859 protein-coding genes, 7 tRNA genes, 1 other RNA gene, 4 pseudogenes and 2 riboswitches (2 of these 873 only partly in view) are annotated in these 906,908 nt (G+C 67.6%); of the genes and pseudogenes, 420 read left to right on the top strand and 451 right to left on the bottom strand.

Translation table 11 applies throughout. The features are described from left to right. From mtnN to UC35_RS22760, 6 genes are all read right to left on the bottom strand, one after another. Nucleotides 1-497, bottom strand: partial view of a 5'-methylthioadenosine/S-adenosylhomocysteine nucleosidase gene (mtnN, locus tag UC35_RS22785; RefSeq protein ID WP_082793457.1) — the 5' portion only. 448 nt of this gene lie to the left of the window's left edge; only the first 497 of its 945 coding nucleotides appear in the window; its start codon is at nt 495-497; its stop codon lies off the left edge, out of view. 69 nt (nt 498-566) lie between these two features. Beyond that, nucleotides 567-2,654 carry a C1 family peptidase gene (locus UC35_RS22780; RefSeq protein WP_061503582.1) on the bottom strand — a complete coding sequence of 696 codons (2,088 nt, stop codon included), beginning with the start codon at nt 2,652-2,654 and terminating at the stop codon, nt 567-569. 101 nt (nt 2,655-2,755) lie between these two features. Next, nucleotides 2,756-3,388: a uracil phosphoribosyltransferase gene (gene upp / locus UC35_RS22775; RefSeq protein ID WP_061503581.1), complete on the bottom strand. Its 633-nt coding sequence runs from the start codon at nt 3,386-3,388 to the stop codon at nt 2,756-2,758. 34 nt (nt 3,389-3,422) lie between these two features. Beyond that, nucleotides 3,423-4,691, bottom strand: coding sequence for a URC4/urg3 family protein (locus UC35_RS22770; protein ID WP_061503580.1), 1,269 nt, complete (start codon nt 4,689-4,691; stop codon nt 3,423-3,425). 19 nt (nt 4,692-4,710) lie between these two features. Beyond that, nucleotides 4,711-5,970, bottom strand: coding sequence for a GTP cyclohydrolase II (locus tag UC35_RS22765; protein WP_061503579.1), 1,260 nt, complete (start codon nt 5,968-5,970; stop codon nt 4,711-4,713). Between the two features lie 60 nt (nt 5,971-6,030). Then, nucleotides 6,031-7,536: a helicase HerA-like domain-containing protein gene (locus UC35_RS22760; RefSeq protein ID WP_061503578.1), complete on the bottom strand. Its 1,506-nt coding sequence runs from the start codon at nt 7,534-7,536 to the stop codon at nt 6,031-6,033. A gap of 59 nt (nt 7,537-7,595) precedes the next feature. On the opposite strand from UC35_RS22760, the gene UC35_RS22755 reads away from it, so the two are divergent. The 8 genes from UC35_RS22755 to rng all read left to right on the top strand — a co-directional run bounded on the left by UC35_RS22755 (nt 7,596) and on the right by rng (nt 14,833). Further along, nucleotides 7,596-8,321 (top strand): YebC/PmpR family DNA-binding transcriptional regulator, encoded by a 726-nt coding sequence (locus tag UC35_RS22755; RefSeq protein WP_061503577.1) that lies wholly within the window; start codon nt 7,596-7,598, stop codon nt 8,319-8,321. A gap of 86 nt (nt 8,322-8,407) precedes the next feature. Continuing rightward, nucleotides 8,408-9,688: a phosphoribosylamine--glycine ligase gene (purD, locus tag UC35_RS22750; RefSeq protein WP_061503576.1), complete on the top strand. Its 1,281-nt coding sequence runs from the start codon at nt 8,408-8,410 to the stop codon at nt 9,686-9,688. 36 nt (nt 9,689-9,724) lie between these two features. After that, the gene (gene hemF, locus UC35_RS22745) at nt 9,725-10,639 is read left to right on the top strand and encodes an oxygen-dependent coproporphyrinogen oxidase (protein WP_061503575.1); all 915 of its coding nucleotides are present in this window, start codon (nt 9,725-9,727) and stop codon (nt 10,637-10,639) included. After that, nucleotides 10,636-11,247: a nicotinate-nucleotide adenylyltransferase gene (gene nadD, locus UC35_RS22740; protein ID WP_082793455.1), complete on the top strand. Its 612-nt coding sequence runs from the start codon at nt 10,636-10,638 to the stop codon at nt 11,245-11,247. Before hemF ends, nadD begins: the two co-directional genes overlap by 4 nt. Continuing rightward, nucleotides 11,247-11,948, top strand: a complete 702-nt coding sequence (gene rsfS / locus UC35_RS22735) for a ribosome silencing factor (RefSeq protein ID WP_061503574.1) — start codon at nt 11,247-11,249, stop codon at nt 11,946-11,948. Before nadD ends, rsfS begins: the two co-directional genes overlap by 1 nt. After that, nucleotides 11,948-12,415, top strand: coding sequence for a 23S rRNA (pseudouridine(1915)-N(3))-methyltransferase RlmH (gene rlmH, locus UC35_RS22730; RefSeq protein ID WP_061503573.1), 468 nt, complete (start codon nt 11,948-11,950; stop codon nt 12,413-12,415). Before rsfS ends, rlmH begins: the two co-directional genes overlap by 1 nt. Beyond that, nucleotides 12,408-13,022: a Maf family protein gene (locus UC35_RS22725; RefSeq protein ID WP_061503572.1), complete on the top strand. Its 615-nt coding sequence runs from the start codon at nt 12,408-12,410 to the stop codon at nt 13,020-13,022. The genes rlmH and UC35_RS22725 overlap by 8 nt, the downstream gene beginning before the upstream one ends. 335 nt (nt 13,023-13,357) lie before the next feature. Then, the gene (gene rng / locus UC35_RS22720) at nt 13,358-14,833 is read left to right on the top strand and encodes a ribonuclease G (protein ID WP_061503571.1); all 1,476 of its coding nucleotides are present in this window, start codon (nt 13,358-13,360) and stop codon (nt 14,831-14,833) included. 68 nt (nt 14,834-14,901) lie between these two features. Here rng and UC35_RS22715 read toward each other — a convergent pair whose 3' ends face one another. The 3 genes from UC35_RS22715 to msbA form a co-directional block, all read right to left on the bottom strand. Continuing rightward, nucleotides 14,902-16,155 carry an O-antigen ligase family protein gene (locus UC35_RS22715; RefSeq protein WP_158513955.1) on the bottom strand — a complete coding sequence of 418 codons (1,254 nt, stop codon included), beginning with the start codon at nt 16,153-16,155 and terminating at the stop codon, nt 14,902-14,904. Nucleotides 16,156-16,306: 151 nt separating this feature from the next. Continuing rightward, a complete protein-coding gene (locus tag UC35_RS22710; RefSeq protein ID WP_061503569.1) occupies nt 16,307-17,434 on the bottom strand; it encodes a glycosyltransferase family 9 protein in 1,128 nt (375 codons plus the stop codon). Further along, nucleotides 17,431-19,155 (bottom strand): lipid A export permease/ATP-binding protein MsbA, encoded by a 1,725-nt coding sequence (msbA, locus tag UC35_RS22705; RefSeq protein WP_061503568.1) that lies wholly within the window; start codon nt 19,153-19,155, stop codon nt 17,431-17,433. The genes UC35_RS22710 and msbA overlap by 4 nt, the downstream gene beginning before the upstream one ends. Nucleotides 19,156-19,248: 93 nt before the next feature. Here msbA and UC35_RS22700 point away from each other — a divergent pair, with 93 nt between their 5' ends. The 8 genes from UC35_RS22700 (at nt 19,249) to UC35_RS24350 (ending at nt 25,030) form a co-directional block, all read left to right on the top strand. Next, nucleotides 19,249-20,004: a glycosyltransferase family 2 protein gene (locus tag UC35_RS22700; protein WP_061503567.1), complete on the top strand. Its 756-nt coding sequence runs from the start codon at nt 19,249-19,251 to the stop codon at nt 20,002-20,004. Beyond that, nucleotides 20,001-20,846: a glycosyltransferase gene (locus tag UC35_RS22695; RefSeq protein ID WP_061503566.1), complete on the top strand. Its 846-nt coding sequence runs from the start codon at nt 20,001-20,003 to the stop codon at nt 20,844-20,846. Before UC35_RS22700 ends, UC35_RS22695 begins: the two co-directional genes overlap by 4 nt. Nucleotides 20,847-20,895: 49 nt before the next feature. Further along, nucleotides 20,896-22,179, top strand: a complete 1,284-nt coding sequence (gene tolB / locus UC35_RS22690) for a Tol-Pal system beta propeller repeat protein TolB (protein WP_061503565.1) — start codon at nt 20,896-20,898, stop codon at nt 22,177-22,179. A gap of 35 nt (nt 22,180-22,214) precedes the next feature. Further along, complete coding sequence (gene pal, locus UC35_RS22685; protein WP_061503564.1) at nt 22,215-22,730, top strand: peptidoglycan-associated lipoprotein Pal; 516 nt, start codon at nt 22,215-22,217, stop codon at nt 22,728-22,730. Nucleotides 22,731-22,741: 11 nt separating this feature from the next. Beyond that, a complete protein-coding gene (gene ybgF, locus UC35_RS22680) occupies nt 22,742-23,524 on the top strand; it encodes a tol-pal system protein YbgF (RefSeq protein WP_227820414.1) in 783 nt (260 codons plus the stop codon). A 35-nt stretch (nt 23,525-23,559) separates the two neighbouring features. Next, nucleotides 23,560-24,348, top strand: coding sequence for a ThiF family adenylyltransferase (locus tag UC35_RS22675; protein ID WP_061503562.1), 789 nt, complete (start codon nt 23,560-23,562; stop codon nt 24,346-24,348). 16 nt (nt 24,349-24,364) lie between these two features. After that, nucleotides 24,365-24,440, top strand: a tRNA-Lys gene (locus tag UC35_RS22670). 185 nt (nt 24,441-24,625) lie between these two features. Continuing rightward, nucleotides 24,626-25,030 (top strand): Flp family type IVb pilin, encoded by a 405-nt coding sequence (locus tag UC35_RS24350; RefSeq protein ID WP_145979578.1) that lies wholly within the window; start codon nt 24,626-24,628, stop codon nt 25,028-25,030. Nucleotides 25,031-25,093: 63 nt separating this feature from the next. Here UC35_RS24350 and UC35_RS23820 read toward each other — a convergent pair whose 3' ends face one another. Beyond that, complete coding sequence (locus UC35_RS23820) at nt 25,094-25,309, bottom strand: hypothetical protein (protein WP_145979577.1); 216 nt, start codon at nt 25,307-25,309, stop codon at nt 25,094-25,096. A gap of 149 nt (nt 25,310-25,458) precedes the next feature. Between UC35_RS23820 and UC35_RS22665 the strand changes: the two genes are divergently transcribed. Next, a complete protein-coding gene (locus UC35_RS22665; RefSeq protein WP_061503561.1) occupies nt 25,459-26,508 on the top strand; it encodes an NAD(P)H-dependent flavin oxidoreductase in 1,050 nt (349 codons plus the stop codon). 24 nt (nt 26,509-26,532) lie between these two features. On the opposite strand, the gene UC35_RS22660 is transcribed toward UC35_RS22665, so the two are convergent. Together UC35_RS22660 and UC35_RS22655 are read right to left on the bottom strand one after the other, a co-directional pair. Continuing rightward, on the bottom strand, nt 26,533-27,165 hold the full coding sequence (locus UC35_RS22660) for a response regulator transcription factor (RefSeq protein ID WP_061503560.1): 633 nt from the start codon (nt 27,163-27,165) through the stop codon (nt 26,533-26,535). Beyond that, a complete protein-coding gene (locus tag UC35_RS22655; RefSeq protein WP_061503559.1) occupies nt 27,162-28,256 on the bottom strand; it encodes a PAS domain S-box protein in 1,095 nt (364 codons plus the stop codon). Before UC35_RS22655 ends, UC35_RS22660 begins: the two co-directional genes overlap by 4 nt. A gap of 173 nt (nt 28,257-28,429) precedes the next feature. On the opposite strand from UC35_RS22655, the gene paaG reads away from it, so the two are divergent. From paaG to paaZ, 13 genes and pseudogenes are all read left to right on the top strand, one after another. Further along, nucleotides 28,430-29,221 carry a 2-(1,2-epoxy-1,2-dihydrophenyl)acetyl-CoA isomerase PaaG gene (gene paaG, locus UC35_RS22650; protein ID WP_061503558.1) on the top strand — a complete coding sequence of 264 codons (792 nt, stop codon included), beginning with the start codon at nt 28,430-28,432 and terminating at the stop codon, nt 29,219-29,221. A gap of 26 nt (nt 29,222-29,247) precedes the next feature. Next, nucleotides 29,248-30,570: a phenylacetate--CoA ligase PaaK gene (gene paaK / locus UC35_RS22645; protein WP_061503557.1), complete on the top strand. Its 1,323-nt coding sequence runs from the start codon at nt 29,248-29,250 to the stop codon at nt 30,568-30,570. 10 nt (nt 30,571-30,580) lie between these two features. After that, nucleotides 30,581-31,789 (top strand): 3-oxoadipyl-CoA thiolase, encoded by a 1,209-nt coding sequence (gene pcaF / locus UC35_RS22640; RefSeq protein ID WP_061503556.1) that lies wholly within the window; start codon nt 30,581-30,583, stop codon nt 31,787-31,789. A gap of 87 nt (nt 31,790-31,876) precedes the next feature. Beyond that, nucleotides 31,877-33,004, top strand: coding sequence for an ABC transporter substrate-binding protein (locus tag UC35_RS22635; protein ID WP_227820413.1), 1,128 nt, complete (start codon nt 31,877-31,879; stop codon nt 33,002-33,004). 66 nt (nt 33,005-33,070) lie between these two features. Continuing rightward, on the top strand, nt 33,071-34,096 hold the full coding sequence (locus UC35_RS22630) for a ferritin-like domain-containing protein (RefSeq protein WP_061503554.1): 1,026 nt from the start codon (nt 33,071-33,073) through the stop codon (nt 34,094-34,096). A gap of 18 nt (nt 34,097-34,114) precedes the next feature. After that, nucleotides 34,115-35,173 carry a 2Fe-2S iron-sulfur cluster-binding protein gene (locus UC35_RS22625; protein ID WP_061503553.1) on the top strand — a complete coding sequence of 353 codons (1,059 nt, stop codon included), beginning with the start codon at nt 34,115-34,117 and terminating at the stop codon, nt 35,171-35,173. Nucleotides 35,174-35,188: 15 nt separating this feature from the next. Continuing rightward, the gene (locus UC35_RS22620) at nt 35,189-36,061 is read left to right on the top strand and encodes a branched-chain amino acid ABC transporter permease (protein WP_061503552.1); all 873 of its coding nucleotides are present in this window, start codon (nt 35,189-35,191) and stop codon (nt 36,059-36,061) included. After that, nucleotides 36,058-36,996, top strand: a complete 939-nt coding sequence (locus UC35_RS22615; protein ID WP_061503551.1) for a branched-chain amino acid ABC transporter permease — start codon at nt 36,058-36,060, stop codon at nt 36,994-36,996. Before UC35_RS22620 ends, UC35_RS22615 begins: the two co-directional genes overlap by 4 nt. After that, entirely contained in the window at nt 36,996-37,751 is a 756-nt protein-coding gene (locus UC35_RS22610; RefSeq protein WP_061503550.1) for an ABC transporter ATP-binding protein, read from the top strand. The genes UC35_RS22615 and UC35_RS22610 overlap by 1 nt, the downstream gene beginning before the upstream one ends. A 61-nt stretch (nt 37,752-37,812) precedes the next feature. Beyond that, nucleotides 37,813-38,241 (top strand): annotated as a pseudogene (locus tag UC35_RS24345) (hemerythrin domain-containing protein); the annotation flags it as partial. A gap of 222 nt (nt 38,242-38,463) precedes the next feature. Further along, entirely contained in the window at nt 38,464-39,165 is a 702-nt protein-coding gene (locus UC35_RS24340; RefSeq protein ID WP_227820583.1) for an ABC transporter ATP-binding protein, read from the top strand. A gap of 16 nt (nt 39,166-39,181) precedes the next feature. Next, a complete protein-coding gene (locus tag UC35_RS22600) occupies nt 39,182-39,979 on the top strand; it encodes an enoyl-CoA hydratase-related protein (RefSeq protein ID WP_061503549.1) in 798 nt (265 codons plus the stop codon). A gap of 41 nt (nt 39,980-40,020) precedes the next feature. After that, nucleotides 40,021-42,090, top strand: a complete 2,070-nt coding sequence (gene paaZ / locus UC35_RS22595; RefSeq protein WP_061503548.1) for a phenylacetic acid degradation bifunctional protein PaaZ — start codon at nt 40,021-40,023, stop codon at nt 42,088-42,090. Here the strand turns inward: paaZ and UC35_RS22590 are convergent. The 8 genes from UC35_RS22590 to dapC all read right to left on the bottom strand — a co-directional run bounded on the left by UC35_RS22590 (nt 42,059) and on the right by dapC (nt 50,247). Beyond that, a complete protein-coding gene (locus tag UC35_RS22590) occupies nt 42,059-42,451 on the bottom strand; it encodes an STAS/SEC14 domain-containing protein (protein WP_061503547.1) in 393 nt (130 codons plus the stop codon). The two genes, paaZ and UC35_RS22590, sit on opposite strands and share 32 nt — an antisense overlap. Before the next feature lie 72 nt (nt 42,452-42,523). Further along, on the bottom strand, nt 42,524-43,036 hold the full coding sequence (locus UC35_RS22585; RefSeq protein WP_061503546.1) for a hypothetical protein: 513 nt from the start codon (nt 43,034-43,036) through the stop codon (nt 42,524-42,526). Then, a complete protein-coding gene (locus UC35_RS22580) occupies nt 43,036-44,952 on the bottom strand; it encodes an ABC-F family ATP-binding cassette domain-containing protein (protein WP_061503545.1) in 1,917 nt (638 codons plus the stop codon). Before UC35_RS22580 ends, UC35_RS22585 begins: the two co-directional genes overlap by 1 nt. A gap of 51 nt (nt 44,953-45,003) precedes the next feature. Next, the gene (gene prmB, locus UC35_RS22575; protein ID WP_061503544.1) at nt 45,004-45,864 is read right to left on the bottom strand and encodes a 50S ribosomal protein L3 N(5)-glutamine methyltransferase; all 861 of its coding nucleotides are present in this window, start codon (nt 45,862-45,864) and stop codon (nt 45,004-45,006) included. After that, on the bottom strand, nt 45,861-47,003 hold the full coding sequence (dapE, locus tag UC35_RS22570) for a succinyl-diaminopimelate desuccinylase (RefSeq protein WP_061503543.1): 1,143 nt from the start codon (nt 47,001-47,003) through the stop codon (nt 45,861-45,863). The genes prmB and dapE overlap by 4 nt, the downstream gene beginning before the upstream one ends. A 13-nt stretch (nt 47,004-47,016) precedes the next feature. Further along, nucleotides 47,017-48,174 carry a PilT/PilU family type 4a pilus ATPase gene (locus UC35_RS22565; protein WP_061503542.1) on the bottom strand — a complete coding sequence of 386 codons (1,158 nt, stop codon included), beginning with the start codon at nt 48,172-48,174 and terminating at the stop codon, nt 47,017-47,019. A 40-nt stretch (nt 48,175-48,214) separates the two neighbouring features. After that, nucleotides 48,215-49,039, bottom strand: a complete 825-nt coding sequence (gene dapD, locus UC35_RS22560) for a 2,3,4,5-tetrahydropyridine-2,6-dicarboxylate N-succinyltransferase (RefSeq protein WP_061503541.1) — start codon at nt 49,037-49,039, stop codon at nt 48,215-48,217. 5 nt (nt 49,040-49,044) lie between these two features. Next, nucleotides 49,045-50,247 (bottom strand): succinyldiaminopimelate transaminase, encoded by a 1,203-nt coding sequence (dapC, locus tag UC35_RS22555; RefSeq protein ID WP_061503540.1) that lies wholly within the window; start codon nt 50,245-50,247, stop codon nt 49,045-49,047. Between the two features lie 216 nt (nt 50,248-50,463). Here dapC and UC35_RS22550 point away from each other — a divergent pair, with 216 nt between their 5' ends. Both UC35_RS22550 and UC35_RS23365 read left to right on the top strand, forming a co-directional pair. Then, the gene (locus tag UC35_RS22550) at nt 50,464-50,922 is read left to right on the top strand and encodes a hypothetical protein (protein ID WP_227820412.1); all 459 of its coding nucleotides are present in this window, start codon (nt 50,464-50,466) and stop codon (nt 50,920-50,922) included. 10 nt (nt 50,923-50,932) lie between these two features. Continuing rightward, nucleotides 50,933-51,304 (top strand): energy transducer TonB, encoded by a 372-nt coding sequence (locus tag UC35_RS23365; protein ID WP_082793449.1) that lies wholly within the window; start codon nt 50,933-50,935, stop codon nt 51,302-51,304. A 64-nt stretch (nt 51,305-51,368) separates the two neighbouring features. On the opposite strand, the gene UC35_RS22540 is transcribed toward UC35_RS23365, so the two are convergent. Next, nucleotides 51,369-52,142, bottom strand: a complete 774-nt coding sequence (locus tag UC35_RS22540) for a distant relative of cell wall-associated hydrolase (RefSeq protein WP_061503538.1) — start codon at nt 52,140-52,142, stop codon at nt 51,369-51,371. Nucleotides 52,143-52,445: 303 nt separating this feature from the next. Here UC35_RS22540 and UC35_RS22535 point away from each other — a divergent pair, with 303 nt between their 5' ends. The 4 genes from UC35_RS22535 to ligA (UC35_RS22520) all read left to right on the top strand — a co-directional run bounded on the left by UC35_RS22535 (nt 52,446) and on the right by ligA (UC35_RS22520) (nt 59,878). Then, nucleotides 52,446-52,718, top strand: a complete 273-nt coding sequence (locus UC35_RS22535) for a hypothetical protein (protein WP_061503537.1) — start codon at nt 52,446-52,448, stop codon at nt 52,716-52,718. Nucleotides 52,719-53,101: 383 nt separating this feature from the next. Continuing rightward, a complete protein-coding gene (gene smc / locus UC35_RS22530) occupies nt 53,102-56,617 on the top strand; it encodes a chromosome segregation protein SMC (RefSeq protein ID WP_061503536.1) in 3,516 nt (1,171 codons plus the stop codon). 163 nt (nt 56,618-56,780) lie between these two features. After that, nucleotides 56,781-57,800, top strand: coding sequence for a hypothetical protein (locus tag UC35_RS22525; protein WP_061503535.1), 1,020 nt, complete (start codon nt 56,781-56,783; stop codon nt 57,798-57,800). Nucleotides 57,801-57,817: 17 nt separating this feature from the next. Next, nucleotides 57,818-59,878, top strand: coding sequence for an NAD-dependent DNA ligase LigA (ligA, locus tag UC35_RS22520; protein WP_061503534.1), 2,061 nt, complete (start codon nt 57,818-57,820; stop codon nt 59,876-59,878). Here ligA (UC35_RS22520) and UC35_RS22515 read toward each other — a convergent pair. Continuing rightward, nucleotides 59,875-60,285: a YbaN family protein gene (locus tag UC35_RS22515; RefSeq protein ID WP_061503533.1), complete on the bottom strand. Its 411-nt coding sequence runs from the start codon at nt 60,283-60,285 to the stop codon at nt 59,875-59,877. The two genes, ligA (UC35_RS22520) and UC35_RS22515, sit on opposite strands and share 4 nt — an antisense overlap. A 122-nt stretch (nt 60,286-60,407) precedes the next feature. On the opposite strand from UC35_RS22515, the gene def reads away from it, so the two are divergent. Further along, complete coding sequence (gene def / locus UC35_RS22510) at nt 60,408-60,947, top strand: peptide deformylase (protein WP_061503532.1); 540 nt, start codon at nt 60,408-60,410, stop codon at nt 60,945-60,947. Nucleotides 60,948-61,002: 55 nt separating this feature from the next. Next, the gene (locus UC35_RS22505) at nt 61,003-61,935 is read left to right on the top strand and encodes a hypothetical protein (protein WP_061503531.1); all 933 of its coding nucleotides are present in this window, start codon (nt 61,003-61,005) and stop codon (nt 61,933-61,935) included. Nucleotides 61,936-62,069: 134 nt separating this feature from the next. On the opposite strand, the gene UC35_RS22500 is transcribed toward UC35_RS22505, so the two are convergent. Then, nucleotides 62,070-64,691 (bottom strand): [protein-PII] uridylyltransferase, encoded by a 2,622-nt coding sequence (locus UC35_RS22500; protein ID WP_061503530.1) that lies wholly within the window; start codon nt 64,689-64,691, stop codon nt 62,070-62,072. Continuing rightward, a complete protein-coding gene (map, locus tag UC35_RS22495; RefSeq protein ID WP_061503529.1) occupies nt 64,688-65,488 on the bottom strand; it encodes a type I methionyl aminopeptidase in 801 nt (266 codons plus the stop codon). Before map ends, UC35_RS22500 begins: the two co-directional genes overlap by 4 nt. 111 nt (nt 65,489-65,599) lie before the next feature. Between map and purL the strand changes: the two genes are divergently transcribed. The 4 genes from purL to UC35_RS22475 all read left to right on the top strand — a co-directional run bounded on the left by purL (nt 65,600) and on the right by UC35_RS22475 (nt 71,738). Further along, complete coding sequence (gene purL, locus UC35_RS22490) at nt 65,600-69,649, top strand: phosphoribosylformylglycinamidine synthase (protein WP_061503528.1); 4,050 nt, start codon at nt 65,600-65,602, stop codon at nt 69,647-69,649. Between the two features lie 106 nt (nt 69,650-69,755). After that, a complete protein-coding gene (locus tag UC35_RS22485; protein WP_061503527.1) occupies nt 69,756-70,049 on the top strand; it encodes a hypothetical protein in 294 nt (97 codons plus the stop codon). Nucleotides 70,050-70,137: 88 nt separating this feature from the next. Then, nucleotides 70,138-70,929 carry a DUF2189 domain-containing protein gene (locus tag UC35_RS22480; protein WP_061503526.1) on the top strand — a complete coding sequence of 264 codons (792 nt, stop codon included), beginning with the start codon at nt 70,138-70,140 and terminating at the stop codon, nt 70,927-70,929. Between the two features lie 65 nt (nt 70,930-70,994). Beyond that, on the top strand, nt 70,995-71,738 hold the full coding sequence (locus UC35_RS22475; protein ID WP_061503525.1) for a DUF1624 domain-containing protein: 744 nt from the start codon (nt 70,995-70,997) through the stop codon (nt 71,736-71,738). A gap of 77 nt (nt 71,739-71,815) precedes the next feature. Here the strand turns inward: UC35_RS22475 and UC35_RS22470 are convergent, their stop codons facing one another. The 6 genes from UC35_RS22470 to UC35_RS22445 form a co-directional block, all read right to left on the bottom strand. Then, nucleotides 71,816-72,595: a peptidylprolyl isomerase gene (locus UC35_RS22470; protein ID WP_061503524.1), complete on the bottom strand. Its 780-nt coding sequence runs from the start codon at nt 72,593-72,595 to the stop codon at nt 71,816-71,818. Nucleotides 72,596-72,626: 31 nt separating this feature from the next. Continuing rightward, complete coding sequence (locus UC35_RS22465) at nt 72,627-72,893, bottom strand: BolA family protein (RefSeq protein WP_061503523.1); 267 nt, start codon at nt 72,891-72,893, stop codon at nt 72,627-72,629. Nucleotides 72,894-73,175: 282 nt separating this feature from the next. After that, on the bottom strand, nt 73,176-73,721 hold the full coding sequence (locus UC35_RS22460; protein ID WP_061503522.1) for a septation protein A: 546 nt from the start codon (nt 73,719-73,721) through the stop codon (nt 73,176-73,178). A gap of 11 nt (nt 73,722-73,732) precedes the next feature. After that, entirely contained in the window at nt 73,733-74,146 is a 414-nt protein-coding gene (gene msrB, locus UC35_RS22455; protein WP_061503521.1) for a peptide-methionine (R)-S-oxide reductase MsrB, read from the bottom strand. After that, complete coding sequence (locus tag UC35_RS22450; protein ID WP_061503520.1) at nt 74,143-75,627, bottom strand: protein adenylyltransferase SelO; 1,485 nt, start codon at nt 75,625-75,627, stop codon at nt 74,143-74,145. Before UC35_RS22450 ends, msrB begins: the two co-directional genes overlap by 4 nt. A 121-nt stretch (nt 75,628-75,748) precedes the next feature. Beyond that, nucleotides 75,749-76,774, bottom strand: coding sequence for an AraC family transcriptional regulator (locus UC35_RS22445; protein WP_158513953.1), 1,026 nt, complete (start codon nt 76,772-76,774; stop codon nt 75,749-75,751). A gap of 147 nt (nt 76,775-76,921) precedes the next feature. Here UC35_RS22445 and UC35_RS22440 point away from each other — a divergent pair, with 147 nt between their 5' ends. The 17 genes from UC35_RS22440 (at nt 76,922) to UC35_RS22360 (ending at nt 96,687) form a co-directional block, all read left to right on the top strand. Then, entirely contained in the window at nt 76,922-78,550 is a 1,629-nt protein-coding gene (locus UC35_RS22440) for a 3-(methylthio)propionyl-CoA ligase (protein WP_061503518.1), read from the top strand. Between the two features lie 123 nt (nt 78,551-78,673). After that, entirely contained in the window at nt 78,674-79,936 is a 1,263-nt protein-coding gene (locus UC35_RS22435) for a branched-chain amino acid ABC transporter substrate-binding protein (protein WP_061503517.1), read from the top strand. Nucleotides 79,937-80,294: 358 nt separating this feature from the next. Continuing rightward, the gene (locus UC35_RS22430; RefSeq protein WP_061503516.1) at nt 80,295-81,242 is read left to right on the top strand and encodes a branched-chain amino acid ABC transporter permease; all 948 of its coding nucleotides are present in this window, start codon (nt 80,295-80,297) and stop codon (nt 81,240-81,242) included. Nucleotides 81,243-81,246: 4 nt separating this feature from the next. Then, on the top strand, nt 81,247-82,536 hold the full coding sequence (locus UC35_RS22425; RefSeq protein ID WP_061503515.1) for a branched-chain amino acid ABC transporter permease: 1,290 nt from the start codon (nt 81,247-81,249) through the stop codon (nt 82,534-82,536). Then, nucleotides 82,533-83,303 (top strand): ABC transporter ATP-binding protein, encoded by a 771-nt coding sequence (locus tag UC35_RS22420; RefSeq protein ID WP_061503514.1) that lies wholly within the window; start codon nt 82,533-82,535, stop codon nt 83,301-83,303. The genes UC35_RS22425 and UC35_RS22420 overlap by 4 nt, the downstream gene beginning before the upstream one ends. Before the next feature lie 17 nt (nt 83,304-83,320). After that, nucleotides 83,321-84,016 carry an ABC transporter ATP-binding protein gene (locus tag UC35_RS22415; protein WP_061503513.1) on the top strand — a complete coding sequence of 232 codons (696 nt, stop codon included), beginning with the start codon at nt 83,321-83,323 and terminating at the stop codon, nt 84,014-84,016. Nucleotides 84,017-84,229: 213 nt separating this feature from the next. Beyond that, nucleotides 84,230-86,329, top strand: a complete 2,100-nt coding sequence (locus tag UC35_RS22410; protein WP_061503512.1) for a 3-hydroxyacyl-CoA dehydrogenase NAD-binding domain-containing protein — start codon at nt 84,230-84,232, stop codon at nt 86,327-86,329. Nucleotides 86,330-86,346: 17 nt separating this feature from the next. Next, nucleotides 86,347-87,522, top strand: a complete 1,176-nt coding sequence (locus tag UC35_RS22405) for an acetyl-CoA C-acyltransferase (protein WP_061503511.1) — start codon at nt 86,347-86,349, stop codon at nt 87,520-87,522. A gap of 103 nt (nt 87,523-87,625) precedes the next feature. Continuing rightward, nucleotides 87,626-89,476: an acyl-CoA dehydrogenase gene (locus tag UC35_RS22400; protein ID WP_061503510.1), complete on the top strand. Its 1,851-nt coding sequence runs from the start codon at nt 87,626-87,628 to the stop codon at nt 89,474-89,476. Next, nucleotides 89,476-89,676 carry a hypothetical protein gene (locus UC35_RS22395; protein ID WP_061503509.1) on the top strand — a complete coding sequence of 67 codons (201 nt, stop codon included), beginning with the start codon at nt 89,476-89,478 and terminating at the stop codon, nt 89,674-89,676. The genes UC35_RS22400 and UC35_RS22395 overlap by 1 nt, the downstream gene beginning before the upstream one ends. A 140-nt stretch (nt 89,677-89,816) precedes the next feature. After that, nucleotides 89,817-90,836: an NAD-dependent epimerase/dehydratase family protein gene (locus tag UC35_RS22390; RefSeq protein WP_061503508.1), complete on the top strand. Its 1,020-nt coding sequence runs from the start codon at nt 89,817-89,819 to the stop codon at nt 90,834-90,836. A gap of 358 nt (nt 90,837-91,194) precedes the next feature. After that, nucleotides 91,195-91,986 carry an SDR family oxidoreductase gene (locus tag UC35_RS22385; RefSeq protein ID WP_061503507.1) on the top strand — a complete coding sequence of 264 codons (792 nt, stop codon included), beginning with the start codon at nt 91,195-91,197 and terminating at the stop codon, nt 91,984-91,986. Further along, nucleotides 91,987-92,415 (top strand): PaaI family thioesterase, encoded by a 429-nt coding sequence (locus UC35_RS22380; protein WP_061503506.1) that lies wholly within the window; start codon nt 91,987-91,989, stop codon nt 92,413-92,415. It abuts the gene before it with no gap. A gap of 9 nt (nt 92,416-92,424) precedes the next feature. Then, nucleotides 92,425-93,441, top strand: a complete 1,017-nt coding sequence (locus tag UC35_RS22375; protein WP_061503505.1) for an NADP-dependent oxidoreductase — start codon at nt 92,425-92,427, stop codon at nt 93,439-93,441. Nucleotides 93,442-93,515: 74 nt separating this feature from the next. Further along, nucleotides 93,516-95,159: an isovaleryl-CoA dehydrogenase gene (locus UC35_RS22370; protein WP_061503504.1), complete on the top strand. Its 1,644-nt coding sequence runs from the start codon at nt 93,516-93,518 to the stop codon at nt 95,157-95,159. Nucleotides 95,160-95,185: 26 nt separating this feature from the next. Beyond that, on the top strand, nt 95,186-96,139 hold the full coding sequence (locus UC35_RS22365) for a glutathione S-transferase family protein (RefSeq protein WP_061503503.1): 954 nt from the start codon (nt 95,186-95,188) through the stop codon (nt 96,137-96,139). Between the two features lie 5 nt (nt 96,140-96,144). Next, entirely contained in the window at nt 96,145-96,687 is a 543-nt protein-coding gene (locus tag UC35_RS22360; RefSeq protein WP_061503502.1) for a methylated-DNA--[protein]-cysteine S-methyltransferase, read from the top strand. Nucleotides 96,688-96,718: 31 nt separating this feature from the next. Here UC35_RS22360 and UC35_RS22355 read toward each other — a convergent pair whose 3' ends face one another. After that, nucleotides 96,719-97,255: a LapA family protein gene (locus UC35_RS22355; RefSeq protein ID WP_061503501.1), complete on the bottom strand. Its 537-nt coding sequence runs from the start codon at nt 97,253-97,255 to the stop codon at nt 96,719-96,721. 101 nt (nt 97,256-97,356) lie between these two features. Further along, complete coding sequence (locus UC35_RS22350; protein WP_082793448.1) at nt 97,357-98,082, bottom strand: DUF1223 domain-containing protein; 726 nt, start codon at nt 98,080-98,082, stop codon at nt 97,357-97,359. A 207-nt stretch (nt 98,083-98,289) separates the two neighbouring features. On the opposite strand from UC35_RS22350, the gene UC35_RS22345 reads away from it, so the two are divergent. The 3 genes from UC35_RS22345 to UC35_RS22335 all read left to right on the top strand — a co-directional run bounded on the left by UC35_RS22345 (nt 98,290) and on the right by UC35_RS22335 (nt 102,305). Continuing rightward, entirely contained in the window at nt 98,290-100,620 is a 2,331-nt protein-coding gene (locus UC35_RS22345; protein WP_061503499.1) for a Tex family protein, read from the top strand. Between the two features lie 4 nt (nt 100,621-100,624). After that, a complete protein-coding gene (locus tag UC35_RS22340; RefSeq protein WP_061503498.1) occupies nt 100,625-101,704 on the top strand; it encodes a hypothetical protein in 1,080 nt (359 codons plus the stop codon). Nucleotides 101,705-101,798: 94 nt separating this feature from the next. Further along, nucleotides 101,799-102,305, top strand: a complete 507-nt coding sequence (locus tag UC35_RS22335; RefSeq protein ID WP_061503497.1) for a hypothetical protein — start codon at nt 101,799-101,801, stop codon at nt 102,303-102,305. 26 nt (nt 102,306-102,331) lie between these two features. Here UC35_RS22335 and UC35_RS22330 read toward each other — a convergent pair whose 3' ends face one another. Next, nucleotides 102,332-103,468 (bottom strand): iron-containing alcohol dehydrogenase, encoded by a 1,137-nt coding sequence (locus UC35_RS22330; RefSeq protein ID WP_061503496.1) that lies wholly within the window; start codon nt 103,466-103,468, stop codon nt 102,332-102,334. Between the two features lie 149 nt (nt 103,469-103,617). Here UC35_RS22330 and UC35_RS22325 point away from each other — a divergent pair, with 149 nt between their 5' ends. The 3 genes from UC35_RS22325 to UC35_RS22315 all read left to right on the top strand — a co-directional run bounded on the left by UC35_RS22325 (nt 103,618) and on the right by UC35_RS22315 (nt 107,598). Next, nucleotides 103,618-104,526 carry an alpha/beta hydrolase gene (locus tag UC35_RS22325; RefSeq protein ID WP_082793447.1) on the top strand — a complete coding sequence of 303 codons (909 nt, stop codon included), beginning with the start codon at nt 103,618-103,620 and terminating at the stop codon, nt 104,524-104,526. Next, nucleotides 104,523-105,389, top strand: a complete 867-nt coding sequence (locus UC35_RS22320; RefSeq protein WP_061503494.1) for a YbgC/FadM family acyl-CoA thioesterase — start codon at nt 104,523-104,525, stop codon at nt 105,387-105,389. Before UC35_RS22325 ends, UC35_RS22320 begins: the two co-directional genes overlap by 4 nt. Before the next feature lie 103 nt (nt 105,390-105,492). Beyond that, nucleotides 105,493-107,598, top strand: coding sequence for an O-antigen ligase family protein (locus UC35_RS22315; protein ID WP_061503493.1), 2,106 nt, complete (start codon nt 105,493-105,495; stop codon nt 107,596-107,598). Here UC35_RS22315 and UC35_RS22310 read toward each other — a convergent pair. Further along, nucleotides 107,595-108,506, bottom strand: coding sequence for a YgfZ/GcvT domain-containing protein (locus UC35_RS22310; RefSeq protein ID WP_061503492.1), 912 nt, complete (start codon nt 108,504-108,506; stop codon nt 107,595-107,597). The two genes, UC35_RS22315 and UC35_RS22310, sit on opposite strands and share 4 nt — an antisense overlap. Nucleotides 108,507-108,712: 206 nt before the next feature. Here UC35_RS22310 and mltG point away from each other — a divergent pair, with 206 nt between their 5' ends. The 11 genes from mltG (at nt 108,713) to UC35_RS22255 (ending at nt 120,961) form a co-directional block, all read left to right on the top strand. After that, on the top strand, nt 108,713-109,708 hold the full coding sequence (gene mltG / locus UC35_RS22305; protein WP_061503491.1) for an endolytic transglycosylase MltG: 996 nt from the start codon (nt 108,713-108,715) through the stop codon (nt 109,706-109,708). Nucleotides 109,709-109,766: 58 nt separating this feature from the next. After that, nucleotides 109,767-110,402 carry a dTMP kinase gene (tmk, locus tag UC35_RS22300; RefSeq protein ID WP_061503490.1) on the top strand — a complete coding sequence of 212 codons (636 nt, stop codon included), beginning with the start codon at nt 109,767-109,769 and terminating at the stop codon, nt 110,400-110,402. Next, nucleotides 110,399-111,400 carry a DNA polymerase III subunit delta' gene (locus UC35_RS22295; RefSeq protein ID WP_061503489.1) on the top strand — a complete coding sequence of 334 codons (1,002 nt, stop codon included), beginning with the start codon at nt 110,399-110,401 and terminating at the stop codon, nt 111,398-111,400. The genes tmk and UC35_RS22295 overlap by 4 nt, the downstream gene beginning before the upstream one ends. Next, nucleotides 111,397-111,765, top strand: coding sequence for a PilZ domain-containing protein (locus UC35_RS22290; protein WP_061503488.1), 369 nt, complete (start codon nt 111,397-111,399; stop codon nt 111,763-111,765). The genes UC35_RS22295 and UC35_RS22290 overlap by 4 nt, the downstream gene beginning before the upstream one ends. Nucleotides 111,766-112,114: 349 nt before the next feature. Further along, nucleotides 112,115-112,921, top strand: a complete 807-nt coding sequence (locus UC35_RS22285; RefSeq protein ID WP_061503487.1) for a TatD family hydrolase — start codon at nt 112,115-112,117, stop codon at nt 112,919-112,921. Next, entirely contained in the window at nt 112,918-113,577 is a 660-nt protein-coding gene (locus UC35_RS22280; protein WP_061503486.1) for an ankyrin repeat domain-containing protein, read from the top strand. The genes UC35_RS22285 and UC35_RS22280 overlap by 4 nt, the downstream gene beginning before the upstream one ends. A 181-nt stretch (nt 113,578-113,758) precedes the next feature. Continuing rightward, nucleotides 113,759-115,462: a DUF1302 domain-containing protein gene (locus UC35_RS22275; protein ID WP_227820411.1), complete on the top strand. Its 1,704-nt coding sequence runs from the start codon at nt 113,759-113,761 to the stop codon at nt 115,460-115,462. Nucleotides 115,463-115,472: 10 nt separating this feature from the next. After that, entirely contained in the window at nt 115,473-116,822 is a 1,350-nt protein-coding gene (locus UC35_RS22270) for a DUF1329 domain-containing protein (protein WP_061503485.1), read from the top strand. A gap of 11 nt (nt 116,823-116,833) precedes the next feature. Further along, nucleotides 116,834-117,808, top strand: coding sequence for a WD40/YVTN/BNR-like repeat-containing protein (locus UC35_RS22265; protein WP_061503484.1), 975 nt, complete (start codon nt 116,834-116,836; stop codon nt 117,806-117,808). A gap of 113 nt (nt 117,809-117,921) precedes the next feature. Beyond that, entirely contained in the window at nt 117,922-120,312 is a 2,391-nt protein-coding gene (locus tag UC35_RS22260) for an efflux RND transporter permease subunit (RefSeq protein WP_061503483.1), read from the top strand. A 7-nt stretch (nt 120,313-120,319) separates the two neighbouring features. After that, complete coding sequence (locus UC35_RS22255) at nt 120,320-120,961, top strand: DsbA family oxidoreductase (RefSeq protein WP_061503482.1); 642 nt, start codon at nt 120,320-120,322, stop codon at nt 120,959-120,961. A 16-nt stretch (nt 120,962-120,977) separates the two neighbouring features. Here UC35_RS22255 and UC35_RS22250 read toward each other — a convergent pair whose 3' ends face one another. Beyond that, nucleotides 120,978-122,021, bottom strand: coding sequence for a GlxA family transcriptional regulator (locus UC35_RS22250; RefSeq protein WP_061503481.1), 1,044 nt, complete (start codon nt 122,019-122,021; stop codon nt 120,978-120,980). A 92-nt stretch (nt 122,022-122,113) separates the two neighbouring features. On the opposite strand from UC35_RS22250, the gene UC35_RS22245 reads away from it, so the two are divergent. From UC35_RS22245 to UC35_RS22235, 4 genes are all read left to right on the top strand, one after another. Further along, the gene (locus UC35_RS22245) at nt 122,114-123,493 is read left to right on the top strand and encodes a tetratricopeptide repeat protein (RefSeq protein ID WP_061503480.1); all 1,380 of its coding nucleotides are present in this window, start codon (nt 122,114-122,116) and stop codon (nt 123,491-123,493) included. A 399-nt stretch (nt 123,494-123,892) separates the two neighbouring features. Then, nucleotides 123,893-124,093: a hypothetical protein gene (locus UC35_RS23810; RefSeq protein WP_145979576.1), complete on the top strand. Its 201-nt coding sequence runs from the start codon at nt 123,893-123,895 to the stop codon at nt 124,091-124,093. Between the two features lie 44 nt (nt 124,094-124,137). Next, nucleotides 124,138-124,860, top strand: a complete 723-nt coding sequence (locus UC35_RS22240) for a TraX family protein (RefSeq protein WP_061503479.1) — start codon at nt 124,138-124,140, stop codon at nt 124,858-124,860. Nucleotides 124,861-124,920: 60 nt separating this feature from the next. Beyond that, nucleotides 124,921-125,127: a DUF6494 family protein gene (locus tag UC35_RS22235; RefSeq protein ID WP_061503478.1), complete on the top strand. Its 207-nt coding sequence runs from the start codon at nt 124,921-124,923 to the stop codon at nt 125,125-125,127. A gap of 28 nt (nt 125,128-125,155) precedes the next feature. On the opposite strand, the gene UC35_RS22230 is transcribed toward UC35_RS22235, so the two are convergent. Continuing rightward, entirely contained in the window at nt 125,156-125,428 is a 273-nt protein-coding gene (locus UC35_RS22230; protein ID WP_061503477.1) for a zf-TFIIB domain-containing protein, read from the bottom strand. A gap of 253 nt (nt 125,429-125,681) precedes the next feature. Here UC35_RS22230 and UC35_RS22225 point away from each other — a divergent pair, with 253 nt between their 5' ends. After that, the gene (locus UC35_RS22225; protein ID WP_082793445.1) at nt 125,682-127,184 is read left to right on the top strand and encodes a Do family serine endopeptidase; all 1,503 of its coding nucleotides are present in this window, start codon (nt 125,682-125,684) and stop codon (nt 127,182-127,184) included. 75 nt (nt 127,185-127,259) lie between these two features. Further along, complete coding sequence (locus UC35_RS22220; RefSeq protein WP_061503476.1) at nt 127,260-127,907, top strand: dihydrofolate reductase family protein; 648 nt, start codon at nt 127,260-127,262, stop codon at nt 127,905-127,907. 4 nt (nt 127,908-127,911) lie between these two features. Here the strand turns inward: UC35_RS22220 and UC35_RS22215 are convergent, their stop codons facing one another. Continuing rightward, nucleotides 127,912-128,874, bottom strand: a complete 963-nt coding sequence (locus UC35_RS22215; RefSeq protein WP_061503475.1) for a tripartite tricarboxylate transporter substrate binding protein — start codon at nt 128,872-128,874, stop codon at nt 127,912-127,914. Nucleotides 128,875-128,910: 36 nt separating this feature from the next. Next, nucleotides 128,911-129,978 carry a tartrate dehydrogenase gene (locus UC35_RS22210; RefSeq protein ID WP_061503474.1) on the bottom strand — a complete coding sequence of 356 codons (1,068 nt, stop codon included), beginning with the start codon at nt 129,976-129,978 and terminating at the stop codon, nt 128,911-128,913. An 88-nt stretch (nt 129,979-130,066) separates the two neighbouring features. On the opposite strand from UC35_RS22210, the gene UC35_RS22205 reads away from it, so the two are divergent. The 15 genes from UC35_RS22205 to ccmI all read left to right on the top strand — a co-directional run bounded on the left by UC35_RS22205 (nt 130,067) and on the right by ccmI (nt 141,779). After that, nucleotides 130,067-130,963 (top strand): LysR family transcriptional regulator, encoded by an 897-nt coding sequence (locus tag UC35_RS22205; protein ID WP_227820410.1) that lies wholly within the window; start codon nt 130,067-130,069, stop codon nt 130,961-130,963. A 172-nt stretch (nt 130,964-131,135) separates the two neighbouring features. Further along, nucleotides 131,136-131,315 (top strand): periplasmic nitrate reductase, NapE protein, encoded by a 180-nt coding sequence (gene napE, locus UC35_RS22200; RefSeq protein ID WP_061503473.1) that lies wholly within the window; start codon nt 131,136-131,138, stop codon nt 131,313-131,315. Nucleotides 131,316-131,321: 6 nt separating this feature from the next. Further along, nucleotides 131,322-131,618: a chaperone NapD gene (locus tag UC35_RS22195; RefSeq protein ID WP_061503472.1), complete on the top strand. Its 297-nt coding sequence runs from the start codon at nt 131,322-131,324 to the stop codon at nt 131,616-131,618. Continuing rightward, complete coding sequence (napA, locus tag UC35_RS22190; RefSeq protein WP_061503471.1) at nt 131,590-134,082, top strand: periplasmic nitrate reductase subunit alpha; 2,493 nt, start codon at nt 131,590-131,592, stop codon at nt 134,080-134,082. Before UC35_RS22195 ends, napA begins: the two co-directional genes overlap by 29 nt. 10 nt (nt 134,083-134,092) lie before the next feature. Next, nucleotides 134,093-134,581 carry a nitrate reductase cytochrome c-type subunit gene (locus tag UC35_RS22185; protein WP_061503470.1) on the top strand — a complete coding sequence of 163 codons (489 nt, stop codon included), beginning with the start codon at nt 134,093-134,095 and terminating at the stop codon, nt 134,579-134,581. A 12-nt stretch (nt 134,582-134,593) separates the two neighbouring features. Next, complete coding sequence (locus UC35_RS22180) at nt 134,594-135,274, top strand: cytochrome c3 family protein (protein WP_145979575.1); 681 nt, start codon at nt 134,594-134,596, stop codon at nt 135,272-135,274. Next, nucleotides 135,261-135,914: a cytochrome c biogenesis heme-transporting ATPase CcmA gene (gene ccmA / locus UC35_RS22175; protein ID WP_082793444.1), complete on the top strand. Its 654-nt coding sequence runs from the start codon at nt 135,261-135,263 to the stop codon at nt 135,912-135,914. The genes UC35_RS22180 and ccmA overlap by 14 nt, the downstream gene beginning before the upstream one ends. Then, a complete protein-coding gene (gene ccmB / locus UC35_RS22170; RefSeq protein WP_061503468.1) occupies nt 135,908-136,573 on the top strand; it encodes a heme exporter protein CcmB in 666 nt (221 codons plus the stop codon). The genes ccmA and ccmB overlap by 7 nt, the downstream gene beginning before the upstream one ends. A gap of 5 nt (nt 136,574-136,578) precedes the next feature. Continuing rightward, the gene (gene ccmC / locus UC35_RS22165) at nt 136,579-137,346 is read left to right on the top strand and encodes a heme ABC transporter permease CcmC (RefSeq protein ID WP_145979574.1); all 768 of its coding nucleotides are present in this window, start codon (nt 136,579-136,581) and stop codon (nt 137,344-137,346) included. A gap of 58 nt (nt 137,347-137,404) precedes the next feature. Further along, the gene (gene ccmD, locus UC35_RS23360) at nt 137,405-137,539 is read left to right on the top strand and encodes a heme exporter protein CcmD (protein WP_082793442.1); all 135 of its coding nucleotides are present in this window, start codon (nt 137,405-137,407) and stop codon (nt 137,537-137,539) included. Further along, the gene (gene ccmE / locus UC35_RS22160) at nt 137,536-137,979 is read left to right on the top strand and encodes a cytochrome c maturation protein CcmE (RefSeq protein ID WP_061503467.1); all 444 of its coding nucleotides are present in this window, start codon (nt 137,536-137,538) and stop codon (nt 137,977-137,979) included. Before ccmD ends, ccmE begins: the two co-directional genes overlap by 4 nt. Beyond that, the gene (locus UC35_RS22155; protein WP_061503466.1) at nt 137,976-139,961 is read left to right on the top strand and encodes a heme lyase CcmF/NrfE family subunit; all 1,986 of its coding nucleotides are present in this window, start codon (nt 137,976-137,978) and stop codon (nt 139,959-139,961) included. The genes ccmE and UC35_RS22155 overlap by 4 nt, the downstream gene beginning before the upstream one ends. Next, nucleotides 139,958-140,482 (top strand): DsbE family thiol:disulfide interchange protein, encoded by a 525-nt coding sequence (locus UC35_RS22150; protein WP_061503465.1) that lies wholly within the window; start codon nt 139,958-139,960, stop codon nt 140,480-140,482. The genes UC35_RS22155 and UC35_RS22150 overlap by 4 nt, the downstream gene beginning before the upstream one ends. Before the next feature lie 26 nt (nt 140,483-140,508). Beyond that, nucleotides 140,509-140,931, top strand: coding sequence for a cytochrome c-type biogenesis protein CcmH (locus tag UC35_RS22145; protein WP_415752714.1), 423 nt, complete (start codon nt 140,509-140,511; stop codon nt 140,929-140,931). After that, complete coding sequence (ccmI, locus tag UC35_RS22140; RefSeq protein ID WP_158513952.1) at nt 140,928-141,779, top strand: c-type cytochrome biogenesis protein CcmI; 852 nt, start codon at nt 140,928-140,930, stop codon at nt 141,777-141,779. Before UC35_RS22145 ends, ccmI begins: the two co-directional genes overlap by 4 nt. Here ccmI and UC35_RS22135 read toward each other — a convergent pair. The 7 genes from UC35_RS22135 to UC35_RS22105 all read right to left on the bottom strand — a co-directional run bounded on the left by UC35_RS22135 (nt 141,757) and on the right by UC35_RS22105 (nt 145,974). Continuing rightward, nucleotides 141,757-142,224: a DM13 domain-containing protein gene (locus UC35_RS22135; RefSeq protein WP_061503462.1), complete on the bottom strand. Its 468-nt coding sequence runs from the start codon at nt 142,222-142,224 to the stop codon at nt 141,757-141,759. The two genes, ccmI and UC35_RS22135, sit on opposite strands and share 23 nt — an antisense overlap. A gap of 18 nt (nt 142,225-142,242) precedes the next feature. Further along, on the bottom strand, nt 142,243-142,725 hold the full coding sequence (locus UC35_RS22130; protein ID WP_061503461.1) for a GNAT family N-acetyltransferase: 483 nt from the start codon (nt 142,723-142,725) through the stop codon (nt 142,243-142,245). Between the two features lie 40 nt (nt 142,726-142,765). Further along, nucleotides 142,766-143,122: a hypothetical protein gene (locus UC35_RS22125; RefSeq protein ID WP_061503460.1), complete on the bottom strand. Its 357-nt coding sequence runs from the start codon at nt 143,120-143,122 to the stop codon at nt 142,766-142,768. Continuing rightward, a complete protein-coding gene (locus UC35_RS22120; RefSeq protein WP_061503459.1) occupies nt 143,119-143,484 on the bottom strand; it encodes a DUF1304 domain-containing protein in 366 nt (121 codons plus the stop codon). The genes UC35_RS22125 and UC35_RS22120 overlap by 4 nt, the downstream gene beginning before the upstream one ends. Nucleotides 143,485-143,587: 103 nt before the next feature. Then, nucleotides 143,588-144,532, bottom strand: a complete 945-nt coding sequence (locus UC35_RS22115; protein WP_061503458.1) for a pseudouridine-5'-phosphate glycosidase — start codon at nt 144,530-144,532, stop codon at nt 143,588-143,590. Between the two features lie 84 nt (nt 144,533-144,616). Then, nucleotides 144,617-145,339, bottom strand: coding sequence for an FprA family A-type flavoprotein (locus UC35_RS22110; protein ID WP_061503457.1), 723 nt, complete (start codon nt 145,337-145,339; stop codon nt 144,617-144,619). Beyond that, nucleotides 145,336-145,974: a TetR/AcrR family transcriptional regulator gene (locus tag UC35_RS22105; RefSeq protein WP_061503456.1), complete on the bottom strand. Its 639-nt coding sequence runs from the start codon at nt 145,972-145,974 to the stop codon at nt 145,336-145,338. Before UC35_RS22105 ends, UC35_RS22110 begins: the two co-directional genes overlap by 4 nt. Before the next feature lie 205 nt (nt 145,975-146,179). Here UC35_RS22105 and UC35_RS22100 point away from each other — a divergent pair, with 205 nt between their 5' ends. Together UC35_RS22100 and UC35_RS22095 are read left to right on the top strand one after the other, a co-directional pair. Next, complete coding sequence (locus UC35_RS22100) at nt 146,180-146,854, top strand: glutathione S-transferase family protein (protein ID WP_061503455.1); 675 nt, start codon at nt 146,180-146,182, stop codon at nt 146,852-146,854. 10 nt (nt 146,855-146,864) lie between these two features. After that, nucleotides 146,865-147,356 carry a VOC family protein gene (locus UC35_RS22095; protein ID WP_061503454.1) on the top strand — a complete coding sequence of 164 codons (492 nt, stop codon included), beginning with the start codon at nt 146,865-146,867 and terminating at the stop codon, nt 147,354-147,356. 112 nt (nt 147,357-147,468) lie between these two features. On the opposite strand, the gene UC35_RS22090 is transcribed toward UC35_RS22095, so the two are convergent. From UC35_RS22090 to UC35_RS22045, 10 genes are all read right to left on the bottom strand, one after another. Beyond that, entirely contained in the window at nt 147,469-148,452 is a 984-nt protein-coding gene (locus UC35_RS22090) for a Bug family tripartite tricarboxylate transporter substrate binding protein (RefSeq protein ID WP_061503453.1), read from the bottom strand. A 39-nt stretch (nt 148,453-148,491) separates the two neighbouring features. Next, nucleotides 148,492-149,508, bottom strand: coding sequence for a YeiH family protein (locus tag UC35_RS22085; protein WP_061503452.1), 1,017 nt, complete (start codon nt 149,506-149,508; stop codon nt 148,492-148,494). 2 nt (nt 149,509-149,510) lie between these two features. Further along, nucleotides 149,511-151,139, bottom strand: coding sequence for a 3-(methylthio)propionyl-CoA ligase (locus UC35_RS22080; RefSeq protein ID WP_061504008.1), 1,629 nt, complete (start codon nt 151,137-151,139; stop codon nt 149,511-149,513). A 22-nt stretch (nt 151,140-151,161) separates the two neighbouring features. After that, nucleotides 151,162-152,481, bottom strand: coding sequence for an MFS transporter (locus UC35_RS22075; protein WP_061503451.1), 1,320 nt, complete (start codon nt 152,479-152,481; stop codon nt 151,162-151,164). Continuing rightward, entirely contained in the window at nt 152,478-153,449 is a 972-nt protein-coding gene (locus UC35_RS22070; protein ID WP_061503450.1) for a quinone oxidoreductase family protein, read from the bottom strand. The genes UC35_RS22075 and UC35_RS22070 overlap by 4 nt, the downstream gene beginning before the upstream one ends. A gap of 27 nt (nt 153,450-153,476) precedes the next feature. Further along, nucleotides 153,477-154,049, bottom strand: a complete 573-nt coding sequence (locus tag UC35_RS22065; RefSeq protein ID WP_061503449.1) for an RBBP9/YdeN family alpha/beta hydrolase — start codon at nt 154,047-154,049, stop codon at nt 153,477-153,479. Then, nucleotides 154,046-155,137 (bottom strand): ABC transporter substrate-binding protein, encoded by a 1,092-nt coding sequence (locus UC35_RS22060; RefSeq protein ID WP_061503448.1) that lies wholly within the window; start codon nt 155,135-155,137, stop codon nt 154,046-154,048. Before UC35_RS22060 ends, UC35_RS22065 begins: the two co-directional genes overlap by 4 nt. 44 nt (nt 155,138-155,181) lie before the next feature. Further along, nucleotides 155,182-156,240 (bottom strand): 3-keto-5-aminohexanoate cleavage protein, encoded by a 1,059-nt coding sequence (locus tag UC35_RS22055; RefSeq protein ID WP_061503447.1) that lies wholly within the window; start codon nt 156,238-156,240, stop codon nt 155,182-155,184. Nucleotides 156,241-156,282: 42 nt separating this feature from the next. Beyond that, nucleotides 156,283-157,131, bottom strand: coding sequence for a TauD/TfdA dioxygenase family protein (locus UC35_RS22050; RefSeq protein ID WP_061504007.1), 849 nt, complete (start codon nt 157,129-157,131; stop codon nt 156,283-156,285). Between the two features lie 177 nt (nt 157,132-157,308). After that, on the bottom strand, nt 157,309-159,996 hold the full coding sequence (locus UC35_RS22045) for a LuxR C-terminal-related transcriptional regulator (protein ID WP_061503446.1): 2,688 nt from the start codon (nt 159,994-159,996) through the stop codon (nt 157,309-157,311). Between the two features lie 121 nt (nt 159,997-160,117). Between UC35_RS22045 and UC35_RS22040 the strand changes: the two genes are divergently transcribed. The 4 genes from UC35_RS22040 (at nt 160,118) to UC35_RS22025 (ending at nt 162,761) form a co-directional block, all read left to right on the top strand. Further along, nucleotides 160,118-161,119: a universal stress protein gene (locus UC35_RS22040; protein ID WP_061503445.1), complete on the top strand. Its 1,002-nt coding sequence runs from the start codon at nt 160,118-160,120 to the stop codon at nt 161,117-161,119. Nucleotides 161,120-161,236: 117 nt separating this feature from the next. Further along, nucleotides 161,237-161,758 (top strand): DUF4142 domain-containing protein, encoded by a 522-nt coding sequence (locus UC35_RS22035; protein WP_061503444.1) that lies wholly within the window; start codon nt 161,237-161,239, stop codon nt 161,756-161,758. A gap of 8 nt (nt 161,759-161,766) precedes the next feature. Further along, on the top strand, nt 161,767-162,075 hold the full coding sequence (locus UC35_RS22030) for a cupredoxin family copper-binding protein (RefSeq protein ID WP_227820408.1): 309 nt from the start codon (nt 161,767-161,769) through the stop codon (nt 162,073-162,075). Next, nucleotides 162,072-162,761 (top strand): RNA polymerase sigma factor, encoded by a 690-nt coding sequence (locus UC35_RS22025; RefSeq protein ID WP_061503443.1) that lies wholly within the window; start codon nt 162,072-162,074, stop codon nt 162,759-162,761. Before UC35_RS22030 ends, UC35_RS22025 begins: the two co-directional genes overlap by 4 nt. A 26-nt stretch (nt 162,762-162,787) precedes the next feature. On the opposite strand, the gene UC35_RS22020 is transcribed toward UC35_RS22025, so the two are convergent. The 3 genes from UC35_RS22020 to UC35_RS22010 form a co-directional block, all read right to left on the bottom strand. Next, the gene (locus UC35_RS22020) at nt 162,788-164,242 is read right to left on the bottom strand and encodes a CYTH and CHAD domain-containing protein (RefSeq protein ID WP_061503442.1); all 1,455 of its coding nucleotides are present in this window, start codon (nt 164,240-164,242) and stop codon (nt 162,788-162,790) included. Nucleotides 164,243-164,254: 12 nt separating this feature from the next. Then, complete coding sequence (ppk2, locus tag UC35_RS22015) at nt 164,255-165,160, bottom strand: polyphosphate kinase 2 (protein WP_061503441.1); 906 nt, start codon at nt 165,158-165,160, stop codon at nt 164,255-164,257. Between the two features lie 90 nt (nt 165,161-165,250). Beyond that, nucleotides 165,251-166,063, bottom strand: a complete 813-nt coding sequence (locus UC35_RS22010) for a phosphodiesterase (protein WP_061503440.1) — start codon at nt 166,061-166,063, stop codon at nt 165,251-165,253. A gap of 127 nt (nt 166,064-166,190) precedes the next feature. On the opposite strand from UC35_RS22010, the gene UC35_RS22005 reads away from it, so the two are divergent. Continuing rightward, on the top strand, nt 166,191-166,661 hold the full coding sequence (locus tag UC35_RS22005) for a SixA phosphatase family protein (RefSeq protein WP_061503439.1): 471 nt from the start codon (nt 166,191-166,193) through the stop codon (nt 166,659-166,661). 6 nt (nt 166,662-166,667) lie between these two features. On the opposite strand, the gene UC35_RS24335 is transcribed toward UC35_RS22005, so the two are convergent. Together UC35_RS24335 and UC35_RS21995 are read right to left on the bottom strand one after the other, a co-directional pair. After that, nucleotides 166,668-167,063 carry a hypothetical protein gene (locus tag UC35_RS24335; RefSeq protein WP_061503438.1) on the bottom strand — a complete coding sequence of 132 codons (396 nt, stop codon included), beginning with the start codon at nt 167,061-167,063 and terminating at the stop codon, nt 166,668-166,670. Between the two features lie 60 nt (nt 167,064-167,123). Then, complete coding sequence (locus tag UC35_RS21995; RefSeq protein ID WP_061503437.1) at nt 167,124-168,596, bottom strand: Ppx/GppA phosphatase family protein; 1,473 nt, start codon at nt 168,594-168,596, stop codon at nt 167,124-167,126. A gap of 416 nt (nt 168,597-169,012) precedes the next feature. On the opposite strand from UC35_RS21995, the gene fabA reads away from it, so the two are divergent. The 3 genes from fabA to UC35_RS21980 are packed head-to-tail and all read left to right on the top strand — an operon-like array spanning nt 169,013 to nt 171,689. Continuing rightward, entirely contained in the window at nt 169,013-169,561 is a 549-nt protein-coding gene (gene fabA / locus UC35_RS21990) for a 3-hydroxyacyl-[acyl-carrier-protein] dehydratase FabA (RefSeq protein WP_061503436.1), read from the top strand. After that, nucleotides 169,561-170,775: a beta-ketoacyl-ACP synthase I gene (gene fabB / locus UC35_RS21985; RefSeq protein WP_061503435.1), complete on the top strand. Its 1,215-nt coding sequence runs from the start codon at nt 169,561-169,563 to the stop codon at nt 170,773-170,775. The genes fabA and fabB overlap by 1 nt, the downstream gene beginning before the upstream one ends. Nucleotides 170,776-170,792: 17 nt before the next feature. Beyond that, nucleotides 170,793-171,689 carry an acyltransferase gene (locus UC35_RS21980; protein ID WP_227820407.1) on the top strand — a complete coding sequence of 299 codons (897 nt, stop codon included), beginning with the start codon at nt 170,793-170,795 and terminating at the stop codon, nt 171,687-171,689. A 127-nt stretch (nt 171,690-171,816) separates the two neighbouring features. Here the strand turns inward: UC35_RS21980 and UC35_RS21975 are convergent, their stop codons facing one another. Continuing rightward, a complete protein-coding gene (locus tag UC35_RS21975; protein ID WP_061503434.1) occupies nt 171,817-175,221 on the bottom strand; it encodes a DUF748 domain-containing protein in 3,405 nt (1,134 codons plus the stop codon). Nucleotides 175,222-175,372: 151 nt separating this feature from the next. Between UC35_RS21975 and UC35_RS21970 the strand changes: the two genes are divergently transcribed. Further along, complete coding sequence (locus tag UC35_RS21970; protein ID WP_061503433.1) at nt 175,373-176,578, top strand: OmpA family protein; 1,206 nt, start codon at nt 175,373-175,375, stop codon at nt 176,576-176,578. A gap of 30 nt (nt 176,579-176,608) precedes the next feature. Here the strand turns inward: UC35_RS21970 and UC35_RS21965 are convergent, their stop codons facing one another. Further along, nucleotides 176,609-177,250 carry a glutathione S-transferase family protein gene (locus UC35_RS21965; protein ID WP_061503432.1) on the bottom strand — a complete coding sequence of 214 codons (642 nt, stop codon included), beginning with the start codon at nt 177,248-177,250 and terminating at the stop codon, nt 176,609-176,611. A 186-nt stretch (nt 177,251-177,436) separates the two neighbouring features. Between UC35_RS21965 and UC35_RS21960 the strand changes: the two genes are divergently transcribed. Then, the gene (locus UC35_RS21960) at nt 177,437-177,760 is read left to right on the top strand and encodes a hypothetical protein (protein ID WP_227820406.1); all 324 of its coding nucleotides are present in this window, start codon (nt 177,437-177,439) and stop codon (nt 177,758-177,760) included. Between the two features lie 23 nt (nt 177,761-177,783). On the opposite strand, the gene UC35_RS21955 is transcribed toward UC35_RS21960, so the two are convergent. Genes UC35_RS21955 through guaB form a run of 6 tightly spaced genes read right to left on the bottom strand, consistent with a single transcriptional unit; the run spans nt 177,784 to nt 183,987 of the window. Then, nucleotides 177,784-178,698 carry an LD-carboxypeptidase gene (locus UC35_RS21955; RefSeq protein WP_061503430.1) on the bottom strand — a complete coding sequence of 305 codons (915 nt, stop codon included), beginning with the start codon at nt 178,696-178,698 and terminating at the stop codon, nt 177,784-177,786. Continuing rightward, the gene (gene tadA / locus UC35_RS21950; RefSeq protein WP_082793438.1) at nt 178,695-180,068 is read right to left on the bottom strand and encodes a tRNA adenosine(34) deaminase TadA; all 1,374 of its coding nucleotides are present in this window, start codon (nt 180,066-180,068) and stop codon (nt 178,695-178,697) included. Before tadA ends, UC35_RS21955 begins: the two co-directional genes overlap by 4 nt. After that, entirely contained in the window at nt 180,065-180,268 is a 204-nt protein-coding gene (locus UC35_RS21945; RefSeq protein WP_061503429.1) for a hypothetical protein, read from the bottom strand. The genes tadA and UC35_RS21945 overlap by 4 nt, the downstream gene beginning before the upstream one ends. Nucleotide 180,269: 1 nt before the next feature. Beyond that, entirely contained in the window at nt 180,270-180,887 is a 618-nt protein-coding gene (locus UC35_RS21940) for an FMN-binding negative transcriptional regulator (protein ID WP_061503428.1), read from the bottom strand. Between the two features lie 2 nt (nt 180,888-180,889). Beyond that, nucleotides 180,890-182,503 carry a glutamine-hydrolyzing GMP synthase gene (gene guaA / locus UC35_RS21935; protein WP_061503427.1) on the bottom strand — a complete coding sequence of 538 codons (1,614 nt, stop codon included), beginning with the start codon at nt 182,501-182,503 and terminating at the stop codon, nt 180,890-180,892. 14 nt (nt 182,504-182,517) lie between these two features. Then, nucleotides 182,518-183,987: an IMP dehydrogenase gene (gene guaB / locus UC35_RS21930; RefSeq protein WP_061503426.1), complete on the bottom strand. Its 1,470-nt coding sequence runs from the start codon at nt 183,985-183,987 to the stop codon at nt 182,518-182,520. On the opposite strand from guaB, the gene UC35_RS21925 reads away from it, so the two are divergent. Continuing rightward, nucleotides 183,986-184,666, top strand: coding sequence for a DUF4124 domain-containing protein (locus UC35_RS21925; RefSeq protein WP_227820405.1), 681 nt, complete (start codon nt 183,986-183,988; stop codon nt 184,664-184,666). The genes guaB and UC35_RS21925 overlap by 2 nt on opposite strands. 29 nt (nt 184,667-184,695) lie before the next feature. Here UC35_RS21925 and UC35_RS21920 read toward each other — a convergent pair whose 3' ends face one another. Further along, nucleotides 184,696-185,007, bottom strand: coding sequence for an RnfH family protein (locus UC35_RS21920; RefSeq protein WP_061503424.1), 312 nt, complete (start codon nt 185,005-185,007; stop codon nt 184,696-184,698). Between the two features lie 12 nt (nt 185,008-185,019). Next, complete coding sequence (locus UC35_RS21915) at nt 185,020-185,460, bottom strand: type II toxin-antitoxin system RatA family toxin (RefSeq protein WP_061503423.1); 441 nt, start codon at nt 185,458-185,460, stop codon at nt 185,020-185,022. A gap of 59 nt (nt 185,461-185,519) precedes the next feature. On the opposite strand from UC35_RS21915, the gene smpB reads away from it, so the two are divergent. From smpB to UC35_RS21895, 4 genes are all read left to right on the top strand, one after another. Next, nucleotides 185,520-185,993, top strand: coding sequence for an SsrA-binding protein SmpB (gene smpB, locus UC35_RS21910; RefSeq protein ID WP_061503422.1), 474 nt, complete (start codon nt 185,520-185,522; stop codon nt 185,991-185,993). Between the two features lie 76 nt (nt 185,994-186,069). Then, complete coding sequence (locus UC35_RS21905) at nt 186,070-186,441, top strand: hypothetical protein (RefSeq protein ID WP_061503421.1); 372 nt, start codon at nt 186,070-186,072, stop codon at nt 186,439-186,441. Between the two features lie 112 nt (nt 186,442-186,553). After that, complete coding sequence (locus tag UC35_RS21900; protein WP_061503420.1) at nt 186,554-187,066, top strand: sigma-70 family RNA polymerase sigma factor; 513 nt, start codon at nt 186,554-186,556, stop codon at nt 187,064-187,066. A gap of 7 nt (nt 187,067-187,073) precedes the next feature. Continuing rightward, nucleotides 187,074-187,865: an anti-sigma factor family protein gene (locus tag UC35_RS21895; RefSeq protein ID WP_061503419.1), complete on the top strand. Its 792-nt coding sequence runs from the start codon at nt 187,074-187,076 to the stop codon at nt 187,863-187,865. Between the two features lie 8 nt (nt 187,866-187,873). On the opposite strand, the gene UC35_RS21890 is transcribed toward UC35_RS21895, so the two are convergent. The 12 genes from UC35_RS21890 to UC35_RS21835 all read right to left on the bottom strand — a co-directional run bounded on the left by UC35_RS21890 (nt 187,874) and on the right by UC35_RS21835 (nt 203,678). Beyond that, entirely contained in the window at nt 187,874-188,947 is a 1,074-nt protein-coding gene (locus tag UC35_RS21890) for an enoyl-CoA hydratase/isomerase family protein (RefSeq protein ID WP_061503418.1), read from the bottom strand. Beyond that, complete coding sequence (locus tag UC35_RS21885; RefSeq protein WP_061503417.1) at nt 188,944-189,861, bottom strand: DMT family transporter; 918 nt, start codon at nt 189,859-189,861, stop codon at nt 188,944-188,946. The genes UC35_RS21890 and UC35_RS21885 overlap by 4 nt, the downstream gene beginning before the upstream one ends. 13 nt (nt 189,862-189,874) lie before the next feature. Then, on the bottom strand, nt 189,875-191,707 hold the full coding sequence (gene typA / locus UC35_RS21880) for a translational GTPase TypA (RefSeq protein WP_061503416.1): 1,833 nt from the start codon (nt 191,705-191,707) through the stop codon (nt 189,875-189,877). Then, entirely contained in the window at nt 191,704-192,645 is a 942-nt protein-coding gene (gene truB / locus UC35_RS21875; RefSeq protein WP_061503415.1) for a tRNA pseudouridine(55) synthase TruB, read from the bottom strand. Before truB ends, typA begins: the two co-directional genes overlap by 4 nt. A 2-nt stretch (nt 192,646-192,647) precedes the next feature. Then, complete coding sequence (gene rbfA, locus UC35_RS21870) at nt 192,648-193,010, bottom strand: 30S ribosome-binding factor RbfA (RefSeq protein ID WP_061503414.1); 363 nt, start codon at nt 193,008-193,010, stop codon at nt 192,648-192,650. A gap of 46 nt (nt 193,011-193,056) precedes the next feature. Next, a complete protein-coding gene (gene infB / locus UC35_RS21865) occupies nt 193,057-195,924 on the bottom strand; it encodes a translation initiation factor IF-2 (RefSeq protein WP_061503413.1) in 2,868 nt (955 codons plus the stop codon). 18 nt (nt 195,925-195,942) lie between these two features. Beyond that, nucleotides 195,943-197,436: a transcription termination factor NusA gene (gene nusA, locus UC35_RS21860; protein WP_061503412.1), complete on the bottom strand. Its 1,494-nt coding sequence runs from the start codon at nt 197,434-197,436 to the stop codon at nt 195,943-195,945. Nucleotides 197,437-197,440: 4 nt separating this feature from the next. After that, nucleotides 197,441-198,004 carry a ribosome maturation factor RimP gene (gene rimP / locus UC35_RS21855; protein ID WP_061503411.1) on the bottom strand — a complete coding sequence of 188 codons (564 nt, stop codon included), beginning with the start codon at nt 198,002-198,004 and terminating at the stop codon, nt 197,441-197,443. A gap of 138 nt (nt 198,005-198,142) precedes the next feature. Continuing rightward, entirely contained in the window at nt 198,143-199,744 is a 1,602-nt protein-coding gene (locus tag UC35_RS21850; RefSeq protein WP_061503410.1) for an ABC transporter ATP-binding protein, read from the bottom strand. Beyond that, the gene (locus UC35_RS21845) at nt 199,741-200,859 is read right to left on the bottom strand and encodes an ABC transporter permease (protein WP_061503409.1); all 1,119 of its coding nucleotides are present in this window, start codon (nt 200,857-200,859) and stop codon (nt 199,741-199,743) included. Before UC35_RS21845 ends, UC35_RS21850 begins: the two co-directional genes overlap by 4 nt. Beyond that, a complete protein-coding gene (locus tag UC35_RS21840) occupies nt 200,825-201,844 on the bottom strand; it encodes a microcin C ABC transporter permease YejB (RefSeq protein ID WP_061503408.1) in 1,020 nt (339 codons plus the stop codon). Before UC35_RS21840 ends, UC35_RS21845 begins: the two co-directional genes overlap by 35 nt. A 1-nt stretch (nt 201,845) precedes the next feature. Further along, the gene (locus tag UC35_RS21835; protein ID WP_061503407.1) at nt 201,846-203,678 is read right to left on the bottom strand and encodes an extracellular solute-binding protein; all 1,833 of its coding nucleotides are present in this window, start codon (nt 203,676-203,678) and stop codon (nt 201,846-201,848) included. A 36-nt stretch (nt 203,679-203,714) separates the two neighbouring features. Here UC35_RS21835 and fabI point away from each other — a divergent pair, with 36 nt between their 5' ends. Next, the gene (fabI, locus tag UC35_RS21830) at nt 203,715-204,512 is read left to right on the top strand and encodes an enoyl-ACP reductase FabI (protein WP_061503406.1); all 798 of its coding nucleotides are present in this window, start codon (nt 203,715-203,717) and stop codon (nt 204,510-204,512) included. Nucleotides 204,513-204,545: 33 nt separating this feature from the next. On the opposite strand, the gene UC35_RS21825 is transcribed toward fabI, so the two are convergent. The 4 genes from UC35_RS21825 to UC35_RS21810 form a co-directional block, all read right to left on the bottom strand. After that, nucleotides 204,546-205,367: a LytR/AlgR family response regulator transcription factor gene (locus tag UC35_RS21825; protein WP_061503405.1), complete on the bottom strand. Its 822-nt coding sequence runs from the start codon at nt 205,365-205,367 to the stop codon at nt 204,546-204,548. Next, on the bottom strand, nt 205,364-206,587 hold the full coding sequence (locus UC35_RS21820; RefSeq protein WP_061503404.1) for a histidine kinase: 1,224 nt from the start codon (nt 206,585-206,587) through the stop codon (nt 205,364-205,366). The genes UC35_RS21825 and UC35_RS21820 overlap by 4 nt, the downstream gene beginning before the upstream one ends. A gap of 23 nt (nt 206,588-206,610) precedes the next feature. Next, nucleotides 206,611-206,871, bottom strand: coding sequence for a hypothetical protein (locus UC35_RS21815; RefSeq protein ID WP_145979573.1), 261 nt, complete (start codon nt 206,869-206,871; stop codon nt 206,611-206,613). A 144-nt stretch (nt 206,872-207,015) separates the two neighbouring features. Then, the gene (locus UC35_RS21810; protein WP_061503402.1) at nt 207,016-209,283 is read right to left on the bottom strand and encodes an arginine/lysine/ornithine decarboxylase; all 2,268 of its coding nucleotides are present in this window, start codon (nt 209,281-209,283) and stop codon (nt 207,016-207,018) included. Nucleotides 209,284-209,423: 140 nt separating this feature from the next. Here UC35_RS21810 and UC35_RS21805 point away from each other — a divergent pair, with 140 nt between their 5' ends. Both UC35_RS21805 and UC35_RS21800 read left to right on the top strand, forming a co-directional pair. Next, nucleotides 209,424-209,849, top strand: a complete 426-nt coding sequence (locus UC35_RS21805) for an NfeD family protein (protein WP_061503401.1) — start codon at nt 209,424-209,426, stop codon at nt 209,847-209,849. Nucleotides 209,850-209,859: 10 nt separating this feature from the next. Next, on the top strand, nt 209,860-210,777 hold the full coding sequence (locus tag UC35_RS21800) for an SPFH domain-containing protein (protein ID WP_061503400.1): 918 nt from the start codon (nt 209,860-209,862) through the stop codon (nt 210,775-210,777). A 12-nt stretch (nt 210,778-210,789) separates the two neighbouring features. On the opposite strand, the gene UC35_RS21795 is transcribed toward UC35_RS21800, so the two are convergent. Beyond that, a complete protein-coding gene (locus tag UC35_RS21795) occupies nt 210,790-211,554 on the bottom strand; it encodes a Crp/Fnr family transcriptional regulator (RefSeq protein WP_082793437.1) in 765 nt (254 codons plus the stop codon). A 327-nt stretch (nt 211,555-211,881) separates the two neighbouring features. On the opposite strand from UC35_RS21795, the gene UC35_RS21790 reads away from it, so the two are divergent. Then, entirely contained in the window at nt 211,882-212,583 is a 702-nt protein-coding gene (locus UC35_RS21790) for a sensor histidine kinase (RefSeq protein WP_158513951.1), read from the top strand. Between the two features lie 37 nt (nt 212,584-212,620). Here UC35_RS21790 and UC35_RS21785 read toward each other — a convergent pair whose 3' ends face one another. Then, nucleotides 212,621-213,940, bottom strand: coding sequence for a histidine kinase dimerization/phospho-acceptor domain-containing protein (locus UC35_RS21785; RefSeq protein WP_061503398.1), 1,320 nt, complete (start codon nt 213,938-213,940; stop codon nt 212,621-212,623). Next, complete coding sequence (locus UC35_RS21780) at nt 213,937-214,620, bottom strand: response regulator transcription factor (RefSeq protein WP_061503397.1); 684 nt, start codon at nt 214,618-214,620, stop codon at nt 213,937-213,939. The genes UC35_RS21785 and UC35_RS21780 overlap by 4 nt, the downstream gene beginning before the upstream one ends. Before the next feature lie 62 nt (nt 214,621-214,682). Between UC35_RS21780 and UC35_RS21775 the strand changes: the two genes are divergently transcribed. The 11 genes from UC35_RS21775 to UC35_RS21725 all read left to right on the top strand — a co-directional run bounded on the left by UC35_RS21775 (nt 214,683) and on the right by UC35_RS21725 (nt 225,769). Beyond that, entirely contained in the window at nt 214,683-216,407 is a 1,725-nt protein-coding gene (locus UC35_RS21775; protein WP_061503396.1) for a phosphoethanolamine transferase, read from the top strand. A gap of 132 nt (nt 216,408-216,539) precedes the next feature. After that, nucleotides 216,540-217,673 (top strand): AI-2E family transporter, encoded by a 1,134-nt coding sequence (locus tag UC35_RS21770; protein ID WP_061503395.1) that lies wholly within the window; start codon nt 216,540-216,542, stop codon nt 217,671-217,673. Then, the gene (locus tag UC35_RS21765; RefSeq protein WP_227820403.1) at nt 217,670-219,238 is read left to right on the top strand and encodes an efflux transporter outer membrane subunit; all 1,569 of its coding nucleotides are present in this window, start codon (nt 217,670-217,672) and stop codon (nt 219,236-219,238) included. Before UC35_RS21770 ends, UC35_RS21765 begins: the two co-directional genes overlap by 4 nt. Beyond that, nucleotides 219,235-220,371, top strand: a complete 1,137-nt coding sequence (locus UC35_RS21760; protein WP_082793436.1) for an HlyD family secretion protein — start codon at nt 219,235-219,237, stop codon at nt 220,369-220,371. The genes UC35_RS21765 and UC35_RS21760 overlap by 4 nt, the downstream gene beginning before the upstream one ends. 51 nt (nt 220,372-220,422) lie before the next feature. Further along, nucleotides 220,423-221,439: a DUF2955 domain-containing protein gene (locus UC35_RS21755; RefSeq protein ID WP_265331335.1), complete on the top strand. Its 1,017-nt coding sequence runs from the start codon at nt 220,423-220,425 to the stop codon at nt 221,437-221,439. Beyond that, nucleotides 221,436-221,882: an ion channel gene (locus UC35_RS21750; RefSeq protein WP_061503394.1), complete on the top strand. Its 447-nt coding sequence runs from the start codon at nt 221,436-221,438 to the stop codon at nt 221,880-221,882. Before UC35_RS21755 ends, UC35_RS21750 begins: the two co-directional genes overlap by 4 nt. Before the next feature lie 89 nt (nt 221,883-221,971). Next, nucleotides 221,972-222,427: a pyridoxamine 5'-phosphate oxidase family protein gene (locus tag UC35_RS21745; protein WP_061503393.1), complete on the top strand. Its 456-nt coding sequence runs from the start codon at nt 221,972-221,974 to the stop codon at nt 222,425-222,427. 130 nt (nt 222,428-222,557) lie between these two features. Next, complete coding sequence (locus UC35_RS21740; protein WP_082793435.1) at nt 222,558-223,178, top strand: RNA polymerase sigma factor; 621 nt, start codon at nt 222,558-222,560, stop codon at nt 223,176-223,178. Then, nucleotides 223,175-223,783, top strand: a complete 609-nt coding sequence (locus UC35_RS21735; RefSeq protein WP_061503391.1) for an anti-sigma factor family protein — start codon at nt 223,175-223,177, stop codon at nt 223,781-223,783. The genes UC35_RS21740 and UC35_RS21735 overlap by 4 nt, the downstream gene beginning before the upstream one ends. Next, entirely contained in the window at nt 223,780-225,069 is a 1,290-nt protein-coding gene (locus UC35_RS21730; RefSeq protein WP_061503390.1) for a S8 family peptidase, read from the top strand. The genes UC35_RS21735 and UC35_RS21730 overlap by 4 nt, the downstream gene beginning before the upstream one ends. Nucleotide 225,070: 1 nt before the next feature. Beyond that, nucleotides 225,071-225,769, top strand: a complete 699-nt coding sequence (locus UC35_RS21725) for a TorF family putative porin (protein WP_158513950.1) — start codon at nt 225,071-225,073, stop codon at nt 225,767-225,769. 428 nt (nt 225,770-226,197) lie between these two features. Here UC35_RS21725 and UC35_RS21720 read toward each other — a convergent pair whose 3' ends face one another. The 8 genes from UC35_RS21720 to UC35_RS21685 all read right to left on the bottom strand — a co-directional run bounded on the left by UC35_RS21720 (nt 226,198) and on the right by UC35_RS21685 (nt 239,402). Beyond that, nucleotides 226,198-226,662 (bottom strand): ferritin-like domain-containing protein, encoded by a 465-nt coding sequence (locus tag UC35_RS21720; RefSeq protein ID WP_061503388.1) that lies wholly within the window; start codon nt 226,660-226,662, stop codon nt 226,198-226,200. 230 nt (nt 226,663-226,892) lie between these two features. Continuing rightward, nucleotides 226,893-226,983 (bottom strand) — tRNA-Ser (locus tag UC35_RS21715). A 47-nt stretch (nt 226,984-227,030) separates the two neighbouring features. Next, nucleotides 227,031-229,109 (bottom strand): response regulator, encoded by a 2,079-nt coding sequence (locus tag UC35_RS21710; RefSeq protein WP_227820402.1) that lies wholly within the window; start codon nt 229,107-229,109, stop codon nt 227,031-227,033. Beyond that, entirely contained in the window at nt 229,106-235,696 is a 6,591-nt protein-coding gene (locus tag UC35_RS21705) for a HAMP domain-containing protein (protein ID WP_061503387.1), read from the bottom strand. The genes UC35_RS21710 and UC35_RS21705 overlap by 4 nt, the downstream gene beginning before the upstream one ends. 226 nt (nt 235,697-235,922) lie before the next feature. Next, entirely contained in the window at nt 235,923-237,053 is a 1,131-nt protein-coding gene (locus tag UC35_RS21700; protein ID WP_061503386.1) for a branched-chain amino acid ABC transporter substrate-binding protein, read from the bottom strand. A gap of 140 nt (nt 237,054-237,193) precedes the next feature. Beyond that, nucleotides 237,194-237,481: a hypothetical protein gene (locus UC35_RS21695; RefSeq protein ID WP_061503385.1), complete on the bottom strand. Its 288-nt coding sequence runs from the start codon at nt 237,479-237,481 to the stop codon at nt 237,194-237,196. Further along, nucleotides 237,481-237,918 carry a DNA polymerase III subunit chi gene (locus UC35_RS21690; protein WP_061503384.1) on the bottom strand — a complete coding sequence of 146 codons (438 nt, stop codon included), beginning with the start codon at nt 237,916-237,918 and terminating at the stop codon, nt 237,481-237,483. Before UC35_RS21690 ends, UC35_RS21695 begins: the two co-directional genes overlap by 1 nt. Continuing rightward, nucleotides 237,915-239,402, bottom strand: coding sequence for a leucyl aminopeptidase (locus UC35_RS21685; protein WP_061503383.1), 1,488 nt, complete (start codon nt 239,400-239,402; stop codon nt 237,915-237,917). Before UC35_RS21685 ends, UC35_RS21690 begins: the two co-directional genes overlap by 4 nt. A gap of 40 nt (nt 239,403-239,442) precedes the next feature. Between UC35_RS21685 and lptF the strand changes: the two genes are divergently transcribed. The 5 genes from lptF to UC35_RS21660 all read left to right on the top strand — a co-directional run bounded on the left by lptF (nt 239,443) and on the right by UC35_RS21660 (nt 244,204). Next, on the top strand, nt 239,443-240,561 hold the full coding sequence (gene lptF, locus UC35_RS21680; RefSeq protein WP_061503998.1) for an LPS export ABC transporter permease LptF: 1,119 nt from the start codon (nt 239,443-239,445) through the stop codon (nt 240,559-240,561). Beyond that, nucleotides 240,558-241,661, top strand: coding sequence for an LPS export ABC transporter permease LptG (gene lptG / locus UC35_RS21675; protein ID WP_061503382.1), 1,104 nt, complete (start codon nt 240,558-240,560; stop codon nt 241,659-241,661). The genes lptF and lptG overlap by 4 nt, the downstream gene beginning before the upstream one ends. Then, nucleotides 241,658-242,014, top strand: coding sequence for a sirohydrochlorin chelatase (locus UC35_RS21670; protein ID WP_061503381.1), 357 nt, complete (start codon nt 241,658-241,660; stop codon nt 242,012-242,014). Before lptG ends, UC35_RS21670 begins: the two co-directional genes overlap by 4 nt. Nucleotides 242,015-242,091: 77 nt before the next feature. Then, on the top strand, nt 242,092-243,042 hold the full coding sequence (locus UC35_RS21665; protein WP_061503380.1) for a CysB family HTH-type transcriptional regulator: 951 nt from the start codon (nt 242,092-242,094) through the stop codon (nt 243,040-243,042). Further along, the gene (locus tag UC35_RS21660) at nt 243,032-244,204 is read left to right on the top strand and encodes a pyridoxal phosphate-dependent aminotransferase (RefSeq protein ID WP_061503379.1); all 1,173 of its coding nucleotides are present in this window, start codon (nt 243,032-243,034) and stop codon (nt 244,202-244,204) included. The genes UC35_RS21665 and UC35_RS21660 overlap by 11 nt, the downstream gene beginning before the upstream one ends. 19 nt (nt 244,205-244,223) lie before the next feature. Here the strand turns inward: UC35_RS21660 and UC35_RS21655 are convergent, their stop codons facing one another. Then, nucleotides 244,224-244,928, bottom strand: coding sequence for a (2Fe-2S)-binding protein (locus UC35_RS21655; RefSeq protein ID WP_082793431.1), 705 nt, complete (start codon nt 244,926-244,928; stop codon nt 244,224-244,226). Nucleotides 244,929-245,026: 98 nt separating this feature from the next. Next, nucleotides 245,027-248,848: an ATP-dependent RNA helicase HrpA gene (hrpA, locus tag UC35_RS21650; RefSeq protein ID WP_415752713.1), complete on the bottom strand. Its 3,822-nt coding sequence runs from the start codon at nt 248,846-248,848 to the stop codon at nt 245,027-245,029. 186 nt (nt 248,849-249,034) lie between these two features. Here hrpA and argA point away from each other — a divergent pair, with 186 nt between their 5' ends. The 4 genes from argA (at nt 249,035) to UC35_RS21630 (ending at nt 252,298) form a co-directional block, all read left to right on the top strand. Beyond that, nucleotides 249,035-250,384, top strand: a complete 1,350-nt coding sequence (argA, locus tag UC35_RS21645) for an amino-acid N-acetyltransferase (protein ID WP_061503377.1) — start codon at nt 249,035-249,037, stop codon at nt 250,382-250,384. A 33-nt stretch (nt 250,385-250,417) separates the two neighbouring features. Next, nucleotides 250,418-250,858, top strand: coding sequence for a VOC family protein (locus UC35_RS21640; RefSeq protein ID WP_227820401.1), 441 nt, complete (start codon nt 250,418-250,420; stop codon nt 250,856-250,858). 88 nt (nt 250,859-250,946) lie between these two features. Continuing rightward, nucleotides 250,947-251,633 (top strand): dienelactone hydrolase family protein, encoded by a 687-nt coding sequence (locus UC35_RS21635; protein ID WP_061503376.1) that lies wholly within the window; start codon nt 250,947-250,949, stop codon nt 251,631-251,633. After that, a complete protein-coding gene (locus UC35_RS21630) occupies nt 251,630-252,298 on the top strand; it encodes a phosphoribosyltransferase (protein WP_173861273.1) in 669 nt (222 codons plus the stop codon). Before UC35_RS21635 ends, UC35_RS21630 begins: the two co-directional genes overlap by 4 nt. 23 nt (nt 252,299-252,321) lie before the next feature. Here UC35_RS21630 and UC35_RS21625 read toward each other — a convergent pair whose 3' ends face one another. The 6 genes from UC35_RS21625 to UC35_RS21600 form a co-directional block, all read right to left on the bottom strand. Continuing rightward, nucleotides 252,322-252,846, bottom strand: coding sequence for a disulfide bond formation protein B (locus UC35_RS21625; RefSeq protein WP_061503375.1), 525 nt, complete (start codon nt 252,844-252,846; stop codon nt 252,322-252,324). Between the two features lie 34 nt (nt 252,847-252,880). Then, nucleotides 252,881-253,987, bottom strand: coding sequence for a sulfate/molybdate ABC transporter ATP-binding protein (locus UC35_RS21620; RefSeq protein ID WP_061503374.1), 1,107 nt, complete (start codon nt 253,985-253,987; stop codon nt 252,881-252,883). Between the two features lie 2 nt (nt 253,988-253,989). Further along, entirely contained in the window at nt 253,990-254,910 is a 921-nt protein-coding gene (gene cysW, locus UC35_RS21615) for a sulfate ABC transporter permease subunit CysW (RefSeq protein WP_061503373.1), read from the bottom strand. Then, nucleotides 254,907-255,791 carry a sulfate ABC transporter permease subunit CysT gene (gene cysT, locus UC35_RS21610; RefSeq protein WP_061503372.1) on the bottom strand — a complete coding sequence of 295 codons (885 nt, stop codon included), beginning with the start codon at nt 255,789-255,791 and terminating at the stop codon, nt 254,907-254,909. The genes cysW and cysT overlap by 4 nt, the downstream gene beginning before the upstream one ends. Further along, nucleotides 255,791-256,786, bottom strand: a complete 996-nt coding sequence (locus UC35_RS21605) for a sulfate ABC transporter substrate-binding protein (RefSeq protein ID WP_061503371.1) — start codon at nt 256,784-256,786, stop codon at nt 255,791-255,793. Before UC35_RS21605 ends, cysT begins: the two co-directional genes overlap by 1 nt. A 160-nt stretch (nt 256,787-256,946) precedes the next feature. Beyond that, entirely contained in the window at nt 256,947-257,702 is a 756-nt protein-coding gene (locus tag UC35_RS21600; protein ID WP_061503370.1) for an IclR family transcriptional regulator domain-containing protein, read from the bottom strand. 128 nt (nt 257,703-257,830) lie between these two features. Between UC35_RS21600 and pobA the strand changes: the two genes are divergently transcribed. Then, entirely contained in the window at nt 257,831-259,003 is a 1,173-nt protein-coding gene (gene pobA, locus UC35_RS21595; protein WP_061503369.1) for a 4-hydroxybenzoate 3-monooxygenase, read from the top strand. Between the two features lie 3 nt (nt 259,004-259,006). Here pobA and UC35_RS21590 read toward each other — a convergent pair whose 3' ends face one another. The 4 genes from UC35_RS21590 to UC35_RS21575 are packed head-to-tail and all read right to left on the bottom strand — an operon-like array spanning nt 259,007 to nt 263,293. Beyond that, nucleotides 259,007-260,185 (bottom strand): acyl-CoA dehydrogenase family protein, encoded by a 1,179-nt coding sequence (locus UC35_RS21590; protein ID WP_061503368.1) that lies wholly within the window; start codon nt 260,183-260,185, stop codon nt 259,007-259,009. Nucleotides 260,186-260,193: 8 nt separating this feature from the next. Then, the gene (locus UC35_RS21585; RefSeq protein ID WP_061503367.1) at nt 260,194-261,168 is read right to left on the bottom strand and encodes a tripartite tricarboxylate transporter substrate-binding protein; all 975 of its coding nucleotides are present in this window, start codon (nt 261,166-261,168) and stop codon (nt 260,194-260,196) included. Nucleotides 261,169-261,207: 39 nt separating this feature from the next. Beyond that, complete coding sequence (locus UC35_RS21580; protein WP_061503366.1) at nt 261,208-262,395, bottom strand: CaiB/BaiF CoA transferase family protein; 1,188 nt, start codon at nt 262,393-262,395, stop codon at nt 261,208-261,210. A gap of 46 nt (nt 262,396-262,441) precedes the next feature. Beyond that, nucleotides 262,442-263,293 (bottom strand): FAS1-like dehydratase domain-containing protein, encoded by an 852-nt coding sequence (locus UC35_RS21575; RefSeq protein ID WP_061503365.1) that lies wholly within the window; start codon nt 263,291-263,293, stop codon nt 262,442-262,444. A gap of 49 nt (nt 263,294-263,342) precedes the next feature. Here UC35_RS21575 and UC35_RS21570 point away from each other — a divergent pair, with 49 nt between their 5' ends. From UC35_RS21570 to UC35_RS21550, 5 genes are all read left to right on the top strand, one after another. Beyond that, a complete protein-coding gene (locus tag UC35_RS21570; protein WP_061503364.1) occupies nt 263,343-264,239 on the top strand; it encodes a CoA transferase in 897 nt (298 codons plus the stop codon). Nucleotides 264,240-264,333: 94 nt separating this feature from the next. Next, nucleotides 264,334-264,789 (top strand): phasin family protein, encoded by a 456-nt coding sequence (locus UC35_RS21565; RefSeq protein ID WP_061503363.1) that lies wholly within the window; start codon nt 264,334-264,336, stop codon nt 264,787-264,789. 147 nt (nt 264,790-264,936) lie between these two features. Continuing rightward, entirely contained in the window at nt 264,937-265,569 is a 633-nt protein-coding gene (locus tag UC35_RS21560) for a response regulator transcription factor (RefSeq protein ID WP_061503994.1), read from the top strand. 98 nt (nt 265,570-265,667) lie between these two features. After that, nucleotides 265,668-266,657, top strand: a complete 990-nt coding sequence (locus UC35_RS21555; RefSeq protein WP_061503362.1) for a Ku protein — start codon at nt 265,668-265,670, stop codon at nt 266,655-266,657. Beyond that, nucleotides 266,654-267,007 carry a BON domain-containing protein gene (locus tag UC35_RS21550; RefSeq protein WP_082793429.1) on the top strand — a complete coding sequence of 118 codons (354 nt, stop codon included), beginning with the start codon at nt 266,654-266,656 and terminating at the stop codon, nt 267,005-267,007. The genes UC35_RS21555 and UC35_RS21550 overlap by 4 nt, the downstream gene beginning before the upstream one ends. On the opposite strand, the gene UC35_RS21545 is transcribed toward UC35_RS21550, so the two are convergent. The 5 genes from UC35_RS21545 to UC35_RS21525 form a co-directional block, all read right to left on the bottom strand. Beyond that, a complete protein-coding gene (locus UC35_RS21545; protein ID WP_061503360.1) occupies nt 267,008-267,586 on the bottom strand; it encodes a hypothetical protein in 579 nt (192 codons plus the stop codon). It abuts the gene before it with no gap. Nucleotides 267,587-267,794: 208 nt separating this feature from the next. Next, nucleotides 267,795-268,031, bottom strand: coding sequence for a KGG domain-containing protein (locus tag UC35_RS21540; protein WP_061503359.1), 237 nt, complete (start codon nt 268,029-268,031; stop codon nt 267,795-267,797). 108 nt (nt 268,032-268,139) lie between these two features. Next, nucleotides 268,140-270,383: a DUF3482 domain-containing protein gene (locus UC35_RS21535; RefSeq protein ID WP_061503358.1), complete on the bottom strand. Its 2,244-nt coding sequence runs from the start codon at nt 270,381-270,383 to the stop codon at nt 268,140-268,142. Between the two features lie 71 nt (nt 270,384-270,454). Further along, nucleotides 270,455-272,800 (bottom strand): YgiQ family radical SAM protein, encoded by a 2,346-nt coding sequence (locus tag UC35_RS21530; protein ID WP_061503357.1) that lies wholly within the window; start codon nt 272,798-272,800, stop codon nt 270,455-270,457. 85 nt (nt 272,801-272,885) lie between these two features. Next, nucleotides 272,886-273,431: a CHRD domain-containing protein gene (locus UC35_RS21525; protein ID WP_145979572.1), complete on the bottom strand. Its 546-nt coding sequence runs from the start codon at nt 273,429-273,431 to the stop codon at nt 272,886-272,888. A 228-nt stretch (nt 273,432-273,659) separates the two neighbouring features. Here UC35_RS21525 and UC35_RS21520 point away from each other — a divergent pair, with 228 nt between their 5' ends. Further along, complete coding sequence (locus tag UC35_RS21520; protein ID WP_061503356.1) at nt 273,660-274,559, top strand: crotonase/enoyl-CoA hydratase family protein; 900 nt, start codon at nt 273,660-273,662, stop codon at nt 274,557-274,559. Nucleotides 274,560-274,580: 21 nt separating this feature from the next. Here UC35_RS21520 and UC35_RS21515 read toward each other — a convergent pair whose 3' ends face one another. From UC35_RS21515 to UC35_RS21495, 5 genes are all read right to left on the bottom strand, one after another. Next, nucleotides 274,581-275,648 carry a calcium:proton antiporter gene (locus UC35_RS21515; protein WP_082793427.1) on the bottom strand — a complete coding sequence of 356 codons (1,068 nt, stop codon included), beginning with the start codon at nt 275,646-275,648 and terminating at the stop codon, nt 274,581-274,583. Nucleotides 275,649-275,754: 106 nt separating this feature from the next. Continuing rightward, a complete protein-coding gene (locus UC35_RS21510) occupies nt 275,755-276,357 on the bottom strand; it encodes a pyridoxamine 5'-phosphate oxidase family protein (protein WP_061503355.1) in 603 nt (200 codons plus the stop codon). 39 nt (nt 276,358-276,396) lie between these two features. Beyond that, on the bottom strand, nt 276,397-276,909 hold the full coding sequence (locus UC35_RS21505; RefSeq protein WP_061503354.1) for a hypothetical protein: 513 nt from the start codon (nt 276,907-276,909) through the stop codon (nt 276,397-276,399). Between the two features lie 85 nt (nt 276,910-276,994). Then, nucleotides 276,995-277,732, bottom strand: coding sequence for a glutathione S-transferase (locus UC35_RS21500; protein ID WP_061503352.1), 738 nt, complete (start codon nt 277,730-277,732; stop codon nt 276,995-276,997). Beyond that, complete coding sequence (locus UC35_RS21495; RefSeq protein WP_061503350.1) at nt 277,729-278,565, bottom strand: exodeoxyribonuclease III; 837 nt, start codon at nt 278,563-278,565, stop codon at nt 277,729-277,731. Before UC35_RS21495 ends, UC35_RS21500 begins: the two co-directional genes overlap by 4 nt. Nucleotides 278,566-278,698: 133 nt before the next feature. Between UC35_RS21495 and UC35_RS21490 the strand changes: the two genes are divergently transcribed. Beyond that, complete coding sequence (locus UC35_RS21490; RefSeq protein WP_061503348.1) at nt 278,699-278,935, top strand: hypothetical protein; 237 nt, start codon at nt 278,699-278,701, stop codon at nt 278,933-278,935. A 1-nt stretch (nt 278,936) separates the two neighbouring features. Here UC35_RS21490 and UC35_RS21485 read toward each other — a convergent pair whose 3' ends face one another. Then, entirely contained in the window at nt 278,937-279,227 is a 291-nt protein-coding gene (locus tag UC35_RS21485; RefSeq protein ID WP_145979571.1) for a hypothetical protein, read from the bottom strand. A gap of 37 nt (nt 279,228-279,264) precedes the next feature. Between UC35_RS21485 and UC35_RS21480 the strand changes: the two genes are divergently transcribed. From UC35_RS21480 to UC35_RS21470, 4 genes are all read left to right on the top strand, one after another. Beyond that, on the top strand, nt 279,265-279,750 hold the full coding sequence (locus tag UC35_RS21480) for a hypothetical protein (protein WP_145979570.1): 486 nt from the start codon (nt 279,265-279,267) through the stop codon (nt 279,748-279,750). A gap of 50 nt (nt 279,751-279,800) precedes the next feature. Next, nucleotides 279,801-279,971, top strand: coding sequence for a hypothetical protein (locus tag UC35_RS24100; RefSeq protein ID WP_173861272.1), 171 nt, complete (start codon nt 279,801-279,803; stop codon nt 279,969-279,971). A gap of 169 nt (nt 279,972-280,140) precedes the next feature. Further along, entirely contained in the window at nt 280,141-280,512 is a 372-nt protein-coding gene (locus UC35_RS21475; RefSeq protein ID WP_227820400.1) for a hypothetical protein, read from the top strand. Nucleotides 280,513-280,554: 42 nt separating this feature from the next. Continuing rightward, nucleotides 280,555-281,175, top strand: a complete 621-nt coding sequence (locus UC35_RS21470) for a hypothetical protein (protein ID WP_082793609.1) — start codon at nt 280,555-280,557, stop codon at nt 281,173-281,175. A gap of 7 nt (nt 281,176-281,182) precedes the next feature. On the opposite strand, the gene UC35_RS21465 is transcribed toward UC35_RS21470, so the two are convergent. From UC35_RS21465 to UC35_RS21450, 4 genes are all read right to left on the bottom strand, one after another. Continuing rightward, nucleotides 281,183-281,362 (bottom strand): DUF3606 domain-containing protein, encoded by a 180-nt coding sequence (locus tag UC35_RS21465; RefSeq protein ID WP_061503340.1) that lies wholly within the window; start codon nt 281,360-281,362, stop codon nt 281,183-281,185. 150 nt (nt 281,363-281,512) lie between these two features. After that, nucleotides 281,513-283,645 (bottom strand): AAA family ATPase, encoded by a 2,133-nt coding sequence (locus UC35_RS21460; RefSeq protein WP_061503338.1) that lies wholly within the window; start codon nt 283,643-283,645, stop codon nt 281,513-281,515. 432 nt (nt 283,646-284,077) lie between these two features. Then, nucleotides 284,078-284,428, bottom strand: a complete 351-nt coding sequence (locus UC35_RS21455; protein ID WP_145979569.1) for a hypothetical protein — start codon at nt 284,426-284,428, stop codon at nt 284,078-284,080. A 138-nt stretch (nt 284,429-284,566) separates the two neighbouring features. Continuing rightward, on the bottom strand, nt 284,567-284,962 hold the full coding sequence (locus UC35_RS21450; RefSeq protein ID WP_061503333.1) for a VOC family protein: 396 nt from the start codon (nt 284,960-284,962) through the stop codon (nt 284,567-284,569). Between the two features lie 187 nt (nt 284,963-285,149). On the opposite strand from UC35_RS21450, the gene UC35_RS24035 reads away from it, so the two are divergent. Both UC35_RS24035 and UC35_RS21445 read left to right on the top strand, forming a co-directional pair. After that, nucleotides 285,150-285,287: a hypothetical protein gene (locus UC35_RS24035; RefSeq protein WP_158513949.1), complete on the top strand. Its 138-nt coding sequence runs from the start codon at nt 285,150-285,152 to the stop codon at nt 285,285-285,287. An 81-nt stretch (nt 285,288-285,368) separates the two neighbouring features. Next, nucleotides 285,369-285,641: a DUF4242 domain-containing protein gene (locus UC35_RS21445; protein WP_061503331.1), complete on the top strand. Its 273-nt coding sequence runs from the start codon at nt 285,369-285,371 to the stop codon at nt 285,639-285,641. Nucleotides 285,642-285,684: 43 nt separating this feature from the next. Here UC35_RS21445 and UC35_RS21440 read toward each other — a convergent pair whose 3' ends face one another. After that, the gene (locus tag UC35_RS21440; protein WP_061503329.1) at nt 285,685-286,848 is read right to left on the bottom strand and encodes an acyl-CoA dehydrogenase family protein; all 1,164 of its coding nucleotides are present in this window, start codon (nt 286,846-286,848) and stop codon (nt 285,685-285,687) included. 300 nt (nt 286,849-287,148) lie between these two features. Between UC35_RS21440 and UC35_RS21435 the strand changes: the two genes are divergently transcribed. The 3 genes from UC35_RS21435 (at nt 287,149) to fabG (ending at nt 291,424) form a co-directional block, all read left to right on the top strand. After that, on the top strand, nt 287,149-288,354 hold the full coding sequence (locus UC35_RS21435) for an acetyl-CoA C-acetyltransferase (protein ID WP_061503327.1): 1,206 nt from the start codon (nt 287,149-287,151) through the stop codon (nt 288,352-288,354). A gap of 7 nt (nt 288,355-288,361) precedes the next feature. Continuing rightward, entirely contained in the window at nt 288,362-290,521 is a 2,160-nt protein-coding gene (locus UC35_RS21430) for a 3-hydroxyacyl-CoA dehydrogenase NAD-binding domain-containing protein (protein ID WP_061503325.1), read from the top strand. A 153-nt stretch (nt 290,522-290,674) separates the two neighbouring features. Further along, on the top strand, nt 290,675-291,424 hold the full coding sequence (gene fabG, locus UC35_RS21425; RefSeq protein WP_061503992.1) for a 3-oxoacyl-ACP reductase FabG: 750 nt from the start codon (nt 290,675-290,677) through the stop codon (nt 291,422-291,424). Nucleotides 291,425-291,473: 49 nt separating this feature from the next. Here the strand turns inward: fabG and UC35_RS21420 are convergent, their stop codons facing one another. Together UC35_RS21420 and UC35_RS21415 are read right to left on the bottom strand one after the other, a co-directional pair. After that, entirely contained in the window at nt 291,474-291,749 is a 276-nt protein-coding gene (locus tag UC35_RS21420) for a c-type cytochrome (protein ID WP_227820581.1), read from the bottom strand. Between the two features lie 26 nt (nt 291,750-291,775). Continuing rightward, a complete protein-coding gene (locus UC35_RS21415; RefSeq protein ID WP_061503321.1) occupies nt 291,776-292,996 on the bottom strand; it encodes a sulfite oxidase in 1,221 nt (406 codons plus the stop codon). Between the two features lie 173 nt (nt 292,997-293,169). Between UC35_RS21415 and UC35_RS21410 the strand changes: the two genes are divergently transcribed. The 4 genes from UC35_RS21410 (at nt 293,170) to UC35_RS21395 (ending at nt 296,374) form a co-directional block, all read left to right on the top strand. Beyond that, nucleotides 293,170-294,105, top strand: a complete 936-nt coding sequence (locus tag UC35_RS21410; protein ID WP_061503319.1) for a bifunctional helix-turn-helix transcriptional regulator/GNAT family N-acetyltransferase — start codon at nt 293,170-293,172, stop codon at nt 294,103-294,105. Beyond that, on the top strand, nt 294,087-294,995 hold the full coding sequence (locus tag UC35_RS21405) for a DMT family transporter (RefSeq protein WP_227820580.1): 909 nt from the start codon (nt 294,087-294,089) through the stop codon (nt 294,993-294,995). Before UC35_RS21410 ends, UC35_RS21405 begins: the two co-directional genes overlap by 19 nt. A 25-nt stretch (nt 294,996-295,020) precedes the next feature. After that, nucleotides 295,021-295,617, top strand: coding sequence for a chromate transporter (locus UC35_RS21400; protein ID WP_145979646.1), 597 nt, complete (start codon nt 295,021-295,023; stop codon nt 295,615-295,617). 184 nt (nt 295,618-295,801) lie between these two features. Then, complete coding sequence (locus tag UC35_RS21395) at nt 295,802-296,374, top strand: chromate transporter (protein WP_061503315.1); 573 nt, start codon at nt 295,802-295,804, stop codon at nt 296,372-296,374. Between the two features lie 12 nt (nt 296,375-296,386). On the opposite strand, the gene UC35_RS21390 is transcribed toward UC35_RS21395, so the two are convergent. The 5 genes from UC35_RS21390 to rlmB are packed head-to-tail and all read right to left on the bottom strand — an operon-like array spanning nt 296,387 to nt 299,164. Then, complete coding sequence (locus UC35_RS21390; RefSeq protein WP_061503312.1) at nt 296,387-296,812, bottom strand: GFA family protein; 426 nt, start codon at nt 296,810-296,812, stop codon at nt 296,387-296,389. A 12-nt stretch (nt 296,813-296,824) separates the two neighbouring features. Beyond that, the gene (locus tag UC35_RS21385; RefSeq protein WP_158513948.1) at nt 296,825-297,373 is read right to left on the bottom strand and encodes an SRPBCC family protein; all 549 of its coding nucleotides are present in this window, start codon (nt 297,371-297,373) and stop codon (nt 296,825-296,827) included. A gap of 8 nt (nt 297,374-297,381) precedes the next feature. Further along, nucleotides 297,382-297,714 carry a hypothetical protein gene (locus tag UC35_RS21380; RefSeq protein ID WP_061503307.1) on the bottom strand — a complete coding sequence of 111 codons (333 nt, stop codon included), beginning with the start codon at nt 297,712-297,714 and terminating at the stop codon, nt 297,382-297,384. Continuing rightward, nucleotides 297,711-298,433, bottom strand: a complete 723-nt coding sequence (locus UC35_RS21375; protein WP_061503305.1) for an SIR2 family NAD-dependent protein deacylase — start codon at nt 298,431-298,433, stop codon at nt 297,711-297,713. Before UC35_RS21375 ends, UC35_RS21380 begins: the two co-directional genes overlap by 4 nt. Then, nucleotides 298,430-299,164: a 23S rRNA (guanosine(2251)-2'-O)-methyltransferase RlmB gene (gene rlmB / locus UC35_RS21370; protein WP_061503303.1), complete on the bottom strand. Its 735-nt coding sequence runs from the start codon at nt 299,162-299,164 to the stop codon at nt 298,430-298,432. The genes UC35_RS21375 and rlmB overlap by 4 nt, the downstream gene beginning before the upstream one ends. A gap of 65 nt (nt 299,165-299,229) precedes the next feature. Between rlmB and UC35_RS21365 the strand changes: the two genes are divergently transcribed. Together UC35_RS21365 and UC35_RS21360 are read left to right on the top strand one after the other, a co-directional pair. After that, nucleotides 299,230-300,102, top strand: coding sequence for a c-type heme family protein (locus UC35_RS21365; RefSeq protein WP_061503301.1), 873 nt, complete (start codon nt 299,230-299,232; stop codon nt 300,100-300,102). 19 nt (nt 300,103-300,121) lie between these two features. Then, nucleotides 300,122-302,203, top strand: coding sequence for a protein kinase domain-containing protein (locus UC35_RS21360; RefSeq protein ID WP_061503299.1), 2,082 nt, complete (start codon nt 300,122-300,124; stop codon nt 302,201-302,203). On the opposite strand, the gene UC35_RS21355 is transcribed toward UC35_RS21360, so the two are convergent. Beyond that, nucleotides 302,175-302,900, bottom strand: coding sequence for an ABC transporter ATP-binding protein (locus UC35_RS21355; RefSeq protein ID WP_061503297.1), 726 nt, complete (start codon nt 302,898-302,900; stop codon nt 302,175-302,177). The genes UC35_RS21360 and UC35_RS21355 overlap by 29 nt on opposite strands. Here UC35_RS21355 and UC35_RS21350 point away from each other — a divergent pair. Both UC35_RS21350 and mnmH read left to right on the top strand, forming a co-directional pair. Continuing rightward, nucleotides 302,887-303,537: an arylesterase gene (locus tag UC35_RS21350; RefSeq protein ID WP_061503990.1), complete on the top strand. Its 651-nt coding sequence runs from the start codon at nt 302,887-302,889 to the stop codon at nt 303,535-303,537. The two genes, UC35_RS21355 and UC35_RS21350, sit on opposite strands and share 14 nt — an antisense overlap. Further along, the gene (gene mnmH / locus UC35_RS21345; RefSeq protein WP_061503294.1) at nt 303,534-304,592 is read left to right on the top strand and encodes a tRNA 2-selenouridine(34) synthase MnmH; all 1,059 of its coding nucleotides are present in this window, start codon (nt 303,534-303,536) and stop codon (nt 304,590-304,592) included. Before UC35_RS21350 ends, mnmH begins: the two co-directional genes overlap by 4 nt. A gap of 6 nt (nt 304,593-304,598) precedes the next feature. Here mnmH and UC35_RS21340 read toward each other — a convergent pair whose 3' ends face one another. The 23 genes from UC35_RS21340 to UC35_RS21230 form a co-directional block, all read right to left on the bottom strand. Continuing rightward, entirely contained in the window at nt 304,599-304,787 is a 189-nt protein-coding gene (locus tag UC35_RS21340; RefSeq protein ID WP_061503989.1) for a hypothetical protein, read from the bottom strand. A 76-nt stretch (nt 304,788-304,863) separates the two neighbouring features. Next, on the bottom strand, nt 304,864-305,445 hold the full coding sequence (locus UC35_RS21335; protein WP_061503291.1) for a hypothetical protein: 582 nt from the start codon (nt 305,443-305,445) through the stop codon (nt 304,864-304,866). A 56-nt stretch (nt 305,446-305,501) separates the two neighbouring features. Further along, a complete protein-coding gene (locus UC35_RS21330; RefSeq protein ID WP_061503289.1) occupies nt 305,502-306,704 on the bottom strand; it encodes a PLP-dependent transferase in 1,203 nt (400 codons plus the stop codon). Nucleotides 306,705-306,825: 121 nt separating this feature from the next. Next, nucleotides 306,826-307,350 (bottom strand): phosphoribosyltransferase, encoded by a 525-nt coding sequence (locus tag UC35_RS21325; RefSeq protein ID WP_061503288.1) that lies wholly within the window; start codon nt 307,348-307,350, stop codon nt 306,826-306,828. Nucleotides 307,351-307,354: 4 nt separating this feature from the next. Continuing rightward, nucleotides 307,355-308,686 (bottom strand): adenylosuccinate synthase, encoded by a 1,332-nt coding sequence (locus UC35_RS21320; RefSeq protein ID WP_061503286.1) that lies wholly within the window; start codon nt 308,684-308,686, stop codon nt 307,355-307,357. 31 nt (nt 308,687-308,717) lie between these two features. Beyond that, nucleotides 308,718-309,878, bottom strand: a complete 1,161-nt coding sequence (locus tag UC35_RS21315) for an ATP phosphoribosyltransferase regulatory subunit (RefSeq protein ID WP_061503284.1) — start codon at nt 309,876-309,878, stop codon at nt 308,718-308,720. 56 nt (nt 309,879-309,934) lie between these two features. Next, on the bottom strand, nt 309,935-310,123 hold the full coding sequence (locus UC35_RS21310; protein WP_061503282.1) for a DUF2065 domain-containing protein: 189 nt from the start codon (nt 310,121-310,123) through the stop codon (nt 309,935-309,937). 12 nt (nt 310,124-310,135) lie between these two features. Continuing rightward, nucleotides 310,136-311,041, bottom strand: a complete 906-nt coding sequence (hflC, locus tag UC35_RS21305; RefSeq protein WP_061503280.1) for a protease modulator HflC — start codon at nt 311,039-311,041, stop codon at nt 310,136-310,138. A 14-nt stretch (nt 311,042-311,055) separates the two neighbouring features. Next, a complete protein-coding gene (hflK, locus tag UC35_RS21300; protein WP_061503278.1) occupies nt 311,056-312,372 on the bottom strand; it encodes an FtsH protease activity modulator HflK in 1,317 nt (438 codons plus the stop codon). A gap of 23 nt (nt 312,373-312,395) precedes the next feature. Then, nucleotides 312,396-313,598, bottom strand: a complete 1,203-nt coding sequence (gene hflX, locus UC35_RS21295) for a GTPase HflX (protein ID WP_415752688.1) — start codon at nt 313,596-313,598, stop codon at nt 312,396-312,398. 40 nt (nt 313,599-313,638) lie between these two features. After that, nucleotides 313,639-313,887 (bottom strand): RNA chaperone Hfq, encoded by a 249-nt coding sequence (gene hfq, locus UC35_RS21290; protein WP_061503275.1) that lies wholly within the window; start codon nt 313,885-313,887, stop codon nt 313,639-313,641. A gap of 133 nt (nt 313,888-314,020) precedes the next feature. Beyond that, nucleotides 314,021-315,364 carry a ribosome biogenesis GTPase Der gene (gene der, locus UC35_RS21285; RefSeq protein ID WP_061503273.1) on the bottom strand — a complete coding sequence of 448 codons (1,344 nt, stop codon included), beginning with the start codon at nt 315,362-315,364 and terminating at the stop codon, nt 314,021-314,023. A 98-nt stretch (nt 315,365-315,462) separates the two neighbouring features. Further along, nucleotides 315,463-316,623, bottom strand: a complete 1,161-nt coding sequence (gene bamB / locus UC35_RS21280; RefSeq protein ID WP_061503271.1) for an outer membrane protein assembly factor BamB — start codon at nt 316,621-316,623, stop codon at nt 315,463-315,465. Next, entirely contained in the window at nt 316,620-317,312 is a 693-nt protein-coding gene (locus UC35_RS21275; protein ID WP_061503270.1) for a YfgM family protein, read from the bottom strand. The genes bamB and UC35_RS21275 overlap by 4 nt, the downstream gene beginning before the upstream one ends. 79 nt (nt 317,313-317,391) lie before the next feature. Beyond that, nucleotides 317,392-318,747: a histidine--tRNA ligase gene (gene hisS, locus UC35_RS21270; RefSeq protein WP_061503267.1), complete on the bottom strand. Its 1,356-nt coding sequence runs from the start codon at nt 318,745-318,747 to the stop codon at nt 317,392-317,394. A gap of 3 nt (nt 318,748-318,750) precedes the next feature. Continuing rightward, nucleotides 318,751-320,019: a flavodoxin-dependent (E)-4-hydroxy-3-methylbut-2-enyl-diphosphate synthase gene (gene ispG, locus UC35_RS21265; protein WP_061503265.1), complete on the bottom strand. Its 1,269-nt coding sequence runs from the start codon at nt 320,017-320,019 to the stop codon at nt 318,751-318,753. A gap of 31 nt (nt 320,020-320,050) precedes the next feature. Beyond that, nucleotides 320,051-321,037 carry a helix-turn-helix domain-containing protein gene (locus UC35_RS21260; RefSeq protein ID WP_227820399.1) on the bottom strand — a complete coding sequence of 329 codons (987 nt, stop codon included), beginning with the start codon at nt 321,035-321,037 and terminating at the stop codon, nt 320,051-320,053. Next, nucleotides 321,030-321,860: a type IV pilus biogenesis/stability protein PilW gene (gene pilW, locus UC35_RS21255; RefSeq protein ID WP_061503261.1), complete on the bottom strand. Its 831-nt coding sequence runs from the start codon at nt 321,858-321,860 to the stop codon at nt 321,030-321,032. Before pilW ends, UC35_RS21260 begins: the two co-directional genes overlap by 8 nt. Next, entirely contained in the window at nt 321,857-323,008 is a 1,152-nt protein-coding gene (gene rlmN, locus UC35_RS21250) for a 23S rRNA (adenine(2503)-C(2))-methyltransferase RlmN (protein ID WP_061503259.1), read from the bottom strand. Before rlmN ends, pilW begins: the two co-directional genes overlap by 4 nt. Nucleotides 323,009-323,025: 17 nt before the next feature. Beyond that, a complete protein-coding gene (ndk, locus tag UC35_RS21245) occupies nt 323,026-323,451 on the bottom strand; it encodes a nucleoside-diphosphate kinase (protein WP_061503257.1) in 426 nt (141 codons plus the stop codon). 177 nt (nt 323,452-323,628) lie between these two features. Next, nucleotides 323,629-325,104: a pseudouridine synthase gene (locus tag UC35_RS21240; protein ID WP_061503255.1), complete on the bottom strand. Its 1,476-nt coding sequence runs from the start codon at nt 325,102-325,104 to the stop codon at nt 323,629-323,631. Between the two features lies 1 nt (nt 325,105). Next, the gene (gene scpB / locus UC35_RS21235) at nt 325,106-325,768 is read right to left on the bottom strand and encodes an SMC-Scp complex subunit ScpB (RefSeq protein WP_227820398.1); all 663 of its coding nucleotides are present in this window, start codon (nt 325,766-325,768) and stop codon (nt 325,106-325,108) included. 117 nt (nt 325,769-325,885) lie between these two features. Continuing rightward, nucleotides 325,886-326,869, bottom strand: coding sequence for an RluA family pseudouridine synthase (locus UC35_RS21230; RefSeq protein ID WP_061503252.1), 984 nt, complete (start codon nt 326,867-326,869; stop codon nt 325,886-325,888). Between the two features lie 76 nt (nt 326,870-326,945). Between UC35_RS21230 and UC35_RS21225 the strand changes: the two genes are divergently transcribed. Both UC35_RS21225 and UC35_RS21220 read left to right on the top strand, forming a co-directional pair. Then, nucleotides 326,946-328,199, top strand: coding sequence for a methyltransferase domain-containing protein (locus UC35_RS21225; protein WP_158513947.1), 1,254 nt, complete (start codon nt 326,946-326,948; stop codon nt 328,197-328,199). Nucleotides 328,200-328,240: 41 nt separating this feature from the next. Beyond that, entirely contained in the window at nt 328,241-329,041 is an 801-nt protein-coding gene (locus UC35_RS21220; RefSeq protein WP_265331345.1) for an outer membrane protein assembly factor BamD, read from the top strand. On the opposite strand, the gene UC35_RS21215 is transcribed toward UC35_RS21220, so the two are convergent. Then, nucleotides 329,004-331,022 (bottom strand): ATP-dependent DNA helicase, encoded by a 2,019-nt coding sequence (locus UC35_RS21215; RefSeq protein ID WP_061503248.1) that lies wholly within the window; start codon nt 331,020-331,022, stop codon nt 329,004-329,006. The two genes, UC35_RS21220 and UC35_RS21215, sit on opposite strands and share 38 nt — an antisense overlap. Nucleotides 331,023-331,108: 86 nt before the next feature. Next, nucleotides 331,109-331,312, bottom strand: coding sequence for a YdcH family protein (locus tag UC35_RS21210; protein WP_061503246.1), 204 nt, complete (start codon nt 331,310-331,312; stop codon nt 331,109-331,111). Between the two features lie 97 nt (nt 331,313-331,409). On the opposite strand from UC35_RS21210, the gene UC35_RS21205 reads away from it, so the two are divergent. Continuing rightward, complete coding sequence (locus UC35_RS21205; RefSeq protein ID WP_061503245.1) at nt 331,410-332,174, top strand: PP2C family protein-serine/threonine phosphatase; 765 nt, start codon at nt 331,410-331,412, stop codon at nt 332,172-332,174. 15 nt (nt 332,175-332,189) lie between these two features. Here UC35_RS21205 and UC35_RS21200 read toward each other — a convergent pair whose 3' ends face one another. From UC35_RS21200 to UC35_RS21165, 8 genes are all read right to left on the bottom strand, one after another. Beyond that, nucleotides 332,190-332,825 (bottom strand): hypothetical protein, encoded by a 636-nt coding sequence (locus UC35_RS21200; RefSeq protein WP_061503243.1) that lies wholly within the window; start codon nt 332,823-332,825, stop codon nt 332,190-332,192. Beyond that, nucleotides 332,822-333,922: a cell division protein ZapE gene (gene zapE / locus UC35_RS21195; RefSeq protein ID WP_061503986.1), complete on the bottom strand. Its 1,101-nt coding sequence runs from the start codon at nt 333,920-333,922 to the stop codon at nt 332,822-332,824. Before zapE ends, UC35_RS21200 begins: the two co-directional genes overlap by 4 nt. A gap of 22 nt (nt 333,923-333,944) precedes the next feature. After that, entirely contained in the window at nt 333,945-335,363 is a 1,419-nt protein-coding gene (lpdA, locus tag UC35_RS21190) for a dihydrolipoyl dehydrogenase (protein WP_061503241.1), read from the bottom strand. Between the two features lie 10 nt (nt 335,364-335,373). Next, the gene (gene odhB, locus UC35_RS21185; RefSeq protein WP_061503239.1) at nt 335,374-336,639 is read right to left on the bottom strand and encodes a 2-oxoglutarate dehydrogenase complex dihydrolipoyllysine-residue succinyltransferase; all 1,266 of its coding nucleotides are present in this window, start codon (nt 336,637-336,639) and stop codon (nt 335,374-335,376) included. A 73-nt stretch (nt 336,640-336,712) separates the two neighbouring features. Then, nucleotides 336,713-339,583: a 2-oxoglutarate dehydrogenase E1 component gene (locus tag UC35_RS21180; protein WP_061503237.1), complete on the bottom strand. Its 2,871-nt coding sequence runs from the start codon at nt 339,581-339,583 to the stop codon at nt 336,713-336,715. Nucleotides 339,584-339,882: 299 nt separating this feature from the next. Next, complete coding sequence (locus UC35_RS21175; protein WP_265331334.1) at nt 339,883-341,802, bottom strand: propionate--CoA ligase; 1,920 nt, start codon at nt 341,800-341,802, stop codon at nt 339,883-339,885. 63 nt (nt 341,803-341,865) lie between these two features. Continuing rightward, a complete protein-coding gene (locus UC35_RS21170) occupies nt 341,866-342,468 on the bottom strand; it encodes an isochorismatase family protein (protein WP_061503233.1) in 603 nt (200 codons plus the stop codon). Nucleotides 342,469-342,499: 31 nt separating this feature from the next. Further along, complete coding sequence (locus UC35_RS21165) at nt 342,500-343,558, bottom strand: PQQ-dependent sugar dehydrogenase (protein WP_227820579.1); 1,059 nt, start codon at nt 343,556-343,558, stop codon at nt 342,500-342,502. A 146-nt stretch (nt 343,559-343,704) separates the two neighbouring features. On the opposite strand from UC35_RS21165, the gene UC35_RS21160 reads away from it, so the two are divergent. Beyond that, a complete protein-coding gene (locus UC35_RS21160; protein ID WP_061503230.1) occupies nt 343,705-344,274 on the top strand; it encodes a C40 family peptidase in 570 nt (189 codons plus the stop codon). Here the strand turns inward: UC35_RS21160 and lpdA (UC35_RS21155) are convergent. Genes lpdA (UC35_RS21155) through aceE form a run of 4 tightly spaced genes read right to left on the bottom strand, consistent with a single transcriptional unit; the run spans nt 344,271 to nt 351,111 of the window. Then, the gene (gene lpdA, locus UC35_RS21155) at nt 344,271-346,046 is read right to left on the bottom strand and encodes a dihydrolipoyl dehydrogenase (protein WP_061503229.1); all 1,776 of its coding nucleotides are present in this window, start codon (nt 346,044-346,046) and stop codon (nt 344,271-344,273) included. The two genes, UC35_RS21160 and lpdA (UC35_RS21155), sit on opposite strands and share 4 nt — an antisense overlap. Before the next feature lie 13 nt (nt 346,047-346,059). Further along, on the bottom strand, nt 346,060-346,653 hold the full coding sequence (locus UC35_RS21150; RefSeq protein ID WP_061503226.1) for an MFS transporter: 594 nt from the start codon (nt 346,651-346,653) through the stop codon (nt 346,060-346,062). Nucleotides 346,654-346,698: 45 nt separating this feature from the next. Beyond that, a complete protein-coding gene (aceF, locus tag UC35_RS21145) occupies nt 346,699-348,375 on the bottom strand; it encodes a dihydrolipoyllysine-residue acetyltransferase (protein ID WP_061503224.1) in 1,677 nt (558 codons plus the stop codon). A gap of 30 nt (nt 348,376-348,405) precedes the next feature. Beyond that, nucleotides 348,406-351,111, bottom strand: a complete 2,706-nt coding sequence (aceE, locus tag UC35_RS21140; protein ID WP_061503222.1) for a pyruvate dehydrogenase (acetyl-transferring), homodimeric type — start codon at nt 351,109-351,111, stop codon at nt 348,406-348,408. A 200-nt stretch (nt 351,112-351,311) separates the two neighbouring features. Here aceE and UC35_RS21135 point away from each other — a divergent pair, with 200 nt between their 5' ends. Genes UC35_RS21135 through folD form a run of 3 tightly spaced genes read left to right on the top strand, consistent with a single transcriptional unit; the run spans nt 351,312 to nt 355,379 of the window. Then, a complete protein-coding gene (locus UC35_RS21135) occupies nt 351,312-353,846 on the top strand; it encodes a PAS domain S-box protein (RefSeq protein ID WP_061503219.1) in 2,535 nt (844 codons plus the stop codon). Then, nucleotides 353,843-354,469, top strand: a complete 627-nt coding sequence (locus tag UC35_RS21130; RefSeq protein WP_061503217.1) for a response regulator transcription factor — start codon at nt 353,843-353,845, stop codon at nt 354,467-354,469. Before UC35_RS21135 ends, UC35_RS21130 begins: the two co-directional genes overlap by 4 nt. A 58-nt stretch (nt 354,470-354,527) precedes the next feature. Then, entirely contained in the window at nt 354,528-355,379 is an 852-nt protein-coding gene (folD, locus tag UC35_RS21125; RefSeq protein ID WP_061503215.1) for a bifunctional methylenetetrahydrofolate dehydrogenase/methenyltetrahydrofolate cyclohydrolase FolD, read from the top strand. 37 nt (nt 355,380-355,416) lie between these two features. Here the strand turns inward: folD and UC35_RS21120 are convergent, their stop codons facing one another. After that, nucleotides 355,417-356,385: a pyridoxamine 5'-phosphate oxidase family protein gene (locus UC35_RS21120; RefSeq protein WP_061503213.1), complete on the bottom strand. Its 969-nt coding sequence runs from the start codon at nt 356,383-356,385 to the stop codon at nt 355,417-355,419. Between the two features lie 11 nt (nt 356,386-356,396). Next, on the bottom strand, nt 356,397-357,053 hold the full coding sequence (locus tag UC35_RS21115; RefSeq protein WP_061503984.1) for a glutathione S-transferase family protein: 657 nt from the start codon (nt 357,051-357,053) through the stop codon (nt 356,397-356,399). Between the two features lie 113 nt (nt 357,054-357,166). Between UC35_RS21115 and UC35_RS21110 the strand changes: the two genes are divergently transcribed. The 3 genes from UC35_RS21110 to UC35_RS21100 are packed head-to-tail and all read left to right on the top strand — an operon-like array spanning nt 357,167 to nt 360,850. Beyond that, entirely contained in the window at nt 357,167-358,147 is a 981-nt protein-coding gene (locus UC35_RS21110) for a LysR family transcriptional regulator (protein ID WP_082793421.1), read from the top strand. A gap of 5 nt (nt 358,148-358,152) precedes the next feature. After that, nucleotides 358,153-360,174, top strand: coding sequence for a M3 family metallopeptidase (locus UC35_RS21105; RefSeq protein ID WP_061503983.1), 2,022 nt, complete (start codon nt 358,153-358,155; stop codon nt 360,172-360,174). A gap of 31 nt (nt 360,175-360,205) precedes the next feature. Beyond that, nucleotides 360,206-360,850 (top strand): glutaredoxin domain-containing protein, encoded by a 645-nt coding sequence (locus tag UC35_RS21100; protein ID WP_061503982.1) that lies wholly within the window; start codon nt 360,206-360,208, stop codon nt 360,848-360,850. Nucleotide 360,851: 1 nt separating this feature from the next. On the opposite strand, the gene rpiA is transcribed toward UC35_RS21100, so the two are convergent. After that, nucleotides 360,852-361,523, bottom strand: coding sequence for a ribose-5-phosphate isomerase RpiA (gene rpiA, locus UC35_RS21095; protein ID WP_061503211.1), 672 nt, complete (start codon nt 361,521-361,523; stop codon nt 360,852-360,854). A 32-nt stretch (nt 361,524-361,555) separates the two neighbouring features. On the opposite strand from rpiA, the gene UC35_RS21090 reads away from it, so the two are divergent. After that, nucleotides 361,556-362,614 carry a quinone-dependent dihydroorotate dehydrogenase gene (locus UC35_RS21090; RefSeq protein ID WP_061503208.1) on the top strand — a complete coding sequence of 353 codons (1,059 nt, stop codon included), beginning with the start codon at nt 361,556-361,558 and terminating at the stop codon, nt 362,612-362,614. Here the strand turns inward: UC35_RS21090 and UC35_RS21085 are convergent. Genes UC35_RS21085 through UC35_RS21075 form a run of 3 tightly spaced genes read right to left on the bottom strand, consistent with a single transcriptional unit; the run spans nt 362,602 to nt 366,695 of the window. Next, a complete protein-coding gene (locus UC35_RS21085; RefSeq protein WP_061503206.1) occupies nt 362,602-364,719 on the bottom strand; it encodes a TonB-dependent receptor in 2,118 nt (705 codons plus the stop codon). The two genes, UC35_RS21090 and UC35_RS21085, sit on opposite strands and share 13 nt — an antisense overlap. Beyond that, complete coding sequence (locus UC35_RS21080; RefSeq protein ID WP_061503205.1) at nt 364,716-365,828, bottom strand: NAD(P)/FAD-dependent oxidoreductase; 1,113 nt, start codon at nt 365,826-365,828, stop codon at nt 364,716-364,718. The genes UC35_RS21085 and UC35_RS21080 overlap by 4 nt, the downstream gene beginning before the upstream one ends. Before the next feature lie 15 nt (nt 365,829-365,843). Continuing rightward, a complete protein-coding gene (locus UC35_RS21075; protein ID WP_061503202.1) occupies nt 365,844-366,695 on the bottom strand; it encodes an N-formylglutamate amidohydrolase in 852 nt (283 codons plus the stop codon). A gap of 140 nt (nt 366,696-366,835) precedes the next feature. Here UC35_RS21075 and UC35_RS21070 point away from each other — a divergent pair, with 140 nt between their 5' ends. Both UC35_RS21070 and UC35_RS21065 read left to right on the top strand, forming a co-directional pair. Next, nucleotides 366,836-368,254, top strand: a complete 1,419-nt coding sequence (locus UC35_RS21070; protein ID WP_061503200.1) for an NfeD family protein — start codon at nt 366,836-366,838, stop codon at nt 368,252-368,254. After that, nucleotides 368,251-369,033: a slipin family protein gene (locus UC35_RS21065; protein WP_061503198.1), complete on the top strand. Its 783-nt coding sequence runs from the start codon at nt 368,251-368,253 to the stop codon at nt 369,031-369,033. The genes UC35_RS21070 and UC35_RS21065 overlap by 4 nt, the downstream gene beginning before the upstream one ends. Nucleotides 369,034-369,232: 199 nt before the next feature. On the opposite strand, the gene UC35_RS21060 is transcribed toward UC35_RS21065, so the two are convergent. The 3 genes from UC35_RS21060 to dnaQ all read right to left on the bottom strand — a co-directional run bounded on the left by UC35_RS21060 (nt 369,233) and on the right by dnaQ (nt 370,542). After that, a complete protein-coding gene (locus tag UC35_RS21060; protein WP_061503981.1) occupies nt 369,233-369,472 on the bottom strand; it encodes a hypothetical protein in 240 nt (79 codons plus the stop codon). 253 nt (nt 369,473-369,725) lie between these two features. Beyond that, nucleotides 369,726-369,800, bottom strand: a tRNA-Val gene (locus tag UC35_RS21055). 28 nt (nt 369,801-369,828) lie between these two features. Further along, entirely contained in the window at nt 369,829-370,542 is a 714-nt protein-coding gene (gene dnaQ / locus UC35_RS21050) for a DNA polymerase III subunit epsilon (RefSeq protein ID WP_061503196.1), read from the bottom strand. A gap of 47 nt (nt 370,543-370,589) precedes the next feature. Between dnaQ and UC35_RS21045 the strand changes: the two genes are divergently transcribed. Beyond that, nucleotides 370,590-371,348, top strand: a complete 759-nt coding sequence (locus tag UC35_RS21045; RefSeq protein ID WP_227820396.1) for an SDR family NAD(P)-dependent oxidoreductase — start codon at nt 370,590-370,592, stop codon at nt 371,346-371,348. A 29-nt stretch (nt 371,349-371,377) separates the two neighbouring features. Here the strand turns inward: UC35_RS21045 and fdx are convergent, their stop codons facing one another. From fdx to uvrB, 9 genes are all read right to left on the bottom strand, one after another. Beyond that, nucleotides 371,378-371,716 carry an ISC system 2Fe-2S type ferredoxin gene (gene fdx, locus UC35_RS21040; protein ID WP_061503193.1) on the bottom strand — a complete coding sequence of 113 codons (339 nt, stop codon included), beginning with the start codon at nt 371,714-371,716 and terminating at the stop codon, nt 371,378-371,380. A 2-nt stretch (nt 371,717-371,718) separates the two neighbouring features. Then, nucleotides 371,719-373,578, bottom strand: a complete 1,860-nt coding sequence (gene hscA, locus UC35_RS21035; RefSeq protein WP_061503191.1) for a Fe-S protein assembly chaperone HscA — start codon at nt 373,576-373,578, stop codon at nt 371,719-371,721. A gap of 13 nt (nt 373,579-373,591) precedes the next feature. Further along, nucleotides 373,592-374,110 (bottom strand): Fe-S protein assembly co-chaperone HscB, encoded by a 519-nt coding sequence (gene hscB, locus UC35_RS21030; protein WP_061503979.1) that lies wholly within the window; start codon nt 374,108-374,110, stop codon nt 373,592-373,594. Nucleotides 374,111-374,180: 70 nt separating this feature from the next. Next, nucleotides 374,181-374,504 (bottom strand): iron-sulfur cluster assembly protein IscA, encoded by a 324-nt coding sequence (iscA, locus tag UC35_RS21025; RefSeq protein ID WP_061503189.1) that lies wholly within the window; start codon nt 374,502-374,504, stop codon nt 374,181-374,183. 16 nt (nt 374,505-374,520) lie between these two features. Continuing rightward, complete coding sequence (gene iscU / locus UC35_RS21020) at nt 374,521-374,907, bottom strand: Fe-S cluster assembly scaffold IscU (RefSeq protein WP_061503187.1); 387 nt, start codon at nt 374,905-374,907, stop codon at nt 374,521-374,523. 15 nt (nt 374,908-374,922) lie between these two features. Next, a complete protein-coding gene (locus tag UC35_RS21015; protein WP_061503185.1) occupies nt 374,923-376,143 on the bottom strand; it encodes an IscS subfamily cysteine desulfurase in 1,221 nt (406 codons plus the stop codon). A gap of 46 nt (nt 376,144-376,189) precedes the next feature. Beyond that, on the bottom strand, nt 376,190-376,723 hold the full coding sequence (gene iscR / locus UC35_RS21010; RefSeq protein WP_061503183.1) for a Fe-S cluster assembly transcriptional regulator IscR: 534 nt from the start codon (nt 376,721-376,723) through the stop codon (nt 376,190-376,192). Between the two features lie 175 nt (nt 376,724-376,898). Next, nucleotides 376,899-377,366 carry a low molecular weight protein-tyrosine-phosphatase gene (locus tag UC35_RS21005; RefSeq protein ID WP_061503181.1) on the bottom strand — a complete coding sequence of 156 codons (468 nt, stop codon included), beginning with the start codon at nt 377,364-377,366 and terminating at the stop codon, nt 376,899-376,901. Between the two features lie 27 nt (nt 377,367-377,393). After that, entirely contained in the window at nt 377,394-379,496 is a 2,103-nt protein-coding gene (uvrB, locus tag UC35_RS21000; RefSeq protein ID WP_061503978.1) for an excinuclease ABC subunit UvrB, read from the bottom strand. Nucleotides 379,497-379,633: 137 nt separating this feature from the next. On the opposite strand from uvrB, the gene UC35_RS20995 reads away from it, so the two are divergent. The 4 genes from UC35_RS20995 to UC35_RS20980 all read left to right on the top strand — a co-directional run bounded on the left by UC35_RS20995 (nt 379,634) and on the right by UC35_RS20980 (nt 385,269). Then, entirely contained in the window at nt 379,634-380,830 is a 1,197-nt protein-coding gene (locus UC35_RS20995) for an amino acid aminotransferase (RefSeq protein WP_061503179.1), read from the top strand. Between the two features lie 171 nt (nt 380,831-381,001). Continuing rightward, nucleotides 381,002-382,318, top strand: coding sequence for a polyhydroxyalkanoate depolymerase (locus UC35_RS20990; RefSeq protein ID WP_061503176.1), 1,317 nt, complete (start codon nt 381,002-381,004; stop codon nt 382,316-382,318). Nucleotides 382,319-382,333: 15 nt separating this feature from the next. Continuing rightward, nucleotides 382,334-383,005: an electron transport complex subunit RsxB gene (rsxB, locus tag UC35_RS20985; protein ID WP_061503174.1), complete on the top strand. Its 672-nt coding sequence runs from the start codon at nt 382,334-382,336 to the stop codon at nt 383,003-383,005. A gap of 128 nt (nt 383,006-383,133) precedes the next feature. Beyond that, the gene (locus UC35_RS20980; protein WP_061503172.1) at nt 383,134-385,269 is read left to right on the top strand and encodes a TonB-dependent receptor; all 2,136 of its coding nucleotides are present in this window, start codon (nt 383,134-383,136) and stop codon (nt 385,267-385,269) included. Nucleotides 385,270-385,284: 15 nt separating this feature from the next. Here the strand turns inward: UC35_RS20980 and UC35_RS20975 are convergent, their stop codons facing one another. The 11 genes from UC35_RS20975 to scpA form a co-directional block, all read right to left on the bottom strand. Next, nucleotides 385,285-385,725, bottom strand: a complete 441-nt coding sequence (locus tag UC35_RS20975) for a cyclic nucleotide-binding/CBS domain-containing protein (protein ID WP_061503170.1) — start codon at nt 385,723-385,725, stop codon at nt 385,285-385,287. A gap of 37 nt (nt 385,726-385,762) precedes the next feature. Beyond that, the gene (locus UC35_RS20970; RefSeq protein WP_061503168.1) at nt 385,763-386,818 is read right to left on the bottom strand and encodes a 2-oxoacid:ferredoxin oxidoreductase subunit beta; all 1,056 of its coding nucleotides are present in this window, start codon (nt 386,816-386,818) and stop codon (nt 385,763-385,765) included. Continuing rightward, complete coding sequence (locus tag UC35_RS20965) at nt 386,815-388,698, bottom strand: 2-oxoacid:acceptor oxidoreductase subunit alpha (RefSeq protein WP_082793420.1); 1,884 nt, start codon at nt 388,696-388,698, stop codon at nt 386,815-386,817. Before UC35_RS20965 ends, UC35_RS20970 begins: the two co-directional genes overlap by 4 nt. 2 nt (nt 388,699-388,700) lie before the next feature. Further along, entirely contained in the window at nt 388,701-390,530 is a 1,830-nt protein-coding gene (locus tag UC35_RS20960) for an FAD-dependent oxidoreductase (RefSeq protein WP_061503164.1), read from the bottom strand. Between the two features lie 121 nt (nt 390,531-390,651). Further along, complete coding sequence (locus UC35_RS20955; protein WP_061503162.1) at nt 390,652-391,134, bottom strand: VOC family protein; 483 nt, start codon at nt 391,132-391,134, stop codon at nt 390,652-390,654. Next, nucleotides 391,131-392,186 carry an alkaline phosphatase D family protein gene (locus tag UC35_RS20950; protein WP_061503161.1) on the bottom strand — a complete coding sequence of 352 codons (1,056 nt, stop codon included), beginning with the start codon at nt 392,184-392,186 and terminating at the stop codon, nt 391,131-391,133. The genes UC35_RS20955 and UC35_RS20950 overlap by 4 nt, the downstream gene beginning before the upstream one ends. Continuing rightward, nucleotides 392,183-394,231 (bottom strand): acetyl/propionyl/methylcrotonyl-CoA carboxylase subunit alpha, encoded by a 2,049-nt coding sequence (locus UC35_RS20945; RefSeq protein ID WP_061503158.1) that lies wholly within the window; start codon nt 394,229-394,231, stop codon nt 392,183-392,185. The genes UC35_RS20950 and UC35_RS20945 overlap by 4 nt, the downstream gene beginning before the upstream one ends. Before the next feature lie 48 nt (nt 394,232-394,279). Continuing rightward, entirely contained in the window at nt 394,280-395,095 is an 816-nt protein-coding gene (locus UC35_RS20940) for a YdcF family protein (protein WP_061503156.1), read from the bottom strand. Next, nucleotides 395,092-396,624 (bottom strand): acyl-CoA carboxylase subunit beta, encoded by a 1,533-nt coding sequence (locus UC35_RS20935; protein ID WP_061503154.1) that lies wholly within the window; start codon nt 396,622-396,624, stop codon nt 395,092-395,094. The genes UC35_RS20940 and UC35_RS20935 overlap by 4 nt, the downstream gene beginning before the upstream one ends. A 25-nt stretch (nt 396,625-396,649) precedes the next feature. Next, complete coding sequence (gene meaB / locus UC35_RS20930) at nt 396,650-397,627, bottom strand: methylmalonyl Co-A mutase-associated GTPase MeaB (protein ID WP_227820394.1); 978 nt, start codon at nt 397,625-397,627, stop codon at nt 396,650-396,652. Next, entirely contained in the window at nt 397,624-399,786 is a 2,163-nt protein-coding gene (gene scpA / locus UC35_RS20925) for a methylmalonyl-CoA mutase (RefSeq protein ID WP_061503152.1), read from the bottom strand. Before scpA ends, meaB begins: the two co-directional genes overlap by 4 nt. Nucleotides 399,787-399,888: 102 nt before the next feature. On the opposite strand from scpA, the gene UC35_RS20920 reads away from it, so the two are divergent. Then, the gene (locus UC35_RS20920) at nt 399,889-400,527 is read left to right on the top strand and encodes a GntR family transcriptional regulator (RefSeq protein ID WP_061503149.1); all 639 of its coding nucleotides are present in this window, start codon (nt 399,889-399,891) and stop codon (nt 400,525-400,527) included. Here the strand turns inward: UC35_RS20920 and UC35_RS20915 are convergent. After that, on the bottom strand, nt 400,499-401,209 hold the full coding sequence (locus UC35_RS20915; protein ID WP_061503147.1) for a TetR/AcrR family transcriptional regulator: 711 nt from the start codon (nt 401,207-401,209) through the stop codon (nt 400,499-400,501). The two genes, UC35_RS20920 and UC35_RS20915, sit on opposite strands and share 29 nt — an antisense overlap. Nucleotides 401,210-401,322: 113 nt before the next feature. Between UC35_RS20915 and UC35_RS20910 the strand changes: the two genes are divergently transcribed. The 6 genes from UC35_RS20910 to ubiD all read left to right on the top strand — a co-directional run bounded on the left by UC35_RS20910 (nt 401,323) and on the right by ubiD (nt 406,747). Further along, nucleotides 401,323-402,099, top strand: a complete 777-nt coding sequence (locus UC35_RS20910) for a sterol desaturase family protein (protein ID WP_061503145.1) — start codon at nt 401,323-401,325, stop codon at nt 402,097-402,099. A 144-nt stretch (nt 402,100-402,243) separates the two neighbouring features. Then, nucleotides 402,244-403,290 carry a ubiquinone anaerobic biosynthesis protein UbiU gene (gene ubiU / locus UC35_RS20905; protein WP_061503143.1) on the top strand — a complete coding sequence of 349 codons (1,047 nt, stop codon included), beginning with the start codon at nt 402,244-402,246 and terminating at the stop codon, nt 403,288-403,290. Between the two features lie 13 nt (nt 403,291-403,303). After that, nucleotides 403,304-404,203 (top strand): U32 family peptidase, encoded by a 900-nt coding sequence (locus UC35_RS20900; protein WP_061503142.1) that lies wholly within the window; start codon nt 403,304-403,306, stop codon nt 404,201-404,203. Beyond that, nucleotides 404,200-404,676, top strand: coding sequence for a ubiquinone anaerobic biosynthesis accessory factor UbiT (ubiT, locus tag UC35_RS20895; RefSeq protein WP_061503140.1), 477 nt, complete (start codon nt 404,200-404,202; stop codon nt 404,674-404,676). The genes UC35_RS20900 and ubiT overlap by 4 nt, the downstream gene beginning before the upstream one ends. Continuing rightward, nucleotides 404,664-405,257: a UbiX family flavin prenyltransferase gene (locus UC35_RS20890; protein ID WP_061503138.1), complete on the top strand. Its 594-nt coding sequence runs from the start codon at nt 404,664-404,666 to the stop codon at nt 405,255-405,257. The genes ubiT and UC35_RS20890 overlap by 13 nt, the downstream gene beginning before the upstream one ends. A gap of 2 nt (nt 405,258-405,259) precedes the next feature. After that, nucleotides 405,260-406,747: a 4-hydroxy-3-polyprenylbenzoate decarboxylase gene (ubiD, locus tag UC35_RS20885; protein ID WP_061503136.1), complete on the top strand. Its 1,488-nt coding sequence runs from the start codon at nt 405,260-405,262 to the stop codon at nt 406,745-406,747. A 43-nt stretch (nt 406,748-406,790) separates the two neighbouring features. Here the strand turns inward: ubiD and UC35_RS20880 are convergent, their stop codons facing one another. The 5 genes from UC35_RS20880 to UC35_RS20860 form a co-directional block, all read right to left on the bottom strand. Beyond that, on the bottom strand, nt 406,791-408,221 hold the full coding sequence (locus UC35_RS20880) for a sulfatase-like hydrolase/transferase (RefSeq protein WP_061503134.1): 1,431 nt from the start codon (nt 408,219-408,221) through the stop codon (nt 406,791-406,793). Nucleotides 408,222-408,390: 169 nt separating this feature from the next. Beyond that, on the bottom strand, nt 408,391-409,572 hold the full coding sequence (locus tag UC35_RS20875; protein WP_061503132.1) for an acyl-CoA dehydrogenase: 1,182 nt from the start codon (nt 409,570-409,572) through the stop codon (nt 408,391-408,393). Between the two features lie 23 nt (nt 409,573-409,595). After that, a complete protein-coding gene (locus tag UC35_RS20870) occupies nt 409,596-410,732 on the bottom strand; it encodes a CaiB/BaiF CoA transferase family protein (RefSeq protein WP_061503130.1) in 1,137 nt (378 codons plus the stop codon). Nucleotides 410,733-410,734: 2 nt separating this feature from the next. Continuing rightward, nucleotides 410,735-411,709, bottom strand: a complete 975-nt coding sequence (locus tag UC35_RS20865) for a Bug family tripartite tricarboxylate transporter substrate binding protein (protein WP_061503128.1) — start codon at nt 411,707-411,709, stop codon at nt 410,735-410,737. Nucleotides 411,710-411,719: 10 nt separating this feature from the next. Then, a complete protein-coding gene (locus UC35_RS20860; protein WP_061503126.1) occupies nt 411,720-413,435 on the bottom strand; it encodes an acyl-CoA dehydrogenase family protein in 1,716 nt (571 codons plus the stop codon). A gap of 101 nt (nt 413,436-413,536) precedes the next feature. On the opposite strand from UC35_RS20860, the gene UC35_RS20855 reads away from it, so the two are divergent. After that, nucleotides 413,537-414,424 carry a LysR family transcriptional regulator gene (locus UC35_RS20855; protein WP_061503124.1) on the top strand — a complete coding sequence of 296 codons (888 nt, stop codon included), beginning with the start codon at nt 413,537-413,539 and terminating at the stop codon, nt 414,422-414,424. Between the two features lie 44 nt (nt 414,425-414,468). On the opposite strand, the gene UC35_RS20850 is transcribed toward UC35_RS20855, so the two are convergent. The 5 genes from UC35_RS20850 to dusA all read right to left on the bottom strand — a co-directional run bounded on the left by UC35_RS20850 (nt 414,469) and on the right by dusA (nt 420,256). Beyond that, nucleotides 414,469-414,867, bottom strand: coding sequence for a RidA family protein (locus UC35_RS20850; RefSeq protein ID WP_061503122.1), 399 nt, complete (start codon nt 414,865-414,867; stop codon nt 414,469-414,471). Next, nucleotides 414,864-416,006 (bottom strand): acyl-CoA dehydrogenase family protein, encoded by a 1,143-nt coding sequence (locus UC35_RS20845; RefSeq protein WP_061503120.1) that lies wholly within the window; start codon nt 416,004-416,006, stop codon nt 414,864-414,866. The genes UC35_RS20850 and UC35_RS20845 overlap by 4 nt, the downstream gene beginning before the upstream one ends. A gap of 1 nt (nt 416,007) precedes the next feature. Continuing rightward, nucleotides 416,008-416,868 (bottom strand): enoyl-CoA hydratase family protein, encoded by an 861-nt coding sequence (locus tag UC35_RS20840; protein WP_061503119.1) that lies wholly within the window; start codon nt 416,866-416,868, stop codon nt 416,008-416,010. Further along, the gene (locus UC35_RS20835; RefSeq protein ID WP_061503116.1) at nt 416,852-419,191 is read right to left on the bottom strand and encodes a bifunctional salicylyl-CoA 5-hydroxylase/oxidoreductase; all 2,340 of its coding nucleotides are present in this window, start codon (nt 419,189-419,191) and stop codon (nt 416,852-416,854) included. Before UC35_RS20835 ends, UC35_RS20840 begins: the two co-directional genes overlap by 17 nt. A gap of 78 nt (nt 419,192-419,269) precedes the next feature. Next, nucleotides 419,270-420,256, bottom strand: a complete 987-nt coding sequence (gene dusA / locus UC35_RS20830) for a tRNA dihydrouridine(20/20a) synthase DusA (RefSeq protein ID WP_061503114.1) — start codon at nt 420,254-420,256, stop codon at nt 419,270-419,272. A gap of 100 nt (nt 420,257-420,356) precedes the next feature. Here dusA and UC35_RS20825 point away from each other — a divergent pair, with 100 nt between their 5' ends. Together UC35_RS20825 and UC35_RS20820 are read left to right on the top strand one after the other, a co-directional pair. Then, on the top strand, nt 420,357-421,295 hold the full coding sequence (locus UC35_RS20825; protein ID WP_158513946.1) for an FkbM family methyltransferase: 939 nt from the start codon (nt 420,357-420,359) through the stop codon (nt 421,293-421,295). Between the two features lie 121 nt (nt 421,296-421,416). After that, nucleotides 421,417-421,824 carry a hypothetical protein gene (locus UC35_RS20820; RefSeq protein WP_061503110.1) on the top strand — a complete coding sequence of 136 codons (408 nt, stop codon included), beginning with the start codon at nt 421,417-421,419 and terminating at the stop codon, nt 421,822-421,824. A 15-nt stretch (nt 421,825-421,839) separates the two neighbouring features. On the opposite strand, the gene phbB is transcribed toward UC35_RS20820, so the two are convergent. From phbB to UC35_RS20805, 3 genes are read right to left on the bottom strand one after another with little or no spacing between them, the layout of a single operon-like run. Further along, nucleotides 421,840-422,577 (bottom strand): acetoacetyl-CoA reductase, encoded by a 738-nt coding sequence (gene phbB / locus UC35_RS20815; protein WP_061503108.1) that lies wholly within the window; start codon nt 422,575-422,577, stop codon nt 421,840-421,842. 38 nt (nt 422,578-422,615) lie between these two features. After that, a complete protein-coding gene (locus UC35_RS20810; protein WP_061503106.1) occupies nt 422,616-423,797 on the bottom strand; it encodes an acetyl-CoA C-acetyltransferase in 1,182 nt (393 codons plus the stop codon). A 42-nt stretch (nt 423,798-423,839) separates the two neighbouring features. Continuing rightward, the gene (locus UC35_RS20805) at nt 423,840-425,540 is read right to left on the bottom strand and encodes a PHA/PHB synthase family protein (RefSeq protein ID WP_061503104.1); all 1,701 of its coding nucleotides are present in this window, start codon (nt 425,538-425,540) and stop codon (nt 423,840-423,842) included. Between the two features lie 89 nt (nt 425,541-425,629). On the opposite strand from UC35_RS20805, the gene UC35_RS23350 reads away from it, so the two are divergent. Next, entirely contained in the window at nt 425,630-425,923 is a 294-nt protein-coding gene (locus UC35_RS23350) for a hypothetical protein (protein ID WP_082793418.1), read from the top strand. Here UC35_RS23350 and pgeF read toward each other — a convergent pair. Together pgeF and maiA are read right to left on the bottom strand one after the other, a co-directional pair. After that, entirely contained in the window at nt 425,852-426,622 is a 771-nt protein-coding gene (pgeF, locus tag UC35_RS20800; protein WP_061503102.1) for a peptidoglycan editing factor PgeF, read from the bottom strand. The genes UC35_RS23350 and pgeF overlap by 72 nt on opposite strands. 38 nt (nt 426,623-426,660) lie before the next feature. Further along, nucleotides 426,661-427,302 carry a maleylacetoacetate isomerase gene (maiA, locus tag UC35_RS20795; protein ID WP_061503100.1) on the bottom strand — a complete coding sequence of 214 codons (642 nt, stop codon included), beginning with the start codon at nt 427,300-427,302 and terminating at the stop codon, nt 426,661-426,663. A gap of 89 nt (nt 427,303-427,391) precedes the next feature. Here maiA and UC35_RS20790 point away from each other — a divergent pair, with 89 nt between their 5' ends. From UC35_RS20790 to UC35_RS20765, 6 genes are all read left to right on the top strand, one after another. Next, nucleotides 427,392-427,700 (top strand): antibiotic biosynthesis monooxygenase family protein, encoded by a 309-nt coding sequence (locus UC35_RS20790; RefSeq protein ID WP_061503098.1) that lies wholly within the window; start codon nt 427,392-427,394, stop codon nt 427,698-427,700. A 113-nt stretch (nt 427,701-427,813) separates the two neighbouring features. Beyond that, nucleotides 427,814-428,518, top strand: coding sequence for a fumarylacetoacetate hydrolase family protein (locus UC35_RS20785; RefSeq protein ID WP_061503096.1), 705 nt, complete (start codon nt 427,814-427,816; stop codon nt 428,516-428,518). 49 nt (nt 428,519-428,567) lie between these two features. Then, entirely contained in the window at nt 428,568-429,056 is a 489-nt protein-coding gene (locus UC35_RS20780) for a TRAP transporter small permease (RefSeq protein ID WP_061503094.1), read from the top strand. Next, complete coding sequence (locus tag UC35_RS20775) at nt 429,053-430,372, top strand: TRAP transporter large permease (protein WP_061503092.1); 1,320 nt, start codon at nt 429,053-429,055, stop codon at nt 430,370-430,372. The genes UC35_RS20780 and UC35_RS20775 overlap by 4 nt, the downstream gene beginning before the upstream one ends. A gap of 74 nt (nt 430,373-430,446) precedes the next feature. Next, the gene (locus tag UC35_RS20770; protein ID WP_061503089.1) at nt 430,447-431,502 is read left to right on the top strand and encodes a TRAP transporter substrate-binding protein; all 1,056 of its coding nucleotides are present in this window, start codon (nt 430,447-430,449) and stop codon (nt 431,500-431,502) included. Nucleotides 431,503-431,566: 64 nt separating this feature from the next. Further along, on the top strand, nt 431,567-432,115 hold the full coding sequence (locus tag UC35_RS20765) for an NUDIX hydrolase (RefSeq protein ID WP_061503976.1): 549 nt from the start codon (nt 431,567-431,569) through the stop codon (nt 432,113-432,115). Between the two features lie 31 nt (nt 432,116-432,146). Here the strand turns inward: UC35_RS20765 and UC35_RS20760 are convergent, their stop codons facing one another. The 15 genes from UC35_RS20760 to UC35_RS20690 form a co-directional block, all read right to left on the bottom strand. Next, a complete protein-coding gene (locus UC35_RS20760) occupies nt 432,147-434,075 on the bottom strand; it encodes a serine/threonine-protein kinase (protein WP_061503087.1) in 1,929 nt (642 codons plus the stop codon). A 54-nt stretch (nt 434,076-434,129) separates the two neighbouring features. Next, nucleotides 434,130-435,194, bottom strand: coding sequence for a type VI secretion system-associated FHA domain protein (locus tag UC35_RS20755; RefSeq protein ID WP_061503085.1), 1,065 nt, complete (start codon nt 435,192-435,194; stop codon nt 434,130-434,132). 15 nt (nt 435,195-435,209) lie between these two features. Then, nucleotides 435,210-436,100, bottom strand: coding sequence for an adenylate/guanylate cyclase domain-containing protein (locus tag UC35_RS20750; protein WP_061503083.1), 891 nt, complete (start codon nt 436,098-436,100; stop codon nt 435,210-435,212). Nucleotides 436,101-436,238: 138 nt separating this feature from the next. Then, nucleotides 436,239-436,315 (bottom strand) — tRNA-Pro (locus UC35_RS20745). Between the two features lie 54 nt (nt 436,316-436,369). Further along, complete coding sequence (locus UC35_RS20740; RefSeq protein ID WP_061503081.1) at nt 436,370-436,819, bottom strand: MerR family transcriptional regulator; 450 nt, start codon at nt 436,817-436,819, stop codon at nt 436,370-436,372. A 104-nt stretch (nt 436,820-436,923) separates the two neighbouring features. Continuing rightward, nucleotides 436,924-437,250 carry an integration host factor subunit alpha gene (locus tag UC35_RS20735; protein WP_061503079.1) on the bottom strand — a complete coding sequence of 109 codons (327 nt, stop codon included), beginning with the start codon at nt 437,248-437,250 and terminating at the stop codon, nt 436,924-436,926. Between the two features lie 41 nt (nt 437,251-437,291). Further along, nucleotides 437,292-439,709: a phenylalanine--tRNA ligase subunit beta gene (gene pheT, locus UC35_RS20730; protein WP_061503077.1), complete on the bottom strand. Its 2,418-nt coding sequence runs from the start codon at nt 439,707-439,709 to the stop codon at nt 437,292-437,294. A gap of 23 nt (nt 439,710-439,732) precedes the next feature. Then, on the bottom strand, nt 439,733-440,776 hold the full coding sequence (gene pheS, locus UC35_RS20725) for a phenylalanine--tRNA ligase subunit alpha (protein WP_061503075.1): 1,044 nt from the start codon (nt 440,774-440,776) through the stop codon (nt 439,733-439,735). Between the two features lie 92 nt (nt 440,777-440,868). Beyond that, nucleotides 440,869-441,228 (bottom strand): 50S ribosomal protein L20, encoded by a 360-nt coding sequence (gene rplT, locus UC35_RS20720; RefSeq protein WP_061503073.1) that lies wholly within the window; start codon nt 441,226-441,228, stop codon nt 440,869-440,871. Between the two features lie 22 nt (nt 441,229-441,250). Continuing rightward, nucleotides 441,251-441,454 (bottom strand): 50S ribosomal protein L35, encoded by a 204-nt coding sequence (rpmI, locus tag UC35_RS20715; RefSeq protein WP_061503071.1) that lies wholly within the window; start codon nt 441,452-441,454, stop codon nt 441,251-441,253. A 134-nt stretch (nt 441,455-441,588) separates the two neighbouring features. Then, complete coding sequence (gene infC / locus UC35_RS20710) at nt 441,589-442,188, bottom strand: translation initiation factor IF-3 (protein ID WP_082793417.1); 600 nt, start codon at nt 442,186-442,188, stop codon at nt 441,589-441,591. An 85-nt stretch (nt 442,189-442,273) separates the two neighbouring features. Continuing rightward, nucleotides 442,274-444,181, bottom strand: coding sequence for a threonine--tRNA ligase (gene thrS, locus UC35_RS20705; protein ID WP_061503066.1), 1,908 nt, complete (start codon nt 444,179-444,181; stop codon nt 442,274-442,276). A 184-nt stretch (nt 444,182-444,365) separates the two neighbouring features. Beyond that, complete coding sequence (locus UC35_RS20700; RefSeq protein WP_061503064.1) at nt 444,366-444,560, bottom strand: hypothetical protein; 195 nt, start codon at nt 444,558-444,560, stop codon at nt 444,366-444,368. Between the two features lie 100 nt (nt 444,561-444,660). Further along, on the bottom strand, nt 444,661-445,983 hold the full coding sequence (gene aceA / locus UC35_RS20695) for an isocitrate lyase (protein ID WP_061503062.1): 1,323 nt from the start codon (nt 445,981-445,983) through the stop codon (nt 444,661-444,663). A 221-nt stretch (nt 445,984-446,204) separates the two neighbouring features. Next, nucleotides 446,205-446,615 (bottom strand): gamma-glutamylcyclotransferase, encoded by a 411-nt coding sequence (locus UC35_RS20690; protein ID WP_061503060.1) that lies wholly within the window; start codon nt 446,613-446,615, stop codon nt 446,205-446,207. A gap of 32 nt (nt 446,616-446,647) precedes the next feature. Here UC35_RS20690 and UC35_RS20685 point away from each other — a divergent pair, with 32 nt between their 5' ends. Next, on the top strand, nt 446,648-447,550 hold the full coding sequence (locus UC35_RS20685; protein WP_061503058.1) for a DMT family transporter: 903 nt from the start codon (nt 446,648-446,650) through the stop codon (nt 447,548-447,550). A gap of 321 nt (nt 447,551-447,871) precedes the next feature. Beyond that, on the top strand, nt 447,872-448,327 hold the full coding sequence (locus tag UC35_RS20680) for an SWIB/MDM2 domain-containing protein (RefSeq protein ID WP_061503057.1): 456 nt from the start codon (nt 447,872-447,874) through the stop codon (nt 448,325-448,327). An 84-nt stretch (nt 448,328-448,411) separates the two neighbouring features. Here UC35_RS20680 and UC35_RS20675 read toward each other — a convergent pair whose 3' ends face one another. Beyond that, a complete protein-coding gene (locus tag UC35_RS20675) occupies nt 448,412-450,133 on the bottom strand; it encodes a thiamine pyrophosphate-binding protein (RefSeq protein ID WP_061503055.1) in 1,722 nt (573 codons plus the stop codon). Between the two features lie 39 nt (nt 450,134-450,172). Between UC35_RS20675 and UC35_RS20670 the strand changes: the two genes are divergently transcribed. From UC35_RS20670 to UC35_RS20650, 5 genes are all read left to right on the top strand, one after another. Beyond that, nucleotides 450,173-450,823 (top strand): TetR/AcrR family transcriptional regulator, encoded by a 651-nt coding sequence (locus UC35_RS20670; RefSeq protein WP_061503053.1) that lies wholly within the window; start codon nt 450,173-450,175, stop codon nt 450,821-450,823. 112 nt (nt 450,824-450,935) lie between these two features. Further along, nucleotides 450,936-451,916, top strand: a complete 981-nt coding sequence (locus UC35_RS20665; protein WP_082793416.1) for a tripartite tricarboxylate transporter substrate binding protein — start codon at nt 450,936-450,938, stop codon at nt 451,914-451,916. A gap of 48 nt (nt 451,917-451,964) precedes the next feature. Beyond that, nucleotides 451,965-453,128 (top strand): Gfo/Idh/MocA family protein, encoded by a 1,164-nt coding sequence (locus tag UC35_RS20660; RefSeq protein ID WP_061503051.1) that lies wholly within the window; start codon nt 451,965-451,967, stop codon nt 453,126-453,128. Nucleotides 453,129-453,136: 8 nt separating this feature from the next. Continuing rightward, nucleotides 453,137-454,324 (top strand): dihydrodipicolinate synthase family protein, encoded by a 1,188-nt coding sequence (locus UC35_RS20655; protein WP_061503049.1) that lies wholly within the window; start codon nt 453,137-453,139, stop codon nt 454,322-454,324. 85 nt (nt 454,325-454,409) lie between these two features. Next, the gene (locus UC35_RS20650) at nt 454,410-455,288 is read left to right on the top strand and encodes a sugar phosphate isomerase/epimerase family protein (RefSeq protein ID WP_061503047.1); all 879 of its coding nucleotides are present in this window, start codon (nt 454,410-454,412) and stop codon (nt 455,286-455,288) included. Between the two features lie 89 nt (nt 455,289-455,377). Here UC35_RS20650 and UC35_RS20645 read toward each other — a convergent pair whose 3' ends face one another. From UC35_RS20645 to UC35_RS20635, 3 genes are all read right to left on the bottom strand, one after another. Then, nucleotides 455,378-455,905 carry a bactofilin family protein gene (locus UC35_RS20645; RefSeq protein ID WP_061503045.1) on the bottom strand — a complete coding sequence of 176 codons (528 nt, stop codon included), beginning with the start codon at nt 455,903-455,905 and terminating at the stop codon, nt 455,378-455,380. A gap of 192 nt (nt 455,906-456,097) precedes the next feature. After that, nucleotides 456,098-456,952, bottom strand: coding sequence for a general secretion pathway protein GspB (locus tag UC35_RS20640; RefSeq protein ID WP_061503042.1), 855 nt, complete (start codon nt 456,950-456,952; stop codon nt 456,098-456,100). A 2-nt stretch (nt 456,953-456,954) separates the two neighbouring features. Then, nucleotides 456,955-458,562, bottom strand: coding sequence for an ExeA family protein (locus UC35_RS20635; RefSeq protein ID WP_061503039.1), 1,608 nt, complete (start codon nt 458,560-458,562; stop codon nt 456,955-456,957). A 125-nt stretch (nt 458,563-458,687) separates the two neighbouring features. Between UC35_RS20635 and UC35_RS20630 the strand changes: the two genes are divergently transcribed. The 3 genes from UC35_RS20630 to UC35_RS20620 all read left to right on the top strand — a co-directional run bounded on the left by UC35_RS20630 (nt 458,688) and on the right by UC35_RS20620 (nt 460,622). Continuing rightward, a complete protein-coding gene (locus tag UC35_RS20630; protein ID WP_061503038.1) occupies nt 458,688-459,143 on the top strand; it encodes an NUDIX domain-containing protein in 456 nt (151 codons plus the stop codon). 140 nt (nt 459,144-459,283) lie between these two features. Continuing rightward, nucleotides 459,284-459,742, top strand: a complete 459-nt coding sequence (locus UC35_RS20625; protein ID WP_145979564.1) for a DnaJ domain-containing protein — start codon at nt 459,284-459,286, stop codon at nt 459,740-459,742. Between the two features lie 106 nt (nt 459,743-459,848). Beyond that, nucleotides 459,849-460,622 (top strand): SDR family oxidoreductase, encoded by a 774-nt coding sequence (locus tag UC35_RS20620; RefSeq protein ID WP_061503034.1) that lies wholly within the window; start codon nt 459,849-459,851, stop codon nt 460,620-460,622. 42 nt (nt 460,623-460,664) lie between these two features. Here UC35_RS20620 and UC35_RS20615 read toward each other — a convergent pair whose 3' ends face one another. After that, nucleotides 460,665-461,645, bottom strand: a complete 981-nt coding sequence (locus tag UC35_RS20615) for an MDR family oxidoreductase (protein WP_061503974.1) — start codon at nt 461,643-461,645, stop codon at nt 460,665-460,667. 216 nt (nt 461,646-461,861) lie between these two features. On the opposite strand from UC35_RS20615, the gene UC35_RS20610 reads away from it, so the two are divergent. After that, entirely contained in the window at nt 461,862-462,518 is a 657-nt protein-coding gene (locus UC35_RS20610; RefSeq protein WP_061503032.1) for a peroxiredoxin, read from the top strand. A 310-nt stretch (nt 462,519-462,828) separates the two neighbouring features. Beyond that, nucleotides 462,829-463,491, top strand: a complete 663-nt coding sequence (locus UC35_RS20605; protein ID WP_145979563.1) for a hypothetical protein — start codon at nt 462,829-462,831, stop codon at nt 463,489-463,491. Nucleotides 463,492-463,567: 76 nt separating this feature from the next. On the opposite strand, the gene UC35_RS20600 is transcribed toward UC35_RS20605, so the two are convergent. Both UC35_RS20600 and clpB read right to left on the bottom strand, forming a co-directional pair. Further along, entirely contained in the window at nt 463,568-463,867 is a 300-nt protein-coding gene (locus UC35_RS20600; protein ID WP_061503028.1) for a hypothetical protein, read from the bottom strand. Between the two features lie 77 nt (nt 463,868-463,944). Then, on the bottom strand, nt 463,945-466,566 hold the full coding sequence (gene clpB / locus UC35_RS20595) for an ATP-dependent chaperone ClpB (RefSeq protein ID WP_061503026.1): 2,622 nt from the start codon (nt 466,564-466,566) through the stop codon (nt 463,945-463,947). A 108-nt stretch (nt 466,567-466,674) separates the two neighbouring features. Here clpB and UC35_RS20590 point away from each other — a divergent pair, with 108 nt between their 5' ends. Continuing rightward, nucleotides 466,675-467,250, top strand: a complete 576-nt coding sequence (locus tag UC35_RS20590) for a hypothetical protein (RefSeq protein WP_061503024.1) — start codon at nt 466,675-466,677, stop codon at nt 467,248-467,250. 17 nt (nt 467,251-467,267) lie between these two features. Here UC35_RS20590 and UC35_RS20585 read toward each other — a convergent pair whose 3' ends face one another. The 7 genes from UC35_RS20585 to UC35_RS20555 all read right to left on the bottom strand — a co-directional run bounded on the left by UC35_RS20585 (nt 467,268) and on the right by UC35_RS20555 (nt 473,817). Next, nucleotides 467,268-467,735, bottom strand: coding sequence for a molybdenum cofactor biosynthesis protein MoaE (locus UC35_RS20585; RefSeq protein WP_061503022.1), 468 nt, complete (start codon nt 467,733-467,735; stop codon nt 467,268-467,270). A 19-nt stretch (nt 467,736-467,754) separates the two neighbouring features. Beyond that, nucleotides 467,755-468,006, bottom strand: a complete 252-nt coding sequence (locus UC35_RS20580) for a MoaD/ThiS family protein (RefSeq protein WP_061503020.1) — start codon at nt 468,004-468,006, stop codon at nt 467,755-467,757. Continuing rightward, nucleotides 468,003-469,220 (bottom strand): gephyrin-like molybdotransferase Glp, encoded by a 1,218-nt coding sequence (gene glp / locus UC35_RS20575; protein WP_061503018.1) that lies wholly within the window; start codon nt 469,218-469,220, stop codon nt 468,003-468,005. Before glp ends, UC35_RS20580 begins: the two co-directional genes overlap by 4 nt. Beyond that, the gene (mobB, locus tag UC35_RS20570; protein ID WP_061503016.1) at nt 469,217-469,750 is read right to left on the bottom strand and encodes a molybdopterin-guanine dinucleotide biosynthesis protein B; all 534 of its coding nucleotides are present in this window, start codon (nt 469,748-469,750) and stop codon (nt 469,217-469,219) included. The genes glp and mobB overlap by 4 nt, the downstream gene beginning before the upstream one ends. Beyond that, on the bottom strand, nt 469,747-471,162 hold the full coding sequence (gene thrC / locus UC35_RS20565; RefSeq protein ID WP_061503014.1) for a threonine synthase: 1,416 nt from the start codon (nt 471,160-471,162) through the stop codon (nt 469,747-469,749). The genes mobB and thrC overlap by 4 nt, the downstream gene beginning before the upstream one ends. Nucleotides 471,163-471,173: 11 nt before the next feature. Continuing rightward, nucleotides 471,174-472,508: a homoserine dehydrogenase gene (locus tag UC35_RS20560; protein ID WP_061503013.1), complete on the bottom strand. Its 1,335-nt coding sequence runs from the start codon at nt 472,506-472,508 to the stop codon at nt 471,174-471,176. An 82-nt stretch (nt 472,509-472,590) separates the two neighbouring features. Further along, nucleotides 472,591-473,817 carry a pyridoxal phosphate-dependent aminotransferase gene (locus tag UC35_RS20555; protein ID WP_061503011.1) on the bottom strand — a complete coding sequence of 409 codons (1,227 nt, stop codon included), beginning with the start codon at nt 473,815-473,817 and terminating at the stop codon, nt 472,591-472,593. A 105-nt stretch (nt 473,818-473,922) separates the two neighbouring features. On the opposite strand from UC35_RS20555, the gene UC35_RS20550 reads away from it, so the two are divergent. The 4 genes from UC35_RS20550 (at nt 473,923) to UC35_RS20535 (ending at nt 478,200) form a co-directional block, all read left to right on the top strand. Beyond that, a complete protein-coding gene (locus UC35_RS20550) occupies nt 473,923-474,294 on the top strand; it encodes an Mth938-like domain-containing protein (RefSeq protein ID WP_061503009.1) in 372 nt (123 codons plus the stop codon). 119 nt (nt 474,295-474,413) lie between these two features. Next, nucleotides 474,414-474,890, top strand: a complete 477-nt coding sequence (locus UC35_RS20545; protein ID WP_061503008.1) for a peroxiredoxin — start codon at nt 474,414-474,416, stop codon at nt 474,888-474,890. Nucleotides 474,891-475,110: 220 nt separating this feature from the next. Next, nucleotides 475,111-476,796, top strand: a complete 1,686-nt coding sequence (locus UC35_RS20540) for a PhoH family protein (protein ID WP_061503006.1) — start codon at nt 475,111-475,113, stop codon at nt 476,794-476,796. Nucleotides 476,797-476,841: 45 nt separating this feature from the next. Next, complete coding sequence (locus UC35_RS20535; RefSeq protein ID WP_061503973.1) at nt 476,842-478,200, top strand: MBL fold metallo-hydrolase RNA specificity domain-containing protein; 1,359 nt, start codon at nt 476,842-476,844, stop codon at nt 478,198-478,200. Between the two features lie 10 nt (nt 478,201-478,210). Here the strand turns inward: UC35_RS20535 and UC35_RS20530 are convergent, their stop codons facing one another. Then, complete coding sequence (locus tag UC35_RS20530; RefSeq protein ID WP_061503004.1) at nt 478,211-478,888, bottom strand: sulfite exporter TauE/SafE family protein; 678 nt, start codon at nt 478,886-478,888, stop codon at nt 478,211-478,213. A gap of 32 nt (nt 478,889-478,920) precedes the next feature. After that, nucleotides 478,921-480,303: an oxygen-independent coproporphyrinogen III oxidase gene (gene hemN, locus UC35_RS20525; protein ID WP_061503972.1), complete on the bottom strand. Its 1,383-nt coding sequence runs from the start codon at nt 480,301-480,303 to the stop codon at nt 478,921-478,923. A 102-nt stretch (nt 480,304-480,405) separates the two neighbouring features. Between hemN and fnr (UC35_RS20520) the strand changes: the two genes are divergently transcribed. Next, a complete protein-coding gene (gene fnr, locus UC35_RS20520; protein ID WP_061503002.1) occupies nt 480,406-481,164 on the top strand; it encodes a fumarate/nitrate reduction transcriptional regulator Fnr in 759 nt (252 codons plus the stop codon). Between the two features lie 32 nt (nt 481,165-481,196). On the opposite strand, the gene UC35_RS20515 is transcribed toward fnr (UC35_RS20520), so the two are convergent. Together UC35_RS20515 and UC35_RS20510 are read right to left on the bottom strand one after the other, a co-directional pair. After that, the gene (locus UC35_RS20515) at nt 481,197-481,748 is read right to left on the bottom strand and encodes a hemerythrin domain-containing protein (protein ID WP_061503000.1); all 552 of its coding nucleotides are present in this window, start codon (nt 481,746-481,748) and stop codon (nt 481,197-481,199) included. A gap of 36 nt (nt 481,749-481,784) precedes the next feature. After that, on the bottom strand, nt 481,785-482,174 hold the full coding sequence (locus UC35_RS20510; protein ID WP_061502998.1) for a metal-sulfur cluster assembly factor: 390 nt from the start codon (nt 482,172-482,174) through the stop codon (nt 481,785-481,787). Between the two features lie 190 nt (nt 482,175-482,364). On the opposite strand from UC35_RS20510, the gene UC35_RS20505 reads away from it, so the two are divergent. The 15 genes from UC35_RS20505 to UC35_RS20435 all read left to right on the top strand — a co-directional run bounded on the left by UC35_RS20505 (nt 482,365) and on the right by UC35_RS20435 (nt 502,958). Beyond that, nucleotides 482,365-484,272 (top strand): type IV pili methyl-accepting chemotaxis transducer N-terminal domain-containing protein, encoded by a 1,908-nt coding sequence (locus UC35_RS20505; RefSeq protein WP_061502996.1) that lies wholly within the window; start codon nt 482,365-482,367, stop codon nt 484,270-484,272. Between the two features lie 24 nt (nt 484,273-484,296). After that, on the top strand, nt 484,297-484,950 hold the full coding sequence (locus UC35_RS20500) for a response regulator (RefSeq protein WP_061502994.1): 654 nt from the start codon (nt 484,297-484,299) through the stop codon (nt 484,948-484,950). Nucleotides 484,951-485,210: 260 nt separating this feature from the next. Continuing rightward, the gene (locus UC35_RS20495) at nt 485,211-486,515 is read left to right on the top strand and encodes an MFS transporter (RefSeq protein WP_061503971.1); all 1,305 of its coding nucleotides are present in this window, start codon (nt 485,211-485,213) and stop codon (nt 486,513-486,515) included. A 21-nt stretch (nt 486,516-486,536) separates the two neighbouring features. Continuing rightward, a complete protein-coding gene (locus UC35_RS20490) occupies nt 486,537-487,952 on the top strand; it encodes a NarK family nitrate/nitrite MFS transporter (RefSeq protein ID WP_061502992.1) in 1,416 nt (471 codons plus the stop codon). 29 nt (nt 487,953-487,981) lie between these two features. After that, on the top strand, nt 487,982-491,839 hold the full coding sequence (locus UC35_RS20485) for a nitrate reductase subunit alpha (RefSeq protein WP_061502990.1): 3,858 nt from the start codon (nt 487,982-487,984) through the stop codon (nt 491,837-491,839). Nucleotides 491,840-491,963: 124 nt separating this feature from the next. Next, nucleotides 491,964-493,499 (top strand): nitrate reductase subunit beta, encoded by a 1,536-nt coding sequence (gene narH / locus UC35_RS20480; RefSeq protein ID WP_061502989.1) that lies wholly within the window; start codon nt 491,964-491,966, stop codon nt 493,497-493,499. 2 nt (nt 493,500-493,501) lie between these two features. Continuing rightward, nucleotides 493,502-494,191, top strand: a complete 690-nt coding sequence (narJ, locus tag UC35_RS20475; protein WP_061502986.1) for a nitrate reductase molybdenum cofactor assembly chaperone — start codon at nt 493,502-493,504, stop codon at nt 494,189-494,191. A gap of 2 nt (nt 494,192-494,193) precedes the next feature. Next, nucleotides 494,194-494,967, top strand: a complete 774-nt coding sequence (gene narI / locus UC35_RS20470) for a respiratory nitrate reductase subunit gamma (RefSeq protein WP_061502985.1) — start codon at nt 494,194-494,196, stop codon at nt 494,965-494,967. Further along, nucleotides 494,964-495,797: a peptidylprolyl isomerase gene (locus UC35_RS20465; RefSeq protein ID WP_061502983.1), complete on the top strand. Its 834-nt coding sequence runs from the start codon at nt 494,964-494,966 to the stop codon at nt 495,795-495,797. Before narI ends, UC35_RS20465 begins: the two co-directional genes overlap by 4 nt. Then, nucleotides 495,794-496,510, top strand: a complete 717-nt coding sequence (locus UC35_RS20460) for a carbonic anhydrase (protein ID WP_061502981.1) — start codon at nt 495,794-495,796, stop codon at nt 496,508-496,510. Before UC35_RS20465 ends, UC35_RS20460 begins: the two co-directional genes overlap by 4 nt. 264 nt (nt 496,511-496,774) lie before the next feature. After that, nucleotides 496,775-499,195 (top strand): adenosylcobalamin-dependent ribonucleoside-diphosphate reductase, encoded by a 2,421-nt coding sequence (locus UC35_RS20455; protein WP_061502979.1) that lies wholly within the window; start codon nt 496,775-496,777, stop codon nt 499,193-499,195. Next, nucleotides 499,192-500,466, top strand: coding sequence for an NnrS family protein (locus UC35_RS20450; protein ID WP_082793413.1), 1,275 nt, complete (start codon nt 499,192-499,194; stop codon nt 500,464-500,466). Before UC35_RS20455 ends, UC35_RS20450 begins: the two co-directional genes overlap by 4 nt. Continuing rightward, complete coding sequence (locus UC35_RS20445) at nt 500,432-501,058, top strand: nitroreductase (protein ID WP_061502977.1); 627 nt, start codon at nt 500,432-500,434, stop codon at nt 501,056-501,058. Before UC35_RS20450 ends, UC35_RS20445 begins: the two co-directional genes overlap by 35 nt. Beyond that, a complete protein-coding gene (locus UC35_RS20440; protein ID WP_061502974.1) occupies nt 501,055-501,615 on the top strand; it encodes a hemerythrin domain-containing protein in 561 nt (186 codons plus the stop codon). Before UC35_RS20445 ends, UC35_RS20440 begins: the two co-directional genes overlap by 4 nt. Nucleotides 501,616-501,677: 62 nt before the next feature. Next, nucleotides 501,678-502,958 carry an acyl-CoA dehydrogenase family protein gene (locus UC35_RS20435; RefSeq protein ID WP_061502972.1) on the top strand — a complete coding sequence of 427 codons (1,281 nt, stop codon included), beginning with the start codon at nt 501,678-501,680 and terminating at the stop codon, nt 502,956-502,958. Nucleotides 502,959-502,976: 18 nt separating this feature from the next. Here UC35_RS20435 and UC35_RS20430 read toward each other — a convergent pair whose 3' ends face one another. Next, on the bottom strand, nt 502,977-503,621 hold the full coding sequence (locus tag UC35_RS20430) for a 2OG-Fe(II) oxygenase family protein (protein WP_061502970.1): 645 nt from the start codon (nt 503,619-503,621) through the stop codon (nt 502,977-502,979). Nucleotides 503,622-503,735: 114 nt separating this feature from the next. After that, a complete protein-coding gene (locus UC35_RS20425) occupies nt 503,736-504,188 on the bottom strand; it encodes a universal stress protein (RefSeq protein ID WP_061503969.1) in 453 nt (150 codons plus the stop codon). Between the two features lie 177 nt (nt 504,189-504,365). Here UC35_RS20425 and UC35_RS20420 point away from each other — a divergent pair, with 177 nt between their 5' ends. From UC35_RS20420 to UC35_RS20385, 8 genes are all read left to right on the top strand, one after another. Beyond that, entirely contained in the window at nt 504,366-504,734 is a 369-nt protein-coding gene (locus tag UC35_RS20420; protein WP_061502968.1) for a TraR/DksA family transcriptional regulator, read from the top strand. Between the two features lie 2 nt (nt 504,735-504,736). Beyond that, the gene (locus UC35_RS20415) at nt 504,737-505,177 is read left to right on the top strand and encodes a universal stress protein (RefSeq protein ID WP_061502966.1); all 441 of its coding nucleotides are present in this window, start codon (nt 504,737-504,739) and stop codon (nt 505,175-505,177) included. A 7-nt stretch (nt 505,178-505,184) separates the two neighbouring features. Continuing rightward, complete coding sequence (locus UC35_RS20410) at nt 505,185-506,711, top strand: thymidine phosphorylase family protein (RefSeq protein ID WP_061502964.1); 1,527 nt, start codon at nt 505,185-505,187, stop codon at nt 506,709-506,711. Further along, nucleotides 506,711-507,601 carry a ribose-phosphate diphosphokinase gene (locus UC35_RS20405; RefSeq protein WP_061502962.1) on the top strand — a complete coding sequence of 297 codons (891 nt, stop codon included), beginning with the start codon at nt 506,711-506,713 and terminating at the stop codon, nt 507,599-507,601. The genes UC35_RS20410 and UC35_RS20405 overlap by 1 nt, the downstream gene beginning before the upstream one ends. 1 nt (nt 507,602) lies before the next feature. Next, entirely contained in the window at nt 507,603-508,193 is a 591-nt protein-coding gene (locus tag UC35_RS20400) for an NAD(P)H-dependent oxidoreductase (RefSeq protein ID WP_061502960.1), read from the top strand. 82 nt (nt 508,194-508,275) lie between these two features. Further along, entirely contained in the window at nt 508,276-508,875 is a 600-nt protein-coding gene (locus tag UC35_RS20395; RefSeq protein WP_061502958.1) for a YitT family protein, read from the top strand. A gap of 58 nt (nt 508,876-508,933) precedes the next feature. Beyond that, complete coding sequence (locus UC35_RS20390; RefSeq protein ID WP_061502956.1) at nt 508,934-509,365, top strand: YeeE/YedE family protein; 432 nt, start codon at nt 508,934-508,936, stop codon at nt 509,363-509,365. A 13-nt stretch (nt 509,366-509,378) separates the two neighbouring features. Further along, nucleotides 509,379-509,822 carry a YeeE/YedE family protein gene (locus UC35_RS20385; RefSeq protein ID WP_061502954.1) on the top strand — a complete coding sequence of 148 codons (444 nt, stop codon included), beginning with the start codon at nt 509,379-509,381 and terminating at the stop codon, nt 509,820-509,822. An 18-nt stretch (nt 509,823-509,840) separates the two neighbouring features. Here UC35_RS20385 and UC35_RS20380 read toward each other — a convergent pair whose 3' ends face one another. From UC35_RS20380 to UC35_RS20310, 15 genes are all read right to left on the bottom strand, one after another. Then, complete coding sequence (locus UC35_RS20380; RefSeq protein ID WP_082793411.1) at nt 509,841-510,230, bottom strand: chaperone modulator CbpM; 390 nt, start codon at nt 510,228-510,230, stop codon at nt 509,841-509,843. A 109-nt stretch (nt 510,231-510,339) separates the two neighbouring features. Further along, nucleotides 510,340-510,942, bottom strand: coding sequence for a hemerythrin domain-containing protein (locus UC35_RS20375; RefSeq protein ID WP_061502952.1), 603 nt, complete (start codon nt 510,940-510,942; stop codon nt 510,340-510,342). Between the two features lie 14 nt (nt 510,943-510,956). Then, the gene (gene fnr / locus UC35_RS20370; protein ID WP_061502950.1) at nt 510,957-511,739 is read right to left on the bottom strand and encodes a fumarate/nitrate reduction transcriptional regulator Fnr; all 783 of its coding nucleotides are present in this window, start codon (nt 511,737-511,739) and stop codon (nt 510,957-510,959) included. Nucleotides 511,740-511,762: 23 nt separating this feature from the next. Then, nucleotides 511,763-512,149: a response regulator gene (locus UC35_RS20365; RefSeq protein WP_061503968.1), complete on the bottom strand. Its 387-nt coding sequence runs from the start codon at nt 512,147-512,149 to the stop codon at nt 511,763-511,765. Nucleotides 512,150-512,293: 144 nt separating this feature from the next. After that, the gene (locus UC35_RS20360) at nt 512,294-512,938 is read right to left on the bottom strand and encodes a response regulator transcription factor (protein WP_061502948.1); all 645 of its coding nucleotides are present in this window, start codon (nt 512,936-512,938) and stop codon (nt 512,294-512,296) included. Beyond that, nucleotides 512,935-513,999 carry a PAS domain-containing sensor histidine kinase gene (locus UC35_RS20355; RefSeq protein WP_227820393.1) on the bottom strand — a complete coding sequence of 355 codons (1,065 nt, stop codon included), beginning with the start codon at nt 513,997-513,999 and terminating at the stop codon, nt 512,935-512,937. The genes UC35_RS20360 and UC35_RS20355 overlap by 4 nt, the downstream gene beginning before the upstream one ends. 64 nt (nt 514,000-514,063) lie before the next feature. Continuing rightward, entirely contained in the window at nt 514,064-514,369 is a 306-nt protein-coding gene (locus tag UC35_RS20350) for a hypothetical protein (RefSeq protein ID WP_321572375.1), read from the bottom strand. A 2-nt stretch (nt 514,370-514,371) separates the two neighbouring features. Continuing rightward, complete coding sequence (locus UC35_RS20345) at nt 514,372-514,626, bottom strand: FixH family protein (protein WP_061502946.1); 255 nt, start codon at nt 514,624-514,626, stop codon at nt 514,372-514,374. Between the two features lie 27 nt (nt 514,627-514,653). After that, nucleotides 514,654-516,069, bottom strand: coding sequence for a cytochrome c oxidase accessory protein CcoG (gene ccoG, locus UC35_RS20340; protein ID WP_227820392.1), 1,416 nt, complete (start codon nt 516,067-516,069; stop codon nt 514,654-514,656). Between the two features lie 137 nt (nt 516,070-516,206). Continuing rightward, nucleotides 516,207-517,115 carry a cytochrome-c oxidase, cbb3-type subunit III gene (gene ccoP, locus UC35_RS20335; protein WP_061502942.1) on the bottom strand — a complete coding sequence of 303 codons (909 nt, stop codon included), beginning with the start codon at nt 517,113-517,115 and terminating at the stop codon, nt 516,207-516,209. Between the two features lie 17 nt (nt 517,116-517,132). Further along, complete coding sequence (locus UC35_RS20330; RefSeq protein WP_173861270.1) at nt 517,133-517,279, bottom strand: cbb3-type cytochrome oxidase subunit 3; 147 nt, start codon at nt 517,277-517,279, stop codon at nt 517,133-517,135. Between the two features lie 11 nt (nt 517,280-517,290). After that, nucleotides 517,291-517,917, bottom strand: a complete 627-nt coding sequence (gene ccoO / locus UC35_RS20325) for a cytochrome-c oxidase, cbb3-type subunit II (protein ID WP_061502939.1) — start codon at nt 517,915-517,917, stop codon at nt 517,291-517,293. Nucleotides 517,918-517,930: 13 nt separating this feature from the next. Next, nucleotides 517,931-519,364, bottom strand: coding sequence for a cytochrome-c oxidase, cbb3-type subunit I (ccoN, locus tag UC35_RS20320; RefSeq protein WP_061503964.1), 1,434 nt, complete (start codon nt 519,362-519,364; stop codon nt 517,931-517,933). A 66-nt stretch (nt 519,365-519,430) separates the two neighbouring features. Further along, on the bottom strand, nt 519,431-519,568 hold the full coding sequence (ccoS, locus tag UC35_RS20315; RefSeq protein ID WP_061502937.1) for a cbb3-type cytochrome oxidase assembly protein CcoS: 138 nt from the start codon (nt 519,566-519,568) through the stop codon (nt 519,431-519,433). After that, complete coding sequence (locus UC35_RS20310) at nt 519,568-521,856, bottom strand: heavy metal translocating P-type ATPase (RefSeq protein ID WP_061502935.1); 2,289 nt, start codon at nt 521,854-521,856, stop codon at nt 519,568-519,570. Before UC35_RS20310 ends, ccoS begins: the two co-directional genes overlap by 1 nt. Nucleotides 521,857-521,962: 106 nt before the next feature. On the opposite strand from UC35_RS20310, the gene UC35_RS20305 reads away from it, so the two are divergent. Next, nucleotides 521,963-522,406 carry a universal stress protein gene (locus tag UC35_RS20305; protein WP_061502933.1) on the top strand — a complete coding sequence of 148 codons (444 nt, stop codon included), beginning with the start codon at nt 521,963-521,965 and terminating at the stop codon, nt 522,404-522,406. A 53-nt stretch (nt 522,407-522,459) separates the two neighbouring features. Next, nucleotides 522,460-522,882, top strand: a complete 423-nt coding sequence (locus UC35_RS20300) for a universal stress protein (RefSeq protein WP_061502931.1) — start codon at nt 522,460-522,462, stop codon at nt 522,880-522,882. A 4-nt stretch (nt 522,883-522,886) separates the two neighbouring features. Here UC35_RS20300 and dnaB read toward each other — a convergent pair whose 3' ends face one another. The 10 genes from dnaB to ppsA all read right to left on the bottom strand — a co-directional run bounded on the left by dnaB (nt 522,887) and on the right by ppsA (nt 533,379). Further along, a complete protein-coding gene (gene dnaB, locus UC35_RS20295) occupies nt 522,887-524,299 on the bottom strand; it encodes a replicative DNA helicase (RefSeq protein WP_061502930.1) in 1,413 nt (470 codons plus the stop codon). A 172-nt stretch (nt 524,300-524,471) separates the two neighbouring features. Further along, nucleotides 524,472-524,924: a 50S ribosomal protein L9 gene (gene rplI / locus UC35_RS20290; protein WP_061502927.1), complete on the bottom strand. Its 453-nt coding sequence runs from the start codon at nt 524,922-524,924 to the stop codon at nt 524,472-524,474. Between the two features lie 14 nt (nt 524,925-524,938). Beyond that, nucleotides 524,939-525,220 (bottom strand): 30S ribosomal protein S18, encoded by a 282-nt coding sequence (gene rpsR / locus UC35_RS20285; RefSeq protein ID WP_061502925.1) that lies wholly within the window; start codon nt 525,218-525,220, stop codon nt 524,939-524,941. 10 nt (nt 525,221-525,230) lie between these two features. After that, nucleotides 525,231-525,527, bottom strand: a complete 297-nt coding sequence (gene priB, locus UC35_RS20280; RefSeq protein WP_061502923.1) for a primosomal replication protein N — start codon at nt 525,525-525,527, stop codon at nt 525,231-525,233. Between the two features lie 22 nt (nt 525,528-525,549). Continuing rightward, nucleotides 525,550-525,918, bottom strand: coding sequence for a 30S ribosomal protein S6 (rpsF, locus tag UC35_RS20275; RefSeq protein ID WP_061502921.1), 369 nt, complete (start codon nt 525,916-525,918; stop codon nt 525,550-525,552). 126 nt (nt 525,919-526,044) lie between these two features. Beyond that, complete coding sequence (locus tag UC35_RS20270) at nt 526,045-526,506, bottom strand: hypothetical protein (protein WP_061502918.1); 462 nt, start codon at nt 526,504-526,506, stop codon at nt 526,045-526,047. Between the two features lie 175 nt (nt 526,507-526,681). Beyond that, on the bottom strand, nt 526,682-528,385 hold the full coding sequence (locus UC35_RS20265; protein WP_061502916.1) for an MFS transporter: 1,704 nt from the start codon (nt 528,383-528,385) through the stop codon (nt 526,682-526,684). Between the two features lie 137 nt (nt 528,386-528,522). Next, on the bottom strand, nt 528,523-530,622 hold the full coding sequence (locus tag UC35_RS20260) for a VC_2705 family sodium/solute symporter (protein WP_061502914.1): 2,100 nt from the start codon (nt 530,620-530,622) through the stop codon (nt 528,523-528,525). Continuing rightward, the gene (locus UC35_RS20255) at nt 530,615-530,887 is read right to left on the bottom strand and encodes a DUF4212 domain-containing protein (protein ID WP_061502912.1); all 273 of its coding nucleotides are present in this window, start codon (nt 530,885-530,887) and stop codon (nt 530,615-530,617) included. Before UC35_RS20255 ends, UC35_RS20260 begins: the two co-directional genes overlap by 8 nt. Nucleotides 530,888-530,961: 74 nt before the next feature. Further along, a complete protein-coding gene (gene ppsA / locus UC35_RS20250; protein WP_061502910.1) occupies nt 530,962-533,379 on the bottom strand; it encodes a phosphoenolpyruvate synthase in 2,418 nt (805 codons plus the stop codon). 193 nt (nt 533,380-533,572) lie between these two features. Here ppsA and UC35_RS20245 point away from each other — a divergent pair, with 193 nt between their 5' ends. The 10 genes from UC35_RS20245 (at nt 533,573) to UC35_RS20200 (ending at nt 545,276) form a co-directional block, all read left to right on the top strand. Further along, nucleotides 533,573-534,394, top strand: a complete 822-nt coding sequence (locus tag UC35_RS20245; protein ID WP_061502909.1) for a pyruvate, water dikinase regulatory protein — start codon at nt 533,573-533,575, stop codon at nt 534,392-534,394. A gap of 144 nt (nt 534,395-534,538) precedes the next feature. Beyond that, nucleotides 534,539-535,111 (top strand): alkyl hydroperoxide reductase subunit C, encoded by a 573-nt coding sequence (gene ahpC, locus UC35_RS20240; protein ID WP_061502906.1) that lies wholly within the window; start codon nt 534,539-534,541, stop codon nt 535,109-535,111. 189 nt (nt 535,112-535,300) lie between these two features. Beyond that, nucleotides 535,301-536,845 carry an alkyl hydroperoxide reductase subunit F gene (ahpF, locus tag UC35_RS20235; RefSeq protein WP_061502904.1) on the top strand — a complete coding sequence of 515 codons (1,545 nt, stop codon included), beginning with the start codon at nt 535,301-535,303 and terminating at the stop codon, nt 536,843-536,845. A 68-nt stretch (nt 536,846-536,913) separates the two neighbouring features. After that, complete coding sequence (gene bfr, locus UC35_RS20230) at nt 536,914-537,396, top strand: bacterioferritin (RefSeq protein ID WP_061502902.1); 483 nt, start codon at nt 536,914-536,916, stop codon at nt 537,394-537,396. Between the two features lie 215 nt (nt 537,397-537,611). Then, nucleotides 537,612-539,861 (top strand): TonB-dependent siderophore receptor, encoded by a 2,250-nt coding sequence (locus UC35_RS20225; protein ID WP_321572374.1) that lies wholly within the window; start codon nt 537,612-537,614, stop codon nt 539,859-539,861. A gap of 20 nt (nt 539,862-539,881) precedes the next feature. After that, nucleotides 539,882-540,559 (top strand): Fe2+-dependent dioxygenase, encoded by a 678-nt coding sequence (locus UC35_RS20220; RefSeq protein ID WP_061502898.1) that lies wholly within the window; start codon nt 539,882-539,884, stop codon nt 540,557-540,559. Beyond that, complete coding sequence (locus tag UC35_RS20215) at nt 540,556-541,611, top strand: alpha-hydroxy-acid oxidizing protein (protein ID WP_227820391.1); 1,056 nt, start codon at nt 540,556-540,558, stop codon at nt 541,609-541,611. The genes UC35_RS20220 and UC35_RS20215 overlap by 4 nt, the downstream gene beginning before the upstream one ends. Nucleotides 541,612-541,753: 142 nt before the next feature. Further along, nucleotides 541,754-543,928: a TonB-dependent receptor gene (locus UC35_RS20210; protein ID WP_061502894.1), complete on the top strand. Its 2,175-nt coding sequence runs from the start codon at nt 541,754-541,756 to the stop codon at nt 543,926-543,928. A gap of 20 nt (nt 543,929-543,948) precedes the next feature. After that, nucleotides 543,949-545,097, top strand: coding sequence for a PepSY-associated TM helix domain-containing protein (locus tag UC35_RS20205; RefSeq protein ID WP_061502892.1), 1,149 nt, complete (start codon nt 543,949-543,951; stop codon nt 545,095-545,097). Then, on the top strand, nt 545,094-545,276 hold the full coding sequence (locus tag UC35_RS20200) for a hypothetical protein (RefSeq protein ID WP_061502891.1): 183 nt from the start codon (nt 545,094-545,096) through the stop codon (nt 545,274-545,276). Before UC35_RS20205 ends, UC35_RS20200 begins: the two co-directional genes overlap by 4 nt. Here the strand turns inward: UC35_RS20200 and feoB are convergent, their stop codons facing one another. Together feoB and UC35_RS20190 are read right to left on the bottom strand one after the other, a co-directional pair. Further along, a complete protein-coding gene (gene feoB, locus UC35_RS20195; protein WP_061502889.1) occupies nt 545,277-547,160 on the bottom strand; it encodes a ferrous iron transporter B in 1,884 nt (627 codons plus the stop codon). Beyond that, complete coding sequence (locus UC35_RS20190) at nt 547,157-547,423, bottom strand: FeoA family protein (RefSeq protein WP_082793410.1); 267 nt, start codon at nt 547,421-547,423, stop codon at nt 547,157-547,159. The genes feoB and UC35_RS20190 overlap by 4 nt, the downstream gene beginning before the upstream one ends. Nucleotides 547,424-547,600: 177 nt before the next feature. On the opposite strand from UC35_RS20190, the gene UC35_RS20185 reads away from it, so the two are divergent. The 5 genes from UC35_RS20185 (at nt 547,601) to hemP (ending at nt 549,963) form a co-directional block, all read left to right on the top strand. Then, nucleotides 547,601-547,837, top strand: a complete 237-nt coding sequence (locus UC35_RS20185; protein ID WP_061502886.1) for a bacterioferritin-associated ferredoxin — start codon at nt 547,601-547,603, stop codon at nt 547,835-547,837. A gap of 70 nt (nt 547,838-547,907) precedes the next feature. Then, complete coding sequence (locus UC35_RS20180) at nt 547,908-548,594, top strand: energy transducer TonB (RefSeq protein ID WP_061503962.1); 687 nt, start codon at nt 547,908-547,910, stop codon at nt 548,592-548,594. A 30-nt stretch (nt 548,595-548,624) separates the two neighbouring features. Next, nucleotides 548,625-549,338, top strand: a complete 714-nt coding sequence (locus UC35_RS20175) for a MotA/TolQ/ExbB proton channel family protein (protein WP_061502884.1) — start codon at nt 548,625-548,627, stop codon at nt 549,336-549,338. Between the two features lie 2 nt (nt 549,339-549,340). Further along, nucleotides 549,341-549,754, top strand: a complete 414-nt coding sequence (locus UC35_RS20170) for an ExbD/TolR family protein (RefSeq protein ID WP_061502882.1) — start codon at nt 549,341-549,343, stop codon at nt 549,752-549,754. Next, nucleotides 549,751-549,963 (top strand): hemin uptake protein HemP, encoded by a 213-nt coding sequence (gene hemP, locus UC35_RS20165; RefSeq protein WP_061502880.1) that lies wholly within the window; start codon nt 549,751-549,753, stop codon nt 549,961-549,963. The genes UC35_RS20170 and hemP overlap by 4 nt, the downstream gene beginning before the upstream one ends. A gap of 7 nt (nt 549,964-549,970) precedes the next feature. Here the strand turns inward: hemP and UC35_RS20160 are convergent, their stop codons facing one another. Further along, nucleotides 549,971-550,378, bottom strand: coding sequence for a GlcG/HbpS family heme-binding protein (locus tag UC35_RS20160; RefSeq protein WP_061502877.1), 408 nt, complete (start codon nt 550,376-550,378; stop codon nt 549,971-549,973). A gap of 116 nt (nt 550,379-550,494) precedes the next feature. Between UC35_RS20160 and UC35_RS20155 the strand changes: the two genes are divergently transcribed. After that, nucleotides 550,495-551,184, top strand: coding sequence for a Bax inhibitor-1/YccA family protein (locus UC35_RS20155; RefSeq protein WP_061502874.1), 690 nt, complete (start codon nt 550,495-550,497; stop codon nt 551,182-551,184). Nucleotides 551,185-551,270: 86 nt separating this feature from the next. Here the strand turns inward: UC35_RS20155 and rlmD are convergent, their stop codons facing one another. From rlmD to surE, 6 genes are read right to left on the bottom strand one after another with little or no spacing between them, the layout of a single operon-like run. Next, nucleotides 551,271-552,665, bottom strand: coding sequence for a 23S rRNA (uracil(1939)-C(5))-methyltransferase RlmD (gene rlmD, locus UC35_RS20150; RefSeq protein ID WP_061502872.1), 1,395 nt, complete (start codon nt 552,663-552,665; stop codon nt 551,271-551,273). Between the two features lie 48 nt (nt 552,666-552,713). Further along, nucleotides 552,714-553,499 carry a 3'-5' exonuclease gene (locus UC35_RS20145; RefSeq protein ID WP_061502870.1) on the bottom strand — a complete coding sequence of 262 codons (786 nt, stop codon included), beginning with the start codon at nt 553,497-553,499 and terminating at the stop codon, nt 552,714-552,716. 31 nt (nt 553,500-553,530) lie between these two features. Continuing rightward, nucleotides 553,531-554,535 (bottom strand): sigma-70 family RNA polymerase sigma factor, encoded by a 1,005-nt coding sequence (locus UC35_RS20140; RefSeq protein WP_082793409.1) that lies wholly within the window; start codon nt 554,533-554,535, stop codon nt 553,531-553,533. A gap of 3 nt (nt 554,536-554,538) precedes the next feature. Next, nucleotides 554,539-555,429 carry a peptidoglycan DD-metalloendopeptidase family protein gene (locus tag UC35_RS20135; protein ID WP_061503960.1) on the bottom strand — a complete coding sequence of 297 codons (891 nt, stop codon included), beginning with the start codon at nt 555,427-555,429 and terminating at the stop codon, nt 554,539-554,541. Between the two features lie 14 nt (nt 555,430-555,443). Further along, nucleotides 555,444-556,217, bottom strand: a complete 774-nt coding sequence (locus tag UC35_RS20130) for a protein-L-isoaspartate(D-aspartate) O-methyltransferase (RefSeq protein WP_061502868.1) — start codon at nt 556,215-556,217, stop codon at nt 555,444-555,446. Continuing rightward, nucleotides 556,214-556,984: a 5'/3'-nucleotidase SurE gene (surE, locus tag UC35_RS20125; RefSeq protein ID WP_061502866.1), complete on the bottom strand. Its 771-nt coding sequence runs from the start codon at nt 556,982-556,984 to the stop codon at nt 556,214-556,216. The genes UC35_RS20130 and surE overlap by 4 nt, the downstream gene beginning before the upstream one ends. A gap of 144 nt (nt 556,985-557,128) precedes the next feature. Here surE and UC35_RS20120 point away from each other — a divergent pair, with 144 nt between their 5' ends. Together UC35_RS20120 and UC35_RS20115 are read left to right on the top strand one after the other, a co-directional pair. Beyond that, the gene (locus UC35_RS20120; RefSeq protein ID WP_061502864.1) at nt 557,129-558,103 is read left to right on the top strand and encodes an NADPH:quinone oxidoreductase family protein; all 975 of its coding nucleotides are present in this window, start codon (nt 557,129-557,131) and stop codon (nt 558,101-558,103) included. 46 nt (nt 558,104-558,149) lie between these two features. Beyond that, nucleotides 558,150-558,225 (top strand) — tRNA-His (locus tag UC35_RS20115). A 227-nt stretch (nt 558,226-558,452) separates the two neighbouring features. On the opposite strand, the gene UC35_RS20110 is transcribed toward UC35_RS20115, so the two are convergent. From UC35_RS20110 to uvrC, 8 genes are all read right to left on the bottom strand, one after another. Next, the gene (locus UC35_RS20110) at nt 558,453-560,351 is read right to left on the bottom strand and encodes a SurA N-terminal domain-containing protein (protein WP_061502862.1); all 1,899 of its coding nucleotides are present in this window, start codon (nt 560,349-560,351) and stop codon (nt 558,453-558,455) included. Nucleotides 560,352-560,429: 78 nt separating this feature from the next. Then, nucleotides 560,430-560,505: transfer RNA gene (locus tag UC35_RS20105), tRNA-Val, on the bottom strand. Between the two features lie 17 nt (nt 560,506-560,522). Further along, entirely contained in the window at nt 560,523-560,795 is a 273-nt protein-coding gene (locus UC35_RS20100; RefSeq protein ID WP_048438803.1) for an HU family DNA-binding protein, read from the bottom strand. 267 nt (nt 560,796-561,062) lie between these two features. Further along, on the bottom strand, nt 561,063-562,148 hold the full coding sequence (locus UC35_RS20095) for a tartrate dehydrogenase (RefSeq protein WP_061502861.1): 1,086 nt from the start codon (nt 562,146-562,148) through the stop codon (nt 561,063-561,065). 6 nt (nt 562,149-562,154) lie between these two features. Continuing rightward, on the bottom strand, nt 562,155-563,036 hold the full coding sequence (locus UC35_RS20090) for an alpha/beta fold hydrolase (RefSeq protein WP_145979562.1): 882 nt from the start codon (nt 563,034-563,036) through the stop codon (nt 562,155-562,157). 56 nt (nt 563,037-563,092) lie between these two features. Next, nucleotides 563,093-563,938: a DMT family transporter gene (locus UC35_RS20085; RefSeq protein ID WP_061503958.1), complete on the bottom strand. Its 846-nt coding sequence runs from the start codon at nt 563,936-563,938 to the stop codon at nt 563,093-563,095. A 29-nt stretch (nt 563,939-563,967) separates the two neighbouring features. After that, nucleotides 563,968-564,534: a CDP-diacylglycerol--glycerol-3-phosphate 3-phosphatidyltransferase gene (gene pgsA, locus UC35_RS20080; protein ID WP_061502858.1), complete on the bottom strand. Its 567-nt coding sequence runs from the start codon at nt 564,532-564,534 to the stop codon at nt 563,968-563,970. Between the two features lie 52 nt (nt 564,535-564,586). Continuing rightward, the gene (uvrC, locus tag UC35_RS20075) at nt 564,587-566,563 is read right to left on the bottom strand and encodes an excinuclease ABC subunit UvrC (RefSeq protein ID WP_061502856.1); all 1,977 of its coding nucleotides are present in this window, start codon (nt 566,561-566,563) and stop codon (nt 564,587-564,589) included. A 46-nt stretch (nt 566,564-566,609) separates the two neighbouring features. Here uvrC and earP point away from each other — a divergent pair, with 46 nt between their 5' ends. From earP to UC35_RS20060, 3 genes are all read left to right on the top strand, one after another. Continuing rightward, nucleotides 566,610-567,656 carry an elongation factor P maturation arginine rhamnosyltransferase EarP gene (gene earP, locus UC35_RS20070; protein WP_061502854.1) on the top strand — a complete coding sequence of 349 codons (1,047 nt, stop codon included), beginning with the start codon at nt 566,610-566,612 and terminating at the stop codon, nt 567,654-567,656. A gap of 155 nt (nt 567,657-567,811) precedes the next feature. After that, complete coding sequence (gene efp / locus UC35_RS20065; protein WP_061502852.1) at nt 567,812-568,366, top strand: elongation factor P; 555 nt, start codon at nt 567,812-567,814, stop codon at nt 568,364-568,366. Nucleotides 568,367-568,459: 93 nt separating this feature from the next. After that, nucleotides 568,460-569,239, top strand: coding sequence for a heme-dependent oxidative N-demethylase subunit alpha family protein (locus UC35_RS20060; RefSeq protein WP_061502850.1), 780 nt, complete (start codon nt 568,460-568,462; stop codon nt 569,237-569,239). Here the strand turns inward: UC35_RS20060 and UC35_RS20055 are convergent. After that, on the bottom strand, nt 569,223-569,852 hold the full coding sequence (locus UC35_RS20055) for a hypothetical protein (RefSeq protein WP_145979561.1): 630 nt from the start codon (nt 569,850-569,852) through the stop codon (nt 569,223-569,225). The genes UC35_RS20060 and UC35_RS20055 overlap by 17 nt on opposite strands. A 115-nt stretch (nt 569,853-569,967) precedes the next feature. On the opposite strand from UC35_RS20055, the gene UC35_RS20050 reads away from it, so the two are divergent. Then, complete coding sequence (locus UC35_RS20050; RefSeq protein ID WP_061503957.1) at nt 569,968-570,831, top strand: TIGR00730 family Rossman fold protein; 864 nt, start codon at nt 569,968-569,970, stop codon at nt 570,829-570,831. 9 nt (nt 570,832-570,840) lie between these two features. Here the strand turns inward: UC35_RS20050 and UC35_RS20045 are convergent, their stop codons facing one another. Genes UC35_RS20045 through UC35_RS20015 form a run of 7 tightly spaced genes read right to left on the bottom strand, consistent with a single transcriptional unit; the run spans nt 570,841 to nt 577,884 of the window. Next, nucleotides 570,841-571,992, bottom strand: a complete 1,152-nt coding sequence (locus UC35_RS20045) for an MFS transporter (RefSeq protein WP_061502846.1) — start codon at nt 571,990-571,992, stop codon at nt 570,841-570,843. Then, on the bottom strand, nt 571,989-573,323 hold the full coding sequence (locus UC35_RS20040) for a DNA recombination protein RmuC (protein WP_061502844.1): 1,335 nt from the start codon (nt 573,321-573,323) through the stop codon (nt 571,989-571,991). Before UC35_RS20040 ends, UC35_RS20045 begins: the two co-directional genes overlap by 4 nt. A gap of 41 nt (nt 573,324-573,364) precedes the next feature. After that, on the bottom strand, nt 573,365-574,345 hold the full coding sequence (locus tag UC35_RS20035; RefSeq protein ID WP_061502843.1) for a 2-hydroxyacid dehydrogenase: 981 nt from the start codon (nt 574,343-574,345) through the stop codon (nt 573,365-573,367). Between the two features lie 11 nt (nt 574,346-574,356). Continuing rightward, complete coding sequence (locus UC35_RS20030; protein ID WP_145979560.1) at nt 574,357-575,796, bottom strand: sodium:proton antiporter; 1,440 nt, start codon at nt 575,794-575,796, stop codon at nt 574,357-574,359. After that, on the bottom strand, nt 575,793-576,515 hold the full coding sequence (locus tag UC35_RS20025) for a nitroreductase (protein WP_061502841.1): 723 nt from the start codon (nt 576,513-576,515) through the stop codon (nt 575,793-575,795). Before UC35_RS20025 ends, UC35_RS20030 begins: the two co-directional genes overlap by 4 nt. Then, on the bottom strand, nt 576,491-576,958 hold the full coding sequence (locus UC35_RS20020) for an acyl-CoA thioesterase (protein WP_061502839.1): 468 nt from the start codon (nt 576,956-576,958) through the stop codon (nt 576,491-576,493). The genes UC35_RS20025 and UC35_RS20020 overlap by 25 nt, the downstream gene beginning before the upstream one ends. Beyond that, nucleotides 576,955-577,884, bottom strand: a complete 930-nt coding sequence (locus tag UC35_RS20015; RefSeq protein ID WP_173861269.1) for a histone deacetylase — start codon at nt 577,882-577,884, stop codon at nt 576,955-576,957. The genes UC35_RS20020 and UC35_RS20015 overlap by 4 nt, the downstream gene beginning before the upstream one ends. 187 nt (nt 577,885-578,071) lie before the next feature. Between UC35_RS20015 and UC35_RS20010 the strand changes: the two genes are divergently transcribed. From UC35_RS20010 to UC35_RS20000, 3 genes are all read left to right on the top strand, one after another. Then, entirely contained in the window at nt 578,072-578,614 is a 543-nt protein-coding gene (locus UC35_RS20010) for a phasin family protein (RefSeq protein WP_061502837.1), read from the top strand. Between the two features lie 398 nt (nt 578,615-579,012). Next, a complete protein-coding gene (locus tag UC35_RS20005; RefSeq protein WP_061502835.1) occupies nt 579,013-579,771 on the top strand; it encodes a 3-hydroxyacyl-CoA dehydrogenase in 759 nt (252 codons plus the stop codon). A 57-nt stretch (nt 579,772-579,828) separates the two neighbouring features. Next, on the top strand, nt 579,829-581,685 hold the full coding sequence (locus UC35_RS20000; protein ID WP_061502832.1) for a gamma-glutamyltransferase family protein: 1,857 nt from the start codon (nt 579,829-579,831) through the stop codon (nt 581,683-581,685). Nucleotides 581,686-581,691: 6 nt separating this feature from the next. Here UC35_RS20000 and UC35_RS19995 read toward each other — a convergent pair whose 3' ends face one another. After that, nucleotides 581,692-582,585 carry a YihY/virulence factor BrkB family protein gene (locus UC35_RS19995; protein WP_061502830.1) on the bottom strand — a complete coding sequence of 298 codons (894 nt, stop codon included), beginning with the start codon at nt 582,583-582,585 and terminating at the stop codon, nt 581,692-581,694. Between the two features lie 19 nt (nt 582,586-582,604). Then, nucleotides 582,605-584,251 carry an acyl-CoA synthetase gene (locus tag UC35_RS19990; protein WP_061502828.1) on the bottom strand — a complete coding sequence of 549 codons (1,647 nt, stop codon included), beginning with the start codon at nt 584,249-584,251 and terminating at the stop codon, nt 582,605-582,607. A gap of 80 nt (nt 584,252-584,331) precedes the next feature. Here UC35_RS19990 and dnaG point away from each other — a divergent pair, with 80 nt between their 5' ends. The 4 genes from dnaG to UC35_RS19975 all read left to right on the top strand — a co-directional run bounded on the left by dnaG (nt 584,332) and on the right by UC35_RS19975 (nt 589,773). After that, nucleotides 584,332-586,110, top strand: coding sequence for a DNA primase (dnaG, locus tag UC35_RS19985; RefSeq protein ID WP_061502826.1), 1,779 nt, complete (start codon nt 584,332-584,334; stop codon nt 586,108-586,110). A gap of 256 nt (nt 586,111-586,366) precedes the next feature. Continuing rightward, nucleotides 586,367-588,748 (top strand): RNA polymerase sigma factor RpoD, encoded by a 2,382-nt coding sequence (rpoD, locus tag UC35_RS19980; RefSeq protein WP_061502825.1) that lies wholly within the window; start codon nt 586,367-586,369, stop codon nt 588,746-588,748. A gap of 143 nt (nt 588,749-588,891) precedes the next feature. Then, on the top strand, nt 588,892-589,185 hold the full coding sequence (locus tag UC35_RS23800) for a hypothetical protein (RefSeq protein WP_145979559.1): 294 nt from the start codon (nt 588,892-588,894) through the stop codon (nt 589,183-589,185). An 87-nt stretch (nt 589,186-589,272) separates the two neighbouring features. Then, nucleotides 589,273-589,773, top strand: a complete 501-nt coding sequence (locus UC35_RS19975; protein WP_061502822.1) for a DUF2231 domain-containing protein — start codon at nt 589,273-589,275, stop codon at nt 589,771-589,773. A gap of 6 nt (nt 589,774-589,779) precedes the next feature. On the opposite strand, the gene UC35_RS19970 is transcribed toward UC35_RS19975, so the two are convergent. From UC35_RS19970 to UC35_RS19945, 6 genes are read right to left on the bottom strand one after another with little or no spacing between them, the layout of a single operon-like run. Next, complete coding sequence (locus UC35_RS19970; RefSeq protein ID WP_061502820.1) at nt 589,780-591,234, bottom strand: aldehyde dehydrogenase; 1,455 nt, start codon at nt 591,232-591,234, stop codon at nt 589,780-589,782. 45 nt (nt 591,235-591,279) lie between these two features. Continuing rightward, the gene (locus UC35_RS19965; protein ID WP_082793408.1) at nt 591,280-592,098 is read right to left on the bottom strand and encodes an ABC transporter ATP-binding protein; all 819 of its coding nucleotides are present in this window, start codon (nt 592,096-592,098) and stop codon (nt 591,280-591,282) included. Then, nucleotides 592,098-592,892, bottom strand: coding sequence for an ABC transporter ATP-binding protein (locus UC35_RS19960; protein WP_061502817.1), 795 nt, complete (start codon nt 592,890-592,892; stop codon nt 592,098-592,100). The genes UC35_RS19965 and UC35_RS19960 overlap by 1 nt, the downstream gene beginning before the upstream one ends. Then, a complete protein-coding gene (locus tag UC35_RS19955) occupies nt 592,882-593,901 on the bottom strand; it encodes a branched-chain amino acid ABC transporter permease (RefSeq protein ID WP_061502815.1) in 1,020 nt (339 codons plus the stop codon). Before UC35_RS19955 ends, UC35_RS19960 begins: the two co-directional genes overlap by 11 nt. Continuing rightward, nucleotides 593,901-594,791 carry a branched-chain amino acid ABC transporter permease gene (locus tag UC35_RS19950; protein WP_061502813.1) on the bottom strand — a complete coding sequence of 297 codons (891 nt, stop codon included), beginning with the start codon at nt 594,789-594,791 and terminating at the stop codon, nt 593,901-593,903. The genes UC35_RS19955 and UC35_RS19950 overlap by 1 nt, the downstream gene beginning before the upstream one ends. Nucleotides 594,792-594,846: 55 nt before the next feature. Further along, complete coding sequence (locus tag UC35_RS19945; RefSeq protein WP_061502812.1) at nt 594,847-596,061, bottom strand: amino acid ABC transporter substrate-binding protein; 1,215 nt, start codon at nt 596,059-596,061, stop codon at nt 594,847-594,849. Nucleotides 596,062-596,242: 181 nt separating this feature from the next. Here UC35_RS19945 and UC35_RS19940 point away from each other — a divergent pair, with 181 nt between their 5' ends. Continuing rightward, on the top strand, nt 596,243-597,187 hold the full coding sequence (locus tag UC35_RS19940) for a helix-turn-helix domain-containing protein (protein WP_061502810.1): 945 nt from the start codon (nt 596,243-596,245) through the stop codon (nt 597,185-597,187). A 116-nt stretch (nt 597,188-597,303) separates the two neighbouring features. Here UC35_RS19940 and UC35_RS23340 read toward each other — a convergent pair whose 3' ends face one another. The 9 genes from UC35_RS23340 to UC35_RS19900 all read right to left on the bottom strand — a co-directional run bounded on the left by UC35_RS23340 (nt 597,304) and on the right by UC35_RS19900 (nt 603,862). Further along, complete coding sequence (locus tag UC35_RS23340; protein WP_082793407.1) at nt 597,304-597,864, bottom strand: cold shock domain-containing protein; 561 nt, start codon at nt 597,862-597,864, stop codon at nt 597,304-597,306. A 541-nt stretch (nt 597,865-598,405) separates the two neighbouring features. Beyond that, nucleotides 598,406-599,122, bottom strand: a complete 717-nt coding sequence (locus UC35_RS23335; RefSeq protein WP_082793406.1) for a GIY-YIG nuclease family protein — start codon at nt 599,120-599,122, stop codon at nt 598,406-598,408. A gap of 83 nt (nt 599,123-599,205) precedes the next feature. Continuing rightward, a complete protein-coding gene (locus UC35_RS19925; protein WP_145979558.1) occupies nt 599,206-599,637 on the bottom strand; it encodes a hypothetical protein in 432 nt (143 codons plus the stop codon). Between the two features lie 248 nt (nt 599,638-599,885). Next, nucleotides 599,886-600,338, bottom strand: coding sequence for a hypothetical protein (locus UC35_RS19920; RefSeq protein WP_061502802.1), 453 nt, complete (start codon nt 600,336-600,338; stop codon nt 599,886-599,888). Between the two features lie 156 nt (nt 600,339-600,494). Then, nucleotides 600,495-601,055, bottom strand: coding sequence for a hypothetical protein (locus UC35_RS19915; protein WP_061502800.1), 561 nt, complete (start codon nt 601,053-601,055; stop codon nt 600,495-600,497). Between the two features lie 127 nt (nt 601,056-601,182). Beyond that, entirely contained in the window at nt 601,183-601,866 is a 684-nt protein-coding gene (locus tag UC35_RS23795; RefSeq protein WP_145979557.1) for a hypothetical protein, read from the bottom strand. A gap of 89 nt (nt 601,867-601,955) precedes the next feature. Then, entirely contained in the window at nt 601,956-602,204 is a 249-nt protein-coding gene (locus UC35_RS19910) for a hypothetical protein (RefSeq protein WP_227820390.1), read from the bottom strand. A gap of 445 nt (nt 602,205-602,649) precedes the next feature. Further along, entirely contained in the window at nt 602,650-603,483 is an 834-nt protein-coding gene (locus UC35_RS19905) for a class III extradiol dioxygenase family protein (RefSeq protein ID WP_061502798.1), read from the bottom strand. Nucleotides 603,484-603,496: 13 nt separating this feature from the next. Continuing rightward, nucleotides 603,497-603,862: a protocatechuate 4,5-dioxygenase subunit alpha gene (locus UC35_RS19900; protein ID WP_061502796.1), complete on the bottom strand. Its 366-nt coding sequence runs from the start codon at nt 603,860-603,862 to the stop codon at nt 603,497-603,499. Between the two features lie 75 nt (nt 603,863-603,937). Between UC35_RS19900 and UC35_RS19895 the strand changes: the two genes are divergently transcribed. The 4 genes from UC35_RS19895 (at nt 603,938) to UC35_RS19880 (ending at nt 607,431) form a co-directional block, all read left to right on the top strand. Beyond that, nucleotides 603,938-604,858 (top strand): LysR family transcriptional regulator, encoded by a 921-nt coding sequence (locus tag UC35_RS19895; protein WP_082793405.1) that lies wholly within the window; start codon nt 603,938-603,940, stop codon nt 604,856-604,858. A 118-nt stretch (nt 604,859-604,976) separates the two neighbouring features. Continuing rightward, nucleotides 604,977-606,644 carry an FAD-dependent oxidoreductase gene (locus UC35_RS19890; protein WP_061502792.1) on the top strand — a complete coding sequence of 556 codons (1,668 nt, stop codon included), beginning with the start codon at nt 604,977-604,979 and terminating at the stop codon, nt 606,642-606,644. Nucleotides 606,645-606,658: 14 nt separating this feature from the next. Beyond that, nucleotides 606,659-606,898: a DUF2783 domain-containing protein gene (locus UC35_RS19885; RefSeq protein ID WP_061502789.1), complete on the top strand. Its 240-nt coding sequence runs from the start codon at nt 606,659-606,661 to the stop codon at nt 606,896-606,898. Then, nucleotides 606,895-607,431, top strand: a complete 537-nt coding sequence (locus tag UC35_RS19880; RefSeq protein ID WP_061502787.1) for a VOC family protein — start codon at nt 606,895-606,897, stop codon at nt 607,429-607,431. Before UC35_RS19885 ends, UC35_RS19880 begins: the two co-directional genes overlap by 4 nt. 34 nt (nt 607,432-607,465) lie before the next feature. Here UC35_RS19880 and UC35_RS19875 read toward each other — a convergent pair whose 3' ends face one another. The 4 genes from UC35_RS19875 to UC35_RS19860 form a co-directional block, all read right to left on the bottom strand. After that, the gene (locus tag UC35_RS19875) at nt 607,466-607,762 is read right to left on the bottom strand and encodes an antibiotic biosynthesis monooxygenase family protein (RefSeq protein ID WP_061502785.1); all 297 of its coding nucleotides are present in this window, start codon (nt 607,760-607,762) and stop codon (nt 607,466-607,468) included. A gap of 99 nt (nt 607,763-607,861) precedes the next feature. Further along, the gene (locus tag UC35_RS19870) at nt 607,862-608,866 is read right to left on the bottom strand and encodes an aldo/keto reductase (protein WP_061502782.1); all 1,005 of its coding nucleotides are present in this window, start codon (nt 608,864-608,866) and stop codon (nt 607,862-607,864) included. A gap of 9 nt (nt 608,867-608,875) precedes the next feature. Further along, the gene (locus tag UC35_RS19865) at nt 608,876-609,382 is read right to left on the bottom strand and encodes a hypothetical protein (protein ID WP_061502780.1); all 507 of its coding nucleotides are present in this window, start codon (nt 609,380-609,382) and stop codon (nt 608,876-608,878) included. Continuing rightward, entirely contained in the window at nt 609,379-609,741 is a 363-nt protein-coding gene (locus UC35_RS19860) for a GIY-YIG nuclease family protein (protein WP_061502778.1), read from the bottom strand. The genes UC35_RS19865 and UC35_RS19860 overlap by 4 nt, the downstream gene beginning before the upstream one ends. Nucleotides 609,742-609,997: 256 nt before the next feature. On the opposite strand from UC35_RS19860, the gene UC35_RS19855 reads away from it, so the two are divergent. After that, on the top strand, nt 609,998-611,332 hold the full coding sequence (locus tag UC35_RS19855) for a sialidase family protein (RefSeq protein WP_145979556.1): 1,335 nt from the start codon (nt 609,998-610,000) through the stop codon (nt 611,330-611,332). A gap of 88 nt (nt 611,333-611,420) precedes the next feature. Further along, nucleotides 611,421-613,421 (top strand): PAS domain-containing sensor histidine kinase, encoded by a 2,001-nt coding sequence (locus UC35_RS19850; RefSeq protein ID WP_227820389.1) that lies wholly within the window; start codon nt 611,421-611,423, stop codon nt 613,419-613,421. Here the strand turns inward: UC35_RS19850 and UC35_RS19845 are convergent. The 6 genes from UC35_RS19845 to UC35_RS19820 form a co-directional block, all read right to left on the bottom strand. After that, entirely contained in the window at nt 613,418-614,047 is a 630-nt protein-coding gene (locus UC35_RS19845; RefSeq protein WP_061502775.1) for a hypothetical protein, read from the bottom strand. The two genes, UC35_RS19850 and UC35_RS19845, sit on opposite strands and share 4 nt — an antisense overlap. Nucleotides 614,048-614,074: 27 nt before the next feature. Further along, nucleotides 614,075-615,394: a TRAP transporter large permease gene (locus tag UC35_RS19840; protein WP_061503951.1), complete on the bottom strand. Its 1,320-nt coding sequence runs from the start codon at nt 615,392-615,394 to the stop codon at nt 614,075-614,077. A 10-nt stretch (nt 615,395-615,404) separates the two neighbouring features. After that, entirely contained in the window at nt 615,405-615,935 is a 531-nt protein-coding gene (locus tag UC35_RS19835; protein WP_061502773.1) for a TRAP transporter small permease, read from the bottom strand. Continuing rightward, nucleotides 615,932-616,903 (bottom strand): TRAP transporter substrate-binding protein DctP, encoded by a 972-nt coding sequence (dctP, locus tag UC35_RS19830; protein ID WP_061502771.1) that lies wholly within the window; start codon nt 616,901-616,903, stop codon nt 615,932-615,934. The genes UC35_RS19835 and dctP overlap by 4 nt, the downstream gene beginning before the upstream one ends. 60 nt (nt 616,904-616,963) lie before the next feature. Further along, nucleotides 616,964-618,427 carry an indolepyruvate oxidoreductase subunit beta family protein gene (locus tag UC35_RS19825; RefSeq protein ID WP_061502769.1) on the bottom strand — a complete coding sequence of 488 codons (1,464 nt, stop codon included), beginning with the start codon at nt 618,425-618,427 and terminating at the stop codon, nt 616,964-616,966. 64 nt (nt 618,428-618,491) lie between these two features. Beyond that, nucleotides 618,492-620,666 carry an indolepyruvate ferredoxin oxidoreductase subunit alpha gene (locus UC35_RS19820; protein ID WP_061502767.1) on the bottom strand — a complete coding sequence of 725 codons (2,175 nt, stop codon included), beginning with the start codon at nt 620,664-620,666 and terminating at the stop codon, nt 618,492-618,494. A 112-nt stretch (nt 620,667-620,778) separates the two neighbouring features. Between UC35_RS19820 and UC35_RS19815 the strand changes: the two genes are divergently transcribed. From UC35_RS19815 to UC35_RS19805, 3 genes are read left to right on the top strand one after another with little or no spacing between them, the layout of a single operon-like run. Further along, nucleotides 620,779-621,702, top strand: coding sequence for a LysR family transcriptional regulator (locus UC35_RS19815; RefSeq protein ID WP_061502766.1), 924 nt, complete (start codon nt 620,779-620,781; stop codon nt 621,700-621,702). Nucleotides 621,703-621,739: 37 nt separating this feature from the next. Beyond that, nucleotides 621,740-621,919 carry a hypothetical protein gene (locus tag UC35_RS19810; RefSeq protein ID WP_061502764.1) on the top strand — a complete coding sequence of 60 codons (180 nt, stop codon included), beginning with the start codon at nt 621,740-621,742 and terminating at the stop codon, nt 621,917-621,919. Nucleotides 621,920-621,974: 55 nt separating this feature from the next. After that, nucleotides 621,975-622,289 (top strand): EthD family reductase, encoded by a 315-nt coding sequence (locus UC35_RS19805; RefSeq protein ID WP_061502762.1) that lies wholly within the window; start codon nt 621,975-621,977, stop codon nt 622,287-622,289. A 61-nt stretch (nt 622,290-622,350) separates the two neighbouring features. Here UC35_RS19805 and UC35_RS19800 read toward each other — a convergent pair whose 3' ends face one another. The 3 genes from UC35_RS19800 to UC35_RS19790 all read right to left on the bottom strand — a co-directional run bounded on the left by UC35_RS19800 (nt 622,351) and on the right by UC35_RS19790 (nt 624,208). Then, a complete protein-coding gene (locus tag UC35_RS19800) occupies nt 622,351-622,626 on the bottom strand; it encodes a DUF2277 domain-containing protein (RefSeq protein WP_061502760.1) in 276 nt (91 codons plus the stop codon). A 56-nt stretch (nt 622,627-622,682) separates the two neighbouring features. Beyond that, a complete protein-coding gene (locus tag UC35_RS19795) occupies nt 622,683-623,186 on the bottom strand; it encodes a RidA family protein (RefSeq protein WP_061502758.1) in 504 nt (167 codons plus the stop codon). 110 nt (nt 623,187-623,296) lie between these two features. Then, entirely contained in the window at nt 623,297-624,208 is a 912-nt protein-coding gene (locus UC35_RS19790; RefSeq protein ID WP_061502756.1) for a LysR substrate-binding domain-containing protein, read from the bottom strand. A 126-nt stretch (nt 624,209-624,334) separates the two neighbouring features. Here UC35_RS19790 and UC35_RS19785 point away from each other — a divergent pair, with 126 nt between their 5' ends. From UC35_RS19785 to UC35_RS19740, 10 genes are all read left to right on the top strand, one after another. Beyond that, nucleotides 624,335-625,084 carry an SDR family NAD(P)-dependent oxidoreductase gene (locus UC35_RS19785; RefSeq protein WP_061502754.1) on the top strand — a complete coding sequence of 250 codons (750 nt, stop codon included), beginning with the start codon at nt 624,335-624,337 and terminating at the stop codon, nt 625,082-625,084. Between the two features lie 44 nt (nt 625,085-625,128). Next, on the top strand, nt 625,129-626,112 hold the full coding sequence (locus UC35_RS19780; RefSeq protein ID WP_061502752.1) for a TRAP transporter substrate-binding protein: 984 nt from the start codon (nt 625,129-625,131) through the stop codon (nt 626,110-626,112). A 147-nt stretch (nt 626,113-626,259) separates the two neighbouring features. Continuing rightward, complete coding sequence (locus UC35_RS19775; protein ID WP_061502750.1) at nt 626,260-626,787, top strand: TRAP transporter small permease; 528 nt, start codon at nt 626,260-626,262, stop codon at nt 626,785-626,787. A gap of 9 nt (nt 626,788-626,796) precedes the next feature. Further along, complete coding sequence (locus UC35_RS19770) at nt 626,797-628,056, top strand: TRAP transporter large permease (RefSeq protein ID WP_061502748.1); 1,260 nt, start codon at nt 626,797-626,799, stop codon at nt 628,054-628,056. A gap of 15 nt (nt 628,057-628,071) precedes the next feature. Continuing rightward, a complete protein-coding gene (locus tag UC35_RS19765; protein WP_061502746.1) occupies nt 628,072-628,914 on the top strand; it encodes a transketolase in 843 nt (280 codons plus the stop codon). Beyond that, on the top strand, nt 628,911-629,912 hold the full coding sequence (locus UC35_RS19760) for a transketolase family protein (RefSeq protein WP_061502744.1): 1,002 nt from the start codon (nt 628,911-628,913) through the stop codon (nt 629,910-629,912). Before UC35_RS19765 ends, UC35_RS19760 begins: the two co-directional genes overlap by 4 nt. Before the next feature lie 162 nt (nt 629,913-630,074). After that, nucleotides 630,075-632,066 carry a transketolase gene (gene tkt / locus UC35_RS19755; RefSeq protein ID WP_061502742.1) on the top strand — a complete coding sequence of 664 codons (1,992 nt, stop codon included), beginning with the start codon at nt 630,075-630,077 and terminating at the stop codon, nt 632,064-632,066. 14 nt (nt 632,067-632,080) lie between these two features. Next, on the top strand, nt 632,081-633,046 hold the full coding sequence (locus tag UC35_RS19750) for a D-2-hydroxyacid dehydrogenase (RefSeq protein ID WP_061502741.1): 966 nt from the start codon (nt 632,081-632,083) through the stop codon (nt 633,044-633,046). A gap of 268 nt (nt 633,047-633,314) precedes the next feature. After that, entirely contained in the window at nt 633,315-635,540 is a 2,226-nt protein-coding gene (locus UC35_RS19745; protein WP_061502739.1) for an alpha,alpha-trehalose-phosphate synthase (UDP-forming), read from the top strand. Between the two features lie 20 nt (nt 635,541-635,560). Next, complete coding sequence (locus UC35_RS19740; protein ID WP_061502737.1) at nt 635,561-636,079, top strand: MarR family winged helix-turn-helix transcriptional regulator; 519 nt, start codon at nt 635,561-635,563, stop codon at nt 636,077-636,079. On the opposite strand, the gene UC35_RS19735 is transcribed toward UC35_RS19740, so the two are convergent. The 7 genes from UC35_RS19735 to UC35_RS19705 all read right to left on the bottom strand — a co-directional run bounded on the left by UC35_RS19735 (nt 636,061) and on the right by UC35_RS19705 (nt 643,682). Beyond that, on the bottom strand, nt 636,061-637,935 hold the full coding sequence (locus tag UC35_RS19735; protein ID WP_061502735.1) for an ATP-binding protein: 1,875 nt from the start codon (nt 637,933-637,935) through the stop codon (nt 636,061-636,063). The two genes, UC35_RS19740 and UC35_RS19735, sit on opposite strands and share 19 nt — an antisense overlap. A 97-nt stretch (nt 637,936-638,032) precedes the next feature. Further along, complete coding sequence (locus UC35_RS19730; RefSeq protein WP_061502733.1) at nt 638,033-639,007, bottom strand: Bug family tripartite tricarboxylate transporter substrate binding protein; 975 nt, start codon at nt 639,005-639,007, stop codon at nt 638,033-638,035. Between the two features lie 37 nt (nt 639,008-639,044). Beyond that, entirely contained in the window at nt 639,045-640,016 is a 972-nt protein-coding gene (locus tag UC35_RS19725; RefSeq protein ID WP_321572372.1) for an SMP-30/gluconolactonase/LRE family protein, read from the bottom strand. Nucleotides 640,017-640,021: 5 nt separating this feature from the next. Further along, a complete protein-coding gene (locus UC35_RS19720) occupies nt 640,022-641,314 on the bottom strand; it encodes a TRAP transporter large permease (protein WP_061502729.1) in 1,293 nt (430 codons plus the stop codon). Further along, a complete protein-coding gene (locus UC35_RS19715) occupies nt 641,305-641,781 on the bottom strand; it encodes a TRAP transporter small permease (protein ID WP_415752712.1) in 477 nt (158 codons plus the stop codon). Before UC35_RS19715 ends, UC35_RS19720 begins: the two co-directional genes overlap by 10 nt. 68 nt (nt 641,782-641,849) lie before the next feature. Further along, nucleotides 641,850-642,815, bottom strand: coding sequence for a TRAP transporter substrate-binding protein (locus UC35_RS19710; RefSeq protein WP_061502727.1), 966 nt, complete (start codon nt 642,813-642,815; stop codon nt 641,850-641,852). 48 nt (nt 642,816-642,863) lie between these two features. Next, nucleotides 642,864-643,682, bottom strand: coding sequence for an NAD-dependent epimerase/dehydratase family protein (locus tag UC35_RS19705; RefSeq protein ID WP_145979555.1), 819 nt, complete (start codon nt 643,680-643,682; stop codon nt 642,864-642,866). Between the two features lie 120 nt (nt 643,683-643,802). Here UC35_RS19705 and UC35_RS19700 point away from each other — a divergent pair, with 120 nt between their 5' ends. The 9 genes from UC35_RS19700 to UC35_RS19660 all read left to right on the top strand — a co-directional run bounded on the left by UC35_RS19700 (nt 643,803) and on the right by UC35_RS19660 (nt 653,104). Next, the gene (locus UC35_RS19700) at nt 643,803-644,525 is read left to right on the top strand and encodes a FadR/GntR family transcriptional regulator (protein WP_061502725.1); all 723 of its coding nucleotides are present in this window, start codon (nt 643,803-643,805) and stop codon (nt 644,523-644,525) included. Nucleotides 644,526-644,667: 142 nt separating this feature from the next. Then, a complete protein-coding gene (locus tag UC35_RS19695; RefSeq protein ID WP_061503948.1) occupies nt 644,668-645,627 on the top strand; it encodes a Bug family tripartite tricarboxylate transporter substrate binding protein in 960 nt (319 codons plus the stop codon). A gap of 2 nt (nt 645,628-645,629) precedes the next feature. Next, a complete protein-coding gene (gene gudD / locus UC35_RS19690; RefSeq protein ID WP_061502723.1) occupies nt 645,630-646,958 on the top strand; it encodes a glucarate dehydratase in 1,329 nt (442 codons plus the stop codon). A 141-nt stretch (nt 646,959-647,099) separates the two neighbouring features. Next, nucleotides 647,100-647,888 carry an HpcH/HpaI aldolase family protein gene (locus tag UC35_RS19685; protein WP_061502721.1) on the top strand — a complete coding sequence of 263 codons (789 nt, stop codon included), beginning with the start codon at nt 647,100-647,102 and terminating at the stop codon, nt 647,886-647,888. Nucleotides 647,889-647,917: 29 nt separating this feature from the next. Then, on the top strand, nt 647,918-648,811 hold the full coding sequence (locus tag UC35_RS19680; RefSeq protein WP_061502719.1) for a 2-hydroxy-3-oxopropionate reductase: 894 nt from the start codon (nt 647,918-647,920) through the stop codon (nt 648,809-648,811). 34 nt (nt 648,812-648,845) lie between these two features. Then, nucleotides 648,846-649,817 carry a Bug family tripartite tricarboxylate transporter substrate binding protein gene (locus tag UC35_RS19675; RefSeq protein WP_061502716.1) on the top strand — a complete coding sequence of 324 codons (972 nt, stop codon included), beginning with the start codon at nt 648,846-648,848 and terminating at the stop codon, nt 649,815-649,817. A gap of 76 nt (nt 649,818-649,893) precedes the next feature. Beyond that, the gene (locus UC35_RS19670; RefSeq protein WP_061502714.1) at nt 649,894-650,865 is read left to right on the top strand and encodes a 2-hydroxyacid dehydrogenase; all 972 of its coding nucleotides are present in this window, start codon (nt 649,894-649,896) and stop codon (nt 650,863-650,865) included. 12 nt (nt 650,866-650,877) lie between these two features. Beyond that, entirely contained in the window at nt 650,878-652,455 is a 1,578-nt protein-coding gene (garD, locus tag UC35_RS19665) for a galactarate dehydratase (protein WP_061502712.1), read from the top strand. A gap of 1 nt (nt 652,456) precedes the next feature. Next, nucleotides 652,457-653,104, top strand: coding sequence for an NAD(P)H-binding protein (locus tag UC35_RS19660; RefSeq protein WP_061502710.1), 648 nt, complete (start codon nt 652,457-652,459; stop codon nt 653,102-653,104). Nucleotides 653,105-653,116: 12 nt separating this feature from the next. Here UC35_RS19660 and UC35_RS19655 read toward each other — a convergent pair whose 3' ends face one another. Both UC35_RS19655 and UC35_RS19650 read right to left on the bottom strand, forming a co-directional pair. After that, nucleotides 653,117-654,988 carry a sensor histidine kinase gene (locus UC35_RS19655; RefSeq protein WP_061502708.1) on the bottom strand — a complete coding sequence of 624 codons (1,872 nt, stop codon included), beginning with the start codon at nt 654,986-654,988 and terminating at the stop codon, nt 653,117-653,119. A 116-nt stretch (nt 654,989-655,104) separates the two neighbouring features. After that, nucleotides 655,105-655,458, bottom strand: a complete 354-nt coding sequence (locus tag UC35_RS19650) for a DUF1428 domain-containing protein (protein WP_061502706.1) — start codon at nt 655,456-655,458, stop codon at nt 655,105-655,107. Nucleotides 655,459-655,649: 191 nt separating this feature from the next. On the opposite strand from UC35_RS19650, the gene UC35_RS19645 reads away from it, so the two are divergent. The 3 genes from UC35_RS19645 (at nt 655,650) to UC35_RS24030 (ending at nt 659,931) form a co-directional block, all read left to right on the top strand. Further along, nucleotides 655,650-657,701 carry an AAA family ATPase gene (locus tag UC35_RS19645; protein ID WP_061502704.1) on the top strand — a complete coding sequence of 684 codons (2,052 nt, stop codon included), beginning with the start codon at nt 655,650-655,652 and terminating at the stop codon, nt 657,699-657,701. Between the two features lie 98 nt (nt 657,702-657,799). Further along, a complete protein-coding gene (locus UC35_RS19640; RefSeq protein ID WP_158513945.1) occupies nt 657,800-659,170 on the top strand; it encodes a flavin-containing monooxygenase in 1,371 nt (456 codons plus the stop codon). A 281-nt stretch (nt 659,171-659,451) separates the two neighbouring features. Continuing rightward, nucleotides 659,452-659,931: a hypothetical protein gene (locus tag UC35_RS24030; protein ID WP_158513944.1), complete on the top strand. Its 480-nt coding sequence runs from the start codon at nt 659,452-659,454 to the stop codon at nt 659,929-659,931. A gap of 115 nt (nt 659,932-660,046) precedes the next feature. On the opposite strand, the gene UC35_RS19630 is transcribed toward UC35_RS24030, so the two are convergent. From UC35_RS19630 to UC35_RS19600, 7 genes are read right to left on the bottom strand one after another with little or no spacing between them, the layout of a single operon-like run. Beyond that, complete coding sequence (locus UC35_RS19630) at nt 660,047-661,003, bottom strand: Gfo/Idh/MocA family oxidoreductase (RefSeq protein ID WP_061502698.1); 957 nt, start codon at nt 661,001-661,003, stop codon at nt 660,047-660,049. A 1-nt stretch (nt 661,004) separates the two neighbouring features. Then, nucleotides 661,005-661,859: a class III extradiol dioxygenase subunit beta gene (locus UC35_RS19625; protein ID WP_061502696.1), complete on the bottom strand. Its 855-nt coding sequence runs from the start codon at nt 661,857-661,859 to the stop codon at nt 661,005-661,007. Beyond that, nucleotides 661,860-662,243 (bottom strand): protocatechuate 4,5-dioxygenase subunit alpha, encoded by a 384-nt coding sequence (ligA, locus tag UC35_RS19620; RefSeq protein ID WP_061502694.1) that lies wholly within the window; start codon nt 662,241-662,243, stop codon nt 661,860-661,862. It lies immediately after the preceding gene. Next, the gene (locus UC35_RS19615; RefSeq protein WP_061502692.1) at nt 662,240-663,187 is read right to left on the bottom strand and encodes an amidohydrolase family protein; all 948 of its coding nucleotides are present in this window, start codon (nt 663,185-663,187) and stop codon (nt 662,240-662,242) included. Before UC35_RS19615 ends, ligA (UC35_RS19620) begins: the two co-directional genes overlap by 4 nt. A gap of 2 nt (nt 663,188-663,189) precedes the next feature. After that, nucleotides 663,190-663,873 carry a 4-carboxy-4-hydroxy-2-oxoadipate aldolase/oxaloacetate decarboxylase gene (gene ligK, locus UC35_RS19610; RefSeq protein WP_061502690.1) on the bottom strand — a complete coding sequence of 228 codons (684 nt, stop codon included), beginning with the start codon at nt 663,871-663,873 and terminating at the stop codon, nt 663,190-663,192. Beyond that, nucleotides 663,874-664,908 carry an amidohydrolase family protein gene (locus UC35_RS19605; protein ID WP_082793403.1) on the bottom strand — a complete coding sequence of 345 codons (1,035 nt, stop codon included), beginning with the start codon at nt 664,906-664,908 and terminating at the stop codon, nt 663,874-663,876. A gap of 10 nt (nt 664,909-664,918) precedes the next feature. Next, entirely contained in the window at nt 664,919-665,611 is a 693-nt protein-coding gene (locus UC35_RS19600; RefSeq protein ID WP_173861267.1) for an extracellular solute-binding protein, read from the bottom strand. A 162-nt stretch (nt 665,612-665,773) separates the two neighbouring features. Here UC35_RS19600 and UC35_RS19595 point away from each other — a divergent pair, with 162 nt between their 5' ends. Then, on the top strand, nt 665,774-666,685 hold the full coding sequence (locus tag UC35_RS19595) for a LysR substrate-binding domain-containing protein (RefSeq protein ID WP_061502686.1): 912 nt from the start codon (nt 665,774-665,776) through the stop codon (nt 666,683-666,685). 10 nt (nt 666,686-666,695) lie between these two features. Here UC35_RS19595 and UC35_RS19590 read toward each other — a convergent pair whose 3' ends face one another. The 7 genes from UC35_RS19590 to UC35_RS19560 form a co-directional block, all read right to left on the bottom strand. Then, nucleotides 666,696-667,589, bottom strand: coding sequence for a DUF1932 domain-containing protein (locus UC35_RS19590; RefSeq protein WP_061502684.1), 894 nt, complete (start codon nt 667,587-667,589; stop codon nt 666,696-666,698). 31 nt (nt 667,590-667,620) lie between these two features. After that, complete coding sequence (locus tag UC35_RS19585) at nt 667,621-668,592, bottom strand: Bug family tripartite tricarboxylate transporter substrate binding protein (RefSeq protein WP_061503946.1); 972 nt, start codon at nt 668,590-668,592, stop codon at nt 667,621-667,623. Nucleotides 668,593-668,596: 4 nt separating this feature from the next. Continuing rightward, nucleotides 668,597-669,301 carry an ABC transporter ATP-binding protein gene (locus tag UC35_RS19580; RefSeq protein WP_061502682.1) on the bottom strand — a complete coding sequence of 235 codons (705 nt, stop codon included), beginning with the start codon at nt 669,299-669,301 and terminating at the stop codon, nt 668,597-668,599. Next, nucleotides 669,294-670,064 carry an ABC transporter ATP-binding protein gene (locus UC35_RS19575; RefSeq protein WP_061502680.1) on the bottom strand — a complete coding sequence of 257 codons (771 nt, stop codon included), beginning with the start codon at nt 670,062-670,064 and terminating at the stop codon, nt 669,294-669,296. Before UC35_RS19575 ends, UC35_RS19580 begins: the two co-directional genes overlap by 8 nt. Further along, on the bottom strand, nt 670,061-671,026 hold the full coding sequence (locus UC35_RS19570; RefSeq protein WP_061502678.1) for a branched-chain amino acid ABC transporter permease: 966 nt from the start codon (nt 671,024-671,026) through the stop codon (nt 670,061-670,063). Before UC35_RS19570 ends, UC35_RS19575 begins: the two co-directional genes overlap by 4 nt. Further along, nucleotides 671,023-671,898, bottom strand: a complete 876-nt coding sequence (locus UC35_RS19565; RefSeq protein WP_061502676.1) for a branched-chain amino acid ABC transporter permease — start codon at nt 671,896-671,898, stop codon at nt 671,023-671,025. Before UC35_RS19565 ends, UC35_RS19570 begins: the two co-directional genes overlap by 4 nt. A gap of 103 nt (nt 671,899-672,001) precedes the next feature. Next, complete coding sequence (locus UC35_RS19560) at nt 672,002-673,174, bottom strand: ABC transporter substrate-binding protein (protein ID WP_061502674.1); 1,173 nt, start codon at nt 673,172-673,174, stop codon at nt 672,002-672,004. A 192-nt stretch (nt 673,175-673,366) separates the two neighbouring features. Between UC35_RS19560 and UC35_RS19555 the strand changes: the two genes are divergently transcribed. Continuing rightward, nucleotides 673,367-674,503, top strand: coding sequence for an ABC transporter substrate-binding protein (locus UC35_RS19555; protein WP_061502673.1), 1,137 nt, complete (start codon nt 673,367-673,369; stop codon nt 674,501-674,503). Nucleotides 674,504-674,507: 4 nt separating this feature from the next. Here the strand turns inward: UC35_RS19555 and UC35_RS19550 are convergent, their stop codons facing one another. Then, nucleotides 674,508-675,260: a GntR family transcriptional regulator gene (locus tag UC35_RS19550; protein ID WP_061502671.1), complete on the bottom strand. Its 753-nt coding sequence runs from the start codon at nt 675,258-675,260 to the stop codon at nt 674,508-674,510. 136 nt (nt 675,261-675,396) lie between these two features. Between UC35_RS19550 and UC35_RS19545 the strand changes: the two genes are divergently transcribed. The 3 genes from UC35_RS19545 to UC35_RS19535 are packed head-to-tail and all read left to right on the top strand — an operon-like array spanning nt 675,397 to nt 678,578. After that, complete coding sequence (locus tag UC35_RS19545; RefSeq protein ID WP_061502669.1) at nt 675,397-676,455, top strand: aromatic ring-hydroxylating oxygenase subunit alpha; 1,059 nt, start codon at nt 675,397-675,399, stop codon at nt 676,453-676,455. After that, the gene (locus UC35_RS19540) at nt 676,455-677,411 is read left to right on the top strand and encodes a PDR/VanB family oxidoreductase (RefSeq protein WP_061502667.1); all 957 of its coding nucleotides are present in this window, start codon (nt 676,455-676,457) and stop codon (nt 677,409-677,411) included. The genes UC35_RS19545 and UC35_RS19540 overlap by 1 nt, the downstream gene beginning before the upstream one ends. A gap of 51 nt (nt 677,412-677,462) precedes the next feature. Beyond that, complete coding sequence (locus UC35_RS19535) at nt 677,463-678,578, top strand: 5-methyltetrahydropteroyltriglutamate--homocysteine S-methyltransferase (RefSeq protein WP_061502666.1); 1,116 nt, start codon at nt 677,463-677,465, stop codon at nt 678,576-678,578. 62 nt (nt 678,579-678,640) lie between these two features. Here the strand turns inward: UC35_RS19535 and UC35_RS19530 are convergent, their stop codons facing one another. The 7 genes from UC35_RS19530 to UC35_RS19500 form a co-directional block, all read right to left on the bottom strand. Beyond that, nucleotides 678,641-679,450 carry a hypothetical protein gene (locus tag UC35_RS19530; protein WP_061502664.1) on the bottom strand — a complete coding sequence of 270 codons (810 nt, stop codon included), beginning with the start codon at nt 679,448-679,450 and terminating at the stop codon, nt 678,641-678,643. 264 nt (nt 679,451-679,714) lie between these two features. Continuing rightward, a complete protein-coding gene (locus UC35_RS19525; protein ID WP_145979553.1) occupies nt 679,715-684,259 on the bottom strand; it encodes a PilC/PilY family type IV pilus protein in 4,545 nt (1,514 codons plus the stop codon). Nucleotides 684,260-684,290: 31 nt separating this feature from the next. Then, the gene (locus UC35_RS19520) at nt 684,291-684,842 is read right to left on the bottom strand and encodes a PilX N-terminal domain-containing pilus assembly protein (RefSeq protein WP_061502660.1); all 552 of its coding nucleotides are present in this window, start codon (nt 684,840-684,842) and stop codon (nt 684,291-684,293) included. Further along, nucleotides 684,842-685,924 carry a PilW family protein gene (locus tag UC35_RS19515; protein WP_061502658.1) on the bottom strand — a complete coding sequence of 361 codons (1,083 nt, stop codon included), beginning with the start codon at nt 685,922-685,924 and terminating at the stop codon, nt 684,842-684,844. The genes UC35_RS19520 and UC35_RS19515 overlap by 1 nt, the downstream gene beginning before the upstream one ends. Nucleotides 685,925-685,935: 11 nt before the next feature. Further along, nucleotides 685,936-686,526, bottom strand: a complete 591-nt coding sequence (gene pilV / locus UC35_RS19510; protein ID WP_227820388.1) for a type IV pilus modification protein PilV — start codon at nt 686,524-686,526, stop codon at nt 685,936-685,938. Next, a complete protein-coding gene (locus UC35_RS19505; protein ID WP_061502654.1) occupies nt 686,523-686,999 on the bottom strand; it encodes a GspH/FimT family pseudopilin in 477 nt (158 codons plus the stop codon). The genes pilV and UC35_RS19505 overlap by 4 nt, the downstream gene beginning before the upstream one ends. Then, the gene (locus UC35_RS19500; RefSeq protein ID WP_061502652.1) at nt 686,999-687,442 is read right to left on the bottom strand and encodes a type IV pilin protein; all 444 of its coding nucleotides are present in this window, start codon (nt 687,440-687,442) and stop codon (nt 686,999-687,001) included. The genes UC35_RS19505 and UC35_RS19500 overlap by 1 nt, the downstream gene beginning before the upstream one ends. A gap of 146 nt (nt 687,443-687,588) precedes the next feature. On the opposite strand from UC35_RS19500, the gene ribD reads away from it, so the two are divergent. The 10 genes from ribD (at nt 687,589) to tolA (ending at nt 695,476) form a co-directional block, all read left to right on the top strand. Beyond that, nucleotides 687,589-688,698, top strand: coding sequence for a bifunctional diaminohydroxyphosphoribosylaminopyrimidine deaminase/5-amino-6-(5-phosphoribosylamino)uracil reductase RibD (gene ribD, locus UC35_RS19495; protein WP_061502650.1), 1,110 nt, complete (start codon nt 687,589-687,591; stop codon nt 688,696-688,698). Between the two features lie 319 nt (nt 688,699-689,017). Further along, a complete protein-coding gene (locus UC35_RS19490) occupies nt 689,018-689,653 on the top strand; it encodes a riboflavin synthase (protein ID WP_061502647.1) in 636 nt (211 codons plus the stop codon). Beyond that, a complete protein-coding gene (gene ribBA / locus UC35_RS19485; RefSeq protein WP_061502645.1) occupies nt 689,650-690,771 on the top strand; it encodes a bifunctional 3,4-dihydroxy-2-butanone-4-phosphate synthase/GTP cyclohydrolase II in 1,122 nt (373 codons plus the stop codon). Before UC35_RS19490 ends, ribBA begins: the two co-directional genes overlap by 4 nt. A gap of 5 nt (nt 690,772-690,776) precedes the next feature. Beyond that, complete coding sequence (gene ribH / locus UC35_RS19480) at nt 690,777-691,241, top strand: 6,7-dimethyl-8-ribityllumazine synthase (RefSeq protein ID WP_061502643.1); 465 nt, start codon at nt 690,777-690,779, stop codon at nt 691,239-691,241. A 58-nt stretch (nt 691,242-691,299) separates the two neighbouring features. Beyond that, complete coding sequence (gene nusB / locus UC35_RS19475; protein WP_061502641.1) at nt 691,300-691,800, top strand: transcription antitermination factor NusB; 501 nt, start codon at nt 691,300-691,302, stop codon at nt 691,798-691,800. Further along, the gene (locus tag UC35_RS19470; protein WP_061502639.1) at nt 691,797-692,981 is read left to right on the top strand and encodes a pyridoxal phosphate-dependent aminotransferase; all 1,185 of its coding nucleotides are present in this window, start codon (nt 691,797-691,799) and stop codon (nt 692,979-692,981) included. The genes nusB and UC35_RS19470 overlap by 4 nt, the downstream gene beginning before the upstream one ends. Before the next feature lie 58 nt (nt 692,982-693,039). Beyond that, complete coding sequence (gene ybgC / locus UC35_RS19465; protein WP_061502638.1) at nt 693,040-693,468, top strand: tol-pal system-associated acyl-CoA thioesterase; 429 nt, start codon at nt 693,040-693,042, stop codon at nt 693,466-693,468. Beyond that, nucleotides 693,458-694,156 (top strand): protein TolQ, encoded by a 699-nt coding sequence (tolQ, locus tag UC35_RS19460; protein ID WP_061502636.1) that lies wholly within the window; start codon nt 693,458-693,460, stop codon nt 694,154-694,156. The genes ybgC and tolQ overlap by 11 nt, the downstream gene beginning before the upstream one ends. Before the next feature lies 1 nt (nt 694,157). Beyond that, nucleotides 694,158-694,583, top strand: a complete 426-nt coding sequence (locus tag UC35_RS19455; protein WP_061502634.1) for a biopolymer transporter ExbD — start codon at nt 694,158-694,160, stop codon at nt 694,581-694,583. Between the two features lie 20 nt (nt 694,584-694,603). Further along, the gene (gene tolA / locus UC35_RS19450) at nt 694,604-695,476 is read left to right on the top strand and encodes a cell envelope integrity protein TolA (protein ID WP_082793402.1); all 873 of its coding nucleotides are present in this window, start codon (nt 694,604-694,606) and stop codon (nt 695,474-695,476) included. Nucleotides 695,477-695,583: 107 nt separating this feature from the next. Here tolA and dnaE read toward each other — a convergent pair whose 3' ends face one another. After that, a complete protein-coding gene (dnaE, locus tag UC35_RS19445) occupies nt 695,584-699,045 on the bottom strand; it encodes a DNA polymerase III subunit alpha (protein WP_061502632.1) in 3,462 nt (1,153 codons plus the stop codon). 53 nt (nt 699,046-699,098) lie between these two features. On the opposite strand from dnaE, the gene UC35_RS19440 reads away from it, so the two are divergent. Continuing rightward, nucleotides 699,099-699,836, top strand: a complete 738-nt coding sequence (locus UC35_RS19440; protein WP_061502630.1) for a sulfurtransferase — start codon at nt 699,099-699,101, stop codon at nt 699,834-699,836. A 13-nt stretch (nt 699,837-699,849) separates the two neighbouring features. Here the strand turns inward: UC35_RS19440 and UC35_RS19435 are convergent, their stop codons facing one another. Genes UC35_RS19435 through UC35_RS19425 form a run of 3 tightly spaced genes read right to left on the bottom strand, consistent with a single transcriptional unit; the run spans nt 699,850 to nt 702,823 of the window. Further along, nucleotides 699,850-700,800: a glycosyltransferase family 2 protein gene (locus UC35_RS19435; protein ID WP_061502628.1), complete on the bottom strand. Its 951-nt coding sequence runs from the start codon at nt 700,798-700,800 to the stop codon at nt 699,850-699,852. Beyond that, entirely contained in the window at nt 700,797-701,180 is a 384-nt protein-coding gene (locus UC35_RS19430) for a GtrA family protein (protein ID WP_082793401.1), read from the bottom strand. The genes UC35_RS19435 and UC35_RS19430 overlap by 4 nt, the downstream gene beginning before the upstream one ends. An 11-nt stretch (nt 701,181-701,191) precedes the next feature. Next, the gene (locus UC35_RS19425; RefSeq protein WP_061502625.1) at nt 701,192-702,823 is read right to left on the bottom strand and encodes a hypothetical protein; all 1,632 of its coding nucleotides are present in this window, start codon (nt 702,821-702,823) and stop codon (nt 701,192-701,194) included. A gap of 155 nt (nt 702,824-702,978) precedes the next feature. Between UC35_RS19425 and UC35_RS19420 the strand changes: the two genes are divergently transcribed. Further along, nucleotides 702,979-705,990 (top strand): fused MFS/spermidine synthase, encoded by a 3,012-nt coding sequence (locus tag UC35_RS19420; protein ID WP_061502623.1) that lies wholly within the window; start codon nt 702,979-702,981, stop codon nt 705,988-705,990. A 21-nt stretch (nt 705,991-706,011) separates the two neighbouring features. Here UC35_RS19420 and UC35_RS19415 read toward each other — a convergent pair whose 3' ends face one another. The 4 genes from UC35_RS19415 to UC35_RS19400 are packed head-to-tail and all read right to left on the bottom strand — an operon-like array spanning nt 706,012 to nt 708,654. Then, nucleotides 706,012-706,899 (bottom strand): pirin family protein, encoded by an 888-nt coding sequence (locus tag UC35_RS19415; RefSeq protein WP_061502621.1) that lies wholly within the window; start codon nt 706,897-706,899, stop codon nt 706,012-706,014. A gap of 13 nt (nt 706,900-706,912) precedes the next feature. After that, nucleotides 706,913-707,467: a flavodoxin family protein gene (locus tag UC35_RS19410; RefSeq protein WP_061502619.1), complete on the bottom strand. Its 555-nt coding sequence runs from the start codon at nt 707,465-707,467 to the stop codon at nt 706,913-706,915. Continuing rightward, nucleotides 707,464-707,916 (bottom strand): DoxX family protein, encoded by a 453-nt coding sequence (locus tag UC35_RS19405; protein ID WP_061502617.1) that lies wholly within the window; start codon nt 707,914-707,916, stop codon nt 707,464-707,466. The genes UC35_RS19410 and UC35_RS19405 overlap by 4 nt, the downstream gene beginning before the upstream one ends. 33 nt (nt 707,917-707,949) lie before the next feature. Continuing rightward, complete coding sequence (locus tag UC35_RS19400; protein ID WP_061502615.1) at nt 707,950-708,654, bottom strand: pirin family protein; 705 nt, start codon at nt 708,652-708,654, stop codon at nt 707,950-707,952. Between the two features lie 138 nt (nt 708,655-708,792). Here UC35_RS19400 and UC35_RS19395 point away from each other — a divergent pair, with 138 nt between their 5' ends. From UC35_RS19395 to UC35_RS19375, 5 genes are all read left to right on the top strand, one after another. After that, nucleotides 708,793-709,731: a LysR family transcriptional regulator gene (locus tag UC35_RS19395; RefSeq protein WP_061502613.1), complete on the top strand. Its 939-nt coding sequence runs from the start codon at nt 708,793-708,795 to the stop codon at nt 709,729-709,731. Nucleotides 709,732-709,743: 12 nt separating this feature from the next. Further along, entirely contained in the window at nt 709,744-710,787 is a 1,044-nt protein-coding gene (locus UC35_RS19390) for an NAD(P)/FAD-dependent oxidoreductase (RefSeq protein WP_061502611.1), read from the top strand. A 26-nt stretch (nt 710,788-710,813) separates the two neighbouring features. Then, nucleotides 710,814-711,695: a tRNA glutamyl-Q(34) synthetase GluQRS gene (gluQRS, locus tag UC35_RS19385; RefSeq protein ID WP_061502609.1), complete on the top strand. Its 882-nt coding sequence runs from the start codon at nt 710,814-710,816 to the stop codon at nt 711,693-711,695. Beyond that, on the top strand, nt 711,688-712,413 hold the full coding sequence (gene trmB, locus UC35_RS19380) for a tRNA (guanosine(46)-N7)-methyltransferase TrmB (protein ID WP_227820387.1): 726 nt from the start codon (nt 711,688-711,690) through the stop codon (nt 712,411-712,413). Before gluQRS ends, trmB begins: the two co-directional genes overlap by 8 nt. Nucleotides 712,414-712,539: 126 nt before the next feature. Further along, on the top strand, nt 712,540-713,694 hold the full coding sequence (locus tag UC35_RS19375; protein WP_061502606.1) for an ABC transporter substrate-binding protein: 1,155 nt from the start codon (nt 712,540-712,542) through the stop codon (nt 713,692-713,694). Between the two features lie 63 nt (nt 713,695-713,757). Here the strand turns inward: UC35_RS19375 and alaS are convergent, their stop codons facing one another. Beyond that, the gene (alaS, locus tag UC35_RS19370; protein ID WP_061502604.1) at nt 713,758-716,391 is read right to left on the bottom strand and encodes an alanine--tRNA ligase; all 2,634 of its coding nucleotides are present in this window, start codon (nt 716,389-716,391) and stop codon (nt 713,758-713,760) included. 104 nt (nt 716,392-716,495) lie between these two features. Between alaS and UC35_RS19365 the strand changes: the two genes are divergently transcribed. Then, nucleotides 716,496-717,011, top strand: a complete 516-nt coding sequence (locus UC35_RS19365; RefSeq protein WP_061503943.1) for an LEA type 2 family protein — start codon at nt 716,496-716,498, stop codon at nt 717,009-717,011. Between the two features lie 17 nt (nt 717,012-717,028). Here UC35_RS19365 and UC35_RS19360 read toward each other — a convergent pair whose 3' ends face one another. Then, nucleotides 717,029-717,946, bottom strand: coding sequence for a LysR family transcriptional regulator (locus tag UC35_RS19360; RefSeq protein WP_061502603.1), 918 nt, complete (start codon nt 717,944-717,946; stop codon nt 717,029-717,031). A gap of 135 nt (nt 717,947-718,081) precedes the next feature. On the opposite strand from UC35_RS19360, the gene UC35_RS19355 reads away from it, so the two are divergent. The 8 genes from UC35_RS19355 (at nt 718,082) to UC35_RS19320 (ending at nt 726,695) form a co-directional block, all read left to right on the top strand. After that, the gene (locus tag UC35_RS19355) at nt 718,082-719,242 is read left to right on the top strand and encodes an ABC transporter substrate-binding protein (protein WP_061502601.1); all 1,161 of its coding nucleotides are present in this window, start codon (nt 718,082-718,084) and stop codon (nt 719,240-719,242) included. Nucleotides 719,243-719,246: 4 nt separating this feature from the next. Next, nucleotides 719,247-720,263, top strand: coding sequence for an ABC transporter ATP-binding protein (locus tag UC35_RS19350; RefSeq protein ID WP_061502600.1), 1,017 nt, complete (start codon nt 719,247-719,249; stop codon nt 720,261-720,263). Nucleotides 720,264-720,279: 16 nt separating this feature from the next. After that, on the top strand, nt 720,280-721,245 hold the full coding sequence (locus tag UC35_RS19345; RefSeq protein ID WP_061502598.1) for an ABC transporter permease: 966 nt from the start codon (nt 720,280-720,282) through the stop codon (nt 721,243-721,245). Beyond that, the gene (locus UC35_RS19340) at nt 721,235-722,047 is read left to right on the top strand and encodes an ABC transporter permease (protein ID WP_061502596.1); all 813 of its coding nucleotides are present in this window, start codon (nt 721,235-721,237) and stop codon (nt 722,045-722,047) included. Before UC35_RS19345 ends, UC35_RS19340 begins: the two co-directional genes overlap by 11 nt. A gap of 14 nt (nt 722,048-722,061) precedes the next feature. Beyond that, nucleotides 722,062-723,516 (top strand): gamma-aminobutyraldehyde dehydrogenase, encoded by a 1,455-nt coding sequence (locus tag UC35_RS19335; RefSeq protein ID WP_061502594.1) that lies wholly within the window; start codon nt 722,062-722,064, stop codon nt 723,514-723,516. Nucleotides 723,517-723,540: 24 nt separating this feature from the next. Continuing rightward, nucleotides 723,541-724,809: a 4-aminobutyrate--2-oxoglutarate transaminase gene (gene gabT, locus UC35_RS19330; protein ID WP_145979552.1), complete on the top strand. Its 1,269-nt coding sequence runs from the start codon at nt 723,541-723,543 to the stop codon at nt 724,807-724,809. Nucleotides 724,810-724,863: 54 nt separating this feature from the next. Continuing rightward, nucleotides 724,864-726,336: an NAD-dependent succinate-semialdehyde dehydrogenase gene (locus UC35_RS19325; RefSeq protein ID WP_061502592.1), complete on the top strand. Its 1,473-nt coding sequence runs from the start codon at nt 724,864-724,866 to the stop codon at nt 726,334-726,336. 140 nt (nt 726,337-726,476) lie between these two features. Continuing rightward, entirely contained in the window at nt 726,477-726,695 is a 219-nt protein-coding gene (locus tag UC35_RS19320; RefSeq protein ID WP_061502591.1) for a DUF1059 domain-containing protein, read from the top strand. Between the two features lie 17 nt (nt 726,696-726,712). Here the strand turns inward: UC35_RS19320 and UC35_RS24525 are convergent, their stop codons facing one another. Continuing rightward, on the bottom strand, nt 726,713-727,246 hold the full coding sequence (locus tag UC35_RS24525; RefSeq protein ID WP_082793604.1) for a helix-turn-helix transcriptional regulator: 534 nt from the start codon (nt 727,244-727,246) through the stop codon (nt 726,713-726,715). A 178-nt stretch (nt 727,247-727,424) separates the two neighbouring features. Here UC35_RS24525 and UC35_RS24120 point away from each other — a divergent pair, with 178 nt between their 5' ends. The 3 genes from UC35_RS24120 (at nt 727,425) to UC35_RS19300 (ending at nt 729,710) form a co-directional block, all read left to right on the top strand. Continuing rightward, entirely contained in the window at nt 727,425-728,165 is a 741-nt protein-coding gene (locus tag UC35_RS24120; protein WP_061502586.1) for an SGNH/GDSL hydrolase family protein, read from the top strand. Nucleotides 728,166-728,198: 33 nt separating this feature from the next. Continuing rightward, a tRNA-Gly gene (locus tag UC35_RS19305) sits at nt 728,199-728,272 on the top strand. Between the two features lie 334 nt (nt 728,273-728,606). Beyond that, nucleotides 728,607-729,710: an OmpA family protein gene (locus tag UC35_RS19300; RefSeq protein WP_082793398.1), complete on the top strand. Its 1,104-nt coding sequence runs from the start codon at nt 728,607-728,609 to the stop codon at nt 729,708-729,710. A 154-nt stretch (nt 729,711-729,864) separates the two neighbouring features. Here the strand turns inward: UC35_RS19300 and UC35_RS19295 are convergent, their stop codons facing one another. The 5 genes from UC35_RS19295 to UC35_RS19275 form a co-directional block, all read right to left on the bottom strand. Further along, nucleotides 729,865-730,500 (bottom strand): methyltransferase family protein, encoded by a 636-nt coding sequence (locus UC35_RS19295; RefSeq protein WP_227820386.1) that lies wholly within the window; start codon nt 730,498-730,500, stop codon nt 729,865-729,867. 67 nt (nt 730,501-730,567) lie between these two features. Beyond that, nucleotides 730,568-733,699: an efflux RND transporter permease subunit gene (locus UC35_RS19290; protein ID WP_061503941.1), complete on the bottom strand. Its 3,132-nt coding sequence runs from the start codon at nt 733,697-733,699 to the stop codon at nt 730,568-730,570. Next, nucleotides 733,696-735,201 (bottom strand): efflux RND transporter periplasmic adaptor subunit, encoded by a 1,506-nt coding sequence (locus UC35_RS19285; protein ID WP_061502579.1) that lies wholly within the window; start codon nt 735,199-735,201, stop codon nt 733,696-733,698. The genes UC35_RS19290 and UC35_RS19285 overlap by 4 nt, the downstream gene beginning before the upstream one ends. Then, on the bottom strand, nt 735,198-736,427 hold the full coding sequence (locus UC35_RS19280; protein WP_061502577.1) for a TolC family protein: 1,230 nt from the start codon (nt 736,425-736,427) through the stop codon (nt 735,198-735,200). The genes UC35_RS19285 and UC35_RS19280 overlap by 4 nt, the downstream gene beginning before the upstream one ends. Nucleotides 736,428-736,502: 75 nt before the next feature. Further along, nucleotides 736,503-736,937, bottom strand: coding sequence for a hypothetical protein (locus UC35_RS19275; RefSeq protein ID WP_227820385.1), 435 nt, complete (start codon nt 736,935-736,937; stop codon nt 736,503-736,505). A gap of 337 nt (nt 736,938-737,274) precedes the next feature. Between UC35_RS19275 and UC35_RS19270 the strand changes: the two genes are divergently transcribed. From UC35_RS19270 to UC35_RS19260, 3 genes are read left to right on the top strand one after another with little or no spacing between them, the layout of a single operon-like run. Next, the gene (locus tag UC35_RS19270) at nt 737,275-737,895 is read left to right on the top strand and encodes a hypothetical protein (RefSeq protein ID WP_061502576.1); all 621 of its coding nucleotides are present in this window, start codon (nt 737,275-737,277) and stop codon (nt 737,893-737,895) included. Further along, nucleotides 737,876-739,141: an MFS transporter gene (locus UC35_RS19265; protein WP_173861265.1), complete on the top strand. Its 1,266-nt coding sequence runs from the start codon at nt 737,876-737,878 to the stop codon at nt 739,139-739,141. Before UC35_RS19270 ends, UC35_RS19265 begins: the two co-directional genes overlap by 20 nt. A gap of 36 nt (nt 739,142-739,177) precedes the next feature. Continuing rightward, complete coding sequence (locus tag UC35_RS19260; protein ID WP_227820384.1) at nt 739,178-740,026, top strand: DUF4336 domain-containing protein; 849 nt, start codon at nt 739,178-739,180, stop codon at nt 740,024-740,026. Between the two features lie 120 nt (nt 740,027-740,146). On the opposite strand, the gene UC35_RS19255 is transcribed toward UC35_RS19260, so the two are convergent. Beyond that, nucleotides 740,147-740,476, bottom strand: a complete 330-nt coding sequence (locus tag UC35_RS19255) for a YnfA family protein (protein WP_061502572.1) — start codon at nt 740,474-740,476, stop codon at nt 740,147-740,149. Between the two features lie 417 nt (nt 740,477-740,893). Here UC35_RS19255 and UC35_RS19250 point away from each other — a divergent pair, with 417 nt between their 5' ends. The 8 genes and pseudogenes from UC35_RS19250 to UC35_RS19220 all read left to right on the top strand — a co-directional run bounded on the left by UC35_RS19250 (nt 740,894) and on the right by UC35_RS19220 (nt 747,705). Continuing rightward, a complete protein-coding gene (locus UC35_RS19250) occupies nt 740,894-741,259 on the top strand; it encodes a hypothetical protein (RefSeq protein ID WP_145979550.1) in 366 nt (121 codons plus the stop codon). Nucleotides 741,260-741,273: 14 nt separating this feature from the next. Beyond that, a complete protein-coding gene (locus UC35_RS19245) occupies nt 741,274-741,747 on the top strand; it encodes a MerR family transcriptional regulator (protein ID WP_061503938.1) in 474 nt (157 codons plus the stop codon). Nucleotides 741,748-741,823: 76 nt separating this feature from the next. Further along, nucleotides 741,824-742,135: pseudogene (locus UC35_RS23330) on the top strand (ArsR/SmtB family transcription factor); the annotation flags it as partial. Nucleotides 742,136-742,175: 40 nt separating this feature from the next. After that, nucleotides 742,176-742,631: an ArsI/CadI family heavy metal resistance metalloenzyme gene (locus tag UC35_RS19235; RefSeq protein ID WP_061502566.1), complete on the top strand. Its 456-nt coding sequence runs from the start codon at nt 742,176-742,178 to the stop codon at nt 742,629-742,631. Nucleotides 742,632-742,640: 9 nt separating this feature from the next. Next, nucleotides 742,641-742,781 (top strand): annotated as a pseudogene (locus UC35_RS23325) (arsenate reductase ArsC); the annotation flags it as partial. 131 nt (nt 742,782-742,912) lie between these two features. Then, complete coding sequence (locus tag UC35_RS19230; RefSeq protein WP_061503937.1) at nt 742,913-743,530, top strand: aquaporin; 618 nt, start codon at nt 742,913-742,915, stop codon at nt 743,528-743,530. Nucleotides 743,531-743,851: 321 nt separating this feature from the next. Next, nucleotides 743,852-744,955, top strand: coding sequence for a hypothetical protein (locus tag UC35_RS23320; protein WP_082793395.1), 1,104 nt, complete (start codon nt 743,852-743,854; stop codon nt 744,953-744,955). Next, complete coding sequence (locus tag UC35_RS19220; protein ID WP_061502561.1) at nt 744,952-747,705, top strand: galactose oxidase-like domain-containing protein; 2,754 nt, start codon at nt 744,952-744,954, stop codon at nt 747,703-747,705. The genes UC35_RS23320 and UC35_RS19220 overlap by 4 nt, the downstream gene beginning before the upstream one ends. A gap of 112 nt (nt 747,706-747,817) precedes the next feature. Here UC35_RS19220 and UC35_RS19215 read toward each other — a convergent pair whose 3' ends face one another. The 6 genes from UC35_RS19215 to UC35_RS19190 all read right to left on the bottom strand — a co-directional run bounded on the left by UC35_RS19215 (nt 747,818) and on the right by UC35_RS19190 (nt 757,528). Next, complete coding sequence (locus UC35_RS19215) at nt 747,818-749,362, bottom strand: DUF4038 domain-containing protein (RefSeq protein WP_145979549.1); 1,545 nt, start codon at nt 749,360-749,362, stop codon at nt 747,818-747,820. Between the two features lie 212 nt (nt 749,363-749,574). Further along, on the bottom strand, nt 749,575-750,708 hold the full coding sequence (locus UC35_RS19210; RefSeq protein ID WP_061502557.1) for an ABC transporter substrate-binding protein: 1,134 nt from the start codon (nt 750,706-750,708) through the stop codon (nt 749,575-749,577). A 72-nt stretch (nt 750,709-750,780) separates the two neighbouring features. Next, nucleotides 750,781-752,235: a coniferyl aldehyde dehydrogenase gene (locus tag UC35_RS19205; RefSeq protein ID WP_061502555.1), complete on the bottom strand. Its 1,455-nt coding sequence runs from the start codon at nt 752,233-752,235 to the stop codon at nt 750,781-750,783. A 15-nt stretch (nt 752,236-752,250) separates the two neighbouring features. Continuing rightward, nucleotides 752,251-753,879: a 3-(methylthio)propionyl-CoA ligase gene (locus UC35_RS19200; protein WP_061502553.1), complete on the bottom strand. Its 1,629-nt coding sequence runs from the start codon at nt 753,877-753,879 to the stop codon at nt 752,251-752,253. Nucleotides 753,880-753,905: 26 nt separating this feature from the next. Continuing rightward, nucleotides 753,906-755,516 (bottom strand): GMC family oxidoreductase, encoded by a 1,611-nt coding sequence (locus UC35_RS19195; RefSeq protein ID WP_145979548.1) that lies wholly within the window; start codon nt 755,514-755,516, stop codon nt 753,906-753,908. 20 nt (nt 755,517-755,536) lie between these two features. Continuing rightward, the gene (locus UC35_RS19190) at nt 755,537-757,528 is read right to left on the bottom strand and encodes an alkyl/aryl-sulfatase (protein ID WP_061502550.1); all 1,992 of its coding nucleotides are present in this window, start codon (nt 757,526-757,528) and stop codon (nt 755,537-755,539) included. Between the two features lie 221 nt (nt 757,529-757,749). On the opposite strand from UC35_RS19190, the gene UC35_RS19185 reads away from it, so the two are divergent. From UC35_RS19185 to UC35_RS19165, 5 genes are all read left to right on the top strand, one after another. Next, nucleotides 757,750-758,757, top strand: coding sequence for an AraC family transcriptional regulator (locus tag UC35_RS19185; protein ID WP_061502548.1), 1,008 nt, complete (start codon nt 757,750-757,752; stop codon nt 758,755-758,757). 160 nt (nt 758,758-758,917) lie between these two features. Beyond that, nucleotides 758,918-759,376 carry a YidH family protein gene (locus UC35_RS19180; RefSeq protein ID WP_061502546.1) on the top strand — a complete coding sequence of 153 codons (459 nt, stop codon included), beginning with the start codon at nt 758,918-758,920 and terminating at the stop codon, nt 759,374-759,376. Nucleotides 759,377-759,383: 7 nt separating this feature from the next. Continuing rightward, the gene (locus UC35_RS19175; RefSeq protein ID WP_061502544.1) at nt 759,384-760,259 is read left to right on the top strand and encodes a bile acid:sodium symporter family protein; all 876 of its coding nucleotides are present in this window, start codon (nt 759,384-759,386) and stop codon (nt 760,257-760,259) included. 16 nt (nt 760,260-760,275) lie between these two features. After that, nucleotides 760,276-761,247: a formylglycine-generating enzyme family protein gene (locus UC35_RS19170; protein WP_061502542.1), complete on the top strand. Its 972-nt coding sequence runs from the start codon at nt 760,276-760,278 to the stop codon at nt 761,245-761,247. A gap of 2 nt (nt 761,248-761,249) precedes the next feature. After that, nucleotides 761,250-761,615 (top strand): DUF1622 domain-containing protein, encoded by a 366-nt coding sequence (locus tag UC35_RS19165; protein WP_061502540.1) that lies wholly within the window; start codon nt 761,250-761,252, stop codon nt 761,613-761,615. Nucleotides 761,616-761,621: 6 nt separating this feature from the next. Here the strand turns inward: UC35_RS19165 and UC35_RS19160 are convergent, their stop codons facing one another. From UC35_RS19160 to imuA, 7 genes are all read right to left on the bottom strand, one after another. Further along, nucleotides 761,622-762,437 carry a DUF2182 domain-containing protein gene (locus tag UC35_RS19160; protein WP_061502539.1) on the bottom strand — a complete coding sequence of 272 codons (816 nt, stop codon included), beginning with the start codon at nt 762,435-762,437 and terminating at the stop codon, nt 761,622-761,624. Continuing rightward, nucleotides 762,434-763,036 (bottom strand): DUF1326 domain-containing protein, encoded by a 603-nt coding sequence (locus tag UC35_RS19155; protein ID WP_061502537.1) that lies wholly within the window; start codon nt 763,034-763,036, stop codon nt 762,434-762,436. The genes UC35_RS19160 and UC35_RS19155 overlap by 4 nt, the downstream gene beginning before the upstream one ends. A 170-nt stretch (nt 763,037-763,206) precedes the next feature. Further along, complete coding sequence (locus UC35_RS24090) at nt 763,207-764,775, bottom strand: WD40/YVTN/BNR-like repeat-containing protein (protein WP_158513943.1); 1,569 nt, start codon at nt 764,773-764,775, stop codon at nt 763,207-763,209. 127 nt (nt 764,776-764,902) lie between these two features. Next, nucleotides 764,903-766,555, bottom strand: coding sequence for an ATP-binding protein (locus UC35_RS19145; protein WP_061502533.1), 1,653 nt, complete (start codon nt 766,553-766,555; stop codon nt 764,903-764,905). A 208-nt stretch (nt 766,556-766,763) separates the two neighbouring features. Beyond that, nucleotides 766,764-770,084, bottom strand: coding sequence for an error-prone DNA polymerase (locus tag UC35_RS19140; protein WP_061502531.1), 3,321 nt, complete (start codon nt 770,082-770,084; stop codon nt 766,764-766,766). Further along, on the bottom strand, nt 770,077-771,354 hold the full coding sequence (locus tag UC35_RS19135; protein ID WP_061502529.1) for a Y-family DNA polymerase: 1,278 nt from the start codon (nt 771,352-771,354) through the stop codon (nt 770,077-770,079). The genes UC35_RS19140 and UC35_RS19135 overlap by 8 nt, the downstream gene beginning before the upstream one ends. Then, nucleotides 771,323-772,000 (bottom strand): translesion DNA synthesis-associated protein ImuA, encoded by a 678-nt coding sequence (gene imuA, locus UC35_RS19130; RefSeq protein WP_227820383.1) that lies wholly within the window; start codon nt 771,998-772,000, stop codon nt 771,323-771,325. The genes UC35_RS19135 and imuA overlap by 32 nt, the downstream gene beginning before the upstream one ends. 169 nt (nt 772,001-772,169) lie before the next feature. Between imuA and UC35_RS19125 the strand changes: the two genes are divergently transcribed. Beyond that, nucleotides 772,170-772,691 (top strand): DNA-3-methyladenine glycosylase, encoded by a 522-nt coding sequence (locus tag UC35_RS19125; protein ID WP_061503936.1) that lies wholly within the window; start codon nt 772,170-772,172, stop codon nt 772,689-772,691. A gap of 2 nt (nt 772,692-772,693) precedes the next feature. On the opposite strand, the gene UC35_RS19120 is transcribed toward UC35_RS19125, so the two are convergent. The 4 genes from UC35_RS19120 to UC35_RS19105 all read right to left on the bottom strand — a co-directional run bounded on the left by UC35_RS19120 (nt 772,694) and on the right by UC35_RS19105 (nt 776,012). Continuing rightward, nucleotides 772,694-773,173 (bottom strand): hypothetical protein, encoded by a 480-nt coding sequence (locus tag UC35_RS19120; protein ID WP_061502525.1) that lies wholly within the window; start codon nt 773,171-773,173, stop codon nt 772,694-772,696. A gap of 109 nt (nt 773,174-773,282) precedes the next feature. Further along, nucleotides 773,283-774,662, bottom strand: a complete 1,380-nt coding sequence (locus tag UC35_RS19115; RefSeq protein ID WP_061502524.1) for a CoA transferase — start codon at nt 774,660-774,662, stop codon at nt 773,283-773,285. Next, nucleotides 774,659-775,294 carry a 3-oxoacid CoA-transferase subunit B gene (locus tag UC35_RS19110; protein ID WP_061502522.1) on the bottom strand — a complete coding sequence of 212 codons (636 nt, stop codon included), beginning with the start codon at nt 775,292-775,294 and terminating at the stop codon, nt 774,659-774,661. The genes UC35_RS19115 and UC35_RS19110 overlap by 4 nt, the downstream gene beginning before the upstream one ends. 16 nt (nt 775,295-775,310) lie before the next feature. Then, nucleotides 775,311-776,012, bottom strand: coding sequence for a CoA transferase subunit A (locus UC35_RS19105; protein WP_061502520.1), 702 nt, complete (start codon nt 776,010-776,012; stop codon nt 775,311-775,313). A 113-nt stretch (nt 776,013-776,125) separates the two neighbouring features. Between UC35_RS19105 and UC35_RS19100 the strand changes: the two genes are divergently transcribed. After that, a complete protein-coding gene (locus UC35_RS19100; RefSeq protein ID WP_061502518.1) occupies nt 776,126-776,674 on the top strand; it encodes a PAS and helix-turn-helix domain-containing protein in 549 nt (182 codons plus the stop codon). 19 nt (nt 776,675-776,693) lie between these two features. On the opposite strand, the gene UC35_RS19095 is transcribed toward UC35_RS19100, so the two are convergent. Continuing rightward, nucleotides 776,694-777,074, bottom strand: a complete 381-nt coding sequence (locus tag UC35_RS19095; RefSeq protein WP_061502516.1) for a carboxymuconolactone decarboxylase family protein — start codon at nt 777,072-777,074, stop codon at nt 776,694-776,696. 103 nt (nt 777,075-777,177) lie between these two features. Between UC35_RS19095 and UC35_RS19090 the strand changes: the two genes are divergently transcribed. Further along, complete coding sequence (locus UC35_RS19090) at nt 777,178-778,629, top strand: catalase (RefSeq protein WP_061502514.1); 1,452 nt, start codon at nt 777,178-777,180, stop codon at nt 778,627-778,629. 31 nt (nt 778,630-778,660) lie between these two features. Then, the gene (locus tag UC35_RS19085) at nt 778,661-779,245 is read left to right on the top strand and encodes a peroxidase-related enzyme (protein ID WP_061502512.1); all 585 of its coding nucleotides are present in this window, start codon (nt 778,661-778,663) and stop codon (nt 779,243-779,245) included. A 164-nt stretch (nt 779,246-779,409) separates the two neighbouring features. On the opposite strand, the gene UC35_RS19080 is transcribed toward UC35_RS19085, so the two are convergent. After that, complete coding sequence (locus tag UC35_RS19080; protein ID WP_227820381.1) at nt 779,410-780,525, bottom strand: PQQ-dependent sugar dehydrogenase; 1,116 nt, start codon at nt 780,523-780,525, stop codon at nt 779,410-779,412. 188 nt (nt 780,526-780,713) lie between these two features. After that, nucleotides 780,714-781,496: an SDR family oxidoreductase gene (locus tag UC35_RS19075; protein WP_061502507.1), complete on the bottom strand. Its 783-nt coding sequence runs from the start codon at nt 781,494-781,496 to the stop codon at nt 780,714-780,716. A 148-nt stretch (nt 781,497-781,644) separates the two neighbouring features. On the opposite strand from UC35_RS19075, the gene UC35_RS19070 reads away from it, so the two are divergent. From UC35_RS19070 to UC35_RS19050, 5 genes are all read left to right on the top strand, one after another. After that, nucleotides 781,645-783,342: an electron transfer flavoprotein-ubiquinone oxidoreductase gene (locus UC35_RS19070; RefSeq protein WP_061502506.1), complete on the top strand. Its 1,698-nt coding sequence runs from the start codon at nt 781,645-781,647 to the stop codon at nt 783,340-783,342. Nucleotides 783,343-783,486: 144 nt separating this feature from the next. Further along, a riboswitch (glycine riboswitch) is annotated at nt 783,487-783,583 on the top strand. 11 nt (nt 783,584-783,594) lie between these two features. Beyond that, nucleotides 783,595-783,702: riboswitch (glycine riboswitch) on the top strand. A 46-nt stretch (nt 783,703-783,748) separates the two neighbouring features. Continuing rightward, nucleotides 783,749-784,882 (top strand): glycine cleavage system aminomethyltransferase GcvT, encoded by a 1,134-nt coding sequence (gene gcvT / locus UC35_RS19065; RefSeq protein WP_061502503.1) that lies wholly within the window; start codon nt 783,749-783,751, stop codon nt 784,880-784,882. 20 nt (nt 784,883-784,902) lie between these two features. Continuing rightward, on the top strand, nt 784,903-785,280 hold the full coding sequence (gene gcvH / locus UC35_RS19060; protein WP_061502500.1) for a glycine cleavage system protein GcvH: 378 nt from the start codon (nt 784,903-784,905) through the stop codon (nt 785,278-785,280). Nucleotides 785,281-785,359: 79 nt separating this feature from the next. After that, nucleotides 785,360-788,263 (top strand): aminomethyl-transferring glycine dehydrogenase, encoded by a 2,904-nt coding sequence (gcvP, locus tag UC35_RS19055; RefSeq protein ID WP_061502498.1) that lies wholly within the window; start codon nt 785,360-785,362, stop codon nt 788,261-788,263. 5 nt (nt 788,264-788,268) lie between these two features. Continuing rightward, nucleotides 788,269-789,018: a sulfite exporter TauE/SafE family protein gene (locus UC35_RS19050; protein ID WP_061503935.1), complete on the top strand. Its 750-nt coding sequence runs from the start codon at nt 788,269-788,271 to the stop codon at nt 789,016-789,018. Here UC35_RS19050 and UC35_RS19045 read toward each other — a convergent pair. The 6 genes from UC35_RS19045 to UC35_RS19020 form a co-directional block, all read right to left on the bottom strand. Beyond that, complete coding sequence (locus tag UC35_RS19045) at nt 788,960-789,838, bottom strand: sensor histidine kinase (protein ID WP_061502496.1); 879 nt, start codon at nt 789,836-789,838, stop codon at nt 788,960-788,962. The two genes, UC35_RS19050 and UC35_RS19045, sit on opposite strands and share 59 nt — an antisense overlap. Before the next feature lie 187 nt (nt 789,839-790,025). After that, nucleotides 790,026-790,793 carry an alpha/beta fold hydrolase gene (locus UC35_RS19040; protein WP_061502494.1) on the bottom strand — a complete coding sequence of 256 codons (768 nt, stop codon included), beginning with the start codon at nt 790,791-790,793 and terminating at the stop codon, nt 790,026-790,028. 235 nt (nt 790,794-791,028) lie between these two features. After that, nucleotides 791,029-791,223, bottom strand: a complete 195-nt coding sequence (locus UC35_RS19035) for a DUF3606 domain-containing protein (protein WP_061502492.1) — start codon at nt 791,221-791,223, stop codon at nt 791,029-791,031. 68 nt (nt 791,224-791,291) lie between these two features. Further along, a complete protein-coding gene (locus tag UC35_RS19030) occupies nt 791,292-793,436 on the bottom strand; it encodes an ATP-binding protein (RefSeq protein ID WP_061502490.1) in 2,145 nt (714 codons plus the stop codon). Between the two features lie 117 nt (nt 793,437-793,553). After that, on the bottom strand, nt 793,554-794,651 hold the full coding sequence (gene aroC, locus UC35_RS19025) for a chorismate synthase (RefSeq protein WP_061502487.1): 1,098 nt from the start codon (nt 794,649-794,651) through the stop codon (nt 793,554-793,556). A 72-nt stretch (nt 794,652-794,723) separates the two neighbouring features. Further along, nucleotides 794,724-795,188, bottom strand: a complete 465-nt coding sequence (locus UC35_RS19020; protein WP_061502485.1) for a CBS domain-containing protein — start codon at nt 795,186-795,188, stop codon at nt 794,724-794,726. 89 nt (nt 795,189-795,277) lie between these two features. Here UC35_RS19020 and UC35_RS19015 point away from each other — a divergent pair, with 89 nt between their 5' ends. From UC35_RS19015 to UC35_RS19005, 3 genes are read left to right on the top strand one after another with little or no spacing between them, the layout of a single operon-like run. Further along, entirely contained in the window at nt 795,278-796,576 is a 1,299-nt protein-coding gene (locus UC35_RS19015) for an O-acetylhomoserine aminocarboxypropyltransferase (RefSeq protein WP_061502483.1), read from the top strand. Nucleotides 796,577-796,580: 4 nt separating this feature from the next. Beyond that, entirely contained in the window at nt 796,581-797,387 is an 807-nt protein-coding gene (locus tag UC35_RS19010; protein ID WP_061502482.1) for an alpha/beta fold hydrolase, read from the top strand. Then, nucleotides 797,384-798,670 (top strand): cytochrome P450, encoded by a 1,287-nt coding sequence (locus tag UC35_RS19005; protein ID WP_061502479.1) that lies wholly within the window; start codon nt 797,384-797,386, stop codon nt 798,668-798,670. The genes UC35_RS19010 and UC35_RS19005 overlap by 4 nt, the downstream gene beginning before the upstream one ends. A 20-nt stretch (nt 798,671-798,690) precedes the next feature. Here UC35_RS19005 and UC35_RS19000 read toward each other — a convergent pair whose 3' ends face one another. Together UC35_RS19000 and UC35_RS18995 are read right to left on the bottom strand one after the other, a co-directional pair. Further along, on the bottom strand, nt 798,691-800,148 hold the full coding sequence (locus UC35_RS19000; protein WP_061502477.1) for a class I adenylate-forming enzyme family protein: 1,458 nt from the start codon (nt 800,146-800,148) through the stop codon (nt 798,691-798,693). Further along, a complete protein-coding gene (locus UC35_RS18995) occupies nt 800,148-801,350 on the bottom strand; it encodes a YihY family inner membrane protein (RefSeq protein WP_061502476.1) in 1,203 nt (400 codons plus the stop codon). The genes UC35_RS19000 and UC35_RS18995 overlap by 1 nt, the downstream gene beginning before the upstream one ends. Nucleotides 801,351-801,373: 23 nt before the next feature. Between UC35_RS18995 and UC35_RS18990 the strand changes: the two genes are divergently transcribed. Then, nucleotides 801,374-801,766 carry a DUF2069 domain-containing protein gene (locus UC35_RS18990; RefSeq protein ID WP_061502474.1) on the top strand — a complete coding sequence of 131 codons (393 nt, stop codon included), beginning with the start codon at nt 801,374-801,376 and terminating at the stop codon, nt 801,764-801,766. Further along, on the top strand, nt 801,763-803,175 hold the full coding sequence (locus tag UC35_RS18985) for an FAD-binding oxidoreductase (RefSeq protein WP_061502471.1): 1,413 nt from the start codon (nt 801,763-801,765) through the stop codon (nt 803,173-803,175). Before UC35_RS18990 ends, UC35_RS18985 begins: the two co-directional genes overlap by 4 nt. Before the next feature lie 25 nt (nt 803,176-803,200). Here UC35_RS18985 and UC35_RS18980 read toward each other — a convergent pair whose 3' ends face one another. Then, on the bottom strand, nt 803,201-803,638 hold the full coding sequence (locus UC35_RS18980) for a hypothetical protein (protein ID WP_061502470.1): 438 nt from the start codon (nt 803,636-803,638) through the stop codon (nt 803,201-803,203). Between the two features lie 120 nt (nt 803,639-803,758). Here UC35_RS18980 and UC35_RS18975 point away from each other — a divergent pair, with 120 nt between their 5' ends. The 4 genes from UC35_RS18975 to xth all read left to right on the top strand — a co-directional run bounded on the left by UC35_RS18975 (nt 803,759) and on the right by xth (nt 806,800). Next, a complete protein-coding gene (locus UC35_RS18975) occupies nt 803,759-804,571 on the top strand; it encodes a thymidylate synthase (RefSeq protein ID WP_061502468.1) in 813 nt (270 codons plus the stop codon). Between the two features lie 13 nt (nt 804,572-804,584). Further along, on the top strand, nt 804,585-805,082 hold the full coding sequence (locus UC35_RS18970) for a dihydrofolate reductase (RefSeq protein WP_061502466.1): 498 nt from the start codon (nt 804,585-804,587) through the stop codon (nt 805,080-805,082). A gap of 1 nt (nt 805,083) precedes the next feature. Beyond that, nucleotides 805,084-805,683 carry a DUF4337 domain-containing protein gene (locus tag UC35_RS18965; RefSeq protein WP_061502464.1) on the top strand — a complete coding sequence of 200 codons (600 nt, stop codon included), beginning with the start codon at nt 805,084-805,086 and terminating at the stop codon, nt 805,681-805,683. A gap of 337 nt (nt 805,684-806,020) precedes the next feature. Beyond that, nucleotides 806,021-806,800, top strand: a complete 780-nt coding sequence (gene xth / locus UC35_RS18960) for an exodeoxyribonuclease III (RefSeq protein WP_061502462.1) — start codon at nt 806,021-806,023, stop codon at nt 806,798-806,800. Between the two features lie 278 nt (nt 806,801-807,078). On the opposite strand, the gene UC35_RS18955 is transcribed toward xth, so the two are convergent. Continuing rightward, the gene (locus UC35_RS18955) at nt 807,079-807,375 is read right to left on the bottom strand and encodes a hypothetical protein (RefSeq protein ID WP_061502460.1); all 297 of its coding nucleotides are present in this window, start codon (nt 807,373-807,375) and stop codon (nt 807,079-807,081) included. A gap of 92 nt (nt 807,376-807,467) precedes the next feature. Beyond that, entirely contained in the window at nt 807,468-808,403 is a 936-nt protein-coding gene (locus tag UC35_RS18950; protein WP_061502458.1) for a LysR family transcriptional regulator, read from the bottom strand. Nucleotides 808,404-808,508: 105 nt separating this feature from the next. Between UC35_RS18950 and UC35_RS18945 the strand changes: the two genes are divergently transcribed. From UC35_RS18945 to UC35_RS18935, 3 genes are read left to right on the top strand one after another with little or no spacing between them, the layout of a single operon-like run. Beyond that, a complete protein-coding gene (locus UC35_RS18945) occupies nt 808,509-809,303 on the top strand; it encodes a gamma-glutamyl-gamma-aminobutyrate hydrolase family protein (RefSeq protein ID WP_061502456.1) in 795 nt (264 codons plus the stop codon). Between the two features lie 8 nt (nt 809,304-809,311). After that, on the top strand, nt 809,312-810,421 hold the full coding sequence (locus UC35_RS18940; protein ID WP_061502455.1) for a M14 family metallopeptidase: 1,110 nt from the start codon (nt 809,312-809,314) through the stop codon (nt 810,419-810,421). A 23-nt stretch (nt 810,422-810,444) separates the two neighbouring features. Beyond that, nucleotides 810,445-811,752, top strand: coding sequence for an MFS transporter (locus tag UC35_RS18935; RefSeq protein WP_082793385.1), 1,308 nt, complete (start codon nt 810,445-810,447; stop codon nt 811,750-811,752). A gap of 54 nt (nt 811,753-811,806) precedes the next feature. Here UC35_RS18935 and UC35_RS18930 read toward each other — a convergent pair whose 3' ends face one another. From UC35_RS18930 to UC35_RS18920, 3 genes are all read right to left on the bottom strand, one after another. After that, nucleotides 811,807-812,433 carry a hypothetical protein gene (locus tag UC35_RS18930; protein WP_061502453.1) on the bottom strand — a complete coding sequence of 209 codons (627 nt, stop codon included), beginning with the start codon at nt 812,431-812,433 and terminating at the stop codon, nt 811,807-811,809. A 26-nt stretch (nt 812,434-812,459) separates the two neighbouring features. Beyond that, nucleotides 812,460-812,714 (bottom strand): DUF2249 domain-containing protein, encoded by a 255-nt coding sequence (locus tag UC35_RS18925; protein ID WP_061502451.1) that lies wholly within the window; start codon nt 812,712-812,714, stop codon nt 812,460-812,462. A gap of 94 nt (nt 812,715-812,808) precedes the next feature. Beyond that, nucleotides 812,809-813,306 (bottom strand): RrF2 family transcriptional regulator, encoded by a 498-nt coding sequence (locus tag UC35_RS18920; RefSeq protein WP_061502449.1) that lies wholly within the window; start codon nt 813,304-813,306, stop codon nt 812,809-812,811. Between the two features lie 111 nt (nt 813,307-813,417). On the opposite strand from UC35_RS18920, the gene UC35_RS18915 reads away from it, so the two are divergent. Further along, complete coding sequence (locus tag UC35_RS18915) at nt 813,418-814,617, top strand: NnrS family protein (protein WP_061502447.1); 1,200 nt, start codon at nt 813,418-813,420, stop codon at nt 814,615-814,617. A gap of 195 nt (nt 814,618-814,812) precedes the next feature. On the opposite strand, the gene sufT is transcribed toward UC35_RS18915, so the two are convergent. The 14 genes from sufT to UC35_RS18845 all read right to left on the bottom strand — a co-directional run bounded on the left by sufT (nt 814,813) and on the right by UC35_RS18845 (nt 829,099). Continuing rightward, nucleotides 814,813-815,355 carry a putative Fe-S cluster assembly protein SufT gene (gene sufT / locus UC35_RS18910; RefSeq protein WP_061502445.1) on the bottom strand — a complete coding sequence of 181 codons (543 nt, stop codon included), beginning with the start codon at nt 815,353-815,355 and terminating at the stop codon, nt 814,813-814,815. After that, a complete protein-coding gene (gene sufU, locus UC35_RS18905) occupies nt 815,352-815,810 on the bottom strand; it encodes a Fe-S cluster assembly sulfur transfer protein SufU (protein ID WP_061502443.1) in 459 nt (152 codons plus the stop codon). The genes sufT and sufU overlap by 4 nt, the downstream gene beginning before the upstream one ends. After that, nucleotides 815,807-817,048: an aminotransferase class V-fold PLP-dependent enzyme gene (locus UC35_RS18900; protein ID WP_145979546.1), complete on the bottom strand. Its 1,242-nt coding sequence runs from the start codon at nt 817,046-817,048 to the stop codon at nt 815,807-815,809. Before UC35_RS18900 ends, sufU begins: the two co-directional genes overlap by 4 nt. Further along, nucleotides 817,041-818,246, bottom strand: a complete 1,206-nt coding sequence (locus UC35_RS18895) for a SufD family Fe-S cluster assembly protein (RefSeq protein WP_061502439.1) — start codon at nt 818,244-818,246, stop codon at nt 817,041-817,043. Before UC35_RS18895 ends, UC35_RS18900 begins: the two co-directional genes overlap by 8 nt. A gap of 1 nt (nt 818,247) precedes the next feature. Continuing rightward, nucleotides 818,248-819,018 carry a Fe-S cluster assembly ATPase SufC gene (sufC, locus tag UC35_RS18890; RefSeq protein ID WP_061503933.1) on the bottom strand — a complete coding sequence of 257 codons (771 nt, stop codon included), beginning with the start codon at nt 819,016-819,018 and terminating at the stop codon, nt 818,248-818,250. Between the two features lie 29 nt (nt 819,019-819,047). Beyond that, nucleotides 819,048-820,508: a Fe-S cluster assembly protein SufB gene (gene sufB, locus UC35_RS18885; protein ID WP_145979545.1), complete on the bottom strand. Its 1,461-nt coding sequence runs from the start codon at nt 820,506-820,508 to the stop codon at nt 819,048-819,050. A gap of 113 nt (nt 820,509-820,621) precedes the next feature. Then, nucleotides 820,622-822,112: a nitrogen regulation protein NR(I) gene (gene ntrC / locus UC35_RS18880; RefSeq protein WP_061502433.1), complete on the bottom strand. Its 1,491-nt coding sequence runs from the start codon at nt 822,110-822,112 to the stop codon at nt 820,622-820,624. Nucleotides 822,113-822,142: 30 nt separating this feature from the next. After that, entirely contained in the window at nt 822,143-823,279 is a 1,137-nt protein-coding gene (glnL, locus tag UC35_RS18875) for a nitrogen regulation protein NR(II) (RefSeq protein ID WP_082793384.1), read from the bottom strand. Further along, complete coding sequence (locus tag UC35_RS18870) at nt 823,224-823,715, bottom strand: hypothetical protein (RefSeq protein WP_061502431.1); 492 nt, start codon at nt 823,713-823,715, stop codon at nt 823,224-823,226. The genes glnL and UC35_RS18870 overlap by 56 nt, the downstream gene beginning before the upstream one ends. 139 nt (nt 823,716-823,854) lie before the next feature. Further along, nucleotides 823,855-825,273, bottom strand: coding sequence for a type I glutamate--ammonia ligase (gene glnA, locus UC35_RS18865; protein ID WP_061502429.1), 1,419 nt, complete (start codon nt 825,271-825,273; stop codon nt 823,855-823,857). Between the two features lie 206 nt (nt 825,274-825,479). Then, nucleotides 825,480-826,307 (bottom strand): competence/damage-inducible protein A, encoded by an 828-nt coding sequence (locus tag UC35_RS18860; protein WP_061502427.1) that lies wholly within the window; start codon nt 826,305-826,307, stop codon nt 825,480-825,482. A 35-nt stretch (nt 826,308-826,342) separates the two neighbouring features. Continuing rightward, complete coding sequence (locus tag UC35_RS18855; RefSeq protein WP_173861294.1) at nt 826,343-827,326, bottom strand: sterol desaturase family protein; 984 nt, start codon at nt 827,324-827,326, stop codon at nt 826,343-826,345. Further along, a complete protein-coding gene (locus UC35_RS18850; RefSeq protein WP_061502423.1) occupies nt 827,326-828,150 on the bottom strand; it encodes a polysaccharide deacetylase family protein in 825 nt (274 codons plus the stop codon). The genes UC35_RS18855 and UC35_RS18850 overlap by 1 nt, the downstream gene beginning before the upstream one ends. After that, nucleotides 828,116-829,099 (bottom strand): YncE family protein, encoded by a 984-nt coding sequence (locus UC35_RS18845; protein ID WP_415752687.1) that lies wholly within the window; start codon nt 829,097-829,099, stop codon nt 828,116-828,118. Before UC35_RS18845 ends, UC35_RS18850 begins: the two co-directional genes overlap by 35 nt. A 79-nt stretch (nt 829,100-829,178) precedes the next feature. Between UC35_RS18845 and UC35_RS18840 the strand changes: the two genes are divergently transcribed. Beyond that, nucleotides 829,179-829,952, top strand: a complete 774-nt coding sequence (locus UC35_RS18840) for an alpha/beta fold hydrolase (protein ID WP_061502422.1) — start codon at nt 829,179-829,181, stop codon at nt 829,950-829,952. Here the strand turns inward: UC35_RS18840 and UC35_RS18835 are convergent, their stop codons facing one another. Further along, complete coding sequence (locus UC35_RS18835; RefSeq protein ID WP_061502420.1) at nt 829,953-830,675, bottom strand: pseudouridine synthase; 723 nt, start codon at nt 830,673-830,675, stop codon at nt 829,953-829,955. It abuts the gene before it with no gap. A 125-nt stretch (nt 830,676-830,800) separates the two neighbouring features. Here UC35_RS18835 and UC35_RS18830 point away from each other — a divergent pair, with 125 nt between their 5' ends. From UC35_RS18830 to UC35_RS18815, 4 genes are read left to right on the top strand one after another with little or no spacing between them, the layout of a single operon-like run. Continuing rightward, nucleotides 830,801-831,952 carry a putative zinc-binding metallopeptidase gene (locus UC35_RS18830; RefSeq protein WP_061502418.1) on the top strand — a complete coding sequence of 384 codons (1,152 nt, stop codon included), beginning with the start codon at nt 830,801-830,803 and terminating at the stop codon, nt 831,950-831,952. 20 nt (nt 831,953-831,972) lie between these two features. Beyond that, nucleotides 831,973-834,618 carry an aminopeptidase N gene (pepN, locus tag UC35_RS18825; RefSeq protein ID WP_061502415.1) on the top strand — a complete coding sequence of 882 codons (2,646 nt, stop codon included), beginning with the start codon at nt 831,973-831,975 and terminating at the stop codon, nt 834,616-834,618. A gap of 21 nt (nt 834,619-834,639) precedes the next feature. Next, nucleotides 834,640-835,626 carry a glutaminase A gene (gene glsA, locus UC35_RS18820; protein WP_061502413.1) on the top strand — a complete coding sequence of 329 codons (987 nt, stop codon included), beginning with the start codon at nt 834,640-834,642 and terminating at the stop codon, nt 835,624-835,626. A 46-nt stretch (nt 835,627-835,672) separates the two neighbouring features. Continuing rightward, nucleotides 835,673-836,470, top strand: a complete 798-nt coding sequence (locus UC35_RS18815) for a copper resistance protein NlpE N-terminal domain-containing protein (protein ID WP_082793383.1) — start codon at nt 835,673-835,675, stop codon at nt 836,468-836,470. A gap of 15 nt (nt 836,471-836,485) precedes the next feature. Here UC35_RS18815 and UC35_RS18810 read toward each other — a convergent pair whose 3' ends face one another. The 3 genes from UC35_RS18810 to UC35_RS18800 all read right to left on the bottom strand — a co-directional run bounded on the left by UC35_RS18810 (nt 836,486) and on the right by UC35_RS18800 (nt 841,262). After that, on the bottom strand, nt 836,486-837,505 hold the full coding sequence (locus UC35_RS18810; protein ID WP_227820380.1) for a purine-nucleoside phosphorylase: 1,020 nt from the start codon (nt 837,503-837,505) through the stop codon (nt 836,486-836,488). A gap of 189 nt (nt 837,506-837,694) precedes the next feature. Continuing rightward, complete coding sequence (gene gltA / locus UC35_RS18805) at nt 837,695-840,037, bottom strand: NADPH-dependent glutamate synthase (RefSeq protein ID WP_082793382.1); 2,343 nt, start codon at nt 840,035-840,037, stop codon at nt 837,695-837,697. Between the two features lie 196 nt (nt 840,038-840,233). After that, nucleotides 840,234-841,262, bottom strand: coding sequence for an AraC family transcriptional regulator (locus tag UC35_RS18800; protein WP_082793381.1), 1,029 nt, complete (start codon nt 841,260-841,262; stop codon nt 840,234-840,236). Between the two features lie 115 nt (nt 841,263-841,377). Here UC35_RS18800 and UC35_RS18795 point away from each other — a divergent pair, with 115 nt between their 5' ends. From UC35_RS18795 to UC35_RS18745, 11 genes are all read left to right on the top strand, one after another. Continuing rightward, nucleotides 841,378-842,433, top strand: coding sequence for a 3-keto-5-aminohexanoate cleavage protein (locus tag UC35_RS18795; protein ID WP_061502404.1), 1,056 nt, complete (start codon nt 841,378-841,380; stop codon nt 842,431-842,433). 5 nt (nt 842,434-842,438) lie between these two features. Next, nucleotides 842,439-843,266 carry an SDR family NAD(P)-dependent oxidoreductase gene (locus UC35_RS18790; RefSeq protein WP_061502402.1) on the top strand — a complete coding sequence of 276 codons (828 nt, stop codon included), beginning with the start codon at nt 842,439-842,441 and terminating at the stop codon, nt 843,264-843,266. Nucleotides 843,267-843,287: 21 nt separating this feature from the next. Continuing rightward, a complete protein-coding gene (locus tag UC35_RS18785; protein WP_082793380.1) occupies nt 843,288-844,910 on the top strand; it encodes a 3-(methylthio)propionyl-CoA ligase in 1,623 nt (540 codons plus the stop codon). An 11-nt stretch (nt 844,911-844,921) separates the two neighbouring features. Then, complete coding sequence (locus UC35_RS18780; RefSeq protein ID WP_061502398.1) at nt 844,922-845,605, top strand: carboxymuconolactone decarboxylase family protein; 684 nt, start codon at nt 844,922-844,924, stop codon at nt 845,603-845,605. 20 nt (nt 845,606-845,625) lie between these two features. Continuing rightward, a complete protein-coding gene (locus UC35_RS18775) occupies nt 845,626-846,627 on the top strand; it encodes a Bug family tripartite tricarboxylate transporter substrate binding protein (RefSeq protein WP_061502396.1) in 1,002 nt (333 codons plus the stop codon). Beyond that, nucleotides 846,627-847,661 carry a YeiH family protein gene (locus UC35_RS18770; protein ID WP_061502394.1) on the top strand — a complete coding sequence of 345 codons (1,035 nt, stop codon included), beginning with the start codon at nt 846,627-846,629 and terminating at the stop codon, nt 847,659-847,661. The genes UC35_RS18775 and UC35_RS18770 overlap by 1 nt, the downstream gene beginning before the upstream one ends. A gap of 65 nt (nt 847,662-847,726) precedes the next feature. Then, nucleotides 847,727-849,022 carry an MFS transporter gene (locus UC35_RS18765; RefSeq protein ID WP_061502388.1) on the top strand — a complete coding sequence of 432 codons (1,296 nt, stop codon included), beginning with the start codon at nt 847,727-847,729 and terminating at the stop codon, nt 849,020-849,022. A 42-nt stretch (nt 849,023-849,064) separates the two neighbouring features. Beyond that, the gene (locus tag UC35_RS18760) at nt 849,065-850,246 is read left to right on the top strand and encodes an acetyl-CoA C-acyltransferase (RefSeq protein WP_061502386.1); all 1,182 of its coding nucleotides are present in this window, start codon (nt 849,065-849,067) and stop codon (nt 850,244-850,246) included. A 13-nt stretch (nt 850,247-850,259) separates the two neighbouring features. After that, a complete protein-coding gene (locus UC35_RS18755; protein WP_061502383.1) occupies nt 850,260-851,456 on the top strand; it encodes an acyl-CoA dehydrogenase family protein in 1,197 nt (398 codons plus the stop codon). 10 nt (nt 851,457-851,466) lie between these two features. After that, nucleotides 851,467-852,603, top strand: a complete 1,137-nt coding sequence (locus UC35_RS18750; protein WP_061502380.1) for an acyl-CoA dehydrogenase family protein — start codon at nt 851,467-851,469, stop codon at nt 852,601-852,603. A gap of 11 nt (nt 852,604-852,614) precedes the next feature. Next, entirely contained in the window at nt 852,615-853,823 is a 1,209-nt protein-coding gene (locus UC35_RS18745; RefSeq protein ID WP_061502377.1) for a CaiB/BaiF CoA transferase family protein, read from the top strand. Between the two features lie 135 nt (nt 853,824-853,958). Here the strand turns inward: UC35_RS18745 and ssrA are convergent. The 5 genes and pseudogenes from ssrA to ompA all read right to left on the bottom strand — a co-directional run bounded on the left by ssrA (nt 853,959) and on the right by ompA (nt 856,827). Continuing rightward, nucleotides 853,959-854,331, bottom strand: a transfer-messenger RNA (tmRNA) gene (ssrA, locus tag UC35_RS18740). 15 nt (nt 854,332-854,346) lie between these two features. Further along, on the bottom strand, nt 854,347-855,021 hold the full coding sequence (locus UC35_RS18735) for an HAD-IA family hydrolase (RefSeq protein WP_061502375.1): 675 nt from the start codon (nt 855,019-855,021) through the stop codon (nt 854,347-854,349). After that, nucleotides 855,021-855,731, bottom strand: coding sequence for a bifunctional 2-polyprenyl-6-hydroxyphenol methylase/3-demethylubiquinol 3-O-methyltransferase UbiG (ubiG, locus tag UC35_RS18730; RefSeq protein WP_061502373.1), 711 nt, complete (start codon nt 855,729-855,731; stop codon nt 855,021-855,023). Before ubiG ends, UC35_RS18735 begins: the two co-directional genes overlap by 1 nt. 179 nt (nt 855,732-855,910) lie before the next feature. Continuing rightward, a pseudogene (locus tag UC35_RS23780) lies at nt 855,911-856,036 on the bottom strand (OmpA family protein); the annotation flags it as partial. Nucleotides 856,037-856,155: 119 nt separating this feature from the next. After that, a complete protein-coding gene (gene ompA / locus UC35_RS18725; protein ID WP_061502367.1) occupies nt 856,156-856,827 on the bottom strand; it encodes an outer membrane protein OmpA in 672 nt (223 codons plus the stop codon). Nucleotides 856,828-857,065: 238 nt separating this feature from the next. Here ompA and gyrA point away from each other — a divergent pair, with 238 nt between their 5' ends. The 11 genes from gyrA (at nt 857,066) to UC35_RS18670 (ending at nt 870,073) form a co-directional block, all read left to right on the top strand. Beyond that, the gene (gyrA, locus tag UC35_RS18720; RefSeq protein WP_061502365.1) at nt 857,066-859,693 is read left to right on the top strand and encodes a DNA gyrase subunit A; all 2,628 of its coding nucleotides are present in this window, start codon (nt 857,066-857,068) and stop codon (nt 859,691-859,693) included. Then, a complete protein-coding gene (pheA, locus tag UC35_RS18715; RefSeq protein ID WP_061502363.1) occupies nt 859,690-860,775 on the top strand; it encodes a prephenate dehydratase in 1,086 nt (361 codons plus the stop codon). The genes gyrA and pheA overlap by 4 nt, the downstream gene beginning before the upstream one ends. 71 nt (nt 860,776-860,846) lie before the next feature. After that, the gene (locus UC35_RS18710) at nt 860,847-861,719 is read left to right on the top strand and encodes a prephenate dehydrogenase (RefSeq protein WP_061502360.1); all 873 of its coding nucleotides are present in this window, start codon (nt 860,847-860,849) and stop codon (nt 861,717-861,719) included. 33 nt (nt 861,720-861,752) lie between these two features. Further along, nucleotides 861,753-863,822, top strand: a complete 2,070-nt coding sequence (locus UC35_RS18705; protein ID WP_061502359.1) for a bifunctional 3-phosphoshikimate 1-carboxyvinyltransferase/cytidylate kinase — start codon at nt 861,753-861,755, stop codon at nt 863,820-863,822. A 168-nt stretch (nt 863,823-863,990) separates the two neighbouring features. After that, complete coding sequence (gene rpsA, locus UC35_RS18700) at nt 863,991-865,667, top strand: 30S ribosomal protein S1 (RefSeq protein ID WP_061502356.1); 1,677 nt, start codon at nt 863,991-863,993, stop codon at nt 865,665-865,667. Between the two features lie 45 nt (nt 865,668-865,712). Then, nucleotides 865,713-866,018 carry an integration host factor subunit beta gene (locus UC35_RS18695; RefSeq protein WP_061502354.1) on the top strand — a complete coding sequence of 102 codons (306 nt, stop codon included), beginning with the start codon at nt 865,713-865,715 and terminating at the stop codon, nt 866,016-866,018. 52 nt (nt 866,019-866,070) lie between these two features. Then, nucleotides 866,071-866,361, top strand: a complete 291-nt coding sequence (locus tag UC35_RS18690) for a lipopolysaccharide assembly LapA domain-containing protein (RefSeq protein ID WP_061502352.1) — start codon at nt 866,071-866,073, stop codon at nt 866,359-866,361. Next, a complete protein-coding gene (lapB, locus tag UC35_RS18685) occupies nt 866,351-867,484 on the top strand; it encodes a lipopolysaccharide assembly protein LapB (RefSeq protein ID WP_061502350.1) in 1,134 nt (377 codons plus the stop codon). The genes UC35_RS18690 and lapB overlap by 11 nt, the downstream gene beginning before the upstream one ends. A gap of 46 nt (nt 867,485-867,530) precedes the next feature. Continuing rightward, the gene (gene rfaE1, locus UC35_RS18680; protein ID WP_082793378.1) at nt 867,531-868,463 is read left to right on the top strand and encodes a D-glycero-beta-D-manno-heptose-7-phosphate kinase; all 933 of its coding nucleotides are present in this window, start codon (nt 867,531-867,533) and stop codon (nt 868,461-868,463) included. Nucleotides 868,464-868,539: 76 nt separating this feature from the next. Continuing rightward, the gene (gene rfaD / locus UC35_RS18675; RefSeq protein WP_061502346.1) at nt 868,540-869,553 is read left to right on the top strand and encodes an ADP-glyceromanno-heptose 6-epimerase; all 1,014 of its coding nucleotides are present in this window, start codon (nt 868,540-868,542) and stop codon (nt 869,551-869,553) included. 97 nt (nt 869,554-869,650) lie between these two features. Beyond that, entirely contained in the window at nt 869,651-870,073 is a 423-nt protein-coding gene (locus UC35_RS18670; protein WP_061502344.1) for a ComEA family DNA-binding protein, read from the top strand. Between the two features lie 60 nt (nt 870,074-870,133). Here UC35_RS18670 and UC35_RS18665 read toward each other — a convergent pair whose 3' ends face one another. Together UC35_RS18665 and UC35_RS18660 are read right to left on the bottom strand one after the other, a co-directional pair. Beyond that, nucleotides 870,134-873,838, bottom strand: a complete 3,705-nt coding sequence (locus UC35_RS18665; protein ID WP_061502342.1) for a hydantoinase B/oxoprolinase family protein — start codon at nt 873,836-873,838, stop codon at nt 870,134-870,136. A gap of 46 nt (nt 873,839-873,884) precedes the next feature. Next, nucleotides 873,885-874,610 carry an aspartate/glutamate racemase family protein gene (locus tag UC35_RS18660; protein WP_227820379.1) on the bottom strand — a complete coding sequence of 242 codons (726 nt, stop codon included), beginning with the start codon at nt 874,608-874,610 and terminating at the stop codon, nt 873,885-873,887. A 71-nt stretch (nt 874,611-874,681) separates the two neighbouring features. Between UC35_RS18660 and UC35_RS18655 the strand changes: the two genes are divergently transcribed. The 3 genes from UC35_RS18655 to UC35_RS18645 are packed head-to-tail and all read left to right on the top strand — an operon-like array spanning nt 874,682 to nt 877,520. Then, complete coding sequence (locus UC35_RS18655) at nt 874,682-875,653, top strand: TRAP transporter substrate-binding protein (protein ID WP_061502339.1); 972 nt, start codon at nt 874,682-874,684, stop codon at nt 875,651-875,653. 10 nt (nt 875,654-875,663) lie between these two features. Continuing rightward, on the top strand, nt 875,664-876,197 hold the full coding sequence (locus UC35_RS18650) for a TRAP transporter small permease (protein WP_061502337.1): 534 nt from the start codon (nt 875,664-875,666) through the stop codon (nt 876,195-876,197). Nucleotides 876,198-876,209: 12 nt separating this feature from the next. Further along, the gene (locus UC35_RS18645) at nt 876,210-877,520 is read left to right on the top strand and encodes a TRAP transporter large permease (RefSeq protein ID WP_061502335.1); all 1,311 of its coding nucleotides are present in this window, start codon (nt 876,210-876,212) and stop codon (nt 877,518-877,520) included. A 20-nt stretch (nt 877,521-877,540) separates the two neighbouring features. On the opposite strand, the gene UC35_RS18640 is transcribed toward UC35_RS18645, so the two are convergent. Continuing rightward, on the bottom strand, nt 877,541-878,350 hold the full coding sequence (locus UC35_RS18640; protein WP_061502334.1) for a substrate-binding domain-containing protein: 810 nt from the start codon (nt 878,348-878,350) through the stop codon (nt 877,541-877,543). 254 nt (nt 878,351-878,604) lie between these two features. Here UC35_RS18640 and UC35_RS18635 point away from each other — a divergent pair, with 254 nt between their 5' ends. The 4 genes from UC35_RS18635 (at nt 878,605) to UC35_RS18620 (ending at nt 882,118) form a co-directional block, all read left to right on the top strand. Next, nucleotides 878,605-879,339 (top strand): ABC transporter permease, encoded by a 735-nt coding sequence (locus UC35_RS18635; protein ID WP_061502331.1) that lies wholly within the window; start codon nt 878,605-878,607, stop codon nt 879,337-879,339. Between the two features lie 49 nt (nt 879,340-879,388). Further along, on the top strand, nt 879,389-880,087 hold the full coding sequence (locus tag UC35_RS18630) for a phosphate ABC transporter ATP-binding protein (protein ID WP_061502329.1): 699 nt from the start codon (nt 879,389-879,391) through the stop codon (nt 880,085-880,087). Then, the gene (locus tag UC35_RS18625) at nt 880,084-880,899 is read left to right on the top strand and encodes an extracellular solute-binding protein (RefSeq protein ID WP_061502328.1); all 816 of its coding nucleotides are present in this window, start codon (nt 880,084-880,086) and stop codon (nt 880,897-880,899) included. Before UC35_RS18630 ends, UC35_RS18625 begins: the two co-directional genes overlap by 4 nt. A gap of 121 nt (nt 880,900-881,020) precedes the next feature. After that, on the top strand, nt 881,021-882,118 hold the full coding sequence (locus UC35_RS18620) for a substrate-binding domain-containing protein (RefSeq protein WP_061503929.1): 1,098 nt from the start codon (nt 881,021-881,023) through the stop codon (nt 882,116-882,118). A 37-nt stretch (nt 882,119-882,155) separates the two neighbouring features. Here UC35_RS18620 and UC35_RS18615 read toward each other — a convergent pair whose 3' ends face one another. Continuing rightward, the gene (locus tag UC35_RS18615) at nt 882,156-883,328 is read right to left on the bottom strand and encodes an SUMF1/EgtB/PvdO family nonheme iron enzyme (RefSeq protein WP_227820378.1); all 1,173 of its coding nucleotides are present in this window, start codon (nt 883,326-883,328) and stop codon (nt 882,156-882,158) included. Nucleotides 883,329-883,545: 217 nt separating this feature from the next. On the opposite strand from UC35_RS18615, the gene UC35_RS18610 reads away from it, so the two are divergent. The 8 genes from UC35_RS18610 to UC35_RS18575 all read left to right on the top strand — a co-directional run bounded on the left by UC35_RS18610 (nt 883,546) and on the right by UC35_RS18575 (nt 891,051). Next, nucleotides 883,546-884,085, top strand: coding sequence for a TRAP transporter small permease subunit (locus UC35_RS18610; RefSeq protein ID WP_061502325.1), 540 nt, complete (start codon nt 883,546-883,548; stop codon nt 884,083-884,085). Nucleotides 884,086-884,138: 53 nt separating this feature from the next. Next, a complete protein-coding gene (locus tag UC35_RS18605; RefSeq protein WP_061502324.1) occupies nt 884,139-885,692 on the top strand; it encodes a TRAP transporter large permease in 1,554 nt (517 codons plus the stop codon). Continuing rightward, nucleotides 885,689-886,183, top strand: coding sequence for a hypothetical protein (locus tag UC35_RS18600; RefSeq protein ID WP_061502322.1), 495 nt, complete (start codon nt 885,689-885,691; stop codon nt 886,181-886,183). The genes UC35_RS18605 and UC35_RS18600 overlap by 4 nt, the downstream gene beginning before the upstream one ends. Before the next feature lie 57 nt (nt 886,184-886,240). After that, nucleotides 886,241-887,383, top strand: coding sequence for an ABC transporter ATP-binding protein (locus UC35_RS18595; RefSeq protein ID WP_415752686.1), 1,143 nt, complete (start codon nt 886,241-886,243; stop codon nt 887,381-887,383). 45 nt (nt 887,384-887,428) lie between these two features. After that, nucleotides 887,429-888,757 carry an ABC transporter substrate-binding protein gene (locus UC35_RS18590; protein WP_061502319.1) on the top strand — a complete coding sequence of 443 codons (1,329 nt, stop codon included), beginning with the start codon at nt 887,429-887,431 and terminating at the stop codon, nt 888,755-888,757. Between the two features lie 100 nt (nt 888,758-888,857). Further along, nucleotides 888,858-889,757, top strand: coding sequence for a carbohydrate ABC transporter permease (locus UC35_RS18585; protein ID WP_061502317.1), 900 nt, complete (start codon nt 888,858-888,860; stop codon nt 889,755-889,757). Between the two features lie 8 nt (nt 889,758-889,765). Next, nucleotides 889,766-890,641: a carbohydrate ABC transporter permease gene (locus UC35_RS18580; RefSeq protein WP_061502315.1), complete on the top strand. Its 876-nt coding sequence runs from the start codon at nt 889,766-889,768 to the stop codon at nt 890,639-890,641. A 2-nt stretch (nt 890,642-890,643) separates the two neighbouring features. Continuing rightward, entirely contained in the window at nt 890,644-891,051 is a 408-nt protein-coding gene (locus UC35_RS18575; RefSeq protein WP_061502313.1) for a DUF3574 domain-containing protein, read from the top strand. Nucleotides 891,052-891,076: 25 nt separating this feature from the next. Here UC35_RS18575 and ybaL read toward each other — a convergent pair whose 3' ends face one another. The 6 genes from ybaL to UC35_RS18545 all read right to left on the bottom strand — a co-directional run bounded on the left by ybaL (nt 891,077) and on the right by UC35_RS18545 (nt 898,526). Further along, nucleotides 891,077-892,759, bottom strand: a complete 1,683-nt coding sequence (ybaL, locus tag UC35_RS18570; protein ID WP_061502311.1) for a YbaL family putative K(+) efflux transporter — start codon at nt 892,757-892,759, stop codon at nt 891,077-891,079. 198 nt (nt 892,760-892,957) lie between these two features. Further along, nucleotides 892,958-894,037: a TRAP transporter substrate-binding protein gene (locus UC35_RS18565; RefSeq protein WP_061503928.1), complete on the bottom strand. Its 1,080-nt coding sequence runs from the start codon at nt 894,035-894,037 to the stop codon at nt 892,958-892,960. 221 nt (nt 894,038-894,258) lie between these two features. Beyond that, on the bottom strand, nt 894,259-895,341 hold the full coding sequence (locus tag UC35_RS18560) for a TRAP transporter substrate-binding protein (protein WP_061502309.1): 1,083 nt from the start codon (nt 895,339-895,341) through the stop codon (nt 894,259-894,261). 159 nt (nt 895,342-895,500) lie between these two features. Next, nucleotides 895,501-897,381: a 1-deoxy-D-xylulose-5-phosphate synthase gene (dxs, locus tag UC35_RS18555; RefSeq protein WP_061502308.1), complete on the bottom strand. Its 1,881-nt coding sequence runs from the start codon at nt 897,379-897,381 to the stop codon at nt 895,501-895,503. 12 nt (nt 897,382-897,393) lie between these two features. Continuing rightward, entirely contained in the window at nt 897,394-898,287 is an 894-nt protein-coding gene (locus tag UC35_RS18550) for a polyprenyl synthetase family protein (RefSeq protein WP_061503927.1), read from the bottom strand. Nucleotides 898,288-898,298: 11 nt separating this feature from the next. After that, complete coding sequence (locus UC35_RS18545) at nt 898,299-898,526, bottom strand: exodeoxyribonuclease VII small subunit (RefSeq protein ID WP_061502307.1); 228 nt, start codon at nt 898,524-898,526, stop codon at nt 898,299-898,301. A gap of 202 nt (nt 898,527-898,728) precedes the next feature. Between UC35_RS18545 and UC35_RS18540 the strand changes: the two genes are divergently transcribed. From UC35_RS18540 to UC35_RS18525, 4 genes are all read left to right on the top strand, one after another. Continuing rightward, a complete protein-coding gene (locus tag UC35_RS18540) occupies nt 898,729-899,880 on the top strand; it encodes an aromatic ring-hydroxylating oxygenase subunit alpha (RefSeq protein ID WP_061502305.1) in 1,152 nt (383 codons plus the stop codon). 123 nt (nt 899,881-900,003) lie between these two features. Then, a complete protein-coding gene (gene leuD / locus UC35_RS18535; protein ID WP_061502303.1) occupies nt 900,004-900,654 on the top strand; it encodes a 3-isopropylmalate dehydratase small subunit in 651 nt (216 codons plus the stop codon). A gap of 271 nt (nt 900,655-900,925) precedes the next feature. Next, nucleotides 900,926-901,825: a DMT family transporter gene (locus tag UC35_RS18530; protein ID WP_061502301.1), complete on the top strand. Its 900-nt coding sequence runs from the start codon at nt 900,926-900,928 to the stop codon at nt 901,823-901,825. Nucleotides 901,826-901,880: 55 nt separating this feature from the next. Next, nucleotides 901,881-902,771, top strand: coding sequence for a sulfurtransferase (locus UC35_RS18525; protein WP_061502299.1), 891 nt, complete (start codon nt 901,881-901,883; stop codon nt 902,769-902,771). Between the two features lie 121 nt (nt 902,772-902,892). On the opposite strand, the gene UC35_RS18520 is transcribed toward UC35_RS18525, so the two are convergent. The 6 genes from UC35_RS18520 to UC35_RS18495 all read right to left on the bottom strand — a co-directional run. After that, nucleotides 902,893-903,153: a hypothetical protein gene (locus tag UC35_RS18520; protein ID WP_061502298.1), complete on the bottom strand. Its 261-nt coding sequence runs from the start codon at nt 903,151-903,153 to the stop codon at nt 902,893-902,895. 195 nt (nt 903,154-903,348) lie between these two features. After that, nucleotides 903,349-904,686 (bottom strand): cation:proton antiporter, encoded by a 1,338-nt coding sequence (locus UC35_RS18515; RefSeq protein WP_061502296.1) that lies wholly within the window; start codon nt 904,684-904,686, stop codon nt 903,349-903,351. 38 nt (nt 904,687-904,724) lie between these two features. Next, entirely contained in the window at nt 904,725-905,561 is an 837-nt protein-coding gene (locus UC35_RS18510; protein WP_061502294.1) for an alpha/beta hydrolase, read from the bottom strand. Nucleotides 905,562-905,692: 131 nt separating this feature from the next. After that, nucleotides 905,693-906,406, bottom strand: a complete 714-nt coding sequence (locus UC35_RS18505) for a tyrosine-protein phosphatase (RefSeq protein ID WP_061502292.1) — start codon at nt 906,404-906,406, stop codon at nt 905,693-905,695. 114 nt (nt 906,407-906,520) lie between these two features. Continuing rightward, nucleotides 906,521-906,688, bottom strand: a complete 168-nt coding sequence (locus tag UC35_RS24025) for a hypothetical protein (protein WP_158513942.1) — start codon at nt 906,686-906,688, stop codon at nt 906,521-906,523. 134 nt (nt 906,689-906,822) lie between these two features. Continuing rightward, a protein-coding gene (locus tag UC35_RS18495; protein WP_082793376.1) for a DUF4142 domain-containing protein crosses the window boundary here: on the bottom strand, nt 906,823-906,908 show its end. 421 nt of this gene lie beyond the right edge of the window; 86 of the gene's 507 nt are visible here — the last part of the coding sequence; the start codon falls outside the window, past its right edge; its stop codon occupies nt 906,823-906,825.

Genomic DNA, 906,908 nt, shown 5'->3' with positions numbered 1-906,908 from the left:
TTCGACACCACGCCCACCGACCGAGGGTGCCACATGCCGAAGTTCGGCAGCTTCGCGTCGTCCATCCAGGACGGCACCTGGTACTGCCCGGGCGCCTTCTCGCGCGCCGCGAGCACCTCCAGGTACTGCGCCCAGCGTTGCGCAACCACGACATCGCCCACTTTCAGCGCCGGGTTCACGCCGCCGGCGATGCCGCTGAAGACCACGTGGCTGACCTTGAAGCGGTCCAGCGCCAACTGCGTGTTCATGGCGGCATTGGTCATGCTGATGCCGCTCAGGAAAAGCACGACCGGCTTGCCCTGCAGCGTGCCGGTGGTGAACTCCACGCCGTTGATCGTTTGCTTGCGCGGCTGCTCGACCTTGGTCTGCAGCAGTGCGAGTTCGGCAGGGAAAGCCGAGATGACCGCCACGCGCGGCGTGTCGCCGCTGTCAAGGCTGGCACAGCCGGCCGTGATGACGTTCAGAAATACCGCAAGGCAAACAATCCATCCGCGCACGCCGACCTCCTCAGCTTTGTCCTGGAGGCAAGTCTAGCGATACGCCGGCCGGCGCATTTCCGCGGGCCGCTAGTAGTCCAGGTCTTCCACCGGCAGCGGCAGCGCCGCATCCGGCATCTGGCCCAGGATCCGGTTCAGGGTGCGGGTGATGGTGCGCACGTCGTTGTCGAAGCCGCCGTGCGTGGCGGCCCGCTTCTTGCCCTGGGCATCCACCTGCACCCATTCGGAGATTTCGACCGGGGGCAGGCCGTCGGCCTGCAGCGGCAGGCTTTGCGTCCAGGCACGCCAGGTCTGCACGTCCGGCCAGTAGCGATCCACCCAGAGGTCGTCGTCCGGGTCGTCGGCGTCCAGGTCCAGGCAGCGCTCCAGGCCGGCCAGCGGCGTCTTGCGAACGTCCTCGAAGCCGCGCGCCACGAGGTACAGCAGCGACTTGCCATAGATCAGGTCAGAGCCCACGCAGTCGTCACGTTCGACCTTGTCCGAAAGGATGTGCAGCCATGTGCTGTCCGCGGGGGCATGGGGAACGATCTTCTGGAGCGCGAAGTCCAGCGGGCAGGCGGGCGCGTAGAGCGTCAGCGAATCGGGCCGCACGCCCCGGTCCTGCAAGTGCCCCAGCACGAACGAGCCGGCCGAGTGGCCCACCAGGTGCACTTCGACTGCCGGGACGGCGGCCTTGAGGTCGGCCAGCGCCCCGGCCAGCAGTGCGATGCCGCGTCCGGCCTCGGCGCCCAGCTGCGCGTTGCTCTTCATCTGGCGCCAGGCCCAGCGCAGCGGGCCATGGGCAATCGCCTCCACGAAGCGGTCTCGCGCATCGGTCACCATGCCGCTGGCCAGCCGCGCCTCTTCGGGCTGGGCAAACTGGTCTTCCCAGGTCTGCTTGAACGTTTCCACGAAGCCGGTCTTCCACACCATGAAGATGGGGTAGATGCCGTTGCCGAGGAAGTAGGGTCCCAGGATGCGCGCGCGCTCGATCGCGTCTTCCTCCGGGTTGAGGCCGCCGTGGGCGTAGATGGCCAGGCGCAAGGGCTGGCCCGTGTCCCTGGCCCACTGCATGGCGCGCTCGACGACGACTTCGCGTACATGGTCCTCGGCGCTGGCGCGGTCGGGCCGGGCCGTGTCGACCGCGCCGTCATTGCCGGCCACGATGCTGTGCAGGTAGGCCTGTTCGGTGGGCCAGGGCTGGGCCGCCGGGTTGGTGGGGGCCACCCGCGGCTGCGAGTCGCCCATCACCATCGAGTAACTGGCGGCGCGGCGGGTGCGCGAAGCCTGGGCGCGCGTTGCGCCGTTGCGCCGCTGCGGCACGCCCAGCGTGGAAACCCAGGCGTCGTCGCCGTTGGCCACCCAGTCGTCGTAGGACATCACCGCGAAGCCGTGCAGACCCCACTCGGGGCCCCAGGAGTTCTGAACGATGAAGCCGTCCTCGTTGTAGCCGACGAGCGCGAAGGCGTGGCCGCCGTCGATCTCGGTCGCGTCGTCGTAGGCGATGCGCGGGATGTGCGCATGGCCCAGCTTGCGCGGCGGCGCGCCGTTGCCGGCCAGGTCCCATCCGCCGTGCACGCTCGCCGAAACAAACACCGCGCCCACGTCGCGGATCGCGGTCTGCATGTCGGTCACCGATCGGCGGTCGATGCGGTAGTACACCCCCAGCGGCCGCGCGGTGGCCTCCACGGCCCAGGTCTCGTCGGGGCGGTAGGTGCTCTGTGGCTTCTTCTTGTTCTCGCGGTAGATCGACTGCAGCCACAGCGGCGCTTCGCAGGCGCCGTGCTTGTGCCAGCCCTTCATGGCGCCGCGGCAGCTCGAACCGTCGTAGTCCTGGCCGGGCCACTCATCGTAGAAGCGGGCCAGGTCGTACAGCATGTGCGGGCTGACGGACCGGAAGCCTTCCGTGCTGCCCGATGCCAGCGCCCGCGACCACAGCAGGTAGTTGATGACCGCCGCCAGGCCGTAGCCGGTGCAGGCGCCTTCCTTGCCCTGGTTCAGCACCAGCCCCTGTTCGAGGTAGCCGGGGATGAAGCGCCGCATGTCCTCGTCGCTGGGGAACTGGGGCGGCAGGGCCAGCGTGGGCGGCTGGTACATCCGGTCCCTCAGGTCCAGCCGGTCCGGCCGCACGTCCAGGACGACGGACTTGTTTCCTACGGTCAGCTGGCGTACAGGCATGGCTCGCTCCTCGGGCAAACGCTCGAGGCGAGCCTATCGGCGGCATCGCGACGCCGCATCATTCAACTGGTGGAGATTGCCAGCCCAGCCGGCCGTGCCGCCTACTTCGTGCCGAAGATGCGGTCGCCGGCGTCGCCCAGGCCCGGGAGGATGTAGCCGTGCTCGTTCAGTTGCCGGTCGATCGCGGCGGTGTAGATCGGCACATCCGGGTGGGCGGTGTGCATCGCGCGGATGCCCTCGGGGCAGGTGAGCAGGCACACGAACTTGATCGACTTCGGGGCCAGTTCCTTGATGCGCTCGACGGCGGCGATGGCGGAATTGCCGGTGGCCAGCATCGGGTCCACGATGACGACGTCGCGGTCATGCATGCTGTGCGGCATCTTGAAGTAGTACTCCACCGCCGTCAGCGTCTTGGGATCCCGGTACAGCCCGATGTGGCCCACGCGTGCGCCCGGCACCACGCTCAGCATGCCGTCCAGGATGCCGCCGCCGGCGCGCAGGATGGAGACGAACACCAGCTTCTTGCCGTCGATCACCTTGGCCTTGGTGGTCTCCAGCGGCGTCTCGACCTCCACCTCCTGCATCGGCATGTCGCGCGTGACCTCGTAGGCCATGAGCGTGGACAGCTCGTTCAGCAGGCGGCGGAAGCTGTTGGTGGACGCCTCCTTGTTGCGCATGAGCGTGAGCTTGTGCTGGACGAGCGGATGGTCGATGAGGTGGACGTTGCTGGTCATGGTTGCATTTTGCATCCGCGCTGCTGGGGAAAGTTCAGAAGACGGTGCCGTCGCTGGCCACCCGCAGCGGGGGCAGCCCGCCACGGTGCTTTTGCGCGAGTTCGCGTCCGGCGGCCCAGGTCCCGCCTTCGAGCACGCGGGCCAGCGGCAGGCGGACGGCGTCCACCTTCAGCTGCCGGCGCACGGCAGCGGCGACCTCGTCGAGCAGCGCCACCGTGAGCGCGCGCCATTCCACGATGATCTCGTCGCCCGGGCGCCAGAGCTCGCGCGCCGCCTGTTCGTCGCGCAGCCGCAGCAGCCCGGTGTCGATCAGCAGCCCGCCGTTGCGGTATTCCGGCAGGCCGGTCAGCTTGTCGACCTCGCGCACCTTCACGCCGCTCCACTCGAAAGGCTCCAGCAGCGAATACGCCATCCACTGCGACAGCTTGTGCAGGGGCATCCAGCCGTCGGTGAGGCCCTCGCCGCGCACGGCCGGGTGGCGCCAGCAGTCGCCGAGCGGGAACGCGCCGATCGCGTTGTCCGCCGGCCAGATGCCCGACAGGGACGACAGCAGCTGGGACAGGATGTCGTGCGCGGCGACGTCCGCGGTGTGCGGGACGTCGGGCCCGAGCGGGGAGATCAGCATGTCGAACATGCCGGCGGGACGGGCGTCCTCGCCGAAGACCTCGGGCTGCTCGGCGATGACTTCGCCCAGGCGGTGCAGCAGGAGGGCGCGCTCCTGCAGGCCGACCAGGGGGTTGGTCGGCGTGACCTGGAAGGCGGCGGCCAGATGGTCGGGGATGAGCGCGCGCAGGCCGGTCGAATCGGCCTGCAGCGGATGGTTGCGGTCGGAGGAGAACAGCCCGCCCACGAAGGCGTGGTAGCTGGCCACGGCCAGCCCTTCGGAGCGCGTGAACGTCTGGCCGCTCGCGGCTTCGGTGTACTTCCAGTCGGGACCGGCGCCGCCGTCGAGCAGCACGCTGACCACCGTCAGGTCGATCAGGCTGTGCGCCCGGGCCGCCAGCGGCACCGCGCCCAGCCAGCGCTCGAGCTCGGCGCGGCGATGCACGCCCCCGGCCTCGAAGTGGCGCCAGCGGCTGTGAAGGGGGACGTGCAGCCCCGGAAAGCGGTGCATCGCGGCGATCACCACCTCGGCCGCGGTCGCATCCATCAGGCCGTCGTCGACCGTGAACCAGGGCGAGTCGCCGTGGCGCGCCCGCCGCAGCAGCTGGCCCGCGCGCTCGCGGATCGCCACCGTGGTGCGCAGGGTGGAGGCGGCGGCTTCGGCCGCGCCATGCTCGAACTCCGGTTCTGTGCTGTCCATGGAGCGCCCTTTATTGGCGTTATGGGTCGGCCTGCAGCCCCCGTCCCTTCGCTTTGCCGAGTTCCTCCGCATCCGGCGCCTGGCCGGGCGTGAAGTAGCCGGCGGCGATCTTGGCGTCGATCTCCACCTGCGCGTCGGGCGGAATCAGTCCATCCGGGATGTTGACGCGCTCGCCGATCTCGATGCCCGATTTCAGGATGGCGTCGAACTTCATGTTGCTCATCGAGACCAGCCGGTGGATCTTGCGGATGCCCAGCCAGTGCAGCACGTCGGGCATCAGCTCCTGGAAGCGCATGTCCTGCACACCGGCCACGCATTCGGTGCGGGCGAAGTACTGGCTGGCGGTGTCGCCGCCGGCATGGCGCTTGCGCGCGTTGTAGACCAGGAACTTGGTCACCTCGCCCAGGGCGCGCCCCTCCTTGCGCGAGTACGCGATCAGGCCCACGCCGCCGCGCTGCGCGCCGCGGATGCATTCCTCGATGGCGTGGGTGAGGTAAGGCCGGCAGGTGCAGATGTCCGAGCCGAACACGTCCGAGCCGTTGCACTCGTCGTGCACCCGGGCGGTGAGCTCGACGTTCGGGTCCGCCAGGTCGCGTGCGCGGCCGAAGATGTAGATCGTCTGGCCGCCGATGGGCGGCAGGAACACCTCGAGGTCGCTGCGCGTGACCAGTTCCGGGTACATGCCGCCGGTCTCCTCGAACAGCACGCGCCGCAGATCGGTCTCGGCGCAGCCGAAGCGGCGGGCCAGCCCGGGCAGCCACCACACCGGCTCGATCGCCGCCTTGGTGACCACCGCCGCGCCCTGCGCGGTGAGGAACTTGTGGTCTGCGGTCAGGCGTCCCGTGTGCAGCGCCTCGATCACCTCGGGCAGGATCACATGCGCCTTGGTCACCGCGATGGTCGGGCGGATGTCGTAGCCGGCGGCCAGCTGCTCGGCGAACACCTCCGAGACGGTGGCGCCCCAGGGGTCCATGCTGACGATGCGGCCGGGCTCGCTCCACTGCGGGTAGGGCCCGATCGCATCGGTCGGGGCGGTATTGGTCAGGTCGGCCTTGTGGCTGCGCGACAGCGCGCCGGCTGCCACGGCGAGCGCCCGGTAGACGCTGTAGGAGCCGCTATGGGTGCCGATCACGTTGCGGTGGGCGCGCTGGGTGGTGGTTCCCACGACGGGGCCGCGTTCCTGCGGCGTCGGCGCGGCCCAATGGATGGGCAGGGCGCCGTGACCGCCGGAGTGCGAGGTCAGTCGGATGTGACGCGGCCCGGGCGTTGCAACGGACATGTCATGCCTTCAAAGGAGGCACTTTACAGCAGGCCTGCCCAGCGCGGGCTCAGCGCGGGCTCAGCGCCGCTTGCTGCCCATGATGCTTCCCAGCACGCCGCGGATGATTTCGCGGCCGACGGTGGAGCCCATGGTGCGGACGGCGGACTTGGCCATGCTTTCGGCCAGGCCTTCGCGGCGTCCCCCTCGCGGGCCGGTGGAGCCGAACAGGATGTCGTTCAGGCCGCCCATCAGCCCTCCGCCCGCCTGGACGGCTTCCTTGGTCTTGGCGGCCTCGGCGGAGGCTACTTCGGCGCGGCCCTGCAGCTTCTCGTAGGCCGACTCGCGGTCGGCGGTCTTCTCGTAGACGCCGGCCACCAGGGAGCCGGCGATCAGCTGCTGGCGCTGCTGCGGCGTGATGGGGCCGATCTGGCTGCCCGGCGGCAGCACGTAGACGCGCTCGGTGACGCTGGGCCGCCCCTTGCCATCGAGCAGGCTCACCAGTGCCTCGCCCACCGCCAGTTCGGTGATGGCCGTTTCGATGTCGAGACCGGGCTTCTGCCGCATGGTCTGCGCCGTGGCCTTCACCGCCTTCTGGTCGCGCGGGGTGTAGGCCCGCAGGGCATGCTGCACGCGGTTGCCCAGCTGTGCCAGCACGCTGTCGGGGATGTCCAGCGGGTTCTGGGTCACGAAATACACGCCCACGCCCTTGGAGCGCACCAGCCGCACCACCAGCTCGATGCGCTCGACCAGCACCTTGGGCGCCTCGTCGAACAGCAGGTGCGCCTCGTCGAAGAAGAACACGAGCTTGGGCTTGTCCGGGTCGCCGATCTCCGGCAGCTGCTCGAACAGTTCGGACAGCATCCACAGCAGGAAGGTGGCGTACAGGCGCGGCGCATGGAGCAGCTTGTCGGCCGCCAGGATGTTGACAATGCCGCGGCCCTGCTCGTCGGTCTGCAGGAAGTCCTCGATGTTGAGCATGGGCTCGCCGAAGAAGCGGTCCCCGCCCTGGGTTTCGATCTGCAGCAGCCCGCGCTGGATGATGCCGATGCTGGCCGCGCTGATGTTGCCGTAGGCGGTGCGGAAGTCGCCCGCGTTGTCGCCCACGTGCTGCAGCATGGCGCGCAGGTCCTTCAGGTCCAGCAGCAGCAGGCCGCTGTCGTCGGCGATCTTGAAGACCAGGTTCAGGACCCCGGCCTGGGTCTCGTTCAGCCCCAGCATGCGGCCCAGCAGCAGAGGGCCCATGTCGGAGATGGTGGCGCGTACCGGGTGGCCCTGCTCGCCGAACACGTCCCACAGCGCCGAGGGCGCGGCGAAGGATTCCGGCTCCGGCAAGCCGCGTTCCTTCAGCACCGCCGCCAGCTTGCCGGCCACCTTGCCGGGCTGGCTGATGCCGGTCAGGTCGCCCTTGACGTCCGCCATGAAAACCGGCACGCCGATCTTCGAAAAGCTCTCCGCCAGGGTCTGCAGCGTGACGGTCTTGCCGGTGCCGGTGGCGCCGGTGATGAGCCCGTGGCGGTTGGCCAGGCCCGGCAGCAGTTCACACTGGATGGAATCGTTCCTGGCGACAAGGATGGGTTCGGCCATGGCTGAAAAGTAAAATGCGGGAGCTCAATATATCAACGGACGAGAGAAAAGGGACGATCGTGGCTGGACACAGTAAATGGGCCAACATCCAGCACCGCAAGGGCCGGCAGGATGAGAAGCGCGGCAAGATCTGGACGCGCTGCATTCGCGAGATCATGGTCGCGGCGCGCCAGGGCGGTGGTGACCTGTCGGCCAACCCGCGGCTGCGGCTGGCGGTGGACAAGGCCAAGGCCGCCAACATGCCGGCCGACACCATCAAGCGCAACATCGACAAGGCCACCGGCAACCTCGAGGGCGTGAGCTACGAGGAGATCCGCTACGAGGGCTACGGCATCGGCGGCGCGGCGATCATCGTGGACACCATGACCGACAACAAGGTGCGCACGGTGGCCGAAGTCCGGCATGCCTTTTCCAAGTACGGCGGCAACATGGGCACCGAAGGCTCGGTGGCCTTCCAGTTCAAGCATTGCGGCCAGCTGATCCTGGCGCCCGGCACCAGCGAAGATAAGGTGATGGAAGTGGCGCTGGACGCGGGCGCGGAGGACGTCATCACGGATGACGACGGCGCCATCGAGGTGGTGACCGCCCCGGCCGAATTCGAGAAGGTCAAGAACGCGCTCGAGGCCGCCGGCCTCAAGCCCGAGGTGGCCGGCGTGACGATGCGTCCCGAGAACACCATCGAGCTCGGCGGCGAAGACGCGGCTCGCATGCAGAAGCTGCTGGACGTCCTGGAAGACCTGGACGACGTGCAGGACGTCTTCCACAACGCCGAAATCAACGAATAACAGATCATGAGCCCCCACGCGCCGCACTTCGAGGGGGCCATCGGCCACCTGGGAGCGGCCTGCCGGAGGCCCAACTCAAGGAACGCATGAAAGTACTTGTCATCGGCGGCGGCGGCCGCGAGCACGCGCTGGCCTGGAAGCTGGCGCAGTCGCCCAAGGTGCAGGCGGTGTACGTTGCCCCGGGCAACGGCGGCACGGCGCTGGATCCGCGGCTGGAGAACGTGCCGATCACCGACATCCCGGCGCTGCGCGACTGGGCGCTGGCCAACAAGATCGCGCTCACCGTGGTCGGCCCCGAGGCGCCGCTGGCCGCCGGCGTGGTGGACGACTTCCAGGCGCACGGCCTGCGCGTGTTCGGCCCGACCCGGGCGGCCGCGCAGCTGGAGAGCTCCAAGGCCTTCTCCAAGGCCTTCATGCGCCGCCATGGCATCCCCACGGCCGAGTACGAGACCTTCTCCGATCCCGCCGAGGCCCACGCCTATGTGGACCGGCAGGGCGCGCCCATCGTCATCAAGGCCGACGGCCTGGCCGCGGGCAAGGGCGTTGTGGTGGCGATGACCCGGGAGGAAGCGCATGAGGCGATCGACTTCATGCTGCTGGACAACAAGCTGGGCGTGACCCACAACGAGGGCGGCGCCCGCGTGGTGATCGAGGAGTTCCTGCAGGGCGAGGAGGCGAGCTTCATCGTCCTGTGCGACGGCGCCAACGTCACGGCGCTGGCGACCTCGCAGGACCACAAGCGGCTGCTCGACCACGACATGGGCCCCAACACCGGGGGCATGGGCGCCTATTCGCCGGCGCCGGTGGTCACGCCGGAGATCCACGCCCGGGCGATGCGCGAGATCATCCTGCCCACCATCAAGGGCATGCGCGAGGACGGCATCCCGTTCAGCGGCTTTCTCTACGCCGGCCTCATGATCGATGCCGCCGGCCGGGTCAAGACGCTGGAGTTCAACTGCCGCATGGGTGACCCCGAGACCCAGCCCATCATGATGCGGCTGAAGTCCGACTTCTTCGACGTGATGATGGCCGCCACCTCGGGCAGCCTGGACCAGGTCGAGCTGCAATGGGACCGCCGCACCGCGCTGGGCGTGGTGATCGCCGCCGCCGGCTATCCGCTCAATCCGCGCAAGGGCGACCGGGTCACCGGACTGCCGGCCGCGGCCGAAGACGCCGTGGTGTTCCACGCCGGCACGGCCAAGACGGGCGAGGACATCCTCACCAGCGGCGGCCGGGTGCTGTGCGTGACGGCGCTGGCCGACAGCGTGAAGGCAGCGCAGCAGCGTGCCTATGAGGTGGCCCAGGCCATCCGTTTCGACGGCGCGCATTACCGCCGGGACATCGGTTTCCGTGCCGCCCGCGGCTGACCGCCGCCTGTCCGCCGCCCTGGCTACCATCACGACATGAGCAACGGTTCCGACGGCGTGCGCGCCTGGCTGCTCGACCTGCAGCGCCGCATCACGTCCACCTGCGGCGAGATCGACGGCAGGCTTTTCTTCGAGGACGCCTGGAAGAAGGAGCCCGGCGAGACGCTGCAAGGCGAGGGCATCACCATGATCACCGAGGGCGGCCCGGTGTTCGAGCGCGCCGGTTGCGGCTTCTCGCATGTGCGCGGCCCCAAGCTGCCGCCCTCGGCGACCCAGCACCGGCCGGAGCTGGCCGGCTCCTCGTTCGAGGCCATGGGCGTGTCGCTGGTGTTCCATCCGCGCAACCCGTATGCGCCCACGGTGCACATGAACGTGCGCTGCCTGCGCGCGCTGCCCCATCAGGGCGAGCCGGTGCACTGGTTCGGCGGCGGCATGGACCTCACGCCCTACTACGGCTTCGAGGAAGACGCGGTGCACTTCCATTCGGCCTGCAAGCGCTCGCTGGAGCCGTTCGGCGCCGACAAGTACCCGCGCTTCAAGACCTGGTGCGACGAGTACTTCTGCCTGCGGCACCGCGCCGAACAGCGCGGCGTGGGCGGCATCTTCTTCGACGATTTCGCCGAGGGTGGTTTCGACAACGCCTTCGCCATGACGCGCTCGGTCGGCGACGCCTTCCTGGACGCCTACCTGCCCATCCTCATGCGGCGCAAGGACACGCCCTTCGGAGAGCGCGAGCGCGGCTTCCAGCTCTATCGGCGCGGCCGCTACGTCGAGTTCAACCTGGTGTGGGACCGTGGCACCCACTTCGGGCTGCAGTCGGGCGGCCGCTCGGAGTCCATCCTGCTGTCCATGCCGCCGCTGGTGAGCTGGTCCTACGGCGCGCAGCCGCAGGCCGGTTCGCCCGAAGCCGAGCTCTACACGAAGTTCCTGGTGCGAAGGGACTGGGTGTGACGCAGCCGCCGCGGCTGGGCGTGTTCGGCGGGGCCTTCGATCCGCCGCACAAGGCCCATGTTGTGCTGGCGCAGGCGGCCCTCGAACAACTGCAGCTGGACGAACTGCGGATCTTCCCGACCGGCAGCGCCTGGCACCGGGCGCAGGCACTGACGGCGCCGGAACACCGGCTGGCCATGGCGCAACTGGCCTTCGGGCAGCTGCCCCGGACCGTGATCGACGAGCGCGAACTGCGGCGTGCCGGCCCGACCTACACCGTCGACACGCTGCGGGAACTGCAGGCCGAGCGGGCCGGCGCGCAGCTGTTCCTGGTGCTGGGCGAGGACCAGGCCATCACGCTCACCCGCTGGCGCGAGTGGGAAGCTATCGTGCAGATGGCCACCCTGTGCGTGGCGGCGCGGCCGGATGCGCGCGCGCACGCCAACCTGGCACCCGCCGGTGTGCCGGAACAAGCGCAGGTGCGGCCGCTTCGACTGCCGAGCATGCCCGAGAGCGCGACCGAGGTGCGCGAGCGGCTGGCCCAGCACTTGCCCGTCACCCATTTGGTCCCGTCCGGCGTGGCAAGTTATATTGCGCGCCATCACCTTTACCAAAACCAAGAACACTGATGACCCAGGAAAGCGCCGTCCGGAAAGACACACAGCGATTGCAGCGAGCCATCGTCGATGGCCTGGAGGACGTGAAGGCGCAGAACATCGCGGTGTTCAACACGGAACACCTCTCGCCCCTGTTCGAGCGCGTCATCGTCGCCTCGGGCACCTCCAACCGGCAGACCAAGGCGCTGGCCGCGAGCGTGCGTGACGCGGTGCGCGAAGCCGGATTCCCGAAGCCGCGCATCGAGGGCGAGGAAAACGGCGAGTGGATCATCGTCGACTGCGGCGCGGCCGTCGCCCACATCATGCAGCCGGCCATCCGCCAGTACTACCATCTCGAAGAGATCTGGGGCGAGAAGCCCGTGCGGCTGAAGTTCGGCGCGCCCAAACCCGCGCCGGCGGAAAGCGAACGGGTGACGCCCAAGAAGGCCGCCGGCAAGACGACGACGGCGAAGAAAGCGGCACTGAAGACCGCGCCCGCCAAGGCACCGAGCAAGGCAACTGCGAAGAAAGCCACCGGGGCGAAGACCCCGGCCAAGACAAGGGCCAAGGCGCCCGTGAAGGCGCCCGTGAAGGCAGGCGTGAAGGCAGGCGTGAAGGCAGGCGTGAAGGCAGGCGTGAAGGCAGGCGCCAAGACGACGGCCAAGACCTCCGCCAGGACGGCCGCGAAGAAAGCCCCCGCGAAGAAGACCTCCGCGCCGCGCAAGACGCGCTGATGAAGTTGGTCGTCGTGGCCGTGGGCCAGCGGGTGCCCGACTGGGCACAGGCGGCCTGGGACGACTACGCCAAGCGCTTCCCGCCGGAGCTGCGCGTCGAGCTCAAGGCGGTGAAGACCGAGCCGCGCGCCTCCAAGACGGTCGAGTCCATCTACGCCGCCGAGCGCCGCCGCATCGAAAGCGCGATTCCCAAGGGCGCCCAGGTGGTGGCGCTGGACGAGCGCGGCACGGCCCTGACCACCGTGGCGCTGGCGCAGCGACTGAAGGCCTGGCAACTGCAGGGGGGCGATGTCGCCCTGGTGATCGGCGGCCCCGACGGCCTCGATCCCGCGTTCAGGCAGGCGGCCCACGAGCGCATCCGCCTGTCGGACCTGACCCTGCCGCATGCCATGGTGCGCGTGCTGCTGGTGGAGCAGCTCTATCGCGCCTGGTCGATCAACGCCAACCATCCCTACCACCGTGAGTGACTTCATCTATCTCGCCTCGCAGAGCCCACGCCGGCGCCAGTTGCTGGAGCAGCTGGGCGTGCGGCACGAACTGCTGCTGCCGGATGGCCACGAGGACAGCGAGGCGCTGGAGGCGGTGCGCCCGGGCGAGGCGCCGGTGAGCTACGTGCGCCGCGTCACCGCCCTGAAGCTGGACGCCGCGGTGGAGCGCCTGAAGCGGCGCGGCTTGCCGCCGGCGCCCGTGCTCTGCTCCGATACCACCGTGGCGCTGGGGCGCAGGATCTACGGCAAGCCCGAGGACGAGCGCGACGCGGCCCGCATGCTGCGCGAGCTCTCCGGCAGCACGCACCGCGTCCTCACGGCCGTGGCGCTGCAATCGGGCCGCAAGCGCGTGGAAACGCTCAGCGATTCGCGCGTCACCTTCGCCCGGCTCACGCCGGCGCAGGTCAGGGACTATGTGGCCAGCGGCGAGCCCATGGGCAAGGCCGGGGCCTATGCGATCCAGGGCCGCGCCGCCGCCCACGTCGCGCGCATCTGCGGCAGCTACTCCGGGATCATGGGCCTGCCGATGCACGAGACCGCGCAGTTGCTGCGGTCCCTGCGTGTCGCGCCGTTCGATCGGGTGTAACTCCGTGTCCTGTCCCACAAATAGCTGGCACATCGCTGCGCCGTATCGGGGCGCAGGCAAGGCGCGGGTGCGGGTCAAGCCTTGGCGGCTTGACCCGTAGCCGCAACGCGGCATGCGCCCTGATACGGCGCAGCCCGAAGGGTTCGGCGCCTGCGTGGCCCTCGCCGTGCGTCCAGAGGGGGTCAAGACGTCCAGTCTTGACCCCCTCTGGCCACACGCCGATCATCCCCGTAGGTGCCGAACGATATGCCAGCTATTTGTGGGACAGGACACCAGGCAAACTGTTGCAGTCGGCTATGCTGGTGTCCTGCCCCGTGTAGGCAGGACGGACAAGCATGCAACAGGACATCCTGATCAACTGGGCACCGCAGGAAACGCGGGTAGCCATCGTGGAACACGGCGCGGTGCAGGAACTGCACGTGGAACGCACGCTGGAACGGGGCCTGGTCGGCAACGTGTACCTGGGCAAGGTGGCGCGGGTGCTGCCCGGCATGCAGTCGGCCTTCATCGACATCGGCCTGGAGCGGGCGGCCTTCCTGCACGTGGCGGACGTCTGGCACCGCCAGCCCGATGGCGAGCCGCCCGGCTTCGCGCGCAATTCGGCGCCGCTGGTGCCGATCGAGCGGCAGGTGTTCGAGGGCCAGGCCATCATGGTGCAGGTGATCAAGGACCCGATCGGCACCAAAGGTGCGCGGCTGTCCACGCAGATCAGCATCGCCGGGAGGCTGCTGGTGTTCCTGCCGCAGGACGATCACGTGGGCGTGTCGCAGAAGATCCCCTCGGTGCAGCGCGATGCCCTGCGCACGCGCCTGCAGGCGCTGGTCGGCCAGGAAGGCGGCGGCTTCATCCTGCGCACCAACGGCGAGGAGTCCTCGGACGCGGAACTGGCCGACGACATCGCCTACCTGCGCAAGACCTGGGCGCGCATCCGCGACTCGGCGACCCGGCTGCCGCCGGCCTCGCTGCTGCACCAGGACCTGAACCTGCTGCAGCGCGTGCTGCGCGACCTGGTGACCGAGGACACCCAGACCATCCGGATCGACTCGCGCGAGCAGTTCACCAGCCTGCAGTCCTTCGGGCGCGAGTTCATGCCGAAGGCGGCCGAGCGCCTGCAGCTGTACAAGGGCGAGCGGCCGATCTTCGACCTGTACTCGATCGACGACGAGATCGCCAAGGCGCTGGGCCGCCGCGTCGAGCTGAAATCCGGCGGCTACCTGATCGTCGACCAGACCGAGGCCCTGACCACGGTGGACGTGAACACCGGCGGCTTCGTGGGCGCGCGCAACTTCGACGACACCATCTTCAAGACCAACCTGGAGGCCGCGCAGGCCATCGCCCGGCAGCTGCGGCTGCGTAACCTGGGCGGCATCATCATCGTCGACTTCATCGACATGGCGCGCGAGGACCACCGGGATTCCGTGCTCGCCGAATTCCGCAAGCAGCTCTCCCGCGACCGGGTCAAGACCATGGCGGGCGGCTTCTCGCAGCTGGGGCTGGTCGAGATGACGCGCAAGCGCACCCGCGAGTCGCTGGCCCACATGCTGTGCGAGCCTTGCCCGGCCTGCGAGGGCAAGGGCACGGTCAAGACCGCGCGCAGCGTCGCCTACGACATCCTGCGCGAGATCCTGCGCGAGGCCCGCCAGTTCGACCCGCGCGAATACCGCGTGGTGGCCTCGCCCAAGGTGATCGAGTTGTTCCTGGACGAAGAAAGCCAGCATCTGGCGGGGCTGTCGGACTTCATCGGCAAGCCGATCTCGCTGCAAAGCGAGACCGCGATGTCGCAGGAGCAGTACGACATCGTGCTGCTGTAGGGCCGGGCGCTCCGCGCTCGATGGAGCGCGCGCCAGTTTTCATGCCTTCATCCCGAACGGTCCAATCGTCAGGTCTTGCGGCGGCGCACTGAACCCGGGTCGCTGAGCATGGCGCCGAGCCACAGGTAGATGAAGGTGCCCTCGGCGAAGGTGGAGAAGTGCGAGGTGGCCATGCTGCTGGCGCACCAGGCGAACAGCACGCCCAGTCCCAGCAGGCGATAGACCGGGTCCGGCCGCTGCAGCACCGCCGTCGCCAGCAGGAACGCCAGGAAGACCGCCAGCCCGATCAGGCCCTGTTCGGCCGCGATCTTGAGGAACTGGTTGTGCGGGTCAGAGGTCTCGGTGGCGGCCACGCCTGTCTTGTCGGCTACCTGGTGCCGGTAGGCGGTCAGGAAACCATCGGTGCCCACGCCCAGCAGGGGGCGCTGCCCGATCATCTCCAGTGTGTTCTTCCAGAAATGCACGCGGATGCCGACCTCGGTCCGGTCGGGCAGTTGCGAGTAGGTGTTTATTTCCGTCACGGCCTGGTGCACGCGCTGTTGCGCCTTCGGGGCGCCCAGCAGCACGGCCACGACGGCGGCCAGCATCACCACCGCCACCCAGCGCGTGCGCGCCGACGGGCGGCGCAGGGCAAAGACCGCCAGTGCCAGGGCGCAGGCCATCAGCACCAGGTAGCCGCTGCGCCCGTGGGTGGTGAAGGCGACGTTGGTGGTCAGCAGCACCGCGGCGGCGGTCAGCAGCACGCGGCCGCGCCGTTCGAAGGGGCCGAACTGCGCCAGCGCCGCCGCCACGAAAGCGCCGACGGCGAACAGCATGCCCTGGGTGGCGTGGTTGCGGGCCACGATGCCGGGAATCGGATCGCTCGATTGCAGGGGGATGCCGGAAAGCAGGCTGCCATAGGAGAGCAGGGCGCCGATCACGGTGGCCATCACCAGCAGCAGCGCAATGCGCAGCTTGGCACCCGGGTCGTCGAACACCGCGGCGGCGGCCGGCAGCAGCAGCAGCTTGCGCCAGCCGTTGAGCATGCGCGCGGCGTCGGGCAGCGGCGCGATGCTGTAGGTCGCCGCGACCACCAGCATCAGGTAGAAGGCGAACATGCCGATCACCATCGGCTGGCGGCATACGGCGGCGAAGCGCGCGCGCAACTCGGACGAGGCCAGGAAGGTGACGAGCAGCGCCACCTGCAGTGCCACGACCACCGGCGGCGAGTACATGAGCGCCACGGCCATCGCCATGAGCAGCCCGCGCGCGGTCATGAGCGCGCGTGAGGGCGCCGCCAGGGCCATGCTTCGGTCGGGATGCGTCTGTCCCAGTACTGCCATTCGCGCAGCTGCCGTCGATGAAACTTGTTCCATTGTTCTCAAGGAAGTCGAAGGCACGGCCGTGCTTGCGACGCTGCGAAGGCGGACGTTGGAACGCCGACCCAACTACGCGGCTGGTCCGTGGAGGCAGCGCCTCTTCAACTTGTTCTTTCTATGGCGCGAGTCTAGCGCAGCGCTTGGTGCCGCCGCGCTCATCCAGGATGCGCTGCGCCTGCGCCAGCACGCGCTCCGGCGTGATATCGATGAGGCAGTCGCTGCGGCTCTGGCGGTGGTCCTCGCATCCGGCGCGGCCGCAGGGCACGCAGGACAGGCTGCTTTGCATCAGGATCACGTTGCCCAGCCGCTGCAGCGGGACGGCCCGCTCGTAGCCTTCGCCGGCATCGACCCCGGTCGGCCAGGGGCCCCAGCGCACCGGGTTGGTGGGGCCGAAGATCGCGATCACCGGCACGCCCGTCGCCGCGGCCAGGTGCGAGACCGAGGTGTCCGGCCCGATGTAGAGACAGGCGTCCTGCATCAATCCGGCCAGCTGGTTGAAGTCGAGCCGCCCCGACACGTCGAGCAGCTGCGGTGCCGGCGCCAGCCCGCGCAGGGGCGCGATGCATTGCTGGTCGCGCTCGCTCGCGCTGCCGGTCAGCACCACCTGCCGGCCCTGGGCCAGCAGTTCGCGGATCAGCTGCTCATAGTGGGGGAGGGGCCACTGCTTGTAGGCCCACATGGACGGTGCGTGCACGATCACGCAGCCGGCCTGCACGGCGGCGGCGATGTCGCCGGGCAGCGGCGCGCCGGCCGGCGGCACCACCGTAGGCGCGCCGGCCTGTGATGGCAGCCAGGGCGCGATCAGGTCGAGCTTCTCGGCGACCACGTGCCGGTCGCCGCGGTCGCCGGCGGCCAGCACCACGTGATCGAGCAGGGCGCGCTTCCACCAGTCGCTGCCGTGGCCCTGCGGCAGGAGGCCGCTGCGCCGCCGGGCGGCGATCCAGGCCATCAGGTGCGCGCGGTCGCCGGCATCGGTCACCAGCGCGAGGTCATAGCGCCGCCACAGGCGCCGCACGAAGGCCAGGCCGCCCCGCAGCCCCAGGCGCGCGGGCGTTTCGATCAGTTCGGCGACGTCGGGATTGCCGCGCAGCATGCCCAGGGTGCCCTTGAAACCCAGCACGTCGATGCGCGCCTGGGGCCACAGGCCGCGGGCGGCCCGGATCAGGGGCGTGGTGAGCAGCACATCGCCGATCTGCCGCGTGGCGACCACGAGCACCTGCCGGGGCGCCGGCGCCGGCTTCATGCGCCGAATTGCAGCGCGTGCAGCCGGGCGTACAGGCCCTCGCGCGCCAGCAGCTCGTCGTGCGTGCCGGCTTCGGCCAGCCGGCCGTGCTCAAGCACCACCACGCGGTCGGCATGTTCGATGGTCGAGAGCCGGTGGGCAATGATCAGCGTGGTGCGGCCGGCCATCAGCCGCTGCAGCGCCTCCTGCACCTGCCGCTCGGAGGCGGTGTCCAGCGCCGAGGTGGCCTCGTCCAGGATCAGCACCGGCGCGTCCTTGTACAGCGCCCGCGCAATGGCCAGCCGCTGGCGCTGCCCGCCCGAGAGCGTCACCGCGTTGTGGCCGACGACCGTCTCCACGCCCTGCGGCAGGGCCGCCACCACTTCACGCAGGTTGGCGGCGGCGATGCAGCGGGTCAGCTTGTCCTCGTCGCGGGTCCCGCCCAGCGTGACGTTGGCGGCCAGCGTGTCGTTGAACATGACCACGTCCTGGCTCACCAGGGCGAACTGGCGCCGCAGGGAGTGCAGGTCCCAGCCGGCGACGTCGTGGCCATCCAGCAGCACCCGGCCCGCCGTCGGCTGGACAAAGCGGGGCAGCAGGTTCGCCAAGGTCGTCTTGCCGGAGCCGGACGGCCCGACCAGCGCCACGATCTCGCCGGGCTCGACGGTGAGCGAGACGCCATCCAGGGCCGGGGCGGCATCGTCGCGGTAGCGCACGCTGACCGACTGCAGCACGATGCGGCCATCGGCGCGCTCGGCCTGGTAGCGCCCGCCCGACTCGGCGGGCGTCTGCTCGATCAGGTCGATGCCGCGCTGCAGCGCCGCCAGGCCGCGCGAGATCGGGTTGGCCGCCTCGGACAGGCGCTTGATCGGGGCGATCAGCATCAGCATCGCCGTGATGAAGGCGGCGAAGGCGCCCACGGTGAGGCCGCCGCGGCTTTGCCACAGCGCGATGCAGATCACGACCGAGAGCGCGCCCGCGGCCAGCATGTGCGTCAGCGGCGTGACCGAGGCCGAGGCCACCGCGGTCTTCATCGCCAGCTGCCGCAGCGCAGTGCTCAGGCCGAAGAAGCGCTCGGCCTGCTCGGCCTGGGCCCCGTGCAGGCGCACCACGCGCGCGGCCAGCACGTTCTCTTCGACCACGTAGGCCAGGTCGTTGGTGGCCGTCTGGGTGCGGCGCGCGATGCTGTAGAGGCGGCGCGACACGGTCCGAATCAGCCAGGCGACGGCCGGGGCGATCAGGAACACGATCAGGGTGAGCTGCCAGTTCAGGTACAGCAGGTAGACGAGCAGGCCGATCAGCGCCACGCTGTCCTTGAGCACGCCGGTGACCGCGTTGACCAGCAGCGTCGCGCCGTTCTGCACCTCGAACACCAGGGCATTGGACAAGGCCGTCGCGTTCTGCCGCTTGAACAGAGAGAGCTGGGCGTCGAGCAGTCGCGCGAACATGTCGCGCCGCAGTTGCACCAGTCCGTCCTGGGTGATCTTGGCCAGCGCGAGATCGGCCAGGAAGCCGGCGGTGCCGCGCACCGCGAACAGCAGCAGCAGCGCGGCCGGCACCCACCACAGCGGAAAGCCGCCCGGCTGCAGGCCCTGGTCGAGGAAAGGCTTCATCAGCGCCGGCAGCACCGGCTCGGTGGCGGACGTCACGATGGTCGCCACCGCGGCGGCCGCCCAGACGCCCCGCTGGCGGCCGAAATAGGGCACGAGCCAGCGCAGCGCGGACCAGTCGGGGCGCGTCATGAGGCCGGCGCGGACCGGACAGTCCCGGGCCCCGGAGGTGTAAGCAAAAGCGACCCCTTCATAATCCTTGCGGAACAGCAAATTATCTTCGACTTGACCAGACCCCCCCGCCTCACTGTCATCATCATCACGCGCAACGAGTCGGCGCGGCTTCGCGCCTGCCTCGAGTCGGTGGCGTTTGCGGACGAGCTGGTGGTCGTGGACAGCGGCAGCACTGACGATACCGTCGCCATCGCGCAGGCACTGGGCGCCAACGTGCGGCAGACCGCGGACTGGCCGGGTTTCGGCCCGCAGAAAAACCGCGCCCTGGACATGGCGCGCGGCGAATGGGTGCTGTCGATCGATGCCGACGAGCGCGTCACGCCGAGGCTGCGCGCCTCGATCGAAGCCGCCATGGTGCAGTCCCGCTTCGAGGCCTACACGGTCGACCGCCGCTCCAGCTACTGCGGTCAGTACATGCGGCATTCGGGCTGGTACCCCGACCGGCTGGTGCGGTTGTTCCGGCGCGGCAAGGCGCGCTTTTCCGGCGACCTGGTGCACGAGCGGCTGCTGGTGGACGGCACCGCCGGCGCGCTCGAGGGCGAGCTGCTGCACGAGAGCTTCGACGACTTCGAATCGGTGCTGGACAAGGTCAACCGCTACTCCAGCGACTCGGCGCGGGCGCTCGATGCCCGGGGCGTGCGCGGCTCGCTGGGCAAGGCGGTCGGCCACGGCTTCTGGGCCTTCGTGCGCACCTACCTGTTCAAGCGCGGCTTCCTCGACGGCCGGCTCGGGTTCGCGCTGGCCGTTTCGAACGCGCAAGGCGCGTATTACCGCTACCTCAAGCTGTGGTTGCTGCAGCGCCGATGAAGACTGCCTTCATCGTCCTCACCTACAACCGTTCCGATGCGCTGCTGGCGGTGCTGCGCGAACTGGCGCCGCAACTGGGTGCCGGGCACGAGCTGCTGATCGCCGACGACGGCTCGCGGCCGGAACAGGTGGAGGCGATGCGCGCCGGATTGCCGTCCTTCCGCTGCCGCGTGCGCCACGTCTGGCATCCGGACGTGGGCTTCACCGCGGCGCGGGCGCGCAACCTGTGCGCGGCGCGCGCCGAGGCCGACTACCTGGTGTTCATGGATGGCGATTGCGTGCCCGTGGAGCGCTTCGTGGCGCAGCACGAACGGCTGGCGCAGCGCGGCCAGTACGTGATCGGCGGGCGGGTGCTGCTCAGCGAGCGCTTGACGCGCAGGGTGCTGCACGGCGACGTGGCGCTGGGCCGGCTGACGCCCTCGGACTGGATGCGGCTGCGGCTCTCGGGCGACGCCAACAAGTCCTCACACCTGCTGGACGGCCTGGGCCCCTTCAGCCGGGTGCGGCGCGGCTTCAAGTGGAAGGGCATCCGCAGCTGCAACTTCGCGCTCTGGAAGGACGATTGCGCGGCCGTGAACGGCTTCGACGAGAGTTTCACCGGCTGGGGCCACGAGGATGCGGACATCGCGCTGCGGCTGCACAACCATGGCACGGTGCGCAACGACGCGGTGCTGGGGGCGCAGGTGTTCCACTTGTGGCACCGCGAGAACAGCCGCGAGGGCGAAATTGCCAATCGCGCCCGGGTGGAGGCCCGGCTCGAAAGCGGCATGATACGGGCCGAACGGGGAATGGCCGAGGCAGGTGATGCGCCGGAAGCCGTCGTAACCGAACTTAACGGCTGAACTCAACAGTAACCCGCTTAACTCAACAGCAAATGAGAGACTAAGAACCATGACACATCCTTTGCTCTGGCGCCGCCGCGATGCGGCCGCCCTGCTGGCAGGCTTGGCGGTGTCGCCCGCGTTCGCGCAATTCCGCGTGGAAGTGACCGGCGTGGGCCTGACTCAATTGCCCATTGCGATCGCGCCCTTCCGCGGCGAGGCGCAGGCGCCGCAGAAGATCGCCGCCATCGTGACGGCCGACCTGGAACGCAGCGGCCAGTTCCGGCCGGTCGATGCCGCCGGCAGCAGCCTGGACGAAACCAGCCGCCCGGACCTGACGCCCTGGCGCCAGCGCAACGCCGACTCGCTGGTGGTCGGCAGCGCCTCGCGCCTGGCCGACGGCCGCTGGGACGTGCGCTTCCGGCTGTGGGACGTGGTCAAGGGCCAGGACCTGGGCGGGCAGAGCTTCGCGGTCACCGCGGGCGACCTGCGGCTGGCGGCGCACCGCATCTCCGACTTCATCTACGAGAAGCTGACCGGCGAGAAGGGCGTTTTCTCCACCCGCATCGCCTACGTCACCAAGGGCGGCAACAACTACAACCTGTGGGTCGCCGACTCCGACGGCGAGAACGCGCAATCGGCGCTGGCCAGCACCGAGCCGATCATCTCGCCGGCCTGGTCGTCCAGCGGCAGCCAGCTGGCGTACGTGTCCTTCGAGTCGCGCAAGCCGGTGGTGTACGTGCACGACGTGTCCAGCGGCCGGCGCCGGCTGATCGCCAATTTCAAGGGCTCCAACAGCGCGCCCGCCTGGTCGCCGGACGGCCGCACGCTGGCCGTGACGCTCAGCCGCGAGGGCGGCTCGCAGCTCTACACCATCGACGCGGGTGGCGGCGAGCCGAGGCGCCTGACGCAGTCCGCGGGCATCGACACCGAGCCGGTCTACTCGGCCGACGGCCGCCAGATCTACTTCGTCAGCGACCGGGGCGGCGCGCCGCAGATCTACCGCATGCCGCCGACGGGCGGCAACCCCGAGCGGGTGACCTTCACCGGCAACTACAACATCTCGCCGGCGCTCAGCCCGGACGGGCGCTGGCTGGCCTATATCTCGCGCATCAGCGGGCAGTTCAAGCTGCAGGTGATGGAGCTGTCGAGCGGCGCGGTGACCTCGCTCACCGACACCAGCGCCGACGAGAGCCCGAGCTTCGCGCCGAACAGCCGCCTGATCGTCTATGCCACGCGGCAAGGCGGCCGCGAAGCCCTGATGACCACCACGCTGGACGGGAAGATCAAGGCGCGCCTAGCCGGACAGGGGGGCGACATCCGCGAGCCGGATTGGGGCCCTTTCCAGAAATAAATTGGTACAAATTGAATTCGATGGAGAATTTGCGAATGATGAAGAAGAGTTTTTTGGCCCTTGCGGTCGCCATCGCCGTTGCCGGTTGCTCGAGCGTGAAGCTCGATGACGTTCCGGTCGAGAACAAGAACCCCACCGGTGTCACGCAGCCGCCCGCCACGCAAAGCCAGGTGGCGCCGGTGGTCAGCGACGCGGTCGAAGGCAGCAAGGACGGCCCGCAGAACGTCGCGCGCCTGATCTACTTCGATTTCGACAGCTACGTCGTCAAGCCGGAGTTCCAGTCGCTGCTCGACGCGCATGCGAAGTTCATGAAGGCCAACCCGAACCGCCGCGTGGCCATCGAGGGCCACACCGACGATCGCGGCGGGCGCGAGTACAACCTGGCGCTCGGCCAGCGCCGCTCCGAGGCCGTGCGCCGTGCGCTCGGCCTGCTGGGCGTGTCCGACAACCAGATCGAGGCGGTAAGCTTCGGCAAGGAAAAGCCGGCGGCTCCGGGCAGCGATGAAGCGGCCTGGGCCAAGAACCGCCGGGCCGAGATCGTCTACCGTTGATGAGGGCCTCCATGCGATCCTTGTACAAGCCCCGCGCCATCCTCGCTGCCTCGCTGTTCGCCCTGTCCCTGGGCGCGGCCGGCGGCGCGCAGGCGGCGCTGTTCGAGGACGACGAGGCCCGCCGCGCCATCCTCGACCTGCGGCAGCGCATGGATGCGCAGCGCCTGGCCAGCGAGCGCGATGCCGAGGCCCAGCGGGCGGAACTGGCGCAGCTGCGCCGCAGCCTGCTCGACCTGCAGACGCAGATCGAGACGCTGCGCGGGGAGGTCGCACGCATGACCGGCCAGAACGAGCAGCTGCTGAAGGACACTGCCGAGCTGCAGCGGCGGCAGCGTGACATCGCCACGGGCATGGACGAGCGCCTGCGCAAGATGGAGCCCGCCAAGGTGTCGGTCGACGGCCGCGAATTCATCGCCGACCCGCTGGAGGCGCGCGACTTCGAGACGGCGCTGGGGACCTTCCGCAAGGGCGAGTTCCCGGCCGCGCAAACGCAGTTCGGCGACTTCATCAAGCGCTACCCGCAAAGCGGCTTCCGGCCGACGGCCCTGTTCTGGCTGGGGAACGCGCAGTACGCGAACCGCGACTACCGCGGCGCCATCACGAACTTCCGCGCGCTGCTGCAGTCCGCGCCCGAACATTCGCGCGCGCCCGAGGCGGTGCTGTCGATCGCCAACTGCCAGATCGAACTGAAAGACACGGCGGGCGCCCGCAAGACCCTGGACGAACTGGTGAAGACCTATCCGCAGTCGGAGGCGGCCGGCGCCGCCAAGGAACGGCTGGCGCGGCTCAGGTGATTCCGGGCAGCGGCTCTGCTGCCTAGAATCGGCGCGTGACCCATCTCGACGAATCCGCCGACCTGAAGCGCCGTTTCGGCGGCATCGAGCGCCTCTATGGCATCGAGGGCGCCGCCGCGATCCGCGCGGCGCATGTCGCGGTGGTCGGCATCGGCGGCGTCGGCTCCTGGGCCGCCGAAGCGCTGGCGCGCAGCGCGGTCGGCGAGATCACCCTGATCGACCTGGACCACGTCGCCGAATCCAACATCAACCGGCAGATCCACGCGCTCGACGCCACCGTCGGCCAGGCCAAAGTGCGGGCCATGCGCGAACGCATCGCGCAGATCAATCCGGGCTGCCTGGTGCACGAAGTGGACGACTTCGTGGACGCCGACAACTGGCCGCGGCTGCTGCCGCCGGGCGTCACCGCAGTGATCGACGCCTGCGACCAGCTCAAGGCCAAGACCGCCATGGCGGTCTGGGCGCGCGAGACGAAGCTGCCCTTCGTCACCTGTGGCGCGGCCGGCGGCAAGCGCCTCGCGCACAAGGTGGACGTGGACGACCTGGCCCACACCACGCACGACCCGCTGCTGGCACAGCTGCGCTATCGCCTGCGCAAGTTCCACGGCGCGCCCCGGGAGGGCAAACGCATCGGCGTGGCCTGCGTGTTCAGCCGCGAAGCCGTTGCGCCGCCCGACGCCTCCTGCGCCATCGAAGGCGACGGCTCCCTCAACTGCCACGGCTACGGTTCGGTGGTCAGCGTCACCGCCACCTTCGGCCAATGCGCCGCCGGTTGGGCGCTTGAACTCATCCAGTCGCGAAAACGGTCCAGCGTCCCGCTATAATCATGGGCTTTGCTGCGGGACGTTAGCTCAGTTGGTAGAGCAGCGGACTTTTAATCCGTTGGTCACAAGTTCGAATCTTGTACGTCCTACCACCAAAACCGCGCCAAATAAGGAAAGCCTGCTACTAAAACGGTAGCAGGCTTTTTTCATTCTGGCCACGGTTGCCAGATCGTTGCCAGAATTTCCAATCAGGCGGTTGGTTCTGCAAGCTCGATTGGGATCGGGAAACCTTATGCTGAGTTGAGGCGGACGCTCATGGTGAACCTCAAAAATACTCGTGGTAGACAACAAGTTCGACCGCTTGCACAAGTTCAACAGTGGGATACTAAACGGGGCTTTGCAGGCGAACACCAAGGAGCCTTTCATGCGATACGTTCACCCGCTAAGGCGTCAACGGGGCGCTCAGGTTGTCGAGTACGCGCTGCTCATCGCCGTCGTGTCACTGTCCCTGGTGTTAGCCCTTCCAGCGCTCGGCAATGGGATCTGTGGGGTTAGCGACAGGGTTGGGGCCTTGCTTGGAGGCACATCTCTCGGGTGTGTGGGAGGCGCTGGCAACAATGGTGGCGGCAATAACAACGGCTCGAACAACAACGGCGGTGCCAATAACCCGGGCGGCGGCACAAACCCCGGCAACGGGAACGGCGGAAACGGAAACGGAAACGGAAACGGCGGCAGAGGATAGACTGACCAAAAAAGCGCCGGCCGCTCGCGGTGTGCGCCCGAACCTAGAGCTTGCCTAGGTTCTTCACGAACTGCTCGCGCAAACTTTTCCTAGCCGCGAGCTCACCGGCAAGGTAAGTGAGGCACTTCGTTGCGGTGCTAGCGCGATCCAGCACTCGGCATCGGACAGGCCGTGGACACCGTCGCTCAGCACGGCGTAAAGCCGGCCAAGTGGGCTTATGCCGTTCACCAGCAGGTGCGGCGGTAGGGCCTTGTTAGCCAGGTCGATCTTGTCGGACATTGGCGTAGCTGTTCATCGATCCTCGATCCTTCAGGGCGCCACGGCCTTCTCCGGCGGCGCCCGTGTCCCTCCACACTCAGTCGCAAGGTCGTTCAAGGCTCAGCGGCCCCCTAGAATCGACCGCACCTCGGACCAAAGCCATCGGGACCATGAGCCTTCAGCAACTCCTCGCCATCGATCTGCCCATCATCCAGGCGCCCATGGCAGGGGTGCAGGGCAGTGCGCTCGCCGTAGCGGTCTGCAATGCCGGCGGGCTCGGCTCGCTGCCTTGCGCCATGCTTGGCGTCGAGGCGATGCGCAAGGAACTCGCGGCGATCAAGGCGCAGACCAGCCGGCCGTACAACGTCAACTTCTTCTGCCACCGGCTGCCCGAGCCCGACGCCGGGCGCGAGGCCGCCTGGCGCGCGGCGCTGGGGCCGCACTTCGGCGAGTACGGCATCGACCCCGGCAGCATTCCCGTGGGCCCGGGGCGCATCCCATTCAGCAGCGAAGCTGCCGAGGTGCTGGAGGAATTCAAGCCGCCGGTCGTGAGCTTTCATTTCGGCCTGCCGCCTGCAGAACTGGTGGAGCGGGTCAAGCGCTGGGGCGCCAAGGTCCTCTCGTCCGCCACCACCGTGGAGGAGGCGCGCTGGCTGGAGGCGCATGGCGTCGATGCGGTTATCGCGCAGGGCGTCGAAGCGGGCGGGCATCGCGGCATGTTCCTGTCCGAGGACATCAGCACGCAGGTAGGCAGCTTCGCGCTGCTGCCGCAGGTGGCGCGGGCGGTGAAGGTGCCGGTCATCGCGGCGGGCGGCATCGCGGATGCGAAAGGCGTCGCCGCTGCCATGGCGCTCGGGGCGGCGGGCGTGCAGGTCGGCACAGCCTTCCTGCTGTGCCCCGAGGCCGCCACCACGCCCTTGCATCGCGCCGCCTTGAAGAGCGAGGCGGCGCACGTGACGGCGCTGACCAATCTGTTCACCGGGCGGCCGGCACGCGGCATCGTGAACCGGGTGATGCGGGAGTTGGGCCCCATCAGCACCGCTGCCCCCGCATTCCCGCTGGCCACATCGGCCATCGCGCCCCTGCGCGCCAAGGCCGAGAGCCTGGGCCAGACGGGCTTCACGCCCCTGTGGGCGGGTCAGAACACCAGCGGCTGCAAGGAAGTTTCGGCGGCCCTCCTGGTGCAGGAACTGGCGCAGGGCGCTCAAGCCACACGGTGAGCTGCCCGCGGGTCGATGCAGGCCCTAGTCCACCAGGCCGTGCCGCATCGCGTATTGCACCAGTTCCGCGTTGCTCGAGATGGCGAGCTTTTCCAGGATGCGCGTGCGGTGTGAGCCGATCGTCTTGACGGACAGGCACAGCTGGGTGCCGATGTCGGTGAGCGAGATGCCTTGCGCGATCTTGAGCATCACCTGCATCTCGCGCGGGCTGAGCGATTCGTGCGGTGGCGCGCCGGTGCTGACCGGACCTGGCGCCGGCGCGTTGAAGCCGATCCCCAGCGGAACGTAGACGCCCCCGCCGGCCACCTGCCGCACCGCGCGCAGCAGTTCGTCGGTGCCGACGTCCTTGGACAGGTAGGCGTTCGCGCGTGACTTGATGGCCAGCCGCGCGTAGTGCGACTCCGCGTACATGGACAGCATGATCACGGGCAGGCGGGCATGCTCGGCGCGGATCGAGCCCAGCGTCTCGAAGCCGTTGCGCGTCCCCATGTTGATGTCCAGCAGCACCACGTCGTAGTCGTGGCCGCGCAGCAGCGCGAGCGCCGAGGCGCCGTCGGCGGCTTCGCCCGTAACACGCATATCGGGCTCGTCGGACATCAGGCGCGCAATGCCCGCGCGGAAGATCCGGTGATCGTCCACCACCAGCACGCGGATCATCGCGGCAGCTCCTGTTCGCCGGGCAGGGCGGGGCGGTGCAACACCACTTCGGTGCCGCCTGCGCTGCCGCGGCGCACCTCGAGGGTCGCCCCGATCTCCTTGGCGCGTTCGGCCATGCTGAACACGCCCATGGAGCCGCGCCGCCGCGGCACGCTGTCGATGCCGATGCCGTCGTCGCGCAGGCGCATCACCACGCCGTCCGCGTCCTGCGCCAGTTCCACCTCGACCCGGGTGGCCTGCGCGTGGCAGGCCACGTTGGTCAGGGCTTCCTGCACGATGCGCAGCATCTGCGTGGCGACGTCGCGCGGCAGGCGCAGCGGCTCGGACGGGATGCGCGCGGCCACCGAAAGCCCGTGGCGCGTGCCGAAGCGCTCCAGCGTCTGCTGCAGCGCCGGGCCCAGCCCGAACAGGTCCAGGCTGGCCGGGCGCATCTCGTCGGAGATGGAGCGCGCGGTGTCTATGGTGTCCTGCACCAGGGCCATCGCCTCGCCGGCAATCCGGTTGATTTCCTGCAGCTCCGCGCCGCCGGTCCGGCGCACGACGCGCGAGAGGTCGAACTTGATGGAGCTGAGCATGCCGCCCAGCACGTCGTGCACTTCGCGCGCGAGCCGCGCGCGTTCGGCTTCGCGCGTGGCATTGATGCGCTGCGCCAGTTCGCGCAGCCGTTCGCGCGACTGGCGCAGCTCCTCCTGGGCGCGCACGCGCTCGGTGATGTCCAGCGCCACGCCGGCCAGCGCCGGTCGCCCCTGGCACTGCACGCGCGAGGCGTGCAGTTCGAGGTGGACGATGCGGCCATCCTTGCGCACGCCTTTGGTGAAGTAGTGGATAGCGTCCACTTCGCCGCTGATGCGCCGGCGGTAGTTCTGCATGACTTCGCCGATCGAATCGGGCGTCACGCAGTCCACCATGCGGCGGCCGATGAACTCCTCGCGGCTGTAGCCGAACATCGCCGCGAAGGTGTCGTTGGCGTACATGAAACGCTCATCCAGCACCACGTAGATGCCGGCCAGCGACTGCTCCACGATGCCGCGGAAGGGCACGTCATCGAGCGCGACCATGTTCCAGCTGCCTTCCTTGCTGACACCGTCCATTACTACCGGAAACCCCGTTTGCGTTGGAAATGCGGAATTGTCCCCAGCCTGAGCCACTTGCGCTTGACGATTCTCAAGCGCTCATGGGACTAGGTAGTTACCCGAACGCGCTTTCAGAAAAAGCCGTCTGCACGCCGCATTGTCCGATCCCCAGAATCCGGCTCCATCAAGCCATGGACTACCAGCACATCCTGTTCGACAGTCGCGACGGCATTGCGCGGCTCACGCTGAACCGGCCCGAGCGGCTCAACAGTTTCAATGTCGCCATGCACCTGGAGGTGAAGGACGCGCTGGCGCGCGTGGCCGCCGACCGCAGCGTGCGCGTGCTGGTGCTGACCGGCGCCGGTCGGGGCTTCTGCGCCGGGCAGGACCTGTCGGACCGCGCGGTGGCGCCGGGCCAGGCCGCGCCCGACCTGGGCGAATCCATCGAGAAATACTACGGCCCGCTGGTGCTGGGCCTGCGCCGCCTGCCGATTCCCGTGATCTGCGGCGTCAACGGCGTGGCGGCGGGCGCCGGTGCCAACCTCCCGCTCGCCTGCGACATCGTCGTCGCCGCGCGCTCGGCGAGCTTCGTCGAAGCCTTCTGCAAGCTCGGCCTCATCCCCGACACCGGTGGCACCTACTTCCTGCCGCGCCTGCTGGGCAGCGCACGCGCCACCGCGCTGGCGATGCTGGGCGACAAGCTCAGCGCCGAGCAGGCGGCGGCCTGGGGCCTGATCTGGAAGTGCGTGGACGACGAACAGCTGGCGGCTGAGGTGGACGTGCTGGCGCGCCACTTCGCGTCCGCGCCCACGCTGGGCCTGGCGCGCACCAAGCAGGCGCTGCAGGCCAGCGGCCTCAACACGCTGGAAGCGCAGCTGGATCTGGAGCGCGACTTCATGCGCGAGCTCGGCCGCAGCGCCGACTACCGCGAAGGCGTTGCGGCCTTCATGGAAAAGCGCGCGCCGCGCTTCACCGGCGCCTGACCTCAGAAGCAAACAGAGAGACAGACATGCCCCGCCTGCATCCCACCCCCGACGAACTCGAGCCGATCGAACGCGCCAGCCGCGACGAGATCGCCAGCCTGCAGCTCAAGCGCCTGCAGGCCACGCTGCGCCGTGCCTACGACAACGTGCCGCACTACCGCGCCGCCTTCGACGCCGCCGGCGTGCGGCCCGAGGACTGCAGGGACCTGAAGGACCTGGCGAAGTTTCCCTTCACCACCAAGAAGGACCTGCGCGACAACTATCCCTTCGGCATGTTCGCGGTGCCGCGCGAGCAGGTGGTGCGCGTGCACGCCTCTTCCGGCACCACCGGCAAGCCCACGGTGGTCGGCTACACGAAGAACGACATCGAGAACTGGGCCGGCCTGGTGGCTCGCTCGATCCGGGCCGCGGGCGGCCGCGCCGGCGACATCGTGCACGTGGCTTATGGCTATGGGCTGTTCACCGGCGGCCTGGGCGCGCACTACGGCGTGGAAAAGCTCGGTTGCACGGTGATCCCGATGTCGGGCGGCCAGACCGAGAAGCAGGTCCAGCTGATCTGCGACTTCAAGCCGGACATCATCATGGTGACCCCCTCGTACATGCTCAACATCATCGAGGAGTTCGAGCGCCAGGGCATGAGCGCATCCGACAGCTCGCTCAAGATCGGCATTTTCGGCGCCGAGCCCTGGACCGACGCCATGCGCAGCGCGATCGAAACGCGTGCCGGCATCGACGCCGTGGACATCTATGGCCTGTCCGAAGTGATGGGACCGGGCGTGGCCAGCGAATGCGTGGAGAGCAAGGACGGCCCGGTGATCTGGGAGGACCACTTCTATCCCGAGATCATCGATCCGGAGACCGGCGAGGTGCTGCCGGACGGCGAGCCGGGCGAATTGGTGTTCACCTCGCTCACCAAGGAAGCCCTGCCCATCATCCGCTACCGCACGCGCGACCTGACGCAGTTGCTGCCGCCCACCTCGCGCTCGATGCGCCGCATGGGCAAGATCACCGGCCGCTCGGACGACATGCTGATCATCCGGGGCGTGAACGTGTTCCCGACCCAGATTGAAGAGCTGATCTGCAAGGGCGACAAGCTGGCGCCCGTCTACCAACTGGTGGTCACCCGCGACGGCCACCTGGACAAGCTCGATGTGCTGGTGGAGGCGAGGCCCGAGATCTCCGCGCGTCTGACCAGCACCGAATCCGACGGGCTGGCGCGTTCGCTGGAGCACAGCATCAAGACCTACGTGGGTGTCAGCACCAAGGTGCGCGTGATGGCCGCGGGCAGCATCGAGCGCAGCCAGGGCAAAGCCAAGCGTGTGTTCGACAAACGACCCAAGATTCTCTGAGGCAATCGTCATGACCCAGCAAGCTTTCATCTGCGACGCCATCCGCACTCCCTTCGGCCGCTACGGCGGTGCGCTCTCCACGGTGCGCACCGACGACCTGGGCGCGATCCCGATCAAGGCTTTGGTCGAGCGCAATGCCAAGGTGGATTGGTCCGCCGTGGACGACCTGATCTACGGCTGCGCCAACCAGGCCGGCGAGGACAACCGCAACGTGGGCCGCATGGCGGCGTTGCTGGCGGGCCTGCCGGTGGATGTGCCGGCCAACACGCTGAACCGGCTGTGCGGCTCCAGCCTCGATGCGGTGGGCACCGCCGCGCGCGCCATCAAGGCCGGCGAGGCGCACCTGGTGATCGCCGGCGGTGTGGAGAGCATGACCCGCGCGCCTTTCGTCATGGGCAAGGCGGACAGCGCGTTCTCTCGCACGGCCAGGGTCGAGGACACCACCATCGGCTGGCGCTTCGTCAACAAGCTGATGAAGGACAAGTACGGGATCGACTCGATGCCGGAAACCGCGGAGAACGTGGCGGCGGACTTCGGCATCGCGCGCGCCGACCAGGATGCGTTCGCGCTGCGCAGCCAGCAACGCTGGGCGCGCGCCCAGCAGCAGGGCCTGTTCGCGCGCGAGATCGTGCCGGTGATGGTGGCGCAGAAGAAGGGCGATCCCAAGGCCTTCGAGGTGGACGAGCATCCGCGGCCCGAAACCACGATCGAGATGCTGGCCAGGCTCAAGGGCGTGGTCCGGCCCGACGGGAGCGTGACCGCGGGCAATGCGTCCGGCGTGAACGACGGCGCCTGCGCCGTGCTGCTGGCGAGCGAAGCCGCGGCCGGCCGCCACGGCCTGAAGCCGCGCGCCCGCGTGCTGGGCATGGCGGTGGCGGGTCTCGCGCCTCGCATCATGGGTTTCGGTCCGTCGCCGGCGACGAAGAAGGTCCTGGCCCTCACCGGCCTGAAGCTGGACCAGATGGACGTGATCGAACTGAACGAAGCCTTCGCGGCGCAGGCGCTGGCGGTGACGCGCGACCTCGGGCTGCCGGACGACGCCGCCCAAGTCAACGCATGGGGCGGCGCCATCGCCATCGGCCACCCGCTGGGCGCCTCGGGCGCCCGGCTGGTGATCACGGCATTGAACCAGCTCGAGCGCAATGTCGGCCGCTACGCGCTTTGCACCATGTGCATCGGCGTAGGCCAGGGCATCGCGCTGGTCATCGAACGTGTTTGAAGTATTGAAAGTCCTCATCGCGCAACGCGCATCTATCAACCACCACAAGGAGACTTCATGAAGAGCACCAGGAGAATTTGGATGGGCATGGCCGGTTCCCTGCTGGCGTCGTTCGCGCTCGGCGCGGCGGCCCAGGGCAACGCCCCGATCAAGGTCGGTTCCGTCCTCTCGGTCACCGGACCGGCAGCCTTCCTCGGCGAGCCGGAACTCAAGACGCTGCAACTGCAGGTCGAGCGCCTGAATGCGGCGGGCGGCGTGCTGGGCCGCAAGATCGAATTCATCCACTACGACGACGGCGGTGAGGCCGGCAAGGCCAACGCCTTCGCCAAGCGCCTGCTCGAGTCGGACAAGGTCGACATCATCCTGGGCGCCTCGACCACGGGCGCGACCATGGCCATGGCGCCGCTGGTGGAGAAGGCCGGCGTGCCGCTGATTTCGCTGGCTGGCGGCGTGGTGATCGTCGAGCCCGTCAAGAAGTGGTTGTTCAAGACACCGCACAGCGACCGCATGGCGGTGGAGAAGGTCTTCACCGACATGAAGGCGCGCAACCTGACCAAGATCGGCCTGCTGTCCGAGACCAGCGGCTTCGGCCAGTCGGGCCGCAAGGAAGCGCAGGCGGTCGCGTCCAAGTACGGCATCGAGCTGGTCGCCGACGAGACTTACGGTCCCAAGGATTCCGACATCACGGCGCAGTTGACCAAGATCAAGAACACAGCGGGCGTGCAGGCCGTGTTCGTGTTCGGCCTGGGCCAGGGCCCGGCGGTGGCGGCCAAGAACATCGCGCAGCTGGGCATCAAGCTGCCGCACTACCAGTCGCACGGCGTGGCGTCCGACGAGTTCATCAAGCTCGCCGGCACCGCGGCCGAAGGCGTGCGCCTGCCGTCGCCGGCGCTGCTGATCGCCAACACGCTGCCGGCCAACGACCCGCAGAAGGGCCCGGTCAGCACCTACTACAAGGCCTACAAGGACAAGTACAAGGAAGAGCCTTCCACCTTCGGCGGCTACGCCCAGGACGCGCTCGCGCTGGCCATGGACGCGATCAAGCGCGCCGGCTCGACCGACGGCGAGAAGGTGCGCGCCGCGCTGGAGCAAACCAAGGGATTCGTCGGTGTGACGGGCGTGTTCAACATGTCCGCCACCGACCACATGGGCCTCGACCTCTCGGCGTTCCGCCTGCTCGAGATCAAGGGCGGTGAATGGGTCACCGTCAAGTAGCCAAGTAGTCCTGTCCGGGCCGAGTCCCATCGGCCCTTTTTTTTCCGCAACGTGGAGATGATTTGAATGGGTAAGCACGAACAACTGGCGCGCCGCATGGCGCTTCCGCCCGCCATTGAGCAGCCGAACGTCTATCCGCTGTCCTGGCACGCGCATACGGCCAAGCTGGAAGAGGTCTGGGACGCCGCCCAGCGCGAATACTGGGACCCGAAGAAGCTGGATTGGGCCAGCTTCGACGTGAGCCGCTACAGCTGGGAAGAGCGGGAAGCCATCGCGTACTGGTGGACCATCCTGTCGGTGTTCGACGCCTCGGCGCCGCCGGTGTTCGCCGCTGCCCTGATCAAGACCTACGAAGCCCACGAGGAAGACCCGGTTCGCCGCTGCTTCTTCTCGGTCACGCGCGACGAGCAGAACCACGAGCAGGTCTGCGGCCTGGCAATCACCAAGCTGCTGGAGCACGCCGACCCGCTGACCTACGTGCCCAAGACCGAGATCGGCCGCAAGGCGCAGCGCAACGCGCAGTGGCTCTACTACAACGGCGCCCGCTACTGGGCCGGCTACAAGAACGCCGTGCCCAAGTACAGCCTGGCCGTGCTGTTCAGCTCATTCCTGATGGGCGAGATCGCCGCCGCGACCATCTTCCACCAGATGGCCGCCAAGTGCACCGAGCCCGTGTTCAAGGAAGCCTTCCGCAACATCGGCCGCGACGAAGGCCGCCACATGGCGATCTGCATGCAGCTGATGGAGCGCGACTACCCGAAGATGGACCTGTCCGACAAGCCGTTGATCACCAAGCAGATCCGCGCCGGCTACCTGTTCCTGTCGGGGGTGCTGTTCGAGCCGCCGGAGGACTTCTGGGACATCCCGGCAGACTTCGTCGCCTTCCAGCGCGAGATTGAGGCCGTGGCGCGCAAGGCCGGCTTCCACATTCCCGAGTACGAAGCCAAGAAGGAGAACTGGCGCAGCGCCATGCTCAACCTCAAGGGCGTGCTGGACAAGTACGGCATCGCCTTCCCGGCCATCCCCGAGGTGGGCATCACCGGTCAGGAAGTCAGTGACGCCGACATGGTCGACATCATCCCGGTGTTCTAAGAGGTCCAAGAGGTCACCATGAGCTGTATCCGCCTGCATCCCTCGGGCCATGTGGTGGAGGCGCCGCAAGGCGCCACCGTCCTCGAGGCGCTCGAGAAAGCCGGCTACGCGCTGCCCAACAACTGCCGTGCCGGCGCTTGCGGGGAGTGCAAGGTCAAGGTGCTCGAAGGCCAGTACGACCAGGGCTTCGTCCTGGACATGGCCCTGGCGCCGGAAGAGCGCATGAAGGGCTTTGGCCTGATGTGCATGGCCAAGCCCGTGTCCAGCGAGCTCGTGATCGAGTGGGGCACAGCGGATGCGAAGCCCAAGCTGTTTCCCCCGCGCGAGAAGCAGCCCTATGTGGTGACCGACCGCATCGCGCGTACGCCGCGGATCATCGAGCTGCGGTTGCGCCCGACGCGCGAGGCCATGCGCTACTGGCCGGGCCAGTACGTGATGCTGGGCGATGCCGAAGCCGGCGTGCCGCTGCGCAGCTACTCGGTGGCCAACGCACCGCGCAACGACGGCGAACTGGTGCTGCAGATCACGCGCCAGGACGACGGGCGCACCAGCGCCTGGGTCCACGAGAAGCTGGTGCCGGGCGCGCGCATCGAGGTCAGCGGGCCCTACGGCACCTTCATCGGCGACCCATCCGTGGAAACGCCGGTGCTGTGCATGGCCGCGGGCTCGGGGCTGGCACCCATCCTCGCGCTGACCGAAGCGGCCCTGCGCCGCAGCTATTCCGATCCGGTGACCCTGCTGTTCTCCGCCAGCACCCAGGCCGACCTCTACGACGCCGGCATGATGTCCTGGTGGGAGGCGCGGCACCGCAACTTCCGCTACCGCCCGACGCTCACCCGTGAGCAGCCGGCCGATGCCAAGGGGCTGCACGGGCGCATTCCGGCCGTGCTGCCCACACTCTTCAAGGACCTGTCGCGCCACAGCATCTTCGTGGCCGGCTCGCCGGCTTTCGTGGATGACTGCGTGGCCGCCGCCAAGGCCCTGGGGGCCAGGCAGGACCTGATCCACACCGAGGGCTACTTCCCGCAGAATCCTCCGCAGACGCCGCCTGCCGGGCAGCTGCTCGACGTGCGTTAGGACTGCGAGGAGAACGTGTCCCAATTCCTGCAATTCCTGTTTTCCGGTGTCACCGTCGGCGCCACCTACGCGCTGGCGGCGCTCGGCTTCGCGCTGATCTACAACGCCTCCGGCGTGATCAACTTCGCCCAGGGCGAGTTCATCATGCTGGGTGGCATGTTCGCGGCGCTGTTCTATCAGTTCGGGGTGCCGCTGCCGCTGGCGATCGTGCTGGCGGTGCTGCTGGCGGCGCTGGCGGGCGTGCTGGTGGAGAAGCTGGCGATCGAGCCGGCGGGCAATGCCGAAGTCGTCTCGCTGATCATCATCACCATCGGCGCCTCGCTCACCATCCGCGGGCTGGTGCAGGTCTTCATGGGCAAGGGCACGCGCTCCCTGCCGGCTTTCTCGGGCGACACGCCGCTGGCGGTGCTCGGAGCCACGCTGCTGCCGCAAAGCCTGTGGGCGATCGGCGTCACGGCCGTGGTGGTCGCGGTGCTGGCCTGGTTCTTCGGCCGCACGGTGGTGGGCAAGGCCATGCTGGCCACCGCCTACAACAAGCTGGCGGCGCAGCTGGTGGGGGTGAACACGCGGTTCATCCTGCTGCTGTCCTTCGTGCTGTCGGCCACGCTGGGCGCGGTGGGCGGCATCCTGGTCGCGCCGATCAACTACACCAGCTACGACGTGGGCATCATGCTGGGCCTCAAGGGCTTCGTCGCCGCCACCCTCGGCGGCCTGGGCAGCGGCCTGGGCGCCGTGGTCGGCGGCCTGCTGCTCGGCGTGGTGGAATCGATGACGGCGGGCTACGTCTCCTCGGCCTACAAGGACGCCACGCCCTTCGTGCTGATCCTGCTGATCCTGTTCTTCCGGCCCCAGGGCCTGTTCGGCAAGAAGGGCACGGACCGCGTATGAACTATCTGAAATCGCACCCCGGGCTGGTGATCCTGGCCGCCGTGCTGCTGGTGCTGCCGTTCGCGCTGCCCAACGCCTACGCTTTCGACGTCGCCATCCGCGTGGCGATCAACGCCAGCGTGGTGATCGGACTGAACCTGCTGATCGGCTACACCGGTCAGATCAGCCTGGGCCACGCCGGCTTCTTCGGCATCGGCGCCTATGCCTCCGCCATCCTCACTTCGCGCTGGGGCTGGCCGCCGCTGGCGGCGCTCGTCGCTGCCGCGGCCGGCACCGCGCTGCTGGCCTGGGTGGTGGCACGGCCGATCCTGAAACTCAAGGGCCACTACCTGGCCATGGCGACGCTGGGCCTCGGCATCATCATCTCCATCGTCATTGTCAACGAGACCGCCTGGACCGGCGGCCCGGACGGCATGCCGGTGAGCGCCTTGTCTGCGTTCGGCAAGGAACTTTCGGGCGAGCGCCCGTGGTACTGGTTGAGCGCCGGGGTGCTGCTGGTGGTGACCTGGCTCGCGCTTAACCTGATCGACTCGCCCGCCGGGCGGGCGCTGCAGGCCATCCACGGCTCGGAGGTCGCCTCGCGCGTCGTCGGCGTGGACACCAGCGCCTTCAAGGCCCGCATCTTCGTGCTGTCGGCGGCGCTGGCCAGCGTGATGGGCAGCCTCTATGCGCACTACGTGGGCTTCCTGACGCCGGGCCTCGCGGGCTTCTTCCACTCCATCGAACTGGTGACCATGGTGGTGGTGGGCGGCATGGCCTCGGTGTACGGCTGCATCTTCGGCGCGCTGATCCTGACCATGTTGCCGCAGCTGCTGTCGACGCTGGAAGGCTGGGAGACGGTGGCCTTCGGCGTGATCCTGATGCTGACCATGATCTTTCTGCCGCGCGGCCTGGTGCCGACGCTGAAGAACCGCTTCGGCCGGGGGACCTCCTGATGCTCGAGGTCAAGAACCTGACCAAGTCCTTCGGTGGCGTCGCTGCGGTGCAGGACGTGTCCTTCCGCATTTCCGAAGGCACCATCCATTCGGTGATCGGCCCCAACGGCGCGGGCAAGACCACGCTGTTCAACCTGATCACCGGGGTCTACACGCCCACCGGCGGCGAGATCCTGCTGCGCAACGAAAACGTCGCCGGCATGGCGCCCGAGCAACTGGCGCGCCGGCGCATGAGCCGCACCTTCCAAAACCTGCAGGTGTGCATGAACATGAGCGCGATCGACAACGTGATGGTCGGCGCGCACCTGCGGCTGGACCCCTCGGTGTTCACGGCCATGGTGCGCTGGCCATCGCTGCGGCGGGCCGACCGCGACTGCCGCGAAGAGGCGGCGCAGCTGATGGAATTCGTCGGGGTCGGTAAGTACATCCGTACCCACGCCAGCCAAATGCCCTATGGCGCGCTCAAGCGCCTGGAGATCGCCCGCGCGCTCGCGGCCAAGCCGCAGCTGCTGCTGCTCGATGAACCGGCGGCGGGCCTGAACACCACCGAGAAAGCGGAGATCGAAGTCCTGGTTCGAAAGGTGGCCGATTCTGGCGTCACGGTGGTGCTGGTCGAACACGACATGAAAATGGTGATGAACCTCTCGCACCACATCCTGGTGCTGGACTACGGCAAGAAGCTGGCCGAGGGCACGGCGGCGCAGGTGCGCGCCAACCCGGACGTGATCGCGGCTTACCTGGGCGCTTCGGCATGATGAGCCGCACGGCCGCTCCGAAGGCTCATGGCACCGCAGCCCGCAGGGCGAAGGTTATCCAATGAGTAGCACGACCGTCACGACGATGAGGGCGCTGGACATCATCCAGGCCGAACACCGCGGCATGTGGCGCCTCGCCACCGCGATGGATGCGCTGGCGCAGACCCTGGCGCAGCCCGCCGAACGGGCGGGCGCGATCCGGGCGATCGCGGCCATGCTCGATTACATCGACAGCTACGTCGACCGCGTGCACCACCCGAAGGAAGACCAGTACCTCTTCAGCGCCCTGGGGCGGCGTGCCAACGGCGTCGGACCGATGATCGAGCGGCTCCAGCAGGAGCATCGCGATGGGCCGCGCTACCGGGACGAGCTGCGCCAGGCGGTGCAGGCGGTGGCGGCCGACCGCGCCGCCGACGCGCAGCCGTTGGTGCAGCGCGTGGCGGCCTTCACCGAGCAGCTGCGTGCGCACATCCGGCAGGAAGAGGTCCACGTGATGCCCGAGGCGCGCAAGGTGCTGACCCCCGCCGACTGGCAGGCGATCGACGCAGCCTTCCTGGACAACGACGATCCGCTGTTCGGCGAGCGCGTGCGCGCCGAGTTCGAGGAGATCAAGGCCCGCATCATCGCGCTCACGCCGGCCCCGGTGGGCCTGGGCGGCGCCGCCCCGGCCGAGCCGGTGGTGCCGGCTGCGCCCGAAGCGCAGCGCGAGACGGTGCTGAAGCTGCGCGGCATCACCAGCCACTATGGCCGCATCCAGGCGCTGCACGGCATCGACCTGGAGGTGCGCCAGGGCCAGCTGGTGGCGCTGGTCGGCGCCAACGGTGCCGGCAAGACCACGCTGCTGCGCACCATCTCCGGCGTGCAGCCGGCCTCGGGTGGCACCATCGAGCTGTTCGGCGAAGACATCACGCGCGTGGCGCCCGACCGGCGCGTGCGCCTGGGCGTGTGCCAGGTGCCCGAAGGGCGCCAGGTTTTCGGGCCCATGAGCATCGAGGACAACCTGCGGCTGGGCGCCTACACGCGGCGCGATGCCGAGATCGCCCAGGACCTGGAGCGCATGTACGGCCTGTTCCCGATCCTCAAGGAAAAGCGCATGCTGCCCGCGGGCACGCTTTCGGGCGGGCAGCAGCAGATGCTGGCGATGGCGCGCGCGCTGATGGGCCGCCCCAAGCTGCTGCTGCTGGACGAGCCCTCCATGGGCCTGGCGCCGCTGCTGGTGGAGGAGATCTTCCGCGTGGTCAGGCGCCTCAAGGCCGAGGGCATCACCATCTTCCTGGTCGAGCAGAATGCACAGGCGGCGCTGTCGATCGCGGACATCGGCTACGTCATCGAGACCGGCCACACCATCCTGAGCGGGCCCGGGGCGCAGCTGCTGAACAATGAGCAGGTCAAGGCCGCCTACCTGGGCATGTGATCACAGGGCAAATCACATGGCAACGAACCTGGTCGTGAACCCCTACGAAGACATCGCGGTCTCGCTGCAGCCGGGCGGCGTGGTGCTGGTCGAGCTGCATCGCCCCGCGGTGCGCAATGCGCTGCGCACCGCCACGCTTGCCGAGATCGTGGATGTGCTGGACATCGTGGCCGCCGACGCGCACCTGGGCGCCGTGGTCATCACCGGCAGCGAGAAATTCTTCGCCGCCGGCGCCGACCTCAAGGAGATGGGCGCGCTCGGCCCGATCGAGCTGCTGGCCGATGGACGGCCGCGCTACTGGAAGCGCATCGCGGCCTTCCCCAAGCCGCTGCTGGCGGCCGTCAGCGGCTACGCGCTGGGCGCCGGCTGCGAGCTGGCCATGCAGGCCGACATCGTGATCGCCGGCGAGGGCGCACAGTTCGGCCAGCCGGAAATCAACCTCGGCATCATTCCCGGCGCGGGTGGCACCCAGCGGCTGGTGCGCGTGGTGGGCAAGTCGCGCGCCATGCAGATGGTGCTGTCCGGCGAACCCATCGACGCCGCCTGCGCCCTGCAATGCGGGCTGGTGTCGGAGGTCGTGCCCGATGAGCAGGTCGTGCCGCGCACGCTGGCGCTGGCCCGGCTGATCGCCGGCAAGGCCCCGCTGGCGCTGCGCGCCGCCAAGGAGGCCTTGCTCCTGTCCTACGAATCCGCGCTCACGCCGGCGCTGGAGGCCGAGCGCAAGGCCTTCGTGCTGCTGGCCGCCAGCCAGGACCGCAACGAAGGCATCGCGGCGTTCCTGGAAAAGCGCCGGCCGAACTACGAGGGCCGCTGAAGGCGCCGCCCACCCATTCTTGACATCGAAAGAGATCCGTCATGCAAACATCCGCCCCCACGCTGCAAAGCTTCATCGCCGGCCGCTGGATCGGCCAGCAGGCCGCCGGCGCCCTGAAGAGCGCGATCAACGGCAAGACCGTCTTTCATGCGCATGCCGATTCGATCGACTTCGCCGAGGCGCTGGCGTTCGCGCGCCGCGCCGGCATCAAGTCGCTGCTGGCCATGGACTTCCAGCAGCGCGCGGCGCGCCTGAAGGCGATGGCTGCGTACCTGATCGAGCACAAGGAAAAGCTGTATGCGATCTCGCATCACACCGGTGCGACGCGCGCGGACAGCTGGATCGACATCGAGGGTGGATCCGGCACGCTGTTCGCCTATGCCGGCGTCGGCGCAGGCGAGCTGCCCTCGGGCAACATCGTGCATGAGGGCCCGGCGGTGCCGCTGGGCAAGAAGGGCAGTTTCGCCGGCACCCATATCCTGGTGCCGCGCGGCGGCGTGGCGGTGCACATCAACGCCTTCAACTTCCCGATCTGGGGCCTGCTGGAGAAATTCGCGCCGACCTTCCTCGCTGGCATGCCCTGCATTGCGAAGCCGGCGACGGCGACCAGCTACCTCACCGAAGCGATGGTGCGCCTGTTGAACGAATCGGGCCTGCTGCCCGAAGGCGCGCTGCAGCTGGTGATCGGCAGCACCGGCGACCTGCTGGACCGGCTGGACGGCCAGGACGTGGTGACCTTCACCGGGTCGGCCGACACCGCGGCGCGCCTGCGCGCCAACCCCAACCTGATCGCGCGAAGCGTGCCCTTCAATGCCGAGGCCGATTCGCTCAACTGCGCCATCCTCGCTTCCGATGTCACGCCGGACGACGAGGAATTCGACCTGTTCGTCAAGGAGGTGGCGCGCGAGATGTCGGTGAAGGCCGGGCAGAAGTGCACCGCGATCCGCCGAGCCATCGTGCCGCGCAAGCACCTGGACGCGGTGGCCGAGCGCCTGGCCGCGCGCCTGGCCAAGATCGCCGTGGGCGACCCCTCGGTGGAAGGCGTCAAGATGGGCGCGCTGGCGAGCAAGGCGCAGCAGGCCGACGTGGCCGAGCGCGTGGCGCTGCTGTGCACGGGCAACGAGATCGTCTTCGGCGACAAGAGCGGCTTCAAGCCGATGGGCGAGGGCACGGCCGAAGGTTCCTTCTTCGCGCCCACGCTGCTGCTGTGCCGCGACGGCGCGGCCAACTCGGCGGTGCATGACGTGGAAGCCTTCGGCCCGGTGAGCACCCTGATGCCCTACGACGACATCGAGCAGGCCATCGAGCTGTCCGCGCGCGGCAAAGGCAGCCTGGTGAGCACGCTGGTCACGCGCGATCCGGGCGTGGCGGCCAAGGTCGTTCCCGCCATCGCGGCCTGGCACGGCCGCGTGCACATCCTGGACCGCGAAGCGGCCGGCGAATCCACCGGGCACGGCTCGCCGCTGCCCCTGCTCAAGCACGGCGGCCCCGGCCGGGCCGGCGGCGGCGAGGAACTGGGCGGCGTGCGCGCCGTCAAGCACTACCTGCAGCGCGCGGCGGTGCAGGGCTCGCCCACCATGCTGACGGCGGTGACCGGCGAGTACGTGCGCGGCGCCCGCGTGCAGGAGGCAGACCTGCATCCCTTCCGCAAATGGTTCGACGACCTGTCGGTCGGCGATTCGCTGCTCACGCACCGCCGCACCGTGACCGACGCCGACATCGTGGCCTTCGGCGGCATCTCCGGCGACTACTTCTACATGCACTTCGACGAGATCGCCGCCAGGGAGTCACCCTTCGGCAAGCGCATCGCGCACGGTTATTTCGTGCTGTCGGCGGCGGCGGGGCTGTTCGTTTCGCCGGCCAAGGGACCGGTGTTGGCCAACTACGGCCTGGACACACTGCGTTTCGTCAAGCCGGTGGGCATCGGCGACACCATCCAGGCCCGTCTGACCTGCAAGCGCAAGATCGACCGTCCGGCGAAGAAGGACCAGCCCGCACAGGGGGTGGTCGCGTGGGACGTGCAGGTGACCAATCAGGACGGCGAGATGGTGGCCAGCTACGACATCCTGACACTGGTGCTCAAGCGTCCGACAGCTCAGCAGGCCGGCTGAGCTCGTTGCTGTGGATCCAGGCCGTCGCTTGCTCGATGCAGGTGAAGGCGCGCAGGCGTGCGCCGGTTTTCCGCGCGGCCTTCTCGCTGATGCCGCTGCGAACCTCCGGCGTCACCACGGTGGCCACTTTCTCCAGGTTGCGCACGTTCTCGCCCACGAAGGTGCCCAGCTGCAGGTGCTCGGTGAAGGCCAGCGAGGTCTCCATGCTCCGCAGGTCGAGCAGGCATCTGCGGTAGCGCGTGCCCGCGCAAACGGTGGCAGCCAGGGAGACCACCCCTTGGTGATCGGCCAGGCTCGCCGTGCCGGAAACTTCCACGAGCAGGTAAGGCAGCCCGTGGTGGATAGTCAGCTGAAGAGGCATGGGGCGAAGTCTAAGGTTGACGTTCGACGCGTTCCAGCACGCCAAAGGTAAAAGTGCCTTTCGTCATGCGGGTCAATCCGGCTTGCCGGAACGTGCCGGCGCGGGTAACGCGAGACCCGCTTCGCGCACGACACGCACGCAATCCTTGATGTGCTCCTCGCCGAGGTAGCGCAAGGCTGTGTACCCCATCAGTGCCGACACCGCCTGTCCGGCGATCGGGACGTACTTGGCGGCCTGGCGCGCGGTGAGCCGCTTGCCCATGGCCTGGGCCATGCGGAGGATGAGGTCGCGCGTGATGAGTTTGCCCACCAGCACCGAACCCACCAAGGCCAGCGCCTTTTGCACCTTCTCGCGATCGCGTTCGGGCAGGCGGTCGAGTTGCACGGGCGTGAGGCCGAATTCCGCGTTGATCGCCGGGACCACGCGCGACAGCAAGGCCGCGTCCACCGCCCAGTCCAGCCCGGGCACGGGCACGGTGCTGGCGGCGGCGGCCACCAGCGCGCGCCGGTTCAGCAGGCGCCGGCAGCGGCGCACCGCGTCGGTCAGGGCGGCATCACCTTCGGAAAGATCGATCGCCGTAGGCATCAGCCTATGTTATCGAGCTGCTCCGTCAACTCCAGCCAGCGTTCTTCCAGGCCCTCCAGCTCTTCGGACACGGCTTTGAGGCGCCTGCCGGCATCGGCCAGTTCCGCCGGCGCGAGCCCGCCGGCCAGGCGCGATTCCAGCGCGGCCCTTTCATCCGACAGGGCGGCCATGCGCTTTTCCGACTGCTCGAGTTCGCGCTTCAATGGCCGGGCACGGGCGGCGGCCTGCTGGCGCTGCTGCGCGTCCAGCTTTCTCTGCTCCTGCGCCGAGACGGCGGCGGCGGGCGGGGCGGCTTCCTGCCGCGCGGAATCCCGCATGCGGCGAGCTTCGTCGAGCAGGTACTGCTGGTAGTCGTCCAGGTCGCCGTCGAAGGGAGCGACCGTGCCGCGGCCGACCAGCCAGAACTCGTCGCACACCGCGCGCAGCAGCGCCCGGTCGTGGCTGACCAGCATCACCGTGCCTTCGAACTCGTTGAGCGCGACCGACAGGGCCTCCCGCGTGCTCAGGTCCAGGTGGTTGGTCGGTTCGTCCAGCAGCAGCAGGTTGGGGCGCTGCCAGACGATCATCGCCAGCACCAGCCGCGCCTTCTCGCCGCCGCTCATGGTGCCCACCGCCTGCTTGACCATGTCGCCGTTGAAATTGAAGCTGCCGAGGAAGTTGCGCAGTTCCTGCTCGCGCGCCACCTCGCCGGGGCTGGCGGCGAGCTCGCGCGCCAGCCGCGTCATGTGCTGCAAGGGATCGTCCTCGGGGCGCAGCACGTCCAGCTCCTGCTGCGCGAAGTAGCCGATGGCCAGGCCCTTGCCCGTCGTGATGGTGCCGCCGAGGGCGGGGATCTGCTGCGCGATGGTCTTGACCAGGGTGGACTTGCCCTGGCCGTTGGCGCCCAGGATGCCGATGCGCTGGCCGGCGAGCACCGAGCGGTTCACGCCGCGCAGGATCTCCGTGTCGCCGTAACCGTAGGAGCCATCCCGGATCGCCAGCATCGGGTTCGGCAGGCTCGCCGGCTCCTTGAACTCGAATGTGAATTCGGCGTCGGCCAGCACCGGCGCGATCTTCTCCATGCGCTCCAGCGCCTTCACGCGGCTTTGCGCCTGGCGGGCCTTGGTCGCCTTGGCCTTGAAGCGGTCGATGAACTTCTGCAGGTGGGCGATCTTTTCCTGCTGCCGCTCGAAGGAGGCCTGCTGCAGCGCCAGCTGCTGGGCGCGCAGGGTCTCGAAAGCGCTGTAGTTGCCGGCGTAGCGGGTGAGCTGCTGCCGCTCGATGTGCACCGTGACATCGGTCACCGCGTCTAGGAATTCGCGGTCGTGGCTGATCACCACCAGCGTGCCGGGGTAGCGCTTGAGCCAGGCCTCCAGCCAGACCAGCGCATCCAGGTCCAGGTGGTTGGTCGGCTCGTCCAGCAGCAGCAGGTCCGACGGGCACATGAGCGCGCGCGCCAGCTGCAGGCGCATGCGCCAGCCGCCGGAAAAGCTGTTGACCGGCTGGTCGAGCTCGTTCGACTTGAAGCCCAGCCCCAGGATCAGGGCCTGCGCCCGCGGCATCGCGTCGTGCTCGCCGGCATCGGCCAGGTCAGTGTGTGCGTGGGCGATGGCCATGCCGTCGCCGCTTTCCTCGGCGCGCGTGAGTTCGGCGCGCAACTGGACCAGGCGGGTGTCGCCGGCCAGCACGAAGCCGGTCGCTGACTCCTCGGTTTCCGGCATGTGCTGGGCCACCTGCGCGAGCCGCCACTGCGAGGGCATGGCGAAATCGCCGTTGTCCTCGTGCAGCGATCCGTCGACCAGCGCGAACAGCGTGGACTTGCCGGCGCCGTTGCGGCCGACCAGGGCGACCTTCTCGCCGGGATTGAGGACCAGCGAGACTTTGTCGAGGACGACCTTGGCGCCGCGGCGCAGGGTCAGGTTTTTGAGAGTGATCATGAAATGGCTTGGCGCGGCCGGGCCGCTGCGCGGGCGCGGCGCCGCGGGAAATCAGGCCAGATTGTCGCGGGTCAGCAGCAGCACCTGGTCTTCGCCGGCGCTGGTTTCCAGCCACACGGCCGCCAGGGTGGGAAAGGCCGCCTCGAAATGGCTTCGTTCGTTGCCGATCTCGAGCACGAGAACGCCATGCTCGGTCATCCGGGAGGGCGCGTCGCGCAGCATGCGGCGGATGAAATCCATGCCGTCGTCGCCGCCCGCCAGCGCCAGCGCCGGCTCGGCGCGGTATTCCGCCGGCAGGGCCGCCATGCTGTGCGCGTTGACGTACGGGGGGTTGCACAGGATCAGGTCGTAGGGCCCCGGCGCCGCCGCCAGCCCGTCCGATTCGATCAGGCGGATGCGCCCGGCCAGGCCGTGGCGGTCGACGTTGATGCGCGCCACCTCCAGCGCCGGCTTCGAGATGTCGGCCGCGTCGACCTCGACCTCGGGGTAGGTCATGGCCGCCAGCACCGCCAGGCTGCCGTTGCCGGTGCACAGGTCCAGCACGCGGCGGGTGCGGTCCGACAGCCAGGGGTCGATGGAGCCGTCGGCGACTAATTCGGCAATGAAGCTGCGCGGCACGATGCTCCGCTCATCGACATAGAAGGGGATGCCCTGCAGCCAGGCTTCGCGGGTCAGGTAGGCCGCCGGCTTGCGCGTGGCGATGCGTTCGGCGATGAGCGCCTCGACGCCCGCGAGTTGCTGCGGCGACACCGCCACGCCGGCGGCGCCGTCCAGATCATGAAGCGGCAGGCCGAGCCGCCACAGCACCAGCCACGCCGCCTCGTCGAAGGCGTTGCTGGTGCCATGGCCGAAAGCCACGCCCGCGCCGTCCAGTTGCGCGGCGCATCGCTCGACCAGTTCGATGACGGTCATGCGTTCAGCAGTTCAATCGTGCGGCGGTAGATGTTCTTCAGCGGCTCGATGTCGGCCACGCGCACATGCTCGTCGATCTTGTGGATGCTGGCGTTGACGGGGCCGAACTCGATCACCTGCGGGCAGATGCGCGAGATGAAGCGGCCGTCGCTGGTGCCACCGGTGGTGGACAGTTCGGTGTCCAGGCCGGTCTCGGCCCGGATCGACGCGCGCACCGCCTCGACCAGCTCGCCCGGCGTGGTCAGGAAGGGCAATCCGCCCACCACCCATTGGATGTCATGGTCGACGCCGTGGCGCTGCAGCACCTCCTGCACGCGCGCCTGCAGGCCCTCGGCCGTGCTTTCGCTGGAATAGCGGAAGTTGAAGTCGATCGTAACGGTGCCGGGGATCACGTTGGTGGCGCCGGTGCCGCCGTGGATGTTGCTGACCTGCCAGCTGGTGGGCGGGAAGAATTCGTTGCCGCGGTCCCACTCGGTCGCGGCCAGCTCGGCCAGCGCGGGCAGCGCCATGTGGATCGGGTTCTTCGCCAGCTGCGGGTAGGCGATATGGCCCTGCACGCCCTTGACGGTGAGCTTGGCCGACAGGGTGCCGCGCCGCCCGTTCTTGATCATGTCGCCCAGCTGTCCGACCGAGGTGGGCTCGCCGACGATGCACCAGTCCAGCCGCTCGCCCCGCGCTTTCAGGCGCTCGCACACGACCACCGTGCCGTCCACGCTGGGGCCTTCCTCGTCGCTGGTGATCAGCAGCGCCAGCGAGAGCTCGGGGTCGGGATCGGCGGCCAGGAATTCCTCCACCGCCACCACGAAGGCCGCGATCGAGGTCTTCATGTCCGCCGCGCCGCGGCCGAACAGCATGCCGTCGCGGTGCGCGGGCGTGAACGGGTCGCTGCTCCACTGCTCGAGCGGGCCGGTGGGCACCACGTCGGTGTGGCCGGCGAACACCAGTGTGCGCGGCGAACGGCCGGCGCGCCGGGCCCAGAGGTTGGTGACGCGGAAGTTGTCGGGTCCGCTGACGATGGTCTCGCACGCGAACCCCAGGGGCTTCAGGCGCGCTTCGAGGATCGCCTGGCACTGCGCGTCCTCGGGCGTGACCGAGCGGCGCGAGATGAGCTGTTCGGTAAGGTGAAGGGTCTTCGACATTGATCGCTGGCGATCAGTGCTTCACATCGAGGGTGATCTCGGTGAAGGACGGTTCGTCCTGCAGGTCTTCCTCGGAGGCACCGTCTTCGGGGCGGTCGATGTCCTTGGCCGCGAAGTCGTTCTGCAGGCGCCACTGCAGGTTGGTGGGCGAGTCGGCGTAGGCCAGGCCTTCCTTCTTGTCCACCGTGCCTTCGATGATCAGGCGGGCGATGTCCTGCTCGAAAGTCTGCGAGCCTTCCGCCATGGACTTTTCCATGGCTTCCTTGACGCCGGAGAAGTCGCCTTTCTCGATCAGCTCGGACACCAGCTTGGTGTTGAGCATCACCTCGACGGCCGGGGCGCGGCCGCCGTGCACCGTGCGCAGCAGGCGCTGCGACACGATGGCCTTGAGCGCCGCAGCCAGGTCGCCCAGCATGGTCGGACGGACTTCGACCGGGTAGAAGCTCAGGATCCGGTTCAGCGCCTGGTAGCTGTTGTTGGCGTGCATGGTGGCCAGGCACAGGTGGCCCGACTGCGCGTAGGCGATAGCCGCGGACATGGTCTCGCGGTCGCGGATTTCGCCGACCAGGATCACGTCGGGCGCCTGGCGCAGGGCGTTCTTCAGCGCCGTCTGCATCGAATGCGTGTCGCTGCCCACCTCGCGCTGGTTGACCACCGATTTCTTGTTCTTGAACAGGAATTCGACCGGGTCCTCGATGGTCAGGATGTGGCCCGAGACGCGCTCGTTGCGGTAATCCATCATCGCCGCCAGCGTGGTGCTCTTGCCGGCGCCGGTGGCGCCCACCATCAGCATGAGCCCGCGCTTTTCCATGATCAGGTCGCCCAGGATCATGGGGACGGCCAGGCTGTCCAGGGGCGGGATCTCGGTGGTGATGAAGCGGATGACGGCCGCGTAAGTGCCGCGCTGGCGCATCGCGGAGAAGCGGAAGTTGCCGACGCCCTCGATGGCCTGCGCCATGTTCAGCTCACCGGTCCGCTCCAGCTCCTCGATGCGGTTCGGCGGCAGCACCTCGGACAACAGCGCCTTGGGCGCATCGGCCGGCAGCAACTGGTTGTTGATCGGCAGGCATTGGCCGTTGATCTTGATGAGGGCTGGCGCGTGGGCGGACAGATAGACGTCCGAGGCTTTTTTCTCGCCCATCAGGCGAAGGATCCGCTCCATCGTTGACATGGGTTCTGCTCCGTCTGTACTACTTTGAGGCTTGGTTCATTCAATCGCGCAGGAGGTCGTTCAGGCTGGTCTTGGCCCGGGTCTGCGCGTCCACCCGTTTCACGATCACCGCACAGTACAGGCTGTACTTGCCGTCGGCGCTCGGGAGGTTCCCGGAGACGACCACCGAACCGGCCGGAATGCGGCCATACGTCACCGTGCCGGTGGCCCGGTCGTAGATCTTGGTGCTCTGGCCGATGTACACGCCCATGGAGACCACCGAGTTCTCCTCGACGATCACGCCCTCGACGATCTCCGAGCGCGCGCCGATGAAGCAGTTGTCCTCGATGATGGTCGGGCCGGCCTGCACCGGCTCCAGCACGCCGCCGATGCCCACGCCGCCCGAGAGGTGCACGTTCTTGCCGATCTGCGCGCAGGAGCCGACGGTGGCCCAGGTGTCGACCATGGTGTTCTCATCGACGTAGGCGCCGATGTTCACGTAGCTGGGCATCAGGATGGCGCCCTTGGCGATGTAGCTGCCGCGGCGGGCCACGGCCGGCGGAACCACGCGCACGCCGGTGGCGGCCAGCTGCTCGGGCGAGAGGTGGGCGAACTTGGTCGGTACCTTGTCGTAGAAGCCGAGGTCGCCGGCGCGGACGATCTCGTTGTCGCGCAGGCGGAACGACAACAGCACCGCCTTCTTGATCCACTGGTGCACCGTCCACTGGCCCACGCCCTGGCGCGTGGCGACCCGCAGCCGGCCCTTGTTCAACTCGGCGATCACGTGTTCCACCGCGTCTTTGACCTCGGCGGAAGCGGAGACGGCGTTGATCTGCGCGCGGTTTTCCCACGCGGTGTCGATGATCTGCTGGAGCTGTTGGGTCATGGGGATCAGTCTTTTCTGTTCTGGACGAATTGCACGATGCGCTGCGCGGCCTCGAGGCACTCGGCGGTGTCGGCGACCAGCGCCATCCGCACGCGGCCGGCGCCGGGATTGACGCCGCCGGCCTCGCGGGCCAGGTAGCTGCCCGGCAGGACGGTCACATTGTATTGAGCCAGCAGTTGACGAGCGAACTCGGTGTCGCTTCCACGCACACCGGCCCACAGGTAGAAGCTGGCATCGGGCAGGCGCACGTCCAGCACCGTTTCCAGCAGCGGCGTCACCTCGGCGAACTTGCGGCGGTATTGCTCGCGGTTGTCGACCACGTGCGCCTCGTCGTTCCAGGCCGCGGTGCTGGCCGCCTGCACGATCGGGCTCATCGCGCTGCCGTGGTAGGTGCGATAGAGCAGGAACTGCTTCAGGATCTGCGCATCGCCGGCCACGAAGCCGCTGCGCATGCCCGGCACGTTGCTGCGCTTGGACAGGCTGGTGAAGGCCACCAGCTTGCGGAAATCCGTGCGGCCCAGCTTCGCGGCGGCTTCCAGGCCGCCCAAGGGGGGCTCGTCGCGGAAGTAGATCTCGCTGTAACACTCGTCGGAGGCGATCACGAAGCCGTGCCGGTCCTGCAGCGCGAACAGCTTCTCCCATTCGGCCAGCGGCATCACCGCGCCGGTGGGGTTGCCCGGCGAGCAGACGTAGATCAGCTGGGTGCGGGCCCAGACGGATTCGGGCACGCTGTCCCAATCGACCGCGAAGTTGCGCGCCGGGTCGCTGGGCCCGTAATGGGGCTGCGCCCCCGCCAGCAGGGCCGCGCCCTCGTAGATCTGATAGAACGGATTGGGGCAGACCACCACGGCCGGCCGGGTGGGGTCGATCACGGTCTGCGCGAAGGCGAACAGCGCCTCGCGCGAGCCGTTGACCGGCAGCACCTGCGTGGCCGGATCGAGTGTCAAGTCGTAACGGCGCTTCACCCAGCCGGCGCAGGCTTCGCGCAGCTGCGGCGTGCCGGCGGTGGGCGGGTAACCGGACAGGTCGCTGCCCGGCACCTCCATCGCGGCGGCCAGCGCCTGCTTGATGAAGGCCGGCGTCGGGTGCTTGGGTTCGCCGATGCCCAGGCTGATGGGACGGTACGCGGGGTTGGGCGTGACGCCGGCGAACAGTTGCCGCAGCCGCTCGAAGGGGTAGGGCTGCAGGCGTGAGAGCAGGGGATTCATCCGGGAATTATCCTTTCAGCCCCGGTGCGCCCTCGGACCCGGACACCGATGCCTGGGCGTGCGCAGCTTGCTCGGTTGACACGTTCATGGTGCGGTACACCTTCGCGATACTAAAGGTGCATCTTCGATAAACTGGTAGAGAAAATCGCTACGAGATTCCGATCTCGCCCGCCACAGTGCGCGCCACAAGCATGTGCTTGGGCCTCGAGGATCTCTATGAAGATCTCCCTTCCTGCGAAGCGCACCGCGCGAATCGCGAAGATCGCCGCGCTGTCCATCGCCGCCGGGGCGCTGACCGGCTGCTACGTGGTACCCCTGCAGCCCGCGACAGCGCCTTCCGGCGCAGTGGTGCTGCCCCCTGCGCCACCGCAGCCTCTGACCTTTAGCGCGCGCCTTTACCCGGCCAACGACCTGGCCAGCGGCTACGGCATGGTGGCTGCGGTGGTCACCAACGACCTCAATGGGCGCGGGCACTTCTCCACAGCCATCAACGGGGAAAGTTTCACCGGCGAGGCGACGCGCGTGGCCGGCTCCTCGCGCGACGGCGTCGCCAATGGCGCCGGCAACCGGGGAAGCTTCCTGAACTGCCGCTACACGATGAACTCGGCGACACTGGGAACCGGCACCTGCCGCCATTCGAACGGCGCGGCATTCACAATGCATATCGGGAACTAGGAACAAAAATATGAAGGCACCGTTTTCTGCATCTCTTCCCATTCTTTTCGGCGCGATCGCGATATCCGGCTGCGCGTCAGCGCCGTCAAGCCAGGAGTGGCCGAAGACGGTCGTCAGGATCGAAGACGTTCGTCCCATCAAGCCGATGCGCCTGAGCGTTCACTACAAGATTCGGGATGGCGCGCCGTCCGGAACCACGATGGTCAAGCTCCATGTCGACAAGAATGGGCAAACCAGGAACGTGGCGCTCCTGGAAAGCAGTGGGAAACCGAATCTTGACGAGGCAGTCATCAACTCGGCATGGGGCGGAACGTTCCAGCCCTACCTCGTCAATGGCGAACCGACGGAAGTCACCGTGGTGGTTCCTTTCCACCTGAAGTAGTCCCTCTCCCCAGACCCTTGGCGTGGCCTGGCCACGCCCGGCTGCCAGGACAGTGCGAAGGGAGCTAGCTGCGCGAGGCAGAGTCCAGCAGCCGCTCGTACTTCAGGTGCCCGACGTAGTTGAGCGTCTGGTTGCTGCGCACGGAGGGCACGTCGCCTTCGCGCATGTGCAGCAGGTCGGCCGGGCTGAGCAGCCGGGGGTCGGCCGTCGTCAGCGGCAGGCCGGCCCGCCGGTAGGCCTCCAGCACGAACTGCGAGCAGAAGAAGCGGTCGCTGCGGCCCAGGCCCAGCTGGATCGCGCCGACGCCCTGCAGGCAGAAGTCGCGCACCAGCGAGGGCGTGAGCGGCAGCTCGCACAAGCGGCGTTCGATCGAGAACGGCGCCTGCAGCAGCACGCCGACATAGTTGTACTTCTGGCCGACGGTTTCGGCGACGAAGTCCTGCATCTTCTGCACGTGGTCGGGCCGCACGCCCGGATGCCGGAAGGCGACCACCGTCGATTCCTCGTCGAGAAATTGCTGCATGCGGCGCCGGCGGATGCCTTCACCGACGGCTTCGGCCACCTGCGAGTCGCCGACGTACAGCGAGGCATGGCTGACCGCCGACAGCGTCAGCAGGCGAATGCCCAGCGAAGTCGTGCCGTTGGCCGCGGACAGCAGGATGTCACCGGGCATGAGTGCGCCGGCATCGATGTCCAGCGCGCCGCTGGGCGGCTTCAGTCCGGGGTTCTGCACCTGTAGTCGCGGCGGGGCAGCCGGCGCATCGTTCTCGTAGAAGCGGGTGGCGCAGCCGGCCAGGGCCAGCGGGGCAGCGGCGATCAGTCGGCGGCGGCTCAGCATCGGGTGATTCTAGGCAGAGCTCTGCGGCAAGGTCACCCGGGCTTGCCAGTGCTGGCGCCGGTCCTTCCCCTTCGGGGGAGCGAGAGACACTCAGGTCGCGAGGATCAGGCGTGCGCAGCTCATCCACCAGGCACGCCGGGGTGCCCGCGCCCATGATGGCCTTGCGTTTCATCTGTTGCTGCGGATCGGCGTGGCAGCGCGCCACATCTCAGGCAGTATGGGAAGGCCGTCCAATTCAGCTACATGCATTCGGGATTGGGGCAATTGCCTGCTGGGGTCGGCACCCACACAAGGAGAAACGCCATGATCGACAAGGCCCAGGCTGAGCTCGCCAAGAGTTTGTTCGAACAAACGAGAGCCGCGGCGCTGCAGGCTCACGATGCGTGGGACATGGTCATGAAGGCCCAGAAGACCATGATGGACTCGATGCGCGGCATGGGGCCGCCATTCGCGATGGCCGCCGACCAGTACGACAAGCTGATGGACTTCCATTCCAAGCAGTACAAGGCGGCCCTGGACTTCATGAACAAGATGTCCACCGAGTACCAGCAGATGCTGTCGCAGGGCAAGAAATAGCCGCGAAGCCGCCGCGCGGCGGTCAATAGACCGTCAGGCCGTGGCGGCGGAACTGGCCGCGCACGCGTGCGTCAGTGCAACTCGATCGAAGCGACGGCGCGCAAGGCATATTCCAGCTCTGGGGCTTGGGCCAGCCCGCGCGGGTAGAAATGGCCGCGCCAGGGGCGGGTAGCGCCAGCCCGGGACGCCGATGCGGACCGTGCCCGCCACGAAGCCGGTTCCGCCGCATAGAAAGAGAAAGTTCGCGCGGGCGGCTCGGTTACGGGTGGTTTCGGCCATAGTTCACACCCGGGGCGTCTGGCTCGGCAGGAGGGCAAACTGCTCGGGTAACATCTGGCGTCCACGGCGCTTGCCGGCCGAAAAACGACGTTTCCCAGGATTCCGTGCGTCTCAATTCCATCAAGCTATCCGGGTTCAAGTCCTTCGCCGAACCCACCAACTTCATGTTGCCGGGCCAGCTGGTGGGCGTGGTCGGGCCCAACGGCTGCGGCAAGTCCAACATCATGGACGCGGTGCGCTGGGTGCTGGGCGAGTCTCGCGCCAGCGAGTTGCGCGGCGAGTCCATGCAGGACGTGATCTTCAACGGCACGACCAGCCGCAAGCCCTCATCCCGTTCGTCGGTGGAACTGGTGTTCGACAACGCCGACCACCGCGCCGGCGGCCAGTGGTCGCAGTTCACGGAAATCGCCGTCAAGCGCGTGCTGACGCGCGACGGCACCTCCAGCTACTTCATCAACAACCAGCCGGTCCGCCGGCGCGACGTGCAGGACGTGTTCCTGGGCACCGGCCTGGGGCCGCGGGCCTACGCCATCATCGGCCAGGGCACCATCAGCCGCATCATCGAATCCAAGCCGGAGGAACTGCGCCTGTTCCTGGAGGAGGCCGCGGGCGTCTCCAAGTACAAGGAACGCCGGCGCGAGACCGAAAACCGCCTGTCCGACACGCGGGAGAACCTGACGCGGGTCGAGGACATTCTGCGCGAACTCAACGCCAACCTCGAGAAGCTGGAGAAGCAGGCCGAAGTCGCGCAGCAGTACAACGCGCTGCAGTCCGACGCCACCCTGAAGCAGCACCAGCTGTGGTTCCTCAAGCGCGGCGAGAGCGAAGCCGACCAGGCGCGGATCAACGCCGAGGCCCAGAAAGCGGTCAACGACCTGGAATCGCGCGTGGCCGACCTGCGGCGCGTCGAGTCCGACCTGGAAACCATCCGCCAGGCCCACTATGCCGCCGGCGACCAGGTGAACCAGGCGCAAGGCTCGCTCTACGAAGCCAGCGCCGAAGTCGGCCGGCTGGAAGCCGAGATCCGCTTCGTGGTCGAGGGCCGCCAGCGGGTCGAGCAGCGGCTGCAGCAGCTCAAGGAGCAGACCGCCCAGTGGGCCGGACGCAAGGACGAGGCGCTGGCCGAAGTCGAAACCCTGGCCGGACAAGCGGTCGAAGCCGAAGAAAAGTCCACCCTGCTGGCCGCGCAGGTCGAGGAGCAGGGGCTGCAGCTGCCTGACCTCGAGGAGTCGCTGCGCCAGGCGCAGCAGAAGTCCAGCGAGCAGCGCGGCAACGTCGCGCAGGTGCAGCAGCAGATCCAGGTGCTGGCGGCCGACCAGCGCAACATCGAGGAGCAGTCGCGCCAGCTGACGCAGCGGCGCGAGCGCCTGACGGCTGACAAGAATGCCTTGGCAGCGCCCGACGAGGCGCGGCTGGCCAACCTCAGGACCCAGCTGGAATCGGCGCAGGAGGCGGCCGAGACCGCCGACGCCCGCCTGCACGAGTTGCAGGAGCAGGTGCCGCAGCTGGACGAAGACCGGCGCGACAAGCAGCAGGCGGTCAACAGCGAGAGCCACAAGCAGGCCGACCTGTCGGCCCGCATGGAAGCGCTCAAGGCGCTGCAGGAAAAGGTCCGGACCGACGGCAAGCTCAAGCCCTGGCTGGCCAAGCACGGGCTCGACGGCCTGCAGGGCCTGTGGAGCCGCATCCACATCGAGCAGGGTTGGGAGAGCGCGCTGGAAGCGGCGTTGCGCGAACGGCTCAACGCGCTCGAGGTCTCGCGCCTGGACATGGTGCGCGCCTTTGCCGGCGATGCGCCGCCGGCCAAGCTGTCTTTCTACAGCCCGCCCCAGGCTGCGGTGCCGGAAGCGGCCGGCGTGCTGCCGCGCCTGGCGGACCTGCTGCGCCTGAACGACGCCGGGCAGAAAGCCTTGCTGGCCGGCTGGCTGCACGGCTGCTACACGGCGCCAAGCTTCGAGGAAGCCCTGGCGGCGCGCGACAAGCTCGCCGCCGGCGAGGTCATCTACGTCAAGAGCGGCCACGCGGTCACCGCGCACAGCGTCAGCTTTTATGCCCAGGATTCCGAGCAGGCCGGCCTGCTCGCGCGGGCGCAGGAAATCGAGAACCTCGAGAAGCAGCTGCGTGCCCAGGCGCTGATCGCCGAGGAAGCCCGGGGCGCGCTGGTGCGCGCCGAGGCCGCCTACAGCGATGCCTCGCAGCGCCTGGTCGGCGCGCGCCGCGAGGCCGCCGAGACGCGCGACCGCGCGCACGAATTGCAGGTCGAGACCCTGCGCCTGACGCAGCTGGCCGAGCAGACCCGGGCGCGCAGCGAGCAGATCGCCGGCGACCTGGCCGAGGTCGATGCCCAGCTCGAGCAGCTGCAGGAGCGCCGCGTCACCGCCGAGGGTCGCTTCGAGGAGCTGGACATGCAGCTGGCCGACAGCCAGGAGCGGCATGCGCAGCTGGACGAGCGCGTGATCGAGGCCGAGCGCAAGCTGGCCGAGGCGCGCGAGCAGCACCGGGGCCTGGAGCGCCAGGCGCAGGAAGCGCAGTTCGCGCAACGGGCGCTGGAAGCGCGCCGGGCCGAACTGCAGCGCGCCATCGAAACCGCGCAGCAGCAGGCGGCTTCCATCGCCGAGGAAGAGTCGCGCGCCAAGGACGAACTTTCGCGCCTGACCGATGCCGCGGCGCAGGCCGGGCTGCAGTCGGCGCTGGAGCTCAAATCCGAGCGCGAGCAGGTGCTCGGCGCCCGCCGAAGCGAATACGACGACCTCACCGCCAAGCTGCGCGCCAGCGACGAGCGGCGCCTGCAGCTGGAGCGCGAGCTCGACCCGCTGCGCCAGCGCATCACCGACTACCAGCTCAAGGAACAGGCAGCCCGCCTGGGCTTCGAGCAGTACGCGCAGCTGCTGGCCGACGCGCAGGCCGACCTGGAAGCGGTGGCGAAGTCAATCGAAGAAGGCAAGGTGCGGCTGGCCGGCCTGCAAAACGAGATCGACCGCCTGCATCGCGAGATCGCGGCGCTGGGTGCGGTGAACCTGGCCGCGCTGGAGGAACTGGGCACCGCGCGCGAGCGCAAGCAGTTCCTGGATGCCCAGTCGGCCGACTTGAACGAGGCCATGGTCACGCTGGAAGATGCCATCCGCAAGATCGACGGCGAAACCCGCGAGCTGCTGGGCAGCACCTTCGCCACCGTCAACGAGCATTTCGGCCGCATGTTCCCCGAGCTGTTCGGTGGCGGCAACGCCAAGCTGGTGATGACCGGCGACGAGATCCTGGATTCCGGCGTGCAGGTCATGGCGCAGCCCCCGGGCAAGAAGAACCAGACCATCCACCTGCTGTCCGGCGGCGAAAAGGCGCTCACCGCCATCGCGCTGGTGTTCGCCATCTTCCAGCTGAATCCGGCGCCGTTCTGCCTGCTGGACGAGGTGGACGCGCCGCTGGACGACGCCAACACCGAGCGCTACGCCAAGCTGGTGACCGCCATGAGCCGGGAAACCCAGTTCCTGTTCATCAGCCACAACAAGATCGCCATGGAGATGGCCGAACAACTGATCGGCGTCACCATGCAGGAGCAGGGCGTCTCCCGCATCGTGGCGGTGGACATGGAATCGGCCGTGTCGATGGCGCAGGCTGCATGAGCGTCGCCGGGCCGCCCCCCTGCATGAATGCCCCCGTGGGGCTGAGCGCTGCGGCTCCGAGCCTGCCTGCGCAGGCTCGGACAGCGCGAAGAGTCGCTGCTTGCAGCAGCGACGCGGCCTGCAAGGCAAGCGCAGTACACGGAGTGACAAGCGTGGGGGCTCAATGAGCAGCTTTACGCTCGGCGTGGCCATGTTGGGCGGGCTGGTGCTCGCCTCGCTGGTGGCCTGGAATACCTGGACTTCGCGCCGCAGCGCGCCGCGCCAGCCCGAACTGCCCAGTGCTCCACTGGAACCGATCGAGCCCGGACTGAGGCAGGAACCCACGCTGGATTCCGAGCCGACGCTTCCTGGCCCCGAACGCAAGCCCGGCCTGGACGCGCTGATCGATGCGATCGCCCCGATCCACGTCGAGGCGCCGGTGTCGGGTGATGCGGCCATCGCCGCGCTGCCGCCTACACGCCGCGCCGGCAGCAAGCCCTTTGCGATCGAGGGCCGCAACGAAGCCACCGGCCTGTGGGAAACGCCGCAGGCGGGCCAGCGCTACACCGCATTTCAGGCCGGCGTGCAACTGGCCAACCGGAACGGGCAGCTGAACGAGATTGAGTACTCCGAATTCGTGGTCAAGGCCCAGGCCTTTGCCGATGCGGTGAACGGCTCGCCAGACTTCCCCGAAATGCTGAGCGAAGTGGCCCGCGCCCGCGAACTCGACCAGTTTGCCGGCGACCACGATGCGCAACTGAGCTTCACGCTGCGCGCGCGCCAGACGGCCTGGAGTCCCGGCTATGTGAACCAGAGCGCGGCGCGCCACGGTTTCGTGCCCGGCGTCATCCCCGGCCGGCTGGTACTGCCCGCGAGCATGCCCGGTTCGCCGCCCGTGCTGGTGCTGAGTTTCGACACCCAGGCGGCGATGGCGGACGATCCCGCCCAATCGGCGCTGCGCGAACTGACGCTCAGCCTGGACGTGCCCCAGGTGCACCGCAGCGAGCAGCCTTTCGTGCGCATGCGCGACTGCGCCATCGCCTTCGCCGCCTCCATGGAGGGCACCATCACCGACGACAATGGCGACGTGATCCGTGCCGAGGGATTGGACGTGATCGGCGCCGACCTCGAAAAGCTGTACGACGTGCTCGAAGCGCGCGACCTGGCGGCCGGATCGCCCCAGGCGCGGCGGCTTTTCTCTTGATTTCGTAACTCGGGAACATGGTTTCGGCCAAAGTCCAGGAACGCGTGGATGCGCTGCGCGAGCTGCTGCATCATCATGCGCACCGCTACTACGTGCTCGACGCGCCGGAGATCCCGGACGCCGAGTACGACAAGCTGTTTCGCGAGCTGCAGGCGCTGGAAGCCGAGCATCCCGGCCTGCTGACACCGGACTCGCCGACCCAGCGCGTCGGCGGTGCCGTGCTCGACGGCTTCGCCAAGGTGCGCCATCAGGTGCCCATGCTGTCCATCCGCACCGAGACCGACATCGAGGCCAGCGGCGCGCGCAACTTCGACGCCCGGGTGCGCCGCGAGCTGGGCTACAAGGATGGCGAGCCGCCCCTGGAGTACGTGGCCGAACTCAAGTTCGACGGCCTGGCGATCAACCTGCGCTACGAGCAGGGCGTGCTGGTGCAGGCGGCGACGCGCGGCGACGGCGCCATCGGCGAGGACGTCACCCAGAACATCCGCACCATCGGCCAGATCCCGCTGCGCCTGCCCAAGGACGCGCCGCCCGTGCTGGAGGTGCGCGGCGAGGTCTACATCCGGCGCGACGACTTCGAGCGGCTGAACGAATTGCAGCGCGAGAAGATCGCCAAGGGCGCGAAGAACGAGAAGACCTTCGTCAATCCGCGCAACGCCGCGGCCGGTGCCGTGCGCCAGCTCGACCCCGGCATCGCGCGGCAGCGGCCGCTCAGTTTCTTCGCCTATGGCTGGGGCGAGGTGTCGCCGCCCGAGGCGGGCGGGCCGGCCTTCAGCACGCAGTACGAGGCGCTGCTCACGCTGCAGTCCTGGGGGTTCCCGGTGTCGACGCGCACGCAGGTCGCGACCGGCGCCGACGACCTGGTGGCCTTTCACCGGGCCGTGGGAGGCGAGCGCGACAGCCTGCCCTTCGACATCGACGGGGTGGTCTACAAGGTCAACAGCCTGGCGCTGCAGCAGCGGCTGGGCTTCGTCAGCCGCGAGCCGCGCTGGGCGGTGGCGCACAAGTACCCGGCGCAGGAGCAGGTCACGACGGTGCAGGCCATCGACGTGTATGTCGGGCGCACCGGCAAGCTGACGCCGGTCGCGCGCCTGGAGCCGGTGTTCGTGGGCGGCGTGACGGTGACCAACGCCACGCTGCACAACGAGGACGAGGCCCGGCGCAAGGACGTGCGCGTGGGCGACACGGTGATCGTGCGGCGCGCCGGCGACGTGATCCCGGAGGTGGTGGCCGTGGTGCCGGAAAAGCGGGCACCGGGGGCCGCCCCGTTCACCATGCCGGCCACCTGCCCGGTGTGCGGCTCGGCCGCCGTGCGCGAAGAGGGCGAGGCGGACCACCGCTGCACGGGGGGCTTGTTCTGCGGCGCCCAGCGCAAGCAGGCGATCCTGCATTTCGCGCAGCGCCGCGCCCTGGACATCGAGGGCCTGGGCGAGAAGCTGGTGGACCAGCTGGTGGACGGCAACGTGATCAAGACCCTGCCCGACCTCTACCGCCTGGGCCTGGTCGGCCTCACGGCGTTGGAGCGCATGGGGGACAAGTCGGCGCAGAACGTGCTGGCGGCACTGGAGAAATCGAAGCAGACCACGCTGCCGCGGTTCCTGTTCGGGCTGGGCATCCGGCACGTGGGCGAATCGACGGCCCGCGACCTGGCGCGGCACTTCGGCCGGCTGGATGACATCATGGCCGCCTCGGTGGAGCACTTGCTCGAGGTGCCCGACGTGGGGCCGGTCGTGGCCGAGAGCATCCACACTTTTTTCCAGCAGGCGCACAACCGCGAGGTGGTGGAGCAGTTGCGCGCCTGCGGCCTGGGCTGGGAAGAGGGCGAGCCGGTGGCGCGCGCGTCCAAGCCCCTGAGCGGCAAGACCGTGGTGCTGACCGGCACCCTGCCCACGCTCACGCGCGACGAGGCCAAGGACCTGCTGGAAACGGCCGGCGCCAAGGTCGCCGGATCCGTCAGCAAGAAGACCGACTACGTGATCGCCGGCACCGAGGCCGGCAGCAAGCTGGACAAGGCGCGCGAACTCGGTGTGACGGTACTGGACGAGGAAGGCCTGCAGCGCCTGCTGCGCGGCGGCTAGGCCGGCGGATGCTCCGGCCGGCGCCACAGCCAGGCCCCCACACAGGCCATGGTGCCGATGGACAAAGCCGCGGGCCAGCGCAGGCCCACCGTGGCCAGGATGATCAGCGCGCTGGCCGACATCGCCAGGCTGGCGGCCCACTTGGCCGGCCGCCGCACCACGCCACCTTGCCGCCACTCCCGGATGTAGCGGCCGAACCGGGGATGCCCCTCGAGCCAGGCCGACAGGCGCGGTGAACTGCGCGCGGCCGCCCAGGCCGCCAGCAGCACGAAGGGCACGGTGGGCAGCACCGGCACGAAGATGCCGACGATGCCGACCGCCAGCGAGAGCACGGCCAGCAGGACCAATGCCCAGCGCACCGGCACTGCGGCGGCGGCCGTGGCGCGGGCGAGGTGATGTCTGCGCATGGCTGGATTGTGCCTGCGGCGCGCACCCGGATTGGGCCCATGCCTGCCGTCGGCAATCTCCGTCGCATCAACGCCGAGGTGCTCGCGTTCAAGGGCTGATCGGGACGGCGTATGCTTGCGCGATGGCCGTTCACGAAATCCTGAAGATGGGCGACGAGCGACTGCTGCGAGTCGCCAAGCCCGTAAAGAAGTTCGACACCCCCGAGATCCACCGTCTGGTGGCCGACATGTTCGAGACCATGGCCGCAGCCAACGGCGCCGGGCTGGCAGCGCCGCAGATCGGCGTGGACCTGCAACTGGTGATCTTCGGCAGCGATGCGGTGAACCCGCGCTATCCCGATGCGCCGACGGTGCCGCGAACGGTGCTGATCAATCCGGAGATCACCCCGATCGGCGGCGAGGAAGAAGAGGACTGGGAAGGCTGCCTGTCGGTGCCGGGCCTGCGCGGCGTGGTCCCGCGCTGGAAGAAGATCCGCTACACCGGTTTCGATCCCCGGGGCGAGCGGATCGACCGCACCGTCTCCGGCTTCCATGCCCGCGTGGTGCAGCACGAGTGCGATCACCTGCTGGGCAAGCTGTATCCGATGCGCATACGCGATTTCACGCGCTTCGGGTTCACCGAGGTTCTGTTCCCTGGCATGGACGCGGGAGACGACGACTGATATCGGGCCCGGGGACGGAGGCTTCCACCATCAAGCTCTTCGGTATGCTTGGCGCATGCCGCGTGTCGTCTATCTCTCCTGGCCCGTCAGCGAAATCGCCGGCGGCATCAAGGTCGCCTTCCAGCATGTGGAGATGCTGAATGAGGGCGGCATCGAAGCCGTGGTTGCCAGCGCCGAAGGGGAGCGGCCGGCATGGTTCCAGACCTCGGCGCCGGTGATCCGCTTCGATGCGATCGCCGACGATGACGTGCTGGTGTTTCCCGAGAACAACGCGCAGTTCCTCGCCATGTTCGCGAGCCGCCGCCAGCCCAAGGTGGTGTTCTGTCAGAACCCCTTCCTGGTGCACCAGGGGCTCGCGGGGCGGCTATCGTATGCCGAGTATGGGGTGAGCTTCATCATGGCGCCCAGCCACTCGGTGCTGCAGTTCTGCACCGACCGGTTCCCGGGGATGAAGCTGGCCTATACGCCGTTCTGCATCGACGAATCGCGCTTCGTGTTCACGCGGCAGAAGACGCTGCAGATCGCCTGCGCGCCGCGCAAGCGCATGATGGAAACTGGCGCCATCATGGACCTGCTTCGCGCCGCGCACCCCGACCTGCGCGACGTGCCCTGGGTCTACATGCACGGCGCCACCGAGGCCCAGGTGGCCGAGGCGATGGCCGGTTCGGCCGTGTTCCTCTCGCTGGCGCGCCTGGAGGCCCACGGCATGACGGCGCTGGAAGCCATGGCTGCCGGCTGCATCGTGGCCGGCTTCACCGGGCTGGCGGGCGGCACCGATTCGGCGACCGTGCGCAATGGCCTATGGGCGCAGGAGGACGACGTGCCCGGCTGCGTGGCGCAGCTCGCGCGTGCGGTGCGTCTGGCGCGTGACGGCGGCCTGGCGTATCGCGTGATGATCGAAGAGGGCCGGCGCACCGCGCACGAGTACCGGCGCGAGGAAGCGGTGCGGCTGCTGCTGGGGTTCTGGCGGTCGGCCCTGGGCAAGTGAGCCCGCTCGCGGCACGTGGACCGCGCGAAACAACGTGCAGAGCGGTCCCCCTTGTGGGGAGGAACCGGCTTTGCCGGGCCTCCCCGCACTGATCAGACCATCGAGAAAAGTCGCGAAGCGACTTTTCTCGATGACTACGCCAGGGCCTCCAGCAGCTCGGTCTCGATCTCGATCTGCTTCCTGTTCTGCTGCAGTTCGGGACCGTCGATGAGGAAGGTGTCCTCAACGCGCTCGCCCAAGGTCGAGATCTTGGCCAGCTGCAGGTTAATCTTGTGCCGGGCCAGGACCCGGGCAATCGAGTACAGCAGGCCCACACGGTCGCTGGCCGAGATCGACAGCAGCCAGCGCTGCGCCTTCTCGTCGGGCGCCAGGTTCACGTGCGGCGCGATCGGGAAGCTCTTCACACGCCGGGACACGCGGCCGCGGCTGGGCGGGGGGAGGGGCCCGGCTTCCTGGATCGTCTGTTGCAGGTCCGACTCGACCATGTTGATCAGTTCGCGCTTGTGCTCGGGCAGCATGGAGCTGACCACCTGGAAGGTGTCGAGCGCGTAGCCGTTGGTGGCGGTGTGGATCTTGGCATCCAGGATCGAGAAGCCGGCCCGGTCGAAGTAGCCGCAGATGCGCGCGAACAGGTCCATCTGGTCGGGTGTGTAAACCAGCACCTGCAGGCCTTCACCCACCGGGGAGGTGCGCGCGCGCACGATCGCTCCGGGCTTGTCCACATGGCGTGCCAGGTGCCGCGTGTGCCAGACGATGTCGCCGGCCTCGTGGCGCATGAAGTAGCCGACGTCGAGCGTGTCCCACAGCTTCTTGTGGCCCTGGAAGGGCAGCGCGTAGAGCGCCAGCTGCACCAGCGCCTCGCGCTTGCGCGCCTCCACCTCGGCGCCCGGGTCCGGCGCCCGCCCGCCCAGCGCGCGCAAGGTGTAGCGGTACAGGTCCTCGAGCAGCTTGCCCTTCCAGGCGTTCCACACCTTGGGACTGGTGCCGCGGATGTCGGCGACGGTGAGCAGGTACAGCGCCGTCAGGTAGCGCTCGTTCCCCACGCGCGCGGCGAAGGCCTTGATCACCTCGGCATTGCTCAGGTCCTCTTTCTGCGCCACCTGGCTCATGGTGAGGTGCTCCTTCACCAGGAACTCGATCAGCGCCGCATCCTCGGCCACGATCTCGTGCTGGCGGCAGAACTGGCGCACCTCACGCGCGCCCAGCGCCGAGTGGTCGCCGCCGCGGCCCTTGGCGATGTCGTGGAACAGCGCGGCCGCATACAGCACGTAGGGGCGGTCCCAGCCCGCGGCCAGTTGCGAGCAGAAGGGGTATTCGTGCGCATGCTCGGCGATGAAGAAGCGGCGCACGTTGCGCAGCACCATCAGGATGTGCTGGTCCACCGTGTACACGTGGAACAAGTCGTGCTGCATCTGGCCGACGATGCGGCGGAACACCCACAGGTAGCGCCCCAGCACCGAGGTCTGGTTCATCAGGCGCATGGCGTGCGTGATGCCCTCGTGCTGCATCAGGATGGCGCGGAAGGTCGCGTGGTTGACCGGGTCGTCGCGGAAGCGACCGTCCATCATCTTGCGCGCGTTGTACAAGGCGCGCAGGGTCCGCGCCGACAGGCCCTTGGCGCCCATGGTCCGCTGGTAGACGAGGAAGGTCTCCAGGATGGCGTGCGGGTTCTTCAGGTACAGGTCGTCGCTGGTGACCTCGATCATCCCGGCCTTGATGGCGAAGCGCTCGTTGATCGGCTGCGGCTCGTGGGCGCTCGGGTTGAGCGACTCCTCGATGTTCAGCAGCAGGATCTGGTTCAGCTGGGTAACGGCCTTGGCCGCCCAGTAGTAGCGCTTCATCAGCACTTCACTGGCGCGGGTCACCATGCGCCCGCCGATGTTGACCCGGTTCGCATAGCCGAAGGACTCGGCCACGGCCGTCTGCAGGTCGAACACCAGGCGGTCCTCGCGGCGCTTGGCGATCACGTGCAGGCGGGCGCGGATCAGGCTCAGCAGCGCCTCGTTGCGCTTGATCTGGCGTGCCTCGAAGGCGGTGGCCAGGCCCTTGCGCGCCAGCTCGTCCCAGCTTTTGCCCAGGCCGGCGGCTTTGGCCACCCACAGGATCACCTGCAGGTCGCGCAGGCCCCCGGGGGATTCCTTGCAATTGGGCTCGAGCGCGTAGGGCGTGTTCTCGAACTTGGTGTGGCGCTGGCGCATCTCCAGCGTCTTGGCCACGAAGTACGCCTTCGGGTCGATGGTGGCCTCGAACTGCTGCCGGAACGAGGCGTACAGCTTCGCGTCGCCGGCGACCAGGCGCGATTCGAGCAGCGAGGTCTGCACCGTGACGTCGGCCTCCGCCTGCACCACGCATTCGGCCACGGTGCGAACGCTGGAGCCGATCTCCAGCCCGGCGTCCCAGCAATTGCCGATGAAGGCCTCGATCTTGCGCTTGAGTTCTTCGTCGTGGTCGGCGCCGCTCCCGTCGGGCAGCAGCACCAGCACGTCGACGTCGGAATGCGGGAACAGCTCGCCGCGCCCGTAGCCCCCCACGCCCAGCAGCGCGAAGTCGGCGGGGAAGGACGCAGCGTCCCAGAGCTTCCTCAGGGTGGCGTCAGCCTCGCGGGCGAGCTGCTGCAGCAGCGTGTGGATGCCGCGGGTGGAACTGCCCTGCGCCTTCAACGAATCGAGCAGGGCTTCCCTGCGGGCGCGATAGTCGTCCCGCAGCGCCTGTACAGGGTGCGCCGCGTGTCCCGGGGCGAGCCCCGGAGGCATCATGCGTTCACGAAGGGCGGCGGGGGAGGGCTGCCCGCCGACAGCGTGAGCACCTCCCAGCCGGTTTCGGTGACCAGCACCGTGTGCTCCCATTGCGCCGACAGCGAATGGTCCTTGGTCACGATGGTCCAGCCGTCGTTGCCGAACTCCTTCACTTCCTTGCGCCCGGCGTTGATCATGGGCTCGATCGTGAAGGTCATGCCGGGCTTGAGCTCCTCCAGTGTGCCGGGCTTGCCGTAGTGCAGCACCTGCGGCTCCTCGTGGAAGTTGCGTCCGATGCCGTGGCCGCAGAACTCGCGCACCACGGAAAAGCCGTTGCTCTCGGCGAACTTCTGGATGGCCCAGCCGATGTCGCCCAGGCGGGCGCCGGGCCGCACCTTGGCGATGCCGTGCCACATCGCCTCATAGGTCAGGCTGGCCAGGCGCTTGGCGGCGATGGACACCTCGCCGACCATGAACATGCGGCTGGTGTCGCCGTACCAGCCGTCCTTGATGACGGTGACGTCGACGTTGACGATGTCGCCCCGCTTCAGCGGCTTGTCGTTCGGGATGCCGTGGCAAACGACGTGGTTCACCGAGGTGCACAGCGAAGCCGGGTAGGGGGGGTAGCCGGCCGGCTGGTAGCCGAGCGTGGCCGAAGTCGTGCCCTGCCGCTTCATGCATTCGGCGGCGAGCTGGTCGATCTCCCGGGTGGTGATGCCGGGCTTGATATGGGGCGTCAGGTAATCCAGCACCTCGGCGGCAAGCCTCCCCGCCGTGCGCATGCCCTGGATGCCCTCGGCGTCCTTGGTCGTGATCATCCGGGGATTATCCCAGAGGGCCGGAAACCACGCAGGTACAATGACGACTCCACGCTCGGGCCCCAGTCAGCGGTCCGCCAGCGAACGCCCCCGACGACATCAGGCAACACAGTGACCTTGCACATCACAGAGTTCGAGGGCGGCAATGCCCTCAGCGAATTCCGCATCCAGCAACTGATCCCGCGCCTTGCGGCCATCGATGCCGGGGTCCGCGGCATCTCCGCGCGTTTCGTCCATTTGGTCGCAGCCGACCACGCGCCGGCGGCGGCCGAAAAGGAGCGCCTGGCCGCGCTGCTGACCTACGGCGACCCCGCCACGCCGGCCGATGGCGCCCTGGTCGTGGTGACGCCGCGCCTGGGCACAGTGTCGCCGTGGGCGTCCAAGGCCACGGACATCGCCCACAACTGCGGCCTGGCCCTGCGGCGCGTCGAGCGGATCACCGAGTTCCGCATCACCCTCAAGGGCAAGACGCCCGAGCCCGCCCGCCTGCAAGCGCTGGCAACAGTGCTGCACGACCGCATGACCGAAAGCGTGATGTTCGCGCGCGCAGAGGCCCATGCGCTGTTCACCGAGCTCGCGCCCGCGCCCATGGCGCACGTGGACGTGCTGGGCGGCGGACGGGCCGCGCTGGAGCAGGCCAACACCCAGTTCGGCCTGGCGCTGGCCCAGGACGAAATCGACTACCTGGTCGACGCCTTCAAGCGGTTGGGGCGCAACCCGACCGACGTGGAGCTGATGATGTTCGCCCAGGCCAACAGCGAGCATTGCCGCCACAAGATCTTCAACGCATCGTTCACCATCGACGGCGTGCCGCAGGAGCGCAGCATGTTCTCGATGATCCGCAACACGCACCAGGTGAGCCCGCAGCACACCGTGGTCGCGTACTCGGACAACGCCTCGGTCATGGAGGGCTCGCCCATCGAGCGCTTCATGGCCGCGCCCGATGCGCCGCTGTACCGCAAGCAGGAGGCGCTGCACCATGTGCTGATGAAGGTGGAGACGCACAACCACCCGACGGCGATCTCGCCCTTTCCGGGCGCCTCCACCGGCGCCGGCGGCGAGATCCGCGACGAGGGCGCGACCGGTCGCGGGTCCCGGCCGAAGGCGGGCCTGACCGGCTTCACGGTGTCCAAGCTGTGGGGCGGCTGGTCGGACCTGGCGGAAGGCAAGCCCGGGCATATCGCCAGTCCCCTGCAGATCATGATCGAAGGCCCGCTGGGCGGCGCGGCCTTCAACAACGAGTTCGGGCGGCCCAACCTGCTCGGCTACTTCCGCGAGTACGAGCAGCAGGCCGGCGAGCTCATGCGCGGCTACCACAAGCCCATCATGATCGCGGGCGGCCTGGGCAACATTGCCGCCGGCCTCACGACGAAGATCGAGTTTCCGGCCGGCACGCTGCTGATCCAGCTCGGCGGCCCTGGCATGCGCATCGGCATGGGCGGCGGCGCTGCCAGCTCGATGGCCACCGGCACCAACGTGGCCGAGCTCGATTTCGATTCGGTCCAGCGCGGCAACCCGGAGATCGAGCGGCGCGCGCAGGAGGTCATCAACCACTGCTGGTCGCTGGGCGACGCCAACCCGATCCTGGCGATCCACGACGTCGGCGCCGGCGGCCTGTCGAATGCCTTCCCTGAACTGACCAACGACGCCGGCCGCGGCGCCCGCTTCGACCTGGGGCGGGTCCCGCTGGAAGAAAGCGGCCTGGCGCCCAAGGAAATCTGGTGCAACGAAAGCCAGGAGCGCTACGTGCTGGCGATCGCCCCCGAGTCACTGGACCAGTTCCGCGCCTTCTGTGAGCGCGAGCGCTGCCCGTTCGCGGTGGTGGGGGTGGCGACCGAGGAAAGACAACTGGTCGTCGGCAATGTGGACTTGCCCCTTCCCCCTCCGGGGGAAGGCAGGGATGGGGGCGCTTCGGTCAAAGCGCTAGCGCCCCCACCCCAACCCTCCCCCGGCGGGGGAGGGAGTCAACCCGTCGACATGCCCATGAACGTGCTCCTCGGCAAGCCGCCGAAGATGCACCGCGACGTGCAATCCGTGCAGCGCCAGTTCGCGCCGCTCGACTTCACCGGCCTCAACCTGCAGGAGGCCGCCATCAAGGTGCTGAGCCACCCGACTGTGGCCTCCAAGCGCTTCCTCATCACCATCGGCGACCGCACCGTGGGAGGCCTCACGCACCGCGACCAGATGGTGGGCCCCTGGCAGGTGCCGGTGGCCGATTGCGCCGTCACGCTGGCCGACTACAAGGGCTTCGCCGGCGAGGCCATGAGCATGGGCGAGCGCACGCCGCTGGCCGCCGTCGATGCGCCGGCCTCGGGCCGCATGGCGGTCGCCGAGGCGATCACCAACCTGCTGGCGGCGCCGATCGACCTGTCGCGCGTGAAGCTGTCGGCCAACTGGATGGCGGCCTGCGGCGAGCCGGGCGAGGACGCGGCCCTGTACGAGACCGTGCGCGCCGTCGGCATGGAACTGTGCCCGGCGCTGGGCATCTCGATTCCGGTCGGCAAGGACAGCCTGTCGATGCGCACCCAATGGAGCGCCGCCGGCGGGACGAAGAAGGTGACGTCGCCCGTCAGCCTGATCGTGTCGGCCTTCGCCACGCTGGCCGACGTGCGCGGCACGCTGACGCCGCAACTGGCGGCCGAGGGCGACACCACGCTGGTGCTCGTCGACCTGGGCAAGGGCCGCCACCGGATGGCGGGCAGCGTGCTCGCGCAAGCGCTCGGCCAGATGGGCGACGCGGTGCCGGATCTCGACGATCCGCAGGACCTGGTGCGCCTGGTGCAGGCCGTGAACGCGCTGCGCGCGCAGGGCCATGTCCTGGCCTATCACGACCGCAGCGATGGCGGCCTGTTCGCCGCCGCCTGCGAGATGGCGTTCGCCGGCCAGGTCGGCGTGTCGCTCAACGTGGACCTGCTGGTGACCGAGGGCGACGGCATCGGCGACAGCCGTGCCGAGTACGGCGACGCCAAGAATTGGGCCTCGCAGGTCAGCGCGCGACGCGAAGAGCTCACGCTCAAGGCGCTGTTCAATGAGGAGCTCGGCGTCGTCCTGCAGGTGCCGACCGCAACGCGCGACGAGGTGATGAAGGTGCTGCGCCAGCATGGCCTGTCGAAGTACAGCCATTTCGTCGGCAAGACCCGGCCGGCCTCCAGCGAGATCGACCTTGGCAAGGGCGAGCTGCAGGTCTGGCGCGACACCAAGGCGGTGTTTTCGGCCAAGCTGTCGGACCTGCAGCAGGTCTGGGACAACGTGAGCTGGAAGATCTGCCGCGAGCGGGACAACCCGGCGGGCGCGGACAGCGAGCACGCGGCCGCGGGCGATCCGGCCGACCCCGGCCTGCATGTGTCGCTGTCGTTCGACCCGACGCAGGACGTGGCGGCGCCGTTCCTGAATCTCTCGCGGCCCAAGGTGGCGATCCTGCGCGAGCAGGGCGTCAACTCGCACGTCGAGATGGCCTACACCTTCACCGAGGCCGGCTTCGACGCCTTCGACGTCCACATGACCGACCTGCAGTCGGGCCGCGCCAGGCTGGCCGACTTCCAGGGCTTCGTGGCCTGCGGCGGCTTCAGCTACGGCGACACGCTGGGTGCAGGCATCGGCTGGGCGCGCAGCATCATGTTCAACGAACCGCTGGCGGCGCAGTTCCGCGGCTTCTTCGGCCGGCCGGACACCTTCGCCTTGGGCGTGTGCAATGGCTGCCAGATGCTGGCGGAACTGGCGGACATCATCCCGGGCGCGCAGGCCTGGCCGCGCTTCACCACCAACCGCAGCGAGCGCTACGAGGCGCGGCTGTCGATGGTGGAGGTGCTGGAGTCGCCCAGCCTGTTCTTCACCGGCATGGCCGGCAGCCGGCTGCCGATCGCGGTGGCGCACGGCGAGGGCTATGCGAACTTCTCCCGCCGCGGCGACCGCAGCAAGGTGATCGCCGCCGCGCGCTTCACCGACAACCTCGGCCGCGCCACCGAGCTGTACCCGTTCAATCCGAACGGCAGCCCAGCGGGCCTGACGGCCGTGACCACCGCCGATGGGCGCTTCACGGCCATGATGCCGCACCCGGAGCGGGTGTTCCGCAACATCCAGATGAGCTGGACCTCGGGCGAGCGCAGCGAGTTCAGCCCCTGGATGCGCCTGTGGCGCAACGCGCGCAAGTGGGTCGGGTGAGCCCCGGCGCTTGACCGCGGCGGCGCAAGCAGGTTCAATCGCGCCTCAACGCCCCAGCCTCAGCAGTGCTGGGACGGAGTCACGTCGATGCGGAGAGGAGTTGCCCATGTTCAGCTTCTTCAAGAAGTCGCCGCCCGCGGGCCGTGCGCCCACCCGGCCCGCTCCCCAGTCCCGTCCGGCCCGTGCCGCGCGCCCCGCCCCTTTGGAGCCGCCGCCCGTGGGCGAGGTCACTGAAGGCAACACCGAGGCGGACTGGAGCGCCTGGGAAAGCTCCATGATGGAACTGGACAGCCAGATGGGCGATTTGCCGCAGTCCGCGCGCATCCAGGACCGGAACGCGAAATCCAGCCAGTTCGATGACCTGGACCCGTTTGAATCGGTGAGGAAGAAGTCCGGATAGGAACCGGGGCGCTGATCTCCCACGCGGACAGTGGGTTAACGGGTTCGCACCGAGAGGCAAGCGGCGGCTGAGGACGTTCAATGCGTCCATGACACAGCCGGAACAGACCCAGCCTCCACAGCGAGCGAGCTTCCTGCCGCCATTGCTGCCGGTCGCCTGGGGCGCCCCGTTCCAATGGCTCGCCGCCGGCGCCCGCGACCTGCGCGCGGCACCCGGCACCGGCATCTTCTATGGCCTGTGCTTCTGGTTGATGGCCGTGGTGCTGGCGGCCATCTTCCGCAACAAGCCCGAGTACACCATGTCCTTCGTGTCGGGCTGTTTCCTGGTCGGGCCATTCCTGGCCATGGGCCTGTACGAATCGAGCCGGCGGCACGAGGCGGGCGAGCCGCAGGACCTGGGCGCATCGCTGACCTGCTGGGACCGCCACATGGGCAGCATGGGCCTGCTGGTGCTGGTGCTGCTGCTGCTGGAACTGTTGTGGGGGCGGGCGGCGCTGGTGATCTTCGCGGTGTTCTTCAACACCGGCATGCCGGCGACCGCCAGCGTGGTGCAGGCGCTGTTCGATCCCCGCAACTGGCAGTTCGTCGCCCTGTACACGGCCGTGGGCGGTGTGTTCGCCACGCTCGTGTATGCCACTTGCGTGGTGTCGATTCCGATGATCCTCGATCGCGACACCGACGCGATCAGCGCCGGCATCAGCAGCATTCGCACCGTCGTCACCCATCCGGGGCCGATGCTGCTGTGGGCGATGCTGATCGTGCTGCTCCTGCTGGCGGCGATGCTGTTGCCGTGGTCGGCTGGGCTGCTGGTGGTCGCGCCCTGGCTGGGGCACGCGAGCTGGCATGCGTACCGGGGCTGCTACGGCAAGCAGCCGGCCTGAAGTCTCCCGGTCCATCCCTCCGGTGGCGGGCCGGCTCGAGGTGGGCCCAGCCCTAAACTAGTCCCATGCCCGGCCAGCGCTACGACAGCATCGACGCCCTGCGCGGCGCCGCCATCGTCTGGATGACGGCGTTCCACTTCTGCTTCGACCTGAACTACTTCGGCTGGATCCGGCAGGACTTCTACCGCGATCCCTTCTGGACCGGGCAGCGCACGGCCATCGTCAGCCTGTTCCTGTTCTGCGCCGGCCTCGGCCAGGCGGTGGCCGTGGCGCAGGCGCAGTCCTGGGCGCGCTTCCGGCGGCGTTGGCTGCAGGTCGCGGGCTGCGCGCTGCTGGTCACCCTGGGCTCCTACTGGATGTTCCCGCACAGCTTCATCTACTTCGGGGTGCTGCACGGCATCGCGCTGATGTTGATCGTGGTGCGCGGCTCGTCGAACTGGGGCCGTTGGCTGTGGCTGGCCGGCGCGCTGGCGATCGCTGCCAAGCCGGTGGCGGAACTGGCCCACGCGCAGTGGCCCGCGCTCGATTTCCTGAACGGCCGCATCTGGAACTGGCTGGGCCTGGTCAGCCGCAAGCCGGTCACCGAGGACTACGTGCCGCTGCTGCCCTGGCTGGGGGTGATGTGGTGGGGCATGGCGGCCGGGCTATGGCTGATTGCGAACAGGCGCCACTGGGTGGCGCGGCCGCTGCCGCAGGCGACCGCGCCACTGGCCTGGATGGGCCGCTGGAGCCTGAGCTGGTACATGGTGCACCAGCCAGTGATGATCGGCCTCCTGAGCGCCGTCGCCGCGATCACCGGCAAGAAATGAAAAACGCGGCTCGGGGGTCGCGTTTCCCAACGGAAAACGCGGCCCGGGGGCCGCGTTTTTCTCGACTAGGAATCCGCTTATTCGACCTTGGCCTTGGCGCGCAGGTCTTCCTGGAACTTCGCCAGCTTCTGCTGCTGCAGCTGCTGCGCGATCTGCGGCTTGACTTCCTCGAGCTTGGGCAGCTGCGCCTCGCGGATTTCGTCCACGCGGATCACGTGCCAGCCGAAGTTGCTCTTGACCGGCTCCTGCGTCACCTGGCCCTTGTTCAACTTGACCATGGCCTGCGCGAACTCGGGCACGAAGCTGGAGGGGGTGGCCCAGTCCAGGTCGCCGCCCTTTTGCGCGGAGCCGGGATCCTTGGACTGCTTCTTCGCCAGGTCGTCGAACTTCGCGCCCTTCTTCAGGTCGGCGATGATCTTCTTGGCCTGGGCCTCTTCCTCGACCAGGATGTGGCGCGTGCGGTATTCCTTGCCACCGGAGGCCGCGGCGAACTTGTCGTACTCGGCCTGGATTTCGGCGTCCGTCACCGGGTTCTTCTTCTGGTAGTCGGTGAACAGCTCCTTGATCAGGATGGTCTGGCGGGCCAGCTCCATCTGGTTCTTGAAGTCGTCGGAACCGTCCAGGCCGCGCTGCTGCGCTTCCTGCATGAAGATCTCGCGCAGGACCACTTCTTCCTTCAGCTGGGTCTGCATCTCCGGGCTGACCGGCCGGCCGGTGCGCGCGATCTGCGAAGCCAGCACGTCGACGCGGGACTTGGGAACGGGCTTGCCGTTGACGATCGCGACGTTCTGGGCGGCGGCGGGCAGGGCAAGGGCGAACACGGCTGCCGCGGCCGCGGACAGGAGAAGGTGCTTCATGGGAGGTCCCTAGGGGGTCACTGGAAAGGTATCAGAGGGTTTCAATCGCCAGGGCGTGCAGCCCGCGGTCGACGAAATCTTGCAGCGCATCATACACAAGGCGATGCTGGGCCACCCGCGAGCGGCCGGTGAACTGCGGCGAAGCGATGCGGACCCGGAAGTGGGTGCCGAAGCCGGTGCCATCGGCACCTGCATGGCCTTCATGCTGCCAGCTTTCGTCCAGCACTTCAAGCCGGGTGGGGGCGAGGACTTCCTCGAGCCGCGCGCGCAGCGCGTCGGCGGTGATGCCGGTGGCCATGGCGCTCCTTTAGGGCCTGTTAACACTATGCGAGGGCTCGCGCCGGTGGCTGGCAGGCTGCAGGGCTAGGCGCGGCCGAGGCCGTGTGCTCGTGCACACAACGAGGCCGCAACGACGCCATGCGGCCTGCCAGCCACCGGCCCGAAGGGTGACCCAGGAAACGGGCGCCCTCGGCGTTGCAAATGCTCGCCGGGGCCCCACCCCGGCTGTGCTTTGCGCCTTGATGGCGCCCGTTTCCTGGGTCACGCGAGCCCTCCCATAGCGTTAACAGGCCCTAGACCTTCAGGGCTTGTGGATTTCTTCGGTCTTCATGTAGCGGCCGAGATAGACGGCCTGGCCCAGGACGAACAGGATCATCAGGCCCATGCCGCCGAACAGCTTGAAGTTGACCCAGGTGTCGGTGTCAAAGTTGAAGGCGACCCACAGGTTCAACACGCCCATCACCGCGAAGAAGGTGATCCAGCTCCAGTTGGTGACGCGCCAGGCGTTGTCGGGCAGTTCGAGCTGCGAGCCCATCAGCGACTTCAGCAGGTTCTTGCGGAAAACCAGCTGGCCGGCGGCCAAGGTGCCGCCCATCAGCCAGTACAGCACCGTGGGTTTCCACTTGATGAAGGTTTCGTTCTGCAGGGCGATGGTCGCGCCGCCGAACAGCAAGATCACGGCCAGGCTGACCCACTGCATGGGTTCGACCTTGCCGGTGCTGTGCCGTATCCAGGCGATCTGGACGATGGTGGCGGCGATGGCCACGCCGGTGGCGACGTAGATGCCCGCGATCTTGAAGGCCGCGAAGAACAGGATGATCGGGAAAAAGTCGAGCAGTAGCTTCATGAGAGGGCGAGTTATTTTTTGCCGGCATGGAAATCGAGCGAAGCCGAATTCATGCAGTAGCGCAGTCCGGTGTCGGTCGGGCCATCCTCGAACACATGGCCCAGGTGCGCGCCGCATTCGGCGCACACGGTCTCGGTGCGGACCATGCCGTGGCTGGTGTCGCGGATATCCTTGATCGCCCCGGGCACGGCCTTGTCGAAACTGGGCCAGCCGCAGCCGGCGTCGAATTTGGTGTCGGAGTCGAACAGCTTGGCGCCGCAACAGATGCAATGGTAACTGCCGTCGTCCCACACCGCTTCGTACTTGCCGGTGAACGGGCGCTCGGTCGCGGCGTGCCGCGTGATCTGGAAGGCGCCGGGTTCCGCCCCCTTGCTCGCGAGCAGGGCCTTCCATTCGTCTTCGGTCTTCTCGATTTTGTAGGTCATGACGAGCAGCTGATTTCGATGTGTTGCGCCCAGTCGGGCGGGATGCCGGCCTTGTCCTCGTGCGCGGGATGCTCCTCGAACGGGGACTGCATGAGGGCCAGCAGCGTTTCGACCTCCGAAAAATCCTTCAGTTTCGCCTGCCGGATGGCGATCTCGCACAGGTGGTTGCGCAGCACGTATTTCGGGTTCACCTGTCGCATGCGCTGCGCAGCTTCGGCCGTCCCGGCGCCCAGGCGTTCTTGGTAGCGCGCCAGCCAGCGGTCAAAACCTTCCCGATCGAGGAAAAGGTCACGCACCGCCTCGCTGCTGTCGCCGGCGACATGGCGGGTCAGGCGGCGCCAGAAGATCGTGTAGTCCACGCGATCGGCCGCCAGCAGCTTGAGCGTGGCCTCCAGCAGCTCGCGGTCGCCCTCGCGCGCATCGGCCAGTCCCAGCTTGGCGCCCATGCGCGCCTGCAGTTCCCGCGGGAACACGGTCTTGTACGACTCCAGCGCCGCCAGCGCGAGTTCCTGGTCGCCGATCAGGGGCAGCAGGGCCTGGCCGAGGCAGAACAGGTTCCAGTAGGCGACCTGGGGCTGGCGGTTGTAAGCGTAGCGGCCGGCGTCGTCGCTGTGGTTGCAAATGTGGCCGGGATCGAAGGCGTCGAGGAACTGGAACGGCCCGTAGTCGATGGTCAGCGCCAGGATGCTCATGTTGTCGGTGTTCATCACGCCGTGGCAAAAGCCCACCGCCTGCCACTGCGCCACCATGGCCGCGGTGCGCTCGCTCGCCTGTTCGAGCAGGGCCGCATACGGGTTGCCGGCGAACTTCGGCGTGCCGCGGCACTCCGGATAGAACCGGTCGACCACATAGTCAGCCAGCCGCCGCAGCTCGTCGATCTGGCCGCGGGCGGAGAAATGCTCGAAATGGCCGAAGCGGATGAACGAGGGCGACACCCGCGTCACGACCGCCGAGGTCTCGATCTCCTCGCGGCGCACGGGCGCATCGGAGCCGGTGACGATCAGCGCGCGCGTGGTCGGGATGCCGAGCCCGTGCATGGCCTCGGAGCCCAGGAATTCGCGGATGCTGGAGCGCAGCACGGCGCGGCCGTCGCCCATGCGCGAGTAGGGCGTGCGCCCGCAGCCCTTGAGCTGGAGTTCATGCGGACCGGCCGGGCTCTCGATTTCGCCAAGCAGGATGGCGCGGCCGTCGCCGAGCTGGCCGGCCCACACGCCGAACTGGTGGCCGCTGTAGACGCTGGCCAGCGGCCGCGAACCCGCGACCGGCGCGTTGCCGGTGAAGGCCTCGACGCCCGCGCGCGAGGCCAGCCGCTGTGCGTCCAGGCCGAGCGCCGCGGCCAGGGACGGATTGATGCCGACCAGGTAGGGGTCGGGCAAGGGCGTGGGGGCCAGCTCGGTGTAGAAGGCCGGGCCCAGCGCGGCCAAGCTGTTGGGCCAGGCGGCAGCGATGTCCAGTGCCGGAGCGTCGAGAACGGCGGTCATCACCGGATTGTCCGCGCAAGGGCGAAAACATGGGGCGGGCAGGGCCAAGAAGCTCAGGCACAAGCCGGCGTGCCGGTTCGTCCGCCGTCGGGGAAGCCATGCCCGGGATGCCGGCCGCTATTCAGCGCAGGGACTTGCCGCGTGCGGCCATGCTGCGAGGGAGTTCGTCCGTGCCGGCGCCGAACCAGCGCTTGCAGGCTCCGGCGAGTTGCGCGGCCGTTTCCCAGCCGAGCAGGTTCGCCACCTGAGCCGTTTCGTAACCGGGCAGGCCCAGGTACTGCGCGGCCAGGTCCTTGCGCACGTCATCGAGCAGTTGCTCGAAGGTGTGGCCCTCGGCGCGCAGCGTGCTCGCCAGTGCGCGGTCGGTCAGGCCCAGGCTGCGGGCCAGGTCCGCGCGCCGCGGTTCGCCCAGGTGCAGGCGGCGCACGATCTCTTCGCTCGCACGGTAAGTGGTGCGCGCGCCTGCCAGGCGGGCGAGCCGGTCCTCGATGACGCGATCCTGTACCGCGAACAGCGATTCGCCTTGCCCGGCCACCGGCAAGGCCAGGTCCTCCTTGCCCACCAGGAGGCGGTTGGCCGCCTGGCCAAACCGCAAAGGACAGTGGAACGCCATCCGGTACGGGTGCAGGTCCGCCGGCTCCGGGAACACGAAGTCGGCGGCCAGCAGGCGGACCCGGTGGCGGGTGACGTGCTGGCACAGCAGATGCAGCGCCAGCATCATGAATTCGATGCGCTGGCGCGGGCTGGGACCGGCGCCAGCATCGTCGAAAACCAACCAGTGGCCGCCGCGCTCGGGCACCATCCTGAAGGCGGCGGCATCGTGGATCAGCGCCAGGTACTGCGACAAGACCGCCAGCGCGGAATCCAGGTCGCGGCTGGACCACATGGCCCGCACCGCCAAATCGAAGTAGATGTGCCGGCGGGCCAGGGGCCGGTCCAGCCCCAGGGTGGCCTGGCCGGTGCGCGCCAGCGCGAGCGTCCACAGGCGGTCGACGTCCTCGATGGCGAAGCGCCCGTGCGCGGCTGCGAGGCGCGCCGGATCGATGCCGGCCTCGTGCAGCAGCCAGGCCGTCTCGGCGCCCTGCGTGGCGAACAGGCTGAGAACGCCCCGTACCCAGGCGCTCGAATGGGTCGCAACCTCAGCCATGATCCACATTCCAAACCTTTCCCGCGCCGCACGCAAGTACTCGGTGGCATGAGGAAGTGTCCGCGCGGCGACAGGTGTTGCCGTACCGCACGCTCAGCGGCTTACCATCCGCCTTGTCGCTTCCTAGAAACCATAAAAGGAGACTCCATGCTTGGCCTGATGCAGAACCAGCCCCTTCTTATTTCCTCGCTGATCGAATTCGCGCAGCGTCACCACGGCGATGGGGAGATCGTTTCCAGGCGGGTCGAAGGCGACATCCACCGCTACACCTGGCGCGATGCCGCGGCGCGGGCCAAGCAAGTGGCCCATGCCCTGGACGTCATGAAGCTGCAGTTGTCCGACCGCGTGGCCACGCTGGCCTGGAACGGCTACCGCCATCTGGAGTTGTATTTCGGCGTCAGCGGCTCGGGCCGCGTGCTGCACACCATCAACCCCCGGCTGCACCCGGAGCAGATCGCCTGGATCGCCAACCACGCTGAAGACCAGGTCCTGTGCTTCGACCTCACGTTCCTGCCGCTGGCGCAGGCGGTCCACGCCAAGGCGCCCTCGATCCGGAAGTTCGTCGCCCTGTGCGCCGCCGACCGCCTGCCCGCGGACAGCGGCATTCCCAACCTGGTGGCCTACGAAGACTGGATCGGCGGCCAATCCACCAGCTACGACTGGCCGAGCTTCGACGAGAATTCCGCCTCCAGCATGTGCTACACCAGCGGCACCACGGGCAACCCCAAGGGGGCGCTTTATAGCCACCGCTCCACCGTGCTGCATGCCTATGCGGCGGCGCTGCCCGACGTCATGAACCTGTCGGCGCGCGACAGCGTGCTTCCCGTCGTGCCGATGTTCCACGTTAACGCGTGGGGGCTACCTTATTCAGCCGCGCTCACCGGCTGCAAGGTGGTGTTTCCGGGGCCGGCGCTGGACGGCAAGTCGGTCTACGAGCTGATCGAGGACGAACACGTCACTCTTGCTGCCGGCGTGCCCACGGTGTGGCAAATGCTGTTGGGCCACATGAAGCCCAACGGCCTGCGGTTCTCCGCGCTCAAGCGTACGGTGATCGGCGGCTCGGCCTGCCCGCCGGCCATGATCAATGCCTTCCGCGAGGACTACGGCGTCGACGTGCTTCACGCCTGGGGCATGACCGAGATGAGCCCGCTGGGCACCCTGTGCACGCTGAAGAACAAGCACCTGGAACTGCCTGCCGGCGAGCAGATGAAGCTGCGGCTAAAGCAGGGGCGGGCCATCTTCGCGCTCGACATGAAGATCGTTGGGGCCGAAGGCGAGGAACTGCCGTGGGATGGCAGCACGCCGGGTGATCTGTACGTGAAAGGACCCTGGGTCATCCGCGAGTACTTCAAGGGCGAAGGCGGCGATCCGCTGGTCGACGGCTGGTTCCCCACCGGCGACGTGGCCACGATAGACGCCGATGGCTTCATGCAGATCACCGACCGCAGCAAGGACGTGATCAAGTCCGGCGGCGAATGGATCAGTTCGATCGACGTCGAGAACATCGCCGTCGCGCACCCGGCGGTGGCGATGGCGGCCTGCATCGGCATGAGGCACCCGAAATGGGACGAGCGGCCGATCGTGGTGGTGGTCAAGAAGCCCGGCGCGGAACTGGCGAAAGAAGAGTTGCTCAGGTTCTACGAGGGCAAGACGGCCAAGTGGCAGATCCCCGACGACGTGGTGTTCGTCGATGCGATACCGCTGGGCGCGACCGGCAAGATGCTCAAGACGCGGCTGCGCGAGTTGCTGAAGGACTACAAGCTGCCCGGCACCTGAAAGCGGCGGCCCAGCGGCTTGTCACATCGGCGATAGAAAACGCAACCTTTACGGGCATTCCCTGACGGTTGCAGTGCACAAAACTTGTACGCTGCGCCTGTCGATTCACAAGGAGACAAACACATGAAATTCGCATGGAAAGTGATTGCCCTGTCGGCCTTGGCCGCGGCATCGGGCGTGGCGCTGGCACAGAAGGGCGAGACCGTGAAGATCGCCTTCATGGACCCGCTGTCCGGACCTTTCGCGAATGTGGGCCAGAACCAGCTGCGCAGCTGGCAGATGGTGGCCGAGAAGCTCAATGCCAAGAACCCCGCCGGCGTCAAGTTCGAGGTGGTCGGCTTCGACAATAAGGGCACGCCGCAGGAGAGCCTGAACACGCTCAAGGCCGCGATCGACCAGGGCTTCCGCTATGTGACCCAGGGCAACGGTTCCGGCGCGGCCTGGGCCATCCTGGATGCCGTCAACAAGTACAACGACCGCAACCCCGGCAAGGAGATCGTGTACCTGAACTACGCCGCGGTCGATCCGGCGCTGACCAACGCGCCCGAGAAGGACGGCGCGCCGGGCTGCAGCTTCTGGCATTTCCGCCTGGATGCGGACACCTCCATGAAGATGGAGGCGCTGACCTCCTTCATGAAGGACCAGCCCAATATCAAGAAGGTCTACCTGATCAACCAGAACTACGCGCACGGCCAGCAGGTAGCCAAGTACTTCAAGGACGCGATGAAGCGCAAGCGTCCGGATGTGCAGATCGTGGGTGAAGACCTCCACCCGCTCGGCCAGGTGAAGGACTTCGCGCCCTACGTCGCCAAGATCAAGCAGGCCGGCGCCGACACCATCGTCACCGGCAACTGGGGCCAGGACATGACCCTGCTGGTCAAGGCCATGATCGACGCCGGCATGAAGACCCCGCTGTACGCCTACTACGCCGGCGTGAGCGGCACGCCCACCGCGCTGGCCGCCGGCAAGGACCTCGAGGTCTATGGCGTGGCCTACAACCACTCCAACTTCGGCGGCGAGATCCGCCAGATCGGCGACGAGTACAAGAAGCGCTTCAACGACGACTTCTATACCTTCGCCACCTACAACGGCATCAACATGCTGGCCGCCGGCATGGCCAAGGCCAAGTCCACCGATCCGGTGAAGGTCGCACGGGCGATGGAAGACCTGGAGTTCAAGAGCTTCGCCGGCGACGTGAAGATGCGCGGCTCCGACCACCAGTTGCAACAGACGATGTTCATCACCAAGTGGCAGAAGATGGACGCCAAGAACAACTACAACGTCGAGAACACCGGCTACACCTTCGTGCCGATCAAGCAGCTGGAACCCTATGTGTCCAGCACGCCGACGTCGTGCCAGATGAAGCGGCCCGCGGCCGCCGGTTAAGGAGCAGCTTGCACGCAAAGCCGGGGAGCCTCTTCCCCGGCTTTTTTTCACCTTGCATGTCGATGGCCCAGCTTCCAGTAGTGTCCTGTCCCCCAAATATGTGGCATTTCGCTGCGCCGTATCGGGGCGCAGGCAAGGCGCGGGTGCGGGTCAAGCCTGGGCGGCTTGACCCGTGGCCGCAACGCGGTATGCGCCCCGATACGGCGCAGCCCGAAGGGTTCGGCGCCTGCGGGGCCCTCGGCGTGCGCCCAGAGGGGATCAAGACGCCCAGTCTTGCCCCCCTCTGGCCACCCACCGATCATCCCCGCAGGCATCCGAACGAAATGCCACATATTTGGGGGACAGGACACTAGTACTTATGGAGTTCTTTACCGTCTCGATGCTCAACGGCATCAGCTACGGGCTGCTGCTGTTCATGCTCAGCTCGGGCCTCACGCTGATCTTCAGCATGATGGGCGTGCTCAATTTCGCGCACGCCAGCTTCTACATGCTCGGCGCCTACTTCGCCTTCACCACCGCGCAACTGGTGGGCTACTGGCCGGCGCTGCTGGTGGCGCCGCTGCTGGTGGGCGTGATCGGCGCGGTGTTCGAGAAGTACGCGCTGCGCCGGGTGCACAAGTTCGGCCATGTGCCCGAGCTGCTGATCACCTTCGGGCTGTCCTTCATCATCCTCGAGATGGTGCAGCTGGTCTGGGGGACGAGTTCGGTCGACTACCGGGTGCCGGAGGCGCTGGTGGGGCCGCTGTTCACCGTGGGCGGCACCAACTTCCCGAAGTACCGCGGCTTCATGATGCTGGTGGCCATGGTGATGCTGCTGTCGATCTGGCTGCTGCTCACCCGCACCCGCATCGGACTGGTGATCCAGGCGGCGCTCACGCACCCGGAAACCGTGGAGGCGCTGGGCCACAACGTGCCGCGCGTGTTCATGCTGGTGTTCGGCGGCGGCTGTGCGCTGGCGGGCCTGGCCGGGGTGATCGGCGGCAACTTCTTCGTGACCGAACCGGGCATGGCAACACTGGTGGGCTCCGTCATCTTCGTGGTCGTCGTCGTCGGCGGCATGGGATCGCTGGTCGGCGCCTTCATCGCCTCGCTGCTGATCGGCATCATCCAGACCTTCGCCGTCGGCGTGGATGCCTCGCTGATGGGCGCGGCGCAGACGGTCGGCCTGGACATCACGCCCGAGAGCTTCGGCTATCCCCTGTGGCGGCTCAAGATCAGCCAGATCGCGCCCATCCTGCCCTACATGTTCCTGGTGCTGATGCTGATTTTCCGGCCGAAGGGCCTGCTCGGAACGCGGGAGGGCTGAGCCAATGACGCACTACGAATTCAAGCCCTACAACGTCGGCCGCTGGGTGGTCTGGAGCCTGTTCGCGCTGATCCTGCTGGTGGCGCCGCTGGTTTTCAAGAGCGGCCTGTCGCAGACCATGCTCAGCCAGATGGGCATCGCGATCATCGTCTGCCTGTCCTACAACATGCTGCTGGGGCAGGGCGGGATGCTCAGCTTCGGCCATGCCGTCTACAGCGGCATGGGATCCTTTCTGGCGATCCACACGCTCAACCTGCTGTCCAAGGGCACGCTGCCGATTCCGGTCAGCCTGATCCCGATCGTGGGCGGTGTGTCGGCGTCTCTGATTGCCGTCGTCTTCGGCTACGTCAGTACCAAGAAAGCGGGCACGACCTTCGCCATGATCACCTTGGGTATCGGCGAATTGATCTGGGCTTCGTCGCTGATGTTCCCGGAGTTCTTCGGCGGCGAAGGCGGCGTCTCGGGCAACCGGGTGGCCGGGCCCAAGCCCCTGAGCATCACCTTCGGCCCGCAGATCCAGCTGTACTACCTGATCGCGGTCTACACCTTCGTGTGCACGGCGCTGATGTTCGCGTTCACGCGCACGCCGCTGGGCCGCATGCTCAATGCCGTGCGCGACAACCCCGAGCGGGTGGAGTTCGTCGGCTACGACACCCAGAAGGTGCGCTACCTCGCGTTCATCATCTCCGCCTTCTTCGCCGGCATCGCGGGCGGCCTGGGGGCGCTCAACTTCGAGATCGTCACCTCCGAGGTGGTGAGCGGGCCGCGCTCCGGCGCCTACCTGCTGTTCACCTTCCTGGGCGGCGCCACCTTCTTCTTCGGGCCAATCATCGGCGGCATCCTGATGGTGCTGGCCTTTGTGCTGCTGTCCGAACTGACCAAGGCCTGGCTGCTGTACCTGGGCCTGGTCTTCCTGTTCATGGTGATGTACGCGCCCGGCGGCTTCGCCAGCCTGATCATGATGAACCTGCGTGTGGCGGCGTTCGGGCGGCTGCGCGAGTTGTATGTGGGCTATCTGGGCCTGGCCGTGACCGCGTTCCTCGTGCTGCTGGGCGCGGCCGGCATGATCGAGATGGTCTACCACCTCAAGCTCAATGCGGCGCTCGGGCCGGAGCTCACCTTCCTGGGCGTCAAGCTCAATGCGTACAGCGCGAACAGCTGGTTCGGCTGCGCCTTCATCATGCTGACCGGCCTGGGCCTGTTCGAACTGGCACGCCGCCATTTCGCCCACCAATGGGGCGAGATCCAGGAATTCATCGAAAAAGAAGTGAAACGGCGGGAGGCACTTGCATGACGTATGCCCTCGAACTCAAGGACCTGCGCAAGAGCTTCGGCAAGACCGAAATCATCCGGGGTGCCAACCTGGCCGTGGCGCAAGGCGAGCGCGTGGCCGTGATCGGCCCGAACGGCGCCGGCAAGTCCACGCTGTTCAACCTGATCAGCGGACGCTTCGAGCCCACCAGCGGCGAAGTGCTGCTCAACGGCCAGCGCATCGACGGCAAGCGGCCGTTCGAGATCAACCGGATGGGGCTGTCGCGCAGCTTCCAGATCACCAACATCTTCCCCAAGTTGTCGGTGTTCGAGAACCTGCGCTGCGGCGTGCTCTGGAGCCTGGGCTACAAGTACACCTTCCTGAAGTTCCTGGCCGACCTGGATGACGCCAACGAGCGCGCAGAGCAGTTGATGGAGAGGATCCACCTGCACAGGAAGCGCGACGTGCTGGCGGTCAACCTCACCTACGCGGAGCAGCGCGCGCTGGAGATCGGCATCACCATCGCGGGCGGCGCCAACGTGATCCTGCTGGACGAGCCAACGGCCGGCATGAGCAAGAGCGAAACCAGGCGTTTCATCGAGTTGATCAAGGAAGTGACCGTCGGCAAGACGCTGCTGACGGTGGAACACGACATGGGCGTGGTGTTCGGCCTGGCCGACAAGATCGCGGTGGTGGTGTATGGCGAGGTCATCGCCTTCGACACGCCGGAAAAGGTGCGCGCCAACCGCAAGGTGCAGGAAGCCTACCTCGGCTCGCACGTGGCGGACGCGCAGGTCGGGGCGCATTAGGCGGTGAGGTTGAAGAAATGCTGAAAGTCGAAAACCTGCACGCCTTCTACGGCAAGAGCCACGTGCTGCACGGGGTGAACTTCGAAGTGGGCGAAGGCGAGATCGTCGCGCTGCTGGGACGCAACGGCTCGGGGCGGTCCACCACCGCGAAGGCCATCATGGGCATGGTCGAATGCACCGGCGCGGTGGACTGGAAAGGGCAGCCGACGCTGGGCCGCAAGCCTTACGAGATTGCGCACCTGGGCATCGGCTACGTGCCGGAGAACCGCGACATCTTCCCCAAGCTCACGGTGCACCAGAACCTGATGCTCGGCCAGAAGCGCGCCAATCAGACCGGGCGCTGGTCCTTCGACGACATGTACGAGATGTTCCCGCGCCTGAAGGAGCGGCAGCACACCGAGGCGGGCGTGCTGTCCGGCGGCGAGCAGCAGATGCTCACGCTGTGCCGCACCCTCATGGGCGATCCCGACCTCATCATCATCGATGAGCCGACCGAGGGCCTGGCGCCCAAGATTGTCGAGCTGGTCGGCCAGTACCTGCAGAAGCTCAAGCAGCGCGGCGTGTCCGTGCTGCTGATCGAGCAGAAGTTGACGATCGCGATGGCGATCTCCGACCGGGCCCTGGTCATGGGCCATGGCAGCATCGTGTTTCAAGGAACCCCGGACAGCCTGCGCGCGGATGCCTATATTCGCAAGGAGTGGCTGGAGGTTTAGCGCGGGCCGCACCGCAGAGTCACAGAGGGCGCAGACGAACGTAGAGGACACTCCAGCAGGTCCTTGCGGGCCCGCTGCGCCCTTTGCGTTGGCGGGTGATCCGCGTCCCGCTGTCCCGGCAGGGACAGCGCCGCTGCGAATGCCGGGCCCGGCAGGACCTACAATCCACGTTTTGCGAACGACCGTTCTTTTTTTCCATCAGGAGTCTCCAGCATGTCCGCTGAATACAAGGTTCATGGCGACGTCGCCGTGATCACGATGAACAACCCGCCGGTCAACGGCCTCGGGTATGCGACGCGTGTGGCGATCGCGCAGGGCCTGGACAAGGCCAATGCGGATGCGGCCGTCAAGGCGATCGTGATCACCGGCGCGGGCAAGGCGTTCTCCGGCGGCGCCGACATCAAGGAGTTCGGCTCGCCCAAGGCGATCGCGGAGCCGAACCTGCTCTCCGTCATCTCCGCGGTGGAGAACTCGTCCAAGCCGGTGGTGGCGGCCTTGCATTCCGTCGTCATGGGCGGCGGCCTGGAACTGGCCCTGGGTTGCCACTACCGCGTCGGCGCCCCCGGCGCCAGCGTGGCGCTGCCCGAAGTGAAGCTGGGCCTGATTCCCGGCGCCGGCGGCACGCAGCGCCTGCCGCGCGTGCTGGGCGTGGAAGTCGCGTTGAACATGATCGTCAGCGGCGAGCCGGTCAAGAGCGAGATGCTGGCGCAGCTGCCGGGCCAGAAGCTGTTCGACAAGATGGCCGCTTCCGATGCGTCGCTGCTCGAGGAGGCCGTCGCCTATGCGCGCTCGGTGGCCGACGCCCGCCCGCTGCCCCTGGTGCGCAACCTGCCCTGCAAGCATCCGCAGGGTGACGCCTACTTCCAGTTCGCGCGCAACATGGTCAAGGGCATGGCCAAGAACTTTCCGGCGCCGGCCAAATGCGTGGACGCGGTGGAAGCCGCGACGAAGAAGAAGTTCGATGAGGGCATGAGCTTCGAGCGCGAGCTCTTCGCCAACCTCATGCTCACGCCGGAATCGCGCGCGCTGCGCCACCTGTTCATGGCCGAGCGCGCCGCGTCGAAGATTCCCGACGTGCCCGAGGACACGCCCAAGCGCGAGATCAAGAGCGTGGCCGTGATCGGCGCCGGCACCATGGGCGGCGGCATCTCCATGAACTTCCTGAACGCCGGCATCCCGGTGACCATCCTCGAGATGAAGCAGGACGCGCTGGACCGCGGCATCGGCATCATCCGCAAGAACTACGAATCCCAGGTCAAGAAGGGCAAGCTCAAGCAGGACAAGTACGACCAGCGCATGGGCCTGCTCAAGACCACGCTGGACTACAAGGAGCTCAAGGACGCCGACATGGTGATCGAGGCCGTGTTCGAGGAGATCGGCGTCAAGCAGAAGGTGTTCGAAGCGCTGGACGGGGTGATGAAGCCCGGCGCCATCCTGGCCTCCAACACCTCGACGCTGGACGTCAACAAGATCGCTTCATTCACCAAGCGGCCGCAGGACGTGGTGGGCCTGCACTTCTTCAGCCCGGCCAACGTCATGAAGCTGCTGGAAGTGGTGCGTGGCGAGAAGACCGCCAAGGACGTGATGGCGACGGTGATGACCGCCGCCAAGAAGATCAAGAAGACCGCGGTCGTCTCCGGCGTGTGCGACGGCTTCATCGGCAACCGCATGATCGAGCAGTACAGCCGCCAGGCCGGCTTCCTGCTGGACGAGGGCGCAACGCCGCAGCAGGTCGACAAGGCGATCGAGAAGTTCGGCTTCGCCATGGGCCCGTTCCGCATGGGTGACCTGGCCGGCAACGATATCGGCTGGGCGATCCGCAAGCGCCGCGCCACCGAGCGCGCCGAGATGAAGTACAGCAAGACCGCCGACAAGCTGTGCGAGCTGGGCCGCTTCGGCCAGAAGACCGGCGCCGGCTGGTACGACTACAAGGAAGGCAAGCGCGACGCGATTCCGTCCAAGCTGGTGGAGGACATGGTCTCCGAGCACCGCAAGTCCCTGGGCATCACGCCGCGCAAGATCTCCGACGAGGAGATCGTGCAACGCCTGGTGTTCTCGCTGGTCAACGAGGCCGCGCACATCCTCGAGGAAGGCATCGCCGCGCGCGCCAGCGACATCGACATGGTCTACATCACCGGCTACGGCTTCCCCATGCATCGCGGCGGCCCCATGCTGTATGCCGACCAGGTCGGCCTGTTCAACGTGGTCCAGGCCATGAAGCGCTTCCAGAAGAACCCGCGCGACGACGCCAAGTTCTGGGAACCGGCGCCCCTGCTGGCGCGCCTGGCGGCCGAAGGCAAGACGTTCAACTGAATCGAGAAGGAACTGAGATGACGAACGCAGTAATCGTTTCGACCGCCCGCACGCCGCTCACCAAGAGCTGGAAGGGCGCCTTCAACATGACCCACGGCGCCACGCTGGGCGGCCATGCCGTCAAGCACGCGCTGCAGCGCGCCGGCGTGCCGGGCGACGCGGTGGAAGACGTGCTCATGGGCTGCGCCAATCCCGAGGGCGCCACCGGGTCCAACATCGCGCGCCAGATCGCGCTGATGGCCGACCTGCCGGTGACCGTGTCGGGCGCCACCGTCAACCGCTTCTGCTCCTCCGGCCTGCAGACCATCGCCATGGCTTCGCAGCGCATCATCGCGGGCGAGGGCGAGGTCTACGTGGCGGGCGGCGTGGAAAGCATCTCCTGCGTGCAGCAGGAAATGAACATGCACATGCTGCGCGACCTCGACCTGGACAAGAAGAAGCCCGAGGTCTACTGGAGCATGCTGCAGACCGCCGAGCAGGTGGCCAAGCGCTACAACATCAGCAAGGATGCCCAGGACGAGTACGGCGCGGCCAGCCAGCAGAAGGCCTGTGCCGCCCAGGCGGCCGGCAGGTTCACCGACGAGATCGCGCCGATCACCGTCAAGGCCGGCGTCGCCGACGCGGTCATGGGCCTGATCACCAAGGAGGTGACCGTCAGCAAGGACGAGGGCCTGCGCGAAGGCACGACCAAGGAAGCCATCAGCGGCATCCGCCCGGCGCTGCCCGGCGGCGTGATCACCGCTGGCAACGCCAGCCAGTTTTCCGATGGCGCTGGCGCCTGTGTGGTCGTGAGCGAGGAGTACGCCAGCCGCAACAACCTCAAGCCGATCGGCCGCTTCCTGGGATTCGCCGTCGCCGGTTGCGAGCCCGATGAGATGGGCATCGGCCCGGTGTTCGCCGTGCCCAAGGTGCTCAAGCGCCTGGGCCTGAAGGTGAGCGACATCGACCTGTGGGAGCTGAACGAAGCCTTCGCGGTGCAAGTGCTGTACTGCCGTGACAAGCTGGGCATCCCGGCCGACCGCCTCAACGTGGACGGCGGCGCGATTGCCGTTGGCCACCCGTATGGCGTGTCCGGCCAGCGCCTGACCGGCCATGCGCTGATCGAGGGCAAGCGCCGCGGCGCGAAGCGGGTGGTGGTGACCATGTGCATCGGCGGCGGCATGGGTGCCGCCGGGGTGTTTGAAGTTCTCTAAAAGGCACTCACTCCAAAGGCAAGAGGGCGTAGGGGATCGCAGGGGCAAGCAATGCTGCTCTGCGGCCCCGGCGCCCTTCTTGCCTTTTTGATGAAGAAATCCAATGTCCCTTCGCCAAACCCTCGACTTCCTGCTGTACGACTGGCTGCACGCCGATCGCCTGAATGAGCGCACGCGCTTCGCCGAGCATTCGCGCGAGACCTTCGACGCGGTGTTCGACACCTGCGAGCGCATCGCGCGGGAGAGGTACGCGCCGTTCAATCGCCTGGTGGACACCGAAGAGCCGCGCTTCGATGGCGAGAGGGTGATCCTGCCGCGCGCGACGCACGAGGCCCACGAGGCCTACGTGGCCTCGGGCCTGCTGGGCGCGGCGCAGGACTACGAGGAGGGCGGCATGCAGCTGCCCTTCACCGTCGAAGCCGCCGCGGGGACCTTCTTCGCCACCGCCTCGGTCAGCATCGGCAGCGGCATGCTCACCAAGGGAAATGCCAACCTGCTGATGGTGCACGGCACCGAGGCGCAGAAGGCGGCGTTCGCCCGCCACGAATTCAGCGGGCGCTTCTCCGGCACCATGGCACTGTCGGAGCCGCAGGCCGGCTCCTCGCTGTCGGATGTGGCGACCCGGGCCACGCCCGACGGCGCGGACTTCGAAAGCGATGCGCTGGGCCCGCGCTACCGCCTGCGCGGCAACAAGATGTGGATCTCCGCCGGCGAGCATGAGCTGTCCGAGAACATCATCCACCTGGTGCTCGCCAAGATCCCCGGGCCCGACGGCAAGCTGGTGCCCGGCACCCGCGGCATCTCGCTGTTCATCGTGCCCAAGAAGCTGGTGGATGCCGAGGGCCAGCTGACCGGCGAGCGCAACGACGTGGCCCTGGCGGGCCTGAACCACAAGCTCGGCTGGCGCGGCACGACCAACACGCTGCTCAATTTCGGCGAAGGCAAGTACCCCGTGCGCGCTCAGCAGGGCGGCGGCCTGGACGGCCGCGGGGCCGGCGCCATCGGCTACTTGGTGGGCCGCCCCGGCGAGGGCCTGCGCTGCATGTTCCACATGATGAACGAGGCGCGCATCGGCATAGGCATGGCGGCGGCTTCGCTGGGCCTGGCGGGCTACTACGCCTCGCTCGACTACGCGAAGAACCGGCCGCAGGGCCGTCCTGTCGGTCCGGCGGGCAAGGACGCCGCGCGGCCGCAGGTGCGCATCATCGAGCACGCCGACATCAAGCGCATGCTGCTGGCGCAGAAGGCCTACTGCGAGGGCGCGCTGGCGCTGCTGCTGTATTGCGCGCAACTGGTGGACGAACAGCACACCGGCACCCCGGAGGCCGCCGACGAGGCGCGGCTGCTGCTGGAGGTGCTCACGCCGATCGCCAAGAGCTGGCCCAGCGAGGTCTGCCTCGAATCCAATTCGCTGGCGATCCAGATCCACGGCGGCTACGGCTACACGCGCGACTTCCCGGTCGAGCAGTACTGGCGCGACCAGCGACTGAACATGATCCACGAGGGCACACACGGCATCCAGGCGGCCGACCTGCTTGGGCGCAAGGTGCTGATGGAAGACGGGCGCGGGCTGGCGCTGCTCATGCAGCGCATCGACGCGACGATCGCGCGCGCGGCGCAGCGCGAGGACCTGGCCGAGCACGCCCAGGCGCTGGCCGCGGCCCTGCAGCAGGTGGTGGCGGCGACCCGCTCGGCCTGGGCCAGTGGCGATGCCCGCGAGGCGCTCGCCAATGCCGTGCCCTACATGCAGGCCTTCGGGCATGTGGTGATCGCGTGGACCTGGCTGGACGTGGCCTTGGCTGTGCCGCAGGGCGCGAAGGAGCCGGCGCAGGTGGGCCGCCTGGCCTGCGCGCGCTACTTCCAGCGCTATGAGTTGCCCAAGATCGGCGCCTGGCTGGGCGTGGTGGCCTCGCGCGATCCGACCTGTGCCGAGGTGCCGGAAGAGTCCTTCTGATGTCTGCCGCAGGCTGGATCGACCGGCTGGCCTGGGCCGCCATCTATGGTGGCCTGGTGGCGCTGATCCTCGGCATCGTGTCCGGCGAAGTCCATGTGATCGCCGGCTGGTCCCTCGGCGTGCTGGGCGCCTTGGCGGTGGCGGCCGGCGTGGTGCTCATCGTTGTGCGCTCCCGGCTGCGCGACGACGACCGGCCGTGAAAGGCACCGGCAACGGCTGTCACCTCCGGTTACCCGAGAGACGTTTCGACCCAAGGCCCGCGCGAGCGACTCGCTAGTCTGGGAAGCACAGGCCTGCGGTGTCATGGCGGCCCCTCCGGACCGCGCCAGCAGGTTGCACATTGAAGATCCTGATCACGGGTGCGGCCGGCTTCATCGGCATGCACGTCGCATCGCTCCTGCTCGCGCGCGGCGAGCAGGTGGTCGGCATTGACAACCTCAACGCGTACTACGATCCCTCGCTCAAGCTGGCCCGGCTGGCGCGCCTGCAGGCGCGGCAGGGCTTCCGGTTCTCGATGGCGGCCGTCGAAGACGCCGCGACGCTGTGCGCGCTGTTCGATCGCGAACTGCCGCAGCGCGTCATCCATCTGGCCGGCCAGGTCGGCATGCGGCAGTCGGCCGCCGACCCGCAGGGCAGCGCCCAGTCGAACCTGCAGGGCTTCGTCAACGTGCTCGAATGCTGCCGCCTGCACGAGGTCAGCCACCTCCTGTACGCCAGCAGTTCCAGCGTGTACGGCGCCAATGCCAACCTGCCTTTCAGCGAAGAGCAGATCGCCGACCATCCGATCAGCCTTCATGCGGCGACCAAGCGGGCCAACGAACTCATGGCCCATGCGTACAGCCACATGTTCGGGCTGCCGACGACGGGCGCGCGACTTTTCACGGTGTACGGCCCCTGGGGCCGCCCTGACATGGCCATGTTCCGCTTCATGCGCGCCATCCTGGAACGGCAGGCGCTGGAGCTCTACAACGAAGGCCGGATGGTGCGCGATTTCACCTATGTGGACGACGTCGCGGATGCGCTGGCCAGGCTGCTGGACAAGCCGGCCACGGCGTCCGCGCGCTTCGATCCAAGCTACCCGGACCCGACCGAAAGCGATGCGCCTTACCGCGTGTTCAATGTGGCCGGCGGGCACCCCGTACCCCTGCTGGAAGTCGTCCAGGCGCTGGAAGCGGCGCTGGACCGGCAAACTCGGCACCGGCTGCTGCCCATGCAGCCGGGGGACATGCCGGCGACGGCGGCGCGCTGCACGCGCCTGGCGGAGTGGATCGGCCCGATGCGCACGACGCCGCTGCGCGAGGGGATCGCGCGCTTCGTCGATTGGTACCTGGCCCACTACGCGGTCGCTGCGGCGGCGTAGGCGGGGTCCGTCTGTCCCAGAGGCGGCAGACGGCATGCCGCAATTTCGGCATGATCCGGTGTAGGGCTTGTTAACGCTATGGGAGGACTCGCGTGACCCAGGAAACGGGCGCCATCAAGGCGCAAAGCGCAGCCGGGGTGGGACCCCGGCGAGCATTTGCAACGCGGAGGGCGCCCGTTTCCTGGGTCACCCTTCGGGCCGGTGGCTGGCAGGCCGCATGGCGTCGTTACGGCCTCGTTGTGTGCACGAGCACACGGCCTTGGCCGCGCCTAGCCCTGCAGCCTGCCAGCCATCGGCGCGAGCCCTCCCATAGCGTTAACAGGCCCTACCTGCGTTCGCCATTTTTCGAAGGAACCGAATGACCCGCACCATTCCGCAACTGTTCGACCTCAAGGGCAAGACCGCGCTCGTCACCGGCGGCTCGCGCGGCCTCGGGCTGCAGATGGCCCACGCGCTGGGCGAGGCCGGCGCCCGCATCATGCTGACTTCGCGCAAGGCCGCCGACCTCGAGGAGGCCGCGGCCGAACTGCAGGGCGCCGGCATCGACGCCCGCTGGATCGCGGCCGACTGCGCGCAGGAAGACGAAATCCGCCGCCTGGCCGACGAGACGCTGCAGCGCATGGGCGACGTGAACATCCTGGTGAACAACGCCGGCGCCGCCTGGGGCGCGCCGGCCGAGGACCATCCGCTGGAGGCCTGGGACAAGCTGATGAACCTGAACGTGCGGGGCTACTTCGTCTTGTCGCAGGTCATCGCCAAGAAGAGCATGATCCCGCGCCAGTACGGCCGCATCATCAACATTGCCTCGATCGCAGGCCTGGGCGGCAACCCGCCGGAAATGCAGACGCTGGCCTACAACACCTCCAAGGGTGCGGTGATCAACTTCACGCGCGCCCTGGGCTGCGAATGGGGCCGCTACAACATCACGGTCAACGCGATTTGCCCGGGCTTCTTTCCGAGCAGGATGACGCGCGGCACGCTGGAGCGCCTGGGCGAAGACCAGCTGGCCGCCCATGCGCCGCTGCGGCGCCTGGGCGACGACGAGGACCTCAAGGGCACCACCGTGCTGTTCGCTTCCGACGCCGGCAAGCACATCACCGGGCAGTGGCTGGCGGTGGATGGCGGCGTGAGCGTGATCACGGGGGGCTGAGTGAAGTTCGGCGTCGACATCCCCTTCGTCAACCACCTGGGCTTCGACCTGGTGCAGTTCGAAGGCGGCCATTCCGAAATCGCCTATGAGCCCCGGCCGGAACACATGAACTCCTTCGCCGTGACGCATGGCGGCGCCTGCATGACCCTGCTGGATGTCACCATGGCCACCGCCGCGCGCAGCGTGCAGCAGGACATGGGCGTGGTCACCATCGAGATGAAGACCAGTTTCATGCAGCCGGCGCGCGGCCCGCTCAAGGGCAAGGGCCGCCTCATGCACCGCACCGCGACCATGGCCTTTACCGAGGCCACGATCTTCGACGCCGAAGGCCGGGCCTGCGCCCATTCCACCGGCACTTTCAAGTACGTCAAGCGCCTGCCCACGGGCGCCAAGAGCGCGAATGCGCTGAACGTGATCTCAACCGATTAGGAGCCCCTCATGCCCCAGAACAAGCAACTCCTGCTGGACAACCGGCCGCAAGGCGAAGCGACCGCCTCCAACTTCAAGCTGGTCACCAGCGAAACGCCGGCCTTGCAGGATGGGCAGGTGCTGGTGCGCCACCATTACCTCAGCCTCGATCCCTACATGCGCGGGCGCATGAATGACGCCAAGAGCTACGCCGCGCCCCAGCCGCTGGGCCAGGTGATGCAGGGCGGGACCGTGGGCGAGGTGGTGGAGAGCCGCTCGGCCAAGTACCAGCCCGGCGACAAGGTGGTGGGATTTGGCGGCTGGCAGGAGTGGAGCGTGGTCAACGTCGAGCAGCCGGGCGCCCTGCGCAAGGTCGACACCACGCACGTGCCGCTGTCGCACTACCTGGGCGCGGTGGGCATGCCCGGGGTCACGGCCTGGTACGGACTGGTCAAGATCCTCGAGCCCAAGGCCGGGCAGACGCTGGCGGTCAGCGCCGCGTCCGGCGCGGTAGGCAGCGCCTTCGGCGCGCTGGCCAAGGCACGCGGCTGCCGCGTGGTGGGCATCGCGGGCGGCGCCGACAAGTGCAAGTACGTGACCGACGAGCTCGGCTTCGACGCCTGCATCGACTACAAGCAGCATGGCGACATCAAGTCGATGTCGGGCGCGCTCAAGCAGGCCTGCCCCGATGGCATCGACGGCTACTTCGAGAACGTCGGCGGCCTGGTGCTGGACGCCGTGATGCTGCGCATGAACGCGTTTTCGCGCATCGCGCTGTGCGGCATGATCGCCGGCTACGACGGCCAGCCGGTGCCCATGTCCTACCCGCAGATGCTGCTGACCAACCGCATGCGGCTGCAAGGCTTCATCGTCAGCGAGCACATGGAAATCTGGCCCGAGGCGCTCAAGGAACTGGGCCAGCTGGTGGGCAGCGGCAAGCTGCGGCCGCGCGAGTCGATCGCGCAGGGCATCGAGTCGGCACCCGACGCTTTCCTGGGCCTGCTCAAGGGTCGCAATTTCGGCAAGCAACTGGTAAAACTGATCTAGGGCAAAGCTAGGCAAAGTTTTCACCGTCCTGGAGTCGCGACACTGCGGCAGGGTCCTGTCCCGAGGAGGCATCCATGTCCCATTCGACGCATGAGGTCTTCAACCAGCCGCAGCCGCTCGCCGGCTACAACCTGTTCACCGGCAACCGGGCGCTGCAGGACGCGCTGAAGTTCAACGCCCCGCGGCTCGATGCCGCACCGCTGGAGCGGCTCGGCGCGCTGCTGGGCACGCCGGAGATGCAGTCGCACGCGCGGCTGGCCAACGTGTTCACGCCGCAGCTGCGAAGCCACGACCGCTTCGGGCACCGCGTCGACGAGGTGGAGTTCCATCCGAGCTACCACGCGCTGATGTCGGCCGCCGTGGGCGCCGGGCTGCACGGCACCCCGTGGGCCGAGGCCACGCCCTCACCCCATGTGATGCGGGCGGCGGGCTTCATGCTGTTCACCGAGCTCGAGCCCTCGATCCTGTGCCCGATCTCGATGACCTACGCGGTCACGCCCTCGCTGCGCGCCAACCCGGCGATCTACGCCGATTGGGCACCCAAGCTCACCAGCCGTGGCTATGACCCCAGGCTCGCGCGCTGGAGTGACAAGCCCGGCGCCACCATGGGCATGGGCATGACCGAGAAGCAGGGCGGATCGGACGTGCGGGCGAACACGACCCGGGCCGAGTCCGACGGCAGCGATGCCTGGGGCAAGCGCTTCCGCATAACCGGCCACAAGTGGTTCTTCTCGGCGCCCATGTGCGACGCCTTTTTGGTGCTGGCGCAGGCGCCGGGCGGCCTGAGCTGCTTCTTCCTGCCTCGGGTCCTGCCCGACGGCTCGCTCAATGCGATCCGCATCCAGCGCCTCAAGGACAAGCTGGGCAACAAGGCCAACGCCAGTTCCGAAGTCGAATTCGACCAGGCCACGGCCTGGCTGGTGGGCGAGGAAGGCCGCGGTGTGCCGCAGATCCTCGAGATGGGCACGATGACGCGGCTGGACTGCGCGCTCGGCACCAGCGCCCTGATGCGGCAGGCACTTTCGATCGCGCTGGACCATACCGCCCAGCGCGAGGCCTTCGGCAAGAAATTGATCGAACAGCCGCTGATGCGCAACGTGCTGGCCGACCTGGCGCTGGAGTCCGAGGCCGCCACGGCCCTGGCGATGCGGCTGGCCCGGGCCTTCGACCGGCGCGACGAGCCGCATGAAGCGGCCATGGCGCGCCTGCTGACGCCGATCGCCAAGTTCTGGATCTGCAAGCGCGGCAGCCACTTCGTCCAGGAGGCCATGGAGTGCCTCGGAGGCAACGGCTACGTGGAGGAGGGCGGCCAGGGCGTGATGGCGCGCATCTACCGCGAGATGCCCTTGAACTCGATCTGGGAAGGCGCCGGCAACATCATGGCGCTGGACCTGCTGCGCGCGCTGCGCAAGGGCGACAGCGCGGCCGCCTTCGCGCACGAGCTGGCTCCGGCCAAGGGTGCGCATCCGGCACTCGACCGGATGGCGGTCGCCTTGCCGCAGCGCGTGGAGGAGATGGCGACGGAAATCGAGGGACGCCGGCTGGCCCAGGACGTGGCACTTTCGGTGCAGGCCGCGCTGCTCTACCAGACCGCGCCTTCCGCCGTGTTTTCGGCCTTCTGCGAATCGCGCCTGGGCGGCACCTGGGGCCACGCATTCGGCACCTTGCCCGCCGGCACCGACTTCGACGCGATCATCGAGCGCGCCATGCCCCGTTAACCCGAAGAGGCCTCGCCAGGAACGCCATGCCCGACCTGATCCTGCACCATTACCCGAGCTCGCCTTTCTCCGAGAAGATGCGCCTCGCGCTGGGCTACAAGAAGCTGCCGTGGCGCTCGGTCGAGATCCCGCACATCATGCCCAAGCCCGACCTGGTCGCGCTGACAGGCGGCTACCGCCGCGCGCCGGTGCTGCAGGTGGGGGCCGACGTGTATTGCGACACGGCGCTCATATGCGACGTGCTGGAGCATGTGCAGCCCGAGCCTGCGCTGTATCCGCCGCACTTGAAGGGTGTTTCGCGCATCTTCGCCCAGTGGGCCGATACCCAGCTGTTCTGGGCCGCGATGGGGTACAACCTGCAGCCCAAGGGCGCGGCCCACCTCTTCGCCAAGGCACCGCCGGAAGCGGCCAAGGCCTTCGCCGAGGACCGCAAGGCCATGTCGTCGAACATGGTGCGGCTGCGTCCGGGTGACGCCACCAGCGCCTACCGGTCCTACCTGCGCCGCATCGCCCACATGGTCGAGGAACACGAGTTCCTTTTCGGGATGGACCCCTGCATCGCGGATTTCGCGGCCTACCACGGGCTCTGGTACACGCGCAACCGCGTGCCGCTCCTGGCCGACATCCTGAACACGACGCCCGCGGTCAACGAGTGGATGGACCGCATGGAAGCGATCGGCCATGGCACCAAGGAGCCTTTCAGCGCGGCCGATGCGATCCAGGTTGCGATCCAGGCCGAGCCCCTGCCGGCCGGCGAGAACCTGCTGGTGGACAGCACCTTCCAGGACGACCATGCGATCCCGCTGGGGACCCGGGTGAGCGTGACGGCCGAATCGTTCGGCCCCGAGCCGACCGAGGGCGTGCTGCGGGCGGCGACGCGCACCCACTACACGCTGGAGCGCGAAGACGCGCGCATGGGCAAGCTGCACGTGCACTTCCCGCGCATCGGCTACGTGTTGCGAAAGCTTGAAGGAGCCTGAAATCCATGCGTGCCGCCGGCCTGTGCACCTTCGACACGCCGATCGGCAGCTGCGGCATCGCCTGGAGCGAGGACGCCATCGTCAGCGTGCAGCTGCCCGACGTCGATCCGGCGGCGACGCTGGTGCGCCTGCGGCGACGCCATCCGGGCTTCGACACCGCCGCCGCGCCCGGCTGGGTGCAGGCCATCATCGCGCGCATCCAGGCGCTACTGGCGGGCGGGCGCGACGACCTGGCCGACGTGCCGCTGGACATGCGCGGCGAGCCGGAATTCAACCAGCGCGTCTACGCGATCGCGCGGGCGATTCCGCCGGGCCGGACCCTGACCTACGGTGAAGTCGCGCAGCGCATCGGCGAGCCCGGCGCCGCGCGGGCGGTCGGCCAGGCCTTGGGCCACAACCCCTTCGCGCCGGTGGTGCCATGCCACCGGGTGCTGGCCGCGGGCAATGCCGGCGGCGGCTTCTCGGCCACTGGCGGCGTGGCCACGAAACTGCGGATGCTGCAGATCGAGCGCGCCCAGATCGGCGACGAGCCGGGACTGTTCGACTGAGTCCGTTGAATACTGGTCCGTTGAATACTGGCTAGACGCGCAGGCGTCCGCGCGCAGTCGGATCGGCGGCCGATCCCGGCTCGGTGCCCGGCGGCAGTTCCTTCGCCGGCAGGCGCGCCTCGAGATCCGTCAAGCGCCCGGCGACCAGGTGCTGCAGCTGCTCGATCTGGGTCTTCAGCTCACGCTGGCCCTGCATCAGCGTCCGCTCGAATTCGGGGGAGGCGATGGCATCGCGCTGGCGCGATTCCCGCAATTGCGTATCGAAGTGTTGCCGCAAGTCGGTGAAACGCGAAGCCTCGGCCTTTTCGGCCAGGTCGCGCTGCTCCTGCAAGGCGCGCGTGTGGCGCCGGTGTTCCAGCAGGTAGCGCGATTCCTGGATGGCGCTGCTGACGAAGAAAACCGCCAGCACCAGCCCCGCGAACGCGAACATGAGCACACCCAGCGGCCAGGTCACGGAAAACACCCCGAAGCTGAGCGGGGTCGGCCGCCTGAACTCGGGCCAGTTGAGGGCGGCAAAGCCGACCAGCACGAGCAGGGCCAGCACGATGAAGAAGAGGCGTGCACGCATGATCCGTCTCCTGCGGGACGACTTCCAAATTCTTGAGACGGCACCGGCCGGAAGGTGTCAGCGAAGGCCGCGTCCGGCTGTGGGCGCCAGCGGCAACTCCCTCAGGTGCCGCACTGCAGGCTCAGCGCCTGCAATGTCTTCCCGCTTCGTGGTTCGAAAACCACCAGGTTCACCTGCATCGGATGTCCCGCGCTTGCGGCGACGGTGTGCACCGTGAGCCTCTGCGTGCCCTGGTACTGCCCGGCCGGCACGTACTGGCGCACGACGAAATCGTGTTTCAACAGTTCGCCCGAATTCTCCCCGGCGCGCACCTTGCTGCTGTGCCCGTGCTCCGTCACGGTCCAATAGGCCGCCCAGGATGCCCCCGCGGTCGCCGGCTTTACGTCCGCTTCCACCGTGTCAGGCGTCGCGCGTGCGAGCCGGATCGAGGCGCCGGCGGGTTCGGGCGCTCCTTCCATCGCGCGCCCGAAGTCGGTCCAATCCCGCCCGTCGCGCACCAGCTGCGGTGTGTAGACGCCTCGCGCGCCGTTGCGCGCGGCGACTTCCCGCTGGCGTGCGGTATGCGCCGGGCTTGCGAATCGGTCGACCCAGCCGATGTAATCCCAGTAGCCGACGTGGAAGGCCTGTGCCACCACCCGCCCTTCCGCCGCTGCCGTTTTCAGCCCCGACAACCAGCGGTCAGCCGGGGGACACGAACTACAGCCCTCGGACGTGTAGAGCTCGAGCACCGGCACGCGGTTCTGGGCGGACTGCGCCTGGCAGGCCGCTGCCGGAAGCGAAGCCGCGCATGCGCTTGCGAGCAGGATGGAACGGGCGATCGGGGACATGTCGAACTCCTGGCGACACCGGTGCGGAGGGATCGTCCGCCAGAATACTTAGCGGTGCGTGAGTCGCGCGCACAAAATCGGCCACGCGACTCATCCGTGCGGTCTTTCATGCCCGGCATCCGTCTTCGCCCGGACCGGCGTCGGCTGGATCACTGCCTGTGGCAAACTCGCGCGTCCGAGGGCGCCGACCCCAGCAGTTTGAGTCAGATGCAGAAGATCCTCCGGCAGATCGCCGCCGAACTCCGAGTCCAGGAAAACCAGGTCCGCACCGCGGTGGACCTTCTGGACGGCGGTGCCACCGTCCCCTTCATCGCCCGTTACCGCAAGGAAGCCACCGGCGGGCTCGACGACATCCATCTGCGCGAGCTGGAAGCGCGACTTTCGTACCTGCGCGAGCTCGAGGAGCGGCGCGAAGCGGTACTCAAGAGCATCGAGGAGCAGGGCAAGCTCACGCCGGAATTGCGCGCCGCGATCGAGGCGGCGCCGACCAAGCAGGAGCTCGAGGACCTGTACCTGCCGTACAAGCCGAAACGGCGCACCAAGGGCCAGATCGCGCGCGAAGCCGGCCTGGAGCCACTGGCCGATCGCCTTTTCGCCGACCCGTCGCTGAATCCCGTGGACGAAGCCGTCGCTTTCGTCAAGAAGGAAAAGGGCGAGGGCGGGGAAGACTTCACGACCGTGCCGGCCGTGCTCGACGGCGTGCGTGACATTTTGTCGGAGCGCTGGGCGGAAGATGCGGCGCTGGTGCAGTCATTGCGCCAGTGGCTATGGGACGAGGGCCTGTTCAAGTCCAAGCTGGCCACGGGCAAGGACGAGAACCACCCCGACGTCGCCAAGTTCCGCGACTACTTCGACTTCGACGAGCCGCTCGGCCGGGTGCCCTCGCACCGCGCGCTGGCGGTGTTCCGCGGGCGCCAGCTGGAAATCCTCGACGCCAAGCTGGCGCTGCCGGTCGAGCCCGAGCCGGGCAAGCCCTCGATCGCCGAAGGCAAGATCGCGCTGCACCTGGGCTGGAGCCACCAGGCGCGGCCGGCCGACGACCTGATCCGCAAGTGCGTGGCCTGGACCTGGCGCGTCAAGCTGTCGCTGTCGACCGAGCGAGACCTGTTCGCGCGGCTGCGCGAAGACGCCGAGAAGGTCGCGATCAAGGTGTTCGCCGACAACCTGCGCGACCTGCTGCTGGCCGCGCCGGCGGGGCCGCGCGCGGTGATGGGCCTGGACCCCGGCATCCGCACCGGCGTGAAGGTGGCGGTGGTGGATGCCACCGGCAAGCTGGTCGACACGGCGACCGTCTACCCGCACGAGCCGCGCCGCGACTGGGAAGGCTCGCTGCACCAGCTGACGCTGCTGTGCCGCAAGCACGACGTGTCGCTGATCGCCATCGGCAACGGCACCGCCAGCCGCGAAACCGACAAGCTGGCTGCCGACCTGATGAAGCGCCTGGCCGCCGAGAAGCCCAACCTGCAACGCATCGTGGTCAGCGAGGCCGGTGCCTCGGTGTACTCAGCCAGCGAATTCGCTTCGCAGGAGATGCCGGATGTGGACGTGAGCCTGCGCGGGGCCGCCAGCATCGCGCGGCGCCTGCAGGATCCGCTGGCCGAACTGGTCAAGATCGATCCCAAGTCCATCGGCGTCGGCCAGTACCAGCACGACGTCAACCAGAGCGAGCTGGCCCGTGCGCTCGATGCGGTGGTCGAGGACTGCGTGAACTCGGTCGGCGTCGACCTCAACACGGCCAGCGTTCCGCTGCTGTCGCGCGTGTCGGGCCTGTCCGCCAGCGTGGCCAAGGCCGTGGTGCGCTGGCGCGAGTCGCACGGCGCGTTTCGCAACCGACAGCAGCTGCTGGAAGTCAGCGGCCTGGGCGCCAAGACCTTCGAGCAGAGCGCGGGGTTCCTGCGCATCCGCGGCGGCGACAACCCGCTGGACATGACGGGCGTCCACCCGGAAACCTATCCGGTGGTCGAGAAAATGCTGACCGCCGCCGCCAAGCCGGTCGCCGAACTGATGGGCCGGGCCGAGATGCTCAAGACCCTCAAGCCCGAGCTGTTCGCCAACGAGAAGTTCGGCGTGATCACGGTGAAGGACATCCTGGGCGAGCTGGAGAAGCCCGGCCGCGACCCACGTCCCGACTTCAAGGTGGCGCGATTCAACGAGGGCGTGGAAGACATCGCCGACCTGCGCGAAGGCATGGTGCTCGAAGGCACGGTGAGCAACGTCGCCGCTTTCGGGGCCTTCGTCGACCTGGGGGTGCACCAGGACGGCCTGGTGCACGTCAGCCAGCTGGCGCACAAGTTCGTCAATGACGCGCGCGAGATCGTCAAGACCGGGGACATCGTCAAGGTCAAGGTGCTCGAGGTAGACGCCGCACGCAAGCGCATCTCGCTGACCATGAAGCTGGGCGAGGCGCCGGGCCGCCGCGATGGCGGACGCGAGAACCGCTACGAGGGCGCAGGCCGCGGCCAGCGCGCGCCGCAGAGTGCCCCGCTCAACACGGCGATGGCCGGGGCCTTCGCCAAGCTGCAGGGCCAGCGCAAATAGGGATATGGGCAGGCCCGCGCTCCGCATCTATGCCGGCCCACGCGCGCTGGCGCATGTGGCGGGGAACGGCCTGCGGCCGGGCGACGTGGGCATCGTGCCCGGCGCGGCTGGGGGTCCCAAGGGCCTGGTGCTGGGGCCGCTGGACCGCTTCGTCTTCGGCGAGTGGCTGGCGCAGTCCAGCCAGCCGGTCGACCTGGTCGGCGCCTCGATCGGTGCCTGGCGCATGGCCACCGCCTGCCTGCACGATCCGGTCGCCGCCTTTGCCCGGCTGGAGCGCGACTACATCACGCAGGACTACGAGCTGGAGCCGGGACGCAAGACGCCGACTGCCGCGCACGTCAGCGAGCGCTTTTCACTGAACCTGGCGTCGTTCTACGGCGGGCGCGTGCAGGAGGTGCTGCGGCACCCGCGCTACCGCCTGCACATCGTGACCTCGCGCGGGCGCCACATGCTGCGGCGCGAGCACCGGCTTGCCACGCCCCTGGGCTACCTTGGCGCCTTCGTTGCCAACAGCATGCACCGGCGCGCGATGAGCGCCTGGCTGGAGCGGGTGGTGTTCTCGACGGCCGAGGCCTTGCCCTTCACCGCCAACGACTACCGCACGCGGCAGGTGGCGCTGACCGAGGCGAACTTCCATCCTGCCCTGCAGGCGAGCTGCTCGATCCCTTTCGTGCTGAACGCCATCCACAACATCCCCGGCGCGCCGGCAGGCGCGTACTGGGACGGCGGCATCACCGACTACCACCTGCACCTGAACTACAACGCGGCAGGCCAGGGGCCGCTGGTGCTGTACCCGCACTTCCAGAAAGCCATCGTGCCCGGCTGGCTGGACAAGTCCCTCAAGTGGCGCCACGGCGCGACGCACTTCCTGGACAACACGCTGGTCCTGGCGCCGGACCCGGACTGGGTCAGGACCCTGCCGAACGGCAAGCTGCCGGACCGCACCGACTTCGCGCACTATGGCACCGACCTGAAATCACGCGTGGCGGTGTGGAGTGCCGCCGTGGCGGCCAGCGCGCAGTTGGCCGATGAATTCCGCGCATGGCTGGAGCAGCCGGACTTGGACCGCGTCGAGGCGCTGTAGACCTCTCGCAAGCGCGCCGCAATGCGCCGATTGAGCTGGGCGTGTAACCAATTGTGGACGGCGGGTCGTCGCGAAGCTATAGTGCCGCCCCAACATGAAGAAACTACTCCTGCTGCTGCTCGTTGTCGGCGCCGCCGTTTATTCCTGGCGCTCGCGCCAAGAAGCCCGGGAACTGGACGCGAAGCATCCCGTCGTCATCTCGAACCCGGTGTACGCCGAGGTCCGTGTCACCATGAACGCGGGCAGCAGGTCCATCGAAGGGGTCGTGCTGGCCAAGACGGTCGACCAGGCGGACTGTGAGCAGTTTTCCCAGCAACTGGTCGGAAAGCTGTCGGGCAATCAGGGAGGGGCTCCAAGCCTGCAACTGCAGTCACGCGAATGCAAGGCGGCATTGACTCCTCGCAATGCCAGGCTGTTCGACAACGAGCCGACCTTCGTCACTTACGTGAGCGCCGCCCGGGGCGAGCGGACTGAAAGGGAAATCCGGTGGATCTATTGGGGGGTCACGGCGGATGAAAGTGATCGCACTTGTGGCATCGTGCCCCACCTGCAGAAAGGGTGGAAGGGCACCGTCAGCTGCATTCGCGCGGCCCGGACCTAGCAGCAGGCAGCGCCTCCATCCAAGGGCTACATCGACGCGTCCAGCATCTCCCGGTAGTCCTCGCGCGAAGCGATGCGCGGATTGGTCTTGTGGCAGTGGTCGGCCAGGGCGTTGTCGATGATCTTGTCGAACCAGTCGCGCTGAACGCCCATCGCGGCCAGGCCCTTGGGCAGGCCCAGGCGCGCGTTCATCTCCTTGATGCCGTCGGGAATCGCCTCGGCCGAGGGCAGGCCCATGGCGCGGGCCATTCGCTCCAGGCGCCGGTCCTTGCGCACCGACTCGGCCTGCGCGTTGAAGCGCACCACGGCCGGCAGGAACATGGCGTTGAGCGTGCCATGGTGCAGGCGCGGGTCGATGCCGCCCAGGCTGTGGCTGAGGGAGTGCACGCAGCCCAGCCCTTTCTGGAACGCCATCGCCCCCTGCATGGATGCGCTCATCAGGTTCAGGCGGGCCTCGCGGTCGCTGCCGTTGCGGGTGGCGCGTTCGATGTGCGACCAGCCGCGCTCCAGGCCGTCCAGGCCGATGCCGTCGGCCGGCGGATTGAAGGCAGCCGACATGAAGGTCTCCATGCAGTGCGCGATCGCGTCCATGCCGGTGGCGGCCGTGAGCATGGGCGGCAGGCCCAGGGTGAGATCCGGGTCGCAGATGGCGGCCTTGGGCACGATGTTCCAGGAGTGGAAGCCCAGCTTGCGGTGGTCGTCCACGATGATGATGGCGCCGCGCGCGACCTCGCTGCCGGTGCCGCTGGTCGTGGGCACCGCGATCAGCGGCGCGGCTTTGTCGGTGATGCGCGGCGAACCGCCTTCGATCGTCGCGTAATGCGTCAGCGGCCCCTCGTGGGTGGCCGCGATCGCCACCCCCTTGGCACAGTCGATGGCCGAGCCGCCGCCCACCGCGATCAGGCCGTCGCACCGGCCAGTGCGATAGGCCTGCACCGCTGCGCGCACGGCCGCTTCGGTCGGGTTCGAGGGGGTCTGGTCGAACACGGCAACGGTCAGGCCGGGCAGGGCGTCCAGCGCCTTCTGCAGCACGCCCGCGGCCTTCACGCCCGGATCGGTCACCACCAGCGGCCGCGTGATGCCGATGCGCTCGCACTCCTGCTTGAGCAGCTGGACGGCGCCGAAATCGAACTGGATCTGCGTGACGTAGTAGATGAAGGCCATGGCGACGGCAGGTTGAGAGGGAGAACCTGACTGTAGCGCGATCCCCTGTGTCGGGTATCGCCGGCGCGACGCAAGGTAGGATGCTTCGCCTGCCGTACCGCGCGATCGCCTTGACCCATCTTCCCCAGTACCCCCAGCTCACGCCCCCCATGCGTTCCGTGCTCGAGCGCATGGCGCGGGCGCCGTATCCGCCCATGTACACGCTCTCGCCGGCCGAGGCGAAGTCCAACTACGAGCTCGGCTCGGGCGTGCTCGAAGTGCCCAAGGCCGAGCTGGCGCGCATCGAGGACTTCAGCATCGAGGCCCGCGACGGCTACCGCATTCCGGCCCGGCTGTACGCGCCCGTGCGGGACCGGCTGCCGGTGCTGCTTTACTTCCACGGCGGCGGCTTCACCATCGGCAGCATCGCCTCGCACGACACCCTGTGCCGCGAACTCAGCCGGCTGTCGAACTGCGCCGTGGTCTCGGTCGACTACCGGCTGGCGCCCGAGCACCGGTTTCCGGTCGCCGTCGAGGACGCCTGGGACGCCACCGCCTGGCTGGCCCGGCACGGCCAGGGCCTGGGCGTCGATGCCGGCCGCCTCGCCCTCGGCGGCGACAGCGCGGGAGGCACGCTGGCCGCGGTCTGCGCCCTGATGGCGCGCGACCAGGGGCTGCCCGTCGCGCTGCAACTGCTGTTCTACCCGGGCGTGGCCGCCAACCAGGATGCGGCTTCGCACGGGCGCTTCGCGCACGGCCTGGTGCTGGAGCGCGCCCACATCGACTGGTTCTTCGCGCAGTACATCCCGCACGAGCAGCGCGAGGACTGGCGTTTCGCGCCGCTGAACGCCCCGGACGTCGAAGGCGTCGCGCCGGCCTGGTTCGGCCTGGCGGAGTTCGACCCGCTGGTCGACGACGGCATCGCCTACGCGGATAAACTGAGGGCAGCGGGCGTGGCCGTCGACCTGGAGATCTACCGGGGTGTCACGCACGAATTCATCAAGATGGGACGCGCACTGCGCGAGGCGCGCCAGGCCCACGCCGACGCCGCGCGGGCGCTCCAGCAAGCACTGACATGAAGAGACAAGACTTCCGATTCTTCCATCGCCTGCGGGTGCGCTGGGCCGAAGTGGACATGCAGAAAATCGTGTTCAACGCCCACTACCTGATGTACTTCGACACGGCGGTGGCCGACTACTGGCGCGTGCTGGCCATGCCGTACGAGGAGGCGATGCACCTGCTGGGCGGTGACCTCTACGTCAAGAAGGCCACCGTGGAGTTCCACGCTTCGGCCCGCATGGACGATCGGATCGAGGTGGGGCTCAAGTGCAATCGAATCGGCAACTCGTCGATGCAGTTCCTCGGCGCCATCTTCCGCGACAACGAACTGCTGATCACCTGCGAGCTGGTGTATGTGTTCGCCGACCCGGCCACCCAGACATCGAAGCCGGTGCCGACGCTGCTTCGCGAGGTGCTGCTCGGCTATGAGGCCGGCGAACCGGTCCTGCAGGTCCGGACCGGGAACTGGGCGGAGCTGGGTGAGGCGGCGGCGCGCATCCGCACCGAGGTCTTCGTCGAAGAGCAGCGCGTGCCCAAGGAAATGGAATGGGACGAGGTCGACCCGCAGGCGCTGCACGCGGTCGCCTACAACCGCCTGGGCCAGGCGGTGGCCACGGGGCGCCTGCTGCCCTCCCGGGAGGGTGTGGCCTGGATCGGCCGTGTCGCGGTGAACCGCGTGCTGCGTGGCACGGGTGTCGGACGCGAACTCATGCAGTGCCTGCTGCAGGCGGCGCGCAGGCGGGGCGACCGCGAAGCCGCGCTGCACGCCCAGCGCAGCGCCGAAGCCTTCTACCTGGGACTGGGCTTCGAAGCACGCGGCAGCGAATTCGAGGAAGTCGGCATTCCGCACATCGAGATGGCGCGGTCCTTGACGGCGATTTGACGTGGCCCGCAGGAACCCAAGCCCCGCGCCCGCAGCGGAGCCAGCCGCGCCTTGGCCCGGCCCGGCAGCCGGCGGCTGGGGCGCGACGGTCATCCTGGTCCTGATGATCCTGGTCACGCCCGCCGCGGGCGTGACGAACGAGGAGATGCTGCAGGACACGCTGAAGTCCGCGATCGTGTCCTGCTCCGCCCTGTTCGCCGCCCTGATGTTCTTCGCCGAGGAACGGCGCGGCAAGCGCCCGCTGCGCTGGCATGCCGCGCTGTGGCTGCCGCTGCTCCTCATGGCGTATGCGCTGGGCAGCATGACCTGGTCGCATGCCTACCTGGGCGGCGTGGAGGCGATCCGCTGGTTCGTGTTCGCAGTCCTGATGTGGCTGGCCCTGAACTGCTTCAGCCGCGAGCGCCTGCCGCTTCTGGCCTGGGGCATTGCCGCAGGCGCCGCGGTGGCGTGCGCCTGGGCCGCGCTGCAGTTCCTGGCCGACTTCAGCCTGTTCCCGCAGGGGCCGCATCCGGCGTCGACCTTCGTTAACCGCAACTTCTTCGCCGAGTTCGCCATCTGCACACTGCCCTTCGCCGCGCTCCTGCTGGCGCGGTCGCGGCAAAGCGCGATGGTGGCGCTGCTGTCGGCCCTGTGCGGCCTGATCGTCCTCACCCTCTTCATGACCGGCACCCGCGCCGCGCTGATCGCGCTGTGGCTGCAGCTGGGGGTCCTGTTCCCGCTGGTGGCCTGGCGCTGGCGCAGCCAGCTGGCCTGGCCCGAGTGGGGCCGCGGCACCCGCTGGATGGCGGCGGCCATCCTGCTGGCGGTGGTCGGCGGCCTGGGCTCGGTCCCGACGGCCGACGCGCAACTGGCCGCGGAAGCCCGCGGCGTGACGGCCCTGGAGCGGGCGTTCAAGCGCACCGCCTCGATCGGCCCCTCGGACTCGTCCTTTTCCATCCGCATGGTGATGTGGAAGGCGACCGGCCGGATGATCGCCGCGCATCCGCTGGCCGGCGTGGGCGCGGGCGCGTGGGAAAACCAGATCCCGCTGCACCAGGCCGACGGCGCCCAGCTGGAAACCGACTTCTACGTCCACAACGAATTCCTGCAGCTGGTCGCCGAATATGGCGTCGCCGGGTGGCTGTTCCTGCTCGGGCTTGCCGCCTGGCTGCTGCAGGCCGCGGTCCGCACCTGGCAGGCGCGAGCCGCCCCCGACGACGAGGAAGCCCCCTGGCGCGCGACGCTGCTGTGCAGCCTGCTGGCGCTGATGATCGTCAGCAACGTCGGCTTCGCATGGCGCATGGCCGCCACCGGCGCGATCTTCGCCTTGTGCCTGGGCGCACTGGCGGCTTCCGACGCGCGCCTGGCGCCGGCGCCGCGCTGGCGGCTCGCGCGCAACCTGGCATGGCGGCCGGCGTATTCGGTGCTGTCGATCGCGGCCGTGGCCTGCGCGCTGGGGCTGGCCGGCTACATCACCGTCCAGGCCGCGCAGGCCGAGCGCCACATCGTCCGCGCCGCGCGCCTCGCGCTCACGATCGCGGCCTCCGGAGATCCGAACTCGCCGCGCTGGGACCCGGCCAAGGCCCAGATGCTGACGCAGGCGCGCGAGGGCATCGCCATCAACCGCCACTACCGCAAGATCACGCCGGTGGTGGCCGACGAGCTGGCGCGCTGGGGCGACTGGAACAACGCGATCTGGATCTGGGAAAGCGTGCTCTCGTCGCGGCCGTACGTGGTCGCCATCCTGACCAATGTGGCGCGTGGCTACCTGGCCACCGGCCAGCCGGCGCGGGCGGAGGAATACGTCGCGCGCGCCAAGCAGGTCCAGCCCGATGCGCGCTCGGTGCGCTCGGCCGAGGTGCTGCTGCTGGCGCGCACCGGACGCGACGCCGAGGCGCTGCAGCTTGGCCGCAAGGCCATCGAGGACCGCATCTACGACTTTGACCTGAGCAACGCGGTCTTCGTGGTCGCCTGGCGCACACGCGACTTCGCCCTGGCCGAGCAGGCCATGCAGCTGCGCATGAACGGCTGGCCCGAGAGCCGGGTGCAGGGCTACATGCAGCTGGGCACCATGTATTGGCGCGAGGCCCAGGACCCGGACAAGGCACTGGCCGCCTACGGCCGCGCGCTGGCCCTGGCCGGCGAAGCCGAGCGCAAGCGCCTCTGGCCCGAGGTGCCGCCGGCACTGCGCGGCCGGATCGATCCTGCGCTGGTGCCGCTCGGTCCCTAGATGTCGGCGAGCAGGGGATAGGGCGGCGGTGAGATGCGCAAGGCCGGTCCTTGCGCGGCACCGGCGCTCACGCGGCCCGACTCGGCGGCGATGGTCTGCAGGGAGACGATGGCGTCCCAGCCGCCGGTGGGCGCGGCCGCGGCCTGCGCGACCAGGCCGCAGGGCTGGCTGGGATCGGAGTCGTGGAACAACTCCTGGCCGGCCACCAGTTTTTCTTCCGCGTGCGCGAGGTAGGCCCGGCGCTTGAGCGTGCCGCGAAACTGGCTGCGCGCCACCACTTCCTGTCCCGGATAGCAGCCCTTCTTGAAGTTGACCCCGCCGATGGATTCGTAGTTCAGCATCTGGGGCACGAAGGCTTCGACGATGGGGGCGGTGACGGTGGCGACGCCGCTGCGGACCTCGCTCCAGGCCCACAGGGCCGGATCGAGGACGCCGGTGGATGGCGCCGCCTCGCCGGCCGGCGTCAACCACAGCGCACGGGGCTGACCGTCCGCGGGATAGAGGGCGACGAGGGCGGCGCTGCCTTGCTGGACCAGCTCCCAGGGCGAATGCGCGACCAGGGTGCGCGCCGCTTCGCCGGCCAGGCCGCGAAGCTCGAACTCGGCGGAGGCATCGCGCAGCTTGGCCTTGGCGCGCAGCACGAACATCGACAGGCGCTTGAGCGTCGCCGGCAGGATGTCGCGGCTCATCACCAACAGGATTTCCGTCGGGCTGCGCTTGAAGCCGATGAAGCTCGCCTGCATGCGCCCCTTGGCCGTGCAGTACGCAGCCAGCCGCGCCTGGCCTGGCCCGAGCAGCGCGAAGTCGTTGGTCAACTGGCCCTGGAGGAAGCTGGCCGCGTCCTCGCCCGCGACCGCGACCACACCCAGGTGCGGCAGGGGTGTTACACCGTTGAGGACAGATGTCATCGCTGAATTATGACTACCGCTACGAATTTCCACTAAAAAATGCCACGGCACATTTACGGCACACCCCGCTATGAAAACCGTAGCAAGACCGTCATTCTCTAGAGGAGAAACTAAAGATCGCCGGGCGTTGCATCGCTGAATTATGATGGTCCGGTCATTTCACCTGGAGTCGTAGGGCCAGGGCCCTTGGCCCGTCCACACTGTCGATGCGTCGCTTCTTTCTGACGGTTTTCTTCCTGATGGTCCTGATGGGTGCCGCTGCGGCGGGTTGGGGCCTGTGGTGGGTGAACCAGCCCCTGCGCATGGCCGCGCCGCCTGTGGACCTATCGATCGAACCCGGCACGCTGCCGCGCAATGTCGCACAGGCGGTGAAGGATGCCGGCGTCGACGTTCAGCCCGACCTGCTCTACCTCTGGTTCCGTGTTTCGGGCCAGGGACGGTTGATCAAGGCCGGCAGCTACGAGCTGGAAGCGGGCATCACCCCCACGACCCTGCTGGCCAAGCTGGCGCGCGGCGAGGAGACCCTGCGCGCGGTGACCATGGTCGAGGGCTGGAACTTCCGGCAGGTGCGCGCGGCGCTGGACAAGGCGGAGGCGCTCAAGCCCGAAACGCGCGGACTGAGCGACGAGGCCGTGATGGGCCTGCTCGGGCGTGCCGGCCAGCATCCGGAAGGACGATTCTTTCCGGAGACCTACAACTATGCCAAGGGCTCCAGCGACGTGGCGGTGCTGCGGCGGGCCATGCGCGCGATGGACAAGCGGCTGGCCGAGGCCTGGGCCCAGCGCTCGCCGCAAACCGCGGCCAAGACGCCGGATGAAGCGCTGATCCTGGCCAGCATCATCGAGAAAGAGACCGGCCGGGCGGCCGACCGGCCGCTGGTGGCCGCGGTGTTCAATAACCGGCTGCGGGTGGGCATGCCGCTGCAGACCGACCCGACGGTCATCTACGGCATCGGCCCGTCCTTCGACGGCAACCTGCGCAAGAAAGACCTGCAGACCGACACGCCCTGGAACACCTACACGCGCGCCGGCTTGCCACCGACGCCCATCGCCATGCCGGGGCGGGCCTCGTTGCTGGCCGCGGTGCAGCCGGCGCCGGGCGGCGCGCTGTACTTCGTGGCGCGCGGCGACGGCAGCAGCCAGTTCAGCTCGAGCCTCGACGAGCATAATCGCGCCGTCAACAAATACCAACGCAAGCAATGAGCCGCACGGCCGCTCCGAAGGCTCATAGCACCGCAGCCCGCAGGGCGGAGGTTTCCGAATGACCCGCGGCCTGTTCATCAGTTTCGAAGGCATCGACGGCGCGGGCAAGTCCAGCCATGTGCAGGCGCTGGCCGAGGCCTTCCGGGCGCAGGGCAGGGCGGTCACGCTGACGCGCGAGCCGGGCGGCACGCCGCTGGCCGAAAAGCTGCGCGCGCTGGCGCTGAACGAACCCATGGACGCGCTGACCGAAGCACTGGTGATGTTCGCGGCCCGGCGCGATCACCTGCTGCAGGTGATCGAGCCGGCACTGGCGCGCGGCGACGTGGTCCTGTGCGACCGTTTCACCGACGCGACCTTCGCCTACCAGGGCGGCGGACGGGGCTTCGACTGGTCGGTGCTGTCCCAGCTCGAGCGCTGGGTGCAGGCGACACACCACGCGGCGCTGCGCGAGCCCGACCTGACGCTGCTGTTCGAACTGGACCCGGCCATCGCGGCCCAGCGCCTGGCCGGCGCGCGCGTGCCGGACAAGTTCGAGTCGCAGCCGGTCGAATTCTTCACCCGCGTGGCCGCTGGCTACGGCCGGCGCGCCGCGGCCGATCCCGCCCGCTTCGGCCGCATCGACGGCGACCAGCCCCGCGATGCCGTCTGGCAGGACGTGCTGCGCTGCGTGCGCGAGCGCGGGTGGCTGTCGTGAGCGGTGTGGCCCCGTGGATCGCGGCCCAGGCGCAGCGCCTGCTGGCGCAGCGCGGCCATGCCTTGCTGCTGCAAGGACCTTCCGGACTGGGGCAATACACCCTGGCGCTGGCGCTGGCGCGCGCCTGGCTGTGCGAGCAGCCCAGCCCCGCGGGCGCCTGCGGGGCCTGCGAAAGCTGCCATGCGATCGAGGTCCGCACGCACGCCGACCTGGCGGTGCTGATGCCGGAGACGGCCATGATGGCGCTGGGCTGGCCCCTGAGTGAAAAGGCCCAAGCCGAGATCGACGACAAGAAGCGCAAGCCCAGCCGCGAGATCCGGATCGAAGCCATGCGCGATGCGATCGAGTTCGCGCAGCGCACCAGCGGGCGGGGACGCGGCAAGGTGGTGCTGGTGTATCCGGCCGAGCGCATGAACGCGTTCACCGCCAATGCGCTGCTGAAGACGCTGGAAGAGCCCCCGGGCGACGCCCGCTTCGTGCTGGCCAGCGAAGCGGCGCACCAACTGCTGCCCACGATCCGCAGCCGATGCATGGCGCACACCATGGCCTGGCCCGGCGAACCGGACGCTGTGCGCTGGCTGCAGGAGCAGGGCGTGGCCGCGACCGACGTGGCGCCTCTGCTGCGCGCGGCCGGCGGCCGGCCCGAGGACGCGCTGGCGTATTCTCGCGCCGGCATCGATGCCCGGCGCTGGGCTGCGCTGCCGCAGGCCATGGCGCGCGGCGACGTCGGCGCGATCGCCGGCTGGACGCCGGCCCAGGCCGTGGACGGACTGTTGAAGTTATGCCACGACCTGATGGCCGCCGGCTGCGGCGCGGCGCCCCGGTTCTTCGAAGCCAAGGACCTGCCGCCGGCGCCTTCCCAAGCAGCGCTGGGTGGCTGGTCGCGCGAACTGGCTGCGACCTTTCGCACGGTCGAACACCCGTTCAACGCAGGCCTGCTGTTCGAGGCGCTTGTGAGCCGGGCCCGCTCGGCCCTACACTCGGGCCTGAACCGATGAGTACTCCACCAGCTGCATCCACCGCGCCGCGGCCCAGCGTCATCCAGCTGGCCATCAAGGAAAAAGCCGCGCTCTACGCCGCCTACATTCCGCTCTTTGCCGACGGCGGCATGTTCATTCCGACCACGCGCGACTACAAGCTCGGGGACGACGTGTACGTGCTGCTGTCCTTGCCCGAGGACCTGCAGCGCTACCCGGTGGCCGGCAAGGTGGCCTGGGTCACGCCGGCCCGGGCGGCGGCCAACCGCACCCAGGGCGTGGGCATCCGGTTTCCTGCCGACGACAAGTCGAAGGCGCTCAAGACGAAGATCGAACAGATCCTCGGGGCGCACCTGGGCTCCGAGCGGCCCACCCAGACCATCTAGTGTCCTGTCCCGCAAATAACTGACATTTCGCTGCGCCGTATGGGGGCGCAGGCAAGGCGCGGGTGCGGGTCAAGCCTGGGCGGCTTGACCCGTGGCCGCAACGCGGCATGCGCCCCCATACGGCGCAGCCCGAAGGGTTCGGCGCCTGCGGGGCCCTCGGCGGGCGCCCAGAGGGGGTCAAGACACCCAGTCTTGACCCCCTCTGGCCACCCACCGATCATCCCCGCAGGCATCCGAACGAAATGCCAGTTATTTGCGGGACAGGACACTAGGGCCTGTTCACGGGCTTTGGGCGCGCCGCGCCCACGGCTGGGGCAATCGGCCGTCCCCGCGCCCTTAGCATTGGCGCATGTTCGTCGATTCCCATTGCCATCTTTCCTTTCCCGAGCTCGCGACCGAGCTGCCCCAGATCCGCGAGGCCATGGCGCGTGCGCAGGTCGACCGGGCGCTTTGCATCTGCACCACCCTGGAAGAATTCGAAACGGTCCACGGGCTGGCCCTGGCCTATGACAACTTCTGGGCCAGCGTCGGCGTGCATCCGGACAACGAGGGCGTGACCGAGCCCGGGCTGCAGGACCTGGTCGATCGCTCGGGCCTGCCGCGTGTGGTCGCCATCGGCGAGACCGGGCTCGATTACTACCAGATGGACGAGCGCAAGGGCGGGCGCAGCATCGCCGACCTGGAATGGCAGCGCCAGCGCTTTCGCACCCACATCCGCGCGGCCCGGCAGGTGGGCAAGCCCCTGATCATCCACACCCGGGCCGCCTCGGCCGACACCATCGCCATCCTGAAGGAGGAGGGCGAGGACGGCTCGGCCGGTTGTGCCGGCGGGGTGTTCCACTGCTTCACCGAGACCGCCGAGGTCGCGCGGGCGGCGCTGGACCTGGGCTTCTACATCTCCTTCTCCGGCATCATCACCTTCAAGAATGCGCAGGACCTGCGGGATGTCGCGGCCTTCGTTCCCGCGGACCGGCTGTTGATCGAGACCGACAGTCCCTACCTCGCGCCGGTGCCGTTTCGCGGCAAGACCAACAACCCGTCCTACGTCCCCTACGTGGCCCGGCAGATCGCCGAGGTCCGGAAGATGCCCCTGGAGGATGTCGCCAAGGCCACCAGCGACAATTTCGAGCGCCTGTTCAAGGGAGTTGTGGTGTGAGAAGTTACCTGAAGAAGCTCGTCTATCTCATTGTCATTGTTTGCATTTCGTCGGCGAATGCGGGCTCCTATGACGACTTCTTCATTGCCTTGAAGCAGGATGACCCGGGCACGATCACTCGCCTGCTCCAGCGCGGATTCGACCCGAACACGCCCAGCCCCGAGGGCCTGGATGGCCTGTACCTGGCGCTGCGCGACGGCTCGCTGAAGGCCGCCCGGGTTCTGATCGACTGGCCCAAGACCGACATCGAGAAGCGCACGCCGCAGGACGAAAGCCCGCTGATGATGGCCTGCCTGCGGGGGCAGCTGGAGGTCGCGCGCCGGCTGATCGAGCGCGGGGCCGACGTCAACAAGCCGGGCTGGGCCCCGTTGCACTACGCGGCAACCAACGGCCACCTGGCGATCATCGAACTGCTGTTGGACCGCCATGCCTACATCGACGCCGAGTCTCCCAACGGGACCACGCCGCTGATGATGGCCGCCCACTACGGCTCGCCGCAGGCGGTCAAGCTGCTGCTGGAGTCCGGGGCGGACGCGACGATGAAGAACCAACAAGGGCTCTCGGCACTGGATTTCGCGCACCGCGGCAACCGCCGGGACTCGGCCGAATTGATCTCCGCGGCCCTCAAGGCGGCCCAGCCGGCAGGCAGCCGGTGAGAATAATTTTGCGGAATCAGCGCGGCTGAAGCCGCTTCTTACGAAACCAAGCTCGGGAGTACCCCATGCCCCCCGCCCAAGAGGGGGGAATAGAGGCCCTCTGTCTTAAAAAATCGCCTCCGGTGCTGCCAGGGGCGCGCGTGGTGCGCGACGGCAGTTGACACCCCCCAGAGGAGATCCCGTGAGCCAATACCAATTCCCCGCCCGGGGACGCGCCCCGCTGAGCGGCGGCAAACTCAACGCCGTTGCAGCCGCCGCCATGCTCGTGGTGGCCTGCGGCACAGCCCAGGCCTTCGAATTCGACACCGGGAACCCGGACCTGTCGGTTCGCTGGGACAACACCGTCCGCGCCAACTTCGCCACCCGCGTGGAAGAGCGCGATCAGAAGATCGGCAACTCGGCACTGTCCGACGAAGGCACCTACAGCTTCGACAAGGGCGACTCCGTGGCGCAGCGCCTGGACCTGCTGTCGGAGCTGGACGTCATCTACAAGAAGCGCTATGGCTTCCGCGTGAGCGGCGCCGGCTGGTACGACGCGGCCTATGACGGCAAGAGCAAGAGCAATCCGAATCCGCCGCTGGTCAACATCCCCAGCTACATCGGCAACAACTACAGCGCCTACACCAAGCGTTTCTACCGCGGTGGCTCGGGAGAACTGCTCGATGCCTTCGTGTTCGGCGGCTTCGACGTGGGTGACGTGGGCGTGCAGGCCAAGGCCGGCCGCCACACGCTCTATTGGGGCGAATCGCTGTTCCTCGGCGGCCACCTGCACTCCATTTCCTACTCGCAGAACCCGCTCGACCTGCAGAAGGGCTTCGCCACCCCCGGTACCGAGGCCAAGGAACTGTTCCGTCCGCTGAACCAGCTGTCCGCCCAGGCGCAGCTGACCGACACGCTGTCCGTCGCCGGCCAATACATGCTGGAGTGGGAAGCCGCGCGCTACCCCGAAGGCGGCACCTACCTCGGGCCGGTGGACTTCGTCTTCAACGGACCGGACCGCCAGTTCCTGTCGCCGGCGGCGGGCTTCGCGACCCGCGGCGCCCCGTCCGAGCCCAAGCAGCGCGGCGAGTGGGGCCTGTCGGCGCGCTGGAGTCCCGCGTGGCTGGACGGCACGATGGGCTTCTACTACCGCAACTTCGCCGACAAGCTGCCGCAGACGCTCATCACCCAGGGCGGCGCAGGCACCACGCGCTACAACCTCATCTACACCGACAACATCGACCTGTACGGCATCAGCCTGGCAAAGAACATCGCCGGCATCAGCGTTGGTGCGGAACTCTCGGCGCGCCACAACACGCCGCTGCAGAGCCAGGTGCTGGGCGTCGCCGTTGGCCTGCCGGCCCAGGGCGAGACCAAGGGCGCGCGCGGCGACACGCTGCACGCCCTGGTGAACGCCGCCGGCGTGATCAACAAGACCCCGATCTTCGACCAGGCCACCTGGATCGCCGAACTCCAGTGGTCGCAGTGGACCAAGGTGCGCAGCGGCAACAACCTGTTCAATGCCCTCGGCTTCTCGGCCAATTGCAGCGGCGCCAATGCCGACAAATGGAACGGCTGCTCCACCAAGGACTACGTGGGCACGAGCCTGGGCTTCACCCCGACCTGGTATCAGGTATTCCCGGGTGTGGACCTGTCGGCGCCCGTCACCTACGCTATCGGACTGTCGGGCAACGCCGCGACCGTGTTCGGCGGCAACGAGGGCCTCGGCAACTACAGCGTCGGCCTGGGCGCCGACGTGCAACAGAAGTACCGCTTCGACCTGAAGTACATCGACTTCGTCGGCCGCTACAAGGACAACGGAACCGCGGTCACCGCCACCAACGGCCTGACCACCTTCCTGAAAGACCGGGGCTTCGTGAGCCTCACCTTCAAGACCACCTTCTAAAGGAAACTCCATGAAGTCAACCCACCGCTTCGCCCTGTCGGTGCTTGTCGCCGCCAGCGCGATCGCAGCCCAGGCTGCCATCACCGCCGACGAGGCCAAGACCCTGGGCACCACGCTGACCCCGGTCGGCGCGGAGAAGGCCGGCAACGCCGCCGGCACCATTCCCGCCTGGAACGGCGGCCTGACCACGCCGCCCGCCGGCTTCAAGCCCGGCGACGGCATCCGTCCCAATCCGTTCGCGTCCGAGAAGCCGCGCGTTCAGATCGACGGCAAGAACATGGGCCAGTACGCCGCCAACCTGACCGAAGGCACCAAGGCGATGCTGCAGAAGTACCCCACGTACCGCGTGGATGTGTACCCGACCCATCGCACCGTGGCGTTCCCGAAGTTCGTGACCGACAACACGGCCAAGAACGCGGTCAAGGCCAAGACCCTGAACGACGGCAAGTCCATGGAAGGCGCGCATGCCGGCTTCCCGTTCCCGATCCCGAAGACCGGCAACGAAGCGATGTGGAACCACCTGGTGCGCTTCAACGGCCAGGCCTACGAGTCCAAGTACCGCAACCTGAACGTGGACGCCAGCGGCCGTCCGGCCCTGGCCACCGAAGGCGTGAGCGTGCAGGAGTACCCGTTCTGGGACAACAGCAAGCAGAGCGCAGAGACCTTCTGGCGCATCAAGCTGACCTACACCGGCCCGGCCCGCCGCGCGGGTGAGGCGCTGATGCTGATCGACCCGCTGGACATCGGCACCAAGGACCGCCGCGCCTGGAGCTACCTGCCCGGCCAGCGCCGCACGAAGGTGGCGCCGGACCTGGCGCACGACACGCCCAACCCCGGCACCGCCGGCGCGACGACGTTCGACGACACCTTTATCTTCAACGGTTCCATGGACCGTTTCGACTTCAAGCTCGTGGGCAAGAAGGAGATGCTGGTGCCGTACAACGCGTATGCCGCGGTGTACCAGTCCAAGCAGGATGAGCTGCTCAAGCCCAACCACCTGAACCCGGACTTCGTGCGCTGGGAACTGCACCGCGTGTGGGTGGTCGAGGCCACGCTGAAGGAAGGCAAGCGCCACGTCTACAGCAAGCGCACCTTCTACCTGGACGAGGATTCCTGGATGGCGCTCGCCAGCGACGAATACGATGCCCGCGGCCAGCTCTGGCGCACCGGCTTCGCCTACATGGCGCCCAGCTACGACCTGCCGGCTCCTTACACCGACATGTTCAGCCACTACGACCTGGTGTCGCGCGCTTACCAGCTGACCGGCTTCATCGCCGAAACCGGCGGCCTGAAGCACACCAAGCCGCTGGCTGACCGCGAGTGGACGGCCGACTCCCTGGCCGGCTCGGGCGTCCGCTGAAGACTGCAGCCATGAAGCGTCGCCTGATGCTCACCGCGTGCCTCGCCGGGGCGGCCATGGCTGCTGCCATGGCGGCCACCGGCGCCACGCAAGGCTGGGTGGACGTGCTGGACCAACCCGCGGTGAAGAGCCCACTGGCCGCGCGCGGGTTGATCAACGGCATGGCGCTCGCTGGGAAGCGCGTCATCGCCGCTGGCCAGCGTGGCCACATCCTGTACTCCGACGATGCGGGCGAGACCTGGAAGCAGGCCGATGTCCCGGTCAGTTCGGACCTGGTGTCCGTGCACTTCCCCACGCCGCAAAAGGGCTGGGCCGCCGGACACGATGGCGTCATCCTGCACAGCAGCGATGGCGGCCAGCACTGGACGAAGCAGCGTGACGGACGCCCGGACGCGGCCGATGTCCCGGTGCTCGACGTCTGGTTCGAAGACGAGCGCAACGGCTATGCCGTCGGCGCCTTCGGCCTCCTTCTGCGCACCGCCGACGGCGGCGCCAAGTGGGAGTCCGTGCAGAATGCCAGCGACAACCCCAAGAGCATGCACCTCTATTCGGTGCGTGGGGTCGGGGGCGACATCTACGCCGTGGGCGAGCAGGGCCTGGTGCTCAAGCTCGATCGCGCAAGCAGCCGGTTCAACGCGCTGACGCTGCCCTACAACGGCACGCTGTTCGGCATCACCGGCACCACCGGCGCCCTGGTCGTCCATGGCCTGCGTGGCAACGTGCTGCGCAGCACCGACGGCGGGACGAACTGGCAAGCCGTGGCCACCCAAATCCCCGTGGGACTGACGGCAGCCACCGTCGATGTCGGCGGCCGCATTGTGCTGGCCAGCCAGGCCGGCCACCTGCTGGCCAGCAGCGACAACGGCGCGAACTTCGCACCCGTGAAGCTGGAGCGGCCGTTCCCTGCCGCAGCCGTGCTGAGCGTTGCTCCCGGGCGCCTGCTGGTGGCGGGTCCGCGCGGCATCCAGGCCCAGCCGCTGCCCTGAGGCCGGCTCCCGCCTTTCATTGACAGAGCGTTGCGGGCCCGGCCCGCAACCCCAGACAACTCTCCACGCTGCCCGTCGCAGCGTGCACAAGCCCCTGGCACAAGGAGACCTCCATGCATGCCCCTGGCATTACCGCGGGTGACGCCGCCCCCAGCCTGGCCGATTTCGACCCCCGTTCGGGCTCGCGCCTGGAACGGCTGGTGTTCAACAACCGTGCCATGGTCCTGGCGCTGTGCCTGCTGCTCACGATCGTGCTGGGCTGGCTGGCGGCAGCCCGCCTGACGCTGAACGCGAGCTTCGACAAGATGATCCCGCGCAGCCATCCGTACATCCAGAGCTACCTGGAAAACCGGCTGGAGCTTCGGGGCCTGGGCAACTCGCTGCGGGTGGTGGTGGAAAGCCCCAAGGGCGACATCTTCGATCCCAAGTACATCGAGGAACTGAAGAAGATCCACGACGAGCTGTTCCTCACGCCTGGCGTCGACCGGGCCTGGGTGAAGTCGCTGTGGGCGCCCGGCGTGCGCTGGACCGAGGTGACGGAAGAGGGCTTCCGTGGCGGGCCGGTGATGCCGGACAACTACGACGGCTCGCAGCGCGCCAACGAGCAGCTGCGCGGCAACATCGCGCGCTCCGGGCTGGTGGGCAGCCTGGTGGGCAACGATTTCAAGTCCAGCATGATCGTGCTGCCGCTGCTCGACCAGGATCCGTCGGGTGGCCAGCGCATCGACTACCGCGCACTGTCGAAGTCGCTGGAGGACATCCGCGCGCGCTACGACGCGCAAGGCGACAAGGCGCCGGTGAAGCTGCACATCACCGGCTTCGCCAAGCTGGTGGGTGACCTGATCGACGGCCTGATGCAGGTCGCGCTGTACTTCGGCCTGGCGGCCTTGATCGCCGCGGCCATCATCTACGGCTACACGCGCTGCGTGCGCAGCACGGCGCTGGTGATCGCCTGCTCGCTGGCGGCGGTGGCCTGGCAGCTCGGGCTGGTAGCGGGCCTCGGCTTCGAACTGGACCCGTACTCCATCCTGGTGCCCTTCCTGGTGTTCGCCATCGGCGTGAGCCACGGCGCCCAGAAGATGAACGGCATCATGCAGGACATCGGCCGCGGCGCGCACAAGCTGGTGGCCGCGCGCTACACCTTCCGCCGCCTGTTCCTCGCCGGCCTCACCGCGCTGCTGGCCGATGCCGTGGGCTTCGGCGTGCTGATGGTGATCGACATCCCGGTGATCAAGGAACTCGCACTCTCCGCCAGCCTGGGCGTGGCGGTGCTGATCTTCACCAACCTCATCCTGCTGCCGGTGCTGCTGTCGTACGTGGGCGTGAGCGCTGAGGCCGCCTCGCGCAGCCTGCAGGCGGACACCAAGCAATCCGACAAGGGCGCCTTCGGCATGCTGGCGCGCTTCGTCGAGACACGCTGGGCCGCGACCGCGCTCGTGGTTGCCGGCCTGCTGACGGTGGGCGGCTATGCCGTGAGCACGCGGCTGGCCATTGGCGACCTGGACCCCGGGGCGCCGGAGCTGCGCGCCGACTCGCGCTACAACCGCGACAACGCCTACGTCACGAAGAACTACAGCCTGTCGAGCGACACCTTCGCCGTCATCGTGAAGACGCCCAAGGAAGGCTGCCTGAAGTACCAGACGCTGGTCGAGTCCGACCGCCTGGCATGGACCCTGCAGCAAGTGCCGGGTGTGCAGACCACGGTGGCCCTGACCAACGCGGTGCGCCAGATCACCGCCGGCACCAGCGAAGGCAGCCCCAAGTGGCTGACCATCGCGCGCAACCAGGACGTGCTGAATTACGGCGCCCAGCAGGCCAGCGTGAACAACCCCGACCTGTTCAACACCGACTGCTCGGTGATGCCGGTGATCGCCTACCTGTCCGACCATCGCGCCGAAACGCTGGACCGCGTGACCGCGACCGCCGCGCAGTTCGCGCAGGCTCACAACGCCGAAGACCGCCAGTTCCTGCTGGCTGCCGGCAGCGCCGGCATCGAGGCCGCCACCAACATCGTGGTGCGCAAGGCCTGGGTGCAGATGTTGCTGCTGGTGTACGCCGCCGTGATCGTGCTGTGCTTCATCACCTTCCGCAGCTGGCGCGCCGTCGTGGTCGCCGTGGTGCCGCTGGTGATCACCTCGGTGCTGTGCGAGGCGCTGATGGTGGCGCTGGGCATCGGCGTCAAGGTGGCGACGCTGCCGGTGATCGCGCTGGGCGTTGGCATCGGCGTGGACTATGCGCTGTACCTGCTGTCGGTGCAGTTGGCGCAGCAGCGCCAGGGCGTGCCACTGGCCACCGCCTACCGCCGCGCCCTGCAGTTCACCGGCAAGGTGGTGGTGCTGGTGGGCGTGACGCTGGCCGTCGGCGTGGGCACCTGGGCCTTCTCGCCCATCAAGTTCCAGGCCGACATGGGCATTCTCCTGGCGTTCATGTTCGTGTGGAACATGATTGGCGCCGTGGTGCTGATTCCCGCGCTGTCGCGCTGGCTGTTGCCGACCCGCGCTTGATGCATCGATGAGTCAGAAACTGAAGATCGACGTCTACGTCGAGCTGATCTGTCCGTGGTGCCTGATCGGCAAGCGCAACCTGTCCCTCGCGGTCGAGCAGCTTGCCGTCACCCTGCCCGAGCTTCACGTCGAGCTGGACTGGCACCTGGTGCAGCTGGTGCCCCAGGTGCCGCGTGAAGGCTGGCCCTTCGCCGAGTTCTACCTGCGCCGCCTGGGCAGCCCAGAGGCGGTCCGCCAGCGGCAGGCGCAGGTGAAGGCGGCGGCGGCGCAGGCCGGGGTCGACATCGACCTGGCCCGCATCCAGCGCTTCCCGAACACGACCCTGGCCCATCGGCTGCTGGCCCTGTGCGCGAAGCAGCGAGCCTTCGCGATGGATGCCCTGCTGGACCGCCTGTTCGCAGCCAACTTCCAGCGCGGCGAAGACATCGGAGACCTGGCCCTCCTGCTGGACATCGCGCAGGAGCTGGACCTGGATCGCGAAGCCGCGCGCGAGTGGCTGGCCACCGGGCCGGCGGAGTTGCCGGCCGAGCCGCCCCTGGTTTCCGCGGTTCCGCTGTTCGTGTTCAACGAACAGCTGGCCCTGTCGGGCGCGCAATCGCCCGAGGCGCTGCTGTCCGCAATCGGGAAGCAGCTTCGCGCATTGGCCTGATCGCCGTCCGGGTCCCTCATCCCGCCGCCACGCGGCGCAGCTGCTCGTTCAGCGCGCCGAAGCGGCGGCGGTAGTGTGCCGGGGTCAAGGCGACCTTGCGCCGGAACAGCCGGCTGAAGAAGCTCGCATCCTGGTAGCCCACCTCCACCGCCACCGCTTCCACCGGCAGCTCGGTGGATTCGAGCAGCTGCTTGGCTTCCTCCAGCCGGAGCATGTGGATGTATTCGAGCGGTGCCATGCCGGTGGCCTCGGTGAAGCGGCGCTTGAAGGTGCGCTCGGGCAGGCCCGACAGCGAGACCAGCTGCGACACCGGGTTCTCGAGTCCATAGTGATCGGCCGCCCACACCTGGCAGCGGGCGACCACCGGGTCCTCGGCGCGGCTGCCGCGGGTGAGCGACGAGTAGGCCAGGGCGCTCACGTCCTGCGTGGCGAGCAGGTTCACCCGCGCCACCTGCATCGCCTCCTCCGGCGACGCGAAGCGTGCAATCAAGGCCAGGGCCAGCAGGTGCCAGGCAGCGCCGCTGCCCGCCATCATGATGCGCTGCTGCGGCCCCGTCACCACCAGCATCCGTTCGGCGTTCCAGCGCGTGCGCGGGTAGTCGCGCGCCAGCAGGTCGCAGTAGGCCCAGTGCGAGGTCGCGTCGTGCCCGTCGAGCAGGCCGGTGCCGGCCAGCAGCAGGGCCCCGGAGCATGAGGAGCAAAGCGTGGCCCCCGCGTCCCAGGCCTGGCGCAGGTAGCGCAGTTCGGCGTCGAACATGCCGTCGGCCGCGGCGCCCGGCGGCAGCATCAGGTCGGTCACGCAAACGATGTCGGGCCGTGGGCATTCCGCGAAGCTGTCATCGGGCGTGATCCGGACCCCGTTGCCGGCTTCGAACGGCAAGCCATCGCGGCTGACCACGCGTGGGCGGAACGGCGAGTCGACAGCCTCGCCGCCGTGCAGCATCTGCCAGTCGCGCCGCGTGCCGGCCAGGATGTCGAAGAAGCCGTAGAGGGTCGCGGCCGATACCGCCGGCGTCCCCAGCAGCGCGACCGTGATGACATCACTGGATGAGGCTGGCACGTTTGTCCGCTTCCTTGCAGGAATGACTCTAGCCCCACGGGAAGCGCAAGACCAGACTTGCGCACACACTTACCCCGCACAGGAGAGTCACCATGGGCAAGCTCATCCACGAAGGTGCCGAGGAGCGCACCGCCGGCGCCGCGCAGGACGCGCGTGGCCTCGCCATCGGCACCCGGTCGGCTGAGGCGGCCGCCCGCGTCGAGACCGCGCTCGATGCCATGCTGTCGTACTTCGGCGACCCCCTGGCGCTGCTCGACGAGGCGATCGCGGCCGACCCGGGCTGGACCCATCCGCGCACGCTCAAGGCCGGCCTGCTCCTGACCATGGGCGAGCACGGCCCCTCGCTGCAGGCGCGGGATCTCCTCGACGAGGTGGAAGGCATGGGCGCGGGCAGCATCGCGCGCGAGCGCGCCCATTTCAAGGCGGCGCGTTGCGCGGCGGAGGGCGACTGGGACCGGGCTTGCGCGCTGTGGGATGCGATCCTGGTCGAGTGGCCGCGCGACGTGGCGGCGCTGCTGTTCGCGCACCTGTTCGATTTCTATCGCGGCGACGCGCTCAACCTCAAGCGGCGTCCGCAGCGCGTGCTGCCGCACTGGTCGCGCGCGATGCCGCTGTACGGCTACGTGCTCGGGATGCATGCCTTCGGCCTCGAGGAATCCGGCCACTACGCCGAAGCCGAGGACACCGGGCGGGCCGCGCTCGGGGTGAACCCGCGCGACCCCTGGGCGGTCCATGCCGTCACCCATGTCTTCGAGATGGAAGGACGGCATCGCGACGGGGCGCACTGGCTTGAATCACGCCGGGCGGACTGGGCGGTGGACAACGGCTTTTCGTATCACAACTGGTTCCATGCCGCGCTGTTCGCGATGGAGTCCATGGACACCGCCGCCGCGCTGGCCATCTTCGACGCGCAGCACGCGCCGGCCACCGACATGGCGTTGCAACGGGTCGACGGCACCGCGGTGTTGTGGCGGCTGAAGTTGCTGGGTGTCGACGTGGCGCAGCGCTTTGACGCGCTGCGCCGCGGCTGGCAGACGCAGGCGCCCGACGCGGGTTTCTACGCCTTCAATGACCTGCACGCCCTCATGGCCCACATTGGGGCGGCGGATCCTGCGGACATGGAGGAAGCAGCCGACGCGCTGGCCGCCGCCATGGACCGGCCCGGCAGCGGCGGGTCCACCAACCTGCGCATGTCGTCCGAGGTGGGACTGCCGCTGGCACGCGCCTTCATGGACTACGCCCGCGGCAACTGGGCGGCCGCAGCGGACGGCCTGTTCGCGGTGCGCGACCGTGCCCATGGTTTCGGCGGCAGCCACGCGCAACGCGACATCCTCACGCTGACGCTGATGGATGCCGCCATTCGCGCGGGGCAGGGCGCACTGGCCACGCACGTCCTGCATGAGCGCTTCCCCGCGAAGGCGCGGACGCCGCTCACCGAATACTGGCAGGAGCGGATCGGCGCGGCGCACTGAAAGCACCGGTGTGCTGGCGCCTTCGCGATCGGGCAGTCTTGCACAGCCTGTTGTATGTGTCCGTTCGCCGGTGATTGAGTCCGAATGGCGGGAGTCCTGGCGGCGTCGATTGGGCGCTGTAACCAGATGCACATGTCAGTTTGGTGACAGGTTTTGCCGCAACGGCTTAGCTGCCGGCAATCCTGTTTTTCTGACGGCGGAAGGCGGATTGATGGTGCAGGGCTGCAGAGAGTGAAGCTGCGGCTCGTGCAATTCCTTGGGAAATTCCTCCGCTTTCGAGGCCACGAGGAAACCCTAGTTGGCTCCGTTTGCGGCTTGCGCGTTGTCTGGATACGGTCGCGCGTTTCGGTCGCCGGGCAGCCGACGACGCTTCCACGCAAGGCAGGCATGAACAGGACCATGAACTCCGAACACGCTGGCAATTCGGTATTTGCCGCTTCCGCCCAGGGGACACGGGCGGCGCATCTGATGCGAATGGCTGTGCAGCGCGAACTCGAAAGTGAACTGCGCGGCCTGATCATGGCCGCTCGCCTCCACGGCTTCCGGCTCGCCATCGAGGGCGAAGACATGAGCTATCGCGCCATCGACACGAACGGGTGACGCGCGGGGGGGCGCGCCGGCAGCCCCGCGTACAAAATCCGGCCATGGAAGCCGGCCGCTCGTCCGCTGCCCAGGGAGCCATCCTGGCCTACACGGACGGCCAGCTCGAGTTGCTGAAGTGGATCGCGCTCGCATCGATGTTCATCGACCACTTTGGCCGTCACCTTTTTGGCTGGGGCCAGGACAGCTGGGTGTACTCGGTCGGCCGCATCGCGTTCCCGCTGTTCGCGATGGTCCTGGGCCTGAACCTCGCGCGCCCCGGCGATCGCGCCGGGCGCGCGGCGCGCAGCGCCCGCCGGCTGGCCCTCTGGTGCGCCGTTTCGGTCGTTCCCTCGATCCTGGCGCGCGACGAGCCCAGGGTCGTCAATGTGCTGGGCACGCTGGGGCTGGGCGCCGCGCTGTGCTGGGTGATCGAAAGCCGCGCCCCGGTGCCGGCGCGGGTCGCCGCCTGCATCGCGATCGCCATCGCATCGCTTCATGTCGAATTCGGGCTGGCCGGCGCGTTCCTGGTCGGCGCCGTCTACTGCTGGAAGACCGAGGCGCGGCCGGAGGCCGGGCTGCTGGCCGCGATTCTGCTGCTGGCGACCGCTTGGCTCAACAGCATCTTCGGCGGCGGCATGTACGGTCTGATCGGCACGCTGGCCTGCGTGCCGATCGCCTGGGCGGCGCAGCGCCTGCCCATGCAGCTTCCGCGAATGAAACTGGCCTTCTACCTGATCTATCCGGCCCACCTGCTGCTGATCGGCGTGGCCAAGCGGATGCTCTGAGGCTGCTGCGCGCCGCCGGCGATCGGGGCATGATGGCGGCTTGCTTACGAGGAGCACGCCATGAACGATGAAGAACTGAACATGAGCATCCGCAAGTTCCTGAAGGTGGTCGGCGTGAGCTCGCAGCGCGAAATCGAGAATGCGGTGTCACGCGCCCTGCAGCAGGCCGCGATTTCGGGCACCGAGACCTTGCCGGCCAAGATGACGCTGGAGGTGCCCGGACTGAAACTCAACGTGAGCTTCGACGGCGAGATCCGGCTTCAGTAGGGCGGGCCGGCGATTTGGCGCTGCACGCTCAATCGAAGTCGAACAGCTCGCCGAGGAAGCCCTCGCGCTTCTTCTTCCTGTAGTAGCCGCCGCTGCCCTGGGGCGCGGCGGCGGGGTATTGCGGTGGTGGCGCTTGGTGCTGCACGGCTGCGGGCGCCGCCTGTGGCGCCGCACGGTCGATGATCTTGTCGAGTTCGCCGCGATCGAGCCATACGCCGCGGCACTGCGGGCAATAGTCGATCTCGATTCCGCTTCGTTCCGCCATGGTGAGGTTCACGGTCTTACAGACAGGGCATTGCATGCTCGAGCTCCCCTGGGTCGCTGAAGTCCCATCTTCCCATGTGGTGGCTTGCTGGGGCGGGCTTGCCCGACCGTTGGGCGCTGCCGGGCTTGAGCTCGCCCGCCCGCGTATCCATGCGGGGGTCGGACGCGCCTACAGCGGGTTCCGAAAACGCCCTTCGTGCCGGCCACCGCCTGCCGGGGGATAAGCATTCATGGACGCGCGCGCATGCCCTCCAGGCTCAAGCGCGCCGACACATTTCCAGGAGATCCCCATGAGGCGAACGCTTTCACAGCTTTCCGTCCTGACACTTGCGGTCACGGTCCTGGCCGCGTGCGAGCCGCGACCTCCCCAGGCGCCGCCCACGCCGAAGGCGGCTGAGAGCGCGCCGGCTCCGACCGCGCCGCAGGCACAGCAGGCGGTGTCGCCGGCCGCCGCCGCATCCGCTGCCGTCGTCCCGCCGGACTTCACCGCGCTGGTCGAACGGGTCGGCCCGGCGGTGGTCAACGTCACGACCAGCGGCATGCGCGACCCGGCGTCCGATGCCGTGGGCCAGGGCCCGGGCGATCCGCTGCGGGAGTATTTCCGCCGCTTCAGGCCGCCGCGGCAGCAGGAAGTCCCCACGCGCGGCATCGGCTCGGGCTTCGTCATCGACGCCCAGGGTTACGTGCTGACCAATGCGCACGTGGTGGCCGGTGCCGACCAGGTGACGGTGCTCCTGCCCGGCAGCAAGCGCGAGTACAAGGCCAAGGTCATCGGCCTCGACCGGCAGAGCGATGTCGCGCTGCTGAAGGTCGAGGCCGCCAACCTGCCGGTGGTGACACTGGGCGATTCGGACAAGCTGAAGGCCGGCGAGTGGGTGGCCGCGATCGGCTCGCCGTTCGGCTTCGCCAACACCATCACCGCCGGGATCGTGAGCGCCAAGGAGCGCTCGCTGCCCGACGAGATCTATGTGCCTTTCATCCAGAGCGACGTGGCGGTGAACCCAGGCAATTCGGGCGGTCCGCTGCTCAACACGCGCGGCGAAGTTGTGGGCATCAACTCGCAGATCTACAGCCCCACCGGAGGCTACCTTGGGGTGTCCTTCGCGATTCCGATATCGGTGGCCATGGACGTCGCGCAGCAGCTGCGCACCGAGGGACATGTCACCCGGGGACGGCTGGGCGTGGGCATCCAGGAGATGAGCAGCCAGCTGGCGCAATCGTTCAAGCTGACGGACGCGCGCGGCGCCCTGGTCACCCTGGTGGACCGTGGCGGACCGGCGGACAAGGCGGGCCTCGCGTCCGGCGACGTGATTCTGCGCTTCGACGGCAAGGACGTCGCCGAGGCCGCCGACTTGCCGCGCCTGGTGGCGCGGACGAAGCCGGGCAGCGTGGTGGACGTCGAGGTTTGGCGCGACGCAGCGGGCCGTACGCTGAAAGCCACGGTCGGCGCGGTACCGCTGCCGCCAGAAGAGGCCAGGCGCGTTCCGTCCGGGAACGCATCCACCCGGCAAGGCAGCGGCAGCCTCGGCCTGGCCGTGAGGGAATTGCCGCAAGCCGGGCGGCGCGCCCTCGGGATCGACTACGGCCTGCTGGTCGAAGGCGTGTCCGGTGTGAACGCCGATGCCCCACTGCAACGCGGGGACGTCGTGGTCGCCGTCAACAACCAGAGCTTCAAGAGCCTGGACGAGTTCAAGCGACAGGTCGCCAAGGTCGCGCCCGGCGAAACCATCGCCTTGCTGGTGCGGCGCGGCGAGGCCAGCGCGTTCGTCCCGCTCAGGGTGGGCAAGGAATGAGCAGCCGATCCTGAGCAGTCTTTCCGAATCGGCCTAACATGAGGCGCGCCTTCAACGCCTCGTCCAGGAGTCCTCATGTCCCAACTTCGCGTCCAGAGCTTCACGCTCTCCCTCGACGGCTTCGGCGCCGGGCCCGACCAGGGTCTGCAGAACCCGCTCGGCGTCGGTGGCAGGGAGATGATGGATTGGATGCTCCATACGCGGGAGTGGCGCAAGATGCACGGCCAGGACGGCGGTGAGACCGGCGCCGACAACCGGATGGCCGAACAGGGCTTCCACAACATCGGCGCGTGGATCCTGGGGCGCAACATGTTCGGCCCGGTGCGCGGCCCCTGGCCGGACGACAGCTGGAAGGGCTGGTGGGGCGAGGAGCCTCCCTACCACGTGCCCGTCTTCGTGCTGACGCACCATGCGCGCGCGCCGATCGAGATGAAGGGCGGCACGGTGTTCCACTTCGTGACCGACGGCATCCAGGCCGCGCTGCAGCGCGCCCGGGCCGCGGCCGGCGGTCGCGACGTGCGCCTGGGCGGCGGCGCTGCTACCGTTCGCCAGTACCTGCAGGCCGGCCTGATCGACCAGCTTCATCTGGCGGTGCGGCCGGTGCTGCTGGGCAGCGGCGAGGCCCCGTTCCAGGGCCTCGACCTGCGTTCACTGGGCTACCACTGCACGGAATCGACCATGGGCGAGCGCGCCATGCACGTGGTCCTGCGCAGGACGCCCTAGTGCCTTACTTCTTGCCCAGGCCCATGCGGGCTGCGCCCTCGGTGTAGAGCTTGACCTTGCCGGCCATGAAGGCATCCATTTCCTCGAGGCCGACGTTCACCAGCTCGAAGCCGTTCTTGGCCGCGAGTTCCTTCATCTCGGGGTCGTTGTTCAGCGCGCGCCACAGGTCCGACAGCTTCTTGCGGGCCTCGGGCGAGGTCGACTTCGGCACGCCGATGCCGCGGTAGGCGCCGTCCACCCAGTCCACGCCCAGCTCCTTGAAGGTGGGCACGTCCGGCAGCAGCGGATGGCGCGTTTCCATCGCCACTGCGAGCGGACGCACCCGCTCCTTATTGTTGATGGCGAAGGGCGTGTAGGTCATGGCGCCGTCCACCTGCGCGCCCAGCACCGAGGTCGCCATGTCGCCCGTGCCCTTGAAGGGCACGTAGACGGTCTTGACGCCGAAGGCCGCATTCAGGCGCTCATGCGCGGCGTGGTTGGCGGAGAACTGGCCCGATCCACCCAGGCTGAGCTTGCCGGGGCTGGCCTTGGCCGCAGCGACGAAGTCCTGGAAGTTCTTGATCGCGCTTTGCGCCGGCACGACAAGGATGTCGGGCGTGAAGTGGAACCAGAACACCGGCGTGACATCGCCGGTCTTGTACTGCACCTGGCCCTCGATCGGCTGGAACACGATGTGCGGCAGGTTGACGCCCACCACGTTCACCCCGTCGGCGGGCAGCTGGTTCATCTGCGACCACATGAGAGCGCCGCCGGCGCCGGCCTTGTACTGGATGATGGCCTCGATGGCCGGGCACTTCTTCTTCAGCACCAGTTGCTGGTGACGCGCCGACAGGTCCGACTCGCCGCCGGGCGGGAAGGCCTGCCAGTACAGCACGTTCTTGTCCGGGCACGGCAGCTGCTGCGCCTGCGCCAGGGGCGCCAGCGCGGCAAGCGTGGCCAGTGAGAATCCGATCACGATCTTTTTCATGCCTTGTCTCCTTCGGGTTAAACACTAGTCCAGTGACTAGGATCTCAGTCGCTGGCAGACTGCTTCGGTGACTTGCGCGGTGGTGGCGGTGCCACCCAAATCGCGAGTATGCAGGCGGGCGTCCGCGGTGACCGATTCGACGGCACGCATCAGTTTGGCGGCCGCCTCGCGCTCTCCCAGATGCTCCAGCAGCATGACGCAACTCCAGAAGGTGCCGACCGGATTGGCCAGCCCCTTGCCCATGATGTCGAAGGCCGAGCCGTGGATGGGTTCGAACATGCTGGGGTAGCGCCGCTCGGGGTCGATGTTGCCCGTGGGCGCGATGCCCAGGCTGCCGGCGAGCGCCGCCGCCAGGTCGCTCAGGATGTCGGCGTGCAGGTTGGTGGCGACCAGGGTGTCGAGCGAAGCCGGCCGGTTCACCATGCGGGCGGTGCAGGCGTCCACCAGTTCCTTGTCCCAGCTCACGTCAGGAAACTCGCGGCTGACCTGCAGCGCGATCTCGTCCCACATCACCATGGCGTGGCGCTGCGCGTTCGACTTGGTCACCACCGTCAGCTGCCTGCGCGGGCGCGAGCGCGCCAGGCCGAAGGCGAAGCGCATGATGCGCTCCACGCCGGCACGCGTCATCATGCTGACGTCGGTCGCCACCTCGATCGGATGGCCCTGGTGGGCGCGGCCGCCGACGCCGGCGTACTCGCCCTCGGAGTTCTCGCGCACGATGACCCAGTCGAGATCCTTGGGCCCGCAGCGCTGGAGCGGCGTGGCGATGCCCGGCAGGATGCGCGTGGGCCGCACGTTGGCGTACTGGTCGAAGCCCTGGCAGATCTTCAGGCGCAGGCCCCACAGGGTGATGTGGTCGGGAATGTGCGGGTCGCCCGCCGAGCCGAACAGGATGGCGTCCATGCCGCGCAGGGCATCCAGGCCATCGTCGGGCATCATCCGGCCGTGCGCGCGGTAGTAGTCGCCGCCCCAATCGAAGGAACTGAACTCAAAACCGAAGGCAGCGCCGGCGTCCGCCAGCACCTGCAGCACCTGCTGGCCGGCGGGCACCACTTCCTTGCCGATCCCGTCGCCGGGAATGCAGGCGATCCTGTACGTCTTCATAGGGTCTCCGTGTTGGATCGGACTTTAGGCGTGCCACGGGCCGCGAACCGCGGCAAAATTCAAGGCATTCTTGAATCTGGCTTCAACAATGGCGCAAGTCACCTCCTCGCAGGACATGCAGTTCTTCGGCCAGCTGGTGCGCTGCGGCAGCCTGACCGCGGCGGCGCGCGAGCTGCAGGTCACGACCGCGGCGGTCAGCAAGCGCCTGTCGGGGCTGGAGTCGCGGCTGGGGGTCAGCCTGCTGCACCGGACGACGCGCCGGCTGGCATTGACCGAGTACGGCCGCAGCTACCTGGAGAACTCGCGCCGCATCCTGGAGGAGATCGAGTCGCTCGAAAGCGAGCTGCAGGGAGCGAATGCTGAACCCGCCGGGCTGCTGCGCGTGAACGCCACGCTCGGCTTCGGCCGCATGCAGATCGGGCCGGCGATCGCGAGCTTCTCGCGCAAGTACCCGCGCATCGAAGTGCAGTTGCAGCTCTCGGCCAGCCCGCCGCCCATCACCGAGGAAGCCTATGACGTCGGCATCCGTTTCGGCGAGCCGCCGGACTCGCGCCTGGTCGCGCGCCGGCTGGCGCCCAACCGGCGCCTGCTGTGCGCCTCGCCGGCTTACCTCGCGCGCGCCGGCACGCCGCGCGCGCCGCTGGACCTGGCGCGACACAACCTCATCTCCATCCGCCAGGCCGACGAAGCGCAGGGCCTGCTGCACCTTCGCAGCGGCAAGCGCGTCGAAACCGTGAGGATGCGCGGCAAACTCAGCACCAACGACGGCGAGGTCGCGGTGAACTGGGCTCTGAACGGGTTGGGCATCGTGCTGCGTGCGGAGTGGGACATCGCGCGCTACCTGCGCAGCGGCCGCCTGCAGCATGTGCTCGCGGCCTGGGAGTCGCCGCCGGCGGACATTTACGCGGTGTATCCCGCACGGCATGCCGGCATCCTGCGCGTGCAGGCCTTCGTGGAACACCTGTCTCGATGGTTTGCGAGTTGAAGCGCGGATCAACGCTGGGTTGAGGAGGGCGCGAGCCCATCCATCGCAAGGGGGCGCAAGCTCTACAGGATGGCTGTTTTCTCGTTTGACACCTACGGGGGCGTGCGATAAAACTTTCCCCGTTTGCTCGCGTGGACCGCGCACAATGCGGCAGTTCCGATGGAGATGGTGGATGAACAGCCCCGAGCCGTTTGAAGAGCCTCCCCACACGAAGGCACAGGAGCTTCGCAGCTTCCTGTTCCTTTCCGTCGTCATGGCGCCCGCGATTGCGGGCATCATCATCGCGGGCTACGGCTTTCTCGTCTGGATGTATCAACTCTTCGCGGGCCCGCCCGGTCCTGCCGGAGGCTGAGGGCCGGTGACCGCCGAATTGCACATCTCCAGCCTGGTGGTGCATTCCACGCCGAAGCGCGTGATGCTCGTCTCGAACGTCATCGCGGCGATCGAAGGCGCCCAGGTCCACGCCAAGTCCGACAGCGGCAAGCTGGTCGTCACCCTCGAGGCCGGCACCGCTGAAGAAATGATCTCCAAGGTCGCCCGCATCCAGCAAACCGAGGGCGTGCTGTCCGCCATCCTGGTCTACGAGTGCGCCGACACCCTGGATGCCATGAACGAGGTGATTCCCGATGCCAACGACCCGAAGGGACTTCATTAGGCAGACCGCGGCGGCCACGGCCGGCGCGGCGGCGGGCATTCCGGTGCCGGGGATGGCGCAGGGTGCGAGCGCGGCAACCGACCCCAGCGTCAAGTGGTCCAAGGCGCCGTGCCGCTTCTGCGGCACGGGATGCGGGGCGATGGTCGGCGTGAAAGACAACCGGATCGTGGCCAGCCGCGGCGATCCCGAGGCCGAAGTCAACCGCGGCCTCAACTGCATCAAGGGCTACTACCTGTCCAAGATCATGTACGGCGAGGACCGGCTGACCACGCCGCTGCTGCGCATGAAGAACGGGCAATACGCCAAGGACGGTGAATTCCAGCGCGTCTCCTGGGACCAGGCCTTCGACGTGATGGCCGCGCAATTCAAGCGCGTGCTCAAGGAAAAGGGCCCGACGGCGGTCGGCATGTTCGGCTCGGGCCAGTGGACGGTTTGGGAAGGGTACGCCGCCTCGAAACTGATGAAGGCGGGCTTCCGCTCCAACAACATCGATCCCAATGCGCGCCACTGCATGGCCTCGGCGGTGCAGGGGATGATGCGCACCTTCGGCGCCGACGAGCCCCCGGGCTGCTACGACGACATCGAAGCCGCGGACGCGTTCGTGCTGTGGGGCGCCAACATGGCCGAGATGCACCCCATCCTGTGGACGCGTGTCACCGACCGGCGCCTGTCCGGCAAGAACGTCAAGGTCGTGGTGATGTCTCCTTTCGAGACCCGTTCCTACGAACTGGCCGACATCGAAATCACCTTCACGCCGCAGACCGACCTGGCGATCCTCAACTACATCGCCAACCACATCATCCAGACGAACCGGGTCAACCGCGACTTCGTCAACAAGCACACCAACTTCAAGCTCGGCAACGCCGACATCGGCTACGGACTGCGGCCCGAGCATCCGCTGCAGAAGGCTGCCAAGAATGCCGGCGATGCGGGCGGCTCCAAGCCCATCAGCTTCGAGGACTTCGCGAAGTTCGTTTCCACCTACGACCTGGACTACACCGCCAAGCTCACCGGTGTGCCGAAGAATCGCCTGCAGGCGCTGGCCGAGCTGTACGCCGATCCCAAGGTGAAGGTGATGTCCTTCTGGACCATGGGTTTCAACCAGCACACCCGCGGCGTCTGGTGCAACAACCTCGTCTACAACATCCACCTGCTCACGGGCAAGGTTTCCACGCCCGGCAACAGCCCGTTCTCGCTGACCGGCCAGCCCTCGGCCTGCGGCACGGCGCGCGAGGTCGGCACCTTCTCGCACCGCTTGCCCGCCGACATGGTGGTGACCAATCCCAAGCACCGGGCGGAGACCGAGCACATCTGGAAACTGCCGGACGGCACCATCCCCGACAAGCCCGGCTATCACGCGGTGCTGCAGAACCGCATGCTCAAGGACGGCAAGCTCAACGCCTATTGGGTGCAGGTCAACAACAACATGCAGGCGGCAGCCAACCTCATGCAGGAAGGCTACCCCGGCTACCGCAACCCGGCCAACTTCATCGTCGTGTCCGATGCCTATCCCACCGTCACCACTGTTGCGGCGGACCTGATCCTTCCGGCGGCGATGTGGGTGGAGAAGGAGGGCGCTTACGGCAACGCCGAGCGCCGCACCCACTTCTGGCACCAGCTGGTCAACGCCCCGGGCGAGGCGCGCTCGGACCTGTGGCAGCTGATGGAGTTCTCCAAGCGCTTCAAGATCGACGAGGTGTGGCCTGAGGAACTGATCGCCAAAAAGCCCGAGTACCGCGGCAAGACGCTGTTCCAGGTGCTGTACGAAAACGGCCAGGTCAACAAGTTTCCGCTCTCCGAGATCGAAGCCGGCTACGACAACGCCGAGTCCAAGGCCTTCGGTTTCTATGTGCAGAAAGGCCTGTTCGAGGAGTACGCGACCTTCGGCCGCGGCCATGGCCATGACCTCGCGCCCTTCGACACCTACCACAAGGTACGCGGCTTGCGCTGGCCGGTCGTCAACGGCAAGGAAACCTTGTGGCGCTACCGCGAGGGCTCGGATCCCTACGTCAAGGCCGGCACCGGGTTCCAGTTCTACGGCTTTCCGGACGGCAAGGCGGTCATCTACGCGCTGCCCTACGAGCCGCCCCCGGAAGTGCCCGACAAGGACTTCCCCTTCTGGCTCTCCACCGGACGCGTGCTCGAGCATTGGCACTCGGGGTCCATGACACGCCGGGTGCCCGAACTGCTGCGCGCGGTGCCCAATGCGGTCTGCTACATGCATCCGGAGGATGCGGCGGCGCTGGGCGTGCGGCGCGGCACCGAGGTGGAGATCGCCTCGCGGCGCGGCAGCATGCGGACACGGGTGGAAACGCGCGGGCGCAACAAGCCACCGCGCGGACTGGTGTTCGTGCCGTGGTTCGATGCCAGCCAGCTGATCAACAAGGTGACGCTGGACGCGACCGACCCGATCTCGTTCCAGACCGACTTCAAGAAGTGCGCCGTGAAGATCACGAAGGTGTGAGGAGCCGCTGATGACCCTACGCAGCCTGGTTACCGTGCTCTCCCTGCTGGCGCTGTCGGCCTGGGCCCAGACGGCGGCGACGCCCCCGTCCAAAGGTTTCGTCGATGCGATGCGAGGCCCGGTGCCGATCGACCAGCCCACCAAGCCGCCGGTCCTGGCCAACAACGTGAACGACGACCAGCGGGTGCCGCGCAACTACGAGTGGCAGCCGCCGGTGATCCCGCACCGGGTCGACGGCTACCAGATCGACAAGAACTTCAACAAGTGCCTGGATTGCCACGCGCGCGCCAAGACCGATTTCTCCCACGCCATCCCGGTCAGCGAGACCCACTACATGGACCGCAGCGGCAAGAAGCTCGACCACCTGTCCACGCGCCGCTATTTCTGCATGCAGTGCCACGTGCCCCAGGAGCCGGCGCGTCCGCTGGTGGGCAACACCTTCGAGGGTTTTGATGCGCTGATGAAAAAGGGCGCACAAACCCCAGCCAACAAGAAATAGCGGGGAGCTTCCATGACCCTGATCGAACGCCTCAAGAACTACTGGCGGATCATCCGCCAGCCCAGCGTGCACTACAGCCTGGGATTCCTGACGCTCGGCGGCTTCATCGGCGGCATCCTGTTCTGGGGCGGCTTCAACACGGCCATGGAACTGACCAATACGGAGAAGTTCTGCACCGGCTGCCACGAGATGCGCGACAACGTCTTTGTCGAACTCAAGAGCACCATCCACTACACCAACCGCTCGGGCGTGCGCGCGGTCTGCTCCGACTGCCATGTGCCGCACGACTGGACCGACAAGATCGCGCGCAAGATGCAGGCTTCCAAGGAGGTGTGGGGGAAAATCTTCCGCACCATCGACACGCGCGAGAAGTTCACCGACAAGCGCCTGGAACTGGCTCAGCACGAGTGGGCGCGGCTGAAGGCCAACGATTCGCTCGAATGCCGAAATTGCCACCAGTACGATTCGATGGATTTCACGCGGCAGAGCGTGCGCGCGCAGAGCATGCATTCGGTCTATCTCGCAGACAAGTCGAAGACCTGCATCGATTGCCACAAGGGCATCGCCCACCGGCTGCCGAACATCCCGCCAGGGCAGATCGTGACCGACTCGCCGGGCCAACTGGTGCCGGCGGACCCCGGCGAGCCCGCGGCTCCACCGGGACAAGGCGCAGCCAGTAATGCGACGCGATGAGGCGCACGCGGCAGGGCTGTCCGTGCGCGAGCTCGCGTGCCGGCGTGCAGGGCATGCGGTGTTCTCGGGGCTGAGTTTCGACGCCGCGCCCGGCGAATTGGTGCAGGTGCGCGGCGCCAACGGCAGCGGCAAGAGCAGCCTGCTGCGCCTGCTGTGCGGACTGCTCACACCCGACCGCGGCGAAGTGCGCTGGCGGCAGCGGCCCGTCATGGCCGGCGATGCCGGTCATGCACGCGATGTTGCGTACCTGGGTCACTCCTGCGGCATGAGCGGCGAGCTCACCGTGCTGGAAAACCTGCGCGCCTCCCTGCGCGTGGCCGGTGCGAGCCGCAGCGACGCGCAATGCCGGGACATCCTGGCTCGCCTGCAGCTGGCCGGACGCGAAGGAGAGCGCTTGCGCCGCCTGTCGCAGGGACAGCGGCAACGCCTGGCGCTGGCGCGCGTGCTGCTGAGCGGAAAGTCGCTCTGGGTGCTCGACGAGCCGCATGCCGGCCTGGATGCCGACGGCGAACTGGCATTGGCGCAGGCATTGGCCGGTCACGCTCGATCAGGCGGCTTGGCGGTGGTGGCGACGCACCGGGACCTGGGCGGCGGCTACCCCGGCGGGCAGACCCTGGACATGGATGGCTTCCGATGCTGAGCGCCTTCACGCCTGTCATCGGTCGTGAAGTTCTCACTGCGGCGCGCAGGCCGTCGGATGCGCTTGGCGGGTTGCTGTTCTTCATCGTGGTCGCCAGCCTGTTTCCGCTCGCCGTCGGGCCCGATCCGGCGCTGCTCCTGTCCATCGGTCCCGGCGTCGTCTGGGTCGCCGCGCTGCTGGCGGTGGTGATCTCGCTGCACCGCGTGTTCCAGCCGGACCTCGAAGACGGCAGCCTCGAGCAGATGTTGCTGTCGCCTTCGGCGCTCGGGGTCATCGTCTCGGCCAAGGTGGTGGCGCATTGGCTGCTTGGCTGCCTGCCGCTGGTGGCCGTCGCGCCCCTGCTGGCGCTGCAGTACGGCCTCGGGCCCGAGTCGCTGCTCGCCTTGCTGGCCTCGCTGTTGCTGGGCACGCCCACGCTGGCGCTGCTGGGCGCCTTCGGCGCAGCCCTCACGCTGGGCCTGCGCGGCCACGCGCTGCTGGCGCTGATCGTGCTGCCCCTGTGCGTGCCGGTGCTGATCTTCGGCAGCAGCGCGGTGTCGGCGGCCGGCCAGGGCCTGCCGGTCGGGCCGCAGCTCTCGCTGCTCGGCGCCTGCCTGTCGCTGTCGGTATTCCTGTGTCCCTGGGCCACTGGCGCGGCCTTGCGCCTGGCCGTGGAATGAGCCGCATGGAAACGTTGCGCTCCAGCCATTCCGCCACCAACCCCCGAGGGGGCAGGGGCGCGCGCCGCTGGCGGCAGCTGGCGTCGCCGCCGGTGTTCCACGGCGTGGCCGGACAGCTGGTGCCCTGGTTCGCCGGCTTGGCGGCTGTGTTCGCGTCCGCCGGCCTGGTGTTCGCATTCGGCATCGCGCCCACCGACCACCAGCAGGGCGAGGTCTATCGCATCCTGTTCATCCACGTGCCCGCGGCGTGGATGTCGATGTTCCTCTACCTGGTGGCGGCGCTGCATGCCGCGCTCGGGCTGGTGTTCAACTCGCGCCTGTCCCCCTTGATGGCCCGGGCGGTGGCGCCGACGGGCGCGCTGTTCACCGTCATTGCGCTGTGGACCGGTGCGGTCTGGGGCAAGCCCACCTGGGGCACCTGGTGGGTCTGGGACGCGCGGTTGACCTCTGAATTGATCCTGCTGTTCCTGTACCTGGGTTACCTCGGTCTGGTGAACGCGACCGACGACCCCCGGCGCGCCGACCGCGGCGGGGCCATCCTGCTGCTGGCAGGCGCGATCAATATCCCGGTGATCTACTTCTCCGTGCAGTGGTGGAACACGCTGCACCAGGGCGCGAGCATCCGCTTGACGGCCGAACCGACGATCGCGCTGCCCATGCTGGCCGGGTTGCTGCTCATGACTGTCGCATGCTGGGCCTATTCCGTGGCGGTGGCGCTGGCGCGCGTGCGCTGCCTGATCGCGGAGCGGGAGCGGATGGAGGGCCGGGCATGAGCAGCACGGCCGCTCCGAAGGCTCATGGCACCGCAGCCCGAAGGGCGGAGGTTTTCAAATGAGCGGTAGTCACGGTCTGTTCATCGGACTCGCCTATGGCGTGGCGCTCGCGTTGCTGGTCGCCGAAGTGCTGGCCCTGGTGCGGCGCGCGCGCCAGCAGGCCGATGATCGCAAGCGCGGGGCCCGCCCATGAGGCCCAGGCACCGGCGGCTCGCGTTCATCGTCTTCGGCGTTGCGTCGCTGGGACTGGCCGCGGCGCTGGTGCTCAACGCCCTGCGCTCCAACCTCGTGTTCTTCTTCAGCCCCAGCCAGGTGGCGGCCCAGGCGGCGCCGCGTTCGCAGGCCTTCCGGATCGGCGGTCTGGTCGAGACCGGCTCGGTGCGGCGCGGGCCCGACGGACTTTCGGTGCGCTTCGTCGTGACCGACCAGGTGCATGGCATCCCGGTCAGCTATCGCGGGCTGCTGCCCGACCTGTTTCGCGAGGGCAAGGGCGTGGTCGTGGCTGGCCGGCTCGCGGCCGACGGCTCCTTCCAGGCCACCGAGGTGCTGGCCAAGCACGACGAAAACTACATGCCGCCCGATGCCAAGGCCGCGCTCGAGGCCGCCAGGCAAACAGGGAAGGCCGCGCCATGATTCCCGAGATCGGCGTGTTCGGCCTGGTGCTCGCGCTGCTGGTGGCCGTGGTGCAGGGCGTGCTGCCCATGGCAGGCGCCCGCTGGGGCATCGCCCGCTGGATGGGCCTGGCGCGGCCGGCCGCTCTTGGGCAGTTCCTCTTCACCGGCCTGGCCTTCGGCTGCCTGGCCTGGTCCTTTGCCAGCCACGACTACTCCGTGCGCTATGTGGCAGCGCATTCCCACGTGGACCTGCCGGCGGCTTACCGGCTGGCCGCCATCTGGGGCGGTCACGAAGGATCGATGTTGCTGTGGCTGCTGCTGCTGAACGGATGGACCCTGGCCGTGGCCGTCTTCAGCCGGCGCTTGCCTCTGGCCTTCGTCGCCCGCGTCCTGGGCGTGATGGCCTGGCTGGCGGTGGGTTTCCTGCTCTTCATCCTGTTCCTGTCGAACCCCTTCGAGCGCCTGATGCCGCCGGCGGTGGAAGGACGCGACCTCAACCCCTTGCTGCAGGACCCGGGCATGGTGTTGCACCCGCCGGTGCTCTACATGGGCTACGTGGGCTTTTCCGTCGCCTTCGCCTTCGCCACCGCGGCGCTGCTGTCCGGCGAGCTCAACGCCACTTGGGCGCGCTGGTCGCGGCCCTGGACCGTGGCCGCCTGGACCTGCCTCACGCTGGGCATCCTGCTGGGGAGCGCCTGGGCCTACTACGTGCTCGGCTGGGGCGGATGGTGGTTCTGGGATCCGGTGGAGAACGCGTCGTTCATGCCCTGGCTGCTGGGCACGGCCCTGATCCACTCGCTGGTCGTCACCGACCGGCGCGGCGCCTTTCGCAGCTGGACGGTGCTGCTGGCGATCTGCACCTTCGCCCTGAGCCTGCTCGGCACCTTCCTCGTGCGTTCGGGGGTGCTGACCTCGGTGCATTCGTTCGCGGTCGACCCCGGGCGCGGCCTGTACATCCTGGCATTCATCGTGGCGGTCGTCGGGGGTTCGCTGCTGCTGTTTGCGTGGCGCGCGCCGCGCATCGGCATGGGTGGCAGCTTCGGGCTGCTGTCGCGCGAGTCGCTGCTGCTGACCAACAACGTGGTGCTCGCGGTGGCCGCGATGTCGGTCTTGATGGGCACGCTGTATCCGCTGGCGCTGGAACTGCTGGCGGGCGAGCGCATCTCGATCGGGCCGCCGTACTTCGAAGCGGTGTTCGTGCCGCTGGTCGTGCCGGCCGTCTTCCTGATGGGGGTGGGGCCGGTGGCGCGGTGGAAGCGGGCCGCCGTGCCGGAGCTGGCGCTGCGCCTGCGCTGGGCGCTGCTGGCCGGCTGCGTCGCGGCGCTGGTGCTGCCCTTGGCGGTGCCTGAGGGGCGCGCCGGCACACCGATGACGCGATTCGGCGTGCTGCTGGCCGTGTGGGTGGCCGGCAGCACGATCTTGCACGCCTGGGATCGCCTCGGGCCCGGCAAGGGCTGGATCGAGCGCGCGCGGCGCCAGCCTCGCGGCTGGTGGGGCATGCTGGGGGCGCACGCCGGGGTCGGGGTGTTCATCTTCGGCGTGGCCTTGGCCAATGGCGGCGAGGTCCGGCAGGAGCTGACCCTGCGGCCCGGCAGCCGCGCGGTGGTGGCGGGTTACGAGTTTGCCTTCGAGGGCCTGGTGCCCGCCAACGGTCCCAACTACGACGCCCAGCGTGCCACGGTGCGCGTGACGCAGGGCGGCCAACCGGTCGCGATCCTGCATCCGGAGAAGCGCCTGTACCGCCGGCAGCAGATGCCCTTGAGCCAGGCCGCGATCGACATGCGCCCCACGCGCGATCTGTTCGTGGCCCTGGGCGAAGACGCGGGCCAGGGGGCGTGGAGCATGCGCATCCAGGTCAAGCCGTTCATGGCCTGGATCTGGGCGGGCTGCCTGCTGATGGCCTTGGGCGGGGTGCTGGCGGCTACCGACCGGCGCTACCGGCTGGGGCGGGCGGACCGGATGGCCGGGACCGGGCAGCCCCTGGCGCAGGGGTCGGCATGACACGCTTTGCCTGGCCCTTCGTGATCTTCCTCGGGCTGGCCGCGCTGCTGGCCGTCGGGCTTCGCCATGGGGGTCCCGGCGAGCTGTCGTCCCCGCTGATCGACCAGCCGGCGCCTGCGATCGAGCTTCCGCTGCTCGGCGACCCGGGACGGCGCCTGAGCGTCGAGTCCATGCAGGGCAAGGTCTGGATGCTGAACGTCTGGGCCTCCTGGTGCGGGCCTTGCCGCAGCGAATTGCCGGTGTTGTCCGAGCTGGCGTCGCGGGATGCGGTGCCGCTGTACGGGCTCAACTACAAGGACCGCGGCGATGCTGCGCAGGCCTTGCTGCAGCAGGTCGGCAATCCCTACATCGCCTCGGCGGTGGATGTGGAAGGGCGCGTAGGCATCGACTGGGGTGTCTACGGCGTGCCGGAGACCTTCGTCATCGATCGTGCGGGTCGCATCCGCTTTCGCCATACCGGGCCGGTCACGCCCGAAGTCTGGAACGCACGCCTGATGCCGGTGGTGAGGAGCCTGCGATGAGATGGCACGTCGCCGCCTGGCTGGGCATGGCACTGCTGTGCGCCAGCCTGCATGCCGCACAGGGCGATGCCTCCGGTATCGCCGAGCGCGAAGCGAGGCTGTCGGCGCAGCTGCGTTGCCTGGTCTGCCAGAACCAGTCCTTGGCCGAGTCCAACGCCCCGCTGGCGGCGGACATGCGGCGCCAGATCCGCGAGCAGCTCGGGCAGGGGCGCAGCGACACCGAGGTGATCGCGTTCTTCGAGCGGCGCTACGGGGCCTTCGTGCGTTACGAGCCGCCGTTCCGGCCCGCCACCTGGCTGCTGTGGCTGGGCCCCTTCCTGCTGCTGGCCATCGGGCTCCTTGCCTTGTGGCGCGTCGTGAGGGCGCGGCGCGACGCGGAAGCCGACGCGCCCCTCACGCCCGAGGAGCGCCGGCGGGCGGCGGCATGGCTCGAGGGGAACGGCCGATGACGATGATGTGGCTGTCGGCCGTGGCGCTGCTCATGGTGGCCATGGCGCTGCTGGTTCCGCCTTTGCTGAAGGCGCCGCCAGCAGCGAACGAAGGCGGCCTCGCGCTGGGGCGCCTCTACGGCGAGCAGCTTGCCGAGCTCGACCGCGACCTGCAGGCCGGATCGCTGCGCCCTGAGGATCATGCCCGCGCCACACTCGAATTGCAGCGCCGGCTGCAGGGGGAAACGGGTCGCGACGCGCAGCCGCATCGCCGGCCTGCGGCGCCGTGGATGGGATGGGGCGTTGCCTGCGCCTTGAGCGTGCTGCTGCCGACCGCCGCGCTCTTGCTTTACTTTGGCATCGGCGACCCCCGGGCCGCCGCGGCGCAGCTGGTGGCCGCCGACGCGTCGCAGTCCATCGGCGACGCCGAAGTGGACGCCATGGTCAACCGGCTGGCCCGGCGCCTGCGCGAGCAACCCGGTGACGTAGAGGGGTGGAGCATGCTGGCCCGCTCCTACGAGGTGCTGGGACGCTTCGACGATGCGGTGGCCGCCTACCAGAAAGCCATCGCCCTGGCGCCGGTCCGGCCGCAGCTGCTGGCCGACTATGCCGATGCGTTGGGTTCGGCGCGCGACGGCGACCTGGGCGGTCCGGCGCAGGCGGCCATCGATGCGGCCCTGAAGATCGACGCCGATCACCCCAAGGCCCTGGCACTGGCCGGCATGGCCGCCTACCGGCAGGGCAATCACGCCCTGGCGCGGCGGCACTGGGAGCACCTGCAGTCGCTGCTGCCGCCCGATTCGCCCGCCGCGCAAAACATCCGGGCGAACCTGGAGCAGCTGAGCGCTAGCGATAGCGTGCGGCGCTGATGAACTGGCTGAAGGACTCGCACCACACGATCACCGTGTTGTAGCGCGACACGTCCACGCCCTGCGGCACCGGGACCACGAAGTTGTCGAAGGTCCGCACGTCGCCGACCCGCACCATGCGCGGCTTGAGCCGCATGAAGTCGGACTCGGTCTCCAGGAACTCCGGCGACAGGTACAGCTTGTAGTCGGGCCCGGGGGCCAGCTTGCCGGTCAGGACGATGCTTTGCGGACCCACCGCGACCTTGCCCTCGCCCCAATGCAGGAAGTCGCTGTCCTTCAGGTCGCGCCGGAACTCACCGGTGTACTGCGCCTGCGCGCTCAGCGCGCTGAGCTCGCCGGCGACCGGCGGCTTGGGCGCCACCAGCACCGGCAGCAGGTAGACGCCCAGCGCGAAGCCCAGGCCCAGCGCGGCGAGGTGCGACAGGAGGAGCAGCAGCTTTTTCATCGACGCCACCTCTCATTGTCAGGCCGGCGCTGCGTCCAGGAGGAACTCGAGCACGACCTCACCGTCGTCGACGTGCCCGGTGTGGACGAAGCCGAGAGACAGGTAGAAGGGCTCCGGGCAGCCCGGACCGGGCACGTAGGAGAGTTCGAGCTTCGTGAAGAGGCCCTTGCTCCGGACGTGGTGGATGACTTGCTGCATGGCCGCGCGGCCGAACCCGCGTCCCTGGTGCCTGGCGTCCACCATGAAGCGCCAGACGCCGATCTCGGGATGGGCCGGTGGCGGGTTCAACAGGGACTGGTCGTCCAGCATGACGAAGCCGACCATCTCCTCGCCCGCATAGATGGCGCGATACCAGGCCTCGGGTGCAAACAGTGCCTGGGCCAGGGACACCGCGTTCGAAGCGACGAAGCCCTTCTGGCTCTCCGCCACGCTGAGATTGAGCACCTGCCTAACCGTTGCGGCGGTGATCTCCCTCAGCGTGACCGGCGTCTCGGGGCTCATGCTGGAACTCCTGGATTGGCGCGGTCTGGGAGACGGGCGATCAAGCGGCGCCGGCCTCGCGCCAGGCCTGCAGCCAGCCGCCGCTGAGAACGAAGCGCGGGAAGTTCACCCACTGCTCGACGAAGATGCGCCCCACGGCATTGAGCGGGCTCGTGAACGGCTCGGACGGCATGCGCTCCTGCCGGTGTCCGCGGCCTTGCAGTGCCACCGAGGCGCCCATGGCCAAGGCGCCGGCCGCCACCGACGGCCACGCCGCGAGGAACAGGCCGGCGACCAGCGCCACATTGCCCGCCAAAAACAGCGGCACGACGAAGATGTGCAGCAGCAGGTTGAAGCGCGAACGGTGGTAGCGCGGATAGCCTTCCCACTGCCAGCGAAGCAATTGCGAAAAGCTCATAGCGAACCCGACAGAAACACCAGCACCAGGGCGAGCGCCGCGGGAAGCGCCTGCACGAAAAGGATCTTGCGGCTCGCGGTGAGGGCGCCGAACAGTCCCGCCACCAGCACGCAGGCCAGGAAGAACACCAGGACCGCTTTGCCGGCGCCACCGAGGCTCAGTCCCCAGAACAGGCCGGCCGCGAGAAATCCGTTGTACAGCCCCTGGTTGGCGGCCAGGACCTTGGAGGCCCGGGCCGCTTCCAGCGTTTGGCCGAAGGCCTTCAACCCGGCCGGCTTGTCCCACAGGAACATTTCGAGCACCAGGAAGTACACATGGAGCAGGGCGACCAGGGCAACAACGATGGCGGCAGCAGTGGACAAGGCTCCTCCCGAAGGAATGGCGGATGGCGACGGTCAATCGGCGGTTCCCGCCGCCGACGGCGTTCGCCTGAACTATAGCCTTGGCTTTAAGCCCGTGCTGGAACTATGCGCCGGCGGCGGGTGCAGCCAGCGCCAACGCCAGCCTGGCGCCGACTTCGGCGTTGTGTTTCACCAGGGCGATGTTGGTCGCCAGGCTGCGTCCGCCGGACAGCGCCTTGATGCGCGCCAGCACAAAGGGGGTCACGGCCTTGCCGCTGACGCCCTGGTCCCTGGCTTCGGCCAGCGCCTGGTCGGTCCAGGCATCGATCTCGGCGCGAGGCAGGGCCGCCGGTTCCGGCACCGGCGTGCTCAGGACGACGCCGCCGGCCAGTCCCAGGTCCCACTTGGCGCGGATGAAGCGTGCCTGCTCCGCGGCATCGTCCAGCCGGAAGTCCGCCCGGAAGCCGCTGTCGCGGGTATAGAACGCGGCGAAGTTGTCCTGGCCGCAGCTGAGCACCGGCACGCCCTGCGTTTCCAGGTACTCCAGCGTGAGGCCGATGTCCAGGATCGACTTGGCGCCGGCGCAGACCACGGCGACCGATGTCCTGGCCAGCTCTTGCAGGTCGGCGGAGATGTCGAAGCTCTCCGGCGCGCCGCGGTGCACGCCGCCGATGCCGCCGGTGACGAAGACCTCGATGCCGGCCAGCGCGGCGCAGATCATGGTGCCGGCCACGGTCGTGGCCCCGAGCTCGCCGCTCGCCAGCGCGAAGGGCAGGTCGCGGCGGCTGACCTTGTGCGCCTTGCCGGATCGGCCCAGCAGCTCCAGCTCATCATCGGACAGGCCAATGCGGATGCGACCGCCGATGACCGCGATCGTGGCCGGCTCCGCGCCCATGCCGCGGATCAGTCCCTCGACCTCGCGCGCCGTGTGCACGTTCTCCGGGTAGGGCATGCCATGGGCGATGATTGTCGACTCCAGCGCCACCACCGGCCGACCGGCGGCCTGGGCCGCCGCCACGGGCGCGCTGCGGACCAGCCAGGACGAGGCGAGGGGGGTGGACTTGTCCATGCGCCGAGTGTGCCGCAGTTCGCGATCATCACTTCCGCACCTCGAAGATCAGGTTGAAGGGCGTTTCGGCCGCGCGACGCCGCGTCAGGCCAGCGCCGCGCCCAGGCGACGCAGCATCGCGGCGCCGTCGCCCCGCCAGGCGCTGCCGTGCATGCAGGCCAGCAGCTTCGGCTTCAGGGCCGCCAGCTTCTCGATCATCGCCGGCGCGTTGATGCTGTGGGAGAAGTAGTCGGCGACCTGGCGGAACTCCTCGCTCGGACCCAGGATGTCGGCGCTGGTGACCGGCTCGCCACCCGTGCCGGGCTGTGTGAACAGGTCGCCGCAGAACAGGGTGCCGGTCGTGCGGTCGAAGAAGTAGCCGCACTCCCACCCGTGGGGCAGGTGCGGCGTCGATTGCCACACCAGCTCGTGGTGGCCCAGATCGAGCACGTCGCCGTCGTTCATGGCGATGGGCTCCACGTCGACGAAATCGGTGACGGAAATCATGGCGGCGGTCCGGTCGCACACCGGCTGCGCGTTCGGCGCGAGGGCGAGGAAGTCGCGCAGGGCGCCGCACTCGTCCGCTTCGATGTGCGAGAACGCCAGGTAGTGCAGCCGCTCCAGCGGCATCACCTTCGCGATCTGCTCGCTCACCTGCGGAAAGAGCTTGCGCGGGCCGGTGTGGAACAGCAGCGGGCGGTCATCCACCACGAGGTACTGGTTGTAGGAGAACCCGCCCGGGAACTCCTCGGGCGGGATGGGTACGCTCACACGCCAGATGTCGGGGGCGACACGGTGGATGGAGCCTTGCGCTTGCGGTGCATTCATGGGGTGGCTTTCCTGGATCTCGGACGCGGGGACGAATCAATGCCCGGCTGCGGTCCGAGGGCAGCCAGCATCAGGTTCAGTTGACAAGCCCGGGTCGCCGCGCGCGACAGCTGGTGGTCGTGCATCAGGCGATGCCAGAAATCGAAATGGAGCAAGGAGTCCCAGACGGCGGCGATCTGGTCGTGGCTGCCGCGGGCGCCGTGGCGCTTCAGCAGCAGGATGCACAGGGCCAGCATGCGGGCGCGCCGGTCCTCGCCCTGTTGCTGCAGCAGGGGCAGGTGCTTGTTCTCGCGCCAGGCGAACCAGGGTTCGAAGTGCGTGTTCAGGGCGTCGCAGGCGTCGACCAGCACCGCCGCCGCGGAGGGCAGGTCGGGCGCCTCCAGCACGCGCTCCTGCGGGAAGACCGGTGCCTGGTCGCCCACATGGCCAGTGCAGGCCTGCAGCAGTTCATCGAGGGTGGGGAAGTGCTTGTAGACCGTGGGCAGCGAAACGCCGGCGCGTTGCGCGATCTGCGCGTACGAGGTGGCGAACACACCCTGCGCCGCATGCAACTCGACCGTGGCGACGGTGATGCGCGCCTTCAGCTCGTCCTGGCGTTGGCGGCGGCTGCGGTTGTCGTAGGGGCGGGTCGCCATGGTGGGAGGTCAGTTCCGTTATTTGAATTTAATTTAAATTAAACTAAACCCAAAATCAAGCACAGCAAATGAAATGACCGCTGTGTGCCGTGGCGGCGGGGTCCCAAGCACCGCCCACCGGCCAGCCGCTCGCTTTCCGGACGCAGCGGCAGTAGCATCGGCGCCACGACATTCCAACCCTGACCCCGACAGAAGCGAGTGCACGATGAAGCTCTACTACCATCCCGGCTCCACCACCTCCCGGCCCATCGTCCTGTTCGCGGCCGAGTCGAACATTCCGCTGGATTTGCAGGTCGTGGACCTCTTCACCGGCGAGCACTACCAGCCACCGTACGAGGCCATCAATCCCAACCACCTGGTGCCCGTGCTGGAGGACGATGGGTTCCGGCTCACCGAGAGCTCGGCCATCGTCAAGTACCTGGCCGAGAAAACGAACTCACCGGCGTACCCCAAGGACCTGAAGCTGCGCGCCCGCGTCAACGAGGCGATGGATTGGGTGAACACGCAGCTCAATCGCGACTATTGCTATGGCTTCGTGTACCCGCAGATCTTCTCGTTCCACAAGCGCCGCAGCGACGAGGCGCAGCAGGCGCAGCTCGAGTGGGGACGTGAGCGCGCCAAGGGCTGGCTGAAGGTGATGGACTCCCACATCTTCAAGCCGGGCCAAGCCTACATCTGCGGTGACAACATCACGCTGGCGGACTACTTCGCCGCACCCTTCGTGCATGTGGGAGAACTGACGGGCACCGAATACTCCGCCTACCCGAACGTGGATGCCTGGCTCAAGCGCATGAAGTCGCTGCGCAATTGGGACAAGACCTTCGAGGCGATCAACGGTTACGGCGCCTCGCTCAAGGGCCAGCCGATGGTGGCCGTCTAGGGAGTTCGCCATGATCCGCAAGCTGCATCACGCGGCCTACCGTTGCCGCTCCTCCGAGGCCACGCGGCGCTTCTACGAGGACTTCCTCGGCCTGCCGCTGGCCGAGGTGCTGGAGATCAAGGAAACCAAGAGCGGGCGGCCCACCAACACCCTGCACACCTTCTACCGGCTGGACGACGGATCGTTCATCGCCTTCTTCGAAGCGCCGGACATGCCCTTCGAGTTCAAGCCGCAACACGACTTCGACCTGCACATCGCGCTGGAAGTCGAGCGCCCGGTGCTGGAGGCGATGTTCGCGAAGGGCAAGGCGATGGGCATCGAGACCCGCGGCGTCTCCGACCACGGCTTCATCGACTCGATCTACTTCCGCGACCCCAACGGCTATGTGCTGGAGCTGTGCACGCCGCGGTCGGGGCATGACAAGGCCATGGACCCGGCGACCAACGGCGCGAAGAAGCGGCTGGACGTTTGGACGCAGGAGCGGGCGTCGGCGCAGGTCTGACCTCTTCCTCCTTCCCCCTCTGGGGGAAGGCTGGGATGGGGGCGCGCCAGCGCCGAATGCCCCCACCCCAACCCTCCCCCGGAGGGGGAGGGAGATTCTGCGGCGCCGCGGATTACTCCGGCTTGAAGTTGATGGACTGCAGCACGCCGCCCACGCGGTCGTAGTCGGCCTTCAGGCCCTTGTTCAAGTCGTCGACGCTGCGCGGCAGGCCGATGTCGAAGCCGGTGTCCAGCATCTTGGCCGCCAGCGCCTTGTCCGACAGCACCTTCAGCGTCGCTTCGCGCACGCGCGCCTGCACCGGCGCCGGCACGTCCGGCGTGGTCCACAGTCCCATCCAGGCCAGCGCATCCAACTGCGGGTAGCCCAGTTCGTGGAAGGTCGGCACGTCGGGCAGCTGCGGGATGCGCTTGGGCGAGCTCACCGCAAAGGCCTTGATCTTGCCGGCCTTGATCAGCGGCAAGGAGGTCGCCACGCCGTCGAACATCAGCGGCACGTGGTTGCCCATGACGTCGGTCAGGGCCGGCGAGGAACCCTTGTAGCCCACGTGCATGAGCTGGATGCCGGCCGCCTGGTTCAGCAGCAGGCCGAGCACGTGCGACAGCGTGCCAGGGCTGTACGACGCATAGTTGAGCTTGCCGGGGTTGGCCTTGGCGTAGGCGATGAATTCCTTCAGGTTGTTCGCCGGCACCGAGGGGTTGGCCACGAACACGAGCCCGCTGCGCGCGAGTTCGGCCACCGGCCGGATCTCCTTGAACATGTCCCAGCGCAGCTTGACGATGTGCGGGATCTCGCTGACCAGCGAGTTCACTCCGACCAGCAGCGTGTGGCCGTCGCGCGGCGACTGGAGCAGGTCGCCGATGGCGATGGCGCCGGCCGCGCCAGGCTTGTTGTCCACGATGACCGGCTGGCCCAGTTCGCGCGACAGCGGCTCCGAAATCAGTCGAGCCACCAGGTCGGCGCTGGCGCCTGCGGGGCCGGCGACGACCAGGCGCACCGGCTTCGAGGGCCAGGATTGCGCCAGTGCCAGGCCCGGCGCGACGGACAGCAGGGCGGCGGCCGAGACGAGGCTGCGGCGCGAGACGAGATTTGAATTCATCGTGGAGTTCTCCAAAAAAATAGTTATCGGTACGGAGCTTCAGTGGAGCCAGCGCAGCAGCGCCAGCGCCAGCAGCGCGAGGAATATGGTTTCGCCCAGCATCAGCGCGATCGGCTTGAAACCGACCGTCACCAGCTCCTTCAGCTGCGTCTTCATGCCGATGCCGGCAATCGATGCCACCAGGAACCAGCGCGAGATGTCATTGCCGGCACTCTGGACCGCCTTGGGCACCCAACCGGTGCTGTTGATCGCCACCAGGATGGCGAAGGCCACGGCAAACCAGGGCAGCAGCGGCGGGCGCTCGCCGCCGGCTTCAGCCTGGCCAGTGCGGCGCGTGTACAGCGCGGCGAACACGATCACCGGCAGCAGCATCGCCACCCGCATCAGCTTGACCAGCGTGGCGGCGTCGCCCGCTTCGGTCGAAATGCTGTAGCCTGCCCCCACCACTTGGGCCACGTCATGGATCGTGGCGCCGAGGAACATGCCGGCATCGAGCGGTGCATAGCCCAGCGCCTGCGCCAGCATGGGGTACAAAACCATGCAGATTGTGGACAGGGCGGAAACGCCGATCACTGTGAACAGCGTGGCGCGGTCTTTCAGCGGGTGATTAGGGAGGGCCGCCGACAGTGCGAGCGCGGCGGAGGCGCCGCAGATCGCGGTGGCGCCGCCGGTGAGCACGCCGAAGGAGGTCTTGAAACCCATCAGGCGCGCGGCCAGCATCGAGACCCCGATGGTGATCACCACCGACAGCACGACGGTGGCGACCGGGGCCCAGCCGAGCGCGGCCACCTGGGCGATCGTGATGCGCAGCCCGAGCAGGGCGATGCCAATGCGCAGCAGCTGCTTGGCGCTGAACTCGATGCCGGGACGGCAAGGGCCTTCGGCCGACAGGAAGTTCATCGCCATGCCCAGCAGCAGGGCGAACAGCATCACCGGCGCGCCATAGTGCTCCGACAGGAAGGTGGCGGCGGCGCCCACGACGCCGCAGGCCAGCACCCCGGGCGCCAGCGTGCGCACGCGCGCGGAGCCGAGCGAAACCCGGGCTGGCGTATCCATGGTCACGCCGTCGGCAGGCGGTAGTCCTGGAACTGGTCGCGCAGCTTGTTCTTCTGCATCTTGCCAGTCGCACCCAGCGGGATCGCATCGACGAACACCACGTCATCGGGCGTCCACCACTTGGCGATCTTGCCATCGTAGAACTGCAGCAGCTCTTCGCGCGTGAGCTCGGCGTTGGGCTTCTTGACCACCACCAGCAGCGGCCGCTCGTCCCACTTGGGATGGCGGGCGGCGATGCAGGCAGCCATGGCCACGCCGGGATGCGCCATCGCGATGTTTTCCAGGTCGATCGAGCCGATCCACTCGCCACCGGACTTGATCACGTCCTTGCTGCGGTCGGTGATCTGCATGAAGCCGTCGGCGTCGATGGTCGACACGTCGCCGGTGGGGAACCAGCCGTCCACCAAGGGATTGCCGCCTTCGCTCTTGAAGTACTCCTTGATGATCCAGGGGCCGCGAACCAGCAGCTCGCCCGAAGCCTTGCCGTCACGCGGCAACTCGGCGCCGTCTTCGCCCACGATCTTCATGTCCACGCCGAACACCGCGCGGCCCTGCTTGGACTGGATCGCCAGGCGCTCTTCGGCCGGCAGGTCCAGCTGCTTCTTCTTGAGAACGCAGGCCGTGCCGAGCGGGCTCAGCTCGGTCATGCCCCAGGCATGAAGCACCTGGACGTCGTAGCGCTCCTGGAAGGCACGCATCATGGCCGGCGGGCAGGCAGAACCGCCGATGATGGTGCGGCGCATGGTGCTGAACTTGAGGTTGTTGGCTTCCACGTGCGCCAGCAGGCCTTGCCAGACCGTGGGCACGCCGGCCGAGACGGTGACGCCTTCGGACTCGAACAGCTCGTGCAGGCTCTTGCCGTCCAGGAACGGGCCCGGGAACACGAGCTTGGCGCCGACCATGCAGGCCGCATAGGGCAGGCCCCAGGCATTGACGTGGAACATCGGCACCACGGGCAGGACCACCTCGCGCGCCGAGACGTTGAGCGAATCGGGCAGCGAAACCGCGAAGGTATGCAGCACCGTCGAGCGGTGGCTGTAGAGGGCGCCCTTGGGATTGCCGGTGGTGCCCGAGGTGTAGCACAGCGAGCTGGCGGAGTTTTCGTCGAAGGTCGGCCACTCGAACTTGTCGCTCTGCGCTTCGAGCAGGTCTTCGTAGCACAGCAGGTTCGGGATGCTCGTGGTCGCGGGCATGCGGCTGCGGTCGGTCATGGCCACGAAGGCCTTGATCGTCTTCACGCGGCCGGCAACGGCCTCGATCACAGGCAGGAAGCTCAGGTCGAAGAACAGGACCTGGTCTTCCGCGTGGTCGGCGATCCACACCACCTGGTCGGGGTGCAGGCGCGGGTTGAGCGTGTGCAGCACGGCGCCCGAGCCGGACACCGCGTAGTACAGCTCCATGTGGCGGTAGCCGTTCCAGGCCAGGGTGGCGACGCGGTCGCCGAACTTCACGCCCAGGGACGCGACGGCATTGGCCATGCGGCGCGAGCGGGCCGCCAGGTCGCGGTAGGTGTAGCGGTGGATGTCGCCTTCGACGCGGCGCGAGACCACTTCCTGGTCACCGTGGTGACGTTCCGCGTGGACGAGCAGGGAAGAGATCAGCAGCTGCTGCTGCATCATGGAACCAAGCATGGTGTACTCCTTGGATGTTTCGTTATTCGGTTGCGGCGGCGCGCGCGGCGTCCGCCTCATAGGTGCCGGCGGCGCGCAGGAAGGCGGCGGCGGCCACGATGGAGAACAGCGGCATCACCGCCAGCGCCACGGGCAGGCTGTAGGCATCGGACACCAGGCCGGCGATGAACGGGCCGGCGGCCAGTCCGAACAGGTTCTGGAACAGGGCCAGCACGGCGGAGCCGGTGGCGCGCACGCCAGGGTGGATCACGTCGATCACGACGGCAGCAACCGGTCCGACCGTGCAGGTCATCACGAAGCCGCCGGCCGCGATCAGGCCGAACTGCTGCGCCGGGGTGAGTTCGAAGCCCAACCCGGGCGCGGCGAAGGCGAAACCCAGCACGAGCAGCGACAGGATGCACAGGGCGGCGAGCGCGTAGAGCTTGTTGCGCGGCTGCTTGTTGCCGGCACGGTCGACCAGGGCACCCCAGGCCACGCTGCCGATCGCGCCGGCCAGCACGATCAGTGCCGCGCGGACGCCGGCCTGGTCGGCCGGGACGCCGTGCACGCGGTTCAGGAAGCTGGGCATCCAGGACCAGATCGCGGACACCACGATCAGCTGGGCCGCGCCGCCGATACAGACGAACAGCATGGTGGGCGGGCTCCAGAGCTTGTCCCACACGCGCCGCAGCACGCCGCCCACGCTGTGCGTAGCTTCTTCCAGCGCCGGCGTCAGCGCGACCGTGTGATAGTCCTTCACCTTCATGTACACCAGCGCCATCAGCAGGCCCGGGATGCCGACGAGGCCGAAAGCGGCATGCCAGCCCCAGCGCGCCGCGATCACGCCGCCCAGCATCACGCCGAGCACGGAGCCGACCGAAGCGCAGGCGAAGAAGCCCGCCAGCAGACCACCGCGCATGCGTTGCGGGAAGTGGCTGGCGATCAGGGCGGCGCCCACCGAGCCGTAGCCCGCCTCGCCCATGCCCACCGCGGCGCGCGCCACGAGCAGCTGCGTGTAGTTGCGCGTGAACATGCAGGAGATGCTGGCCAGGCTCCACACCAGGCCCATGGTGACGATGCTCTTGACGCGGCTGAAGCGGTCTGCGAACAGCGCCACGGGCAGCGCGCCCACGGCCACGGTGACCGAGACGATGGACACCAGCGCGCCCAGCTGGGTGTCGGACAGCCCCCATTCCGCCTTCATGAAGGGGAACAGCGACACGATCACCTGCCGGTCGACATAGTCCATGATCATCAGGCCGAGGGTCATGAAGTAGGCGAACCAGGCCGCCCCGCGGCTGAACAGGTAGCTTTCATCCGAGACCGGCCGGGCCTGGTCGATTGCGATGCCGGGCGCGCTCATGGCACGAGCACCGTAGCGCCAGTGGTCTGGCGGGATTCGAGGGCGCGGTGCGCTTCGGCGGCATCGCGCAGCGGGTAGGTACGGCTCGGCTCGCTCTTGATCTTGCCGGCGGCGACCAGGTCGAACAGCTCGCGGGCCATGCCCAGCATGTGCGGACGCGGCGTGGCGTAGTGGATCATGGCGGGACGCGTCACCCAGATCGAGCCCTTCACGGCCAGCAGGGTGGTGTCGATCACGACGGGACCGGAGCTGGTGCCGTTGCTGACCAGATGGCCGCGCGGCTGCAGGCTGTCGAGCGAGGCCATCAGCGTGTCCTTGCCGACCGAGTCATAGACCACCGGCACGCCCTTGCCATCGGTGAGTTCGCGCACGCGCTTGGCAATGTCCTCGCGCGAGGTGACGATCACCTCGGCGCAGCCGTTGGCCTTGGCGACCTCCGCCTTCGCATCGGTGGAGACGGTGCCGATCATGCGCACGCCCAGGGCCTTGGCCCACTGGCAGGCGATCAGGCCGACGCCGCCGGCGGCGGCGTGGTACAGGATGGTCTCGCCACCCTTGAGCGGGTACACCTGGCGGAACAGGTATTGCGCCGTCATGCCCTTCATCATCAGGGTCGAGGCGGTGCTGTCGGAGACGCCCTCCGGGATCGGGATCAGCACCTCGGCCGGCATCACGCGCACGTCCGAGTACGAGCCCTGCGGACCCAGCAGGTAGCCGACGCGATCGCCCGGCTTGATGTCGGTGACGCCCGCGCCCACCGCTTCGACGACGCCCACGGCGTCCGAACCGAGCCCGTTGGGCAGCGCCAGCGGATAGCGGCCGGTGCGGAAATAGATGTCGATGAAATTGACCGCCACGAAGGTGTGGCGTACGCGGGCCTGGCCGGGGCCGGGCTCGCCGACCTCGGTCTGCTCGTACTTCAGCACTTCCGGACCGCCGATTTCGTAAAAGCGTATGGCGTTCGCCATCTTTTGTCTCCTGTACTCTGTTAGAACTTAGCGGGTGGCCGCGGACAGGCGGCCGATGAATTCGTGGGCGCGGGGCCAGGGGCCGAATCCCGAGGCGGGATTGAGGTGGCCGACCTCACCGAGGTCCACCAGCTCGCTGCCCCAGTCCTTGGCCAGGACCTCCAGGCGTTCGTAGCGCGCCAGCGGGTCGTTGCGGCTGGCCGCAAAGATGCTGGGGAAGGGCAGGCGTGCCCGCGGCACCGGCAGCCAGCCGCCGGCGCGCAGTTCCTCGAGGGTGGGATACCCATCGGGCATGGCTTCCTCGAAGTCGGGCGGCGCCGCCAGCAGCGCGCCTTGCACCTTGACCTGCGTGCGTTGGGCCCAGTGCGCCAGCATGATCACGCCACCGCTGTGGGCGACGACCACAATCGGGCCGGCAATCGCCTGCGCCGCGCGCTCGATGGCTTCCACGCGCGTGGCGCAGTCCAGGTCGGCGCGGCCCATGGGGGGCACGCTCCGCACGCGCGGCAGCTCCTTTTCCAGCAGGGTCTGCCAGTGCTGTTCGACGTGGTCGCGCAGACCTGGAACGATCAGCACAGTTGGTTCATTGACCGTTTTCATCGCAGGAACTTCCCGTTCTGGTCCACCACCGTGATTTCCACGAAGTTGGAACCGTGATGCCGGTTCGGGCCGTAAGCGAGCCGGTAGCCGCCGAGGTCGACGTCGCTCATCTTTTCCAGCGTCGAATAGACGGCTGCCGGGGTCGGATTGGGGCCGGCGCGGCGCAGCGTTTCTACCAGCACGGAGGCATTCAGGTAACCCCACATGCGGTCGTAACTGGGCGTGAGCCCGGCCTTGCTCATGGAAGCGGCGAAACGGCGGGTCAGCGGCGACGTCTGGCGCAGCGGGAACGGCACGATCTGGGTGAATGCCATACCGCGCGCGGCCGGCCCGATCTGCTCGATCAGCGCGGTGGTGCCGGCCAGCGACAGCGCATAGACTGACGCCCGCGCGGATGGCAGGGATTTCATGAAGCCCAGCACCGCCGCACCTGCGGCCAGCAGCAGGATGGCCTCGGGCGCCTTTGCCGAGATCTCTTGCGCGGCCTGGGCTCCATTCGATCCGTTCGGCTCGAGCGCCACGGCCGCCACCAGCGTGCCCTGATGCTGCTTCACGGCAGCCTCCACCAGCGGGCGCATGTAGCGGCCCAGCTCGTTGTTCTGGTAGGCCAGCGCGAGCTTGCGGGTGTTCAGCGTCGCGAGATTGCGCACCATCGCCGCCACTTCGTCACCCAGGCTGGCCGTCGTGGTGAACAGGGTCGGGTTGGCTGGGGTGCGCACGATGTCCGCGCCGTTGTAGACGCCGAGCAAGGGCATGCCCTTCTCGTTGATGAGGGGCAGCGCACGCACCAGGCCAGGCACGAAGGCGTAGCCGAACAGCGCGGTAACCTTCTCGTCTTCGATCAGGCGGCGTGTGTTTTCCGCCGTGCGGTCGGGCTGCGCGCCGTCATCGAGCGTGAGAAGCTCGATGCGCGCGCCGCGCATGCCGCCTTCCGCGTTCAACTCGTCCAGAAGGGCCTTCTGCCCTTCTGCAATGGGCTTCACCACCGCGCCCAAGGGCCCGGTCAGCGGCAGGCTCTGGCCGATGCGAACGGTGGCAGCCGCGCCGGCAAGGGGCGCGAAGCTGGCCAGGGCGCTGGCGCCGGCCACGGCAGCGAGGGTGCGACGACGCGTGATCGACACGGCGGGCGTCCTCAAGCGACCTTGCGCAGGTAGCCCTGCTGGCGGCCCTTGGCGTTGGGCGCGAAGCCGTTGGCGGCCAGGGTTTCCTCGACGGTTTCGTAGAACACGCCGATCTTGCAGATTTCGCGCGCTTCCTTGCCGTTGGCAACTTCGCGGCCGAACTCGCGGGAGACGCGGACCAGCTGCTCGATCTGCTTGACCGTGCTCATCTTTTCCGTGCGCGACTGGTTCCAGAGGTTGTCCTCGATGCCGCAGCGCACATGCAGGCCCATGGCCAGGCCCATCATGTTGATCGGCAGCACGTTGCGCATGCTGCTTTCCACCGTCAGCATGGTGCCGTCGGGGATGGCGCGCAGGAAGTTGGCCAGGCTGTAGATCGTCGGCTGGTCCATGCCGCCGCCGATCGCCACCCAGTTGCAGACCAGCGGGCCCTTGTAGATGCCGCGGCGGATCAGGCGTTCGACGGTCTCGAAGCTGTTGATGTTGTAGAACTGGAAGGCGCTCTGGATCTTTGCCTTGCTGAGGCGGCGGATGTGCTCTTCGAAGAAGCTCGGCGTCGAGGGCACGATCATGTTGGAGTAGGCGCGGAAGCCATCCGGCTCGGCCAGGGAGGTGCCGGCGATGTCCTCGGTGTCCATCTGCTCGACGACGTTCATCTGCGAGGTGTTCACCGTCACCGTCACCTGGTCCGGCTTCGGGTCGAGCTCGGCCAGCATGTGGCGGGTGTCATCGGACAGCCACTTGGCCGCGGCGCCGTCGGATTCGGGCGCGAAGGAGATCGAGCCGCCCACCTGGATGATCATGTCCGGCACGGCCTTGCGCACGCCGGCGATCAGCTCGTTGAACTTGGACAGCTTCTTGCTGCCCTTGCCGTCGAGTTCGCGCACGTGCAGGTGCAGCACCGTCGCGCCGGCGTTGTAGCAATCCACTGCCTTCTGGATCTGGTCTTCCATCTTCACCGGGATGTCTTCGGGGAAGTCCGAGGGAATCCACTCGGGGCCATACGGCGCGGCGGTGATCACCAGCTTGTCCTGGTTCTCGGGAAAGAGGGAGCCATCGAGGAAATTCATGGTCGGTCCTTTTTTGTGGGATTGAGGTCTAAGCTGGCGGTGTCAGAAGGGCTTGTCGCCCATGATTCCGGCGCGTTCCATCTTGCGATGGCAGGGCGGGTAGTCCATCACGGCGTAGTGCTGCGTGGAACGGTTGTCCCACATGGCCATGCTGTTGGGCTTCCAGCGGAAGCGCACCTGGTATTCCGGGATCTGTGCCTGGCTGATCAGGTAGCGCAGCAGGTCGGAGCCGCCGTGCGTGTAGTCCTGGCCGTAGCGAACGTTGTCGGCCGTGTGGAAGTTCGTGAAGTGCGTCGTGAAGGCGTTGACGAACAAAATCTTCTCGCCGGTCTCCGGGTGCGTGCGCACCACCGGGTGCTCGGCGTCGGGGAACTGCGCATGCAGAGCCAGGCGCTTGTCGGTCGGCATCGCGGCGCCGAAGCTCGCTTCGATGCTGTGGCGGGCGCGCAGACCCTCGATCTGCTGCTTCACCTGCTCAGGCAGCTTGTCATAGGCCAGCGCCATGTTGGCCCACATGGTGTCGCCGCCCACGGGCGGGCACTCGACGCAACGCAGCACGCAGCCGAAGGGCGGCTTCTCGCGCCAGGTGGCATCGGTGTGCCAGGCGTTCTCGTAGCGGTCGTTCGGCGAATCGGGGTTCTTGTAGATGCGGACGAGACCGGGGTTCTCCGGGTCGCTGCCGGCCACCGGATGGTCTTCCAGGTCGCCAAAGTGGCGCGCGAAGGCCACGTGCTCGGGGCGCGTGATGTCCTGATCGCGGAAGAAAAGCACCTTGTGCCTCAGCAGCAACTGGCGAATCTCGGCGACCAGGTCCTTGTCGCGCGAAGCGACACCGAGGTTCACATTGCCGAGCTCCGCGCCGATCGCGCAGGTGAGCTGTTCCACCCGGATAGAGCGGGTCAGCGACTCGGACTTCACCACCGCCGGGGCATCGGAACGGGTATCAGACGTTTGTACGGCCATGTCGTCTCCTTGGGGAAACTGCGAGACTAAGCACCGGAAGGGCTTACAGCCCCCCCGACGCAGAGGGGGATAGGTGGAGGAAGGGTAGTCAGCCCGGCCGCAGATTCAAGCGAATGCGTCGGCCAGTAGCCCCAAAATACGTGCGCGTGACACCACTTGCTTGCGCGTGCCCGCGCCGAGCTTGGCAAAGAGGTTCTTCATGTGCCACTTGATGGTCTCTTCGCCCACCTGCATGGCCAATCCGATTTCCTTGTTGGACAGGTTGCGCGCCAGCAGCTCCAGCACTTCGCGCTCCTTGGGTGTGAGCACCATGCTGGGTGTTGCGCGGGGGGCCGGCTGGGGTGCCGGTCCGGGTGGCCGAATGGCCGCTGCCAGCGGCCCCGGCCGGGCCGCGGCAGGCGCGGACGCCGCCGTGACCTCGCTCACCCAATCGGCCAGTGCCGGATGGGCATCGGTAAACACACGTTTCAGGCCCGAGGCTTCGGCCAGGTCCAGCGCCTCGCGCAGGAGGGGCAGGGACTTCTCGCCGATTCGGTCCAGCACGTAGGCGCGCAAGCCCAGCGCCTCGATGCGCGCGCGCCCGTGGTGGTTGCGCAGGGCCAGCGCCTCGGCTTCGGTGAAGTGCGGCGCGGCGCGCCGCCAGTCCTGAGCCGCCACGGCGGCATAGCCGTGGGCGAGCAGCCGCAGGCCGGCGACGCTGCGCTGCCACATGGGGCCGGGCGGCGTGTCCGGCTCAGCCAGCAGGGCGTCGATACGCGCGCACAGCTCGCGGCAGGTCTCGCTGCGAAAGCGCCGCGCGTGCAGGCGCACCTGCTCCGACAGGCTCGCGATGCGCAGCCGGGGCAGCTTGCGCGCGATGCCGACCGCGTCGAGCGCGCCCAGCAATTCCAGCGCGCGGTGCTCGTTCTGGGTGGAAACGGACATGCGCGCCATGGCGCGGAAACCCAGCAGCACGCTTTCGGGCAGGCCGCTGCGCTCGATCACGTCGAGGCGGTTGGCCAGCAGGGCCGCCGCTTCATCGGGCTGGTCGCGCTCCCAGAGTGCGGCCGCCAGCAGGGCGGCCAGCATGCACGCAAAGCCGCTGCGCCGCCCCAGGTCGCCCTCAGCGGCCGCAATTGCGGGCCGCAGCAGCTGCTCGGCCAATTGCACCTGGCCTTCCCAGATGTAGCTCAGTGCGATGATGAAGTCGCCCCATCGCGCCAGATAGCCCGCCGCCGCGGCGCGGGGGTCGCGCGGCGCCTGCTGCTGGCGCAGCCGCGCCAGGGCCGGTTCGCCTTCGAGCAGGGTGCGGAAAGCCGTCCGGTTGGCATGGACCTGCAGCAGCAGCGGATCGCGCAGTTGCGGCGCGCTGGCCCAAGGGTCGTGGAGTTGCGCGAACCGGTCCGGGTCGTCGGCAAAGATGGCCGCGCCGCCAAGGATCAGCGCGCATTCGCACTGCAGGGAATCGTCCACCTCGGAGCCAGCCAGGATGCGCTCGACCAGCTGCTGCGCTTCTTCGTGTCGCTCGCTCAAGGCCAGCGACCAGGCGGCGGCCAGCAACAGGCGGGGACGGCGATCCAGCTCCTCGCGCGGAAAGCGGGGCAGCCACTCCAGCACGGCGCTTTGCCGGCCCTGGGTCATCAGCGACTCGTACAGGCTTCGCTCGGCCAGCTCGTAAGCCTGCTGCGCTTTTCCGCTGGCGAGCAGGTGCTTCGCGGCGGAGTCCAGCATGCCGTATTCGATCAGCCACTCGGCGGCGCGCGCGTGGAGCTTGTTGCGCTCCCCTTGCGGCAGGGCCTGCACCCGCTCGCGCAGGACCTCTCGCGCAAGCGGATGCATGCGCAGCCATTCGCTTTGTTCCCCGGCGACCAATACGGGTGTGTCGCGCACCAGCCGGGCGAGCCGTTCACCCGCGTCGGCGGCGCGGGTGAGTGCCGCGCACAAGCCTGGATGAAGATGGTCTGCCAGCGAGATGCGGGTGAGGAAATCGAGGTCAGCCGGATCGAGGTTGGCGAGCAGGTAGCCGACGATCTGCGACCGCATGTCGTTGGCCTGCACGTCGATGCGCGGGAGTTCGGCGCGCCCGCCGCTGGCCGAAGTGACGGACAAGGCGAGTTGCAGGCCGAGCGGCCAGCCTTCCACCATCTCGTGCAGGCGCGCCGCCTGGTCGCGATCCAGCGTTCCGCCGGCATGCTGGCGAACCAGCTGTATGGTCTCTTCCAGCGTGAAGCGCAGCTGGGCCGTGCCAATGACCGTGCACTCACCATACGCGACCAGGTCCTCCAGCCCCAGCTGGCAGTCGGTGCGCGCCGCCACGATGCTGCGCAGGTTGGGCGGAGCATTGCGCAGCAGGTAGGTGAGGGCTTCGCGTGAGGCCTCCGGAAGCCGCTCCGCCTCGTCGACCACCAACACGAGATTCAGCGCGCTGTGCGCCACTTCGGCGAGCCAGCTGGTGATGAGCTCCAGGCCATCGACGGCCCGCCCCTGCGGCTGCAGCAGCGCATGTCCGAAGGTGGGGCGGCCCGCGCCGATGCGCACCGCGAGCGCCAACGCCTGCACGAAGCGGATGGGTTCATCCTGCCGTTGCCCGGTCAGCCACGCCACCGCGGCGCCCTGTGCCAGGTGTTCGCGGCGCCACTGCGCCAACAGCGAGGTCTTGCCGAAGCCCGCCGGCGCTTGCACCAGCAGCAGGGGGCTTTCACGCAGGGACGGGTCCCCCGCGGCTGCGCGCACGATCGCGTTGCGCGGCACACGGGGCGGCGTGACCTTCAGCAGAAGGTCGCTGGATGCGGAAGAGGCGGGCTGGGACGACACTGAAACACGTCGGTGAGGCAAAAATGGTAACTCGCCGCCCGCAAAAAAGCTTCCCCCCCGTCAAGAGGAGGCTCGCGAAGGCCACCGGCGCTTACTCTGGACTCAGCCTCCTGGAGTCATCATGTACCGTCATCTGCTCGTGCCCCTCGACACCACGGACCTGTCCGTGCAGATCGTGGGTAACGCAGTCGCTTTCGCGCGCCACGTTGGCGCACGCATCACTTTCTTCCACGTTGCCCCGGACCCTGACGATGCGCTGGGTCGCGACCTCGAACTGCTGCGAGTCACCTCGCAGGCCGACTACGAATACGCGCGCGGCGGACGCACGCGGGAGTTGCTGGCCAAGGCGGAGGCCGCCGCGCGGGCCCTGGGCGTCACCGCCGATTCGCGCTGGAGTGCAGGCACCAAGCCGGCCCCCGCGATCATCGAGGCCGCCAAGTCTTTCCATTGCGACCTTGTTTTCATGGCCACCCACGGCCACGGCGGCAAGCTCGGCATGGCGCTGGCCTCCGATACCCTGACGGTCCTGCTCAATTCGGGCGTCCCGGTGCTCGTTTGCGCCGCCGGTGAACCCAAGGCGCCGGAACGGGCCATCGCGGTGATCCGCGACGATCACCGGGCGCTGGCCGCGGTCATCCACGCCTGGACCGGAACGCTCGCGCGTGCCGGTGACGCAGACAAGCCTGCCAATGCGCAAGCGATGCGCGACGCCCTGAGCTACCTGTCCGATTTTCCCCTGTCGGTGCACCATCCGAAGGAAGAGCGCTGGCTGTTTCCGCGCCTGCGCGCCCGGACCCATGCGCTGGACGCCGAGTTGGACGAGCTGGAGCGTCAGCACACGCGCGAGCATGCGCTGATGGAAGAGTTGACCGCACTGGTCACCGCGCTCGAATCCGCCAACGGCGAAGCGGAAGCCCTCGCGGCAACCCGGCGCCTGCAGGAGGGCGTGAACCGCTATGCCGAGTTCTACTGGGAACACATGGGCCGCGAAGAGGCCGTGGTGCTGCCCGGAGCCCAGCAATACCTCACCGCCGAGGACTGGGCGGAGATCAACGCGGGCTACGGTGAAGGCCTGGACAGCCGCGAGATGCGCCAACTGATGGCGAAGATCGTCGCCCAGTAAGCACTTCTGACGGACGAGCGCTGCAACGGCGCTTGTCGGCAGGATCCCGCCCGAGGGTCCGGGAACGCGCCTTGCTGCCATGACGTCTATCAGGCGTCATCATCCAAGGAGAGTTCCATGCGCAAATTCACTGCGTTGGGCGTGTTGCTGGCTGCCTTCGCGGCCGGTCCTTCCTACGCCCAGCAAGGCCCCAGCGATCCGCAGATCGCCCACATCGTGGTCACCGCCAACCAGGTGGACATCGACGCGGGCAAGCTGGCCGAAAAGAGCGCCTCGTCCAAGGAGGTCCGTGACTTCGGCAAGCAGATGGTCACCGACCACACCTCGGTCAACAAGTCGGCGACCGAACTGGTCACCAAGCTCAAGGTCAAGCCCGAAGCCAACGAAACCAGCGCCAGCCTGAAGAAGGGCGGCGACGAGAACGTGGCCAAGCTCAAGAAGCTCAAGGGCAAGGAGTTCGACAAGGCCTACGTGGACAACGAGGTCAGCTACCACCAGGCCGTGCTCGACGCGGTGGACAAGACGCTCATCCCGAGCGCGAAGAACGAGGAACTGAAGGCCCTGCTCGTGAAGGTCCGTCCGGCCTTCGTGCAGCACCTGGAGCACGCGAAGATGCTTCAGGGGCAGTTGGCCAAGTGAACGGCCCGGTGAGCGCCCTTCGAAGCCTGCTGGTGCTCGTCGCGCTGGCCGGCCCGATGACGGCCAGCGCGGCCACCCATGTGGTTACCATGGAAGGCATGAAGTTCGAGCCCGCCACGCTGCGGGTGAAGACGGGCGACCAGGTGGTCTGGCGCAACAAGGACCTGGTTCCGCACACGGCGACGGCTGCGGGGAAGTTCGACTCCGGGCAGGTCGGCGCCGGCAAGTCCTGGTCATGGAAAGCGGCAGCGCGCGGTCAGCACGACTACGTCTGCACCTACCATCCGGGGATGAAAGGCAGCGTGGTTGTCGAATGAAACCGGTCTCCAGCCCGCAGGATTCCCGGAGCGTGAATGACGCCGAGCTGATACAGCGTGTGCAGGCACGCGAAGCCTCGGCCTTCGAGCTCCTGATGCGGCGCCACAACCGGCGCCTGTACCGCATCGCGTACTCCTTCCTGCGCGATCACGCGGAGTCGGAGGATGCCTTGCAGGACGCGTACCTGGCCGCCTTCCGGTCGGCCGAGCGCTTCCGCGGCGAGGCGTCGCTGTCAACCTGGCTCACCCGCATCGTCGCGAACGAGTGCATGACGCGGATGCGGCGCAGCGCGCGCAGGAACAACATCGTGCCCATCGTCCAGGCCGCGGTGTTTTCGGAGGAGGACGAGCCCATGCCCGAGAAAGACGCCGGCAACGAACAGGAAACACCCGATCGCCAGATGCTGCGGTCGGAATTGCGTGCCTTGCTGGAACGCAGGATCGAGGCGCTGCCGTTCGACTTCCGCGTGGTGTTCATGATGCGTGCCGTCGAAGATCTCAGTGTGGAGGAAACCGCGCAATGCCTCGGCATCCCCGATGCCACGGTGCGCAGCCGGCTGTTCCGGGCCCGCAGCCTGCTGCGCGAGTCCATTGCGCAGGACCTGGATCTGGCCGAGCGCGATGTGTTCGACTTCGCCGGGGAGCGCTGCGACCGGGTCGTCGCGAGGGTGATGAAGGCCATCTGAACCGCGGGCTGGCCTGCTGCGGCCGATCAGTCCCAGAACGGCTTCGCCTTGCGCGCCGTGCGGCGGCAGGCGCGCGCGCATTCCGCGGCCAGCGCCGCTTCGCGCGCGGCAAGCCAGCCGGCGCCGAACCACGCAGCGGGATCGCTGGCCGCGCGCCGTTCGAACAGGGCGCGGCCCGCCGTCGCATCCTGGTAGCGGCCCAGGGCATCCTGCAGTTCCTTCAGCGATTGCACGTAGGCATCGACCGCCGAGCCCGCGAAGAGGGACCGAACGAGTTCGGCGAGGTAGCGCAGGCGCTTCAGGCGCTTGCGGACCCGGTGGCGCTCCTCCACCGGCAGTTCGTCGAAGTCTTGGCCGGACTTGAGGGTCTTGCGGTGCAAGCGCCGCAGGCGTTCACGCGCCTGCGCCCGCAGCGTCTTGGGTCGTTCTCCTTCGCCCTCGCGCAAAGCCTGCGCCAGCTCCGCCAGACCGAGGAACGCATCCTGCACGCCGGGCTCGCGGATCGCGGTGGCGAGATCGGGCAATGCGGGCGCCCAGGCTTGAACGGGGTGTCCCGCGTCGGCCAGCTCCCGCAGGATCGCCGGCAGCAAGGTCGACTGGTCACGGTGCTCGCCCAACACGCTGAACAGCGCGCGCAACGCGGAATCGATCTGTGCGAGCTGGTCCTCGGCAAGGCCGGCCACGTCCAATTCGCGCAGGGCGCTGCGCAGCCGCCTGAGACCCACGCGCAACTGATGGACGTGCTCGTCGCCGCCCTGGCCGGCCACCAGTTCCCTCGCATTCCACAGCACCTGCCGCAGGCCGGATTCGAGAACGGCGGCCTGCAGCTGCCGGCCGGATTCGCGCACCTGGTCCGCGATGACGGCTGGCGGCTGCTCGATGCGGTGTGCCAGCCGCCGGCCGAGGTCGGCCTTGGTCACGGGGTCGAGCCACAGGCCATGGGCCTGCCGCCAGCTGCGGGCGAGCTCGAATACGGCGGAAGCCGATCCTTCCTTCAGTTCGAGTTCGAGTTCCATCACGGGATACGCCGCGGCGTTGGCGCGGATTTCTCCGCGGTCCAGCGCGAGTTCGATGGTCGACCCCGCCACGGCGATCTCGCGCGTCAGGCGATGGATGTCGGTTTCGAACACGGGCTGCAACCGGGCGGCAGAGCGGCCGAGCGCGTCGTCCAGCATGGCGCGCAGGGGATGCCCGTCGTGCCTGGCCAGGTCGGGCTGCGGTTCCGCGCCGCCGGTGCCGATGGCCGCGTTGTGTTCGAGCCGGTCGAAGCCGCCGCGGCCCGGGCCCTTCACGGTCTGGACCCAGCCGCGCCCCTCCCGCCGCAGGCGAAGCGCAATGCCGGCCGTTTCCAGGTCGCCTGCCGGTGTATCGAAGTAGCGGGCCCGCAGGTGCTGGCGGCTCACCTCCCCGCGCTTCAAGGCTTGCTCGACGGCGGCGGCGTGCTCCGCAGGCACCTGGAACTTGAGCTCGAATTCGTTCACCGGCCCGGCGACTCAGTACTGCTCCGGAATGAACATCTCCGGCGATACCGGGCGGCGTGAGTAGTCCTCGTGCCGTACACGCTCTGGCATCACCACCTGGGTATGCGGAACCTCCTGGTAGGGCACCTGGCTGAGCAGGTGGTGAATGCAGTTCAGCCGGGCCTTCTTCTTGTGGTCCGCCTGCACGACCCACCAGGGCGCCTCCGGGATGTGCGTGCGCGCCAGCATGACCTCCTTGGCGCGGGTGTAGTCTTCCCAGAGCCGGCGCGACTCCAGGTCCATCGGGCTCAGCTTCCACTGCTTCAAGGGGTCGTGAATGCGGCTGAGAAATCGCAGGTGCTGCTCTTCGTCGGAAATCGAGAACCAGTACTTCACCAGCTGGATGCCGGAGCGGGTCAGCATCTTCTCGAACTCGGGCACGCTGCGGAAGAACTCATCGTACTGTTCGTCGGTGCAAAAACCCATGACGCGCTCGACGCCGGCGCGGTTGTACCAGCTGCGGTCGAACAGCACGATCTCTCCGGCTGCCGGCAGATGCGCCACAAAGCGCTGGAAGTACCACTGCGTGCGTTCCCGGTCGTTCGGCGCCGGCAGCGCAGCCACCCGGCACGCGCGCGGATTCAGGCGCTGGGTGATGCGTTTGATCACGCCGCCCTTGCCCGCGGCATCCCGTCCTTCGAACAGGATCACCAGCTTGTGGCCGGAAGCGACCACCCAGTCCTGCAGTTTCACCAGCTCACCCTGCAGCCGCAGCAGCTCCCGGAAGTAGCGCCGCCGCTCGTTCTTTTCGATCGCGCTGAGCGGCACCTCCTTGCCTTCGGCATCGAAGGGCCGGTCCTCCAGTTCAAGCTCGAGTTCTTCGTCGTAGCTGTCGACCACGTCGCGCTGGACACGGATCACGAAATCGTCGTTGATCATTTGACCTCTCCAATCAGCTTCGCCGCCCGGCGATCCGGCCAGGCTGCCACTTTCATATCCTCGGACATTGATGTGACAGGAGAAGGGCAGCTACCCGTCATCATCGAAGGCATAGGGACCGTCGAATTTCCCGGCGTAGGCGAGGTGGCTGACCAGGCCCGTGTCGCGGGTCCACGCATGCACCGTGAATCCCCCCGGCTCCAGCGTCCATGCGGGAGGGGCATCCGGCCGGAGGTTCATTTCGATCTGGTGCGCCGGCGATGGGCAGATCGACGCGATGGTGCCGCCAAAGCGCGTCTCGATCGGCCGATGCACGTGGCCGCAGATCACGCGTTCGACGTTCGCATGGGCGCGAAGCAGGGCATCGAGTTCGGCGGCGCCCTGGAGCAGCCCCATGGCATCCATGTGGTCGATGAAAGTGCGGAAGGGCGGATGGTGCATGGCGAGCAGGACCGGTTGGTCGCGCGCTGCATCGAGGGCGCGCGCCAGCCAGTCGAGCCGCTGCGCATCCAGGGCGCCGTGCGCTTGCCGCGGCACCGTCGTGTCCAGGGCGATCAGCAGCAAGCCGCCGACGGCCGCGCAATAGCGCAGGTCGCCCGTCGTGCCCAGGTGAGGGTGGTCGGGAAAGGCCGCGCGCAGCGCCTGCACCTCGTCGTGATTGCCGGCCAGCAGGAAGAGGGGAGAGGTCAGAGGGGCCAGCAGCCCTCGCAGCTGCCGGTACTCCTCCGGACGGCCGAGGTCGACGAGGTCTCCGGTGATCACCACCGCATCGGGCGCCAGCGGCAGCGCCTGGATGCTTGACACGGCCCGGCTGAGATAAGCGCCGGTGTCGATTCGTCCGCAGAGGGGATCGTTGGGCGCACGAACGTGCAGGTCAGACAGCTGCACTACCGTCGTCATCATCCCTGGCTCAATCATCGTCTCTCGCGCATCGCGCCAGCCGCCCACAGGCACTGGCAATATATTGCGACTGGTTCGATTCGATGCGTGTAGGACAGCAAGCTGATCAGGGTGACGGGCGGGTGAAAAGATGGATCTGATTCTTTGGCGGCACGCAGAGGCCGAGGAAGGGCGCACCGGCCTGGCCGACCTGGACCGGGCTTTGACCCGGCGAGGTGAAGAGCAGGCGAAATGGATGGGTGCCTGGCTGAGCCGCAGGCTTCCCGATGACACGCTGGTGTTGTGCAGCCCGGCGCTGCGTTGCCAGCAAACCGCGCTGCGGTTCGAACGCGGCTTCAAGCTGCTCGAAGCGCTGGCTCCCGGGCAGTCAGCCGCCAGCCTGATGGAGGCTGCGCAGTGGCCGTCGGCCCAGCGCCCGGTCCTGGTCGTCGGCCACCAGCCCACGCTGGGCGAGGCAGTGGCCAAACTACTGCGCATGCAGGGCAGCAGCTGTTACATCCGCAAAGGCGCTGCCTGGTGGCTGCAGAGCCGGGATCGCGGCAACGGTGTCCAGCAGGCCATCGTCTGGGCGGTGCAGTCGCCCGAGACGGCCCGCGACTGAATGGCTTCAGGCCTTGGCGGGCCGGCCGGTCTTCACGGTGGGCACGGCGCCCACACAAGCCAGGAAAGCGGCGTCGCCCATGGCCGCGAGGGCCTGGACCCCGGCGCGCAGGACCTCGCTCTTTTTCGTAGGACGCCCCAGCTTGGCGGCGCGAAGCTTCAATTCTTCCAGCACCGCGTATTCGGATTTGGGGATGGTGAAGCTATCGCGCACCAGCTTGGGCTTCTTGGGCTTTTCGAGCTTGGCGGCCTCGGCCTTGGCCGGAGCTCCGGTCTTCGCGGGAGCTTCGGTCTTCTTCGCCGGCCTTGTCGTTCCGGCAGCAGCAACCGCCGCTTTCCTGGACCGCTTCGCGGCGACTTGCGCCTGCTGCGGCATCGGTTTCTTCTTCGTGGCGGTTGCCATGTTCCAGCTCCTCTCGCAGTAAACGATATAAACAGTATATATCGTTAATTGCAGCTGGATTCAGACTGTGAAGCTCCAGGGCGTCTTTTGCCACGCCACGGACTCCTGCTGCAACAGGTGCAGCGACTGCGGGTAGCTGGAGCCCCAGGCCTGGGGCAGGGCGAGCCGCAGCGCTCGCCCGTCCCGGGTGAGTTGCAGGCCGCGAAGCTCGGCGTCCCGCCGCGCATGGCAGAGGATCACCGCGAGCCGCAGGCAAAGCAGTTGCTGGATGAAGAACTCGTCGTCGAAATCGGCATCGAGCTTGCGCAGCTTGCCCCGATGCCCCAGCACCAGCAGGCTCAGGCGGTGCAATTCCTGCTGCGAAAAACCGGCGGCGTCGGTGTTGTCGAGGATGTAGGCGCCATGCTTGTGGTAGTCGCTGTGGGAGACCTGGATCCCGACTTCATGCAGCTGCGCGGCCCATGTCAGCTGCCGGGCAGCATCGCGAGCTTCTTCGGACCCCAGCAACTGCTTCAGGAAGTGGCCGGCGGCTTGTGCCACTCGCCGGGCCTGCTTGCGGTCGACACCAAAGCGGACGGCGAGCCGCTCGATGGTGGCCCCCCGCACGTCGCTTTCGGCCTGCTCGCGATCGATGAGGTCGTACAGAAGCCCATGCCGCAGGGCGCCGCTGGCAGCAAGCATTCGCTCGACGCCGAGCAGCGAAAACACCGCACGCAGGATGCTCAGTCCACCGCCGATAACCGGACGCCGGTCGTCCTTCAGGCCGGGCAGGCGCAGGCGATCGGCGCTGCGTGCGAGCAGGAGCTGCCGCTGCAACCAGGCCAGCCCCTCGGGTGTGATTTCTCCCTGTCCCTGGCTCGATGCGAGCAGCATGTCGGCGACGGCACCGATGGTGCCGGATGACCCGTAGGCGACTTCCCAGCGTTCGCGGGTGTAGATGTCCAGGGCGCCGTCGAGGATGGCCTGCGCGGCCACTTCGGCCCGCTCGAATGCCGGCGCGGTGAACTGGCCCTCGGGGAAGTAGCGCATCGACCAGGCGACGCTGCCGACCCGGAAGCTCTCCGTCACGTCCGCCCGGTAGCCCTGGCCGAGGATCAGTTCGGTGGACCGCCCGCCGATGTCAACCACCAGCCGCTTTTCGTCCGACTGCGGCAGCAGGTGCGCGACGCCCTGGTAGATCAGCCTGGCTTCCTCCCGCCCGGAGATCACGTCGATCGGATGGCCCAGGATCTCCTGGGCCCGGGACAGGAAGGCGTCGCGGTTGCGGGCCTCACGCAAAGTTTGTGTCGCCGCCGCCCGGACCTGGGCCGGGCCGAAGGACGCCAGCTGTTCCGCAAAGCGGGCCAGGCACTGCCAGCCACGCTCCATCGCTCCGGCCGTCAGATTGCGCGAGTCGTCCAGGCCACCGCCCAGGCGAACCGGTTCCTTCAGGTACTGCACGCGAAGAACCTGGCCGTGGTCGAGCCGCCCCATCTCGAGGCGGAAACTGTTGGAGCCGAGATCGACAGCGGCGAGCAGCGTGCCGTCTTTCATGGTGGCGGCAGGATAGCACCCGCGATTCTGCGCAGTGCACGGTGTTGCCGGAAGTCCGCTCGCGACCTGTTTGAAGCTGGCGGGGCTCTGCTCGCAGGAGCCATTCCAGGCATACCAGTACACCTAGCATCTCGACAGTCCTGATGTTCAAAGGCGCTGCGCTGACCGCCTGTAAAATGAACCTTTGACTGTCCAGCACCAGCCCCAGTCTTTCTTTCCCGTCAGCGGGTCAGCATAGCTCTTGTGCAGCCCGCGACCAGTGGCGTGACGCGGAATGCATTGAGACCCGGCCGTGTTTGACGACCGTCAACCAACCCCCGGCCGAACCTTTTGACAATGCATCGCACCCTCAAGGGCCTTACCCTCCTGTTCAGCTCCCGGCACGCTGTGTGCATCGAGCCGGAGGCCGCAATCCAATGACAAACACCGCCTCTCCAACCAGTCAACGCGACCTCGGTCGTCACGCTTACGGCCGCGACGAACTGCTGGCCTGCGGCCGTGGCGAACTCTTTGGCCCGGGCAACGCCCGCCTGCCGTTGCCCAACATGCTGATGTGCGACCGCATCGTGCGGATCGACGACACGGGCGGCGCCTACGAAAAGGGCCAGATCGACGCAGAACTGGATATCCGTCCCGACCTGTGGTTCTTCGGCTGCCACTTCGAGGGCGACCCGGTGATGCCCGGCTGCCTCGGACTCGATGCGCTGTGGCAATTGGTGGGGTTCTGGCTGGCTTGGCGCGGCAACCCGGGGCGCGGGCGCGCGCTGGGCGCAGGTGAGGTCAAGTTCACTGGCCAAGTGCTGCCCTCGGTCTCCCGGGTCAGCTACCGCCTGGACTTGAAGCGCGTGATCGAGCGCAAGCTCGTCATGGGTATCGCCGACGGCTTTGTCTACGCCGACGGCCGCGAGATCTATTCGGCCACCGACCTGAAGGTGGGCCTGTTCACGTCGACGGAGGGGTTCTGATGCGTCGAGTAGTCATCACCGGCCAGGGCATCGTCTCCAGCCTGGGCAACAACCTCGCGGACGTAGCGCAAAGCCTGCGCGAGGGGCGTTCGGGCATTCGCTTCAACCCGACCTATGCCGAACGCGGGCTGCGCTGCCAGGTGAGCGGACGGCCCGACCTGGACCTCGAAGCGGCGGTCGATCGGCGCACCCTGCGCTTCATGGGCGACGCGGCTGCCTATGCCTGGCTGTCCATGAAACAGGCGGCCGAGCAAGCCGGCCTGGAGCCGGGCCAGATGTCGAACCCACGCACCGGTCTGGTGGCGGGCTCGGGCGGGGCGTCCAGCTTCAACCAGGTGTGGGCAGCCGACACGCTGCGCGCCAAGGGCATCAAGCGCGTCGGCCCCTTCATGGTCACGCGCACGATGGGCAGCACGGTCTCGGCCTGCCTGGCGACGAATTTCGGCATCAAGGGCGTCAACTACTCCATCAGCTCGGCCTGCGCCACCAGTGCGCACTGCATCGGCCACGCCGCACAACTCATCGCCTGGGGACAGCAGGACGTGGTCTTTGCAGGTGGCGGCGAAGAGGAGAGCTGGGAGCTTTCGCTGCTGTTCGACGCGATGAGCGCGATGTCCTCCGGCTTCAACGACCGCCCCGAGCAGGCCTCGCGCGCCTTTGACGCGGCGCGCGACGGGTTTGTCATCGCCGGTGGCGGCGGCATGCTGGTGCTGGAGGCGCTGGAGCACGCACAGGCGCGCGGCGCCACGATCCTGGCCGAACTGGTGGGCTACGGTGCCACCTCGGACGGCTACGACATGGTTGCGCCCTCGGGCGAGGGTGCGGTGCGCTGCATGCAGCAGGCGCTGTCCACGGTGCGCACGCCGGTGGACTACATCAACGCCCACGGCACCTCGACGCCGGTGGGCGACGTGGCCGAGCTGGGTGCGGTGCGCACCGTGTTCGGCGATCGCGTGCCCAGCATCAGTTCCACCAAGTCCTTGTCGGGCCACTCGCTGGGAGCGGCCGGCGTGCAGGAAGCGATCTACAGCCTGCTGATGCTGCAGGGCGGGTTCGCCGCTGCTTCGGCAAACATCGAGACGCTGGATCCGGCTGCCGAAGGGCTGCCCGTCCTGCGTCAGCGCCTCGACCAGCCATTGACGACGGTGATGTCCAACAGCTTCGGCTTCGGCGGCACCAACGCTTCGCTGGTGTTTTCGCGCTTCGACGCCTGAACCGCGACCCCCGCGCATTGACCGCCCCGAGCCTGCCTCACGTTCGCGGTGCGCTGAGCGTGCTCGCGCTCTCGCTGAATACGCTGGTCATCACCGCGAGCCTTGTGCCGCCGGCCTTGCTGAAACTGCTCGTGCCGGCCGCTGGGGCACGCCGCCTCGCCGATCGAGCGCTTTCCGCTTTGGCTTCGGCATGGGTGGCCGTCAACAACGCCTGGATCACCGCAGTGCGCCCCGGCGCGCATTGGGATGTGGAGGGCGTCGCCGACTTGCACCCGCGCGGCTGGTACCTGGTCACCAGCAACCACCAGAGCTGGGTCGATATCCTGGTGCTGCAGCGCATCCTCCATGGCCATGTTCCGTTCCTGAAGTTCTTCCTCAAGCGCGAACTGATCTGGGTGCCGGTGATCGGGCTGGCCTGGTGGGCGCTCGACTTCCCATTCATGAGCCGGGGCAGCAGCCGCGGGTCACGCGGCCAGGACATGGAAGCCACACGCCGTGCCTGCGAGAAGTTCAAGCGCATACCGACCTCGGTGATGAACTTCCTCGAAGGCACGCGCTACACGCCGGCCAAGCACGCCGAGCAAAAGAGTCCGTACCGGCATCTGCTCAAGCCCAAGGTCGGCGGGTTGGGGATCGCGCTGGCCACCATGGGCGAGCAGTTCGAGGCCCAGCTCGATGTGACCATCGTCTATCCGCACGGCGCGCCGAGCTTCTGGGATCTGATGTGCGGGCGGATGGACGCTGTGATCGTGCGCGTGCAGCAGCGCGGCATCCCGCCGGAGCTGCTGGACACGACCGTTGGCGCAGAGCGGGCCCAGCACCGGCGCCTCAGCCGCTGGGTCGAGCATCAATGGGTCGAGAAGGACCGGCTGATTGAGGATCTGCTGCAGCCGGCCAAGAGCGAGGCGCTTTAGGCCCCAAGCCAAGGCTGCCCCTTGACTTCAACGCCGGGATCTTGATGTTGATACGATGTATATTATGTCAACTAGTAAATGGGTCCGTTTCTCCGCATAGCCTTCCCTGGCCTCGACCCCTCTCAGTTCACATCACATCCAGCGCCAACTTGAGCGGCACCATTTGCTGCGCGCCCATATCCACTGCCACCGGCGCTGCCGTGGTGACGCGTCCCGGCGGCACACCGGCTTGCGCGAGCGCCGAGGTCACGGCTTCGGCGCGCTGTTGGCCCAGGCGCGCCAGCGCCTCGGGTGCCAGGGCCTGCTCTTTTTCAAGGCGCTGCAATAGCTCGCCATAAAAGCCGCCGGTGTCGGCGACCTGCGGCTCGTTGCGCATGGCGCGGCGGACCTGCTGGAATACCGACAGTTTCTGCGGCGGGCTGCTGCCGCTGGCGCCCAGCGCGGCGGTGCTTGGCGGCGCGTTCTGGGCTGCCACGCGCATCTTGTCGAGCTCGGCGTCGCCGAAGCGCTGCGCGTAGAGCTCGCGCACGGCGGACTGCATGCGGCTGTCCCCGAGGTCCGGACGGCTGCCGGCTTCCTGCGCGGCGGCCGGCAGGCCCGCACGGCGTGCCAGCTCCTGGTGCACTGCACGGGCGCGCAGCGCCGAGGTGTCCGCTTCCTGCGCGTAGCCGGCGGGCACGGCCACCTTGAACTGCTCGCGCTTCTTCATCACATCCGCCACACGGGCCAGTTTCTCGCGCTCGGGCGGCAGCAGCTGGGCGCTGCCGACGTCGAATTCGATGGCCTCGAGCCGGTCCTCGCCGGAACCGCCGCCGCCCGCCATGGCGCGGAACGGCGACGCCAGCACCTTGGTCACGAAACTCACGAGCGCCTTCCAGATGAGGGCGCCGTAGTCGAACTCGGGGTCTTCGAGGCTGCCCCGGACCGGCAGGCCGAGGTCGATGCGGCCCTGGTCGTCCTTGAGGATGCTCACGGCCAGCTTCACCGGCAGCTTGGTCGCATCCGGGCTCTCCACCTTCTCGCCCAGCGTGAGCTGGTCGATCACGATCTTGTTGTCGCCTGCCAGTTCGCTGTTGCGCACCTGGTATTGCAGGTCCAGCGACATCTTGCCGGCCGCGATGCGATAGCCGGCGAATTTCATCGAGTACGGGCTCTGGCTCACCATGTCGATGTTGCGGAACACGACGGACACATCCGTGTTCTCCCGCGGCTCGAAGGGGTTCAGCGCGCCGCGGATGCGCGCGAGCCCGAACTCGTCCACGGAACCATCCAACTCCAGCTGGCTGCGCGTGCCACGCTTGGTGCTCAGTCCGACGATGGTGCCGTTGAGCTTGTGGATCAACGCGCCGAATTGCGGGGTCAGGCTCAGGTCCTGGAAATTGAGTTTGCAGTCCTGCAGGCGCAGCGCCCCGATGCGCACCGGGAATGGCTCGGACGCCTGCGCCGGACCAGCACGAGCCGCCGTCTTGACCACGGCTGGCTGCTGCTGTTCGGGCTTCTTGACCAGCAGGCGCGCGGCATTGATGCTGCGATCGGCCTCGATGGTCAGGGTGGAGTCCGATCCGATCAGCCTGACCTCAGGAATATCCACGCCGGCGAGGCTGGCCTTCACGCCCTTGGCCGAGAGCATTCGCCAGGACGCGAACGGCTTGCCGTTCGCTTCAAGGAGCCTAAGCCCGGCGACTTCACTGTTGCCGGTGAACTGAACGATCGGGGCGTCTTTGCCGGCCTTTGCCTCGACCCGTCCCTGCACGTTCAAGGTCCCTGCGGCGAGCTTCAGCAGCAGATGGCGCTCCAGGACGGGCTGCGCCACGGCCACGGGCAGATCGCGCAGTTGCACGTCGGCTGTGACGCTCCGGGCTGCCGGGATGGCCTGCCCCTTCATCGCGAACTGCCCACCCTCTCGCACCCGAAAGCCGCCTTCGAACGGCACGGGTCGGGTCATGTCGGTGCCTGCCTCGTGAACCTGCAAGGACACGTCCTGCAGTTGCGTGCGCAAGCCAATCCCCCGGTCTTCGACCTCGACGGCAAGCCCTGAAAGTGCCACCTGGTGTGCCTGCGCGCTCCATTCCGGACCGCTCTCCTTCTTCCGTGCACCCGCGGGTGTGGGGTTCGTCAGGCGCATCAGGTCGATGCCGCCGCGCTCGTCTCGAACGACGCGGATGCGCCCGCCCTCCACCGAGAGCTTGCCGATTTCCACCCGCCGGGTCGCGAGATCCGCTGTCGCATCGGCGAGATTCACGCGTTCGATCCGCACCGGCCGCGCGTCACCCTGCGAGGCCGATAGGCCTTCCAGGCGCAGGTTCGCCTCGCGCAGGTTTGCCACCGGGCCCTGCGCCGAACCCTGCGCCTCGATCGCCAGCGCGAGGCCGAGCTGTTCGACGTCCCAGGTGGTGGGAGGCTCCACCGACGCGTCCACCGCCCGAAGCTTGATCTGCTCCAGCTGCAGCTGTTTGACCGCCAGCTTCCACGGACCGGCGGGCTCGGCGGACGAATTGCCATCGGTGGCCTCGCCGGCTTTGTCGGCGACCTGCTTCCCCAGGTCGAACTCGCCGCGGAAATCGCGCCGCACGACGAGCTCGCCTCCGGTCACCTTGAAGGCGTCGATGGTGAGCTCGCGCGCGGCCAGGTCGCCCGCCAGCCCGGTCACGTCGACGCGCTTGAGCACGGCGAAGGGCTCCTTGGCGTCCGCCCGGATGCCCTGCGCGCCGTCGATCGAGACCGTCCCGTTCGCCACCTTCGCCTGGACGCGCCCGCCGTCCACGGCCACGCTGTAGGGCAGCTTGGCATTGAGGACACCGTCGGCAAGCGCCACGCGGATCAGCTTGTCCAGATAGGCCCCGGGCGGCCGCAGGCGCACCGACTCCACCGTGACTTCGCCCTGCGCCCGGACTGGATTGATCGACGCGTCGCCGCGCCAGAGCACGCGTCCGCCGCTGCCGATGTCGGCGCTCAGGTTGTGGCCGTTGGCGTCCTGCGGCAGCGTGCTGATCCGGTTCAGCTGAAGCTCGATGGGCATGACCTGCTCTGCATAGCCGGCCTGCTGGTCGTCGATATCGACGCGGCCGCGCGTGACGCTGAGGTTCTCGGCGACGAATCGCGGCATCGCCTGTTCTTCGCCCTCTTTCTTGCGGGGTTCGGCCTTCTGCTGCAGGGCCTCGAGCAGCCGGCCGACGTTCGAACGCCCGTCCGGATCCACCGCGACGCGTAATGCGGGACCTTCGATGCGTAGTTCGCGCAGGCTCCACGCCCGGCGGAACGGCGAGCGCCAATCGCCCTGCGCCACAACGCGGTCGATCGAGACCAAGGGGCGGCCATCGGACTCGGCCAGCGCAAGCTTGTCGGCGACCAACCTCAAGGTGAACGGATTGAACTTCACCTCGCCAACAGAGCCCTGCCGCTGCAGTTCGGAGGCGGCGATGCGCGGCACCTGCCACTGCACGAGGCGCGGGACGGCGAAGAAGCCGAACAAGGCATAGACGGCAATTCCGATTCCCGCGACGGCTGCCCCGATCTTCCAGCGTCTGGTCATCGGGGCAAGATAGCCAGTGGCCCATGGGCAGTGCGCGGGAAAGTGCAATCAAGTCCGCGCGACGCGTGCACGGCGTGGCGTGCCGTTGCAGTTCTTACGGCTCTCCCGAGTCACTTTTGTTGCAGACTTCCCGGCGCAAAGGAGATTCGCCATGGCCGTCAATCTCGTCGAACTGATTTCCAGCGCCATCACGCCCGATACCGTCCAGGGCCTTTCGAAGGTGCTGGGGGAGCGTGATTCCGCCGTGCAGGCGGGGATCGGCGCCTTGGTGCCCGCCTTGCTGGGTGGCATGGCTTCCAAGGCCTCCACGCCCTCCGGCGCAGCCAACCTGCTGTCCTTGATCAATGGTCCCGAGGTGGACGCAGGGTTGCCGGGAATCATCGGGAACATGTTGAGCTCGGGCGACTCGAGTGCCCTGCTGCAGCAAGGCAGCAGCCTTTTGGGCGGCCTGTTCGGATCGGACAAGACCTCGAACATCGCCAGTGCCCTTGCCGGCATGACCGGCATGAAGATGGGCAGTGCGACCAATCTGCTGGCAATGTTGGTTCCGCTCATCCTGGGCGTGTTGAAGCGCTTCTTTGGCGAGAAGCGCATGGGCGCCGGCGACGTGGCTGGGCTGTTCGCCGGCCAGAAGAACTTCCTCGATGGCAAGCTCGATCCGCGCCTGACATCGGCGATGGGGCTCGGCTCGCCATCCAGCCTGCTCTCCGGCCTGGGCGACACCGCCGCCGGCGTGGCGCGCGGCGCGGCGGCGACGACGGCGCGCGCATCGGCGGCCACGGCCGCCACCGCCTCGGCCGCGGTGGCGTCCACTTCGGGATCCAGGCGCTGGATGCCCTGGGCGCTGGCGGCCGTCGTCGCGGCGGTGCTGCTGTCGATGCTTCCTCGCTTCGGCGGTGACAAGGCTTCGGCGCCGGCCGTCGCGACGGCGCCGTCAACCTCGACCGGGTCGGCGGGCCTGGCAACGCCGGCACCGGCGGTCGATCCTCCGACCGCAGCAGCGCCGTCGACGACCGCCATGGGCGCGGCGCCTGCGAGCTTGCCCGCCAAGATCTACTTCGAGACCGGCAAGTCGGAGCTCGGTCCCGACAGCACGACGCTCATCCAGTCCGTGGCCAGTGCGCTGAAGGCCAACCCCTCGGCCAAGGTCGACCTGACGGGCTTCACCGACAAGACCGGCGACACCGCCGCCAACGAGGCACTGGCGAAGAAGCGCGCCGGTGCCGTGAAGTCTGCGCTCGAGTCGGCCGGCGTGGCCCCCGACCGTGTGGGCATGAAGGAGCCGATGTTCGTCGAGATCGGCGCTGCGGGCTCTGATGCCGAAGCGCGCCGGGTGGATATCGCGGCAGCGAAGTAAGGACCGGGACCTTGGCGCGTAGGGGTGCGATCAGAAAGGATCGCCCACCGTGCCGCCTTCGGCAGCCACCGCCCGGCCGAATGCCGGCCGGGCCTCGAGCCGAGCGAGGTAGGCCTTGACCGCGGGTGTGTACGCGGCCTCCAGGCCCAGAGTGCTCGCTAGCCGCAGCGCGTACCCGACCGACACGTCGGCGGCGGTGAAGCGTTCGCCGCAGAGGTAGTCATTTCGTTGCAATGGGTCCTCGATCCATCGCAGGCGGCCGCTGAAGAAGCGCCGGTAGTCTTCGGCCGCCTGCGGCAGCCTGCGTTCCTCGGGCTCCACCCGCGTGTAGCGCAGATGCACCGCCAGCGGAAAGGTCAGCGTGGCTTCGCCGTAGCTGACGAAGTTCAGGTAGGCGGCATAGCCCGGTTCGCCGGGATCGATGCAAAGCCTGGGACGGCTTTGCCGCTGCGCGAGGTAGTGGCAGATCATGCTGGACTCCGTCATCCGCACGTCATCATCGACGTAGTACGGTATGGTTCCCAGGGGGTTGATCGCGAGGTACCCGCGGGCATGCACCCGGGGCGGAAACGGCAGCAGGTGCAGTTCGTAGTCCAGCCCGAGTTCTTCGAGCATCCACAGGACACGGAACGAGCGGGCCTGGCGGCAGTGGTAGAGCGTCGGGCGGTTCATCTTGGTGCGTTTTGCGGGTGGAAAAACCCTTTGCTAACAGCTAGTTACCAATTGTTTTTATACTAACTGTTGTTTTGCGTGATGCATTCGACACGCCTTGCTTGCCGTTTGCACAGCCAGCGAATAAATTTGTAAACAGCAGTCTGCAACTCTATTACTCACTCAATGGGCTGGTTCAAGAACCGTTTGAGAAACAGCATCTTCGGCATGCTGGGCAGTTCGCGGACGCCCTCGGACTCCGTGCTGCTGGACGGCGTCGAGGACATCCGCGAGTCCATGCTGGACGCATTGGGTGACCCCGGCCACAAGCAGTTCCCGCAGGTGATCCGGCGCATTCGCTATGCGGACGATATCCAGGCGTTGTGGTACCTGCGCGGCGACCTGATGGCTTCGCTGGCCGCGCTGCACGGTGAAGTGGCGGCGCGCCGGAAAATCGCCGGCATCACCGAACAGTTCCACGGCCTGCTGCCCAGCAACCAGATGTCGCGCCCCAGTCCGCTGGTGAACTAGGGCCTTCGGCGCCTTCCCGCCCTTCAGTGGCGGTGTCCCCAAAGCACGAACGCATCGCGGCCTTCGACCGCCAGGTGAACCTTTTCGCCCACCGGCAGGCAGACTTTGGTCGGAACGTGGCCAAACGGCAGGCCGGTGAAGACCGGCGCCTTGACTTGCGAGCGCAGCCAGTCGACCACCGTCTGGAAACGGTAGCCGCGGTCGTGGGGATAGAGCTTGTAGTTGTTGAAGTGCCCGAGCAGGATGGCCTTCTGCCGCGCGAGCACGCCGGCATGGAGAAGCTGGGCCAGCATTCGCTCGATCCGGTAGGGGTGTTCGGCGATGTCCTCCAGGAACAGGATGCCGCCGCGTGCCTGCGGCAGCCAGGGGGTGCCGACCAGGGAGGCGATCATCGCCAGGTTGCCGCCCCACAGCAGGCCCTGGATCTCGAACGGCTCCGCGCGCGCCTCGCTGCGCGGCAGTTGCCAGCCCGTGCCCTCGCCCTGCCCGCTCACCAGGTCCTCGAAGCAGGCCTGCATGATGTCGTCGGGTTCGCCCTCGACGCCAAAGTCCTCGCCGACGGCCGGGCCGGCCCAGGTGACCGCGCCGGTTTTGGCGAGCACCGCGTTCTGGAAGGCGGTGAAGTCGCTCAGGCCGACGAACACCATGCCGCGATCGATCGCCTTGGCGACCTGCTTGTAGGGAATGCCCGGCAGCAGGCGCGTGAGGCCGTAGCCGCCGCGCGTGGTGATGGCCACGTCGGCGCCGCTGGCGGTGGCGCGGGCGATGCCTGCCAGGCGCACCTCGTCGTCACCGGCGAAACGCATGCGCGTGGCAAATGCCGCTTCATCCAGTTCCACCTCGTGGCCCAGGGCCTTGAGGCGCTGCACGCCGCGGCGGATCACGGACTTGTCGCGAACGGCACTGGAAGGGGAAAAAACGTAGATCTTCTTTTTCACGGGCGGAAGTATCCCACCGCCGCGCGCGCGATCTGCTCGCCGTGCTCCTGCACGAAGTGCCCGGCCTGCTCCAGGACCATGGGCTCGGGGCATCCGCGAATCACCTGCCGCAAGGCCTGCATGACGGGCGCGCCCAGCACCGGGTCCTGCGCGCCGATGGCCATCAGGCTGCGGCCGCTCCAGTCCCTCTGCCAGAACTCGCGCGCCTGGCGCGACACCGCGGCGCCATCGGCTTGCGGCGACTCGGGCACCATGGGCGGGAAGGCGCGCAAGGCGGCGCGATGCCCGCGGTCCGGGAACGGCGCGTTGTAGGCGAGGCACTCGGCGGCGCTCATCTGCGGATTGCCGCGCCCGAACAGGCGCGCGACGTCGAATTCGGGGTTCTTGGCGCACATCTCACGCCAGGCCAGGAAGCCGGGACTGAGCGGCGCATCGCCCGTGCCCAGCGCCGTATTCATCACCAGCAGGCCGTGGTAGCGCGCCGGCGCCGCCATGGGCAGTGTCAGCCCCAGCAGCCCGCCCCAGTCCTGCACCACCAGCACCACATGGCGCAGGTCCAGCCGCTCCACGAACTCGAGCAGCACCTGCCGGTGCCAGCTGAAGGCGTGCGCCGCATCCTTCTTGGGTTTGTCGCTCTTGCCGAAACCGATCATGTCCGGGGCCACCACGCGATGTCCGGCTTCCGTGAAGACCGGGATCATCTTGCGGTACAGGTAGCTCCAGGCGGGGTTGCCGTGCAGGCACAGCCAGGTCAGGGGCGCATCGCGCGGACCTTCGTCCAGGTAGTGCATGCGCAGCCCGGCCAGCGCCGGCAGGTCGTTCAGGTAGCGGGCCTCCCAGGGGTATCCCGGCAAGCCGGCAAAGCGGTCCTCGGGGGTGCGCACCGCGTCTTCGCGCAGCGGCTGGCCCGTGGCTCGATCTTCCATGCGTCGTCCTTTGAAGAAATCGGCCAGCAGGCTGCCGCAGGCGTCGCCCATCACCCCGCCTTCGACCTCGGTGTGGTGGTTGAGCCGCCGCTGCGCGAACAGGTCCACCACCGAGCCGGCGGCGCCGGTCTTGGGGTCGGACGCGCCATACACCACGCGTGCGAGCCGTGCGTGCATCATCGCACCGGCGCACATCGCGCAGGGCTCAAGCGTCACGTAGAGCGTGCAGCCGTCGAGCCGGTAGTTGCCGATGGCGCGGGCGGCGGCGCGCAGCGCCACGATCTCGGCGTGCGCCGTGGGATCGCTGTCGCCGACGGGCGCGTTGCGGCCCGCCGCGATCACCTCGCCTTCCCGGACCAGCACGGCGCCCACGGGCACTTCGCCGGCTGCCGCGGCTTCCCGCGCCTGTTCCAGCGCGAGGGCCATGAAGGCCTGGTCGTTCACCTGCTGCCGTCGGGCCGCGCCTGCTGCACGGCTGCTTCGACCGCGCGCTGGACCTGCTGCACCTGTTGCATCGGTGCGGTTCCCGCAGGCGCCGACAAGGCAGCGGCCGACCCGGTTGCGGCTCCCAGTTGTTTCTTGACCAGCACGCCCACGACCGCCACCACGACCAAAAGGCCCAGTACCCCGAAAATCGTCCTCATGTCACCCTCCTAAGCCGAGCCGGTCCATCCAGTGCGCGAGTTCGCGCTCGTCCTCGCTGCCGGACCGGTAACCCGCCTTCAGCTTGGCATGCGACTCGGGCCGATGCTGGTTGATCTTGAGCTTGCACTGCCATTCGCGCACGCGCAACTCGAATCCCACGATGCCGGCCAGCATCTTGTGCGCGAATTCCTCGCCCAGGCCGCGCCATTGTTCAGCGTACGGCGGCTCGTGGTCGCCGATCAGCTTCTTGAGCAGGGCATCCTTGGCTTCCGGTGTCTCGACCAGCCGGGCCTCGACCTTGCAATGCACCGCGAGGTAGTTCCAGCTCGGCACCCGGGCCAGGTCCGGGTAGATCTTCGGGGACTGGTAGGCATGCGGCCCCATGAAGGCCACCACGGCGGTCGGCCGCGCCTGCAGGTAGCGCCAGTGCGGATTCGGCTTGGCGCAGTGCCCCCAGAGTACGAAGGGCTCGCCCTCGCCGTCCAGGTGCAGCGGGAGGTGGGTGATGAAGGGCAGCCCGTCGTCGTCGATGGAGACGAGGCTGGCGAACGGATGGGAGCGCATCAGCTGCGCCGCGACCTTCGCGTCCGTGGATTTGAAGTGCGGCGGCAGGTACATGCCTACTCCCACTCGATGGTTGCCGGCGGTTTGCTGGAGACGTCGTAGGTGACGCGGTTGATGCCGCGCACCTCATTGATGATGCGGCTGGACACCTTCTTGAGCAGCGCGTACGGCAGCTCGGCCCAGTCGGCGGTCATGAAGTCGCTGGTCTGCACCGCGCGCAGGGCCACCACGTAGTCGTAGGTGCGGCCATCGCCCATCACGCCCACGCTCTTGACCGGCAGGAACACGGTGAAGGCCTGGCTGGTCTGGTCGTACCAGCTCTTGCCGGTCTGCGGATCCTCGAAATTACGCAGTTCCTCGATGAAGATGGCATCGGCCCGGCGCAGCAGGTCGGCGTATTCCTTCTTCACTTCGCCCAGGATGCGCACGCCCAGGCCGGGGCCGGGGAACGGGTGGCGGTACACCATCTCGGGGGGCAGGCCCAAAGCCACGCCCAGTTCGCGCACTTCGTCCTTGAACAGGTCGCGCAGGGGCTCCAGCAGCTTCAGCCCGAGCTGCTCGGGCAAGCCGCCCACGTTGTGGTGGCTCTTGATCGTGACAGCCTTCTTGCTCTTGGCGCCGCCGGATTCGATCACATCCGGGTAGATGGTGCCCTGCGCCAGCCAGGCCACCTGGCGCGAGTGCGTCTGCTTGATCTTCGCGGCCTCGGCCTTGAAAACCTCGACGAATTCGCGGCCGATGATCTTGCGCTTGGCTTCGGGGTCGCTCACGCCCGCCAGCTGGCCCAGGAACAGCTCGCTCGCGTCCACCCGCACGACCTTGGCGTGCAGCTTGCCCGCGAACATGTCCATGACCATGTCCCCCTCGTTCAGGCGCAGCAGGCCGTGGTCCACGAAGACGCAGGTGAGCTGGTCGCCGATGGCGCGGTGGATCAGGGCCGCGGCCACGGAGGAGTCGACGCCGCCCGACAGGCCCAGGATCACTTCCTCGTCGCCGACCTGGCGGCGGATCGCTTGCACCGCCTCCTCAATGTGGTCGCGCATGATCCAGTCCGGCTGCGCCTGGCAGATGCCCAGCACGAAGCGCTCGAGAATCGCGCGGCCCTGCGAGGTGTGCGTGACTTCAGGGTGGAACTGCACGCCGTAGATGCGCCGTTCGTCGTCGGCCATGCCGGCGATCGGGCACGAGGGCGTGGAGGCCATCAACTTGAAGCCGGCCGGCATCTCGGTGACCTTGTCGCCGTGGCTCATCCACACGTGCAGCATGCCGTGGCCCTCGGCCGTGACGTAGTCCTGGATGCCATCCAGCAGCCTCGTGTGGCCGCGCGCCCGCACTTCGGCGTAGCCGAACTCGCGTTTCTGGCTGCTGTCGACCTTGCCGCCGAGCGCCTCGGCGATGGCGTACATGCCGAAGCAGATGCCCAGCACCGGGATGCCGAGCTCGAACACCGCGCGCGGCGCGCGCAGGGTCTCGTCTTCCCACAGGCTGGCGTGGCTGCCCGAAAGGATCACGCCTTTGAGCCGGCCGTCCGCGGCGAAGGAGCGCACCCAGTCGTCGCCCACGTCGCAGGGATGGACTTCGCAGTACACATGCGCCTCGCGCACGCGGCGCGCGATCAGCTGCGTGACCTGCGAGCCGAAATCGAGAATAAGGATCTTGTCGTGTTGCATCGAGACCGGCCCGCTCATTCCGCGCGGTAGTTGGGCGCTTCCTTGGTGATCTGCACGTCGTGCACGTGGCTCTCGCGCATCCCGGCTGCGGTGATCTGGACGAATTCGGCGGTGCTGCGCATGTCCTCGATGGTGGCGCAGCCGCAGTAGCCCATGGCCGCGCGCACGCCGCCGGCCAGCTGGAAGACGATGGTGACCAGCGAGCCCTTGTACGGCACGCGGCCTTCGATGCCCTCGGGCACCAGTTTGTCGGCGTTCGGGTTGCCGCTGGTCGCTTCCTGGAAGTAGCGGTCGGCGCTGCCCTGCTGCATGGCGCCGATCGAGCCCATGCCGCGGTAGCTCTTGTAGCTGCGGCCCTGGTACAGGACGATCTCGCCCGGCGCCTCCTCGGTGCCGGCGAACATGCCGCCCATCATGACGGTGCTCGCGCCGGCGGCAATCGCCTTGGCGATGTCGCCCGAGTAGCGGACGCCGCCGTCGGCGATCAGCGGCACGCCCGTGCCGGCCAGCGCCGTGGCGACGTTGTCGATGGCGGTGACCTGCGGCACGCCAACGCCGGCGACGATGCGGGTGGTGCAGATGGAGCCGGGGCCGATCCCGACCTTGACCGCGTCGGCACCGGCCTCGACCAGCGCCCGCGCGGCCCCGCCGGTGGCGATGTTGCCGCCGATCACGTCGACGTCCGGATAGTTGCGCTTGACCCAGCGCACGCGCTCGATCACGCCCTTGCTGTGGCCATGGGCGGTGTCGACCACGATGGCGTCGACGCCGGCCTTGACCAAGGCCTCGACACGCTCCTCGGTGCCCTCGCCCACGCCTACCGCGGCGCCCACGCGCAGGCGTCCGGCTGCATCGCGGGCGGCATTGGGAAAGCTGGTCTGCTTGGTGATGTCCTTGACCGTGATCAGGCCCTTCAGCTCGAAGGCGTCGTTGATCACCAGCAGGCGTTCCAGCTTGTGCTTGTTCAGGAGCGCCTTGGCCTCGGCCGGACTGGTGCCCTCGCGCACCGTGACCAGCTTCTCGCGCGGCGTCATGATCTGGCTGACGGGCACCTCGTAGCGGGTTTCGAAGCGCAGGTCGCGGCCGGTGACGATGCCGACGACCTTGCCGGCGTCGATCACCGGAAAGCCCGAAATGCCCAGTTGTTCCGACAGGTCCAACACCTGGCGCACGGAATGCGAGGGGGTGATGACGACCGGGTCGCGCAGCACACCGGACTCATAGCGCTTCACGCGCGCCACTTCGGCGGCCTGCTGCTTGGCGGTGAGGTTCTTGTGGACGATGCCCATGCCGCCTTCCTGGGCGATGGCGATCGCCAGGCGCGCCTCGGTGACCGTGTCCATGGCCGCGGACACCAAAGGAAGGTTCAGCGAGATGTTTCTGGACAGGCGGGTCGCGAGGGAGGTGTCCTTGGGAAGGACCTGGGAGAACGCCGGCACCAGCAACACATCGTCGAAGGTGAGCGCTTTTCCTAATAGGCGCATGTCAGAGCTCCAAAAAAACGATTGTACTCGTGGCCCTTCGGTCCGCTTTTTCTGCGCCCGCAATCCACGGGCCGTGGCGTACATCGCACACCTCGCACCGGCCGGTGCTGGCGTTCGGCGATATGGCAGAGCTAAACTGCCGCACATGAATCAGTTGATCCGTGCCACGGTCATTGGAATGGCCTGCGTATTCGCGCCTGTTTGCTTCGGCCAGTGGATGTGGGTAGACAAGAGCGGCCGCAAGGTGTTCAGCGACCAGCCACCCGGCGCCGAAGTGCCGGCCGACAAGATCCTCAAGCGGCCCGGCGGCCGCCCTCCGGAATCCGCGGCCGTCCCGGCGTCCGCGCAGGCCGCCAGCGCTCCCAGCGGCGCGAGCACCGCCAGCGCCGCGGCGAGCGCCCCCCAACTGACCGGCAAGGACAAGGATCTCGAGGAAAAGCGCAAACAGGCGCTGGCCGCCGAGGCCGAAAAGAAGAAGGCCAAAGAGGAGGAGCACGCCAAGGCACGCGCCGACAATTGCGAGCGTGCCAAACAAGGCAAGCAGACCCTCGACTCGGGCGTGCGCCTGACGCAGACGAACAGCAAGGGCGAACGCGAGTTCATGGACGACACCCAGCGCGCGGCCGAAGTCAAGCGCCTGGACGGCATCATCGCCCGCGATTGCAAGGCGCCTGGCTGAAGCCAGCGCCTTTCTGGCAAGCGCTGTTCCTACTTTTTCTTTCGGGCGAACAGGCCCGCCGCCCGCGCGCCCTGCTTGCGGAACCGCTCCCGGCGGGCAAGCTTCGGATCGACCAGCAGCGGGCGGTAGACCTCGATGCGGTCATCTTCGCGCAGCGGCTGCGCCAGGGAAGCCTTCCGGCCCCAGACGCCCAGGGCCGCCGCTTTCCAATCGACGTCCGGAAACTCGATACCCAACCCACTGGCCTGCAGCGCCATCGACACGGTGGCCTGTGCCGGGACCTCCAGCAGCCATTCGCGCACCTCGCGCGGCGCGGGGGAATAGACCACGGTCACGCGCATCGCACCGGACGCCTAGCCATAGACCTGCTCGGCGCGCTTGACGAAGGCATCGACCAGGCTGGCGGCGATCTTGTCGAACACCGGGGCGATCAACTTGCCCAGCGTCACATGCTCGAAGCCGTAGTTCAGCTGCAGTTCCACCTTGCAGGCTCGCTCGGTTCCGTCGCCCAAGGGGATGAACTTCCACTGGCCGTCCAGGCGCGAAAACGGACCATCGAGCAGTTTCATCCGCACCTCGCGGTCCGGCACGTGGTCGTTACGCGTCGTGAAGGTCTGGCGGATGCCGCTGAAGGCGATGCCCACCTCCGCCACCATCCCGGAGTCGTCGGTGCTGATCACCGTCGCGTGGTCGCACCACGGCAGGAACTCGGGATACCGGGCCACATCGGTGACCAGGGTGTACATCTCCCCCGCGCTGTACCAGATCAGGACGGACTTATTGATGGTTTTCATGGAGAATGCTGGACCCCGCGGCATTGTAGTGACGGGGTCCTGCCCCCATCTGTCAGTCCATGTCCAAGAAGCCCGAAAGCCCGAGCCGCATCGCCGAGAACAAGAAAGCGGCCTACAACTACTTCTTCGAGGAGAAGTACGAGGCCGGCGTGGTGCTGCAAGGCTGGGAGGTGAAGGCGGTGCGCGAAGGCAAGGTCCAGCTCACCGATGGCTACGTGGTGATCAAGGACGGCGAGCTCTTCGTCATCGGCTGCCAGATCAACCCGCTTAAGACCGCTTCGACACACGTGACGGCCGATGCCTTGCGGACCAAAAAGCTGCTCATGCACAAGGATGAGATCAGGCGCCTGATGGGGAAGGTCGAGCGCAAGGGATACACCTTGGTGCCTTTGAATTTGCACTGGAAGTCCGGCCGCGTGAAGTGCGAGATCGCCCTGGCCAAGGGCAAGGCCGAGCATGACAAGCGTGACGTGATCAAGGACCGCGAGGGCAAGCGCGAGGTCGAGCGGGCCATGAAATCGCGGCACCGCTGAAGATTTTTTTTCTCCGCGCTGGAATAAACCGCCGGCTGCAGGTGTTCATCCGGGCATGACAACCTGGAAAGAACCCATGAAAAAGCTGATTCCCCTGATCGCCGCGGCCGCGCTGGTGGCCTGCGCCTCGATGTCGGCCGCGCAGCCCGCCAAGGCGACCGACGGCGCGTTGACCGGCGCCAACGGCATGACGCTGTACACCTTCGACCGCGACGCGGCGGGCAGCGGCAAATCGGTGTGCAACGGCCCCTGCGCCGCCAACTGGCCGCCGCTGATGGCCTCGGCCACCGATTCGGCCAGCGGCGACTACAGCGTGGTCACCCGCGACGACGGTTCCAAGCAATGGGCCTACAAGGGCAAACCGCTGTACTTCTGGGCCAAGGACGCCAAGCCGGGCGACAAGACCGGCGACGGCTTCAACAACGTCTGGAAAGTGGCGCGTCCCTGAACCTTTGAAACGGCGCGGGACCTGATGGGCGACCGGGCCCGCCGCCATGGCGAGGCACGGGCAGGTACCATGCTGCAGCCCATCAACGCGCTGTCCCCAGGACTGGTCTGAATTGAACCGCCAACTGCTCGTCGAACAAATGCCCGGCCTGCGCCGCTATGCGCGCGCGCTGGCCGGCGATGCCTGGGCGGCGGACGACCTGGTGCAGGACACGCTGGAGCGGGCCTGCACCAAGTGGCAGCTGTGGGTGGTCGGCACCGATCTGCGCGCCTGGCTGTTCACGGTGATGCACAACCTGTATTTGAACCAGCGGCGCGGCGCGGCGGCCCACCTGGCCGCGGTCAGCATCGACGAGGCCGAGATGGAGCTTCCGGCCGCCGCGGCGGCTTGCGACGAGGCGCTGGACCTGGATCGCTGCCTGAAGCGACTGCCGGCCGAGCAGCGCGCGGTGCTGCTGCTGGTCACGCTGGAAGACATGAGCTATGAGGACACGGCCAAGGTGCTGAGCATCCCGGTGGGAACGGTGATGTCGCGCCTGTCGCGGGCGCGCTCGCGGCTGCGCGAGCTGATGGATGGGGCACCGCCGCGACAGCAGCCCAGTGTGCCGCTGCGGCGCTTGAAGTGACTGAGACATGACTATCCCTGAAGACGAACTGCACGCCCTGGTCGACGGACGGCTGCCGCCCGAAGCGGCCGCGGCCCTGCAGGCCCGGGTGGACGCCGACCCGGAAGCGGCAGCGACGGTCGCCGTCTGGCGCAGGCAGCGCGAGGCCTTGCGGCAGATGCATCGCGGTCTGCTGGAAGAACCGCTGCCGGCGGGCCTGGCGGCTGCGGCCCAGCAGACGGCCGAACTGCACCGCCAGGGCGGTCAGTGGTGGCGCTGGGGCGGCATGGCGGCCTCGGTGGCCCTGGCCTTCGCCCTCGGCTGGCTGGCGCACGGCCAGTGGCCGGGCAGCGCATCGACGCTGGCATCCAACGGCACCGCCGGCGGGTTCGCGCGCCAGGCGGCGGTGGCCCACGTGGTCTACATGCCCGAGGTGCGGCACCCGGTCGAAGTGACGGCGGCCCAGCAGGACCACCTGGTGCAGTGGCTGTCCAAGCGCCTGGGGCGGCCGCTGAAGGTGCCGCAGCTGGGCGCCCAGGGCTATGAGTTGGTCGGTGGCCGCCTGCTGCCCGGCGAGGAAGGCGCGCGCGCCCAGTTCATGTTCCAGAACGCCAGCGGCGAACGGGTGACGCTGTACATCGGCGCGGTGAAGGATGCCGGGACGGCGGCCAGCAACAAGGAAACCGCGTTCCGCTTCACCGACCAGGGGCCGGTGCCAGGCTTTTACTGGGTGGACCAGGGCTTCGGCTATGCGCTGGCCGGCAAGCTGCCGCGCCAGGTCCTGCTCGAGCTGGCCACCGCGGTGCACCAGCAGCTCTGAGGCAAATCCTAAATCAGGTCGCGCAGCGGGTGCGCGTGGGCCGGCCAGGGGCTGTCGAAGAAGGGCTCGACCATCGCGGGCGTGACCTCCTCGATGCGCACGGGATTCCAGCGCGGGCTGTGGTCCTTGTCCACCACGAGCGCCCGGATGCCTTCGAAGGTCTCGCTGGCGGCGCCAGGCCGCAGGTGGAAGCAGCGGCGCACGATGTCGCGCTCCATGCGCAGGTCGTCCGCCAGTGTCATGCTGCGGGCCCGCCGCAGGTGCTCCAGCGTCACGTGCAGCATCAGCGGCGAGCGCTTGCGCAGCAGCGCGGCGGTCTCGCGCGCAAATTCGCTGCCCTCGGATTCCAGGGCCGCGACGATGTCAGAGACTGTGGGCAGCGCAAAGAAGCGATCGATGGCGGCCTGGTGCGAGCGCAGCGGGCTCTCCTCCTGGGGCGCCCGCGGCCAGTCCGGCGCCGACGCGCCTTCGGCGATGGCATCCCACAGGGCCGGCAGTCCCGTGGACGGCACCACCGCATCCGCCAACCCGGCGGCCACGGCATCCGAACCGCCGATGACATGCCCCGTCAGTGCGAGGTACTCGCCGAGATGGCCCGGACAGCGTGCCAGGAACCAGCCGCCACCCACGTCGGGGAACAGACCGATGTTGGTCTCGGGCATCGCCATCTTCGTACGCTCCGTCGCGATGCGCATCGTGGCGCCGGTGCGACCGTGGCCGGAAATGCCCATGCCCCCGCCCATCACGATGCCGTCCATGAACACGGCGTAAGGCTTGGGGAAGGTGTGGACCAGGTGGTTGAGCGCGTATTCCTCGGTGAAGAAATCCTCCAGCTCCGGGTTGCCGGCCAGCACCGCCTGATGGAAGAAGCGGAGATCGCCGCCCGCGCTGAAAGCACCGAACCGGCCCTCACGCCCCTGGCCGCGGATCGCCACGAACTCGACCCGGTCGTCGTCGCGCCAGGTCCGCAGCGCCTGGGCCAGTTCGCGGATCATGCCCAGCGTCAGCGCGTTGAGCGCCTTGGGCCGATTGAGCGTGAGCAGCCCGGCGCGACCCCGGACTTCCGCGATGACATCACTCATGGATTTCTTTTCCATCCCATCAATTCGTTGAACACCAGCGCCCCGATCACCAGCACACCACCCACCAGCACGGTGCCGGTCGGCGCCTCGCCCGCACCCCACCAGGCCAGCACGATGCCGAAGATCACTTCAAGCAGGGCCAGCAAGGCGATTTCGGGCGCCTTCAGCACGCGGGCGCAAAGGACGGCCAGGCTGCAGGGAATCGCCAGCTGCACCAGCCCCAGCAAGGCCAGCAGCCCCAGGTCATGGGCCGACGCCTCGAACGGCATGGCCAGCGGCAGCGAGGCCAGCGAGGAGATCACGGCGCCCACCAGCACCGCCGGCACCAGGTCGATGTCGTGGCCCTGCGCGTGCGAATGCTGGGTCAGCGTCCAGTTCACCGCGCTGGCCAGCGGCACCAGCATCGCCACCAGGCTGCCGGTCAGGCCCCCTTCGGCCAGCTGGTTGCCGTACATGTAGGCGATCCCGCATCCGGCCGCCGCGATGGCCACCGCCGTGCGGGCGGCGATGCGATGGCCGATGAAAATCCGCGCGATCACCGCGGTCAGCAGCGGCCCGGCCGCCATGGTCACCAGCACGTTGGCAACGCTCGTCAGCGTCAGCGCCACCATGAAGGCGGTGAACATGCAGGCCCAGCACAGGCCGGAAATCCAGAAGGGGGTGCCGCCCCGGATGACCTTGCGGAAGACCGCGCGGCCCTGGACGGCCGGCAGGATGGCCAGCAGCGACAGCGCCGTGAAGAAGCTGCGCCAGAAGGTCACTTCAAAGCTGCGCGCGTGCTCCAGGTGGCGCGTGACCACCCCGGCGATGGACCACATCAGGGTCACGGCGACCATGAGCGCCACGGCCTGGCCGTGGCTCAGCGACGCGCGACCGGCCCGCGACGCCGCCGGCGAATCGAAGCGTGACGACATCCCGCCTCCGGGATCAGGCGGCCTCGCGCAGCGCGCGTTTGCGCTCGTGCTCCTTCAGGAAGCGCTTGCGCAGCCGGATGCTCTTGGGCGTGATCTCGACCAGTTCGTCGTCTTCGATGAACTCGACACCGTACTCCAGCGTGAGCTGGATCGGCGGCGTGATCTTGATCGCGTCTTCCTTGCCGCTGACGCGGAAGTTGGTGAGCTGCTTGGTGCGCGTGGCGTTGACCACCAGGTCGTTGTCGCGGCTGTGGATGCCCACGATCATGCCTTCGTACACCGGATCGTTCGCGCGCACAAACATGCGGCCGCGGTCGTCCAGCTTGCCGAGGGCATAGTTGAAGATCTCGCCGTCGTCCATGGAGATCAGCACGCCATTCTTGCGTCCGCCGATCTCGCCCTTGTGGGCCTCGTAGCGGTCGAAGATGTTGGAGATGAGGCCGGAGCCGCGCGTCAGGTTCAGGAATTCGTTCGTGAATCCGATCAGGCCGCGGGCCGGGATGCGGTACTCGAGGCGCACACGGCCACGGCCGTCCGGCTCCATGTTCACGAGGTCGCCCTTGCGCTCGCCCAGGGCCTGCATGACGCCGCCCTGGTGCTGTTCTTCGATATCCACGGTGACCAGCTCGATCGGCTCGTGGCGCTCGCCGTCCACGTCCTTGAAGACCACGCGCGGCTTGGACACGGCCAGCTCGTAGCCTTCGCGCCGCATGTTTTCCACCAGGATGGTCAGGTGCAGTTCGCCCCGGCCCATCACTTCGAAAACACCTTCTTCGCTGGTCTCGCTCACACGCAGCGCCACGTTGGACTGCAGTTCCTTCTGCAGCCGGTCCCAGATCTGGCGGCTGGTCACGTACTTGCCCTCGCGGCCGGCCAGCGGGCTGGTGTTGACGCAGAAGTTCATCGTCAGCGTCGGCTCGTCGACCTTCAGCATGGGCAGCGGCGCCGGATTCAGCGGATCGGTCACCGTGACGCCGATGCCGATCTCGTCGATGCCGTTGATCAGGACGATGTCGCCCGGGCCGGCCTCGGTCGTCTGGACGCGGTCCAGGCCCTGGAAGGTCAGCACCTGGTTGATGCGCCCCTTCAGGGACTTGCCTTCCGTCCCTTCCATCACGAGCACGTCCATGCTCGGCTTGAGGGTACCGGCGTTGACGCGGCCCACGCCGATGCGGCCAACGAAGGACGAGAAGTCGAGCGCCGAAATCTGCAGCTGCAGCGGCGCCGCCGGGTCGCCCTCGTGCGGCGGCACGTGCTTGAGGATGGTCTCGAACAGAGCCGACATGTCGGGACCCCACTGTTCGCCCTGCCCGCCTTCTTCCAGCGAACTCCAGCCGTTGATGCCCGAGGCGTAGACCACGGGGAAGTCCAGCTGCTCGTCGGTGGCGCCCAGCTTGTCGAACAGGTCGAATGCGGCGTTCACGACGTAGTCGCAGCGTGCGCCCGGCTTGTCGACCTTGTTCACCACCAGGATGGGGCGCAGCCCGAGGGCCAGCGCTTTCTTGGTCACGAAGCGGGTCTGCGGCATGGGGCCTTCCTGCGCGTCGATGAGCAGCACCACGCCGTCGACCATCGACAGCGCGCGCTCCACCTCGCCGCCGAAATCGGCGTGGCCGGGGGTGTCGACGATGTTGATGTGCGTGCCCTTCCAGCTCACGGCGCAGTTCTTCGCCAGGATGGTGATGCCGCGCTCGCGCTCGATGGCGTTGCTGTCCATCACCGTGTCGACCACCTTCTCGTGCTCGGCGAAGGTGCCGGACTGGCGCAGCAGCTGGTCGACCATGGTGGTCTTGCCGTGGTCGACGTGGGCGATGATGGCGATGTTGCGGATTTGCTTGTTGCTCATGATGCGGTCTGCAGTATTTGCTGGATTTCGGTGGGGGCGAGCAGCCGCCCCGGGATCAGTTCGCCGCCTTTCGCGTGCGCGGTGCCGAGCAGCGCGCGCGGATCGCGGCCATACACGGCAATGTGTTCCCCGTCGGGCCAGTCGCCGCGGCGGCGCAAGCCGGACAGGAACCGGCCCGCATTGTCGGCGTCGAGCGTGACAGGGGTGTGGCCGGCCAACAGCGCGTCCACAGGGAGCAGCGCGCCAAGGCGTGCGTCCTCCGCCATGGCTTCGAGCGCCGGCAGGGTCACGCATTGGTCCGCGCGGAACTGGCCGCTGGCGATGCGGCGCAGGGATGTGAGGTGGCCGCCGCATCCCAGGGCCTCGGCGATGTCCTCGCCCAGTGTGCGGATGTAGGTTCCCTTGGTCACCTGGGCCACGAGCTTCAGGTGCTGGTCGTCGATCGCCGACAGCGACAAGGACCGGACCGTGACATCGCGCGCCTCGCGTTCGACCTCCTGGCCGGCGCGCGCATATTCGTACAGGGCCTTGCCGTCCTTCTTCAAGGCGCTGTGCATGGGCGGCACTTGCCGGATCGGCCCGGTGAACCGCTGGGTGATGTCGGCCAGCTGATGGACCGCGATGTCGGGCACCGGCCGTTCGGCGACCACTTCGCCTTCGGCATCCCCGGTGGCCGTTTTGACGCCCAGGCGGATCGTGGCTTCGTAGGTCTTGTCCGCTTCGAGCTGCATCTGGCCGAACTTGGTCGCGGCGCCGAAGCAAAGCGGCAGCACGCCGGTGGCCAGCGGATCGAGCGTGCCGGTATGGCCCGCCTTGTCGGCGCGCAGGAGCCACTTGCACTTCTGCAAGGCCTGGTTGCTGGACAGTCCCAGCGGTTTGTCGAGCAGCAATACCCCATGCACGGGGCGCCGCTGCACCCTCGTGCGTGGCGCGTCCATGCTCAGTCCTCTTTCGCGCGGGAAGAGACGGCCTTGGCGATCAAGGCGTTCATGTCGGCCGCACGCTCGGTGGTGCGGTCGAACTGGAAGTGCAGCGTGGGCACGGTATGGATATGCAGGCGCTTGAAGAGCCCGTTGCGCAGGAAGCCCGCCGCGTGGTTGAGCGCCTCCTCGCATTCCTGCGGATCGCCCACCAGCACGCTGAAGAACACCTTGGCGTGCGCGTAGTCGGGCGTGACCTCCACCGCGCTCAGCGTCACCATGCCCAGCCGCGGATCCTTGATCTCGCGGATCAGCATGGCCAGGTCGCGCTGGATCTGGTCGGCGATCTGGAACGCCCGGTTCGGTTTGGTCGACTTCTTCATCGTCGATGGACGGGGCGCGTGGGTGCACGCGCCCCGTGATCCGTCGTTACAGCGTACGGGCGATTTCCTTGACCTCGAAGAATTCGAGCTGGTCGCCTTCCTTGATGTCGTTGTAGTTCTTCAGCTTGATACCGCACTCGAAGCCTTCCTTGACTTCGCGCACGTCGTCCTTCAGGCGCTTGAGCGACTCGAGCTCGCCCGTGTAGATCACCACGTGGTCGCGCAGCAGGCGGAAGTGGGCATTGCGCGTGACCACGCCGGAGGTGACCATGCAGCCGGCCACCGTACCGATCTTGGACGCCACGAATACCGTGCGGATCTCGGCCGCGCCGATGACCTCTTCCCTCTTCTCGGGAGCCAGCATGCCCGACATCGCGGACTTCAGTTCATCCACGGCGTCGTAGATGATGTTGTAGTAGCGGATGTCGATGCCGTTGCCTTCGGCCAGCTTGCGGGCGCCGGAATCGGCGCGCACGTTGAAGCCCACGATCACCGCCTTGGAAGCGATCGCAAGGTTGACGTCCGACTCGCTGATGCCGCCGACACCGGCGTACACCATCTGCACCTTGACCTCCTCGGTCGAGAGCTTCTGCAGCGACTGCGACAGTGCTTCCTGCGAACCCTGGACGTCGGCCTTGATGATGATGGGCAGCGACTTCACCTCGCCGGCGGTCATGTCCGAGAACATGTTCTCCAGCTTGGCGGCCTGCTGCTTGGCCAGCTTGGTGTTGCGGAACTTGCCGGCACGGTAGGTCGCGATCTCGCGCGCCCGGCGTTCGTCGGACAGCACCATGAACTCGTCGCCGGCCTGCGGGACTTCCGTCAGGCCCTGGATTTCCACCGGGATCGAGGGGCCCGCGGCCTTGGTCGACTTGGCGTTCTCGTCGAGCATCGCTCGCACGCGACCGTAGGTCTGGCCCGCAAGCACCACGTCACCGGTCTTGAGCGTGCCGGACTGCACCAGTACCGTGGCGACCGGGCCACGGCCCTTGTCGAGCTGCGCTTCGATCACGAGGCCCTTGGCCATCGCGTCCACCGGTGCCTTCAGTTCCAGCACTTCGGCCTGAAGCAGGACTTGCTCCAGCAGGTTGTCGATGCCTTCGCCGGTCTTGGCGGACACCGACACAAAGGGCGAATCGCCGCCGTACTCTTCCGGCACCACTTCCTCGACGACCAACTCCTGCTTGACGCGCTCCGGATTGGCATCGGGCTTGTCGATCTTGTTGACCGCCACCACGATGGGAACACCGGCCGCCTTGGCGTGCTTCACGGCTTCCTTGGTCTGCGGCATGACGCCGTCGTCGGCTGCCACCACCAGGATCACGATATCCGTAGCCTGCGCGCCGCGGGCGCGCATGGCGGTGAACGCCTCGTGGCCCGGGGTGTCCAGGAACGAGATGACGCCGCGCGGCGTTTCGACGTGGTAGGCGCCGATGTGCTGCGTGATGCCGCCGGCTTCGCCCGCCGCCACCTTGGCGCGGCGGATGTAGTCCAGCAGCGAGGTCTTGCCATGGTCGACGTGACCCATGACGGTCACGACCGGCGCGCGCGGCAGGGCCTCGGCTTGCGACTGCGACACTTCTTCTTCGGTGAAGGCCTCGGGATCGTCCAGCTCGGCCGTCAGCGCCTTGTGGCCCATCTCCTCGACCACGATCATGGCCGTGTCCTGGTCCAGCGGCTGGTTGATGGTGACCATCTGGCCCATCTTCATCAGCGCCTTGATCAGTTCGGAGGCCTTGACCGACATCTTGTGCGCGAGTTCCGCAACCGTGATGGTTTCAGGCACGTGCACTTCGATCACGCGCTGCTCCACTTGTGCGGCCGGAGCCACGTCGGAACGGCTGTCGCGGTCGTTGCCACGACGTCCGCGCGGACCACCGCGCCAGGCATTGCGGCCGACGCCACCGGTGGTATCGCCACGGGTGGGGATGGCCTTTTTCTTCGCCGGGTCCGCCCAGCTGGAAGACAGCTTGGCCGACTTGACTTCCTTGCCGCCGGGCGCAGCCGGTGCGGGCGCGGCTGCGCCGGCGCCTGCTCCTGCACGCGCGCCAACGGCCGGCTTGTGCAGCGTGCCCTTGGCAGCGGGCTTGGCGGCGTCGGCGGCGGTCTTGGCAGCGGGCTTGGGCTCCTCCGGCTTCTTGGCGACCAGCACCTTCTTGGGCATGGACATCATCGAGCGGATGGCGGCGGCCTCGGCCTCGGCCTTGCGGCGGCGCTCGCTCAGATCGGCCGCTCGGGCGGCCTCCTCGGCGGCGCGGGCCTTGGATTCGGACTCGGCCTGCGCGCGCGCCTCGGCGGCCGCGGCTGCACGGGCGGCTGCAGCTTCCTCGGCTTCCTTGGTGGCGGCAGCGCGCTCGTTCTGCTCCTGCGCCTTCTTCTGCTCCTGGGTGGCCGCGTAGGCAGCCGCGCGCTCGGCGGCTTCGCGCTCGCGGCGCTCGGCTTCCTCGCGCTGGCGGCGCTTCTCGGCCAGGTCTTCCTCCTGGCGACGGATCAGCTCGGCCTGGCGGCGCGCTTCTTCCTCCCGGCGGACCAGTTCGGCATTGTCCGTGCGCGCCTCGGCGGGCGCCTGCACCTCGGATTCGGGCGCTTCGACGACGGCGGTGTCCCCGCCCTCCTCGCGCTTGACGAAGGTGCGCTTCTTGCGCACTTCGACCTGGATGGTGCGTGCGCGGCCGGTGGAGTCGGCCTGCTTGATCTCGCTGGTGGATTTCTTGACCAGCGTGATCTTCTTGCGCTCAGGCGCGGCCGTGCCGTGGCTGGCCTGCAAATAGCCAAGGAGCTTCTGCTTGTCGCTTTCGCTCAGGGCGTCTCCAGGCGCGGACTTGGCCACGCCGGCGCTGCGAAGCTGTTCAAGCAGGGTGTCGGGCGATTTCTTGAGTTCTGCTGCGAACTCGGCGACGGTGGTACTGGACATGTGTTCTGTTGCCTCCCATCACTCATGGGCAGCGGCGCTGGTGAACCAGTGCTCGCGCGCCTTCATGATCAGGGTCTTGGCCTCGTCCGCAGACTGGCCCGTGATAGCGGTCAATTCATCGACGGCCAGGTCGGCCAGGTCGTCGCGGGTGTGCACGCCGGCCTCGGCCAGCTTGGCAATCAGCTGCGGATTGAGCCCGTCGAGATCGCGCAGGTCCTGCGAGACTTCTTCCACGCTTTCCTCGCGGGCGATTTCCATGGTCAGCAAGGCGTCCTTGGCGCGGGCACGCAGCTCGTTCACGGTGTCTTCGTCGAAGGATTCGATCTCCAGCATTTCCTGGATCGGCACGTAGGCCACTTCTTCCAGGCTGGTGAAGCCTTCGGAAATCAGGATGTCGGCGATCTCCTCGTCGACATCGAGCTTTTCCATGAACAGGGTGCGGATGGTGCTGCTCTCCTCGGCCTGCTTCTGGGCCGATTCGTTGGCGTCCATGATGTTGATCTTCCAGCCCGTCAGCTCGCTGGCCAGCCGCACGTTTTGGCCACCGCGGCCGATCGCGATGGCGAGGTTCTCCTCGTCCACCACCACGTCCATCGCGTGCTTCTCTTCGTCGACCACGATGGAGCTCACGTTGGCGGGCGCCAGCGCGCCGATCACGAACTGGGCCGGGTCCTCGCTCCACAGCACGATGTCCACACGCTCGCCGGCCAGCTCGTTGGTGACCGCATTCACGCGGGTGCCGCGCACGCCAACGCAGGTGCCGATCGGGTCGACGCGCTTGTCATGCGACAGCACCGCGATCTTGGCGCGACTGCCGGGGTCGCGGGCACAGCTCTTGATCTCCAACAGGCCCTGCTCGATCTCGGGAACTTCCTGGCGGAACAGCTCGATCATGAACTCGGGCGCCGCGCGCGACAGGATGATGGGCGCGCCGCGCAGCGTCAGGTCCACCTCCATGATCATGGCGCGCACGCGGTCGCCGTTGCGCAAGTTCTCCTTGGGGATCATCTCGCCGCGGCGCAGGCGCCCTTCGACGCGGCCGCTCTCGACGATGATGTCGCCCTTGTCCATGCGTTTGACGGTGCCCACGAAGATCTTGTCGCCGCGCGACATGAAGTCGTTCAGCAGCATCTCGCGCTCGGCGTCGCGGATCTTCTGCAGGATCACCTGCTTGGCCGCCATGGCGCCGATGCGGCCGATCGGCACCGATTCCACGGTTTCCTCGATGTACTCGCCCTCTTCCACATCGGCGATGCGCTCGCGCGCGTCCATCAGCAGCTCTTCGGCGTCGGGGTTCTGCAGGCCGGCATCGTCGGGCACCACCAGCCAGCGGCGGAAGGTCTCGTAGTTGCCGCTGTCGCGGTCGATGGCCACGCGGATGTCCACCTCGCCTGCGTACAGCTTCTTGGTTGCCTGCGCGAGGGCAGATTCCACGGCCCCGAACACGACGTCGCGCTCGACGTTCTTCTCGCGCGAGATGGCTTCCACCAGCATCAACAGTTCGCGGTTCATGTCACTACTCTCCTTGCGCACGGGTCTTGCGGCCCTTGAAATCAACAATCGACGCCAGCCGCGCTTCCTTCAGCTCGTCCAGCGAAAATCCCAGTGCCTGCAGCGGGGCCGGCTCTTTCTTCTTGCTTACCCTTTGGCCGGGCTTGGCCGGCGGCTCGTCGCTCCACACCACCTGCCATCCGCCCGCCTGCACGCGCTCCAGCGTGCCGCGGAACTTCTTGCGGTTGGCCGGCACCTGCCCGCCGGCCGCGGCGCCCAGCGGCGCCTTGAGGGTGATGTCCACCATCTCGCCTGCGAAGCGCTCGAAATCCTTCTCCGTCCGCAACGGCCGGTCGAGCCCCGGCGACGACACTTCCAGCCGCTTGTAGTCCGCGCCTTCGACTTCCAGCGTGTACTGCAACTGCCGGGTCACCTTCTCGCAGTCCTCGACGTTGACGAACTGCTCGTGCCCGGGCGACCAGGGCAGGTCGATCGTCACGCGCAGCAACCCACCGGCGGAGCGTTCGATCTCCACCAATTCGTAACCGAGTCCGGTCACGGTCTGCTCGACGATGTCCTGCAATGCCACGCTCTATCCGCGCCGTCCCAATGAAAAAGCGGCCAGCCAAAAAAAACGGGCGGATACTTCCGCCCGTTTGGGTGAAGGAGCGATTGTATCGCCTAACGCCTTTGTTCGCAACGCCCCCAGGCCTGGTGCACTGATGACTCAGCCGGCGGCGGCCACCAGGGTGCGGGTATAGCCATGGTGGGGCGCGTCTAGCACCTGGTGCACCGGACCGGCCTCCAGGATCTCGCCATCCTTCATCACGACCACGTCGTGGGCCATGGCCCGGATCACGTCCACGTCGTGGGTGATCAGCAGGTAGCTCAGGTCCTTCTCACGTTGGAGCCGTTGCAGCAGTTTCAAGACTTGTTTCTGGATGGTCACATCCAGGGCGCTGGTTGGCTCATCCAGGATCAGCAGCTGCGGCCCGACGATGAGCGCCCGCGCGATCGCCAGCCGCTGGCGCTGCCCGCCGGAAAACTCATGCGGGTAGCGGTTCAGCAGGTTGGGAAACTGCGTCTCGGCCAAGCCCACGTCGGCCAAGGCCTGCAGCACGCGCTGGCGCCGGGCAGCGGCGTCCAGCGCCGGTTCGTGCACCAGCAGGCCCTCGCCCACGATCTCTTCCACCGTCATGCGCGGCGAGAGCGAGGAGAAAGGGTCCTGGAACACCACCTGCACCAGCCGGCGGATCGCCTTGTTGGACGCCGCATCGGGGCCCCAGCGCCGGCCCACCACCTCGAGTTCGCCCTGGTGCGGGATCAGGCCCAGCGCAGCCAGCGCCAGCGTGGATTTGCCCGACCCCGACTCCCCCACCACGCCCAGGGTGCGGCCGGCCAGCACCTGGAAGGCGGCGTTCTTCACCGCGGTGAATTTCCCGCGCCGGAACCAGCCCTTGAAGCCGGGCAGTGCCATTGGATAGCTGACTTCCATGGCCTTGGCCTGCATGACGGGCTCGCCTTGCGGACCGCGCTCGGCGACATCGCGCGCCGGCCGGCTGTCGATGAGCTTCCGGGTGTAGGGATGACGGGGGTTGGAAAATATCTCGGCCACCGTGCCCTGCTCCACCAGGTAACCGTTCTCCATGACGGCCACCCGGTCGGCGAACTTGCGCACCAGGTTCAGGTCATGGGTGATCAGCAGCAGTGACATGCCGTTGTGCTGCTGCACCTGGGCCAGCAGGTCGAGGATCTGGCCGCGCAACGTCACGTCCAGCGCCGTGGTGGGTTCGTCGGCCAGCAGCAGGCGCGGCCGCCCGCACAGGGCCATGGCGATCATGGCACGCTGGCGCTGCCCGCCCGAGAGCTGGTGCGGATAAGCGCCGGCCCGCTGCTCGGGCTGCGGGATGCCGGTGGCGCGCAAGGCTTCGACGGCGCCGTCCCAGGCTTCGCGCGCGGTCAGCCCGTCCTTCAGCTGCAGCACCTCGGCGATCTGGTCGCCCACGGTGTAAAGGGGGTTGAGGGCCGTCATGGGCTCCTGGAAGATCATCGCGATCTCCCGGCCGCGCAGGGCCAGCAGTTCCCGCTCGGGCAACTGCAGCAGTTCGCGCGGCGGCTGGGCGGCATCGGCGGCGAACCTGGCCGAACCGCTGACGCGCGCGTTCTGGACCAGGCCCAGCAGGCTGAGCGCGCTGACGGTCTTGCCCGACCCCGATTCCCCGACCAGCGCCAGCTTCTCGCCCGGCGCGATCGAAAAATCGATGCCGTGGACGACCTCGTCGGCGCCGAATGTCACGCGCAGGTCGCGCACCGCGAGCAATGGGGTCATAGGTCGGCCTTGCGCGGGTCCAGGGCGTCGCGCAGGGCGTCCCCCATGAAGGTCAGGAGCAGCAGCGTGATCACCAGCACCGCAAAGGTCTCGATCGAGATCCACCAGGCGTCGATGTTCTGCTTGCCTTGGCTCAGCAGTTCGCCCAGGGACGGCGTGCCCGGCGGCACGCCCAGTCCCAGGAAGTCCAGCGAGGTCAACGCCAGGATGGCGGCGCTCATGCGGAACGGCAGGAAGGTGACGACCGGCGTCATGCTGTTGGGCAGGATGTGGCGCCACATGATGTGGCCATTGCCCACGCCCAAGGCCCGGGCCGCCTTCACATAGTCCATCTGCCGGTTGCGCAGGAACTCGGCGCGGACGTAGTCGGACAGCCCGATCCAGCCGAACAGGCTCAGCAAGATCACCAGCAGGGCAACGCTGGGCGCAAAGATGGAACTGAAGATGATGAGCAGGTACAGCTCGGGCATCGAGTTCCAGATTTCTATGATGCGCTGGAAGGCCAGGTCGGTGCGGCCGCCGAAAAAGCCCTGGATGGCGCCGGTGATCACGCCGATCACCACGCCGATGGCGGTGAGCACCAGGCCGAACAGCACGCTGAGGCGAAAGCCATAGAGCAGCTGGGCCAGCATGTCGCGCCCGCGTTCGTCGGTGCCCAGCAGGTTCTCCCTCGAGGGCGCGCTGGGAAACGGGTAGCTCGAGTGGTAGGCCAGGGTGTTGGGCCCATACGGGTTGAGCGTGTGGATCACCCAATTGCCATTGCTCGTGAGCCGCTTGCGCAGGTCCGGATCGAGGTAATCCGCCGGTGTGGGAAAGTCGCCGCCGAAATCCTGTTCCGAGTACGCCTGCGCCATCGGGAAAAAGAACTTGCCCTGGTAGCGCACGAGCAGCGGCTGGTCGTTCGAGATCAGCTCGGCGAACAGGCTGAGGACGACCAGCAGGCTGAAGAGCACCAGGCTGACGAAGCCGAGGCGGTTGCGCCGGAAGCGTCGCCAGGCCCGTGCCGCCGGGCTCTGCGAAGCGGGCGGCACGGGCGCCGCCGCCGGTGCCGGTGCCGGAGCCGGTGCCTTCAAGGTGGCCTCAATCGAATTTGACACGGGGATCGGCCCAGACATAGCTCAGGTCGCTCACCAGCTTGGTGATGAGTCCGATGAGCGTGAACACATAGAGCGACCCCAAAACGACCGGGTAATCGCGGCGGATGATGCTTTCGTAGCTGAGCAGCCCCAGGCCATCCAGCGAGAACAGGGTTTCGATCAGCAGCGCCCCCGTGAAGAAAGCGCCGATGAAGGCTGCCGGGAAGCCGGTGAGGATGGGGATCAGGGCATTGCGGAAGATGTGCTTCCAGAGCACGCGGCCCTCGCTCAGACCCTTGGCCCGCGCGGTCAGTACGTATTGCTTGCGGATCTCCTCGAGGAAGGAGTTCTTGGTCAGCATGGTCGTGACCGCGAAGCTGCCCAGCACCATGGCGGTGACCGGCAAGGTGATGTGCCACAGGTAATCGGCGATGCGCGCGCCCCAACCCAGCTCGTCCCAGTTGACCGAAGTCAGGCCGCGCAGCGGGAACCACTGCAGTTGGCCACCGAAGACCACCAGCAGGGCCACACCCAGCACGAAGCCGGGAATGGCGTAGCCGAACAGCACGAGGATGGTGCTGATGAAATCGAATCGCGATCCCGCCCTCACCGCCTTGGCCACCCCCAGCGGCACCGCGATCAGGTAGCTGATGAAGAAAGTCCACAGGCCCAGGCTGATGGACACCGGCAGTTTCTCGACGATCAGCTGGCCGACCGGCTTGTTCTGGAAGAAGCTGTAGCCCAGGTCGAAGCGCGCGTACTGGCCCAGCATCTGGCCGAAGCGCTCGATCGGCGGCTTGTCGAAACCGTAGAGTTTCTTGATCTGCTCGATCTTGCGCGGATCGACGCCCTGCCCGCCCCGGTAGGCCGAGGTGTCCCCGCCGCCCTGCACCCGCCGGGCTTCGGCGATGTACTGCTCCACCGGCCCTCCCGGCACGAACTGGGTCACGATGAAGGTGATCAGCAGCACGCCGAACAGCGTGGGCAGCATCAGGAGAATGCGCTTGACGATATAGGCAAACACGTTACTTGGCGGTTTTCGGCGGGTTGCGCGCCCACCAGGTCGTCATGAACCAGTCCATGTACGGCACGCCCTCGGGCGGGTACGGCGGGATTTCTTTCGGACGCGCCAGCGTCCAGTCGCTGAACGCGATGCGGCGGCTGCGCGCGGTCCAGGCCGGGATTATGTAGTGGCCGTGGGCCAGCACCCGGTCCAGGGCCCGGCAGGTGGCCAGGAAGTCGTCGCGGTTCTCCACTTCCGTCAGGCGCGCAATCAGGGCGTCGATCGCCGGGTTCTTGATGCCCCCGTAGTTCCCCGATCCCGGGATGTCGGCGGCCTTGCTGCCGAACAGATCGGCGTAGTCGGCGCCGGGGAAATGCGTGCCCGGGAACGAAATGCCCAGCATGTCGAAGTTGTTCGACTCCAGCCGCTGCTGCCACAGTGCGAAGTCCACCTCGCGCAACTGCAGGGAGATGCCCAGTTTTTCCAGCGCGCGGCGCCAGGCGGCCGTGGTGGTGGCCCCGCGCGCTTCGGTACTGTCGAGGAACTCGATGACGAAGGGCTCGCCCTTGGCGTTGCGCAGCGCCCCGTCGCGGTAGGTCCAGCCGGCTTCGTTGAGCAAGGCGCGCGCCTTGAGCAGGTTGTCGCGCAGCGAGTTGCCGCCGTCGGTGCGCGGCGGCAGCGCCATGGGGCCGAACACCTCCGGCGGCAGGTTGGCGCGGAAAGGCTCCAGCTGGGCCGCTTCGACCGGCGACGGGCTGCCCTTGGCTTCGCAGTCGGTGTTGCCGAACACGCCCTTGACGCGGATGTAGCTGCCGCGGAACAGGTGCAGGTTCATCCACTCATAGTCCATCGCCAGCTCGAGCGCCATGCGCACGCGCCGGTCCTGGTATTTCGGCAGGCGCAGATTGAGCACATAGCTGTAGAAGCCGTCCGGCAGCTTGTGCTGGAAATCCACCTTCACCAGCTCGCCGGAGTCGATGCGCCTGCCGTTCAGCCTGCGGGTCCAATCACCCGCCGAGAAAAACTGCATCAGGTCGAACTCACCGGCCTTCAGCGCCTCCAGCTGTGCGGTGTTGTCGCGGTAGATCTTGACCGTGATGCGGTCGAAGTTGTTCATGCCCCGGCGTGCCGGCAGGTCGCGGCCCCAGTAGTTGGGGTCGCGCACATAGGTCACGTCCTTGCCGAAGCGCACCGGCCCGACCTTGTAGGCGCCGGTGCCGACCGGCGTGTCCATGATGATCTGGTCGAAGGGCTTGGTCTTGCCGTTCTCCATGCCCCACTTGGGCGAAAAGATGGGGATGCCGCCGACCACCAGCGGCAGCTGGCGGTCCTTCTTCTTGAAGCGGAAGCGCACGGTCCGCTCGTCGATGACGTCGCAGCCCGCCACGTCCGCCAGCAGCGTGGTGTAGGAAGGATGGGCCTGCGGCGAGATCAGCGTCTCGAAACTGTACTTGACGTCGCCGGCCCGCACCGGATCGCCGTTGTGGAAGCGCGCCTGCGGCCGGATGCGGAAGGTGGCGGACAACAGGTCCGGCGCGACGTCGACGTCTTCGGCCAGCAGGCCGTAGGCAACGCCGACTTCATCCATGGGCGAGGCCAGCAGGCCCTCGAACAGCAGGTCGCCCAGGAACGAGGGGGCGTTCCCCTTGAGGGTGAAGGGGTTGTACTTGTCGAAGGTGGAGATGCGCGAGCCCGCCACCATGCGCAGCTCGCCGCCTTTGGGCGCTTCGGGATTGACGTAGTCGAAGTGCTTGAAATCCGGCGGGTACTTGAACTGGCCCCAAACGGCATAGCCGGGCGCAGCCGAGGCTGGCCCACACAGGCAGAGGGCGAGAAGAAGAGGCAAGCCTCGCATGCGACAATTCTGCCGATTTTTTTGAACGGGGCACTTATGGGTTTCCTGACCGGGAAGAAACTGCTGATCACCGGCCTGCTGTCGAACCGCTCGATCGCCTATGGCATCGCCAAGGCCTGCCGCGAGCAGGGCGCGGAGCTCGCCTTCAGTTACGTGGGAGATCGGTTCAAGGACCGGATCACCGAGTTCGCCAGCGAGTTCGGCTCGAATCTGGTGTTCGATTGCGACGTCGGCGACGACGCGCAGATCGATCGCCTGTTCAAGGACCTGTCCGCGACCTGGCCGACCTTCGACGGCTTCGTCCATAGCATTGGCTTCGCCCCGCGCGAGGCGATCGCGGGCAATTTCCTGGATGGGCTTTCGCGCGAGAACTTCCGCATCGCGCACGACATCAGCGCCTACAGCTTCCCCGCGATGGCCAAGGCGGCGATGCCCATGCTGAACAACAACGCGGCCTTGCTCACCCTGTCCTACCTGGGCGCGGTGCGCGCGATTCCGAACTACAACACCATGGGCCTGGCCAAGGCCAGCCTGGAGGCTTCGGTGCGCTACCTTGCCGAGGCCATGGGCAAGCTGCCCGACGGCCGGTCCGTGCGCGTGAACGGCATCAGCGCCGGCCCGATCAAGACCCTGGCGGCCAGCGGCATCAAGGACTTCGGCAAGCTGCTCGGAATCGCCGCGTCGGGCGCCCCCCTGCGCCGCAACGTGACCATTGAGGACGTGGGCAATGTCGCCGCCTTCCTCCTGAGCGAGCTGTCAGCCGGGGTCACCGCCGAAATCATGTACGTCGACGGCGGGTTCAGCCACTCGGCTCTCGCCGTGATGGAAGTCTAGGCCGGCACGACCACCGGCCCGCCGCGCGCCCGCTCAAGAGGCGCGAAACAGGTGCGCGAAGCTGCGGCTGACCTCGAGCACCTCGGGATGCCCCTGAATGTGGACCCGCTGGCGACCGGCCTCGTCGCGGGTGATGGCCGCAATGGCCGACAGGTTGACGATCGTCGAACGGTGGATTTGCCAGAACTGCTGTGAATCCAGTTGCGGCAACAGCTCGCGGATCGGGGTCCGGATGAAGCCCTCCTGGTCGCGGGTCTGGACACGCGTGTACTTCTCGTCGGATCGGAAGAACAGCACGTCCTTCACATCGATCAAGCGGGTGCTGCTGCCCGCGGTGTGCTGGATCCAGCGCAGCGGCTGCACGACCGGCGAGCGCGCGTTCAGCTTGAGCTGCAGCTTCGAAAGCCCGGCCATCAGCGCGTCCAGCGCGGCATCGTCCTGCGGGCGCTCCGACGGCGCGGGATGTGCGGCCAGGCGCGTCTGCAGGCGCCTGACGGTCTGCGCCAGGCGTTCGGGCTCCACCGGCTTGAGCAGGTAGTCGAGGGCGCCCTGCTCGAAGGCCGTGACCGCGTACTCATCGTAGGCGGTCACGAAGACGACTTCGCCGTGCCAATCGGGAAGCGACAGGATCTCGCGCGCCGCCTCGATGCCGGTCAGGCCCGGCATGCGGATGTCGAGAAACACCACGTCGGGCCGCAATTCGTCGGCCAGGCCCAAGGCTTCGTTGCCGTCACGGGCCTCGCCCACGATCTTCAGGTCGGGCCACGCTTCGGACAGCCTGGCCTTGAGCTGTTCGCGCAGCAGGCGCTCATCGTCCGCCAGGATGGCCGTGCGCGGCGCGCCTGCCGAACTCACGCGGGCTTCTCCTGGCCGTATTCGCCCAGGTCGGCGGCCACCTCGGGGCCGACCTGGTAAGGCACGACGATCTTGACCGAAGTGCCCAGGGACTCGTCGGAGACCAGTACCAGGCGGCTCTTGCCCGGGAACAGCATGGCCAGGCGCTCGCGGATGTTCTGCAGGCCCAGGCCCGATCCCGAGGTCGGCGACTCGAGGCGATCCGTGTCGACGATGCCCACGCCGGTGTCCTTCACTTCCACCCAGAGCTGACCGTTCTGGATGCGGGCCGACACGCTCACCCTGCCGCCTTCGGGCTTGGGTTCGATGCCGTGCTTGATCGAGTTTTCCACCAGTGACTGCAGCATCATCGGCGGGAACTCGGCCGTCTGCGCACCTTCGGGGACGTTGAAGTCCACCACCAGCCGGTCTTCCATCCGCATCTTGATCAGGTCCAGGTAGGACCGGATCAGCCTGAGCTCGCGGCCGAGCGTGGACGATTCCTGCCGCATCTGGGGCAGCGCGCCGCGCAGGTAGGTGATCAGCGCCTTCTGCATCTGGCTGGCGCGCGGCGGATCCGTTTCGATCAGGTAGTCGATGGCCGCCAGGGTGTTGAACAGGAAGTGCGGTTCCACCTGGGCCTGCAGCACCTGCAGGCGCGCCTGGACCAGTTGGCGCTCCATGGCCTCGTGTTCGGCGGCGTGCTCGGCAGTGCGCACCTTGGCATCGGCCTGCGCCACCTTGCGCATCACGATCTTGGCGCCCACCAGGTAGGCGAAGGCTACCGTCAGCAGCATTGCACCCAGATCGCCGATGAGGCCGCGCACCGTGAAGATCTGCTGGCTGAGCAGGCCCTTGAGCTCGGCGAGATCCTCGTCGTCGGTGTCGATCACGATGCCGGGCGGGTTCCCCTCCTGTGCGCCCTGTACCGGTGCCCCGCCCTGCTGCGCCGGTCCCGAAGCGGCCGAACCCGGCGGCCGGCCCCTGCTGATGCGGATGCCGTCCTTGTCGGAGATGGTGACCTGTACCTGGTCCTGGTTGCGCTTGACCCGGATCCTGTCGTGCTTCAGGTGCAGCTGGTCGGAGACGATGCTGCCTGCGGCCAGGACCACGATGATCAGAAGGATGAGCCGCCCCCAGGAGAGCGAGGCCGCCCAGTGGCTGAGCTGGTTGTTGATGGCGGCGAGCCAGGCGACGAAGGCGCCGCGCCGGGAGGGGGGTTCGTTCTTGTCGGTCGCCATGAGCCTTGGATTATTCCCTGAGCTCACAGCGCCGCGGCGCCGGAGGCGGCGACCTTGGCAATCCCGGAGGTGTCACGGCGGCCGACGACCTCGACCCTCGGCAATGTCACGTAGGTCGCGTTGATGGCGCCACTGCTGGCGTGTACCGCGACCCGGCTCTGGCCCTCGGCGTAGACCCAGCCGGCCGCCAGCGCGGCGGCCACGGCCAAGGCGATGGCCAGCCGGATGGCGGTGGACACCAGGGGCTGCGGCGCAGGCGAAAAACCGGTTGCGATCGTTCTCATTTTTTTCTCCTTGACCGGCCGGGGTGGCCGTTGGAGCGAACTTTAGAGAGCGATCGGGCGTCGGTCGTCCGGCATGCGATGAACCGCAGCCCGGCGCGACGAACTGCCGGAAGAAGGGATGAAGCGCGCCCGGGACGGGGGCAGCTAGGCCTTGACGCAGTCGGCGAAGTAGCGCACGCGACCGTCCTCGCCGGTCTCTTCGACCAGGCCGTGGATGTCGGTCTCGAATCCCGGGCACAGCGAGTTGAACTCGCGCGAGAACTTCAGGTAGTCGACGATCTTCTTGTTGAAGACCTCGCCAGGGATGAGCAGCGGGATGCCGGGTGGGTACGGCGTCACCAGCGAGGTGGTGATCCGGCCTTCCAGTTCGTCGATCTCCACCCGTTCGGTCTTGCGGTGGGCGATGTAGGCGAAGGCGTCGCTCGGCTTCATGGCCGGCGTCAGGTCCGACAGGTACATGTCAGTGGTCAGGCGCGCAATGTCGTACTTGGCATACAGCTCATGCACGTGCTGGCACAGGTCGGCCAACCCCATGCGCTCGTAGCGCGGGAACTGCTGGCAGAACTCGGGCAGGATGCGCCACATCGGCTGGTTGCGCTGGTAGTCGTCCTTGAACTGCTGCAGGGCCGTCAGCAGCGTGTTCCAGCGGCCCTTGGTGATGCCGATGGTGAACATGATGAAGAAGCTGTAGAGCCCGGTCTTCTCCACGATGATCCCGTGCTCGGCCAGGAAGCGCGTGACGATGCTGGCGGGGATGCCGGTCTTGGCGAACTTGCCGTTGAGGTCCAGGCCCGGGGTGACGATGGTGGACTTGATCGGGTCCAGCATGTTGAAGCCCTCGGCCAGGTTGCCGAAGCCGTGCCATTTGGCCGTGCGGGCCTCGCCCTTGATGATCCAGTCGTCCGCGCGGCCGATGCCCTCCTCGGCCAGGTGGTCGGGACCCCACACCTTGAACCACCAGTCGCCCTTGCCGTAGTCCTCGTCGACCTTGCGCATGGCGCGCCGGAAGTCCAGCGCTTCCACGATCGACTCCGCGACCAGGGCCGTGCCGCCGGGTGGCTCCATCATCGCCGCGGCCACGTCGCAGCTGGCGATGATCGAGTACTGCGGGCTGGTCGAGGTGTGCATCAGGTACGCCTCGTTGAACAGGTGCCGGTCGAGCTTGCGGTTCTGCGAGTCCTGCACCAGCACATGGCTGGCCTGGCTGATGCCCGCCAGCAGTTTGTGCGTCGACTGGGTGGCGAAGGTCAGCGACTCCCGGGGCCGTGTGCGGTACTTGCCCATGGCGTGGTAGCCGCCGTAGAACGGGTGGAAGGCCGCGTGCGGCAGCCAGGCCTCGTCGAAGTGAAGTGTGTCGACGTAGCCATCGAGCATCTTCTTGATGGTCTCGGTGTTGTACAGCACGCCGTCGTAAGTGGACTGCGTCAGCGTCATGACGCGCGGCTTGACGCGCTCGGCGTCCACGCCCTGCAGCAGCGGGTTGGCGGCGATCTTCGCCCGGATGTTGGCCGGCTCGAACTCGCTCTGCGGGATCGGCCCGATGATGCCGAAATGGTTGCGCGTGGGCTTGAGGAACACCGGGATGGACCCGGTCATGATGATCGCGTGCAGGATCGACTTGTGGCAGTTGCGGTCCACCACCACCACGTCGCCGGGCGCCACCGTGTGGTGCCACACCATCTTGTTCGAGGTGGACGTGCCGTTGGTGACGAAGAAGCAGTGGTCGGCGTTGAAGATGCGCGCCGCATTGCGCTCGCTGGCCGCCACCGGGCCGGTGTGGTCCAGCAACTGGCCGAGTTCGTCCACCGCGTTGCAGACGTCGGCGCGCAGCATGTTCTCGCCGAAGAACTGGTGGAACATCTGGCCCACCGGGCTTTTGAGAAAGGCCACGCCCCCCGAATGGCCCGGGCAGTGCCACGAATAGGACCCGTCCTCCGCGTAATCGAGCAGCGCCCGGAAGAACGGCGGCTGGATGCCCTCGAGGTAGGACTTGGCCTCGCGGATGATGTGCCGCGCCATGAACTCCGGCGTGTCCTCGTACATGTGGATGAAGCCGTGCAGCTCACGCAGGACGTCGTTGGGCAGGTGGCGCGAAGTCTTGGTCTCGCCGTAGACGTAGATCGGCACGTCGGCGTTCTTGCGACGCACCTCCTCGATGAAGTTGCGCAGGTTCAGCACCGCCGGGTCGAGGTCGGGGCCGGGCGTGAACTCCTCGTCGTCGATGGACAGGATGAAGGCGCTGGCCCGGCTTTGCTGCTGCGCGAACTGCGACAGGTCGCCATAGCTGGTCACCCCCAGCACCTCCATCCCCTCGGACTCGATGGCCTGCGCCAGCGCGCGGATTCCCAGGCCCGAAGTGTTTTCGGAGCGATAGTCCTCGTCAATGATGACGATGGGAAAGCGGAATTTCATGGGGAGCGCCCCTCCAGGGCGGGGGAAAAAGCGAACGGCAGGCGCGAAGTGTATGCAAGAACGGTGACGCGCTCTTGCATGGACGCCGATTTCACCCAAAATGTGGCTCAGTCAATACGCAAGGGCTACAAGGAGGGGGCATGCTGGATTCGACCGTCTGGTGGGTGCTCACGGGCGCGGCCGTCGCCGTTGAGCTGGCCACGGGCACTTTCTACCTGCTGATGCTGGCCATCGGGCTGGCGGCCGGTGCGCTGGCCGCGCACACGGGCGGATCCGTCCCGGCGCAGCTTGTGGCTGCGGCCATCGTCGGCGGCGGCGCGGTCACCGGGCTCTACCTGCAGCGCCGCGGGCGCCCGGCGGCGCAGGACGCGGCCTCGAACCGCGATGTGAACCTCGACGTGGGCGAGACCGTGCAGGTTGAGGCCTGGCAGCCTGACGGCACTGCCGTCGTGCGCTACCGCGGCGCGAACTGGACGGTGGTCGCCGCCCCGGGGTCGGGGCATGACCGCGGCGCGCACCGCGTGCGCGAGGTCGTCGGCAGCCGGCTTGTGGTCGAAAAAATCTAGGAGGGAACTCATGACAATCGCACTGGTCTTGTTCGTCATCGCCGTCATCTTCGTGGTGCGGTCGGTCAAGGTCGTCCCGCAACAGCACGCCTGGGTGGTCGAGCGTCTCGGCCGCTACCACGCAACGCTCACGCCAGGCCTGAACTTCCTGATCCCCTTCATCGACAGCGTCGCCTACAAGCACAGCCTGAAGGAGATCCCGCTGGACGTGCCCAGCCAGGTCTGCATCACCCGCGACAACACCCAACTGCAGGTGGACGGCATCCTGTACTTCCAGGTGACCGACCCGATGCGCGCCAGCTACGGCTCCTCCAACTACATCGTCGCCGTGACGCAGCTCGCCCAGACTTCGCTGCGCAGCGTGATCGGCAAGCTGGAGCTGGACAAGACCTTCGAGGAACGCGACATCATCAACGCGCAGGTGGTGCAGGCCATCGACGAGGCGGCGCTCAACTGGGGCGTCAAGGTGCTGCGCTACGAGATCAAGGACCTGACGCCGCCCAAGGAAATCCTGCACGCCATGCAGGCGCAGATCACCGCCGAGCGTGAAAAGCGCGCCCTGATCGCCACGTCTGAAGGCACGCGCCAGCAGCAGATCAACCTGGCGGAGGGCGAGCGCCAAGCCTTCATCGCCAAGTCGGAGGGCGAGAAACAGGCCCAGATCAACAGGGCCCAGGGCGAGGCTGCGGCGATCCTGGCCGTGGCCGAGGCCACGGCAGAGGCCATCCGCAAGGTGGCCGAATCGATCCGCCAGCCGGGCGGCGAGCAGGCGGTGCAGCTCAAGGTCGCGGAGCGGGCCGTGGACGCCTACAGCAGCGTCGCTGCCGACGCGACCACGACGCTGATCGTTCCCAGCAACATGACCGAGGTGGCCGCGCTGGTCAGCTCGGCGATGCGCATGCTGCAGGCCGGCCGGCCCGCTGCCTGAGGCAAGCGGGGTTCAGATGATGTGCAGCGGCGGCGGCAACAGCCGGGCGTATTCTTTCCTGATCGCCCCGTAGCATTCGCAGGCGCTGTGTTCCAGCGCGCCGCGGTCAAGCACCTGAATATGCCCGCGGCGTGACTGGATCACGCCGCGAGTCTGGAGTCTGCGCGCCGCCTCGGTCACGGTCTCGCGCCGCACCCCCAGCATGGAGGCGATCAGTTCCTGGGTCGCCCGCACTTCGGGCCCTTCCACCCGGTCCAGTGCAAGCAGCAGCCAGCGGCAGATCTGCTGCTCCGGCGAATGGTGTCGGTTGCACACGGCGATCTGCGACATCTGCGCGATCAGCGCCTGCGTGTGCCGCAGCAACAGTCGCATCACCGCCCCACCGCGCTCGAACTCCGTGGCAACCACTTCGGCCGGAAGCCGGGCTGCCAGCCCGCCCGACTGCAGCTGCGAGCGCGTGCGCGAAATGCCGCCGCCCATGAAGCCGGGCACACCCACGATCCCTTCCGCGCCGACCACGGCGATCTGCGCGCTGGCGCCATCGGCCAGGACGTGCATGAGCGACACCACGCAGTTGGCCGGGAAATAGACGTAGTGCAGCACGTCGCCGGGCTCGTAGAGCACCGTGCCCGAAGGCACCTCCACGAATTCCAGAAGGGCTTGCCATTGCTGCCACACCGGCTCGGGCAAGGAGGCGAGCACCCGGTTGCTCCGCGCTTCCTCAGCCAACACGTGGGGCAGGCGGCGCAATTGCAGAGGAATACGCTGCGTGGGCATGTTTCTTTTAAACCTCCCGTGCACGCACTTTGGCACACATACAGGGTAAGTCCGATCTCTTTCAGGAAGATTACACCCTGCAACAAGCGGAACAAAGCGATATGCTGAAAGGTGTGCAGACGCACAGACCGAACCGTTGTGTCGAAAGCATCCTACGTGTCTGATCAGGGAAATCGCACAATGCAAAGCCTTCGCCTGGACCGGCTCTTCAGAACCGTTTCCTGGCGCGCCGTGGACCCGGAGATTCCGGGGTCGTCGCGTCCGGTGCCGCTTGCGCCTTCCGAATCGGCGACACCTCGCGCCATCAACGACTCCGGATGGATGAGCTTGGATCCATCCAGCTCCGCCGTGGGCATGGCTACGGTCGCGCATGAGCTGCGCAACGCGCTCACCCCCCTGTCCAACGCGGTCGAGATCATGGGGGGCGGCCGAGCCGATGCCGCCGTCCTGGCGCGCACCCTCCAGATGGCTCGCCAGCAGATCAAGCACATGAACCGCCTGGTGAGCGACCTGGTCGACACCGCCAAGCTCGCCAACGGCCGGGTCGAACTGGAACTCGTCGACTCCACCATGCAGGAGATCGTCCAGGAAGCAGCGCGCGCCTGCAGCGACTCCGCCACGCGGCACCGGCACAAGCTCACACTGGAAATGCCCCGCGAGCCCCTGCATGTGCGCGCGGACCTCGACCGCATCGCCCAGGTCCTGGCCAACCTGCTGGGGAACGCCATCAAGTACACCCCCGCGCGCGGCCGCATTGCCGTCACCGTGTGGAAGGACGAGGCCTGGGCCTGCGTGCGCATCGCCGACAACGGCATCGGGATCGATCCCGAGCAGCTCGACAGCGTCTTCGGCATGTTCTGGCAGCAACCGCGCGGCCACGACCTGTCGGAAGGCGGCATGGGGATCGGCCTGACGCTGGTCCGCAGCCTGGTCGAGCTCCAGGGCGGCACCGTCACGGCCTATAGCGCCGGCCGCGACCAGGGCAGCACGTTCACCGTGCGACTGCCGTTGTTGCGGCCCGCCTCCTGAATCATCGTTTCCCGCCGGGCGCGGGCGCCATCAGGCATCAACCGAAGACCAGCCGGTAGCAACTGCCGCCAGCCGCGCCAGGCAGCGCCTGGAAGCTGGCGCCATGGATTTCGGCGACCTTCTGCACGACCTTGTGGCCCAGCTTGAGGCGAAGGGCCGGCGTGGGACGCGCGCTGTCTTCCGCCCGCTCGGCGGGCGGCTCGTCGCGGACCTCCAGGCAATGCCCGGCCGCATCGACGTGCACCTCCACCAGCGTGCCGGGCGGCGTGTGCGACAGCGCGTTCTCGATCAGGTTGCGCAGCGCCAGCTCCAGCAGCACCGGATGGCCGTGCAACGCCAGCGTCTCCCCCTTCAGCGCGAGCTGCCGGCCCGCGGCCTCGGCTTCGGGCGCCAGTTGGGCGACCACCTGCGCCGCCAGGGCATGGAGCTCGACCGGCTCGGCGGCCTCCTGGAACGCGACGCGGTCGGCCCGGGCCAGCGCGAGCAGGTGCGAGATCACGTCCGCGGCGCGTTGCGCATCCTGCTCCAGCCGCGCCTGCGAGCGAACGCGCTCCGGCCCTTCCGGCAAGTCGCGCAAGGCGCGGGCCTGCAGGCGCAGCGACGCCAGCGGCGTGCGCAGCTCGTGGGCGAACTCGTTGGCCAAGGCGCGCTCCCGGATCAGGGCGCCGTTGTAGCGGCCGACCAGGGTGTTGATGGCTGCCGCGATCTCGCGCAGCTCCTCATGGGGCGCCGGGGTCTCCAGCGGCTTCGCATGGTGGATGTCCATCGAGCGCACGTCGCGCGACAGGGCATAGAGCGGCCGCAGGCCGCGCATGATCGCCAGGCCCAGCACCAGGGCGATGACCGGCAGCACCCACAGGGCCGGCTCGATGATCTGCCCGGCGATGTCCTGCGCCAGCTCGTCGCGTTCCGCGAGGGACAGCAGCACCGTGACCTTGCGCAAGTGGCCTTCGTCCCAGCGCGAGAAGGTGCGCCACGGTGCGGCCGGCGCGCCCAGCTTGAGGGTGGCGAAGCCTTCCGGCGTGTCGAATCCGGGCGTTGCGGCATCCCCCAGGCGGGCCAGCAGCCGGCCATTCGCGTCCCACACGGCCACGCTGAGGGACTGCTGGTAGTCGTGGGCCTTGAGGCTGTCGTGGACGACGCGGGGCCGCAGCGGCTCCCGCTCGGACAGCTCGCCATGAAGGGCCAACAGCAGCGCCGCGACGCTGGCCAGGTGCCCGTCGGTGAGTTCGTCGGCCTCGTGCTCCCCAGCGGCGTAGCCGACGGCGATGAAGCTGGTCCACACCAGAAGGAAGGCGACCAGGACCCAGCCGAGCAGGTGGCGCGTGAGCGTCCTCGTCGTGAAAATTCGCTTCATGCGGCGTCCGCCGGCGTGAAGTAGCCCACGCCCCGCACCGTCCGGATCACGTCCTCGCCCAGCTTGCGGCGGAGGTGGTGTACATGCACCTCGATCGCATTGCTTTCCAGCGCGTCATCCCAGCTGTAGAGGCGCGCTTCGAGTTGCGCGCGGGAGAGCACGCGCGGCCGCGCCTCCAGCAGCGCCAACAGCACGCCGAACTCGCGCGCCGACAGCGCCACGGCCTGCCCGCTCCGATGCACGGTCCGTGCCGCGGGATCGACCACCAGGTCGCCGTGCACGAGCTGGGGCTGCGCCCGTCCCGATGCGCGCCGGCGCAAGGCCCGGACCCGCGCCGCCAGCTCGTCGGGGTCGAATGGCTTGGTCAGGTAGTCGTCCGCACCGCCGTCCAGCGTCTGGATGCGGGATGCCACTTCGTCACGCGCCGTCATGATCAGGGCAGGCGTCTGCGGATCGGGCAGGTGGCCTGCGGGCGCGGCGCGCAGCCTGGCCAGCAACTCACCACCCTCGCCGTCCGGCAGGCCCAGGTCGAGCAGCACGATGTCGACCGGTTCCGTCCGCAAGGCCGCCCAGCCTTCGGCCAGGGTGGTCACGGTGTCCACCGCCCAGCCCAGCCGCCCAAGGTGCAGGGCCAGCCCCTCGGCGATGCCTTCGTCATCCTCAACAACCAACGCGCGCATGGGGGGCATTTTCCGGCATCCCCTTAAGAAAGCGTTAAGCACCACTGCAGAGCATACGGTGCATGGTTTTTTCCCGCCTGACCCCGGGGCTGCTGTTGCCCCGCCAGGAATCCGCCGTCAGTGGCGGGGTGGTCCTTCGTCCGGCCCCGGTCATCCTTCTGGGCGCTGCATGGATGGCCACCGTGTGCAACCTGCCCCTTTGGCGCGCCTTGCACGAAACCGGGCTGCTGCGCGGGGCCGCCGGCGTGGGCCTGGCGATGGCCCTGTCGCTGGCGCTGTTCGGCGTGTTGTCAGCCCTGTTGTCGCTGTTGGCGTGGCGCTGGACGCTCAAGCCCGCCCTGACGCTGCTACTGGTGCTGGCGGCCGGCGGCGCCTACTTCATGGAGACCTACCACATCGTGATCGACCCGACGATGTGGACCAATGTGCTGCAGACCGATGCGCGCGAGGCGTCCGCGCTCATCGGCCTGCGCTGGGCCGCCTGGATGATCGTCCTGGCCGGACTGCCGCTGGCCTTTCTCTGGCGCGGACGCATCACGTACGCGGCGCCTCACTGGCAAGCCGTGCGCAACGCCTGCGGCATCGCCTGCGGACTGGCGCTGGCCGCAGCCGCCGTGCTGGCAGCCTTCCAGCCGCTCGCCTCCGCGATGCGGAATCACAAGGAATTGCGCTACCTGATCAACCCGCTCAACACCCTTTATGCGGCGGGCAGCCAGGCCGCCGTGGGCGCGCGCCGCAAGGCCAACTCGCCGCCGCTGCCGGTGGGGCAGGACGCCTACCTGGCCGCCGCCGGCACGCGGCCGGCCCTGCTGCTGCTCGTGCTGGGCGAAACGGCGCGCGCGGACCACTTTTCGCTTAATGGCTACGCGCGCCCGACCAACCCGGAACTGGCCCGGGAGGACGTCGTGAGCTGGCGCAACGCCTGGTCCTGCGGGACCAATACCGCGGCTTCGGTACCGTGCATGTTCTCCCATCTCGGTCGCGACAGGTTCGGCGCTGCGAACGTGGCCAGCGAGAACCTGCTCGATGTGCTGCAGCATGCCGGCCTGGCAGTGCTTTGGGTGGACAACCAGGCGGGCTGCAAGGGGGTCTGCGACCGTGTGCCGCATGGCACGACCGAAGCCAAAGCCGCGCCGGACCTGTGCCGGGACGGCGAATGCCAGGATGAAGCGCTGCTGCGCGGGCTGGACGCCAGGATCCAGGCGCTGCCGCCCGAGCGGCGGGCCCACGGCGTGGTCGTGGTGCTGCACCAGATGGGCAGCCACGGGCCCGCCTACTCGCAGCGCTCGCCCAGCGCGTACAAGCGTTTCCTGCCGGAGTGCACCAGCATCAACCTCCAGGACTGCAGCGCCGACGAACTGCGCAACGCCTACGACAACTCCCTCCTGTACACCGACCATGTGCTTGCCTCGGCCATCCATTGGCTGAAAGCGCGCGAAGCCAGCCACGACACTGCCCTGCTCTATGTCGCCGACCACGGTGAGTCCCTGGGCGAGAACAACCTTTACCTGCACGGCCTGCCCTATTCGATCGCGCCGGACGTGCAGAAGCACGTGCCCTGGGTCACCTGGCTGTCGGCCTCGTTCCAGCATGACCAGGGCATCAATGCGCCCTGCCTGCGCGAGCGCGCCGTCGCCCCGGTCTCGCACGACAACCTCTTCCACTCGGTGCTCGGGCTGATGAGCGTGCGCACCGGCGTATATGCGCCCGCGCTGGATGCGTATGCGGGCTGCAGGACGGCGCCAGGCGGCATTGACGGTCCGCTTGCGAGGATGGCCGCGCACTGAAGCCAGGACGGCCAGGCGTTCCGCTGGAGCGCCTGGTCGCGCGCGGAATACGCCACGGCGTTGCTGCGTGTGGCGCCTCATAAGACCAAGGTCCAATACGCCCTTTGTGGCCGCTGGAGTACACGGTCAGCGGTGGACACCGACGACACCTTCGAACATCGCTTGGCCAGCCGACTGCTGGACGTACTGATCCGTGCCGGCCTGATCGTGGTGCTGGCGCTCCTGTGCTACCAGGTCTTCTCGCCCTTCCTGTCCCTGATGGTCTGGGCGGTGATCCTGGCCGTCACGCTGTATCCGCTACAACGGGCCCTGGCACGCAGGATGGGCGGCCGGATGGGTTGGGCCGCCACCCTGGTGACGCTGCTTGGCATCGCGCTGATCGTCGCGCCCACGGCGGTGCTGCTCAACTCGACCGGCGACTCGGTCAAGCGCCTGATCGATGGCGTCCAGCAGAACACGCTGCAGGTTCCGCCGCCGCGCGAGAGCGTCGCGGCGTGGCCGGTGGTCGGCGGGAAGATCCATGAGGTCTGGGAAAAGGCCCACGCCGACCTGCCGGCGCTGGTGCAGAGCCTGCAGCCGAAGATCGGCGAACTGGCCCGGGCCGCGCTCGCCATGGTCGCGGCCATCGGCGGCGGCATCCTGAAGTTCATCGCCGCCTTGATCGTGGCGGGCATCATGATGGCCTTCGGCGAGTCCGGCGCGCGAGGATGCCGGGCGATCTTCGTGCGTGTGTTCGGTGAGGCGCGGGGCGACGAGTTCACGCGCCTGTCGGTGGCGACGGTCCGGGCCGTCGCCCAAGGCGTGATCGGCATCGCCTTCATCCAGGCGCTGGCCGTCGGCCTGTGCCTGCTGGCCGCCAAGGTGCCACTGGCGGGAATCCTGTCGGGGGTGGTCCTCGTTCTCGGCATCGCCCAGATCCCGGCGCTGATCGTCACGCTGCCGGCCATTGCCTACCTCTGGATGAGCGGCAACTACGACACGGTCCCGGCTGTCGTCTTTTCGGTGCTGCTGTTCATCGCGGGCATGGCCGACAACGTGCTCAAGCCGCTGATGCTCGGCCGGGGCGTCGATGCGCCCATGCCGGTGATCCTTATCGGCGCGCTCGGCGGGCTGGCGACCGCGGGCATCCTGGGCCTGTTCGTTGGCGCAACCCTGTTGGCGCTGGGCTACCAGATCTTCATGGGCTGGGTGAGCGCCCATCCTCAGAACAAGCCTGCGGGCAGTGAAGCCGAGATGTCGAAAGTCGAGTCCACGCTCACCGAGTGACGCAGCCGCCGGTGAATGCGATGCGCGGCCTGAGTCACTTGTCGGCGTTGCCGGTGGCGCTGTGGCTCGCGGGGTGCACGACGGTCGGGCCGGACTTCGCGCGGCCGCAGGTGCCATGGCTTGAGCAGTGGTCCGGAGGGACCTGGCGCTCGATTGCCGACACCGCGCCTCGTGGCGGCCCTGCGCGCAACGACGAGTGGTGGCGCACCTTCGGCGACCCGGCGCTCGAACGGCTGGTGGTCGAGGCGCAGCGCGCCAACCCGAACGTGCGCACCGCCGGCCTGCGCATCATGGAGGCACGGGCTCTCCTTGGCATCGCCGGCAGCGGGATGTACCCGCAGCTCCAGCAGGTCACTGCCCAGACGCTGCGCACCAACAGGACCGGCGGCGTCGGGGGCGGCGACGCGTTCTGGTCCACCGGGGTCGGCTTCGACCTCGCCTGGGAAATCGACTTCTGGGGCAAGTTCAGGCGCGGCATCGAGTCGGCCGACGCCGCTTACTTCGCCAGCATCGCGCAGTACGACGATGTCCAGGTGCTGGTGGCCGCCCAAACGGCGAGCCTCTATGCCTCGATCCGCACCATAGAGCTGCGCCTGGCCATCACGCATGAAAACGCTGCCATCCAGAAGCGCAGCCTGGAGATCACCGAGAGGCTGTTCCGCAGCGGCCAGGAATCGGAGCTCGATGTGCAACAGGCGCGCTCGCAATACCTGAGCACGCTGGCGACGATCCCCGAACTCGAGGGCACCCTGCGCCAGGCGCAGAACGCGCTCAGCATACTGATCGCACGCCCTCCCGGCGAACTGCCGGAATTGGCGGGCGGGCGCGCGAAGATTCCCGAGGCGGCGCTGGAAGCCATCGCCGAAATGCCGGCCGCGCTGCTGCGGCGGCGCCCCGACGTGCGTGCTGCCGAACTGCTGCTGGCGGCCCAGTCGGCACAGATCGGCGTCAGCCAGGCGGCGTTGTACCCGTCGATTGCCCTCGCAGGGTCCGTCGGGCTGTCGTCCACTTCGCCCGGCTCGGCCAACAACACCCGCAGCTGGGTCATCGGCCCGACGCTGGTGTGGAATGTGTTCGACCACGGCCGGTTGAAAAACCAGGTGCTGGTCCAGGATGCGCGCTTCCAGCAGCTCTACGAGCAGTACCAGGACGTGGTGCTGCGCGCCGCGCGCGAACTGGACGACGCGGCCACGGGCTTTGCCTACAACCGCGCCCAGGTCGACGTCCTGCGGGATGCGGTGCAGGCGGCGCGCCGGTCGCTGGACATTGCGATGCTGCAGTATCGCGAAGGGTTGGTCGACTTCCAGCGCGTGCTCGATTCGCAAGGGGCGCTGTTCAGCCGGCAGGAGCGGCTGGTTGCCAGTTTGGGCGGCGTCGCCCAGAACCTGGTCACCGTGTACAAGGCGCTGGGCGGCGGCTGGCAGGCAGCCCGCACACGGCCGGTGCTCGACGAAACGACCCAGTCCGCGATGGAAGGGCGCAGCGACTGGAAGTCCTTGCTGCAGGCTCCCCTGCCCCCTGCCGCGACCGAGTTCCTGCAGCCGCTTCCCACGGACATGCGATGAGCCAAGAGGGCACTCCCCCGCCGGTCCCACCGTCTGCCGGCGCCCCTGCCCCGCCTTCGGGACGAGGCACGCGCCTGGGCGCCGCCGTCATCGGCGGGCTGATCGTGGCCAGCCTCCTGCTCTACATCGTCGCCGACCGGTGGACGCCCAGCACCTCGCAGGCGCGCCTGCAAGCCTTTGTCGTACCGGTGGCGGCGGAGGTCGCCGGCAAGGTGACCGCAGTGCACATCCGCAACAACGACGAAGTCCAACCCGGGCAGGCCTTGTTCGAGATCGACCCGCAGCCCTACCGGATCGCGCAGGAGAGCGCGCGCGCCAGCCTCGAATCGGTGCGCAGCTCCGTCCAGGGATCGGCAGCGGGGGTCGATTCGGCGCGCGCATCGCTCGCCGTGGCCGAGGCCGGCCGCGACATCGCCGAGCGCGACGCCGGCCGCCTCGAAAAGCTTTACCAGGAAGACCCGGGGGCGATCTCGGTGCGCCGGCTCGAGATGGCGCAGTCCACCCGCGACGAAGCACGCAGCAAGGTGCACAAGGCACGGGCCGACCTGCGCAAGGCGCGGGAGGCGGCCGGCAGCAGCGGCGACGACAACTCGCAGTTGCGCAGCGCGATGGCGGCGATCGAGAAGGCGGAGTTGGACCTGCGGCGCACACGCGTGCTCGCGCCGGCGCGCGGGGTGGTCACCGACCTGCAAACCGATGTCGGCCACTTCGTGCAACCCGGTGCGGCCGTGATGACGCTGATCGCCGTTCACGACCTGTGGATCAGCGCCGACCTGACCGAGAACAACATTGGCCACGTCGATCCCGGCGATGAAGTCGCGATCGTTCTTGACGTGTTGCCGGGCGAAGTGCTGAAGGGGCGCGTGCGCAGCGTCGGCGGCGGTGTCGGCAGCGGCGGCAAGTCCGCCCCGCCGGGCGCGTTGCCGGTGGTGGAGAACAGCCGAGACTGGCTGCGCCAGGCGCAGCGCATTCCGGTGGCGGTGGAGTTCGACCCCGCCGAGTTGCGCCGGCTAGCGAAGGCGCGCATTGGCGGGCAGGCCGATGTCCTGGTCTACACCGGCGACCATCCCCTGATGAATGCGCTGGCCGCGTTCTACATGCGCGTGATCAGCTGGCTGAGCTTTCTCTACTAGGACCTGTCCAACGCCATGGCCCTAACCATGTCCCGGGCAGACAAGGCAGCCTTGCGACTGGCGATCGGTACCGGCCTGGCGACTTTTGTCGCCTACGGCATGGCGCTGCAGACGCCCTACCTCGTGTGCATCCTGGCGGTGCTGTTGCTTTGCAAGCCGGGACCGCCGCTGCCGATGCTGAAGGCCGTGGTTCTCGCGCTCGTCCTCGCGCTGCTCGTGGCCGGGGGCGTGCTGATGGTGCCTCTGCTCGAACACCATGCGGCCACCGGCCTGCTGATCACCGCCTCGCTGCTGTTCATCCTGTTTTACGCCGGGCGGTTGAAAGCCAATCCACTGACGACGGTGCTGGTCCTGGCCTTCACCTTGGTTCCGGTGGCGGGCGTGGCCGAGCAGGCGCTGGTCGGTAAGCTCAGCGTGAGCTTCGCGGTCGGCGTGCTGGTCGGCTCGCTTGTCAGCGCCTTGTCGGCGGCCGTCTTTCCCGACCCGCCCTCCCCGGCACCTCCCGCGCGAGCAACCCCCTCTCCCGCAGCGGCACGCTGGATCGCGCTTCGCGGCATGCTGATCGTGATGCCGGTGTTCGTGCTCGCCCTGACCAATCCCTCGTTCTACCTGGCGGCCATCATGAAGACGGTGGCGCTCGGCCAGCAGGCCGGCGAGACCGACGCCCGCAGCGCCGGCCGCGAACTGGTCGGCTCGACACTGACGGGCGCGCTGATCGCGGGGGTCACCTGGTCCGGCCTGTCCTTGTGGCCGAGCCTGTGGATGCTCGTGCTGTGGGCCATGGCCGCGGCGTTGTGGGCCGGTTCGGCGCTGTTCGGCGCGCGGCGTACCCGCTATCCGCCGTCTTACTGGAGCAATGCGCTGATCACGGCGTGGATCTTCTTTGGCCCGGCGGTCGAGGACAGCGCCAGCGGCAAAAGCGTGCTCAAAGGCGCCGCCATGCGTGCGACCTTGTTCGTCGGGGTTGCGCTGTATGCGTGGGCGATGGTCTGGGCACTGGAGCGCTGGCGCGCGCGCCGGCAGCCGGGTGCGGCCAGTCCCTTTGTCCTGTCGAAGGAGGATTCATGACGCTTAATAATTTCCTGATCGGGCTGCCCACCATGCTGCTGTGCCTGATCGTGCAAGTGGCGGTGGCGTTCTGGTGCATTCGCTACTACGTGGAGCATTCGTCACAGGTCCGGGCAGGCCGCGGGTTTCTGACAGGGATGTTCCCCCTGATCGTCGCCACCGTGGCGATCCTGGCCGGCACCCTGGTGCAGATCGCGCTGTGGGGCTTTCTCTTCGTCTGGCTCGGCGAGTTCGAGCAGACGTACGATGCGATCTATCACTCAGCGGTGAACTTCACGTCACTGGGCTACGGCGATATCGTGATGCGTCGTGAGCGCAGGCTGCTGGGGCCGCTCGAGGCGGCGAACGGCGTGCTGATGCTGGGGATGAGCGCCGCGACACTGATGGCAATCATGCAGCACATGATCACGACGCTGCGCGGCGACAGCCGCAAGATCGCTTGAGACGAAGCTTGACTCACATCAAGGCCCCGAGGGATGGCAGGCGCACCATCTGCAGGTCGAAACGCTGGCCGGCGCGGAGGTGCAACCCCATGGATGACGACATCAAGCGGAAGATCCTGGCGATCCTGGACGAGCACCGGATCATGACGGTGGCGACCTTGCGGCCGGATGGCTGGCCGCAGGCGACCACAGTCGGCTACGTGAACGAAGGCCTGACCCTCTGGTTCCTCTGCGGGCTCGACAGCCAGAAGGCAAGAAACCTGGCACGCGATGATCGGCTATCGCTGACCATCGACCACGACACCCCGGACCTGATGGCGATCACCGGCCTGTCGATGGCGGCGCGCGCGCATGCGGTGCAGGACCGGGCGGAAGCCGAGAAGGTCCTGCGCATGCTGCCCTTGAAATACTCCGACGCGCCGCCGATGCCGATCAAGATGCCCAGCCCGGACGAGATCCGGCTGTTCCGGGTGGAGCCGACCGTGATCTCGGTCCTGGACTACACGAAGGGCTTTGCCCACACCGATCTGGTCGAGTGTTCGTGAACAGGCCCGTGGCAAATTCAGGGCCCGCCGGCTGAGTTGAAGGTCGCCGCCCAGCCGGCTTGAACTGGCGTGCGCCGCTTTGAACCATTTCGGCGCTGCCGGGCACAAACGGGGGTAACGAGAGGCACCGATGCCCCACGGTCGGACACAGGCGAGCGGCCAGGATGCGGAGGCGGCCTCCGCGGCACTTGAAGTGCCAAAGGCCGAACGCGACGAAGTTCGGCTCGTAAGCCGGATCGCCGCCGGGGACCTACGCGCGTTCGAGGACTTGTACCGCGTCTATTACCCGCGCCTTTCGCGCTTCCTCGGGCGGATGGCACGCCGGCCCGGCATCGTGGAAGAGGTGCTCAACGACACGATGCTGGTCGTGTGGCGGCGCGCCGAAGGCTTCAATGGCGGCTCCAAGGTGTCGACCTGGATCTTCGGCATTGCCTACCGCAAGGCACTGAAGTCGCTGGCGCAATTCGACGAGCCGGTCGACGATGAGGCACTGCAGTCCTGCGCGGATGGCGCGCCAGGGCCGGAGTTGCAGGTGAACCTCTGGCAGCTGCGTGAAGCCCTGGGGACGGCGCTCGACAGCCTGCCGGCCGAACAACGCGCCGTGGTGGACCTCACCTACTTCCATGGCCTGAACTACAGGGAAATCGCGCAGATCGTTTCTTGCCCGGTGGACACCGTGAAGACCCGCATGTTCCATGCTCGCAGGCGCTTGAGGGTCTTGCTCGCCGGACATCGGGAGGACTGGCTATGAATGTCGTTCACCTGGAAGACCCGCACTTCGCCACGCAGTCGCTGCTGCCCTGGTATGCGACCGGCCGGCTCGACGCGGCCGATGTGGCACAGGTCGAGACCCATCTGGCCGGCTGCCCGGCCTGCCGGGCGGAGCTCGAGTTCGAGCGCAAGCTGCTGGCCGCCCAGCCGCTGCCGGCGGATGCGGCCGCGGTCGAGGCCGGCCTGGACAGCATGCGCAAGCTGATCCGGACGGCGGCCCCGGCCTCGCGCCGCCCGGCGCCCTGGCTGCGCTGGGCCCTGGGCGCTCAGTTCGTGGTCCTCGCCCTGCTTTTGCTGGTGTGGGCGTTGCCGCGTCCGGCCACCGAGGCCGTCTATCGGGCGCTCGGGGCGCCCAGCGCGGCCGCGTTGCCCAATGCCATCGTGATCTTCAAGCCGCAGGCCACCGAGCAGGAGATCCGAAGCGCCCTGCGCCTCGGCGAAGCCCGGATCGTGGACGGCCCCACGGCGAGCAACGCCTATTTGCTGAGCGTGGATCGCGAGCATCCCCTGGCCGCAATCGAGCGCCTGCGGCTGCAGCCCGCGGTGTTGCTCGCCGAATCGCTGGACCCGAGGCCGCCGCGATGATGCGCGTGCGTGCCTTCCTGGCCCTGCTGGTCCTGCTGGGCTCCGCCTGCGCCGGCGTGGCACAGGATTTTCGGGATGACGCCGATGCGCAGCAGCAGGTGCTGGTCTTGCTGAACCTTCCACCGGCGCACTTTCGTCCCCATGCCGCCTACTCGGGCAGCTACGGCGGCGACGCGGGCCGTGCGGCGCGCAAGGGACTGGCGGCACGCCTGGCCCGCACGCACGGGCTGACGCTGGTGACGGATTGGCCCATGCCTGTGCTGGGTGTCGACTGCTACGTGATGCAGATTCCGCGGGGCCAGGGCCCCGAGCGCTCGCCCGAAAAAATCGCAGAGGCGCTCGCACGCGATGAACGCGTTGTCTGGGCCCAGCCCATGCATGTCTTCCAGGCGCAAGCGGAGTCGGTGGATGGAGCCCCCAGCCACAACGACCCCCTCTACCGCCTGCAGCCCGCCGCCCAGGCCTGGCGGCTGGCCGAGTTGCACCAGCTGGCCACCGGTTCGGGCGTGCGGGTGGCGGTGGTGGACAGCGGCGTGGACCCGGCGCATCCCGACTTGGCCGGACGCGTGGGCACGGCCGAGAACTTCGTGGACGGTCAGGCCTATGCCGTCGAGCGGCACGGAACAGCCATCGCGGGCATCGTCGGCGCGCGCGCCAATGACGGCATCGGGATCGCGGGCATCGCCCCCGAGGCGACGCTCATGGCGCTGCGGGCCTGTTGGCAGGCGGCGCCGGACCGCACGCTGTGCACGACGCTGAGCCTTGCCAAGGCGCTGCACTTCGCGATCGCGCAGGACGCCGCGATCGTCAATTTCAGCTTGAGCGGGCCCGCGGACAAGCTGCTCGGGCGCTTGTTCGATGTGGCCCTGTCGCGCGGGATCACGGTGGTGGCGGCCATCGATCCGAAGTCGCCGCAGGGCGGGTTTCCGGCTTCTCACGCGGGCGTCTGGGCAGTGACCGACAGCGCGTCTGCCGTGCGCCAGCAGGCGCTGCTGGCCCCGGGACGGGACGTGCCGACCACGGTCCCGGGTGGTGGCTGGCAGGTCGTCAGTGGAGCCTCGTACGCCGCCGCCCATGTCGCCGGGCTGGCGGCGCTGCTGCGCCAGCTCAACGGGACGCTTTCATCCGCCAGCAGGGACCAGACTTTGGTGCTGCTTCCCACCGGCCAGATCGATACTTGCGCCACACTAACGCGTGTGGCCGGTCCGTGCCCGTGTTCATGCGCCGGCGCGCCTGCTCGATCGGCCGCGGCGCCAGCCACAACCCCAGGACTCACACCGCCATGATGTGCTAGCCCCGCAATCGGCCCTTCGCTTCGCCGGCGTCGCTGCGCTCGTCCTTTGCAGTGGCGCCGCCCACGCCCAGGCCGGTGGCAGCATCGTCGTGGAATCGGACTACCGCTTTCGCGGCGTTTCCCTGAGCGGCGGAGACCCCACCGCCCACTTGGCCCTGTCCTACGATCACCCTGCCGGCTGGTACGCCGGCGCATCGCTCACGAGTGTCGAACTGGTGCCCGGCCCCCGGCGGGCGGCCGGCACCGCCTATGCGGGCTACGCCCGCCGCAATCGCTTCGGCGAGGCCTGGGAACTCGGCGCCACCCTGACGCGGTTCGAGGGGGCGTCGAATTACGACTATGAGGAAGTCTTTGCCGGCTACGTCGCCGAGCGCTGGACGGCCAGGGTCTACCTCTCTCCCGATTACTTCGGACACGGCGTTCGGACGCTGTACGCCGAACTCAACGGCAACCTGCCGCTCACGCCCCAGCTGCGAACCTTCGCGCACCTGGGCGCGTTGACACGCCTGCAAGGCGCCACCGCGCCCGGACTCGCGCAGACGCGCTACGACGCGCGCGTCGGGCTCGGCCTGCGCATCGCGGAAGCCGACTTGCGGCTCGCATGGGTCGGCGCCAGCGAGCGGGTGCCCTACGTGGCCACGTACCAGCAACGGCGCAGCACCTGGGTGCTGAGCGCCAGCTACGACTTCTGAGCACCACACCCACGGCGCGCGCGCAGCGGCCGGGCAGCGCGATTTGAACCGAAACCCCGGATCCAGGAACTTACGGTGCCCGACTCGCCGCACAGCGTGGGTCGGATTGCCGGTCCTTTCTGGAGACCAACATGGACAGATCGCGCAGAGTGTCACCTGGCAATGCAACCGCGTTCCGCCAATGGGCGGCCCTGTCTGCCGCCCTGCTCGCGCTCACAGCATGCGGCGGCGGTGGGGGTGACGGCGTTGCGGCCGACTTGCAGGAGGCCACCGCCGCGGCACCGGCGCCCAGCCCGGCCGCGGCTCCGACCCCTGCTCCCGCGCCGGCGCCAGCGCCAGCGCCAGCACCCGCCAGCGTGCCGACACCCATGGATCCCGGCGCCGGCGGCGGTGGTGGCGGCGGCTACTAGCGGCCTATCCTGTCCTGCTCAAGGGGGCGCCGCAGAAAATGCGGCGACATCGCCCGGCTTGCGCAGCATCTTGTCGACTTCTGCGGCGTGCAGTTCTTCGGCATAGATCATCTGCCGGGCGAACTCCTCCAGCGCCACCGAGCGTTCTTCGACGTGCGCGAGGAGCTCGCGGTACAGGACCAGGGCAGCGTCTTCGGCCTGCAAGGACTCGCGCAGGATCGACGCGATGTCGTGCTTGTGCGAGTCCAGCAACGGGCCGATGGCCAGCGACGGGTAGGCGCCGAGGGTCGTGATCCATTCGCCGACCTGCTGAGCGTGCAGCAAGGATTCGTTGGCCTGCTCCCGCAGCCAGGACACGATCGGTATGCGGCCGAAGCCGAACACAAGCAGCGAGTAGTGCGTGTACCGCACGACGCCGGCCAGTTCGGCTTCCAGCAGTCGATTCAGCACGCCGACGACCTGGTCGCGATCCATCTGTTCCATCGCCATGCTCCTTGAGGCGAGATCGCCCATTGAGATCGCGTGAGCCAACACCGGCTCTCTGCTCTCCGATTTGCATGCGACTGTCCTCGCCGGGCATGGGACTTGTCAACCCAAGCCATTGGCGGACACACGGCCGAGCTTGAACTCTTGCCGCCCAGCCCATGTGTTCACGCAGCAAGAAATGAAAAAGCCCTCTTGGGCTGTCCAAGAGGGCTTTTCGGTGGTGTTCCTGGCGGAGAGGGCGGGATTCGAACCCGCGGTGGGCTATTAACCCACACACGCTTTCCAGGCGTGCGACTTAAACCGCTCATCCACCTCTCCTGCGAAGCCCGCCATTCTAGCAGTGTCCGTGGAGTCCCCCGGGCAGGTCAGCCATCGGACGACGCGCGGCGCGAGCTTTGCGGATTCGCCAGCATCGACAGCAGCGCATTCACGTCCGCTGGTTTGACCATGTGGACGTCGAACCCGGCCTGGACCGAGCGCGAACGGCTTTCGGGTTCGCCGTAGCCGGTGAGCGCGATCAGGAGGGCGTCGCGCGATTCCGGCTGGCTGCGCAGCCGATGAGCCACCTCGAAGCCGTTCATGCCGGGCAATCCGATGTCCAGCAGCACGGCATCCGGCCGGAAGTCCCTGGCGATCTGCAGCGCCGCCATCCCCTCGTTCGCGGTCCTGACCTGGAAACCCTCCAGCTCGAGCAGCGTCATCAGGGTGTCGGCTGACGCGGTGATGTCATCGACCACGAGGATGCGCACCGGCGCCCGCTCACGCGGCTCCGGAATGGGCACCACGGCGGCCGGCGTTTCCGTGCGATGCGCCACCACGGCTGCCGGCAGCCACACGACCACTTCGGAGCCGCGGCCCACGCCGTCGCTGAAGGCCGCCACCCGGCCGCCATGCAGTTCGACCAGGTGCTTGACCAGCGTCAGCCCGATGCCCAGGCCGCCTTGCGAACGGTCCAGCGACTGGTCGGCCTGGAAGAAAAGGTCGAAGATGTGCGGCAGCGTCGCGGCATCGATGCCGGCGCCGTCATCCCTGACCGAAATGCGCAGCTCTCCGCTCGCGTGGGACGCACCGAGCACGATGCGCGACCGCGGCGGTGAAAACTTCGAGGCGTTGTTCAACAGGTTGGAAAGCACCTGCGCCAGCCGCACCACGTCGCCGTGGAGTTCCACCCGCTCCGCCGGCAAGGTCACCGCGAGCTGTTGCTCGCGCCCGTGGATGCGCGGCGCGCTGGCCTCCACCGTGCGCTCGATCAGCGCCGCGAGGTCCAGCTTTTCCGGCTTGACCGTGACCTTGCCCTGCACGATGCGGGACACGTCCAGCAGGTCGTCGATCAGGCGCGCCATGTGGTCGGCCTGCCGGCCGATCACATCGCGAGCCCAGTTCATCGTCGAGGGGGTGACATCGTTGCCCTGCATGATGTGCACGGCGTTTCGGATCGGCGCGAGCGGATTGCGCAGTTCGTGCGCAAGCATGGCCAGGAAGTCGTTCTTGCGGCGGTCGGCCTCCTGCACCGCGTGGTAGAGCCGCGCGTTTTCCATCGCGATGGACGCGCGGCTGGCCACCTCGCGGATCAGCGCGAGGTGTGAGGCGTCGAAGCGGCCGGCCTCTTCCTGCAGGACCAGCGCGCCGCGGACCTCGTCGCCCGCCATCAGGGGGTAGATCGCGGCGGCGGGCGTGCCGGACCGCCACACGCGGAACTGCTTGTCACGCACCGCCTGCTCGACCGCCACCCGCAGCTCGGGGCTGAAGACCTCGGGGTCGCCGGGCGCCGGGGCAGGATGGATGTCGATCCGTCGCACTCCTTCGTCCGGATCGATGAAGCCGAGGATGGCACGCCGGCCCAGCATGGGCACGCACAGGTCCAGCACCGCCCGCGCCGTGTCGCTGAGGTCGAGCGAACGCGACATGACACGGCTCGCTTCGGCCAGGTAGTCGGCCCGGTGGATCGCGTCTTCGGCGGCGGCGCGTGCAGCCTCGGACCGCGCCAGCGCCTCGCGGGCGGCGACCTGCAGCTGCAGTTGCCGGTTCATGCGGAACAGGTCCACGAACACGCGAACCTTGGAGCGCAGCACCTCCGGCACCACCGGCGAGGGGATGTAGTCCACCGCCCCCAGCGCATAGCCTCGCCTGGCCTGTAGCTCGTCCACGTAGGCGGTGATGAACAGGATGGGCGTCTGCGCCGACTTCTTGTATTGCCGGATGAGGCTGGCGGTCTCCAGCCCGTCGATGTCGGGCATGTTGACATCCAGCAGGATCACCGCGAATTCCTGCTTGAGGATCTGGCGCAGCGCTTCCTTGCCCGATCGCGCGCTGACGATGGTCTGCCCGAGATCCTCGAGGATGGTACGGAAGACGACGTGCTTTTCCGCCAGGTCGTCCACCACCAGGATGTTGACCTTGTCCTGTTCCGGCCCTGCCGGCAGGCCGACACCAGTGTCTATCACTGGTGCAGCCAGGCCCGGAGCACCGTCAGCAGGTCCTGCGTGTTCACCGGCTTGGACAAATAGTCCCATGCGCCTGCTTCGATGCATTTCTCGCGGTCGCCCTTCATGGCCTTGGCGGTGACGGCAACCATTGGCAGGTTCCGGCCCGCCGGGAGCTTGCGGATCTCCTGCATCGTGGCCATGCCGTCCAGCTCAGGCATCATGATATCCATCAATACTACATTGATCTGCGGGTCGGAGGCCACCCGCTGGATCGCGTCCCGGCCGTTGTCGGACCAGACGATGTCCATGCCGTGCTCCTCCAGCACGGTCGCCAGCGCGAAGATGTTGCGCATGTCGTCGTCCACGATCAGCACACGCTTGCCATGCAGAGGCTTGCTGGATTCGTGCAGCGCGTTGATCACGGCGCGCTTGGGTTCCGGCAGCTTTGCCAGGTTGTGGTGGATGGCCAGCAGGGTTTCGTCGAACAGCTTGGCGATCGCATGCGCTTCGCGCACGTTGACCGACTCATCGGATGACCAGCCCGTGCTCGCGGTATCCATGGCGCCACCGTGAAAAAGCACCAGCTGCACAGGCCCCAGGCCGTCCTGCGCAGCCAGCAGCCTGCGGCACGCGTTCAAGTTCAGCCCGGGCAGACCGTCCTCCAGGACCACGCAGTCGAAGCGGGATTCCTCCAGCAGGTCCATCGCCTTGCCGGCCGTCTTGGCGATCTCGATGGAGACCTGTTCGTCCGCCATGTGCAGCAGGAATTCGCGGCGCGCCGCGGCATCGTTCAGCGCCACCAGCACCTTCTTGCTCGGCCGTGACACATAGGCAAGCAGCCGGTCGAGCATGGCGTCCAGCACCTCCCTGGACTGGATGGGCTTCTCCACGAAGGCCGCCGCCCCCAGGTGGAAAGCGCGCTCCTTGGAGTCGTCCGTGGAGATCACGCAGACCGGGACGTGGCGCGCGCCCATGTCCTGCTTCAGGCGGTCCAGCACGCGCCATCCATCCATGTCGGGCAGGTACATGTCCAGCGTGATGGCGGACGGCTTGTGCTCGGCCGCCAGGGCCAGCGCCCCGGCGCCCATGGGCGTCACGAGGCCCTTGAAGCCCTTGGCCCGGGCGGCATCCAGCAGGAAGCGCGCGAAGGCGAGGTCGTTCTCGACGATGAGCAGCACCAGGTCGCCCTGCGTGATGGTCTCGCGGTCATCCCCGGCTTCGTTCCCCTGCGCGGCGCCGGGCGCCTCGATCACCTCCCCGGCCGGCGGCTCGTAGCTCGGCGCGATCCACCTCAGCGCCGCGGGAACGGCACTGTCGGCGCGTGCGGGCTCGGCTTGCGGCAAGGCTCGGCGCATGCTGCGCGTGCCGGGATAGACCAGCGGCAGGTACAGCGTGAAAGTCGAGCCGCGCCCCGGCGCGCTCGACAGGCGGATCTCGCCGCCCAGCAGCTTGGACAGCTCACGGCTGATCGCCAGACCCAGGCCGGTGCCGCCGTATTTGCGGCTGGTCGAGCCGTCGGCCTGCTGGAAGGCCTCGAAGATGATCTGCTGCTTGTCGCCTGAAATGCCGATGCCGGTGTCCTCGACCGAGAACGCCAGCACCTGCTGGGCGCGGTAGAGGTCCTCGTTGTCAGCCGACCAGCCGCCGGCCACCACTTCCATCGACAGGCTCACATGGCCGGTGTGGGTGAACTTGAAGGCATTCGACAGCAGGTTCTTCAGGACCTGCTGCAGGCGCTTGGCGTCGGTCACCATGGAAGTCGGCAGGTTCAGGCCGGTGTGGATCATGAAATCCACGCTCTTGGCTTCGGCGACGTGGCGGAAGGTGCGCTCCACGTAAAGCTGCAGGTCCGACAGGCGCAGCTCGTTCACGTCCACCACCACCGTGCCGGACTCGATCTTCGACAGGTCCAGGATGTCGTTGATCAGCATCAACAGGTCGTTGCCGGACGAATGGATCGTCTTGCCGAATTCCACCTGCTTGGGTGACAGGTTGCCGTCCGGGTTCTTGGACAGCTGGTCGGACAGGATCAGCAGCGAGTTGAGCGGCGTGCGCAGCTCGTGCGACATGTTCGCCAGGAATTCGGACTTGTACTTGGACGTCAGGGCCAGCTGCTTGGCCTTGTCTTCCAGCGCCTGGCGCGCCTGCTCCACTTCCTGGTTCTTGCGCTCCACCTCCTGGTTCTGGTGCACCAGCAGCCGGGCCTTCTCCTGCAGTTCCTGGTTCGTCTGCTGCAGTTCCTGCTGGCGGCTCTGCAGTTCCTGCGCGAGCGATTGCGACTGCGTCAGCAGGTCTTCCGTCCGCATGTTGGCCTCGATCGTGTTGATCACGATGCCGATCGATTCCATCAGTTGGTCCAGGAAGGCCTGGTGCGTCGGGTTGAAGCGCTCCACCGAGGCCAGTTCGACCACGCCGCGCACCTGGCCCTCGAAGATGATCGGCATCACCAGCACGTTCAGCGGTTCGACCGTGGCCAGGCCGGAGGAAATCTTCAGCGTTTCCGGGATGCTGGAGGTCAGCAGGATCTTCTTGCGGTCATGCGCGCACTGGCCGACCAGGCCTTGCCCCATGTCCACTTCCTTGCCGTAGGCCCCGTGGCCGTCGGAGGCGTAGCTCGCCATCAGGCGCAGCTTGGGCTGCTCGTGCGTGTAGCGCAGCACGTAGAACTCAGCTTGCTGCGCGCCCACCACCGGCGCCAGTTCCGAGAGGATCAGGTGGCCCACGGCCACCAGGTCCTTCTGGCCCTGCAGCATGCGCGAGAACTTCGCCAGGTTGGTCTTGAGCCAATCCTGCTCAGTGTTCACCTGCGTCGTGTCGCGCAGGTTGCGGATCATCTCGTTGATCGTGTCCTTCAGGGCCGCCACTTCGCCCAGCGCCACCACGGTGATCGAGCGCGTCAGGTCGCCCTGGGTCACGGCCGTCGCCACTTCGGCGATGGCCCGCACCTGCGTGGTGAGGTTGGCCGCGAGCTGGTTCACGTTCTCGGTCAGGCCCTTCCAGGTACCCGAGGCACCCGGCACCTTGGCCTGGCCGCCCAGCTTGCCTTCCACGCCCACCTCGCGCGCCACGGTCGTCACCTGCTCCGCGAAGGTCGCGAGCGTGTCCGTCATCGAGTTGATCGTGTCGGCCAGCGCCGCGATCTCGCCCTTGGCTTCCACGGTCAGCTTGCGCTTGAGGTCGCCGTTGGCCACGGCGGTCACCACCTTGGCGATGCCGCGCACCTGCGAAGTGAGGTTGCCGGCCATGAAGTTCACGTTGTCCGTGAGGTCCTTCCAGGTGCCGGCCACGCCCTGCACGTCGGCCTGGCCGCCCAGCTTGCCCTCGGTACCCACCTCGCGGGCCACCCGCGTCACCTCCGAGGCAAAGGACCGCAGCTGGTCCACCATGGTGTTGATGGTGGCCTTCAGCTCCAGGATTTCGCCCTTCACGTCCACCGTGATCTTCTTGGACAGGTCGCCGGCCGCCACCGCCTTGGTCACGTCGGCGATGTTGCGCACCTGCGAGGTCAGGTTCCCGGCCATGAAGTTCACCGAGTCGGTCAGGTCCTTCCAGGTGCCGGCCACGCCCTGCACGTCGGCCTGCCCGCCCAGCTTGCCCTCGGTGCCCACCTCGCGCGCCACCCGCGTCACTTCCGAGGCGAAGGACCGCAGCTGGTCCACCATGGTGTTGATGGTGTTCTTCAGCTCCAGGATTTCGCCCTTCACCTCCACCGTGATCTTCTTCGAGAGGTCGCCGGCCGCCACGGCGGTCGTCACGTCGGCGATGTTGCGCACCTGCGAAGTCAGGTTGCCGGCCATGAAGTTCACGTTGTCGGTCAGGTCCTTCCAGGTGCCGGCCACGCCCTGCACGTCGGCCTGGCCGCCCAGCTTGCCCTCGGTGCCCACCTCGCGCGCCACCCGCGTCACTTCCGAGGCGAACGAGGACAGCTGGTCCACCATGGTGTTGATGGTGTTCTTCAGCTCCAGGATTTCGCCCTTCACGTTCACCGTGATCTTCCTGGACAGGTCGCCGGCCGCCACGGCGGTCGTCACATCGGCGATGTTGCGCACCTGCGAAGTTAGGTTGCCGGCCATGAAGTTCACCGACTCGGTCAGGTCCTTCCAGGTGCCGGCCACGCCCTGGACGTCGGCCTGGCCGCCCAGCTTGCCCTCGGTGCCCACTTCGCGCGCCACCCGCGTCACTTCCGAGGCGAAGGAGGACAGCTGGTCCACCATGGTGTTGATGGTGGCCTTCAGTTCCAGGATCTCGCCCTTCACGTCCACCGTGATCTTCTTGGACAGGTCGCCGGCCGCCACCGCCTTGGTCACGTCCGCGATGTTGCGCACCTGCGAAGTCAGGTTGCCGGCCATGAAGTTCACCGAGTCGGTGAGGTCCTTCCAGGTGCCGGCGACGCCCTGCACATCGGCCTGCCCGCCCAGGCGGCCTTCGGTGCCCACTTCCCGGGCCACCCGCGTCACTTCCGAAGCGAAGGAGCGCAGCTGGTCCACCATGGTGTTGATGGTGTTCTTCAGCTCCAGGATCTCGCCCTTGACGTCCACCGTGATCTTCTTGGACAGGTCACCGGCCGCCACCGCCTTGGTCACGTCGGCGATGTTGCGCACCTGCGACGTCAGGTTGCCGGCCATGAAGTTCACCGACTCGGTCAGGTCCTTCCAGGTGCCGGCCACGCCCTGCACGTCGGCCTGGCCGCCCAGCTTGCCCTCGGTGCCCACCTCGCGCGCCACCCGCGTCACTTCCGAGGCGAACGATGACAGCTGGTCCACCATGGTGTTGATGGTGTTCTTCAGCTCCAGGATCTCGCCCTTCACCTCCACGGTGATCTTCTTGGACAGGTTGCCGGCCGCCACCGCCTTGGTCACGTCGGCGATGTTGCGCACCTGCGAAGTCAGGTTGCCGGCCATGAAGTTCACCGAGTCGGTCAGGTCCTTCCAGGTGCCGGCCACGCCCTGCACGTCGGCCTGGCCACCCAGGCGTCCTTCGGTGCCCACCTCGCGCGCCACCCGCGTCACCTCCGAGGCAAAGGAGCGCAGCTGGTCCACCATGGTGTTGATGGTGGCCTTCAGCTCCAGGATTTCGCCCTTCACGTCCACCGTGATCTTCTTGGACAGGTCGCCGGCCGCCACCGCCTTGGTCACATCGGCGATGTTGCGCACCTGCGAGGTCAGGTTGCCGGCCATGAAGTTCACCGAGTCGGTCAGGTCCTTCCAGGTGCCCGCCACGCCCTGCACGTCGGCCTGGCCGCCCAGCTTGCCCTCGGTGCCCACCTCGCGCGCCACCCGCGTCACCTCCGAGGCGAAGGACCGCAGCTGGTCCACCATGGTGTTGATGGTGTTCTTCAGCTCCAGGATTTCGCCCTTCACCTCCACCGTGATCTTCTTCGAGAGGTCGCCGGCCGCCACGGCGGTCGTCACATCGGCGATGTTGCGCACCTGCGAAGTCAGGTTGCCGGCCATGAAGTTCACGTTGTCGGTCAGGTCCTTCCAGGTGCCGGCCACGCCCTGCACCTCGGCCTGGCCGCCCAGCTTGCCTTCGGTGCCCACTTCGCGCGCCACCCGCGTCACTTCCGAGGCGAACGAGGACAGCTGGTCCACCATGGTGTTGATGGTGTTCTTCAGCTCCAGGATCTCGCCCTTGACGTCCACGGTGATCTTCTTGGACAGGTCGCCGGCGGCCACCGCCTTGGTCACGTCGGCGATGTTGCGCACCTGGGCCGTGAGATTGCCGGCCATGAAGTTCACCGAGTCGGTCAGGTCCTTCCAGGTGCCGGCAACGCCCTGCACGTCGGCCTGGCCGCCCAGCTTGCCTTCGGTGCCCACTTCGCGGGCCACCCGCGTCACTTCGGCGGAGAAGGTGCCCAGCTGCTGCACCATCTTGTTGATGGTCATGGCGGTGCGCAGGAACTCGCCCTGCAACGGACGGCCGTCGGCCTCCAGGGCCATGGACTTGGTCAGGTCACCCTGCGCCACCGCGCCGATCACCCGAGCCACCTCGGAGGTCGGGTGCACCAGGTCGCCGATCAGCGAGTTGATCGAGTCGGCCGAGTCGCGCCAGAAGCCGGTCGCATTGGGCGCCACCGCCCGTTCCTTGAGCTTGCCCTCCTTGCCGACCACCCGCGACAGGCGCGCGAGTTCGTGCGACATGCGCAGGTTCTCGGCGACCACCTCGTTGAAGGCGTCGGCCACCTTGCCGAAGACGCCGGTCCAGTCCTGGGGAAGGTGCGCCTCGGGATTGCCCTTCTTCAGGTCGGTCAGCGCCCCGAGGAAGGTTCGCGTGTGCTCGGACAGTTCGTCGCAGTGATCCAGCACCGCGTTGATACTGGCCACGTCGCTTTGCCAGAAGCCGGTGAGCTTGCCGTCGCTGAGGCGCTTGCCGGCGCGCGGTGAGCTGCGCGGCGCCAGGTTGATGCTATTGAGCTGCTGCGACCTGCGCGCAGCCTGTGCCGTCAGCTCATTGAATTCGCCGGCAATCTTGCCGTGAAGGCCGTCCCACTCGGTGGGCAGCGTGACGCCGGTTTCGCCACGGCGGAACGCACTCAGGGCCTTCAGCACCTGCTTGAGCTCCTCATCGCGATGACCTCCGGCCGGCAGCTTCGCTACAACTTCCATGTGTCCCCCAGTCCAATCCGCTGTGCAACGCCCTGAAAAATCGTGCGACAGGTTACTTTGCTGAAATCCGAGCCACAACCGTATGGAAGGCGCATGGCGCCGAGAGCCAACAGCCATGCGGGCTGTAGGAAAGCGCCTACGCCAGGATTCGCCATGCGCCTACGGCCGGGCAGAAAGCAAAAAGCCGCCCGAAGGCGGCTCTTGCGCAAGGGAAGCGCTCAAGGGATCAGTTGAGCGGAACCTTCTTGCCGTCCTTGTAGACGTACAGCGTCATGGCCGGGTTCTTCAGCTCGCCGTTCGGCTCGAAGGCGATCTGGGCCGTCACGCCCTTGAAGCTGGACTCGGCCAGCTTCGGGATGTAGACCTTGGGATCGGCCGAGCCGGCACGCTTCATCGCGTCGACCAGCACGAAGGTGGCGTCATAGGTATAGGGGCTGTACACCTGGAACTGGCCGGGGTACTTCTTGTCGTAGCGGTCCTTCCAGGCCTTGCCGCCGGGCATCTTGTCGAGCGAAGCGCCGCCTTCGGCACAGACCACGTTACCCAGCGTCTTGGCGCCCTGCACCAGCTGGATGATTTCCTGCGTGCAGATGCCGTCGCCGCCGAAGTACTTCACGTTGGTCATGCCCAGCTGTTCCATCTGGCGCAGCATGGGGGCAGCCTGCGGGTGCATGCCGCCGTAGAAGATGGCGTCGGGGTTCTTGCCCTTGATGGTCGTCAGGATGGCCATGAAATCCGTGGCCTTGTCCGTCGTGAACTGCTCGTCCACGATCTGCATGCCCTTGGACTGCGCGGTCTTCTTGAAGATCTCGGCCACGCCCTTGCCATAGGCGGTGCGGTCGTCGACGATGGCGACCTTCTTGAGCTTCAGGGCGTCGGCGGCATACAACGCCAGGCCGGCACCCAGCGCGCTGTCGTTGGCGATGACGCGGAAGGTGGTCTTGTAGCCGGGTTTGGTCAGGTCGGGGTTGGTGGCCGCGCCGGTGATGTGCGGGATGCCGCAGTCGTTGTAGACCTTGGAGGCGGGAATGGTGGTGCCCGAGTTCAGGTGACCCACCACGCCGTTGACCTTGGCATCGCACAGCTTCTGCGCGGCGGCCGTGCCCTGCTTCGGATCGGCGGCGTCATCTTCCGTCTGGATCTCCAGGCGCACCTTCTTGCCGCCAATGGTCACGCCCTGGGCGTTGAGGTCCTCGATGGCCATGCGCACGCCGTTGTCGTTGTCCTTGCCGTAGGAAGCCTGCGACCCGGACATCGGCGCGACGTGGCCGATCTTCACGACCATGTCTTGCGCGGACGCCAGTCCCGCAACGACGGCAATGGCCGCGGCGACCGTCATTTTCAATTTCGTTTGCATAGGAGAACCTCCAGAGTAGGGATAAAGGTTGAGAATCTTGTGGACTCAACGGGCGCGAACATATCGCAAAAACTTCACGAGGGCCAGAGGGAAAGGTCTATATTCCGGCGAAACCCGCATGGGGGCCCCACCGCGCGGCCTCACTTCTTCTTGGTCGGCGCGGTTTCCTCCTGGAAGGCCTGTTCGACGGCCTGCCGCACCATGGCCTCGATCTCATCGCGCAATGCCGGTCCCAGGCCGCGTGTCTGTTCGAGCACCTTGGCGGCGATGACTTCGCGCAGGCGCCGCTCCAGCGTGAGGTCGATCTTTTGCATCACCCGCTGGATCAATTGCTCCTGCGCCACGGGCTGGGCAGGTGCCGCGGCCGGCCCGCCCTTCACCACTTCGGTCAGGGTCGGGACATAGCGCGGGGGCGTGCGGCCGGCCATCAGGATGGCTCCTTCAGCACGAGATCTTCTCTCTTGAGCTCGTAGCCGCGGCTGGCGTAGTGCTTCCAGCGCACGCGCGCCCGCGCGCGGTCGTCCTCGTCCAGCGAAACCACTTCGATCAGGCGCTCGAAGCGCTCGAAGCCTTCGGGCACATCGTCGCCGAGGTTGAGCAGGACCTGGTGGTGCGGGGAGGCCCGGGGCGAATCGCACAGCACGATGGGCGACGCGGCCAGCACCGCCTGGGGCGCGCCTGCCGCCTGGCAGTGCGCCACGAAGTCCAGCGGCGAGAAGGTCCACAGGGCCGTGTCCAATTCGCGCAACATCGGCGGCCGGCCGGTCACGGTCACCCTGGCGCCCTTGGCGGCCGCCTTGCGCAGCAGCCGGCAGGCGTAGCCCAGCTTGTCGGGCGCGTTGAAGTGGAACTCGACGCCGGTCATTGCCGTGCGGAAGCCCTCCGGCGGGTCTTGGTGGGCGCCGGGGCGGAGTCCTGGCGCGACAGAAGGTACTGGTACAGCAGGCCGACCGGGCGGCCGGTGGCGCCCTTGTTCGCGCCGCTGCGCCAGGCGGTGCCGGCGATGTCCAGGTGGGCCCAGGGGAACTTGCCGGCGAAGCGCTGCAGGAACTTGGCCGCCGTGATCGCGCCACCCGCGCGGCCGGCGACGTTCGCCACATCGGCGAAGTTCGTCTTCAGGCCGTCGCCATATTCGTCGTCCAGCGGCATGCGCCAGCACAGGTCCATGGCTGCGTCGCCGGCCGACTGCAGCGACTCGGCCAGCATGTCGTCGCTGGCGAACAGGCCGCTGCGCACGCCGCCCAGGGCCACCATGCAGGCACCGGTCAGCGTCGCGATGTCGATCACGGCGCCGGGCTTGAAGCGCTCGGCATAGCTCAGCGCATCGCACAGGATCAGGCGCCCTTCGGCATCGGTGTTCAGGATCTCGATCGTCTGGCCGCTCATGCTCTTGACGATGTCGCCGGGCTTGACCGAGCGCCCGTCGGGCATGTTCTCGCAGCTGGGGATCAGGCCCACCACGTTGACCCGGGGCTTGAGCTCGCCGATGGCGCGGAAGGTGCCCAGCACGCTGGCCGCCCCGCCCATGTCGAACTTCATTTCGTCCATGTCCTGGGCCGGCTTGATGGAAATGCCGCCGCTGTCGAAGGTGATGCCCTTGCCCACCAGCACGACCGGCGCCTCGCCGTCCGCGCCGCCCTGGTGCTGCAGCACGATGAAGCGCGGCGGCTCTTCCGAGCCCTGGGCCACGGCCATGAAGGACCCCATGCCCAGCTTGGCGATCTCCTTCGGCCCCAGCACCTGGCAGCCGAAGCCGTGGGCCTTGGCGAGCTTCTTGGCCTCTTCGCCCAGGCGCGTCGGCGTGGCATGGTTGGGGGGCAGGTTGGCCAGTTCGCGAGCGAACTCGATCCCGGCCGCCGCCGCCTTGGCCGCTTCGAAGGCGTCCTTCACGCGGGCGGCGTCGTCGACCGCCACGGTGACGCGCTCGATCTCGCGTCCTTCAGGCTTGGATTTGGTGGCGACATAGACATAGCTCGCCTCGGCCGTCGCGGTGACGGCCGCGCGCACGGCGGCCTCGTCGGCCTCGCCCGGCAGGCAGATCAGGAGCCGCTTCACGCCCGAGGAGCGCAGCGCTCCCACCGCCGCCTGCACCGCCGATTGCACGCGGCGCGCTGAACCGTCGCCGGCGCCCGCCAGAATCACCCGCGATGCGGCGATCCCTTCGCTGCGGTAGGCATGCAGCAGCTTGCCGGGCTTGGCTTCCAGGTCGCCGGCGTCGAGCGCGTGGCCCGCCAGGCTGGTCAGTGGATCCTTGGCCGGCTTGAAGCCTTGCGCCACCACGAGAACGATCGCGTCGCACTTCTCACGGGCGGCACGCGCAGGGTCCAGGGTCTTGAGTTGGAAGTCCATAATCTGCGGTTTCTTGTCTCTCTCATTGTTGACCGCGCCGATGTTATTCCATTCGTCCCTGCGCCGCGAACTCGCCCGCAGCTTCGGCGCCACCCTGGTCGTGCTGGTGACCATCGTGATGACGATGACCCTGGTGCGCACGCTCAACCTGGCCACGCGCGGCACGGTGAACCCGCAGGACATCCTGATGGTCATGGGCTACACCGTGCTGGGCTACCTGCCCTCGGTCCTCACGCTGTCGCTGTTCATCGCGATCGTCGCCACGCTGTCGCGCATGTACCGCGACAGCGAAACGGTGATCTGGTTCGCGGCGGGCCGCGGGCTGTCGGCCATGCTGGTGCCGCTGTTCCGGTTCGCCTGGCCGATCCTGCTGGTGGTGGGACTGCTGGCTCTGGTGACCTGGCCCTGGGCCAACGAGCAGACGCAGGAACTGAAGGACCGCTACGGCAAGCGTGGCGACCTCGAGCGGGTCGCCCCTGGCCAGTTCCAGGAATCGGCCAGCGGCACCCGCGTTTTCTTCCTGGACAAGGACACGCCCGACGACAAGTCGGGCAAGAACATCTTCATTTCCACCAACGAGCACGGCAAGGAAACCGTGACGGCTGCGCGCACCGGCCGGATCGCCGACCTGGGCGAGGGCCGCTTCCTGCTGCTGGGCGACGGGCAGCGCCTCGAGGCACCGGTCCCCGGCGCCTCCGCCGCGGCGCCCCAACTGCGGATCAGCGAATTCGAAGAGTATGGAACCAAGGTCGGCGAGCGGGAACTGGACACGCGCGACTCGGCGCCGGCCAAGACCAAGTCCACGCTCGAGCTGGTGTCCGATCCCACGCCCCCGAACCTCGGTGAACTCGGGTGGCGGGTCGGCTTGGCGCTGGCCGCCTTCAATTTCGTGGTGATCGCGGTCATCGTCTCGAACGTCAACCCGCGCGCCGGCCGCAGCGGCAACCTGGTCTTCGCCCTGTTCTCCTTCGTCGTGTACTTCAACCTGCTGAACCTGGGCCAGAGCTGGGTGAGCACCGGGCGCGTTGGCTTCGCCACCTTCATGGTGCTGCTGCATGGCGGCGTCCTGCTGGGAGCCGCCCTGTGGCTGGCCAAGCAGCACAACAACTGGAGCCTGCGGCGGGTGATCCGGCGGCCCAACGGGGAGGCCGGCCAGTGAGGACCATCCGCCGCCTGATCTACAGGGAAGTCATCGCCGCGGTCCTGTTCGTGACCATCGGCTTTCTCGCCCTCTTCTTTTTCTTCGATTTCGTCGACGAGCTTCCCAACGTCGGCAAGGGGGCAAACGCCTACCGGCTCACCCAGGCCCTGACCTACGTCTCCTTCAGGATTCCGAGCCACCTGTACGAACTGCTGCCGATCGCGGTGCTGATCGGCACCATTTTTGTCATGGCGCGGCTGGCCCAGAGTTCCGAATACACCATTCTTCGCACCAGCGGGTTGGGGCCCTGGCGCGCGCTGCGGACCCTGCTGGCGCTGGGCCTGATCTTCACGCTGCTCACGTTCGCGATGGGCGACTATCTCGCCCCGGCGGCGGACCGGACGGCGCAGTTGCTCAAGGCGCGGCTGGAAGGCCGCATCAGCATCGGCCAGACCGGGGCCTGGCTCAAGGAGAAGCAGGCCCAGCACGCCTACAACGTCAACGTCCATGCGCTGACCCCGGACGGCAACATGCAGCATGTGCGCATCTTCGAATCCGACGAGCGCGGTTTCCTGGTGTCCGTCACCCGTTCGTCGCGCGCCCGCTTCACCGACTCGGGGTCATGGATTCTGGAAAACGCCGAGCGCACCGATTTCAGCACGCATGGGCCAGACGGCCCCAAGGTGGAACGGGTGCAGATTCCCAACTACCGCTGGCCGACCGAGATCACGGCGGAGATGGTGTCCGTCGCGCTGCTCAAGCCCGACCGCATGAGCACGATCGACCTGTTCCAGTACATCAGCCACCTGAAGGCCAACGGCCAGGTCTCGCAGCGCTACGAGATCGAGGCTTGGCGCAAGGTCTTCTATCCGCTCAGCTGCATGGTGATGGTGGTGCTGGCCCTGCCTTTCGCCTACCTCCATTTCCGCTCGGGCGGCATCACCAGCTACGTGTTCGGCGGCGTGCTGATCGGCATCAGCTTCTTCCTGCTGAACAACGTGTTCGGCTACATCGGCAACCTGCGCACCTGGTGGCCTTGGCTGACGGCGGCCTCGCCGGGGCTGATCTATAGCGTGCTGTCGCTGGGTGCTTTCGGCTGGCTGGTGCTCCGGCGATGAAGGGCGTCATCCTGCTCGGGCACGGTTCGCGCGACCCGCTCTGGCGCCTGCCCATCGAAGCCGTGGCGCGGCGCATCGAAGGCCGCGCGCCAGCCCTGCTGGTGCGCTGTGCCTACCTGGATTTGGACAGCCCCGACCTGGCAGCCGCGGCCGCTGACTTGGTCGCGGCCGGCGCGCGCTCCGTCACGGTGGTGCCGATGTTCCTGGGCACCGGGCGGCATGTGCGCGACGACCTGCCGGCGCTGACCGATGGCGTCCGGGCCAGCCACCCGGGGGTGGACATCGAGCTTCGGCCGCCGGTCGGTGAGGACTCCCGGGTGCTGGACCTGCTGGCGGCGCTCGCGTCCGAATAAATACCGAAATACCGCGCAACCCATCCGCACCGGACACGGTGGGGCATAATGAATTTCTCTTTTATTAGAAATTCGGCATGAACCTTCACCAGTTCCGATTCGTGCAGGAAGCCGTTCGCCGCAACCTCAACCTGACCGAAGCCGCCAAGTCGCTGCACACGTCGCAGCCGGGCGTGTCCAAGGCCATCATCGAACTCGAAGAGGAATTGGGCGTCGAGATCTTCGCCCGCCATGGCAAGCGGCTGAAGCGGGTCACCGAGCCGGGGCAGCACGTGATCAAGAGCATCGAGCTGATCATGCGCGAGGTGGGCAACCTCAAGCGCATCGGGGAGCAGTTCAGCGCCCAGGACAGCGGAACCCTGTCGATCGCGACCACGCATACGCAAGCGCGCTACGTGCTGCCGGTGCCCGTCGCGCGGCTGCGCGAGGCCTATCCGAAGGTCAACGTGACCCTGCATCAGGGCTCGCCGGACCAGGTGGCGCGCATGGTGATCGACGAAGTGGCGGAGATCGGCATCGCCACCGAGTCGCTGTCGGACTATCGCGAACTCGTCACCCTGCCCTGCTACGAGTGGCAGCACGTGCTGGTGCTGCCGCAGGCGCACCCGTTGGCCCGGAAGGAGCGCGTCTCGCTGGAAGACCTGGCCGCCGAGCCCATCATCACCTACCACCCCTCGTTCACCGGCCGCACGCGCATCGACCACGCGTTCACCCAGAAGAAGCTGCAGCCCCGCATCGCGCTGGAGGCCATCGACTCGGACGTCATCAAGACCTATGTGCGCCTGGGCCTGGGCATCGGCATCGTGGCCGAGATGTCGGTGCGCGACGAGGCGGGCAACGGCAACGCCGACCTGGCCGTCCGGCCCCTGGGCGCCCTCTTCGGCCAGAACGTGGCCCGGGTGGCGTTCAAGCGCGGCGCCTACCTGCGCAATTTCGTCTTCCGTTTCGCCGAACTGCTGTCCGATCGACTCGATCGCAACCTGATCGCCAAGGCCATGAGCGGCCACCCCAACGACTATGAGCTCTGATCCGGTCCTTGCCAGGACACCTGCGCTGGAAACCAAGCTGCCTGCGGTGGGCACGACGATCTTCACCGTGATGTCCGCGCTCGCGGCCGAAAAAGGCGCGGTGAACCTGGGCCAGGGCTTTCCCGATTTCGATTGCGATCCCCGCCTGGTGCAAGCCGTGGCCGGCGCCATGTCGCAGGGCTTGAACCAGTACCCGCCAATGGCCGGCGTGCCGCAGCTGCGCGCGGCCGTGGCGGCCAAGATCGAGACGATGTACGGCCGGGCCTACGACGCGGCCAACGAGATCACCATCACGGCCGGCGCGACGCAGGCCATCATCACCGCCATCCTGGCCGTGGTGCGGCCGGGTGACGAGGTCATCGTGCTGGACCCCTGCTACGACAGCTATGTGCCCAACATCGACCTGGCCGGCGGCAAGGCGGTGCGGGTGCCGCTGGTGCCCGGCAGCTTCCGCCCCGACTTCGGCAAGATCGCGGCGGCCATCAACAGCCGCACCCGCGCCATCATTGTCAACAGCCCGCACAACCCCAGCGCCACCGTGTGGACCGATGCCGAGATGCGCCAGCTCCAGGAGCTGCTGGCCCCCACCGACGTGCTGGTGATCAGCGACGAGGTGTACGAGCACATGGTCTTCGACGGGCAGGCCCACCAGAGCGTGGCGCGCTTCCCGGGCCTGGCCGCCCGCGCCTTCATCGTCTCGAGCTTCGGCAAGACCTACCACGTGACCGGCTGGAAGGTCGGCTACGTGGCGGCACCCGCGCCCCTGACGGCGGAATTCCGCAAGGTGCACCAGTTCAACGTGTTCACCGTCAACACGCCGGTGCAGCACGGCCTGGCGGCCTACATGGCCGATCCACGCCCTTACCTGGAGCTGCCGGCGTTCTACCAGCGCAAGCGCGACCTGTTCCGCGCGGGCCTGGCGCGCACGCGCCTGCGCCTCCTGCCGAGCGAAGGCAGCTACTTCCAGTGCGTGGACATCTCCGATGTGAGCGACCTGTCCGAGGCCGACTTCTGCGAGTGGGTCACCCGCGAGATCGGCGTGGCCGCCATTCCCCTGTCGGCCTTCTATGGCGACGGCTTCGACCAGCGGGTGGTGCGCTTCTGTTTTGCCAAGAAGGACGAGACGCTGAACGAGGCGCTCGGACGACTGGCGAAGCTCTAGCCTCCCGGGCGCAAGTGCCCTAGCACTGGATCTCGTTGCGGCAGAACTGGCTCAGCTCGAAGACCCGGGTCTGGCCGCTCACGGCGTGGCGCGCGGAAGGGCCGACGTCCAGGCTCAACTTCATTTCGTACTTGCGGAAGAACTCGTCGAACATCTCGCCGCCGAGTGTGGCGTAGGCGGTCAGGCTGTCGGCCTTGGCATCGTGTGCCAGCAGCACGGCGCACAGCGGCTGCGGCGCCGGGCCCGATAGCACCTGGGCTCCTCGCGCTGGGTCATATTGGCTGTGATCGGCGCAGCAGTGGATCAGTTGATCCTGCACCCCGCGTTGCGCCCGGTTCTTGCGGAAACTGATGAAGCTCACGTCCTTGGTCGGATACACCAGTTTGTGGGCGCAGATGGCGCTGAAGGCGACGACGCTGCGCCGCGCCCCGACGCCGCCGGGCCAGGCATAGGCCTCGTGTTTGCTGGTGCTGAGGGACCTGGGCAAGGCGGGCTTGCCCAGGTCGAGAAGGAACACCGGGGTCGCCACGAAAGGGTAGTGGAAGACGTAGTTCGTCAGTGCCTGCAGGCTGCTGGCGCGCACCGGTTCACCGCGCTCGTCCACCAGCAGCGCCCGCGGGTACTCGTGCGGCCGGGCGTCGGCGGCGAACACCGGCATGGCGGCCGTGGCCGAGAGGCAGGCGGCGCCCGCGGTGCAGGTCTCGATGAAACTGCGCCGGTCCATGGGTAGCGGTGGGACAGGACTCTAGTAAACCACGCGGGCGCGGCGTTGGCATACGGCCTTGTACCGAAGAACAAAGTTGGCGTCGCCCGCGGGGTGCGTCAGCTATTGAGCTGGCCCCACAGCTTCTGCAGCCGCTTGACGCTGACCGGCTGCGGCGTGCGCAACTCCTGGGCGAAGAAGCTCACCCGCAGCTCCTCCAGCAGCCAGCGAAATTCCCCCATCCGTTCGTCCACCGCGCCCTTGCGTTCGGCGACCAGCCGCCAGTAGCGCTGCTCTTCCGGTTTGATCTCCGCCATGCGGGCGCTATCGCGTGCCGGGTCGGCGCGCAGCTTGTCCAGCCGCAGCGTGATCGCCTTGAGGTAGCGGGCAAAGTGCTGCAGTTGCGGCCAGGGCGTGTCGGCGAGGAAGCGCTTGGACACCAGGCGTTGCAACTGCTGGGTGGCATCGGCGGTGGCGTCCGGCTGGTTCTTCGTGTCCTTGATCTTGCGAACGGTCGCCGCGTACTCCGCAAGGATCACGGCGGCCAGGCGCGCCACCTCGTTGGCGATGAGCGTGAGCCGCCCGCGCCCTTCTTCCAGCCGCCGCTTGAAGTCGGCCTCGTTCGCCGGCAGGGGGTCCAGCATGAACGCGCGGGCCAGCGCCACTTCGATCACCTGCTCGCGCAACTCCTCCAGCGTGCCCAGCGGCATGTAGGCCACGGCCATCTTCTGCAGGTCCGGGATGTTCTTCTCCAGGTACTTGAGCGCGTCCCTGATCTGCAGTGCGAACAACCGCCGCAGCCCGGCGCGATGCCTGGCTGCCGCCGCCTCGGGCTCGTCGAACACCTCGATGGCCACAGCATCCTTGTGATCGACCAGGGCGGGAAAGCCGACCAGGCTGGTGCCGCCCTTGCGGATCTCCATCAGCTCGGGCAGCTCGCCGAAGGTCCAGGCGGTGTAGCGCCGGTCGGAGTCCGCTCCTCCCCCCTCCGGGGGGAGGCTGAGAGGGGGGCGCTTGGCTTGAGTGGACGCTGCAGCGCCCCCACCCTGCCCTCCCCCGGAGGGGGAGGGTTCAAATTCCTTCACAGCACGCAGCCCCGCCAGTGCCTGGAACGCCCCGCGCGCTTTCGCCCCCAGTTCCGCCTTGAGCGCGCCCAGGTTTCGGCCCATGCCGAGTTGGCGGCCGTGTTCATCGACCACGCGGAAATTTATGAACAGGTGCGCCGGCAGCATGTCCAGCTTGAAGTCGGCCCGCTTGACGTCCAGGCTGGTTTCCGCGCGCACCACGGCCAGCAAGGCCTGCGTCAGTGAACCGTGCGCCCAGTGCGCCTCGCCCGCGAGTTGCGCGGCCAGGCGCGCGGCCGACTCGGGCAGCGGCACGAAACGGCTCCGGGGTTTTTGCGGCAGGCTCTTGAGCAGCGCCTGCAGCTTGTCCTTGAGCATGCCCGGCACCAGCCACTCGGCGCGCTCGTCGCTCACCTGGTTCAGCACGAACAGCGGCACCGTGACGGTGAGGCCGTCGCGCGCGTCGCCGGGCTCGTGCAGGTAGGTCGCCGCGCAATCCACGCCGCCGAGACGGATGGTGCGCGGGAAGGCCTCGGTGGTGATCCCGGCGGCTTCGTGCCGCATCAGCTCCTCGCGCGAGAGCTTGAGCAGCGCCGGATTGCCGCGGCTGGCGTCCCGCCACCAGCGCTCGAAGCTGGCCCCGCTGAACACGTCGCGCGGGATCAGCTTGTCGTAGAAGGCGAAGATCAATTCCTCGTCCACCAGCACGTCCTGCCGGCGCGACTTGTGCTCCAGTTCCTCCACCTGGCGCACCATCTTCTGGTTGGCGGCCAGGAAAGGCAGCTTCGTGTCCCATTGGCCGGCGACCAGCCCTTCGCGGATGAAGATCTCGCGCGCGCCCTGCATGTCGACGCGCGCGAACGGCACCCGCCGGCCGCTGTACACGACCAGGCCATAGAGCGTCGCGCGCTCCAGGGCGACCACCTCGGCGGCCTTCTTCTCCCAGTGCGGATCCAGCAGCTGCCTTTTCAGCAGGTGCCCGGCCACCTGCTCGATCCAGGCCGGTTCGATGTTGGCGATGCCGCGGCCGAAGAGCCGCGTGGTCTCGACCAGCTCGGCGCACACGATCCAGCGGCCCGGCCGCTTCCTCAGGTGCGCGCCGGGATGGCGGTGGAACTTGATGCCGCGGGCCCCGAGGTAAGGCGCCTGGCTGGCGCTGCCTTCCGTGTCCTCCAGCTTGCAGCCGATGTTGCCCAGCAGGCCCGCCAGCATGGCCTTGTGCAGCTCTTCGTAGCTCGCCGGCGCCGCATTCAGGCGCCACTTGTGTTCGGCGACCACGGTATGCAGCTGGCTGTGGATGTCACGCCACTCCCGCACCCGCCGCACGTTGATGAAGTTCTGCCGCAGCAGCTGTTCGTACTGGCGGTTCGAGAGGCGATGATCGGTGCCGTGGCCGCCGCGCGCCTCGTCCAGCCATTTCCACAGCCGCAGGTAGCCGGCGAACTCGCTCTTCTCGTCGTCGAACTTGGCGTGTTGCTGGTCGGCCTGCGCCTGCATCTCCATCGGCCGGTCGCGCACGTCCTGCACCGACAGGGCCGAGGCGATCACCAGCACTTCATCCAGCGCGCCGCGGTCGCGGCCCTCGATGATCATGCGCGCCACCCGCGGGTCCAGCGGCAGCCTGGAGAGCTCCCGACCGATGGGGGTGAGCTCGTTTGCGTCGTCCACCGCGCCAAGTTCATTCAGCAACTGGTAGCCGTCGGTGATGGCGCGCCGGGACGGCGCCTCGATGAAGGGAAAGTCCTCCACGGTGCCCAGGTGCAGCCCCTTCATGCGCAGGATCACCCCGGCCAGCGACGAGCGCAGGATTTCCGGATCGGTGAAGCGCGGCCGCGCGGCGAAGTCCTTCTCGTCGTACAGCCGGATGCAGATGCCGTTGGCCACCCGGCCGCAGCGGCCGGCGCGCTGGTTGGCCGCCGCCTGGCTGATCGGCTCGACCATCAGTTGTTCGACCTTGCTGCGCAGGCTGTAGCGCTTGACGCGCGCGGTGCCGGCGTCGATCACATAGCGGATGCCCGGCACCGTGAGCGAGGTTTCTGCGACGTTGGTGGCCAGCACGATGCGCCGCTCGCCATGGTCCTCGAACACCCGGTCCTGCTCGGCCTGGGACAGCCGGGCGAACAGTGGCAGCACCTCCGTCCTGCGCGTGAGCGGGCTGTGCGACAGGTGCTTGCGCAGGTGGTCGGCGGCTTCGCGGATCTCGCGCTCCCCGGGCAGGAAAACGAGGATGTCGCCCGAGGCCGCCGCGCCGGTCCAGAGTTCGTCCACGGCATCGGCGATGGCCTCGTCCAGGCCGTATTCGCGCGACTCCTCGAAAGGCCGCCAGCGCTGCTCCACCGGGTACATCCGGCCGGACACCTGGATCACCGGCGCCGGCCCCTTGGCCGAGGCGAAGTGCCGCGCGAAGCGGTCGGCGTCGATGGTGGCCGAGGTGACGATCACCTTCAGGTCGGGCCGCCGCGCCAGAATCTCCCGCAGGTAGCCGAGCAGGAAATCGATGTTCAGGCTGCGCTCGTGGGCCTCGTCGATGATCAGCGTGTCGTAGGCCTTCAGCAGCGGGTCGGTCTGCGTCTCGGCCAGCAGGATGCCGTCGGTCATCAGCTTGATCGAGGCGCCGCGCGAGAGGCGGTCCTGGAAGCGAACCTTGTAGCCCACCACCTCGCCCAGCGGGGTGCCCAGTTCCTGCGCGATGCGCTTGGCGACGCTGGAGGCGGCGATGCGGCGCGGCTGCGTGTGGCCGATCATCCGGCCCCGGCCTTCCGGGTAGTTGGCCGTGCCGCGGCCCAGCGCCAGGGCGATCTTGGGCAGCTGCGTGGTCTTGCCCGAGCCGGTCTCGCCGCACACGATGACGACCTGGTGCCCACCGATCGCCTCCATGATTTCATGGCGCTTGGCGCTGACAGGCAGGGAATCGGGGAAGGTGATGGCGGGAACGGGCAAGGCGCAGCGGGTCAAAGCCCGCAATTATCGGCGGGCGGCCGGGTCCCGCCGGCGCTTCCCTCTCCGGGCAGGCGCGACAGTGCCTTACACTTTGCCGCACCCCCTCCGCCCGCCCAGCCGCCGATGTCCGCCGTCTTCAATTTCACCTTCGTGCCCTGGTTCCGCTCGGTCGCGCCCTACATCCACATGCACCGCGGCAAGACCTTCGTGGTGGCGATCGCGGGCGAGGCGATCGCGGCCGGCAAGTTGCAGCACATCGCCCAGGACCTGGCGCTGATCCAGAGCATGGGCGTCAAGGTGGTGCTGGTGCACGGCTTCCGGCCGCAGGTCAACGAGCAGCTCAAGGCCAAGGGTCATGCCGCCAAGTACTCGCACGGCATGCGCATCACCGACGAAGTCGCGCTCGACTGCGCCCAGGAGGCGGCCGGCCAGCTGCGCTACGAGATCGAGGCCGCGTTCAGCCAGGGCCTGCCCAACACGCCCATGGCCGGGTCCACGGTGCGCGTGATTTCGGGCAACTTCATCACCGCGCGTCCGGTGGGCGTCCTCGACGGCGTGGATTTCCGGCACTCGGGCCTGGTGCGCAAGGTGGACGTCGCCGGCATCGCGCGCTCGCTGGACCATGGTGCCATGGTGCTGCTTTCCCCCTTTGGCTTTTCGCCCACCGGCGAGGCCTTCAACCTGACCATGGAGGAAGTGGCGACCAGCGTTGCGATCGCGCTGCAGGCCGACAAGCTGATCTTCCTGGTCGAAATTCCTGGCATTCGCGTGCGGCCGCTGGAACCCGAGGGCGAAGACAACCCGATCGATACCGAGCTGCCCCTGGCCACGGCCGAACAGCTGCTGACTTCGCTGCCGGGCGCGCAGCAGCCGACGGACACGGGCTTCTACCTGCAGCATTGCGTCAAGGCCTGCAAGGCCGGGGTCGAGCGCAGCCACATCATCCCGTTCGCCACCGACGGCGCCATCCTGCTCGAGGTGTACGTGCACGACGGCATCGGCACCATGGTGATCGACGAGAAGCTCGAGAGCCTGCGCGAGGCCAGCGCCGACGACGTGGGCGGCATCCTGCAGCTGATCGAACCCTTCGAGAAGGACGGCACGCTGGTCAAGCGCGATCGCACCGAGATCGAGCGCGACATCGCGAACTACACCATCGTCGAGCACGACGGCGTGATCTTCGCCTGCGCCGCGCTCTACCCCTACCCGGAGGCCAAGACCGGCGAGATGGCGGCCCTCACCGTTTCCCCGCAGAGCCAGGGCCAGGGCGATGGCGAAAAGGTCCTCAAGCGCGTTGAGCAACGCGCCCGCGCCATGGGCCTGGACAGCATCTTCGTGCTCACCACGCGCACCATGCACTGGTTCCTCAAGCGGGGCTTCGTCCAGGTCGATCCCGACTGGCTGCCCGACGCGCGCAAGCGCAAATACAACTGGGATCGGCGCAGCCTGGTGTTTGTCAAGAAATTAGGGTAGCGTTCTTTTTTTACAACAAACGAGGACTTCCGTTTGTCCATCAACGAGGCAGCGCCGCCCTTCGCCCTTCGCCAGCTCGACCACATCGTGCTGCGCGTCCGCGACCTGGACGCTGCGCTGCGCTTCTATACCGAGGTCCTCGGCTGCACGCTCGAGAAAACGCAGGAATCCCTGGGCCTGTACCAGCTGCGCGCGGGCGCGTCGCTGATCGACCTGTTGCCCCTTGACGGCAAGCTCGGGCGCATGGGCGGTGCCGGGCCCGGCCCCGAGGGCCGCAATCTCGATCACTTCTGCCTGCGCATCGACCCCTACGACGAAGCGGCACTGCGCGCGCACCTGGCCGCCCATGGCGTGGCCGCCGGTGAATCAGGGTCACGCTACGGCGCTGAGGGCGAAGGCCCCTCGCTGTACCTGGTGGACCCGGACGGCAATGTGATCGAACTCAAAGGGCCCCCGCACTCCCGAACCGCCTGACCTTGACCGCGGGCACGGCGGCTCCTACAACGCAAGGTGTCCCGCCCCGACAGCCACCGGCTGCGCGGCGATCTAGGGTGAGGAGGCCATGGGCACCAGCGCTGTCTCGCACGAGGTTCGCATCCCGACGGGACAGACGTGGCTGTACGGCGACCTCGACATCCCGCCTGATTTCGCCGGACTGGTGCTGTTCGCGCACGGCAGCGGCAGCGGCCGGCACAGCGCGCGCAACCGGCGGGTGGCCCAGCGCCTGCAAGCTTCAGGCGTCGCGACCCTGCTGTTCGACCTTCTCACGGCCGAGGAAGAGCAAACCGACCTGCGCACCCGCGAACACCGCTTCGACATTCCCCTCCTGACCCGGCGCATGGAGCAGGCGACCGAATGGGCGCTGGCGCAAGCGGAAGTGCACGGCGCGCCGGTGGGCTATTTCGGTGCGAGCACCGGCAGCGCAGCAGCGCTGATCGCGGCCGCCCGCCTGGGCGACCGCATCTCGGCCGTGGTGTCCCGGGGCGGGCGGCCCGACCTGGCCGGGCCGGCCGTGCTGGGCGCCGTGACGGCGCCAACGCTGCTGATCGTGGGCGGCGCCGACCACGGGGTCATCGAACTGAACCGGCAGGCCTTCGGCCAGCTGCGGTGTACTACGCGGGAGTTGCTGGTCATCCCGGGCGCGACCCACCTCTTCGAGGAGCACGGCGCGCTGGACGAGGTGGCCGGCGCCGCGGCGGCCTGGTTTGCCAGGCACCTGGCCCACGTGCTGCACGAGGGCGGGCCATGAGCGCTGCCTCCCTGTCCTACCGCGACCGGCGGGAAGCGGGCCGTGTGCTGGCCGGGCGGCTATCCCATTACAAGGGCCGCAGCGATGTGCTGGTGCTGGCCCTGCCCCGCGGCGGGGTCCCTGTCGCGTTCGAGGTCGCGCATGCGCTGGCTGCGCCGCTGGACGTGTTCGTGGTTCGCAAGCTCGGCTACCCCGGTCATGAGGAGTACGCGATGGGGGCGATCGCCAGCGGCGGCGTCCAGGTGCTCAATCCCTTCGCCATCGACGGCTTCAGCGAACTCCAGCTGAAAAGCATCGTGCTCCGGGAACGCGCCGAACTGGCGCGGCGCGAAGCGCTGTATCGCGGCGACAAGCCGCCCGCCGACGTCCAGGGACGGACCGTGATCGTGGTGGACGACGGCTTGGCCACCGGCGCCACGATGCGGGCGGCGGTCGCCGCGCTGCGCCAGCGCGCGCCGGCGCGGCTGGTGGTGGGTGTTCCGGTGGGTGCCGAGGACACCTGCCGCCAGTTGCAGGACGAGGCCGACGAGGTGGTGTGCCCCTCGTCGCCCGACCCCTTCCGGGCGGTGGGGCTGTGGTACCACCACTTCGCGCAGACCAGCGACGAGGAAGTCCGCGAGCTCCTGGCGGAAGCGCAGCGCGAGCACGAGTCAAGCGTGCATTGAAGCGCGGCGCGCCGGACCCTGCTTCAGGCGAACGAGGTCCGGCCCACGGGCCGGCGTGCCAGCCGGACGGCCAGCACGAGGCCGACCAGCGCGAACAGGCAAAACCACAGGAACGACCAGTTGGCGATGGAGCCGCCCAGGAAGGTCCAGTCGATCTTGGTGCAGTCGCCGCTGCCCCGGAAGATCATCGGGATGGCCCGCTTGAGCGGGAAAGTCTCGATCATCCCGTAGAAATCGCGGCCGCAAGAGGCCACTTCGGGCGGATACCACTGCATCCAGCTCTGGCGCGCGGCGACGAAGGCGCCGAAGCCGGAGAAGAGCGTGATCAGCCCGCCACCCGCGATCCAGGCGCCGCGGTTCCGGGCGAACGCCGCAAGGGCGGCGACGATTGCCACCAGCACCAGCGCATAGCGCTGCACGATGCACATGGGGCAGGGTTCCAGGCCCACCACATGCTGCAGGTACAGGCCGAACGCCAGCATGCCGGCGCAGATCGCAGCCACCAGCGCCAGCACGCGTCGCGGCGCTTTGTCAAACCAATCGAGCAAGACTCACCTCCTTTGAGCGGCGGACGCCCCGCTCTCAGGCACCGCCTTCCACGAACACCCGCGCACGGCGCGGGGTCACCACCAGCGTCTCGCCTTCCCGGAAACCCTGGTCCCGGAACTGCTGCGCAGGAATCTGCGCCTCGATGATGGCGTCACCCCCGGATGGAGTCTCGCCAACCGGGATGAGTTCCAGCCTGGCGATCGGTCCGACCACGATGGCGCGGCTCAATTGCACCACAATGCCGCGCGGGCGGCCCGACGCGTCCACGCCCTCCCCCGGCGCGTACCGGTGCACATCCAGGTCGTGTGGCCGCACGTAGGCGAATGCCTTGGCGTCCTGCACGTTGGCATGCTCGGGCGACTCGAGCTGCATGCCCTCCAGGTGCACCTCGCCTTGGTGGGCGCGCCCATGGAAAAGATTGACGTCGCCCAGGAAGCCGTACACGAAGGGACTTGCGGGATGGTCCCACACCTCCTGCGGCGACCCGACCTGCTCGACCTTGCCGGCGTTCATCAGGACCACCCGGTCGGCAACCTCCAGGGCTTCCTCCTGGTCGTGGGTGACGAAGATGCTGGTCACGTGCAACTCGTCGTGCAGGCGGCGCAGCCAGCGGCGCAGTTCCTTGCGCACCTTGGCGTCGAGCGCGCCGAAGGGTTCGTCGAGCAGCAGTACCTTGGGCTCCACCGCGAGCGCGCGCGCCAGGGCGATGCGCTGACGCTGCCCGCCCGACAGCTGCGCCGGGAAACGGTCGGCCAGCCAATCGAGCTGCACCAGCTTCAGGAGCTCATGCACCTTGTTTTTGATCTGGGTCTCCGACGGGCGCTGGCCGCGTGGCTTGACCCGCAGGCCGAACGCCACGTTCTCGAACACGGTCATGTGCCTGAAAAGCGCGTAGTGCTGGAACACGAAGCCGACCTGGCGCTCCCGCACGTGCACCTCGGTCGTGTCCTCGCCGGCAAACAGGATGTTGCCGGCGTCGGCGGTTTCCAGGCCGGCGATGATGCGCAGCAGCGTGGTCTTGCCGCATCCGGAGGGGCCCAGCAGCGCGATCAGCTCGCCGGACTGGATGTCGAGCGACACATCGCGCAGCGCGTGGAAGTCGCCGAAGCGCTTGCTGACGTTGCGGATCTCGATGCTCATGTTCAGGCCTTGACTGGGTTGCTCCCTCCCCCATGGGGGGAGGGCGGGGTTGGGGGCGCCTCGGGTGGCAGGTCCGCAGCAGCCTTCATCTCTCGCTCATGCTTCCATTCCGCCACCGACTTGATCACCAGGGTGACCAGGGCCAGCAGCGCCAGCAGCGAAGCCACCGCAAAGGCAGCCACCGACTGGTATTCGTTGTAGAGGATCTCCACGTGCAGCGGCATGGTGTTGGTCTGCCCGCGGATGTGGCCGGACACCACCGAGACGGCGCCGAACTCGCCCATCGCCCGCGCATTGCACAGGATCACGCCGTAGATCAGGCCCCACTTGATGTTGGGCAGCGTCACATGCCAGAAGGTCTGCCAGCCGCTCGCGCCCAGCACGATGGCCGCCTGCTCCTCTTCGTTGCCCTGCGCCTGCATCAGCGGGATCAGCTCGCGCGCGATGAAGGGGAAGGTGACGAAGACAGTGGCCAGCACGATCCCGGGCACCGCGAAGATGATCTTGATGTCGTGCGCCGCCAGCCACGGCCCGAACCAGCCCTGCGCGCCGAAGATCAGCACGTAGATCAGGCCGGCCACCACCGGCGACACCGAGAACGGCAGGTCCACCAGCGTGGTGAGGAAGGCCTTGCCGCGGAACTCGTACTTGGCAATGCACCAGGCCGCCGCGACGCCGAACACCAGGTTGAGCGGCACCGCGATGGCCGCGGTGACCAGCGTCAGCCGGATGGCCGACCAGGCGTCGGGTTCGCGCAGCCCGTCCAGGTAGGCGGCGAATCCCTTGCGCAATGCTTCGGTGAACACCGCCGCCAGCGGCAGCACCAGGAACAGCAGCAGGAAGCCGAGCGCCAGCGCGATCAGCGTCGTGCGGACCCAGGCCGCCTCGGTGGCGACCACGCGCTTTTGCGTCAGAGTGGTCATGCCGCCCCCGAGCGCCGGCGCTGCCAGACCTGCAGGCCGTTGATCACCAGCAGCAGGATGAAAGAGATGACCAGCATCACCACGGCCACCGCAGTGGCGCCGGCGTAGTCGTACTGCTCCAGCTTGCCGATGATGATCAGCGGCGTGATTTCCGAGACCATGGGCATGTTGCCGGCGATGAAGATCACCGAGCCGTACTCGCCGACCGCGCGCGCGAAAGCCATGGCGAAACCGGTGAGCAGCGCCGGCGCGATCGAGGGGAAGATCACCTTGCTGAAGGTCTGCCAGCGGGTGGCGCCCAGCGACATCGCGGCCTCCTCCAGCTCGCGCTCGGTGTCCTCCAGCACCGGCTGCACCGTGCGCACCACGAAGGGCAGCCCGATGAAGATCAGGGCGATCACCACGCCGTTCGGGTTGAAGGCCAGCTTGATGCCCAGCGGCTCCAGGTACTGCCCGATCCAGCCATTGCCCGCCAGCAGCGCCGTCAGCGAAATGCCGGCCACCGCCGTCGGCAGCGCGAACGGCAGGTCCACCAGCGCGTCGACGATGCGCTTGCCCGGAAAGCTGTAGCGCACCAGCACCCAGGCCACCAGCAGCCCGAACACCACATTGACCACCGCGGCGGCAAACGAGGCGCCGAAGGTCAGGCGGTAGGAGGCCAGGACACGCGGCGAGCTGATCGCATCCCAGAACTGCGCGCCGGTCAGCGTGAAGGTCTTGAAAACCAGCGCCGACAGGGGGATCAGGACGATCAGGCTCAGGTACAGCAGCGTGTAGCCGAGGGTGAGGTTGAAGCCGGGCAGCACCTTCTTGCTGCCGCCGCGCCCGGGAGCGGCGGCGGCCGGAAGCGGCGCAGCGAGGCTGGCGGCAGCCCCGGCCATCACTTGACCGTGTAGATCTTGTCGAACTGGCCGCCGTCGTTGAAGTGGACCTTCTGCGCCTCGGACAGCGAGCCGAACAGCTCCTGCACGGTGAACAGCTTGATCGGCTTGAACGTGTCGGGGTACTTCTTCAGCACCGCCTGGGAACGCGGACGGATGCTGTGCTTGGCGGCGATTTCCTGGCCTTCATCGGAATAGAGGAAGTTCAGGTAGGCCTTGGCGAGATCGGCCGTGCCTTTCTTGGCCACGGTGCGCTCGACCACGGCCACCGGGTTCTCGGCCACGATGCTGACCGAGGGGTAGACCACGTCCACCTTGTTGGCGCCGAATTCCTTGTTCACCGACTCGACTTCCGATTCGAAAGTCACCAGCACGTCGCCGGTGTTGCGCTGCAGGAAGGCCGTCGTGGCGTCGCGGCCGCCGCGCGCCAGCACCGGCACGTTCTTGTACAGCTTGGTCAGGAACTCCTGCGCCTGGGCGTCGGTGCCGCCCTTCTTCCTGACGTAGCCCCAGGCGGCGAGGTAGGCGTAGCGCCCGTTGCCGCCGGTCTTGGGGTTGACCACGACGACCTGCACGCCCGGCTTGATCAGGTCGTCCCAGTCCTTGACGCCCTTGGGATTGCCGTTGCGCACCAGGAAAAGCATGGTGGAACTGGTCGGCGCCGCGTTGTCGGGGAAGCGCTTGGCCCAGTCCTTGGCGACCACGCCCTTCTCGGCGAGGAACTCGATGTCGGTGGTGGTGTTCATGGTCACCACGTCGGCATCCAGACCGTCGGCCACCGCGCGCGCCTGCGCGCTGGAACCGGCATGCGACTGCTCGATCTTGACGTCCTTGCCGGTGGTCTTCTTGTAGTACGGAACAAAGGCCGCGTTGATGTCCTTGTAGAACTCGCGGGCTACATCGTAGGAAACGTTCAGCAGGCTTTGCTGGGCCGGCGCCAGGCCGCTGGCGGCCAGGGCCAGGGCGGCGATGAAGGTCTTGGTCTTGAAATTCATGATTGTTGGGTCCCTTGGGAAGCGCGCGCGTCCCCAGCGGACGGTGGTCCGGTGACGAAACGTCGATTGTCGGCAGCGCAGGTGCGGTTCCCAACAACTGTGTTGTTGTTTGTTAATGCGCGCCTGCGAATAAGGCTGCGCTTGGCGGGCCCTGGGCCGGCTACAGCAAGGCCCGCAATTCGCGGGCAGCCTCCAGCAGCAGCGGCAGCAGGACCGTCTCCAGGCTGCGCGGTGGCCGCTGGGCCGTGGTGACCACATTCAGGGCTGCCACCGTCTGCCCCTGCATGTTGCGCAGGGGAACGGCCAGCGCGAGCACGCCCAGCTCATGTTCCTCGCTCGACAGGCAGTAGTCGCGTTGGCGCACCGCCTCGATCAGCTCACGGAACCGGGCCGCATCCACGGTCGTGCGGGCCGTGAGCCGCGGCAGCTCGCGCCCCTTCAACCAGGCGTTGAACTCGGACCGCGCCTTCGCGGCCAGCAGCACGCGGCCAGTGGAGGTGGCATGGGCCGGTAGCCGCGCGCCCAGGTGCATGCCGTAGGCCAGCATGCGCGCCGCCCCGCTGCGGGCGACGATCACCGCCGCATCCCCTTCCAGCACCACGGCAGAGAAGGACTCGCCGGTCTGGGCCGCCAGCCGGTCCAGGGTCGGCTGCACCACGCGCGGCAGCCGGGCCGAGGCCAGGTAGCTGCCGGAGAAGCGCAGCACCTTGGGCGCCAGCCAGAAATAGCTGCCGTCGGTCTCCAGGTAGCCGAGGTGGGCCAGCGTGAGCAGGTGGCGGCGGGCCGCAGCGCGGGTGATGCCGGCCCGCTGCGCGGCCAGCGTCGCGTTCAGGCGCTGTCGCTCGGTGTCGAAACTCTCCAGCACAGCCATGCCCTTGGCCATGCCCTCGATGTAGTCGGCTTTCGCGATGCTCATGGGAAACGAGAGGTTGCGCGATGATCGCGCAAGGTGTGCAATCATCGCACAACGCTGCTCCCCTGGCCTTGCTGCCGCCTGCCGCCGGCGCCTAAGCTCCGTTGCAGGAGAACCCAAGGAGACAATCCATGCGCACCCAGGTCGCCATTGTCGGCGCCGGCCCCGCCGGCCTTCTGCTCGGCCAGCTGCTGCACAAGGCCGGCATCGACAACATCATCCTCGAGCGCCATACCGGCGACTACGTGCTCTCGCGCATCCGCGCCGGCATCATCGAGCAGGTCTGCATCGACCTGATGGACGAAGCCGGCGTCGGCGCGCGCATGCACCGCGAAGGGCTGGTCCATGGCGGCATCGACCTGCTGTTCGGAGGCCGCCGCCACCGCATCGACATGAACGGCCTGACCGGCGGCAAGAACGTGATGGTCTACGGCCAGACGGAGCTGACCCGGGACCTGATGGATGCGAGGCGCGAGCAGCAATTGCCGATCGTGTACGAGGCCCTGAACGTCGCCGTCAGCGACTTCGATACGGCCAGGCCGCGCGTCACCTACGAGAAGGATGGCCAGAAGCACGAGATCCAGTGCGACTTCATCGCCGGTTGCGACGGCTTCCATGGCGTGTGCCGGGCCAGCGCCCCGCGCAGCGCGATCCGCGAATACGAGAAGGTCTATCCCTTCGGCTGGCTTGGCCTGCTTTCGGAAACGCCGCCGGTGCACGACGAGCTGATCTACGCGAACAGCCCGCGTGGATTCGCCCTGTGCTCCATGCGCAGCCACACGCGCAGCCGCTACTACGTGCAGGTGCCGCTGACGGAAAAGGTCGAGGAATGGTCGGATGACGCCTTCTGGCAGGAGCTGAAACTGCGCCTCGATCCCGAGGCGCGCGAGAAGCTGGTCACCGGGCCCAGCATCGAAAAGAGCATCGCCCCGCTGCGCAGCTTCGTCACCGAGCCGCTGCGCTTCGGCCGCATGTTCCTGGCCGGCGATGCCGGGCACATCGTGCCGCCCACCGGGGCCAAGGGACTCAACCTGGCGGCCACGGATGTGAAGTACCTCTCCAGTGCCTTCATCGAGCACTACCGCGAAAAGAGCGACGCCGGGCTGGACACCTACTCGCAACGCTGCCTGTCGCGCATCTGGAAGGCCGAGCGCTTCTCCTGGTGGTTCACCGGCCTCATGCACCGCTTCCCCGGCGAAGGCGAGATTGCCCAGAAGTTCCAGGAAGCGGAACTGGACTACCTCGTGCACTCCAGGGCCGCGTCCACGGTGATGGCCGAGAACTACGTCGGCCTGCCCCTCTAGGGCCTAAAACGAGCGCGGCAAGCCGAGCACGTGCTCGGCGATGTAGGAGTAGATCAGGTTGGTCGAGATGGGCGCGACCTGATACAGCCGCGTCTCGCGGAACTTGCGTTCCACGTCGTACTCGGCCGCGAAGCCGTAGCCGCCGTGCGTCTGCAGGCAGGCTTCGGCGGCCTCCCAGGAGGCCTTGGCCGCGAGGTACTTCGCCATGTTCGCCTCGGCTCCGCAGGGCTTGTGCGCATCGAACAGCTCGCAGGCCGCGAAGCGCATCAGGTTGGCGGCCTCGGTCTCGATGTAGGCCTGGGCAATCGGGAACTGCACCCCCTGGTTCTGCCCGATCGGGCGGTCGAACACCACGCGTTCGCTGGCATAGCGGCGGGCCTTCTCGATGAACCAGTAGGCGTCGCCTATGCACTCGGCCGCGATCAGGGTGCGCTCGGCGTTGAGCCCGTCGAGGATGTAGCGAAAGCCCTGCCCTTCTTGACCGATCATCTGCTCGTGCGCCACCTCCAGGCCGTCGAAGAACAGCTCGTTGGTCTCGTGGTTGACCATGTTGCGGATCGGCCGCACGCTCATGCCGTGGGCCAGCGCGGCTTGCACCTCGACCAGGAACAGCGACATGCCTTCGGTCTTGCGCGCGGCCTGCGACAGCGGCGTGGTGCGCGCCAGCAGGATCATCAGGTCTGAATGCTGCACGCGCGAGATCCAGACCTTCTGGCCGCTGATGACCCAGCGGTCGCCGCCGGGCCCGGATCGCCTCACGGCCGTGGTGCGGATCTTCGAGGTGTCGGTGCCGGCTGCCGGCTCGGTGACGCCCATGGACTGCAGCCTGACCTCACCGGCGGCGATGCGCGGCAGCCATTGCCGCTTCTGCGCCTCGGAGCCGTGCCGAAGCAGCGTGCCCATGTTGTACATCTGGCCATGGCACGAGCCGGCGTTGCCGCCGGAGCGGTTGATCTCTTCCATGATCACGCTGGCTTCGGCCAGGCCCAGGCCGCTGCCGCCGAACTCCTGCGGGATCATGGCGGCCAGCCAACCGCCCTGCGTGAGCATGGCGACGAAGGCTTCCGGGTAGCCGCGCTGTTCGTCGACACCCTGCCAATAGGCGGCATCGAAGGCGCCGCAGGCGGCGCGCAATGCCTCGCGCAATTCGCCGAAGCGGTCGGCCTGCGGCAGCGCCTTCATCCCTGCACCTAGTCGGCGAAAGTGCCGGTCGACTTGATGATCGGCCCCCACTTGTCGATCTCGGACTTGAGCCACACCTGCAGCGACTCGGGCGTGAGCTTGCTGTCGGGAACGATTTCCGCGCCCAGGTCCGCCATGCGCTGGATCACCGCCGGATCCTTCAGCGCGGCACGCACCGCCTGGTTCATCTTGTCGAGGACCGGCTTGGGCGTGCCTTTGGGTGCGTAGATGCCGTGCCACACCACCAGCTCGAAGCCCTTCAGCCCCTGCTCGTCCAGGGTTGGTGCGTCGGGCAGCGCCTTGATGCGATTCTTCGTGGTCACGCCGTAGAACTTCACGTTGCCGGCCTTGATCTGCGGAATCGTCTGCGTGGTCTGGTCGCAGAGGACGTCGACCTGGCCGGCCAGAAGCGCGTTCATCGCCGGCGCGGTGCCCTGGAACGGCACGGCCGTCAGCTTCACGCCCAGCTCGCGCTCCAGCAGCAGGCCGCACAGCTGCGACACGGCCCCCAGCCCGGCGTTGGCCAGGTTGATCTTGGCCTGGTTCGCCTTCACGTAGGCGACGAGCTCGCTCAGGTTGCTCGCCGGGAAGTCCTTGCGTGCCAGCAGCGTCATCGGCACCTCCACCGCCTGGCTCACGTACTCGAAGTCGGCGAGCGCGTTGTAGGAAAGCTTGCGGTACAGCGCCGTGGACGTGGCCATCCCGTTGTGATGGATGAAGAAGGTGTAGCCGTCCGGGGTGGCGCGGGCCACGTAGCCGGCCGCGATGGTGCCTCCTGCGCCGAGCTTGTTCTCGACCACCACGGTCTGGCCGAGCGACTTGGTCATGGATGCGCCGAGCGTGCGCGCCACCACATCGGTGGGGCCGCCTGCGGCGAAGGGAACAACCAGGGTGATCGGACGGGCCGGCCAGTCGCTTTGCGCGAATGCGCCCGCGGCGAACAACCCGGCCAGGCCTGCCAGGAACCAACGACGGAATTTCATGATGTCTCCTGCTGTTATGGAACTCTGACTTCGACTCGATCAGACCGCCTGGCTCGCACGCAAGGCGGAAATCTCGGGGTCAGCGTATCCCAGCTCACGCAGGATCAAATCGGTATGTTCCCCCACCGCGGGGACCGCATTCATGCGGGCCTCGCCCGGCCGTTGGCCCGGCGGCCAGAGCGCCGCCACCGGCCCGGCCGGCGTCGCCACTTCACTCCAGCGCCGCCGCGCCCGCAATTGCTGATGCGACCACAGCCCATCCATGTCGTTGACCTGGGCATTGGCGATGCGTGCCGCCTCCAGCCGCTCGATCACCTGCCCGGCCGTCAGGCCGGCGAAGACGGCGTCGATCTCCGCGCGCAGCAGGCCCCGGTGCTGCGAACGTACCGAGTTCGTGTTGAAGCGCGCATCGCCGGCGAGTTCCGTGCGTCCCAGCACGCGATCGCAGAACAGCTGCCACTCGCGCTCGTTCTGCAATCCCAGCATCACCGTGCCCGGCTGGCCGATCGCGTGCCCGCAGTCGAACGGCCCGTACGGATAGATGGTCGCGTGGCTGGCGCCCGCGCGCGGCGGCGGCATCGCGCCCTCGAACGCGTAGTACAGGGGATACCCCATCCACTCCGCCATGGCTTCCAGCATCGAGACGTCGATGTGCCGGCCGCGGCCGCTGCGGCCGCGCTCGATCAGCGCCGCCAGCACGTTGGTGTAGGCGTACATGCCGGCGGCGATGTCGGCGATCGAGATGCCGGCCTTCACGACTTCGCCCGGCGTGCCGGTCACGGACAGGAAGCCGGATTCGGCCTGGATCAACAGGTCGTAGGCCTTCTTGTCGCGATAGGGGCCATCGTTGCCGTAGCCGGAGATGTCGCACAGGATCAGCGACGGCCTGCGCGCCGAAAGCGCCGCCCAGCCCAGCCCCAGGCGCTCGGCCGCGCCGGGCGCGAGGTTCTGCACCACCACGTCGGCACGGTCCACCAGGCGCATCAGGGCCTCGCGGGCGGCGTCCTGCTTCAGGTCGAGCGCGAGGCTCTCCTTGCCGCGGTTGGCCCAGACGAAGTGCGAGGACTGGCCCTTGACGCGCGTGTCGTAGCCGCGCGCGAAGTCGCCGGCCCCGGTCCGCTCCACCTTGATCACGCGGGCGCCCAGGTCGGCCAGTTGGCGGGTCGCGAAGGGCGCGGCGATGGCGTGTTCCAGCGCGACCACCGTCACGCCATCGAGCGGCTTCATTGACGACCTCCGCCCCCGTCGGCGGCCTTCGGAGCGGCCCTGCAGCTCATTCGGCGAACTCCATGCGCGCGGCCATGGCCTTGTGGCCCTCGAAGTCGCGGATCCACAGGTCTATCGCCGCCGGGCCTTGCGGCGCGCCGCACACGTCGAAGGGATGCAGGTCGAACACCGGCTTGAGCGCGCGGAACGAAAACGACGCGGGCCTGCGCCCGGGCAACTCGCGCACGGCCAGCTGCGCCAGCAGGGTGGCCATCAGCGGACCGTGCACCACCAGCCCCGGGTAGCCCTCGACCTGCGTCACGTAGCGCCGGTCGTAGTGGATGCGATGGCCGTTGAAGGTCAGGGCGGAGTAACGGAACAGCAGCACGTCGTCGGGGACCACGCGCTGCCGGGCGCCGGCGGCCGGGGCGGGTTCGTATTGCGGCGCCGCGCTGCCGGCCACCGTGTCGCCGCGATACACGATGTCGTGGAACTCGCGCAGCAGCAGGCCCTGCCGGCCGGTGAGCTCGTGGCGCACCCGCACGAAGCAAAGCGGCCCGGTGCGGCCGGATTTCACTTCGACATCCTCGATGAAGGAACTCCGCTGGATCTCCTCTCCGATCCGGAGCGGTGCCATGAATTCCAGTCTTCCACCGGCCCACATGCGGCGTGGCAGTGGCACCGGCGGCAGGAAGCCGCCGCGGCGCGGATGCCCGTCCGGCCCCAACTCGGACTGCCGCGCGGCCGGCAGGAAATACAGCCAATGCCACAGCGGCGGCAGTTCGGCGGGCAAATCTCCGGGCGGCAGGTCCAGGGTCGCCGCCAGCATGCGGACCGGCCCCGCCGTCACCACGTCGCGGGTGGTTTCGCTGCGGCCAACCCAGGTCCTGAGGTGCTCTGCATCCACTTCCATGGCCATCTCGTCCTCTTGTGTCTGCTAGTCTTGCACAAAACTCCCGAGCCCACCCATGGCCCCCGCTCCTGCCCTCCTTTCGCACACGCGTATCCTCAGCTTCGCGCTGAATCTCCCGGGGCCGGCGGCCCTGATGCGCTGCCGGCGCATGGGCGCCACCTGCGTGAAGATCGAGCCGCCCGCGGGCGATCCCATGGCCGCCTACAACGCCCACGCTTACGCGCAGCTGCACGAAGGCGTGAAGGTGATCACCGCTGACCTCAAGACCCAAGCGGGCCAGACGGTGCTGCACCGCGAACTGGCCAAGACCGACATCCTGCTCACCTCCTTCCGGCCATCGGCACTGCGCAAGCTGGGCCTGGAGTGGAAAACGCTGCAGGCTCGCTATCCATCGCTGTGCCATGTGGCCATCGTGGGCGCGCCCGGCGAGCAGGCCGAAGAGCCGGGGCACGATCTCACGTATCTCGCCGGGCATGGCCTGGTGCCGGGGCTCGACCTGCCGGCCACGCTGTATGCCGACATGAGCGGCTCGCTCATGGCCAGCGAAGCGGTCCTGCAGGCGGCGCTGCACCAGTCCGAACGCTATGCCGGCGCCGGGGAAACGCCGCGCGGCCTTTACCTCGAAGTCGCACTGTCCGAGGCCGCTGCGTACGTCGGCCTGCCGCGGCAATGGGGCCTCACGCGGCCCGAGGGCGCGGTCGGCGGCGCGCATGCCGGCTATCGCGTGTATCCGTGCAGGAACGGGCGGGTGGCGGTGGCCGCGCTGGAGCCGCATTTCGCCGCGGCGCTGTGCGAGGCGGCAGGCGCCCCCGCGAGCGACGTCCGCGCGATGTTCACACCGGTTGTGCACGAGGCAATCGCGCGCTTCCTGCTTGGGCGAAGCTGCGAGGAACTGGACCGCCTGGCCGTCGAGAAGGACATTCCCCTGCACACGATACCCGACCTCACGTAGCGAGAGGTAAGGCCGTCAACACTTCGCATTGCGACACGAAAAGCGATGGGGGCCGCTGGTAAGGTGACCCGCTTTCGCAAGGAGGCAATTGCAGATGACAGCGAAGGCTTCGCGCGCAGATTCCGCGCGCCTGATGACGGAAATGCCTTTCACTACCTTCAGCTTTTTCACGGAGATGCCACGGCGCCAGCTGGCGCTGATGGCACAGTCGGCAAGCGCGTTGTTCCGCGGGTCGCAGGAAGTGCGCCAGATCCAGCAGGATGCGGCGCAGCGCGCCAGCGAGCACTATGAGGAAGCCATGCATCGCCTGCGGGGCGATTGCGACTACAACGACCTGCTGGCGGTGCAGGCGGAACTGATTCGCTTCAACATGCAGGAAGCGTCGCAATACTGGCAGCAGCTCGCGACCGCCGGCATGAAACTGCAGGCCGAGATGGTCAGCAGCGCCCGTGATGTCGCGCTGGAGGGCGGCGACCCCACGCTGGAATCGCTGCAACGCGTGTTCGCGGCCACGCTCAACGGATCTGGAACAGCTGCCTTCACGCACTGAGGCCCGTCGGTTGTCCTATGGCGCCCAGGCGCTGTAGGACAACGCCGCAATTTACGCGGCAATCACACCGGATCGCACCCCGCCCTCCCATTTGCGGCGCAAACTGGAAGGCTGCTGAGGTTTGCGGATCCAAGCATGAACGACTCCATTGTCAAGGTAGCGATCGTCGACGACCACGCGATCGTGCGGGCCGGCTTGCGGCAATTCCTGTCCGAGATGGTCGATTTGCGGGTGGTCGGCGAGGCCGCGAGCGGCCGCGAGGCCATCGATCTGGTGCGCAACACCGAGATCGACGTGCTGATCATGGACTTGTCGATGCCGGGCCAAAGCGGCATCGACGCGCTGGCCATGATCCGCGCCAAGGCACCCGACGTGGGCATCCTGATCCTCTCCGGCTATCCCGAGGAGCAGTACGCCGTCAATCTCATCCGCCAGGGCGCCAGCGGTTACCTCAACAAGGAATGCGAGCCGCTGGAGATCGTGAACGCGATCCGCACCATTGCGCTCGGCCGTCGCTACATTTCGCCGTCGGTGGCGGAACTGATCGCCCAGCAGCTCAACCGCAAGGAGGGCAGCGCCGCCCACGACCTGCTGTCGGAGCGTGAATTCCAGGTGTTCCTGAAGCTCGCCAAGGGCGAGACCGCCGGCGAGATCGCCAACGCCCTGTCGCTTTCCGTCAAGACCGTCAGCACCTACCGCACGCGGCTGATGGAAAAGATGGGCCTGACGTCCAACAGCGACCTGACTTACTACGCGCTGAAGAACAAGCTCATAGATTAGCCCGGCTCACCTCGAGCTGGCCCGGCTGGGCCGTGGGCGCACGCGCGGTTTCAGCCGCGTCCTACAGGCGCGGCCCGCGGATTCGCTATGGTGGCCGCATGGCACCTTCGAGCACTCGCACCTTGTGGAAAGGGGCGATCAGTTTCGGCCTCGTCCACATCCCGGTCACGCTGCATTCGGCCACGGCCGAGAGCCGCATGAAGTTCAACCTGCTGGACAAGCGCACCATGAACCCGGTGGGCAACCGGCAGGTGAACAAGAACACCGGCGAGGCCATGTCCAGGGAAGAAGTCGTCAAGGGATTCGAGTACGAGAAGGACCAATTCGTCGTCCTGTCGCCCGAAGAAATCAAGACGGCCCTTCCAAAGTCGACGCAGACCATCGAGATCGAGGCTTTCATCGATGGCGCGCAGATCCCTACCACCTACTACAACAAGCCTTATTACGTCGCGCCGGCCGCCAAAGGCGGCAAGCCCTACATGCTGCTGCTGGAGACCATGCGCCGCACCGGCAAGGTGGGCATCGCGCGGGTGGTGATCTCCACGCGGCAACACCTGGCGGCCCTGACGCCCACCAAGCAGGGCCTGGTGCTGGAGCTGCTGCGCTGGGCGGATGAAGTGCGGGACACGGCCGGCCTGCCGCTGCCGGCGGAAAGCGACACCAAGATCAGCGAGCGCGAACTCAAGATGGCCGAACAGCTGGTCGGCGATCTCGAGGACAAGTGGAAGCCCGAGGCCTACCACGACGAGTTCCGCGACAAGCTGCAGCAGCTGGTGGACGAGAAGGTCAAGGCGGGCGAAGGCGAACACCTGGTCAAGCCGATGGAGGGCGAAGAGATCCAGACCAGCGCGGACATCATCGACCTGACCGAGTTGCTGCGCCGCAGCCTGCGCAAGGGCGGCGGTGCCGCGGCCAGCAAAGAGGCCGAAGAGGCCGAAGAGGCCAAGCCGGCACGATCGACCCGCCGCAAGGCCGCTGCCAATGACGACGAAGCGCGGCCGCGCCGCGCGGCCGCCACCAAGAGCTCGTCGCGGGCCAGCACCACGACCCCCGTCAAGTCGAGGCGGTCCGGCAAGAAGGCGGCATGATGGACAGGACCCTGCCGCAAGGCTTTCCCATGAACAGCCCTTGGCTGGCGACACTGGCCGCCTTTGCGCTGGGCGCCGCGGCCACCTGGCTCACGGTGGCGGCGATCGACAACTGGAGGCGCGAGCCGTCGGGCATCAGCGACGACCTCCTGCGCGATCGCGTTCGCGCGCGCATCGGGGAGCTGGTCGCGCGGCCTGACGCCATCCGGGTCGCGGTCGAAGGCGGCGTGGTCCGCCTCTCGGGTGAAGTGCTGCCCCAGGAGCGCGACGCCCTCCTCTCGGCCCTCATCGTCGTTCCCGGCGTCTGGCGCGTGCGCAACGCGCTGGGCACCCTTCAAGAAGGCGCCTGATCAGGAACGGGAACTGCCGCGCGGCAGCGGCCGGGAATGCCGCTCGCCCTTGCGACACAGGCGCGCTTCGCGTGATTTCCAGGCACAAGGAATCCCCATGAGATCGATACAACGCTCCACATCCGTGGTGGCCATCGCACTCGCCGCCATCGCCGCGATGGGCGCCGGCACGGCCCTCGGCCAGGGCTCGTATGGCTCGCCCTTGAGCTCGCCCGGCCCCGGCAGCGCCGCGACCAGCCCGGGCAGCAGCACGAGCAGCACCGGCATGGGCGCAAGTCCGAGCAGCACCTCACCTTCAGGATCCTCGAGCTCAGGCACGACGGGCATGGGCGCCTCGAGCTCCGGAACGACTGGCCCGGGTGCGGCAGCCAGCCCCGCGGCCCCGGCGGCCTCCGCCATGGGAGCGCCAGGCTCAGGCACGCCTTCCGGCGGAACCGGCTCCGGCGCCGCCGGATCGACCCCCGGTGGCGCAAGCTCCGGCTCACCGTCCGGCAGCGGCACGACGAAATAGGCGCCAGTCCAGGTTGCAGGCTTGGCCTCACGCAGCGCAGGCTTGGACAGCCGCTTTGCGGAAAGCAAAGTCCGGGATCAGGGAAAGCTCACCGGCAACCGGACCAGCAGGCCCGGGGGGGCATCGGCGACGCCAAGGATGGCGTCAAGGACGCCCTGAAAAAGCCTTGATAAGGCTTGTTACCACGCAATTCAGGGCCACGGCATCGCGCCTTATTCGTTAAATTTGCCCGACCGCTCGGCCCGGCCTGCCAGCCCGGCCGAGGTATCGAACAGATCAGCTCGCGGGGTGGTCGGTGGGGCGCTGGTGGCGCTTCTTGCCGGCAGCGCGGGCTTCCTCGCTGCTGAACTGGTGAGCGCGGCCGCAGGCGTGCGCGGCCCGGCCACCCATGCTCGCGATTTCCTTCTTCTTCTCCGGAGACATGGCCGCGAACCCGCGCAGGCGCCGCTCGGGCGCGCTGGAAGCGGTCGGGTTCGTCGAGGCGGTGACGGGCGTAGTGCTGAGATCCTGCATGGTCGAGGCTCCTGTTGAAACGAAGAGCCATGCTCGCCCAAGCTCTGCCTGTCTCCTGTAGGACGCCGCCTTGCTCTGCTGTAGTCGGGGAGCGCCTGTTGCACACGGCTACATCTGGTGAAGCCGGCGCAGCACCACGCGCGCCATGTCCGCCAGGGTGCCCGAGAGCAGCGGCCCGAGCGAGTCCGGCGGCGGCTCGCGCCGGGCGTCGCTCCAGTAGCCCGGCAGGGGTTCCTGGTGTTCGTCGGCGACCTCGGCGACCTGCGCCTTCCACGCCCCGTCCGGCTCCTGCCGGCCACGCGCCCCGTGCACGACGGCGACATAGCGCAGCAAGGCCGCCTGCAGCAGCGCGTCGAGCATGGCGTCGCTGAGTTGAACAACCGTGGTGCCGTTTGGGCTGGCGCGATTCTTCCAGGCCGCGGCGATGTAGGCGGCGCTGCCGCCGAGGAGCGCCCCCAGGGCCGCCGCCGCGCCGAGCGTCAGGCCGCCGGCAACCAGGTCCACGGACGCCCCCATGGCAGCGCCTGTCGCGGCGCCGGCCACCCCGGCCTGGGGCGCGTGCACCGGCTGCTGCACGACGAAACGCTCCTCCAGCCGGTGCTCCATGTCGCGGCCGGCCTCGTCCAGCCCGTGGAGCCGATGCAGGGCCGACACCATGCGCGCGGCCGATGTGTCCAGGCGCTGCACGATCGCATCCATCGCCGCCTGCCGGGCGTCGGTCTGCGCCCGCCGCTCCGCCGGCAGCAGGCTCTTCACCGTGAGGGCGCCGGATTGCACTTCCTCCACCTGGCGCGCGGCGAACAGCAGGTGTTCCGAAATCGCCGCCATCGACAGGGCCAGCTTGTCCTCATGGCGCTCCTGCCAGCGCCGCGCGATCCGTTCGAAGCCGGTGCGATTGAGCTCGGGCAGCCGCCTGGCAATGGCGTCGAGCAGGGTCTCATCCTGGATCCAGCATTGCCCGAAGGATTCGAAAGGCAGGCCGCGGCCGGAACCCATGTCGATCTCGAGCACCGGCTTGCCGAGCCATTGAAGCAGCGCCGCCTCGTGCTCCGGTCGCCCACCCTGGGCATGCAGGACCACGTCGGCGCTGTCGCGCAACTGCGCCAGCGTGGCATCGCCGGACGAGGGCAGCGGTCCGTTGTCCGGGCCGATCCGCCCGCGCCACTGGGCCAGCCACCCCGGCGCCGCGGCCGGGGCGCCGGGCGCTGCGGGCGGATCGGCATCCGGCACCTCGACCAGCCGCAGCACGTCGCCGAATTCGGTGGACAGTACAACCGGCAGTGCCTGGGCGTTCTCCGCAATCACGCGCACCAGGCGCATGCGATCCTCATCGCGGGGCGCCAGCACCGCGAGCTGCACCCGGGTCGCCTTGAGCAGCGACACGATGCGCTGGTAATAGGCCTCCTGGAGGTTCATGGGCACCCGGTGCCGGAGGCGGCTTTCCCGCCAGGCGGCCCAGCTGGCGAGCACCAGCCGGGGCAGGATGACCACGGTGACCAGCAGCGCCACGTACATCCACACCCAGGCCGCGCCGCCGGCGACGCCACCGCCGCTGCTGAACCGCAGCTGCGCGACGTCGTCCACGGTGAACTCGCTGAAGGGCGCCACCAGCAGGGCCGGCAGCCGGAGCACGCTGAGGATGGCGAACACCTGCGGCGGCCCCAGGAAAGTGCTTTCCCACCCCACCCGGTACTCGACCACCAGGCCTCGCACCAGCAGCGATGCGATGACCCCGCCGGCCCAGGCAGCTGCGCACAAGTGCAGCACCCGTTTGCTGCGCTGCACGTGCAGGGCCTGCGCGACCTGGAACCAGAGCGCGTGGAAGCGCACCGCGACCTGCCCCTGGACGCTTCCCGGTCGGCGCCGCAGGGCCCGCGTGCCGTCCGCCCAGCGACCGACAGGCGCCAGCCACGAGCTGGCGCCGGCGCGCTTCGGCCACAAGGCATGGCCCGCGATCCCCAGGTAGACGGCCAGGTTCCAGGCCACGATGCCCAGCAGCGGGAGGGAGACCAAGTCGACCCGATGCGGATCGCCAATGGCATCGGTCGCGACCCCGACGAGGAAGGCGCCCAGCGGCAGCAGCCACTCCAGCCAGCGCGTCCAGCCCGCGGGCAGCTGCAGCGTGAGCAGGCCGGGTTGCCGCGCGCCGGCCGCCGCCAGCACACGCCCCGCGCGCAGCTGGATGAACTCCTCGTCGGGCACCCGGTCGCGCCCGGGATCGCGCCGCCGGGCTTCCAGCCTGGACTCCCGGTCGATCTGGTCGCGTTCCTCGGCGCTGAGCAGGCGCCCTTGCGTGTCGGCCGACTCGATCGCCTCGACCAGGATCACCTGACGTGCCGAGGCCTCATCCATGGACGGGCAAGCTGCTGGGGTTCATGCGTCGATTATCTCGACGGCGCACCCTTGCGGCGAGCTGCGCAGCGTCAGGTGCGCTTCTTTTGGGCGATCTTCGCCGAAGGCTTGGCGCCGCCGGTGACGCGCGGCGGCAGGCCGGTGTGCTGCGTCAGGACCAGCCCCTTGGCCGGGGTCGAGTTCTTGCGCCGCGCGCTGCTGTAGCCGCCGTCGGTCAGGGGCTGGTAGGCGGGCACCAGCTGGTGCTTGGCGCTGCCGATCAGGTCGGCCCGGCCCATGGCCTTGAGGGCTTCGCGCAGCACCGGCCAGTTGTTCGGGTCGTGGTAGCGCAGGAAGGCCTTGTGCAGGCGCCGGCGGCGCTCGCCGCGCACCACGTCCACGCTGTCTTCCAGCGCCGCCTTGCGGTGCACCTTGCGCAGCGTGTTGCGGCCGGAGTGGTACATCGCCGTGGCGGTCGCCATCGGGCTGGGATAGAAGGTCTGCACCTGGTCGGCGCGGAAGCCGTTGCGCTTAAGCCAGAGCGCGAGGTTCATCATGTCCTCGTCACTGGTGCCCGGATGCGCGGCAATGAAGTACGGGATCAGGAACTGCTTCTTGCCGGCTTCGGTGCTGTACTTCTCGAACATCGCCTTGAACTTGTCATAGGCGCCGATGCCGGGCTTCATCATTTTGGTCAGCGGCCCCTGCTCGGTGTGCTCGGGGGCGATCTTCAGGTAGCCGCCGACGTGGTGCTGCACCAGTTCCTTGACGTACTCGGGCGACTGCACCGCCAGGTCGTAGCGCACGCCCGACCCGATCAGGATCTTCTTGATGCCGCGCAGCTTGCGCGCGCGCTGGTAGATCCGCACCAGCGCCGAATGGTCGGTGTTCAGGTTCTGGCAGATCCCGGGGTACACGCAGCTGGGCTTGCGGCAGGCGGCCTCGATCTCCGGCGTCTTGCAGCCGATGCGGTACATGTTGGCGGTCGGCCCGCCGAGGTCGGAAATCACGCCGGTGAAGCCCGCCACCTTGTCGCGGATCTCCTCGATCTCGTGGATCACCGAGTCCTCGCTGCGACTCTGGATGATGCGCCCTTCGTGCTCGGTGATCGAGCAGAAGGTGCAGCCGCCGAAGCAGCCGCGCATGATGTTCACCGAGAAGCGGATCATTTCCCAGGCCGGGATCTTGGTGGCGCCGTCGTGGCTGCCCTTTTCATCGGCATAGGCCGGATGCGGGCTTCGCGCGTACGGCAGGCCGAATACAAAGTCCATCTCCGCGGTGGTGAGCGGTATCGGCGGCGCGTTCAACCAGACGTCCCGGTCGCCATGCGCCTGCACCAGCGCCCGGGCATTGCCCGGATTGGTCTCCAGGTGCAGCACGCGGTTGGCATGGGCATACAGCACCGCATCGGACTTGACCTGCTCGTACGCGGGCAGTCGAATCACTGTGCGATCACGCGGCGGCGGCTTTTTCCTTGCCCCCTCCCCCTCCGGGGGAGGGTTGGGGTGGGGGCGCTTCGTGAGGCTGGGGTTGGGGACGAAGTTCAATGGCTGCACGGAGCCAGCGCCCCCACCCCCGCCCTCCCCCGGAAGGGGAGGGAGCGAAGAAAGTTCCTTCTTGCACGTCTCTCCCTGCGCCTTCGCCTGGTCCGAGATCGTCATGTAGGGATTGACGTGGTCCTCCACGCGTCCCGGCTGGTCCACTTCGGTGGAGTCGATCTCGAACCAGCCTTCCGGCGTGGCGCGGCGCACGAAGGCGGTGCCGCGCACATCGGTGATCTCCTGCACTGGCTCGCGGGCGGCCAGGCGGTGCGCGATCTCGACGATGGCGCGCTCGGCGTTGCCATAGAGCAGCAGGTCGCACTTGGCGTCCACCAGGACGGAGCGGCGCACCTTGTCCGACCAGTAGTCGTAGTGCGCGATGCGCCGGAGGCTGCCTTCGATGCCGCCGAGCACGATGGGCGTGTCCTTGTAGGCCTCGCGGCAGCGCTGGCTGTACACGATGGCCGCATGGTCTGGGCGCCGGCCGGCCACGTCGCCCGGCGTGTAGGCGTCGTCGCTGCGGATCTTGCGGTCGGCCGTGTAGCGGTTGATCATCGAATCCATGTTCCCGGCCGTGACGCCGAAGAACAGGTTCGGCCGGCCCAGGGCCTTGAAGGGCTCCGCGCTCTGCCAGTCGGGCTGGGCGATCATGCCGACGCGAAAGCCCTGCGCCTCCAGCACCCGGCCGATCACCGCCATGCCGAAGCTCGGATGATCGACGTAGGCGTCCCCGGTGACGATGATGATGTCGCAGCTGTCCCAGCCCAGCGCGTCCATCTCGGCGCGGCTCATCGGCAGGAACCGGGACGTGCCGAAGCGGCTCGCCCAGTACTTGCGGTAGCTGGTGATGGGCTTCGCGGCGCGCGCGAAAAAGGAGACGTCGATGGGGGCGTTCATGCGAGAGCTGTGACCAACCCTCCATTTTACGTTTCGCCCCCTGTCGAGGCGTTTGCAGGGGTATCCGCCCCAGGGCGGCCGGGTCCTACTTCTTGCGCAGTTGGCCGCGAAGTTCGCCGCCGGGGTACTGCGCCGTGTGAATATTCACGTAATAGAGGCCTGCGGCCAGGTCGCCGTACTGCGCCTGCGTGATCGTTCCCTTGCCCTGCGCGCTCTGCGCGCCGGCGACACCTGCGAACGGCACCACCACACCCGCGTTGCTGCCCGCCGCCGCGGGACCGTGGATATGGCCCATGGTCGCCGGACCGGTGAGGCCGCTGTACGAGACCGTCCAGCTCACTTCATTGGTCTTCGTGTCAACACGCACTTCCGCCGTGCCCTGTCCCTTGCTGTTGGCAGCGGGCGGCACTTCCTCATTGGGCGTCAGCGTGGCCGTGTAGACCACCATCGAAGCGGGTGCAGTAGTGCTGGCTGCAGCGCCGCCGCCGCTGGGGGCAGCGGCCGCTGGGCCGTAGCCGCCGCCGGAGCTGGACGAGCTCGCGCCACCAGTTTGGCTTGCGCACCCTGCCGTGCCTAAGGCAATCACGCCTGCGGCCATCGCTGCATACAACAGGGTTTGTCGTTGGATCATGGCGGTTCTCCTTGTTGGGCCGATAGAACATGGAGTTTTGGCATGGCGACGGCATGCCGGGGACAGGAATTACCCGCCCTGCTCTGGCTCAGCTTCACTCATCGGGTGTCCGCGCTCATCGCTGCTCCGGTGGACTTCCCAGAATCAGAAACGGCCGCATCTCAGGGGATGCAGGGTTCAGCAGCGCGGCGGTGTAGGCTTGTTCCGTCACCGCCAAGGAGCTTCGCCATGCCCGACTTCAGCACCCTGCGCATCAGCCAGGATGAGAGCAATCCCCGCGTCGCGCGCCTGCTGCTCAACCGCCCCGAACGGCTGAATGCGATCAACGACGCCATGCCGCGGGAGATCCGCGAAGCGGTGGACTGGGCCAACGCCGAGCCGGCCGTCCATGTGATCGTCGTCGAGGGCGCCGGCAAGGGCTTTTGCGGCGGCTACGACCTGACGCAGTTCGGCCAGGGCCAGCTCGATCATCCGTGCCAGCAGGAGCGGCATCCCTGGGATCCCATGGACGATTACGCGTTCATGAAGCGCAACACCGAGGATTTCATGAGCCTGTGGCGCAGCCCCAAGCCGACGATCGCGAAGGTGCACGGACACGCCGTGGCGGGCGGCAGCGACATCGCCCTGTGCTGCGACCTCCTGGTGATGGCCGAGGATGCGCGCATCGGCTACATGCCCACGCGCGTGTGGGGCTGCCCCACCACGGCGATGTGGACCTACCGGCTCGGCCCCACGCGCGCCAAGCAGCTGATGTTCACCGGTGACACGATCGACGGCCGCACCGCGGCGCAATGGGGCCTCGCGAACGAGGCCGTGTCGGCCGAAGCCCTGGACGGCGCCACCATGGCCCTGGCCAGCCGCATCGCCGGTGTGCCGCGCAGCCATCTGGCCATGCACAAGATGGTCGTCAACCAGGTGCTGCTCGCCATGGGCATCGAACAGAGCCAGCAGATCGCGACCCTTTTCGACGGCATCACCCGGCACAACCCGGAAGGTCTCTGGTTCCGGCGCTACGCGCAAGCCGAGGGTTTCAAGGCGGCGGTGCAGTGGCGCGACAGCGGCCGGCCGATCCCGGAAGGCGACGAGGCGCGCGAGCGGATCCGGGAACTGGAGCAGCGGCGCGGCTAAGCCCCAGGCGCCATCGCGACTTCAAGGCACGAGCGCCAGGAACAGGAAGGTGGCGAACATCACCAGGTGGATCGCGCCCTGCATCATGTAGGTTCGTCCTGTGCCGAGGGTGACGGCGCTCACCAGGAAGGTCAGTATGAGCAGGCCCATGTCCTTGGGCTCGAGGCCCAGCACCAGCGGCAATTTCAGGACAATGGCCGCCAGCACGACGATGGGCACGGTCAGGCCGATGCAGGCCAGCGCGGAGCCGATCGCCAGGTTCATGCTGCCCTGGAGCCGGTTCGCACGGGCGGCTCGCGTCGCGGCCCACGCCTCCGGCAGCAGCACCAGGGCGGCGATCACGATCCCGACGACGATCCGGGGTGCGTTCGCCTTCTCGACCGCGCCCTCGATCGCCGGCGAAAGCATCTTGGCCAGGCCCACGACCGCCACCAGCGACAGGAACAGCAACCCGAAGCTGGCCCAGGCTTGCCGGTTCGTCGGCGGCTCGGCATGCGCGTCCGGGTCGGACGCATCGTTCTCGGGGATGAAATAGTCCCGGTGGCTGATGGTCTGGATGAAGACGAAGATCGCCCAGAGCGTGGCCGAAGCCACGGCCACGAAGCCCAGTTGCGCGGTGCTGTAGGTGCCGGCCGTCGTGCTGGTCGTGAACACCGGCAGCACCAGGGTGAGCGCCGCCATGACGATCAGTGCGGCCAGCCCGGCGCCGGCCCCTTCGACCCGAAAGGTCTGCTCGCGATGCGCAAGGCCACCCAGCAACAGGCAGATGCCGACGACGCCGGTGCAGATGATCATCACGGCGGAGTAGATCGCGTCGCGCGGCAGCGTGGCCATCTCCTCGCCTCCGGCGATCATCATCGAAAGAATGAGCGCGGTCTCGATGGCGGTGACGGCCAGGGCCAGGATCAGGGTGCCAAGAGGCTCGCCCACGCGATGCGCCACGACTTCGGCATGGTGGACCGCGGCGATCACCGCGGCGATCAGCGCGGCGCCGCAAAGGCTGCCAAGCAGGATGCCCACGCCTGCGAACGTCGCTGCCACGAGCAACCCGATCGACAGCACGGGGACTAGCCAGGTCCAGAGCGGCATGGACTGCATTCTATTCATGCGCATGCCGGCGGCGACAGCCAAGGCGCGGCGCCGCAAGCCACTGGAAGAGCTGCCCGGGCTGCGGATGGCGCGGCAGGATCGAGAGCTACTTGTCCCCGGTCCGGTCGCGCGCCGGAAGCGAATCGCGGAACTCGTCGAAGGTCTTCCACGCCGGGACCGGCGGCGTGTACTCGGGCCGAGGCGCATACACGGAGTGTTCGACCAATTGCATCTTGTGTATGTACCGGGGGCAGTTCGGAAAGATCTGCGTTGCCGTGACACGAACAACGAATACGGACCCCGGAAACTCGGTGCGCAAGGGGTCGTCTTCCCTGACCTGAGCCGTGCCGTTCACCCGCAGGCGTTTCGGGCGCTCGAAGTCCAGGAACAGCAGCCCCACGTGCGGATTGAGGAGCACGTTGCCCCAGGTCCGGTACATGCCATTGCCGTCGTAGTCGGGAATCGCCAGCGTGCGATCATCCAGGACGCGCACGAACCCGGGCAAACCGCCCTTGTACGAGCAATCCGGATGAGCGCTGGCATCAGCCGTTGCAATGAAAAACATGGAGCAACGGTGGATGAACGCGCGGTCCTCATCGGCAAAGGCCGAGCGAACGGTCACCTGCTCCAGGCGATCGGCGATGGCCCGCGTTTCGCGGACATCCTGGAGCTGCCGCATCCCATCGTGGTACATCGGATCGTTTGCCATCAGTCCTCCGAAGCGCGTCGCAGTGGTGGATGGATCGGCTCATTCTGGCACGCAACGCACCCAGGACGGAACGCCCTTGCGGGCCTGGATGTCCCGGGCATCGCCGCGCGCAGACCCGTAGGCGCCCAGAAGCCGGCCATCGGAGATATTGCGCCACTCGAAGTGGCGGGCATCGCTGCCATGCAGGACGCCTTGCCCGTACGCGACCGAGGACGAGTCCGGCACGAAACACCAGGCAAAGACGGAAATCCCGATGCCGTCGAAAGACTGCAGCCGTCGCGACTGATCGAGTACGACAAGCGCCAGCGGGATCGGGTAGCTCGTGCAGCAGTTCGGATAGAGAGCGAGCCAGCCAACGCGGCTTCCATCGGCGGAGATGCGAGGCTTTGCGAACCCGACCTGATCCGAGTACTTGGGCGCCTCGAATTGCTGCCCATCGGATGTCGCGATGCGCAGGCTCGTGCCGTCTTCCGATAGCTGAACTCCCTGGAACTGGCCGGCAAGCGCGAGAAGCGGCAAGGCCAGGATGGTGGCAGCCAGCCAGCGTTTCATGGGGCCAATTTTGATCCGATGGCGAGATGCTGGCGCATGACGTCTCCCACAAGTGATGGAAACGCGATGGAGAGGGGGGAACGAATTACCCATCCAGCTCCGGGTAGTGCCGGAAGATCCCTTCCACGTTGAACGCGATGCGCCGCTCGCTGGCCAGGTAGGCTGCCACGCGCTTGTGTGCTTGAACGCCCGCGTGCACGGCCAGCACCTGCGGCGTCTTGCGGAATGCCTTGCGGCTCGCCTTGGGAAAGGCGTACTGCAGGCCGGCGACCACCTGGAACAGGGACAGGTCGACGTAGCTCAGCCGGCCGCCGATCAGGTGCGGAAACTCGCTTCCGGCGTTGCGCGGGTTGCGCTCCACGATGGCTTCGAACCACGCCATGAACTTCGGCAGCCGCTCGGCACGGAATTCGGCCGCACGCCGGAGGGACTCGGGCTTCTGGTCCTCGTAGTACAGGCCGACGCCCAGGGGATGGTGCACGTCGTGCGCCTCAGTGATGAAGTCCGCGATCGTCAGCTGGATCTGGTGCGCCCATAGCCGGTCGATCTCGCTCGCGCCCACCAGGCCCAGGCGGGGCCCGAGGTACATGAGGATCGCCGCCGTCTGGGCGATCACGCGCTTGCCGTCGACCAGGAACGGGCAGGCGAATGGTGGACGTGCCAGGTCCTGGTCATTGAAGTAGCGCATCATCGCGCGCGTCCCCTGCCCCGCACCCGTGCCGCGCGCCACGTCCACATAGGGCGCGCCCGCGGCCTCCAGCGCCAGGCGAATGAACTCGCCGCGTCCCTGGATGGTGGGCCAGTAGTGCAGTTGGTAGCTCATGATGTGGCCTTCGCACGCCGCGCGGGCGCCTTCTTCTTCGCGAGCTTGCCGAGGTCGAGTTGCACCCAGGCCGGGGCGTGGTCGCTCGCGTGCGGCTCGCCCCGCACCCAGCTGTCCACGCCCGACGCCACCAGGCAGGGCGCGAGCTCGCGGTTCAACAACAGGTGGTCGATCCGAAGCCCGGCATTGCGCTCCCAGTGCTGACGGAAATAGTCCCAGAACGTAAAGATGGCTTCATCGGGGTGCTGGTGGCGCAAGGCATCGGTCCATCCTTGTTGCAGCAGGCGCCGGTAGGCATCGCGGCTTTGTGGCTGCAGCAAGGCATCCTTGAGCCAGGAGCGCGGGTTGTAGATGTCGAAGTCGGTCGGCACCACGTTGTAGTCGCCGGCCAGCACCACCGGATGCCCGCACGCGTGGAGGGTGGCCGCGTGCTCGATGAAGCGCTGGAACCAGGCCAGTTTGTAGTCGAACTTGGGTCCGGGCTGGGGGTTGCCATTGGGCAGGTACAGGCATGCCACCAGCACCCCGCCCACCGCGGCCTCGACGTAGCGACTGTGGTCGTCCCCCGGGTCGCCCGGCAACTCGCGCCGGACCTCCTGCGGCGGGTCGCCGCGCGAGAGGATCGCCACGCCGTTCCAGGAGCGCTGTCCGCGCCACACACCGTGGTAGCCGGCTTCGCGCAGGTCCGCCTCGGGAAAGCTGTCGGCCTTGAGTTCCTGCAGGCAAGCGACGTCCGGCTGCTCGCGCTCGAGCCACTGGAGCAGGTTCGCCAGGCGGCTCTTGATGCCGTTGACGTTGAAGGTGGCGATCTTCACGGAGCGATCATCGCGCATGGCGCCTGCTGCCGTCGTGCTCGCGCCCACCATGAGGTGACGTCCTACAGGGGGCCGACGGCCGCGCAGCGCATAGTGGCTTGGAATTCCACGAGGTACTGCCAGCCACTCCTTTCACCACAGGACCACGCCCATGCCGACCCGATTCCCTACCGAAGCGGCCAACGCCGACTTCATCGGCGAGGACCCCGAAGACAGCAGCCGCTCGAGCGACCGTCTTACGCCGCCGGCCGGCGCCGATGGCACGCCGTGCGGAAGCGGCGACGGCACACCGGATTCGCAGCGCCCCAAGGGTGGCGCCGCGCGTGAGCAGCGGGAGCGGCGCCCTGGCGACAAGCCCGGCGCCGGCAAGGCGCCGGACGAGTCCTGACTCAACGGCCGCGGGACGATTTGAGGCGGGCGCGGCTGAATGCTTCGGCCCCGCCGCTGCCGCCGCCATCGGGAAAGTCATGGGGATCGAGCGGGTCCTTCCGCTTCGTGCGCGGCGCCTCGATCAGTTCGCTTGCGGTGTTCTCGCCGATGTCGCTGCGCGCAGGAATCGACGAGGTTGGCGCATCGCCGCGCTTGGCGCGGCTCAAGCTGGTGCGTTTGTGGATGGCCATGACGAAATGCCTCGGAATGAACAAGGCTAGTGAAGCGCCGGCCGTCAGCACGTCGGACATGGGCGCGAGAGGCCGCCGCCGGCCGGCGCGGCAGCCTTTGCTGTTCGCCATCACGCTGCTCGCGGGCGCCGCAACGGCAGCTGCAGCCGTGGCGCCGGACACGAGCGATCCGCTCAAGTCGCCGGAGTGCGGGGCGGCCCAGCTCGCGCTGGAACGCAACATCCAGGACGCGGCCGCAGGGAACGCCGGGGCCAGGGACAGCCTCGCGGCCAAGCGCAAGCGTGCCCTGGAAACCTGCCTGGGGCCGCAGTCGGGCCATGCCGAGCGTGCGGGCGCGCCGCCTGTGCCGATCGCCGTGCCCTCGCCTTCGATCGACCCTGGCCCAGGCAAGCCGGCCGCGCCGCCCGCCGCTGCCACGGCACCGCCGCCCGTGCGCATACCGCGCCCGGTGGCGATCACCACTTGTGATCCGGGCGGCTGTTGGGACAGCGAGGGCCGCCGACTGAACTTTATGGGACCGGTACTGATCGGCCCGCAGGGCGGCGTGTGCTCCATCCAGGCCGGCGCGGTGCAATGTCCGTAATGAAGGACAATGTTGCCCTTTCCGTAACTTCATTCATCCGAGGAATATCAATGGGCAACAAGATCGTGACCGAAGCTGACCGCAAGCGCACCGTGTCGGGCAAGCCGGTGGAGGGCTACACCGTCAAGCGCAACGGCGGCGGCCAGAAAGTCAGCCTTGAGCGCGGCGTCGCCACCCGAAGCAAGAAGAACCCCGGCAAGCGCTCGCACAAGGGCGGTTGAGCCCGGGGCGGGATGCCGCCCTTCCGCTTCACAGTCGTAACGGCCCGACGCCTGTTACACACATCGCCGACACCTGACGGCCGTCCAATCGGCTATGTGCGGGTGCGGCGCCCGTGCAAGGAGGTGTCCCATGAAGCGGCTGCTGATCGCACTCCTGGCTGCGGCTGGCATGACGGGTTGCGTCGCCTATGGCTACCCGTACTACTACGACAGCCAGTACGGCGGCTATACCACCAGCCCGTACTACTCGAGCGCCTACTCCGGGTACAACTACTACCCCTACGGCTACTACTATCCCTACAGCTACTCCGCTCCCTACTACTATCCTTACTACGCCTATCCGTACTACGCGCCGTATTACGGTCGCTACTACCGCGGGTACTACGCCTACCCGTACTACGGTTACCGCTCCTACTGGGGCCATGGGCACCACAGGCACAGTGGCAATCACCCAGGGTTCTCGGGAAGCGGCGGACACCGGCACGGCGGCGGGAGCATGCACGGCGGCCGTGGAATGAACCACAACAGCGCCCGGCGCTAAAGCCGGCCGGGGCCCCAGGCGGCCCGCTTTAAGATGCCCAAGATGATCAAGAAATCCCTCATCACCCTTTCCCTTGCCGCGGCATTTGCCGCTCACGCCCAGCAGGCAAGCCCGCCCTCCTCGCCTTCCTCTCCCGCCAAGAAGGAAGCCGTCGCGCGCATCCTGAAGGTGCAGCAACCCAGCATCGAGGCCATGGCCCGCGCGCTGGTGCAGCAGCCGGCCGCCGAGCTCATGGGCAACGCAGGCATCGAACTGCAGCAGCGCGTGCCCCGGGAGAAGCAGGAAGCGATCGCCAAGGAGATCCAGGGCGATGTCCAGAAGTTCGTGGACGAGTCGGTTCCGGTGGTGCAGAAGCGCGCCGTGGCCCTCGCCCCCACGACCCTGGGCACCCTGCTGGAAGAGCGCATGACCGAGGACGAACTGCGGCAGGTCGCCACGATCCTCGAATCCCCGGCCTTCGTGAAGTTCCAGGGCTTGTCACCCGACATGCAGAAGGTGCTGGCCGAGAAGCTGGTGGCCGACACGCGCCCCTCGATGGAGCCGAAGCTGCGCGCGCTCGAGCAGACCGTCGCCAAGCGCCTGGGGATCACGCCCGGCGCCGGCGGACCCGTCGCACCGGGCGCGGCCGCTCCCAACGGCAAGGCGCCGCCGGCCAAGAAATAAGCTGCGGTCAGGCGGCCTGCCGCAGGAACCTGCGCACATTGTCGGCGTCAGGCCCCATCGTCTCGACCGCCAGGCGCAACTCGCTCTCGCTGCAATGCAGCCACCGCATCCAGTTGCGCCGCTCCCACTCGTAGTCCAGGTTGATGATCAGCAGATCGTCACCTTCCGTGGCGCTGTCGTCGAACATCGCTGCGCTCCAAGGAAACATGGCCCCAGCGTAAGCCGGGGCCATGGCAGGGCAGGCAGGAAAAGAAGCGTGCGGACCGTCCGACAGGCGGGGCGATCCTTGTAGTCTGCTTCGGTGACCCGCGTAGCCGGGTCGCCTACGCCAAGCGACTTACGCCAGGTCGCTGGCCGCCGCCAGGCCTGCGCGGCTGGAGAACTCGTGGCAGGCCGCCTCGAAGCTGCGGATCTCGTACAGCGCTTCCCGCAGGCTCATTTCACCGCGCTCCATGAGCTTGCCTGCCAGGTGTTCGGTCAGTGGCTTGAGCCGCGCCAGCGACGCCTTGGTCTCACCATACAGGCGCTCGCTTTGCATCTCCATGATGGCGCGCGTCTCTTCGTCCAGGTCCTTGCCCGGGCTGTCGTGCAACGCGCCGAAATTCAGGCGCGTCTTGCGGTACATGCCCATCTCGGCCACCGCGTGGTGCAGCAGGCGCGTGACGCGCGAGATGTCGTTGTGCGCTCCGTTGGTCGTGCCTTCCTCGCCGAAGAACAGCTCCTCGTTGGCCATGCCGCCCAGCAGCACACGCACGTCGTGCTCGATGTCGGCCTTGGTCTTGAGCAGGTTCGCGCCCTGCTTGTGGAACACGAAGCCCAGCGCGTTGTTTCGCGGATTGGCCTTCAGCGAGATCTTGATCGTCTTCATGGCGGCCTGGATCCGGTCCCAGTCACCCTCCGCGGCCTTGCGCTCGGACTCGAAGTCCACCAGGAAGTGGCCCCACTCGTGGATCGCGATGATGCGGCGGTCACGTTCCCGCTCCTTGGTGGTGTGCGCGTTGACGTTGCCCACCAGCACGCGCTCGGCCGCCTGCATCAGCGTGTCGCTGCCGATCATGACACCGGCTTGCACCGCCGTGATGCCTGCCTGGTTCACGATGGTTTCGAGGTCCGCCGGACTGCGGCCCTCGGTCACCTCGACCAGATGCGCGAGGTCGAGGTCGGGCAGCACCTTGCCGGCGCGCTGCGACAGGTAGTGCTCGACGATCGCCAGCCGCTCCTGCCGGTTCGGCAGGCGGAAGTCCACCTTCATCTGGAAGCGCCGCAGCATGGCTTCGTCCATCTGCATCTGCTCGCTGTTGAAGTTGCTCGCGACGATCCAGATGATCTCGGCGTCGCTCTTCGCGCGCACGCCGTCGAGGACCGCCAGCAGCGTGTTCTGCGTGTCGTCGTCGAACTTGCGGTGGCCGCCGCGCTTCATGAACAGATCCTGCGCCTCGTCCAGGAACACGATGCAGCGCTTGCGGCGCTTGGCCATGTTGACGATGCGGCTCAGGGTGTTGGAGCCGCCGGCGACGTAGCCCGTCTCCAGGTTGGCCGCGGAGTGGAACAGGATCGGGAGGTTCAGTTCCTTCGCGAGGTAGCTCGCGAGCTTGGTCTTGCCGGTGCCCGCCGGGCCGCTGAACATCACGTTGAAGGGCTTGCTGACGCCATATTCGGCGTACTCGGCGCGCCGCTCGTACTGGTCCTTGATCTGCGCGACCTCGGCCTTGATGTCGTCCATGCCCACCAGCTCATCCAGGCTGCCGTGCACCTGCGAGGGCTCCAGGAACTTCATCGACTTGAACTGGCCCTTGAGCTGGAAGGCCAGGAAGCCGATGAGGCCCAGCGTCAGCGTCGCCGACAGCAGGCCGCTCACGCCGGCCTTCCAGCCGTCCTTCTCGGACTGCGGGCGGGCGCCGCCGAAGCGCTCGTCCAGCCGCTCCAGCACGCTGAGGCTGGCCGGGTCGAGGTCGGCGCGCGGCACGAAGGCGAGCTTGCCGCCCCAGGACGCCTGAACGGCCTTGTCGGCGAAGATCTTGGTCTCCATGTCGCTCGGGTAGTAGGCGTACTGCTTGCCGCCCGACTCGATCAGCACGATGCGTTCGGACAGGTTCCACATCAACGGCTTGTAGACGACCGTGATCCGCTCAGCCGGATGCGTTTCGAGGAAGCCCAGCAGCGAGCCAGTGCCGAACACCACCGGCAGCTTCGGGTCGATGGCAAACGAGGGATCGGCGGGGCCCATGTTCTTGACTTCCTGGGCAAGCGCCGCCTGCTTCTGCATCAGCGACACCGAGTAGACGGCGCTGGCCGGGATGAGCACCGCGGCTGCAATGACCAGCACCTTCACCGCCGCCGGCTGGACGGTAAACCAATCCTGCAGCCGGGTCAGGCCCTTCTTCAAGCTCAGCCACAGGCTGCTGGAGCTGTCTTCATCGGACGCCGTCGTCTGGGCGGGGGTCTGGGGGGATACCTGAAGTTCCGACATGTGCCTCTTGGGTTGTGGCGCAAGCGCGTTGGCACGCGCTGGCCGCAATGCGCGTGAACGGCTTGAACAAAAATGCAGGGAAAGGCACCGGCGGGTGCGGCAGCGGTCGCTTGTTGTGGTGTTGCGCCCGCTGCAAGCGCCGGGCCTCGCGGCCTCTTTGATGTTGTCAGCGTCATCCTACAGACTCACAGTGTCCACTGCCAGTGACGGAGCGCCTGTTTTCAAGCGCCAACGGCAGCTCGTGACATATTCACGTGAGAGGGGAACACCCCTGCAGCTGCGAGAGCGCAGCCAGCTCATCCGCAGCCTCTATCTGTAGGACGAGAGCCCGTCCCAACGGGCTTGTGTTGAACCTGCACCCTGCTTTGCGCTCCAATCGGGAGGCCGGGTTTTCTTCAAGTTTCTTCCCCCGGCTCCTTTAATCCCTCGGCATCAAAACCGGGGGATTTTTTCTGCCCGCCAGCGCAGGTTCAGCCATTGGACGGCTTCGACTTCAGCGCCGAACAGCGCGATGTCGGGACACTGCGATAGGTCCACCGGAACCGCTTCGCTATCGACCAGCTCGGCGGCGCCGATCAGACCGATCCGCATGTTCGGCGCGAGCGCGCGACGCAGCCGGTCGCAGATCAGGAACTTGCCTTGCGCCTGCGGCGGCGTCTTCACGCGCCGCAAATCGACCAGCACGTGATCCTTGCGCGCGCGCGCCAGCTTGGCCTTGATCAGGTAGGCCAGCTTCAGGGCATCGCCGCTGCTCCACGGCCCCTCGACATCGAAGCGCATCAAGGCGCCATCGTGCTTGGCGGCGACTACGAGATTCATCGTTGCTGCTGTTGGGATACGAACACCGCGAGGGTGCCACAGTCAGCTGTAGCGGCCGAGATAACAAGCGCATCAATAGTTGCCAAGCGTGACTGCTGAGCTTCAATGGGGCAACGGCTGAAGCAGGCTCACCCGGTTCTTCTCGGTGTCGAAAAACGACACATAGTCGCCGACGCCGGGAATTGTCATCGGTTCGCCCAAAACTTCGCCGCCCCCCTTCTTGACCTTGTCCATCGACTGCCGTATGTCCGCCACGGCGATCACGATGGACGGGTACTGCGCAGGCCAGTCGCTCCTGCGCGGGTAGAAGCCGCCGCCGATGGCGCCCGCGGCGGCGTCGGGTCGGCCCGGACCGCCCGGCTTGGCGGTGGTGGCGAGCACATAGTTGCCCATCTCTTCGCCAAGCATCTGCAGCTCCCAGCCGAAGACAGTGCGGTAGAAGTTGGCGACGCGTTCGCGATCGTCATAGGGCATCTCGAAGTGGACAACGGGATCCATGTTGACTCCTGATCGTTGAATGCGCGTTCGAGCGCGGGAAGATGCCAGGCAATTTCCCATATCCGCGGGCACGCGTGTGGCGGAAAGGCGCGTAGGCATCGGCTGACCGGCCGATGCGGCCATGGCGCCGGTGCGGCCGCCCGCAGAGCAGCTACCGTCGGCGCTTCAACGTCCAAGGAGCGACACCATGTGGCGCAAGCTGATCCTGCTGGCCCTCACCTCGGCCATCGCCAAGCGGCTGTACGACCGCAGTCGCGCGAGCCGGCTGCGCACGCCCTTCCCGACCTCGAGCCGGCCACCGCAGGGGCGCGTGCGCCGCGTGTAGGCGCTCGCCGAGCTTGAACGCCGGCCTGCCGCGGCCATAGTTTGAGGTGGGCACCGTGTGAACTGAAGAAGGGAGTTGTCCATGCCCAAGTACGTGATCGAGCGCGAGTTTCCCGGCGCGGACCGGCTGACCGGCGCCGACCTCAGGGAAGTGGCCAGGAAATCATGCGACGTGCTGCGCGAGATGGGTCCGCGGATCACCTGGCAGCAAAGCTACGTCACCGAGAACAAGATCTACTGCGTCTACATCGCCGATGACGAGAAGGCCATTCTCGAGCACGCCGAGAAAGGCGGCTTTCCGGTCGATCGCATCTCCCGGGTAACTGCGGTCATCGACGGTTCGACGGCGGATTGACCGCAGGCGCGGCCGGTTCCAGGCGGCACCAGGACCGGGGCGGCTACTTGCCACCCAGCCCCATGGCACGCGAGATCACTTCCTTCATGATCTCGTTGGTGCCGCCATAGATTCGCTGCACGCGCGCATCGGCGTAGGCGCGGGTGATCGGGTATTCCCACATGAAGCCATAGCCGCCATGCAGCTGGACGCATTCGTCCATGACCTTGCATTGCAGGTCGCTGGCCCAGTACTTGGCCATGCTGGCGGTGGCGGTGTCCAGCTTGCCGTCACCCACGAGTTCCAGGCATTTGTCGACGAACACGCGGGCGATCTGGACTTCGGTCTGCAGCTCGGCCAGCGTGTAGCGCGTGTTCTGGAACGCGGCCACCGGCTGGCCGAAGACGCGGCGGTCCTTGACGTACTGAACCGTCCAGTCGATGGCCGCCTGCGCCGCAGCTACCGCCGTCACCGCGATCTGCACACGCTCCCAGGGCAACTGCTCCATCAGGCAGATGAAGCCGCGGTTCTCGTACGCGGTGCCCCCGAGCAGGTTCTCCGCCGGTACGCGAACGTTGTCGAAGAACAGCTCTGAAGTGTCCTGCGCCTTCAGGCCAAGCTTTTTCAGGCGCTTGCCCTTCTCGAAGCCCTTCATGCCGCGCTCCACCAGCAACAGGCTGGTGCCCTTGGCGCCGGCCTGGGGGTCGGTCTTGGCAACCACGATCACCAGGTCAGCGTGCCAGCCATTGGTGATGAAGGTCTTGCTGCCATTGAGCAGGTAGCTGCCGTCGGCCTGCCGCAGCGCCGTCGCCTTCACGCCCTGCAGGTCACTGCCGGCCGCCGGCTCGCTCATGGCGATCGCGCCCACCATCTCGCCGCTCGCCAGGCGCGGCAGCAAGCGTTGTTTCTGATCTTCGGAGCCGTAGTGCAGGATGTATGGCGCCACGATCTCGCTGTGCAGACCGAAGCCGATGCCCGTGAAGCCGCCGCGCGCCAGCTCTTCCATCTGCACCGCCGAATACAGCTTGTCGGCGCCGGCGCCGCCGTAGGCCTCGGGCGTGGTCATGCACAGGAAGCCGTTGGCGCCGGCCTTCGACCAGACCTCGCGATCGACGTAGCCCTGCTCTTCCCAGGCCTCGTGGTGGGGCGCGATCTCCTTGTCGACGAAGCGGCGAAAACTGTCGCGGAAAGCCTCGTGGTCGGCGGAATAGAGGGTGCGTTCGATCATCGCCTGTCTCCTGTTTAGTTGGGCAGCGTTCGCGTGGCCAAGCTTGCGAAAGCAAGGGGTTCGACCAGATTCTATTTTTCCAAGCTCAAACACGACCGGGAGCTTCCATGACGGCTCAGACCAGGACGGCGTTCGTGATCTGGGTCCGGGCGAAGGGACATCGGGCAGGCCACGGCTCGCGTCCAGCGCGCCGCCGCCTGAATCCGCGCGGGCGCCTGCCGCGCCTGTCGCCGATGGCACTGCAATCGCAAATGCAATGCCTATACTGGCCCTTTCGTGATGTTGCCAGGAGCACCCGCCATGTCCGAAGCCTTCGTCTATGACGCGATCCGAACGCCCCGTGGCAAGGGCAAGAAGGACGGCAGCCTGCACGAGGTCAAGCCCGTCAACCTGCTAGCCGGGGTGCTCACCGAACTGCAACGCCGCAGCGACTTCGACACCGGCTGCGTCGACGACGTGGTGATGGGCGTGGTGTCGCCGGTCGGCGAACAGGGCTCGGTGATCGCCAAGGTGGCCGCGCTCAAGGCCGGCTGGGACTGGTGTTGCGCCGGCGTCCAGCTCAACCGCTTCTGCGCCTCGGGCCTGGAAGCGGTGAACATGGCCGCGCAGAAGGTGCGCTCGGGCTGGGAGGACCTGGTCGTGGCCGGTGGCGTGGAGAGCATGAGCCGGGTACCGATCGGCTCGGACGGCGGCGCCTGGGCGCAGGACCCCGAGACCAACGCAGCCACGGCCTTCGTGCCGCAAGGCATAGGCGCCGACCTGATCGCCACGCTGGAGGGCTTCTCGCGCGACGACGTGGACGCGTTTGCGCTGGAAAGCCAGCAGCGTGCCGCGCGGGCGCGCGAGGGCGGCTTCTTCGCCGGCTCGGTGGTGCCGGTCAAGGACTTCCTGGACCAGACCATCCTCGAGCAGGACGAATTCATCAAGCCGCACACCACCATGGCGGGCCTGGCCGCGCTCAGGCCGTCGTTCGAGCAGCTCGGCGCGATGGGTTTCGACGACGTGGCAATCTCGCGCTACCCGCAGGTGGAGCGCATCGCCCACGTGCACCACGCGGGCAACTCCTCGGGCATCGTCGACGGCGCGGCGGCCGTGCTGATCGGCAGCGAAGCGGCCGGCAAGGCCCACGGCCTGAAGCCGCGTGCACGCATCGTGGCCGCGGCCCTGTCGGGCGCGGACCCGACCATCATGCTGACGGGGCCCATGCCGGCTGCGCGCAAGGCGCTGGCCAAGGCCGGCATGACGATAGACCAGATCGACCTGTTCGAGGTGAACGAAGCCTTCGCCGCCGTCCCCATGAAGTTCATGAAGGAGATGGGCGTGCCGCACGAGAAGCTGAACGTCAACGGCGGCGCGATCGCCATGGGCCACCCGCTCGGTGCCACCGGCGCCATGATCCTGGGCACGCTGATCGACGAACTGCACCGCAGGAAGCTGCGCTTCGGGCTGGCCACGCTGTGCGTGGGCGGCGGCATGGGCATCGCGACGATCGTGGAGAGGATCTGAGTCGTCCATGAAGACCATCCAATACCAGCTCGAAGGCGGCATCGCCACTCTCACCTTCGACGAGCCGGGCTCGGCCGTCAACACCATGTGCCAGCAGTGGCAGCAAGACCTGCAGGAGGCGACCGCACAGGTGCTGCGCGACAAGGACGCGATCAAGGGCATCCTGCTCGCATCGAACAAGACCACCTTCTTCGCCGGCGCCGACCTGAAGGCGGTGATGCGACTGCAGGACGCCGATGCGCCGCGCGTGTTCGAGGAAGTCGAGCGCATGAAGAAGAACTTCCGCACGCTGGAGACGCTCGGCAAGCCGGTGGTGAGCTGCCTGAACGGCTCGGCCCTGGGCGGCGGCTGGGAAGTCGCCCTGGTCGCGCATTACCGCGTGGCGGTGGGCGACCCCAAGATCCAGTTCGGCCTGCCGGAAGTCACGCTGGGGCTGATTCCCGGCGCCTCGGGCATCACCAAGATGACCCGCCTGCTCGGCCTGATGGGCGCGCAGCCCTATGTCATGGAAGGCAAGCTGTTCTCGCCTCACGAAGCGCTGGAGCTCGGGCTGGTGCACGAGCTGCTCCCCGATGCGCAGTCGCTGCGGCCGGCGGCGCTCGCCTGGATCGACAAGCATGCCAGCGGCGCGGCTCCCGCCCATCAGCCCTGGGACGACAAGAACTACAAGATGCCGGGCGGCACGCCCGCCAATCCGAAGGTCGCGGGCGCCCTGAGCGTCGCGCCGGCGATGCTGCGGCAAAAGACGCGCGGGCGCTATCCCGCGCCGGAGTACGCGCTTTCGGCCATGGTCGAAGGCGCTCAGGTCGATTTCGACACGGCGCTGCGCATCGAATCGCGTTACCTCGCCCGCCTGGCCGTCGGGCCCGTGGCGAAGAACATGGTCAACACCTTCTTCTTCGACATGAACGCCATCAAGTCGGCGCGTTCGCGTCCGAAGGACGTGCCGCGCTACACGCCGCGCAAGGTGGGCCTCCTCGGCGCCGGCATGATGGGCGCCGGCATCGCCCACGTGCAGGCCAGCCGCGGCGTGCAGACGGTGTTGAAGGACCTGACGCAGGAGAAGGCGGAGAGCGGCCGGGACTACAGCCTCAGGATCACGCAGCCGCGCGTGGACAAGGGCCGCATGACGGGCCATGCGCAGGCCGCGCTCCTCGCGCGCATCACGCCCACCGCGTCCAACGCCGACCTGCAGGACTGCGACCTCATCATCGAAGCTGTGTTCGAGAACCGCGAGCTCAAGGCCAGGGTCACGCAGGAGGCCGAGCCGCTGCTTGCCGCCCAGGGCTTCTTCGCGAGCAATACCTCGACCCTGCCGATCACCGGCCTGGCCAGGGCCAGCCGCCAGCCGGCGAAATTCGTCGGCATCCACTTCTTCAGCCCCGTGGACAAGATGAAGCTGGTGGAGATCATCCGCGGCAAGGCGACCGACGACGAGACGGTGGCGCGCGCCTTCGACTATGTGCAGGCGATCGGCAAGATCCCGATCGTGGTCAACGATTCGCGCGGCTTCTTCACCTCGCGCGTGTTCGGCACCTTCGTGATGGAAGGTGCCGCGATGCTGGGCGAAGGCATTCCCGCCGCGGTGGTGGAACAGGCAGGCATCCAGGCGGGCATGCCCGTGGGACCGCTGGCCGTGCTGGACGAGACGGCGCTGTCGCTCTCGGTCCACGTGCTGGACCAGACGCGCGCCGATCTGCGGGCCGAGGGCGGCACCTACATCGCCACGCCGGGCGAGCTGCTGGTCGAGCGGATGGTCAAGGAGTTCGATCGCAACGGCCGCGCCGCGGGCGGCGGCTTCTACGAGTACCCCGAGAACAAGGGCGCTCGCAAGTACCTCTGGCCCGAGCTCAAGACACTGTTCGAGAAACCCGGCGTGCAGTGGGACATGCGCGACCTGCAGGACCGGCTGCTCTATCGGCAGGCGGTGGAAACCGCCCGTTGCCTCGCGGAGAACGTGCTGACCTCGGTGCACGACGCCAACGTCGGCTCGATCTTCGGCATCGGTTTCCCGGGCTGGACCGGCGGCGCCATGCAATTCATCTACGGCATGGGCGTCGAGGCCTTCTGCGAGCGTGCAGCGCAGCTGGCGCAGCGCTTCGGGCCGGGGTTCGCCGTCTCGCCCGCGGTCAAGGATGCGATCGTGGCGCATGCGCCGCGGTACTGAAAAAGAGCGTGCGGTTGCCGGAGCCCACCCTGCCCTCACCCGAGGCAAAGGGAAAAAGTCCTTTGCACTCGCGCCCAGCATTGGCGCCGAAAGCCAGCTCATCCTCATGCTATGGTCGCGGCTTTGGATCCTTTCCTTCCGGAAGCTGCATTCATGACATCTCCCCGACTGCAAGACAAGGTCTGCATCGTCACCGGCGCCGCCCAGGGCATCGGCCTGGCCACCGCCCTGAAGTTCGCGCGTGAAGGCGCCAGCGTGGCGCTGTGGGACCTGACCCGGCCGGGCATCGACGAGGCGCTGCGCCAGTGCCGTGAGGCGGGGGCCGATGCCGAAGGCTTCGTGGTCGACGTCACCAACCGCGAGATGGTGGACGCCGCGACAGTCGCCACACTGGAGCGCTTCGGCCGCATCGACGTCCTGGTCAACAACGCCGGCATCACCAAGGACGCGCGCCTGCAGAAGATGAGCGTCGAGCAGTTCGACCGCGTGATCGACGTCAACCTGCGAGGCGTCTTCCACTGTTCGCAGTCCGTCGTGGGCGCCATGGTCGAACAAGGCTACGGCAGCATCATCAATGCCAGTTCGGTGGTCGGCCTGTACGGCAACTTCGGCCAGACCAACTACGCGGCCAGCAAATTCGGCGTGATCGGCTTCACCAAGACCTGGAGCCGCGAGCTCGGGCCCAAGGGCGTGCGCGTGAACGCGGTCGCGCCCGGCTTCGTCATGACCCACATCCTGGACACCATTCCCGAGAAGGTGCTCGAGGACATGAAGGACCGCGTGCCCCTGAACCGCCTGGGAACGCCGGAAGAAATCGCCAATGTGTACAGCTTCCTCGCGAGCGACGAGGCCAGCTACATCAACGGCGCCGTGATCGAGGTCTCCGGCGGGATGACGGTCTGAGGGAAAGACCGGGCCATCCGGTTCGCGGAAGCGAATGGCCCGGTGAAGCCTAGCGGCGGCTGGCCGCCTCGACGTAGGCCGCGAGCGCCTGCATCTGCGCCTCGCTCAGCTGTGTGAAGGCGGGCATCTGGCCGATGCCGTTCTTGAGGGCCTTGGCCACCCGCGCCGCGTCCGGCTTGAGCTCGTCGAGCGACGGGCCGACGGCGCCCTCGGCCCCGGCGTCCTTGAGCGTGTGGCAGATCGCGCATGCCGGCGTGACGCTGGTGAAAAGGCGCTTGCCCTCGGCCTCCGGGTTGCCCTGGGCCAAAGCAATGCCGCCGGCCATGGCCACCAGGGCGATAGCAGCTTGCTTCATGCCACGGTCACGCTGAAGCCATGGGCGCGCCAACCGGCGTTGAGGTAGCCGCCCGAATTCTCGGGTGTCGTTTCCTCTTGCCAGTTGAACTTGACGTCCTGCGCGCGGCACACCAGTTGGTAGGTGCCGGGCTCCAGTTTGACCGGCAGCACGAACTGGCGCCACGCGAAGCGGCCGAGGTCGGGGCCGACCAGCTTGGCCTCGCGCCAGGTCTGCCCGCCGTCGATGGACACATCCACACGCTTGACAGCCTGCATGCCGCCCATGGCCACGCCATGGATCTGGACGGTGCCGGCCTTGACCGGGCCCGTGTCGGGCCCCGGACCGTTGATCCAGGACTTCAGCCCCATCTCCCACACCGAGGGTTCGCTGGGGCTGTGTTTCTGCCCCGGCGGCGAGATGCGGTAGCCGGTCTTCTGGATCGCCGCATCCGATTCCTGCGCCGTGAACGCCAGGCGCTTGATGTACTTGATGTTGTTGACGCCGCTGTAGCCGGGCACGATGAGCCGCAGCGGACCGCCGTGCGCATGCGGCAGCGGCTCGCCGTTCATTTCCCAGGCCAGCAGGGCATCTTCCAGGTTCGTGATCGGCACGGAACGCTCGACCATCACCGACTTGGGATCGATGCCGTCCGGCAGCTTCTCACCGCCGGTGCCTGTGATGAAGCGCGCGCCATCGGCCAGGCCGCCGAGCGCGGCGACCACCGAACGCACGGGCACGCCGCTCCAGATCACGCAGCCGGCCGCTCCGACCTGCCATTTGGTACCGCTGGGCTTGCTGGGGAAATAGCCCCGTCCGTTGCCGGAGCACTGCAGCACCGTCGCCGTGGTCTCGATGCCCATGCTCTTGAGCTCGCGCACGGTGAGCGTGCGCGGGGAGCGGACGCCTTCCACGGCCATCGACCAGCCGTCGCGGTCGTTGACGATGGAGGCGTCGGGTGCGGGCAGGTTGTTGCGGATATACAGACGGTCGGCCGGCGTCACGATGCTGGTGCCGTAAGCGGACCGTTTGGTCTCGATCGTCGTCGCCGTGTGCTGGATCATCTGCGACTGGTTCTTCCAGGCCACGTACGGCGGGAAAGGCTTGGCCTCGGCCGGCACGGCCGGGGTCGAAGCCGGCGGGGAGGTCTGGGCGTGTGCGGCGCCGCTTGTAACGGCAACCAGGGCCGCGCCGTGGGCAAGCAGGCGGCGGCGAGAAGGGTCTCTAGGAAAGTCCAAACTTGTCTCCTTCGGTTTCGGCGGTGCGGAGCATAAGCCACAACCCCCCTCATGTCATGGATCTGCAGCCTCTGCCATACCCCTCTTGGCGGGGGGTACTGCAGAGACTCGGGCCAGTCCGGACGGCTCGCCATTGATTGACTTTGGCAAGTAATTGGCTGACGATGTCAGGCATGAGCACTGTGAACCCCGCCGTGCCCGCTGCCCAGGTCAAGGCGGTGCGCGGTTTCAACCGCTTCTACACCCAGCGCATCGGGGTCCTCGACCCCTACCTCGGCAGCGACTTCTCGCTGACCGAGGTTCGTGTGCTCTATGAACTGGCGCACCGCGACCAGCCCACCGCCGCCGAGCTGGGCCGCGACCTGGCGCTGGATGCCGGCTACCTCTCGCGCATCCTGCGCAGGTTCGAATCGCGCGGCTGGCTGGCCCGCTCGCCTTCGCCGGCGGATGCCCGGCAGAGCCTGCTCATGCTGACCGACAGCGGACACGAGGTGTTCGCTCCGCTGCAGCAGCGATCGCGAGACGAGGCCGCGGCGCTGCTCGCTCAACTCGCCCCGGAGCAGCGCTCGCGGCTGATCGAGGCCATGGAGACACTGCAGCGCGTCCTCGACAAGCCCGGCAACGCGCCGCGCACGGTGCTCCTGCGCGATCCGCGTCCGGGCGATTTCGGCTGGGTGGTGCAGCAGCACGGGGAGCTCTACTTGCGCGAATGGGGCTACAACGAGGAGTTCGAGGGCCTGGTGGCCGGCATCGTCGCGAAGTACATCGAGAACCACGACCCCTCCTGCGAGAAGTGCTGGATCGCCGAGGTCGATGGCCAGCGCGCCGGCTCGGTGTTCCTGGTGCGGCGCAGCGCCACCGTAGCGCAGCTGCGTCTGCTGATACTGACGCCGGAGGCCCGGGGATTGGGCCTTGGCGGGCGGCTCACCGACGAGTGCATCGCCTTCGCTCGTGCCATGGGCTACCGCAAGGTCGTTCTCTGGACCCAAAGCCACCTGCTGGCGGCCCGGGCGATCTACGCGGCGCGCGGTTTTCGCATCGTCAAGACCGAGCGCAACGATGCCTATGGCAAGCAGCTGGCCAGCGAAACCTGGGAGTTGAAGCTATAAACCTCGCACTCCTGGCCGCCGCCGGCGCGAGCATTCTGGTCGGGGCCGGCATCGTGGCCTCGCGCTTCGCCGTCGCCGAAGTGCCGCCGCTCACGCTGGCCATGCTGCGCTACGCGGTCGGCTTCGCCTGCCTGCTGCCATTCGCCCTGCGTCACGCCGGCGAAGCGCGGCAGGCCATGCCGGTGCGCAGCCGCGGCGCCGACCTGCTCGCGATGGCGGGCCTGGGCCTCGTGCAGTTCGCCGTGCTCATCGCCCTGCTCAACTACGCGCTGCAACGCATCGGCGCGGCGCAGGCGGCGCTGATCTTCAGCCTGTTCCCTTTGCTGACCATGCTGATGTCGGCCGCCCTGGGCCGCGAACGCCCGACCGCCAGCCTGAGCGCCGGCGTGGCGCTGTCACTGGCAGGCGTCGCCCTGACCCTGAGTCCCAAACTCGGGGGAGTCCATACCGGCGGCTGGTGGGGCGAAGCGGCGGTGGCGGCCTCGGCCTTGCTCGGCGCCGCCTGCACGGTGCTTTACCGGCCCTACCTGCAACGCTACCCGACGGTGCCCGTGTCGGCGTTCGCCATGATGATCTCGGTGCTGTTCCTCGCCGTGTTCGCCGGTGCAGAGGACTGGACCGGCCGCATCGGCGGATTCAGCGGCGCGGCCTGGGCGGCCATCGTGTTCGTCGGCGTCTCCAGCGGCGTGGGCTACTTCTGGTGGCTGTATGCGCTCAAGCACGAGTCGCCGACCCGGGTCACGGTGTTCCTGGCGCTCAATCCGGTGACGGCGGCCCTGCTCGGCTGGCTGCTGCTTGGCGAGCCGCTGCACGCGGCGACGCTGGCGGCCCTGGGGCTGATCGCCGCCGGCCTGTGGCTGGCCACACGGCCCACTCGGTCAATGACCTGACCGCATAATGACCCGAATGAGTTCCATGCCCGAGGCGCGGCCCGCAGCGCCTGAAGTATTGCCGCGAGCGCGGCCCGAATCCCTTACCGACCTGTTCGTCTCTTTCACCCTGCTGGCCCTGCAAGGATTCGGCGGCGTGCTGGCGGTGGTGCAGCGCGAGCTGGTGGAAAAAAAGCGCTGGATGACGCGCGAGGAATTCGTGGAGGAATGGGCCGTGGCGCAGATCATGCCCGGCCCCAACGTGGTGAACCTTGCCCTGATGATCGGCGGCCGCTACTTCGGCCTGCGCGGGGCGTTGGTCGGCCTGGCCGGCATGCTGGTGGTGCCGCTGCTAGTGGTGCTGGCCCTGGCGCTGGTGTACGCGCAGTTCGCCGGCAATCCGAATGTGGCCGGGGCTCTGCGCGGCATGGGCGCGGTGGCCGCCGGACTCATCACGGCCACCGGCCTGAAGCTGGTGACCGCGCTGCGCAAGCATCCACTGGGCAAGCCGCTGGTGGCCACTTTCGCCATCGCCACCTTCGCTGGCGTCGCCCTGCTGCGCTGGCCGCTGGCCTACGTGCTGCTCGGGCTGGGCGGCCTGGCCTGCGTGCTCACCTGGCGTCGCCTGGGAGGGATGGCATGAGCCGCCCGGCCGCTCCGAAGGCTCATAGCACCGCAGCCCGCAAGGGCGGAGGTTATCGAATGCTCCGCCCGGCCGCTCCGAAGGCCCATAGCACCGCAGCCCGCAAGGGCGGAGGTTATCGGATGCTCCGCCCGGCCGCTCCGAAGGCTCATAGCACCGCAGCCCGCAGGGCGGAGGTTTGCCAATGAGCATCACCCTGGGCGCCGCCGACTGGCTGTCGCTGTTCGTTCACTACCTGACGCTGTCGCTGCTGGCGGTCGGCGGCGCCATCACCACCGCGCCGGACATGCACCGCTACCTGGTGGACGAACGCGCTTGGCTCACCGACCCGCAGTTCAGCGCGTCGATCGCGATCGCCCAGGCCGCCCCGGGGCCCAACGTGCTGTTCATCGCCCTGCTCGGCTGGAACGTGGGCCTGAACGCGGGCGGGCTGCCGACCGCGCTGCTTGGCATGACCGTGACGATGCTCGGCATCATGATCCCGAGCACCACGCTCGCCTACCTGGCAGCGCGCTGGGGCCACGAGAACCGCGAACTGCGGGTGGTCCGCGCCTTCAAGCAGGGCATGGCGCCTATCGTGGTCGCCCTGCTGGTGGCGACCGGCTGGATCCTGGCCACCGGGAGCAGCTACGACCTTGGCGACTGGCCGGTCTGGGCCGTGGCCATCGTCTCCGCCCTGCTGGTCTGGCGCACGCGCCTGCACCTGCTCTGGCTGCTGGGTGCCGGGGCGCTCATCGGCTGGATGGGCTGGCTTTGACCGCCGGCGCCCTCACGGCGGGGGCGGCGGCAGGAAAGCTTGCTGCTCGGGCGATCCGGGCACCGAAGACAGGTCCGGCAGCCAGGGCATGGCCGAGTGCTGCCAGATCTGGGCGGCGGGCCTGAGCTGGGCCCGTTGCCTGACGCACCCCAGCCGGATCACGACCGAGGTGGGGTTCTCGGGCGCGGTCGCGTACAGCGGCGTTCCGCAGTCCGGGCAGAACACCTGCGCGCGCCGGTTGCCGCTTTGCGCGACCTTGATGTAGCTCTTGGGGCTGCCCTTGAGCGAAAACGTGCCGATCGGTGCAATCACCACCGCCCGGAACGGCGCGCCCGAAAGGACCTGGCAGTCCGTGCAGTGACAGACCATCACCCGGGCCGGGTCGATTTCGGCGCTGAAGGTGATGGCACCGCAGTGGCATGCGCCGTCGATATGCATGGTGACCTCCTGTCAGCGAGTCGTCGCCTTCATCCGCTGCAGCCACTCGGTCCAGTCGACCGGGCCCGTGGCGAAGCGTTTCTGCAGGTTGCCCAGCACGCTGGGCCAGGCCTTGGAAAAGTACTCGAAAGCCTGGTCCCATTCGCCGCCCTCGCCCCAGCCGGTGTGGTGCAGCACCACCCGTGTGCGCTTGTCGCCCTCGGGCTCGAAGCGCAGGACGACCACGCTGCGCTGCTGCCGCGCCTCGGGCAGGCTGGGCGGCGCGTTCCAGGTGAAGGACAGCATGCGGTTCTTCTGGAAGCCGATGATGCGCATGCCGTCCGCGCCCTTGAGCCCCGGCTGGGCGTAGGGATTGATGAAGATCTCGAACGGCCCGTCCACGCGCAGTTCCACCCGCGCATCGGGGGCGAAGAAGGTCTTGATGCCTTCCGAGGTGGTCCAGGCCTGCCAGACGGCGTCGACCTCCGCCTCGACGAGCACCTCGCGGTCGATCGCGCGTGGCGCCCCGAGCACCGGCAGGGCCGACAGCAGGAGCAGCAGCGTTCCCAGGAGTCTTCTCATCGCCATCCTCAGCGCGGGTTCTCGAAAAAGACGTAGTTGACGTGCTCGCCGACCTCGAAGTACATCTTCTTCTCCCCGGGGTCAACCGTGAAGTTCAGGTTGTCATCGAGCACGCCATAGCCGAACCGATAGGCGCGCATGCGGTTGTCATCGGTGCCGAGCGCGGTGCTCAGCTTGTCCACCGCGATCCAGCGGCGCACCAGCTTGTCGCCGGCGTACACCTCGACCACGCCATTGGTGCCGGTCCAGTTCTGGATGTCCCGCCCCAGTTTGTTCTGCTGCTCCTGCGTGCAGGCGGCCAGCAGCAGCGTGCAGGCGGCGGTCGCGATCAGTCTCTTCATGGCCAGTTCTCCAGCAATTGCGGCAGCAGCGTGGCGGCTGTGCCGCTGAGCACGGCATCCGCCGCGTCATCGAGCTCGGTCGGCTCCGGATTGAGGATGGCCACCCGGCCGCGCGCCATGCGCGCCAATCCTGCCGCAGGGTAGACCACGCCCGAGGTGCCGACCACCAGCATCAGCTCGCACTCGCGCGCGGCGCGCTCGGCCTCCTCGAAGGCCTGTTCGGGCAGCATCTCGCAGAACCAGACCACCGCCGGCCGGCGCAGGTTGCCGCACACGCCGCACTTCGGCGGGCGCCCCGGCAGCGGCGCCTGCGTCCCGCAGCAGGTGCGCGGCACATCGAGCCAGCGGTCCTCCATGATGTTGCCGTGCAGGGCCAGCACGCCCGGGCTGCCGGCGCGCTGATGCAGGCCGTCGACGTTCTGCGTGATCAGGGTCAGGCGCCCCGGATGCCGCTGGGCGAAGGCGGCCAGTGCGACATGGCCGACGTTCGGCGCGACCTCGGCGATCATGGCGCGCCGCATCGCATACCAATCCCAGACCAGGGCCGGGTTGGCGCGGAAGGCCTCCTCGGTCGCCAGCTGCTGCGGATCGAACCGGGCCCACAGCCCGGTCTGCGCGTCGCGGAAGGTGGGCACGCCGGACTCGGCGCTCATGCCGGCGCCGGTGAGGACGGCGATGCGCCGGGCATCGACTACCCATTGGCGCACTTGGTCGATCACGAGCGCTGCCTCAGCGTTTCGTACAGGCAGACGCCGCTGGCCACCGAGACGTTGAGGCTTTCCACCCCGCCGCGCATGGGAATGCTCACCAGTTCGTCGCAGTTCTTGCGCGTCAGCTGGCGCATGCCGGCGCCCTCGGCCCCCAGCACCCAGGCCAGCGGCCCCTTGAGGTCGGCCTGGTAGAGCGTGCGCGGCGCGTCGTCGCTGGTGCCCACGCACCAGATGTTGCGCTCCTTCAGCTCCCCCAGCGTGCGCGCGAGGTTGGTGACCATGAAGTACGGCACCGTCTCGGCGGCGCCGCTGGCCACCTTGGCGACGGTGGCATTGACGCCCACGGCGTGGTCCTTGGGCGCAATCACCGCATGGGCGCCGGCGCCGTCGGCCACCCGCAGGCAGGCGCCCAGGTTGTGCGGGTCGGTCACCCCATCGAGCACCAGCAGCAAGGCCGGCCCCTGCAGCGCATCCAGCAGGTCGTCCAGCGAATTCGACCTGGCCACCGGCTCGGCGCGGGCGGCGACGCCCTGGTGGCCGTGGCTGCCGGCCAGCTTGGCGATGCGCACGCCGTCGGCCTCGATGACCCGCACGCCGGCTTCGGCGGCACGGGCGAGGAACTGGCGCATGCGCGCATCCTTGCGGGACGGGTCGGCGTAGATCTCGATGATCGAGCGTGGCGCGGTCTTGAGCCGCACGCCCACAGCATGGAATCCGAACAGCACTTTCGCGGAAGACATCACGGAATTATCGGTTGGTACGGCCCGGTCCCATGTATAAACTCGGCCGTAAGGAGCGAGTGGGTATGGGACTGCGACTCAAATTCAACCTGGTGCTGATCGTCGTTTTCGCCGCCGGCCTGGCGGCGGCAGCGTATGTGTCGCGCCAGCTGCTCCTGGAAAACGCCCGCGACGAGGTGGTGCGCGATGCCCGCCTGATGCTCGAATCGGCCCTTTCGGTGCGCACCTACACGGTCGACCAGATCCGCCCGCACCTGATGAAGCAGCTCGACGAGGTCTTCCTGCCCCAAACCGTGCCTGCTTTCGCCGCCACCGAGACCATCAACACGCTGCGCAAGAAGTACCCCGAGTACTCGTACAAGGAAGCCGTGCTCAACCCCACCAACCCGCGCAACCGCACGCTCGACTGGGAAGCGGACGTGGTGAACCGCTTCCGCAACTATGGCGACAAGGAAATCGTGTCCGAGCGCCAGTCTTCCACCGGCCGCAGCCTGTTCATCGCCCGCCCGATCCAGATCTCCAACGCCGGCTGCCTGCAGTGCCACGGCACCGCCTCTTCCGCCCCGCCCACCATGATCAAGATCTATGGTGAGGCCAACGGCTTCGGTTGGAAGCACAACGAGATTGTCGGCGCCCAACTGGTCACCGTGCCGATGGACGTGCCACTCGCCAAGGCTGAACGCGCATTCACCACGTTCATGGCTTCGCTGGCCGCCGTTTTCGCCGCCGTCTTCATCGCGCTGAACATCATGCTGTCCTGGCTCATCGTGCGCCCGATCCGCAAGATGTCCGAGGCGGCGGACAAGATCTCGACCGGTGACTTCGGCGTGCCTGAATTCAACGAAAAGGGCAGGGACGAAGTGGCCGTCCTGGGCAGTTCATTCAACCGCATGCGCCGCAGCCTGGAGAAGGCCATGCAGATGATCGCCGACCACTAGCCCGGCGGGCCTGCCAAGGATGACAGCGGACGCCGCTCCCGTCAGCGCGCCGCCCGCACCGGGCGACGCCGCATCCCTGCCCGCGGGCATGCGGCTGGCCGACTACGAGATCGAGCGGACGCTGGGCGGCGGCGGCTTCGGCATCACCTATCTCGCGCGCGACAGCAACCTGCAGCTGCCGGTCGCCATCAAGGAATACTTCCCCGGCGACCTGGTCACGCGCGAATCCGACAGCTCGGTACGGGTGCGCGGCGGAAACGCCGCCCACCAGGAGCAGTACGACTGGGGCCTGGAGCGCTTCCTCGACGAGGCGCGCGCCCTGGCGACCTTTCGGCACCCCAACATCGTGCGCGTGCTGCGCTACTTCCGCGAGAACGGAACGGCGTACATCGTCATGGAGTACGAATCGGGGCAGTCGCTCAAGCGCTGGGTGCCGCAGAACGCGCCGCTGTCGCGGCATGCGCTGCTGTCCGTCATCCACCCGCTGCTCGACGGGCTGGAAGCCGTCCACAAGAACGGCTTCCTGCACCGGGACATCAAGCCCGACAACATCTACGTGCGCGCCGACGGCACGCCGGTGCTGCTGGATTTCGGCGCGGCGCGGCGCGTCTCGGCGCAACAGGACCTCACCAATATCGTCAGCCCCGGTTTCGCGCCCTTCGAGCAGTACCACTCGCAAGGCAACCAGGGGCCGTGGACCGACCTCTATTCCATCGGCGCGGTCATGTACTGGATGATGACGGGCAAGAAGCCGATGGAATCGGCCGCCCGCGTCAAGCAGGACAGCATGCTTCCCGTGTCCAGCCTGGCCGAGGCCGGGGTGTTCGGCGCGCCGCTGCTGCTGGCGGTCGAGTGGGCCATGCACCCGGACGAGAGCCGGCGCCCGCAGGCGGTGTCGCCGTTCAGGGCCGCCATCCAGGACGCGGACCAGCCGGAGCGCCCGCAGGTCGACATCGAAGTCGCGCCGGACCCGGCCGCCATAGCCGTTGCCGGCCACGCCCCCTCGATGCCCGGCAGCGTGCCCTCCGGCAGCACGAGTTCCATGCGCCGCAACCTGCTGTGCACCATCATGTTCCTGGACCTGGTGGGCTACTCGCAGCGCTCGGTCGACGACCAGGTGGCGCTGCGGAAACTGTTCAACGACATGCTGGCCAGGGCGCTCAGGGGGGTGCCTGAGGACAGCCGCATCTCGATCGACACCGGCGACGGCGCCGCGATCTGCTTCATGGGCGACCCGGAGGAGGCGCTCAACTCCGCCATGCTGCTGCGCGACCTGCTGCAGCAGCGCCGAGCCCTGACGGTGCGCATCGGCCTGCACATGGGCCCGGTGCGCGTGATCTCCGACATCAACGACCGGGTGAACGTCGTCGGCGACGGCATCAACGTCGCGCAGCGCGTGATGGACTTCGCGCGCAGCAACCAGGTGCTGGTCTCGCGCTCGTACTACGACGTGATCTCGCGCATCACCGACGACACGGCCGGCCTGTTCCAGTTCCTCGGCCAGCATGAGGACAAGCACGGCCGCATGCACGAGGTGTACGCGGTGGCCGCACAGCGCGGCGTGCATACCACCCAGCGCGAAGGGCCTTCCACCGGCTACACCCAGACCCTGCCCGTCAAGGGCACGTCGCTCGATCCGGGCGAGGTCCACGAGATCGAGGCCGAGCTCGCGCGCCACATCGGCCCGCTGGCCAGGGTGCTGGTGCGCAAGGCGCAGGCGCTGGCGCCCACCACGGCGGCGCTGCGCAAGGCGCTCGCCCCCTCCATCCAGGAACCCAAGTCGCGCGAAGCCTTCAGCGCCGGCGGCCACAGCGCCCCGGTCAGCCAGCCCGCCAGCGGAAGGCGCGACTCGTCCGCGCGCACGCCGGTCGCGAGGCGTTCGGTCCCGCGGCTGGACGCGACGCCCGAAGAGATCGCCGCAGTGGAACAGCAGCTGTCGAGATACATCGGCCCGATGGCCCGGGTGCTGGTCCAGAGGGAAGCCGCACGCTCGCCCAGCTTCAAGCATTTCGTCGAGGCCGTGGCAGGCAACATCGACCAGCCCGCACAGCGGGAACTGTTCCTGCGCTCCCTCAAGCACTCCCTGCCAAGGCGGCACTAGCCGGACCAGGAACCGCGGCGGCCTCGTCATTGGCAACGCGGCCGGCGTCGATGCTGATGCGCCGTTCGCAACGCGCCGCGATGCCGCGGTCGTGCGTCACCAGCACCAGGGTCGTGCCCCGCTCCCGGTTCAGGTCGAACATCAGCTGCATGACAGTCTCGCCCGTGGCGAAGTCGAGGCTGCCGGTCGGCTCGTCGGCCAGCAGCACGGCCGGCTGCACGACGAAGGCGCGGGCCAGCGCCACCCGTTGCTGCTCGCCGCCTGACAGCACCTTGGGATAGTGGCCCAGGCGGGCGCCCAGGCCCACCCGCTCCATCATCTCGGCGGCGGCCTTGCGCGAGTCGCGCCGCCCGGCCAGCTCCAGCGGCAGCATCACGTTTTCCAGCGCGGTGAGATTGCCCAGCAGTTGGAAGCTCTGGAACACGAAGCCCACCTGGCGCGCCCGCAGCGCCGCCCGATCGTCCTCGTCCAGCACGAACAGGTCCTGGCCGGCCAGCCGGACAGTGCCGCGCGTGGGCGTGTCCAGGCCGGCAATGATGGACAGCAGCGTGCTCTTGCCGGACCCGGACGCGCCGACGATCGCGACGGTTTCGCGAGGCGCGAGCGAAAAATGGATATCGCGCAAAATGTCGAGCGTGCCCGTCGAATCGCTGACGGACTTGTGTACGTGCTCGACGGAGATGATGGATTCGGACATTTCTTGTGCAGGTTGGAAACGCCGCCACTTTATCGCGGCGGCGCTGACCGCTCCCTGGACGCTCGCGAACGCCGCGGCGCCCCGGACGATCCTGGTGGTCGGCGACTCCCTGAGCGCCGAGTATGGCTTGTCCCGCGGCACCGGCTGGGTCGCGCTGCTACAGGAGCGGCTGTCGCAGCAGAAGATCGCCGCCCGGCTCGTCAACGCCAGCATCAGCGGCGACACGACATCCGGTGGCCGGTCGCGGCTGCAGTCCCTGCTCACGCAGCACAAGCCCGATATCGTGGTCATCGAACTCGGTGGCAACGACGCGCTGCGGGGGCTACCCTTGCAGATGACCGAGGACAACCTGGCCCACATGGCGCAAGCCGCGCGCAAGTCCGGCGCCAGCGTGCTGATCGTGGGCGTGCAGGTGCCGCCGAACTACGGCGCCGACTATGCCAACCGCTTCGCCGGGCTGTTCGAGAAGGTGGCCAAGGCCAACCAGGCCTCCGGCGCGCCCTTCCTGCTGGCGGGCCTCGTCGACGGGCCGGACCCGGCGCGCTGGTTTCAGCCCGACCGCATCCACCCGACGGCCGAGGCGCAGCCGCGCATGCTGGACAACGTCTGGCCCGACCTGAAGAAGCTCCTGCGATGAGCGTGCAGGCCATTCCCGCCGCGGAGGCCATGGAGCGGCTCTCCGAGTTCAGCACCATCATCGATGCGCGCACTGAAGCCGAGTTCCAGGACGACCACCTGCCCGGGGCCGTGAACTGGCCGTCGCTCAACAACGCCGAGCGCGAGCTAATCGGAACCATCTACAAGCAGGTGAGCCCCTTCGAGGCGCAAAAGCGCGGCGCCGCCCTCGTCGCGGCCAACATCGCCCGGCACATCGAACGCTTCGTGCTGGAGAAACCCCGCACCTGGCAGCCGCTGGCCTACTGCTGGCGCGGCGGCAAGCGCAGCGGGTCGCTGGCCCTCGTGCTGGGCCAGATCGGCTTCCGCGTGACGCTGGTCGAAGGCGGCTACAAGGCCTTCCGTGGCGCGGTGCTGGGGTCGCTCCCGCCGCTGGCCCAGCGGCTGCGCTGGCGCGTGATCTGCGGGCCCACCGGCTCCGGCAAGACGCGGCTGTTGCAGGCGCTGGACGCTGCCGGCGCGCAGGTGCTCGACCTGGAAGGACTGGCGAGCCACCGCAGCTCGGTGCTGGGCCTGATTCCGGGTCAATCGCAGCCTTCGCAAAAGCATTTCGACACCCTGGTCTGGAACCGGCTGCGCGGGTTTGACCCGTCGCGCCCGGTGTTCGTCGAGAGCGAAAGCCGCAAGGTCGGCAACCTGGCGGTGCCCGAGGCCCTGATTGAATGCATGCGCCAGGGCGAGTGCCTGCGCCTGGTCTTGGCCGACGAGGAGCGCGTGGCGCTGCTGATGGAAGACTACGACTTCTTCGTCAAGGACGGTGCCTTCTTCTGCGAACGCCTTGCGGCCTTGACACAGCTGCGTGGCAAAGCGCTGGTCGGACAGTGGCAGGACCGGGTGCGCGCCGGCGATTGCGAGAGCGTGGTGCGCGAACTGCTTGAGAAGCACTACGACCCGGGCTACGCGGCGTCGATACAGCGCAACTTCAAGCGTTTCGGACAGGCGCACGACCTGGTGCTCGCCGACCGCTCGGCCGCGGCGATGGCGGCGCTGGCCGAGTCGCTGGCCGACGAAGCCTGAGCGGGCCTACTCTCCAATCCGCGGCGCGGGCGGGGCGCCGTCCATCTGCACTTCCGCAGGCTCTTCGGCACTTCCCTGCCCCGCATCGCCAAGGCCGGCCTTGCGTTCGGCCTTGGCCTTGAGCTTGTCTTCCTTCTTCTTCTTCTTAGCCAACTCTTTTTGTCGTTTCTCGTAACCGTAATTCGGGGTTGCCACAGTGGACGCCTCCTGAAGGTGAATTGGCCCACTGTAAGGCATTTGCCCGGCCACTGGGAAGCCAGCAGGAAGCGGCTCAGCTCTGCACGTCGATGTGGTAGAGGCCCCAGGGGCACAAGGCAAAACGCTGGTCCACCGGCTTGGCCGCCATGTCGGGGAAGCGGTCGGCGTCATACACGGCCCACAGGGGGCCCAGTCCGCCCAGGGGCATAGGCTTGCCGTCCAGGTGCGTCGCGACGATGAAGCGGTACTTCTGGGCATCTGCCACGCTGATCGCCGGTGCGTAGCCGTCGATCGCCCGCATCGCCAGCTTGCCGCCGGTGGCGCCGGCCGCCTGCAGCACGGTGCTGAGCAGGGGGCCGCGCAGTTCGTGCGGCCTCTGGTCGTATTCCAGGGTCGGCTTGATCGTCACCGCCGGCATCGCCGCGAGTTGGGCGAAATCGAAGGCATGCGCCTTGTCGAAGGCCAGCTTCTGCTTGCCCATCATCTGGTCGAGCACGGCATCGAACGGTCCGCGATTCGTCTTGCTGATGGCGCCCGTCACCGTGAGCAACGCCGGGCCACCGCTCGAGCGCTTGTCATTTTTCTTTTGCGCGTGTGCGGCCAGCGGGGCCGCGACACCTGCGGCCGCGGCCGCCAGGAACTGCCTCTTCTTCATCGGGAATCCTTCTGCAATTTTGGCCGGCGCATGATAGCCGAGCGCCGGCGAAGCGCTCATGCCATTGCGTGAAGGGCCTGCTCCAGATCCGCGCGCAGGTCGTCCGCGTCCTCCAGCCCCACCGAAAAGCGCACCAGGATGCCCTGGTGCGGCCAGACGGAGGGCTGGCGCAGCAGCTTCATGTCGTAGGGCACGACCAGGCTGACCGGCCCGCCCCAGGAGTAGCCGAGCTTGAAGAGCCTCAGCGCATCGCAGAAGCGATCGATCTGCGCCACGCTGTAGCGCTCGTGGAAAACCACCGAGAACAGGCCCGCGGCGAGTCCTTCCGCCGAGGCGCCGCTGAGTCCCGGTTTGCCGCCGCACAGTGCCCGCCAATGCTCGTGTCCTGGCGATCCCTCGAAAGCCGGATGCAGCAGCTGCGAGACCTCCGGGCGCGCTTTCAACCATCCGGCCAGCTGGCGCGCTGCGGCGTCGTGGGCGCGGTAGCGCACCGCCAGGCTCGGCAGCGAGCGAAGCACCGCCTCGGCGTCGTTGCCGCCGATGCCGAAGCCCATGCGCATGTGCGTGAGCTTGAGCTGCAGGTGAAGCGCCTCGTCGCGCGTGACGATCGCGCCCATCAGCACGTCGCCACCGCCGCTGGGGTACTTGGTCAGCGCATGCACGACCATGTCGGCTCCGGCGTCGAAGCCGTTGAAGGCCACGCCACCGGACCAGGTGCTGTCCAGCCCGCTGGGCACGCCTCGCTCGCGGCAGATGCGAGCCAGTTGCGGCAGGTCGGGAAACTCCATGGTCACCGAGCCCGGCGCCTCCAGCCACACCAACTTGGTCTTCGAGCCGATGCGGGACGCGAGGTCCTCCGGGCGCATGGGGTCATAGAGCTGGTGGGTGATGCCCCATTGCCTGAATTCGCCCTCGGCCAGGACCCTGTTGGGACCGTAGGCGTTGTGCGGAATCAGCACCTCGTCGCCGGACCTGAGCAGGGACATGCCGACGTTGGCGATCGCCGCCAGGCCGCTGGGCACCAGCACGCACTGGCTGCCGCCTTCGAGCATGGCAATGCGCTCCTCCAGCATGAAGGTGGTCGGCGTGCCGTGCAGGCCGTAGGTGTAGCCCTGCTTGCTCTTCCAGTCGCGCGCGCGCATGGCCGCGACGTCGCGGAAGATGACGGTGGATGCCTTGTAGACGCCCGGCTGCGGGGCCGCGAAGCCCGCGGGCGGGACGTAAGGGTGGTGAATCAGGTCCGTGATCGGCTTGCTCATGCAAGCATCCTACCCGCGCAGCGGCACGTTGGCCGCGCGTAGTCACACGCCGAGCGGTTCCCCATGTGAAGACGATCCGGCTTTGCCGGTCCTCTTCACACTGATCAAACCACGTGAACGCTTAGACCTTCCACTTTTCGAGCAGCTGCTGCGGGCGCAGGCTGTCGTAGGCTTCGAAGGGCTGGTGGATCCAGGGATTGGTGGGCAGGAACTCCACCGAGTAGTCAGGCGTGAATTTCGAGATGCCCTTGGTCCAGATCACCGCGCTGCGCAGCTCGGTGATGGGCTTGTAGCTGGTGCGCAGCATCTCGAGCACCGAGTGCAGCGTGGCACCCGAGTCCGCCAGGTCGTCCACCAGCAGCACCTTGCCGGCGATCTCGCCCTTGGGCGTGGTGATGTAGCGCGCAATGTCCAGGTGCCCCTGCACCGTGCCGGCCTCGGCGCGGTAGGAACTGGTGGACATGATGGCGAGCGGCTTGTCGAAGATGCGCGACAGGATGTCGCCGGGGCGCATGCCGCCACGCGCCAGGCACAGGATGGTGTCGAACTGCCAACCCGACTGGTGGATCCTGATCGCGAGCTTCTCGACCAGGTTGTGGTACTCGTCGTAGCTGACGTACAGGTGTTTGCCGTCTTCGGTCAACATCGTTTCAGTCCGCCAAGTAGGGGTGGCGCATCATGATCGTGTGGTCACGATCGGGGCTGGTCGAGATGATATCGACGGGAACGCCGGTCACCTGCTCGATGCGCTGCAGGTACAAACGCGCATTGACAGGCAGCTTGTCGTATTGCGTCACGCCCACCGTGCTCTCGCTCCAGCCGTCCATGGTCTCGTACACCGGCTTGCAGCGGGAAATGTCGTCGGCGCCCAACGGCAGGATGTCGATGTGCTGCCCGTCCAGTTCGTAGCCGGTGCACAGCTGCAGTTCCTCCAGGCCGTCGAGCACGTCGAGTTTGGTGATGCACAGGCCCGACAGGCCGTTGACCTGGGCGCTGCGCTTGAGCAGCGCGGCGTCGAACCAGCCGCAGCGGCGGCTGCGACCGGTGGTGACGCCCTTTTCCGCGCCCACGGTGGAAAGGTGCCAGCCCACGGTGCCCGGCGTCTGCCAGTCGAGTTCGGTGGGGAACGGGCCGCCTCCCACGCGGGTGCAGTAGGCCTTGGTGATGCCCAGGATGTAGTGCAGCATGCCCGGCCCCACGCCCGCACCCGCGGCCGCGTTGCCCGCGACGCAGTTGCTGGACGTGACATAGGGGTAGGTGCCGTGGTCCACGTCCAGCAGCGTGCCCTGCGCGCCCTCGAACAGCAGGTTGTCGCCGTGCAGGTGCGCCTCGTTGAGCTCGCGCGACACGTCGGCGATCATGGGCTTGAGCAGCTCGGCATGGCGCATGCACTCGTCCAGCACCGGCTGGAACTCGACCGGACTGGCGTGCAAGTACTGGGTGAGCGCGAAGTTGTGCAGGTCCAGCAGCACGCGCAGCTTCTCCGCGAAGCGCTGCGGATGCTTGAGGTCCTGCACGCGCAGGGCGCGGCGGGCGATCTTGTCCTCGTAGGCGGGGCCGATGCCGCGGCCGGTGGTGCCGATCTTCTCGGTGCCGCCCTTCTCGCGCAACTGCTCGCGCGCGATGTCCAGTGCCGAATGGAAGGGCAGGATCAGCGGGCAGGCCTCGCTGATGCGCAGGCGCGAACGCACCTCGACACCGGCTTTTTCCAGGCCTTCGATCTCCTCGAACAGCTTGGCTGCGGACAGCACCACGCCGTTGCCGATGTAGCACTTCACTCCGGGGCGCATGATGCCGCTGGGGATCAGGTGCAGCGCCGTCTTCACGCCGTTGATCACCAGGGTGTGGCCGGCGTTGTGGCCGCCATGGAAGCGCACGACGCCCTGAGCCATCTCGGTCAGCCAGTCGACCAGCTTGCCCTTGCCTTCGTCACCCCACTGGGTGCCGACCACGACCACATTGCGGCCCTTCGTCTTCGTCATCACAGGCTTTCGAAAAAGAGAATTCAGGGGATCAGAGGGCCATCACGCGCCAACGGCCGCCATCGCGCGCCAGTTGGCGGTCGCAGTGGAACTCGTCCACTTCGCTTTCATGGCCCGGCAGCACGCAGACCACGGTCTCGCCCTGCCCGCGCAAGGCGGCGATCGCCTCGCGCAGCTCGGCGGCATCCGGCCCGCCTTCGACCCAGGGCGCGCGGATCGCGGCCTTGAGCGGACGCTTCGCCGCCACGGCAGCGAGCTCCTTGATGTCGAGGCTGAAGCCGACGGCATGCCGGTTGCGGCCGAACACCGCGCCGACTTCGTCATAGCGCCCGCCGCGCACCAGCGCGTCGCTGGCGCCGGGGGTGTAGATGAAGAAGCGGGCGCCGCTGTAGTAGGCGTAGCCGCGCAGGTCGCCCAGGTCGAACCCGATGCGGGCGCCCTGCACATGGCCCGCGAGCCAGCGCAGGTTGGCCAGCGCCTCGCGCAGCGCCGGCGAGGACGGCAGGACCTTTTCGGCCTCGGCCAGCACCTTCTCGTCGCCGTACAACGAGACCAGCGCGCGCAGGCCCTCGCGGGCGGCGGCGGGGAAGTCGCGGGTCAGCGCGGCCAGTTCGCTGGCATCCTTGGCCGCGAGCGCCGCATGCACGCGGCCGATGGCAGCGGAATCCACCGGTACGCCGGCCAGCAGCGAGCGCACGATGCGCACGTCGGCCATGTCCACCGTGAGCGGGCCGACCCGGGTGGCCTTCAGGCAGTCGAGCGCCAGCAGCAGCGCCTCGAGGTCGGCTTCCTGGCCCGCATGGCCGTAGATCTCCGCGCCGAACTGAAGCGGTTCACGGGTGGCGTGCGGACGGTCGGGGCGGGTGTGCAGCACCGGGCCGCAGTAGCACAGGCGCGCCACGCCGCGCCGGTTGAGCAGGTGGGCGTCGATCCGGGCGACCTGCGGCGTGGTGTCGGCGCGCAGGCCCATCATGCGGCCCGAGAGCTGGTCGACGAGCTTGAAGGTCTGCAGGTCCAGTGCTTCGCCGGTGCCGGTCAGGAGCGACTCCAGGTGCTCCAGCAGCGGCGGCATCACCAGTTCGAAGCCGTAGCCCCGCGCAGTGTCCAGCAGTTCGCGTCGCAGTTCCTCGATGTGCCGGGCCTCGGAAGGCAGTACATCGGCGATGTGATCCGGCAGGACCCAGGCGGACATGGTTTTCGGGCGCTGTTAAAAAAAGTATTGTACCGGGCGGTACAAGGGCGCTTTTCTTACGATGCCAGCCAGAGCATGAAGAGCCCCAGCAGGATGCTGCAAAGGCCGAAGAAGCGCAGCTGCCCGTCCTGCATGGTCAGCAGCCGCAGGAACAGCTGGCGCCAGCCGCCGGGCGAGAAAAAAGGAAACAGGCCCTCGAGCACCAGCACGAGGGCCAGCGCCGTCCAGAGCGCACCCCAATCCAAGGCCTGAGGCCCCTACTTCTTGGCGGGTGCCGCGCCGGGCGCGCCGCCGCCCCGGAAGGCCTTGAAGAACTCGGAGCCGGACGGATCCACCACCAGCACGTCGCCCTTCTTGTTGAAGCTGGCCTTGTAGGCTTCCAGGCTGCGGTAGAACTGCGCGAACTGAGGATCGCGACCGAAGGCCTCGGCATAGACCGCGGCGGCCTGGGCGTCGCCCTCGCCCTTGATCTTCTGCGCGTCCCGGTAGGCATTGGCGATGGTCACCTCGCGCTGGCGGTCGGCGTCGGCACGGATCTTCTCGCCCTCGGCCGCGCCGGTAGAGCGCAGCTCGTTGGCCACGCGCTTGCGCTCGGCTTCCATGCGGCGGTACACCGATTCGGTGATGGCTTCGACGTAGTCGGCGCGCGTGATGCGCACGTCCACCACGTCGATGCCCCAGGGCCGCGCGCCCTTCACCACCTCGAGCACTTCCTGCTTGACGTCGGCCATCAGCTGTTCGCGCTTGGACGACAGCAGCTCGCGCACCGTGCGCCGGTTGATCTCTTCCTGGAATGCGTTGCGGACCACGCGATTGAGCTGGTTCGCGCCGGCGGCTTCGTCCAGCCCAACGTTGCGGATGTACTGCAGCGGGTCGGTGATGCGCCAGCGCACGTACCAGTCGATCACCACGCGCTGCTTCTCCAGCGTCAGCATGGGTTCGGCGTCGGGACTGTCCAGCGTCAGCAGGCGCTTGTCGATGTAGGAAACGTTCTGGAACGGCGGCGGCAGCTTGAAGTTGAGGCCCGGTTCGGTGATCACTTCCTTGATCTGCCCGAGCGCATACACCACGCCGAACTGGCGCTGGTCCACGACGAACAGCATGGAGCTGAGGAGCGCCAAGGCAACCAGCGCGGACGAAACGATGAAACCGATTCTGTTCATATCTCTGGGCCCCCTCAGCGCGTCTCGCGTTCGCGGCTGCGCGTGTCGGTGCGGCCGCGCGGGTCGGGCGCGGAGCCGCTCGTGACCGGCGGCGGCGGCGCAGTGGCCGGAGCCTCGCCGGCGCCCGGCGCCGCGGCGCCGCCTTGCGTGACCTGCTGCATGATCCTGTCCAGCGGCAGATACAAGAGGTTCGATCCCTGCCGCGATTCCACCAGCACCTTGGTCACGTTGCTGTAGATCTGCTGCATGCCTTCCAGGTACAGCCGGTCGCGCGTCACCTGCGGGGCGCGCTGGTATTCGGTCAGCAGCGACTTGAAGCGCTGCGAGTCGCCCTGCGCCTGCGCGACGATGCGGGCGCGGTAGCCTTCGGCTTCCTGCGTCAGCCGCGAGGCCCCACCGACCGCGCGCGGGATCACGTCATTGGCATAGGCCTGTGCTTCGTTCTTGGCGCGCTCGCGCTCCTGGCCGGCCTTGAGCACGTCATCGAACGCGGCCTGCACCTGTTCGGGCGGACGCGCGCCGCCCTGCTGCAGGTTGATGCCCACGACCTCGACGCCGATGTTGTAGCGGTCGAGGATGGTCTGCATCAGCGCACGCACGCGCGGCGCGATCTGGTCGCGCTCCTCGGCCAGGGCCGAATCCATGCGCATCTTGCCGACCACTTCGCGCACCGCGCTCTCGGCCGCCTGCACCACGGCCTCGGCCGGGGCCTTGCTCTCGAACAGCCAGGCGCGGGCATCCTTGAGGCGGTACTGCACCGCGAACTTGAGCTCGACGATGTTCTCGTCCATCGTCAACACCGCCGACTCCCGCAGCCCGGTGGCCTTGACGATGCTGTCGCGGCCGATGTCGACCGAGCGGATCTGCGACACGTAGATGCTCTCGTGCCGCTGGATCGGGTACGGCAGGCGCCAGTTGAAGCCCGCGCCGACGGTGGCCTTGTAGCGGCCGAACTGCGTGATGACGGCCTGCTGGCCCTCCTGCACGATGAAGAAACCGGTGCCCAGCCAGATCAGCACCACCACCGCAGCCACCAGCCCGGCGCCGATGCCGGCACTCTTCATGTCCGGCGGCCCGCCGCCGTAGTCGTTGCCGCCGCGGCGTCCCTTGCCGCCGAACAGCCCGCCGAGCTTGCGGTTGAAGTCGCGCCACAGCTCATCCAGGTCGGGCGGCCCCTGGTTGGGGCCGCGCCCGTCGTCCGGCCGCTCGGGCCGGTTGCCCTCGGATTGCTTATCGTCGCCCCGTCCCCAACGCGGATCGTTCAGGTTGAACATTCCCCTGATCCGGCCTTTCAGCTCCGCCCAAGGCAGGCGGCGTAGTCGAAGGTTCATGCGCGTCGTTCTCTTGTGTTTCTTCAGTGCGAATTGTGCCTGTTCAGGCGGCTGGTTTCGTGAAATTCGGCATCGTTTGCCGTTTCCTGGGCGTCGCGGCCTTGCACTTCGCGCGCGAGCAGGCGCCGCAGCTCACCCAGTCCGGCGCCGGTGCGGGCGCTGGCGAATACACGCGGCACGCGAACGCCCTCGAGGTCGTAGACATCGCTTTGCGTCCGGGGCAGCTGATCCGACGGCATGGCGTCGATCTTGTTGAACAGCAGCAGCTGCGGGACATGCTCCGCCCCGATCTCACGCAGCACCCGCTGCACCTCGGCAATCTGCTCGGGGTGGTTCGGATTGGCCGCATCGACCACGTGCATCAGCAGGTCGGCATCGGCCGCTTCCTGCAGCGTCGCCTGGAACGCATCGACCAGGCCGTGCGGCAGGTCGCGGATGAAGCCCACGGTATCCGACAGCGAGACCGACCGTCCGGCACTACCGTCCTGGTCGGCCAGGTACAGCTGGCGGGTGGTGGTGTCCAGGGTGGCGAACAGCTGGTCGGCCGCATACGCCCGGGCCTTGACCAGCGCGTTGAACAGCGTGGACTTGCCGGCGTTGGTGTAGCCCACCAGCGAGATGTTGAAGGCCCCGCGCCGCTCGCGCTGGCGGCGCTGCGTGCTGCGCTGCTTCTTGACCTTCTCGAGCCGCTCGCGCGTCCGCTTGATGGCGTCGCCGATCATCCGGCGGTCGAGTTCGATCTGCTTTTCACCCGGGCCGCCGCGAACGCCCGCCCCGCCGGTCTGCCGCTCCAGGTGCGACCAGCGGCGCACCAGCCTGGTGCTGACGTACTGCAGGCGCGCGAGCTCGACTTGCAGCTTGCCTTCGTGGCTGCGCGCCCGTTGCGCGAAGATCTCAAGGATCAGCAGGGTGCGGTCGTTGACCGGACGGTCCAGGTGCCGTTCCAGGTTGCGTTGCTGGCCCGGGCTGAGCGCCTGGTCGAATAGGACCTCGGTGGCGCCGAGCTCATCGGCCAGCGCCTTGATCTCGTCGGCCTTGCCGCGGCCAATGAAAAGCGCCGCGTCCGGGGCCTTGCGCTTGCAGGCCACGCGCGCCACCGGCTGCAGGCCGGCGGTCTCGGCCAGCAGGCCCAGCTCTTCCAGCTCGGAATCGAAATGGGGCAAGCCCAGATCCACGCCCACCAGGATGGCAGGCGCGGCCGGGCGTTCGGTCGTATCAGGGATCAAATCGTGGACTGCGGTGGGGGCATCCCCGGAACGCTGCGGCTCAGCTGGCGCCGCCTTCGCTGCTTTCAGCCGCCTGGAAATTCACGGCGCGGCCGGGAACGATGGTGGAGATGGCGTGCTTGTAAACCATCTGGGTCACGGTATTGCGCAACAGGACCACGTACTGGTCGAAGGACTCGATCTGCCCCTGCAGCTTGATACCATTGACCAGGTAGATCGAGACCGGCACATGCTCGCGGCGCAAGGTGTTCAGGAAGGGGTCTTGTAGTAATTGCCCTTTGTTGCTCACGATATTCTCCGTGTTCTTTCCGCTGTCGGAAGTGTTGTTGGGAACTGCACCTTACCACAGCAACACCGCTGTGCAAGTAGGCGAAGGCTGATGAAGGGCCGGGTCTGTCGCGCGGAGCCGGCCGGTGCAGGCTTCAGCCCGCGTCCTTTGCCGCATAGGGGTTGCGCGAGGTCTTCATCTCGATGCGCAGGGGCGTCCCCACCAGATTGAATTCCTTGCGAAAGCGCCCCTCAAGGAATCGCTTGTAAGCATCGGTGACATGTTCCAGCGAGTTGCCGTGGATCACGATCACCGGCGGGTTCATGCCGCCTTGGTGCGCGTAGCGCAGCTTGGGACGGAACATGCCGGAGCGCTTGGGCTGCTGGAACTGCACCGCCTCCAGCAACAGCCGCGTAAGCACCGGCGTGGACATCTTGGCCATGGCGGAGCGGTACGCCTGCGCGATCGCGGTCCACACGGGCCCCAGGCCCTGGCGCTTGATGGCAGAGATGAAATGCAGCGGGGCGAACTTCAGGAAGGCCAGCCGCGTCTCGATCTGGCGCTGCACCTGCTGGCGCTGGTAGTCGTCCACCGCGTCCCACTTGTTGACGGCCAGGACCACGGCCCGGCCGCTCTCGAGGATGTAGCCTGCGATGTGCGCATCCTGGTCCGTCACGCCCTGGGTGGCGTCCAGCAACAACAGCACGACGTTGGCGGACTCGATGGCCTGCAGCGTCTTGACCACCGAGAACTTTTCGATCGCCTCGAACACCTTGCCCTTGCGCCGCAGGCCTGCGGTGTCGATGAGCTCGAACTTCTGGCCTTCGCGCTCGAAGGGCACCGAGATCGCGTCGCGCGTGGTGCCCGGCAGGTCGAAGGCGACCAGGCGTTCCTCGCCCAGCCAGGTGTTGATCAGCGTGGACTTGCCGACGTTCGGCCGACCGGCCACCGCCAGCTTCACGATGCCGGTGTCCTCGGCCTCCGCCTCCTCCTCCGGCTCCGGCAGGTCCAGCGTCGCGAAGGCTTCTTCCACGAGGCTGCGGACGCCCTGCCCGTGCGCGGCCGAGACCGGATGGATCTCGCCCAGTCCGAGCTCGTAGAACTCCGAGAACTGGATGCCCTCGGTCATGCCTTCGGCCTTGTTGGCCGCGAGCACCGTGGGCTTGCCCAGCTTGCGCAGGTACTTGGCGATGTCGTGGTCCTGCGCGGACAGCCCGCCGCGCGCATCGACCACGAACACCACCACGTCGGCCTCGGCGACGGCCTGGCGCGTCTGCTTGGCCATCTCCATGTAGATGCCGCTCTCGGCGGTCGGCTCGAAGCCGCCCGTGTCGATCACGATGAATTCGATCCGGCCCTGCTTGGCGTTGCCATAGTGCCGGTCACGCGTGAGACCGGCGAAGTCGGCGACGATCGCGTCGCGCGACTTCGTGATTCGGTTGAAAAGGGTCGACTTGCCGACGTTGGGCCGGCCGACCAACGCAAGAACGGGCTTCATCAGCAGCTACGCCTGGGCGCCGCCGGGCCGCCCCAAGGCGCGAGGGCCCCCTCGGGGGGCAGCGCACTACACGAAGTGAGACGCGCGGGGGCCAACATTTACTGGGGCACGAAGCCGTAGACGCCGCCGCTACGCGTGACGACGACCAGTGTGTTGCCGGCAAGCACCGGGGCGGCCGCCACGGCCGACGAGTCGGTGGCCACGCGGTTCAGCAACTTGCCATCCTCGCGCGAGAGAATGTGCACATAGCCGAAGCTGTCGCCCACGACGACGGAACGGCCCAGCGACAGAGGCGCCGTCAGGCCCCGATGCAGCAGCATCTCCGAGGTCCAGGCACGCTCGCCGCTGTCGCGCTTCCAGGCAACCACCTTGCCGTCGGCTTCGCTGCCGAACAGCAGCGTGCCGTCGCCATCGACCCCTTCGGCCCCGTTGGCCTGCTTGGACCAGACGACGGCACCGCGGCGGGTGTCGACGCAGCCCACGCTGGTCTGGAAGGCGCGCGCGCAGACGACATCGCCCGTGCGGCTCACCCGGCCGACCAAGTCGACCAGCCGCTCCACGTCATTGATGCCGCGGGGCGTGGCGATCGGCGCCTCCCAGCGCCCCAGCCCGTTCTGCGGATTCAAGCCCGCCAGGCGGCCGGACAGGCCCACCACCAGGGTATCGCCGACGGCCAGCATGACGCCCGGCTGGCGCAGCACCAGCGGTTCGCCCGGGCGCGACTGCGACCAGAGCTTGCGTCCGGTCTTGCCGTCGAACGCCGACACCGCGCGGTCGGCCGTCAGGACGAAAACGCGGGCGCCCGCCACGAAGGGCGCGGTGTACGCGCCGGCGGCCAGGCGCTGGCGCCAGATTTCCTTGCCTTCCTCGAAGGCCACCAGGTCGTTGGCGCGGGTGACGACGGCGCTGACCTTGCCATCGCTGCCGACGCCCGCGGCGATCGGGCCACCGGCGCTGGCGCGCCAGAGTTCACGTCCGCTCGCCGCATCGAAGGCAGCGACCGAGCCGTCGCTGCCGGCGACCACGAAGCTGCTGCCGTTGGCGTTGACGGTGAGCGGCATGTCCACCGCGCCGATGCGCGCCGTCCAGGCGGAACGCATGCCCAGGGTCGCCGGATTCGGCGTCAGTTCGGCGGGCTTCGGCTTTTCGGAGCTGCTCAGGAAAGATGGCAGGGGCAGCGAAGAGCAGGCGGTCAGCGTCGCGACGCCCAGCGCGATGCACAGGCGGCGGCCGCCCGTCACGATGGAAGCGCGCCTCATGACTTCGCCACTCCGGAGGCGGCGCCGGCCGGCGCCGGCGCGATACTCTGGGTATCGACCCCGAGCGCGGCAAGCTTGACCTCGATGATGCGGCGATAGTCGCTGCGCTCGTCGATGCCCTTGTAGGCCTTAAGGTACTCGTCCTTGGCTTCCGCCTTCTTGCCTTGCAGGCTGTAGACGTCGCCGCGCCGGTCGGCGGCGAGCGATTCGAAATCCTTGGGGAAACCGCCCGCCAGTTGCTTGAGCGCTTCGTCGTAGGCCTTGGCCTCGACGGCGATGGCCGCCAGCCTCAGGCGGGCGACGGCCTGGTAGCCCTCGTCCGAGGACTTCTCGGCCACCCAGCCCAGCGCGGCCTTCACGCCGTCGGTGTTGCCCTTGTCGGCCATGACCTTGGCGGCCAGCAAGCCTGCCTGCTGGGCGTAGGCGGTGCGGGCGAACTTGTCCTTGATGTCGGCGAAGGCGCGCTCGACACGGGCCGTGTCACCGGCAATCGCGGCGCGCTCGACCTCGTCGTAGAGCGCCGAAGCCTGCGCCGCCTGCGTCCGCTGCCAGTAGTTCCAGCCGTTCCACGCGGCGATCGCCCCGAACACGACGATCAGGATCCATGTGATGAGGTTGCCCCATTCGTTCCAGAAGTGCCTGAGTTCGGCAAGCTGCTCCTGTTCCTCGAGGTCGAGATGTTTGGCCATTGGGTGTGCTTGATTCTTGTGGGGGCCGCGCGTGCGGCAACCCGAGATTGTAGTCAGGGCCTGTCCAGCCCAACAGTCCTTAGGCCTTGAGCAGCGCCGCCCAGGCGGCGGCCTCGGCCAGCGGCCGCTGCTCCTGCGCGCCGGCGCCGTCGCGCAGCGCCTTGACGGTGACCGCGCCCTGCGCGACCTCGTCGTCGCCGAAGATCAGGGCGTAGCGCGCGCCGCTCGCGTCGGCCTTCTTGAGCTGGCTCTTGAACGAGCCGCCGCCGCTGTGCATCACGACGTCGACCCCGCCGGCGCGCAGCGCCTCGATCACCGGCATGGCCCGGGCCAGGGTGCCGTCCGAGCCGAACACTGCATAGGCCGCCGGCGCGACATCCGGTCCCTGCAGTGCTAGGGCGTCCAGCAGGAGCAGCAGGCGCTCGATGCCCAGGCCGAAGCCGATGGCCGGCGCACTTTTGCCGCCCATCTGGCCGATCAGGCCGTCATAGCGTCCGCCGCCGCAGATCGTGCCCTGCGACCCGAGATGCTCGGTGGTCCACTCGAACACGGTGCGGTTGTAGTAATCCATGCCGCGCACCAGCCGCGTGTTGATCCGGTAAGGCTGGCCGGCCGCCTCCAGCAGGCGGCACACGGCGTCGAAGTGGGCCTTGGATTCGGCGCCCAGGAAGTCGATCAGCTTCGGGGCCGACTCGACGATCTCCTGCATGGCCGGATTCTTGGTGTCCAGGATACGCAGCGGATTCGAGTGCAGGCGGTTCCTGGCGTCGGCGTCCAGCAGCTCGGCATGCCGCTCGAAGTGCTCGATCAGCGCCGCGCGGTGCGCGCGCCGCTCCTCGGGCTCGCCCAGCGTGTTGATCTCGAGCCGGTAGTGCACGCCTTCGGCCAGGCCCAGTTCGCGCCAGAGGGCGCGGCCCATGAGGATCAGCTCCGCATCGACCTCGGGGCCCGCGAAGCCCAGCGCCTCGACGTCGAGCTGGTGGAACTGGCGGTAGCGGCCCTTCTGCGGCCGCTCGTGGCGGAACATGGGCCCGGTCGTCCAGATGCGCAGCGGCCCGTTGTACAGCGCGTTGTGTTCGACCACCGCCCGCACGATGCCCGCGGTGGCTTCCGGCCGCAGCGTGAGCCGGTCGCCGTTCATCGAATCGACGAAGGAGTACATCTCCTTCTCGACGATGTCGGTCACCTCGCCCAGGCCGCGCACGAACAGCTGCGTGGGCTCGACGACCGGCGTCACGATGTACTGGTAGCCGTAGCGCGCCATCACGCGGCGCACCACGTCATCGAACCATTGCCAGGTGGCGTTGCGCGGCAGGACCTCCTTGCGCGGCACCGATGCCGGCAGGATGTCGTTCATGCCCTTGACGCCGCTGATCTTGTCGGCGCCGGCAGGCTTGGGGGCGGCCTTGGCGGCCGTGTTGATTTCCAAAGTCATGACTCAGGCGTGATCGGCCACGTGGCCGAAACGCTTCTCGATGTATTCCTCGACGATACGCTGGAAGTCGCGGGCGATATTGTCCCCGCGCAGCGTCATCGCCTTCTGGCCGTCGATGAACACCGGCGCCGCCGGCGCCTCGCCGGTGCCCGGCAGGCTGATGCCGATGTCGGCGTGCTTGCTTTCGCCCGGGCCGTTGACGATGCAGCCCATCACGGCGAGCTTCATGGTCTCGACCCCGGGGTATTTCGCGCGCCACACCGGCATGCTGGAGCGCAGGTGGTCGTCGATCTGCTTGGCCAGTTCCTGGAAGGTCGTGCTGGTGGTGCGTCCGCAGCCGGGGCAGGCGGTGACGCTGGGCACGAAGCTGCGCAGGCCGAGCGACTGCAGGATCTCGGCGGCGATCACCACTTCCTGGGTGCGCGGCTCGCCCGGCTGCGGTGTCAGGGACACGCGGATGGTGTCGCCGATGCCTTCCTGCAGCAGCAGGCCCATGGCCACGCTGGACGCCACGGTCCCCTTGGTGCCCATGCCGGCCTCGGTCAGGCCCAGGTGCAGCGCGTAGTCGCAGCGGCGGGCGAGTTCGCGGTAGACGGACACCAGGTCCTGCACGCCGCTCACCTTGCACGAAAGGATGATTTGCGAGCCGTCCATGCCCAGGCTCTCGGCCTGCCGGGCGGATTCGATCGCCGAGGTGACCAGCGCCTCGTACATCACGGCCTTGGCATCCCAGGGATCGGCGCGGCGGCTGTTCTCGTCCATCATCTGCGCCAGCAGTTCCTGGTCGAGGCTGCCCCAGTTGACACCGATGCGAACGCACTTGTCCCAGCGCATCGCGGCTTCGATCATCTGGGCGAACTGGCGGTCGCGCTTCTCGCCCTTGCCGACGTTGCCGGGATTGATGCGGTACTTGGACAGCGCCTGGGCGCAGTCGGGGAATTCGGTGAGCAGCCGGTGGCCGTTGTAGTGGAAGTCGCCCACCAGCGGCACATCGATGCCCATGCGGTCCAGCTGCTCGCGGATGTACGGCACCTGCGCCGCCGCCTCGGGCGTGTTCACGGTGATGCGCACCAGCTCCGAGCCGGCCAGCGCCAGCTCCTTCACCTGGATCGCGGTGGCCACGGCCTCCTGCGTGTCGGTGTTGGTCATGGACTGGATGCGCACCGGCGCGTCGCCACCGATGGTGACGACGTTCGATCCCCACACCGCGCGCGCCTGCCGCGTGCGGCGGGACAGCGGCGATGCCGCGGCGACCGGCAAAGATTCCTGCATTACGGCCTGTTCACACTGCTGTTGGCAGTGCCTATTTCACTTCAAAGCGCGCCACGTTGTCACGCGACACCGGGCGCATGTCAAACGGCTTGCCCCGCACCGTCACCTCGGTCATGTCGACCCGGCCGATCGTCACCTGCAAGGGAAGCGTCCCGGAGGCGCCCGCCGACTCGCCGGCCGTGAGCGTCTTGCGCAGCGCGACGACGCCCTTGGCATCGGTCACGTCCACCCAGGACTCGCCCTTGGTGCGGATCACCACCAGGCCCGCCTGAGCCGGCGCCGCGGCGGCGGTGAAAGCCGCCGCAGGTGCGGCGGCGGAGGCGGCCGGCTGGGCCACGGCGGCAGCCGCAGGCGCCGGGGCGGCTGCAGCAGGCGCGACGGGCGTTGCGGCAACGGCGGCAGAAGCGGGCGCGGCCGGCGCAAGCGCGGCGGCAGTTGCATCGGCCGCGGGCGCTGCCGCCGTCGTTGGATTCTGCGCGTCCGGCGGCGCGGCCTGAGTAGCCGCCGCAGCCGGCGGCAACGCGACTGTTTCAACTGCCGCCGCGGGTTGCGGCGCTGCGGCCGGCGCGAGTGTGTCTTCAAAGCGCGTGTTGGGCACAAGAATCAGCACCAGCGCGCCCAGCAACAGCGCAAGCACCGCCAGGAACACCGGCTGGCGCAGATGGTCGATCCAGCTCGGCTTTGCATCGCCAGGCGTGCGGAACGGTGCATTCAGGCCATCGGTACTCTGGATGAGCCGCGGCGTCGCCGTTTGCGGCAGGCGCTGCAGCACCGGCTGCGGATCGAGCTTCAGCGTGCGGCAAACGCTGGAGGCCAGGGCCCGCGCGAACACCGCGTCGGGCAGCAGGTCGTAGCGGTCGCCTTCGAGCGCTTCGAGCTTGCGGACCGGCACCTTGAGCGAGACCGCCAGGGCCGCCACGTGCAGTCCGGCCGCCTCGCGGGCGCGCCGCAACAGCAGGCCGGCCGTGACGCCATCGGCGCCGATGCCGGCTTCCGGAGAAGCTGCCAACTCACTCATCGAATGCTCCGCGCTCATAGGCCAGCGCCTCGCGGGATCCGCTGTAACGCTTCTTCAGCTGGTCGCCCAGCTGGCGCATCGCCACCTGGTCCTTCATGCGGCGTTCGACCCGGATTCCCAGCCACAGCGATTCGGCGTTCGCGTATTCGCTGTTGTTCAGGCGCCGGATGTAGAACTGCGCGCGCGCGGTTTCACCTCGCCGGTACAGGATGTTGGCCAGGTTGTAGCCAGTCACCGGATTGGCGGCGTCCAGTTCGTACGCACGCGCGAGGCTGCGCTCGGCCTCGGCGGTCTGGCCGGCACGCGCCTGGCAGACACCCTGGGCCATCAGGGTCTTGGCGCGGCCGCCATAGGTGGGATTGGACATGGCCGTCTCGAACGCGCGCTGCGCATCGGGGTAGCGGCCTTCCTGGCAATAGAGCCAACCGAGGTTGTGCTGGATGTTGGCCTCGCGCGGGTTCAGCGAGGCCGCCCGGCGGAAGCTCTCCTCGGCCTGGCGCCGGTCGTTCAGGCGCATGTAGATCAGGCCGCGCAGGTTGTGCGCATCGGCGAGGTTCGGGTCCGCGGCGATCACCTGCTTGACCTCGTCCAGGGCGATCTCGGTCTTGCCCTCTTCGAAATAGCCCACGGCCAGTTCGAGCCGGATGCGAGCGCGCTTGCGCGCCTCGCTTTCGTCCGAAGGCGTGACGATGTCGGCCGACGCCCCCGGGCTGCTTCCGGGCTGCGAAGCGCAGCCCCCCAACGCCAGCAGCAGCGCGCCGGCCAGGCCCGCCCATGCCAGGCACCTCACGGGGTCCCAGCGACCCGGCGCCCTCTTCCTCATTCTCTTGTCTCCTTCGCGCCCGCGGTTGCCGGCACCGGTTTCAGCATCACGGTGCGCTGGCGTGCGATGCGGTCGCCCACCTGGGTGCGATCCTTGACGTCGCCGGCCAGTTGGCCGCAGGCGGCGTCAATGTCGTCCCCTCTCGTCTTGCGCACAGTGGTGACGATACCAGCATCACCCAGGATTTTCGCGAAGGCGAGCACCTGGCTGTGGGGAGAACGCGTCAGGCCGGACTGGGGGAAGGGGTTGAAAGGAATCAGATTCAGCTTGCAGGACACGCCGCGGCCTGCGTGGCGCTTCACCAGGTCCACCAGCTGGCGCGCATGTTCCGGCTGGTCGTTCACCCCGTCGAGCATGCAGTACTCGAAGGTAATGAAGTCGCGCGGCGCGTGCTCCAGGTAGCGGTTGCAGGCGTCCAGCAACTCGGCGATCGGGTACTTGCGATTGAGCGGCACCAGGTTGTCGCGCAATTCGTCATGGGGTGCGTGCAGCGACACCGCCAGCGCCACCGGGCAGTCGGCGCCGAGCCGGTCCATCATGGGAACGACGCCGGATGTGGAAACCGTCACGCGCCGGCGCGACAGGCCGTAACCGTGGTCGTCCAGCATGGTCCGCAGTGCCGGCACCAGATTGGCATAGTTCTGCAGCGGCTCGCCCATGCCCATCATCACCACGTTGGAGATGACGCGTTCGCCGGTGCCCAGGTGCTTGCGCAGGAAGTGCTCGGCGAACCAGAGCTGCGCCACGATCTCGCCGGTGCTCAGGTTGCGCGAAAACCCCTGGTGGCCGGTCGAACAGAAACGGCAGCCGACGGCGCAGCCGGCCTGCGAGGACACGCACAGCGTGCCGCGGTCGTCCTCGGGAATGAAAACAGCCTCGACGGCATCGCCGGCGCCGACGTCGAACAGCCACTTGATGGTGCCGTCGGCCGATTCCTGCTGCGTGAGGACGGTGAGGCCCTGGATGCGGGCGGAGGTGGCGAGCTTTTCGCGCAGCGACTTCGCGAGATCGGTCATCTCGGCGAAGTCACCGGCGCCACGCTGGTGGATCCAGCGGAACAACTGGGTCGCGCGGAAGCGCTTTTCGCCCAGGCGCTCGCAGAACGCGGCCAGACCCTCCAGGTCGAAGTCGAGAAGGTTGGCCGTCATTTCATGGGGGGTCGCGCTCAGCGCGAATAGACGTTCATGCCCGGGAAGAAGAAGGAGACTTCCACCTTGGCGGTTTCGGGGGCGTCGGAGCCGTGCACCGCGTTGGCATCGATGCTGTCGGCGAAGTCGGCGCGGATGGTGCCGGGAGCAGCCTTCTTGGGATCGGTGGCGCCCATCAGGTCGCGGTTCTTGAGGATGGCGTTCTCGCCTTCCAGCGCCTGGATCATCACCGGGCCGGAGATCATGAACTCGACCAGGTCCTTGAAGAAGGGACGCTCCTTGTGCACGGCGTAGAACTGCTCCGCCTCGCCGCGCGACAGGTGGGCCATCTTGGCGGCCACGACCTTCAGGCCCGCGGCTTCGAAGCGGGCATAGATCTGGCCGATCACGTTCTTGGCCACGGCGTCGGGCTTGATGATGGAGAGGGTGCGTTCGATAGCCATGTGCGTATTCCTGAGCTCTTGAGTTTTAGGGTTTTGCCGGATGCGAAAGTTTCGGCAAAGCCCGCCATTCTAATTCGTGTGGCGATCAGCCTCGCCCTGCGCGGGAGTCGATGACCGCCCTGCGGGGGCATTTCACGCTTTCGACATGCTGGATCGGCATGCTGAAAGCCAAAGCGGTCATCCGCGCCCGCGGCCGCCGCGGCGGCCGCCGCCGCCTCCGGAATTACCCCGGCGCTGGCCTTGCCCCTGGCCTTGGCCCTGTCCGCGCTGCCGCATGAAGCTGTCGGCACCGATGTAACCGAACGAGGTCTTCATCGGGTCCGGCTGGGCTCCGCCCGGCGTGCGGTCGCCGCGCTCCTTGCGACGCTGCTGGCCCTGGCCGCCCTGGCCCTGGCCACCTTGGCCTTGGCCGCCTTGGCCGCCTTGGCCCTGGCCGCGCGGTTGGCCTTCCCTGGGGCCGGGGCCCCGTCCGCCGCGGCGGCGCCGGCGCGAATTGCCGCCGGGCTCGCCCTCGGCCGGCCGCTCGCCGCGCGCGCTGCGCGGCGCGCCGCCGGCGTTGTTGTCACCGGCGGCCTGCATCAGGGACCGGATGTCACGCTCGTCCAGTTCCATCCAGAGGCCACGCTTGAGCCCGCGCGGCAGCATCATCGCGCCATAGCGGATGCGGATCAGCCGGCTGACCGCGTGACCCAGCGCTTCGAACAGGCGGCGCACCTCGCGGTTGCGGCCCTCGGAAATCGTCACACGGTACCAGGTGTTGGCGCCTTCGCCGCCGCCGGCCTCGATGCTGCCGAATTGCGCCCGGCCGTCATCCAGCTCGACGCCTTCGAGCAGCCGCTGTTTTTCCTCGTCGCTGAGCGCGCCCAGTACGCGCACCGCGTACTCGCGCTCCAGCCCGAAACGCGGATGCATGAGCTTGTTGGCCAGCTCGCCCGAGCTGGTGAACAGCAGCAGGCCTTCGGTGTTGAGGTCCAGCCGGCCGACCGACTGCCATTTGCCCTGCTGCAGCTTGGGCAGCTTGCGGAACACCGTGGGCCGGTTCTGCGGGTCGTCGTGCGTGACGACCTCGCCCACCGGCTTGTGATAGGCGATCACCCGGGCCGGCGGCGGTGCGATCCGCACGCGGATCGGCTTGCCATTGACCTTGATCTGGTCGCCGTACTGGATGCGCTGGCCGATGTGGGCGGGTTCGTTGTTGACCGAGATGCGCCCTTCCATGATGAGCTGCTCCATCTCGAGGCGCGAGCCCAGGCCGGCCTGGGCCAGCACCTTGTGCAGCTTGGGCTGCTCGGGCTGGGGCGCCAGCACGCGCTTGGAAGCGGCCGCCTCGGTACCGTCGGCCTGCTGGTCGAACTCCCCGGACACCACGTCGGCAAAGCTCACCGGTGGCGGCGCCGGCTCGGCCGGCGGGCGGGGCTGGCGCTGCGCGCGCCTGCCTTCGCGGTTGCCGTCCTCGTCCGCATCGTCGTCTGCCAGTTCGCCCTCGCCTTCCGCGCCTTCTTCGTCCGTGTCCGAGAATGCGGCGGCTTCATCCGCTTGCGGCAGGACCGGCTTGGTGCTGGTTGGCGAGTCGGGCTGTTTCGCCATTCGCAGGTCTTGGGCGTCCTCTTCGGTCACCGGCAGCGCGGCCGGGCTGGGCTGGGATTCGTTCATGTCAGGTCTCGACTTCTTGCGCGGCGTCTTTGGGGCCGTCGCTCCCGTCCGTGCTGGATTCGTTGTCGGCGACGGCCGACGGCTCCATCGGGAGCGCCGGCTGCGCGGCGTCCTCACCGGCGGTGAGCGTGGCCATGAGCTCGGCCTGCTGGGTCGGGCTCTCGAGCATGGGCAGCTGGTCCAGCGACTCCAGCCCGAGGTCATCCAGGAACTGCCGCGTGGTGGCGAACAGCGCCGGACGCCCGACGGCTTCGCGGTGGCCGATCACCTCCACCCAGCCGCGGTCTTCGAGCTGCTTGAGGATCAAGGCGTTGATCGTGACGCCCCGGATGTCTTCCATGTCGCCGCGCGTGACCGGCTGCCGGTAGGCGATGATCGCCAGCGTCTCCAGCACGGCCCGCGTGTATTTCGGGGGCTTTTCCGGGTGCAGGCGGTCGAGGTATTCGCGCATCTGCGGCCGGCTCTGGAAGCGCCAGCCGCTGGCCACCGGGACCAGTTCCACGCCGCGCTGGGTCCATTCGTTCTGCAGGTCCCCGAGAAGCGACTTGATCGTGTCGGCTCCCAGCTCGTCGCTGAACAGGACACGCATCTCGCGCACCGACAGCGGCTGCTGCGAGCAGATCAAGGCAGTTTCGAGGACGCGCTTGGCATCCGTCGTATTCATTGTTGGGCCGTTCCAGGAAAAGGCGCCATCCGGCGCGCAAACCAATCGGGATGAACAGGCGCTTGGGTATCGCCGCGCCGACGTGAACACCGGGTTCCGCGGCGCCCGCCCCGCAGGTCAGGGGGCGTGGCTCGTGAGCCATTCCGGGTCATTGTAACGCAGGCCCCAGGATGCCAAGGCCTGCCGCAAATCGCCGGGGAGCTGCGAGCGGAACTCGAGCTCGGCGCCCGTGGACGGATGGCGGAAGGCCAGTCGGAAGGCGTGCAGCGCCTGTCGCCCGAGCGCACCCGCCGCGGCGCCGCCATACAGCTCATCGGCGACCAGCGGATGGCCGATGTGAGCCATGTGCACGCGGATCTGGTGCGTGCGGCCGGTGTGCAGGCTGGCGCGGACCCAGCAGCCCTGCTCGGCATCCTGCAGCAGCTCCAAGGTGGTGAAGGCCGGCTTGCCGCCCTCGACCACTGCCATGCGCAGGCGGTTGCGCGGGTCGCGGCCGATCGGCGCATCGACGTGGCGGATGCGGCCACCCTGCCAGGGCCGATGGGCGAGCGCGACGTACTCGCGGGCGACCTCGCGCGCGGCGATCAGTGCGACCAGGGCATCCATCGCCGCGCGGGTGCGCGCCACCACCATCAGGCCGCTGGTGTCCTTGTCCAGGCGGTGCACGATGCCGGCGCGCGGCAGCAGCGACGCGGCGGTGTCGCGTGCCAGCAGCCCATTGAGCAGCGTGCCGCTCCAGTTGCCGGGCGCCGGATGCACCACCAGGCCCGCCGGCTTGTCGATCACGAGCAGGTGCTCGTCTTCGAACACCGCATGCAGGTCCATGGGCTCGGGACGAAAAGCCTGGCTTTGCGGAGTTGGCCGCAACTCGATGCGGCCCGCCTCGCCGGCGCGCACCTTGTGCGAGGAGCGCGCGACCACGGCGGCGCCCAGCGTGACGGCGCCCGCCTCGATCAGCTGCTGCAGGTAGCTGCGCGAGAACTCGGGCACCAGGGCGGCGAGCGCGCGATCCAGCCGCTGGCCATGGTGCGCCGCGTCGATGACGAACGGGCGCAATTCCGCGTCCTGCTCGCCAGGTTCGTCGAAAGTGTCCGCGACCATTATGATTTGCCCCGTTCTCGCCACGCGCGTATTGCTTGCGTGGCGCGCCATTATCGGCGCGAGCCAGACCTACACCATGATCAAAACGGCAGCCAAACGGCTTCTGGGCCCCTTTCTCCCGGTCGTGCGCGACTTCGTGCACGAACAGCGCCGCTCGCGGCAGGCACGGCAAGTGCAGGCCGCGCTGGACGCGGCGGGCGTGCCCCGCGTGCCACAACCCGACATCAACCACCTGCTGCATCACCTGCGCGGGCAGGTGCTCGCGCAACTGCCGAAGGACGTGGGCCATTTCGTCAGCGTGGGCTGCGCCGGCACCTGGTACTTCAACTGGATCGCCGAGAAGTGCGGGCCCCGGCGGCACACCGGCATCGAGTTCTATTCGCCCAAGCCGGACGACCTGCCCGCCGGCGTGGAGTGGATCGCCAACACCGCCGGCAACATGGAAGCGCTGGCGGATGGCTGCGCCGACCTGTTGTTTTCGGGACAGAACATCGAACACCTCTGGCCCGAAGACATCGGCAACTTCCTGCTGGAAAGCCATCGCGTGCTGAAGGACGGCGGGCTGCTGGTCGTCGACAGCCCGAACCGGCGGCTGACGGCCCTCCTGGGCTGGAGCCATCCCGAGCACACGATCGAGCTGACACCTTCCGAGGCTTGCGAGCTGCTCGAGCTCGCGGGCTTCGATGTGCAGCGCAAGCTGGGCCTGTGGCTGTGCGAGGCGCCCGCGAGCGGCCGGCTGCTGCCCTTCGCCGAAATGACGCCGGAGGGCGAATGGCCGCTGGCGCGGCGGGCGGCCGAAGCGAAGGACTGCCCGGAATCTTCCTTCATCTGGTGGATCGAGGCGCGCAAGGCGCCGCGCGCGCCGCAGGCCGCGCGCCTGCGCGAGCGTATCCGCGAAATCGAAGCACTCGCCTGGCCGGAGCGCCTCAACCGCCTGCAAAGCGTGATCGGCAAGCCCGTGGTGGTGGACGGCCAGACCTGGTTCGATTCCGAAGGCCGCGCCGGCGCCCTGCTGTTCGGGCCGTACACCGCGCTACCCGCCGGCCGCCACACCCTGACCCTGAGCTTCGACTATCCGGATGGACCGCCCGGCGCAGGCCCGGGCGCCGTCACCCATGTGAGCGGCGGACCCGCCAACGCCATCTTCGTGCAGGCCGAAGTGCCCGTGCACGCCGAGCCCGGGGCTGCGCTTTCGCGCTCGCTTCAGTTCGAGCTCGAGGACACCACCTTCAACGTGCAGTTCGTGGTGGCGACCTTCCCCGGCGTGCGCCTGCGGGTGAAGAAAGCGGTGTCGCTGGCCACCCAGGCGCTTGAGCCCGGCGTCCGCTGATTTATATTTACGCCTTTCAGGCAGAGAGCCCGCGCGTGACCATCCGATTTCCCCTTCCTTCCACCGGCACCCTCGTCCTGGCCGTGGCCGCCCTCATGGCCGGTTGTTCCTCCACGTCCGAGGACAAGACGGCAGCGATGAGCCCGAACCGGATCTATGCCGATGCGAAGGACGAAGTCAACGCGGGCGCGTACGACAAGGCCATCCCGCTGTTCGAGAAGCTCGAGGGCCGCGCCGCCGGCACGCCGCTGGCGCAGCAGGCGCAGCTCGAAAAGGCCTACGCGCAGTTCAAGTCGAACGACCACGCCGCCGCGCTGGCAACGCTGGACCGCTTCATGAAGCAGCACCCCGCCAGCCCGGCGCTGGACTATGCGCTGTACCTGAAGGGCATCATCAACTTCAACGACAACCTCGGCCTCATGGGCTTCATCGCCCGCCAGGACCTGTCCGAGCGCGACCAGAAGGCTGCCAAGGAATCATTCGAGTCCTTCAAGGAGCTGGCCTCGCGCTTTCCGGACTCCAAGTACACCGCCGATGCCCGCGCCCGCATGACGTACATCGTCAACTCGCTGGCGCAATACGAGGTGCACGTCGCGCGCTACTACTACACCCGGGGCGCCTACGTGGCCGCTGTCAACCGCGCCCAGAACGCCATCTCGGACTACCAGAACGTGCCGGCGCTGGAAGAGGCGCTGTTCATCCTGATGCGTTCCTACGAGGCCCTGGGCATGCCCCAGCTGGCCGCCGACTCGCGCCGGGTGATGGAAAAGAGCTACCCCAACAGCGAGTACCTCTCGCGCGGCTCTAAGTCACCGCAGGATCCGTGGTGGAAGTTCTGGTAAGCCCTGCCAGGCGCTCCAGCGCTTCCAGCCACTCGCTCCTGGACTGAAGCTGGCGCATCGGCGGCAGGGCTGCGGTCAGCCGGCGGCCATAGCTCATCGTCGCCAGGCGCGTATCGCATACCACCAGCACGCCTTGGTCCGACTCGCGCCGGATCAGCCGCCCGGCGCCCTGCTTGAGCGCCACGGCAGCCTCCGGCAGGGAGTAGTCGCTGAACGGGCTGCGGCCCTGGGACTGCAAGCGCTGCGATCGCGCCTCCACCAGCGGATCGCCCGGCGGCGGAAAGGGCAGCTTGTCGATCACCACCAGCTGCAGCGCCTCGCCCGGGACGTCCACGCCTTCCCAAAACGAGGCCGAAGCGACCAGGACGCAGCCGGGCTGGCCGTTGGCCGCGCCTTCGCGGAAGCGCTCGATCAGCCGCCTTTTGGGCCACTGGCCCTGCACCAGCACCTCGAGCTCGCCTGAGCCGGAAAAACGGCTCTGCAATTCATCGCCGATGGTGCGCAGCGCACGCAATGTGGTGGTCAGCACCATGGTGCGTCCGCCCAGGCGCAGCGCGCCCTCGGCCGCCAGCGCCGCGACTTGCGCGCTGTGGCCGGGATCGTTGGGCCGGGGCAGTTCGCGCGGAACGTAGAGCGCCGCCTGGGCCGCGTAGTCGAACGGGCTCTCGACCCGCAGCACCTCGGCCTGCGACAGGCCGCAGGGCTGGGTGAACCAGGACAGGCGTTCGTCGTCGCCCAGCGTGGCGGAAGTGAAGATCCAGGTGCGCGAGGAGGCCTCCGGACCGTCCTCGCGCAAAAGCTTGTCGCGCACCGCCTGCGCGATGTCCAGTGGCGACTGCACCAGCCGCAGTTGCATGCCGGCATCGACCCAGCGCACGGCATCGGGATCGCAGGGCCCGGCAAAGCGCTCCGCCCGGCGCGCGAGCTCCTGCGCCCTTTCGGCCAGGCGCTCGAAATCCGGCGCGATCTCGCTGACGGTGGACAGCGCCTCGATGGCCTGGGCGCAGGCCTGGCGAAGCCGGTCGAGCGCCTCCGCCCAGGCCACGGCGTCCACGCCTTCCGGGGCCGGGCCGACCCAGCGCAGGCGCGCGCCCGGCGCCGTCCGGCCCACGGCCAGTCGCAGGTCGCGCGCCGCGCGCTCCACCACGGCCACCACCTGCTGCCAGTCGACCAGGCCGCGCGCCAGCTGCAGGCCGGCGGCCAGCATGTCCCGGGCGAAATCGAGGCCTTGCCCGGTGGTGAGCTGGGTGCCCAGGAACTGGACGCCGGTCTCGTTGAGCTGGTGCGCCTCGTCGAAGATCGCGACGCGCACCGTGGGCAGCAGCTCCGCCATGCCCGACTCGCGCACCGCCAGGTCGGCAAAGAACAGGTGGTGATTGACGACCACCACGTCGGCGGCCAACGCTTCCTTGCGCGCCAGGTTCACATGGCAGGCGCGCCAGCGCGGGCACTGCGCGCCCAGGCAGTTCTCGCGCGTCGAGGTCACCAGCGGGATCAGCGGCGAGCGCTCGTCCAGGCCGGGCAATTCGGCCAGGTCGCCGGTCCGGGTGACCTGGGCCCATTGCTCGATCTTGGCCAGCGCGCGCGTCGAAGCACGGTCCGGCAGGCTGGCGTCGCGCCGCGCAAGTTCCATGCGATGCAGGCACAGGTAGCTGCCGCGGCCCTTGAGCAAGGCGGTGCGCGCCGGCAGCCCGAGGGCCTCCATCAGGCGCGGCAAGTCGCGTCCATACAACTGATCCTGCAATGTCTTGGTGGCCGTCGACAACAGCACCCGCTCGCCGCTCAACAGTGCCGGAACCAGGTAGGAGAAGGTCTTGCCCACACCAGTGCCAGCCTCCACGACCAGCGCTCCGCCTTGCTCGATGGCGCGCGCCACCGCCAGCGCCATCTCGGTTTGTCCGGTCCGTGGCCGGAAATGGTCGGCGGCGCGCGACAGCACGCCACCCTGCGCGAATGCCTCGCGAACGCTATCCTGGATCATCTAAGGTGTGCTTGGGCGCCGACGGGCCGCCCCTAGGCGAGGGGGCCGGCGACTCCACGAAGTGAGGAGCGTGGGGGCGACATTCCTCAGGCGGGTTCCTTGGGGTCGAGCACCAACTCGAGCCGCGCGATCTCGTCGCGCAGCGAGAGGCGCCGCTTCTTCAGGCGCCGCATCATGAGTTCGTCCACCGGGCTTTCCTGGCCGGCGCGGTCGATCAGCGCATCGAGGTCGGCGTGTTCCATGCGCAACTCGATCAGGCGGCGTTCCGGCGAATGCAGGTTCGATTCCAATTGACTGCTGGGATCATGATGGGCTACGGTTGATAATAAGGCTTTCGAAGTCACACTTCGAGCGCTTTCTCAAGAAGCACCCGTTCTGGACAGCAGCATGGCGACCAAGGGATATCGACTCATTGCCGCGACAGGCATCCACAAAGGCGATCGCGAGTACCAGCAGGACCAGGTGTCCATGCTGACCCATCCACGGGCAACCGGATGCGTGCTCGGCGTGGTGGCCGATGGCATGGGCGGACGCAGCGGCGGACGCAAGGCCTCGGACCAGGTCATGCTTACCGCCAAACAGTTGTTTGAGCGCTACTCGCCCGACCATGACGATGCCGGCACCCTGCTCAAGCAGGTCGTGCAGGAGGCGCACATCGTCATCAAGCTCACCGCGCTGGCCTCCGAGCAGGAGCCGCACAGCACGATCGCCGCCTTCCTGGTCAATCCGGCCGGCGATTGCCACTGGGTGCACGCCGGCGATTCCCGCATCTACCACTTCCACAACGGCAAGCTGGTCAAGCGCTCGCTCGACCACTCCTATGTGCAGACGCTGGTCGATCGCGGCGAGCTGACCGAGGAAGAGGCCAATGTGCATCCGCAGTCCAACATCCTGATGGGTTGCCTGGGCGCGGACGACGATCCGCCGTCGGACCACCACTTCATTCCCCAGTTGCGGCCCGGCGATGTGCTGATGGCCTGCAGCGACGGGATCTGGCACTACTTCAGCCCGAACGAGCTGGGTTCGGTGCTGTCCTCGCTGTCGCCACGCGAAGCCAGCGAGTTCCTGATCGAGAAGGCCCGCTCCCGCGGGCACGGTGGCGGCGACAACCTGTCGCTGGCCATCGCCAAGTTCGAGCCGCTCGAAGGCTAGCGCCCTCCTGCCGGATCAGGGCGGCGCCGGCAAGGAGCTCGCCGGCGGCTTCTTGCGCTCCGCCATGCGCTTTTGCTGCTTGTCCTTGCGCTCTTGCGCCTCGGCCAGGCGCTTTTCGTGCTCTTTCACGTTCGCCGCCGCTTCCTCGTCGCGGCGGCGCTGGGCGGCCTGCTTGTCGGCTTCGCGCCGCTGCAGTTCCTGCTGGCGCTGCGCGGCCTTGGCCGAGGCGCTCGCCGCCTGCGAGTCGCGGCTGGCGGCCTTGCCGGTCGCGCGCTCCTGGCGGCCCTGGTCCTGACCCGCTCGATCCTTCGCGGCCTCTTGCCGCTCGGCCTCCGACGCGCTGCGTTCGTCCTGGACGCGCTGGCGCTCGGCCGCCTTGCGCTTGCGCTCGGCGTCGTTGAGGACGATTTCCTGGCGCCTGAGCTCTTCCACGGTCTTGCGTCGTTGCGCCCTTGCCGCTGTCAGGCAGTCGTTGACGGCAAACTTCGAATAGCAGGCCTTCTCTTCGGCCTTGTACCGGGATTCGGCCTGCTTGTGCGCTTCCGCCAGCCGGGCGCGCTCGGCGGTGATGTTCGCGTCCTCGTCCTGCGCGTGGGCCGCCGCGGCCAGCAGCAGCAACGGCAGCAGCACGGATGACAGGTGGCGTTTCATGTCAGTCGGGTGTCCACGGTTCGGTGTTCCAGCGCCAGGAATTCTGCGGATTGCATCTCGTGCAGCCGCGAGACCGTGCGCGGAAACTCATGGGCCAGGGGCCCTTCGGTGTACAACGCCTCGGGCGGAACCTGGGCCGACATGATCAGCTTGACCCGCCGGTCGTACAGCACGTCGACCAGCCAGGTGAAGCGCCGCGCCTCCGAAGCCATGCGCACCGGCATGTACGGTACGTCCGACAGCAGCACCGTATGAAACTGCGTCGCGATCTCCAGATAGTCATTTTGCGACCGCGGACCGCCGCACAGGGTCCGGAAATCGAACCACACCGCGCCGCCGGCCTTGCGCCGCGCACGGATTTCACGCGCCTCGATGTGCAGCACCGGCTCTTCGTCGTGCGTCTCCGCCAGCCGGGTGAAGGCCTCGTTCAGCTCGGCATCGGCCTCGGGCCCCAGCGGCGTGTGGTAGAGCTTGACGTGCTCCAGCACCCGCCGCCGGTAGTCCACGCCGTGGTCGACGTTGATCACCTCGAGCTTTTCGTTCAGCAGCGCGATCGCCGGGAGGATGCGGTCGCGGTGCAGCCCGTCGGGGTACAGCCCGTCGGGCTTGAAGTTGGAGGTCGTCACCAGCCCGACGCCGTTGGAGAACAAGGCATCCAGCAGCCGGTGCAGGATCATCGCGTCGGTGATGTCGGCGACGTGGAACTCGTCGAAGCAGATCAGCCGGTAGCGCCGTGCCATGCGCGCGCCCAGCGCTTCCAGCGGATTCACGGTGCCCTGCAGCTCGGCCAGCTGCCGGTGCACCTCGCGCATGAACTCATGGAAATGCAGCCGGGTCTTGCGCCGCAGCGGCACGGCCGTGAAGAAGCAATCCATGAGGAAGCTCTTGCCGCGGCCCACCCCGCCGTACATGTAGACCCCACGCGGGATCTCGGGCCGGTTGATCAGCTTCTTGAAGACGTTGGAGCGCTGCTCCTTGAACTCGGCCCATTCGCGGGCACATCGCTCCAGCGCCTCCACCGCGCGCAGCTGCGCGGGATCGCTCTGAAAGCCGCGTGCCCTCAGCTCGGCTTCGTAGACTTCCCGGACTGAAGGCACGTGCTCGCGCAAAGGCTGGTCGTCAGAAGTTCAGCGTGCGCTTGTCGACGGCCAGCGCGGCTTCCTTCGTGGCCTCCGACAGCGACGGATGCGCGTGGCAGATGCGCGCAATGTCTTCCGCGGAAGCGCGGAACTCCATGGCGACCACGGCTTCGGAGATCAGTTCGCTGGCCATGGGGCCGACGATGTGCACGCCGAGGATCTCGTCGGACTTGGCGTCGGCCAGGAACTTGACCATGCCGGTCGTGTCGCCCAGCGCCCGCGCGCGGCCGTTGGCCATGAACGGGAACGTGCCCGCCTTGTAGGCGACGCCGGCGGCCTTGAGCTGCTGCTCGGTCTGCCCCACCCAGGCGATCTCCGGGCTGGTGTAGATCACCCAGGGGATGGTGTTGAAGTTGACGTGCCCGTGCTGGCCGGCGATGCGCTCGGCCACCGCCACGCCCTCCTCCTCGGCCTTGTGCGCCAGCATGGGGCCGCGCACCACGTCGCCGATGGCCCAGACATTGGGCAGGTTGGTGCGGCATTCGTCATCGACGATCACGGCGCCACGCTCGTCCAGCTTCAGGCCGACGGCCTCGGGGTTGAGGCCGATGGTGTTGGCCACGCGGCCGATCGAGACGATCAGCTTGTCGACATCGAGCTTTTGCGGCTCGCCCTTGGCGTTGGTGTACTCGACGCTCAGGCCGGCCTTGCTCGACTTGACCTCACCGACCTTCACGCCGAGCTCGATCTTCAGGCCCTGCTTGTCGAAGGCTTTCTTCGCCTCCTTGGCGATCTGCTCGTCCACGGTCCCGAGGAAGGTGGGCAGCGCTTCCAGCACGGTGACTTCCGCGCCCAGACGGCGCCACACCGAACCCATCTCCAGGCCGATGACGCCGGAGCCGATCAGGCCCAGCTTCTTCGGCACGCCCTGGATGCGCAGCGCCCCGTCGTTCGACAGGATGTTCTCTTCGTCGAAGGGAGCGCCGGGCAGCGGCCGCGCGTTGGAGCCGGTGGCCACGATCACATGCTTGGCGGAGATCGTCTCCTCGCCCGCCTTGATCTCGTAGAGGCCGCCCTCGGCCTTCACGAAGGAGCCCCGGCCGTGGAAGAAGGACACCTTGTTCTTCTTGAACAGGAACTCGATGCCCTTGTTGTTCTGCTCGACCACCTGGTCCTTGCGGGCCAGCATCTTCGCCACGTCGATGGACAGGCCGCTGACCTTGATCCCGTGGTCGGCGAAATGCTTGCCCGCGTGTTCGAAGTTTTCCGAGGACTGCAGCAGCGCCTTGGACGGAATGCAGCCGATGTTGGTGCAGGTGCCGCCCAGCGCCGGGCCGCCCTTGGCGTTCTTCCATTCGTCGATGCACGCCGCGGTGAATCCCAGCTGGGAGGCGCGGATCGCGGCGATGTAGCCGCCGGGACCGCCGCCGATGACGACGACGTCGAATTGCTTGGCCATGTGCTGCTCCTTAGATGTCAAAGAGCAGGCGCGCGGGGTCTTCCAGCGCTTCCTTCATCGCCACCAGGCCCAGCACGGCCTCGCGGCCGTCGATGATGCGGTGGTCATAGGACATGGCCAGGTAGTTCATCGGGCGCACCACGATCTGGCCGTTCTCCACCACGGCGCGGTCCTTGGTCGCGTGCACGCCCAGGATCGCCGATTGCGGCGGGTTGATGATCGGGGTGGACAGCATCGAGCCGAACACGCCGCCGTTGGAGATGGAGAAGGTGCCGCCGGTCATCTCCTCGATGCCCAGCTTGCCGTCGCGCGCCTTGGCACCGAACTCGGCGATCTTCTTCTCGATGTCGGCAAAGCTCATCTGGTCGGCATTGCGCAGGATGGGCACCACCAGGCCGCGCGGGGAACCCACGGCGATGCCGATGTCGAAGAAGCCGTGGTAGACGATGTCGTTGCCGTCGACCGAGGCGTTGAGCACCGGGTACTTCTTCAGCGCGTGGACCGCCGCCTTCACGAAAAAGCTCATGAAGCCGATCTTGACGCCATGCTCCTTCTCGAACTTCTCCTGGAAACGCTTGCGCATCTCCATCACCGGCGCCATGTTCACCTCGTTGAAGGTGGTGAGGATGGCGTTGGTCGATTGCGACTGCAGCAGGCGCTCGGCCACCCGCGCACGCAGGCGGCTCATGGGAACGCGCTGCTCCGGACGCTGCCCCATGTCGGGCGCGGACACCGGGGCCGCCACGGCCGGCAGCAGGGTCTTGGGCGCGCCGGTGGGCGCGGCGACCGGGGCGGTCGCGGGCTTGTTGCCGCCTGCCAGTGCGCCGATGACGTCGCCCTTGGTCACGCGGCCGTCGCGGCCGGTACCCGGCACGGAGCCCGCGGCGAGCTGGTTGTCGGCCATCATCTTCGCGGCGGCCGGCATGGCGATGTCCGACTTTGCGCCGGACATCGCGGCAGCAGCTGCTGCGACGGGCGCCGGCGCCGGCGCAGCTGGCGCCGCCTGGGCCGGAGCCGCTGCGGCCGCGGCCTTGCCTTCGGTATCGATCTTGGCGATGAGTTGATCGGCCGCGACGGTGGCGCCGTCGGCTTGCACGATCTCGGCCAGCACGCCGGAGGCCGGCGCGGGCACTTCGAGCACGACCTTGTCGGTTTCGATCTCGATCAGGATTTCATCGGCGGCGACGGCGTCGCCGGGCTTCTTCTTCCACTGCAGGAGGGTCGCTTCGGCCACAGACTCGGACAGCTGGGGCACTTTGACTTCAACGAGAGCCATTGCTTGTTCTTTCAGAATTTAGACGTGCAAGTACCAGGACTCGACCCCGGCGAAGCGGGGGCGAGTCCTGTTTTCACTTGGACAACACGAAGCCCTTGAGCTTGGCGAACGCCGCATCGACCAGCGCCTTCTGCTGGTCCTGGTGCAGGTGCGAGTAGCCCACGGCGGGCGAGGCCGATGCCGGGCGGCCCGCGTAGCCGAGCTTCTGCCCTTCGAGCATGTTCTCGTGGATGTTGTGCTGGATGAAGAACCAGGCGCCCTGGTTCTGCGGCTCGTCCTGGCACCACACGATCTCACTCGCCTGCGGGTACTTCTTCAGCTCCGCGGCGAAGGCCTTGTGCGGGAAGGGATAGAGCTGCTCCACGCGCAGGATGACGACGTCGTCGGCACCCTTTTCCTCGCGCTTCTTGGCGAGGTCGTAGTAGACCTTGCCCGAGCACACGACGATGCGCTTGACCTTGTCGGCCTTGAGCTCCTTGGACTCCGGGATCACCGTCTGGAAGCCGCCCTTGGTGAATTCCGAAAGCGGCGAGGTGGCGTCCTTGTTCCGCAGCAGCGACTTGGGCGTCATGATCACCAGCGGCTTGCGCAGCGGTCGGATCATCTGCCGGCGCAGCAGGTGGAAGATCTGGCTGGCCGTGGTCGGTTGGCACACCTGCATGTTGGTGTCGGCCGACAGCTGCATGAAGCGCTCCAGGCGCGCCGAGCTGTGCTCGGGACCCTGCCCTTCGTAGCCGTGCGGGAGCATCAGCGTGATGCCGTTGACGCGGCCCCACTTGACCTCGCCCGAAGCGATGAACTGGTCGATCACGACCTGGGCGCCGTTGACGAAGTCGCCGAACTGCGCTTCCCAGATCACCAGCGTGTTGGGGTCGTTGGAGGCGTAGCCATACTCGAAGCCCAGCACTGCCTCTTCGGACAGGATGGAGTCGATCACGACGAACGGCGCCTGGTTCTCCGCGACGTTCTGCAGCGGGACATAGGTGCCCACGTCCCACTTCTCGCGGTTCTGGTCGTGCAGCACGGAATGGCGGTGGGTGAAGGTGCCGCGACCGCAATCCTCGCCCGACAGGCGCACCGGATAGCCGCTGGCCACCAGCGAGGCGTAGGCCATGTGCTCGCCCATCCCCCAGTCCACGTTGACCTCGCCACGGCCCATGGCAGCGCGGTCTTCCAGCACCTTCTTCACCAGCGGGTGCACCGTGAAGTTCTCGGGCACATGCGTGAGGCGCTCGGCCAGGCGGCGCCACTCGGCATTGGGGATCGCCGTGTCGGCGGAGTCGGTCCACTTCCTGTTCAGGAACGGGTGCCAGTCGACTGCGTACTTGCTCTTGAAGTTGGTCAGCACAGGATCGATCGTGTGCTTGCCGGCATCCATGGCGGCGCGATAGGCCTTGACCTTCTCGTCGCCCAGCGTATCGCCCAGCCCCTGCGCGGCCAGCTTGTCGGCGTACAGCTTGCGGGTGCCGGGGTGCGCCGCGATCTTCTTGTACATCAGCGGCTGGGTCAGTGCCGGCGTGTCCTGCTCGTTGTGGCCGAGCTTGCGGAAGCAGATGATGTCCAGCACCACGTCCTTGCTGAATTCCATCCGGTATTCAAGGGCCAGCTGGGTGGCCAGCACCACGGCCTCGGGGTCATCGCCGTTCACGTGCAGCACCGGCGCCTCGATCATCTTGACCACGTCCGTGCAGTACAGCGTGGAGCGGGCATCGCGCGGGTCGGAGGTGGTGAACCCGATCTGGTTGTTGATCACGATATGGACCGTGCCGCCGGTGTAGTAGCCGCGGGTCTCGGCCAGCGCCAGGGTCTCCTGCACCACGCCTTGGCCGGCGAAGGCGGCGTCGCCGTGCACCAGCACCGGCAGCACCTGCGCGCCCTTGGGGTCGGCGCGGCGGTCCATGCGCGCGCGTACCGAGCCCTCCACCACCGGATTCACGATCTCCAGGTGCGAGGGGTTGAAGGCCAGCGACAGATGGACCGGGCCGCCGGGGGTGGTCACGTCCGAGCTGAAGCCCTGGTGGTACTTCACGTCGCCGGCCGGCAGGTCCTCCTTGGCCGTGTGCTCGAACTCGGCGAACAGGTCGGCCGGCATCTTGCCCAGCGTATTGACCAGCACGTTCAGGCGGCCGCGGTGCGCCATGCCGATGACGATCTCCTGCACGCCGCTGGTGCCAGCCCGCTGGATCAGCTCGTCCATCGAGGCGATGAAGCTTTCGCCGCCTTCCAGCGAGAAGCGCTTCTGGCCCACGTACTTGGTGTGCAGGAAACGTTCCAGTCCTTCCGCGGCGGTGAGCCGGTCCAGGATGTGCTTTTTCTTCTCGACGTTGAAGTTCGGCTTGCTGCGGATGGACTCGAGCTTCTGCTGCCACCAGCGCTTGCGCGTCTGGTCGCTGATGTACATGTACTCGACGCCGATGGTGCCGCAGTAGGTCTCGCGCAGCGCGTTGATCAGCTCGCGCAGCGACATGCTGTCGCGCCCGAAGAAGGTGTTGCTGGTGTTGAACACCGCCTCGTGGTCGGCGTCGGAGAAGCCGTAAAAAGAGGGGTCGAGTTCCGGGATGCTCTCCCGCTCGGCGCGCTTGAGCGGATCGAGGTCGGCCCAGCGCGATCCGACGTTGCGGTAGGCAGCGATCAGCTGCTGGACTGCGGTGCGCTTGCGGGCGAGTTCCGAATCGGCGCCCGCCGCAACCACCACCTGCGTGCCGCCCTGTTTGGCACGTTCGGCAAAGGCGTTGATGACCGGTAGGTGCGGAACGTCCTTGGCGTTGCTGCCGTCCGAGGCCGGTACGTGCTGCAGGGCGTCGAAGTACTCGCGCCAGGTGGCGGGGACGCTGCCGGGGTTGGCAAGGTAGTTCTCGTACATCTCCTCGACGTACGGGGCGTTGCCGCCAAACAGATAGGAATTGCCTTTGTAGGCCGTGTAGACGGTGCTCGTCTCGCTCATGCTGCGCTACTCTCCGCCTCCCTGGAGGAGGCTTGGGCTGGTTGAAAAACCTTCCGCGACACGGCTGAACCGGATGGCGGATGCGACTGTGGCTGGAAGGGCCGTGGGTTGCGGACGCGATTCTGCCACGTTCCGTGGCAGTTCGCATCCGCAACCCACGGCCGGCGGCCGTCTTCACGAACCCCCTCACCCCATCCCTCTCCCCCGCGGGGGAGAGGGGGCAGACCGTTTCCCACTCCCTCCCCCGCCGGGGGAGGGTTGGGGTGGGGTCGCTTCTTTGAACTGACCGAGCCGGTCAGCTATTTGCCGCCCACCAGTTCCTTGATCTGCTGCAACGTCGACGGATCCTCTATGGTCGTCAGGTCGCCCGGGTCGCGGCCTTCGGCGACGGCCTGGATCGCGCGGCGCAGGAGCTTGCCGCTGCGGGTCTTGGGCAGCAGGTTCACGAAGTGCACGCGCGCGGGACGCGCCACCGCGCCCAGTTGTTCATCGACGAGCTTCATGATCTCGCCTTCGAGCTTCATGCGGCCGGCGGCGTCTGCCAGGCCCGTGGTGTCGCGGGCCACGGCGAAGGCCATGGCGACCTGGCCCTTGAGCTGGTCCGCCACGCCCACCACCGCCACTTCGGCGACGTTCGGGTGGCTGGAGATGCTCTCCTCGATCTCGCGGGTGCCGAGTCGGTGGCCCGCCACGTTGATCACGTCGTCGGTGCGGCCCAGGATGTAGTAGTAACCGTCCTCGTCGCGGATGCCCCAGTCGAAGGTGCTGTAGAGCCTCTTGCCGGGAATGGTCTGCCAGTAGGTCTTGACGTAGCGTTCGTCGTCGCCCCACACCGTCTGCATGAAGCCCGGCGGCGTGGGACCTTCGATCACCACCACGCCCTTTTCGTTGGGGGCGCGCAGTTCCTCGCCGGTCGACTCATGCACCAGCTTCACGTCGTAGCCGTACATCGGCACCCCCGGACTGCCGAACTTGCTCGGCTTGCGCTCGACGCCGTTGGCGATGGTCAGGATGGGCCAGCCGCTTTCGGTCTGCCAGTAGTTGTCGATGATGGGAACGCCCAGCCCTTCGCTGATCCAGCGCGCCGTGGGCTCGTCCAGCGGCTCGCCCGCCAGGAACAACGCCTTGAGCGAGGACAGGTCGTATTTCCTGAGGAAGGCGGGGTCCTGCTTCTTGAGCACCCGCACCGCCGTCGGGGCGCTGAACATGCCGGTCACCTTGTACTTCTCGACCAGGCTCCACCAGATGCCGGCGTCGGGGCGGATCGGCAGCCCCTCGTACATGATGGTCGCCATGCCCGCGATCAGGGGGCCGTAAATGATGTAGCTGTGCCCGACGACCCAGCCGATGTCGCTGGTGGAGAAGTAGGTCTCCCCCGGCTCGCCGAGGAAGATGTGCTTCATGCTGGCCGCCAGCGCCACGGCATAGCCGCCGACGTCGCGCTGCACCCCCTTGGGCCGGCCGGTGGTGCCGCTGGTGTAGATGGTGTAGCTGATGTCCGTGGCGTCCAGCCATTCGCAAGGCACCTGCGCGCCGGCGTGCCGCGCCGTGGCCTCGGCCCAGTCATGGTCGCGCCCGGCCGCCCGCTCCATGGGCGCGAGCCCGCGGTCCATCATCAGCACCGACTGCGGCTTGTGGCTGGAGAGGCGGATCGCCTCGTCCAGCAGCGGCTTGTACGCCACCACCTTGCCACCGCGCGAGCCGGCATCGGCGCTGACGATGACCTTGGGGGTGGCATCCTCGATGCGCGAGGCCAGCGACACCGAGGCGAAGCCGCCGAACACCACCGAATGGATCGCTCCGATGCGCGCGCAGGCCAGCATCGCAAAGGCGGCCTCGGCGATCATGGGCATGTAGATCAGCACACGGTCGCCCCTGCCGACACCCAGGCTCTGCAGCGCCGCCGCCGCCTTCTGCACCTCTTCATGCAGCTGCCGGAAGCTGTAGGTGCGCTCGATGCCGGTTTCGCTGGAAACGTAGATCAGGGCCGGCTGGTCGGGGCGGTCCTTCAGGTGCCGGTCGACCGCGTTGTGGCACAGGTTGGTGGTACCGCCCGCGAACCAGCGCGTGAACGGCGGCCGGCTGTTGTCGCAGATCGCCTGCGGCGGGCTCTTCCAGTCGATCAGCCGGGCCTGCTCGGCCCAGAAGGCGTCCCGGTCCTCGATGGAGCGGCGATGGAAATCTGCGAATTTCACGGATGTCTCCTGGTGTCCAGTCACACAGCGGCGCGATTGTGGATGTCGCCCTTTGCCCGAACCTGACGCCGCGCCCCCTTTGTCTTTCTACTTGATCAGGCTCAACACCTCCTCGAACGCCGGATGGCCCGCGCTGCGCAGCCACTCGAAGGCCACCATCTCGGTCGTCACGAGCTCGCAGCCGGCGCCGGCCAGCCGGTCGAAGGCCGCGTCGCGGTTGCGCTCGGTGCGGGAGCTGCAGGCATCGGTCACCACCCAGACCTCGAACTCCTCGTCCAGCAGCTCGAGCGCGGTCTGCATGAGGCACACATGGGCCTCGCAGCCGGCGATGACCACGCTGCCGCGCTGTGCCGGCGCGGCAGCAGGCTTTTGCAGGTGCTTGGGCAGGCTGCGCGCGTTGCCGCCCTGGGGCCGGGCCGGCGGCCGTAGCAGCTCGACCAGGCCTTCGGCGCAGGCGCTGAAATGCATCTTGGCCAGCGTCTTGCGGCAAAGCGCGCGGACCTCGGGGTCATTGGGACCCAGTCCCTGCGGGTTCTCTTCGGTGCCCCAGACCGGAACGTCCAGCAGCTGGGCGCAGCGCCCCAGGCGCGCGGCATTGCGAAGCACCAGCTCGCCCTCGTGGATGGATGGCATGAGCCGGGCCTGGTAGTCCACCAGCACCAGCTGGCAATCGTCGACATCAAGAAGCATGGGTTGGTCGGTTCCTTTGATTTTCAGTGGATCATGGAGACGGCAGCACACGGATCAGGCTGCCCCTGGCCTCGTCGGTCACCAGGTAGAGCCAGCCGTCCGGTCCCTGTTTCACGTCGCGCACACGCTCGCCGACCTGCAGGGCCTTGCTCTCGCGCGTGACCTTGCCCTGCGCGAACTCGAGCCGTGCCAGGTAGCCGAACTTCAGCGACCCGACGAACAGATTGCCCTTCATGGCCGGACCGTAGCGGTCGCTGGTGACGAAGGCCATGCCGGAGGGCGCGATCGAGGGCACCCAGTAGTGCAGCGGCTGCTCCATGCCTTCCTTGGCGGTGAGGCCCTCGCCCACCGGGCCGCCGCCGTAGTTCTCGCCGTACGTGATGACCGGCCAGCCATAGTTGCGTCCCGGCAGGGCCACGTTGACCTCGTCGCCGCCCTGCGGACCGTGCTCGTGCATCCACAAGGTGCCGTCGGCCGCCAGCGCCGCGCCCTGCGAATTGCGATGACCGTAGCTCCAGATCTCGGGCAGGGCCCCCTCGCGCCCGATAAAGGGATTGCCTGGCGCCGGCGCGCCTTCCTTGGTGATGCGCACGATCTTGCCGATGTGGTTGTCCAGGCGCTGTGCCTGCTCCTTGCGCGAAAAGCGCTCCCCCAGGGTCAGGAACAGCAGGCCGTCGCGCGTTTCCACGATCCGGCAGCCGAAGTGCAGGCTGCTCGAGACCTTCGGCTTCTGGCTGAAGATCACCTTGAGGTCTTCCAGTTTGGAGGCGTCGGCAGACAGCCGGGCCCGGGCCAGCGCCGTGCCGTTGCCGGCAAATGCCGGCTCGGCGAAGCAGAAGTACAGGGTGCGGTTCGATGCGAACTGCGAGTCGAGCACCACGTCGAACAGGCCGGCCTGGCCGCCCGTGACCACCTCGGGCACCCCGCCCAACGGCGGTCCCAGCTTGCCGCCGGCATCGACCACCCGCATGCGGCCGGGGCGCTCGGTCACCAGGAAACGGCCGTCCGGCAGGAATGCCACGGACCAAGGACGCTCCAGGCCGGTCGCCACCGGCTCCCCCCGCAGCGCCTGAGCCTGTGCCGGCTGCATCAGAAGCGCAAGGCTGGCGAGCGCCAAAGCCAAGGCCGGGACGGCCTGCCTCATCCACGAAATGTGAAACTTTTGGTTAGAAATCATGGGCTTACGCGATAATCCTCACTTGACTTGTAAGCTCAGACACAGCTATCCTGCGCCGCATGAGGAAATGGCTGTGCTTCGCCCTGATCGCAGCCTGCACCAGCGTGCAGGCCGCGCCGCCGCCCACGGCGGACGACGACATGGGGCGCTTCATCGCCGAGTCCGCGCTGCTGACACAGTTCGATGAAGTCCGCACGCGCGTGGCCGACCGCACCTCCGAACTGGTGATGACGGCTATGGGATTCCTGGGCGTGCCGTACCGCCGCGGCGGCACCGATGAGGCCAAGGGCTTCGACTGCAGCGGTTTCGTGCGCTCCATGTACGAACGGACGGTCGGATTCGTGCTGCCGCGCCTGGCCCGCGACCAAGCGGCCGCGACGCAGCCGATCGACAAGAAGGATCTGCAACCCGGCGACCTGGTGTTCTTCAACACCATGAAGCGTGCGTTCAGCCATGTGGGCATCTATGTGGGCGAAGGCAAGTTCATCCATTCCCCCAAGCCCGGCGCGCAGGTGCGGGTCGAGGACATGGGCCAAGGATACTGGCAGCGCCGCTTCGACGGCGCCCGCCGTGTGCTGCATCTCGGGCCGGCTGAAGCTCAGCAGCAGCCCGCCAGGCCCCAGAACTAGGATTTCCGCTGCGGCGGCACGTCGGTGCAGGTGCCGTGGGCGATCTCCGCCGCCATGCCGATGCTCTCGCCCAGCGTCGGGTGCGGATGGATGGTCTTGCCGATATCGACTTCGTCGGCCCCCATCTCGATGGCCAGGGCGACCTCGCTGATGAGGTCTCCCGCATGCGTGCCCACGATGCCGCCGCCGACGATGCGGTGCGTCTGGGCATCGAACAGCAGCTTGGTGAAGCCCTCGTCGCGCGTATTGGCGATCGCCCGGCCGGAAGCGGTCCACGGAAAGTGGCCCTTCTTCAGTGCAATGCCCTGCGCCTTGGCCTGATCCTCGGTGAGCCCCACCCAGGCGATCTCGGGGTCGGTGTAGGCCACGCTCGGGATGACCCGGGCATTGAATGCGGACTTCTCGCCCGCGGCAGCCTCGGCCGCCACATGGGCCTCGTGCACCGCCTTGTGTGCCAGCATCGGCTGGCCGACGATGTCGCCGATCGCGAAGATGTGCGGCACATTGGTGCGCATCTGGATGTCCACCGGGACGAAACCGCGCTCGGTGACCTTGACGCCGGCCTTGTCGGCCCCGATCTTCAGGCCGTTCGGACTGCGGCCCACGGCCTCCAGCACCAGGTCGTACAGTTGCGGCTCCTTGGGCGCCTGCTCGCCTTCGAAGCGCACCAGGATGCCCTCTTTGGTCGCCTCGGCTCCGACCGTCTTGGTCTTGAGCATGATGTTGTCGAAGCGCGGCGCGTTCATCTTCTGCCAGACCCGCACAAGGTCGCGGTCCGCGCCCAGCATCAGCCCGTCCAGCATTTCCACCACGTCCAGGCGCGTGCCCAGCGTGGAGTACACCGTGCCCATCTCCAGGCCGATGATGCCGCCGCCGAGTACCAGCATGCGCTTGGGCACGCTGGCCAGGTCGAGCGCGCCGGTGGAGTCGACCACCCGGGCGTCCTTGGGCATGAACGGCAGCCGCACCGACTGCGATCCCGCGGCAATGATGCAGTGGCGAAAGCGAATGGTCTGCTTCTTGCCCGTTTGCTCCCGGCCGCTGCCGGCAGTTTCCTCGACCTCGAGGTGGTGCGGGTCCAGGAAGGCGCCGCTGCCGCGCACCACCGTCACCTTGCGCATCTTGGCCATTGCCGCGAGGCCGCCGGTGAGCTTGCCGGTGACCTTGGACTTGTGCGCCCGCAGCTTCTCAAGGTCGATCGCCGGCTTTCCGTAGCTGATGCCCAAGGCCTCGAAATGGCTCACTTCGTCCATGACCGCGGCCACGTGCAGCAGCGCCTTGGACGGGATGCAGCCCACGTTCAGGCAGACCCCGCCCAGCGTGGCGTAGCGCTCCACCAGCACGGTCTTCATGCCCAGGTCGGCGGCGCGGAAGGCCGCGGAATAGCCGCCGGGACCTGCGCCGAGCACGAGCATGTCGCATTCGAAGTCCACCGCGCCCGAGTAACTCCCTCCCCCTCCGGGGGAGGGCTGGGGTGGGGGCGCCGCGGGTGAGGGGGCGGGCGGCGTTGCCGCAGGAGGGGAAGAAGTGGCAGCGGCAGCCTCCACCACCGCCAGTACCGACCCCTCCGAAACGGTGTCCCCCAGCTTGACCTTCAGCTCCTTCACCACGCCGGCCTGGCTCGATGGAATCTCCATCGATGCCTTGTCGCTTTCGACGGTGACCAGGGACTGGTCCACGTTCACCGAGTCGCCGGGCTTGACCAGCAGTTCGATCACCGCGACATCCTTGAAGTCGCCGATGTCGGGTACCTTGACCTCCACCAGGCTCATCGAGTGGCCTCCCTCATTTCTTGGCTTCCTTCATCTTCAGGGTGAATATGTCCGCGGGCGCCGCGGAATTGCGGTCGAATTCACAGCCCGCCGCGATGCCCGCCTCCGCGACCTCGCGCGCCGTCTTGGCCCGGTTGTAGGCCGCATGCATGGCGCCCAGCGCGAAACTGCGTCCGGAGCCTATGCCCCAGAACTCCTTGAACTCGAACACCTCGCGGTAGCTGTACAGGCCATAGATGCCGCTGGCGTTGGCAATCACGACGCTGAACTGGCTGGATTCATAGGGGTCGCTGTCCTCCTCCTTGGTCTGAAGGAAGAAGTTGTCCTTCAGGTAAGGATGCAGCTTGGTGAAGGTGTCGAAGACATCGTCCTTGCTGCCGAGCTTGAGGATCTCGCTCGGCATCGATCCGATGGCCTTGCGCAGCACCGGAAAGTGAGCCACCGTCCCCGCCATGCCGAGGTAGGTCGGGCCGCAATCGGTATCGACCTTGAAGATCTTGGTGTTGTCTTCGAACCGGTTGGCCAGCCTCGTGTCGCCGAAGGTCACCAGGGTGTCGGCCGCGATGGCAATCTGCCCGTTCTTTCGCACCACCACAACGGTTGTCATTGTTCTTATGGCTCCATCGCCGCAAGCTGGAACACGGCGCGTTCCTCAGAGCATGGTGCGGCGGAAGTCCGACAATATAGCGCCGAGGTAACTGTTGAACCTGGCGGCCGAGGCACCGTCGATCACCCGGTGGTCCCAGGAGAGCGACAGCGGCAGCATCAGCCGCGGCTGGAATTGCTTGCCGTCCCACACCGGTTCGGTGGTACTGCGGCACACCCCCAGGATCGCCACTTCGGGCGCATTGATGATGGGCGTGAAGTAGCGCCCGCCGATGCCGCCCAAGGATGAGATGGTGAAGGTCGCCCCGGACATGTCCGCCGGACTGAGCTTGCCGTCGCGCGCCTTCTTGGCCAGCTCTGCCATTTCCTGGCTGATGGCAAGAATCCCCTTCTTGTCCGCGTCCTTGATGACCGGCACCACCAGCCCATTGGGGGTGTCCGCGGCGAAGCCGATGTGCCAGTAGTTCTTGAGGATGAGCTGTTCGCCATCAAGCGAGGAGTTGAACTCGGGGAATTTCTTGAGGGTTGCGACGCAGGCCTTGATCAGGAAGGCGAGCATGGTGACCTTGGTGCCGCTCTTCTCGTTCTCCTTGTTCAACTGGACCCGGAAGGCTTCGAGTTCCGTGATGTCGGCATCGTCGTGGTTGCAGACGTGCGGGATCATCACCCAATTGCGGTGCAGGTTCGCGCCGCTGATCTTCTTGATGCGCGAGAGGTCCTTGCGTTCGGTCGGCCCGAACTTCTCGAAGTCGACCTTGGGCCAGGGCAGCAGGCCGAGCGCTTCGCCGCCACCCGCGCCGCCGCCGCGGGCCGCCGCCCCCGCCTTGGTGGCGGCTTCGCCCTTCATCACCGCCTTGGTGAAGCTCTGGACATCTTCCTGCGTGATCCGGCCCTTGGGTCCGGTGCCCTTCACCTCCTCCAGCGGCACACCCAGTTCGCGGGCGAACTTGCGCACCGAAGGCGAGGCGTGCGGCAGCTGGCCGCTCGGCGCGGCGGGCTCATGCGGCGGCAGGGCCGCGGTCGGAAGGCTCCGCTTGCCCTCTCCCGCCGGGGAGGGAGCGGGACCGGGAGCGGGAGCAGCCACCGGAGCCTGGGCAGCGGGTGGGGATGAGGGGGAAGCACCCGCCGCGCCCTCCACCACCGCAATCAGGTCGCCGATATTGACCTTGTCGCCCAGCTTGACCTTGAGTTCCTTGAGCACGCCGGCCGCCGAGGAAGGAATCTCCATCGAGGCCTTGTCCGACTCCACCGTGATCAGCGACTGCTCGTTCTTGACCGCGTCGCCGGGCTTGATCAACACCTCGATGACGGCGACATCCTTGAAGTCGCCGATGTCGGGGACGCGGACTTCGATGGGGCCACCCTCACCCCTGCCCTCTCCCGCCGTGGCGGGAGAGGGAGAAGGCACAGACGCGGGTTCAGGGAGGGTTGCTCCCTCTCCCCGCTGGGGAGAGGGTTGGGGTGAGGGGCTCGCTGCCGCGACGTCCGCTGCCTCCATCACCGCGATCACGCTGCCTTCCGACACCTTGTCGCCCAGCTTGACGCGCATCTCCTTGATGACGCCGCCCTGGCTCGAAGGAATCTCCATCGAGGCCTTGTCCGATTCGACCGTGACGAGCGACTGCTCCGGCTTGACGGTGTCGCCCGGCTTTACCAGCAGCTCGATGACGGCGACTTCCGCGAAGTCCCCGATGTCGGGGACCTTGATCTCAACCAGCGCCATGTTCTTGTTCTCCGGTTGTCCTGCGGGCCGTCAGGCGAACAGGGGGTTGATCTTGTCCGTCTTGATGCCGTACCGGGCGATGGCTTCGGCGACCTTGGCCGCGGGCACCGTGCCTTCCTCACTCAGGGCCTTGAGCGACGCGACCACGATGTAGTGGCGGTTCACCTCGAAGTGCTCGCGCAGCCGGCTGCGGAAATCGCTGCGGCCGAAGCCGTCCGTTCCCAGCACCCGGTAGGCGCGGCCCTTGGGGATGAACGGCCGGATCTGCTCGGCATAGGCCTTGACGTAATCGGTCGAGGCCACCACCGGGCCGGTGTGCTTTTCGAGCTGGCTGGCGACGAAGGACACGCGCGGCGTGTCGGTCGGGTGCAGCAGGTTCCAGCGTTCGGCATCCTGGCCGTCGCGCGCCAGTTCGTTGAAGCTGGGGCAGCTCCACACGTTGGCCGCGACGCCCCAGTCCTTCTCCAGCAGGTCCTGCGCCGCCAGCGATTCGCGCAGGATCGTGCCGCTGCCCAGGAGCTGCACTCGCGGGGTGAGCTTCGGGCCGGGCTTGCACAGGTACATGCCCTTGATGATCTGCTCCTCGGTGCCTGCCTCCAGGCCCGGCATCGGATAGTTCTCGTTGAGCAGCGTGAGGTAGTAGAAGACGTTGTCCTGCTTTTCCACCATGCGCTTGAGGCCGTGCTGCATGATCACCGCCACCTCGTGCGCGAAGGTGGGGTCGTAGCTCACGCAATTGGGCACCGTCTGCGCCAGGATGTGGCTGTGGCCGTCCTCGTGCTGCAGGCCTTCGCCATTCAGCGTGGTGCGGCCCGAGGTGCCGCCGAGCAGGAAACCGCGCGCCTGCATGTCGCCCGCGGCCCACACCAGGTCGCCCACGCGCTGCAGCCCGAACATCGAGTAGTAGATGTAGAACGGCACCATGATGCGGTTGCTGGTGCTGTAGCTGGTGGCCGCCGCGATCCAGCTGGACATGCCGCCGGCCTCGTTGATGCCTTCCTGCAGGATCTGCCCGGACACGTCTTCCTTGTAGTAGGAGACCTGGTCGCGGTCCTGCGGCGTGTACTTCTGCCCTTCCGGGTTGTAGATGCCGATCTGGCGGAACAGGCCTTCCATGCCGAAGGTGCGCGCCTCGTCCACCAGGATGGGCACCACGCGCGGACCGAGCTCCTTGTCACGCAGCAGCTGCGTGAGGAAGCGCACGTAGGCCTGCGTGGTGGAGATCTCGCGCCCTTCCGCGGTCGCGTCCGTCACGGACTTGAAGGCGTCCAGGTCCGGTACCTTCAGCTGCTCGTCGGCCTTGACCCGGCGCTTGGGCAGGTAGCCGCCGAGGGCCTTGCGCCGCTCGTGCAGGTACTGCATCTCGGGCGTGTGCTCTTCGGGCTTGTAGAACGGCACCTCCGCCAGCTTCTCGTCCGGGATCGGGATGTTGAAGCGGTCGCGGAAGGTGCGGATGTCGTCGTCCGACAGCTTCTTGGCCTGGTGGGCGATGTTCCGGCCCTCGCCTGCCTTGCCCATGCCGAAGCCCTTCACGGTCTTGATCAGCAGCACGGTGGGCTGGCCCTTGTGGTTCACGGCCTTGTGGTAGGCCGCATAGACCTTCTGCGGGTCATGGCCACCGCGCTGCAGGCGCCAGATGTCCTCGTCGCTCATCTTGGCGACCATTTCGAGCGCCTTCGGATGCTGCCCGAAGAAATGCTTGCGGACGAAGGCGCCGTCGTTGGCCTTCATGGCCTGGTAGTCGCCGTCGAGCGTTTCCATCATGATCTTGCGCAGGATGCCGTCCTTGTCGCGCGCCAGCAGCGGGTCCCAGTAGCTGCCCCAGACCAGCTTGATCACGTTCCAACCGGCGCCGCGGAACTCGCCTTCCAACTCCTGGATGATCTTGCCGTTGCCGCGCACCGGGCCGTCGAGGCGCTGCAGGTTGCAGTTGATCACGAAGATCAGGTTGTCCAGCTTCTCGCGGGCGGCGACGCCGATCGCGCCCAGCGACTCGACTTCGTCCATCTCACCGTCACCGCAGAACACCCAGACCTTGCGGTTCTCGGTGTTGGCGATGCCACGCGCGTGCAGGTACTTGAGGAAACGCGCCTGGTAGATCCCCATCAGCGGCCCCAGGCCCATCGACACCGTGGGGAACTGCCAGAACTCCGGCATGAGCTTGGGGTGCGGGTAGCTGGACAGCCCCTTGCCTTCGACTTCCTGGCGGAAGTTCAGCAGTTGCTCCTCGCTGATCCGGCCTTCCAGGAAGGCGCGCGCATAGATGCCGGGCGAGCTGTGGCCCTGGATGTAGAGGCAGTCGCCGCCGTGGTTCTCGTTCTCGGCGTGCCAGAAGTGGTTGAAGCCCGCGCCGAACATGGTGGCGAGCGACGCAAACGAGCTGATGTGCCCGCCAAGGTCGCCCCCGTCCTCCGGATGCAGGCGATTGGCCTTGACCACCATGGCCATGGCGTTCCAGCGCATGTAGGCGCGCAGCCGCTCCTCCACTTCGAGGTTGCCGGGGCAGCGCTCCTCGTCCTCGGGCTCGATCGTGTTGAGGTAGGCGGTGGTGGCCGAGAAAGGCATGTCGATGCCCTCCTGCCGGGCCTGCTCCAGCAGCTGCTCCAGCAGGAAGTGGCCGCGATCGCGGCCCTCGGTCTGGATCACCGCGGAGAAGGCATCGATCCACTCGCGCGTTTCCTGCGCATCGGCGTCGTTGGCGGCCGATCCGAACAGGTTATCGGGCTGGGCTGACATGGGCTTGTCTCCTGGAACGACTTCGCGTCAAGTTAATTTAGTACGGCGCTGGACTGCGTGCGGTCAGTGTCTCATAGTTCGTGTCACATTTCAAATAATGCTACGCGTTTTTGTAATGTGATATCGAGAAGCCCTGCCGTGCGCCCTTCCGCCGGCGCCCGGCCGGGGTTGCGGCCCCGAGGGCCTACACTCGGACGTCGATGCAAGATTCCGTCCTCAGCTCCGAAATCCACGATCCGGCCGCGCCTGCACACTACTGGCAACGCTGGTGGAAGGGCCAGACCCCCGGCCGCCAGGACCGGTTCGCCATGCTGGCTCCGCTGGTCGCGGTGCTGCTTTTCCTCGCCGCCATCGTTTCGGCCTTCGGCTACCTGCGGCTGGAAGAAATGGACCGTGAGCAGGAGGCTGTCAAGCGCGACATCGAATACGCGCAGCAGCGCGTGCGCCTGCGCCTGCTGGAGCGGCAAGAGCAGCTGATGCGCATCGCCCGCGACGTCTCCAACAAGGACGTCGACCCCGAGGAGTTCATGGGCCGGGCGGAATCCATGGTGGTCCAGTACGCCGAGCTGCAGGCCGTGAGCTGGATTGATGAAAAGCGGCGGATCATCGCCAGCTACGCCGCGCCCAGCGTCTCGAACCACCAGTTGCGCGTGGCGGGCGAGGTGCTGCGCCCCGGCGAAACCGAGACCATGTTCGGCCTGGTGCGCGACCTGCAGCAGCCGGTGTACGCGCAGCCGGTGGCCAGCTCCGATGCCAACGGGTTGCTGCAACTGCACATCCCGCTGGCCAACCAGGGGCGTTTCGGCGGCGTCATCCTCGCCGAGTACTCGATCGACGGGCTGCTGCGCCACGGCGTGCCCGCCGAAGTGTCGGCCAAGTACGCGGTGGCCTTGCTGGACGGCAAGGGCCGCGTGCTCGCGGGAACCTCGGTGCCTGCCCGCAACGCGGCCACGCACCTCCTGCCCTGGGCGGCGCAGAACAACGAATACGAAGTTCCGGTCTCGCCGGTGGGCAACGGCCTCCTGATTCGCGGACAGGCCTACCGGACCTCGCTCGGCGTGATCGGCAGCGGCCTGTTCTGGCTGGTCGGCGTGCTGTCGGCCATGACGGCCTGGATGCTGATCGGCAACTGGCGGCACACGCGACGCCGCATGCAGGCGCAGCTGGCGCTGATCGCCGAGACCAACTTCCGCCGGGCGATGGAGAACTCCATGCTGACCGGCATGCGCGCGCTGGACATGCAGGGCCGGATCACCTACGTGAACGCGGCCTTCTGCCAGATGACCGGCTGGAGCGAGGCCGAACTGGTCGGCCGCACCCCGCCCTTCCCCTATTGGCCCGAGGAAGACCGCGAGCTGCTGGCGGCACGGCTGGACGACGAGATCCACGGCCGCGCCGCGCCCAGTGGCATCCAGGTGCGCGTCAAGCGCAAGGAAGGCTCGCTGTTCGACGCCCGGCTGTACGTGTCGCCGCTGATCGACGCCAAGGGCCACCAGGCCGGCTGGATGACCTCGATGACCGACATCACCGAGCCGAACCGCATCCGCGAGCAGCTTTCCGCCTCGTACGAGCGCTTCACCACCGTGCTCGAGGCCCTCGACGCCTCGGTGTCGGTGGCGCCCCTGGGCAGCGAGGAACTGCTGTTCGCCAACAAGCTGTACCGGCAATGGTTCGGAGTGCAGACCGTGGGCCACCTGCAGATGGTCGCCCAGGCCGGCGTGCCCGAGCACCCGCGCAGCGACGAATCGCTGGACGACGTGGATTCGTTCGTCGGCCTGCCCACCGGGGCCCTGACCACCGCCCGCTCCGAGAATGCGGAAATCTACGTGCCCGAGCTGGGCAAGTGGCTGGAAGTGCGCTCGCGTTACCTCAATTGGGTGGACGGGCGCCTCGCCCAGATGGTGATCGCCACCGACATCACGCAGCGGCGCCATGCCGAGGAGCAGTCCGCCGCCCAGGCTGAGCGCGCCCAGGCCGCCAGCCGCCTGGTCACCATGGGTGAGATGGCCTCCAGCGTGGCGCACGAGCTGAACCAGCCGCTCACCGCCATCAACAACTACTGCCACGGCCTGGTGTCGCGCATCAAGCGCAAGCAGATCAGCGACGAGGACCTGCTGGCGGCGCTGGAGAAGACCGCGCGCCAGGCCCAGCGCGCGGGCCAGATCATCCAGCGCATCCGCTCCTTCGTGAAGCGCAGCGAGCCGAACCGCACACTCGCCGACATCGCCCAGATGGTGAACGAGGCGGTCGAACTGGCCGAGATCGAGCTGCGCCGCCGCAACGTCCGGCTCACGCACTACGTGGCCGCGCGCCTGCCCCAGGTGATGGTGGACCCGATCCTGATCGAGCAGGTCTTGGTGAACCTGCTGAAGAACGCAGCGGAGTCGATCGACAACGCGCGGCGGCCGGCGGCCCGCCGGGGCGTGGAATTGCGCGTCATCCCGCAGCAGGTCGACGAGCAGCAGGTGATCGAATTCTCTGTGACCGACACCGGCCAGGGCCTTTCGCCGGAAGTGATGGAACGGCTCTACGAGGCCTTCTTTTCGACCAAGGTCGAAGGCATGGGCATCGGCCTGAATCTATGCCGCACCATCGTTGAATCGCACCAGGGGCGGATGCAGGCTGAGAACATCTACAATGGCGCCGACGTTGCCGGCTGCCGTTTCTCCTTTTGGGTTCCGGTCTCCGGCGCTACCAACAACATAGCGAAGAAGGACGCCGGAGTCGCGGTATGAGCTTGATTCCCAAAAAAGGCACGGTCTATGTGGTGGACGACGACGAGGCCGTGCGCGACTCGCTGCAATGGCTGCTCGAAGGCAAGGACTATCGCGTCCGCTGCTTCGACTCCGCCGAATCCTTCCTTTCCCGCTACGACCCGCGCGAGGTCGCCTGCCTGATCGTCGACATCCGCATGGGCGGCATGACCGGCCTGGAACTGCAGGACCGCCTGATCGAGCGCAAGTCGCCGCTGCCCATCGTCTTCATCACCGGCCACGGCGACGTGCCCATGGCGGTGAACACCATGAAGAAGGGCGCCATGGATTTCATCCAGAAGCCCTTCAAGGAAGACGAGCTGGTCAGCCTGGTCGAGCGCATGCTGGAGCACGCCAAGGGCGCCTTTGCCGAATACCAGAGCGCCGCCAGCCGCGACGCCCTGCTGTCCAAGCTCACGAGCCGCGAGGCCCAGGTGCTCGAGCGCATCGTCGCCGGGCGCCTGAACAAGCAGATCGCCGACGACCTGGGCATCAGCATCAAGACGGTGGAGGCGCACCGTGCCAACATCATGGAAAAGCTGAATGCCAACACCGTGGCCGACCTGCTGAAGATCGCCCTCGGGCAGAACGCCTCCAAGACCTGAAACCGCGGCCCCGGCCGCGCCTGTGGCCCGGCGTGCTGGTCCGGGCGAAGAGAACCGCATGACCGCCCAACTCATCGACGGCAACGCGCTGGCCCGGCAGATCCGCGCCGAAGTGGCAGGCCGCACCGAAGGCCTGAAGGCCCGCGGCGTCCAGCCGCAGCTGTCCATCATCCTGGTGGGCGAAGACCCGGCCAGCCAGGTCTACACCCGGCACAAGGTCAACGACAGCACCGAAACTGGCCTGTCGGCCACGCTGGAAACCTATCCGGCCAGCCTGTCCGAGGAGGACCTGCTCGCGCGCGTCCGGGCGCTCAACGCCGACCCCAAGGTCCACGGCATCCTGGTGCAGCTGCCCCTGCCCAAGCACATGGATTCGCAAAAGGTCATCGAGACCATCTCGCCGACCAAGGACGTGGATGGTTTCCACGTCGCCAGCGCCGGGGCGCTGATGGTGGGCCGGCCCGGGTTCTGGCCCTGCACGCCCTATGGCTGCATGAAGATGCTCGAGTCGATCGGCTACGAGCTGCGCGGCAAGCACGCGGTCGTCATCGGCCGCAGCAACATCGTCGGCAAGCCCATGGCCATGATGCTGCTGGGAAAGAATGCCACCGTGACCATGTGCCACAGCGCCACCCGCGACCTCAAGGCGCTCACCCTGCAGGCCGACGTGGTCGTGGCCGCCGTCGGCAAGCGCAACGTGCTGACGGCCGACATGGTCAAGCCCGGCGCGGTGGTGATCGACGTGGGCATGAACCGCAACGACGAAGGCAAGCTCTGTGGCGACGTCGATTTCGAGGGCGTCAAGCAGGTTGCCGGTTGGATCACGCCCGTGCCCGGCGGGGTCGGGCCGATGACGCGGGCGATGCTTCTGGTCAACACCCTCGAGGCGGCCGAGCGGGCGAGCCCCTGAAAGTCCAGCTCGCACGTCGCTCGCGCCGCCGGGCGGGCTACCAGGTGCCGGTACCCTCCAGCGCTCGCGACTGCTCCACCAGGTCCCAGCGCCACGGCAGCACCGCCGGCCTGAACAGCGCCTCGTCGACATCCAGCGTCACCAGGCGCTGAGCGCCCGCGAAGGCCCGTACCTGCGGGCCTTCCCACATGACCTCGGCACGGCCTGCGATGTGGAGCAGCCCACCGGTCGTGAAGTCGGGCACCACCAGCCCGGCCTGCGGCTGCGCCAGGAGATTCCCCAGCGTATTGAAGAACGAGTTGCCGGTGAAGTCTGGCCAGGTCAGTGAGCGCCCGTCGTCGCTCACGCGGACGAAGCCTGGCCGCCCGCCGCGATGCGACACGTCGCTGCCACCGTTGGGGCCCTCCCCGGCCGCGTGAGTCGCGATGAAGAACGTGTCGGCCGCGTTCACCAGTGCGCGCATGCCGGCGTCGAGTTGCCGACCCCGGCGCGTGGCGGCAGGCGCTTGCCGCGGCCAGGCCGGCGGCAGCAATTCGCGCGTCTGGATGTACTTCGGGCAGTTTCCGAAACTTTGCAGCACGGCCAGCGAGAACCCCTTGTCCGTGCGCACGGTCACATGGCCATTGGCGCGGTTGCGCCGGCGTGTCGGCAGTTCGATGCCCAGCAGGCCGAGCGATGCCCCCACGTTCAACAGGTCCGCGAGCGGGTCATCGGCCGGGGGCAGGGCATCCACCTGCAAGGTGGCTTCGTCAGGCGCAAACACAAAGCCGGGGGTCTCGCGCGCCAACAGTGTCGCCCACGGCTGGCTCTGTGCATCGACCGCACCCAGCGCCACGAAATGCAGCAGGGGAAAGAAATCACGATGCTGCTGCGGCATCGCGCCGCGCATCGCGCGATGGCCGATTTCGGCCATGCGTTCGGCGACGCCGGTCCTGGCCTGTGCCGCGCGTTCACCGGCATGGAAAGGCGCGACGCCCGGGTGCGGCCAACCGGAAAGTTGCGACATGGAGGGCGCCCTCACGCGACCGCGCGCAGGCCGACGGCGCTGGCCCGCATCGGCACGAACCCCGGCAGTGCCTCGATGCGGCCCAGCCACGCGCACAGTGCAGGGTAAGGCTCGAGCGGCACGTTGCCTTCCGGTGCATGCGCCGTGTAGCTGTAGAGCGCCACGTCGGCGATCGTCGGGTCGCTGCCTATGAGGAAGGGGCGCCGATCGCCGAATGTCTCTTCCACGACGGCAAACAGGGCCTTCGCGCCGGCGATTTCGACGCTGCCATCGCCCGGCAGCTCGAACACCCTGAGCACGCGCGCCCGCGCCGCCGTGGAGGCCAGTTGCCCGGCGGCAACTGACAGCCAGCGCTGGACCTGCGCCGCGCCCAAGGGCTCGCGCGGCAACCAGTGAGGCGCACCGTACTTCAGCGCCAGGTAGGTGAGGATGGCGTTCGAGTCGGGCACCACGGTGCCCGCGTCGTCGATCACCGGCACCTGCCCGAAGACGTTGAGCGCCAGGAATTCCGGGCGCTTCTGTGCCTTGGCGCGCAAGTCGATGTCGATGCTTTCGTACGGCAGTCGCAGCAGGTTGAGGAACAGCTCTGCGCGGTGGGAGTGGCCCGATAGGTCGTAGCGGTAAAGCTTGATGGGGCGCGCGGGCTGCGCTGTGGATGGTGTGGCCATGTGCATCTCCTGTGGCGGTCGCTGTGTCCGGCCGATTCTTGACGGCAAGATCGTCGCAATAAATACGTCCCGGCGGATTTGACTGCTCCGATTGCCGGAGCAATCATGTGCCGATGGACAAGTTCAGGGCACTCGAAACCTTCGTGGCCATCGTCGACAAGGGCAGCCTCACTGCGGCGGCAGACGCCATGGATTCCTCGCTTCCTGCCGTGGTGCGGCAGCTCGCCGCGCTGGAAGCCCAGGTCGGCGTGAGGCTGCTCAACCGCACCACGCGGCGCCTGTCGCTTACCGAAGACGGGCGGCTGTACCTGGAGCGTGTGCGCCGCATCCTGGCCGACATGGATGAGGCCGACCGTTCGCTGCTGGCGAGCAGTACCCAGGTGGACGAACCCAGCGGCACGGTGAGCGTGACCGCCCCGGTGCTGTTCGGCCACATGCACGTCGCGCCGGCGGTGGCGCGCTTCCTCCAGCGTTACCCGAAGATGCGGGTGAATCTCGCGCTGTTCGATCGCGTGGTCGATATCGTGCACGAGGGCCACGACCTCGCGGTGCGCATTGCCCACCTCGCCGATTCGAGCCTGGTGGCGCAGCCGGTCGGGAAGATCGGCCTCGTGGTGGCAGCCAGTCCCGACTGGCTCCGCCGCCACGGCGTGCCACGGCACCCGCGCGAACTGGCCAAGGTCAACTGCATCATCGGCGCGGACGGCCGGCAGTGGAACTTCGCCGATGAAGATGGCAAACCGTTCTCGGTGCCGGTGCAAGGCAACTTCGAGTGCAACCTGGGCGCGCCACGCCTCGAAGCCTGCGCCGCGGGGCTGGGGCCGAGCCGCTTCCAGTCCTACCAGGTCGTACAGCATGTGCGCGACCAGCGGCTGCGTGTGGTGCTGCAGCGCTTCCAGGAGCCTGCCCGCAACGTGAGCATCGTCTACCCGAGCGCGCGCCTGTTACCGCTGCGCACGCGCGTTTTCATCGAGTGGTTGAAGAGTGAATTGCAGGCGACGCTGACGCAGCAGCCGCAGCCGCCGCAGCCGCCGCAGCCGCCGCAGCAGAATTCCCTCGCTGGCCACAAGCTTCGTGCAGGTGCCGCACAATGACCGACATGAGCAATCCCCTCCTCGACTTCGAAGATCTCCCCCGGTTCGACCAGGTCCGGCCGGATCACGTGGCTTCCGCCGTGGACCAGTTGCTGGCCGCCGCCGACGCGGCGCTGGCGCAGGTCACGCAGGCCGACTTCCCCAGCGACTGGAATGCCATCGCCAAGGTGCTCGAAGCCGCCACCGAGCGGCTGGGTCGCGGCTGGGGCGTGGTGAGCCACCTCAATGCGGTCGCCGACACGCCCGAACTGCGCGCGGCGTACAACGAAGCGCTGCCCAAGGTCACTGACTTCTGGACCCGGCTGGGCTCGGACGAGCGCCTGTACGCCAAGTACAAGGCGATCGACGCGGCGACGCTCAATCCCGAGCAGCGGCAGGCGCACAAGAATGCGATCCGCAATTTCGTGCTGGGTGGCGCCGAACTATCCGGCGCCCCCAAGGAGCGCTACGCCGCCATCCAGGAACGGCTGGCGGAACTGAGCCAGAAATTCAGCGAGAACGCGCTGGACGCCACCGACGCCTTTGCCTACTACGCCGGTGAAGCCGAAGCCGCGGGCCTGCCCGCGGACGTGGTCCTGGCCGCCCGCGCCGCCGCCCAGGAGGATGGCAAAGCCGGCTACAAGCTCACGCTGAAGATGCCCAGCTACTTGCCGGTGATGCAGTTTGGTCACGACCGGGCCCTGCGCGAACGCATGTACCGCGCCTACGTCACCCGCGCCAGCGACCAGGGCGAGCCGCGCCTGGACAACACGGCCCTGATGCGCGAGATCCTCGCCCTGCGCCGTGAGGAGTCGCAGCTCCTGGGCTACGGCAACTTCGGGGAGGTGTCGGTCGTGCCGAAGATGGCCGACTCGCCGGCGCAGGTGGTCTCGTTCCTGCGCGATCTCGCGGCCCGGGCGCGCCCGCATGCGTTGAAGGACCTGGCGGACATGCGCGCCTTCGCCGCCGTCAAGCTGGGCATCGGTGACCCGCAGGCCTGGGACTGGCCCTATATCGGCGAGAAGCTGAAGGAGGAGCGCTATGCCTTCAGCGAACAGGAGGTCAAGCAGTACTTCACGGCGCCCAAGGTGCTGGCGGGCCTGTTCAAGATCGTCGAGACGCTGTTCGAGGTCGCCATCCAGCGTGACCAGGCCCCGGCCTGGAACCCCTTGGTCGAGTTCTACCGCATCGAACGCAACGGGGAACTGGTGGGCCAGTTCTACCTGGACCCGGCTGCGCGCACGGGCAAGCGCGGCGGAGCCTGGATGGACGACGTGCGCGCGCGCTGGCTGCGGCCGGACAGCGGCCGCCTGCAGACCCCGGTGGCCCACCTGGTGTGCAACTTCGCGCAGGGCGTGGAGGGCAAGCCGGCGCTGCTGACGCACGACGACGTCATCACCCTGTTCCACGAATTCGGCCACGGCCTGCACCACATGCTCACGCGCGTGAACGAACTCGACGTGTCGGGCATCAGCGGCGTCGAGTGGGACGCGGTTGAACTTCCCAGCCAGTTCATGGAGAACTTCTGCTGGGAGTGGGCGGTGCTGCGCCACATGACCTCTCATGTGGACAGCGGCGAGCCGCTGCCACGCGCCCTGTTCGACAAGATGCTGGCGGCCAAGAATTTCCAGAGCGGCCTGGCGACGCTGCGCCAGATCGAGTTCGGCCTGTTCGACATGCTGCTGCACACCGAGCACGACCCGCAGGGCGACTTCATGCCGCTGCTGGCCAAGGTACGCGACGAAGTGGCGGTGATCCAGCCGCCCGCCTTCAGCCGCACCGCGCATACATTCAGTCACATTTTCGCGGGCGGCTATGCGGCCGGCTATTACAGCTACAAGTGGGCCGAGGTCCTGAGCGCCGATGCCTACGCCGCCTTCGAGGAAAGCGCGGACGAAAATGGCTTGCCCAGTGTCGAAACCGGGAGAAAATACCGGCAGGCGATTCTCGAGTCGGGCGGAAGCCGCCCGGCGATGGAATCGTTCAAGGCCTTCCGCGGACGCGAACCCACTCTGGACGCGTTGCTTCGCCACCAGGGAATGGCCTGAAGAAAACCGACAAATGAAGGAGTGGATTCCGATGGTTTTGGCCCGCTGTCTTGTCGCCGCCGGCGTTCTGGTCCTCGTGGCCGGCATCGCTCCCGATGCGAACGCGCAACAGATTTACAAAATCGTCGGACCCGATGGGCGCGTGACTTTCTCCGACCAGCCACCCGCCACGGGACCCACCGGCAACGCGGCGCCGGTTGCAGTGCGGGGCAGCGGCGGCGCCAATCTCGCGGGACTGCCCTTCGAACTGCGCCAGGCGGCCGGCCGCTATCCCGTGACGCTCTACACCTCGCCCGGGTGCAATACCTGCGCTACCGGGCGCTCCATGCTAATGGCACGCGGCATCCCCTTCGCCGAGAAGACCGTGACCACCAATGAGGACAGCGAGGCCTTCAAGCGCATGGGCGCCACGACGGTGCCGGTGCTGACCATCGGCAGCCAGCAGCTCAGGGGCTACAGCGACATCGAATGGGCCCAGTTCCTCGACGCGGCCGGCTATCCCCGGACCTCGCAGCTGCCGCCCTCCTATGTGCCCAGCCCGGCGACACCGCTGGTGGCCCTGGACGACTCCCCCCGCACGCCGGCGCCTACGCGCCAGGCCACGGCCGCACCCACGGGCCGGACGGCCGCTCCCACCGAAATGCCGACGGAAAATCCCGCAGGCATCCGGTTCTGATCTAGAAGTTCAGTGTCTTGACCCCGGCCGCGGTGCCCAGCAGGCACACGGCGGCTTTCTGGTGGGCGAACACGCCCACCGTCACCACCCCCGGCCACTGGTTCACTTCGCTTTCGAAGGCGAGCGGATCGCGGATGGCCAGCCCGCTGACATCGAGGATGTGCTGGCCGTTGTCGGTTACCAGCGCTTGTCCGTCCTTCATGCGCAGCTTGGCCACCCCGCCCATGCCGGCGAACTGGCGCGCCACGCGCTGCGCAGCCATCGGGATCACCTCCACCGGCACCGGAAAGCGCCCCAGCGCCTCGACCAGCTTGCTCTCGTCGGCGATGCAGATGAAGCGCTCGCTTTGCGCCGCCACGATCTTCTCGCGCGTGAGCGCCGCGCCGCCGCCCTTGATCATGAACCCGCGGTGGTCGATCTCGTCGGCGCCATCGATGTAGACGGAGATGCGCTCGACCTCGTTCGAGTCGAAGACGGGAATGCCGATCGCGCGCAGCCGTTCGGTCGATGCGACCGAACTGGACACCGCCCCGGGGATGCGGTCCTTCATCGTGGCGAGCGCGTCGATGAACTTGTTCACCGTGGAGCCCGTACCCACGCCCACCACCTGGCCGGGCACCACGTATTGGAGCGCGGCCTGGCCCACCAGCGCTTTGAGTTCGTCCTGGGTCATTTGAGACAATCCGGAAGTTAAACGGATTATCCATGTCGCTGCTGCCCTACTCGCTCGCCCGCCCTTTCCTGTTCGGGCTCGACCCCGAAACCGCGCACGAGCTGACCCTGCAGTCGCTGGCGCGCGTGCAAGGCACGCCGCTCGAGTGGGCCTACTGCAATGGCCTGGTGGAAGACCCCGTGACGCTGGCCGGCCTGAAGTTCCCGAACCGCGTGGGGCTGGCCGCTGGGCTGGACAAGAACGCGCGCTGCATCGATGCCCTGGGCGCGATGGGCTTCGGCTTCGTGGAAGTGGGCACCGTGACGCCCAAGCCGCAGCCCGGCAACCCCAAGCCGCGCATGTTCCGGCTGCCGCAAGCCAACGCCCTCATCAACCGGCTCGGCTTCAACAATGACGGGCTGGAGGCCTTCGTCGCCAACGTGCAGCGCGCCTCGTTCCGGCGCAAGGGCCGCATCCTGGGCCTGAACATCGGCAAGAACGCGGCCACGCCGATCGAAGAGGCCACCAGCGACTATCTGAAGGGACTGGCGGGCGTCTACCCGCATGCGGACTACGTCACCGTCAACATCTCCAGCCCGAACACCAGCAACCTGCGCTCGCTGCAGTCGGACGCCGCGCTCGACGCCCTGCTGTCGGAGATCGCCGCCGAGCGCGAAAAGCTCGCCGCACAGCACGGCCGGCGCGTACCGGTCTTCGTCAAGATCGCGCCGGACCTGGACGAGGCCCAGGTCGAACTCATCGCCGCGACGCTGAAGCGCCACGGCATGGACGGCGTGATCGCCACCAACACCACGGTGAGCCGCGATGCCGTCCAGGGCTTGCCGCACGCGCAGGAAGCCGGGGGCCTGAGCGGCGCCCCGGTGCTGGAGGCCAGCAACCGCGTGATCCGCCGCCTGCGGTCGGTGCTCGGCCCCGGCTTCCCCATCATCGGCGTGGGCGGCATCCTGAGCAGCAAGGACGCGCTGGCCAAGATCGATGCCGGCGCGGATGTGGTCCAGATCTACACCGGCCTGATCTACCGCGGGCCGGCCCTGGTGGATGAAATCGCCCGCGCGCTCAAGGGTGAGAGCCTTCTGGCTCAAAAGGCATAGGTGCCGGTGACCTTGACGATCCAGGTGCGGCCTGGCGCCGGCTCGTAGTAGCGGCCGTTGCCCTCATTGACGATCACCGAACCGGCGTAGCGGCGGTCGAACAGGTTGTCGATGCGCGCCGCTGCATTGAGCAGCCAGCCCTTGAAGTCGATCACATAGCCGGCGTGCACGGCGACCGTGGTGTAGGCCGGCGCGGCTTCGGTGTTGGCGTCATTGACCCAGACCTCGCTGGAGTAACGTAGCTCCGCACCGGCGCGCCAGCCCTTGGGCGGCTGCCAGACCAGTTCCGCGCCCGTCACCGAGCGCGCCGTGCCGGGGATGCGGTTCCCGGCCGGAATGACCAGGGTGGGCGTGGTGCACGGCGTCGATGCGCAGGTCGTGAATGAATCGCGATAGCGCGCGTCGAGCCAGGTCTGCGCCAGCTGGAACTGCCATTGCAACGGCAGTTCCTTCAGCCACGAGAGTTCGACCCCTCGCCGGCGCGTGGCGCCGGCATTCTGGAAAGTGCTGCGGCCCCCCACATTGGTCTGCGTGACGATCTCGTCCTGCGTGTTGGTCTGGAAAACGGCGGCGGTCCATTCGCTGCGCAGCGCATCCGGGGCGGCGCGCCCCTTGAGGCCCAGCTCGAAGTTGTCACTGCGCGAGGGCTGCAGGCCGAAGTTGAGGCCCGGCGCCCCGCTCGGCCGGTAGGCCAATTCGTTGAAGGTAGGCGTCTCGAAACCGCGCCCATAGGCGCCATACACATGGGCCTGCGGCGACAGCGCATACATCAGCGCCACCGCCGGCAGCGTCGCACCATAGTTCACGCTGCCGCTGTCGTTCCCGTTGGGCGGGACGATGTAGTGGTCGTCCGACTCGAAGCGTACGCTGCTGTGCCGCACCCCGGCCGTCACCGTCCACCGCGGCGCCGGTTTCCACAGGGCCTGCAGGTAGGGGTCGATGTTGCTCACCTGGTTGTCCTCGTCGCGCCGCAGGGCACCCTGCACGCCCAGGGAGGTACCGACGAAGTTCTGCCAGCCCTGCCGATGCTCCTGCATCTGGTCGTAGGCCAGGCCGGCCACCATTTCGAAGGGGCCGCCGCCAAGCTGCGTGCGGCGCGTCCAGCGCAGGTCGGCGCCCGCGTAGTCGCGATCGAGCCCGATCACGCCCCCGGGATGCAGTGGACTCAGCTGTGGCGCGACCGGGATCGCCTGGAACTGCGTGGTGTCGCGATGGCCGGCGTACAACATGAAGCGCAGCAGGTCGCCTTGCGCCAGGCGGGCCTCGTGCACCAGGCCGAGCTGCTGCTGGTCCACGGTCTTGCGCGTGTCGAACTGCAGCGCCGCCGGGTCCACGCTGCGCGGGTTCGAGTCGAACTGCGTGCGCGTCAGGCCCAGGGGATCCTGGGCCCGCAGGTCCAGCGCATTGGCCACCACGGTCCACTGCCGGCCCTCGCCGGTCTGGAAATCCAGCCGTGCATTGCCCAGGTCGCGCCTGACCTCGCTGTGGTCGCGCCAGCCGTCGTAGCCGAGATGGTTGATGCTTGCCACATAGCCCAGCGAGGGCGTGGAGCCGGTCACCCGCACACCCGGGCGCACCAGGGCGTCGCTGCCGAGCGCCAGCGTGCCCGTGGCCTGTGCCGGTCCCTGGCCGGGGTCGGTGAACAGTTGGACGACACCCCCCGAGGAGTTGCCGTACAGCACGGAGAACGGCCCCCGCAAGACTTCCAGGCGGCCGGCTGACGCCAGGTCGAAATGCGAGAGCTGTCCCTGCCCGTCCGGCATGGTTGCCGGAATGCCATCGACATAGAGGCGCACGCCACGCACGCCGAAGGTCGAACGAGAGCCGAAGCCGCGGATGGACAACTGCAGGTCCTGCGCGTAGTTCTGCCGGTCGCGCGCGACCACGCCCGGCACCACGAAGATGCTCTCCGACAGGTTGATCTCGGGCCGGGCCGCCGAGCGCATGCGCTCGCCGTCGATCACCGAGACCGATGCCGGCACGTCGAAGGGCGCCGCCTCCGTGCGCGTCGCGGTCACCGTCACCGGTTGCAGGGCGGTTGTCTGCTGCGCCATCGCCGCACCGGTGGCCGCGCAGGAGCAGGCCCAAATGGCAATGTGCTTCATGAGAGCATCCCCGCGATGTGTTCGCCGATGGCCAGGCTGCTGGTGAGCCCCGGCGACTCGATCCCGAACAGGTTGACCAGGCCGGGCACGCCGTGCACGCCGGGGCCGTCGATGCGGAAGTCCGGCGCCTTCTCGTGCGGTCCGTGGATCTTGGGCCGGATGCCGCTGTAGCCGGGCTGCAGGACACCGTCCGGCAGCGCGGGCCAGTAACGCCGCACCTCGGCGTAGAAGCCGTCGGCGCGCCGCGGATCGACCTCATAGTCGAGCGCGTCGGCATCGTGCGTGTCCAGCCACTGGAGGTCGGGACCGAACTTCGCCTGCCCGCCCAGGTCCAGCGTGAGGTGCACCCCCAGCCAGGCGTCGGCGGGCGCCGGGTACACCAGCCGGCTGAAGGGCGCCCGGCCGGCCAGCGTGTAGTAGTTGCCCTTGGCGAAGTGCTCCTGCGGGACGAAGGCGGCGTCCAGGCCCATGAAGCGCCGCGCCAGGGCGCAGGCGTGCAGCGAGGCTGAATTGACGAGCACACCGGCGGCCAGTTCGCTGCCGTCGGCCATGCGAATCACGTGCGGCTCGCCCCCACGCCCCAGCGTTGCCGAATCGACGGCGGAACTCAATGCGACCATCCCGCCGGCGCGTTCGAGGTCGCCCTGCAGGGCCAGCATCAGCGCATGGCTGTCCACGATGCCCGTGCTGGGCGACAACAAGGCCGCGACGCAACGCAGCGCCGGCTCCATCGCCAGCGCCGCCCGCTTGTCCAGCATTTCCACCGGCACGCCGTTGGCCAGCGCTCGATCGCGCAGGGCCTGCAGCGCCGCGGCTTCCGACTCGTCCTGGGCCACCACCAGCTTGCCGCAATTGCGATGCGGCACGCCATGGCTCGCGCACAGCGCATAGAGCAGTTCCTTGCCCCGCACGCACAGGCGCGCCTTCAGCGAGCCGGGCACGTAGTAGAGGCCGGCGTGGATGACCTCGCTGTTGCGCGAACTCACGCCCTGCCCGATGACCGCGTTCGACTCGCAGACGATGGTTTCCTTGCCCGTCATCGCGAGCGCCCGTGCCACCGCCAGGCCGACGACGCCCGCACCGACCACCAGGGCGTCAACGCGGTCCATGGGGTGTCGCCTCCATCAGAGGTCGCGGCGCGGGTCCAGCGCCAGCAGCATGTCGATCAGCTTGTGCAGGTTCGCCTTCAGGCCTTCGAACCCCGCGTGCAACTCCAGCGTCTTCTCATCCATGTAGAGCTTGCGGTTGACCTCCACCTGAATGCTGTGCCGTTGGCCGGCAGGATCGCCGTGACGGCGTACCAGTTCAACGCCCTTGTACGGATGGTTGTACGAGACCTTGTAGCCCAGCGACTCGAGGTAGCGGCAGATCCGGCGCGACAGCTGCGGGTCGGCGCTGGTCCCGTCGCGGTCGCCGATGACGAAATCGGCATGCACCAGACCGGGATAGTCGGTTGCGAACTGCGCAGCCACGGCCGGCATGGAATGGCAGTTCAGGTGGATGCTGTAGCCGTGGCGCGCATGGGCCCGGGCGATGGCCGTCCCCACGGCCTCATGGTAGGGCTGCCAGCAGTGCTCAATGCGGCTGCGCACTTCCTGCACCGAGAGGTGCCGGTCGTACAGCGGCACGCCATCGTCGGTGCAGCGCCAGACCAGGCCCTTGCCCAGCCGCACCTTGGACAGTGCCTTGGCTTCGGTCTCCATGGCATCGGGCCAGGGCTCGTCAAACAGGGCGGCGTCGATCTCCGTCACGTTTCGATTGACATCGAGGTAGCTGCGCGGGAACAGTGCCTCGATCCACGCCACGCCCATGGCGGGTGCGAAGTCGTAGAGCTTCTCGACGTGGGTGTCCTCGGCTTGGCGCAGTGCGCGCAGCTCACAGGCATGCCGGAAATCGGCCGGGTAGCTCACGCCGCTGTGCGGCGAGTCGAGCACCAGCGCCGACTCTCCCGAGACGACTCGGATCAGCGAATTCATGAGGCCGATTGTGGCGCAGCGGCTCGCGCTTGGGTGGCACGAGCCCGGGCCCATGGTTGAGCTCGGGTGTCGGGAAAAGCGCCTGCGGCAGCCTTGCCAGCGCCATTGAAAGAGCGTCGCGGCAAGCGCATAGTGACCTCATGGGTTTCACCCGCTTGAACACCCCAGCGCCGGGCCGTTGGACTCGGTGGCTGCGGCATGCGCTGCTGCTGGCCGCACTCGTGTTCAGCGCAGCCCCAGGTGGAACGCAGGCCGCGCCAGTCGCCGTGCTGAAGCTGCAGGGCGCACTCGATCCGGCGAGCGCTGACTACCTGGTGCGCGGCATGCGGCGCGCGGGCGAAAGTGGCGTGCCGCTGGTGGTGATCGAACTGGACACGCCCGGCGGACTGGAGAGCTCCATGCGACAGGTGGTGCAGGCCATCCTCGATTCGCCGGTACCGGTCGCGGTCTTCGTCACGCCGCAAGGAGCGCGCGCCGCGAGCGCTGGCACCTACCTGCTCTATGCCTCGCACATCGCGGCCATGACGCCGGCCACGACCCTGGGCGCCGCGACGCCCGTGGCGATCGGGTTGCCCATGGGCGGTGCTGGACCCAAGGACGACGAAGGCGCCGCCAAACGCCCCGCCAGCGCGGGTTCGGAGGCGCGACCCCCGGGCGACGCCATGACGGCCAAGGCAGTGCACGACGCTGCCGCATTCATCCGCGGCCTGGCGCAGCTGCGGGGACGCAATGCCGAATGGGCCGAACGTGCTGTGCGCGAAGCCGTCAGCCTGACGGCCAGCGAGGCTGCGCAGGCCAAGGTGATCGATGTGGTCGCACGGGACCTGCCCGACCTGCTGGCGCAGGCCGATGGCCGCACGGTGCGCGTGCAAGGCAAGGACCACCGCATCGCCAGTCGCGGCGCACACCACGAGTTGCAGTTGCCGGGATGGCGCCACCGGCTGCTGTCGGCGATCGCTCATCCGAGCGTGGCACTGATCCTGATGATGATCGGCATCTGGGGCCTGTTCTTCGAGTTCGCCGCGCCGGGCCACGGCATCTCGGGCGTGACCGGCACCATCTGCCTGCTGCTGGCCGCCTTCGCCCTGCAACTGCTGCCGGTGAACTACGCCGCACTCGGGCTGATCGTGCTGGGCCTCGGCCTGCTGCTGGCGGAGCTGTTCGCGCCGACCTTCGGCGTCCTGGGCGTGGGCGGCGTGATCGCGCTGGCGGCGGGGAGCGTCCTGCTGTTCGACGTCGACGTCCCGGGCTATGGCGTGCCGCTGTCGCTGGTGCTCGCGCTGGCGGCCGTGTCGCTGGTGCTGGTGGCGCTGGCCAGCGGCGCCGCCCTGAAGACGCGGCGCCAGCCCGTCGTCAGCGGCAGCGGCGCGATGGTCGGCGCAATGGGCCGGGTGCTGGAAGCGGCACAGGGAGAGACCTGGGCCGAAGTCATGGGTGAGCGCTGGAAGGTGGCGAGTGCCCAGGCGCTGGTTCCGGGGCAGCGCGTGCGCGTGCTCGGTTCGCACGGCCTGACGCTGGACGTCCAGCCGGAAAACGAAAAGGGAGTGGTCGCATCATGAATGCATTGAGCCTTGGCCTTGGCGGCGTCTTGTTTCCGGTGGCTGTGCTGCTGCTGGTGCTGTTCGCGATGTCGGTGCGCATCCTGCGCGAGTACGAGCGCGCAGTGGTGTTCCAGCTCGGGCGCTTCTGGAAAGTCAAGGGCCCCGGACTGGTGCTGCTGATCCCCGCGGTGCAGAAGATGGTTCGCGTGGATCTGCGCATCGTCACGATGGACGTGCCGCCGCAGGACGTGATCTCGCGCGACAACGTCTCGGTGAAGGTGAATGCGGTGGTGTTCTTCCGGGTGGTCGATCCGCAGCGGGCCATCATCCAGGTGGAGAACTTCCTGATGGCAACCAGCCAGCTGGCACAGACCACGCTGCGGGTGGTGCTCGGCAAGCACGAACTCGACGACATGCTGGCCGAGCGCGAGCGCCTGAACATCGATGTGCAGCGCATCCTGGACGCGCAGACCGACGGCTGGGGCATCAAGGTCACCAACGTGGAGATCAAGCACATCGACCTGAACGAGTCCATGGTGCGCGCCATCGCGCGACAAGCCGAGGCCGAGCGCGAGCGCCGCGCCAAGGTGATCCACGCCGACGGCGAGAAACAAGCCGCGGCCGCACTGCTGGACGCGGCGCGCATGCTGTCACAGCAGCCGGAGGCCATGCAGCTTCGCTACCTCCAGACCATGACGCAGGTGGCCGGCGACCGGGCCTCCACGCTGGTGTTTCCGCTGCCCATGGAGTTGTTGGGGACGCTGCTGGCGAAGAAGCCGCTGCCGGGGGGTGAGTGAGCCTTCGACGCGGCCGCTGGCGCCTGCCGCCTGGGACAGTTCTGCCAACGCCGACCGCGCCAGCGGTCAAGGCCGCTGACCCGGCGTCGTAGACCCGCTAGTTGCGTTGAGAGCTCACCGTGTGCAGCTCTCTGTTTGCGGCCGAAAAGCCTGTCTGCCTCTGCCTTCAGTGCAGCGACCCCGGCATCCCCGCAGGGTTTCAGATCCCCAGCAGCTTCTTCGCCTCGCCCAGGCTCTTCATCGAATCGTCGTGCTTGCCGGCCTTGTGCTGGGCTTCGCCGTCGGCGCGCATCTTGGCCACCTTATCGGCGACATCCTTGGACAGGGCCGGCTTGGTCGCCAGCTTGGCGTCGATGGCCTTCATCTCGTTGGGGCAGTTGTGGGCCCAGGCGGTGGCGGCGAAAACCGTGCCGGCGATCAGGACTAGGGCTTGACGCATGGCGCTCTCCTTGCTGGGAAGCATGTGAAGAGCAAACCTTATCGCCGCGATGACGGCGCCGTCAACGTGGTTTCCGCTGCCCCGGCCAGGCAGCCCAGCCACGCCAGCGTCTGCATGGGGCGATGTGTGAAGCAGCGACATTGCGCCGAAAGGCCGTGCTGCTTCTCGCAGCGTCGGTTTTCCGTACCTTTTCCGTACGCAAGAAAAAAGGCACTGAGCGTTTCCGCTAAGTGCCTGACTTCTTTGATGAATTTGGTGGGTGATACATGGATCGAACATGTGACCCCTGCCGTGTGAAGGCAGTGCTCTACCGCTGAGCTAATCACCCGATTTTTCCGTCGCCGGAAAGCCTTGGATTATGCCATAGCTTGGATGAGCGACCTCCAGACGGTCTTGCCGCCGCTCGCTTTATCCAACTGCTTCAACACCTCGTCGTGCGCCGCAGACTCCTGGTCGCTTGCCAGCAGCACGGGCAAGGTGAAGGCGCTGAGGTCCACGCGCGTGACGATGCCGCCCACCGCTTCTTCGGACGCGACGTCGATCAGCAGCGTGTCCTGGCCGCGCGTGAGGTTGATGTAGACGTCCGCCAGCAGCTCGGCGTCGAGCAAGGCGCCGTGCAGCGTGCGGGAGGAGTTGTCGACCCCGAGCCGGTCGCACAGCGCGTCCAGGCTGTTGCGCTTGCCGGGGTACATCTCCTTGGCCATCACCAGCGTGTCCGTGACTTCGGCCACGAAGCTCGGGAACGCGGGCCGTCCGAGGAGCTCCAGTTCCTTGTTCAGGAAGCCGACGTCGAACGCGGCGTTGTGAATGATGATTTCCGCACCGGCCAGATACTCCATCAGCTCGTCGGCGACAGCCGCGAACTTGGGCTTGTCACGCAGGAACTCGTTGCTGATGCCGTGGACTTTGAGCGCGTCTTCGTGGCTGTCGCGCTCCGGATTCAGGTAGAAATGCCGGTTGTTGCCCGTGAGTTTGCGGGCCAGCAGCTCGACGCAGCCGATTTCGATGATGCGGTCGCCGCCTTCGGCTGAGAGACCCGTGGTTTCTGTATCGAGGACGATCTGGCGCACGCGGGCGATTATGCTTGAGTTGGGCGCGATGCCCGCGGGGAAAACGCATGGCGATGTTCGACCTGAATGGAAAAGTCGCACTGGTCACCGGCGGCAACGGCGGCATCGGCCTGGGCATGGCGCGGGGCCTGGCCTCTGCCGGCGCACTCGTTGTGATCGCGGCGCGCGACCCGGAAAAATCGCGCGGGGCGGCGCATGCGCTGCGCGCCGCAGGCGGCCGCGCCGATGCGATCGAGGCCGACGTGACCGACGAGGGCCTGGTGCAGCAGCTGTTCACCGAGCTCGAAAGGCGTCATGGCCGCCTCGACATCCTGGTGAACAACGCCGGCACCACGGTGCGTAAGCGCCCCGATGAACTCACCCTGCACGAGTGGCGGCACGTGATGGACACCAACCTGACCAGCGCCTTCCTGTGCTGCCAGGCCGCGCACCGCCTGCTCAAGCGCGAGGGCGGCAAGGTGATCAACATCGGCTCGATGATGTCGATCTTCGGCGCACCGTACGCAGCGGCCTATGGCGCAAGCAAGGGCGGCATCGTGCAGTTCACGCGCTCCCTCGCCACCGCCTGGGCCGCCGAGAACATCCAGGCCAATGCGGTGCTGCCCGGCTGGATCGACACGGACTTGACGCGTGGGGCCCGCGAGCAGGTTCCCGGCCTGAACGAGCGGGTGCTCGCGCGAACCCCGGCGGGCCGCTGGGGCACACCCGCGGATCTCGCGGGCATTGCGGTGTTCCTGGCCAGCAGCGCCTCGAATTTCGTGACCGGCGCCGCGATCCCGGTGGACGGGGGCTACTCGATCAGCTGAGCTTCCAGGCCAGGAAGGCGCTGGTGCGGCTAGTGCTTTTCCTTGGCGTGGTTGATCGAGTACTTGGGAATCTCTACCACCAGATCCTTCTGCGCCAGGATGGCCTGGCAGGACAGGCGCGAATTGGGCTCCAGGCCCCAGGCCCGGTCCAGCAGGTCTTCTTCGTTTTCGTCCATCTCGTTGAGCGAGTTGAAGCCCTCGCGCACGATCACGTGGCAGGTCGTGCAGGCGCAGCTCATGTCGCACGCGTGCTCGATCTTGATGCCGTTGTCCAGCAGCGCCTCGCAGATCGAGGTGCCCGCCGGCGCCTTCAACTCGGCGCCCTGGGGACAGTACTCGGGATGGGGAAGGATCTTGACTTGCGGCATCTTCAAAAAGTCTCCACGTTCCTGCCGGCCAGGGCCTGTTGGATGCTGCGGTTCATGCGCGCGGCGGCGAAACCTTCGGTGCCCTGCGCGAGCGCCTTGGTCGCCGCCTCGATCGCGGCCGCGTCACTGCTGTTCTCGGCGGTGGCGCGCAGCGACGCCATCAGCCCATCGATTCCGGCGCGCTCGTCCGCAGGCAGCAGGTCGCCGTCGGCCTGGAGTGCGCTCTGGGTGGCCAGCCACATGCGCTCGGCTTCCACCCTGGCTTCGGCCAGCGCTCGCGCCTGCACGTCCTGTTCGGCGGTGCTGAAGCTCTCGCGCAGCATGCGGGCAATTTCATCGTCAGAGAGGCCGTAGGAAGGCTTGACGTCGATGCGAGCCTCGACGCCACTGGTCTGCTCCTTCGCGGTCACCGACAGCAGCCCGTCCGCGTCGATGGTGAAGGTGACCCTGATGCGGGCTGCGCCCGCCGCCATCGGCGGGATGCCGCGCAGTTCGAAGCGGGCCAGGCTGCGGCAGTCCTGCACCAGGTCGCGCTCGCCCTGCACCACGTGCAGGGCCGTGGCGGTCTGGCCGTCCTTGTAGGTGGTGAAGTCCTGCGCCTTGGCCGTGGGAATGGTCTCGTTGCGCGGCACGATGCGCTCCACCAGGCCGCCCATGGTCTCGATGCCCAGCGACAGCGGAATCACGTCCAGCAGCAGGAGATCGCCCGAGGTGCTGTTGCCGGCGAGCTGGTTGGCCTGGATCGCCGCGCCCAGCGCCACTACTTCATCCGGATTCAGGTTGATGAGGGGCTCGCGGCCAAAGAACTCGGCCACCGCCTGACGCACCTGCGGCATGCGGGTGGAGCCGCCGACCAGTACCACGCCCTTGACCTCGTCGCGGGCCAGCTTGGCATCGCGCAAGGCCTTGCGCACCGCGGCCATGGTGCGCGCGGTCAGGTCCGCGGTGGCCGATTCGAAGTCGGCGCGGCTGACCTCCAGTTGCGCGCTGCGATCATCGGCCTGCACCGTGGCCGTCGCGCGCTCGTGATCGGAGAGCTGCTCCTTCACCGCGCGCGCAAGCGCATGGATGGCTGCCTTGTCGCGCGCGCTGGCCAACTGCAGGCCGGCGCGCTGCAGCATCCAGTCGGACAGCGCCCGGTCGTAGTCGTCGCCGCCCAGCGCCGAGTCGCCACCGGTGGCGATCACCTCGAACACGCCCCGGGTCAGGCGCAGGATGGAAATGTCGAAGGTGCCGCCGCCCAGGTCGTACACCGCATAGATGCCCTCGCTGGCGTTGTCCAGGCCATAGGCGATGGCCGCGGCCGTCGGCTCGTTGATCAGACGCAGCACATTCAGGCCGGCCAGCTGCGCGGCGTCCTTGGTGGCCTGGCGCTGCGCCTCGTCGAAATAAGCCGGCACCGTGATCACGGCGCCATAGAGATCCGCATCGAAGCTGTCTTCGGCGCGCTGGCGCAAGGTGGCGAGAATTTCGGCGCTGACTTCGACCGGGGACTTCTCCCCGGCGCGCGTGTGCAGCGTCACCATGCCCGGCTTGTCCACGAAGCGGTAGGGCAGCTTGTCGCGGCCGGCGATGTCGGCGATGCCGCGCCCCATCAGGCGCTTGACCGAGGCGATGGTGTTTTCGGCGTCCTCGGCCTGCGCCGCCTGCGCCTCGTGGCCGATCCGGCGTCCGCCTTGCTCGAGATAGCGCACCACCGAAGGCAGCAGCACCCTGCCCTGCTCGTCCGGCAGGCACTGCGCGATGCCGCTGCGCATCGACGCCACCAGCGAATGCGTGGTGCCCAGGTCGATGCCGACGGCAATACGCCGCTGGTGCGGATCGGGCGTCTGGCCGGGTTCGGAAATTTGCAGCAGCGACATGACTCCAATAACCCTATTGTCCCAACTGCTCGAAGCGGACCTGCACGTCGTGGCCAAAGCGCTCGATGAACATGAGCGCCCTCACCTGCTGCGACGCGGCCGCGGCATCACTGCGCTCGTCCAGCAGGTGCTCGATGCGCTGCAGGGCCTCACGCCGCGCGATATGCAGTTCGCCGTCGAGCTGGTCCAGCTCCTCTTCGTTGCGCGCTTCCTCCAGGGCTTCACGCCACGCCATCTGTTCCACGAGGAAATCGGCCGGCATGGCGGTGTTGCTCTGGGCGTCCACCGGGGCGCCACGCAGCTCGCACAGATAGGCCGCGCGCTTGAGGGGATCCTTCAGGCGCTGGTAGGCCTCGTTGATCCGCACCGACCATTGCATGGCGATGCGCTGCGCCGCCTGGCCCTGCGCGGCAAACCGGTCGGGATGCGCCTCGCGCTGCAGTTCCTTCCAGCGGGCGTCGATGGCCTCCCGGTCCTGCGCAAACTGCAGCGGCAGGCCGAACAGCTCGAAGTCGGTGGATTGCAGGTTCAGGTTCATGACAAAGATGAAAAAACCGCCGGCACCACAGTGAAGGCGGTTCCCGTGGCGCCCGGCGCCAGTCTCAAACTCGGAAGCTCTCGCCGCAGCCGCAGCGGTCGCGCTCGTTGGGGTTGATGAACTTGAAGCCCTCGTTCAGGCCCTCGCGGACGAAGTCCAGCTGCGTGCCGTCGATGTAGGCCAGGCTCTTGGGGTCCACCAGCACCTTGACGCCGTGCTCCTCGAACACGATGTCCTCCGGCGCGGCCTCGTCCACGTATTCGAGCTTGTAGGCAAGCCCCGAGCAGCCCGTGGTCTTGACGCCCAGGCGCACCCCCAGGCCCTTGCCGCGCCGGGCGAGGTATTTGGTCACGTGCCTTGCCGCTGCTTCAGTCAGAGAGATGGCCATTACTTCCAGCGAACCTTCAGTTCGAGTGCTTTTTCTTGTAGTCCTCGACCGCCGCCTTGATCGCGTCCTCAGCCAGGATCGAGCAGTGGATCTTCACGGGCGGCAGCGCCAGTTCCTCGGCGATCTGGCTGTTCTTCAGCGACGCCGCCTCGGACAGCGTCTTGCCCTTGACCCATTCGGTCACCAGCGAGCTCGACGCGATGGCCGAGCCGCAGCCGTAAGTCTTGAAGCGCGCGTCCTCGATCACCCCGGTGGACGGGTTGACCTTGATCTGCAGCTTCATCACGTCGCCGCAGGCGGGGGCCCCGACCATGCCGGTGCCGACCGTCTCGTCGCCCTTGTCGAAGGAGCCGACGTTGCGCGGGTTCTCGTAGTGGTCAACGACCTTTTGCGAATAGGACATTGTGGTTCTCCTTGCTCAGTGCGCCGTCCATTGGATCGTCGAGATGTCGATCCCGTCCTGGTACATCTCCCACAGGGGACTCAGTTCACGCAGGCGGGCGACGTTCTGCCGGATCACATTGACGGCATAGTCGATTTCTTCCTCGGTCGTGAAACGGCCGATCGTCATGCGCAGGCTGCTGTGCGCCAGTTCGTCGCTGCGGCCGAGCGCGCGCAGCACGTAACTCGGTTCCAGCGAGGCCGAGGTGCAGGCGGAGCCGGACGACACCGCCAAGCCCTTGATGCCCATGATCAGCGACTCGCCTTCGACGAAGTTGAAGCTCATGTTCAGGTTGTGCGGCACCCGGTGCTCCAGGCTGCCGTTGATGAAAACCTGTTCGATGCTGCCCAGGCCGTCGAGCAGCCGCTTCTGCAACGCCTTGGCCTTTTCGGCGTCCTTGGCCATCTCGACCTTGGCCAGGCGGAAGGCCTCGCCCATGCCCACGATCTGGTGCGTGGGCAGCGTGCCCGAGCGCATGCCGCGCTCGTGGCCACCGCCATGCGTCTGCGGCTCGATGCGCACGCGCGGCTTGCGGCACACGTACAGCGCGCCGATCCCCTTGGGGCCGTAGCTCTTGTGAGAAGCCAGGCTCATCAGGTCGATGGGCATCTTGCGCACGTCGATCTCGACCTTGCCGGTGGCCTGCGCTGCGTCCACGTGGAAGATGATTCCCTTCTCGCGGCACAGCGCGCCGATGGTCGGGATGTCCTGGACCACGCCGATCTCGTTGTTCACGAACATGACGCTGATCAGGATGGTGTCGGGCCGGATGGCCGCCTTGAGCGCCTCCAGGTCCAGCATGCCGTCTTCCTTGACGTCCATGTAAGTGACCTCGAAGCCCTGCCGCTCCATCTCGCGCATGGTGTCGAGCACCGCCTTGTGCTCGGTCTTGACCGTGATCAGGTGCTTGCCGCGGGTCTTGTAGAAGTGCGCGGCGCCCTTGATCGCCAGGTTGTCCGACTCGGTGGCGCCCGAAGTCCAGACGATCTCGCGCGGGTCGGCGTTGATCAGGTCAGCCACGTGCGCACGCGCCTTCTCCACGGCCTCTTCGGCCTCCCAGCCCCAGGCGTGGCTGCGCGAAGCCGGATTGCCGAAGTGCTGGCCGAGCCAGGGAATCATGGCGTCGACGACGCGCGGATCCACCGGCGTGGTCGCGCCGTAATCCATGTAAATCGGGAAATGCGGGGTGGTGCTCATCGTGTTCAGTTTCCTGCTCTGAAGCCTGCAGGGTGGTTGTGCCTGGTCAAGATTTAGCGAACGAGTTGCCCAAGGCGAACACCGAATTCGGCGCGTTCACGCGGATGGGCTTGACCACAGGCTGCGACGAGATCGCGCGCTTGACGGCCGGCTTGTCCTCGACCTGCACGCCCTTGGCGAGCTGCTCGTCCACCAGCTTCTGCAGGCTGACCGAGTCCAGGAACTCGACCATGCGCTGGTTCAACTGCGCCCACAGCTCGTGCGTCATGCAGCGGCTGCCGTCGTTGCAGTTCTCCTTGCCGCCGCACTGCGTCGCGTCGATCGGCTCGTCCACCGACACGATGATGTCAGCCACGGTGATCTCCGAGGCCTTGCGGCCGAGCGTGTAGCCGCCGCCCGGCCCGCGGGTGGACTCGACCAGCTCGTGCCGGCGCAGCTTGCCGAACAACTGCTCAAGGTAAGATAGCGAAATCTGCTGGCGCTGGCTGATCGCCGCCAGCGTGACAGGGCCATTGTTCTGGCGCAGCGCCAGATCGATCATTGCGGTGACCGCAAAGCGGCCTTTGGTCGTGAGACGCATCGCAAGCTCCTTCTGCTTGACCTGTTTCCTGTGTGCTCCGGCTCGCCGGAGTCATCGGTCCCGGCGCCTGCGCCCGGACTTCGCCTGCTGGGGTTCTTTCCTGACTAATTTCGTCAAGTATACCAGAAAACCCACTGGCGGGCTCGGGTAATAGAGGCGAAGCTCAGCGGGAAAGTCAGCGGGGAAGTTCCAGCCGCTCGCGAAGATGGACGAGCAGCCCGCGGCAGCCCTGTTCGACATGGTCCAGCACGGTCTCGAAGCCGCCGGCGCCGCCGTAGTACGGATCACTGACCTCTTCGCCGAGGCCGGGCGGCGCGAACTCCATCAGCCGCCTCAGCTTGTGCTGGTGCCGGGGCGGGCACAAATCGCGCAGTTCCTCGAGGTTCTGCCAGTCCATGGCCAGGATCAGGTCAAACTCCTCGAAGTCGCCGACCCTCACCTGCCGCGCCCTCAATCCCGACAGATCGTAGCCGCGCCGGCTTGCGTGCTTCTGACTGCGGGCGTCGGGCGCTGAGCCCGCGTGGTAGCCCAGCGTGCCGGCCGAATCGACCCGGACGGCGTCGGCGAGCTCAGCCTCGAGCAGCAGGTGGCGCAGCACGCCCTCCGCCGTCGGGCTGCGGCAGATGTTGCCCATGCAGACCATGAGCACGGACAACCTCGCGGCCACCGGTCAGCCTTTCCCGGTCGGCGGGGGGGCGGCCACGCTGTCGTGCACCGATGCCCCGAAGGTTTGCTCCTTGAGCAGTGCCAGCTGGTCGCGCACGCGCGCCGCCTTTTCGAATTCCAGGTTGCGCGCATGCTCGAACATCTGCTTTTCCAGACGCTTGATCTCCTTGGCCATGTCCTTTTCCGACATGTCCTGCGCGATGGCCCGCTGCAGCTCCTGCTTCTCCTGTTCCTTGCTGGCCTTTTCGCTGTAGACGCCGTCGATCAGGTCCCGCACCTTCTTGACGATGCTGCGCGGGGTGATGCCGTGCGCCTCGTTGTAGGCGATCTGCTTGGCGCGCCGGCGCTCGGTCTCGCCCATCGCCTTTTTCATGGATTCCGTGTGCTGGTCGGCGTACAGGATGGCCTTGCCGTGCAGGTGTCGCGCGGCCCGGCCGATGGTCTGGATCAGCGAGCGCTCGGCGCGCAGGAAACCTTCCTTGTCGGCGTCGAGGATGGCCACCAGCGACACCTCGGGGATGTCCAGGCCCTCGCGCAGCAGGTTGATGCCCACCAGCACGTCGAAGGCCCCCAGGCGCAGGTCACGGATGATCTCCACCCGCTCGACCGTGTCGATGTCGCTGTGCAGGTAGCGCACCTTGACGCCGTTGTCGCTGAGGTAGTCGGTGAGCTGCTCCGCCATGCGCTTGGTCAGGGTGGTGATCAGCACCCGCTCGTGTCGCTGCGCGCGGATGCGGATCTCCTGCAGCACGTCGTCCACCTGGTGCGTCGCGGGCCGCACCTCGACTTGCGGATCGACCAGCCCGGTGGGGCGCACCACCTGCTCCACGACCTGGCCGGCATGGGTCTTCTCGTACTCCGCCGGCGTGGCGGACACGAAGACCACCTGGCGCATGCGCGTCTCGAACTCCTCGAACTTCAGCGGCCGGTTGTCCAGCGCCGAGGGCAGGCGGAAGCCGTATTCCACCAGGGTGGTCTTGCGGGCACGGTCGCCGTTGTACATGGCGGCGAGCTGGCCCATCATCTGGTGGCTCTCGTCGAGGAACATGAGCGAGTCGCGCGGCAGGTAGTCCGTCAGCGTGGAGGGCGGCGCCCCCGGCGGCGCGCCGGACAGGTGCCGGGTGTAGTTCTCGATGCCCTTGCAGTGGCCGAGTTCGCTGAGCATCTCCAGGTCGAAGCGGGTGCGCTGCTCCAGCCGCTGCGCCTCCACCAGCTTGCCGTCGCCCACCAGCTCCTTCAGCCGCTGGTCCAGTTCGAGCTTGATGGTCTCGACCGCGGACAGCACCTTCTCACGCGGCGTGACGTAGTGGCTGGAGGGGTAGACCGTGAAGCGCGGCACCTTCTGCCGGATGCGGCCGGTGAGCGGGTCGAACAGCTGCAGCGACTCGATCTCGTCGTCGAACAGCTCGATTCGGATCGCCAGCTCCGAGTGTTCTGCCGGGAAGATGTCGATGGTGTCGCCGCGCACGCGGAAGGTGCCGCGGGTGAAGTCCTGCTCGTTGCGCGTGTACTGCATGCGAATGAGCTGCGCGATGATGTCGCGCTGGCCGATCTTGTCCCCCACCCGCGTGATGAAACGCATCTGGGTGTAGTCCTCGGGCGCGCCGATGCCGTAGATCGCGCTCACCGTGGCCACGATCACCGTGTCGCGCCGCTCCAGCACGCTCTTGGTGGCCGACAGGCGCATCTGCTCGATGTGCTCGTTGATCGAGCTATCCTTCTCGATGAACAGGTCCCGCTGCGGGACGTAGGCCTCGGGCTGGTAGTAGTCGTAGTAGCTGACGAAGTATTCGATCGCGTTGCGCGGGAAGAACTCGCGGAATTCGCTGTACAGCTGGGCCGCCAGCGTCTTGTTGGGCGCGAACACGATGGCCGGCCGCCCGAGCCGGGCGATCACGTTGGCCATGGTGAAGGTCTTGCCCGATCCGGTCACTCCCAGCAGCGTCTGGAAGACCTCGCCGTCGCGCACGCCCTCGACCAGTTTGTCGATGGCCGCGGGCTGGTCGCCCGCCGGCGGGTACGGCAGGTACAGCTCGAAGGGCGAATCGGGAAAGGAGACGAACTCCCCGCCCTTCGTTTCGGTGATGGCTTCATCGATTTCTGGCATGGACTGGCTGGGCTGGTTCGGGAAAACCCCCATTAAAATCAAAGGCAGCCGGACAGCGTACAACATCGCCGGCCGCGGTGCGGCGAAGACCGGCCCCGCTCGTTCATCAGCACCCCGTCACCCTTCGAAGGAATTTCATGTCCCTCTTTTCCGCCGTCGAAATGGCCCCGCGCGACCCCATCCTGGGTCTCAACGAGCAGTTCAACGCCGACAGCAACCCGAAAAAGGTCAACCTTGGCGTGGGTGTCTACTACGACGACAACGGCAAGCTGCCCCTGCTGCAGTGCGTCCAGGCCGCCGAGCAGCAGATGATGGAAAAGCCCCAGGCCCGCGGCTATCTGCCGATCGACGGCATCGCTGCCTACGACGCCGCCGTCCAGGCCCTCGTATTCGGGGCCGGCAGCGAGCCGGTCAAGTCCAAGCGCGTCGCCACGGTGCAGGCGCTGGGCGGCACGGGCGGCCTGAAGATCGGCGCCGACTTCCTCAAGAAGGTGAGCCCCGATGCCAAGGTGCTGATCAGCGACCCGAGCTGGGAGAACCACCGGGCGCTGTTCACCCAGGCCGGCTTCACGGTCGAGTCCTACCCGTACTACAACGCCGCCAGGCGCGGCATCGACTTCGACGGCATGCTCACGGCGCTGGCCGCTGCGCCGGCCGGCACCATCGTGGTGCTGCACGCCTGCTGCCACAACCCGACCGGCTATGACATCACGCCGGCGCAGTGGGACCAGGTGGTCACCGCGATCAAGGCGAACAAGCTGGTGCCCTTCCTCGACATGGCCTACCAGGGCTTCGGCCAGGGCATCGCCGAGGATGGCGCCGTCATCGGCAAGTTCCTCGCCTCGGGCCTGGACTTCTTCGTGTCCACTTCCTTTTCAAAGAGCTTCAGCCTCTACGGTGAGCGCGTCGGCGCGCTTTCGGTGCTCTGCCAGAACGCCGACGAGGCGGCCCGCGTGCTGTCGCAGCTGAAGATCATGATCCGCACCAACTACAGCAACCCGCCGACCCACGGCGGCCAGGTGGTGGCCACAGTGCTCAACACCCCGCAGTTGCGCGCCCAATGGGAACAGGAGCTGGCCGAGATGCGCCAGCGCATCAAGCTGATGCGCCAGGCCATGGTCGACAAGCTCAAGGCGGCCGGCGTCAGCCGCGACATGAGCTTCATCGCCGAGCAGGTCGGCATGTTCAGCTATTCCGGCCTGACGAAGCCCCAGATGGAGCGTCTGCGCAGCGAATTCGGCGTGTACGGCACCGACACCGGCCGCATGTGCGTGGCCGCGCTGAACAGCAAGAACATCGACTACGTCTGCCAAGCCATCGCCAAGGTCCTGTAACCGCACCAATCCCCCCCTCGTCAGGGGGGGAACATGGGGCACTTAGCGCAATCGGCGCAACTTTTCCGCGCCGTGTCGTGCAGGCGCACAACGGCCCGCAAATTGGTGTTTTCACCCGCGTGCGGCCGCCAAGTCCGAGTGCTATATTGCACTGCACAAAGGACGGGACCCATGCTTTACCAAATCTACGAAACGCAGCGCAGCCTGATGGAGCCCTTTGCGGACTTTGCACAAGCCGCGTCCAAGCTCTATAGCAACCCGCTGTCGCCTTTCGGCCAGCTTCCCCTGGCACAACGCGTCTCGGCCAGCTACGACCTGATGTACCGGTTGTGGAAGGACTACGAGAAGCCGGTCTTCGGCATCACCACGGTCAACGTGGACGGCGTCGATGTCGCGATCCACGAGCGCGTGGAACTCGACAAGCCCTTCTGCGAATTGCGCCGCTTCAAGCGCTTCACCGACGATACGGCGACCCTGGCCAAGCTCAAGGAGCAACCGGCGGTGCTGATCGTCGCGCCGCTGTCGGGCCACTACGCGACGCTGCTGCGCGATACGGTGCGCACCATGCTGGGCGACCACAAGGTCTACATCACGGACTGGAAGAACGCACGCAATGTCCCGATGTCTGCCGGTGAGTTCCACCTGGACGACTACGTGCACTACGTGATGGATTGCATCCGCCACCTGCAGCAGACCTACGGCAATTGCCACGTCATGAGCGTGTGCCAGCCGACGGTGCCGGTGCTGGCTGCCGTGTCGCTGATGGCCTCGCGTGGCGAGGTCACGCCGCTGTCCATGACGATGATGGGCGGGCCGATCGATGCGCGCAAGTCGCCCACCGCCGTCAACAACCTGGCGATGAACAAGAGCTACGAGTGGTTCGAGAACAACGTGATCTACCGCGTGCCACACAGCTTCCCGGGCGCCGGCCGCCGCGTCTACCCCGGCTTCCTGCAGTACACCGGTTTCGTGGCCATGAACCCTGACCGGCACCTTTCGAGCCACTACGACTACTTCCGCAACCTGATCCGCGGCGATGACGCCAGCGCCGATGCCCACCGCCAGTTCTACGACGAGTACAACGCCGTGCTCGACATGGACGCCAACTACTACCTCGACACGATCCGCACCGTCTTCCAGGAGTTCGCGCTGGTGAACGGCACCTGGGACGTGATCAGCGAGGACGGCGAACTCGAGCGCGTGCGCCCCGAGGACATCAAGACCACGGCGCACTTCACCATCGAAGGCGAACTGGACGACATCTCGGGTTCGGGCCAGACCGAAGCGGCCCACGGCCTCTGCTACAACGTGCCCAAGTCGCGCCAGAAGCACTTCGAGGTGCCGGGCGCGGGCCACTACGGCATTTTCAGCGGCCGCCGCTGGCGCGAGATGGTGTATCCGCAGCTGCGCGACTTCATCAAGCAGTTCGACGACGGCCCGCGCGTGAAAATCGTGGCGAAGAAGTCGCGCCTGGTCCCGGCCGACTGACGACAGCTGTTCGAGGTGAGCCCGCAGGCGCAACGCATCCACGCCGAGTTGCCGCAAACGCAGTGCACGCGCTGCGGCTACCCGGATTGCGCCGCCTACGCCCGGGCCATTGCCGACGAGCAGGCCGAAATCAACCAATGCCCACCGGGCGGTGCCGAAGGCATCGTCCGGCTGGCGCGCGCGACCGGCCGTGCGGCCTTGCCACTCAACCCGGAGAACGGGACTGAGGGCCCGCGCACGGTGGCGGTGATCGACGAGAACTGGTGCATCGGCTGCACCCTGTGCATCGCGGCCTGCCCCACCGATGCCATCGTCGGCAGCAACAAGCTGATGCACACCGTGATCGAGCCGTATTGCACCGGCTGCGAACTTTGCGTGCCGGTCTGCCCGGTCGACTGCATCTCACTGGAAAACGTCACCGGGGAACGCACCGGCTGGCAGGCGTGGTCGCTCCAGCAGGCGCATGAAGCGCTGGACCGCTACGAAGCCCGGACGGCACGGCTGCAGCGCGAGGCGCTCGAGCACGACCAAAGGCTGGAGCAGAAGGCGCTGGCCAAGCTGGCCGACCTGCCCTCGCAAACCCTCGGCACCGAAGTCGACACGGAAGAGAAGCGCAAGCGCGCGGTGATCGAAGCCGCGCTGGCGCGTGCGCGCGCCAAACGCCAGACCAACGACCCATCTGGCTGAAGTTTGACGCCACTCAATGAGAGCAATTCTCGTTTGAGTGACAGTCACTACACCTCATCCATTGTCGTTGTCGGCCAGCCAGACACGGGCCCTCCAGCCAGCCGCACCTCTTTCCAGGAGAACTTCTCATGGTGCGTGCCCCTGCGCCCAGCCCAATCGTGGCCGCCGTTCTGGCGACGCTCGCTGCAATCCCGGCCCTCGCTGCCGACCCCACCCTCACCCAGATCGACGTCCGGGCCCAGGCCGAACGGGCCGACGGCCCCGTGGAAGGCTATCGCGCGGCCCGCTCGGCGACCTTCACCAAGACCGACACGCCCCTGAAGGAGGTGCCGGCCTCCGTCACCGTGGTGCCCTCGGCCCTGATGAAGGACCAGGCCATGCAAAGCATGGCCGATGTACTTCGCTACGTGCCCGGCGCCAACGTGCACCAGGGTGAAGGCAACCGCGACCAGGTGGTCCTTCGCGGCAACAGCACGAATGCCGACTTCTACGTCGACGGCATCCGCGACGACGCGCAGATCTTTCGCGACCTCTACAACCTGGAACGCGTCGAAGTGCTCAAGGGCCCCGGCGGCATGGTGTTCGGCCGCGGCGGCGCCGGCGGCGTGGTCAATCGCGTGACCAAGCAGCCCCGGTTCTCACGGGTCGCCGAGGCCGGCCTCACGCTGGGCGACCACGAGCAGGTGCGCGCCAACGTCGACCTGGGCAACCAGGCGGGCGAACGCCTGGCCTGGCGGGTCAATGCGGTCGCCGAGCACGCGCGCAGCTTTCGCGAAGGCGTGAGCCTGCGTCGCGCGGGCATCAACCCGGTGCTCACCTGGAGCGCGGATGCCGCCACGGCCCTGACGGTCGGCCTGGAGCATTTCGAGGACACGCGCACCGCCGACCGCGGCATCCCGTCGAAGAACGGCCTGCCCTTCGAGACCGGCCGCGGCACCTTCTTCGGCAATGCGCAGCAAAGCGAGGCGCGCTCCACCGTCGACAGCCTGTCGGCGGTGCTGGAGCACGAGCTCGCCGGCGGCGTCCAGCTGAAGAACAGCTTCCGTGCCACCGGCTACGACAAGTTCTACCAGAACGTGTATCCGGGCAGTGCGGTGAACGCGGCGAACACCCTCTCCATCGCGGCCTACAACAACGCCAACGAACGCACCAACGTCTTCAACCAGACCGACCTGGTGGCCACGCTGGACGCGGGCGGCATGCGCCACACGGTGCTGGGCGGTGTGGAACTGGGCCACCAGGACAGCCGCAACCAGCGGCGCACCGGCTTCTTCGGCAGCAGCGCAGGCAGCATCGCCGGCATCCCGGCCAGCAACCCGGTGGCCACGGCCACCTCTTTCGGATTTCGCGGCACCGATGCGAACAACCGGGTGGGCTCCGACATCCTCGGCCTGTATGCACAGGACCAGGCCGCCTTCAGCGAACGCTGGAAGCTGGTGGCGGGCCTGCGCTATGACGTCTTCAAGGTGGACTTCGATGACCGTCGCACCACCGTGACGCCGGCCGACCTGCAGCGCACCGACCGCGAGTTCAGTCCCCGCCTGGGCCTGATCTGGACCCCCGACGCCCGCGCCACCTACTACGCCAGCTACAGCTATGCCTTCCTGCCTTCCGGCGAGCAACTGAGCCTGGCCACCAGCACCGCCGACTTGGCGCCGGAGAAGTCGACCAACCTGGAACTGGGCGCGCGCTGGGACCTGCTGCCCAGCCTCAGCCTGTCGGCGGCCGTGTTCCGCCTTGACAAGAACGACGTGCGCGCGCGAGATCCCTCCGGGAACGGCCAGTTCGTGAAGACCGGCCAGCAGCGCACGCAGGGCGTGGAACTGGGGCTGCAGGGCAACGTCCTGCCGTCCTGGCAGGTCTATGCGGGCTACGCCTACCTGGACGCGAAGGTGAGCAAGTCACTGAACACCGGCACCGACCCCGCCGCGACCCCCATTCCCGCCGGCCGCCGGCTGGCCTTGGTGCCGCGCAACTCGCTGTCGGCCTGGAACAGGTTCGAGCTGGCGGCCGGCTGGGGCCTGGGCCTGGGCGTCGTCTACCAGGGTGAGTCCTACGCCTCCATCAGCAACGCCGTGCGGCTGCCGGCCTTCACCCGCTTCGATGGCGCGCTGTACTACGGCTTCGCGGGCGGCAAGGCGCGCGCGGCGCTCAACCTCGAGAACCTGGGCAACCGCAAGTACCAGCCGACCGCTGACGGCGACAACAACATCAGCCAAGGGGCGCCACGCACGGCACGCGTGACGCTGACGGCGAGCTTCTAGTGCCGGGGTCCGAGCTCAGCCGAGGGCGTCGTTCACCTGCTCGTTGAACTCCGCGATGCCGATCGCCGTGCCGATCTCGCGCGGCAGGGCATCGCGAATGGAAAACACGCCCAGGATACGCCCCTGGGCGTTGACGATCGGCAAGTGCCGGAAGCCGCGCTCGAGCATGATCACCACCGCCTCGGACACCGGCGTTTCGGGTTTCACGCAGATCGGCTTGGGGGTCATCACCTCGCGTGCGGTCGCGCGCTCGGGATCCACGCCGCGCGCCAGCACCCGGGTCATCAGGTCACGCTCGGTCAGGATGCCCAGCAGGGTGTCCGGTGGCTCCATCACCAGGACGCTGCCGCACTTGACGCGGGTCATGGCGCAAGCGGCCTCGCGCACCGTGGCTTGCGGCGGCACGCTGAGCACGCGCTTTTGCGAGATCGACTGGAAGACGGTGCGCTCGGCCATGATGCGCCTCCTGCAGTTGAACCGGCTCTTTCAAGGACTAGCGAAGCGAAGCGTTGAGTTTTTCCAGCACCCCGGCCCCGGGACACAGCTGCGTCGCATCCATGGCGTTGAGCGGCTGCTCGCTGGTGTTCAGCGCGGTGTGCAGGTCGGTGGCCAGCGGATCGACGTACAGCAGCCCGGTCACCACTTCGCCCCGCGCCTGGTGCTCCTGCATGTAAATCATCGCCGCATGGCGGTTCGTAGGATCATAGGACCGATGGAGGCTGCGCAGGCGCAGCAGCGACCCGTCGTGCTGGCGCACGTCCACCACTTCGCCGGGCGCGTACTCAGCCGTGATCTCCGACCGCGACGAAATGAAGTCGATGCGGCTCACCGCCTCGTTGTGCTCGCGCACGTAGTCGTAGCTCTTGGTGCTGCCCGGGTGGTTGTTGAAGGCCACGCAGGGGCTGATCACGTCGATGAAGGCTGCGCCACCGTGCGTGATCGCGCCCTTGATCAGCGGCACCAGCTGCGCCTTGTTGCCGGAAAAGGCCCGGCCCACGTAGGTGGCGCCCAGCTGCAGGGCCATGCCGACCAGGTCGACCGCGCTGTCGCTGTTGATCGCGCCCTTCTTGCTCTTGGAGCCCTGGTCGGCCGTGGCGGAGAACTGGCCCTTGGTCAGCCCGTACACCCCGTTGTTCTCGACGATGTAGGCCATGCGGACGCCGCGCCGCATGGCGTGGGCGAACTGGCCCAGGCCGATCGAGGCCGAATCGCCGTCGCCCGACACGCCCAGGTACAGCAGGTCCCGGTTGGCGAGGTTGGCGCCGGTCAGCACCGAGGGCATGCGGCCGTGCACGGTGTTGAAGCCGTGCGAGGCGCCCAGGAAGTAATCGGGCGTCTTCGAACTGCAGCCGATGCCCGACAGCTTGGCCACGCGATGCGGCTCGATGTCGAGTTCCCAGCAGGCCTGGATGATGGCCGCGGAGATCGAGTCGTGCCCGCAGCCCGCGCACAGCGTCGAGATCTTGCCCTCGTAGTCGCGCCGCGTGTAACCGACCTTGTTCGTCTCCAGCGTCGGGTGGCGCAGCCGGGGCTTGGCAATGTACGTCATTTGGCAACCTCCGTGCCGGGAGCTTCGATCGGCGGCACCACGACCGGCGGGCGGCCGCCGACCAGGCCTCTGGCGCCGCCGCGCACATGCTCGGTGACGGCCCGCGTGATGAAGCGCGCCGTGATCGGCGTGCCGTCGAAATGCAGCACCGGGATCAGCCGTGCCGGGTCGATGTCCAGCTCGTTCACCAGCAGGCTGCGCAATTGCGCATCGCGGTTCTGCTCCACCACGAACACCGCCTCGTGCTCTTCGATGAAGCGGGCCACGCTGTCCGGGAAGGGAAAAGCGCGCAGGCGCATCGCGTCGATCGGAATGCCGGACGCGGTGAGGTCCTCCAGCGCCTCCTGCATGGCCGGGGTGGTCGAGCCGAAATAGATCACGCCCAGCGGCGTGCGGTTCGTTGCCGGCTGCAGCACCGGCTGTGGCACCAGCGTCGCCGCCGTCTCGAACTTGCGCAGCAGGCGCTCGACGTTGTAGACGTAGTCCGGGCCGCGCTCGGAATAGCGGGCGTAGGCGTCGCGCGTGGTGCCGCGCGTGAAGTAGCTGCCCTTGGTCGGATGCGTGCCGGGCAAGGTCCGCCAGGGAATGCCGTCACCGTCCACGTCCTTGTAGCGGCCGAAATCCTTGCCGGCCTCCAGTTCCTCGGCGCTCATGACCTTGCCGCGGTCGTACGGACGGCCTTCCTCCCACTCGAAGGGATCGCACAGCCGCTGGTTCATGCCGATGTCCAGGTCGGTCATCACGAACACCGGGGTCTGCAGGCGATCGGCCAGGTCCAGCGCGGCCGCCGCGTGGTCGAAGCATTCGCGCGGGTCCTGTGGGAACAGCAGCACGTGCTTGGTGTCGCCGTGCGATGCATAGGCGCAGGAAATGATGTCGGCCTGCTGCGTGCGCGTGGGCATGCCGGTGGACGGCCCGCCGCGCTGCACGTTGATGATGGTCACCGGGATCTCGGCGAAATAGGCCAGGCCGATGAACTCGGTCATGAGCGACACGCCCGGCCCGGACGTCGCGGTGAAGGCGCGCGCGCCGTTCCATCCCGCGCCCACCACCATGCCGATGGAGGCGATCTCGTCCTCCGCCTGCACGATGGCGTAGCGGTTCTGGCCAGTGGCCGGATCGACCCGGAACTTGGCGCAGTATTTCTGGAAGGCCTCGGCCACCGAGGAGGACGGGGTGATCGGGTACCAGGCCGCCACCGTGGCGCCGCCGTAGACGCAGCCCAGCGCCGCCGCGCTGTTGCCGTCGACGAAGATCCGCTTGCCGACCTTGTCGGCGCGCCGCACACGGATGCCCAGCGGCGCGCGCAGGTGCTCCCTGGCGAAGTCGCGGCCCAGGTGCAGCGCCTGCACGTTGGAGGCCAGCAGCTTCTCCTTGCCGCGGTACTGCTCGCCGAACAGCTTTTCGATCACCTCGGGCTCGATCTCGAGCAGCACCGACAGCGCGCCCACGTAAACGATGTTCTTGAACAGCTGGCGCTGGCGGGCATCGGAGTAGACCGCATTGCAGATCTCGGTGAGCGGCATGCCGATCACCGTGATGTCGTCGCGGAACTTCGAAGGCGGCAGCGGCCGGGTGCTGTCGTAGAACAAATAGCCGCCCGGTTCGATCTCCGCCAGGTCCGCATCCCAGGTCTGCGGGTTCATCGCCACCATCAGGTCGATGCCGCCGCGCCGGCCCAGCCAGCCCTGCTCGCACACCCGCACCTCGTACCAGGTCGGCAGGCCCTGAATGTTGCTCGGGAAGATGTTGCGCGGGCTGACCGGCACGCCCATGCGCAGGATCGCCTTGGCGAACAGCTCGTTGGCGCTGGCGGAACCCGAGCCGTTGACGTTGGCGAACTTGACGACGAAGTCGTTGATCGATTCGATGCGTTGCATGCTCATGCCGGCACCCCCTCGCGCACCTTCGTGTCCCGGCAGCGCGGTCCGGCCGGCGTGGTCTTCAGCAGGAACTTGCGCATGTCCCAAGCGCCGGTCGGGCAGCGCTCGGCGCACAGGCCGCAATGCAGGCACACATCCTCGTCCTTGACCATGATGCGTCCGGTCTTCAGTTCCGCCGACACATACAGCGACTGCGCCAGGTTCAGCGCGGGAGCCTTCAGGCGCTGGCGCAGCTCCTCTTCGTCGCCGTCCTGGGTGAAAGTGATGCAGTCCATGGGGCAGATGTCCACGCAGGCATCGCACTCGATACACGTACTCTCGGTGAAGACGGTCTGCACGTCACAGTTCAGGCAGCGCTGGGCTTCCTTGAACGCCGTGGCCACGTCGAACCCGAGCTCGACCTCGATCTTGATGCTGGCCAGCGCCCGCTCGGCCTTGGCCCAGGGCACCTTGAAGCGCAGGTCGTAGGAGGTGTCGTTGTCGTAGCTCCACTCGTGGATGCCCATCTTCTGCGACACCAGGTTGGTCATGGGCATGGGACGCACCGACACGTCCTCGCCGTGCAGCAGGCGGTCGATCGACACCGCCGCGTCGTGGCCATGCGCCACGGCGGTGATGATGTTCTTCGGCCCGTAGGCCGAGTCACCGCCGAAGAACACCGTCGGCACGCTGGACTGGAAGCTGTCCTTGCGCAGGGCCGGCAGGCCCCACTTGTCGAACGCGATGCCGCAGTCGCGCTCGATCCAGGGAAAGGCATTCTCCTGGCCCACCGCCACCAGCACCTCGTCGCATTCGAAGAAGACCTCGGGCTCGCCGGTGGGCACCAGCTGGCGGCGGCCCTGCGCGTCGTACTCGGCACGCACGATCTCGAAGCTCATGCCGGTAAGCCGGCCGCCCTCATGGACGAAGGCCTTGGGCACGTGGTAGTTAATGATGGGGATGCCCTCGTGCATGGCATCCTCCTTCTCCCAGGGCGAGGCCTTCATTTCCTCGAAGCCGCTGCGCACGATCACCTTCACGTCCTCGCCGCCCAGACGGCGCGCCGAACGGCAGCAATCCATCGCGGTATTGCCGCCGCCGAGCACGATGACCCGCTTGCCGATCTTCGTCACATGGCCGAACGACACCGAGGCCAGCCAGTCGATGCCGATATGGATCTGCGTCTCCGCTTCGCGCCGCCCCGGTATATCGAGGTCGCGCCCGCGCGGCGCGCCGCAGCCGACGAAGATGGCGTCGTAGCCCTGCCCCATCAGCCATTTCATCGAGTCGATCCGCTGGCCGGCGACGAATTTCACGCCCAGGTCCAGGATGTAGCCGCACTCCTCGTCGATCACTTCCTCGGGCAGGCGAAAGCGCGGGACCTGCGTACGCATGAAACCGCCGGCCTTGGCCTCTGAATCGAAGACCGTGACTTCGTAGCCCAGCGGCGCCAGGTCGCGCGCCACCGTGAGCGACGCAGGTCCGGCCCCGACGCAGGCGATGCGCTTGCCGTTCGGCGGCCCGGCCTGCGGCATGCGGCTTCGCACGTCCTCATCCTTGAAATCGGCCGCCACCCGCTTCAGCCGGCAGATCGCCACCGGCTCGGGCGTGGGCGCGTTCTGGTCCTCGACCCGGCCGCGCCGGCAGGCCGGCTCGCAGGGCCGGTCGCAGGTGCGGCCAAGAATGCCCGGAAAGACGTTGGACACCCAGTTGATCATGTAGGCGTCGCTGTAGCGGCCCTGCGCGATCAGTCGGATGTATTCGGGGACGGGAGTGTGGGCCGGACAGGCCCACTGGCAATCGACGACCTTGTGGAAATAGGCCGGATTCGCAATGTCGGTTCGCTGCAAGCTGGTCTCCTGTCGCGAAAGCGAGGGGCTTGTGACCCCGGACCAGTCTACGCCTGCGGCAGCGAACGCGCTTCCTCGGGTTTCCCCGTGACTGAGCCGAAAAATCGGCTCAGGTGGAGCCTCACCCGCCGGCGGCTGTCAGTTTGGCGAAAGCTTCGACGACTTCAGTTGGCGCCTGCACCAGTTCGATCAGCACCCCTTCGCCGCCGATCGGGCTCTGCTCGTTGCCCTTGGGGTGCAGGAAGCAGATGTCGAAGCCCGCGGCCCCGCGCCGGATGCCGCCCGGGGCGAAGCGCACGCCCTGCGCGGACAGCCATTCCACCGCCTTGGGCAGGTCGTCGATCCACAGGCCCACGTGGTTCAGCGGCGTCTGGTGCACCGCCGGCTTCTTGTCCGGGTCGAGCGGCTGCATCAGGTCGACCTCCACCTTGAAGGGGCCGCTGCCGATCGCGCAGATGTCCTCGTCGACGTTCTCGCTTTCGCTCCTGAACGTGCCGGTGACTTCCAGGCCGAACATCTCGACCCAAAGTTTCTGCAGCCTCTGCTTGTCGGGGCCGCCGATGGCGATTTGCTGGATGCCCAGCACCTTGAAGGGACGTGTCATGTGCGTGCTTTCAATTCGTCGAATGCAATGGACTGCGTGCGTCGGGCTTCCCCGCGGATGTCCTTCAACTGGAGCGACACCCGGCGCCCCGGCCAGTCGATCTCGACCAAGCCGTAGTGCAGTTCCGTGAAGGGATCGCCGACCCGGTTCGGCCCGGCTTCCTTGTTGTCCAGCCAGGTATGCGTGACGCCGCTGGAGGTCAGTTCGTACATCGGATAGGGCGCGCCCTGCGCTTCCCGATAGATGGCGCCGATGTGGCGGTCGCCGGAGAGCAGCACCACACCTTCGGCGCGCGTGCGCGCGATGGTGTCGAACAGGCGCTGGCGTTCCAGCGGAAAGTTGCCCCAGCGTTCCCAGCCGTGGCCTTCGGTCACCACCTGCACGCCGGAGACGAGCAGCCTGAGATCGGCCGGCTGCCGCAGCTGTTCCTCCAGCCAGCGCCATTGCGCCGCGCCGAGCATGGTCTTGGCGGGGTCGCTGTCCGGCTGGTAGCGCTCACGCCCCGGCTGGTCCCGCACATCCGTGATCTTCCAGGGCGAACGGAACCAGCGCGTGTCCAGCGCGATCACCTGCACCCGCCGGCCCGGGGGGCCGAACAGCCTGGCGTCGTAGATGCCCTCGCGCGTGCGGCGCGTGTCGTCCGCGGGCGCGCCCCAAAACTCCAGGAAGGCCTCCTTGGACGCCTGCTTGTGCTCGAACTCGGCGCCGCCGTCGTTCTTGCCGTAATCGTGATCGTCCCAGATCGCCATGTGCGGCATGGCGTGGCGCAGGCGCGCAAACTCCGGCACCGCCGCCTCGACCGCATACGCCTGCTTCAGCTTGGCGATCGTGAAGGGCTGCGGGGCATAGACGTTGTCGCCGCCAAAGATGAACAGGCCGGGACGGTCCGCCAGGACCGTGTTCCACAGCGGTTGGGGCTGCGCCTGGTTCGTGCACGAGCCGATGCCGATGCGCACCAGCTCGCGCTCGCCCTGCCCTGCGCCGGGCGCAGCGCAACCGGCGAGGGCGGCAGCAGCGAGACCGAGAAACTGCCGGCGGTCAACCGAACTCATTCGAACTCGACGATCGCCTGATCCACCGCCAGGCTCTCGCCCTTGTTCGCCAGCACCTTGGCCACCACGCCGTCGGCGGCGGCGAACAGCACGTTCTCCATCTTCATCGCCTCGATCACGGCGACGCGTTCGCCGGCCTGGACCTTTTGGCCCGGCTGCACCGCGACGTCGACCAGCAGGCCGGGCATGGGCGACAGCACGAAGCGGCTCATGTCCGGCGGCGCCTTGAACGGCATCAGGGCGTGCATCCTCGCCGCCCGTGGCGTCAGCACCATGGCATCGAGCCGCGTGCCGTTGTGCGTGATGCGCGTCGCCAGCGGGTTCTTCGCCACGCCGCGCTCCACCTGCGCGGTGAAGGACTTGCCGTCCACCGTGCCACGGATGCGCGCGCCGCCCAGGTGCCAGTTGCTGTTGATCGAGAACCGGCGGCCGTTGGCCTCCACCACGGTGGACCCGGACTGGGCCTCGTAGTCGGTCACCCGAACCGGCTGGCGCTGGTGCTGGCCCGCGGCGTCGAGCTTGACCACCACGAACTCCTCGCCGACCTTGTATTCGTGGCCACGCAGCTGGCCGCTGATGCCGCTGGCGCGCTGCAGCATGCGCCGGTGCGTGAAGGCCGCCAGCGCCACCAGGAAGTCGGGGTCGTCGTGCTGCACCTGCTCGGCCTTGAAGCCGCCCGCGTACTGCTCGGCGATGAAGCCGGTGTTGAAGTCGCCGGCGACGAACCGGGGGTGCGCCAGCAGCGCCGCCTGGAAGGGAATGTTGCTGGAGATGCCGCGGATCACGAAGGCGTTCAGCGCTTCGCGCATCTTGGCGATGGCGTCGTTGCGGTCCTTGCCGTGCACGATGAGCTTGGCGATCATCGAGTCGTAGTACATCGGAATCTCGCCGCCTTCGGCCACGCCGGTGTCCACGCGCACGCCGTTCAGCTGCTGCGTGTCGGCCGCCCACATGCTTTCCTTGGGCGCCTGGAAGCGCACCAGCCGGCCGGTCGAAGGCAGGAAGTTGCGGAACGGGTCCTCTGCGTTGATGCGGCACTCGATGGCCCAGCCGTCACGCTTGACGTCGGCTTGCGCGAGCGGCAGCCTCTCGCCGGCAGCCACGCGGATCATCAGCTCCACCAGGTCCAGGCCGGTGATGCACTCGGTGACCGGGTGCTCCACCTGCAGGCGGGTGTTCATCTCCAGGAAGTAGAAGCTCTGGTCCTTACCGACCACGAACTCCACCGTGCCGGCGCTCTGGTACTTCACGGCCTTGGCCAGCGCCACGGCCTGCTCGCCCATGGCCTTGCGGGTTTCATCGCTGATGAAGGGCGACGGCGCCTCCTCGATCACCTTCTGGTGGCGGCGCTGGATCGAGCATTCGCGCTCGTTCAGGTAGATCACGTTGCCGTGCGAGTCGCCCAGCACCTGGATCTCGATGTGGCGCGGTTCCTCGACGAATTTCTCGATGAAGACCCGGTCGTCGCCGAAGCTGTTGCGGGCCTCGTTGCGGCAGGAAGTGAAGCCGTCGAAGGCCTCCTTGTCGTTGAAGGCCACGCGCAGGCCCTTGCCGCCGCCGCCGGCCGAAGCCTTGATCATCACCGGGTAGCCGATGTCCTTGGCGATGGACACCGCCTGCTCGGCGGATTCGATGGCGTCGTTGTAGCCGGGGATCGTGTTGACCTTGGCTTCCTTGGCCAGCTTCTTGGACGCGATCTTGTCGCCCATGGCCGCGATCGAGTAGTGCTTGGGCCCGATGAAGGTGATGCCCTCTTCCTCGATGCGCTTGGAGAACGCCTCGTTCTCCGACAGGAAGCCGTAGCCCGGGTGGACGGCCTGGGCGCCGGTCTGCTTGCAGGCGGCGATGATCTTGTCGGCCAGCAGGTAGGACTCCCGGCTGGGCGCGGCGCCGATGAACACCGACTCGTCGGCCAGCGTCACATGGCGCGCGTCGCGGTCGGCGTCGGAGTAGACGGCCACCGTCTTGATGCCCATCTTGCGGGCGGTCTTGATGACGCGGCAGGCGATTTCGCCGCGGTTTGCGATGAGGATTTTGTCAAACATGATGTGCCTCTGGATTTCTTCTCGTCGGTTCTGAGCCTGTCGGTCGGCTCATCCGAATTCCCGCAACAACCAGCCGCTGGCAACGGCGAAATACTCGCGCAGCCAGGCGTTGTAGCGGATGTAGAGCGGCGTCGGTGCGCCGATGGTGGTGATGCGGGCGTAGCCGGCGCGTTCGGCAATCCAGCCCGCACGCAGGGTGTGGAAGTCGCTGGTGACAAGCTGGATCGGCTGCGCGGCCTGGATGCCGTGACGCTGCAGCAGCGGCTTGCTCAGCACCAGGTTCTCGTGCGTGCTGGAACTGCGCTCCTCCTGCACGATGCGGCCGGCATCGAGCCCGGCGGCGCGCAGGTAGTCGCCCATGACCTGGCCTTCGCTCACGCTTTCGTAGAGGTCGACGCCGCCGCTGACCACCACGACAGCGCCGGGATACAGCCGCGCCTGGACCAGCCCGGCATCGAGCCTGGCCGCCAGCGTCGGCGAGACCTTGGCCCCGGGAGTGCCGGACCCCAGCACCAGGATGGCAGCAGGCGCCGGTGACGCATTCGCCGGTGCCTGTCCGGCGCTCGCCAGCACCGACCAGAACGCCAGGACGCTGATGAGCCACAGTGCGAACGCAAGCCAGAGCCCTTTCCACAGCGCCCGCCGGTGCGGGGCGTCTTCGAGCCAGGCTTGCACCCAGGTCCAGCGCATCCCGAGCAGCAACAAGGCCAGGCCCAGGGCCAGCGGCAGGGTCACGCCCAGGCTGAAGACACGCTCGGCCAGGAGGAACAGCGCATCCAGCACCAGCAGCGCGCCCAGCAGCAGGCACAGCAGCGGACGAACCGCGCCGGGCCCTGAAGCGGGTGCCTGCCGGGACAGGATCACAGCGGGATGTTCCCGTGCTTGCGCCACGGGTTCTCCAGCTTCTTGTCGCGCAGCATCACCAGCGAGCGGCAGATGCGCTTGCGGGTCTCGTGCGGCAGGATGACGTCGTCGATGAAGCCGCGCGCGCCGGCCACGAACGGGTTGGCGAAGCGCGCCTTGTATTCGGCCTCGCGGGCCGCCAGCTTGGCGGGATCGTTCTTGTCCTCGCGGAAGATGATCTCCACCGCACCCTTGGCGCCCATCACAGCGATCTCGGCGTTGGGCCAGGCGAAGTTGACGTCGCCGCGCAGGTGCTTGGAGCTCATCACGTCATAGGCGCCGCCGTAGGCCTTGCGGGTGATCACCGTGACCTTGGGCACGGTGCACTCGGCGTAGGCATAGAGCAGCTTGGCGCCGTGCTTGATGATGCCGCCGTACTCCTGGCTGGTGCCGGGCATGAAGCCGGGCACGTCCACGAAGGTGACCACCGGGATGTTGAAGGCGTCGCAGAAGCGCACGAAGCGCGCCGCCTTGATCGAGCTCTTGATGTCCAGGCAGCCGGCCAGCACCATGGGGTTGTTGGCCACGATGCCCACCGTCTGGCCTTCCATGCGGGCGAAGCCGATCAGGATGTTCTTGGCATAGTCCGGCGCCAGCTCGAAGAAGTCGCCGTCGTCCACCGTCTTGACGATCAGCTCCTTCATGTCGTAGGGCTTGTTCGGGTTGTCCGGCACCAGCGTGTCGAGCGAATAGTCCATGCGGTCGGCCGGATCGTTGCTCGGGCGCACCGGCGGCTTCTCGCGGTTGTTCAGCGGCAGGTAGTTGTACAGGCGCCGCAGCATGACCAGCGCTTCGACGTCGTTCTCGAACGACAGGTCGGCCACGCCGCTCTTTGTCGTGTGGGCCGAGGCGCCGCCTAGTTCTTCGGCGGTCACTTCCTCGTGCGTCACCGTCTTCACCACTTCGGGACCGGTCACGAACATGTAGGAGCTGTCCTTGACCATGAAGATGAAGTCGGTCATGGCCGGCGAATACACGGCGCCGCCCGCGCAGGGGCCCATGATCATGCTGATCTGCGGCACCACGCCGGAGGCCATCACGTTGCGCTGGAACACGTCGGCGTAGCCGCCCAGAGAGGCCACGCCCTCCTGGATGCGCGCGCCGCCCGAGTCGTTCAGGCCGATCACCGGCGCGCCGACCTTCATCGCCTGGTCCATGATCTTGCAGATCTTCTCGGCATGCGCCTCGGAGAGCGCGCCGCCGAACACGGTGAAGTCCTGGCTGAAGACGAACACCATGCGCCCGTTGATCATGCCGTAGCCGGTCACCACGCCATCGCCGGGGATCTTGTTGTCGGCCATGCCGAAATCCGTGCAGCGATGCTCCACGAACATGTCCCACTCCTCGAAGGTGCCCTCATCGAGCAGCAGCTCGATGCGCTCGCGCGCCGTCAGCTTGCCTTTCGCGTGCTGCGCCGCGATGCGCTTTTCGCCGCCGCCGGAGCGGGCCGCGGCGCGTTTCTTTTCCAAAAGTTCGAGGATGTCATGCATGCTTGTTCTCCGGTGATCCGGTCTTTCAGTTGCGGCGCGCGTCCAGCAGCTGCCGGGCGGCGGTCGAGGCGGGCAGGCGCCCGTCATCGACTTCCTGCGCCAGTCGGGGCAGCAGCTCGCGCACCGCGGGGTGCTCGCGAAAATCGTTCTTCAATCCGGCCTCGATGCGCTCCCACATCCAGGCGATTGCCTGGTGGCGGCGGCGCTCGGCCAGGGCGCCGCTGGCGGCGCGTGCTTCACGGTAGGCGCTGACGGCCTGCCAGAAGCTGTCCAGCCCCTTGGCGGTGAGCGCGCTGAGCTGCAGCACCTGCGGCTTCCAGTCGCGCACGCGCCCGTGCTGCGTAAAGATGCGCAGCGCGCTGGTGATCTGCGCCTGCGCGCGGGTAGCGGCGTCGGGATCCAGGTCGGCCTTGTTGATGACGACTAGGTCGGCCAGTTCCATCACGCCCTTCTTGATCGCCTGCAGGTCGTCGCCCGCATTGGGCAACTGCATCAGCACGAACATGTCGGTCATGCCGGCCACCGCGGTCTCGCTCTGGCCCACGCCTACGGTTTCCACGATGACGATGTCGTAGCCCGCGGCTTCGCACACCAGCATCGCCTCGCGCGTCTTCTCGGCCACGCCGCCCAGCGTCCCGCCGGAGGGGCTGGGCCGGATGTAGGCGTTCTCCTCGACCGACAGGCGCTCCATGCGCGTCTTGTCGCCGAGGATGGAGCCGCCGGACAGGCTGGACGAAGGATCGACCGCGAGCACGGCGACGCGATGGCCCTTCTCGATCAGGCCCAGGCCCAGCGATTCGATGAAGGTGCTCTTGCCCACGCCCGGCACACCGCTGATGCCCAGCCGGAACGATCGGCCGCTGTGCGGCAGCAGCTCGGTCAGCAGCGCATCGGCCTGCGTGCGGTGGTCGGCGCGCGTGGACTCCAGCAGCGTGATCGCCTTGGCGATGGCTCGGCGCTGGGCCGCGCCGGGCTGTCCGACGATGACGCCGGCGAGGCTCACGATTGGGCGACGGCCTTCTTGATCTGCTCCAGCACGTCCTTGGCGCTGGCGGGGATCGGCGTGCCGGGGCCGTAGATGCCCTTGACGCCGGCCTGGTAGAGGTAATCGTAGTCCTGCTGCGGGATCACGCCGCCCACGAACACCACGATGTCGTCGGCGCCCTGCTTCTTCAGCGCCTCGATGATGGCGGGCACCAGCGTCTTGTGGCCGGCCGCCAGCGTGGAGATGCCCACGGCGTGCACGTCGTTCTCGATGGCCTGGCGGGCGCATTCTTCCGGCGTCTGGAACAGCGGCCCCATGTCGACGTCGAAGCCCAGGTCGGCGAAGGCGGTGGCGACGACCTTGGCGCCGCGGTCGTGGCCATCCTGGCCCAGCTTGGCGACCATCACGCGCGGGCGGCGGCCCTGCTCTTGCGCGAAGTTCGCGATTTCCATTTTTAGTTTTTCCCAGCCTTCGGCCGAGTCATAGGCAGCTGCGTACACACCGGTCACCTTTTGCGTATCGGCGCGATGGCGCCCGAAAACCTTCTCCAGCGCGTCGGACACTTCGCCCACCGTGGCGCGCAGGCGGATCGCCTGGATGCTCAGGTCCAGCAGGTTGCCGCTGCCGGAGCGCGCAGCGGCAGTGATCGCCTCCAGCGCGGCGTGCACCTTCTGGCCGTCGCGCGTGGACTTGATCTTCTGCAGGCGCGCGATCTGCTGCTCGCGCACCTTGTGGTTGTCCACTTCCAGGATCTCGATCGGGTCTTCCTTGGCCAGCTTGTACTTGTTGACGCCGACGATCACGTCCTTGCCGGAATCGATGCGGGCCTGCTTCTCGGCAGCCGCCGCCTCGATCTTCAGCTTGGCCCAGCCGGAATCGACGGCCTTGGTCATGCCGCCCAGGGCTTCGACTTCCTCGATGATCTTCCACGCGGCATCGGCCATGTCCTGGGTCAGCTTTTCCATCATGTAGCTGCCGGCCCAGGGGTCGATCACGTTGGTGATGTGCGTCTCTTCCTGGATGATCAGCTGCGTGTTGCGCGCGATGCGGGCCGAGAATTCGGTGGGCAGGGCGATCGCTTCGTCGAAGCTGTTGGTGTGCAAGGACTGCGTGCCGCCGAACACCGCCGCCATCGCCTCGATGGTGGTGCGCACGACGTTGTTGTAGGGGTCCTGCTCGGTGAGCGACCAGCCCGAGGTCTGGCAGTGCGTGCGCAGCATCAGGCTCTTGGGGTTCTTCGCGTTGAAGCCCTTCATGATGCGGCACCACAGCAGACGCGCCGCGCGCATCTTGGCGATCTCGAGATAGAAGTTCATCCCGATCGCCCAGAAGAAGGACAGGCGGCCGGCGAACTCGTCCACGTCCAGGCCCTTGGCCAGCGCGGTCTTCACATACTCCTTGCCGTCGGCCAGGGTGAAGGCCAGTTCCAGCGCCTGGTTCGCGCCCGCCTCCTGCATGTGATAGCCGGAAATCGAGATCGAGTTGAACTTCGGCATGTTCCTCGCCGTGTACTCGATGATGTCCCCCACGATCCGCATCGAGGGTTCGGGCGGATAGATGTAGGTGTTGCGGACCATGAACTCCTTGAGGATGTCGTTCTGGATGGTCCCGGACAGCTTGTCCTGCGCAACGCCCTGCTCCTCCGCGGCCACCACGTAGCCGGCCAGCACCGGCAGCACGGCGCCGTTCATGGTCATGGAGACCGAGACCTTGTCCAGCGGGATGCCGTCGAACAGGATCTTCATGTCTTCCACCGAATCGATGGCCACGCCGGCCTTGCCCACGTCGCCGGTCACGCGCGGGTGGTCGCTGTCGTAGCCGCGGTGGGTGGCCAGGTCAAACGCCACCGACACGCCCTGCCCGCCCGCCGCCAGGCCCTTGCGGTAGAAGGCATTCGATTCTTCGGCAGTGGAAAAGCCCGCGTACTGGCGGATGGTCCAGGGCCGGGCGGCGTACATGGTGGCCTGCGGGCCGCGGATGTAGGGCTCGAAGCCGGGCAAGGTGTTGGCGTGCGGCAGTTCGCGCACGTCACGGGCGGTGTACAGGGGCTTGACGGTGATGCCGTCCGGCGTCACCCAGTTCAGGGCGTTGACATCCCCGCCGGGCGCGGACTTGGCCGCGGCGAGCGCCCAAGCGGCAAGGTCGGGAGGAGCGAAATTGGGGTCAGGCTGGCTCATAGAAAGGGGAGTGTCTCGCGAAGCGCAAGGCCGAGTTGAAGCCGGCATCATACAACATTCATAATTATTGATAAAGAATTGGACTGGCTCTAGAATCCCGCCATGGCTTCCGCCGTTTCCCTTGCCCCCCGCGCCCTCTATGAAGAGGTCGCCGAACTACTCCGCCAACGCATCTTCCAGCGCGAGTTGCAGCCCGGCAGCTGGATCGACGAGATCAAGATCGCCCAGGAGTTCGGCATCAGCCGCACGCCGCTGCGCGAGGCGTTGAAGGTGCTGGCCGCCGAAGGCCTGGTGACCATGAAGGTGCGGCGCGGGGCCTACGTCACCGAGGTATCGGAGTCGGACCTCGCGGACGTCTATCACCTGCTCTCATTGCTGGAGAGCGACGCCGCCGGCGTGGTGGCGCAGCGGGCGACCCCCAGCCAGCTCGAGGAACTGCAGGCCCTTCACCAGGAGCTGGAGTCGGCCGGCGCCAACCGCGACAAGTTCTTCGCGCTGAACGAGCGCTTCCACATGCGCATCCTGGAGATCGCCGGCAACCGCTGGCGCGACCAGATGGTGGCCGACCTGCGCAAGGTGATGAAGCTCAACCGCCACAACTCGCTGCTGAAGTCGGGGCGCGTGGAGGAGTCGATGCTGGAGCACCGCGCCATCATGGACGCGCTTGTGCGCCGCGATGCCAGGTCCGCCGTCAAGCGGATGCAGGAGCACTTCAGGAACGGGCTGGAGGCGGCCGCCTGAGCTTGCGGCTCGGCTGCGCCGGGGACGTTCCGGCGCCCCGGGCTCGCGCCCCTTCGACCAGCGCATCAACGCCCCACCAGAAGGTCGCGTCCCACTGCTCTTCCTGAAAGTACGGCGCCGCCGCCACCAGGTTCGGGCATTCGCGCTGGATGTACTCCTCGCTGACGGGTTCGGCCGCTGACGGCCCGCGCGCGTAGCCGGCCGTCTCTTCCAGCCCAGCGCCGATCAGGTAGTAGCCCATGGCCCGGAACTGGCGCGCCGCCCTCTCCACATCAGGCTCCACGGCCCGGATCAAGCGCAGCAGGGACTCGATGAAGCGCACGCCGGCAGGCGTGTTCAGCCGGTGCAGCGCCACCAGCGGAAACAGCGCCGGCCAGCGCCGTGCCATCGCGCGATAGGACGCCACCATGCGGCGCAGCGACTGCTCGTCCTGCGCCGGGTCGCCGATGGGCATGGGGATGTCGACCGAGCCGATCGCATGCTCCACCAGGGCATCCATCAGGTGCTGCTTGCTCCTGAAATGGTGGTAGATGCTCATGGCCTCGCAGCCCAGACGGGCGGCCAGCTTGCGCGTGCTGAAGCCGGCCAGGCTCTCGTGCTCGACCGTTTCCAGCGCCGCCTGCACGATGCGCTCGCGCGAAAGCGGCTCGAACTCGGCCGTGCTGCCCTTCCGTGGAACCATCTTGCAATCTTACATCGTAAGGCTAATATTGGGTCAGACTTACACCGTAAGTTCGGCGGGCCGGCCCTGCGGGACCAGACCCGGGTTCATCGCCATTCAGCCTGGAGGCCTCCATGCAAGCCATCGATATCGTCGGACTGCTGGTCCCCGTGACCTATCTGCTGATGTTCATTGCCGAGCGCCTGTGGCCGGCGCGCCGCTTCCCGCAACGCCGCGCCTGGAGCTGGCTCGGAGCGGGCTTCCTGGTCCTGGCGGGATTCCTGTCCACCGTGGTGCCGCTGATGCTGCCCGCCGAATGGCTCGCGCGCCATCGCTGGATCGACGGCAGTGGCCTGGGCGTGGCCGGCGGCGCGCTGGTGGGCTACCTGGTGCTCTCGGCGGGCGCCTTCGCCCTGCATCGCGCCTACCATGCGGTGCCGGTGCTGTGGCGGCTCACGCACCAAATGCACCATTCGCCCCAGCGCGTCGACATTCCCGGGGCCTTCCACTTCCACCCGGTGGAGATGGTGCTGCAGATCCTGCTGCAATTGTTCGTGACCGTCATCGTGCTCGGGCTCGACCCGCTGGCCGCCGCGCTCACGGGCTATGTGGCCGCCTTCTATGCCCTGTTCCAGCACTGGAACGTCAACACGCCCGCGTGGCTGGGCTACCTGGTCCAGCGCCCCGAGGCGCACTGCCTGCACCACGCCCGCGGCGTGCACGCGTACAACTACAGCGACTTCCCGCTGTGGGATATGTTGACCGGCACCTGGCGCAACCCGGTGCGCTACCAGGGCGAGGTCGGCTTCGACGCGCCGGCCGATCGGCGCATGGGCGCCATGCTCGCCTTTCGCGACGTCAACGAACCGGCCTACGGCGCCGGCAGCCTGGGCGTGACGCCCGCGCGTTAGGCCACCGCCTGCTGCGCCCCTGACCGGCCGGATTGCGCCACGTCAAGGTGGATTCCGTGGCAGCGCGCCGCCGATTCGAGGCCACCCGACGCACCTTTGACCGGGGTCATAGCTGCTTTCGCGCCGCGGCCCTAAGGTGCGCGGATGTCACCTGCCCCCACCGTGACGGACAGCGCGGCTGCCGCACGCCCCTTCGAACTCGTCTGCCCTGCCGGCAGCCTGCCGGCGCTGCGGCAGGCGGTCGACCACGGCGCCAACTGCGTCTACCTCGGACTGCGCGATGCCACCAACGCGCGCAACTTCGCCGGACTGAACTTCGATGAAGCCGCCATCGCCGCCGGCGTCAGCTATGCGCATTCGAGCGGCTGCAAGGTATTGATGGCGATCAATACCTATCCGCAGGCCGCCGACCCGAAGCCCTGGCACAACGCCATCGACCGCGCCGTGGACCTCGGCGTGGACGCCGTGATCATGGCCGACCCCGGCCTGATGCGATACGCGGCGGCCAAGCACCCGCGGCTGCGCCTGCACCTGTCGGTGCAAGGCTCGGCGACCAACTACGAGGCGATCAACTTCTACCATGAGCAATTCGGCATCCAGCGCGCCGTGCTGCCGCGCGTGTTGTCGCTGGAACAGGTCAGGCAGGTGGTGGACCGCACGCCGGTGGAGATCGAGGTATTCGGCTTCGGCAGCCTGTGCGTGATGGTGGAAGGACGCTGCGCGCTGTCCTCCTACGTGACGGGTGAGTCGCCCAACACGCATGGCGTGTGCTCCCCGGCAAAGTACGTGCGCTGGCAGGAAACCCCCGCCGGGCTGGAAGCGCGCCTGGGCGGCCTGCTGATCGACCGTTACGCGCCCGGCGAGAAGGCCGGCTACCCCACGCTGTGCAAGGGGCGCTTCGATGTCGGCGATGAGCAAAGCTACTACGCGGTCGAGGAGCCGACCAGCCTGAACACCCTGGAACTGCTGCCGCAGCTCATGAAGATGGGCGTGTGCGCGGTCAAGATCGAAGGCCGGCAGCGCAGCCCGGCGTACGTGGCCCAGGTGACCAAGGTCTGGCGCGAAGCCATCGACCATTGCCTGCGCGAGCAGCATCGCTATGCGGTGAAGACCGGCTGGATGGCGCAGCTGGACCAGCTGGCCGAGGGCCAGCAGCACACGCTGGGCGCCTACCACCGGCCGTGGAAGTGAGGACGCCACGATGATGAAGCTTTCCCTGGGACCGGTCCAGTACTACTGGCCGCGCGACGTGCTGCTGCGCTTCTACAAGGAGGTGGCGGCCTCACCGGTCGATATCGTCTACCTCGGCGAAGTGGTGTGCTCGCGCCGCCATGAGATGCGCCTGCCCGACTGGATCGAAGTGGCGCAGCGGCTGCGCGAGGCGGGCAAGGAGGTGGTGCTGTCCACGCAGGTGCTGCTCGAGTCCGGCAGCGACGTCGCCTCGATGCATCGCATCGCCGAGCAAGAGGAGTTCCAGGTCGAGGCCAACGACATGGGCGCCGTGCGCTGCCTCAGTGGCAAGGCGCCGTTCGTCGCCGGCCCGCACCTGAACCTGTACAACGCCGACTCGCTGCAATGGATGGCCGGGTTGGGGGCGCGTCGCTGGGTCGCGCCACTGGAGATGAAACGCACGGACCTCGCCGTGCTGCAGCAGTCCCGTCCGCCCGGGCTGCAGACCGAGGTGTTCGCCTTCGGCCGCCTGCCGCTGGCCTTCTCGGCACGCTGCTTCACCGCGCGCCACCACAACCTGCCCAAGGACGACTGCCGCTTCAGCTGCATCGCCGATCCGGACGGCATGCTGCTGTCCACGCGCGAAGGCGAGCCTTTCCTGGTGCTCAATGGCATCCAGACGCAGTCGGCGCGGGTGCACAGCCTGCTGCGCGACTTTGAAAGCGCCGCCGCGATCGGCGTGGACGTGCTGCGCCTGAGCCCGCAGGCGAAATCAATGATGGACGTGATCGGCCTCTTCGACGAGGTGCGGCGGGGCACGCGCTCGCCCGAGGACGCCGACCGGCAATTGCGGGCGCTGCTGCCGGGCGCCGAATGCAACGGCTATTGGCACGGCCGCGCCGGCCTGGAAAACGCAGCCGCGGAGGCACGATGAGCAAGGCGCTGAGCATCCCCGAATGCCCCAAGCCCCTCGCCGCGGTGCTGGGCCGGCTGCCCTCGTTCCCGCCCTCGTTCGCGCTGGCCACGGCGCTCAATCTGGGCCTCGCCCCGCAGCTGCCCGAGGACGTGCGCGCGCGGCTGGCTCACCGCAAGTTCCGCATCAACATCCGGGATGCCGGCGTGATGGTGGACTTCACCTGGAACGGCAAGCGCTTCGCCGCGCTCCCGCGCCAGCCGCAAACCGACCTCACCATCGCGGCCACCGGGCCGGACTTCCTGCAGCTCGCGCAGCGCCAGGAAGATGCGGACACGCTGTTCTTCAGCCGGCGTCTGTCGATGGAGGGCGACACGGAACTGGGCCTGGTCGTGAAGAACACCCTCGATGCGCTGGATCTGCCGGTGCTCGACCTTGGCCGCTTCAGGCGCGCGCGGCCCGCCGGCCCCGGCCGCACGCCATGGCGCGGCTGAGCGCCGTGCGGCGCGTGGTGGTCGCCATCAGTGGCGCCAGCGGGGCCATCTACGGCCTGCGCACCCTGCAGGCCTTGCGCGCGGCCGGTGGCATCGAATCGCATCTCGTGGTCTCGCCTTCGGGTGCCCGCACCGTGGCGCACGAGCTGGGCATGACGATGTCCGACCTCGCCGCCTGCGCCGACCTCGTGCACGACGCCTCGGATGTCGGGGCCTCGATCGCCAGCGGCAGCTTCGGCTGCGACGGCATGGTGATCGCGCCCTGCTCCATGCGCACGCTCGCCGCGGTGGCGCACGGGCTGTCGGACAACCTGCTCACGCGCGCCGCCGACGTCATGCTGAAGGAGCGCCGCCGCCTCGTGCTGCTGGCGCGCGAGACGCCGCTGCACCTGGGCCACCTGCGCAACATGACCGCCGTCACCGAGATGGGCGCCATCGTCTGCCCGCCGGTGCCGGCGTTCTACCTGCACCCGAACTCCGTCGACGACATCGTGAACCAGAGCGTGGCACGCGTGCTCGACCTGCTGGGCGTGCCGCACGAACTCGCGCCGCGCTGGCCGGTTGTGGGCCGAGCCGCGTGACCATGCCCTACCGCGACCTGCGCGACTTCATCGGCCAACTCGAGCGAGCGGGAGACCTGCGCCGCATCACGCAGACGGTCTCGCCCCACCTGGAGATGACCGCCGTGGCCGATCGCGTGCTGCGTGTGGGCGGCCCCGCGCTGCTGTTCGAGAACCCCACGGGCCATCGCATGCCGGTGCTGGCCAACCTGTTCGGGACGCCGCGGCGCGTGGCGCTGGCAATGGGCATCGACGACCTGCGCTCGGTGCGCGCTTTCGGCGAACTCCTCGCCAGGCTGAAGGAGCCGGCGCCGCCCCAAGGCTTCAGGGACATGCTGGGCCTGGGCGGCGACATGCTGCGCAAGCTGTGGCACATGGCGCCCCGCGAAGTCACCAGCGCGGCATGCCAGCAGGTGGTGCTCGAAGGCCCCGAGGTGGATCTCGGCCGCCTGCCGATCCAGCACTGCTGGCCCGGCGACGTCGCGCCACTGATCACCTGGGGACTCGTGATCACGCGCGGCCCGCACAAGCCGCGGCAGAACCTGGGGATCTACCGGCAGCAGGTGCTGGACCACCGGCGCGTGGTCATGCGCTGGCTGCCGCATCGCGGCGGCGCGCTCGACTTCCGCGATCATGCCCTCGCCCACCCCGGGCGGCCGTATCCGGTCGCGGTGGCGCTCGGGGCGGATCCAGCGACCCTGCTCGGCGCCGTGACGCCCGTGCCCGACAGCCTGTCCGAATACCAGTTCGCCGGCCTGCTGCGCGGCGGCCGCACCGACGTCATCGCCGCCATCGGCGTGCCGCTGCAAGTACCGGCGACCGCCGAGATCGTGCTGGAGGGCCACATCCGTCCCGACGCCGCGCATCCCAGCGGCTACGAGCACGCGATGGAAGGGCCCTATGGCGACCACACGGGCTACTACAACGAACAGGCCGAGTTCCCGGTGCTCACGATCGAGCGCATGACCATGAAGCGCGAGCCGATCTACCACTCGACCTACACCGGCCGGCCGCCCGACGAGCCGGCCGTGCTGGGGCTGGCCATGAACGAGCTGTTCATTCCGCTGCTGCAGCGCCAATTCCCCGAGATCACCGACTTCTACCTGCCGCCGGAGGCCTGCAGCTACCGCATGGCGGTGGTGCAGATCCGCAAGGCCTATCCGGGCCACGCGCGGCGCATCATGATGGGCGTGTGGAGCCACCTGCGCCAGTTCATGTACACCAAGCTGATTGTCGTGGTGGACGAGGACGTCGACGTGCGCGACTGGCGCGAAGTGATGTGGGCGCTGTCCACCCGCATGGACCCGGCGCGCGACACCATGACCATCGACAACACGCCGATGGACTACCTCGACTTCGCATCCCCCGTCGCCGGCCTGGGAAGCAAGATGGGGCTGGACGCGACCAACAAATGGCCCGGCGAGACGCAGCGGGAGTGGGGACGCGGCATCCGCATGGACGCCGAAGTGGCCAGCCGGATGAACGCCCTGTGCGACGAACTGGGCTTGTGACGCTCGCACGGATACTTCGCGAGGCCCTCGCGAAACATCCGGGCTAGGGAGGCGACAGCCACAGCTCGTCGTAGAAGGCCGAGTGCGCGCGCAGCTTGGCGTCGAGCTGCGGGTCCGTGGCCAGCGACGAACACGGCGCGTCGCCGATGGCCGAGCAGCCCAGTGCCAGTTGTCCGTCCGCCAGCTCGAAGCCCAGCACCGCCAGCAGCGATGGGAACAGGTCGAAATGGTCGATCTCCTCCGCGTGGATGCCAGCCCGGGGCGCCGGCACGAAGCGGTTGAAGATCGAGCGCTGCGACAGCGGACCCAGCCTGTCGCTCAGCTCGCTTTGCTGCAGCAGGTGGTCGCCCGTGATCACCAGTTGCGTGTCCCGCAGCAGCCCTGCCCTTTCAGCGGTCTCGACGAAGTTGCGCAGCAGCAGCGAGGTGCACAGCACCGCGTCCTGCATGTCGTGGTTCGGCCGCGGGCACGAGGGCGAGGGAAAGCCGTGCGGAGGGTGCGCCGCATGCGTCAGCAGTGTCAGGTTGAACGGCTGCCCCGCGCGCTGCAACCTGGCCAACTCGGCGAGCGCCTGCAGCAGCAGGTAGTCGTCATGCACGCCCCAATCGGTGAGCAGCACGTCCGGGTCGGCGCGCAACCAGTCCGCGCGCCCCACGACGCGGTCGTAGCCGTGGGTGCGGAAGAAGTTCGCCTTGCCGGCAAACTCGCCGGCCGCTCCGCCGAGGAAGACGTTGGTCCAGCCGTTGGCCTTGAGCACGTCACCCAGGCAGCGCGCCCCGGGCAGGAAGGCGTCGCTCACCTGGCCCAGGTCGTTGTGCCCGAAGATGCCCAGCGGCTTGAGCGGCAGGCCGCATTGCGTGGCGACGATGCCGGCCATGGTCCAGCCGGTGCCGTGCGCCTGGCGGAAATGCGGCACGGCGGCACCCTGCAGCGAAGCCAGCGGCTGCAGCAGGCCGTCGGCGAGCCGCGGCGGCGCATAGTCCGCCTCCATGGACTCGGCATAGATCAGCACCAGGTTCCTGCGCTGCGCCGGAGGCGCCACCTTGGCCGGCCAACGATAGCTGGCGGCGATCCAGTCCTTCCCACCCACGACATCCGTGGAGGGCCAGGCCAGCACCCGGGTGCTGGCCCAGCCCGCCGCCAGGGCAACGCAGGTCGCCAGCAGCGCAGGGTGCGACACTGCCCGCCCGGCGGCAGTCATCCGCGCGCCCATTCGCATCCGCCACGCCGACGGCGCCAGCCGCATGACCAGCATGACCAGCGCGGGGCCGATGGCCGGCGCCAGCACCACGTTGACGATGAAGTTGCGCGCCAGCGCGTGGTTCGACCACACCATGGCGGCCGGTGCTTCCTGAAGGTGGTAGAGCAACTGCTCCGGCTCCACCTGGCCGAACTTGCGCACGAACCAGTGCGCGCCGCAAATCACGAACAGCAGGAGGTAAAGCAGCAGGATCTGGAGGAAGCGGCGTGGCATGGAGGCTGGGTCGCATCGATAGCGCTGGCGCGCCATGCTGACTCAGCAATTTCAGCCTCTTGCAACTGCCGTGTTGCTCGCAGGTAAAGATGGGGGCCCGAAATTACAAGCGGTACCCCAATGGTCCACATCCGGCCCGCCGGCCCGGCACCGCCGCCGGCCAGAGCCGTCAGAACGCGCTGATCCCCGTTTGCGCCCGGCCCAGGATCAGCGCATGCACGTCGTGCGTGCCCTCGTAGGTGTTGACCACCTCCAGGTTGACCAGGTGGCGCGCTACGCCGAATTCGTCGCTGATGCCGTTGCCGCCCAGCATGTCGCGCGCGGTGCGGGCGATCTCCAGCGCCTTGCCGCAGGAGTTGCGCTTCATGATCGAGGTGATCTCCACCGCCGCCGTGCCTTCGTCCTTCATGCGCCCCAGCCTCAGGCAGCCCTGCAGGCCCAGCGTGATCTCGGTCTGCATGTCGGCCAGCTTCTTCTGCACCAGCTGGTTGGCCGCCAGCGGCTTGCCGAACTGCTTGCGGTCCAGGGTGTACTGGCGCGCGCGGTGCCAGCAGTCTTCGGCCGCGCCCAGGGCGCCCCAGGCGATGCCGTAGCGCGCTGAGTTGAGGCAGGTGAAGGGCCCTTTCAGGCCGCGCACCTCGGGGAAGGCGTTCTCCTCGGGGCAGAACACCTCGTCCATCACCACTTCACCGGTGATGGAGGCGCGCAGGCCCACCTTGCCCTGGATCTTGGGCGCCGTCAGGCCCTTCCAGCCCTTTTCCAGCACGAAGCCGCGGATCGCGCCTTCGTCGTCCTTGGCCCAGACCACGAACACGTCGGCGATCGGCGAGTTGGTGATCCACATCTTGCTGCCCGAGAGCCTGTAGCCGCCGTCGACCTTGCGGGCACGGCTGACCATGCTGCCGGGATCGGAGCCGTGGTTGGGCTCGGTCAGGCCAAAGCAGCCGATCCACTCGCCGCTGGCCAGCTTGGGCAGGTACTTGCGCCTGGTCTGCTCGTTGCCGAACTCGAAGATCGGCACCATCACCAGCGAGGACTGCACGCTCATCATCGAGCGGTAGCCGGAGTCGATGCGCTCGACCTCACGGGCGATCAGGCCGTAGCAGACGTAGTTCAGCCCCGCTCCGCCGTACTGCTCGGGGATGGTGGCGCCCAGCAGGCCGAGCGCGCCCATCTCGCGGAAGATGGCGGCATCGGTGGTCTCGTGGCGGAAAGCCTCGAGCACGCGCGGAGCGAGTTGCTCCTGGCAATAGGACGCGGCGGCGTCACGCACCGCGCGCTCGTCGTCGGTCAGCTGCTGGTCCAGCAGCAGCGGATCGGCCCAGTGGAAGGTGGCTTTGGCAGCGGCCATGAAGTGCTCCAGAAATTGCGTATTCAGGTAGGCAGGAAACCGTCGCCCTCGGTGAGGGGCGCGTGGCGGTAGCTTGCCGGCGTGCGCGACAGCTTAATCGGCGAGGCGACGCCGCGGTAGCCGCCGGGCAGCTCGACCAGCATGCCGCGGTGCGCGGTGTGCGCATGCTGCAGCGCCTGCGGCACCGACAACACCGCGGCGCAGGGCACGCCCTTGCGAACCAGCTGCTCGGCCAGCGCCGGTCCATCGAAGGCCGCCAGCCGGGCCTCGAGGGCCGTCTTCAGCATCTGCCGGTTGACCGAGCGGGCCTTCGCCGTGGCGTAGCGTTCGTCTTCAGCCAGGCTGGGCACGCCCAGGTGGCGGCACAGGATTCCGAACTGCTTGTCGTTGCCTACGGCGAAGAACACCGGCTCGGTGCCGGTCTGCAGGTTGTCGTAGGGGTAGATGTTGGGATGCGCATTGCCCGTGCGTTCCGGCGTCCTGCCATCCATGAACCAGTTGGCCGCATGCGGATGCAGCAGCGACACGCCCGAGTCGTAGAGCGCCGCTTCCACGAACTGTCCGCGGCCGCTGCGCTCGCGCTCTCGCAGCGCCATCATCACGCCCAGCGCGGCGTTGAGGCCCGTCACCATGTCCACCACCGGCATGCCCACCCGCAGCGCGCCCCCGTCGGACTCGCCGTTCACGCTCATCAGGCCGGTCAGCGCCTGCACGGCGGCGTCGTAACCCGGCAAGCCGCCGAGCGGACCATCCGCGCCGAAGCCGGAGACGCGGCAGTGCACCAGCCTCGGGAAGCGCTCGGCCAAGACGTCCTGGCCCAGGCCCCACTTCTCCAGCGTGCCTGTCTTGAAGTTCTCGATGAAGACGTCGGCCTGGGCGAGCAGCGACAGCAGCACTTCCCGGCCCTCGTCGCTGGCGAAGTCCAGTCGCATGGTCCGCTTGTTGCGGTTCAGGCCCATGTAGTAGGAGGCGACGCCGGCCGTGCTGAAGGGTGGCCCCCAGGTGCGCGTGTCGTCGCCCTGCGGCGGCTCGATCTTGAGCACATCGGCGCCGTGGTCGCCCAGCACCTGGCCGCAGAACGGACCGCCCAGGATGCGCGAGGCGTCGACGACGCGGATGCCGGCGAGCGCGCCGGGCGTGGAGGGGTCGGCTTGGCCCATGTTCAATCCGCCTTGGCGCCGGAGGCCGCGATCACGTCGCGCCACTTCTCCTGCTCCTTGCGCATATAGACCGCCAACTGCGCGGGCGTCAGGTCGTTCGGCAGTTCGAGGCCCTGCGACTGGAGGCTCTGGCGCACCGCCGGCTGCTGCAGGATCTGGGCAAAGGCTGCGTTGAGGCGGGTCACGGTGGCCTGCGGCGTGCCGGCGGGCACGACCATGCCAAAGAACACGCTCACGTCAAAATCCTTGAGGCCCTGCTCCATCAGCGTGGGCACCTCGGGCAGCGCGCGCGAGCGCGTGGCGGTCGTGACGCCCAGGATGCGCAGCTTGCCGGCCTTGGCGTGTGGCAGCGCAGTGAGCACATCGGTGAAGGCCATCGCCACCTGGCCGGCCAGCAGGTCGTTCAGCGCCGGGCCGGTGCCGCGATAGGGGACGTGCTGCACGTCGGTGCCCGCGCGCATGTTGAACAGGGCGCCGGCCAGATGCGAGGACGCGCCGTTGCCCGACGAGGCATAACTGAGCTTGCCCGGGTTGGCCTTGATGTAGGCGATCAGCTCCTTCAGGTTGCGCGCCGGGATGGATGCATTGATCGCCAGCACGTTGGGCAGGTAGCCGACCTGGATCACCGGGCTGAAGCTGCGCACCGGGTCGTAGTTGATCTTCTGGTACAGCATGCCGTTGATGGCGAGCGGGCCCGAAGTGCCGAACAGGATCGTGTGGCCGTCGGGCTCGGCGCGCGCCACCGCTTCCGCTCCGACGTTGCCGCCGGCGCCGGCCTTGTTTTCGACGATGACGGGCTGGCCCAGCTGCGCCTTCAGGGCGGTTCCCAGCGTGCGCGCCATGGCATCGGTGGGGCCACCGGGCGCGAAAGGCACGACCAGCGAAACGGGCTTGCTGGGAAAGTCGGCCGCCCAGGCGCCGGCCGCGGGAAGCGCGGCGGCGAGGCAGGTCAAGGTCAGGACTTGGCGTCGGTTCATGGCTGTCTCCTTAGAAGAGGTGGATGGCTTCGAGGCGGTCTTGCGCCCGGGGCGCCGGTTCGAGCAGTTCGGAAAGCCAGGGCTCCTCTTCCTGGGCGTCGTACGGGTTGCGGGGCAGCAGCCGCTGGCGGATCACCAGTTGCGCCATGCGCATGCGCGTGGGCGAAGGCATGCGCGTGGCCTCCCAGGCCATGGCGATGCCAGTGGTCGCGTGGTAGAGCGCGCTGGCCGCCTCGCGGGCCGCATGGTCCAGCGTGCCGGCCGCTTCGGCCACCTGCGACGCCAGCGCCAGGCTGCGCTGCAGGGCGGTTTCGATCGTGTCCCGCGCCCTGGGATGCAGGGCGGCCTCCGCCAGCAGCCCGCGGAGGTGTCGTTCCAGCGCGGTCAGCGAGTCTTCGCGGCGCACCGAGCGGATCACGTCCAGCGCCACGATATTGCTCGTGCCTTCCCAGATCGAGCCCAAATGGGCATCGCGGACCAGGCGCGGATCGCTCCACTCCTCGATGTAGCCGCAGCCGCCGCGCACTTCCATCGCATCGCCGGTCACCTTGCGCGCATCGCGGCAGGCGCGGAACTTGATGAGCGGGGTCAGGATGCGCGCGAGGGCATAGGCGCCCGCTTCACCGGCGTCGGAGCGGCGCAGCGCTTCGGCCGTCTGGAACAGCATGGTGCGGGCCTGCTCGGTGGGCAGCAGCAGCTTGGCGAGCTGGCGGCGCATCAGCGGCAGCTCGATCAGGCGCTTGCCGAACGCCTGCCGGTGCTGCGCCACGTAGAGCGCTTCGCCATAGGCACGGCGCATGAGGCCGGCGGCGCGCATGCCGTTGGACAGCCGGGAGTTGTTCACCATGTCGGCCATCTGCTGGAAGCCGCGTCCGGCCTCGCCCACCAGCCAGGCCTGCGCGCCCTCCAGCCGGATCTCGCCGCTGGCCATCGAGCGCGTGCCCAGCTTGTCCTTGAGGCGGATGATCCGGTAGGCGTTGGCGCTGCCGTCGTCCAGCGTGCGCGGCAGCAGGAACAGCGAGACGCCCTTCATGCCGGCGGGGGCGCCGTCGATGCGGGCCAGCACCATGGCCAGCCCCGCATCCGGGTTGGAGCAGAACCACTTGTCGCCGTAGAGCCGGAAGTGGCTGCCCTCGGGCACGGCCCGCACCGCCGTCGCCGCGATGTCCGAACCGGCCCCCTGCTCCGTCATGAACATGGCGCCTTGATGGAGCTGGTCGAAGTCCTGCGTGGTGAGGCGGTCGAAGTATTTCGCCACCAACGCCGGATCACCGAACTTGCGCAGCGTGCGCGTCAGCGAATCGGTCATCGACAGCGGGCAGCACAGGCCGAACTCGGCCTGCACGAAGAGATAGGAAAGCGCGTACTTGGCAGCGGCCGGCATCGGCCGGTCCCAGCCCAGCACGCCGCCGCGATGCGACATGGCGGCGAGGCCGAATTCGGAGAAGGCGGCGCGCTCCAGCTCGACATAGGCCGGATGCTTGACGATGCGCTGCGCGTCCATGCCGGCGCGGGTGCGGTGCTCCAGGGTCGGGGGATTGCGGTCCGCCACGGCCGCAAGCTCATCGAGCACGCCGCCCGCCAGGCCGCCCAGCCGCGACAGGTGGGGCTCGAGCAGGGCCAGGAGCTCAGCCGGGAGGTACAGCGGCAGCAAGGCCTGCAGTTGCGCGTCGGCTTCGTAGAGGTTGGCGCCGCGCTGGTCGGGCACCGGATGGGGAGTGTTCATGGGGCTTGGTCTCCTGCTTGCGACGCAGTGTGGGCGATGCGATCATTCGCGTCCAATTCGAATTTCAGCTTCGTCGATACGTCTTGCCTATGACTGCCCCGATGGAATTCCGGCACCTGCGGTGCTTCCTGGTGCTAGCGAAGGAACTGCATTTCGGCCGTGCCGCGCAGCGCCTGGCCATGTCGCAGCCGCCCCTGTCGGTGGCCATCCAGCAGCTCGAGGAAGCGGTGGGCACCCGTCTCTTCGAGCGCGACAGCAAGCGCGTGAAGCTCACCGCTGCCGGCGAGGCATTCCGCGTGCAGGCCCAGGCGCTGGTCACCCGCGCCGAGGAGGCAAAGGTACATGCGCGCGAAGTTGCAGCCGGGGCGCTCGGCCGGGTGCGCATCGGTTTCGTGGGCTCGATGCTGTTCCGTGGCCTGCCTTCCTGGTTGCACCGCTTCCAGGCAGAACACGCGCGCATCGAGATCGAGCTGAGGGAGCTCAACTCCCAGGAGCAGATCGAGGCCCTGATGCATGACCAGCTGGACGTGGGGTTCCTGCAGACGGACAAGCTGCCCGCGGCCCTGCAATCGATCCCCGTCGGATCGGAACCCTTCGTCTGCTGCCTGCCCGAGGGGCATCCGGCAGCGCGCAAGCGGCAAGTGCCGTTGGCGCTGCTGAGCGAGGATCCCTTCGTGCTGTTCTCGCGCCAGGTCTCGCCGGACTCCTACGCCAGCATCATCGACATGTGCCGGGCCGCGGGTTTCTATCCGCGCGTGCGGCACGAAGTGCGGCACTGGCTGTCGGTGCTCGCGGTCGTGTCGCAGGGAATGGGCGTGTCCGTGGTGCCGGCGCCGCTGCGCACGACCGGCATGGCCGGCGCGGTGTTCCGGCCGCTGGCCGGTGGCGGCCGGCAGTCGGACGTCTTCTGTGCCTGGATGCCGGAGATGGACCAGCCGGCGCGGGACCGCTTCCTGAAGGTGGTGAGCGCCGGAGTCAGAACGCGCTGATCCCCGTCCGCGCGCGGCACAGGATCAGCGCGGCGGTCGTTGGCTCAGTCCGGCAGCACCGCGGTGACCTCGATCTCGACCTTGGCGCGGTCCTCGATCAGGGCTTTCACTTCGACGGCGGTCATCGCGATGTCGTAGCAGCCCATGATCTCGCGGAACGCCCGCCCGATCTCGGGCGAAGCAGCCAGGTATTCGCGCTTGTCGGTCAGGTACCAGGTCATGCGGACGATGTCCTGGGGATTGCCGCCGGCCTCGCGCAGCACCGCGGCGACATTCTGCAGGGCCTGCCGGGCCTGTGCCGCGAAATCGTCGCTGGGGAAACGCCCCTGGGCGTCCCAGCCAATCATGCCGGCGATGAACAGCATGCGGCCGCGCGCCACCACGCCATTGGCATAGCCCTTGGGGCGGGACCAGCCCTCCGGAAGAATGACCTGGTGGCTCATGGAGTGGCTTCCTTCAACAGTTCGCGCGCGATGATGAGCTGCTGCACCTCGGTCGCGCCCTCGTAGATGCGCAGGCTACGGATCTCGCGGTACAGCCGCTCCACCGTCTCGCCGCTCTTGACGCCCAGCCCACCGAACATCTGCAGCGCGGCATCGATCACCTGCTGGGCGCCTTCGGTGGCCGCCATCTTGGCCATGGCCGCCTCCTTGGTCACCGTGGCGCCCTGGTCGCGCAGCCAGGCGGCGCGGTAGACCAGCAGCGCGGCGCTGTCGACGGTCGTCGCCATCTGGGCCAGTTTCGCCTGCGTCAGCTGGAAGTCCGCCAGCGTCTGGTTGAACATCCGACGAGTGGTGGCGCGCTTGAGGGCCTCGTCGAGCGCGCGGCGGGCAAGACCCAGCGCGGCCGCGGCCACCGAGGTGCGGAACACATCCAGCGTGCGCATCGCCACCTTGAAGCCTTCGCCCGCGGCGCCGACGCGCTGTGCCAATGGCACGCGGCAGTCGGTGAAACGCAGGCGCGCCAGCGGGTGCGGCGCGATGACCTCGATGCGCTCGGCGATCTCGAAGCCGGGCGTGCCGGCGTCGACGATGAAAGCGGAGATTCCGCGCGCGCCCGGCGCTTCGCCGGTGCGGCAGAACACCACGTAGAAGTCGGCGATGCCGCCGTTGGAGATCCAGGTCTTCTCGCCGTTGAGAACGGCATGGTCGCCTTCGATGTGCGCGCTGCATTGCATCGCGGCAACGTCCGAGCCGGCTTCCGGCTCCGACAGCGCGAAGGCGGCGATCGCTTCCCCGCGCGCCACGCGCCCCAGGTAGCGGTCCTTCTGCTCGCGCGTGCCCTGCAGGCTGATCGCGCCCGATCCCAGGCCCTGCATGGCGAAGGCGAAGTCGGCCAGCCCTTCGTGCCGCGCCAGCGTCTCGCGCAGCAGGCAGATCGCGCGGGTGTCGATCGCGTCGCCCACCGCATGCTGCAGCCAGCCGCCCCGGCCCAGCTCGCGCACCAGCGCGCGGCACTGCGCGTCCACATCGCCGCTGCCGTGTCCTGAAAGGTGTCCGGCCGCCCAGTCCTCGAGCTCACGCGCCAGCTGCCGGTGGCGCGCTTCGAAAAATGGCCAGTCCAGGTAGCAAGTGTCGCTCACGTCAGTCGCCCTCGAATGTCGGTTTCTGCTTGGCCACGAAAGCCTCATAGGCCCGCCGGAAGTCTTCGGTCATCATGCAGACGGCCTGCGCCTGGGCCTCGGCCTCGATCGCCTGCTCGATGGTCATGGCCCATTCCTGGTGCAGCATGGTCTTGGTGATGCCGTTGGCGAAGCTGGGGCCCTGCGCCAGGTCCAGCGCCAGCTTGCCGGCTTCCGCCAGCAGCGCTTCGGGAGCGCACAGCCGGTTGAAGAAACCCCAGCGTTCGCCCTCCTCGCCGCCCAGCGCCCGGCCGGTGTAGAGCAGCTCGCTGGCCCGGCCCTGGCCGATGAGGCGCGGCAGGATGGCGCAGGCGCCCATGTCGCAGCCGGCCAGCCCCACGCGGTTGAACAGGAACGCGGTCTTGCTGCGCGCGGTCCCCAGCCGCAGGTCCGAGGACATCGCGATGATGGCGCCGGCGCCGGCGCACACGCCGTCCACCGCCGCGATGACCGGCTGCGGGCAGGCGCGCATGGCCTTGACCAGGTCGCCGGTCATGCGCGTGAACATCAGCAGCTCGGGTGCCTTCAGGCGCACCAGCGGGCCGATGATCTCGTGCACGTCGCCCCCCGAGCAGAAGTTGCCGCCCTCCCCCGCGATCACGATGGCGCGGACGTCGGTGGCGTATTTGAGCTGGCCGAACAGGTCGCGCAGTTCCGCGTAGGACTCGAAGGTGAGCGGGTTCTTGCGCTCGGGGCGGTTCAGGGTGATGGTCGCCACCGGCCCGCTCGTCTCCCAGCGGAAGTGCGTCGCGGCGTAGCCGGCCAGCTGCCGGCGGTTGCCGGCGGCGAGCGCGGGGTCGACGCGCTCAGACGAATCGCTCATTTTCAGTCTCCCGGGCCTGCGCGGCCGCTTGCTTTTCACGTTCGAGATTGCGCTCGAGCTGCTGCTTGCCCGAGCGGTACTGCCGCGGCCACTGCAGGTCCATGTAGCCGATCTTGGCCGCTTCCATCAGCGTCCAGGCGGGGTTGGCCAGGTGCGGTCTGGCGATCGCGCACAGGTCGGCGCGGCCCGCCGCGATGATGCTGTTCACGTGGTCGGCCTCGGAGATGGCGCCGACGGCGATGGTGGCGATCCCGGCCTCGTTGCGGATGCGGTCGGCGAAGGGCGTCTGGTACATGCGGCCGTACACCGGCCGCTGCTTCTTGCTGACCTGGCCCGAGGAGCAGTCGATCATGTCGGCGCCCGCGGCCTTGAAGGCACGAGCGATCTCCACCGCGTCGTCAGGCGTGATGCCGCCTTGCACCCAGTCGTGGGCCGAGATGCGCACCGACATCGGCAGGTGCTGCGGCCAGGCGGCGCGCATCGCCTGGAAGACCTCCAGCGGATAGCGCAGGCGGTTGGCCAGCGAGCCGCCGTATTCATCGGTGCGCAGGTTGGTCAGCGGCGAGATAAAGCTCGACAGCAGGTAGCCGTGGGCGCAGTGCAGTTCCAGCCAGTCGAACCCCGCTTCGGCCGCGTAGCGCGTACTGCGCACGAAGTCCTCGCGCACCCGGTCCATGTCGGCCCGGTTCATCGCGCGCGACCAGTCGCTCACACCGTCGAGGTATTGCTGCGGCGACGCCGAGATCAGGGGCCAGTTGCCTTCGGCCAGCGGCTGGTCCTCGCCCTCCCAGGGCACGCGCGTGGAACCCTTGGGCCCCGCATGCCCCAGCTGCATCGCGATCCTGGCGTCGGTGTGCTCGTGCACGAAGTCGACGATGCGCTTCCAGCCGTCGCGCTGCTGCTCGCTCCACAGACCCGGGCAGGCGGGCGTGATGCGCGCATCCGGCGTGGGACAGGTCATCTCGGCCACCACCATGCCGGCGCCTCCCATGGCGCGGGCGCCCAGGTGCGCCAGGTGATAGTCGGCGGGCAGGCCCTCGACGCACGAGTACTGGGCCATGGGCGACACCACCACGCGGTTCTTCAGCGTCACGCCGCGCACGGTGAAGGGCGTGAACATCGGCGGCACGCTCTGCCCCGCGCCTTCGCGGGGCCGGCCGGACCGCTCGGCAATCCAGTCCTCGTAGCGCTCGACATAACGGCGGTCGCGCAGGCGCAGGTTCTCGTGGCTGATGCGCTGGCTGCGCGTGAGCAGCGAATAGGCGAACTGCTCGGGCGGCAAATTCGCGTAGCGCGTCACGTTCTCGAACCACTCGGTCGAATTGCGCGCCGCGTTCTGGATCCGCAGCACCTCGACGCTGCGCACGGCTTCATAGTCGCGCAGCGCACCGGCCAGGTCGCTGGGCGAGCGGCCGATGCAGCGGGCCAGTTCGATCGCGTCTTCCAGGGCCAGCTTGGTGCCCGACCCGATCGAGAAGTGCGCGGTGTGCGCGGCATCGCCCATCAGCACCACCGGCGCGCGGCCATTGTGGTGCACCCAGGTCTTGCAGATGACGCGCGGAAAACGGATCCACTGCGCCGACCCTCGCAGGTGGCTGGCGTTGGACATCAGCTTGTGGCCGTCGAGGTACCTGGCGAACAGCCGCTCGCAGAACTCGATGGACTCTTCCTTGCCCATGCGGTCCAGCCCCGCCTTCAGCCAGACCTCCTCCGGCGCCTCGACGATGAAAGTGGAGGTGTCGCCATCGAACTGGTAGGCGTGCGCCTGGAACCAGCCGTGCTGCGTTTCCTCGAAGGCGAAGGTGAAGGCCTCGAAGCGCTTGTGCGTGCCCAGCCAGACGAAGCGGCACCGGCGCAGGTCGATGTCGGGCTCGTAGGTGGCGGCATGCCGTGTGCGGATCCGGCTGTTGAGCCCGTCGCTGGCGATGACCAGGTCGGCGTGCGGGTAGTCCTCGTCGCCGCCGGCATCGGTCTCGAACACCAGCCTGACCCCGAGCTCCTCGCAACGCCGCTGCAGGATGTTGAGCAGGCGCTTGCGGCCGATGCCGCAGAACCCGTGGCCGCTCGAGAGGATCTTGCGCCCGCGGATGTTGACCTCGATGTCGTCCCAGTGGTTGAAGGCGCCGAGGATCTCGGTGGCCGTCTGGGCGTCGGCAGAGCGCAGGTTGCCCAGCGTCTGGTCGGAAAACACCACGCCCCAGCCGAAGGTGTCGTAGGGCCGGTTGCGCTCGACCACGGTGATCTCGTGGCGCGGGTCCTGCTTTTTCATCAGGAGCGCGAAGTACAGGCCCGCGGGCCCGCCGCCGATGCAGACGATGTTCATGGGATTGCTCCGGCCTCAATAGTTTAAGTTTAAAGCATTTGGCCGGCCGGCGGCAATCTCCCGGACCCGCCAGGGGCCTTACGCGGCCTGGGCCTCGGCTTCGTGCGCCAGCGCCATCACCTCGCGCGGGTGCCGCGACTTGAGCTTGTGGTCGCTCCACACCTGGCGCCAGCGGCGCGCGCCGGGCAGGCCGTTGCGCAGGCCCAGCATGTGGCGGGCGATGGACGCCCAGGGCGTCCCGCGCTCGGCGCCTTCCTGCGCCATGTAGTCGACCATGGCCTGTTCGACGCCCTCGCGCGTGCGGGCCGCACCGTCATCCCCGAAGAAGGCGGCATCCCACTCGGCCAGCCACCAGGGATGGTGGTAGGCCTCGCGCCCGATCATGGCGCCATCGAGGTGTTCGAGGGCCTCATGGACCTGCGGCGTGGTCCTGATCCCGCCGTTGAGGGCGAAGGCCAGCCGCGGGAAGTCGCGTTTGAGGCGGTACACGACTTCGTAGCGCAGCGGCGGCACTTCCCGGTTTTCCTTGGGCGACAGGCCCTTGAGCCAGGCGTTGCGGGCGTGCACCAGGAACACGCCGCAGCCGGCCTCGCTCACCGCCCCGACGAAATCACGCACGAACTCGTAGCTCTCGCCCTTGTCGATCCCGATGCGGTGCTTCACGGTCACGGGCACCGACACCGCGTCGACCATGGCCTTGACGCAATCGGCCACCAGCTGCGGCTCGGACATGAGGCAGGCGCCGAAGGACCCGCGCTGCACGCGCTCGCTCGGGCAGCCGCAATTGAGGTTGATCTCGTCATAGCCCCAGCGCTCGCCCAGCCGGGCGCTGTGGGCCAGCTCAGCCGCATCGCTGCCGCCGAGCTGCAGCGCGACCGGATGCTCCTGGGAACTGAAATCCAGGTGGCGCGGCACGTCGCCATGCACCAGCGCGCCGGTGGTGACCATCTCGGTGTAGAGCAGCGCATGCCGGCTCAGGAGCCGGTGGAAGTAGCGGCAGTGCCGGTCCGTCCAATCCATCATCGGCGCGACGGACAGCCTCCACCTTTCAAAGCCATTGTTCATCTGCGAAGCATTCTTTCAGGTTTTAACACGCGCCCGCCAACCTGCCCGGGGCCAACGCCCATCTAATGATCAGCCTGACATGCGAGGAGCAGAAGCGACCATGAAGCCCCAGATCGTCACAAGGTCGATGGCGCTGCCGGCCAGGCTGGAAGCGCAGATCCGGCTCGATGCCGAGTCCGAAGACCCGATTGTGCGGGCGTATCTGAACGGTGAGACGCCGAACAGCTACATGGCCGAGGTGCTCCTCGAGGTGACCCAAGCCGGCGACCACGTCATCGACCTGGGGGCCCATGTGGGCACCTTCGCGATCGCCGCGGCCGCGGCCGGGCGGCACGTCACGGCCATCGATGCGAACGCCTTCCATGTCGACCTCATCAATCAATCGGCGGCGATCAACGGGTTCCGCAACCTGACGGCCCATTGGGCGGCCATCAGTGCCTCGAAAGGCATGGTCCGCTTCGTTGAGAACGGCCTGTTCGGCCTGATCGATTTTCGCGGCGAGCACCCGGGCGCCGTCGAGGTTCCGGCGATGCCCCTGGACAGCGTGTTCGAGATGGCCGGCACCCCGGTCTCGTTCATCAAGATGGACATCGAGGGGGCCGAGTACGACGCGCTGTCGACGGGTGAATCCTCCATCCGCACCGATCTCCCCATCATCCTGTTCGAGAGCAACGGGATGACGCTGGAGCTCGCCGGCCGCTCGGTCGACGATGTGCGGGGCCTGCTCGAAGCCTGGGGCTTCAAGACGTTCCGGATGTGGGGCGGGCGGTGGATCTACGCCCCTCCCGGCCAGATGCAGCCCGAGGCCTGGGTCGACATGATTTCCGTGCATGAATCCAGGCTGGACCGTTGGCGCGACCGGATCGACTGGACCTGGCGCCGCGAAGCCATGCTGGAGATGTGCCGGACCTGGGCCGGACTCCCGTTTCCGAACACGCGGGCCTACCTGTCCCACCAGATCCGCGCCCGGATGAAGCACGATCCGGAATTCGCGTCCATTGCTGACCAGCTCGACGCCGATCCCGCTGCTGATCCATAACACCCTGTCACATCGGCGCCCACGACTTCATCCGCGTTGCTCCGCGCGCTGATTGACAATTGGCTCGGCCGGATTGATCCTAGTTCCGCGCCTATGGCGCGATCACCTTCAGGAGGTGTGGATGAAGCCCTTTGCCCTCGAGCCGAACATGCTGACTCTGCGTGGCGTGTTCTACCCCACCGGCCACATGTTCATCATGTTCCCGACGGAAAAGGACGCGCAGGACGCCGAGCACCTGCTGATTCACAGCGGCGTGCGCGGCGATGCGATCAGCCTGCTGACGCCGAAGGAGATCCACGAGAAGATCGCCGCCACCGCGATCCGGGAGAGCAGCATGCCCTCGCCGGGAACGGAAGCCGAGACCGTGCGCCATTTCGAACACCTGGCCCAGCAAGGACATCACGCCTTGCTGGTGCACGCGCCGACGGGTCGTGAGACCGAGCACGTCATGGACGTGCTGCGGTCGGCGAAGATCTCCTACGCCCAGAAGTACCGCCACCTGGTCATCGAGGACCTGGTGGAGGATTGAGGGCAGTCCGGGCGGCTAGCCCATGTGCAGGCCGCCATTGACGGAGAAGTCGGCACCGGTCGAGTAGGCGCCCTCTTCCGAAGCCAGCCAGGCGATGATCGAGGCGATCTCCGCCGGCTCGCCCAGGCGCTTGACCGGGACCGTCGCGACGATCTTCTCCAGCACGTCCGGGCGGATGGACTTGACCATGTCGGTGCCGATGTAACCGGGGCTCACCGTGTTCACGGTGACGCCCTTGTTGGCCAGCTCCTGCGCCAGGGCCATGGTGAAGCCGTGCATGCCGGCCTTGGCCGCCGAATAATTGGTCTGGCCGGCCTGGCCTTTTTCGCCGTTGACCGAGCTGATATTGACGATGCGGCCCCAGCCGCGCTCCACCATGTCGCCCACCACCTGCTTGGTGACGTTGAACATGGAGTTGAGGTTGGTCTCGATCACCGCGTCCCAGTCCTCGCGCGTCATCTTCACGAACATGCGGTCGCGCGTGATGCCTGCGTTGTTGACCAGCACGTCCACCGGCCCATGCTCCGCCTTGGCCTTGGTGAAGGCCTCCACCGTCGAGTCCCAGTTGCCCACGTTCCCGACGGACGCATGGAAGCTGTAGCCGAGCGCTTTCTGCTCATCCAGCCACTTGACGTAGTCGCGTGTCGGCCCGCAGCCGGCGATCACCTTGAAGCCTTCCTTGTGCAGGCGTTGGCAGATCGCTGTGCCGATGCCACCCATGCCGCCGGTCACGTATGCGATTTTCTGGCTCACGAAACTCTCCTTGGTAAGTGAATTGCTCTTGTACCGCTTCAGAGGCCCTCGACGGCGAGGGAAACCCCCATGCCGCCGCCGATGCACAGCGCAGCGATACCCCGCTTGGCTTCGCGCCGCTTCATCTCATGCAAAAGCGTCACGAGAACACGGCAGCCCGACGCGCCGATGGGGTGCCCGATCGCGATCGCACCGCCGTTGACGTTGACCTTGGCGGGGTCGACGCCGAGTTCCTTGTTCACCGCGCACGCCTGGGCCGCGAACGCCTCGTTGAGCTCGAACAGGTTCACGTCGGCCGCGTTCCACCCGGTGCGCTGCAGCACCTTGCGCGTGGCCGGCACTGGACCCATGCCCATGGTCGCGGGATCCAGGCCCGAGGTGCCGAACGCGGCGATGCGCGCCAGCGGCTTGAGGCCGAGCTGAGCCGCCTTCTTCGCGCTCATCACCACCACGGCCGCCGCGCCATCGTTGATGCCCGATGCATTGCCCGCGGTCACCGTGCCGCTCTTGTCGAACGCCGGACGCAAGCCGGCCAGCGCTTCGGCGCCGGTCTTGCGGTTGATGAACTCGTCAGCGTCGAACAGCAGCGGGTCGCCCTTCTTTTGCGGGATGGCCACCGGCACGATCTCGTCCTTGAACTTGCCGGCGTCCTGCGCCGCGGCCGCCTTCTGCTGGCTGGCCAGGGCCAGCGCATCCTGCTGCTCGCGCGTGACGCCATGCTGCCTGGCGACGTTCTCCGCCGTCATGCCCATGTGGAACTGGTTGTACACGTCCCACAGGCCGTCGACGATCATCGAGTCGATCATCTTCCAGTCGCCCATGCGCTGGCCGTCGCGCGAATTCAGCAGCACGTGCGGCGCCGCACTCATGTTCTCCTGGCCGCCGGCCACCACGATCTCCGAGTCGCCCCAGGCGATCGCCTGCGCGGCCAGCATGACGGCCTTCAGGCCCGAGCCGCACACGGCGTTGATGGTCAGGCCGGGCACCTCCTTGGGCAGGCCGGCCTTGAGCAGCGCCTGGCGCGCCGGGTTCTGGCCGGCGCCCGCGGCCAGGACCTGGCCCATGATCACCTCGCCGACCTGCGCCGGATCGAGGCCGGCGCGGGCCAGCGCCTCCTTGACGACGATGGCACCGAGTTCGGTCGCGGGAATCTTCGCGAGCGCGCCGCCGAATTTGCCCACGGCGGTTCGGGTTGCGGAAACGATGACGATGTCTTCCATGGGTTGCTCCTTGAATAGGTGGCCGGCCTCGGTGAACGGGCGCTAGGCCTTGGCCTTGACGTAGCGGCCGGGCGCCGGCTCGATCGCCTTGTACTTGCTGCCCTTGCCGTAGTTCTTGGGCGCAGCGATCAGCTTGCCCGCGTGCGGTTTCAGCCAGGCGGACCAGTCGGTCCACCAGCTGCCGGGATGTTCCTTTGCGCCCTTGAGCCACTCTTCCTGGGTCTTGGGCAGCTTGTCGTTGGTCCAGTACGAGCGCTTGTTCTTCGATGGCGGATTGATCACGCCGGCGATGTGGCCGGAGGCGCCCATGACGAAGCGCTTCTTGCCGGGCAACACCTGCGTGGAGCCGTAGGCGCCACCGATCGGCACGATGTGGTCCTCGCGCGAACCGTAGATGTAGACGGGCAGGTCCACCTTGCGCAGGTCGACTTTCTTGCCTGCCACGGTGCAATGGCCAGGCTTGATCAGGTTGTTCTCGAAATAGGTGTTGCGCAGGTACCAGGCATACATCGGCCCGGGCAGGTTGGTGGAGTCGCTGTTCCAGTACAGCAGGTCGAAGGGCGGCGGTGTTTCGCCCTTCAGGTAGTTGCCCACCACATAGTTCCAGACCAGGTCGTTGGGTCGCAGGAAACTGAAAGTCGATGCCAGTTCCTGGCCCTTCAGCAGGCCGCTGCGGCCCATTTGCATTTCGCGGAACTTGACGTACGACTCGTCGATGAAAACGTCGAGCACGCCGGTCTGCGAGAAGTCCAGCAAGGACGTCAGCAGCGTCAGGGATGCCACCGGCTTCTCCCCGCGGGCCGCCAGCACGGCGAGCGCGGTGCCGAGAATGGTGCCGCCCACGCAGAAGCCGAGCGCGTTGATCTGCTTGGCGCCGGTGATCTCCTGCACGACGCGTATCGCCTCGATGGCGCCGCCGTCGACATAGTCGTCCCAGTTCTTGTCGGCGAGCGAATCGTCAGGATTGCGCCAGCTCATCATGAAGGTGCGATGGCCCTGCTCCACCATGTAGCGCACCACCGAGTTCTCAGGCTGCAGGTCGAGGATGTAGAACTTGTTGATGCAAGGCGGCACGAACAGGAAAGGCTTCTCGTGGACCTTGCCCGTCGACGGCTTGTATTCGATGAGCTGGAACAGCTCGTTCTCGAACACCACGGCGCCCTCGGTCATGGCCACGTTGTGCCCGACCTCGAACACGCTCTCGTCGGTCATGGACACATGGCCCTGCTGGATGTCCTTGAGCAGGTTCTGAATGCCGCGCGCGATGCTTTCGCCCTTGGTCTCGATGGCCCGCTTCTGCGCTTCGGCATTGAGGCACATGAAGTTGCTGGGCGCCGAAGCCGCCATCCATTGCTCCACCGCGAATCGCAGGCGGGCCTTGGTCTTCGCATCTGTTTCCGCGGCCTCCACCAGTCCGAGCAGGGCACGGGCATTGAGCAGGTAGATGGCGGCGGAAAAGCCGGCGACCGGATTGGCGGCCCAGGCCTCGGTGGCGAAACGCCTGTCGCCCGATGCGGCATGGCCATTCAGCCCGCCGTTCCACAACTGGGCCACCTCCTTGATATAGGCCTGCTGCAGGGCCTGGAGTTTCTCGGGCGAGAAAGTCAGATGCGGCACCTGCGGCAAGGCAGGCGTCGCGCCTTGGGCCAGGCCCCCGAACGACTGCATCGCCGAATGCCAGCTGTCGCTGAGGCTCTTCTGGAATTGCTGAGTGGCGTCGACCCACTCCGGTACAGAATTCATGCTTGTCTCCTGATCCCTTGATTTATCCGGGTAAACCCGGAGTATTGCACTGAGACTGTTGCAGTGCAACAAGCAAAGGCCCGCTCTCCATGTACCTCCTGATCATCGGCTGGTTGTATGTCGCGCTCATGATGGCAGTGGTGGAGGCCACAAGTGCTGTCGGCTCGGTGGTCGGCGCCTTCTTCACCTTTTTACTCTATGGCGTAGCTCCCGTGGCGCTCCTTTGGTATCTGCTGGTGGGCCGCTCGGGCCGGCCACGGAACGGCATCCAAGCGCCAGGGACGATGACCCAGCAGGGCCCGTCTCCCGATTCAGCCGTCGATGCAGATCGCGGCGGCCAGGCGCCCGCTGACCCGGTCGCGCCGGTGCGAAAAGAACCGTGAGGGATCGGCCACGGTGCACCAGGGCGTGCTCCCGTCATTGCCGAAGATGCGCGTGATGCCCTGGGCCTGAAGCCGCTGGCGTGCGAGGCCCTGCAGGTCGGCCAGCCACTTGCCTGCGCTCGCGGCCCTGAAGTGCGCCGCTGCGGCGCCATCGTGTTGCTCGAAGGCCGTCTTCACCTCTTCGCCAACCTCGAAGTTGGCGGGACCGATGCAAGGTCCCAGCCACACGAGCAGGTCCGCTGCCTGCGGCCCCTGAGGAGCCTGGGTCATCGCGCCCACGGCCGCTTCGATCACGCCGCCGGCAAGGCCGCGCCAGCCGGCATGGGCGGCCCCCACCGTGCGGCCGTCGCCGCTCGCGAACAGCAGCGGAAGGCAGTCGGCGACCATGATCGTGCAGGCCAAACCCGGCGTACTGGCGACACACGCGTCCGCCTCGATGCCGTCGAGCGTGCGCTCGTCGAGCAGGGCCACGCGCTGGCCGTGGACCTGGCGCATGAACACCGCGCGGGCGCCGAGCGCCTCCGACAGGCGCCTGCGGTTCTCGGTGACCGCCGCGGGATCATCGCCCACGTGATCGCCCAGGTTCAGGCTGCGGTACGGGCCGGCCGACACACCGCCCGCGCGCGTCGTACACAGCGCGCGCACGCCCGGCGCCGCCGGCCATTCGGGAACGATCGTGAGCAAGTCGGACAGTGACATCGACCGCAGTATGCGACGGACCGGCCCGCCACCCGCGGCTAGGCTTCGTTGTCCGGGCAGCTCGAGGGCTGCGCCTGCTGGAACGCCGGATGTTTCATGCAGGCCTCGTAGGCGGCCATGGTGCGCGTGAGCCCGTCGAACGAGGTGTTGAAGCGCATGCCGTTGAAGATCTGCGGCACCAGGCAGCAGTCCGCCAGTGTCGGCGTGTCGCCGAAGCTATAGGTCGAGGACGGCAGCTGCGCCAGCTCGCGTTCATATAGTTCCAACCCTTCGCGCACCCAGTGGCGATACCAGGCGTTCTTGCGTTCCTCGTCCAGCTTGAGTTCGCGGACCAGGTACTTGAGCACGCGCAGGTTGTTCAGCGGGTGGATCTCGCAGGCCACCAGCTGCGCCAGCGCCCTCACCTTGGCGCGGCCCACCGGATCGGCCGGCAGCAGGGGCGGCCGGGGGTGCGTTTCGTCCAGGTATTCCATGATCGCCAGCGACTGCCCCAGGTGCTCACCGCTGTCGTTGACCAGCGTGGGCACCAGGCCCGAGGGCGACACGGCGCCATAGCCGGGCTGCTTGTGCTCGCCCTTGACCAGGTGCACCGGCAGGTACTCGTAGGGCAGCCCCTTGAGTTCGAGGGCGATGCGCACCCTGAACGAGGCCGACGAGCGGAAGTAGTTGTACAGCTTCATGGCAAGGCGAGCATAAACCCGATGCGGCGCCGCGTGTGCCGGCGGCGGCCTCACGGTAGACTTGCCGCCGAGTCAACCACGAGGTCACCATGATTCTGGAGATCGCCGATATCCGCATTCTTGCCGGACAGCAGGCCGCTTTCGAGGAAGCCATCGAACGGGGCCTGAAGACCGTGGCCACGCAAGCCCAGGGCATGCGCGGCTACAAGGTCAACCGATGCGTCGAATCGCCCGAGCGCTACGTGCTGCAGATCTTCTGGGACACGCTGGAAGACCACACGGTCGCCTTTCGCCAGGGTCCCCTGTTTCCCCAATGGCGGGCCATCGTCGGACCGTTCTTCGCGAATCCGCCCCACGTCGAGCACTTCACGCTGGTCACCAAGAGCCCCGAAGCCTAGGAGGCCGGTGCCTGCCGCAGGTATGCTTGACCACTGAGCTTCACGAGCAGCGCCGCGCGACGGAGCAAGGCTTGATCTGACCCTCGGCGCCGCGCACCAACAGAAAGGCAGTCATGAGTTACGTCATCAACCCCGCGCCCGCGGCGACCGTCCCGGTCACCGGCACGTCGGAACGCTTCCCGGTGCACCGCATCTACTGCGTGGGCCGCAACTACGTGGAGCACGCCAAGGAGATGGGCTTCACCGGCCGCGAAGCGCCCTTCTTCTTCCTCAAGCCCGCCGACACCGCGCTGCCGGTGGCGCAGGGCGAGACCGGCACGATGGCCTACCCGAGCCTCACCAAAGACCTGCACCACGAGATCGAACTGGTGGTGGCGATCGGCACCGGCGGACGCAACATCAAGGCCGCGGATGCGCACAAGCACATCTACGGCTACGCCGTGGGCCTGGACATGACGCGCCGCGACCTGCAGGGCGAGATGAAGAAGCAGGGCCGCCCCTGGTGCATCGGCAAGGCCTTCGAGCAGTCCGCGCCCATCGGTGCGATCACGCCCGCCGCGCAGGCCGGCGATGTGACGCAGGCCGAGATCTGGCTCAAGGTGAATGGCCAGGACCGGCAACGCAGCACGGTCTCCAAGCTGATCTGGAACATCGGCGAAATCATCGAGCACGTCTCGACGGCGTGGGAGCTCGCGCCCGGCGACCTGATCTACACGGGCACGCCCGAAGGCGTGGCGGCGGTGACGGCGGGCGACACGCTGGAAGGCGGCGTGGCCGGCCTGGCCACCCTGTCGGTCAAAATCGCACCAGCGCGTTGACCTGCCAGTAGCCGGGGCTCGCCAACACCAACAATAACGAGGAGAACCGATGCGCATCCTGGAAGCATTGGCCAAGGCCTGCGCCATCCTGGCGGGCCTGCTGCTCACGGGCATCACCCTGATGACCTGTGGCAGTCTGATTGGCCGCAACACGACCGGCCAATCCATCGTCGGCGCCTTCGAGCTCACTGCGGTGGCGGCCGGGGCGGCGATCGCGCTGTTCATGCCGCTGTGCCAGGTGCGACGCGGCAACATCATCGTCGACTTCTTTACCGCCAGGGCGCGGCCGGCCACCACCGACAAGATGGACCGCCTGGGTGCGCTGGTGCTGGCCGCCATCTTCGCCCTGCTCGCCTGGCGCACCACGCTGGGGGGCCTGAACAGCTACTCGACGCATTCCGAGACCCAGATCATGGGCTTCCCCGAATGGATCGTGTACGCGGCCATGGTGCCGGCATTCGTGCTGGCCGGCCTGATCGCGCTGTACCAGTCGGTGGTCGGTTTCGGCCGCACCGAGGAAGCGGAGACCGCGATATGACCCCGATCACCCTCACTGCGTTGATCTTCGGGTCCATGCTGGTCCTGATGGCGATCCGGGTGCCGATTGCCGTCAGCATGTTCAGCGCCGGCACGATCGGCTACATCGCCCAGACCGGCTGGCTGCCCTTCGCCAACTTCCTCAACACCCAGGCATTCGCCCGCTTTGCCAGCTACGACTTGTCGGTGATCCCGCTGTTCATCCTGATGGGGCACTTCGCGACCAAGGGCGGCATCAGCAAGTCGCTGTTCGAATTCGCCGCCGCCGTCATGGGCCGCTTCAAGGGCGGGCTGTCCATGGCTTCGCTGCTGGCCTGTGCCGCCTTCGGTGCCATCAGCGGCTCCTCGGTCGCCACCGCCGCCACCATCACCAGCGTGGCATTGCCCGAGATGCGACGGCATGGCTATTCGGGCCGGCTGGCGACGGGAACGCTGGCCGCCGGCGGCACGCTGGGCATCCAGCTGCCGCCGTCCATCGTCCTGGTGATCTACGCGATCCTCACCGAGCAGAACATCAGCAAGCTGTTTGCCGCGGCGGTGTTGCCCGGCATCATCGCGATGGTCGGCTACATGGTCGCCGTGGCGATCTACGTGCGGCTGGCCCCGGGACATGCGCCGGCAGTAGCGGAAGCGCCGCCCCCCATGACCTGGCATGCAATCGCCGGGGTGCTGCCCATCCTGCTCATCTTCCTGCTGGTGTTCGGCGGCATCTATGGCGGTTTCTTCACGCCGACCGAGGGTGCGGCGGTGGGCGCAGCCACGACCTTCCTCACCGCGCTGCTCAAGCGCGAGATGACCATGGAAAAGCTGCGCGAGTGCTTCTACGGCACGGCGGTGAGCGCAGCCATGATCTTCCTGATCTTCCTCGGCGCCGATCTCATGAACTCGGCGCTGGCGCTGACCCAGGTGCCGAACCAGCTCGCCGCCGTGGTGGGCGGCTGGGGCATCTCGCCGGTGCTGGTGGTGGTGGCGATCCTGCTGTTCTACGTGCTGCTCGGGGCCGTGATGGACGAACTGTCCATGCTGCTGCTGACGATTCCGATCTTCTTTCCCATCATCATTGGCCTGGATTTCGGCATGCCCAAGGAGTCGGTGGCGATCTGGTTCGGGATCATGGTGCTCATGACCGTCGGTTTCGGGCTGATCGCCCCGCCGGTCGGGCTGAACGTCTACATCGTCAACGGGCTGTCCAAGGATGTTTCCATGGGCGAGACCTACCGGGGGGTGATGCCCTTCCTGGTCAGTGACGTGCTGCGCACCATGCTGTTCCTCTTCTTCCCGATCATCCCCTTGTGGCTGGTCGGCTTCATCAAATAGCCGGCTTAGGGGAAAGCCCCCGAGGCCGGCGGGCCTTTTTTGCGATTTACTTTTAGCTATCCAGGAGTCAGCCCATGATCCAACGTCGCACGCTTTTGAAATCCGGCGCCGCTGCAGCGGCGCTCGGCGGTTCCGCCTTGAGCGGCTTCGCCCAGCAGTCCGTCACGCTGAAATTCCACACCTTCATGCCGCCGCAGTCGCAGGTATGGCTGACCATGCACAAGGCGTGGATGGAGAAGGTGGAAAAGGATTCCGGCGGCCGCATCAAGTTCGAGGGCTACCCGGCCATGCAGCTGGGCGGCACCCCGGTGCAACTGTACGACCAGGCCAAGGACGGCGTGGTCGACATCGTCTGGACCCTGCCCGGCAACACCGCCGGCCGCTTCCCCCGCGTCGAGGTGTTCGAGCTGCCGTTCATGATGAACAACGCCGAGGCCACGTCCAAGGCCTATTGGGAATACGTGCAGACCGTCGCGCCTGAAGAATTCAAGGACACGCAGGTGCTCGCGCTGCACGTGCACGGCCCCGGCATGTTCCACACCAAGGACAGGCTGGTGAAGACCACCGACGATCTGCGCGGGCTGAAGCTGCGCGGCCCGACGCGCCAGATCACGAAGATGCTCGGCTACCTGGGCGCCACGCCGGTCGGCATGCCGCTGCCACAGATCCCGGATGCCCTGTCCAAGGGAACGATTGACGGCTGCGTGATCCCATGGGAAGTGGTGCCCTCGGTCAAGGTGCACGAGCTGACCAAGTTCCACAGCGAGTTCGATCCGGCGGGCGGCGCGCTCTACACCACCACCTTCGTGATGGCGATGAACCGCAACAAGTACAACTCGCTCGCCCCCGACCTGAAGAAGGTGATCGATGCCAATTCCGGCCTGGCCGCCTCGGCCTGGCTGGGCAAGGTCCAGCAAGGCAACGACGCGCAGGGGCGCAAGGCCGCGGTGGACCGCAAGAACACCATCCACACGATCTCCGCCGCCGACGCGCAGGAGTTCAAGCGCAAGGCGCGCCTGGTCGAAGTGGAGTGGGTGGAGGACATGGGCAAGCGCGGATTCGACGGCCGCAAGCTGCTCGACACCGCACGCGCCCTGATCGACAAGCACGGCAAGGCCACCAAGGCCTGAGGCGCTAAACTTCTCTTCAATCCCAGGCACAAGGGCTCCTTCGGGAGCCCTTGCCTTGTACCCCGTGTCTTTCCGCAGCCCCATCAAGCATTGCCGCAATTGCGGCGCCAGCGTCGTCTACCGGGTGCCCGATGACGGCGACACGCGCGAGCGTGCCGTCTGCCCGGCCTGCGACACCATCCACTACGAGAACCCGCTGAATGTGGTGGGCACCGTTCCCTACTGGGGCGACCGGGTGTTGCTCTGCAAGCGCAACATCGAGCCGCGCTGGGGCAAGTGGACGCTGCCGGCCGGATTCATGGAACTGGGCGAGACCGCGGCCGAGGGCGCGGCGCGCGAGACGCTGGAGGAAGCCGGCGCGCAGATCGAGATGGAAGGCTTGATCACCGTGCTGAGCGTCCCGCGCGTTAGCCAGGTCCACCTTTACTTCCTCGCCCGGTTGCTCAGCGACCGCTTCGACCCCGGACACGAGACCATCGAGGCGCGCCTGTTCACCGAAGACGAAATCCCCTGGGACGAGCTCGCGTTCAAGACGGTGAAGGAAACGCTGGAGCGCTTCTTCGAGGACCGCCGCAAGGGATCCTTCGGCGTCCACAACGTCGACATCACCTAGGCGCGCCAGGCGCCCGCAGGCGGCGCCCCCGCTACTGCGGGCTCTGGCGGACTTTGCTCTCCTCGCGCAGGCGCTTGTCCTCGCGCCAGCTCACGCACATAGGGTGGCTGCGTGCGGCGGGCTTTTCGCAGGCTTCTGCCAGGCAGAACTCGCGCGTCAGGAACATCTTGTCCTTGCAGGCGTCGACCGGGTTCGGGCCGGCCGGCGCCGGCGCGGGCGCTGCCGCAACGCGCGTTTCCGGGTGGGCCGCTGCCGGCGCCGGGGACGGCCGCGGGGCTTCCACGACCGGTGCCACGGCAGAGGCACCCTTGGCCTTGGCCGCCACCACCGCCCGGACGGGCGTGCTCGCCTTGGCTTGCGCTGCGGAGGCCGCGGGCGCGGCGATCACCGGCTTGAGGTCGCTCGCGGCAGCCGCCGCCGGCGAAGCCGATGGCGGCTCCGTGACGGCCACGGGCGCAGCGGCAGGTGCCCCCGCCTGCGCCTGCGAGTCCGGTCCCTTGCCCGTCGTCATGAACAGCACCAGGCCCGCCACCAGCAGCGCGCCCGCGCCCGCCAGGACGGCGATCGGCCGCTTCTTGGCGGTCGCAAGCGGCGCCGGCTTGGAGGCAGGGCCCCTTCGCGGCTCTTGCTGGTCCTGGATCGGCTCCTTTTGCTCCTCCGTCGCCAGCGAGGAAGCTTCGCGGGCCGGCTCCGCGAGCATCACCGGCGTGCCGGAGGCCTCGGGTTCGGGATGGCTCGCAGGTGCGGCCGTCGGATCGGGGGCACTGGACTGCGCCGCCGTGCCGGTTGACAGCAGCAGCGTTGCTTCCAGATCCTGCGCTCCGTTCGTGCCGCCCTGCGCCGCCGTCGTCCCGGTCAGGACCGTCTGGTCCGTCGAAGTGTTGCCGCCATTCAGCTTGCGCAGGCGCCGCCGCGCCAGGTCCGCATAGATGCCGGCGGGAAACTTCTCCAGGAAGGCTTCGAATTCCTCGGGGTCCGTGGAGTCCTTGATGTCCTTCCAGTAGACCAGTTCCACTTCCTGCGTGACCACGGAAGGCGTGGTCGCGACGGCGATCGACTGGCTCTTGGAGCCGGTGCCACCGGCGTCCGCCTTCTTGAAGGGATCGGCGGGGGGAACCACCGTCGCATCCTCGGCGCGGCGGATGGCCGACTGCAGGGCCGACGCGAAGTCACGCGCAGTGGCGAATCGCTGTTCGCGGTCCTTGGCCAGGGCGCGCGAGACCACCGCATCGATGGCCGCGGGCAGGCGCGGATTGATCGTGCTCGGCGGCGGCGGGTTGTGCCCGATGATCTGGTGGATGATGGAGAAATCGTTGTCGCCGTCGAAAGGTCGCTTGTCGGTGAGCAACTGGTAGAGCACGACGCCGACCGAAAACAGGTCGGCGCGCGAATCGATCTTCTGGCCCTGCACCTGCTCCGGGGCCATGTACTTCAGCGTGCCGATCATGCTGCCCTGCGTGCGCGTGGCCTCGCCCGAATCCTGGATGCGCGCGACGCCGAAATCGGTCAGCTTCACCCGCCCGCCGCCCTCGAGCAGCAGGTTGGCGGGCTTGATGTCCCGGTGCACGATGCCCTGCCTGTGCGCGTAGTCCAGCGCCGAGAGCAGGTCGCGGACCATCTTCAGCGCCTGCTCCAGCGAGTAGCGCACGCCCTGGTCCAGGTGGTGCTTCAGGTCGTCGCCCTGGATGTACTCCATGACCAGGAAGGCGATGTCGGCATCGCGGTCCGAGTCGTAGACGCTGACGATGTTGGGGTGCTGCAGGCGGGCAGCGGAACGCGCCTCGGTGCGAAAGCGCGCCTCGTACTCGGCGGCGGCCTCTTCGGACAGGCCGTCGACCTTGACGGTCTTGATGGCCACGCGCCGGTCGAGGTTGGGGTCCCGTCCTTCGTAGACGACGCCCATCGCGCCCTTGCCGAGGACGCGAACGAGCTCATAGCGGCCAAGCTTCTTCAGGCTCACGAGGCGTCCTGGTTAACGGGGAAAGCCAATTTTATCCTCTGCCTCATCAGTAAGTCAGCGCCGGCGCGGCGGTGTCTCGCGCCGCACACGCAGGCTTTCCCGAAGGTAGGCGTCGGTGAAGTGGCGATCGAGCTGGCGCTGCACCCAGAGGTCCATGTCGGCGCCCTGCTCTTCGTAGTACTTGCAAAACGCGTCCCAGGCGCGCGCGGATTCGAAGAGCCTGCCGCCCTCGCCCAGCAACCTGGCCTTCAACGCCGCGGGGGCGTGCTCCCGCAAGGTGCCGGCCACGGCGGCCCGGCTGGCCGCACCGCTGGCCGCGTTGTGGGCGATCAGGTCGCCGACCAGTTCGCGCACGGCCCGCTCCGGGGGGGCGTAGCCCGCCGCCGCCAGCCGCCCTCCGAACAGGTAGCGCAACTTGGTTTCGGCGGGCCAGTCGGTCTTGAGCGGATTGTCGTCGCGCGGTGCGAGCATGGTGCGATCTTCGGAACGCAGTTCCTGCTTGACGCCGGCCACCTCGCCGTGCAGGTCGAGGAGGCCCAACACCAGCACACGCACCAGGCGCCCCATGGCTTCGAGTTCGCCACGGGTCATCGCGCCGGGATCGACACCCAGCCCGCGGAAGAACGCAGACACTTCACCCGCTTCAAGCGATTCCGACTGCAGCGCGCCGCCGCCCGGTCCGCGTTGCCCGAAGGTCTCCTGGAACCCCCACTCGCCGAACGGGTCGTCTTCCGGCGGTGCCATCGCTTCGGGCACGGGCGCGACGCCCGAGCCATCGCGCTCGAACACGGCCCACGGGTCTTCTTCTGTTGCCGTGGGGGCGCCACTGACCTCATAGCTTCCGATCTTCAGGAACTGTCCCATCGGCAGCACGCCGCGCGCGCCGGGCGGCGCCTCCCCGAAGGGCATCTCGATGCCGTTGACCACTGACAGCACATGAAAATGCAGTTCGCCGTCTTCCACCCATAGGGCCAGGTGGCGCCGCGACACCGTGCGTTCAGGATCGGGCAGGGACACGTCGCATCCGGCATCGCGCCCGAGCACGAGTTCGGGGCCGCCCTCCGCGAGCCTGCGCACCACATCGAGATCGGGGCCGGCAATGCGGATGTCGAGCGGCATGGGCTGCAAGTCCGCTCAGCCCTTGACCGAAAACACGACGATGGGCGCCGCCTGCGCCTCGCGCTCGCAGCCCAGCGCGATCTGGCCCTGGCCGACGAGATAGCACTCGGTGCGCCGCAGCACGACCGGCGCGCTCTGGTTGCCCACATAGACCCAGGTGCCGAAACTCGAGGCATCGCTCAGCACGTACTGGCCCCCTCGCCATTCGACCGTGGCGTGCACGCGCGAGACCCGGCCGTCGTTGATCGACAGCGAGGCCGTGGCGGCGCGGCCCAGGGTGACCTTCTCGCCCTGGGGCGTCAGGCTCAGGGTCTGGCCGCTGGCCGACAGCTCCAGCACGCCCTGCCGCCCCGGCTTGAACATGGACACGCCCATGACGGTTGCATCCGCGTCCCGCTCGACCTGCCAGTCGACCCGGAACACTTCGGTGACTTCGTTCTTGCCGCGCAGGTACATCGGGCCGAGGCTTCGCATCTGGGCCTGCTGCGCGGGCGGCAGCGCGTCGCGCACCCGCCCGGTGGCGAGGATCTGATCGGCGCCGGCGAGATCGGCCAGGCGCGCCGCGCTGTTCACCGCGTCGCCGTAGCAGTCGCCGTCGATCTCGACGACTTCGCCCGACTCCACACCCATCTGCATCTGCACCGGGTTGCCGGTGCCGCCGGGATAGACCGGCTTTTCCTTCAGTCGCGACTGGATCGCGACGCAGGCTTCGATGGCATCCGATTCGCGGGGAAAGACGACGAACAATCCGTCGCCGAGCAGCTTGACCACGCGCCCCTGGTGCTGCTGGAAGGTCTTGGAAAGAGCGCCCGTGAGCTGGGTGACGAAGCGGCCGGCGGTTTCATCGCCCAGCCGTTCGAAAATGCCGGTGCTTCCGACAAGATCCGCAAAGACGACGGTTGCCAAGAGGGGTCCCCGGTTTATTGTTGGACTAGCCCGGGGGATTTTATGCGGCCTCGCCGTTCTGCGCTTACGGGTAGTTACACCGAAAACCGAAACGGGTTGCCTTCCTTTTCGAAAAGCAACCCGTTGGATGGATATGAATGGTCGGCGTGGCGGGATTCGAACTCGCGACCCCTTGCACCCCATGCAAGTGCGCTACCAGGCTGCGCTACACGCCGACAAGCTCAAAATTATAACCTGTCGCAACCGCCCTTCCGGCTGCCGCGAGTGTCTTATTGGCTGGCCGACAGCAAGTCGCGGATTTCGAAGAGCTCGCGCCGCACCAGCAGGATCTTCTGCTCGTACAGGTCGCGCTCTTCGGGCGGCAGCATGCTGTCTTCGAAATCGGCGATCGAGTCTTCGACGTCGATGTCCTCGACGCCCTCGAGCATCACTTCGCCTGCGCGGCGCTTGTCACGCTCGACCTGCACCAGTTCCTGCAGCTTGTTGCGCGCACCGCTGATGGTGAAACCCTGGTCGTAGAGGAGGTCACGGATGCGGCGGATCATCAGCACTTCATGGTGCTGGTAGTAGCGCCGGTTGCCCCGGCGCTTCATGGGCCGCAGCTGCGTGAACTCCTGCTCCCAGTACCGCAGCACATGTGGCTTGACGCCGCACAGCTCGCTAACCTCACCGATCGTGAAGTACCGCTTTGCCGGTATCGAGGGGAGCGCTTTCTCCATTGAAATCAATGTTGTAGGAGAGAAAGCTCCGAGGTTACTCTAGGTTACGTTCTCACGCAAAGCCCCGATGGTGCGGCGTTGCTTTTTTTCCAGCGCGCGGCCTGTCAACGCTCGGCGTCGCCGCCCTGGATCTGTTCCTTGAGTTTGTGGCTCGCATGGAAGGTCACCACGCGGCGCGCCTGGATCGGGATCGCTTCGCCGGTGCGCGGATTGCGCCCGGGCCGCGGCGCCTTGGTGCGGATCTGGAAGTTGCCGAAGCCCGAGATCTTCACGTCCTGGCCTTCGACCAGGCTGCCGCCGATCAGGTCGAAGAAGGCATCGATCATGTCCTTGGACTCGCGCTTGTTCAGGCCGATCTGCTCGAACAGCAGCTCCGCGAGCTGGGCCTTGGTGAGCGCGGGTGTTTCCAGGCTTTCGACGGCGAACTCCATGGTCTCCTCCTGCGTTGTCGTTACTGCCGGCGCGTTCATCTTCAGCCCCGCAGGCGTCCACCGACACGCCCTGCGACTTCGGCGACGACGGCGTTGACCGCCGCCTCGATCTGCTCGTCGGTGAGTGTGGCGTCGGCGCTGCCGAGCGTCAAGCGCACAGCCAGGCTTTTCTCGTCGGCAGCCAGGCCGGCCGCGGCCTGCTTGGGCTTGTAGACGTCGAACAGGAAGGCGTCGCGCAGCAGCCCGCCGGTGGCGGCGGCCTTCACCGCATCGAGCACCGCGTCGTGCGTGACGTTGTCGCGGACGATCAGCGCGATATCGCGCTGCGCCACCTGGAACTTCGGCACCGGCTCGAATACGGGCACCTGCCGCGCGGTGACGGCATCGAGCTCGAGTTCGAACAGCACCGGCGCCTGGGCGAACTCCCAGCGTTGGCGCCACTTCGGGTGGAGTTCGCCAATCACACCGACCTCGCGCCCCTCGAGCCAGACGGTGGCGCAGCGCCCCGGATGCATGGCGGGGTGGGCCGCGGCCTTGAAGCTCGCCTTGCGGGGCGCGAGCAATGCCTCGACATCGCCCTTCACGTCGTAGAAGTCGAGCCCCGCGCCCTTGCGCGCCCACTGCAGGCCATCGGGCTCGCCATAGGCCAGGCCGGCGACGCGCATCGGTTGATGGATGCCGCGCACCGTGCTGTCGGTGGTGGCCACCGCGGCATCGCGCAGGAACACGCGCCCGATCTCGAACACGCGAACGCGCTCGGCCTTGCGGTCGAGGTTGAACTTCAGGGCATGCAGCAGCGAGCCGACCAGCGTCGAGCGCATCACGCTCATCTGGCTGGCGATCGGGTTCAGCAGGCGGATCGGATCGGGATTGGCCGCAAGCTCGCGCTCCCAGCTTTCCTCCACGAAACTGAAATTGATGGTCTCGAAATAGCCCAGCGCGGCGAGGTGGCGGCGCACCGCGAAGCGGCTGCGCCGGGACTCCGGCGGCAGCTTGGCCGTCACCGGCGCGAGCGGCGGCGTATCCGGCAGCTTGTCGTAGCCGATGATCCGCGTGACCTCCTCGATCAGGTCTTCCTCGATCGCGATGTCGAAGCGGTACAGGGGCGGCGTCACCGTCACGGTCCCGTCGCCGGTGCTCGCCTGCAGACCCAGGCGGCCGAGGGCGTCGGCGCATTGCTGCTGCGTCAGCGGCATACCTATGACCTTGGCCGCGCGCGCGGCGCGCAACGTGACCGGCTTGCGCTCGGGCAGCTTGGCGACCTGGTCGTCCATGGGGCCGGCTTCACCACCGCAGACCTCGATGATCAGGCGCGTGATGTGCTCGATGTGCTCCACGGTCTGGCTGGGATCCACCCCGCGCTCGAAGCGGTGGCCCGCGTCCGTGGAGAAATTGAAGCGGCGCGAACGCCCCTGGATCGCCTCGGGCCACCAGAAGGCCGCTTCGACATAGACGTTGCGCGTCTCGTCGGACACCGCCGTGGCGTCGCCGCCCATGATGCCGGCCAGCGACTCCACCTCGCGGTCGTCGGCGATCACGCCAACCGCCTCGTCCACGGTGACGGTGTTCCCGTTCAGCAGCTTGAGCTGTTCGCCGGCCCGGCCCCAGCGCACGTCGAGCGCGCCATGGATCTTGTCGTAGTCGAAGATGTGCGAGGGCCGGCCGAACTCGAACATCACGTAGTTGGAGATGTCGACCAGGGCCGTCACGCTGCGCTGGCCGCAGCGCGCCAGCCGATCCACCATCCAGGCGGGCGTCTTGGCGCGGGTGTCGACATTGCGCACGATCCGGCCCGAGAAGCGCCCGCAGAGGTCGGGCGCGCTGACCTTCACCTTGAGCCTGGCATCGTGCTTCGGCTGCACGGGCTCGAACCGGGGCTGCTTCAGGGGCGCGCCCGTCAGCGCCGACAGTTCGCGCGCCACGCCGTACACGGACAGCGCGTGCGCCAGGTTGGGCGTCAGCTTCAGCGTGAAGATGTGATCGTCCAGCCGCAGCACCTCGCGCACATCGCGGCCGATCGGCGCGTCCGCGGCAAGCTCCAGCAGCCCGCCGTGGTCCTCGCTCAGCTTGAGCTCACGTGCCGAGCACAGCATGCCCTGGCTCTCGACGCCGCGCAGCTTGCCCAGCTTGATCTGGAACGCCTTGCCGTCATCGCCCGGGGGCAGTTCGGCGCCCACCAGCGCGCAGGGCACCTTGATGCCTACGCGGGCGTTGGGCGCGCCGCACACCACGTTGAGCAGGCTGCCCTGCCCCACGTCCACCTGGCAAACGCGCAGGCGGTCGGCATTCGGGTGCTGGACGGCTTCCTTGATCTCACCGACCACCACGCGGCTGAAAGGCGGCGCGACAGGACGCAGGTCTTCGACCTCGAGGCCGCCCATCGTGAGCGTGTCGGCGAGTTGTTGTGTGCTGAGCTGCGGATCGCAGAATTCGCGCAGCCAGGACTCGGGGAATTGCATCTTCTAAGCCTTCGCTTGTCGTGTCAGCGGAACTGGCGCAGGAAACGGATGTCGCCATCGAAGAACAGGCGCAGGTCGTTCACGCCATAGCGCAGCATGGTCAGGCGGTCCGGCCCCATGCCGAAGGCGAAGCCGATGTATTTCTCGGGATCCAGCCCCATGTTCCTCACCACGGACGGGTGCACCTGGCCCGAACCGGCGACCTCCAGCCAGCGGCCGGCCAGCGGGCCGCTCTGGAACTGGATGTCGATCTCGGCGCTGGGCTCGGTGAACGGGAAGAAGCTCGGGCGGAAGCGCAGCGCCAGGTCGTCGCTCTCGAAGAAGGTCCGGCAGAAATCGGTGAACACCACCTTCAGGTCCTTGAAGCTCACGTTCTCGCCCAGCCACAGGCCTTCACACTGGTGGAACATGGGCGAGTGCGTGGCGTCGCTGTCCACCCGGTACGTACGGCCGGGTGCAATGACGCGGATCTCCGGCATTTTCTTGCCGGCGTACTTCTTGATGTGGGCGTGTGCGTAGCGCACCTGCATCGGACTGGTGTGCGGCCGCAGGTTGTACGGGATGCCGTCGTCGCCCTTGATGTCCACGTAGAACGTGTCCTGCATGGAGCGCGCCGGGTGGTTGGGCGGGTTGTTCAGCGAAGTGAAGCTGTGCCAGTCGCTTTCCAGCTCGGGGCCGTCGGCCACGTCGAAGCCCATGCTGGCGAAGATCTGCTCGATGCGCTCCATCGTCAGGCTCACCGGGTGGAGGCCGCCCGGCTCGCGCATGCGGCCCGGCAGCGACACGTCCAGGGCTTCGGCGCGCAGCTGCACCTCGAGCTCGGCATCCGCCAGCGCGTGCCGGCGCTCCGTCAGGGCCGCCTCGATCGCCTGCTTGGCCAGGTTGATGGCCGCGCCGCGGGTCTTCTTCTCCTCGACCGCGAGCGCCCCCAGGCCCTTCATCAACTCGGTGATGCGGCCCGACTTGCCGAGGAACTGCGCCTTGGCGTTCTCGAGGTCGGCCGGCGTGGCCGCCTTGCCGAAGGCCTCGCGCGCGCCGGCGACGATGGATTCCAGATCGTTGGACATAGGCTTCGAAAAATGGAAAGGGGCCAGCTCTTGCAAGCCTGGCCCCTGTCCTGGTTGCACCGGACGCTGCCTCAAGGCAGCGCCATCGTGACTCAAGCAGCCAGCCTGGCCTTGACTTGCTCCACGATGCCGGCAAAAGCGGCTTTGTCGTGCACGGCGATGTCCGCCAGCACCTTGCGGTCGATCTCGATGCCGGCCTTGCGGATGCCGTTGGCGAACTGGCTGTAGGTCAGGCCGCACTCGCGGGCGGCAGCGTTGATACGCGCGATCCACAGCTGGCGGAACACGCGCTTCTTGTTGCGGCGGTCACGGTACGCGTACTGGCCCGCCTTCATCACCGCTTCCTTGGCGATGCGGAAGACGTTGCCGCGGCGACCGCGGAAGCCCTTGGCGAGGGCGAGAACCTTCTTGTGACGGGCGCGAGCCGTTACACCACGTTTGACGCGAGGCATGTGATTTCTCCTTGTCCGTGGTTTACAGGCCGGCGAACGGCAGCATTGCCGCCATGTGGCCCATGTTGGTCTCGTGCACGCCCACCGGCCCGCGCAGGTGGCGCTTGTTCTTGGTGGTCTTCTTGGTCAGGATGTGGCGCTTGAATGCCTGGCCGCGCTTGACGGTGCCGCCGGGACGCACGCGGAAGCGCTTCTTCGCGCTGCTCTTGGTCTTCATCTTGGGCATGTGAATGCTCCACTTTCTCTCAATTGTGCTCGTGAGGCGCCGCGGAATCCTCCGCGTCTTGATGGCCCCGAGCCACTTTTAGTCGGCGGGCCGTTTCCGACCCGCCCTTCAACGCCTCTTTCGAGGCCTTGACCTTACGCCGATGCCGCCTGCGGGGCTTCGGCCGGCGTCGCCTTGGGCGCCGCCACCTTCTTCTTGCCCGGCGCGATCATCATGATCATCTGCCGGCCTTCGAGCTTGGGGAACTGCTCCACGACGATCAGGTCGGCCAGCTCGTCGCGAATGCGGTTCAGAAGCGCCATTCCCAGCTCCTGGTGCGTGATCTCGCGGCCGCGGAAGCGCAGCGTGATCTTGCACTTGTCGCCTTCGGCCAGGAAGCGCCTGATGTTGCGCATCTTGATGTTGTAGTCACCGTCATCGGTGCCCGGCCGGAACTTGACTTCCTTGATCTCGATGACCGTCTGCTTCGCTTTCGCTTCGGCCGCCTTTTTCTGCTCCTGGTACTTGAACTTGCCGTAGTCCATCAGCCGGCAGACCGGCGGATTGGCGGTGGCCGCAATTTCGACCAGGTCCACGTCCAGCTCGCCGGCCATGCGCAGGGCTTCCTGCAGGCTGACGATGCCCAGCGGCTCGTTGTTGGGTCCGCTCAGGCGGACTTCCGGGGCCATGATCTCCCGGTTCAGGCGGTGCTTGCGCTCTTCGCGCTGGCGACGGTCACGAAAATCAGTAGCGATGGTCTATTCCTTCTCGAACAAGTGCTATTACAAACATAGCGAAACCGCCGCTGTACGCGCCGGCAAGAGCGTCATTCCTTGAAAATCAGCTTTTGTCCCGGATGTCTCGGGCGATGCGTTCGCAGAACGCATCGAGAGGCATCACGCCGAGGTCCTGATTGCCCCGGGCGCGCACCGCGACGGCACCAGCTGCCTTCTCCTTGTCGCCCACGACGAGGATGTAGGGCAGCTTTTGCATCGAATGCTCCCGTATTTTATACGTGATTTTCTCGTTGCGCAGATCAAGCTCTGCCCTAAGCCCTTGATTTTGCAGCGTTTTGACCACTTCCCGGGCGTAGTCGGCCTGTGAATCCGTGATATTGAGCACGGCGACCTGCACCGGCGCCAGCCACGCAGGCAAGGCGCCGGCGTGGTGCTCGATGAGCATGCCGATGAAACGCTCAAGACTTCCCACGATGGCCCGGTGGAGCATCACGGGGTGGGCGCGGCCGCTGGTCTCCGTCACGTACTCCGCGCCCAGGCGCTCGGCGGTGTTGAAATCGACCTGCATCGTGCCGCACTGCCACTGGCGCCCGATGGCGTCCTTGAGCGTGTACTCGATCTTGGGGCCGTAGAAGGCGCCGTCGCCGGGCGAAATCTCGAACTCCACCCCGGAGCGGCGCAGCGCTTCCATGACAGCGTGTTCGGCCTTGTCCCACAGCTGGTCCGAGCCGACGCGGTTCTCGGGCCGGGTCGCCACCTTGTAGAGGATGTTCGTGAAGCCGAAGTCCTTGTAGACCTCCTGCAGCTTGGACGTGTAGGCCACGCACTCGGCGAGGATCTGGTCCTCCGTGACGAAGGCATGCCCGTCGTCCTGCGTGAATCCGCGCACCCGCATGATCCCGTGCAGCGCGCCGGAAGGCTCGTTGCGGTGGCACTGGCCGAACTCGCCGTAACGCAGCGGCAGGTCGCGGTAGCTGCGAAGCTGCGACTTGAAGATCAGCACGTGGCCCGGGCAGTTCATCGGCTTGAGCGCGTAGTCGCGCTTCTCCGACTCGGTCGTGAACATGTTTTCACGGTAGTTCTGCCAGTGGCCGGTCTTCTCCCACAGGCTCCGGTCGAGGATCTGCGGGCCCTTCACCTCCTGGTAGCCGGTGTCGCGGTAGACCTGGCGCATGTACTGCTCCACCACCTGCCAGGTCGACCAGCCCTTGGGGTGCCAGAAGACCACGCCCGGTGCGACGTCGTCGATATGAAACAGGTCGAGCTCGCGGCCGAGCCTGCGGTGGTCGCGCTTTTCCGCCTCCTCCAGCATCGTGAGGTACTGCTGCAAGTCTTCCTTGCTGGCCCAGGCCGTGCCGTACACCCGCTGCAGCATCTCGTTGCGGTGATCGCCACGCCAGTAGGCGCCGGCCACCTTCATCAGCTTGAAATGCCTGAGCTTGCCGGTGCTCGGGACGTGCGGGCCGCGGCACAGGTCCTCGAAGCCGCCCTCGCGGTACAGCGAGACGTCCTCGTTGGAGGGGATGCTGGCGATGATCTCGGCCTTGTAGTTCTCGCCCAGGCCCTTGAAGTACTGCACCGCCTCGTCGCGCGGCAGCACCCGCCGGGTGACCGGTTCGTCCTTGGCCGCGAGTTCGGCCATCCGCTTTTCGATGGCGACCAGGTCCTCCGGCGTGAAGGGCCGCTTGTACGAGAAGTCGTAGTAGAAGCCGTTGTCGATCACCGGGCCGATGGTGACCTGCGCCTCGGGAAACAGCTCCTTCACGGCGTAGGCCAGCAGGTGGGCCGTGGAGTGGCGGATGACTTCCAGGCCTTCGGCGTCCTTGGCGGTGACGATGGCCAGGGGGCTGTCGTGCTCGATCCTGAAGGCGGTATCGACCACCTTGCCGTCGATCTTGCCGGCGATCGCCGCCTTGGCCAGGCCGGGGCCGATCGAGGCGGCCACCTCGGCGACCGTGACCGGGCCGGGGAACTCGCGCTTGGAACCATCAGGAAGAGTGACTTGGATCATTTTCGAAACTCGAAGGCATAAAAACAAAAAGCGCGGTCTGAAGCCGCGCTTTTGTCATGGGGCATGAGAACCCGTTCGGTACACGCGACCAGGCCGCTAGCGGCCAGCAAATCCCTCCGGGATAGTTCGCGGTGTCATAACCGATGTGCCTTTCTCGCCCTTGTGAATCAAAGAAGGCCCGATTCTACCCCGCCGCAACCAGGCCACGCCCCTGGCACTGCGGGCACTCGGTGATCACGGTCTGCTTCTCCACCTCGAAGTTCTCGTTGATGTTCTCGCTGTTGAAGCGCAACTCGCCGGTGCCCTCGCATTGCGGGCAGCGCTGCTGGCTGAGCTCGCGGGCGTCGAACACCCCGGTCCTGTCGTTCGCGTCGGTCATGGCCGCCCCCTCGTCATTTGTAACGGAGCCTGACTCTAGCGGTATCCCAAGCCAAAAAAAAGGGCTCCCGAAGGAGCCCCGATTCACACCCCAAACCGGGTCAGGCGTGCTTGCGGTCGAAGAACTGCTCGTCCTCGGTCGAGCCCTTGAGGGCGGCCGTCGAGGCGTTCGCCTCGATGGTCGTGGTCACGGCGTCGAAGTAACCGGTGCCCACTTCGCGCTGGTGCTTCACTGCGGTGAAGCCGCGGTCGGCGGCGGCGAACTCGGCCTGCTGCAGTTCGACGAATGCCGTCATGTTGTTGCGGGCATAGCCGTAGGCCAGGTTGAACATCGAGTAGTTCAGGCTGTGGAAGCCGGCCAGGGTGATGAACTGGAACTTGTAGCCCATCGCGCCCAGTTCCTTCTGGAACTTGGCGATCGTCACGTCGTCCAGGTTCTTCTTCCAGTTGAAGGACGGCGAGCAGTTGTAGGCCAGCAGCTTGCCGGGGAACTTGGCGTGGATAGCGTCGGCGAAAGCCTTGGCGAAGGCCAGGTCGGGCGTGCCGGTTTCGCACCAGATCAGGTCGGCGTACTCGGCATAGGCCAGGCCGCGGCTGATGGCCTGGTCCAGGCCCTTGTTGGTGCGGTAGAAGCCTTCCACGGTGCGCTCGCCGGTCAGGAAGGGCTTGTCGGTGTCGTCCACGTCGCTGGTCACCAGGTCGGCGGCTTCGGCGTCCGTGCGGGCCAGCAGGATGGTGGGCGTGCCCATCACGTCGGCGGCCAGGCGCGCGGCGATCAGCTTGGCGCAGGCCTCGCGGGTGGGCACCAGCACCTTGCCGCCCATGTGACCGCACTTCTTCACGGAGGCCAGCTGGTCCTCGAAGTGCACGCCGGCGGCGCCCGCTTCGATCATGGCCTTCATCAGTTCGAAGGCGTTCAGCACGCCGCCGAAGCCGGCCTCGGCGTCAGCCACGATGGGGGCGAAGTAGTCGATGTAGCCCTCGTCGCCGGGGCCCTTGCCTTCGCTCCACTGGATCTGGTCGGCGCGGGCGAAGGTGGCGTTGATCTTCTTGACGACCTTCGGCACCGAGTCCACCGAGTACAGGGACTGGTCGGGGTACATCTCGCCGTTGCTGTTGGCGTCACCGGCGACCTGCCAGCCCGACAGGTAGATGCCCTTGAGGCCGGCCTTGACCTGCTGCATGGCCTGGTTGCCGGTCAGCGCGCCCAGCGTGTTGACGAAGGGCTCGGTATTCAGCAGGTTCCACAGCTTGTCGGCACCGCGCTTGGCCAGCGTGTGATCGATCTGCAGCGAACCGCGCAGCTTGACGACATCGGCGGCGCTGTAGCCGCGCTTGATGCCCTTCCAGCGGGGGTTCTCGGCCCAGTCCTTTTCGAGTTGGGCGATCTGCTGTTCGCGGGTGAGGTGAGTCCAGGATGTCATGAGTTCACTTTCGAAGGTAGTTGCCGGATGGGTGGCCAGCAGTTCTTGGCCGTGAGTGAACTCTAAGTCTTCTACAAGACCTCATGCTCGTCTTGTGTCTTATACAAGACAACAATTTTTGCTTTTGAAAATCAATAACTTACTCACATATTTTCTCAATGCGGGAATCAGTTTCTCATATCGAGAAAAACTGACGCGACGCAGCATTCCCCTGTTTCACATCAAGAAATGTTTTTCTCGCCTGATGAAAAAAGGACCCAGTCGCCGTGTTCGATCCTGCGCTTGCCTGCGACCCGTGCCGGGTTGATCTCATAGACCAGGCATGCAATGGGCCGGCCGCCCACGTCGACCGGAAGCTCACGCTTGAAGTACTCGCTGTCCGGACCCGGAACGATCGCCTCGATCTCGTCGAGCACCGCCTCGAGTTGCGGGCTCACCTCGTAGACCTCGCCGACCACGGTGACCGGCTGCTCGCCGCCGAGGGCGAGCCCCGGATACCAGTCGAGGTGGTACAGGCACCCCTTGACCTCGCCCATCCCGACATAGCGCGGTGCGGGCGTCAGCCGGTTGATGTCGTTGCGGCCGCCGCGGCGCAGCGTGCCGTACACGAAGACATGTCGGGCTTCAGGCATGATCCCTCGCCAATGAAGAACCGCCATTTTGGATGAACCCGCGCAGCCGCCGTTTCCTGGCCTACGCCAGCCTGGCCACGAGCATGTCCCTGGTGGGCAGCTACGTTGCGCTGTCGAAGCCGCTGGTGGCGGCGATCCCCGTGTTCCTGCTCGCCTGGCTGCGTTTCGGCATCGGTGGCGCGGCCATGCTGCACTGGCTGCGCAAGCCGGCCAATGAACCGCCGATGACGCCGCAGACGCGGCGGCTCGTCTTCCTCGAGTCCTTCCTGGGCAACTTCCTGTTCTCGATCTTCATGCTGTTCGGCGTGAGCATGACCAGCGCGGTCTCGGCCGGCGTGATCATGGCCTCGATTCCCGCGGTGGTGGCGCTCATGAGCTGGGCCTTCCTGCGCGAGCGCGTGAGCGGGCGCGTCTGGGCCGCCGTGGGCTGCGCCGCCGGCGGCATCGCCCTGCTCGGACTGACCCGGCCCGAGGGCGCCGCAAATGCGCCGGACCGCTGGCTCGGGAATGCGCTGGTGTTCGGCGCGGTGCTGTGCGAAGCCGCCTACGCGGTGATCGGCAAGAAGCTCACCGGCGCGCTGGGGGCGCGGCGCATCACCTCGCTGATCAACCTCTGGGGCTTCGTGCTGATGACGCCACTGGGCCTGTACCAGGCGCTGCAGTTCGACTTCGCCCAGGTGCGGACCGGCACCTGGTCGCTGCTGGTCTTCTACTCCCTGGCGGCGAGCGTCTGGACGGTCTGGTTGTGGATGACCGGGCTGCGATGGGTGCCCGCCTCCCAGGGCGGCGTCTTCACGGTGATGCTGCCGGTCTCGGCTGCGCTCGTCGGGGTGCTCGTCCTGGGCGAGCCCCTGGGCGGCCTGCAGCTCGTCGCATTCGCCCTGGCGCTGGCCGGCGTGGTGCTCGCCACGGCGCCGGTTCGCACCGCCTATTGAGCCCTCGCCCCCCCGCCGAGCTCTTTGCGCTGCGGCAGGACGCTCACGCGCCGCAGGCTCATCGCCTGCGCCGGGCCCAGGAGCCCGCTCTCGGGGAGCAGAACCTGGTGCGAAGGGGACCACCGTCAGCGTCGTGCAGCCGGCGATTTCCCGTTCTCCAGAGGGAAACAGGCCCTGATCTGCGAGTGAAAAAAACGACACGCCCCCTGGAAAATGGCCATTTCCCCCTTGGAAACGCATTTTTTTCCCAGTAGCATCGCAGTGCCGGAGGGGCTCATGGTTCCCACTGGTGGTCAATCAACTTCTAGAAGGAAATCAATCATGGCAACTGCAAAGAAAGCTGCGAAGAAGGCGCCCGCGAAAAAGGCCCCCGCGAAGAAGGCTGCTCCGGCCAAGAAGGCGGCGGCGAAGAAGGCCCCGGCGAAGAAGGCCGCACCGGCCAAGAAGGCTGTTGCGAAGAAGGCGGCGCCGGCCAAGAAGGCCGCTCCCGCGAAGAAGGCCGCCAAGGCCAAGGCCCCCGCGAAGAAGCGCACCCCGAACGCGGCGTTCATGAAGGCCCTCACGCCCAGCCCGCAACTGGCTGCCGTGGTCGGCGCTTCTCCCCTGCCCCGCACGGAAGTGGTGAGCAAGCTCTGGGCCTACATCAAGAAGAACAAGCTGCAGGACAGCGTCAACAAGCGCATGGTCAATGCCGACGCCAAGCTGAAGGAGATCTTCGGCAAGGCCCAGGTCTCGATGTTCGAGATGGCTGGCCTGATCGGCAAGCACGTCAAGTAAGAAGGCAACTGCACTTTCAAAAGGCCGGCTCGACCGGCCTTTTTCTTTTGCGGCCGGATGAACCGGCCTTTTTTCTTTTGCGCGTCAGCGCTTCTGCGCGGCGCTTCGAATGCCGCTCAGCGTGCCGCGGGTCGTGATCGCCTCGGGGTCGAGCGTGATCTCGATCAGCGTGCCCTGCGGGCGCTCGAGCGCGGCAAGGAGCTCGGGCTCGAACTGCTCGGTGCGCGCGATGCGCACGCCCGCGAAACCGTAGGCACGCGCGAGCGCGGCGAAGTCGGGGTTGGCCAGCTGCGAGCCGCTCACGTGCGCCGGAAACTCGCGCTCCTGGTGCATTCGGATGGTGCCGTACATGCCGTTGTTGAGCAGCACGACGATGCACTTGGCGCCGTACTGCGCCGCGGTCGCGAGTTCCTGCCCGTTCATGAGGAAATCGCCATCGCCCGCCATGACCAGCGCCAGGCGCCCGCTTTCCAGGCTGGCGGCAATGCCCGCCGGCACTCCATACCCCATGGCGCCGACCGTCGGCGCCAACTGCGTCTTCAGGCCCTTGGCGAGCCCGTGGTGCCTGAAGTAGCGGTGCACCCAGCTCGCGAAATTGCCGGCCCCGTTGGTGAGCACTGCGTCGGCCGGCAGGTGCTTCTTCAGTACGCCGACGATGGCCGGCATGTCGGCCAGCCCGCGCTCGCTGTCGCCCGGAAGGTGCGGCAGCGCCTGCGGCTGCAGGTTGGCCTCATAGTCCGCGCGCGCGGATTCGCTCCACGCGGTCCACGCGACCTGCCCAGGCGGCTCCATCGCATCAAGCGAAAACGCCGCCGCATTCATCGTCGCCAGCATCGCCAGGTCGGCTTGGTAGACGCGGTTCAGCTCCTCGGCACTGGCGTGGATGTGAACCAGCTTCTGGCGCGGCCTGGGCACGTCCAGCAGCGTGTAGCCGCTGGTGGTCATCTCTCCCAGCCGGGGACCGACCGCGATCACCAGGTCGCTTTCCTTGATACGCGCGGCCAGCTTTGGGTTGATGCCGATGCCGACGTCACCCGCGTACAGCGGGTGGTGGTTGTCGAAGGTGTCCTGGAAGCGGAAGGCATTGCCCACGGGCAACTGCCACTTCTCGGCGAAGCGCTGCAGGGCCTGCGCCGCCTGCGGCGTCCAGCCGCCGCCGCCCGCGATCACGAAGGGACGGCTGGACTGCAGCAGCATCCCGCGCAACCTGACCATCGCGCCCGGGTCGGCCCATGCGGCGACGGGCTCGACACGCGGCAGCGGCCGCGCGCGCGTGGGGCGCACCAGCATGTCCTCGGGCAGCACCAGCACGACCGGCCCCGGCCGGCCGTTCATCGCGGTGGCGAACGCGCGGGCGATGTACTCGGGGATGCGCTCTGGATCGTCGATGCGCTCCACCCGCTTGGCCATGCCCTTGGTACTGGGGCCGAAGAAACTCTGGAAGTCGAGCTCCTGGAAGGCTTCGCGGTCGCGCTGCTCGACAGCGACGTCGCCCACGAACAGGACCATGGGCGTCGAGTCCTGGAAAGCCGTGTGCACCCCGATCGAAGCGTTGGTCGCGCCCGGGGCGCGGGTGACGAAGCACACGCCGGGGCGGTTGGTGAGCTTGCCGACCGCCTCCGCCATGAAGGCCGCACCGCCTTCCTGCCGGTTGACGATGAACTGGATGCTGTCGCGATACTCGTGGAACCCGTCGAGCACGGCGAGGAAGCTTTCGCCGGGAACACCGAAAGCGCGGGCGACGCCCTGGGCGATCAGACATTCGACGATCAGGTGGCCTGCAAGTTGCTGCGTGTCTTCTGCCATGTGCTTGACTTAATTAACCAACAAGTGAATTATTGCGCCATGCCTCGAGACCCCAGTCCCGCCACGGAAGAGCGCGTGCGCGATGCCGACCGCTCCCAGAGCACCATCCTAGCAGCGGCCCGCGACGAATTTGCCGAGTCCGGCCTCGGCGGCGCGCGCATGGACCGCATCGCCGAACGCGCGGGCCTGAACAAGCGCCTGATCTACTACTACTTCGAGGACAAGGAGAAGCTGTTCCAGGCGGTGCTGGAGCAGGCCTACCGCGACATCCGCGCGGAGGAGGCGCAGCTGCACCTGCTGGACCTCGATCCGGCCACCGCGGTGCGGCGCCTGATCGAGTTCACCTGGGACTACTACCTGGCGCATCCCGAGTTCATGACCCTGCTGAACAGCGCCAACCTGCACAGGGCGCGCCACCTGCAAGGTTCCCAGCGGGCCCGCGAGCTGAACTCGCCGCTGATCGACACGCTGGCGGCGGTGCTGGAACGGGGCCGCCGGGACGGCGTGTTCCGCGGCGGCGTGGACCCGGTGCAGCTGTATGTGTCGATCGCCGGCCTGTCGTACTTCTACCTGTCCAACACCCACACGCTGTCGGCGATCTTCGGCCGCGACCTGATGACGCCCAAGGCGCGCAGCGAGCGGCTGTCGCACATGACGGACGTGATCCTCGGCTACCTGCTGAGAAGCTGATTTTCCGCCTCGGCCGCAGGGGCTTGCACCAGCCGATGCCTTGCCTATAATTCACCATTCAGTGAATTAACAAGACTCCCTTCCACAACCCACAAACCCCAGGAGACAAGTCATGACGTTCACCCGCCGCGCCCTCGCTGCCGCCATCGCCGGCCTCGCACTGGCCGCTCCGTTCGCAGCCTCCGCCCAGAACGGCTACCCGAACAAGCCGATCCGCGTGATCGTGCCCTTCGCCGCCGGCAGCACCACGGACATCATCGCCCGCGCCATCGGCGACAAGATGAGCCAGAGCCTGGGCCAGACGCTGGTCATCGAGAACAAGGCCGGCGCCAGCGGCACCATCGGCCAGGCCCAGGTCGCGAGCGCCACGCCAGACGGCTATACGATCATGATCCACTCCTCCTCGCACACGGTCAGCCCGCACACCTTCGCCAAGCTGCCGTTCGACACCGAAAAGGACTTCGTCGGCATCACCCCGATCTCCTCCACGCCCAACGTGCTGGTGATCTCGCCGTCCAAGAACATCAAGAGCCTGAAGGACCTGCTGGCCGCCGCCCACGCCAAACCCGGCAGCATGAACTTCGCCTCCGCCGGCCAGGGCAGCGCCACCCACCTGAACGCCGAGAAGTTCAAGCTGGCCGCCAAGATCGACACCCAGAACATCCCCTTCAAGGGCTCGGCCGAAGCCGTCACCGAAGTCATGGCCGGCCGCGTGGACTACTACTTCTCGCCCATCGCGCCGGTCATCGGCCAGATCAAGAACGGCCAGCTGCTGGCGCTGGCCGTCGGCTCGCCCAAGCGCGCGGCCGCCCTGCCCGAGGTGCCCACCACGGCCGAGGCCGGCGTGCCGGGCTCGGAATTCAACTTCTGGATCGGCATGATGGCCCCGGCCAAGACGCCCAGGGAAGTCGTCGACCGCCTGAACGCCGAGGTGATCAAGGCGCTGAACACACCCGAGGTCAAGGAGCGCTTCGCCGCCCTGGGCGCCGACGCCTGGACGCTCAAGCCTGAGCAGTTCGACGCCTACATCCGCGACGAGATCAAGAGCAACGCCGCACTGGTCAAGGCCGCCGGCCTCGAGGTGCACAAGTAAACAACAGAAAAGCCGGCCCTTGCGGGCCGGCTCCTTGAAAGGTTTTCCATGGCTACTCAACGACTTGGAATCATCATGCACGGCGTCACCGGACGCATGGGCATGAACCAGCACCTGATCCGCTCCATCGTCGCCATCCGCAGCCAGGGCGGCGTCACCCTGTCGAACGGCGACAAGGTCATGCCCGACCCGATCCTGATCGGCCGCAATGCCGAGAAGATCGAGGCGCTGGCCAAGGCCCATGGCATCGCACGCTGGGGCACCGACCTGGACGCCGCGCTCGCCAATTCGGACGACACGGTGTTCTTCGACGCCGGCACCACGCAAATGCGCCCCAAGCTGCTGGCCAAGGCGCTGCGCGCCCGCAAGCACGTGTACTGCGAGAAGCCGATCGCCACCACGCTCGGCGAGGCGGTGGAGATCGCCAAGCTCGCCGAGAAGTCGGGCATGAAGCACGGCGCGGTGCAGGACAAGCTGTTCCTGCCGGGCCTGCGCAAGCTGGACATGCTGCGCCGCTCCGGCTTCTTCGGCCGCATGCTCTCGCTGCGCCTGGAGTTCGGCTACTGGGTGTTCGAGGGCGACCTGCAGCCGATCCAGCGCCCCAGCTGGAACTACCGCACCGAGGACGGCGGCGGCATGATCCTGGACATGATGTGCCACTGGCGCTACGTGCTGGACAACCTCTTCGGCCAGGTGAAATCCATCTCCTGCCTGGGCGCGACCCACATCCCCGAGCGCTGGGACGAACAGGGCAACAAGTACCAGGCCACGGCCGACGACGCGGCCTACGCGATCGCCGAGCTGGTGGGCCATGACGGAGAGCCCATCATCGCGCAGCTGAACATGTCCTGGGCCACCCGCGTTCGCCGCGACGACCTGGTGACCTTCCATGTCGACGGCACGCACGGCTCCGCCGTGGCGAGCCTGACCGAGTGCCGCGCGCAAAGCCGAGTGGCCACGCCGCGGCCGGTGTGGAACCCGGAAGTCAAGCAGCCGATGAACTTCTTCGACCAGTGGCAGGAAGTGCCGGACACAGAGTTCTACGACAACGGCTTCAAGATCCAATGGGAAGCCTTCATCCGCCACGTGGTGGAGAACGCCCCGTACAAGTGGACCCTGCCGGAAGGCGCCAAGGGCGTGCAACTGGTCGAGGCCGCGCTGCAAAGCTGGAAGGAACGCCGCTTCGTCGACGTGCCGACCCTCCAGATCTGAGGACTGCCATGGCCCTGACGCTGAAGCTGCCCACTCCCGCGGGCGCACTGGAGACCTATGCGCTGCGCGGCGCCGCGCCGGTCAAGCCGGCCGCCGGCGTGAAGTTCAACCGCATCGCCTACTCCGCTGCCCACGTCGTTGCCGACCCGCGCGCGGCCGTCGACCCCTGGCTCGCATCCGCGGTCGACTGGGACGCCACCATCGCCTACCGCCGGCGCCTGTGGTCGCTGGGCCTGGGCGTGGCCGAGGCCATGGACACCGCCCAGCGCGGCATGGGCCTGGACTGGCCGACCTCGCTGGAACTGATCCGGCGCTCGCTGGACGCCGCGCGTGACGTGCCGGGCGCCCTGGTCGCCTCCGGCTGCGGCACCGACCACCTCGCTCCCGAGGCCGCGAAGGGCGTGGACGACGTGATCCGCGCCTACGAAGAGCAGATGGCCGCCATCGAAAAGCTCGGGGGCAAGCTGATCGTGATGGCCAGCCGCGCGCTGGCGCGCGTGGCCACGGGTCCCGCCGACTACGAGAAGGTCTACGGCCGCATCCTGTCGCAGGCGAAGCAGCCGGTCGTCCTGCACTGGCTGGGCGACATGTTCGACCCGGCCCTGGCCGGCTACTGGGGCACCGCGGATGTCGACGCAGCGATGGACACCGCGCTGGGCATCATCGCCGCCCATGCCGACAAGGTCGACGGCATCAAGATCTCCCTGCTGGACAAGGGCAAGGAAATCGCCATGCGCCGCCGCCTGCCCGCGGGCGTACGCATGTACACCGGCGACGACTTCAACTACGCCGAGCTGATCGCCGGCGACGGCTGGGGCCGGGAAGCGGTGCACGGCAAGAGCGACGCGCTGCTGGGCATCTTCGACGCGATTGCTCCCGCCGCCAGCGCGGCCCTGGGCGAGTTGGCGCAAGGCAACCTGGAGCGCTTCCACGCCATCCTGGGCCCGACCGTGCCGCTGTCGCGCCACATCTTCGCGGCGCCCACCCGCTTCTACAAAACGGGCGTGGTGTTCATGGCCTGGCTCAATGGCCACCAGTCGCACTTCACCATGGTGGGCGGCCAGCAAAGCACGCGCAGCCTTCCGCACTTCACCGAGCTGTTCCGTCTGGCCGATGCGGCCAACCTGCTGGAGCAGCCGGAACTTGCCGTGCAGCGCATGAAAACGCTGCTCGCGCTTCACGGGGTTGAGGAATGACGCCCCCACGTTTGCGGCTGCGCCGCTGCACTGCCCCCCAAGGGGGCTCAGGCCTGCCTAGGGGCGGCCCGTCGGAGGCCTGCTGATGAGGGACTTCTCGCAAGACCACCGCTGGCTGTCGATCAACACGGCGACGGTGCGCAAGAGCCGCGGCATGGACCTGCCACTGCCGGACATCATCGAGGCCTGCGCGCGGCGCGGCATACGCGCCATCTCGCCCTGGCGCGACCAGGTCCAGGCGGCCGGTCTGGCCGAGGTCTCCCGGCTGGTGCGCACGCACGGCCTGGCGCTGTCGGGCTATTGCCGAGGTGGCATGTTTCCGGCCGCCGACGCGGCCGGCCTGAAGGCCGCGCGGGATGACAACCGCCGCGCGGTGGACGAAGCGGCCGAGCTGAACGCGTCCTGCCTGGTACTGGTGGTGGGTGGCCTCCCCGGCGCCCTGCAGGGCAAGGCCGCGCACAAGGACATCGCGCTGGCGCGCCACCAAGTGAGCGAGGGCATCGCCGAGCTGCTGGAATACGCCAGGCAGGCGAAGATGCCGCTGGCCATCGAGCCGCTGCACCCCATGTACGCGGCCGACCGCGCCTGCGTCAACACGATGGAGCAGGCGCTGGACATCTGCGACGCGCTGGACCCCGGCAGGACCGGCGCCCTGGGTGCCGCCGTGGACGTGTACCACGTGTGGTGGGACCCGAAGCTTTCGCAGCAAATCAAGCGCGCCGGCAAGGAGCGCCTGCTGGCCTTCCACGTGTGCGACTGGCTCACGCCAACCACCGACCTGCTCAACGATCGCGGCATGATGGGCGACGGCGTCATTGACATCCCGTGCATCCGCGGCTGGGTCGAGGCGCAGGGCTTCGCCGGCTACAGCGAAGTCGAGATCTTCTCTACCGGCAACTGGTGGCAGCGCGCGCACGACGAGGTGCTGGACACCTGCATCGCGCGTCACAAGATCGCGGTCTAGCAAAAAAGATCGGGGAGGCCCGGCGATGCCGGTACCTCCCCGCTGATCACTTGCCGAAGTCGCGCAGCGACTTCTTGCAGTGAATGGGATTACGCGTTGGCGACGCGCAGGCCCTTGTCGGACGTCCCGCGGTTGGCGGCCTGGGCGACGTTCGCACCGATTTCGCCGGAGAGCTGGCCGCCCTCTTCGACCACCAGCTTGCCATAGCGCACGGTGCCGGTGACCTTGCCGGTCGAGTAGATCACCAGCTTCTGGCGAACCGTCAGGTTGCCTTCGAACTGGCCGTGGATCTCGGCGATGTCGATCTCGGCGGAACCCTTGAACGCGCCGCGCTCGGAAATCTGGATCACGCGCGAGTCCATCGTGGCCTCGACATAACCCTCAACCACGAGCGTGTCGCAGTCGGTGATCTCGACACCCTTGAGCTTGATATTGGGGCCGACGGTCAGCTTGCTCTCGCCTTCCTTCGCCGTGTTCGCGGCAGGCACGACAGGGGCTGCCGTAGCGGCGACGATGTTGCTGCCGCCCGCGGCCGCGACGGCGTTCGGGCTGGTCGTCGTGCCGCGCACGTTTTCTTCGCGCTTGTTGTTGTTGAAGAAGGGGGATTGCAGTGCCATTGGGTACTTCCTCTGTTGAGTAGCGTTGACAGGAAGAAGCGATGCTACGGATGACCTCCGCGAGAGGAAAGGCGAAGGACGCAAGATCAGTAACTAAATTCGTGGCCCGATACCCACTCGACCAGAGGCCTCCGTGATGAATTCACGCGTTTGCGTCAACGTGTGTTGCGCACCACCGGAAAACGGACGAGTTCAGTACGCGATGTTGTAGCGCGAGCCCTTGAATTTCAGCACGACAGTCCGCGCCTTGATCTCCTCTACTGTCACGCCGGGCGCGATCTCGCTGCCCTCGTTGAACACCTGCCCGTTGACGATCAGCATGCGCTGCGCCGGGCTGGTCGAGTACACCCCGCCGCTGATGGCGATCTTCGGCGCGTCGCCCGGCAGGCCCGCCGTCGGGGGCGCCGGCGTGTTCGCCGGGGCAGGAGGCGCCGGCGGCTGCGGCGCGGCTTGAATCAGCGGGACCGCCGGCGCAGGCGCGACAGGAGCGGGCGCGGCGGTGTTGGGCGAAACGGGTGCCGGCAATGGCGGGGGCGCAGGCGCTGCCGGGGCCGGTGCTGGCGGCGCGGCAGGCGGCGGAGGCGGCGTGGCGGCAGCAGGGGCTGCGGGCGCGGGCGTTGGCGTGGGGGGCGTGCCGGTCGGTCCGGCGGCCGTCCCGCGCGCGGTGCGTCCCTGCTCAGGATTGACCTGCGCCAGTTGCGTCCTGGGCGGCTCCTCGCGCATGGCGGGCGGTGGCTGGATGGCCGCCGCGGGAACGACGCCGGCGCCGACGACAGGCGCCACGGCAGCCGGCGCCGGCGCATGGGCCGGCTCGCTCACGGCGGCGGTCTGCGTCCCCTGGACCGGATCGCCGCGCCAGGCCAACCAGCCCGCCGCCAGCAGCAGCGCCGCCAGCACCGCACCCCCGGCCAGCCAGGCCGGCCGGCCGGTGAAGCGGCGTGCGGGCGATAGCTCGGCGGCCGGGAAGGCCTGGGCATGAATGCCGCGCGCAGGGTCCCGCTCGCGTTGCGCGTCGGCCTTTCGGAGCGCATCGAGGATGTACGACATGGTCAGTGCCCCGTTTGCAGGCGCGGCTCGTCGGCACCGCCCGCGCGATTGAGTTGCATGAAGGTCATGGGACCGGGCTGCCCGTCGGCCTGCAGGCCTTGCGCCACCTGGAAGGCGCGCAACTGGGCCCGCAGGGACGCGTCCAGCGTGCTGGGCGCCTGCGGCGCAGGCCGGCCGTTGGCCGTGGCCAGCCGCTGCGCGATCCAGTCCACCAGTTCACCGCGCGCGCCGGATCGCTCGCCATAGCCTGGCGGCGTGCGCCAGAGCGTGGCGAACTCTCCCTGCCAGCGATCGGCCAGCGCTGCGAGCGTCACGGTCTGTTCGGTGCCGTCGGCGCGCAGCGTGGCGGTGTCGCGCGTCAAGCCGGTCAGCAAGGCGTAGCGCGGCGCGCCGTGCTGCGCATCCAACGTGATGATCCCGGGACGCCCCAACTCGCGGATCAGGCCCAGGGTGAGGTTGCGGTTGAAACATTGCAGCTGCTGCCTGGCCAAAGCCTGGCACGGCTCCCCCGCGCCCGGTTCAGCCTTCCACATCTGCGCCAGCTCGCGCCAGGCATCGGCGGGGTCGGACAGCAGACGCGCCGGCTGCAAGGCGACCGGCTGCACCGGCACGGCGACCGGCGCTGCCGCGGCGCTGGCGGGGGCGGCGGACGGTACCGGTGCGAGCGCCTGCGCGTCGACGATGGACCCGGGCTCCTCGAGCAGCGCGCGGCTCGCGGCGGCATACAGGCCGGCGCCGATGGCCAGGCCCAGTCCCAGGATCGCGGCCGCATGGCGCGCCGTCGCGGGCGCCGGCTTGCGAGCGCCGAACACCTCGTGGGCGGCCTTGTCCACGGTGCTGCGGTCGATGGTGGCGCGCGAAGTCGCGAAGGCGCCCAGCAAGGCGCGGTCGCACAGCAGGTTGATGCGGCGCGGCACGCCCTCGCTGAGCTGATGGATGCGCCGGATGGACCGCGCTTCGAAGGGCAAGGGCCGCTCCAGTCCCGCGACATCCAGCCGGTGCCGGATGTACTGGCCCGTCTCCGGCGCGGACAGCGCCTCGAGGTGGTAGCGCGCGATCACGCGCTGCGCCAGCTGCTCCATTTCCGGCCGCTCCACCATCTCACGCAGCTCCGGTTGCCCGATCAGGATGATTTGCAGCAGCTTGCGCTCGCTGGTCTCCAGGTTGGTCAGCAGCCGCAGTTGCTCCAGCACTTCGGCCGAGAGGTTCTGCGCCTCGTCGATGATGAGGACGTTGTTGCGGCCCGCCGCATGCGACTGGAGCAGGAACTGGTTGAGCCGGTCGACGTAGCACTTGACCGTGGCACCGGGGGCTGGCCGTTCGATGCGGAACTCCTCGCACACCGAATCCAGCAGCTCCGTCGCCGTGAGCTTGGGATTGAAGATGTAGGCGACATTGCAGTGCGACGGGATCTGCGCAAGAAACAGCCGGCATAACGTGGTCTTGCCGGTGCCGATCTCGCCGGTGAGCAGCACGAAGCCGCCGCCCCCGCCGAGGCCATACAGCAGGTGCGCCAGCGCCTCCCGGTGCCGCTCGCTCATGAAGAGGTAGCGCGGATCGGGCGCGATCGAGAAGGGCTCGTGTTTCAGCCCGAAGTAGGAGGCGTACATGGGTTGGGGGTTTCCAGCCCCAAGGATAGCGCCAGCCGGGGCGCCGAAGGGGCGTCCGTCCAGCCCGCAGCCGACGCAGCGGACGGGCGCCCCACCCTCCGCACGTTGAAGGTAAGCTGCAAGGCATGAGCAAAAGCGCCGGGCTGCTGATGTATCGCCGCGCGCCTCATGGCTGCCTGCAGGTGCTGCTCGCCCATCCCGGCGGCCCCTATTGGCGCGGCAAGGATGCCGGCGCCTGGACCATCCCCAAGGGCGAATACGTCGCCCCGGAGGAGCCGCTGGCCGCGGCGCTGCGCGAGTGGGGCGAGGAGACCGGCTTCGACGCCTCACCACCCTTCATGCCTCTCGGCGAGGTGGCGCAAAAGAGCGGCAAGCGCGTGAGCGCTTGGGCATTCGCCGGGGACTGCGATCCCGGCGCCATGCGCTGCAACACCTTCGAGATCGAATGGCCGCCGCGCTCCGGCCGCATGCAGAGTTTTCCGGAGATCGACCGCCTCGCCTGGTTCGGGCTGGACGAGGCCCGCCAGCGCATTCACGCGGCGCAAGCAGCCTTCCTCGACCGGCTCGAGCGCGCGCTGTAGCCCCGTCCACTGCGGACTGGCCTGTCGGCGGCGCGCCACACCGCGACAGCGACAGATGGCCGGATCCCGGAGGCGGCTCGCTATACTTTCCGTAGCAAGTGGCGCGCGTGGACCACGCGCGTGCGCTGCACAGCCAACCGATGAGCGCCGAAACCGCGACCTATTACGACATCCTGCAGGTGAGCCGCCGTGCTCGTCCGGAGGGCGTGCGCGCCGCTTACCGGCGGCTGGCGCAGCGCTACCACCCCGACAAGATGCCGGGCAATGCCGACGCGCAGCGGGTGATGGCCGCCTTGAACGAAGCCTATGCGGTGCTGTCCGACCCGCAGCAGCGCGCGCGCTATGACCAGGTCATCGCGCAAGCGCAATCCCAGCGGCGCCTCGCGCGCCAGCATCTGCTGGAGCGACTGGACGACCCCGGCGCGGCGTGGCCGTGGTACCTGCTGCTCGCCACGGTCGCGTTCTGCACCGCGGCGGTCGGTGTGGTGGCCTACAAGAACTACGTGCCCGGCGCCTCCACCCCGGCGCACGCGGTATCGACCGCAGCCGCCGCATCCCCCGCGCCCGCATCGCGGCCGCTCAAGCTGGTCAGCAACTGAGCTGAACCCGCCCTGGCCTTCGCGGGCTGTCGCCTGCGTGGCTTCGCGCGGGTGGCGTTCGCGCCCATACTGGCAGGATTCATCGACGATCAATCGGAGACAGCTCATGGAGATTCAAGGCAAGGTCGCGATCGTGACCGGCGGCGCCAGCGGCATCGGCGCAGCGCTGGCCAGGCGATTTGCCCAGGACGGCGCGCGCGGGGTGGTCGTGGCCGACCTGGACCTGGCCGGTGCGCAGGCCGTGGCGCGGGATATCGGCGCCCTCGCCGTGCGCTGCGACGTGAGCCGCGAAGCCGACATCCAGTCGCTGGTCGCCGCCGCCAACGAGCGCTTCGGCCAGGTGGACGTCTTCATGTCGAACGCCGGCATCCTGGGCCGCCTGGGCGGCATCGAGCTCGAAGACGCCCTCTGGGAAAAGATGTGGCAGGTGCACGGCATGGCCCACGTGTGGGCGGCGCGCGCCGTGGTGCCCGGCATGGTGGCGCGCGGCGAAGGCTATTTCGTGGTCACGGCCTCGGCGGCAGGCCTGCTGAACATCGTCGAATCGGCGCCTTACGGCGTCACCAAGCACGCCGCCGTGGCGTTCGCGGAATGGCTTCGCATCGCCTATGGCCGCCGCGGGCTGCACGTGTCCTGCCTGTGCCCGCAGTCGGTGCTGACCGGCATGACGCAGGGCGGCACCGGATCGGCGGGCGTGAACGGCGTGCTGACCGCCGAGCAAGTGGCCGGCGACGTGCTGGCGGCCATGCGCGACGAGCGGTTCCTGGTGCTGCCCCACCCGGAGGTGGCGCAGTACTTCCTCAAGAAGGCCCAGGACTACGACCGGTGGCTGGGCGGCATGCAGAAGCTGTACGCCGTCCACATGGATGGCAAGGGCTGAGCTACTTGCCGGACAAACCGACGGCGCCGGCGCCTGCCGCGTTCAATGGCCGGTCCGCACGACGATGCGCCCCTTCACCTGCCCGGCCATCAGCCGGCCCGCGGCCTCGACGGCACCCGACAGCGGCACCTCGGTGGTGATTGCGTCCAGCTTCGCCCTATCGAGGTCACTCGCCAGCCGCGACCAGGCCTGCTCGCGCAGGGCCATGGGCGCCATCACGCTGTCCACCCCCAGCAACGAGACGCCACGCAGGATGAATGGCGCGACGCTCGCCGGAAAATCCATGCCCTGCGCCAGCCCGCAGGCCGCCACCGCGCCGCGATAGCGCGTCTGGGCGCAGGCATTGGCCAGGGTGTGGCTGCCCACCGCATCCACCACGCCGCCCCAGCGTTCCTTCTGCAAGGGCTTGCCGGGGCTGGTGAGCTCGCTCCGGTCGATCACGCGGGCAGCCCCCAGCGACTTCAGGTAGCCCTCTTCCGAGGCCTTTCCCGTGGCCGCCACCACCGAGTGACCAAGCTTCGCCAGCAGCGCGATGGCGACCGAGCCCACGCCGCCGGTGGCGCCGGTCACCAGCACTTCGCCATCGCCGGGCGCAAGGCCGTGCCGCTCCAGCGCCAGCACACACAACATGGCCGTGTAGCCGGCGGTGCCGATCGCCATGGCCTGCCTGGCGCTGAAGCGGTCCGGCCGGCGCACCAGCCAATCGCCTTTGAGGCGCGCCCTCTGGGCCAGGCAGCCCTTGTGTGATTCGCCGACACCGAAACCGTCGAGGATCACGGCATCGCCCGGCTTCCAGCGGGCGGAACTGCTGGCTGCCACGGTCCCCGTGCCGTCGATGCCGGCGATCATGGGCCAACTGCGTACGACGGGCGAGCGGTTGGTGATCGCCAGCCCATCCTTGAAATTCAATGTCGAGTACTCGACGTCCAGGGTGACGTCACCTTCCGGCAGGAAGCTGTCGTCGACTTCGCGCACCGTGGCGCTGAACTCGGGATCCTTCTCCAGGACGAGGGCGTTGAACATGGTTGGGCAGGCTCCTTGGGAGCCCTCCAGCATATCCAAAAGGCGATCGCTTCATTGGGCATTGCCAAATGTGCCCGACCGGGGGCGCCGGGGCCAAATGCAAATGCAGGTATAAGTTCATACCCCAGCAGGACGCGATGCCAAGGCACCGCTGTTGTTGACCCCGGCGGGGGTTCGTCCTATTGTTCCCTAGTCCCGCACCAGGAGGCTCACACCATGTCACTTCGCATCAACGACACCGCACCGAACTTCAAGGCCAACACCACGCAGGGCCCCATCGACTTCCATGAGTGGATCGGCGACCAGTGGGCCATCCTGTTCTCGCATCCGAAGGACTTCACGCCGGTGTGCACCACCGAGCTCGGCTACATGGCGCGCATCGAGCCCGAGTTCACCAAGCGCAACACCAAGCTCATCGGACTGTCGGCGGATCCGGTCGACAGCCACTCGCGCTGGCTCGGCGACATCGAGGAAACCCAGGGCTCCAAGGTGAACTACCCCATCATCGGCGACGCGGACCTGAACGTCTCGAAGCTCTACAACATGCTGCCGGCCGAGGAAGTGGCCTCCGACTCGCGCACTCCCGCCCTCAACCAGACCGTGCGCTCGGTGTTCGTGGTCGGTCCCGACAAGAAGATCAAGCTCATGCTGACCTACCCCATGACCACGGGCCGCAACTTCGACGAGATCCTGCGCGTGGTCGACTCGATGCAGATGACCGCCAAGTACAAGGTCGCCACGCCAGTGAACTGGAAGAAGGGCGAGGACGTGATCATCGCCGGCTCGGTCTCCGACGACGACGCCAAGAAGCTGTTCCCCGACGGCTGGAAGGCGCCGAAGCCTTACCTGCGCATCGTCAAGTCGCCCAATTGAACCAGGCCGACCACAGCTCCCGAAGAAGCCCGGCTCCGGCCGGGCTTTTTTTTGTTTCGGTCGTTCCCGCGGCTGCCGCCCGGGGCAGTTACGCCGGGTGCATGAAAGGGGCCATCAAGCGCCCCGCTGACTTCAGTTCGCCTGCGTAGAGGACGGAAGCCGACCGCGAGTGGCCTGGGCGAGCGGCGGATTGACCTTTGGCTATTTGTCAGGCCGTTGCCCGCAGCGCCTGAGTTTTACTTTTTGCTGAGGCATTCACTCAACGGGGGTGCTAGAAGCTCAGTTCCAGTAACGACGAAAAGTCATTGTCATGAACCGTCTGATTGCCTTTGCGGGTTTGTCGAGCGTGGCGGTCGCATGCTCGGCACAAGCTGCTCAACCATCGAAGCAGGTGGTATCGGGAGCCAACCGCACGACCTCGAGTCAACTTGCCAGCGCAACCAAACCTGGAGGACCCAATGGTGGCGGCGGAGGTGGCGGTGGTGTTGCGATGCCCCTGTTCGTCGATGCGGCCGGGAAAACCGTCGGGCGGGTTGTGGGCACCATCGGCGCTCTGACAAGCTACAACAACCGCCCATTGCTCCTGTTGCTGGCCGAGGACTTCGAACTGAATGACCCCAACGATGTGAACAGCGGATTCAGGCGGGCCGGTTGGGGCTATAGCCTGAAAGGCTTCGTCGGCGGCAACCTGTGGTATTCGTCCAGCGATTGCACGGGCACCCCGAACCTTGCGCCTCGCCTGGAAGGCGCGGGCGTAGCGCAAGTCGGTTTCCCGGTATGGGACTCTTCTGACAATCGGCACTACGTGTACATCGCCGACACCAGCGGCCCCATCACGGAAATGGTGCCCCAATCGATCTACTCAGCTGGACGCTGCTTTGGCCTGAGAGACCAGCCAGCCTCCGCAACCCAGCCGGTGCAGACTGTTGTCCCTGCAAGCACGTTCGGAACAGGTTCGATCTTTATCAGGTAGCCACGGGCGGGCCGCATCCACGTTCTGGACGCCGCGACGGCGCGCGTGGTCCCGATCCCGCGAGTCGACGCAGCGTTTACCGCAGTTCCCGCGCTTCGACGTCTGTCACGTCGGCGCGGCCTGAGCCCGGCCGGAACGGATGGGGATGCGGCGCGGGCCCAGCTTGCGGCGCGCGCCGGAACATGTCCGCGAACGGCGCGCCGGGACGCATGCGCATGACCAAGGGAGCCGCAGGCCGGCCCGTCAAGCGCACCCATCCCGCGCGCAACAGTGACAGCGTCAGCAACGTGGCGAAGGCGACGGCCAGCGCCGCGCCGAATACCAGGCCCGCGGCGAGCAGGCAGGCGCGAAGGAGCAGATTCAGGAACTGATGCATTGAACTTCGGCAGGACCGGAAGTGAACCAGCCGGAGTATGCACTCCGGCTGTTAGCTGGCAATGAGCAGCGGCCGGGTCAGAGCGTGGCCGGTTCGGCCGCCTCCTGCGCGCCGCCGAAGTGGAACACGCCCGGCTCGCGCACCGGATCGACTTCCACCCGGATCGCGCTCTTGGGCGGGAAGCGCCCTTCGAGGATCAGCTTGGACAGCGGATTCTCGATGCGCTGCTGGATCGCGCGCTTGAGCGGCCGCGCGCCGAACACCGGGTCAAAACCGACCTTGGCGAGTTCCTCCAACGCCGCGGGCGAGACCTGCAGCGCGAGATCCATCTTCGCCAGCCTTTGCTCCAGCACGTGGAGCTGGATCTGCGCGATCCGCTCGATGTGCTTGGCGTCGAGGCCGTGGAAGACCACCGTTTCGTCGATTCGGTTGAGGAACTCGGGGCGGAAATGGCTCTTGAGCTCTTCCCAGACCGCCTCCTTGACGTCTTCATAGGGCTGGCCGGCCATGGCCTGGATGCGATGCGAGCCAATGTTGCTGGTCATCACGATGACGGTGTTCTTGAAGTCCACCGTGCGGCCCTGCCCGTCTGTCAGGCGCCCGTCGTCCAGCACCTGCAGCAGCACATTGAACACGTCGTGGTGCGCCTTCTCGACCTCATCAAGCAGGATCACGCTGTAAGGCTTGCGGCGCACGGCCTCGGTCAGGTAGCCGCCCTCCTCGTAGCCCACGTAGCCGGGCGGCGCGCCGATCAGGCGGGCGACCGAGTGCTTCTCCATGAACTCGCTCATGTCGACGCGGATCAGGTGCTCCTCGCTATCGAACAGGAAGTTCGCCAGCGCCTTGCACAGCTCGGTCTTGCCCACGCCGGTGGGGCCGAGGAACAGGAAGGAGCCGGTCGGCCGGTTGGGGTCGGACAGGCCCGAGCGCGAGCGGCGGATCGCGTTGGCCACCGCGCTGATCGCTTCGTCCTGGCCCACCACGCGCTGGTGCAGGCGGTCTTCCATGAGCAGCAGCTTTTCCCGCTCGCCCTGCATCAACTTGGACACCGGGATCCCGGTTGCGCGCGCCACGACCTCGGCGATTTCCTCGGCGCCGACCTGGGTGCGCAGCAGCTGCGGCTTGCCGGCCTTGGCCTTGTCGCTTTCCTTGGCCTGCGCCTCCTTGAGCCTCTTCTCCAGCTCCGGCAGCTTGCCGTACTGCAGCTCGGCCACCTTGTTGAAGTCGCCCTTGCGGGTGAACTCCTCGATCTGCGTGCGCAGGCGGTCGATTTCTTCCTTGACCTGCGCCGATCCCTGCGCGGTCGCCTTCTCCGACTTCCAGATCTCCTCGAGGTCGGCGATCTCCTTCTGCAGCCTGGCGATCTCCTCCTCGATCAACGCGAAGCGCTTGCGCGAGGCCTCGTCCTTTTCCTTCTTGACCGCCTCGCGCTCGATCTGCAACTGGATCAGGCGCCGGTCCAGCCGGTCGATCGCCTCGGGTTTGGAGTCAATTTCGATCTTGATCTTGGAGGCGGCCTCGTCGATCAGGTCGATCGCCTTGTCGGGCAGGAAACGGTCGGTGATGTAGCGGTGCGAGAGCTCGGCCGCGGCCACGATGGCCGGGTCGGTGATCTCGACGCCGTGGTGCACCTCGTACTTCTCCTGCAGGCCGCGCAGGATGGCGATGGTGGCCTCCACGCTCGGCTCTTCGACCAGGATCTTCTGGAAGCGCCGCTCCAGGGCGGCGTCCTTCTCGATGTACTTGCGGTATTCGTCCAGGGTGGTGGCGCCCACGCAATGCAGCTCGCCGCGGGCCAACGCAGGCTTGAGCATGTTGCCCGCATCGATCGCGCCCTCGGCCTTGCCGGCGCCCACCATGGTGTGCAGCTCGTCGATGAAGACGATGGTCTGGCCCTCGTCCTTGGCCAGCTCATTGAGCACGGTCTTGAGGCGCTCCTCGAACTCGCCGCGGTACTTGGCGCCGGCCAGCAGCGCCGCCATGTCCAGCGACAGCACCCGCTTGTTCTTGAGCGACTCGGGCACTTCGCCGGCGATGATGCGCTGCGCCAGGCCTTCGACGATGGCGGTCTTGCCGACCCCCGGCTCGCCGATCAGCACCGGGTTGTTCTTGGTGCGGCGCTGCAGCACCTGGATCGCGCGGCGGATTTCCTCGTCGCGGCCGATCACCGGGTCGAGCTTGCCCCGGCGGGCCCGTTCGGTGAGGTCCAGGCAGTACTTCTTGAGCGCTTCGCGCTGCCCTTCGGCCTGCGGGTCGTTCACCGTCTGGCCGCCGCGCACGGCGTCGATCGCCGACTCCAGCGACCGGCGCGTGAGGCCGTTCTCGCGGCCGAGGCCACCGATATCCTGCTTGGTGTCGGCCACCGCCAGAAGGAAGAGCTCGCTGGCGATGTACTGGTCGCCGCGCTTGATCGCCTCCTTCTCGGCCGCCTGCAGCAGCGTCACGAGGTCGCGCCCGATCTGGACCTGCTCCTGGCCCTCGACCTGCGGCAGTTTGTGCATCGCCGCCTCGGCCATGGCCAGCAGGCCGGGCACGTTGACGCCGGCACGCTGCAGCAAGGCGCGCGGCCCATCTTCCTGCCGCAGCATGGCCACCAGCAGGTGGGCCGGCTCGATGTAGGCGTGGTCATTGCCGATGGCCAGGGTCTGGGCCTCGGCGAGGGCTTCCTGGAACTTGGTCGTCAGTTTGTCCAATCGCATGGGGAATCTCCAATTCCCTCCCAGCTTAGGCTTTCCACTTACTTTTCAAGAGGCCATGCGGAGGCCATGCAGGAGCGTACCCCCGACCCTATCTAGAATCGAATCCCGATGAAAATTCGCCAGCTGTCGGTCAACTATGTTTCCGAGCAGGATCGCCTCCTGCTGAAGGTCAATACGGACGCCTCCGAGGAGATGCGGCTGTGGTTGACGCGCCGGCTCATGGTGGACCTGTGGCCGCTGCTGAACCAGCAAGCCGCCCGGCAGCTGATCCAGCAGGAAACAGGTGGCGTGGCGCTGCAATCGGCGGATGAGGGCCTGAAGAAGATGCTGGTCGACTTCCGCAAGGACCAGTTCATGCGCGAAGCGGATTTCGCGACACCCTACGAGGACAAGCCAGCCACCCTGCCCTTGGGTCCGGAGCCGCTGCTGGTCACCGATCTCGACGTCACGCCGCAAGCCGGCGGCGGTCTGCAGCTTCATTTCTTCGAGCGCCGGCAGACGCCGGAGCAGCGCAGTTTCCGCATCCAGATGGACCTGAAGCTGATGCAAGGCCTGGTGCACCTGATCGAGCAGGCACTCCAGCGCTCCAAGTGGTCGGAACCCCTGGCCGTCGCTGCCCCCGGCGACGCCCCGCTCGCCGAAGGCCAGGACCCGGCCACGGGCAAGCCCCGCTACCTGAACTGACGCAAGGCCAGTGCGAACTAGGCGTTGCCGCCGGCGATGCCCCAGCGAGCCAGTGCCGCGTCATCGCTGGCACGGGCGTCCACCCAACGCGCGCCTTCGGGTGTTTCTTCCTTTTTCCAGAACGGCGCCTGCGTCTTGAGGTAGTCCATCAGGAATTCGCAGGCCTGGAAACTCTGGCCGCGGTGCGCCGAGGTCACCGCCACCAGCACGATCTGCTCGCCCGGCCGCAGCAGGCCGACGCGATGGATCACACGGGCCGCATAGATGTCGAAGCGTCGACGCGCCTCGTCGATCATGGCTTCGATGGCCTTCTCTGTCATGCCCGGGTAGTGCTCCAGCTCCATGGAGCGCACGCCGTCGGCGCTGCCGCGCACGGTGCCGACGAAGCTGCAGACCGCACCCACCCGCGTGTCTTCACGGCGCAGCGCCTCGGTTTCACCGGAGAGATCGAAATCGGCGGTCTGGATGGAAACGGAGAAACGCATGTTTCATTCTCCGGCGGATTCAACCGCCGGTGACCGGCGGGAAAAAAGCCACCTCGCAGCCTTCGACCAGGGTGGCGGACTCATCGCTCATCACCTGGTCCTTGGCGATGCGCACGGCCTTGCCACGGGCCAGCACCTGGGCGTAGGCGCCGCCGCGCGCCAGCAACTCGTCGCGCAGTTCGCCGCAGCTGCGGGCGGCCGTCTCGACCGCTTCGCTGCCCGGCCCGATCGCCTCTCGGATCGAGGCGAAGTATTTGACCGTGACCTTCATGCCAACAGCTCCGCCAAGGGGATGAAGGCGACCCGGTCGCCGCGCGCGATCGGGCGGCCGGGCGGGTTGTCGATCACGCCGTCGCCCCACACGGTAGAGGTCAGCACGCCCGAGCTCTGATTGGGGAACAGGTCCAGCCCGCCTTCGGCGTCGCGGCGCGCGCGCAGGAATTCGCGGCGCCGGTCGGGCCGCGGCAACTCGAAGTGCGCCGGCAGCTCCATGGCCCGGGGCGCCAGCCGGGTGGCGCCCTGCAGCTTGAGCAGGAAGGGGCGCACCAGCAGCACGAAGGTGATGAAGCTGGACACCGGATTGCCCGGCAGGCCGATGAAATGGGCGTCGGCAATGCGGCCGTACGCAAAGGGCTTGCCCGGCTTCATGGCGATCTGCCACAGGTCGAGCGAGCCCAGGGCCTGCACCGCCGGTTTGATGTGGTCTTCCTCGCCGACCGACACGCCGCCGCTTGTGAGGATCAGGTCGCAGCCGGCCGCGGCCTCGCGCAGGGCCTGCACCGTCGCCTCGCGCCGGTCCGGCACGATCCCCAGGTCCTTCACTTCGCAGCCCAGGCGCAGCAGCAGCGCGCGCAGGAAGAAGCGGTTGCTGTTGTAGATCGCGCCGGGCTTCATCTGCGCCGGGGGCACCTCGCCCGGCATGACCAGTTCGTCGCCGGTCGAGAACAGGGCCACGCGCGGACGCCGGGCGACTTCGAGGGCATCGATCCCGATGCTGGCCGCCAGCCCCAGACTCGCCGGCGTGAGCCGCTCGCCGCGGGCGAGCACCACCGCCCCGCGCCGCACGTCCTCGCCGCTGCGGCGGATCCATTGGCCCGGTTCGGGCACCCGCGAGAAGCGCACCCGGCCGTCGTCCACGGGCTCGGTGTCCTCCTGCATCACGACTGCGTCGGCGCCCTGGGGAATCGGCGCGCCGGTGAATATCCGCGCCGCGCTGCCGGCCGCCAGCGGCTGGGGCTGCGAGCCGGCGGGGATGCGCTGGCTCACCGGGAGCACCGCGCCCTCGGCCAGCTCAGCCACGCGGACCGCATAGCCGTCCATGGAACTGTTATCCTGCGGCGGCACCTGCAACTGCGACACCAGGTCCTGCGCCAGCACGCGCCCGTCGGCCTCGAAGGTGGAGACCCGGGCTGCCCCCGCCAACGGGGCCGCGTGCGAGAGCAACTGGGCCAGCGCGTCGTCCAGCGGCAGCAACCCCGGCTTCATTCGTACTTCCTTGCGTCGTAGTCGAACCTGTCGCCATTGTCTTCCAGCCACTGCGCGACGGCATCGGGATCGTTGAGGTCCAGCACGGGGCGCAGGGTCGTCTCGGGCAGTTCGGCCGGCGAGTCGGTGGCGATGGCCACGATGAAATCGTCGTCCGGGTAGAGCGCGGTCTGGCGGGACGATGCCCGCCAGACCTCGATCTTGAGCAGGTTGCTTTCCTTGAAGCCTTCGACGAGGACCCAGTCGACGCCATCGTAAAGCTCGGCAATCAGGTGATGCACGGTCAGCCGCGCGGGCCGCTCGAACTCGCGCACCAGCGCCAGGCGCCGGTCCGAGGCGGCGACCACCTCGAAAGCGCCGGCCTCGCGGTGGCGCCAGGTGTCCTTGCCCGGATGGTCGATGTCGAACTTGTGGTGCGCGTGCTTGACCACCGACACGCGGCGGCCGCGAAGCTTGAGGGCCGGAATGAGGCGCTCGACCAGCGTCGTCTTGCCCGACCCGGAGAATCCGGCGAAAGCGACGACCTTCATCGGCAGTGCGCGGCGATGAAGTCCTTGACCGCCCCGGCGTCGGCCGGCAGCACGGTGACGCGCCGCGGCAGCTTTTCCAGGCCTTCGAACTTCGCGGGCCGTTGCGGCTCGCGGCCGAGCGCCTCGACGATGGTGGCCGCGAACTTGATGGGCAAGGCCGTCTCGAGCACGATCATCGGAACGCCCGGCTGCACGAAACGGCGCGCCACCTTCAGGCCGTCCGCGGTGTGGGTGTCGATCATGACGTCGAAGCGCTGCCAGGTGTCGCGGATGGTGGCGACGCGATCGGCATGCGTGCTCTTGCCGGAGGCGAAGCCGAACTTCGCGCCGGCGGCGGCGAAGGCCGGATCGGCGCCGAGGTCGAAGCGCCCGCTGGCGGCCAGCTGCTCGCCGAACAGCGCCTTCAGGCGGGCCGCATCGCGCCCGAGCAGGTCGAACACGAAGCGCTCGAAATTGCTCGCCTTGCTGATGTCCATCGACGGACTGGAGGTCTCGTGCGTGTCGGCGCTGCCGCGCACCCGGTACACCCCGGTGCGGAAGAACTCGTCCAGCACGTCGTTCTCGTTCGTCGCCAGCACCAGGCGCTCGATCGGCAGGCCCATCATGCGGGCCACGTGCCCGGCGCAGATGTTGCCGAAATTGCCCGAGGGCACCGTGAAGCTGACGCGCTGGTCGTTCGAGGCGGTCGCCTGGAAGTAGCCGGCGAAGTAGTACACCACCTGGGCCACCAGGCGCGCCCAGTTGATCGAATTGACGGTGCCGATCCGGTACTTGCGCTTGAACTCCAGGTCGTTGGAGACCGCCTTGACGATGTCCTGGCAGTCGTCGAACACGCCCGCGATCGCGAGGTTGTGGATGTTGGGGTCCTGCAGGCTGAACATCTGCGCCTGCTGGAACGGACTCATGCGGCCGTCGGGCGAGGTCATGAAGACCCGCACGCCCTTCTTGCCGCGCATGGCGTACTCGGCGGCGCTGCCGGTGTCGCCGGACGTCGCGCCCAGGATGTTCAGCTCCTCGCCGCGGCGGCCCAGCTCGTACTCGAACAGGTTGCCCAGCAGCTGCATCGCCATGTCCTTGAAGGCCAGCGTCGGGCCGTTGGACAGGGCTTCGAGGACCAGGCCGTCTTCCAGCTTCCTGAGCGGCACGATCTCGCGCGTGCCGAACACATCCGCCGTGTAGGTCTTCGCGCAGATCGCCTTCAGGTCGGCGGCCGGGATGTCGTCGATGTAGAGCGACAGGATCTCGAACGCGAGCTCGTGGTACGGCAGGCCGCGCCACTTCGACAAGGTGGCGGCGTCGACCCTGGGATAGCGCTCGGGCAGGTAAAGGCCGCCGTCGGGCGCCAGGCCTTCGAGGAGGATCTCGCAGAAGCGCTTGCGCCCCGGATCGCCGCGCGTGGAAAGGTACAACATCGTCTGCGGTCTCAGGCCAGTTCTTCCTTGCGGATCCGCACGATCGGCGCCAGCACCGTGGGCAGGCCCTGCATCTGCGTGATCACTTCGTTCATCGTGCCTTCGCGCACGTTGTGCGTGAGGATGATCAGGTCGGTCTGCGGCACCGCCTTGGCATCGCCCGCCTCCTGCGCCTCGCCGGCCGGGCGCTGCAGCATGGCGTCGATGCTGATGCCGGCCGCCGCCAGCAGGCCTGTGACCTTGGCGAGCACGCCCGCCTGGTCGGCCACCCGCAGGCGCAGGTAGTAGCTCGTGACCACCTCGCTCATCGGCAACACCGGCGCGTCGCTCATCTGGTCGGGCTGGAAGGCCAGGTGCGGCACGCGGTGCGCGGCATCGGCCGTGTGCAGGCGCGTGATGTCCACCAGGTCGGCGATCACCGAGCTGGCGGTGGGCTCGCTGCCCGCGCCCTTGCCGTAGTACAGCGTGGTGCCGACGGCGTCGCCCTGCACCATCACCGCGTTCATCGCGCCCTCGACGTTGGCGATCAGGCGCTTGGCCGGCACCAGCGACGGGTGCACGCGCAGTTCCACGCCCTTGGGCGTGCGCTTGGTGATGCCCAGCAACTTGATGCGGTAGCCCAGCTGCTCGGCGTAGCGGATGTCCTGGGCGGCGAGCTTGGTGATGCCCTCGACGTGGGCCCGGTCGAACTGCACCGGGATGCCGAAGGCAATGGCCGACATGATGGTCGCCTTGTGCGCCGCGTCCACGCCCTCGATGTCGAAGGTCGGGTCCGCCTCGGCATAACCCAGCCGCTGCGCGTCCTTCAGGGCGGCGTCGAAGTCCAGCCCCTTGTCGCGCATCTCGGACAGGATGAAGTTGGTGGTGCCGTTGATGATGCCGGCGATCCACTCGATGCTGTTGGCCGTCAGGCCCTCGCGCAAGGCCTTGATGATCGGGATGCCGCCGGCCACCGCCGCCTCGAAGGCGACCATCACGCCGCGCCGGTGCGCCGCCGCGAAGATCTCGGTGCCGTGCACCGCCAGCAGCGCCTTGTTGGCCGTGACCACGTGCTTACCCGCATCGATCGCCTCCATCACCAGCTGCTTGGCGATGCCGTAGCCGCCGATCAGCTCGATGACGATGTCGATCTCGGGGTTGGCGATGACGGCGCGGGCATCTTTGACCACCTGCACACCCGGCCCGGCAAGCGCCTGCGCGCGTGCGGTGTCGAGGTCGGCCACCATGGTGATTTCGATGCCGCGGCCGGCGCGGCGCTTGATTTCTTCCTGGTTGCGCTTGAGGACGTTGAGCACGCCGCTGCCCACGGTGCCTGCGCCCAGCAGGCCTGCTTGGATCGGTTTCATGCCGCCTCCCGACGAGCCGCCTCTAGGGAGGCGGTGGCCCCCTCGGGGGGCAGCGAAGACACGAAGTGCTGAGCGTGGGGGTTCATGACGTATGACGCTTACGGTAACTTTCGAGGAACTTGGCGATCCGGTTGATCGCCTCGCGCAGGTCGTCCTCGTGCGGGAGGAAGACGATGCGGAAATGGTCCGGCGAATGCCAGTTGAAGCCGGTGCCCTGCACCAGCATGACACGGGTTTCCTGCAGCAGTTCCAGGAAGAACTGGCGGTCGTCCGCGATCGGGTAGACCTTGGGGTCCAGCCGCGGGAACATGTACAGGGCGGCGGATGGCCTGACGCAGCTGATGCCCGGGATGGCGGTGATCAGTTCGTAGGCCAGGTCGCGCTGGCGCCGCAGGCGGCCGCCCTCGCCCACCAGCTCGTTGATGCTCTGGTAGCCGCCCAGCGCCGTCTGGATCGCGTACTGCCCCGGAACATTGGCGCAAAGCCGCATGTTGGTGAGCATGTTCAGGCCCTCGATGTAGTCGTGGGCGTGCTTCTTGTCGCCCGTCACCACCATCCAGCCCGCGCGGTAGCCGCAGGAGCGATAGCTCTTGGAGAGCGAGTTGAAAGTCAGCGTCAGCACGTCGTCCGACAGGGTGGCGATCGGCGTGTGCTTCACGCCGTCGTACAGCACCTTGTCGTACACCTCGTCGGCCAGGATGACAAGCCCATGCTGGCGGGCAATGGCGACGATCCCGCGCAGCAACTCATCCGAATACAGGGCGCCGGTCGGGTTGTTGGGGTTGATGACGACGATGCCCTTGGTGCGCGGCGTGACCTTCTTGCGGATGTCGTCCAGGTCGGGCATCCAGCCATTGCTTTCGTCGCACAGGTAGTGGACCGGCGTGCCGCCCGACAGGCTGGTGGCCGCGGTCCACAGCGGGTAATCGGGCGCGGGCAACAGCAGTTCGTCGCCATCGTCAAGCAGGGCATTGGTGGCCATGGCGATCAACTCGCTCGCGCCATTGCCGAGATAGATGTCATCCAGCACCACGCCCTTGAGACCCTGCTTCTGGGTCTCGTGCATGACGGCCTTGCGGGCGGCGAAGATGCCCTTGCTGTCCGAGTAGCCTGCCGAGTTGGGCAGATTGCGGGCCATGTCCTGCTGGATCTCTTCGGGGGCGTCGAAGCCGAACACGGCCAAGTTGCCGATGTTCAGCCGGATGATCTTGTGGCCCTCCTCTTCCATCCGGCGGGCGGCGTCCATGATCGGGCCGCGGATGTCGTAGAGCACGTTGGCCAGCTTGGCCGATTTCTGGACGGTTTTCAAAAGCCCCTCCTGAAGGCGCTTTTCGAGTGGAAAAGCTACAATTTGACCATAGTTCGGGCTCAGCTTAGTGCAGCGCAACAATAGAAACGAGCCCGGCTTCCTTAAATGAAGCTGCAACCCGATTCTTTCGATGTCCAGGCCATCACCGGCTACGGCCCCGGCTGGGTCGGCGTCAATGGTGAAAAAATCCACCACAGCGTGATCATCGGCTCCGGTGGCGAACGTCTGGCGTGGCCGGTACAGCGCTTTGATGAGCTGGGCCAGGAGCACTTTGCCCTGCTGGCCACCGTCCCGGCCGAGGTCGCCATTTTCGGCAGCGGTTCACGGATCCGCTTCCCCAAGCCGGCCTGGCTGGCGCCGCTCATCGAGAAGAACGTCGGGCTGGAGACCATGGACACGGCGGCGGCCTGCCGCACCTACAACATCCTGGCACAGGAGGGACGCCGCGTGGTGGTTGCCCTCCTGCTTGAGCCGTAAGGCCTGAGCTCGGTCAGCCTGAGACTGCGCGTTTCGGGGTAAAATCAGGGGTTCGTCGGGGCAATCGCCGCCCCTGCGTCCCTGCCACGAGAAATCCTGTCACACGAGAAACAAATCCCATGGCAATCGTTGTCAACAAGCCCATCCCCGAGTTCGAAGCCAACGCCACCGGCGGCATCAAGGTCACGAACACCTCTCATTTGGGCCAGGTGCTTGTGCTTTATTTCTACCCCAAGGACAACACGCCCGGCTGCACGACCGAGGCCATGCAGTTTCGCGACAAGTACAAGGATTTCGTGAAGGCCGGCGCCACCGTGTTCGGGGTTTCCCGCGACAACATGAAGTCCCATGACGACTTCAAGGCCAAGCTCGAGCTTCCTTTCGAACTCATTGCCGACACCGAAGAAAAGATGTGCCACATGTTCGGCGTGGTCAAGAACAAGATCATGTACGGCAAGAAGGTCAAGGGCATCGAGCGCAGCACCTTTCTGATCGGCGCCGACGGCGTCCTCAAGCAGGAATGGCGCGGCCTGAAGGTTCCCGGGCACGTGGATGACGTGCTCAAGGCGGTGAAGCTGCTGAAGAAGGCGGCGTGAGTATTTCGGCGCACATAACAACGGGTCGATAAGGAGCCTGACGTTTTGTAGCAACAAGCGCCGCCCTGTCATTGTGGGCCCAAGGCGCTTGTGCATAATGAATTCATGCAGTTGACCAAGGCGCACCGCGCCGTCGCCGCTGAACCAGACCAAAAAGCCGCCCGGCTCGCCAGGCGGCTTTTTCGTTTCTTGAAGTCCTCATCCGGTAAGCCACACCTCCATGCCACTGCCTCCCGCACCCACCAAGCGCGCCGCCCTGCTCCCGCCGGAAGCCTTCGACGCTCCGGCCCGGTCCTCGCACAGGACGGCGCGAAAAGCGGAGGCTGCGCACGCTGACGGGCCCCTCGCCGACACGCCCGTCGTGCTCGACTTCGACCCGCGCAGCGGCGGCGGCGAGTCGCACCCCGAGGCGCTGTTCCGCGAGGACGTCGAGACCTATACGCACGCCGAACCCCCGGCTCGCAAGCCCGTTCCGGCCCAGCCCGCGCCCAAGGCGGCGCGCAACGGCAAGGCCACCGGCCCGGGCAAGCTCTTCGTGCTGGACACCAACGTCCTGATGCACGACCCGATGAGCCTTTTCCGGTTCGAGGAGCACGACATCTTCCTGCCGATGATCGTGCTGGAAGAGCTCGACGGCCACAAAAAGGGCACGACGGAAGTTGCCCGCAACGCCCGCCAGGCCAGCCGCTGGCTGGACGCGCTGGCCGGCGCGCAGGGTGCCGACATCGGAACGGGCCTGAAGCTCAACACGACCGGGCACCCGGAAGCGCGCGGCTCCCTGTTCTTCCAGACACAGACCTTGTCGAACAAGCTGCCGGCCAGCCTGCCGCAGGGCAAGGCCGACAACCAGATCCTGGGCGTGGTGCAGGCGCTGCGCGAGCAGCACGCCCCGCGCGAGGTGGTGCTGGTGTCCAAGGACATCAACATGCGGGTCAAGGCGCGCGCCCTCGGCCTGGCCACCGACGACTACCAGAACGACAAGACGCTCGACGACCTCGACCTGCTGTACTCGGGCACGCTGGCGCTGCCGGCCGACTTCTGGGCCAAGCACGGCAAGACGGTGGAGAGCTGGCAGACCGGCCAGCACACCTTCTATCGCATCAGCGGCCCCATCGTGCCGAGCCTGCTGATCAACCAGTTCGTGTTCTTCGAGTCCCCCGGCGAGCCCAGCCTGTATGCGCGCGTCACCGAGATCCGCGGGCGCACCGCGGTGCTCAAGACGCTCAAGGACTACGGCCACCTGAAGAACGCGGTGTGGGGCGTGACCACGCGCAATCGCGAGCAAAACTTCGCCATGAACCTGCTCATGGATCCGGAGATCGATTTCGTCACGCTCACCGGCACCGCCGGCACCGGCAAGACCTTGATGGCGCTGGCTTCCGGGCTGACGCAGGTGCTGGATGACCGCCGCTACACCGAGATCATCATGACCCGCGCCACCGTCAGCGTGGGCGAGGACATCGGCTTCCTGCCCGGCACCGAGGAGGAAAAGATGGGGCCGTGGATGGGCGCGCTCGACGACAACCTCGAGGTGCTGGCCAAGACCGACACCGGCGCCGGCGAATGGGGCCGCGCTGCCACCAACGAGCTGATCCGCAGCCGCATCAAGATCAAGAGCATGAACTTCATGCGCGGCCGCACCTTCCTGAACAAGTACGTGATCATCGACGAGGCGCAGAACCTCACGCCAAAGCAGATGAAGACGCTGATCACGCGCGCCGGCCCGGGCACCAAGATCATCTGCATGGGGAACCTGGCGCAGATCGACACGCCCTACCTCACCGAGGGCTCCTCGGGCCTGACCTTCGCCGTCGACAAGTTCAAGAGCTGGCCCCACGCAGGGCACATCACGCTGGCGCGCGGCGAGCGCTCGCGGCTGGCGGACTTCGCCTCCGAAGTGCTGTGATCTGAATCAAGGCCGGACGCCGCGGGGGGTGCACACTCCGCGGTGATGCGACTTCACTTCCTCGGCGCGACCGGCACCGTCACCGGGTCCAAGTACCTCATCGAGCATGGCGGGAGGCGCCTGCTCGTGGACTGCGGCCTGTTCCAGGGCTACAAGGAACTGCGGCTTCGCAACTGGTCGCCGCTGCCGGTGGAGCCGCGCTCGATCGACGCGGTGGTCCTCACGCACGCGCACATCGACCACAGCGGCTACCTGCCGCTGCTGGCGCGCATGGGCTTCCGCGGCAAGGTGCTGTGCAGCCCCGCCACCTTCGACCTGTGCCGCATCCTGCTGCCGGACTCGGGTTTTTTGCAGGAGGAGGAAGCCGAGTACGCCAACCGCCACAAGGTGACCCGGCACCAGCCGGCGCTGCCGCTGTACACCCGCGAGGATGCGGTGCGTTGCCTCGAACTGTTCTCGCCGCTGGCCGCCGGCCATGGCGTCGAAGCCCTGCCCGGGCTGCACCTGGAACTGGCGCACTCGGGACACATGGTGGGGTCCAGCTTCGTGCGGCTGCAGGGCGACAAGCGCTCCATCCTGTTCTCCGGCGACATCGGCCGGCCGCACGATCCGGTGCTCAAGCCGCCGGCGAGCATGCGGGGGGCGGATTACCTGGTGCTCGAATCGACCTACGGGAACCGCCCGCACCCGCAGCACCGCAGCTTCGAACAACTCGCCGCGGTCATCCAGCGCACGGCCGCGCGCGGTGGCGTGGTTGTGATCCCGGCCTTTGCGGTCGGCCGCGCGCAAGCGCTGCTTTATGGCATCCATCGCCTGAAAGCGGCCGGAGCGATTCCCGATATCCCCGTTTACCTGAACAGCCCGATGGCCGCCAACGCCATGGAGGTCTACCTGAAGCACCGGGATGAACTGCGGCTGTCGGCGCAGGAATGCCGCGAAGTTGCCGGCGCCGCGCACATCGTGGGCTCGCCCGAGGAATCGGAGCGGCTCAATGGCCGGCGCGGCCCGATGATCATCATCGCCGCCAGCGGCATGGCCACCGGCGGACGCGTCGTGCATCACCTGAAGGCCTTCGCGCCGCACCAGCGCAACGCCATCGTGCTGGCCGGCTACCAGGCCGGCGGCACGCGCGGCGCCACCATCGCCTCGGGCGCGCGTTCGGTGCGCATCCACGGCCAGGAGGTCCCGATCCGGGCCGAAGTGGCGCAGCTCGACGACCTGTCGGCGCATGCCGATGCCGGCGAGATCCTGCAATGGCTGCGCGGCTTCAGCATCGTCCCCCGCCGAACCTTCATCACCCACGGCGAGCCCGACGCCGCCGACGCGATGCGCCAGCACATCGAGCGCGAGCTCGGGTGGGAGGTTCACATGCCGTACTACCTGGAGTCGGTGGACCTGGCCTGACGGTTGGCTGTCAAGCGAGCCCGCACCAGACCGCGATGCGGTGCCACAGGTCCACCCAGAGCGCGAACACCGCGGCGACGATCAGCAGCAGGCCCGAGATCCGGGTGCCCCACCGGTCGCGGATGCGGTTGCCGGTATCGCGCACCGTGCGAAGCAGGCGCGGCGCGGCGGCCAGCCAGAGGCTGCTGCCGGCGGCGAACAGTGCCATCGACAGGGCGCCGTCGAGCGGCCCGCCGCTCAGCGATGCGACCAGCAGGGCCGAGTACAGCAGTCCGCAGGGCATGAAAGCCCACAGCACACCGGCCGTGAACTGGCCGCCGTTGCGCCCCGCCAGCGGCCGCATCCGGTTCCACACCGTGCGCCCCGCATTGCTGACCCACATCGGCTGGCGGGCCAGCGCCAACAGCATCAGCCCCCAGGCCAGGATGGCCGCATGGAACAGGGTCCAGACGGGACGCAGCGCGGCGGTCTGCTCGACCAGCCAGGCGAAGCCCTGCACGGTCTGGGCGGCGATCGCGCCCGCCACCGAGTAGCCCACCAGGCGTCCAGCCTGGAAGATCCAGGGCGACAGCGAGGGCTGCTTGCCCATGCGCACCACGCCCGCGCAGGCCGCGCCGCACATGGCCGTGCAATGCGGCCCCCCGGCCAGGCCCATCAGCAAGGCGGTGGCGGCGAGCGTCAGGGACATGGGCGACCTTGGGGCAGTAGTGGATGCGACCCCTAGATGATGCGCGAAAACCGTGCGCGGTTGCGGTCGGCTTGCACGTAGCGGTCGAACACCATGGCAATGGCGCGGACCACGTACCAGCCCTTGGCCGTGACCTGGATGCCGCTCTCGTCGACCGTCACCAGGCCCATGCCTTCGTGCTCGCGCAGGGCTTCCAGCTCGGCTTCGAAGTACTCGCGGAAATCCAGCAGCCAGGCCAATTCGATCGATTCGAAGACCACCTGCCCCTGGCACATCAGGCCCATGATCACGGCGCGCCGCGCCAGGTCGTCGCGCGACATCGCCAGGCCGCGCACGACCGGCAGCCGGCCCTGGTCGAGGTGGTCGCTGTACTCCTCCAGCGTCTTGGCGTTCTGGCTGTAGGTGGCCCCGATGCGGCCGATGGCCGAAACCCCCAGCCCGATCAGGTCGCAGTCCGGCTGCGTGCTGTAGCCCTGGAAGTTGCGGTGCAACCGGCCCTGGCGCTTGGCGACCGACAGTGCGTCGTGCGGCAGCGCGAAATGGTCCATGCCGATGTAGGTGTAGCCGACGTCCTGGAAGACCTTCAGGGCCTGGGACAGCATGGCGAGCTTGTCGCCGCCCACCGGCAGGTCGGCCGAATGGATGCGCCGCTGCGGCTTGAAGCGGTCCGGCAGGTGCGCATAGCCGTACAGCGCGATGCGGTCCGGGCGGATCTGCGCCACCTTCTGCAGCGTGCGGGCGAAAGTCTGCGGCGTCTGGCGCGGCAACCCGTAGATCAGGTCGACATTGATCGAATCGAAGCCGGTGGCGCGCGCCGCTTCCATCAGCTCCGCGACCTGCTCGAAGGGCTGGACCCGATGCACCGCCTGCTGCACATCGGGCTCGAAGTCCTGCACGCCATAGCTGATGCGGTTGAAGCCCAGCTGGGCCAGGTGGTCCAGCCGCTTGGCATCCACGGTGCGCGGGTCGATTTCGATCGAATGCTCGCCGCCGGGTACCAGGTTGAAATTGCGGCGCAGCATGGCCATCAGCTCGCTCAGCTCCTCGTCCGACAGGAACGTGGGCGAGCCGCCGCCCAGGTGCAGCTGGGTCACCGGCTGGCCCTGGCCGATCTGCTGCGTGTACAGGTCCACCTCACGCGCCAGCGAGCGCAGGTAGGCCGTGCCGCGTTCGTGCTTCTTGGTGATGATCTTGTTGCAGGCGCAGTAGTAGCACAGCGACTCGCAGAACGGGATATGCACGTACAGCGACAGCGGCAGCGCCAGGGCCGCCGGCCCCGCCCGGCGCTGGGCCAGGGCCTGGGCCAGGTCGGCGTCGCCGAACGCCTCGACGAAACGGTCGGCGGTCGGATAGGACGTATAGCGCGGGCCTGGGATGTCGAAACGACGCAGTAGCTCGGGAGAAACGGGATTCATGCTTCGGTATGCCTCGCCGCCACTGTGACGCGTGCCCAGTCGGTCGGGCTTGACCTGCATCAAGCGAGACGGGACGGCGGCCGGGAGAATTTGACACAAATCATGAAGATCCTTTCACCCACCACCGAAGCGCCCGCTAGCATCGCCGCGGCGCTGAGCGTCGCCTGCTCGAAATGCAATCTGCGCGAACTGTGCATGCCCGTCGGGCTCAGCGACGAGGAGCTCGGCAAGATCGATGAGTTGGTGGCCACGCGGCGCAAGATCAAGCGCGGCGGCGCGCTGTTCCGCAACGGCGAGCCGTTCAAGTCGCTGTTCGCGATCCGCACGGGCTTCTTCAAGACCTGCGTGACCGCCGAAGACGGCCGCGACCAGGTCACGGGGTTCCAGATGGCGGGCGAGATCATCGGCCTGGACGGCATCGTCAACGACCAGCACACCTGCGACGCCATCGCAATCGAAGACGCCGAGGTTTGCGTGATGCCCTTCGACCGCATCACCGAGCTGTCGCGCGAGGTGAACGCGCTGCAGCACCACGTGCATCGCATCATGAGCCGCGAGATCGTGCGCGAGCACGGGGTCATGCTGCTCCTGGGGAGCATGCGGGCCGAGGAGCGCCTCGCCGCGTTCCTGTTGAATCTGGTGCAACGGCTGCACGCCCGAGGCTTTTCCCGTTCGGAGCTCGTGCTTCGCATGACGCGCGAGGAAATGGGCAGCTACCTGGGGCTGAAGCTGGAAACCGTCAGCCGCACCTTCTCGAAATTTGCCGATGAGGGAATCATCGAGGTGCGCCACCGGCACCTGCGCATCCTCGATGCCGATGCGCTGAACCGCCTGGTAAACCCGCCGCCAGGCCGCGAGTAGACGGCCCCCTGACAGCCGGATCCGTCCGGCGCTCAGATGTGGGCGGCGGGCACCGCCGCGTGCCGCATGTGCAACGACATGCCCAGCGCCGCCATGTGGTTTCCGTTGCGACCCAGGATGTCGCGGGCCAGGGGCAGGAAGTCGCGCTCTTCGAGCTCGGCGTGCATGCCGTAGACCTCCGCCAGCAGCTTCACGGCGTCCTCGCGCAACTGGGACGCCTTGCCGGCCGCTGCATGGCTCACTTCGGGCCGCAACTTGCGCCACAGCGCTTCGATCTCGCGGTGTTCGTCCGTCAGCTGCCGCACCAGCGCCTGCACGCGCTCATGCTCGGCGCCGGGCCTGGCGCTGCGCAGGACGGCCGTGAACAGCTCCTGCTCCTCTTCGGCATGGTGCACCTGCACTGCATGGTCGAGCAGCGCCAGGGTTCGCCGGGCGATGCTGCGCGCGCGTTGCGCCGCATCCTGCAAGGGCGGCAGCTCGGCAAAGTCGCGCAGGCCCGACAGGATGCCGGCGTGGCAATCGGAAAAGCCTTCGATCGGTCCCGGGCCCTGCGCTGCGTCTGCGGACCCCGTGGCGGCATTCATCGCATCCTCCTGTTCGCATGGGTGCTCGGGTGAACTCTAGGTCGCACGGGGACCCCTCATGTTGATTCGAGTCAAGTTCACCCGCAGCTGGCAGGGCGTCTGTCGATCGATAGGCACCACTTTCATGCGTGCCGGCGTCCATTCCGGTTTCCACACCATCTCCACCACCACTTGGCGCCCGTCGCCCAGGTGATCGAACAGTTCCGCCTCGACATCCTCGGCCAGCAAGTCGCCCAGCCGGCAGCCCGGCGCCGTCATGGTCATCGACACGTGCACGCGCTGGCCGTTGGCCCGCACGCCATACACGAGCCCCGCATCCAGCACATTCAGGCCAAGCAGCGGATGCCTGACCCATTGCAGCGCCCGTTCGATGCCGTCGAGCAGCTCCGGAGGGCCTTCGTACTCGAACGAACGGTCCTGGTTCATGTCTCCTCCTCGCTTTCCTTTGATCCTGCGCACTGCAGGAAGCGCAAGCCTTGCCTCCGGTCAAGGTTTGCGCACCTGGTCCTTCGACCGCATGTTGACCTCGGTCAACCGCATGCCCGGCGCCGGTCCTAAGCTTGGGGCCATCCGTCCCGGGCGGCGCAGCGCGCATCCCATGTATCGAAGCCGACCGATGAACAGCAGGTCCTGGACCCTCACTGTCAAGCTCGTGGCCACCGGCATCACCTTCCTGATGCTGGCCCTCGCATCGATCGGCCTGACGCTCTGGGTCACCTGGAACCTGGAAGGCGGCGCCGCCGCCGTCAACGAGGCGGGGCGCATGCGGATGCAGACCTACCGGATGGCGCTCGTGCTTTCCTCCGGCCTGCCGGACGCCCTCGCCCAAGCCCAGCAGTTCGCAATGGCCTTCGACGACAGCCTGGCGTTGCTGGCCACGGGCGATCCCTCACGGCCGCTCACAGTGCCGTGGTCCGCCGAGTCGCGGGCGAGTTTCGACGAAGTGCGTGGGCTGTGGGCCCAACTCCGGACCCGCTGGCTGCAGGACGGCTCGGATGCGGCGTCCTTCGCCCATGACGCCGACATCTTCGTCGCCGAAGTCGACGCCTTCGTGACGGCGATCGAGACGCAGATCGCGCGCTGGACCGCCGTGCTGCATGTGTTCCAGATGGCCTTGATGGCGCTGGCCGTCGCCGGCGCGGTAGCGATGCTGTACGCGGGCTACGTGCTGGTGCTGGCCCCGCTCGCGCGCCTCAAGCGCGGCCTGGAAAGCGTGCAGGCGGGCGACCTGTCGACCCGCGTGCAGGTCGACAGCGGCGACGAGTTCGGCGAGCTCTCGGCCGGGTTCAACGAAATGGCGCGGACGCTGCAGGCGCTGTACGGCAGCCTGGAAAGCAAGGTGCGGGAAAAGACCGAACACCTGGAGGCGCGGCGCCAGCGCCTGGCGGACCTGTACGAGGTCAGCGCATTCCTGTCGAAGGCCAGCACGCTCGAGGAATTGGGCCGCGGCTTCGCGCGGCAGGTCCGGCGCATCGCACACGCGGATGCCAGCGCGGTTCGCTGGTGCGACGAAGGCAACCAGCGCTACCTGATGCTGGCGACCGACAACCTGCCGCCCGAGCTGGTCTCGGCCGAGGCCTGCCTGGACACCGGCCAGTGCCACTGCGGCCGGCCGGCGGCCGATGCCGGCACGCGGGTGATCCCGATTCGCCCGTCCGATTCCTCGGGCCTGGGGCACTGCAGCCGCAGCGGCTTCGAGTCGGTGGTTTCGGTGCCGGTGCGCCTGCACGACAAGGTGCTCGGCGAGGTGAACCTGTTCTATCGCTACGGCGTGATGATCGCCCAGGATGACCGCGACCTGCTGGACGCGCTGGCCAGCCACCTCGCCAGCGCCATGGAAGGCCAGCGCGCCGCTGCGCTGGAGCGCGAGGCCGCGGTGGCCGGGGAACGCAGCCTGCTGGCGCGCGAGCTGCACGACTCGATCGCGCAGTCGCTGGCCTTCATGAAGATCCAGGTGCAGTTGCTGCGTCAGGCGGTTTCGCGCGGCGACAAGGATGCGGCCTCCAACGTGCTAGGCGAGCTCGACCACGGCGTGCGCGAGTGCTACGCCGATGTGCGCGAGCTGCTGATGCATTTCCGAACCCGGACCAGCGAAGAGGACATGGAGCCGGCGCTGCGCACCACCCTGTCGAAGTTCGAGCACCAGACCGGGCTCGCCGCCCGGCTGGAGATGGATGGCCATGGCGTGGCCCTGGCGCCCGACGTGCAGGTGCAGGTGCTGCACATCATCCAGGAGGCGCTGTCGAATGTGCGCAAGCACGCCCGCGCGCGTGAAGTCGTGCTGCGCGCCACGGCCCGTCCGCACTGGCGCTTCGAGGTGGTCGACGACGGCCTGGGCTTCGACTTGCACGATGCCCGCGGCGAGACTCAGGTCGGCCTGCGCATCATGCGCGAGCGCGCCGAGCGCATCGGCGCGACGGTCCGGGTGCGCTCGGCCCCCGGCCAGGGCTGCAGCGTGTCGGTGGAACTGCCGCCCGCCACCTCCCCGGCCTCCGGCGCCCCCGCCCCGGCCGCCGTCGCCTGAAGAACACCGGACAGAACAGCCCGCATGAACCCGATCCGCCTGCTCGTCGTCGATGACCACACCCTCTTCCGGCGCGGCCTGGTGGCGCTGCTGGCCGGTGACGCCAGCCTGCGGGTCGTGGGCGAGGCCGGCGACGCCGGCGAGGCCGTCCGGCGGGCGGGCGAGTTGCAGCCGGACCTGATCCTGCTGGACAACCACCTGCCCGGCGCCACTGGCGTGCAGTCCCTGCCCGGGCTGAAGGAGGCCGCGCCGGCCGCGCGGGTGATCCTCCTGACGGTGAGCGAGGACGAGCGCGACTTGCAGGCGGCGCTGCGCGGCGGTGCCAGCGGCTACCTGCTCAAGACGATCGAAGGCGAGGACCTGTCGCGCGCCATCCAGCGCGTCATGGGCGGCGAGCCGGTGGTCAGCCCCGAGATGACGGGCAAGCTCATCGCCGCGATCCAGTCCGGCCCTGCCGCCGCGCCGGCGCCCTCGCCGGCCGAGGATGCGATCGCCCAGCTGTCGGCGCGCGAGCAGCAGGTGCTGCAGCAGATCGCCCTGGGCGCGAGCAACAAGGAAATCGCGCGCCACCTCTCGATCGCCGAGACCACCGTCAAGATCCACGTGCAGCACATCCTGCGCAAACTCGGCCTGAGCTCGCGCGTGCAGGCCGCGGTCTTCGCCAGCAAGTCCGCGTAGGCACTGCGCCGGGACACAGCTGGACTCCCTCCCCTCCGGGGGGCAAGGGAGGCCAGCCCGACGCGGTGGCACCACCCGCCATCGCCGCGCCGATGCCCTTGAACCACTTCAAGCCGCGGCGCCCATAGTTCTTCCGAACGATGGCCCCATCGTTCTTCGCGGCTGGCCGCCACCCTGCCACCGAAGGATGTTCGCGAGCGCCGCTAACGCGGACAGTGGAGGCATACCAAAACCACCAGAAGGAGCCCCTCGTGTCAGCCGTGCTCACACCCTCCACCCGGCGCAGCGGCGCACCGCCGCAGGGGGCGCTCGCAGCGCGCCAGGCCTGGTCGGTGCTGATCGTCAGCACCCTCGCCTTCACCGTCTGCTTCATGGTCTGGATGATGTTCGGCGTCATCGGCATCCCGATCAAGAAGGCGCTGAACCTCAACGCCACGCAGTTCGGCCTGCTCACCGCCATGCCCGTGCTCACAGGCTCGCTGGTGCGCGTGCCGCTGGGCATCTGGACCGACCGGTACGGCGGCCGCATCGTCATGGCGATCCTGATGGCACTGACGGTGCCGGCGATCTGGCTGATGGCCTATGCCACCGAGTACTGGCACTTCCTGGCCATCGGCCTGTTCGTCGGCCTGGCCGGCGGCTCGTTCTCCGTCGGCACGCCCTATGTGGCGCGGTGGTTCCCCAAGAGCCGGCAAGGCACCGCGATGGGCATCTACGGCGCGGGCAACTCCGGCGCCGCCGTCAACAAGTTCCTGGCGCCGGCGATCGTGGTCGCCTTCGGCTGGACGATGGTGCCGCAGGTGTATGCGGCGGTGATGCTGGGCACGGTGATCCTGTTCTGGTTCTTCAGCTACAGCGATCCGAAGCATCTGGTGTCGAGCCAGGTCCGCTTTGCCGACCAGCTCAAGGCACTGAAGGATCCGACGGTGCTGCGCTACTGCCAGTACTACAGCATCGTGTTCGGCGGCTACGTCGCCCTGGCGCTGTGGATGGTGCAGTACTACGTCGGTGAGTACGGCCTCGACATCCGCGTCGCCGCCCTGCTGGCCGCCTGCTTCTCGCTGCCCGGCGGCGTGCTGCGCGCGATCGGCGGCGCGCTGTCCGACAGGTGGGGCGCGCACCGGGTCACCTGGTGGGTGATGTGGGTGAGCTGGGTGTGCCTGTTCCTGCTGTCGTACCCGCAGACCGACTTCACCGTCTTCACCGTCAACGGCGCGAAGACCTTCCACATCGGCCTGGACGTGTACGCCTTCACCGCGCTGATGGCGATCCTGGGCGTGGCCTGGGCCTTCGGCAAGGCCAGCGTTTTCAAGTACATCAGCGACGAGTACCCCGACAACATCGGGACCATCTCCGGCATCGTCGGCCTGGCCGGCGGCCTGGGCGGTTTCGTGCTGCCGATCATGTTCGGCGCGCTGATGGACCTCACCGGTGTCCGTTCCTCGGCCTTCATGCTGATGTACGGCGTGGTGTGGGTCTCCCTCATCTGGATGTATTTCACCGAAGTGCGCCGCACCGAGGTGATGGGCAAGGCCGCCCCGGCCAGCCCTTCGTTCGCGCACTGAACTGCGCGCCAAGGAAAAGACATGACAACAACCGCCACCGTACCGGTTCCCCGCCGCGGCCGCGTGATCACGCTGTGGACTCCCGAAGACAAGCGCTTCTGGGAGCGAGAGGGTGAGGCGATCGCCAAGATCAACCTCTGGATCAGCGTACCCGCGCTGTTCCTGGCCTTCGCCGTCTGGCAGGTCTGGAGCGTGGTCGCCGTCGGCCTGCCGGCCCTCGGCTTCAAGTACTCGACCAACCAGCTGTTCTGGCTGGCCGCAGCGCCCGCACTGTCCGGTGCGACGCTGCGCATCTTCTATTCCTTTATCGTGCCGCTGGTGGGCGGCCGCCGCTGGACGGCGATCTCCACCGCCTCGCTGCTGATTCCCGCGATCGGCATCGGCTTCGCGGTGCAGGACAACACCACCAGCTACCCCACCATGCTGCTGCTGGCGCTGCTGTGCGGGCTGGGCGGGGGCAATTTCTCCTCCAGCATGGCCAACATCAGCTTCTTCTTCCCGAAGGAGCGCAAGGGCTCGGCGCTGGGCGTGAACGCGGGCCTGGGCAACCTCGGCGTATCGGTGGTGCAGTTCCTGAGCCCCCTGGTGATCACGGCCGGCATCTTCGGCGTGCTGGGCGGCGACGCGCAGACCGTCGTCAAGAGCAAGCAGGCCGTGCAGGTGTGGACGCAGAACGCCGCCTTCATCTGGGTGCCCTGGATCGTCCTCGCCTCGCTGGCCGCCTGGTTCGGGATGAACGATATCGCCGACGCCAAGGCCTCGTTCGCGACGCAGGCGACCATCTTCCGCCGCAAGCACAACTGGCTGATGTGCGCCCTGTACCTGGGCACCTTCGGCTCCTTCATCGGCTATGCCGCGGGCTTTCCGCTCCTGATCAAGAGCCAGTTCCCCGACGTCAACCCGCTGGCCTACGCCTGGCTGGGTCCGCTGGTCGGCGCCGTGATCCGCCCCTTCGGCGGCTGGCTGTCGGACAAGCTCGGCGGCGCGCGCGTGACCTTCTGGAACTTCGTCGTGATGGCCAGCGTCGTGGTCGGCGTCCTGTATTTCCTGCCCTCCGGCCCCTCGCACGGCAGCTTCACCGGCTTCTTCCTGTGCTTCCTGGCGCTGTTCCTCACCACCGGCATCGGCAATGGTTCCACCTTCCGCATGATCCCGGTGATCTTCCTGAACCAGGCGCTCCAGGGCGTGGACGGCCGCGACAAGGACGCCGTGGCCCGCGCGACCAAGGACGGCAACACCGAAGGCGCCGCGACGCTGGGATTCACCGCCGCGATGGCCGCCTACGGGGGCTTCTTCATCCCCAAGAGCTACGGCACCTCCATTGCCATGACCGGCGGGCCCGAGGCCGCGCTGTACGTGTTCATCGCCTTCTACCTGCTGTGCATCGCCATCACCTGGTGGTTCTATGCGCGAAAGGACGCGGAGATGCCCTGCTGAAGCAGCCCGGAAAAGACAGGACAGAAACCATGAGCCACTTCCTCGATCGACTCACCTACTTCTCCCAGGCGCGCGAATCCTTCGCCGACGGCCACGGCCAGATCACGAACGAAGACCGCAGCTGGGAAGACGGCTACCGCAAGCGCTGGCAGCACGACAAGATCGTGCGCTCCACCCATGGCGTGAACTGCACGGGCTCCTGCTCGTGGAAGATCTACGTCAAGGGCGGCATCGTCACCTGGGAGACCCAGCAGACCGACTACCCGCGCACCCGCTGGGACATGCCCAACCACGAGCCGCGCGGCTGCGGCCGCGGCGCCAGCTACAGCTGGTACCTGTATTCCGCCAACCGCGTGAAGTACCCGCTGGTGCGCGGCCGGCTGCTCAACCTGTGGCGCGACGCGCGCCTGACGAAGCAGCCGGTTGACGCCTGGGCCGCCATCGTGGGCGACGAAGCCAAACGCAAGAGCTGGCAGGAAGTGCGCGGCCTGGGCGGCTTCGTGCGCTCCAGCTGGGACGAAGTGAACGAGATGATCGCCGCGGCGAACATCCACACGATTCGCCGGCATGGCCCCGACCGCGTGATGGGCTTCTCGCCGATCCCCGCCATGTCCATGGTCAGCTATGCGGCCGGCTCGCGCTACCTGTCGCTGATCGGCGGCGTTTGCATGTCCTTCTACGACTGGTACTGCGACCTGCCGCCCGCCTCCCCCCAGATCTGGGGCGAGCAGACCGACGTTCCGGAATCGGCCGACTGGTACAACTCGAACTACATCATCGCCTGGGGCTCGAACGTCCCGCAAACGCGCACCCCCGATGCGCACTTCTTCACCGAGGTCCGCTACAAGGGCACCAAGACCGTCGCGGTCACGCCCGACTACTCCGAGGTCGCCAAGCTGTCCGACCTGTGGCTGCACCCCAAGCAGGGCACCGACGCCGCGCTGGCGATGGCCATGGGCCATGTGATCCTGAAGGAGTTCTACTTCGACTACGAGGGGCGACGGGCCGCCCCTAGCCCCGGCACCACCCTTGGGGGGGCGGACGTCGTCAGGCGGCCTGGGGGGCTCAGTACATCGGCCTACTTCGACGACTACGCGCGCCGCTACACCGACCTGCCGATGCTGGTCCTGATGAAGGAGCAGCAGATGGCCGATGGCACGACCGCGCTGGTGCCCGACCGCTACCTGCGCGCGTCCGACTTCAACGGCAAGTTCGGCCAGTCGAACAACCCCGAGTGGAAGACCCTGGCCTTCGACCAGGCCGGCAAGGTGGTGCTGCCCAAGGGCGCCATCGGCTTCCGCTGGGGCCCGGACGGCCGCCCGGACGCCGGGCAGTGGAACCTGGAAGCCAAGGAGGCCCGCAACAACGAGGACGTCAAGCTGAAGCTGTCCGTCCTCGAAGGCGACAACCCCGAGGCGCAGACAGCGCAGGTGGCCTTCCCCTACTACGGCGGCATCGCGCGCGAGCATTTTCCCAGCTCGGAACATGGTGATGTGCTGCTGCGCACGGTGCCGACCCAGCGTATCAAGCTGGGCAAGGCCGGCGCGGAGCGCTGGGCCACGGTCGCCACGGTGTTCGACCTGCAGGCGGCGCAGTACGGCTTCGAGCAGAGCGCGCCCACCCCGACCTTCCCCCAGGGGAGGAGGGAGTCTCCCGGCTACGACGTGGTCGCACCGTACACGCCGGCCTGGGCCGAGAAGATCACCGGCGTGCCGCGCGAGCAGCTGATCACCGTGGCGCGCGAATTCGCCGCCAATGCCGACAAGACGCAAGGGCGCTCCATGGTGATCATCGGCGCCGCGATGAACCACTGGTACCACGCCGACATGAACTACCGCGGGGTCATCAACATGCTGATGCTGTGCGGCTGCATCGGCCAGAGCGGCGGCGGCTGGGCCCACTACGTCGGCCAGGAAAAGCTGCGGCCGCAGACCGGATGGACCGCCCTGGCCTTCGCGCTGGACTGGATCCGGCCGCCGCGGCAGATGAACTCGACGTCCTTTTTCTACGCGCACACCGACCAGTGGCGCTACGAGAAGCTGGGCGTCGAGGAAGTGCTGTCGCCGCTGGCCGACCCCAAGGAGTACGGTGGCAGCCTGATCGACTACAACGTGCGCGCCGAGCGCATGGGCTGGCTGCCGTCGGCGCCGCAACTGCAGACCAACCCGTTGCAGGTCGTGAAGAACGCGGGCGGCGGCGACGTCAAGGACTACGTGGTCAGGTCGCTGAAGGACGGCTCGCTACGGATGTCCTGCGAAGACCCGGACCATCCAGCCAACTGGCCGCGCAACATGTTCGTGTGGCGCTCCAACATCCTGGGCTCCTCCGGCAAGGGCCATGAGTACTTCCTCAAGCACCTGCTGGGCACCTCGCATGGGGTGCAGGGCAAGGACCTGGGGCCGAACGAAGCCAAACCCACGGAAGTGGTGTGGCACGCGAAGGCGCCCGAAGGCAAGCTGGACCTGGTGGTCACGCTGGACTTCCGCATGAGCACCACCTGCCTGTACTCCGACGTCGTGCTGCCCACGGCCACCTGGTACGAGAAGAACGACCTCAACACCAGCGACATGCATCCCTTCATCCATCCGCTGTCCACCGCGGTGGACCCCGCCTGGGAAGCGCGCAGCGACTGGGATATCTACAAGGGCTTCGCCCGCAAGTTCAGCGAGCTGGCGCCGGGCTACCTTGGCGTCGAAAAGGAAGTGGTGCTGTCGCCGCTGATGCACGACACGCCCGCCGAACTCGCGCAGCCGACTGGCGTGGCCGACTGGAAGCGCGGCGAGTGCGAGCTGGTCCCGGGCAAGACGGCGCCCAACATCGCGGTGGTCGAGCGCGACTACCCCAACGTGTACAAGCGCTTCACCGCACTCGGTCCGCTGATGAACAAGGCCGGCAACGGCGGCAAAGGCATCACCTGGAACACGCAGGTCGAGGTCGAGCAGCTCGGCCAGCTCAACGGCCTGGTGCAGGAAGAAGGCGTGACCCAGGGCATGCCGAAGATCAGCAGCGACATCGACGCCTGCGAGGTGATCCTGCAGCTGGCGCCCGAGACCAACGGCCACGTCGCCGTCAAGGCCTGGGAGGCGCTGTCCAAGGCGACTGGGCGCGACCACGCCCACCTCGCTCTGCACCGCGAGGACGAGAAGATCCGCTTCCGCGATGTGCAGTCGCAGCCGCGCAAGATCATCTCCTCGCCGACCTGGAGCGGCCTGGAGAGCGAGAAGGTCTCGTACAACGCCGGCTACACGAACGTGCACGAGCTCATTCCATGGCGCACGCTCACGGGACGGCAGCAGTTCTTCCTGGACCACCCCTGGATGACCGCGTTCGGCGAGCAGTTCTCCAGCTACCGCCCGCCGGTGGACCTGAAGACGACCGGCAAGGTCGCCAACATCAAGTCCAACGGGCATCGCGAGATCCAGCTGAACTTCATCACGCCGCACCAGAAGTGGGGCATCCACTCGACCTACAGCGACAACCTGCTGATGCTCACGCTCAACCGCGGCGGCCCGGTGATCTGGCTGTCCGAGGTCGACGCGAAGAGCGCCGGGATCGAGGACAACGACTGGGTGGAGCTGTTCAACGTGAACGGGGCGATTGCCGCGCGCGCGGTGGTCAGCCAGCGCGTCAACCCCGGCATGGTGCTGATGTACCACGCGCAGGAAAAGATCGTGAACACGCCTGGCTCCGAGATCACCGGCCAGCGCGGCGGCATCCACAACTCGGTGACCCGCATCGTGCTCAAGCCCACGCACATGATCGGCGGCTACGCGCAGTTCAGCTACGGCTTCAACTACTACGGGACCATCGGCACCAACCGCGACGAGTTCGTGGTGGTGCGCAAGATGAGGAAGGTGGACTGGATGGACGAAGAGGTGGCGGCATGAGGACAGCACTTCTCCCTCCCCCTCCGGGGGAGGGCCGGGGTGGGGGCGCTTCGGCGCCCGGAACGCCCCCATCCCCACCTTCCCCCGGAGGGGGAAGGTGCAAGACCCCTATGGAGAACAAGCAATGAAAGTCCGCGCCCAAATCGGCATGGTCCTGAACCTGGACAAGTGCATCGGCTGCCACACCTGCTCGGTGACCTGCAAGAACGTGTGGACGAGCCGCCCCGGCGTGGAATACGCCTGGTTCAACAACGTGGAAACCAAGCCAGGCATCGGCTACCCCAAGGAGTGGGAGAACCAGGGAAAGTGGAACGGCGGCTGGGTGCGCAACGCCGACGGCAGCATCGAGCCGCGCCAGGGCGGCAAGTGGAAGCTGCTGATGCGCATCTTCGCCAACCCGAACCTGCCGCAGATCGACGACTACTACGAGCCCTTCACCTTCGACTACGAGCACCTGCAGACGGCGCCCGAGATGAAAGCTGCGCCCGCGGCGCGCCCGCGCAGCCTGATCACCGGCCAGCGCATGGAGAAGATCGAGTGGGGACCGAACTGGGAGGAAATCCTGGGCGGCGAGTTCGCCAAGCGCAGCAAGGACGCGAACCTGGCCAGTTTCGAGCAGGCCCAGAAGGAGATGGTGGGCCAGTTCGAGAACACCTTCATGATGTATTTGCCGCGCCTGTGCGAGCACTGCCTCAACCCGGCGTGCGTGGCCTCCTGCCCTTCTGGGTCGATCTACAAACGCGAGGAGGACGGCATCGTCCTGATCGACCAGGACAAGTGCCGCGGCTGGCGCATGTGCGTCTCGGGCTGCCCGTACAAGAAGATCTACTACAACTGGCAGACCGGCAAGGCCGAGAAGTGCATCTTCTGCTACCCGCGCATCGAGGCGGGCCAGCCGACGGTGTGTTCCGAGACCTGCGTGGGCCGCATCCGCTACCTCGGCGTGGTGCTCTATGACGCCGACAAGATCGAGGCCGCCGCCAGCGTGGAGAACGAACAGGACCTGTACGAGGCGCAGCTCGGCGTGTTCCTCGACCCGCACGACCCCCGCGTGAGCGAGCAGGCCCGCAAGGACGGCATCCCCGAAGCCTGGATCGAGGGCGCGAAGAACAGCCCGGTGTGGAAGATGGCGATGGACTGGAAGGTCGCGCTGCCGCTGCACCCCGAATACCGCACCCTGCCCATGGTCTGGTACGTGCCGCCGCTGTCGCCCATCTCCCAGGCGGCCAACGCCGGCCAGGTGGGACTGAACGGCGAGCTGCCGGACGTGGCCGAGATGCGAATCCCGGTGGAGTATCTGGCCAACCTCCTCACTGCCGGCAGCACCGGCCCGGTGATCCGCGCGCTGGAGCGCATGCTCGCGATGCGGGCCTGGCAGCGCGGCAAGCATGTCGACGGCGTCGAGAACACCGCCGCGCTGCGGCAGGCGGGCCTGACGACGGCCCAGGTCGAGGAGATGTACCGGATCATGGCGATCGCCAACTACGAAGACCGCTTCGTGATCCCGTCCACGCACCGCGAGTACGCGGAGAACGCGTTCGACATGAAGGGGGGCTGCGGCTTCTCCTTCGGCAACGGCTGTTCCGACGGCGCGAGCGATGCATCGCTCTTCGGCGGCAACAAGCGCCGCACGATTCCCATCCAGGTGGAGGAGCTCTGACCATGAAGACGAACCGCAACACCCTGCGCGCGCTCTCGCTGCTGCTGCAGTACCCCGACGCCAAGCACCGCCGCCTGCTGCCGCTGCTGCTGGAGGCGATCGACGAGGAGTCGGTGCTGTCCGCCGCCCGCCGCACCGAGATCCGGGCGCTGGCCACCGGCATCCTGCGCGCCGACCCGCTGGAGGCGGAGTCGCGCTACGTGGAACTGTTCGACCGCGGCCGCAGCACTTCGCTGCACCTGTTCGAACACGTGCACGGCGACTCGCGCGACCGCGGCCCGGCCATGGTGGACCTGATCGCCACCTACCGCAGCGCAGGCCTGGACCTGGGCGCCCAGGAGCTGCCGGACCACCTCTGCGTGGTGCTGGAGTTCGCCTCGACGCAGCAGGCCGCGCTCGCCCGCGAGTTCCTCGGCGAGATGGCGCACATCCTGAAGGCCATCTTCAGCGCCCTGCGCCAGCGCGACAGCGCCTACGCCACCCTGCTGGCGGCCGTGCTGGAGCTGGCCGGCCAGAAGGCGGAGGCCGTGCCCTTCGCCGCCGACGAGGACCTGGACGAGGCCTGGGCCGAGCCCGCAGCCTTCGACGGCTGCGCCAGCCGCGGCCAAACCGCGCCCGGCAAGGAGCAAGCGATTCGGATCGTTCCTCGCAGTCACGCGCGCAGCGCCACCGGCGCACGCCAGGAGGCATGAACATGGACTACCTCAATACCCTTCTCTTCGGCTACTACCCCTATGTCTGCCTGACGGTGTTCCTGCTGGGCAGCCTCATCCGCTTCGACCGCGAGCAATACACCTGGAAGAGCGACTCCTCGCAGCTGCTGCGCGCCGGCCGGCTGCGCTGGGGCAGCAACCTGTTCCACGTCGGCGTGCTGTTCCTGTTTTTCGGCCACACCGTGGGCATGCTGACCCCGCACTTCCTGTACGAGCCCTTCATCAGTGCCGGCCACAAGCAGCTCGTGGCGATGGTGTCAGGCGGCGTGGCCGGCCTGCTCGGGTTCGTCGGCGTGACCATCCTGCTGCACCGGCGCCTGTCGGATGCGCGCATCCGCATCAACTCGAAGTTCGGCGACGTCCTGCTGCTGGTGCTGATGTGGCTGCAGCTGGCACTGGGCCTGGCAACCATCCCGCTGTCGGCCCGGCACCTGGATGGCGGCATGATGATGACGCTTGCCGAATGGGCGCAGCGCATCGTCACCTTCCGCGGCGGCGCCGCCGCGCTGCTGTCGGACGCCGGCTGGGTGTTCAAGGCCCACATGTTCCTCGGCATGAGCATCTTCCTGGTCTTCCCCTTCACCCGCCTGGTGCATGTGTGGAGCGGCTTCGCCTCGGTGGCCTACCTGTGGCGGCCCTACCAGGTCGTGCGCACCCGCCGCGCCCTGCGACGCCAGGTCGCGCCCGCCCAGGCGGCCGGCATGCCGGCCATGACGCCGCGGACCATGCCGCAAACGCAAAGGAGCGCCACATGAACCACGTGCGAGGAAGTTGCGGCAGCGGCGGTGTTTGCTCCTGCGCCGGCCAGGCGCAGCCGCCGGTCGCCTCGATCAACGGCATCGCCCTGCACGAGCCGGGCCAGCATCCGGGCGAGTACGAGCTCAAGGAGCGCGCCTGGACCGAGCTGCTGCGGCAGCAGGCGGTGCGCCAGGGCCTGCTGGCGCACCGCCATGTGCTCACGGCACCCGCGCTCGCCGCGCATGAGCAGCAGGCGATCGAGCGCATGCTCGATGAGGCCGTGCCGGTCCCGGCGCCCGGCGAGCTGGAATGCCGCCGCTACTACCAGTCGGTCAAGCCGCGCTTCGTCGAGGGCCGCCAGGTACACCTGCGGCACATCCTGTTCGCGGTCACCGAAGGCGTGGACGTGCACCGGCTCGCGGTAAAGGCCGAGCAGGTGCTGCTCGAGCTGATGCGCAAGGACGTGCCGCCGGGCCGGTTCGCCGAGCGCGCGCGCGAGCTGTCGAACTGCCCGAGCGGCGCCGCCGGCGGCGACCTCGGCTGGATCGGGCCGCAGGACTGCGCCGAGGAACTCGCGAACGAGCTGTTCCTGCAGAAGAACCCGCTGCATGGCATGGGCCTGCGCCCCCGGCTCGTGCACTCCCGCTACGGCCTGCACATCGTGGAGGTCCTGGGACGCAAGCAGGGCCGGCAGCCGGCGTTCGACGAGGTCCGCCCGCGCATCGAGCTGGAACTGGCGCAGCGCTCGCGAGCAACGGCGCTGCACCAGTACGTCCGCCTGCTTGCCGGGCGGTCCAGGGTGGAGGGCGTGGACCTCGAGGCGGCCGCCACACCCCTGGTGCAATGACCGGGCCGGCAGTTCCCGGCGCCCGGGCGCATGCGGCCGGCGGCGATGAGCTGCTGAGGCGCCTGCGGCGTTTCCAGTCGGACTACTTCCCCCGCCACCAGCAGCGGTTCCAGGACCTGGTGGCGCAGGGCCAGCATCCCAAGACGCTGTTCATCGGGTGCTCGGATTCGCGCGTGGTGCCCTACCTGCTGACGGGAGCGGGCCCGGGCGAGCTTTTCATTGTGCGAAACGTGGGCGCTTTTGTTCCCCCGTATGACGGCTCCTACGGCCTGCACGGCACCATGGCCGCCATCGAGTTCGCCGTCCTCAGCCTGCACGTGGAGCGGATCATCGTGTGCGGCCACAGCCACTGCGGCGCCATCCGGGCGTCCTACGAAGGTGTGCCCGACGAGGCCGTTGCACTCAAGGCCTGGCTGGAGCTGGGCCGCGAGGCCCTGCTGCCGGTGTGCCCGGTGCCGGAGGCGCTGCGCCGCACCGAGCAGCGGGCGGTGGTGCTGCAGCTCGAACGGCTCATGGCCTACCCCTTCGTCCAGCGCGAGGTGGAGGCCGGAAAACTCACGCTCCACGGGTGGCACTACGTGATCGAGGACGGAGAAATCCATGTGTTTGACGTCGAGCAAGGGGACTTCGTCCCGGCTTCGTTAGCCTCGAATGCTGGAACAGGGCCTTACCCGCATTTCGTGGAGCACGATGGACAGATCCTCAGCGTTTGACCTGGCTGGCCTTGCCTTGGCGGCTGGCCGGCCGCGGGTTCCTGCCCTGGTGCCAGGCCGATGGGGGCCCGTTCTGCATCGACAAGATGCTCGGCCATGCTTTCAGTGGGGAAGTCGCCAAAGGTCTATTCTTCAGGGGTGCGGGCAAGCTGCCGTTCGGCAGCGAGATCCGTCCTGTGTGCGCGACCTCATCCATTGGCTTTTGGGAAACGTGCGGCCCATCGCGCCGCAACAAGTCTGTATTGAAGGGATGCCTGCCTAAACATGAAACGCGAACCCGATCCCGGAGCCCTGCCCGCCCTGCCCTCGCAGCCCATCGGGCTGGACGTCCTGCGCGAGAAGTACCTGAAGGCTGACGAAGCCAACGAGCAGGATGTGTTCCACCGCGTGGCGCGCGCGCTCGCCAGCATGGAGCGCGAGCCGGTGCGCGCCGAGTTCGAGCAGCGATTTTTCGACAACCTTCGCACCGGCGCGATCGGCGCCGGGCGCATCATGAGTGCGGCCGGCACCACCTTGCAGGCCACGCTCATCAATTGCTTCGTTCAGCCGGTGGGCGATTGCATCCAGGGCGTCGACGACGACGGCTTTCCCGGCATCTACGAGGCGCTGCGCGAAGCCGCCGAAACCATGCGGCGCGGCGGCGGCGTCGGCTACGACTTTTCGCGCATCCGCCCGCGTGGCGCGGAAGTGCGCGCCACCGCCTCGCTCGCCTCGGGACCCTGCAGCTACATCGACGTGTTCGACCATTCCTGCGCCACCGTCGAGAGCGCGGGCGCGCGCCGCGGCGCGCAGATGGGCGTGTTGCGGATCGACCATCCGGACGTGCTGGAGTTCATCACCGCCAAGCGCAAGCCGGGCCGCTGGAACAACTTCAACGTCTCGGTGGCGGTGACCGACGAATTCATCCGCACCCTGCAGGCCGGCGGCGAATGGGCGCTGGTGCACCGCGCCAAGCCGGGCGCGGGCCTGCTGGCGCAAGGCGCCCACCTGCGCGCCGATGGCCTGTGGGTCTATCGCAGCGTTCCCGCGCGCGAGCTGTGGGACACGGTGATGAAGTCGGCCTACGACTTCGCCGAGCCGGGAATCCTGTTCGCCGACACGATCAACCGCGAGAACAACCTGCGGTACTGCGAGAAGATCACGGCGACCAACCCCTGCGGCGAACAGCCGCTGCCCCCCTACGGCTGCTGCAACCTCGGCCCGGTGATCCTGCCGCGCTTCGTGCGGCATCCCTTCGGCTTCGGCGGCGCCCCGCAGTTCGACTTCGAAGGCTTCGCCCAGGCCGTCACGCTGCAGGTGCGCGCACTGGACAACGTGCTGGAGCTCACCCACTGGCCGCTGCCCCAGCAGCGCGCCGAGGCCATGGCCAAGCGCCGCATCGGCGTTGGATTCACCGGGCTGGGCGACACCCTGGTCATGCTGGGGCTGCGCTACGACAGCCCCGAGGGCCGCGAGATGGCGGCGCGCATCGCGCGCGGCATGCGCGACACGGCATATGCCGCCTCGGTGGAGCTGGCGCGCGAAAAGGGCCCGTTCCCGGTGTTCGACGCCGGCAGCTACCTGGAGGCGGGCACCTTCGCCAGCCGCCTGGACGAGCCGCTCAAGCAATCGATCCGCGAGCACGGCATCCGCAACAGCCACCTGCTGTCGATCGCCCCGACCGGCACCGTGAGCCTGGCTTTCGCCGACAACGCCTCCAACGGCATCGAACCGGCATTCTCGTGGACCTACCGCCGCAAGAAGCGCGAGGGCGACGGCAGCACGAGCGAGTACGACGTGGAAGACCACGCCTGGCGCCTGTACCGCTCGCTCGGCGGCGACGTGGCGCGCCTGCCGGCCTCGTTCGTGTCGGCCCTGCAGATGTCGGCGGCCGACCACCTGGCGATGATGGAAGCGGTGCAGCCCTACATCGACACCGCCATCTCCAAGACGGTCAACATCCCGGCCGACTATCCCTACGACGACTTCAAGGGCCTGTACCTGGAAGCCTGGCAGGCCGGCCTGAAGGGCCTGGCGACCTACCGGCCCAACGACATCCTGGGCGCGGTGCTCGAGGTGCCCGCCACCGGCGCCATCGAACCGGAAGGCGCGCAGGCCGCCCGCGCGTCGGTCGATGCCATGCGTGCGGTGATCGAAAGCCGGCCGCAGGGCAACCTGCCCGCGGTGGTCGAGAAGATCGAATACTGGACGCAGCAGGGCCGCCAGCGCCTGTACCTGGTCGTATCCTTCCTGCCGCTGGACGACGGGCGCGAGCGTGCGATCGAATTCTTCATGCCGGTGGGCCAGAGCGTCGAGTCGCAGCAGTGGATCACCTCCAGCATGCGGCTGCTGTCGCTCGCCGCGCGCGGCGGCTTCCTCGAGCGGGCCCTGGCCGACATGCGCAAGGTCGCCTGGGACCGCGGGCCGGTGCGCCTGGGCACCTACGCCAAGGCCGATGGCACCCAGGTGCCGCTGTGGCACGACTCCGAGGTCGCGGCCATCGCCTACGCCATCCAGAACATCATCTCGCGCCGCCGGGGCGAGCCGGTGGCCGCGCTCGATCCGGCCGAGGCCCCGCCCGTGTCGACGGCGCTTCCGCAGACCATGGCCGGGCGCAAGTGCCCGGAATGCGGCGCCCACGCACTGATCCGCAAGGACGGCTGCGACTGGTGCTCGAACTGCGGCCATATCGGCGCCTGCGGATGAAGACGCTGGCCCCGGCCCCGGCGCACCGGCAGTCGCAGGAGGGCTGGACCTGGCGCATGCTGCTGGCTGCGCCGCACCGGCTGGCCTTCTTCCTGGCCATGCTGGTGCTCGTGACCTCGGGCCTGTGGTGGGCCGTGCTGCAGTTCGAACGCCTGTCCGGCGCCTTCGGCCTGGGCTACGAACTCCCGCCGACGGTGGTGCATGCCTCGCTGATGGTGTTCGGCTTCATGCCCCTGTTCTTCGCCGGCTTCCTGTTCACCGCGGGGCCGAAGTGGCTGGGCGTGCAGGCGCCGGCGGCGCGCGACATCGCCCTGCCCCTCGCGCTGATGGCCGGGGGATGGCTGGCCTGGCCGTTCGCCTCGCACGCCAGCGCGGCCGCGGCGATGGCCGCGCTGGTGCTGCCGATCGCCGGCATGGCCTGGATGACCTGGCGGTTCGGGCGGCTGATCTCCGCCAGCCGCGAGCCCGACCGCCTCCATGCCAAGGCGATCGTCACCGGGCTGGCCGTGGGCTGCGCCAGTCTGTGCGGCGTGCTCGCCAGCGTGTTCGCCGATGCGCCCCTGTTTGCACGCACGTTTGCCTACACCGGCCTGTGGGGCTTCATCACCGTGGTGTTCGTCAGCGTGGCGCACCGCATGATTCCGTTCTTCACTTCCAGCGCCTTGCCCATGGTGCGGGCCTGGCGGCCGTTCTGGGTGCTCTGGCTGCTGCTGGGACTGGCCGGCTTCGAGGCGGTGGCCACCTGGCTGGAACTGTTCACCGGCGGGCCGGCCTGGCACGGCGTGCGCGGCGCGATGGAAGTCACGGTCGGCGGCGTGGTGATCTGGCTGGCCTTCGCCTGGGGCCTGGTGCAGAGCCTGAAAGTGCGGCTGGTGGCCATGCTGCACCTCGGATTCAGCTGGCTGGGCGTGGGCCTGGTGCTGTCCGGCGCCTCGCACCTGGTGCAGGCGCTCACCGGGCAGGCATGGCTGGCACTGGGCGGCCTGCACGCGGTGACCATGGGCTGCCTCGGTTCCCTGATGATGGCGATGGTCACGCGCGTGTCCTGCGGCCACGGCGGACGCCCGCTGGTGGCGGACGACCCGGTCTGGGCGCTGTTCTGGCTGCTGCAGGCCGCGACGACGCTGCGCATCGCGGCGGCCGTGCCCACCGGCGCGGCACCGGTGCTGACGCTGGCCGCGGCCCTGCTGTGGGCCGGCGTGCTGGCCGTGTGGGGCTTCCGCTATGGATCCTGGTATGGACGCGCGCGTACAGACGGACGTGCTGGCTGACCACGCCGCCTCCGCGGCCTGGGCCATGGCGCTGCTCGAAGCGCGCCAGACCATCCTGCCCAAGCGGCTGGAGGCGCCCGGACCCGACGCCGGCCAGCTGCGGCAGATTCTCGCGGCGGCCGCGCACGCACCCGACCACGACCGGCGGCTGCCCTGGCGCTTCGTGATCATTCCCGAAGCGCGGCGCGCCGACCTGGCCGAAGCCTTCGCGCAGGCGCTGCAGGAGCGCGATGCCCAGGCCACGCCGGCCCAACTGCAGCAGGCGCGCGATAAGGCCTTTCGCGCGCCCCTGCTGATGCTGGCCGTGGCGCAGCTGGCGCCGGCCGGCGACGAGATCCCGGATGTGGAGCGCTTCATTTCCGCGGGCTGCGCGGTCCAGAACATGCTGCTCGTGGCGACCGCGCAGGGCTACGGCTCGGCGCTCACGAGCGGCAAGGCGATGGGCTCGGCGCCGCTGCCGGCGCTGTTCGGGCTGCGCCCCGACGAGCAGGCGCTGTGCTTCATCAGCGTTGGCACGCCCGCGGCGCGCCGGCCCGCCCGCCATCGGCCGCAGCCGCACGAGTACACCAGTGAACTGGGGAACGAAACATGAGCCAAGTGGTTGGCATCAGCCCGCCGGGCGCCAAGCTGGCCGCCGGATTCGAGCAACCCTTCGAGATGCTGCACGCCTGCCACGAGCGGGTCGAGCGCATGCTGGCCCTGCTGCAACGGCTGCGCGAACACGTGCGCGCGCAGGGTGGCGACGAGCAGGCGCGGCAAGCCGCACGCGACGTGATGCGCTACTTCGACACGGCCGCGCCCAAGCACCACGAGGACGAGGAACTGCATGTCTTCCCGGTGCTCATCGCGCTGGACGACGAGGCCGTGGCGCAGGTGGTCGCGCAGCTGCAACAGGATCACCTGCAGATGGAACGACACTGGCGGGCGGCGCGCGGGCTGCTGCTGGAGCTGGCCGAGGGCCACCGCGCCGCCTTCGACCGGGCCGACGAGGCCGTGCTCGATGCCTTCGCGGGCCTGTATGCCGGCCACATCGAAGCCGAGGAATCGATCGCCTACCCGCGCGCGGCCGCCCTGATCGAAGGCGAGCGCCTGCAGTCCATGAGCCGCGACATGATGGCCCGCCGCGGCCTGGTCGACAGCAAGCGCTGAAGTAGGGTTTCCTGTCGCGCAGATGTCCGACATTTCGCTGCGCCGTAAGGGACACTAGCCTCATGGATTTCAGCCACAGCCCCCGTGCCCTCGACCTGCGCGGCCGCCTGCAGCAATTCATGGAACGCTACCTGCTGCCCTACAACGCGGCCTGGCATGCCGCCGTGCAGCGGGGCGAATTCCCGCCGCCCTTCCTGGAGGACCTGAAATCCCTCGCGCGCGAGGCAGGCCTGTGGAACCTGTGCCTGCCGATGCTGCGCGAAGGCGAGCCGGGCACGCGCCTGTCCAACCTCGACTACGCGCCGCTGGCCGAGACCATGGGCCGGCTGCCGTGGGCGGCCGAGGTCTTCAACTGCAGCGCGCCGGACTCCGGCAACATGGAACTGCTGCATCGCTTCGCTTCGCCGGCGCAACGCGAACGCTGGCTGGCGCCGCTGCTGGCTGGGGAGATCCGCTCGGCTTTCGCGATGTCGGAACCCGACGCGGCCTCGTCCGACCCGACCAACCTGCAAACCACGGTCCGGCGCGACGGCGAGGATTTGGTCGTGAACGGACGCAAGTGGTTCATCACCGGCGCCGCGCATCCGCACTGCCGGCTGCTGATCGTGATGTGCCGCAACGACGGCGGGCCGGCCGACACGCACCGCAGCCACAGCATGGTGCTGGTGCCCATGGAGGCCGCCGGCGTGCAGGTCGAGCGCAACATCCCGGTGCTGCACCACCAGGCGCCCGAAGGCCACTGCGAGATCCTGCTGCGCGAGGTGCGCGTGCCGGCCGACCACCTGCTTGGCACCTGGGGCGAAGGCTTCGCCATGGCGCAGGCGCGCCTGGGCCCCGGGCGCGTGCACCACTGCATGCGCACCATCGGCCAATGCGAACTGGCCCTGGAACTGGCGGCCGAGCGCACGCTGGAGCGCCGCGCCTTCGGCCACTACCTCAGCGATTACTCCAACGTGCAGGAGTGGCTCGCGCAGTGCCGCATCGAGATCGACCAGGCGCGGCTGCTGGTGCTGCGCACGGCCTGGGCGCTGGACCACGGCGAAGAGAAGCCGCAGCAGTTGCGCGCGCAGGTGGCTGCGATCAAGGTGGTGGCGGCGCAGTTGCAGACACGCGTGGTCGATCGCGCGATCCAGGCCTTCGGCGCCATGGGCCTGTCGCCCGACACGCCCCTGGCCTACCTGTGGACCTGGGGCCGCGCGCTGCACCTGATGGACGGGCCCGACGAGGTGCACCTGCGCACCGTCGCCCGCCACGAACTAGCGCAGGCGCGGGAACGCATGGGCAGCGGCAGTGCCTGGTTCACCACGCCCCAGCAGATGGCGGCGGCGCCCCGGATCAAGTAGGCAGGCGCCGCTCGGGCCTCACCACAGGGGCTTGCCGATGTGCTCCGCAAATGCGGAGTACATAAGGTTGAAGCTGATGCTGATCCGCTCTTGCCCGCTGGTGCTGGCGTCGACGGAATGCTCCAGCCAGGAAGGAAACATCAGCAGGGTCCCCTGGCTCACCCGGACCACGACCTGGTCGGTGTTCTCGGCCGTGAGTTCGACGACCGGCGGCCGGATCACCCGGGCTTGGATGCGCGGGTCGTGGAAGTTGATGGTGTCCGCCCCTGGCGGTGTCCGGAGGTAATAGACGCCGCTCAGGACGTTGTTGGGGTGCGTGTGCGCCCGGTGCATGGCGCCCTCGGCGAGAACGGTGGCCCAGCACCCCGTGATCTCCAGTGCGTCGTAGCCGATTCGCCAGAACCGCAGGATGCTCCTTGCCACATGGCTGACGCACGCACAGAGGTCCTGCAGTTCCGGGCGCGCGTGCAGCGTCTGTTCCGACTGCCAGCCCTGGCCGGCTGCGAGCGCCGGCCGGTCGCGCCGCAGTTGACCGAGCAGCGGGACGAGCTTCGCATCCATCGCGTCGCGAAAGTCCGCCTTGAGCTCGAACCTCCAGACCAGGGTGGGAAACATCGGAATGACATCGGATGTCTCAAGCCATAGATCGCGGGTCGTGACCATCAACAGCTTCCGGCAATTTCCATTCCCGTCAGTGCGGCTCCGGCGCGAGGAACTCGCGACGGCGCCTGCTCATCGGCGCGCGCGCATCGATAGCGGATCAGCAGCGCCGGCTCGTCATGCCGGAGCCTGGCGTGCGACCAGCACCGGCAGGGGCGATTGGGCGACCACCTTCGCCGCGACACTGCCCAGCATCAGGCGCGAGATGCCGCTGCGGCCATGCGAGCCCACCACGATCAGGTCGGCCTGCTCTTCCACGGCTGCCTGCACGATGCTGTCGGCGGCGTGGGCGTCCTCGCCACGGCGCAGCTGCAGGTCCGCGGGGCCCCCGGCCTTCGCGCACAGCGCGCTGACGCGCGCATGAGCCTGGGCCGCCTGCTCGTAGGCCTGGCTCATGTAGGCCTGGAAGCCGACGGCGCTGGCTTCGCCCACCCCCAGGTAGGGATAGGGTTCGATCACGAACAGCACCGTCAGCCGCGCCGCGTTCTCCCGAGCCAGCGAAACTGCCAGCAGGGCTGCCTGCTCGGATGCGGGTGAACCGTCGGTGGCCAGCAGAATGTTCTTGAACACGATTTGACCTCGCAGGAAATTGAGCGTGCCCCAATGGTGACGCGGCTCGCCGGCGGCGCACTTGACTTGCCTCAACTGAGCCTCGGCGCCCCCTGCCGAATGGTTTGCAAAGGGCCCAAGCGTGGGATGATGGGGGCGGCTCGCGAATTTCGTCCACAACCGCAACCACAGCCATCCATGGACACCTACGACCCCAGCATGTCGGCCCGCTTCCGGGATCTGCTCGTCGCCCGCGCGCGCGAGCTTGGTGAAATCCTCCACCATGAGGCAGACGGCGCCGGCGAGGATCCCACGCGCGAAGTCGGCGACTACAAGGACGCCGCCGGCCAGGAAGCGATCGCGGCCGTGGATGCCGCGCATGCGGCGCACGCCGGACGCGAGCTGAAGCAGATCCGCGCGGCCCTCGAGCGCATCGCCGACGGCAGCTACGGCCAGTGCCTCGATTGCGGCGAGCCCATCGACCTGCGACGGCTGCTGGCCCTGCCTGCGACGCCGTTCTGCACCGCATGCCAATCGGCCCACGAGCACGGCGGCGAAAGGCGCTGATCATGTTCAAGCACATTCTGCTGGCGACCGACGGTTCCACGGCGTCCGAACGCGCGGCCCGGATGGCCGTGCAGCTGGCGCGCTCGCAAGGCGCCAGGCTCACCGCGGTCCATGTGGTGGACGCCATTCCCTATCTCGGCATCGGCGACACCAATCCCATGGGCCTGCACGCTTACCTGTCGGCCGGGCGCGAGCATGCGGCGGCGGCGCACGCCAAGGTGGCGGCCCTGTGCGCCGAAACGCAACCTGCGCTGCCGGTGGAACTGCGGCTGGTGGAGAACGCCCCGACCATCAAGGGCATCCTGGACACCGCCGAGCGCGAAGGCTGCGACCTGATCGTGGCCGGAACGCACGGCCGCACCGGCCTCGAGGGCCTCCTGATCGGCAGTGTCGCGTCCAAGCTGGTGAGCACGGCCCCTACGCCGGTGCTGATCGTGCGTTGACGGCTCGATGATCGAAGCCGGGACGGTTCCTCCCCCCAACACCCTGCGCCTCAAGCGCATGGGCATCGACAGTTACCAGGAGCCCGTGCTGTACACGCGGCGCGACTGCCATGTGTGCCTGTCGGAAGGCTTCGAGGCGCAGTCCCGCGTGGAGATCTCGCTGGAGGGGCGGCGCATCGTCGCCACGCTCAACGTCGTCGATGGCCCGCTCCTGGACGAGTCCGAAGCCGACCTGTCCGAAGCGGCCTGGCGGCTACTGCGCGCGCAGCCCGGCGACACCGCGACGCTGCGCCACCCGCCGCCGCTGGAGTCGCTCGGCCATGTGCGCGCCAAGGTGTATGGCCGCCGCCTCACGCCGGCCGCCTTCGACGCCGTGATCGCCGACGTCGCGGCCGGGCGCTACTCCGACCTGCAGCTGGCCGCGTTCGTCACGGCCTGCGCGGGCGAGCGTCTGGACCTGGAGGAGACCGTCGCGCTCACGCGCGCCATGGTGAACGCGGGCGAGCGCATGCGCTGGAGCGACGGGCTCGTGATGGACAAGCACAGCGTCGGCGGCCTGCCCGGCAACCGCACGACCATGCTGATCGTGCCCATCGTCGCGGCCTGCGGCCTGCGCATGCCCAAGACGTCTTCGCGGGCCATCACCTCCCCGGCCGGCACCGCCGACACCATGGAGACGCTGGCGCCGGTGGAACTGGACGTGCCTCAGATCCGCAAGGTGGTCGACGCGGCCGGCGGCTGCATCGTCTGGGGCGGTGCCGTGCGCCTGAGCCCGGCGGACGACGTGCTGATTCGCGTGGAGCGCCCGCTGGACCTGGACAGCCAGGGCCAGCTGGTGGCCTCGGTGCTGTCGAAAAAGGCCGCCGCCGGCGCGACGCACGTGCTGATCGACATGCCAGTCGGGCCCACCGCGAAGGTGCGCAGCGCGCCGGCCGCGGAAGTCCTGGCCAGACAACTCTCGCTGGTCGGCGAAGCGCTGGGCATGCGCGTGCGGGTCGCACACACCGACGGCAGCGCCCCGGTCGGGCGTGGCATCGGCCCGGCCCTGGAAGCGCGCGATGTGCTGGCCGTTCTGCGGCACGAATCCAATGCGCCCGGCGACCTCACGCAGCGCGCGGTGCACCTGGCCGGCGAGCTGCTCGAATTCGGCCAGGCCGCCAGGGAAGGCCAAGGCGCCGCGCTGGCCTCCGCCGTGCTCGCGGACGGCCGCGCCTGGCGCAAGTTCCAGCAGATTTGCGAAGCGCAGGGCGGCATGCGCGAGCCCCCCCGTGCGCCGCACACGCTGCCGGTGGCCGCGGCGCGCAGCGGCTCGGTCATCTCGATCGACAACCGCCGGCTGGCGCGCGTGGCCAAGCTCGCGGGCGCGCCCAAGAGTCCCTGTGCCGGCATCGACCTGCTGGTGCAGCACGGGGACTTCGTGGAGCGCGGCCAACCGCTGTTCGTCTTGCATGCCGCCTCGCCCGGCGCGCTCGCCTATGCGGCCGAGTACGCGCGATCGCAGCCCGACACGATCCACGTCGTGGAGGACGCCTGATGCTGATCGTCGCCCTGCCCGGCGCTGCCCGCCTCGCCGCCACGCTCGCCGCCGAGCTGGGCTGCCCCACCAGCGCGCTGTTCGCTCGCCGCTTCCCCGATGGCGAGACCCTGGTGCGCCTCGACGCCGCTGTCGAGGGCGAAGCGGTGGTCTTCGCGGGAAGCCTGGAACGTCCCGACAGCAAGACCCTTCCGCTGGTATTCGCCGCCGATGCCGCGCGTGAACTGGGTGCCGCCAAGGTCGGCCTGGTCGCGCCCTATCTCGCCTACATGCGGCAGGACGACCGCTTCCATGCCGGGGAAGCCATCAGTTCGCGCAGCTACGCCTCCGTGCTGTCGTCCCACCTTGACTTCCTGGTCACCGTGGATCCGCACCTGCACCGGTGGCGCGCACTCTCCGACATCTACACGATTCCGACCCAGGTCGTGCCTGCCGCCCCTGCGATCGCGGCCTGGATCGCCGCCAACGTGCCGGCGCCGCTGGTGGTGGGGCCGGATGCCGAAAGCGAGCAATGGGCGGCGGAGGTCGCGCGCCTGGCCGGCGCGCCCCATACCGTGATGCGCAAGACGCGCCACGGTGACCGCAAGGTCGGGGTCGAGTTGACCGAGCCCGGCCCCTGGCCCGGCCGGACACCGGTGCTGGTCGACGACATCATCTCCACCGGGCACACCCTGATCGCCGCGGCGCGGGCGCTGCGTGGAGCGGACGCCGGGCTGGGCGCGCCGGTCTGCATCGGCGTGCATGCGCTGTTCGATGCCGCCGCGCTCGAACGGATGCGAGCGGCCGGCATCGCGCGCGTGCTGACCTGCGACACCGTGCCGCACGCCAGCAATGCGATCGCCGTCGGTCCGGCGCTGGCGCAGGCCGCGCGGCAGCAGGCCGCGGCGTGATATGAGCAAACGCATCCTGGTCATCCAGGGCCACCCGGACCCGGCCGGCGCGCACCTGTTGCATGCCCTGGCCGACGCCTACACCGACGCAGCCCGCCAGGCGGGGCACGCGGTGCGCACCACGCGCATCGCCGAACTGGACTTTCCGCTGCTGCGCAGCCAGCAGGAGTGGGAGCAAGGCGAGTTGCCGGCCGCGCTGCAGCAGCCGCAGCAGGACATTGGCTGGGCCGAGCACATCGTCCTGTTCTTCCCGCTGTGGCTGGGCGACATGCCGGCTCTGGTCAAGGCCTTCCTGGAGCAGGTGGCGCGCCCGGGCTTCGCCTTCCACTACAAGGACGGCGGCTCGCCCTTCAGCGCCAAGGGCCTGAAGGGCCGCACGGCACGGGTGGTCGTCACCATGGGCATGCCCGCGCTGGTCTATCGCTGGTACTTCCGCGCGCACAGCGTCAAATTGCTGGAGCGCAACATCCTCGGCTTCGTCGGCATCGCGCCGGTCAATGAAACCCTGATCGGCATGGTGGGCAAACTGAAGGAGGACGAGGCGGAAAAGTGGAAGCGCAAGCTCGCACGGCTGGGCGAACTGGGTGACTAGGGCCGGGGCCGGGCCCGGGTCGCCGTTGACTTGACGAAGATCAGGATCGAGGAACCCTCGCCGCTGTACGCTGTGCGTCAACATGGGACGGCATAAGCTTCACGACGACCTGCAGGCGATGCTGACGGGCACGCTGCTGGCTGCATTCGGCATCGTCCTCTTCAACGAAGGCGGGCTGCTCGCCGGCGGCACCGTGGGGCTGTCGCTGCTGCTGAACTATTCGACCGGCCTGGAGCTTTCGCTGTCCTTCGTGCTGGCGAACGCGCCCTTCTATGCCTTGGCCTGCTGGCGAATGGGGCGCGAATTCACGTTCAAGACCATCACCTGCGTGTCGCTCACCGCGCTGTTCGTGCATGTGCTGCCGCGGGTCATGGTGTTCTCGCACGTGTCGCCTTTGGCCGCCGCGGTTTTCGGCGGGCTGCTCGTGGGCGTGGGCATCCTCGTGCTGTTCCGCCACACGGCAAGCCTGGGCGGACTCAACGTGCTGGTCTTGTATGCGCACAAGCGCTGGGGCGCCAGCCCGGGCCGGCTGCAGCTGGCGCTGGACGCGGCCATCCTCCTGGGCGGCGCGCTCGCACTGGGAGACTTTCGGCGCCTGCTGCCGTCGATCCTGGCGGTGACCGTGCTCAACATGGTGCTGGCCTTCAACCACCGGCCCGGCCGCTACTCGCCCGCGACCTGAGCGAAGGCCGCGCAGGGCGTCCCGCGCGGACTCGGCGGATCGTGCATACACTCCAGCCATGACCATCGACTGGAATCATTTCACGCCCTGGGCCTCGCTGGCCGGCGGGCTGCTGCTGGGACTCGCCACGGCGGCCTTCATCCTGCTCAATGGCCGGGTGCTCGGCATCAGCGGGATCGCCGGCGGACTGGTGCGGCTGCGCCGCCATGACACGCTCTGGCGCCTCGCCTTCGTGCTGGGTCTGGTGACCGCGCCGCTGGTGTATGCGCTGCTGGCAGCGCCCGTGGCGCCGCGCATCGACGCCGGGTGGGGCACGCTCGCCGTGGCCGGACTGCTGGTCGGGGTCGGCACGCGCTATGCGTCGGGCTGCACCAGCGGCCATGGCGTGTGCGGCCTGTCGCGCCTGTCGCCGCGCTCGCTGGTCGCCACGCTGGCCTTCATGGCTGCCGGCGTCATCACCGTGGCCACGGTCCGTCATCTTCTGGCTTGAAGCGGGCGACACCATGAGCAAGCAGCGCATTCTCGAATTCCTGATCGGCCTGCTGTTCGGTCTCGGCCTGATGGTCTCGGGCATGACCGACCCGGGCAAGATCATCGGCTTCCTCGACCTGTTCGGCACCTGGGACCCCTCGCTCGCCTTCGTGATGGCCGGCGCGGTCCTCGTAGGCGCGTTGGCCTTCGCCGTGGCCCGCAGGCGCACCAGCACCCTCCTCGGCGGCGCCTTCGACCTGCCGTGGTCGCGTGACATCGACAGCCGGCTCATTGCCGGCAGCGTGGTGTTCGGCGTGGGATGGGGCCTGGCGGGTTTCTGTCCCGGTCCGGCGCTGGTCTCGCTGGGCACGGGCAACCTCAAGGCGGTCGTGTTCGTGCTGGCGATGCTCGCCGGCATGGCCGTCTTCGAGCTGCTCGAAGGACGCATGCGCCGCACTGCCGGCGCAACGACCTGACCCCGTTACGAAGGGGTCTCAGCCCTGGGCGCCGCGCCCGTGTGGCTCGCGCCAGGGCGCAGGGCCTTCATGCGGCACATGGCCGGGCGAAGGCTGGTGCGCGGGAAGGTGCGCGCGCAAGGCCTTCACCTCCCGCTCCAGCGCCTCGATCCGGTTCAGGTACTCGATGATCAATCCGACGGTGAACAGGTCGAGGTCAAAGGCACGGCGCAGGCGCGTGGCGTGGCGCAGCGGCACGACCCATTCGGCACTGAACACCAGGGTCTCGCCGGCCACGGGCTGGAGCGCCCCATAGTCCAGCAGCTCCTTCAGTTCATCCTCCGAGATCCGGCACGCGCTGCACAACTCCTGGGCCGGGATGGTTTCGTGCACATCGAGCCGGTGCCATTCAGTGGCTTGAACTTTCACTGGAACCCTCCTTGGCGGCGACCGCGCGCGGATTGAAACGCGAGGCCTGCGCCAGTTGCTCGACCAATTCGCGCTCGCGCTCGCGGGCGCTCAGCGTGGCGGGTGTATTTCACGCCGGCGTCTTGTGGAGCTCCCGGCCCACCCCCAGCGGCGCTGGCGTTGCCATCACGATGCGCGTGAACAGCTGCTCGTACGCCGGGTCGGCCACGCCGCCGGCCAGCGGGTCGCGCTCGTTCTCGAAGGTGCGATCGAGCTCGGCCCAGTCCGAGGGCTTGAGCACGCGCTCGGCCACCGGCAGCACTTCGGTCTCTTCCATGCGCATGTGCTCGAGGTAGAACCGGACGTAGGCCTGCAGATCCTTCGCGAACCCGGCGCGGCGCGATTCGCCGACCAGTTCCCAGGCCAGGAGCTGGTGCTGCAGCGCCCGGACGCGTCCTTCGCCCTGGACGTGGTCGATTTCCAGCTGCCGGATCACCGGCATCAGCTCAGGTGCCAGCCGCGCGAGCTTGGGGAACAGCAGGTTCGACTCCTTGGGATGGTGACGCTGCTCCGGAAATTCATCGATGTAGAAAAGCATGGCCCGCAGCAGGTCGAAAAAGCGTCCGGGCTCGCCACCCGGGCCCTGTTCGACCAGGGGCAGCATGGACCGCAGCACCGCCGCCACGGCCACATGCTCGTCATGGATCACCTGCAGGGCGGCCGGGGTTCCCATGATGTGCCGCCGTCCTAGTGCACCCGGGTCTCGAACATCCGCGTCAGGCCTTCGAGATCGGTGATGCGGATGTGCTTCTTGTCGACCTCGAGCAGACGCTGCTGCTGGAAGGCCGAGAAGGTACGGCTCACGGTTTCCAGCTTCATGCCCAGATAGCTGCCGATCTCGGCGCGCGACATGCGCAGGTGGAACTCGCACGGCGAGTAGCCGCGCGCCTTCATGCGCTGCGACAGGTTCAGCAAGAAGGCCGCCAGGCGCTCTTCGGCGTTCATGCTGCCCAGCAGCATCATCAGGCTGTGCTCGCGCACGATTTCCCGGCTCATCAGCCGCGCCACCACCATCTGCAGGTTCGGGCTCTGCTGGGCCAGCTCGTTCAGGTGGGCATACGGGATCGCACAGACCTCGGTGTCCTCCAGCGCCGTGGCACTGCTCGCGTACTTGCCGGCCGCCAGGCCGTCCAGGCCCATCAGCTCGCCGGCGATGTGCAGGCCGCTGACCTGCTCGCGGCCGTCGGCCAGCATCAGGCTCGACTTGAAAGTGCCGCTGCGCACTGCGTAGATGAACTGGAAGCGGTCGCCCTCCCGGTACAGCACCTCGCCGGCGGCGATCTTGCGGCGGGCGAACTTCAGGCCGTCCAGGCGCTCCACCTCGGGGCCCGTCAAACCGCAGGGCAGGCAAATGTCCTTCAGATGGCAGCTTGAACACTGCGTCTTGATCGCTGCCACCGGTATCGGCCTCGCCGATGCGGGCGCGATCGGGATGGTGCGGGGTGCTTTTTCGGCGGCGATGGTAGACATGAGTTTCTTCTCTTTCGGTGATGTCAAATCGTTGCGTGGTTCGGCGCGTCGTTCACGACCCGGGCCAGCTGGTCGAACTCCGTGGACTTATCGAGGAAGCACACGGCCCCGGCGCCCAGATAGCGCTTGCGGTACGCCGGGTTGGAGTTGTTGCTGAAGACCACGAAGGCAATCTGTGGATTGGCGGAACGAACCTTGCGCAGCACTTCGAGACCTTGGCCTCCGACAAGCTGCACGTCAAGCACGACCACATCGGGCCTCGTTTCAAGAATTCCGTCGATGCACCCCTGCGGCGTCTCCCCCTCGCCCACGATTCGCGCATCGATGGACGAAAGCATGTCGGCGACGCGGACCCGGATCGGACCGGAGTCGTCGGCGAGAAAGACCTTGATGGGAGCGGCACTGAACATGCCGTTACTTTGCCCGGCCCCCCCATGCACCGGCATCGGCGTCCGCTGAATCGGCGCTCGGAAGGCTCCGATTCGGAAGCGGCGCGCCGTCCGAGTCTGCCTAGGAATCGTCCTAGGCGCGCCGGCTAGTCTTGGGCGCGGTGCTTAGGCGATATCGTCGCCGGCCAGGCCGTGGCGAATCGCGTAGCGAACAAGCTCGCTCTGGTTGTGCAAGCCCAGCTTTTGCATCAGGTTGGCCTTGTGGGTGCTCACGGTCTTGACCGACAGCTTCAGCTGCCCGGCGATGTCGGTCACCGAAACGCCTGCCACCAGCTGCCGGAATACCTCGAACTCACGATCGGACAGGGTCTCGTGCGGCGGCTTCTCGCCACCTGGCATGGCGCCCAGCGCCAGCTGCTCCGCCACCTCGGCGCTGATGAAGGCGCCACCGGCAGCGACCTTCTGGATGGCCTGCACCAGCTGCGCGGGGGCACTTTCCTTGGTCAGGTAGCCGCTCGCGCCCGACTTGATGGCGCGCACGGCATATTGCGTTTCCTGGTGCATGCTCAGCACCAGGATGCGCAGTCGCGGGCGCTCGGACTTGACCAGCTTGATGAGCTCCATGCCGCTGCGGCCCGGCATCGACAGGTCCAGCACCAGCACATCGAACTCGCGCTCGCGCACCAGCCGGATGACCTCATTGCCGTCGGCGGCCTCGGCCTCGACCTGCAGGCCCGGGGCCTCCGCAACAATGCGCTTGAGGCCTTCGCGCACGATGGCATGATCGTCGGCGATCACCAGCCGGATCATGCGCCCGCCTCCGTCCGCCGCACCGGGATGAAGGCATCGATGACCGTCCCCTGCTCGGGCCGGCTGTGCACCACCACGCTGCCCTTCAGCAGCTGCACCCGTTCGCGCAGGCCCGCCAGCCCCATCGACTGCGGCTTGCGCGGCGCGCCCGTGTCGAAGCCGACGCCGTCGTCCTGCACCTTCAGGCGCAGCCCGCCTTCCACCGGCGCGATGCTGACCGTCACTTTGCTCGCCCGGGCATGCTTGGCGACATTGACCATCGATTCCTGGACGATGCGAAACACCGCTGTCGCATAGGGTTCGGCGAGTTCGAGCTCCTCGTCGGCATCGATCCGGCACACGACGCCAGAGCGCTGCGTGAAGTTCTGCGCCAGCCATTCGATCGCGGGCATGAGCCCGAGGTCGTCCAGCACCAGCGGACGCAGGTCGGCGGCGATGCGCCGAGTCGAGGCCACCGCGGTGTCCAGCATGCCCAGCATGTCGCCGATCCTGTGCAGTGCGCCTTCCGGGTCGCGCCTGAGGTTGTCCTTGAGCCAGTTGGCGTCCATCTTGAGCGCGGTCAACTGCTGCGCCAGCTCATCGTGCAGTTCGCGGGCGACGCGGCTCTTTTCCTGCTCGCGGATGGCGCTCGCCTGGGCGGCGAAGGCCGCCAGGTCTTCCTGGGCGCGCACGCGCTCGGAGACGTCGCGCAGGATGACGGTGTAGAGCTTGCCCTCCGGCGTGTCGAGCTGGGAGATCGACGCGTCCATCGGAAACTCCTGTCCGCCCTGGCGCAAGCCGTGCAACACCATCTCCCCGCCCATGCGGCGGGATGTGGTGCCGGTGGTGCCGAAGCGCCTCATGTGGGCGGAGTGGCTGGCGCGGAAGCGCTGCGGGATCAGCATGTCCAGCGGCTGGCCCATGACCTGCTGCTGGGGCCAGCCGAAGGTCTTCTCGGCCGCGCGGTTGTACAGGACGACGCGCTGCGCCGCATCGACCGTGATGATGGCGTCCATCGCCGAGTCGAGCATGCCCGCCAAGCGGGCGGCCGCGTTCTGGTCGGTAATCGATGAATTCGACAAACGGTAAACCCCTTCACGGGGAATTTACCGCATCTTGCAAAGCCGCCGGTCCGGCAGGGCAGGCCTACGGCGTCCGGGAACTCAGCGAACCGGGGCAGCCTTCCGGCCGTTGCGAGGGATCGAACGGGCACTCGTTGACTTCGGCCGGCCGCATGTGCAGCAGGATGGCCAGCGCGCAGGGCCCCAGGCTCACCACCCAGAACACGAAAAAGGACACCGTATAGACGCTGCGCCGCGACCAGCCCAGCGGGCCTCCGCCCCACTGAAGCTCCAGCGGGTCCGCGACGGCGAAGACGATCAGTTCGAGCATGCAGGCCGCCAGAAAGGCCGGCCAGGCAACCCAACCCAGGCGCTGCAGCCACATGGACATGGCTATTTCCTTTCCGCCGCGGGCGTGGCGGCGTGATTGCGGCCTTGCTGCGCCGGCAGGTGCGCGCGTTCGCGCGCCAGCTGCTGGTTGATCTCGAGTCCCTGGCGGTAGTAGTCCTCGGCGATCACCGGATCGGGCGAAGACACCGCGAGCCACATCGTCACCACCCCTGCCACCACGACGGCCGCCGGACCGCTGATCAGCAGCCACACCTGGCCATGCTTCCACCAGGGCTTGGGCTCGTTCGGCTCGCTCATCGCTCTCTCCTTCAGGGATTGCCCGCCCTACCGCGGCACCAGGAAGACGGACTTTTCACTGACATGGGCATCGCCACTGGCCGCTCCGATCCTGAAATAGATCGGATGCGAACCGGGCGCTGCCGAACCATATGGTATCTGCAATCGCACGGCGACCCAGCGCGACTCGGCCGGCCCCACGCTCACTTCCGTCTCCGAAGCCACGGCGATACCCTGCAGGCCCTCGGCGCCGATGCGGTAGATCTGCGGCCGCTCGGTGGCGTTCATGATCTGCAGGCGATAGACGTTCTCGAGCTTTCCGCCTTCGACGATCCGCGACAGTGCAGCCCGGTCGCGCACCACATCCACCTTCAGCGGCGTGCGCATGGCCAGGCTGAAGGCCACCGCCAGGCACAGCGCGCCGAGCACGGCGGTGTAGATCAGCACGCGCGGGCGCAGGATGTGCCCCCAGATCTCGCGCCGGGTCCAGCCTCGCTTGATCGCGTTCTGGGTGGAGAAGCGGATCAGGCCGCGCGGGTACCCCATCTTGTCCATGACGCCGTCGCACACGTCCACGCAGGCGGCGCAGCCGATGCATTCGTACTGCAGGCCTTCTCGGATGTCGATGCCGGTGGGACACACCTGCACGCACAGGCTGCAATCGACGCAGTGGCCCAGCTGCAGCTGCTTGATGTCGGCCTTGCGCGAACGCGCGCCGCGCGGTTCGCCACGAGCGACGTCGTAGCCGACGACCAGCGTGTCCTTGTCGAACATCGCGCTCTGGAAGCGCGCGTACGGGCACATGTACTTGCACACCTGCTCGCGCAGGAAACCCGCGTTGCCGTAGGTCGCGGCGGCGTAGAACAGCACCCAGAACACCTCCCAGCCGCCCATGCGCGTCTGCAGGAATTCCAGGCCGAGCTCGCGAATGGGCGTGAAATAGCCGACGAAGGTGAACCCGGTCCACATCGCCAGCGCGCCCCACAGGATGTGCTTGAACCACTTCTTGACCAGCTTTTCCATCGACATCGGCTGGCTGTCGAGCTTCATGCGGGCGGTGCGATCGCCTTCGACCTTGCGCTCGATCCACAGGAACATCTCGGTGTAGACGGTCTGCGGGCAGGCGAAGCCGCACCACAGGCGGCCGGCCACGGCGGTGAACAGGAACAGCGACAGCGCGCTGATCACCAGCAAGGCGGTGAGATAGATGAAGTCCTGCGGGTACAGGACGAAGCCGAAGATGTAGAAGCGCCGCGCCTCCAGGTCGAACAGCACGGCTTGGCGGTGGCCCCATTCCAGCCAGGGCAGCCCGTAGAAAATGACCTGCGTGAGCCACACGAAGGCCCAGCGCCACCATGCGAATCGGCCCGTGACGGAGCGCGGATAGATCTTTTTTTGCGCCTCGTAGAGGGACTGCATCTCGCCTTCGTCGTCGGCGAGCGGAACGATGGGTATCACTTTCATGGGTTGCGCATCTGCTGCGGCAGCAATCATGCGCCGGGAATCGGCGCTTCGCTTGACCTATGTCATGGCAAAAGATAACGCGGGACGGGAGCGGCGCGAACGCCCCTCCCGCCCCGCGGGAAATGGGTCCTGGCTGATCAGGGCGACTTGATGTTGGACAGGCCCCAGACGTAGGCGGCCAGCACGCGAATCTGCGCTTCGGTCAGCTTGGCCTCCTGCGCAGGCATCACATTGGTCTTGCCGGTATTGATCATGTTGACGATGGCCTGCTCGCCATATCCGTGCAGCCAGGTGTTGTCGGCCAGGTTGGGCGCGCCCACGGCCTGGTTGCCCTTGCCGTCGGCGCCGTGGCAGGCGGCGCAGGCCGCGAACTTGGGCTTGCCCAGCTGCGCGCGCAGCGAATCATGCGGCGCGCCCGACAGGCTCAGCACGTAGTTGGCGACGTTCTTCACGTCGTCAGCCGAACCGACCGCGGCCGCCATCGGCGGCATCGCGCCGTTGCGTCCCTTGGTGATCGTCTCGATGATCTTGTCGGGCGTGCCGCCGTGCAGCCAGTCCTTGTCGGCCAGGCTGGGAAAGCCCTTGCTGCCGCGCGCATCCGAGCCGTGGCACTGCGCGCAGTTGTTCATGAACAGGCGCTCGCCGATGGCCTTGGCATTCGCATCGCCGGCCAGATCCTCGACCTTCTTGGCCGTGAACTGCGCGTACAACGGCGCCAGGTCGGCCTCGGCCTGCTTCATTTCGGCGGCGTGCTCGCCGCGCGTGGTCCACTTGAGCTGGCCCTCGTAGCTGCCCAGCCCCGGGTAGGCCACCAGGTACAGCAAGCCGAAGATGATGGTGATGACGAACAGCCACATCCACCAGCGCGGCATGGGGTTGTTCAGCTCCGACAGGTCCTCGTCCCAGACGTGGCCCGTGGTGTTGTCGCTGTGCGAAGGCACCTTGGTCTTGGCGGTGACCCACAGCAGGACCGCGCAGCCGATGATGCCGGCGAGCGTGATGGCGGCAACCCAAACCGACCAGAAATTCGCGTTGAAATCGCTCATGCGTGTGCTCCGGCTTCTTATTGTTCGTGGCTGAATGGAATCTGCGCATCCGCTTCGAAGCGCTCACGATTGCGCCGCGAAAAGGCCCAGGCCAGGATGCCGATGAAGACCAGGAAAGAGACCACCGTCGCGGCGATGCGCAGGGTGTTGATGTCGATGTCCATGCGTCTGCTCCTTACTTCAGCGCCAGCCCGAGGCTCTGGAGATACGCCACGACGGCGTCCATCTCGGTCTTGCCCTTGACTTCGCCCTCCGCCTTGGAGATCTCGGCGTCGGTGTAAGGCACGCCCACCATGCGCAGCGCCTTCATGCGCGTCGGTATCGCCGCGGCGTCGACTGCGGTCTTCTCGAGCCAGGGATAAGCCGGCATGTTGGACTCGGGCACCACGTCGCGCGGATTGTTCAGGTGGACCTTGTGCCAGTCGTCGCTGTACTTACCACCCACGCGGTGCAGATCCGGTCCGGTGCGCTTGCTGCCCCACTGGAACGGATGGTCGTAGACGAACTCGCCCGCCACCGAGTAATGCCCGTAGCGCAGCGTCTCGGCGCGGAACGGGCGGATCATCTGCGAGTGGCAGTTGTAGCAGCCCTCGCGCAGGTACACGTCGCGGCCCGCCAGCTGCAGCGCGGTGTAGGGCTTGACGCCGTCCACCGGTTGCGTGGTGCTCTTCTGGAAGAACAGCGGCACGATCTCGACCAGGCCGCCGAAGGCGACCACGATCAGAATCAGCACGATCATCAGGAAATTGCTCGTCTCGATCTTCTCGTGCGAGAAACCGGTCGAGGATGAAGGATTGGCCATGGTTGTTCTTTCCTCAGGCGGTTTGCGGTGCCGGCACGGCGATGCGCACGGAGCGGCCGTTGGCCACGGTCATCGCGGTGTTCCAGGCCATGATCAGCATGCCGGTGAGGTACAGCAGGCCGCCGAAGACGCGGATCACGTAGAACGGATAAGTCGCCTTCACCGATTCCACGAAGGTGTAGGTCAGCGTGCCGTCGGTGTTGATGGCGCGCCACATCAGGCCTTGCATCACGCCGGCGATCCACATGGCTGCGATGTACAGCACGATGCCGATGGTGGCCACCCAAAAGTGCGCCTCGATCGCCTTCACCGAATACATCTGCTTCTGGCCGAACAGGCGAGGCAGCAGGTAGTAGATCGAACCCATCGAGATCAGGCCGACCCAGCCCAGGGCGCCCGAGTGCACGTGGCCGACGGTCCAGTCCGTGTAGTGCGACAGCGCGTTCACCGTCTTGATGGACATCATCGGGCCCTCGAAGGTGCTCATGCCGTAGAAGGACAGCGACACGATCAGGAAGCGCAGCACCGGGTCGTCGCGCAGCTTGTGCCAGGCGCCCGACAGGGTCATGATCCCGTTGATCATGCCGCCCCAGCTGGGCGCCAGCAGGATCAGCGAGAACACCATGCCGACCGACTGGGTCCAGTCCGGCAGCGCCGTGTAGTGCAGGTGATGCGGGCCGGCCCACATGTAGGTGAAGATCAGCGCCCAGAAGTGGACGATCGAGAGGCGGTAGCTGTAGACCGGACGCTCGGCCTGCTTCGGGATGAAGTAGTACATCATCCCGAGGAAGCCCGCGGTCAGGAAGAAGCCGACCGCGTTATGGCCATACCACCACTGCACCATCGCGTCCTGCACACCGGCATAGGCGGAGTAGGACTTCATCCAGCCCGCGGGCACTTCCGCGCTGTTGACCAGGTGCAGCAGCGCCACGGTCAGGATGAACGCGCCGAAGAACCAGTTGGCGACGTAGATGTGCCTGACCTTGCGGGTGCCGATGGTGCCGAAGAACACGATCGCATAGGACACCCAGACCAGCGTGATCAGGATGTCGATGGGCCATTCGAGTTCGGCGTATTCCTTGCCGGTCGTGTAGCCCAGGGGCAGGCTGATCGCCGCGGCGACGATCACCACCTGCCAGCCCCAGAACGTAAACGCTGCCAGCGACTTGGCGAACAGCGGCACGTGGCAGGTGCGTTGCACCACGTAGTAGCTCGTCGCGAACAGCGCGCAGCCGCCGAACGCGAAGATCACCGCGTTGGTGTGCAGCGGACGCAATCGGCCGTAACTCAGCCAGGGGATGCCGAAGTTCAGCTCGGGCCAGGCGAGTTGGGCGGCGATGAATACGCCGACCAGCATGCCGACCACGCCCCACACGACCGTCATCAGCGAAAACTGCCGCACGACGGTGTCGTTGTAGACGACTGCGGCTCCTGGATTCTTGTTCATGAAAAACACCTCTGATCGTAGGGTTGGAAGTGTTACGCGCGAGACACAGCAGAGATTTGATGAAAGTCAATCCGATTTCAGAATGCGTTCGCCCTCGGCTTCGATCGAGTCGAATTGACCACGCCACACCGCCCAGCCCAATGCGCCGAGGATGACGAGGCCGAGTGCGACGGAAAGCGGAATAAGAAGGAAAAGGATGTCCATCAGGAAGCCTCCGGAAGATGCGGGAGGCGCGCGAGCCGCGCCGAGTTGAGCACCACCAGCAGTGAACTGGCCGCCATGCCGAGGCCGGCGAGCCAAGGCGGCATCCAGCCGGCCACCGCCATCGGAACGCTGGCGAGGTTGTAGGCGGCCGCCCATGCGAGGTTCTCCCGCACGATGCGGCGGGTGCGCCGCGCCTGCGCCAGCAGCATGGGAATGGCTGACAGCTGCGCGCCCGAAACCACGAAGTCGGAGCGCGCCTGCGCCAGGGGCACCCCCTGCCCCATCGCGATCGAGACGTTGGCGCGCGCCAGCACCGGCGCGTCGTTCATCCCATCGCCAACCATGGCGACCACATGGCCCGACCCCTGCAGGCTGCAGACGTGCGCGAGCTTGTCTTCGGGCGTCTGCTCGGCACGGCTGGTGGCGATGCCGGTGCGCGACGCCAGCCGCACCACGGAGGCGGTGCGGTCGCCGGACAGCAACTGGACCTGCAGCTGGAGCCGCTGCAGGGCGCCGACCGCCAGGGGCGCATCGGAGCGCAGCGCCTCGTCGAACTCGAAGGTGGCGAGCCAGCCCTGCGCGTCGGCGAGGTGCGCCCGTCCGCCCTCGCCTTCCGGTTCGGCGGCCTGGCAAAAAGACGCCGAGCCCAGGCGCATGCGGCGCGCCGGCCCGTTTGCTTCAGCAAGGACCTCGCCTTCGACACCGCGGCCCGCGACTTCCACCACGCTCCCGGCCTGCCACGGCGTCTCGCCGGCCGCGCCCAGCACCGCGCGGGACACCGGGTGCAGCGAGTGGCTGGCCAGCGCGGCGGCCAGCGCGAGCGCCTCCCCGGCATCCAGGCCTGGCCGCGTGCGCACCGCCACCAGGGCGAGCCGCGGCTCGGTGAGCGTTCCGGTCTTGTCGAACACCACGGTGTCGACGGCGGCGCAGGTTTCCATGGCCTGCAGGCTACGCGGCAGGATGCCGCGGCGCGCCAGCGCGCCGGCAGCGGCGAGCGTGGCGGCCGGCGTGGCCAGCGACAGCGCGCAAGGACAAGTCACGATCAGCACCGCGATCGCCACGCCCAGCGCGTGGGCCGGACCTGCGGACCACCACCACGTGGCGGCAGCGGCGGCGGCCGCCAGCACCGCCAACAGGAACGGGGTGGCAATGCGATCGGCCAGTTGCGCCGACGCCGGCTTCTCCATCGACGCACGCTCCATCAGCGAGACGATTTCCGCAAAGCGCGTGTCGGCGCCGCAGCGGGTCACCTGCACCAGCAGCGGGCTGGTGAGGTTGTGGCTGCCGGCCACCACCTTGTCGCCCTGCCGGCGGGCCAGCGCGCGCGACTCGCCGGTGAGCAGCGCTTCGTCGACGCGGCTGTCACCCGCGAGCACGACACCGTCGGCCGGAAAGGCCTCGCCCGGCAAGACGCGGATGCAATCGCCCGGCGCGAGCTTGCGCACCGACACGCGCTCGAAGCCGCCCTGTGCGTCCTGCCGCTCCACCGACTCCGGCAGCCGCCGCGCCAGCGCCTCCAGCGATCCGGCCGTGCGGTCGCGCAGCCGCTGCTCCAGCAGGCGACCGGACAGCAGGAAGAACACGAACATGGTGATCGAATCGAACCACACCTCGGCGGCGAAAACGCTGCTGCCGTCGAAGGTGGCGGCGGTGCTCGCGGCGAAGGCGATCGCCAGGCCGAGCGCCACGGGCACGTCCATGCCCACGCGCAGGCGCCGCAGGTCGTGCCATGCCGATTGGAAAAACGGGCCGCAGGAGAACAGCATCACCGGCAGCGTCATCAGCCATGAGGCCCATCGCAGCAGGGCCTGGATGTCCGGCGTGATCTCGCCGGGCTCGGCGACGTAGGCCGGGACGGCATACATCATCACCTGCATCATGCAAAAGCCCGCGACCAGCCAGCGCCACAGCATCATGCGCTGCGCGCGGCGCCGGGGCGCTGCGGTGAGCAGGTCGCCGGCCGGGGCGGCCCCGTAGCCGCTGCGGCGCAAGGCGTGCCACCAGTCCGAAGGCTTGCCGGTGCCGGGCGACCACACCAGGCGGGCCGTCGCTGTGGCGCCATTGACCTGCACCTCGCGCACGCCGGCGCATCCGGCCAGCGCGTCTTCCACGGTCAGCGAGCAGGCCGGGCAGTGCATGCCCTCGATAGCGATGTGCGACTCCCAGGTGCCGGCCGGGGCGGCCAGCTCACGGCTGAACTCCTGCCACTGGGCAGGCTCATCCAGCGCCAGCCACGGGTCGTGCGCGCGTCGGGCAGGCGCATCCAGCGCCGCGGTGGCCAATTGCATGCGTCAAGGCTAGCCGCGCACATCTGCGCTTCGCTTGACCTTCATCAAGCGCTCCCCATGCTCGCGCGCCTTAAGCTGGGCTTGAGTGTGTGAAAGGAGCCGCTCCATGTACCAGCGAATCCTCATTGCGACCGATGGGTCGGCGCTGTCGAAAAAGGCCATCCGCCATGGCATCGGCCTGGCCAAGGCCGCCGGCGCCGAACTGGTCGCGTTGACCGTTGTCCCGCGGTACCCGATCAGCTACTTCGAGGGCGCCATCACCATCTCGGCGGACCAGATCGCGAGAACCGAGGCGGGCTGGGCCGAAAAGGCGCAGGAAGTGGTGGATGGCGCCTGCGACGCAGCGAATGCGGAAGGGCTGAAATGCAAGGCCGTGGTCGCGCGCTCCGACCTGGTGGCCGAATCGATCCTGTCCGCGGCGAGAAAGAACAAGTGCGACCTCATCGTGATGGCCTCGCACGGCCGCAAGGGCCTCAAGCGCGTACTGCTCGGCAGCGAAACCCAGCAGGTGCTCACGCACAGCCAGATTCCCGTGCTCGTGCTACGCTGAAAACTCAACAGGCAAGTTCAACAACCCAGAAGAGAAGAAACGGAGAAGAAGCGATGAAGATCCTCCTGGCGGTCGATGGCAGCAAGACGACGAAGAAGGCGCTGGCATTCCTTGCCACCCATGAAACACTGTGCGGTCCGAAGGACCAGCTGGTGGTGCTGCATGTGCAAGGCCCCGTGCCGCCGCGGGTGAAAGCCACGCTCGGCGCCGCAGTGGTGCGCGACTACCACCAGGACGAGGCCAGCAAGGTGCTCTCGCCCGTCGAACGCTTCCTCGACCGGCACGACATCAGCTATCGCACGACCTGGTGCATCGGCTCGCCCGCCGATGAGATCCTGGCCGTGGCCAAGCGGGAGAAGGCGCAGATGATCGTCATGGGCACCCACGGCCACGGCCTGCTCGGCCGCGCGCTGATGGGCAGCGTGGCGCAGCGCGTGGTCACCGGCTGCGACGTGCCGGTGCTGCTGGTGAAGTAATTCCCTAGAAGTCGGCGCCGCCGCCGCCGGACGCCAGGCTCTCGAACTTGGTGAGCTGCTTGATAAAAGCCAGCTTCACCGTGCCCGTGGGCCCGTTCCGCTGCTTGCTGATGATCACTTCCGAGACGCCGGGCTCCTTGGAGTCCTTGTTGTAGTAGTCGTCGCGGTAGATGAACATGATCACGTCGGCGTCCTGCTCGATGGCGCCGGATTCGCGCAGGTCGCTCATCATCGGCCGCTTGTCGGTGCGCGACTCCACCCCGCGCGACAGCTGCGACAACGCGATCACCGGGCAGCCCAGCTCCTTGGCCAGCATCTTGAGGCCGCGCGAGATTTCGCCGACCGCGGTGGCGCGGTTCTCGTCGCTCATGCCGGTGGACACGCTCATCAGCTGCAGGTAGTCGACCACGATCAGGCCCAGCTTGCCGCCGCACTGGCGCGCCAGGCGCCTGGCATTGGCCCGCAGCTCGCTCGTGGTGAGGCCCGGGGTCTCGTCGATGTGCAGCGAGATGTTGCGCAGCTTCTCGATCGCCTCGGTCAGCCGCGGCCATTCCTCGTCGGTGAGGCGCCCGGTTCGCAGGTGGGTCTGGTCGATGCGGCCGATCGAGCCGACGATACGCACCGCCAGCTGGCTGGCGCCCATTTCCATCGAGAACACCGCCACCGGCAGTTGCTCGTGCAGGGCCACATGCTCGGCGATGTTGATGGCCAGCGAGGTCTTGCCCATCGACGGCCGTGCCGCCAGGATGATCAGGTCGCCCGCCTGCATGCCGGAGGTCATGCGATCGAGGTCGTGGAAGCCGGAGGGCACACCCGTGATGTCGTTCGGGTTGTCCGCCATCTCCTGCACGCGGTCGAGCAGCTGCACCACCAGGGAATCCATTCCCTGGAAGCCCTGCTTCATGCGCGAGCCTTCCTCGCCGATGTTGAAGATCTTCTGCTCGGCTTCGTCGAGGATCTTGTCGACCGCCTTGCCCTGCGTGTTGAAGGCGGCGGTGGCGATCTCGTCGCTGGCGCTCACCAGCTTGCGGAGGATGGAGCGCTCGCGGACGATCTCGGCGTAGCGGCGGATGTTGCTCGCGCTGGGCACGTACTGCGCCAGCGAGTTCAGGTAGGCCAGCCCGCCGATTTCGTCGGCCTTGCCCTGCGACTGCAGCTGCTCGAAGACCGTGATCACGTCCGCCGGCTTGGTGGCGTTGATCAGCCCGCCGATGCTCCCGTAGATCAGCCGGTGCTCGTAGCGGTAGAAGTCGTTGTCGGTGAGCAGGTCCCCGACCCGGTCCCAGGCGCCGTTGTCCAGCAGCAAGCCGCCCAGGACGCTGGACTCGGCCTCGATCGAATGCGGCGGGATGCGCAACTGGGCGACCTGGCGGTCACGCGGGAAGTCATCGAGGGCGTCGGTCAGAACTGCGGACATGCGGGGACTTTCTCGTTCCTGCTGAGAATAGCCGGGGGGCTGTGGAAATGTCCAGCAACAACGCTGGGGGAAAGATGTGGATATGCAGTGGCCAAGGCGGGATAACTGCGCGTCACAAAAGCAAAGAGCCGCCTCGCGGCGGCTCTTTGGGTGCGTGACCGAACCGGACCTGTCAGGCCGTTTCGCCGTACACGGTGACGTTGATTTCCACCACCACGTCCGTGTGCAGCGCCACGTTCACGGTGCTGTCGCCCACGGTCTTGATAGGGCCGTTGGGCATGCGCACCTGGGCCTTCGCGACCTTGTAGCCGATCTTGCCCAGCTCTTCGGCGACGTCGAAATTGGTGACCGAGCCGAACAGGCGGCCGTCCACGCCGGCCTTCTGGGTCAGCTTGACGGTCGAGCCGGCCAGCTTCTCGCCTTGGGCCTGCGCCTCGGCGAGCTTGGCCTGCGCAGCCTTCTCGAGCTCGGCGCGGCGGGCTTCGAATTCGGCCTTGTTGGCTTCGGTCGCACGGCGGGCACGACCCTGCGGGATCAGGAAGTTGCGGGCGTAGCCGTCCTTGACCTTGACGATCTCACCCAGGTTGCCCAGGTTGACGACCTTGTCGAGCAGAATGACTTGCATGTTCCTCGCCTCCTTCAGATGCGGTGCTGGTCCGTGTACGGGACCAGGGCCAGGAAGCGCGCGCGCTTGATGGCGGTGTTGAGCTGACGCTGGTAGATCGCGCGGGTGCCGGTCAGGCGCGCCGGGATGATCTTGCCGTTCTCGGCGATGAAATCACGCAGCGTGTCGATGTCCTTGTAGTCGATTTCTTCGACGCCGGCGACCGTGAAGCGGCAGAAGCGCTTGCGCTTGAACAGCAGCGACTGCGTGTTGCGCTTCGGACGCTTGTCCTTGTTGAATTTCTTGAACGTGGCCATGAGGGACCTCTCAGGAAGTTGTGTCTTGAACGAATGACTGGATGTGAAGTACCGGGTACTTGCCGTTGCGAGGTGTCGCCAGGAAGCCGTTGAACCGCCACTGGGTGCCCAGTGCCTGGGCTGCCAGGGCCTCGGCCATCGTGCCGAAGGCCACCGCCTTGATCGCCAGATTCACCTGCCTGCTCTGCCCTGCTTCGCTGGCCTGTGACTCGTGTTCGAGCTTCAGGTCAACGGCGGGAAGGCCGGCGGGCGTGTATCGCAGGGCCGAGGTTTCGGCGATGCGGGCGCTCAATGCGAGCTGGTTCAACTGCCGGGCGGCGCCGTGCCGCTTACGACTGCTGGTACTCCGCCTGCTGGGCCTTGCGGGCCTCTTCGCGTTCGACGGTCTTCATCATCGACGACGGGCCGGTGTCGGCCTTCTTGCGCTGCACGGTGAGGTGGCGCAGCACGGCGTCATTGAAACGGAACGCATGCTCGAGTTCGCCCATCACGTTCTGGTCGGCCTCGATGTTCACGCACAGGTAGTGGGCCTTGGCGAGCTTGTTGATCTGGTAGGCCAGCTGGCGGCGGCCCCAGTCTTCCACGCGGTGCACCTTGCCGCCGCCGGCAGCAATCATGCCCTTGTAGCGCTCCAGCATGGCCGGAACCTGTTCGCTCTGGTCCGGATGGATCAGAAGAATGATTTCATAGTGACGCATGGACTCTCCTTGAGGATGGACCGCAGGACGAACCTGCGGCAAAAACAGCCACCCGCCGCGTCAGCTCAAGCGGTGTGGCAAGGCAAAGCCGGAGATTATAGCGTGCCCGGGCGGCCGGGCCAGCGCTCAGCCCTTCAGCGCCTTTTCCAGCGGCCGGAAGTCCTGGGGGCCGACTGCGTCGCGGATCTTGGGCGCGACCTGCAGCAATTCTTCGTAGTTGGTCGCTGCTTCCACCGCCAGGTTCAGGCGGAAGCCCCGCAGACCGAGGCTGGCGGTGAGCTTCGTTGCGATGGGATAGGCGTCAGCGTAGCGCTCCTGGGGCGTGCGGCCGCTGGGTTCTTCGGCCGGCGGCGCTGCGGCTGGCGTGTGCTCGGCGAGCGCTGGGGGCGCCCCATCGGCGATCAGGCCCAGCTCGAACATCTTGTCGACTTCCTCGCGCGTCACGCCCATGGGCGCCGTCGCCTTCAGGACTTCGTTCAGCGTCCGCTTTCCGTCGAACAAGATGAATGCAGACCGCTGCTTGGGCGTCAGCGCAACCGAGCGGTCCTTCATGACCTGGTGTCCCAGGTCAGTCTTGACTATGACCATGGTGTCCTCGCTTTCAGCTGCCCCTCCTACTGCTATTGGTACTGCTACTACTGCAGAGCCACTCTAACTGAACCGATCGGAAATGGAAGCACGTGAGCGTTGGGGTTTTATCCCTTCCCAAAAATGAAAAAGGCCCGCAAAAGCGGGCCTTTCTGGATGAGCTGGACCTGGTCCGTCAGTCGCGGGCGTAGATATCCACGTCCTTGGTTTCGCGGACGAACAGCATGCCGATGACGAATGTCATCGCCGCAACCGCGACCGGATACCACAGGCCGAAGTAGATGTCGCCGGTGGCCGCGACCATGGCGAAGGCCGTGGTCGGCAGCAGGCCGCCGAACCAGCCGTTGCCGATGTGGTACGGCAGGCTCATGGAGGTGTAGCGGATGCGCGTCGGGAAGAGCTCGACCAGCATGGCGGCGATCGGGCCATACACCATGGTCACCAGGATCACCAGGAACACCAGGATGAGCAGGACCATGCCCTTGTTCATCTTGTCCTTGTCGGCCGCCTGGGTCAGTCCTGCGGCCTTGGCGGCGTCGCCCATCTGCTTCTTGAAGTCGGCGATGCCCTTGGCGGAGTCGGCGGAGAAGCCGTGACGCTCGGCGTTCAGCGTGGCGGTCGGTGCGGTGAACACCTTGTCGCCGATGCTGACCGTGGCGGGCGAACCGGCCGGGCCGGCCTTGTTCTCGTACGGGATGTAGGTCTGGGTCAGCGCGCGCTTGGCGATGTCGCAGGACGAGGTGAAGTCGATATCACGCGCGATCGGGCTGCCCTGGAAGGAGCAGGTCTTCGGGTCGGCCGTCACAGTGACCTTGGTCGCCTGTTGGGCGGCCACGATCCCGGGGTTCGCCGCCTTGAGCAGCATCGGGAACACCGTGAAGTAGGTGACTGCGGCGATCAGGCAGCCCGCCATGATGATGGGCTTGCGGCCGATCTTGTCCGACAGCGCGCCGAACACGATGAAGAACGGCGTGCCGATCAGCAGCGAGGCGGCGATCAGCAGGTTGGCCGTGGTGACGTCCACCTTGGCGATCGTGGTCAGGAAGAACAGCGCGTAGAACTGGCCCGTGTACCACACCACCGCCTGGCCGGCCGTCAGGCCGAGCAGCGCCAGGATCACGATCTTCAGGTTCTTCCACTCGCCGAAGGACTCGGACAGCGGCGCCTTGGAGGTCTTGCCTTCGGCCTTCATCTTCTGGAACGCCGGCGACTCATTCAGGCTCAAGCGGATCCAGACCGAGATGCCCAGCAGGATGATGGAAAGCAGGAACGGGATGCGCCAGCCCCAATCGGTGAACTCCTTGACGCCCATGCTCTCGCGCACGCCCAGAATCACCAGCAGCGACAGGAACAGGCCCAGCGTCGCCGTGGTCTGGATCCAGGAGGTGTACGAACCGCGCTTGCCGTGCGGCGCGTGCTCCGCCACGTAGGTGGCGGCGCCGCCGTACTCACCGCCGAGCGCCAGCCCTTGCAGCATGCGCAGCGCGATCAGGATGACCGGCGCGGCGATGCCGATGGACTTGTAGCTGGGCAGCAGGCCGACGATGAAGGTCGATGCACCCATGATCAGGATGGTGACCAGGAAGGTGTACTTGCGGCCGATCATGTCGCCCAGGCGGCCGAACACGATCGCGCCGAAAGGCCGCACCAGGAAGCCGGCGGCGAAGGCCAGCAGCGCGAAGATGTAGGCCGACGTGGGATCCAGGCCCGAGAAGAACTGCGACGCGATGACCGCGGCCAGCGAGCCGTATAGATAGAAGTCGTACCACTCGAACACTGTGCCCAGCGAGGAGGCAAAGATCACCTTCTTCTCTTCGCGGGTCATCGGTGCCGCGGAGGCATTCGCCCGTGCCGCGGCGCTCGTCGATGCTGTCGCCATGAGGTCTCCTTGGTTGTAATCGGTAGAACCAGTGTTCGCAGCCCATCTGACGCGAAGCTGACTCGGCGAGGGCGCGCTCCCCCCACTGGCGGCTGCCTGCGGGCAAGCCCTGATAGGGGTATCCCTAGCTCAGCTCATCAAGGCAGCGAGGCGCGGGACCGTTCGACCGCGACCGCCGGTGTCTGGATGATCGGCTTGGTGACCAGGCTCACGACCACCGCGACCACCAGGCCCACCGGCACGCCGAACGCGCCAGCGGCGACCGGCTGGATGCCGAACCAGAGCTCGTAGCCGGGCGCCATGCCGAAGAACGCGCGGAACGGCGGCGCGTTGATCGTCAGGTAGTACAGCGTGACGCCCAGGCCCGCCAGCATGCCGGACACCGCGCCGCGGCGGTTCGCGCGGGGCCAGAAGATGCCCAGCACCATCGCCGGCACGAAAGCCGAGGCCGCAAGCGAGAAGGAGGCCGAGACCAGCGGCAGGATCTCGGCCGGCTTGAACGTGGCCACCACCGCGGCGATCAGGGCGACCGAGAGCAAGGCGAACTTGGACAGGATCACGCGCTGCTCGGGCGCGACATGGCGGTTGATCTCGTGGCAATAGATGTCCCGCACCATGGCATTGCTGATCGTCAGCAACAGCCCGTCGGCGGTGGAAAGCGCCGCCGCCAGCCCGCCGGCTGCCACCAGGCCGGAGATGACATAGGGCAATCCGCCCAGTTCGGGCGTCGCCAGCATGATCATGTCCGCCCCCAGCCGGATCTCGCCCCACTGCAGCGTGCGGTCGCCGTTGACGTCCGCCACCGAGATCAGTGAGCCGTCCACCTTGGCCCATTGGGCGATCCAGGGCGGCAGCGAATCGAAGCTGCTTCCCACCAGGTTGCTCATCACCTCGAACTTCACCAGAACGGCCAGCGCCGGAGCGGCCAGGTAAACCAGCGCGATGAAGAACAGCGACCAGGCGACCGACGAGCGGGCCTCGGCGACGGTGGGTGTCGTGTAGTAGCGCGTGAGCAGGTGCGGCAGGCCCGCGGTCCCGACCATGAGGACGAACATCAGCGCCAGGAAATTGCGCCGGGACAGCTCGAAGGCCTCCTGTTCCTGCGCCGAGCCGTTGGGGTCGCCCGCGAACGGTCGGCTGTGCTGCGGGAGCCCGCCCAGCGGCTTGGCGCGCTCGTAGCTTTCCTGCATGGCGCGGGTCCAGCGCTCCCGCGCCGTCGCAACATCCTTAGGCAGCGCGGCCAGCTCGCGGTTGGCCTGCACGATCACGGCCGAATCGGCGCCCTGCGCCTTCAGCTTGCGCACCCGCTCCTGGGCCTGCGTCCGCTCGCGCCGCAAGGCCCCCTCGATGTCGGCCAGCCGCGCCTCGTACTCCTTGGCGCGCTTGAGGAAGATCGCGGCCACTTCGCGCTCCGCCGGATCGTTCGCCAGCTTGTCCTCCATCCCGGCGATCTTCTCGAGCTGCAAGCCGTAGACGATGGGCGCAGCCGGGTTGCCGAGCTGCTTGTAGGCCAGCCAGGACACCGGGATCAAAAAGGCCAGCAGCAGCACGATGTATTGCGCCACCTGGGTCCAGGTGATGGCGCGCATGCCGCCGAGGAAGGAGCAAAGCAGCACGCCGCCCAGCCCGAGCAGGATGCCGATCTCGAATTGCACGCCGGTGAGCCGGGAGGCGATCAGGCCGATGCCGTAGATCTGCGCGATCACGTAGATGAAGGAGCAGAGCATCGCCGCCAGCGCCGCGATCACGCGCGGCCAGCGGCCGCCGTAGCGCACGCTGAAATAGTCAGGCACGGTGTACAGGTTCAGGCGCCGCAGGTGCGGCGCGACCAGCAGGGCCACCAGGCAGAAGCCGCCGGTCCAGCCCATGACGTAGGCCAGGCCGCCCGCCTGCGCCTCGGTGCCGCCGAAGCCCTGGAGGTACAGGCCGCCGGCCATGCTGATGAAGGAGGCGGCGCTCATCCAGTCGGCGGCGGTGGCCATGCCGTTGTACATGGGCGGGATGCGCCGGCCGGCCACGTAGTACTCCTCCGGGTCTGAGGTGCGACCGTAGATGCCGATGGCCGCGTACATCATGACCGAGGAGAACATGAAGATCGGGCCGAGCCAGAAGCGCGACAGGCCGCTGCGCTCGGCCCAGGCCATGAGCAGCAGGAAGGCGAGCAGGCCGGCGATGTAGATGGCGAGGGTGCGGTGCAGCCGTCGCTTGTAGGCGGCGTAGGCTGCCGAGTCAGACATCGGTGCGCCCCGGTGGCGTGGGCAGCCCGTCGTCCGGCGCCAGCCGCTTCATGACCGCGGCATAGAAGGCAACGATCAGGATGAACAGCAGCACCGCACCTTGCGCCGCCATCCAGTAGCCGAACGGCCACGGGCCCATCATGAACTGCAGATCGCGGGCAAAAAAGCAGAACACGAAGGTGATCAGCGCCCAGACCGTGAGCAGCGCCGCCTTGAGCGCGAGCACCCGCGGGTCGTGTTTCTCCTGTGCCTCGGCGTCACCCATGGGCGCATCATCGCACCGCCCATAGGCGCAGGTCTACCGTGATTCCCCGCACCGGACGGGGCAGCCGGGGATCCTTAACGCTTGGCCAGCCGCTGCCAGGTGTCGATGACGCTGTCCGGGTTCAGCGAGATCGACTCGATGCCTTCCTGCACCAGCCACTCGGCGAAATCCGGGTGGTCGCTGGGCCCCTGGCCGCAGATGCCCACGTATTTGCCCTGCGCCCGGCAGGCCTTGATGGCTCGCGACAGCAAGGCCTTGACCGCCGGGTCGCGCTCGTCGAAGTCGGCGGCCAGCAGTTCCAGGCCGGAATCGCGGTCCAGGCCCAGCGTGAGCTGCGTGAGGTCGTTGGAGCCGATCGAGAAGCCGTCGAAGTAGTTCAGGAACTCCTCGGCCAGAACCGCGTTGCTCGGCACCTCGCACATCATGATGACCTTCAGGCCCTCTTCACCGCGGCGCAGGCCGTGCTGTGCCAGCAGCTGCGTGACGCGGTCGGCCTGCCCCAGCGTGCGCACGAACGGCACCATCACCTGCACGTTCACCAGGCCCATTTCCATGCGCACCCGCCGCAGGGCTTCGCATTCCATGGCAAAGGCCTCCTTGAAGTCGCCGCTGATGTAGCGGGCCGCCCCGCGGAAGCCGAGCATCGGGTTTTCTTCCTCGGGCTCGTAGCGCGAGCCGCCGATCAGCTTGCGGTACTCGTTGGACTTGAAGTCCGACAGGCGGACGATGACCGGCTTGGGCCAGAACGCGGCCGCGATCGTCGCCACCCCCTCGGCCACCTTGTCGACGTAGAACGCGCGCGGCGAGGCATGGCCGCGGGCCACCGATTCCACCGCCTTCTTCAGGTCGGCATCCACGCTGGGGTAGTCGAGGATCGCCTTCGGGTGGACGCCGATGTTGTTGTTGATGATGAATTCCAGCCGTGCCAGCCCGACGCCTTCGTTGGGCAGCTGCGCGAAGTCGAACGCGAGCTGGGGATTGCCCACGTTCATCGTGATCTTGGTCGAAATCGGCGGCATGGCACCGCGGCTGACCTCGGTGACCTCGGTTTCCAGCAGGCCGTCATAGATGAAGCCGGTGTCGCCTTCGGCGCAGCTCACGGTAACCAGCGTGCCGTCCTTCAGGTGTGCGGTCGCGTCGCCGCAACCCACCACGGCCGGGATGCCAAGCTCGCGCGCGATGATGGCGGCATGGCAGGTGCGCCCGCCACGGTTGGTCACGATGGCGCTGGCCCGTTTCATCACCGGCTCCCAGTTCGGGTCGGTCATGTCGGTCACGAGCACGTCGCCGGCCTGCACCCGGTCCATCTCGGAGATGTTGTGCACCAGGCGCACCGGCCCGGTTCCGATCTTCTGGCCGATCGCCCGGCCTTCCGCCAGCACGGCGCCCCTGCCCTTGAGCTTGTAGCGGGTCTCGGCCTTGCCGCGTTGCTGGCTCTTCACCGTCTCCGGCCGCGCCTGCAGGATGTAGATCTGCCCGTCGCGTCCGTCCTTGCCCCATTCGATGTCCATGGGACGGCCATAGTGCTGCTCAATCAGGATGGCGTAGCGCGCGAGTTGCTCGACCTCGGCATCGCTGAGCGAATAGCGGTTGCGCTGCTCGAGCGGCACTTCCGTGGTCTTCACCAGCTTGCCCGAAGCCGCGCGGACGGCCTCCGAGGCGAACACCATCTGGATCAGCTTGGAACCGAGGTTGCGGCGGATCACGGCCTTCTTGCCGGCGGCCAGCATCGGCTTGTGCACGTAGAACTCGTCCGGGTTGACGGCGCCCTGCACCACCGTTTCGCCCAGGCCGTAGCTGGAGGTGATGAAGACCACGTCCTCGAAGCCCGACTCGGTATCGATGGTGAACATCACGCCAGCGGCGCCAAGGTCGCTGCGCACCATGCGCTGGATGCCGGCCGACAGCGCCACGTCGGCATGCGCGAAGCCCTTGTGCACGCGGTAGCTGATGGCGCGGTCGTTGTAGAGGGAGGCGAACACCTCCTTGATCTTGTGCAGCACCGGCTCGATGCCCACCACGTTCAGGAAAGTTTCCTGCTGGCCGGCGAAGGAGGCATCCGGCAGGTCCTCGGCCGTGGCCGAGGAACGGACGGCAAAGCTCGCCTGCGGGCTGGTTGCGGACAGTTTGGCGAAGGCGTCACGGATCCCACGCTCCAGGTCGGCCGGGAATGGCTGGGCCTCGACCCAGCCCCGGATCTCGGCGCCGGCCGCCGTCAGCGCGCGCACATCGTCGACATCGAGCGCGGCCAGCCGGGCATTGATGCGCTGCGCGAGGTTGCCGTGCGCCAGGAACTGGCGGAACGCATGCGCGGTGGTGGCGAAGCCCGTCGGCACGCGCACGCCCTGCGGCAGTTGGGAGATCATTTCGCCGAGGCTGGCGTTCTTGCCGCCGACCGCCTCGACATCGGTCATTCTCAGGTTCTCGAACGGCACAACCAACAGGTTGGCCAGGTCGTGCGCCAAGGCGGTCTCTTGCGAGAGGGATGACATGGGAAAGCTCCGGAAGTTGAAATCGGTCGTGCGCGCGGACGGCGCAGCGGGACGGCGGCATGACGGCTGGCGCGGCTTTGTATTTGTTCGAATCGGCCGGAAGCGGTCATGCGCGTGGGGGATCGGATAATCCCTGCCATTGTAGGCGGCAGCCCGCTTTTCACGGCGCCGCCCGCTCCTCACGAAAAACGCTATGCATACGCGCACGGTCTTCTTCATCTCCGACGGCACTGGCATCACCGCGGAGACCTTCGGCAACGCCATCCTGGCGCAGTTCGAGTTCAAGCCCCGCCACGTGCGGCTGCCCTTCGTGGACACCGTCGACAAGGCCCACCAAGTGGTGCGGCAGGTCAACCATACGGCCGAGCTCGAGGGCATCAAGCCGCTGGTCTTCACGACCCTGGTCAATACCGAGATCCTGGGCGTCATCGAAGGCGGCTGCCGGGGGATGCTGCTGGACATGTTCGGCACCTTCGTACGTCCGCTGGAGATCGAGCTGGGACTCAAGTCGAACCACCGCATCGGGCGCTTCTCGGACGTGAGCAAGAGCAAGGCCTATCACGACCGGATCGAAGCCATCAATTTCAGCTTGGCGCATGACGACGGCCAGTCCAACACCGACCTGGCGCAGGCCGACGTGATCCTGGTGGGCGTCAGCCGCAGCGGCAAGACCCCGACTTCGCTCTACCTGGCCATGCAATACGGCCTGAAGGCAGCGAACTACCCGCTGATCCCGGACGACTTCGAGCGCCAGCAGTTGCCCGGCGCGCTCGTGCCGCACCGCAAGAAGATCTTCGGCCTGACCATCCAGCCGGACCGCCTGTCCGAGATCCGCAACGAGCGCCGCCCCAATTCGCGCTATGCCTCGATCCAGAACTGCCGCATGGAGGTGGCCGAGGCCGAGGCCATGATGCGGCGCGCCGGCATCCGGTGGCTCAGCACCACCACCAAGTCGATCGAAGAGATCGCCACCACCATCCTTCAGGAAATCCGGCCGGAGCGGCTGGAGTACTGATCACCCCACCCTGCCGGGCACCACCGGCGCCGATAGGCAGACCCTAAGTCAGCCATTGGCTCAATGAATTGGAGCGATGGTGGGGGAGTCGTCACAATTCATAGCCATAGGCAATCAATCAACCACACTCAAGAGAGGAAACCAATGTCTTTGATCAACACCCAAGTCCCGGCCTTCCAGGCCACCGCGTACCACAACGGCAAGTTCGTGCCGGTCACGGAAGAGAACTTCCGCGGCAAGTGGTCCGTCGTGGTGTTCTACCCGGCAGACTTCACCTTCGTCTGCCCGACCGAGCTGGGCGACCTCGCCGACAACTACGATGAGTTCAGGCGCCTGGGCGTGGAAATCTACGGCGTTTCCACCGACACGCACTTCACGCACAAGGCCTGGCACGACACGTCCGACACCATCAAGAAGGTCCAGTACCCGCTGGTGGGCGATCCGAGCCAGCAGCTGGCCCGTTTCTTCCAGGTGCTGATCACCGAGGGTGAGGATGCCGGCCTGGCGCTGCGCGGCACTTTCGTGATCGATCCGCAGGGCCGCATCAAGACCATCGAAGTGCACGACAACGGCATCGGCCGCGACGCCAAGGAAACCCTGCGCCGCGTGAAGGCCGCGCAGTACGTCGCCGCCCACCCGGGCGAGGTGTGCCCCGCCAAGTGGAGCGAAGGCGAGAAGACGCTCAAGCCCTCGCTGGACCTGGTCGGCAAGATCTAAGTCCTGACCCACGGCCTCGCGCCGACAAGGCCCGGCGCTGTTGCCGAGCCTTTGTTGGCCGACGCCACAAAGGCCTGGCGCTGTTGCTGAGCCCTTTTTGGCTGACGCCACAAAGGCCCGGCGCGCACGCACCGGGCCTTTTTTTCCCCTCCACCACAGCTAATCCGATCGACATCGGGAGGAGTTCGCATGCTCGATACCAACACCCAAGCCCAGCTCAGCGCTTATCTGCAGCGCATTTCGCAGCCGGTGGAACTGGTTGCGTCGCTGGATGACACGCCGGCTTCGGCAGAGATGCGGGCGCTGCTGCAAGACATCGCCGCCGCCTCACCGCTGATGAAGATCAGCGAGACCCAGGGCGTCGCGCACCGCACGCCCTCGTTCTCGGTCGGCGCAGCCGGCGAGACGCCGCGCGTGCGCTTCGCCGGGCTGCCCATGGGCCATGAATTCACCTCGCTGGTGCTCGCGCTGCTGCAAGCGGGCGGCTACCCGCCCAAGGTGGACGCGGCCGTGCTGGAGCAGATCCGGGCGCTCGAGGGCGACTTCGAGTTCGAGGTCTACGTTTCTCTCACCTGCCACAACTGCCCGGACGTGGTGCAGGCACTCAACCTGATGGCGATCCAGAACTCGCGCATCAAGGCGACCATGATCGAGGGCGGCACCTTCCAGGACGAGATCAAGGCGCGCGAGATCATGGGCGTGCCCACGGTGTTCCTGAACGGCACCATGTTCGGCAACGGCCGCATGACGCTGGAGGAAATTCTCGCCCGCATCGACACCTCGGGCGCCGAGCGCGAGGCGAAGAAGATCGCCGAAAAGGACCCGTTCGACGTGCTGATCGTCGGCGGCGGCCCGGCCGGCGCAGCGGCCGCGGTGTACGCGGCGCGCAAGGGCATCCGCACAGGCGTGGCCTCCGAGCGCTTCGGCGGCCAGGTGCTCGACACCCTGGGCATCGAGAACTTCATCTCGGTGAAGGAAACCGAAGGCCCGAAGTTCGCGCTGGCGCTCGAGGAGCACGTGCGCAACTACGACGTGGACATCATGAACCTGCAGCGCGCCAAGGCACTCAAGCCGGTCGCGGGCCTGTTCGAGGTGGAGCTGGCAAGCGGCGCCATCGTGAAGTCGAAGTCGGTCGTGATCTCCACCGGCGCGCGCTGGCGCAACATCAACGTGCCCGGCGAGAAAGAATTCAAGAACAAGGGCGTGGCCTATTGCCCGCACTGCGACGGTCCGCTGTTCAAGGGCAAGCGCGTCGCCGTGATCGGCGGCGGCAACTCCGGCGTCGAGGCGGCGATCGACCTGGCGGGCATCGTGGCCCATGTCACGCTGATCGAGTTCGACACCCGGCTGCGCGCCGACGAAGTGCTGCAGCGCAAGCTGCGCAGCCTGCCCAATGTCACGGTGCTCGTGAACGCCCAGACCACCGCCATCACCGGCGACCAGAAGGTCTCCGCCCTGACCTACAGCGACCGCGCGAGCGGCGAGGAGAAGCGAGTCGAGCTGGAAGGCGTGTTCGTCCAGATCGGCCTGGTACCCAACACCGAATGGTTGAAGGGTACGTTGGAGCTGTCACGGCACGGCGAGATCATCGTGGATGCCAAGGGACAGACTTCGGTGCCGGGCGTGTTTGCGGCGGGGGATGCGACGACGGTCCCCTTCAAGCAGATCATCATCGCCGCCGGCGACGGCGCCAAGGCCGCACTCGGGGCCTTCGAGCACCTGATGCGAAGCTGAGCCGAAACTTGATCTCCCGCGGACGGGCGGCTTGCGTCAAAATGCGAGCCACCTTCCCGGGAGCCAAAATGCAAGGCGATCCGATCGTCATCAAGCACCTGCAGGCGCAGCTCAAGAACGAGCTCACGGCCACCAGCCAGTACTTCCTGCACTACCGCATCCTCAAGCACTGGGGCCTGGACAAGCTGGCCAAGCGCGAATACGAGGAATCGATCGGCGAGATGAAGCACGCCGATCGCCTGATGGAGCGCATCCTGGTGCTCGAGGGCCTGCCCAACCTGCAGGACCTGGGCAAGCTCCTGATCGGCGAGAACGTCCCCGAGGTGCTCGAATGCGACCTGCGCAGCGAGCGCGGCGCGCAGGCCACCCTCAAGGACGGCGTCGCGCATTGCGAGACGGTGCGCGACTATGTGTCGCGCGAGATCCTGCAGCACATCCTCGAGGACACCGAGGAGCACATCGACTACCTCGAGACGCAGCTGGATCTGTTGGGCAAGGTGGGCTTGCAGAACTACCTGCAGTCCCAGATGGGCGAAGGCGGCGAAGACTAGCGTCCGCGGTCCTTCGGGCTCCTTCGCCGCTTCCTGGAACGCGCAGCCCGTGGCTCGAATGCCACGTCGCGTTCAATTCTTGATGCAAATCATTCTCATTTGACATAGACTCGCTGGCTAACCGGCCAGCCATCATTCGCACGACGTCACGTGCGCCCAGCCAGCCTCATACGAAGAACCGCCCGCTACGGCGGGCCCGCTTGGAGGCCACACTGGTGCACGATCGCACATCACCCGAACTCGCCCTGCTCCCGCTCGGCGCACTCATGCTGGCCGCGTCGGCCAGCGCCTGGTCACAGACCACTCCCGAAGCCGGCCGCGCCCTGCCGGTCGTCACCGTGCGCGATAACGCCGAACCCCAGGGCAAGGATTCCCTCCGCACCACCACCACCAACATCGGCAAGGGCACGCACGAACTGCGCGACATCCCCCAGTCCATCACCGTGATCACGGAAAAGCTGATGGACGACCGCAACATCGACACGCTGAAGGAGGCCCTGCGCAACACCGCCGGCATCTCCTTCCAGGCGGCCGAGGGCGGCGAGGAAGACATCCGCCTGCGCGGCTTCTCGCTCGCCACCACCGGTGACATCTTCCTGGACGGCATGCGCGATCCGGCCTTCTATGACCGCGACACCTTCAACATGGATCGCATCGAGGTGCTGCGCGGTTCAGCCTCCATGCTGTTCGGCCGCGGCTCCACCGGCGGCGCCGTCAACCAGGTGAGCAAGCTGCCCTTCCTGATGACGCAGCACGAGGTGAGCGCCACGGTGGGAAGCCACGCCTACGGCCGCCTCACCGGCGACTTCAACATCGTGACCGGCCAGGATGCGGCGCTGCGCATCAATGCCATGGCCACCACGGCCGACAACAACGGCGCCGGCAGCAGTATCGAGAAGAACGGCATTGCTGGCGCGTACCGCTGGGGGACCGGCACGCGGGACGAATTCATCGCCAGCGGCTTCTATTTGAACAACGACAACGGGATCAACTACGGCTTGCCGTGGATCAAGCCCCTGGCCAGCCAGGACAACAGCACCCAGACCCTGATTCCGGGCCAGAAGCCGACCAACTACTACGGCCTGGACTCTGACTACAACAAGGGCGAGGCCAGGATTGGCAGCCTGCGCCACGTGCACCGGTTCACAGGCGGTGCAGAGCTGCGCACCCAGTTGCGCGCGGGATCGTTCGAACGCGACCAGCGTGCCAGCGTGATCCGCTTCGCCCCCGCTGCCCAGCAGCCGAACGGGCGTCCCGTGGACATGACGACGCTCAGCCCGGCCACCGTGCTCACGCGCAACCCGAACCAGAAGATCCAGAACCTGGACACCTTGCAACTGCAAAGCGACTACTCCACGAAGTTCGACGCGCTGGGGTACAGGCACGACGTGCAGGCCGGGGTCGACTTCTCGCGCGAGGAAAAGGCCGTGTTCGCGGCCCGCAACGCCGCCCAGGGCGGGATCACGCTGGCCGGGCCGCCCACCACCATCGGCAGGCCCGACGACGGCGCGGCGATCGACGAGAGCCTGCGGGTGCTGCGCGATAGCAACGACTTCGTCTCCAAGGCGGCCGGCGTCTACGTGCAAGACCTGATGCAAGTCACGAGCGCATGGAAGCTGCTTGGCGGCCTGCGCTACGACTACATGGACGGCCAGTACAACCAGTTCGGCCTTCCCGCCAACGCGCCGGCGCCCATCACGACGACGCACTACCGGCAGAAGATCGCCAACTGGAGCGGCCGCTTCGGCGTGCTGTACCAGCCCGACGCCTTCCGTTCCTACCACTTCTCCTGGGGGAACTCGTACAACACCTCGGGCGACACCTACTCGTACAACGCGCAAAGCGCCAACACGCCGCCGGAAGAGAGTCAGAACTTCGAACTGGGCGCCAAGCTGGACTCGGCCGACCGCCGCTACTCCACCCGGCTGGCCATCTTCTATTCGGAGAAGATGCACGAGCGCAACACCGACCCCGACTCGGCGGCCACACGGCTGCTCCTGACCGGCAAGCGCCACACCGCAGGCCTCGAGATCGACCTGGTCGGACGCCTGACGCCGCAATGGGAGGTGTACGGCTCCTACATGTGGATGCCCATCGCGAGGGTCGACGAGGCCGCTTCCACCGTCATTACCGGTGGCAACCGCGTCGGCGACCGCCCCGGACTGACGCCCAAGCACAGTGGCACTTTCTGGACGACCTACCAGTTCACGCCGAAGTGGCGCGCTGGTGCCGGCGTGAACTTCCGCAGCCCGCAGGCACCCGCCGACGTCACGGCACCGATCTGGGAGGCCCCCGGCTTCGCCACCGTCGACCTGATGGCCGAATACCTGATCAACGACCAGTTCAGCGTCAAGGCCAATCTGACCAACGTGGGCGACAAGTACTATGGCGAGTCGCTCTACCGCGGCCACTACGTTCCGGGCCTGGGCCGCCTGCTGCAGGTGACGGCGACCGCGCGCTTCTGAGACCCTGGGGACATCGACACATGCTGCTGACCTTTCAACTCCTGTCCGATGAGGAGCTGCGCGAAGCCCGCCGGCTCCTCGAGGGCGCGGAATGGGTGGACGGGCGGGCGACCGCCGGCACCCAGGCCGTGCAGGCGAAGAACAACCAGCAGCTGGCCAAGGGCAGCGAGGCGGCGCGCGCGCTGCAGGCCTTGCTGACGCGGGCGCTGGAGCGCTCGCCGCGCTTCCTGGCTGCGGCCCTGCCGCGCAAGGTGTTCCCGCCGCAGTTCAACCGCTACAGCGGCGGGACCAACTTCTACGGCAGCCATGTCGACAATGCCATCCGTTTCGCCGAGAACGGCGCACGGGTGCGCACCGACCTGTCCTGCACCGTGTTCTTCGCCGACCCGGACAGCTATGACGGCGGAGAACTGGTGATCCACGGCAGCGGCACCCCGCAGCGGGTCAAGCTGCCGGCCGGCCAGGCGGTGCTGTACCCCGGCACCAGCGTGCACGAGGTGACGCCGGTGACGCGCGGCGCCCGGGTGGCCTCGTTCTTCTGGATCGAAAGCATGGTGCGCGATCCGGAGCAGCGCCGCCTGCTGCTCGAATTGGACGATGCGCTGATCGCGCTGCGCACCGAGCACGGTGAAAGTCCGAGCACCATCGCGCTCACCGGCACTTATCACAACCTCTTGCGGATGTGGGCCGAGACTTGAGCACGCCGGCCCTGCAGCGCATCCCGGACGGGGTCGGTCTGGCGGACTACGAGGCCCTGGCCCGTGAGCGCATGGATCCGCAGGCCTGGGCCTACTTCTCGGCCTTCGCCGGCAAGGGCATCACGGCACGAGCCAACGTGGCAGCCTGGGACGCCATCGCGCTCTGGCCCCGGGTGCTGCGTCCCGTCGCCGACCTCGACCTGACAACCGTGCTGTTCGGACGCGCCTGGCCGTCGCCCCTGCTGGTCGCGCCGATGGCGCTGCAGCAGCTGGCCCATCCCGATGGCGAACTGGCGACCGCGCTGGCGGCCGCGGCGCAGGGCGTGGGACTGGTGCTCAGCGCGCAGTCCAGCGTGCCGATGGAGAAAGTGATCCAGGCCGTGCGCGGCGACGCCGGGCGCGGGCCCCTGTGGCACCAGCTCTACTTCCAGGAAGGCCGCGCCGCCACGCTGGAACAGGTGCGGCGCGTCGAGGCTGCCGGCTTCGAGGCGCTGGTGCTGACGGTGGATGCCAGCGTGCGCGCCTCGCGCGCCGGGGTCGTACCCGCAGGCACCGGCGCCGTCCCGTCGTCCGCGTCGCTGCGCGAGGTGCTGCAACAGGCGCCCACCTGGGACGACATCGCCTGGCTGCGGGCGCACACCCGCCTGCCGGTGCTGCTCAAAGGCATCCTGCATCCGCAGGATGCGCGCGAAGCGGCGCGGCTGCGGGTCGACGGGGTGATCGTCTCCAACCATGGCGGCCGCACCCTCGACTCCGCGCCCGCCACGGCATTGGCCTTGCCCCGCATCGCCGAGGCCGTGGGCGACGCCCTGCCCTTGCTGGTCGACGGCGGCATCGTCAGCGGCACGGACATCCTGAAGGCGCTGGCCCTGGGCGCGCGCGCCGTGCTCGTCGGCCGTCCGGTGATTCATGGGCTAGCGGTAGCCGGCGCCATGGGCGTGGCGCACGTGCTGCGCCTGCTCTCGGACGAACTGGAACTGAGCATGGCGCAGTGCGGGCTGCGCCGCCCCGCCGACGCGGACCTTGACCTACTGCAAGCTTCGTCACAGTAATGCGAATTATTCGCATCTGTCTGGTACAGTAGCGTACTGATAGCCAGCGCGCCCCATGGCGATGCCAGCCAGAAACTGAAGCATCGGCCATGCCGCGTCCCTTTCCCGCGCTGCACGGCTTGCGTCACCCCGCCGACAAGAAATGACCAAGCTCACTCCGGTTGCGTTCGCAGCCGCCCTGTCCCTGCACCTTCCCGCGGCCTGGGCTCAGGCCCAAGGCACCGTCACCCTGCCCACCGTCACGGTCAATGCGAGCGCCGACGCTTCGGCACAGGGCTTGTCCGCGCCCTACCCCGGCGGCCAGGTGGCACGCGGCGGCCGCGCCGGCATCCTGGGCACCAAGGACAACATGGAGACGCCGTTCTCCATCACCAGCTTCACCAACGAGCTGATCCAGGACCGGCAGGCGCGCAGCGTCGGCGAAGTGCTGCAGAACGACCCCTTCGTCAACGTGGCGCGCGGCTTCGGCAACTTCCAGGAGTCGTACTTCATCCGCGGCTTCATCCTGAACTCGGATGACGTGGCCTACAACGGCCTCTACAGCCTGCTGCCGCGCCAGTACATCGCGACCGAACTGTTCGAGCGCGTCGAGGTGCTCCACGGCGCCTCGGCCTTCCTGACCGGTGCGACGCCGGGCGGCGGCGGGCTGGGCGGCGGCATCAACCTGCTGCCCAAGCGCGCGCCGAACGAAGCGCTGAGCCGCGTCACGGTGGGCGCCGGCACCGGCGGCTGGGGCAGCGCGTCGGCCGACGTCGCCCGCCGCTTCGGGCCCGATGCGTCCACCGGCGTGCGGGTCAACGCCGGCTACCGCAACGGCGGCACCGGCGTCGACGACGAGAATGCCAGCACCAGCGTGGCCTCGGTGGGCCTGGACTGGCGCAGCCGGAACGTCCGACTGTCCGGCGACATCGGCTTCCAGGACAACCGCCTGAAGCGCACCCGTACCAACGTCACGCCGGTCGGCGTCGCCTTCATTCCCGAGGCGCCCGGCGCCCAAACGAACTTCGCCCAGCCCTGGACCTACTCCAACGAGAAGGACGTGTTCGGCACGCTGCGCGGCGAATGGGACATCACGCCAGACGTCACGGCTTGGGGCGCCTGGGGCATGCGCCGCAGCGAAGAAGCCAACTCGCTCGCCAACTTCGACCTGACCGACGCAGCCACCGGCGCCGGCCGCACCTCGCGCTTCGACAACACGCGCGAGGATGCCGTGGATACCGGCGAGATCGGCGTGCGCGGCAAGCTGCGCACCGGCTCGGTGGGCCATGAATGGGTGCTGGCGGCCGCCACCTTCGACCTGGAGAAGAAGGCGGCCTATGCCTGGGACTTCTTCAACACCCAGGCGACCAACCTCTACCACCCGGTGTTCTCGCCGCTGCCGGCCTTCACCAGTTCGGCCTTCACCGGTGGCGTGCTGGCCGCGCCCGGCGTGACGGGGCGCACCAAGCTCACCAGCTACGCCATCGGCGACACCCTGTCGCTGGCCGGCGACAGCGTGCTGCTGACGGTGGGCGCGCGCCACCAGAACCTGCACATCTCCAACTTCGACTACAACACCGGCGCACTGCTGCCCCCCGACTACGACCAGAGCCGCACCAGTCCCGTGGCCGGCGTGGTGTGGAAGGCCAGCAAGCAGCTGTCGGCCTATGCCAATTACATCGAGGGCCTGACCCAGGGCGACACCGCGCCGCTGCAGGCATCGAACCGCGGACAGAGCCTGGCGCCCTTCGTCTCCAAGCAGAAGGAGGTCGGACTGAAGTACGACGGCGGGCGCCTGGGCGGCGCGATCGCGCTCTTCTCCACCACCCGACCCCGTTCGCTGATCGACGCCGGCGGCGTGTTCACGGCCGGCGGCAAGGACCGCCACCAGGGCGTGGAACTGAGTGCCTTCGGCGAAGCCACCCGCGGCCTGCGCGTGCTGGGCGGCATCACCTGGCTGGACGCCGAGCAACTCGAGACCGGCGATCCCGCCACCAACGGCAAGCGCGTGATCGGCGTGCCGCAGGCGCAAGGCTCGCTCGGCGTCGAATGGGACGTCCCCGGCCTGAAGGGCCTGGCCCTGGACGCGCGCGTGGTCGGCGGCGGTTCGCGCTATGCCGATGCCGCCAACACGCTGAAGGTCGCCGGCTACAGCCGCCTGGACGCCGGCGTGCGCTACCTGACCGAGGTGCAGGGCAAGCTGCTCACGCTGCGGGCGCGCGTCGACAACGTCGCCGACCGCAACTACTGGACCTCCACCGGCGGCTTCCCCGGCGCCGGCTACCTGGTGGTGGGCGCGCCGCGTACCTTCAACCTGAGCGCCAGCGTCGACTTCTGAAGTGCGTTTCGAAACACGGCATGCTCAGCGCCCGTTCCATCAAGACCTGGTCCTGGCTCCACAAGTGGAGCAGCCTGGTGTGCACCGTCTTCATGCTGCTGCTGTGCCTGACGGGCCTGCCGCTGATCTTCCACCATGAGATCGGGCACCTGACGGGCGCGGAAGTGGAGGCCCCGCCCATGCCGGCGGGCACGCCCCAGGTCAGGCTGGACAAGGTGCTGGAGGTGGCGCGGGCGCAGCACCCGGACCGGGTCGTGCAGTTCTCATCGCCCGACGAGGAGAGCGACGACCTCTGGTTCGTGACGATGACCCCCACGCCCGATCCCACCGACGACTTCCGTTCGGTGGTCGTCGATGCGCGCACCGGCGCCGTGCTGGCCCAGCCCCGGTTCAACGAGGGCTTCATGTGGGTGATGCTCAAACTGCACGTGGACCTGTTCGCCGGTCTGGCCGGCAAGCTGTTCCTGGGGCTGATGGGCCTGCTGCTGCTGGTGGCCATCGTTTCCGGCGTCGTGCTGTATGCGCCCTTCATGCGCAAGCTGGAGTTCGGGGCGGTGCGGCGCGACCGCTCGCCACGCGTCAAATGGCTGGACCTGCACAACCTGCTGGGCATCGTGACGCTCACCTGGGTCTTCGTGGTCGGCGCCACCGGCATGATCAACACTTGGGCCGACCTGCTGATCAAGTACTGGCAGCACGACCAGCTGACCCACCTGCTCGAGCCCTACAAGGGCCTGTCCATTGTTCCGGTCGACGAGCGCGCCTCGGTGCAGAAGTCCTTCGACGCCGCCCGCGCCCGCCTGCCCGGGGCGCGGCTCGCCTTCGCAGCCTACCCAGGCACCGCTTTCTCCAGCCCGCACCACACGACCTTCTTCATGAAAGGCGGCACCCCGCTGACCTCGCGCCTGGTCCAGCCCGTGCTGGTGGATGCGCGTACGGCGGAAGTGACCGCAGCGCCGGCGGCGCCCTGGTACCTGACGGCACTGCTGCTGTCGCAGCCCTTGCATTTCGGCGACTACGCCGGCCTGCCGATGAAGATTCTTTGGACATTGCTGGACCTGGCCACCATCGTGGTGCTGGGCAGTGGCCTGTACCTGTGGTTCAAGCGCAAGGCGCCACAGCCGCTGACGCAGGAAGCGGACGTGACGCTGGCGGAGGCCGCCCAATGAGTCCGGCGTTCCGGCGCATCTGGGGCTGGCCCATCGTCCTCGGCGTTCTGACGGCGAGCGGGCTGGTCACGGCCCTGGTGTCCGACGGCGGCCCGGGCGACATCTGGTCCTGGGTCGGACTGGGTGTCCCCGTGGCCGTCATGGCCTGGCACTGGGCAAGGCCGCGACGCCGCGACTGATCACCCCCACCCGAGCGCCGACGCCACCCGGTAGGTGACGAACGACGCGGTGTAGGCCAGCGCAAACAGGTACCCGGCCATCACGAGCGGCCAGCGCCAGCCGCCGGTCTCCCGCTTGACCGTGGCCAGCGTGGCCAGGCATTGCGGCGCGAACACGTACCAGGCCAGCAGCGACAGCGCTGTCGCCAGGCTCCAGCTCTGGGCGATCAGCGGCATCAGCGCCTTCGCGGTGTCGTCACCGCTGGCCGACAGCGCATAGACCGTGCCCAGCGCGCTCACTGCGACTTCACGTGCCGCCATGCCGGGCACCAGCGCGATGCTGATCTGCCAGTTGAAGCCGATCGGCTCCAGCAGAACGGCCAGCCCCTTGCCCAGCATCCCGGCCAGGCTGTACTCGATCGCCGGCTGGGTCGCTCCCACGGGCGGCGCCGGGACACTGGCCAGGAACCACAAGGCGATGGTCAGCACCAGGATGATGCCGCCCACGCGATTGAGGAAGATGAGTGCGCGCTGCCACAGGCCCAGGCCCACGTTGCGCGCGCGCGGCCAATGGTAGGTGGGCAGTTCCATCATCAAGGGCCGCACCTGGCCGTGACTGGTAAAGCGCTTGAGCACCCAGGCCACAGCCAGTGATCCGATGATGCCGGCCAGATACAGCGCGAACAGCACCAGCCCTTGCAACTCGAAGCCGGGCCCAACCTCGCGGCGGGGAATGAAGGCGCCGATCAGCAGCGCATATACCGGCAGCCGCGCCGAGCAGGTCATCATCGGCGCGATCATGATGGTCACCAGCCGGTCACGCGGATTGGCGATGGTGCGGGTGGCCATGATGCCGGGAATGGCGCAGGCAAAGCTGGAAAGCAGCGGGATGAAGGACCGGCCGGAGAGGCCGACGCCGCCCATGATGCGATCCAGCAGGAAGGCCGCGCGCGGCAGGTAGCCCGACTCCTCCAGCACCAGGATGAAGAAGAACAGGATCAGGATCTGCGGCAGGAACACCACGACGCCGCCCACGCCGGCGATCAGGCCGTCCACGACGAAGCTTTTCAGATAGCCATCCGGCATCCACCCGCCCACGGTGGCGGCCAGCCACGCGGTACCGGCTTCGATCCAGGCCATGGGGGCCTCTGCCCAGGCAAACACCGCCTGGAACATCAGGAACAGCAGAAGCGCCAGCAGGAGCGGTCCCGCCACCGGGTGCAGCACCACCCGGTCGATCCGGTCGCTGGTCAGGTGCGGCGCGAGTTCGTCCAGGCCCAGGCGCTGCAGCATGGCCCGCACGGTCATGTGATCGGGGACGTCGGCGGCGGGCGGAGACGTCGGCGCCGGCGCGTCCGGGCGCTGCCAGGACTGGGGCCGCTCGAGCAGATCGCGCAATGCGGCGTCGCCATCGCCCTGCACCGCCACCGTGGTCACCACCGGCACGCCCAGTTCGCGCGCCAGTGCCTGCGCGTCGATACGGATGCCCCGGCTCGTGGCCAGGTCCGCCATGTTCAAGGCCACCACGCAGGGCAGGCCCATTCGCTTCACACCCAGCACCAGGCGCAGGCCGCGCCGCAGGTTGGTGGCATCCACCACGCAGACCACCAGGTCCGGGCGCTTCTCCCCTTGCGCTTGTCCCAGCAGGACTTCGCAGGTGATCCGCTCGTCGGGCGAGCGCGGATGCAGGCTGTAGGTGCCCGGCAGGTCCAGCACCCGCACGGTCTTGCCGGATGCCAGGGCCAGCCGGCCTTCCTTGCGCTCGATCGTGACCCCGGCGTAGTTGGCCACCTTCTGGTTGCTGCCCGTCAGCCGGTTGAACAACGCCGTCTTGCCGGCGTTGGGATTGCCGACCAAGGCGGCCAGCCGGCCGGCCGGGTGCACATGGACGACGGCTTCGTTCATGCGGGCAGCGGCTCGATCTGGATGCAGCAGGCTTCTGCGCCGCGCAGGGCAAAGGTGGACTGGCCGATGCGCACCACCAGCGGATCGCCGCCCGGGAAACCGCGCGTCATCACCATCACCGGCTCGCCCGGAAAGAAGCCGATTTCCTCGAGCTGACGAGCCTGCTCAGTCCGTTCGCTTTCGACCTGGCGAACCAGGTAGGACCGGCCCGGCAGGGCTTGGTCCAGGCGCTGCGCATCGGCGGGCGAGCTCGTGCTTGTCATGGAGAAAGTGGCTTGGGATGAGAATTATTCGCATTTTAGGCCAAGCTTTTGCCCTGCTTGCCGACTGGAGCATTCCCTTGATCCCGCTCAACTCTAGAATCATTGACATTGCGAATGCGAGCGATTCCTATTTATAATGGCCTCGCACCTTGTTTTAACCGCTAGCCGATTCTCATCATGATCATCTGTGTCTGCCGCCGCGTCTCTGACCGCGATATCGCCAAGCATGTGCGCGCGGGCATGGACTTCGATGACATCCAGTTCGAACTGGGCGTAGCCACCCAGTGCGGCCAGTGCGAAAGCTGCGCGCGCGACGTGGTGGCGCAGTGCAGCGCCACCCACCCGGTCGCCGGGATCCGGCTCACTCCCGAAGTGCCGAAGGGTGCCGCATGGACATCGTCGGCGGCCTCCTGATCAGTCTGCTGCTCGTGCTCGTGTCCGCATGCTGGGTCCTGCGCCGATGATTCCCGGCTCGTCCGCCAGCATGGGATTCTCAGGCGCCATCGCCCAGCCCCCCGCTCCGTCCATCCGCCTCAGCCGCAACGCCCTGATCGCCGTCGGCGTGCTGCTGTTCCACGTCGCCGCCATCTGGGCGTTCCACTCCGGCCTGCTGCGTCGCATGGTCGAAGTGGTGATGCCGGTCGAGGTCTTCGCCGAGATGATCACGCCGCCGGCTCCGAAGACCGAACCGCCGCCACCCCTGCCCCAGCCGAAAGTCACGCCGGAGAAGCAGCCGGTGGCCAAGCGGACCCCGGCGCCGCAAGCCGCGCCGCAGCCGCTGGCGATCACCGACCCGACGCCCGCGCCCAACGCACCGACCGGCACGCTCATGTCGCAGCCGCCAGCCCCGTCCTTGAGCTCGGCGCCCGCCGCGCCGGCGGCACCGGCCGTGCAACTGCCCTCGACCGAGGCCGACTACCTGCAAAACCCTAAGGCGACCTATCCCCCCATGAGCCGCCGCATGGGTGAACAGGGGATGGTGCTGGTGCGGGTGCTGGTCGGCGCCGATGGCCAGCCGCAGAAAGCGGAGCTCAAGCGCACCAGCGGCTACGAGCGCCTCGACAAGTCCGCGCTCGAATACGTCATGAAATGCCGCTACGTGCCTGGGAAAGTGGGCGGCGTCGCGCAGGCCATGTGGTACGACGCGCCGGTCAACTACGTACTCGACTAAGCAACAAGAAAACTGGAGTCACTGCTTCTCATGGAAACCCAATTCGGCCTCCTTCACGTGTGGAACCAGGGCGACCTGGTCACCAAGGGCGTTGCCGGGCTGCTGCTCGCGATGTCGCTCGCCTCCTGGATGGTGATCATCATCAAGGCGCTTGACCTCGGCCGCCATGGCGCGCAGGCGCGCCGGATCGAGAGCTTTTGGCATGCGAGCGACTTCGCCGATGGCCTGAGCAAGCTGGGCACGGACCCGGCCAACCCCTTCCGCTCCCTGGCGCTGGAGGGCCGCGAGGCCGCCGCCCACCACAACGCGCAGCCGCAGCTGCACGATTCGCTGGGCGCGAGCGAGTGGCTCACGCGGGCGCTGCGCAACTCCATCGACGAGTCGACGGCGCGGCTGCAGTCCGGCCTGGCCGTGCTGGCCTCGGTCGGCTCGACCGCGCCTTTCATCGGCCTGTTCGGCACCGTGTGGGGCATCTATCACGCGCTGCTATCCATCAGCACCGCCGGCCAGGCCACCATCGACAAGGTGGCCGGCCCCATCGGCGAGGCGCTGATCATGACGGCGCTGGGCCTGGCCGTGGCCATCCCCGCCGTGCTGGGCTACAACGCGCTGGTGCGGGGCAACAAGGGCGTGCTGTCCAAGCTGAACCGCTTCGCCCATGACCTGCATTCCCACTTCATCGCCGGCGCGCGCGTCACGTCGAATGCCGCATCCAAGGTCGTGCCCATTGTGAAAGGCGCCTGACCATGGCCTTCGGCACCCAGGACGACACTGACGATGTGATGAACGAGATCAACATGACGCCGCTGGTCGACGTCATGCTGGTGCTCCTGATCATCTTCATCATCACGGTTCCGGTGATGAAGCACGCGGTCAACATCGACCTGCCGCGGGCGAGCAGTTCCCCGCAGGACACCAAGCCGCAGACCATTCACCTGTCGGTGGACGCACAGGGCCAGTACTTCTGGAACGAGCAGCCGGTGGCCGAGCAGGACCTGGACAAGCGCTTCCAGGCCGAATCCGCGCGCGAGCAGCAACCGGAGTTGCACATTCGCGGGCACCGCGACGCCCGCTACGAGCGGGTCGCGCAGGCCATGGCCGCGGCCCAGCGCGCAGGCCTGCGCAAGATCGGCTTTGTCATGGAGCCCAAACCGGCATGAGCAGCGACTACGACACCGTCACCGTGCTCCCGGCCGATCCTCCCGGCCGCGATGCGGGCGGCAGCCCGGCGGCCCGGGGCATCCGGCCCGCCCCCGTCATCCCGAGCGAGGAATTGCTGCGCGGGCGCCGCCTGGTGGAGATCAGCCACAACGGCGAGGTCTACCGCTTGCAGGCGACGCGCCTGGGCAAGCTGATCCTCACGAAATAAGCGCCCGTCAGAGACCGATCGCCGAGATGCCGGCGCGGGCGATCTGGGCGTCTTCCGCGGACTTGACGCCGCTGACCCCGACGGCACCGAGGCACTGGCCGTCCTTCATGATCGGAACGCCGCCTTCCAGCAGGCCCTTCAGGTCGGGGGCGCTCAGGAAGGAAACGCGGCCGCCGTTGATCATTTCCTCGTAGATCCTGCTTTCACGGCGCCCGAGCGCGGCGGTATTGGCCTTGGCCGGGGCGATATGGGCCGAAATCGGCGGCGCGCCGTCCAGGCGCTGCAGCCAGAGCAGGTGGCCGCCGTCGTCCACGACGGCGATCGACACCGCCCAGTTGTTCTTGAGGGCTTCGGCTTCCGCCGCCGCGGCGATGGCCTTGAGGTCGGCCAATTCGAGCACATGCTTGGTTTTCATGGGCGCCAAGGATAGTGGCTGGGGCCGGGGCTGGAAATTGCGGATATCGCTACCCCCGCCTTGAACCAACCTAGAATGGGCGCATCTAAAGCCCAACGGCAAAGGAGAGATAGGACATGAGCGACCGCATCCAGACCCTGGACTACGGCTATGCCCCGTCAGTCGAACAGCGCAACAAGGTCTTGCGCAATACCTACTGGCTGCTCGCACTGAGCCTGGTGCCGACAGTGATTGGCGCCTGGCTGGGCGTGGCCACCGGCATCACCCGCGCCCTCACCCCGGGCATCGGGCTGATCGTCTTCCTGGTCGGCGCCTTCGGCTTCATGTTCGCCATCGAGAAGACCAAGAACTCCTCGGCCGGCGTGGCGGTGCTGCTGGGCTTCACCTTCTTCATGGGCCTGATGCTGTCGCGGCTGATCGCCGTCGTGCTGGGCTTCAAGAACGGCCCCAGCCTGGTGATGACTGCCTTCGGCGGAACGGCGGGCGTGTTTTTCGTGATGGCGACGCTGGCCAGCGTGATCAAGCGCGACCTATCCGGCATGGGCAAGTTCCTGCTGGTCGGCGCCCTGGCGCTGATGATCGGCAGCATCATCAACGTGTTCGTCGGCTCGACCACGGGCATGCTGGTGATCAGCGTGATGGCCATCGGCATCTTCAGCGCCTACATGCTGTACGACCTGAAGCAGATCGTGGACGGCGGCGAAACCAACTACATCACCGCCACGCTGGCGCTTTACCTCGACGTCTTCAACGTGTTCCAGAGCCTGCTGGCGCTGCTGGGCATCATGGGCGGCGAGCGCGAATAAGCGCAGCCCGCCGACTGCGAAAGGGCCGCCTCAGCGGCCCTTTTTCATTGCACCACCTGCCGGAGCCAGCGCAGCGCGTCAGGTCGCTAGGCGCGATCGAACACGGCGATGGACTCGACGTGCGCCGTGTGCGGGAACATGTTCACCACGCCCGCGGCGCTGCAGCGGTAGCCGGCCTGGTGCACCAGCAGGCCGGCATCCCGGGCCAGCGTGGCCGGGTTGCAGCTGACGTAGACGATGCGGCCGGGAGGCGTCCACTCTCCTGACGGGACGGGCTGGTTGTGCAGGTCCGCCAGCGCCTTGGCCAGCGCGAAGGCGCCCTCGCGCGGCGGGTCCACCAGCCAGCGCTGCGCCTGGCCGTCGGCCACCAGTTGCTGCGCGCTCATCTCGAACAGGTTGCGCGCGGCAAACTGCACATGGGCCAGCGGCTGCGTGCGCCCTGCCCGGTTGCGGGTGTAGTTGTCCTTCGCGCGCGCCACCAGCGCCTCGCTGCCTTCGATGCCCAGCACCTCGCCGGCCTGGGTCGCGAGCGGCAGCGTGAAGTTGCCGAGGCCGCAGAACCAGTCGATCACGCGCTCGCCGGCCTGCGCGTCCAGCAGCCGCAGGGCGCGCGACACCAGCACCCGATTGATGTGCGGGTTGACCTGGGTGAAGTCGGTCGGCCTGAACGGCATGCGGACGCCGAACTCGGGCAAGTCATAGAAAAGCTCTGGGCCGCCTTCGTCCAGCAGTCGGATCGAATCGGGGCCCTTGGGCTGCAGCCACCATTGCACACCGGCATGCTCGCGCGCGAACGCCCGCAGCTTGCCGAGGTCACCGTCACTGAGCGGCTCGAGGTGCCGCAGCACCAGTGCCATCACTTCGTCGCCGCACGCCAGCTCGATCTGCGGGCAGGTCTCGATCGCGTCCATGGAACCCAGCAGCTCGCGCAGCGGCAGCAGCAGCGCACTGACGCCCGGCGGCACCACGTGGCACTCGCGCATGTCGGCCACGTAGCGGCTCTTGCGCTCATGGAATCCGACCAGCACCACGCCCTTCTTGCGCACGTGGCGCACCGAGAAGCGCGCGCGCCAGCGGTAGCCCCAGGCGGGTCCTTCGATCGGCCGCAGCACCATCTCGGGCTTCACCTTGCCCAGGTGCCAGAGGTTGTCCTCCAGCACCCGCTGCTTCATCGCCACCTGGGCGGCTGGATGCAGGTGCTGCATCTTGCAGCCGCCGCAAGCGCCCTCGTGCAGGCCGAAGTGCGGGCAGCGCGGCTCGCTGCGCTGGGACGATTCGCGGTGGACCTCGGTCAGCTGGCCCTGCTCCCAGTTGTTCTTCTTCTTGTGCACATGGGCCGAGACCAGCTCGAAGGGCAGCGCGCCTTCGATGAACACCACCTTGCCGTCGGGCCGCCGGGCCACGCCGCGCGCCTCCAGATCGAGCGCATCCACCGCCAGCCAGCCTTCGGGCAGCGCCTCTTTCGCAATTCCTTCCGTCATGCCCCCGATTGTCTCAGCCCGGCCGCCACCCCAGCCGGGCGGGACGCGCTACTTCCAGGCGGCCAGGTACTCCTGCCAATGGGCCTCGGCCGGCGCCTGCGCCGACAGCGTGCTCTTGACGAACGCGATCTCCTGCTCGTATTCGGTTTCGGTGAAGCCGCCGCGCATGCGCTGGAAGCGGCAGTACAGCAGGTAGGTGTTCATCACGTCGGTCTCGCAATAGCGGCGGATGTCCTCGGTCTTGCCTTCCAGGTAGGCGGCATAGACCTGCGAGCCGTCCATCCCGAGCTTGCCGGGGAAGCCGCACAGCTTGGCCATGGCATCCAGCGGGGCGTTGTTCTTGGGCTGATAGAGCGCCAGCAGGTCCATCAGGTCCAGGTGGCGCATGTGGTAGCGCCCGATGTAATTGTTGAACTTGAACTCGCGGTCGTCCTCGCCCATGTCCCAGTACTTGTTGGCGACGACGCCGTGGCGCAGGCCGCGGTAGTGCAGCACCGGCAGGTCGAAGCCGCCGCCGTTCCAGCTCACGAGCTGCGGCGCGTGCTTTTCCAGGGCGTTGAAGAAGGACTGGACGACCTTGCCTTCACTGGCGTTGTCGCGGTCGACGAAGGAGTGCACGCGCAGGCCTTCGGCGTTGCGGAACACGCAGCTGATCACCAGGATGCGCTGCAGGTGCAGCGGCATGAAATCGGACTTGCCATCACCGGCGCGCTCCTCGCGCCAGGCCTTGTAGACGTCCTCGTCGGTGAAGTGCTCAGGGTCGACGCGCAACTGGCGCAAGCCCGCGATGTCGGGAATGGATTCGATGTCGAAGACGAGCACGGGCCAAGCCATGGCCCGACTGTAGCAGCTGCTGGAAGAGCAGCTAGAAGAGCGCTTCCTTGTTGATGCCGCTGCGGGTCATGTGCCGGCGCAGTTTGAGCAGTGCCTCGTTCTGGATCTGCCGCACCCGCTCGCGGGTGAGCCCGAGCCGGTCGCTCAGCACCTCCAGCGTCTCGGGCTCGCGGTCGTGGAGGCCGAAGCGGCCCTCGAGCACTTCCTTCTCGCGGTGCGACAGGGCTTCGATCCAGTTGTTCAGGAGCCGCTCTACCTCGCGGTTGTGCGTCACGCCGGTCGGGTCGGCCGCGAACTCGTCCGGCATCATGTCCGCCAGGGTGTGGTCGTCGTCGCCACGGTCGGCGGTGGCATCGAGCGAGCGGGGCGTTTCGGCCATGGCGAGCAACTCGGCCACCTGCTGGGCGTCGCGCCCGAGCAGGGCGGCCACGTCCTCGACCCGCACGCCCTCACCCTCCAGCCCCGAACGTGCGGAGGCGAAGGCCGGATCGTTTTCCAGCATGCGGCGGGCGCGAAGCACCTGCTGGAGCTCGCGCACCACATGCACCGGCAGACGAATGACCCGTCCCTGGTTCATCACCGCCCGCTCGACCGACTGCCGGATCCACCAGGTGGCGTAGGTGGAAAAGCGGAAACCGCGCTCGGGCTCGAACTTGTCGATGGCATGCATCAGGCCGAGGTTGCCCTCCTCGATCAGGTCCGACAGCGGCACGCCGCGCCCGAGGTAGCCCTTCGCAATGCTGACCACCAGCCGCAGGTTGTGCTCGATCATGGCCTGCCGGGCGCTGAAGTCCCCGCTGCGGGCACGGGTCGCGGTCTCGAACTCCTGCCGGGCGGTGAAGAGTTCGGTGCGGCGCACGTCGCGCAGGTACAGCGTCAGCGTGTCGCTCGATTCGCCGGCGAACTCCGCCGGGATCTCGCGGGGGTTGGGTTCCTCTTCAGTGTCTTGCGTCGTGCGGATCTCTTGCGGCACGCGCTCCGCACTCTCAGTCGCACCGGCAGCCGCAGGCTTGGCATGTCCGTTGCGCTTTCGCATGTGTCACCTCGCTGGCAGGTATCGCGACGGGTCGACCGGCTTGCCCAGGCGACGTATCTCGAAGTGCAGCTTCACCCGGTCCGTATCACTGCTTCCCATTTCCGCAATCTTCTGTCCTTTGCGCACGGTCTGGTCTTCCTTCACGAGCAAAGTCTGGTTATGGGCGTAAGCGGAGAGAAACGTGTTGTTGTGTTTGAGAATGATCAGGTTGCCGTAGCCGCGCAGGCTCGCGCCGGCGTAGATCACACGCCCGTCGGCAGACGCGAGCACGGGATCGCCGACCTTGCCGCCGATGTCCAGCCCCTTGTTGCGCTGCTCATCGAAGCCGTCGAGGACCATGCCGTTGCCCGTCGGCCAGCTCCACGCGATCTCGTCCTCTGCCGGCACGGCAGGCTGCGTGCCCACGGGAGGAAGCGCCGCGACGGCGGGGCCTGAAGGCGCGGAGGCCGAAGGTGCCGGCGCGGACGGGACCGCCGAACCGGAGGCGCCGGCGCGCGGCGGGACCACCGTGGCGGCGGGCGCGGTTGGTGCGGGCGCGGTCCGCGCGGCGGTCACTTCGGCCGCGGGCGGGGCCACGCGCAAGACCTGGCCCACCTCGATGACGTTGGGGTTCTCGAGATTGTTCCAGCGCGCGATGTCGCGCCAGTTCTGGCCGCTGTCCAAGGCGATGCGAATGAGCGTGTCGCCCTGGCGCACCGTGTAGTAGCCCGGTTTGCCGGCGTTGTCCGCGCCGGCCAGCGGCTTCGCGGGCTCGACCACCGCCGGCATGCCGGGTGCGCGCGCGCTGCGGTCCTCCACCGGCGCCGGTGAGCGGGTCTTGGATGCGCATCCGGCCAGCAACACCGCGACACACGCGCCTGCAACGACCGATCTCCACCCGCGCATCTCGAACATCTTGTTGTATCCCTTCAAGCGATGCCCGATTTTAGGGGGACAAAGTGAACAGCCTCAAGCACACTTTGTTGCAGTTCACGTTCGTTTTTCTTCTCGATCACCACCAACGCCTGCTGGCCGGCCGGCGTGGTGACGGGCGCCACGATGCGTCCGCCCACAGCCAGTTGCTGCGTCCATGCCGCGGGCACCGCTTCACCGCCGGCCGCCGCGATGATGCCCGCATACGGTGCACCCTTGGCGTAACCGGGCATGCCGTCGCCGAAGAGCAGATGCACGTTGGGCAGGCGGAAATGCCGCAGGTTCTGGCGCGCCTTGTCGTGCAAGCCGCGCAGGCGCTCGATGCTGTACACCTCCGACGCCACCAGGCTCAGGACCGCCGCCTGGTAGCCGCAGCCGGTGCCGATATCGAGCACGCGCCCGAGTTTGCCCGAGGGCTCGCGCCGGCCGGCCAGCAGAAGCTCGATCATGCGGGCGACCACGCTTGGCTTGGAGATCGTCTGGCCCAGGCCGATGGGCAGGCTGGTGTCTTCATAGGCCTGGTTCACCAGCGCCGAGTCGACGAAGCGGTGGCGCTCGATCGTGCCCATGGCCGACAGGACCTGCGCATCCGTGACGCCCTGGGCGCCGAGCTTGTGCACCATGCGCAGGCGCACCGCCTGCGAATCCAGGCCGACACCACCGGCCGGCCGGACGGCAGGCACCGCGCCTGCGCGCGGCGCAGGCGGCTTCGCCGCGGGGCCTTGCCGGGTCGTGTCCAGGCGGGCAGGAAACGCCGGCCGCCGGGTCATGCGCCGGCCGCCTCGCGGGCACCCGGCACCGAACGGCCCCAGGCGCGCAGCGCCTCGTGGTCGGTCAGGTCAACCTTCAACGGCGTGATCGACACATGGCCCTGCGCGGTCGCGTGGAAATCCGTGCCTTCGGCGCCGTCCTTGGCCGGCCCGGCGCCCCCGATCCAGTACATGGTCTCGCCGTGCGGGCTGGTCTGCGAGATGACCTTCTCGGCGGCATGGCGCCGGCCGAGCCGGCAGACCTGGAACGGCTTGAGTTCCTCGTAGGCCAGGTTGGGAATGTTCACATTGAGCAGCCAGGGCGAGCTTTCGGGCGCCCCGGCGCCCACCAGGTGCTGCACCAGTTCGCGCGCCTTGCGTGCCGCGGACTCGATGTGCGCCCACCCCTTTTGCGTCTGCGAGAAGGCGATCGCCGGGATGCCGAATAGATAGCCCTCCATCGCGGCGCCCACGGTGCCGGAGTAGATGGTGTCGTCGCCCATGTTGGCGCCGTTGTTGATGCCGCTCACGACCAGGTCCGGCCGGTAGCCGAGCAGCCCGGTGAGCGCCACATGCACGCAGTCCGCGGGCGTGCCATTGACATAGCGAAAGCCGTTGTTCGCCTGCCGCACCGACAGCGGCGCATAGAGCGTGAGCGCGTTGGATTTGGCGCTGTTGTTGTGCTCAGGCGCCACGACCTCGACGTCGCCGAGGTCCTTGATCGCCTCGTACAAGGCGATGATGCCCGGCGCCTGGTAACCGTCGTCGTTGGAAAGCAGGATTTTCATGGCGAATGCAATCGATTGTAGGGCTGCGCCGACCGAGTCCCCCGATCCGTGAGCGGCTGCATCAGCACCGGTCACGGCAGAGACATTGCGCCGGCGCCCACGCGCCTATCATGGCGCCGAACACGTTTTGCGGAGACACCCCAGATGCATGCATGGCTTTGCGAGAACCCGACCGGCGTGGACGCCCTTCAATGGAAGGAGTTGCCCACCCCGCAGCCCAAGGCCGGCGAAGTGCTCATCGAGATCAAGGCGGCGAGCCTGAACTTCCCCGACCTGCTCATCGTCCAGAACAAGTACCAGATCAAGCCGCCGCTGCCCTTCGTGCCGGGCTCCGAGTACGCGGGCGTGGTGGCAGCGGTCGGCGAAGGCGTGACGCAACTGAAGCCGGGACAGAGTGTCGCCTGCCTGCTCGGTACCGGCGGCTTCGCCAGCCACGTCATCGCGCCGGCCGCGGCTTGCATGCCCTTGCCCGCCGGCTTCCCGCACGCGGACGCGGCGGCATTCATCATGACCTATGGGACCTCGCACCACGCGCTGGTCGATCGCGCGCAGCTCAAGGCCGGCGAGACGGTGCTGGTGCTTGGCGCCGCCGGCGGCGTCGGCACGGCGGCGATCCAGATCGCCAAGGCAGCGGGCGCGCGCGTGATCGCCGCGGCCTCCAGCGACGAGAAATGCGAGCTGTGCAAGTCGATCGGCGCTGACGCCACGATCAACTACAGCCGGGAAAACCTGCGCGACGCGATCAAGGCCGCCACCGACGGCAAGGGCCCCGACGTGGTCTACGACCCGGTGGGCGGCGACTTCGCGGAGCCCGTCTTCCGCTCCATCGCCTGGCGCGGGCGCTACCTCGTGATCGGCTTCACCGCGGGGCCGATCCCGGCCCTGCCGCTCAACCTGCCGCTGCTCAAGGGCGCTTCCATCGTGGGCGTGTTCTGGGGCGCCTTCGCCAAGCAGGAACCCAAGGCCAACGCGGCCATGCTGGCGGAACTCGCGCGCTGGTACGGCGAAGGCAAGATCAAGCCGGTGATCGACGCCACCCTGCCGATGGCCGAGCTGAAAGCCGCGTATGCGCGCATGGGTTCACGCGCTGTGAAGGGCAAACTGGTGATGGTGAACTGAGGCCCTGAGCGGCGGCCTCGTCCACCGTATAATGAGAGGCTCGACGGTGGCTGTAGCTCAGTTGGTAGAGTCCCAGATTGTGATTCTGGTCGTCGTGGGTTCGAGTCCCATCAGCCACCCCACCGAATGTCAGTGAATCAAGCCCTTGCGAGGGCTTGATTTCATTTCAGGGGCACTGCAGGGGCAATCGATAAGCACCTGCGTGCCTGCCGGTGACGCCGAATCGTTTGCGCAGGCCGAGCCGAGCGCAAAGTAAGTCGACAGGCGCGCGAGGCGGGCTGACGCGGAGCTCCCCCAATGAAAAAGCCGGCCTTTCGGGCCGGCTTTTTTGTTGCTCTGCTCAAGGCCCTTACGGCTTGGGCACCAGGATCTGCACCTTGAAGCGCTCCTTGAGCAGGTTGTAGTAGGCGATGGTCTCGGCCTGGGCCCACCACTGCTCATACTGGTCGCGCTCCTGACGGGCCGCTTCGGCCGCCGGGGCCTCGCGCGGGATGATCTTGTTGACCTTGATCACCGCATAGCCCTGCGCGCCGAGGTCCACGCCGCTGAGCGCGGGCAAGGCGGCGGGATCGGCGCGAAGCGCCGCATCCACCACTTCGGCCGGCTGCTGCGCCGCCTCCTGCCGGGAGACCGTCACGGCCGCGGGCAGGCTGGCGCCGGCGGGGTTCGCCTTCCAGGCGGCGAGCTTGTCCGTGCCTTCCTTCTTCGCCAGTTCGGCGGCACGCGCGGCCACCACGCGCTGGCGCACCTGGTCCTTCACTTCGTCGAAGGGAATCGTGCGCGATGGCGTGTACTGCGTGATGCGGCCCGAGACCAGCGTGTTGGGCGCCACCTCGACGGCCTCGGTGTTGCGCTTTTTCTCCAGGCTGTCCGGCGCGAACAGGGCGCTGAGCAACTTGGGACTCGAAAGCACGCCGGGCGCACCGCGAGCGGGTTCGCGCTGCACACCGGCCGCGGTCTTGACCTCCAGCTTCAGCTTGTCGGCCGCCGGCTTGAGGCTGTCCGACTGCTCATAGACCGCGTTGCTGAAGGTGTCGGCCATCTCCGCGTACTTGCGCTGCGCCTGCTGCTTCTTCAGTTCCGCCTCGAACTCGGGCTTCAATTCCTCGTAGCTGCGCTGCTTGGGCACCTTGAGGTCCGTCAGCTTGACGATGTGGTAGCCGAACTCGGTTTCCACCGGCCCGGCGATCTCGCCCTTCTTCATCGCGAAGACGGTATCTTCGAAAGGCTTGGTCATCGCGCCGCGGGTGAAGAACTCCAAATCGCCGCCGTTGGGAGCGGAGGCCGTGTCTTGCGAGTTTTTCTTCGCCAGTTCCGCGAAGCCATCGGGATTCTTGCGTGCCGCCGCCAGCAGCTCCTGCGCCTGCGCCTTGGCCTTCTCGCGATCGGCGGCGGGGGCATCCTTCGGGACCGCGACCAGGATATGGCTGGCGCGCCGCTCTTCCTGCCCGGTGATCCTGGCGACGTTCTGTTCGTAGTAGGTCTTGAGGTCCTGCTCGTTGACCGTGACGCCCTTCTTGATGGATTCGATGTCCAGCACCAGGTATTCGACGCTCGCCTGCTCGGGCGCCTGGAACATCGAGGGGTTGGCCTTGTAGAACGACTCCAGGTCGGCGTCGGTGACCGTCACGCGCGCCGCGAAGTCGCTGCTGGGAAAGCGCACCACCTGCACTTCCCGCTTTTCCAGGAAGGCGCCGATGGAAGGCGCCGCCTGGGCCGCCGTGGCCAGCGAGGTCGCAGCCACGCCGCCCAGCACCTGCCGCGTCGACAGCTCCGTGCGCACGCTCTCCTCGAAGGCCTCCGGGCTCATGCCCTGGGCGCCGACCAGCTGGCGGTACCTGGCCATGTCCAGCTTGCCGTCGGGCCCGCGCAGGGACGCGATCATCTGGTTCTGCTGCAACTCGCGCGCCAGCCGCTGGTCGCTGGCCGTCAACTTGGACTTCGCTGCTTCGGCGGCGATCACGCGGTCACGCACGAGACGCTCGAGGGTGCCGTATTTCGCGGCGGGCGAATCGAGCAGCTTCATGTCGATGTTGGGCATCTGCTGGCGCAGGCGGTCGACTTCCCGCCGGTGCGCCTCGTCCCAATCGCCTTGCAGGATCTCATGGCCGTCGACCTTGGCGACGGCATCGCCCTTTTCGCGCAGGCGGTCGTAACCGTTGATGCCCACCAGCACGAACGAAGGGAAGATCAGCAAGAACAGCAGGAACTGCATGATCTTGTTGTGCTTGCGGACGAAATCGAACATGTCTCGAACTCGGATTCAGGAACAGCGAACTCAGTTCGCAAAAACAAAAGGCGAACTGCCGTTCGCCTTCGCGTCGCTTGGTGGGTGCTGACGGGATCGAACCGCCGACCTACGCCTTGTAAGGGCGCCGCTCTACCAGCTGAGCTAAGCACCCCACCTTGATCGGCCGCTTCAGTTCAGCGCATCCTTCAGCGCCTTGCCGGGGCGGAACTTTGGCACCTTGGCGGCCTTGATTTTAATCGCAGCGCCGGTGCGCGGATTGCGGCCGCTGCGCGCGGCGCGCTTGCCGACCGCGAACGTGCCGAAACCGACCAGCGACACCGACCCGCCCTTCTTCAGCGTGGTCTTGACGGCGCCGATCATGGACTCCAGCGCGCGTGTGGCCGCGGCCTTGGAGATGTCGGCATGCTTTGCGATGTGCTCAATCAGTTCGGTCTTGTTCACAGGTTCCCCTCGTAGCGAGAATGTTTTGACAGGAATGTCTCTGGGTTGATTTTTGTTCTCCCCTCCGCGCCGCGCGGCGGAAAGGGTTCAGTCATGCGGCTTTCGAGCCACCGATGCATTAGAGCCACGCGGCTGTAACGTGTCAATACGACGCAACACCACGCCTCGGCGATTTACAACGGCGCGGAGGCGGATTCTATTCGTAAACCTGCGTAGCTCCGGGCGGACTGGCGTGCTGCGAATTGCGCAGTGCAAAAAAACCGGGGGTCACAGCGCCGATGCGATGGCGCGCCCGAGGTCCGCCGTCTCTGCCTTGCCGCCGATGTCGGGGGTGCGCGGCGCCCCGCTTTTCGGGTCGAGCACCTGTTCGATCGCGCGCAGCACCGCGTCGTGCGCATCCTTGTGGCCCAGGAATTCCAGCATCATGGCGCCGCACCAGATCTGGCCGATCGGGTTGGCGATCTGGCGTCCGGCGATATCCGGCGCGGAGCCGTGAACCGGCTCGAAAAGCGAGGGAAACCGGCGCAAAGGGTCGAGGTTCGCGCTCGGCGCGATGCCGATGGTTCCGGTGCAGGCGGGCCCCAGGTCGCTGAGGATGTCGCCGAACAGGTTGCTGGCGACCACCACGTCGAAGAAGTCCGGCCGCTGCACGAAGTGGGCGGTAAGGATGTCGATATGGAACTTGTCCACCTGCACGCCCGGATAGGACTTGGCCATCTCGGCCACGCGTTCGTCCCAGTAGGGCATGGTGATCGCGATGCCGTTGGACTTGGTGGCGCTGGTCAGGTGCTTTTTCGGCCTGCTTTGCGCCAGGTCAAACGCAAACTTCAGTACGCGATCGACGCCCGTGCGCGACATCACGGTTTCCTGCATGACGATCTCGCGCTCGGTGCCGGGGTACATCCGCCCGCCGATGCTCGAGTACTCGCCCTCGGTGTTCTCGCGCACGATGTACATGTCGATCTCGCCCGGCTGGCGGGCGCTGCCGTCACGCCGCACCACCGGAGCGATGATGCCCGGCATCAGGCGGGCGGGCCGCAGGTTGACGTACTGATCGAACTCGCGGCGGAACAGCAGCAGCGAGCCCCACAGCGATACGTGGTCCGGGATCTTCTCGGGCCAGCCCACCGCGCCAAAGTAGATGGCGTCATGGCCGCCGATGCGCTCCTTCCAGTCGTCCGGCAGCATCTGGCCGTGCTTCTCGTAGTAGTCCCAGCTCGAGAAGTCGAAGTGGTCGAACGCCAGGTCGATGCCGAACTTGCTGGCCGCCGCTTCCATGACGCGCACCCCTTCGGGCATCACTTCCTTGCCGATGCCGTCACCGGCGATCACCGCGATCCGTTTCCTGCTCATTCGTCGTTACTCCTGAAGAAAGAATTCCTGGGCTTCCGCCAGCAGCGCCTCCGGCGCCTCCTCGGCGATGTAGTGACCGCACGGCAGCGCGCGGCCGGAAACCTGCGTGGCACGACCTCGCCACAGTGCGAGCACGTCGAAGCACTTGCCGACGACGCCCCGCTCGCCCCACAGCACGCGCAGTGGCTGCGCCAGCTGGCGGCCGGCGGCGAGGTCCTCACGGTCATGGTCCAGGTCGATGCCGGCGCTGGCCCGGTAGTCGGCGCACACGGCCTGCGCGCTGCCCGGGATCTGCAGGCAGCGCTCGTACTCCGCCAGCGCTTCCGGCGCGAACACCCCCAGGCCGGCGTAGCGCGACCCCATGACCGATCGCAGGTAGCGGACCGGGTCCGAGCCGACCAGCGCCTCGGGCAAGGGCGGCGGCTGGATCAGGAAGAACCAGTGCCAGTACGCGCGGGCGAAGGCCTCGCTCGTGTTCTGGTACATCGCCAGCGTCGGCGCGATGTCCAGCAGCATCAGGCGCTGCACGGCCTGCGGATGGTCCACCGCCAGGCGATGCGCGACGCGCGCGCCGCGATCGTGCGCCAGCACCTGGAACTGCCGGAAGCCGTGCTCCGCCATCACGAGCATGGCGTCGCTCGCCATCTCGCGCTTGGCGTAGGCGGCGCTGCCCTCGCCGGCGGCAGGCCGGCCCGAATCGCCGTAGCCGCGCAGGTCCATCAGCACGACGGTGAAGCGCTCGACCAGCGCCGGCGCCACGCGGTGCCACATCGCATGGGTCTGCGGATGGCCATGCAGCATCAGCAAGGCCGGGCCCCGGCCCGACCGGGCGCCGTGCAGCCGCACGCCGTCGCGTGCGAAGTCGAAGCGTTCGAACCCATCCAGCATGGCTGCGATTCTGGCATTCCTGGCCGACTCGGGCGCCCGGGCCGCGTCCTGCCGGGCTAGGCCACGCGAGGCGCCCGCACGACCAGGCTCACGCCCAGCGCGGTGAGCGCCATGCCGGCCAGCGTGGTCGCCGTGATCGCCTCGCCGAACAGCAGCCAGGCCATGACCGCGGTCGTGGGCGGCACCAGGTAGAGCAAGCTGGTCACCGCGGTCGCCGCGCCGCGCTGGATCAGCAGGTACAGCAGCGAGCTGCCCCCCAATGTCAGGCCGAGCACCGACCAGGCCATGGCGCCCGCGAGCTGGCCGTTCCAGCGCATGGCTTCCGATTCCAGCAGCGCCAGCGGCAGGGTGACTGCCAGCGCGGCGAGCAATTGCACCAGGCTGGCCGACCGCACGTCGCAGGGCGCGAGGTAGCGCTTCTGGTAGAGCGTGCCGGCCGTGATGCTGACCAGCGCCATGAAGGCCAGCGCGAGGTTGGGGGCATTCACCTCGCCGTGCCCCAGCTTCTGCCACACGACGAGTGCCAGGCCGACCAGGCCCAGGCCGAGTCCGAGCCATTGCCTGCCCTCCACGCGTCCGCCGCGCGAGGACACCCACACGGCGGTCAGCACCGGCTGCAGGCCGACCAGCAGCGCCGCCAGGCCGGCGCCCATTCCGAGCTTCACCGCCGCCCAGACGCCGCCCAGGTAGCCGGCATGCATCAGGATGCCGGTCACGGCGAGGTGCCCGACCTGGCGCCGGTCGACGGGCAGCGCGACGCGCGCCGCCCACACCCAGGCTGCGAAGCAAAGCGAGGACAGCAGGTAGCGCATCGCCAGGAACTTCATCGGCGGCGCGTGCGGCATGCCGTAGCGGGCCACGATGAACCCGGTGCTCCAGATCAGGACGAAGACGATCGGCATCGCCCGCACCAGGGCGTCGTCGCGGGAGCTCACTTCACCCGGCTGCGGATCTCTGGCAGCGCCTTTTGCAGGTAGTAGACCATCGACCAGACGGTGAGGATGGCCGACAGCCAGATCAGCCAGGTGCCCCAGGTGCGCGTGTCGATCAGCCGGAACAGCACGCCGTCGAACAGCAGGAAGGGAATGGCCACCATCTGCACCGTGGTCTTGACCTTGCCCAGCATGTGCACGGCCACGCTCTTGGCGGCGCCGATGTGCGCCATCCATTCACGCAGGGCCGAGATCGCGATCTCACGCCCGATGATGATCAGCGCCACGAACACGTCGGCCCGTCCCAGGTGCACCAGCACCAGCAGGCAGGCGCAGACCAGGAACTTGTCCGCGACCGGATCGAGGAAGGCGCCGAAGGAGGACGCCTGATTGAGTTTGCGCGCCAGGTAGCCGTCGAGCCAATCGGTCGCCGCGAAGGCGATGAACATGGCGGTGGCGATCAGGTTCTGGACCGCCGGATTGAGACCCAGGTAGAACACCCCCACGATCAGCGGAATGGCGACGATGCGTGTCCAGGTCAGGATCGTGGGTACCGTGAGGAACATGCCTCGATTCTGGCATGGCGCGGTGGCCGGCTGAGCCCAGTTCGATCAAAGCCTAGTGCAATGCCCGGTAGATCTCCTCCGCCAGCTCGCGCGAAATTCCTTCGACGCCGGCGATGTCGTCCACGCCCGCGGCCGCGACCCCGCGCACGCCGCCGAACCGTTGCAGCAGTCGCGCCCGCTTCTTGGCGCCGATGCCGGGGATTTCCTCGAGGCGGCTGCCGCCCACGCGCACCTTCGCTCTTCGCGCGCGCATGCCGGTGATGGCGAACCGATGCGCTTCGTCGCGGATCTGCGCCACCAGCATCAGGGCAGCGGAATCCCGTCCCAGGTACACCTTGTCGCGCCCGTCGGCGAAGACAAGCTCCTCCAGCCCGACCTTGCGCCCCTCGCCCTTTTCCACGCCGACGATCACCGCGAGGTCCAGGCCCAGTTCGGCGAACACCTCGCGCGCCATGCTCACCTGCCCCTTGCCGCCGTCCACCAGCACCAGGTCGGGCAGCCGCTGCGCGCCGCCGCCACGTGGCGTTGCTTCTGGCGGGTCGCGGCCGGCTTCGGCCATCTTGCCGTAGCGGCGCATCAGCACCTGCCGCATCGCCGCATAGTCATCGCCCGGCGTGATGCCGTCGATGTTGTAGCGGCGGTACTCCGAGTTCTGCATCTTGTGGTGGTGGAACACCACGCATGAGGCCTGGGTCGACTCTCCGGCCGTGTGCGAGACATCGAAGCACTCGACCCTGAAGGTGTCGAGGTTGTCCGGCGCCAGGTCCAGCGCCTCCACCAGCGCGCGCGTGCGCGCCTGCTGCGAGCCTTCCTCGGCCAGCAGGCGGGCCAGCTGGATCTCGGCGTTCTTCTCGGCCATCTCCAGCCACACGCGCCGCTGTTCGCGCGGGTTGTGCACGGTGGCGATCTTCATGCCCTTCTGCTGCGACAGCGCCGACGTCAGTTCCTGCCCAACCGGATGGCTGGTGATCAGGCAGGCCGGCACGGGCACGTCGAGGTAGTGCTGCGCGATGAAGGCTTCCAGCACCTGGACCTCGACCGGCGTGCACTCCTGCTGCTCGCTGCTGTCGTCGAAGTCCTGCACCGCCGAGGCATCCTCGACGTGCGAGGGGAAGTAGGCGCGGTCGCCCAGGTGCCGGCCGCCGCGCACCATCGCGAGGTTGACGCAGGCGCGCCCGCCCTGGACGCGCACCGCGAGGATGTCCACGTCCTTGTCCGAGATGGTCTCCACCGACTGCTGGTGCAGCACCTTGGACAAGGCCGACATCTGGTTGCGCAGCTCGGCCGCCTGTTCGAATTCGAGCCGGTCGGCGTGCTGCATCATGCGCTGCTCCAGCTCGGCCAGCACGGCATGGGTCTCGCCGTGCAGGAAGGCCTCGGCGTTCTCGACGTCGCGCTGATAGTCCGGCCCCGACACCAGATTGACACAGGGACCGGAGCAGCGCTTGATCTGGTAGAGCAGGCAGGGCCGCGTGCGGTTGGCGAACACCGTGTCCTCGCAGGTGCGCAGGCGGAACACCTTCTGCAGCAGCTGGATGGACTCCTTCACCGCCCAGGCGCTGGGATAGGGGCCGAAGTAGCGGTGCCGGCGGTCCACCGCGCCGCGATAATAGGCCATGCGCGGGAACTGCGCCGCCGTGGGCGCGGACGGCCGCCCGTCCGCGCTCGTGCTCGCGAGTCCCGGCTGGTCGGGTGAGCCGGTGATCTTCAGGTAGGGATAGCTCTTGTCGTCGCGAAACAGGATGTTGTAGCGCGGATTGAGCCTCTTGATCAGGTTGTTCTCGAGCAGCAGCGCCTCGGCCTCGGAGCGCACGACCGTGGTCTCCAGCCGCGCGATCTTCCCGATCATGTGGCCGATGCGGGTGCCGCCGTGGTTCTTCTGGAAGTAGCTGGAAACGCGCTTCTTCAGGTTGCGCGCCTTGCCGACGTAGAGGACGCCGTCCTGCGCGTCGAAGTACCGGTACACCCCCGGCAACGGCGGAAGCGCCGCCACCTGTGCCAGCAGCTGTTCGGAATGACTCTCGGACATACAGCCGCTATTGTGGACAATCCCGCGGATCAGTACCGACGACGTCATGCTCTGGGACATTTTCTGCAAGGTCATCGACAACCACGGCGACATCGGCGTGTGCTGGCGCCTGGCCGCGGAGCTCGCCCGGCGCGGCGAACGGGTGCGGCTGCGCGTCGACGACTCCAGCGCCCTGGCGTGGATGGCGCCCCATGGGCAGCCCGGGGTGGAGGTCATGCCCTGGTCGCCCGAGCCCGGCCCCGGCGATGCCGTGATCGAAGCCTTCGGCTGTGAGCTCCCGCCGGCGTTCCAGGCGGAACTGGCCGCGCTGGCGCGCGCGCGCGGGCGCCAGCCGGCCTGGATCAATCTCGAGTACCTGACGGCGGAATCGTTCGCCGAGCGCAGCCACGGCCTGCCCTCCCCCGTCATGTCCGGGCCGGCGGCCGGATTGACCAAGCGGTTTTTCTATCCCGGTTTCACCGCCAGCACCGGCGGGCTGTTGCGCGAGCAGGACCTGGCGAGGCGGCAGGCGGCTTTCGATTCCGCGGCCTGGCTGCAGCGCATGGGGCTGCAGCGGGGCAGCGAGCGCCTGGTCAGTCTCTTTTGCTACGAACCGCCCGGACTCGAGCCCTGGCTGCGGCAACTGGCGGACGCGGAAACGCCGACGCGCCTGCTGGTCACCGCGGGGCGTGCCGCGTCGGCCGTGCGCGCGGCGCTCGAACGGCTTCCGCCTTCGCCGCAACTGCGGGTCAGCTGGCTGCCGCTGCTGGCGCAATCGGAATTCGATCACCTGCTCTGGAGCTGCGACGCCAACTTCGTCCGCGGCGAGGATTCGCTGGTGCGCGCGCTCTGGGCCGGCCGGCCCTTCGTGTGGCAGATCTATCCGCAGCATGATGACGCCCACCACGCCAAGCTGCGCGCCTTTCTCGATTGGATGCAGGCGCCCTCCGGCCTGCGGCGCTTCCACGAGGCGTGGAGCGGCGTCGGCGGCGAGCTGCCGGTCTTCGATTCGGCAGCCTGGACGGATAGCGTCTCGGCCGCGCGCGCCAGGCTGCTGGCGCAGGACGAACTCGCCAGCCAGTTGCTGGGCTTCGTGGCCGATTTCCGTCCTTGACTCCCCATCGGGCCCCGGCCGCGCTTTAGGGGCATTCGGGACCTGCCTCATGAAAAAGGCTAAAATAGCAGGCTCTGCGCGATACGCGCCCCTGCCGCAGCCCCATCCAGCCTCATGCACGCTGCCGGCCCCTACCTAAGCCTCTCAATCCGCTTATGAAAATCGCTCAAGAAATCCGCGCCGGCAACGTCATCATGCAGGGCGGCAACCCCTGGGTCGTGCTGAAGACCGAATACGCCCGCGGCGGCCGCAACGCAGCCACCGTGCGCATGAAGCTCAAGAGCCTGCTGAACAACCAGGGCACGGAAATCGTGTTCAAGGCCGACGACAAGATGGACCAGATCGTCCTGGACAAGAAGGATTGCACCTACTCCTACTTCGCCGATCCCATGTATGTCTGGATGGACACCGAGTACAACCAGTACGAGGTCGAGAAGGAAAACATGGGCGACGCGCTGAACTACCTCGAGGAAGGCATGCCCGCCGAAGTGGTGTTCTACGAGGGCAAGGCCATCTCGGTCGAACTGGCCACCAGCGTGGAGCGCGAGATCACCTGGACCGAGCCTGCCGTCAAGGGCGATACGTCCGGCAAGGTGCTCAAGCCCGCCAAGATCGCCACCGGCTTCGAGATCGGCGTGCCGATCTTCGTGGCCCAGGGCGACAAAGTGGAAATCGACACGCGCACAGGCGAATACCGCCGCCGCGTCTAAGCGCACGGCACCCGTCGCGAAGGCTCCGAAAGGAGCCTTTCTTTTTGGTGCCTGCAATGCCGCAGAGAAATGCCGGATAGTTGAGGGACCGCCGTGAACTTCGATTTCGACAACGTCACCGTCCCGTTCCGGATGCAGCCCGGCCTGCGCCGCATAGCACCGGAGGATCCCCAGCTGGTGCCGCTGGCGCCCGGAAGCGCCCTGTATCGCGAAAAGCTCGCCGTCCTGCAGGCCGGGCAGTCGCGACACGTCGCCCCCGGCTTCGATCCCACACCCGCCTTGCAGGCCATCGCCGAGCGCGTGCCCGGCGACACGCCGCTGGAGCTCGCCTGCGAGCAGGACCTGGCGGTGCTGGACGGCGACAGCGCCACCCTGCCCTGGCTGTGCGTGTCCGTGCCTTCCCACTGGGCGCCGGAAGACAAGGTCGGCCTGCACTTCGCCGCGCTGCACGCGCCAGTGGCCGACAATGCGGCGCTGCTGGCGGCATCCGAGCCGCTGGTCAGGCTGGTGACCTCCGGCGAGTGCTGGGAACGCCATGTGTGGACCATCAGCCCTTCCGGGCGCTACGACCAGCACCCCCGGCGGCACCCGCGCGAACCCTGGCCCGCCCCCGACGACGCCCAGGCCTTCGCGCAGCGTTGCTGGCTGCGGGTGGAGCGCCAGACCTTCTTCCCGGTGGGGCGCGGCACGCGGCAGGCGGTGTTCGCCATCCACGTCATGCTGGAGCCGCTGCCGGCGGTGGCCGGCGTGCCCGGCGCAGCCCGGCGCCTGCACGACTCGCTGGCATCGATGACGGACGCCGTGCTGGCCTACAAAGGACTCGCACCCGCGCGCGAGCCCCTGCTGGCGTGGCTGGCTACCTGCTGTGCCTGAGCACGGCCATCAGCACGATGCCGACGGTCAGCACGACGCCCAGGGCAGCGGCCATCAGCGGCTGAACCGGCAGGCCCGCCGCGCCGAGGCGGCCCGCGTTCTCCGGAAACGGCGTGGCTTCCGGCAGCCAGTCGACGAACTCACCGGCCGCTTCGGGCGTGAACAGTTCCAGGGTCACGCGGTGCAGCCTGCGTCCATTGACCGCACGCAGGCAGAGGTCCACCAGCGAGCCCCGGACGCGCGCATGCACGAAGTCCTTCAAGGGGATCTTGACGCGGTCTTCCTTCCAGGCGAAGTTCCGCCGGAAGCGCCCGGCCAGCCGCAAGACATCGCTCTGCACACGAGCCTCCATCTCGCCGCGAAATAACGGGATTCCGGCCCCGCGCGCGGCCCTGCGGACCAGCGCCGCCGTATAAGTGGCCTGCACCAGAGAAAAGCTGCCGGTGCGGGTCGGGCTGAAAGCCGGTCCTCGCCTGCCGATCAGGTCGGCCACGGTGGACCGCGACCCATCCCTGCCGATGAGCACATCCGCGCTGGTCAGGGCTTTCCTGATGCGCATGCCGATGATCGTGCGCCTGTCGTATGGGCCGACGCTGCGGCCCTCGAGCTGCACGTGGTATAGCGTCTCCTCCAAACCTCGCTCCCCCCGAGATTTTCCCCGGCGGAAGAATAGCCGAGAAGCAGCGGCAAGGCCTAATCAAAATCCCTGCTTGTCGCAGAATGGCACCATGCCTTCCACGAGAAACCTCCACGATCGGCGGCTGGCCGATGCGTGGGCCACCCTGCAGGCCCACTCGCGCGAGGGGCTCCCCCTCGACCCCGACGCCAGCCGCCTGGCTTTCGCCGATCCCGAATTCCTGTTGCGCCGCGAAACGCGAGGCATTCGCTTTCAGCTCGAGTTGCTCAAACCCGACCTCGAACAGCAGGGCCAGGGCATCGAGAACACGATCGTTGTCTTCGGCAGCGCGCGCTTTCGCAGCGAGCAGGAGGCGGCAGCGCTGCTTGCTGCGGCCGAGAGGTCCGGCGACGAAGCGTTGCTGCGCCGCGCCCGGCTGTGCGAGCGCAATGCCCACTACTACGAGAAGGCCCGCGCATTCGGCAGGCTGGTCGCCGAATACAGCGCAGGCAAGAAACCGGTCGACAAGCTGTTCGTCTGCACCGGCGGCGGCCCCGGCATCATGGAGGCGGCGAACCGCGGCGCACACGAAGCCGGCGGCATCAGCGTGGGCCTGTCCATCGCGCTGCCCATGGAGGAAGAACCGAATCGCTTTGTGACGCCGGACCTGTCCTTCAAGTTCCACTACTTCGCGCTGCGCAAGATGCACTTCATGATGCGCGCCAAGGCCATGGTCGCCTTCCCCGGGGGCTTCGGCACACTGGACGAGCTGTTCGAGGTGATCACGCTGGTTCAGACCCGCAAATCCAAGCAGGTGCCCATCGTGCTGTTCGGCACCGACTACTGGAAGCGGCTGATCGACTTTGACGTGCTGATCGACGAGGGCGTGATTTCGCCGGACGACCTGGAACTGTTCCAGCATGCCGACGACGTGGTCAGCGCCTGGGACATCATCAAGAACTTCTACCGGCTGTAAGTTCGGGCTCTAGTGCCGGCCGAGGCGCAGCGCCGTCCGCGCCCCGGCGCCCACCGCGGCGCCCACGATCCAGAACACGCCCGAAATGCCGATGAAGGCGCCGGCGGCGCCGAACAGCATCGGCATGGCCACGCTGGACGCGTTGATCGCCATGAGGCGCATGGCGACCGCCTCGCCGTGCCGGTGCTCGGGCGTGATCTGGTGCAGCATGCTCATGATCATCGGCTGCACACTGCCCAGCGCGACGCCCAGCAGCACCGAGCACAGTCCCATGCCGAACGCCCCCCGCATCAAGGGATAGATCGCGAACAGCAGCGCGGTCGCCAGCATCGCGGTGCTCACCACCACCCGCTCGCGCAGCTGCGCGGCCAGCAGGGGCAGCGCCAGCCGCACCAGCGCCGCCGCCACGGCGAAGGCGCCGAGGATGGTGCCGATCACAGACGCCGACAGGCCCCGCTCGTGCCCCAGTACCGGCACCACGAAGGTGTGCACGTCCCAGCATGAGGCCAGCAGCCAGTTCACGATGAGAAGGCGCCGGAAACCCGGCTCGCCCAGCAGGTCCCACGCCTTGCTGCGCCCAGCCGACGCGGGGCGCACCACCGGGGGCAATTCCTTCACGTTGCGGACCCACAGCCACGCGACCAGCGGCAAGGCGGCCATGAGCAGGAAGGCCAGCCAGAAGTCCGCGAGGTCGATCATGAGCCCCGCAGCGAAGGGCCCGATGAAGTTGGACACCGCCGGGCCGATGGCCAGCCATGAGAACACCTGCTTGAGCTGGGTGGGGTTCTCGGCTGCGCGGCCCACGTGGCGCTGCAGGGCGATCACGGCCGCGCCGGTGGCACCGCCGGTGAGCAGCGCCGCCACGCACAGCACGGGAAACACCGGCCAGGCCGCGGCGAGTCCTGCGCCAATGCTGGCCGCGATGACGGCATAGCCCACCGGGCGCTTCACACCGTGCCGATCGGCGAAGCGCCCCGCCGGCAGTGCCAGGAACACCTGGGTCAGCGCGAAAAGTGCCAGCAGCACGCCCACTGCAGCCTCGCTCTGTCCGCTGCGCAGCGCCAGCAGCGGCGCAGCCATGCGCGTGCCCGCCATGCAGGCATGAAGAAAGATCTGACCGGCGATCAGCCGCGCGAGCGCGGGTTGAAGCCCACCCGTCATGCCGTGGCTTCGTCCCCTTCGGCCTGCGGCAGCAGCGCCTGGGCCTGGGCCTCCGGCAGCGCCTCGACCACCTTCAGCGCGCGGCGCATCTGGTTGGTGCGGGTGTGCGCGGTGTCCAGCGTGTCGGATGCCTTGCGCACCTGCTCGCGGACTTTTTCGACCCAGATGCCGTAGCGCTCAAATTCGGTCTTCACTGCCCCGAGCACCTTCCAGACTTCGGAAGCCTGCTGCTCCAGCGCCAGCGTGCGGAAACCCATGTGCAGGCTGTTGAGCATGGCCAGCAGCGTGGTCGGCCCGGCGATCGTGACCCGGTACTGCCGCTGCAGGCTGTCCATCAGGCCGGGGCGCCGCAGCACTTCGGCATAGAGGCTTTCGATTGGCAGGAACAGGATCGCGAAGTCGGTCGTGTAGGGCGGGCAGAGGTAGCTTTCGCTGATCGACTTGGCCTCCTGGCGGATGCGCGTCTCCAGTGCGCGGGCCGCCGCCTCCGCCGCGGCGGTGTCGGCCCGCTCCTGCGCGTCGAGCAGGCGCTCGTAGTCCTCGCGCGGGAACTTGGCGTCCACCGGCAGCCACACCGGCATGCCGTCGCCGTTGCGCCCGGGGAAGCGGATCGCGAAGTCCACGCGCTGGTTGCTGCGCGGCTTGGTCTCCACCTGCCGGCCGTATTGCTCGGCGGTGAGCACCTGTTCGAGCAGGGCCTCGAGCTGCACCTCGCCGAACATGCCGCGCGTCTTGACGTTGGTGAGCACGCGTTGCAGGTCACCTACGCCCTGCGCCAGCGTCTGCATCTCGCCCAGGCCCTTGTGGACCTGCTCCAGGCGCTCGGCCACCTGCTTGAAGCTCTCGCCCAGGCGCTTTTCCAGCGTGCTTTGCAGCTTTTCGTCCACCGTGCGCCGCATCTCGTCGAGCTTGGCGCTGTTGGTTTGCTGCAGCTGCGCCAGTTGCGCATCCAGCGTCGCCCGAACCTCCGCGATGCGGCGCGCGTTCGACTCGCCCAGGCTTTGCAACTGCGCGGACAGGGTGTCGGACAGCGTCTTCTGCAGCAGGGCGAGTTGCTGCGCGAACGCGTCGATCTGGATGTTCTGGGTGCGGGTCGCCTCCGCCGACTGCCTGACCACCGCGTCCTGGAAGGTGGCCAGCTGCTGCATCAGCTCGGTGCGCGAGCCGCGCGCGCTTTCGCTGATTTCGCGCCGCAGCTCGCGCTCCAGGCGCTCGCTGGCGGCCAGCAGTTCCACGCGCGCGGAATCGCCGGAGGGCGGCTTGCGCATCAGCAACAGGCCGACGAGCAAGAGGTTGGCGACCGCCAGGGCGGCGAGGATCCAGATCTCCAAGGGCTTTTTCTTTCCAGTGGCCGGTAACCCGCCACCTAGTCTTAGTTCAACACTTCAGGGTTCAGCGGTGTGAGCGGCTTGCCGTGCACCAGGAACCCAATCAGATTGTCCGCTGCCAGCTGAGCCATTGCCATGCGTGTGGGCACCGTCGCGCTCGCGATGTGGGGCGAAAGCACCACGTTCGGGACTTTCAGCAGGTCCGGGTGCACCTGGGGTTCGCCCTCGAACACGTCAAGGCCGGCGCCGGCGATCCGGCCCTCGCGCAAGGCCGCCGCCAGCGCGACATCGTCGACGATGCCGCCGCGCGCCACGTTCACCAGGGTGGCCGTGGGCTTCATCAGCGCCAGTTCCGCCGCGCCGATCACGTGATGCGACTCGGCCGAGTACGGCAGCACCAGCACCAGATGGTCGGCGGTCTTCAGCAGCTCCTCCTTGCCGACATAGCGCGCCTTGCATTCGGCCTCGAGCTGCGGCGCCAGGCGCGAGCGGTTGTGGTAGATCACCTTCATGCCGAAGCCGTGCGCGCCGCGCCGCGCGATGCCTTGGCCGATGCGGCCCATGCCCAGGATCCCCAGCGTCGCACCATGCACGTCGCGGCCCGAGAACATGTCGTAGCTCCAGCGGGTCCAGCGGCCTGCGCGCAGGAAATGTTCGCTTTCGGTCAGCCGCCGCGCCGTCGCCATCAGCAGCGCGAAGCCGAAGTCGGCCGTCGTCTCGGTCAGCACGTCCGGCGTGTTGGTACCCAGCACCCGCCTCTGCGTCATCGCCGGCAGGTCGAAGTTGTTGTAGCCCACGGCCATGTTGGCGACGATCTTGAGCCCGGGCGCGTTGGCCATCGTCTCGGCGTCGATGCGCTCCCCGCCGGTGGTGAAGGCGCCGGCCTTGCCGGCCAGCTTCGCGGCGAGCTGCTGCTTGGACCAGAGCTCGTCGGCCTGGTTGTGCTCGACCTCGAAGTGCTGCTGCAGCTGGTCGATGATCTCGGGAAAAATCGCCCGGGCGACGAGGATGGGGGGCTTGTCCATGAGTGTGTCTCCTAGCGAAACCAGATGAAGGTCATGACCACGAACAGCGGGACCAGTATGCAGCCGGACCAGGCCATGTAGCCGAAGAAGCTGGGCATGCGCTCGCCCCGGCTTTCGACAATGGCCCGGACCATGAGATTGGGCGCGTTGCCGATGTAGGTGTTGGCGCCCATGAACACGGAGCCGGCGGAAATCGCGGCCAGCGCGGTCGCCATCGAGCCCATGAGCACCTGCGCGTCGCCGCCGGCGGTGTTGAAGAACACCAGGTAGGTCGGGGCGTTGTCCAGGAAGGAGCTCAAGGTGCCGGAGGCCCAGAAGTACATCGCCGGGTCGGGACTGCCGTCCGGGCGGGTCACGGCCGCGACGATGGCACCGAAGGGACCGCCGACCCCCGCGCGCAGCATGGCGATGACCGGGACGATGGTGACGAAGATGCCCGCGAACAGCTTGGCCACTTCCTGCATCGGCGCCCAGGAAAACTGGTTGTCCTCGTGCACCCGCGCCGGCGTGATGCGCAGCGACAGCCAGGTGACCGCCAGCAGCCCGAGGTCGCGCACCAGCGCCGGCAGGCCCACCTGGGTGCCTGCGATCTCGAAACCCCGGGAGGTCTTCCAGAACCCGCTGAGCAGGACCAGGCCGACGACCGCGGCGAGTAGCCAGAAGTTTCGGGCGCCATCGAAACCGAGGCGCGTGGTGTCCGGCGTCGGATCCACGGGCAGCCGTTCCTCCCGCCGGTGATAGTAGTGCCAGTCCATGGCGTAGAAGATGGCCAGCAGCGCGCCGACGAGGAACAGCGTCTCCGGCAGGATGTGCCCCACGGTCCAGAAGAACTCCACGCCCTGCAGGAAGCCGAGGAACAGCGGCGGGTCGCCCAGCGGCGTGAGCGAGCCGCCGGCGTTCGACACGATGAAGATGAAGAAGACGAAGACGTGCGTCTTGTGCCGCCGGTTGTCATTGGCGCGGATCAGCGGGCGGATCAGCAGCATCGATGCGCCGGTGGTCCCCATGAAACTCGCGAGCACCGCGCCGATGGCCAGGATGGCCGTGTTGACGCCGGGGCTGCCGCGCAGGTTGCCACGGATGTAGATGCCCCCGGAAACGGTGAACAGCGCGGTCAGCAGGATGACGAAGGGAAGATATTCGCCCAGCGCCACATGGACCAGCTGCTCCCCTGCGAGGCCGGGCCCGAACACCCAGGCAAATGGCGCGAGGAAAGCCAGCGCCCAGGCCGCCGTGACCTTGCCGTAGTGGTGATGCCACAGCCGGGGCACGACCAGCGGCATCAGCGCGATGGATAGCAGGATGCCCGCGAACGGCAGGCCCCAGGCGGGCGAAAGCGCGCGGCCGTCGAACTCCGCGGCGAAGACGGCAGACGGCAGGCCCGAGACGGCCGCGAAAGACAGGAATTGCGCGAATCGGGTGAAGCGGCCCCTCATCGGCGAGCCGCTCATTCGACCCAGCTGGTGAATTCCTCGACCGGCATGCGCGGCGTATGGAAGGTGTTCACCGTGGCGCTTTCGTCGGCGTAGCCAAGCGACATGCCGCAGACCAGCATTTCCTCGGGGCCGGCGCCGATGTGCGGCAGCACGACCTTCGAAAAACTGAGCCAGGCCGCCTGCGGGCAGGTGTGCAGCCCCTGCGCCCGGGCGGCGACCATGATGCTCTGCAGGAACATGCCGTAGTCCACCAGCGAGCCGCGCCCCAGGATGCGATCCAGCGTGAACATCAGCCCGACCGGCGCGTCGAAGAACCGGAAGTTGCGATGGTGCTGCGCGTGCATCTTGTCCTTCTCGCCCTTGACGATGCCCAGCAGGCCATACAGGCTCCAGCCGTTCTCACGCCGGCGGTCGATGAACGGCGGAACCCATTTCTGCGGGTAGTAGTCGTACTCCTCGGGGTACTCCACGGCCAGCGCCGGGTTCAGGTAGACCGCGTCATGCGCCGCGCACACCTTCTCGACCAGGCTGTCGCGGCCGTGGCCCTGCAGGACGTAGACCTTCCAGGGTTGCACGTTGGTGCCGGAAGGCGCGCGGCTGGCCACCCGCAGGATGTGCGCGATCGTGTCTCGTGAGACCGGCTTCGGCAGGAAGGCGCGGGTGGAGAAGCGGCTCTCGATGGCCGCATCCACGCTGGCGGGGTCGCCGATCACCGTGCTGACGGCATGGGACATTGCAAGGCCTCCAGGACGGACTTGAGCTTGGCGGGCAGCGGCACCGGCCGCCGCGTCTCGCGATCCACGTAGACGTGCACGAAGTGGCCCTTGGCCGCGGTCATCGGCTCGCCCTGCACGAACAGGCCCACCTCGTAGCGCACGCTGGACTTGCCCAGGCGCGCGACCCGCAGCCCCGCCTCCACGGCCTGCGGGAACTCGACCGAGGCGAAGTAGTTGCACTGGGTCTCGACCACCAGACCGATCACCGGGCTGTCGTGGATGTCGAGCGCGCCCTGCTCGATCAGGTGCGCGTTCACCGCGGTGTCGAACCAGCTGTAGTAGACGACGTTGTTGACGTGGCCGTAGGCGTCGTTGTCCATCCAGCGGGTGGAGATGGTGCGGAAGGCGCGATAGCCATCGCGCGGCTCGGCTTGCGGTGCTGTTGGTGTCGGATCGCTCATCGCGAGCGATTCTGCCAGCGCGCCGCGTACTGCGTCCCCACTCTAAAGGTGGTGACCTGCGCCTGCACCGTGTCCTCGATCCGCACGCCATAGCCGCCCGCCATGGCGAAGGCCAGCGGCAGGCCCCGCGCCCAGGCCCAGTCGAAAACACGCCGGTCGCGCGCCTCCAGGCCGTCCCAGGTCAGTTTCAGTCGGCCCAGCCGGTCGCCCTCGTGGGGGTCGGCGCCGGCCAGGTAGATCACCAGCCCGGGATCGAAGCGGCGGTCGAGTTCCGCCAGGGCCTGCTCCAGCGCCAGCAGGTACTCCTCGTCGCGGCAGCCATCCGGCAGGTCGACATCGAGGTCGCTGGGCTCCTTGCGGGACGGGAAGTTCTTCTGGGCGTGCATCGACAGCGTGAACACCGAATCGTCGCCGCGGAAGATGTGCGCCGTGCCGTTGCCCTGGTGCACGTCCAGGTCCACGATGGCCACCCGCAGGCCGCGCGGATGCGAGCGCAGCCACTCGGCCTGCATCAGCCGGGCCGCCACGGCCGCATCATTGAAGACGCAGAAGCCGCCGCCCCGGTCGGCATAGGCATGGTGGGTGCCGCCCGCGATGTTGGCGGCCATGCCCTCCCGGAATGCGGCCCGGCAGGCGGCGATCGTCGCGCCGACCGAGCGCCGCGCGCGCTCGGCCATGGCCGGGCTCCAGGGCAGGCCGATCTCCCGCAGGATGCGGGGGTCCACGGAGCCGTCACTGATCGCCTGGATGTAGGCCGGGCTGTGGACCAGGGCCAGCTCGCCATCGGTCGCCGCCGGCGCCTGGGCGAGCTCCAGCTGGGGCAGCTCGGCCGCCAGGCGCTCACGCAGCAGCTGGTACTTCGCCATGGGAAAGCGGTGCCCCGGCGGCAACTGCAGGGTGAACTGGGTGGCATAAAAGGCCCGCATTAACCGAATATTGTCGGCCCGGAGGCCCGGATTTAGGTGAGCAGTACTAGTTTGCTGCGACGCAACAAAAAACTCTTGCAAACGGTCAGGACATCCCTACAATTGCATCCATGCTGCACTGCACCAAAACGGCAAGCCGGGGTCAGCGCAGGAAGATTCACCCTCACTCACCATTGGAGAATTACATATGCTGACCGCTGAACAAGTCCTCGCCTCCCAAAAAGCCGGCGTCGAAACCCTCTTCGGCCTGACCAACAAGGCCTTCGAAGGCGTCGAGAAGCTCGTCGAGCTGAACATGACCGCCGCTCGCGCCGCCATGGCCGAAGCCGCCGGCACCAGCCAAGCCATCCTGAGCGTCAAGGACGCCCAGGAACTGGTGGCCCTGCAAGCCTCGCTGTTCCAGCCCCTGGCCGAGAAGACCGTGGCCTACAGCCGTCACCTGTACGAAATCGCTTCCGGCACCGGCAGCGAGTTCGGCAAGGCGATCGAATCGCAAGCCACCGAAGCCCAGAAGAAGTTCATGGCCCTCGTGGACAACGCCGCCAAGAACGCACCGGCTGGCAGCGAAACCGCCGTCGCCGTGTTCAAGAGCGCCGTTGCCGCCGGCAACAACGCCCTGGAATCCGTGCAAAAGGCCGTCAAGCAAGCCGCTGACGTCGCCGAAGCCAACATCCAGGCCGTCTCGGCCCAGGCCGTGAACGCCACCAAGACCAGCTCGCGCAAGCGCTAACCAGGTCTTGAAGCCAGGCATCCTGCCCCCAGCTGTGGGGTAGGAGCTCTACAAAATCCGACGAACCTCCGCGACACTTTCGTATCGATCGAAGTTTCTCCAGGTTGTCTCCTCGGGTCCTTTCGACACCCTCTAGGGTTCAGGGATCCCTTAGCCCCGATGCTTGCATCGGGGCTTTTTTATTGCGCCCCACGGGCGAGGGAGCGTAGCGACGCTCGCCTCGATGCTTGCATCGGGGCTTTTTTATTTGCGCCCCTTGGGCCCAGCAGTTCAGCCATCCCGGTTGCAGCCGTTCCGGTTTCAGGAAAAGCCAACCGCCGTGCATGAGCCTGTCCGACGGCGCCGGCATTGCCCCCGGCATAATTGACGCTTACGTCAACGTCAATGCAGGAGCATTCATGGAAATCAAGGGCAAGGTCTTCATCGTCACCGGGGGCGCTTCCGGGCTGGGTGAAGGCACGGCGCGCATGCTGGCGGCCAACGGCGGCAAGGTCGTCATCGCCGACATGCAGGCCGACAAGGGCGAAGCGATCGCCAAGGAGATCGGCGGGGCCTTCGTCAAGTGCGACGTGAGCCAGGAAGCCGATGGCCAGGCGGTGGTGGCCAAGGCCGTTTCCATGGGCAAGCTGATGGGGCTGGTCAACTGCGCCGGCATCGCGCCGGCCGAGAAAACCGTGGGGAAGAACGGCGCCCACAACCTGGGCCTCTACACCAAGACCATCATGGTCAACCTGGTGGGCAGCTTCAACATGATCCGGCTGGCGGCCGACGCGATGAGCAAGAACGAGCCCGAGTCCACCGGCGAGCGCGGCTGCCTGATCTCGACGGCTTCGGTCGCGGCCTATGACGGACAGATCGGCCAGGCCGCGTACAGCGCGTCCAAGGGCGGCGTGGTGGGCATGACGCTGCCGATCGCGCGCGACCTTGCGCGCAATGGCATCCGCAACATGACCATTGCCCCCGGCATCTTCGGCACGCCCATGATGTTCGGCATGCCCAAGGAAGTGCAGGATTCGCTGGCCGCTTCCGTGCCCTTCCCCTCGCGCCTGGGCACCCCGGAAGACTACGCCAAGCTCGCCAAGCACATCTTCGAGAACGACATGCTGAACGGCGAAGTGATCCGCCTGGACGGTGCGATCCGCCTGGCACCCCGCTGATCCTGTGACTACGATGCATCTCCCGGCGGCCTTCGGGGCCCCGGCCGAGGAGATGCGATGAAGACCAGGCTCTCGCTGCTGTTCGCAGCCTGGCTGCTCGCCGCCTGCGCGAGCGCCCCTTCCGGCTCCGACCTCAACTACGCCATCCCCGACCAGCCGGAAGGCTCGTCGGGCTTCAGCGCCAAACCCGGCTGGGCCACCAGCCGGTTCGCGGTCGCCGCCGCGAACCCGCTGGCAACGGACGCCGGCTACCAGATCCTCAAGGCCGGCGGCTCGGCCGTCGACGCCGCCATCGCGGTTCAGATGGTGCTGTCGCTGGTGGAGCCCCAGTCCAGCGGCATCGGCGGCGGCGCCTTCCTGCTGCACTTCGACGGCAAGGAGGTCGAGGCCTTCGACGGCCGCGAGACGGCGCCGGCCGCTGCGGACGATAGGCTGTTCATCGGCGCCGACGGCAAACCCCTGGCCTTCAACGAGGCCGTCGTCGGGGGACGCTCGGTGGGCGTGCCCGGCGCAGTGCGCATGCTGGAGGCGGCGCACCGCCAGCACGGCCGCCTGCCCTGGGCGACCCTGTTCCAGCCGGCCATCACGCTGGCCGACCAGGGCTTCAAGGTCAGCATCCGGCTGAACACGCTGGTCAAGGCGGACGCCCACCTGAAGAAGGACCCGGTGGCCGCGGCCTATTTCTATCGCGCGGATGGCCAGGCGCTGGAAGTCGGCCAGGTGCTGCGCAATCCGGAACTGGCCGCAGTGCTGCGCAAGATCGCGGCCGAAGGCTCCAAGGGGCTGCTCGAAGGCGAGGTGGCACAGGCCATCGTGAACAAGGTGCGCTCGCACCCGACCAATCCCGGCCGGCTCTCGCTGGCGGACCTGGCCAACTACCAGCCGAAGAAGCGGGCGCCGATCTGCCACGACTATGCTGCGCGCGGCAAGGACTACCGGATCTGCGGCTTCCCGCCGCCCGGTTCCGGCGCGATCGCGGTCGGGCAGATTCTCGGCATCCTGAACCACACGCCGGCCGCCGGCATGGCGCTCACCAGCGGCATGGGCGGCACGCCGGGGACGACCGGGCCCGTGCCAAGCGCGGACTGGCTTCACCTGTACACCGAAGCGGCGCGCCTGGCCTTCGCGGACCGCGGCCAGTACGTGGCCGATCCCGATTTCGTCCAACCGCCGGCCGGCAGCTGGATGAGCCTGCTGGCCCCAGCCTACCTGGAAGCGCGCGCGAAGCTGATCGACGCTTCCCCCGCCGGCCAGAGCATGAAGACCGCCAGGCCCGGAACACCCGGGACGCCCGGGGCTGCCCGGAGCGCCCACGCGCCCATGCCCGAGCAGGTGGAACACGGCACCTCGCACATCAGCATCGCGGATGCGTACGGCAATGCACTGGCGATGACCACGACGATCGAGGACCAGTTCGGCGTCCGGCAGATGGTGAGCGTCAAGGGCGGCCCCGGCGGCTTCATGCTGAACAACGAGCTCACCGACTTCAGCTTCGCGCCCGCCGACGCCCAGGGCCAGCCCATCGCCAACCGCGTGCAGCCGGGCAAGCGGCCCCGCTCCTCGATGGCGCCCACGCTGGTGTTCGACAAGGCCACCGGCCAGTTCGTGATGAGCGCCGGCAGCCCGGGGGGCGCGATCATCATCCACTACACCGCGAAGGCGCTGTACGGGGTGCTCAACTGGGGGCTGAACGCGCAACAGGCCATCGACCTGCCCAACTTCGGCTCGCTGAACGGCCCGACCCTGCTGGAGGAGCAACGCTTCCCGCCGGCGCTGGTCGATGCACTGCGAAGGCGCGGTGCGGAAGTGCGCGAGCAGAGCATGACGAGCGGCCTGCAGGCGATCCAGAAGACCCCCACCGGCCTCTTTGGCGGCGCCGACCCGCGACGCGAAGGCGTGGTGAGCGGGGAATAGGCCGACCTAGGGCTTCAGGGGCTGGCTGTCGGTTGGCTGCGGCAAGCCGATGCGTTCGTACTCCGAGATCACCTGCGCGCCCAGCAGCAACAGGCTGGCACCGATCTCCAGGCTGAACAGGACCACGATCGCGGTGGTGAGCGATCCGTACACCACGTTCACCTGCGACAGCGTGCTGAAGTACCACACCAGCACATGCCGCGTGATCTCCCACAGCAGCGCGGCCGTCGCGCCGCCGATCAGGGCATGCCGCCACGACAAGTGCCCCACCGGCATCACCATGTACAGCGAGGTGAGCACGAAGATCTCGCCGGCAAACCCCAGCAGGTACAGCAACACGCCCGACACGCCCTTGAGCGACCACTCATGGCCCAGGAGGTCGATGCTCTCCTGCCCCAGGGCCTGCAGGCTGCCCGCCACCAATGTGACGATCAGCACCCCGAAGCCCAGGCACAGGATGTAGGCATAGGGCAGCACGGCCGAGACGAGGTAGCGGCGCTTCCGGATGGCGAAGCGGTGCAGGAAGATGACCGCCATCGCGTTCTCGAGCACGGTGAAGGCGAGCGAGCTGAAAAACAGCATGGTGCCCAGCAGCAACCAGCCCACCACCTCGCGGTGGTCCAGGAAGTTGCGCAGCTCGCCGATGATCGCCCCCGACTGGCCGGGGATCAGCCACTCGAGATAGCGGCCCAAGGTGCTGAGCAGTTCCATCCGGTCGATCACGTGCGACAGCGCGATCACCGTCAGGATCAGGAGCGGCACCACCGAGAGCAGCGCGTAGTACGCCACCGCGCCGGCCAGCAGCAGTCCCTGGTTCTTCTTGAATGCCTTGAGCACGCGCCAGGCGAAGGCGCCCGGACTCTTCAGCACGTAGGCGGCACTCGGGCTGACGACGACCATCAGCCCATTTTGCTAGCTCCTAGACGTCGATGGCTTTGGCCGAGCCGGCCTGCTTGCGCAGCTCGAACTTCTGGATCTTGCCGGTCGAGGTCTTCGGCAGCTCGCCGAACACGACGGCCCGCGGCACCTTGAAGCCCGCCAAGTGCTTCTTGCAGTGCGCCACGATCTCCTCGGCCGTGACGCTGGCGCCGGCCTTCAGCTCGATGAAGGCACAGGGCGTCTCGCCCCACTTCGGATCGGGCTTCGCGACCACCGCGGCCGCCAGCACGGCCGGATGGCGGTAGAGCGCGTCCTCGACCTCGATCGAGGAGATGTTCTCGCCGCCGGAAATGATGATGTCCTTGCTGCGGTCCTTGATCTTGATGTAGCCGTCGGGGTACTGCACCGCGAGGTCGCCGGTGTGGAACCAGCCGCCCTCGAACGCCTCCTGCGTCGCCTTCGCGTTCTTCAGGTAGCCCTTCATGGTGACGTTGCCGCGGAACATGATCTCGCCCATGGTCTCGCCGTCCAGGGGCACGGGCTGCAGGGTCTGCGGATCCAGCACGCGGGCGTCTTCCTGCAGGTGGTAGCGCACGCCCTGGCGGGCGTTCAGGCGCGCGCGCTCGCCGATGTCCAACGCGTTCCACTCGTCATGCTTCGGACAGACTGTCGCCGGCCCATACACCTCGGTGAGGCCATAGACGTGCGTGATGTCGAACCCGAGCCGCTCCATGCCTTCGATCATCGAAGCCGGCGGCGCAGCGCCCGCCACCATCGCCTTCACCCCCTTTGGAAGTCCCTGCTTCATTTCGTCGGGAGCGTTCACCAGCATCCCGTGCACGATGGGCGCGCCGCAGTAGTGGGTGACGCCGTGCGCCTTGATCGCGTCGGTGATCGCCTGCGCCTCCACGCGCCGCAGGCACACGTTCACGCCCGCGCGGGCCGCCAGTGTCCAGAGGAAGCACCAGCCGTTGGCGTGGAACATGGGCAGCGTCCAGAGATACACCGGGTGCTTGGGCATGTCCCACTCGAGGATGTTGGAGATCGCATTCACCGCCGCGCCACGGTGGTGATAGACCACGCCTTTCGGGTTGCCCGTGGTGCCGCTGGTGTAGTTCAGCGCAATCGCGTCCCACTCGTCCTCGGGCAGGCGCCACGCAAACTCCGGATCGCCCGCGGCGACGAATTCGTCATAACTCAGCGCGCCGATGCGTTCGCCGGGCCCGCCGAACAACTCGTCTGCGACGTCGATCACCAGCATTTCGCGCCCAGACTTGCGCAGCGCCAGCGCCTTCTTCATGACGGGCGCAAACTCCGGATCGACAATCACGACCCTGGCCTCACCGTGGTCCAGCATGAAGGCGATGGTTTCCGGATCCAACCGCGTGTTGAGTGCGTTCAGCACCGCCCCGCTCATCGGAATGCCGAAGTGCGCCTCCACCATGGGCGGCGTGTTGGGCAGCATCACCGCGACCGTGTCACCCCTGCCCACCCCGTGCGCGGCCAGCGAGGCCGCCAACTGCCTGCACCTGGCATACAACTGCGCCCAGGTGCGGCGCAGCCCGCCATGCACCACAGCCAGTTGCTGCGGGTAGATTTCCGCTGCTCTGGCGATGAAGGACAGCGGCGAAAGCGGCGTGAAGTTCGCTTCGTTGCGCGGCAGATCCTGGTCGAAAATGGAGGGCATGGGGTTCTCCATGTTGTTGTGACTGGCTGCTAGCGTAAGCTCTTTTGAACTAAAAAATGCACTAGGTAAGAATACTTGCGATGTCCATTCCACAGGCATTCATCCAGGACCTGCTGGCCCGCGCCGACGTGGTGGAGATCGTCGGCCGTTCGGTGCAGTTGAAGAAGAGCGGCGCCAACTTCAGCGGCCTGTGCCCGTTCCATGCCGAGAAGTCGCCCTCCTTCACCGTCAGCCCGTCCAAGCAGTTCTACCACTGCTTCGGCTGCGGCAAGAACGGCGATGCGATCCGCTTCCTGATGGAAAACGGCGGTCTGAGCTTCATCGAGGCGGTCAAGGACCTGGCCGGCGAGTACGGCATGGAAGTGCCCGAAGACGAGACATCGCCCGCCGAACGCGAGCGGGCCGCCAAGCACCGGGAAAAGCAGGCCACGCTCAGCGACGTGCTGGAAAAAGCCGGCGAGGCCTACCGCAAGCACCTGAAGAATTCGCCCCGCGCCGTCGCCTACCTGAAGGGCCGGGGGCTGTCGGGCCAGATCGCCAAGCGCTTCGGCCTGGGCTACGCGCCCGAAGGCTGGCGCAGCCTGGCCAGCGTCTTTCCCGACTACGGCGATGCGCTGCTGGAGGAAAGCGGCCTGGTCATCGCCAACGCCGAGGAAGACAAGCGCTACGACCGCTTCCGCGACCGCATCATGTTCCCGATCCGCAGCGTCAAGGGCGAATGCATCGGCTTCGGCGGACGCGTACTGGGCGATGAGAAGCCCAAATACCTGAACTCGCCGGAAACGCCGGTGTTCAGCAAGGGGCGCGAGCTGTACGGCCTGTTCGAGGCCCGCAACGAGCTGCGCGAGCAGGGTTTCGTGCTGGTGACCGAAGGCTACATGGACGTGGTGGCGCTGGCGCAGCTCGGCTTCGCCAACGCCGTCGCGACGCTGGGCACGGCCTGCACCAGCGAGCATGTGCACAAGCTGTTCCGCTTCACCGAATCCATCGTGTTCAGCTTCGACGGCGACGAGGCTGGACGGCGCGCCGCCCGCAAGGCGCTGGACGTGGCCCTGACTTTCGCCACCGACGTGCGCAGCATCAAGTTCCTGTTCCTGCCCAGCGAGCACGACCCGGACAGCTACATCCGCGAGTTCGGGCGGGACGCCTTCTCGCGCTATGTCAACGAAGCCACGCCGCTCAGCCGCTTCCTGGTCGACGCGGCGCGCGAGGGCTGCGACCTGTCGCAGGCCGAGGGCCGCGCGCACATGGCCGCCAATGCCCGACCCTTGTGGAGCGCGATGCCCGAGGGCGCGCTCAAGCGGCAGCTCTTGTCGGAAATCGCCGGCCTGGTCCAGCTCGACGTGCGCGAGCTGTCTTCGCTCTGGGGCGTGGCCGGCGCGCGCCCGGCCCCGCGTCCTCGCGCCGACAGCCCACCGGCGCCGGCGCGCCGCGCCGGGCGCACCCTGCCTCCCGGCCGCGCCGACCGCGCGCTGCAGATCGCCTTCATGAACCCCGGCGCCTGGGGCGCGCTCAGCAACGATGACCACCACCTGCTGTGCGAGCTCGGCGCGCCCCACGGCGCCCTCTTCGCCTGGCTCGACAGCCATGTGCATGAGCATGGGCCTGAGCCCTGGGAGACCTTGCGAGCCGCGCTGCAGGGTCAGGAGCACGAGGCCTACCTGCTGGACCAGGCGGCCAAGGTGCTGCCCGACATCGAGCACGACCTGGATGAGCTTCGGCAGATCATGCGCAAGGAGCGCGAACGCCTCCTGGACGAGGAGCGGCGCGAATTGTCGGCCCGCGCGGCGACCGATCCGGCCGCATACGAACGGCTCAAGCAGCTCTGGAAAGAGCAAAAAACACCGCCAAGCCCTTGAATTTGCAGGCGAAGGTATAATCTCAGGTTTGCTAGCGGCAAGAGCGACAGCAGCACCTCCGGCCCCGGCCAACCGACGCCCAAGCGCGCGACCGGCCAACGTTTCCGCAAGGACTGCACACCAAATGTTCGCCCACCCATCTTGCCCCTGGTGAAGCTCGGCGCCGCCCGCAGGCTGCGCCGCTTCATCCGTCACCCGCGCCGGGTAGTTTTTGGCGCTATGTGTTTCTGCCCTTCTTGATGCCTAGAGGTATTTCATGCCCGCTCAAAAGTCCGGAAAGCTCGCCAAGCCCGCTGCGAAACCCGTTGCAAAAAAACCGATCAAAGCAGCCAGCCCCGCCAAAGCCAAGCTCAAGGTCGTGAACACGGCCGACAAGCCCATCGCCAAGGCCACCGGCAAGCCCAGCAAGACCGCATCGAAAGTAAAGCCCGTGCCCACCAAGACTGCAGTTAAGTCCACCGAGAAGTCCAGCGCCAAGGAAGAACTGAAGACCAAGGCCACCAAAGTCACCGCCGTCGATGAGCCGGTGAAGAAAAAGCCCGGCCGCCCGCCCAAGGCCGCCACGGCCGACGGTGCCGCCAAGCCTGCCGCCAAGCGCGGCCGCAAGCCGAAGAACGCGGCGGCGGCCGAACCCAAGGCACGCGACGACATGGACATGTCGGACATCGAGGACGATCTGGTTGGCGAAGAAGCGCCGGCGGAGACCGTCGAGAAGGTCAAGCCGCTGCGCATGAAGATCAGCAAGGCCAAGGAACGGGCCTTGATGAAGGAATTCGGCCTGGACGAGACCGTCCTGACCGAAGAGGAAATGCTCAAGCGCCGCCAGCGCCTGAAGACACTGATCAAGCTGGGCAAGACCCGCGGCTACCTGACTCACGCCGAGATCTCCGACCACCTGCCCGACAAGCTGGTCGATGCGGAAACGCTGGAAGTCGTGGTCTCCATGCTCAACGACATGGGCGTGGCCGTGTACGAGCAGACCCCGGACGCCGAGACGCTGCTGCTGACCAACACCGGCCCCACGGCCGCGACCGAAGAGGAAGCCGAGGAAGAAGCCGAAGCCGCCCTGTCCACCGTCGACAGCGAATTCGGCCGCACCACCGACCCGGTGCGCATGTACATGCGCGAGATGGGCACGGTGGAACTGCTCACGCGTGAGGGCGAAATCGAAATCGCCAAGCGCATCGAAGGCGGCTTGCAGGCCATGATGGAAGCCATCTCCGCCTCGCCGGCCACCATCCACGAAATCCTGAAGATGGCCGGGGAGATCCGCGACGGCAAGATCGTGATCTCCACGGTGGTCGATGGCTTCTCGAACCCGAACGAGGCCGACGACTACGTGGCCGAGGAAGACTTCGACGAGTTCGACGCCGACGACGATGACGACGGCAACGGCGGCTCCAAGGCGCTGACCAAGAAGCTCGAGGAACTCAAGTCCCAGGCCCTGGAGCGCTTCGACCGCATCGCGGGCCTGTTCGAGAAGGTGCACAAGGTCTACGAGAAGGAAGGCTGGGGCACGCCCACCTACACCAAGTCCCAGCACGCACTGTCCGAAGAGCTGATGACCATCCGCTTCACGGCCAAGACCATCGAGAAGCTGTGCGACATGGTGCGCGGCCAGGTCGACGACGTGCGCAAGAAGGAGCGCGAGCTGCGCCGCATCATCGTGGACAAGTGCGGCATGCCGCAGGAAACCTTCATCAAGGAATTCCCGCCCAACCTGCTGAACCTGAAGTGGGTCGAGAAGCAGGCCGCCGCCGGCAAGCCCTGGAGCACCGTGATCGCGCGCAACATCCCGCCGATCCAGGAACTGCAGCAGAAGCTGAGCGACCTGCAGTCGCGCGTGGTGGTGCCGCTGGCCGAGCTCAAGGACATCAACAAGCGCATGAACGAGGGCGAGGCATCCTCGCGCGAGGCGAAGAAGGAAATGATCGAGGCCAACCTGCGCCTGGTCATCTCCATCGCCAAGAAGTACACCAACCGCGGCCTGCAGTTCCTGGACCTGATCCAGGAAGGCAACATCGGCCTGATGAAGGCGGTCGACAAGTTCGAATACCGCCGCGGCTACAAGTTCTCGACCTACGCCACCTGGTGGATCCGGCAGGCCATCACCCGCTCGATCGCCGACCAGGCGCGCACGATCCGCATCCCGGTGCACATGATCGAGACCATCAACAAGATGAACCGCATCTCGCGCCAGCACCTGCAGGAGTTCGGCTTCGAGCCTGACGCCGGCATCCTGGCGGCCAAGATGGAGATCCCCGAGGACAAGATCCGCAAGATCATGAAGATCGCCAAGGAGCCGATCTCCATGGAAACGCCGATCGGGGACGACGACGATTCGCACCTGGGCGATTTCATCGAGGACCAGGCCAACACCGCGCCGATCGAGGCCGCCATGCAGGCCGGCCTGCGCGACGTGGTCAAGGACATCCTGGACTCGCTGACCCCGCGCGAAGCCAAGGTGCTGCGCATGCGCTTCGGCATCGAGATGAGCACGGACCACACGCTGGAGGAAGTCGGCAAGCAGTTCGACGTCACCCGCGAGCGCATCCGCCAGATCGAGGCCAAGGCGCTGCGCAAGCTCAAGCACCCGAGCCGCTCGGACAAGCTGCGCTCGTTCATCGATACCCTGTGATCCGCTGAGATCACGTTGCGAAAAAGGCCGGGACTTCCCGGCCTTTTTTTTTCTTGAACCGTTCGTGGCCCGGTCGCAACTCATGTGGGAGGCGGGCGTTGCAGCCCGCGATTCATCTCCCAACTCAACGTGGAAGAACCGCCATGAACTTCAAGTCCAGCTCCACCCGCCCCGCGTCCCTGGCGCTTGCGGCCTTCGCGGCCTCGCTTGTTGTGTTTGCAGGTGCCGCCGCCGCAGGAGCCAATTGCCCGCAAGGAGCGACCTGCAAATGCGTGACGACCGTATTGACCGACTGCACCGCTGGCCCGAACGGAAAGCTGACCTGCACCCGGTCCAATGTGCTGGACTGCACTGTGGTGTCAGGTCCCGGATCAGGGAAGACATCCCTCGTTCAGCCGGCGTTCAGCCCAAGCTTCTCCCCGCTGCAGCGGCGGTGATTTGCGGCCCGGCAATGGGCTGTCGGAACTTGACACCGCCCGCCGCAGCGCTTCAATAAGGGCATCGGCGCTTCATATGGAGGCAGCATGAGATCCCGGGCACGCCTTCTCGGCCATCCGATCCATCCGATGCTGGTGGTCTTTCCGCTGGGCCTGCTGGCCACGGCGGTCATCTTCGACCTGATCTACCTCTTCAGCGGCCGCCAGATCATGGCCGCGGTGTCCTTCTGGATGATGGGTGCCGGCATCGTGGGCGCGCTGGTGGCGGCGCCCTTCGGCCTGATCGACTGGCTGGGCATCCCGCCGGGCACGCGCGCCAAGCGCATCGGCGCGCTGCATGGCGGCGGCAACGTGGCAGTGGCGCTGCTTTTCATCGTCAGCTTCTTCTCGCGCGACGTGGCCTACGCGCCCGGCCTGGGCAGCATGGCCTGCTCGCTCGCCGGCGCGATCCTCGCCCTCTTCACCGCCTGGCTGGGCGGCGAACTGGTCGACCGGCTCGGGGTCGGCGTGGAGGACGACGCGAACCTGAACGCGCCGAGTTCGCTCGCCAGCCGCCAGACCGCGTCACACACGCCGCAGCACGGTTGAACGCGCTCAGAAGGGGTAGTGCCGCGGCGTCGTCTGCAGCGTGATCCAGCGCAGTTCGGTGAACTCGGCAATGCCGGCGCGCCCGCCGAAGCGCCCCATGCCGCTGCCCTTGACGCCGCCGAAGGGCATCTGCGCTTCGTCGTGCACGGTGGGCGCGTTGACGTGGCAGATGCCGGAGTCGATCCGGCGTGCCACGTTGAAGGCGCGCGCCAGGTCGCGCCCGAACACCGCCGCTGACAGCCCGTATTCGTTGTCGTTGGCGCAGGCGATCGCCTCTTCCGTTCCGCGCACGCGCACGATGCCCTTGACCGGGCCAAAACTCTCCTCGTGGTAGATGTGCATGGCCGGCGTCACGTGGTCGACCACGGTCGCCGGCATCAGCGTGCTGTCGGCCTTGCCGCCGCACACCAGCTTGGCGCCCTTGGCCATGGCGTCGGCCAGCAAGGCATTGCAGTGCTCGACCGTGCCCATGCCGATCACGCTGCCCAGCACTACCGGCTCGGGCTTGCGCGGATCGCCCAGCGGCAGCGCCTTGGCCTTGGCCGCGAACTTGCGCACGAACTCGTCGGCCACCTTCTCGTCCACGATGATGCGTTCGGTGCTCATGCAGATCTGGCCGCTGTTGGCGAAGCACCCGAAGGCCGCCGCGTTGACCGCGTCGTCCAGGTCGGCATCGTCCAGGATCACCAGCGGCGCCTTGCCCCCCAGCTCCAGCACGGCCGGCTTGAGGTACTTGGCGCAGGTCTGCGCGATCAGGCGGCCGACGCGGGTGGAGCCGGTGAAGTTGACGCGCCGGACCGCCGGGTGCGACACCATGGCCTCCACCACCGTCGCCGCGTCGCTGGGCGCATTGGTCACGTAGTTCACCACGCCGGCCGGGAAGCCCGCCTCGGCGAAGGCCTCGATGATGAGCTGGTGGGTGCGCGGGCAGTTCTCGCTGCCCTTGAGGATCACCGTGTTGCCGCAGGCCAGCGGCGTCGCGATGGCGCGCACGCCCAGGATGATGGGCGCGTTCCAGGGCGCGATGCCCAGCACCACGCCGGCCGGCTGGCGTACCCCCATGGCCAGCGAGCCGGGGACGTCCGAAGGAATCACTTCGCCGGAAACCTGCGTGGTCAGGGCCGCGGCCTCGCGGATCATGCCGGCGGCCAGCATCACATTGAAGCCGGCCCACATGCCGGTGGCGCCGGTCTCTGCCGCCACCGCTTCCACGAACTGCGGCAGCTTGGCTTCCAGTCGCTCGGCCGCCTTCAGCAGCAGGCTGCGGCGCTCGCCGGGACCGGTTTCGCTCCAGGTGCGGAAGGCCTCGGCCGCGGCCTCCGCCGCCATCAGCGCGTCGGCGGCCGATGCGGCCGGGGCGCGCGTGGCGACCGTGCCGTCGAGCGGATTGCGTCGCTCGAAGACGGCGCCCTTCTCCGCCGTGACCTTCAGGCCGTTGATCAACATGGACATGTCGGACATGGATCTGCTCCTTGATGCTCGTGATGCTCTTGATGCTCGTGATGCTCAGGCGGGCAGCGGCTGCCGCACCGGTATTCGTGTTCGCCCGGCCGCATCGGCCGCGCTCGTGGTGTCGCTCGCGGCCGCGCCCAGGTAGGCCTCGCGCACCACCGTGGAACGAGCCAGCAGCTTGGCGGGGCCACTGGCCACCAGGGTGCCGCGCTCCAGCACGTAGCCGCGGTCCGCCACCGCCAACGCCTTCTTCACGTTCTGCTCGACCATCAGCACGGTGGTGCCGGCATCGGCGATGCGGCGCGCGATCGCCAGCAATTCATCCACCAGGCGCGGTGCCAGTCCCAGCGAGGGCTCGTCCAGCATCAGCAGGCGCGGCGCGCTCATCATCGCGCGCGCCACCGCCACCATCTGCTGCTCGCCGCCGCTCATGGTGCCGGCCAGCTGCGAAGCGCGCTCGCGCAGCTTGGGAAAGTCCTGCAGCACCTGCTCCAGGCGCTCGCGCCGCCGCGCCTTGTCGGCCAGCCAGCCGCCCAGCTCCAGGTTCTCCAGCACCGTCATCTGCGGGAACAGCTGCCGCCCCTCGGGCACCAGCGCCATGCCGCCGCGCACGATCTCGTGCGCCTTCTCCGGCAGGTCCTCGCCGTCGAGCAGCACTTCGCCGCGCCGCGGGATCAGCCCGGCGAGCGCGCGCAGCAGCGTGGTCTTGCCCGCGCCGTTCGGGCCCAGGATCACCGTCAGTCCCGGCTGCACCTCGAAGGCCAGATCGCGCAGCACCAGGAAAGCACCGTAGCCCGCGCTCAGCCCGCGCGCTCGCAGGTGGGCGCGCCGGCCCGCGGCGCCGAGCTCGAAGGGATGGGCGCGGTACCACATCAGGCGGCCTCCTCGGAGACCATCTCGTCGCCCAGGTAGGCCTCGATCACTTCCGGGTTCGCCGTCACCTCGCGCGGCGTGCCGTCGGCGATCTTGCGCCCCTGGTGCAGCACGATCACGCGCTCGACGTGCCGCAGCAAGGTGGTGACCGCATGCTCGATCCACACAACGGTCAGGTCCAGCTCGTCGCGCAGTCGCCGGATCAGGCGCGCCATGTCCTCCAGCTCGGCCTCGGTCAGGCCGGCCGCCACCTCGTCGAGCAGCAGCATGCGCGGCCGCGTCGCCAGCGCCATGCCGATCTCCAGCAGCCGCTGCTGCGAGGGCGTGATGGCGCCGGCAGGCAGCGCGGCCTGCGGCGCCAGGCCGATCAGCTGCAGGATGCGCGGGGCATCGCGCAGGGTCCAGGGCACGCTCGCTTCCTCGCCCCACAGCCAGTACTTGCGTGGCCGGCGGCCGGCGAACTTCAGGCCGAACTCGATGTTCTGCTGCACCGGCAGGTCCGCGAACACGCGCGGCGTCTGGAAGGTGCGCGCCAGCCCGTGGGCGGCGAAGCGGTGCGGCGCGCGGCCGGTCAGGTCCTCGTCTTCCAGCAGCAGGCGGCCGGCGCTGGGCGCCTGCACGCCGGAGATGGCGTTGAAGAAGGTGGTCTTGCCGGCGCCGTTGGGGCCGATGATGCCCACCAGCTCGGCGCGCCGGAAGGCCACGCTGACGTCATCCACCGCGGTGAGTCCGCCGAAGCGCACCGTCACGTTGCGCGCCTCCAGCAGCGGCCGTTGCTGCGCCTCAGTAGCCATAGCGCTGCCTCCGCGCCCTTTCCTTGTCGCGGGCCTTGTCACCGCTCCATACGTAGCGGCGCGCCTTCCACCAGTCCCGGCTGTCGCTCCACCAGGCGCGGAAGGTCTCCCAGCGCAGCGAGGCCAGCCCGCCGGGGAGGTACAGCACGCACAGGATCAGCAGCAGCCCCAGGGTCATCATGTACACCTGCGGCGCCTGCAGCCGCAGGGTCTCGGCCAGCAGGCTGAACACGATCGCCGCGATCAGCGGGCCCCACAGCGTGAGCGCGCCGCCGATCAGCGCGATCAGCACGGTCTGGAAGCCGATGAAGGGGTTGAACACCGTGGGCGGGTCGATGTAGGTCCAACGCACCGACATGGCCGCCCCGACCGCGCCGGCGAAAGCCGCCGTCATCGCGAAGCCGGCGAGCTTGACCCAGCGGGTGTTGACGCCCAGGGTCTGCGCGCGCTGCTCGTCCGCGCCGATGCCGGCCAGCGCCAGCCCGAAGCGGGTGCGCCGCACGACTATGGAAAGCGCCACCGAAGCCAGCGCGACCGCCAGCACCGTCAGGTAGATGGTGTCGCGCGAGGGCACTTCGGTGAGCACCCGTCCGACCGTGCCGGTGACGCTCTTCTCGAAGTAGGTGATCCCGTGCCGGATCAGCTCCGTCATGCCGAAGGTGAGCACCGCGAAATAGGTTCCGCGCAGGTGCAGCACCGCCGCACCCATGACCAGCGCCACGCCAGCCGCGAGCAACGCACCGAGCCCGACCGCCTGCAGCCAGGGCAGCTGGTCCAGGGTGAGCGCGCAGGTGTAGGCGCCGATGCCGAAGAAGGCCGAGGTCGCCAGCGACAGGTAGCGGGTGACGCCGCAGAACAGCGCCCAGCTCGAAGACAGCGCCACGTACATCAGGCAGGTGAGCGCCAGCGACACGATGAACTCGCTGCCCCAGTAAGGCAGCGCGAGCGCCCAGCCGGCGATCATGGCCAGCACCAGCAGGTCGCGCACCAGCAGTTGGCGGGAACTCATCATGCCTTGCGCACCTTCCGTGCGAACAGGCCCTCGGGCCGCAGCAGCAGCACGGCGATGAACACGCCGTAGGACAGCAGCGCCTTCAGCGAGGGATTGGTGTAGTGCATGCCGACCGCCTCGACCACGCCCAGCAGCAGGCCGCCGGCGAGCGCGCCGCCCATGCTGCCGAAGCCGCCCAACGTGATCACGATCAGCGCGGTGACGGTGTAGGGCTCGCCCATGGAGGGCGAGATGGTGTAGGCCATGGACAGCAAGGCGCCGGCGATGCCCGACAGCCCCAGGCCGATGCCGAACATCAGCGGATGCAGCAGCCGGGTGTTGATGCCCACCAGCTGCGCGCCGGTGGGCGACTGCATCAGCGCGCGCACGCCCTTGCCCAGCAGCGTGGTGCGCAACAGCACGATCATCGCCGCGGCGAAGGCCAGGGCCAGCACGAACACCAGCAGCTTGTTGGCGGCAAACTGCGCGCCGCCGAACTTCACCGGCTCGGTCAGGTAGTCGTAGCCGCGCAGGTCGCCGCCCCACATCCAGGACACAAGGTTCTGGACCAGGAACATCAGGCCGAAGGCGACCATCAGCCCGCGCGCCTCGAAGATGTCCAGGTTGGGCGAGGTGGCGGTCAGCCGGCGGAAGCACAGCCAGTGGATCGCCAGCCCCGCGGCCATGAGCAGCACGAAGGACAGCGGCACCATCAGCAGCGGCGAGACACCGAAGCTGGTCTGGAGCATCCAGGTGAGGTAGGCGCCCACCATCAGGAACTCGCCGTGGGCGATGTTCAGGATGCGCATCAGCCCGTACTGCAGGTTCAGGCCGAGCGCGACCAGCGCATAGATGCCGCCCGTGATGAGCCCGGAGGTGAGGAGTTCGAGCCAGGCGCCTAGCGACATGATGCCTTCACTGCGTCGCGCGCGATGGCCGCCGCGCGGCCATCATGCCCGCACCTTACTTCCACGCCGGCTTGTTCGCAATCAGCTTGGCGGTCTCCATCTTGGGCGGCCAGACCACCTCGAACTCGCCGTTCTGCCATTGCCCGACCGACCCCGGTGTCGCGGTGTTCTCGCTGCCGGTGAACTTGATGTCGCCGACGATGGTCTTGTGCGTGGTGTTGGCCACGTAGTCCCGGATCGCCTTGCGGTCCAGGCCCACCCGCTTCACTGCGTTGGTCATGATTTCGAGTCCCGCCCAGCAGTGGCCGCTCGCCCAGCGGTCCGGCTCTTTCTGCGCGCCGAACTTCTTCACGTGCGCATCGAAGTACGCCTTGGCGCCGGGGCTGGTCTTCTGGTTCCACGAGCCCATGCCCAGCACACCCTCGGCGCCGGCGGGTGTCATCACGTTGCGATACAGCTGGAAGGCGGTGCCCACCGAGGCGTAAAAGAACTTCGGATTGAAGGCGATCTCCTTCGCCTGGCGCGAAGCGAGGATGGTGTCCGGCGGGTAGGTGAAGCCGATGAAGGCGTCAGGGTTCTTTTCCTTGATGGAGCGCAGCACCGGCGACAGGTCCTTCACGCCGCCCGGGTAGCTGGTTTCCTGCACCAGCGAGATGCCGCTGCCCGACAGCGCCACCTTGAGCGCGGCGAAGTTCTCCAGTCCGAACAGGTCGTCCACGTAGATCACGGCGGCCGTCTTGGCGCCGCTGGCTTTCAGCAGGTCGACCAGCGCGTCGCACATCGGCTTGGGTTGCTGCAGCAGGAGGAAGAAGTACGGCAACTTCATCTCGACCAGCCGGCGCGACAGCGCGGTCGGCGCCAGGAAGGGATAGCCGAAGCGGTTGGCCAGCGGCGCCACCGCGAAGTTGGCGTTGCTGCCCCAGGGCGGCAGCACCAGGTCGACCTTGTCGCTGCCCATCAGTTTCTCGTAGGTGCGCACGACGGTTTCGACGTCGCTGCGGTCGTCCGAACTGATCAGCTCGATCTGGCGCTTCACCCCCTTCACGTCCAGGCCGCCGGCGGCGTTCTGCTGCTCGGCCCACAGGAGGAAGTTGGGTTCCTGGCTCACCTGGGCGCCGCCGGTCCAGGGACCGGTGCGCGACATCGAGTAGCCCACGCGCACCGGTGCCGACTGCGCCAGCAGCCCGGGCGCCAGGGTGGCAGCTCCGACGGTGGCGGCGGCGCGCTGGATGAACTGGCGGCGGTTCCGGGACAAGCTCAGCAGTGCCATGGGGATCTCCTCAGGATGGGGTTCCTGATGCTAGGAAAGCTTCAGGCGCCCTGCTTTGCTGGCTGGGCACAAAGCGTTTGCCTGCGCGTGCAAGCGGGTTCGGGTTATCCCGCAATCGCCCTTGGTCGCCAGCGATTGCACGCTGGCGAGCCGGCGGAGCTATGCCCATAATGGCTGCGCCATGAGCCCCACCACCGTGCTGTCGACCGACGAAATCGCGCCGCGTGAGCGGGGCCTGCAATGGAGCGAGTGGATCTGGCGGCACTTCGGCGGCCTGCAGTCTGACCTGTACGGCGACGACGATTTCGACGGCCACCTGGCCGCTTCGCGCGCCGGTGACGTGATCCTCACGCGGCTCGAAGCGAACCGGCACCGCGTGGTGCGCACGCCCACGATGGCGCGCACCAGCGAAGTCCCCTACCTGAAGATCGTCGCGCCCTGGCAAGGCAGCGCCATCGTGCACCAGCAAAGCCGGGAAGCCTGCGCGCGCAACGGCGCCTGGGTGATCTACGACACCACCGGCGCCTATGAAATCGACAACCCCGAGCGGGTCGACCACCTGATCGTGATGGTGCCGCTCACCGCGGTGCAGGACCGCAAGCTGCGCATCGAGGGCCTGATGGCGCGACCACTGGGCGCGAGCGGCATCTCCCGCGTGGCGCTGGAGACCATGCGCAACACCTACCTCGAGCTGCCCAACATGAGCGAGCAGGCGGCGCGCGGTGCCGGCGAGACGATCAAGCAGCTGGTGGAGCTGTCGCTGCTGGAACTGGCCGGGCGCGAGACCATGCTGACGCAGCGCGAGGCCCTGCGCGACCGCATCCGCAGCCACGTGCAGCGCCACCTGGGCGATCCGGGCTTGTGCGTGGACAGCATCGCGCGCACCCTCAACTGCAGCCGCCGCCACCTGTACAACGCGTTCGCGGGCGAAGGCGAAACGATCGCCGCCTACATCCAGCGAATGCGGCTGGAGGCCTGCATCCGCGAGCTGCGCCAGCGTGCCGGCCCCGAGCGCCCGATCACCGAGATCGCCACCTCCTGGGGCTTCGGCAACCCCTCGCATTTCAGCCGCCTCTTCCGCGGCCACACCGGCATGAGCCCCACTGAATTCCGGCGGGGCGGATAGTCAACAAAGAAGAGCCGCGAAGCTAGCCAAAAGGTAGCTCGCCACCTTCTTGGCCGAGAGCTCGCCTCCGCAAGCTGCTCGATCAGGGGGTCGTGCGGAAAAATGCGGCGTCACAGCTACTGGGCAAGCGGGCTCGTACACCACTGTTGCTCACATGGCACTCCGTCATTGTTCCCGTCCATCTTCGTGCCCGGGCAGTTTGCAAGGAAGAACTTGGCCTCGGCGCATGAAGTCATCTGGGAGCAATGAGTCCGTCCATCGCACCTGAAATGTACCGACTCAGTTGTAGCTATTCCTTTGCTCACCGATGTAGCCAACGGCTGCGCTTGCTGACTCTGTCGCACATACCTGCTGTAGCCGAACGCGCCGATGCCCACCAACAGCACGACTGCGACAGTGGCTGGTAACCGAGACCGAGCTCTTCTCGGTCCATTCGCCCTGGTGCGCGGATCGGTCCTTGCGCGTCCGATGGCGTTTCGAAAAACCTGAATGGCTTGCGGCTGCCCGTCCTTGCCACGACCGAGTTCATAGGTAAGCCTCTCACCAACCGTAGGTCTTGATCCGTCACGCGGAAAAGCGCTAATGTGCACGAACAACTCACAGCCACCCTGCGTCGGAGCGATGAAGCCGAATCCGCGGTCGTCATTCCAGGTACGGAGAATTCCAGTCTGTGGCACGTTGCGTGGCCTAACGTTGAAATTCAGCGGCTGCCATAGGCAGTCCGCTGGGACGCGGGGTTAGGCAGTGCCGGCGATCAGTAGCCACAGCGCTTCGGGTCATTGCATAACCTGCACTTACTCGGACCAATGTACCAAGCCGTCCGCACCGACAGGGAATCCGAGTTTTCTAAGTATTTCCGGTTGCATCATCTTCGCGACGACGCCTGGGAACATTACCTCCATGTCTGGACATAGACGGCGGTACTCTTGCTCGAGGAGGTCGATTGAGATTGGCTTTGGGAGCGAGAACCACCTCGCTCTCGCAACGAAGATGCTCTCAAGATTCTTGGCGGTTTGCTTTGCATCCGCAAAGGTCAATTGGAAATCGCCATGTTGGACGTTGAAGTAGTTTCGCTTAGCCATGAGAGCACTCCTCAGAATCGGATATTTTCCAAAGCCTAAACGCACTTGCCCATGACGCCCAACGTTTGACTGACATGCTGCAGACGCAAGTTCGCGAAGCGAGCTTGAGGCTGTCCGCTCGATGGAGGGTTAGGCGTCACCGCAGTCCCTCAAGGGGAATGTGCTTCCCCTCGCACTTGATGGCTTCCAGATCATCCGGCTGGAGGTCGAACCACTCGCCCTCCAGCCGTTTGTGATGGAACCTACGATGGAAGCTTCTCTCAGCGTGCGTGTAGTCATCAAACCAAGCGTAGTGCTCCAACGAATTCTTGAAGGGCAACTTCACCTCGAAGAGCTTCGTCCGCTGCTTAAGGTTGACGGTCTTCCCAATCTTGAAGCCATGTGGTGACCGCACTACATAGATATATCCACCCGTCGGCGAAGCCGACGGTCCGGCGTCGTGCGACGAAGCTTTAGGCGCCGGCCCAAAGGTTAGGTCCGAGAACTCGGGGAAATGCTCGGCGAAGAGATCGTCGAGCCCATAGCGCGCTGCAACATCTGGCGCGAAGCCAAAGAAGGGTTTCGACTGCGTCCACCAGCGGCGACCGGCCGGATTGGGACGAAGGCCTATCTCACACTCAGCCCAGTCGATGGCCGCGCAAGAGCCGTTACCAACTATGCTTCGTACGATGCCTAGACGGCGAACACGGCCCAGTTGAGTTGATGGCTCCCATTCCGCCAGCAGAACGCCATGACGAGGCCGAAGCGATTGAACTGCGGCGATCGGCAGTGCTTGGCCACTGCAATCGATGGCCGACGCATCCTTGCTTTGAGATGCGAGGCGCCAGTACTTGGATGGTGAAGGCTTCGCCATGTTGTGGCGCCTAACGCTGGAAATGACCGGCGGCCGGTAGGCCGGCGGAGACGACAGACAGAACGTCCGTGTCGATCGACTTGTTAGATCGCATGCTCCGCCTTCTCTATTCCGGATGGTTCTACGGTGTATCGGGTCAGTTGGCCCTCTATCAGCCTGTTCGCCTCGGCTCGTAGGAGAGTGATCTGGTCGTTCAGGATCCTCATGTACATCTCGAAGGTCGCCTGAAAGTTCGGATTCACGTTAAGTTCCGGCTCCGGATTGACAAGAGGTTCAGCCTCTCGTGCTACGCGACGCGCACTCAGTAGCGCCTCGAACGCCACCTCACCTTCGAAGTTCTCCAATGGGTAGTTGGCGGTGGCGTGCGCGACTTCAACATATCGCGCGTGCGGCTCGGCAGGGTGCCCAAGAGGAAAGCGCTGGAGTTTTTTCTTCGCCGCGCGAGCTTCCTCTGCCGCGTCACGGAGGTGAACTAACAACCGCGCGAGACCGTCCAACCTGCGCGCTTCAGCCACGAGAAGATCCCTGCGCCCTCGCTTCACCTGCCACCGTACGACAGCGGCACCTACAACGATTGCGACAGATCCGACAATGGCCTGCGCCCAAGCAGCGATGTCGGAACTCGTCATGTTTGTGAGAAGACAGAGGTTGTTCAAATCGCGGGCTCCATTTTGCGGTCTAGCGTCGGAAGATGACCGGCGACCGGCGGAGAGGACCGGAGCGAAGCGAAGGCCCACAGCCGGGCGCCGTGTCGAACAACCTGTTAGACATCACCACCTCTCTCCTCCGCGGCGATCCCGAACAGCTTTTCAGCGAGCTTCGGAATGGTTGGCACGTGATCGAATGCGGAAAGAGGCAGCGTCCGAAGATTCGGGCGCAACGCCTTCACTCCTTGAGCGTTCCCCTTTGTATGCTCTGCAACGGGAAACGATGTGAGTTCAGGGAGAGGTTGGCCAGGCTGAGCCCCGAACCAGTAGAAAGGCCCGAGGTCGAGCGTCTCCTGATCGAATTGCAGGCAAACCACACAACCGCTCGGTTTCCTCGCGAGGCCAGTGTTGACAGTGAAGCGACGAACCGTTGACCCCCTGAACGTAGCTTTGAGCTGGATGTGTCGCACCACAGAAGTGGTTTCGAGGACAAGGTCGTACCCACCGTCGTCCACTTGCGGCTTCAGCACTTCGAGGCGCTTGACTCCGGAAAGCCAGACATGCCGCATGACCTCTCCGGCAAATAGGTGCTCGAGCAGCGCCTCGCGATAGGTGGAGAGAAGGCTGTGGTCCGTTGAGCTCAGGGTGCCTCCAATAATGTCTAACGTTGGAGGTCAGCGACAGGCGGCCAGCTAAGCTGGTTGCCTGTCCGATGGACCGAGATATTAGGACGCACGTTCGCCTCCAACGTCGGCGAGCGCCTTCGAGAAAGCATTTCCAAAGGCGCTGAACTCATTGGTCAATGCCGTGCTGGCGTAGCGCGCGAATTCCTCAAGGATATCGAGAGGGTCCTCGCTCGGCTTGCTAGGCTTCGCGCCCTCAATCCGAAGGGCAGCGAAGTACTGCGCATTCAGGAAGACCTTGGCATCCTCCTGTCCGATGGCCGCGTTTAGGCGGTGAGCCAATCGGTTCCGGATCGTATTCAGGAGCTTCACGCCAGGTAGGATTTCGCGCAGACGACGATCGGTCGAATCCAACAGGGCAATCTTCTGCGCGAACGTCAGCCTCGCCTTCTCAACTGACCCAAGCCTCGGATTGGCCTTTGTGATGTGCTCGTTTAGGTAGTGCTCGATGAACAGGTGAGAACGGAGAATGCGTCCGATCACCGTGATGTCCTGATTCCAACGCCGCCCTACCTCAGCGAACTCCGCGTCGATGATCTCCCAGGCCTTCTCGTGTCCCCCGAGAATCTCAAGCGTGCGTGCAGTCACCTTCGCCGTATCCATGCTGCGACCTACCGTCGGAGTTGACCGGCACGCGGCGGCATTGCGCCGCGAGGCGTACGCTCGCCAGCACGGCACGCGGCGCAATGCCGCTGCGTGTCCGTGTCGAACGACCTGTTAGGCTGCTGAGTCATATGTCTTCGTGCCTGACATCTTCTGCATTGGAGTGACCTGACTTGAGCCGCTCAACTCTTTGTTCTTCTGCTCTCAATCCGTCTCTCAACGTGTAGAGAAGCGTCACTGAGTCATTGCCGCCGGGAAGATCGAAAAGCGTAGTCGAATCAAAGAAGTGTGCCGCAACGGCGTTCAGAGCGTTCACTATTGCGACAAGCGCATCCTTTACAGATTGCCGAGATGCGGGTGCCAGTGAATTCGCGGTCCTACCCAGCGCAAGATCCAGATCGCGATGCGCGAGCCTCCGGTTGCGCCAATCATGCGCGAATTGCGTCGCTCGCACTGCCTCCTCAACCAAGTCACGAATGTGCGCACGGGGTGCCGATTCGGGCAGGAGCTCAGCGAGTCGGCGCAGCGACAGATTCGGCCTACCTGTCGTAGCTGCGCGATCGGTCAGGCGGGCGAGGTGCAGTAAGACGGCTTCGAACAAGCAGTCCTGAACTGTCCGAAAAAAGGACGGCGCGACAGAGTTAAGGAGTTCGATCCGCGAGGGTTTCGCCCCGAATAGCTCCAGGTAGTGCGACCAGTTGTTGTGGATCCACGCGACCTCCTGCCACAGCTCGCTGTAGACGGAGCCTAGCGGGTCCCCCATGACCGCCACATTGGCGGCTTTTGCTTCAGCTGCGGTCCGTTCGCCCATAGGCAGCCTAACGTAGAAATTGACCGGCGCACATGGGGCGCGTGCGCAAAGCGCATGGACGTACTTGTGCGTCCGTGTCGAATGACCTGTTAGCCATCAGCGTCCCCATGTGTTGGCGGAAGGCATGCTTTCGCATCCGCGATCAGGAACTCGACCAGCTCCGCAGGCACGCTTTCCTCGAACAACGTCACAGAGAACTTCCCCGTCGCGTCCGAGTAAAACACCTCTGCGACTGTTCGACGCTCCGCTGCGCCCACGACATCTGCTTCGAGAAACATCCCATCGCGAACAACGTCACTGCCCCTGGTGAATCGGTACTCGAGATCGCCAATCTTCAACGACAACTCCAACTGAGGGCTAACGCAATTTAGACGGCACGTTCAGACCTCTTATCCCGCAAGTGCCGGATAAAACTGGCCGCCGTACCGCCGTAAGTAGCTGATCTGCCTTGATTTTTTCCCCTCCCGTCGCGGTTCAGGTCCCAAAAACGAAAACCTGATATCCCGCAAATCGCCATGTTGGCCGAGTGCCGGACAAGACCAATCCGGTAGACGTTTCTACTGTTTGAGGTAGTCTGCCAGCAAGCGTTCATGCGGGCAAGCCGGTTGATACCGTATGCCAATACAGCATAAGTGCGGATTGAAAGACCGCAACGCTTCCGGTGGGCGGCACCAGACCGGGCGGAACAACGTGCCGCCCGTCTCCCCTATGAAGAAGGGCGGCCTTTGCCGGGCTCCTTCACAGCGATCAAAAATTCGCGTTCGCGAGTTTGCCAGCGACTGCCTATATCGCTTCCAGCGCCATCAATCCGGTGGCGGTGTTCGAGATCGGGATGTGGTAGTTGGCGTGCACCTTGCGCACCGCCCCCGGAACGGCCGCGCGGGTGGCGAGCCACATCAGCAGTTCGACGCCTTGCGTGCCGGTCTTTTCGACCAGCTCGTGGATGCTGTACTGCGTGGCCCACTCCGGGTCGCTCACCAGGCTGTCCATGAACTTCAGGTCGAAGCGCTTGTTCATGAAGCCGGCGCGCTCGCCGTCGAGCTGGTGCGACAACCCGCCGGTGCCGATCACCACGACCCGCTTGTCGCTGTCCCAGTTGGCGACGGCCTCGCCCACCGCCTGCCCCAGCGCGAAGCAGCGCTTGGCCGAGGGCAGCGGGAACTGCACGGTGTTGATGCAGATCGGCACGATGGTCACCGGGCAGCCCTCGGGCCAGAACAGCTTGAGCGGCAGCGTGACCGCGTGGTCGACCAGCATCTCCTGGCAGGTCGTGATGTCGAATTCGCGGTCCACCAGGTGCTCGATGATGTGCCACGACAGCCCGGTCTCGCCCTTGAACGGCGGCAGCGTGGGGATGCCCCAGCCCTCGTCGGCGTTGTGGTATTCGGGCGCCGCGCCGACCGCGAAGGTCGGCATCTTGTCCAGGAAGAAATTCAGGCCGTGGTCGTTGTAGAAGACGACGGCGACATCCGGCCGGACGTCTTCGAGCCAGCGGTGCACCGGCAGGTAACCGTCGAAGAAGGGTTTCCAGTACGGCTCCTGCTGCGCGCCGCGGGCCAGGGCGCCGCCGATGGCGGGCACGTGGGATGTGGTGAGTCCACCGATGATCTTGGCCATGTCGGGTCCTTGCTCAGTCGTCCACTAGCGATTCGGGTTGTTCGTTCTGGCGCACCAGCATCGCCTTGAAGGCTTCCTTGGTCATGCCGGTCTGGGCTGCGCCCAGGTCCTGCACATCCAGCCCGAGGATGCCGGCGAACTTGGCCAGGTAGTAGACGTTGCCGCCCGCGGCCAGCAGGCCCAGCACGTTGCGCGTGCGGATCGCCTCCGATTGCCGGGCATCGAGCCCATAGCGGCGCATGTAGGCCTCCTCGTCGCCCTTGAAGGCGGCGCGGTTCTCGGCTGAGTTGAACGAAAAGCACATCTTGTTCAGGGCATAGCCCTTCTGGGCCTGCCGGCCGTCGAACAAGGTGGTGCCGGGAATCGGCTTCGCGGCCATCGGCTGCTCCGTGTTGATCTGTGTCAGTACGGGAGTCTGGTCACGGCCTTACAAAAGATAAACCGATGAATGCTCATGAAACCCATGAACCGGATTGATGCGAGCGAGATCGACGGCCGCCTGCTGCAGCTGCTGCTGGCGGTGCTCGAATCGGGCAGCGTGACCGGCGCCGCCGCCCGGCTTGGAGTGACCCAGTCGGCCGTCAGCCACGGGCTGGAGCGCCTGCGTTCGCTCACCGGCGATGCGCTTTTCGTCAAGAGTGGCCGCGGCATCGCGGCGACCGCGCGGGCCGAGGCCCTGGCCCAGCCGGCGCGCGAACTGCTGGCGGCCATGCAGCGTTTCGCGCACCACGACGATTTCGATCCCGCCCGCTGGCGCGGTGAGTTCACCATCGCCGCCAACGACTTCCAGCGCGACCTGCTCCTGCCCCTGCTGGCCGCGCGCCTGCGCGTGCAGGCGCCGGGGCTGGCGCTACGCATCGTGCCTTCGACCGTGCCGCGGCTGGACATGCTGCGCAAGGACGAGTGCCAGCTGGTGATCAGCCCGCGCCCGCCCGAAGGCGCCGACATCGTGCAGAAGCGCCTTTTCGAAGACCAATACCGCGTGTTCTACGACCCCCGCGCGCGGGAGGCGCCCCGCACCATGGACGAGTACCTGGCCGCCGATCACGCGACGGTGGCGTACGAGCCGCGGCGCCGCCTCGAGCTGGACCAGCAGCTCGAAGCTCAGGGGCTCCAGCGGCGATTCACGCTGATGGTGCCGGCGCTTGCCGCCCTGGCCCCGTTCCTGCGCGGCAGCCGCCTGCTGGCGACCGTGCCCAGCCTGCTCGCGCGCCAGACGCTGGCGGACTTCGCCAGCTGCGATCCCCCCATGCCCTGCCCCACCCTGCCGATGTATGCGCTGTGGCACGTGCGCTTCCAGCAGGACCCGGCGCACCGCTGGCTGCTCGCGCAGTTGTTCGAGCTGATCGAACCGGCGCTGGCGAAGGCGGCCTGATGCGCCTCAACTTTGACCTGGATCAACCCTGGTGTAAATTACGATTAGTGAAATCAGATTCACCATTGTTAAATTGCGATCCATTGACCATTGGCATGGGCCCAGGGAGAGATGACGTATGGGGAGCTACACCTATCCACGGTTCGACTACAAGCCACCGGCGGACCTGGTGGGCGAGGCGCCTCAACGGCGGCCCTTGATCGTGGTGGGCGCCGGCCCGGTCGGCCTGGCCGCCGCCATCGATGCGCGGCTGCAGGGCCTGCCGGTGCTCGTGTTCGATGAGGACGACACGGTCTCGGTGGGCTCGCGTGCCGTCTGCTACGCCAAGCGCGCGCTGGAGATCCTTGACCGCCTGGGCGTGGGAAACCCGGTGTGCGAGCGCGGCGTGAGCTGGAACGTCGGCCGCACCTTCTTCCGCCGGCAGGAGGTCTACCGCTTCGACCTGGTGCCCGAACCCGGCCACAAGCGCCCGGGCATGATCAACCTGCAGCAGTACCACCTGGAGGAAATGCTGGTTGAGCGCGCCCAGGCGCTGGGCGCGGACATCCGCTTCAAGCACAAGGTGGCGTCGGTCCAGCCCCGAGGCGACCACGTGTTGCTGCAGGTAGAAACCCCCGACGGCGCATTCGCGATCGAGGCCAACTGGCTGGTCGCGGCCGACGGCGCGCGCAGCCCGGTGCGGCGCATGCTGGGCCTGGAAGTCGATGGCCAGGTTTTCCGGGACCGCTTCCTGATCGCCGACGTGGTGATGCAGGCCGACTACCCGGCCGAGCGCTGGCTGTGGTTCGACCCGCCCTTCCATCCGAACCAGACGGTGCTGCTGCACAAGCAGTCCGACAACGTCTGGCGCATCGACTTCCAGCTCGGCTGGGATGCCGACCCGGAAGAGGAGAAGAAGCCCGAGAAGGTGATCCCCCGGATCCGCGCCATGCTGGGCGACGCCCGCGCGTTCGAGCTGGAGTGGGTCAGCATCTACACCTTCCAGTGCCGGCGCATGCAGGACTTCCGCGCCGGCCGCGTGCTGTTCGCCGGCGACGCGGCGCACCAGGTGTCGCCCTTCGGCGCGCGCGGCGCCAACTCCGGTTTCCAGGACACCGATGACCTGATGTGGAAGCTGCGGCTGGTGATCAACGGCCAGGCGCCGGACAAGCTGCTGGACACCTACAGCCAGGACCGCGGCTACGCCGCCGACGAGAACATCATGAACTCGACGCGGTCTACCGACTTCATCACGCCGAAGACCCGCGTGAGCAAGGCCTTCCGCAACGCCGTGCTGGACCTGGCGCGCGACCACGCCTTCGCGCGCAAGCTGGTGAACTCCGGCCGCCTGTCGGTGCCCAGCTTCCTCACCCAGTCGCGACTGAACACGCCCGACACCGACGCCTTCGACGGCGACATGGTTCCCGGCGCGCCCTTGGCCGATGCGCCGGTGAGCGCCGGCGGCAAGAACTCATGGCTGCTGGACCAGGTCGGCCAGCGCTTCATGCTGCTGCTGTTCGCACCCTCGGCGCAGGCCGTCAACGGCACCATGCGCGACCAGCTCGCCTTGCTGCGCAGCGCGCGCAACGCGGTTCCCGTGGAGCCAGTGGTAGTCACACCCCGCGGCGGCGAGATCCCGGGCGTGACGGTGCTCACCGACCGCGCAGGCCTGGCCGGCGAGCGCTGCGACGCCGCCGGCGGCGCGGCCTACCTGATCCGCCCGGACCAGCACGTCGCCGCCCGCTGGCGCACGTTCGATCCCGAGAAGGTGCGCGCCGCGCTGGCGCGCGCCACCTGCAACGACTGAAGGACCCCGACCCCATGGCCTTGCAACTGAACCCCAACTTCAAGGAACCGGGCAATCGCTACTTCCGCGACTTCAGCCCCGGCGACGACTTCTACGCCGCGCTGATCGACGCCCACCGCGACCTGAGCGACGAGGACAGCGAGCGCCTGAACGCGCGCCTGATCCTGATTCTTTCCAACCACATCGGCGACATCGCGGTGCTGCGCGAAGCGCTCGCCGCCGCACGCAAGGACCTTCAGGAGACCCAAGCATGAGCCTCGTTCGCAAGATCCACCACGTGGCGTACCGCTGCAAGGATGCCAAGGAAACCGTCGACTGGTATGCCCGGCACCTCGACATGAAACTGGTGCTGGCGATCGCCGAGGACCAGGTGCCCTCCACGCACGAACCTGATCCCTACATGCACATCTTCCTGGACGCGGGCAACGGCAACGTGCTGGCGTTCTTCGAGCTGCCCAAGTCGCCGGCGATGGGGCGCGACCCGAACACCCCCGCCTGGACCCAGCACATCGCGTTCGAGGTGGGCAGCGTCGAGGAACTCGAAGTCGCCAAGGTGCGGCTGGAGGCCGCGGGCATCGAAGTGGTCGGCATCACCGACCACACGATCTTCAAGTCGATCTACTTCCACGACCCGAACGGACACCGCCTCGAACTGGCCGCCAACACCGGCACGCCGGACATGTACCGCAAACTCGACGAGGTCAAGTGGGCGATGGTCGAGGAATGGAGCCGCACGCGCCGCGCGCCCAAGCACGCGGCGTGGATGCACGAGAAGGAATTCGCCTGAACCCGGTTCCGCTTCGCTCGGCCGCTTCAGCGGGCTAGGACATCGTTACCACGGCCTCGCCCGACACGGGGTCGGTCACACCCAGGCCGCCGCCCAAGTCCTCGAGGTAGTCGCGGAAGGAGTCCAGCAGCGTGATCATCGCGGGCCGGGCCGCGACGATGTTGTCCATCGAGTTCCACTCGCCGATGAAGCAGTAGGTGCGATCGCCCGTCTTCACCAGCACGCCTTTCACGAAGCCGTCGAACTTGGCTTCGGCCTTGCGGTGCGCCTCGATGAAGTCCTGCTCGCGGCCGGGCTTGACGCGGAAACGAACGGCATTGAATGCGCTCATGCTGCTTCTCCTTGGTGTAGGTGGGCACAAGTCGAGAAACGCAGCTTGCGCCTGAGCCGAGCGCTTTTCAAGTGAAAGATGGAGCGCGCGCCGGCGTGCTCACTCGAACTCTTCCGTATCGACCTCGGCACGCGCTTGCGCGCTGTAGCGGTTGCCATGGACGGTGCGCTGGTTGATGTGCGCCTCCAGCCGCTCGACCAGTGTGCTGTCGAGCTGGACTTGCGCGGCGCCCAGGTTGTCCGTGAGGTGTTCCAGGCGGGTGGTACCGGGGATCGGGATGATGTCCGCACGCTTGTGCAACAGCCAGGCCAAGGCCAGTTGCGCCGGGCTGCAGCCCGCTTCCTGCGCCAGCGCCTTGTAGCGAGGCAGCAGCTTCAGGTTCTCGGCGTAGTGACCCGGCTCGAAGCGCGGCATGCTGCGACGGATGTCCTTGGCGTCCAGCGTGCCCACGTCCTGCAACGCGTCGCACAGGAAGCCGCGCGCCAGCGGGCTGAAGGCAACGAAGGCGATGCCCAGTTCCCTGCAGGCGTCGAGCACCGCGATCTCGGGGTTGCGCGTCCACAGCGAATACTCCGTCTGCACCGCCGTGAGCGGATGCACGGCATGCGCCTTGCGCAAGGTCGCCGCCGACACTTCGGACAGGCCGATGGTGCGCACCTTGCCCTGCTCCACCAGCCGGCTCATCGCGCCAACGCTGTCCTCGATCGGCACCTTCTTGTCCCAGCGATGCAGGTAGTACAGGTCGATCACATCGGTCTGCAGGCGCCGAAGGCTGTCCTCGCAGTTGCGGCGGATCGTCTCGGGCCGGCCGTCGATCACGCGCCGCACGACGCCGTCGTCGCCGGTAACGCCCGCCATGCCGCCCTTGCTGCATAGCGTGAACTCACGCCGGTGCGGCTTCATGACGCGCCCCACCAGGGATTCGTTGGCGCCGAAGCCATACAGGGCCGCGGTGTCGAACAGCGTGACGCCGGCATCGAGCGCGGCCAGCAGCAGTTTCTCGCCCTGCTGCTCCGAGGGCGGCTGGCCATAGGCGTGGCTGAGGTTCATGCAGCCCAGGCCCATGGCCGAGACGGTGAAGGGTCCAAGTTTCCGGGTGTTCATGCGGCTAGCCTATCTGATGCTCGCCGCCGCCGCTTCGAAGCGCGCCTCCTGAGCCCTGAGCCGTGCCATGCACAGCGCGCCCCAGGGGGCGCTGCCGTAGCAGGCCGTCAGGTCGCGTCCGGCCGCGGACCAGTCCGGGTCGAATGGATCCAGCCCCAGCGCGCGGATGAATTCACCCCGCACCACCACGAACTGACGCCGGTAAGGAAGCAGGAAGGACTGCTCATCGCGCGCCAGCCTCGCCCGGCCGAGATCCGCGAACCACGGATTCAGCAGCGCGCTGCAAGCCGGGGCATACCAGAAGCTGCCCATGTCCTCGCCCGGCTGCGCCAGGCCACCCAGCACGCGGCGCGCATGCTCCCAGTGCTGGAAGCCGACGGCGCGCGCCGCCTGGTGCAGGCAGTCGGCCAGTCGCGGCGCCGAAGCGGCGCCTGTGCGGGCTGCCGCGTTGCGGGCAATGCGCGCGCGCACCTTCAGTTCCTCGAGCGCTGGCGTGGTCACGGAAGGCGCCGTCATGCCTGCCCGCCTTCGCCGGATGCGCCGAGTTCCTCGGTCCACAAGGCCAGCAGGGCTTGCAGCTCGGCCTCGTAGTCGAACGCCGGGTCGTCGCGCTTGCGCACACGCTCCAGCACCTCGAAGCGGAAGCTCTGCGCACCGTGACGCGCCCACTCGTCGGCCAGGCTGCGGTCTCGATGGCCGTGCATCTGCAGCTCGAAGCGTATGCGGTTGAGCGCGCCGTCCACGTTGCGGCTCGCGCCGACCCAGGCGCGGCCGGTGGCGCTGTTGCGTACCGCATAGACGCCCATGGGCGGGAACGCATCCTTGAACTCGCGGATGCGAGCGCGCCGGACAGTGGAGGAAAGGGATTCAGCCATGACAGGACTCCTGGGCTTCGTCTACAGCCAATCCCGCGCTTGGCCGAACGAATGCCTCTGGTCTGTCAGGTATGAAAGACGAAGTGTGGAAGGGTGAGAGCCTCTTTTGCGGGCAGGCGCCCCAGCGCGCCTGTGGCTGAGATTCTATCCGGCGGCGGCACTGGAGCCCTCAAGCAGGGCGGCCCTCGGCTCACGGATGGGCCTGCGGCCGATGCGGCGCGCGCACAATGACCCGGTCCCATCCGCCTGCAGGCGAATGCGAGTTCCGATCTTCACGGGCGAGTGCTGTGGCTGGCGTGCCGGTCTTGTGGCCTGCCTGCTGGCGGCCGCCGCCAGCACCTGGGCCGACCTGCATTGGCGGGCCCCCCAAGAGGTCTCGCGCGGCTCCGGCGAGCGCGGCCCCTGGCGGCAGAATGAATCTCGCTACGACTTCGTGGACGATCCTGCCGCGGCCTGGAGCCCGCGGGGGGAACTCGCGGTCGCATGGGTGGACCAGCGCCGCAAGGCCGTGCTGTTGCAGCGCTATTCGGCCGACGGCAAAGCTTTGCTGTCCGTACCCGTTGATGTCTCGCGCCAGCCGGCGACCTTCTCGTGGCTGCCGCGGCTGGCGTGGGCGCCGGACGCTGCCGGCCGGCTCCACACGCTTTGGCAGGAAATCATCTTTTCCGGCGGCTCGCACGGCGGCGAGATCCTGTACGCCGCCTCGGACGACGGCGGCCAGTCCTTCGCGACCCCGGTCAATCTCTCGCGGTCGAAGCAAGGCGACGGCAAGGGCCGCATCAACCGCGATGTGTGGCACAACGGCAGTCTCGACATCGTGGCCGCGCCGGACGGCGGGGTGTTCGCCGCCTGGACCGAGTACGACGGCCGGCTCTGGTTCACGCGCTCTCGCGATGGCGGCCGCGAGTTCTCCCCGCCCCTGCTGGTGGCGGGCGATCCGCCCGCCCGGCCCGCACGCGCGCCGGCTCTCGCCGTCTCACGCTCGGGTGCGGTGGCGCTGGCGTGGGCGAGCGGCGACGACCCGGCCGGGGACATCCAGATGGCCCTTTCGGGCGATGGCGGCCACAGCTTCGAAGCGCCGCGGACGGTGGCGGTCACGCCGGGCTATTCAGACGCCCCGAAGGTGGCCTTCGACGGAACCGGGATGCTGCACGTGGTGTATGCCGAGAGCCGCGGCGGTCCTTTCGATTCATCGTCGATCCGCCACCTGCGCTCCGACAACGGCGGCCGCAGTTTCGGCGCGCCGCGCGAGATCTCCCACCCGCTGCCACCCGGTTACGCGGGCGCCGCCTTCCCTGCGCTCGGCATCGATGGCCACGGACGCCTGGTGGCCATCTGGGAGCTCATGCGGGGCTCGCCAGCACGGCCGTACGGACTCGCAATCGCGATCGCGGAGGACGGTGCGCACTTCGGTGCCCCACAACTGATCCCCGGCAGCGTCGATCCCGGCGGCGGCCCCAACGGCAGCACCCAGGGTCTGCTGATGAGCAAGCTCGCGGTCCGCGCCGACGGCGAGATCGCGGTGGTCAACAGCGCCGTGAAAGTCGGCTCGCACAGTCGGGTCTGGCTGCTGCGTGCCTCGCTGCCTTGAGGCGGTGGCCGCGCCCGACCTAGTGGGCTGCACGAGAAAGGGACAACACTGCCCCACGGGCCCTCGCCTCGTCCGCATAATCCAGCCGATGGCACGAACCCAGATGAGAGCTCAGGCGGAGCCCATAGTGCCGCCGCAGCCGTCCAGCCAGGCTGCGGCATCGGGCCGTGGCTGGACCGCGTCGACCACCGAGGCCGAGCGTTTGCGCCTGTTCATCTCATCGGTCAAGGACTACGCCATCTTCATGCTCTCGCCCGAGGGCGAGGTCGTGAGCTGGAATGCCGGCGCCCAGCGGTTCAAGGGCTACACGGCGCAGGAGATCATCGGGCAGCATTTCTCGCGCTTCTACACCGAGGAGGACCGCGCAGCCGGTGTCCCGGAGAATGCGCTGAAGCTGGCCCGGGAAGCCGGCCAGTTCGAGGCCGAGGGCTGGCGGGTGCGCAAGGACGGCTCGCGCTTCTGGGCGAACGTGGTCATCGACCCGATCCGCGACGAGCGCGGCGAGTTGGTCGGTTTTGCCAAGATCACCCGCGACATCACCGACAGGAAGCTGGCCCAGGAGGCGCTGCGACAAAGCGAAGAGCGCTTTCGCATCCTCGTGCAGGGTGTCACGGACTACGCCATCTACATGCTCTCGCCCGAGGGCGAGATCACCAATTGGAATGCCGGCGCGCGGCGCATCAAGGGTTACGCCGAGCACGAGGTGGTCGGCACCAACTTCTCGCGCTTCTACACCGAGGAGGACCGCGCCACCGGCCTGCCGCAGCGCGCGCTGGCGCAGGCGGCGGAGAAAGGCCGCTTCGAAGCCGAGGGATGGCGCGTTCGGAAGGACGGGTCCCGGTTCTGGGCGCATGTGCTGATCGACCCGATTCGCAACGAGCTCGGCGAGCTCATCGGCTTCGCCAAGGTCACGCGCGACATCACCGAACGCAAGAATGCCGCCACCGAACTGGAGCAGGCGCGCGAGGCCCTGTTCCAGGCACAAAAGCTGGAAGCCATCGGCAAACTCACCGGCGGTGTGGCGCACGACTTCAACAACCTCCTGAACGTGGTGACCAACGGCCTCTCCAGCTTGCGGGAGCGGCTGCGCGACCCGGCGGACATCCGGATGCTGGACGCCATGGACAAGGCTGCCAGCCGCGGCACCGCCCTGACCCGGCAGCTCCTGAGCTTTGCCCGCCAGCAACCCCTGCGGCCGGAGCCCCAGGAGCTGAACCAGCTCATCACCTCCTTCGAGGCAGTGCTTCGGCGCGGAAGCCGCAGTGCGATCAGTTTCGATCTCGACCTCGCCGCCGGGCTGCCGCAGGTGCTGGTCGACTCGGCACTGTTCGAGTCCGCGCTGCTCAATCTCGTCGTCAACGCGCGCGATGCCACGCCGGACGGCGGAAGCATCGTCCTGTCGACACGCGTGGTCGAGTTGAAGGAGCGGCAGGTCGGCGCGCTGACGGCCGGGCCGTATGTAGCGGTCGCCGTCCAGGACACCGGCACCGGCATGCCAGCGGACGTGGTGGCTCGCGCCGTGGAGCCGTTCTTCACGACCAAGGAGGTCGGCAAGGGAACCGGGCTCGGCTTGAGCCAGGTTGTCGGCATGGCGCAGCAATCCGGCGGCGACCTCGGCATCCATTCCCGCGTCGGGCAGGGCACCACCATCACCATGTACTTCCCGGCGCTTCCTGCCACCGCGGCGCCGAGCGAGGCCGGGAAAGGCGGGACGGAAAAGGTCCTGGTCGTGGACGATCAACCCGAGGTGCTCGAAGTCACCTCGGAGCTGTTCCGCATCCTGGGCTTCGAGGTGCTGGTGGCGAATTCAGGCCAGCAAGCCCTCGAGATGCTGCAGCGAACGCCCGATGTGCGCCTGATCCTGAGCGACATGGTGATGCCGGGCATGAACGGCCTGCAGCTGGGACAAAAGGCCAAGGAGTTAGTTCCCGGCGTCAAGTTGATCCTGGCTTCGGGCTACACCGATGCGGCGATCGGCAATGGAATGAACCTGGCGGGATTCCATTTCCTGCCCAAGCCCTATCGCATGGGGGATCTGGTGAAGAAGCTGCGCTCGATCGGACTGGCCTCGGAGCGAGGATCTCCCTAGCCGCTTCCCGCATCCCTGAAGACGACCTTGACCGGCCTCGCCGGTGTCTTGATCTGCTCGCGCATCCACTTCTGGGCGAACTCGGCGACCGTCTTCTCCGCATGCGCGCGCTGAAGCGCCAGGTATTCAGGCTGGTTCGCACGTCGATCCAGCTCCGGCCTGAAATTGCGAAGCATCGATTCGACGGTCTCGATCTTCGGCGGCGCTGACCACTGTCCCTTCACCTGCAGTTCCGCCTTGCTGGTATCCATGGTTGGCGGAAGCATGGGTTCAGGGGCGGGCAGGCGCAGGACGTACTGGCCATCCTCGAGGTCGAGCTGCCAGCTTTCGGCCAGCGGGACCCGATAGGTGTAGTGCACGGGAACACGGATCCTCGAAACCGTGCGCCCGAGAATGCTGCAGTCCAGGGGCCGACAGGTGTAGCTCACCTGCCACCCGAACTCCTCGATCTTCTCGATCGTCGCGACTTCCAGCATGCCGCCCGGCGTTCGCAGCACCACCACTCTGGCCGGGTCGAGAATCGTCAGCTGCTCCTGCTTTCGTCCGCCGCTGCCGGATTGAAGCGCGAGGAGCCCCATGACACCGGCGAGCGCCAGGACGGCAATGGCCCACGTCTTCTTGCTCATGACTTTCCTGCGTTGAAGTAGGAACGCTCACCCCATCCACCGCGGCAGCGCCGTCGCGATGCCCGGCAGCCAGAACACCGCCGCCAGCAGCAGCAGGCTGATGGCGACATAAGGTACCACCGCGCGGAAGATGTGGCCCATGGTGACCGAGGGCGGCGCGACACCGCGCATGGTCATCAGCAGCAGGCCATGGGGCGGCAGCAGCAGCCCCAGCTGCATGCAGATCAGGAACATCACGCCGAACCACACCGCGTCGATGCCCAGGCTCTGCACGATGGGCATGAAGATCGGCAGCGTGATCATCATCATGCTCACCTGGTCGACGAAGATCCCCAGGAAGATCAGGATCAGCATCATGCCGGCCACGATGGCGCCGGTGGACCAGCCCTGGCCCATGATCAGCTGCACCAGGCCGTTGCTCGCGCCCGAGAAGGACAGGATCTGCGCAAAGGTGGTGGCGCCCAGGATGATGAACAGGATCATCCCCGAGATGCCGGCGGTGCCCTTGAGCGCCTTCAGCAAGGCGTCCCAGCTGAGCGCGCGATAGGCCGCGGCCAGCACCAGGGTCGCGAACGCGCCCAGCGCGGCGCACTCGGTCGGCGTGGCCCAGCCCTGGGCGAGCGCGCCCACCACCACCGCGAAGATCGACAGCGTCGGCAGCACGTAGGCGAAGAAGAGCCGCCAGCGTTCCCAGCCGCGGTGAATCGTGTCCTGGTCGCCCCTGGGCGCCAGCGAGGGCGTGATGGTCACGCGCGCCAGGATCCACAGCACGAACGCGATCGACAGGATGACGCCCGGCAGCACCCCGCCGATCAGCAGCTTGGAGATCGAGATGCCGGACAGCGACCCCAGCAGCACCGTCAGGGCCGACGGCGGGATCAGCATGTCGACGGCGCCGATCGCCATGATCGGCCCGGTGGCCAGTGTGGGGTGGTAGCCCTTGGAAAGCATCACCGGCAGCATCAGCGAGCCCAGCATGGCCGTGGTGGCGATGGTGGAGCCGGAGATGGCGGAGAACACGGTACCCGCCACGACCGCGACAATGGCGAGCCGGCCCGGCAGCCGCCGGATCAGGCGCTCGATGCCTTCGATCACCTTCAGGGCCAGGCCGGTGTGGAACAGCACCTCGCCCATCAGCACGAACAGCGGGATGGGCGTGAGCGAAAAGGTCGCCACCGAACCCACGCTGCTGCGGGCCAGCTGCGCCAGGCCGGCCTCGCCGCCCATGTACAGCCAGGCGCCGACGATGTTCACCGTGATGAAGGTCAGTGCCACCGGCATGCCGATGAACAGCAGCACGGTGGAGCCGCCGAGCATCAGCCAGGCGGCGACAGTCCAGTTTCCCATCTTCTCCCCCTCAGCCGGCGCTGACCGCGTCCTGGCGCGGCGCCCGCTCTCCTGCATACAGGCGGTCCATCCGGAACAGCATCTCGATGGCCAGCAGCACGAACATCACCGGCAGCGGCGCCAGTGCCCACCACTCCGGCGTCACCAGCGTCTTGATGTTGACCGCGCCGCTGCTGAAGCTGGACCAGGCGGCGCGCGCCCCGTACCAGGCCATAAAGACGCAGCAGGCGAGCCCGATGATGTCGCCCACGCATTCCAGCGCCCAGGCGACCGGCTTGGGAATCGCCTGCAGCAGGATGTCGACCCGGATGTGCTGGCCCTGGCGCAGCAGCCAGGGCGACACGCACATGGTGATCAGGTAGAGCATCAGCTCCGAAATCTCGTTGCTCCAGGCCAGGCCACGCGGCAGGCCCGGGATGGCGACGTTTCGCAGCAGCACATCGGCCACGATGACCAGCATCATGGCCAGCAGGATGAAGCAGCCGGCCAGCGCGAGGCCGGCCAGCAGCCGGCCGTAGACCCGCGAGACGGCGCTGGTCACTTGGGCGAGAACAGCGGCTTGAAGCGCGCCGCCACCTCGGGGCTTTGCTTCGCGGCGCTGGCCCAGGCGACCTCGTAGGCCTTGTCGACGAAGGCCTTGGACGTGGCGGCGTCGAACTTGATGGCCTGGATGCCGGCCTTCTCCTGCCGCGCGGTCTCGTCGGCGGCGTACTTGGTCCAGAAACCGTTCTCGGCTTCCAGCGCCAGCAGCTGCTTCTGCAGGTAGGCGCGCTGGGCCTGCGAGAGCTTGTTGTACGCCGGCAGGTTCATGATGATCGACACCTCGGCGTCGTAGAAGCCGGGGTCGACGCGGTACTTGGTCTTCTCCTGCCAGTTCAAGTCGAAGATGCCGCCGATGGGCCAGCCGTAGCCGTCGACCACGCCGCGCTCGAGTGCGGTGTACACCTCGCCCGGCGGCGTGGTGATCACATTGGCGTTGAGCGACTGGAAGAAGTCGCGATACACCGGGGTGATGCGGATCTTCAGGCCGGTGAGGTCGGGCTTGTCGATCTTCTTGTTGGTGTAGATGTGGAAGGGCTGGTTCTCCACCATCCGCGCCAGGTACTGCATGTTGCCCTTCTCGTTCCACACCTTGTTGATGGCATCGAAGGCGCCGTTCTTGCGCTGCTCCGCCACCGGGATCTGCGTGAGCTTGAGGAAGTCGGACTCGGGCATGACGTTGGTGTAGAAGGCGCCGGTGCTCATCGCCATGTCCACCACGCCGGTCTTGACGGCGTTGCCCACTTCGAAGGTCGGGATCGCCTTGGGCCCGCCGATGAAGTTGATCTGCAGCACACCCTTGCCTTCGGCGTTGAACTTGTTGATCCAGGGCTGCAGGCGTTGCACGTAGATGCCGTTCTCGGCGAAGGCGCTCACCAGGCGCAGCGTCGCTTCCTGCGCGGCCGCGCCCGCTGCCAGGCCCATGGCCAGCACTGCCAATGCTGCCTTGCGGATGGTTGTCAGCCTCATCGTCTTGTCTCCTTCTTGTGAGTGGGATTGAACATAAGGTGTGAACCGGACGCGGTCAATTCAGGTAGACGCGAGCATGCGGTCCAGCGCCTGGCCGCTTTCATCGGCCAGCGCCGCCTGCGTCAGCTCGGACAGGCGCCGCGCGCCGGCGGCGTCGCGTTCCAGCCTGGGCAGTTCATCGAGCAGGCGCTGGAAGTTGCGCCAGCCGCGCGCATGCGTGTCGCCGTAGCCCTTGACCAGGCGCTGGCTGCGGGCGAGTTCCAAAGCCAGCAGCGCCTGGCTGCCGGCCAGCCTTTGAATTTCGGCCAGCCAGGCGCGGGTGCGTGCCTGCTCGACCGCGAACCGCAGTGATCGCCGCCGTGCCGGCCGCAGCGCGGCAATGGCGTACAGCAGCAGGAAGCCGCGCAGCGAGCTGGTCGGCACGACCCGGCCCTTGCGGGTGAACCGGCCCAGCGTGCCGCGCGCCCACCGGGTTTCCAACAGCCAGCGGCCGAGCCCCGCCGGCAGGATGTCGGCGATTTCTTCCACCCGCGGATGCATGAACTCGTTGATCTGCAGTTCCTGCGCGCCGGTCAGCCGCACTTCGCGCGCGACCCGGTCGAAACGACTGCGCCGCGTCTTCAAGTCAGCCACCCGGATCGCGTCCTCGTAGGTCATCCAGAGCGCCAGTTGGCGCGCAGCCTCGGCCAGCACCTCGCCGCTGCCGCGCAGCGGCTGCAGCAGGTCAAGGTACTCGGCGGCGTAGGGCAGGTCCTGGTAGTCGGCCAGGCGCAGGACGGCATGACGAAGCACGTCGTGCGCGGCCGGCGGGAACTCGCGTTCGATGCGCTCGCCCAGGGGGGTCAGGCGCGGGCCGAGGCGCACCGCGGGCAGCGGCGCCTCCGGCTCGGCCGCGGGAGCCAGCGCCGCCTGGTAGCCGGCGGCGAAGGCCTGCAGGCTGGCCTGGACGCCGACGCCGCCGCGGCGAATCGCCTCCTCGAACTGGGCGCGCTCGAAGGGCAGCGCGCCAGAGGCGGCGAGCGCGCCGAACAGCGCCGGCGCGATCGGGCCGGCGGCCTGCTGTGCGACCTGGTCGAAATCCGCCGCCAGCAGGCGCGCGGCCGCCGCACGGGCGCCGTCCAGCAACTTGCCGGCATCGACGCGACCGTCGCCCATGGCCGTGCGCTCGGTCATGGAATACACGCGGTGCGTGGAGACGATGAAGGTGGTGCGCTCGCTGCTCACCAGCCCGCGCTGCAGCGCCCGCCCCGCCTCCATCAACTCGGAAGCGATCACCACGTCCAGCTCGCCCGGCACCGGATACAAGGCCAGCACCGGTTGCGCCCCCGCAGGTACGGCCGCCCGCGGGAACAGCTCGACGTAGTAGACCGTCGCGCCGGTCCGCTGGGCGACACCCGGCACGGAGGTGGCCTGGGCGATGTAGCCCTGGTGCTCGGCCATCTCGACCAGCCAGTCGGCCAGCACGCCGCCGCCCTCGCCGCCCATCGCCAGCAATGCGACGGTGATTGCGCGCGGTGAATTCATGGGAAACCTCCGCCCTTGCGGGCTGCGGTGCTACGAGCCTTCGGAGCGGCCGTGCGGCTCGTGTTCATGCCGCCAGCCCTTCCAGCCGGCGTTCGATGCGCGCCTGCAGCCAGCCGATCACCGCGCGGCGCAGCCGCTGTTTCCAGCGGTCCCAGCGGCTCGGGTTGTTGATGATCTCGGCGCGGTAGAACGACGGGCACAGCACTGCCGCGTGCGCCGCCTCGCCGCACAGGCCGCAGCCGACGCAGCTGTCGACCACGGCCGCCACCGGGTCGCGCCGCAGCGGATCGGGGTTGTCGCGGATGGTGAGCGAAGGGCAGCCCGACAGCCGGATGCAGGAGTGGTCGCCGGTGCAGGTGTCCGGGTCGACGCCGAAGCGCTCGCGCACCACCCGACGGCCCTCGCCGATGGCCTTCTTCACCAGCGGCCGCACCCGCCGCTGCTTGTTGAGCATGCACTCCGAGGACGCGACGATCACCTTCGGCCCCTTGACCGGGGTGGTGAGCGCCTCGCGCAGGGCATCGCGCATGCGCTCCAGGCTGTAGGTGTGGTCCACCGTGCGCACCCAGTCGACGCCGACGCCGCGCACGGCTTTCTCGATCGGGTGCCGGGTCGAGCGGATCGGGTTGGCCGCCCCGGACGACAGCAGGTCCTGCCCGCCGGTGGCCGCCGAGTAGCCGTTGTCGATCACCACCAGCACGTTGTCGGTCTTGTTGAAGACAGCATTGCCGACGCCGCTGGTCAGGCCGTTGTGCCAGAAACCGCCGTCGCCCATGATGGACAGCGTGCGCTTGCCGGTATCGGGCGTATTGAAAGCGGCGGCACCGGCCCAGCCCAGGCCGTAGCCCATGGTGGTGGCGCCGATGTTGAAGGGCGGCAGGATGGAGAACAGGTGGCAGCCGATGTCGCAGCTCACATGGTGCGTGCCGAGTTCGCGCTCCACCAGCTTGATGGCGGTGAAGATCGGCCGCTCCGGACAGCCGGTGCAGAACGACGGCGGACGGCCGTGCACTTGCGAGGCCGCATCCTGGATGGCGATGGTTTTCCTGCCGCCCGTCGCCGGCACGGGCAGTTGCGCCGCAGCCGGCAGCGTCCGGCCTGCCAGCAGGGCCGGGGCCACCTGCTGCAGGAATCGGGTGAGGCCTTGCACCAGCACCCCGCCGGTGTACTCGCCGGCCATGGGCAGGCAGTCCTTGCCGTGCACCCGGGTCTGGACGTCGGCGCGCCGCAGCATCGAATGCACCGCCTGCTCGATGAAGGCGGGCTGGCCCTCCTCCACGATCAGGATGGCGCGTTTGCCCTCGCAGAAGCGCGTGAACTCCGCATCGACCAGCGGGTAGGTCACGTTCAGCACATAGAGCGGCACGCGCGACCGGCCGAAGGCGTCGGCCAGCCCCAGCAGTTCGAGCGCACGCAGCACCCCGTTGTAAAGGCCGCCCTGCAGCACGATGCCGAAGTCCTGGGCGCCATCGGCGAAGAACTCGTTGAGCCCGCGCTCTTGGATGAAACGCAGCGCCGCCGGCCAGCGCTGCTTGACCTTTTCCTGCTCGTGCAGGTAGGTCGAGGGGGGCAGCGCGATGCGCTCGGTGTCGCGGCGCGGCTGCTCGATCGCGTCCTTGAGCGTGAAGTCGGCTCGGCGGTTGTCGCTGGCCATGAAGCTGCCGTGCACATGGCAGGCGCGGATGCGCAGCTCCAGCATCACCGGTGTGCGGCTCGCTTCCGAGAGCTCGAAACCCTGCTCGACCGCGCGCACGATGCTGGGCAGATTCGGCCGGGGATCGAGCAGCCAGACCTGCGACTTCATCGCGAAGGCATGCGAGCGCTCCTGCATGATGCTGGAGCCCTCGCCGTAGTCCTCGCCGACGATGAGGAGCGCGCCGCCGGTCACGCCCCCGGAAGCCAAATTAGCGAGCGCGTCCGAGGCCACGTTGGTGCCCACGGTCGACTTGAAAGTGACGGCGCCGCGAAGCGGGTAGTTGACCGAAGCCGCCAGTGTCGCCGCCGCCGTGGCTTCCGAGGCGCTGTGCTCGAAACGGATGCCCAGCTCGCGCAGGATGTCGTTGGCATCCGTCAGCACGTCCATCAGGTGCGAGATCGGCGCGCCCTGGTAGCCGGCCACATAGGAAACGCCGGACTGCAGCAAGGCCTTGGTGACGGCCAGGATGCCCTCGCCGCGGAACTCCTGGCCCGCCCCAAGGCGCAGCTTGCCTACCTCGTTCGCGAAAGATCGTTCAGCCATGGTTATCCGGGAATCTAGTCCGCTAGCACATATTTGGCGAATGGACTTTGCGGATGGTCTACATTCATGGCATCAATGATCTGGGTGAACCCTTAAGCGTCTGCTCTAGCCCATGAACTTCCGGCAACTGGACCTGAACCTGCTGCGCGTGCTGGTGGCCGTCCACCGCAGCGGCTCGGTCACGGCGGCCGGACGCGCGCTCTCGCTGTCGCAGTCGGCCACCAGCAATGCATTGGCGCGCTTGCGCTATTTCTTCCAGGATGACCTGTTCGTGCGCTCGCCCGCCGGGCTGCAGCGCACACGCCTGTGCGAGCAGTTGGCCCCTGCCGTCGCCACCCACCTGCTGTCGCTGGAAACGCTGGTCACAGGCATGGAGCAGTTCGACCCGGCGCAGAGCGACACGACCTGGCGGCTGTCACTTTCGGACCTGGGCGAGATCCTGTTCCTGCCGCCCCTGGCCTCGGCCCTGCGCCAGCGGGCCCCGCATACCCGCGTCGCGAACGTCGCCGTCGCTGCCACGGCCGTGGCCAGCGCACTGGAGGCGCGGGAGATCGACTGCGCCGTCGGCATCCTGCAGCCCCGTCACCGCGGCGTGCACGCCGACCTGCTATTCCGCGAGCAGTACGTCGCGGTCACGCATCCGGATTGGCGGCCCGGCCGGGGCGGGGCCGGTGCCTCGCTCTCGCGCAGCCAGCTCGAGACCGCCTCGCTGGTCGTCGCCTCGCCCACCGCCACCTTCCACAGCAGCGTGGAAGACATGTTGGTCAAGCACCAGCTCGCCGACCGCATCGTCCTGCGCGCGCGCCACTTCGGCGCCCTGCCCGAGCTGGTGGCTGGTTCGGACCTGTTGGCCATCGTGCCGGCCATGTACGCCGCCAGCCGGCCGGGCCTGCGCGTGTGGAAGCTGCCCTTCGCGCCGCGCTACGAGGTGCGGCTGGTGTGGCACGCCAGCACGGCGCGGGACCCGGCGCAGCAGTGGTTCCGGGAATTGCTCAATGAGTTGTTCGGGCGAGAGCCGGCGCAGGCACGACGCTAGTGTCCTAGACTTCGCTACTCGATCCCCAAAGCACTCCATGTCCATCGATCCCAGCAGCCTGCTGTTTATCCTGTTGGGTTTCGCCCTGACCTTCTTCGCCGGCCGCATCCTCGGCAAGCGCTGGCGCGATCGCCGGCGTGAGCGTGCGGAGCAAGCGGCGCGCGAGGGCGAATCCCGCCAGGTCCGGCGCGCCCGGGAGCGCAGGCAACCCAAGTGATGGCACCGTCCCGGCCCCTGGGACTATGCTGGCGGCTCACCTCAAGGATCCACGCATGATCAAGTTCAACGTCATGTATCCCCCAGGGACACGCTTCGACCACGCCTACTACCGCGACAAGCACATGCCGATGGTGGCCAACCGCCTGGGCAGCGCCTGCCTGTACTACACGATCGACAAGGGCCTGGCCGGCGGCGCGCCGGGGGCACCGTCGCCCTTCCTGGCGTCGTGCAGCATCGTGTGCGAGTCCGTCGAGAAGCTGCAGCAGGCGCTGGGGCCGCATGCCAAGGAAATCATGGCGGACATTCCCAACTACACGGATGCGCAGCCGGTGATCTGGATCAGCGACGTGGTGGTGGAAAGAAGCTGAAGGGTGCGGCGGCAGCGGGCCGTGTCGGCGGAAACCCGTCCGCCTAGGCAGGCTCGTATCGTCAAGAGTGAATGCCGAACCGGACCGCCGCCCTGACCTTGGCCTTTGCCGCCTCGACCTCGCGATTGCGAGGTTCGGCGGAGGTCACCAGCGATTGAATGAGCGCTCTTGCAGAGGCGGCCACTTCCTCCACGGCCCGCTCGAACGCGGCCTCGTTGGCTTTCGAAGGAACATTGAATCCGCTGAGCTTCCGGACGAACTGGAGCGAAGCGTCCCGAATCTCGAGTTCGGTGGCGGGCGGATCGAAGTTGAAGAGCGTCTTGATGTTGCGGCACATGGCAGGAACCCGGGAGCCTGTCGCCATCGTACGCTGCGCACCCGATCACTGGCCGATCACGGTCGGTCATCGCTGCCCATCGCCAGGCCGACCTCCCCCTCGATCTCCACCGGGATGTTGAACGGCAGTTCCGCCATGCCCACGGCGCTGCGCGCGTGCGCGCCCACGTCCTGCCCGAACACTTCGACGATCAGGTCAGTGAAACCGTTGATCACCGCCGGCTGCTTGTTGAAGCCCGGGGCGGAGTTGACCATGCCGAAGATGCGCACCCAGCACGCGATGCGATCGAGATCGCCCAGTTCCCGCTTCAGGCTCGCAAGAATGGCCAGCCCGGTGAGCCGGGCCGCCACATAGCCCTGGTCCAGGCTGACGTCGGCGCCCACCTTGCCCAGTGGCTTCGCCAGCGCGCCGTCCGCATCGGTCGGCCCGTGGCCCGAGAAGACGGCCCGTGCGCCCACCACCCTCACCCACGGGAAGGGCAGCACCGCGCCCGCGGGCAGCTGCAATGGAGCCGGCAGGACGATCCCGAGTTCCTGCAGCCGATGTTCGATCCTGGCCATGGTTGCCTCCGCGATGCGGCACTTGCCGCATGCCGGCTTGGATTGTGCGGGGATCCGGCGCCGGCCGCATGTGCGATCCGTTTGCGCGATGGACGGAATGCAGCTGGGCTTCAAGCCCCGCCAGAAGCCGCGCCTTCCGCGTCGATGGCGTGCGTGCGGATCCATTCGATGAAGTTCGCCACCTCGGGCCGCTGCAGGTGCCGCTGCGGGCACACGAGGAAGTGCGCCTGGACCTTCACGCACCAGCGGTCGTCGAACAGCTTGCGCAGGCGGCCTTGATTCAGGTGGTCGGCGGCGATGGATGAACTGTCGCAGGCCACGCCCAGCCCCTGCACGGCGGCATCGAGCGCCATCGAGGTGCGATCAAAGCTGTAGGCGTACTGGCCCGGCGCGAACTGGACCCGGCGGCCGCGGAACCAGTCGCCCCACTGCACGACGTTCACCACCGACTGGATCAATGGCATCTGCAGCAGGTCCTCGGGCGTCTCGATGCGGTGCTGCTCGGCGAACGCCGGGCTGACCATTGGCTGGATGCGCTCCTCGAAGATCGGCTGCACGTGCAGGTGCGGCCAGTTGGGCACGCCGTAGCGGATGTCGAGGTCGACCTGGCCCGTCGCGAAGTCCGAATGCGTCGGCGAGGACGACAGCGACAGGGCGATGCCCGGATGCTGGCGCGCAAAGTCGGCCAGCCGCGGCATGAGCCAAAGGGAAGCGAAGCTGGGCGCCGAATGCAGGTGCAGCGCATTGCGAACGCCCTTGCGCACGTTGTCGGTCGCCGTGCTGATCGCGTCGAGTGCCAGCGAGACCCGGCTCATGTACTCGCGCCCCGGCTCCGTCAGGGCGATGTTGCGCGCCGAGCGCTCGAACAGCCGCACATCCAGCAGCTGTTCGAGCTTGGCGATCTGGTGGCTCACCGCCGACGGCGTCAGGTTCAGCTCGTTGGCGGCAAGGCTGAAGCTCGCGCGACGCGCGGCCGCTTCGAAGGCCAGCAGGCAGCTCAGGGGAGGAAACGACGATCTCATAGGGTTAACCCTTTATGAACGGGATTCATCCATCGCTGAAGAACTGTCGCTTGTCTTCAAGGGTCACGGGATCCACAGTTACCCCCACTCGCTCTCGCCCACTCCCACTTCTCAAGGATCACCGCCATGCTGCTCGCCGACCGCGTCGCCCTCATCACTGGAGGCGCCGGCCTCAACGGTCTCGGATTCGCCACTGCCCGCGCCCTGGCCTCGCAAGGCGCCCGCGTCGTCATCGTCGACCTCGAATCCGCCCGGCCGGCCGAGGCTGCCGCCCAGCTCGGGCGGGGCCACCTCGGCCTGACGGCGAACGTCACGGTGAAGTCCGACGCCGACGCCGCCGTCGCCCACACCGTCGAGCAGTTCGGCCGCCTCGACATCCTCGTGAACAACGCTGGCATCACCCAGCCGCGCAAGACGGTCGAGATCACCGAGGGCGACTACGACGCCGTGCTGGACGTCAGCCTGCGCGGCACGCTGCTGTTCTCGCAGGCGGCCATCCCCGTCATGCAACGCCAGCGCGGCGGCTCCATCGTCTGCATCTCGTCGGTGTCCGCTCAGCGCGGCGGCGGCATCCTGGGCGGCCCGCACTACTCCGCCGCGAAGGCCGGCGTGCTCGGGCTGGCGCGCGCCATGGCGCGAGAGCTGGGGCCCGACGGCATCCGCGTCAATGCCATCACCCCCGGCCTCATCAGCACCGACATCAACAAGGACAAGCTGAGCGCCGAGCGCAAGGCCGAGATCGCCGAGACCATCCCGCTCGCGCGCCTGGGCGTGCCGGCCGACGTTGCGGGCGCAATCCTGTTCCTCGCCAGCGACCTGTCCGGCTATTGCACCGGCATCACGCTCGACGTGAACGGCGGGATGCTCATCCACTGAATCCCTAGTCCATCAAACACACACACACATCAGGAGACAAACCCATGCGTCGCAGAACCCTCGCCATCGTCGCCAGCGCCCTGCTCACCACCGGAGGCCTGGCTTTCGCGCAGTCGGCCACCAAACTCACTCTCGGCCACGGCGCCGCGCCGGGCAATCCACGCCATGAAGCGGCGGTGCTTTTTGCCGATCGCGTCAAGGCCAAGACCAATGGCCGCATCGAGGTGCAGGTTGCGCATTCCGCGCAGCTGGGTGACGACGCCGCCATGGTCACGGCCCTGCGCACGGGCAGCCTGGACATCTCCGCCAACAGCCAGGGCGCGATGGCCAACGTGGTGCCCGAATACGCGGCGCTCGGCCTGCCCTTCCTGTTCAGCGACGTGCAGAAGGCCTGGCAGATGCTCGACGGCCCGGTCGGCGAGGAACTGACCAAGCGCACCGCCGCCAAGGGCATGGTGGTCCTCGGCTACTGGGACAACGGCATCCGCCACGTCACCAACAGCAAGCGGGCCATCAAGTCGCCGGCCGACATCAAGGGCCTGAAGATCCGCACCCCGCCCGACACCATGACCGTGGACATCATGCAGGCGCTGGGCGCGGACACGCAGCAGATCAAGTTCGCCGAGCTCTACGTCGCGCTGCAGCAGGGCGTGGTCGACGGCCAGGAGAATCCGCTGGCCAACATCGCCTCGGCCAAGCTGTACGAGGTGCAGAAGTACCTCTCGCTGACCGGCCACAAGTACGAAGCGAATCCCTTCGTCATGGGCAAGCGCTCCTGGGACCGCCTGAGCCCGGGCGACCAGAAGATCGTCATGGAAGCCGCGGCCGAAGCCACGCAGATGCAGCGCAAGCTTTCCAAGGAGGCCGACGACAAGCTGCTGGCGGAACTGAAGTCCAAGGGCACGCAGGTCGAAACCGTGGACCGCAAGGCCTTCGTGGAGGCGACCAAGTCGGTCTACGCCAAGTGGTCGGGCGGGCCCGTCGGCGACTTCGCCAAGAAGGTGATCCAGCAAGCGCAAGCGCAGTAATTGCCTTGCTCCTTCCCCTCCGGGGGGAGGACGGGATGGGGGCAGGCGAACGCCGGGCGCCCCCACCCCACCCTCCCCCGGAGGGGGAGGGATCAAGACCCAAGCCCTGTCCTCTCCCACTCGTTCTCACCCTTTCCGGAGGGCCCCGTGAATCCGTTCGCCCAATTCCTCAATCAATGCATAGGCGCGGCGTGCCGCGGCGTGCTCTACGTCACGCTCGGCGTGGTGTTCGTGATCCTCAGCGCCAACGTGGGGCTGCGCTACGTGGCGGGCACCAGCCTGGCCACCGCCTCCGAGCTGCCGGAGCTGCTGTTCCCCTGGATGATCATGGCCGGCGTGGTGCTGGCCGCCCAGCACGGCTCGCACATCGCCGTGGTCATCCTCACGCAGAAGCTGGGCGCCGCGCGGCGATGGGTGCTGGCCGGCGGCTCGCTGGTGGTGGCCTTCCTCTATGCGTCGCTCGCGGTGATCGCCTGGCCGCTGGCCGAGATCGCCGCCGATGAACGCTCCCCCATCCTGCAGGTTCCCGGCTCGGTCACCGTCTGGTGCCTGATGCTGGGCTTCGCGCTGCTCAGCGTGGTGACGCTGTGCAAGCTGCCCGAGGTCTGGGCCGGGTCCGAGCAGCCGCACGGACATGAAGAGCCCGAGACCGCCGCCGTCCACCAAGGTGTCTAGGAGACAGCCATGACCTTGCTGATCATCGTCATCTTCATCGCCACGGCGCTGCTGTCGATCCCGATTGCCCACGCCCTGGTCCTGGCCTCGGTGGGCGGCCTGCTCATGATCGACAAGGTGCCGGTGCACCTGGCGATCGAGCAAATGATCGCCCAGACCCAGAGCTTTCCGCTGATCGCGATCCCCTTCTTCATGATGACCGGCGCGCTCATGGTCAGCGGCAAGCTCGGGCAGAGCCTGGTGAACCTGCTGTCGATGATGATCGGCCGCGTGCACGGCGGCCCGGCGCAGGTGGGCGTGCTCTCGTCCACCATCTTCGGCGGCGTCTCCGGTTCGGCAGTGGCGGACGCCTCGGCCATCGGTTCGATGCTGATCCCCTGGCTGAAAAAGCTCGGCTACCCGGCGCCCTTCGCGGCCGGCACGCTGGCGGCAGCCGCCACCATCGACATCCTGATCCCGCCGTCGATCCCCATGATCGTCTACGCCCTGGTGTCGGGCGCTTCCATCGGCGCGCTGTTCGTCGCCGGCATCCTGCCGGGCCTGCTGATGTGCGCGGGCTTCATGGCGGTGTGCTACGTGCAGGGCCGCCGGCGCAACTTCCCGCGCGACACCACGCCCTTCGAGTGGGATGCCTTCTGGCGCCAGCTCGCGCACGCGGGACCGGCGCTGGCCATGCCGGTGCTGATCATCATCTTCCTGCGCTTCGGCATCGCCACGCCGACCGAAGTGAGCGTGATGTCCACCCTCTACGCGCTGGTCGTCGCCGGTGTGGTGTACCGCGACCTCACCTGGGCCAAGATCAGGCACGCGGCGATCGAAGCCGGGATTTCCACCGGCGTAGTGCTGCTGATCATCATGGCCTCGAGCGTGGTCGGCTGGATCGTCACCTACGAGCAGCTGCCCGCGGAGTTCACGCGCTATGCCAAGGAAGTGCTGCAATCGCCCTGGCTGATCATCCTGGCGATGAACCTGATCATGCTGGCCACCGGCATGTTCATCGACCTGCCCGCCGCCGTGCTGCTGCTCACGCCGATGTTCGTCCCGCTCGCTTCGGCGGTCGGCATGGACCCGGTACAGCTGGGGATCATGATGATCGTCAACCTGTCGATCGGCCTGTATCACCCGCCGATCGGCACCACCCTCTTCATCACCGCCTCGGTCGCCAAGGTCCGCATCGGCGACGTGGTGAAGGAATTGATTCCCTTCTATGCCGTCGCCGTCGCCCTCCTGCTGGGGTTTGCCTACCTGCCCTGGCTCACGATCCGCTAAAGGACTCCACTCATCATGTCTGATTCATCCACTCTCTCCGAGCGCGCGTACCGCATCCGCCGCTACGCCCTGCGCATGGGCGAGGTCCAGGGCCAGGGCTACATCGGCCAAGCCCTCGGTTGGGCCGACGTGCTGGCCGTCGCCTACGGCCACGCCATGCACTACCGGCCGGAGGACCCGCAATGGGAAAGCCGCGACCGCTTCCTGCTCTCGCACGGCCACTATGCCATCGCCTTCTACGCCGCGCTGATCGAGGCCGGGATCATTGCCGAGGAAGAACTCGACACCTACGGCAGCGACGACAGCCGGCTGCCGATGTCCGGCATGGCGACCTACACGCCGGGCATGGAGATGTCGGGCGGCTCCCTGGGCCAGGGCCTCCCCATCGCCGTCGGCATGGCGCTGGGCCTGCGGCAGAAGAACAATCCCGCCTTCGTCTACAACTCGATGTCGGACGGCGAGCTCGACGAGGGCTCCACCTGGGAAGCGGCAATGTCGGCCTCGCACCATGGCCTGGCCAACCTGATCTGCCTGGTCGACATCAACAACCAGCAGGCCGACGGGCCGTCGGGCAAGGTCCTCGGCTTCGAACCTCTGGCCGACAAGTGGGCGGCCTTCGGCTGGCATGTGCAGCGCGTGGACGGCAACGACCTGCAGGCCGTGACCCGCGCCTTCGACACCGCCCGCGCCCTGCATGAGCGCAAGCCGCGGGTGATCCTGTTCGACACCCTGATGGGCAAGGGCGTGCCCTTCCTGGAGCAGCGCGAGAAGAACCACTTCATCCGCGTCGACCCGCCCGAATGGCAGCAAGCCATCGATTTCCTGGACCAATCGCAAACCGAAGGAGTCGCGTCGTGAGCGCCACCACTGAAAAGAAACCGCGGCTGACCACCTCCGCGATGATCGCCTCCATTGCTTCCGAAGGCCAGCGCGTCAAGGCCGCGCCCTTCGGCAAGGCGCTGGTCGACCTGGCTGCTGCGCGGCCGGACATCGTCGGCATGACCGCCGACCTGGCGAAGTACACCGACCTGCACCTGTTCGCGCAGGCCTACCCCGACCGCTTCTTCCAGATGGGCATGGCCGAGCAGGTCCTGGTGGCTGCCGCCGGGGGCATGGCCAAGGAGGGCTTCGTGCCCTTCGCCACCACCTACGCCGTCTTCGGCACGCGCCGCGCCTTCGACTTCGTGCACCAGGTGATCGCGGAGGAGAACCTCAACGTCAAGCTGTGCTGCGCCCTGCCGGGGCTCACCACCGGCTATGGCCCCAGCCACCAGGCCTGCGAGGACCTCGCCCTGATGCGCTCCATTCCCAACATGATGGTGATCGACCCGTGCGACGCGCTCGAGATCGAGCAGGCGGTCCCGGCCATCGCCGCGCACCAGGGGCCGGTCTACATGCGGCTGCTGCGTGGCCAGGTGCCGCTGGTGCTGGACGAATACGACTACCAGTTCGAGCTGGGCAAGGCCAAGCTGCTGCGCGACGGCAAGGACGTGCTGCTGATCTCCTCGGGCATCCTGACCATGCGCGCGCTCGAAGTGGCCAAGTCGCTGGACGAGATCGGCGTGGGTGCCGCCGTCCTGCACGTGCCGACGCTCAAGCCGCTCGACACCCAGACCATCGTGCGCGAGGCCCGGCGCGAGGGCCGGCTGGTGGTGGTGGCCGAGAACCACTCCGAGATCGGCGGGCTCGGCGAAGCCGTGGCCACCGCCTTGCTGTCCGAGGGCGTGGCCCCGCGCTTCCGGCGCATCGCGCTGCCCGACGCCTTCCTGGACGCGGGCGCCCTGCCCACCTTGCATGACCGCTACGGCATTTCCTCTGCGGCCATCACTTCCTCCGTCAAGGGCTGGCTCGACTAGAGCCTGAAAGCTCCCTCTCCCGCATGCGGGAGAGGGCGGGGGTGAGGGCTGCGGCCGCTTGCCCCTCACCCCCACCCTCTCCCCAGAGGGGAGAGGGAGAAAAAACCTCTTCATCGCCAAGCCACCACGCCTTCACGCCTGGACAGCAGGAACTCCTTTGCCATGTCTATCCCCGATCTCTCCCCTCTCGCCAACGCCATTCGCTTCCTGTCCATCGATGCCATCGTGCAAGCCAAGGAGGGTCATCAGGGCGTGCCGTTGGGGATGGCTGAAATCGCGACTGCGCTGTTCACGCAGCACCTGAAGTTCAATCCCGCCGATCCCACCTGGCCGGACCGCGACCGCTTCGTGCTCTCCAACGGTCACGGCTCCATGCTGCTGTACTCGCTGCTGTACCTCACCGGCTACGAACGGATCCCGATCGACGAGATCCGGCGCTTCCGCGAGCTCGGCTCGCGCTGCGAAGGCCATCCCGAATTCGACCCGGCCAGCGGCATCGAGGTGACCACCGGCCCGCTCGGCCAGGGCATCGCCAATGCGCTCGGCATGGCCGTGGCCGAGGCCTACCTCAACGCCCGCTTCGGCGCCGAACTGGTCGACCACTACACCTATGCCTTCGTCGGCGACGGCTGCCTGCAGGAGGGTGTCGGCCAGGAAATGATCTCGCTGGCGGGGCACCTGCGCCTGTCCAAGCTGATCCTGTTCTGGGACGACAACCGCATCACCGACGACGGCAGCACCGAGCTGTCGATCAGCGAGGACGTGGCCGAGCGCTTCCGCGTGGCCGGCTGGCATGTGATCGAGGTGGACGGCCACGATATCGAGGCCGTCTCGCAGGCCATCACGGCCGCGCGCTGGGACACGCGTCCCTCGATGATCGCCTGCCGCACCGTCATCGCGCGCGGCATCGAGCGCCTGCAGGGACTGCGCGGCGGCCACAGCGGACGCCTTCATCCCGAGGACGCCGACGCAGCCCGGCGCGCGCTGGACTGGCCGCATCCGCCTTTCGAAGTGCCCGCGCCGGTGCTGGGTGCCTGGCGCGATGCGGGCCGCCGCAGCCAGGGCGACTACGACGCCTGGCAACAGCGTTTCGCCGCCCTGCCCCCTTCCCAGCGGGCCGAGTTCCAGCGTGTGCTCGAAGGCAGACTGCCGGCCGGCTGGCGCGAGGTGCTGGCTGAATACAAGCGGCGGGCGCTGGCGGCGGAAACGCTGCCCAGCGGCATCACGATCTCCGCAGAGATCAATGACATGCTCAGCGAAGTGCTGCCCGAGCGCATGGTCGCCTGCGCCGACCTCGAGGCGCCCATGAGCCACAAACGACGCCTGAAGGCCTTCAGCTCCGACGACCGCAGCGGCGCCTATGTCCATTGCGGCGTGCGCGAGCACGTCATGGGATCGCTGGCCAACGGCATGGCGGCGCACGGCGGCATCATTCCCCTGAGCCTGACGTACCTGGCCTTCTCCGACTACGAGCGTCCCGCGATGCGCATGGCCGCGCTGATGGGACTGCCGGTGAAGTTCGTGTTCAGCCACGACTCCATCGGCCTGGGCAAGAACGGGCCGACCCACCAGCCGGTGGAGATCCTCGCTTCGTTGCGCGCCATGCCCAACATGCTGGTGCTGCGCCCGGCCGATGCGGTGGAAGCCGCAGAATGCTGGGAGATCGCGCTGGAGCATCGCAGCGGGCCGGTGACGCTGGTCTTCGCCCGGCAGGCGCTGCCGCTGGTGCGCGCCGCCCATGCCGGCGACAACCTCTCGCGGCGCGGCGCCTACCTGCTGGCCGATGCGGCCGGCGGGCCCCGCGCCGTCACGCTGATCGCGACGGGTTCGGAGGTGATCTTGGCCTTGCAGGCGCGCGCGCTGCTGCAGGCCGAGGGCATCCCCACCGCGGTCGCATCCATGCCCTCCTGGGAACTGTTCGATGCGCAGGACGCCGCCTACCGCGCCAGCATCCTGCCGCCGGGCGGCGCGCGCGTGGCCGTCGAGGCCGCCCTGCGCTTCGGCTGGGACCGCTACCTCGGCGAGCGCGGCGGTTTCGTCGGCATGACGGGCTTCGGTGCTTCCGGTCCAGCCGACGCCCTCTACGAAAAATTCGGCATCACGCCGGCGGCCATCGCAGCCGAGGCCAAACGTTGCCTTTCCTCCCAATCCTGACATGCAAAGCTGACATGCAAAGAATCGTCTTCCTGGATCGATCCACCATCGCACCGCAGGTCCGCCTGCGCCGGCCCGGCTTCGAGCACGAGCTGGTCGAACACCAGCGCACCGCACCCGAGGAAGTGGTGCGCCGGCTGGACGGCGCCACCATCGCCATCACCAACAAGGTGCCGCTGACGGCCGCGATGCTGGAGCAGCTGCCCCGGCTGCGCCTCATCGCGGTAGCCGCCACCGGCACCGACTGCGTCGACAAGGCCTGGTGCGCAGACCACGGCGTGGCCGTATCGAACATCCGCGGCTATGCGGTGAACACCGTGCCCGAGCACACCTTCGCGCTGATGCTCGCGCTGCGGCGCAACCTGGTGGCCTATCGGGACGACGTGCTGCGCGGCCGCTGGCAGGAAGCCGGCCAGTTCTGCTTCTTCGACCATGCGATCCATGACCTGGCGGGTGCCCGCCTGGGCATCATCGGCGACGGCGTGCTGGGGCAGCGCGTGGCCGAGATCGCGCGCGCATTCCGGATGGTGCCGCTCTTCGCCGCGCACAAGGGCGTGAGCGGCATGGGGTCGCTCTACACGCCGTGGCAGGAGATGCTGGCGACCAGCGACATCATCACCCTGCACGCGCCGCTCACCGCTGCCACACGCGGCATGATCGCCCGGCCCGAGTTCGAGGCCATGAAGCGGCGGCCCCTGATCGTGAACACCGCCCGCGGCGGCCTGGTCGATGAAGCTGCGCTGGTGCAAGCCCTGGACGCCGGCCAGATCAGCGGCGCCGGTTTCGACGTGGTGACCAGCGAGCCGCCCGAGCCGGACAACGTGCTGCTGCGCGCGGCGGGCCGGCACAACGTGATCCTGACTCCGCATGTCGCCTGGGCCTCCGACGAGGCGCAGCAGGCTCTGGCGGATCAGCTGATGGACAACATCGAGGGCTTTGTGGCGGGGCGGCCCCGCCATCTGTTGCAGCGCGTGTCCTGAGGCCTCGGGTCCGGACGGCCCGGGTACACGCTTGAGCTAAACCCCGGCTGCTGGCCCATGCCTTGGTTAACTCCCTCTCGCGTGGACGTTCACTTTCGATTTGAATTTGTACCAATGTAATTGCTCCTAGAATGCCTTTTCTCGTTTCGAGAAGAAGAGGCATCGCCATAGCAGTTGCGAATACTCCTGTTGCCGGGACGTCCCATTCGACCGGGACCTTCGGTTCGCGCGCCTTCGAAGGCGCATCCTGTTTCGGGCCTCGTAGCTGATGCGACTGCAGCTGCGGTTCCTGCTCCCCCTGCTCATCGTGCTCGGCGTGGCCGCCTGGCTGGCGGTGCCTCTGATGGACCGCCTCACGCTTCGCTGGTTCGCGCGCGACCTGGCCATGCGCGGCAGCCTGCTGGCCACCGCCCTGGCGGAATCGGTGGTCGACGCCACGCCCGATCCCAAAGGACGAAAGCTGCGTGCACTCTTCGATCGGGCTGCGCAGGACGAACGGCTGGTCGCGATCGGCCTGTGCTCGGTCGACAACCACCTGATCAATGCCAGCCAGAGCTTTCCCAAGGAGCTCGATTGCGAGAGCACGAAGGAGATCGCCTCGCAGCCGGACCCGACGCGCCGCGTCGGCGGCGGCACGGTGCAGGTGGGCCGGCATCCGGTCACGAGCGAGGCGGGGCCGATCGGGGACCTGGTGCTCATCCACGACCTGAGTTTCATCGAGCGGCGCAGCCAGGACACGCGGCGCTACCTCATCCTGCTGATCGCCGGCATGGGCGGCGTGATCGCGCTCGTCACCATGGCCGTGGCGCAACTGAGCTTGCGGGGATGGGTGTCCGGCACGCGTGCCCTGCTTCGCGGCGAAGGGCTGCTGCGGCCGCTCGGGCCGCCGCTGCCCGAGCTCGCGCCGATTGCGGCGGACCTGCGCTCGCGCCTGCGCGACTTGCAGGACGAGTACCGCCGCGCGCACGGGCCCGAGACCGAGTGGGGCGCCGAGCGCCTGCAGGCGCTGCTGCGCTCCCAGCTCTCGGGTGACCAGGTCATCGTGGTGTCCAACCGCGAGCCCTACATTCACCAGCGTGTCGATGGCCGCATCGAGGTCCAGCGGCCTGCCAGCGGACTCGTCACCGCCATCGAGCCGGTGATGCGCGCCTGTTCGGGCACCTGGGTGGCGCACGGCAGCGGCAGCGCCGACCGCGAGACGGTGGACCGCGACGACCACGTGCGCCTGCCGCCGGACGACCCCGCCTACCACCTGCGGCGCATCTGGCTCAATCCGGCGGAGGAGCAAGGCTACTACTACGGCTTCGCGAATGAAGGTCTCTGGCCGCTGTGCCACGTCGCGCATGTGCGGCCCGTGTTCCGCGAAGCCGACTGGCAGCACTATCGTGAAGTCAACCGCCGCTTTGCGGACGCGGTCGTGCAGGAAGCGCGCAGCGACGACCCGATCGTGCTGGTGCAGGACTACCACTTCGCGCTGGTGCCGGCGATGCTGCGCGAGCGGCTGCCGCGCGCGACCATCCTGACCTTCTGGCACATCCCCTGGCCGAACCCGGAATCCTTCGGCATCTGCCCATGGCGTCGCGAGATCCTGCAGGGGATGCTGGGTAGCACGATCCTCGGCTTCCACACGCGCTTCCACTGCAAGAACTTCATCGAGACGGTGGACCGCTATCTCGAAGCCCGCATCGAGCATGAGCATTCGACGATCGCCTACGGTGGCGCGGAAACGCTGATCGAGAGCTATCCGATCTCGATCGCATGGCCCGAAGGCGAGTCCGGTTCGCACTGGCCGCCGGTGGACGAATGCCGGCGCCGCGTGTTCCAGCACCTGGGGCTGCCCGAAGGCCACAAGCTCGCCGTCGGCGTCGACCGCTTCGACTACACCAAGGGCATCCTGGAGCGGATGCACGCCGTCGAGCGCCTGCTGGAGAAGCACCCGCAGTGGCTGGGCCGCTTCACCTTCGTCCAGGTGGCAGCGCCGACCCGGGGACAGCTCGACGAGTACCGCGAGTTCCAGGAACGCATCCATCGGGTCGCACAACGCATCAATGAACGGTTCGGTGCGACGGGGCGGCCGGTGGTGCGCCTGCTCGCCTCGCACCACGGGCCGGAACAGGTCAACGAGTTGTACCGCGCGGCGAACATCTGCATGGTCACCAGCCTGCACGACGGCATGAACCTCGTTTGCAAGGAGTTCGTCGCGGCGCGCGACGACGAGCAGGGCGTGCTGGTCCTGAGCCGCTTCGCGGGCGCGGCGCGCGAAATGCCCGAGGCGCTCATCGTGAATCCGTATCACGTGGAAGAGACGGCCGACGCGCTGCAGCGCGCGCTGGAGATGCCGGCCGCCGAACAGCGCGAGCGCATGGCCAGCCTGCGCACCACCGTGCGCGAGTTCAACGTCTACCGCTGGGCGGGGCGCATGCTCACCGACGCCGCGCGCTGGCGGCTGCGGCGGCGCATCGAGGAGCGCGTCGAACGGCACAGCGCCCTCTGAGCGCCGATCACGATTCGAACATGCCGGCCGCCAAACGTCCCACCCAAAAGCCCGACAGGCAGCGCACGCGCGAAGAACATGCCGTGCAGGTCCTTCGCAAGTTCCGCCTGATCTTCAACACGATCAAGGCGCACTTCCGCGACCTGGAGCGCAAGACCGGCGTGGCCGGCGCCCAGGTGTGGGCGCTGAGCGTGCTGCGCGACCAGCCGGGCATAGGCGTCAACGCCCTCGCCCGCGAGCTGGACATCCGCCAGTCGACGGCCAGCAACCTGCTCAAGCCGCTCATCGAACAGCAACTCGTGACGGCCGAGCGCGCCCAGGGCGACCGCCGCTCGGTCGAACTGCGGATCACCCCGCGCGGCCTGCGCGTGCTCAAGAAGGCGCCGGCTCCCTTCATCGGCGTGCTGCCGGAGATCATCGCGCAGCTCGACGCCAGGACGCTTTCGCGGCTCGATGAAGACCTGGAGGTCGTGATCCGGCTGGTGCGCGCGGACCGGGAGGCTTCGCGCACGCCGCTGGGTCAGCCTGAAGAGGCCTGACGGCCCGGGCCGGGCTGGCCAGCCCGAGGCTTGTCCATCAGCTCGGTGACCCGGGCCTGCAGTTCGTACGGGTCCACCGGCTTGACCAAATGCAGGTCGAAGCCGGCCGCCGCGCTCTCGCTGCGGTCTTTCTCCTGCCCCCAACCGGTGATCGCGACGAGCGCGCTTACGAATCCGTCGCGCCTGCGCATCGTCTGCGCGACCTCATAGCCCGACATGTCGGGCAGGCCGATGTCCAGCAGGACCAGCGCGGGCTTTGCTTCGTCGTACGCGCGCAGGGCCCCCTCGCCGTCGAACGCGGTCCGGACGCTGTAGCCCATCTCGCGCATGACCATCGCCAGGCTCTCCGCCGCATCGACGTTGTCGTCGACGATCAGGACGGTGCGCGCCGAGTCAGGTCGGTGCACCAGCTTCGAAGCCTCGACACCGCTGGGGCGGGCAAGTGATGCTTTCGAAAGTGGCAGCCGTACCGAAAATTCGCTCCCGCGGCCCGGGCCGTCGCTGCGCACGGCCACCGTGCCGCCGTGCAGTTCCACCAGTTGCTTGACCACCGTGAGGCCGATGCCCAGGCCTCCGCGGCCGCGCTCCGGGCGCAGTTGCGTGAACAGCTCGAAGATTTCGGCCTGTTGCTCTGGCGATATGCCGACGCCGCGGTCCCGGACCCGCAGTACGGCCTCGGCGTCCTCCACACCCAAGCTCAATGAGATCTCGGCGCCCGGATCGCTGTACCGGGCTGCGTTGTCCAGCAGGTTCCCCAGCACTTGCTGCAAGCGGGTGACGTCGCCCTCCACGGGCACAGTGGATGTCGGAAGGGAAACGCCGACGGGGTGCCGGGGGGACGACTGCCGCAGGTTCCGCGCGGCTTCCTCCACCACATCGCGAAGGTCGAGGGCTTCGCGCTTGAGCTCGATGGCGTTGCGCGTGATGCGGCTCATGTCCAGCAGGTCGTCCAGCAGGCGCGAGATGTGGGTCGACTGCCGCTCGATGATTTCCTTGGCCTGCGCGAGCCGGCTGGGAGTGGAATCCATGCCCAGCATGGCCACGGCATATCGGATGGGCGCCATCGGATTGCGAAGCTCATGCGCGAGCGTGGCGAGGAAGGCATCCTTGCGCTGGGCTTCCTTCTGCAGCCGCTCCTCGGCTTGCTGGCTGCTGCGCAATGCGACCTGCCTCTCGGTGACGTCCATGCTCACGCCCGCCATCCGCACGGGTTCTCCCTTTTCATTGCGCTGGATGTGCCCATGCGTCTCGATCCAGCGCACTTCCCCGTCGGCCTGGTGAATGTAGCGAGCCAGGTTCCGGTAGGTCGTGCCTTGCTGCAGGGCCTTTCGCAGTCCGGCCTGGGACTGTTCCAGGTCCTCCGGGTGCACCATCTGCCAGGCTTGCTCGACGGTGGTCGGAGTGGCCCCGAAGACTTCTCGCGCGTTGGCGGTCGTGATGAAGTGATTCCTGGGAATGTCCCACTCCCACGAGGTCATGCTGGCCACGGAAAGCGCGACGTCCAGGCGCTGCTGGTGCTGCCGAGCCTCGCGCAACACCCTGCCGGACCAGGTCGCACCGAGAAACCCCGTCAAGAACAAGACTGCGAAGAGGGCCCAGTCAAGTGCCGTGGTGATAGGCCATCGCACGCCGAACGATTGCCCCCAGACGAGCACGCTGGCCGCCAGGCTCACCAGCAGCAGCGTCAGGGCCGGACCGGGCCCCGAGCAGAAGGCGGCGACCATCGCCGCCGCGACCAGCGGCAAGAGCGGCACGCGTGGCGTGCCCAGCGCATAGAGCGCGGCCAGGACGATGCCAGCAACAAGGAAAACTGAAGCGGCAACCAGCCAGCGCTGTCGGCGTTCCTCAAAGATCAATCCGGCCCCCAAAACCGAGCATTCTGATCCAAGCGGCCGAGCCCGAGAGTTCCTTCAGCTCGCTTCGTGCTGCCGCGGCGCGATGGCTTGCAGGGCGTCACTCCACCTTGATATTGCCCGCCTTGATCACACGGCCCCACTTCTCCACCTCGGCCTTCTGGAACGCCGCCAGTTCTGCCGGACTCATCCCGCCGGGCTCGATGCCCTGGGCCACCAGCTTGGCCCTGAGCTCCGGGTCCTGCACCGCCTTGATCATCTCGGCAGAAAGCCTGTCGACGATAGGCTTGGGGACGCCGGCCGGCGCGAAGATGGCCTGCCAGGAGACGATGCCAAATCCGGGCAGCGTCTCGGCGATGGCGGGGACCTGGGGCACGGTGGAAGAGCGCTGTTCCGATGTGACGCCCAGCGCGCGCAGCTTGCCGGCCTGGATGTGCGGCAGCGCGGGCGCGAGGTTCTCGAAGATGATGTCCACGCCCTGGCCTGACATCAGGCTGGTGAGCGACTCGGCACTGCTCTTGAAAGGCACGTGCACCATCTTGCCCCCGGTCAGCTGCTCGAAGAACACGCCGGAGAGGTGCTGCGAGGTGCCGTTGCCGGACGACGCGTAGTTGATGACACCCGGCTTGGCCTTGGCCGCCGCGATCACGTCCTGCAGCGTCTGGTAGGGGCTGTCGGCGCGCACCACCAGGATGTTGGGCATGGAGCCGATCAGCGTGATGGGCTGGAAACTCCTGATCGGGTCGTAGCCCAGCTTGGCATACAGGCTGACGTTGATCGCGTGCGAGCTGATGGTGCCGCCCTGGATCGTGTAGCCGTCCGGCGCCGCCTTGGCCGTGAAGTCGCTGCCAAGGCTGCCACCCGCGCCCGGCTTGTTCTCGATGACGAAGGTGGCGCCCAGCGCCGGACCGGCCTTCTGCGTGACCAGCCGCGCCAGCACGTCGGTGGTGCCGCCCGCGCCGAAGGGCACGACATAGGTGATGGGCCTGGAGGGCCACTTGTCCTGCGCCTGCGCCGATGCGAGGCTGGTGGCGAGCGCGGCGGCGACAACGGCGACCACATGACGGCGATGCATCTCGGCTCCTTCAGGGGATGAAGAGCCGCAGCCTAGCTCAGACTGTGCCTTGCGTGTTCAGGTAAAGCGCGTAAATGGAGTGGCTGGCCGCCATGAAGAGCCGGTTGCGGTGGCGCCCGCCGAAGCAGACATTGGCGCAGCGCTCGGGCAGGTGGATGTGCGCGATGGCTGTCCCGTCCGGCGCGTACACGCGCACGCCGTCCAGCTCATCCGGACGGGCCTCCGGGCTGCCGTTGCTTCCCAGCCCGCACCAGAGGTTGCCCTCGACGTCGATCGCGATGCCGTCGAAGGCGCCGGGGCCCTGCGCATCGATGGCCAGGCGTTTGCCGCTGAGCCGGCCGCCCACGCCCACCTCGTAAGCCCAGATCTTGCGGTGCGGTGTCGCGCGGCTTTCGACCACGTACAGCAGCGACTCGTCGGGTGAGAAGGCCAGGCCGTTGGGCGCGTTCAGGTCGGTGATCACCTGCTGCAACTGGCCATCCGGGGCGATCCGGTACACCGCATGCGGCAACTCCTGCTGCGCCGGCTCGCCTTCCCACCAGCCGCCGATGCCGAAGGTCGGATCGGTGAACCAGACCGCGCCGTCCGGCGCGCAGACGATGTCGTTCGGCGAATTCAGGCGCTTGCCGTCGAAACGGTCGGCCAGCACCGTGATGCTGCCGTCGTACTCGGTGCGGGTGATGCGCCGGGTGAGGTGCTCGCAGGTGAGCAGACGGCCCTGCCGGTCGCGCGCCAGGCCGTTGGCGTTGTTGGAAGGGACGCGGAACTCGCTCACGGCGCCGCTCGCTTCGTCCCAGCGCAGGATGCGGTTGTTCGGGATGTCCGACACCAGCAGGTAGCGGCCGTCGCCGAACCATTGCGGGCCCTCGGCCCAGCGCAGCCCGGTCGCGAGTTGCTCCACCGTGGCGCTGAACAGCCGCAGCTTGAGAAAGCGCTCATCCAGCACCTCGATGCGCGGATCGGGGTAGCGCTGGCTGGGGACGAAGGCGAATGGCGTGGCGGGCTGCATGGCGCTCATTTCAGCACGAGCTGCGGCAGCCACATGGAGAAGGCCGGCACGTAGGTCACCAGCATCAGGCAGACGATCAGCGCCCCGTAGAACGGCCAGATGGTGCGCATGACCTGGCCGACCGACACGCCGCCGATCGCGCAGCCGACGAACTGCGTGGTGCCCACTGGCGGGGTATTCAGGCCCAGCGCGCAGTTGATCAGCATCATCACGCCGAACTGGGCCGGGTGCATGCCGTACTGCACGCAGATGGGCAGGAAGATGGGCGTGCAGATCAGGATGGTGGCCGCCATGTCCAGGAAGGTGCCCAGCAGGAACAGCAGGACGTTGACCATCAGGAAGATGAGCCAGGGCTCCTGGGTGACGCTGGCCATGAGCGCGCCGGTCTTCTGCGGCACTTCGTACAGCGCCATGAAGTAGCCGAAGGCGGCCGAGATGCCGATCAGCAGCAGCACCACGCCGGTGGTCTTGCAGGCCTTGGCACACGCCTTCAGGAAGTCCTTCCAGGTCAGCGTGCGGTAGACCAGCGACGTGACGATCAGCGCCCAGAGCACCGCGGTGGCGGCCGACTCGGTGGCGGTGAACACGCCGGAGAGGATGCCGCCCAGGATGATCAGGATCACCAGCAGGCCGGGCAGCGCCGCAGCGAACGCGCGCGCCACCTCGTGCCAGCCGGCGAAGTCGCCGCGCGTCGGGTAGCCGCGCCGCACCGCCACCCAGTAGGCCGCGCCCAGGTTGCAGATCGTCAGGATCAGCGCCGGGATCAGGCAGGCGACGATCAGCCCCAGGATGCTCACCGACGCGATGCCGGTGGTGGCCAGTGTGAAGATGATGATGTTGTGCGAGGTCGGCATCAACGCACCGACCAGGGCCGCGTGGGTGGTCACGTTGACCGCATAGTCCGCGTGGTAGCCCTCCTTCTTCATCAGGGGGATCATCACGCTGCCCATGGCCGACACGTCGGCCAGCGGCGAGCCGGCCACGCCGCCGAACAGTGTGCAGCCCACGACGTTGCTCATGCCCAGCCCGCCGCGCACGTGGCCCACCAGGCTGTTGGCGAATCGCACGATGCGGTCGGCGATGCCGCCGTACAGCATCAGCTCGCCGGCGAAGATGAAAAAGGGAATCGCCAGGAACGAGAACACCTGCATGCCGCCCACCATCTTCTGGAACACCACGGCGGTGGGCAAGCCGGCGTAGAGGATGGTGGCCACGGACGAGAGGCCGATGGCGAAGGCCACCGGGACGCCCAGCACCAGCAGGCCGAGGAAGGACAGGCCCAGGATGGTCAGTTCCATGCCGGCTCCACCTCGATGCCGCGCAGCAGCGCCACGATGTGCTCGGCGCAGAACAGCACGATGAGGGCGCCGGCCACCACCAGCGGCACGTAGTCGGCACCCTCCGGCACGCCCAGCATGGGCTTCTTCTCGTTCCACTTCATGGTGGCCCACAGCCAGCCGGCCTTGGCCATCAGGAAGCCGAACACGCCGACCAGCAGGTGGATCAGCACCTCGAGCTTCAGCCGGAAGCGCTCGGGCAGCAGCACGATGAGCGACTCCAGGCCGATATGGCCGGCATCGCGCACGCCGACCGCAACCGCCAGCGAGGTCATGTACAGCACCAGCAGCATGGCCAGCGCCTCCGCCCAGGTGGGCGTGTCGTTGAAGACGTAGCGGCCGATCACCTGCCACTGCACGCAGGCGATCACGGCCAGCAGCAGCAGCACCGCCACGACCAGGCTGAGGCGGGACAGCCACGCGCACACGCGCGTGAATCCATCCAGCACCGGGAATACGTTCGGCCTCACGCCGGGCGCGGCGGACTGCGATACCGTCACTTGGTGTCCTGCACGGCCTTCACCAGGCGCTTGAGGTCCGGCGTGGTGATGAACTTGTCGTAGACCGGACCCATGGCCTTCTCGAACGTGGCCTTGTCCACTTCGACGATCTCGGCGCCGCCGCCCTTGACTACGGCGAGCGACTTGGCTTCCTGCTCGTCCCACTTCTTGCGCTGGAACGCCACCGACTCCTTGGCCGCCTTGCGGATCGCCTGCTGCTCCGCCGGGGTCAGCTTGTCGTACACCACCTTGCTCATCAGCAGCATCTCGGGCGCCATCGAATGCTCGGTGCGGCTGTAGAACTTGACGGCCTCGTAGTGCTTGAAGCCGTCGTACGAGGGCACGTTGTTCTCGGCGGCGTCGATCAGGCCGGTCTTCAGCCCGGTATAGACCTCGCCGATCGGCATCGGCGTAGCGTTGGCGCCCATCGCGCTCACCAGCGCGACCCACAGGTCGGACTGCTGCACGCGGATCTTCATGCCCTTGGTGTCGGCCAGCGTCTTCACCGGCTTCTTGCCATAGATCGAGCGCGCGCCCGAGTCGTAGAAGGCCAGGCCGACGAAGCCGTGCTGCTCGCAGTCCTTCAGGATCTCCTCGCCGACCGGGCCGTCCAGCACCTTGCGCATGTGGTCCACCGACCGGAACAGGAAGGGCATGGTGGGCACCATGGTCTTGGAGCAGATGGCGTTCATCGGGCTGATGTTCACGCGGGTGAAATCGAGCGCGCCGATCTTGGTCTGGTCGATGGTTTCCTTTTCGCTGCCCAGGGCGCCCTTGTTGAACACCTTGATGCTGTGCTTGCCGCCCGTGGCCTGCTTCAGCAGATCGCTCATGTGCTTGACGGCGGCCACCGTCGGGTAGTCGTCGCTGTTGTGCACGTCGGACGATCGGAACTCGGTAGCCTGCGCGCCGGCGGCGGCGAGCACTGCCACGGCAGCGGCGAGTCGGGTCAAGGTCTTCATGCGAGTCTCCTTCAGGTTGGTATTCGGTGATCGAACGCGGTCTTGCAGTCAGTCTTCGAACGGCCCCTTGTGGACGAAGCTGCCGCCTTGGTAGATCGCGGCGGGGTCGTTCAGGTCGAGCCGGGGCTGCGCGGCTTCCTTGGCGGCCCGGAAGGGCTCCGAGCTGTCCTGGGGCCTGTAGCCCAGGTGGCGGGCCGGCGTGTTGTCCCACCAGGTGGACTTGTTGTCGGACATGCCGTAGACGATGGTGTGGCCGGCCACCGGCGCCGTGAGGCTGGCGACGACCAGGCGCTCCAGATCGTCATAGCTGAGCCAGGTGGACAGCATGCGCCGGTCCATCGGCTCGGGAAAGGAGGAGCCGATGCGCAGGCACACGGTCTCGATGCCGTAGCGGTCGAAGTAGAAGCGCGACAGGTTCTCGCCGAAGGCCTTGGACACGCCGTAGTAGCCGTCCGGGCGCACCGGTGCGTTGGCGTCGATCACTTCGTCCTGCCGGTAGTAGCCGGTCACGTGGTTGGAACTGGCGAACACGATGCGCTTCACGCCGTGCTTGCGGGCGGCCTCGTACAGGTTGTAGACGCCGACGATGTTGCCCTGCAGGACCACGTCGAACGCCTTCTCGATGGAGACACCGCCCAGGTGGACCACGGCGTCGATGCCCTCCAGCAGGCTCAGCATGGCGGCGCGGTCTTCCAGCGCGGCCGGGACCACCTCCTCGCCGGACTGGGCGGCTTCCATCGGGGCGACATCGCTCACCCGCAGCAGGCTGCAGCGCGGACGCAGGCGCGGACGCAGTTGCCGGCCCAGGGCGCCGGCGGCGCCGGTGAGCAGCAGCCGGCCCAGGGACAGGGGTTGTGGCGACGTCATGCTCTGCTTTCCTTTCGTCGGGCACCTGATACAGTCAGGTCCAACCCGCTTGTCATCTGTTATCAGTCGTCGTACAAGTATTCCTGTTTCGCCTTCGGGCGCCAAACAGGGTTAACCCGAATGAATGAAGTCGTCACCCGCCGCCGCCCCCGCAGCCTCGCCCACGATGTGGTGGACGTGCTGGCGGGCCGCATCCGCGACGGCTCGCTGACGGCCGGCGAGAAGCTGCCGACCGAGGCGGCCATCATGGAAGAGTTCGGCGTCAGCCGCACCGTGGTGCGCGAGGCGATCTCGCGCCTGCAGGCCGCGGGCCTGGTGCAGACCCGCCACGGCGTCGGCACCTTCGTGGTCGGCCTGGGCGACACCGGCACCTTCCGCATCTCGCCGGACCAGCTGGGCACACTGCAGGACGTCATCGCGGTGCTCGAACTGCGCATCGGTGTCGAGACCGAGAGCGCTGCCCTGGCCGCCATGCGCCGCACGCCCGACAACCTGGAGGCGCTGCGCAACGCGCTGAAGGCCTTCAACAGCGCGGTTGAAGAAGGCCGCGACGCGGTCGGCTCGGACTTCCAGTTCCACCTCGAGATCGCCCGCGCCACCCAGAACAGCCACTTCGTGGACCTGATGGGCACACTCGGCGGGATGATGATCCCGCGCGCCCGGCTGGAGCCGCCGGGGCCGCTGACGCCGGAGCGCCAGGCCTACCTGCGCCGGGTCAATGCCGAGCACGAGAACATCATCGATGCGATTGCCGGGCAGGATCCCGAAGCGGCCCGCGCCGCCATGCGCACCCATCTGGCCAACAGCCGCGAGCGGCGCCGGCGCTTGGCCGAGGGCGGCTAAAGCCCTATCCAGTCATCGGACATCTTCTAGACATCCAGCCCGGTTTGGTTGTACGATGTCCTACCTCTTGACCGTGACTTGAGAAGTAGCAGATTCGCAAATCCGGCCCGCAAGCAGGCCGCAAACCAAGGAGACATCGATGATCAAGAAAACCCTGATCGGATTGGCACTGGCCGCGGCCGCGACGGCGAGCGCCTTCGCCGCTTATCCGGACAAGACCGTCACGTTGGTCGTGCCCTTCCCGCCCGGCGGCTCCACCGACGCCATCGCCCGCGTCATCGGCCAGAAGCTGCAGGAAAAGTTCGGCCAGAGCTTCATCGTCGACAACAAGGCCGGCGCCACCGGCACCATCGGCGCCGCCTTCGTCAAGCGCGCGGCGCCCGACGGCTACACGCTGTTCGTCTCCTCGCTCGGCCCCTTCGTGATCGCACCGCACCTGATCAAGGGCGTGCAGTACGACGCGCTCAAGGACCTGGACCCGATCACCGTGGCGGTGCAGGCGCCCAACGTGCTGGTCGTGCCGACGGCATCGGCTGACAAGAGCGTGGCCGACCTGCTGGCCCACCTGAAGAAGAACCCCGGCAAGGTGAGCTTCGCCTCGTCGGGCAACGGCTCGTCCGACCACCTGTCGGCCGAACTGTTCTGGCAGCAGACCAAGACCGAAGGCCTGCACATTCCCTACAAGGGCGGCGGCCCCGCCATCAACGACCTGCTGGGCGGCCAGGTGGACGCGGCCTTCGTCAACATCAACAGCATCATCCAGCACATCAAGGCGGGCAAGGTGCGCGCGCTCGGTGTCGCATCGGAAAAGCGCAATCCGCTGCTGCCGGAAGTGCCCACCCTCGCCGAGCAGGGCGTCACGGGCGCCGAAGTCCAGTCCTGGCAGGCCGTGGCCGGCCCCAAGGGCCTGCCCGCCGACATCAAGGCCAAGCTGCAGGCGGAGATCAAGGCGGCACTGAATGACCCGTCCGTCAAGGAGAAGCTGGTCGCGCAAGGTTTTGAGATCGTGGTCAACACGCCGGAGGAATTCGCCAAGTTCCAGGCCGCCGAGTACGCCCGCTGGAAGCAGCTGATCGAAACGCGCAAGATCACCGCCGACTGAGCATGACATCCACGCCCGTCATCAAGAACATGCGGGTGGTCCCGGTCGCCGGCCGGGACGACATGCTGCTGAATCTGTCGGGCGCGCACGCCCCCTTCTTCACCCGCAACATCGTCATCGTCACCGACAGCGCCGGCCACACCGGCCTGGGCGAGGTGCCCGGCGGCGAGAAGATCAGGCAGACACTCGAAGACGCGCGCGCGCTGGTCGAAGGCCAGCCGCTCGGCAACCTGCAGGCCATCCTGAATTCGATGCGCGGGCAGTTCGCCGACCGCGACGCCGGTGGCCGCGGCCTGCAGACCTTCGACCTGCGCACCACCATCCATGCCGTCACCGCGGTGGAATCCGCCCTGCTGGACCTGCAGGGGCAGCACCTGGGCGTGCCGGTCGCCGCCCTGCTCGGCGAGGGCCAGCAGCGCGAAGCGGTCCAGATGCTGGGCTACCTGTTCTTCGTCGGCGACCGCAAGAAGACCACGCTGCCCTACGCCAGCGAACCCGATGCGCAGGACGACTGGTTCCGCCTGCGCCACGAAGCGGCGCTGACGCCCGAGGCCGTGGTGCGCCTGGCCGAAGCGGCGCAGAAGCGCTACGGTTTCCAGGACTTCAAGCTCAAGGGCGGCGTGCTGCGCGGCGAGCAGGAAGTGGAAGCGGTGCGCGCGCTGCACGAGCGCTTCCCGCAGGCACGCGTGACGCTGGACCCGAACGGCGGCTGGCTGCTGAAAGACGCGATCCGGCTGATGCGCGACATGCACGGCGTGCTCGCGTACGCCGAAGACCCCTGCGGCGCCGAAGAAGGCTTCTCCGGCCGCGAAGTGATGGCGGAGTTCCGCCGCGCCACCGGGCTGCCGACGGCCACCAACATGGTGGCCACCGACTGGCGCCAGATGGCGCATGCGCTGGCGCTGCAGGCGGTAGACATCCCGCTGGCCGACCCGCACTTCTGGACCCTGGCCGGCTCGGTGCGCGTGGCGCAGACCTGCCGCGACTGGGGCCTGACCTGGGGCTCGCACTCCAACAACCACTTCGACATCTCGCTGGCCATGTTCACCCACGTCGGCGCCGCGGCGCCGGGCAAGGTAACGGCGATCGACACCCACTGGATCTGGCAGGACGGCCAGCGCCTGACGAAGGAGCCGCTCCGGATCGAAGGCGGCCATGTGCAGGTGCCGAAGAAGCCGGGACTGGGCATCGACATCGACGAAGCCGAGCTGGCCAAGGCGAACGCGCTCTATCAGCAGCACGGCCTGGGCGCGCGCGACGATGCGGTGGCGATGCAGTTCCTGGTGCCGGGGTGGAAGTTCGATCCGAAGCGGCCGTGTCTGGTCAGTTAGTTCAACTCCCTCCCCCACCGGGGGAGGGTCGGGGTGGGGGCGCTCGATGATGGCCGACAGCGCCCCACCCCTGCCCTCCCGGGGAAGGGGAGGGAGCGAGGCAGACTCTTTTTTAGTTCGATTCATTTCCAAGGAACCACCATGAGGGAAAACCGCCTGCGTCAGATCTGGAAATCAGGAGGCGCCGCCGTCAACGGATGGCTCGCGATTCCCAACAGTTTTTCCGCCGAGACCATGGCCCATCAGGGCTGGGATTCGCTCACCATCGACCTGCAGCACGGCGTCGTGGACTACACATCCCTGGTCCCGATGCTGCAGGCCATCTCCACCACGGCGACGGTGCCGGTGGTGCGGGTGCCGTGGCTGGAACCGGGCATCCTGATGAAGGTGCTGGACGCCGGCGCCTACGGCGTGATCTGCCCCATGGTGAACACCCGGGAAGACGCGCAGAAGCTGGTCGCCTGGACGCACTACGCGCCGCGCGGCACGCGCAGCTTCGGTCCGGTGCGCGCGCTGCTGTACGGCGGCGCCGACTATCCGGAGCATGCCAACGACACCATCGTCCGGTTCGCCATGATCGAAACGGCGGCGGCGCTCGACAACCTCGACGCCATCCTGTCGGTCGAGGGCCTGGACGCGATCTACATCGGCCCTTCCGACCTGTCGCTGGCCCTGGGCTGCAAGCCCGCGTTCGATGACGTCGACCCCAAGGTGGCGCAGGCGATCGACCACATCCTGGACCGCGCCCGCGCGCACGGCGTGGTCGCCGGCGTCCACAACGGCGCGCCGCCGGCGGCGCTGGCGCGCATCGCCAAGGGATTCCAGTTCGTCACCATCAGCTCCGACGCGCGCCTGATGGCTGCCGGTGCCCAACAGGTCATCTCGGCCATGCGCGCCGCCCGGCCGGCCGCAGCGGCGGACTCCTACTGAATTCAGAGCGCAGCAGTAAAGGACACCTCATGAACATCGGATTCATCGGGCTGGGCATCATGGGCGCGCCCATGGCCCGCCACCTGGCCGACGCCGGCCACCAGCTTTTCGTCCACACGCGCAGCCAGGTGTCGGGCGTCATCGCCGAGACCCAGGCGGTGAAGTGCGCCAATGCGGCCGAGGTCGCCCGCCAGTCCGAGGTGCTCATCACCATGCTGCCCGACACACCGGATGTCGAGGCCGTGCTGTTCGGCGAGAACGGCGTGGCCTCGGGCCTGCAGCCCGGCGGCCCGCGCAAGGTCGTGATCGACATGAGCTCGATCTCTCCGATGGCCACCAAGGCCTTCGCGCAGAAGATCAACGCCCTGGGCGCCGACTACCTCGATGCGCCGGTGTCCGGCGGCGAGGTCGGCGCCAAGGCGGCCTCGCTCACCATCATGTGCGGCGGCGACCCCGCGGTGTTCGAACGCGTCAAGCCGCTGCTGGAAAAGATGGGCAAGAACATCACCCTGGTGGGCGGGAACGGCGACGGCCAGACCACCAAGGTGGCCAACCAGATCATCGTGGCGCTAAACATCGCCGCCGTCGGCGAGGCCCTGCTGTTCGCCAGCAAGGCCGGCGCCGACCCGGCCAAAGTACGCCAGGCGCTGATGGGCGGCTTCGCCGCCAGCCGCGTGCTGGAAGTGCACGGCGAGCGCATGGTGAAGCGCACCTTCGCACCGGGCTTTCGCATCGGCCTGCACCAGAAGGACCTGGGACTGGCCCTGCAGGGCGCGCGCGAGCTGGGCGTGTCGCTGCCGCAGACCGCCGGCGCCGCCCAGCTGATGCAGGCCTGCGCCGCCAACGGCATGGCCGGACTCGATCACTCGGCCCTGGTGCGCGCGCTGGAACTGATGGCCGCGCACCCCGTGGCCCCGGATTGAATTCCTGTTCACGATCCACCCCGCAGGAGAGCCCATGAAGATCACCCGCCGCCACGCGCTCACCGTCACCGCCGCTGCCCTCGCGGCGCCCGCCGTGCTCGCCCAGAAGTCCGACTGGCCCACCCGGCCGATCCGCATCGTCGTGCCCTACCCGCCGGGCGGCTCCTCGGACATCATCGCGCGCTCCATCCAGAACCTGCTGGCCGAGGCGCTGAAGCAGCCGGTGGTGGTCGAGAACAAGGCCGGGGCCAACGGCAACCTGGGCTCGGACTTCGTCGCCAAGGCGCCGCCGGACGGCCACACCGTGCTGCTGTGCGACGTCGGCGCGCTGGCAATCACGGCCTCGGTCTACAGCAAGCTGCCCTTCGAGCCTTCGACCGACCTGCGCGGCGTGACCATGCTGGCCTATTCGCCGCACCTGCTGGTGGTGCACCCCTCGGTGCCGGCGAACAACCTCAAGGAGCTGGTGGCGCTGTCGAAGCAGAAGGACCTGAACTTCGCCGTCACCGCCACCGGCAGCGCGCCGCACCTGGCGGGCGTGGCGGTGGAACGCGCCAGCGGCGCGCGCTGGACGTACGTGCCCTACAAGGGCGGCATCCAGGCCATCCAGGACACGGTGGGCGGCCAGACCCAGGTGCTGATGAACGGCATGCTGGCCACCTACCCGCACGTGCAGAGCGGCAAGCTCAAGCTGCTGGGCGTGTCGAAGAAGACCCGCATGCCGCTGATCGGCGAGGTGCCCACCATCGCCGAACAGGGCATCCCCGGCTTCGAGTCCGGCACCTGGCAGGGTGTGCTGGTGCCCAAGGGCACGCCGGAGGCGGTCATCAGCAAGCTCAACGCCGCACTGGTGAAGGCGATCCGCGACCCCGAGGTGCGCGCGCGCCTGGCCGGCCAAGGCGCCGAAGTCGTGACCATGACGCCGGCGGAGCAGGACAAGTTCTTCAACGAGGAGCGCAAGCGCTGGGCCGCCGTGGTGGCGCAGGCCAACATCAAGGCGGACTGAACCGGGGCGGCCTGATCGGCCGCGCTTGATTCACAATGGGCCGCCAACGACACGCGCCACCTAAGAAGCTGTAAAGATGAGCCACCGCCCCGCCCTTCTCCAAGCGCTTCCCCTGGCCCCGGCGCTCGAGCGCCGGCTGGCCGACACCTATGAACTGCACCGGCTGCCGCCGGCCGGCGCCGATCGCGAGGCCTTCCTGGCCGCGCGCGGCGCCCAGATCGAATGCCTGGTGACCTCCGCCGCGCACGGCTTCGACGCCGCCCTGCTCGATGCCTTGCCGAAGCTGCGCGTGATCTCCAGCTTCGGCGTGGGACTCGACAAACTGGATGTCGCCGCCGCCACGGCGCGCGGCATCCCGGTCGGCTACACGCCCGACGTGCTGAACGACTGCGTGGCCGACCTCGCCTTCGGCCTGATGCTGGCAGTCGCCCGCCGCGTGCCCGAGGCCGATCGCTACGTCCGCGCCGGCCGATGGGCGGCCTCGACCGCCACGCCGGCCAGCGCGCCTTTCCCTTTGGGACGTCAAGTGAGCGGCGCCAGGCTGGGCATCCTGGGCCTGGGCCGCATCGGACGCACCATCGCGAAACGCGCCGGCGGCTTCGACATGGACGTGCGCTACCACAGCCGGCGACCGGTGGAGGGCGCCCCGTGGAAGCACGAGCCGCAACTGCTGGAGCTGGCGCGCTGGGCCGATTTCCTGGTGGTGATCACGGCCGGCGGCCCGGAAACGCGCCACCTGGTCGATGACAGCGTGCTGGACGCGCTCGGGCCGCAAGGCTTCCTGGTGAACGTGGCGCGCGGCAGCGTGGTCGACGAGGAGGCGCTGGTGCGTGCCCTGCAGGACAAGCGCATTGCCGGCGCCGGCCTGGACGTGTTCGAGAGCGAACCGCACGTCCCGCGCGAGCTTTTCACCCTGGAGAACGTGGTGATGGTGCCGCACATCGCCAGCGCGACGGCGCAGACGCGCGAGGCCATGGCGCAGCGCGTGCTGGACAACCTCACCGCCTACTTCGCCGGCCAGCCGCTGCCCAGCGCGGCGCCGGCCTGAACCGCCAACCGCATGAGCGACAAGCCGCTGACCATCCGCATGCACGAGGCCGACAACGTGGCCATCGTGGCCAACACGGGCGGCCTGCCCGCCGGTGCCGTGCTGGCCGGCGGCGTGAGCCTGCGCGACCACGTCCCGCAGGGCCACAAGGTGGCGCTGGTGGACATTGCGGAGGGCAGCGCGGTGCGCCGCTACGACGTGGCGATCGGCTATGCGCAGCGCGACATCCCCGCCGGCAGCTGGGTACATGAGCGCCTGCTGCGCATGCCCGAAGCGCGCTCGCTCGAGGACCTGCCGATGGCCACCCGCGGCCGCGCCCCGTTCGAGGCGCTGGAGGGCTACACCTTCGAGGGCTACCGCAATCCGGACGGCTCGGTTGGGACGCGCAACATCCTGGCCATCACGCAAACGGTGCAGTGCGTGGCCGGCGTCACCCGCTTCGCGGTGGAGCGCATCCGGCAGCAGCTGCTGCCCAAGTACCCCAACGTCGACGGCGTGGTGGCGCTGGAGCACTCCTATGGCTGCGGCGTGGCGATCGACGCGCCGGACGCGGTGATCCCGATCAGGACCCTGCGCAACATCAGCCTCAACCCCAACTTCGGCGGTGAGGTGATGGTGGTGAGCCTGGGCTGCGAGAAGCTGCAGCCCGAGCGCCTGTTGCCGCCCGGCACCATCCCGCTGGTCGACGAGCGCAACGTGGCCGACGTCGGCGAGAACGCCGACACCGCGCTCGACGTGGTGTGCCTGCAGGACGAGGACCATGTCGGCTTCATGTCCATGGTCGACTCCATCGTGCGGCAGGCCGAGGAGCACCTGGAGCGGCTCAATGCACGCCGGCGCGAAACCGTGCCCGCCAGCGAACTGGTGGTGGGCGTGCAATGCGGCGGCAGCGACGCCTTCTCGGGCGTCACGGCCAATCCGGCGGTGGGCTTTTGCACCGACCTGCTGGTGCGCGCCGGCGCCACGGTGATGTTCTCCGAGACCACCGAGGTGCGCGACGGCGTGGCGCAGCTCACGGCGCGCGCCACCACGCCGGAAGTGGCGCAGGCCATCGTGCGCGAGATGGCGTGGTACGACGCCTACCTGCAGCGCGGCAGCGTCGACCGTAGCGCCAACACCACGCCCGGCAACAAGAAGGGCGGCCTGGCCAACATCGTCGAAAAGGCGATGGGCTCGATCGTGAAGTCCGGCTCGGCTCCCATCGCCGGCGTGCTGGCGCCCGGCGACAAGCTCAGGCAGAAAGGCCTGGTCTACGCGGCGACGCCGGCCAGCGACTTCATCTGCGGCACGCTGCAACTGGCGGCGGGCATGAACCTGCATGTGTTCACCACCGGCCGCGGCACGCCCTACGGCCTGGCCGAAGCGCCGGTGATCAAGGTCGCAACCCGCAGCGACCTGGCGCGGCGCTGGCACGACTTGATGGACGTCAACGCCGGCCGCATCGCCGACGGCGACGCGACCATCGAAGAGGTGGGCTGGGAGCTGTTCCGCCTGATGCTCGATGTCGCCAGCGGCCGCAAGAAGACCTGGGCGGAGCAGTGGAAGCTGCACAACGCGCTGGTGCTGTTCAACCCCGCGCCCGTCACCTGAGATGCAGGCCCGCACCGCCCTCCTCGCAGGCGCCACCGGTCTCGTCGGCCGCGAGCTGCTCAAGGGCCTGCTGGCCGACGCGGCGGTCGGCGCCGTGCACACCCTCGGGCGGCGGCCGCTGGACCTCGCGCATCCCAAGCTCACCCACCACACCGTCGACTTCAAGTCGCTGCCGGCGCTGCCGCCGGCGGACGAGGTGTACCTGGCCTTGGGCACGACGATCAAGGTCGCCGGCAGCCAGGAGGCCTTCCGCGCGGTCGACTACGACGCCAACCTGGCGGTCGCGAAGGCCGCGCTGGCCGCAGGCGCGCGCCGCGCCGGGCTAGTCAGTGCGATGGGCGCGGGGACGCGCTCTTCGGTCTTCTACAGCCGCGTGAAGGGCGAACTGGAAGATGCCCTGGCCCAACTCGGGTTCGAATCGCTGGTGATCGCCCGGCCCTCCATGCTGGCCGGCGACCGCGGCGCCTTGGGCCAGCCGGTGCGGGGCGGCGAGGTCCTGGCCCTGCGCATCAGCCGGAGGCTGCGGCCCCTGATCCCGGCCAACTACCGCTCGATTGCCGCCGCCGACGTCGCGCGCGCGCTGCTGCGCGAGGTGCCGCGCGCCAGCGGCCGGCGCGTGCTGCTGTCGGGGCAGATGCAATCGGCCTAGGGCTCGCTGGCCCTAACCGAGGGCGTGCATTCCCGATCCCGATCCCGATCCCGATCCCCCCTCGTTGGGTGCTGCAATCTTGGGCCGCTGCGGCTCCTGCGTCGAATTGCACAGGGGCAGGAACACCTTGAAGGTGGTGCCCTGGCCCAATCCCGCGCTGGCCACCTCGATCCGGCCATCGTGCATCTCCACCACCGCTCGCGTCACCGCCAGCCCGATGCCCAGGCTGCCGGCAGGACCGCTGCCCTGGGGTGCAAGCCGCACGAACAGCTCGAAGATGCGGCTGCAATCGGCGTCGCTCAGCCCGATGCCGTCGTCAGCGACAGCCACCATCGCTTCGAAGCCGGCCTGCGCCACGGTCACCGTGACATGGCCCCCTTCGGGGGTGTAGCGGCAGGCATTGGTGAGGAGGTTCACCATCACCTGCCTGAGCCGGTCGGTGTCGCCATTGACCAGCAGGCGGGACGGCGCCGGCCGCACGGACAGTGACTGCCGCTTCTCCTCGAACTGCGACCCGACGGTGTCGACGCTGTTCTGCACGAGCTCATCGAGCGCTACCGGCTCCCGGCGCAACTCCAGCTCGCCCCGGCTGATGCGCTCGATGTCGATCAGGTCGCCCACCAGGCGCTCCAGCAGCGCCAGCTGGCGGCTCATCATGCAGCGCACCTCCTCCTGCCTCTGCGGATCGCTGACCTTGTCCAGGATGTGAAGTCCCGCCCGCAACGGGCCGAGCGGACTTCGCAGCTCGTGCGACACGAGGGCCAGGAAGCGTGTCTTGTTGGCATCGATCTGCCGCAGGTCCTGGGCTTGGCGCGCGAGCGAATCCCCCCGCCGGATCAGCTCGCGATCGCGCTCGTCGATGGCGATGTCCGCTTCCTTGAGTGCACGGGCCAGCGTCGTCACCTCCTCGATCACGGAATCGACCCCTTGCTGGGCCTGGCCGGTCCCCAGATGGTGGGCCTCCCGCGCCAGTTCCGCGATCGGCAGCGCGATGCGCCGGCTCAGCCAATAGGCGATCAGCAGGGCCGACAGCACCGAGACCAGCAGGCCCGCCGCGAACATGGCGGCGGCCCGCCACGGTCCGCCCACGATGGCTTCGGCAGGGATGGCGAAGCCGATGCTCCAGCCGGTCAGGTCCGAGCGCGAAAACGCCGTGTAGGTGTCGCCGCCTTCGATGGTCTCGCCCCGGTACCAGCCCTCGTGCGACTTGGTCAGGGCCTCCCGGTAGTTCGCGCCCGCCAGGGTCCCCGGCGCCACGCGGGGAACCCGGGCGATGATGCGGCCGTCGGTGCCCACGATGCCGCTGACCCAGTCAGAGGGCAGCCGCTGACTCTCCAGGATCTGCTGGAAGACGGCGGGACGGATCACCGCGGTCAGGACATACCGGACCCCCTGGTTGCCGGACACGGGCAGCCGGACCGCGATCCCCGGCTCGTTGTCGAGGAGCGGGGCGAAAGTGATGTCGCTGATGGCGGGCCGGACCTCGGTCACGGCAGCGCTCAGCGAGCGCGTCTCGACCGGCGACTGCAGCAAGGGCGAGCCCCAGGGGAGCCGGGTATTGACCAGCTGCTTCCCCGCCGGCGTCAGCAGCACGATGTTCTGCCAGGCGGGCTGCGTCGCCAGCGCATTGCCGGCTTCCCGATGGAATGCGACGAAATCCCCTCCCGCCAGCGCCGACGAACCAGACAGCGCGCGCAAAGTGCCGATCGAGGCGCGCAGTTCCGCGTCGACGGCCTGCAGCGTGGCCCGGTTGCGCGTCAGCGCGGCGTTGAAGAACGCCGTGTTCTCGCTGCGAAAGACGTAGGCTGCGGCCACGATCGCGACCGCCAGCAAAGGCGCAGCCGTGACGGCCGAAAGCAGCAGCAGGCTCGAACGCAGACGCACGAAGTCAAGCTAGCACAGGAATGCCAGCGCGTCAGCTTCAGCCGCGCTTCAATTGCGAACAGCTGTGTTCAACTCATCCGGCCCATGCCGGATGAGCCATCAGCGCATTCGGCGGACTAAAGCCCGATGAACGGCACGAAGCCGCCCCAGAACATGCGCTTGCCGTCGAAGGGCATGTTGTTCTCCCATTGCTTGAAGCGCGGGTCGGCCATCACCTTGGCATTGACCGCATCGCGCTGCTCGCGCGAGTCGTAGACGATCCAGGAGAACACCACCACCTCGTCGTCCTTGAGCTGCACCGAGCGCGGGAAGGACGTGAGTTCGCCGACGGTCACGTCGTCCGCGACGCATTCCACGGACTGGCGCGCGCCGTACTCCTTCCAGATCCCGGCCGCAAAGCGTGCCATCTCCTTGTAGTCCTCGAGCCGGGCCTTGGGGACCGGAACCACGAAACCATCGACATAGGCCATCTTCAAACTCCCTGGTTCAAGAGTGACGGATCCGGAGCGCTTGCGCTGCGGGTCCACGCAGGACCCTTTCATATCAACGCCCTCCGGCCAGTGTCAAGCGCGTCCACTCGCGCGGGCACCCGGTCGGGGGGATGCAACTCATCCGGCTGCGCCATTGCCCGCGCCCGGGGCTCTTCCTATGATCAGTGGTCATGGACCGTCTGCTGGACCGGCTCCAGGCCCGCGCGGCGCAATGCTTCGTCGGGCGCCAGCGCGAGCTCGCGCTGATCGAATCCGCGCTGGCCGATGACCCGCCGCGCGTGTCGGTGTTCGTCATCCACGGCGCCGGCGGCATCGGCAAGACCAGCCTGCTGGAGCAGGTCCGGCGCCTCGCCAAGGCACGCGGCGTCGCCTCGCTGCGACTGGACGCGCGCGACATCGAACCCACGCCGCACGGCTTCCTGCGCGCCCTCGGCACAGCGCTCGAACTCGACCCCGGCGACTGCACCCTGGGACGCGTGCTCGAACGCTGGGCGCAGGGCGAGCGGCGCCTGCTCGTGCTGGACACCTGCGAACACCTGTCCCACCTCGAAGGCTGGCTACGGCGCACGCTGCTGCCCGAGCTGCCGGACTCCACGCGCGTGGTGCTGGCCAGCCGTGCCCTCGATCCGGACTGGCAGACCGATCCCTTGTGGCACGAAGGCGCGCGCGTGATCGGCCTGGGCAACCTGGAGCCCGCGCACTGCGAGCGGCACCTGGGCGCACGCGGCGTTCCCGAACAGCACCATGCGCAGATCGTGCAACTCAGTCGCGGCCACCCGCTCGCCATGACGCTGCTGTCGGACGTGGTGCTCGCCACCGGGCAGGTGCCGGACGCCCTCGGGCCGGACCTCGTGCGGCAACTCGCCGGGCGCTTCACGGCACAGGCCGAGAGCGACATGCACCGGCGCGCGCTCGAGGTCTGCGCCCACGCCCGGGTCACGACCGAATCCCTGCTGGCGGAAACCGTGGACCGCGCCCATTCCCACGCGCTGTTTGAATGGCTGGCCGGCCTCTCCTTCATCGAGACCTCGGCGGCCGGCCTGTTTCCCCATGACCTGGTGCGCGACGCCATCGACGACGAGTTGTACTGGCGTGACCGGGCGCGACACCGCGAAACCCACGTCGCAGTGCGGCGTTACCTGATTGCGCGCGCCCAGGCGAATGAAGGCCAGGCGGCGGCACACACCTTCGACATCCTTTACCTGCACCGTCGCTCGCCCGTGATGCAGCCCTTTGTCGACTACGGAAGCCTGGGCAGCATGATGTTCGAGCGAGCCGGTGCGGATGACCTGCCCGCCCTGCGGGCGCTCGCGCACAGCGAGTTGCCGGCCGCGCAACTCCTGCCGGTGGAACGCTGGTTCTCGCACCCCGCCGTGCAGACCTGGGCGATCCGGCCGGCGCCCGGTGAACTGGCCGGTGCCACCCTGGTGATCGACCTGGCATTGCTCGGTGACAAGGAGCGCGCCTCGGAGCCGGTGTTCAGTGCGGTGTGGGATGCGTTGGAGCGGGCGGGCACCATGCGCCCGGGGGACTGCCAGTTGCTGGCGCGCTGGAACCTGGCAGCCGGCGGCCAGCGCAAGCGCTCTGCCGCCATGAACGCGCTGCAGATGTCGCAGTTCTACCAGTGGTTGACCAACCCCCGGCTCGGCAGCTTCATCATCTGCGTCGAACACCCCCAGCACTGGGCACCGATGATGACGCACATCGGCTTCGCGGAGCTGGCGGGTTGCCGGCTCGAGTTCGACGGCCTGCCGCTGGGCTGCTATGCGCACGACTGGCGCAGCGAACCGCTGGCGGAATGGCTTGAAGTCATGGCCGACCGGGAGATCGGCGAAGAGGCGGCCGGCCGGGCCGCACCGCCGCGCCTGTCCAGGGCCGAGTTCGAGCAGAGCGTGCGGGATGCACTGCGCGCCTATGCCCAACCTGCCGCGCTGGCCAGCAATCCGCTCCTCGCCACGCCCTTGGTGACACGCTCGGCCGCGCAGCCCGGAGATAGCGTGGCCACCCTGCGCAGCGCCCTGCTGGAGGCCGCCCAGGGCTTGCGAAGCATTCCGCGCAACGAGAAGTTCTGGCGCGCGCTCGAGCTCACCTATTTCCGCCCCGCGGGCTCGCAGGAACTCGCGGCAGAGCGGCTGGGGCTGCCCTTCGGCACCTATCGCTACCAGCTGGCGGTCGGCGTCGAGCGCGTGGTCGAGGTGCTCTGGGGCCAGGCGCAGCACTAGGGCCTGTTAACAGGCGCGAATCCATTTTCGACAGCATGTTCGGCTGTCAATTCGGCTGCCGGCCGCCGGATGCTGGCGGCACTTCCCAGGAGGTGCCCATGAAGCCAGTCCATCCCGCCCCACACAAGGTATGCGTCATCGGCGCCGGCGTGTCCGGCCTGTGCGCCATGAAGGAGCTCGACCGTGCCGGCGTGCCCTTCGACACTTTCGACGAACGCGCCGGCCCGGGCGGCATCTGGCAATACCAGGAAGCGCCGGGGCGCACCTGCGCCTGGGCCTCGCTGCACATGAACAGCCCCCGCGGCACGTACGACTTCAGCGACTACCCGATGCCGAAGCACTACCCCGACTTTCCATCGCGCCAGCAGGTGCTCGACTACCTCGATGCCGCGATCGACCACTACGGCCTGCGTGCCGCGATCCGCTTCCATCGCCGCGTGCTGCGCGTCGAACCGGAGGCCGAAGGCTGGCGCGTCACGCTGGACGGCGGCTCGAGCACCCTCTACCGCGCCGTCGTGGTCGCCAACGGCCACCACAACGAGCCCAACCTGCCGGCCGTGGCGGGCAGCTTCACCGGCCGCATGATGCATTCGGGCGAATACCGCCACCGGGAGCCCTTCGCAGGCCTGCGCGTGCTGGTGGTCGGCTACGGCAACAGCGGTTCGCAGATCGCGGTGGACCTGAGCCACTCGGCCCGGCAGGTGCTGCTGGCGATGCGCAGCGGCACCTGGATCTTCCCGCACTACATCCGCGGCGTGCGCATCGACCGCTGGCTCGATCCGCGCATGGCGGGACTCCTGCCGCACCGGCTCGACGACCTGATCTTCTCCGGCCTGTATCGCCTGCTGGCCGGCCGCCCGGACCGCCACGGCCTGCCCAAGCCCCGGCGCGGGCTCGCGTCCATCTTCCCGACGATTGCCGAGAACCTCGTCAACCGGATCGGCGATGGCCGCATCCGCGTCGTGCGCGAGCCCACGGCTTACGAGGGAAACTCAGTCACCTTCGCCGATGGCGCCCGGGCGGAGGTGGATGCGGTGATCCACGCCACGGGATACCGCATGACCTTCCCCTTCCTGGATCCGCAGCTGCTCCAGGTGGCTGACAACCGCATGCGGCTGTACATGCGCACCTTCCACCCGAGGTTTCCTACGCTGTCGGTCATCGGCGGCTACCAGGCCCAGGCGCAATGGGGCTTCCTGCCGCTGATGGAATGCCAGGCCAAGCTGGTGGCTGCGCACCTGGCCGGCCGCTATGCCTTGCCGCCGGCGGAGGTGATCGAGGCGAGCATGGACGCGGACGAACGCGACACGGCACGCCGCTTCGTCGACACGCCGCGCCACCACTACCAGCTGATGGGGCCGGTGTACCTGCGCAAGTGGGCGCAGGAGTTGAAGCGCGGCGAAACGAGGGCACGCGCGGGTTTGGCGCATCGGCCGGACGCAAACAACGCGCCTCTGCGAACGGCATGAAAACGCAATGCCGCTGGCAGGGATGGACAGGCCGCCCGGTGCGTCATGCACCAGCCTCATGCCCTACAGCAGCTTCACCTGCGACCGAATCCATCGGCTCGCAACAACCGCTACATGGCGTGTGCTCGACGGATAGGCGCCGCCTGAGCAAGGGCTTGTCAATTGGACCTTGGTCCTATGAGTTGCCGCACATAGGGTTCTACGCTCCCGGCGCTACCCGTGGAAAAGGCCCGGGAGACCGGCCCGGCGGGTCCGGGATTTGGAAGAAAAAGGTGCCAACCATGCCCATCCAGAGATTCTTTCGACTTCTCATGGCGGCGTTCCTCGCTTTCGTCTCGGTGACCGCGTTCGCACAAAACGTCCACGTCAAAAGGAATGCGGTTTGCACAGCCAGCGCACTAACAGTCACCTGCACTGGGTCCATCTCAGGCCTTGGGAATGGCGACGTCACAGTCATCGTGGCCTTTCCGAACGCCACAGCGACCACCATTTGCACGAGCCCCGGCGGTAACGATGCACCGGGGCAGAATCCGGCGGTCCCGGTCAACGTATCCGGTAGCGTGACCATATCGCCGACCAAGAACGGAAACCTGACGTGGACCCTGACCACGACCCCCCCGGCCCAGCCGACGTCGGAGCAGGCAGGCTGTGCGAACAACAATTGGACCGCATCGATTAACACCATCAGTTTTGGTGCTGGAACCGCGATCTTCATCCAGAACAACATCCAGGTTCTCGGTCCTCTCCAGCTGTCGGTCTAACTAGCAAAGCCACAGCTCCGTCTGAGTCCGATCCGGACCATCCACTACACCGAGACGCGTCTGCCTCTTCGTACATCACGCGACGGGGCCGGCGCGCCCGGATACTGACCCCGCGTCAACCCTGGAGTTGCTTCTCCAGGCGATCCAGCACCTCATAGCAAGGCAGCACCTGCCGCACGCTGGCATTGGGCTCGCGGCCCTCGCGGATGGCGGCGACGAACTCGCGGTCCTGCAGTTCGATGCCGTTCATCGACACGTCCACTTTCGACACGTCGATCTTCTCGTCCTTGCCGTTGACCAGGTCATCGTAGCGGGCGATGTAGGTCGCGCTGTCGCCGATGTAGCGGAAGAAGGTGCCCAGCGGTCCGTCGTTGTTGAAGGACAGCGACAGCGTGCAGATGGCGCCGTTCTCCGCCTGGAGCTGGATGCTCATGTCCATGGCGATGCCCAGCGCCGGGTGGATCGGGCCCTGGACGGCGTTGGCTTTGACGACCCTGCTGCCGGTCTGGTACTGGAACAGGTCCACCGTGTGCGCGGCGTGGTGCCACAGCAGGTGGTCGGTCCAGCTGCGCGGCTGGCCCAGCGCGTTCATGTTGGTGCGGCGGAAGAAATAGGTCTGCACATCCATCTGCTGGATGTTGAACTCGCCGGCGGCGATCTTCTTGTGCACGTACTGGTGGCTGGGGTTGAAGCGCCGCGTGTGGCCGCACATGGCGACCAGGCCGGTCTTCTGCTGCAGCGCGACCACGGCCTGGCCATCGGACAGCTTGTCGCACAGCGGGATCTCCACCTGCACATGCTTGCCGGCCTTCAGGCAGGCCAACGCCTGCGCGGCGTGCATCTGGGTCGGGGTGCACAGGATCACGGCGTCGACGTCGCTGCGCGCCAGGCTTTCGTCCAGGCCGGTGGCCACGTGGCCGATGCCGTACTTGGCCGCCACTTCCCGGGTCTTGTCCAGCTCGCGGCCGATCACCGAGATGACCTGCACGCCGTCGATCAGCTTGAGCGCGTCGAGGTGCTTCTGGCCGAAGGCGCCCGCGCCTGCGAGGGCAATGTTGAGGGGCTTGCCCATATCAGTTGTTCTCCAGGATCAGGTGGCCGACCGCGGTGTTCGACGCGGGCACGTGATAGAAGCGATGCTTCACGGTGGGCTTGGGCCCGTCAGCCACGTCGGCCATCGCCCCGCGGGCGATCAGCCACATCACCAATTCGATGCCTTCGCTGCCGGCTTCGCGTACGTATTCGATGTGCGGCACGCAGGCCAGGTCCTTCGGGTTCGAGATCAGGCGGTCGAGGAAGCGGTTGTCCCACTCCTTGTTGATCAGGCCGGCGCGCGGGCCCTGCAACTGGTGGCTCATGCCGCCGGTGCCCCAGATCTGCACGTTCAGATTCGCATCGAAGCTTTCCACCGCCTTGCGGATGGCCTGGCCCAGCATGAAGCAGCGCATGCCGCTGGGCACCGGGTACTGCACGACGTTCACGGCGAGGGGAATCACTTTGAAGGGCCACTTCTTCGCGTCGCCGCACATCAGCGACAGCGGCACCGTGAGGCCGTGGTCCACGTCCATCTTGTTGACGATGGTGAGGTCGAAGTCCTGCTGGATCACCGACTGCGCGATGTGCGAGGCCAGTTCGGGATGCCCTTCCACATCGGCCACCGGGCGCGGGCCCCAGCCCTCGTCGGCCACCTTGAACTCCGCGGCGGTGCCGATCGCGAACGTGGGGATCATCTCCAGGCTGAAGGCGGTGGCGTGATCGTTGTAGACCAGGAACACGACGTCAGGCGTGTTCTCCTTCATCCACTGGCGCGAGTACTCGTAGCCGGCAAAGACCTTCTGCCAGTACGGCTCCTGGGTCTTGCCCAGGTCCATGGCCGCGCCGATGGCCGGCACGTGCGAGGTGTAGACCGATGCTGTGATCTTGGCCATTTACTTGTTCCCTTCCCTGCCCCACTTGGGATCGCGGCCGCCGCCGATCATCATGTCGCGGTACTGCTCCTCGCTCATGCCGGTCATCGAGCCGGCCATCTGCTGGAAGCTCTTGCCGTCGGTGGCGCCGATCTTGGCGAGGAAGTAGATGTTGCCGCCCAGCTGGATGCAGCGGTTCAGGTCGCGCGCCAGCACGGCCTGCTTCTGCTCCTCGGTCATGGCCCACTCGTCGAGGTAGGCGCGCTCGTCCTTCTTGAAGCGCTCGCGGTTCTCGGCCTTCATCAGCGACATGCAGAACTGGTTGAGCCAGTAGCCCATGCGGCTCTGGTCGGCGTCGAAGATGGTCGTGCCGGGCACGGTCTTGTAGGGTTTGTCCAGACTCATTTCAGATTCCCGTTCAGCAACTCGGGCCAGTACAGGCGCGTCGGGTTGTCGACCAGCAGTTTGCGCTGCAATTCGGGCGTGGTGGCGATGTGCGGGATGAAGTCCACCAGCAGGCCGTCGTCCGGCATGTGGTCCTTGAGGTTCGGGTGCGGCCAGTCGGTGCCCCACAGCACGCGGTCGGGGAAAGTCTCGACCACCTTGCGGGCGAACGGGACCACGTCGCGGTAGGCCTTGCGCTCGCCGTCCAGCGCGGGCGGCCCGGACACCGACAGGCGCTCGGGGCAGCTCACCTTGCTCCACACGTTCTCGTGCTCGCGCATGAACTTCAGGAACAGTTCGAACTCGGGGCCGTCCACCGGCTTCTTCACGTCGGGCCTGCCCATGTGGTCGACCACCACCGTGGTCGGCAGGCTGGTGAAGAAGTCCCACAGTTCCGGCAGGTCGACCGCCTCGAAGTAGATGACGACGTGCCAGCCCAACGGGGCGATGCGCCCGGCGATCTCCAGCAACTCGTCCTTGGGCGTGAAGTCCACCAGCCGCTTGACGAAGTTGAAGCGCACGCCGCGCACGCCGGCCGCATGCATGGCCTGCAGGTCCTGGTCGCTCACGCTGCGTTTGACGGTGGCCACCCCGCGCGCCCTGCCGTTCGCGTGCTGCAGGGCATCCACCAGCGCGCGGTTGTCCGCACCGTGGCAGGTGGCCTGCACGATGACGTTCTTGTCGAATCCCAGGTGGTTGCGCAGTGCGAAGAGCTGCTCCCAGCTTGCATCGCAGGGCGTGTACTTGCGCTCGGGCGCGTAGGGAAACTGAGCGCCCGGGCCGAACACATGGCAGTGCGCGTCCACGCTGCCCGGCGGCAGCTGGAACTGCGGCTTGCTGGGACCGGCGTACCAGTCCAGCCAGCCGGGGGTTTTTTCGAAGCCGCCGCTCGTCGGTTTGCTCATGGTCAATCGATATACCGCAGGCCCGCCTTCTCCAGCGGCTCACGCATCTTGTACATGTCCAGGCCCAACACGCCGGAGGCCAGCTTGGCGCGCTTCTCGCCCTCGTTGGCTTCGCGCGCGGTGGCCGCTTCCAGCGTCTTCTTCGCCATGGCAGCCGGCACGCAGACCACGCCGTCATCGTCGGCCACGATCACGTCGCCCGGCGTGACCAGCATGCTGGCGCACACCACGGGGATGTTGACCGAGCCGATGGTGGCCTTGATCGTGCCCTTGGAACTGACGGCCTTGCTCCACACCGGAAACTGCATCTCGGTGAGCGTCTTGACATCGCGGCAGCCGCCGTCGATGACCAGCGCGCGCGCGCCGCGCGCCTTGAAGGACGTGGCCAGCAGGTCGCCGAAGTAGCCGTCGGTGCAGGGCGCGGTGATGGCGGCGACGACAATGTCGCCGGGCTGGATCTGCTCGGCCACCACGTGCATCATCCAGTTGTCGCCGGGGTGCAGCAGCACCGTGACGGCCGTCCCCGACACCTGCGCGCCGGCATAGATCGGCCGCATGTAGGTGGCCATCAGGCCGACCCGGCCCATGGCCTCGTGCACGGTGGCCGAGCCGAAGCCGGCCAGCGCGTCGGCGGTTTCGCGGTCGGCCCGCTTGATGTTGCGATAGACAACGCCGAGTTCGTACATTCAAAGCCCCCTAGTTTTGAGCAGCGCGTCGAGACGCGGGAAGACACGGCGCGTGTTGGCCTCGAAGATCTGGTGCTTCTCCTCGGCGCTCAGGATCGTCGACGCATCGATGTAGCGCTTGGTGTCATCGTAGTAGTGGCCGGTGCCCGGGTCGATCCCGCGCACCGCGCCGATCATCTCGCTGGCGAACAGCACGTTTTTCACCGGGATCACCGTGTTCAGCAGGTCGATGCCGGGCTGGTGATAGACGCAGGTGTCGAAGTAGATGTTGTTCAGCACGTGCTCGGTCAGCAGCGGCTTCTTCATCTCCTGCGCCAGGCCGCGGAAGCGCCCCCAGTGATAGGGCACCGCGCCGCCGCCGTGCGGGATGATGAAGCGCAGCGTCGGGAAATCCTTGAACAGGTCGCCCTGAATGCACTGCATGAAGGCCGTGGTGTCCGCGTTCAGGTAGTGCGCGCCGGTGGTGTGGAAGCACGCATTGCAGCTGGTGCTCACGTGGATCATGGCCGGCAGGTCGTATTCGACCATCTTCTCGTAGATGGGATACCACCACTTGTCGGTGAGCGGCGGCTCCTTCCAGTGCCCACCCGAGGGATCGGGGTTCAGGTTGATGCCGACCGCGCCGTATTCCCTGACGCACTTCTCCAGCTCCGGGATGCAGGTCTTCGGATCGACCCCGGGCGACTGCGGCAGCATGGCCACCGGCACGAAGCTGTCGGGGAACAGCTGCGAGACGCGATGGCACAGCTCGTTGCAGATCGCCGCCCAGGTGCTGGAGACGTTGAAGTCGCCGATGTGGTGCGCCATGAAGCTGGCACGCGGCGAGAACAGCGTCAGGTCGTTGCCGCGCTCCTTCATCAGGCGCAGCTGGTTGCTGATGATGGACTCGCGGATCTCGTCGTCGCCGATCTTCAATTCGGAGACCTTGGGGCTGCTGGACGGGTCCTTGATGCCGGCGATCTGGCGGTTGCGCCACTCCTCCAGCGCCTTGGGCGCCGTGGTGTAGTGGCCGTGGCAATCAATGATCAGGCTCATTGCGATTTTCCTAATGGGATGCGGGTTCCATGCCTTGCCGGCGCTTGGCCTCGGCGGCCTGCGGCGAGGCCATGAAGTCGAGCAGCGCGCGCACGGCCTGCGGCTGCTGCGAGGCGGCGCAGACGGCGGCCGAGAAGATGGTGACGATCTGCACCGCTTCGGGCATGGGCCCGAGGATGGCGATGCCGTCCAGGTGGATCAGTTCGCTGCGCTGCTGGAAGCCCAGGGCCACCTGGCCTTGCGCAACCAGGCTGCCCACCGGCACGCCGGGCGTGGCCTGCACCAGGCGGTCTTTCAGCTGCGCCGCGATGCCCCAGCGCTCGAACAGCTGCATGAGCGCGGTGCCGCTGGGGCCGGTCGAGTATCCGATGCTGGCGGCTGCCAGCACCGCCTGGCGCAGGGCCTCCTCCGAGCCGATGTCCGGACGCGCCGCGCCGGCCCCGACGGCCACTGCCACGTCGGAGCGAACGATGTCCACCCGCGGCGCCAGCGCCTTTCCGGCCGCGGCGAGCTTGTCGATGGCATCCGAGGCCAGCACGACCAGGTCGAAGGCCTCATCCGCCTGCACGCGCCGGGCGGCGTCCACGCCACCCACGGATTCGATCTGCACCGCCACGCCGGCCTGCATTTCGTAGGCGCCCGCCAGCTCGGCCAGCAGCTGGCGCGTTGCCATGGACGATATTCCGCGGATCACGGTGCTCATTGGATGACCTCCGCCCTGCGGGCTGCGGTGTGATGAGCCTTCGGAGCGGCCGTGCGTCTCATGCCGGCAATTGTGGAGGCCCAGCCCGCGCCCATGAAGCCCGGCACGCCTCTAGCAGCTATATCAGAACAGCATAATCAAGGCTTAGCTATTTGGCGTGGGATGGATCTCAAACAGCTTGAATACTTTGTCCGGGTCGCCGAACTCGGCAGCTTCACGCGCGCCGCGCTCGAGCTCGAAGTCGCGCAGCCCGCGCTGAGCCGGCAGGTGCGGCTGCTCGAAGTCGAACTGCGGCAGACGCTGCTGCTGCGCAATGGCCGGGGGGCGGTGCCCACCGAAGCGGGCAAGGTGCTGCTCGAGCATGGGCGCGGCATCCTGCACCAGGTGCAGCGCGCGCGCGATGACCTCGGCCGCCTGCGCGGCGGGCTGTCGGGCCACGTGTCGCTGGGGCTCCCCAGCAGCGTGGCCCGGGTGCTCGCGGTGCCGCTGATCCGCGCCTTCCGCGAGGCCATGCCCGATGCCCGCCTGTCGATCAGCGAGGCGCTGTCGGCCGGCCTGCAGGAGGGTTTGGCCAGCGGCCGGCTGGACATCGTGGTGCTGTACAACGCCCAGCCCTCGCGCGAACTGGACATCACCCCGCTGCTGGAAGAAGACCTGCTGCTGGTGGGCGCGCGTCCGCCGGGGCTGCATGAGGATCCCCCGCCCGGCCCGGTCGAGCTCAAGCAGGTGGCGGACATGCCGCTGGTCATCCCCAGCCGGCCGAACGCGATCCGCCTGCACATCGAGTCGAAGCTGGCCGAGGTCGGCTGCCGGGCCACGGTGGCGCTGGAGATCGACGGCGTTGCCGCGATCCTGGACCTGGTGCTCGATGGCGCCGGCTGCGCCATCCTGTCGCGCAACGCGCTGCTGAACTCGGCCCGGCCCTCGGCCTATACCGCGCAGCAGATCGGCACGCCGCCGCTGCGCATCGCGCTGTCGCTGGCCACCAGCCTGCAACGTCCGGCCACGCCGGTGCAGAAGGCCACGCTGGAGCTGATCAAGAAGATCGTGCCGACCGTGGTGGCCGGGCACTGAGCGCCGGCGCCTAGCGCGAGCGCCCGGCCAGCAGCCGGTCGGCGTACGCCTGCCAGTCGGCATCCTTGGGCAGGTCCTTGAACAGGCCTTCCTTGGCCCGGTCCGCTACCCACTGCTGCTTGGCCGCGATTGCCGTGGTCATGAGGGGCTCGAAGCCGGCCTCCTTCACCGTGTTGGCGGCCTCGCGCATCTCTTCGGCGCGGCGCTGGCCGTGCTGCACCACCCGGCTGAAGAAATAGGCGCCCTGCCGGCTCCAGTCGATGCTGGGGAAGGTCTCCTGCAGCGTGGGCAGCACCTGGTCTTCGACACCATAGGCGCGCGCCGTGGCGTAGCTCTCGATCACCAGCGCTTCCAGCCCCTTGATCATCACGCTGCGGCACATCTTGATGGCGCTGGCGACGCCGAGCTTGTCGCTCACCGCCTTGGCGTCCATGTCCCATGACTGCAGCACGGAGGCCAGGGCATCGGCGCGCTCGCCACCCAGCAGCATGGGCACCTTGATGCCGTAGGGTGGCACCGAGGTCATCACGCCGGCCTCGACATAGAAGGCGCCCGCGGCTTCGATCGCCGCGGCGGCCTGCTGCTTGGTGCCGGGCGAGGCCGAATTCAGGTCGAGGAACACCGTGCCGGAACGGATGTGCGTGGCCGCCTCCTGCGCGACCGCGAGCGTGTTCGAAGCGGTCACGGCGGAGATGATGAAGCCGCTGGCTTCGCACAGCGCCTGCATCGAGCCGTGCGCAGTGATGCCCTGGCCCGCGGCATGCCCGCACTCGGCTTCCCGGGTCGCCGGTTGGGCGAACTTCAGGTCCCAGGCGCCCATCGCGTACGCACGGGGCTTGAGCCCGGCGCCGAAAATCTTGCCGACCTCACCGTAGCCGACCAGGCCAATGCGTTGCAGGCTCATCATTGTCTCCATGTGGGCCAAGCCCCATCCCCTATTGTTTGGCAATGCCGGCCCGGGCGATCACCTCGCCCCAGCGGCGGGTTTCGTCCGCCAGCAGCGCGGCCAGTTGCCCGGGCGAGCTGGCCCGCGCCTCGACGTCCAGTTCCGCCAGCTTGCCGCGCAGGGCCGGCGTGGACAACACGGCCTGCAGTTCGGTGTTGAGGCGCTGCACCACGGCGGGCGGGGTCTTCGCCGGCGCGGCCAGCGCGTTCCAGGACGAGACCCTGAAGCCCGCCAGCGGTCCGCCGCTTTCGCCCACGGTCGGCACCTGCGGCAAGGCCGCGGGCCGCTTCTCGCCCAGCACGGCCAGCGCGCGCAGCGCGCCCGCGCCGATCTGCGCCTTGACCGGCCCCAGGATCTCTACCGCCGCATGGACCTGCCCGCCGCGCAGCGCGGTGATCACGGCCGGTGTGCCATTGAAGGGCACCACCTGCGCCTCGATGCCGGCCGTGGTCTTGAGCAGTTCGGCCGCGAGGTTCTGGGTGCTGCCGACGTTGACGGTGGCGATGTTCAGCTGGCCGGGCTGGGCCCTGGCGGCCGCCAGCAGGTCCTGCAGGGTGGCGAACTTCGATGCAGCCGGCACGAGGACCGCCAGGTCGAACACGCCGATCAGTGACACCGGCGCGAAGTCCTTCGTCGCGTCGAACGGCAGCCGCTTGAACAGCCCTGCGCTGACCGCGGTGCCGTTGCTCATGAGCAGCAGCGTGTGACCGTCCGGCTCGGCGCGCGCCACCAGCTCGCCCGCCGCCACGCCGCCCGCGCCGGGACGGTTCTCGACGACGACCGGTTGCGACAGGCGCGTGGAGAGGGCCTCGCCCACGGCGCGGGCCGTGAGATCGGCGATACCGCCCGCATTGAAGGGCACCACCACGCGGACCGGCTTGGACGGATAGACGGCCTGGGCCCGGCTCAGGGGGGACAGCGACGACGCCAGTACCAGCGCCGCCTGCCTGCGATTCAGCATCCGCTCATCGTGCCACACCGAGCAGCCGGTCCAGCAGCTCGGGCGCGGCCAGGAGCTCATGCGCGCTGCCGGAATGCACCACCGTCCCGCGGTCGAGCACGACGGCGCGGTGCGAGATGCGCAGGATCGCCTGCGGGTGCTGCTCCACGATGATCGCGGCGAGGCCTTCCTCGCTGGTGATGCGATGGATCGCCTTCAGCAGTTCCGCCACGATGATGGGCGCCAGCCCTTCGAGCGGTTCGTCCAGCAGCAGCAGCTTCGGATTGACCACCAGCGCGCGGCCCACCGCCAGCATCTGCTGCTCGCCGCCCGACAGTTGCGTGCCCAGGTTGTTCTTGCGCTCGGCCAGTCGCGGGAACATCTGGTAGACGCGTTCGGCCGTCCAGGGGCCCGGCCGCGCCACCGCGCTGAGGTTCTCGTGCACGGTGAGCGACTTGAAGATGTTGCGCTCCTGCGGCACCCAGCCGATGCCGGCGCCGGCGCGTTCGTGCGAGGGCAGCTTGTGCAGCGCGATGCCGCCCAGCGAGATGCTGCCGGCATGACGGCGGGTGGCGCCGGCGAGCGTGTTGATCAGGGTCGTCTTGCCGGTGCCGTTGCGCCCGAGCAGCGCCAGGGTCTGTCCCTGGCCGATGGCGAAGGACACGTCGTTCAGGACCACCGCCTCGCCGTAGCCGGCGCTCAGTTTCTCGACCTGCAGCAACTCAGGCATGGATCGCCTCCACCTCGTGGCCCAGGTACACCGCCTTGACGTCGTGGTTGCCGGCGATCTCGTCCGGATCGCCTTCGGTGAGCACGCCGCCGTTGACCAGCACGGTCATCCGGTCGGCGAAGCTGAAGACCAGGTCCATGTCGTGCTCGATCAAAAGAATGGACACATTGGCGGGCAGCGCCGCCACCGTCTCCAGCAGTTCCTCGCGCTCGCCGGCCGGCACGCCGGCCACCGGTTCGTCCAGCAGCAGCACCTGCGGGTCGCAGGCCAGCGCGATCGCGATCTCCAGCAGGCGGCGCTTGCCGTAGGCCAGGACCTCGGTGCGCTGGTTCATCACCTCGGCCAGGTGGAACTGCGTCAGCAGCTGTTCGCAGCGCTCGGCCACCGCCGCGCGGGCGCCCAGCGGCTTCCAGAACGAGGCGCCGAAGCCGCGCTGCTGCGACACCACCAGCGCCAGCGTTTCCAGCGGCGTCATCGACGCGAACAGCTGGTTGATCTGGAAGGTCCGCACCATGCCGCGGCGCACCCGGCGGTGCGGCGCCAGCGCGCTGATGTCCTCGCCCTCCAGGAAGATCCTGCCTTCGGTGGGCGCCAGCACGCCGGTCAGCAGGTTGATCAGCGTGGTCTTGCCGGCGCCGTTGGGCCCGATCAGGGCATGGCGCGCGCCGCGCCGCAGGTTGAGCGTGACGTTGTTGGTGGCCGTGATGCCGCCGAAGCGCTTCACCAGGCCCTGCGCCGAGAGAACGATGTCGTCGGTTTTCACGCCCCACCCCGCTTGAACCAGGTCCAGGGCTTGAACAGGCGGTCGCGCCCCACCAGCACCAGCACCACCAGGAACAGCCCCAGCCAGAAGGTCCAGTACTGTGGCGTGATGGCCGACAGCGCGTCCTGCAGCAGCTTGAACACGACCGCGCCCAGGACGCCGCCATACAGCCAGCCGGTGCCGCCGACCACCAGCATCAGCATCAGGTCGGCGGAACGGTGGAACTCGAAGACGTCGAGCGAGGAGAAGCCCGAGGTCTGGGTGAACAGCGCGCCGGCCGCGCCCGCCATCGCAGCGGCCACCGTGTACACCGTGACCAGGCGCGCATGCACCGGGATGCCGACCGCCATCGCGCGCAGGCGGTTGTCGCGGATCGCCTTGAGCGTGGCGCCGAAGGGCGAGTTCACGATGCGGCGCGCCACGAAGAACAGCACAAGCAGGATGACCAGCGAGTAGTAGGCCGCCGTGCGGCCGTACAGGTCGAACTCGAACTTGCCCAGCAGCGGCGAAAACACCAGGCCCTGGATGCCGTCAGTGCCGCCGGTGAGCCAGTCCAGCTTGTTGGCGAGTTCCAGCAGGATCAGCGCCACGCCCAGCGTCACCATCAGCCGCGTGAGGTCGGTGCCGCGCAGCACGGTGAAGCTGGCCCCCAGCCCCAGCACCGCGGCCGCGGCCATGGACACCACCAGTCCCAGGTGCGGGTCGGGGCTCACGTGCTTGCAGAACAGCGCCGCGGTGTACGCGCCCAGGCCGAAGAAGGCCGCGTGGCCCAGGGACACGATGCCGGAGAAGCCGAGCACCAGGTCCAGCGACACCGCGAACAGCGCCACGATGGCGATCTCGTTGACGATCAGCGCGTGGCTCGGCAGCAGCACCGGCACCGCGAGCGCCAGCAGCCAGACCACCGGCTCCCAGGCCTTGACGCGGCTGGCGTTCAGCAGGGACTTTTGCGCCGCGATCATGCCTTGCCCCCTTGCCGCACGAACAGCCCTTGCGGCCGCCAGATCAGGATCACGATCATCAGGCTGTAGACGATGAAGGCCCCCATCTTGGGGATGTAGTACTTGCCAGCCACGTCGGCGATGCCCAGCAGCAGCGCAGCCAGCAGCGGCCCGGTGATCGAGGAGGTGCCGCCGACGGCGACCACGATCAGGAAATAGATCATGAACTTCAGGGGGAAAGTCGGGTCGAGGCCCAGCACCTCGGCGCCCAACGCGCCGCCCAGGCCGGCCAGCCCGGAGCCGAAGGCGAAGGTGGAAAGGAACACCACATTGACGTTGATGCCCATGCCGGCGGCCACCCGTTGGTCATCCACCGAGGCGCGCAGCCGGCTGCCGAAACGCGTGCTCGACAGCACCCACTGCAAGCCCACCGTGAGCGCCGCGCACACGGCGATGATGAACAGGCGGTAGTGGCCCATGCCCAGGATCCAGTCGCCGCTGCCGATCTCGGTGCGTCCCTTCAGCCACGCCGGCAGCTGCATGATCTGCTGCGTGGAGCCAACGAAGTAGTCGATGGCCGCCACCGCCATGAACACCAGGCCGATGGAAAACAGCACCTGGTCCAGGTGCGGCCTGCGGTAGAGCGGCCGGTACAGGGTGCGCTCCAGCACCGCCCCCAGCAGCGCCGCGCCGCCAAAGGCAATCGGCAGGCACACCAGGAAAGGCACGCCGGCACGCTGCATGAGCAGCACCGTGAGGTAGCCGCCGACCATGGCGAAGGCACCGTGCGCCAGGTTGATGAAGTTCATCAGGCCCATGGTCACCGCCAGTCCGACGGCGAGGATGAACAGCAGCATGCCGTAGGCGATGCCGTCGAAGAGGATGGTGAGCATGGGATTTCTCTAAGCCCTCCCCCTCCGGGGGAGGGTTGGGTGGGGGCGCATCTGAACTGGCGCCCCCATCCCAGCCTTCCCCCGGAGGGGGAAGGAGCCGGATTTACTTGGACTTTCCCGGGTCCTTCACATCCTTGAGCACGTCGAACTCGAGGTTCCACAGCTGCCCGTCCTTCTTCTCCACCTTGCGCAGGTAGATGTTCTGCACGATGTCGCGGGTCTGGGCGTCGATGAACACCGGGCCGCGCGGGCTTTCGAAGATCTGGCCCTTCATGCCGGCCAGCAGCGCGTCGCCGCCGCCCTTGCCGCCGGTCTTCTTCAGCGCTTCATAGATCACGCGCATGCCGTCGTAGCCGCCCACGGCCATGAAGTTCGGGCGCAGGCCCTTGTTGGCCTTCATGAATTCGTCGACGAACTTCTTGTTGGCCGCCGACGGGTGCGCCGTGGAATAGTGGTGCGAAGTCACCACGCCCAGCGCCACCTCGCCCATGTCGTTGAGCTGGTCGTCGTCGGTCACGTCGCCGGTTCCGATCAGGCGGATGCCGGCCTTGTCCATGCCGCGCTCGCCGAACTGCTTCATCACCGCGGCACCCGCGCCCGAGGGCACGAACACGAACAGGGCGTCGGGCTTGAGGTCGCGCACCTTCTGCAGGAACGGCGCGAAGTCCGGATTGCGCAGCGGCACGCGCAGCTTGTCGAGCACCTTGCCCCCGTTGAACAGGAAGCGCTCGCTGAAGTACTTCTCGGCGTCGATGCCCGGACCGTAGTCGGTGACCAGCGTCACCACGGTCTTGATGTTGTTCTTGGGCGCCCAGTCGCCCATGGCGACCGCCGCCTGCGGCAGCGTGAAACTGCTGCGCACGATGTAGGGCGAGGCCTCGGTGATGCTGGAGGTGGCCGCGGCCATCACGACCTGCGGGGTCTTCGACTGGGTGGCGATCGGCGCCACGGCCAGTGCCGAGGGCGTGATGCCGAAGCCGGCCAGCACATCCACCTTGTCATTGACCACCAGTTCCTGGGCGACCCGGCGCGTCACATCCGGCAGGCTGGTGTCGTCCTTGACGATCAGCTGCACCTTGCGGCCCGCCACCGTGTCACCGTTCTGCGCGATCCACAGCCGCACCGCTGCTTCGATCTGGCGGCCGGTGGTGGCCTGCCCGCCAGTCATGGGCAGGATCAATCCGATCTTGAAGGGGGCGGCCTGGGCAAAGGCCACGCCGCTGGCGCACAGGGCCGCCACGGCGGCCGCAGCGCGCAGGAAAGTTCTCTTGGTCATGTGGTCTCCTCGGTGGATGGCAAGGCGCGACAACGAGCATAGCGCCCGTGTTGCCGGAATTCTGGGCGCCCCCATTGCCATAGCAAAGGCTGCACTGCCTCTATCAGTTATGCGGCTTTGCGATAGCAACTGATCTATTTTTGCCGCAGAGTCACGCACCTCACAAGAGGAGTGAAGAGGAGTCGTGGAGTCATGGGAACGCAGTCACTGAAACGCTGGGGTGCTTCGCTCGCGCTCGCCCTTTGCATGGCGCAGGCCGCGCAGGGGCAGGACATCGTGCTGGGGCAGATCGGCCCGTTCACCGTGATCCCGGTGCCCGATGCGCCTGAAACCAACCAGGGCATCAAGGCCTACATCGCACAGGCCAACAAAGCCGGCGGCGTGCGAGGCCGCAAGCTGGCCTTCTTCGAGCTGGACGACCGCTACTCGGCCGAAGGCTTTGCCGAGCAACTGGACAAGGCGATGGATCGCAAGCCCGTGGCCCTGCTCTCGCCCATCGGGTCGGCCGCCCTGGCGCGCGCGCTCGGCGACAAGCTGCTCGACAAGAACGACGTGGTGGTCATGAACGCCATCCCCGGCGCCGAGAGCCTGCGCAACCCGGGCCATCCGCGCCTGTTCCACATCCGCGCCGGCGACAAGCAGCAGATCGAGAAAATCGTCAACCACGCCCGCACCTTGGGCATGACCCGCCTGGGCGTGCTGTACCAGGACTTCGTGATGGGCAGCTCGGGGATACAGGTCGCGCAGCAGGAGGCGAGCCGCACCGGCGGCATCGAGATCAAGGGCGTCAAGTCGGCCACGGAAGCGGCGGCGCTGACGGCCGCGGCGCAGGAGATGGCCAAACTGGGCAGCCAGGGCGTGCTCATCGTGGGCGCGCCCCGTTTCATGGCCGAAGGCGTGGCGGCGCTGCGCAAGGCGGGCGTGTCGCAATCGATCTTCGTGCTTTCCTACGTGCCGCCCGGGCTGGTCGTGAAGCTCGCCGGCATCGAGGGTGCGCGCGGCGTGGGCATCGCCCAGACCTACCCCAACCCCAACGGCGCCACCCTGCCGCTGCACCGGGACTTCCACGCCGCCATGAAGGCCGAGTTCCCGCAGCTGCAGGAGTACAGCAACTTCCACCTCGAGGGCTATCTCTCGGCGCGCACGGTCGTGGAGGCGCTTCGCCGCAGCCGGGACAAGGAGATCTCCCCCGCATCGCTGGAGCGCGCGCTCCATGCGGCCGGCGACATCGATTTCGGCGGCTTCCGCGTCAACTTCGCTTCCGGCATGGTCGGCAGCCGCTTCGTCGACATCGGCGTGATCGGCGCCGACGGCAAGCTGAAATATTGATAGATCACTGCGGGCGGATCAGCCGAACGCCCGGCATTCGCTGGCTGTGGCTGCGCAGCGCCTCACGCAGGTTGCGCTGCGCCAGGCGCGAATGCTCGCGCATGATGGCTTCGGCGCGCGCGCCCTCGCGCCGCTCGATCGCGGCCAGCACCTCGCGGTGCTGGTCCTGCGCGACGATGAGCATGTCGCGCGAATGCGCCGATCCGGCCTGCACCGCCACGAAGGCCGAGGGCGAGGCGAACGGCAGGCTGACCACCCGGTCGAGCTCGCGCGCGATCACGGGACTGCCCGCCATCTCGCGCAGCAGCGTGTGGAAGCGCTGGTTGAGTTCGACGTAGCGCGAGAAGGCCGCGTCGTTCAGGCGCGGCTGCGCGAGCAAGTCGTCGATCCGGGCCAGGCATTGCCTGGCTTCATTCAGGATCTCGCCCGGCACGCCGCGCTCGGCCGCCAGCCGGGCGGCCAGCCCTTCGACCGTGCCGCGCATCTCGATCGCATCGGCGACGTCGCGTTCGGAGAAGACCCGCACCGCGTAGCCGCCGCCGGCCAGCGCCTCGAGCAAGCCCTCCTGCTCCAGCCGCATCAGCGCGGCGCGGATGGGCGTGCGCGACATGCCCAGCTTTTCCACGATGGCCAGTTCGGCGATGCGCGCGCCGGCGGGCAGTTCGCCGGCCAGGATCAGTTCGCGCAATTTCACCTGCGCCTTGACGGCCTGCGAACCCTCCGCATCCAGTGCCACGGTCGAGTTGCGGGCGCTCATGCTGTATACAGTTGAGCGCGAAATAGCGGTTTGGAATGCCAGCTATGCAAAGAAGTTCCCTCGGGAGAAGCCCATCGGACCTTGACGCATTGTATACATCGCGTATTCTGACGCAATCAATTCGAGGTCCCGATTCATGTTTCCGAGGAACGCCTGGTACGTCGCCGCCACCCCCGACGAGATCGATGAGAAGCCCCTGGGGCGCACCGTCTGCAATGAGAGGATGGTCATCTACCGGCCGGCCGCCGGCCAGGTCGCCGCGCTGGAGGACTTCTGCCCCCACCGGGGCGCGCCGCTGTCGCTGGGCCGTGTCTGCGAAGGCCAGCTGGTGTGCGGCTACCACGGCCTGGCCATGGGCTGCGACGGCAAGACCGTGTCCATGCCCGGCCAGCGGGTGCAGGGCTTCCCGAAGATCCGCGCCTTTCCGGTGGCCGAGAAATACGGCTTCATCTGGGTCTGGCCGGGCGACCCGGCCCTGGCCCACACGGACAAGATCCACCACCTGGAATGGGCCGACAACCCCGAGTGGGCCTACGGCGGCGGCCTGTACCACATCAAGTGCGACTACCGGCTCATGGTGGACAACCTGATGGACCTCACGCACGAGACCTATGTGCACACCACCAGCATCGGCCAGAAGGAGATCGACGAAACGCCGGTGAGCACCAAGGCCGAAGGCGACCATGTGACCACCAGCCGCTTCATGGACCAGGTGATGGCGCCGCCCTTCTGGCGCGCCAACCTGCGCGGCAACCACCTGCCCGACGACCAGCCGGTGGACCGCTGGCAGGTCTGCCACTTCCACCCGCCAAGCCACGTGATGATCGAAGTCGGCGTGGCCCTGGCCGGCAAGGGCGGCTACCACGCCGACCCCAAGGACAAGGTCTACAGCGTGGTGGTGGACTTCCTCACGCCGGAGACCGACAAGAGCATGTGGTACTTCTGGGGCATGGCGCGCAAGTTCAACCCCAGGGACAAGGCGCTGACGGCGCAGATCAAGGAAGGCCAGGGCAAGGTGTTCGCCGAAGACACCCAGGTCCTGGAAGAGCAGCAGGCCAATCTGCTGCGCTATCCCGACCGCAAGCTGCTGATGCTGAACGTGGATGCGGGCGGCGTGCAGGCGCGGCGCATCATCGACCGCCTGGTAGCCGCCGAACAGCCGGCCGCCCAGCAGCCACGCACACTCGTCGCCTGATGAGCACGATCGAAGTCAAGGTCCTGCGCAAGGCGCCCGAGGCTGAGGGCATCGCCAGCTACGAGCTGGCGCGCCCGGACGGACGGCCCCTGCCCGCCTTCAGCGCCGGCTCGCATGTGGACGTGCATTTGCCGGGCGGCATCACGCGCCAGTATTCCCTGTGCAACCGGCATGCTGAAGCGCAGGTCTACCGCATCGCCGTGCTGCGCGACGCGAACTCCCGCGGCGGCTCGGCCGCGATGCACGAGCGCATCCATGAGGGCGACCTGCTGCAGATCAGCGAGCCGCGCAACCACTTCCCGCTGGTGCACGCCGTGCGCACCGTGCTGTTGGCCGGCGGCATCGGCATCACGCCACTGCTGTGCATGGCGCACCGGCTGCAGGCCGTGGGCGCCGATTTCGAGCTGCACTACTGCACGCGCTCGCAGGCAAGAACCGCGTTCGCGGCCGAGATCGCGGCGTCGCCCTTTGCCTCGCGGGTGCGCTTCCATTTCGACGACGGGCCGCCGGCCCAGAAGCTCGACCTGGCGCAAGCCATCGGCCGCACCGACGCGCAGACCCACCTGTACGTCTGCGGCCCGGCGGGCTTCATCCAGCACGTGACCGAAGGCGCCAGGCAGCTGGGCTGGCCGGGCGCGCAGGTCCACGTCGAGTACTTCGCGGGCGCGGCCCAGGACAATTCCGGCGACCGGGCCTTCGAGGTGAAGATCGCCAGCAGCGGCCAGCTGGTGCGCGTTGCCCCCCAGCAGACGGTGGTCCAGGCGCTCGCCGAGGCGGGCCTCCAGGTCCTCACCTCCTGCGAGCAGGGCGTGTGCGGCACCTGCATCACGCGCGTGCTCGAAGGCGAGTGCGACCACCGCGACATGTATTTCACCGACGAGGAGAAAGCGCGGCACGACCAGTTCACGCCCTGCTGCTCACGGGCCAGGAGCCCGGTGCTGGTGCTCGATCTCTGAGTAGGGCCTGCTAACAGGCCCTAAATTTGCAACTCACGACCCGAGGAGACGATGATGATGAAACTCCCTGCCCGTTATGACCATGTCGGCAGCTTCCTGCGTCCCAAGTACCTGCTGGAGGCGCGCGAGAAGAAGGCCAAGGGCGAGATCACGCCGGCGCAGCTGCGCGAAGTCGAGGACAAGGCGATCGCGGAGATCGTGAAGTTCCAGGAGGACATCGGCCTCAAGAGCGTGACCGACGGCGAATTCCGCCGCACCTACTTCCACATCGACTTCCTGGAGCAGATCGGCGGCGTCAAGACCGACATCCCGGTCACGATCAGGAAGCCCGACGGCACGGAAGAACTCGCCCCGCCGGTGATGCGCGTGGTGGACAAGGTGCGCCATGCCAAGGACATCCAGAAAGCCGACTTCGAATACCTGAAGGCGCAGGTGAGCGCGGGCCACACGCCCAAGGTGACCATCCCCTCGCCCACCATGCTGCATTTCCGCGGCGGCCGCGCCGGCATCAGCAAAGATGCCTATCCCGAGCTCGACCCGGTCTTCTACGACGACGTCGCCCAGGCCTACGGCGACGAGCTGCGCTCGCTGTACGCGGCCGGCTGCCGCTATGTGCAGATGGACGACACCAACATGGCCTACCTGTGCGACGAAAAGATGCGGGAAGCCGCCCGCCAGCGCGGCGACGACCCCAACGAACTGCCGCACCGCTACGCCAAGTTCATCAACAAGGTGGTGGCGCAAAAGCCCCAGGGCATGCTCCTGGCCATGCACCTGTGCCGAGGCAACTTCAAGAGCACCTTCGCCGCCCAGGGCAACTACGAGCCGGTCGCCGAGGCGCTGCTGCGCGAGATGGACCTGGACGCCTACTTCATGGAGTACGACGACGACCGCTCCGGCGACTTCCGGCCGCTGCGCTACCTGCCCAAGGGCAAGACCGTGGTGCTCGGGCTGGTGACGACGAAATTCGGCCAACTCGAGCGCAAGGATGACCTGAAGCGGCGTATCGACGAGGCCGCGAAGCACGCACCGATGGAGCAACTGGCCCTGTCGCCGCAGTGCGGTTTCTCCAGCACCGTGCACGGCAACAACATCGCGGTGGAGGACCAGCGCAACAAGCTGCGCCTGGTGGTCGAGACGGCGCGCGAGGTCTGGGGCGAGAACTGAGCGCAGCCGCGCAAAAGGGACGCCCCACCGGGCGGTGGGGCCGTCTGGAGTCGAAGCTCAGGTCACATCGAGGGTATCGCCGGCAGGCCGGGCTCTTTTGGCTTGTGGTCCAGCAACGAGAGCCGCGACTCTTGCGCCATCTTGTAGCTCCATGCCTTGAACCGGGCCAGGTACTCCGACTTGCGCGGATCCGCCTTCACGGCGTCCGGTGACCACTCTTCACGATTGCGCTGGGCGCTGGGGCTGATGCCATGGGCATCCGGGTTCACGTAGGACAAGGCCCAGACCTGCTCACCGGTGCCGTACTTGAGGTATTTCGCAGCGAGGAGCACCTGCGGAATCGCGACGCCATTGGCCTTCATCCAGTCCCACAACCAGGTTTCGACCTCTTGCTGCGGCCCCGTGGACGGGCCGTCGACCGCCTCGATCGTGAGGCACGCAGGGTTGTTGAAGTGCCCATCCATGCCGTCCCTATGCAACGGAGACGACCGCGCCTCGCAGGCCGTGGTAAGCCACACACGCAGCATCGGGATGGTCGATTGCGATGCCCTGAAGTACATCGCTGCCTTCAGTTGCCGTGTCGCAGGATCCACTTGCACTGCAAACGCCTGCTGCACGGGATAGTGATCGCCGGAGCTCTGAGTCCGCTCGCACCTGCATGAGTAATCCGTCTTGCGGATTTCGATGTCTTGCATGGGCAGGACTTGCCATTCCCCCGGTGGGAGCGCGAAAGCGACGCGGCCCAGCTGAAGCAAACCCGAGGCCTTCATGGCGGCGCTGCCGGCTGGCGGCAATTGCTGGGCAGCCACGGAGCCGACCCAAAGCGCGGCGCAGAGACCAACATGCCGGGCGAGCGAGGCGGCGCCAACCATGGCCCATTAAATCGTCCGCCTTCTCCAACTGTCAAGCGGCGTGGCGCAAGCGCCGATGCAGCCACTGGCCTTGTCGCCGCAGTGCTGTTCCAGCACCGCGCATTGCAGCAACAGCGCGGTGGAGACCAGCGCAACAAGCTGCGGCTGGTGGTCGAGACGGCGCGCGAGGTCCGGGGCGAGGATTGAGCGCAAGGGCGCCAAAGGAAAGAGCCGCTTGCGCGGCTCTTTTTGTTTCCTGCTGGCCAGCCCCCGAGGGGGCTCGGCTCACTTCCGGTACCAGTAGGTGCGGCGCAGGTTGGACGCCGCAGGCGGCGGCGGCGGGTTGTTTTCCAGCGCCGAACACCCGCTTCCGGTGCAGTTCGCCACGCAGCCGATGCAGATTCGTTCCTCTTCCTTCTTGCCGGTGACCGGGTCGGTGTACTCGACCAGGCCGGTCACCGCGCCCGGCGGCAAGCCGCCACCGTCGATCAGGCTGCTGGTCTTGGTGCCCAGGAAGGGACTGACCGCGTAACCCCGGGCTTCACCGAGGTTGGCCGCGCAGGTGGCTGCCCGGTCCATCGGGCGATTGGTGGCGAAGAAAATCTGGCCATTGGTCGCCAGCGGGGCGTTCACGCCCTTCTCGCCCGTCGTGAAGTTGATGTAGAAGCCGCTGACCGTGCCGTCGTAGGCGGTGCTGGTGGCGTTGAACAGGTTCGTCAGGTTGACGTTGTTCGTCACCGGGGTGATGGTCGTGCCGGTGTCCATGACCATGAAGAACTTGTCATTCACGAAATAGGACGAGCCGGAGGCCGCGCTCTTGAGCGGATGCTCGCGGTCGCCCGAGGGAAGGGAGATGGCGTCGAACGAGCCGGTTACACCGGATTTCCCGACCGACAGCACCGCCGGCGGGAAGAAGAACTTCCGCGGTGTGGAGCCCGAGCTGCAGGCACCGCTGGCGCAGCCGAGCGCGGCCAGCTTGGTGACGGTCCAGTCCGCGGTACTGGCAGCCTTGATGTCCACGCGCCAGATGTTGCCACCCAGGTCGCCGACATAGAGCTTGTCGGTGTAGCCGTCGCCGTTGCGGTCCACGAAGGCCACATCGGACGGAATGGCGTAGTTCATGCCGGAGGTGTTCCGGCAGGTGGCCGAGGTAGTGCAGGTCGAATTGGCTTGCCAGATCAGCGCGCCCGTCAAGGCGTTCACCACGAAGATGCCCCGGCCCATGGTGTCGGCCGTCGGCGGCTCGGAGTCCTCCGCCGCGTCGTAGCCGCCGCCGAAGATCAGCACCGGCGTGGTGTTCAGGCCACCCCCTTCCACCATGGCGAGACGCGGCCGCGACCAGGTCTGCCCGAGCTCCTCGAATCCCGAAGTGCCGCTGCTGATGCGCCACATGACGGTGGGACTGGCCGGATTGGACACGTCGATCGCGTAGATGAAGCGGCCGCCGCGCCGCATCGTGAGGTAGATGTAGGCCCTGTCGATGGTGCCGTCGGCGGCGATCTTCTGGTAGGCCGCCGTCGGACCGTCGACGAAGTAGTTCTTCGGCTGGGCGCTGGCCAGCGTGGTCGTCGGGAACTTCAGCTCGGGCGAATTCAGGCGCAGGCGGTTGAACTGGCCGTAGTGCTCGGGCAGCACCAGGCTCCACAGCTCGCCGCCGGCCGGCACCGAGCCGATGTTGCCGGTCTGGTTGCCGTTGACGGCGTGATAGACGCCGTCATTCGCGCCATAGAACACCACCATGCCGCGCGAATCGCCGTAGTTGACCACCAGCGGGCGCGAATGCAGCACATCGCCGTGCACCGAGGGCCGCGCGGTGACCGTGCCGCCAGGGCCCTTCTCGTCGCCGAAATTGTCCTCGCCGCGGATCCAGCGGATCAGCGTGTTCTTGTCCGGCGGCGTGGAGCCGCTGTAGGCGATCATGTTGGAGCCGGTCGCCGGCGTGGCCGGCGACTGCGTCACCGGACCGAAGGTGAAGGTCGAGCATGGCGAGGTGCAGCTGATGGTCCATTGGCCCACATAGGCCGATTCGCTGCTGAGCGCGGAGCCCGAAGCGTTGATGTAGACGGTCTGGCCGTTGGTGAAGGTACCTGCAGTCACGCCGGTCACCGTGGCCGTGGCGCCGCTTCGGGTGATGGCACCGGCTGCCAGGCTCGCACTCGAGGCACCTGTCAGGCCCGCAACGATGGACCCCGTGGCCGTGGCCGCGGGCGTCACCGTGATCGTATAAGTGAACGAGGTGCAGCCCGAGTTGACGCAGGTGATCGTCGCGTTGCTGGCAACATAGGCACTCTCGTTGGTGCTGGAACCGGAGGACTTCGAGATGTTGACGATCTTGGTGTCGCCGCTGGCCGCGCCGAACCAGCCGGACGGCATGCCGGTGACGGTCGCGGTGGCGGAATCGGTGGTGGCGGCACGCGTGAGCGTCGATACGGTCTGTGCGGTGGTGTCTGGTGTGATCGTCGCCGTGATTCCGGATTGGTTCTTCAGGTTGGTGGGACCGCCGGTCAGGGAGAACGTGGTCGCGCTGGGCACTGCCGAGACCGTGAACGTGCCCGGGTACTTGCTGCCATTGCCATCGCTCACGTTCGAGATGGTCACGGTCTGTCCCACGTGCAGCCTGTGGGCCGTGCTCGTGGTGCCACTGACCTCGCCTTGCGCCGGGTTGGCCAGCGACACGTTGCTCATCGCGGGATAGGTTGTCGGGCTGAGCTGCACCTGGTAGGTGTTGGCGGCCGGGGTGCGCGGCTCGACCGACACGTCGTAGGTGAAGCTCGTCGCGCTCAGGACCGCCGTGGGGGTGCCTGAATAGTTGTAGCTGGCCTGGCCCGCGCCCGTGACGGAAACGTTCGACGAGGTCGTGAACCCATGGGGACCGGAGGTCGTCACAGTCACGGTTTCCGTGTTCTTCCCGCCGCTGGTGCTGGTCGTGCGCGACATGGAAGTGACCGAGACGGCCCCGACCGGCGAAGAGGACACCGTGTAAGTACCCGCGGTTGGCGTCGTCGGAAAGTCGGTGAGCCCCGAGATGGTGAAAGTGGTCGCGCTCGTCACTGTGACGGCCTGGGTCACGTTGTAGTCGGCTTGCCCCGCGCCGCTGATGGTCACGCTGGTGCCGGAGCTGAAGCCATGTGCCCCGCTGGTGGTCACCGTAGCCGTCGTGCCGGTCCTGACGATGGACACGATGGGCAAGGTGGTGGACGCCCCGAACGCAGAGGCCGGGATCCCGGCGTTGGTGGTCGCGAACGCGTTGCTCGAATCGGTCAAGGCGGCGTTGCAGCTGGTGCCCGCGGGGCAGTAGGTGTACATCCGCCGGGGATTGGTGGTGCTGCCCTCGGTGGTGCTGAAGTCGGCTGTGAGGCTTTCCAGGCGGAGTTGCTGCGCCACGCCGCCCTTCTCCACCACTTCGCCGTCGGGCGAGTCGTAGCCGCTCTCGGGAACGCCCTTCCGGTCGTTCTTCCAGAAGCCGCCGGCGGAATCGGGCAGGCTGGCCGTGTCTTTCTTGGTCCAGAAGCTCACGGCGTTGGGCGAAATGAAGCCCGTGCCCGACGAGCTGATCGCCGGGTTGCCGTTCTTGTCGCCCATCACCAGGACGCCCGAACTGTTCTTGACCAGCTGGTACTGCTTCAGGTTGCCCATCCAGCGCGGCGCGGCTGTGGCGTCCGGCCTGAACATCCCGAGGTAGATCTGATTGAGGTAAGTGCCCTCGGCGTTCACCGACACCGGCAAGCTCGCCGACGAGAACACGCTGTTGACCGCCTGCACTTCGTTCAGCACGGTCTGCAAGGCGTTCTTCAGGTCCTCCGCGTTGCTGGTCTTGAAGTACTTGCCGCCGCCGTACTTCGCCATGGTCGTGAGCAGGGCCGGATAGTCGGGTTTGCAGGAAGCATCGTTGACCACGCCGATGGTGTAGGTCTTGATGTTCTGGGCGTTCTCCATGTCGTTGGTGCCGCCGTCCTGCTGGTACATGATGCGCGCCCACTCGTCGCCCCAGTTTTCCGACCAGTCGCTGGCGTTCGTGCCGGCATTGAGCGTGGTGACGCTGCAGGTGGCGGGGTTGAATGTGACCGTCTCGGAAATCTTCAGCTTCTGGTCGGCGGTGGCGCCCGTCTGGGCGTGCGTCATGCCATAGGCGCCGTTGTAGGGCGACTCGGTGCCGGTGTCCGCCGGCGTGCCGGAAGTGTTGAACGAGTTGCCGATGAACAGGACAAAGTTCTTCTGGCAACCGCTGGCAAGGATGGACGGGGAATAGCTCTTGCCCGACATGCCGATCTTGCCGTTGTAGTAGGCCCAGGCCTCCTGCATCATGCCGGCGGTGCGGTCACCGCCCGACTTCACGTTGAACTCGGTGGTGGAGTTCGAGCCCGATGTCTTCCAGCTCTTGATGAAATTGACCAGCGAAGCCTTGCCGGCCGCGTCCATGAAGGTGAGCTTGCGGATCACGCAGCCGCCGTACGTGCCCATGCAGGTCTCGTGGTACGCCGCGTCGGCGGTCGAGCGGGTGTCGGTGCCGAAGTTGTTGTTGTTGTTGACCAGGATGCCGATGTTGACGACCCCGTCCGGCAGGGCCTGGATCGTGTCCACCAGCGCGCACTGCTCGATGCCGCCGGCGGTGTTGCCGAGCGAGGGCGCGCCGCCGGTTGCGTAGGCCGTGCAGGGCACCGCCGCGCTCGACGAGAAGTTCGCGCCGGTGTCCATCACGAACAGCACGTTGGGCACCCCGCCGTTGGTCGAGTTGTCCACGTAGATGTCCGTGTCCTCCGCCCGCAGCGACGACGAGTAGCCCATCAGCGCGCCGGCAAGCAACAGCATCAGCAACTGGATCTTTTTCATTTTCTGCTCCATGCCCTCCCGGGCGGATTCATCAATCGGGACAGTGCGTCTGTGAAGGGACGCGCAGGGAGATGCCCTGCACCATGGTGATCTGCGCGCCTGAGGTCGCGTCATTCACGCCTGCGGCGATGTCCCATTGCTGGTTCTTGCATTCGGTCGGCTGGGGAATTGGCTTGCCGTCCTTGTCGAGGATCAGGTCCTGGTTGCCGCCGCCGAAACACGCGCGGTCGCTTGGAATCGTGGGATCCAGCTCGGTGCTGACCACGTTGCTGTTCAGGATGCAGGCCGGCTTGGAGACATTGATGTTGGAGTAGCTCCTGCCGCCGGTGGAGACGGTCATGACCTGTGCCGGCACGTCCGCGATCTTGGTCGCGGAGATCGCGGTGGCGGCGACGATGTTCTCGATCTGCTTCTCGATGGCCACCTGCGCCGCGGCCGCGGCCTCGGCTTCCACCTGCGCGTTGTTGGCGATTTTCAGGTTGATGTTGCCGAAGCGGATGGCCGACACCACCAGCAGCGTCAGCACGATCAGCATGATCAGGCTGACCACCAGCGTGATGCCGCGTTGGGCATGACGGTTCATCAGAAGACCCTCCTGCCGGCCGGATTGACCAGGCGGACCGATTGCACGAACAGGTGCCGCTTGAAGGCTTGCTCGCTCACCGGGGCCGAGGCGGCGCCGGCGCTGCCCATGGCATAGACCTTTGTGTCGGCGAAGCCGTTGCCGGCTTTCTCGAGGCTGCGCGCCAGCACATGCAGCTTGACGCCGACGACCTCCGCCCAGTTGTTGGCCGTGAAACCATTCCCGTCACTGTCCGTATCGGGAACGCCGTCGCCGGTCGTGTCCCGGCTGTAGTCGACCTGGAAGTCTTCGATGCCTTCGGCGATGGTGACCGTCGAGAAGCTGGGCGCGCCGGACGTCACGCCCAGTTCGACGCGCTTGAGCGTGGGGATGGGTGTCCCGCCGTCCGCATTGGTGCAACTGCCGCTCACCTCCACGCTGCACTTGCTGACGTAGTAGATGTGCACCATGTACTTGCGGGGGCTCGCGGGGGTGGTCTTGTTCTTCCGCAGCCGGGTGAAGGTGGAGGAATCGGTGGTGCCGTTCGCCGCGGTCGGGGCCACCCAGTCGAACTGCGATGTGGCGGGGTTCAGCCCCGTTTGCAGGTAGACCTGGCCCGGCTTGAGCAGGGTCCAGGTCACCGTGCCCGAGGTTTCGATATCGGTGGTATCGGGGTCCACCCGGCGCAACACCAGCACGTCGGTGCCCGGCTTGTGGTTCTTGACGCAGACCTGCAGGCTGGTGGGCAAGGTCGCCAGCGGCTGGTCGAAGCCCTGGACGTGAACTCCCATCGCCGCTTCCAGGGTGGCCGCGCTGGTATCGCAGGGGTCGGGCACGCTGCCGGGCGCCGCCGGCGCGCTTCCGATCTCACCCCAGTAACCGGCCATCTGCAGGTCGGTCTGCATGGTCTGCACCGCATAGCGGCCGTTCTCGATCATCCGGCCCGACTTGTCGATCTCGGCGCGGTTGCCGCTCTGCTGGGCGATGAGGGTTGCGATGGCGGCCACCAGGATCATCCCGATGGTGATCGCCACCATGAATTCGATCAGGGTCAGGCCCTGCTGGCCTCGAAGGCCGGGATGGCGAATGACGCGGTTCGGCATGGCTTCGCCTCCTAGCTCAATTGGACGGTGATGCTGACCGCGCGCCGCGCGGCATCCGACCCGTATTGGCCGGAGCCGCAAGGGATGCCCGCCGGCGGCGCCGACGTGGCGCCGGAGCCTTGCCAGGCCACGCTGATCTGGTAGAGGTTGCTGGTGGCGTCCTTGGTGATGCAGCCGCGCGCGCCCAGCACCGCGCCGATCTTGTCGCCGTTGGAAGCCAGTTCCGCGGCGCCCAGCAGCTGGTCGCGCCATTCGGTGACGTCCTGCACCATCCGGGTCTTCTGGTCCGCCGTCCCGCTGGCGCAGGAGGCCACCGTCGGAACGGTGGCGTTGCCGGTGCCGATGAAACTCCCGAGCACGTAGCAGCCGACCACGGCCTTGTTGTTGCTCATGCGGGCAGCCATGTCCTGCACCAGCATCAGGGCCTGCACCCGCTGGTAGGACTCCAGCTGCGCCCGCTGGCTCTGGACCATCACGCCGACCAGGCCGAGCAGGCCGAGCATGAGGATCACCAGGGTCACCAGGACTTCGATCAGGGTGGCCCCGCGCTGGCGCTGGTTCGCCAGGGCGGCCATGGGCCGGCGGGAAGGCAGCCGCTTCATTGACAGCTCCTGTTGGTGGAGGCCGGGACGCCGCTGGCGTCGACCTTGACGCACTTGACCGCATCGGCGATGCCGGTGACTTCAAACCAGACCCCGGCGGCGGGACGGCCGCTGGCGCCGAAGCTGACGGCGGCGGGCGTGGTCGCGGTGTTGCTGGTGTCCTTCTGGGTCACCGTCACCGAGTCCATGGGCTGCAGGGTGTGGATGGTCGAGGTGCCGGCCATGACCGACCAGCCGCTGGCCCAGGCCGTGGTCGAGGTCGGCGTCAGGCTGACCGTGGAATTGCGCTTGATCGCCTCGCTGCGGGCCATCATCACGGCGGTCATCAGGTCGTAGGTGGCCGTCTTGACTTTCTGGTTGGCCACGAAGCTGCGGAAGGCGGGAACGGCAAGCCCCAGCATGACCGCGACGATGGTCACCGTGACCATCAGCTCGATCAGCGTGAAGCCGCGGGAACGGGCGCGGGCGCTCATCACTTCCAGCAGTCCGCCACCGTGCCCGAGCCGGAGATACCCTTCACCCCGGCCTGGGTATAGGTGAGGTTGCCGCACTTGGCGTCCTTGCTGGCCTGCGTGCCGGTGGGCGTGGCCGTGACGGTGTAGGTCGGCGGCGTGGCAGCATTGTTCGCGGCCACCGTGACGGTGTAGTTGGCCGAGACGTCCGTGGGAACGTTCATGTTGACGGCCGTCCACTGGGCAGTGGTGCCCGCGGCCACGGCGAAGTAGGCCCGCGAGTTGAGCATCGCCTGCTCCTGCCGGTTGGCCACCGTGACGACGAAGCTCTCGGCCGCCGAGCGCTTGGCGCGCACCACGTGCTGGGTGTAGGCCGGATAGGCCACGCCGGCGAGGATGGCCACGATCGCCACCGTGATCATCAACTCGATCAGCGTGAAGCCGGACTGTCTGAATCTGCGCATGCCATCTCCTTAAGCTCGCACCCAATACCCTGACTCAACCATATCCAAAGGGTGCTGGCGCCCCGCCGGCCGGCCGACGACCGGTCGGATTGCCGGCCTGAGTGGTCGCCGGGCGCTGTTGCGCCGATGCCGCAAAATAGGCCGCGATGCAGCCCGAACCCCTTTACATGCAGCAGGCCCTGGACCTCGCGGCCCGCGCCGTGGGCCTGTCCGAGCCCAACCCGCGGGTGGGTTGCGTGATCGTCTCGGCCGACGGCCGCCAGGTGCTGGGCGCCGGGCACACCCAGCGCGCCGGCGAAGCCCACGCCGAGGTCATGGCGCTGCGCGACGCCGCGGCGCGGGGCCTGTCGGTCGAGGGCGCCACGGCCTGGGTGACGCTGGAGCCCTGCTCCCACCACGGCCGCACCGGCCCCTGCTGCGACGCGCTGATCGCCGCCCGCATCGGCAAGGTGGTTGCCGCCGTGGCCGACCCGAATCCGCAGGTGGCCGGCCAGGGCCTGGCGCGGCTGCGGGCCGCCGGGATCGAAGTGGCGACCGGGCCGCTGGCGCGGGAGTCGCGCGAACTGAACATCGGTTTTTTCAGCCGGATGGTGCGCGGCACGCCCTGGCTGCGCATGAAGGTCGCCGCCTCGCTGGACGGCAAAACGGCCCTGGAGAACGGCGTGAGCCAGTGGATCACCTCCGAGGCCGCCCGCGCCGACGGGCACGCCTGGCGCGCCCGCGCCGGCGCCGTGCTGACCGGCATCGGCACCGTGCTGGAGGACGACCCGCGCCTGGACGTGCGGCATGAGGACACCCCGCGCCAGCCCTTCGTGGTCATCGTCGACAGCCGGCTGGAGACCCCGCCGTCGGCCCGGATCCTGATGGACGGTCGCCCCACCCTGGTCTACGCCGCCACCCCGGACGGCGCGCGCCAGGCCGCTTTGGAGCGGCGCGGCGCCACCGTCATCCAGCTGCCGGGGCCCGGCGGCAAGGTGGACCTGGCGGCCATGCTGCGCGACCTGGGGCAGCGCGGCGTCAACGAACTGCACGTCGAGGCCGGCCACAAGCTCAATGGCTCGCTGCTGCGCGAGGGGCTGGTGGACGAACTGCTGGTCTACCTCGCCCCCAAGCTCGTCGGGCTGGGCCAGGGCATGGCGAATGTCGGGCCCCTCACCGAGCTGGCGCAGGCCACGGCGCTGGACTTCCTTTCCTGCGAGCGCGTCGGGCCGGATCTGCGGCTGCTGGCGCGGGTGCGGGGGCGCGACCCGTTCTAGTCCAGTGAAACCGAGAAATCGGCTGTGCGTGGGCACCTGCAGGGCCGCCATCAAGGCGCAAAGCGCAGCCGGGTTGGACACCCGGCGAGCATTTGCAACGCCGAGGGCGGCCCTGGCAGGTGCCCACCCTTCGGGCAGGTGTCTGGCAGGGCACGCTGCGTTGTTGCGCCCCTTGCCCAGGCGCCCAGCCTGGGCAGCGGGCCGCGCCTAGCCGCCTGCCCTGCCAGACACCTGCGCACAGCCGATTTCTCGGTTTCACTGGACTAGGGCCAAGGCCGTCCGCCCGGGCCGAAGAGCCAATCCCTGCGAAAATAGCGGGATGTTCACCGGAATCATCACCGGCGTGGGGCGCATCGCCGCCGTCCACGACCTCGGAAGTTCTTTACAGCACGGCAAGCGCCTGACGGTGGAGGCGCCCGCCGGCTACCTCGAAGACGTGGGCCTGGGCGACAGCATCGCACTCAATGGCGCCTGCATGACGGTCACCGGCATCGCGAGCGACCGCCGGTCCTTCACCATCGACATCTCGGCGGAGTCCCTGGACAAGACCGCCGGCCTGGCCCAGGCCGGCGCCATCAACATGGAAAAGGCGCTGCGCGCCGAGGACCGCCTGGGGGGGCACATCGTGACCGGCCATGTGGACGGCATCGGCGCCGTGACCCATTTCGCCCCGGCCGGCGAAAGCTGGGACCTGCGCGTGCTGGCCCCGCGCGAGCTGGGCAAGTTTCTGGCGTACAAGGGCTCCATCACCATCAACGGCGTGAGCCTCACCGTCAACCGCATCGAGGACAGCGAGGCCGGCACGCAGGTGCGCATCAACCTGATCCCGCACACCATCCAGAACACCGCGCTGGGCGAGCTGACGGCCGGCAGCCGCGTCAACCTCGAGATCGATCTGATCGCCCGCTATGTCGAGCGCATGCTGGGCGCGGGCGCTCAGGGAGCAGTTGCATGATCCAGCCCATTTCACCCATCGAAGACATCGTTGCCGACATGCGCGAAGGGCGCATCGTCATCCTGGTGGACGAAGAGGACCGCGAGAACGAGGGCGACCTGGTGCTGGCGGCGGAACACGTCACGCCGGAAGCCATCAACTTCATGGCGCGCTTCGGGCGCGGCCTGATCTGCCTGACCCTCAGCCGCGAGCGCTGCGAAAGGCTGCGCCTGCCGCCCATGGTGGCTCGCAACGGCACCAAGATGGGCACCGCGTTCACCGTCAGCATCGAGGCCGCCGAAGGCGTGACCACTGGCATCTCGGCGGCCGACCGCGCACGCACGGTGCAGGCGGCCGTCGCCCGCGACGCCGGGCCCGAGCACCTGGTGCAGCCCGGCCACATTTTCCCGCTGCAGGCCGTGGACGGCGGCGTGCTCATGCGCGCCGGCCATACCGAAGCCGGCTGCGACCTCGCCGCCATGGCGGGCCTCACGCCGGCCGCGGTGATCTGCGAGATCATGAAGGACGATGGCACCATGGCGCGGCTGCCGGACCTGCAGGTGTTCGCCCGCGAGCATGGCCTGAAGATCGGCACCATCGCCTCCCTCATCGAATACCGCAGCCGCAACGAGTCGCTGGTCGAGAAGATCGGCACGCGCTCGCTGCGCACCGCTTACGGCGACTTCACCGCCCATGCCTGGAAGGACAAGCCCAGCCAGGGCGTGCACATGGCGCTGGTCAAGGGCGAGTGGCAGCCCAGCGACGTGGTGCCGGTGCGCGTGCACGAGCCGCTGTCGGTGCTGGACGCCCTGGAAATCGGCCGCCCCATGCACTCCTGGAGCCTGGACGCGAGCCTGAAGCACATCGCGACCGAAGGCCGCGGCGTCGCCGTGCTGCTCAACTGCGGCGAGGACGCGCAGCAGCTGCTCGCCCAGTTCGATGGCACCGCCCGGGCCTCGCACGCGCCCGAGCGCGGCCGCATGGACCTGCGCAGCTACGGCATCGGCGCACAGATCCTGCGCGATTGCGGCGTGCACCGCATGAACCTGATGGGCACGCCCCGCCGCCTGCCCAGCATGGCCGGCTATGGGCTCGAGATCGCGGGCTACATCGGCACCGACAACAACCTCAAGAAATAGACACCATGTTTCGTGCAGAAAAAGGCCAATCCGACCGGCTCGACGGCGAGGGACTGACCATCGGCATGGTGCAGGCCCGGTTCAACGAGAGCATCACCAACGCCCTGGCGCAGGCCTGCCGGGCTGAACTGCTGGAGCTGGGAGTGGCCGAGGACGACATCGACCACGTCTTCGTGCCCGGCGCGCTGGAAATCCCGGTGGCCCTGCAGGCGCTGGCGGAAAAGGGCGGCTATGACGCGCTGGTCGCGCTCGGCTGCATCATCCGCGGCGAGACCTATCACTTCGAGCTGGTGGCCAACGAGTCCGCGGCCGGCGTCACCCGCGTGTCGCTGGACTACCAGCTTCCCGTGGCCAATGTGATCCTGACCACCGAGAACATGGAGCAGGCGCTGGCGCGGCAGACCGAGAAGGGCCGCGACGCCGCGCGCGTGGTGGTCGAGATGTGCAACCTGCTGGATGACCTCGGATGAGCCGCGCGGCCGCTCCGAAGGCTCATGGCACCGCAGCCCGCAGGGCGAAGGTTAATCAATGACCGAAGCGAAGAAACCGGGGACCACCAGCACCGGCGCGCGCAAGGCGTCGGCCAAGTCGGCGCGCAGCCGAGCGCGCGAATTCGCCTTGCAGGCGCTCTACCAGCACCTGGTCGGCCGCAACGAAGCGCAAGCCATCGACGTCTTCACCCGCGACCTGTCGGGCTTCCACAAGGCCGATTCGGTCCACTACGACGCGCTGCTGCACGGCTGCGTGAAGGATCAGCCGGAACTGGACGCGTTGATCGCGCCGCTGCTGGACCGCAAGCTCGAGGAAATCTCCCCGATCGAGCATGCCGTCATGTGGATCGGCGTCTACGAGTTCCTGCATGCGCCGGACGTGCCATGGCGCGTGGTGCTCAACGAATGCATCGAACTGGCCAAGGAGTTCGGCGGCACTGACGGCCACAAGTACGTCAACGCCGTCCTCAACGGCCTGGCCGGCCAGCTGCGGCCGGCCGAAGTCGAGGCTGATCGGGCGGCGGGCAAGGCACGATGAGACTTTCCAGCCTGATCGACAAGATCGAACCCTTCTATGTGATGGAGGTGGCCAAGGCGGCTTCCAAACTCGCACGCGAGGTGGCGCATACCGACCGGCCGATGATCTTCCTGAACATCGGCGAGCCGGACTTCACCGCGCCGCCGCTGGTGCGCCACGCGGCCGACCGTGCGATCGAGCGCGGCGCGACGCAGTACACCCATGCGCTGGGCCTGGATGCCCTGCGCGAGCGCATCAGCCAGTGGTACACGCAGCGCTTCGGCGTCGACGTCCCGGCCAGGCGCATCGTGGTGACGGCTGGCGCATCGGCGGCGCTGCAGCTGGCCTGCCTGGCGCTGATCGAACGCGGCGAGGAAATCCTCATGCCGGACCCGAGCTACCCCTGCAACTGCCATTTCGTGACGGCGGCGGGCGGCCAGCCGGTGCGGCTGCCCACGACGGCCGGGGAGCGCTACCAGCTCAGCGCAGCGAAGATCGAGGCGCACTGGGGACCGAAGACGCGCGGGGTGCTGCTGGCCTCGCCCTCCAACCCCACGGGCACCTCGATCCATCCGGATGAGCTGCGCCGCATCCACGAGTTCGTCAAGGGCAAGGGCGGCATCACGCTGATCGACGAAATCTACCTGGGGCTGTCGTACGAGGAGACCTTCGGCCACACCGCGCTGGCGCTGGACGACCAGGTCATCAGCATCAACAGCTTCTCCAAGTACTTCAACATGACCGGCTGGCGCCTGGGCTGGGTGGTCGCGCCGGAAGAGGTGGCGCACGCGATCGAAAAGCTCGCGCAGAACCTCTACATCTGCCCGAGCGCGGTGGCCCAGCATGCGGCGCTGGCCTGCTTCGAGCCGGACAGCATCGCCGAGTACGAGCGGCGCCGCGCCGAGTTCAAGGCGCGGCGCGACTGGTTCATCCCGCAGCTGGAAGCCATGGGCCTGCCGGTGCCGGTGGTTCCGGACGGCGCGTTCTACGCCTGGGCCGACTGCTCCGAGGCCTGCCGCAAGCTGGGCGTGAAGGACAGCTGGGAACTCACCTTCGAACTGATGAAACGCGCCCATGTGGCCGTGACGCCGGGCCGCGATTTCGGCGTGGCCGAGGCGCACCGCTTCATCCGCTTCTCGACCGCCAGTTCCATGGACCACCTGCAGGAAGCTGCCCGGCGCCTGGCGGCCGTGCTCGCATGAGCCGCAGGGCCGCTCCGAAGGCTCATAGCACCGCAGCCCGCAGGGCGGAGGTTGTCGAATGACGGCAGGACGCGGGGTCTTCACCTGGCCCGTACGCGTTTACTGGGAGGACACGGATGCGGGCGGCATCGTCTTCTACGCCAACTACCTGAAGTTCTTCGAACGCGCCCGCACCGAATGGCTGCGCTCGCTGGGTATCAACCAGCATGAGCTGCGCGAAACCTCGGGCGGCATATTCGTCGTAGGGGAAACCCGGGTACGTTACCTCCGGCCGGCCCGGCTGGACGATGAACTTATTGTTACGGCAGAGGTCACAGAGATCGGCCGTGCCTCTTTGATAATGGCACAGCAGGCGCTGCTCGCTACTGGCGACCTGCTGTGCGAGGGGACGATCCGCATCGGCTGGGTGCGGGCAGGCACGCTGCAGCCTGCGAGAATTCCTTCGCCTATCCTCGAGGCACTACAAAAGATTCCACATGAGCAATGAACTGTCGATCCTGCAACTGGTGCTGAATGCGAGCTGGGTCGTCAAGCTCGTCATGCTGCTGCTGGTGGGCGTGTCGATCGCAAGCTGGGCGGCCATCCTGCGCAAGCTGTTCTCGATCAAGCGCGTCAATTCCCTCAACGAGGAATTCGAGCGCGACTTCTGGTCCGGCACCAGCCTGAACGACCTGTACGCGGCCGCGGCCCAGAACGCCAAGGTCGCCGGCCCGATGGAGCGCATCTTCGCCAGCGGCATGCGCGAATTCACCAAGCTGCGCGAGCGCCGCATCGCCGATCCGGGCACGCTGCTCGACGGCGCCCGGCGCGCCATGCGCGCCAGTTTCCAGCGCGAGATCGACGCGGTGGAGACCCACCTGTCCTTCCTGGCTTCGGTGGGCTCGGTGTCGCCCTATGTCGGCCTGTTCGGCACCGTCTGGGGCATCATGCACGCCTTCGTCGGCCTGGGCGCGCTGCAGTCGGTGACCCTGGCCACCGTGGCGCCGGGCATCGCCGAGGCGCTGGTGGCCACCGCCATCGGCCTGTTCGCCGCCATCCCGGCGGTGGTGGCCTACAACCGCTTCGCGCGCGACATCGACCGCGTCGCCATCCACCTCGAGACCTTCATCGAGGAGTTCTCGAACATCCTGCAACGCAACCTGGGCGCGCATTCGCCCACGGCTTCGGGACACTGACATGCCCGCCGTCGCCAGTCGCGGCCGCGGCCGCCGCACCATCAACGAGATCAACATGGTCCCGTTCATCGACGTGATGCTGGTGCTGCTGATCATCTTCATGGTCACGGCGCCGCTGATCGCGCCGAGCATGATCGACCTGCCCAGCGTCGGCCGCGGCGCCAAGCCACCTGAGCAGGTGGTGCAGGTGCTGATCCGCAAGGACGAAGGCATCGACGTGCGGATCAACGACCAGACCATGACGGTGCCCCTGCCGGACCTGGCCGGCATCGTCACCCAGGCCCAGTCCAGCCGTCCGGCCGGCAGCAGCGCGGTGATCATCGCGGCCGACCGGAACGTCAAGTACGAAGTCGTGGTCAAGGTCATGGATACCCTGCAGCGCGCCGGTGTGCAGCGCGTTGGACTTTCGGTGCAGGTGACCAAATAGCGGAGCAGGACACCCCAGCCATGCAAGCAGGCGCGGACAGCCAGGCCTTCGCGCCGCCCCGGGAACCGGCGGCGATACGGTCGTTCGTGCTCGCCGTCATCGCGCACCTGCTGCTTCTGCTGGCCCTGACCTGGGGCATCCACTGGCAGAAGGAGGACAAGGTCGCCGCCGAAGCCGAGCTGTGGTCGAGCATCCCCGAGCAGGCGGCCCCGCCGCCGGCGCCTGTGGTGCCGCAAGTTGCACCACCCCCTGCCCCGCCACCCGTCGTCGAAAAGCCCGCGCCGCCGCCGGTCGTCAAGGAACCGGACATCGTGGCCGAGCGCGAGAAGAAGCGGCTCGAAGACGAGGCGCGGCGCCAGCGCGAAGAGGAAGAGCGCAAGGTGCAGGAGGCGAAGAAGAAGCAGCAGCAGGAAGAAGCCGCCAGGCGCGAGCAGGCGGCGAAGGAGAAGGCTGCCGAGGACCGCAAGAAGCAGGAGCAGCTGGCCAAGGCCGACAAGGCCAAGAAGGAAGCCGAAGACAAGAAGCTGGCCCAGCTGCGCGAAGAAAACATGCGGCGCATGCAGGGCCTGGCGGGCAGCAGCGGATCGCCGAGCGCCACGGGCAGCGCCTTGAAGAGCAAGGGGCCATCGGCCAGCTATGCCGGGCGCATCGCCGGCCGCATCAAGCCGAACATCGTATTCACCGACATCGTGGGCGGCAATCCGGCGGCGGAGGTCCAGTTGCGAGTCGCGCCCGACGGAACCATCGTGAGCAGCAAGCTGATCAAGTCGAGCGGCGTGAAGAGCTGGGACGACGCGGTGCTGCGGGCGGTCGAGCGGACCGGCTCCATCCCGCGCGACACCGATGGCAGCGTGGTGCCCGAATTCGAGATGGTGTTCAAGCTGAAGGACTGAGCGCCTTCGGCGCCCTCCGAGCCCTCACCCCTGCCCTCTCCCGCAAGCGGGAGAGGGAGTAAGACCACTCCGACTGGGGTGAGGGGCGCTGAGCCCTGCCCTGCTGCTCAGCTCTCGTACACCACCTGCGCCTTGCCTTGGTCCGCCTGTGCGATCCAGCTAGCCAAGGCCGCATCGGTGGGAAAGAAGCGCGCCTCGTCACCGAGCTGGATCTCGGCCTGCGCCCCTTCGCGCTTGAGCGCCAGCCGTACCGGCAGGCCGCGCAGCAGCTCGCCGTGTTCGGTCTGCTCGCGCCGGGGCGGGAAGTCGCGCAGCAGGCGCTTGATGTCGGGCGCGACGCCGTTCACCGCCACCCGCAGGAACTTGCCGAAACGGCAGCGCGCGGTGGGCAGGTCCCAGGCCTGGGTGATGCTCAGGCGAAAGCCGCCGTTGAAGCGGTCCGGCTGCATCTTGCCCATTACGATCACCAGCTCGTCGTCCTTCAGCAGGTTGCGATGGGCATTGATCACCGCCTCGTCGGCGGTGGCTTCGATCGTGCCGGACTTGTCGTCCAGCTTGAAGATCGCGAGCCGGCCGCGCTGGCCATTGATCTCCCGGAAGTTGCTGACGATGCCGGCCAGCAGTTGCGGTTCGCGGCTGTCGATCAGGTCGTCGATGGCGCGCTTGGCGAAGCGCCGCACCTCCAGCGCGACCTCGTCAAACAGGTGGCCCGACAGGAAGAAGCCGATCGCCATCTTCTCGAACCCGAGCCGCTCGCGCACGCCCCAGGGCGTGGCTTCCACCAGCGGCGGCTCCTGCGTGCTGGCCGCATGCGAGTCGTCCATGTCGAACAGGCCGCCCTGGTTGGCATTGGCATCGGTAGCGGCGGCAAAGTCGAAGGCCAGGTCGAGCGAGGCCAGCAGCGAGGCGCGATTGAGCTGCAGCGAATCGAAGGCGCCCGCCTTGATCAGGGCTTCCACCGTGCGCTTGTTGACCCGGCTGCGGTCGATGCGCACGCAGAAGTCGTACAGGCTCTGGAACGGCCCGCCCGCCTGACGCGCGTCCACGATGGCATCGATGGCCTGTTGGCCGGTGCCCTTGACCGCCCCCAGGCCGTAGCGGATCAGCTTGTCCGACACCGGCTCGAAGCGGTAGACGCCGCGGTTGATGTCCGGGGCCTCGAAGCCGATGCCGAAGTTGTCCCGCGCGTCCTCGAACAGCACCTTGAGCTTGTCGGTGTCGTCCATTTCCACTGTCATGTTGGCGCAGTAGAACTCGGCGGTGTAATGGACCTTCAGCCAGCCGGTGTGATAGGCCAGCAGCGAATAGGCCGCGGCGTGCGACTTGTTGAAGCCGTAGCCCGCGAACTTCTCCATCAGGTCGAAGATCTCGTCGGCCTTTTCTTCGCTGATGCTCTTGTCGGCGGCGCCCTTGCGGAAGATCTGGCGGTGCTGCGCCATTTCCTCGGGCTTCTTCTTGCCCATCGCCCGGCGCAGGAGGTCGGCGCCGCCGAGCGAATAGCCGCCGAGGATCTGGGCGGCCTGCATCACCTGCTCCTGGTAGACCATGATCCCGTAGGTCTCGGAGAGCACCGGCTCCAGCAGCGGATGCGGATAGACCACGTCCTCGCGTCCGTTCTTGCGCGCGCAGAAGGACGGGATGTTCTCCATCGGCCCCGGGCGGAACATGGCGTTCAGCGCGACCAGGTCCTCCAGCCGCGTGGGCTTGGCGTCGCGCAGCATGCCCTGCATGCCGCGCGATTCGAACTGGAACACCGCTTCGGTCTTGCCGTCGGCGAACAGCCGGTAGGTGGGCGCGTCCTCCAGCGGCACGTTCTCGAAGGCGAAATCGGCCCGTTTCGGATGGCGCGCGCGGATGAAGTCCTTGGCGATCTCCAGGATGGTGAGCGTGGCCAGGCCCAGGAAGTCGAACTTCACGAGCCCTGCCGCCTCGACGTCGTCCTTGTCGTACTGGCTGACGGCCGAGTCACTGCCGGGCTGCTGGTACAGCGGCGTGAAGTCGGTGAGCTTGCCCGGCGCGATCAGCACGCCGCCGGCATGCATGCCGACGTTGCGGGTCATGCCTTCGAGCTTCTGCGCCAGGCCGATCAGCGTCTTGACCTCGTCTTCCTTCTCCAGCCGCTCGGCCAGCTGCGGCTCTTGCTTGATCGCATCGTCGATGGTGATGTGCTGGCCCGGCTTGTTCGGGATCAGCTTGCTGATGCCATCGCAGTAGTTGTAGCCCATGTCGAGCACGCGGCCGACGTCGCGGATCGCGGCCTTCGCCGCCATCGTTCCGAAGGTGGCGATCTGGCTCACCGCATCCTTGCCGTACTTGCCCTTGACGTAGTCGATGACGCGATCGCGGTTGCTCTGGCAGAAGTCGATGTCGAAGTCCGGCATCGACACACGTTCCGGGTTCAGGAAACGCTCGAACAGCAGGTTGTAGGCCAGCGGGTCCAGGTCGGTGATCTTGAGCGCGTAGGCCACCAGCGAGCCCGCACCCGAGCCGCGCCCCGGCCCCACCGGGCAGCGGTTGTTCTTGGCCCAGTTGATGAAGTCGCCCACGATGAGGAAGTACCCCGGGAACTTCATGGTCAGGATGGTTTCGATCTCGAAGTCCAGCCGCTGCTCGTAGCGCGGCCTCTGCTTCTCGCGCGCCACCTCGTCGGGGTACAGGTGGAGCAGGCGCTCCTTCAGGCCTTCGCGCGAGGCAAAGCGGAAGTACTCCTCGATCGGCATGCCGTTGGGCGTGGGGAACACGGGCAGCTGCGGCTTGCCCAGCTCCAGCACCAGGTTGCAGCGCTTGGCGATCTCCTGGGTGTTGGCCACGGCCGAGGGCACGTCGGCGAACAGCTGCTCCATCGCGGCCTGCGGCTTGAACCACTGCTCGCGCGTGAAGCGGCGCACCCGGCGCGGGTTGCCCAGGATCTCGCCGCCGGAGATGCACACACGCGCTTCATGCGCCTCGTAGTCCTGCTCGGCCGGGAACTGCACGGGGTGGGTCGCCACCACCGGCAGGTTCAGGCGCGCGGCCAGCTGCACCGCCGACGCCACATGGGCCTCGTCATCGGCGCGGCCGGCGCGCTGCAGTTCGATGTAGAAGCGGTGCGGGAAGACCGAAGCGAGCGTGAGCGCCACCTCGCCTGCGCGCCCTTCGTCGCGCCGCTGCAGCGCCTGGCCCACCGGACCGGCCTGTGCGCCGGAAAGCGCGATCAGGCCCTCGCTCAGCTCGCGCAGCCATTCGAGCTTGCAGGCGCCCTGGTTATCGATCACGTTGCTGGTCCAGGCGCGTGTCAGCAGCTCGCACAGGTTCAGGTAGCCCTGCCGGTTCTGCACCAGCACCAGGATGCGCGACAGCGCGGCGGGTTCCTGCGACAGGCCCTGCAGCACGAGTTCGGCACCGAGCAGCGGCTTCACGCCCGCCGAGCGCGCGGCCTTGTAAAACTTGATCCCGCCGTACAGGTTGTTCAGGTCGGTGATCGCCAGCGCCGGCTGCTGGTCTTGCGCAGCCGCCTGCACGATCTCGTCGATCCGGTTCGTGCCGTCGGCAATGGAGAATTCGGTGTGCAGGCGCAGGTGGACGAACATCGGTGGAATTGTAGGAAACGCCCGGGGGTTGACACACTCCTAAAATTCCGGATGTGAACAATGTCCTGAACGTCTCCGCCTACCACTTCGTTCCGCTGCCCGACGCCCACACCCTGCGCGAGCGCCTGTTGGGCCGCGCCGAGGCGCTGGGGCTCAAGGGCACCATCCTGTTGGCCGAGGAAGGCATCAACCTGTTCCTGGCCGGCGCCGCCGAGGCGGTGCGCGGTTTCCTGCAGGAATTGCGCGCCGACGCGCGGCTGGCGGGACTTTCGGCCAAGGAGAGCTGGTCCCAGCGCCAGCCCTTCGGCCGCCTGCGGGTGAAGGTCAAGCGCGAGATCATCCGCATGGACCATCCGGCGATCCGGCCGGCCGCCGGACGCGCGCCGGCCCTCCAGGCCCTCACGCTCAAGCGCTGGCTGGACCAGGGCCACGACGACGCAGGCCGGCCGCTCGCGCTGCTGGACACGCGCAATGGCTTCGAGGTCGACTACGGCAGCTTCGACAGCGCCATCGACTGGCGGCTCTCCAGGTTCAGTGAATTCCCGCAGGCGCTGCGCGAACGCCGCGCGGAGCTGGAAGGCAAGGCGGTGGTGAGCTTCTGCACCGGCGGCATCCGCTGCGAAAAGGCGGCGCTGGTGCTGCAGGAGGCCGGCCTGGACACGGTCTGGCAGCTGGAAGGCGGCATCCTGAAGTACTTCGAGGAAGCCGGTGGCGCGCATTTCCACGGCCGCTGCTTCGTGTTCGACGAGCGCGAAGCGCTGCAGGCCGACCTGCTGCCGGCGGCGGGCTGAAGCCGGCGCGGGCTCAGGTCGCGTCGTCCGGACTGAGCCGTTCCGAGACGAAGTAGGCCGGCCGCCGCTTGGTCTCGAGATAGATCTTGCCGACGTATTCGCCGATCACGCCCAGGGAGAGCAATTGCACCCCGCCGATGAAGGCGAGCGGCACCACCGTCGAGGTCCATCCCGGCACGGCCTCGCTGGTGAAGATCCCGATCCCCAGCGCCCACAGCCCGAGCCCCAGGGCCAGCAGGCAGGTGGACAGCCCCAGCAGTGTGATGAAGCGCAGGGGCGCGACCGAGAACGAAGTGATGCCCTCCCAGGCCAGCGAAAGCATCTTCGCCAGCGGGTACTTCGAATTGCCCGCATGACGCTCATGCCGCTCGTAGTACACGACGGTGGTCATGAAGCCGAGTTGCGGCACCATGCCGCGCAGGAAGAGATTGGACTCCTGGAACTTCCCCAGCGCCTCCAGCGCCCGGCGCGACATCAGCCGGAAGTCCGCATGGTTGAAGATGACCTCCACGCCGAACATCGCCAGCAGCCGGTAATACCCCTCGGCGGTGATGCGCTTGAAGGCCGTATCCGAGTTGCGCTGGCAGCGCACACCGTAGACGATGTCGGCGCCGCCGGCCGCCGCCGCCACCATCTGGACGATGGCGCCCAGGTCGTCCTGCAGGTCCGCGTCGATGCTGACGACAGCGTCCGCCTGGGCTTCGCGCAGGCCGGCCAGCAGCGCGCGCTGGTGCCCCCGATTGCGTGACAGGCGCAGCGCCTGCACCCGGGCGTCGGCCGCGGCGGCCTCGCGCAGCAGCTCCCAGGTGCGGTCCTTGCTGCCGTCATCCACGAACAGCAACATGGAGTCCGAGTCGACCGCTCCCTGGGCCCGCAGTTGCGACAGCAGCCCCAGCAGCCGCTTCAGGGTCACCGGCAGGACCTCTTCTTCGTTGTAGCAGGGCACGACAATGGCCAGCTTCATGCAGTCTGTTCCTGTTCGCGGAAGGTGAAGTAGCGCTGCCCGAGGAAATTCGCCACCGTGAAGCACACCATGGCCGGCAGCTGGCTCGCCAGCGCTCCCCAGCCGAGTCCGAGGGTCAGGGCGAGCACCAGCAGGTTGATGACATAGGCCGCCACGATCACGAGGAGAAAACGCGCCAGGTGGTCGGCGCTCATGCGCGATCCGAAGGTCCAGCGGGCATTCAGGGCAAAACTGAGCAAGGTGCCGGTGACGTAGCCGAGGATATTGGCCAGGTAGGGATCGACCCCCTGCCAGGCGAGCAGCAGGATCAGGCCGCTGCCGACCAGGGTGTTGGCCACGCCGACCAGCCCGAAACGGGCGAACTGCGCCAGCACTCGCATGCGCGCCCTCGTCACAAGCAGCCCGCCCTGTCCCAGACCGGCGGCCCGGCGAACAGGGTCCAGTTGCCCCGCAGGCACTCCACCTCGCGGCCGCCGCCGGCCAGCACTTTTTCGATGATCCTCATCTCGGGCGCGATGCCGCGGTCCAGCAGGTACAGCACTTCGCCGCCGACGCACTGGCGGCTCGGACGGGTCACGAAGGAAACGAACTGGACCTTGTCCCCGTCCAGGGTGATCACGGAAGCCTGCGCGCCGGGAATCAGGACCTCGGTGCGCAGCGTGGCCCAGTGCTCGCCGTAGATGCGGCGGATCCCTAGCTCCTTCATCCGGGCGGCGACGCGCGCGAACACCGGCCCGTCGTTGTGCACGGCAAGCTCCGACTGGAGCCGCGCGCGATAGGGAGGAACGACAAGGGCGGAACCCACCGTGGATGTCAGGATCGCCAGCGCGCACAGCGCGGCAAGCATCGGTCGCTCGAACCGCCGGTGCGACAGCCACTGGAGCGCCGCCAGCAGCAGCGCCAGCTTCAGGAGCACCAGCGCCCAAAGGAAGTGCCGGATGTCGAGCCAGTACTCGATCGCGCACACGATGAAAAAGCCCAGCGCTGCGCCCAGCCCGCCCGTCATCCCCACGAACTCGATGGGACCTGCCGCCGGGTGCGACTGCGGCGGCGACATCACCCGCCGGGCCAGGCGCGCGCCCAGCCAGACCGCGAGGCCCGCGAACAGGGCCAGCGCCAGCGTCTTCAAGGCGTACAGGACCAGGTGCGCCGGCTTCGAGGACATCCCCGCGAACTGGTAGAAACCGATGAAATAGTCGACGATGCCCTTGAGCAGTTCGCTGGCCCGTGCCAGGAAGTGGTCATAGGCCGCGAGCGGCAGGGGCGGGATGCCGACGACCTGATGGGAAAGGAGCAGCCAGCGGTTGCCCGCATACCCGGCCAGGGCCCCGGCGACCACCAGACCGAGCCAGGACCTGGCGCCGCCCAGCCGTCCGCCGGCCCACAGCGCCGCGGCCAGCGGCAGCAGCAGCATCACGGCGCGCGTCGGCGCCTCCAGCACCAGCAGGAACACCGCGAGGGCGCACAGCACCGGCGCCCGCCGGTGCCCCTGGCTCGCGCGAAACGCCTGGATGACGATCACCAGCGCCAGCACCACGATGCCCAGGTGCGATTGCTGGCCGAGGATGAAGTCGGCTTCGGTGTGGCCCAGGGGCAGGAACAGCAGCCAGCAGGCCAGCAACGAGCGGCGCCAGTGCTGCAGCAGCGAGTCGATGCACAGGAACGCCGCGAGGAAGAAGACGGCGAAGGTCGCCATGGAGCCCGCCGCGTAGGCGCGATAGCCTTCCAGGCCCAGTGCCAGCGCCGGCGCGATGAACAGGTTGTTGCGCCACAGGATCAACTGGTTGCCGTAGGCGAAGTCCCGGGGCAACAGGCTGCGCTCGTCCACCATGGCCTGTGCCAGCAACTGGTGCGCGGCCGCATCCGAATGGAAGATCGATGGGTAGTAGCCAAGGAAGAAAACCCAGGCCGTCAGCAGGCCGGTGAACACCACGAGCAGCGCTGCGCCGGCCCGACCCGGCAAGGCGAGGCCGAGGAAGGCATTCGAGGCGGGCAAGGGGAAAACGGCAGGCGGCGTCTGCATGCTTGTTCTTTTTCTGAAATGCACCGCTCCTCCGGCGGCACGCAATTATCGTGCAGCCTGAGGTTTCACTTTTTGATCGCCGCCAGATCGAAGCGGGCTCGTTGACCGGGATAGCCCGTGGCGGCCCCGCGACAGTCGCTTCCTAGAATCGGCAGATGCATGAAACCCAGCAGCCTGTGGCGCGCTCGCGCCAGGTCCTCGCCCTCTACGCCATTTTCTTCGTCTCGGGCTTTTGCGGCCTGATCTACGAGTCGATCTGGTCGCACTACCTCAAGCTGCTGCTGGGACATGCCGCCTATGCGCAGGCCGTGGTGCTGGTGGTGTTCGTCGGCGGCCTCGCCCTGGGCGCCTGGCTGACCGGGCGCTGGTCGGAGCGCCTGCGCCGGCCGATCCTGCTCTATGCGGCGGCGGAAGCGCTGGTGGGCGTGTTCGCCTTCGGCTTCCAGCGCCTGTTCGAGAGTGCATCCGCCTGGGCCACGGCCAGCTTCCTGCCGGCCGTGTGCGGCGAACCGGGCTCCTGCGCTGCGTCCTGGCTGCTGGCCGCGGCCCTGATCCTGCCGCCCTCGATCCTGCTCGGGACCACCTTCCCGCTCATGAGCGCGGGCGTGATCCGCCTGGGCGTGCGGCCGGGCCGCGGCCTGAGCCTTCTCTATTTCCTCAATAGTGCTGGCGCGGCGCTGGGCGTGCTCGGATCGGGCTTCCTGCTGATCCCCGCGCTGGGGCTGCCGGGCACGATGCTGCTGGCGGGCAGCATGAACTTGCTGGTCGCGCTGGCGGCCTTCGCGGCCGGCAGCGTGGGCGACGCCCAGGCCGAGCCGCCTGCGGCGCAGCGGCCGGCGGCCCAGGCCTCGACGCGGGAATTGCGCGTGCTGCTGCTGGTCGCGGCGCTCACCGGGCTGTCCTCCTTCGTCTACGAAGTGGTGTGGATCCGCATGCTGACCCTGGTGTTCGGCGCCGCCACCCACTCCTTCGAGCTGATGCTGTCGGCCTTCATCCTGGGCCTGGCGCTGGGCGCCTGGTGGATCCGCAAGCGCATCGATACCGCCCCCGGCGTGCTGCGACTGCTGGCGGCCATCCAGGTGCTGATGGGCGTGCTGGCCGTGGCCACGCTGCCGCTCTATGCCGGCCTGTTCGACACCATGGCCTTCGCGCTGCGCGCCCTGCGGCGTGCCGAGGAGGCCTATGGCCTGTTCAACATCGCGATGGGCGTGATGGCCGCGGCCGTGATGCTGCCGGCCACGATTTGCGCCGGCATGACCCTGCCGCTGATCACCGCGGCGCTGCTGCGCGGCGGTCACGGCGAGCGCCAGGTGGGACAGGTCTACGGCGTCAACACCTTCGGCGCGATCGCCGGCGTGCTCCTGGCCGTGCACCTGCTGCTGCCGGCCCTGGGCCTCAAGTGGTCGCTGGCCACGGGCGCTGCGATCGACGTGGCGCTGGGCCTGCTGTTGTGGCGCCTGGCCGGGCCCGGCGAGAAAGCCGTCGCACCACGCCGATGGGTCTCGCCCGCACTGGCCGCCGGCACCGCCTGCGCCCTGCTGCTCGCCTTCCCGCTGGCGACCACGCTGGACACGCGCGTGCTGGCCTCCGGCGTGTTCCGCAACGGCAGCCCGCTCGTGGATCGGGACAGCATCATCCCGTTTCATCGAGACGGCAAGACCGCGACCGTGACGGTGCTGGAAAGCCGCAATGGCACGCGCAGCCTGCTGACGAACGGCAAGTCCGACGGCGCCAGCCACCCGCAGGGCGCGGTGACGACCCTGGACGATGCCACCATGGTGCTGCTGGGCGCGCTCGGTCCCATCCACCATCCGCAGGCCCGGCGCGCGGCGGTGATCGGCCTGGGCACCGGCACCTCCAGCGCCGTGCTGCTGGAGTCGCCGCGGCTGGAAGCGGTGGACACCATCGAGATCGAACCCATGATGGTGGAGGCCGCGCAGCTGTTCCGCCCGCGCAATGCCAAGGTGTTCGAGGATCCGCGCAGCCGCATCATCATCGACGACGCCCGGGCCCATTTCGCCAAGGCCCGCGCGCACTACGACCTGATCGTCTCCGAGCCCTCCAACCCGTGGGTGAGCGGCGTCTCCGGCCTGTTCACCACCGAGTTCTACCGCCACGCCGCCAACCACCTGGCCGCCGACGGGCACTTCGTGCAGTGGCTGCACCTGTACGAAGCCAGCCCGCAGGTGGTGGGCTCCATCGTGCGCGCCTTCGCCACGGTCTTCCCCGATTTCGCCGCCTACACCACCAACCACGCCGACGTGGTGCTGGTGGCGCGGCGCAACGGCCGCCCGCCGGCGATCGACGTGGCGGCGCTGGACGGCATGCAGGGCATGCGAAAGCGCCTGCTGGAGATCGGCATCGACAGCGCCGCCAGCCTGGCCGGGCATGACGGCGGGCCGGCGGCGGCGATCCGCATCCTGGCGCAGTCCTATGGCGCGCCGCCGAACTCCGACTACTTTCCCTTCGTCGACAACCACGCCGCCCGCGCCCGCTTCCTGGGCGCCACGGCAGCGCCGCTGTTCGCGCTGCCCGAGGCGCCGCTGCCCTTCCTGGAATTCGCGAACGGGCCGGCGCCCCATGCCGGCCAGGTGACGATCGCCACCGCAACCATGCCCAAGGCGCTGCAGAAGGTCGCAGCGGGACGCAATGCCATGCGCTACCTGCAAGGCAGGCCGGTGGACGCCGGCGATGCGAGCTGGTACGCCGACTACGCGGTGGACCTCGCACTGGTGCGCGGCTGGTCGCAATCCTGCGCAGTGCCGGCGGAAACCGGACCGGCCTGGCAGTCGGTCGTGCGGGTGGCTTCCATCCTCAATGCCGGCGCGCTGCCCAAAGACGCGCAGGGCTTCTGGAGCGGCATGGCGCAGCGCTGCGGCAGCAAGCTGACGCCGGTGCAGTCGGCGTGGCTCGGCCTGCTGGCTGGCGTGGCGGCTCGCGATGCGGCGGCGACGCAGGAGCGCGGCTTGCAGGTGCAGGCGCAGGACCCCTCGCTCACGACGCCGGCACGGTCTTTCGCGGCGCTGGCGACCACCAGCGCGCTGCTGGGCCGGGGCGATCGCGCGCGCGCGGCGGAAGTGCTGGCGGCGCAGCGCGCGCATTTGCCGGAAAGCGAGATCGAGCAGCCGTGGTTCCGGCTGCTCGTGATGATCCTCAGCGCGCAATAGGCGGACGGCCGGTCCGACAACTCAGGAAACGGGCTCGGGCGGCGTGAAGCGCGTCGGCGGCAGCGGGATGTATTCATCGTCGCCGGGGACGCGGCCCATGCGCTGCGCTTCCCAGTCGGCGCCGGCGCGGAGAATGCGGTCCTTGCGGCTGGAGACGAAGTTCCACCACATGTGCCGGTGCCCATCCAGCGGCTCGCCGCCGACCACGACCAGGCGCGCCGGCCCGTCCGAGCGCACCGTGACGCTGCCGCCTGGCTCGAGCACGACCATCGCGCGCGCCGGCAGCCGCTCCTGCTGCACCTTCACCTCGCCCTGCACGGGATAGATCGCGCGCTCGGACACCAGGGCCGGCAGCTCGAAGCTGGCGCCCGGCTCCAGCTTCACGTCCAGGTACAGGGTCTGCGACAGGGCTGCCACCGGCGAGCTCGCGCCGAACGCGCTGCCCACCAGCACCCGCACCTGCGCGCCTCCCAGCGCCACCTGCGGGATCGCCGAGGCCGGCGTGTGCGCGAAGGCGGGTTCGTCCTCCTCGTGCGCCAGCGGCAAGGCCGTCCACAGCTGCAGCCCATGGATCGCATAGGCCTTGCCACGCAGCGACTCCGGGCGCCGCTCGGAATGGACGATGCCGCGGCCGGCGGTCATCCAGTTGATCGCGCCCGGCTCGATGAGCTGTTCGTTGCCCAGGCTGTCGCGATGCATCATCGCGCCTTCGAACAGGTAGGTGACCGTGGCCAGGCCGATGTGCGGATGCGGACGCACGTCATGGCTCTGCTCGGGCGGCACGTCCACCGGGCCGAAATGGTCGAAGAAAATGAAGGGACCCACATTGCGGCGGTCCAGGGCCGGCAGCAGGCGCCGCACCACGAAACCGCCGCCCAGGTCCTTCTCGTGTCCCTTCAGGTGCAGCACGGCAAGCTCTCCTTCAGCCCTTGAGGCGGGCGGCCACCTCGGCCACCCGCTGGCCGAACAGGCGGCCGGTTTCCAGGTCGCCACGCGACATGTCGGCCACTCCGCCATCGGCCGGCGAGGCCGACACCGCGCCACTGTAAGACACCAGGAAGTTGATGTCGTCGCGCCGCGAGGCCTTCATCTGCGCCGGCATCAGGCCCTGGCTGACCCAGATCATCCCGTGCTGCATGGCCAGCGTGAACAGCGTCAGCAGCGTGCCCTGCTTGTCGCCGATCATGCCGGCGCTGTTGGTGAAGCCCGCCGCAATCTTGTCCTTCCATTCCTGCGCATACCATTGCTTGGAGGAGGCGTCGGCGAATTTCTTGAACTGCCAGCTCACGCTGCCCATGTAGGTGGGCGTGCCGAAGATGATGGCGTCGCTGTCGCGCAGTTGCCGCCAGCCCTCGGGCGGCAGGTTACCGTCGGCATCGATCGCCAGCAGTTCGGCGTTGGCGCCTTCGGCCACCGCCTGCGCCAGGCGCTGCGTGTGGCCGTAGCCGGAGTGATAGACGACGGTGATGCGGGTCATGCGGGTTGCATGCCGCCGACGCGGGTTCGCCGCCCGCCGTCCAGGCTAAGGCGTCCGGCGCCGAATGCCGCGAAACCCAGCAGGCCGCCGATCATTCCAAGATTCTTGTTGAAGCTGAGTTTTTGCATTGCCATTTGCGCCTCGGGCACTGCCCAGTAACCATGGAATATAGGCGTAATCACGGCCACGAATACGGCCATGGCGAGCGCGACCCATCGCGTCTTGAAGCCGAACAGCAGCAGCAGCCCCAAGCCAAGCTCAGTCGCTACGGCAATGGCTGCGCAAACTTCCGGCAGCGGAACGCCCTTGGATGCGATGTAGCCCACCGTTCCGGTAAAGCCAACCAGCTTGGCCCATCCAGAAGGAACGAAGACGTATGCGATCAAGACGCGACCGATCAGCGCCAAGACATCGTGCGCGGAATTGTGGGAGGTGGTGTAGGTGGTCATGAGTCGTCCTTCCTACTCAACAGAAAAAGAAAATCAGCGTTCAGCCAAGTCGAACACCAAGACCTCGGCATCCCGTCCCTTGGACAGCCGCACTGCCGTTTCGTTCTCCAGCTTGGCGGCGTCGCCTGCAACGAGCTTCTGGTCGTTGACCTCGAGCTCACCACGCACCACGTGCACATAGCCCTTGCGCTGCGGGTCGAGCGCGAGCTCGAATGCCTCGTCACCGTCGAACAGGCCCGCGTACATACGGGCGTCGGCGTGGATGCGCACCGATCCGTCTTCGGCCCCGGGGGAAGCCACCAGGCGCAGGCGCCCGCGCTTCTCGCCGGCGGGAAATGCCTTCTGCTCGTAGCCGGGCGCGATCCCCAGCTCATTGGGCTCGATCCAGATCTGCAGGAAATGCGTCTCCTCGCCCGGGGCGTGGTTGAACTCGCTGTGCATCACGCCGCGGCCCGCGCTCATGCGCTGCACCTCGCCCGGCGGAATGCCCTTGACGTTGCCCATGCTGTCCTTGTGCGCCAGGTTGCCTTCCAGCACGTAGCTGATGATTTCCATGTCACGATGGCCGTGCGTGCCGAAGCCCGTGCCCGGCGCGATGCGGTCCTCGTTGATCACGCGCAGGTTGCCGAACCCCATGTGCTGCGGGTCGTAGTAGCCGGCAAAGGAAAAGCTGTGAAACGACTTCAGCCAGCCGTGGTCGGCGTAGCCGCGTTCGCGGCCCTTGCGCAAGGTCAACATCGGTGTTGCTCCGTGGGTGCGTGAGTGATGCTGCCAATGTAGGGACGTGGGGCTTGTAGTCGCATGCCCCTGGTTTGATGGCATCATTCAAAAAGACTGAAGTCCTGCAACGTCCTACGTACCCTGTCTTCCACGCCCATGCCCACGGCCCGCGATGTGCTCACCCCGGATTCGCTTGCCCTGTTGCAGGCCGTCGAGCAGGCGGGAAGTTTCGCCGCGGCAGCGCGCGAGCTCGGGCTCGTCCCCAGTGCGGTCACCTATCGCATCCGCCAGATCGAGGACGCGCTCGACGTGCTGCTGTTCGACCGCAGTTCCCGCCAGGCGCGCCTGACCGACGCCGGCCAGGAACTGCTGCGCGAAGGCGGCCGCCTGCTGCAGGAGATCGACGCCGTGGCCAACCGCGTGCAGCGGGTCGCCACCGGCTGGGAGTCGCAGCTGACGGTCGCGGTGGACACGGTGATCGCCTGTTCCACCGTGATGGAGCTGGCGCAGGCCTTCTGCCCCGTGGCGCCCAACACGCGGCTGCGCCTGCGCGACGAATCGCTTTCCGGCACGCTGGAAGCGCTCACCAGCGGCCAGGCCGACCTGGCGATCGGCATCGCGGTGGAACCGGGCACCGCGGTGGACGTGCACAGCAAGCCGCTTGGCGACCTGCCCTTCATCTATGCGGTGGCGCCCCATCACCCGCTGGCCAGTGTCAAGGAGCCGATCCGGGACGAAGTGCTGCTGAAGCATCGCGCGGTGGCGGTGGCGGACTCGGTGCAGCGCGGCTCGGGGGTGACCTTCGGCCTGCTGGCAGGGCAGGACGTGCTGACCGTGGGCACCATGCGCGCCAAACTGGATGCGCAGCTGCGCGGCCTGGGCGGCGGCTTTCTGCCGGAGCCCATGGCGCGGCCCTTCGTGGAAACCGGCACGCTGGTGGTCAAGAAGGTCCATCGCGACCCGCGCCTGGTGCGTCTGAGCTACGCCTGGCGCACCAGCGCCACGCCCGGCCGCGCCTTGCAATGGTGGCTGGCGCAATTGGACAGCCCGGTGACGCGAAAAGCGCTGCTGGAGCGGCACGGCATGCCAAACTAGGGCAATCAAACAATGAAATCGACTAAAAAAATCGCAGTGGTCGGCGCCGGCATCGCCGGCCTGGCCTGTGCCCGCACCCTGGCCCGCGCGGGGCACGAGGTGACCGTGTTCGAGCAGGAGGCGCAGGTGGGCGGCCGCACGGCCACCTGCGACACGCCCTTCGGCACCTTCGACCACGGCGCGCAGTACTTCACCGTGCGCGACGCCCGGTTCGAGCAGGCCCTGCAGACCGCGCCGGGCGCCTGCAAGGCCTGGAGCGCCAACGCCGTGCGGGTGCTGGACCCGCATGGCCGCGTGGCGGAGGCGTCGCTGCCCGCGCGCGAAGCGCACTGGGTCGGCGTCCCGGGCATGCACGAAGTCGCGCGCCAATGGGCGCGGCCGCTGGTCGAGGGCGGGCGCATCGAACTCGAAACCCGGGTGACCGGCGTCGAACGCGACGCGCTGGATGCCTCGCGCTGGCAGCTGCGCACCAGCGGCGCGCAGGATTCCGTCCATGTCTATTCCGGCTACGAGGCCGTGCTGCTGGCCCTGCCGGCGGGGCCGGCCGGCGGGCTGCTGCGCCTGTCGGGCGTCGCGCCGGACTTCGCGGCGCGCATGGAAACGGTCGAAGTCGCGCCCTGCTGGACGCTGATGCTGGCGTTCCCGCACGCCACGCAACCGCAACTCGCGCACCTGGGGCCGCAGTGGAACGCCGCGCTGAGCACGCACCACCGGCTGGCCTGGCTGGCGCGCGAATCGTCCAAGCCCGGCCGCAGCCCGGTGGAGCGCTGGACGGCGCAGGCCAGCCCGGCCTGGTCGCAGGAGCACGAGGGCGACGACGGCCCACGCGTGCAGGCCAAGCTGCTCAAGGCCTTCTCCGAAATCACCGGCATCCGGGCTGAGCCCAGCCATGCCGAGGTGTTCCGCTGGCGCTGGGCCAAGACCATGAAGCCGCTGGGCGCGTCGCACCTGTGGGATGGCGGCCAGGGCATCGGCTTGTGCGGCGACTGGTGCCTGGGACATCGCGTCGAGGACGCCTTCGTTTCGGGGCTGGAGCTGGCGCTGGCCGTCGCTTAGGGCCTGTATGAACAGGCCCTAACCCCATGGCCCGCTACGTCGGGCGCTTCGCGCCCTCGCCCACCGGGCCCTTGCATGCCGGCTCGCTGGTCGCGGCGCTGGCCAGCTGGCTGGACGCGCGCGCGCATGACGGCCGCTGGCTGGTGCGCATCGAAGACGTGGACACGCCGCGCTGCGATGCCGCAGCGACCGACACCATCCTGCGGCAGCTGGCCGATTGCGCCTTGCTGGCCGACGAAGCGCCGGTGTTCCAGTCCGCCCGCGGCGCGCCCTACCAGGCGGCGCTCGACCTGCTCGTGGCACAGGGCCGCGCCTACCCCTGCGCCTGCTCGCGCAAGGACATCGAACAGGCGCTGGCCGCGGCCGGACGCAGCCACGAGCGGCACGGCGAGCTGGTGTATCCCGGCACCTGCCGGGGCGGCCTGCGCGGCCGCGCGGCGCGCGCCTGGCGGTTCCGCATCGAGCCGGGCACGGTGCGCTGGACCGATCGCCGGCTGGGACCGCAGGCCCAGGACGTGGAGCGCGAAGTGGGCGATTTCGTTCTGAAGCGCGCCGACGGCCTGTGGGCCTACCAGCTGGCGGTGGTGGTGGACGATGCGGCGCAAGGGGTCACCGATGTCGTGCGCGGCGAAGACCTGGCGGACAACACGGCGCGGCAGGTCCAGCTGCAACGCGCGCTGGGCGTGGCGACGCCCCGCTACTTTCACACGCCGCTGGTGCTGGGGGACAACGGCGAGAAGCTCTCCAAGCAGAACGGCGCGAAGGCGCTGGATACGTCGGATGCGCTTTCCGCCCTCAATGCCGCAGCCCGGGTGCTGGGGCTGCAGCGCCAGTCAGGCAGCGTCGGCGAGGCGCTCGCCGGCTGGAGTGCGCAGTGGCGCGACTTTTACAATCGGCCGGGTGACTGACACCGGCAACAGCCCCGCCCCCTCGCCTTCCGGCGCCCCCGACCACATCCAGCATCCGCGCGCCATCCGCAGCTTCGTCAGGCGCGCCGGCAGAACCACCATTGGCCAGGCCAAGGCCTTCGAGCAATGGGGGCCCCGCTTCTTGCTCCCCTACAGCGCGACGCCGCTGGACCTGGCGCAAGCCTTCGGCCGCGAAGCCCCCACCATCCTGGAAATCGGCTTCGGCATGGGCGAGGCCACGGCCCATATCGCCGGGCTGATGCCGGAGAAGAACTTCCTGTGCTGCGAAGTGCATGAACCGGGCGTGGGCGCCCTGCTCAAGCGCATCGGCGAGCACGAGCTGGCCAACATCCGCATCGTGCAGCACGACGCGGTCGAAGTGCTCGACCACATGCTGGCCCCGGACTGCCTGGCGGGCGTGCATGTGTTCTTTCCCGATCCCTGGCACAAGCTGCGGCACAACAAGCGGCGCCTGATCCAGCCGCCGCTGGTGGCCAAACTGGCCGCACATTTGCAACGCGGCGGTTACATCCATTGCGCCACCGACTGGGAGCCCTACGCGCAGCAGATGCTGGAGGTGCTCTCGGCCGAGCCCGCGCTGCAGAACACCACCCAGGGCTTCGCGGCGCGGCCCGACTACCGTCCGCTGACCAAGTTCGAGAACCGCGGACTGAAGCTCGGCCACGGGGTGTGGGACGTGGTGTTCCGGAAGAGCTGAATTCGCTCGCCAGCTGGCTAACCAGCTAGGCCGCCGGGGTTAAGGCCGGCTTTTTATTGTCGAGGCACACCCTTCGGCGTATCGTTCGGCTCAGCATTGCGCCCAGGGGGCGCGGGAGGAATCAAGATGAACAAGGATCGCAGGCAATTGCTGGGTACGGTGCTGGCGACCACGCTCGCCAGCTGGGGGCTGCCGGGCGCCGCCTGGGCCCAGGGCAAGGCGGCGGCCGGGCCGCGCAAGATCGTGCTCGGCCAGTCGGTGCCGCTCACCGGCGCGGCCGACCAGATCGGGCTGGCATTCGCCGGCGGCGCCAAGCTCTACTTCGACGAGTTCAACGCGCGCAAGAACAACCCGGGCTGGACCTTCGAGCTGCGCCAGATGGACGACGGCTATACCGCAGCCAAGGCCGCGGCCAACGCCAAGAAGCTGCTCGACGACGGCGCCGACATCCTGTTCGGCTTCGTGGGTACCGGCACCACCGATGCCGCCGGTGAACTGGCCACCAAGGAGGGCGCCCTGTTCTTCGCGCCCTTCGCCGCCTCGGACAAGCTGCGCGACCGCAACCGCGCCAACGTGTTCCACGTGCGGCCCAGCCTCTCGGACGAGGCCTTCAAGATGGTTCGGCATTGCGCCACCCTGGGCCAGGACCGGCTCGCCGTGGTGGCCGAGGACGACGCCATGGGCCGGGCCGGGCTCGCCGCCATCCAGCAGGCGATGGCGGACCAGAAGCTGCCGCCGCTGGTGGCGCAGGCCTTCGTGCCGGTCAACAGCGACAAGGTGGACGAGGCGGTCGCGACGATCCTGAAAGCCCAGCCGCACGCCGTGCTGCAGGTGTCGCTGTTCAACTCCACCGCCGCCTTCATCCGCAAGATGCGCAAGACGGGCTACATCGGCAGCTTCCTGAACTTCTCGGTGGTGGGCATCGATCCGCTCTTCACCGCGCTCGGCAAGGACATCGGCGGCGTGGTGGTGTCGCAGGTGGTGCCCTCGCCCAGGCAGTCGGCCACGCCGATCGTGAAGGAGTACCTCGCCGCGATCGACAACTCCGACCAGACACCCTCGTACGAGGGCCTGGAAGGCTTCATCGCCGCCAAGACCTTGGCCGAGGCGGTGCGCCGCGCCGGCAAGACCTGGGACAAGGCCAGCCTGCAGAAGACCATGGCGGCCATGACCGACTACGACGTCGGCGGCTTCCGCATCAACCTGCGCGCCGGCGTGCGCGACTCGGTGCGCGCCATCGACCTGGTGTCGATCACGCCCGACGGGAAGATCGTCCGCTGAAATTAGGCAGCGCCCCGGCGGCTCGCCATCGCTGACGAGCACCGGGCACCGGCCGACGACCGGCTAGACGCGTTCGGCGACCCAGCCCTGCACCGATTGCAGGGCCGTGGGCAGCTTGCCGGCGTCGGTGCCGCCGGCCATGGCCATGTCGGGCTTGCCGCCGCCCTTGCCGCCCACCTGCTGGGCGACGAAGTTCACCAGCTCGCCGGCCTTGACCTTGCCCATGCTGTCGGCCGTAACGCCGGCCGCCAGCTGCACCTTGCCGCCCTCGACCGAGGCCAGCACGATGGCGGCCGTCTTGAGCTTGTCCTTGAGCTTGTCCATGGTCTCGCGCAGGGTCTTGGCGTCGGCGCCGTCCAGGCGCGCCGCCAGCACCTTGATGCCCTTCACGTCGACCGCCTGGGCCACCAGATCGTCGCCCTGCGAGGACGCGAGCTTGCCCTTGAGCTGGGCCACTTCCTTCTCGAGCGCACGCACCTGGTCGAGCACCTGCGAGATGCGGCCCTGCAGTTCGGTGGGCGCGGCCTTGAGCGTGCCGGCGGCCTGGTTCACCGCAGCTTCCAGCTGCTGGAGGTAGGCCAGTGCGTTGGCGCCGGTCACCGCTTCGACGCGGCGGATGCCGGCGGCCACGCCGCCTTCGGACACGACCTTGAACAGGCCGATGTCGCCGGTGCGCTCCACGTGCGTGCCGCCGCACAGCTCGCGGCTGGTGCCGATGTCCAGCACGCGCACGGAGTCGCCGTACTTCTCGCCGAACAGCATCATGGCCCCGGTGGCCTTGGCCGATTCGATGTCCATCACGCGGGCCTGGGTCGCCTGGTTGGCCAGGATCTCGACGTTGACGCGCGCTTCGATCTCGCGGACCTGCTCTTCGGTCACCGGCTGGTTGTGCGTGAAGTCGAAGCGGGTCTTGTCGGCGTCGACCAGCGAGCCCTTCTGCTGCACGTGGTCGCCCAGCACCTCGCGCAGGGCCTTGTGCATCAGGTGCGTGACCGAGTGGTTGCGCATGGTGGCGTGGCGCCGGGCCATGTCGACCTTGGCCGTCACGCTGTCGCCCACCTTCAGCACGCCCTGCGGCAGGTGCCCGTGGTGGCCGTAGACGTCGGCCTTGATCTTCTGCGTGTCCTCGACGTCGAAGCGGAAGTGGCCGAACTCCAGCGCGCCGGCGTCGCCCACCTGGCCGCCGCTTTCCGCGTAGAACGGCGTGGTGTCCAGCACCACGATGCCGTCCTGGCCCGCCCTGAGCTCTTCGACCGCGGTGCCATCGATGTACAGCGCCACGACCTTGCCCGCCTGCTCCAGCTTCTCGTAGCCGACGAACTGGTTGCCCTCGCCGGCGTACTCCAGTGCGCGGTCCATCTTGAACTTGCCCGCCGCGCGGCCGGCTGCCTTCTGCTTTTCCATGGCGGCATCGAAGCCCGCCACGTCCACGCCGACGCCGCGCTCGCGGCAGACGTCCTGCGTCAGGTCCAGCGGGAAGCCGTAGGTGTCGTGCAGCTTGAAGGCCACTTCGCCCGGCAGCGCCTGCTGGCCGCCGCCCAGGGCCGAGTCCAGGATCTCCATGCCGTTGGCGAGCGTCTCGTAGAAGCGCTCCTCCTCGGCCTTGAGCACGTCCATGATGCGCTTCTCGCCCTTGGCGAGGTTCGGGTAGGCCTCGCCCATCAGCTTGACCAGGTCCGGCACCAGCTTGTGGAAGAAGGGCTGCTTGCGGCCCAGCTTGTAGCCGTGGCGGATGGCGCGGCGGATGATGCGGCGCTGCACGTAGCCCCGGCCTTCATTGGAAGGAATGACGCCGTCGGCCACCAGGAAGGAGGTGGCGCGGATGTGGTCGGCGATCACCTTCAGCGAGGGGTTCTCCAGGTCCTTGATCCCGGTTTCGCGCGCCGCGGCCTTGATCAAGGCGTCGAACAGGTCGATCTCGTAGTTGCTGTGGACATGCTGCAGGATGGCCGCCAGGCGCTCCAGGCCCATGCCGGTGTCCACGCAGGGCGCGGGCAGCTTGCGCACGCTGCCGTCGGGCTGCATGTCGAACTGCATGAACACGTGGTTCCAGATCTCGATGTAGCGGTCGCCGTCCTGGTCTGGCGAGCCGGGCGGGCCGCCGGCGATATGAGGGCCGTGGTCGTAGAAGATCTCCGAGCAGGGGCCGCAGGGGCCGGTGTCGGCCATCATCCAGAAGTTGTCCGAGGCGTAGCGCGCGCCCTTGTTGTCGCCGATGCGCACCACGCGCTCGGGCGGCACGCCGATGTCCTTCGTCCAGATGTCGTAGGCCTCGTCGTCGTCGATGTAGACCGTGGCCCATAGCTTTTCCTTGGGCAGCTTGTAGACCTCGGTCAGCAGTTCCCAGCCCCACTTCAGCGATTCGCGCTTGAAGTAGTCACCGAAGCTCCAGTTGCCCAGCATCTCGAAGAAGGTGTGGTGCCGCGCGGTGTAGCCCACGTTCTCCAGGTCGTTGTGCTTGCCGCCGGCGCGCAGGCAGGCCTGCACCGACGCGGCGCGCACGTACGGGCGCTTGTCGGTGCCGAGGAACACATCCTTGAACTGCACCATGCCGGAGTTGGTGAACATCAGCGTCGGGTCGTTGCCGGGCACCAGCGGGCTGGAAGCGACCACGGTGTGCTGCTTGTCCTTGAAGAAATCCAGGAAGCTCTGGCGGATCTCAGCGACGGTGAAAAGGGGGCGATTAGATGAGGTCATGGCAAGCTTTCGATTATAGGTTTCAGCTCCGCCGCGCCGAAGCGGCGAAGCGGGCAGCACGGCCGACCTTGCATCGCCTGCGCATCGGGGGCATCCTCGGCGCCATGCCCAACGAGCTCGAGCTGATGCGGCGTCGCCAGGCCTTGCAGCGCCTTGCCGTCCTGTCCTTGCTGGCGGGTTGCGCCACGCCCGCGAGCGACCCGGTGCAGGTGCTCGTGGTCGGATTGGACCCGCTGGACGGCCAGGGCATGGAATTTCGCTTCCTGTGCAAACTGCGCGTGCAGAACCCCAACGAGGCGCCAATCGACTTCAGCGGCGTCTTCGTGGAGCTGCAGGTCAATGGGGCCACGGTTGCCAGCGGTGTGAGCGACGCCACGGGCACCGTGCCTCGCTTCGGCGAGACCCTGCTGGAGGTGCCAGTGACCATTTCGGCGCTGCGCGTCGCACGCGTGGCGCTCGGCATGTTCACCAGCACCAGCAGCGGCGGCAGTCGAGCGCCCATTCCCTACGCGCTCAAGGGCAAGATCGCCGGTCCCACCTTCAGTGCGGTGCGCTTCGAGTCAAAAGGCGAGCTCGACCTTTCGCGCTTCGGCGACTCCGTTCCGGTACGGACCGAGTGACGGTTGGCGGCCGCGCTTCAGCTGCGCCGCGTCGCCCCGGACTGCTCGCGCGCGATCTCGATGAATTCCGAGACCACGTCGCGCGTGCGCGTGCCGCGCCGCCACACCAGCCCCACGTCGATGCTGGGCACCGCGTCGCGCAGGTTGCGCACCTCGATGTGGTCGGCATCCAGCGTCCACGGGCGGTAAAGGAAATCGGGCAGGATGGTGATGCCCGCTCCCACGCCCACCAGCGAACGCACCGCCTCCAGCGATCCCGTGCGCAGCAGCACGTCGGGGTGCAGGCCGAAGCGCGACCAGACGGCGCGCATCACGCCCTCGACACGGTCGGCTTCCAGCACCACCTGCGGCACCGCCGCGCACTCGGCCAGGCTGATCTCGCTGTGCTCGGCCAGCGGGTGGCTGGAGGCCAGCCAGACACGGTTGGGGGAGCTGGTCAGCAGTTCCACCACCAGCGCCTGCGGGTCGCCCAGCGCGTTGGACACCATGATGGCCAGGTCCAGTTCGCCATTGACCAGCAGGTGCTCCAGGAACTGCGGGGTGTCTTCGACCACGCTGATCCGCACCGAGGGATGCGAGCGCTGGAAACGCGCGAACAGGTCAGCCAGGTAGTAGCCGGCCACCAGGCTGGTCACGCCGATGTCGAGCGTGCCGGTCAGCGTCTCCTGCCGGCCGCGGTCGATCATGCCCGCCTCCGCCACGGCTGAGATGACCTTGCGCGCACTGGCCTGGAAGCGGTGCCCGGCCTGCGTCAGCGCCATGCCGCGCGAGGTGCGCTCGAACAGGCGGGTGCCCAAGGTGGCTTCCAGTTCCAGGATCGAACTGGTCACGGCCGACTGGGCGATGTTGATCATGCGCGCGGCCGCGGCGACCGAGCCGGTCTCGGACACCGCCAGGAAGTAGCGGAATTGCTTGAACGTGAAGTGCCGCTGCAAGGCTGGGCAATCGCGGATGCTTAGGGGTTAACCCGTGATATCTGGAAAACAGATATCCCTCGCACCGAATATTGAACTTCGCTGGCCCAGCCGTCAACGCTACATTGCCCTCGCTTCCAACCCAAGGAGAAAGCCATGAATGCTCTGAAGCTTGCTGCGCTTGCCATTGGCTGCGCGGCCCTGGCCACTGCCAGCCTCGCCCAACAGCCACGCAAGCAGGTCGGCAAGGGTGAGGGGCGCGTGGACATCGTCGCCTGGCCCGGCTACATCGAGCGCGGCGCCACCGACAAGAACTTCGACTGGGTGACCGACTTCGAGAAGAAGTCCGGCTGCAAGGTGAACGTGAAGACCGCCGGCACCTCCGACGAGATGGTGGCGCTGATGAACGAGGGCGGCTTCGACCTGGTGACGGCTTCGGGCGACGCGAGCACGCGCCTGATCCGCGGCAAGAAGGTGCAGCCGATCAACGTCAGCCTGATCCCGAGCTTCAAGAACGTCGACCCGCGCCTGCAGAAGGCGTCGTGGCACTTCGAGAACAACACGCACTACGGTGTGCCATACCAGTGGGGCTGGAACGTGCTGATGTACAACACCAAGGTGTTCGGCGACAAGAAGCCCAACTCCTGGTCCGTGGTGTTCGAGGAACAGAACCTGCCGGACGGCAAGAGCAACAAGGGACGCGTGCAGGCCTTCGACGGGCCGATCTACATCGCCGATGCGGCCCTGTACCTGATGAAGAAGAAGCCCGACCTAGGCATCAAGGACCCGTACGAGCTGAACGAGGCCCAGTACAAGGCCGCGCTTGACCTGCTGCGCGCGCAGCGCAAGCTGGTAGGCAAGTACTGGCATGACGCGTTCGTGCAGATCGACGACTTCACCAACGAGGGCGTGGTGGCCTCCAGCTCCTGGCAGTTCCAGGCCAACATCCTGGGCAGCAAGAAGGCGCCGGTCGCCACTGTGGTGCCGGTCGAGGGCGCAACGGGCTGGGCGGACACGACCATGATGCATTCGGACGCCAAGAACCCCAACTGCGCCTACATGTGGCTGGAGCACTCGCTCAACCCGAAACTGCAGGGCGACCTGGCCGCCTGGTTCGGATCGGTGCCGTCGGTGCCGGCCGCGTGCAAGGGCAATGCGCTGCTCAAGGACGACGGCTGCGCGCGCCAGGGCTACAACGACTTCGAGAAGATCTCGTTCTGGAAGACGCCGGTCACCCAGTGCAAGTCGCAGAACAACCAGTGCGTGCCTTATCACAAGTGGGTGTCCGACTACATCGCGGTCCTCGGTGGACGCTGAAGCCATGACCCAAGCCGTCAGCCTGGAGCGCGTGTCCTGCACGTTCGGCTCGGGCGGCGGCGCGGTCCGCGCGGTGGACGACGTGAGCCTGGACATCGCACCGGGCGAGTTCTTCACCCTGCTCGGCCCCTCCGGTTCCGGCAAGACGACCTGCCTGCGCATGATCGGCGGCTTCACGCTGCCGACCGCGGGCAGCATCCGTATCCACGGCGAGGACGTGACCGGCCGGCCGCCCTACGCCCGGCCGGTCAACACCGTGTTCCAGGACTACGCGCTGTTCCCGCACATGAGCGTGCTGGACAACGTAGGCTACGCATTGATGGTGCGCGGCGTGGCGCGCACCGAGCGCGAGAAGCGCGCGCGCGAGCTGCTGGAGATGGTGCGCCTGGCGGACGCGGCGCCGCGCAAGCCGGGCCAGCTCTCCGGCGGCCAGCGCCAGCGGGTGGCGCTGGCCCGCGCCCTGATCAGCCAGCCGCGGGTGCTGCTGCTGGACGAGCCGCTGGGCGCGCTGGACCTGAAGCTGCGCGAGCAGATGCAAAGCGAGCTGAAGGGCCTGCAGCGCCGGCTGGGCATCACCTTCGTGTTCGTCACGCACGACCAGCACGAGGCGCTGTCCATGAGCGACCGCATTGGGGTGTTCCATCGCGGACGCCTGGAGCAGGTCGCCACGCCGGCGCAGCTGTACGACCGTCCGGCCAGCCGCTTCGTCGCCGAATTCGTGGGCACCGCCAACGTGCTGCACGGGTCGGACGCGCAGCGCCTGGCCGGCCACGGGGCCGCGATGATCCGGCCGGAGCGCGTGCGCCTCGGCCCGCCCGAGGGCGCCCAGGCCACCGGCACCGTGAGCGAGGTGCAGTACTTCGGCGCCTTCTGGCGCATCCGCGTCGCGCGGGCGGAAGGCGCGTCGCTGCTGGCCGACGTGGCCCAGCTCGCGCAGCCGGTGCCGGCCGTGGGCGAGGCCGTGCACCTGCACTGGGATGCGCAGGCGGTGCACGCGCTTGCCGACACGGCCCTGGCCTAGACGCCACAGGACGCCCATGAACGTCTCGGTCGCGCCCACGGTGGAGGCCGCCGGCCTGGCCGCGCCGCGTGGCGGATGGCTCGACCGGGTGTCCACGCTGCTCTACACGCGGCGCGGGCTGCTGGTGGGCGCGCTGATCGCGCCGCCCTTGCTGTGGTTCGGCGTGATCTACCTCGGGTCGCTGTTCGCGCTGCTGGCCAACAGCTTCTTCCATCTCGACGACTTCTCCGGGCAGGTGGTGCGCGAGCTGGGGCTGCAGAACTTCCGCGAGATCCTGGAGCCGGCCAACCTCGACGTGGCCTGGCGCAGCATCACCATGGCCACGCTGGTCACGCTCGCCTGCATCGCGCTGGGCCTGCCGGTGGCCTACTACATGGCGCGGCACGCGCGCGGCGCCGGCAAGGCCCTGCTCTACGTGGCCGTCATGCTGCCACTGTGGTCCAGTTACCTGGTGCGCCTGTACGCCTGGAAGCTGCTGCTGGCCAAGGAAGGCGCGATCTCCTGGCTGGCGCAGGCGCTGCACCTGCAATGGCTGCTGGACGCCGTGCTGGCCACGCCGGTGATCGGCGGCAACTCGCTCAGCTTCTCGCCGATCGGCACCTTCCTGGTGTTCGTCTACATGTGGCTGCCCTTCGTGATCCTGCCGATCCAGGCCGCGCTGGAACGCATCCCGCCCTCGCTGCTGGAAGCCTCGTCCGACCTGGGCGCCTCGCCCCTGCAGACCTTCCGCCAGGTGACGCTGCCGCTGGCCATGCCGGGCATTGCCGCGGGATCGATCTTCTCGTTCTCGCTCACCCTGGGCGACTACATCATCCCGCAGGTCATCGGCAACTCCACGCTCTATATCGGCCAGGTGGTGTACCGGCAGCAGGGCGTGGCCGGCAACCTGCCGTTCGCCGCGGCCTTCTCGCTGGTGCCCATCCTGATCATCGGCGTGTACCTGTGGCTGGCCAAGCGCAAGGGGGCCTTCGATGCGCTCTGACGCCGCCCGCCCCGCCGCCCCGCTCGGGCTGCGCCTGGCCACCTGGGCCGGCGTGCTGTTCCTGCACGTGCCACTGGCGCTGATCGTGCTGTACGCCTTCAGCAGCGAGGACAAGAGCTATGTCTTCCCGCCGCCGGGCCTGACCACCCAGTGGTTCGGCGTCGCGCTGCAGCGCGCCGACGTGTGGGACGCCATCCTGCTGTCGGGGCAGGTCGCCCTGTGGGCCACCGCCATCGCGCTGGTGCTGGGCACGCTGGCCGCCGGGGCGCTCGCGCGCACCCAGTTCTTCGGCCGGGAGGCGATCTCGCTGCTGCTGATCCTGCCGATCGCCCTGCCCGGCGTGGTGACCGGCATTGCGCTGCGCTCGGCCTACCACACGCTGGAGATCCCGTTCTCGTTCTGGACCATCGTCGTCGGTCACGCCACCTTCTGCGTGGTGGTGGTCTACAACAACGCCATCGCCCGGCTGCGCCGCATCAGCCCCTCGCTGATCGAAGCCTCGATGGACTTGGGCGCCAACGCCTTCCAGACCTTTCGCCATGTGCTGCTGCCGCAGCTCGGCTCGGCCCTGCTGGCCGGGGCGCTGCTGGCCTTCGCGCTCAGTTTCGACGAGGTGATCGTCACCACCTTCACGGCCGGCCAGCAGACGACGCTGCCGATCTGGATGCTGCAGGAGCTGATCCGGCCCCGGCAGCGTCCCGTCACCAACGTGGTCGCGGTGTTCATCATCGCGCTCACCTTCATTCCCATCATCGCCGCCTACTGGCTCACCCGCAGCGGCGAGGACACCCCCCACCGGTAGAAGGAGCACACAACATGGGTCATGCGAAGGATGTCCGCATCAGTTTTCCCACCGAGCTGCTGATCGACCACCAACCGGTACGGGGCGAAGGCCCGGCCGAAGCGATCCTCAACCCGGCCACCGGCGAGGTGCTGTGCGAAGTGCACGAGGCTTCGCCCGAACAGCTGCAGCGCGCGGTCTCCGCCGCCAGCCGGGCCTTCGAGGGCTGGGCCAGGACCACGCCGGCGGAACGCGGCGGCCTGCTGCTGCGCATCGCCGACATGATCGAGCAGAACGGCGAGCAGTTCGCGCGGCTGGAGTCGCTGAACTGCGGCAAACCGTACGCGCGGGCGCTGGGCGACGAGATCCCGGCCATCGCCGACTGCTTCCGCTACTTCGCGGGCGCGGCGCGGTGCATGACGGGCGCGGTGTCCGGTGAATACCTCGCGGGCCACACCAGCATGATCCGGCGCGACCCGGTCGGCGTGGTCGGCTCGATCGCGCCCTGGAACTACCCGCTGATGATGGCGGCCTGGAAGACCGCCCCGGCGCTGGCGGCCGGCAACACCGTGGTGCTCAAGCCGAGCGAGCAGACGCCGCTCACGGCCCTGCTGTTCGCGAAGCTCGCGTCTGCGATCCTGCCCAAGGGCGTGCTCAACGTGATCTGCGGCCGCGGTGGCAGCGTGGGCCAGCCGCTGGTGGAGCACCCGCAGGTGCGCATGGTCTCGCTCACCGGCGACGTGGCCACCGGCCGCAAGGTGCTGCAGGCGGCCTCCACGACGCTGAAGCGCACCCACCTCGAGCTGGGCGGCAAGGCCCCGGTGATCGTGTTCGACGACGCCGACCTCGCCGCCGTGGTCGAGGGCCTGCGCACCTTCGGCTACTACAACGCCGGCCAGGACTGCACCGCGGCCTGCCGGGTCTATGCCGGAGCGAAGATCTACGACCGGCTGGTGGCGGACCTGACCTCGGCCGCGTCCTCGATCAAGGCCGGGCTGCAGGACGAGGACGGCGTGGAGATCGGCCCGCTGATCTCCGACCGGCAGCGCAACCGCGTCGCCAGCTTCGTCGAGCGCGCGCAGATGGCCGGGCACATGGAGATCACCACCGGCGGCAAGGTGCGCGCCGGCAACGGCTTCTTCTACGAGCCCACCGTCATCGCCGGCGCGCGCCAGGACGACGAGATCGTGCAGCGCGAGGTGTTCGGCCCGGTGGTGTCGGTCACGCGCTTTTCCGATGCCGACCAGGTGATCGGCTGGGCCAACGACTCCGAGTACGGGCTGGCCTCCAGCGTGTGGAGCCAGGACATCGGCAAGGCCATGCGCGCGGCCAGCCGCCTGCAGTACGGCTGCACCTGGATCAACACCCACTTCATGCTGGTCAACGAGATGCCGCACGGTGGCATGAAGTCCTCCGGCTACGGCAAGGACATGTCGATGTATGCGCTGGAGGACTACACGGTGGTCCGCCACGTGATGGCGAAGTTGTAAGGGTCCAGTTGTAAGGAGCCTATCGTGAAGCAGTCCATGAACGAGGTGCTACAGGCGCGCAAGGCCGCCGCGACCCCACGCGGCGTGGGCGTGATGGCGACGTTCTTTGCCGAGCGCGCGCAGGGCAGCGAGCTGTGGGACGTCGAAGGTCGCCGCTTCATCGACTTCGCCGGCGGCATCGCCGTGCTCAACACCGGCCATGCCCATCCGGCGGTGATCGAGGCCATGCGCAAGCAGCTCGACCGGTTCACGCACAGCTGCTACCAGGTCGTGCCCTACGAGAGCTACGTGGCGCTGGCCGAGAAACTCAACCAGCTCACCCCGGGCGACTTCCCCAAGAAGACGGCGCTGTTTTCCACCGGCGCGGAGGCCATCGAGAACGCCATCAAGATCGCCCGCAGCGCCACCCGCCGCAGCGGCGTGATCGCCTTTGCCGGCGCCTTCCATGGCCGCAGCCTGTTCGCCGTGGGGCTGACCGGCAAGGTGCACCCCTACAAGGCGGGCTTCGGCCCGTTCGCGCCCGAGGTGTACCACCTGCCCTTCCCCGCCGTCGGCGCCGACCTCGCGGCGACGCAGGAGCACATGGAGTTGCTGTTCAAGGCCGACATCGACCCCACGCGCGTGGCGGCCATCGTGTTCGAGCCGGTGCAGGGCGAGGGCGGCTTCAATGCCATCCAGCCGGAAGCCGTGCAGTGGTTGCGGCGCCTGTGCGACGAGCACGGCATCCTGATGATCGCCGATGAGATCCAGACCGGTTTCGGCCGCACCGGCAAGCTGTTCGCGATGGAGCACTACGGCGTCGCGCCCGACCTGATGACGATCGCCAAGTCGCTGGCCGGCGGCATGCCGCTGTCGGCGGTGACCGGGCGCGCCGAGATCATGGACGCGCCGCCGCCCGGCGGCCTCGGCGGCACCTACGCCGGCAATCCCGTCGCCATCGCGGCGGCCCACGCCGTCATCGAGGTGATGCAGGCCGAGCGCCTGCCCGAACGCGCGGCCGCGCTGGGCAGCCAGCTCAAGGAGCGGCTGCAAGCGATGCGCTCGCGCCAGCCCCGCATCGCCGACGTGCGTGGCCTGGGCGCCATGGTGGCCTGCGAGTTCCGCGATGCCTCGGGTGCAGCCGACGCCGCCTTCGCGCGCGCGGTGCAGCAGCATGCCCTGGCCCATGGGCTGATCCTGCTGACCTGCGGCAATGAAGGCAATGTGCTGCGCTTCCTGTTCCCGCTCACCATCCCCCAGCCGCTGTTCGACGAAGCGCTTGGCATCCTCGAGCAGGCGCTGTTGCAGGCGTGACGCCCCGGCTGCTGGAATGAGGCCAGAATCGGGAGGCAAGGAACGGAGACCGCCATGGACATGAAGAGTTCCCCGCTCGCGCTCCTGAAGGACGCGAGCCTGCTCAAGACCGACGCACTGGTCAACGGCGAATGGGTGAAAGGCCCCGCCCGCTTCGACGTGCACGACCCGGCCACCGGCGCCAAGCTGGCCGACGTCGCCGATCTCGGCCCGGCAGAAGCCGAGCAGGCCATCGCCGCCGCCAACGCCGCCTGGCCGGCTTGGCGCAGCAAGACCGCCAAGGAGCGCAGCATCATCCTGCGCAAGTGGTTCGACCTGCTCATGGCCAACCAGGAGGACCTGGGGCGCCTGATGACCGCCGAACAGGGCAAGCCCTTCGCCGAAGCCAAGGGCGAAGTGGCCTACGGCGCCAGCTTCGTCGAGTGGTTCGCCGAGGAAGCCAAGCGGGTCAACGGTGAGACGCTGCCGCAGTTCGACAACAACCGCCGGCTGATGGTGATCCGCCAGCCGATCGGCGTGTGCGTCGCCATCACGCCCTGGAACTTTCCGCTGGCGATGATCACGCGCAAGGTCGCGCCCGCGCTGGCGGCGGGTTGCCCGGTGGTGGTCAAGCCTGCCGAGCTGACGCCTCTCACCGCCCTGGCGGCAGCCGAGCTGGGCCTGCGTGCGGGCATCCCGGCGGGCGTGCTCAACATGCTCACCACCTCCCACAGCAGCGCCGTCGGCAAGGTGTTCTGCGCCAGCGACACCGTGCGCCACATCAGCTTCACCGGCTCGACGGAAGTCGGCCGCATCCTGATGGCGCAGAGCGCGCCCACGGTCAAGAAGCTGAGCCTGGAACTCGGCGGCAATGCGCCCTTCATCGTGTTCGACGATGCCGACGTGGACTCGGCCGTCGATGGCGCGATCGCCAGCAAGTACCGCAACGCCGGCCAGACCTGCGTGTGCGCCAACCGCATCTACGCGCAGGAAGGCATCTACGACCGTTTCGTCGAGAAGTTCGCGGCCAAGGTCAAGGCCATGAAGGTCGGCAATGGCTTCGAGGACGGCGTAGTGCAGGGCCCGCTGATCGAGCCGGCCGCGGTCGACAAGGTGGAGCGCCATGTGCAGGACGCGCTGGCCAAGGGCGCCAAGGTGGTGGTCGGCGGCAAGAAGCTGCAAGGCCAGTTCTTCGAGCCCACCGTGATCTCCGGCGCCACCGGCGAGATGCTGTGCGCGCGCGAGGAAACCTTCGGGCCGCTCGCCCCGGTGTTCAGGTTCAAAACCGAGCAGGAGGCCATAGCCGCGGCCAACAACACCGAGTTCGGACTGGCCAGCTACTTCTACAGCCGCGACGTGGGCCGGATCTACCGCGTGAGCGAGGCGCTGGAGTACGGCATGGTCGGCATCAACGTGGGCATCATCGCGACCGAGCATGTGCCCTTCGGCGGCGTGAAGCAATCCGGCCTGGGACGCGAAGGCTCGCACCATGGCATGGACGAGTACCTGGAGATCAAGTACCTGTGCGTCGGCGACGTGCTGAAGTGACGGGCGCGAGCGCCACGGATGTACGCAATCCTGCGTATTGGGCCTGCCGCGCCCGCGCTCCACGATGAAGGCAGGGCTGACGCGTCCCCACGAGGGACCTGTTCAGCCTTCCCTACCCCTGGGTTCGAAGGAGCGCTTCCATGGCACGCCAATACATAGATTGCCGCGAAATGCCGAGCGAGAGCAACTGCACCGTCGCGATCTCGGCGGACAGCGAGAAAGAGCTGGTCGAGGCGGCCGTGCAGCACGCCGTCGCGGTGCATGGCCACAAAGATACCCCCGAGTTCCGCACCCGGATCGCCGCGGCCATCCGGATGGGAACGCCGCCCGTCGAAGAACCGGGACGCGCGACGCTCTAAGCCGGGGCGGCCACCCGTCAGGCCAGACGGCGCACCCGCATCACCGCCGCGGTGCGGGTTTCGACGCCCAGCTTCACATAGATGTGCTCGAGGTGCTTGTGCACCGTGCGCGGGCTGATCGAAAGCAGCTGGGCAATATCCGCATCGGTCTTTCCATACGACAGCCATCTCATCACGTCGCGCTCGCGGGGCGTGAGGCAGGCGTCTTCCTGCCCGGGTGAGGCCGGTGCGCTGCGTTCGCAGGCCTGGCGGTAGAGGTAAGCCAGGTGCGGCCGCAGCAGTTCCATGCGCTGCCGGTCGCGCCCGCTGAAGGTGCCGGCGCGCCGCTCCAGGCGGATCCGGGCCCGGCGCGACAGCGGCAGTTCGAGCTCGCCCCGGCGGACGGCCGGGTGCGCATCGCCGACGTCGAATCTGACACTCACCGATGGCAGCCAGGCGCGCATGGCGGCGACGCAGGCGCGGGCGAATCGCTCGGGCTGCCTGGCCTGCGTTTCCAGTGAAGCCAGCAGCCGCAATGCGGACGCATAGTCGTCGCGCGTCAGGTGGTCCATGGCCGTCGTCTCCATTCGCGCTGGGGTATAGGCCAAGGAACGCCACTGCGCCAACCTGGAATCGCAACCTCCTGTAGGGCTCAGCTTCACGGGATCCACCGCCGGCTGATGCACTTGTCTGACATACGCCTGAGGGAACGCTCTCCCAGAATCGGCCCGAACTTGGGAGCAACGGCGCATGGACAGGCGAACGGCGGTGATCTACGCGGGCTCGGTGCTGGTGGGCGCCTGCGGCGGCGGCGGTGGCGGGTCCGCAACCAGCGATGTCACGGGCGCGCCGCCCGCGCCGGCACCCGCACCGGCACCGGCGCCACCCGCACCCGCTCCGGCGCCCCCGTCCGGCCCGCCACCGGTGCTCTCGTCCAACATCGCCTGCTGGGGCGACTCCCTGACGCCCTTCTTCGCGCTCAACCTGCAGACCATGGTGTCCAACCGCACGGTCTTCAACGGCGGCGTCACGGGCGAGACATCGACCCAGATCGCCGCGCGCCAGCTGACCGACAACAGCATGACGAACTGGATCACCGTGCTCTGGTACGGCGCGAACAACCCGGACCAGCCGGCCACGATCAAGGCCGACCTGGCCGCCTCGATCGCCCACCTGGTGCCCGGCAACAACCGCTTCCTCGTGCTCGGGGTGGTCAACGCCGCCACGCCCGAGGAAATCCGCGGTGGCGCCGTGTACAACACCATCGTCGCGCTGAACAACGAGCTCGCGCAGCTCTACCCCGATAACTACTTCGACATGCGCGCCTGGCTGGTCAGCCGCTACAACCCCAATAGCGCGCAGGACGTGGCCGATTTCCAGAACGACGTGGTGCCCAGCTCGCTGCGCTTCGACCACATCCACCTGCGCAACGAAGGCTCCATCGTGGTGGCCGAACGGGTCAAGCAGCTCCTCGACGCCAAGGGCTGGTGAATGCCGAGCCTCTAGTAGAATGGCGCCTGCTACGCGGGCGTCGTTCAATGGCAGGACCTGAGCTTCCCAAGCTCAAGACGTGGGTTCGATTCCCATCGCCCGCTCCACTGTTGAAGACTCGTAGAAGGCGCCCGTGGCGCCTTTTTTCCTGGCTGCGTGTGCTTGGGACTGCGGTCTCCGCCGTCAGGCGGCCGATCTGGAGCGGTTCGCTTGCAGATCCATGCCCGCACCATGCGCCAGGCACATGCAAGCCGCGATTCGCTTTTTTCCAACTCGTGGGTGATAAAGCGACTGGAACATTCGAAATGCGGAATTGCTCTGCCCCCCAGAAGCGACCTGCACTTGGTTGCTTCTGAGCGAATGGCCGAGGTTGGAACATCCTAAGTTTGCCCTTGTTCGCTTAGAACGCGATCCTGTAAGCAACAAGGTGTGAGGCTTGCCATGTTCGATCGACGCGCCCTGTCCGTTTGCTGCGCGCTTGCCATTCCCTCCGTGAGCTGCCTCGCGCAGTCCGTCTATCCACCGAGCGCGTATTTCGACGATCGCTGGTACGTCACGCCGTTCGGAAGCTACGTGGTTCCCGACGACGATCGCCGGGCCGACAATGGTTGGGGTGGCGGGCTGGCGTTCGGCAAGGCGATCAACCCCTACTGGAACGTCGAGTTGCGCCTCATGTACGAGGAACTCGATCTCGACGTCGGTTCGGGAAAGTTCAAGAACTGGAGCGGAACCCTGGATGGGCAGTGGTTCTTCCTCGGGCGCCAAGGCTTCGAGCTCTGGAGGGCGGGGAGGTTGCAGCCCTATCTCGTCGGCGGCATCGGCGCCATCAAGGACGAGGTGAGTGCCCCGGTGGGCAGCGGGAGCAAAACCAGCGCCATGGCCAATCTCGGTGCCGGCGCCGTGTGGCCGTTCTCCTGGGGCCGCCTGGTCCTCGACGCACGCTACCGTTTCGACGACAACCGGGACCAGTTCGTCAACCGCCAGGGTCACCTGGATGACTGGCTGTTCAGCGTGGGCCTGCAAATCCCCTTCGGCGCGGCGCCGCGCGTCGCGCAGGCCGCTCCGCCGCCGCCACCACCGATAGCGCCGCGGCCGCCGCCCCCACCCCCGCCGCCGCCCCCGCCGCCGCCCCCGCCTCCGCAGCCGCGTACCGTCAGCATTGCCGGGGATGGCACATTCGCCTTCGACAAGGCGGAATTGACGAGTGCCGGCCGCACCCGGATCGACAACGCGCTCGCGGAGATCCGGTCTTCGAACGTGCAGCTGCGTTCGGTCGCCATCGTCGGCCACACGGACCCGCTGGGAAAGGCCGAGTACAACCAGCGTCTGTCCCTGGCCCGGGCCAACGCGGTGCGCGATTACCTGGTCAGCCGCGGCGTTCCGGCCGCAATGATCCAGACGGAGGGCCGCGGCGAATCCGATCTCAAGATCACGGAAGCCGAGTGCAAGTCCCAGGGCAAGGCCAAGAAGCGCTCCGACCTGATCGCCTGCCTGCAGCCGAATCGCCGGATCGATATTCGCGCCACCGGCGAGCAGATGCCCTGAGCGGCCGGCAAGGCAAAGGGCTCCCTCACGGCTAGGCGTTCACTTGAAGTGTTGATGGAAGCCGCCTTCGGGTGGCTTCCTTTTTTGGGCACGGCATTGTCTAGCTGATGCAGCGCCGGTTTGGACGACGACGCGCACGCAGCGTTCTTACCACCTACCCGCGCCATGGGGTGATGCGCGGCAACCATCGCCTCACGTTCGCCCGGTAGCGCTTGTACTCGTCGCCGAACTGCTCGCCCAGCACAGGCTCTTCGTAGGCGACAACGAACAAGAAGAATCCGGCCCACAAGATCGCGCCGTACTGCAGCACCGTGACGCTCCCGAACAGGAGGCCCTGGCCGGCGATCAACGCCGTGACTGCGACGTACATCGGATTGCGGACGTAGCGATAGAGCCCGGTGACGACGAGGCGTTTGGGAGGCATCACGGGCGCCGGTGTACCGAGGCCCTGCAACGCGAAGCGAGCGAACGAATCGAGCAAGATGGGCAACCCGGCGACGATCAGGGCGGCGCCGAGCACGCGCGCGATCGGGAATAGCGGAGGCGCGAAGTGCCAGTGCGTGAGGTACCAAGGGACGTACACGGCGAGCGTGCCCGGAGCGATAACCAGGAAGATCGCGGAACCGATGATCGCGGCGGCGCGCTGCACGATAGGAGCATACGCGACGCCGCCGCGAATCGTACGGATGAGCGCTGGCGTCGCGTGATGTCCTGCGCGAAGCGTTTGACGTGAAGTCATGGTTGAACCATGACAGGCGATCCGGAGCGGCGCCCACAGGACTGTGAACATCTACAGCCTCATACAACACGTCCAGGGCGACCTCAACTGACCCCGCGCCGGGACCACGACGTAGCCCCTACTCCAGGACGGCCGAGCGCTGTCGATGCAGCAAGTACCACGCAGCGGGTATGACGAGCATGCTAAGAAGTGGCGCAGTGATCATCCCGCCCACCATCGGCGCTGCGATCCGGGTCATGACCTCCGAGCCGGTTCCGGTCCCGACCAGGATTGGAAGCAAGCCACCCATGACCACGGCGACTGTCATCGCCTTCGGTCGGACGCGTAGAACGGCGCCCTCCCGGATCGCTGCCAGCAAGGTCTGTTCGTTGGCCGGTTCACCGGCCGCTAGCCGTCTGGAATAGGCGTTCTTCAGGTACACCTGCATCACCACCCCAAATTCCGCAGCAACGCCCGCCAGGGCGATGAACCCCACTGCGGTAGCGACCGAGACGTTGTGTCCCAGCGCCCATACCAGCCAGAAGCCCCCGACCAGTGAGAACGGCACCGCCGCCATGACCAGGCCGGCGTCCCTGAAGGATCGGAACAACAGGTAAAGCAGCACGAAGATGACGGCCAATGTCGCCGGCACCACCATCTTCAACCGCTCGGTCGCACGTTCCAGGTACTCGAACTGCCCGGACCATGACACGGAATAGCCGGCAGGCAGCTTGATGCCGCTGGCGACAGCTGCCTGCATGTCTTGTACGACGGAGCGCAAGTCCCTGCCTCGAACATCCACGTAGACCCATCCGGAGAGTCGAGCGTTTTCACTGCGCAGCATCGGCGGTCCGTCCTGGATGTTGATGCGGGCGACTTCCTGCAGCAGCAGCTGGGCGCCGCTCTGAGTCACGAAGGGAAGCTCCCTCAGGCGTTGGAGCGAGTCGCGGATTTCCCGGGGGTATCGCACATTGATCGGAAATCGTTCCCGACCCTGGATGACCTCGCCGACGTTGTCTCCTCCAATGGCGGCGGACACGATGGCCTGGACATCTGCGACGGAAAGACCGTACCGTGCTGCCGCCTGCCGATCCACGTCAACATCGATGTATCGGCCGCCCGTGAGCCTTTCCGCAAGCGCCGAAGACACTCCCGGTACCTTCTTGACGGCCGCCTCGATCTGCCCCGTGAGGCGATCGATCGTGGCCAGGTCGGCGCCGGCGACCTTGATGCCCACAGGACTCTTGATCCCGGTCGCCAGCATGTCGATTCGGTTGCGTATCGGTGGCACCCACACATTCGACAGGCCGGGCACCGTGACCACTCGGTCCAGTTCGTCCACCAGCTTGTCCGGTGTCATGCCTGGACGCCATTGGGAACGCGGCTTGAACTGGATGGTCGTCTCGAACATTTCCAGCGGCGCGGGGTCCGTGGCGGTGTCGGCACGGCCGGCCTTGCCGAACACTCGCTCCACTTCCGGAACGGTCTTGATGAGGCGATCGGTCTGCTGCAGCAGTTCCGCGGCCTTGGATGCCGACAGTCCGGGCAAGGCAGACGGCATGTACAACAGGTCGCCCTCGTCCAATGGAGGCAGGAACTCGCCACCGAGCCGTGCCACCGGGATGATCGTCACGGCCATGAGGACGGCCGCCATCGCAAGCGTCGCCCTCGGAAAGCGCAGGACAGTCTCCAACGCAGGGCGGTAGATCGCCACGAGCAACCGGTTGAGGGGATTGGACGCCTCATGCGGTATGCGCCCGCGAACGAGGTACCCCATCAATACCGGCACCAGCGTGACGGACAGGCCGGCTGCGGCCGCCATGGCATAGGTCTTGGTGAACGCCAGAGGGGAGAACAGCTTCCCCTCCTGCGCTTCCAGGGTGAACACCGGCACGAAGGACAGCGTGATCACGAGCAGCGAGAAGAAGAGCGCCGGTCCGACCTCGATGGAAGCGTCCGTCATCAGCTGCCAGCGTTCAGCGAGCGTGGGCTCCCTTCCATGTTGATGCTCGAAGGCCTCCAGGTGTTTGTGCGCGTTCTCCATCAGCACGATGGAGGCATCCACCATCGCCCCGAGGGCGATGGCCATCCCGCCGAGAGACAGGATATTGGCGCTGACACCTTGCCACTGCATCACGACGAACGCCGCCAGGACGCCGACGGGCAGCGTGACGACCGCGACGAATGCCGAGCGAAGATGAAAAAGGAAAACGGCGCACACGAGCGCCACCACTGCAAACTCCTCGATCAGCTTTCGCGTCAGGTTGTCCACCGCCCGGTCAATCAGGAGCGAACGGTCGTAGGTCGTGACCACCTCCACGCCGGCCGGCAGGCTGGACTTGAGGGCCTCCAGCCTGGACTTGACCGCTTCAATGGTGGTCCGGGCATTCTTGCCGGAGCGCATGACCACGACCCCACCCGTGACCTCGCCTTCGCCGTCCAACTCGGCGATCCCGCGCCGCATCTCCGGCCCGATCTGAACGAAGGCCACGTCCCGCAGTAGCACGGGCGTCGTTCCTGCCACCTTGATGGGAATGGAACGGAAATCGTCCAGCGAGCGCAGGAAGCCGCGCGAGCGCACCATGTACTCGGCTTCTGCCAGCTCCACGACGGACCCTCCGGCGGCCTGGTTCGCCTTTTGCAGCGCCTCGGTCACCATGGCTTGCGTCACCCCCAGCGCTCGCATGCGGTCCGGATCCATGACCACCTGGTACTGGCGAACCATGCCGCCGATGCTCGCCACCTCGGCCACGTCCTGGACCATCTTGAGTTCGAACTTCAGGAACCAGTCATTCAGGGCTCGCAATTGAGAGATGTCGTTCTTGCCGGTGCGGTCGACCAAGGCGTACTCGTACACCCAGCCCACACCGGTGGCATCCGGTCCGAGCGACGCAGTCGCGCCCGAAGGCAGCCGGCTTTGCACCTGGTTCAGGTATTCCACGACGCGAGAGCGAGCCCAGTACGGGTCGGTCTTGTCGTCGAAGAGGACGTAGACGAACGAGTCACCGAAAAACGAGTAGCCACGCACGACCTTCGCTCCAGGGACGCTCAGCATCGTGGTCGTCAATGGGTAGGTGACCAGATCCTCGACGACTTGGGGCGCCTTTCCCGGGTAGGGCGTCCGCACGATCACCTGGGTGTCCGAGAGGTCGGGCAAGGCGTCCAGCGACATCCGCTGCGCCGACCAGATGCCGGCAAGGACAATGAATGCCGTTGCAATCAGCACCAGAAACCGGTTGCGGATGGACCACTTGATGACGGCGGCCGTCACTTGCCCGCTCCCGCCGGCTGTACCGTTACGAGCTCCCATCCCATCGGCCCGCCTTTCTTGAACTCGAAGCGGATGGAGTCACCGGGCTTGACGCCAGGAAAGGCCTGCGGGTTCGGCTTGCTGAAGCCCATCGTCATGGAGGGCCACTTGAGCTCCGGAACCGGCTCATGCGAGATGGTGATGCTGTCAGGCTCCACGCTCTCGACCTTGCCTTGTGCGGTGAACGTGCCCCTTGCCGCAGGTGCCTTCATCTGTGAAGCCGGCGCGCTTGCCGCGGGCGCAGCCTGCCCTGCCGCAGCCATGCCGCCCAGGACGGACTTCAGCCGGGCCTCCGAGTCCACCAGAAACTGGCCGCTGGCCACCACCTGCTCACCCTCGTTCAGACCCTGGGCGATCTCCAGTTGGTCCCCCAGGTCAGCGCCAAGGGCAACTTCGCGCGGCTCGAAGGTGCCGCTCTCCTTCCGCACGATTGCCACGGCGCGGGATCCTGTTCGGATGACCGCCTCCGCGGGCACGACCAGGCGCGAGCTCACCGGGCCCGCGACCTGCAGCCGCAGCAGCATGCCCGGCGTGAGCCGCCCCCCCTTGTTCGCCACTTCGAACCGAGCCTGCACGGTGCGCGTGTTTGAACTGACTTGCGGCAGGATTTCCTTCAGCTCGCCGTCGAAGGTCTGGGACGCATCTGCTTGCAGTGCCGCTTTGACCTTCTGCCCTCGCACGAGGCGCACTGCTTGCGCCTCCGGAACTTCCGCCACTGCCCAGACCCTTTCGAGGCCTGCAATGCGGAAAAGCGTCATGCCAGGGTTCACTGCGACGCCGTCGCGGACGCCGAGCTCCGCGACCACCCCGCTCAGCGGTGCTGTCACAGTGAAACGAGCTTGTGCCACCCCCGACTGCTCGCTCTGGCGCAGCAGTTCATCTGGAATCGACATGGCGCGCATCCGCTCGCGTGCGGCGGCCAGGATGTCCTCCGAAACACCGGCGCGCTTCAGGGCCAGATACTCGTTCTGCGGCCCCAACCAGTCGGGCGCATAGATGGTCGCGAGCGGCTGCCCCTTGCGGACGTACTCCATGGGGGCGCGAACCCGCAGGCGCTCGACGTAGCCATTCACACGGGTCTGCACGGCCTGCGTCAGCCGTTCGTCGAATTGCACCGTGCCGATCGCATCGAACGAACTCGCCACCTGGGCGCGCGTCACGGTGGCCGTGCGGATACCCAGGTTCTGTTGAACCCCGGGGCTGACCTTCACGCCCGTTTCGTTCTGCTCGTCGGCGTAGACCGGGACGAGCGGCATGTCCATGAACGGCGATTTCCCCGGCTTGTCGAACCGTGGGCCGGGGACCATGGGGTCGTGCCAGTACAGGACCTTACGCTCGCCCTGCTGCTCAGTCGCGCGGGCCACTCTCTCCGTTGGCGCCCCGAAGTGTTGGCCTGCCATGAATCCCCCTGCGGCAAGGCCGACAGCAACGAGGACGGCGGCTGCAACGTGCGTGCGCTTCATGGGGCACCTCCGGGAACGGGTTTGAAAGCAAGCTGCGCTTGGACTTTGGCGAGGTCGCGCTGCTGAGTGAGGAGCTTGCGTTGGGCCTCGACTTCGGCGTGCCGGGCCTCGAAAAGCGTCATCAGGGTCACCTGGTTGGAGCGGTAGCCCGCCAGAGCCGCCTGGGTCCGCTGGCTCGCCGGGGCGATGACATTGGCGCGGTAGCGCTCGACGCGCTGGGCGAGGCGCTGCACGTCGCTGGCGAAGCTGAGGAACTCGGCGCTTGCCATGCGCGTGGCTTCGTCGAGGGCGGCTTCAGCCTTGTCGACCAGCGCCAGCTTGGCGGCCGTTTCGCGGTCCTGTCGTTCACCGGGAGCGACTGTTAGCGGAATGTTGACCTCGATGGATACCATGTCGGAGAAGCCGGTGCGCTGGCCATAGGACGCGAGCCAGGTCCAGTTGGGCCTGCGGTTCACCGCCGTTGCGGACGCTTCAGCTCGGGCTACGTCGATGTCGCGATACGCCTGCAGGACTGCGGGGTGTGCGGCCACGTATGTCTTTTCACTGTGAAGGGTGGGTAGTACCGGTGCAGCGAGAGAGTCAGGCTGCACGCCCACCCACCGCTGTAAGGTGACCAGCGCAGTGGCCTGCATTTGCTGGACATCCGCGGATTCGTCTTCCGCGACGCCGCGGGCGGCCGACATGGCCAGCACCTCTTGAGTGCTCCCCGCTGAGGACGCGAGTCGGGCCTTCGCCGCTTCGAGTTCCTCATGCACATGGTGCTCGGTTGCCGTCGTGAGCTTCAGGCTCTCGCCGGCATAGTAGGCGTCGACATACGCCAGCGCCGTTTGCAGTCGGGTGTCCGCCAGCGCCACCTGCTCCAGGATGGATTCGCGTCCGACCTGCGCCTGGGCGGCAGCTTGCCGGGAGGCACGCTTCTCGGAAGGTATCCATTCCTGGCTGATGCCCACTCGCTTCATGGTCATGGAATCAGCAGTGGTGCGGAACCGGTCGGGGCCGGTCACCGGGAGGTTTTCGATGCCCACATTGAGCATCGGGTCGGGCAGTTGCCCCGCGGCACGCGCGGACTCTGCTGCGCCCGAAGCGCTGGCCCGTGCGGACCGGACGGTTTGCGAACGCTGCGCGGCTAGCTCAAGCGCCTGCTCAAGGCCAAGGGGAGCGGCCCCCACCAGAGGGGGAAGCAGCGCGGCCAGAGCGGCAGCTGCTGGAAAAGAGCGTGAGAACATGAAATCTCCGAGGACAAGGATGCGGATGTCGGCCAGCGGGCAAGCCGCGGCGACGCCGGTTTGTCGACGGAGAGGTCAGACTCGAAGTCTGAGCGTTGAAAGAAAGAGTGGATCCGGAGGCGGTCGCGCTCGGCCCACCTCCGCGTAGAAGCCCGGTTCCCTCGAGTCCGTGTCCAGCAGCAGCGGAACGATGTGCACGTGCACGACGGCAGGGAGGCTGACTGATGGAACCTGAACCGGGTCAAATGACTGAGGCGCGTTGACGCAATGCTGATGACAAAGAACAGGCTGATCCTGATCCTTCACCATGCCCGCCCCCATGCTCTCGCATGGCTGGCCAGGGGCCATGTCCATCGTCATTGGCTCGTCCTGCCCCGCCTCGACCGTGGGGCAGACGTAGTTCGCCAGCGCCAGCTGCGCAAACAGCAGCGAGAGCACCACCACAAAGGAGGTGGTCAGGCGCAGGGCTGAGCGACGTAACATGAACACGCCAGTGTAGCGCGGGGGCATGGCGCATCCAGCGGGACCGAGCGCACCACGCGCTGCCAGAATCGTGCATGGCCAGCATGGCGCCGCCGGTTTGAGCGCGTGGCTTTCCCGCACTAGAATGTTCCACGGGGACACGAGCAGGCTCCCCGCTTCAAGACGCCGCCGCGTCCAAGTTCTGCTCCTGATCGCGGGCCCGCGCCCGGATAGGAGCTCGACTTGCAGAATCTCCCCTCCCGAATGAAACGCCGCACGGGCCTGCGCCCAGCAGACCCAGCAGACCATCGCGTATCGGCTGAGCTTGCCGGCATCGGGCTGCGGGCGTATCCGCGTATCACTCATCCCTGAAAAGGAGGGTTCCATGAACCCAGCGATGATCGGCGTCGCGGCTGCGGCCGTCTCGGCAGTGGCGACGGCGCAAGCCATCCGATTCGACAACGAGCCCACCGGCGTGACGCCAGCGGGCTGGTCTTGCGGGGTCACCGGCGGTGGCAGCCCACGCTGGACGGTAGAGCGCGACCCCACCAACACCCAGGGGCGGGTGCTGCTGCAAAGCGGCCGTGGCACTTTTCCCTGGTGCGTACGCAGCGGGACGGCCGTCACCGACGGTTTCGTCGAAGCCCGGTTCCAGCCGATCTCCGGCCATGAGGACCAGGCAGGTGGCGTGGTCTGGCGCTGGAAAGACGGCAACCACTACTACGTCGCCCGCGCCAACGCCTTGGAGAACAACGTCTCGCTCTACTACACCGAAGGCGGCGCGCGGAAGACGCTGAAGTATGTGAACGCGCCCGTCGCGCGGGGCGTTTCGCACACATTGCGGGTCGAGTTCGCCGGCAACCAGATCGCCGTCTGGCTCGACGGCACCCGCTACATCGACTGGCGCGACGACCACATCGCCGGGCCGGGGGCCGTCGGAGTCTGGACCAAGGCCGACAGCGTTACCGCCTTCAGCGAGTTCAGCTATGGCAGCAGCACACGTTGACCCCTCGATCAAGGAGCAGGAAGCAGGAGTCGCAGCGCGCGGCTGGAACGATGCGCAGCGCTTGCTGCTGGCCAAGGCCCTGCGCGGTTTCGCCGACGGTTTCGTCAGCTTGCTGCTGCCGCTGCACCTGCTGCACCTGGGCTTCACGCCCTTCCAGGTCGGCTGCATCGCCACCACGACCTTGCTCGGCTCGGGCCTGCTGACGCTGCTGGTCGGCGCCCAAGCCGCCCGCCATGCCTGGCGCACGCTGCTGCTCGCCGCCACTGCGCTGATGGCAGGCACCGGAGTGGCATTGGCGTCCTTCAGCGGCTTCTGGCCCCTGATGCTGGTAGCGCTGCTGGGCACCATCAACCCCTCGGGTGGCGACGTCAGCGTGTTCCTGCCGCTTGAGCACGCAGTGCTGTCCTCCAGTGTTGGCCAGCGCGATCGAACAGCGGCCTTTGCCAGGTACAGCCTGGTCGGCACCTTGTCGGGCGCCTTCGGCGCGCTGGCCGCCGGCCTGCCAACGTTCGCGGTGGCGTCACTCGGCATGGACCTGCCCTCGGCCGTGCAGGCGATGTTCGTGCTCTATGCGCTGCTCGCCGCCGCAGCCGCGCTCGTCTATCGCGGACTTCCGCGCACACGCGACACCGTGAGCGACGACCCGGCGCCGGCGCTGGGGCCTTCGCGTCGCCGCGTCTACATGCTCGCCGCGCTGTTCAGCCTGGATGCCTTCGGTGGGGGGTTCCTGGTGCAGTCGCTGATCGCGCTGTGGCTGTACCAGCGCTTCGGGCTTTCAATCGAAGCCACTGGGTCGCTTTTCTTCTGGACCGGCATCCTCACCGCCTTCTCGTACCTGGTCGCCGTGCGCATCGCCAATCGCATCGGCCTAGTGCGAACCATGGTCTACACGCACCTGCCCTCCAGCCTCTGCCTGCTGGCGATCCCCTTCTGCACCGAGCTCTCGTGGGCCATCGCGCTGCTGCTGGTGCGCAGCGCGCTGTCGCAGATGGACGTGCCGACCCGCAGTTCCTACGTTATGGCCATCGTCACACCGCCCGAGCGGCCGGCCGCGGCCAGCGTCACTTCGGTGCCGCGCAGCCTGGCCGCGGCGCTGAGCCCGGCACTGGCTGGATACCTGTTAGGCCTGTCGAGCTTTGGCTGGCCGCTGGTCGCAGGCGGCGCGCTGAAGATCGTCTACGACCTGCTGCTGCTGGCGATGTTCCGCCGCGTGCGGCCGCCCGAGGAGCAGCCTAGCGAGCGCTAGTGCCAAATGGGCATCCAAGAAGACAACTGCTCACACATGCTCATCCGGCTCTTGGTGCGTGGCGCGTCCAGCGGCACCAAGCGCACCACGCACTGCGAGAATCGACGTGCACGGCGTACTCCGGGACGCACTATGGGCGCAGCACTTTACGAGCCGATCGATGTGTACAAGCCTGTGGCGGCAAACATCGGCGTTGTCGACGGGCCTTTTGAGTACCTGACCGTGGCTGGCGTCAGGCTGCCGCTACCGTTCACCACCCGTATGATGGTGGTGCGCCTCTCGAACGGCGATCTCTTCCTCCATTCACCGACGAGATTCGATCGCCGGCTCGCCGACGAGCTCGATCATCTCGGAAGAATCCGCCATCTGATCTCTCCCAACCAATTCCACTACGCCCACATCGGAGAGTGGTTGAGGGCCTATCCACATGCCGTCGCATGGGCTTCGCCCGGGGTGCGCAGCAGGAGCAAAGCGCGACGCGTGGAGATCACTTTCGCCAGAGACCTCGACCTGGATCCGCCGGACGAATGGCGCAACGAACTCGACCAGACGCTGTTTCCGGGTGGTTACTTCAAGGAGTTCATCTTCTTCCACCGGGAATCAGCATCTCTCATCGTGACGGACGCCATCATCAACCTCGAACTGGACAAAATGAACGAGCCTTGGCGAACGTTCACGAGGATCAGCGGGATGTACTATCCACGCGGCCAGGTCTTCTTCGGGATGCGCCTGCCGCTGATGTTGCATCGAAAAAGGGCGGCGGCGGCGATCTCGAAACTTCACGGATGGCGGCCTCGCCGTATCTTGCTCAGTCATGGGCGTTCGTTCGACGTGGACACAGACAAGGTCATCAGCCGCATCTTCGGAAGGCATGCTGGCCGGTGAGAGGCCGAGGACTCCTGGTCGGAAGCTGCAGTAGATGGCTGCGCGATCGGAGTGCGTCGTTCTAGCGCTTTCTCCTGGCAACCCACGTTCTCGGATGTCGAAGGCCCCCGCTTTCGCGGTTCAAGCGCGCCGGCCGAACATGATGATGCCCATCCCGACCAGGCTCACCGCGACACCCACCCAGTCCGTCGTGCTTGGACGGATGCCGTCCACCGCCCAAAGCCAGAGGATGGCGACCCCGACGTAGACGCCGCCGTAGGCCGCGTACACGCGGCCCGCCGCCGTTGGGTGCAGCGACAGGAGCCAAGCGAACAGCGCCAGGCTCACTGCGGCCGGAATCAATATCCAGGCCGAGCGGTCCTCTTTGAGCCAGAGGTAAGGCAGGTAGCAGCCGACGATTTCCGCGACCGCGGTGAGCACGAACAGGCCGAAAGTCTTGAGCGCATCCATGGCGCATTGTGGCTTCCGCCCGTGTCGTCGAAAAATGCATTCGGGGGGCTTGACCCTCAAGTTGCTTGAGGTCTTACTGTCCCGAGTGTGGGCGACCTGCCCATGCAACAGAGGTCGTTTGGATATGAAGCCCTGGAAACTCGTTATCGGAGCCGGTGCAGCCTGCGCCGCGTGTTGTGCGGCACCGATCATCAGCGCCGCCGCGCTGGGCCTTGGTGCCTCCGGACTGTTCGCAGGGGGGATGGGCGCCGTCTCCGTGCACATGGAGTCCTGGTTGCCACTCGCTGGGGGCGGGGTGGCGCTCGCTGCCGTCGCCGGCGTGCTTGCCTGGCGTCGCCGGCGGCCGGTGGAAGCCGCCACCACCTGTGGCTGCTCGGGCAACTCTGGCTCTGCCTGTGGCAAGAGCGGGAGCTGAGCATGGACGCCATGGACAGACCGCCGCTCGCTTGCACTCTCGAGTTCACCGACATCGGTCCTCGCCTGCAACGGCTGCGACGTCTGGGAGAGAGTAGCCTCTTGCGTCATGAGCTTCGAGGCAGCGTGCTTCGGCTGGCATACCGTCCCGACGCCGCCGCGGAGGTGAAGGCCCTCGTGGACCTGGAGCGTGACTGCTGCCGGTTCCTGGATTTCGACATGAAGGAAGATGCCAGCGAGGTCATGCTGACCATCACGGCTCCTGCCAGTGCCGGCAAGGCTGCCGAATGGCTATTCGCCCAGTTCCTTCCAGCCACCATGGTGACAAAGCCCGACGCGCCGCGGCCATGCTGCCCAACTTGCGCCTGACCTACGATACGGCCATGAGCGCAGTCCCGCCCCTTTCCATTGGAGCCGCCGCGAAGCAAACCGGCTGCAGCGCACCGACCATCCGGTACTACGAGGAGGTGGGCCTGTTGCCCGCGGCACCGCGCACGCAAGGCAACCAGCGTCATTACGACGACGCCGCGATCCGGCGGCTCACCTTCATCCGGAGGTGTCGCGACTTCGGCTTCACGATCGAGCAAGTACGGGAGTTGGTCGGCCTGGTTGACCAGCCTTCACGCGATTGCGCCGAAGTGCGTGACATCGCCCAGGTGCACCTGCTGGAGGTGCAGAAGAAACTGGCCGAGCTCCAGGCGCTGGAAGCAAGCCTGTCCAGGTTCGTCCACGGCTGCAACACCGCTTGCGCCGGCGGACCGGCGATTGACTGCACCATTCTCGAAGACTTGGCGATGCCAACTTGGGAGGCCAAAGACCACTTGCCGGCACCCGCGCGCTCGGGGTGCTGTGGTTAGCCGCCCGACTCCCACCAGGGTTGTAGTGAAAACCGGGTCATTTGCACTCATTCCATCATTCGACTATCATGGAAATATGGAAGAAACAAATGTGATTGCCTCGCTCCTGGCGCTTGCACAGCCCATGCGGCTGCGGGTGTTCCGGGAACTGGTGGTCGCAGGCGGCGCGGGCCTCACACCCGGAGTGCTGGCCGAGCACCTCGAAGTGCCGCCAGCCACGCTGTCGTTCCATCTCAAGGAACTGCTGCACGCAGGCTTGGTCACCCAGGAGCGTGCGGGCCGCAACCTGATCTATCGGGCGAATTTCGAGCAAATGAACGGTCTGCTCGGCTTCCTGACCGAGAACTGCTGTCAAGGTGAGCCGTGTGGTACGGCCACCCGTTGCAAGCCCTCCCGGCGTGCTTCCCCATCCACCAGGAGAACCCAGCATGAAGCGATTCCACGTGCACGTTCACGTCAATGATCTCGGCAAGAACATCGCCTTCTACTCGGCGATGTTCAACCAGCAGCCCACCCGCACCGAGGTCGACTACGCCAAGTGGATGTTGGACGATCCGCCGGTGAACTTCGCGATCTCTACGCGCGGTGATGCCACCGGAGTCGACCATCTGGGCATCCAGGTCGACAGCAAGGAGCAGCTGGCGGAAATCCGTGGCCATGCTGCAAGCGCCGACCTGACCATCCTTGACGAAGGCGAGACGACCTGCTGCTATGCCCGCAGTGACAAGTACTGGGTGACCGATCCCCAGGGCGTCGCCTGGGAACAGTTCCATACCCTCGATTCGATTCCGGTTTTCAGCACGCCGAAGGCGCAAGCCGGGATGTGCTGCGCAACGAGCGCGTCGCCCGAGGCGAAACCCGAGCCCGCCAAATCCTGCTGCTGACGAGGCGCCATGGACACCAAGCCGCTGAACGTGCTGTTCCTGTGCACGCACAACTCCGCTCGCAGCATCCTGGCTGAGGCGCTCCTGAACTCGGTCGGGCAAGGCCGCTTCAAGCTCCAATCCATGGCTCTGGGGCAGACCGCGCGCGAACTGGCGAACCACGGATGACGACGCCGACCGAATTCGAGGCAGGTGTCCCTTCGGCAGACGATGGTGGCGGGTCCTTGGCGCATGCCCGAAGCGTGCCGCGGGCCCTGCTTGCCGAATTCGTTGGCACGGCGATGCTGCTGTGTGCGGTGATCGGCTCCGGCATCATGGCCGAACGCCTCAGCGCCGGCAACGCGGGAGTTGCGTTGCTGGCCAACACGCTTGCGACGGTCTTCGCGCTCTACGTCCTGATCGAGACACTGTCGCCGATCAGCGGCGCACACTTCAACCCGATGGCCACCGTCGTGCTGGCCTGGCGGGGCCACATGAGCGCCCATGACCGATGGCCGCTCACCGCCCTCTACATCCTGGTGCAGCTTACTGGTGCGCTCGCAGGCGCCATGCTTGCCAATGCGATGTTCGACACGAGCATCCTGCAGGTCAGCTCGAAGATGCGCACCGGTCCGGGCCAGTGGCTTGCGGAAGCAGTGGCTGCCGCGGGCTTGATGTTCGTCATCCTCCGGTCGCCCACGGGTAGAGGAAGCGCCTTGGTTGCCGCTTACATCGGCGCGGCTTACTGGTTCACTGCAAGCACGTCGTTTGCAAACCCGGCTGCGGTTTTCGGCCGGATTTGGAGCGACAGCTTTGCCGGCATCGCCCCCGAGAGCGCACTCGCCTTCGTGCTGGCGCAGTTCGCGGGCGGGGCCGTGGGCGCGTGGCTGGCTTCAGTGTTCGAGCGCGAAGCGCTCTAAACCCAGACCGAGAAACGTGTCCGGTGTGGCCGTGCCGGCAAGCACGACCGCGAATGCCAATGCTTGTGCCACGGCCGCGATCAGCTTGCGGGCAGGTACAAAGTTGTAAGCCTCCCTCGGGTTTCGTGGCCACCGAAGCCCCTTTCAGCGCCCTCGACCCGCGCCGGCTCCCTCCAAGCGCAAGCTCGTCTGCCGACTGGCTGGTGTAAGAGGACCGTGCGCATGGGTTTCAAACTTACACCTCTCCCATTCGATTTTTAGCAACTCATTCTCCACAATTCCACGCGCGTTCGCGCCGCTGTGAACGCTGGAAGGTGATGCATGACTGCGATGAAGCTCAGCCCTCTGCTGATCGCCGTGTGTCTTGTCGCCGCCAACGCGGCCGCGCAAACCTACAGAGTGGTCGACCTTGCCACCCTCTCGCCAGGCAACGGGACGGTGGTGCGTGGCCCCAACAGCTCGGGTGAGGGTTCGGGCGGGGGGATCCTTGAGAGCGCACAGGCGCGTGGGGGCCGGCGCGCACTGTTGTTCGAGACCAGTGGCGCGCGGCAGGTCGCCGCGCCGACCGACAGCGACATCGCGGTGGTCTACGGACTCAACGATGTCGGAGCCTACGTGGGCAGCTTCAACGCGAATGCGCACACCGCGGTCCGCGCGTTCGTGGGCACACGAGCAGGATCCTCCAGGGAACTGCCTCCACTTGCGGGCGACTCCGCCAGCGTGGCCTACGCCTTGAACAACCAGGGCCAGGCCGTCGGCTTCTCGAGCGGCGTCGGAGGCCAGCGCGCCGTGATATGGGACGCAGACGGAACACCAGCGGCGTTGCCCGCCTTTGCTGGAATCCGCAGTCGAGCGACCGGCATCAACGAGCGAGGCGACGTGTCGGGTGTCGGCAGCACTGCTGCCGGGCAAAGGCCGATCTTGTGGCGAAGTGGAGAACCTGCAGTCGAATTGATGCTGCTGGCGGGGCACACCACCGGCGAGGCCAATGCGATCAATTCGCGTGGCGATGTTGTCGGCTACTCGTCCGATGCATCTTCCATGCGGCGCGCTGCCTTGTGGCCTTCCAACGGCGGTGTCATCGATCTCGGCACGCTGCCGGGTGGGGACTTCAGTCAGGCATTCGGCAACAACAATGCGGGAGACATCGTCGGCACCTCTACCAGCAGCATCGGCAGCCGCGCAGTGCTTTGGACGCGCGGTGCCGTGCAGGACCTGAACAGCCTCGTTGCGCCGTCGACTTTCGTGCTGACCAAGGCCGTCGGCATCACGGCCGGCGGCGCGATCATCGCCATCGGGCATGTGCCGGCGGCGGGGCACCACGCAGCGCCCGCGCAGGGGAGCGGAGGGCACGACCATGATGCAGATGCGCACGACCTTCCGGTCCGGGTCTTCCTGCTCGTTCGCTCGGGAGCCACGCCATGATGTCGCGCAAGATCGTTGCCGCCGCGCTGTCATGTCTGGTGGGCATGGCCGCCTTCCTCTCGCCGGGCGCTGCGAACGCACAAACGACGGGCCAGTGGACCCGATTGCAGGACTTCCCGGTGATACCGATCCACAGTCACCTGCTCCCGAACGGCAAAGTGATGATGTGGGGCCGCCCCGGCAACCAGCCGTACCTGTGGGACCCCAGCAGCCAGGCGATCACCGCGCTGCCCGGTGCAGGTTACGACATCTTCTGCGCGGGTCACGCCCTGCTGGCGGACGGACGCCTGCTGGTGGCCGGCGGACATGTCGTGGACGAAGTCGGACTTGCGAACGTCAGCGTGTTCGACCCGGCTACGAATACCTGGTCGAGGGAGCCCGACATGAACGCGGGACGCTGGTATCCGACAGTGACGGCGCTGCCGAACGGCGATGCGCTCGTGACGTCGGGCAACATCGACACGAGCGTGGGCCGCAATCCGCTACCGCAGGTGTACCAGGCAGCGAGCAGAACATGGCGCGACTTGACGAACGCACAGTTGGAAGTCTCTTATTACCCGGAGATGTTCGTGGCGCCGAATGGCAGGCTGGCCATGCTCGGACCTGGGGACTTCACGTTCTGGCTGGACACCGCCGGGACCGGTGCATGGAGTGGAATGAATGTCCGCAGCGGCGGTTGGCGCGATGGCAATTCGGCGGCCATGTACGCCGACGGGAAGGTCGTGATGATGGGAGGGAATGACAACCCGCCCGGATCGGTGACGCATGTGATCGACCTGAGCGTGCCGGCTCCCGCCTGGCGCGCAGTCGCTTCAATGAGCTTCGCCCGGCGCCATCTCAACTCCACTTTGCTGCCCGATGGGACCGTGCTGGTCACTGGAGGCACATCGGGCTCCGGCTTCAACAATGAAACCACGCCGGTCTTGGCAACGGAGTTGTGGAACCCGGCCACGGAGACGTGGACCCGCCTCGCGAACGCAACGGTGCCAAGGCTCTACCACTCCATGGCGCTGCTCCTGCCCGATGGGCGTGTAATCACGGGCGGTGGCGACGGCCACTTCGAAGCAGAGGTCTTTTCACCGCCGTACCTGTTCAAGGGAGCACGCCCGGTCATCACGACAGCGCCAGCGTCGATGGGATACGGCCAACAAATCACCGTTGAGAGTCCGGACGCTGCAAGCATCCAGAAAGTGACGCTGATCCGGCTGGGGTCCGTCACGCACGGGTTCAACGAGAACCAGCGTATGTCCACGCTGCCGTTCACCGCTGGAACAGGCACGCTCGGCATTACGACGCCAGCCAACGCGAACCTGGCGCCGCCCGGACACTACATGCTCTTCCTGGTCAACGGCAGTGGCGTGCCATCCGTGGCCACTGTCGTGCGGATCGGCAGCGGAGCGCCGCCGCCCCCGCCGCCGGCTCCGACACTGGGCTCGCTCGCCCCGAGCAGCGCGACAGCAGGAGGGCCCGCCTTCACGCTCACGGCCAACGGCACCAATTTCGTTGCCGGATCGACGGTGCGTTGGAATGGCACCGCCCGAACCACCACCTTCGTCAGCGCCACCCAGTTGAGTGCTGCCATCACGGCGGCCGACATCGCGGCGACAGGTACCGCCCAGGTCACCGTGCTCAATCCGGGAGGCGCGGCGTCCGCCGCCTTGCCTTTCACGATCGCGGCCGCGCCGCCGCCGGCGCCGACACTGGGCTCGCTCGTCCCGAGCAGCGCGACGGCAGGAGGGCCCGCCTTCACGCTCACGGCCAACGGCACCAATTTCGTTGCCGGGTCGACGGTGCGGTGGAATGGCACCGCCCGCACCACCACCTTCGTCAGTGCCACCCAGTTGAGCGCTGCCATCACGGCGGCCGACATCGCGGCGACAGGCACCGCCCAGGTCACCGTGCTCAATCCGGGAGGCGCCGCGTCCGCTGCCCTGCCTTTCACGATCGCGGCCGCGCCGCCGCCGGCGCCGACACTGGGCTCGCTCGTCCCGAGCAGCGCGACGGCAGGAGGGCCCGCCTTCACGCTCACGGCCAACGGCACCAATTTCGTTGCCGGGTCGACGGTGCGGTGGAATGGCACCGCCCGAACCACCACCTTCGTCAGCGCCACCCAGTTGAGTGCTGCCATCACGGCGGCCGACATCGCGGCGACAGGTACCGCCCAGGTCACCGTGCTCAATCCGGGAGGCGCCGCGTCCGCTGCCCTGCCTTTCACGATCGCTGCCGCGCCGCCGCCGGCTCCGACACTGGGCTCGCTCGTCCCGAGCACCGCGACAGCAGGAGGGCCCGCCTTCACGCTCACGGCCAACGGCACCAATTTCGTTGCCGGATCGACCGTGCGGTGGAATGGCACCGCCCGCACCACCACCTTCGTCAGCGCCACCCAGTTGAGTGCTGCCATCACGGCGGCCGACATCGCGGCGACAGGTACCGCCCAGGTCACCGTGCTCAATCCGGGAGGCGCCGCGACCGCTGCCTTGCCTTTCACAGTCACTGCCCCGACGTCTGTGCTGAGGGTAACCAAGCTCGGCACCGGCAAAGGAAACATCAACAGTGCCCCGGCCGGCATCAGCTGCGGTGGGACTTGCACGGCCCCGTTTGCCAGCGGCGCGACAGTCACCTTGACAGTCAAACCCACTGGCCAGAGTGTCTTTGCAGGCTGGGGTGGCGCTTGTGCGGGCACCTCGAACACATGCATCGTAACGATCAACAGTGCGTTGGACGTCACGGCGACGTTCAACCCGCGGTGATATTCCTGGCCTTAGCCTCGCCTTCCGCAAGGTGGTCAACGAGTCTTCCTCTGACCTCCCAAGCTCAAGACGTGGCTTCGATTCCCATCGCCTGCTCCAGCGTGGTACGGCGCTAGCTGGTCAGGACCAGGACCCAGTCCCGGTCTCCTGCGGCGTTGGCGCCAGGCGGCGCGAAGGTGCGCGTTCCGCTGTTGGGTAGGGGGCCGATAGCCTGAGAAACGCCGCTCGTCGGGTCGAACCACCTGCCAGTGGTGGCGCTGCGCATTTTTTTCATGTCGATCGTCACCTCGCCGGAGTGACCCGGCCCCAGGTAGGCCACCAGCAGCGTGCCGGCCGGGTTGGCGGCTGCCGCGACGTAGCTGTCCGTGTCGATCGTGCCGCCGCCCGCCGTCACCAGCGTCCCGATACCGCCCATTCCATCGGGAACGAGGGTCCACCATTCAACGGAGCCAATGAACCTGTTCAGGACCGAATGGTGCCGTGTCTGCACGGTGTCCAGATGCGGCACGTAGCCGGGATTCAGCGCCCACACATAGCCGTTGCCGAAGGTGTAGCCGCCGATCGCACTCAGCCATGCCCACCAGCTGTAGCGCCGGATCGGCTGCGTGGCCGAGGGGTTGTAGCTGTTCCCGTCAGGACCTTCCTCATCGAATGGACCCTCCTGCAGGAAAGCGGGAATCGCCGGCGTGTGGGCGTAGCCCTGGCGGCAGATGGAAGCGGTGCGGCCGTTCCATGAGTAGCAGCCGTTGAGATTGATATAGCGGCCGAACGCCGGTTCCTCGGTGCCAATGTGCTCACTGCGCCATTCGTTCGAGAACAGGATGCTCTGTTGACCCGCAACGCTCAGCATTCCGTCGATCCAGGCTTGCTCGACGGCCGTGTACTCGGGTTGGTCGGCAAACGAATAGTCGCCACCGAGCATCCAGACGATGTTCGGAGTGTCCTTGTAGCGATTCGCAAGCCACGCGCCGTAGGACCGCATCCTGGTGGTGCCGTTGGCGGCCATCTCCACGAGCCACCCGTCATAGCCCACCAGGAACCCTGCATAGGCAGGGAACCAGAGCACCATCAAATTTCGAGACGCCGCGTAAGCGATGAGCGCGTCGATATTCGACCAGTAAGGCGCGTTCGGTTGCGTGAAATCCGGTGCTTCCGCGCTGGCGTTGCCATAGGTCAGCGTGCCGTCCCAGGTGCTGCCGTCAAGCCTCTTCGAAAAGGGCGCGTTTCCCTCCCCATCGAACGGAGGATGGCCGTTCCCGGGAAAGTGGTGCAGCCAGAACTCGATGCCGGTGAAGCCACGTGCTGCGGTGTCGTCTATGACCGCCTGGTATTCGGCTCGAGGCAGCGCCGGAATGTTCCACACCGTGCGGACCAGGACCGGAAATGCATTCCCGCTCCTGTCCGTCAGATACCTTCCCCCCGCCTCGATCGCCAATGGAAATGCGCCTGCGGCGGCGGGCGCGGGCGGCGGGACCGGGATGGGTGCCGGCGGTGGTGGCGTGCCCGATGACTCCGGCGTGGGGGCCACGGGCCCGCCGCCGCCACCGCCTCCACCGCCGCAAGAGACCGCCTGCACCGCCGCAAAGGCCGCAACAACGTTCAAGAAACGACGACGCGTCACTGAATCCGACTGTGCGGACGCGACCGACTTGTACATCGAAGTCAGTGTCCCACACCCCGTGGCGTCGATGGGGCTCAGGAATACGCGTCTGGCGGCGCAACAACGTGAGGCAGCGGAAGCGCGCGCCGGCCCCTATCGCCGAGCAACAGGCACGGATGTGCCCGTGGGCCGTCGAGCCAGCGTCCGCAGCGGGTCAACCACCGCCTGCTGCGAATGCACGCGGGCGATCGGGAAAGATCCCGGATGCGTCAGCGCACGAACTTGCCGTCGTTGCGCACCCGCACGAGCTCGACGAAATGCGAGCCGGTCGAGCGGCCGCCGGAGAAATCCAGGTCCATGCCGGCGATGCGTGCCTTCAGCTTGCGAAGCACCGCGTGCAGCCGCTCGCGGGTGAGCTCGCGGCCGGCCTGGCGCAGTGCTTCGATCGTCACGCGGCCGGCCACGTAGCCTTCGTAGCTGTGGTAGCCGACAGGCACCTGCGCGGCCTCGCAGCCTTTGCGGTACAGGTTGGCATCGGGATTGGCCGCGTCCCACGGATACGGCGTGACCTGGGAGATCGTCAGCCCCTTCGACTGCTCACCCAGCAACCGTGCAGTCACATCGCCCGCGAGGATCGACATGCCGTAGAAGCTGGGCGCGCCGCCCTGCGCCCAGACCGACTTCATCACTTCCGCGGCCGGCGGACCGCTGAGGAACATGATCACCGCCTGGGCATCTGCACGCGCCAGCGTCTTGCCGGCATCGCTGGCGTTCTTGCCGTCCGGCGCCACGCCGACCGAGCCGGTCAGGCGCAGTTTGTGGCGTGCGGCCGCGGCATCGAGCTGGCCCAGGACTTCCAGGCCGCCGGGCGTGCCCACATGGGCCACCGCGAGCCGCTGGATGCCCAGGGTGCTCAGGTGCGTCACCAGCGCATCGGACTCGCGCTGCTGGCTGGCGCGCGTGTAGTAGGCCACCCCCTCGGTCTTCTCGCGCACCGAGTCGACCACGGCGGTGGTGCCGATCAGGGGCGCGCCTGCCTCCTTCAGGACGGGCAGGCCGGCCAGGGTGGTTCCCGCGCCGGCCCCCAACACGCAGGCGAAGACCTGGTGCTCCTGCAGCAGCGCCTTGTAGTTGGCGGCCGCCCGTGCAGGATCGAGGCCGTCGTCCAGCGACACCACGCGCAGCTGGCGTCCGGCCACGCCGCCCCGGGCGTTGGCTTCGCTGAACGCGACCCTCATGCCGCCTTGCATGGCCAGCGCGCCCACGCCCAGCGGGCCGCTGGAGACCACGCTCTGGCCCAGCAGAACTTCCTTGTCGCTGACTCCGGGTTCCGTCCGGGCCGCGACTGCCGCGGAGCCGGTCATCGCGGCGGCTGCGCTGAAGATGAAATTGCGTCGTTGCATCGTGAGTGATCCCACGCCCCTGGCGGTCCAGGGGCGAAACGAAAACAGTTGAGAAACGTGAGCCGGGGCGCGTCAGCGGACTGGCCGCCTGACTGCCGGATCCGCCTCGCCGAGGAACAGCTTCATCGTCAGGCGCTGCGCGAAGTTGCCGTACGGCGGGTAGAACAGGCCGATCGGGAACCAGCGATGCCGCTTGAAAACCGTGCGCGCATGCGAGAGCTCGCGAAAGCCCTCGACGCCGTGGTAGGTGCCCATGCCCGAGTTGCCGATGCCGCCAAAGGGCGCGTCGTGGTTGACCACGTGCCAGGCCCAGTCGTTGATCGTCACACCGCCCGAATGCGTGCGGCGCAGCACCTCGGCGCGCGCCGCCGCGTCATGGCTGAAGCAGTACAGGGCCAGCGGACGCGGCCGGCTGCGGATGAATTCGATCGCCTCCTCGTGCGTGCTGTAGGGCACCACCGGCAGCACCGGCCCGAAGATCTCCTCGCGCATCAGCGCCATGTCCGGCGTGCAGCCGGTGACGATCTGCAGCGGCATCTGGCGCCCGTCATCCCCCGCGGCGCAGGCGGTCACCGTGGCGCCCTTGGCCCGCGCATCGTCCAGCAGCGCCCGGATGCGCGCGGCGTGTCGATCGCTGGAGATGGCGGTGTACTCCTCGTTGCCGGTGGTCTGGCTGCCATACATGCGCTGGAAGGCGGACTTCACCTTGGCGACGAACTCCGGGACATGCTCCTGGGGTACCAGCGCATAGTCGGGCGCCACGCAGATCTGGCCGCAGTTGGTGGCCTTGCCATGCGCCACGCGGGCGGCCGCCTCGCCGATCGGGTAGTCGCGCATCACCAGGGCCGGCGACTTGCCGCCCAGCTCCAGCGTCACCGGCGTCAGGTTCTCCGCCGCCTGGCGCATGACGATGCGGCCGACCGCGGGCGAGCCCGTGAACACGATGTGATCGAACGGCAGCGCGGTGAAAGCGCCGGGATCGGCGAGTTCTCCGCCGACCAGGGCGACGTGGTCCTCGCTGAAGACCTCGCCCAGCATCTGCCGCAGCACCGCGTTCGTGGCCGGCGTGACCTCGGGCATCTTGAGCATCACGCGGTTGCCCGCCGCCAGGGCCGCGGCCAGCGGGCCCAGCGACAGGTAGAGCGGGAAGTTCCAGGTGGCGATCACGCCCACCACGCCCTTGGGCTGGTAGGTCACGCGCAGGCTGTTGCTGAGGAACAGCAGCTCGGTGGCACGGCGGCTGGGCTTCATCCAGCGTGCCACATGGCGGATGGCGTGGTTGATTTCCAGCGTGGTGGGCAGGACGTCGAGCATCTTGGACTCGGCGTGGGAGCGGCCGCCGAAGTCCTGGCTGATGGCGTCGGCCAGCACGTCCTGGTAGCGCGCCAGCTGCTTCTTCAGCGCCCGCAGGTGCTGGCGGCGCTCCTGGGCGGACGGGTACGGCTGCGCATCGAACGCCTCCCGCTGCTCGCTGAAGAGTTCGGCGATGCGCGCCTGCGCGTCCACGGTGATCGTACGGTCGTTCATGCTTGCCTCGTCTCCTCAGGCTGTCGGCAGCCGGTGGTCCTTGAACTGCTCGCGCAGCTTGTTCTTCTGCATCTTACCGGTGGCGCCCAGCGGGATGGCGTCGACGAAGACGACGTCGTCGGGCGTCCACCACTTGGCGATCTTGCCCTCGTAGAAGGCGATCAGCGCGTCGCGGGTGAGCTCGGCCCCCGGCTTTTTCACCACCACCAGCAGCGGGCGCTCGTCCCACTTGGGGTGCCGGGCGCCGATGCACGCGGCCATGGCCACGGCCGGATGCGCCATCGCGATGTTCTCCAGGTCGATCGAGCCGATCCATTCGCCGCCGCTCTTGATCACGTCCTTGCTCCGGTCGGTGATCTGCATGAAGCCGTCGGTATCGATGGTGGCCACGTCGCCGGTCGGGAACCACCCGTCCACGAGCGGCTGGCCGCCCTCGCCCTTGAAATACTCGCTGATGATCCAGGGCCCCCGCACCAGCAGTTCGCCCGAGGCCTTGCCGTCGCGCGGCAGCTCCTTGCCGTCGGGGTCCACGATCTTCATGTCGACCCCGAACACCACGCGACCCTGCTTGGCCTGGATCGCATAGCGTTCCTCGCGCGGAAGCTCCACCTGCTTCGCCTTCAGCGTGCAGGCCGTGCCCAGCGGGCTCAGCTCCGTCATGCCCCAGGCGTGCAGCACCTGCACGTCGTAGCGCTCCTGGAAGGCCTTCATCATGGCCGGCGGGCACGCCGAGCCGCCGATGACGGTCCGGCGCATGGTGCTGAACTTGAGGCCGTTGGCCTCCATGTGCGCCAGCAGCGCCTGCCATACGGTCGGCACGCCGGCCGAAAGCGTGACGCCTTCGCTCTCGAACAGATCGTGCAGGCTCTTGCCGTCCAGGTGCGGCCCGGGAAACACCATCTTGGCACCGACCATGCAGGCGATGTAGGGCAGGCTCCAGGCGTTGACATGGAACATCGGCACCACGGGCAGGATGGTGTCGCGCGCCGAGCAGTTCAGGCTGTCGGGCAGCGCAGCCGCATAGGTGTGCAGCACCGTGGAGCGATGGCTGTAGAGCACCCCCTTGGGGTTGCCGGTGGTGCCCGAGGTGTAGCACAGGCAGGAGGCGGTGTTCTCGTCGAACACCGGCCAGTCGAACCGGTCGGAGGCCGCGTCCAGCAGGTCCTCATAGCACAGCAGGTTCGGGATCTTGCTGCTGGCGGGCATGTGCTCCCGGCTGGTCATCGCCACGAAATGCTTGATCGTCTTGACCCGGCCGGCGATGGCTTCGACCAGGGGCAGGAAGGTCATGTCGAAGCACAGCACCTGGTCTTCGGCGTGGTCCGCGATCCACACCACCTGGTCGGGATGCAGGCGCGGATTCATCGTGTGAATCACCGCCCCCATGCCGCAGACGGCGTAGTACAGCTCCATGTGGCGGTAGCCGTTCCAGGCCAGCGTCGCGACGCGGTCGCCGAACCTGGCGCCGAGCGCCGTCATGGCGTTGGCAGCGCGGCGCGAACGGGCAACCAGGTCGCGGAAGGCATAGCGGTGCACGTCACCTTCGACGCGCCGGGACACGATCTGCTGGTCGCCGTGGTGGCGCTCGGCGTGCGTCAACAGCGAGGAGATCAGCAACTGCTGCTGCTGCATGAGTCCGTTCATCTTGAGAGATCCTTGATATTTGAAAGTCACGCCATCGCGCCGGCATCGGCGCGGATCATGTCGGCCGCCTTCTCGCCGATCATGATCGTGGGGGCGTTGGTGTTGCCGCCGATCAGCGTGGGCATGATCGAGGCGTCAGCCACGCGCAGGCGATCCACGCCGCGGACACGCAGCCGCTCGTCCACCACCGCCATGCGGTCGCTGCCCATCTTGCAGGTGCCCACGGGGTGGTACTGGGTGTCGGCGCGGTTGCGGATGTCGCGCTCCACCGCCTTGCGGTCGGACTGGTCCAGCGCATACAGCGGCTTGCCGCGCACGTCGTCGAAGGCGGGCGCGTCCAGGATGGCGCGCTGCAGCCCGGCGCCCCGTACCAGCAGGTCCAGGTCGCGCGGGTCCTCCAGGAAGCGCGGGTTGATGAGAGGCGCATCGAACGGGTTGCTGCTGGCCAGCCCTACGTCCCCCGCCCCCTTCGGGCGCAACACCGTCACATGGCAGCTGAAGCCGTGGCCAAGGTGGGCCTTGCGGGCATGGTCGTCGACGATGGCCTGCACGAACACCAGCTGGATGTCGGGGACCGCGACCTCCGGCTGGCTGCGCAGGAAGGCGCCGGACTCCGCGAAGGGTGTCGTGAGCGGGCCCGAGCGGTGGTTCTTCCACTGGCCGATGCCCTTGATCACCTTCATCCCGCCGGACACGGACACGCCGAAGGTCTCCGTGTTGCTGCGGGTGCGATAGGTGAAGACGTAGTCGATGTGGTCCTGCAGGTTCGCGCCCACGCCCGGCAGGTCGACCTTGGTGGACACCCCCTTGGCCTGCAGCCCCGCGCCCGGCCCGATGCCCGAAAGCATCAGGATCTGCGGCGAGCCGAAGGCGCCCGCGCTGAGGATGACCTCGCGGCGGGCCGTGAAGGTCTGCGAGCGCCCGTCCACGTGCGCCTGCACGCCCACCGCGCGACCGTTCTCGATCAGCACACGCTCCGTGGTGGCGCGGGTGACGACCTTGAGGTTGCTGCGTTTCAGGTTGGGCGTGAGGTACGCCTTGGCGGCGCTGCAGCGCTCGCCCTTGCGCTGCGTCACCTGGTACATGAAGGCGCCCTCTTGGTCCTCACCGTTGTAGTCCGGATTCAGGCGCAGGCCGCGCTGCTTCGCGGCGCGCAGGAAGCGCTGGTTGAAGTCGCTCGGCTCCAGGACCTCGGCCACGTTGAGCGGCCCGCCCTGGCCGTGGAAGCTGCAGCTGGTGTGGGTCTCGTTGTGCTCGGCGCGCTTGAAATAGGGCAGCACGTCCTCGTAGCCCCACCCGGCATTGCCGAGCCCGGCCCAGTGGTCGTAGTCCCAGCGGTGGCCGCGCACATAGAGCATGGCGTTGATCGAGCTGGAGCCACCCAGCGTGCGTCCGCGCGGCTGGTAGCCCTGCCGCCCGTTCAGGCCCGGCTGCGCCACGGTCTTGTAGGCCCAGTTGTTGATCCTGGTCGGCATCATCGCCACCACGCCGGCCGGCGCGTGGATCAGCACGCTGTTGTCCGGCCCGCCGGCTTCGAGAAGAAGCACGCGCACGCTTGGGTCTTCGCTCAGGCGGCCCGCCAGCACGCAGCCGGCGGAGCCGGCGCCCACGACGATGTAGTCGAAAGTCTCGCTCATCATGTCGCTCCCGGTGTGCCTCAGGGTGCGATGGCCGCGCGCGGCTCGACCAGGGGGAACATGCGCGGGAAGGTGTCGAGCAGGCCCAGCACTTCGAACACCTTGGCCTTGTTGCCGCTGACGGTGATCGCACCGCTCTCGATGGCCTTCGGGAAGGTGAGCTGCTGCAGCGAGATCGCGTCCAGCGTGGCCCGAGTCAGCGTGAGCGTGGCGTCAGCGTTGGGCGCCTGCGCCTTCATGGAGGCGCTCAGGGTGCTGTTCTGCAGGCGCAGCACGGCGTCTTCCTTGGTGTCGGTGAAACGCCAGTTCAGCACCGCCGCCTTGCCCGCGGCCTTCGGGCCGTTCAGGCGGATGCCGAGGTAATCAAAGAACATCTCGAGCGGCATGGCGCGGATCGCATCGGGGCTGGCCGTCACGGCGCCAAGCGTTTTCGGCATGCCTTCACGAAGTTCCATGGCACCCTGCAGGTAGGCGTTGCGCGCGGTAGCCGACTCGCTCTGGTAGCCCAGCTGCTCGAGTGCGTCGGCGCCAAGCTGGCGCGCCTCCTGGTTGGCCGGGTCGGCAAACACCAGCTGCGAAGCCAGCTGCGCCACCCAGCGGTACTCGCCGCGCGCATAGTCGTCGCGCGCCTTGGCCAGCACGGCTTGTGCGCCGCCCATGTACTGGACGGTCTTGCGCGCGCTCTCCACCGGCGGCAGGCGATCGAGGTTGGCCGGGTTGCCGTCGTAATAGCCCAGGTAGCGCTGGTAGATGGCTTTCAAGTTGTTCTTGAGGCTGCCGTAGTGCGAATGCACCGACCACTCGCTTTGCAGGCTCGCGGGCAGCTGGACCATGTCGGCCAGCTCCTCGCCCGTGTAGCCGTGGTTCAACAGGCGCAGGGCCTGGTCGTGCAAGTACTTGTAGGCATCACGCTGCTTGCCGAGGTAGTTCTGGACCCGGTCATGGCCCCAGACCGGCCACTGATGCTGGGCGATCACGATGTCGGTGCCGGCGCCGTAGCGCTGCAAGGCGCCATCCAGGTACTTGGACCAGGCCAGCGGGTCGCGCACCAGCGCGCCGCGCATCGGCAGCAGGTTGTGGAAGTTCTGGGTGCCGATTTCCGCCATGTTCAGCACCTTGAACTGCGGGTAGTGCATGATGAACTGAGACGGCGCCTCTGCACCGGGCGCCATCTCGAACACGATGTCGACGCCGTCGATGCGATGCTTCTCCACCGGCTTCTCGATCAGGCGCGTCGGTGCGATCAGCGTGATGCTGCCGGCCGCGAGGCCCTTGCCCAGGCCGGCATCGACCTGGCCGCGCTCGCCGCGCGGAATCATCTGGCCGAACTGGTAGTGCGCTCGCCGCGACATGGCATTGCCGGCGATGACGTTCTCGCCGATAGCCTCGGCCATGAATCCGGCCGGCGCCCAGATGCTGACCTTGCCTGCGTCCACCTCCTTCTGGTCGACGACGCCGCGCACGCCGCCGAAATGGTCGACGTGGCTGTGGGAGTAGATCACCGCCACCACCGGCCGCTTGGGCCGGTGCTTGAAATACAGCTCCATCGCCGCCTGTGCCACCTCGGTGGACAGCAGCGGGTCGATCACGATGAGGCCCTTGTTCCCCTCGATGATGGTCATGTTGGCGATGTCAAAGCCGCGCAGCTGCCAGACGCGGTCCGTCACCTTGAACAGGCCATTGTTCATGTTGAGCTGGGCGTGGCGCCACAGTCCGGGGTGCACGGTCCCAGGCGCCTGCGATTTCTGCAGGAACTCGTAGCCCTTGAGCGTCCAGATGGTCCGGCCGTTGGCGCCGTTGATCACCGCATCGCCCAGCGGCTCGACCAGGCCGCGGGTCGCGTCCTCGAAAGCCTGCCGATCGGCCATCGGCAGCGTGGCAAGCTGGGCCTGCTGGGCCACGCGCGTGGCTTCCGTGGCGTCCTTCGGTTGCTGTTGCTGCTGGGCCCATGCGGGTGCGTACACGCTGGCGATCAGGCCAAGTGCGCAGGTCAGGCGGTGAGCTGTCTTCATGAGTCTCCTTTGGAATCGGGGCAGTGATGCGAGTGCGGCCCTGGTCTTGCGCGAGGGCGAGGCGTATTGGCTCACGGCGGGCCGGGTGCCGACTATCCGAATCCGGTCAGGGACTATCCGAATCTGGTCAAAATGAAGCGCTCAGCTGCAATGGTCGGGGTTAACCCGGGGCACACGCCTTTCGGACTTGGACAGCGGCCCGGATAATCGGCGGCCTACCCATGGTTGCTTCCGTGCCAGCCGACATCGCCACCGCACCGTCCGCCGGGGCTGCAGTGCGCAGCTTCACGCGGATGCCCAGCTTCGATCCAAGCGCCATGCGTATGGCGATCCAGGACGGTGCGCTCGAACATGTGCAGGTGGGCCGCGGGGTGTTCCAGGGCACCATCACCCATTCAGCCACCAGCGGTTTGCGCACAGCCTGGGGCAGCTACAACCTGCCGGTGCAGGCGCGCGGACAGCTGAAAGGCGACGCGCTCACGCTCGGCGTCTTCATCGGCGGCCAGGACGCCTGGCGGGTGCTCGGCGCGCCAGCCTGTAGCGGTGACATGGTGCTGCTGCGCGAGGGCGGTGAACTGCTGGTCAACCTCCCGCCGCAGGCGCAGTGGCTGGCCTTGCAGGTTTCGCGGGAGCGACTGGAGTCCGCGGGTGTGCCACTGGATGGATTGCGCGGTGCTTCAGCATGGCGCATGGGCGAAATCGACGGTGACGCGGGGTGCCGCCAGCTGGCCGCCCTGCTGCCCATGCTGGCGCCGCTCGAGGCTACTCCCGCCTGCCTGGACTTTGCGATCCCCGAGGCCCAGGAGCAACTATTGACGGCCCTGCTGTGCGAGTGGGAGCGGCGGCGCGCCGCCCGGGGCGAGAGGCACGCCGAGGCTCTACAGGCCGACAAACTCTGGCGCGTCGTGCGGCGCGCCGAGGACTACATCGAAGCCAATCCGCAGTCCACTTTGCGCATCGACGACCTATGCAGCGCCGCATGCACCAGCCTGTCGACGCTGCAGCGTGCCTTCCGAGAAGCTTTCGGTCTGTCGCCGCGCCGCTACCTGGCGCTGCGCCGGCTCGCGGGGGTGCGCAATGAACTGCTGAACGGAAGCCCGGGTCTGTCGATCACCGAAGTGGCTGCCCGCTGGGGATTCTTCCACCTCGGGCGCTTCGCCCAGGAGTATGGCCAGCTCTTTCACGAGCGGCCATCGGAAACAAAAGCGCGGTGGCAGGCGCCCTCGTGACGGGCGGCGAACAGGCTGCTGTCACTCGACCGCGAAGGCGGTAACAGGATCAGGGAAGCGCCGGAATCTCGACCCCGGCGAGGCATCCCGCCATGGGACCAAGGTCCAATTGCTAGGGGTCGCCTGCGGCAGATCAGATGCCGGTCATTCAGGACCACCCATGCAGGACATCCCGCCGAGTCAGCCTGCCCGTGCGGCCGGGCACGTCGATGCCAACACCGAAATGTCCATGCGCCGCACGGGCATGTCCTTCCAGCGCACGCGCATGAGCGCCGACCGAACGCTGATGTCGGTGATCCGCACCTCGCTGTCGCTGATCGGCTTCGGCTTCACCATCTTCCAGTTCTTCGACAAGCTGAAGAAGGCCGACCTGATCACGCTCGCCCACGCGCCGCGGAACTTCGGCACCGCGCTGGTCGCGCTCGGCATCGGGATGCTGGTGCTGGGCATCGTCTACCACGTCCAGTTCATGATCGGGCTTCGCAAGACGCGCGAGGCCATGAAGGCCGAAGGCCTGGTCCATGCCGAGAGCCACTTCCCCGCGTCGCTGACGCTGATCATCGCGGTGTTGCTGCTCGCCATCGGCGTGGTGGCCATCGTCAACATGGTCCTCAACTGAGTCGCCGATGGACGCCGCGCAGTTGATCCAGCTCGCGCTCCAGGCGAGCGTCGCCCTGCTGATCTTCAGCATCGGCGTGAACGCGACATTCTCCGACCTCACGTTCCTCGCGCGCCGGCCGGGTCTGCTGCTGCGCTCGCTGCTGGCGATGAACGTGGTGATGCCCTGCATTGCCATCGCCCTGTACCTCATCTTCGATCCGCCGGCACCGGTCCCGGCCGTCCTGGTGGGACTGTCGCTGGCGCCGGTGCCGCCGATCCTGCCCAAGAAGGAGCTGAAAGCCGGTGGCGCGAGATCGTACGTGCTCGGCCTGTTGGCGGCCGCCGCGCTCTTCGCGATCGTCTTCGTGCCGGTCGCTGCGCATCTCATCGCGCAGCTCTTCGGGCGGGTATTGAATGTCTCGCCCGTCGCCGTTGCCAAGGTCGTGGCCATTTCGATCCTGGTGCCGATCCTGGCGGGGGTCTGCTTCAGGCGAATCGCGCCCCAGGCGGCGCAGCGCCTCTCGCTGCCGCTGGCGCGTTTGGGCGGCGTGCTGCTCTTGGTCGCGTCCTTGCCGGTGCTGATCGGGGAATGGCCGGCGGTCAAGTCGCTGATCGGCAATTTCAGCGTGCTCGTGTTCGCGCTCTTCGTGGCGGCCGGGTTGGCCGTGGGACACTGGCTGGGCGGGCCGGACCCCGAGGACCGCAGCGTGCTGGCGCTGTCCACCGCGACGCGGCACCCGGGCGTGACGATCGTCATGACACAGCAGATGGCTGATATGTCGTCGATTCTGGCCGCGGTGATGCTTGCGTTCGTCGTCACCGCGGTGGTGTCGGCGCCCTATGTGATCTGGAGAAGGCGCAGCATCGACGCGGTCCGCTCGCGCGAGGCGGCACCGCGTTGAGTTCAAGGGAGAGCCAATGAGCGCAACTGTCGAGAGGGTGTCGTCCCGGTCCGTGATGCGGGAAGGCATGATCTGGATCCCGGGCGGCACGTTCCGCATGGGTTCGGATGTTCACTATCCGGAGGAAGCGCCGATGCACTTCGTGCGCGTGGATGGTTTCTGGATCGATCGCACGCCGGTCACCAACGGCCAGTTCCGCCGATTCGTCGAGGCCACGGGCTACGTGACCTTCGCCGAGAAGGCGCCGGACCCCAAGGACTACCCCGGCGCGCTGCCGCACATGCTGAAGGCCGGGTCCATGGTCTTCACGCCGCCGGGCCATCCGGTGGATTTGCGCAATTTCGCCAACTGGTGGGATTTCAAGTTCGGGGCGAACTGGCGGCGGCCCTATGGACCGCGCAGCTCCATCAGCGGCCTCGATGACCACCCGGTCGTGCACGTGGCCTGGCAGGACGTGCTGGCCTTCGCCAGCTGGGCGCAGAAGGACCTGCCGACCGAGGCCGAGTGGGAATTCGCCGCGCGCGGCGGGCTCGACGGTGCGGAGTTCGCCTGGGGCGACGAGTTCACGCCCGGCGGGCGTCATCGGGCCAACACCTGGCAGGGCGGGTTTCCGAACGAGAACCTGAAGTCCGACGGTTACGAGCGGACGTCGCCGGTGAGCGCCTTCCCGCCCAACGGCTATGGCCTGCACGACATGATCGGCAACGTGTGGGAGTGGACCGTGGACTGGTTCTCGGCGAAGCACGAGGCCCAGGCGCCGTCACCCTGCTGCGCAGCGCACGACCCGCGCGGCGGGCGTGAGGACGGGAGCTTCGATCCCTGCCAGCCCGAGATCCGCATCCCGCGCAAGGTGCTCAAGGGCGGTTCGCACCTATGCGCGCCGAACTACTGCCGCCGCTACCGGCCGGCGGCGCGCCACGCGCAGCCCGTCGACACCTCGACGAGCCATGTGGGCTTCCGCTGCGTGCGGCATGCCCCGGGTCCCTGACCATGCGCGAATGGATTTTCATCGCGGGTGAGTACACCGTCCTCCTCATCGACGCCATCGCGCTGATCCTGATCCTGGTCGGCACGCTCCAGGCCGCGTTTGCAGCCGGCCGCGCGCTGTTCTCTCCCCTGTCCGAGTCCGAACGGAAAGCGACCTGGTTGCGGTATGCCCGCATCCTGAGCGGCGCCCTGACCTTCCTGCTGGGCGCCGACATCCTGGAGACCGCACTCACCAAGGACCTGGAAACCGTCGCGCATGTGGCGGCCGTGGCCGTGATCCGGACCTTTCTCAACTACTTCCTCGCGCGGGACGAGGCCGAATTGAAGGCGGAAATGGACCGGGAGACGGCAAGGGAAGCCCGCGCCTGAGGACACTCAGGCATGGGTCGCCACGACGACGGCCGACCATGCGAGCAGTGCCAATCCCAGGGGCGCGCTCAGGCGCCGGCCCCAAGCCACGTTCTTCTCGACCGCCATCACCGCCGCCAGCAGCAGCATCCAGCCCAGGCTGCCCGCGCCGAGGGCGAACATCAGCATCATCAGCGCCCAGCAGCAGCCGACGCAGTACAGGCCGTGGTGCGCGCCGAGCGCGAAGGCGTCGCGCTCGGGCGCCGTGCCGCGCCAGTGCTGCATGACGAAGCTGAGCGGCGTGCGGCACTTGTCCAGGCACCGGTACTTGAGGCGGCTGAACTGGAAGGCGCCGGCCAGCGCGATCGTGGCCGCCCCGATCACCCACCCATGCCAGGCCAGTTCAGGAATGCGGGCGAGCAGCGCCAGCAGCGCGGCGTGCAGCGCATGCGCCGCCAGTCCGAACGCGCCCCACACCGCCATGTAGCCCAGCGCCAGCCGCACCAGCAGCCCACCGTGGTCGGCACGTCCGGCCGTCACCCGGTCGAACGCGTTGAACAGGGGCAAGGTGGTTGGCAGCATCATCGCCGCCGTCATCAGGATCCAGGCGGCGGCATAGAGGGCCGCCGGCACCAGGATGCCGCCCGCCGGCACGGCCTGGCACAGGAAGGCGGCGGGCCCGGAGGCCGTCCAGTCGCCGTGCTCCATGTAGCGGCCGTAGGGGCTGCGCGTCCAGGCCCACAACGCCGCCCATGCCAGCGCAACCAAGGCCGCCAGCACGGGGATGAAGACGCGGGCATGGCGCGAGGTGCGCGCCGGCAGCGCGCCCGCCGGCGCGTTCATGCGTCAAACACGAACGTGCTCTGCAGCGCGTTATGGTTCTGGATGTTCAGGTCAATGCCGAGCGCAGGGTTGCGGCTGCGGTATTGCGGCGCCTTGCCCACGAACACCGGCGCGCCGGGTACCGTGGAAAACACCGTATCCGACAGCGTCGTCTGGGCTCCCGTGGCGTTGCGGTAGGGTTCGAGTATGGCGTAGTAGTTGCTGCCGATGGCCAGTTCACCCTTGCCTTCGTCGACTGTGAACTTGATCGGCGCTCGCTCCACCGACACCACCGTGCCTATGAGCTTGGCCAGCTCGGCCACCGGTCCACCGGCTTGGCCGGTATAGACCTTGAGCATCGCCTTTTCCTGTTCCTCGGACGCGTTCTCGTCGACGAAGATGGCAGCGGTCCAGTTGCCCTGCAGAATGTTGCCCGGCACATGCGCGACGGCTGCGATGGTGTTGCCTCCCACGCTCACGCCGTCGACCGTGCCCTTGTCGATGCGCCACGCGATGATGGTGTCGCAGGTTCCGTTGTCCGGGTCCTCGCCGATCCAGCAGGGACACAGGACATTGCAGTTGCAGACCTCGAGAAGACGGCCTTCCAGGTGGTAGCTCATGGGGCTCCCTTCGAAATGGGATGACTCGAACACGGCCTGCCGTCACGGCCTGCGACAGCAGGGGTCGAATCAATCTAGGCGGCGCATGAGCCCAAGTCAAATCCGGCAAGGCAAGAGGAAGCCGGAGCCACAGGCCCCGGCCCTCTTCGCGCAGAAAAGTCGATCGATGGTCAGCGGATCGTGAACGGGCCGCCGGTGTTGCTTTGCACGCTCCACTGGCCATTGCCGAGGAACTGCAGCGTCACGCTGTCGTTCTGGTGGCCGGTGATCCCGCCGCCGGTGCCGACCGAGGTCCGGTTGCCCTGGCTGGTGTAGAGCTGGCCCGGTGTGGCGGGGAAGAACAGGCCGGTCGCGGCGGCCAGCTTGGCGCCATCGGCCGACATGGCGATCGTGCGCCAGTTGGTGGCGCCGGCCGGCATGGTGAGCGGCGCGAAAGTGGCACCGCTGTCCGTCGACATCACGACGCGGCCCGGCGTGGTGGTGGTGCCCACCGTGCGGTCCGACATGCTGGCCGCGATGCTCTTGCCGTCGCTGGACATCGCGATGGCGGTGTAGTCCGCCGTCTGCGTGAAGCTGCGCGTCCAACTGGCGCCGCGATCACGCGACACGAAGATGCCGCTGCCCGGCCCCGTGCCGAATGAATTGGCCGCCACGGCGATCGTGTTCCCGTCGGCCGACATCTTGACGCGGTACCAGGACTCGAGCACCGGAGTCGTGGTGCCGGTCAGGATCACGGGACGGGCGACCCAGGTCGCGCCGGCATTGGTCGACAGGAATATCTCGGAGGTGTGGGCCACTGCCATGATCACCTGACCGTCGGCCGAACTGTCGACGCCGCGCCACCAGTAGGTGCCCGCCGGCAGCGTGGCCGCGGTCCAGGTGGCGCCGCCATCGTTGCTGAACTGGAGACGTCCGGTAGGGGTCGGGCCGGTCGGCGTCGGCTGGATCACGGCCGCGAGACGCTGGCCGTCCGCAGACATGGTCACCGATTCGAAGTTCAGTCCGGCCGCGTTGTTGACCAGTGCGTGCGTGAGCCGGGTCCAGGTGGCGCCGAGGTCACTCGAGGTGAACATGCCGCCGCCATACTGCACGGCCACCATGCGACTGCCGGTCGCCGTCATGTCGGACGAGATCCAGATTGCACTCGTGCTGTTGCCGCTTGACCAGGTCTGGCCTCCGTTGCGCGAGGTATCGAGCGCGCCATTCAGGGCCGTGGCGTTCGCTTCGCCCGCCAGCAGCACTTCGCCCGTGGCATCCGACGAGACCCAGTGCCAGACCCTGGGCGGTGTGAACGGTCGCAGCGTCCAGGCCGTGCCCGGCGCCGCGTTGCCGTTCAGGCCGGTGGTGAGGATGGTCTGGTTGGCATTCTGCGCGACGGTCCAGGGCGCGGCGCTCGTGCCGGTAATGCTCACGGTGTCGTTGACGGTCGCCGTAGCCGGCAAGGTCAGTGTCACGGTGCCGGTGCCCGGCGGGTTGACGCTGTAGCTGGTGTTGACGGCCAACTGCGTGTCGCCCGTGACTTGCACGGCGGGCGCCGGCGCGGGTGCGGGCGATGGCGCGGGTGCGGGCGCAGGTCCTGGTGCAGGCGCGGGAGCCGGGGCAGGAGCGGGTGCGTCGCCTCCGCCTCCTCCACCACCGCATGCCGCCAACCACAGCGCCGCCAGCGTGCAGCTCACGACGACGCGGGTCTGGCGAGCGATCGTTCGGCCGGGGCTCATTCCATCTTCAATCTGTCTCATGTTGTCATTCCTTGGGACGGTCCAGACAAACCTGAGCCTCTTGCGTGGCGACAGCCCGACTTGTGGGGAAAAGGCGGGACTGCGCGTCGGAGAATGACGATGGCGACCCGATGGGAAAACGGAAGAACTACAGCGCCGTGCTGGTCGGCACTTCGAGCTGGCTCTGCGGGCCAGGCTCAGCCGCCAGGGGCAAGCGGACGATGAACCTGCTGCCGAGCCCGATTCCATCGCTTTGCGCCGACACCGTCCCGCCATGCATTTCCACCAATCGCTTCACCAGGGGCAGGCCCAGGCCCAGCCCACCGCCGGATCGCTCCGACCTGCCGTCCACCTGCATGAACAAGTCGAACACCCTGGGCAACAATTCCGGGGCGATCCCGCAACCGTTGTCGCGCACGCTGACGGCGACTTGGTCCCTGTCCCGCTCGGCGATCAGCAGGATATCGCCGCCCTCGCCGCTGTACTTGGAAGCGTTGGTGATCAGGTTGCAGAACACCTGGCCAAGCCGCACCGGATCCGCATGCAGCCGAATCGGCTCGTTCGGCAGTTCGATCGTGAGGGTCTGGGAGCGGCGGTCGATCAAGGGCTGGCACGATTCGGCGGCGTATTGCGCCACCGACGCCAGTTCCAGGTTCTCCATCCGCAGTTCCAGCTTGTGGCTGGCGATCCGGCTGACATCGAGCAGGTCGTCCACCAGGCGGGTCAGTTGGCTGACTTGCCGCTCCATGGTCTTGCGCGCCTGCGCCACGAAGGCGGTGTTGCCGGGGTCGAGCTTCAGGATTTTCAATGAGTTCGCAATCGGGGCGAGCGGGTTGCGCAACTCGTGCGCCAGCATGGCCAGGAACTCGTCCTTGTAGCGCTCCGCGTCCCGAAGTGCCTGCTCGAACCGCAGCCGGGCTACCAGGTCGGCGCCGTGGCGGGCAAGTATGTCGACCACCTGACGATCCTGTGGCGAGACGCTGTGCGGTTCCTTGAAGTGCACTGAAAGCATCCCTACCACGTTGCCCTGGTAGGCCGTCAGCGGTGTGGAAAGCACGGAGCGGTAGCCCGCTTCCGCGGCCACGGCGCGGTGGGGCGCGAATTCGGCATCAAGCTCTACGTCTTCGATCATGAGCTGCTGGCCGCTCTGGAGCACCTGTGCGCAGGCAGAACCTTCGTGCACGTGCACCGCGCGGAAGTGGTCGAGGAACGGCCGGCGGAAGCCACGCTGAGCCACGATCTCGAGCGCTTCCACCTTCGTGTTGAACAACTGCACATTGCCGAAGCTGGCGTGGCAGATCTGGATGGCACAGTCGAGCAGGTCCTCCAGCGCTTCATCCAGGAGTCGGGCTGCGAGCAGGCGGCCGCTCAAGGCGTGCAGCGAACGCAGGCGCTGCTCGGACTCGCGCAGCGCCTCGGTGGCGCGTTGGCGCTCGGTGATGTCGACCAGCGCACCCACCACGCGCACTGCGCCGTCGGGACCGTCCTTGAAAACCTCCGCCGTGGCCTCGACCCAGATCCACTCGCCGTCTTTGCGCCGGATGCGGTATGTGGCGCTGTACGAGCCCCCCGCCTCCATGACCCGTGCGATTCTTTGTCGGTGCAGGGCAAGGTCACTCGGGTGAATGAGCGAATACCACCAGTCGAGCGTGAGCTCCAGGTCTTCAGGGCGGTAGCCGGTCACGCGCTCCAGGCCATGGGCGGCGATGCTGCCGTCGGGCATCAACTCATAGACCAGCGCCCGTGCAGCATCCAGCGCCAGCCGGCAACGCTCCTCGGATCGACGCAGGTTCGAGTCCATGTGCTGCCAATAGCTCAAAAGCGAGGCCGCTTTGACAAGCAGTCACCCAGTCGCGAGCGGATATCCCGGTCCTCCTCGCTCATGCCCGACGGTCATATCGGTGCGCCTTGGGTTAAGAAAAAATTAGGTTGTCGCTGCCTGTGGCGCTGTCGGACATCTTCCATTCTCAGCGTGAGGCTTCATTGCCGGCTCGACGCCCGAGCAAAGCTCAGCGGAAATCCCGGCTTCCACTGCGCGTCTGGCTGGCCAGCCTCCCGAGCAGCGGCGTCAGGTCCTCCAGCTGCTCGGCCACCAGGTGGCAGACCTGGCCGCCGCTTTCCACGTCGCGCTGCCAGGTGCCGTGCACCGCCAGCAGGCGGGCGCGCAACAGCGGCTCGCGTTGCGCCTCGCGCACCGACTTCCAAACGATCACGTTCACCGGGCCCGTTTCGTCTTCCAGCGTGACGAAGATGGTGCCGTTCGCGGTCTGCGGCTGCTGGCGCACCGTGACGATGCCGCAGGCCGACACCCGCCGGCCGTGGGGCAAGTGCTGCAACTGGCTGGCGCTGCGCAGTTTCCTCTTCGCGAGTTTCGGCCGCAGCAGCGCCAGCGGATGGCGGCGCAGCGTGAAGCCGAGCGAGGCGTAGTCGAACACGATCTCCTCGCCTTCGGCGGCCGCCTCCAGTTCGAGGGCCGGTTCGTTCAGCGGCGCATCGCGCAACAACTCGGGCGGCCTTTGCTGCGCGGCCGCTTCCCAGACCTGCTGCCGGCGATGACCGGCCAGCGACAGCAGCGCGTCGCCCGCCGCCAGCGCCTTCAGGTCGCTGGCATCGAGCGCGGCCCGCAAGGCGAGGTCTTCGACATTCAGGAAGGGCTCGCCCGCCCGGCATTCCGCGATGCGCCTTCCGCCCTTTTCACTGAGCCCGCCCACCTGCCGCAGTCCGAGCCGCACCGCCGGGCGGAAATTGGAATCTGACCCCAAATTCTTATTGGGGTCAGATTCCAATTTGCTGTCCCAGTCGCTGCAAGCGACGTCGGGCGGCAGCACCGCGATGCCGTGGCGCTTGCCGTCCTGGATCAATTGCGAGGGCGAATAGAAGCCCATGGGCTGCGAATTGAGCATGGCGGCCAGGAAGCTCTCGGGCTCGTGGCATTTGAGCCAGCTGCTCGAATACGCGAGCAGCGCGAAGCTGTAGGCGTGGCTTTCGGGAAAGCCGTACTCGCCGAAGCCTTCGACCTGCTTGAAGATGCGCTCGGCGAAGTCCTGCGAGTAGCCCTTGGCCAGCATGCCCGCGATGAGCTTGTGCCGGAACTTGTCGACGCCCCCCCTGCGCTTCCAGGCGGCCATCGCGCGGCGCAGCGCATCGGCCTCGGTGGCACTGAAGCCGGCGGCGATCATGGAAATCTCCATGACCTGCTCCTGGAAGATCGGCACGCCCAGTGTGCGGTTCAGCGCCTTCTGCAAGCGCGGCGCCTGGTCGGACGGCTCCAGCGCGGAGCGCTCGTACTCGATCGCTTCGCCTTGGGCCACGCGCTCGCGCGCCTTCAGGTAGGGGTGCACCATGCCGCCGGCGATCGGGCCCGGACGCACGATCGCGACTTCGATCACCAGGTCGTAGAAGCAGGTCGGCTTCAACCGCGGCAGCATGGACATCTGCGCGCGGCTTTCGATCTGGAACACGCCCACGGTGTCGGCGCGGCGGATCATCTCGTAGGTGGCCGGGTCGTCGTTCTCCACGTCATAGATCGTGAAGGGCACGCCGCGGCGCCGGCTCACGAAGGCCAGGCAGCGGCGGATCGCAGTGAGCATGCCCAGCGCCAGCACGTCCACCTTCATCAGGCCCATATCTTCCAGGTCGTCCTTGTCCCACTGGATGACCGAGCGGTCCTTCATGCTTGCGTTCTCCACCGGTACCAGGCGCGTGAGCTGCGTCTGCGTGAGCACGAAGCCGCCCACGTGCTGGCTCAGGTGGCGCGGAAAGCCCATCAGCGTGGCGGTCAGTTCCATCCACTGCGCCGCCAGGTGCTGCGTGATGGGCGCGCCGGCGATCTGCGCCAGTTCGGCCAGGCGTCCGGTGGCAAGCGAATCCTCGAACCAGTGGTGGTCCTTGGCGAAGGCATCGATCAGCGGTTCCGGCACGCCCAGCGCCTTGCCGACGTCGCGGATGGCGCTGCGGCTGCGATAGCAGATCACCACCGCCGCAATGGCGGCCCGCTCGCGCCCGTACTTGCGGTAGATGTATTGAATGACCTCCTCGCGGCGCTCGTGCTCGAAGTCGACGTCGATGTCCGGCGGCTCGTTGCGACGGTCGATGCTGATGAAGCGCTCCAGCAGGGGCTCGGAATGCATCGGGTCCATGGCGGTGATGCCCAGGCAATAACACACTACCGAGTTGGCGGCCGAGCCGCGGCCCTGGCACAGGATCTGTTGCTTCCGCGCGTAGCGCACGATGTCGTGCACCGTGAGGAAGAACATCTCGTAGCGGCACTGCTCGATCAGGCGAAGCTCCTTGTCCAGCAGACGCGTCACCTTGTCCGGGATGCCTTGCGGATAGCGCTCGCGCGCGCCTTGCATGGTGAGCTGCGCCAGCGCCTGCGTCGGCGTCATGCCGGGCGGCACGGTTTCCCGCGGGTAGTTGTACTGGATGGCGGTGATGTCGAAGCGGCAGCGCGCCATTACTTCCAGCGTGGCTGCGAGCAGCTCGGCGGGAAAGATCTCGGCCAGTCGCTTGCGCTGGCGCAGGTGCCGTTCGGCGTTGCCCTGCAATTCGGTGCCGCATGCCGCCACCGGCGTGCCCAGGCGCACCGCCGTGATCACGTCCTGCAGCGGCTTGCGCGATCGCAGGTGCATGTGCACCTCGCCGGCCGCGACCAGGCGCACGCCGGCGCGCTCGCCTGCCTCTTTCATGGAGGCCAGCCACAGGTCGTCGTCCAGCAGGCAGGGCAACTCCACGGCGAGCCAGAGATCGGCGCCGAACAGGTCCTGAAGCGCGCGCAGCCGCGCGCACAGGCTTTCGAGCTCGAACCCTTCCCGCTTGGGCGCCAGCAGCAGCTGGCAGCCCTTGAGCAAGCCGAGCTCGCTTTCATCCCAGCTCACGCAGTAGTCGCCCTTCTGCGCGGTCATGCGCGCGGCGGTGATGAACTGCGTGAGCCCGCCCCAGCTGTCCAGGTCGCAGGCCAGCGCCACCAGGCGGGCGTCGCCCATGTCGAACTCGCTGCCGAACAAGAGCTGGAAGTGCCGGCTGCGCCGCTCGCCCGGCGAAGCCTTCTCCAACCGGGCGATGAACTGCGCGTACTCGTTCCAGCCGGACCAGGCGCGCACCACGCCCGCCACCGAGCATTCGTCGGTGATGGCCAGCGCCTCGTAGCCCAGGTCGTAGGCGCGGCGCACCAGCTCCTGCGGATGCGAGGCGCCGCGCTGGAAGCTGAAGTTGCTGATGCAATGCAGCTCGGCGTAGCGTGGCAGTGGATCGGGCCCCTGCGCCAGCACCGGCGGCAGGTCGTGGTCTTCGTCCAGCAGCGGCCGCGGCTTGTTGATGCTTTCAGGCATAGAGGCCCTGCAAATACCAGCGCGCGCGTCCGTTGCCGCCCGGCCGCTCGCGGTAGATCCAGACCAGCCCCGCTTCCTCGCTGCGGGCGATGAAGTAGTCGCGGCAGGCCGGACCGCCCTCTTCCCACCAGCCGGTCTCGACACGATACAGGCGCGCCAGCCGGCGCAGCGGCCCGCCATGGCAAGGCGTGTCGCCGCGCATCTCGAGCAGCACCGGCTCGGGCAGCAGCCAGGTGGGATAGAGCGCATCGACAGGATGCGCGGGGCCGGGTCTGCTTGCCTCAAGATGGCCCTTGGCCGGCACCCAGCTTTGCATACGTTCCGGCCGGTGGTCGGAATGCACCTGGTTCACCAGCACCTGCTGCTCGCCCAGGCGCGCGCTCAGGCGCTCGACGAATTCGTGCAGCTTCTCGCCGGGCTTGTTGTCCTCGGGCAGCAGGCTGGTGGACAGGCCCGGCCAGGGCGCGGTTTCGAGCGAGCGCAGCCGCAGGTGGTTGGCCGGCGCCGACAGGGTGGCGCGCGACAGGTGTTCGGACACCAGGCGGCGCAGGTGCAGCATGTCCTGCGCTGGTTGCGCGGTGCGCACCTGCAGGCACTCGTTCGGCGGCAGTTTTTTTCCGTTGAGCCTGCGCAGGTCCAGCGTCCATTCCAGCTCGAGCGCCAGCACGCCGAGGTGGCGCGCCCGCAGCCACAGTTGCATCTGCGACAGCAAGCGCTGCGCGGCCCACATCAACTCGGGTGCGCTGGTGGCCAGCGCCGCCAGTTCCACCCGCAGGTCGAAGCTTTCCGGCGCGCTGATCCAGTCGTAGCGCTCGGGGCGATCGCCCCAGGCGCGATCCAGCGCCTCCAGCAGCGGCGCGCCGAAGCGGCGCACCAGGCCGGCGCGCGGCAGGCGGCGCAGCTGCCCCCAGCTGCGGCAGCCGATGCGCTCCAGGAGCCCCAGGTGTTCACTCGCCGCGCTGAGCAAGTCCAGGCCCAGGGCATCGGGCAGCTGCGCGGGCGCGGGCTCGCGCCGCCGCTTCAGGCGCATCAGCGCCAGCGCGACCAGCGAGGTCTCAGCGGCGGCCCAGGGCGCCGGCGCGAGCACATCGCCGGTATCGAGCAGGCTGCGCAACAGGCGCTTGCGTCCGCCCCACAGCCTTTCGCTGGCCGCCACTTCCAGCAGCAGGGCTTCGTCGACCCAGGCCACGCGCGGGGTGAACCGCAAGGCATGCCAGCCCCAGGCGGTGCGCTCCTCGTCATGCGATGGCCACAGTGCGATCCAGTACATGCGATCGGTCCTTCTGGGTGGCAGTGATGGATGGCGCCTTCGCCTTGCGCGAATCGAGCAGCTGCGACAGCCGTTTCGGATGCGAAGGCAGCTCGAGCGGATAAGCCAGCGGCGGTCCGCGGCGCTTGAGGATGCGCAGTTGCAGGCTTTCGCCCTCCTCGATCTCGAGCCGCAGCCGCGCGGGTGAGGACTCGGCGCGCACCCGGGTCGGGCGAAAGACGAACAGCAGCTTCCCGAACTGGGCAGCGGCCAGGTGCAGGCGCCTCAATTCAGCTCCCTTCGATTGCGGCAGCCAGGCAAGCACGGCGGGCACATCGGCACAGCGCAAAGCCTGTTCCGCGGCCCACAGGCGCGCTGGGGGCTTTGCCGCCTCGATGCGCAGCAGGCGCGAATGCAGCAGGCCCTGCGCATCCAGCGCGGGCGCGAAGGGCTCGAAAGGCGCATTCACCAGCACCATGGGCCCGTCCTGCTCGCGCGCGAGCTGCGCCAGCGCCGGCAGCAGCAATTGCCACACATGCCGACCGGGGCGCTCCTGCAATATTTCGAGCAGCGCGCCCACCGGCCAGCCGCCGCCCGGCAGCTGAGCGTCGAGCCGGGCATGGCCGCTGGCGAGCACCTTCTCCGCCGTGCAGGCCAGCTCAGGCACGCGCCACACATGAGGCAAGGCACCGGGGGCTATGGAGCGGGAAGGCGAACGCACGGAAAATGGCAGTCGACGGATGGCTGTCTATTTATACAGTATTTTGGCAGGTTCGGTGAAGAACAAAACCCTGCACCCCGAGGACTTCATCGGCCGCTCGGAAGACGTGGCCCGCATGCTCATCGGCGCGGTGCTGCTGGTCGATGGCGTCGGCGGGCGGATCGTGGAAACCGAGGCCTACGACCGCGAAGAGCCCGCTTCGCACAGCCATGGCGGCCCCACGCCGCGCAACGAATCCATGTTCGGCCCGCCCGGCCGCGCCTACGTCTACCGCTCCTACGGCATCCACTGGTGCCTGAACTTCGTCTGCCGCGAAGAAGGCCACGGGGCCGGGGTGCTGATCCGCGCGCTCGAGCCCTTGCACGGCATGGCCCTCATGCGCGCGCGTCGAGGCCTGCAGGAGCCCCGGCTCCTATGCTCGGGACCGGGACGGGTCGGCCAGGCGCTGGGCATCACCCGCGAGTTCGATGGCCGGCGCCTCGACCAGCCGCCGTTCCACGTGCTGGCGGCCGATGAGCCTTCGCGCATCGTCGCCGGCCCGCGCATCGGCATCTCCAAGGCCATGGAGCTGCACTGGCGCTTCGGGCTGGCCGGCTCGCGCTTTCTCAGCCGCCGGTTCGCCGATCCCCTGGATTAGCGTCAGTAGCGCGGCTGACCTGGCTGCGGCTGCGCCGGCTCGGTCTCGATCAGCGCCGGCTCGCGTACCGGGCCACGCGCAGCGGGCGGCCGGTAGGCCGGCAACACGCTGACGCCCGGCGCCATGCGCGCATCCGGCTGGCGCACCAGCACCACGCCGCGCCCGAGCCGCTCGTAAGGCGCCTTCATGGCGCGCGCCGTGCGCTCGTCGGTCAGCAGCGGCGACGCCGTGGCGAGATCGGGCCCGCCCGCGCCGTAGGCCACCGAGCTGAGCACCGGGCACTGCTGCGCATCGAACACCATATGGCCGCCGGGAAAGCGCTCCGGCACCGTTTCGTGCAGCGGACGGCTCATGTCCACCGGGGGTTTGTCGCCGTGGTAGACGACGCGGTCGGCGCGGTCGTAGACGGTGTAGCAGGCCAGCGCCTGCAGAGGCGCCAGAGCCAGCAGCGGCACCAGCAGCACGGATTTCGAACGGCCCATGACGCTCTCCCGCCGCGCGGCTGCACGGCCCGGCATCATCGTGGGCTCAGCGGGCCAGGGGGTTTGCAGGTTGAGGCTGAATCCGCGTGTCAGCGGACACCGATAAACATCAGGTCCAGCTTGGCGGATCGGTTCCCGGCGGCACCGAGGCGCGGTCATAGCGCGCGGGCGTGCGGCCGAGTTGCGCACTGTGGCGGATGGCCTGCAGGCGCCCGAAGCCCGAGTCGCTCTCCTCAACATAGGGTGCGTGCGACGGGCGGACGGCCGCGAAGCCGTCCTTCACGCGCCCGAGGCTGCGCAGCCATTGGCCGGTCTGCGCCAGCGCCACCTGCACATGCCAGCTGCCGCCTTCGCGCTGCTGGCGGCGCAGCGCGGCCGCGGCGCCCAGGGCGATGAGGTAACCCGAGGCTTCGTCCAGGATCTGCATGGGCAGCGCGCGTGGCTTGCTGTCACCGGCCGCCTCGGCTTCAGCGACATTGAAGCCCATCGCCGTCTGCACCAGCGAGTCGAAGCCGCGCCGATCGGCCCAGGGCCCCGCCGTGCCGTACGCGCTGAGCGAGACGCAGACGATGCCCGGCCGCCGAGCCGCAAGGGCGTCGGGCCCCAGCCCCAGCGCCTGCATCCCGCCCGGGCGGTAGCCCTGGATGAAGACATGCGCGTCGGCCAGCAGCGCGTCCATGGCGGCGCGGCCTTCCGGCGAGCGCAGCTCGAGCAGTGCCGAGCGCTTGCCGCGGCTGGTGTCGGCGATCGCTTCGATGTTGGGCAGGCGCGGCGAATTGACCAGCATGACGTCGGCGCCGTACGCCGCCAGCGCCTTGCCGCCCACCGGCCCGGCCAGGATGCGGGTGAGGTCGAGCACGCGCACGCCTTCCAGCGGGCGCTGGCTGGTGGACAGCGGCGCCAGCGGCAAGGCGGGGGCGTCGCCGATGCGATCGATGCGAAAGAGCGGCTGCGCGGCGATCGCCTGCCCCTGCGGCGTCGCATCCCATTGCTCGAAGCCTCGCAGTGCCGTGGCCACCAGGGCGCGCCCGGCCGCGGCGCTTTCGAAGTCGATGGCGCGCCAGCCGGCCATCGCGCGCTCGGCGTCCTGGCGCGTGGCGGTGGCGGGGTCCAGCCCAAGCAGGCGAAGCGCGCCGTCGCGGTGATGGCGGAAGTTGGCATGCACGCGCACCCAGCCGTCCGAGCAGCGGTACAGCCCGGAAAAAGGGTCCCACAGCTCTGGCGTGCGGCCGTCGACCGAGAACCAGCCGGTGCACTCGAGGGCCGCGTGCGACATGTCGACGGCCACGCGCTGGCGCGGCACGCCGCGCAGGTGCCCGAGCTCACAGGCCGCCAGGGCGGCCGCCGCTATGGTGGATTGCGCCGCCGTGCCGACGGCGAAGGAAGATGGCAGGACGGGGTCGCGCCCCGTCAAATCAACAAGGCGCAGCGCATCTTCCGGCAGTCCGGCAAGCTGCCAGAGACCAGTGAGCGCAGCGCTCGCGCTCAATGCAGCTTGACGCCGGTCTTCGACTGGATCAGTTCGCGGGTGACGTCCGGGGCCAGTTCGACGAGCTTGAGGCCCTCCGGCGTCACGTCCATCACGCCGAGGTCGGTGATGATGCGGTCGACCACGCCCAGGCCCGTCAGCGGCAGCGTGCAGCTCGGGAGGATCTTCAGGTCCTCAGTGCCGTCCTTCTTCCTCGCGACGTGCTCCATCAGGACGATCACGCGCGGCACGCCGGCCACCAGGTCCATGGCGCCGCCCATGCCCTTGACCATCTTGCCGGGGATCATCCAGTTGGCCAGGTCGCCCTTCTCGCTGACCTGCATCGCGCCCAGGATCGACAGATTGATCTTGCCGCCGCGGATCATGGCGAAACTCTCGTGGCTGCCGAAGATCGAGGAGCCCTTGATCGTGGTGACCGTCTGTTTGCCGGCGTTGATCAGGTCGGGATCGACTTCGTCCTCGGTCGGGAAGGGGCCGATGCCCAGCATGCCGTTTTCCGACTGCAGCCACACTTCCTTCGCACCGGTGAAGTTGGCCACCAGCGTCGGGATGCCGATCCCGAGGTTCACGTAGAAGCCGTCCTGCAGTTCCTGTGCCGCGCGAGCGGCCATCTGGTCTTGGGTCCAAGGCATATCAGTCTCCTGGGGATTACTTGCGGTCGCGCGTGGTGCGCTTTTCGATCCGCTTTTCTGGCGTCGGGTTGTGCACGATGCGGTGCACGTAGATGCCCGGCAGGTGCACGTCGTCCGGCGCGATCTCGCCCGTGGCGACGATGCGCTCGACCTCGACGATGCAGATCTTGCCGGCCATGGCGGCGGCGGGGTTGAAATTGCGTGCGGTCAGGTTGAAGCGCAGGTTGCCCGACTTGTCGGCGATATCCGCCTTCACCAGCGCCACGTCGGGCACCAGCGAACGCTCCATGACGTAGGTCTCGCCGTTGAACTCGCGCAGTTCCTTGCCGTCGGCCACCACCGTGCCCACGCCGGTCTTGGTGAAGAAGGCCGGGATGCCCGCGCCGCCGGCGCGCAGTTTCTCGGCCAGCGTGCCCTGGGGCGTGAACTCGAGCTCGAGTTCGCCGGACAGGTATTGCCGCTCGAACTCCTTGTTCTCGCCGACGTACGAAGAGATCATCTTCTTGATCTGGCGCGTGTCGAGCAGCTTGCCGAGGCCGAAGCCGTCGATCCCCGCGTTGTTCGAGACGACCGTGAGGTCCTTGACGCCGCTGTCGCGCAGGGCGTCGATCAGGGCCTCCGGAATGCCGCAGATGCCGAAGCCGCCCACGGCCATCATCTGGCCGTCCTTGATGACGCCCTTGAGCGCCTCGGCGGCGGATGGATAGATCTTGTTCATGGAATGGATCTCCTGCTGGAAGACATGGCGAGAAAACCCGGATGAGGTGCTCGCCGCAATGGCGTTACGATACTACCTATTGCGTTACGTAGTTCCGCGTAAAGGTTAGCCCGATGGACGTTGATTACCGGCTGGCATTCAACCTGGCACCAGTAGGACTGTGCCTGTCGCGCAACCGCGTGATTGTGGACTGCAACCTTCAGTTGTGCGAGATGTTCGGCGCTTCGCGCGAGCAGCTCATCGGGCAATCGTTCCAGGTCCTCTACCCCACCGCCGATGAGTACGAACGCCTGGGCGCGCGCATGGCGCCGATCCTCAATGCCAAAGGCCACTACGCCGACGACCGCATCATGAAGCGGGCCAACGGCGAGGTGTTCTGGTGCCACGTCACGGGGCGGGCCCTCAACCGCCAGGCGCCGCACGAGTCAGGCATCTGGACTTTCGAGGACCTGAGCGCGCAGCGCCCGGTGAAGGCCGAACTCACCGCGCGCGAGCGCGAGGTCGCCGCACGGCTGCTGGAAGGCATGACGTCCAAGGAGATCGGCAAGACGCTGGCGATCAGCCACCGGACGGTGGAGATCTACCGCGCGCGGCTCATGCGCAAGTACAAGGCCAGCACCACCGCCGATCTCGTGCACAAGCTCACGGCCGGCATCGCCTGAGGCTGGCGCGGCGGTTTCGCTACGCGCCCGCAGGCGGCTGGATCACCTTCGCCGCCGCGCGGAAGGCGTCCACCGCTGCCGGGAAGCCGCAGTACACACTGGCGTGAAGGAAGATTTCCTGCAACTCCTGGGGCGTGACGCCGTTGTTCAGCGCTCCCCGGACATGGATCTCGAGCTCGTGCATGCGGCCCAGCGCCACCAGCATGGAAACCGTCACGATGCTGCGGGTCTTCAGGTCGATCCCCGTGCGCTGCCAGGTGTTGCCCCAGGCGTTGCGCGTCACCAGTTCCTGCAGCGGCGCGGTGAATTCCGTGGCATTGGCCAGGGCCTTGCTCACGTACTCATCACCCAGCACTTTGCGCCGCGTGGCCAATCCTTTTTCGTCGAGTTGCATGTCCATCTAAGCCTCCTGGAAAGCGCCGACTATAGGACCTTGGGGCACTAGCCAAGCGCGGTCACCTTCGCACACTGGCGGGTTTCGCTTCGTTCGAAGGGGTCAAGCCATGTCCAAGCTCACCACCGCGGCCGGCGCGCCGGTCGTCGACAACCAGAACGTGCAGACCGCGGGGCCGCGCGGCCCGATGCTGCTGCAGGATGTCTGGCACCTGGAGAAGCTCGCCCATTTCGCGCGTGAGGTGATCCCCGAGCGGCGCATGCATGCCAAGGGCTCGGCCGCCTACGGCAGCTTCACCGTGACCCACGACATCACGAAGTACACCCGTGCCCGGCTGTTCTCCAAGGTGGGCAAGCAAACCGACCTGGTGCTGCGGTTTTCCACCGTCGCCGGCGAGCGCGGCGCGGCCGACGCCGAGCGCGACATCCGCGGCTTCGCCGTCAAGTTCTATACCGAGGAAGGCAACTGGGACCTGGTGGGCAACAACACCCCGGTGTTCTTCCTGCGCGACCCGCTGAAGTTCCCCGACCTCAATCGCGCGGTCAAGCGCGACCCGCGCAGCAACCTGCGCAACCCCGACAGCAACTGGGACTTCTGGACGCTGCTGCCCGAAGCCCTGCACCAGGTCACCATCGTGATGAGCGATCGCGGCATCCCGAAGACCTACCGCCACATGCACGGCTTCGGCAGCCATACCTTCAGCCTGATCAACGCGAAGAACCAGCGCTTCTGGGTCAAGTTCCACTTCAAGACCCAACAGGGCATCCAGAACCTGACCGATGCCGAGTCCGCCGAGCTGATCGGCCGCGACCGCGAGAGCCACCAATGGGACCTGCTGGACGCCATCGACCGACGGGACTTTCCGCGCTGGGACGTGAAGATCCAGGTGATGCCGGAAAGCGATGCCGCCAGCTGCCGCTACAACCCCTTCGACCTGACCAAGGTCTGGCCGCATGGCGACTACCCGCTGATCGACGTGGGCGTGCTGGAGCTCAATCGCAACCCGGACAACTACTTTGCCGAAGTCGAGCAGCTGGCCTTCACGCCGGCCGCGGTGGTGCCGGGCATCGGTTTCTCGCCCGACAAGATGCTGCAGTCGCGTCTGTTCAGCTATGGCGACGCGCACCGCTACCGGCTCGGCGTCAACCACCACCTGATCCCGGTGAACGCACCCAAGTGCCCTTACCACAGCTACCACCGTGACGGCACCATGCGGGTGGACAGCAACAACGGCGCGGAGATCGGCTATGAACCGAACAGCAAGGGCGCGCTGCAGCAGCAGCCCGAGTTCGCAGAGCCGCCGCTGGCGCTGGAAGGCGCGGCCGGCCACTGGGACCACCGGGTGGACGACGACTACTACTCGCAGCCCGCGGCCCTGTTCCGGCTGATGACGCCGGCGCAGCGGCAGGCGCTGTTCGACAACACGGCGCGCTCGCTCGGCGGCGCCTCCAAGCCGGTCCAGGAGCGCCACCTCGCCAACTGCAGCAAGGCCGACAAGGCCTATGGCGCAGGCGTGGCCAAGGCGCTGGCCTCGCTGGACACCGGGACGCCCAAGCTGTGAGTTACGCTGGCGGTCACAAGGAGACCCCGTAGTGACCGCCAAAGAACGCTATCCCGCCCCCGAACTCAAGGACGTCCCCGAAGACATCCGCGCCCGCATCCTGGAGGTGCAGGACAAGGCCGGCTTCGTGCCGAACGTATTCCTTGCGCTGGCACGGCGCCCCGCCGAATGGCGCGCCTTCTTCGCTTACCACGACGCGCTGATGCTCAAGGAGGAAGGCTCGCTCACCAAGGGCGACCGCGAGATGATCGTCACGGCCACCAGCGCAGCCAACAACTGCCTGTATTGCGTGGTGGCGCACGGCGCGCTGCTGCGCATCTACGAGAAGAAGCCGCTGGTGACCGACCAGGTGGCGGTGAACTGGCGCAAGGCCGACATCAGCCCGCGCCAGCGCGCCATGCTGGCATTTGCGATGAAGGTCTGCGAGCGCTCGCACGAGGTTGACGACGGCGATTTCAAGCCGCTGCACGCGCACGGCTTCTCGGACGAGGACATCTGGGACATCGCGGCGATCACGGCCTTCTTCGCCCTGTCCAACCGCATGGCCAGCTTTGCCAACATGCTGCCCAATCCCGAGTTCTACCTGATGGGGCGCGTGCCGAAACAGAAGAGCTAGTCCGCTGAATCATTGGAATGGCACCCGAGGGACGCGCGAGACGGATGCGATGCAAGGCGCGAAGCGCAGCGATGCCCGGTGGCATCGCGAGCATTTGCAACGCGGCAGCGCGCCCGTATCGCGTGGACAGCGGGGGGCGATTTCAGTGATTCAGTGGACCAGGATTAAGGGAGGTAGCGCAGGAGCTTTCCGTTCGGGGCTTCGTCGGTCAGCAGGTACAGCGCGCCGTCGGGCCCCTGCTTGACGTCGCGCAGGCGCTCGTTGCGCCCGGCCAGCAGCCGCTCCTGCGCCACCACCGTGTTGCCACTGAGCGTGAGCCGCCAAAGCGCCATGCCGGCCAGCGAAGTCACGAACAGGCTGCCCTGCCACTGCGGCACGGCCGTGCCGGTGTAGAAGGCCATGCCGGCCGGCGCGATGGAAGACTTCGCGCCGCCGGTCCAGGGCGCGCCCGTCACGGTCTCCCAGACCCACAGCGGGTCCTCCATGCCGGGCAGGCTGGCCGGCCCCACCGGCTGCGTGGTGCCGTACTCCTGGCTGCGGCTGGCGAGCGGCCAGCCGTAGTTGCGGCCGGCCAGCACGCGGTTGACCTCGTCGCCGCCCTGCGCGCCGTGCTCGCTGATCCACAGCTCGCCGGTGGCCGGATGCAGGGTCGCGCCCTGCACGTTGCGGTGGCCGTAGCTCCAGATCGCCGGCTGCGCGCCGGCCTGCGTCCAGCTCGGGTTGCCCGGCGCGGGCGCGCCATCGGTGGTGATGCGCATGACCTTGCCATGGCCGCGCGTGAGGTCCTGCGCGAAGCCCCGCTCGGTATCCAGCAGGCGCTCGCCCAGCGTGACGAACAGGTTGCCCGAGCGGTCGAACACCAGCCGCGAGCCGAAGTGTCCGGCGGACGCGGCCTTGGGCAACTGGCGGAAGATCACCGTGACCGCGCTGAGCGTGCGCGCTTCGGTGTCGAGCACGGCGCGGGCCACGGCCGTCCCGTTCAGGCTGGCGTTGCCCGCGTCCTGTTCAGCAAAGCTGAAATAGATGCGCCGGTTGGAAGCGAATGCCGGATCCAGCGCCACGTCCAGCAAGCCGCCCTGGCCTTGCGCGAGCACGGCGGGCACGCCGCCGACCGGGCCGATGAGCGCGCCGTTCGAGGCCAGCAAGCTCATCCGCCCTGCCCGCTCCGTCACCAGCATGCGGCCGTCGGGCAGGAAGGCCAGCGACCAGGGATTGGCGAAGCCCGTCGCCAGTTCAGTCACACTGGGCGCGGGCGCGGGCGGTGCCGGCGCAGGACTCACGCCACCGCCGCCGCCTCCGCCGCCGCCCCCGCAGGACGCCAATGCCGCGAAACCGGCCAGTGTGGCGAGACGGCGAAAGCGGGACCAGGACAAGGCAGCCATAAGCCTTGAGCGTAGCGCCCGCGATTGCGGCCCGGGGGCGCCGCGAGTCGCAAGTGAAAGCGATCGTGTCGGCCCGGCGAAACGGGCTAGATGGCGAAACCGTCGTCGGCCGCGATGATGGCGCCGTTGATGAAATCGCTCTGCCTGCTGGCCAGCAACACGATGAGCGCGTCCAGGTCCTCGGGCTTCCCGACCCGCTTGCGCGGCAGCATCTGGATGAGTTTCTGGCCCTGGTCGGTCTGCCAGTGACGGTGATTGATCTCGGTGTCGATGTAGCCGGGGCAGACCGCGTTGACGTTGATGTCGAAGCGGCCCCACTCCAGAGCCATCGCCTTGGTCATGTGCACCACCGCCGCCTTGCTCATCGCGTAGACGCCGATCTGCGGCAGCACCTTCAGCCCCGCAGTCGAGGCGATGTTGATGATGCGCCCGCCGATGTAGGTGCCCGGCGCGGCGCCGCGGGCGCGCGCCAGCATTCGCTTGCCGACCTCCTGCGCGACGAAGAAGGCACCCTTGACGTTGGTGTCGAAGACGAAGTCGTAGTCTTCCTCGGACACGTCCTGGATGCGCTGCGTGGTGCTAACGCCGGAGTTGTTCACCAGGATGTCGATGGCGCCGACCTCGGTCTCGGCATGGGCCACCGCCGAGCGGATGCTGTCGAGCTCAGTGACATCCAGCTGGACCACGTGGGCGTCGCCGCCTTCGCCTTCGATCTGCGCGCGCAGGTCCTTGAGCTTCTCGATGCGGCGGCTGGCGAGCACCACGGCGGCGCCGGCGCGCGCCAGGGTGCGGGCGAACTGCGCGCCGAGACCGCTGGAGGCGCCGGTCACGAAAGCGACGCGGCCGGACAAGTCGATGCTGTAGCTCACGACGGGTCTCCTGCCTAAAATAGCCGGTTGGCTCGGCCGCGACCGGCCGAAGCCGGCCGGCGGCCAGCAAATAGAATTCTCGAGCCGCGCGCGGCTCGCCGCATGCGCGCCCCAAAACCATTATCAGCGACGACCAGAAAGAGTATTCATGACCCAAGACGAAATCCTTGCGCAATTCGGCCCCCGCGAAGCGATGGAGTACGACGTCGTGGTCGTGGGCGGCGGCCCGGCGGGCCTGGCCACTGCCATCCGCCTGAAGCAGCTGGCGGCCGAATACGAAAAAGAGATCTCGGTCGTGGTCCTCGAAAAGGGATCCGAGCCGGGTGCCCACATCCTCTCGGGTGCGGTGATGGACCCGAGGGCGCTCACCGAGCTCATTCCCGATTGGCAGCTCAAGGGCGCGCCGCTGAACCAGCCGGTCACCGGCGACGCGATGATGTTCCTGACGGAGACGGGCTCGTTCCGCGTGCCCGATTTCGTGCTGCCGCAAAACTTCCAGAACCACGGCAACTACATCATCAGCCTGGGCAACGTGACGCGCTGGCTGGCGCAGCAGGCAGAAGGCCTGGGCGTGGAGATCTTCCCGGGCTTCGCCGCAGCCGAAGTCCTGTACAACGAGGACGGCTCGGTCAAGGGCGTGGCCACCGGCAACATGGGTGTCGGCAAGGAGGGCGAGCCGACCGAGAACTTCCAGCTTGGCATGGAACTGCACGCCAAGTACACCGTGTTCGCCGAGGGCGCGCGCGGCCACCTGGGCAAGCAGCTGATCTCACGCTTCCGCCTCGATGAAGGACGCGACCCGCAGACCTACGGCATCGGCATCAAGGAGCTGTGGGAGATCGACCCCAAGCGCCACCAGCCCGGCTTCGTGATGCACACCGCCGGCTGGCCGATGGAGAACGACACCTACGGCGGTGCCTTCCTCTATCACATGGAGAACAACCTGGTCACGCTCGGCTTCATCACCGGCCTGAACTACAGCAACCCCTATCTGAGCCCGTTCGAGGAGTTCCAGCGCTGGAAGACCCACCGCAACATCCGCTGGTACCTCGAAGGCGACGAGAGCCAGGGCATCAAGCCGGGCAAGCGGGTGTCCTACGGCGCGCGCGCCATCACCGCCGGCGGCCTGATGAGCCTGCCCCAGACAGTGTTCCCCGGCGGCGCCCTGGTGGGCGACGATGCCGGCTTCCTGAACGTGAGCCGGATCAAGGGCAGCCACGCAGCGATCAAGACCGGCATGCTGGCCGCCGAGGCCCTGTACGAGGCGCTGGTCGCCGGCAGGCAGCACGACGAGCTCACGGCCTACCCCGAAGCCTTCGAGCGCAGCTGGCTGTACACGGAACTCAACAAGTCGCGCAACTTCAAGGCCTGGTTCAAGAAGGGGCTGTGGCCCGCCACCCTCATGAACGGCATCGAGCAGTTCGTGTTCCGCGGCCGCATGCCCTGGACGCTGCACAACGACACGCCGGACCACGAGGCGCTCAAGCCCGCGTCGCAGTGCAAGCCCATCGACTACCCCAAGCCGGATGGCAAACTGACCTTCGACCGCCTGTCCTCGGTGTTCATCTCCAACACCAACCACGCGGAAGACCAGCCGGCCCACCTGACGCTCAAGGATGCGTCGGTCCCGGTGAATGTGAACCTGTCGCAGTTCGCCGGCCCGGAAAGCCGCTACTGCCCCGCGGGTGTGTACGAGTTCGTGAAGAACGAGGACAACACGGAACGCCTGCAGATCAACGCGCAGAACTGCGTGCACTGCAAGACCTGCGACATCAAGGACCCGACGCAGAACATCGTGTGGGTCACGCCGGAAGGCGGCGGCGGCCCCAACTACGTGAACATGTGAACGGGCCCCCACGCTCGCTCACTTCGTGTAGCTCGCCGCCCCCCGAGGGGGCCCTCGCGCCTTGGGGCGGCCCGGCGGCGCTCACGCACTCACGGCTGAAAAAGCAGGCGGCCAGTCCGCTTGGCTGCTCTCCTGCAGTTACAATCCCTCGCGTCAGGAGAGCGTTCCCGGTAGTCGAGGGAACCGCCGAAGGCGCAGGCGCATAGCCGAACGCTCAGGCACCCAGGACTGACAAAACGCCTCGACAGAGGCGTTCACCTTGCTGGAGAGAGGCGCGCGCCCGGATGAGCTCGCGTCCACCGAAGGAGCAAACCCTTGTTACGGGTGAATCTCTCAGGTAAAGCGGACAGCAGGGGCCGCCCATGGTCTGTACCATGGATCGATTGCCCTTGACGGAGACTCGCGCTTGTCCGCCAGCACAGAAGAACAGCTCCAGCGCACGCCGCTGCACGCCCTGCACCTCGAACTGGGCGCTCGCATGGTCCCCTTTGCCGGCTATTCGATGCCGGTCCAGTATCCCGCCGGCCTGATGGCTGAGCACCGCCAGACGCGCGAGTCGGCGGGCCTCTTCGACGTTTCGCACATGGGCCAACTGCGCCTGGCCGGTGCCGGCGCGGCCGCCGCGTTCGAATCGCTGATGCCGGTCGACGTGGCCGGCCTGCCTGCGGGCAAGCAGCGCTACGGCCTGCTGCTCAGCGACGAAGGCACCATCATCGACGACCTGATGTTCGTCAACCGCGGCGACGACCTGTTCGTCATCGTCAACGGCGCATGCAAGGCGGGCGACATCGCCCACATGCAGGAACGCATCGGCTCGCGCTGCCAGCTGGTCCCGATGCCCGAGCGCGCCTTGCTCGCGCTGCAGGGCCCGAAGGCCGTGAATGCGCTGTCGCGGCTCGTGCCCGGCGCCGGGAAACTGGTGTTCATGACCGGCGGCGCCTTCGACTGGGAGGGTGCGGACCTCTTCATCACCCGCAGCGGCTACACCGGCGAGGATGGTTTCGAGATCTCGGTCCACGAGTCCCGGGCCGAAGCGCTGGCGCGCGCCCTGCTCGCGCAGCCCGAGGTCAAGCCGATCGGCCTGGGCGCGCGCAACTCGCTGCGCCTGGAAGCGGGCCTGTGCCTGTATGGCAACGACATCGACCTCACGACCACGCCGGTGGAAGCCGGCCTGAATTGGGCGATGCAGAAGGTGCGGCGCAGCAGCGGCGAGCGCGCCGGCGGCTTCCCGGGCGCGGCCCGGGTGCTGGGCCAGCTCGATGGCACGGTCGACGTGCCACGCAAGCGCGTCGGGCTGGTCGCCCTCGAACGGATCCCGGTGCGCGAGCACACCGAGCTGCGCGACGCCCAGGGCCGGCGCGTCGGCGAAGTCACCAGCGGCCTGCTCGGCCCCACCATCGACAAGCCGATCGCGATGGCCTACCTCGAATCGGCCCTGGCCACGCCCGGCACGCGCGTCGATGCCATCGTGCGCGGCAAGCCGGTGCCCATGGAAGTCGCCGCCATGCCTTTTGTGCCCAACCGCTACTACCGCGGCTAGATTACCCAAGGAGAGACCGCATGACCGTCAAGTACACCGAGGAACACGAGTGGATCCAGCTCGAGGACCACGAAGCCGCCGTCGTGGGCATCACGCTGCATGCCCAGGACGCGCTGGGCGACGTGGTGTTCGTCGACCTGCCGGAGGTCGGCAAGAGCTACGCCAAGGGCGAGGTTGCCGGCGTGGTCGAATCGGTGAAGGCGGCGGCCGACGTGTTCATGCCGATCGGCGGTGAGGTGACGGAAGTCAACGAGGAACTGCGCAACAACCCCGCGCTCGCGAATACCGATCCCATGGGCAACGGCTGGTTCTTCAAGATTCTGATCAAGGACATGGCCGAGTTCGACGTCCTGATGGACGAGCCCGACTACATCAAGTTTTCGAAGAACAGTTCCTGAGCGGGAACGCAGGTCGCGGCTGCGGTCCGCGACACGAGGGATCCCGGTGCCGCCGGGATGACGGACAAACGGAGTAGCCATGTTGATGCAGACCGCACGCCCGCTGGGCGAGCTCGAGAATCCTGCGGAATTCATTCCGCGCCACATCGGTGTCACCGAGGCCGACGAGCAGCACATGCTCTCGGTCATCGGCGAAGCCTCGCGCCGCGCCTTGATCGACAGCATCGTGCCGCGCTCGATCGCGCGGGCCTCGCAGATGAAGCTGCCGGCGCCGCTGACCGAGTCGCAGGCGCTCGCCGAACTGCGCGCGATCGCCTCGCGCAACAAGGTGTTCAAGAGCTTCATCGGCCAGGGCTACTACGGCACCTTGACCCCCGCGGTGATCCTGCGCAACGTGTTGGAGAACCCCGCCTGGTACACCGCCTACACGCCCTACCAGGCCGAGATCTCGCAGGGCCGCATGGAAGCGCTGGTCAACTTCCAGACCATGGTGTGCGACCTGACGGCCATGCCGATCGCCAATGCCTCCATGCTGGACGAGGCGACCGCCGCGGCCGAGGCCATGACGCTGGCCAAGCGCAGCGTCAAGAGCAAGTCCAACACTTTCGTGGTGGCGGGCGACTGCCATCCGCAGACCATCGAGGTGGTGCGCACGCGCGCCGCGCCGCTGGGCATCCAGGTGGTGCTGGCCAATTCCGCCGAGGAGTGGGATCGCGCCCTCCAAGGCGACTTCTTCGCCGCGCTGATCCAGTACCCCGCCAGCAGCGGTTGGGTGCACGACTGGGCGCCGGACGTGCAGCGCATCCACGCCAAACAGGCCGCCGCCATCGTGGCCGCCGACCTGCTGGCGCTGACCCTGCTGGTGCCGCCGGGCGAATGGGACGCGGACATCGTGGTGGGCAGCACCCAGCGCTTCGGCATGCCCATGGGCGCGGGCGGCCCGCACGCCGCGTACCTCGCCTGCCGCGACGAGTACAAGCGCTCCATGCCGGGCCGGCTGGTGGGCGTGAGCGTGGACTGCCACGGCAACCCGGCCTATCGGCTGGCGCTGCAGACGCGCGAGCAGCATATCCGCCGCGAGAAAGCCACGTCGAACATCTGCACGGCGCAGGTGCTGCCGGCGGTGGTCGCCAGCATGTACGCCGTCTACCACGGGCCGCAGGGCCTGCGCCGGATCGCCCAGCGCGTGGCCAGCTACACCGCCATCCTGGCCCGCGGCCTGGAGCGCCTGGGCTACACGCAAACACAGATGCACCACGCCAGCGCGTTCGACACGCTGAGCTACAAGACCGGCGAGCAGACGCCCGAACTGGCCGCGCGCGCCATCTCCTTCGGCGCCAACCTGCGCCAGGCCTGGGGTGAGTACACCTGCATCTCGCTGGACGAGACCACGACGCGCGCCGAGATCGAGCTGCTGTGGAAGATCTTCGCCCACGAGGGCCAGGAGCTGCCCACGGTGGCCGAGTTCGAGAAGGGCATCGAACCGCTGATCCCGCAGCAGCTGCGCCGCACCAGCGACTTCCTCACGCACCCGGTGTTCAACACGCACCACAGCGAAACCGGGATGCTGCGCTACATGCGCGCGCTGTCGGACAAGGACCTGGCGCTGGACCGCTCCATGATCCCGCTGGGCAGCTGCACCATGAAGCTCAATGCCACCAGCGAGATGATCCCCATCACCTGGCCGGAGTTCGCGCATGTGCACCCCTTCGCGCCGCGCGATCAGCTGCAGGGCTACGCCCAGCTCGACGAGCAGCTGCGCACCTGGCTGTGCCAGGCCACGGGCTACGCCGGCATCAGCCTGCAGCCCAATGCCGGCTCGCAGGGCGAGTACGCAGGCCTGCTGGCGATCAAGGCCTTCCACGAGAGCAAGGGCCAGGGCCACCGCAACGTGTGCCTGATCCCCTCGTCGGCGCACGGCACCAACCCGGCCAGCGCCCAGATGGTGGGCATGCAGGTGGTGGTGACCGCCTGCGATGCGAACGGCAACGTGGACCTGGCGGACCTCCAGGCCAAGTGCGAACAGCACAGCGACCGGCTCGCCTGCGTGATGATCACCTACCCGAGCACGCACGGTGTGTTCGAGATGCAGGTCAAGGAGCTGTGCGAGATGGTCCATGCGCACGGCGGCCGCGTGTACGTGGACGGCGCCAACATGAACGCGTTGGTGGGCGTGGCCGCGCCCGGCGAGTTCGGCGGCGACGTGAGCCACCTGAACCTGCACAAGACCTTCTGCATCCCGCACGGCGGCGGCGGCCCGGGCGTCGGGCCGGTGTGCGTGGTCGAGGACCTGGTGCCCTTCCTGCCCGGCCACGAGGCCGGCGGCGTCAAGAGCCACGGCGTGGGCGCGGTGTCGGCGGCGCCGCTGGGCAACGCGGCCGTGCTGCCCATCAGCTGGATGTACTGCCGGATGATGGGGCCGGAGGGCCTGCGGCAGGCCACCGAGGTGGCCATCCTGTCGGCCAACTACATCAGCGCGCGCCTGCGCGAGCACTACCCCACGCTCTACGCGAGCGCCAACGGGCATGTGGCGCACGAGTGCATCCTGGACCTGCGGCCGCTCAAGGAAGCCAGCGGCGTCACCGCCGAAGACGTGGCCAAGCGCCTGATCGACTACGGCTTCCACGCGCCCACCCTGAGTTTCCCGGTCGCCGGCACCCTGATGGTCGAGCCGACCGAAAGCGAAACGCTCGTCGAGATCGACCGCTTCATCGAGGCCATGATCGCGATCCGCGCGGAGATCCGGCGCATCGAGCGCGGCGAGTGGCCGCAGGAGGACAACCCGCTTCGGAACGCGCCGCACACCGCCGCCGTCCTGATGAAGGGCGAGTGGACGCATGCCTATCCGCGCGAAGCCGGCGCGGCCGTGCTCGACGAACGCCGGCATGCCAAGTACTGGCCGCCGGTCGGGCGCGTGGACAACGTGTACGGCGACCGCAACCTGTTCTGCAGCTGCGTTCCGATGTCAGCCTACGAAGAGTAAGCGGCATCGACTCGCAGATCCTGATCGTCATCCTCGGAGCCGCGCTGGCCGGCTTCGTCCAGGGCCTCTCCGGCTTCGGTTTCAGCATCACGGCCATGTCCCTCTGGGCCTGGACCCTGGATCCGCGGCTGGCCGCCGCCCTCGCCGTCGTTGGCGGATTCAGCGGACAGCTGCTCGCCGCCCTCACGGTACGCCGCGGCTTCGATCCCCGGCGCCTGGCGCCGTTCCTGCTGGGCGGCCTGGCCGGGGTGCCCCTCGGCGTCTGGCTGTTGCCACGGCTGGACGTGGCGCAGTTCAAGACGGTGCTGGGCGCCACGCTGGTGATCGTCTGCCCGCTGATGATCCTGGTCGATCGACTGCCGAGAGTGACGCATGGCGGACGCATTGCGGATGCGGTCTCAGGCGGCGTCGGCGGACTCATGGGCGGGATCGGCGGTTTCAGCGGCGTGGTGCCCTCGCTCTGGTGCACGCTGCGGGGCTATCCCAAGGACACCCAGCGCTCGGTGGTCCAGAACTTCAACCTGGCCATGCTGGCGGTCACCTTCGCCACCTACCTCGCCACCGGCATCGTGCGCGAGTCGCACGCATCGATGCTGGCCCTCGTGGTGCCTGCGATGGTGCTGCCTTCGCTGCTGGGCGCGCGGCTGTACCGGCGGCTGGGTGACAAGGACTATCGCCAGCTGGTGCTGGCGCTGCTCACAGCGTCGGGCGTCGCTCTGTTGGCTGCGGGCCTGCCGGCGCTGGTGATGCGCTGAGCTTCGTCACGGCCAGGGGCAGGCGCACCGTGAAGGTCGCGCCGCGTCCCGGGCCATCGCTGCTGGCGCTGATGTCGCCGCCATGCAGCGCCACGAGCTGGCGGGCGATCGCCAGGCCGAGTCCCAGCCCGCCGTGCCCGCCCGCGGTCGCGGGGTCCTGCTGGAAACGCTCGAATACCTGCGGCAGGAACTCGGGCGCGATCCCGATCCCCGAATCCCTGACCAGGATGACCGCATAGCCATCCGCTGAACGCAGGGTGACCTCGATCGATCCGCCCTCGGGCGTGAACTTCACGGCGTTGGTGAGCAGGTTGCACATCACCTGCGACAGGCGGGTGACGTCGCCCAGTACCGGGCCGGCCGTCAGGTCCAGCACCTTGCCGATCCGAATGTCCTTGGCGGCCGCCGCCGGCCAGGCCGCTTCCACCGCAGCGTCGATGAACCGCCGCGGCTCGACCGACTGCAGGTGCAGGCGGATCTTGTTGGATGCCATCCGGCTCATGTCGAGCAGGTCCTCGATCAACTTCGCCTGGACCTGGGCGCTCTGCTCGATCACTTCGAGTCCCTTGTCGAGCTCCTCTTCGCTGCCATGGCGCCGGAGCATGTCGGTCCAGCCCAGGATCGCGCCCAACGGATTGCGCAGTTCGTGCGACACCACCGCGAGGAATTCGTCCTTCAGCGCGGCCGCCCGCTCGGCCTTCGCGCGCGCCTCGCGCTCGGCCGCGAGCTCTTCTGTCGCACGCTGCAGCGCCAGGCGCAGGTCGTCGTGGTCCACCGGGTGCCCGGGCAGGGATGAGAGGCGTTCGAGATGCAGGCTCATGCCCGGGTCTTCCCCGCGAAGCACCGCAACGATGTTGTGTTCGACAGATTCATGAACAACACCTGCAACCGGGACGCGAGAGGTTGCAGTGTGTTGCGATTCTGTCGGCCCGGGTCCGCGGGGCCTGTAGGACGCGGCCCCATTGCATCGAAGGCCGCCGCTGGGCTTGGGGCCCTTGGGGCCTGCCCTAGACGCGCTTGACGAACTCCGCAACGAGCGAGGCGAACTCTTCGGGACGCTCGACGGCGCTGAGGTGGGCCGTCTCCAGGGTCGCCAGCTCAGCACCGGAGATGGTGTTGCAGATCACCTCCGACATCGCGGGCGGCGTGGCTTCGTCGTGCACGCCGGCGATCACCAGCGCCGGGCAGGCCACCTGCGGGTTGCTGCCGCTGAAGTCGATGCGCGCCACGGCGTCGCAGCCGGCCGCGTAGGTCTTCGGGTCCATCGCTTCGAGCACGCCGCGCATGCGCCGCATGCGCAGCGCGCCGTTCGCGCTCTCGCGCCAGGGCCGGGTGAACCAACGCGGCATCACGGTTTCAGCGATCGCCGACATGCCGAGATTGAGCGCCGTTTCCTGGCGCGAGCGCCACATGCCGCGGAAGGTCTCGTCGTAGTGGCTCGACGAATTGGCCACCACGATGCTGGAAACGAGCTGCGGCTCCTGCGCGGCGATCTGTTGCGCGACCATGCCGCCCAGGGACAGCCCCACGAAGTGCACGCTGTCCTGCGCTTCGCGCTGCAGCAGCGTGGCCGCATCGTCGGCAAGATCTTCGATGGAGCACGGGCCGGCAACGGCTTCCGATCGGCCGTGCCCACGGTGATCGAAGCGCAGCACGGTGAACTCGCGCGCGAGCTGCGCCGCGACTTCATCCCACATCGACAGGTCGCACCCCAGCGCGTGGCTCAGGACGATCATGGGGCCGCGGCCCTCTTTGATGTAATTTAGTTGTGGCATCGGCACGATTTATACAGTGGATCGCGGCCGGCGGCCGTTGACCGCGGTCAGGTGCCGCCTTCCCCGGTGACCGGAAGGATGGTGCCGGTGACAGCTGGAACACACCGGTGAGGCGAGGTGCTTCTCCTCGAGCGGCGGCTCGGGCTGCGCCGCGCGCCCGCCTGCACCGCCCTATCCCCGTGCCGCGCGCGGCTGGACGGTCGATCTAGGCGATGGGGTAGCGGCAAGCCTTCGACTACGCACCCGATGCCGCGCTGGCCGCCTTGGTCACGAGGTACCTGCGCACCTCCGCCACCTGGTGACCCGCATGGTGCACGGCATCGCGCAACTGGTCGGCACTCACGTCGAAGACGCGGCACCAGTACGCCACTTCCATGGTGCGCGTCAGGTCGATGAGCTGCTCACGGTTGCTTTGCGCGGATTGTTCCATGCCGGTTCCTTGCGTTGGTTGCATTCAGACTGCCGCGTGACTCCATGAGTTCCGCATCGCAGCACCATTCAACCGGCCAGGTCCTGCAAGCGCTGCGGATCGACCGGCTTGGTCCAGTGTTCGTCGAAGCCCGCTTCCTCAGCCATGCGCTTGTCCTGCTCCTGGCCCCAGCCGGTGAGCGCGATCAGCCGCGGCTGCGCCAGCCCGGGCAAGGCGCGGATGCGGCGCGCGGCCTCGTAGCCATTGATGTCCGGCAGGCCGATGTCGAGCAGGACGATGTCCGGCTGCAGCCGCGAGACGGCCTCCACCGCGGACAGCCCGTCATGGGCCACTTCGGCTGCGCTGCCCATCATGCGGATCAGCTCGGCCAGCGTGTCGGCGGCGTCGTGGTTGTCGTCGACGACCAGGATCATCCTGGACTGCCGCTGCGGCTGCGCGGCCTGCTGCATCACAGGCTCGGGGACCCGCCCGGGCGCCGGCGTGGAGGCCGGATGGGCCTGCGGCGCGGGGGCCGGCGCCGCCGCCCGCGGGAGTTCCACGATGAACTCGCTGCCCTGGCCATGTCCCGCGCTGCGCGCCTCCACGTTGCCGCCATGCAGGCGCACCAGCGCCTGCACCAGCGACAGGCCGATGCCCAGCCCGCCCTCGGTGCGGTGCGCCGGATGGGTGACCTGCGTGAACAGCGTAAAGATCTGGTCCAGTTTTTCCGGCGCGATGCCCGAGCCGTTGTCGCGCACGCGCACGATCGCCCGCTGCGGCTCGCGCTCGACGTCGATCTCGATGCGCCCGCCGGCCGGCGTGTACTTCGCGGCGTTGTTGAGCAGGTTGGAAAACACCTGTCCCAGCCGCACCGGGTCGGCGATCAGCTCGATCGGCTCGTCAGGCAGGCGCAGCACGAGCTCATGCTGCGCGCGATCGATGTGCGGCCGACTGGTCTCGACCGCGCCGCGCACCGCATCCAGCAGGTCGGTGCGGCGCTTCTTGAGTTCGATCTTCCCGGTCGTGATCCGGGACACGTCCAGCAGGTCGTCCACCAGGCGCGCGAGCTGGGCCACCTGCCGCTCGATCATCCCGGCGATGTCGCGCACGCGTGCCGGGTCGTCGGGTTGCACCTTGATGATGGCCAGCCCGTTCCACACCGGGGCCAGCGGGTTGCGCAGTTCATGCGCCAGGGTGGCCAGGAAGATGTCCTTGGCCCGGTCCGACTCCTGCAAGGTACTCAGCAGCTTGGCATTCTCTATGGCCACCGCCGCGCGGCGCGCCAGATCCTCGGCCAGCTCGAGGTCTTCATCGGTATAGCGCCGCGGGTTTTCGGCAGCCACGAAGGAGATTACGCCGAAGGTCTTCCCGTGAGTGCTCAGCGGCACGCCGAGGTAGGAGCGCAACCCCAGCATGCGCACGGTGCCTGCGTCGTCGCGACCCTGGAGGGAATGCTCCAGCATCTCCGGGGTCACGTTCTCGATGCGCAGCGACCTGCCGGTGCGAATCACGGTCCACGCCCCGGCATTCACGGAAGGCGACCGCGGCCCCGTGCGCAGGTTGGCCGCCTTGGCCGCCCTTTCCCTGGCCGGGTCCACATGCGCGAGCGACACGCGGTCGAGCTCGCCGCTGGGGGTCAGGATTTCCACCGAACACCAATCCCCGAAGCGCGGCAGCGACAGGTGCGCGATCTTGTCCATGGTGCTCTGATAGTCGGTGAGGCTGGCCAATTCGGCGCTCGCCTGCGCGAGGTAGCGCAGGTCCTCGAGCGCGGCGTTGAGGCGAGCCTGGCTCGCCTCGAGGTGCTCGTTCAGCTCATGGACGCGGGCGGCACTAAGCCTTTGCTCGGTACGGTCGCGCAGGATCTTGACGTAGCCGCGCAGGGCACCGCCCTCGTGCTCCAGCGGCATGAGCTCGCCCGAGGCCCAGAAACGATCGCCGCCCTTGCGCACGTGCCAGCGTTCGTCGGTGGCGCGGCCCGCCCGGCGCGCCTGCTCGAACTCGCGCTCGACCACGCCGGCCGCCGCGTCCTCGGGCGTGAAGATCCGGTGGATGGGTTGCCCAAGGGCTTCCTCCTGGTCCCAGCCCAGCAGGCGCCGCGCGCCTTCGTTCCAGGCCGTCACGCGACCTTGGGTGTCGCAGCTGATGATGCCGTAGTCGACCGCGCTTTCCACCAGCTGCCGGTAGTGACCCTCGGGCTCGCGCATGGCTGTGTTGGCTTGATCCGTCGACATGCCGAATTGGAGTTTTCGGCACCTAGCGTAGCCGAAACAGCTGGCATGTTGGCCCCCGGCGCCGTGCGATTGGCGCGCGAAAGGCACCTCATCCGTGGCCAGGGCGCGCCGCAGCGTTCAGGAGGTCGAGGCAGGGATGGGCTTGAGTGGCGGCACGACGTCGCCGTTCTGCGCCCGCTGGCGCAGGGCATGGTCCATGACCACCAGCGCCAGCATGGCCTCGGCGATGGGCGTGGCGCGGATGCCGACGCAGGGGTCATGGCGGCCCTTGGTCACGACCTCGACCGGTTCGCCTCGCACGTCGATGGATTCGCGCGGGCTCAGGATGGAACTGGTCGGCTTGATCGCGATGGACACTTCCAGGTCCTGGCCGCTGCTGATGCCGCCCAGCACGCCGCCCGCGTTGTTGCTGAGGAAGCCCTGCGGGGTCGGCGAATCGCCGTGCACGGTGCCGCGCTGGGCGACGCTGGCGAAACCGGCGCCGATCTCCACGCCCTTGACGGCGTTGATCCCCATCATGGCGTAGGCGATGTCGGCATCGAGCTTGTCGAACAGCGGCTCGCCCAGCCCGGCGGGCACGCCGCTGGCGCTGACCCGGATGCGCGCGCCGCAGGAATCGCCCGCCTTGCGCAGGCGGTCCATGTAGTTTTCCAGCTGCGACACGTCGGCGGCCGGCGCAAAGAAGGGATTGCGAGCGACGTGGTCCCAGCTCTCGAACGGGATGGCGATCTCGCCGATCTGCGTCATGCAGCCGCGAAACTGCGTGCCGTACTTCAGCGCCAGCCATTTCTTGGCCACCGCGCCAGCGGCGACCATGGGCGCCGTCAGCCGCGCCGAGGCCCGCCCGCCGCCGCGCGGGTCGCGCAGGCCGTATTTCTGCAGGTAGGTGTAGTCGGCATGGCCGGGACGGAAGGTCTGGGCGATCTCCGAGTAGTCCTTGCTGCGCTGGTCGGTGTTGCGGATCAGCAGGCAGATCGGCGTACCGGTGGTCTGGCCCTCGAACACGCCGGAAAGGATCTCGACCTTGTCCTCTTCCTGGCGTTGGGTGACATGGCGGCTGGTGCCGGGCCGGCGCCGGTCCAGATCAGGCTGGATGTCGGCTTCCGACAGCGCCATGCCGGGCGGGCAGCCGTCGATCACGCAGCCGATCGCGGGTCCGTGGGATTCGCCGAAGTTGGTGACGGCAAAGAGAGTGCCGAAAGTGTTGCCGCTCATGGGGGCGATTATCCGACACCCGCCAAGCGGCGCCCCGGCGGGCGCTGGGGGATGCTAAAGCGTTGGCAGGCCCTAGAGCGTGGTGCTGGGCTGCGAATCGTCGGCGGCCGGCCAGTCGCGGATGTAGGCCTTGAGCATCCGGTTCTCGAAGTTCTGGCTGTCGACCACCGCCCTGGCCACGTCGTAAAAACTGATCACGCCCATCAGCATGCGGCGATCCATCACCGGCATGTAGCGCGCATGGCGCTCCAGCATCATGCGGCGCACTTCGTCCAGTTCGGTTTCGGAGGTGCAGGTGAGCGGATGGTCGTCCATCGCGCTGCGGATCAGCGTGTTGCCGACGCTTCCGCCGTTCTTGACGATGCACACGATCACCTCGCGGAAGGTGAGCATGCCCACCAGGTCACCGTGGTCCATGACGACCAGCGAACCGATGTCCTTGTCAGCCATGACCTCGACGGCGCGGGCGAGCGGCTCGTCCGGCGTCACCGTATAGAGCGCGTTGCCCTTCACACGCAGGATGTCGCTGACTTTCATGGACCGTCTCCTCAAGCACCGGCGAATGCCGTTGCGGCCAATATAGCCCACAATGCAGGACAGTACCAAGAGAAGAGAGGAGACAGCCCGTGCCCGGCTACACCGACCCCGGCTTCGACACGCTGGCGCTGCATGCCGGCGCTGCGCCCGACCCGACCACGGGGGCGCGCGCGGTGCCCATCCACCTGACCACATCCTTCGTGTTCGAGTCCAGCGACCACGCCGCCGCGCTGTTCAACCTCGAGCGCTCCGGCCATGTGTACTCGCGCATCAGCAACCCGACCAATGCGGTGCTGGAGCAGCGCGTGGCCGCGCTCGAGGGCGGCATCGGCGCGATCGCGACTGCCAGCGGCCAGGCGGCGCTGCACCTGTGCATCGCCACCCTCATGGGCGCGGGCTCGCACATTGTTGCCAGCACGGCCCTGTACGGCGGCTCGCAGAACCTGCTGGCCTACACGCTGCGGCGCTTCGGCATCGCCACCACCTTCGTCAAGCCCGGCGATATCGACGGCTGGCGCGCGGCGATCCGGCCTGAAACGCGGCTGCTCTTCGGCGAAACGGTAGGCAACCCGGGGCTGGATGTGCTGGACATTCCCACCGTGAGCGCCATCGCCCACGAAGCCGGGCTGCCGCTGCTGGTGGACTCCACCTTCACCACGCCCTACCTCATGCGTCCCTTCGACCTGGGCGCGGACCTGATCTACCACTCTGCGACCAAGTTCCTGTCGGGCCACGGCACCGTCATCGGCGGCCTGGTGGTGGACGCCGGCAGCTTCGACTGGGAGCGCTCGGGCCGGTTCGCCGAACTGACGGCCCCCTACGCCGGCTTCCACGACATGGTGTTCAGCGAGGAGTCGACCGTCGGCGCCTTCCTGCTGCGGGCGCGCCGCGAAGGGCTGCGCGACTTCGGCGCCTGCATGAGCCCGCACACCGCCTGGGTGATCCTGCAAGGCATCGAAACCCTGCCCCTGCGCATGCAGCGGCACATGAGCAACACGGCCCGGGTCGTGGAGTTCCTGGCCGCCCATCCTTTCGTCGAACGCGTGGGCCACCCCATGCTGGAATCGCATCCCAGCCACAAGCTGGCGCAGAAGCTCCTATCCAAGGGTGCCGGCTCGGTCTTCAGCTTCGACCTCAAGGGCAACCGCGAGCAGGGCAAGAAATTCATCGAGACGCTCAAGCTCTTCAGCCACCTGGCCAACGTGGGCGACTGCCGCTCGCTGGTGATCCATCCGGCCAGCACCACGCATTTCCGGATGAGCGACGAGGCGCTTGCCGCCGGCGGCATCACGCAGGGCACCATCCGCCTGTCGATCGGGTTGGAAGACCCGGACGACCTGATCGATGACCTGAAGCGGGCGCTGAAGGCGGCCGAGAAGGCGAGCTGACGACATGGAACTGCTCGTCAACGGCCACAAGACCTTCTGCTACACCGGCGGCAAGCCCTTCGATCCGGCCAAGCCCACCGCGGTGTTCATCCACGGCGTGCTCAATGACCACAGCGTCTGGGTGCTGCAGACGCGCTATTTCGCGCACCACGGCTGGAACGTGCTGGCGCCGGACCTGCCGGGCCACTGCCGCAGCGCCGGCGAGCCGCCGCGCTCGGTGCAGGAGGCCGCCGATTTCGTGATCGCCCTGCTCGACGCCGCCGGCGTGAAACAGGCCAGCCTGGTGGGCCACAGCTTCGGCTCCCTGACCGCCATGGAAGCGGCGGCCCGCGCGCCCGAACGCGTGAGGCAGCTCGCGATGGTGGGCACGGCCTACCCGATGAAGGTGTCGCCGGCCCTGCTGGAGACCTCCCTCAACGATCCCATGAAGGCGATCGAGATGGACAACGTCTTCTCGCACTCGACGCTGGCGCCCCCGCCTTCGGCGCTGGGCCCCGGGACATGGATCTACGGCGTCTCGCGCGCGCTCAAGAAGCGCGTGCTCGCGAGCAACCGAGAGGTCAACCTGTTCCACCGCGGCTTCAAGGCCTGCGACGACTACCGCGGTGGCGAGGAGGCCATGGCCCGCGTGCGCTGCCCGGTGCTGTTCATCCTGGGCCGCAAGGATTCGATGACGATGCCGCGCATGGCCGCCTCGCTGCAGGCGAAAGCGGCCGACCATCGCACCGTGCTGGTGGACGGCGGCCACCAGATGATGGCGGAGGCGCCGGACGAAACGCTGGCGGCGCTCAAGGGCTTCCTCAAGGCATGAGCGTCAAGGCATCCGCGATCACCCCGCCGATCAGCGAGGGCCGCGCGCGCGAGATCGCTCAATCCTTCGACCTGCGCGCGCTGCCGCCGGATTTCTACGCCAATCCCTACCCGGTGTATGCGCAACTGCGGCGCGACGACCCGGTAAAGCGGCTGCCGGACGGCTCGTACTTCCTCACCCGCTATGCGGACCTGCTGGCGGTGTACCGCGACGCGCACACCTTCAGCTCCGACAAGAAAGTGGAGTTCACGCCCAAGTACGGGCCGGGCTCCCCGCTGCTGGAGCACCACACCACCAGCCTGGTGTTCAACGATCCGCCGCTGCATACGCGCGTGCGCCAGCTGATCATGGGCGCGCTCACCCGCCGTGCCATCGCCGGGATGGAGGCGGGTCTGGTCACGCTGGTCGACACCCTGCTCGACCGGATGGCCGCGCAGGGCGGCGGCGACCTGATCGAGGATTTCGCCGCCGCCATCCCGGTGGAGATCATCGGCAACCTGCTGGGCGTGCCGCAGGAGGACCGCGGGCCGCTGCGCGGCTGGTCGCTCGCGATCCTGGGCGCGCTGGAGCCGCGGCTGACGCCCGAGCAGCAGGCGCGCGGCAACCAGAGCGTGCTGGAGATGCTGGACTACCTGCGCGGGCTGGTGGCGCAGCGCCGGGCGCGCCCGGGCGATCCCGAGCACGACGTGCTCACGCGCCTGATCCAGGGCGACGGCAGGGAGCAGCTGAGCGAAATCGAACTGCTGCAGAACTGCATCTTCATCCTCAATGCGGGGCACGAGACCACCACCAACCTGATCGGCAATGCGCTGGTCGCCCTACAGGAGTGGCCGAAGCAGAAGGCCGGGCTGGCCGGGCTGATCCGCTCACACGGCGCCGACCCGGCGGCGCAGGAGCCTTTCATGGCGGCGGCAGTGGACGAGTTCCTGCGCTTCGAGTCCTCGAACCAGCTCGGCAACCGGCGGGCGCTGCGCGCCTGCGAGGTCGGCGGCGTGGCCCTGGAGTCGGGCGCGCTGGTGACCCTGTGCATAGGCGCGGCCAATCGCGATCCGGCGCAGTTCGCCGACCCGGACGTGCTCGACCTGGCGCGCCAGAACAACCGCCACCTGGCCTTCGGCTTCGGCACCCACCAGTGCGCGGGCCTGAGCCTGGCGCGGCTGGAGGGCCGCATCGCGATCGGCCGCTTCCTTGCGCGCTTCCCCGGCTACGCGCTGACGGCGCCGCCCACCCGCGGCGGGCGGGCGCGCTTTCGCGGGTTCCTCAAGGCGCCTTTCGCAACGTAGTCCGCTGAATCAGCGGACTATCATAGGCTGCCGGGCGGCGGCGACTCGAACAGCCGGTGCAGCCGCACCCGGTCCAGCTTCGCGTTGCCCATGCGCGGCAGTTGGTCCAGGAAGATGACCCGCGCGCCTGTCGTCGCCCCGAGCTCGAGCCCGGCGCCGAGGCGGCGGCGCACCAGTTCCCGGTCGGGGACATCGCGCGCCACCAGGGCGATGCCCAAGGTCGTCTCGCCGCCGTCGAGATTGACCGCGAGCACGGCGCAATCATCGGCGCCGGTGATCTCGCGCACCTGCGCTTCCACCGCGGCGGCCGCGATCTTGAGGCCGCCGGCCACGATCAGGTCGTCATGGCGCCCAGCCAGGCGCAGCACGCGCGGCGCCACCAGGCTGCCCCAGTCGCCGGAGTAGAACCAGCCGTCGCGGAAGGCCGCGGCCGAGGCCTCCGGCTCGCCGAGGTAACCACTGGCCATGCCCGGCGTGCGCACGGCGATGATCCCCAGTTGCCCCTGCGGAAGCTCCTGGCCCGCCTCGTCCACGATCCGGAGGTCCACGCCGGCGCTGACGACGCCGCACCCGCTGGCGTCGAGGTCCTCGCAGATCCCCGTCACCTCGTTGGCGCCGTAGCGGCTGGCCACGTGCCCGCCGAAGACCCGGGCGGCGCGCTCGCGCAGGCGCGGCGAGACGAAGCCGCCCACCGTGCCGACCTGCACGGGCCGCCGGGACACGTGGCCCGGCGGCATCGCCCCGAGGATCTCCTCCAGCAGCGCCGGCAAGGCGAGCACATGGGTGATCTCGCTGGCGGCGACGGTGGCGTGCGGAATGCTGAACACGGCGGCGCCCATCCGCAGGCAGGCGCTGCTGCGCGCGAACACGGCATTCATCACCAGCGGCCCGGCCACCAGCAGCCGCGTCTCGGGCCGGTAGCCGCCGTTGTCGGCGCCGGACCGGACCCAGTGTTCCTGCGCTTGCCGCGCCAGCAGCATGAATTTCGAGCGGCCGGACGAGCCGGAGGTGCGCGAAATGCGCTGCGGTTCATGCAGCGGCAGCGCGATGCGCGGAACGCTCCCCGCGGTGTCCGCCTGCGCAATGCGCGCCACGAAGCCACGGTCCAGCAGCACGAAGCGGACCGGCGCCGGCACGTCCTGCGGCGCATCGCTGAACACCCAATCGACCAGGCCGAACAAGGCCCGGGCGTCCGGGTCGTCCTGGGCGAGGAAGGAGGTGGTGACGGCGCCCAGGTTCTCCGCGGCGATCAGCAGCAGCAGGCCCGCCTGCAGTCCGCTGGTGCCGACCGCCACGCGCTGGCCCGGGGCGACGCCCAGGTCGCGCAGCACGCCGATCGCCCGCAGCAGGTCCCGGTACAGGGCCTGGTAGGACCAGCGCATGTCGCCCTGCACCAGCGCCAGCCGATGCGGCTCGCGCAGCGCGATCGTCTCGATGAACTCGAAGGTATTGGGGGCCGGCCGGCCGGCGGCTGCCATCACAGCGCGTCTTTCAGCGTCATCACGCCGAGACGGCTGCTGCGCCACAAGCCGGCGGTGACCGGCGACTGCGGCAGCAGCAACCGCTCGACCAGGGGCGCCAGCGGCGTGGCGCCGGTGTCGGCCAAGAGCAGGAAGCGCGTGCGCTCCTCGTCCTGGACTTCGTTCAGGCGGCCCACCCAATCGAGCGCCATCAGCGCTTCCAGCACCGGCTCCAGTTGCAGCTCTTCGACGCGAAGGGTGCCGGACAGCTGCTCCGCGGTGAGTCCGTGACCGGGCAGCTGCCTCGCGTCCTCGAGCGCCCGCAGCACCTCCAGCGCCAGCTCGAAGCGCGACGACGCGCCCCCGTCCGGCCTGTGCCGGCCCGCGAGCAGGCTTGGCAGGTAGGCGGCGATCACCGCGCCCCACAGCACGATCAGCCAGGCGATGTAGATCCACACCAGCAGGATCGGCACGGTGGCGAAGGCGCCGTACACGACCGAATAGGTGGGCACCTTGCCCAGGTACAGGGCAAGCAGCCGGCGCGCCAGTTCGATGCCCAGGGCCGCGAACAGCGCGCCGGACCAGGCATGCGCCCAGCGCACCGGCGTGTTCGGCACGAAGCGGTACAGGGCCGCCAGCCCGGTGGCCAGCAGGAAGAACTCGATGACGTCGAACAGCAGCTGCACGCCGCCCGGCACCGCCGCGACCACCCCGCGCGAGGCGGCGATCACGTTGGATGTCAGGCTGAGCGAAGCGCCGAGCAGCAGGGGCCCGAGCGTCATCGCGGCCCAGTAGACCAGCATGCGCTGGCCGAAGGGGCGCTTCCGCTTCACCCGCCAGATGCCATTGAGCGTGCGGTCGATCGTCATCACCAGCGCCAGCGCGGTGAGAAAGAGAAGGGCCAGGCCCACGGCGCCGAGGCGGTTGGCCTTGCCCGCGAACTGGGTCACGTAGCCGAGCACCTGGCGCGCGATCGCGTCCGGGATCAGGCTTTGCACCAGCCAGGTCTGCAGCGCCGTCTGCAGCTTGCCGAACATCGGGAAGGCCGTGAAGATGGACAGCGCCACCGCGACCAAGGGCACCAGCGCCATCGTGGTGGTGAAGGTGAGGCTGCTGGCCGTCAGGCCCAGGCGGTCCTCGCGGAAGCGCTCGAGCAGGGTCAGCCCGGTGGTCTTCCACGGAAAGCGCTTGAGTTCTTCGAGGAGCTGGCGGATGGGCATCGGCCGCTATGATGCCATCGCATATGCAAGACAGCGCCCCGATCGCCGCCATTCCTTCGCCCACCGTCGCTGCGACGCGCTGGGTGGCGGTGGGCAGCCTGCTGGCGCTGATCGTTCTCGGCCTGGCCTGGGAACTGTGGCTGGCGCCACTGCGGCCCGGGGGCTCCTGGCTGGTGCTGAAGGTCCTGCCGCTTTGCCTGCCGCTGTCCGGCCTGCTGCGCCGGCGCATGTACACCTACCGCTGGTTGAGCCTGATGGTCTGGATCTATTTCACCGAAGGCGTGGTGCGCGCGACCAGCGACACCGGGCTCTCGGCCAAGCTGGCCGGGGTCGAGGTCTTCCTGTGCCTGCTGTTGTTCACCGCCTGCGTCGTCCACGTCCGCACACGCCTGAAGAAGGCCGCGCCTGCATCATGAGCCAACTCGTCGAGCGCCTTCGCGCCATCGTCGGCCCCGCCAACGTCATGACCGAGGGCGACCTGGGCGCCTGGGAGCAGGACTGGCGCAAGCGCGTGCGCGGCAAGGCTTTCGCCGTGGTGCGGCCGGGCTCCACCGCGGAAGTGGCCCAGGTGGTGAAGGCCTGCGTCGAGGCCGGCCACAGCATCGTGCCGCAGGGCGGCAACACCGGCCTGGTGGTCGGCTCCACGCCGGACGCCTCCGGGCAGCAGGTCGTCCTGAGCCTGGCGCGCATGAGCGCGGTACGCGAGACCGACGCCGACAACCTCACCATGACGGTGGAAGCCGGCTGCATCCTGCAGGCGGTGCAGGAAGCCGCGCAGTCGGCCGGCCTGTTCTTCCCCCTGAGCCTGGCGGCCGAGGGCAGCTGCACCATCGGCGGCAACCTGGCGACCAATGCCGGCGGCACGCAGGTGGTGCGCTACGGCAACGCGCGCGAGCTGTGCCTGGGCCTGGAAGTCGTCACCGCGCAGGGCGAGGTGTGGAACGGCCTCACGGGCCTGCGCAAGGACAACACCGGCTACGACCTGCGCGACCTGTTCATCGGCTGCGAGGGCACGCTGGGCGTGATCACGGCGGCGACCCTGAAGCTGTACCCACCGCCTTCGGCCACCCTCACCGCCTGGGCCGCCGTGCCCAGCGTCGAGCACGCGGTGCGGCTGCTGGCGCTGGCGCACCGACATCTCGGCGCCGGCCTGACCGGCTTCGAGATGATGGGCCAGTTCGCCCTCGGCCTGGTGGCCCGGCACTTCACGCAGATGCGGGTGCCGTTCGGCGAGAGCTCGCCCTATGGCGTGCTGCTGGAGAACTCCGACCACGAGTCGGAACTGCATGCGCGCTCGCAGTTCGAGCGGCTGCTCGAAGCCGCGCTCGAAGACGGCTGCATCACCGACGCGGTGGTGGCCGAAAACCTGACGCAGGCGCGCCAGCTCTGGCACATCCGCGAAAGCATCCCGCTGGCGCAGGCCGAAGAAGGCCTGAACATCAAGCACGACATCTCGGTGCCGGTGTCGCGCATTCCGGCTTTCTGCCGCGAGACGGACGCGCTGCTGGCGCGCGAGCTCCCGGGCGTGCGCCTGGTCAACTTCGGGCACCTGGGCGACGGCAACCTGCACTACAACGTGCAGGCGCCCGAGGGCGCCGATTCAGCCGCCTTCCTGCGCGACCAGGAAGAACGGATCAACGGCCTGGTCTACGACCAGGTGAACCGTTTCGCCGGCTCGATCTCGGCGGAGCACGGAGTCGGCTCGCTGAAGGTGGAGAAGCTGCCGCACTACAAGTCGCCGGTGGCCCTGGACCTGATGCGAAGCCTCAAGCGGGCGCTGGACCCGCAGAACGTGCTGAATCCCGGGCGGGTCGTCGAGCTCTGAGCTATTCCGTCTCCCGCTGGCGGGATCAGTCCTCCATGCCCTTCAGCAGCTGCGGATTCTTGCGCAGCAGCGCGATGTTCCCGCGCGTTTCGGCCGGATAGGACGCCAGCAGTTCCGCGCCCTTCTTCTTGTCCATGGACGACTCCATCATCAGGTAGAAGCCGGCCTGGAACAGGGCCAGGGTGGTGAGCGCGTAGCTGCGGCTGGTCATGCCGTGCTTGGCCAGGATCGGCTTGACGCCGGGCGTGGCGTCCAGCTCCTTGACCAGTTCGTCGGTGGTCATGCCGTCCTTGTCGCCGCCATCGTCCTTCTTCTTGATGGATTTCTTCAAATCCAGGCTGGCGGCCTTGTACTTCTGGAGCATGTCCACGGTAAGCGCGTGGCGCTGGAAGTCGGACTGGGCGAAGGCCGGCGAGGCCGCCAGACCGAGGGCAAGCAGGAAGGTGGCGATCAGGCGATTCATGGTTCTTGTCTGTTGTCGTGAAAAAAACGCGATTCTGCCAGCAGCAGGCGCGCAAGGCGCTTCCGGGAACGCGGAAAACACCGCAGTGGCAAGCCTTGCCGCCCAGCGATAATCCGCAGCATGACGACCCGCCCTGCCCGTTCGCAATACGAGGACTTCATGCGCCATGTGTACACGCAGGGCACACCGAAGACGGACCGCACCGGCACCGGCACGCGCAGCGTCTTCGGCTGCCAGATGCGCTTCGACCTGGCCGAAGGCTTTCCGCTGGTCACAACCAAGAAGGTCCACCTCAAGTCCATCATCTATGAGCTGCTCTGGTTCCTCAAGGGATCGAGCGACAACAACTGGCTGCGCGAGCGCGGCGTCACCATCTGGGACGAATGGGCGCGCGAGGACGGCGACCTCGGCCCGGTCTACGGCGTGCAGTGGCGCAGCTGGCCGACGCCGGATGGCGGCCATGTCGACCAGATCGCCGAGGCCGTCAAGACCATCCGCAGCAACCCGGACTCGCGCCGCATCATCGTCAGCGCCTGGAACGTCGCCGACATCCCGAAGATGGCGCTGGCGCCCTGCCACGCCTTCTTCCAGTTCTACGTGGCCGACGGCAAGCTGTCGTGCCAGCTGTACCAGCGCAGCGCCGACATCTTCCTGGGCGTGCCCTTCAACATCGCCAGCTACGCGCTGCTGACGCACATGATGGCGCAGCAATGCGACCTGGAACCCGGCGACTTCATCTGGACCGGTGGCGACTGCCACATCTACAGCAACCACCACGAACAGGTCGAACTGCAACTAAGCCGCGCGCCCTATCCCTACCCGCTCCTGCACATCAAGCGCCGGCCGGACTCGATCTTCGACTACGAGTACGAGGACTTCGAAGTGCGCGAGTACCAGTGCCATCCGCCGATCAAGGCGCCGGTGGCGGTTTGAGGACCTGGCCCTGATGCAGATCGGATTGATCTTCGCACGCGCGCGCAACGGCGTCATCGGCAAGGGCGGCGTGCTGCCCTGGCACCTGCCGGAGGACCTGGCCCACTTCAAGAAGGTCACGCTCGGCGCCCCGGTGATCATGGGCCGCAAGACCTGGGATTCACTGCCTCCGCGCTTCCGGCCGCTGCCGGGACGCGACAACATCGTCATCACCCGGCAGGGCGGCTGGCAGGCCGATGGCGCCCGGCGGGCGGCCTCACTGGCCGAGGCGCTGGCCTTGTGCGCCAGCAAGCCCCAGGCCTGGGTGATCGGCGGCGCGGAAATCTTCGCCCAGGCGCTGCCGCTTGCGCACGTCGCGGAGATCACCGAAATCGACCGCGATTTCGAGGGCGACGTCTTCATGCCGCCCTTGCCGGCCGGCTGGGCGGAAGCCCGCCGCGAGCGCCAAACCTCGGCGGCCGGCTTCGATTTGAGTTTCGTCACCTACACACATACACCCAGAGGAGCCTGACATGTCCGGAGGCGGTTTTCACGTCCACGGTCCGCACGACCACGAGCTCGAGCATGCCACCCAGCATGCGGCCGAGGGCCACCACGGCGTGGACGGCGGCAGCATGACCAACCAGATCGCGATGTTCACCGCGGTCATCGCCACCGTCGGCGCCATATTCGCCTATATGGGCGGCGCCACCCAGGCCAACGCCGGCCTGTACAAGAACGAGGCGGCGATCAAGAAAACCGAAGCGTCGAACCAGTGGAACTACTACCAGGCCAAGAGCAGCAAGCAGAACCTGATGGAACTGGCGCTGGCGCTGGTGACCGACGACAAGAAGGACTTCTACAAGAAGGAGATCGACCGCTACAAGCTGGAGAAGGCCGAGATCAAGCTGGCCGCGGACAAGCTCGAGGCCGACGCGACGGAGTGGAACAAGAAGAGCGACGAGCAGATGCACCAGCATCATCGCTGGGCGCAGGCCACCACCGCGCTGCAGGTATCGATCGCGCTGGCGGCCATCGCTTTGCTGACCAAGAAGAAGTGGCTCGAGTGGGGCATGTTCGGCGTCGGTGCCATCGGCGTCGCCATCGGCGGCCTCGCGATCGCGCACATCTAGTGTCCTGTCCCACAAATATGTGGCATTTCGCTGCGCCGTATCGGGGCGCAGGCAAGGCGCGGGTGCGGGTCAAGCCTGGACTGCTTGACCCGTGGCCGCAACGCGGCATGCGCCCCAGGGCACAGCCGGTCGGCTGTGCCTCCGGGGCCGGGCAATTGCCCGCAAACGCGACCGCGTTTGCTCGGGCACAGCCCGAAGGGTTCGGCGCCTGCGGGGCCCTCGGCGTGCGCCCAGAGGGGGTCAAGACGCCCAGTCTTGACCCCCTCTGGCCACCCACCGATCATCCCCGCAGGCATCCGAACGAAACGCCACATATTTGTGGGACAGGACACGCGCGATGCGGATCACCACCTGGAACGTCAATTCGCTGACGGCGCGGCTGCAGCACGTGCTGGACTGGACCGCGGCCAACCCGGTGGACGTGCTGTGCCTGCAGGAACTCAAGCTCACCGACGACAAGTTCCCGCTGATGGAGCTGCAGGCGCACGGCTATGAACACTGCGCGGTGTTCGGGCAGAAGACCTACAACGGCGTGGCCATCATGAGCCGGCATCCGCTGCGCGACGTGGTGAAGAACATCGTCAACTTCGCCGACGAGCACTCGCGCGTGATCACGGCCACCGTCGAAACGCCGGCCGGCGAGATCCGCGTGGTCAACGGCTACTTCGTCAACGGGCAGGCGCCGGGCACCGACAAGTTCGAATACAAGATGAGCTGGCTGCGCGGCCTGCGCGACTACCTGCGCGATGAGCTGGATCGACATCCGCGCCTGGTGCTCCTGGGCGACTTCAACATCACGCCCGAAGACCGCGACTCCTGGGACCCGGTGGGCCTGCGCGAGACGATCCACCACACCACCGAGGAGCGCGACCACTTCCGCAAGCTCGTCGAGCTGGGGCTGTGCGACAGCTTCCGCCTGTTCGAACAGCCGGAAAAGAGCTTCAGCTGGTGGGACTACCGCATGCTGGGCTACCAGAAGAACCGCGGCCTGCGCATCGACCACATCCTGGTCAGCGAAGGCATCAAGCCCCTGGTCAAGGCCTGCACCATCGACCGCGTGCCGCGCAAGTGGAAGCAGCCGAGCGACCACGCGCCCGTGACGCTGGAGCTCGGCTAGGGCCTGTTAACGCTATGGGAGGACTCGCGTGACCCAGGAAACGGGCGCCATCAAGGCGCAAAGCGCAGCCGGGGTGGGACCCCGGCGAGCATTTGCAACGCCGAGGGCGCCCGTTTCCTGGGTCACCCTTCGGGCCGGTGACTGGCAGGCCGCATGGCGTCGTTACGGCCTCGTTGTGTGCACGAGCACACGGCCTCGGCCGCGCCTAGCCCTGCAGCCTGCCAGCCACCGGCGCGAGCCCTCCCATAGCGTTAACAGGCCCTAGGCCCCGGCCGACGTCAGCGGGGCGTGCCCTTGGTGCGCAGCAGTTGCGCGCCGACGCAATAGCCCTGCGACTGCACCACCCTGTCCAGTTCGCCCTCGCTCACGAAGCTGCCGGCCACACGGGACCCGATCGCGCTGCCCGCGCTGGTGCGCACGAAGCGCAGGGTTTCCAGGTAGTCCTTGACTTCCTTGCGGCACCTGGCGTCGTCGGCCTGGGCCACCTTGATATCGTCCTTGCGGACCTGCGCCGTGGCCGGCAGCGCCGCCAGCACCAGGGCGGCAAGCACGATGCGTTGGGATGGCTGGTTCACGTGTCCTCCTAGTGCGCGTCTTCGAGGAACGCGCTGTCGGCATGTTGCGCAGCAACAATGACGCTCGGATGACAGGACGGGGGCCGTGGCCCTCAGCGCTTGCGCAGTTGCGCCAGCTCGCGTTCGGCGTCGGCAAAGAAGCGCCGCACGATCGCGAAGGCGCGGTCCGCCGCCGGCACCAGGGTGCGGCCGGCGCGCCGGATGATGCCCAGCGTGAGCGCGAGGTCCAGGGGCGGTTCCACCCCCAGCGCCACCACCTTCCCGGCGCCCATTTCGACCACCCTGGAAATGTCGGTGCCCGGCACCAGGGCATCGTTGCCCGTCATCAGCGCACGCACGGTTTCGAGGTCGGTGGTGTCCACCGCGAAGTGGTTTTCCAGGGGCAGCGACAGCCCATAGAGCTGCGCCAGCCGGCCCAGCACGGCCTGGTCGGCATAGCCCGAGAGCACCCAGGGAAACCGGGCGAGGTCCGCCGCCTGCACCGGCCGCTTGCGGGCCAGGGGGTGCCCGGCACGCACGAACCAGTGGAAGCCGCAGGCGTAGAGCGGCTCGGCGACCAGTTCGGGGTCGTGCGCGCCCATGCGCACGTCGCCCACGAAGAAGTCGATCTCCTCGTGCATCAGCGCGGCGAACAGCACGTCCGAACTTTGCACCAGCGTGCGCACGCGCAGGCCCGGGGCGCTGGTGACCAGTTGCATGACCATGGGCGCCAGCAGGCTGTGGGCCAGCGAAGCCCCCATGCCGAAGGCCAGCGGCCCCAGCTCGCCCGCGCGCATCAGCGCCAATTCGCGGGCCGCCTCCTTCTCGTCGAACACCATGCGCCGCGCCCGTTGGGCATAGGCATGCGCGTAGGGCGTGGGCAGCAAGCCGCGGCCCTGGCGGTCGAACAGCGGCACGCGAAGCGAATCTTCCAGCGCGCGCAGGCTGCGTGACAGCGCGGGCAGGCTCAGGTGCACCTGCTCGGCGGCCGCACTGAGCGAGCCGAGGTCCATGACCGCGAGGAAATGCCGCAGTTGCCGGGTGTTCATGTGAAATGCTTGGGTAGTTGCACTTTGCGCAAGTAGTGCTTGACTATATTGCAATTTACGCAATAGGCGGTCCTTCCTAGACTTCGCCTCGAAACAGGAGACCGCATGTCCAGCCCCACCGTCGCGGCGCCGCGCGCCCTCGTGGCGATCGCGACCGACCGCATCGACCGTCATGGCCACAGCGCGCACGCAGCCTTCCACGGCTACGTTCGAGCCGTGGCCGAAGCCAGCGGCGCCCTGCCCCTGCTGCTGCCCTCCGATGCGGCTGTACTGGACGCCGGCAGCCTCGCTGCCAGCGTCGATGGGGTGCTGCTCACCGGCAGCCCGTCGAACGTGGACCCGACGCGCTACGACGCAGCGCCGCCGCACGCCGGCATGCAGCTCGACCGCGACCGCGACGCGGCCATCCTGCCGCTGCTGCCGGCGCTGGTGGCCGCCGGCGTGCCGGTGCTGGCCGTCTGCCGCGGCTTCCAGGAACTGAACGTCGCCTACGGCGGCACGCTGGAGCCCGCGGTGCACGCGCAGCCGGGACGGCTGGATCACCGCGAAGGCGATCACAGCCGGCCGGTGCCGCGCTGGTACGACGACAGCCATGCCATCCACATCGCGCCAGGCGGCCGGCTTGCCCGGATCGCTGGTGTGGACCAAGCGATGGTCAATTCGCTGCACCACCAGGGCGTGGAGCGGCTCGGCGACGGGCTGCGCGTCGAGGCGACCGCGCCGGACGGCCTGGTCGAAGCCTTCTCGATCTCCGCGGCGCCGCAGTTCACGCTCGCCGTGCAGTGGCACCCCGAAATGCGCATCGACGACAGCGCGTTCTGCCGGTCGATCTTCGCTGCCTTCGGCGAGGCCTGCCGCGAACGCCGGCAACAGCGCATGCGCCACGCGGCGCAGCTTTGAGGACTGGAATGGACGAGCAAATCATCAACTTCTTCAGCGACAGCTATGCGCAGGCGCGGCGCAAGTTCCTGGACGCCGCCCGGCGGCGGGGACTGGCCGCCGAAAGCCAGCTGCTGATGCTGCCCGGCGCCGAAGGCGAGACGCTCGCGATGGACGTCGTCCGCGACGGTCCCGCCGACGCCACGCGCCTGCTGGTGGTGATCAGTGGCGTGCACGGCCTCGAGGGCTTCTGCGGCTCGGGCATCCAGACCGGCCTGCTGGACACGGGCGAGCACGGCCTGCGCCCGCAGCGCGCCGACACGGCAGTGCTGTACGTGCACGCGGTCAACCCCTATGGCTTCTCGCACCTGCGTCGCGCGACCCAGGAAAACGTGGACCTGAACCGCAACTTCGTGGACTTCGGCCAGCCGCTGCCTGAAAACGCCGGCTATGCGGAGATCCACGACGCGCTGCTGCCGCCCGGCTGGCCGCCGCGGCCCGAGGATGAAGCCGTGCTCGCCGCGTATCGCGAGAAGCATGGCGCCCGCGGGCTGCAGCGCGCAATGGCGCTGGGCCAGTACACCCATGCCGATGGCCTGCACTATGGCGGCCTCGGGCCAGCCTGGAGCAACGCCACTTTCCGCGAAGTGATCCGCAGGCACGGCGCCGGCGTGGAGCAGTTGGCTTCAGTCGACATCCACACCGGCCTTGGCCCCTTTGGCCACGGCGAGCGCATCTTCGCGAGCTTCGATCCCGATCCCGCCGTGCTGGAACGTGCCGGTCGTTGGTGGGGCCAGATCACCTCGGTCACGACCGGCTCCTCGGCGAGCATCCCGCTCACCGGCCCGATCCAGACCGCACTGCACGAGGAGTGCCCTCGCGCGCGCCACCTGGGCATCTGCCTGGAGTACGGCACCTATCCGATGGAGCGGGTGGCCGGCGCGCTGCGGGCGGAACACTGGCTTCATCGCCAGGGCGGCGAACCGGCGCAGGCCGCCGCCATCCGCCGCGAGGTGAAGGAAACCTTCTACCCCGACAGCACGGACTGGAAGCAGGCCGTCTGGCGACAGGGCCGCGAGGCCTGCGCGCAAGCCCTGCAGGGCTTGCAGGAAGACAGCCCCTTGCCCCTGGCTGCCTGAATCACAACCACGGAGACAACACCATGACTGCCACCACCATGCCGCCGCTGGCCAGCGCCGCGGCTTCCGCCGAGCCCACCGGGCGCGTCAGCCGCAAGGCCATCGCCGCGGCCGTCGCCGGCAACGCGCTCGAGTTCTACGACTTCGTCATCTACGCCTACTTCGCCGTCTACATCGGCCGCGCCTTCTTCCCAGTGGGTGGCGAGTTCGGCAGCCTGCTGGCGGCCGTCGCCACCTTCGGCGTCGGCTTCTTCACGCGGCCCCTGGGCGGCGTGCTGATCGGCGCGTTTGCCGACCGCGCCGGCCGCAAGCCGGCCATGATCCTGACCGTGATCCTGATCACGGTGGGCACGCTGGGACTGGCGGCCACGCCCAGCTACGCCTCCATCGGCATCGCAGCGCCGATCATCGTGGTGCTGTGCCGCCTGCTGCAGGGGCTGGCCCTGGGCGGCGAAGTCGGTCCGGCGACCGCGCTGCTGATCGAAGCGGCGCCCCCGGGCAAGCGCGGCTTCTACTCCAGCTGGCAGATCGGCAGCCAGGGTCTCGCGGTCGCGGTGGGCGGCGTGTTCGGCGTGACGCTGTCGCTGCTGCTGTCGCCGCAAGAGCTCGGCGACTGGGGCTGGCGCGTGCCTTTCCTGTTCAGCCTGGTGCTGGTGCCGATCGCCATGTACCTGCGCCGCAACCTGCCTGAGACCCACGGCGGCACCGAGGCCAGCGGCGCGCACATCGTCGGCACCGTCTTCCGCCGGCATCGCCGCGTGCTGCTGCTGGGCGTGCTGATCTCCGCCTCGGTGGCCGTGGCCTCGCAGGTCGGCAACTACATGGTGAGCTACGCGGTGCAGGTGCTGAAGCTGCCGGCACCGGTGGCGCAGTCCAGTGTCCTGATCGGCGGGCTGGTCACCTTCGTCTTCGGGCTGCTGGGCGGCATCCTGTGCGACCGCTACGGCCGCAAGATCGTGAACCAGCTGCCGCGCATCGCGCTGATGCTGCTGATCGTGCCCCTGTTCCTGTGGCTGTCCGGCGCGCCCGGCACCGCCACCCTGCTCGCGGTGAGCGCCATCCTGGCGGCGTTGACGGCCATGGCCGGCGCCGCCGGCATGGTCACCGTGCCCGAACTGCTGCCCATTTCGGTGCGCAGCACCGGCATGTCGCTGGTCTACGCCATCAGCACCTCGATCTTCGGTGGCACCACGCAGTTCGTCGTGACCGGTCTGCTGGCCGCGACCAAGAACCCGCTCGCACCGGCCTACTACCTCGCAGCGATCAGCGTGCTGAGCGTGGCCGCGATGGCCTTGCTGCCCGAGACGCGCGAGGTCGACGTCCAGCAGTAAGGGCGCTGCGCCCGTGCCGCCAGGATCGGCACCAGCCGCCTGGCGCGCATTTCGTCAGGCCTGCTGGACCAGGAACACCTCCGGGTCATCCGCGTGCTCCAGCAGGAGACGCCGCACGCGCTCCTGCCACAGCGTCCGGAACAGCTCCTGCTGTTCCGCGCTGGCGGCTCCGCCCAGCAGCAAGGGCATCAGTTCGCCGACGCGCGGATCGCCGGGAACCCTTTCCAGCCGCGCACTCACGGTCACCGCGGCAGCGGTATCCAGCCGCAAGAAACGCGCCTGACCCTCCACCGGCATCTCGAAAGCGAGCAGGCGCCGGCGATCGAAGCGCCCGGCCAGGCCCTTGAACCCAGTGTCCATGGTGGCGCCGGTCAGCAGCGACATGACGTTGGCGATGACGCCGGTCACGCCTTCCTGCGCCGGCTTCCGCAGGTCCACCTTCACACCCCCGCGCTCCGGCAGCGCATCGCCGTACAGGGCGGCCAACGCCGCGCGCGTCATCAGGAAGGCCGAGGCCACGGTCGGACAGGAGTGGCCGGCGAGCTTGACGGCGTCGGCATAGCCGTATTCCAGCACCCCGTCGCGCGCCGCGCCGAGGAAGGCCGCCAGGGGATCGCGCAAGCGCACGCGCGGGGCGGCATCAAAGAAATCCGGCATGCCCGGATCGGACCACAGTGTCATGTCGGCTCCTCGGAACGAGGCCGCGTTCAGGCGACGATGAAATCGATGACGATGCCGCCCGGCTCCCGCTGGAGGTACTCGATCGCCACGCGCTCGCCGTACCGGTTGCGCAGTTGCTGCAACAGCGGCAGCGGATCGTGGTCGTTCACGAAACGCATGGTCTCCCCGGGCTGCAGGGCGTCCAACGCGCCGAAGATGGCGGCGTGGCGGAAGCGCTTGGCGATGCCGCGCGCATCGAACGGGTAGATGGCGCTGGGGTCGAGGTGGGTATGGGCTTGCATGGCGTCCTTAAAGATGCAATTTTTATGCATCAATTGTAGGCGCCGGTCCGCGGCGCCCGGCCAAAGGCCACGTCGCCAGCGTGGAACCTCGTCCTCAGCCGCGCGCGCGGCGGCGCCTGGGCGCTGCACCCGGCCGGTCCGTGGCCTGGATCGGGATCACCATGCCGGCGCCGCGCTGGCCGGGTTTCATCGGCGGTCCGACCAGGTCCGCCAGCGTGGCGCCATCCAGCTCGCGGAAATAGGCGGTCAGCGCCGTGTGCAGCAGCCGTTTCAAGCGGCAGGTCGGCGAGATGTTGCAGGCGTTGGTCTCCTCGTCAAAGCACTCCACCAGGCGGAAGTCCGTCTCCGCCGCGCGCACCACGTCGCCGATGCGGATCTCGCCGGCGCGCTGCAGCAACTGCACGCCGCCGCCACGCCCGCGGGTGGTCTCCAGCACGCCCTGCCGCGCCAGGTCATTGACGATCTTCATCAAGTGGCTGCGGGAGATGCCGTGGCTGTCGGCCATCTCCGCGATGGTGACCAGCCGGTCGGGGTTGGACGCGCAATACATCAGCACCCGCAGCGTGTAGTCGGTGTATTCGGCAAGTCGCATGCGCTCTCCCAAAGATCGCTCGATCGTGTTGCCCTGTCGAGACGGTTGCTATAACATGCAAATATAATGCATCTTATTGGCGGGCATCGCATCCGCCCCTGCCGGAGCATCATGAAGCAATCTCCCATTCCCACCCGGACCGTGCCGATACAACCGCCGCCGCCGGGCCTGCCGCTGCTGCGGCTCGGCTTCCGCCCTTTCTACCTCGGTGCAGCGTTGTTCGCGATGCTGGCGGTGCCGCTGTGGGCCGGGCTGTGGCTCGGCCACGTGCCGCTGGACCTGCACATCGCGCCCATGCTGTGGCACGGCCACGAGATGCTGTTCGGCTTCGCAGTGGCGGTGATCGTGGGCTTCCTGCTGACCGCCGGCAAGGCCTGGACCGGCCTGCCGACACCGCGTGGACCCGCCCTGGGCGCGCTTGCGGCGCTCTGGCTGGCCGCACGGCTGGCCGCCGTCGCGGCACCCTACCCCGTCTACGCGGCACTTGACGTCGCCCTGCTGCCCGCCGTGGCGGTGGCCTTCGGCGCCGTCCTGCTGCGGTCGCGCAACTTCCGCAACCTGCCGATCGCCGGCATCCTGCTGGGGCTGGCGCTGGCCAACCTGTGTTTCCACCTGGCGGCACTCGGCATCGTCCCGCTGTCGCCGCTGTCGCCGTTGCACGCGGCGCTGGGCTTCGTCGTGGTGATCGAGACGGTGATCGGCGGCCGGGTCATTCCCAGCTTCACCGCCAATGCCACGCCGGGCCTGCGGATCCCCCCGCGGCCGCGCCTCGATTGGACCGCGCTGGCGGTGACGGCACTGGCGCTGCTGCTGTGGGTGTTCGCGCCGGCCGGTGTGTTCGGCGCGATCGCCTTTTTCGCTGCCGCCGGCTTGCAGTTGGCACGCCAGTGGCACTGGCGGCCGCTGGTCACGCGCGACCGGCCGATCCTGTGGATCCTGCACCTTTCGTACGCCTGGCTGGCGGTGGGCTTCGCGCTGCTCGGAGCGGCGCAGGCGGGATGGACGAGCGAATCGCTGGGCGTGCATGCGCTCGCCGTGGGCGCGACCGGCGGCCTGATCATCGGCATGATCACCCGCACCGCGCGCGGGCACACCGGGCGGCCGCTGACGGTCGGCCGGGCTGAAGTGCTGGCCTACCTGCTCGTGATGACCGCCGCCGTGCTGCGCGTGCTTCTACCGCTGGTGGCGCCGCAGTGGGTCGTGGGCGCCGTGGCCGCGGCCGCCCTGGCCTGGAGCGCGGCCTTCGCGATCTATCTCTTCATCTACACGCCCTGGCTCGCCAGCACGCGGGTGGACGGCAAGGACGGCTAGTGTCCTGTCCCGCATATTTCTGGGCTCTCGTTCGGATGCATGCGGGGATGAGCGGTGGTTGGTCAGAGAGGGTCAAGACTGGGCGTCTTGACCCTCTCTGGACGACCGCCGGGCGCCCCGCAGGCGCCGAACCCTTCGGGCGGCCCGATACGAGGCAGCGAGAGCCCAGGAATTTGCGGGACAGGACACCAAGGGTCAGAGGCCCAGGGCCAGCTGCGCGGCCTCGGACATCCGGGACCGGTCCCACGGCGGGTCGAACACGAGGTCTACCTTGACCTCGCCCACCTCGGGCAGCGCGAGCACCTTGTCGGCCACTTCGCTCGCCAGCGACTCGCCCATGCCGCAGCCGGGCGCGGTGAGCGTCATGTCGATGGCGACATGGGTGTTGCCGTCGTCCATCGGCGTGAGCTCGCACCGGTAGATGAGGCCCAATTCCACGATGTCCACCGGGATCTCGGGGTCGTAGCAGGTCGCCAGCAGGCGCCACACGCGCGTGGCCAGGTCAGCCGGCTGGCCCTCGGCCGCCAGGCCCGGCGCTTCGGGGACCGACTGGCCGATCGCATCGGCATCGCGTCCCTTCAGCCGCACCAGCTGGCCTTCGACATAGAGGGTGAAGCTGCCGCCCAGCGCCTGCGTGATCTGGGCCAGAGTGCCCGGCTCCAGCGCGAACGGCGTGCCGTCCGGAATCCGCTCAACCATGACTTCGCGGCGCACCATGACGTTTTCGCGGCTTCTCATCGCGCGGCCTCTTCCGAAGCATGGGGCTCCGGCGCCTGCAGCGCGTGCATGAGGGCGTGCCAACCCAGCAGCGCGCACTTGATGCGGCTGGGATATCGGCTCACGCCGGACAGGCTGACCAGCTTGCCGAGCGTCGCCTCCTGCGGCTGCTCCTGGCCCGTCAGCACGGCGCGGAAGTGCTGCTGCAGCTCGCGCACCACGCCGGCCTCGCGCCCGAGCACGGCCTCGGTCATCATCGAGGTGGAAGCGATGCAGATGGCGCAGCCCTGGCCGCTGAAGCGGATGTCGCGGACGACATCGCCTTCGAGCTGCAGCTGCACCTGCACGTCGTCGCCGCACTGCGGGTTGCGGCCCCGTGCCTGGTGGGTCGGCGCGGCCAGCGTGCCGAAGTGGCGCGGCGCGCGCTTGTGTTCGACCACCAGGTCCTGGTACAGGTCGTCGGCGACGGTGCTCATTTCAGCACCTCCAGTGCGAAGGCGACGCCGTCGATCAGCCGCTCGACCTCGTCGTGCGTGTTGTAGAGGGCGAAGGATGCGCGGGTGGTCGGCCCGACGCCCAGCCATTCCAGCAGCGGCTGGGCGCAGTGGTTGCCGGTGCGCACCGCGATGCCGCGCTCGTCCAGCAGGGTGCCCAGGTCATGCGGGTGGGCCGCTGCGGCCACGAAGGAAACGATGGCCGAGCGCCCGGCGTCGGGCGACAGCACGGTCAGGCCCGGCAAGGCCGACAGGCCCGCCACCGCGTGGGCGCGCAACGCCCGCACGTGGGCATCGATCGCCTCGAGGCCGATCGCGTCCATGTAGTCCGCCGCCGCGGCCATGCCGACGGCGCCTGCCACATGCGGCGTGCCGCCCTCCAGCCGGGCCGGCAGCGCGGCGAAGCTGGCCGAAGTCTCGCTCACCCACTCCACCATGTCCCCGCCCAGGCGCAAGGGCGTGAGGCGTTCCAGCGCCGGCCGGCGTCCAACCAGGGCCCCGATACCCATCGGCCCATACATCTTGTGGCCGGAGAACGCCATGAAGTCGCAAGGTAGCTGCGACAGCAGCGGCACCTCGTGGGCCATCGCCTGCGCGGCGTCCAGCACCGTCAGCGCGCCGGCTTCCGCAGCCAGCGCCATCAACGCCTCGTAGGGCGGCCGCTCGCCGGTGGCGTTGGCGCAGGCGGTCACCGCGAACACCCGCGTGCGCGGGCTGAGCAGCGGTGCCAGCTCGTCGATATGCAAGCGCCCCTGGCGGTCGGGCCGCAGCACCAGCAGCCGGGCGCCGCTGCGACGTGCGGCGAGTTGCCAGGGCACCAGGTTGGCGTGGTGTTCCAGCGCGGTGACCACGATGTCGTCGCCGGGTTGCAGCACGGGGCCGTCCTGCCCCGCATCGGACAGGCCGTGCGCCACGAGGTTCAGCGCCTCGGTGGTGCCGGAGGTGAACACCAGCTCGTGCTGCGCGCCGGCGCCGACGAAGCGCTTGAGCGTGGCACGCGCCTGCTCGAAGGCCTCGGTGGAGCGCTGGCTGAGCGTGTGCACGCCCCGATGGATGTTGGCGCGGCTGCGCGTCTCGAAAGCCCGCATCGCATCCTGCACCGGCCGGGGCATGTGCGTCGTCGCGGCGTTGTCCAGGTAGGCCAGCGGCTCGCCATTCACCCCTTGCGCCAGTCCGGGGAAGTCGGCCGCCAGGGTGGCGGCCTGCAACATGTCACCCACGATTTGACTCCCCTGACGAAGTGCCGAGATGACGCGCCACGGCGGCGGCCAGCGCCGCCTCCAGCCGCAGCGCCTCGGGCAGCTGCGCGTCGTCCACCGCGCGCGCGAGCGCCGCGCGTGCCAGGCCTTCCACGATCAGTGCCTTCGCGCTGCGCTCGTCCAGCCCGCGCTGGCGGGCAAGGAACAGCGCTTCGTCCGGCAGCGCGCCCCAGGTGGCGCCATGCGCGGCCTCGACCTGGTCGTGATGGATTTCCAGATGCGGACGCAGCACCAGCCGGGGCTGGCCCCCGGTCGGGATGCCGGCCAGGCGCTGTCGCGCCTGTGCCCCGTCGCAGCCGGGCGAGATATGGGTGTGGGCATTGGCGACGATGCGCGCGGCGCCGCTGCCCAGCGCCAGCATCTCGGCGCCACTGCGGGTGCGGGCCGCCCCGTGGCGGCACAGCACCTGCTGCTCCAGCGCCGAGCCGGCAGCCAGCAGCACGCCGCCCAGGCGCGCCCGCGCCCCCTCGCCGGGCAGCTCGATCACGTTGCGCTGCAGGTGGTATGAGCTGCCGGTCGCCAGCAAGGCCTGCGCGTAGACGGCATCGCCCTCGAGGCGCACCTCGAGGTGGTGGGCCACGCGGTCGCCGGCGCCGGGCGTCACCAGCCGCAGGTGCTGCAGATCGGCGCCGGGGCCCAGGCGAACATGGACCCTCAGGTTCTGCGTGACTTCCGGCGTGCTCCCGCGCTCGTGCGTCTCCAGCAGCACGCAGCGGGCACCGGCCTGCAACTCGACCAGCAGCAGGGGTGCTTCCACCGCGTGGCAGGCCTGGCGCTGCAGGTGCAGGACGGCCGGTGCGCCGCCGGCGATGCGCAGCCGCAAGCCCTGGCGCACCAGCGCGCGATGCGCCCAGGCGAAGGGCGCGGCCTCGTCGTCCCCGGGCAGGGGCAGCAGGCGCAGGAGTTCGGCGCGCTGCTGCGGATCGGCGGCGTCGAACAGGCGCACCTCCACGTCACCGGCGGCGACCGGCGTGTGCAGGGTCCAGCCGTCCATGAGCGCCGCGACCTCGTCCAGGACCCGGGGCTCGGCGGATTCACCGGTCCACAGCGCGGCCTCGGGCGGCGGCAGGTGACGGAAGGCTTCCGCCTTGCGCGGGATCCAGCCCTGCGCCAGCAGGCGGCTGGAGGCGGCGAGCGCATCCGCGCGTGCACTGTCCATCTCAGGCCTCCACCGCATCGGGACTGCGCGCATAGCCGGTCTGCGCGATCGCCTGGGCCAGCGCCAGGCCGCCGGTTTCGGCGATGCGGCCGTTCTCCAGCCGCAGCACCGCGTCCGGCGCGAGCGCTTCGATCAGGTGCAGGTAGTGCGACACCACCACGAATGCAGTGCCCTGCTCGCGCAGCCGGGCGACGAGGTCGAGCGTGGCGCGCACGCCGTCGACGTCCATGCCGGAGTCGATCTCGTCCAGGATCGCCAGGCGCGGCTTCAGCAGCGCCAGCTGCAGCAGCTCGTTGCGCTTGCGCTCGCCGCCGGAGAAACCTTCGTTGACCGGACGGTTCAGCATCGCGTCGGCCAGCCCCAGCTGCCGGGCCGCACCGCGCGCCTCGACCAGGAAATCGAAGGCGTCCAGCGGCGTGTCGCCGCGCGACTCGCGCACCGCGTTGACGGCCGTGCGGACAAACAGGTTGTTCTTGACACCGGGAATGTCCGGCGGGGCCTGGAAGGACAGGAACAGGCCGGCCCGCGCGCGCGCCTCGACGTCCATCGCCAGCAGGTCCGCCCCGCCCAGTTGGGCCGAACCGCCGGTGACGCGATAGCGCGGATGGCCGGCGAGCGCCAGGCCCAGCGTGCTCTTGCCGCTGCCGTTGGCCCCCATCAGCACCGAAACGGTGCCAGGACGCACCTGCATGGATACCGATTCCAGTACGGTGCGGCCGGCGACATCGACGCGCAGGTCGCGGACCTGCAGCAAGGGTTGGATCATGTTCATGTTGTGCAGTGCAAATCGGGCATCGGTCATCAGCCGACGGCCCCTTCGAGGGAGACGGACAGCAGGGACTTGGCCTCCAGCGCGAACTCCATCGGCAGCTCGCCGAGCACGGCCTCGCAGAAGCCGCCGACGATGAGCGCGGTGGCTTCCTGCGCCGGGATGCCGCGCTGTTGGCAATAAAAGAGACGCTCCTCGGAAATGCGCGTGGTGGTGGCTTCGTGCTCGACCACGGCGTCGGCGCGCGCCGCTTCCACGTAGGGGAAGGTGTGGGCGCCGCAGTGCGGGCCGATCAGCAGCGAGTCGCACTGCGTGTGGTTGCGCGCGTCTTCGGCGCCGGGGCCCATGCGCACCAGGCCCCGGTAGCTGTTGTGCGCATGGCCGGCACTGATGCCCTTGGAGACGATGCGGCTGGTGGTATTGCGCCCCAGGTGGATCATCTTGGTGCCGGTGTCGGCCTGCTGAAAATGGTTCGACACGGCGATCGAGTGGAACTCGCCGTTCGACTCGTCGCCGCGCAACACCACGCTGGGGTACTTCCAGGTGATGGCCGAGCCGGTTTCGATCTGCGTCCAGGCGATCCGCGAGCGCTTGCCGGCGCACAGTCCGCGCTTGGTGACGAAGTTGTAGATCCCGCCGCGGCCACGCTCGTCGCCCGGGTACCAGTTCTGCACGGTGGAATACTTGATCTGCGCGTCGTCGTGCGCCACCAGCTCCACCACGGCCGCGTGCAGCTGGTGCTCGTCGCGCTGCGGCGCGGTGCAGCCCTCGAGGTAGCTCACGCTGCTGCCCGGCTCCGTGATGATCAGGGTGCGCTCGAACTGGCCGGTGTTGCGAGCGTTGATGCGGAAGTAGGAGGACAGCTCCATGGGGCAGCGCACGCCCGCCGGCACGTAGACAAAGGAGCCGTCGGAGAACACCGCCGAATTGAGCGCAGCATAGAAGTTGTCGCCGGGCGGCACCACGGTGCCGAGGTAGCGCTCGACCAGTTCCGGATGGTTCTGCACCGCGTGCGAGAACGAGCAGAAGATGACGCCGACCTCGGCGAGCTGCTCGCGAAAGGTGGTTCCGACCGAGACACTGTCGAAGACCGCGTCCACCGCCACGCCGGCCAGGCGCGCGCGCTCGTGCAGCGGGACGTTGAGCTTTTCGTAGGTTTCGAGCAGCTTGGGGTCGACCTCGTCCAGGCTCTTGGGACCGTCCTTCAGCGACTTGGGCGCCGAGTAGTAGGACTGGGCCTGGAAGTCGGGCGTCTCCATGCGCAGTTGGCCCCAGCTGGGCGGGCTCATCTGCATCCAGCGCTCGAAGGCCGCGAGCCGCCAGCGCAGCAGGAATTCCGGCTCGCGCTTGCGGTGCGAGATCTCGCGCACGGTGTGCTCATCCAAGCCGGGCGGCAGCGCGTCCGATTCGACCTCGGTGACGAAACCGTGCCGGTACGGCTGCGAGAGCGCCTGCGCCAGCGGCTCGGCTTGTTCGACGATTCGTGACTCCATAAGATGCATTATTGGTGCATCTTTTTGAAATCGCGAGCAGTCGCCCTACTGCTCTCAAGGCTTTGGGGCAGAAAGGCGAATGGCTGCCGGGGCCGGAACGGCCGAAGGGCCGCTCAGTCCTCGAGGCCCAGTTCCTGGATCTTGCGGGTGATGGTGTTGCGGCCGATCCCGAGCTTCTGGGCCGCTTCGATCCGGCGACCGCGCGTGTTGGCCAGGGCGGTGAGGATCAGCTTGGACTCGAAGCGCCTCGTCAGCGCGTCCCAGACGTCGTGGCGGCCGGAAGCCAACAGCTCCAGCGCTTCGGCTTCGAGCGCGGTCTCCCAGCTCGTGTGCCCGTTGCCCAGCGCAGGCGCGAACGCCGGCGGCGTGGCCGCTGCCGGTTGCACCGGCGTTGCCGGCGCGCTCGCGGCGGCGGCGAACCGTTCCGTGGCCTCGCCGGCGGCCGGCGCGACCTCGGGCGGCAGGTCCTTGGGTTCGATCAACTGCGCCGGCGCCATCACCGTCAGCCAGTGGCACACGTTCTCGAGCTGGCGCACGTTACCCGGAAAGCCGAAGGCCGACAGGCGCACGAGTGCGGCGTCGGAAATGCGCTTGGGCTCCACGCCGAGCTGCTTGGCGCTTTGCTGCAGGAAATGGCGTGCCAGCATGGGAATGTCTTCGCGCCGCTCGCGCAGCGCGGGCAGGCGCAGCCGGATCACGTTGAGCCGGTGGAAGAGGTCCTCACGGAATGCACCTTCCTTGACGCGCTGCTCCAGGTCCTGGTGCGTCGCCGCGATCACCCGCACGTTCGCCTTCACGGCGTTGTGGCCGCCGACGCGGTAGAAATGGCCGTCCGACAGCACGCGCAGCAGGCGCGTCTGCAGGTCGAAGGGCATGTCGCCGATCTCGTCGAGGAACAGCGTGCCACCCTCGGCCTGCTCGAAGCGGCCGCGGCGCATGGTCTGCGCGCCGGTGAAGGCGCCGCGCTCATGGCCGAACAGCTCGGACTCGAGCAGGTCCTTGGGGATGGCGGCGGTGTTGATGGCGACGAAGGGCCCGCCGGCGCGCGGCGAGTGCTTGTGCAGCGCTCGCGCGACCAGCTCCTTGCCGGTGCCGGACTCGCCGGTGATCATCACCGTGACGTTGCTTTGCGACAGCCGCCCGATGGCGCGGAACACGTCCTGCATCGCCGGCGCCTGCCCCAGCATCTCGGGCGCGGCGGCCATGCGCTCCTCGGCGAATTCCTCGCGCTGGCTCTCCTCGACGGCGCGGCGGATCAACTCGATCGCCTTGGGCAGGTCGAAGGGCTTGGGCAGGTACTCGAAGGCGCCGCCCTGGAAGGCGGAGACGGCGCTGTCCAGGTCCGAGAAGGCCGTCATGATGATCACCGGCAGGCCCGGATGCTTCTCCTTGACCTTGTTCAGGAGGTCCAGGCCGCTGCCGCCGGGCATCCGGATGTCGCTCACCAGGATTTGCGGCCCCTCCTCGTCCGGGGACGATTCCAGTGCCTGCAGCAGATCCCGTGCGTTGGTGAAGCTGCGCGATGGAAGGTCCTCGCGCTGCAAGGCTTTCTCCAGCACGAAGCGGATGGATTGGTCATCGTCAACGATCCAGATCGGCTTCATGTGCTGTTTGGTCCCTCAGGTCATCGAAAGCTACGGCAACGGAATCAATATCTTGAAATCCGTCCTCCCCGGCGCGCTGTCACACTCGATCAGCCCATGGTGCTGCTGCACAAAAGTTTGCGCAAGCGTCAATCCCAGGCCGGACCCGCCTTCCCTGCCGGATACCAGCGGGAAGAAGATCCTGTCCCTGATCGAGTCCGGCACGCCAGGTCCATTGTCGATGACATGCAATTCCAGTGCCAATCGATAGCGTTGTTTGCCAAAAGTCACCTGGCGGGCAATGCGCGTGCGCAGCACGAGCTCGGCGTCACCAGCGGAGATGCGGTCGGCAAGCGCCTGGCAGGCGTTGTGGGCGATGTTCAGCACCGCCTGGATCAACTGCTCGCGGTCGCCGCGGAACTCGGGGATCGAGGTGTCGTAGTCCCGCACGACCTTCAGGCCCTTGGGAAATTCCGCCACGATCAGCGCCCGCACCCGCTCGCACACCTCGTGGATGTTGACGTCGCCCACCACGTGCGGCCGGCGGTGCGGCGCCAGCAGCCGGTCCACCAGGGTCTGCAGCCGGTCGGCCTCGTGGATGATGACCCGGGTGTATTCCTTGAGCTCGCGGGAGTCGATCTCCATCTCGAGCAGCTGCGCCGCCCCGCGGATGCCGCCCAGCGGGTTCTTGATCTCGTGCGCCAGGTTGCGAATGAGCTCCTTGTTGGCCTGGGCCTGCCCGATCAGGCGCTCCTCGCGGTCCTGCCGGGCATGGGCTTCCAGCGGCAGCAGTTCGACAACCAGTTCGCCCGGCTGGTCGGTCTGCGCCACCACCACGTGCACCTGCAGCGGCTCGCTGCCGGCTGGCGGGCGCGCCAGCAGCGCGTCGTAGCGCAGCGCGGCGAATTCGTTGGTGGCCGCGCCATGCAGCGCGTGCTGCAGCGCCTGGGGTTCGATGAAGAACTGGCTCAGTTGTGAGCCTTCGATCACCCGGCGCGACATCCCCAGCGCGTCCTCGAGCGCCGAGTTGGCGAACAGCACGCAGGCATCCGGCGCCACCACGGCCACCAGGGTGGCGAGCAGGTCCAGCGACTGGAAACGGGACGGGGATCGCGCCGGAGCGCTCAGCCCCTCACTTGGAGCCGGCGCGCGCGAGCTCCCGCTTGATGCCGGCGATGTCGTTTTCATTGCGGGCAATGCTCGCCTTCAGTTCGGCGATGCGGTCCAGGTACTTCTGGTGGTTGCGGTGCTCGGGCCCCTGCTTTTCGGGCTCGCCGTTGTTGAATTCCTTGACCAACTCGGCCTGGCGCGCCTCGGCCTTCTTCAGCTCGGCTTCGAGGATGATGCGCGCATCCGAATCGCGGGCTTTCTGCTCGTCGGAGTCCACCCGGGGGGCCGCCGCCGAAGCCGACTGCGGCGCCGTGGCCACCTTGACGCCGGAGCCGCCGACCCGCGTGCCTTCCACGACCGTGACATTGCCGCCTTCCATCAGCTTGCAGCCCTTGGCCTGCGCCTCGGACGCGCTGTTGGTGTAGCTGTTGCCGCAGCGGTAGATCTTGGTCTGGGCATGGCCCGCACCTGCCAGTGCAGCCAACGCCAATGGGATGAGGTAGGCGTGCTTCAAGTCGTGCTCCTTGGCACCGGAATGCCCGGGGCGGGTCTTGCAGTATCACGCAACTCATCAAAAAAACAAAACAAGCCGTTGATTCCAAAGAGAAAAGGACCGCACGAGCGGCCCTTTTCAGCAACATCGCTGGATGGATTTACAGCGAGTAATACATGTCGAATTCGATCGGGTGCGTCGTCATGCGGAAGCGCGTGACTTCCTGCATCTTCAGCTCGATGAAGGCATCGATCATGGTGTCGGTGAACACGCCGCCCTTGGTCAGGAAGCTGCGGCCCTTGTCCAGGTAGTCCAGCGCCTGGTCCAGGCTGTGGCAGACGGTCGGGATCTTCGCGTCTTCTTCCGGCGGCAGGTGGTACAGGTCCTTGGTCGCGGCCTCGCCCGGGTGGATCTTGTTCTCCACGCCGTCCAGGCCGGCCATCAGCATGGCGGCGAAGCCCAGGTACGGGTTCATCGTGGGATCGGGGAAGCGCACTTCGATGCGGCGGCCCTTGGGGTTGGCCACATAGGGGATGCGCACCGACGCCGAGCGGTTGCGGGCCGAGTAGGCCAGCTTGACCGGCGCCTCGAAGCCGGGCACCAGGCGCTTGTAGCTGTTGGTGCCGGGGTTGGTGATGGCGTTCAGCGCGCGGGCGTGCTTGATGATGCCGCCGATGTAGTACAGCGCGAAGTCCGACAGGCCGGCATAGCCGTCACCGGCGAACAGGTTCTTGCCGTCCTTCCAGACCGACTGGTGCACGTGCATGCCGGAGCCGTTGTCGCCGACCACGGGCTTGGGCATGAAGGTGGCGGTCTTGCCGTAGGCATTGGCCACGTTGTGGATCACGTACTTCTGCAGGATGGTCCAGTCGGCGCGCTGCACCAGCGTGCTGAACCGGGTGCCGATCTCGTTCTGGCCGGCGCCCGCCACTTCGTGGTGGAACACTTCCACCGGGATGCCCAGCGACTCGAGGATCAGCGACATTTCGGCGCGCATGTCCTGCGTGCTGTCGACCGGCGGCACCGGGAAGTAGCCGCCCTTGGTGGTGGGACGGTGGCCCTTGTTGCCGCCTTCGATCTTCTTGCCGGTGTTCCAGGGGGCTTCGTACTCGTCGATCTCGACGAAGGAGCCGGAACCGTCGGCGCCCCAGCGCACGTCGTCGAAGATGAAGAACTCGGGCTCGGGACCGAAGAAGGCGGTGTCGCCCAGGCCGGAAGCCTTCAGGTAGGCCTCGGCGCGCTTGGCGATGGAGCGCGGGTCGCGATCGTAGGCCTTGCCGTCGCCCGGCTCCAGCACGTCGCAGCTCAGGATCAGCGTGGTCTCTTCGAAGAACGGGTCGATGTTGGCCGTGTTCGGATCGGGCATCAGCAGCATGTCCGAGGCCTCGATGCCCTTCCAGCCGGCGATCGACGAACCGTCAAAGGCATGGCCCGAAGTGAACTTGTCTTCGTCGAAGTGAGACACCGGCACGGTGACGTGTTGTTCTTTGCCGCGGGTGTCGGTGAAGCGGAAGTCGACGAACTTGACTTCGTTCTCCTTCACCATCTTCAGCACATCGGCGACGTTCTTGGCTGCCATTCAGGTTCTCCTGGGTTGGATGGTTGTCAATGAATACGGATGGGGATGCAGGTTCCATGCCAGAAGCTGGTGCATGACAAGGACTGCAGAGCTGCGGGATTTTCCCCGATCCTGAACGCTTTTCCCTACAACGGGCTTGCGTCGAGCAGAAAGATTTGCACCAATATGGGGCAGTTCAATACCACCCCATCCCGGTGCATGGCTCGTCAGCGCACCAACTCGGGGCCCAGTTCGACGCCGAGGGATTTTAGGCCGGCCAGCAACTGCGGAAAGGCCTGGTCCACCGCGGAGGGGCCGCCCTTGACCCCCAGGTCGATGTGCCGGCCCCATTGCGGATGATCGACGCTGGGCAGGCTGAATACCTTCACCTGCGGGTGCTCGCGCTCGATGGCTTCCATCAAGGGCGTGAGCGTCGCTTCCATCGACCCGAACACGATGACCGATTTCTCGACCCAGGCGCCGCGCCGGAACAGTTGCGCGTAGTGCAGGTCCAGCACCCACTCGATCATCGGCCAGGCCATCACGGGAAAACCGGGAACGAAATGGACACGGTCCACCGAGAAGCCCGGGATCTTGTTGTACGGATTGGGAATGATCTGCGCGCCCTGCGGGAACACGCCCATGTTCAGGCGATGCACGTTGTCCGGACGGTCGGGCTCGTAGGGCTTGCCCTGCTCGCGCGCGATGTCCTGCATGCGTTCGCGGATCAGGGCCTCGGCGCGCGAGTGCAGTTCGAGTTCGACCCCCAGCGCCCTGGCGGCGCACTGGCGGGTATGGTCGTCGGGGGTCGCGCCGATGCCGCCGCAGGAGAAAACGACATCGCCCGACGCGAAAGCCCGCCTGAGCGTGGCGGTGATGCGCTGCGGGTCATCACCCACGTACTCAGCCCAGCCGAGCTGCATGCCGCGCTCGGCCAGCAGTTCGATCACCTTGGGCATGTGCTTGTCGGCCCGCTTGCCCGAGAGGATCTCGTCGCCGACGATGATGAGGCCGACCCCCCCGGGTTCGGACTGCGTGGAAGGCTGCTGCGTCATCCGCGCATGGTAAGCGCGTCAGCCTGCAGTCCTGTCTAGGCCTTGCCGAACAGGCGTTTGACGCCGAGCCACTGCTGCGCCCAGAAGCCCCGGCCGTAGTCGCGCCCTTGCTCCACCTGGTCGCGCACGCCGGTGGGGTCGTAGCGCAATTCGAAATTGGCGGTGCGGAAGAGCATGTCCCACCAGGGCAGCAGCACGCCGAAGTTGTGGCCGCCGAGCGCCGGGCTGCGGCCGCCGACCAGCGCTTGCGGCTGCGGGCCGCTCTCGTGGCCGATGCCGATGCTGTGATGCAGGCGATGGAAGCGCGGGCTGACCCACAGCCTTTCACCGATCGAGCCGAACCAGCAGCGAAGATTCGCATGCTGCAGGCTCTGGCTCAATTGCGTGATGGCCACGATCGCCACGAACTGGCCGGGCGCCACGCCGATGGCCTGCGCCAGCAGCACCATCAGGCCGTCGCGCAGCAGGTCGTCCAGCAGGTGATTGCGATCGTCGCTCCACATGGTCATCTGGCGCTGCGAATGGTGCAGCGAGTGCAGGCGCCACCACCACTCCAGCTGGTGCTGGCCGCGGTGGACCCAGTAGTCGGCGAGGTCGAACACCACCAGGTAGATCGCGAAGCTGACCCAGGCCGACTCGGTGAGCGGCGCCCACAGTTCGTCGAGATGGAAAGTGCCCACCCCGGCGACGCGCAGCATCCCGAAGAACTCGTCGAACAGCGGATCGACCAGGAAGAACAGCGCGACGCGGAACAGTCCCAGCCGGTGGATCAGCGTGTAGAGGATGTCGGTGCGCACGCTGGCCGGATCGGTGACCGGCTCCACCGGACGCCAGCGCTGCAGCGGACCGATCACGGCCAGCAGCACCAGGATCTGGACCAGGCCGACCAGCAGCCAGCCGCTGGCGGCGAAGCCGTCTTCCAGCCGGTGGCCCAGGCCCGCGGCGAACATCAGCGGCTGCATGAGCGTCTCGAACAGCCACTGCTGCCCGCCGGCGAAGAGGTTCTCGATCCAGTCCATCATTTCTTTTCCGCGATCCAGTCGCGGTACGCCGGATGATCGCGCAGCGTGCGAAAACAAAAGCCCTTGGCCTTCAGGCCGGCGATCAGGGGCTCGAGCACCGTCGGCGCCCAAGGGTCCTTGCGCGACCAGATTCCCAGGTGCGCGAGCAGGATGTCGCCGGACCGGATGTCCCGCAGGGCCTTCTTCAGCAGCGCCTCGTTGCTGGCAGTCTCGCTCGGCAGCTCATCGCCGAGAAACCCGGCCGGCGCCCAGCCGACATGCTCCCAGCCGCAGGCCCGGGCGGCCGCCAGCAGCCTGGGTGAGGTCTTGCCGCCGGGCGCGCGGAACAGAGGCAGCGGCTTCTTGCCGGTGATCTCCGAAATCCGCGCGGCGGCGCGCGCGATCTCGTCGCAATACTGCCGGGCCGTCCACGTCAGCTCCTGGCCGGCCGCCGGCCCGGCCGATGCACGCACCCTGAACCTTGCCGCCTCGCCGGGCACATCGGCGCGCCAGTAGACGTGATCGAAGGTGTGGGAGGCGAACTCATGCCCTTCGGCCGCCCGCGCCTTCCACCACGGCGCCCAGTGCGTGCCCAGGCTGCCGTCGCCGGCCTTGGTCGGCTCGTTGGCCGCAAAGAAGGTGACCTTGACCTGCTGGCGGGCCAGCACCTCGGCGACCCAGGGCGCCACCTCCATGTGGCCGGTGTCGAAGGTGAGATATAGCGGCTTGTCGCAGCCCTGGGTCTGGGCCCAGGCCGCCGGTGCGAGCCACGCCGCGCCCGCCAACAGGGCGCGGCGCCGCGTCAGTTCAGCGGGGCGCGTGATCCAGGGTCCACACGCCATGGGGAGACTTGCCGACGTTGACCTGCCGCACCACTTTCTTGGCCTCGGTGTCGATCACGGTGAGCTTCTTGGCCCAGCGCGAGCTCACCAACAGCATCTTGCCGCCGGCCATCACCTCCATGCAGTCGGGCCCGCCCGGCGCCGGGTAACTGTCCTTCAGCTCCAGCGACTGCAGGTCGATCTTGCCGATGGTGTTGGCCACGCGGTTGCTCACGTACACGTGCCGGCCGTCCCCGGCCCCGCGGAAGGCGTGGGCGCCCTCGCCCGTCTTGATCTTCTTGGCGAGCCGCGGCTGCGGGCCGGTGAGGTCGTAGACCTCCACCGAATCGCCGCCGGTCATGCCCACCAGCAGCGACTTGCCGTCGGGCGTGCCGAACACGTCGGCGGGCATGGGGCCGGTCTTGACGCGCCAGAGCAGGTTCTGCGCCACCAGGTCCACGGCGACGAGCTCGTCGCTGTCCTGCATGGTGATGTAGGCGGTCGTGCTCTTCGCGTCGATCCAGATGTGGCTGGGCGTCTTGCCGGTGGAGATGCGCTTGGCCAGCTGCAGGTCCTTGCCGTCCCAGCGGTAGATGTCCACGTGGTTCAGGCGGTTTCCCGCCACCACGAACCATTTCATGTCGGGCGAGAAACGAAGGTGGTAAGGGTCGAGGATGCCGCGCACGGTGCGCTGGACTTCCGCGGTGCGCGGGTCGATGAAGGTCAGCGAATCGGCCAATGCGTTGGCGACGATCACCGACTTCTCGTCCGGCGTCAGGTAGAGGTGATGGGGCTCCTTGCCGGTCGGCAGACGCTTGATCTCGGACCACTTGACCGGGTCGACGATGCTCACGCTGGCGTCGAGCGAGTTGAGGACGAAGATCGGGCTGGCCGGATTGGCGCGCACGACCGCGGGCAGGAACAGGGCGACGGCAACGAAAGCCGTACAAATTGATACGAAACGGCGCACGGGAGGGCTCACGAAGACGGGGCGGCGGAAGAGCTTGAGTGTACTGGTGCGGGGGCGCGTCTCCCGTAACATCCCGGCAGTGGAAACGATCCAGGTCAACGGCGTCGCCCTCGAGGTACAACGCTTGCCGGGCGCACCGGGACGACGACTGTCGCCGGTCATTTTTTTGCACGAGGGCCTGGGTTCGGTGGCGATGTGGCGCGACTGGCCGGCGCAGGTCTGCGCGGCGACCGGGCGCGAGGGTATCGTCTTTTCCCGCCGCGGCTACGGCCGCTCGCAGCCGGTGCCCGACGTGCGCGGCGCCGGCCGGCTCGGGCCCGACTACATGCATCGCGAGGCGCTGGACACGCTGCCCGAGCTGCTGGCGCTGCTGGGCATCGAGTACCCGGTGCTGCTTGGCCACTCGGACGGCGGCACCATCGCGCTGATTCACGCCGCGCATTTCCCGGTGCGCGCCTGCGTCGTCATGGCGCCCCATGTGATCGTCGAAGACGAGTCCGTGCGCTCGATCGAGGATGCGCGTGACGCCTTCGTCGCCGGCGAACTGCGGCAGCGACTGGCGCGCTACCACGCCGACGTGGACGGCGCCTTCTGGCAATGGAACGACGTGTGGCTGAGCAGCGCGTTCCGCAGCTTCGACATCCGCTCCGAATGCCGCAACATCCAGGCGCCGGTGCTGGCGATCCAGGGCGAGGACGACCCCTACGGAACCTTGCGCCAGCTCGAGGAGATCGAACCCACCGCCGGCCCCTTCACCAAGGACGTCCTGGCCGATTGCGGCCACTCGCCGCATCGTGACCAGCCGGAGAAGACGCTGCGCGCGGTGACGCAGTTTCTCGCGAAGATCGAGTGATCACGCGCCCAGGGCCGCGAGCTGTTCGCCGCTCAACCAGCGCCACTGGCCCGGTGCCAGGTCCGCCGGCAAGGCCACACTGCCGATGCGCGAGCGGTGCAAGCCCTCGACCCGGTTGCCCACGGCCGCGACCATGCGCTTGACCTGGTGGTACTTGCCTTCGGTGATCGTCAGCCGCAAGGAGCGCTCGCCGGTGAGCTCGCAGGCGGCGGCCCGCACCGGCTTCGGATCGTCGACCAGCACCACGCCCTCCAGCAGGCGCTGGCACGCGCGCTCGTCCACCGGGTGCTTCGCTTCCACTTCATAGACCTTGGGCACCAGGTGCCGCGGCGAGTTCATGCGATGGATGAAATGCCCGTCGTCCGTGAGCAGCAGCAGCCCGGTGGTGTCCTGGTCCAGGCGCCCCACCGCCTGCACGCCCGTGACCCCGCCCTTCTGCGGCCGCTGCCGCAAGGGCGCGGGCAGCAGCGTGTAGATGCTGGGGTAGGCCGAGGGCTTGCTCGAGCACTCGGTGCCCGCCGGCTTGTTCAGCATGAGGTAGGCCTTCTCGTGGAATTCCCAGGCCACGCCGTCAACCTCGAAGTGAAAGCCCTCGGCTTCCACCTCGAGCCCGGGGTCCGTCACCGGTTCGGCACCGACGCGCACATGGCCCTGCTGCACGAGGCCGGCGCAGATGCGGCGCGTGCCGAAGCCTTGCGAAAAGAGCAGGTCCTGCAGTTGCATGCGTCGAGTATCTCAGGCTGTTCGTTGGACTAGGACTCGCGACCCCTGGCATTGCCCCTTCTACCTAGGGCGCGTGCTGGCGGCCATGCCTATAAAACTGATCGTGCCGTCATAGGAGATCTCAAGTGCAAGACCTGCTGCAATCGCTGGGTGACCAGGTCGAAGCGGACTGGAAAAAGCGGGTGGCGCGGCATTCGCGCACCTACCGGTGCGGCCGCTGCGAAAACCAGGTGTTCTTCCGCAACAGCCAGTGCCTGAGCTGCCGTTCCGACCTGGGCTTCCTGCCGGACGAGGGCCGCATCGCCGCGCTCCAGCCCGGTCCCGAGTCGGGAACCTGGCTGGCCGCCGGCCGCGATGAGGTCCTGAAGTTCTGCGGCAACCGCACGGCCCCGGCAGCTTGCAACTGGATGATGCTCGCGCGCAACCCACAGACCCTGTGCATGGCCTGCCGCCTGACCCGGACCATTCCCAATCTGGCCGACCCGGACAACGCCCGCTACTGGGCCGCCATCGAAATAGCCAAGCGACGGCTGGTGTCGCAGCTGATCGCCCTGAACTTGCCGGTACGTTCCAAGGTCAGCGAAGACCCCGAGCGGGGCCTGATGTTCGACTTCCTGCGCTCGCCGCCGGGCGGCCCGCGCGTGATGACCGGCCACGCCGGCGGCCTGATCACGATCAACGTGGAGGAAGCCGACGATGCCAAGCGCGAGCAGATCAAGCACGCCTTGCGCGAGCCCTATCGCACGCTGCTGGGACACTTCCGGCACGAGGTCGGCCACTACTACTGGGACCGGCTGGTCTGGGACACGCCCTGGCTCGAACCCTTCCGCCGACTCTTCGGCGACGAGCGGGCCAGCTATGCCGAAGCGCTGAAGCGCAACTACGAGCAGGGCCCCCCGGCCGACTGGGCCGACGCCCACATCAGCGCCTACGCCACCATGCATCCTTGGGAAGACTGGGCGGAGACCTGGGCCCACTACCTGCACGTGGTGGACAGCCTGGGCACCGCGATGGGCTTCGGCCTGGAGGCCGAGGACATCGAAGGCAGCGTCCAGCCGTTCACCGAAGAAGCGCTGTATGCGCCCGACGACCCCGACGCCTCGCGCTTCCTGGCCGTGCTCAACGGCTGGATCGAGATGACCATGGTCCTGAACGAACTGGCACGCAGCATGGGGCAGCCCGACTTCTATCCCTTCGTGATGTCCCGGCCGGTGGTGGCCAAGCTGCAATTTATCCAGATCGTGGTGAGGAACGCCCGCACCAACCCGAACCTGTGAGCCGCCGACGAGGAGATGCCATGGAACCCGCCGCACCAAGCACGGTTTACCTGAAGGACTACCGGCCACCCGCCTTCCTGGTTTCCGAAGTGGAACTGGACATCGACCTGCTGGGCGAGGATGAGGCGCGGGTCGCCGCCAGGCTCGCCTTGCAGCGCAACCCGGCCGCGCCACGGCCGCCCGCGGACCTGGAGCTGGACATCGACGAGATCGCGGTCGAATCGGTCGCCATCGACGGCCAGCCAGTGGGCGACGGGCGCTGGGCCGCCGACGCGCGCCATCTGACCGTCAAGGACGTGCCCGCCGCGTTCGAACTGCGGACCGTCACGCGCATCCGTCCGCGGCAGAACACCAAGCTGATGGGCATCTACCTGTCGGGCACCGGCTTCTTCAGCCTGTGCGAAGCCGAGGGCTTCCGCCGCATCACGCCCTTCCTGGATCGGCCGGACGTGATGGCGCGCTACACCGCAACGCTGCATGCGGACAAGGCCCGTTATCCGGTGCTGCTGGCCAACGGCAATTGCGTGGGCCAGGGCGACGAAGCCGGCGGCCGGCACTGGGCGCGCTGGCGCGATCCCTTCCCCAAGCCCTCCTACCTGTTCGCGGTGGTGGCCGCCGACCTCGAGAGCTGCCAGGACCGCTTCCGCACGCGCTCGGGGCGCGACGCCCAGCTGCAGTGCTTCGTCGAGCCCGGCAAGCTCGACCAGATCGCTTTCGCGCTGGAATCGCTCAAGCACGCCATGAAGTGGGACGAAGACCGCTACGGCCTGGAGATCGACCTGGACGAATACAACGTGGTCGCCGTCGGCGACTTCAATGCCGGCGCGATGGAGAACAAGGGCCTGAACATCTTCAACACCAAACTGGTGCTGGCCCGCCCGGACATCTCCACCGACTGGGACTTCAGCTTCATCGACCGCACCGTCGCCCACGAGTACTTCCACAACTGGACCGGCAACCGCGTGACCTGCCGCGACTGGTTCCAGCTCTCGCTGAAGGAAGGCCTGACGGTGTTCCGGGAACAGCAGTACGCCGCCGACCGCTACTCGCGCGCGGTGGCCCGCATCCAGGCCGTGCGCAACCTGCGCACCGGCCAGTTCCCCGAGGACGCGGGCCCGATGGCGCACCCGGTCCGCCCGGCGTCCTACCAGCAGGTGAGCAACTTCTACACCTCCACCGTCTACCAGAAAGGCGCGGAAGTCGTGCGCATGATGCACACGCTGGTCGGCCCGGAGAACTTCCGGAAAGGGATAGACCTGTACTTCCAGCGGCACGATGGCCAGGCGGTGACCACCGACGAACTGGTGGCTGCGATCGAGCAGGCCGGCGGCGTCGACCTGGCGCAGTTCCGCCTCTGGTACGAGCAGGCCGGCACACCGCGATTGACGGTGCGCGACCGCTATGACGAAGCCAGCCGCAGCTACGAGCTCAGTGTGACACAGCAGTGCCCGCCGACGCCGGGACAGCCGGCCAAGCGCCCCATGCACATGCCATTGGCGCTCGGCCTGCTCGCGCCTGACGGCCGCGAGCTGCCGCTGCGCCTGCAAGGCGAAGCCGCCCCGCGCGGCACGAGCACCGTGCTTTCGCTGCACGCGGAAACCGAGGTGTTCCGTTTCATCGATGTGCCGGCGCGGCCGGTGCCCTCTCTCGGCCGCGGGTTCTCCGCGCCCGTCGTCATCGACTATCCCTACGACGAGGCCGGCCTGCAGCACCTGCTGAGTTACGACAGCGATTCCTTCAATCGCTGGGAAGCCGGGCAGCGCCTGGCGATGAACCTGCTGCTCCAGGGCGTCGCCGACCGCGCCGCCGGAAGACCGGTGCAGTTCCCCGAGTACCTGGCCCAGGCCTTCGGCCGGGTGCTGGCCGACGCCGAGGCCGACCCGGCCTTCGCGGCCGAGGCGCTCGCCCTGCCGCCCGAGGTCGTGATCGCAGAGCAGCTCGGGCAGATCGACCCGCTGGCGGTGCACCAGGTGCGGTTCGCGATGCGCAGCTTCCTCGCCGAACGGCTGCACGACGGCCTGCGCCGCGCCTACGACCATTTCGCCACGCCCGGGCCCTACAGCCCCGATGCGCAATCCAGCGGACGGCGCGCACTGCGCAACCTGTGCCTGGCCTTCCTGATGGACCTGCGCGATGCAGACGCGCGCCGCCTGTGCCTGCAGCAGCTGGAGGCCGCCGGCAACATGACCGACGCCATGGCGGCCCTCTCGGCGATCGCCAACTGCGACTGCCCCGAGCGGCGCGCCGCGCTCGACGCCTTCCATGCGAAGTGGCGCGACGAGCCGCTGGTGGTGGACAAATGGCTGGGCGTGGAGGCGCAATCGCGCCTGCCCGGCACGGTGGAACGCGTGCGCGAGCTCACGCGCCATCCGGCCTTCACGCTGAAGAACCCGAACAAGGTCTATGCCTTGCTGGGCAGCTTCGGCGTGAACCAGGTCCAGTTCCATGCGGCCGATGGCTCCGGCTACCAGCTGATGCTCGAGCAGTCGCTGGCGCTCGACGTGGTGAATCCGCAGGTCGCCTCGCGCATGGTGCGCAACTTCGAGCGCTACCGCCGCTTCGAGCCGGGCCGCCAGGCCCTGATGCGCGCCGCGCTGGAGCGCATCGCCACCACGCCGGGGCTGTCGAAGGAAAGTTCGGAAGTCGTAGGCAAGGCGCTCGCCTGAGCCGCCGCCAGGAAACCCGGTATGTCAGATTCCCCCGCCCAAACTTTCGTCTCCACCGGCACCTTGCCGGCGCGGGAGGCCATCGGCGCGCTGGTCGAGGCGGCCTACGCGCAATTCCGCGAGGAGCGCAGCGGCCGCGTGGCCGACTACATTCCTGCGCTGGCCGAGGCCGATCCGCAGGCCTTCGGCATCTGCGTGGCCAACACGCACGGCGATGCCCTGGCGGTGGGCGATGCCGGGCAGCCCTTCTCGATCCAGAGCGTCTCCAAGCCCTTCGTCTTCGCGCTGGTGTGCGATGCCTTGGGCCCCGACGAGGCGGCCGCCCGCCTCGGCGTAGATGCCACGGGACTGCCCTTCAACTCCATCATGGCGGTGGAGCTGCGCGCCGACCGCACCACCAATCCACTGGTGAACTCCGGCGCCATCGCCACGACCAGCCTGGTGCCCGGCGCAAGCGCCGAGCAGCGTTGGCGCGCCGTGCGCGAAGGCCTGTCGCGCTTCGCCGGGCGCGAACTGGCCTTCGACGAGCGCGTCTACCGGTCGGAGGCCGAAAGCAACGAGCGCAACGAGGGCGTCGCCCACCTGCTGCGGGGCTACGGCCGGGTCTACTGCGATCCGGATGAAGCCACCGACGTGTACACCCGCCAATGCTCGCTGCTGGTGACAGCGCGCGACCTGGCTGTCATGGGCGCGACCCTGGCGGGCGGCGGCGTCAATCCGCTGACCGGCCAACCGGTGGTCTCCGCCGACACCTGCCGCCGCGTGCTCGCCGTCATGGCGACCGCGGGCCTGTACGAGCGCTCGGGCACCTGGCTGTACGACGTGGGCCTGCCGGGCAAGAGCGGCGTGAGCGGCGGCATCGTCACCGTCTCGCCCGGCAAGGGCTCCGTGGCGGTCTACTCGCCGCCGCTGGACGAAGCGGGCAACAGCGTACGCGGCCAGCTGGTCACCCGTTATCTGTCAGAGCGGCTGGGGTTGAATCTCTTCGTCTCGGCCCCGGCGATTTGAAGATGCCCGCCGACTGCCCGCAGCGTGGATACCGGAGGTCCACACGATGCATCAGCGAACGCTTCTGACCTGCATGCTCCTCGGACTGGTCGCGGCCTGCAGCGGCACGCCGAAATCAGCCGACGCGCCGCCCAGCCAGGCCCACACCAGCGCCAACTCGCTCGACTGGGCCGGCTGGTACGAAGGCACCCTGCCTTGTGCCGACTGCCCTGGCGTCCGGACGACCCTGCAATTGCGTGGCAACGGCACCTACGTGCTGACGCAGCGCTATCTCGAGCGCGAGGCAGCGCCGCGTACGCAGCAGGGCCATTTCAGCTGGGACGCCGCAGGCCGCGGCGTGACGCTGGACGCGCCGGGCGGCCAGCTGCGTTTCCAGGTCGGCGAGAACCTGCTGCTGCAGCTCGATCGCGAAGGGCGCCGCATCGCAGGCCCGAATGCCAGTGCCTATGTGCTGCGCAAGCAGCAGGGATCACCGCCAGGCGATGCCACGGTGCAGTTGGACGGCCGCTGGACGCTCCTTGAACTGGCCGGCGAAGCGGTGCCGCCTGCCGGCCCGCAGGAGCGGCCTGCGGAGCTGCGCTTCGACCGGCTTGCCGGACGGGTGAGCGGCTACACGGGCTGCAACAACATCACCGGCGGCTTCAGCGCCGGCCCCGCCGACCGCTTGCAACTGCAGCAACTCGCCTCGACGCGTCGCGCCTGCATCCGGCCGAATGTCGAGGGGGCGTTCATGCGCGTGCTGCAACAGGTGAGCCGCTATGCCGTGAAGGGGGACGAACTCCTGCTGTTGCCGGAAGGCGGCCAACAGCCGCTCGCGCGGTTCAGGTTGGCGGCCTCGCCCTAGTGTCCTGTCCCACGCCTACCGGGCTCCCGCGGCCGGCACCCCGCCCTGCCACTGCGCCCAGTTCACGACGATGTAGTCGACCACGCGTGTGCCGACCGCAGCGATGTTTTCCACGGTCTCGGCGAAGCCGCCGGCCGTCTGGCCCGGGGCCGGGTCGAGGTGCTGCAGCGTCGTCTCCTGCGGATTGCCCTGATCGAAGTTCACCATCCCGCGCAAGCTCATGACCCGGTCGGTGCCATGGGTTCGCTTGATGACCAGGGTGATCGCGGCGGCTTCCATCTCGGTGATGACATAGTCGTCGGCGCCGTACAGCTTGGCGATGTATTGCGCCTGCCTGCTCATGCCCGGCCCATGGAAGAAGGTGTCGCCGGTCATGTGCGTGCCCGTTCCCACGAACGGGGCGCCGCGGGCCACCGTGTCGGGATAGCGCAAGCGGTAGGTGCGCGCGGAGTCCGAGTCCTTCAGCGGCGTATCGGCAGACAGCTTCATCGCCCACGCCACCAGGTCCGGATTGAGCCGGAAGCGCCGGTACTCCTCGTAGCCCTTGCGCGGCATGAAGGTGGGCGCCCCCGCTGTGTTCTCTTCCGGGGCCCAGCGATGCCCGAGGTCGTAGTCCACCAGCCAGGTCGCCCAGCTCACCGCGCCGATGGTGCCGCGTGAGGGCGGCGTGCCCGCGACGCCGGAGATCACGTAGTAAGCCCGTGAAAAGTCGAACCGGGGATCCAGCAGGATGGCCTGCATCGACGACGAGGAGTTCACCTTGCCCATGCCCAGCACGGCACCGCAGACGCCATCCGTGTTGCAGTACACCGGGCTCAGCGCGCCCTTGACCGGCATGGGCGTCGCATTCCGCCAGTAGCGCTCGTACCAGTGCTGGAACTCCCCGGCGCGGTCGCCGGTGTTCTGCCCGATCTCGAACATGGCGCCGACAAACACCTTGACCGGGACAGGCTGGGGCGCTGGTCCCGCGGTCGATGCGCAGCCCGCGGCGACAGCCAACACCAGTGGCGAGAGCCACGACATGAACTTGTTCATCGATGCAGACCTCATTGACGAGAGACGATGAGCCACAAGGCCGTGAGTTCGGGTTTCGGGCCAGTGTCAGCGAAAGCGCGGGCTGTCCTGTTTCCAGTCGTAGGCAGCGGCACGTGGGCGCCTTGGCACTTTGGGCGCAGCATCCGGTTTTCTCTAAGGGCCTGTTGACGCCCTGCGGGCCAACAGGGCCTACGCCGGCACGGACTCGGCGAGGACAGGGCTGCCGGCGAAGTCATCGGCCGCAACGGGGCCCACAGGCCAGCTCTCCTTGCCTTGCTCCAGCCAGGCGCCGATGGCGCGTGCGGCGCGGCGACCCGCGGCCATGGCCAGGATGACGGTGGCACCGCCGGTGACGATGTCGCCGCCGGCGAACACACCCCTGAGGTTCGTGCACTGCGTCGCCTCGTCGGCGACGATGTAGCCACGCTTGTCGAGCGCAAGGCCGCGCGTCGCCTGGCCGACGATGGGATTGGCCTTGGTGCCCAGCGCGTAGATCACCGTGTCGCACGGCCATTCGACAAACTCGTCGAGCGGCAAGGGCGTGCGCCGGCCGCGCGCGTCCGGTTCGCCGAGCATCATCTTCTGGGCCCGCAGGCCGCGCACGTCGCCGGCTGCGTCGACGAGGATCTCGACCGGCCCATGCAGGAAATTGAACTCGATGCCCTCCTCGCGCGCGTGGCGCAGCTCCTCGATGCGAGCCGGCGCCTCGGCTTCGGAACGCCGGTAGACACATCGCACGTCAGCGGCGCCCAGGCGCCTGGCCACCCGCAGGCAATCCATGGCGGTGTTGCCGGCGCCGATCACCACCACCCGCTGGCCCACGCTGATCGGCGTGTCCTGGTACGGGAATCGGTCGCCCCCCATCAGGTTGACGCGGGTGAGGAATTCGTTGGCCGAATACACCTGGCCGGCGAACTCGCCCGGAATGCCGAGGAAGGCCGGCGCCCCGGCACCGGCGGCGACAAAGACCGCGTCGAAGCCCATCTTGTCGGTGAGCTGAGCGATGGTGAAAGTCTTCCCGATCACCTTGTTGGTTTCGATCTTGAGCCCGGCGTCGCACAGCTGCCGCACCTCGCGCTCGATGATGTCGCGGGGAAGGCGGAAGGAGGGAATGCCGTAGCGCAGCACGCCTCCCACCACATGCAGGGCCTCGAACACCGTGACTTCGGCGCCCGACTTGAGCAGGTCCGCCGCGGCGGCAAGGCCCCCGGGGCCCGAACCGACGATGGCCACCTTGCCCAGCCGCTGCTCTGGTGAAGCCTTCCGCACCGGCCGCGGCTTGGCGTGATCGCCGACAAAGCGCTCCAGGCGGCCGATCGCCACCGGCTCCATCTTGGCCTTGACCAGCACGCACTGCGCTTCGCACTGGCTCTCCTGCGGGCACACGCGTCCGCAGACCGACGGGAACGGGCTCGACTCGTGGATGGTGTCCACCGCTGCCTCGACATCGCGCAGCAGCAGATTCCGGATGAAGGTCGGGATGTCGATCCGCACCGGGCAGCCTTCGATGCAGGTCGGCTTGACGCACTGGATGCAGCGCTCCGCTTCGCGCAGCGCCTCCGCGTAGCCATAGCCGAGGTTCACTTCGTCGAAGCAGGCGGCGCGCTCGGCCGCATCGCGCTCGGGCATCTTGACCTGGACCCGTTCGAGCGCCGAGTATTTCTTGTAGGTGCGCTTGCCCTGCTTGACCAGCAGTTCCTCGAGGCTGCAGACGTGCGCCTGGTCCTCGCAGGCCCGCTGCTCCTGCTGCTTGAAGCGCTTCTGGCGCGCGTGCAGTTCCTTGAAATCGACCGCGTGGCCATCGAAATCCGGGCCGTCGACACAGGCGAACTTCACTTCGCCGCCCACGGTGACCCGGCACGAGCCGCACATGCCGGTGCCGTCCACCATCACCGTGTTCAGCGACACCATGGTTCGCACGCCGAACGGGCGCGACGCCTCGGCGCAGGCGTGCATCATCGGCATGGGGCCGATGGCGACCACCAGGTCCGCGCCATCCCTGGCCAGCACGTCGCGAAGGGCCGCGTCGACGAAGCCCTGCCGGCCTGCGCTGCCGTCGTCGGTGCACAGGATCAGTTCGTCACTGAATTGCGCGAGCTTGTCGGTCCAGAAGATGCGCTCGGCGTTGCGAAAGCCGACGATGCAGGTCACCCGGCAGCCGGCCTGCTTGAAGGCCCGCAACTGCGGAAAGATCGGTGCGACGCCCAGCCCGCCGCCGACCACCACCACATGGCCGACGTTCTCGATGTGCTGCGGCAGGCCGAGCGGGCCGGCGAAGTCGGCGAACTCGTCGCCTTGCCGGTAGTTGTCACGCATCTGGCGCGTGCTCTTGCCCAGGGCCTGCACGACCACGGTGACGGTGCCGCGCTCACGGTCGAAATCGGCGACGGTCAGCGGAATGCGTTCGCCGGCGTCGTCGAGCCGCAGCATCACGAAGTGGCCGGGCTCTGCGGCCTGCGCGACGTCGGGGGCGTCGACCTCCCACAGGAAGGTCTCGGCGGAGAATTGTTCGCGGCCAAGGATGCGGACCATGGATCTTCCTTCGGGAACTGCCAACGCCACGTTCGGGACAGGGTGCCACCCCCATTCCCGGGGGGCGCAGGACGCAGTGAAGCAGATCGTCCCCGAGTGCGGCTTTGACTCCCGTCAAGGTTCGAGCTAAATACGCATTCCGGTACCTAAATACCACGGTCGCGACGCCCGATGGTTTTCCGCGCTGAGCCGGATGCTAGGCAGACCGCGCCATCTTGTGATGAATTCGCTTCCACGCACTCGGCGTCGATCCGAACCATCGAATGAAGGCCCGGGTGAAGTTGCCTTGGGTCCCATACCCGAGCATGGCGGCCACTTCCGCCATTGACATGTCCGTGCCGACTAGCAGCTGGGCGGCCAGACGGCGGCGCGATTCTTCCAGAATCGCGGAATAGGTGGTTTCCTGTTCCGCCAGCTGACGGTGCAGCGTCTGCCTGCGCACGCCGAACATGCTGGCGATTCGTTCGTTGCTGCAGTTGCCGCGCAGCAGCTGGCTTTCCACGGCGCGCCGCACCTGGCCGGTGAAGTCGGCCGGCACGCTGGCCTCCAACGCATCGAGTTCGCGTTTCAGGAAGGCCTCGAGCTGCGCGTCCGTGCGTCCCAGCGGGCGGTCCAGGTCCGTTTCGGGAAAGAGGATTTCGTGGCGCGGCTGGTCGAACAGCACCGGCACGCGAAACAGCTTCGCGAAAGGCTCCAGGTTGCCTGGCCGGCGATGGGCAACCCGCACCAGCGACGCCTTCCAGTCCGGGCCCAGGATCATGCGCAAGTTCTTGATGCCGCCGGCCAGGTATGCGGTGAGCAGCGCGTCCCGGCCCGGAAATTCGGTGCCGGCGGCGTACCCCAGCACCGCGTACCCCTGGTCGTGCTCCAGCGTCAGGTTCACGCCCCGGTACCAGATGCTGGCGTAGTGCATGAGGTCCTTGAGCGCCTTGCGGGCCGTGCCGGCGTTCATGGCCAGCGCGCGCACCGGGCCGACGTTTCCGAGTTGCGAGCGCTCGCCCACCAGGAGCGGCAAGTGCTCGATCCCCGTGAGTTCGATGGCCGCAAGCAGGACGCGCCCGTGCAGGCGGATCGACGACGGCGCCAGCGGGTCGCGCAGTGCGCGCTGGTCGATGCCGAAGCGGCGCAGCAGGGCCGTGCCGTCATGGCCCAGCGTTTCCAGCACGCCGGTGATCCCGGACAAGGTGCCAATCGGAATCGAATCCGGGGCGGGTCGTGCGGCCAAGGGAAATCTCTTGAGGACGTGTTGCGAAATGATAAATCAATGCGACGAAAAGCTAAACGTCCAAGGCACCGAAGGCGGACCATCCATGCACGTTCCCACTCATTCCGAACACGCCATGGAATTCCTCGACGACAGCCTCTACCCCGAGAATCAGCAGCCCCTCGTCATCCAGGTGGCGCCTTACGGCCCGCAATACCAGCCCAGCTGCTCGAGCGACATTCCGGTCAGCATGAAGGACCAGGTGCAGAAGGCGGTGGACTGCTGGAACGCCGGCGCCACCGTGCTGCACGTGCATGTGCGCGAGGAAGACGGCAAGGGAAGCAAGCGCTTCTCCAAGTTCAACGAGATGCTGCAGCGCCTGCGCGATGCGGTGCCCGACATGGTGCTGCAGGTCGGCGGTTCGATCTCCTTCGCCCCCGAGGACGAAGGCTCGGCGGCCAAGTGGCTGGACCATGACACGCGGCACATGCTGGCCGACCTTCGGCCTGCGCCCGACCAGGTGACGATCGCCATCAACTCGAGCCAGATGAACATCACCGAGATGCTCACGGCCGACGACATCGCGGGCACGCTGCTCGAGCGGCCTGAGTACTACAAGGCCTACACCAACATGGTGGTGGACGCCACGCCGCAGTTCTTCGTCGAGCACCTCAAGCGCCTGTCGGCCGCGAAGATCCAGCCGCACTTCATGCTGGGCCACGTGCACCAGCTGGAGACGGTGGAGCGCCTGGTCCGCAAGGGCCTGTACACCGGCCCGCTGGTGCTGAACTACGTCGCCATCGGCGGCGGCGCGGCCGGCTTCCATCCGCACGACCTGATCGAGTTCGTGCGCCGCACCCCGCCCGGCTCGGTGCTGACCATCGAAAGCGCGATGCGCGCCGTGGCACCGATGAACGCGATCGCCATCGCGCTGGGCCTGCACGTGCGCGTCGGCATCGAAGACAACCTGTGGGGCCGCAAGGGCGAGCGCATGACATCCGTCCAGCAGATCGAGCAGGCCGTGCGCCAGGCACGCGAACTCGGCCGCGAAGTCGCCACCGGCAAGCAGGCCAGGGAGATCTACAAGATCGGCGAGTGGTACGGCAGTGCTGACGAAACCGTCGCCCAGCTCGGCCTGGCGCCCAACCGCAAGCCCGGCCAGATCGGCTTCACCGTTCCCGGCCTGGCCTGAGCAACATGGGCAAGGCTTTCGAAGGCAAGGTGGCCCTGGTCACCGGCGTCGGGCCCGGCCTCGGCCAGGGCATTGCGCTGGCGTTCGCGCGCCAGGGCGCCAGCGTCGTGGTCTGCGACGTGAACCTCGAGGCACTGGCGGTCACGCGCAAGGCCGTCCAGTCCGAAGGCGCGGCCTGCCTGGCCGTGCCCTGCGACGTCGCGAACAGCGACGAGGTGCGTGAGATGTTCGCGGCGGCGGTCGAGCGCTTCGGCACGCTGCACATCCTGGTCAACAACGCCGCCCTGACGCCCAACCGCCCGATCGACACCGAGCGGCGCAACAAGGCCTACGCCTACATGCACACGCCGGTGCCGCGCGACACGCTGGGCTTCACCAGCGAGATCAGCAACGAAGAGTGGCATCGTTACTGGGGCGTCAACGTGCACGGCGTCTTCTACTGCACGCGCGAAGCCCTGAAGCTCATGCAGCCGCAGCGCTACGGCCGCATCGTCAACGTCGCCTCGATCGCCGGCATCTCGGCCAAGAGCACGCACAGCCCGCACTACAGCGCCACCAAGGGCGCGGTGGTCGCCTTCACGCGTTCGGTCGCCTACGAAGTGGCCGGCGCCAACATCCTCGTCAACGCGATGGCCCCGGGCGGCGTGGCCACGCCGGCCTTTCTCGGCTACCTCGACACCATCGGCGAAGACGCGCGCAACCGGCTCTGGCAGGGCTGCCCCACCGGTCGCTTCGGCACCGTGGAGGAGTACGCCAGCACGGTGCTGCACCTGGCAGGAGACCACTACCTGGTCGGCCAGGTCATCAGCCCCAACGGCGGCTCGGCGATCTGACCAAAAGAAAAGGAGACAAGCATGCAGGGATCGATGATGCAGATGCCGCTGAACGTGTCGGCGCTGCTGCAATACGCCGACCGCCACCACGGCGACACCGAGATCGTTTCGCGCCGCGTCGAGGGCGGCTTCCATCGCACCACCTGGCGCGAACTGCACACCCGCACCCGCCAGCTCGCCAACGCGCTGACGATGTTCGGGCTGGAACCCGGCGAGCGCGTGGCCACGCTGGCCTGGAACGGGCATCGCCACCTGGAGCTGTACTACGCGGTGGGCGGCAGCGGCAAGGTGGTGCACACGATCAACCCGCGCCTGCTGCCCGAGCAGATCGCCTGGATGCTGAACCACTCGCAGGCGCGCGTGCTGTTCTTCGACACCACCTTCCTGCCCCTGGTGGAAGCCATCGCGCCGCATTGCAAGGCGCTCGACCACCTGGTGGTGATGACAGCTCGCGCGCACATGCCCGTTTCGGCCAAGTTGCCCATCCTGGTGTGCTACGAGGAGATCGTCGACGCCGCGTCGACCTACTTCGAGTGGCCGGAGCTCGATGAGAACAGCGCCTGCGGCATCTGCTACACCTCTGGCACCACCGGCAACCCCAAGGGCGTGCTGTACAGCCAGCGTGCGACTATCCTGCACGCCTACGCCTCGGCGCTGCCCGACGCGCTTTGCATGTCGTCGCGGGACGTGGTGCTGCCGGTGGTGCCGATGTTCCACGTCAATGCCTGGGGCCTGCCGTATTCAGCCGCCCTGGCCGGCGCCAAGCTGGTGCTGCCCGGGCCGGCGCTGGACGGCAAGTCGCTGCACGAGTTGATGGAGTACGAGCGCGTCACCTTCGCGGCGGGCGTACCCACCATCTGGCAAGGGCTGCTGCAATACGCCAGCACGCAGGGCGTGCGCTTCACGACGCTGCGCCGCACGGTGATCGGCGGCTCGGCCTGCCCGCCGTCGATGATCCGCACGTTCGAGCAGGAGCACGGCGTCGAGGTCATCCACGCCTGGGGCATGACCGAGCTCTCGCCGCTGGGCGCCGTCAGCCGCCTCAAGGCCAGGCACCTCGGCCTGCCCAAGGCCGACCAGCAGAAGGTGCTGGAGAAGCAGGGCCACGCGATCTTCGGCATCGACATGAAGATCGTCGACGAGCAGGGCGACGAGTTGCCCTGGGACGGCAAGGCCTTTGGCGAGCTGATGGTGCGCGGGCCCTGGGTGATCGAGAAGTACTTCGGAATCGACGAGTCGCCGCTGCAAGGCGGCTGGTTTCCCACCGGCGACGTGGCCACCATCGATGCCGACGGCTACATGCAGATCACCGACCGCGCCAAGGACCTGATCAAGTCGGGCGGGGAGTGGATCAGCTCGATCGAGCTCGAGAACCATGCTGCCGCCCATCCGGCCGTGGCGCTGGCCGCGGTGATCGGCGTGCCGCACCCCAAGTGGGACGAGCGTCCCCTGCTGCTGGTGGTGAAGAAGCCGGGTGCCGAGGCCTCGCGCGAGGAACTGCTCAAGTTCTTCGACGGCAAGGTCGCCAGGTTCGCCATCCCCGACGACGTGCTGTTCACCGAGGCCCTGCCGCTCACTGCGACCGGCAAGGTGCACAAGCTGAAGTTGCGCGAGCAGCACCGCTCGCACCTGATGCCTCTTTGAGAAAACCTGGAATGAATCCTCAAGTCTTCGATCGCCTCCACGCCATGGACCCGGCCTGGGCCACGGCCTGGGCCGCGCTGGACCGGCAAAGTGCCGGCGCCACGCTGGACCCGAAGCTGGTCGCGCTGATCCGGCTGAACATCGACGTCACCGCCACGCACCTGTACGCCCCCGGCGTGCAGCGTCACGTGCGCGCGGCGCTGGACGCCGGCGCTTCGCGCACCGAGATCCTGGCGGTGTTCAAGCTGGCCGCAGTGATCGGCATCCACGCGCTGGCCTTGGGCGTGCCCATGCTCGAGGCCGAACTCGCCAAACGCAACATCGCCGATCCGGCGGCGGCGGACAAGCCGGCGACGCCGGTGACGGATGTGGTGCGCGCGCGCGGCATGTTCAACCCGCTGTGGGAAACCCTGTCGCGCTGGGACCCGGTGTGGCTGGAGCGCTTCCTCGCCATGGGGCTGCCCCTGTGGACCGACGGGGTGCTGTCCCCGCTGTGGATCGAATTCCTGTGCATTTCCGGCGACGCCGCGATCACCCACCTGTACGGCCACGGCACGCAGCGCCACATCCAGGCGGCGCTCGAACTCGGCGCCACCCGCGAGCAAGTGCTCGACGTTCTGAAGATCGTCAGCCTGCAGGGCATCGAATCCATGGAGCTCGCGCTGCCCATGCTCGATGCCGCCCTCAAGTCCTGACACAACGGAGACAAGCAAGCATGGCTATCCACCATTCCCGCAACACCCTGAGCCGCCGCGCGGTGCTCGCCCTGGCCGCCGCCGGCGCCTTGGCGAGTGCGCCCGCATGGGCGCAGAGCGCCTTCCCGAACAAGCCGATCCGCATCGTCGCTGCCGGGGCTCCCGGAGGCGGCATGGACATCCTCGCGCGCCTGATCGGCGACCGCATGCAGCACTCCCTCAAGCAGCCCGTCGTCATCGAGAACAAGCCGGGCGGCAACGGTTCGATCGCCGCGAACACGGTGCTCAATGCGCCGCCCGACGGCCACACGCTGCTGATGACCGCGGCGTCGTTCACCGTGATGGCGCAGGCCATGCCGAAGAAGCCGGCCTACGACGTGACCAAGGACCTGGCGCCGGTGGCCCAGATCGGTTCCGGCGGCGTCTTCCTGGTCGTTTCGCCCGACTTTCCCGCCAAGGACATGAAGGAGCTGGTGAACCTGGTCAAGTCGCAGCCCAACAGGCACAACTACGCCACCTTCGGCATCGGCTCGTCCGGCCACCTGGTCATGGCCGCGATCGAGAAGCAGACCGGCATGGAGATCAATCACATCCCGTACAAGGCCATGCAGCAGATCTTCGGCGACGTGATGAACGGCAGCGTCAAGATCGCCTTCGTCGACGTGACGTCCTCGCTGCCGCTGATCAAGGCCGGCAAGATCCGCGCGCTCGCCGTGAGTGGTTCGGCCCGCATGCCGGCCTCGCCCGAGGTGCCGACCATGACCGAGCAGGGCTTCAAGTTCGACACCGACGGCTGGTTCGCGATGTTCGCCCCCAAGGGAACGCCCGCGGCGGTGGCCAACCTGCTGAATCGTGAGATCGCGAATGCGCTGGCAGCGCCTGAGCTGCAAGCGCGCCTGCTGCAGTTCAACATGGCCAATCCGCCTCGCAAGACGCCCGAGCAGTTCGCACAGACCATCCGTGACGACCTCAAGGTGTGGACGAAGATCGTCCAGGACAACAAGATCACGCCGGAGGACTGATGGAGGCTGCCGTTCACACGGCACTGGCGCAGGAGTCCGGCGGCTGGCTGCGCCGGCACCTGCCGGGCCTGCTCACCGTCGTCATGGTCGCACTGGCGGCGACCTTCCTGTCCGAGCACTACGGCGGGCCGCAGCTGCTCTACGCGCTGCTCTTCGGCATGGCGCTGAACTTCCTGGCCGACACCCCGGCCACAAAGGCTGGCATCGCGTTCGCATCGCGCGCCGTGCTGCGCACGGGCGTCGCCCTGCTGGGCGCGCGCATCACGCTGTCGCAGGTCGAGGCGACCGGCTGGCGCACGGCAACGCTGGTCGTGGTCGCCGTAATCGCCACCATCGGCTTCGGCGCCTGGCTCGGCCGGCGGCTGCAGGGGTCGACCGCGGTGGGTGTGCTGACCGGCGGCGCGGTCGCGATCTGTGGCGCCTCGGCGGCGCTGGCGCTGGCCTCGGTGCTGCCGCGCGACGAGCGGGTGCAGCGCTTCACGCTGCTGACGGTGGTGGGCGTCACCGTGCTGTCCACGGTCTGCATGATCGTCTACCCGATGCTCACGCAACTGGCCGGACTGGACGCGACGTCCACCGGCATCTTCCTCGGCGCAACGATCCACGATGTCGCACAGGTGGTGGGCGCGGGCTATATGGTTTCGCCGCAGGCCGGCGACACCGCCACCCTGGTCAAGCTGCTGCGCGTGGCCATGCTGCTGCCCGTGGTGGCGGTGGTCGCGATGTGTTTTCGCCGCCAGGCGGCGGGCCGCGCGGGCCAGGCGCCGTCCATCGTGCCCTGGTTCCTGGTGGCCTTTGCCGCGCTCATGCTGCTCTCCAGCACAGATGTCGTGCCGCAGGCGGCGACCGACGCCATGAACCACGCCTCGCGCTGGTGCCTCGTCATCGCCATCGCGGCGCTCGGCACCAAGACATCCATCCAGCAACTGGCCCAGCTCGGCTGGCGCCCGGTGGCCCTGGTGGTCCTGAACACCCTGTTCCTGGCGGCGCTCGTGACCGCGGGAATCTGGTTCCTGAACGGCCCTGCCGCCTGACAAGCGGCTGCGCCGCGGGTGAAAGCCCGCGGCAGGGTCTCCCCCTTGAGATAGACGAGGTAGACATGCCTTGGAGCACTTCCTGGAAAAAGAGCCCCACCGCGGTGCTGATCGCGCTGCTGGTGATCCACATCCTCGCGCACATCGACCGCAACATCCTGATCGGCTTCTCGCCGCAGATCACGCAGGAACTGCAGCTGTCCAATGCGCAATACGGCTTCCTCAGCGGCGGCGTGTGGGTCCTGAGCTTCGGCGTGATGGCGATTTTCATGGGGACGCTGGCCGATCGCTACAGCCGCACGCGCGTCGTCGCCGCGGGCATTGCGATCTGGAGCGTCTGCACCGCGGCTTCCGGGTTCGCGCAGAGTTTCGAACAACTGGTCCTGGCGCGCCTGCTGGTGGCCAGCGGCGAGGCGGCCCTGGTGCCGGCAGCGCTGTCGCTGCTGGCGGAGCTGTTCACGCAGCACCGGCGCGGCACGGCCATCGGCCTGTTCTTCGTGGGCATTCCGGTCGGCGTGGGCCTGAGCTTCCTGATTGCCGGCAGCTACGGCGCCGCGCAGGGCTGGCGCGGGACCTTTGTTGCGCTCGGCATCCTCGGCGTGGCGATCGCGCTGCCCGCGTCGCTGCTGAAGGAAAGCCGTGGCCAGGCCGCCGGCGAGCGGGAGCGGGGTGCGCCCTTCCTGGCGCAGGTGAAGGCGGTGCTGGCGGTCCTCGCGGGCAACCGCGCGCTGCAGCTGACCCTCGCCGGCTTCGTGCTCATCCACCTGCTTTTCGCCGGCTTGTCGTTCGCCCAGCTGTGGCTGGTGCGCGAGCGCGGACTGGATCCGGCCGGCATCGCCCGCACCATCGGCGTGTTGCAGCTGGCTTTTGGCACGCTCGGCTCGGTGGCCGGCGGCATGCTGGGCGACCGCTTCGCCCGCAAGTTCGCCGGCGGCCACGCGGCCTTCATGGTGCTGCTGGTCGCCCTGTGCGGACCGCTGATGATCGCCTTCCGGCTCGCGCCCGCGGGCTCGGCGCTGTTCTACATCGGCATGTGCGCCGGCGCCTTCCTGCCGCTGGCGCTGTACGGCCCGGCCAACGCCGTGATCCAGGGGCTGGTGCCGGCGCACATGCGCTCTACCGTCGCGGGCTTCAACATGCTGCTGATCAACCTGTTTGCCATCGCCCTCGGCAACTTCGCCCTGGGCTTCGTGAGCGACCGGCTCGCGCAGGGCGGGGCTGCCACGCCGCTGACCACCGTGCTGCTGGCCGCCGACCTACTGGCCGTCGCTTCCGGGCTGCTGTTCTGGCTGGCCGCCAGAAGCATGCGCAAGAGCGGGCTGGCGCCCGTCTCGCGCGATCCGATGGCGGTTGCGCATTGACGCCGATTTCAACAGTCTCAACAAGTCATGAGTAGTACCAACATGCGTGAAGCCGTCATCGTCTCCACCGCCCGCACCCCGCTGACCAAGGCGCACCGCGGCGAATTCAACATCACCCCGGGCCCGACGCTCGCCTCCTTCGCGGTACGCGCGGCCGTCGACCGAGCAGGCATCGACCCCGCTTTGATCGAGGACGCCATCCTCGGCTGCGGCTATCCCGAAGGCGCGACTGGGCGAAATGTCGCGCGCCAGGCCATCGTCCGCGCCGGGCTGCCGATCGGCATCGCCGGCACCACTGTCAACCGCTTCTGCGCTTCGGGCCTGCAGGCGATCGCCATGGCCGCCGGGCGCATCGTCGTCGAAGGCGCGCCCGCGATGATCGCGGGCGGCGTCGAGAGCATCTCGCAGATCCGCAGCCGCGAGGATGGCCAATCCGGCATGGACCCCTGGATCGCCCGGCACAAGCCCGAGCTCTACCTGGAGATGATTGAAACGGCCGACATCGTCGCGGCGCGCTATGGTGTCAGCCGCGAGGCGCAGGACGCCTTCTCGGCCGAGAGCCAGCGCAGGACCGAGGACGCGCAGACCGCCGGCCGCTATCGCGACGAAATCATTGCCGTCACCACCACCATGGCCGTCAAGGACAAGGAAACCGGTGCGGTCTCCCGGCGCGAGGTCACGGTCGATGCCGACACCTGCAACCGCCGTGGCACCACCTGTGACGCCCTGGCCAAGCTGGAGCCGGTCAAAGGTCCCGGCAAGTTCGTGACCGCCGGCAACGCGTCGCAGCTCTCCGATGGCGCCTCGGCCTGCGTGCTGATGGAAGCAAAGGAGGCCGCCCGCGCCGGCGTGACACCGCTGGGTGCGTTCCGCGGCTTCGCCGTGGCCGGTTGCGAGCCCGACGAGATGGGCATCGGCCCGGTCTTCGCCGTACCCAAGCTGCTGGCACGCCACGGCTTGAAGACGGGCGACATCGGGCTGTGGGAGCTCAACGAAGCCTTTGCCTCGCAGGCCATCTATTGCCGCGACCGCCTGGGCATCCCCGACGAGCGGCTCAACGTCGATGGCGGGGCGATCTCCATCGGCCACCCCTTCGGCATGACGGGCGCACGGCTGGCGGGCCACGTGCTGATCGAAGGCAAGCGCCGCGGCGCGAAGTACGCGGTGGTCTCGATGTGCATCGCCGGCGGCATGGGCGCTGCCGGCCTGTTCGAAATCTATTGAAAGCGCTACAGAGATGGACCTGAATTTCACGCCTGAAGAAGAGGCGTTTCGAAGCGAAGTACGGGCCTTCCTGGCCGACAAGCTGCCCAAGCGCCTGTCCGACAAGGTGCGCGCAGGCAAGCACCTGGGCAAGGCCGACATGGAGGAGTGGCATGCCATCCTCAACTCACGCGGCTGGCTGGCCAGCCACTGGCCCGGGCAATGGGGCGGCCCGGGCTGGAAGGCAGCGCAGAAGTTCATCTTCGACCACGAGTGCGCACTGGCGCACGCGCCGCGCATCGTGCCCTTCGGCGTCAACATGCTCGGGCCGGTGCTGATCAAGTACGGCAACGAGGCGCAGAAGCGCCACTGGCTTCCGCGCATTCTCGATGGCTCCGACTGGTGGTGCCAGGGCTATTCGGAACCGGGCGCGGGCTCCGACCTCGCCGCGGTGAAGACCACCGCGGTGCGCGCGGGCGACCACTACGTGGTCAACGGCCAGAAGACCTGGACCACGCTGGGCCAGCACGCCAACATGATCTTCTGCCTGGTGCGCACCAACAAGGAGGCGAAGAAGCAGGAAGGCATCAGCTTCCTGCTGGTCGACATGAACTCACCCGGCGTGGAAGTGCGGCCCATCATCACGCTCGACGGCGAGCACGAGGTCAACGAGGTGTTCTTCACCGACGTGCGCGTGCCCGTTGAGAACCTGGTCGGCGAGGAGAACAAGGGCTGGACCTGCGCCAAGTTCCTGCTGACCTACGAGCGCACCAACATCGCGGGCGTCGGTTTCTCGATCGCCGCGCTGGAACGGCTCAAGCAAGTGGCGACCAAACTCCAGCGTCGCGGACGGCCGCTGATCGAGGATCCGGCCTTCGCGGCACGCATCGCGCGCGTGGAGATCGAGCTGAAGAACATGAAGACCACCAACCTGCGCGTGATCGCCGCTGTCGCCGGCGGCGGCGTGCCCGGCGCGGAAAGCTCGATGCTGAAGATCCGCGGCACGCAGATCCGGCAGGAGATCTCGTCGCTGTACCGGCGCGCGATGGGACCGTATGCGCAGCCCTTTGTGGCCGAAGCCCTGCAGGAAGGCTTCGATGCACAGCCGATCGGCCCGGCCGACGCCGCGAGCGCTTCGGCGCAGTATTTCAACAACCGCAAGCTGTCGATCTTCGGCGGCTCCAACGAGGTCCAGCGCAACATCATCTCCAAGATGATCCTGGGACTGTGAGGACAGCGACATGAACTTCCAACACACCGACGACCGCCGCATGTTGGCCGACAGCCTGGGGCGTTTCATCAGCGAGCAGTATGGCTTCGAGATTCGCGACAAGATCGCGAAGTCCGCCCGCGGTTACAGCCAAGAACTGTGGCAGCAGTTCGCCGAGCTGGGCGTGATCGGCGCCCTGTTCGGCGAACAGCAGGGCGGCTTCGGCGGCCAGGGCTTCGACATCGCCGTGGTGTTCGAGGCCTTGGGCCGCGGCCTGGTGGTCGAGCCCTTCCTGGGCAGCGCGGTGCTGGCCGGCGGCGCCATCGCCGCGGCTGGCAACGAAGCGCAGCAGGCGCTGCTGGCCGGCATCATCAATGGCAGCGTCATTGCCACTTTCGCGCACGGCGAGCCCGATTCGCGCTACGAGCTCTCGCAGGTGGCCTGCCGCGCCAAGCGCACTTCGACCGGCTGGGTCCTCGACGGCGCCAAGGCGGTGGTGCCGCACGGCGAGCAGGCCGAGCTGCTGGTCGTGTCGGCCCGCACCTCCGGCGCGGTCGGCGATGAAGCGGGCATCTCGCTCTTCATCGTTCCGGCCGGCGCGCCCGGGGTCACTCGGCGCGGCTACCCGAACATCGACGGCGGCCGGGCGGCGGAAGTGAGCCTGGGCGGCGTGGCCGTCGGAGCCGAAGCGCTGCTGGGTGACGAGGGCGAGGCGTTAGCCGTCATCGAGAAGGTGGTCGGCACCGGCATCCTCGCGCTGTGCGCCGAAAGCCTGGGCGCCATGGACGCGGCCAAGGAGGCCACGCTCGAGTACCTGCGCACGCGCAAGCAGTTCGGCGTGCCCATTGGCAGCTTCCAGGCGCTGCAGCACCGCATGGCGGACATGCTGCTCGAGGTCGAGCAGGCCCGCTCCGCCGTGATCAACGCCGCCGCCGCGATGGACGGCGGCCGTGTCGTCCGCGAGCGCGCCCTGTCGGCCGCGAAGTTCACCATCGGCCGCGTGGGAACGCTGGTCGCCGAGGAATGCATCCAACTGCACGGCGGCATCGGCATGACCTGGGAGCTGCCACTCGCCCACTATGCGAAGCGGCTGGTGATGATCGACCACCAGCTCGGCGACGAAGACCATCATCTCGAGCGCTACATCGAATTCGGCCTGGCGGCCTGAGGGTGACAAAGATGACGAATCCCGCTTCATCCCTTCCGCTGGCCGGGATCCGGGTGCTCGACCTGTCGCGCATCCTGGCCGGCCCCTGGTGCGCCATGGTCCTGGGCGACCTCGGCGCCGAGGTGATCAAGGTCGAGCATCCCGGTCGCGGTGATGACACGCGCGACTGGGGGCTTCGAGTGGGCCAGACCGAGACGGCCTACTTCAACAGCGTCAATCGCAACAAGTCTTCCATCAGCCTGGACCTACAGTCCGCCGAGGGCCAGCGGATCGCGCGCGAGCTGGTGCGCAAGAGCGACGTGGTCATCCAGAACTTCAAGTTCGGCGGCGCCGAGAAGTTCGGCCTGGGCTGCGAGGAACTGCGCCGGGAACAGCCGGGGCTCGTCTATTGCTCGATCTCCGGCTACGACCGCAGCGGCCCCGAGGCCGCTCGGCCCGGCTACGACCTGGTGGTGCAAGGCGAGGCGGGGCTGATGGCGATCAACGGCGAAGCCGAGCGTCCACCGCTGAAATTCGGCGTCGCGGCGGTCGACATGTTCACCGGCATGTACGCCGCGCAGGCGGTGCTGGCGGCGCTGTTCGATCGCCAGCGCACCGGGCAGGGTCGCCACATCGAGATGGCGCTGTTCGACTGCGGGCTGATGATCTCCGCCTACTATGGCCTGGAGGCGATGCTGCTCGGCGAGGACCCGCCGCGGTATGGCAACGCGCATCCGTCCATCGTGCCCTACGGCGTGTTCGACGCGGCGGACGGCCCCCTGGTGATCACGGTCGGCAACAACAGCCAGTTCGCGCGCTTTTGCCGCGACGTGATCCAGCGCCCGGACCTCGCCGAGGACGAGCGATTCAAGACCAACATCAACCGGTCGGCGAACCGGGCCGCGCTGATCCCCGAGCTCGAGCGGGAACTGCGCACGCGCCGGCGCATGGACCTGCTGAAGGAACTCGCCGCGGCCGACATCCCCTGCGGTGAAGTGCTCGGGCTGCACGAGGCGCTCACGTCGCAGCGTGCCACGGACGCGGGACTCGTGACCCGCCAGCCTCATCCGCAGGCCGGCAGCACCCACGTGCTGGCGCCGCCGTACCGCCTGGATGGCGAACGCCTGCCGGTCAGGCGCGCGCCACCGCAGCTGGGCGCGGACACGCAGACCGTGCTGGAAAGTCTGCTCGGACTCACGCCGCAGGAGCTGTCGCGGCTGAAGTCCATGGGCACCGTGTGATCCGCTGACCCAATCTGGCCTGCTCGGGCTCGCCAGCCGTCGGCTGAAGATGGAATCTCCCGGATTCCTCTGGACGCGTCTCTCAATGACAAAGGCCACCCACCGGATACCGGTGGATGGCCTCAGCCTGGCAATTGGTGGAGCTGGCGGGAATTGAACCCGCGTCCGTAAGCCTTCTTCGCGCAGATCTACATGCTTAGCGGTCTGATTTGGATCTCGCCACAGCCGGCGCGCAGTCGCACGCTCCGATCGCAGCCAGTGCCCTATTTTCTCGCTTCGATCCAAGGCACCCGGGTCGAAGCCAGCCAATGTGAATTACCTTACAGCGCGGGGATTACTCCCTTTGCCCAGCCCATCGGCCAACTGTTGTAAGGCTCACCGGTGTTTAAGCGGCGAGGGCGAAACGTTCGTCGTTCGCAGTTGGTTTGTTTCAGCGGATTTACGAGGTGACTGAACCTCGGCATGCCCCACTGCGATTCCGAACCCACGTCGAAACCGGTACAGCCCCAGGGTCACCCGTATTCTAAGCCCTGCGCTCGATTTTCAGGAGCGCCAGCAGCTCGAGCGGGGCATCGATGCGGGCAGAGGCGTCCCACAGGGCCGTGTCGCCGTTGCTGCCGAGGTAGCCGTAGGTGGCGGCGACGGTCGGCATGCCGGCAGCCCGCCCGGCGATCATGTCGCGCTCGTCGTCGCCCACGTAGATGCACTGCCCCGGCTCGACCGCCAGGCGCCGGGCGGCCTCGAACAAGGGCGCCGGATGCGGCTTCGCATGCGGCGTGCTGTCGCCGCCGACGATGGCCCCCGCTGTGGCGAACAGGGGCATGCGCTGCGTCAGCGGCCCCGTGAAGCGCATCGACTTGTTGGTGACCACGCCCCAGGCCAGCCCGAGTTCGAGCAGGCGGGCCAGCAGGCTTTCGATGCCGGGGAAGGCATAGGTGCGCACCGTCATGGCGTTCTCGTAGTTGACGAAGAACTCCTCGCGCATGCTTTCGTATTCAGGATGCTCGGGCGTCATGCCGAAGGCCACCCCCAGCATTCCGCGCGCGCCGGCCCCGGCCATGGGGCGATAGCGGTCCAGCGGCAGCGAGGGCAGGCCGCGGTCCAGCCGCATCCGGTCGGCGGCGGCGCCGAGGTCAGGCGCAGAGTCGATCAAGGTGCCGTCCAGGTCGAACAGCACCGCACGGACATTCTTGAACATCAGGCTTTACGGGTGGCGATGAGGTAATTGACGCTGGTGTCCGCCGACAGCCAGTAGCGGCGCGTCAGCGGGTTGTATTCCATGCCGCGCGTGCCATGCAGGTCCAGGCCCGCCGCGCGGCAATGGGCCGCCAGTTCGCTGGGCCGGAGGAACTTGGCGAACTCGTGCGTGCCGCGGGGCAGCAGGTTCAGCACATACTCCGCGCCGACGATGGCGAACAGGAAGGATTTCGGGTTGCGGTTGATGGTCGAAATGAAGACCCACCCGCCCGGCTTGACCAGCTCGCCGCAGGCGCGCACCACGGAGGCCGGGTCAGGCACGTGCTCCAGCATCTCCATGCAGGTGACCACGTCGAAGCCCGCCGGCTCCTCGGCGGCCAGGGCCTCGGCGCTGACCTCGCGGTAGCGCACATTGGGCGTGCCCGCCTCGAGCGCGTGCAGCTGCGCCACCTTGAGGGCCTTGCCGGCCAGGTCGATGCCGAGGACGTTCGCGCCCTGGCGCGCCATCGAGTCGCTCAGGATGCCGCCGCCGCAGCCGACGTCCAGCACCCGCAGGCCGGACAAGGGGACGTGGGACTGTATCCATTGCAGGCGCAGCGGATTGATCTGGTGCAGCGGACGAAATTCGCTGTCCGGGTCCCACCAGCGGTGCGCAAGCTCGGAAAACTTGGCGAGCTCGGCCGGGTCGGCATTGATCGTGGTGTCGCTCATACCCGGCATTGTCCCAAACGCCAGCGCGTTTGGCGCTTGGCGCGCGCAAACATCAAGCGCCTGCAGGCAAATGGGATAGCCCCGACATGGCGCAACGCACTTGCCCGGTCGACAGCGCAAACAAAAAAAAGCCCCGCCAGGGCGGGGCTTTCTGGAGCAAGCGCGCGGCTTAGCGGTTCGACCACTTCGATCTCCACGCGACGGTTCTTCGCGCGACCATCGGCGGTCTTGTTGTCGGCAACGGGCTGCTTCTCGCCCTTGCCTTCCGTGTAGACGCGGTTCTTCTCGATGCCCTTGGACACCAGGTTTCAAGCGCCTGCAGGCGAATGGGATAGCACCGACATGGCGCAACGCACCTGCCCGGTCGACAGCGCAAACAAAAAAAGCCCCGCCGGGGCGGGGCTTTCTGGAGCAAGCGCGCGGCTTAGCGGTTCGTGCGCGTGCCGACCACTTCGATCTCCACGCGACGGTTCTTCGCGCGACCATCGGCGGTCTTGTTGTCGGCAACGGGCTGCTTCTCGCCCTTGCCTTCCGTGTAGACGCGGTTCTTCTCGATGCCCTTGGACACCAGGTAGGCCTTCACAGCTTCGGCGCGCTTCACCGACAGCTGCTGGTTGTAGGAGTCGCCACCCACCGAGTCGGTGTGGCCGACGGCGATGATCACCTCGAGGTTGATGCCCTGCACCTTGCTCACCAGGTCGTCCAGCTTGGCGCGGCCTTCGGGCTTGAGCACAGCCTTGTCGAAGTCGAAGAAGGCGTCGGCAGCGTAGGTGACCTTGGTGGCAGCCGGCGGCTGCGGGGCCGGCGTCGGAGCCGGGGTGGGTGCGGGCGCCGGAGCGGCCGTGGGCGGGGGCGGGGGCGGGGGCGGGACCAGCGCGCCATCGCAGCCGCGGGCAGCCGTGGCGGGCGTCCAGAAGGCGTCGCGCCAGCAGTATTCGTTGGTGCCGTTCCTCCAAACCATTTCACCGGTGCCGTTCGTCCAGTTGTCCAGACGGTTGCCACCACCAGCTGCGGCCGGGCGCGCTTGCTGCGCCACCGCAGAACCTGCCATCGCGGTCACGGCAAACAGCAAGGCCACTTTGTTCAGTTTCTTCATGGTTCTCCTCTTAAGGGGAAAAAGCCGCAGCCGCGCTGCGTAAAGAACTACGTTTATGGTGACCATCACCAAAAGCGAGTCGAATTTATTGTGCCACACGTATTTACACAATCAACTATGGACCAAAGGGGCTTCCGTAGGACAAAACCTGATAAGGAGCCGCTGTTGCTGGTTAGCGACAAGGGGTCCTAGGCCGTAAAATCAAAGGTTTCGCCCCCCGCCCTCCCCCTCCTCCTCCATGACCCCATTCGCCAGAGAAACGCTGCCCATCAGTCTCGAAGAGGAGATGCGCCGGAGCTACCTGGATTACGCCATGAGCGTGATCGTCGGGCGGGCCCTGCCGGACGCGCGCGATGGCCTCAAGCCGGTGCATCGCCGCGTGCTGTACGCGATGCACGAGCTCAACAACGACTGGAACCGGCCGTACAAGAAGTCGGCCCGTATCGTCGGCGACGTCATCGGTAAGTACCACCCGCACGGCGACCAGTCGGTGTACGACACCATCGTGCGCCTGGCGCAGGACTTCTCCATGCGCCACATGCTGGTGGACGGCCAGGGCAACTTCGGCTCGGTGGACGGCGACAACGCCGCCGCCATGCGCTACACCGAAATTCGCCTGGCCAAGATCGCGCACGAGATGCTGGCGGACATCGACAAGGAAACCGTCGATTTCGGCCCCAACTACGACGGCAGCGAAAAAGAACCGCTGGTGCTGCCCTCCCGGCTGCCCAACCTGCTGGTCAACGGCTCCGGGGGCATCGCGGTGGGCATGGCCACCAACATCCCGCCGCACAACCTGAACGAGGTGGTGGACGGCTGCCTGCACCTGCTGCGCAACCCCGAGGCCTCCATCGACGAGCTGATGGAGATCATCCCGGCGCCGGATTTCCCCACCGCCGGGATCATCTACGGCATCACCGGCGTCAAGGAAGGCTACCGGACCGGGCGCGGCAAGGTGGTGATGCGCGCCAAGTGCCACTTCGAGGACATCGACCGGGGCCAGCGGCAGGCCATCATCGTCGACGAGCTGCCCTACCAGGTCAACAAGAAGACGCTGCAGGAGCGCATGGCCGAGCTGGTCAACGAGAAGAAGATCGAGGGCATCAGCCACATCCAGGACGAGAGCGACAAGTCGGGCATGCGCCTGGTGATCGAGCTCAAGCGCGGCGAAGTGGCCGAAGTTGTCCTGAACAACCTGTACAAGCAGACCCAGCTGCAGGACACCTTCGGCATCAACATGGTGGCCCTGATCGACGGCCAGCCGAAGCTGTGCAACCTCAAGGACCTGATCGAGGTCTTCCTGCAGCACCGGCGCGAAGTCGTCACCCGCCGCACCGTCTTCAACCTGCGCAAGGCCCGCGAGCGCGGCCACGTGCTGGAAGGCCTGGCGGTGGCGCTGGCCAACATCGACGAATTCATCCGCATCATCCGCGAGTCGCCCACCCCGCCGGTGGCCAAGGCCGAGCTGATGAACCGCAGTTGGGATTCCAGCCTGGTGCGCGAGATGCTCACCCGCACGCGCGAGGACGGCGGGCGCGTCAGCGCCGACGACTACCGGCCCGAGGGCATGGACCGCGCCTACGGCATGCAGGGCGACGGCCTGTACCGCCTGTCAGACACCCAGGCACAGGAAATCCTGCAGATGCGGCTGCAGCGCCTGACCGGCCTGGAGCAGGACAAGATCGTCGCCGAGTACAAGGAAGTGATGGCGGAGATCGACGACCTGCTGGACATCCTGGCCAAGCCGGCGCGCGTCTCGGCCATCATCACAGACGAGCTCACCGCCGTCCGGAACGAGTTCGGCCAGACCAAGCTCGGGGCGCGCCGCAGTGTGGTGGAACACAACGCCCAGGACCTGGCCACCGAGGACCTGATCACGCCCACCGACATGGTGGTGACGCTCTCGCACGCCGGCTACATCAAGAGCCAGCCGCTGTCCGAATACCGCGCCCAGAAGCGCGGTGGCCGTGGCAAGCAGGCGACCCAGACCAAGGAAGACGACTGGATCGACCAGCTGTTCATCGCCAACACGCACGATTACCTGCTCGCCTTCTCCAACCGCGGCCGCCTCTACTGGCTCAAGGTGTGGGAAGTGCCGGCCGGCTCGCGCGGCTCGCGCGGGCGGCCCATCGTCAACATGTTCCCGCTGGCCGAAGGCGAGAAGATCAACGTGGTGCTGCCGCTGACCGGCGAGTTCCGCAGCTTCCCAGCGGACCACTATGTGTTCATGGCGACCTCGATGGGCACCGTCAAGAAGACGGCGCTGGACGAATTCAGCAACCCCCGCAAGGCGGGCATCATTGCCGTGGACCTCGACGCGGGCGACTACCTGATCGGCGCGGCGCTCACCGACGGCAAGCACGACGTCATGCTGTTCTCCGACGGCGGCAAGGCCGTGCGCTTCGACGAGAACGACGTGCGCCCGATGGGCCGCGCAGCACGCGGCGTGAAGGGGATGCAGCTCGATGACGGCCAGGGCGTGATCGCCATGCTGGTGGCCGAAGACGAGCAGCAAAGCGTGCTGACCGCCACCGAGAACGGCTACGGCAAGCGCACACCCATCACCGAGTACACGCGCCACGGCCGCGGCACCAAGGGAATGATCGCCATCCAGCAGAGCGAGCGCAACGGCAAGGTCGTGGCCGCCACGCTGGTGCACACCGACGACGAGATCATGCTGATCACCGACCGCGGCGTGCTGGTGCGCACCCGGGTGAGCGAGATCCGCGAACTGGGCCGCGCCACGCAGGGCGTCACCCTGATCGGCCTCGACGAAGGCTCCAAGCTCAGTGGCCTGCAGCGCATCGTCGAGAACGACGCGCAGGCCGGCGAAGCGGAGGACAACGCGGGCGCCGAGGCCGAATGAAAAAGGACCTCGCCCAGCTGCGCCTGGACATCGACGCCGTCGACCGCCAGCTGCTCGAGCTGCTCAATCGCCGGGCGGCCTTGGCCAACGAGGTGGGCGAGCTCAAGCGGGCCGAAGGTTCCCCGGTGTTCCGGCCGGAACGCGAAGCGGAAGTCATCAACAACCTGCAGGCGGCCAACGCCGGTCCGCTGAACGACCGCCGGCTCGCGGGCATCTGGCGCGAGATCATGTCGGCCTGCCGGTCCCTCGAAGCGCCGCAGCGCGTGGCCTACCTGGGCCCGGCCGGCACCTTCAGCGAGCAGGCCGCGGTGCAGTTCTTCGGCTCCAGCATCGAGCACGTGCCCTGCGTGAACTTCGACGAGGTGTTCCATGCCGCCAGCGCCGGCGCCGCCGACTTCGGCGTGGTGCCCGTCGAAAACAGCACCGAAGGCGTGGTCACGCGCTCGCTCGACCTGCTGCTGCACTCGCCGCTGCACATCGTAGGCGAGCTCAGCCTGCTGGTGCGACACCACCTGCTGCGGCTTTCGAACTCCACCGAGGGCATCGAGGTGGTGCTGGCGCATCCGCAGGCGCTGGCCCAGTGCCAGGGCTGGTTGAACAAGCACCTGCCCCAGGCCGAACGCCGCGCGGTGTCCAGCAACGCCGAGGGTGCCCGCCTGGCGGCCGGCAACCCGGCCTGGGCCGGGATCGCGAGCGAGCGGGCCGGCGCCGAGTTCGGCCTGCACGTAGCCGCTCCGGCCATCCAGGACGACTCGTTCAACCGCACGCGCTTTGCCGTGGTCTGCCTGCCCCAGGTGCTCGAAGCCCCGCAGGCCTCGGGCCGGGACTGCGTGAGCCTGGTCGTCTCGGTCCCGAACCGGCCGGGCGCCGTCCACGACATCCTGGTGCCGCTCAAGCAGCACGGCGTCTCCATGACCCGCTTCGAATCGCGCCCGGCCCGCTCGGGACAGTGGGAGTACTACTTCTACATCGACATCGAGGGCCATCCCTCGCAGCCGCATGTGGCGCAGGCCCTCAAGGACCTGCAGTCGCTGTGCGCCTTCTACAAGGTGCTGGGCACGTACCCCGTCGGCGAAGCCTGAACATGAATTTCCAAACTCCGCACCGCGCCCGCCCGCCAGGCCAGTGCCAGAACCGCCGGCGGGAGGCCTGAATGTTCGAACAACTCGGCCTCATTGGATGCGGCCTGATGGGCGGCTCCTTCGCCCTGGCCCTCAAGCGCGCGGGCCTGGTCAAGCGCGTGGTCGGCTACAGCAAGTCGCCCTCCACCACCGAGCGGGCCCGCTCCATGGGCGTGATCGACGTCGAGGCGCCGTCGGCGCTGCTGGCCGTCTCGGGCGCCGACATCGTGCTGCTCGCCGTGCCGGTATCGGCCACCGAAGCCACGCTCAAGGCCATCCGCCACCTGGTCAGCCGCGACATGCTGATCATGGACGTGGGCTCGACCAAGCGCGACGTGATCGATGCGGCGCGCCGGGTGCTGCGCGACAACATCCCCGCCTTCGTGCCCTGCCACCCGATCGCCGGCAAGGAGCTGTCGGGCGTCGACCATGCCGACCCCGAGCTGTATGCCGGCAAGCAGGTCGTCATCACGCCGATCGAGCGCACCGACCCCGCCAAGGTGCAGCGGGCGACCCAGGTCTGGGAGGCCCTGCAGTGCCAGGTGGTGCACATGACGCCCGAAGAGCATGACGCCGCCTTCGCCGCCGTCAGCCACCTGCCCCACATGATCGCGTTCGCCCTGATCAACGGCATCACCGACCAGGAGCAGGGCCGCAACTTCCTCTCGCTGGCCGGGCCGGGCTTCCGCGACTTCACCCGCATCGCGGCCGCCGAGCCGAAGATGTGGCGCGACATCCTGCTGGCCAACCGCCAGGAGTTGCTGGCCCAGTCCAAGCTATTCCAGCGCGCCCTGCTCGAGATGGAACAGATGATCGAAGGCGGCGATTCCGACGCCCTCGAGACCATGATCGAGAAGGCCAGCGATACCCGCGCCCGCTGGCGCCTCTCGCAGAAAAAGCACTGAGTCCGCGCCGCCGCGCGCGGCCCCTGCATCCCCATGTTCAACACCGAATTCCTGGACATCCCCCCGCTCGAGACCGCGGCGGGCACGGTGCGGCTGCCGGGCTCCAAGAGCATCTCCAACCGGGTGCTGCTGCTGGCGGCGCTGTGCGAGGGCACGACCACCGTGCACGACCTGCTGGACTCCGACGACACGCGCGTCATGCTCGATGCGCTGCGGGCGCTGGGCTGCGGGGTGCGCCACGACGGCGATGCGCTGCAGGTCACCGGCCTGGGCGGGCGGCCGCCGGCGCCGCACGCGCGCCTGTTCCTCGGGAACGCAGGCACGGCGATGCGGCCGCTGACGGCGGCACTGGCCGTGCTCGGTGGCGATTTCGAGCTGAGCGGCGTCGCGCGCATGCACGAGCGGCCGATCGGCGATTTGGTGGACGCCTTGCGCCAGTTGGGCTGCCGCATCGACTACCTGGGCACCGAGGGCTACCCGCCCCTGCGCATCCACCCATCCCAGCTGAAGCTCGACGCGCCGATCCAGGTACGCGGCGACGTATCCAGCCAGTTCCTGACTGCCTTGCTGATGGCGCTGCCCCTCGTGGGTCATCGTGCCCCTACGCCCGGCACTGACGTGTCCGGGCTGCCCCCCGAGCGGTCTGCCCCGCCTAGGGGCGGCCCGTCGGCGGGGCACGACATCACGATCGAAGTGGTCGGTGAGCTGATCTCCAAGCCCTACATCGAGATCACGCTCAAGCTGCTGCAGCGCTTCGGCATCAGCGTCCAGCGCGATGGCTGGCAGCGATTCGTCATCCCGGCGGGCAGCCGCTACGTTTCGCCCGGCAGCCTCCACGTGGAAGCCGATGCCTCCTCGGCCAGCTATTTCGTGGCCCTGGGCGCGATCGCCGCCCAGGTCGCGCCGCTTCGCATCGAAGGCGTCGGCGAGGCCTCGATCCAGGGCGACATCCGCTTCATCGATGCGGCCCGCCAGATGGGCGCGGTCGTGGAAAGCGGGCCGAACCACCTGGAGGTGAGCCGCGGCGCCTGGCCGCTGCGGGCCATCGACCTGGACTGCAACCACATCCCCGATGCCGCCATGACGCTGGCGGTGATGGCGCTCTACGCCGACGGGCCCAGCCTGCTGCGCAACATCGCCAGCTGGCGGGTCAAGGAAACCGACCGCATCGCCGCCATGGCGGCCGAGCTGCGCAAGCTGGGCGCGCAGGTGGACGAAGGCCCGGATTTCCTGCGGGTCGCCCCGCCGGCGGACTGGAAGCCGGCCCGCATCCACACCTACGACGACCATCGCGTGGCGATGTGCTTCTCGCTCGCGGCCTTCAACCCGGTCGGCGCGCACCTGCGCATCCTCGATCCCAAGTGCGTGGCCAAGACCTTCCCGGACTACTTCGAGACGCTGTTCTCGGTGGCGCGCACGGACGCCGCCCACGTTCCGGTGATCTGCGTCGACGGGCCCACCGCCTCGGGCAAGGGCACGCTGGCCTCCGAGCTGGCCAGCCGGCTCGGCTACCACTACCTCGACTCGGGCGCGCTCTACCGGATCACCGCCTTTGCGGCTGTTCGCGCCGGGCTCGCGCTGGATGTCGCGCATGAGCACAGCATCGCCAAGATGGCCGAAACGCTGCCGGTGCGCTTCACGGGCGGCCAGGTGCTGCTGGGCGAACTCGACGTCACCGACGCGATCCGCACCGAGGAGGCCGGCATGAACGCGTCCCGCGTGTCCGCCCTCCCTGCGGTGCGCACGGCGCTGGTGGCGCTGCAGCAGAGCTTCCGCCGCCTGCCGGGGCTGGTGGCCGACGGGCGCGACATGGGCACGGTGATCTTCCCCGACGCGCCGCTCAAGGTCTATCTCACGGCCAGCGCCGTCCAGCGCGCCGAGCGCCGCCATAAGCAATTGATTTCAAAAGGAATTTCGGCTAAACTCGCCGATCTTCGGGCCGACCTGGAAGCGCGTGACCTGCGGGACTCCTCCCGCCAGGTGGCGCCTCTCAAGCCGGCTGAAGACGCGCTCCTCCTGGATAACTCGGGCCAGTCGATCGAAGAATCGGTGGCGCAGGTGGTCCAGTGGTGGGAGCGCAAGCAAGCCTTCGGGTCCGCCTGAGGCTTGCAAAGGGTCCCCCGGTCCACGCCTTGCGCGCCAGCGCACCCCGGGCCGGTGGGGTTGTTCAACGCCAACCGCGGTTCAACGCCGCATGAAACGCCGTCCCAGTCATAGAAACGCGTGGCAATGGTGCCCCGCGGAAACCTGCGCGACGAGCAAGGAAACTGAATGTCTGAATCTTTTGCCCAACTGTTCGAAGAGTCGCTGCAGCGTGCCGAGATGCGCGCGGGCGAGGTGATCACCGCCGAAGTCGTTCGTCTCGAACACAGCTTCGTCGTCGTCAACGCCGGCCTCAAGTCCGAAGCGTACGTGCCGATCGATGAATTCAAGAACGACAAAGGCGAGATCGAAGTCCAGGTGGGCGACTTCGTCTCGGTGGCCATTGACGCCATCGAAAACGGCTACGGCGACACCATCCTGTCGCGCGACAAGGCCAAGCGCCTGGCCTCCTGGATGGCCCTGGAAAAGGCCCTGGAGTCCGGCGAATTCGTGACCGGTACCACCAGCGGCAAGGTCAAGGGCGGCCTGACGGTGCTGGTCAACGGCATCCGCGCCTTCCTGCCCGGCTCGCTGATCGACACCCGTCCGATCAAGGACCTGACCCCCTACGAGAACAAGACGCTCGAGTTCAAGGTCATCAAGCTGGACCGCAAGCGCAACAACGTGGTGCTGAGCCGCCGCGCGGTGGTCGAAGCCTCGATGGGCGAAGAGCGCGCCAAGCTGATGGAAACCCTCAAGGAAGGCTCCATCGTCCGCGGCGTGGTCAAGAACATCACCGAGTACGGCGCCTTCGTGGACCTCGGCGGCATCGACGGCCTGCTGCACATCACCGACATGGCCTGGCGCCGCGTGCGTCACCCGTCCGAGGTGGTGCAGGCCGGCCAGGAGATCACGGCCAAGATCCTCAAGTTCGACACCGAGAAGAACCGCGTCTCGCTGGGCCTCAAGCAGATGGGCGACGACCCGTGGATGGGCGTCTCGCGCCGCTACCCCACCGGCACCCGCATGTTCGGCAAGATCACGAACATCGCCGACTACGGCGCATTCGTGGAACTCGAGCCCGGCATCGAAGGCCTGGTGCACGTGTCCGAGATGGACTGGACCAACAAGAACGTCGCGCCCAGCAAGATCGTGTCGCTGGGTGACGAGGTCGAAGTCATGGTCCTGGAGATCGACGAGGACAAGCGCCGCATCAGCCTGGGCATGAAGCAGTGCAAGGCCAACCCCTGGCAGGAGTTCGCGCAGAACACCCGCCGTGGCGACCGCGTCAAGGGCCCGATCAAGTCGATCACCGACTTCGGCGTGTTCGTGGGCCTGGCTGCCGGCATCGACGGCCTGGTGCACCTGTCCGACCTGTCCTGGAACGAGCCGGGCGAGCAGGCCGTGCGCAACTACAAGAAGGGCCAGGAAGTCGACGCCATCGTGCTGGCCGTGGACGTGGACCGCGAGCGCATCAGCCTGGGCATCAAGCAGCTCGACGCCGATCCGTTCACCACCTTCACCTCGGTGCACGATAAGGGCTCCTCGGTCACCGGCAAGGTCAAGACGGTCGACGCCAAGGGCGCCGAAATCGACCTGGGCCACGAGATCTTCGGCTACCTGCGTGCTTCCGAAATCAGCCGCGACCGCGTGGAAGACGCGCGCAACGTGCTGAAGGAAGGCGACGAAGTGACGGCGGTCGTGGTCAACATCGACCGCAAGACGCGCAACATCCAGCTGTCGATCAAGGCCAAGGATATGGCCGACCAGCAGGAAGCGATGTCCAGCCTGTCCGCGCAGTCCTCGCGCGAAAGCGCCGGCACGACCAACCTGGGCGCGCTGCTCAAAGCCAAGCTGGAAAAGTAATATGGAAGGACACGGCGAGGGCACCTCGCCGTGTTTTCCGTTGTTATGACACGTTCAGACCTCGTCGAAGAACTGGCATCCCGGTTCAGCCAGCTCACCCACCGCGACGCCGAATACGCAGTCAAGACCATTCTTGACGCGATGGGCGATGCGCTGGTGCGCGGGCACCGGATCGAGATCCGCGGCTTCGGCAGCTTTTCGATCAACCGGCGGCCGCCGCGCATGGGGCGCAACCCGCGCTCCGGCGAGAGCGTGCACATCCCGGAAAAGCGGGTTCCCCACTTCAAGCCGGGCAAGGCCCTGCGCGAAGCGGTGGACCAGAGGACGCAGGAGCTGGAATCGGGGGCCTGATTCGCGCGCCCCGGCTTCCAGACCCTAGAATCCGGCGAGACCGGGAAGCCGAATGAGATATTTCGCATGGCTGCTCAAGGCAGCCATTTTTTTTACCCTCTTCGCGTTCGCGCTGAACAACCAGCAGGACGTCACTGTGCATTTCTTCTTCGGCACCTCGTGGCGCGCGCCGCTGGTGCTGGTGGTGCTGGCCGCCTTCGCGATCGGGCTGGCCATCGGCGCGCTGGGCATGGTGCCGCGCTGGTGGAAGCAGAAGGCGGCGGCACGGCGCGCGCAGCAGCGCGCCGCGGCCCTGGGCGCAGCGCCAACCCAACCCGACGAGTTCCCCACGCATGGACTTTGACTTCAGCTGGATCCTGTGGACGCTGCCGCTGGCCTTCGTGCTGGGCTGGCTGGCCTCGCGCCTGGACCTGCGCCAGCTGCGCGTGGAGAACCGGCGCGCGCCCAAGGCCTACTTCCGGGGACTCAATTTCCTGCTGAACGAACAGCAGGACCAGGCCATCGATGCCTTCATCGAGGCGGTGCGCAATGATCCGGACACCTCGGAGCTGCACTTCGCGCTGGGAAACCTGTTCCGCCGCCGGGGCGAATACGACCGCGCCGTGCGCGTGCACGAGCACCTGCTGTCGCGCGGCGACTTGAACCGTGCCGAGCGCCATCGCGCGCAGCACGCCCTGGCGCTGGATTTCCTCAAGGCCGGCCTGCTCGACCGCGCCGAAGAGGCGCTGCGCAAGCTGGAAGGCTCGGCCTACGAAGGCCAGGCGCTGCTGGCGCTGCTGGCGATCTACGAGCGCACGCGCGACTGGCCGCAGGCATCGGAGATCGCGAGCAAGCTCGAAGCCTCCGGCCAGGGCAGTTTCAGCGGCCGCCAGTCCCACTACCTGTGCGAGCAGGCGGCGCGTGCCGCCCCCCAGGAAGCGCAGCAGCTGCTGCGCCAGGCGATGAAACTGGCCCCCGAAGCCGCCCGGCCGGGCTTCGAACTGGCGGCCTTGCAGCAGCGCGCGGGCGACACCGGGGCCGCCTTCGACACCCTGGCGCGACTCGCGCAGTCCGTGCCGGCGGCGATCCCGCTGGTGGCCAAGCCGCTCGCCGAGGCCGCCGCGGCCACCGGCCGCCGCGCCGAGGCGCTGGACATCCTGCAAGCGGGCTATGAGCTCTCGCACTCGCTCGACGTGCTCGACGCCATCGTGACGCTGGCGCCCGACGCCACGGCGGCACGCGACAAGTATGTGGAGCACCTCAAGCGCGAACCCTCGCTGGTGGCCGCGTCCAAGTGGCTCAGCAGCGAGAAGCTGGAGCACGAGCAGTTCCATCCGCTGGTTCAGAACGCCCTGGACCATGCAGCCAAGCCGCTCACGCGCTATCGTTGTGCAGCCTGCGGCTTCGAGGCCAAGCAGCATTTCTGGCAATGCCCCGGCTGCCAGGCCTGGGACAGTTACCCCGCGCGCCGCGTGGAGGAGCTATGACCACCCCCGAAGCGGCCTGCGGCCGCCTCCCCCTCAAGAGTTACCCATGAGCCATCCATCCAGGGAACAACTGACCAAGGCACGCGTGCTGGTCGTCGGCGATGCCATGCTCGATCGCTACTGGCATGGCGCCGTCGAACGCATCTCGCCCGAGGCGCCGGTGCCCGTGGTCAAGGTCAACCGCGAGGAAGAACGGATCGGCGCCGCCGCCAACGTCGCCTACAACGTCGTGACGCTGGGCGCCAAGGCCGCGTTCCTGGGCGTGGTCGGCGACGACGAGCCGGGCCACCGCCTGGAAGCCCTGCTGCGCGGCACCGGCATCGACACCCATCTCAAGCGCGACGCCGGCCTGAACACCACGGTGAAGCTGCGCGTGATCGGGCGCCACCAGCAGTTGCTGCGCATGGACTTCGAGAACGAGCCCGACCATGAGGCGCTGGCCCTGCAGAACGAGACCTTCGCCGAGCTCGCGCCGCGGCACGACGCCGTGCTGTTCTCCGACTACGGCAAGGGCGGCCTCGCGCACATCCCGAAGATGATCAGCCTGGCGCGGGCCGCCGGCAAGCCGGTGCTGATCGACCCCAAGGGCTCGGACTACGAGCGTTACAGCGGTGCGACGGTAATCACCCCCAACCGCGCCGAGTTGCAGGTGGTCGTGGGCAGTTGGAAGGACGACAATGAACTGCGCGCCAAGGCGCAGCAGCTGCGCGATGCGCTGCGGCTGGATGCCCTGCTGGTCACCCTGGGCGAGGACGGCATGACGCTGTTCGACGCGCAGGGCGAACTGCACGTGGATGCCAACGCGCGCGAGGTGTTCGACGTGACCGGCGCCGGCGACACGGTGATCGCCACGCTCGCCGCCCTGGTGGCCGCCGGCATGCCGCTGCGCCAGGCCATGCCGCTGGCGAACAAGGCCGGCGGCATCGTGGTCGGCAAGTTCGGCACGGCCACCGTGTCCTACGAGGAGTTGTTCGGATGAGCGCAGCGCAGAACCGCTTCAAGCAAGCGAACGCCCCCTTGGGGGGCAGCCCGGCAGAGCCGGGCTTGGGGGCCACATGACGAAGTATGTAGTGACCGGCGCCGCCGGATTCATTGGAAGCAACATCGTCAAGGGACTGAACGCCCGCGGCATCGACGACATCATTGCCGTCGACGACCTCACGCACGGCGACAAGTTCCGCAACCTGGCGGACCTGAAGATTGCCGACTACGTCGACATGGACATGTTCTACGAGCTGTTCGCCGAAGGCCGCTTCGGCAAGGTCGAGGCCGTGTTCCACGAGGGCGCCTGCAGCGACACCATGGAAAGCGACGGCAAGTACATGATGGACAACAACTACACCTTGTCCTGCGGCCTCTTCCGCGCCTGCCAGGAACAGGGCGCGCGCCTGCTGTACGCGTCTTCGGCGGCGACCTATGGCGGCTCCGACACCTTCCGCGAAGCGCCGGAATGCGAGCGCCCTCTCAACGTGTACGGCTACTCCAAGCTTCTGTTCGACCAGCGGATGCGGCGCGAACTGGGTCCCGGCCTGGCGGGCGCCGGCCGCAGCCAGGGCCGGCAGGTGGCGGGGTTCCGCTACTTCAACGTGTACGGCCCGCGCGAACAGCACAAGGGCCGCATGGCCAGCGTGGCCTTCCACCAGTTCAACCAGTTCCGGGCCGAGGGCAAGGTCAAGCTGTTCGGCCAGTACGGCGGCTACGGCGCCGGCGAGCAGGTGCGCGACTTCGTCTACATCGACGACGTGGTGGCGGTGAACCTGTGGTTCCTGGACCATCCCGACAAGAGCGGCATCTTCAACCTGGGCAGCGGGCGCGCCCAACCCTTCAACGATGTGGCGGCGGCAGTGCTGAACGCGCTGGGCAACGCCGGTGACGCCCCGCGCACGGCGGCCGATTTCGCGCGCCAGGGCCTGATCGAGTACATCCCCTTCCCCGACGCCCTGCGCGGCAAGTACCAGTGCTTCACCCAGGCCGATCTCGGCGCCTTGCGCGCGGCCGGTTGCGAGCACGAGTTCGCCAACGTGCAGACGGGCGTGGCGCGCTACATGGCCGAGCTGGCCCGCGCGTAAACCCCAGCCAGTCAACCCGCCGTGTGGCCCGTCCGTTAGGGCGGCAGGCCTGCAGACCTTCTGCGGCCTGACCGTCCACCATCCGAAGGAGTGACAGATGTTGAAGAAAATCCTGGCCCTGCTGGTCATGCTCTACGCCACGCTGGCCATGGCCGCCGTCGATGTGAACAAGGCCACCGACGCGCAGCTCGATGGCGTCAAGGGCATCGGCCCGACCACCAGCAAGCAGATCCTCGACGAGCGCAAGAAGGGCGAATTCAAGAGCTGGGAAGACCTGATCTCCCGCGTCAAGGGCATCGGCGAGAAGAAGGCCGAGGCGCTGTCCAAGGAAGGCCTGACCGTCAATGGCGCGGCCTACAAGCCCGCTGCCGCCAAGAAGGACGAAAAGAAGGAAGAAAAGAAGGACACCAAGGCCGCGGCGAAGGACGAGAAGAAGGACGCCAAGGCTGACGCCAGCAAGGGCACCGCGAGCGCTGCCAAGGCCGACGCCGCCAAGCCGGCCGCCAGCGCCAAGAAGTAGGCGGTCCGCGCCACCAGAGAAAAGCCCGCCAATGGCGGGCTTTTTCATTCGCGTTCCCCCTCAGGGCTTCCCGAATCCACCCCCGCCGGGCGTGTGGACCTCGAAGATGTCGCCCGGCTTCATCTCGGCCTGGCCGATGTGCCCGAGCTGCTCTTCGGAGCCATTGGCGCGCACAACGCGGTTGACACCCACCAGGCCGGGCCGGCCACCGGCCATGCCGAAGGCGCCGTGCTTGCGGCCGTTGGACAGGATGCTCGCGGTCATGGCCTCGAGGAAGCGCACCCGGCGCACGCCGCCGTCGCCGCCCTTCCACTGCCCGGCGCCGCCCGACCCTTTTCGGATCTGGTAGCTCTCCAGGCGCACCGGGAAGCGGAACTCCAGCACCTCGGGGTCGGTCAGGCGCGAGTTCGTCATGTGCGCCTGCACGACGCTGGTGCCGTCGAAGCCATCGCCCGCGCCGCTGCCGCCCGAGATGGTCTCGTAATACTGGTGGCGTTCATTGCCGAAGGTGAAGTTGTTCATCGTGCACTGGCTGGCGGCCATCACGCCCAGCGCGCCATAGAGGGCGTTGGTGATGCACATCGACGTTTCCACGTTGCCGGCGACCACCGACGCGGGCGGATTCGGGTTGAGCATGGAGCCGGGCGGGATGATGACCTTCAGCGGCTTGAGGCAGCCGGCGTTCAGCGGGATCTCGTCGTCCACCAGCGTGCGGAACACGTACAGCACCGCCGCCATGCACACCGCCGTCGGCGCATTGAAGTTGTTGAGCTGCTGCTCCGACGTCCCGGTGAAGTCGATCTCGGCGCTGCGATTGGCGGCGTCGACGCGGATCCCCACCTCGATCTGCGCGCCGTTGTCCAGCGGCAGCGTGAACCGGCTGTCCTTCAGCTTCGTGATCACGCGGCGCACCGATTCCTCGGCGTTGTCCTGCACATGCTTCATGTAGGCCTGCACGACGTCCAGGCCGAACTGCTCGACCATCTTGCGCAGCTCCTGCACGCCTTTCTCGTTGGCCGCGATCTGTGCCTTGAGGTCGGCCAGGTTCTGCCCGGGATTGCGCGAGGGGTGTTTACCGCTTCGCAGCAGCTCCAGCATCTCCTGCTCGCGAAGCTCACCGCGGTCCACCAGTTTGACGTTGTTGATCTGCACGCCCTCCTCCTCGATCAGCGTCGAGAAGGGCGGCATCGAGCCGGGCGTGGTGCCGCCGATGTCGGCATGGTGGCCGCGCGAACCGACGTAGAACAGGGGACGTTCCTGGGCCGCAGCGCCCCCACCCCCGCCCTCCCCCGGAAGGGGAGGTAGAGCATCCCCGGATCCCTGAGCCCCCTCCCCCGCCGGGGGAGGGTTGGGGAGGGGGCGCCCCTTAAGCAAATACACCGGCGTGATGACGGTGACGTCCGGCAAGTGCGTTCCGCCGTGATAGGGGTCATTGAGCACGTACACGTCGCCCGGTGACATGCGGCCCGCGTTCTCGCGGATCACCGTCTTGATGCTTTCGCCCATCGAACCCAGGTGCACCGGCATGTGGGGCGCGTTGGCGATCAGGTTGCCCTCCTGGTCGAACAGGGCGCAGGAAAAGTCCAGCCGCTCCTTGATGTTCACCGAGTAGGCGGTGTTCTGCAGTTGCAGGCCCATCTGCTCGGCGATGTTCATGAACAGGTTGTTGAACACCTCCAGCAGCACGGGGTCTACGCGCGTGCCCGCCGCAAAGCGCTGTGCACGCGGGACACGGCGGTCCAGCACGATGTGGTCCAGCGCCGTGAGCTGCGCTTCCCAGCCGGGCTCAACGACGGTGGTCGCGTTCTTCTCGGCGATGATCGCCGGCCCCGGGATGATGTCGCCGGCGCGCAGGTCCTCGCGCACCACCAGCGCCGCCTCGTGCCACTCTCCGCCCGAGTACATGCGCACGGTTTCGCGGCGCGGCACCTCGCGCACCGGATGCATCTGCTGCCGCGGCTCGACCGGCGCATCGCCGGCAAGCACGGCCTCGACCGAAACGGCCTCGACCATCATTCCCTTGCCCTGCATCAGGAAAGCGAAGCGCTGGCGGTACGCGGCTTCGAAATTCGCGACGATGGCCGGGAGATCGCCGAAGGGCACGACCAGCGCCGAGTCGCTGCCCTGGTAGCGGACGTGGACACGCTGGTGCACGGTGGCCGCCCCCGGGTTGGCTTGCTGCTTCCCGAGCTCGGCCTCTGCCGTGGCGCCCAGCGCGGCCAGCCGTTCGGCGATCAGCGGCAGCGAGCGCGGGTCCAGCGGCAGTTCGATCGCTTCCTCGCGGATCACGTTCTGGTCCGCCAGGCCCATGCCGTAGGCCGACAGCACCCCGGCCAGCGGGTGCACGAACACGCGGCTCATGCCGAGTGCATCGGCCACCAGGCAGGCATGCTGGCCGCCGGCACCGCCGAAGCACTGCAGCGTGTAGCGGGTGACGTCGTAGCCGCGCGCCACCGAGATCTTCTTGATCGCGTTGGCCATCTGCTGCACGGCGATGTTGATGAAGCCCTCGGCGACCGCTTCCGCGCTGCGGCCGGTCCGGGCCGCGAGCTCGCCGAACTTCGATTGCACGATGTCGGACGACAGCGCCTCGTCGGCCTTCGGGCCGAACACCCTGGGAAAGTAGCGCGGCTGGATCTTGCCGACCATCACGTTCGCGTCGGTCACCGCCAGCGGGCCCTGGCGCCGGTAGCTGGCCGGCCCGGGGTTGGCCCCCGCGCTCTCGGGCCCTACCCGGAAGCGCGAGCCGTCGAAGCCGAGGATGGAGCCGCCGCCCGCCGCCACCGTGTGGATGCTCATCATGGGCGCGCGCATGCGCACGCCGGCAACCTGCGTCTCGAACTCGCGCTCGAACTCGCCGGCGTAGTGCGACACGTCGGTCGAGGTGCCGCCCATGTCGAAGCCGATCACCTTGGCGTGGCCGCCCAGCTGCGCGGTGCGCGCCATGCCGACGATGCCGCCCGCGGGGCCGGACAGGATCGCGTCCTTGCCCTGGAAGGCATGGGCATCCGTGAGCCCGCCGGAAGACTGCATGAAGAACAGCTTCACGCCCGGCATTTCACCGGCCACCTGCTCCACGTAGCGGCGCAGGATTGGCGACAGGTAGGCATCGACCACCGTGGTGTCGCCGCGGCTCACGAACTTCATCATCGGGCTGGTCTCGTGCGAGGTGCTCACCTGCGTGTAGCCCAGCTCCCGCGCGATGGCTGCGGCCAGCTTCTCGTGCTCGCTGTAGCGGTAGCCATGCATGAACACGATCGCGACGCTGCGAAGGCCCCGGTCGTACGCGGCCTGCAGCTCGCCGCGCAGCGACGGCTGGTCCAGCGCCTGGATGACCTCGCCGGTGGCCCCGACGCGTTCCTGCGCTTCGATCACGGTCTGGTACAGCAGTTCGGGCAGCACGATGTGCCGGTCGAACAGGCGCGGGCGGTTCTGGTAGGCGATGCGCAGCGCGTCGCGGAAGCCGAGCGTCGTCACCAGCACGGTCGGCTCGCCCTTGCGTTCGAGCAGGGCGTTGGTGGCCACCGTCGTTCCCATCTTCACGCACTCGACCCGGTCGGGGGTCACCGGCTCGCCCGGCTTCAGGTCCAACAGATGGCGGATGCCCGCAACCGCGGCATCGCGGTACTGCTCAGGGTTGTCCGACAGCAGCTTGTGCGTGACCAGCGTGCCGTCCGGCCGCTTGGCCACGACGTCGGTGAAGGTTCCGCCGCGGTCGATCCAGAACTGCCAGCGGCCGGAAGGAGAAGTCGTTGTTTCCTGCATAAGGTTTTCGGTGGATTCGAATGTCAAGCGCGGATCCGCGTCCGTTTTACCTCTTCTCGCGCGGCAGGTGGCTACCCTTGAAGGGCGCCAACAGGGCCGGCGACTGCAGCAGCGACCAGGTGCGCAGGCCGGTCGCACGCTCGATGAGCCGCGCGTAGGGCGGCATGTTGGTGCATTCCAGCACCAGGTCGGTCAGCTGCGGCGCACGCAGCTTCAGGCGCTGCGCTGCGGCGAGGACATCGGTCGCGGCGGCGACGATGTCGATGCGGGGCTCGTTTCCCAGGAAGGTGCGGGCGAAGGCGCCCCCCGGCTCGACCCCCTCGACCGCGACGTCCGCCAGCCGGGACGCCGGCACGCCCGCCGCTTCCAGGAACTCCTCGCCCAGGTGCTCGGCGCTGATGGTCAGCACCCCGACCTGCCGCTGCTCTTCCAGCAGCCCCGGCAGCAGCATCAGGCTGGAGCTCACCACCGGCACCCGGGCGGCGGCCTGCAGGCGCTGCTGCAGGAGCACCAGGAAGCCGCAACTCGTCGTGATGGCGGCCGCACCTTCAAGCTCCAGCTGGTGCATCGCGGCACGGAAGGGCTCGAACAGCCCGGCCGCGCGCTGGCCGGCGGCGCCCTGCACCGCGTCGCGGGGGCCTGCGCCCCGCACCACGCGCGTGAGCGTGGGCACCGGAAAAGACGCGGGATTGCCGATGTCGCCCGGGAGACGCGGAAAGCGCGTGTCCAGCGTCAGCACGCCCAGAAACGCCGCCGGTCTGGATGGAAACACGTATGGCGCCGGCGCGGCACTTGCATTTATTCTCGGCCCATCATCCATCGGCCCATTCTCCCGGAGAGACCATGAAACTCAAACACTTCCTGGCCACCACCGCCCTCACCGTGGCGACGGGCGCGTTCGCCCAGACCAAGTGGGACCTGCCGGCGGCCTATCCCGCGACCAACTTCCATACGGAGAACCTGTCGCAGTTCGCCGGCGAGGTGGACAAGGCGACCGGCGGCAAGCTCAAGATCACCGTGCACGCCAATGCGTCCCTGTTCAAGGCCAATGAAATCAAGCGCGCGGTGCAAAGCGGGCAGGCGCCGATCGGCGAGGTGCTGCTGGTCAACTTCGAGAACGAGAACCCGATCTACGGGGTCGACGGCATCCCCTTCCTGGCCACCAGCTATGCCGATTCGCGCAAGCTGGCCGCCGCGCAGAAGCCCCTCCTCGACAAGCTGCTGGCCGCCCAGGGCATGAAGCTGCTCTACACCGTGGCCTGGCCGCCGCAGGGGATCTATGCGAACAAGGAGCTCACCTCGGTCGCTGACATGCGAGGCCTGAAGTGGCGCGCCTACAGCCCGGCGACGGCCAAGATCGCGGAACTGGTCGGCGCCCAGCCGGTGACCGTCCAGGCCGCCGAACTGTCGCAGGCGCTGGCCACCGGCGTGGTCAACAGCTACATGAGCTCGGGCTCCACCGGTTACGACTCCAAGACCTACGAGAGCATCAAGCAGTGGTACGACACCCAGGCGTGGCTCCCCAAAAACGCCGTGATCGTGAACCAGAAGGCCTTCGACGCGCTGGACAAGCCCACGCAGGAGGCGGTGCTCAAGGCCGCCGCGGAAGCCGAGAACCGCGGCTGGAAGCTGAGCGAAGAAAAGAACGAGTGGTACAAGAAGGCACTGGCCGAGAAAGGCATGAAGATCGTGAAGCCCGCGCCCAAGCTGATGGCTGACCTCCAGCAGGTGGGCGCGATCATGCTGGCCGACTGGGAAAAGAAGGCCGGCGCCGATGGTGCCGCCCTGATCAAGAACTTCCGCGGCCAGAAATAACGGGCCCGACGTGCGGCGCTTCCTCGACCGCCTGTACTACGCATCCGGCGCCATTGGCGCCGTTTTCGTAGCTCTCATCTGCGTGCTGATGATCGCGCAAAGCATCCTGCGCGAGTTCCAGGTGCGCACCGGCGCGGTCAATGACGTGGTGGCCTGGTTCTGCGCCGCCGCCTCGTTCTTCGCCATGGCGCATGCGTTCAAGCATGGCGACTTCGTGCGCGTCACGCTGCTGCTGGAGCACGTTGGCGAGCGCACGCGGCGCGCCCTGGAGATCACGGCGCTGGCGATCGGGGCGGTAGCGGTGGGCTACCTCAGCTGGTGGGCCAACAAGTTCACCTACGACAGCTGGGTCTTCAAGGAAGTCGCGCAGGGCCTGCTGCCGATCCCGATCTGGATCCCGCAGGCCAGCTTCGCCCTGGGGTCGCTGCTGCTGTTCGTGGCGGTGGTCGACGAGCTCGTGATCGTGCTGCGCGGCGGCAAGCCCAGTTATGTGGCCGCCGTCGAAGAGCGGCACGCCCACGGCGACTTCTCTTCCGACGTCTAGGGGCCCCTCATCATGGACATCCTGTTCGTCGGCGGCCTGCTCCTCCTGATCATGATGCTGCTGCTGTCCGGCGGCGTCTGGATCGCGATGACGCTGGCGATCTGCGGCTGGGTCGGCCAGGCCTTCTTCACCAGCACCACGCCCGGCAACAACCTGTTCTCCTCGTTCTGGGAATCCAACGCCTCGTGGGAACTGGCGGCGCTGCCGCTGTTCATCTGGATGGGCGAGATCCTGTTTCGCAGCAAGCTGTCGGAGGAGATGTTCGAGGGCCTGCGGCCCTGGCTCAACCGCATCCCCGGCCGCCTGATGCACACCACCATCCTGGGCTGCGGCATCTTCGGTTCGGTGTCGGGCTCTTCAGCGGCGACCTGCGCGACCATCTCCAAGGTGGCGCTGCCGGAACTGAACCGGCGGGGCTATGACGAGCGGATCACGCTCGGTTCGCTCGCCACCGCCGGGACGCTCGGCATCCTGATTCCGCCTTCCATCACCATGGTGGTCTACGCGGTGGCGGCCGATGCCTCCATCATCCGCATCTTCCTGGCCGGCTTCCTGCCGGGCTTCCTGCTGATGGCGCTGTTCTCCGGCTACATCATCTGGTGGAGCCTGCGTCATCCTGAGCGGGTGCCCGCCGCCGACCCCCCAACGAGCTTCATGGAGAAGATCCGCCGCTCGGGCAACCTGATCCCCTGCGGCGCGCTGATCATCTTCATCGTCTGGGTGCTCATTTCCGGCTACGCGACCGCCACCGAGTGCGCAGCTTACGGGGTGGTGGGAGCACTGGCCCTGGCCTGGTGGAGCAAGTCGCTGACCTGGCGCAACTTCTGGGAAGGCCTGATGGGCACGACGCGCACCAGCTGCATGATCATGTTCATCCTGGCCGGCGCCGCGTTCCTCACCAAGACCATGGCCTTCACCGGCATCCCGCGCGAACTGGCGATCTGGGTCGATTCGATGCACCTGTCGCCCTATGTACTGATCGCGGTGCTGACGCTGGTCTACCTGATCCTGGGCACCGCGCTGGACGGCATCAGCATGATCGTGCTGACCAGCGCCGTGGTGCTGCCCATGATCCAGAAGGCCGGGTTCGACCTGGTCTGGTTCGGCATCTTCGTCGTGCTGCTGGTCGAGATCGCCGAGGTCACGCCGCCGGTCGGCTTCAACCTGTTCGTGCTGCAGAACATGACGGGCAAGGACAGCAACACCATCGCCCGGGCCGCCATCCCCTTCTTCGCCTGCCTGGTGGTCGCCATCGTGCTGATCACCGTGTTCCCGCAGATCGTGACGATCCTGCCGGACCTGGTGATGGGCAAGGAAAAATAGCTAGGGCCTGTTAACAGGCCCTAGTTCCGGGATCCGTTGGCCGCGTTCGGGAAGAACAGCTGCTGGCCGCGGATCTTGTACGCGGCAATTGCGGCCTGTCCCGCGGGCGAGGTGACCCAGTCGACGAACTTCTGCGCCTCGGCGGCCCTCACCTGCGGGTGCTTCGCCGGATTTACCACCATCACGCCGTACTGGTTGAACAATCGCGTGTCGCCCTCGACCAGGACCGCCAGCTTGCCCCTGTTCCCAAAACTCAGCCAGGTTCCGCGATCGGCCAGCACGTAGGCGTCGGAGGAATTGGCCATGCTGAGCGCCTTGCCCATGTCGCAATTGCATTCCAGGTAGCCGCCGCCCTTGACCCGCGAGGGCGCAAGCTGCGCCCAATAGCGCAACTCGGCGGCATGGGTGCCGCTCCTGTCGCCCCGCGAGACAAAAGGCGCGTTGGCGGCGGCTACCTTCCTGAGCGCCTGGACAATGTCCGCGCCCTTGGCGCCGGCCGGATCGCTCCTCGGGCCCACCAGGACAAAATCGTTGTACATGACCAGGTTGCGCTTCGTGGCGCCGCCTTCGGCAACGAATTTCGCCTCGGCCGCCGGATCGTGCACGAACAGCACATCGGCTTCGCCGCGGTGGCCGATGGCGATGGCCTCGCCGGTGCCCACGGCCAGCACCCTCACCTCGATGCCGGTGGCCTGGGTGAACTGGGGCAGCAGGTGGCCGAACAGGCCCGACTGGTCGGTGGAGGTCGTGGATGCCATCGTGATCGATGCGGCATGCGCCGGCAATGTGGCGGCCAAGAGCAGCGCGAGCGGGAACAAACGCAACTTCAAGCCATCTCTCCTGTGCCGATCAACTCGACCATCGGGGGTGCGCCAGCATCGCACGGCCGACCAAAGCCTGCAACCGGACTGCCCGCGCCCCTGCCTTGCGCCAGGCAGGCCCCCGGGCGCGAGCCGGGCGGGCTGATCGTGGCCGGCGCACGCCCGGCCGCGCGCGCCAGTGACGAAAGTCCGTATGCACGTCGCTTCATAGCTCGCAAGCACGGGGCTGGAAAACGGGTGCGCTTCGCTAGCATCTGTTTCCAATGAGCACGTTTTCCGAGAGTGCTGTCACCGCGTTCGGCCTGATCGGCGGCGCCGACCCGGTGCTGTGGTCCATCGTGGCCCGCTCCCTCGCTGTCAGCGCCAGCGCCACATTGATCGCCTGCGCACTGGGCGTCCTTCTGGGCGCCTGGCTGGGCGTGGCCCGGTTCAGCGGCCGCGGCGCGGTGCTGACCTTCCTGAACACCTTCCTGGCCCTGCCCTCGGTGGTGGTCGGGCTCATCGTCTACCTGCTGCTGTCGCGCTCGGGGCCACTGGGCTTCCTGGGGTGGCTGTTCTCCTTCAAGGCCATGGTGGTGGCCCAGGCGGTGCTGGTGCTGCCGGTATGTACCGCGCTCACCCGCCAGGTGGTCGAGGACGTGGAGCGCTCGCACGGCGAGCAACTGCAGTCGCTCGGTGCCGGGCCGTGGCTGCGCAGCGCCATCCTGGCGTTCGACCAGCGCTTCGCCCTGCTCACGGTGCTGATCGCCTGCTTCGGCCGCGCCGTGTCCGAAGTGGGCGCGGTGATGGTCGTCGGCGGCAACATCGAGGGCTTCACGCGCGTCATGACCACCGCCATCGCGCTGGAAACCTCCAAGGGCGACCTGGCGCTCGCGTTGGCCCTGGGCATCGTGCTGCTGGGCGTCGTGCTGCTGCTCAATGCCGCGATCGCCTTGCTGGCGCGCTGGCGCGGCTCGGTCGGCGATCGCCCGGCCGCGATCGAAGGAGCGCCGGCGTGAACATCCCGACGGCTGGCGGCGCCGCAGTCCACGCGGGCGGAGCTCAGCCATGAGCGCGCTGCTGCAACTCAAGAACGTGGACGTGTCGTTCGGCCACGTGCACGCGCTGACCCAGGTGAACCTGCGGATCGCGCCGGGCGAACGCGTCGCCTTGATCGGCGCCAACGGCAGCGGCAAGAGCACGCTGCTGCGTGTGCTGCACGGGCTGGTGCGGCCGGCAGCGGGATTGCTGCTGCGCGACCCGGCCACCCGCCAGGCCATGGTGTTCCAGCGGCCCTTCATGCTGGCGTCGTCCGCGCAGAACAACGTGGCGCTGGCGCTCTGGATCCGCGGCGTGCGCTGGCGCGAGGCGCGCGAGCAGGCGCTGCCGGCGCTGGCGCGCGTCGGGCTGCTCGAAATGGCCCAGCGCAGCGCCCGCGCGCTCTCCGGGGGGCAGCAGCAGCGCCTGGCGCTTGCACGCGCGTGGGGACTGGACCCGGCGATGCTCCTGCTCGACGAGCCGACCTCCAGCCTCGACCCGCATGCCAAACGCGACGTCGAGGCATTCATGGAGCAGTTCGCTGCCGCCGGCATGACCCTGGTCTTCGCCAGCCACAACCTCGGCCAGGTCAAGCGCCTGGCCACGCGGGTGGTGTACCTGCAGCAGGGCCGCCTGCTGGCCGATCTGCCGGTGCATGACTTCTTCGAGGGTCCGCTGGGTGCCACCTCGCGCGAGGCCGAACTGTTTGTCAAAGGGGAACTTGGATGAAGTTGAAGAACCTGTTTGCCGTATTGGCTGTCGCCGCGCAATTCGCCTGCGCAGGCGCCGCCGTGGCGCAAACGGCCATCACCATGGCGTCCACCACATCGACCGAGCAGTCGGGCCTGTTCGGGCACCTGCTGCCCGAATTCAAGAAGGCCACCGGCATCGACGTGAAGGTGGTGGCCGTTGGCACCGGGCAGGCCATCGACATGGCGCGCCGCGGCGACGCCGACGTGCTCTTCGTCCACGACCAGGCCGCGGAGGAGAAGTTCGTCGCCGAGGGCTACGCGGCCAATCGCTACCCAGTCATGTACAACGACTTCGTCGTCGTGGGACCCCAAGCCGACCCGGCCCGCGCCAAGGGCAAGGACATCATCGCGGCCCTGAAGAAGATCTCCGCCGCCAACGCGCCCTTCATCTCGCGCGGCGACAAGAGCGGCACGCACGCCGCCGAATTGCGCTACTGGAACCAGGCCGGCCTGGCCAGCACGAAGGGCAGCGGCTACAAGGAATGCGGCTGCGGGATGGGCCCGGCGCTCAACATCGGCAGCTCGAGCAACGCCTACGTCCTGACCGATCGCGGCACCTGGCTGTCCTTCAAGAACCGGGGCGGCCTGGCGGTGCTGGTGGAAGGCGACACCAGGCTGTTCAACCAGTACGGCGTCATGGCCGTGAGCCCGCAGAAGCATCCCCATGTGAAGGTGAAAGAGGCGCAGCAGTTCGTGGACTGGGTCGTCTCGCCGGCGGGCCAGGACGCCATCGCCGCCTACAAGATCGGCGGCGAGCAGTTGTTCTTCCCGAACACCGCCGCCAAATGAGCCGGTTGGCACTTGCCGGCGCCGGTCTGTTGATGGTCATGGGCGCGCCGACGGCGGCCGCAGGCTGAGGATTCCGCCGCAGTTGCTGCGACGGCTGCACAGCTGCGCCATACTCAGGCACGTGCGCAAAGTCGAACTCTCGTATTCGTTCACGGGCAACGGCAAGCGGCCCCAGCAGATCCGCAATGCGCTGATCAACCTGCTCGCCGCCCTGCGTGAGCAGGGCTCGATCTCGGCCGCGGCCAAGGCGCTCGGCCTGTCCTACCGCCATGTCTGGGGCGAGCTCAAGCGCTGGGAGGAGGAGCTCGGCATGCCGCTGGTGATCTGGGACAAGGGCCAGCCCGCCCGGCTGTCCGAGTTCGGCGACAAGCTGCTGTGGGCCGAGCAGCAGGCGCAGGCGCGACTGGCGCCGCAGATCGAGGCGCTGCACGCCGACCTGGAACGCACCTTCGCCGTGGCCTTCGACGAAGGCGCGCATGTGCTCACCCTGTTTGCCAGCCATGACGAGGCGCTCACCGCCCTGCGCGAGCTGGGGTCGCTCTCGCGCCTGCACCTGGACATCCGCTTCTGCGGCAGCGTCGATGCCATCGCGGCCCTGAACCAGGGCCGCTGCGTGATGGCGGGCTTCCACGTGCCGCCGGAACGCGCGCCCGGATCGGTGGCGCAGCGAACCTACCGGCCGCTGCTGCGCACCGGCCGCCACAAGCTGATCGGCTTTGCCCGGCGCCGCCAGGGCTTGATCGTGGCGGCGGGCAATCCCCTCGGCCTGTCCTCGGTGCAGGACCTCGCGGCCAAGGGCGCCCGCTTCGTCAATCGCGCGATCGGCACCGGCACCCGGGTGCTGTTCGACGAACTGCTGGCGGAAGCTGGCCTCCAGCCCTCCGCCATCGCCGGCTACGCAAGCTCGGAGCCCTCGCACGCCGCGGTCGCGCAGGCCGTGGCGTCGGGCGCGGCCGATGCCGGGCTGGCGATCGAGCCGGCCGCCCAGGCCCGCGGGCTCGATTTCGTTCCGCTGCTCTGGGAGGACTACTACCTCGTGTGCCTGAAAGACGCGCTGCAGGAGCCCGCCATCCAGACGCTGCTGGCGCTGCTGCAGAGCCCGGCCTGGCGGCACGCGCTTTCCGCCCTGCCGGGCTACGAGCCCATGCAAAGCGGACAAGTCCTGAGCCTGCGCGCCCAGTTGCCCTGGTGGCAGTTCAGGCGTCCCAAGGCCGGCTAGCCCCAGTCAGCCCCCAGTCAGGCCCCAGGCAGCCCCGTCAGAAGGAACAGGTCCGGAAACCGACGAAAGCATCGTCCCGGTGTGGCAGAGCGAAGCGCCGCAGCCGGCTGTCGCGCAGGCGCGGCGGGGTGGCGAAGGAGGCGCCGCGCTGCACCCGCGCCTGCCCGAACAGCGGCTGCGCCTCCAGCTCGGTGTGCGCGGTCCATGCGTCGGGTTCGAATCCCGGCCAGGGCCGCAGGGTCCCGGCGGTCCACTCGCGCACCTCGCCCCAGCGGAAGCCCCGGCGCGCCGCGACCTGCGCCGCCATGTCCCACTCCACTTCGGTGGGCAGGCGCCGGCCGCTCCAGCGCGCGTAGGCATCGGCCTCCCACCAGCTCACATGCATGACGCATTGGCTAGCCGCCATCCGGGCGGGCCTGCCGAAGACGGACTGCAGGACCGCCCCGCCGGCACCGCCGATCTGCTCCACATGCCGCGGGCCGCGCCGCCCCTCGCGCGCCGCCTGCTCCATGAGCCACTGCCAGCCGTCCGGGTGCCACAGCTCCACGCGGTCATAGCCGCCGTCGCCCACGAACTCCACGAACTGGCCCCAGTGAACGGGCTGGGCGTCGATCTCGAATTCGGGCACCGGGACCTCGTGGGCCCACTTCTCGACGTCGAGCGCAAACCCACCAGGCGCCGCGCCCAGGCTCCAGTCGGCCGCCGGCACCTGCAGCGGCTCGCGCGCCTGCATGCCCACGGGCAGGGCGAGCGGCAGCGCCACACCCAGGGTCTGCGCCAGCGTGACCAGCTGCTCGCACCGCAGGTCCTCGTGCAGCAGGGCGACCCGGAAGAAGTACAGCCCCGGGTCGTCCTCGGCCGCCTTGTCCAGCAGTTCCAGCGTGCCCTCCAGGGTCGCCAGCATGTAGGCACGCACCTCCTCGTAGCCGGGCAGCCCGAGCTGCCAGCGCGCGTCGTGGGGCGCCAGCGCCGGGTTGAACCAGTCGTCCGCCCGGGGCTCGATGGAGGCGAGCCGCAGGCCGTCCGCGGGGCAGGCAGCCCCGCGCCCGTGCTGCGGATTGCGGCCGATCCAGTATTCGGACTGCCAGGCCACGTGGCCGGCCACCCACAGCGGCAGCTCCACGTCTTCGCGGCAGGGGAACTGCTGCCCCTGGGCCGCCGCCTGCTCGAACACCGCCAGCAGCCGCAAAGTGTGGTTTCGCGCATCCATCAGGGCCAGCGATAGGAGCTCGCGGCCCGCCGCGCGAATATCATTGCGGCCCAGCGGCACAGAATCCGCTGAAGAAGAGTCGAGGGGCATCGCGCTGATTGTCCCGGGTGCGCCCCGGGCTTGCCAGACCTTCTGCGGTGGCCAAGGTCGTACTATCTAAGAATTCGCCCGGACAGCCGGGCTTACCGCGTTCGCATTATCTGTTTGGAGACTTTCGATGTCGGCACTCCTGAAACTATCGCTCGCCGTGGACTGGATCAGCGAACGGCTCGGCCGGGTTGCGGCCCTGGCGGTGCTTCTGACGGCGCTGATCTCGGCCGGCAATGCCCTGGTGCGCTACATGCTGGACATCAGCTCCAACGGCTGGCTCGAAATCCAGTGGTACCTGTTCGCCGGCATCGTCATGCTCGGCGCACCCGTCGTGCTGCGCCTGAACGAACACGTGCGCGTCGACCTGATCTACGGCAAGCTCAAAGGCAACGCCCCGGTCTATGTCGACCTGTTCGGGCTGATCTTCTTCCTCATGCCGGTGATGGTCCTGCTGGCCTGGCTGTCCTGGCCGCTGCTGGTGAAGATGTACCTCACGCACGAGATGTCCAACAATGCCGGCGGCCTGATCCGCTGGCCCGCGATGATGCTGCTGCCCCTTGGCTTCGGGCTGATGGTCCTGCAGGGCCTGTCGGAGATCGTCAAGCGCATCTGCTACCTCATGGGCATCTACAAGATGGACACCCACTACGAGAAGCCGGTTCAGTAAGGCGTCCACGCCTCGCCGTCGCCCCTACTACTACAAGAATCACGGACCTCACCATGCAAATGGAAAACTTCGCGCCGTTCATGTTCGGCGCCCTCGTGTTCATCATGCTGATCGGCTTCCCGGTCGCGTTCTCGCTCGCGGCACTGGGCCTGGCCTGCGGCTTTTTCGCCATCGAGATGGGCTGGTTCCCGGCCAGCTTCATGGCCAACCTGCCGCTGAACGTGTTCGGCATCCTGTCCAACGACCTGCTGCTGGCCATCCCCTTCTTCACCTTCATGGGTGCGATCCTGGAGAAGTGCGGCCTGGCCGAGGACATGCTCGACTCCATGGGCCAGCTGTTCGGCACGGTGCGCGGCGGCCTGGGCTACTCGGTGATCATCGTGGGCTTCATCCTGGGCGCGATCACCGGCACGGTGGCCGGGCAGGTCATCGCCATGGCGCTGATCTCCATGCCGGTGATGATCCGCTACGGCTACAACATGCGCTACACGACCGGGGTGCTCGCCGCCTCGGGCACCATCACCCAGCTCGTGCCGCCTTCGCTGGTGCTGGTGGTGATGGCCGACCAGCTCGGCCGCTCGGTGGGCGACATGTACAAGGGCGCCTGGGGTCCGTCCATCCTGCAGGTGCTGATCTTCGCCGTCTACACCTTCATGCTGGGGATGATCAAGCCCCACCACGTGCCCGGCATCCCCAAAGAAGCCCGCACCATGAGCGGCGCCCAACTGTGGTTGAAGTGCCTGCGCGGCATCATCCCCTCGGCGGTCCTGATCTTCGCGGTGCTGGGCTCCATGGGCGGCCTCCCCTTCATGAAGTCGGCGATCGCCACGCCGACCGAAGCCGGCGCCATGGGCTGCGTGGGCGCCCTCGTCCTGGCCGCCATCCATCGTCGCCTGACCTGGGACCTGTGCTGGCAGGCCATGGTGGGCACCATGCGCCTGACGGCCATGGTGGTGTTCATCCTGATCGGATCGCGCGTGTTTTCCATGGTGTTCCAGGGCGTCGACGGCGCCAGGTGGGTCGAGCACATGCTCACCGGCCTGCCGGGCGGCCAGATCGGCTTCCTGATCGTGGTGAACATCTTCATCTTCTTCCTGGCGTTCTTCCTCGACTTCTTCGAGATCGCCTTCATCATCCTGCCCATGCTGGGGCCGGTGGCCGAGAAGATGGGTATCGACCTGGTGTGGTTCGGGGTGCTGCTGTGCGTGAACATGCAGACCTCCTTCATGCACCCGCCGTTCGGCTTCGCGCTGTTCTACCTGCGCGGCATCGCGGACACGCTGTTCAAGGAAAAGCGCATCGAAAAGCCCGTGCTGTCCAGCGACATCTACATGGGCTCGATTCCCTGGGTGCTGATGCAGGTGCTGCTGGTGGCGGTCGTGATCTTCGTGCCGCAGACGGTCACCGTCTTCCTCGACAAGGAGGAGAAGATCGACATCGACAAGGTCAAGATCGAGATGCCGGCCGAACCGCAGCTGGAAGCGCCCGCGGCCCCGGAGCCAGCCAATGACGCCTCCGATCCGCTCAAGCCGGCCGATCCCGCCGCCGCCGACAAGGCTGCGGAAGACGAGCAAAAGAAGATCGACGAGCTCTTCAACAAAAAGTGAGCGACACCGCCGTCGAAGCGCTGGGGCCCGAGCCCTTCCGCTTCACCCCGCAGGCGGGCCCCTCGATCGAGGGGCCCGCTTTTTCACGCACCTTCAAGCTGCTGGCCACAGCCATCGTGTTCGGCATGGGCGGATGGATGGGCGTCCTATGGTTGAGCGGCAAGGCCACGGGCGGCGCGGTGTCCATCTTCTCCTGGTTCCTTGCCGCGCTGGCCATGCTGGCCTGCTTCTGGTGGTGGATCCTGCGCAGCCGCACGCGCATCGATGCCGATGGACTGCACCAAAGCTGGGTGTGGCAGAAGCACATGGCGATGCGCGAACTCGCGCATGTCCGGCTGGTCCGCGTGCGCGGGCTCGAATGGCTGGTGGCGCCGCGCCTGTATGCCCGCACGCTCGCAGGTAAGCTGATAGTTTTCTATGCCGCGGACCCGGCGCTGCTGCGCGAGTTCGAGCGGCTCGCGGGCGAACTGGCGGCATTCCACCGGCGCTGAGGCGAGGCGCCCACCCCATCGCACTCGCGTGGGGTACACCCGTAGTGGTTAGACCCGATGCTGCCGGACGGAGGCGGGGCGGAAACTGCTTCGTCGCCCATTTCGCATGACGGGAACAGCTGGCAAGCCATGGCAAGCGTCACGATCCACTCAGTGAAGAAAAGCTTCGGCCAGGTGCCGATCCTGCACGGCGTGGACATCGACATCCCCGACGGTTCGTTCACCGTGCTGGTGGGCCCTTCCGGCTGTGGCAAGTCCACCCTGCTGCGCATGATCGCGGGGCTGGAGCAGATCACCGGCGGCGAGATCCGAATCGGCGACAAGGTGGTCAACGACATGCCGCCCAAGGCGCGGGACATCGCGATGGTGTTTCAGAACTACGCGCTCTACCCGCACATGACGGTGCGCGACAATATGGCCTTCTCGCTCAACCTTGCCAAAGCCGACAAGGCGACCATCGAAACCAAGGTCAGGCGCGCCGCCGAGATCCTGGCGCTGGATGCGCTGCTCGACCGTTATCCGAGGCAGCTTTCGGGCGGGCAGCGCCAGCGCGTCGCCATGGGCCGCGCGATCGTGCGCGACCCGCAGGTGTTCCTGTTCGACGAGCCGCTGTCGAACCTGGATGCCAAGTTGCGCGTTGCCATGCGCAGCGAGATCAAGGAATTACACCAGCGGCTGAAGACCACCTCGATCTACGTCACGCACGACCAGATCGAGGCCATGACCATGGGCGACCAGATCGTGGTGATGCGCGACGGCCGCATCGAGCAGACCGGCAGCCCCCTGGAGCTGTACGACCACCCGGCCAACCAGTTCGTGGCCGGCTTCATCGGCTCGCCGGCCATGAATTTCCTGCCGGGCACCGTGCGCCACGAGAACGGCGCGGCCTGTGTGGAACTGAAGGACGGCACGCTCCTGCCCTCCCCGGCCTCGTCGGCGGCCGACGGCCGTTCGGTCGTGTTCGGCACCCGGCCCGAGCACCTCTCGCTGTCCGGCAACGGCGGCATCCCGGCCGAAGTGGTGGTGATGGAACCCACCGGCATGGACACCTTCATCGCCTGCCGGCATGCGGGCATGGACCTTTCCGCAGTGTTCCGCGAGCGCCACGACTTCTCGCCCGGCACCATCGTGCACCTGGTGCCCGATCACCGACGCGCGCACCTGTTCGACGCCGAAACGGGGCAACGAATTCCAGCTTGATCCGCATCGAAATCCCAGCTTGACCAACCCTAGGAGAGAGCAGCCATGAGTGATTTCAACCGCCGCAAGTTCCTTGAAGGTTCCGCCAGTGTCGCCGCGGCCGCGACGCTGGGCACCGGCGCGACCGTGTTCGCGCCCGCCATTCATGCGCAGACCCTGCAGTTGAAGCCGGAGAAAGGCGCCAAGCTGCGCGTGCTGCGCTGGAGCCGCTTCGTGCAGGGCGACATCGACGCCTACATGGCCAACGTCAAGAAGTTCACCGAGAAGACAGGCATCGAGGTGCGCGTCGACAACGAGAGCTGGGAGGACGTGCGTCCCAAGGCCGCGGTGGCGGCCAACACGGGCGCGGGGGCGGACATCATCCTGTCCACCAACGACGACGCGAACCTCTATCCCGACAAGCTGGTCGACATGACCGATCTGTGCGACTACCTCGGCAAGAAGTACGGCGGCTGGTATCCGGCCTGCGAAGCGTTCCTCAGGCCCGACGGCAAGAAGTGGATCGGCGTGCCGCTCGGCGGCACGGGCAGCATGATCGTCTACCGCGATAGCATGCTGAAGGCGGCCGGATTCAACGCGGTTCCGCGCGATACCGACGGTTTCCTCAGGATGTTCAAGGCGCTGAAGGAAAAAGGCACCCCCGGCGGAATGGCGCTGGGACACGCCACCGGCGACTGCGGATGGACGCAGTGGCTCATTTGGGCATTCGGCGGTGCATTGGTCGACAAGAACAACAAGGTCACCATCGACAGCCCCGAGACGCTGAAGGCGCTGGAGTACGGCAAGGAGCTGTATCCGAACTTCGTTCCGGGAACGCTGTCATGGCTCGATCCGAACAACAACAAGGCCTTCCTCGACAGCCAGATCAGCATCACCAACAACGGCATCTCGATCTACTACGCGGCGAAGAATTCGCAGGACCCGAAGATCAAGGAGATGGCGGCAGACATCAACCACGCACCGTTCCCGGTCGGGCCCGTCGGCCAGCCGACCGAGTACCACCTGTTCTTCAACCAGATGGTCATGAAGTACACCAAGTACCCGCAGGCGGCCAAGGAATTCCTTCGCTTCATGATGGAGGAAGAGCAGTTCGGCGGCTGGATGCAGGCTGCCGGGGGCTACATCTCGCAGCCGCTGCGCGCGTACGAGAAGAACTCCGTGTGGACAGTCGACCCCAAGCACATGGCTTACCGCGATTCCGTGAAGAACCTGCGGCCGGCTGGTTATGCGGGGCGACTGGGCTATGCGTCCGCCGGCGCGCTTGCCGACTTCATCGTCCAGGACATGGTGGCCGAGGCCATCAGCGGCTCCAAGACGCCCAAGGAGGCGATGGAGCGCGCGCAGAAGCGCGCCGAGCGCTACTACAAGGTCTGAACGGACACCTGAGGTGCCGTTGAACTCGCGCCCGCGTTCGACCGCCACCGGACTTGCCGCCGGTGACGGTCAACTTGGTGCGACCAGCCCCACGCCGGGCGTGCTGGAGAGACTGCAGAACAACCGCAATGCCCTGGGCCTGCTATTCATGCTGCCCGCGGCGGTGCTGTTGCTGCTGTTCCTTACCTACCCGCTCGGCCTGGGGGTGTGGCTCGGTTTCACCGACGCCAAGGTCGGCCGCGGTGGCGAGTGGGTCGGCCTGGAGAACTACGAGTTCCTGTGGGGCGATTCGGTCACCCGCCTGGCCCTCTTCAACACCCTGTTCTACACCGTGGTGGCCAGCGTGCTGAAGTTCGTGTTTGGGCTGTGGCTCGCACTGCTCCTGAACCGCAATATCCGCCTGAAGTCCTTCTTCCGGGCGGTGATCCTGCTGCCCTACATCGTGCCCACGGCCCTGTCGGCCATCGCCTTCTGGTGGATCTACGACTCGCAGTTCTCCATCATCAGCTGGGTGCTCGTCAAGCTGGGCTTGATCGACCGCTACATCGACTTCCTGGGCGAGCCCTGGAACGCGCGCATCTCCACCATCGTCGCCAACGTCTGGCGCGGCGTGCCCTTCGTCGCGATCACGCTGCTGGCCGGCCTGCAGACGATCTCGCCCTCGTATTACGAAGCCTCGGCCATCGATGGTGCCACGCCCTGGCAGCAGTTCCGCTATGTGACGTTGCCGCTGCTCACGCCCATCATCGCAGTGGTGATGACCTTTTCGGTGCTCTTCACCTTCACCGATTTCCAGTTGATCTACGTGCTCACGCGCGGCGGTCCGCTCAATGCCACGCACCTGATGGCCACGCTCTCGTTCCAGCGCGCCATTTCGGGCGGCGCCCTGGGCGAAGGCGCGGCGATTGCAATCGCCATGGTGCCCTTCCTGCTGGCGGCCATCATGTTCAGCTACTTCGGCCTGCAGCGGCGGGCCTGGCAGCAAGGTGGGAAGGACTGACACTCCCCATGAGCGACGACACCCACATCAATCCGGCCGGCATGGGCTACCTGGAGTCGCCCCTGCGCAAGGCGCTGACGGTGTACCTGCCGTTGGGCGGATTCCTGTTCGTGCTGCTGTTCCCCTTCTACTGGATGGCGATCACCTCCTTCAAGCCGAACAACGAACTGCTGTCGCGTGAAGGCAATCCCTTCTGGGTGAATTCGCCGACGCTGGCCCACATCAACAAGCTCCTGTTCGAGACCTCGTATCCACAATGGATGTGGAACACGCTGCTGGTCTCGGTGGTGTCCACCTTCGCCTCGCTGGCCGCTTCGGTGTTCGCCGCCTATGCAATCGAGCGCCTGCGCTTTTCGGGCGCGCGCCATGTCGGCCTGGCCATCTTCCTCGCCTACCTGGTGCCGCCCTCAATCCTGTTCATCCCGCTGGCCTCCGTGGTGTTCCAGCTCGGTGTATTCGACTCGCGGCTGGCGCTGATGCTCACCTACCCCACCTTTCTGATCCCCTTCTGCACCTGGCTGCTGATGGGGTACTTCCGCACCATCCCGCAGGAGCTGGAGGAATGCGCGCTGATCGACGGCGCCACCCGCTGGCAGATCCTCACGCGAATCGTGCTGCCGCTGGCCGTGCCCGGCCTGATCTCGGCCGGCATCTTCGCCTTCACGCTGTCGTGGAACGAGTTCATCTACGCCCTGACATTCGTCTCTTCCAGCGAGATCAAGACCGTTCCGGTCGGCGTGGTGACCGAACTGGTCGAAGGCGACGTCTATCACTGGGGCTCGCTCATGGCCGGCGCGCTACTCGGCTCGATCCCGGTCGCCATCATCTATTCGTTCTTTGTCGAGTACTACGTTTCTGGGATGACCGGGTCGGTGAAGGAGTAGGCGTGGCGCGCCGCGCCCTCGCCTTCGCGATGGCCTGCGTCGTCGGTGCCTGCGCCGCGCCTGCGGCGCCCGTCTGCACGGCCGGAGAGTCCCGGTCGGTGATCGATCAGCTGTACTTCGGGACCGCCCGGCCTTCCGGCGGCACCGTCACGGCCGACCAATGGGCCGAGTTCCTGGGCCAGTCCGTGACGCCGCGCTTCCCGCAGGGGCTGACGCACTGGCCGGCCTCGGGGCAGTGGCAGGGCCGGGGCGGCGGCATCGTGACGGAAGGCGCCTGGGTCCTGACCCTGGTGCACGCGGACGATACTGCGGCCGACGCCGCGGTGCGGGCCGTCATGGCCGACTACAAGTCGCGCTTCGACCAGGAGGCCGTGCTGCGCACCAGGAGCCACGCCTGCACGTCGCTCTAGCCGGGTCTGCAGTCACCTTGCCGATTCAGGCGCGGCAACGCTCCACCACGTAGTGGCTCATCGCCAGCGCCAGCTCGTGCTCGCCCACGAAGACGCGGCCGGCCAGCTCTTTTTCCAGCCGGCGCGCCTCTTCTTCGTTGTGCGAGCGCACGATGATCTCGACCTGGGAATTGAGGAGCCGGGCATGGGCGGCCATCTGCCGCACACCGGTGGTATCGCGCATCGCGATGACCAGCAGGCGCGCCCGCGCGATATGCGCTTGCACCAGCACTTCGGGGCGCGTGGCATCGCCGCAGACAGCCGGCACGCCTTCTGCGCGCAGCTTCTCCACCAGGTCGCGATTCTGGTCGGCGACCACATAGGGCAGCCCGGCCTGGCCCAGGGCCGCCGCGACCTTGCGTCCCACGCTGCCGTAGCCGACCAGGACCACCTGGCGCGACAGGAATTTCGGATCGGTGCTCATGGGCAGCTCCGCCAGCGGGTCGTCGCGCGCGGCGAGGTCGCGCGCCAGCTGCGAGCGCGCCAGCAGCCAATCCTGCAGCGGCCGGATGGCCTTGAACACCAGCGGGTTGAGCGCGATCGAGAACAGCGCGCCGGCCACCACCAAGCTTCGCGCCTCAGGCGGCATCAGGCCAAGCGAGCTGCCCAGGCTGACCAGGATGAAGGAGAACTCGCCGATCTGCGCCAGGCTGGCCGAGACCGTGAGCGCGGTGTGCAGCGGATAGCGCAGCAGCAGAACCAGCACCGCCGCGGCGATCGACTTGCCCAGCATGATCACGCCCACCACCGCCAGCACCCGCAGCGGATGGTCGACGATCACCGCCGGGTCGAACAGCATGCCGACGGACACGAAGAACAGCACGGCGAAGGCGTCGCGCAGCGGCAGCGTCTCTTCCGCGGCCCGGTGGCTGAACTGCGACTCGCGCAGCACCATGCCGGCGAAGAAGGCCCCCAGCGCGAAGGACACGCCGAAGATCTTGGTGGCGCCGTAGGCGATGCTCACGGCCGCGGCCACCACGCACAAGGTGAACAGTTCGCGCGAACCGATCTTCTGCACCTGCCACAGCAGCCAGGGGAAGAAGCGGCGGCCGACGACCAGCATCAGCACCAGGAACAGCCCCACCAGCAGCAGCGTCTTGCCCAGGTCCCGCATGAGCGTGCTGCCATCGGCGCCCTGCCCGGTGAGGGCGCCTGCCAGCGCGGGCAGCAGCACCAGCACCAGCACCATGGCCAAGTCCTCGACCACCAGCCAGCCCACGGCCACCCGTCCGTTGAAGCTGTCCAGCAAGCCCAGGTTCTCCAGCGCGCGCAGCAGCACCACCGTGCTGGCCACCGACAGCGACAGGCCGAACACCAGTGCCGCGGCCAGGTCCCAGCCCCACATCACGGCCATGCCGGCGCCCATGGCGCAGGCAGCGAGGATCTGCACGATCGCACCGGGCACGGCGATCCTGCGTACCGCCAGCAGGTCGCCCAGCGAGAAGTGCAGGCCCACCCCGAACATCAGCAGCATGATGCCGATCTCGGCCAGTTGCGAGGCCAGGTGCGTATCCGCGACGAAGCCCGGCGTGAACGGTCCGATCACGATGCCCGCCAGCAGGTAGCCGACGAGTGCCGGCATGCGCAGCCGGGCGGCCAGGAAGCCGAACACCAGGGCGAGGCTCAGGCCCGCCGCGATGGTCGTGATCAGGGGTAACTCGTCATGCATCCTGGCCGACTCTAAACCATGCAGCCGCGCGGCGGCGCGCCGGCAGCCACGACACGCGCATGCGCGGCCGCTGCTGCGTCGATGTCGAGCGTTTGGCTGACAGCCAGGGCGTCAGGGCGCGGCGCAGCCAGGCCGGGCCGGCGCGCCCATGAAAAAAGCCGCACGCGGTGCGGCCTCTGGCAAACAGGACCTGCCGGCCTACAGCTTCTGCGCCTGCATGAACCGGTCGAAGGTGGCTTCGGTGAAGCGGAACCACAGGTTCTGGTCGGCGCGGAACTTCACCAGATCGTCATAAATCGTCTTGAACGCCGCATTCTTGGCCGAAGTCTCGGCATAGATGGCGTTGGCATGCTTGAAGGCCTCGTTCATCATGTCCTGCGGGAAGGCGCGCAGCTTGGCGCCGGTGGCCACGAGCTGCTTCAAGGCCGCCGGGTTGCGCGCGTCGTACTTGGCCTGGGTGTCCATATGTGCCTGCGCCGCCGCGGCCGTCATGATCGCCTTGTGCTCGGCCGACAGCGCTTCCCAGGACTTGGTATTGATGAAGAAGTCCAACTGGGTCGATCCTTCCCAGAAACCCGGGTAGTAGTAGAACGGCGCGATCTTCACGAAGCCGAGCTTCAGGTCGTCGTAGGGTCCGACCCATTCGGCTGCGTCGATGGTGCCCTTCTCCAGGGCCGGGTAGATTTCGCCGCCCGGAATGTTTTGCGGCACGGCGCCCATGCGCTCCATGATCTTGCCGGCAAAGCCGGCGATCCGGAACTTCAGGCCCTTGAAGTCGGCGCTGTTCTTGACCTCCTTGCGGAACCAGCCGCCCATCTGCGCGCCGGTGTTGCCGCCGGGGAGGTTGTAGATGTTGTACTTGGCGTAGAACTCGCGTACCAGCTTCAGGCCACTGCCCTCGTACATCCATGCGCTCAATTGCCGGCTGTTCAGGCCGAAGGGGATCGCGCAACCGAGCGTGAAGGTTTCGTCCTTGCCGAAGAAATAGTAGGGCGCGGTCTGCGCCATCTCGATGGAGCCCTGCTGCACACCGTCGACCACGCCCAGGGCCGGCATCAATTCGCCGGCCGCGTGGGTCGATATCTCGAGCTTGCCGCCCGACATGGTTCGCACCGACTTGGCGAACACCTCGGCGCCGCCGTACAGCGTGTCGAGCGACTTCGGGAAGCTCGATGCCATGCGCCAGCGCACGGCCGGCTGGGCATGAACGGCGGGCGTGATTCCGCTGGCCAGGATGCCGGCGATACCCGCTTGCTTGATCAGGGACCTGCGATCCATGGATGTCTCCTTCGTGAATTCGACGCCCCTGACTTCCTCGCCCTTCACCATACCGAAACTGGCGTCGAGCTGGCTCGCTCCGCCTCGATTCCGTCAAAACAGCTGTAACCAATCCCGACAAGGCGCCGCCCCCGAATGGCCGAGATCGCGCGCCAAAGGAAAAGGGCCGCGTAGGCGGCCCTTTTCCTGCTGCCGGACCGGGTCCGGCGAACTCGAAGAAATTACAGATTCTTCTGCGACTGCATGAAGCTGTCGAACTTGGCTTCCGTGAACTGGAACCACAGGTTCTGGTCCTTGCGGAACTTGCTGAAGTCGGCGTAGATCTTCTTCCAGCTTTCGTTCTTGGCGTTGAGCTCTTCGTACAGGCCCATGGCTTCCTTGAACGCGGCGTCCATCATGTCCTTGGGGAAGGGACGCAGCTTGCTGCCGGCGCCCACCAGCTGCTTGAGCGCGTTGGGGTTCAGCACGTCGTACTTGGCCTGCATGTAGGTGTGGGCATAGGCCGCGGCCGACTCGACGATGGCCTTGTTTTCCGGCGACAGCGCCTCGAAGGCCTTGTTGTTGATGAAGAAGTCCAGTTGGGGACCACCTTCCCACCAGCCCGGGTAGTAGTAGAACGGGGCCACCTTGTTGAAGCCCAGCTTCTGGTCGTCGTACGGACCCACCCACTCGGCGGCGTCGATCGTGCCCTTTTCCAGCGCGGGGTAGATTTCACCGCCGGGGATGTTCTGCGGCACGCCGCCGATGCGCTCGAGCACCTTGCCGCCGAAGCCGCCGATGCGCATCTTCATGCCCTTGATGTCCTTGAGCGACTTGATTTCCTTGCGGAACCAGCCGCCCATCTGCGCGCCGGTGTTGCCGCCGGGGAAGTTCACGATGTTGAACTTGGAGTAGAACTCGCGCATCAGCTTGAGGCCGTTGCCGTCGTACATCCACGCGGTCATCTGGCGGCTGTTCAGGCCGAAGGGAATCGCGCAGCCGAGCGCGAAGCACTCGTCCTTGCCGAAGAAGTAGTAAGGGGCCGTGTGCGCGGCTTCGACCGAACCCTGCTGCACGCCGTCCACCACGCCGAAAGCGGGCATCAGTTCGCCGGCGGCATGCACCGAGATCTCGAACTTGCCGCCGGACATGGCCTTGACCTTGGCGGCGAACACTTCAGCGGCGCCGAAGATGGTGTCCAGTGACTTCGGGAAGCTGGAAGCCAGACGCCAGCGGATGGCGGTCTGCGCGTGCACCGCGGGTGCGATGCCGGCGGCCAGCACGCCGGCAATGCCTGCGTTCTTGATGAGTTGACGACGATCCATGAAGGGGAGCTCCTGATCAGAAAAACGTATACGTGACCAACTGCTTGCAGATGCAAACAATTGCCAGCATTCTAGAGAGTCGCTCATCCGGAAGTCTCGGGGATTTCCCCTGAGCTTGCCGGGACGGCTGTAAGTTACGCGTCAGCGTGACCGTGGCCCTCAGGAGCCGACGACCTTCAGCGTGGGCGCGGCCCGCTCGGTGAAGTCGCCGAAGCGCTGGCGCACCGAGGCCTCGATGCCTGCCGCGTCCAGGCCCTGAAGCGACAGCAGGCGCGCCGGGTCGCCATGCGGAGTGAATTCGTCGCGCAGGCCCAATTGCAGCAGCGGCTTGGCGATGCCGGCGGCTTGCAGGGCTTCCTGCACGGCGCTGCCGGCGCCACCCATGACCGCGCCCTCTTCCACCGACACCAGGGCGTCATGCGCGCCGGCGACCTCCAGCAGCAGTGCGGTATCCAGCGGCTTGGCCCAGCGCATGTTCACCACCGTGGCGTTCAAACGCTCGGCAGCGGCGAGCGCCGGGTACAGCAGGGTGCCGAAGGCGAGGATGGCGATGCCTTGACCGCGCCGCCGGACCTCGCCCTTGCCGAAGGGCAGCGCCGCCAGCCCGGGCTCGACCTTGACGCCGGGCCCGGCACCGCGCGGATAGCGCACCGCCACCGGCTGGGCCTGACCGAAGGCGGTGGTCAGGAGCTGCCGGCACTCGTTCTCGTCGGCCGGGCAGGCGATCCCCATGTTGGGAATGCAGCGCAGGTACGGGATGTCGTAGGCGCCGGCGTGCGTGGGCCCGTCGGCGCCGACGATGCCGGCGCGGTCGAGGGCGAAGACCACCGGCAGGTTCTGCAGCGCGACGTCGTGAATGAGCTGGTCGTAGGCACGCTGCAGGAAAGTCGAATAGATCGCCACCACGGGCTTGAGGCCCTCGCAGGCCAGACCGGCCGCGAAGGTCACGGCGTGCTGCTCGGCGATGCCGACGTCGAAGTAGCGCTCGGGGAAGCGCTTCTCGAACTCCACCAGGCCCGAGCCCTCGCGCATGGCCGGCGTGATTCCGACGAGGCGCTGGTCCGCGGCTGCCATGTCGCACAGCCACTGGCCGAACACCTGCGTGAAGGTGAGCTTGCCCGGCGAGGGCGTGATGCCCACCTTGGGATCGAACTTGCCCGGGCCGTGGTAGGCCACCGGGTCGGCCTCGGCCAGCTTGTAGCCCTGGCCCTTCTTGGTGACCACATGCAGGAACTGCGGGCCGCTCAGGTGCCGCATGTTCTCCAGCGTGGGCACCAGCGAGTCGAGGTCGTGGCCGTCGATCGGCCCCACGTAGTTGAAGCCGAACTTCTCGAACAGCGTCGCCGGCACGACCATGCCCTTGGCCTGCTCCTCGAAGCGCTTGGCCAGCTCGAACAGCGGCGGCGCCACCTTCAGCACGTTCTTGCCCACGCTCTTGGCAGCGGCATAGAACTGGCCGCTCATGAGCTGGGCGAGGTAGCGGTTCAGCGCGCCCACTGGCGGGCTGATCGACATGTCGTTGTCGTTCAGGATCACCAGCAGGTCGCAGTCGGCCACGCCGGCGTTGTTCAGGGCCTCGAAGGCCATGCCGGCGGTCATGGCGCCGTCACCGATGATCGCCACCGCGCGGCGGTTCTCCCCCTTTTGCTTGGCCGCCACCGCCATGCCCAGCGCCGCCGAGATGCTGGTGGACGAATGCGCGGTGCCGAAGGCGTCGTATTCGCTCTCGCTGCGCGCGGGGAACCCGGCCAGGCCGCCGAGCTGGCGCAACGTGGCCATGCGGTCGCGCCGGCCGGTGAGGATCTTGTGGGGGTAGGTCTGGTGGCCCACGTCCCACACCAGCCGGTCATAGGGCGTGTCGAACACGTAGTGCAGCGCGATGCTCAGTTCGACGGTGCCCAGGTTGGAACTGAGGTGACCGCCGGTCTTCGAGACGCTGTCCAGCAGGAACGCGCGCAGCTCGTCGGCCAGCACCTTGAGCTGCGGACGCGGCAGCTTGCGCAGGTCGGACGGGTCGTGGATCGATTCGAGCAGGGTCATGGGTAATGCGTTCTAGTTGTCGCGGTCGACCACCATGGTGGCCAGCGCCCGCAAAGCGCGCGTATCGGCGAGGTCGCTGGATGCAAGCGCCTGCAAGGCCTCGGCCAGCAGCTCACGCGCATAGGCGCGGGACCGGTCCAGTCCCAGCACCGAGACGTAGGTGGGCTTGTTCTGGTCCGCATCCTTGCCTGCGGTCTTGCCGAGCGTGACCGAATCGGCGGTCACGTCCAGGATGTCGTCCACCACCTGGAACGCCAGGCCCAGCGCGCGGCCGTAGGCCTCGAGCGCAGCCAGCGCCCTGCCCTGCGGCTGGCCGCAGGCTGCGCCCATCATCACGCTGCCAAGCAGCAAGGCGCCGGTCTTGCGGCTGTGCATTTCGCGCAGCTGCGCCTCGGTCAGCACCTGCCCGACGTTCGCCAGGTCGATCGCCTGCCCGCCCGCCATGCCGGCGTGCCCGGCGGCGCGCGCCAGCATGCGGCACAGGGCGGCCTGCACGCTGTCGGGGATGGCGCGATCCGGCGGCGCGAGCAGCTCGAAAGCCAGCGCTTGCAAGGCATCGCCTGCCAGCAGCGCTTGGGCCTGGCCGAACTTCACGTGCACGGTCGGCTTGCCCCGCCGCAGGACGTCGTTGTCCATGCAGGGCATGTCGTCGTGCACCAGCGAATAGGCGTGAATGAGCTCGACCGCGCAGGCAGCGCGCAAGGCCGCTTCGGCGTTGCCCTGCACCGCCTCGCTGGCGGCCAGCACCAGCAGCGGCCGCAGCCGCTTGCCGCCGTCGAGCACGGCGTAGCGCATGGCCTCGCCCAAGCCGGCAGGCGCGTCGGCCACCACCCATCCGGACAGCGCACGCTCGACACGCTCGAGGCGTTCGCCGCTCCAGGAAGTCAAGTCAAACGAGGGCTGCACGAATTGCCCGGTCACTCCTGCGTCCACGGCTTGAGCACTCCCTCGTCCAACACCTTGATCTGGTTCTCCACGGCCTGCAGCTTGTCGCGGCAGAACTGCAGCAGTTCGGCGCCGCGCTGGTAGCCGGAGAGCAACTGCTCCAGCGGCAACTGTCCCGATTCGATCTGGCCGACGAGCTGTTCGAGTTCCGCCAGCGCGGCCTCGTAGCTGGCAGGAGTTTGGAAGGGGGCCGTGGGCATGCGTATCCGTGGAAAAGTATGAATTCTAGGCTTTGAGACAGCTCAAGGTCGGGCCGGGCGCGTCATCGGTACCCCGGGGTACAATGCCCCTCCCTCCATCCGGGCATCTGCCCGGTTTTTATTTCGTCCCTCCCCGCGCCAATTCTTCACTGAACAGCGCTTCCCTGCCCCTTCATAGGGGGAGTCTCTAGGTCAGGACACCATGTCTGATTTAAGTCTTCAGCTACAGCAGGCCGAAAGCCAACTGCCCGTTTCCAGCTATTTCGACAAGGCGCTTTTCCAGCGCGAACTGGAAACCATCTTTCAGCGCGGGCCCCGCTATGTGGGGCATCAACTCAGCGTTCCGAACGAAGGCGACTACTACGCCCTGCCGCATGAAGGCGAGGGCCGCGCCCTGCTGCGTACGCCGCGCGGCGTGGAGCTCATTTCCAACGTCTGCCGCCACCGCCAGGCGGTGATACTCAAGGGCCGCGGCTCCATCGCCGGGACGCCGGGCGCGAGTGGCAACGTGGTGTGTCCGCTGCATCGCTGGACCTACAGCGGCGGCAGCGGCAGCCCGGCCGGCACCCTGCTGGGCGCCCCGCACTTCGCGGAAGACCCTTGCCTGAACCTGAACAACTACGAGCTCCAGGAGTGGAACGGCCTGCTGTTCGAGCGTAACGGCATCGACGTCGAGCAGGCGCTCGGTGGCATGGCCCTGCGCTCCAAGCTGGATTTCAGCGGCATGGTGCTGGACCACGTCGAGCTGCACGAGTGCAACTACAACTGGAAGACCTTCATCGAGGTTTACCTCGAGGACTACCACGTGGGGCCCTTCCATCCCGGCCTGGGCAACTTCGTCACCTGCGACGACCTGCGCTGGGAATTCAGGAAGGACTACTCGGTGCAGTCGGTCGGCGTGGCCAACCGCCTGGGCAAGTACGGCAGCCAGGTGTACGAGCGTTGGCAGAAGGCGCTGATGAACTACCGGCTGGGCGAGACGCCCGAGCAGGGCGCGATCTGGCTCACCTACTACCCGCACATCATGGTCGAGTGGTATCCGCACGTGCTCACCGTGTCCACGGTCCATCCGGTCTCGGTCGACAAGACCCTGAACATGGTCGAGTTCTACTACCCGGAGGAGATCTCCGCTTTCGAGCGCGAATTCGTCGAAGCCCAGCAGGCCGCCTACATGGAAACCTGCATCGAGGACGACGAGATCGCGGAGCGCATGGATGCCGGCCGCAAGGCGCTGCTCCAGCGCGGCGACGACGAGATCGGTCCCTACCAGAGCCCGATGGAAGACGGCATGCAGCACTTCCATGAGTGGTACCGCTCGCGCATGAACCTCACCGGCTCCGGGTTCCGCGTCTGAAGGAAGCGTGATCAGAACCGTGTCAATCTAGGCGCGCGACGACGCCAAGGCTGAACGCCTTGGCTAGAAGCGCAACGACGAGTGGCGCGGTTCTGATCGCGCTCGTCGGGTATAACCCAACGCATGCCTGCCTTCCCAGGCGGGCGGCACAGCGGCCTGATGGCGCCGCTGGACCGCCCCAATGTCGACACCGACGCGATTTTCCCCAAGCAGTACGGCCGCTCGACCGCCAGGAGCGGTTACGGCCCGGTGCTGTTCGATTCATGGCGCTACCTGGACCCGGGCGACCTCACCAGCGACCACGCGCAGCGCCGCCCCCATCCCGGGTTCGTCCTGAACCGCCCCGAACTGGCCGGGGCGAGCCTGCTGCTGGCGCGCGAGAACTTCGGCTGCGGCTCGAGCCGCGAACATGCGGTATGGGCACTGCGCGACTACGGCTTCAAGGCCGTGGTCGCCCCCAGCTTCGGCGACATCTTCCGGCAGAACTGCGCCCTGAACGGCGTGGCGGCCATCGTGCTGGCGGCCGGCGAGGTCGACGCGCTGTTCGCCATGGGCGTTGCGCAGCCGGTGCGGGCCTTGCTCGACATCGAAGCGGGCGTGCTCGAGGCCGGCCCGGCGCGATTTCATTTCTCGCTGACCCCGCGCGAACGCCTGCTGCTCACGCGCGACGTGGACTGGATCGGCGCAACCCTGGCGCAGCGCGAGCGCATCGCCGAATTCGAAGCCGGCCGCCTGGCCTGCCAGCCCTGGCTCAAGAAAACCCTCGAGAAATAGGTAGGGCCTGTTAACGCTATGGGAGGACTCGCGTGACCCAAGAAACGGGCGCCATCAAGGCGCAAAGCACAGCCGGGGTGGGACCCCGGCGAGCATTTGCAACGCCGAGGGCGCCCGTTTCCTGGGTCACCCTTCGGGCCGGTGGCTGGCAGGCCGCAGGGCGTCGTTGCGGCCTCGTTGTGTGCACGAGCACACGGCCTCGGCCGCGCCTAGCCCTGCAGCCTGCCAGCCACCGGCGCGAGCCCTCCCATAGCGTTAACAGGCCCTAACGATGCAAGCGCTGTGGATGGTGGCCGGATCGCTGTTCTTCGCGACCATGGCGGTATGCGTCAAGTACGCCTCGGCGTCGTTCAACAGCGCGGAGCTGGTGTTCTATCGCGGTCTGCTGGGCATGCTGTTCCTGTGGCTGCTGGCGCGCCGCCAGGGCGTGACGCTGGGCACCCGCTATCCGATGATGCACGCCTGGCGCAGCGTGATCGGCGTCATCTCGCTGGGCGCGTGGTTCTACGCGATCGCCCGGCTGCCCCTGGCCACCGCGATGACGCTCAACTACATGAGCAGCGTGTGGATCGCGGCCTTCCTGGTGGGCGGCGCGCTCATCGCCTGGAACCCAGGCCGCGGCGACGCGCTGCCGGCGCGGCAGGGACCGCTGGCGCTGGCCGTGCTGGCCGGTTTCGCCGGGGTGGTCATGATGCTGCGTCCCACCATCGACCAGAACCAGGTGTTCGCCGGCGTGGTGGGGCTGATGTCGGGACTCACGGCCGCATTCGCCTACATGCAGGTGATGGCGCTGGGAAAGATCGGCGAGCCGGAGACGCGCACCGTCTTCTACTTCGCCGTCGGTTCGGCGGTGGCGGGCGGGCTGGGCATGCTGGCGCTGGGCGTGTCGGACTGGGACTGGATGAATGCGCTGTGGTTGCTGCCGGTCGGCGTGCTCGCCTCGCTCGGACAGCTCTGCATGACCCGGGCCTACAGCCATGGCGCCACCCTGGTGGTGGCCTGCCTGCAGTACTTCGGCATCGTCTTCGGCGCGATCTACAGCATCACGCTGTTCGGCGACAGCATCCCCCTGCTCGGCTGGGCCGGCATCGCCCTCATCCTGGCCAGCGGCATCGCGGCCACGGTGCTGCGTGCGCGGGCCGCGCCCGATGCGCCCGCCGAAGAGCACTAGCCCCGCTGGAGTTGCGGGGCAGTTCCCGATCGCCGATCCACCGATAATTTGCCGTATGCACACCACACTCGTTTCGGCCGAACAGCTCAAGGACCTGCGACAAACCGGCGAGCGCCTGATGGTCTTCGATTGCAGCTTCGACCTCGCCAGCCCGACCGCCGGGGAAGAGGCCTGGCGCCGCTCGCACATTCCCGGTGCGGTGTACGCCAACCTGGACACTGCGCTGAGCGACATGGGCGTGGTGGGGCCGGACGGCAGGGTTCGCCCGCACAGCGATGCGGCCTCGGGTGGCCGCCACCCTTTGCCCAGCCGCGAGAAATTCGCGATGTGGCTCTCGAGGGTGGGCTTCGCCAACGACATGCAGGCGGTCGTCTACGACCGCAACGACAACGGCTATTGCGGGCGCCTCTGGTGGATGCTCAAGTGGGCCGGGCACGAGGCGGTAGCGGTGCTTGACGGCGGCCTGGCCGCCTGGGTGGCCGCCGGCGGCGAACTCGCCCAGGGCGACGAACCGGCGCATTTCCAGTCCAACTTCACGCTGGGCCCGGCGCTGCGCCGGCTGGTGGGCACGCGGGACGTGCTGGCGCACCTCGAGGACGGGCGCCAGACCGTGATCGACGGGCGCGCGGCCGCGCGCTTTCGCGGCGAAGTCGAGCCGCTCGACCCGGTCGCCGGCCACATCCCCGGCGCGCTGAACCGGCCCTGGAACGAGAACATGGCGGCAGGCGGCCTCTTCAAGCCGGCCGCGCAGCTGCGGACCGAGTTCGAACAGCTGCTCGCAGGACGCGACGCTGCCACCGTGGTTCACCACTGCGGCAGCGGCGTGAGCGCCGTGCCCAATCTGCTGGCCATGGAAGTCGCCGGCTTTGCGCCGACCGCGCTTTATGCGGGAAGCTGGAGCGAGTGGTGCAGCGACCCGTCGCGGCCCGTGGCCAAGGGTCCCTAGGCACCGCTGCGTTGCCTGAGGCGCCCCAACGGTTCCCCACCGGCACCGATTGGCCGCCGCGAGGCCGCCAGACCCAGCGACAGGCAAGTCGCCAGGCCCAGGGCCATCGCACGCACGGGCACTACTTCGTGGAAGTCGTGGCGCCGGTGGAGCCGGTCACGCCGCCGCTGCTGGTGCCCGAACCGCTTGTGCCGCCGCTCGCAGAGCCCGACGTGCCGCCGCCGGCGCCCGAGGGGCTGGTGCTCGACGAGCCGGTCGCGCCCGTTCCACCGCCCGAGCCCGCCGTGCCACCGGCGCCGCCACCCTTGTCGCACGCGCTCAGCGCGAGGGCAGCAAAGACAGCCAGTGCCGCGGTGGCGGATTTGGTCAGAGTCGTTTTCATCAGGAACTCCTTGAGGTTGTGTGGTTCACAAGTCACTAAGGGCAGCCGCGACTGCCCTGTGGTCACTCTAGGCAGACCACGTCCGGGCCTTGTCGGCAGCCACTGTAGATGCGTGTAGGACAAGCGCAGAGGCAGCGCTCGGCTGTCGCAACGCCGAGTCTGTGTTGTCCGACCTCGAGCTCGACGCTGCGGATCTCAGCGCTTGCGCGAAGTGCGCGCGCCGCGCGTGCGGCGCCGCTCGTACGCGGCCATCAGCGGCGTCACCGAAATGCCGTGCACCAGGATGGAAGCAACCACGACAGCCAGCGTCAGGCCGGCAATCTGGTCGGCGAGGGACCCGGACAGCCCGTGGTTCATCGCATACATCAGGTAGAAAAGCGACCCGACCCCACGGATGCCGAACCAGCCGATCAGCCCGCGCTGGGTGCGCGACACGTGCGTGCGCCGCAGGCTCAGCGAGACCACCAACGGCCTCACCAGCAGCAACAGGGCCGGCACGAACCACCAACCCGCGCCCTGCCAGTGCACGGACCAGAGCAGCGCGCCGATCGCGACCACCACCGCCATCTCGCCGACGCGCTCCAGTTGCTCGTTGAAGCTCATGACCGCATGCGCCATGTACGCCGGCGCATGCAGCGGATCGACGGCAACGGCCTGGGCGAGCGAGCCGTCGGATTGCGCGGCGGCGCGCTGCACGGCCTGCTGGCTGTCCGACCCCGCGCTCTCGGATTGCTCCAGGTAGCGCAGGGCAATGCCGGCAGCGAACACCGCCAGGAAGCTGTTGACATGGGCGATCGTCGCGATGCCATAGGTCAGCGCGAGCAGCCCCATCGCCAGGAAGTCGTCCAGCCCCACCGCCTCCTTGTGCACGCGGCGCAAGTACAGCACCAGCCGGCCCACGGCGAGCCCGGCGAATGCGCCCACCACCGGCCCGGCCAGGCAGGCCCACACACCGTCCACCAGCAGCCAGCGCCAGCCGGATGGCCCGAGGTCGTGCAGGCCCATCAGCCCCAGCCCGAGCAGCACGAAGGGAAATGCGGTGCCGTCGTTGAGCCCGCCCTCGCCCGTCAATGCGAAGCGCAGGCTGTCGCGATCCTTCGGGTGCATGACCTGCACGTCGGAAGCGAGCACCGGGTCAGTCGGCGCGAGGATGCCGCCCAGCAGGATGCCGGCGCCCCACGGCAGGCCGAGAAAGAAGTGCGCCAGCGCCGCGATCACCAGCACCGTCGCCACCATCGCCACGACCGCCAGACGCAGCGGCAGGACCCAGCGGCGATCGCGGAAGGCGGGGCCGAGTTTCAGGCCGGCGGTGAACAGCGACACCAGCACCGCGGCTTCGGCCATGCGCTCCAGCGCGTGCGTGTGCTCGCGCAGGTCCACGCGCATCAGGTCGAACACCCAGGGGCCGGCGAGCATGCCGAAGCCCAGGTAGATCATCGCGGTGGACAGCGGCAGGCGCGCGAGCACGCTGCCGCCCAAGGCCATGAAGATCAGCAGCGCGCCGGCCAGCAGTGCCCAGATCGCGACGTCCATCAGCCTGGACCGTTAGTGGCCTGTCAGGCCACCGAGCGCTAGAGGCAACCCAGCGCGCCGAAGAGCGCCTTGCGAAAACCCGGGAACTTGTGAACGTCGTTGTGGCCTGCGCCCTCGACGCAGTGCAGCTGCGCCGCCGGGACCGCGGTACACAGCGCGTGGCTGTGGTGGATGCCGATCAGCTGGTCCTTGTCGCCGTGAATCAGCATCAGCGGGCCCTTGAGCTGCGCCGCGTGTTCGGCCGTTTGCAGCGGATAGCGCAGCACGCGGCCGGGCACCCAGGGATAGAGCTCGTCGGCCAGCGCGCGCATGCTGCTGTACGGCGACACCAGCAGCGTCAGGTCGGGCGGCCGGCCCTGCGCGCACAACTGGGCGCCCAGCCCCGCGGCCAGCGCCGTGCCCAGGGACTGGCCGGCGATGACCAGGCGCTTGCCCTCGTATTGCGGCGCGAACGCGTCCCACACGGCACGCACGTCGCTGTGCAATTGCTCCTCGCTGCCGATGCGGCCCGAGCTCTTGCCGTAGCCGCGGTAGTCGAACATCACGACGTCGAAATTCGCCTCGCGGAAAGCGTCGAGTTCCACCAGGCAATCGCGCAGGTTGCCAGAGTTCCCGTGCAGGAAGAACACCACGCCGCGCGGATTCGGCAGCCGCAGCTGCGCGGTCGACAGCCGTGCGCCCTCCACCTCGACCCAGCGCTCGTGCACGTCCGGATCGCCGACCAGCGGCTCGTCGGCCGGCAGGGGCGTGGGTTCGAACAAGAGGCGCTCCTGGCGGAACCAGAGGTAACCGATGGCGGCGGTGTACGCGGCGCCGGCCACGGCCAGCAGGCCGAGGGAGTACAGGGCATAAGCCGCTCTGCCGAACTGCTTCATGGTCGTTGGATCCTCTGGACACCAGCATGAGGCACGCTGTACCTCAGCGATGTAGGAACCGGACTGCGAACCGGGTAGGAGCCCCGGCTGAAAGCGCACGCGCCGCCGGGAGCAGGCGTGTCAGCGCCGAATCAGGCTGTCCGAAGGTAGAGCTCACGCAGGCGCGCGCGCTCCGGGTCGCGCAGGCCCAGGCCATAGCGCAGGTAGCCTTCGATGCCGCCATAGTCCTGCTCGATCGCCTCGAAGGCGGCCTCCAGGAAGGCCGGCTGCACGCCAAGGAGCACCTTGGCGGCTTGCGGCGGCAGCTTCCAGCCGCTGCTGTCCATCTTGAGCCGCTCGTTGGTGAGCAGGTAGTCGCGCATCACCTCTTCCGGCGGAACGTCGAGCGCGCGCAACACCAGCGCCGCCGCGAACCCGGTGCGGTCCTTGCCCGCGGTGCAGTGGAACACCGTGGGCTCGTTCGATTGCAGCAGGTGACCGAAGAATTCGGCGAAGCGGTGCGAGCTGTGGCGAACGAAACCGCGGTAGGTGTCCTGCATGTGCGCCACCACGTCCTCGCCGGTCAGCTGGTGCCCGGCGGACATCAGGTCGCCGATCACCTGCACGATGGTCGGCTCGATCGAGAGGGAGTGCACGGCCACGTCGGGCACCTGGCAGCGTGCCGATTCGCGCTCGCGCATGCCGCGGAAGTCCAGCACGCGGCGGATGCCCAGTGCGCGGATCTGGCGGGCATCGTCTTCATCGAGCGCGCCGAGATGGTCCGAGCGGTACAGCGTTCCGGGGCGCAGCGGCCTCTCGACGAAGGTGGAGAGATCCCGGAAATTCGAGGGGTTGTTGACAGCCACACCCGATTTTCGCCGACCGGCCGGCGGCCGGCCGACCGTGACGCCCCGTGGCTCGTCAGAAAAACAACAATGCCCGGCCGCTCACGCGGCCAGGCATCGCAAGGACGCGCCAGGTTAACGGCCGCGCGTCGACGGTCTCTTCTCGCTCGAACTGCCGCGCTTGCTGGCGCTGGCGCGTGCGCGCTCGCTTTGCGTCTTGCTGCTCTGGTTGCCGGGCTTGGCGCCCTTTTTGGCCTCGGGACGGCCCTTGCCGCTGCCGGACTTCGATTCGGGTGTTGCCATGGATCGCTCCTTGATCAAATGCCTTGCGGCCGCATCGGCGATGCTTCCACAGCTTGAATCTAGGAGGCGGCTTTCGCCTTGCTGTCGGCTGGGTTTGCCGATGCTTGTAGGACAGGCCTGCCGCGCGCCTGCGCTCACCCGGCCAGCTGGCCCGCGATGGTCTGCGCCTGCGACAGATGGCCGCGCAGCATCGGCAGCGTGCGTTCCATCCAGGCACGCA

It is taken from the genome of Ramlibacter tataouinensis (assembly GCF_001580455.1).
GTDB lineage: Bacteria > Pseudomonadota > Gammaproteobacteria > Burkholderiales > Burkholderiaceae_C > Ramlibacter > Ramlibacter tataouinensis_B.
This window is presented reverse-complemented; position numbering and strand designations above follow the sequence as displayed.

Coding starts and splice junctions, on each gene's coding strand:
- UC35_RS22780 (WP_061503582.1), bottom strand. CDS start 2,654: ATGCCTGTACGCCAGCTGACCGTAGGAAACAAGTCCGTCGTCCTGGAC.
- upp (WP_061503581.1), bottom strand. CDS start 3,388: ATGACCAGCAACGTCCACCTCATCGACCATCCGCTCGTCCAGCACAAG.
- UC35_RS22770 (WP_061503580.1), bottom strand. CDS start 4,691: ATGGACAGCACAGAACCGGAGTTCGAGCATGGCGCGGCCGAAGCCGCC.
- UC35_RS22765 (WP_061503579.1), bottom strand. CDS start 5,970: ATGTCCGTTGCAACGCCCGGGCCGCGTCACATCCGACTGACCTCGCAC.
- UC35_RS22760 (WP_061503578.1), bottom strand. CDS start 7,536: ATGGCCGAACCCATCCTTGTCGCCAGGAACGATTCCATCCAGTGTGAA.
- purD (WP_061503576.1), top strand. CDS start 8,408: ATGAAAGTACTTGTCATCGGCGGCGGCGGCCGCGAGCACGCGCTGGCC.
- hemF (WP_061503575.1), top strand. CDS start 9,725: ATGAGCAACGGTTCCGACGGCGTGCGCGCCTGGCTGCTCGACCTGCAG.
- rsfS (WP_061503574.1), top strand. CDS start 11,247: ATGACCCAGGAAAGCGCCGTCCGGAAAGACACACAGCGATTGCAGCGA.
- rlmH (WP_061503573.1), top strand. CDS start 11,948: ATGAAGTTGGTCGTCGTGGCCGTGGGCCAGCGGGTGCCCGACTGGGCA.
- rng (WP_061503571.1), top strand. CDS start 13,358: ATGCAACAGGACATCCTGATCAACTGGGCACCGCAGGAAACGCGGGTA.
- UC35_RS22715 (WP_158513955.1), bottom strand. CDS start 16,155: ATGGCAGTACTGGGACAGACGCATCCCGACCGAAGCATGGCCCTGGCG.
- UC35_RS22710 (WP_061503569.1), bottom strand. CDS start 17,434: ATGAAGCCGGCGCCGGCGCCCCGGCAGGTGCTCGTGGTCGCCACGCGG.
- msbA (WP_061503568.1), bottom strand. CDS start 19,155: ATGACGCGCCCCGACTGGTCCGCGCTGCGCTGGCTCGTGCCCTATTTC.
- UC35_RS22695 (WP_061503566.1), top strand. CDS start 20,001: ATGAAGACTGCCTTCATCGTCCTCACCTACAACCGTTCCGATGCGCTG.
- tolB (WP_061503565.1), top strand. CDS start 20,896: ATGACACATCCTTTGCTCTGGCGCCGCCGCGATGCGGCCGCCCTGCTG.
- pal (WP_061503564.1), top strand. CDS start 22,215: ATGATGAAGAAGAGTTTTTTGGCCCTTGCGGTCGCCATCGCCGTTGCC.
- ybgF (WP_227820414.1), top strand. CDS start 22,742: ATGCGATCCTTGTACAAGCCCCGCGCCATCCTCGCTGCCTCGCTGTTC.
- UC35_RS23820 (WP_145979577.1), bottom strand. CDS start 25,309: ATGTCCGACAAGATCGACCTGGCTAACAAGGCCCTACCGCCGCACCTG.
- UC35_RS22665 (WP_061503561.1), top strand. CDS start 25,459: ATGAGCCTTCAGCAACTCCTCGCCATCGATCTGCCCATCATCCAGGCG.
- UC35_RS22660 (WP_061503560.1), bottom strand. CDS start 27,165: ATGATCCGCGTGCTGGTGGTGGACGATCACCGGATCTTCCGCGCGGGC.
- UC35_RS22655 (WP_061503559.1), bottom strand. CDS start 28,256: ATGGACGGTGTCAGCAAGGAAGGCAGCTGGAACATGGTCGCGCTCGAT.
- paaG (WP_061503558.1), top strand. CDS start 28,430: ATGGACTACCAGCACATCCTGTTCGACAGTCGCGACGGCATTGCGCGG.
- paaK (WP_061503557.1), top strand. CDS start 29,248: ATGCCCCGCCTGCATCCCACCCCCGACGAACTCGAGCCGATCGAACGC.
- pcaF (WP_061503556.1), top strand. CDS start 30,581: ATGACCCAGCAAGCTTTCATCTGCGACGCCATCCGCACTCCCTTCGGC.
- UC35_RS22635 (WP_227820413.1), top strand. CDS start 31,877: ATGGCCGGTTCCCTGCTGGCGTCGTTCGCGCTCGGCGCGGCGGCCCAG.
- UC35_RS22630 (WP_061503554.1), top strand. CDS start 33,071: ATGGGTAAGCACGAACAACTGGCGCGCCGCATGGCGCTTCCGCCCGCC.
- UC35_RS22625 (WP_061503553.1), top strand. CDS start 34,115: ATGAGCTGTATCCGCCTGCATCCCTCGGGCCATGTGGTGGAGGCGCCG.
- UC35_RS22615 (WP_061503551.1), top strand. CDS start 36,058: ATGAACTATCTGAAATCGCACCCCGGGCTGGTGATCCTGGCCGCCGTG.
- UC35_RS22610 (WP_061503550.1), top strand. CDS start 36,996: ATGCTCGAGGTCAAGAACCTGACCAAGTCCTTCGGTGGCGTCGCTGCG.
- UC35_RS22600 (WP_061503549.1), top strand. CDS start 39,182: ATGGCAACGAACCTGGTCGTGAACCCCTACGAAGACATCGCGGTCTCG.
- paaZ (WP_061503548.1), top strand. CDS start 40,021: ATGCAAACATCCGCCCCCACGCTGCAAAGCTTCATCGCCGGCCGCTGG.
- UC35_RS22590 (WP_061503547.1), bottom strand. CDS start 42,451: ATGCCTCTTCAGCTGACTATCCACCACGGGCTGCCTTACCTGCTCGTG.
- UC35_RS22585 (WP_061503546.1), bottom strand. CDS start 43,036: ATGCCTACGGCGATCGATCTTTCCGAAGGTGATGCCGCCCTGACCGAC.
- UC35_RS22580 (WP_061503545.1), bottom strand. CDS start 44,952: ATGATCACTCTCAAAAACCTGACCCTGCGCCGCGGCGCCAAGGTCGTC.
- prmB (WP_061503544.1), bottom strand. CDS start 45,864: ATGACCGTCATCGAACTGGTCGAGCGATGCGCCGCGCAACTGGACGGC.
- dapE (WP_061503543.1), bottom strand. CDS start 47,003: ATGTCGAAGACCCTTCACCTTACCGAACAGCTCATCTCGCGCCGCTCG.
- UC35_RS22565 (WP_061503542.1), bottom strand. CDS start 48,174: ATGTCAACGATGGAGCGGATCCTTCGCCTGATGGGCGAGAAAAAAGCC.
- dapD (WP_061503541.1), bottom strand. CDS start 49,039: ATGACCCAACAGCTCCAGCAGATCATCGACACCGCGTGGGAAAACCGC.
- dapC (WP_061503540.1), bottom strand. CDS start 50,247: ATGAATCCCCTGCTCTCACGCCTGCAGCCCTACCCCTTCGAGCGGCTG.
- UC35_RS22550 (WP_227820412.1), top strand. CDS start 50,464: ATGAAGATCTCCCTTCCTGCGAAGCGCACCGCGCGAATCGCGAAGATC.
- UC35_RS23365 (WP_082793449.1), top strand. CDS start 50,933: ATGAAGGCACCGTTTTCTGCATCTCTTCCCATTCTTTTCGGCGCGATC.
- UC35_RS22540 (WP_061503538.1), bottom strand. CDS start 52,142: ATGCTGAGCCGCCGCCGACTGATCGCCGCTGCCCCGCTGGCCCTGGCC.
- UC35_RS22535 (WP_061503537.1), top strand. CDS start 52,446: ATGATCGACAAGGCCCAGGCTGAGCTCGCCAAGAGTTTGTTCGAACAA.
- UC35_RS22525 (WP_061503535.1), top strand. CDS start 56,781: ATGAGCAGCTTTACGCTCGGCGTGGCCATGTTGGGCGGGCTGGTGCTC.
- ligA (WP_061503534.1), top strand. CDS start 57,818: ATGGTTTCGGCCAAAGTCCAGGAACGCGTGGATGCGCTGCGCGAGCTG.
- UC35_RS22515 (WP_061503533.1), bottom strand. CDS start 60,285: ATGCGCAGACATCACCTCGCCCGCGCCACGGCCGCCGCCGCAGTGCCG.
- def (WP_061503532.1), top strand. CDS start 60,408: ATGGCCGTTCACGAAATCCTGAAGATGGGCGACGAGCGACTGCTGCGA.
- UC35_RS22505 (WP_061503531.1), top strand. CDS start 61,003: ATGCCGCGTGTCGTCTATCTCTCCTGGCCCGTCAGCGAAATCGCCGGC.
- UC35_RS22500 (WP_061503530.1), bottom strand. CDS start 64,691: ATGATGCCTCCGGGGCTCGCCCCGGGACACGCGGCGCACCCTGTACAG.
- map (WP_061503529.1), bottom strand. CDS start 65,488: ATGATCACGACCAAGGACGCCGAGGGCATCCAGGGCATGCGCACGGCG.
- UC35_RS22485 (WP_061503527.1), top strand. CDS start 69,756: ATGTTCAGCTTCTTCAAGAAGTCGCCGCCCGCGGGCCGTGCGCCCACC.
- UC35_RS22480 (WP_061503526.1), top strand. CDS start 70,138: ATGACACAGCCGGAACAGACCCAGCCTCCACAGCGAGCGAGCTTCCTG.
- UC35_RS22475 (WP_061503525.1), top strand. CDS start 70,995: ATGCCCGGCCAGCGCTACGACAGCATCGACGCCCTGCGCGGCGCCGCC.
- UC35_RS22470 (WP_061503524.1), bottom strand. CDS start 72,595: ATGAAGCACCTTCTCCTGTCCGCGGCCGCGGCAGCCGTGTTCGCCCTT.
- UC35_RS22465 (WP_061503523.1), bottom strand. CDS start 72,893: ATGGCCACCGGCATCACCGCCGACGCGCTGCGCGCGCGGCTCGAGGAA.
- UC35_RS22460 (WP_061503522.1), bottom strand. CDS start 73,721: ATGAAGCTACTGCTCGACTTTTTCCCGATCATCCTGTTCTTCGCGGCC.
- msrB (WP_061503521.1), bottom strand. CDS start 74,146: ATGACCTACAAAATCGAGAAGACCGAAGACGAATGGAAGGCCCTGCTC.
- UC35_RS22450 (WP_061503520.1), bottom strand. CDS start 75,627: ATGACCGCCGTTCTCGACGCTCCGGCACTGGACATCGCTGCCGCCTGG.
- UC35_RS22445 (WP_158513953.1), bottom strand. CDS start 76,774: ATGGCTGAGGTTGCGACCCATTCGAGCGCCTGGGTACGGGGCGTTCTC.
- UC35_RS22440 (WP_061503518.1), top strand. CDS start 76,922: ATGCTTGGCCTGATGCAGAACCAGCCCCTTCTTATTTCCTCGCTGATC.
- UC35_RS22435 (WP_061503517.1), top strand. CDS start 78,674: ATGAAATTCGCATGGAAAGTGATTGCCCTGTCGGCCTTGGCCGCGGCA.
- UC35_RS22430 (WP_061503516.1), top strand. CDS start 80,295: ATGGAGTTCTTTACCGTCTCGATGCTCAACGGCATCAGCTACGGGCTG.
- UC35_RS22425 (WP_061503515.1), top strand. CDS start 81,247: ATGACGCACTACGAATTCAAGCCCTACAACGTCGGCCGCTGGGTGGTC.
- UC35_RS22420 (WP_061503514.1), top strand. CDS start 82,533: ATGACGTATGCCCTCGAACTCAAGGACCTGCGCAAGAGCTTCGGCAAG.
- UC35_RS22415 (WP_061503513.1), top strand. CDS start 83,321: ATGCTGAAAGTCGAAAACCTGCACGCCTTCTACGGCAAGAGCCACGTG.
- UC35_RS22410 (WP_061503512.1), top strand. CDS start 84,230: ATGTCCGCTGAATACAAGGTTCATGGCGACGTCGCCGTGATCACGATG.
- UC35_RS22405 (WP_061503511.1), top strand. CDS start 86,347: ATGACGAACGCAGTAATCGTTTCGACCGCCCGCACGCCGCTCACCAAG.
- UC35_RS22400 (WP_061503510.1), top strand. CDS start 87,626: ATGTCCCTTCGCCAAACCCTCGACTTCCTGCTGTACGACTGGCTGCAC.
- UC35_RS22395 (WP_061503509.1), top strand. CDS start 89,476: ATGTCTGCCGCAGGCTGGATCGACCGGCTGGCCTGGGCCGCCATCTAT.
- UC35_RS22385 (WP_061503507.1), top strand. CDS start 91,195: ATGACCCGCACCATTCCGCAACTGTTCGACCTCAAGGGCAAGACCGCG.
- UC35_RS22375 (WP_061503505.1), top strand. CDS start 92,425: ATGCCCCAGAACAAGCAACTCCTGCTGGACAACCGGCCGCAAGGCGAA.
- UC35_RS22370 (WP_061503504.1), top strand. CDS start 93,516: ATGTCCCATTCGACGCATGAGGTCTTCAACCAGCCGCAGCCGCTCGCC.
- UC35_RS22365 (WP_061503503.1), top strand. CDS start 95,186: ATGCCCGACCTGATCCTGCACCATTACCCGAGCTCGCCTTTCTCCGAG.
- UC35_RS22360 (WP_061503502.1), top strand. CDS start 96,145: ATGCGTGCCGCCGGCCTGTGCACCTTCGACACGCCGATCGGCAGCTGC.
- UC35_RS22355 (WP_061503501.1), bottom strand. CDS start 97,255: ATGCGTGCACGCCTCTTCTTCATCGTGCTGGCCCTGCTCGTGCTGGTC.
- UC35_RS22350 (WP_082793448.1), bottom strand. CDS start 98,082: ATGTCCCCGATCGCCCGTTCCATCCTGCTCGCAAGCGCATGCGCGGCT.
- UC35_RS22345 (WP_061503499.1), top strand. CDS start 98,290: ATGCAGAAGATCCTCCGGCAGATCGCCGCCGAACTCCGAGTCCAGGAA.
- UC35_RS22340 (WP_061503498.1), top strand. CDS start 100,625: ATGGGCAGGCCCGCGCTCCGCATCTATGCCGGCCCACGCGCGCTGGCG.
- UC35_RS22335 (WP_061503497.1), top strand. CDS start 101,799: ATGAAGAAACTACTCCTGCTGCTGCTCGTTGTCGGCGCCGCCGTTTAT.
- UC35_RS22330 (WP_061503496.1), bottom strand. CDS start 103,468: ATGGCCTTCATCTACTACGTCACGCAGATCCAGTTCGATTTCGGCGCC.
- UC35_RS22325 (WP_082793447.1), top strand. CDS start 103,618: ATGCGTTCCGTGCTCGAGCGCATGGCGCGGGCGCCGTATCCGCCCATG.
- UC35_RS22320 (WP_061503494.1), top strand. CDS start 104,523: ATGAAGAGACAAGACTTCCGATTCTTCCATCGCCTGCGGGTGCGCTGG.
- UC35_RS22315 (WP_061503493.1), top strand. CDS start 105,493: ATGATCCTGGTCACGCCCGCCGCGGGCGTGACGAACGAGGAGATGCTG.
- UC35_RS22310 (WP_061503492.1), bottom strand. CDS start 108,506: ATGACATCTGTCCTCAACGGTGTAACACCCCTGCCGCACCTGGGTGTG.
- mltG (WP_061503491.1), top strand. CDS start 108,713: ATGCGTCGCTTCTTTCTGACGGTTTTCTTCCTGATGGTCCTGATGGGT.
- tmk (WP_061503490.1), top strand. CDS start 109,767: ATGACCCGCGGCCTGTTCATCAGTTTCGAAGGCATCGACGGCGCGGGC.
- UC35_RS22290 (WP_061503488.1), top strand. CDS start 111,397: ATGAGTACTCCACCAGCTGCATCCACCGCGCCGCGGCCCAGCGTCATC.
- UC35_RS22285 (WP_061503487.1), top strand. CDS start 112,115: ATGTTCGTCGATTCCCATTGCCATCTTTCCTTTCCCGAGCTCGCGACC.
- UC35_RS22270 (WP_061503485.1), top strand. CDS start 115,473: ATGAAGTCAACCCACCGCTTCGCCCTGTCGGTGCTTGTCGCCGCCAGC.
- UC35_RS22265 (WP_061503484.1), top strand. CDS start 116,834: ATGAAGCGTCGCCTGATGCTCACCGCGTGCCTCGCCGGGGCGGCCATG.
- UC35_RS22260 (WP_061503483.1), top strand. CDS start 117,922: ATGCATGCCCCTGGCATTACCGCGGGTGACGCCGCCCCCAGCCTGGCC.
- UC35_RS22255 (WP_061503482.1), top strand. CDS start 120,320: ATGAGTCAGAAACTGAAGATCGACGTCTACGTCGAGCTGATCTGTCCG.
- UC35_RS22245 (WP_061503480.1), top strand. CDS start 122,114: ATGGGCAAGCTCATCCACGAAGGTGCCGAGGAGCGCACCGCCGGCGCC.
- UC35_RS23810 (WP_145979576.1), top strand. CDS start 123,893: ATGAACTCCGAACACGCTGGCAATTCGGTATTTGCCGCTTCCGCCCAG.
- UC35_RS22240 (WP_061503479.1), top strand. CDS start 124,138: ATGGAAGCCGGCCGCTCGTCCGCTGCCCAGGGAGCCATCCTGGCCTAC.
- UC35_RS22235 (WP_061503478.1), top strand. CDS start 124,921: ATGAACGATGAAGAACTGAACATGAGCATCCGCAAGTTCCTGAAGGTG.
- UC35_RS22230 (WP_061503477.1), bottom strand. CDS start 125,428: ATGCAATGCCCTGTCTGTAAGACCGTGAACCTCACCATGGCGGAACGA.
- UC35_RS22225 (WP_082793445.1), top strand. CDS start 125,682: ATGAGGCGAACGCTTTCACAGCTTTCCGTCCTGACACTTGCGGTCACG.
- UC35_RS22220 (WP_061503476.1), top strand. CDS start 127,260: ATGTCCCAACTTCGCGTCCAGAGCTTCACGCTCTCCCTCGACGGCTTC.
- UC35_RS22215 (WP_061503475.1), bottom strand. CDS start 128,874: ATGAAAAAGATCGTGATCGGATTCTCACTGGCCACGCTTGCCGCGCTG.
- UC35_RS22210 (WP_061503474.1), bottom strand. CDS start 129,978: ATGAAGACGTACAGGATCGCCTGCATTCCCGGCGACGGGATCGGCAAG.
- UC35_RS22205 (WP_227820410.1), top strand. CDS start 130,067: ATGGCGCAAGTCACCTCCTCGCAGGACATGCAGTTCTTCGGCCAGCTG.
- napE (WP_061503473.1), top strand. CDS start 131,136: ATGAACAGCCCCGAGCCGTTTGAAGAGCCTCCCCACACGAAGGCACAG.
- napA (WP_061503471.1), top strand. CDS start 131,590: ATGCCAACGACCCGAAGGGACTTCATTAGGCAGACCGCGGCGGCCACG.
- UC35_RS22185 (WP_061503470.1), top strand. CDS start 134,093: ATGACCCTACGCAGCCTGGTTACCGTGCTCTCCCTGCTGGCGCTGTCG.
- UC35_RS22180 (WP_145979575.1), top strand. CDS start 134,594: ATGACCCTGATCGAACGCCTCAAGAACTACTGGCGGATCATCCGCCAG.
- ccmA (WP_082793444.1), top strand. CDS start 135,261: ATGCGACGCGATGAGGCGCACGCGGCAGGGCTGTCCGTGCGCGAGCTC.
- ccmB (WP_061503468.1), top strand. CDS start 135,908: ATGCTGAGCGCCTTCACGCCTGTCATCGGTCGTGAAGTTCTCACTGCG.
- ccmC (WP_145979574.1), top strand. CDS start 136,579: ATGGAAACGTTGCGCTCCAGCCATTCCGCCACCAACCCCCGAGGGGGC.
- ccmD (WP_082793442.1), top strand. CDS start 137,405: ATGAGCGGTAGTCACGGTCTGTTCATCGGACTCGCCTATGGCGTGGCG.
- ccmE (WP_061503467.1), top strand. CDS start 137,536: ATGAGGCCCAGGCACCGGCGGCTCGCGTTCATCGTCTTCGGCGTTGCG.
- UC35_RS22155 (WP_061503466.1), top strand. CDS start 137,976: ATGATTCCCGAGATCGGCGTGTTCGGCCTGGTGCTCGCGCTGCTGGTG.
- UC35_RS22150 (WP_061503465.1), top strand. CDS start 139,958: ATGACACGCTTTGCCTGGCCCTTCGTGATCTTCCTCGGGCTGGCCGCG.
- UC35_RS22145 (WP_415752714.1), top strand. CDS start 140,509: ATGGCACTGCTGTGCGCCAGCCTGCATGCCGCACAGGGCGATGCCTCC.
- ccmI (WP_158513952.1), top strand. CDS start 140,928: ATGACGATGATGTGGCTGTCGGCCGTGGCGCTGCTCATGGTGGCCATG.
- UC35_RS22135 (WP_061503462.1), bottom strand. CDS start 142,224: ATGAAAAAGCTGCTGCTCCTCCTGTCGCACCTCGCCGCGCTGGGCCTG.
- UC35_RS22130 (WP_061503461.1), bottom strand. CDS start 142,725: ATGAGCCCCGAGACGCCGGTCACGCTGAGGGAGATCACCGCCGCAACG.
- UC35_RS22125 (WP_061503460.1), bottom strand. CDS start 143,122: ATGAGCTTTTCGCAATTGCTTCGCTGGCAGTGGGAAGGCTATCCGCGC.
- UC35_RS22115 (WP_061503458.1), bottom strand. CDS start 144,532: ATGGACAAGTCCACCCCCCTCGCCTCGTCCTGGCTGGTCCGCAGCGCG.
- UC35_RS22110 (WP_061503457.1), bottom strand. CDS start 145,339: ATGAATGCACCGCAAGCGCAAGGCTCCATCCACCGTGTCGCCCCCGAC.
- UC35_RS22105 (WP_061503456.1), bottom strand. CDS start 145,974: ATGGCGACCCGCCCCTACGACAACCGCAGCCGCCGCCAACGCCAGGAC.
- UC35_RS22100 (WP_061503455.1), top strand. CDS start 146,180: ATGAAGCTCTACTACCATCCCGGCTCCACCACCTCCCGGCCCATCGTC.
- UC35_RS22095 (WP_061503454.1), top strand. CDS start 146,865: ATGATCCGCAAGCTGCATCACGCGGCCTACCGTTGCCGCTCCTCCGAG.
- UC35_RS22090 (WP_061503453.1), bottom strand. CDS start 148,452: ATGAATTCAAATCTCGTCTCGCGCCGCAGCCTCGTCTCGGCCGCCGCC.
- UC35_RS22085 (WP_061503452.1), bottom strand. CDS start 149,508: ATGGATACGCCAGCCCGGGTTTCGCTCGGCTCCGCGCGCGTGCGCACG.
- UC35_RS22080 (WP_061504008.1), bottom strand. CDS start 151,139: ATGCTTGGTTCCATGATGCAGCAGCAGCTGCTGATCTCTTCCCTGCTC.
- UC35_RS22075 (WP_061503451.1), bottom strand. CDS start 152,481: ATGAGCGCGCCCGGCATCGCAATCGACCAGGCCCGGCCGGTCTCGGAT.
- UC35_RS22070 (WP_061503450.1), bottom strand. CDS start 153,449: ATGGCGAACGCCATACGCTTTTACGAAATCGGCGGTCCGGAAGTGCTG.
- UC35_RS22065 (WP_061503449.1), bottom strand. CDS start 154,049: ATGAAAACGGTCAATGAACCAACTGTGCTGATCGTTCCAGGTCTGCGC.
- UC35_RS22055 (WP_061503447.1), bottom strand. CDS start 156,240: ATGAATTTCCTCGATGGCTCCCTCTTTCCCGAGAACCAGGACAAGCTG.
- UC35_RS22040 (WP_061503445.1), top strand. CDS start 160,118: ATGTACCGTCATCTGCTCGTGCCCCTCGACACCACGGACCTGTCCGTG.
- UC35_RS22035 (WP_061503444.1), top strand. CDS start 161,237: ATGCGCAAATTCACTGCGTTGGGCGTGTTGCTGGCTGCCTTCGCGGCC.
- UC35_RS22025 (WP_061503443.1), top strand. CDS start 162,072: ATGAAACCGGTCTCCAGCCCGCAGGATTCCCGGAGCGTGAATGACGCC.
- ppk2 (WP_061503441.1), bottom strand. CDS start 165,160: ATGATCAACGACGATTTCGTGATCCGTGTCCAGCGCGACGTGGTCGAC.
- UC35_RS22010 (WP_061503440.1), bottom strand. CDS start 166,063: ATGATGACGACGGTAGTGCAGCTGTCTGACCTGCACGTTCGTGCGCCC.
- UC35_RS22005 (WP_061503439.1), top strand. CDS start 166,191: ATGGATCTGATTCTTTGGCGGCACGCAGAGGCCGAGGAAGGGCGCACC.
- UC35_RS24335 (WP_061503438.1), bottom strand. CDS start 167,063: ATGGCAACCGCCACGAAGAAGAAACCGATGCCGCAGCAGGCGCAAGTC.
- UC35_RS21995 (WP_061503437.1), bottom strand. CDS start 168,596: ATGAAAGACGGCACGCTGCTCGCCGCTGTCGATCTCGGCTCCAACAGT.
- fabA (WP_061503436.1), top strand. CDS start 169,013: ATGACAAACACCGCCTCTCCAACCAGTCAACGCGACCTCGGTCGTCAC.
- fabB (WP_061503435.1), top strand. CDS start 169,561: ATGCGTCGAGTAGTCATCACCGGCCAGGGCATCGTCTCCAGCCTGGGC.
- UC35_RS21975 (WP_061503434.1), bottom strand. CDS start 175,221: ATGACCAGACGCTGGAAGATCGGGGCAGCCGTCGCGGGAATCGGAATT.
- UC35_RS21970 (WP_061503433.1), top strand. CDS start 175,373: ATGGCCGTCAATCTCGTCGAACTGATTTCCAGCGCCATCACGCCCGAT.
- UC35_RS21965 (WP_061503432.1), bottom strand. CDS start 177,250: ATGAACCGCCCGACGCTCTACCACTGCCGCCAGGCCCGCTCGTTCCGT.
- UC35_RS21945 (WP_061503429.1), bottom strand. CDS start 180,268: ATGAGGACGATTTTCGGGGTACTGGGCCTTTTGGTCGTGGTGGCGGTC.
- UC35_RS21940 (WP_061503428.1), bottom strand. CDS start 180,887: ATGTACCTGCCGCCGCACTTCAAATCCACGGACGCGAAGGTCGCGGCG.
- guaA (WP_061503427.1), bottom strand. CDS start 182,503: ATGCAACACGACAAGATCCTTATTCTCGATTTCGGCTCGCAGGTCACG.
- UC35_RS21925 (WP_227820405.1), top strand. CDS start 183,986: ATGTCAGAGCTCCAAAAAAACGATTGTACTCGTGGCCCTTCGGTCCGC.
- guaB (WP_061503426.1), bottom strand. CDS start 183,987: ATGCGCCTATTAGGAAAAGCGCTCACCTTCGACGATGTGTTGCTGGTG.
- UC35_RS21920 (WP_061503424.1), bottom strand. CDS start 185,007: ATGCGCGTGACCGTGGTCTATTCCCCCGCGCCGCGCGAGGTGCGCGAA.
- UC35_RS21915 (WP_061503423.1), bottom strand. CDS start 185,460: ATGAAAACCATCAATAAGTCCGTCCTGATCTGGTACAGCGCGGGGGAG.
- smpB (WP_061503422.1), top strand. CDS start 185,520: ATGTCCAAGAAGCCCGAAAGCCCGAGCCGCATCGCCGAGAACAAGAAA.
- UC35_RS21905 (WP_061503421.1), top strand. CDS start 186,070: ATGAAAAAGCTGATTCCCCTGATCGCCGCGGCCGCGCTGGTGGCCTGC.
- UC35_RS21895 (WP_061503419.1), top strand. CDS start 187,074: ATGACTATCCCTGAAGACGAACTGCACGCCCTGGTCGACGGACGGCTG.
- UC35_RS21890 (WP_061503418.1), bottom strand. CDS start 188,947: ATGAGTGATGTCATCGCGGAAGTCCGGGGTCGCGCCGGGCTGCTCACG.
- UC35_RS21885 (WP_061503417.1), bottom strand. CDS start 189,861: ATGTCGTCACGCTTCGATTCGCCGGCGGCGTCGCGGGCCGGTCGCGCG.
- typA (WP_061503416.1), bottom strand. CDS start 191,707: ATGAGCAACAAGCAAATCCGCAACATCGCCATCATCGCCCACGTCGAC.
- truB (WP_061503415.1), bottom strand. CDS start 192,645: ATGGACGCGCCACGCACGAGGGTGCAGCGGCGCCCCGTGCATGGGGTA.
- rbfA (WP_061503414.1), bottom strand. CDS start 193,010: ATGAAGAAGTCGACCAAACCGAACCGGGCGTTCCAGATCGCCGACCAG.
- infB (WP_061503413.1), bottom strand. CDS start 195,924: ATGTCCAGTACCACCGTCGCCGAGTTCGCAGCAGAACTCAAGAAATCG.
- nusA (WP_061503412.1), bottom strand. CDS start 197,436: ATGAACCGCGAACTGTTGATGCTGGTGGAAGCCATCTCGCGCGAGAAG.
- UC35_RS21850 (WP_061503410.1), bottom strand. CDS start 199,744: ATGACCCCATTGCTCGCGGTGCGCGACCTGCGCGTGACATTCGGCGCC.
- UC35_RS21845 (WP_061503409.1), bottom strand. CDS start 200,859: ATGTCTGGGCCGATCCCCGTGTCAAATTCGATTGAGGCCACCTTGAAG.
- UC35_RS21835 (WP_061503407.1), bottom strand. CDS start 203,678: ATGCGAGGCTTGCCTCTTCTTCTCGCCCTCTGCCTGTGTGGGCCAGCC.
- fabI (WP_061503406.1), top strand. CDS start 203,715: ATGGGTTTCCTGACCGGGAAGAAACTGCTGATCACCGGCCTGCTGTCG.
- UC35_RS21820 (WP_061503404.1), bottom strand. CDS start 206,587: ATGGCGACCGACAAGAACGAACCCCCCTCCCGGCGCGGCGCCTTCGTC.
- UC35_RS21815 (WP_145979573.1), bottom strand. CDS start 206,871: ATGAGAACGATCGCAACCGGTTTTTCGCCTGCGCCGCAGCCCCTGGTG.
- UC35_RS21810 (WP_061503402.1), bottom strand. CDS start 209,283: ATGAAATTCCGCTTTCCCATCGTCATCATTGACGAGGACTATCGCTCC.
- UC35_RS21805 (WP_061503401.1), top strand. CDS start 209,424: ATGCTGGATTCGACCGTCTGGTGGGTGCTCACGGGCGCGGCCGTCGCC.
- UC35_RS21800 (WP_061503400.1), top strand. CDS start 209,860: ATGACAATCGCACTGGTCTTGTTCGTCATCGCCGTCATCTTCGTGGTG.
- UC35_RS21795 (WP_082793437.1), bottom strand. CDS start 211,554: ATGCCCACGCAGCGTATTCCTCTGCAATTGCGCCGCCTGCCCCACGTG.
- UC35_RS21785 (WP_061503398.1), bottom strand. CDS start 213,940: ATGAAGCGAATTTTCACGACGAGGACGCTCACGCGCCACCTGCTCGGC.
- UC35_RS21780 (WP_061503397.1), bottom strand. CDS start 214,620: ATGCGCGCGTTGGTTGTTGAGGATGACGAAGGCATCGCCGAGGGGCTG.
- UC35_RS21775 (WP_061503396.1), top strand. CDS start 214,683: ATGGTTTTTTCCCGCCTGACCCCGGGGCTGCTGTTGCCCCGCCAGGAA.
- UC35_RS21760 (WP_082793436.1), top strand. CDS start 219,235: ATGAGCCAAGAGGGCACTCCCCCGCCGGTCCCACCGTCTGCCGGCGCC.
- UC35_RS21750 (WP_061503394.1), top strand. CDS start 221,436: ATGACGCTTAATAATTTCCTGATCGGGCTGCCCACCATGCTGCTGTGC.
- UC35_RS21745 (WP_061503393.1), top strand. CDS start 221,972: ATGGATGACGACATCAAGCGGAAGATCCTGGCGATCCTGGACGAGCAC.
- UC35_RS21740 (WP_082793435.1), top strand. CDS start 222,558: ATGCCCCACGGTCGGACACAGGCGAGCGGCCAGGATGCGGAGGCGGCC.
- UC35_RS21735 (WP_061503391.1), top strand. CDS start 223,175: ATGAATGTCGTTCACCTGGAAGACCCGCACTTCGCCACGCAGTCGCTG.
- UC35_RS21730 (WP_061503390.1), top strand. CDS start 223,780: ATGATGCGCGTGCGTGCCTTCCTGGCCCTGCTGGTCCTGCTGGGCTCC.
- UC35_RS21720 (WP_061503388.1), bottom strand. CDS start 226,662: ATGGAACAGATGGATCGCGACCAGGTCGTCGGCGTGCTGAATCGACTG.
- UC35_RS21705 (WP_061503387.1), bottom strand. CDS start 235,696: ATGGAAGTTGTAGCGAAGCTGCCGGCCGGAGGTCATCGCGATGAGGAG.
- UC35_RS21700 (WP_061503386.1), bottom strand. CDS start 237,053: ATGCAAACGAAATTGAAAATGACGGTCGCCGCGGCCATTGCCGTCGTT.
- UC35_RS21695 (WP_061503385.1), bottom strand. CDS start 237,481: ATGGCCGGCCGCACGCCCCCGCGCTATGTCCCGACCCTGACCGAAGTG.
- UC35_RS21690 (WP_061503384.1), bottom strand. CDS start 237,918: ATGACCGGCGTCGAGTTCCACTTCAACGCGCCCGACAAGCTGGGCTAC.
- UC35_RS21685 (WP_061503383.1), bottom strand. CDS start 239,402: ATGGACTTCCAACTCAAGACCCTGGACCCTGCGCGTGCCGCCCGTGAG.
- lptF (WP_061503998.1), top strand. CDS start 239,443: ATGTTATTCCATTCGTCCCTGCGCCGCGAACTCGCCCGCAGCTTCGGC.
- UC35_RS21670 (WP_061503381.1), top strand. CDS start 241,658: ATGAAGGGCGTCATCCTGCTCGGGCACGGTTCGCGCGACCCGCTCTGG.
- UC35_RS21665 (WP_061503380.1), top strand. CDS start 242,092: ATGAACCTTCACCAGTTCCGATTCGTGCAGGAAGCCGTTCGCCGCAAC.
- UC35_RS21660 (WP_061503379.1), top strand. CDS start 243,032: ATGAGCTCTGATCCGGTCCTTGCCAGGACACCTGCGCTGGAAACCAAG.
- UC35_RS21655 (WP_082793431.1), bottom strand. CDS start 244,928: ATGGACCGGCGCAGTTTCATCGAGACCTGCACCGCGGGCGCCGCCTGC.
- hrpA (WP_415752713.1), bottom strand. CDS start 248,848: ATGGAGGCGATCGGTGGGCACCAGGTCGTCATCGTGTGCGGCGAGACC.
- argA (WP_061503377.1), top strand. CDS start 249,035: ATGTCCGCCGTCTTCAATTTCACCTTCGTGCCCTGGTTCCGCTCGGTC.
- UC35_RS21635 (WP_061503376.1), top strand. CDS start 250,947: ATGGGCACCAGCGCTGTCTCGCACGAGGTTCGCATCCCGACGGGACAG.
- UC35_RS21630 (WP_173861273.1), top strand. CDS start 251,630: ATGAGCGCTGCCTCCCTGTCCTACCGCGACCGGCGGGAAGCGGGCCGT.
- UC35_RS21620 (WP_061503374.1), bottom strand. CDS start 253,987: ATGAGCATCGAGATCCGCAACGTCAGCAAGCGCTTCGGCGACTTCCAC.
- cysW (WP_061503373.1), bottom strand. CDS start 254,910: ATGACCACTCTGACGCAAAAGCGCGTGGTCGCCACCGAGGCGGCCTGG.
- cysT (WP_061503372.1), bottom strand. CDS start 255,791: ATGGCCGGGGCTGCCGCCAGCCTCGCTGCGCCGCTTCCGGCCGCCGCC.
- UC35_RS21605 (WP_061503371.1), bottom strand. CDS start 256,786: ATGAATTTCAAGACCAAGACCTTCATCGCCGCCCTGGCCCTGGCCGCC.
- UC35_RS21600 (WP_061503370.1), bottom strand. CDS start 257,702: ATGAGCATCGCGAAAGCCGACTACATCGAGGGCATGGCCAAGGGCATG.
- pobA (WP_061503369.1), top strand. CDS start 257,831: ATGCGCACCCAGGTCGCCATTGTCGGCGCCGGCCCCGCCGGCCTTCTG.
- UC35_RS21590 (WP_061503368.1), bottom strand. CDS start 260,185: ATGAAGGCGCTGCCGCAGGCCGACCGCTTCGGCGAATTGCGCGAGGCA.
- UC35_RS21585 (WP_061503367.1), bottom strand. CDS start 261,168: ATGAAATTCCGTCGTTGGTTCCTGGCAGGCCTGGCCGGGTTGTTCGCC.
- UC35_RS21580 (WP_061503366.1), bottom strand. CDS start 262,395: ATGAAGCCGCTCGATGGCGTGACGGTGGTCGCGCTGGAACACGCCATC.
- UC35_RS21575 (WP_061503365.1), bottom strand. CDS start 263,293: ATGGCCATGGAAGTGGATGCAGAGCACCTCAGGACCTGGGTTGGCCGC.
- UC35_RS21570 (WP_061503364.1), top strand. CDS start 263,343: ATGGCCCCCGCTCCTGCCCTCCTTTCGCACACGCGTATCCTCAGCTTC.
- UC35_RS21565 (WP_061503363.1), top strand. CDS start 264,334: ATGACAGCGAAGGCTTCGCGCGCAGATTCCGCGCGCCTGATGACGGAA.
- UC35_RS21555 (WP_061503362.1), top strand. CDS start 265,668: ATGGCACCTTCGAGCACTCGCACCTTGTGGAAAGGGGCGATCAGTTTC.
- UC35_RS21550 (WP_082793429.1), top strand. CDS start 266,654: ATGATGGACAGGACCCTGCCGCAAGGCTTTCCCATGAACAGCCCTTGG.
- UC35_RS21540 (WP_061503359.1), bottom strand. CDS start 268,031: ATGCAGGATCTCAGCACTACGCCCGTCACCGCCTCGACGAACCCGACC.
- UC35_RS21535 (WP_061503358.1), bottom strand. CDS start 270,383: ATGGATGAGGCCTCGGCACGTCAGGTGATCCTGGTCGAGGCGATCGAG.
- UC35_RS21530 (WP_061503357.1), bottom strand. CDS start 272,800: ATGAACGCCCCCATCGACGTCTCCTTTTTCGCGCGCGCCGCGAAGCCC.
- UC35_RS21525 (WP_145979572.1), bottom strand. CDS start 273,431: ATGATCCAACGACAAACCCTGTTGTATGCAGCGATGGCCGCAGGCGTG.
- UC35_RS21520 (WP_061503356.1), top strand. CDS start 273,660: ATGCCCGACTTCAGCACCCTGCGCATCAGCCAGGATGAGAGCAATCCC.
- UC35_RS21515 (WP_082793427.1), bottom strand. CDS start 275,648: ATGCCGCTCTGGACCTGGCTAGTCCCCGTGCTGTCGATCGGGTTGCTC.
- UC35_RS21510 (WP_061503355.1), bottom strand. CDS start 276,357: ATGGCAAACGATCCGATGTACCACGATGGGATGCGGCAGCTCCAGGAT.
- UC35_RS21505 (WP_061503354.1), bottom strand. CDS start 276,909: ATGAAACGCTGGCTGGCTGCCACCATCCTGGCCTTGCCGCTTCTCGCG.
- UC35_RS21500 (WP_061503352.1), bottom strand. CDS start 277,732: ATGAGCTACCAACTGCACTACTGGCCCACCATCCAGGGACGCGGCGAG.
- UC35_RS21495 (WP_061503350.1), bottom strand. CDS start 278,565: ATGCGCGATGATCGCTCCGTGAAGATCGCCACCTTCAACGTCAACGGC.
- UC35_RS21490 (WP_061503348.1), top strand. CDS start 278,699: ATGCCGACCCGATTCCCTACCGAAGCGGCCAACGCCGACTTCATCGGC.
- UC35_RS21485 (WP_145979571.1), bottom strand. CDS start 279,227: ATGTCCGACGTGCTGACGGCCGGCGCTTCACTAGCCTTGTTCATTCCG.
- UC35_RS24100 (WP_173861272.1), top strand. CDS start 279,801: ATGGGCAACAAGATCGTGACCGAAGCTGACCGCAAGCGCACCGTGTCG.
- UC35_RS21475 (WP_227820400.1), top strand. CDS start 280,141: ATGACGGGTTGCGTCGCCTATGGCTACCCGTACTACTACGACAGCCAG.
- UC35_RS21470 (WP_082793609.1), top strand. CDS start 280,555: ATGATCAAGAAATCCCTCATCACCCTTTCCCTTGCCGCGGCATTTGCC.
- UC35_RS21465 (WP_061503340.1), bottom strand. CDS start 281,362: ATGTTCGACGACAGCGCCACGGAAGGTGACGATCTGCTGATCATCAAC.
- UC35_RS21460 (WP_061503338.1), bottom strand. CDS start 283,645: ATGTCGGAACTTCAGGTATCCCCCCAGACCCCCGCCCAGACGACGGCG.
- UC35_RS21450 (WP_061503333.1), bottom strand. CDS start 284,962: ATGGATCCCGTTGTCCACTTCGAGATGCCCTATGACGATCGCGAACGC.
- UC35_RS24035 (WP_158513949.1), top strand. CDS start 285,150: ATGTGGCGCAAGCTGATCCTGCTGGCCCTCACCTCGGCCATCGCCAAG.
- UC35_RS21445 (WP_061503331.1), top strand. CDS start 285,369: ATGCCCAAGTACGTGATCGAGCGCGAGTTTCCCGGCGCGGACCGGCTG.
- UC35_RS21440 (WP_061503329.1), bottom strand. CDS start 286,848: ATGATCGAACGCACCCTCTATTCCGCCGACCACGAGGCTTTCCGCGAC.
- UC35_RS21435 (WP_061503327.1), top strand. CDS start 287,149: ATGTCCGAAGCCTTCGTCTATGACGCGATCCGAACGCCCCGTGGCAAG.
- UC35_RS21430 (WP_061503325.1), top strand. CDS start 288,362: ATGAAGACCATCCAATACCAGCTCGAAGGCGGCATCGCCACTCTCACC.
- fabG (WP_061503992.1), top strand. CDS start 290,675: ATGACATCTCCCCGACTGCAAGACAAGGTCTGCATCGTCACCGGCGCC.
- UC35_RS21420 (WP_227820581.1), bottom strand. CDS start 291,749: ATGGCCGGCGGCATTGCTTTGGCCCAGGGCAACCCGGAGGCCGAGGGC.
- UC35_RS21410 (WP_061503319.1), top strand. CDS start 293,170: ATGAGCACTGTGAACCCCGCCGTGCCCGCTGCCCAGGTCAAGGCGGTG.
- UC35_RS21400 (WP_145979646.1), top strand. CDS start 295,021: ATGCCCGAGGCGCGGCCCGCAGCGCCTGAAGTATTGCCGCGAGCGCGG.
- UC35_RS21395 (WP_061503315.1), top strand. CDS start 295,802: ATGAGCATCACCCTGGGCGCCGCCGACTGGCTGTCGCTGTTCGTTCAC.
- UC35_RS21390 (WP_061503312.1), bottom strand. CDS start 296,812: ATGCATATCGACGGCGCATGCCACTGCGGTGCCATCACCTTCAGCGCC.
- UC35_RS21385 (WP_158513948.1), bottom strand. CDS start 297,373: ATGAGAAGACTCCTGGGAACGCTGCTGCTCCTGCTGTCGGCCCTGCCG.
- UC35_RS21380 (WP_061503307.1), bottom strand. CDS start 297,714: ATGAAGAGACTGATCGCGACCGCCGCCTGCACGCTGCTGCTGGCCGCC.
- rlmB (WP_061503303.1), bottom strand. CDS start 299,164: ATGTCTTCCGCGAAAGTGCTGTTCGGATTCCATGCTGTGGGCGTGCGG.
- UC35_RS21365 (WP_061503301.1), top strand. CDS start 299,230: ATGGGACTGCGACTCAAATTCAACCTGGTGCTGATCGTCGTTTTCGCC.
- UC35_RS21360 (WP_061503299.1), top strand. CDS start 300,122: ATGACAGCGGACGCCGCTCCCGTCAGCGCGCCGCCCGCACCGGGCGAC.
- UC35_RS21350 (WP_061503990.1), top strand. CDS start 302,887: ATGGATTCGGACATTTCTTGTGCAGGTTGGAAACGCCGCCACTTTATC.
- UC35_RS21355 (WP_061503297.1), bottom strand. CDS start 302,900: ATGTCCGAATCCATCATCTCCGTCGAGCACGTACACAAGTCCGTCAGC.
- mnmH (WP_061503294.1), top strand. CDS start 303,534: ATGAGCGTGCAGGCCATTCCCGCCGCGGAGGCCATGGAGCGGCTCTCC.
- UC35_RS21335 (WP_061503291.1), bottom strand. CDS start 305,445: ATGAAGAAGAGGCAGTTCCTGGCGGCCGCGGCCGCAGGTGTCGCGGCC.
- UC35_RS21330 (WP_061503289.1), bottom strand. CDS start 306,704: ATGAGCAAGCCGATCACGGACCTGATTCACCACCCTTACGTCCCGCCC.
- UC35_RS21325 (WP_061503288.1), bottom strand. CDS start 307,350: ATGTTGACCGAAGACGGCAAACACCTGTACGTCAGCTACGACGAGTAC.
- UC35_RS21320 (WP_061503286.1), bottom strand. CDS start 308,686: ATGACGAAGACGAAGGGCCGCAATGTGGTCGTGGTCGGCACCCAGTGG.
- UC35_RS21315 (WP_061503284.1), bottom strand. CDS start 309,878: ATGTCCGCCTGGGTCCTGCCGGATCACATCGCCGATGTACTGCCTTCC.
- hflC (WP_061503280.1), bottom strand. CDS start 311,041: ATGAACAGAATCGGTTTCATCGTTTCGTCCGCGCTGGTTGCCTTGGCG.
- hflK (WP_061503278.1), bottom strand. CDS start 312,372: ATGAACCTTCGACTACGCCGCCTGCCTTGGGCGGAGCTGAAAGGCCGG.
- der (WP_061503273.1), bottom strand. CDS start 315,364: ATGAAGCCCGTTCTTGCGTTGGTCGGCCGGCCCAACGTCGGCAAGTCG.
- bamB (WP_061503271.1), bottom strand. CDS start 316,623: ATGAGGCGCGCTTCCATCGTGACGGGCGGCCGCCGCCTGTGCATCGCG.
- UC35_RS21275 (WP_061503270.1), bottom strand. CDS start 317,312: ATGGCCAAACATCTCGACCTCGAGGAACAGGAGCAGCTTGCCGAACTC.
- hisS (WP_061503267.1), bottom strand. CDS start 318,747: ATGACTTTGGAAATCAACACGGCCGCCAAGGCCGCCCCCAAGCCTGCC.
- ispG (WP_061503265.1), bottom strand. CDS start 320,019: ATGCAGGAATCTTTGCCGGTCGCCGCGGCATCGCCGCTGTCCCGCCGC.
- UC35_RS21260 (WP_227820399.1), bottom strand. CDS start 321,037: ATGAGTGAGTTGGCAGCTTCTCCGGAAGCCGGCATCGGCGCCGATGGC.
- pilW (WP_061503261.1), bottom strand. CDS start 321,860: ATGAGGAAGAGGGCGCCGGGTCGCTGGGACCCCGTGAGGTGCCTGGCA.
- rlmN (WP_061503259.1), bottom strand. CDS start 323,008: ATGACGGCCAACCTTCTCGACTTCGACCTGGAGGGTCTGGCCGCGTTC.
- ndk (WP_061503257.1), bottom strand. CDS start 323,451: ATGGCTATCGAACGCACCCTCTCCATCATCAAGCCCGACGCCGTGGCC.
- UC35_RS21240 (WP_061503255.1), bottom strand. CDS start 325,104: ATGAACGAATCCCAGCCCAGCCCGGCCGCGCTGCCGGTGACCGAAGAG.
- scpB (WP_227820398.1), bottom strand. CDS start 325,768: ATGAATACGACGGATGCCAAGCGCGTCCTCGAAACTGCCTTGATCTGC.
- UC35_RS21230 (WP_061503252.1), bottom strand. CDS start 326,869: ATGGTCGCGGACACTTTCGACGAACCTGGCGAGCAGGACGCGGAATTG.
- UC35_RS21225 (WP_158513947.1), top strand. CDS start 326,946: ATGATCAAAACGGCAGCCAAACGGCTTCTGGGCCCCTTTCTCCCGGTC.
- UC35_RS21215 (WP_061503248.1), bottom strand. CDS start 331,022: ATGATCCAGGATAGCGTTCGCGAGGCATTCGCGCAGGGTGGCGTGCTG.
- UC35_RS21205 (WP_061503245.1), top strand. CDS start 331,410: ATGGCGACCAAGGGATATCGACTCATTGCCGCGACAGGCATCCACAAA.
- UC35_RS21200 (WP_061503243.1), bottom strand. CDS start 332,825: ATGAAACGCCACCTGTCATCCGTGCTGCTGCCGTTGCTGCTGCTGGCC.
- lpdA (WP_061503241.1), bottom strand. CDS start 335,363: ATGGCCAAGCAATTCGACGTCGTCGTCATCGGCGGCGGTCCCGGCGGC.
- odhB (WP_061503239.1), bottom strand. CDS start 336,639: ATGGCTCTCGTTGAAGTCAAAGTGCCCCAGCTGTCCGAGTCTGTGGCC.
- UC35_RS21180 (WP_061503237.1), bottom strand. CDS start 339,583: ATGAGCGAGACGAGCACCGTCTACACGGCCTACAAAGGCAATTCCTAT.
- UC35_RS21170 (WP_061503233.1), bottom strand. CDS start 342,468: ATGCTTCTTGATGTCGACGATTGCCAGCTGGTGCTGGTGGACTACCAG.
- UC35_RS21165 (WP_227820579.1), bottom strand. CDS start 343,558: ATGCAGCCGGCACAGGCTCAGGCGCTGCGGGGGGAGCCGGTGGCGACC.
- UC35_RS21160 (WP_061503230.1), top strand. CDS start 343,705: ATGAGGAAATGGCTGTGCTTCGCCCTGATCGCAGCCTGCACCAGCGTG.
- lpdA (WP_061503229.1), bottom strand. CDS start 346,046: ATGAGCCTGGTGGAGGTCAAGGTACCCGACATCGGCGACTTCAAGGAT.
- UC35_RS21150 (WP_061503226.1), bottom strand. CDS start 346,653: ATGACAACCGTTGTGGTGGTGCGAAAGAACGGGCAGATTGCCATCGCG.
- aceF (WP_061503224.1), bottom strand. CDS start 348,375: ATGGCGCTGGTTGAGATCAAGGTCCCCGACATCGGGGACTTCGCGGAA.
- aceE (WP_061503222.1), bottom strand. CDS start 351,111: ATGTCAGCCCAGCCCGATAACCTGTTCGGATCGGCCGCCAACGACGCC.
- UC35_RS21135 (WP_061503219.1), top strand. CDS start 351,312: ATGCAAGATTCCGTCCTCAGCTCCGAAATCCACGATCCGGCCGCGCCT.
- UC35_RS21130 (WP_061503217.1), top strand. CDS start 353,843: ATGAGCTTGATTCCCAAAAAAGGCACGGTCTATGTGGTGGACGACGAC.
- folD (WP_061503215.1), top strand. CDS start 354,528: ATGACCGCCCAACTCATCGACGGCAACGCGCTGGCCCGGCAGATCCGC.
- UC35_RS21120 (WP_061503213.1), bottom strand. CDS start 356,385: ATGTCGCAACTTTCCGGTTGGCCGCACCCGGGCGTCGCGCCTTTCCAT.
- UC35_RS21115 (WP_061503984.1), bottom strand. CDS start 357,053: ATGGCCACACCATCCACAGCGCAGCCCGCGCGCCCCATCAAGCTTTAC.
- UC35_RS21110 (WP_082793421.1), top strand. CDS start 357,167: ATGGACAAGTTCAGGGCACTCGAAACCTTCGTGGCCATCGTCGACAAG.
- UC35_RS21105 (WP_061503983.1), top strand. CDS start 358,153: ATGAGCAATCCCCTCCTCGACTTCGAAGATCTCCCCCGGTTCGACCAG.
- UC35_RS21100 (WP_061503982.1), top strand. CDS start 360,206: ATGGTTTTGGCCCGCTGTCTTGTCGCCGCCGGCGTTCTGGTCCTCGTG.
- rpiA (WP_061503211.1), bottom strand. CDS start 361,523: ATGACCCAGGACGAACTCAAAGCGCTGGTGGGCCAGGCCGCGCTCCAA.
- UC35_RS21090 (WP_061503208.1), top strand. CDS start 361,556: ATGTCGCTGCTGCCCTACTCGCTCGCCCGCCCTTTCCTGTTCGGGCTC.
- UC35_RS21085 (WP_061503206.1), bottom strand. CDS start 364,719: ATGAAGCACATTGCCATTTGGGCCTGCTCCTGCGCGGCCACCGGTGCG.
- UC35_RS21080 (WP_061503205.1), bottom strand. CDS start 365,828: ATGGACCGCGTTGACGCCCTGGTGGTCGGTGCGGGCGTCGTCGGCCTG.
- UC35_RS21075 (WP_061503202.1), bottom strand. CDS start 366,695: ATGAATTCGCTGATCCGAGTCGTCTCGGGAGAGTCGGCGCTGGTGCTC.
- UC35_RS21070 (WP_061503200.1), top strand. CDS start 366,836: ATGGGTTTCACCCGCTTGAACACCCCAGCGCCGGGCCGTTGGACTCGG.
- UC35_RS21065 (WP_061503198.1), top strand. CDS start 368,251: ATGAATGCATTGAGCCTTGGCCTTGGCGGCGTCTTGTTTCCGGTGGCT.
- UC35_RS21060 (WP_061503981.1), bottom strand. CDS start 369,472: ATGCGTCAAGCCCTAGTCCTGATCGCCGGCACGGTTTTCGCCGCCACC.
- UC35_RS21045 (WP_227820396.1), top strand. CDS start 370,590: ATGGCGATGTTCGACCTGAATGGAAAAGTCGCACTGGTCACCGGCGGC.
- fdx (WP_061503193.1), bottom strand. CDS start 371,716: ATGCCGCAAGTCAAGATCCTTCCCCATCCCGAGTACTGTCCCCAGGGC.
- hscA (WP_061503191.1), bottom strand. CDS start 373,578: ATGTCGCTGCTGCAAATTTCCGAACCCGGCCAGACGCCCGATCCGCAC.
- iscA (WP_061503189.1), bottom strand. CDS start 374,504: ATGGCCATCTCTCTGACTGAAGCAGCGGCAAGGCACGTGACCAAATAC.
- iscU (WP_061503187.1), bottom strand. CDS start 374,907: ATGTCCTATTCGCAAAAGGTCGTTGACCACTACGAGAACCCGCGCAAC.
- UC35_RS21015 (WP_061503185.1), bottom strand. CDS start 376,143: ATGAGCACCACCCCGCATTTCCCGATTTACATGGATTACGGCGCGACC.
- iscR (WP_061503183.1), bottom strand. CDS start 376,723: ATGCGTCTCACGACCAAAGGCCGCTTTGCGGTCACCGCAATGATCGAT.
- UC35_RS21005 (WP_061503181.1), bottom strand. CDS start 377,366: ATGGTCTGCATGGGCAACATCTGCCGCAGCCCGACGGCGGAGGGCGTG.
- uvrB (WP_061503978.1), bottom strand. CDS start 379,496: ATGCCAGAAATCGATGAAGCCATCACCGAAACGAAGGGCGGGGAGTTC.
- UC35_RS20995 (WP_061503179.1), top strand. CDS start 379,634: ATGTCCCTCTTTTCCGCCGTCGAAATGGCCCCGCGCGACCCCATCCTG.
- UC35_RS20990 (WP_061503176.1), top strand. CDS start 381,002: ATGCTTTACCAAATCTACGAAACGCAGCGCAGCCTGATGGAGCCCTTT.
- UC35_RS20980 (WP_061503172.1), top strand. CDS start 383,134: ATGGTGCGTGCCCCTGCGCCCAGCCCAATCGTGGCCGCCGTTCTGGCG.
- UC35_RS20975 (WP_061503170.1), bottom strand. CDS start 385,725: ATGGCCGAGCGCACCGTCTTCCAGTCGATCTCGCAAAAGCGCGTGCTC.
- UC35_RS20970 (WP_061503168.1), bottom strand. CDS start 386,818: ATGACGTACATTGCCAAGCCCCGGCTGCGCCACCCGACGCTGGAGACG.
- UC35_RS20965 (WP_082793420.1), bottom strand. CDS start 388,698: ATGCAACGCATCGAATCGATCAACGACTTCGTCGTCAAGTTCGCCAAC.
- UC35_RS20955 (WP_061503162.1), bottom strand. CDS start 391,134: ATGACACGTCCCTTCAAGGTGCTGGGCATCCAGCAAATCGCCATCGGC.
- UC35_RS20950 (WP_061503161.1), bottom strand. CDS start 392,186: ATGAGTTCGGTTGACCGCCGGCAGTTTCTCGGTCTCGCTGCTGCCGCC.
- UC35_RS20945 (WP_061503158.1), bottom strand. CDS start 394,231: ATGTTTGACAAAATCCTCATCGCAAACCGCGGCGAAATCGCCTGCCGC.
- UC35_RS20935 (WP_061503154.1), bottom strand. CDS start 396,624: ATGCATGACATCCTCGAACTTTTGGAAAAGAAACGCGCCGCGGCCCGC.
- scpA (WP_061503152.1), bottom strand. CDS start 399,786: ATGAGCCAGCCTGACCCCAATTTCGCTCCTCCCGACCTTGCCGCTTGG.
- UC35_RS20920 (WP_061503149.1), top strand. CDS start 399,889: ATGGCTTCCGCCGTTTCCCTTGCCCCCCGCGCCCTCTATGAAGAGGTC.
- UC35_RS20915 (WP_061503147.1), bottom strand. CDS start 401,209: ATGGTTCCACGGAAGGGCAGCACGGCCGAGTTCGAGCCGCTTTCGCGC.
- UC35_RS20910 (WP_061503145.1), top strand. CDS start 401,323: ATGCAAGCCATCGATATCGTCGGACTGCTGGTCCCCGTGACCTATCTG.
- ubiU (WP_061503143.1), top strand. CDS start 402,244: ATGTCACCTGCCCCCACCGTGACGGACAGCGCGGCTGCCGCACGCCCC.
- UC35_RS20900 (WP_061503142.1), top strand. CDS start 403,304: ATGAAGCTTTCCCTGGGACCGGTCCAGTACTACTGGCCGCGCGACGTG.
- ubiT (WP_061503140.1), top strand. CDS start 404,200: ATGAGCAAGGCGCTGAGCATCCCCGAATGCCCCAAGCCCCTCGCCGCG.
- UC35_RS20890 (WP_061503138.1), top strand. CDS start 404,664: ATGGCGCGGCTGAGCGCCGTGCGGCGCGTGGTGGTCGCCATCAGTGGC.
- ubiD (WP_061503136.1), top strand. CDS start 405,260: ATGCCCTACCGCGACCTGCGCGACTTCATCGGCCAACTCGAGCGAGCG.
- UC35_RS20880 (WP_061503134.1), bottom strand. CDS start 408,221: ATGCCACGCCGCTTCCTCCAGATCCTGCTGCTTTACCTCCTGCTGTTC.
- UC35_RS20875 (WP_061503132.1), bottom strand. CDS start 409,572: ATGGCCGCTGCCAAAGCCACCTTCCACTGGGCCGATCCGCTGCTGCTG.
- UC35_RS20870 (WP_061503130.1), bottom strand. CDS start 410,732: ATGGGCCAAGCCGACCCCTCCACGCCCGGCGCGCTCGCCGGCATCCGC.
- UC35_RS20865 (WP_061503128.1), bottom strand. CDS start 411,709: ATGAACCGACGCCAAGTCCTGACCTTGACCTGCCTCGCCGCCGCGCTT.
- UC35_RS20860 (WP_061503126.1), bottom strand. CDS start 413,435: ATGAACACTCCCCATCCGGTGCCCGACCAGCGCGGCGCCAACCTCTAC.
- UC35_RS20855 (WP_061503124.1), top strand. CDS start 413,537: ATGGAATTCCGGCACCTGCGGTGCTTCCTGGTGCTAGCGAAGGAACTG.
- UC35_RS20850 (WP_061503122.1), bottom strand. CDS start 414,867: ATGAGCCACCAGGTCATTCTTCCGGAGGGCTGGTCCCGCCCCAAGGGC.
- UC35_RS20840 (WP_061503119.1), bottom strand. CDS start 416,868: ATGAGCGATTCGTCTGAGCGCGTCGACCCCGCGCTCGCCGCCGGCAAC.
- UC35_RS20835 (WP_061503116.1), bottom strand. CDS start 419,191: ATGAACATCGTCTGCATCGGCGGCGGGCCCGCGGGCCTGTACTTCGCG.
- dusA (WP_061503114.1), bottom strand. CDS start 420,256: ATGAACAATGGCTTTGAAAGGTGGAGGCTGTCCGTCGCGCCGATGATG.
- UC35_RS20825 (WP_158513946.1), top strand. CDS start 420,357: ATGAAGCCCCAGATCGTCACAAGGTCGATGGCGCTGCCGGCCAGGCTG.
- UC35_RS20820 (WP_061503110.1), top strand. CDS start 421,417: ATGAAGCCCTTTGCCCTCGAGCCGAACATGCTGACTCTGCGTGGCGTG.
- UC35_RS20810 (WP_061503106.1), bottom strand. CDS start 423,797: ATGGAAGACATCGTCATCGTTTCCGCAACCCGAACCGCCGTGGGCAAA.
- UC35_RS20805 (WP_061503104.1), bottom strand. CDS start 425,540: ATGAATTCTGTACCGGAGTGGGTCGACGCCACTCAGCAATTCCAGAAG.
- UC35_RS23350 (WP_082793418.1), top strand. CDS start 425,630: ATGTACCTCCTGATCATCGGCTGGTTGTATGTCGCGCTCATGATGGCA.
- pgeF (WP_061503102.1), bottom strand. CDS start 426,622: ATGTCACTGTCCGACTTGCTCACGATCGTTCCCGAATGGCCGGCGGCG.
- maiA (WP_061503100.1), bottom strand. CDS start 427,302: ATGAAGCTGTACAACTACTTCCGCTCGTCGGCCTCGTTCAGGGTGCGC.
- UC35_RS20790 (WP_061503098.1), top strand. CDS start 427,392: ATGATTCTGGAGATCGCCGATATCCGCATTCTTGCCGGACAGCAGGCC.
- UC35_RS20785 (WP_061503096.1), top strand. CDS start 427,814: ATGAGTTACGTCATCAACCCCGCGCCCGCGGCGACCGTCCCGGTCACC.
- UC35_RS20780 (WP_061503094.1), top strand. CDS start 428,568: ATGCGCATCCTGGAAGCATTGGCCAAGGCCTGCGCCATCCTGGCGGGC.
- UC35_RS20775 (WP_061503092.1), top strand. CDS start 429,053: ATGACCCCGATCACCCTCACTGCGTTGATCTTCGGGTCCATGCTGGTC.
- UC35_RS20770 (WP_061503089.1), top strand. CDS start 430,447: ATGATCCAACGTCGCACGCTTTTGAAATCCGGCGCCGCTGCAGCGGCG.
- UC35_RS20755 (WP_061503085.1), bottom strand. CDS start 435,194: ATGCCGCTCGACATCCGCATTGCCGGCCCCGATCTCGATGTGGTGCGC.
- UC35_RS20740 (WP_061503081.1), bottom strand. CDS start 436,819: ATGGAGAAAGCGCTCCCCTCGATACCGGCAAAGCGGTACTTCACGATC.
- UC35_RS20735 (WP_061503079.1), bottom strand. CDS start 437,250: ATGGAGTTCGCCGTCGAAAGCCTGGAAACACCCGCGCTCACCAAGGCC.
- pheT (WP_061503077.1), bottom strand. CDS start 439,709: ATGCAATTCCCCGAGTCCTGGCTGCGCGAATTCTGCGATCCGCAGCTC.
- pheS (WP_061503075.1), bottom strand. CDS start 440,776: ATGTCCAACGATCTGGAATCCATCGTCGCCGGCGCGCGCGAGGCCTTC.
- rplT (WP_061503073.1), bottom strand. CDS start 441,228: ATGCCTCGCGTCAAACGTGGTGTAACGGCTCGCGCCCGTCACAAGAAG.
- rpmI (WP_061503071.1), bottom strand. CDS start 441,454: ATGCCCAAGATGAAGACCAAGAGCAGCGCGAAGAAGCGCTTCCGCGTG.
- thrS (WP_061503066.1), bottom strand. CDS start 444,181: ATGATCCAAGTCACTCTTCCTGATGGTTCCAAGCGCGAGTTCCCCGGC.
- UC35_RS20700 (WP_061503064.1), bottom strand. CDS start 444,560: ATGACCGACGCGAACGACAGGACCGGGGTGTTCGACGCCCGCGAGCTC.
- aceA (WP_061503062.1), bottom strand. CDS start 445,983: ATGACATCCTGGACTCACCTCACCCGCGAACAGCAGATCGCCCAACTC.
- UC35_RS20690 (WP_061503060.1), bottom strand. CDS start 446,615: ATGCCTGAAGCCCGACATGTCTTCGTGTACGGCACGCTGCGCCGCGGC.
- UC35_RS20685 (WP_061503058.1), top strand. CDS start 446,648: ATGAACCCGCGCAGCCGCCGTTTCCTGGCCTACGCCAGCCTGGCCACG.
- UC35_RS20680 (WP_061503057.1), top strand. CDS start 447,872: ATGGCAACTGCAAAGAAAGCTGCGAAGAAGGCGCCCGCGAAAAAGGCC.
- UC35_RS20675 (WP_061503055.1), bottom strand. CDS start 450,133: ATGGCAGAAGACACGCAGCAACTTGCAGGCCACCTGATCGTCGAATGT.
- UC35_RS20670 (WP_061503053.1), top strand. CDS start 450,173: ATGCCTCGAGACCCCAGTCCCGCCACGGAAGAGCGCGTGCGCGATGCC.
- UC35_RS20665 (WP_082793416.1), top strand. CDS start 450,936: ATGACGTTCACCCGCCGCGCCCTCGCTGCCGCCATCGCCGGCCTCGCA.
- UC35_RS20660 (WP_061503051.1), top strand. CDS start 451,965: ATGGCTACTCAACGACTTGGAATCATCATGCACGGCGTCACCGGACGC.
- UC35_RS20655 (WP_061503049.1), top strand. CDS start 453,137: ATGGCCCTGACGCTGAAGCTGCCCACTCCCGCGGGCGCACTGGAGACC.
- UC35_RS20650 (WP_061503047.1), top strand. CDS start 454,410: ATGAGGGACTTCTCGCAAGACCACCGCTGGCTGTCGATCAACACGGCG.
- UC35_RS20645 (WP_061503045.1), bottom strand. CDS start 455,905: ATGGCACTGCAATCCCCCTTCTTCAACAACAACAAGCGCGAAGAAAAC.
- UC35_RS20640 (WP_061503042.1), bottom strand. CDS start 456,952: ATGTCGTACATCCTCGATGCGCTCCGAAAGGCCGACGCGCAACGCGAG.
- UC35_RS20635 (WP_061503039.1), bottom strand. CDS start 458,562: ATGTACGCCTCCTACTTCGGGCTGAAACACGAGCCCTTCTCGATCGCG.
- UC35_RS20630 (WP_061503038.1), top strand. CDS start 458,688: ATGAGCAAAAGCGCCGGGCTGCTGATGTATCGCCGCGCGCCTCATGGC.
- UC35_RS20625 (WP_145979564.1), top strand. CDS start 459,284: ATGAGCGCCGAAACCGCGACCTATTACGACATCCTGCAGGTGAGCCGC.
- UC35_RS20620 (WP_061503034.1), top strand. CDS start 459,849: ATGGAGATTCAAGGCAAGGTCGCGATCGTGACCGGCGGCGCCAGCGGC.
- UC35_RS20615 (WP_061503974.1), bottom strand. CDS start 461,645: ATGTTCAACGCCCTCGTCCTGGAGAAGGATCCCGAGTTCAGCGCCACG.
- UC35_RS20610 (WP_061503032.1), top strand. CDS start 461,862: ATGTCACTTCGCATCAACGACACCGCACCGAACTTCAAGGCCAACACC.
- UC35_RS20605 (WP_145979563.1), top strand. CDS start 462,829: ATGAACCGTCTGATTGCCTTTGCGGGTTTGTCGAGCGTGGCGGTCGCA.
- UC35_RS20600 (WP_061503028.1), bottom strand. CDS start 463,867: ATGCATCAGTTCCTGAATCTGCTCCTTCGCGCCTGCCTGCTCGCCGCG.
- clpB (WP_061503026.1), bottom strand. CDS start 466,566: ATGCGATTGGACAAACTGACGACCAAGTTCCAGGAAGCCCTCGCCGAG.
- UC35_RS20590 (WP_061503024.1), top strand. CDS start 466,675: ATGAAAATTCGCCAGCTGTCGGTCAACTATGTTTCCGAGCAGGATCGC.
- UC35_RS20585 (WP_061503022.1), bottom strand. CDS start 467,735: ATGCGTTTCTCCGTTTCCATCCAGACCGCCGATTTCGATCTCTCCGGT.
- UC35_RS20580 (WP_061503020.1), bottom strand. CDS start 468,006: ATGAAGGTCACGGTCAAATACTTCGCCTCGATCCGAGAGGCGATCGGG.
- glp (WP_061503018.1), bottom strand. CDS start 469,220: ATGAAGCCGGGGTTGCTGCCGCTGGACGACGCGCTGGCCCAGTTGCTC.
- mobB (WP_061503016.1), bottom strand. CDS start 469,750: ATGAAGGTCGTCGCTTTCGCCGGATTCTCCGGGTCGGGCAAGACGACG.
- thrC (WP_061503014.1), bottom strand. CDS start 471,162: ATGTTGTACCTTTCCACGCGCGGCGATCCGGGGCGCAAGCGCTTCTGC.
- UC35_RS20560 (WP_061503013.1), bottom strand. CDS start 472,508: ATGAAACCGATCCAAGCAGGCCTGCTGGGCGCAGGCACCGTGGGCAGC.
- UC35_RS20550 (WP_061503009.1), top strand. CDS start 473,923: ATGAAGCTGCAACCCGATTCTTTCGATGTCCAGGCCATCACCGGCTAC.
- UC35_RS20545 (WP_061503008.1), top strand. CDS start 474,414: ATGGCAATCGTTGTCAACAAGCCCATCCCCGAGTTCGAAGCCAACGCC.
- UC35_RS20540 (WP_061503006.1), top strand. CDS start 475,111: ATGCCACTGCCTCCCGCACCCACCAAGCGCGCCGCCCTGCTCCCGCCG.
- UC35_RS20535 (WP_061503973.1), top strand. CDS start 476,842: ATGCGACTTCACTTCCTCGGCGCGACCGGCACCGTCACCGGGTCCAAG.
- UC35_RS20530 (WP_061503004.1), bottom strand. CDS start 478,888: ATGTCCCTGACGCTCGCCGCCACCGCCTTGCTGATGGGCCTGGCCGGG.
- hemN (WP_061503972.1), bottom strand. CDS start 480,303: ATGAATCCCGTTTCTCCCGAGCTACTGCGTCGTTTCGACATCCCAGGC.
- fnr (WP_061503002.1), top strand. CDS start 480,406: ATGAAGATCCTTTCACCCACCACCGAAGCGCCCGCTAGCATCGCCGCG.
- UC35_RS20515 (WP_061503000.1), bottom strand. CDS start 481,748: ATGAATGCCGCCACGGGGTCCGCAGACGCAGCGCAGGGCCCGGGACCG.
- UC35_RS20510 (WP_061502998.1), bottom strand. CDS start 482,174: ATGAACCAGGACCGTTCGTTCGAGTACGAAGGCCCTCCGGAGCTGCTC.
- UC35_RS20505 (WP_061502996.1), top strand. CDS start 482,365: ATGAACAGCAGGTCCTGGACCCTCACTGTCAAGCTCGTGGCCACCGGC.
- UC35_RS20500 (WP_061502994.1), top strand. CDS start 484,297: ATGAACCCGATCCGCCTGCTCGTCGTCGATGACCACACCCTCTTCCGG.
- UC35_RS20490 (WP_061502992.1), top strand. CDS start 486,537: ATGACAACAACCGCCACCGTACCGGTTCCCCGCCGCGGCCGCGTGATC.
- UC35_RS20485 (WP_061502990.1), top strand. CDS start 487,982: ATGAGCCACTTCCTCGATCGACTCACCTACTTCTCCCAGGCGCGCGAA.
- narH (WP_061502989.1), top strand. CDS start 491,964: ATGAAAGTCCGCGCCCAAATCGGCATGGTCCTGAACCTGGACAAGTGC.
- narJ (WP_061502986.1), top strand. CDS start 493,502: ATGAAGACGAACCGCAACACCCTGCGCGCGCTCTCGCTGCTGCTGCAG.
- narI (WP_061502985.1), top strand. CDS start 494,194: ATGGACTACCTCAATACCCTTCTCTTCGGCTACTACCCCTATGTCTGC.
- UC35_RS20465 (WP_061502983.1), top strand. CDS start 494,964: ATGAACCACGTGCGAGGAAGTTGCGGCAGCGGCGGTGTTTGCTCCTGC.
- UC35_RS20460 (WP_061502981.1), top strand. CDS start 495,794: ATGACCGGGCCGGCAGTTCCCGGCGCCCGGGCGCATGCGGCCGGCGGC.
- UC35_RS20455 (WP_061502979.1), top strand. CDS start 496,775: ATGAAACGCGAACCCGATCCCGGAGCCCTGCCCGCCCTGCCCTCGCAG.
- UC35_RS20450 (WP_082793413.1), top strand. CDS start 499,192: ATGAAGACGCTGGCCCCGGCCCCGGCGCACCGGCAGTCGCAGGAGGGC.
- UC35_RS20445 (WP_061502977.1), top strand. CDS start 500,432: ATGGACGCGCGCGTACAGACGGACGTGCTGGCTGACCACGCCGCCTCC.
- UC35_RS20440 (WP_061502974.1), top strand. CDS start 501,055: ATGAGCCAAGTGGTTGGCATCAGCCCGCCGGGCGCCAAGCTGGCCGCC.
- UC35_RS20435 (WP_061502972.1), top strand. CDS start 501,678: ATGGATTTCAGCCACAGCCCCCGTGCCCTCGACCTGCGCGGCCGCCTG.
- UC35_RS20430 (WP_061502970.1), bottom strand. CDS start 503,621: ATGGTCACGACCCGCGATCTATGGCTTGAGACATCCGATGTCATTCCG.
- UC35_RS20420 (WP_061502968.1), top strand. CDS start 504,366: ATGGACACCTACGACCCCAGCATGTCGGCCCGCTTCCGGGATCTGCTC.
- UC35_RS20415 (WP_061502966.1), top strand. CDS start 504,737: ATGTTCAAGCACATTCTGCTGGCGACCGACGGTTCCACGGCGTCCGAA.
- UC35_RS20410 (WP_061502964.1), top strand. CDS start 505,185: ATGATCGAAGCCGGGACGGTTCCTCCCCCCAACACCCTGCGCCTCAAG.
- UC35_RS20405 (WP_061502962.1), top strand. CDS start 506,711: ATGCTGATCGTCGCCCTGCCCGGCGCTGCCCGCCTCGCCGCCACGCTC.
- UC35_RS20400 (WP_061502960.1), top strand. CDS start 507,603: ATGAGCAAACGCATCCTGGTCATCCAGGGCCACCCGGACCCGGCCGGC.
- UC35_RS20395 (WP_061502958.1), top strand. CDS start 508,276: ATGGGACGGCATAAGCTTCACGACGACCTGCAGGCGATGCTGACGGGC.
- UC35_RS20390 (WP_061502956.1), top strand. CDS start 508,934: ATGACCATCGACTGGAATCATTTCACGCCCTGGGCCTCGCTGGCCGGC.
- UC35_RS20385 (WP_061502954.1), top strand. CDS start 509,379: ATGAGCAAGCAGCGCATTCTCGAATTCCTGATCGGCCTGCTGTTCGGT.
- UC35_RS20375 (WP_061502952.1), bottom strand. CDS start 510,942: ATGGGAACCCCGGCCGCCCTGCAGGTGATCCATGACGAGCATGTGGCC.
- fnr (WP_061502950.1), bottom strand. CDS start 511,739: ATGTCTACCATCGCCGCCGAAAAAGCACCCCGCACCATCCCGATCGCG.
- UC35_RS20365 (WP_061503968.1), bottom strand. CDS start 512,149: ATGTTCAGTGCCGCTCCCATCAAGGTCTTTCTCGCCGACGACTCCGGT.
- UC35_RS20360 (WP_061502948.1), bottom strand. CDS start 512,938: ATGATCCGGCTGGTGATCGCCGACGATCATGCCATCGTGCGCGAAGGC.
- UC35_RS20350 (WP_321572375.1), bottom strand. CDS start 514,369: ATGTCCATGTGGCTGCAGCGCCTGGGTTGGGTTGCCTGGCCGGCCTTT.
- UC35_RS20345 (WP_061502946.1), bottom strand. CDS start 514,626: ATGAGCGAGCCGAACGAGCCCAAGCCCTGGTGGAAGCATGGCCAGGTG.
- ccoG (WP_227820392.1), bottom strand. CDS start 516,069: ATGAAAGTGATACCCATCGTTCCGCTCGCCGACGACGAAGGCGAGATG.
- ccoP (WP_061502942.1), bottom strand. CDS start 517,115: ATGAGCGATTTCAACGCGAATTTCTGGTCGGTTTGGGTTGCCGCCATC.
- UC35_RS20330 (WP_173861270.1), bottom strand. CDS start 517,279: ATGGACATCGACATCAACACCCTGCGCATCGCCGCGACGGTGGTCTCT.
- ccoO (WP_061502939.1), bottom strand. CDS start 517,917: ATGGCCAATCCTTCATCCTCGACCGGTTTCTCGCACGAGAAGATCGAG.
- ccoN (WP_061503964.1), bottom strand. CDS start 519,364: ATGAACAAGAATCCAGGAGCCGCAGTCGTCTACAACGACACCGTCGTG.
- ccoS (WP_061502937.1), bottom strand. CDS start 519,568: ATGGACATCCTTTTCCTTCTTATTCCGCTTTCCGTCGCACTCGGCCTC.
- UC35_RS20310 (WP_061502935.1), bottom strand. CDS start 521,856: ATGCAATTGGCCACCGCGGCGCTGGATGCGCCTGCCCGACGCGCGCAC.
- UC35_RS20305 (WP_061502933.1), top strand. CDS start 521,963: ATGTACCAGCGAATCCTCATTGCGACCGATGGGTCGGCGCTGTCGAAA.
- UC35_RS20300 (WP_061502931.1), top strand. CDS start 522,460: ATGAAGATCCTCCTGGCGGTCGATGGCAGCAAGACGACGAAGAAGGCG.
- dnaB (WP_061502930.1), bottom strand. CDS start 524,299: ATGTCCGCAGTTCTGACCGACGCCCTCGATGACTTCCCGCGTGACCGC.
- rplI (WP_061502927.1), bottom strand. CDS start 524,924: ATGCAAGTCATTCTGCTCGACAAGGTCGTCAACCTGGGCAACCTGGGT.
- rpsR (WP_061502925.1), bottom strand. CDS start 525,220: ATGGCCACGTTCAAGAAATTCAACAAGGACAAGCGTCCGAAGCGCAAC.
- rpsF (WP_061502921.1), bottom strand. CDS start 525,918: ATGCGTCACTATGAAATCATTCTTCTGATCCATCCGGACCAGAGCGAA.
- UC35_RS20270 (WP_061502918.1), bottom strand. CDS start 526,506: ATGGTCATAGTCAAGACTGACCTGGGACACCAGGTCATGAAGGACCGC.
- UC35_RS20265 (WP_061502916.1), bottom strand. CDS start 528,385: ATGGCGACAGCATCGACGAGCGCCGCGGCACGGGCGAATGCCTCCGCG.
- UC35_RS20260 (WP_061502914.1), bottom strand. CDS start 530,622: ATGTCTGACTCGGCAGCCTACGCCGCCTACAAGCGACGGCTGCACCGC.
- UC35_RS20255 (WP_061502912.1), bottom strand. CDS start 530,887: ATGGGTGACGCCGAGGCACAGGAGAAACACGACCCGCGGGTGCTCGCG.
- ppsA (WP_061502910.1), bottom strand. CDS start 533,379: ATGTCATCCCTCTCGCAAGAGACCGCCTTGGCGCACGACCTGGCCAAC.
- UC35_RS20245 (WP_061502909.1), top strand. CDS start 533,573: ATGCATACGCGCACGGTCTTCTTCATCTCCGACGGCACTGGCATCACC.
- ahpC (WP_061502906.1), top strand. CDS start 534,539: ATGTCTTTGATCAACACCCAAGTCCCGGCCTTCCAGGCCACCGCGTAC.
- ahpF (WP_061502904.1), top strand. CDS start 535,301: ATGCTCGATACCAACACCCAAGCCCAGCTCAGCGCTTATCTGCAGCGC.
- bfr (WP_061502902.1), top strand. CDS start 536,914: ATGCAAGGCGATCCGATCGTCATCAAGCACCTGCAGGCGCAGCTCAAG.
- UC35_RS20220 (WP_061502898.1), top strand. CDS start 539,882: ATGCTGCTGACCTTTCAACTCCTGTCCGATGAGGAGCTGCGCGAAGCC.
- UC35_RS20210 (WP_061502894.1), top strand. CDS start 541,754: ATGACCAAGCTCACTCCGGTTGCGTTCGCAGCCGCCCTGTCCCTGCAC.
- UC35_RS20205 (WP_061502892.1), top strand. CDS start 543,949: ATGCTCAGCGCCCGTTCCATCAAGACCTGGTCCTGGCTCCACAAGTGG.
- UC35_RS20200 (WP_061502891.1), top strand. CDS start 545,094: ATGAGTCCGGCGTTCCGGCGCATCTGGGGCTGGCCCATCGTCCTCGGC.
- feoB (WP_061502889.1), bottom strand. CDS start 547,160: ATGAACGAAGCCGTCGTCCATGTGCACCCGGCCGGCCGGCTGGCCGCC.
- UC35_RS20190 (WP_082793410.1), bottom strand. CDS start 547,423: ATGACAAGCACGAGCTCGCCCGCCGATGCGCAGCGCCTGGACCAAGCC.
- UC35_RS20185 (WP_061502886.1), top strand. CDS start 547,601: ATGATCATCTGTGTCTGCCGCCGCGTCTCTGACCGCGATATCGCCAAG.
- UC35_RS20180 (WP_061503962.1), top strand. CDS start 547,908: ATGGGATTCTCAGGCGCCATCGCCCAGCCCCCCGCTCCGTCCATCCGC.
- UC35_RS20175 (WP_061502884.1), top strand. CDS start 548,625: ATGGAAACCCAATTCGGCCTCCTTCACGTGTGGAACCAGGGCGACCTG.
- UC35_RS20170 (WP_061502882.1), top strand. CDS start 549,341: ATGGCCTTCGGCACCCAGGACGACACTGACGATGTGATGAACGAGATC.
- hemP (WP_061502880.1), top strand. CDS start 549,751: ATGAGCAGCGACTACGACACCGTCACCGTGCTCCCGGCCGATCCTCCC.
- UC35_RS20160 (WP_061502877.1), bottom strand. CDS start 550,378: ATGAAAACCAAGCATGTGCTCGAATTGGCCGACCTCAAGGCCATCGCC.
- UC35_RS20155 (WP_061502874.1), top strand. CDS start 550,495: ATGAGCGACCGCATCCAGACCCTGGACTACGGCTATGCCCCGTCAGTC.
- rlmD (WP_061502872.1), bottom strand. CDS start 552,665: ATGACGGAAGGAATTGCGAAAGAGGCGCTGCCCGAAGGCTGGCTGGCG.
- UC35_RS20145 (WP_061502870.1), bottom strand. CDS start 553,499: ATGGCTTGGCCCGTGCTCGTCTTCGACATCGAATCCATTCCCGACATC.
- UC35_RS20140 (WP_082793409.1), bottom strand. CDS start 554,535: ATGCGAAAGCGCAACGGACATGCCAAGCCTGCGGCTGCCGGTGCGACT.
- UC35_RS20135 (WP_061503960.1), bottom strand. CDS start 555,429: ATGTTCGAGATGCGCGGGTGGAGATCGGTCGTTGCAGGCGCGTGTGTC.
- UC35_RS20130 (WP_061502868.1), bottom strand. CDS start 556,217: ATGACCCGGCGGCCGGCGTTTCCTGCCCGCCTGGACACGACCCGGCAA.
- surE (WP_061502866.1), bottom strand. CDS start 556,984: ATGAAAATCCTGCTTTCCAACGACGACGGTTACCAGGCGCCGGGCATC.
- UC35_RS20120 (WP_061502864.1), top strand. CDS start 557,129: ATGCATGCATGGCTTTGCGAGAACCCGACCGGCGTGGACGCCCTTCAA.
- UC35_RS20110 (WP_061502862.1), bottom strand. CDS start 560,351: ATGTTCGATTTCGTCCGCAAGCACAACAAGATCATGCAGTTCCTGCTG.
- UC35_RS20095 (WP_061502861.1), bottom strand. CDS start 562,148: ATGAGCAGGAAACGGATCGCGGTGATCGCCGGTGACGGCATCGGCAAG.
- UC35_RS20090 (WP_145979562.1), bottom strand. CDS start 563,036: ATGCTGGATGGGTTCGAACGCTTCGACTTCGCACGCGACGGCGTGCGG.
- UC35_RS20085 (WP_061503958.1), bottom strand. CDS start 563,938: ATGCCGATCGTCTTCGTCCTGATCTGGAGCACCGGGTTCATCGTGGCC.
- pgsA (WP_061502858.1), bottom strand. CDS start 564,534: ATGTTCCTCACGGTACCCACGATCCTGACCTGGACACGCATCGTCGCC.
- uvrC (WP_061502856.1), bottom strand. CDS start 566,563: ATGTCCGAGAGTCATTCCGAACAGCTGCTGGCACAGGTGGCGGCGCTT.
- earP (WP_061502854.1), top strand. CDS start 566,610: ATGCTCTGGGACATTTTCTGCAAGGTCATCGACAACCACGGCGACATC.
- efp (WP_061502852.1), top strand. CDS start 567,812: ATGAAAATCGCTCAAGAAATCCGCGCCGGCAACGTCATCATGCAGGGC.
- UC35_RS20050 (WP_061503957.1), top strand. CDS start 569,968: ATGCCTTCCACGAGAAACCTCCACGATCGGCGGCTGGCCGATGCGTGG.
- UC35_RS20045 (WP_061502846.1), bottom strand. CDS start 571,992: ATGACGGGTGGGCTTCAACCCGCGCTCGCGCGGCTGATCGCCGGTCAG.
- UC35_RS20035 (WP_061502843.1), bottom strand. CDS start 574,345: ATGGACAAGCCCCCCATCCTCGTCGCCCGGGCGATTTTTCCCGAGATC.
- UC35_RS20030 (WP_145979560.1), bottom strand. CDS start 575,796: ATGAGCGGCTCGCCGATGAGGGGCCGCTTCACCCGATTCGCGCAATTC.
- UC35_RS20025 (WP_061502841.1), bottom strand. CDS start 576,515: ATGTCCCATGCCGTCAGCACGGTGATCGGCGACCCCGCCAGCGTGGAT.
- UC35_RS20020 (WP_061502839.1), bottom strand. CDS start 576,958: ATGAGCGATCCGACACCAACAGCACCGCAAGCCGAGCCGCGCGATGGC.
- UC35_RS20015 (WP_173861269.1), bottom strand. CDS start 577,884: ATGCGGGCCTTTTATGCCACCCAGTTCACCCTGCAGTTGCCGCCGGGG.
- UC35_RS20010 (WP_061502837.1), top strand. CDS start 578,072: ATGCTGACCGCTGAACAAGTCCTCGCCTCCCAAAAAGCCGGCGTCGAA.
- UC35_RS20005 (WP_061502835.1), top strand. CDS start 579,013: ATGGAAATCAAGGGCAAGGTCTTCATCGTCACCGGGGGCGCTTCCGGG.
- UC35_RS20000 (WP_061502832.1), top strand. CDS start 579,829: ATGAAGACCAGGCTCTCGCTGCTGTTCGCAGCCTGGCTGCTCGCCGCC.
- UC35_RS19995 (WP_061502830.1), bottom strand. CDS start 582,585: ATGGTCGTCGTCAGCCCGAGTGCCGCCTACGTGCTGAAGAGTCCGGGC.
- UC35_RS19990 (WP_061502828.1), bottom strand. CDS start 584,251: ATGCCCTCCATTTTCGACCAGGATCTGCCGCGCAACGAAGCGAACTTC.
- dnaG (WP_061502826.1), top strand. CDS start 584,332: ATGTCCATTCCACAGGCATTCATCCAGGACCTGCTGGCCCGCGCCGAC.
- rpoD (WP_061502825.1), top strand. CDS start 586,367: ATGCCCGCTCAAAAGTCCGGAAAGCTCGCCAAGCCCGCTGCGAAACCC.
- UC35_RS23800 (WP_145979559.1), top strand. CDS start 588,892: ATGAACTTCAAGTCCAGCTCCACCCGCCCCGCGTCCCTGGCGCTTGCG.
- UC35_RS19975 (WP_061502822.1), top strand. CDS start 589,273: ATGAGATCCCGGGCACGCCTTCTCGGCCATCCGATCCATCCGATGCTG.
- UC35_RS19970 (WP_061502820.1), bottom strand. CDS start 591,234: ATGTCCGACATGTCCATGTTGATCAACGGCCTGAAGGTCACGGCGGAG.
- UC35_RS19965 (WP_082793408.1), bottom strand. CDS start 592,098: ATGTGGTACCGCGCCCATCCCTTCGAGCTCGGCGCCGCGGGCCGGCGC.
- UC35_RS19960 (WP_061502817.1), bottom strand. CDS start 592,892: ATGGCTACTGAGGCGCAGCAACGGCCGCTGCTGGAGGCGCGCAACGTG.
- UC35_RS19955 (WP_061502815.1), bottom strand. CDS start 593,901: ATGAGTTCCCGCCAACTGCTGGTGCGCGACCTGCTGGTGCTGGCCATG.
- UC35_RS19950 (WP_061502813.1), bottom strand. CDS start 594,791: ATGTCGCTAGGCGCCTGGCTCGAACTCCTCACCTCCGGGCTCATCACG.
- UC35_RS19945 (WP_061502812.1), bottom strand. CDS start 596,061: ATGGCACTGCTGAGCTTGTCCCGGAACCGCCGCCAGTTCATCCAGCGC.
- UC35_RS19940 (WP_061502810.1), top strand. CDS start 596,243: ATGAGCCCCACCACCGTGCTGTCGACCGACGAAATCGCGCCGCGTGAG.
- UC35_RS23335 (WP_082793406.1), bottom strand. CDS start 599,122: ATGGCGAAGCCTTCACCATCCAAGTACTGGCGCCTCGCATCTCAAAGC.
- UC35_RS19920 (WP_061502802.1), bottom strand. CDS start 600,338: ATGCGGCATGTCTGGCTTTCCGGAGTCAAGCGCCTCGAAGTGCTGAAG.
- UC35_RS19915 (WP_061502800.1), bottom strand. CDS start 601,055: ATGGATACGGCGAAGGTGACTGCACGCACGCTTGAGATTCTCGGGGGA.
- UC35_RS23795 (WP_145979557.1), bottom strand. CDS start 601,866: ATGGGCGAACGGACCGCAGCTGAAGCAAAAGCCGCCAATGTGGCGGTC.
- UC35_RS19905 (WP_061502798.1), bottom strand. CDS start 603,483: ATGGCCAAGATCATCGGTGGACTCACCACATCCCACGTGCCCGCCATC.
- UC35_RS19900 (WP_061502796.1), bottom strand. CDS start 603,862: ATGGCCGCGAAGCCGATTCCCGGCACCACCTTGTTCGACGGCCGGCAG.
- UC35_RS19895 (WP_082793405.1), top strand. CDS start 603,938: ATGAAACCCATGAACCGGATTGATGCGAGCGAGATCGACGGCCGCCTG.
- UC35_RS19890 (WP_061502792.1), top strand. CDS start 604,977: ATGGGGAGCTACACCTATCCACGGTTCGACTACAAGCCACCGGCGGAC.
- UC35_RS19885 (WP_061502789.1), top strand. CDS start 606,659: ATGGCCTTGCAACTGAACCCCAACTTCAAGGAACCGGGCAATCGCTAC.
- UC35_RS19880 (WP_061502787.1), top strand. CDS start 606,895: ATGAGCCTCGTTCGCAAGATCCACCACGTGGCGTACCGCTGCAAGGAT.
- UC35_RS19875 (WP_061502785.1), bottom strand. CDS start 607,762: ATGAGCGCATTCAATGCCGTTCGTTTCCGCGTCAAGCCCGGCCGCGAG.
- UC35_RS19870 (WP_061502782.1), bottom strand. CDS start 608,866: ATGAACACCCGGAAACTTGGACCCTTCACCGTCTCGGCCATGGGCCTG.
- UC35_RS19865 (WP_061502780.1), bottom strand. CDS start 609,382: ATGACGGCGCCTTCCGTGACCACGCCAGCGCTCGAGGAACTGAAGGTG.
- UC35_RS19860 (WP_061502778.1), bottom strand. CDS start 609,741: ATGGCTGAATCCCTTTCCTCCACTGTCCGGCGCGCTCGCATCCGCGAG.
- UC35_RS19855 (WP_145979556.1), top strand. CDS start 609,998: ATGCGAGTTCCGATCTTCACGGGCGAGTGCTGTGGCTGGCGTGCCGGT.
- UC35_RS19850 (WP_227820389.1), top strand. CDS start 611,421: ATGGCACGAACCCAGATGAGAGCTCAGGCGGAGCCCATAGTGCCGCCG.
- UC35_RS19845 (WP_061502775.1), bottom strand. CDS start 614,047: ATGAGCAAGAAGACGTGGGCCATTGCCGTCCTGGCGCTCGCCGGTGTC.
- UC35_RS19840 (WP_061503951.1), bottom strand. CDS start 615,394: ATGGGAAACTGGACTGTCGCCGCCTGGCTGATGCTCGGCGGCTCCACC.
- dctP (WP_061502771.1), bottom strand. CDS start 616,903: ATGAGGCTGACAACCATCCGCAAGGCAGCATTGGCAGTGCTGGCCATG.
- UC35_RS19825 (WP_061502769.1), bottom strand. CDS start 618,427: ATGAATTCACCGCGCGCAATCACCGTCGCATTGCTGGCGATGGGCGGC.
- UC35_RS19820 (WP_061502767.1), bottom strand. CDS start 620,666: ATGGCTGAACGATCTTTCGCGAACGAGGTAGGCAAGCTGCGCCTTGGG.
- UC35_RS19815 (WP_061502766.1), top strand. CDS start 620,779: ATGAACTTCCGGCAACTGGACCTGAACCTGCTGCGCGTGCTGGTGGCC.
- UC35_RS19810 (WP_061502764.1), top strand. CDS start 621,740: ATGTCCATCGATCCCAGCAGCCTGCTGTTTATCCTGTTGGGTTTCGCC.
- UC35_RS19805 (WP_061502762.1), top strand. CDS start 621,975: ATGATCAAGTTCAACGTCATGTATCCCCCAGGGACACGCTTCGACCAC.
- UC35_RS19800 (WP_061502760.1), bottom strand. CDS start 622,626: ATGTGCCGCAACATCAAGACGCTCTTCAACTTCGATCCGCCCGCCACC.
- UC35_RS19795 (WP_061502758.1), bottom strand. CDS start 623,186: ATGGCCAGGATCGAACATCGGCTGCAGGAACTCGGGATCGTCCTGCCG.
- UC35_RS19790 (WP_061502756.1), bottom strand. CDS start 624,208: ATGAGATCGTCGTTTCCTCCCCTGAGCTGCCTGCTGGCCTTCGAAGCG.
- UC35_RS19785 (WP_061502754.1), top strand. CDS start 624,335: ATGCTGCTCGCCGACCGCGTCGCCCTCATCACTGGAGGCGCCGGCCTC.
- UC35_RS19780 (WP_061502752.1), top strand. CDS start 625,129: ATGCGTCGCAGAACCCTCGCCATCGTCGCCAGCGCCCTGCTCACCACC.
- UC35_RS19770 (WP_061502748.1), top strand. CDS start 626,797: ATGACCTTGCTGATCATCGTCATCTTCATCGCCACGGCGCTGCTGTCG.
- UC35_RS19765 (WP_061502746.1), top strand. CDS start 628,072: ATGTCTGATTCATCCACTCTCTCCGAGCGCGCGTACCGCATCCGCCGC.
- tkt (WP_061502742.1), top strand. CDS start 630,075: ATGTCTATCCCCGATCTCTCCCCTCTCGCCAACGCCATTCGCTTCCTG.
- UC35_RS19750 (WP_061502741.1), top strand. CDS start 632,081: ATGCAAAGAATCGTCTTCCTGGATCGATCCACCATCGCACCGCAGGTC.
- UC35_RS19745 (WP_061502739.1), top strand. CDS start 633,315: ATGCGACTGCAGCTGCGGTTCCTGCTCCCCCTGCTCATCGTGCTCGGC.
- UC35_RS19740 (WP_061502737.1), top strand. CDS start 635,561: ATGCCGGCCGCCAAACGTCCCACCCAAAAGCCCGACAGGCAGCGCACG.
- UC35_RS19730 (WP_061502733.1), bottom strand. CDS start 639,007: ATGCATCGCCGTCATGTGGTCGCCGTTGTCGCCGCCGCGCTCGCCACC.
- UC35_RS19725 (WP_321572372.1), bottom strand. CDS start 640,016: ATGCAGCCCGCCACGCCATTCGCCTTCGTCCCCAGCCAGCGCTACCCC.
- UC35_RS19720 (WP_061502729.1), bottom strand. CDS start 641,314: ATGGAACTGACCATCCTGGGCCTGTCCTTCCTCGGCCTGCTGGTGCTG.
- UC35_RS19710 (WP_061502727.1), bottom strand. CDS start 642,815: ATGAAGACCTTGACCCGACTCGCCGCTGCCGTGGCAGTGCTCGCCGCC.
- UC35_RS19705 (WP_145979555.1), bottom strand. CDS start 643,682: ATGACGTCGCCACAACCCCTGTCCCTGGGCCGGCTGCTGCTCACCGGC.
- UC35_RS19700 (WP_061502725.1), top strand. CDS start 643,803: ATGAATGAAGTCGTCACCCGCCGCCGCCCCCGCAGCCTCGCCCACGAT.
- gudD (WP_061502723.1), top strand. CDS start 645,630: ATGACATCCACGCCCGTCATCAAGAACATGCGGGTGGTCCCGGTCGCC.
- UC35_RS19685 (WP_061502721.1), top strand. CDS start 647,100: ATGAGGGAAAACCGCCTGCGTCAGATCTGGAAATCAGGAGGCGCCGCC.
- UC35_RS19680 (WP_061502719.1), top strand. CDS start 647,918: ATGAACATCGGATTCATCGGGCTGGGCATCATGGGCGCGCCCATGGCC.
- UC35_RS19675 (WP_061502716.1), top strand. CDS start 648,846: ATGAAGATCACCCGCCGCCACGCGCTCACCGTCACCGCCGCTGCCCTC.
- UC35_RS19670 (WP_061502714.1), top strand. CDS start 649,894: ATGAGCCACCGCCCCGCCCTTCTCCAAGCGCTTCCCCTGGCCCCGGCG.
- garD (WP_061502712.1), top strand. CDS start 650,878: ATGAGCGACAAGCCGCTGACCATCCGCATGCACGAGGCCGACAACGTG.
- UC35_RS19660 (WP_061502710.1), top strand. CDS start 652,457: ATGCAGGCCCGCACCGCCCTCCTCGCAGGCGCCACCGGTCTCGTCGGC.
- UC35_RS19650 (WP_061502706.1), bottom strand. CDS start 655,458: ATGGCCTATGTCGATGGTTTCGTGGTTCCGGTCCCCAAGGCCCGGCTC.
- UC35_RS19645 (WP_061502704.1), top strand. CDS start 655,650: ATGGACCGTCTGCTGGACCGGCTCCAGGCCCGCGCGGCGCAATGCTTC.
- UC35_RS19640 (WP_158513945.1), top strand. CDS start 657,800: ATGAAGCCAGTCCATCCCGCCCCACACAAGGTATGCGTCATCGGCGCC.
- UC35_RS24030 (WP_158513944.1), top strand. CDS start 659,452: ATGCCCATCCAGAGATTCTTTCGACTTCTCATGGCGGCGTTCCTCGCT.
- UC35_RS19630 (WP_061502698.1), bottom strand. CDS start 661,003: ATGGGCAAGCCCCTCAACATTGCCCTCGCAGGCGCGGGCGCCTTCGGC.
- UC35_RS19625 (WP_061502696.1), bottom strand. CDS start 661,859: ATGGCCAAGATCACAGCATCGGTCTACACCTCGCACGTGCCGGCCATC.
- ligA (WP_061502694.1), bottom strand. CDS start 662,243: ATGAGTCTGGACAAACCCTACAAGACCGTGCCCGGCACGACCATCTTC.
- UC35_RS19615 (WP_061502692.1), bottom strand. CDS start 663,187: ATGAGCAAACCGACGAGCGGCGGCTTCGAAAAAACCCCCGGCTGGCTG.
- ligK (WP_061502690.1), bottom strand. CDS start 663,873: ATGTACGAACTCGGCGTTGTCTATCGCAACATCAAGCGGGCCGACCGC.
- UC35_RS19605 (WP_082793403.1), bottom strand. CDS start 664,908: ATGAGCCTGATCATTGATTGCCACGGCCACTACACCACGGCGCCCAAG.
- UC35_RS19600 (WP_173861267.1), bottom strand. CDS start 665,611: ATGAGCACCGTGATCCGCGGAATATCGTCCATGGCAACGCGCCAGCTG.
- UC35_RS19595 (WP_061502686.1), top strand. CDS start 665,774: ATGGATCTCAAACAGCTTGAATACTTTGTCCGGGTCGCCGAACTCGGC.
- UC35_RS19590 (WP_061502684.1), bottom strand. CDS start 667,589: ATGAGCCTGCAACGCATTGGCCTGGTCGGCTACGGTGAGGTCGGCAAG.
- UC35_RS19585 (WP_061503946.1), bottom strand. CDS start 668,592: ATGCTGAATCGCAGGCAGGCGGCGCTGGTACTGGCGTCGTCGCTGTCC.
- UC35_RS19580 (WP_061502682.1), bottom strand. CDS start 669,301: ATGCCTGAGTTGCTGCAGGTCGAGAAACTGAGCGCCGGCTACGGCGAG.
- UC35_RS19570 (WP_061502678.1), bottom strand. CDS start 671,026: ATGATCGCGGCGCAAAAGTCCCTGCTGAACGCCAGCCGCGTCAAGGCC.
- UC35_RS19565 (WP_061502676.1), bottom strand. CDS start 671,898: ATGCTCACCATCCTCTTCGACGGCATCGCCTACGGCATGCTGCTGTTC.
- UC35_RS19560 (WP_061502674.1), bottom strand. CDS start 673,174: ATGACCAAGAGAACTTTCCTGCGCGCTGCGGCCGCCGTGGCGGCCCTG.
- UC35_RS19555 (WP_061502673.1), top strand. CDS start 673,367: ATGGGAACGCAGTCACTGAAACGCTGGGGTGCTTCGCTCGCGCTCGCC.
- UC35_RS19550 (WP_061502671.1), bottom strand. CDS start 675,260: ATGAGCGCCCGCAACTCGACCGTGGCACTGGATGCGGAGGGTTCGCAG.
- UC35_RS19545 (WP_061502669.1), top strand. CDS start 675,397: ATGTTTCCGAGGAACGCCTGGTACGTCGCCGCCACCCCCGACGAGATC.
- UC35_RS19540 (WP_061502667.1), top strand. CDS start 676,455: ATGAGCACGATCGAAGTCAAGGTCCTGCGCAAGGCGCCCGAGGCTGAG.
- UC35_RS19535 (WP_061502666.1), top strand. CDS start 677,463: ATGATGATGAAACTCCCTGCCCGTTATGACCATGTCGGCAGCTTCCTG.
- UC35_RS19530 (WP_061502664.1), bottom strand. CDS start 679,450: ATGGTTGGCGCCGCCTCGCTCGCCCGGCATGTTGGTCTCTGCGCCGCG.
- UC35_RS19525 (WP_145979553.1), bottom strand. CDS start 684,259: ATGAAAAAGATCCAGTTGCTGATGCTGTTGCTTGCCGGCGCGCTGATG.
- UC35_RS19520 (WP_061502660.1), bottom strand. CDS start 684,842: ATGAACCGTCATGCCCAACGCGGCATCACGCTGGTGGTCAGCCTGATC.
- UC35_RS19515 (WP_061502658.1), bottom strand. CDS start 685,924: ATGCCGAACCGCGTCATTCGCCATCCCGGCCTTCGAGGCCAGCAGGGC.
- pilV (WP_227820388.1), bottom strand. CDS start 686,526: ATGAAGCGGCTGCCTTCCCGCCGGCCCATGGCCGCCCTGGCGAACCAG.
- UC35_RS19505 (WP_061502654.1), bottom strand. CDS start 686,999: ATGAGCGCCCGCGCCCGTTCCCGCGGCTTCACGCTGATCGAGCTGATG.
- UC35_RS19500 (WP_061502652.1), bottom strand. CDS start 687,442: ATGCGCAGATTCAGACAGTCCGGCTTCACGCTGATCGAGTTGATGATC.
- ribD (WP_061502650.1), top strand. CDS start 687,589: ATGCAGCCCGAACCCCTTTACATGCAGCAGGCCCTGGACCTCGCGGCC.
- UC35_RS19490 (WP_061502647.1), top strand. CDS start 689,018: ATGTTCACCGGAATCATCACCGGCGTGGGGCGCATCGCCGCCGTCCAC.
- ribBA (WP_061502645.1), top strand. CDS start 689,650: ATGATCCAGCCCATTTCACCCATCGAAGACATCGTTGCCGACATGCGC.
- ribH (WP_061502643.1), top strand. CDS start 690,777: ATGTTTCGTGCAGAAAAAGGCCAATCCGACCGGCTCGACGGCGAGGGA.
- nusB (WP_061502641.1), top strand. CDS start 691,300: ATGACCGAAGCGAAGAAACCGGGGACCACCAGCACCGGCGCGCGCAAG.
- UC35_RS19470 (WP_061502639.1), top strand. CDS start 691,797: ATGAGACTTTCCAGCCTGATCGACAAGATCGAACCCTTCTATGTGATG.
- ybgC (WP_061502638.1), top strand. CDS start 693,040: ATGACGGCAGGACGCGGGGTCTTCACCTGGCCCGTACGCGTTTACTGG.
- tolQ (WP_061502636.1), top strand. CDS start 693,458: ATGAGCAATGAACTGTCGATCCTGCAACTGGTGCTGAATGCGAGCTGG.
- UC35_RS19455 (WP_061502634.1), top strand. CDS start 694,158: ATGCCCGCCGTCGCCAGTCGCGGCCGCGGCCGCCGCACCATCAACGAG.
- tolA (WP_082793402.1), top strand. CDS start 694,604: ATGCAAGCAGGCGCGGACAGCCAGGCCTTCGCGCCGCCCCGGGAACCG.
- dnaE (WP_061502632.1), bottom strand. CDS start 699,045: ATGTTCGTCCACCTGCGCCTGCACACCGAATTCTCCATTGCCGACGGC.
- UC35_RS19435 (WP_061502628.1), bottom strand. CDS start 700,800: ATGAAGCTGGCCATTGTCGTGCCCTGCTACAACGAAGAAGAGGTCCTG.
- UC35_RS19430 (WP_082793401.1), bottom strand. CDS start 701,180: ATGCGAGTGCTGGCGCAGTTCGCCCGTTTCGGGCTGGTCGGCGTGGCC.
- UC35_RS19425 (WP_061502625.1), bottom strand. CDS start 702,823: ATGCAGACGCCGCCTGCCGTTTTCCCCTTGCCCGCCTCGAATGCCTTC.
- UC35_RS19420 (WP_061502623.1), top strand. CDS start 702,979: ATGCATGAAACCCAGCAGCCTGTGGCGCGCTCGCGCCAGGTCCTCGCC.
- UC35_RS19410 (WP_061502619.1), bottom strand. CDS start 707,467: ATGACCCGCATCACCGTCGTCTATCACTCCGGCTACGGCCACACGCAG.
- UC35_RS19405 (WP_061502617.1), bottom strand. CDS start 707,916: ATGACCACCTACACCACCTCCCACAATTCCGCGCACGATGTCTTGGCG.
- UC35_RS19400 (WP_061502615.1), bottom strand. CDS start 708,654: ATGTTGACCTTGCGCAAGGGCCGCGAACGCGGCTACGCCGACCACGGC.
- UC35_RS19395 (WP_061502613.1), top strand. CDS start 708,793: ATGCCCACGGCCCGCGATGTGCTCACCCCGGATTCGCTTGCCCTGTTG.
- UC35_RS19390 (WP_061502611.1), top strand. CDS start 709,744: ATGAAATCGACTAAAAAAATCGCAGTGGTCGGCGCCGGCATCGCCGGC.
- gluQRS (WP_061502609.1), top strand. CDS start 710,814: ATGGCCCGCTACGTCGGGCGCTTCGCGCCCTCGCCCACCGGGCCCTTG.
- UC35_RS19375 (WP_061502606.1), top strand. CDS start 712,540: ATGAACAAGGATCGCAGGCAATTGCTGGGTACGGTGCTGGCGACCACG.
- alaS (WP_061502604.1), bottom strand. CDS start 716,391: ATGACCTCATCTAATCGCCCCCTTTTCACCGTCGCTGAGATCCGCCAG.
- UC35_RS19365 (WP_061503943.1), top strand. CDS start 716,496: ATGCCCAACGAGCTCGAGCTGATGCGGCGTCGCCAGGCCTTGCAGCGC.
- UC35_RS19355 (WP_061502601.1), top strand. CDS start 718,082: ATGAATGCTCTGAAGCTTGCTGCGCTTGCCATTGGCTGCGCGGCCCTG.
- UC35_RS19350 (WP_061502600.1), top strand. CDS start 719,247: ATGACCCAAGCCGTCAGCCTGGAGCGCGTGTCCTGCACGTTCGGCTCG.
- UC35_RS19345 (WP_061502598.1), top strand. CDS start 720,280: ATGAACGTCTCGGTCGCGCCCACGGTGGAGGCCGCCGGCCTGGCCGCG.
- UC35_RS19340 (WP_061502596.1), top strand. CDS start 721,235: ATGCGCTCTGACGCCGCCCGCCCCGCCGCCCCGCTCGGGCTGCGCCTG.
- UC35_RS19335 (WP_061502594.1), top strand. CDS start 722,062: ATGGGTCATGCGAAGGATGTCCGCATCAGTTTTCCCACCGAGCTGCTG.
- UC35_RS19325 (WP_061502592.1), top strand. CDS start 724,864: ATGGACATGAAGAGTTCCCCGCTCGCGCTCCTGAAGGACGCGAGCCTG.
- UC35_RS19320 (WP_061502591.1), top strand. CDS start 726,477: ATGGCACGCCAATACATAGATTGCCGCGAAATGCCGAGCGAGAGCAAC.
- UC35_RS24525 (WP_082793604.1), bottom strand. CDS start 727,246: ATGGACCACCTGACGCGCGACGACTATGCGTCCGCATTGCGGCTGCTG.
- UC35_RS24120 (WP_061502586.1), top strand. CDS start 727,425: ATGGACAGGCGAACGGCGGTGATCTACGCGGGCTCGGTGCTGGTGGGC.
- UC35_RS19300 (WP_082793398.1), top strand. CDS start 728,607: ATGTTCGATCGACGCGCCCTGTCCGTTTGCTGCGCGCTTGCCATTCCC.
- UC35_RS19295 (WP_227820386.1), bottom strand. CDS start 730,500: ATGTTCACAGTCCTGTGGGCGCCGCTCCGGATCGCCTGTCATGGTTCA.
- UC35_RS19285 (WP_061502579.1), bottom strand. CDS start 735,201: ATGAAGCGCACGCACGTTGCAGCCGCCGTCCTCGTTGCTGTCGGCCTT.
- UC35_RS19280 (WP_061502577.1), bottom strand. CDS start 736,427: ATGTTCTCACGCTCTTTTCCAGCAGCTGCCGCTCTGGCCGCGCTGCTT.
- UC35_RS19275 (WP_227820385.1), bottom strand. CDS start 736,937: ATGCCCCCGCGCTACACTGGCGTGTTCATGTTACGTCGCTCAGCCCTG.
- UC35_RS19270 (WP_061502576.1), top strand. CDS start 737,275: ATGAACCCAGCGATGATCGGCGTCGCGGCTGCGGCCGTCTCGGCAGTG.
- UC35_RS19265 (WP_173861265.1), top strand. CDS start 737,876: ATGGCAGCAGCACACGTTGACCCCTCGATCAAGGAGCAGGAAGCAGGA.
- UC35_RS19260 (WP_227820384.1), top strand. CDS start 739,178: ATGCTCATCCGGCTCTTGGTGCGTGGCGCGTCCAGCGGCACCAAGCGC.
- UC35_RS19255 (WP_061502572.1), bottom strand. CDS start 740,476: ATGGATGCGCTCAAGACTTTCGGCCTGTTCGTGCTCACCGCGGTCGCG.
- UC35_RS19250 (WP_145979550.1), top strand. CDS start 740,894: ATGGACGCCATGGACAGACCGCCGCTCGCTTGCACTCTCGAGTTCACC.
- UC35_RS19245 (WP_061503938.1), top strand. CDS start 741,274: ATGAGCGCAGTCCCGCCCCTTTCCATTGGAGCCGCCGCGAAGCAAACC.
- UC35_RS19235 (WP_061502566.1), top strand. CDS start 742,176: ATGAAGCGATTCCACGTGCACGTTCACGTCAATGATCTCGGCAAGAAC.
- UC35_RS19230 (WP_061503937.1), top strand. CDS start 742,913: ATGCTGCTGTGTGCGGTGATCGGCTCCGGCATCATGGCCGAACGCCTC.
- UC35_RS23320 (WP_082793395.1), top strand. CDS start 743,852: ATGACTGCGATGAAGCTCAGCCCTCTGCTGATCGCCGTGTGTCTTGTC.
- UC35_RS19220 (WP_061502561.1), top strand. CDS start 744,952: ATGATGTCGCGCAAGATCGTTGCCGCCGCGCTGTCATGTCTGGTGGGC.
- UC35_RS19215 (WP_145979549.1), bottom strand. CDS start 749,362: ATGTACAAGTCGGTCGCGTCCGCACAGTCGGATTCAGTGACGCGTCGT.
- UC35_RS19210 (WP_061502557.1), bottom strand. CDS start 750,708: ATGCAACGACGCAATTTCATCTTCAGCGCAGCCGCCGCGATGACCGGC.
- UC35_RS19205 (WP_061502555.1), bottom strand. CDS start 752,235: ATGAACGACCGTACGATCACCGTGGACGCGCAGGCGCGCATCGCCGAA.
- UC35_RS19200 (WP_061502553.1), bottom strand. CDS start 753,879: ATGAACGGACTCATGCAGCAGCAGCAGTTGCTGATCTCCTCGCTGTTG.
- UC35_RS19195 (WP_145979548.1), bottom strand. CDS start 755,516: ATGAGCGAGACTTTCGACTACATCGTCGTGGGCGCCGGCTCCGCCGGC.
- UC35_RS19190 (WP_061502550.1), bottom strand. CDS start 757,528: ATGAAGACAGCTCACCGCCTGACCTGCGCACTTGGCCTGATCGCCAGC.
- UC35_RS19185 (WP_061502548.1), top strand. CDS start 757,750: ATGGTTGCTTCCGTGCCAGCCGACATCGCCACCGCACCGTCCGCCGGG.
- UC35_RS19180 (WP_061502546.1), top strand. CDS start 758,918: ATGCAGGACATCCCGCCGAGTCAGCCTGCCCGTGCGGCCGGGCACGTC.
- UC35_RS19175 (WP_061502544.1), top strand. CDS start 759,384: ATGGACGCCGCGCAGTTGATCCAGCTCGCGCTCCAGGCGAGCGTCGCC.
- UC35_RS19170 (WP_061502542.1), top strand. CDS start 760,276: ATGAGCGCAACTGTCGAGAGGGTGTCGTCCCGGTCCGTGATGCGGGAA.
- UC35_RS19165 (WP_061502540.1), top strand. CDS start 761,250: ATGCGCGAATGGATTTTCATCGCGGGTGAGTACACCGTCCTCCTCATC.
- UC35_RS19160 (WP_061502539.1), bottom strand. CDS start 762,437: ATGAACGCGCCGGCGGGCGCGCTGCCGGCGCGCACCTCGCGCCATGCC.
- UC35_RS19155 (WP_061502537.1), bottom strand. CDS start 763,036: ATGAGCTACCACCTGGAAGGCCGTCTTCTCGAGGTCTGCAACTGCAAT.
- UC35_RS24090 (WP_158513943.1), bottom strand. CDS start 764,775: ATGAGACAGATTGAAGATGGAATGAGCCCCGGCCGAACGATCGCTCGC.
- UC35_RS19145 (WP_061502533.1), bottom strand. CDS start 766,555: ATGGACTCGAACCTGCGTCGATCCGAGGAGCGTTGCCGGCTGGCGCTG.
- UC35_RS19140 (WP_061502531.1), bottom strand. CDS start 770,084: ATGCCTGAAAGCATCAACAAGCCGCGGCCGCTGCTGGACGAAGACCAC.
- UC35_RS19135 (WP_061502529.1), bottom strand. CDS start 771,354: ATGTACTGGATCGCACTGTGGCCATCGCATGACGAGGAGCGCACCGCC.
- UC35_RS19125 (WP_061503936.1), top strand. CDS start 772,170: ATGCTCATCGGCGCGGTGCTGCTGGTCGATGGCGTCGGCGGGCGGATC.
- UC35_RS19120 (WP_061502525.1), bottom strand. CDS start 773,173: ATGGGCCGTTCGAAATCCGTGCTGCTGGTGCCGCTGCTGGCTCTGGCG.
- UC35_RS19110 (WP_061502522.1), bottom strand. CDS start 775,294: ATGCCTTGGACCCAAGACCAGATGGCCGCTCGCGCGGCACAGGAACTG.
- UC35_RS19105 (WP_061502520.1), bottom strand. CDS start 776,012: ATGAACAAGATCTATCCATCCGCCGCCGAGGCGCTCAAGGGCGTCATC.
- UC35_RS19100 (WP_061502518.1), top strand. CDS start 776,126: ATGGACGTTGATTACCGGCTGGCATTCAACCTGGCACCAGTAGGACTG.
- UC35_RS19095 (WP_061502516.1), bottom strand. CDS start 777,074: ATGGACATGCAACTCGACGAAAAAGGATTGGCCACGCGGCGCAAAGTG.
- UC35_RS19090 (WP_061502514.1), top strand. CDS start 777,178: ATGTCCAAGCTCACCACCGCGGCCGGCGCGCCGGTCGTCGACAACCAG.
- UC35_RS19070 (WP_061502506.1), top strand. CDS start 781,645: ATGACCCAAGACGAAATCCTTGCGCAATTCGGCCCCCGCGAAGCGATG.
- gcvH (WP_061502500.1), top strand. CDS start 784,903: ATGACCGTCAAGTACACCGAGGAACACGAGTGGATCCAGCTCGAGGAC.
- gcvP (WP_061502498.1), top strand. CDS start 785,360: ATGTTGATGCAGACCGCACGCCCGCTGGGCGAGCTCGAGAATCCTGCG.
- UC35_RS19045 (WP_061502496.1), bottom strand. CDS start 789,838: ATGAGCCTGCATCTCGAACGCCTCTCATCCCTGCCCGGGCACCCGGTG.
- UC35_RS19040 (WP_061502494.1), bottom strand. CDS start 790,793: ATGCCACAACTAAATTACATCAAAGAGGGCCGCGGCCCCATGATCGTC.
- UC35_RS19035 (WP_061502492.1), bottom strand. CDS start 791,223: ATGGAACAATCCGCGCAAAGCAACCGTGAGCAGCTCATCGACCTGACG.
- UC35_RS19030 (WP_061502490.1), bottom strand. CDS start 793,436: ATGTCGACGGATCAAGCCAACACAGCCATGCGCGAGCCCGAGGGTCAC.
- aroC (WP_061502487.1), bottom strand. CDS start 794,651: ATGAGCGGCAACACTTTCGGCACTCTCTTTGCCGTCACCAACTTCGGC.
- UC35_RS19020 (WP_061502485.1), bottom strand. CDS start 795,188: ATGAAAGTCAGCGACATCCTGCGTGTGAAGGGCAACGCGCTCTATACG.
- UC35_RS19010 (WP_061502482.1), top strand. CDS start 796,581: ATGGAACTGCTCGTCAACGGCCACAAGACCTTCTGCTACACCGGCGGC.
- UC35_RS19005 (WP_061502479.1), top strand. CDS start 797,384: ATGAGCGTCAAGGCATCCGCGATCACCCCGCCGATCAGCGAGGGCCGC.
- UC35_RS19000 (WP_061502477.1), bottom strand. CDS start 800,148: ATGGCAGCCGCCGGCCGGCCGGCCCCCAATACCTTCGAGTTCATCGAG.
- UC35_RS18995 (WP_061502476.1), bottom strand. CDS start 801,350: ATGCCCATCCGCCAGCTCCTCGAAGAACTCAAGCGCTTTCCGTGGAAG.
- UC35_RS18990 (WP_061502474.1), top strand. CDS start 801,374: ATGCAAGACAGCGCCCCGATCGCCGCCATTCCTTCGCCCACCGTCGCT.
- UC35_RS18985 (WP_061502471.1), top strand. CDS start 801,763: ATGAGCCAACTCGTCGAGCGCCTTCGCGCCATCGTCGGCCCCGCCAAC.
- UC35_RS18980 (WP_061502470.1), bottom strand. CDS start 803,638: ATGAATCGCCTGATCGCCACCTTCCTGCTTGCCCTCGGTCTGGCGGCC.
- UC35_RS18975 (WP_061502468.1), top strand. CDS start 803,759: ATGACGACCCGCCCTGCCCGTTCGCAATACGAGGACTTCATGCGCCAT.
- UC35_RS18970 (WP_061502466.1), top strand. CDS start 804,585: ATGCAGATCGGATTGATCTTCGCACGCGCGCGCAACGGCGTCATCGGC.
- UC35_RS18965 (WP_061502464.1), top strand. CDS start 805,084: ATGTCCGGAGGCGGTTTTCACGTCCACGGTCCGCACGACCACGAGCTC.
- xth (WP_061502462.1), top strand. CDS start 806,021: ATGCGGATCACCACCTGGAACGTCAATTCGCTGACGGCGCGGCTGCAG.
- UC35_RS18950 (WP_061502458.1), bottom strand. CDS start 808,403: ATGAACACCCGGCAACTGCGGCATTTCCTCGCGGTCATGGACCTCGGC.
- UC35_RS18945 (WP_061502456.1), top strand. CDS start 808,509: ATGTCCAGCCCCACCGTCGCGGCGCCGCGCGCCCTCGTGGCGATCGCG.
- UC35_RS18940 (WP_061502455.1), top strand. CDS start 809,312: ATGGACGAGCAAATCATCAACTTCTTCAGCGACAGCTATGCGCAGGCG.
- UC35_RS18935 (WP_082793385.1), top strand. CDS start 810,445: ATGACTGCCACCACCATGCCGCCGCTGGCCAGCGCCGCGGCTTCCGCC.
- UC35_RS18930 (WP_061502453.1), bottom strand. CDS start 812,433: ATGACACTGTGGTCCGATCCGGGCATGCCGGATTTCTTTGATGCCGCC.
- UC35_RS18925 (WP_061502451.1), bottom strand. CDS start 812,714: ATGCAAGCCCATACCCACCTCGACCCCAGCGCCATCTACCCGTTCGAT.
- UC35_RS18920 (WP_061502449.1), bottom strand. CDS start 813,306: ATGCGACTTGCCGAATACACCGACTACACGCTGCGGGTGCTGATGTAT.
- UC35_RS18915 (WP_061502447.1), top strand. CDS start 813,418: ATGAAGCAATCTCCCATTCCCACCCGGACCGTGCCGATACAACCGCCG.
- sufT (WP_061502445.1), bottom strand. CDS start 815,355: ATGAGAAGCCGCGAAAACGTCATGGTGCGCCGCGAAGTCATGGTTGAG.
- sufU (WP_061502443.1), bottom strand. CDS start 815,810: ATGAGCACCGTCGCCGACGACCTGTACCAGGACCTGGTGGTCGAACAC.
- UC35_RS18895 (WP_061502439.1), bottom strand. CDS start 818,246: ATGGACAGTGCACGCGCGGATGCGCTCGCCGCCTCCAGCCGCCTGCTG.
- sufC (WP_061503933.1), bottom strand. CDS start 819,018: ATGAACATGATCCAACCCTTGCTGCAGGTCCGCGACCTGCGCGTCGAT.
- sufB (WP_145979545.1), bottom strand. CDS start 820,508: ATGGAGTCACGAATCGTCGAACAAGCCGAGCCGCTGGCGCAGGCGCTC.
- ntrC (WP_061502433.1), bottom strand. CDS start 822,112: ATGAAGCCGATCTGGATCGTTGACGATGACCAATCCATCCGCTTCGTG.
- glnL (WP_082793384.1), bottom strand. CDS start 823,279: ATGAAAACGACATCGCCGGCATCAAGCGGGAGCTCGCGCGCGCCGGCT.
- glnA (WP_061502429.1), bottom strand. CDS start 825,273: ATGGCAGCCAAGAACGTCGCCGATGTGCTGAAGATGGTGAAGGAGAAC.
- UC35_RS18860 (WP_061502427.1), bottom strand. CDS start 826,307: ATGACGCAGCAGCCTTCCACGCAGTCCGAACCCGGGGGGGTCGGCCTC.
- UC35_RS18855 (WP_173861294.1), bottom strand. CDS start 827,326: ATGGACTGGATCGAGAACCTCTTCGCCGGCGGGCAGCAGTGGCTGTTC.
- UC35_RS18850 (WP_061502423.1), bottom strand. CDS start 828,150: ATGGCGTGTGGACCCTGGATCACGCGCCCCGCTGAACTGACGCGGCGC.
- UC35_RS18835 (WP_061502420.1), bottom strand. CDS start 830,675: ATGCAACTGCAGGACCTGCTCTTTTCGCAAGGCTTCGGCACGCGCCGC.
- pepN (WP_061502415.1), top strand. CDS start 831,973: ATGGAACCCGCCGCACCAAGCACGGTTTACCTGAAGGACTACCGGCCA.
- glsA (WP_061502413.1), top strand. CDS start 834,640: ATGTCAGATTCCCCCGCCCAAACTTTCGTCTCCACCGGCACCTTGCCG.
- UC35_RS18815 (WP_082793383.1), top strand. CDS start 835,673: ATGCATCAGCGAACGCTTCTGACCTGCATGCTCCTCGGACTGGTCGCG.
- UC35_RS18810 (WP_227820380.1), bottom strand. CDS start 837,505: ATGAACAAGTTCATGTCGTGGCTCTCGCCACTGGTGTTGGCTGTCGCC.
- gltA (WP_082793382.1), bottom strand. CDS start 840,037: ATGGTCCGCATCCTTGGCCGCGAACAATTCTCCGCCGAGACCTTCCTG.
- UC35_RS18795 (WP_061502404.1), top strand. CDS start 841,378: ATGGAATTCCTCGACGACAGCCTCTACCCCGAGAATCAGCAGCCCCTC.
- UC35_RS18790 (WP_061502402.1), top strand. CDS start 842,439: ATGGGCAAGGCTTTCGAAGGCAAGGTGGCCCTGGTCACCGGCGTCGGG.
- UC35_RS18785 (WP_082793380.1), top strand. CDS start 843,288: ATGCAGGGATCGATGATGCAGATGCCGCTGAACGTGTCGGCGCTGCTG.
- UC35_RS18780 (WP_061502398.1), top strand. CDS start 844,922: ATGAATCCTCAAGTCTTCGATCGCCTCCACGCCATGGACCCGGCCTGG.
- UC35_RS18775 (WP_061502396.1), top strand. CDS start 845,626: ATGGCTATCCACCATTCCCGCAACACCCTGAGCCGCCGCGCGGTGCTC.
- UC35_RS18770 (WP_061502394.1), top strand. CDS start 846,627: ATGGAGGCTGCCGTTCACACGGCACTGGCGCAGGAGTCCGGCGGCTGG.
- UC35_RS18765 (WP_061502388.1), top strand. CDS start 847,727: ATGCCTTGGAGCACTTCCTGGAAAAAGAGCCCCACCGCGGTGCTGATC.
- UC35_RS18760 (WP_061502386.1), top strand. CDS start 849,065: ATGCGTGAAGCCGTCATCGTCTCCACCGCCCGCACCCCGCTGACCAAG.
- UC35_RS18755 (WP_061502383.1), top strand. CDS start 850,260: ATGGACCTGAATTTCACGCCTGAAGAAGAGGCGTTTCGAAGCGAAGTA.
- UC35_RS18750 (WP_061502380.1), top strand. CDS start 851,467: ATGAACTTCCAACACACCGACGACCGCCGCATGTTGGCCGACAGCCTG.
- UC35_RS18745 (WP_061502377.1), top strand. CDS start 852,615: ATGACGAATCCCGCTTCATCCCTTCCGCTGGCCGGGATCCGGGTGCTC.
- UC35_RS18735 (WP_061502375.1), bottom strand. CDS start 855,021: ATGTTCAAGAATGTCCGTGCGGTGCTGTTCGACCTGGACGGCACCTTG.
- ubiG (WP_061502373.1), bottom strand. CDS start 855,731: ATGAGCGACACCACGATCAATGCCGACCCGGCCGAGCTCGCCAAGTTT.
- ompA (WP_061502367.1), bottom strand. CDS start 856,827: ATGAAGAAACTGAACAAAGTGGCCTTGCTGTTTGCCGTGACCGCGATG.
- gyrA (WP_061502365.1), top strand. CDS start 857,066: ATGACCCCATTCGCCAGAGAAACGCTGCCCATCAGTCTCGAAGAGGAG.
- pheA (WP_061502363.1), top strand. CDS start 859,690: ATGAAAAAGGACCTCGCCCAGCTGCGCCTGGACATCGACGCCGTCGAC.
- UC35_RS18710 (WP_061502360.1), top strand. CDS start 860,847: ATGTTCGAACAACTCGGCCTCATTGGATGCGGCCTGATGGGCGGCTCC.
- UC35_RS18705 (WP_061502359.1), top strand. CDS start 861,753: ATGTTCAACACCGAATTCCTGGACATCCCCCCGCTCGAGACCGCGGCG.
- rpsA (WP_061502356.1), top strand. CDS start 863,991: ATGTCTGAATCTTTTGCCCAACTGTTCGAAGAGTCGCTGCAGCGTGCC.
- UC35_RS18695 (WP_061502354.1), top strand. CDS start 865,713: ATGACACGTTCAGACCTCGTCGAAGAACTGGCATCCCGGTTCAGCCAG.
- UC35_RS18690 (WP_061502352.1), top strand. CDS start 866,071: ATGAGATATTTCGCATGGCTGCTCAAGGCAGCCATTTTTTTTACCCTC.
- lapB (WP_061502350.1), top strand. CDS start 866,351: ATGGACTTTGACTTCAGCTGGATCCTGTGGACGCTGCCGCTGGCCTTC.
- rfaE1 (WP_082793378.1), top strand. CDS start 867,531: ATGAGCCATCCATCCAGGGAACAACTGACCAAGGCACGCGTGCTGGTC.
- rfaD (WP_061502346.1), top strand. CDS start 868,540: ATGACGAAGTATGTAGTGACCGGCGCCGCCGGATTCATTGGAAGCAAC.
- UC35_RS18670 (WP_061502344.1), top strand. CDS start 869,651: ATGTTGAAGAAAATCCTGGCCCTGCTGGTCATGCTCTACGCCACGCTG.
- UC35_RS18665 (WP_061502342.1), bottom strand. CDS start 873,838: ATGCAGGAAACAACGACTTCTCCTTCCGGCCGCTGGCAGTTCTGGATC.
- UC35_RS18655 (WP_061502339.1), top strand. CDS start 874,682: ATGAAACTCAAACACTTCCTGGCCACCACCGCCCTCACCGTGGCGACG.
- UC35_RS18645 (WP_061502335.1), top strand. CDS start 876,210: ATGGACATCCTGTTCGTCGGCGGCCTGCTCCTCCTGATCATGATGCTG.
- UC35_RS18635 (WP_061502331.1), top strand. CDS start 878,605: ATGAGCACGTTTTCCGAGAGTGCTGTCACCGCGTTCGGCCTGATCGGC.
- UC35_RS18630 (WP_061502329.1), top strand. CDS start 879,389: ATGAGCGCGCTGCTGCAACTCAAGAACGTGGACGTGTCGTTCGGCCAC.
- UC35_RS18625 (WP_061502328.1), top strand. CDS start 880,084: ATGAAGTTGAAGAACCTGTTTGCCGTATTGGCTGTCGCCGCGCAATTC.
- UC35_RS18615 (WP_227820378.1), bottom strand. CDS start 883,328: ATGGATGCGCGAAACCACACTTTGCGGCTGCTGGCGGTGTTCGAGCAG.
- UC35_RS18610 (WP_061502325.1), top strand. CDS start 883,546: ATGTCGGCACTCCTGAAACTATCGCTCGCCGTGGACTGGATCAGCGAA.
- UC35_RS18605 (WP_061502324.1), top strand. CDS start 884,139: ATGCAAATGGAAAACTTCGCGCCGTTCATGTTCGGCGCCCTCGTGTTC.
- UC35_RS18595 (WP_415752686.1), top strand. CDS start 886,241: ATGCTGCCGGACGGAGGCGGGGCGGAAACTGCTTCGTCGCCCATTTCG.
- UC35_RS18590 (WP_061502319.1), top strand. CDS start 887,429: ATGAGTGATTTCAACCGCCGCAAGTTCCTTGAAGGTTCCGCCAGTGTC.
- UC35_RS18580 (WP_061502315.1), top strand. CDS start 889,766: ATGAGCGACGACACCCACATCAATCCGGCCGGCATGGGCTACCTGGAG.
- ybaL (WP_061502311.1), bottom strand. CDS start 892,759: ATGCATGACGAGTTACCCCTGATCACGACCATCGCGGCGGGCCTGAGC.
- UC35_RS18565 (WP_061503928.1), bottom strand. CDS start 894,037: ATGGATCGCAGGTCCCTGATCAAGCAAGCGGGTATCGCCGGCATCCTG.
- UC35_RS18560 (WP_061502309.1), bottom strand. CDS start 895,341: ATGGATCGTCGTCAACTCATCAAGAACGCAGGCATTGCCGGCGTGCTG.
- dxs (WP_061502308.1), bottom strand. CDS start 897,381: ATGACCCTGCTCGAATCGATCCACGACCCGTCCGACCTGCGCAAGCTG.
- UC35_RS18545 (WP_061502307.1), bottom strand. CDS start 898,526: ATGCCCACGGCCCCCTTCCAAACTCCTGCCAGCTACGAGGCCGCGCTG.
- UC35_RS18540 (WP_061502305.1), top strand. CDS start 898,729: ATGTCTGATTTAAGTCTTCAGCTACAGCAGGCCGAAAGCCAACTGCCC.
- leuD (WP_061502303.1), top strand. CDS start 900,004: ATGCCTGCCTTCCCAGGCGGGCGGCACAGCGGCCTGATGGCGCCGCTG.
- UC35_RS18530 (WP_061502301.1), top strand. CDS start 900,926: ATGCAAGCGCTGTGGATGGTGGCCGGATCGCTGTTCTTCGCGACCATG.
- UC35_RS18525 (WP_061502299.1), top strand. CDS start 901,881: ATGCACACCACACTCGTTTCGGCCGAACAGCTCAAGGACCTGCGACAA.
- UC35_RS18520 (WP_061502298.1), bottom strand. CDS start 903,153: ATGAAAACGACTCTGACCAAATCCGCCACCGCGGCACTGGCTGTCTTT.
- UC35_RS18515 (WP_061502296.1), bottom strand. CDS start 904,686: ATGGACGTCGCGATCTGGGCACTGCTGGCCGGCGCGCTGCTGATCTTC.
- UC35_RS18510 (WP_061502294.1), bottom strand. CDS start 905,561: ATGAAGCAGTTCGGCAGAGCGGCTTATGCCCTGTACTCCCTCGGCCTG.
- UC35_RS24025 (WP_158513942.1), bottom strand. CDS start 906,688: ATGGCAACACCCGAATCGAAGTCCGGCAGCGGCAAGGGCCGTCCCGAG.